Annotated in this window: 805 protein-coding genes, 10 tRNA genes, 3 rRNA genes, 1 other RNA gene, 14 pseudogenes and 1 riboswitch (2 of these 834 cut by a window edge); of the genes and pseudogenes, 440 read left to right on the forward strand and 393 right to left on the reverse strand. The window is 63.0% G+C overall.

What is annotated here, in order from left to right; genetic code table 11:
- A protein-coding gene (locus tag H0I86_RS00740) for a LapA family giant adhesin (RefSeq protein ID WP_180923501.1) crosses the window boundary here: on the reverse strand, positions 1-2589 show its start. 14250 nt of this gene lie to the left of the window's left edge; 2589 of the gene's 16839 nt are visible here — the first part of the coding sequence; it begins with the start codon at positions 2587-2589; its stop codon lies beyond the left edge, outside the window.
- Positions 2590-2946: 357 nt separating this feature from the next.
- Between H0I86_RS00740 and H0I86_RS00745 the strand changes: the two genes are divergently transcribed.
- From H0I86_RS00745 to H0I86_RS00795, 11 genes are all read left to right on the forward strand, one after another.
- Positions 2947-4296 (forward strand): TolC family outer membrane protein, encoded by a 1350-nt coding sequence (locus H0I86_RS00745; RefSeq protein ID WP_009046325.1) that lies wholly within the window; start codon positions 2947-2949, stop codon positions 4294-4296.
- A 38-nt stretch (positions 4297-4334) separates the two neighbouring features.
- On the forward strand, positions 4335-6491 hold the full coding sequence (locus tag H0I86_RS00750; protein WP_023969888.1) for a type I secretion system permease/ATPase: 2157 nt from the start codon (positions 4335-4337) through the stop codon (positions 6489-6491).
- Positions 6481-7848 carry an HlyD family type I secretion periplasmic adaptor subunit gene (locus H0I86_RS00755; protein ID WP_023969889.1) on the forward strand — a complete coding sequence of 456 codons (1368 nt, stop codon included), beginning with the start codon at positions 6481-6483 and terminating at the stop codon, positions 7846-7848. The genes H0I86_RS00750 and H0I86_RS00755 overlap by 11 nt, the downstream gene beginning before the upstream one ends.
- 249 nt (positions 7849-8097) lie before the next feature.
- The gene (locus H0I86_RS00760) at positions 8098-8988 is read left to right on the forward strand and encodes a TauD/TfdA dioxygenase family protein (protein ID WP_180923502.1); all 891 of its coding nucleotides are present in this window, start codon (positions 8098-8100) and stop codon (positions 8986-8988) included.
- 27 nt (positions 8989-9015) lie between these two features.
- Positions 9016-10053 carry an ABC transporter substrate-binding protein gene (locus tag H0I86_RS00765; protein ID WP_180923503.1) on the forward strand — a complete coding sequence of 346 codons (1038 nt, stop codon included), beginning with the start codon at positions 9016-9018 and terminating at the stop codon, positions 10051-10053.
- Positions 10054-10058: 5 nt separating this feature from the next.
- Positions 10059-10919 carry an ABC transporter ATP-binding protein gene (locus tag H0I86_RS00770; protein WP_180923504.1) on the forward strand — a complete coding sequence of 287 codons (861 nt, stop codon included), beginning with the start codon at positions 10059-10061 and terminating at the stop codon, positions 10917-10919.
- A gap of 20 nt (positions 10920-10939) precedes the next feature.
- Positions 10940-11806, forward strand: a complete 867-nt coding sequence (locus H0I86_RS00775) for an ABC transporter permease (protein ID WP_180923505.1) — start codon at positions 10940-10942, stop codon at positions 11804-11806.
- A gap of 229 nt (positions 11807-12035) precedes the next feature.
- Positions 12036-12953, forward strand: coding sequence for a LysR family transcriptional regulator (locus H0I86_RS00780; RefSeq protein ID WP_180923506.1), 918 nt, complete (start codon positions 12036-12038; stop codon positions 12951-12953).
- Between the two features lie 242 nt (positions 12954-13195).
- Complete coding sequence (locus H0I86_RS00785; protein ID WP_180923507.1) at positions 13196-14740, forward strand: MFS transporter; 1545 nt, start codon at positions 13196-13198, stop codon at positions 14738-14740.
- A 25-nt stretch (positions 14741-14765) separates the two neighbouring features.
- Positions 14766-15824, forward strand: coding sequence for an HlyD family secretion protein (locus H0I86_RS00790; RefSeq protein WP_180923508.1), 1059 nt, complete (start codon positions 14766-14768; stop codon positions 15822-15824).
- Positions 15821-17290: an efflux transporter outer membrane subunit gene (locus tag H0I86_RS00795; protein ID WP_180923509.1), complete on the forward strand. Its 1470-nt coding sequence runs from the start codon at positions 15821-15823 to the stop codon at positions 17288-17290. Before H0I86_RS00790 ends, H0I86_RS00795 begins: the two co-directional genes overlap by 4 nt.
- Here the strand turns inward: H0I86_RS00795 and H0I86_RS00800 are convergent.
- Together H0I86_RS00800 and H0I86_RS00805 are read right to left on the reverse strand one after the other, a co-directional pair.
- A complete protein-coding gene (locus H0I86_RS00800; protein WP_097306756.1) occupies positions 17253-17972 on the reverse strand; it encodes a DUF3142 domain-containing protein in 720 nt (239 codons plus the stop codon). The genes H0I86_RS00795 and H0I86_RS00800 overlap by 38 nt on opposite strands.
- 2 nt (positions 17973-17974) lie before the next feature.
- Positions 17975-20137, reverse strand: coding sequence for a PA5441 family protein (locus H0I86_RS00805; protein ID WP_180923510.1), 2163 nt, complete (start codon positions 20135-20137; stop codon positions 17975-17977).
- A 241-nt stretch (positions 20138-20378) separates the two neighbouring features.
- Between H0I86_RS00805 and H0I86_RS00810 the strand changes: the two genes are divergently transcribed.
- The 4 genes from H0I86_RS00810 to H0I86_RS00825 are packed head-to-tail and all read left to right on the forward strand — an operon-like array spanning position 20379 to position 25104.
- The gene (locus H0I86_RS00810; protein WP_180923511.1) at positions 20379-21161 is read left to right on the forward strand and encodes an efflux RND transporter periplasmic adaptor subunit; all 783 of its coding nucleotides are present in this window, start codon (positions 20379-20381) and stop codon (positions 21159-21161) included.
- The gene (locus tag H0I86_RS00815) at positions 21158-22477 is read left to right on the forward strand and encodes an efflux RND transporter periplasmic adaptor subunit (RefSeq protein WP_180923512.1); all 1320 of its coding nucleotides are present in this window, start codon (positions 21158-21160) and stop codon (positions 22475-22477) included. Before H0I86_RS00810 ends, H0I86_RS00815 begins: the two co-directional genes overlap by 4 nt.
- A complete protein-coding gene (locus tag H0I86_RS00820) occupies positions 22477-24573 on the forward strand; it encodes an efflux RND transporter periplasmic adaptor subunit (RefSeq protein WP_180923513.1) in 2097 nt (698 codons plus the stop codon). Before H0I86_RS00815 ends, H0I86_RS00820 begins: the two co-directional genes overlap by 1 nt.
- Before the next feature lie 27 nt (positions 24574-24600).
- Positions 24601-25104, forward strand: coding sequence for a GNAT family N-acetyltransferase (locus H0I86_RS00825; protein ID WP_180923514.1), 504 nt, complete (start codon positions 24601-24603; stop codon positions 25102-25104).
- A 60-nt stretch (positions 25105-25164) separates the two neighbouring features.
- Here the strand turns inward: H0I86_RS00825 and H0I86_RS00830 are convergent, their stop codons facing one another.
- Together H0I86_RS00830 and H0I86_RS00835 are read right to left on the reverse strand one after the other, a co-directional pair.
- Positions 25165-25476 (reverse strand): DUF6916 family protein, encoded by a 312-nt coding sequence (locus tag H0I86_RS00830; protein ID WP_025808557.1) that lies wholly within the window; start codon positions 25474-25476, stop codon positions 25165-25167.
- 53 nt (positions 25477-25529) lie between these two features.
- A complete protein-coding gene (locus tag H0I86_RS00835) occupies positions 25530-26117 on the reverse strand; it encodes a phage tail protein (protein ID WP_180923515.1) in 588 nt (195 codons plus the stop codon).
- Between the two features lie 222 nt (positions 26118-26339).
- Here H0I86_RS00835 and H0I86_RS00840 point away from each other — a divergent pair.
- The 7 genes and pseudogenes from H0I86_RS00840 to H0I86_RS00870 all read left to right on the forward strand — a co-directional run.
- A pseudogene (locus H0I86_RS00840) lies at positions 26340-27029 on the forward strand (glycosyltransferase family 39 protein); the annotation flags it as partial.
- A 265-nt stretch (positions 27030-27294) separates the two neighbouring features.
- Positions 27295-28140, forward strand: coding sequence for a sulfotransferase family protein (locus H0I86_RS00845; protein ID WP_180923516.1), 846 nt, complete (start codon positions 27295-27297; stop codon positions 28138-28140).
- Positions 28141-28192: 52 nt separating this feature from the next.
- A complete protein-coding gene (locus H0I86_RS00850) occupies positions 28193-34873 on the forward strand; it encodes an Ig-like domain-containing protein (RefSeq protein WP_180923517.1) in 6681 nt (2226 codons plus the stop codon).
- Between the two features lie 44 nt (positions 34874-34917).
- Positions 34918-36432 (forward strand): TolC family protein, encoded by a 1515-nt coding sequence (locus H0I86_RS00855; RefSeq protein WP_180923518.1) that lies wholly within the window; start codon positions 34918-34920, stop codon positions 36430-36432.
- Entirely contained in the window at positions 36416-37018 is a 603-nt protein-coding gene (cysC, locus tag H0I86_RS00860; RefSeq protein ID WP_023969909.1) for an adenylyl-sulfate kinase, read from the forward strand. Before H0I86_RS00855 ends, cysC (H0I86_RS00860) begins: the two co-directional genes overlap by 17 nt.
- Positions 37015-37806: an aspartyl/asparaginyl beta-hydroxylase domain-containing protein gene (locus H0I86_RS00865; RefSeq protein WP_180923519.1), complete on the forward strand. Its 792-nt coding sequence runs from the start codon at positions 37015-37017 to the stop codon at positions 37804-37806. The genes cysC (H0I86_RS00860) and H0I86_RS00865 overlap by 4 nt, the downstream gene beginning before the upstream one ends.
- A complete protein-coding gene (locus tag H0I86_RS00870; protein ID WP_180923520.1) occupies positions 37794-38789 on the forward strand; it encodes a sulfotransferase family protein in 996 nt (331 codons plus the stop codon). Before H0I86_RS00865 ends, H0I86_RS00870 begins: the two co-directional genes overlap by 13 nt.
- On the opposite strand, the gene H0I86_RS00875 is transcribed toward H0I86_RS00870, so the two are convergent.
- Both H0I86_RS00875 and H0I86_RS00880 read right to left on the reverse strand, forming a co-directional pair.
- Positions 38755-39513, reverse strand: coding sequence for a slipin family protein (locus tag H0I86_RS00875; protein ID WP_180923521.1), 759 nt, complete (start codon positions 39511-39513; stop codon positions 38755-38757). The two genes, H0I86_RS00870 and H0I86_RS00875, sit on opposite strands and share 35 nt — an antisense overlap.
- 1 nt (position 39514) lies before the next feature.
- The gene (locus H0I86_RS00880) at positions 39515-40900 is read right to left on the reverse strand and encodes an NfeD family protein (RefSeq protein WP_180923522.1); all 1386 of its coding nucleotides are present in this window, start codon (positions 40898-40900) and stop codon (positions 39515-39517) included.
- 223 nt (positions 40901-41123) lie between these two features.
- Between H0I86_RS00880 and H0I86_RS00885 the strand changes: the two genes are divergently transcribed.
- Both H0I86_RS00885 and H0I86_RS00890 read left to right on the forward strand, forming a co-directional pair.
- Positions 41124-41585: an aminoacyl-tRNA deacylase gene (locus tag H0I86_RS00885; RefSeq protein WP_180923523.1), complete on the forward strand. Its 462-nt coding sequence runs from the start codon at positions 41124-41126 to the stop codon at positions 41583-41585.
- A 130-nt stretch (positions 41586-41715) separates the two neighbouring features.
- Positions 41716-41961 (forward strand): DUF2789 domain-containing protein, encoded by a 246-nt coding sequence (locus H0I86_RS00890; protein ID WP_025808545.1) that lies wholly within the window; start codon positions 41716-41718, stop codon positions 41959-41961.
- Between the two features lie 4 nt (positions 41962-41965).
- On the opposite strand, the gene H0I86_RS00895 is transcribed toward H0I86_RS00890, so the two are convergent.
- On the reverse strand, positions 41966-42250 hold the full coding sequence (locus tag H0I86_RS00895; protein ID WP_180923524.1) for a type II toxin-antitoxin system RelE/ParE family toxin: 285 nt from the start codon (positions 42248-42250) through the stop codon (positions 41966-41968).
- Positions 42247-42525 (reverse strand): antitoxin of toxin-antitoxin stability system, encoded by a 279-nt coding sequence (locus H0I86_RS00900; RefSeq protein ID WP_180923525.1) that lies wholly within the window; start codon positions 42523-42525, stop codon positions 42247-42249. The genes H0I86_RS00895 and H0I86_RS00900 overlap by 4 nt, the downstream gene beginning before the upstream one ends.
- Before the next feature lie 191 nt (positions 42526-42716).
- Between H0I86_RS00900 and H0I86_RS00905 the strand changes: the two genes are divergently transcribed.
- The 16 genes from H0I86_RS00905 to H0I86_RS00980 all read left to right on the forward strand — a co-directional run bounded on the left by H0I86_RS00905 (position 42717) and on the right by H0I86_RS00980 (position 61202).
- Entirely contained in the window at positions 42717-43145 is a 429-nt protein-coding gene (locus H0I86_RS00905) for a MarR family winged helix-turn-helix transcriptional regulator (protein WP_180923526.1), read from the forward strand.
- The gene (locus H0I86_RS00910; RefSeq protein WP_180923527.1) at positions 43142-45226 is read left to right on the forward strand and encodes an FUSC family protein; all 2085 of its coding nucleotides are present in this window, start codon (positions 43142-43144) and stop codon (positions 45224-45226) included. Before H0I86_RS00905 ends, H0I86_RS00910 begins: the two co-directional genes overlap by 4 nt.
- Complete coding sequence (locus H0I86_RS00915) at positions 45223-45432, forward strand: DUF1656 domain-containing protein (RefSeq protein WP_007932080.1); 210 nt, start codon at positions 45223-45225, stop codon at positions 45430-45432. The genes H0I86_RS00910 and H0I86_RS00915 overlap by 4 nt, the downstream gene beginning before the upstream one ends.
- Positions 45429-46325 carry an efflux RND transporter periplasmic adaptor subunit gene (locus H0I86_RS00920; protein WP_180923528.1) on the forward strand — a complete coding sequence of 299 codons (897 nt, stop codon included), beginning with the start codon at positions 45429-45431 and terminating at the stop codon, positions 46323-46325. The genes H0I86_RS00915 and H0I86_RS00920 overlap by 4 nt, the downstream gene beginning before the upstream one ends.
- The gene (locus H0I86_RS00925) at positions 46322-47773 is read left to right on the forward strand and encodes an efflux transporter outer membrane subunit (RefSeq protein ID WP_180923529.1); all 1452 of its coding nucleotides are present in this window, start codon (positions 46322-46324) and stop codon (positions 47771-47773) included. The genes H0I86_RS00920 and H0I86_RS00925 overlap by 4 nt, the downstream gene beginning before the upstream one ends.
- 92 nt (positions 47774-47865) lie before the next feature.
- Positions 47866-48507 (forward strand): hypothetical protein, encoded by a 642-nt coding sequence (locus H0I86_RS00930; protein ID WP_016705008.1) that lies wholly within the window; start codon positions 47866-47868, stop codon positions 48505-48507.
- A gap of 306 nt (positions 48508-48813) precedes the next feature.
- Positions 48814-50322: a YdgA family protein gene (locus tag H0I86_RS00935; protein WP_180923530.1), complete on the forward strand. Its 1509-nt coding sequence runs from the start codon at positions 48814-48816 to the stop codon at positions 50320-50322.
- Positions 50323-50635: 313 nt separating this feature from the next.
- Positions 50636-53113 carry a poly-beta-1,6 N-acetyl-D-glucosamine export porin PgaA gene (pgaA, locus tag H0I86_RS00940; protein WP_180923531.1) on the forward strand — a complete coding sequence of 826 codons (2478 nt, stop codon included), beginning with the start codon at positions 50636-50638 and terminating at the stop codon, positions 53111-53113.
- A gap of 12 nt (positions 53114-53125) precedes the next feature.
- The gene (pgaB, locus tag H0I86_RS00945; protein ID WP_180923532.1) at positions 53126-55123 is read left to right on the forward strand and encodes a poly-beta-1,6-N-acetyl-D-glucosamine N-deacetylase PgaB; all 1998 of its coding nucleotides are present in this window, start codon (positions 53126-53128) and stop codon (positions 55121-55123) included.
- Positions 55124-55126: 3 nt separating this feature from the next.
- Positions 55127-56476, forward strand: a complete 1350-nt coding sequence (pgaC, locus tag H0I86_RS00950) for a poly-beta-1,6-N-acetyl-D-glucosamine synthase (RefSeq protein WP_180923533.1) — start codon at positions 55127-55129, stop codon at positions 56474-56476.
- The gene (gene pgaD, locus H0I86_RS00955) at positions 56476-56952 is read left to right on the forward strand and encodes a poly-beta-1,6-N-acetyl-D-glucosamine biosynthesis protein PgaD (RefSeq protein ID WP_180923534.1); all 477 of its coding nucleotides are present in this window, start codon (positions 56476-56478) and stop codon (positions 56950-56952) included. The genes pgaC and pgaD overlap by 1 nt, the downstream gene beginning before the upstream one ends.
- 231 nt (positions 56953-57183) lie before the next feature.
- The gene (locus H0I86_RS00960; protein WP_180923535.1) at positions 57184-57744 is read left to right on the forward strand and encodes a YbhB/YbcL family Raf kinase inhibitor-like protein; all 561 of its coding nucleotides are present in this window, start codon (positions 57184-57186) and stop codon (positions 57742-57744) included.
- 88 nt (positions 57745-57832) lie between these two features.
- A complete protein-coding gene (locus tag H0I86_RS00965; protein WP_180923536.1) occupies positions 57833-59584 on the forward strand; it encodes a vWA domain-containing protein in 1752 nt (583 codons plus the stop codon).
- Between the two features lie 37 nt (positions 59585-59621).
- The gene (locus H0I86_RS00970; protein WP_180925775.1) at positions 59622-60203 is read left to right on the forward strand and encodes an RNA polymerase sigma factor; all 582 of its coding nucleotides are present in this window, start codon (positions 59622-59624) and stop codon (positions 60201-60203) included.
- Complete coding sequence (locus tag H0I86_RS00975) at positions 60200-60928, forward strand: hypothetical protein (RefSeq protein ID WP_180923537.1); 729 nt, start codon at positions 60200-60202, stop codon at positions 60926-60928. Before H0I86_RS00970 ends, H0I86_RS00975 begins: the two co-directional genes overlap by 4 nt.
- 82 nt (positions 60929-61010) lie before the next feature.
- On the forward strand, positions 61011-61202 hold the full coding sequence (locus H0I86_RS00980) for a hypothetical protein (RefSeq protein ID WP_180923538.1): 192 nt from the start codon (positions 61011-61013) through the stop codon (positions 61200-61202).
- Between the two features lie 12 nt (positions 61203-61214).
- On the opposite strand, the gene H0I86_RS00985 is transcribed toward H0I86_RS00980, so the two are convergent.
- On the reverse strand, positions 61215-61766 hold the full coding sequence (locus H0I86_RS00985) for a hypothetical protein (protein WP_180923539.1): 552 nt from the start codon (positions 61764-61766) through the stop codon (positions 61215-61217).
- 864 nt (positions 61767-62630) lie between these two features.
- Here H0I86_RS00985 and H0I86_RS31975 point away from each other — a divergent pair.
- From H0I86_RS31975 to H0I86_RS31985, 3 genes are all read left to right on the forward strand, one after another.
- Positions 62631-62918, forward strand: a complete 288-nt coding sequence (locus tag H0I86_RS31975) for an ATP-binding protein (protein ID WP_258019382.1) — start codon at positions 62631-62633, stop codon at positions 62916-62918.
- Positions 62919-63033: 115 nt separating this feature from the next.
- Positions 63034-63345 carry a hypothetical protein gene (locus tag H0I86_RS31980; protein ID WP_258019383.1) on the forward strand — a complete coding sequence of 104 codons (312 nt, stop codon included), beginning with the start codon at positions 63034-63036 and terminating at the stop codon, positions 63343-63345.
- A complete protein-coding gene (locus H0I86_RS31985) occupies positions 63342-64058 on the forward strand; it encodes an ATP-binding protein (protein WP_258019384.1) in 717 nt (238 codons plus the stop codon). The genes H0I86_RS31980 and H0I86_RS31985 overlap by 4 nt, the downstream gene beginning before the upstream one ends.
- 65 nt (positions 64059-64123) lie before the next feature.
- Here the strand turns inward: H0I86_RS31985 and H0I86_RS00995 are convergent.
- Positions 64124-64200, reverse strand: a tRNA-Arg gene (locus H0I86_RS00995).
- A gap of 254 nt (positions 64201-64454) precedes the next feature.
- Here H0I86_RS00995 and H0I86_RS01000 point away from each other — a divergent pair.
- The 11 genes from H0I86_RS01000 to H0I86_RS01050 all read left to right on the forward strand — a co-directional run bounded on the left by H0I86_RS01000 (position 64455) and on the right by H0I86_RS01050 (position 73426).
- Positions 64455-65147: a Crp/Fnr family transcriptional regulator gene (locus tag H0I86_RS01000; protein ID WP_016705018.1), complete on the forward strand. Its 693-nt coding sequence runs from the start codon at positions 64455-64457 to the stop codon at positions 65145-65147.
- Positions 65148-65236: 89 nt separating this feature from the next.
- Positions 65237-65767 (forward strand): RNA polymerase sigma factor, encoded by a 531-nt coding sequence (locus tag H0I86_RS01005; protein WP_258019385.1) that lies wholly within the window; start codon positions 65237-65239, stop codon positions 65765-65767.
- 119 nt (positions 65768-65886) lie between these two features.
- The gene (locus tag H0I86_RS01010; protein ID WP_023969933.1) at positions 65887-66114 is read left to right on the forward strand and encodes a RebB family R body protein; all 228 of its coding nucleotides are present in this window, start codon (positions 65887-65889) and stop codon (positions 66112-66114) included.
- Positions 66115-66132: 18 nt separating this feature from the next.
- Complete coding sequence (locus H0I86_RS01015; protein ID WP_180923541.1) at positions 66133-66795, forward strand: hypothetical protein; 663 nt, start codon at positions 66133-66135, stop codon at positions 66793-66795.
- Between the two features lie 101 nt (positions 66796-66896).
- Positions 66897-67535: a C40 family peptidase gene (locus H0I86_RS01020; RefSeq protein ID WP_023969935.1), complete on the forward strand. Its 639-nt coding sequence runs from the start codon at positions 66897-66899 to the stop codon at positions 67533-67535.
- A 34-nt stretch (positions 67536-67569) separates the two neighbouring features.
- Positions 67570-68034, forward strand: coding sequence for a hypothetical protein (locus tag H0I86_RS01025; RefSeq protein ID WP_009046380.1), 465 nt, complete (start codon positions 67570-67572; stop codon positions 68032-68034).
- Between the two features lie 84 nt (positions 68035-68118).
- Positions 68119-68433 carry a RebB family R body protein gene (locus H0I86_RS01030; RefSeq protein ID WP_009046381.1) on the forward strand — a complete coding sequence of 105 codons (315 nt, stop codon included), beginning with the start codon at positions 68119-68121 and terminating at the stop codon, positions 68431-68433.
- A 50-nt stretch (positions 68434-68483) separates the two neighbouring features.
- Positions 68484-68795, forward strand: coding sequence for a RebB family R body protein (locus H0I86_RS01035; RefSeq protein ID WP_009046382.1), 312 nt, complete (start codon positions 68484-68486; stop codon positions 68793-68795).
- Between the two features lie 371 nt (positions 68796-69166).
- Positions 69167-70609, forward strand: a complete 1443-nt coding sequence (gene gabD / locus H0I86_RS01040) for an NADP-dependent succinate-semialdehyde dehydrogenase (RefSeq protein WP_007930336.1) — start codon at positions 69167-69169, stop codon at positions 70607-70609.
- A gap of 185 nt (positions 70610-70794) precedes the next feature.
- Positions 70795-72072, forward strand: a complete 1278-nt coding sequence (gabT, locus tag H0I86_RS01045; protein WP_009041624.1) for a 4-aminobutyrate--2-oxoglutarate transaminase — start codon at positions 70795-70797, stop codon at positions 72070-72072.
- Positions 72073-72211: 139 nt separating this feature from the next.
- The gene (locus H0I86_RS01050; RefSeq protein WP_180923542.1) at positions 72212-73426 is read left to right on the forward strand and encodes an HDOD domain-containing protein; all 1215 of its coding nucleotides are present in this window, start codon (positions 72212-72214) and stop codon (positions 73424-73426) included.
- A 200-nt stretch (positions 73427-73626) separates the two neighbouring features.
- On the opposite strand, the gene H0I86_RS01055 is transcribed toward H0I86_RS01050, so the two are convergent.
- Positions 73627-74619 carry a GGDEF domain-containing protein gene (locus H0I86_RS01055; protein WP_180923543.1) on the reverse strand — a complete coding sequence of 331 codons (993 nt, stop codon included), beginning with the start codon at positions 74617-74619 and terminating at the stop codon, positions 73627-73629.
- A gap of 248 nt (positions 74620-74867) precedes the next feature.
- Complete coding sequence (desA, locus tag H0I86_RS01060; RefSeq protein ID WP_180923544.1) at positions 74868-76052, reverse strand: delta-9 fatty acid desaturase DesA; 1185 nt, start codon at positions 76050-76052, stop codon at positions 74868-74870.
- A 145-nt stretch (positions 76053-76197) separates the two neighbouring features.
- Between desA and dibA the strand changes: the two genes are divergently transcribed.
- From dibA to H0I86_RS01090, 6 genes are all read left to right on the forward strand, one after another.
- Positions 76198-78117, forward strand: a complete 1920-nt coding sequence (dibA, locus tag H0I86_RS01065; protein ID WP_180923545.1) for a phosphodiesterase DibA — start codon at positions 76198-76200, stop codon at positions 78115-78117.
- A gap of 299 nt (positions 78118-78416) precedes the next feature.
- Positions 78417-78599 (forward strand): sulfur starvation response protein OscA, encoded by a 183-nt coding sequence (gene oscA / locus H0I86_RS01070; protein ID WP_009041629.1) that lies wholly within the window; start codon positions 78417-78419, stop codon positions 78597-78599.
- A gap of 154 nt (positions 78600-78753) precedes the next feature.
- Positions 78754-79764, forward strand: a complete 1011-nt coding sequence (locus tag H0I86_RS01075) for a sulfate ABC transporter substrate-binding protein (RefSeq protein WP_016705023.1) — start codon at positions 78754-78756, stop codon at positions 79762-79764.
- A gap of 105 nt (positions 79765-79869) precedes the next feature.
- Complete coding sequence (gene cysT / locus H0I86_RS01080; protein WP_180923546.1) at positions 79870-80688, forward strand: sulfate ABC transporter permease subunit CysT; 819 nt, start codon at positions 79870-79872, stop codon at positions 80686-80688.
- Positions 80689-80701: 13 nt separating this feature from the next.
- Positions 80702-81574 carry a sulfate ABC transporter permease subunit CysW gene (gene cysW, locus H0I86_RS01085; protein ID WP_180923547.1) on the forward strand — a complete coding sequence of 291 codons (873 nt, stop codon included), beginning with the start codon at positions 80702-80704 and terminating at the stop codon, positions 81572-81574.
- Positions 81575-81577: 3 nt separating this feature from the next.
- A complete protein-coding gene (locus H0I86_RS01090; protein WP_007921524.1) occupies positions 81578-82567 on the forward strand; it encodes a sulfate/molybdate ABC transporter ATP-binding protein in 990 nt (329 codons plus the stop codon).
- Between the two features lie 72 nt (positions 82568-82639).
- On the opposite strand, the gene H0I86_RS01095 is transcribed toward H0I86_RS01090, so the two are convergent.
- Complete coding sequence (locus H0I86_RS01095) at positions 82640-83164, reverse strand: Mpo1 family 2-hydroxy fatty acid dioxygenase (protein WP_180923548.1); 525 nt, start codon at positions 83162-83164, stop codon at positions 82640-82642.
- A gap of 102 nt (positions 83165-83266) precedes the next feature.
- Here H0I86_RS01095 and H0I86_RS01100 point away from each other — a divergent pair, with 102 nt between their 5' ends.
- Positions 83267-83953 (forward strand): Crp/Fnr family transcriptional regulator, encoded by a 687-nt coding sequence (locus tag H0I86_RS01100; protein WP_180923549.1) that lies wholly within the window; start codon positions 83267-83269, stop codon positions 83951-83953.
- Positions 83954-83990: 37 nt separating this feature from the next.
- Here H0I86_RS01100 and H0I86_RS01105 read toward each other — a convergent pair whose 3' ends face one another.
- Positions 83991-84995, reverse strand: a complete 1005-nt coding sequence (locus H0I86_RS01105) for an AraC family transcriptional regulator (protein WP_038583092.1) — start codon at positions 84993-84995, stop codon at positions 83991-83993.
- A gap of 100 nt (positions 84996-85095) precedes the next feature.
- Here H0I86_RS01105 and H0I86_RS01110 point away from each other — a divergent pair, with 100 nt between their 5' ends.
- The gene (locus tag H0I86_RS01110; RefSeq protein ID WP_180923550.1) at positions 85096-86169 is read left to right on the forward strand and encodes a fatty acid desaturase; all 1074 of its coding nucleotides are present in this window, start codon (positions 85096-85098) and stop codon (positions 86167-86169) included.
- 215 nt (positions 86170-86384) lie between these two features.
- Here the strand turns inward: H0I86_RS01110 and H0I86_RS01115 are convergent, their stop codons facing one another.
- From H0I86_RS01115 to H0I86_RS01125, 3 genes are read right to left on the reverse strand one after another with little or no spacing between them, the layout of a single operon-like run.
- A complete protein-coding gene (locus H0I86_RS01115) occupies positions 86385-87995 on the reverse strand; it encodes an arylsulfatase (protein WP_180923551.1) in 1611 nt (536 codons plus the stop codon).
- 14 nt (positions 87996-88009) lie between these two features.
- Positions 88010-88837, reverse strand: coding sequence for an ABC transporter ATP-binding protein (locus tag H0I86_RS01120; protein WP_180923552.1), 828 nt, complete (start codon positions 88835-88837; stop codon positions 88010-88012).
- Positions 88834-90429, reverse strand: a complete 1596-nt coding sequence (locus H0I86_RS01125) for an ABC transporter permease (RefSeq protein ID WP_180923553.1) — start codon at positions 90427-90429, stop codon at positions 88834-88836. The genes H0I86_RS01120 and H0I86_RS01125 overlap by 4 nt, the downstream gene beginning before the upstream one ends.
- 415 nt (positions 90430-90844) lie before the next feature.
- Here H0I86_RS01125 and H0I86_RS01130 point away from each other — a divergent pair, with 415 nt between their 5' ends.
- Positions 90845-91867, forward strand: coding sequence for an ABC transporter substrate-binding protein (locus tag H0I86_RS01130; protein ID WP_180923554.1), 1023 nt, complete (start codon positions 90845-90847; stop codon positions 91865-91867).
- 121 nt (positions 91868-91988) lie between these two features.
- On the opposite strand, the gene H0I86_RS01135 is transcribed toward H0I86_RS01130, so the two are convergent.
- Positions 91989-92909, reverse strand: a complete 921-nt coding sequence (locus H0I86_RS01135) for a LysR family transcriptional regulator (RefSeq protein ID WP_063427753.1) — start codon at positions 92907-92909, stop codon at positions 91989-91991.
- Between the two features lie 183 nt (positions 92910-93092).
- Here H0I86_RS01135 and H0I86_RS01140 point away from each other — a divergent pair, with 183 nt between their 5' ends.
- On the forward strand, positions 93093-93998 hold the full coding sequence (locus H0I86_RS01140) for a TauD/TfdA dioxygenase family protein (protein ID WP_028683879.1): 906 nt from the start codon (positions 93093-93095) through the stop codon (positions 93996-93998).
- Positions 93999-94087: 89 nt separating this feature from the next.
- On the opposite strand, the gene H0I86_RS01145 is transcribed toward H0I86_RS01140, so the two are convergent.
- Together H0I86_RS01145 and H0I86_RS01150 are read right to left on the reverse strand one after the other, a co-directional pair.
- The gene (locus H0I86_RS01145; RefSeq protein ID WP_180923555.1) at positions 94088-95704 is read right to left on the reverse strand and encodes an alkaline phosphatase family protein; all 1617 of its coding nucleotides are present in this window, start codon (positions 95702-95704) and stop codon (positions 94088-94090) included.
- 114 nt (positions 95705-95818) lie between these two features.
- Entirely contained in the window at positions 95819-96763 is a 945-nt protein-coding gene (locus H0I86_RS01150; protein WP_180923557.1) for a LysR family transcriptional regulator, read from the reverse strand.
- A gap of 156 nt (positions 96764-96919) precedes the next feature.
- On the opposite strand from H0I86_RS01150, the gene H0I86_RS01155 reads away from it, so the two are divergent.
- Positions 96920-99289, forward strand: a complete 2370-nt coding sequence (locus H0I86_RS01155; protein ID WP_180923559.1) for a TonB-dependent receptor — start codon at positions 96920-96922, stop codon at positions 99287-99289.
- A gap of 319 nt (positions 99290-99608) precedes the next feature.
- Here H0I86_RS01155 and H0I86_RS01160 read toward each other — a convergent pair whose 3' ends face one another.
- The 25 genes and pseudogenes from H0I86_RS01160 to H0I86_RS01280 all read right to left on the reverse strand — a co-directional run bounded on the left by H0I86_RS01160 (position 99609) and on the right by H0I86_RS01280 (position 128261).
- Positions 99609-99959 (reverse strand): hypothetical protein, encoded by a 351-nt coding sequence (locus H0I86_RS01160; RefSeq protein ID WP_180923561.1) that lies wholly within the window; start codon positions 99957-99959, stop codon positions 99609-99611.
- Positions 99940-104679 carry an RHS repeat-associated core domain-containing protein gene (locus H0I86_RS01165; protein WP_180923563.1) on the reverse strand — a complete coding sequence of 1580 codons (4740 nt, stop codon included), beginning with the start codon at positions 104677-104679 and terminating at the stop codon, positions 99940-99942. Before H0I86_RS01165 ends, H0I86_RS01160 begins: the two co-directional genes overlap by 20 nt.
- Before the next feature lie 741 nt (positions 104680-105420).
- Complete coding sequence (locus H0I86_RS01170; protein ID WP_110176248.1) at positions 105421-106089, reverse strand: YajG family lipoprotein; 669 nt, start codon at positions 106087-106089, stop codon at positions 105421-105423.
- Between the two features lie 251 nt (positions 106090-106340).
- The gene (locus tag H0I86_RS01175) at positions 106341-106766 is read right to left on the reverse strand and encodes a hypothetical protein (RefSeq protein ID WP_180923565.1); all 426 of its coding nucleotides are present in this window, start codon (positions 106764-106766) and stop codon (positions 106341-106343) included.
- Positions 106732-107400: a hypothetical protein gene (locus tag H0I86_RS01180; RefSeq protein WP_180923567.1), complete on the reverse strand. Its 669-nt coding sequence runs from the start codon at positions 107398-107400 to the stop codon at positions 106732-106734. The genes H0I86_RS01175 and H0I86_RS01180 overlap by 35 nt, the downstream gene beginning before the upstream one ends.
- A 35-nt stretch (positions 107401-107435) precedes the next feature.
- On the reverse strand, positions 107436-107861 hold the full coding sequence (locus tag H0I86_RS01185; RefSeq protein ID WP_081363011.1) for a hypothetical protein: 426 nt from the start codon (positions 107859-107861) through the stop codon (positions 107436-107438).
- Between the two features lie 164 nt (positions 107862-108025).
- Positions 108026-108247: a hypothetical protein gene (locus tag H0I86_RS01190; protein WP_028683873.1), complete on the reverse strand. Its 222-nt coding sequence runs from the start codon at positions 108245-108247 to the stop codon at positions 108026-108028.
- Between the two features lie 281 nt (positions 108248-108528).
- Positions 108529-108945, reverse strand: coding sequence for a hypothetical protein (locus H0I86_RS01195; RefSeq protein ID WP_124335917.1), 417 nt, complete (start codon positions 108943-108945; stop codon positions 108529-108531).
- Between the two features lie 405 nt (positions 108946-109350).
- Positions 109351-109740: a hypothetical protein gene (locus H0I86_RS01200; protein WP_180923568.1), complete on the reverse strand. Its 390-nt coding sequence runs from the start codon at positions 109738-109740 to the stop codon at positions 109351-109353.
- 240 nt (positions 109741-109980) lie between these two features.
- Positions 109981-110331, reverse strand: a complete 351-nt coding sequence (locus tag H0I86_RS01205; RefSeq protein ID WP_124335919.1) for a hypothetical protein — start codon at positions 110329-110331, stop codon at positions 109981-109983.
- Positions 110332-110628: 297 nt separating this feature from the next.
- Positions 110629-110973: a hypothetical protein gene (locus tag H0I86_RS01210; RefSeq protein WP_124335920.1), complete on the reverse strand. Its 345-nt coding sequence runs from the start codon at positions 110971-110973 to the stop codon at positions 110629-110631.
- 404 nt (positions 110974-111377) lie between these two features.
- Positions 111378-111704 carry a hypothetical protein gene (locus H0I86_RS01215; RefSeq protein WP_164485950.1) on the reverse strand — a complete coding sequence of 109 codons (327 nt, stop codon included), beginning with the start codon at positions 111702-111704 and terminating at the stop codon, positions 111378-111380.
- A gap of 101 nt (positions 111705-111805) precedes the next feature.
- A pseudogene (locus H0I86_RS32390) lies at positions 111806-111925 on the reverse strand (RHS repeat domain-containing protein); the annotation flags it as partial.
- Positions 111926-112006: 81 nt separating this feature from the next.
- The gene (locus tag H0I86_RS01225) at positions 112007-112282 is read right to left on the reverse strand and encodes a hypothetical protein (protein WP_124337525.1); all 276 of its coding nucleotides are present in this window, start codon (positions 112280-112282) and stop codon (positions 112007-112009) included.
- Positions 112283-113161: 879 nt separating this feature from the next.
- Positions 113162-113791, reverse strand: a complete 630-nt coding sequence (locus tag H0I86_RS01230) for a hypothetical protein (protein ID WP_124335923.1) — start codon at positions 113789-113791, stop codon at positions 113162-113164.
- A gap of 452 nt (positions 113792-114243) precedes the next feature.
- Positions 114244-116049 (reverse strand): annotated as a pseudogene (locus H0I86_RS01235) (RHS repeat-associated core domain-containing protein); the annotation flags it as partial.
- A gap of 64 nt (positions 116050-116113) precedes the next feature.
- Positions 116114-116389, reverse strand: a complete 276-nt coding sequence (locus H0I86_RS01240; RefSeq protein WP_159298904.1) for a hypothetical protein — start codon at positions 116387-116389, stop codon at positions 116114-116116.
- Positions 116390-116980: 591 nt separating this feature from the next.
- Positions 116981-117511 (reverse strand): CPCC family cysteine-rich protein, encoded by a 531-nt coding sequence (locus H0I86_RS01245; protein WP_180923570.1) that lies wholly within the window; start codon positions 117509-117511, stop codon positions 116981-116983.
- Position 117512: 1 nt separating this feature from the next.
- Positions 117513-122168, reverse strand: a complete 4656-nt coding sequence (locus H0I86_RS01250; protein ID WP_258019447.1) for an RHS repeat-associated core domain-containing protein — start codon at positions 122166-122168, stop codon at positions 117513-117515.
- A complete protein-coding gene (locus tag H0I86_RS01255) occupies positions 122168-122905 on the reverse strand; it encodes a DUF4123 domain-containing protein (RefSeq protein WP_180923571.1) in 738 nt (245 codons plus the stop codon). The genes H0I86_RS01250 and H0I86_RS01255 overlap by 1 nt, the downstream gene beginning before the upstream one ends.
- Positions 122895-124937, reverse strand: coding sequence for a type VI secretion system Vgr family protein (locus H0I86_RS01260; protein ID WP_180923573.1), 2043 nt, complete (start codon positions 124935-124937; stop codon positions 122895-122897). The genes H0I86_RS01255 and H0I86_RS01260 overlap by 11 nt, the downstream gene beginning before the upstream one ends.
- A 134-nt stretch (positions 124938-125071) precedes the next feature.
- On the reverse strand, positions 125072-125590 hold the full coding sequence (locus H0I86_RS01265) for an Hcp family type VI secretion system effector (RefSeq protein WP_007925756.1): 519 nt from the start codon (positions 125588-125590) through the stop codon (positions 125072-125074).
- A gap of 312 nt (positions 125591-125902) precedes the next feature.
- Positions 125903-127132 carry a CynX/NimT family MFS transporter gene (locus H0I86_RS01270; RefSeq protein WP_180923575.1) on the reverse strand — a complete coding sequence of 410 codons (1230 nt, stop codon included), beginning with the start codon at positions 127130-127132 and terminating at the stop codon, positions 125903-125905.
- Positions 127119-127580, reverse strand: coding sequence for a nucleoside deaminase (locus H0I86_RS01275; protein ID WP_124337528.1), 462 nt, complete (start codon positions 127578-127580; stop codon positions 127119-127121). Before H0I86_RS01275 ends, H0I86_RS01270 begins: the two co-directional genes overlap by 14 nt.
- A 21-nt stretch (positions 127581-127601) precedes the next feature.
- The gene (locus H0I86_RS01280) at positions 127602-128261 is read right to left on the reverse strand and encodes an ankyrin repeat domain-containing protein (protein ID WP_180923577.1); all 660 of its coding nucleotides are present in this window, start codon (positions 128259-128261) and stop codon (positions 127602-127604) included.
- A gap of 109 nt (positions 128262-128370) precedes the next feature.
- Between H0I86_RS01280 and H0I86_RS01285 the strand changes: the two genes are divergently transcribed.
- The 11 genes from H0I86_RS01285 to H0I86_RS01335 all read left to right on the forward strand — a co-directional run bounded on the left by H0I86_RS01285 (position 128371) and on the right by H0I86_RS01335 (position 138104).
- Entirely contained in the window at positions 128371-129228 is an 858-nt protein-coding gene (locus H0I86_RS01285; protein ID WP_180923579.1) for a LysR family transcriptional regulator, read from the forward strand.
- Between the two features lie 377 nt (positions 129229-129605).
- Positions 129606-130433, forward strand: coding sequence for an energy transducer TonB (locus tag H0I86_RS01290; RefSeq protein WP_180923581.1), 828 nt, complete (start codon positions 129606-129608; stop codon positions 130431-130433).
- A gap of 63 nt (positions 130434-130496) precedes the next feature.
- Positions 130497-131222 carry a MotA/TolQ/ExbB proton channel family protein gene (locus H0I86_RS01295; RefSeq protein ID WP_180923583.1) on the forward strand — a complete coding sequence of 242 codons (726 nt, stop codon included), beginning with the start codon at positions 130497-130499 and terminating at the stop codon, positions 131220-131222.
- Position 131223: 1 nt separating this feature from the next.
- Complete coding sequence (locus H0I86_RS01300; RefSeq protein ID WP_009041659.1) at positions 131224-131625, forward strand: ExbD/TolR family protein; 402 nt, start codon at positions 131224-131226, stop codon at positions 131623-131625.
- A gap of 370 nt (positions 131626-131995) precedes the next feature.
- Positions 131996-132577: an alpha/beta hydrolase gene (locus H0I86_RS01305; protein ID WP_085533335.1), complete on the forward strand. Its 582-nt coding sequence runs from the start codon at positions 131996-131998 to the stop codon at positions 132575-132577.
- Positions 132578-132633: 56 nt separating this feature from the next.
- The gene (locus H0I86_RS01310) at positions 132634-133566 is read left to right on the forward strand and encodes a sigma 54-interacting transcriptional regulator (protein ID WP_009046422.1); all 933 of its coding nucleotides are present in this window, start codon (positions 132634-132636) and stop codon (positions 133564-133566) included.
- A gap of 228 nt (positions 133567-133794) precedes the next feature.
- Entirely contained in the window at positions 133795-134577 is a 783-nt protein-coding gene (locus H0I86_RS01315; RefSeq protein ID WP_180923585.1) for a MetQ/NlpA family ABC transporter substrate-binding protein, read from the forward strand.
- A gap of 564 nt (positions 134578-135141) precedes the next feature.
- Positions 135142-135807 carry an amino acid ABC transporter permease gene (locus H0I86_RS01320; protein ID WP_009046424.1) on the forward strand — a complete coding sequence of 222 codons (666 nt, stop codon included), beginning with the start codon at positions 135142-135144 and terminating at the stop codon, positions 135805-135807.
- Positions 135788-136447, forward strand: a complete 660-nt coding sequence (locus H0I86_RS01325) for an amino acid ABC transporter permease (protein ID WP_180923587.1) — start codon at positions 135788-135790, stop codon at positions 136445-136447. Before H0I86_RS01320 ends, H0I86_RS01325 begins: the two co-directional genes overlap by 20 nt.
- Positions 136444-137226, forward strand: a complete 783-nt coding sequence (locus H0I86_RS01330; RefSeq protein ID WP_180923589.1) for an amino acid ABC transporter ATP-binding protein — start codon at positions 136444-136446, stop codon at positions 137224-137226. Before H0I86_RS01325 ends, H0I86_RS01330 begins: the two co-directional genes overlap by 4 nt.
- Positions 137223-138104 (forward strand): transporter substrate-binding domain-containing protein, encoded by an 882-nt coding sequence (locus H0I86_RS01335; RefSeq protein ID WP_180923591.1) that lies wholly within the window; start codon positions 137223-137225, stop codon positions 138102-138104. Before H0I86_RS01330 ends, H0I86_RS01335 begins: the two co-directional genes overlap by 4 nt.
- 146 nt (positions 138105-138250) lie before the next feature.
- On the opposite strand, the gene H0I86_RS01340 is transcribed toward H0I86_RS01335, so the two are convergent.
- A complete protein-coding gene (locus H0I86_RS01340) occupies positions 138251-139447 on the reverse strand; it encodes an AAA family ATPase (protein WP_180923593.1) in 1197 nt (398 codons plus the stop codon).
- A gap of 248 nt (positions 139448-139695) precedes the next feature.
- On the opposite strand from H0I86_RS01340, the gene H0I86_RS01345 reads away from it, so the two are divergent.
- The 3 genes from H0I86_RS01345 to H0I86_RS01355 are packed head-to-tail and all read left to right on the forward strand — an operon-like array spanning position 139696 to position 144919.
- Positions 139696-140790, forward strand: a complete 1095-nt coding sequence (locus H0I86_RS01345; protein ID WP_180923594.1) for an efflux RND transporter periplasmic adaptor subunit — start codon at positions 139696-139698, stop codon at positions 140788-140790.
- Entirely contained in the window at positions 140787-141857 is a 1071-nt protein-coding gene (locus H0I86_RS01350; RefSeq protein ID WP_180923596.1) for an efflux RND transporter periplasmic adaptor subunit, read from the forward strand. Before H0I86_RS01345 ends, H0I86_RS01350 begins: the two co-directional genes overlap by 4 nt.
- Positions 141854-144919, forward strand: a complete 3066-nt coding sequence (locus tag H0I86_RS01355) for an efflux RND transporter permease subunit (protein WP_180923598.1) — start codon at positions 141854-141856, stop codon at positions 144917-144919. The genes H0I86_RS01350 and H0I86_RS01355 overlap by 4 nt, the downstream gene beginning before the upstream one ends.
- A 138-nt stretch (positions 144920-145057) precedes the next feature.
- On the opposite strand, the gene H0I86_RS01360 is transcribed toward H0I86_RS01355, so the two are convergent.
- From H0I86_RS01360 to H0I86_RS01410, 11 genes are all read right to left on the reverse strand, one after another.
- Positions 145058-145684: a class I SAM-dependent methyltransferase gene (locus tag H0I86_RS01360; RefSeq protein ID WP_180923600.1), complete on the reverse strand. Its 627-nt coding sequence runs from the start codon at positions 145682-145684 to the stop codon at positions 145058-145060.
- A gap of 196 nt (positions 145685-145880) precedes the next feature.
- Complete coding sequence (locus H0I86_RS01365; RefSeq protein ID WP_180923602.1) at positions 145881-146525, reverse strand: methionine ABC transporter permease; 645 nt, start codon at positions 146523-146525, stop codon at positions 145881-145883.
- Positions 146515-147663: a methionine ABC transporter ATP-binding protein gene (locus tag H0I86_RS01370; protein WP_180923603.1), complete on the reverse strand. Its 1149-nt coding sequence runs from the start codon at positions 147661-147663 to the stop codon at positions 146515-146517. Before H0I86_RS01370 ends, H0I86_RS01365 begins: the two co-directional genes overlap by 11 nt.
- 1 nt (position 147664) lies before the next feature.
- The gene (locus tag H0I86_RS01375) at positions 147665-148474 is read right to left on the reverse strand and encodes a MetQ/NlpA family ABC transporter substrate-binding protein (protein ID WP_180923605.1); all 810 of its coding nucleotides are present in this window, start codon (positions 148472-148474) and stop codon (positions 147665-147667) included.
- 145 nt (positions 148475-148619) lie between these two features.
- The gene (locus H0I86_RS01380) at positions 148620-149975 is read right to left on the reverse strand and encodes an LLM class flavin-dependent oxidoreductase (RefSeq protein ID WP_124298254.1); all 1356 of its coding nucleotides are present in this window, start codon (positions 149973-149975) and stop codon (positions 148620-148622) included.
- Entirely contained in the window at positions 149975-151180 is a 1206-nt protein-coding gene (locus H0I86_RS01385) for an SfnB family sulfur acquisition oxidoreductase (RefSeq protein WP_180923607.1), read from the reverse strand. The genes H0I86_RS01380 and H0I86_RS01385 overlap by 1 nt, the downstream gene beginning before the upstream one ends.
- 24 nt (positions 151181-151204) lie before the next feature.
- Positions 151205-152446 carry an SfnB family sulfur acquisition oxidoreductase gene (locus H0I86_RS01390; RefSeq protein WP_180923609.1) on the reverse strand — a complete coding sequence of 414 codons (1242 nt, stop codon included), beginning with the start codon at positions 152444-152446 and terminating at the stop codon, positions 151205-151207.
- Positions 152447-152841: 395 nt separating this feature from the next.
- Entirely contained in the window at positions 152842-153603 is a 762-nt protein-coding gene (gene tcyN, locus H0I86_RS01395) for an L-cystine ABC transporter ATP-binding protein TcyN (RefSeq protein ID WP_180923611.1), read from the reverse strand.
- A gap of 4 nt (positions 153604-153607) precedes the next feature.
- A complete protein-coding gene (tcyL, locus tag H0I86_RS01400) occupies positions 153608-154273 on the reverse strand; it encodes a cystine ABC transporter permease (protein WP_085533779.1) in 666 nt (221 codons plus the stop codon).
- 50 nt (positions 154274-154323) lie between these two features.
- Positions 154324-155121: a cystine ABC transporter substrate-binding protein gene (tcyJ, locus tag H0I86_RS01405; protein WP_124318703.1), complete on the reverse strand. Its 798-nt coding sequence runs from the start codon at positions 155119-155121 to the stop codon at positions 154324-154326.
- A 335-nt stretch (positions 155122-155456) separates the two neighbouring features.
- Positions 155457-156452 carry a D-cysteine desulfhydrase gene (locus tag H0I86_RS01410; RefSeq protein ID WP_180923612.1) on the reverse strand — a complete coding sequence of 332 codons (996 nt, stop codon included), beginning with the start codon at positions 156450-156452 and terminating at the stop codon, positions 155457-155459.
- Positions 156453-156643: 191 nt separating this feature from the next.
- Here H0I86_RS01410 and epsC point away from each other — a divergent pair, with 191 nt between their 5' ends.
- Both epsC and betT read left to right on the forward strand, forming a co-directional pair.
- The gene (gene epsC / locus H0I86_RS01415) at positions 156644-157570 is read left to right on the forward strand and encodes a serine O-acetyltransferase EpsC (protein ID WP_009046442.1); all 927 of its coding nucleotides are present in this window, start codon (positions 156644-156646) and stop codon (positions 157568-157570) included.
- 405 nt (positions 157571-157975) lie between these two features.
- Entirely contained in the window at positions 157976-159940 is a 1965-nt protein-coding gene (gene betT / locus H0I86_RS01420; RefSeq protein WP_180925776.1) for a choline transporter BetT, read from the forward strand.
- A gap of 81 nt (positions 159941-160021) precedes the next feature.
- On the opposite strand, the gene H0I86_RS01425 is transcribed toward betT, so the two are convergent.
- From H0I86_RS01425 to H0I86_RS01435, 3 genes are read right to left on the reverse strand one after another with little or no spacing between them, the layout of a single operon-like run.
- Entirely contained in the window at positions 160022-160279 is a 258-nt protein-coding gene (locus H0I86_RS01425; RefSeq protein WP_180923614.1) for a hypothetical protein, read from the reverse strand.
- 52 nt (positions 160280-160331) lie between these two features.
- Positions 160332-160820, reverse strand: a complete 489-nt coding sequence (locus tag H0I86_RS01430; protein WP_180923616.1) for a DoxX family protein — start codon at positions 160818-160820, stop codon at positions 160332-160334.
- Between the two features lie 40 nt (positions 160821-160860).
- Positions 160861-161601, reverse strand: a complete 741-nt coding sequence (locus H0I86_RS01435; protein ID WP_180923618.1) for an SDR family oxidoreductase — start codon at positions 161599-161601, stop codon at positions 160861-160863.
- A 128-nt stretch (positions 161602-161729) separates the two neighbouring features.
- Here H0I86_RS01435 and H0I86_RS01440 point away from each other — a divergent pair, with 128 nt between their 5' ends.
- From H0I86_RS01440 to mgrA, 4 genes and pseudogenes are all read left to right on the forward strand, one after another.
- Positions 161730-162620, forward strand: a complete 891-nt coding sequence (locus H0I86_RS01440) for a LysR family transcriptional regulator (RefSeq protein WP_180923620.1) — start codon at positions 161730-161732, stop codon at positions 162618-162620.
- A 124-nt stretch (positions 162621-162744) separates the two neighbouring features.
- A pseudogene (locus tag H0I86_RS01445) lies at positions 162745-162922 on the forward strand (type II toxin-antitoxin system HicA family toxin).
- Positions 162923-162951: 29 nt separating this feature from the next.
- Positions 162952-163353 (forward strand): type II toxin-antitoxin system HicB family antitoxin, encoded by a 402-nt coding sequence (locus tag H0I86_RS01450; protein ID WP_180925777.1) that lies wholly within the window; start codon positions 162952-162954, stop codon positions 163351-163353.
- 586 nt (positions 163354-163939) lie between these two features.
- Entirely contained in the window at positions 163940-164977 is a 1038-nt protein-coding gene (gene mgrA, locus H0I86_RS01455) for an L-glyceraldehyde 3-phosphate reductase (RefSeq protein ID WP_180923622.1), read from the forward strand.
- 257 nt (positions 164978-165234) lie between these two features.
- On the opposite strand, the gene tauD is transcribed toward mgrA, so the two are convergent.
- From tauD to H0I86_RS01490, 7 genes are all read right to left on the reverse strand, one after another.
- Entirely contained in the window at positions 165235-166074 is an 840-nt protein-coding gene (gene tauD, locus H0I86_RS01460) for a taurine dioxygenase (protein ID WP_180923624.1), read from the reverse strand.
- 152 nt (positions 166075-166226) lie between these two features.
- On the reverse strand, positions 166227-167033 hold the full coding sequence (gene tauC / locus H0I86_RS01465) for a taurine ABC transporter permease TauC (RefSeq protein ID WP_180923626.1): 807 nt from the start codon (positions 167031-167033) through the stop codon (positions 166227-166229).
- Positions 167030-167824: a taurine ABC transporter ATP-binding subunit gene (gene tauB, locus H0I86_RS01470; RefSeq protein ID WP_101336506.1), complete on the reverse strand. Its 795-nt coding sequence runs from the start codon at positions 167822-167824 to the stop codon at positions 167030-167032. The genes tauC and tauB overlap by 4 nt, the downstream gene beginning before the upstream one ends.
- Positions 167825-167919: 95 nt before the next feature.
- Positions 167920-168897, reverse strand: coding sequence for a taurine ABC transporter substrate-binding protein (tauA, locus tag H0I86_RS01475; protein WP_180923628.1), 978 nt, complete (start codon positions 168895-168897; stop codon positions 167920-167922).
- A 220-nt stretch (positions 168898-169117) separates the two neighbouring features.
- A complete protein-coding gene (gshA, locus tag H0I86_RS01480; RefSeq protein ID WP_180923630.1) occupies positions 169118-170701 on the reverse strand; it encodes a glutamate--cysteine ligase in 1584 nt (527 codons plus the stop codon).
- A gap of 293 nt (positions 170702-170994) precedes the next feature.
- Positions 170995-171378, reverse strand: a complete 384-nt coding sequence (locus tag H0I86_RS01485; protein WP_009046459.1) for a PaaI family thioesterase — start codon at positions 171376-171378, stop codon at positions 170995-170997.
- A complete protein-coding gene (locus H0I86_RS01490; RefSeq protein ID WP_180923632.1) occupies positions 171378-173702 on the reverse strand; it encodes a Tex family protein in 2325 nt (774 codons plus the stop codon). The genes H0I86_RS01485 and H0I86_RS01490 overlap by 1 nt, the downstream gene beginning before the upstream one ends.
- A 361-nt stretch (positions 173703-174063) precedes the next feature.
- Here H0I86_RS01490 and ompR point away from each other — a divergent pair, with 361 nt between their 5' ends.
- Together ompR and H0I86_RS01500 are read left to right on the forward strand one after the other, a co-directional pair.
- A complete protein-coding gene (gene ompR, locus H0I86_RS01495) occupies positions 174064-174804 on the forward strand; it encodes an osmolarity response regulator transcription factor OmpR (protein WP_007925257.1) in 741 nt (246 codons plus the stop codon).
- 107 nt (positions 174805-174911) lie between these two features.
- Positions 174912-176225, forward strand: a complete 1314-nt coding sequence (locus tag H0I86_RS01500; protein WP_009041700.1) for an ATP-binding protein — start codon at positions 174912-174914, stop codon at positions 176223-176225.
- Positions 176226-176346: 121 nt separating this feature from the next.
- On the opposite strand, the gene rimK is transcribed toward H0I86_RS01500, so the two are convergent.
- Both rimK and rimB read right to left on the reverse strand, forming a co-directional pair.
- Positions 176347-177252, reverse strand: coding sequence for a 30S ribosomal protein S6--L-glutamate ligase (gene rimK / locus H0I86_RS01505; protein ID WP_007931744.1), 906 nt, complete (start codon positions 177250-177252; stop codon positions 176347-176349).
- Positions 177249-177731, reverse strand: coding sequence for a retropepsin-like aspartic endopeptidase RimB (gene rimB, locus H0I86_RS01510; protein ID WP_007931742.1), 483 nt, complete (start codon positions 177729-177731; stop codon positions 177249-177251). Before rimB ends, rimK begins: the two co-directional genes overlap by 4 nt.
- 219 nt (positions 177732-177950) lie before the next feature.
- Here rimB and H0I86_RS01515 point away from each other — a divergent pair, with 219 nt between their 5' ends.
- On the forward strand, positions 177951-178349 hold the full coding sequence (locus H0I86_RS01515; RefSeq protein ID WP_180923633.1) for an RNA-binding S4 domain-containing protein: 399 nt from the start codon (positions 177951-177953) through the stop codon (positions 178347-178349).
- Between the two features lie 116 nt (positions 178350-178465).
- On the opposite strand, the gene H0I86_RS01520 is transcribed toward H0I86_RS01515, so the two are convergent.
- On the reverse strand, positions 178466-179269 hold the full coding sequence (locus H0I86_RS01520; protein WP_180923635.1) for a phosphatase PAP2 family protein: 804 nt from the start codon (positions 179267-179269) through the stop codon (positions 178466-178468).
- A 101-nt stretch (positions 179270-179370) separates the two neighbouring features.
- Between H0I86_RS01520 and hslO the strand changes: the two genes are divergently transcribed.
- From hslO to H0I86_RS01570, 10 genes are all read left to right on the forward strand, one after another.
- Positions 179371-180273: an Hsp33 family molecular chaperone HslO gene (gene hslO / locus H0I86_RS01525; protein ID WP_180923637.1), complete on the forward strand. Its 903-nt coding sequence runs from the start codon at positions 179371-179373 to the stop codon at positions 180271-180273.
- A gap of 179 nt (positions 180274-180452) precedes the next feature.
- Positions 180453-181994 carry a phosphoenolpyruvate carboxykinase gene (locus tag H0I86_RS01530; protein ID WP_096372794.1) on the forward strand — a complete coding sequence of 514 codons (1542 nt, stop codon included), beginning with the start codon at positions 180453-180455 and terminating at the stop codon, positions 181992-181994.
- A 301-nt stretch (positions 181995-182295) separates the two neighbouring features.
- Positions 182296-183498: a colicin E3/pyocin S6 family cytotoxin gene (locus H0I86_RS01535; RefSeq protein WP_180923639.1), complete on the forward strand. Its 1203-nt coding sequence runs from the start codon at positions 182296-182298 to the stop codon at positions 183496-183498.
- On the forward strand, positions 183495-183725 hold the full coding sequence (locus tag H0I86_RS01540) for a DUF7683 domain-containing protein (protein ID WP_180923640.1): 231 nt from the start codon (positions 183495-183497) through the stop codon (positions 183723-183725). The genes H0I86_RS01535 and H0I86_RS01540 overlap by 4 nt, the downstream gene beginning before the upstream one ends.
- Before the next feature lie 144 nt (positions 183726-183869).
- The gene (locus H0I86_RS01545; protein ID WP_308416481.1) at positions 183870-184022 is read left to right on the forward strand and encodes a bacteriocin immunity protein; all 153 of its coding nucleotides are present in this window, start codon (positions 183870-183872) and stop codon (positions 184020-184022) included.
- Between the two features lie 164 nt (positions 184023-184186).
- On the forward strand, positions 184187-185362 hold the full coding sequence (locus H0I86_RS01550; protein ID WP_016702570.1) for a tetratricopeptide repeat protein: 1176 nt from the start codon (positions 184187-184189) through the stop codon (positions 185360-185362).
- Between the two features lie 69 nt (positions 185363-185431).
- Complete coding sequence (locus tag H0I86_RS01555) at positions 185432-186556, forward strand: polysaccharide deacetylase family protein (RefSeq protein WP_180923644.1); 1125 nt, start codon at positions 185432-185434, stop codon at positions 186554-186556.
- A 188-nt stretch (positions 186557-186744) separates the two neighbouring features.
- Positions 186745-188679: a RecQ family ATP-dependent DNA helicase gene (locus H0I86_RS01560; RefSeq protein ID WP_180923646.1), complete on the forward strand. Its 1935-nt coding sequence runs from the start codon at positions 186745-186747 to the stop codon at positions 188677-188679.
- Positions 188680-188791: 112 nt separating this feature from the next.
- Positions 188792-190024 (forward strand): 3-hydroxyacyl-CoA dehydrogenase, encoded by a 1233-nt coding sequence (locus tag H0I86_RS01565; protein WP_180923648.1) that lies wholly within the window; start codon positions 188792-188794, stop codon positions 190022-190024.
- A gap of 68 nt (positions 190025-190092) precedes the next feature.
- Positions 190093-190524 carry an acyl-CoA thioesterase gene (locus H0I86_RS01570; protein ID WP_180925778.1) on the forward strand — a complete coding sequence of 144 codons (432 nt, stop codon included), beginning with the start codon at positions 190093-190095 and terminating at the stop codon, positions 190522-190524.
- 125 nt (positions 190525-190649) lie between these two features.
- On the opposite strand, the gene H0I86_RS01575 is transcribed toward H0I86_RS01570, so the two are convergent.
- The 4 genes from H0I86_RS01575 to H0I86_RS01590 all read right to left on the reverse strand — a co-directional run bounded on the left by H0I86_RS01575 (position 190650) and on the right by H0I86_RS01590 (position 195645).
- A complete protein-coding gene (locus tag H0I86_RS01575; RefSeq protein WP_180923650.1) occupies positions 190650-191129 on the reverse strand; it encodes a glycine zipper domain-containing protein in 480 nt (159 codons plus the stop codon).
- A 349-nt stretch (positions 191130-191478) separates the two neighbouring features.
- Positions 191479-193827, reverse strand: coding sequence for an FdhF/YdeP family oxidoreductase (locus H0I86_RS01580; RefSeq protein ID WP_180923652.1), 2349 nt, complete (start codon positions 193825-193827; stop codon positions 191479-191481).
- Entirely contained in the window at positions 193824-194663 is an 840-nt protein-coding gene (gene fdhD / locus H0I86_RS01585; RefSeq protein WP_180923654.1) for a formate dehydrogenase accessory sulfurtransferase FdhD, read from the reverse strand. The genes H0I86_RS01580 and fdhD overlap by 4 nt, the downstream gene beginning before the upstream one ends.
- A 94-nt stretch (positions 194664-194757) precedes the next feature.
- Entirely contained in the window at positions 194758-195645 is an 888-nt protein-coding gene (locus H0I86_RS01590) for a LysR family transcriptional regulator (RefSeq protein WP_124349105.1), read from the reverse strand.
- Positions 195646-195783: 138 nt separating this feature from the next.
- Between H0I86_RS01590 and lysM the strand changes: the two genes are divergently transcribed.
- A complete protein-coding gene (lysM, locus tag H0I86_RS01595; RefSeq protein WP_009046477.1) occupies positions 195784-196224 on the forward strand; it encodes a peptidoglycan-binding protein LysM in 441 nt (146 codons plus the stop codon).
- Between the two features lie 119 nt (positions 196225-196343).
- Here the strand turns inward: lysM and yrfG are convergent, their stop codons facing one another.
- Positions 196344-197006, reverse strand: coding sequence for a GMP/IMP nucleotidase (gene yrfG / locus H0I86_RS01600; protein WP_180923656.1), 663 nt, complete (start codon positions 197004-197006; stop codon positions 196344-196346).
- Positions 197007-197095: 89 nt separating this feature from the next.
- Here yrfG and nudE point away from each other — a divergent pair, with 89 nt between their 5' ends.
- Both nudE and cysQ read left to right on the forward strand, forming a co-directional pair.
- Positions 197096-197662, forward strand: coding sequence for an ADP compounds hydrolase NudE (gene nudE / locus H0I86_RS01605; protein ID WP_007931715.1), 567 nt, complete (start codon positions 197096-197098; stop codon positions 197660-197662).
- An 11-nt stretch (positions 197663-197673) separates the two neighbouring features.
- The gene (cysQ, locus tag H0I86_RS01610) at positions 197674-198501 is read left to right on the forward strand and encodes a 3'(2'),5'-bisphosphate nucleotidase CysQ (RefSeq protein WP_180923657.1); all 828 of its coding nucleotides are present in this window, start codon (positions 197674-197676) and stop codon (positions 198499-198501) included.
- Positions 198502-198644: 143 nt separating this feature from the next.
- Here the strand turns inward: cysQ and H0I86_RS01615 are convergent, their stop codons facing one another.
- From H0I86_RS01615 to rfbB, 7 genes are read right to left on the reverse strand one after another with little or no spacing between them, the layout of a single operon-like run.
- A complete protein-coding gene (locus H0I86_RS01615) occupies positions 198645-199100 on the reverse strand; it encodes a YiiD C-terminal domain-containing protein (RefSeq protein ID WP_180923659.1) in 456 nt (151 codons plus the stop codon).
- Between the two features lie 51 nt (positions 199101-199151).
- Positions 199152-200552, reverse strand: coding sequence for a sigma-54-dependent transcriptional regulator (locus tag H0I86_RS01620; protein ID WP_180923661.1), 1401 nt, complete (start codon positions 200550-200552; stop codon positions 199152-199154).
- Entirely contained in the window at positions 200549-202357 is a 1809-nt protein-coding gene (locus tag H0I86_RS01625; RefSeq protein ID WP_180923663.1) for a sensor histidine kinase, read from the reverse strand. Before H0I86_RS01625 ends, H0I86_RS01620 begins: the two co-directional genes overlap by 4 nt.
- 36 nt (positions 202358-202393) lie before the next feature.
- Positions 202394-203275 carry a dTDP-4-dehydrorhamnose reductase gene (rfbD, locus tag H0I86_RS01630; RefSeq protein ID WP_180923665.1) on the reverse strand — a complete coding sequence of 294 codons (882 nt, stop codon included), beginning with the start codon at positions 203273-203275 and terminating at the stop codon, positions 202394-202396.
- Positions 203272-203817: a dTDP-4-dehydrorhamnose 3,5-epimerase gene (gene rfbC / locus H0I86_RS01635; RefSeq protein WP_023970037.1), complete on the reverse strand. Its 546-nt coding sequence runs from the start codon at positions 203815-203817 to the stop codon at positions 203272-203274. Before rfbC ends, rfbD begins: the two co-directional genes overlap by 4 nt.
- On the reverse strand, positions 203814-204689 hold the full coding sequence (gene rfbA, locus H0I86_RS01640) for a glucose-1-phosphate thymidylyltransferase RfbA (RefSeq protein WP_180923667.1): 876 nt from the start codon (positions 204687-204689) through the stop codon (positions 203814-203816). Before rfbA ends, rfbC begins: the two co-directional genes overlap by 4 nt.
- Complete coding sequence (rfbB, locus tag H0I86_RS01645; protein ID WP_180923668.1) at positions 204686-205768, reverse strand: dTDP-glucose 4,6-dehydratase; 1083 nt, start codon at positions 205766-205768, stop codon at positions 204686-204688. The genes rfbA and rfbB overlap by 4 nt, the downstream gene beginning before the upstream one ends.
- A 223-nt stretch (positions 205769-205991) precedes the next feature.
- Between rfbB and H0I86_RS01650 the strand changes: the two genes are divergently transcribed.
- The 4 genes from H0I86_RS01650 (at position 205992) to H0I86_RS01665 (ending at position 211628) form a co-directional block, all read left to right on the forward strand.
- Complete coding sequence (locus H0I86_RS01650; protein WP_180923670.1) at positions 205992-208904, forward strand: aminotransferase; 2913 nt, start codon at positions 205992-205994, stop codon at positions 208902-208904.
- A 287-nt stretch (positions 208905-209191) separates the two neighbouring features.
- Positions 209192-210070 carry an N-carbamoylputrescine amidase gene (gene aguB / locus H0I86_RS01655; RefSeq protein WP_180923672.1) on the forward strand — a complete coding sequence of 293 codons (879 nt, stop codon included), beginning with the start codon at positions 209192-209194 and terminating at the stop codon, positions 210068-210070.
- 4 nt (positions 210071-210074) lie between these two features.
- On the forward strand, positions 210075-211181 hold the full coding sequence (aguA, locus tag H0I86_RS01660) for an agmatine deiminase (protein ID WP_180923674.1): 1107 nt from the start codon (positions 210075-210077) through the stop codon (positions 211179-211181).
- Positions 211182-211427: 246 nt separating this feature from the next.
- Complete coding sequence (locus tag H0I86_RS01665; protein ID WP_180923676.1) at positions 211428-211628, forward strand: hypothetical protein; 201 nt, start codon at positions 211428-211430, stop codon at positions 211626-211628.
- Positions 211629-211779: 151 nt separating this feature from the next.
- Here the strand turns inward: H0I86_RS01665 and H0I86_RS01670 are convergent, their stop codons facing one another.
- On the reverse strand, positions 211780-213873 hold the full coding sequence (locus tag H0I86_RS01670; RefSeq protein WP_180923678.1) for a TonB-dependent receptor: 2094 nt from the start codon (positions 213871-213873) through the stop codon (positions 211780-211782).
- A 252-nt stretch (positions 213874-214125) separates the two neighbouring features.
- Here H0I86_RS01670 and H0I86_RS01675 point away from each other — a divergent pair, with 252 nt between their 5' ends.
- The 7 genes from H0I86_RS01675 to H0I86_RS01705 all read left to right on the forward strand — a co-directional run bounded on the left by H0I86_RS01675 (position 214126) and on the right by H0I86_RS01705 (position 219492).
- Positions 214126-214821, forward strand: a complete 696-nt coding sequence (locus tag H0I86_RS01675) for a DsbA family protein (protein WP_180923679.1) — start codon at positions 214126-214128, stop codon at positions 214819-214821.
- A gap of 27 nt (positions 214822-214848) precedes the next feature.
- The gene (locus tag H0I86_RS01680; protein WP_180923681.1) at positions 214849-215244 is read left to right on the forward strand and encodes a nuclear transport factor 2 family protein; all 396 of its coding nucleotides are present in this window, start codon (positions 214849-214851) and stop codon (positions 215242-215244) included.
- 236 nt (positions 215245-215480) lie between these two features.
- Complete coding sequence (locus tag H0I86_RS01685; protein ID WP_180923683.1) at positions 215481-216785, forward strand: OprD family porin; 1305 nt, start codon at positions 215481-215483, stop codon at positions 216783-216785.
- Between the two features lie 177 nt (positions 216786-216962).
- Positions 216963-217373, forward strand: coding sequence for an MbcA/ParS/Xre antitoxin family protein (locus H0I86_RS01690; protein ID WP_180923685.1), 411 nt, complete (start codon positions 216963-216965; stop codon positions 217371-217373).
- The gene (locus H0I86_RS01695; RefSeq protein WP_180923687.1) at positions 217373-218050 is read left to right on the forward strand and encodes an RES family NAD+ phosphorylase; all 678 of its coding nucleotides are present in this window, start codon (positions 217373-217375) and stop codon (positions 218048-218050) included. The genes H0I86_RS01690 and H0I86_RS01695 overlap by 1 nt, the downstream gene beginning before the upstream one ends.
- A 75-nt stretch (positions 218051-218125) precedes the next feature.
- A complete protein-coding gene (locus H0I86_RS01700; RefSeq protein WP_258019386.1) occupies positions 218126-218791 on the forward strand; it encodes a hypothetical protein in 666 nt (221 codons plus the stop codon).
- Between the two features lie 5 nt (positions 218792-218796).
- On the forward strand, positions 218797-219492 hold the full coding sequence (locus H0I86_RS01705; RefSeq protein ID WP_180923691.1) for a tetratricopeptide repeat protein: 696 nt from the start codon (positions 218797-218799) through the stop codon (positions 219490-219492).
- 75 nt (positions 219493-219567) lie between these two features.
- On the opposite strand, the gene H0I86_RS01710 is transcribed toward H0I86_RS01705, so the two are convergent.
- The gene (locus H0I86_RS01710) at positions 219568-219969 is read right to left on the reverse strand and encodes a c-type cytochrome (protein ID WP_180923693.1); all 402 of its coding nucleotides are present in this window, start codon (positions 219967-219969) and stop codon (positions 219568-219570) included.
- Between the two features lie 309 nt (positions 219970-220278).
- On the opposite strand from H0I86_RS01710, the gene H0I86_RS01715 reads away from it, so the two are divergent.
- From H0I86_RS01715 to H0I86_RS01735, 5 genes are read left to right on the forward strand one after another with little or no spacing between them, the layout of a single operon-like run.
- Positions 220279-221745, forward strand: coding sequence for a cytochrome c oxidase subunit II (locus H0I86_RS01715; RefSeq protein ID WP_180923695.1), 1467 nt, complete (start codon positions 220279-220281; stop codon positions 221743-221745).
- A 40-nt stretch (positions 221746-221785) separates the two neighbouring features.
- Entirely contained in the window at positions 221786-223561 is a 1776-nt protein-coding gene (gene ctaD / locus H0I86_RS01720) for a cytochrome c oxidase subunit I (RefSeq protein WP_180923697.1), read from the forward strand.
- Positions 223558-224250, forward strand: coding sequence for a cytochrome c oxidase subunit 3 (locus tag H0I86_RS01725; protein ID WP_180923699.1), 693 nt, complete (start codon positions 223558-223560; stop codon positions 224248-224250). The genes ctaD and H0I86_RS01725 overlap by 4 nt, the downstream gene beginning before the upstream one ends.
- Before the next feature lie 4 nt (positions 224251-224254).
- Positions 224255-224965, forward strand: a complete 711-nt coding sequence (locus H0I86_RS01730) for a heme-copper oxidase subunit III family protein (RefSeq protein WP_180923700.1) — start codon at positions 224255-224257, stop codon at positions 224963-224965.
- Positions 224966-224986: 21 nt separating this feature from the next.
- The gene (locus H0I86_RS01735) at positions 224987-225304 is read left to right on the forward strand and encodes a cytochrome C oxidase subunit IV family protein (RefSeq protein ID WP_180923701.1); all 318 of its coding nucleotides are present in this window, start codon (positions 224987-224989) and stop codon (positions 225302-225304) included.
- A 21-nt stretch (positions 225305-225325) separates the two neighbouring features.
- On the opposite strand, the gene H0I86_RS01740 is transcribed toward H0I86_RS01735, so the two are convergent.
- The 9 genes from H0I86_RS01740 to H0I86_RS01780 form a co-directional block, all read right to left on the reverse strand.
- The gene (locus tag H0I86_RS01740) at positions 225326-225880 is read right to left on the reverse strand and encodes a magnesium transporter (RefSeq protein ID WP_180923703.1); all 555 of its coding nucleotides are present in this window, start codon (positions 225878-225880) and stop codon (positions 225326-225328) included.
- Positions 225881-226247: 367 nt separating this feature from the next.
- The gene (gene wrbA / locus H0I86_RS01745; protein WP_038582938.1) at positions 226248-226847 is read right to left on the reverse strand and encodes an NAD(P)H:quinone oxidoreductase; all 600 of its coding nucleotides are present in this window, start codon (positions 226845-226847) and stop codon (positions 226248-226250) included.
- A gap of 471 nt (positions 226848-227318) precedes the next feature.
- A tRNA-Thr gene (locus H0I86_RS01750) sits at positions 227319-227394 on the reverse strand.
- Between the two features lie 79 nt (positions 227395-227473).
- Positions 227474-228295 (reverse strand): FkbM family methyltransferase, encoded by an 822-nt coding sequence (locus tag H0I86_RS01755; RefSeq protein WP_180923704.1) that lies wholly within the window; start codon positions 228293-228295, stop codon positions 227474-227476.
- 355 nt (positions 228296-228650) lie between these two features.
- The gene (locus tag H0I86_RS01760; RefSeq protein WP_180923706.1) at positions 228651-229862 is read right to left on the reverse strand and encodes a methyltransferase; all 1212 of its coding nucleotides are present in this window, start codon (positions 229860-229862) and stop codon (positions 228651-228653) included.
- Between the two features lie 124 nt (positions 229863-229986).
- Positions 229987-230676: an ABC transporter permease gene (locus H0I86_RS01765; RefSeq protein WP_007922607.1), complete on the reverse strand. Its 690-nt coding sequence runs from the start codon at positions 230674-230676 to the stop codon at positions 229987-229989.
- Positions 230673-231368: an ABC transporter permease gene (locus H0I86_RS01770; protein ID WP_180923708.1), complete on the reverse strand. Its 696-nt coding sequence runs from the start codon at positions 231366-231368 to the stop codon at positions 230673-230675. Before H0I86_RS01770 ends, H0I86_RS01765 begins: the two co-directional genes overlap by 4 nt.
- Before the next feature lie 78 nt (positions 231369-231446).
- Complete coding sequence (locus H0I86_RS01775) at positions 231447-232202, reverse strand: ABC transporter substrate-binding protein (RefSeq protein WP_009046513.1); 756 nt, start codon at positions 232200-232202, stop codon at positions 231447-231449.
- A 13-nt stretch (positions 232203-232215) separates the two neighbouring features.
- Entirely contained in the window at positions 232216-232989 is a 774-nt protein-coding gene (locus tag H0I86_RS01780; protein WP_009046514.1) for an ABC transporter ATP-binding protein, read from the reverse strand.
- A gap of 565 nt (positions 232990-233554) precedes the next feature.
- Here H0I86_RS01780 and gabP point away from each other — a divergent pair.
- Complete coding sequence (gene gabP / locus H0I86_RS01785) at positions 233555-234952, forward strand: GABA permease (protein WP_180923709.1); 1398 nt, start codon at positions 233555-233557, stop codon at positions 234950-234952.
- 224 nt (positions 234953-235176) lie between these two features.
- On the opposite strand, the gene H0I86_RS01790 is transcribed toward gabP, so the two are convergent.
- Positions 235177-235575 carry a hypothetical protein gene (locus H0I86_RS01790; RefSeq protein ID WP_124349135.1) on the reverse strand — a complete coding sequence of 133 codons (399 nt, stop codon included), beginning with the start codon at positions 235573-235575 and terminating at the stop codon, positions 235177-235179.
- A gap of 104 nt (positions 235576-235679) precedes the next feature.
- Positions 235680-236645 (reverse strand): alpha/beta hydrolase family protein, encoded by a 966-nt coding sequence (locus H0I86_RS01795; protein WP_180923711.1) that lies wholly within the window; start codon positions 236643-236645, stop codon positions 235680-235682.
- Positions 236646-236995: 350 nt separating this feature from the next.
- Here H0I86_RS01795 and H0I86_RS01800 point away from each other — a divergent pair, with 350 nt between their 5' ends.
- Complete coding sequence (locus H0I86_RS01800) at positions 236996-237454, forward strand: carboxypeptidase regulatory-like domain-containing protein (RefSeq protein ID WP_180923712.1); 459 nt, start codon at positions 236996-236998, stop codon at positions 237452-237454.
- A gap of 87 nt (positions 237455-237541) precedes the next feature.
- Here H0I86_RS01800 and H0I86_RS01805 read toward each other — a convergent pair.
- The 5 genes from H0I86_RS01805 to H0I86_RS01825 form a co-directional block, all read right to left on the reverse strand.
- Positions 237542-237617: transfer RNA gene (locus H0I86_RS01805), tRNA-Phe, on the reverse strand.
- A gap of 103 nt (positions 237618-237720) precedes the next feature.
- Positions 237721-237993: an oxidative damage protection protein gene (locus H0I86_RS01810; protein WP_007921798.1), complete on the reverse strand. Its 273-nt coding sequence runs from the start codon at positions 237991-237993 to the stop codon at positions 237721-237723.
- Positions 237990-239057 (reverse strand): A/G-specific adenine glycosylase, encoded by a 1068-nt coding sequence (mutY, locus tag H0I86_RS01815; protein WP_180923714.1) that lies wholly within the window; start codon positions 239055-239057, stop codon positions 237990-237992. The genes H0I86_RS01810 and mutY overlap by 4 nt, the downstream gene beginning before the upstream one ends.
- Positions 239054-241282: an AsmA family protein gene (locus tag H0I86_RS01820; RefSeq protein WP_180923716.1), complete on the reverse strand. Its 2229-nt coding sequence runs from the start codon at positions 241280-241282 to the stop codon at positions 239054-239056. Before H0I86_RS01820 ends, mutY begins: the two co-directional genes overlap by 4 nt.
- Positions 241283-241350: 68 nt before the next feature.
- The gene (locus tag H0I86_RS01825) at positions 241351-241761 is read right to left on the reverse strand and encodes an acetyl-CoA sensor PanZ family protein (RefSeq protein WP_180923717.1); all 411 of its coding nucleotides are present in this window, start codon (positions 241759-241761) and stop codon (positions 241351-241353) included.
- 401 nt (positions 241762-242162) lie between these two features.
- Here H0I86_RS01825 and H0I86_RS01830 point away from each other — a divergent pair, with 401 nt between their 5' ends.
- From H0I86_RS01830 to H0I86_RS01860, 7 genes are all read left to right on the forward strand, one after another.
- Positions 242163-243824: an OFA family MFS transporter gene (locus H0I86_RS01830; protein ID WP_180923719.1), complete on the forward strand. Its 1662-nt coding sequence runs from the start codon at positions 242163-242165 to the stop codon at positions 243822-243824.
- A 201-nt stretch (positions 243825-244025) separates the two neighbouring features.
- The gene (gene hisB, locus H0I86_RS01835; protein ID WP_007921806.1) at positions 244026-244619 is read left to right on the forward strand and encodes an imidazoleglycerol-phosphate dehydratase HisB; all 594 of its coding nucleotides are present in this window, start codon (positions 244026-244028) and stop codon (positions 244617-244619) included.
- The gene (gene hisH / locus H0I86_RS01840; RefSeq protein ID WP_009046523.1) at positions 244619-245257 is read left to right on the forward strand and encodes an imidazole glycerol phosphate synthase subunit HisH; all 639 of its coding nucleotides are present in this window, start codon (positions 244619-244621) and stop codon (positions 245255-245257) included. Before hisB ends, hisH begins: the two co-directional genes overlap by 1 nt.
- Positions 245258-245518 carry a DUF2164 domain-containing protein gene (locus H0I86_RS01845; RefSeq protein WP_180923720.1) on the forward strand — a complete coding sequence of 87 codons (261 nt, stop codon included), beginning with the start codon at positions 245258-245260 and terminating at the stop codon, positions 245516-245518.
- A gap of 43 nt (positions 245519-245561) precedes the next feature.
- Positions 245562-246299 carry a 1-(5-phosphoribosyl)-5-[(5-phosphoribosylamino)methylideneamino]imidazole-4-carboxamide isomerase gene (gene hisA / locus H0I86_RS01850; protein ID WP_180923722.1) on the forward strand — a complete coding sequence of 246 codons (738 nt, stop codon included), beginning with the start codon at positions 245562-245564 and terminating at the stop codon, positions 246297-246299.
- A gap of 9 nt (positions 246300-246308) precedes the next feature.
- Positions 246309-247079 (forward strand): imidazole glycerol phosphate synthase subunit HisF, encoded by a 771-nt coding sequence (hisF, locus tag H0I86_RS01855; protein ID WP_180923724.1) that lies wholly within the window; start codon positions 246309-246311, stop codon positions 247077-247079.
- 63 nt (positions 247080-247142) lie between these two features.
- Positions 247143-247898: a substrate-binding periplasmic protein gene (locus H0I86_RS01860; protein ID WP_180923725.1), complete on the forward strand. Its 756-nt coding sequence runs from the start codon at positions 247143-247145 to the stop codon at positions 247896-247898.
- A 136-nt stretch (positions 247899-248034) separates the two neighbouring features.
- Here the strand turns inward: H0I86_RS01860 and H0I86_RS01865 are convergent, their stop codons facing one another.
- From H0I86_RS01865 to gpmI, 4 genes are all read right to left on the reverse strand, one after another.
- Complete coding sequence (locus H0I86_RS01865) at positions 248035-248793, reverse strand: divergent polysaccharide deacetylase family protein (protein WP_180923726.1); 759 nt, start codon at positions 248791-248793, stop codon at positions 248035-248037.
- A gap of 164 nt (positions 248794-248957) precedes the next feature.
- Positions 248958-250268, reverse strand: a complete 1311-nt coding sequence (locus H0I86_RS01870; RefSeq protein ID WP_180923728.1) for a S41 family peptidase — start codon at positions 250266-250268, stop codon at positions 248958-248960.
- A 31-nt stretch (positions 250269-250299) separates the two neighbouring features.
- Positions 250300-251586, reverse strand: a complete 1287-nt coding sequence (locus tag H0I86_RS01875; protein WP_180923729.1) for a murein hydrolase activator EnvC family protein — start codon at positions 251584-251586, stop codon at positions 250300-250302.
- 136 nt (positions 251587-251722) lie between these two features.
- Positions 251723-253252, reverse strand: a complete 1530-nt coding sequence (gene gpmI / locus H0I86_RS01880; protein ID WP_096372832.1) for a 2,3-bisphosphoglycerate-independent phosphoglycerate mutase — start codon at positions 253250-253252, stop codon at positions 251723-251725.
- A gap of 151 nt (positions 253253-253403) precedes the next feature.
- On the opposite strand from gpmI, the gene H0I86_RS01885 reads away from it, so the two are divergent.
- The 3 genes from H0I86_RS01885 to secB are packed head-to-tail and all read left to right on the forward strand — an operon-like array spanning position 253404 to position 254612.
- Positions 253404-253817 (forward strand): rhodanese-like domain-containing protein, encoded by a 414-nt coding sequence (locus H0I86_RS01885; protein ID WP_009046532.1) that lies wholly within the window; start codon positions 253404-253406, stop codon positions 253815-253817.
- 1 nt (position 253818) lies between these two features.
- Positions 253819-254073, forward strand: a complete 255-nt coding sequence (gene grxC, locus H0I86_RS01890) for a glutaredoxin 3 (protein ID WP_007930824.1) — start codon at positions 253819-253821, stop codon at positions 254071-254073.
- A 56-nt stretch (positions 254074-254129) separates the two neighbouring features.
- A complete protein-coding gene (gene secB / locus H0I86_RS01895; RefSeq protein ID WP_009046533.1) occupies positions 254130-254612 on the forward strand; it encodes a protein-export chaperone SecB in 483 nt (160 codons plus the stop codon).
- Positions 254613-254745: 133 nt separating this feature from the next.
- Here the strand turns inward: secB and trmL are convergent, their stop codons facing one another.
- Positions 254746-255201, reverse strand: a complete 456-nt coding sequence (gene trmL / locus H0I86_RS01900) for a tRNA (uridine(34)/cytosine(34)/5-carboxymethylaminomethyluridine(34)-2'-O)-methyltransferase TrmL (protein WP_007930832.1) — start codon at positions 255199-255201, stop codon at positions 254746-254748.
- Here trmL and H0I86_RS01905 point away from each other — a divergent pair.
- The gene (locus tag H0I86_RS01905) at positions 255200-255640 is read left to right on the forward strand and encodes a hypothetical protein (RefSeq protein ID WP_180923731.1); all 441 of its coding nucleotides are present in this window, start codon (positions 255200-255202) and stop codon (positions 255638-255640) included. The genes trmL and H0I86_RS01905 overlap by 2 nt on opposite strands.
- A 425-nt stretch (positions 255641-256065) precedes the next feature.
- Here the strand turns inward: H0I86_RS01905 and H0I86_RS01910 are convergent, their stop codons facing one another.
- The 4 genes and pseudogenes from H0I86_RS01910 to H0I86_RS01925 all read right to left on the reverse strand — a co-directional run.
- Positions 256066-256245, reverse strand: coding sequence for a hypothetical protein (locus H0I86_RS01910; RefSeq protein WP_180923733.1), 180 nt, complete (start codon positions 256243-256245; stop codon positions 256066-256068).
- A 179-nt stretch (positions 256246-256424) separates the two neighbouring features.
- The gene (gene ntrC, locus H0I86_RS01915) at positions 256425-257861 is read right to left on the reverse strand and encodes a nitrogen regulation protein NR(I) (RefSeq protein ID WP_180923734.1); all 1437 of its coding nucleotides are present in this window, start codon (positions 257859-257861) and stop codon (positions 256425-256427) included.
- Complete coding sequence (gene glnL / locus H0I86_RS01920; protein ID WP_180923736.1) at positions 257858-258943, reverse strand: nitrogen regulation protein NR(II); 1086 nt, start codon at positions 258941-258943, stop codon at positions 257858-257860. The genes ntrC and glnL overlap by 4 nt, the downstream gene beginning before the upstream one ends.
- A 358-nt stretch (positions 258944-259301) precedes the next feature.
- A pseudogene (locus tag H0I86_RS01925) lies at positions 259302-259523 on the reverse strand (MFS transporter); the annotation flags it as partial.
- Positions 259524-259762: 239 nt separating this feature from the next.
- On the opposite strand from H0I86_RS01925, the gene H0I86_RS01930 reads away from it, so the two are divergent.
- Entirely contained in the window at positions 259763-260878 is a 1116-nt protein-coding gene (locus tag H0I86_RS01930; protein ID WP_180923738.1) for a bifunctional transcriptional activator/DNA repair enzyme AdaA, read from the forward strand.
- Here the strand turns inward: H0I86_RS01930 and H0I86_RS01935 are convergent.
- The 4 genes from H0I86_RS01935 to glnA form a co-directional block, all read right to left on the reverse strand.
- Positions 260850-261365, reverse strand: coding sequence for a DUF4124 domain-containing protein (locus tag H0I86_RS01935; RefSeq protein ID WP_180923740.1), 516 nt, complete (start codon positions 261363-261365; stop codon positions 260850-260852). The two genes, H0I86_RS01930 and H0I86_RS01935, sit on opposite strands and share 29 nt — an antisense overlap.
- A gap of 88 nt (positions 261366-261453) precedes the next feature.
- Complete coding sequence (locus H0I86_RS01940) at positions 261454-261996, reverse strand: chorismate mutase (RefSeq protein WP_180923742.1); 543 nt, start codon at positions 261994-261996, stop codon at positions 261454-261456.
- A gap of 86 nt (positions 261997-262082) precedes the next feature.
- Complete coding sequence (locus H0I86_RS01945) at positions 262083-264116, reverse strand: toxin-antitoxin system YwqK family antitoxin (RefSeq protein ID WP_180923744.1); 2034 nt, start codon at positions 264114-264116, stop codon at positions 262083-262085.
- Positions 264117-264277: 161 nt separating this feature from the next.
- Positions 264278-265684 (reverse strand): glutamate--ammonia ligase, encoded by a 1407-nt coding sequence (glnA, locus tag H0I86_RS01950; protein WP_007929953.1) that lies wholly within the window; start codon positions 265682-265684, stop codon positions 264278-264280.
- Between the two features lie 330 nt (positions 265685-266014).
- On the opposite strand from glnA, the gene thiI reads away from it, so the two are divergent.
- Both thiI and typA read left to right on the forward strand, forming a co-directional pair.
- Positions 266015-267469, forward strand: coding sequence for a tRNA uracil 4-sulfurtransferase ThiI (gene thiI, locus H0I86_RS01955; RefSeq protein ID WP_180923746.1), 1455 nt, complete (start codon positions 266015-266017; stop codon positions 267467-267469).
- Positions 267470-267608: 139 nt separating this feature from the next.
- Entirely contained in the window at positions 267609-269429 is a 1821-nt protein-coding gene (typA, locus tag H0I86_RS01960; protein ID WP_009046549.1) for a translational GTPase TypA, read from the forward strand.
- Between the two features lie 243 nt (positions 269430-269672).
- Here the strand turns inward: typA and H0I86_RS01965 are convergent, their stop codons facing one another.
- Complete coding sequence (locus tag H0I86_RS01965; protein ID WP_023970087.1) at positions 269673-270116, reverse strand: YkgJ family cysteine cluster protein; 444 nt, start codon at positions 270114-270116, stop codon at positions 269673-269675.
- A 264-nt stretch (positions 270117-270380) separates the two neighbouring features.
- On the opposite strand from H0I86_RS01965, the gene H0I86_RS01970 reads away from it, so the two are divergent.
- The 3 genes from H0I86_RS01970 to H0I86_RS01980 all read left to right on the forward strand — a co-directional run bounded on the left by H0I86_RS01970 (position 270381) and on the right by H0I86_RS01980 (position 274635).
- A complete protein-coding gene (locus H0I86_RS01970) occupies positions 270381-272831 on the forward strand; it encodes a glycogen/starch/alpha-glucan phosphorylase (RefSeq protein ID WP_180923748.1) in 2451 nt (816 codons plus the stop codon).
- Between the two features lie 187 nt (positions 272832-273018).
- Complete coding sequence (locus H0I86_RS01975) at positions 273019-274029, forward strand: class 1 fructose-bisphosphatase (protein WP_009046552.1); 1011 nt, start codon at positions 273019-273021, stop codon at positions 274027-274029.
- Between the two features lie 3 nt (positions 274030-274032).
- Positions 274033-274635 (forward strand): DUF924 family protein, encoded by a 603-nt coding sequence (locus H0I86_RS01980; protein WP_124314673.1) that lies wholly within the window; start codon positions 274033-274035, stop codon positions 274633-274635.
- 116 nt (positions 274636-274751) lie between these two features.
- On the opposite strand, the gene H0I86_RS01985 is transcribed toward H0I86_RS01980, so the two are convergent.
- The 4 genes and pseudogenes from H0I86_RS01985 to H0I86_RS32400 all read right to left on the reverse strand — a co-directional run.
- Positions 274752-275084: a type II toxin-antitoxin system RelE/ParE family toxin gene (locus tag H0I86_RS01985; RefSeq protein ID WP_180923750.1), complete on the reverse strand. Its 333-nt coding sequence runs from the start codon at positions 275082-275084 to the stop codon at positions 274752-274754.
- The gene (locus H0I86_RS01990; RefSeq protein ID WP_009046555.1) at positions 275081-275353 is read right to left on the reverse strand and encodes a type II toxin-antitoxin system Phd/YefM family antitoxin; all 273 of its coding nucleotides are present in this window, start codon (positions 275351-275353) and stop codon (positions 275081-275083) included. Before H0I86_RS01990 ends, H0I86_RS01985 begins: the two co-directional genes overlap by 4 nt.
- A gap of 90 nt (positions 275354-275443) precedes the next feature.
- Positions 275444-276208, reverse strand: coding sequence for a methyl-accepting chemotaxis protein (locus tag H0I86_RS32395; protein WP_373369414.1), 765 nt, complete (start codon positions 276206-276208; stop codon positions 275444-275446).
- 141 nt (positions 276209-276349) lie between these two features.
- Positions 276350-277336 (reverse strand): annotated as a pseudogene (locus H0I86_RS32400) (cache domain-containing protein); the annotation flags it as partial.
- Positions 277337-277618: 282 nt separating this feature from the next.
- Between H0I86_RS32400 and H0I86_RS02000 the strand changes: the two are divergent.
- Positions 277619-277873 (forward strand): lipoprotein, encoded by a 255-nt coding sequence (locus tag H0I86_RS02000; protein ID WP_045886280.1) that lies wholly within the window; start codon positions 277619-277621, stop codon positions 277871-277873.
- Between the two features lie 37 nt (positions 277874-277910).
- On the forward strand, positions 277911-278480 hold the full coding sequence (locus H0I86_RS02005) for a lipocalin family protein (RefSeq protein WP_180923754.1): 570 nt from the start codon (positions 277911-277913) through the stop codon (positions 278478-278480).
- A gap of 43 nt (positions 278481-278523) precedes the next feature.
- Here the strand turns inward: H0I86_RS02005 and H0I86_RS02010 are convergent, their stop codons facing one another.
- Positions 278524-279888 (reverse strand): formimidoylglutamate deiminase, encoded by a 1365-nt coding sequence (locus H0I86_RS02010; protein ID WP_180923755.1) that lies wholly within the window; start codon positions 279886-279888, stop codon positions 278524-278526.
- A gap of 188 nt (positions 279889-280076) precedes the next feature.
- Here H0I86_RS02010 and hutC point away from each other — a divergent pair, with 188 nt between their 5' ends.
- The 19 genes from hutC to H0I86_RS02105 all read left to right on the forward strand — a co-directional run bounded on the left by hutC (position 280077) and on the right by H0I86_RS02105 (position 303951).
- Complete coding sequence (hutC, locus tag H0I86_RS02015) at positions 280077-280745, forward strand: histidine utilization transcriptional repressor HutC (protein WP_258019448.1); 669 nt, start codon at positions 280077-280079, stop codon at positions 280743-280745.
- A gap of 9 nt (positions 280746-280754) precedes the next feature.
- Positions 280755-281327 (forward strand): HutD/Ves family protein, encoded by a 573-nt coding sequence (locus H0I86_RS02020; protein WP_180923759.1) that lies wholly within the window; start codon positions 280755-280757, stop codon positions 281325-281327.
- A gap of 482 nt (positions 281328-281809) precedes the next feature.
- Entirely contained in the window at positions 281810-283492 is a 1683-nt protein-coding gene (hutU, locus tag H0I86_RS02025) for a urocanate hydratase (protein ID WP_038582787.1), read from the forward strand.
- Between the two features lie 117 nt (positions 283493-283609).
- A complete protein-coding gene (locus tag H0I86_RS02030) occupies positions 283610-285073 on the forward strand; it encodes a purine-cytosine permease family protein (protein ID WP_180923761.1) in 1464 nt (487 codons plus the stop codon).
- A 74-nt stretch (positions 285074-285147) separates the two neighbouring features.
- Positions 285148-286116 (forward strand): ABC transporter substrate-binding protein, encoded by a 969-nt coding sequence (locus tag H0I86_RS02035; RefSeq protein ID WP_180923763.1) that lies wholly within the window; start codon positions 285148-285150, stop codon positions 286114-286116.
- 71 nt (positions 286117-286187) lie between these two features.
- A complete protein-coding gene (locus H0I86_RS02040) occupies positions 286188-287039 on the forward strand; it encodes an ABC transporter permease (protein ID WP_009046564.1) in 852 nt (283 codons plus the stop codon).
- Entirely contained in the window at positions 287036-287866 is an 831-nt protein-coding gene (locus H0I86_RS02045) for a quaternary amine ABC transporter ATP-binding protein (RefSeq protein WP_180923764.1), read from the forward strand. The genes H0I86_RS02040 and H0I86_RS02045 overlap by 4 nt, the downstream gene beginning before the upstream one ends.
- A gap of 99 nt (positions 287867-287965) precedes the next feature.
- Positions 287966-289489 carry a histidine ammonia-lyase gene (hutH, locus tag H0I86_RS02050; RefSeq protein ID WP_180923766.1) on the forward strand — a complete coding sequence of 508 codons (1524 nt, stop codon included), beginning with the start codon at positions 287966-287968 and terminating at the stop codon, positions 289487-289489.
- Positions 289490-289647: 158 nt separating this feature from the next.
- Positions 289648-291180, forward strand: a complete 1533-nt coding sequence (gene hutH, locus H0I86_RS02055) for a histidine ammonia-lyase (RefSeq protein WP_180923768.1) — start codon at positions 289648-289650, stop codon at positions 291178-291180.
- Positions 291181-291334: 154 nt separating this feature from the next.
- Positions 291335-292744 carry an L-histidine transporter HutT gene (gene hutT / locus H0I86_RS02060; RefSeq protein ID WP_180923770.1) on the forward strand — a complete coding sequence of 470 codons (1410 nt, stop codon included), beginning with the start codon at positions 291335-291337 and terminating at the stop codon, positions 292742-292744.
- Between the two features lie 16 nt (positions 292745-292760).
- Positions 292761-293966: an imidazolonepropionase gene (gene hutI / locus H0I86_RS02065; protein ID WP_180923772.1), complete on the forward strand. Its 1206-nt coding sequence runs from the start codon at positions 292761-292763 to the stop codon at positions 293964-293966.
- A gap of 10 nt (positions 293967-293976) precedes the next feature.
- Positions 293977-294780, forward strand: coding sequence for an N-formylglutamate deformylase (hutG, locus tag H0I86_RS02070; protein ID WP_180923774.1), 804 nt, complete (start codon positions 293977-293979; stop codon positions 294778-294780).
- Positions 294781-295041: 261 nt separating this feature from the next.
- Positions 295042-296013 carry a prolyl aminopeptidase gene (gene pip, locus H0I86_RS02075; protein WP_038582775.1) on the forward strand — a complete coding sequence of 324 codons (972 nt, stop codon included), beginning with the start codon at positions 295042-295044 and terminating at the stop codon, positions 296011-296013.
- On the forward strand, positions 296010-296447 hold the full coding sequence (dtd, locus tag H0I86_RS02080) for a D-aminoacyl-tRNA deacylase (protein WP_180923787.1): 438 nt from the start codon (positions 296010-296012) through the stop codon (positions 296445-296447). The genes pip and dtd overlap by 4 nt, the downstream gene beginning before the upstream one ends.
- A 277-nt stretch (positions 296448-296724) precedes the next feature.
- Positions 296725-298518, forward strand: a complete 1794-nt coding sequence (locus H0I86_RS02085; protein WP_135006193.1) for a glucan biosynthesis protein G — start codon at positions 296725-296727, stop codon at positions 298516-298518.
- On the forward strand, positions 298511-301081 hold the full coding sequence (gene mdoH, locus H0I86_RS02090) for a glucans biosynthesis glucosyltransferase MdoH (protein ID WP_180923789.1): 2571 nt from the start codon (positions 298511-298513) through the stop codon (positions 301079-301081). The genes H0I86_RS02085 and mdoH overlap by 8 nt, the downstream gene beginning before the upstream one ends.
- 233 nt (positions 301082-301314) lie before the next feature.
- Positions 301315-302112, forward strand: a complete 798-nt coding sequence (locus tag H0I86_RS02095) for a transporter substrate-binding domain-containing protein (protein WP_180923791.1) — start codon at positions 301315-301317, stop codon at positions 302110-302112.
- Between the two features lie 152 nt (positions 302113-302264).
- Positions 302265-303224, forward strand: a complete 960-nt coding sequence (locus H0I86_RS02100; RefSeq protein ID WP_373369415.1) for an amino acid ABC transporter permease — start codon at positions 302265-302267, stop codon at positions 303222-303224.
- Positions 303217-303951, forward strand: a complete 735-nt coding sequence (locus H0I86_RS02105) for an amino acid ABC transporter ATP-binding protein (RefSeq protein ID WP_085533503.1) — start codon at positions 303217-303219, stop codon at positions 303949-303951. Before H0I86_RS02100 ends, H0I86_RS02105 begins: the two co-directional genes overlap by 8 nt.
- A gap of 98 nt (positions 303952-304049) precedes the next feature.
- On the opposite strand, the gene H0I86_RS32405 is transcribed toward H0I86_RS02105, so the two are convergent.
- From H0I86_RS32405 to ubiE, 11 genes and pseudogenes are all read right to left on the reverse strand, one after another.
- A complete protein-coding gene (locus H0I86_RS32405; RefSeq protein WP_373369416.1) occupies positions 304050-304922 on the reverse strand; it encodes a methyl-accepting chemotaxis protein in 873 nt (290 codons plus the stop codon).
- 30 nt (positions 304923-304952) lie between these two features.
- Positions 304953-305966, reverse strand: a pseudogene (locus tag H0I86_RS32410) (methyl-accepting chemotaxis protein); the annotation flags it as partial.
- 91 nt (positions 305967-306057) lie between these two features.
- Complete coding sequence (locus H0I86_RS02115) at positions 306058-306765, reverse strand: 16S rRNA (uracil(1498)-N(3))-methyltransferase (RefSeq protein ID WP_135006196.1); 708 nt, start codon at positions 306763-306765, stop codon at positions 306058-306060.
- On the reverse strand, positions 306762-307556 hold the full coding sequence (gene tatC / locus H0I86_RS02120) for a twin-arginine translocase subunit TatC (RefSeq protein WP_053259344.1): 795 nt from the start codon (positions 307554-307556) through the stop codon (positions 306762-306764). The genes H0I86_RS02115 and tatC overlap by 4 nt, the downstream gene beginning before the upstream one ends.
- On the reverse strand, positions 307553-307993 hold the full coding sequence (tatB, locus tag H0I86_RS02125; RefSeq protein WP_135006197.1) for a Sec-independent protein translocase protein TatB: 441 nt from the start codon (positions 307991-307993) through the stop codon (positions 307553-307555). The genes tatC and tatB overlap by 4 nt, the downstream gene beginning before the upstream one ends.
- A gap of 10 nt (positions 307994-308003) precedes the next feature.
- Positions 308004-308282: a twin-arginine translocase TatA/TatE family subunit gene (locus H0I86_RS02130; RefSeq protein ID WP_135006198.1), complete on the reverse strand. Its 279-nt coding sequence runs from the start codon at positions 308280-308282 to the stop codon at positions 308004-308006.
- Positions 308283-308307: 25 nt separating this feature from the next.
- Positions 308308-308640 carry a phosphoribosyl-ATP diphosphatase gene (locus tag H0I86_RS02135; protein WP_007925883.1) on the reverse strand — a complete coding sequence of 111 codons (333 nt, stop codon included), beginning with the start codon at positions 308638-308640 and terminating at the stop codon, positions 308308-308310.
- 2 nt (positions 308641-308642) lie between these two features.
- The gene (hisI, locus tag H0I86_RS02140) at positions 308643-309035 is read right to left on the reverse strand and encodes a phosphoribosyl-AMP cyclohydrolase (RefSeq protein WP_007925882.1); all 393 of its coding nucleotides are present in this window, start codon (positions 309033-309035) and stop codon (positions 308643-308645) included.
- Between the two features lie 81 nt (positions 309036-309116).
- The gene (gene ubiB, locus H0I86_RS02145) at positions 309117-310721 is read right to left on the reverse strand and encodes a ubiquinone biosynthesis regulatory protein kinase UbiB (protein ID WP_135006199.1); all 1605 of its coding nucleotides are present in this window, start codon (positions 310719-310721) and stop codon (positions 309117-309119) included.
- Positions 310718-311341 (reverse strand): ubiquinone biosynthesis accessory factor UbiJ, encoded by a 624-nt coding sequence (locus H0I86_RS02150; RefSeq protein ID WP_180923795.1) that lies wholly within the window; start codon positions 311339-311341, stop codon positions 310718-310720. The genes ubiB and H0I86_RS02150 overlap by 4 nt, the downstream gene beginning before the upstream one ends.
- Complete coding sequence (gene ubiE, locus H0I86_RS02155; RefSeq protein ID WP_007925879.1) at positions 311341-312111, reverse strand: bifunctional demethylmenaquinone methyltransferase/2-methoxy-6-polyprenyl-1,4-benzoquinol methylase UbiE; 771 nt, start codon at positions 312109-312111, stop codon at positions 311341-311343. The genes H0I86_RS02150 and ubiE overlap by 1 nt, the downstream gene beginning before the upstream one ends.
- Positions 312112-312266: 155 nt before the next feature.
- Here ubiE and H0I86_RS02160 point away from each other — a divergent pair, with 155 nt between their 5' ends.
- From H0I86_RS02160 to H0I86_RS02170, 3 genes are all read left to right on the forward strand, one after another.
- Positions 312267-312542: a polyhydroxyalkanoic acid system family protein gene (locus tag H0I86_RS02160; RefSeq protein WP_007925878.1), complete on the forward strand. Its 276-nt coding sequence runs from the start codon at positions 312267-312269 to the stop codon at positions 312540-312542.
- Positions 312543-312751: 209 nt separating this feature from the next.
- Positions 312752-313174 carry a phasin family protein gene (locus tag H0I86_RS02165; protein ID WP_180923797.1) on the forward strand — a complete coding sequence of 141 codons (423 nt, stop codon included), beginning with the start codon at positions 312752-312754 and terminating at the stop codon, positions 313172-313174.
- A gap of 10 nt (positions 313175-313184) precedes the next feature.
- On the forward strand, positions 313185-313988 hold the full coding sequence (locus tag H0I86_RS02170) for a phasin family protein (protein WP_180923798.1): 804 nt from the start codon (positions 313185-313187) through the stop codon (positions 313986-313988).
- A 75-nt stretch (positions 313989-314063) separates the two neighbouring features.
- Here the strand turns inward: H0I86_RS02170 and H0I86_RS02175 are convergent, their stop codons facing one another.
- From H0I86_RS02175 to H0I86_RS02220, 10 genes are all read right to left on the reverse strand, one after another.
- Complete coding sequence (locus tag H0I86_RS02175) at positions 314064-314684, reverse strand: TetR/AcrR family transcriptional regulator (protein WP_180923800.1); 621 nt, start codon at positions 314682-314684, stop codon at positions 314064-314066.
- Positions 314685-314741: 57 nt separating this feature from the next.
- Positions 314742-316424 carry a class II poly(R)-hydroxyalkanoic acid synthase gene (phaC, locus tag H0I86_RS02180; protein ID WP_180923802.1) on the reverse strand — a complete coding sequence of 561 codons (1683 nt, stop codon included), beginning with the start codon at positions 316422-316424 and terminating at the stop codon, positions 314742-314744.
- 108 nt (positions 316425-316532) lie between these two features.
- Positions 316533-317390, reverse strand: a complete 858-nt coding sequence (gene phaZ, locus H0I86_RS02185; protein WP_180923804.1) for a poly(3-hydroxyalkanoate) depolymerase — start codon at positions 317388-317390, stop codon at positions 316533-316535.
- 96 nt (positions 317391-317486) lie between these two features.
- Positions 317487-319166 carry a class II poly(R)-hydroxyalkanoic acid synthase gene (phaC, locus tag H0I86_RS02190; RefSeq protein ID WP_180923806.1) on the reverse strand — a complete coding sequence of 560 codons (1680 nt, stop codon included), beginning with the start codon at positions 319164-319166 and terminating at the stop codon, positions 317487-317489.
- A 258-nt stretch (positions 319167-319424) separates the two neighbouring features.
- The gene (locus H0I86_RS02195; protein WP_180923808.1) at positions 319425-319805 is read right to left on the reverse strand and encodes a gamma-butyrobetaine hydroxylase family protein; all 381 of its coding nucleotides are present in this window, start codon (positions 319803-319805) and stop codon (positions 319425-319427) included.
- Between the two features lie 75 nt (positions 319806-319880).
- A complete protein-coding gene (hslU, locus tag H0I86_RS02200) occupies positions 319881-321221 on the reverse strand; it encodes an ATP-dependent protease ATPase subunit HslU (RefSeq protein ID WP_180923810.1) in 1341 nt (446 codons plus the stop codon).
- A 57-nt stretch (positions 321222-321278) separates the two neighbouring features.
- Complete coding sequence (gene hslV / locus H0I86_RS02205; RefSeq protein WP_003186641.1) at positions 321279-321809, reverse strand: ATP-dependent protease subunit HslV; 531 nt, start codon at positions 321807-321809, stop codon at positions 321279-321281.
- A 197-nt stretch (positions 321810-322006) separates the two neighbouring features.
- The gene (locus tag H0I86_RS02210) at positions 322007-322726 is read right to left on the reverse strand and encodes an SPOR domain-containing protein (protein ID WP_180923812.1); all 720 of its coding nucleotides are present in this window, start codon (positions 322724-322726) and stop codon (positions 322007-322009) included.
- A 1-nt stretch (position 322727) separates the two neighbouring features.
- The gene (gene argS / locus H0I86_RS02215; RefSeq protein WP_180923814.1) at positions 322728-324464 is read right to left on the reverse strand and encodes an arginine--tRNA ligase; all 1737 of its coding nucleotides are present in this window, start codon (positions 324462-324464) and stop codon (positions 322728-322730) included.
- A gap of 192 nt (positions 324465-324656) precedes the next feature.
- The gene (locus tag H0I86_RS02220) at positions 324657-326876 is read right to left on the reverse strand and encodes a primosomal protein N' (protein WP_151263464.1); all 2220 of its coding nucleotides are present in this window, start codon (positions 326874-326876) and stop codon (positions 324657-324659) included.
- A gap of 169 nt (positions 326877-327045) precedes the next feature.
- Here H0I86_RS02220 and rpmE point away from each other — a divergent pair, with 169 nt between their 5' ends.
- From rpmE to H0I86_RS02235, 3 genes are all read left to right on the forward strand, one after another.
- The gene (gene rpmE, locus H0I86_RS02225; protein WP_007925855.1) at positions 327046-327264 is read left to right on the forward strand and encodes a 50S ribosomal protein L31; all 219 of its coding nucleotides are present in this window, start codon (positions 327046-327048) and stop codon (positions 327262-327264) included.
- 41 nt (positions 327265-327305) lie between these two features.
- Positions 327306-328088 (forward strand): thermonuclease family protein, encoded by a 783-nt coding sequence (locus tag H0I86_RS02230; RefSeq protein WP_180923816.1) that lies wholly within the window; start codon positions 327306-327308, stop codon positions 328086-328088.
- 185 nt (positions 328089-328273) lie between these two features.
- Entirely contained in the window at positions 328274-329542 is a 1269-nt protein-coding gene (locus H0I86_RS02235; RefSeq protein WP_007925851.1) for a malic enzyme-like NAD(P)-binding protein, read from the forward strand.
- Between the two features lie 119 nt (positions 329543-329661).
- On the opposite strand, the gene H0I86_RS02240 is transcribed toward H0I86_RS02235, so the two are convergent.
- A complete protein-coding gene (locus tag H0I86_RS02240) occupies positions 329662-332097 on the reverse strand; it encodes a penicillin-binding protein 1A (protein ID WP_180925779.1) in 2436 nt (811 codons plus the stop codon).
- Between the two features lie 216 nt (positions 332098-332313).
- On the opposite strand from H0I86_RS02240, the gene H0I86_RS02245 reads away from it, so the two are divergent.
- The 12 genes from H0I86_RS02245 (at position 332314) to H0I86_RS02300 (ending at position 348566) form a co-directional block, all read left to right on the forward strand.
- The gene (locus H0I86_RS02245; protein ID WP_180923818.1) at positions 332314-333366 is read left to right on the forward strand and encodes a pilus assembly protein PilM; all 1053 of its coding nucleotides are present in this window, start codon (positions 332314-332316) and stop codon (positions 333364-333366) included.
- The gene (locus H0I86_RS02250) at positions 333366-333932 is read left to right on the forward strand and encodes a PilN domain-containing protein (RefSeq protein WP_180923820.1); all 567 of its coding nucleotides are present in this window, start codon (positions 333366-333368) and stop codon (positions 333930-333932) included. Before H0I86_RS02245 ends, H0I86_RS02250 begins: the two co-directional genes overlap by 1 nt.
- Complete coding sequence (locus H0I86_RS02255; protein ID WP_180923821.1) at positions 333929-334546, forward strand: type IV pilus inner membrane component PilO; 618 nt, start codon at positions 333929-333931, stop codon at positions 334544-334546. Before H0I86_RS02250 ends, H0I86_RS02255 begins: the two co-directional genes overlap by 4 nt.
- The gene (locus H0I86_RS02260; RefSeq protein WP_180923823.1) at positions 334543-335070 is read left to right on the forward strand and encodes a pilus assembly protein PilP; all 528 of its coding nucleotides are present in this window, start codon (positions 334543-334545) and stop codon (positions 335068-335070) included. Before H0I86_RS02255 ends, H0I86_RS02260 begins: the two co-directional genes overlap by 4 nt.
- Positions 335071-335083: 13 nt before the next feature.
- On the forward strand, positions 335084-337156 hold the full coding sequence (locus H0I86_RS02265) for a type IV pilus secretin PilQ (protein WP_180923825.1): 2073 nt from the start codon (positions 335084-335086) through the stop codon (positions 337154-337156).
- A gap of 4 nt (positions 337157-337160) precedes the next feature.
- The gene (gene aroK / locus H0I86_RS02270) at positions 337161-337679 is read left to right on the forward strand and encodes a shikimate kinase AroK (protein WP_180923827.1); all 519 of its coding nucleotides are present in this window, start codon (positions 337161-337163) and stop codon (positions 337677-337679) included.
- A 148-nt stretch (positions 337680-337827) separates the two neighbouring features.
- Positions 337828-338928, forward strand: a complete 1101-nt coding sequence (aroB, locus tag H0I86_RS02275; RefSeq protein WP_180923829.1) for a 3-dehydroquinate synthase — start codon at positions 337828-337830, stop codon at positions 338926-338928.
- Between the two features lie 10 nt (positions 338929-338938).
- Positions 338939-340528 (forward strand): SPOR domain-containing protein, encoded by a 1590-nt coding sequence (locus H0I86_RS02280; protein WP_180923831.1) that lies wholly within the window; start codon positions 338939-338941, stop codon positions 340526-340528.
- A 350-nt stretch (positions 340529-340878) separates the two neighbouring features.
- Positions 340879-345324 carry a glutamate synthase large subunit gene (gltB, locus tag H0I86_RS02285; protein ID WP_180923832.1) on the forward strand — a complete coding sequence of 1482 codons (4446 nt, stop codon included), beginning with the start codon at positions 340879-340881 and terminating at the stop codon, positions 345322-345324.
- Between the two features lie 33 nt (positions 345325-345357).
- Positions 345358-346776, forward strand: a complete 1419-nt coding sequence (locus H0I86_RS02290; protein WP_007925837.1) for a glutamate synthase small subunit GltD family protein — start codon at positions 345358-345360, stop codon at positions 346774-346776.
- A gap of 229 nt (positions 346777-347005) precedes the next feature.
- The gene (hemE, locus tag H0I86_RS02295; RefSeq protein ID WP_180923833.1) at positions 347006-348073 is read left to right on the forward strand and encodes a uroporphyrinogen decarboxylase; all 1068 of its coding nucleotides are present in this window, start codon (positions 347006-347008) and stop codon (positions 348071-348073) included.
- Between the two features lie 145 nt (positions 348074-348218).
- A complete protein-coding gene (locus H0I86_RS02300) occupies positions 348219-348566 on the forward strand; it encodes a YgiW/YdeI family stress tolerance OB fold protein (protein ID WP_009046606.1) in 348 nt (115 codons plus the stop codon).
- 92 nt (positions 348567-348658) lie between these two features.
- Here the strand turns inward: H0I86_RS02300 and H0I86_RS02305 are convergent, their stop codons facing one another.
- Positions 348659-349927 carry an MFS transporter gene (locus H0I86_RS02305; protein ID WP_180923834.1) on the reverse strand — a complete coding sequence of 423 codons (1269 nt, stop codon included), beginning with the start codon at positions 349925-349927 and terminating at the stop codon, positions 348659-348661.
- A gap of 120 nt (positions 349928-350047) precedes the next feature.
- Here H0I86_RS02305 and H0I86_RS02310 point away from each other — a divergent pair, with 120 nt between their 5' ends.
- Positions 350048-350941 carry a LysR family transcriptional regulator gene (locus H0I86_RS02310; protein ID WP_180923835.1) on the forward strand — a complete coding sequence of 298 codons (894 nt, stop codon included), beginning with the start codon at positions 350048-350050 and terminating at the stop codon, positions 350939-350941.
- Between the two features lie 60 nt (positions 350942-351001).
- On the opposite strand, the gene H0I86_RS02315 is transcribed toward H0I86_RS02310, so the two are convergent.
- The 22 genes from H0I86_RS02315 to H0I86_RS02420 all read right to left on the reverse strand — a co-directional run bounded on the left by H0I86_RS02315 (position 351002) and on the right by H0I86_RS02420 (position 370205).
- A complete protein-coding gene (locus H0I86_RS02315) occupies positions 351002-351448 on the reverse strand; it encodes an excinuclease (RefSeq protein WP_180923836.1) in 447 nt (148 codons plus the stop codon).
- A 40-nt stretch (positions 351449-351488) separates the two neighbouring features.
- Positions 351489-351935: a hypothetical protein gene (locus H0I86_RS02320; protein ID WP_009046610.1), complete on the reverse strand. Its 447-nt coding sequence runs from the start codon at positions 351933-351935 to the stop codon at positions 351489-351491.
- Positions 351936-351958: 23 nt separating this feature from the next.
- Positions 351959-353188, reverse strand: coding sequence for a beta-ketoacyl-ACP synthase (locus H0I86_RS02325; protein WP_016704452.1), 1230 nt, complete (start codon positions 353186-353188; stop codon positions 351959-351961).
- On the reverse strand, positions 353188-353916 hold the full coding sequence (fabG, locus tag H0I86_RS02330; protein ID WP_180923838.1) for a 3-oxoacyl-ACP reductase FabG: 729 nt from the start codon (positions 353914-353916) through the stop codon (positions 353188-353190). Before fabG ends, H0I86_RS02325 begins: the two co-directional genes overlap by 1 nt.
- Complete coding sequence (locus H0I86_RS02335) at positions 353913-354386, reverse strand: hotdog family protein (RefSeq protein WP_180923840.1); 474 nt, start codon at positions 354384-354386, stop codon at positions 353913-353915. The genes fabG and H0I86_RS02335 overlap by 4 nt, the downstream gene beginning before the upstream one ends.
- Entirely contained in the window at positions 354383-355579 is a 1197-nt protein-coding gene (locus H0I86_RS02340) for a beta-ketoacyl-[acyl-carrier-protein] synthase family protein (protein ID WP_180923842.1), read from the reverse strand. The genes H0I86_RS02335 and H0I86_RS02340 overlap by 4 nt, the downstream gene beginning before the upstream one ends.
- Positions 355576-356061 carry a DUF3261 domain-containing protein gene (locus H0I86_RS02345; RefSeq protein WP_180923843.1) on the reverse strand — a complete coding sequence of 162 codons (486 nt, stop codon included), beginning with the start codon at positions 356059-356061 and terminating at the stop codon, positions 355576-355578. Before H0I86_RS02345 ends, H0I86_RS02340 begins: the two co-directional genes overlap by 4 nt.
- On the reverse strand, positions 356058-356804 hold the full coding sequence (locus H0I86_RS02350) for a class I SAM-dependent methyltransferase (RefSeq protein WP_180923845.1): 747 nt from the start codon (positions 356802-356804) through the stop codon (positions 356058-356060). The genes H0I86_RS02345 and H0I86_RS02350 overlap by 4 nt, the downstream gene beginning before the upstream one ends.
- Positions 356801-358048 carry an NAD(P)/FAD-dependent oxidoreductase gene (locus tag H0I86_RS02355; protein ID WP_180923847.1) on the reverse strand — a complete coding sequence of 416 codons (1248 nt, stop codon included), beginning with the start codon at positions 358046-358048 and terminating at the stop codon, positions 356801-356803. Before H0I86_RS02355 ends, H0I86_RS02350 begins: the two co-directional genes overlap by 4 nt.
- Positions 358035-359210: a cation:proton antiporter gene (locus tag H0I86_RS02360; RefSeq protein WP_180923849.1), complete on the reverse strand. Its 1176-nt coding sequence runs from the start codon at positions 359208-359210 to the stop codon at positions 358035-358037. The genes H0I86_RS02355 and H0I86_RS02360 overlap by 14 nt, the downstream gene beginning before the upstream one ends.
- Entirely contained in the window at positions 359207-361540 is a 2334-nt protein-coding gene (locus tag H0I86_RS02365) for an MMPL family transporter (RefSeq protein ID WP_180923851.1), read from the reverse strand. Before H0I86_RS02365 ends, H0I86_RS02360 begins: the two co-directional genes overlap by 4 nt.
- Positions 361524-362231 carry an outer membrane lipoprotein carrier protein LolA gene (locus H0I86_RS02370; protein WP_258019389.1) on the reverse strand — a complete coding sequence of 236 codons (708 nt, stop codon included), beginning with the start codon at positions 362229-362231 and terminating at the stop codon, positions 361524-361526. The genes H0I86_RS02365 and H0I86_RS02370 overlap by 17 nt, the downstream gene beginning before the upstream one ends.
- The gene (locus tag H0I86_RS02375; protein WP_038582673.1) at positions 362228-362653 is read right to left on the reverse strand and encodes an acyl-CoA thioesterase; all 426 of its coding nucleotides are present in this window, start codon (positions 362651-362653) and stop codon (positions 362228-362230) included. Before H0I86_RS02375 ends, H0I86_RS02370 begins: the two co-directional genes overlap by 4 nt.
- Positions 362646-364190, reverse strand: a complete 1545-nt coding sequence (locus H0I86_RS02380; RefSeq protein WP_180923853.1) for an HAL/PAL/TAL family ammonia-lyase — start codon at positions 364188-364190, stop codon at positions 362646-362648. The genes H0I86_RS02375 and H0I86_RS02380 overlap by 8 nt, the downstream gene beginning before the upstream one ends.
- Positions 364171-365136, reverse strand: a complete 966-nt coding sequence (locus H0I86_RS02385) for a lysophospholipid acyltransferase family protein (RefSeq protein ID WP_038582669.1) — start codon at positions 365134-365136, stop codon at positions 364171-364173. The genes H0I86_RS02380 and H0I86_RS02385 overlap by 20 nt, the downstream gene beginning before the upstream one ends.
- Positions 365133-365867 (reverse strand): glycosyltransferase family 2 protein, encoded by a 735-nt coding sequence (locus H0I86_RS02390; RefSeq protein ID WP_180923854.1) that lies wholly within the window; start codon positions 365865-365867, stop codon positions 365133-365135. The genes H0I86_RS02385 and H0I86_RS02390 overlap by 4 nt, the downstream gene beginning before the upstream one ends.
- Positions 365868-365965: 98 nt before the next feature.
- Positions 365966-367645: an acyl-CoA synthetase family protein gene (locus H0I86_RS02395; protein WP_180923856.1), complete on the reverse strand. Its 1680-nt coding sequence runs from the start codon at positions 367643-367645 to the stop codon at positions 365966-365968.
- A complete protein-coding gene (locus tag H0I86_RS02400; protein WP_180923858.1) occupies positions 367642-368187 on the reverse strand; it encodes a COG4648 family protein in 546 nt (181 codons plus the stop codon). Before H0I86_RS02400 ends, H0I86_RS02395 begins: the two co-directional genes overlap by 4 nt.
- On the reverse strand, positions 368184-368438 hold the full coding sequence (locus H0I86_RS02405) for an acyl carrier protein (RefSeq protein ID WP_007926835.1): 255 nt from the start codon (positions 368436-368438) through the stop codon (positions 368184-368186). The genes H0I86_RS02400 and H0I86_RS02405 overlap by 4 nt, the downstream gene beginning before the upstream one ends.
- A gap of 9 nt (positions 368439-368447) precedes the next feature.
- On the reverse strand, positions 368448-368708 hold the full coding sequence (locus tag H0I86_RS02410; protein ID WP_007926834.1) for a phosphopantetheine-binding protein: 261 nt from the start codon (positions 368706-368708) through the stop codon (positions 368448-368450).
- Positions 368683-369498: a lysophospholipid acyltransferase family protein gene (locus H0I86_RS02415; protein WP_016704468.1), complete on the reverse strand. Its 816-nt coding sequence runs from the start codon at positions 369496-369498 to the stop codon at positions 368683-368685. Before H0I86_RS02415 ends, H0I86_RS02410 begins: the two co-directional genes overlap by 26 nt.
- Entirely contained in the window at positions 369474-370205 is a 732-nt protein-coding gene (locus H0I86_RS02420) for a beta-ketoacyl synthase chain length factor (RefSeq protein ID WP_180923860.1), read from the reverse strand. The genes H0I86_RS02415 and H0I86_RS02420 overlap by 25 nt, the downstream gene beginning before the upstream one ends.
- A gap of 288 nt (positions 370206-370493) precedes the next feature.
- Here H0I86_RS02420 and H0I86_RS02425 point away from each other — a divergent pair, with 288 nt between their 5' ends.
- Positions 370494-371654, forward strand: a complete 1161-nt coding sequence (locus H0I86_RS02425; RefSeq protein ID WP_180923861.1) for an IS30 family transposase — start codon at positions 370494-370496, stop codon at positions 371652-371654.
- Positions 371655-371769: 115 nt separating this feature from the next.
- Positions 371770-372540 (forward strand): ParA family protein, encoded by a 771-nt coding sequence (locus H0I86_RS02430; protein ID WP_007926828.1) that lies wholly within the window; start codon positions 371770-371772, stop codon positions 372538-372540.
- Positions 372541-372585: 45 nt separating this feature from the next.
- Here H0I86_RS02430 and trxC read toward each other — a convergent pair whose 3' ends face one another.
- A complete protein-coding gene (gene trxC, locus H0I86_RS02435) occupies positions 372586-373020 on the reverse strand; it encodes a thioredoxin TrxC (protein ID WP_180923864.1) in 435 nt (144 codons plus the stop codon).
- A gap of 225 nt (positions 373021-373245) precedes the next feature.
- On the opposite strand from trxC, the gene H0I86_RS02440 reads away from it, so the two are divergent.
- Together H0I86_RS02440 and H0I86_RS02445 are read left to right on the forward strand one after the other, a co-directional pair.
- Positions 373246-373542: a type II toxin-antitoxin system HigB family toxin gene (locus tag H0I86_RS02440; protein WP_023970158.1), complete on the forward strand. Its 297-nt coding sequence runs from the start codon at positions 373246-373248 to the stop codon at positions 373540-373542.
- Positions 373539-373940 carry a helix-turn-helix domain-containing protein gene (locus tag H0I86_RS02445; protein WP_023970159.1) on the forward strand — a complete coding sequence of 134 codons (402 nt, stop codon included), beginning with the start codon at positions 373539-373541 and terminating at the stop codon, positions 373938-373940. Before H0I86_RS02440 ends, H0I86_RS02445 begins: the two co-directional genes overlap by 4 nt.
- Positions 373941-373944: 4 nt before the next feature.
- Here H0I86_RS02445 and selO read toward each other — a convergent pair whose 3' ends face one another.
- The 5 genes and pseudogenes from selO to H0I86_RS32420 all read right to left on the reverse strand — a co-directional run.
- Positions 373945-375408, reverse strand: a complete 1464-nt coding sequence (selO, locus tag H0I86_RS02450) for a protein adenylyltransferase SelO (protein ID WP_180923865.1) — start codon at positions 375406-375408, stop codon at positions 373945-373947.
- 48 nt (positions 375409-375456) lie between these two features.
- Positions 375457-378807, reverse strand: a complete 3351-nt coding sequence (gene mscK / locus H0I86_RS02455) for a mechanosensitive channel MscK (RefSeq protein ID WP_180923867.1) — start codon at positions 378805-378807, stop codon at positions 375457-375459.
- 35 nt (positions 378808-378842) lie between these two features.
- Positions 378843-380585 (reverse strand): potassium/proton antiporter, encoded by a 1743-nt coding sequence (locus tag H0I86_RS02460; protein WP_007926822.1) that lies wholly within the window; start codon positions 380583-380585, stop codon positions 378843-378845.
- Positions 380586-380806: 221 nt separating this feature from the next.
- Positions 380807-381679 (reverse strand): methyl-accepting chemotaxis protein, encoded by an 873-nt coding sequence (locus H0I86_RS32415; RefSeq protein ID WP_373369417.1) that lies wholly within the window; start codon positions 381677-381679, stop codon positions 380807-380809.
- A gap of 30 nt (positions 381680-381709) precedes the next feature.
- A pseudogene (locus H0I86_RS32420) lies at positions 381710-382432 on the reverse strand (MCP four helix bundle domain-containing protein); the annotation flags it as partial.
- A 281-nt stretch (positions 382433-382713) separates the two neighbouring features.
- On the opposite strand from H0I86_RS32420, the gene H0I86_RS02470 reads away from it, so the two are divergent.
- Together H0I86_RS02470 and H0I86_RS02475 are read left to right on the forward strand one after the other, a co-directional pair.
- The gene (locus H0I86_RS02470; RefSeq protein ID WP_007926810.1) at positions 382714-382944 is read left to right on the forward strand and encodes a hypothetical protein; all 231 of its coding nucleotides are present in this window, start codon (positions 382714-382716) and stop codon (positions 382942-382944) included.
- Positions 382941-383243 (forward strand): cell division protein ZapA, encoded by a 303-nt coding sequence (locus H0I86_RS02475; protein WP_009041856.1) that lies wholly within the window; start codon positions 382941-382943, stop codon positions 383241-383243. The genes H0I86_RS02470 and H0I86_RS02475 overlap by 4 nt, the downstream gene beginning before the upstream one ends.
- 101 nt (positions 383244-383344) lie before the next feature.
- On the opposite strand, the gene H0I86_RS02480 is transcribed toward H0I86_RS02475, so the two are convergent.
- Together H0I86_RS02480 and putA are read right to left on the reverse strand one after the other, a co-directional pair.
- Positions 383345-385147 carry an acyl-CoA dehydrogenase gene (locus H0I86_RS02480; protein ID WP_180923871.1) on the reverse strand — a complete coding sequence of 601 codons (1803 nt, stop codon included), beginning with the start codon at positions 385145-385147 and terminating at the stop codon, positions 383345-383347.
- 305 nt (positions 385148-385452) lie between these two features.
- Positions 385453-389406 carry a trifunctional transcriptional regulator/proline dehydrogenase/L-glutamate gamma-semialdehyde dehydrogenase gene (gene putA, locus H0I86_RS02485; RefSeq protein ID WP_180923873.1) on the reverse strand — a complete coding sequence of 1318 codons (3954 nt, stop codon included), beginning with the start codon at positions 389404-389406 and terminating at the stop codon, positions 385453-385455.
- A gap of 461 nt (positions 389407-389867) precedes the next feature.
- Here putA and putP point away from each other — a divergent pair, with 461 nt between their 5' ends.
- Complete coding sequence (gene putP, locus H0I86_RS02490; protein ID WP_180923875.1) at positions 389868-391352, forward strand: sodium/proline symporter PutP; 1485 nt, start codon at positions 389868-389870, stop codon at positions 391350-391352.
- A gap of 161 nt (positions 391353-391513) precedes the next feature.
- Positions 391514-392350, forward strand: coding sequence for a 23S rRNA (adenine(2030)-N(6))-methyltransferase RlmJ (locus tag H0I86_RS02495; RefSeq protein ID WP_016704476.1), 837 nt, complete (start codon positions 391514-391516; stop codon positions 392348-392350).
- Between the two features lie 112 nt (positions 392351-392462).
- On the opposite strand, the gene msrA is transcribed toward H0I86_RS02495, so the two are convergent.
- The 4 genes from msrA to aceE all read right to left on the reverse strand — a co-directional run bounded on the left by msrA (position 392463) and on the right by aceE (position 400793).
- Positions 392463-393110, reverse strand: coding sequence for a peptide-methionine (S)-S-oxide reductase MsrA (gene msrA / locus H0I86_RS02500; RefSeq protein ID WP_180923877.1), 648 nt, complete (start codon positions 393108-393110; stop codon positions 392463-392465).
- Between the two features lie 73 nt (positions 393111-393183).
- Complete coding sequence (locus H0I86_RS02505; protein ID WP_180923879.1) at positions 393184-395877, reverse strand: sensor domain-containing phosphodiesterase; 2694 nt, start codon at positions 395875-395877, stop codon at positions 393184-393186.
- A gap of 309 nt (positions 395878-396186) precedes the next feature.
- On the reverse strand, positions 396187-398136 hold the full coding sequence (aceF, locus tag H0I86_RS02510) for a dihydrolipoyllysine-residue acetyltransferase (RefSeq protein ID WP_180923881.1): 1950 nt from the start codon (positions 398134-398136) through the stop codon (positions 396187-396189).
- Positions 398137-398147: 11 nt separating this feature from the next.
- Positions 398148-400793, reverse strand: coding sequence for a pyruvate dehydrogenase (acetyl-transferring), homodimeric type (gene aceE / locus H0I86_RS02515; RefSeq protein WP_180923883.1), 2646 nt, complete (start codon positions 400791-400793; stop codon positions 398148-398150).
- Between the two features lie 381 nt (positions 400794-401174).
- Between aceE and glnE the strand changes: the two genes are divergently transcribed.
- The 15 genes from glnE to H0I86_RS02590 all read left to right on the forward strand — a co-directional run bounded on the left by glnE (position 401175) and on the right by H0I86_RS02590 (position 419673).
- Entirely contained in the window at positions 401175-404114 is a 2940-nt protein-coding gene (glnE, locus tag H0I86_RS02520) for a bifunctional [glutamate--ammonia ligase]-adenylyl-L-tyrosine phosphorylase/[glutamate--ammonia-ligase] adenylyltransferase (protein WP_180923885.1), read from the forward strand.
- A 140-nt stretch (positions 404115-404254) separates the two neighbouring features.
- Positions 404255-405289 carry a lipopolysaccharide heptosyltransferase II gene (gene waaF / locus H0I86_RS02525; protein WP_180923887.1) on the forward strand — a complete coding sequence of 345 codons (1035 nt, stop codon included), beginning with the start codon at positions 404255-404257 and terminating at the stop codon, positions 405287-405289.
- On the forward strand, positions 405290-406351 hold the full coding sequence (gene waaC, locus H0I86_RS02530; protein ID WP_180923888.1) for a lipopolysaccharide heptosyltransferase I: 1062 nt from the start codon (positions 405290-405292) through the stop codon (positions 406349-406351).
- Positions 406351-407472 (forward strand): glycosyltransferase family 4 protein, encoded by a 1122-nt coding sequence (locus tag H0I86_RS02535; protein ID WP_180923890.1) that lies wholly within the window; start codon positions 406351-406353, stop codon positions 407470-407472. Before waaC ends, H0I86_RS02535 begins: the two co-directional genes overlap by 1 nt.
- Positions 407472-408278 (forward strand): lipopolysaccharide core heptose(I) kinase RfaP, encoded by an 807-nt coding sequence (gene rfaP / locus H0I86_RS02540; protein ID WP_009046648.1) that lies wholly within the window; start codon positions 407472-407474, stop codon positions 408276-408278. Before H0I86_RS02535 ends, rfaP begins: the two co-directional genes overlap by 1 nt.
- Entirely contained in the window at positions 408278-409012 is a 735-nt protein-coding gene (locus H0I86_RS02545; RefSeq protein WP_180923892.1) for a lipopolysaccharide kinase InaA family protein, read from the forward strand. Before rfaP ends, H0I86_RS02545 begins: the two co-directional genes overlap by 1 nt.
- Positions 409009-409761: a lipopolysaccharide kinase InaA family protein gene (locus tag H0I86_RS02550; RefSeq protein ID WP_180923894.1), complete on the forward strand. Its 753-nt coding sequence runs from the start codon at positions 409009-409011 to the stop codon at positions 409759-409761. The genes H0I86_RS02545 and H0I86_RS02550 overlap by 4 nt, the downstream gene beginning before the upstream one ends.
- Positions 409761-411215: a lipopolysaccharide kinase InaA family protein gene (locus H0I86_RS02555; protein ID WP_180923896.1), complete on the forward strand. Its 1455-nt coding sequence runs from the start codon at positions 409761-409763 to the stop codon at positions 411213-411215. Before H0I86_RS02550 ends, H0I86_RS02555 begins: the two co-directional genes overlap by 1 nt.
- A gap of 278 nt (positions 411216-411493) precedes the next feature.
- A complete protein-coding gene (locus H0I86_RS02560; RefSeq protein ID WP_124318874.1) occupies positions 411494-413251 on the forward strand; it encodes a carbamoyltransferase family protein in 1758 nt (585 codons plus the stop codon).
- Positions 413235-414365, forward strand: a complete 1131-nt coding sequence (locus tag H0I86_RS02565) for a glycosyltransferase (RefSeq protein ID WP_180923898.1) — start codon at positions 413235-413237, stop codon at positions 414363-414365. The genes H0I86_RS02560 and H0I86_RS02565 overlap by 17 nt, the downstream gene beginning before the upstream one ends.
- The gene (locus tag H0I86_RS02570) at positions 414365-415261 is read left to right on the forward strand and encodes an antimicrobial resistance protein Mig-14 (RefSeq protein ID WP_180923900.1); all 897 of its coding nucleotides are present in this window, start codon (positions 414365-414367) and stop codon (positions 415259-415261) included. The genes H0I86_RS02565 and H0I86_RS02570 overlap by 1 nt, the downstream gene beginning before the upstream one ends.
- Positions 415258-416664 carry a PIG-L deacetylase family protein gene (locus tag H0I86_RS02575; RefSeq protein WP_180923902.1) on the forward strand — a complete coding sequence of 469 codons (1407 nt, stop codon included), beginning with the start codon at positions 415258-415260 and terminating at the stop codon, positions 416662-416664. Before H0I86_RS02570 ends, H0I86_RS02575 begins: the two co-directional genes overlap by 4 nt.
- Positions 416665-416748: 84 nt before the next feature.
- On the forward strand, positions 416749-417705 hold the full coding sequence (locus H0I86_RS02580) for a glycosyltransferase family protein (protein ID WP_180923903.1): 957 nt from the start codon (positions 416749-416751) through the stop codon (positions 417703-417705).
- Between the two features lie 54 nt (positions 417706-417759).
- On the forward strand, positions 417760-418521 hold the full coding sequence (locus tag H0I86_RS02585; protein ID WP_180923904.1) for a glycosyltransferase family protein: 762 nt from the start codon (positions 417760-417762) through the stop codon (positions 418519-418521).
- Between the two features lie 48 nt (positions 418522-418569).
- Entirely contained in the window at positions 418570-419673 is a 1104-nt protein-coding gene (locus tag H0I86_RS02590; RefSeq protein WP_180923906.1) for a glycosyltransferase, read from the forward strand.
- On the opposite strand, the gene H0I86_RS02595 is transcribed toward H0I86_RS02590, so the two are convergent.
- Positions 419659-420264, reverse strand: a complete 606-nt coding sequence (locus tag H0I86_RS02595) for a BUD32 family EKC/KEOPS complex subunit (RefSeq protein WP_124337401.1) — start codon at positions 420262-420264, stop codon at positions 419659-419661. The two genes, H0I86_RS02590 and H0I86_RS02595, sit on opposite strands and share 15 nt — an antisense overlap.
- Before the next feature lie 108 nt (positions 420265-420372).
- On the opposite strand from H0I86_RS02595, the gene H0I86_RS02600 reads away from it, so the two are divergent.
- The 5 genes from H0I86_RS02600 (at position 420373) to hldE (ending at position 426392) form a co-directional block, all read left to right on the forward strand.
- Positions 420373-421545, forward strand: coding sequence for an O-antigen ligase family protein (locus H0I86_RS02600; protein WP_180923908.1), 1173 nt, complete (start codon positions 420373-420375; stop codon positions 421543-421545).
- A 15-nt stretch (positions 421546-421560) separates the two neighbouring features.
- On the forward strand, positions 421561-423369 hold the full coding sequence (msbA, locus tag H0I86_RS02605) for a lipid A export permease/ATP-binding protein MsbA (RefSeq protein ID WP_180923909.1): 1809 nt from the start codon (positions 421561-421563) through the stop codon (positions 423367-423369).
- 187 nt (positions 423370-423556) lie between these two features.
- Positions 423557-424261 carry a sulfotransferase family 2 domain-containing protein gene (locus tag H0I86_RS02610; RefSeq protein ID WP_180923911.1) on the forward strand — a complete coding sequence of 235 codons (705 nt, stop codon included), beginning with the start codon at positions 423557-423559 and terminating at the stop codon, positions 424259-424261.
- Positions 424254-424808, forward strand: a complete 555-nt coding sequence (gene cysC / locus H0I86_RS02615; RefSeq protein ID WP_180923912.1) for an adenylyl-sulfate kinase — start codon at positions 424254-424256, stop codon at positions 424806-424808. The genes H0I86_RS02610 and cysC (H0I86_RS02615) overlap by 8 nt, the downstream gene beginning before the upstream one ends.
- A gap of 159 nt (positions 424809-424967) precedes the next feature.
- Entirely contained in the window at positions 424968-426392 is a 1425-nt protein-coding gene (gene hldE, locus H0I86_RS02620; RefSeq protein ID WP_023970189.1) for a bifunctional D-glycero-beta-D-manno-heptose-7-phosphate kinase/D-glycero-beta-D-manno-heptose 1-phosphate adenylyltransferase HldE, read from the forward strand.
- A 54-nt stretch (positions 426393-426446) separates the two neighbouring features.
- Here the strand turns inward: hldE and H0I86_RS02625 are convergent, their stop codons facing one another.
- The 4 genes from H0I86_RS02625 to H0I86_RS02640 all read right to left on the reverse strand — a co-directional run bounded on the left by H0I86_RS02625 (position 426447) and on the right by H0I86_RS02640 (position 429947).
- Entirely contained in the window at positions 426447-427418 is a 972-nt protein-coding gene (locus tag H0I86_RS02625; protein ID WP_180923914.1) for a metal ABC transporter ATPase, read from the reverse strand.
- Between the two features lie 41 nt (positions 427419-427459).
- The gene (locus tag H0I86_RS02630) at positions 427460-428272 is read right to left on the reverse strand and encodes an aldo/keto reductase (RefSeq protein ID WP_028683746.1); all 813 of its coding nucleotides are present in this window, start codon (positions 428270-428272) and stop codon (positions 427460-427462) included.
- Positions 428269-429444 carry an NAD(P)/FAD-dependent oxidoreductase gene (locus H0I86_RS02635; protein ID WP_101281711.1) on the reverse strand — a complete coding sequence of 392 codons (1176 nt, stop codon included), beginning with the start codon at positions 429442-429444 and terminating at the stop codon, positions 428269-428271. Before H0I86_RS02635 ends, H0I86_RS02630 begins: the two co-directional genes overlap by 4 nt.
- Positions 429445-429614: 170 nt before the next feature.
- A complete protein-coding gene (locus H0I86_RS02640) occupies positions 429615-429947 on the reverse strand; it encodes a DMT family transporter (RefSeq protein ID WP_007921448.1) in 333 nt (110 codons plus the stop codon).
- A 109-nt stretch (positions 429948-430056) separates the two neighbouring features.
- Here H0I86_RS02640 and H0I86_RS02645 point away from each other — a divergent pair, with 109 nt between their 5' ends.
- Both H0I86_RS02645 and waaA read left to right on the forward strand, forming a co-directional pair.
- The gene (locus H0I86_RS02645; protein WP_162096366.1) at positions 430057-430941 is read left to right on the forward strand and encodes a LysR family transcriptional regulator; all 885 of its coding nucleotides are present in this window, start codon (positions 430057-430059) and stop codon (positions 430939-430941) included.
- Positions 430942-430964: 23 nt separating this feature from the next.
- Complete coding sequence (gene waaA, locus H0I86_RS02650) at positions 430965-432236, forward strand: lipid IV(A) 3-deoxy-D-manno-octulosonic acid transferase (protein WP_180923916.1); 1272 nt, start codon at positions 430965-430967, stop codon at positions 432234-432236.
- Positions 432237-432360: 124 nt separating this feature from the next.
- On the opposite strand, the gene H0I86_RS02655 is transcribed toward waaA, so the two are convergent.
- Positions 432361-433800: a TolC family outer membrane protein gene (locus H0I86_RS02655; protein WP_180923917.1), complete on the reverse strand. Its 1440-nt coding sequence runs from the start codon at positions 433798-433800 to the stop codon at positions 432361-432363.
- Positions 433801-433996: 196 nt separating this feature from the next.
- Positions 433997-434101, forward strand: a riboswitch (TPP riboswitch).
- 175 nt (positions 434102-434276) lie between these two features.
- Between H0I86_RS02655 and thiC the strand changes: the two genes are divergently transcribed.
- Both thiC and H0I86_RS02665 read left to right on the forward strand, forming a co-directional pair.
- Positions 434277-436166 (forward strand): phosphomethylpyrimidine synthase ThiC, encoded by a 1890-nt coding sequence (thiC, locus tag H0I86_RS02660; RefSeq protein WP_180923919.1) that lies wholly within the window; start codon positions 434277-434279, stop codon positions 436164-436166.
- A gap of 177 nt (positions 436167-436343) precedes the next feature.
- Positions 436344-437009: pseudogene (locus tag H0I86_RS02665) on the forward strand (cytosine permease); the annotation flags it as partial.
- Here the strand turns inward: H0I86_RS02665 and H0I86_RS02670 are convergent.
- The gene (locus H0I86_RS02670) at positions 436978-437724 is read right to left on the reverse strand and encodes an RsiV family protein (protein ID WP_180923921.1); all 747 of its coding nucleotides are present in this window, start codon (positions 437722-437724) and stop codon (positions 436978-436980) included. The pseudogene H0I86_RS02665 and the gene H0I86_RS02670 overlap by 32 nt on opposite strands.
- Before the next feature lie 224 nt (positions 437725-437948).
- Between H0I86_RS02670 and H0I86_RS02675 the strand changes: the two genes are divergently transcribed.
- The 9 genes from H0I86_RS02675 to H0I86_RS02715 all read left to right on the forward strand — a co-directional run bounded on the left by H0I86_RS02675 (position 437949) and on the right by H0I86_RS02715 (position 447262).
- A complete protein-coding gene (locus H0I86_RS02675) occupies positions 437949-438566 on the forward strand; it encodes an NUDIX domain-containing protein (RefSeq protein WP_009046673.1) in 618 nt (205 codons plus the stop codon).
- Positions 438557-439009 (forward strand): DUF1249 domain-containing protein, encoded by a 453-nt coding sequence (locus H0I86_RS02680; RefSeq protein ID WP_007921426.1) that lies wholly within the window; start codon positions 438557-438559, stop codon positions 439007-439009. Before H0I86_RS02675 ends, H0I86_RS02680 begins: the two co-directional genes overlap by 10 nt.
- A gap of 99 nt (positions 439010-439108) precedes the next feature.
- Entirely contained in the window at positions 439109-439924 is an 816-nt protein-coding gene (cpdA, locus tag H0I86_RS02685) for a 3',5'-cyclic-AMP phosphodiesterase (protein WP_180923923.1), read from the forward strand.
- 116 nt (positions 439925-440040) lie between these two features.
- On the forward strand, positions 440041-440649 hold the full coding sequence (locus H0I86_RS02690) for a YqiA/YcfP family alpha/beta fold hydrolase (protein WP_007921424.1): 609 nt from the start codon (positions 440041-440043) through the stop codon (positions 440647-440649).
- A gap of 42 nt (positions 440650-440691) precedes the next feature.
- Positions 440692-442599 (forward strand): DNA topoisomerase IV subunit B, encoded by a 1908-nt coding sequence (gene parE, locus H0I86_RS02695; protein WP_180923925.1) that lies wholly within the window; start codon positions 440692-440694, stop codon positions 442597-442599.
- The gene (locus tag H0I86_RS02700; RefSeq protein ID WP_180923927.1) at positions 442599-443582 is read left to right on the forward strand and encodes an esterase-like activity of phytase family protein; all 984 of its coding nucleotides are present in this window, start codon (positions 442599-442601) and stop codon (positions 443580-443582) included. Before parE ends, H0I86_RS02700 begins: the two co-directional genes overlap by 1 nt.
- The gene (locus H0I86_RS02705; protein ID WP_180923929.1) at positions 443579-444100 is read left to right on the forward strand and encodes a retropepsin-like aspartic protease family protein; all 522 of its coding nucleotides are present in this window, start codon (positions 443579-443581) and stop codon (positions 444098-444100) included. The genes H0I86_RS02700 and H0I86_RS02705 overlap by 4 nt, the downstream gene beginning before the upstream one ends.
- A 10-nt stretch (positions 444101-444110) precedes the next feature.
- Complete coding sequence (gene parC / locus H0I86_RS02710) at positions 444111-446369, forward strand: DNA topoisomerase IV subunit A (RefSeq protein WP_180923931.1); 2259 nt, start codon at positions 444111-444113, stop codon at positions 446367-446369.
- Positions 446370-446548: 179 nt separating this feature from the next.
- Positions 446549-447262, forward strand: a complete 714-nt coding sequence (locus H0I86_RS02715; RefSeq protein WP_007921414.1) for a PqiC family protein — start codon at positions 446549-446551, stop codon at positions 447260-447262.
- Positions 447263-447485: 223 nt separating this feature from the next.
- On the opposite strand, the gene H0I86_RS02720 is transcribed toward H0I86_RS02715, so the two are convergent.
- Positions 447486-449030, reverse strand: coding sequence for an AhpA/YtjB family protein (locus tag H0I86_RS02720; RefSeq protein WP_180923933.1), 1545 nt, complete (start codon positions 449028-449030; stop codon positions 447486-447488).
- Between the two features lie 134 nt (positions 449031-449164).
- On the opposite strand from H0I86_RS02720, the gene serB reads away from it, so the two are divergent.
- A complete protein-coding gene (gene serB / locus H0I86_RS02725; protein WP_180923935.1) occupies positions 449165-450379 on the forward strand; it encodes a phosphoserine phosphatase SerB in 1215 nt (404 codons plus the stop codon).
- Positions 450380-450451: 72 nt separating this feature from the next.
- On the opposite strand, the gene asd is transcribed toward serB, so the two are convergent.
- Genes asd through H0I86_RS02740 form a run of 3 tightly spaced genes read right to left on the reverse strand, consistent with a single transcriptional unit; the run spans position 450452 to position 453727 of the window.
- Entirely contained in the window at positions 450452-451312 is an 861-nt protein-coding gene (asd, locus tag H0I86_RS02730; RefSeq protein ID WP_180923937.1) for an archaetidylserine decarboxylase, read from the reverse strand.
- Between the two features lie 17 nt (positions 451313-451329).
- Positions 451330-452145, reverse strand: coding sequence for a thiosulfate sulfurtransferase (gene rhdA, locus H0I86_RS02735; protein ID WP_038582587.1), 816 nt, complete (start codon positions 452143-452145; stop codon positions 451330-451332).
- Positions 452146-452188: 43 nt separating this feature from the next.
- Complete coding sequence (locus H0I86_RS02740) at positions 452189-453727, reverse strand: HDOD domain-containing protein (RefSeq protein WP_180923938.1); 1539 nt, start codon at positions 453725-453727, stop codon at positions 452189-452191.
- A 166-nt stretch (positions 453728-453893) separates the two neighbouring features.
- Between H0I86_RS02740 and motA the strand changes: the two genes are divergently transcribed.
- Positions 453894-454745: a flagellar motor stator protein MotA gene (gene motA / locus H0I86_RS02745; protein WP_023970209.1), complete on the forward strand. Its 852-nt coding sequence runs from the start codon at positions 453894-453896 to the stop codon at positions 454743-454745.
- 3 nt (positions 454746-454748) lie between these two features.
- Positions 454749-455789: a flagellar motor protein MotB gene (motB, locus tag H0I86_RS02750; RefSeq protein WP_180923940.1), complete on the forward strand. Its 1041-nt coding sequence runs from the start codon at positions 454749-454751 to the stop codon at positions 455787-455789.
- An 84-nt stretch (positions 455790-455873) separates the two neighbouring features.
- On the opposite strand, the gene rsgA is transcribed toward motB, so the two are convergent.
- The gene (rsgA, locus tag H0I86_RS02755) at positions 455874-456905 is read right to left on the reverse strand and encodes a small ribosomal subunit biogenesis GTPase RsgA (protein WP_180923942.1); all 1032 of its coding nucleotides are present in this window, start codon (positions 456903-456905) and stop codon (positions 455874-455876) included.
- Positions 456906-457012: 107 nt separating this feature from the next.
- On the opposite strand from rsgA, the gene orn reads away from it, so the two are divergent.
- Both orn and H0I86_RS02765 read left to right on the forward strand, forming a co-directional pair.
- Entirely contained in the window at positions 457013-457555 is a 543-nt protein-coding gene (gene orn, locus H0I86_RS02760; RefSeq protein WP_007921399.1) for an oligoribonuclease, read from the forward strand.
- 171 nt (positions 457556-457726) lie between these two features.
- Complete coding sequence (locus H0I86_RS02765; RefSeq protein ID WP_180925781.1) at positions 457727-458341, forward strand: trimeric intracellular cation channel family protein; 615 nt, start codon at positions 457727-457729, stop codon at positions 458339-458341.
- Here H0I86_RS02765 and queG read toward each other — a convergent pair.
- Positions 458323-459402, reverse strand: a complete 1080-nt coding sequence (gene queG, locus H0I86_RS02770; protein ID WP_180923943.1) for a tRNA epoxyqueuosine(34) reductase QueG — start codon at positions 459400-459402, stop codon at positions 458323-458325. The genes H0I86_RS02765 and queG overlap by 19 nt on opposite strands.
- 63 nt (positions 459403-459465) lie before the next feature.
- On the opposite strand from queG, the gene H0I86_RS02775 reads away from it, so the two are divergent.
- From H0I86_RS02775 to H0I86_RS02830, 12 genes are all read left to right on the forward strand, one after another.
- Positions 459466-460326 (forward strand): NAD(P)H-hydrate dehydratase, encoded by an 861-nt coding sequence (locus H0I86_RS02775; RefSeq protein ID WP_180923945.1) that lies wholly within the window; start codon positions 459466-459468, stop codon positions 460324-460326.
- Positions 460314-460784, forward strand: a complete 471-nt coding sequence (gene tsaE, locus H0I86_RS02780; RefSeq protein WP_009041903.1) for a tRNA (adenosine(37)-N6)-threonylcarbamoyltransferase complex ATPase subunit type 1 TsaE — start codon at positions 460314-460316, stop codon at positions 460782-460784. Before H0I86_RS02775 ends, tsaE begins: the two co-directional genes overlap by 13 nt.
- 3 nt (positions 460785-460787) lie before the next feature.
- Entirely contained in the window at positions 460788-462215 is a 1428-nt protein-coding gene (locus tag H0I86_RS02785) for an N-acetylmuramoyl-L-alanine amidase (protein ID WP_196762704.1), read from the forward strand.
- On the forward strand, positions 462212-464122 hold the full coding sequence (mutL, locus tag H0I86_RS02790) for a DNA mismatch repair endonuclease MutL (protein WP_180923947.1): 1911 nt from the start codon (positions 462212-462214) through the stop codon (positions 464120-464122). The genes H0I86_RS02785 and mutL overlap by 4 nt, the downstream gene beginning before the upstream one ends.
- A complete protein-coding gene (gene miaA, locus H0I86_RS02795) occupies positions 464122-465093 on the forward strand; it encodes a tRNA (adenosine(37)-N6)-dimethylallyltransferase MiaA (RefSeq protein WP_180923949.1) in 972 nt (323 codons plus the stop codon). The genes mutL and miaA overlap by 1 nt, the downstream gene beginning before the upstream one ends.
- A 93-nt stretch (positions 465094-465186) precedes the next feature.
- A complete protein-coding gene (gene hfq, locus H0I86_RS02800; RefSeq protein WP_007921378.1) occupies positions 465187-465447 on the forward strand; it encodes an RNA chaperone Hfq in 261 nt (86 codons plus the stop codon).
- A 12-nt stretch (positions 465448-465459) separates the two neighbouring features.
- Positions 465460-466761, forward strand: a complete 1302-nt coding sequence (gene hflX, locus H0I86_RS02805; RefSeq protein WP_007921372.1) for a ribosome rescue GTPase HflX — start codon at positions 465460-465462, stop codon at positions 466759-466761.
- Positions 466762-466857: 96 nt separating this feature from the next.
- Positions 466858-468027 carry an FtsH protease activity modulator HflK gene (gene hflK / locus H0I86_RS02810; protein WP_180923951.1) on the forward strand — a complete coding sequence of 390 codons (1170 nt, stop codon included), beginning with the start codon at positions 466858-466860 and terminating at the stop codon, positions 468025-468027.
- Entirely contained in the window at positions 468027-468896 is an 870-nt protein-coding gene (gene hflC / locus H0I86_RS02815) for a protease modulator HflC (protein ID WP_009046691.1), read from the forward strand. Before hflK ends, hflC begins: the two co-directional genes overlap by 1 nt.
- A gap of 315 nt (positions 468897-469211) precedes the next feature.
- Positions 469212-470399 carry an ATP phosphoribosyltransferase regulatory subunit gene (locus tag H0I86_RS02820; protein ID WP_180923953.1) on the forward strand — a complete coding sequence of 396 codons (1188 nt, stop codon included), beginning with the start codon at positions 469212-469214 and terminating at the stop codon, positions 470397-470399.
- A 54-nt stretch (positions 470400-470453) separates the two neighbouring features.
- Complete coding sequence (locus tag H0I86_RS02825) at positions 470454-471746, forward strand: adenylosuccinate synthase (RefSeq protein WP_009041907.1); 1293 nt, start codon at positions 470454-470456, stop codon at positions 471744-471746.
- Between the two features lie 138 nt (positions 471747-471884).
- Complete coding sequence (locus H0I86_RS02830) at positions 471885-473819, forward strand: methyl-accepting chemotaxis protein (RefSeq protein WP_180923955.1); 1935 nt, start codon at positions 471885-471887, stop codon at positions 473817-473819.
- Positions 473820-473883: 64 nt separating this feature from the next.
- Here the strand turns inward: H0I86_RS02830 and H0I86_RS02835 are convergent, their stop codons facing one another.
- The 4 genes from H0I86_RS02835 to H0I86_RS02850 form a co-directional block, all read right to left on the reverse strand.
- The gene (locus tag H0I86_RS02835; RefSeq protein ID WP_180923956.1) at positions 473884-475449 is read right to left on the reverse strand and encodes an ABC transporter permease; all 1566 of its coding nucleotides are present in this window, start codon (positions 475447-475449) and stop codon (positions 473884-473886) included.
- Positions 475449-476474 carry an extracellular solute-binding protein gene (locus H0I86_RS02840; RefSeq protein ID WP_180923957.1) on the reverse strand — a complete coding sequence of 342 codons (1026 nt, stop codon included), beginning with the start codon at positions 476472-476474 and terminating at the stop codon, positions 475449-475451. The genes H0I86_RS02835 and H0I86_RS02840 overlap by 1 nt, the downstream gene beginning before the upstream one ends.
- A gap of 201 nt (positions 476475-476675) precedes the next feature.
- Positions 476676-476762, reverse strand: a tRNA-Leu gene (locus H0I86_RS02845).
- A gap of 170 nt (positions 476763-476932) precedes the next feature.
- Positions 476933-477019, reverse strand: a tRNA-Leu gene (locus tag H0I86_RS02850).
- A gap of 224 nt (positions 477020-477243) precedes the next feature.
- Between H0I86_RS02850 and rnr the strand changes: the two genes are divergently transcribed.
- The 13 genes from rnr to H0I86_RS02915 all read left to right on the forward strand — a co-directional run bounded on the left by rnr (position 477244) and on the right by H0I86_RS02915 (position 495103).
- Positions 477244-479850 carry a ribonuclease R gene (gene rnr, locus H0I86_RS02855; protein ID WP_180923958.1) on the forward strand — a complete coding sequence of 869 codons (2607 nt, stop codon included), beginning with the start codon at positions 477244-477246 and terminating at the stop codon, positions 479848-479850.
- A complete protein-coding gene (rlmB, locus tag H0I86_RS02860) occupies positions 479847-480614 on the forward strand; it encodes a 23S rRNA (guanosine(2251)-2'-O)-methyltransferase RlmB (protein ID WP_053259429.1) in 768 nt (255 codons plus the stop codon). The genes rnr and rlmB overlap by 4 nt, the downstream gene beginning before the upstream one ends.
- A gap of 281 nt (positions 480615-480895) precedes the next feature.
- Complete coding sequence (gene rpsF, locus H0I86_RS02865) at positions 480896-481321, forward strand: 30S ribosomal protein S6 (protein ID WP_007921481.1); 426 nt, start codon at positions 480896-480898, stop codon at positions 481319-481321.
- Between the two features lie 28 nt (positions 481322-481349).
- Positions 481350-481580 carry a 30S ribosomal protein S18 gene (gene rpsR, locus H0I86_RS02870; RefSeq protein WP_002551829.1) on the forward strand — a complete coding sequence of 77 codons (231 nt, stop codon included), beginning with the start codon at positions 481350-481352 and terminating at the stop codon, positions 481578-481580.
- Between the two features lie 36 nt (positions 481581-481616).
- Positions 481617-482516, forward strand: a complete 900-nt coding sequence (locus tag H0I86_RS02875) for a hypothetical protein (protein ID WP_180923959.1) — start codon at positions 481617-481619, stop codon at positions 482514-482516.
- Positions 482517-482537: 21 nt separating this feature from the next.
- On the forward strand, positions 482538-482984 hold the full coding sequence (gene rplI, locus H0I86_RS02880; protein WP_007921484.1) for a 50S ribosomal protein L9: 447 nt from the start codon (positions 482538-482540) through the stop codon (positions 482982-482984).
- Positions 482985-483117: 133 nt separating this feature from the next.
- Entirely contained in the window at positions 483118-484515 is a 1398-nt protein-coding gene (gene dnaB / locus H0I86_RS02885; RefSeq protein WP_023970228.1) for a replicative DNA helicase, read from the forward strand.
- Between the two features lie 193 nt (positions 484516-484708).
- Positions 484709-487009, forward strand: coding sequence for a YgiQ family radical SAM protein (locus tag H0I86_RS02890; RefSeq protein ID WP_180923960.1), 2301 nt, complete (start codon positions 484709-484711; stop codon positions 487007-487009).
- Between the two features lie 111 nt (positions 487010-487120).
- Positions 487121-487639 (forward strand): hypothetical protein, encoded by a 519-nt coding sequence (locus tag H0I86_RS02895; protein WP_180923961.1) that lies wholly within the window; start codon positions 487121-487123, stop codon positions 487637-487639.
- Positions 487640-487812: 173 nt separating this feature from the next.
- A complete protein-coding gene (locus H0I86_RS02900; RefSeq protein ID WP_180923962.1) occupies positions 487813-491088 on the forward strand; it encodes a transglutaminase family protein in 3276 nt (1091 codons plus the stop codon).
- Between the two features lie 87 nt (positions 491089-491175).
- Entirely contained in the window at positions 491176-493662 is a 2487-nt protein-coding gene (locus tag H0I86_RS02905) for a circularly permuted type 2 ATP-grasp protein (protein WP_180923963.1), read from the forward strand.
- Positions 493662-494567, forward strand: a complete 906-nt coding sequence (locus H0I86_RS02910) for a transglutaminase family protein (RefSeq protein WP_180923964.1) — start codon at positions 493662-493664, stop codon at positions 494565-494567. The genes H0I86_RS02905 and H0I86_RS02910 overlap by 1 nt, the downstream gene beginning before the upstream one ends.
- A 116-nt stretch (positions 494568-494683) precedes the next feature.
- The gene (locus tag H0I86_RS02915; protein WP_180923965.1) at positions 494684-495103 is read left to right on the forward strand and encodes an NUDIX hydrolase; all 420 of its coding nucleotides are present in this window, start codon (positions 494684-494686) and stop codon (positions 495101-495103) included.
- A 24-nt stretch (positions 495104-495127) separates the two neighbouring features.
- Here the strand turns inward: H0I86_RS02915 and H0I86_RS02920 are convergent, their stop codons facing one another.
- On the reverse strand, positions 495128-495313 hold the full coding sequence (locus H0I86_RS02920) for a hypothetical protein (protein WP_180923966.1): 186 nt from the start codon (positions 495311-495313) through the stop codon (positions 495128-495130).
- A gap of 68 nt (positions 495314-495381) precedes the next feature.
- Positions 495382-495969 carry a cytokinin riboside 5'-monophosphate phosphoribohydrolase gene (locus H0I86_RS02925; RefSeq protein WP_180923967.1) on the reverse strand — a complete coding sequence of 196 codons (588 nt, stop codon included), beginning with the start codon at positions 495967-495969 and terminating at the stop codon, positions 495382-495384.
- Positions 495970-496318: 349 nt separating this feature from the next.
- On the opposite strand from H0I86_RS02925, the gene azu reads away from it, so the two are divergent.
- On the forward strand, positions 496319-496765 hold the full coding sequence (gene azu, locus H0I86_RS02930) for an azurin (RefSeq protein WP_180923968.1): 447 nt from the start codon (positions 496319-496321) through the stop codon (positions 496763-496765).
- 189 nt (positions 496766-496954) lie between these two features.
- Here the strand turns inward: azu and nadE are convergent, their stop codons facing one another.
- The 3 genes from nadE to H0I86_RS02945 all read right to left on the reverse strand — a co-directional run bounded on the left by nadE (position 496955) and on the right by H0I86_RS02945 (position 500149).
- A complete protein-coding gene (gene nadE, locus H0I86_RS02935) occupies positions 496955-497782 on the reverse strand; it encodes an NAD(+) synthase (protein ID WP_180923969.1) in 828 nt (275 codons plus the stop codon).
- A gap of 3 nt (positions 497783-497785) precedes the next feature.
- A complete protein-coding gene (gene pncB, locus H0I86_RS02940; RefSeq protein ID WP_180923970.1) occupies positions 497786-499012 on the reverse strand; it encodes a nicotinate phosphoribosyltransferase in 1227 nt (408 codons plus the stop codon).
- Positions 499013-499243: 231 nt separating this feature from the next.
- Positions 499244-500149: a LysR family transcriptional regulator gene (locus H0I86_RS02945; protein WP_081362828.1), complete on the reverse strand. Its 906-nt coding sequence runs from the start codon at positions 500147-500149 to the stop codon at positions 499244-499246.
- 163 nt (positions 500150-500312) lie between these two features.
- Here H0I86_RS02945 and amaB point away from each other — a divergent pair, with 163 nt between their 5' ends.
- From amaB to H0I86_RS02990, 9 genes are all read left to right on the forward strand, one after another.
- Positions 500313-501803, forward strand: coding sequence for an L-piperidine-6-carboxylate dehydrogenase (gene amaB / locus H0I86_RS02950; RefSeq protein WP_180923971.1), 1491 nt, complete (start codon positions 500313-500315; stop codon positions 501801-501803).
- 54 nt (positions 501804-501857) lie between these two features.
- Positions 501858-503141, forward strand: a complete 1284-nt coding sequence (gene amaA, locus H0I86_RS02955) for an L-pipecolate oxidase (protein WP_180923972.1) — start codon at positions 501858-501860, stop codon at positions 503139-503141.
- Positions 503142-503503: 362 nt separating this feature from the next.
- On the forward strand, positions 503504-504640 hold the full coding sequence (locus H0I86_RS02960) for a branched-chain amino acid ABC transporter substrate-binding protein (RefSeq protein WP_180923973.1): 1137 nt from the start codon (positions 503504-503506) through the stop codon (positions 504638-504640).
- A gap of 179 nt (positions 504641-504819) precedes the next feature.
- Positions 504820-505734: an ABC transporter permease subunit gene (locus tag H0I86_RS02965; protein WP_180923974.1), complete on the forward strand. Its 915-nt coding sequence runs from the start codon at positions 504820-504822 to the stop codon at positions 505732-505734.
- A 2-nt stretch (positions 505735-505736) separates the two neighbouring features.
- Complete coding sequence (livM, locus tag H0I86_RS02970; RefSeq protein WP_180923975.1) at positions 505737-507032, forward strand: high-affinity branched-chain amino acid ABC transporter permease LivM; 1296 nt, start codon at positions 505737-505739, stop codon at positions 507030-507032.
- A complete protein-coding gene (locus H0I86_RS02975; RefSeq protein WP_023970244.1) occupies positions 507029-507904 on the forward strand; it encodes an ABC transporter ATP-binding protein in 876 nt (291 codons plus the stop codon). The genes livM and H0I86_RS02975 overlap by 4 nt, the downstream gene beginning before the upstream one ends.
- Positions 507901-508620 carry an ABC transporter ATP-binding protein gene (locus H0I86_RS02980; RefSeq protein WP_009046717.1) on the forward strand — a complete coding sequence of 240 codons (720 nt, stop codon included), beginning with the start codon at positions 507901-507903 and terminating at the stop codon, positions 508618-508620. The genes H0I86_RS02975 and H0I86_RS02980 overlap by 4 nt, the downstream gene beginning before the upstream one ends.
- Before the next feature lie 927 nt (positions 508621-509547).
- The gene (locus H0I86_RS02985) at positions 509548-510315 is read left to right on the forward strand and encodes an SDR family oxidoreductase (protein WP_180923976.1); all 768 of its coding nucleotides are present in this window, start codon (positions 509548-509550) and stop codon (positions 510313-510315) included.
- A gap of 246 nt (positions 510316-510561) precedes the next feature.
- A complete protein-coding gene (locus H0I86_RS02990; protein WP_180923977.1) occupies positions 510562-511467 on the forward strand; it encodes a cation diffusion facilitator family transporter in 906 nt (301 codons plus the stop codon).
- A gap of 100 nt (positions 511468-511567) precedes the next feature.
- Here H0I86_RS02990 and H0I86_RS02995 read toward each other — a convergent pair whose 3' ends face one another.
- From H0I86_RS02995 to H0I86_RS03025, 7 genes are all read right to left on the reverse strand, one after another.
- Complete coding sequence (locus H0I86_RS02995) at positions 511568-512701, reverse strand: AGE family epimerase/isomerase (protein ID WP_180923978.1); 1134 nt, start codon at positions 512699-512701, stop codon at positions 511568-511570.
- 175 nt (positions 512702-512876) lie between these two features.
- Entirely contained in the window at positions 512877-513449 is a 573-nt protein-coding gene (locus H0I86_RS03000; protein WP_180923979.1) for a HupE/UreJ family protein, read from the reverse strand.
- Positions 513450-513485: 36 nt separating this feature from the next.
- Complete coding sequence (ureG, locus tag H0I86_RS03005; RefSeq protein ID WP_180923980.1) at positions 513486-514100, reverse strand: urease accessory protein UreG; 615 nt, start codon at positions 514098-514100, stop codon at positions 513486-513488.
- Positions 514101-514153: 53 nt separating this feature from the next.
- Positions 514154-514828, reverse strand: a complete 675-nt coding sequence (locus H0I86_RS03010; protein WP_180923981.1) for an urease accessory protein UreF — start codon at positions 514826-514828, stop codon at positions 514154-514156.
- On the reverse strand, positions 514825-515325 hold the full coding sequence (ureE, locus tag H0I86_RS03015) for an urease accessory protein UreE (protein WP_063428046.1): 501 nt from the start codon (positions 515323-515325) through the stop codon (positions 514825-514827). Before ureE ends, H0I86_RS03010 begins: the two co-directional genes overlap by 4 nt.
- Positions 515326-515591: 266 nt before the next feature.
- Positions 515592-516224, reverse strand: a complete 633-nt coding sequence (locus tag H0I86_RS03020; RefSeq protein ID WP_180925782.1) for a TetR family transcriptional regulator — start codon at positions 516222-516224, stop codon at positions 515592-515594.
- Between the two features lie 237 nt (positions 516225-516461).
- A complete protein-coding gene (locus tag H0I86_RS03025; protein ID WP_180923982.1) occupies positions 516462-516758 on the reverse strand; it encodes a hypothetical protein in 297 nt (98 codons plus the stop codon).
- Positions 516759-517148: 390 nt separating this feature from the next.
- Here H0I86_RS03025 and H0I86_RS03030 point away from each other — a divergent pair, with 390 nt between their 5' ends.
- A complete protein-coding gene (locus H0I86_RS03030) occupies positions 517149-519224 on the forward strand; it encodes an AsmA family protein (RefSeq protein WP_180923983.1) in 2076 nt (691 codons plus the stop codon).
- A gap of 126 nt (positions 519225-519350) precedes the next feature.
- Here H0I86_RS03030 and H0I86_RS03035 read toward each other — a convergent pair whose 3' ends face one another.
- Positions 519351-520262 carry a LysR substrate-binding domain-containing protein gene (locus H0I86_RS03035; RefSeq protein WP_180923984.1) on the reverse strand — a complete coding sequence of 304 codons (912 nt, stop codon included), beginning with the start codon at positions 520260-520262 and terminating at the stop codon, positions 519351-519353.
- A gap of 143 nt (positions 520263-520405) precedes the next feature.
- Between H0I86_RS03035 and H0I86_RS03040 the strand changes: the two genes are divergently transcribed.
- The 3 genes from H0I86_RS03040 to H0I86_RS03050 all read left to right on the forward strand — a co-directional run bounded on the left by H0I86_RS03040 (position 520406) and on the right by H0I86_RS03050 (position 522387).
- Entirely contained in the window at positions 520406-521044 is a 639-nt protein-coding gene (locus tag H0I86_RS03040) for an FMN-dependent NADH-azoreductase (RefSeq protein WP_180923985.1), read from the forward strand.
- Positions 521045-521053: 9 nt separating this feature from the next.
- Positions 521054-521359: a DMT family transporter gene (locus H0I86_RS03045; RefSeq protein ID WP_180923986.1), complete on the forward strand. Its 306-nt coding sequence runs from the start codon at positions 521054-521056 to the stop codon at positions 521357-521359.
- A 137-nt stretch (positions 521360-521496) separates the two neighbouring features.
- Positions 521497-522387, forward strand: a complete 891-nt coding sequence (locus H0I86_RS03050) for an esterase/lipase family protein (protein ID WP_180923987.1) — start codon at positions 521497-521499, stop codon at positions 522385-522387.
- Positions 522388-522405: 18 nt separating this feature from the next.
- Here H0I86_RS03050 and H0I86_RS03055 read toward each other — a convergent pair whose 3' ends face one another.
- On the reverse strand, positions 522406-523293 hold the full coding sequence (locus H0I86_RS03055; RefSeq protein WP_180923988.1) for a DMT family transporter: 888 nt from the start codon (positions 523291-523293) through the stop codon (positions 522406-522408).
- 96 nt (positions 523294-523389) lie between these two features.
- Between H0I86_RS03055 and H0I86_RS03060 the strand changes: the two genes are divergently transcribed.
- From H0I86_RS03060 to H0I86_RS03070, 3 genes are all read left to right on the forward strand, one after another.
- Positions 523390-524178, forward strand: a complete 789-nt coding sequence (locus tag H0I86_RS03060; RefSeq protein WP_180923989.1) for an AraC family transcriptional regulator — start codon at positions 523390-523392, stop codon at positions 524176-524178.
- Between the two features lie 71 nt (positions 524179-524249).
- The gene (locus H0I86_RS03065) at positions 524250-524549 is read left to right on the forward strand and encodes a PsiF family protein (protein ID WP_009046733.1); all 300 of its coding nucleotides are present in this window, start codon (positions 524250-524252) and stop codon (positions 524547-524549) included.
- Positions 524550-524722: 173 nt separating this feature from the next.
- Entirely contained in the window at positions 524723-525733 is a 1011-nt protein-coding gene (locus tag H0I86_RS03070; RefSeq protein WP_009041944.1) for an AI-2E family transporter, read from the forward strand.
- Between the two features lie 54 nt (positions 525734-525787).
- On the opposite strand, the gene H0I86_RS03075 is transcribed toward H0I86_RS03070, so the two are convergent.
- Positions 525788-527053, reverse strand: coding sequence for an Hsp70 family protein (locus tag H0I86_RS03075; protein ID WP_180923990.1), 1266 nt, complete (start codon positions 527051-527053; stop codon positions 525788-525790).
- A 299-nt stretch (positions 527054-527352) separates the two neighbouring features.
- Here H0I86_RS03075 and H0I86_RS03080 point away from each other — a divergent pair, with 299 nt between their 5' ends.
- Both H0I86_RS03080 and H0I86_RS03085 read left to right on the forward strand, forming a co-directional pair.
- Positions 527353-528291 carry a DnaJ C-terminal domain-containing protein gene (locus tag H0I86_RS03080; protein WP_016704101.1) on the forward strand — a complete coding sequence of 313 codons (939 nt, stop codon included), beginning with the start codon at positions 527353-527355 and terminating at the stop codon, positions 528289-528291.
- Between the two features lie 41 nt (positions 528292-528332).
- On the forward strand, positions 528333-528635 hold the full coding sequence (locus H0I86_RS03085; protein WP_180923991.1) for a chaperone modulator CbpM: 303 nt from the start codon (positions 528333-528335) through the stop codon (positions 528633-528635).
- Between the two features lie 182 nt (positions 528636-528817).
- Here H0I86_RS03085 and H0I86_RS03090 read toward each other — a convergent pair whose 3' ends face one another.
- From H0I86_RS03090 to cbiE, 26 genes are all read right to left on the reverse strand, one after another.
- On the reverse strand, positions 528818-529960 hold the full coding sequence (locus H0I86_RS03090; protein WP_180923992.1) for a sensor histidine kinase: 1143 nt from the start codon (positions 529958-529960) through the stop codon (positions 528818-528820).
- Positions 529961-530098: 138 nt separating this feature from the next.
- Complete coding sequence (ureC, locus tag H0I86_RS03095; RefSeq protein ID WP_180923993.1) at positions 530099-531799, reverse strand: urease subunit alpha; 1701 nt, start codon at positions 531797-531799, stop codon at positions 530099-530101.
- 142 nt (positions 531800-531941) lie between these two features.
- Positions 531942-532250, reverse strand: coding sequence for an urease subunit beta (locus H0I86_RS03100; protein ID WP_180923994.1), 309 nt, complete (start codon positions 532248-532250; stop codon positions 531942-531944).
- The gene (locus H0I86_RS03105) at positions 532247-532780 is read right to left on the reverse strand and encodes a GNAT family N-acetyltransferase (protein WP_180923995.1); all 534 of its coding nucleotides are present in this window, start codon (positions 532778-532780) and stop codon (positions 532247-532249) included. The genes H0I86_RS03100 and H0I86_RS03105 overlap by 4 nt, the downstream gene beginning before the upstream one ends.
- 6 nt (positions 532781-532786) lie before the next feature.
- Entirely contained in the window at positions 532787-533320 is a 534-nt protein-coding gene (locus tag H0I86_RS03110; protein WP_009046742.1) for a GNAT family N-acetyltransferase, read from the reverse strand.
- 9 nt (positions 533321-533329) lie between these two features.
- A complete protein-coding gene (ureA, locus tag H0I86_RS03115) occupies positions 533330-533632 on the reverse strand; it encodes an urease subunit gamma (protein ID WP_180923996.1) in 303 nt (100 codons plus the stop codon).
- Positions 533633-533684: 52 nt separating this feature from the next.
- A complete protein-coding gene (locus H0I86_RS03120; RefSeq protein ID WP_180923997.1) occupies positions 533685-534524 on the reverse strand; it encodes an urease accessory protein UreD in 840 nt (279 codons plus the stop codon).
- Positions 534525-534554: 30 nt separating this feature from the next.
- Positions 534555-535253, reverse strand: a complete 699-nt coding sequence (urtE, locus tag H0I86_RS03125; RefSeq protein WP_180923998.1) for an urea ABC transporter ATP-binding subunit UrtE — start codon at positions 535251-535253, stop codon at positions 534555-534557.
- Between the two features lie 152 nt (positions 535254-535405).
- The gene (gene urtD, locus H0I86_RS03130; protein WP_180923999.1) at positions 535406-536266 is read right to left on the reverse strand and encodes an urea ABC transporter ATP-binding protein UrtD; all 861 of its coding nucleotides are present in this window, start codon (positions 536264-536266) and stop codon (positions 535406-535408) included.
- Positions 536263-537342, reverse strand: coding sequence for an urea ABC transporter permease subunit UrtC (gene urtC, locus H0I86_RS03135; RefSeq protein WP_180924000.1), 1080 nt, complete (start codon positions 537340-537342; stop codon positions 536263-536265). Before urtC ends, urtD begins: the two co-directional genes overlap by 4 nt.
- Positions 537342-538844, reverse strand: a complete 1503-nt coding sequence (gene urtB / locus H0I86_RS03140; RefSeq protein WP_180924001.1) for an urea ABC transporter permease subunit UrtB — start codon at positions 538842-538844, stop codon at positions 537342-537344. Before urtB ends, urtC begins: the two co-directional genes overlap by 1 nt.
- Before the next feature lie 109 nt (positions 538845-538953).
- Complete coding sequence (gene urtA, locus H0I86_RS03145; RefSeq protein WP_009046748.1) at positions 538954-540219, reverse strand: urea ABC transporter substrate-binding protein; 1266 nt, start codon at positions 540217-540219, stop codon at positions 538954-538956.
- Positions 540220-540621: 402 nt separating this feature from the next.
- On the reverse strand, positions 540622-541632 hold the full coding sequence (locus H0I86_RS03150; protein ID WP_180924002.1) for a FecCD family ABC transporter permease: 1011 nt from the start codon (positions 541630-541632) through the stop codon (positions 540622-540624).
- Complete coding sequence (locus H0I86_RS03155; RefSeq protein WP_180924003.1) at positions 541629-542600, reverse strand: ABC transporter substrate-binding protein; 972 nt, start codon at positions 542598-542600, stop codon at positions 541629-541631. Before H0I86_RS03155 ends, H0I86_RS03150 begins: the two co-directional genes overlap by 4 nt.
- Positions 542597-543385 (reverse strand): ABC transporter ATP-binding protein, encoded by a 789-nt coding sequence (locus H0I86_RS03160; RefSeq protein ID WP_180924004.1) that lies wholly within the window; start codon positions 543383-543385, stop codon positions 542597-542599. The genes H0I86_RS03155 and H0I86_RS03160 overlap by 4 nt, the downstream gene beginning before the upstream one ends.
- 144 nt (positions 543386-543529) lie before the next feature.
- The gene (locus tag H0I86_RS03165) at positions 543530-545656 is read right to left on the reverse strand and encodes a TonB-dependent receptor (protein WP_180925783.1); all 2127 of its coding nucleotides are present in this window, start codon (positions 545654-545656) and stop codon (positions 543530-543532) included.
- Positions 545657-545827: 171 nt separating this feature from the next.
- Positions 545828-547210 (reverse strand): PepSY-associated TM helix domain-containing protein, encoded by a 1383-nt coding sequence (locus tag H0I86_RS03170; protein ID WP_180924005.1) that lies wholly within the window; start codon positions 547208-547210, stop codon positions 545828-545830.
- Positions 547211-547347: 137 nt separating this feature from the next.
- Positions 547348-549483 carry a TonB-dependent copper receptor gene (locus H0I86_RS03175; protein ID WP_180924006.1) on the reverse strand — a complete coding sequence of 712 codons (2136 nt, stop codon included), beginning with the start codon at positions 549481-549483 and terminating at the stop codon, positions 547348-547350.
- 91 nt (positions 549484-549574) lie between these two features.
- Positions 549575-549928 (reverse strand): DUF2946 domain-containing protein, encoded by a 354-nt coding sequence (locus tag H0I86_RS03180; protein ID WP_050899131.1) that lies wholly within the window; start codon positions 549926-549928, stop codon positions 549575-549577.
- A 105-nt stretch (positions 549929-550033) separates the two neighbouring features.
- Positions 550034-550528: a copper chaperone PCu(A)C gene (locus tag H0I86_RS03185; protein ID WP_180924007.1), complete on the reverse strand. Its 495-nt coding sequence runs from the start codon at positions 550526-550528 to the stop codon at positions 550034-550036.
- Between the two features lie 48 nt (positions 550529-550576).
- A complete protein-coding gene (locus tag H0I86_RS03190) occupies positions 550577-550975 on the reverse strand; it encodes a DUF2946 domain-containing protein (RefSeq protein WP_180924008.1) in 399 nt (132 codons plus the stop codon).
- Positions 550976-551088: 113 nt separating this feature from the next.
- Positions 551089-551412 carry a helix-turn-helix domain-containing transcriptional regulator gene (locus H0I86_RS03195; RefSeq protein ID WP_009046758.1) on the reverse strand — a complete coding sequence of 108 codons (324 nt, stop codon included), beginning with the start codon at positions 551410-551412 and terminating at the stop codon, positions 551089-551091.
- Between the two features lie 5 nt (positions 551413-551417).
- The gene (locus H0I86_RS03200; RefSeq protein WP_180924009.1) at positions 551418-551753 is read right to left on the reverse strand and encodes a type II toxin-antitoxin system RelE/ParE family toxin; all 336 of its coding nucleotides are present in this window, start codon (positions 551751-551753) and stop codon (positions 551418-551420) included.
- Positions 551754-551960: 207 nt separating this feature from the next.
- The gene (locus H0I86_RS03205; RefSeq protein ID WP_180924010.1) at positions 551961-552674 is read right to left on the reverse strand and encodes a cobalt-precorrin-6A reductase; all 714 of its coding nucleotides are present in this window, start codon (positions 552672-552674) and stop codon (positions 551961-551963) included.
- Complete coding sequence (locus tag H0I86_RS03210; protein WP_180924011.1) at positions 552671-553768, reverse strand: cobalt-precorrin-5B (C(1))-methyltransferase; 1098 nt, start codon at positions 553766-553768, stop codon at positions 552671-552673. The genes H0I86_RS03205 and H0I86_RS03210 overlap by 4 nt, the downstream gene beginning before the upstream one ends.
- A 45-nt stretch (positions 553769-553813) precedes the next feature.
- A complete protein-coding gene (cbiE, locus tag H0I86_RS03215; protein ID WP_180924012.1) occupies positions 553814-555019 on the reverse strand; it encodes a precorrin-6y C5,15-methyltransferase (decarboxylating) subunit CbiE in 1206 nt (401 codons plus the stop codon).
- 138 nt (positions 555020-555157) lie between these two features.
- On the opposite strand from cbiE, the gene cobG reads away from it, so the two are divergent.
- From cobG to H0I86_RS03240, 5 genes are all read left to right on the forward strand, one after another.
- Positions 555158-556465, forward strand: coding sequence for a precorrin-3B synthase (cobG, locus tag H0I86_RS03220; RefSeq protein ID WP_308416462.1), 1308 nt, complete (start codon positions 555158-555160; stop codon positions 556463-556465).
- Positions 556458-557084, forward strand: a complete 627-nt coding sequence (locus H0I86_RS03225; RefSeq protein ID WP_016703767.1) for a precorrin-8X methylmutase — start codon at positions 556458-556460, stop codon at positions 557082-557084. Before cobG ends, H0I86_RS03225 begins: the two co-directional genes overlap by 8 nt.
- The gene (locus tag H0I86_RS03230; RefSeq protein WP_180925784.1) at positions 557084-557815 is read left to right on the forward strand and encodes a precorrin-2 C(20)-methyltransferase; all 732 of its coding nucleotides are present in this window, start codon (positions 557084-557086) and stop codon (positions 557813-557815) included. The genes H0I86_RS03225 and H0I86_RS03230 overlap by 1 nt, the downstream gene beginning before the upstream one ends.
- A complete protein-coding gene (cobJ, locus tag H0I86_RS03235) occupies positions 557815-559512 on the forward strand; it encodes a precorrin-3B C(17)-methyltransferase (RefSeq protein ID WP_180924014.1) in 1698 nt (565 codons plus the stop codon). Before H0I86_RS03230 ends, cobJ begins: the two co-directional genes overlap by 1 nt.
- Positions 559513-560272: 760 nt before the next feature.
- Positions 560273-560533, forward strand: a complete 261-nt coding sequence (locus H0I86_RS03240; protein ID WP_180924015.1) for a hypothetical protein — start codon at positions 560273-560275, stop codon at positions 560531-560533.
- A gap of 89 nt (positions 560534-560622) precedes the next feature.
- Here H0I86_RS03240 and tspR read toward each other — a convergent pair whose 3' ends face one another.
- The 14 genes from tspR to H0I86_RS03310 form a co-directional block, all read right to left on the reverse strand.
- On the reverse strand, positions 560623-561216 hold the full coding sequence (tspR, locus tag H0I86_RS03245) for a type III secretion system genes modulator TspR (RefSeq protein WP_053259481.1): 594 nt from the start codon (positions 561214-561216) through the stop codon (positions 560623-560625).
- 62 nt (positions 561217-561278) lie between these two features.
- Positions 561279-564062, reverse strand: coding sequence for a hybrid sensor histidine kinase/response regulator (locus H0I86_RS03250; protein WP_180924016.1), 2784 nt, complete (start codon positions 564060-564062; stop codon positions 561279-561281).
- A 99-nt stretch (positions 564063-564161) separates the two neighbouring features.
- Positions 564162-565457, reverse strand: coding sequence for a phosphoribosylamine--glycine ligase (gene purD / locus H0I86_RS03255; RefSeq protein ID WP_016703772.1), 1296 nt, complete (start codon positions 565455-565457; stop codon positions 564162-564164).
- Between the two features lie 178 nt (positions 565458-565635).
- Positions 565636-567243 (reverse strand): bifunctional phosphoribosylaminoimidazolecarboxamide formyltransferase/IMP cyclohydrolase, encoded by a 1608-nt coding sequence (gene purH, locus H0I86_RS03260; protein ID WP_180924017.1) that lies wholly within the window; start codon positions 567241-567243, stop codon positions 565636-565638.
- A gap of 81 nt (positions 567244-567324) precedes the next feature.
- Positions 567325-567645, reverse strand: a complete 321-nt coding sequence (fis, locus tag H0I86_RS03265) for a DNA-binding transcriptional regulator Fis (RefSeq protein WP_007921650.1) — start codon at positions 567643-567645, stop codon at positions 567325-567327.
- Positions 567642-568655: a tRNA dihydrouridine synthase DusB gene (gene dusB / locus H0I86_RS03270; RefSeq protein ID WP_180924018.1), complete on the reverse strand. Its 1014-nt coding sequence runs from the start codon at positions 568653-568655 to the stop codon at positions 567642-567644. Before dusB ends, fis begins: the two co-directional genes overlap by 4 nt.
- Before the next feature lie 196 nt (positions 568656-568851).
- On the reverse strand, positions 568852-570093 hold the full coding sequence (locus H0I86_RS03275; protein ID WP_180924019.1) for a DUF3426 domain-containing protein: 1242 nt from the start codon (positions 570091-570093) through the stop codon (positions 568852-568854).
- Positions 570094-570123: 30 nt separating this feature from the next.
- A complete protein-coding gene (gene prmA / locus H0I86_RS03280) occupies positions 570124-571002 on the reverse strand; it encodes a 50S ribosomal protein L11 methyltransferase (protein WP_180924020.1) in 879 nt (292 codons plus the stop codon).
- 193 nt (positions 571003-571195) lie between these two features.
- Positions 571196-572551, reverse strand: coding sequence for an acetyl-CoA carboxylase biotin carboxylase subunit (gene accC / locus H0I86_RS03285; RefSeq protein ID WP_007921646.1), 1356 nt, complete (start codon positions 572549-572551; stop codon positions 571196-571198).
- A 17-nt stretch (positions 572552-572568) separates the two neighbouring features.
- Positions 572569-573033 carry an acetyl-CoA carboxylase biotin carboxyl carrier protein gene (accB, locus tag H0I86_RS03290; protein WP_180924021.1) on the reverse strand — a complete coding sequence of 155 codons (465 nt, stop codon included), beginning with the start codon at positions 573031-573033 and terminating at the stop codon, positions 572569-572571.
- Positions 573034-573057: 24 nt separating this feature from the next.
- Positions 573058-573513, reverse strand: coding sequence for a type II 3-dehydroquinate dehydratase (gene aroQ / locus H0I86_RS03295; RefSeq protein WP_007921644.1), 456 nt, complete (start codon positions 573511-573513; stop codon positions 573058-573060).
- Between the two features lie 134 nt (positions 573514-573647).
- Complete coding sequence (locus H0I86_RS03300) at positions 573648-575438, reverse strand: protein-disulfide reductase DsbD (protein ID WP_180924022.1); 1791 nt, start codon at positions 575436-575438, stop codon at positions 573648-573650.
- Positions 575439-575627: 189 nt separating this feature from the next.
- On the reverse strand, positions 575628-576176 hold the full coding sequence (locus tag H0I86_RS32640; protein WP_404940395.1) for a methyl-accepting chemotaxis protein: 549 nt from the start codon (positions 576174-576176) through the stop codon (positions 575628-575630).
- Between the two features lie 1468 nt (positions 576177-577644).
- Entirely contained in the window at positions 577645-579309 is a 1665-nt protein-coding gene (locus tag H0I86_RS03310) for a response regulator (RefSeq protein ID WP_180924024.1), read from the reverse strand.
- Positions 579310-579602: 293 nt separating this feature from the next.
- Here H0I86_RS03310 and H0I86_RS03315 point away from each other — a divergent pair, with 293 nt between their 5' ends.
- The 4 genes from H0I86_RS03315 (at position 579603) to speA (ending at position 583919) form a co-directional block, all read left to right on the forward strand.
- Positions 579603-580670, forward strand: a complete 1068-nt coding sequence (locus tag H0I86_RS03315) for a DUF2333 family protein (RefSeq protein ID WP_180924025.1) — start codon at positions 579603-579605, stop codon at positions 580668-580670.
- A gap of 3 nt (positions 580671-580673) precedes the next feature.
- The gene (locus H0I86_RS03320; protein ID WP_180924026.1) at positions 580674-581210 is read left to right on the forward strand and encodes an NUDIX hydrolase; all 537 of its coding nucleotides are present in this window, start codon (positions 580674-580676) and stop codon (positions 581208-581210) included.
- Positions 581211-581411: 201 nt separating this feature from the next.
- Complete coding sequence (locus H0I86_RS03325; protein WP_007921638.1) at positions 581412-581783, forward strand: translation initiation factor Sui1; 372 nt, start codon at positions 581412-581414, stop codon at positions 581781-581783.
- Between the two features lie 222 nt (positions 581784-582005).
- Complete coding sequence (gene speA / locus H0I86_RS03330; RefSeq protein WP_023970303.1) at positions 582006-583919, forward strand: arginine decarboxylase; 1914 nt, start codon at positions 582006-582008, stop codon at positions 583917-583919.
- 61 nt (positions 583920-583980) lie between these two features.
- On the opposite strand, the gene H0I86_RS03335 is transcribed toward speA, so the two are convergent.
- Positions 583981-585327 carry an MATE family efflux transporter gene (locus H0I86_RS03335; RefSeq protein ID WP_180924027.1) on the reverse strand — a complete coding sequence of 449 codons (1347 nt, stop codon included), beginning with the start codon at positions 585325-585327 and terminating at the stop codon, positions 583981-583983.
- 172 nt (positions 585328-585499) lie between these two features.
- Here H0I86_RS03335 and H0I86_RS03340 point away from each other — a divergent pair, with 172 nt between their 5' ends.
- On the forward strand, positions 585500-590404 hold the full coding sequence (locus H0I86_RS03340) for an alpha-2-macroglobulin family protein (RefSeq protein WP_180924028.1): 4905 nt from the start codon (positions 585500-585502) through the stop codon (positions 590402-590404).
- Positions 590405-590468: 64 nt separating this feature from the next.
- Here H0I86_RS03340 and H0I86_RS03345 read toward each other — a convergent pair whose 3' ends face one another.
- Positions 590469-590762, reverse strand: a complete 294-nt coding sequence (locus tag H0I86_RS03345) for a hypothetical protein (RefSeq protein WP_007921634.1) — start codon at positions 590760-590762, stop codon at positions 590469-590471.
- 247 nt (positions 590763-591009) lie between these two features.
- Between H0I86_RS03345 and pbpC the strand changes: the two genes are divergently transcribed.
- The 6 genes from pbpC to H0I86_RS03375 all read left to right on the forward strand — a co-directional run bounded on the left by pbpC (position 591010) and on the right by H0I86_RS03375 (position 597825).
- Positions 591010-593292 (forward strand): peptidoglycan glycosyltransferase PbpC, encoded by a 2283-nt coding sequence (gene pbpC / locus H0I86_RS03350; RefSeq protein ID WP_373369418.1) that lies wholly within the window; start codon positions 591010-591012, stop codon positions 593290-593292.
- Positions 593293-593358: 66 nt separating this feature from the next.
- Positions 593359-593661 (forward strand): MazG-like family protein, encoded by a 303-nt coding sequence (locus H0I86_RS03355; protein WP_009041990.1) that lies wholly within the window; start codon positions 593359-593361, stop codon positions 593659-593661.
- A complete protein-coding gene (locus tag H0I86_RS03360) occupies positions 593661-594410 on the forward strand; it encodes a methyltransferase (protein WP_180924029.1) in 750 nt (249 codons plus the stop codon). The genes H0I86_RS03355 and H0I86_RS03360 overlap by 1 nt, the downstream gene beginning before the upstream one ends.
- A 12-nt stretch (positions 594411-594422) precedes the next feature.
- Positions 594423-595034 (forward strand): DUF4136 domain-containing protein, encoded by a 612-nt coding sequence (locus H0I86_RS03365; RefSeq protein ID WP_180924030.1) that lies wholly within the window; start codon positions 594423-594425, stop codon positions 595032-595034.
- 124 nt (positions 595035-595158) lie between these two features.
- Positions 595159-595716, forward strand: coding sequence for a DUF4136 domain-containing protein (locus H0I86_RS03370; RefSeq protein WP_180924031.1), 558 nt, complete (start codon positions 595159-595161; stop codon positions 595714-595716).
- 168 nt (positions 595717-595884) lie between these two features.
- Positions 595885-597825, forward strand: coding sequence for a TadG family pilus assembly protein (locus H0I86_RS03375; RefSeq protein WP_180924032.1), 1941 nt, complete (start codon positions 595885-595887; stop codon positions 597823-597825).
- Here H0I86_RS03375 and H0I86_RS03380 read toward each other — a convergent pair.
- Together H0I86_RS03380 and H0I86_RS03385 are read right to left on the reverse strand one after the other, a co-directional pair.
- On the reverse strand, positions 597810-600578 hold the full coding sequence (locus H0I86_RS03380; RefSeq protein ID WP_180924033.1) for a PAS domain-containing sensor histidine kinase: 2769 nt from the start codon (positions 600576-600578) through the stop codon (positions 597810-597812). The two genes, H0I86_RS03375 and H0I86_RS03380, sit on opposite strands and share 16 nt — an antisense overlap.
- Positions 600575-601021 (reverse strand): TadE/TadG family type IV pilus assembly protein, encoded by a 447-nt coding sequence (locus tag H0I86_RS03385; RefSeq protein ID WP_180924034.1) that lies wholly within the window; start codon positions 601019-601021, stop codon positions 600575-600577. The genes H0I86_RS03380 and H0I86_RS03385 overlap by 4 nt, the downstream gene beginning before the upstream one ends.
- Positions 601022-601096: 75 nt before the next feature.
- On the opposite strand from H0I86_RS03385, the gene H0I86_RS03390 reads away from it, so the two are divergent.
- On the forward strand, positions 601097-601567 hold the full coding sequence (locus H0I86_RS03390; protein WP_180924035.1) for a prepilin peptidase: 471 nt from the start codon (positions 601097-601099) through the stop codon (positions 601565-601567).
- Positions 601568-601691: 124 nt separating this feature from the next.
- Complete coding sequence (locus tag H0I86_RS03395; RefSeq protein WP_180924036.1) at positions 601692-602483, forward strand: response regulator transcription factor; 792 nt, start codon at positions 601692-601694, stop codon at positions 602481-602483.
- Positions 602484-602566: 83 nt separating this feature from the next.
- Here the strand turns inward: H0I86_RS03395 and H0I86_RS03400 are convergent, their stop codons facing one another.
- Genes H0I86_RS03400 through cpaB form a run of 6 tightly spaced genes read right to left on the reverse strand, consistent with a single transcriptional unit; the run spans position 602567 to position 607943 of the window.
- Entirely contained in the window at positions 602567-603454 is an 888-nt protein-coding gene (locus H0I86_RS03400; protein ID WP_180924037.1) for a type II secretion system F family protein, read from the reverse strand.
- Position 603455: 1 nt separating this feature from the next.
- Positions 603456-604340: a type II secretion system F family protein gene (locus tag H0I86_RS03405; protein ID WP_180924038.1), complete on the reverse strand. Its 885-nt coding sequence runs from the start codon at positions 604338-604340 to the stop codon at positions 603456-603458.
- 18 nt (positions 604341-604358) lie between these two features.
- Positions 604359-605633 (reverse strand): TadA family conjugal transfer-associated ATPase, encoded by a 1275-nt coding sequence (locus H0I86_RS03410; RefSeq protein ID WP_180924039.1) that lies wholly within the window; start codon positions 605631-605633, stop codon positions 604359-604361.
- A complete protein-coding gene (locus H0I86_RS03415) occupies positions 605630-606820 on the reverse strand; it encodes a CpaE/TadZ family protein (protein ID WP_180924040.1) in 1191 nt (396 codons plus the stop codon). The genes H0I86_RS03410 and H0I86_RS03415 overlap by 4 nt, the downstream gene beginning before the upstream one ends.
- On the reverse strand, positions 606817-606984 hold the full coding sequence (locus H0I86_RS03420) for a hypothetical protein (protein WP_258019390.1): 168 nt from the start codon (positions 606982-606984) through the stop codon (positions 606817-606819). The genes H0I86_RS03415 and H0I86_RS03420 overlap by 4 nt, the downstream gene beginning before the upstream one ends.
- A gap of 20 nt (positions 606985-607004) precedes the next feature.
- Complete coding sequence (gene cpaB, locus H0I86_RS03425; RefSeq protein WP_180924042.1) at positions 607005-607943, reverse strand: Flp pilus assembly protein CpaB; 939 nt, start codon at positions 607941-607943, stop codon at positions 607005-607007.
- A 323-nt stretch (positions 607944-608266) separates the two neighbouring features.
- Here cpaB and H0I86_RS03430 point away from each other — a divergent pair, with 323 nt between their 5' ends.
- The 3 genes from H0I86_RS03430 to H0I86_RS03440 all read left to right on the forward strand — a co-directional run bounded on the left by H0I86_RS03430 (position 608267) and on the right by H0I86_RS03440 (position 611528).
- A complete protein-coding gene (locus H0I86_RS03430) occupies positions 608267-608476 on the forward strand; it encodes a Flp family type IVb pilin (RefSeq protein ID WP_180924043.1) in 210 nt (69 codons plus the stop codon).
- A gap of 75 nt (positions 608477-608551) precedes the next feature.
- Positions 608552-608965 carry a response regulator gene (locus tag H0I86_RS03435; protein WP_180924044.1) on the forward strand — a complete coding sequence of 138 codons (414 nt, stop codon included), beginning with the start codon at positions 608552-608554 and terminating at the stop codon, positions 608963-608965.
- A 190-nt stretch (positions 608966-609155) separates the two neighbouring features.
- Complete coding sequence (locus H0I86_RS03440; RefSeq protein WP_180924045.1) at positions 609156-611528, forward strand: autotransporter family protein; 2373 nt, start codon at positions 609156-609158, stop codon at positions 611526-611528.
- A 63-nt stretch (positions 611529-611591) separates the two neighbouring features.
- Here H0I86_RS03440 and H0I86_RS03445 read toward each other — a convergent pair whose 3' ends face one another.
- Both H0I86_RS03445 and H0I86_RS03450 read right to left on the reverse strand, forming a co-directional pair.
- Positions 611592-613262 carry a ShlB/FhaC/HecB family hemolysin secretion/activation protein gene (locus H0I86_RS03445; protein WP_180924046.1) on the reverse strand — a complete coding sequence of 557 codons (1671 nt, stop codon included), beginning with the start codon at positions 613260-613262 and terminating at the stop codon, positions 611592-611594.
- A 198-nt stretch (positions 613263-613460) separates the two neighbouring features.
- On the reverse strand, positions 613461-615104 hold the full coding sequence (locus H0I86_RS03450) for a collagen-like triple helix repeat-containing protein (protein ID WP_180924047.1): 1644 nt from the start codon (positions 615102-615104) through the stop codon (positions 613461-613463).
- 373 nt (positions 615105-615477) lie between these two features.
- On the opposite strand from H0I86_RS03450, the gene H0I86_RS03455 reads away from it, so the two are divergent.
- Complete coding sequence (locus H0I86_RS03455) at positions 615478-615927, forward strand: DMT family transporter (RefSeq protein ID WP_180924048.1); 450 nt, start codon at positions 615478-615480, stop codon at positions 615925-615927.
- A 7-nt stretch (positions 615928-615934) separates the two neighbouring features.
- On the opposite strand, the gene H0I86_RS03460 is transcribed toward H0I86_RS03455, so the two are convergent.
- Both H0I86_RS03460 and H0I86_RS03465 read right to left on the reverse strand, forming a co-directional pair.
- On the reverse strand, positions 615935-616789 hold the full coding sequence (locus H0I86_RS03460) for a MaoC family dehydratase (RefSeq protein ID WP_180924049.1): 855 nt from the start codon (positions 616787-616789) through the stop codon (positions 615935-615937).
- Between the two features lie 2 nt (positions 616790-616791).
- Positions 616792-618144, reverse strand: a complete 1353-nt coding sequence (locus H0I86_RS03465) for a 3-oxoacyl-ACP reductase (protein WP_180924050.1) — start codon at positions 618142-618144, stop codon at positions 616792-616794.
- 266 nt (positions 618145-618410) lie between these two features.
- Between H0I86_RS03465 and H0I86_RS03470 the strand changes: the two genes are divergently transcribed.
- Both H0I86_RS03470 and H0I86_RS03475 read left to right on the forward strand, forming a co-directional pair.
- On the forward strand, positions 618411-619688 hold the full coding sequence (locus H0I86_RS03470; RefSeq protein WP_180924051.1) for an acetyl-CoA C-acetyltransferase: 1278 nt from the start codon (positions 618411-618413) through the stop codon (positions 619686-619688).
- 236 nt (positions 619689-619924) lie between these two features.
- The gene (locus H0I86_RS03475) at positions 619925-620821 is read left to right on the forward strand and encodes a PA4780 family RIO1-like protein kinase (RefSeq protein ID WP_180924052.1); all 897 of its coding nucleotides are present in this window, start codon (positions 619925-619927) and stop codon (positions 620819-620821) included.
- Between the two features lie 158 nt (positions 620822-620979).
- On the opposite strand, the gene cueR is transcribed toward H0I86_RS03475, so the two are convergent.
- The 3 genes from cueR to H0I86_RS03490 all read right to left on the reverse strand — a co-directional run bounded on the left by cueR (position 620980) and on the right by H0I86_RS03490 (position 624319).
- A complete protein-coding gene (cueR, locus tag H0I86_RS03480) occupies positions 620980-621381 on the reverse strand; it encodes a Cu(I)-responsive transcriptional regulator (protein ID WP_180924053.1) in 402 nt (133 codons plus the stop codon).
- Entirely contained in the window at positions 621378-623774 is a 2397-nt protein-coding gene (locus tag H0I86_RS03485) for a heavy metal translocating P-type ATPase (RefSeq protein ID WP_180924054.1), read from the reverse strand. The genes cueR and H0I86_RS03485 overlap by 4 nt, the downstream gene beginning before the upstream one ends.
- A 161-nt stretch (positions 623775-623935) precedes the next feature.
- Entirely contained in the window at positions 623936-624319 is a 384-nt protein-coding gene (locus H0I86_RS03490) for a hypothetical protein (RefSeq protein ID WP_025807926.1), read from the reverse strand.
- Positions 624320-624467: 148 nt separating this feature from the next.
- Here H0I86_RS03490 and H0I86_RS03495 point away from each other — a divergent pair, with 148 nt between their 5' ends.
- Positions 624468-624665, forward strand: coding sequence for a heavy-metal-associated domain-containing protein (locus H0I86_RS03495; RefSeq protein WP_007923288.1), 198 nt, complete (start codon positions 624468-624470; stop codon positions 624663-624665).
- Between the two features lie 107 nt (positions 624666-624772).
- Positions 624773-625969 carry a multidrug effflux MFS transporter gene (locus tag H0I86_RS03500; protein ID WP_180924055.1) on the forward strand — a complete coding sequence of 399 codons (1197 nt, stop codon included), beginning with the start codon at positions 624773-624775 and terminating at the stop codon, positions 625967-625969.
- Here the strand turns inward: H0I86_RS03500 and H0I86_RS03505 are convergent, their stop codons facing one another.
- From H0I86_RS03505 to H0I86_RS03515, 3 genes are all read right to left on the reverse strand, one after another.
- Positions 625970-626149 (reverse strand): hypothetical protein, encoded by a 180-nt coding sequence (locus H0I86_RS03505; RefSeq protein WP_124319002.1) that lies wholly within the window; start codon positions 626147-626149, stop codon positions 625970-625972.
- Between the two features lie 147 nt (positions 626150-626296).
- Entirely contained in the window at positions 626297-627310 is a 1014-nt protein-coding gene (locus H0I86_RS03510; RefSeq protein WP_180924056.1) for a zinc-binding alcohol dehydrogenase family protein, read from the reverse strand.
- A gap of 32 nt (positions 627311-627342) precedes the next feature.
- Entirely contained in the window at positions 627343-627636 is a 294-nt protein-coding gene (locus H0I86_RS03515) for a putative quinol monooxygenase (protein ID WP_180924057.1), read from the reverse strand.
- A gap of 131 nt (positions 627637-627767) precedes the next feature.
- On the opposite strand from H0I86_RS03515, the gene vimR reads away from it, so the two are divergent.
- Both vimR and H0I86_RS03525 read left to right on the forward strand, forming a co-directional pair.
- Positions 627768-628697: a transcription regulator VimR gene (gene vimR / locus H0I86_RS03520; protein ID WP_180924058.1), complete on the forward strand. Its 930-nt coding sequence runs from the start codon at positions 627768-627770 to the stop codon at positions 628695-628697.
- Between the two features lie 110 nt (positions 628698-628807).
- Entirely contained in the window at positions 628808-630184 is a 1377-nt protein-coding gene (locus H0I86_RS03525; protein WP_038630527.1) for an MFS transporter, read from the forward strand.
- A 144-nt stretch (positions 630185-630328) separates the two neighbouring features.
- Here H0I86_RS03525 and H0I86_RS03530 read toward each other — a convergent pair whose 3' ends face one another.
- The 3 genes from H0I86_RS03530 to H0I86_RS03540 all read right to left on the reverse strand — a co-directional run bounded on the left by H0I86_RS03530 (position 630329) and on the right by H0I86_RS03540 (position 633680).
- Positions 630329-631282: an adenosine deaminase gene (locus H0I86_RS03530; RefSeq protein ID WP_007923280.1), complete on the reverse strand. Its 954-nt coding sequence runs from the start codon at positions 631280-631282 to the stop codon at positions 630329-630331.
- A gap of 213 nt (positions 631283-631495) precedes the next feature.
- The gene (locus H0I86_RS03535) at positions 631496-632461 is read right to left on the reverse strand and encodes a 2-oxoglutarate and iron-dependent oxygenase domain-containing protein (protein WP_180924059.1); all 966 of its coding nucleotides are present in this window, start codon (positions 632459-632461) and stop codon (positions 631496-631498) included.
- A gap of 136 nt (positions 632462-632597) precedes the next feature.
- Positions 632598-633680, reverse strand: a complete 1083-nt coding sequence (locus tag H0I86_RS03540; RefSeq protein ID WP_124354564.1) for a BMP family ABC transporter substrate-binding protein — start codon at positions 633678-633680, stop codon at positions 632598-632600.
- Between the two features lie 326 nt (positions 633681-634006).
- On the opposite strand from H0I86_RS03540, the gene H0I86_RS03545 reads away from it, so the two are divergent.
- Positions 634007-635098, forward strand: coding sequence for a calcium:cation antiporter (locus tag H0I86_RS03545; protein ID WP_180924060.1), 1092 nt, complete (start codon positions 634007-634009; stop codon positions 635096-635098).
- Positions 635099-635165: 67 nt separating this feature from the next.
- Here H0I86_RS03545 and H0I86_RS03550 read toward each other — a convergent pair whose 3' ends face one another.
- The 3 genes and pseudogenes from H0I86_RS03550 to H0I86_RS31995 all read right to left on the reverse strand — a co-directional run.
- Positions 635166-636524, reverse strand: coding sequence for an 8-oxoguanine deaminase (locus tag H0I86_RS03550; RefSeq protein WP_180924061.1), 1359 nt, complete (start codon positions 636522-636524; stop codon positions 635166-635168).
- 285 nt (positions 636525-636809) lie between these two features.
- On the reverse strand, positions 636810-637493 hold the full coding sequence (locus H0I86_RS03555; RefSeq protein WP_009046821.1) for an SDR family oxidoreductase: 684 nt from the start codon (positions 637491-637493) through the stop codon (positions 636810-636812).
- A 25-nt stretch (positions 637494-637518) separates the two neighbouring features.
- Positions 637519-637593, reverse strand: a pseudogene (locus H0I86_RS31995) (MerR family transcriptional regulator); the annotation flags it as partial.
- Between the two features lie 121 nt (positions 637594-637714).
- Here H0I86_RS31995 and H0I86_RS03560 point away from each other — a divergent pair.
- Positions 637715-638140: a hypothetical protein gene (locus tag H0I86_RS03560; protein WP_180924062.1), complete on the forward strand. Its 426-nt coding sequence runs from the start codon at positions 637715-637717 to the stop codon at positions 638138-638140.
- 52 nt (positions 638141-638192) lie between these two features.
- Here the strand turns inward: H0I86_RS03560 and H0I86_RS03565 are convergent, their stop codons facing one another.
- From H0I86_RS03565 to H0I86_RS03595, 7 genes are all read right to left on the reverse strand, one after another.
- A complete protein-coding gene (locus H0I86_RS03565; protein WP_180924063.1) occupies positions 638193-639119 on the reverse strand; it encodes an ABC transporter permease in 927 nt (308 codons plus the stop codon).
- Positions 639119-640225 (reverse strand): ABC transporter permease, encoded by a 1107-nt coding sequence (locus H0I86_RS03570; RefSeq protein WP_180924064.1) that lies wholly within the window; start codon positions 640223-640225, stop codon positions 639119-639121. Before H0I86_RS03570 ends, H0I86_RS03565 begins: the two co-directional genes overlap by 1 nt.
- A 15-nt stretch (positions 640226-640240) precedes the next feature.
- Positions 640241-641806, reverse strand: a complete 1566-nt coding sequence (locus H0I86_RS03575) for an ABC transporter ATP-binding protein (protein ID WP_180924065.1) — start codon at positions 641804-641806, stop codon at positions 640241-640243.
- Between the two features lie 551 nt (positions 641807-642357).
- A complete protein-coding gene (locus tag H0I86_RS03580; RefSeq protein WP_124312746.1) occupies positions 642358-642939 on the reverse strand; it encodes an IMPACT family protein in 582 nt (193 codons plus the stop codon).
- A gap of 12 nt (positions 642940-642951) precedes the next feature.
- Positions 642952-643614 (reverse strand): TetR/AcrR family transcriptional regulator, encoded by a 663-nt coding sequence (locus tag H0I86_RS03585; RefSeq protein WP_096372998.1) that lies wholly within the window; start codon positions 643612-643614, stop codon positions 642952-642954.
- Between the two features lie 88 nt (positions 643615-643702).
- Complete coding sequence (locus H0I86_RS03590; RefSeq protein ID WP_180924066.1) at positions 643703-645097, reverse strand: uracil-xanthine permease family protein; 1395 nt, start codon at positions 645095-645097, stop codon at positions 643703-643705.
- A gap of 132 nt (positions 645098-645229) precedes the next feature.
- Positions 645230-646150, reverse strand: a complete 921-nt coding sequence (locus H0I86_RS03595) for a LysR family transcriptional regulator (RefSeq protein ID WP_009046837.1) — start codon at positions 646148-646150, stop codon at positions 645230-645232.
- A gap of 126 nt (positions 646151-646276) precedes the next feature.
- Here H0I86_RS03595 and aptA point away from each other — a divergent pair, with 126 nt between their 5' ends.
- Both aptA and H0I86_RS03605 read left to right on the forward strand, forming a co-directional pair.
- Positions 646277-647626: an omega-aminotransferase AptA gene (gene aptA, locus H0I86_RS03600; RefSeq protein ID WP_009046838.1), complete on the forward strand. Its 1350-nt coding sequence runs from the start codon at positions 646277-646279 to the stop codon at positions 647624-647626.
- Positions 647627-647702: 76 nt separating this feature from the next.
- Positions 647703-649196: a CoA-acylating methylmalonate-semialdehyde dehydrogenase gene (locus H0I86_RS03605; protein WP_007930704.1), complete on the forward strand. Its 1494-nt coding sequence runs from the start codon at positions 647703-647705 to the stop codon at positions 649194-649196.
- On the opposite strand, the gene H0I86_RS32000 is transcribed toward H0I86_RS03605, so the two are convergent.
- Complete coding sequence (locus H0I86_RS32000) at positions 649186-649689, reverse strand: hypothetical protein (RefSeq protein WP_258019391.1); 504 nt, start codon at positions 649687-649689, stop codon at positions 649186-649188. The genes H0I86_RS03605 and H0I86_RS32000 overlap by 11 nt on opposite strands.
- A 136-nt stretch (positions 649690-649825) precedes the next feature.
- Here H0I86_RS32000 and H0I86_RS03615 point away from each other — a divergent pair.
- The 8 genes from H0I86_RS03615 (at position 649826) to recD (ending at position 664368) form a co-directional block, all read left to right on the forward strand.
- Positions 649826-651362, forward strand: a 16S ribosomal RNA gene (locus tag H0I86_RS03615).
- 65 nt (positions 651363-651427) lie between these two features.
- Positions 651428-651504 (forward strand) — tRNA-Ile (locus H0I86_RS03620).
- A gap of 26 nt (positions 651505-651530) precedes the next feature.
- A tRNA-Ala gene (locus tag H0I86_RS03625) sits at positions 651531-651606 on the forward strand.
- A 240-nt stretch (positions 651607-651846) separates the two neighbouring features.
- Positions 651847-654738 (forward strand): 23S ribosomal RNA (locus tag H0I86_RS03630).
- Between the two features lie 137 nt (positions 654739-654875).
- A 5S ribosomal RNA gene (rrf, locus tag H0I86_RS03635) occupies positions 654876-654991 on the forward strand.
- The 16S, 23S and 5S rRNA genes sit together here with 2 tRNA genes alongside, the layout of an rRNA operon.
- Positions 654992-655154: 163 nt before the next feature.
- Positions 655155-658607 (forward strand): exodeoxyribonuclease V subunit gamma, encoded by a 3453-nt coding sequence (gene recC / locus H0I86_RS03640; RefSeq protein WP_180924067.1) that lies wholly within the window; start codon positions 655155-655157, stop codon positions 658605-658607.
- A complete protein-coding gene (gene recB, locus H0I86_RS03645; protein WP_180924068.1) occupies positions 658604-662296 on the forward strand; it encodes an exodeoxyribonuclease V subunit beta in 3693 nt (1230 codons plus the stop codon). The genes recC and recB overlap by 4 nt, the downstream gene beginning before the upstream one ends.
- Positions 662293-664368: an exodeoxyribonuclease V subunit alpha gene (gene recD, locus H0I86_RS03650; RefSeq protein WP_124354574.1), complete on the forward strand. Its 2076-nt coding sequence runs from the start codon at positions 662293-662295 to the stop codon at positions 664366-664368. The genes recB and recD overlap by 4 nt, the downstream gene beginning before the upstream one ends.
- A 29-nt stretch (positions 664369-664397) precedes the next feature.
- Here recD and H0I86_RS03655 read toward each other — a convergent pair whose 3' ends face one another.
- From H0I86_RS03655 to H0I86_RS03670, 4 genes are all read right to left on the reverse strand, one after another.
- Entirely contained in the window at positions 664398-665939 is a 1542-nt protein-coding gene (locus H0I86_RS03655) for an amino acid ABC transporter permease/ATP-binding protein (RefSeq protein WP_124354575.1), read from the reverse strand.
- 98 nt (positions 665940-666037) lie between these two features.
- On the reverse strand, positions 666038-666835 hold the full coding sequence (locus tag H0I86_RS03660; protein WP_124354576.1) for an ABC transporter substrate-binding protein: 798 nt from the start codon (positions 666833-666835) through the stop codon (positions 666038-666040).
- Positions 666836-666878: 43 nt separating this feature from the next.
- The gene (locus H0I86_RS03665; RefSeq protein WP_124354577.1) at positions 666879-667937 is read right to left on the reverse strand and encodes an isopenicillin N synthase family dioxygenase; all 1059 of its coding nucleotides are present in this window, start codon (positions 667935-667937) and stop codon (positions 666879-666881) included.
- A 12-nt stretch (positions 667938-667949) separates the two neighbouring features.
- Positions 667950-668801, reverse strand: coding sequence for a sugar phosphate isomerase/epimerase family protein (locus H0I86_RS03670; protein ID WP_180924069.1), 852 nt, complete (start codon positions 668799-668801; stop codon positions 667950-667952).
- Positions 668802-669124: 323 nt separating this feature from the next.
- Between H0I86_RS03670 and yfiR the strand changes: the two genes are divergently transcribed.
- From yfiR to yfiB, 3 genes are read left to right on the forward strand one after another with little or no spacing between them, the layout of a single operon-like run.
- The gene (gene yfiR / locus H0I86_RS03675; RefSeq protein WP_124354579.1) at positions 669125-669700 is read left to right on the forward strand and encodes a regulatory sequestration protein YfiR; all 576 of its coding nucleotides are present in this window, start codon (positions 669125-669127) and stop codon (positions 669698-669700) included.
- Positions 669697-670965, forward strand: coding sequence for a diguanylate cyclase DgcN/YfiN (gene dgcN, locus H0I86_RS03680; RefSeq protein WP_180924070.1), 1269 nt, complete (start codon positions 669697-669699; stop codon positions 670963-670965). Before yfiR ends, dgcN begins: the two co-directional genes overlap by 4 nt.
- A 4-nt stretch (positions 670966-670969) precedes the next feature.
- Positions 670970-671473, forward strand: a complete 504-nt coding sequence (gene yfiB, locus H0I86_RS03685) for an outer membrane lipoprotein YfiB (RefSeq protein ID WP_180924071.1) — start codon at positions 670970-670972, stop codon at positions 671471-671473.
- A 130-nt stretch (positions 671474-671603) separates the two neighbouring features.
- Here the strand turns inward: yfiB and H0I86_RS03690 are convergent, their stop codons facing one another.
- The 7 genes from H0I86_RS03690 to H0I86_RS03710 all read right to left on the reverse strand — a co-directional run bounded on the left by H0I86_RS03690 (position 671604) and on the right by H0I86_RS03710 (position 678153).
- Positions 671604-672029 carry a hypothetical protein gene (locus H0I86_RS03690; RefSeq protein WP_180925786.1) on the reverse strand — a complete coding sequence of 142 codons (426 nt, stop codon included), beginning with the start codon at positions 672027-672029 and terminating at the stop codon, positions 671604-671606.
- 222 nt (positions 672030-672251) lie between these two features.
- Positions 672252-673471 (reverse strand): IS3 family transposase gene (locus H0I86_RS03695; RefSeq protein WP_373369362.1). Its coding sequence is split into 2 segments (ribosomal slippage): positions 672252-673126 and positions 673126-673471, totalling 1221 coding nucleotides; the frame shifts between segments, so codons are not numbered across the junction.
- A 405-nt stretch (positions 673472-673876) separates the two neighbouring features.
- Positions 673877-675039 (reverse strand): IS3 family transposase gene (locus H0I86_RS03700; protein WP_180921255.1). Its coding sequence is split into 2 segments (ribosomal slippage): positions 673877-674784 and positions 674784-675039, totalling 1164 coding nucleotides; the frame shifts between segments, so codons are not numbered across the junction.
- A 51-nt stretch (positions 675040-675090) separates the two neighbouring features.
- Positions 675091-675222: a hypothetical protein gene (locus H0I86_RS32005; protein WP_258019392.1), complete on the reverse strand. Its 132-nt coding sequence runs from the start codon at positions 675220-675222 to the stop codon at positions 675091-675093.
- A gap of 59 nt (positions 675223-675281) precedes the next feature.
- Positions 675282-675755: a hypothetical protein gene (locus H0I86_RS32010; RefSeq protein WP_373369399.1), complete on the reverse strand. Its 474-nt coding sequence runs from the start codon at positions 675753-675755 to the stop codon at positions 675282-675284.
- Positions 675691-676842 (reverse strand): polymorphic toxin type 44 domain-containing protein, encoded by a 1152-nt coding sequence (locus tag H0I86_RS03705; protein ID WP_180924072.1) that lies wholly within the window; start codon positions 676840-676842, stop codon positions 675691-675693. Before H0I86_RS03705 ends, H0I86_RS32010 begins: the two co-directional genes overlap by 65 nt.
- 363 nt (positions 676843-677205) lie before the next feature.
- Entirely contained in the window at positions 677206-678153 is a 948-nt protein-coding gene (locus H0I86_RS03710) for a LysR family transcriptional regulator (RefSeq protein WP_180924073.1), read from the reverse strand.
- Between the two features lie 153 nt (positions 678154-678306).
- On the opposite strand from H0I86_RS03710, the gene H0I86_RS03715 reads away from it, so the two are divergent.
- The 4 genes from H0I86_RS03715 (at position 678307) to H0I86_RS03730 (ending at position 682147) form a co-directional block, all read left to right on the forward strand.
- Entirely contained in the window at positions 678307-679833 is a 1527-nt protein-coding gene (locus tag H0I86_RS03715) for a CoA-acylating methylmalonate-semialdehyde dehydrogenase (RefSeq protein ID WP_180924074.1), read from the forward strand.
- Between the two features lie 11 nt (positions 679834-679844).
- The gene (mmsB, locus tag H0I86_RS03720) at positions 679845-680732 is read left to right on the forward strand and encodes a 3-hydroxyisobutyrate dehydrogenase (RefSeq protein ID WP_180924075.1); all 888 of its coding nucleotides are present in this window, start codon (positions 679845-679847) and stop codon (positions 680730-680732) included.
- A gap of 247 nt (positions 680733-680979) precedes the next feature.
- The gene (locus H0I86_RS03725) at positions 680980-681378 is read left to right on the forward strand and encodes a hypothetical protein (protein ID WP_180924076.1); all 399 of its coding nucleotides are present in this window, start codon (positions 680980-680982) and stop codon (positions 681376-681378) included.
- A 70-nt stretch (positions 681379-681448) separates the two neighbouring features.
- Positions 681449-682147: a hypothetical protein gene (locus H0I86_RS03730; protein WP_180924077.1), complete on the forward strand. Its 699-nt coding sequence runs from the start codon at positions 681449-681451 to the stop codon at positions 682145-682147.
- 121 nt (positions 682148-682268) lie between these two features.
- Here the strand turns inward: H0I86_RS03730 and H0I86_RS03735 are convergent, their stop codons facing one another.
- Positions 682269-682619, reverse strand: a complete 351-nt coding sequence (locus H0I86_RS03735) for a cupin domain-containing protein (protein WP_007922165.1) — start codon at positions 682617-682619, stop codon at positions 682269-682271.
- Between the two features lie 266 nt (positions 682620-682885).
- On the opposite strand from H0I86_RS03735, the gene kynB reads away from it, so the two are divergent.
- Positions 682886-683527 carry an arylformamidase gene (gene kynB, locus H0I86_RS03740; RefSeq protein ID WP_180924078.1) on the forward strand — a complete coding sequence of 214 codons (642 nt, stop codon included), beginning with the start codon at positions 682886-682888 and terminating at the stop codon, positions 683525-683527.
- A 107-nt stretch (positions 683528-683634) separates the two neighbouring features.
- Positions 683635-684489: a tryptophan 2,3-dioxygenase gene (kynA, locus tag H0I86_RS03745; RefSeq protein ID WP_180924079.1), complete on the forward strand. Its 855-nt coding sequence runs from the start codon at positions 683635-683637 to the stop codon at positions 684487-684489.
- A 78-nt stretch (positions 684490-684567) separates the two neighbouring features.
- On the opposite strand, the gene H0I86_RS03750 is transcribed toward kynA, so the two are convergent.
- From H0I86_RS03750 to antA, 4 genes are all read right to left on the reverse strand, one after another.
- Positions 684568-685965, reverse strand: coding sequence for an amino acid permease (locus H0I86_RS03750; RefSeq protein ID WP_180924080.1), 1398 nt, complete (start codon positions 685963-685965; stop codon positions 684568-684570).
- A 73-nt stretch (positions 685966-686038) separates the two neighbouring features.
- On the reverse strand, positions 686039-687058 hold the full coding sequence (gene antC / locus H0I86_RS03755) for an anthranilate 1,2-dioxygenase electron transfer component AntC (protein WP_180924081.1): 1020 nt from the start codon (positions 687056-687058) through the stop codon (positions 686039-686041).
- 12 nt (positions 687059-687070) lie between these two features.
- Complete coding sequence (gene antB / locus H0I86_RS03760; RefSeq protein ID WP_180924082.1) at positions 687071-687562, reverse strand: anthranilate 1,2-dioxygenase small subunit; 492 nt, start codon at positions 687560-687562, stop codon at positions 687071-687073.
- 2 nt (positions 687563-687564) lie between these two features.
- Positions 687565-688950, reverse strand: coding sequence for an anthranilate 1,2-dioxygenase large subunit (antA, locus tag H0I86_RS03765; RefSeq protein WP_180924083.1), 1386 nt, complete (start codon positions 688948-688950; stop codon positions 687565-687567).
- Positions 688951-689466: 516 nt separating this feature from the next.
- Here antA and H0I86_RS03770 point away from each other — a divergent pair.
- Positions 689467-690480: an AraC family transcriptional regulator gene (locus tag H0I86_RS03770; protein ID WP_180924084.1), complete on the forward strand. Its 1014-nt coding sequence runs from the start codon at positions 689467-689469 to the stop codon at positions 690478-690480.
- Positions 690481-690506: 26 nt separating this feature from the next.
- Here H0I86_RS03770 and H0I86_RS03775 read toward each other — a convergent pair whose 3' ends face one another.
- Positions 690507-690980, reverse strand: coding sequence for an Lrp/AsnC family transcriptional regulator (locus H0I86_RS03775; RefSeq protein ID WP_180925787.1), 474 nt, complete (start codon positions 690978-690980; stop codon positions 690507-690509).
- A gap of 187 nt (positions 690981-691167) precedes the next feature.
- Here H0I86_RS03775 and kynU point away from each other — a divergent pair, with 187 nt between their 5' ends.
- Entirely contained in the window at positions 691168-692418 is a 1251-nt protein-coding gene (kynU, locus tag H0I86_RS03780; RefSeq protein WP_180924085.1) for a kynureninase, read from the forward strand.
- Between the two features lie 189 nt (positions 692419-692607).
- Positions 692608-694017, forward strand: a complete 1410-nt coding sequence (locus H0I86_RS03785; protein WP_180924086.1) for an amino acid permease — start codon at positions 692608-692610, stop codon at positions 694015-694017.
- Between the two features lie 93 nt (positions 694018-694110).
- Here the strand turns inward: H0I86_RS03785 and H0I86_RS03790 are convergent, their stop codons facing one another.
- Positions 694111-694995, reverse strand: a complete 885-nt coding sequence (locus tag H0I86_RS03790) for a LysR family transcriptional regulator (RefSeq protein WP_180924087.1) — start codon at positions 694993-694995, stop codon at positions 694111-694113.
- Between the two features lie 201 nt (positions 694996-695196).
- On the opposite strand from H0I86_RS03790, the gene H0I86_RS03795 reads away from it, so the two are divergent.
- The gene (locus H0I86_RS03795; RefSeq protein ID WP_180924088.1) at positions 695197-695961 is read left to right on the forward strand and encodes a sulfite exporter TauE/SafE family protein; all 765 of its coding nucleotides are present in this window, start codon (positions 695197-695199) and stop codon (positions 695959-695961) included.
- Here H0I86_RS03795 and H0I86_RS03800 read toward each other — a convergent pair.
- Positions 695951-696265, reverse strand: coding sequence for a putative quinol monooxygenase (locus tag H0I86_RS03800; protein ID WP_097305687.1), 315 nt, complete (start codon positions 696263-696265; stop codon positions 695951-695953). The two genes, H0I86_RS03795 and H0I86_RS03800, sit on opposite strands and share 11 nt — an antisense overlap.
- Positions 696266-696468: 203 nt before the next feature.
- Between H0I86_RS03800 and mdaB the strand changes: the two genes are divergently transcribed.
- From mdaB to H0I86_RS03840, 8 genes are all read left to right on the forward strand, one after another.
- Entirely contained in the window at positions 696469-697059 is a 591-nt protein-coding gene (gene mdaB / locus H0I86_RS03805) for an NADPH:quinone oxidoreductase MdaB (RefSeq protein ID WP_180924089.1), read from the forward strand.
- A gap of 173 nt (positions 697060-697232) precedes the next feature.
- The gene (locus tag H0I86_RS03810) at positions 697233-698144 is read left to right on the forward strand and encodes a LysR family transcriptional regulator (RefSeq protein WP_180924090.1); all 912 of its coding nucleotides are present in this window, start codon (positions 697233-697235) and stop codon (positions 698142-698144) included.
- A gap of 211 nt (positions 698145-698355) precedes the next feature.
- Positions 698356-699249, forward strand: a complete 894-nt coding sequence (locus tag H0I86_RS03815; RefSeq protein ID WP_180924091.1) for an NAD-dependent epimerase/dehydratase family protein — start codon at positions 698356-698358, stop codon at positions 699247-699249.
- Between the two features lie 305 nt (positions 699250-699554).
- Complete coding sequence (gene ggt, locus H0I86_RS03820; RefSeq protein ID WP_180924092.1) at positions 699555-701222, forward strand: gamma-glutamyltransferase; 1668 nt, start codon at positions 699555-699557, stop codon at positions 701220-701222.
- Positions 701223-701523: 301 nt separating this feature from the next.
- A complete protein-coding gene (locus H0I86_RS03825; RefSeq protein ID WP_180924093.1) occupies positions 701524-702873 on the forward strand; it encodes a GntT/GntP/DsdX family permease in 1350 nt (449 codons plus the stop codon).
- A gap of 15 nt (positions 702874-702888) precedes the next feature.
- A complete protein-coding gene (locus H0I86_RS03830) occupies positions 702889-703749 on the forward strand; it encodes a MurR/RpiR family transcriptional regulator (RefSeq protein ID WP_180924094.1) in 861 nt (286 codons plus the stop codon).
- A 1-nt stretch (position 703750) separates the two neighbouring features.
- Positions 703751-705211, forward strand: coding sequence for an N-acyl-D-amino-acid deacylase family protein (locus H0I86_RS03835; protein WP_180924095.1), 1461 nt, complete (start codon positions 703751-703753; stop codon positions 705209-705211).
- 131 nt (positions 705212-705342) lie between these two features.
- The gene (locus tag H0I86_RS03840; RefSeq protein ID WP_180924096.1) at positions 705343-705711 is read left to right on the forward strand and encodes a glyoxalase superfamily protein; all 369 of its coding nucleotides are present in this window, start codon (positions 705343-705345) and stop codon (positions 705709-705711) included.
- Positions 705712-705834: 123 nt separating this feature from the next.
- On the opposite strand, the gene gliR is transcribed toward H0I86_RS03840, so the two are convergent.
- Positions 705835-706863, reverse strand: a complete 1029-nt coding sequence (gene gliR / locus H0I86_RS03845) for an AraC family transcriptional regulator GliR (RefSeq protein ID WP_180924097.1) — start codon at positions 706861-706863, stop codon at positions 705835-705837.
- A gap of 259 nt (positions 706864-707122) precedes the next feature.
- Between gliR and H0I86_RS03850 the strand changes: the two genes are divergently transcribed.
- Together H0I86_RS03850 and H0I86_RS03855 are read left to right on the forward strand one after the other, a co-directional pair.
- Entirely contained in the window at positions 707123-707680 is a 558-nt protein-coding gene (locus H0I86_RS03850; protein ID WP_180924098.1) for a hypothetical protein, read from the forward strand.
- A gap of 923 nt (positions 707681-708603) precedes the next feature.
- Positions 708604-709008, forward strand: a complete 405-nt coding sequence (locus H0I86_RS03855; RefSeq protein ID WP_180924099.1) for a DUF3077 domain-containing protein — start codon at positions 708604-708606, stop codon at positions 709006-709008.
- A 67-nt stretch (positions 709009-709075) separates the two neighbouring features.
- On the opposite strand, the gene H0I86_RS32425 is transcribed toward H0I86_RS03855, so the two are convergent.
- Entirely contained in the window at positions 709076-709939 is an 864-nt protein-coding gene (locus H0I86_RS32425; RefSeq protein WP_373369419.1) for a methyl-accepting chemotaxis protein, read from the reverse strand.
- A 42-nt stretch (positions 709940-709981) separates the two neighbouring features.
- Positions 709982-710995 (reverse strand): annotated as a pseudogene (locus H0I86_RS32430) (methyl-accepting chemotaxis protein); the annotation flags it as partial.
- Positions 710996-711320: 325 nt separating this feature from the next.
- Here H0I86_RS32430 and pmrG point away from each other — a divergent pair.
- The 3 genes from pmrG (at position 711321) to H0I86_RS03875 (ending at position 713413) form a co-directional block, all read left to right on the forward strand.
- A complete protein-coding gene (pmrG, locus tag H0I86_RS03865) occupies positions 711321-712031 on the forward strand; it encodes a lipopolysaccharide core heptose(II)-phosphate phosphatase PmrG (RefSeq protein WP_373369400.1) in 711 nt (236 codons plus the stop codon).
- Positions 712032-712056: 25 nt separating this feature from the next.
- Positions 712057-712914: a phosphatase PAP2 family protein gene (locus H0I86_RS03870; RefSeq protein ID WP_180924102.1), complete on the forward strand. Its 858-nt coding sequence runs from the start codon at positions 712057-712059 to the stop codon at positions 712912-712914.
- Between the two features lie 163 nt (positions 712915-713077).
- Entirely contained in the window at positions 713078-713413 is a 336-nt protein-coding gene (locus H0I86_RS03875) for a hypothetical protein (protein ID WP_124349457.1), read from the forward strand.
- An 89-nt stretch (positions 713414-713502) separates the two neighbouring features.
- Here the strand turns inward: H0I86_RS03875 and H0I86_RS03880 are convergent, their stop codons facing one another.
- The 6 genes from H0I86_RS03880 to H0I86_RS03905 form a co-directional block, all read right to left on the reverse strand.
- Positions 713503-714957 carry an ArnT family glycosyltransferase gene (locus H0I86_RS03880; protein ID WP_180924103.1) on the reverse strand — a complete coding sequence of 485 codons (1455 nt, stop codon included), beginning with the start codon at positions 714955-714957 and terminating at the stop codon, positions 713503-713505.
- A gap of 240 nt (positions 714958-715197) precedes the next feature.
- Entirely contained in the window at positions 715198-715965 is a 768-nt protein-coding gene (locus tag H0I86_RS03885; protein ID WP_180924104.1) for an ABC transporter ATP-binding protein, read from the reverse strand.
- Between the two features lie 20 nt (positions 715966-715985).
- Entirely contained in the window at positions 715986-716699 is a 714-nt protein-coding gene (locus H0I86_RS03890; RefSeq protein ID WP_180924105.1) for an ABC transporter permease, read from the reverse strand.
- On the reverse strand, positions 716696-717385 hold the full coding sequence (locus H0I86_RS03895) for an ABC transporter permease (RefSeq protein WP_180924106.1): 690 nt from the start codon (positions 717383-717385) through the stop codon (positions 716696-716698). Before H0I86_RS03895 ends, H0I86_RS03890 begins: the two co-directional genes overlap by 4 nt.
- 94 nt (positions 717386-717479) lie before the next feature.
- Entirely contained in the window at positions 717480-718259 is a 780-nt protein-coding gene (locus H0I86_RS03900) for an ABC transporter substrate-binding protein (protein ID WP_373369420.1), read from the reverse strand.
- A gap of 70 nt (positions 718260-718329) precedes the next feature.
- A complete protein-coding gene (locus H0I86_RS03905) occupies positions 718330-719511 on the reverse strand; it encodes a M20 aminoacylase family protein (RefSeq protein WP_180924108.1) in 1182 nt (393 codons plus the stop codon).
- 154 nt (positions 719512-719665) lie between these two features.
- On the opposite strand from H0I86_RS03905, the gene H0I86_RS03910 reads away from it, so the two are divergent.
- Together H0I86_RS03910 and H0I86_RS03915 are read left to right on the forward strand one after the other, a co-directional pair.
- Positions 719666-720619 carry a LysR substrate-binding domain-containing protein gene (locus H0I86_RS03910; RefSeq protein WP_180924109.1) on the forward strand — a complete coding sequence of 318 codons (954 nt, stop codon included), beginning with the start codon at positions 719666-719668 and terminating at the stop codon, positions 720617-720619.
- Between the two features lie 124 nt (positions 720620-720743).
- A complete protein-coding gene (locus tag H0I86_RS03915) occupies positions 720744-721088 on the forward strand; it encodes a hypothetical protein (protein ID WP_180924110.1) in 345 nt (114 codons plus the stop codon).
- A 6-nt stretch (positions 721089-721094) separates the two neighbouring features.
- Here the strand turns inward: H0I86_RS03915 and H0I86_RS03920 are convergent, their stop codons facing one another.
- A complete protein-coding gene (locus H0I86_RS03920; RefSeq protein WP_180924111.1) occupies positions 721095-721649 on the reverse strand; it encodes a GNAT family N-acetyltransferase in 555 nt (184 codons plus the stop codon).
- Positions 721650-721974: 325 nt separating this feature from the next.
- On the opposite strand from H0I86_RS03920, the gene H0I86_RS03925 reads away from it, so the two are divergent.
- A complete protein-coding gene (locus H0I86_RS03925; protein ID WP_180925788.1) occupies positions 721975-722292 on the forward strand; it encodes a hypothetical protein in 318 nt (105 codons plus the stop codon).
- A gap of 81 nt (positions 722293-722373) precedes the next feature.
- Here the strand turns inward: H0I86_RS03925 and H0I86_RS03930 are convergent, their stop codons facing one another.
- Positions 722374-722979 (reverse strand): TetR/AcrR family transcriptional regulator, encoded by a 606-nt coding sequence (locus H0I86_RS03930; RefSeq protein ID WP_101336791.1) that lies wholly within the window; start codon positions 722977-722979, stop codon positions 722374-722376.
- A 130-nt stretch (positions 722980-723109) separates the two neighbouring features.
- Between H0I86_RS03930 and H0I86_RS03935 the strand changes: the two genes are divergently transcribed.
- From H0I86_RS03935 to H0I86_RS03945, 3 genes are all read left to right on the forward strand, one after another.
- Positions 723110-724186 (forward strand): sugar phosphate isomerase/epimerase family protein, encoded by a 1077-nt coding sequence (locus H0I86_RS03935; protein ID WP_180924112.1) that lies wholly within the window; start codon positions 723110-723112, stop codon positions 724184-724186.
- Positions 724187-724188: 2 nt separating this feature from the next.
- On the forward strand, positions 724189-725070 hold the full coding sequence (locus H0I86_RS03940; RefSeq protein WP_180924113.1) for an alpha/beta fold hydrolase: 882 nt from the start codon (positions 724189-724191) through the stop codon (positions 725068-725070).
- A 147-nt stretch (positions 725071-725217) separates the two neighbouring features.
- A complete protein-coding gene (locus H0I86_RS03945; RefSeq protein ID WP_180924114.1) occupies positions 725218-726855 on the forward strand; it encodes an ArnT family glycosyltransferase in 1638 nt (545 codons plus the stop codon).
- Between the two features lie 41 nt (positions 726856-726896).
- Here H0I86_RS03945 and H0I86_RS03950 read toward each other — a convergent pair whose 3' ends face one another.
- Positions 726897-727997, reverse strand: a complete 1101-nt coding sequence (locus H0I86_RS03950) for a polyamine ABC transporter substrate-binding protein (protein WP_180924115.1) — start codon at positions 727995-727997, stop codon at positions 726897-726899.
- A gap of 245 nt (positions 727998-728242) precedes the next feature.
- On the reverse strand, positions 728243-729148 hold the full coding sequence (locus H0I86_RS03955; protein WP_180924116.1) for a LysR family transcriptional regulator: 906 nt from the start codon (positions 729146-729148) through the stop codon (positions 728243-728245).
- Positions 729149-729257: 109 nt separating this feature from the next.
- Between H0I86_RS03955 and H0I86_RS03960 the strand changes: the two genes are divergently transcribed.
- Entirely contained in the window at positions 729258-730475 is a 1218-nt protein-coding gene (locus H0I86_RS03960) for an SGNH/GDSL hydrolase family protein (protein ID WP_180924117.1), read from the forward strand.
- Positions 730476-730554: 79 nt separating this feature from the next.
- Here H0I86_RS03960 and H0I86_RS03965 read toward each other — a convergent pair whose 3' ends face one another.
- On the reverse strand, positions 730555-730830 hold the full coding sequence (locus tag H0I86_RS03965) for a hypothetical protein (RefSeq protein WP_180924118.1): 276 nt from the start codon (positions 730828-730830) through the stop codon (positions 730555-730557).
- 14 nt (positions 730831-730844) lie between these two features.
- Entirely contained in the window at positions 730845-731219 is a 375-nt protein-coding gene (locus H0I86_RS03970; RefSeq protein WP_180924119.1) for a DUF6124 family protein, read from the reverse strand.
- A gap of 460 nt (positions 731220-731679) precedes the next feature.
- Here H0I86_RS03970 and H0I86_RS03975 point away from each other — a divergent pair, with 460 nt between their 5' ends.
- On the forward strand, positions 731680-731967 hold the full coding sequence (locus H0I86_RS03975; protein WP_180924120.1) for a hypothetical protein: 288 nt from the start codon (positions 731680-731682) through the stop codon (positions 731965-731967).
- Between the two features lie 147 nt (positions 731968-732114).
- Here H0I86_RS03975 and H0I86_RS03980 read toward each other — a convergent pair whose 3' ends face one another.
- The gene (locus H0I86_RS03980) at positions 732115-732291 is read right to left on the reverse strand and encodes a DUF3606 domain-containing protein (RefSeq protein WP_180924121.1); all 177 of its coding nucleotides are present in this window, start codon (positions 732289-732291) and stop codon (positions 732115-732117) included.
- Positions 732292-732626: 335 nt separating this feature from the next.
- Positions 732627-733271, reverse strand: coding sequence for an SEC-C metal-binding domain-containing protein (locus H0I86_RS03985; protein WP_180924122.1), 645 nt, complete (start codon positions 733269-733271; stop codon positions 732627-732629).
- 219 nt (positions 733272-733490) lie between these two features.
- Between H0I86_RS03985 and H0I86_RS03990 the strand changes: the two genes are divergently transcribed.
- Entirely contained in the window at positions 733491-734189 is a 699-nt protein-coding gene (locus H0I86_RS03990; protein ID WP_180924123.1) for a hypothetical protein, read from the forward strand.
- Positions 734190-734245: 56 nt separating this feature from the next.
- On the opposite strand, the pseudogene H0I86_RS32015 reads toward H0I86_RS03990, so the two are convergent.
- The 11 genes and pseudogenes from H0I86_RS32015 to H0I86_RS04035 all read right to left on the reverse strand — a co-directional run.
- Positions 734246-734434 (reverse strand): annotated as a pseudogene (locus H0I86_RS32015) (integrase arm-type DNA-binding domain-containing protein); the annotation flags it as partial.
- A 190-nt stretch (positions 734435-734624) separates the two neighbouring features.
- Positions 734625-735137, reverse strand: coding sequence for a hypothetical protein (locus tag H0I86_RS03995; RefSeq protein ID WP_124372935.1), 513 nt, complete (start codon positions 735135-735137; stop codon positions 734625-734627).
- Positions 735130-736197, reverse strand: coding sequence for a hypothetical protein (locus H0I86_RS04000; protein ID WP_180924124.1), 1068 nt, complete (start codon positions 736195-736197; stop codon positions 735130-735132). The genes H0I86_RS03995 and H0I86_RS04000 overlap by 8 nt, the downstream gene beginning before the upstream one ends.
- 33 nt (positions 736198-736230) lie before the next feature.
- Positions 736231-736488: pseudogene (locus H0I86_RS32020) on the reverse strand (hypothetical protein); the annotation flags it as partial.
- Between the two features lie 133 nt (positions 736489-736621).
- Positions 736622-737013: a transfer-messenger RNA gene (ssrA, locus tag H0I86_RS04005) on the reverse strand.
- A 79-nt stretch (positions 737014-737092) separates the two neighbouring features.
- Positions 737093-737380 (reverse strand): PA2433 domain-containing protein, encoded by a 288-nt coding sequence (locus tag H0I86_RS04010; RefSeq protein WP_180924125.1) that lies wholly within the window; start codon positions 737378-737380, stop codon positions 737093-737095.
- A 193-nt stretch (positions 737381-737573) separates the two neighbouring features.
- Positions 737574-740384 carry an FAD-binding and (Fe-S)-binding domain-containing protein gene (locus tag H0I86_RS04015; RefSeq protein ID WP_180924126.1) on the reverse strand — a complete coding sequence of 937 codons (2811 nt, stop codon included), beginning with the start codon at positions 740382-740384 and terminating at the stop codon, positions 737574-737576.
- Positions 740381-741052 (reverse strand): LutC/YkgG family protein, encoded by a 672-nt coding sequence (locus H0I86_RS04020; protein WP_180924127.1) that lies wholly within the window; start codon positions 741050-741052, stop codon positions 740381-740383. The genes H0I86_RS04015 and H0I86_RS04020 overlap by 4 nt, the downstream gene beginning before the upstream one ends.
- The gene (locus tag H0I86_RS04025) at positions 741049-742506 is read right to left on the reverse strand and encodes a LutB/LldF family L-lactate oxidation iron-sulfur protein (protein ID WP_180924128.1); all 1458 of its coding nucleotides are present in this window, start codon (positions 742504-742506) and stop codon (positions 741049-741051) included. The genes H0I86_RS04020 and H0I86_RS04025 overlap by 4 nt, the downstream gene beginning before the upstream one ends.
- Positions 742503-743327 carry a (Fe-S)-binding protein gene (locus H0I86_RS04030; RefSeq protein ID WP_096373049.1) on the reverse strand — a complete coding sequence of 275 codons (825 nt, stop codon included), beginning with the start codon at positions 743325-743327 and terminating at the stop codon, positions 742503-742505. The genes H0I86_RS04025 and H0I86_RS04030 overlap by 4 nt, the downstream gene beginning before the upstream one ends.
- Before the next feature lie 144 nt (positions 743328-743471).
- Complete coding sequence (locus H0I86_RS04035; RefSeq protein ID WP_180924129.1) at positions 743472-745157, reverse strand: lactate permease LctP family transporter; 1686 nt, start codon at positions 745155-745157, stop codon at positions 743472-743474.
- A gap of 261 nt (positions 745158-745418) precedes the next feature.
- Between H0I86_RS04035 and H0I86_RS04040 the strand changes: the two genes are divergently transcribed.
- Positions 745419-746186, forward strand: a complete 768-nt coding sequence (locus tag H0I86_RS04040; RefSeq protein WP_180924130.1) for an FCD domain-containing protein — start codon at positions 745419-745421, stop codon at positions 746184-746186.
- Positions 746187-746267: 81 nt separating this feature from the next.
- Here H0I86_RS04040 and smpB read toward each other — a convergent pair whose 3' ends face one another.
- The gene (gene smpB / locus H0I86_RS04045) at positions 746268-746750 is read right to left on the reverse strand and encodes an SsrA-binding protein SmpB (protein WP_180924131.1); all 483 of its coding nucleotides are present in this window, start codon (positions 746748-746750) and stop codon (positions 746268-746270) included.
- A gap of 117 nt (positions 746751-746867) precedes the next feature.
- On the opposite strand from smpB, the gene H0I86_RS04050 reads away from it, so the two are divergent.
- The 3 genes from H0I86_RS04050 to H0I86_RS04060 are packed head-to-tail and all read left to right on the forward strand — an operon-like array spanning position 746868 to position 749026.
- Positions 746868-748271: a sodium-dependent transporter gene (locus tag H0I86_RS04050; protein ID WP_180924132.1), complete on the forward strand. Its 1404-nt coding sequence runs from the start codon at positions 746868-746870 to the stop codon at positions 748269-748271.
- A 7-nt stretch (positions 748272-748278) separates the two neighbouring features.
- Positions 748279-748713, forward strand: coding sequence for a type II toxin-antitoxin system RatA family toxin (locus tag H0I86_RS04055; protein ID WP_009046921.1), 435 nt, complete (start codon positions 748279-748281; stop codon positions 748711-748713).
- Positions 748706-749026: an RnfH family protein gene (locus H0I86_RS04060; protein ID WP_180924133.1), complete on the forward strand. Its 321-nt coding sequence runs from the start codon at positions 748706-748708 to the stop codon at positions 749024-749026. Before H0I86_RS04055 ends, H0I86_RS04060 begins: the two co-directional genes overlap by 8 nt.
- 58 nt (positions 749027-749084) lie before the next feature.
- On the opposite strand, the gene bamE is transcribed toward H0I86_RS04060, so the two are convergent.
- Entirely contained in the window at positions 749085-749612 is a 528-nt protein-coding gene (gene bamE / locus H0I86_RS04065) for an outer membrane protein assembly factor BamE (RefSeq protein ID WP_096373052.1), read from the reverse strand.
- A gap of 98 nt (positions 749613-749710) precedes the next feature.
- Here bamE and fur point away from each other — a divergent pair, with 98 nt between their 5' ends.
- A complete protein-coding gene (gene fur, locus H0I86_RS04070) occupies positions 749711-750115 on the forward strand; it encodes a ferric iron uptake transcriptional regulator (RefSeq protein ID WP_007920840.1) in 405 nt (134 codons plus the stop codon).
- A gap of 90 nt (positions 750116-750205) precedes the next feature.
- Here fur and recN read toward each other — a convergent pair whose 3' ends face one another.
- Entirely contained in the window at positions 750206-751879 is a 1674-nt protein-coding gene (gene recN, locus H0I86_RS04075) for a DNA repair protein RecN (protein ID WP_180924134.1), read from the reverse strand.
- A gap of 252 nt (positions 751880-752131) precedes the next feature.
- On the opposite strand from recN, the gene grpE reads away from it, so the two are divergent.
- The 8 genes from grpE to H0I86_RS04115 all read left to right on the forward strand — a co-directional run bounded on the left by grpE (position 752132) and on the right by H0I86_RS04115 (position 762610).
- Positions 752132-752698, forward strand: a complete 567-nt coding sequence (grpE, locus tag H0I86_RS04080; protein ID WP_180924135.1) for a nucleotide exchange factor GrpE — start codon at positions 752132-752134, stop codon at positions 752696-752698.
- A 102-nt stretch (positions 752699-752800) separates the two neighbouring features.
- Positions 752801-754717 (forward strand): molecular chaperone DnaK, encoded by a 1917-nt coding sequence (gene dnaK / locus H0I86_RS04085; RefSeq protein WP_180924136.1) that lies wholly within the window; start codon positions 752801-752803, stop codon positions 754715-754717.
- Positions 754718-755041: 324 nt separating this feature from the next.
- Positions 755042-756166: a molecular chaperone DnaJ gene (gene dnaJ, locus H0I86_RS04090; protein WP_009042118.1), complete on the forward strand. Its 1125-nt coding sequence runs from the start codon at positions 755042-755044 to the stop codon at positions 756164-756166.
- A 10-nt stretch (positions 756167-756176) separates the two neighbouring features.
- Entirely contained in the window at positions 756177-756983 is an 807-nt protein-coding gene (gene dapB / locus H0I86_RS04095; RefSeq protein ID WP_180924137.1) for a 4-hydroxy-tetrahydrodipicolinate reductase, read from the forward strand.
- 258 nt (positions 756984-757241) lie between these two features.
- Positions 757242-758378, forward strand: a complete 1137-nt coding sequence (gene carA / locus H0I86_RS04100) for a glutamine-hydrolyzing carbamoyl-phosphate synthase small subunit (RefSeq protein ID WP_023969545.1) — start codon at positions 757242-757244, stop codon at positions 758376-758378.
- A gap of 104 nt (positions 758379-758482) precedes the next feature.
- Positions 758483-761704 carry a carbamoyl-phosphate synthase large subunit gene (carB, locus tag H0I86_RS04105; RefSeq protein ID WP_180924138.1) on the forward strand — a complete coding sequence of 1074 codons (3222 nt, stop codon included), beginning with the start codon at positions 758483-758485 and terminating at the stop codon, positions 761702-761704.
- Positions 761701-762177 (forward strand): transcription elongation factor GreA, encoded by a 477-nt coding sequence (gene greA / locus H0I86_RS04110; RefSeq protein WP_009042122.1) that lies wholly within the window; start codon positions 761701-761703, stop codon positions 762175-762177. The genes carB and greA overlap by 4 nt, the downstream gene beginning before the upstream one ends.
- A gap of 28 nt (positions 762178-762205) precedes the next feature.
- Entirely contained in the window at positions 762206-762610 is a 405-nt protein-coding gene (locus H0I86_RS04115; protein ID WP_180924139.1) for an MFS transporter, read from the forward strand.
- A gap of 12 nt (positions 762611-762622) precedes the next feature.
- Here H0I86_RS04115 and H0I86_RS04120 read toward each other — a convergent pair whose 3' ends face one another.
- Positions 762623-762931 carry a YhbY family RNA-binding protein gene (locus H0I86_RS04120; protein ID WP_007920867.1) on the reverse strand — a complete coding sequence of 103 codons (309 nt, stop codon included), beginning with the start codon at positions 762929-762931 and terminating at the stop codon, positions 762623-762625.
- A 106-nt stretch (positions 762932-763037) separates the two neighbouring features.
- Between H0I86_RS04120 and rlmE the strand changes: the two genes are divergently transcribed.
- The 16 genes from rlmE to H0I86_RS04200 all read left to right on the forward strand — a co-directional run bounded on the left by rlmE (position 763038) and on the right by H0I86_RS04200 (position 778545).
- Positions 763038-763667, forward strand: coding sequence for a 23S rRNA (uridine(2552)-2'-O)-methyltransferase RlmE (gene rlmE / locus H0I86_RS04125; protein ID WP_007920869.1), 630 nt, complete (start codon positions 763038-763040; stop codon positions 763665-763667).
- A 201-nt stretch (positions 763668-763868) separates the two neighbouring features.
- A complete protein-coding gene (gene ftsH, locus H0I86_RS04130; RefSeq protein WP_009046930.1) occupies positions 763869-765773 on the forward strand; it encodes an ATP-dependent zinc metalloprotease FtsH in 1905 nt (634 codons plus the stop codon).
- An 8-nt stretch (positions 765774-765781) separates the two neighbouring features.
- Positions 765782-766633 carry a dihydropteroate synthase gene (folP, locus tag H0I86_RS04135; protein WP_180924140.1) on the forward strand — a complete coding sequence of 284 codons (852 nt, stop codon included), beginning with the start codon at positions 765782-765784 and terminating at the stop codon, positions 766631-766633.
- A gap of 16 nt (positions 766634-766649) precedes the next feature.
- The gene (gene glmM / locus H0I86_RS04140) at positions 766650-767987 is read left to right on the forward strand and encodes a phosphoglucosamine mutase (protein ID WP_180924141.1); all 1338 of its coding nucleotides are present in this window, start codon (positions 766650-766652) and stop codon (positions 767985-767987) included.
- Between the two features lie 66 nt (positions 767988-768053).
- The gene (tpiA, locus tag H0I86_RS04145; protein ID WP_180924142.1) at positions 768054-768809 is read left to right on the forward strand and encodes a triose-phosphate isomerase; all 756 of its coding nucleotides are present in this window, start codon (positions 768054-768056) and stop codon (positions 768807-768809) included.
- A 4-nt stretch (positions 768810-768813) separates the two neighbouring features.
- A complete protein-coding gene (gene secG / locus H0I86_RS04150; RefSeq protein WP_180924143.1) occupies positions 768814-769197 on the forward strand; it encodes a preprotein translocase subunit SecG in 384 nt (127 codons plus the stop codon).
- Positions 769198-769226: 29 nt separating this feature from the next.
- Positions 769227-769312 (forward strand) — tRNA-Leu (locus H0I86_RS04155).
- Positions 769313-769408: 96 nt separating this feature from the next.
- A tRNA-Met gene (locus H0I86_RS04160) sits at positions 769409-769485 on the forward strand.
- A gap of 130 nt (positions 769486-769615) precedes the next feature.
- A complete protein-coding gene (gene rimP / locus H0I86_RS04165; RefSeq protein WP_007920877.1) occupies positions 769616-770074 on the forward strand; it encodes a ribosome maturation factor RimP in 459 nt (152 codons plus the stop codon).
- 47 nt (positions 770075-770121) lie between these two features.
- On the forward strand, positions 770122-771603 hold the full coding sequence (gene nusA / locus H0I86_RS04170) for a transcription termination factor NusA (RefSeq protein ID WP_009046934.1): 1482 nt from the start codon (positions 770122-770124) through the stop codon (positions 771601-771603).
- 26 nt (positions 771604-771629) lie between these two features.
- Positions 771630-774143, forward strand: coding sequence for a translation initiation factor IF-2 (infB, locus tag H0I86_RS04175; RefSeq protein ID WP_009046935.1), 2514 nt, complete (start codon positions 771630-771632; stop codon positions 774141-774143).
- A 159-nt stretch (positions 774144-774302) separates the two neighbouring features.
- Positions 774303-774698 (forward strand): 30S ribosome-binding factor RbfA, encoded by a 396-nt coding sequence (gene rbfA / locus H0I86_RS04180; RefSeq protein ID WP_007920881.1) that lies wholly within the window; start codon positions 774303-774305, stop codon positions 774696-774698.
- Positions 774699-774701: 3 nt separating this feature from the next.
- On the forward strand, positions 774702-775619 hold the full coding sequence (truB, locus tag H0I86_RS04185) for a tRNA pseudouridine(55) synthase TruB (RefSeq protein ID WP_180924144.1): 918 nt from the start codon (positions 774702-774704) through the stop codon (positions 775617-775619).
- Positions 775620-775760: 141 nt separating this feature from the next.
- On the forward strand, positions 775761-776030 hold the full coding sequence (gene rpsO / locus H0I86_RS04190) for a 30S ribosomal protein S15 (RefSeq protein ID WP_009042128.1): 270 nt from the start codon (positions 775761-775763) through the stop codon (positions 776028-776030).
- Between the two features lie 196 nt (positions 776031-776226).
- Positions 776227-778332: a polyribonucleotide nucleotidyltransferase gene (gene pnp / locus H0I86_RS04195; RefSeq protein ID WP_009042129.1), complete on the forward strand. Its 2106-nt coding sequence runs from the start codon at positions 776227-776229 to the stop codon at positions 778330-778332.
- Positions 778333-778469: 137 nt separating this feature from the next.
- Positions 778470-778545 (forward strand) — tRNA-Thr (locus H0I86_RS04200).
- A gap of 71 nt (positions 778546-778616) precedes the next feature.
- On the opposite strand, the gene H0I86_RS04205 is transcribed toward H0I86_RS04200, so the two are convergent.
- Positions 778617-779396 (reverse strand): hypothetical protein, encoded by a 780-nt coding sequence (locus H0I86_RS04205; RefSeq protein WP_180924145.1) that lies wholly within the window; start codon positions 779394-779396, stop codon positions 778617-778619.
- Between the two features lie 338 nt (positions 779397-779734).
- Here H0I86_RS04205 and H0I86_RS04210 point away from each other — a divergent pair, with 338 nt between their 5' ends.
- Positions 779735-780031 (forward strand): DUF6388 family protein, encoded by a 297-nt coding sequence (locus H0I86_RS04210; RefSeq protein ID WP_180924146.1) that lies wholly within the window; start codon positions 779735-779737, stop codon positions 780029-780031.
- A 58-nt stretch (positions 780032-780089) separates the two neighbouring features.
- Here the strand turns inward: H0I86_RS04210 and nadC are convergent, their stop codons facing one another.
- Positions 780090-780938, reverse strand: a complete 849-nt coding sequence (gene nadC / locus H0I86_RS04215) for a carboxylating nicotinate-nucleotide diphosphorylase (RefSeq protein ID WP_009046940.1) — start codon at positions 780936-780938, stop codon at positions 780090-780092.
- 342 nt (positions 780939-781280) lie between these two features.
- Between nadC and H0I86_RS04220 the strand changes: the two genes are divergently transcribed.
- The 4 genes from H0I86_RS04220 to H0I86_RS32435 all read left to right on the forward strand — a co-directional run bounded on the left by H0I86_RS04220 (position 781281) and on the right by H0I86_RS32435 (position 787177).
- Positions 781281-783485, forward strand: coding sequence for a DUF1631 domain-containing protein (locus H0I86_RS04220; protein ID WP_180924147.1), 2205 nt, complete (start codon positions 781281-781283; stop codon positions 783483-783485).
- Positions 783486-783547: 62 nt separating this feature from the next.
- A complete protein-coding gene (ampD, locus tag H0I86_RS04225) occupies positions 783548-784108 on the forward strand; it encodes a 1,6-anhydro-N-acetylmuramyl-L-alanine amidase AmpD (protein ID WP_180924148.1) in 561 nt (186 codons plus the stop codon).
- On the forward strand, positions 784105-784941 hold the full coding sequence (gene ampE / locus H0I86_RS04230) for a regulatory signaling modulator protein AmpE (RefSeq protein WP_180924149.1): 837 nt from the start codon (positions 784105-784107) through the stop codon (positions 784939-784941). The genes ampD and ampE overlap by 4 nt, the downstream gene beginning before the upstream one ends.
- 1531 nt (positions 784942-786472) lie before the next feature.
- Positions 786473-787177: a methyl-accepting chemotaxis protein gene (locus tag H0I86_RS32435; RefSeq protein ID WP_373369421.1), complete on the forward strand. Its 705-nt coding sequence runs from the start codon at positions 786473-786475 to the stop codon at positions 787175-787177.
- Position 787178: 1 nt separating this feature from the next.
- Here the strand turns inward: H0I86_RS32435 and H0I86_RS04240 are convergent, their stop codons facing one another.
- Together H0I86_RS04240 and cra are read right to left on the reverse strand one after the other, a co-directional pair.
- Positions 787179-787967, reverse strand: coding sequence for a TatD family hydrolase (locus H0I86_RS04240; RefSeq protein WP_180924151.1), 789 nt, complete (start codon positions 787965-787967; stop codon positions 787179-787181).
- 2 nt (positions 787968-787969) lie between these two features.
- Positions 787970-788965, reverse strand: a complete 996-nt coding sequence (cra, locus tag H0I86_RS04245) for a catabolite repressor/activator (RefSeq protein WP_180924152.1) — start codon at positions 788963-788965, stop codon at positions 787970-787972.
- Positions 788966-789262: 297 nt separating this feature from the next.
- Between cra and ptsP the strand changes: the two genes are divergently transcribed.
- From ptsP to H0I86_RS04280, 7 genes are all read left to right on the forward strand, one after another.
- Positions 789263-792124 (forward strand): phosphoenolpyruvate--protein phosphotransferase, encoded by a 2862-nt coding sequence (ptsP, locus tag H0I86_RS04250; protein WP_180924153.1) that lies wholly within the window; start codon positions 789263-789265, stop codon positions 792122-792124.
- Positions 792124-793065 carry a 1-phosphofructokinase gene (pfkB, locus tag H0I86_RS04255; protein ID WP_180924154.1) on the forward strand — a complete coding sequence of 314 codons (942 nt, stop codon included), beginning with the start codon at positions 792124-792126 and terminating at the stop codon, positions 793063-793065. Before ptsP ends, pfkB begins: the two co-directional genes overlap by 1 nt.
- Positions 793066-793076: 11 nt before the next feature.
- The gene (locus tag H0I86_RS04260) at positions 793077-794819 is read left to right on the forward strand and encodes a PTS fructose-like transporter subunit IIB (RefSeq protein ID WP_180924155.1); all 1743 of its coding nucleotides are present in this window, start codon (positions 793077-793079) and stop codon (positions 794817-794819) included.
- 1036 nt (positions 794820-795855) lie between these two features.
- Entirely contained in the window at positions 795856-796227 is a 372-nt protein-coding gene (locus H0I86_RS04265; RefSeq protein ID WP_180924156.1) for a DUF6124 family protein, read from the forward strand.
- A gap of 635 nt (positions 796228-796862) precedes the next feature.
- Positions 796863-798134 carry a PAAR domain-containing protein gene (locus H0I86_RS04270; protein ID WP_180924157.1) on the forward strand — a complete coding sequence of 424 codons (1272 nt, stop codon included), beginning with the start codon at positions 796863-796865 and terminating at the stop codon, positions 798132-798134.
- Entirely contained in the window at positions 798115-798693 is a 579-nt protein-coding gene (locus H0I86_RS04275) for a hypothetical protein (protein WP_180924158.1), read from the forward strand. Before H0I86_RS04270 ends, H0I86_RS04275 begins: the two co-directional genes overlap by 20 nt.
- A 315-nt stretch (positions 798694-799008) precedes the next feature.
- Complete coding sequence (locus H0I86_RS04280; RefSeq protein WP_180924159.1) at positions 799009-800550, forward strand: alkaline phosphatase D family protein; 1542 nt, start codon at positions 799009-799011, stop codon at positions 800548-800550.
- A 52-nt stretch (positions 800551-800602) separates the two neighbouring features.
- On the opposite strand, the gene H0I86_RS04285 is transcribed toward H0I86_RS04280, so the two are convergent.
- Both H0I86_RS04285 and H0I86_RS04290 read right to left on the reverse strand, forming a co-directional pair.
- Positions 800603-803131 carry a PepSY domain-containing protein gene (locus tag H0I86_RS04285; RefSeq protein WP_180924160.1) on the reverse strand — a complete coding sequence of 843 codons (2529 nt, stop codon included), beginning with the start codon at positions 803129-803131 and terminating at the stop codon, positions 800603-800605.
- Positions 803132-803380: 249 nt separating this feature from the next.
- The gene (locus H0I86_RS04290; protein WP_180924161.1) at positions 803381-805654 is read right to left on the reverse strand and encodes a TonB-dependent receptor; all 2274 of its coding nucleotides are present in this window, start codon (positions 805652-805654) and stop codon (positions 803381-803383) included.
- A gap of 205 nt (positions 805655-805859) precedes the next feature.
- Here H0I86_RS04290 and H0I86_RS04295 point away from each other — a divergent pair, with 205 nt between their 5' ends.
- Together H0I86_RS04295 and H0I86_RS04300 are read left to right on the forward strand one after the other, a co-directional pair.
- On the forward strand, positions 805860-806540 hold the full coding sequence (locus tag H0I86_RS04295; RefSeq protein ID WP_016701680.1) for a Fe2+-dependent dioxygenase: 681 nt from the start codon (positions 805860-805862) through the stop codon (positions 806538-806540).
- Between the two features lie 3 nt (positions 806541-806543).
- Positions 806544-807326, forward strand: coding sequence for a tetratricopeptide repeat protein (locus tag H0I86_RS04300; protein ID WP_180924162.1), 783 nt, complete (start codon positions 806544-806546; stop codon positions 807324-807326).
- 185 nt (positions 807327-807511) lie between these two features.
- Here the strand turns inward: H0I86_RS04300 and H0I86_RS04305 are convergent, their stop codons facing one another.
- The gene (locus H0I86_RS04305; protein WP_007923836.1) at positions 807512-808675 is read right to left on the reverse strand and encodes a type III PLP-dependent enzyme; all 1164 of its coding nucleotides are present in this window, start codon (positions 808673-808675) and stop codon (positions 807512-807514) included.
- A 351-nt stretch (positions 808676-809026) separates the two neighbouring features.
- Positions 809027-809999 (reverse strand): annotated as a pseudogene (locus tag H0I86_RS04310) (LysR substrate-binding domain-containing protein).
- Between the two features lie 134 nt (positions 810000-810133).
- Between H0I86_RS04310 and H0I86_RS04315 the strand changes: the two are divergent.
- Positions 810134-810817: a type 1 glutamine amidotransferase domain-containing protein gene (locus tag H0I86_RS04315; protein ID WP_180924163.1), complete on the forward strand. Its 684-nt coding sequence runs from the start codon at positions 810134-810136 to the stop codon at positions 810815-810817.
- Here the strand turns inward: H0I86_RS04315 and H0I86_RS04320 are convergent, their stop codons facing one another.
- From H0I86_RS04320 to H0I86_RS04340, 5 genes are all read right to left on the reverse strand, one after another.
- Positions 810818-811678 carry a zinc-binding dehydrogenase gene (locus H0I86_RS04320; RefSeq protein WP_258019394.1) on the reverse strand — a complete coding sequence of 287 codons (861 nt, stop codon included), beginning with the start codon at positions 811676-811678 and terminating at the stop codon, positions 810818-810820. It abuts the gene before it with no gap.
- A 200-nt stretch (positions 811679-811878) separates the two neighbouring features.
- A complete protein-coding gene (locus H0I86_RS04325; protein ID WP_180924164.1) occupies positions 811879-813036 on the reverse strand; it encodes an osmoprotectant ABC transporter ATP-binding protein OsmV in 1158 nt (385 codons plus the stop codon).
- Positions 813037-813258: 222 nt separating this feature from the next.
- On the reverse strand, positions 813259-813951 hold the full coding sequence (locus H0I86_RS04330; protein ID WP_180924165.1) for an ABC transporter permease: 693 nt from the start codon (positions 813949-813951) through the stop codon (positions 813259-813261).
- A gap of 14 nt (positions 813952-813965) precedes the next feature.
- Positions 813966-814859, reverse strand: a complete 894-nt coding sequence (locus H0I86_RS04335; protein ID WP_180924166.1) for a glycine betaine ABC transporter substrate-binding protein — start codon at positions 814857-814859, stop codon at positions 813966-813968.
- Positions 814860-814879: 20 nt separating this feature from the next.
- Complete coding sequence (locus H0I86_RS04340) at positions 814880-815596, reverse strand: ABC transporter permease (RefSeq protein WP_028681655.1); 717 nt, start codon at positions 815594-815596, stop codon at positions 814880-814882.
- Positions 815597-816094: 498 nt separating this feature from the next.
- Between H0I86_RS04340 and H0I86_RS04345 the strand changes: the two genes are divergently transcribed.
- Entirely contained in the window at positions 816095-817678 is a 1584-nt protein-coding gene (locus H0I86_RS04345) for a peptide chain release factor 3 (protein WP_180924167.1), read from the forward strand.
- 389 nt (positions 817679-818067) lie between these two features.
- The gene (locus tag H0I86_RS04350; protein ID WP_016701688.1) at positions 818068-818328 is read left to right on the forward strand and encodes a hypothetical protein; all 261 of its coding nucleotides are present in this window, start codon (positions 818068-818070) and stop codon (positions 818326-818328) included.
- A 120-nt stretch (positions 818329-818448) separates the two neighbouring features.
- On the opposite strand, the gene H0I86_RS04355 is transcribed toward H0I86_RS04350, so the two are convergent.
- The 11 genes from H0I86_RS04355 to H0I86_RS04405 form a co-directional block, all read right to left on the reverse strand.
- Complete coding sequence (locus tag H0I86_RS04355; RefSeq protein WP_016701689.1) at positions 818449-819420, reverse strand: peptide ABC transporter ATP-binding protein; 972 nt, start codon at positions 819418-819420, stop codon at positions 818449-818451.
- Positions 819420-820388 carry an ABC transporter ATP-binding protein gene (locus H0I86_RS04360; RefSeq protein WP_180924168.1) on the reverse strand — a complete coding sequence of 323 codons (969 nt, stop codon included), beginning with the start codon at positions 820386-820388 and terminating at the stop codon, positions 819420-819422. Before H0I86_RS04360 ends, H0I86_RS04355 begins: the two co-directional genes overlap by 1 nt.
- A 10-nt stretch (positions 820389-820398) precedes the next feature.
- On the reverse strand, positions 820399-821325 hold the full coding sequence (locus tag H0I86_RS04365) for an ABC transporter permease subunit (protein WP_007927027.1): 927 nt from the start codon (positions 821323-821325) through the stop codon (positions 820399-820401).
- Positions 821326-821336: 11 nt separating this feature from the next.
- Positions 821337-822347, reverse strand: a complete 1011-nt coding sequence (locus H0I86_RS04370; protein ID WP_096373073.1) for an ABC transporter permease subunit — start codon at positions 822345-822347, stop codon at positions 821337-821339.
- A 73-nt stretch (positions 822348-822420) separates the two neighbouring features.
- Complete coding sequence (locus H0I86_RS04375) at positions 822421-824016, reverse strand: ABC transporter substrate-binding protein (RefSeq protein WP_180924169.1); 1596 nt, start codon at positions 824014-824016, stop codon at positions 822421-822423.
- Positions 824017-824098: 82 nt separating this feature from the next.
- Entirely contained in the window at positions 824099-825520 is a 1422-nt protein-coding gene (locus tag H0I86_RS04380) for an OprD family porin (RefSeq protein ID WP_180924170.1), read from the reverse strand.
- Positions 825521-825692: 172 nt separating this feature from the next.
- On the reverse strand, positions 825693-827294 hold the full coding sequence (locus H0I86_RS04385) for an ABC transporter substrate-binding protein (protein WP_180924171.1): 1602 nt from the start codon (positions 827292-827294) through the stop codon (positions 825693-825695).
- A 306-nt stretch (positions 827295-827600) separates the two neighbouring features.
- Positions 827601-829226, reverse strand: a complete 1626-nt coding sequence (locus tag H0I86_RS04390) for an ABC transporter substrate-binding protein (protein WP_009046971.1) — start codon at positions 829224-829226, stop codon at positions 827601-827603.
- Positions 829227-829339: 113 nt separating this feature from the next.
- Positions 829340-829777, reverse strand: a complete 438-nt coding sequence (locus H0I86_RS04395; RefSeq protein WP_180924172.1) for a hypothetical protein — start codon at positions 829775-829777, stop codon at positions 829340-829342.
- A 261-nt stretch (positions 829778-830038) separates the two neighbouring features.
- The gene (locus tag H0I86_RS04400) at positions 830039-830602 is read right to left on the reverse strand and encodes a cupin domain-containing protein (RefSeq protein WP_180924173.1); all 564 of its coding nucleotides are present in this window, start codon (positions 830600-830602) and stop codon (positions 830039-830041) included.
- 221 nt (positions 830603-830823) lie between these two features.
- Positions 830824-831540: an SIMPL domain-containing protein gene (locus H0I86_RS04405; RefSeq protein ID WP_023969588.1), complete on the reverse strand. Its 717-nt coding sequence runs from the start codon at positions 831538-831540 to the stop codon at positions 830824-830826.
- A 265-nt stretch (positions 831541-831805) separates the two neighbouring features.
- Between H0I86_RS04405 and H0I86_RS04410 the strand changes: the two genes are divergently transcribed.
- The 4 genes from H0I86_RS04410 (at position 831806) to H0I86_RS04425 (ending at position 836263) form a co-directional block, all read left to right on the forward strand.
- Entirely contained in the window at positions 831806-833068 is a 1263-nt protein-coding gene (locus tag H0I86_RS04410; RefSeq protein ID WP_180924174.1) for an ATP-binding protein, read from the forward strand.
- The gene (locus H0I86_RS04415; RefSeq protein WP_009046975.1) at positions 833061-833621 is read left to right on the forward strand and encodes a response regulator transcription factor; all 561 of its coding nucleotides are present in this window, start codon (positions 833061-833063) and stop codon (positions 833619-833621) included. The genes H0I86_RS04410 and H0I86_RS04415 overlap by 8 nt, the downstream gene beginning before the upstream one ends.
- A gap of 97 nt (positions 833622-833718) precedes the next feature.
- Entirely contained in the window at positions 833719-835446 is a 1728-nt protein-coding gene (locus H0I86_RS04420; RefSeq protein WP_180924175.1) for an ABC transporter ATP-binding protein/permease, read from the forward strand.
- A gap of 67 nt (positions 835447-835513) precedes the next feature.
- Entirely contained in the window at positions 835514-836263 is a 750-nt protein-coding gene (locus H0I86_RS04425; RefSeq protein ID WP_180924176.1) for a FadR/GntR family transcriptional regulator, read from the forward strand.
- 218 nt (positions 836264-836481) lie between these two features.
- Here H0I86_RS04425 and H0I86_RS04430 read toward each other — a convergent pair whose 3' ends face one another.
- Entirely contained in the window at positions 836482-836673 is a 192-nt protein-coding gene (locus tag H0I86_RS04430; RefSeq protein WP_009046977.1) for a hypothetical protein, read from the reverse strand.
- A 13-nt stretch (positions 836674-836686) separates the two neighbouring features.
- Positions 836687-838324, reverse strand: a complete 1638-nt coding sequence (locus H0I86_RS04435; protein ID WP_180924177.1) for a phospholipase — start codon at positions 838322-838324, stop codon at positions 836687-836689.
- Between the two features lie 235 nt (positions 838325-838559).
- Here H0I86_RS04435 and kdgD point away from each other — a divergent pair, with 235 nt between their 5' ends.
- The 5 genes from kdgD (at position 838560) to H0I86_RS04460 (ending at position 845168) form a co-directional block, all read left to right on the forward strand.
- Positions 838560-839471 carry a 5-dehydro-4-deoxyglucarate dehydratase gene (gene kdgD, locus H0I86_RS04440; RefSeq protein WP_180924178.1) on the forward strand — a complete coding sequence of 304 codons (912 nt, stop codon included), beginning with the start codon at positions 838560-838562 and terminating at the stop codon, positions 839469-839471.
- A 67-nt stretch (positions 839472-839538) separates the two neighbouring features.
- Positions 839539-840984 carry an aldehyde dehydrogenase family protein gene (locus tag H0I86_RS04445; RefSeq protein ID WP_180924179.1) on the forward strand — a complete coding sequence of 482 codons (1446 nt, stop codon included), beginning with the start codon at positions 839539-839541 and terminating at the stop codon, positions 840982-840984.
- A gap of 98 nt (positions 840985-841082) precedes the next feature.
- Positions 841083-842447: an MFS transporter gene (locus tag H0I86_RS04450; RefSeq protein WP_009046981.1), complete on the forward strand. Its 1365-nt coding sequence runs from the start codon at positions 841083-841085 to the stop codon at positions 842445-842447.
- A gap of 12 nt (positions 842448-842459) precedes the next feature.
- Positions 842460-844013 carry a galactarate dehydratase gene (gene garD / locus H0I86_RS04455; RefSeq protein WP_180924180.1) on the forward strand — a complete coding sequence of 518 codons (1554 nt, stop codon included), beginning with the start codon at positions 842460-842462 and terminating at the stop codon, positions 844011-844013.
- A 213-nt stretch (positions 844014-844226) separates the two neighbouring features.
- Entirely contained in the window at positions 844227-845168 is a 942-nt protein-coding gene (locus tag H0I86_RS04460) for an AEC family transporter (protein ID WP_180924181.1), read from the forward strand.
- A gap of 99 nt (positions 845169-845267) precedes the next feature.
- Here the strand turns inward: H0I86_RS04460 and H0I86_RS04465 are convergent, their stop codons facing one another.
- The 6 genes from H0I86_RS04465 to gatC all read right to left on the reverse strand — a co-directional run bounded on the left by H0I86_RS04465 (position 845268) and on the right by gatC (position 850476).
- The gene (locus H0I86_RS04465) at positions 845268-845648 is read right to left on the reverse strand and encodes a carboxymuconolactone decarboxylase family protein (RefSeq protein WP_180924182.1); all 381 of its coding nucleotides are present in this window, start codon (positions 845646-845648) and stop codon (positions 845268-845270) included.
- Positions 845645-846700, reverse strand: a complete 1056-nt coding sequence (locus tag H0I86_RS04470) for a calcium/sodium antiporter (protein ID WP_180924183.1) — start codon at positions 846698-846700, stop codon at positions 845645-845647. The genes H0I86_RS04465 and H0I86_RS04470 overlap by 4 nt, the downstream gene beginning before the upstream one ends.
- Before the next feature lie 59 nt (positions 846701-846759).
- Positions 846760-847131 carry a septal ring lytic transglycosylase RlpA family protein gene (locus H0I86_RS04475; protein ID WP_009046986.1) on the reverse strand — a complete coding sequence of 124 codons (372 nt, stop codon included), beginning with the start codon at positions 847129-847131 and terminating at the stop codon, positions 846760-846762.
- Positions 847132-847264: 133 nt separating this feature from the next.
- Positions 847265-848710 carry an Asp-tRNA(Asn)/Glu-tRNA(Gln) amidotransferase subunit GatB gene (gatB, locus tag H0I86_RS04480; protein ID WP_180924184.1) on the reverse strand — a complete coding sequence of 482 codons (1446 nt, stop codon included), beginning with the start codon at positions 848708-848710 and terminating at the stop codon, positions 847265-847267.
- 10 nt (positions 848711-848720) lie between these two features.
- Positions 848721-850172 (reverse strand): Asp-tRNA(Asn)/Glu-tRNA(Gln) amidotransferase subunit GatA, encoded by a 1452-nt coding sequence (gene gatA, locus H0I86_RS04485; RefSeq protein ID WP_180924185.1) that lies wholly within the window; start codon positions 850170-850172, stop codon positions 848721-848723.
- A 16-nt stretch (positions 850173-850188) separates the two neighbouring features.
- A complete protein-coding gene (gene gatC / locus H0I86_RS04490; RefSeq protein WP_009042181.1) occupies positions 850189-850476 on the reverse strand; it encodes an Asp-tRNA(Asn)/Glu-tRNA(Gln) amidotransferase subunit GatC in 288 nt (95 codons plus the stop codon).
- Positions 850477-850686: 210 nt separating this feature from the next.
- On the opposite strand from gatC, the gene mreB reads away from it, so the two are divergent.
- The 8 genes from mreB to tldD all read left to right on the forward strand — a co-directional run bounded on the left by mreB (position 850687) and on the right by tldD (position 861857).
- Positions 850687-851724: a rod shape-determining protein MreB gene (gene mreB, locus H0I86_RS04495; protein ID WP_002555108.1), complete on the forward strand. Its 1038-nt coding sequence runs from the start codon at positions 850687-850689 to the stop codon at positions 851722-851724.
- A gap of 177 nt (positions 851725-851901) precedes the next feature.
- Positions 851902-852975 carry a rod shape-determining protein MreC gene (mreC, locus tag H0I86_RS04500; protein WP_373369401.1) on the forward strand — a complete coding sequence of 358 codons (1074 nt, stop codon included), beginning with the start codon at positions 851902-851904 and terminating at the stop codon, positions 852973-852975.
- On the forward strand, positions 852975-853451 hold the full coding sequence (gene mreD / locus H0I86_RS04505; protein ID WP_180924186.1) for a rod shape-determining protein MreD: 477 nt from the start codon (positions 852975-852977) through the stop codon (positions 853449-853451). Before mreC ends, mreD begins: the two co-directional genes overlap by 1 nt.
- A gap of 43 nt (positions 853452-853494) precedes the next feature.
- Positions 853495-854094 carry a Maf family protein gene (locus tag H0I86_RS04510; RefSeq protein WP_180924187.1) on the forward strand — a complete coding sequence of 200 codons (600 nt, stop codon included), beginning with the start codon at positions 853495-853497 and terminating at the stop codon, positions 854092-854094.
- A gap of 58 nt (positions 854095-854152) precedes the next feature.
- Positions 854153-855610: a ribonuclease G gene (gene rng / locus H0I86_RS04515; RefSeq protein WP_007929907.1), complete on the forward strand. Its 1458-nt coding sequence runs from the start codon at positions 854153-854155 to the stop codon at positions 855608-855610.
- Between the two features lie 75 nt (positions 855611-855685).
- A complete protein-coding gene (locus H0I86_RS04520) occupies positions 855686-859489 on the forward strand; it encodes a YhdP family protein (RefSeq protein WP_180924188.1) in 3804 nt (1267 codons plus the stop codon).
- 58 nt (positions 859490-859547) lie between these two features.
- Positions 859548-860387 carry a carbon-nitrogen hydrolase family protein gene (locus tag H0I86_RS04525; protein ID WP_180924189.1) on the forward strand — a complete coding sequence of 280 codons (840 nt, stop codon included), beginning with the start codon at positions 859548-859550 and terminating at the stop codon, positions 860385-860387.
- Positions 860388-860414: 27 nt separating this feature from the next.
- The gene (tldD, locus tag H0I86_RS04530; protein WP_007929903.1) at positions 860415-861857 is read left to right on the forward strand and encodes a metalloprotease TldD; all 1443 of its coding nucleotides are present in this window, start codon (positions 860415-860417) and stop codon (positions 861855-861857) included.
- Between the two features lie 48 nt (positions 861858-861905).
- Here tldD and yjgA read toward each other — a convergent pair whose 3' ends face one another.
- Positions 861906-862427, reverse strand: a complete 522-nt coding sequence (yjgA, locus tag H0I86_RS04535) for a ribosome biogenesis factor YjgA (RefSeq protein WP_007929901.1) — start codon at positions 862425-862427, stop codon at positions 861906-861908.
- A gap of 108 nt (positions 862428-862535) precedes the next feature.
- On the opposite strand from yjgA, the gene pmbA reads away from it, so the two are divergent.
- The 6 genes from pmbA to H0I86_RS04565 all read left to right on the forward strand — a co-directional run bounded on the left by pmbA (position 862536) and on the right by H0I86_RS04565 (position 867838).
- The gene (gene pmbA, locus H0I86_RS04540; RefSeq protein WP_180924190.1) at positions 862536-863882 is read left to right on the forward strand and encodes a metalloprotease PmbA; all 1347 of its coding nucleotides are present in this window, start codon (positions 862536-862538) and stop codon (positions 863880-863882) included.
- A 175-nt stretch (positions 863883-864057) separates the two neighbouring features.
- Entirely contained in the window at positions 864058-864453 is a 396-nt protein-coding gene (locus H0I86_RS04545) for a hypothetical protein (protein ID WP_007929895.1), read from the forward strand.
- Positions 864446-865822, forward strand: coding sequence for a class II fumarate hydratase (locus H0I86_RS04550; RefSeq protein ID WP_180924191.1), 1377 nt, complete (start codon positions 864446-864448; stop codon positions 865820-865822). The genes H0I86_RS04545 and H0I86_RS04550 overlap by 8 nt, the downstream gene beginning before the upstream one ends.
- A gap of 27 nt (positions 865823-865849) precedes the next feature.
- Positions 865850-866299, forward strand: a complete 450-nt coding sequence (locus H0I86_RS04555) for a DUF2753 family protein (RefSeq protein ID WP_180924192.1) — start codon at positions 865850-865852, stop codon at positions 866297-866299.
- Position 866300: 1 nt separating this feature from the next.
- Entirely contained in the window at positions 866301-866912 is a 612-nt protein-coding gene (locus H0I86_RS04560; protein WP_180924193.1) for a superoxide dismutase, read from the forward strand.
- A gap of 32 nt (positions 866913-866944) precedes the next feature.
- The gene (locus tag H0I86_RS04565) at positions 866945-867838 is read left to right on the forward strand and encodes a ZIP family metal transporter (protein ID WP_180924194.1); all 894 of its coding nucleotides are present in this window, start codon (positions 866945-866947) and stop codon (positions 867836-867838) included.
- Positions 867839-867868: 30 nt separating this feature from the next.
- On the opposite strand, the gene H0I86_RS04570 is transcribed toward H0I86_RS04565, so the two are convergent.
- The 10 genes from H0I86_RS04570 to H0I86_RS04615 all read right to left on the reverse strand — a co-directional run bounded on the left by H0I86_RS04570 (position 867869) and on the right by H0I86_RS04615 (position 874892).
- Positions 867869-868141 (reverse strand): HPr family phosphocarrier protein, encoded by a 273-nt coding sequence (locus tag H0I86_RS04570; protein WP_180924195.1) that lies wholly within the window; start codon positions 868139-868141, stop codon positions 867869-867871.
- A gap of 16 nt (positions 868142-868157) precedes the next feature.
- On the reverse strand, positions 868158-869015 hold the full coding sequence (gene rapZ / locus H0I86_RS04575; RefSeq protein WP_180924196.1) for an RNase adapter RapZ: 858 nt from the start codon (positions 869013-869015) through the stop codon (positions 868158-868160).
- Positions 869016-869017: 2 nt separating this feature from the next.
- The gene (gene ptsN, locus H0I86_RS04580) at positions 869018-869482 is read right to left on the reverse strand and encodes a PTS IIA-like nitrogen regulatory protein PtsN (RefSeq protein ID WP_007929873.1); all 465 of its coding nucleotides are present in this window, start codon (positions 869480-869482) and stop codon (positions 869018-869020) included.
- Positions 869483-869494: 12 nt separating this feature from the next.
- Positions 869495-869800 carry a ribosome hibernation-promoting factor, HPF/YfiA family gene (gene hpf, locus H0I86_RS04585; RefSeq protein ID WP_007929872.1) on the reverse strand — a complete coding sequence of 102 codons (306 nt, stop codon included), beginning with the start codon at positions 869798-869800 and terminating at the stop codon, positions 869495-869497.
- 79 nt (positions 869801-869879) lie between these two features.
- Positions 869880-871373 carry an RNA polymerase factor sigma-54 gene (locus H0I86_RS04590; RefSeq protein WP_009047001.1) on the reverse strand — a complete coding sequence of 498 codons (1494 nt, stop codon included), beginning with the start codon at positions 871371-871373 and terminating at the stop codon, positions 869880-869882.
- Positions 871374-871555: 182 nt separating this feature from the next.
- A complete protein-coding gene (lptB, locus tag H0I86_RS04595; protein WP_009047002.1) occupies positions 871556-872281 on the reverse strand; it encodes an LPS export ABC transporter ATP-binding protein in 726 nt (241 codons plus the stop codon).
- Positions 872281-872826: a lipopolysaccharide transport periplasmic protein LptA gene (gene lptA, locus H0I86_RS04600; RefSeq protein ID WP_007929869.1), complete on the reverse strand. Its 546-nt coding sequence runs from the start codon at positions 872824-872826 to the stop codon at positions 872281-872283. Before lptA ends, lptB begins: the two co-directional genes overlap by 1 nt.
- The gene (lptC, locus tag H0I86_RS04605; protein ID WP_097135947.1) at positions 872813-873385 is read right to left on the reverse strand and encodes an LPS export ABC transporter periplasmic protein LptC; all 573 of its coding nucleotides are present in this window, start codon (positions 873383-873385) and stop codon (positions 872813-872815) included. The genes lptA and lptC overlap by 14 nt, the downstream gene beginning before the upstream one ends.
- An 8-nt stretch (positions 873386-873393) precedes the next feature.
- On the reverse strand, positions 873394-873918 hold the full coding sequence (locus tag H0I86_RS04610; protein ID WP_007929867.1) for a KdsC family phosphatase: 525 nt from the start codon (positions 873916-873918) through the stop codon (positions 873394-873396).
- Entirely contained in the window at positions 873918-874892 is a 975-nt protein-coding gene (locus H0I86_RS04615) for a KpsF/GutQ family sugar-phosphate isomerase (RefSeq protein WP_180924197.1), read from the reverse strand. Before H0I86_RS04615 ends, H0I86_RS04610 begins: the two co-directional genes overlap by 1 nt.
- A gap of 275 nt (positions 874893-875167) precedes the next feature.
- Here H0I86_RS04615 and H0I86_RS04620 point away from each other — a divergent pair, with 275 nt between their 5' ends.
- The 10 genes from H0I86_RS04620 (at position 875168) to hisC (ending at position 883132) form a co-directional block, all read left to right on the forward strand.
- On the forward strand, positions 875168-875977 hold the full coding sequence (locus H0I86_RS04620) for an ATP-binding cassette domain-containing protein (protein WP_009042197.1): 810 nt from the start codon (positions 875168-875170) through the stop codon (positions 875975-875977).
- Entirely contained in the window at positions 875977-876774 is a 798-nt protein-coding gene (gene mlaE / locus H0I86_RS04625; protein WP_009047005.1) for a lipid asymmetry maintenance ABC transporter permease subunit MlaE, read from the forward strand. Before H0I86_RS04620 ends, mlaE begins: the two co-directional genes overlap by 1 nt.
- The gene (mlaD, locus tag H0I86_RS04630; RefSeq protein ID WP_007929863.1) at positions 876774-877241 is read left to right on the forward strand and encodes an outer membrane lipid asymmetry maintenance protein MlaD; all 468 of its coding nucleotides are present in this window, start codon (positions 876774-876776) and stop codon (positions 877239-877241) included. The genes mlaE and mlaD overlap by 1 nt, the downstream gene beginning before the upstream one ends.
- Before the next feature lie 10 nt (positions 877242-877251).
- Complete coding sequence (locus H0I86_RS04635; protein WP_180924198.1) at positions 877252-877905, forward strand: MlaC/ttg2D family ABC transporter substrate-binding protein; 654 nt, start codon at positions 877252-877254, stop codon at positions 877903-877905.
- Complete coding sequence (locus H0I86_RS04640; protein ID WP_009047007.1) at positions 877902-878207, forward strand: STAS domain-containing protein; 306 nt, start codon at positions 877902-877904, stop codon at positions 878205-878207. Before H0I86_RS04635 ends, H0I86_RS04640 begins: the two co-directional genes overlap by 4 nt.
- 115 nt (positions 878208-878322) lie before the next feature.
- Entirely contained in the window at positions 878323-878574 is a 252-nt protein-coding gene (locus H0I86_RS04645; protein WP_007929860.1) for a BolA family protein, read from the forward strand.
- 22 nt (positions 878575-878596) lie between these two features.
- Positions 878597-879862, forward strand: a complete 1266-nt coding sequence (gene murA, locus H0I86_RS04650; RefSeq protein ID WP_007929859.1) for a UDP-N-acetylglucosamine 1-carboxyvinyltransferase — start codon at positions 878597-878599, stop codon at positions 879860-879862.
- A gap of 127 nt (positions 879863-879989) precedes the next feature.
- Entirely contained in the window at positions 879990-880625 is a 636-nt protein-coding gene (hisG, locus tag H0I86_RS04655) for an ATP phosphoribosyltransferase (protein ID WP_007929858.1), read from the forward strand.
- A gap of 123 nt (positions 880626-880748) precedes the next feature.
- Positions 880749-882077 (forward strand): histidinol dehydrogenase, encoded by a 1329-nt coding sequence (gene hisD, locus H0I86_RS04660; RefSeq protein ID WP_180924199.1) that lies wholly within the window; start codon positions 880749-880751, stop codon positions 882075-882077.
- Positions 882078-882079: 2 nt separating this feature from the next.
- A complete protein-coding gene (hisC, locus tag H0I86_RS04665; RefSeq protein WP_180924200.1) occupies positions 882080-883132 on the forward strand; it encodes a histidinol-phosphate transaminase in 1053 nt (350 codons plus the stop codon).
- A 52-nt stretch (positions 883133-883184) separates the two neighbouring features.
- Here hisC and algW read toward each other — a convergent pair whose 3' ends face one another.
- On the reverse strand, positions 883185-884339 hold the full coding sequence (gene algW / locus H0I86_RS04670; RefSeq protein ID WP_025806436.1) for a Do family serine endopeptidase AlgW: 1155 nt from the start codon (positions 884337-884339) through the stop codon (positions 883185-883187).
- 102 nt (positions 884340-884441) lie between these two features.
- Here algW and H0I86_RS04675 point away from each other — a divergent pair, with 102 nt between their 5' ends.
- The 3 genes from H0I86_RS04675 (at position 884442) to cysN (ending at position 888289) form a co-directional block, all read left to right on the forward strand.
- Positions 884442-885200, forward strand: coding sequence for a Nif3-like dinuclear metal center hexameric protein (locus tag H0I86_RS04675; protein ID WP_180924201.1), 759 nt, complete (start codon positions 884442-884444; stop codon positions 885198-885200).
- Between the two features lie 260 nt (positions 885201-885460).
- Positions 885461-886378 carry a sulfate adenylyltransferase subunit CysD gene (cysD, locus tag H0I86_RS04680; protein ID WP_007929849.1) on the forward strand — a complete coding sequence of 306 codons (918 nt, stop codon included), beginning with the start codon at positions 885461-885463 and terminating at the stop codon, positions 886376-886378.
- A 12-nt stretch (positions 886379-886390) separates the two neighbouring features.
- A complete protein-coding gene (gene cysN, locus H0I86_RS04685; protein ID WP_180924202.1) occupies positions 886391-888289 on the forward strand; it encodes a sulfate adenylyltransferase subunit CysN in 1899 nt (632 codons plus the stop codon).
- A 153-nt stretch (positions 888290-888442) separates the two neighbouring features.
- On the opposite strand, the gene yihG is transcribed toward cysN, so the two are convergent.
- The 3 genes from yihG to H0I86_RS04700 all read right to left on the reverse strand — a co-directional run bounded on the left by yihG (position 888443) and on the right by H0I86_RS04700 (position 891849).
- Positions 888443-889348, reverse strand: coding sequence for a 1-acylglycerol-3-phosphate O-acyltransferase, YihG family (gene yihG, locus H0I86_RS04690; RefSeq protein WP_180924203.1), 906 nt, complete (start codon positions 889346-889348; stop codon positions 888443-888445).
- A complete protein-coding gene (pta, locus tag H0I86_RS04695) occupies positions 889349-891448 on the reverse strand; it encodes a phosphate acetyltransferase (protein WP_038582055.1) in 2100 nt (699 codons plus the stop codon). It abuts the gene before it with no gap.
- Between the two features lie 62 nt (positions 891449-891510).
- Positions 891511-891849 carry a DUF3565 domain-containing protein gene (locus H0I86_RS04700; RefSeq protein ID WP_180924204.1) on the reverse strand — a complete coding sequence of 113 codons (339 nt, stop codon included), beginning with the start codon at positions 891847-891849 and terminating at the stop codon, positions 891511-891513.
- Between H0I86_RS04700 and H0I86_RS04705 the strand changes: the two genes are divergently transcribed.
- From H0I86_RS04705 to H0I86_RS04715, 3 genes are all read left to right on the forward strand, one after another.
- Complete coding sequence (locus H0I86_RS04705) at positions 891818-892303, forward strand: FKBP-type peptidyl-prolyl cis-trans isomerase (protein ID WP_007929845.1); 486 nt, start codon at positions 891818-891820, stop codon at positions 892301-892303. The two genes, H0I86_RS04700 and H0I86_RS04705, sit on opposite strands and share 32 nt — an antisense overlap.
- 135 nt (positions 892304-892438) lie before the next feature.
- Positions 892439-892921, forward strand: a complete 483-nt coding sequence (locus H0I86_RS04710) for a glutathione peroxidase (protein WP_180924205.1) — start codon at positions 892439-892441, stop codon at positions 892919-892921.
- Positions 892922-893128: 207 nt separating this feature from the next.
- Positions 893129-894232: an NADH:flavin oxidoreductase gene (locus tag H0I86_RS04715; RefSeq protein ID WP_180924206.1), complete on the forward strand. Its 1104-nt coding sequence runs from the start codon at positions 893129-893131 to the stop codon at positions 894230-894232.
- 107 nt (positions 894233-894339) lie between these two features.
- On the opposite strand, the gene H0I86_RS04720 is transcribed toward H0I86_RS04715, so the two are convergent.
- Positions 894340-895539 (reverse strand): glycosyltransferase family 4 protein, encoded by a 1200-nt coding sequence (locus tag H0I86_RS04720; protein ID WP_180924207.1) that lies wholly within the window; start codon positions 895537-895539, stop codon positions 894340-894342.
- Positions 895540-895579: 40 nt separating this feature from the next.
- Entirely contained in the window at positions 895580-896335 is a 756-nt protein-coding gene (gene cysZ, locus H0I86_RS04725) for a sulfate transporter CysZ (RefSeq protein WP_009042209.1), read from the reverse strand.
- Between the two features lie 312 nt (positions 896336-896647).
- On the opposite strand from cysZ, the gene trxB reads away from it, so the two are divergent.
- Positions 896648-897610 (forward strand): thioredoxin-disulfide reductase, encoded by a 963-nt coding sequence (gene trxB / locus H0I86_RS04730; RefSeq protein WP_180924208.1) that lies wholly within the window; start codon positions 896648-896650, stop codon positions 897608-897610.
- A gap of 161 nt (positions 897611-897771) precedes the next feature.
- On the opposite strand, the gene H0I86_RS04735 is transcribed toward trxB, so the two are convergent.
- The 6 genes from H0I86_RS04735 to H0I86_RS04760 all read right to left on the reverse strand — a co-directional run bounded on the left by H0I86_RS04735 (position 897772) and on the right by H0I86_RS04760 (position 900838).
- Positions 897772-898110 carry a HopJ type III effector protein gene (locus H0I86_RS04735; RefSeq protein WP_180924209.1) on the reverse strand — a complete coding sequence of 113 codons (339 nt, stop codon included), beginning with the start codon at positions 898108-898110 and terminating at the stop codon, positions 897772-897774.
- Entirely contained in the window at positions 898103-898399 is a 297-nt protein-coding gene (locus tag H0I86_RS04740) for a DUF1244 domain-containing protein (protein WP_180924210.1), read from the reverse strand. The genes H0I86_RS04735 and H0I86_RS04740 overlap by 8 nt, the downstream gene beginning before the upstream one ends.
- A 37-nt stretch (positions 898400-898436) precedes the next feature.
- The gene (gene folX, locus H0I86_RS04745) at positions 898437-898808 is read right to left on the reverse strand and encodes a dihydroneopterin triphosphate 2'-epimerase (RefSeq protein ID WP_007929829.1); all 372 of its coding nucleotides are present in this window, start codon (positions 898806-898808) and stop codon (positions 898437-898439) included.
- Between the two features lie 2 nt (positions 898809-898810).
- The gene (folE, locus tag H0I86_RS04750; RefSeq protein WP_023969626.1) at positions 898811-899371 is read right to left on the reverse strand and encodes a GTP cyclohydrolase I FolE; all 561 of its coding nucleotides are present in this window, start codon (positions 899369-899371) and stop codon (positions 898811-898813) included.
- 21 nt (positions 899372-899392) lie between these two features.
- Positions 899393-900103, reverse strand: coding sequence for a dihydromonapterin reductase (gene folM, locus H0I86_RS04755; RefSeq protein WP_180924211.1), 711 nt, complete (start codon positions 900101-900103; stop codon positions 899393-899395).
- Positions 900104-900265: 162 nt separating this feature from the next.
- On the reverse strand, positions 900266-900838 hold the full coding sequence (locus H0I86_RS04760; protein WP_180924212.1) for an antibiotic biosynthesis monooxygenase: 573 nt from the start codon (positions 900836-900838) through the stop codon (positions 900266-900268).
- 213 nt (positions 900839-901051) lie between these two features.
- On the opposite strand from H0I86_RS04760, the gene H0I86_RS04765 reads away from it, so the two are divergent.
- On the forward strand, positions 901052-902011 hold the full coding sequence (locus H0I86_RS04765; protein ID WP_180924213.1) for a MerR family transcriptional regulator: 960 nt from the start codon (positions 901052-901054) through the stop codon (positions 902009-902011).
- Positions 902012-902041: 30 nt separating this feature from the next.
- On the opposite strand, the gene H0I86_RS04770 is transcribed toward H0I86_RS04765, so the two are convergent.
- Together H0I86_RS04770 and H0I86_RS04775 are read right to left on the reverse strand one after the other, a co-directional pair.
- The gene (locus tag H0I86_RS04770) at positions 902042-902647 is read right to left on the reverse strand and encodes a hypothetical protein (RefSeq protein ID WP_180924214.1); all 606 of its coding nucleotides are present in this window, start codon (positions 902645-902647) and stop codon (positions 902042-902044) included.
- Positions 902648-902702: 55 nt separating this feature from the next.
- Positions 902703-903176 (reverse strand): PAS domain-containing protein, encoded by a 474-nt coding sequence (locus H0I86_RS04775; RefSeq protein ID WP_180924215.1) that lies wholly within the window; start codon positions 903174-903176, stop codon positions 902703-902705.
- Positions 903177-903331: 155 nt separating this feature from the next.
- Between H0I86_RS04775 and H0I86_RS04780 the strand changes: the two genes are divergently transcribed.
- Positions 903332-903787, forward strand: a complete 456-nt coding sequence (locus H0I86_RS04780; RefSeq protein WP_016701722.1) for a flavodoxin — start codon at positions 903332-903334, stop codon at positions 903785-903787.
- Here H0I86_RS04780 and H0I86_RS04785 read toward each other — a convergent pair.
- Complete coding sequence (locus H0I86_RS04785; protein ID WP_053277493.1) at positions 903768-904664, reverse strand: LysR family transcriptional regulator; 897 nt, start codon at positions 904662-904664, stop codon at positions 903768-903770. The genes H0I86_RS04780 and H0I86_RS04785 overlap by 20 nt on opposite strands.
- 111 nt (positions 904665-904775) lie before the next feature.
- On the opposite strand from H0I86_RS04785, the gene H0I86_RS04790 reads away from it, so the two are divergent.
- The 8 genes from H0I86_RS04790 (at position 904776) to H0I86_RS04825 (ending at position 915317) form a co-directional block, all read left to right on the forward strand.
- Positions 904776-905162, forward strand: a complete 387-nt coding sequence (locus tag H0I86_RS04790; protein ID WP_016701724.1) for a CidA/LrgA family protein — start codon at positions 904776-904778, stop codon at positions 905160-905162.
- Entirely contained in the window at positions 905152-905838 is a 687-nt protein-coding gene (locus tag H0I86_RS04795; protein ID WP_038582041.1) for an LrgB family protein, read from the forward strand. The genes H0I86_RS04790 and H0I86_RS04795 overlap by 11 nt, the downstream gene beginning before the upstream one ends.
- A 156-nt stretch (positions 905839-905994) precedes the next feature.
- Positions 905995-906777: a class II aldolase/adducin family protein gene (locus tag H0I86_RS04800; RefSeq protein WP_180924216.1), complete on the forward strand. Its 783-nt coding sequence runs from the start codon at positions 905995-905997 to the stop codon at positions 906775-906777.
- Entirely contained in the window at positions 906777-907679 is a 903-nt protein-coding gene (locus tag H0I86_RS04805; RefSeq protein ID WP_180924217.1) for an alpha/beta fold hydrolase, read from the forward strand. The genes H0I86_RS04800 and H0I86_RS04805 overlap by 1 nt, the downstream gene beginning before the upstream one ends.
- A gap of 214 nt (positions 907680-907893) precedes the next feature.
- The gene (locus tag H0I86_RS04810) at positions 907894-908805 is read left to right on the forward strand and encodes an SDR family oxidoreductase (RefSeq protein ID WP_009047034.1); all 912 of its coding nucleotides are present in this window, start codon (positions 907894-907896) and stop codon (positions 908803-908805) included.
- A gap of 634 nt (positions 908806-909439) precedes the next feature.
- Entirely contained in the window at positions 909440-911233 is a 1794-nt protein-coding gene (locus H0I86_RS04815; protein ID WP_180924218.1) for a DUF1302 domain-containing protein, read from the forward strand.
- Positions 911234-911256: 23 nt separating this feature from the next.
- A complete protein-coding gene (locus tag H0I86_RS04820) occupies positions 911257-912624 on the forward strand; it encodes a DUF1329 domain-containing protein (RefSeq protein ID WP_180924219.1) in 1368 nt (455 codons plus the stop codon).
- Positions 912625-912773: 149 nt separating this feature from the next.
- Positions 912774-915317, forward strand: coding sequence for a LuxR C-terminal-related transcriptional regulator (locus H0I86_RS04825; protein ID WP_180924220.1), 2544 nt, complete (start codon positions 912774-912776; stop codon positions 915315-915317).
- 31 nt (positions 915318-915348) lie between these two features.
- On the opposite strand, the gene H0I86_RS04830 is transcribed toward H0I86_RS04825, so the two are convergent.
- Positions 915349-916140, reverse strand: coding sequence for an IclR family transcriptional regulator (locus tag H0I86_RS04830; RefSeq protein WP_180924221.1), 792 nt, complete (start codon positions 916138-916140; stop codon positions 915349-915351).
- 166 nt (positions 916141-916306) lie between these two features.
- Here H0I86_RS04830 and hmgA point away from each other — a divergent pair, with 166 nt between their 5' ends.
- The 3 genes in view from hmgA to maiA are tightly spaced (at most 15 nt apart) and all read left to right on the forward strand, a layout consistent with a single transcriptional unit that may run on beyond the window.
- Entirely contained in the window at positions 916307-917611 is a 1305-nt protein-coding gene (gene hmgA, locus H0I86_RS04835) for a homogentisate 1,2-dioxygenase (protein WP_180924222.1), read from the forward strand.
- A 3-nt stretch (positions 917612-917614) separates the two neighbouring features.
- Positions 917615-918919 carry a fumarylacetoacetase gene (fahA, locus tag H0I86_RS04840; RefSeq protein WP_180924223.1) on the forward strand — a complete coding sequence of 435 codons (1305 nt, stop codon included), beginning with the start codon at positions 917615-917617 and terminating at the stop codon, positions 918917-918919.
- Between the two features lie 15 nt (positions 918920-918934).
- Positions 918935-919243, forward strand: the 5' end (the start) of a protein-coding gene (gene maiA / locus H0I86_RS04845) for a maleylacetoacetate isomerase (protein WP_180924224.1). The gene runs 330 nt beyond the window's last position; the window shows 309 of its 639 coding nt (coding positions 1-309); its start codon is at positions 918935-918937; its stop codon lies off the right edge, out of view.

Consider the following 919243-nt stretch of genomic DNA (forward strand, 5'->3'; position numbering starts at 1 on the left):
GCCGTCGACGTCCAGCTTCTCGTAGTTGCCACCAGTCGCACCGGTGATGGTCGCGCTCAGTGAGCTGCCGCCCGCGAGGGCATCGTTAGGTGCCGTGATATTGACGGTGCCGGAGGACTCGCCGACCGGAATAGTGATGGTCTGGCCATTCGACAGAGTGACAATGACAGGCGAGCCGGTCACTGGAGCGGTCACCGACGCGGTGTACACCACGGTGCCGCCTTCAGCCACGGACGGAGTCGCGGTCAGCGAAACAGTCGACGTATCGATGGTGTCGGTGATGTCTGTCACCGCCGGCGTGGTGCTTGGCACCAGGTTTTCGAAGTTGCCGCCAGTGGCGTCCTGGATGGTCGCCTCGACCTTGCCGGCGTCCTTGTAGACGTCGTCGGCAGGCGCGGCAACGCTTACCGAGCCGGTGGTCGCGCCGGCGGCGATGGTGATCACCGCGCCGTTGCTCAGGGTCACGGTGACCGGCGTGCCGGCCGGGTTGGTCAGGGTGGCGGTGTAGACGATCGAGCCGCCTTCGGCGACCGAGCCGCTGGCCGACAGGCTCAGGCCGGTGTCGTCCACGGAGTCGGTGATGACGGTCTGCGCCGGCGTGGTGTCGGGCGTCAGTTGTTCGAAGTTGCCGCCGCTGGCGCCGGTAATGCTGGTGCTGACCGTGCTGCCGTTGTTGTAGACGTCATTGGCCGGGGTATCGACCACCACGGTGCCGACGGTTTTGCCGGCCTCGATAACAATGGTCGAGCCGTTGGACAGGGTCACGGTAACCGGGGTCTGCGCCGGGTTGGTCAGGGTGGCGGTGTAGGTGATCTGGCCGCCTTCCACAACGCTGCCGGTGGCGGTCAGGCTCAGGCCGGTGTTGTCCACCGAATCGGTCACGGTGGTTTGTGCCGGCGTGGTGCTCGGTACCAGGTTCTCGAAGTTGCCGCCGGTGGCCCCGGTAATGCTGGTGCTGACGGTGCTGCCGTTGTTGTAGACGTCATTGGCCGGGGTATCGACCACCACGGTGCCGGTGGTCTTGCCGGCGTCGATGGTGATGGTCGAACCGTTGGACAGGGTCACGGTGACTGGCGTCTGCGCCGGGTTGGTCAGGGTCGCGGTGTAGGTGATCTGGCCACCTTCCACGACTGTACCGGTAGCCGACAGGGTCAGGCCGGTGGCGTCCGGCGAGTCGGTGATGGTGGTCACCGCTGGCGTGGTGCTTGGCACCAGGTTCTCGAAGTTGCCGCCGGTGGTACCGGTAATGCTGGTGCTGACCGTGCTGCCGTTGTTGTAGACATCGTTCGGCGGGGTGTCGACCACCACGGTGCCGACGGTCTGGCCGGCGTCGATGGTGATGGTCGAGCCATTGGACAGGGTCACGGTGACCGGGGTCTGGGCCGGGTTGGTCAGGGTCGCGGTGTAGGTGATCTGGCCACCTTCGACGACGGTGCCGTTGGCGGTCAGGGTCAGGCCGGTGGGGTCCGGCGAGTCGGTGATGGTGGTCACCGCCGGCGTCGGGTTCGGAACCAGGTTCTCGAAGTTGCCGCCGCTGGCGCCGGTAATGCTGGTGCTGACGGTGCTGCCGTTGTTGTAGACATCGTTCGGCGGGGTGTCGACCACCACGGTGCCGACGGTCTGGCCGGCATCGATGGTGATGGTCGAGCCATTGGACAGGGTCACGGTGACCGGGGTCTGGGCCGGGTTGGTCAGGGTCGCGGTATAGGTGATCTGGCCACCCTCGGTCACGCTGGAGCCCGCGGTCAGGGTCACGGTGGTGGTGTCCACGGTGTCCGTGACCTGGGTGACGGCTGGCGTCGGGTCGACGGTCACGACCAGGCCACCGCCGCCGGTGGTGCCGGTGACGCCCACGCTGATCTGTTTCGGGTCGTTGTAGACGGTGTCGTTCGGTGCCAGCGGAACGTTGACGGTGCCGGTCAGTTGCCCGGCCGGAATCACGATCACCGAGCCGTTGGACAAGGTGATGGTCAGGCCGGTCAACGGTGCCTGGGTCAGCGTGGCGGTGTACACCAGCACGCCGCCGGCCTCGGTAATGGAGGGGGTTGCGCTCAGGGTCAGGGTCGAGTCGCGCATGATCTCGGTGGTGCTGTTGTCATTGGTGGTCAGCGCACCGGTGGTGTCTTGTGCTGCGGTGCCCGCCGCACCGGGGCCCGCGGTCGGGAAGCCGATGGTCGGGGCGACCCGGCCCGCCGTGGCGTCGAGCATCACGAAGCTATGGCCGCCGCCAGCAGCGCCGCCAGTACCCGCGGCGGTCGGGCCGGCCGCGGTGGCTTCCAGTTCGGTGGTCGGGTCCGCGCCGGCGACGATTGCCTGCTGCAGCTCAGCGACTGACGGCGCAGCCTGCTCGGCGGCCTCGGCCAGGTCGGTGCTGGAGTCCGGAGCGCTGCCGCTCCATTGCGTCTCACGACCCAGGTCCAGGGTCCGGCCATCGGCCAGCTCCAGGCTGACGGCGCCCGCCAGGCCGGTATCGACCTGGTCGCCTACATACAGGCGATCACCCTCAACGAGTACGCGGCGAACCCCTTCAGGGGATACGACGAAAACTTGGCCAACAATGCTTTTGACGGTAGCAACAACACTGCTCATTGAGGATTCTCCGGGGGGTACCGTTCAGTAGACTTCCATGTTCCTGACGGGCATACGCCGACGCAGTCTGGACGTTCTTCAGAGTGTAGAAACACGTGATTTTGACGCGAATGCTTGTCAATAAATTGGCTATATTTTTTTGCTATTAACCATATGCCAAACTATTGACCTTCTGAGTGTCATCCTAAACAATCGTCAAGGTAATGTCACATTGATATTCATGCGGCGACCTGTCTAAAAGTGTGTGACCCAGTTCATGGTTTGAACTTTCCGATATACGGTCATTCCGGTTGCCATCATCCGATGCAGCACCTCGTTTTGCTGTGATTTGGGACAAGAAGTCCTGGGAACCCCTCTATGCGTCCGCAGTTGTTCAAAGCCTTACCCTTCTTACTCGCCGCCAGTTTTGTCCAAGCACAAACCTTGCCTGAAGCCATGCAGAAAGCACTGGATGTCCATCCGGAAATCCAGGCCGCGGTGAACAGCCGCCTGGCAGCCGATTACCAGCTCAAAGCGGCCAAGGGCGGCTATTTGCCGCGGGTCGATTTGCTGGGCGGTTATGGTCGTGAAGGCACCGACAGCCCGACCACCCGTGCAGGATCGAGCAATCACTGGGAGACGCTGAACCGCAGCGAGTCAAGTTTACGTCTCCAACAAATGGTTTTTGACGGTTTTGCCACCTCCAGTGAGGTCGGCCGTCAACAAGCCACCGTCAATTCCCGGGCGTATTCGTTGCTGGGCACTTCCGAGCGCACCGCGCTGACCGTGGCCCAGGTGTACCTGGATGTGCTGACCCGTCGCGAGTTCGTGCGCCTGGCCGAAGACAACATGCGCAATCACGAGCGCATCTACGATCAGATCCAGCTGCGCACCCAGCGTGGCGTCGGCAGCCGCGCCGACCTCGACCAGGCGGAAGCGCGCATGGCCCAGGCGCGCAACAACCTGATCACCGAACAGACCAACCTGGCCGATGCCCAGACCAACTACCTCAGCGCCGTCGGCCAGATGCCGGACCAGCTGGAGCGCCCGGTCGGCTTCATGGCCCTGCTGCCGGCCACCCTCGACGAAGCCCGGCACCAGATGCTGGAAAACAGCCCGATCCTGCGTTCGGCCGAATCCGACATCGTCGCTGCCGAGAAGCAGTACGAAGCCGCCAAGTCGACCTTCTACCCGCGCTTCGATGCCGAGCTTGGGCGTACCGCCGACAACAACCTGGACGGCATCGACGGCCACAACAACGAATGGCAGGCCATGCTGCGCATGCGCTTCAACCTGTTCGCCGGCGGCAGCAACAAGGCCGACCTGGAATCCAAGGCCTATCAGTCCAACCAGGCGCTGGATATTCGTAACAACGCCCTGCGAGTTCTGAATGAGGAGCTAGGCTTGGCGTGGAACGCCTTGAACAACGCCAATGCGCAAGTGCCGATCGCCCAGCAATATGTCGATCGCAGCGCCAGCGTGCGTGAGGCGTATCAGAAGCAATTCAGTCTGGGCGAGCGCACTTTGCTCGACTTGCTCGATAGCGAGAATGAACTGTTCACCGCCTCGCGTCGGTTGGCGGAAATCAAGAACATTCAGTTATTTACTCAATATCGAATCAAGGCGACCATGGGCGAATTGCTCAAGAGCCAGGGAGTGGTCGCACCCATGGCTTCCGTCGTGCAGAACGATGTGAAGCCCAAGGTCCAACTGCCTGGGATGAATTGAGTAAATTTCATCCAATAGACAGTTAAAGAGTGCCGAGCGTGGAATCAGAAGTCAGTCGAGTGCAACTTAGCCATGATCCACGCGGCATGCATGACGACCCGCTGCTGGATGCCCTGCTAACCCTGTGCTCCCTGCACCAGAAGCCGGCCAGCGCGGCGATGTTGACCACTGGCCTGCCGTTGCCGTCCCAGCGCCTGAGCGCCGAGCTGCTGCCGCGCGCCGCCGCTCGCGCCGGCCTGCAGGGGCGCTTGCTGCGGCGCAAGCTGGAGCAGATTCCTGCCATCGCCATGCCAGCCATGCTCTTGCTCAAGGACGGCCGCAGCGCCGTCCTGCTCGGCTGGCTGGGCGAAGACAAGGCCCGCCTGCTGCTCAGTGAGAGCGACGGCGGCGAGGTCAGCGTCAGTCGCCAGATGCTGGCCGACGATTACAGCGGGCAAGTGTTCTTCGCCCAGCCGCAACACAAATTCGATGTGAACCATGGCTCGCTGATTCCCCGCGCCCGCTCCTGGTTCCGCGACACCTTGAAGCGTTCGCGCTGGCTGTACGCCGACGCCATCGCCGCCAGTCTGCTGATCAACGTCATCGCCATGGCCGCGCCGCTGTTCGTGATGAACGTCTACGACCGCGTGGTCCCGAACCAGGCCGCCGCCACCCTGTGGGTGCTGGCCATCGGCATCACCGGCGCCTACCTGTTCGACCTGATCCTCAAGAGCCTGCGCAGCCTGTGCCTGGACCTGGCCGGCAAGAAGACCGACCTGATCATCTCGGCCACGCTGTTCGAGCGCATCGTCGGCATGGCCATGAAGTACCGGCCGGCGCGGGTCGGCAGCTTTGCCCAGAACATCCACGAGTTCCAGAGCCTGCGCGACTTCCTCGCCTCGCTGACCCTCACCAGCCTGATCGACCTGCCGTTCACCCTGCTGATCTTCCTGGTGATCGCCATCCTCGGCGGGCACCTGGTGTGGATTCCGGTGCTGGCCTTCCCGATCGCCCTGGGTATTGGCTATGCCCTGCAGAAACCGCTGATCGCCACCATGGAAAAAACCATGGCCCTGGGCGCCGAGCGCCAGTCGAGCCTGATCGAGACCCTGGCCGGGCTGGATGCGGTGAAGGTCAACAATGCCGAAAGCGAACGCCAGTACCAGTGGGAGCAGACCATCGGCACCCTGGGTCGCCTCGAGTTGCGGGTGAAGATGCTCTCCAGCCTGGCGATGAACATCACCCTGCTGATCCAGCAGTTGGCCGGGGTGATCATGATCGTCTTCGGCGTGTACCAGATCATCGACGGCAACCTCAGCATGGGCGGGCTGATCGCCTGCTACATGCTCAGCGGCCGCGCCCTCAGCCCGCTGGCCTCGTTGTCCGGCCTGCTGACCCGCTACCAGCAGGCGCGGGTGACCATGACCTCGGTCGACCAGATGATGGAACTGCCCCAGGAGCGCAACTTCGACGAGCGTCCCCTGAGCCGCAACGTGCTGCAGGGCGCCATCGAATGCCGGCAGCTGAATTTCACCTACCCGGGGCAGCAGAACCCGGCGCTGAAGAACATCAACCTGGTGATCAAGCCGGGCGAGAAGATCGGCATCATCGGCCGTAGCGGCTCGGGCAAGAGCTCCCTGGCCAAGCTGCTGGTGGGCCTGTATGCCCCGGACTCCGGCGCCTTGCTGGTGGACGGCGTGGACATCCGGCAGATCGACGTCAGCGAGTTGCGCCACAACATCGGTTATGTGGCCCAGGACATCCAGCTGCTGGCCGGCACTCTGCGCGACAACCTGACCTCCGGCGCCCGTTATGTCGAAGACGAACTGGTGCTGCAAGCAGCCGAACTGGCCGGCGTTCATGAGTTCGCCCGGCTGCACCCGCAGGGCTATGAACTGCAGGTCGGCGAGCGCGGACAGAACCTCTCCGGCGGCCAGCGGCAGAACGTCGCCCTGGCCCGGGCCCTGCTGCTCAACCCACCCATCCTGCTGCTCGACGAACCGACCAGCGCCATGGACAACACCGGTGAAGAACGCTTGAAACAACGCCTGCAAGCTGTGGTGGAAGCCAAGACCGTGGTGCTGGTCACCCACCGTGCCTCGCTGCTGTCGCTGGTGGATCGCCTGTTGGTGATCGACCGCGGGCAGATCCTCGCCGATGGACCGAAAGCGGTCGTGATGGAAGCGTTGAAGAAGGGGCAGATCAGTGTTGCTTAAGTCGGGTTTGAAGGACTCCATCCTGCGTTACTTCAAGGGCACCGAGTCGCTGCACGACCAACCGCTGCCCGAGGTCAACAAGGCGCTGATCGAGGATGCGCCGCGGGTTATCCGCCTGACCATCTGGGGCATCATCGGTTTCTTCCTGTTCCTGCTGCTGTGGGCCAACTTCGCGGTGATCGACGAAGTGACCAAGGGCGAGGGCAAGGCGATCCCGTCGTCCAAGGTGCAGAAAATCCAGAACCTGGAAGGCGGTATCGTCTCCGAACTGTTCGTCAAGGAAGGGCAGATAGTCGAGGCCGGCGCGCCGCTGATCCGCCTGGACGACACGCGCTTCAAGTCCAACGTCGGCGAGACCGAGGCCGACCGGCTGTCGATGCTGTTGCGGGTCGAGCGCCTGAGCGCGGAGATCGACAACCGCGAACTGAATTTCCCGGCCGATGCCCTGGAGGCCGCGCCCGGCCAGGCCGCCAGTGAGAAGTCCCTGTATGAAAGCCGTCGCCAGCAGCTGCACGACGAAGTCGGCGGCCTGCAGGAACAGCTGATCCAGAAGCAGCAGGAGCTGCGCGAGTTCACCTCCAAGCAGGCGCAGTACCGCCAGCAACTGGGCCTGCAACGCCAGGAAATCGCCATGTCCGAGCCGCTGGTGGCCCAGGGTGCGGTGTCTCCGGTGGAAGTGCTGCGGCTCAAGCGCGCCGAAGTCGAGACCCGCGGGCAACTGGACGCCACCACCCTGGCGATTCCCCGTGCCGAATCGGCGATCAAGGAAGTCCAGCGCAAGATCGACGAAACCCGCGGCAAATTCCGCAGCGAAGCCCTGACCCAGCTCAACGAGGCACGCACCGAACTGAACAAGGCCAGCGCCACCGGCAAGGCCCTGGAAGACCGGGTCAGCCGGACCCTGGTCACCTCGCCGGTGCGCGGTATCGTCAAGCAGCTGATGGTCAACACCATCGGCGGGGTGATCCAGCCGGGCAGCGACATGGTGGAAATCGTGCCGCTGGACGACACCCTGCTGGTGGAGGCGAAGATCCGCCCGCAAGACATCGCCTTCCTGCACCCGGGGCAGGAAGCCGTGGTCAAGTTCACCGCCTATGACTACACCATCTACGGCGGCCTGAAGGCCAAGCTGGAACAGATCGGCGCCGACACCATCACCGACGAAGACAAGAAGACCACCTACTACGTGATCAAGCTGCGCACCGACCGCAGCCACCTGGGCACCGATGAGAAGCCGTTGCTGATCATCCCCGGCATGGTCGCCTCGGTGGACATCATCACCGGCAAGAAAAGCGTGCTCAGCTACCTGCTCAAGCCGATCATCCGCGCCCGCGCCGAGGCGCTGCACGAGCGTTGAGTTCTTTGTAGCCGCAGCCTGGCGGCAGCGGCTGCAAAGGCGATCGCGCCGGGCATTCGGGCCCTTGGCTTAATCGCCATATCGTTATTCATTAACGGTATTTAAAATTAAGTTCTTATATCTATAAAGTCGACTCCCTGCGTACCTGCCGACCAATCGGCGCGCCGCACGAAATGAACCCACACGGGACCTCCGTGAGTTTCTGATCGACGCGCGCGCCACCGGGCGTGCTCTGCGTGGGAGTGATTTATGTCCGTACTGTCCCCAAGTGCCGCGCCCATCGCCGCACAAGCTTTTGATATCCGCCCGTTCAGCGGCGCCGTCGGTGCCGAGATCGTCGGCCTGGACCTGGCCCGGCCGGTCAACGACCAGGATTTCGCCCGTATTCACCGCGCGCACCTGGATCATCACGTCGTGGTATTTCGCGACCAGCGCATCACCCCCGAACAACAGATCGCCTTCAGCCGCCGGTTCGGTGTGCTGCAGATCCACGTGCTCAAGCAGTTCCTGCTGGCCGGGCACCCGGAAATCCTCATCGTTTCCAACATCATCGAGAACGGCCAGTCCATCGGCCTGGGGGACGCCGGCAAGTTCTGGCATTCCGACCTCTCCTACAAGGAACTGCCGAGCCTGGGCTCGATGCTGCATGCCCAGGAGCTGCCGTCCGAGGGCGGCGACACGCTGTTCGCCGACATGCACAAAGCCTGGGACAGCCTGCCTGCAGCGTTGCGCAAGGCGGTCGAAGGCCGCTCTGCCGCGCACTCCTACACCGCGCGCTACAGCGAGACCAAGTTCGAGGGCAACTGGCGCCCGACCCTGACCCCGGAGCAACTGGCCCAGGTCCAGGAAGTGGTACACCCGGTCGTTCGTATTCACCCGGAAAACGGTCGCAAGGCGCTGTTCGTCAGCGAAGGCTTCACCACCCGCATCGTCGGCCTGCCGGAAGACGAGAGCCGCCAGCTGCTGGCCGAGTTGTACGCCCACAGCGTGCTGCCGGAAAACATCTATCGCCACCAATGGCAGCCCCATGACCTGGTGTTCTGGGACAACCGCTCGCTGATCCACCTGGCCGCCGGCTGCCCCAGCCACCTGCGCCGCAAGCTGTACCGCACCACCATCCAGGGCGACGCCCCTTACTGATCGGCCACCCACGGCAGGAGAAACACCATGTCCCAACCTACTCAACGCCTCCCGCGCCTGGGCAAACTGGCGGCCGCCATCGGCCTGGGCTTCAGCCTGCTGGCCGCTGGCCTGGTCGCGCCGACGGCGGCCCATGCCGAAGGCGAGATCCGCATCGCCGAACAGTTCGGCATCGTCTATCTGCTGCTCAACGTGGTGCGCGACCAGAACCTGATCGAGAAGCACGGCAAGGAAGAAGGCATCGACATCAAGGTCGACTGGACCCAGCTATCCGGCGGCGCGGCGGTCAACGACGCCTTGCTCTCCGGCTCCATCGACATCGCCGGGGCCGGCGTCGGCCCGCTGCTGACCATCTGGGACCGCACCCATGGCAAGCAGAACGTCAAGGCGGTGGCGTCGCTGGGCAACTTCCCTTACTACCTGGTGAGCAACAATCCCAAGGTCAAGACCATCGCCGACTTCACCGAGAAGGACCGCATCGCGGTGCCGGCGGTGGGGGTTTCCGTGCAGTCGCGCTTCCTGCAGTACGCGGCGGCCAAGCAGTGGGGCGACAAGGAATTCAATCGCCTGGACAAGTACACCATCGCCGTTCCGCACCCGGACGCCACGGCGGCGCTGATCGCCGGCGGCACCGAACTGACCGGGCATTTCTCCAACCCGCCGTTCCAGGACCAGGCGCTGGCCAACCCGAATGTGCACGTGGTGCTCAACACCTACGACCTGCTGGGCCCGAACTCGCCGACCGTGCTGTTCGCCACCGAGAAATTCCGTACCGAGAACCCGAAAACCTACAAGGCCTTCGTCGAGGCGCTGGCCGAGGCCGCCGACTTCGCCCAGAAGGACAAGGGCGCGGCGGCGGATACCTACATCCGCGTGACCAAGGCCAAGATCGACCGCGAGGCCTTGCTGAAGATCATCGACAACCCGCAGTTCGAGTTCACCGTCACCCCGAAAAATACCTACCCGCTGGCCGAGTTCCTCTACCGCGTGGGCGCGATCAAGAACAAGCCGCAATCGTGGAAGGACTACTTCTTCCAGGACACCACCGCGCTGCAAGGGAGCTGATCGCCATGAACGCCCCCTTGCCAGGCCACACGGCCAGCAACCCGACCGCGGTGGCGCAGGCGCTGCTGGCGGTCGACCAAGTCAGCCTGGAATACCGCACCCCGCAGCGCGTGGTGCGGGCCACCCACCAGGTCAGTTTCGCAATCGATCCCGCCGACCGCTTCGTCCTGCTCGGGCCCTCGGGCTGCGGCAAGTCGACCCTGCTCAAGGCGGTCGCCGGCTTCATCCAGCCCTGCGAGGGCGAGATTCGCCTGCAAGGGCAATGGGTCAGCCAGCCGGGGCCGGACCGGATCGTGGTGTTCCAGGAGTTCGACCAGCTGCCGCCGTGGAAAACCGTCAAGCAGAACGTGATGTTCCCGCTGCTGGCGTCGAACACCCTCAACCGCCGCGAGGCCGAGGAGCGCGCGCTGCACTATCTGGACAAGGTCGGCCTGGCGGCGTTCGCCGACGCCTACCCGCACACCCTGTCCGGCGGCATGAAGGCCCGGGTGGCCATCGCACGGGCCCTGGCGATGCAGCCGAAAATCCTGCTGATGGACGAACCCTTCGCCGCCCTCGACGCCCTGACCCGGCGCAAGATGCAGGAGGAGTTGCTGCTGCTCTGGGAAGAGGTGCGCTTCACCCTGCTGTTCGTCACCCACTCCATCGAGGAAGCGCTGGTGGTGGGCAACCGCATCCTGCTGCTGTCGCCCCATCCGGGGCGGGTGCGGGCGGAAATCCACAGCCATCAGTACGACCTGCAAAGCCTCGGCGGTGTGGCGTTCCAGCAGACGGCGCGGCGCATCCACCGGCTGCTGTTCGACGAAGGGCAGTCGCCGGAAACCGAGCGCGAGCTGGATTTCACCGATATCCGTATCGCTTATTGAGCCTTTAAGAGGAACGCCCGATGAGCCATTCATCACCTGTTCGCCAGGAATACGAAGTTGCCCTCGAACCCTTGCTGGCGGTGCCGCTGGAGCGTGAATTGCCGCTGGGCCAGCGCCTGTGGCAGCAAGGCTGGCTGCGCAAGAGCCTGATCCTGATCGTGCTGGCGCTGCTCTGGGAGGCCGTCGCCCGCTACCAGAACAACGACCTGCTGCTGCCGAGTTTTTTGCAGACCGCCAGCGCGCTGTACGACGGCCTGCTCAGCGGCGAGCTGCTGGGCAAGGTCGGCATTTCCCTGATCGTGCTGCTCAAGGGTTACCTGATCGGCATCGGCCTGGCCTTTGCCCTGACCACCCTGGCGGTGTCGACCCAGCTGGGCCGCGACCTGCTGAGCACCCTGACCTCGATGTTCAACCCGTTGCCGGCCATCGCCCTGCTGCCGCTGGCCCTGCTGTGGTTCGGCCTGGGGGAGAACAGCCTGATCTTCGTGCTGGTGCATTCGGTGCTCTGGGCCCTGGCCCTGAACACCTACGCCGGGTTTCTCGGGGTTTCCGAAACCCTGCGCATGGCCGGGCGCAACTACGGGCTCAAGGGCATGCGCTTCGTGCTGTTCATCCTGATCCCGGCGGCGCTGCCGTCGATCCTCGCCGGCCTGAAAATCGGCTGGGCCTTCGCCTGGCGCACCCTGATCGCCGCCGAACTGGTGTTCGGCGCCACCAGTGGCAAGGGCGGCCTGGGCTGGTACATCTTCCAGAACCGCAACGAGCTATACACCGACAAGGTGTTCGCTGGCCTGGCGGTGGTGATCCTGATCGGCCTGCTGGTGGAAAACCTGGTGTTCGACACCCTGGAGCGGGTCACCGTGAAACGCTGGGGCATGCAACGCTGAGCCTGTAGCGCCCGTAGCCGCTGCCGAGCTTGCGAGGCTGCGATCGACGGCGCAGCCGGCGCAAAACCTGACAGCACATTTTGTCTGGTACACCGCGTGCGCAGGTCTGGCGAGGACTTCGCCCTCGATTGCAGCCTGCGGCAGCGGCTACAGAGAGTGGTGTCCCTGACTGAAATGACCCTGCTAGCATTGCGCCTGACTCATTCCCGATCAGCCACGAGTGCTCAGCATGCAACTCCCGGACATGAACCTTCTGGTCGCCCTCGACTCCCTGCTCGACGAGGGCAGCGTGGTGGGCGCGGCGCGGCGCATGAACCTCAGCCCGGCGGCCATGAGCCGGACCCTCACGCGCATCCGCGAGTCGCTGGGCGACCCGATCCTGGTGCGCGCCGGCCGTGGCCTGGTGCCCACGCCCAAGGCCCTGGAGCTGCGCGGCCAGGTACGCGATCTGGTGGAGCAGGCGGCGCTGGTGTTCCGTTCCGGCGACCAGGTCGACCTCAGCACCCTGCGCCGCCGCTTCAATGTGCGCGCCAACGACTTCTTCGTCGGCGTCTATGGCGGCCGGCTGATCGATACCCTGGAGCGCCAGGCGCCCCATTGCGAACTGCGTTTCGTTCCCGAAGGCGATGGCGACGACGAGGCCCTGCGCGAAGGGCGGATCGACCTGCGCATCAGCAACACCCGGCCGCTGACCCCGGAAGTGAAGGTGCAAAACCTGTTCTCCACCACCTTCGTCGGCCTGGTGCGCGAGCATCATCCGTTGCTCGACGAGGAGATCACCGCCGAGCGTTTTGCCGCCTTTCCGCACATCAGCATGTCCCGGCGCGGCATCGCCCGTGGGCCGATCGATGCGGCCCTCGGCGACCTGGGGCTGGAGCGCCGGGTGCCGCTGATCGCGCCGAGCTTCCATGCCGCGATGTTCATGCTGCCGGATTCGGACCTGATCCTGCCGGTGCCCAAGGAAACCCTGCTCAGCGTGTCGCGCCTGGGCCTGCACCTGCGTTCCTTCGCCTTGCCGATTCCGCTGCCGACCCTGGTGCTGACCCAGGCCTGGCACCCGCGCTACGACAAGGACCCGGCGCACAAATGGTTCCGCGAGACCCTGCGCGCCTCCTGCAACGAAACCTGGCACGCCGCCCAGCCCTGACGTCATCTTCTTCTGTAGGAGCGAGCGGGCGGCGATTCGACTTGCCCGCGATTGGCCTGTTGGATCACGCCGTCTGGTTTTGCGACGGCTGCGCCGCCGATCGCAGCCTCGCGGGCTCGGCAGCGGCTACCCGTCATCCAATCGTTGCGTATGGCGCACTTATAAGCTGTCGATAAGTCAGTTTTCGTCAGCTGTCGGGCTTTTTAAACTGCTTCGGTATTTCCATCGGAGTCGTTACCTTCATGAGTTCCCTCGCCGTGGCTGTGCCGGCACCCGTTGAAGTGGCCAGCAAACCGGCAGCTGTCAGCCCCGCGGTCTTCGGCCCGCGAATCATCATTGGCCTGCTCGGCGTATTGCTGGCGGTGCTGGTGTCGGGCCTCAACGAGATGGTGACCAAGATCGCCCTGGCCGATATCCGTGGCGCCCTGGCCATCGGCTACGACGAAGGCACCTGGCTGGTGGCCAGCTACACCGCCACCTCGGTGGCGGCCATGGCCTTCGCCCCCTGGTGCTCGGTGACCTTCTCGCTGCGCCGTTTCACCCTCTGCGCCATCGCCCTGTTCACCGTGCTGGGCGTGCTCTGTCCGTTCGCCCCGAACTACCACAGCCTGTTGCTGCTGCGCACCGTGCAGGGCCTGGCCGGCGGCGCGCTGCCGCCGATGCTGATGACCGTGGCCCTGCGGTTCCTGCCGGCCAACGTCAAGCTCTACGGCCTGGCCGGCTATGCCCTGACCGCCACCTTCGGCCCGAGCCTGGGCACGCCGCTGGCCGCCCTGTGGACCGAATACGTCGGCTGGCAGTGGGCGTTCTGGCAGGTGGTGGCGCCGTGTTTGCTGGCGATGCTCGCGGTGGCCTACGGCTTGCCCCAGGACCCGCTGCGCCTGGAGCGCTTCAAGGCGTTCAACTGGCGCGGCCTGCTGCTGGGGTTTCCGGCGATCTGCATGCTGGTGATCGGCATTCTGCAGGGCAATCGCCTGGACTGGTTCGGCTCGCCGTTGATCTGCCTGCTGCTGGGCGGCGGCGCGTTGTTGCTGGTGCTGTTTCTGATCAACGAATGGTCGCAGCCGATCCCGTTCTTCAAGTTGCAGATGCTCGGCATCCGCAACCTGTCGTTCGCCCTGCTGACCCTGGCCGGGGTACTGGTGGTGCTGACCGCGGTGATCATCATTCCGTCCAGCTTCCTGGCCCAGGTCCAGGACTATCGGCCGTTACAGACCGCCCCGGTGATGCTGGTGATGGCCCTGCCGCAACTGATCGCGCTGCCGCTGGTGGCGGCCCTGTGCAACCTGCGCTGGGTCGATTGCCGCTGGGTGCTGGGCATCGGCCTGACGATGCTGGTGCTGTCGTGCCTGGGCGGCACGCAACTGACCTCGGCGTGGATCCGCGACGATTTCTACGTGCTGCAACTGCTGCAGATCTTCGGCCAGCCGATGGCGGTGCTGCCGCTGCTGATGCTCTCCACCGGCAGTATCCAGCCGATCGAGGGGCCGTTCGCTTCCGCCTGGTTCAACACCGTGAAGGGCCTGGCGGCGGTGATCTCCACCGGCGTGCTGGATGCCCTGACCACCCACCGCCTGCACTTTCACTCGACCATGCTGGTGGACAGCCTTGGCAACTCGCCGCTGAGCGCCATCGACGCTAGCAACCTCGCCCAGCGCCTGCATCGTCAGGCCGTGGTGCTGACCTCCGCCGACCTCTACTACGTCATGGCTGGCGTGGCGGTGGCCATGATCCTGCTGATTTTCTGGCTACCGACGCGGATCTATCCGCCACGCGCGCCGACTTGAACGTTCACTGAGACAGAAGGTTTTTATGACGATCCACATCAAACACAAAATCGCCGTCAGCGTGGCGGCGGTCGCGGTCCTTGGCGTGCTAGTGTATCTGCTCACCGGCAAGGCCACCGAGCAGACCACCAACGATGCCTTCGTGAGCGCCGACTACACCCTGGTGGCCCCGCGCGTGGCGGGTTTCATCAAGGAAGTGCTGGTGGAAGACAACCAGCGGGTCAAGGCCGGCCAGTTGCTGGCGCTGATCGACGATCGCGACCTGCGCGCCGCGGCCCAGGCGGCGGACGCCGAAACCCTGGTGGCCAAGGCGCAGCTGCAGAACGCCCGCGCCACCCTCGACCGGCAAAGCTCGGTGATCGCCCAGGCCCAGGCCTCGGTGGTGGCCGCGCGGGCGGAAATGGCCTTCGCCGAACATGAACTGAACCGCTACAACCACCTGGCCGGAGTCGGCGCCGGCACGGTGCAGAATGCCCAGCAGGCCAGGACCCGCATCGACCAGGCCCGCGCGCGGCTGGCCACGGCCACCGCGGCGCTGGCGGCGGAACGCAAGCAGGTGGAGATCCTCACCGCCCAGCGCGATGCCGCCGAGGGCGGGCTGAAGCGCGCCCAGGCGGCCCTGGAAATGGCCAGTTACGAGCTGTCCTACACGCGCATTGTCGCGCCGGTGGACGGCATGGTCGGCGAGCGCGCGGTGCGGGTCGGCGCCTATGTCACGCCGGGCAGCAAGATCCTCGCCGTGGTGCCGCTGGAGCAGGCCTATGTGGTGGCCAACTTCCAGGAAACCCAGCTGGCCCGCATGCGCCCCGGGCAGCCGGTCGCGGTGCGGGTCGACAGCCTGGACGGCGAAATCCTGCGCGGCCGGGTCGAGAGCCTGGCGCCAGCCACCGGGGTGACCTTCGCCGCGGTCAAGCCGGACAACGCCACCGGCAACTTCACCAAGGTGGTACAGCGCATTCCGGTGAAGATCCTGCTGGAGCCCGGCCAACCCATGGCCGAGCGCCTGCGGGTCGGGATGTCGGTGGAAGCGAGCGTCGATACCCTGGGCAAGGCCAGCTCCGTGCGTGAGGTGGCGAAGCGATGAGTCGTCTGCTCCAGCCGGTGTTCGCCCTGAGCCTGTTGTCCCTGGCCGCCTGCACTGTCGGCCCGGATTTCCAGCGCCCCGAAGGGCCGCGGGTCGAGGCCTGGGCCAGCCCGCAAAAGGCCGCGCCGAGCCAGGTGGTGACCAGCCCCCTGGACGAGCGCTGGTGGGATGTCTTCAACGATCCGCAGCTGTCGGCCCTGAGCCGGCGCGTGCTGACCGACAACCTCGATCTGCAACTGGCCACCAGCCGCCTGCAACAGAGCCGCGCGGCGCGCAAGGTGATCACCGCCGAGCGTTATCCGACCAGCAGCGCCAGCGGCGGCTATGCGCGCAAACGCAACAGCGGCGAAGGCCTGAACGACCCGTCGGGTCACGAAGGCAAGTCCGCCTTCAGCCTGTGGGACGCCGGCTTCTCGGCTTCCTGGGAGCTGGACTTCTGGGGCCGCGTGCGACGCGAAACCGAGGCCGCCGACGCGACCCTGGAAGTCGCGGAAAACGATCGGCGCGGGGTGCTGCTGTCGGTGCTGGCCGAGACCGCCCAGGACTATATCCAGCTGCGCGGCGTGCAGAGCACCCGCGCGGTGACCGAGCAAAACCTCGACGTCGCCCGCCACAGCCTCAAGCTCTCGCAGCTGCGCCTGGCCGACGGCGTGGCCACCGACCTGGACGTGGCCGAAGCCGCCGCGCAGGTGGCGACCATCGAGTCGCAACTGCCGGCCTTGCAGCAGCGCCAGGCGCAACTGATCAATGCCCTGAGCCTGCTGATGGGCGAGCCGCCCCAGGCCCTGCACGCCGAACTGGCAGCGGATGCGCCGGTGCCGCAAACCCCGACCCAGGTCGCCATCGGCCTGCCGTCGCAACTGGCCGAACGCCGCCCGGACATCCGCCAGGCCGAAGCCCGCCTGCATGCCGCCACCGCCAGCATCGGCGTGGCCAAGGGCGACTTTTATCCGCGCATCACCCTGTCGGGCAACTTCGGCTCCCAGGCCATGCAACTGTCGGACTTCGGCTCCTGGGGCTCGCGCCAGTTCGGTATCGGCCCGCAGTTCAGCCTGCCGCTGTTCGACGGTGGCCGCCTGCGCGGCATGCTGCACCTGCGCGAAGCCCAGCAGCAGGAAGCGGCCGTCGCCTACCAGCAGACCGTGCTGCGCGCCTGGCATGAAATCGACGACCAGCTGACCCGCTACAACAGCAGCCAACTGCGCCGCGACAGCCTCGCCGAAGCGGTACGGCAGAACCAGATCGCCCTGCGCACCGCGCAACAGCAATACGTCGAAGGCGTGGTGGACTTCGTCAACGTCCTCACCGTCCAGGGCGCCCTGCTCGCCACCCAGGAACAACTGGTGGAAAGCTCGACCGGCGTTTCCCTGGCCATGGTCGGCCTGTACAAGGCGCTGGGCGGTGGCTGGGAGTCGGTGTATCCGTTGGCTAGCGCGGATTCTGCAAAAACACCACATACCCCCTGAACCACGGGCTGTCTTTCAGGTAGTCCGGTTCCTGCCATTCGCCGCCCTGGATCAGGCCCACCTTGAATGGCAGGCCCATGCGGTCGAGGCGGGGCAGGTAGGCGGCGTAGTTGGGAATGCTGTGGCGGCCCTGGTAGGTCTGTACCACCACTTCGTCGACGACGCCCTTGAGGCCGGCGATGGCTTCGGGGTTGGCGTTGCTGCTCCAGTCCATCAGGCCGGTGATGCTCAGGCGGTACTGCGCGGGCAGGCGCTGGCGCAGGTCGCGCAGGAAACTGGTGTATTCGTCGAGGTAGCGGGTGCGGGCGTCGAAATCGATCTGGATGCCGACCACCGGGTTGCCGGCCTGCTGCCAGCGTTGCACCTGGCCCAGCAGTTGGCTGTAGACCGGCTCCGGCCAGTGCAGGGTGTGGGCGCGGTAGACCACCCAGACCTCGCCCTGGCGCAGGCGCGGAATGGCCATGCCCTGGGCGATGAAGTGCACGTTGCCACTCGGGTCGCGACGCGAGCGGCTGATCTGCCCTTGCAGGATGTACAGGGTCTTGGCCTGGTTCAGCACCGGTTGCGGGGCGACGCCGCTCCACAGCCAGAAGGCCTGGTGGTCGCGGGCGTCGACCGCCGCCTGGGCACTGCCGGTCAGCAACAGCCAGGCCGGCAGCAGGCATTTCCAGAAACCGCTCATGCTTACCAGTAGTACTGCAGCGACTTGCCCCACTGGGTGTCGGCGAAGGTGCCTTTGAGCTGGCGGAACCAGGCCTTGCGCACCGCCGGTTCGACTTCCTTGCCACCACAACGGTTATTGCCCGACGGCGCATAGCAATTGATCGCGCGGTACAGGGCGTAGGCGCGGTCGTCGCGTGGTGCCTTGGTGTTGGCGATCACCTGCTTGTAGCCCTCGAGGCGGGAGAACAGTTCACCCTTGAAGGCCGTTGGCGTGCCGCCCAGGGACGGGCTGTCGGGCTGGCGATCCAGGGGCATGCCGTCCAGGCCGTTGCGCAGGATGAACTCACCGAAACAGTTCAGGCCTTGCGGGTTTTTCCCATCCTTCTCCAGGGTCGCCGCGGTTTGCGCGATGCTTGGGCAGGCGTAGCCGGACTCGGCCGCATCACCGCTCCACTGGAACAGGGTGAGCGACGGGCCATCGCTGTAGACGGCACCCAGGCTGTAGCCGAGTTTTTCCTCGGATACGCTAGCGGGAAGCTGCTTGAGGTCGCTGGCGAAGGCCGCGTACTGGCTGCGCATCAGGTCCTTGTAGAGCAGCACGAATTGCGCGGTATTGCGCTCGACCGGGTCGGCGGCCTGGCCGATCTGCTGGCGTAGCAGATCGGCGCCAGCCACATGACGCAGCAGGATAAAGCGCACCTGCGGACTTTTGATCGGCGAGTCGGCGGCGAACACCTTGGCCAGTTGCTGGTTGCGTTCGTAGTTCATCGCCAGGGCCAGCTCCAGCTGTTCCCGTTGCAGCGGTTGCTTGGCCAGGGGCAGCAGTTGCAGCCACAGGGCCTGGGCGCCAGCCCTGTCGTTCTTCGTTTCCAGGGCCAGGCCGCGCAGGGTCTGCTGGCTGAAGGCGAGGTAGTCGAGGTTGGCGGGCAGCTCGCCGGGCAGCAGTTTCAGCGCGGCGTCCGGGTTGTTATCCACATACAGGGCGAAGGCCGCCAGCAGGTAGTCGTGCAGCGCCGGTTGCGCGGCGAATGCCGCTTTCTGTTGCTGCAAGGCCTCGCGGGTCAGTCGAGGCTCGGGTTGCTCGCGCATCCACATCAGGTCGTTGACCGCCAGCAGCAGGGGCGTGCTGATCGGGTTGTGGTTGACCATCAGCAGCTTGGTGTCGACTTCTTCCACCAGATCGTTCAGCGACAGGTTGCGCTGCTCGTCGTTGGCCTGGGTCATCTGCCAGGCGTAGTCGGCGGCCAGTTTGTCCGGATTGCCGTCCAGCCAGTGCACCCGGCGCAGCAGGCCCTTGGCCGAAGCGGCGTAGGCACCCTGTGGATAAGTTTGCAGGTAGGCGTCGAAGCCGGTTTCGGCCTGTTGCAGCAGCGACTTATCCACATGCTCGAGCTCGGGCATGCCGTATTCGTCGAAGGCGTTCTGCTGCGCATTGTTGAGGGTGCTGCGGGCGTTCATGTACAGCGCGGTTTCTTTCAGCCAGGCATTCGGGCTGTCCTTGAGGCTGGCGAACGCTGCGTCGGCCTCGCTGAAGCGCCCGCTGTAGAAGTCGCCGGCGGCTTGTAGATAAGTGGCGAAGTCCTTGCCCTGCGGGGTCTGTAGATTGGTTGGCAACAGGCTGGCCAGTTGTGGACTTTCCCAGCTGCAGGCGGCGAGCAGCTTGACCCGGCTTTGCGCCAGCGCCTGGCGTTCGCTGCCCGGCAGGTCGGCGGCGATCAGCTGGTCGATGAAGGCCTGGGCGCTGGCGTCCGAGTTGCTGCGGCAACGGCTACCTTCGCCAGACAGAAACGCATCGCCGGCCGCTTGTGGGGTTTCGCGCACCACCTGCAAGGCTTCCAGGCGGCCGTTGAGGTCAGTGTCGTCCGTGGTAACTATGGGTTCGGAGCTGGACGGGGGGGACAGGTGCCACACGGGAAACGGCACCGCTCCATACCCTTCGGCCAGGTCGTCGGCGTCCAGCGCTTTCGGCGCCAGGGGCAAGGCGCCGCTGTCGGCCAGCAACAGGCGCAGGTTCACCCGGCTGTCGTTGCCCGGGTTGAGAAACGGCAGGCTGCTGCAGCCTTCGAGGTTTTTTTTGAGCAGGGTCCAGCGCGGGTAACAGGAATCGTCGGAGCTGGCCTGGGCCTGATTGCAGAGGAGGGCGCCGAGCGCCAGTGTCAAAGACGACAAAAGACCGATACGCATGAATTGTCCTTAATCCGAAACTATGGGAGCCGAAGGTCCAAGTGTGGCGCAAATCATACAGAAGGCATTCGCGGGCATCTAAAATACCCACACGACCCGATACACGCCGCGCCGGACAAGGCATCTATGCTGTCAGGCGGGTGCTCGATGCCGTTGTCGGGATTGATAAAGATAGTGGCCATTTGCTTGACGCTTGCGCTTGCTGTCTTAGACTCCGCCCATCCGTCAGGGAGTTACGGTTATGCGGCGATTTCAAGGATTGGGATTGGGATTGACCTGCCTGGTGTGCGTGGCCCAGGCGCAGACGCCTGCACCAGACGATCCCCTGCTCAATGACACTGCTGCCGGCGCCGCCGTGGCGAGCGGCAGCGAAGCGCGAGGCGTGCTGCGGGCCAAGGATCAGGCGGTATTGGCCGGCGAACTGTCCGGGCGCATCGTCGAGTTGCCCTACAGCGAAGGCGAGTCCTTCAAGAAAGGCGACGTGCTGGCCCGCTTCGATTGCTCGGCCTACCAGGCCCAGCTCAATGCCGCTCAGGCCGCCAGCCGCGGCGCCAACGAAGAGCTGGCGCACAACCGCCAATTGGCTTCGCTCAACTCGGTCGGCCGCTTCGAAGTGGCGCGAGCCGCGGCCAAGGTCTCCGAGACCCAGGCGCAATCCCAGGTCTATCAGGTGCAGGTCAAGCGTTGCAGCGTGGTCGCACCGTTCGACGGGCAGGTGGTGGAGCGCAAGGTGAAACGCTACGAAAGCGTGACGGCCGGCTCGCCCTTGCTGGAAATCGTCGACAACCGCTCCCTGGAAATCCACCTGCTGGTGCCGTCGAGCTGGATGGGCAAGCTCAAGGCCGGGCAGACCTTCAGCTTCGTCCCCGATGAAACCGGCAAGCCGCTGGCCGCCACGGTCAAGCGCCTCGGCGCGCGGATCGACGAGGGCAGCCAGACGCTGCTGCTGGTGGCGGCCGTGCCCAACGCCGAGGGCCTGCTGGCGGGCATGAGTGGCACGGCGCGGTTCGCGGAGCTCAAATGAACGCACCGGTAGCGGGCGCCGCCGAACAGGTCTTCGCCCGGTTCCTCGACCTGGAGCGCCAGACCCGCGCCGCGCGCACCGTCGAGCAACTGGCCTACAGCCTGGTCAACGACGGCCAGGCGCTGTTCGGCTTTCGCCACGCGGCGCTGGTGATCGCCGGCAAGGTCCGCGCGGTGACCGGCGTCAGCGCGCTCGACCCGAATGCGCCCTTCGTGGCTTTCGTCGAACAGGCGGTGGCCCAGCTGTTCAAGCTCGAACTCGTGCAACAGGCGCGGGTGGTCGCGGCCGAGCAACTGAGCGCCCCGGTGCGGGCCGACTGGCAGAGTCTGTCGGCGGCCCAGGTGTTCTGGTTGCCGCTGATCGATCGCCAGGGCGCGGTCTTTGGTGGCCTGTGGCTGGCCCGCGACACGCCGTGGAACCCTTCCGAACAGGTGCTGCTGGCGCAACTGGGCGACACCTACAGCCACGCCTGGCTGGCATTGCAACCGCGCAAGCCGTGGCGCCTGCGCTGGAATCGAAAGCGCCGCCTGGCGCTGCTGGCGGTGGTGTTGCTGGGGCTGCTGATTCCGGTGCGGCAATCAGTGCTGGCGCCGGCCGAAGTGGTGCCGTTGGGCGGGCGCGTGGTGGCGGCGCCGCTGGACGGGGTGATCGCCGAGTTCCTGGTCAAGCCCAACCAGACGGTGAAAGCCGGCGACCTGCTGCTGCGTTTCGAAAACACCACCCTCAACGCCCAGGCCGACGTCGCCGCCCGCGCCTTGGGCGTGGCCGAGGCGGAATTGAAGACCAACTCCCAGCGGGCCTTTGCCGATGCCGAATCCAGCTCGAAGATCGACCTGCTGGCGGCCCGGGTCGAACAGAAACGCGCCGAACGCGATTACGCCCGCGAGTTGCTCAAGCGCAGCGAAGTACGGGCCGAACGTGACGGTATCGCGGTGTTCGCCGATGCCGAGCGCTGGACCGGCAAACCGGTACAGACCGGCGAGCGGCTGATGGAAATCGCCGACCCGAGCCAGGCCGAGTTGCGCATCGAACTGGCCGTGGGCGATGCCATTGCCCTGGAGCCCGGCGCGCAGGTGGCGCTGTTTCTCGACAGCGACCCGTTGCAGCGCCATCTGGCCAGCCTCGAACGGGCGGCCTACGAAGCGCAGCCGACGCCGGGCGGACAGCTGGCCTACCGCCTCGATGCGCGTTTTCGCGACGCGCCACCGCGGATCGGTCTGCGCGGCACGGCCAAGCTCTTCGGTGAGCGCGCGCCGCTGGCGCTGTACCTGCTGCGCCGGCCCCTGGCCGGTCTGCGGCAGAGCGTGGGGTTGTAATGAACCTGCCGGGCCTGCGTGCGGACTTGCAGCTGTCGGCAGCGGCGCCGGCGCTGGATGGTTCGCCGCGCTGGACCCTGGCCGATCCGGTGCGCGGCCGTTATTTCAAGCTCGGAGCGGCGGCGATGCGCTTGCTCAGGCACTGGTCCCTGGGGGACGCCGGGCAGGTGCTGCACGCCGCCAACCGCGAACCGGGGCTGCCTCTGGGCGGCGCGGAGCTGGAAGAATTGCTGGGCTTTTTGCGCAGTCATGACCTGATCACCGCCCTCGATCCGCAACAGCGCGCCAGCTATGACCTCAAGGCCGCCGCGCAGCACCAGAGCCTCTGGCAGGTGCTGCTGCACCAATACCTGTTCTTTCGTATCCCGCTGTGGCGCCCGGACGCCTTTCTCAATCGCGCCTGGCCGTGGCTGGCGCGATTCGGGTCGGGGCTGCTGCGTTACGGCTTGCCCCTGACCCTGGGGCTGGGCGTGTTCCTGGTATCGCGGGACTGGCAGCGCTTCCTGGCGACCTTCCCCCACCTGTTCAGCCTCGGCGGCGCCCTGGCGTTTGGCGTGGCGCTGTTCTTCGCCAAGCTGTGCCATGAGTTCGGCCACGCCTTCATGGCCAAGCGTGCCGGCTGCCGGGTACAGAGCATGGGGGTGGCGTTCATGGTGCTGCTGCCGATGTTCTACACCGACGTCAGCGATGCCTGGCGAGTCAACGATCGTCGCGCGCGCTTGCTGATCGGCGCCGGTGGCGTACTGGCCGAGCTGCTGCTGGCCAGCATCGCCCTGCTGGCCTGGTCGCTGCTGCCGGACGGCCCGGCGCGCACCGCGGCTTTCATGCTCGCCAGCGCGACCTGGATCACCACCCTGGTGATCAACCTGAACCCTTTCATGCGCTTCGATGGCTACTTTCTGCTCAGCGACTTCTGGGAGGTGGACAATCTCCAGGGGCGGGCCTTCGCCCTCTGTCGCTGGCGCCTGCGCGAGGCCTTGTTCGGCTACCGGCAGCCCGCGCCGGAACCCTGGTCGCCGGCCATGCAGCGGCGTCTGCTGTGGTGGGGTTATGGCTCGTGGCTGTGGCGCGCGGTGCTGTTTTTCGGGATTGCGCTGGCGGTGTACCACCTGTTTTTCAAGCTGCTGGGCATCTTCCTGATGCTGGTGGAACTGGTGTGGTTCATCTTCTTGCCCATCGTGCGCGAATGGCGCGAATGGTGGACGCGCCGCGAGCAGGCCGATGCGCCGCGGGTGTTGCTCAGCAGCCTGGGGCTGGTGGCGGCGCTGTTGCTGGTGGCGGTGCCCTGGCGCAGTTCGGTGGAGGTGCCGGCGATGCTTGAGGCCGGGCGTGCCAGCGCCTTGCATGCGCCGGTGGCGGCGCGGGTCCGGCAGGTCAATGTCAGCGACGGTCAGGCGGTGAGCAAGGGCCAGGTACTGGTGGAACTCGAGTCCCCGGACCTGGCGTCGCGCCAAGCCATCGCGCGCCGGGAAATCGAGATCCAGCAACTGCAGATGCGCCGCCGCGCCGGGCGCAGCGAGACCGCGGCCGACGCCGGGATTGTCGAGCAGCAGCTGGCCGAGGCGGTGGCCGAGTACCGCGGCCTGTCGGCGCAACGCGAGCGTTTGCTGCTGCGGGCGCCTGAGGCTGGCCAGTTGCGTGACCTGCTGCCGCAACTGCAGGTGGGCCGCTGGGTATCGTCCAAGGATCCGCTGGCCCGGGTGGTCGAGCCGGGGGCGCGCTTGCGCGGTTTTCTGGCCGAGGCCGAACTATGGCGAGTCGCGCCGGGCGCCACGGGGCGCTTTATCGCCGACGACCCGATGCATCCGGCGCTCGAGGTGCAACTGACCGAAGTCGACACCAACGGCGTGGCTTATATCGACCAGGAGGCGCTGACTTCCGATCACCATGGGCCGATTGCCGTGCGCCGCGATGAAAACCGCCGCGCCGAACCGGTCCAGGCGCAGTACGGCGCGCGGCTCAAGGTGCTCGACACCAGCGTCACCCCGAGCCAGCCGCTGCGCGGCGTGGTGGTGTTGCAGGGGCGTGGCGAGTCGCTGCTGGGCACGGCCTGGCGGCGTCTGGCGGCGCTCGGCGTGAGGGAAAGCGGGTTCTGAGACAAGGAATGTTCAGGGAGAGCGCATATGTTGCATAAGGATTCAGCCATGTCCGATGGCCTGGTGGTACGTCCGTCGCGGCCCACCGACGGACCGTTCCTGCAAAGCCTTTACCGTTCGGCGCGCAGCGATCTGCAATGGATCGACGGCGAACAGGAGCAGATCGAGCAGGTGATCGCCCAGCAGTTCCAGGTCCAGGAGCAGGGCGCGGGGGAGAATTTCCCCGGCGCCATGCAGTACGTGATCGAAAAACTCGGCAGCGCCATCGGTGCCTTGACCACCGATTTCGGCCCCAATGAAATCCGCGTGCTGTACCTGGCGTTCATTCCCGCTGCCCGCGGTCGCGGCTATGGGCGCACCGTGCTGCGGGGTGTGCAGAAGGCCGCCGAGCAGGTGCGTTGCCCGGTGGCCACGGTGGTCTGGGCCAGCAACCCCCATGCGCGCCGGCATTACCTGGCGCTGGGGTTTCAGGTCGAGGAAGCCAACCCGGCGGCCGAGCGGCTGGTGTGGTATCCCGGTCCGCGCGGCTGAGCGGCGCAACCCGGCGGATTCGAGCCAGTGCCTGGGGCGATGCCGCCAGGCACGCCCGGTTCAGTTGAAGGCGATATAGAAATAACCCAGCGTCGGGTCGCGGCCCAGGGCCGGCACCCGCGACACGAACATGTCTTGCAGATGGCCGACGCCGGGCAGCTCCAGGTCGCACAGGCCGTCGACGAACTCTGTCGGCTCCAGGCTGTTGAGTTCGACGCAGAAGGGCATGCGCGCGCTGTTCGGCATGCGGGCCTGGGGGGTGTCCTTGATGGACTCTATATGGACCGGCAAGACGCTGCCGTCCGGTAGCAACAGGTTGCAGGTTTGCCCCAGCAGAGGCTGGAAATGCTCACTTTGCAGCAGATGCAGCATGGCGCCACTCCTGGCCGGAAAAAGGGCCGGGGGGACGTCCCCCGGCGCGAACTTCAATTGCGCGATGGGAACAGGCCGTTCAGGGCCACGCTGAAGTTGATCACCAGGAACGGGTTCATCACCGGCAGCGGCAGCCCGTTGCCGGCGGGCGAGATGGTGCCGGTGATCGTGGTACTGACCCCCTGGAGCGGCACGGGCGTGGTGCCTTGCTTGTCGGAGTAGATGGTGGCGGTGCCCGGCCCGCCGCCGGAGGTGCCGATGAACGAGTTGGTGGCCGTCGGGGTACTGGCCGGGTTGCTGGCGGGGTTGGCCAGCTGCAGCGTGGTGGCGGCGCTCAGGCTGGCGAGGGTATGGGTGTGGGCAGGCAGGTTGTTGAGGGTGGGGGTGACGTTTTCGGTGCCGGAAACCTCGCCGATTACCCGGGGCGTCAGGCCCAGCCCGTTGCCCTGGCCGATGGGCAGGCGCCCTTGCAGGTTCGGCAGCTGGAAGTTGGTGGTGCCGTTGCCGCCGTAGTAGGTGCCCAGCAGCGAAAACAGCGCCTGGTACTGCGAGATCCCTAGGGTCTGGCCGTAACACGAGGCCCAGCCGTTGGGAGGGAAGTTAAAGGAAAAAGCTTGAATGGTGCCCATGAACACTTCCATAGTTTTTTATCCTTCAGGTTAATCAGTGAAACTCCCTGAGCCGATCCCTGGTGTCTGGCCTGACAGCTTGACCGATACGGTCAGAACGCCAAGCGGGCTCATTGACCGCAGTGGTTAGCGTAGACGCTGTTCCGCCAGTCGCCCGAGGTGATGGGGTGCCTTATGTCTGGCCGGATAAACAGCGATGCTGTGCTGGCAAAACGCGGGTGCAGGGGACGATTCATGGCGTTTCGCAGAGAGCCGCAATGGCTGGATACGGCCGAGCCGGGCATCACCCATCGGCTGACGAGCGACGCCCAGCGCCTGATCGCGCTGCTGCGGGCGTACTGGCTGCTGCCGATCCTGCTGCTGGCGGTGGCCACCCGTTTCTATGACCTGACCGCCGCGCCATCTGGGGCGATGAAGCCTCCAGCCTGCTGCCCACCGCCATGCGCTACAGCCAGGAAGTGCGCATGTATGCGTTGTTGGGAGTGTGGCTGCTCGGCCACCCTGGCCCTGGTGTACTGGGTCAGGCAGCCTCGGCGTCGGCGCTACCTGGTGTATTACACGCTACTGATGAGCGCGGCGTTCTACACCCACTATTTCACCGCGCTCTGCGTGCTTGCCCATTGGTTGTACCTGTTGCTGCTGCGCCTGCAAGCAACGCTCCAGAGCCGGGCGATCAACCGGTCGGGCTGGTGGCTGGCCAATGCTGCCATCGTCATGTTGTTCGCCCCCTGGCTGCCGGGACTGGTGGACCTGCTGCAACACATCGACCAGCTGAAAGCCAGCGGCGACGTGGGCTGGGAGCCGTCGGTGGACCTTTCCTCGCTGCCCTCGATGGTCTGGCAACTGCTGATCCAGGGCGATGGCGAAACCCGTTCTCCGCTGCTGTTCGCGAGCCTGCCGCTGCTGGTGCTGGGCGTCGGCGGAAATGCTGGGTAGCCAGCCAGGGAAACCTGCGGGATAGACGTCTTGGGCGATTTTTGCGCAAAAAAACGGCCTGTGAACCGGCCGGTGACGAAAGGCAGGATTCAGGGCGGTCAGGGGCTTAATCGATTCATGTTCAGTCCCAGAGCGGCTGCTGTTTTTTTGAGCACACATTTTTTGTGGTTTTGCTCCGAATTGATATCAAAACACCACTAGTTGGTTTTCTGAGCTTGCACTACGCTTTGCCACAAATGGACTTATAGCTAGGGTGAAGGGATTGCCGCAGTTCCACTTTATCTCCGGTTTACCGCGCTCAGGGTCGACCCTGCTGTCCGCCATTCTGTTGCAGAACCCGCGCTTTCACGCCGGCATGACCAGCCCGGTGGGCGCGCTGTTCAGCGGCATCCTCGAACAATGCAGCGCCGGCAGCGAATTCGGCGCGGTCATCGATATCGACATGCGCCGCCGCTTGCTGCGCGGGCTGTTCGACTCCTACTACGCCGACAAGGCCGACAAACCGGTCATCTTCGACACCAACCGCCAGTGGTGCGCGCGCCTGCCGGCCTTGAAGGACCTGTTCCCCAAGGCCAGGACCATTGCCTGCGTGCGCAATGTCGCCTGGGTCATGGACAGCCTGGAACGGCTGTACCGGGCCAACCCCTTCGAAAACACCAAGCTGTTCGGCGATGCGGTCGAGCGCAATTCGGTCTACAGCCGCTGTGAAACCCTGGCCCAGCACAACCGCCTGGTGGGTTACGCCTGGACGGCCTTGAAAGAGGCCTATTACGGCGAAAACGCCGATTCGATGCTGATCGTCGACTACGACCTGCTGAGCCAGGCTCCGGAGCGGGTGATGCGGCTGATCTACGACTTTATCGGCGAACCCTGGTTCGAACACGATTTCGACAGCCTGGCCTACGACGCGCCCGAGTTCGACCAGGCGCTGGGGGTCGCGGGCCTGCACAAGGTCAAGGCGCGGGTGGCGCTGCAGTCGCGGCGCACCATCCTGCCGCCGGACCTGTTCGAGAAGTATGCGGAGTTGTCCTTCTGGAAAGACGGGGCATCCAGCGCCGCCAATGTCATTCGCATGAAATCCGACGCCGCGGTCCGTTGATCGCGGTCTTTCAATTCGCACCTTTCAGCACGTTCGAGTCCGGGTGAGCATCATGTGGTGGAGCAAAGGCAAGTCGCGGGTCAATCAGCGGGCCACCGGACGGGCGAATGCCCTGGCCTCACCGATGATCATGCCCCTGGAGCCGCGCATGCTGTTCGACGGCGCGGTGGCGGCGACGGTGGCCGAGGCCGTCCAGCCGGACAGCCCCACCACCACGGACGTGGCCAAGACGCCGACCGCCGCCGATCAGCCGAGCGTCAGCAAGGACACCCACGGCCAGGCCGATGCAGCGCCTGCCGCGGCCCCGACCGCGGTGCCGGGGCTGACGGTGGTGTTCGTCGATTCGCGGGTCAAGGACGCCGACAGCCTGCTCCAGGGCCTGGCGCCCGGCACCCGGGTGGTGCAACTGGGGGCGAACCAGGATGGCCTGCAGCAGATCGCCGATTACCTGGACCAGCATCAGGGTGTCAGTTCGGTGCAGATCATCGCCCATGGCAACGCCGGGGACCTGTGGCTGGGCAACAGCTACCTCTCGGCTGACAACGTCCAGGCGCGCAGCTCGGTACTGGCGGACATCGGCCAGGACATGAACGCCGGCGGCGATATCCTGATCTACGGCTGCTACACCGCCGAGGGCGAACGCGGCCTGAGTTTCGTCGACTCGCTGGCACAGCTCACCGGTCGCGACGTGGCCGCCTCCAGCGACCGCACCGGCGTGGGTGGCGACTGGGAACTGGAGATCGCCACCGGCAACATCGAAAGCGCCAACGTGCTGTCCACCCAGGCCATGCAGGATTATCAGTGGGGGCTGGCGACCTGGACCGCCACCAACAACGCCGACACCGGCGTGGGTTCGTTACGGGCGGCGCTGGCGTCGGCGCAGAACGGCGACATCGTCACCTTCAGCAGCGGCATGACGGTGCAGCTGACCTCCGAGCTGCTGGTCAACAAGAACGTGACTATCGACGGCGACCTGAACAACGACGGCGCGGCGGACGTGATCCTCGACGGCCAGTACCGCACCCGGGTCATCGAAGTGAGCGCGGGCAGTACCGTGACCCTCGACGGCCTGGTGATCACCCGGGGCCTGGTTTCCGGTAACGGCGGCAATGGCGGGTACGGCGCGACCGGCGCCATGGCCGGGGGGATTTTCAACGCCGGCAATCTCACCCTCAACAACGTCACCGTGACCTCCAACGCGGCTTCGGGCGGCGGTGGCGGCGGCGGTGTCACCAGCGCGTTCTACGGCGGTGGCGGTGGCGGCGGCGGCGGGCTGGGTGGCCAGGGTGGCGGCCACGGCGGCTCCGCCGGCCCCGGCACCGGCACGCTCGGCGGCCAGGCTGGCGGTGGTGGCGTGGGCGGTTATGGCGGTGGCTACGACGCCACCCATATGGGCGGTCGCGGCGGTACCAGCACCGGCGGCGCGGGCGGTCTGGGCGTCTCCTACTACAGCAACGGCGGCAACGGCGCCACGGCCACCAACGGCACGATTTCCATCGGCGGCGGTGGCGGCGGCGCGGGTTGGGACAAGGTCGGCGGCGCGGGCGGCAATGCCGCCGGCGGTATCTACAACGCCTCCAGCGGCACCATCACGGTGATCGGCACCTCGACCATCAGCAACAACATCGGCGCGGGCGGCGGTGGTGGCGGCGGTGGCGGCCAAGGCAGCAACGCCAGCAACGGCGGGATTGGCGGCCGGGGTGTCGGCGCGGTCTGGAACAAGGGCACCTTCCTGATCACCGCGGCCAACTTCGCCGCCCTGAGCGGCAACGCGGCGGCCAGTGGCGCCGGTGGCGTAGCGCTGGGCGGTGGCAGCACCGGTACTTCGCCGACTTCGGTGGCGACCATCTACAACGACGGCGGCACCCTCAACACCGCCTATGCCCCACCGCCCACCGCGACCATAGTGGTGGCCGATACCACGTTGAGCATCGGCGAGACTTCGCTGGTGACCATCACTTTCTCGGAGGCGGTGACCGGTTTCACCAACGCCGACCTGACCATCGCCAACGGCACCTTGACCGCGGTCAGCAGCAGCGACGGCGGCATCACCTGGACCGCCACCTTCACCCCGACGTCGAGCATCACCGATACCAGCAACGTGATCACCCTGGATAACACCGGGGTGATCAATGGCCTTGGCACCGCCGGGGTCGGCACCACCACCTCCAACAACTACGTGGTCGATACCGTACGGCCGACCGCGACCATCGTGGTCGCGGACAACGCCTTGCGAGTCGGTGAAACCTCGCTGGTGACCATCACCTTCAGCGAAGCGGTCAGCGGCTTCACCAACGCCGACCTGACCATCGCCAACGGTACCTTGACCGCGGTGAGCAGCAGCGACGGCGGCATCACCTGGACCGGCACCTTCACCCCGAGCGCCAGCATCAGCGATACGACCAACCTGATCACCCTGGACAACACCGGCATCGCCGACCAGGCCGGCAACGCTGGCAGCGGCACCACCGATTCCAACAATTACGCCATCGACACCGTCCGCCCGACCGCGACCATAGTGGTCGCCGACAGCGCCCTTACGGCGGGCGAGACATCCCTGGTGACCATCACCTTCAGTGAGGCCGTCAGCGGCTTCACCAACGCCGACCTGACCATCGCCAACGGCACCTTGACTACGGTCAGCAGCAGCGACGGTGGCATCACCTGGACCGCCACCTTCACCCCGACCGTCGGCATCGCCGATGCCAGCAACCTGATCACCCTGAACAACACCGGGGTCACCGATGTGGCCGGCAACACCGGCAGCGGTACCACCAACTCCAACAACTACGCCATCGATACCGTCCTGCCGACCGCGACCATAGTGGTCGCGGACAACGCCTTGAGGATCGGTGAAACCTCACTGGTGACCATCACCTTCAGCGAGGCGGTGAGTGGTTTCGACAACAGTGACCTGACGGTGGCCAACGGTACCTTGAGCGCGGTGAGCAGCAGCGATGGCGGTATTACCTGGATCGCCACCTTCACCCCGACCTCGAGCATCACCGATACCACTAACGTCATTACCTTGAACAACAGCGGCGTGACCAACGCTTCCGGCAACGCCGGCAGCGGCACCACCGACTCCAACAACTACGCGATCGATACCGTACGGCCGACCGCGACCATCGTGGTCGCGGACAACGCCTTGCGAGTCGGTGAAACTTCGCTGGTGACCATCACCTTCAGCGAAGCGGTCAGCGGTTTCACCAACGCCGACCTGACCGTCGCCAACGGCACCCTGACCGCGGTGAGCAGCAGCGACGGTGGCGTCACCTGGACCGCGACCTTCACTCCGAGCGCCAGCATCAGCGACAGCAGCAACCTGATCACCCTGAATAACACCGGCATCGCCGACCAGGCCGGCAACGCCGGCAGCGGCACCACCGATTCCAACAATTACGCGATCGATACGGTGCGGCCGATCGCGACTATCGTGGTCGCCGACAGTGCTCTCAGCGCCGGTGAAACCTCGTTGGTGACCATTACCTTCAGCGAGGCGGTCAGCGGCTTCACCAACGCCGACCTGACCATCGCCAACGGCACGCTGACCGCAGTGAGCAGCAGCGACGGCGGCATCACCTGGACCGCCACCTTCACTCCGACCGTCGGTATCGCCGATGCCAGCAACCTGATCACCCTGAACAACACCGGGATCAGCGACCTGGCCGGCAACACCGGCAGCGGCACCACCAACTCCAACAACTACAGCATCGAAACCGTGGTGCCGACCGCGACCATAGTGGTCGCCGACAACGCCTTGAAGGTCGGTGAAACCTCACTGGTGACCATCACCTTCAGCGAAGCGGTCAGCGGTTTCAGCAATGCCGACCTGACCGTGGCCAACGGCACGTTGAGCGCGGTCAGCAGCAGCGACGGCGGCATCACCTGGACCGCCACCTTCACCCCGACGTCGAGCATCACTGACACCAGCAACGTCATCACCCTGGATAACAGCGGGGTGACCAACGCCTCGGGCAATGCCGGCAGCGGCACCACCGATTCCAACAACTACGCCATCGATACTATTCGTCCGAGCGCGACTATTGTGGTCGCCGACAGCGCCCTGGGCGTGGGCCAGACCAGTACCGTGACCATCACCTTCAGCGAGGCGGTGACCGGTTTCACCCTGGCCGACCTGACCGTGGCCAACGGTGTGCTGAGCGGCTTGAGCACCAGCGACAACATCACCTACACGGCGACCTTTACTCCGGCCGCCGGCATCACCGACAACAGCAACCTGATCACCCTGGACAACACCGGGATGACGGATGGGGCGGGCAATACCGGCAGCGGCACCACCGACTCCAACAACTACGCCATCGACAGCCAACGTCCGACTGCCACCATCGTCCTCTCCGACTCGACCCTCAAGGCCGGCGAAACCTCGGTGGTGACCATCACCTTCAGTGAAGCAGTGACCGGTTTCGACAACAGCGACCTGACGGTGGCCAACGGTACCCTGAGCGCGGTGAGCAGCAGCAATGGCGGCATCACCTGGACCGCCACCTTCACCCCGACAGCCGGCATCACCGACCTGAGCAACCTCATCACCCTGAACAACACCGGCACCACCGACGTGGCCGGCAACAGCGGTACCGGGACCACCAACTCAGCCAACTACAGCATCGAAACCGTGGTGCCGACCGCCACCATCGTGATCGCCGACACGGCCTTGAAGGCCGGCGAAACCTCGCTGGTGACCATTACCTTCAGCGAGGCGGTCAGTGGTTTCGACAACAGCGACCTGAGCATCGCCAACGGCACCTTGAGTGCGGTCAGCAGCAGCGACGGCGGTGTCACCTGGATCGCCACTTTCACCCCGACAGTCGGTATCACCGATACCAGCAACGTCATCACCCTGAACAACAGCGGCGTGATCAATGTCTCGGGGAATACGGGCAGCGGCACCACCGACTCGAACAACTACGTCATCGACACGGCTCGCCCAACCGCGACCATAGTGGTAGCCAACCCGATCCTGCCGATCGGCGAAACCAGCCTGGTGACCATCACCTTCAGCGAGGCGGTCAGCGGTTTCGACAACAGCGACCTGACGGTGAGCAACGGCACCCTGAGCGCGGTCAGCAGCAGCGACGGCGGCATCACCTGGACCGCGACCTTCACCCCGAACGTCAACGTCAGCGACGCCACCAACCTGATCACCCTCAACAACAGCGGGGTCAGTGACGCGGCGGGCAACGCCGGCAGCGGCAGCACCGACTCGAACAACTTCATCATCGACACCGGGCGGCCGACCGCCACCATCGTGCTGGCCGACACTGCCCTGAAGGCGGGCGAAACCACCACTGTGACCATCACCTTCAGCGAAGCGATCAGCGGCTTCACCAACTCGGACCTGACGGTGGCCAACGGTACCCTGGGGGCGCTGAGCAGCAGCGATGGCGGGGTTACCTGGACCGCCACCTTTACCCCGGCCATCAACATCAGCGACAGCAGCAATCAGATCACCCTGAACAACGCCGGAGTGATAGACGCCGTCGGCAACACCGGCAGCGGCACCACCGACTCGGCCAACTACGTCATCGATACCCTGCGCCCCACCGCTACCGTGGTGGTCGCCAACCCGATGCTGGCCGTGGGCGACACGTCCCTGGTGACCATCACCTTCAGCAAGGCGGTCAGCGGTTTCGACAACAGCGACCTGACGGTGGCCACCGGCACGCTCAGCGCGCTGAGCAGCAGCGATGGCGGCATTACCTGGACCGCGACCTTCACGCCGAACACCGACGTCAGCGATACGACCAACCTGATCACGCTCAATGGCAGTGGCGTGACGGACGCCTCGGGCAATACCGGGCTGGGCAGCACGGATTCGAACAATTACCTGATCGACACCCAGCGGCCGACGGCGACCATCGTGGTCGCCAACGGCAGCCTCGGCGTGGGCCAGACCAGCAGCGTGACCATCACCTTCAGCGAAGCGGTGAGCGGTTTCACCAACTCGGACCTGACGGTGGCCAACGGCACCTTGAGTGCCCTGAGCAGCAGCGACGGCGGCCGGACCTGGACCGCGACCCTGACGCCAACCGCCAACATCAGCGATACCAGCAACCTGATCACCCTGAACAACAGCGGGGTGAGCGACGCATTCGGCAATACCGGCACTGGCAGCACCGACTCCAACAACTACGCGATCAACACCGTGCCGGCGGCCAACCCAGCCACGGAGCTGCCGGTGGGCGATCCGGAATTCCGCTCGAGCGACCCGGTGGTTCCGCCGCTGCCGCCTTATGTGCCGCTGCAGCCCACCATCACCACGTCACCAGTTGGCGACCTGGGCTCGCCATTGGCCTTCGCGCCGCTGTTCGAGCAGCGGGTGCTCGGCGATGGCATCCGGCCGTTGGGGGATATTTTTGTCAATAACGGCGCCCTGGCGCCGAGCTTCATTGCCCAGGTATTCGGCAGCAGCGATGCCGGTGGCGACGGTAATGGCCATGGGTTCCTCGGCTTCGGTGGCGGCGATGGCGGGGTGTTCAGCCAAAGCACGCTGTCGGTGCTGTTCGGCCAGGACTCCACTGAGGACGGCGGTTCGCTGAAGCCCTTCGGCGACAAGTCCAGGGCCGGCGATCTTTCCCAGGGTGGGCGCGGGGTGTTCGGGGCACCGTCGCTGACCCAGCAACTGCAAGTGATGCAAGACACGGAGCAACGGCCGATCCGCGATTTGGCCAAGGCGTTCGAACAGGCCGGCATCAGCGCAATGCAGGCCTGAAAATAATACATAAATACGATGCGGCACCCAGGGGCGAGACGAGGATGAATAAAAGTCAGAAGTTGTTTGGGGTCAGCTTGTTGGCGCTGATGGTCAGCGGTTGTGCCGTCAGCAGTAAACCGATTGAACGCAGTGTCAGCGAGCAGCGCGCCAGGAGCGACCTGCAGAGCATGTACAAGGACCAGGAACCGCTGAGCGGCCCGCTGACCCTGCACCAGGCCATGGCCCGGGCAGTGAAATACAACCTCGAAGGCCGGTTGAAAATCATGGAAGAGGCCCTGGCCAAGCGCCAACTGGACCTCGCCAGTTTCGACATGCTGCCGCGCATGGCCCTCTCCGCCGGCTACGTGGGGCGCAACAACGTCAGCGCCTCCAGCAGCCAGAGTGTGGAGACCGGTACCCAGTCCCTGGAACCATCGACCTCCCAGGACCGGGACCGCAGAGTGGCCGACCTGACCATGGTCTGGAACGTCCTGGACTTCGGCGTCAGCTACATCAACGCCAAGCAGCAGGGCGACCAGCGGCTGATCGTCCAGGAACGCCGGCGCAAGGTGATCAACACCATCGTCCAGGACGTGCGCTCGGCCTATTGGCGGGCGGTGGCGGCCGAACGCCTGCTCAAGCAGATCGACAGCCTCGCGGGCCGGGTCGAGCAGGCCCGCAGCAACAGCCAGAGCATGAGCCAGCAACGCATCGGCGACCCGGTGCAGGCCCTGGCTTACCAGCGCTCGCTGATCGAGGCCACGCGCCAGCTGGAGGAGCAGCGCCGGGCGTTGTCCCTGGCCAAGACCGAGCTGGCGACCCTGATCAACCTGCCCATGGGCACTAACCTGACCCTGGCGACCACCGACGATTACCCGGTGCCGGAACTCAAGGTCGATATGTCCCGCCTCGAACACGAGGCCCTGACCAGTCGCCCGGAACTGCGCGAGCAGGATTACCAGAGCCGCATCAGCGCTGCGGAAACCCGCAAGGCCATGCTGCGCCTGCTGCCGGGCCTGGAGTTCTCCGCTGGCGGGCACTACGACAGCAACTCGTTCCTGGTCAACGACAAGTGGGCCGACTACGGGGTGAAGGTCACCTGGAACCTGTTCAATGTGCTCTCCGCGCCGGCGGCCATCGACACCGCCAAGGCCGGTGAAGACGTCGCCGCGGCGCGCCGGCAGGCCATGTCGATTGCCGTATTGGCCCAGGTCTATGTGGCCAACGCCAACTACCGCGACGCGCTGCGCCAGTTCAAGACCAGCCAGGAACTGGCGGACATCGACGGGCAGATCGTCGGCCAGCTGCGCAACCGCTACCAGGCCAACGGCATCGGCGAGCTGGACCTGATCCAGGGCGAGCTGAACACCTTGCAGGCGGACCTGCGGCGCGACCTGGCCTATGCCGACCTGCGCAACGCCTACGGGCAGATCTTCGCCAGTGCCGGGCTCGACCCGCTGCCCAACGAGGTGCAATCGACCCAGGTGCAGTCCATCGCCTCGGCGCTGGCCAGCCGCGAGGCCGACTGGGCGGCGGGCAACATCAGCACGCCGGTGGCCCATGCCCAAAGACAATAACCTGCAGGCGCCCCAGGCCAGCGTCAGCCGAGCCCAGCGCGAGGCGCGCAACGGTCATCGTGGGGTGGCGATCCTGCTGACCGGCCTGCCGGCGGCGGGCAAGTCGACCCTGGCCCAGGCGCTGCAGGCCGGGCTGTTCCAGCACGGCCGGCAGAGCCTGGTGCTGGACGGCGATGCCTTGCGCGGCGGCCTGAACCGCGACCTGGGGTTCGCCGAGGCCGACCGCCGGGAAAACATCCGCCGCGCCAGCGAGCTGGCGGCCTTGCTGGTGGACAACGGGCAGATCGTGATCCTGGCGATGATCGCCCCGCTGATCGAGCAGCGCGAACTGTTCGCCCGGCGCCTGGGCGAGGACTACCTGGAAGTCTGGTGCAGCGCTTCGCTGGCGGTCTGTGAACAGCGCGACCCCAAGGGCCACTACGCCCGCGCCCGCAGCGGCGAGTTGCCGGGGTTCACCGGTATCTCGGCGCCCTACGAGCCGCCACGGGCCGCGCTGGAACTGGACACCGGCACCCAGTCGATCGAAGACTGCCAGCGGCAATTGCTCGGCTGGCTGGTCGAGCGCAAGGTGCTGCCTGCCTCATGAGCCGTCCGGCGTTCGCCCGGCTGCCGGTCAGCGTGGATCTGCCGCAGCTGTTGCGCGCCCTGGCGCGAATCGACGCGAGCGCCTGGCAGGGCCACTTCAACGGCGGCTACTACGAGGGCGACTGGAGCGGCGTGGCCTTGATCTCGGCGGTTGACGCGCCCTCCGAGCTGGCGCCGGGCAAGGGCCAACCGGTGCCGCGCGAACCCTGGCGCCAGGACCCGGACTGGCAACAGGCATTGCGCCACCTGCCCTTGCGGATCGTCTCGGCGCGCCTGCTGCGGCTGGGTCCGGGGGCGCGGATCCATGAGCACCGCGACTACGACCTGGGCGGCCCGGACGCCGACCTGCGCCTGCATATCCCCTTGCTCAGTCCGCCGCGGGTGGACTTCCTGCTCGACGGGCAGCGCATGCCGATGCTGGCGGGGGAGTGCTGGTTTCTCGACCTGTCGCGCCCGCACCGTGTGGACAATCACGACAGCGAGCAACGCATTCACCTGGTGATCGATTGTCGCCCCGATTCCTGGCTGGAGCAGATGATTGCCGAGGGTGTGCCGACTACGCCGACGCCTGGCCTGGGCCGCGCCGCCGTGGACTTCGCGCGGTTTTGTCGGTTGCTCGAAGAGGACCCCGCGCTGTGCCAGGTCTTGCAGACGCTGACCGACAGCGAAGCCTTTATCGAGCGCGCCCTGGTCCTGGCGGCGGAGCGCGGCCTGGCGTTCACCCGCGAAGACCTGCGTTCGGCCATGCGCCAGGGGCGGCGTCTGTGGAATGAACAATGGACGGCCTGAACCTGCACGGCTGGTTGCCGATCCGCCTCTGGCAGCCGCGTGACGAGTGGCGCGTCGACTGGTGCTGGTTCGGCGACAGGCCGCTGTCGCAGCCGTTTTTCCGCGAAGCGGTCGAAGAGGCCCTGCGCCTGCCGTTCAATCAGGCGTTCCGGCGCCAGACGTCGTTGTCTGCCCTGACTGAATGGCGCCAACGTAGCCCGGGCCTGGTTCCCAGTGCCTTTATCTTCCACGCCTCGCGCTGCGGTTCGACCCTGGTCAGCCAGATGCTGGCCTGCCTGGACGAGCATATCGTGGTGTCCGAACCGCCGCCGTTGGATGCCTTGCTACGCAGTTCGCTGGCGCCACAGGAGCGGGCTGCCGCGCTTGTGGGCTTGTTGTCGGCCTATGGGCAGGCGCGCCGCGGCACTGAGCAGCGGCTGGTGATCAAGCTCGATGCCTGGAACATCGGCGAACTGCCGCTGCTGCGCCAGTGCTTTGCCGATACGCCGTGGCTGTTCCTGTATCGCGACCCGCTGGAAATCGCCGTGTCGCATCTGCGCCGCGCCGGCATGCACATGACGCCGGGCCTGATCGGGCCTAGCGCTTTGGACGACGGTGAACCTTTCCAGGACCGGGAAAGCTGGATCGCCCGGCGTCTGGGGCGCTTGTTGCAGCTGGGGCTGGAGCACTGCCGCGAACACCATGGCCTGGTGCTGAACTACAGCGAGCTGCCCGCCGCCATGGACAGCCATCTGGGCGATTTTTTCGGCCTGAGCGCCGAGCAACGCCGGGCGGCATTCGCCTGTGTCGGCCAGCATGCCAAGCAGCCGGCCCAGGTCTTTGTCGATGACCGCCAGGGCAAGCGGCAACAGGCTTCAGCGCGATTGCGGGAGCAGCTGGAGCAATGGGCGCAGGCGCCTTACGCGGCGCTGGAGCAGTGGCGCAGCTGCGCGGTTCCGCAACCCCGGTTCAGTTTTTCGGCGACAACTCCGCCATGCCCTTGAGGAGCTCGATGGGCAGCGGGAAAACGATGGTCGAGCTTTTGTCGCCGGCAATCGCGCCCAGGGTCTGCATGTAGCGCAGTTGCATGGCGCCGGGCTGGCGGCCGAGCATTTCGGCGGCCTGCATGAGCTTTTCCGAGGCCTGCAATTCGCCTTCGGCGTGGATCACCTTGGCCCGACGTTCCCGCTCGGCTTCGGCCTGTTTGGCGATGGCGCGGATCATCGATTCGTTGAGGTCGACATGCTTGATCTCGACGTTCGCCACCTTGATGCCCCAGGCGTCGGTCTGGGCGTCGAGCACCTGCTGGATATCGGCGTTCAGGCGTTCGCGCTCGGCCAGCAGTTCGTCCAGCTCATGCTTGCCCAGCACCGCGCGCAGGGTGGTCTGGGCCAGTTGGCTGGTGGCCATGAGGAAATCCTCGACCTGGATGATCGCCTTCTGCGCGTCCAGCACGCGGAAGTACAGCACGGCGTTGACCTTGACCGAGACGTTGTCGCGGGTGATCACATCCTGGGTCGGCACGTCGAGCACCACGGTGCGCAAATCGACGCGGACCATCTGTTGGACGACCGGGATCAGCAGGACCAGCCCCGGTCCCTTGACTCGCCAGAAGCGCCCAAGCTGGAACACCACCCCGCGTTCGTATTCGCGCAGGATGCGAAACGCTGAGACCGCCAGCGCCAACAGCAGCGCCAGCAGCGCGCCAAAACCCAATTCCAGACCCATTTCATCCTCCTCGCGGCGCGGCCTCGGCCGTCGTCACTTCCAGAAGCAGCCCCTTGCGCGCCACCACCCGGACCCATTGCCCGGTTTGCAGCGGCGTTGCGCTCAGGACCTGCCAGTGTTCGCCCTGCAACAGCACCCAGCCGTTGTAAGGGTTGCCCGCCTGCACCGCGGTGATCGCCGTTATGCTGCCCACCAGCCCCGCGTCGCCAGCCACCTGTTGGCGCTGTCGCGCGCGCACCGCCATGCTCGCCAGTGTCGCCAGGAGCAGCGCACTGATCACCGCCAGGCTGACGATGAGCGGCAGGGGAATGCCATAGCCCGGGACATCGGTGTCCATCAGGATCACCGCGCCGACCACAAAGGAGACGATGCCGCCAAAGCCGATGACGCCGAAGGTCGGTAGAAAGGCTTCGGCGACCATGAAGGCGATGCCCAGCAGGATCAGGGCCACGCCGGCGTAGTTCACCGGCAGCAGCTGCAAGGCATACAGGCCGAGCAGCAGGCAGATGCCGCCGAGCACGCCGGGCACCGCGGTGCCCGGGTTGACGAACTCGAAGAACAGCCCGTAGATGCCGATCATCATCAGGATCAGCGCCACGCTGGGGTGGGTGATGACCGACAGCAGCCGCGTGCGCCAGTCCGGGTCGTGATGGATCACCGTCGCGCCCAGGGTATGCAGCTGCACCGCCTGGCCGGCGGCGATGAGGAACTTGCCGTCGAGTTGCCTGAGCAGGCCGTTCAGGTCATCGGCGACATAGTCGACCACCTTCAGCTTCAAAGCTTCCTGGGCCGGCAGGCTGACGGCCTCGCGCACAGCCTGTTCCGCCCACTCGACGTTGCGTCCGCGCAATTGCGCCAGGCCACGGATATAGGCCGCGGCGTCGTTGATCTGCTTCTGGCTGAGGGTGTCGGGTTCCGGTTCCGGGTTTTTGTCCGAGCGCGGCGCGGCGGGCGGGTTGGCGCCCGGTTCGGGCTGCCCCGGCATGCCGACCCGCACCGGGGTGGCGGCCCCGAGGTTGGTGCCCGGGGCCATGGCGGCGATATGGCTGGCATACAGGATGTAGGTGCCGGCGCTGGCGGCGCGGGCGCCACTGGGGGCGACGTAGCTGGCCACCGGCACCGGGCTGGCGAGGATCGCCTTGATGATCGAGCGCATCGAGGTATCGAGGCCGCCCGGGGTGTCGATACCCAGCACCACCAGTTGGGCGTGTTCGTCGGCGGCCTTGTCCAGGCCGCGCACTACGTAGTCGGCGCTGGCGGGGCTGATCACATCGCTGACCGTGAGCACCACCACCGGCTTCACGGCCTGGGCGTGCCCGGTCGGCAGGCCGATCAGCACAGCCAGCAGCAGCCCTTTCAATGTTGCCCGCCACCCACGCCCGTTCATCCGACCCTCCTGGAGAGTCATGTGTCTCGGTTGCCAGCCGTTCGCTGGCTTTGTCCTTGAGTCTAGTAGAGCGTGGGATTGAGCGAATTTTGAGCAGCCTCTTGCTCGCGTGCCGTTCGGAAGTTCGTCAGTAGGCGAGGGCGGCGCGGCCTAGACTTTGTGAAGGGAATGACAGTCGTTAACCCATCGTCCTGCAAAGCCGTTCAGGACACCGAGGTGCATCATGCGTATGGCAAAAACCGTGCAATGCAGCCTGGAACAGGCGCATTGCGATTTTGACGTGGTGGCTCATCCACATTCTTCGAGCAGCCTGGAGACCGCCCGGGTCGCGGGAGTTCCCGCCGAACGCGTGGCCAAGTCGGTGATCCTCGACGACAGTCACGGCCACTACCTGATGGCCGTGCTGCCGGCCAGCCGCCACCTGGATCTGAGCAAGGTGCGCGGCAGCAACGAATGGCAGATCACCCGGGAAAGCACCCTGGCGCATCTGTTCAACGATTGCGAACGCGGCGCGGTACCGGCCCTGGGCGAATCCTATGGGCTGGACGTGGTGATCGATCCGCTGCTGACCCGGCAGAAAGACATCTACCTGGAAGCCGGCAACCACAACAACCTGGTGCATCTGAGCATGGACGAGTACCTGAAAATGGTGCCTCATGCCGAGGTGTGCGAGGTCAGCTACTAGCGCCGTCGGTGCCAGTAGCAATCCTTTGCTGGTTGACTCGCTCCTGCAGGCTGTTTCTGCAGGAGCGCGGCTGCACGCGATCGACCGCGCGGCAGTCGTCCGACATTCCCAACCCATTCAGGAGCCCCCCATGGAATCCCCATCCCACAGCCTGCCCGCCCTGTTCAAACAACTCGGCCTGTCCGACGACCCTGTGGACATCGATCGTTTCATCGCCACCCATTCGCCGCTCAAGCCGGAACTGCACCTGGCGGATGCCTTCTTCTGGACCCCCAGCCAGGCGGACTTCCTGCGCAACGAGATCCTCGACGACGCCGACTGGGCGGAAGTGGTGGATCAGCTGGATGTGTTGTTGAGGAAGGGGCGGGGTGTTTGAGGCATCAGGCTTCGGTTGGAGGCCACTGGCGCGAGGTATGCACCAGCGCCAGGATCCACACCGCATCCTGATGGAGTTGGTAGACCAGGCGGTAGCTTTGATGAGGGATCAGTTCGCGGGTGCCGGCGATCAATCCGGCGCGTCCGGCTTGAGGATGTTGCACCAGCTGCGTAGCCGATTGGCTGAAGCGTATGTCCATGTCCAGCGCCGCCTGCGGATTCAGGGCATGCAGGTAATCCCATATGTCTGCACGATCCTGTGCGGCTTGCGGCGTCCAGATCACCTTCATTGCCGGGGCGTTACCTGTGCCCTGCGGGCCGCGAAGGTGGCTTCCAGGTCATCGTTGGCGATGCCTTTTCCAGCGGTCATGGATGCGCGTGCGGTGTCGACCTTCCGTTGCAGAAAGGCCTCGTACTCCCGGGCTTCCCGTTGTTCCTGCACGAATTGACGCATCATTTCCCGGACGATCTGCGATGCGGGGCGGTGGCTGGCCTCGGCCTCGGCCATAAACTGATCGCGCAAGTCGGCTTCGAGTTTCATCGTGAAAACAGCGTGTTTGGGCATGGGACAGTTCCTGTGAAACGTATATACCAAGTATATACATCTTCAGTATCTGAGCCGGCCCCGGTTTCCCGATGACGACGATCGGTCGGTTAATTGTTTCAAAACTTGACTGAAACCCCATGCACCATTGATAGTTAGCAAACTAACAGTGTGCGAACTTTCCTTTGCCCGACTCTCTCGAATCACTCCAGATGAATATCAGCAGTGGCATGGTGGTCGCCGCCCGGCATTGGCGGCGGATCTGCCAGAGCACGCTGGTCAACTATGGAATCTCCGAAGCCTGTGCCGTGCCCCTGCTGATGATCGGGCGCCTGGGCGAGGGCGTGCGCCAGGTGACGGTGGCGCAGGCATCGGGGATGGAAAGCCCGTCCCTGGTGCGTTTGCTGGACCAGCTGTGCAGCGCCGGTTACGCCTGCCGTACCGAGGATCCCCACGATCGCCGGGCCAAGTGCCTGAGCCTGACCGATACCGGCCGCGAGCTGGTGCAGTCGGTGGAAGCTGAATTGGTGCGCCTGCGCCGCGAGGTGCTGGAAGGCATCACACCGGCGGACCTTGAGGCCGCGTTGCGGGTGATCCGCGCCTTCGAGTCGGCTGTCCAGACGCCGGCGGTGCCTTCTTGAGCGGATTCTTCACCGGCGTCCCCCCAGCACGCGACTGGTTCTACGGCGTGCGCACCTTTGCCGCGTCGATGATCGCGCTGTACATCGCCATGCTCATGCAGATGCCGCGTCCGTACTGGGCGATGGCCACGGTGTACATCGTCTCCAGCCCGTTCGTCGGGCCCACCAGTTCCAAGGCGCTGTACCGCGCCATCGGCACCTTGCTCGGCGCCTCGGCGGCGGTGCTGTTCGTGCCGATGTTCGTGCAGAGCCCCTATCTGCTGGTGGTGATCATCGCCCTGTGGACCGGAATCCTGCTGTTCCTTTCCCTGCACCTGCGTACCGCCAACAGCTATGCGCTGATGCTGGCCGGCTACAGCCTGCCGCTGATCGCCCTGCCGGTGGTGGATAATCCGCTGGGGGTGTGGGACGTGGCGGAAGCCCGCACCGAGGAGATCTTCCTCGGCATCGTCTGCGCGGCCATGGTCGGCAGCATGTTCTGGCCACGGCGGCTGGCGCCGGTGTTCGTCAATTCGGCGGGCAAATGGTTCGCCGACGCATCCACCTACAGTCAGTGCTTTCTCACTCGCGATGTGCAGCCAGAAGAAGTCAGCGCCTTGCGCGCGTCCATGGTCGCCACCTTCAACAGCCTGGAGCTGATGATCGGCCAGTTGCCCCACGAAGGCGCGCGCCCGCAGACCGTGCGCAATACCAAGGAACTGCGCGGGCGCATGATCCACCTGCTGCCCGTGGTCGACGCCCTGGACGACGCCCTGTACGCCCTGGAGCGGCGCACCCCGGAACTGGTGGAGCAGTTCGCGCCGCTGCTGGCCCAGGCCGGGCAATGGCTGGAAATCACCGCCCAGGGCGCGTCGGTCGAGCGCTGGCAGGCCCTGCGCAGTCAGCTCGAAGCGCTGCAACCCGATGCCGAAGCCCTCGACGACCGGCGCCAGTTGCTGTTTTCCAACGCCCTGTACCGCCTCGGCGAGTGGATTGACTTGTGGCAGGACTGCCGCAGCCTGCAACACGCCATCCAGTGCGAAAGCCAGGACATCTGGCGCGCGGTCTATCGCCACTGGCGCCTGGGCCGCCTGACACCGTTCCTCGACCGCGGGCTGATGTTGTATTCGGTGGCTTCCACGGTCCTGGCGATCATCGTCGCCTCGGTGCTGTGGATCCTCTTGGGCTGGACCGACGGCGGCAGCGCGGTGATCCTCGCGGCGGTGGCCTGCAGTTTCTTCGCCTCGATGGACGACCCGGCGCCGCAGATCTACCGGTTCTTCTTCTGGACCGCGATGTCGGTGCTGTTCGCCAGCCTCTACCTGTTCCTGATCCTGCCCAACCTGCACGATTTCCCGATGCTGGTGCTGGCCTTTGCCGTGCCCTTCATCTGCGTCGGTACCCTGACGGTGCAGCCGCGCTTTTACCTGGGCATGCTGCTGACCATCGTCAACACCTCGTCCTTCATCAGCATCCAGGGCGCCTACGACGCCGACTTCATGAGCTTCGCCAACTCCAACCTGGCCGGACCCATGGGCTTGCTGTTCGCCTTTGTCTGGACCCTGGTCGCGCGGCCGTTCGGCTCGGAACTGGCGGCCAAGCGCCTGACCCGTTTCAGCTGGCAGGACATCGTCGGCATGACCGAACCCGCCAACCTGGCCGAACACCGCCAGCTGGGCGTGCAGATGCTCGACCGCCTGATGCAGCACCTGCCGCGGCTGGCCATGACCGGCCAGGACACCGGCGCCGCCCTGCGCGAAGTGCGCGTCGGCCTGAACCTGCTGGACCTGCTGGCCTACGCCCCGCGGGCCCAGGGCAACGCGCAGGCGCTGTTGCGCCAGGTGGTGGCCGAGGTCGGCGCCTACTTCAAGGCCTGCCTCAAGGCCGGCGAACGCCTGCCGGCGCCGAGCGGCCTGCTGATGACCCTGGACCGCGCCCGCCGCACCCTGGATGCCAGGAGCCAGGACGACCGCGAAACCCGTTTGCACCTGCTGCACGCCCTCAGCGGCCTGCGCCTGGCCCTGCTGCCCGGCGTGGAGTTCGTCGGCGGTGGCGAGCTTGAAGAACCGCTGCCCCATGGCATCGATGGAGCGCCCTTATGATCGGTGACCTGGATATCAGCGGGGTGTTCCTGCCCACGCTGCTGGTGCTGATGGGCCTTACCTATGGCTTGTACCTGGTGGTCCACGGGTTGCTGACGCGCCTGCATTTCTATCGCCTGGTCTGGCACCGGGCTTTGTTCAACGTTGGTCTGTACGCTTTGCTGCTCGGCGCCGTGGACTCACTCAGTCGATACCTGATGACATGAAAAAACCTTTATTGACCATCGGCCGTGTGGTCCTGACCTTGCTGGTGGTGGGCTTCGCGGTCGTGGTGGTCTGGCGCATGGTGATGTACTACATGTTCGCGCCCTGGACCCGGGACGGGCATATCCGTGCCGACATCGTGCAGATCGCCCCGGACGTCTCCGGGCTGATCCAGCAGGTGCAGGTGCGGGACAACCAGCTGGTCAAGCGCGGCCAGGTGCTGTTCAGCATCGACCAGGACCGTTTCAGCCTGGCCCTGCGCCAGGCCAAGGCGTCCCTGGCCGACCGCCAGGAAACCCTGGCCCAGGTCCAGCGCGAGGCCAGGCGCAACCTTGGCCTGGGCAACCTGGTGCCCCGCGAGCAGCTGGAAGAAAGCCAGTCCCGGGTGGCCCGTGCCCAGTCGGCCCTGGCCGAAGCCCAGGTGGCGGTGGACAGCGCTCAGTTGAATCTCGACCGTTCGGTGATCCGCAGCCCGGTGGATGGCTACGTCAACGACCGCGCGCCGCGCGCCCAGGAATTCGTCACCGCCGGTCGCCCGGTATTGTCGGTGGTGGACAGCAACTCCTTTCACATCGACGGTTATTTCGAAGAAACCAAGCTCGACGGCATTCACATCGGCCAGAGCGTCGATATCCGGGTGATCGGCGATCGCGCGCGGCTGCGCGGGCATGTCGAAAGCATCGTCGCCGGCATCGAGGACCGCGACCGCAGCAGCGGTTCCAACCTGCTGCCCAACGTCAACCCGGCCTTCAGTTGGGTGCGCCTGGCCCAGCGGATTCCGGTGCGCATTGCCTTTGACGAGGTGCCGGAAGACTTCCGCATGATCGCCGGGCGCACCGCCACCGTGTCGATCATCGACGATCAGGCGCCAATCCGGTCGGAGCCGGCGCAATGAACAGCGCCCTGCGTTTGGCCACCGTCGGGCTCGGCTATTTGCTGCTGTCGGCCTGCCAGATGGTCGGCCCGGACTACCGGCTGCCGGACGACGCGGCGCTGCATCGCAGCGATTTGCAGGGCGACCTGGCCGGTTCGGGCGAAAGCGTGGTCTCGGCGCCGGTCCCGGCGGACTGGTGGCGCTTGTACCAGGACCCGCGCCTGGACCAGCTGGTGCAGCAGGCCATGGCCTCCAACACCGACCTGCGGGTCGCGGCGGCCAACCTGGCGCGGGCCCGCGCCCAGGTCGACGAGGCCCAGGCGGCCGGCGGCTGGAGTGGCGGGGTCAAGGCCGGGGTCGAGCGCCTGCAGGAGTCCGGCGAAGCCTTCCTGCTGCCGGAGAAAGTGCCGGTGGCCAACGTCGGCAACCTGTCCGTCAGCACCTCTTATCAGTTCGACCTGTTCGGCACCCTGCAGCGCGGCATCGAGGCGGCCCAGGCCAACGCCGACGCGACCCAGGCGGCGGCCGATACCGCGCGCATCACCCTGGTGGCGGATGTGGTACGGGCCTACACGCAGGTCTGTGCGGCCAACGAAGAGCGCGAGATCGCCGAGCATTCCCTGGACCTGCAAGCCCAGAGCACAGAACTCACCCAGCGCCTGCGCGACGCCGGGCGCGGCGACGAAACCCAGGTCACCCGCTCCCAGACCCAGTTCAAGTCCCTGCGCGCCGAACTGCCGCGCTACGAGGCGGCGCGCCAGTCGGCGCTGTTCCGCCTGTCGATGCTGCTGGCCAAACCGGTGGAACAACTGCCCGCTGGCACCGGCAGTTGCGCCGAGTTGCCGCACATTGCGCAATTGTTGCCGGTGGGTGACGGCGCGGCGCTGCTCAAGCGCCGCCCGGATGTCCGCCAGGCCGAGCGCCGGCTGGCCGCTGCCACCGCGGAAATCGGCGTGGCCACCGGCGCCCTGTACCCGGACATCAGCATCGGCGCGACCGTTGGTACCGTGGGCATCGTCGATAACCTCGGCAAACCCTCCAGCAACCGCTGGGGCTTCGGCCCGCTGATCAGCTGGACGGTCCCGGCCAACGGCGCCCGCGAACGCATTCATCAGGCCGAAGCCGCCAGCCAGGGCGCCCTGGCGCATTTCGACGGGGTGGTGCTCAACGCCATCCGCGAAACCCAGACCGGCCTGGCCCAATACAGCGCCCAGCTGCAACGCCGTGACGCCCTGGCCGATGCCGAGCAGTCGGCGCGGCAGGCCGCCGACCAGACCCACCGCTTCTTCCAGGCCGGCCGCGAGTCGTTCCTCGCCGACCTGCAGGCGACCCGCACCTATACCGACGTACGGGCCCAGCTGGCGGCGGCCAACACCCAGGTGGCGATGAGCCAGATCGACCTGTTCCTGGCCCTGGGCGGTGGCTGGGAAAGCGGACGAACGCAAGCCTCGAACCCCGGCAAACCCTGAGGCCGTTGCTATGCTTTGATCAGTTGGGTGAGCACCTTGCGTCCAGTGCTCGGCCAGCGGTCAGGCACGTGATGGTCATGGGGATTCCAATAATGAAAAACCCTTATGCTCTCGGCTTCTGGTGCGCCATCGTTGCACTGGTGCTGCTTTCTGCGACTTATTTCTACGGCGTCATGCTGGCGCACCAGATCGACAAGGCAATGATCTTTCTCGACAGCGCCAGCGCGCTGATTGCGGTGAGCGCCATCGTCTTCGTTGCCTGGACGTCGTTCCAGACCCAGAAAATCAAGAAAAAACAGCTGGAACAGGGCAAGACCCTGGTGGCGATCTGGGACACCAAAGTCGCCCTGCGCCGCGTTGAAACCGTGTTCGACCGTTACTTCTGGGGCAGTTACTGGCAGCCGGGGCGGACCTTTCAGGAAGTCATGGGCGAGTTGACCGGCACCCCCCTGGAAAAAAGCCTCGAAGCCCTGAAAAAACAGTGCGTACTACTGGATAAACAGGCCGCCGACGGTCGCCACTGGCTGAACAATGCCCGCGAGCTGTCCGATGTCGCCGCCGCCATGGCCCGCGAACGTTATCAACTGGACTTCTGCGACCCGCGTTCGGAAACACCGGGTGGCGCGGTGATCAACCGCGATTTCGAAGTGCTGGTCTACACTTGGACCGCCCGCCTGAAAAGCTTCGATCATCAGCTCGACGCACTGGAAGTCGAATACTCCGAACATGCCTAGCGGCCGAAGGGAGGCACGCAAACCCTGTAGCCGCTGCCGAGCGTGCGAGGCTGCGACCGGTTGCAAAGCAGCCGCAAAACCTGAATCCGCTATCCACCTGGAAAAATGCGTCGTCTGGCCTACGACGGCTGCGCCAGCGGCTACAGGAACCGTCCCGTACATTCACTACTTTTCACATGGAAAGGTTGGGCCGCCTGGCCCGGCCGGTGCTAATCTTCGGCAGTTTTACGCACAGTCGAGCCACAACCCGTACCGGGTTCAGGGAAGACGACCACACATTCAACAACGGATCGATCGGGTCAAATAATGAATAAATCAGCAGGCGTACTGTTAGGAATCGTCGTCGCAGTGGGGGCTATCAGCGCCGGCGGCGCCTGGTATACCGGGACCAAGCTGGAAGGGGTGCTGCAAACCTCTATCGCTGATGCCAACAAGGAACTCCAGGCAGCCATGGTCGGTTCCAACGGTACCGCCAGCCTGGAGCTGGTATCGCTGGAGCGCAATCTGTTCAGCAGCACCGCGCGCTACCGCCTCAAGGGCCAGGGCGAGATGTTCGGCGACAGCGCCGAGGGCGTCGAACTGCTGTTCGTCGACCGCATCGAACACGGCCCGCTGCCGTTCTCGCGCCTGATGACCCTGAAATGGCTGCCGGTCATGGCCACCAGTCACTACGAGCTGGAAAAGAACGCCCTGACCGAAAAATGGTTCGCCGCCACCAAGGATGTTTCCCCGCTCAAGGGCGTGGTCAACCTGGGTTACGACCGTTCCGCCACCGGCAACCTGGAGTTGCTGCCGCTGGACACGGCCCTGGACGACAAGTCGACCCTCAAGTTCTCCGGGCTGAAGCTGGACCTCTCGACCAGCGCCGAAGCGCAGAAGGTCAAGGCCGAAGGCTACATGGACAGCCTCAAGCTCAACAGCGTCGCCGAAGACCAGACCCCGGTGCAGGTCGAGCTCAACGGCCTGACCCTGGCCAGCAACCTGACCAAGAGCAACTATGGCTTCTACGTCGGCGACAACACCCTGGAGCTGACCAGCACCAAGGCCACGTTCGGCGAGAAACAGTCGGTGCTCAGCTTCAAGAATTCGCAAATCAAGAGCGCCACCGACGAGACCGGCGCCCACCTGGCCGGCCGCGCCGACTACAAGATCGGCGAAGTCGCCCTCAACGGCAAAGCCGTCGGTTCGGCGCAAATGACCTGGAGCATGAAGAACCTCGACATCGCCTCCGGCATGTCGCTGATGCAGGTCTACCAGAACAAGCTGCAACCCTACGAAGACGCCGTCGCCGCGGCCGAAGCCGCCGGTGAGCCAGCGCCCGAGCTGAACCTGAGCGAGGCCGAGCAGGCCCAGGTCAAGGCCGACCTGGACAAGCTGCTGGCTGCCCAGCCGCACATCGCCCTGGAAAACCTCTCGTTCAAGACCACCAACGGCGAAAGCCGCCTGAGCCTGGTGGTGGACCTGAACAAGCCGCAATCCATGGAACTGCCACCGGCCGAACTGAGCAAGCAACTGCTCACCCAGCTGAACCTGAACCTGCTGCTGTCCAAGCCGATGATCGCCGACGTGGCGGCGTTGCAGGCGCAACTGGACGGTGTGACCGACGCCAAGGCGATCGCCGACCAGGGCAGCATGGCCGCCGACATGGTCAGCGGCATGGCGCTGGGCACCCAGCTGGCCAAGCTGGAAGGCAACGACATCGTCTCCAAGGTGCGCTACGCCAACAACGAAGTGGACTTCAACGGCCAGAAAATGACGCCTGAGCAGTTCGTCGGTTTTGTCATGAGCAAACTGGGACCAGTCACCATCCAGTAAACCTCGAAAACCCCTTCGCGGGGTTTTCAGCCAGAAACGCCCGGCCTCCGTAGTACGGATCCGCCGGGCGTTTTTTTGCCTGCATCCGACTGGAGAACCCCCGCCCAGAGCCTCCTTGAATAGGGCTACAGGCCACGTCATTCGTGGGTTCGGGCAGAAACGAATCTGAAGAAATATTGCATTTGCGCATCTGCATCAGCCTTGCATGGAAGACTCCGCCCCAATCTGGCCGAGTCATCTGATTCGGCTTCCTGGCACGTATCAGGCGGGGGGACACAAGACCCCGGCCAGCCATGTAAGGACGCTGAAGAAAATGCCGCCCATTGTTCACCCCGTTCGCCTTTATGGTTTGCGACCGCTGCTGCGCCTGGCGTTATGCAGCCAATTGCTGTGGCCGACCCTGGCCCTCGCCGACCCGGCGTACGACCGCCTGATTCTCGACGCCCGCGCCGGCAGCTATGCGCCAGCCCTGAGCCATTTGCGCCAGGTGCCGGCCGACCGCCTGAACACCGGGCTGGTCAGCGACCACCTGCAGATCGCCAGCTGGGCCGGCCTCGACGCCGAGGTGGTGAATGTCTATGAAACCCAGGCCCGTGGCCGGGTGCTGCCGATCCAGGCGCTGACCGCCACCGCCCGTGCCTACCGCAATCTGCAGCGCTGGGACTCGGCGATCCAGGTCTACCGCCTGGCCCTCGAACGCGACCCGCGCAATCCCGACCTGCAACTGGGTCTGGCCCTGACCCAGGCCGACGCCGGCAAGCCCGAGGAAGCCGTGCGCCGCGCCCGCGAGTTGGTGGCGGCCAAGCCTGACGATGCCACCCGCCGCCTGGCCCTGGGCTACGCCCTGACCCGCGCCGGTTCGACGTATGACGCGCTGTTCGAGTTCGACCAGGCGTTCATCCGCGCCGGCAACCGGCCGGAAGTCGCCCGCGAATACGTGTTCGCCCTGCAACGGGCACGCCTGCCGGAGCCGGCCTTGCGCCTGGCCCGCCAGCGCCCGGGGCTGATCGATCCGGTGATTGAGCGTCGCCTGCAAGGCGACCTGGCCGCCGAGCGCGTGCGCCTGGCCGAGCTGGCCACCCGCAGCGAGAAGGAGCGGTATGTCATCGCCGACCGTGCCCTGGCCGATTACGACCAACTGCTCGCCACCTGGACCCCGGACCCGGCGGCCAAGGACGACGTGACCCGCTGGCGCATCGACCGCATGGGCGCGCTCAAGGCCCGGGCGCGCACCGCCCAGGTGATCGACCAATACCACGAGCTGACCGCCGAAGACGTGGCTATCCCCACCTACGCCCTGCGCTGGGTGGCGGCCTCCTACCTGGACCAGCGCCAGCCGGAGATCGCCAGCGACCTCTATCGCCAGGTGCTGGCGGCGCCGGATGCCGATGTCGGCGACCGCGTCGAAGACAGCACCGCGCTGTATTACGCCTTGCTGGAAAACGACCGCCCACAGGAGGCGCAACAGGTCGCCGACGACCTGGCCAGGAACCAGAAACCGCGGGTCGAGCTCAAGGGCCTGCCGGTGGGCAACCCCAACGATGAATGGATGGACGCCCAGCAACTCGCCGCCCAGTCCGGTACCTACAGCGCCGACCTGCCGGGCAGCGAGCAGCGCCTGGCCAGCCTGGTGGACCAGGCGCCGGGCAATATCGGCTTGCGCGTGGCCCAGGCCAACCTGTACCTGGCCCGGGACTGGCCGCGTCGCGCCGAGGGCCTGCTCAAGGAAACCGAGAGCATGGCGCCGCGCGATGTCGGCCTCGAGGTCGCCCAGGGTCACACCGCCCAGGACCTGCAGGAATGGCGTCAGCTCGATGCCCTGACCGACGATGTGGTGCAGCGTTATCCCGACAACCGTCAGGTGCAGCGCCTGGCCCGCCAGCGCCAAGTGCACGACATGGCCGAGCTGCGGGTCGAGACCTATGGCGGCAAGAGCTACGGCGGCGGCAACAACGGCGCCGGCGCGGTTTCCGGCAGCAAGGATTTCGGCATCGAGACGGTGCTCTACAGCCCGCCGATCGATGAAGACTGGCGGCTGTTCGGCGGCCTCGGCTATGCCACCGGCGACTTCCAGGAAGGCACCGGGCATCACCGCTGGCAGCGTATCGGCGTGGAACGCCGGACCCGCGACATGACCCTGGAAGCGGAAGTCTCCAACCATTCCTACGGCTTCGACGACAAGCAGGGCGCGCGGCTGTCCCTGGCCCGCGACATCGATGATCACTGGCAGTACGGCGCCAGCCTGGAATACCTCTCGGCCAATACCCCGCTACGGGCGCTCAACAGCAACATCTACGCCAATGGCGGCAGCGCGTTCCTGCGCTGGCGGGCCAACGAGAGCCGTGAATGGCGGCTGGCCCTGAGCCCCTCGCACTTCAGCGACGGCAACAACCGTTTCGAAGCCCTGCTCACCGGTCGCGAGGGCATCTATGCCACGCCGCATGTGCAGGTCGACCTGGGGCTGGAAGTCGGCGCCAGCCGCAACACCAAGGAAGACACGCCCTACTTCAACCCCAAGTCGGACTTCACGGTGCTGCCGACGGTGAACGTCAACCACGTGCTCTATCACCGCTACGAAACCTCCTGGAGCCAGCAGTTCCAGGCGGGCGCCGGTACCTACAGCCAGCGCGATTACTCCACCGGGGCGATCGGCCTGCTCAGCTATGGCCAGCGCGTGACCTGGAACGACGTGTTCGAAGCCGGGGCCGCCCTGAGCGTGCTCAACCGGCCTTACGACGGCGACCGGGAAACCGACCTGCGCCTGCTCCTCGACCTTACCTATCGCTTCTAGAAGAGTCCGAAGATGCCTCCGATGACCCGTTGCATCCTCCTGCTGGGAGCCCTGATTCTCAGCGCCTGCGCCCAGCCCGCCGCGGATTTCCTGCCGCCGGCGCAACGCCCCGTGCCCGCCAGCGAAACCCCGTGGCCGAAAAACCACGTGCTGGGCATTGCCTACCACGACGTCGAAGACCGCGACCCCGACCAGGCGGTGGTGGCCGTGCGCACCGAACGCTTGATCGAACAGCTGGCCTGGCTGCGCGAGAACGGCTACCAGCCGGTCACCGTGGACCAGATCATGGCGGCGCGCAAAGGCGGCCCCGAGCTGCCGGCCAAGGCCGTGCTGCTGAGCTTCGACGACGGTTATGCGAGCTTCTACACCCGCGTGCTGCCGGTGCTGCGCAGCTACAACTGGCATGCCCTGCTGGCGCCGGTGGGGGCGTGGGTCGATACCCCGCTGAACCAGCCGGTGGATTTTGCCGGCACCCCGCGCAAGCGCTCGGACTTCCTGACCTGGCAGCAGGTCCGCGAGATCTCCCGTTCCGGCCTGGTGGAAATCGCCGCCCACACCGATGCCAACCACAAAGGTGTGCTGGCCAACCCCCAGGGCAACCTGCAACCGGCCGCCGCCACCCGGCGCTATGACGCCAGCAGCGGGCGCTATGAAAGCGAGGCCGAGTTCGAGGCGCGTCTGCGCAGCGACGTGGCGGCGATCTCGAAAAAAATCCGCGCCGCCACCGGCTACAGCCCGCGCGTCTGGGTCTGGCCATACGGCGCCGCCGACGGCACGGCGCTGCGGGTGGTGGGCGAGCAGGGCTACGACATGGCCCTGACCCTCGACGACGGCCTCGATACCCTCGACAACCTGATGAGCAGCCCGCGGTTCCTGGTGTCCTCGGACCCGGATGGCATCCATTTCTCCAACAGCATCGTCGGCGTCGAAGCCAGCAACCCGATGCGCGTGGCCCATGTCGACCTGGACAACGTCTACGACCCGGACCCGCAGCAGCAGGAAATCAACCTCGGCAAGCTGGTCCAGCGCATGGCCGACCTGGGCGTGAATACCGTGTTCCTGCAAGCCTTCGCCGACCCCAAGGGCGATGGCCTGGTGCACTCGCTGTACTTCGCCAACCGTCACCTGCCGGTGCGCGCCGACATCTTCGACCGGGTCGCCTGGCAACTGCGCACCCGGGCCAACGTCAAGGTGTTCGCCTGGATGCCGGTGCTGAGTTTCGCCCTCGACCCGAGCCTGCCGCGCGTGACCCGCTGGGACCCGGAAACCGGCCAGGTCGCGGTCGACCCCGACCAGTACCGGCGCCTGTCGCCGTTCGACCCGAAGGTGCGGCGCATCATCGGTGAGATCTACCAAGACGTGGCGCGCCTGACCTCGGTGGACGGCATCCTCTACCATGACGACGCGGTGCTCTCCGACTTCGAAGACGCCAGCCCCGAAGCGCTGCGCACCTACGCCGCCAATGGCTTGCCCGGCTCGATCGCCGCCTTGCGCGCCGATCCGGCGACCCTGCAGCGCTGGACCCGCTTCAAGAGCCGCTACCTGATCGACTTCACCCATGAGCTGACCGCCAAGGTCAAGGCGATCCGCGGGCCGCAGGTGCTGACCGCGCGCAACCTGTTCGCCGAGCCGATGCTCAACCCGCAGAGCGAAGCCTGGTTCGCCCAGAACCTCGACGACTTCCTCGCCCACTACGACTGGACCGCGCCGATGGCCATGCCGTTGATGGAGGGCCAGCAGCGCAAGGCTTCCGGCGCCTGGCTGGAGCAACTGGTGGCCACGGTCAAGGCACGCCCCGGCGCGCTCAACCGTACCGTCTTCGAACTGCAGGCCCGGGACTGGGCGCAAAAACCGGCGAGCGATATCGACGCCGCGCAGATGGCCGACTGGATGGGCCGACTCAAGCGCCAGGGCGCGACCAGTTTCGGCTACTACCCGGATAACTTTCTCGAGAACTCGCCGGACCTGAAGACCATCCGTCCTGCGCTCTCCACCAAGTGGAATCCTTAAATCATGTTGGATCGACTGTTAGCCCTGCTCGTTCTGGCGATTGTCCTCGGTGTGCCGCTGGGCCTGATCTTCCTGGTGACCGGCCAGTTCCTGATGGACTTCGTGTTCTTCTACCCGCTGTTCATGTCCGGCCTGTGGATCGCCGGCGGCCTGTACTTCTGGCTGCACTGGGAACGCCACTGGCCCTGGAAGGACGACACCTTGCCGCCGGCGCTGGCGGGCGAGCCGCTGATCAGCATCCTGATCCCTTGCTACAACGAGGGCGACAACGCGGCGGACACCATCCACGCGGCGTTGGCCCAGCACTACCCGAACATCGAAGTCATCGCGATCAACGACGGCTCCAAGGACAACACCGCGCAAGTGCTGGATGCCCTGGCGCTGGAGGATCCACGGCTGCGGGTGGTGCACCTGGCCCAAAACCAGGGCAAGGCCGTGGCCCTGCGCATGGGCGCCGTGGCGGCGCGCAGCGAATACCTGGTGTGTATCGACGGCGACGCGCTGCTGGCGCCGAACACCGCGGCCTACCTGGTGGCGCCGCTGCTGGAGAATGCGCGCCTGGGCGCGGTGACCGGCAACCCGCGGATCCGCACCCGCTCGACCCTGGTGGGCCGGGTCCAAGTGGGCGAGTTCTCCTCGATCATCGGCCTGATCAAGCGCACCCAGCGGGTGTTCGGGCGGATCTTCACGGTCTCCGGGGTGATTGTCGCCTTCCGCCGTTCGGCCCTGCACCGGGTCGGCTACTGGAGCCCGGACATGATCACCGAAGACATCGACATCAGCTGGAAGCTGCAGCTCGATCACTGGAGCATCTTCTACGAGCCACGGGCGCTGTGCTGGATCCTCATGCCGGAAACCCTGCACGGCTTGTGGAAGCAGCGCCTGCGCTGGGCCCAGGGCGGCGCCGAGGTGCTGTTCAAGAACATCCGCGGGATCTGGCAATGGCGCCACCGCTACCTCTGGCCGCTGTTGTTCGAGTACTGCCTGTCCACCGGCTGGGCCTTCACCTTCCTGCTGTCGGTGATCTTCTGGGGCGTCGGCAAGTTCATCGTCATGCCCGAAGCCATCGCCGTCGACCGCCTGATGCCGCCGGCCTTCACCGGGCTGGTGCTGGCGATGGTCTGCCTGCTGCAGTTCGCGGTCAGCATCCTGATCGACCGCCGGTATGAAAAGGGCTTGGGCAAGACCATGTTCTGGGTGGTCTGGTACCCCCTGGTGTTCTGGTTCGTCAGCCTGCTCACCACGCTTGTCAGTTTCCCCAAGGTGCTGTTCAGCCAACACCAGAAGCGTGCGCGCTGGATCAGCCCCGACCGTGGCATCAAGCCCATAGATGATGAAGAGGAGGCTCGCTGATGAAGATCATCAGAACCCGTCAACGCCCATTGCTGGTGCTCGTCGATGCGGCGTTCACCGTGCTGGCCTGGATCGGCCTGGTGTACCTGCTGGCGCGCGGCCTGTGGCCGCTGATCGACACCCACGACGGCCCGCGTATCGAAATCGGCGTGCTCGAGGCGCTGGGCACCTTGCAGATCTACCTGTGGGTGGCCCTGCTCAATGCCGCCGTGCTGATCCTCTGGGCGCGTTACCAGCAGCGCAAGAGCAAAAGTTTTTCCCGGCGCCGCCTGCCGTCGCCGGCGGTGGACGACCGGCGCCTGAGCGAAAGCTTCAAGCTCAGCGCCGCCAACTTTGCGCGCATGCGCCAGCCCGGGACCATGACGGTGCACAACGACGAGGAGGGCGGCATCAGCCTTGTCACCACCGGCTTCATGCGCCTCAACGCCGAACGTGCGCCGCATGCGCCGGTGCTGGCGGATGCCATGGAGCGCTGATTCAGCCGCTGATTGAAGGTGGCAGGTCAGGGCGGCCGGGTAAAAATCCCGGTTGCCGTCGAAAAAAGCCCCGGAGTTGAAAAAATCCGGGGTTTTTTCGTTTACAAGCGGCTGCGGCTCAAGCTCAATCAGCGGCAATATCGCTCAAGCGCAACGCTTCGCCGCGCAGCTATAGTCTCCAGGCTCCTGTTTCCAGGCTCCGATGAACCCATTCGCAGAAGGTGCTCGCGTATGTCCCGTTTTGCTTCTTTCAATACCTGGCTGGCCGCCAGCGCCGTCCTGCTGTGCCTGCAATTGCCGGCCCAGGCCCAGGAGCGTTTCACCCTGAACGTGCCCGGTGTCTCGGACAACCGCCTCTTCACCCCGGCCAGCGCCAGCGATGCCAAGGGCTGCGGCGGGCATAACCTGTCGCCGGCCCTGGCCTGGACCGCCGGCCCCGAAGGCACCCGCAGCTACGCCATCGTGATGCACGACCCGGACGGCGCCAAAGGCCAGGGTATCGACCACTGGGTGCATTACGGGATCAAGGCCACGACCCGGCAGATCGCCACGGGCGCGGGGGCCAAGGGCACCCTGGAAGGGCTGGGCGGCACCAACAGCAAGGGCACCACCACCTACGTCGGCCCGTGCCCGCCGGTGGGCGACAGCGCGCACCACTACATCATCCAGATCTACGCCCTGGAGCTGGCGCCCGATGCCTTGCCGGCCGGCCTGACCCGCGCCCAGCTGCTGGAGAAGATCAACGGCCACGTGCTGCGTAACAGCAGCGTGGTGCGGCGCTATCTGCGCTAAGAAAAAAATTTTCCGGGGCTTAACCCGAATCGCCCAGGGGCTTCGTCTGAAGGGGGGAATGGATCAATTTCTCCCGAGGTCAGCTCCCATGTTCCTTCCTCCGTACTACCTTCGCCCCGCCGTTCACGGGTGCGCCGCCGGGTTGCTGTTGGCCATGGCCGGTTGCGGCCCGTCCGCGCCGGATACCCGGGGCGGCGCCTTGCCCGTCGAGGAAACGGTCGCACCCCAGGCTACCGTGCCCTCGCCGAGCGAGGCCCAGCGCGCCGATGTGATCCTGGCCGGATCCAACCACGCCAAGGCGCTCGCCCCGACGCCCATGCACACCTCGATGATGACGCGCGAATCGCTGCCCGGCGGCTACCGCGCCGAGCCGCGGGAGCAGTACCGGAACCTGCCGGACAACCCGATCCAGAGCGTGGCGCAGGCCCCGGTCTCGACCTTCAGCGTCGACGTCGATACCGGCGCCTACGCCAACGTCCGGCGCCTGCTCAACCAGGGCAGCCTGCCGCCGCAAGGCGCGGTGCGCCTGGAGGAACTGGTCAATTACTTCCCCTACGATTACGCCCTGCCCGGCGATGGCTCGCCGTTTGGCGTGACCACCGAGATCGCGCCGTCGCCCTGGAACCCCCACACCCGCCTGCTGCGCATCGGTATCAAGGCTTCGGATCGCGCCGTTGCCGAGCTGGCGCCGGCCAACCTGGTGTTCCTGGTGGACGTATCCGGCTCCATGGATCGCCGCGAAGGCCTGCCGCTGGTGCAAAGCACCCTCAAGCTGCTGGTCGACCAGTTGCGCGAGCAGGACCGGGTGTCGCTGGTGGTGTATGCCGGCGAATCGCGGGTGGTGCTGGAGCCCACTTCCGGGCGCGACAAGGCGAAGATCCGCAACGCCATCGAGCAACTGACGGCGGGCGGTTCCACCGCCGGCGCCTCGGGCATCCAGCTGGCGTACCAGATGGCCCGCCAGGGCTTCATCAAGAACGGCATCAACCGCATCCTGCTGGCCACCGACGGTGACTTCAACGTCGGCATCAGCGACTTCGACCGCCTCAAGCAGATGGCCGTCGAGCAGCGTAAAAGCGGAGTGTCGCTGACCACCCTCGGTTTTGGCGTGGACAACTACAACGAGCACCTGATGGAGCAACTGGCCGACGCCGGCGATGGCAACTACGCCTACATCGACAATCTGCGCGAGGCGCGCAAGGTCCTGGTGGACCAGCTCGGCTCGACCCTGGCGGTGGTGGCCAAGGACGTGAAGTTGCAGGTGGAATTCAACCCGGCCCAGGTCAGTGAATATCGCCTGCTGGGCTACGAGAACCGCGCGCTGAAACGCGAGGACTTCAACAACGACAAGGTCGATGCCGGCGAAATCGGGGCCGGGCATACGGTCACCGCGCTGTATGAAATCGTGCCCAAGGGCGAGCGGGGCTGGCTGGAGCCGCTGCGTTATGGCCAGGCCCAGGCGTCGTCGGAATCGAACAGCAAGGGCGACGAGCTGGCCATGCTGCGGGTGCGCTACCAGGCACCGCAGGGCGGCGGCAGCCGGCTGATCGAGCGGCCGATCCTGGCTTCGCAGCAGCACGGCAAACTCGCCCAGGCCAGCGATGATCTAAGATTTGCCGCAGCCGTGGCGGCGTTCGCCCAGCAGCTCAAGGACGGTCGCTACACCGGCGACTTCGGCCTCAAGGACACTGTGGCCCTGGCCCGCGGCGCCAAGGGCGAAGACCGTTTCGGCCTGCGCGGCGAGTTCGTGCAACTGGTGGAACTGGCGCAGAGCCTGCAGACTGCCGCTCCGGCGGATCAACCGGGACGCTCCGCGCAGGCCCTGAGCCGCCGTGAGTAACGTCATGACTCACCACCAGAAGGAGTTCGGCACGACCATGCCTGCGGTGAACCGGTCAGGACCCGCCAGCAGCGACGAAACGCTGCTGGCGCGTTATCGCGCGGGTGACAGTGCGGCCTTCGAGGTCCTCTACCAGCGCCATCGCCAGGGGCTGTACCGGTTTCTGCTGAGCCTGTGCGACAAGGCCGAGCTGGCCGACGAGGTCTACCAGGACACCTGGCTCAGCCTGATCCGCACCACCAGCGCGCCACAGGGCCGGGCCAGTTTTCGCACCTGGCTGTACCAGATCGCCCGCAATCGCCTGATCGACCACTGGCGCAAGCACGGCCTGCGCAACCCGCTGCACGATAGCTACGACGAGCAGTTGCATGAGCTGGCCGATGACGCCAGCGGCCCGGAACAGCACCTGAGCCTGAGCCGTGAACGGCAACGCATCGACGCCGCTTTGCAGGACCTGCCCGCCGACCAGCGCGAAGTGTTCCTGCTGCGCGCCCACGGCGAACTGGAATTGCCACAGATCGCCAGTCTTACCGATACGCCGCTGGAAACGGTGAAAAGCCGTTTCCGTTATGCGCTGAAAAAACTGCGTCGGCTCCTGGCCGAGGAGGTACTGACATGACTGACGCCCGACAGCTTCCGCCCACTGAAGAAGAGCGCATGCTCGAGCATATTCGCCAGCACAGCCACGGCGAACCGCCGGCCAGCCTGGACGCCCTGATCATGGCCACGGCCCGTCGCGAAGCCCCGACCCCCAAGCCTTCCCTGTGGCAACGCTGGTTCGATCTGTGCCGCCAGCCGCGCTGGCAAGTAGCGTTCGCCGGCCTGTTCGGCGTGACCCTGTTGCTGGGCGTGTTGCAGCGCACTCCAGAGCCTGCGCCCCGCCAGGTGCTTGCCCCGGCGCCCATGGCCAAGGCCGCGGCCCCCCAACTGGCGCGCCGCCAGGCCGAATCCACTGCGGCCGACGCCGCCCCCGCAGAATCGGCCCGTGCCGAATCAAGCGTGGAAGCATCGGATCGTTTCGAACTGGCCACCACGCCACATGCCAGCGGCGCCTTGTCGGCGCCCGCTCCCGCCGCCCCCGTGGCGGGCCTGCCGCTGACCCGGGACACCGAAGCCTTCGCCGCCAAACCTTATGAGTCCCTGGGGCACCTGGCGTCGTTTCCGGGCAAGGAGCAGGGCGAGCGCGAGGCGCCGGAGTCGATTCTCGACGACGCCCTGCGCGAGGTGTTGCGGCTGCGCCAGACCGGCCAGGACAAGGTCGCCGACCAGTACATCAGCGCCCTGAAACAGCGCTTCCCCCATGAGGACATCGACGCCCGGCTGCGGGCTTTGCAGCAACCCTGAGGGTAAAACGCGCGCAAGTAATGGCCTGGCACCCGGAAAACGCGCACTATCGAGCCAGTTTCCTGAAAGTGAGAGGCTGGCCATGGCGCCACGCATCGACCGTATCGCTGCACTGCTGAATTGCCCGACCAAGGGCGCGGATATCCGCCAGGCCATCAAGGAGAGTCGCAAGGACTTTCTGCTCGAGGCCGACGAAGAAGATGAAGACCCGCAGCAGGCCCAGCCTGTCGCGGATCAGGATGAGTCGACGCAGAAGCGGCAGACGCCAGACTGAAACCCGGCGCGTTTACTTGCGGGCGGGCGCGCGTTTCACGTTCTGGCCCTTGGCCTCGATGGCCAGGGCGATCGCCTTGTAGCAGTCGTAGAACAGCTCCTGGTTCTTGAACATGTTCTCCACCAGTTCCATCTTGCCGTCGCTGTGCTGGACGCGGATGAAACGCTGGTTGAAGACTTCCACCAGCTCGACGTCCGAGATATTGATCAGGCGAATCTCGCGGATCTTCGAACTGAAGTTGCTGACCGGGGCCACCAGCTTCTTATCCGTCAGCACCACATAACGATTGCCGGCACCGCGCAGGAAGATCAGCGCACCCGCGACGGCGACTGTCATGGCCAGGCCCAGGACGCCGATCAGTTGCATGACCAGATGACCATTGAGCCCCAGGGCCTCTATCAGCCGGATCACGCTGTTGTTCTCGCTGGGTGTGCCGAACACCGCGAACAGCGAAAGCCCACCGAAGACCAGGCCCGCCAGGGTCATTTTCTTGTAGTTGGGCCCGTAGTAATAACGCGCCTGGTGCGATGGCGCGGTATTAGCGGAAAGGTTCGAGATATTCATCGTGTGGGATCTTCCATGAGTCTGGCCGAGAAAAGGCGGGTATCCGCTCGGTAATGGGCAGCGCGCAGGCATCATCGCAAAAAAGATCGGAGACACCTAAAGGGTTTTCGGGGAGAAAAGGCTTCAGCAAGAAGCGAAATGCCTCACAACGAATGCAGCCAATCCGCTTTGCTCTTCCCAAACCTCAATCCCTATAGTTCCCCTTGTTGCTGAAAAATCAGCGACCGGATTTGGCGATCCGTTTAAAGTTAGGCGCAGTCGTGTCATCGACTCCTTGCGCGTGCATTTCTGTACGGGTGATGGCAATCAATGGCGGCTGTGCGCGGGAGACCTTTGGGTCTGCCGGGTTTACTAACTTACCGGTTCGCCAACCTGCGTACAGCTGCCACCCTCTCGTTTGGCGACGAGATCGGCAGTCTTCTTAATCAAGTTAGGGATGGCATGTCATGTCGAAGTACATACCGCTGCAAACCAATTTTCCTGATTGCCCTGTTCTGCTAATCGATAGCGATGAGCCGGTGCGCATGTGTTGGATTGTGCTCATCAGAGGATCAAGGCGGGGACAGATCTTTTGGAAAGCCTCACCTCAGTGACGATCAAGGGCATTGAGGATGGTGATCTTTACCGATTGACCAACGCGGCTTATTTGCTGCTCAGGGAAGGAGTGGATCTATTGGAGGTGGCACGGCGAGGTATTGATTGAACCTCGGGCCACAATACTCCTTCGTTTTTTAGCCATAGAAACGCGGATTGCATCGTCGGCCCTGCTCCATTGGTTAAGTGTACTTAGCTATAGCGTCGTGGCCGGCAAGATAAAAGTGTCGGGCGTGGTGAACCCGAGGCGTAGAACAGGGAGGAGACGTGATGGGTATGCAGCAGCAACTACAGCGCTTGCTCGCCAGTGCGGGCGAGAGCGAAGTAGTGGAGTTCAAGGAGGCCAAAAACGGCTATGACTTTGGCAGGCTCGGTAAATATTTCTCTGCCTTGAGTAACGAAGCGAACCTCAAAGGCCTGCTCAGCGCCTGGCTGGTATTTGGTGTGAAGGATAATCACCAAGTGGTGGGCACCAAGTTCCGCGAGGCATTCAAGGACCTGCAGGCATTGAAGAAAGAAGTAGCCGACAAGACTGCACACCCTGCCGAGTTGGAGTGACGAGACCTTTCTCAATAAGGCCAAGCTGATCATCCAGGGGAAGATCACCCGCACCGCTATCCTGTTGCTGGGTAAGTCGGAAGCAGCGCACTGGCTCAACCCTGCCTCTCCTACCTTGAGTTGGATTCTCAAGGATCGTGATGGCCTGGAGCGCGACTACCAGCACTTCTCCTGCCCGCTGCTGGTCAGCGCGGATGCGCTCTACCGCAAGATCCGCAATCTGAAATACCGCTATATGGCCGAAGGCTCGCTGTTCCCCGAGGAGGTCGACCAGTACGACCCCTTTATCATCCGCGAGGCTCTGAACAATGCTATTGCCCATCAGGACTACGAACTGGGCGGCAAGGTCTTGGTAGTGGAGTTCGAGGATGGGCGGCTGTGTTTCAGTAATCCCGGTATCTTATCCCCGGTTCAGTGGAGCAGGTGATTCAGGCCGACGCACCGGAAAGCCGCTACCGTAACCGCTTTCTCAGCGATGCCATGGTCAACCTGAACATGATCGACACCATTGGCAGTGGCATTCGCAAGATGTTCCTGATCCAGAAGAGCCGCTTCTTCCCCCTACCCGAGTACCAACTGGAGCAGAACCGCGTGCAGGTGACCATCACCGGGCGCGTGCTGGACATCAGCTATGCACGCAAATTGGCTGAACTGCCCAGCCTGGTGCTGGACGACATCATCCTGCTGGACCGGGTGCAGAAGCAAAAGCCGCTGACCGATGTGCAGATTCAACACCTCAAGGCTCAGGGGCTGATCGAGGGACGCAAACCCAATTTCCATATCTCCGCTCAAGTGGCACGGCACAGTGATGACAAGGCGCAGTACATTCTGAATCGGGGCTTCGATGATGATCACTACAAGCTGCTGATCCGCCAGCTAATCGAGAAATTTGACTCGGCCAGGCGCGCCGATATCGACAAACTGCTGCTAGACAAACTGCCCAAGGTTCTAGACCGTCAGCAGAAGGCCAACAAGATCAAGAACCTATTGCAGGCCCTTAAAAATCAAGGTGTTATCGAGGTTAAAGGCAAACTTTGGAAAATGTCTAAAGGCTGGTTTTTAGACATTTCTAGACATTCGCATCCCATGTCAGGCTTGCTTGGCGACGACGTGGTAGGTACACGCTCACTGATTCTTTGAGCCACTCAAATGCCAGAAACGAAAAAGCCCCAGGCCATGCGACCTGGGGCTTTTGCGTTTCTGGCTGGCGCACTCGGCGGGATTCGAACCCACGACCCCTGCCTTCGGAGGGCAGTACTCTATCCAGCTGAGCTACGAGTGCAGTGCGGGCGACATCATACCCATGTCGGCCTGGGGCGTCCATGCGGTTTTTTCTCGCGTGATGATTGGTCGTCGCCTCGTTGTTTATCTTGTCCTTCGCGATACCCGAAAGCCCCTTCGCCCTATTCACAAGTCCTCCCGTCGGACGTCCCTTTGTTTGCTTTGCTCTATGGCTTCAAGCGTTCTAACCGCTGCGTGCTGGCGCAGCGATTTCCTACCAGTCAAGGCGAACGCATGCATTCAAAAGGCGCGGTAATGCTCGATTTTTCGTTGCGTCAGACTCTGCTGGCACGCTCCGATCTGTTCAGGGGGATGCCGGACACATTGATCCATTATGTGGCCACCCATTCCGTGGAGCGCTCGTTGAGTGACCGGGAGGTGCTCTATCTCAAGAGCGAGGCGCTGGATTTCATTGCGCTGGTCGCCGAAGGGCAGGTGTATTCGGTGATTCATGGCCCGGACGGGCGCGAGCAGATTGTCGGCAGCGCCGGCGTCGGCCAGGTGGTGGGCGAGTCCGCGCTGATCGAGGGCCACGCCCGGGAAACTTCGGCCTTCGCCTGTGGCCCGACCCGGGTGCTGCTGTTGGGGCGGCGGCATTTCAGGGTGCTGTATGACGAGCCGCTGTTCTGGCAGCGGGTCTTGATGCTGCTGATGACGCGCCTGATGAAGGTCCTGGAGTTGCTCGAACTGGTTTGCCTGCACCGCCTGGAGTCGCGGTTGGCGCGGTTCCTGCTGGCCAGTATCGATGACTTCGAGCTAGCCCCGCTGACCTGTGCAGCGGTGCCGCGCAACCAGGGCATCCTGGCCGCGATGCTCAACACCAGCCGGCCCAAGCTGAATGTCCAGTTGCAGCTGTGGCGGCGTTCGGGGGTGATCAGTTGCCAGAGCGGCCGGCTGGTGATCAACGATGTCGAGCATCTGCGGCGTAAGGCTTGCTCGCTGAATTAATTGTCCAACTGTTCCCCAGGTAACAGCGAACGCCTGTTGCGCGATCAGAGACTGTCGGCTCATCAAGGAATGCACAGGGAGTGCTGGCGATGGGATCTTTTCGTGAAGTGGCGGCGGTCGATCGGTTGTTCGAGGCAAGCTGGCGAGCGGTATACCCCGAGTTGATGCGCCGGGCCAATCGGCGAGCCAGGGGCAACCTGACATTGGCCCAGGAATGGCTGTCCAACACGGCCGTGAAAGCCCTGCTGTTCTTCAGGCGTTCCCCGGAACGCATCCGAGAGCCGCAGGGTTTTCTGTTTCTGGTGCTGGACCACGTCTTCCTCGACAGCCTGCGGCGCAGCAAGCGCGAAGGGCAGGTGTTCGATCATTCGGTCGACCTTGAGCACGATCACCAGGCCCTGCTCGCCGCGCCTTGCCTGTCGGTGCTCGAGTATGTCGAGCAGTTCGAGCGACTGACGCAACTGGGCAGTCGCGTGGCGCAGTTGCCATTGCTCCAGCGGCGGTTGTTTGAAATGCGTTTTGTCGAGGAACTGCCGTACCCGCAGATCGCCGCCGAGTTGGGCATCGCCCAGCCCCTGGCGCGCAAGCGCGTGCAGTTGCTGCGCGAGGCGCTGCGCTGAAAGCACCTTTGCATTCACAGCCGCGGATGTCAGGCGTTCTTGTTTCATGAGCACCTGAAACCGTCGACGAGTTCACCGCCAGCGCGCCTGCGCTGGCGTCTTCCATCAAGGAGAGATGTATGCCAGAGGTCAACAGCCAGATTACTGACGCTGTAACGCAAACCAACGTCAAGGTGGTGGCCGAGGCGCCGGCCCAGGCCATTGCCTCGCTGTACCAGGTGGCCAGCCATTCGGCGGGGCTGTCCCTGCAGAACGCGGTCAACAGCCAGCAGGCGTTGAATCAGATCTCCAACGCGGTGATCTCCAAGGCTGTGTCGCTGATCATGCAGATCGGCGAGAAGGCCTGACGCCTGGGGAGATACCTCATGTTCTGGTTCAAGAAAAAACCTGCTGCCACCGCCGAGCCGGAGACTGACGCCACGCCGGCGACCGACCCCGAGGCAGCCGATTCCAAGCCGACCAATCCCGAAGCCGCTGGCCCCCAGGTTGCCGATCCCGCCGCAGCGGGCGCCGCCCCGCCGCCCAGCGCTCCCGCCAAGCCGCCGCGCACGGTGATGGACCGCATGAACGAGCACCTGCTGGCCCAGGTCGCGGCGCCGCCGACCGGCAGCACCGATGCGCTGAACAGCCAGATCGTCGAGGCGGTGGAGTTCACCAACGCGCAGACCTTCAGCTATGCCCCGGCGCAGATCGCCATCGCCCCGGACATGATGATCAGCCAGGCCGCCGGCCTGGTCGCGCAATCGGCGGCGGGCTATTTCGACGGGGTCAGCAAGCTGGCGCTGGCGGCCCAGGCGGTATTGCTCGAGCAGATGACGAAAAACATCGTCGAGAACCATCCCGAAAAAGCCGCCGAGGACGCCTTGGGTGCCCTGGCCACCGACCTGCTGGTGGGGGCGGCGGCGGCTGTCGCCGCGGCGGCTGGCGCCCTGGAGGCGACAGCGGCGGGCATCGCCATCGACAAGATCGACGAGAGCATCGCCAAGTACAGCAACACCCTGGCCAACCGCGGCGCGCCGCCGTCCTGATTCACGCCGTCCCGGCGTCATGAGCACCCAGTCCCGGAGCCCCTCCGGGACTGTGCAGCAGCACGTTCAACAAGCACTTTTCTTCAATGAGGAGCGACATCATGCAGCCTGGAGATATTGTTTTTTCAGTAGCCCAAGTGGACGACAAGCTGTCCACCAGCATTCCCCGCGCGTTCATTCGCGCGGGGCAGTGGATCAAGGCCAAGATGTTCGGTGACGGTTCGCCGAATGTGCCCGTGGTGCACGCGGCCATCGCGATCAGCGATACCTGTGTGATCGAAAGCGTCGGCAGTGGCATCCAGATGACCGATCTGTCGAGCGAGGCGGTCAAGCGCTCGGCGATGGTCTATTCCTGCGCTGACGACGATCTTGCCCGGGCCGCCGTGGTGGCCGCCGAGCAATTCAACGGCGACGTCGGCAGTACCCAGATCAGTGGTCGCTACAGCGTATGGAACGCGGCGTTGTCGGTGTTCAAGCGCACCCCGTTCACCCCCGAGCTACAGGCGCGGATCAACGAGTCGGTGGCGATCGGTAACGTCTCGTTCTGTTCGCAATTTGTCGCCAACAGCTACGAGGTCGGCAACCTCTACAACAACGCCAACCTGCTGCCACCGCCGCCCGCGGTCTTCGATACCCGGCCTACCGCCATGACCCCCTGGGACCTGGCCTCGTCCTGCGACAGCGACGGCAAGTTCTACTTCGCCGGTTTCTGGCAGGACGGCATCGAGGTGCGGCTTTAGCGGCGCGGCCCCGTGCCTGAAGGAGGACGTCCAGATGCCCCAGGAAAACCAGGACTCGCTAGCGGGTCTCTACCAATTGGCCGATGCGCTCAACCTGAGCCTGTCGGCGGGTGAAAAGCAGATTCTCGAAGCCTGGATGCGCAGTCAGCCGCAGACGGGTGTCATCGACCAGGTGCTCACCCAGACCCAGCACCTGATCGACAACGAGAAACAGCGCACCAGCGAGTTGATGGCGCAGGCCAAGGCCAGCGAAGGCGCACTGCAGCAGAGCGCCCAGCAGCGCGAAGCGGTGATTCGCCAGTGGCTGGCGGCCAAGCAACAGGCGGCTGCCGCCGAGGCGGGCGCCAAGCCCGCGCAGGCGCTGACACCCGAGCAGACCGAGCTGATCCAGCAGGCTGTCAATGCGGCCGTCCAGGCGCGGATGCAGGGGCTGGTCGAGCAGGTCGAGGCGGTGATTTCCCGTCTCGGCCAGCCAGCCGGCGCCCCGGCGGAGCATTGAGCGTTTGCGTATTCACAGCCTGTGTTTTGCCACGTTCATTGATTAACACGGAACCCGCCGTGTACTAACAAAGGAAGTTGAACCATGCCATTAGTCAACGAGCAAATTACCGACGCGGTCACCCAGACCAACGTCAAAGTGGTGGCTGAAGCGCCAGCGATGGCCATGAGCACCATCTACCAGTCCATGGCCCAGGCCACGGCGATCCTGTTCCAGAACTCCGTTTCTGCGCAGCAGCAGCAAAACACCCTGGCCCAGGCGGCCACCAACCAGGGCGTGATGCAGATCTACAGCGTCGATACCACCGCCGGCGCGGCGGCGACCGAAAAAGTCGCTCAGGGCGGCGTGGCCGATAACCTGACCAGCCTGCTGACGATCCTCAAGTCGTTCAACCCTTGATCGGGCGAACGCTAACGGAAGTTGTTCTTTCTCAATAAGGAGTTTCATCTATGAGTACAGTCAGTCCGCAAATCACCGATGCCGTCACCCAGACCAACGTCAAGGTCGTGGCCGAAGCGCCGGCCATGTCGATGGGCACCATCTACCAGTCAATGGGGCAATCCGTAGCGATCCTGTTCCAGAACTCGGTCTCGGCCCAGCAGCAGCAAAACACCCTGGCCCAGGCGGCCACCAACCAGGGCGTGATGCAGATCTACAGTGTCGACACCACCGCCGGCGCCTCGGCCACCGAGAAAGTGGCCCAGGGCGGTGTAGGCGACAACCTCACCAGCCTGCTGACAGTGCTCAAGTCGTTCACTTAAGACCTGGCCCTGAGAAAACCCCGCAGCCTTCCGGCTGCGGGGTTTTTTGCGTTTGTACGCGCGCGGTGAGCGCCAGGCCCGGAGCCCCGGCGTTCATCCGCCGGGGCGGTGTCGTTGATCCGAAAGGTTCTGCCAAAGCGGCGTTTTCGTTCTTTTTTTCGAACAGCCTATTGCCCTGTCCCCCGGTTGACCCTAGGATTCGTTTGAGATTTCAAACGCTCTTGTCTGAGAGCCGATCCGCCCGTCTATTCTGATAGGCGCTATTTCTGTGCTTGAGCCCGGTAACAGTTTTTCCTGACGGCAGCCTGTCAAGGCGCCTTTCAACAATCACAATTCGCTCCGCCCCGCGCGGTGCTGTTAAGGAAACCGACATGCAGCTTAAAGACGCCCAGTTGTTCCGCCAGCAAGCCTTCATCGATGGGGCTTGGGTCGACGCGGATAACGGCCAGACCATCAAAGTGAACAACCCGGCCACGGGCGAAATCCTCGGCACCGTGCCGAAGATGGGCGCGGCCGAAACCCGCCGTGCCATCGAAGCCGCCGACAAGGCCCTGCCGGCCTGGCGCGCGCTGACCGCCAAGGAGCGGGCGACCAAGCTGCGTCGCTGGTATGAGCTGCTGATCGAAAACCAGGACGACCTCGGTCGCCTGATGACCCTGGAGCAGGGCAAGCCACTGGCCGAAGCCAAGGGCGAAATCGCCTACGCCGCCTCCTTCATCGAATGGTTCGCCGAAGAAGCCAAGCGCATCTACGGCGATGTGATTCCCGGCCACCAGCCGGACAAGCGCCTGATCGTGATCAAGCAGCCGATCGGTGTGACCGCGGCCATCACCCCGTGGAACTTCCCGGCGGCGATGATCACCCGTAAAGCCGGCCCGGCCCTGGCCGCAGGCTGCACCATGGTGATCAAGCCGGCTTCGCAGACCCCGTTCTCCGCCCTGGCCCTGGTCGAGCTGGCGCATCGTGCCGGCATCCCGAAAGGCGTGCTGAGCGTGGTCACCGGCAGCGCCGGCGACATCGGCGGCGAGCTGACCAGCAACCCGATCGTGCGCAAGCTGTCCTTCACCGGCTCGACCGAAATCGGTCGCCAGCTGATGGCCGAATGCGCCAAGGACATCAAGAAAGTCTCCCTGGAACTGGGTGGCAACGCGCCATTTATCGTGTTCGACGACGCGGACCTGGATAAGGCCGTCGAAGGCGCGATCATCTCCAAGTACCGCAACAACGGCCAGACCTGCGTCTGCGCCAACCGCCTGTACATCCAGGATTCGGTCTACGACGCCTTCGCCGAGAAGCTCAAGGCCGCGGTGGCCAAGCTGAAGATCGGCAACGGCCTGGAAGACGGCACCACCACCGGTCCTTTGATCGACGAAAAAGCCGTGGCCAAGGTCCAGGAACATATCGCCGACGCCCTGGGCAAAGGCGCGACCCTGCTGGCCGGCGGCAAGCCGATGGAAGGCAACTTCTTCGAGCCGACCATCCTGGTCAACGTGTCGAAAGACGCGGCCGTGGCCAAGGAAGAAACCTTCGGCCCGCTGGCGCCGCTGTTCCGTTTCAAGGACGAAGCCGAAGTGATCGCCATGTCCAACGATACCGAGTTCGGCCTGGCCTCGTACTTCTACGCTCGCGACCTGGGCCGTGTGTTCCGTGTGGCCGAAGCCCTGGAATACGGCATGGTCGGCGTCAACACCGGGTTGATCTCCAACGAAGTCGCGCCGTTCGGCGGCATCAAGGCTTCGGGCCTGGGCCGTGAAGGATCCAAGTACGGCATCGAGGATTACCTGGAAATCAAATACCTCTGCCTGGGCATCTGATACCCGCGCCAAGGCATGGTTTTAAACGCCAGGGGCACGAGAGCGCTGTCCCCTGGCGTGCTGCAAACGCTATTTGAGTAGTGCCGGGATAGCCGGGGCAGTCGATCATCGCATGCTGCCGCGGTTGCCTCCCCGCCACGTCATCCTTGAACCACGCCGACCGATGAGCGGCGAATGAGGACACTATGAGCAAGACCAACGCATCCCTGATGAAACGCCGTGAAGCCGCCGTACCGCGCGGTGTCGGCCAGATTCACCCGATCTTCGCCGATTCCGCGAAGAACGCCACGGTAACCGACGTTGAAGGTCGCGAGTTCATCGACTTCGCCGGCGGTATCGCCGTGCTCAACACCGGCCACCTGCACCCGAAAGTCGTCGCCGCGGTGACCGAGCAGCTGAACAAGCTGACCCACACCTGCTTCCAGGTCCTGGCCTACGAGCCTTACGTGGAACTGTGCGAAAAAGTGAACGCCAAGGTGCCTGGCGATTTCGCCAAGAAAACCCTGCTGGTGACCACCGGTTCCGAAGCCGTGGAAAACTCCGTGAAGATCGCCCGTGCCGCCACTGGCCGCGCCGGCGTGATCGCCTTCACCGGCGCCTACCACGGCCGCACCATGATGACCCTGGGCCTGACCGGCAAGGTCGTGCCTTACTCGGCCGGCATGGGCCTGATGCCAGGCGGCATCTTCCGCGCGCTGTACCCGAACGAGCTGCACGGTGTGAGCATCGACGATTCGATCGCCAGCATCGAGCGCATTTTCAAGAACGATGCCGAGCCACGTGACATCGCCGCGATCATCATCGAGCCGGTGCAGGGCGAAGGCGGTTTCTACGTCGCGCCTAAAGAGTTCATGAAGCGTCTGCGTGCCCTGTGCGACCAGCACGGCATCCTGCTGATCGCCGACGAAGTGCAGACCGGCGCAGGCCGTACCGGCACCTTCTTCGCCATGGAGCAGATGGGCGTCGCCGCCGACCTGACCACCTTCGCCAAGTCCATCGCTGGCGGCTTCCCGCTGGCCGGTGTCTGCGGCAAGGCCGAATACATGGACGCCATCGCGCCAGGCGGCCTGGGCGGCACCTACGCCGGTAGCCCGATCGCCTGCGCCGCGGCCCTGGCCGTGATGGAAGTGTTCGAGGAAGAGCACCTGCTGGACCGTTGCAAGGCGGTCGGCGAGCGTCTGGTGACCGGCCTCAAGGCCATCCAGGCCAAGTACCCGGTGATCGGCGATGTGCGTGCCCTGGGCGCGATGATCGCGGTCGAGCTGTTCGAGAACGGCGACAGCCACAAGCCGAACGCCGCCGCCGTGGCACAGGTAGTCGCCAAGGCGCGCGACAAGGGCCTGATCCTGCTGTCCTGCGGCACCTACGGCAACGTGTTGCGCGTGCTGGTTCCGCTGACCTCGCCGGACGAGCAGCTGGACAAGGGCCTGGCGATCATCGAAGAGTGCTTCTCCGAACTCTGATCCCGCTTGTGACCCGATCGACAAAAAGACCCGCTTCGGCGGGTTTTTTTGTGCCGATCGAGGCTGCGCGGTGCATTTGCGTTGTATGGAAGCCCTGGCATTGACTAAGGTGCAAGGGATTGCCCAGGGAGCGTGCTGCATGACTGCTGTGGATTTACCCGCTGTACCGCGAGTGTTGATTGCCGAGGCGGACCCTTGGTCTCGCGATTTGCTCAAGCAAGTGTTGTTGAGTGTACGTTGCGACGCGCGGCTGGATGTGTGCGCCGACGGTCAGGAAGCCCTGCAACTGCTGGCCGAAAACCCCTATGACCTGGTGATCGCCGACTGGGAGTTGCCCGGCGTCGACGGCCTTGGCCTGCTGCGCAGCGTGCGCCAGCGCAAGCGCAACCCGGTGCTGCCTTTTATCCTCATGAGCACCCGCAACGACAGTGCCAGCGTGCGCGAAGCCCTGCCGCTGGCGCCGACGGCCTACCTGACCAGGCCGCTGAACATGGAAGGCCTGACCCAGCGCCTGCAGGACCTGCTGCTGGACGCTGGCCAGGAAGTCTCGTGCGAGGTTCCGACCCTGGCGCCGGGCATGACCCTGTGGACCTTTCTCGAGCGCCGTCGCGAGCTGGCCGACGGCGCGCCGTTGCTCGCCGATGTGCAGCTGGCGGTGAAGCGCAGCCTCAACCCCAACGGTCTCGACCTCAAGCTGTTGGAGGAAGAGGTGCGTACCGACCCGCAGATCACCGCGGTGCTGATCGCCGCGGCCAACAGCGCCGCCCAGCACCATGGCAGCGCCGTGCAGACCCTGGCCCAGGCCCTGCACCGGCTGGGTACCGGGCAGAGCATGAACCTGATTCTCGACCTGGCGCTCAAGCGTAGCGCGCGCCTGAGCGACCCGGCCCTGGGCGATTACGCCGAGCGTTACTGGGAGCTGTCGCTGCACACCGCGGAATACGGCCGGACCCTGGCCCGCTTGCTGGACCTGGACCAGGAGCGCTGCTATTGCGCCGGCATGCTGCATCGCCTGGGTGACCTGGCGCTGCTGCGTTGCCTGCAAGAGTGGAAACAGGCCGGTGGCGCGCTGGACGACATGGAAGAGATCGGCGATGCCCTGGAACAGTTCGGTGCGGCCTACGGTTCGGCCCTGCGCACCCGCTGGCGCCTGCCGCTGGAGCTGCGCGAGTTGATTGCCTCGGCCTACCAGCTCGGTGGCGGGGTTTATTCCCGCGAGGCGCTGGTGATGAACCTCTCCGCCCAGCTCGCGCGCCTGCGGCCATCCGAGGGCCTCGAAGAGCTGGCCAACAGCAAGACCGCGCGCCTGCTCAAGATCGGCCTGCCGGAGCTGACCCTCCTGCGCAAAAGCTGATACCTCGGCCGGCGGCTGGCGCAGCACATCGGTAGCCGCTGCCGAGCCCCGCGAGGCTGCGATCGGCTGCGAAGCAGCCGTAAAACCCGGCAACTTGTTCTTCCTGACAAAACGCGTGCTCAGGTTTTGCGAGGACTTCGTCGGAATGCCGCCCACCTCGATCGCAGCCTCGCCAGCTCGGCAGCGGCTACAGAGGCCTTCTACCCCGAAACGATCCGGTTCTTGCCCTGGCGCTTGGCCTCGTACATCGCCGCGTCGGCGCGGGCGAAGAGGCTGTCGAGTTTTTCGTCGTCGGTGGTGAGGCTGGTCAGGCCCTGGCTGACGGTGATGCTGAACTGCTCCTCGCCATGGTTGAAGGTCAGGCGCTGGATTTCCCGTTGCAGGCGTTCGGCAACCTGGCGTGCCATGTCCGGGGCGCAGCCGGGGAAGAGGGCGGCGAACTCCTCGCCGCCGATACGCCCGAACAGGTCGCCACGGCGCAGGGTGGCGCGGCCGGTTTCGGCGATGCGTTGCAGGACGTTGTCGCCCTCGGGGTGGCCGTAGGTGTCGTTGACCACCTTGAAGTCATCGATATCCAGCAACAGGAAGGCCAGCGGCGTGCCTTGCTGGCGCGCCTGCTCGAATTCGCGGTTGGCGCACTCGAAGAAGTGCCGGCGGTTGCTGCTCTGGGTCAGCACGTCGGTGGTGGCCAGGCGTTGCAGCTCGGTTTCCAGGTGCTTTTTCTCGGTGATGTCCTCGGCGAGGCCGACGATGATCACCCGGTCCCCGGGGGCGGCATTGCGATTGATGAAGCACTTGTCGCTGAGCCAGCGGACCTGGCCCTGGGCGTCGATGATGCGGTATTCGCGGTCTTCCACCGCGCCTTTTTCCAGTACCTGGGCCAGGGTCCGCTCGGCGTATTCGAGGTCGTCGGGGTAGACGCTGTCGCGCCATTCGTTGGCGTCGGCCAGCAGCAGGCCGGCGGAGCGGCCGAAGATACGCTCATATGCCGGGCTGACATACAGCACCTGGCGGGCTTCCCAGTCGAAGGCCCAGAGCACGGCATTGACGCTGACCAGCAACGAGCTGAACAACTGTTCGCGTTCCGTCAGCCGGGCGACCTCGCCCTGGGCGTGCATCAGTGCCATCAGGGTTTGCGCGGCCTCGGGCCATTGGGGAAAAGCGGATGGGAGTTGTGGGTTCTTGTTGACCATCGGCACCGATCTCAAAGCGCATGCCGCTCGGGAAACGAAGCGGCCACAGAAAGCCCGCCTGGATGGCGAAGTGTTGCTTGAGATAGGGGATTGGCGACGAAGTTCCCGGTTTCCGTGGTCTGGGAGCCGGCAGCCGCTGGGCGGTCACGGTGCCGCGGATGACGGGCTGGAACTCATGGGGCCGCGAGGGTAGCGAAGCCCACCGGCCACGGCAGCAGAGCTTACCGTGGCAGGTGAACGGGCCAGCGTCAGGTGGTGGCGGGGCGTAGCGAGTAGGTTTTCAGCTGGCTGGCGAAGTCGCGCAGCGATTGGATCCCGCTGGCTTCGGCTTCGTGGACCCAGTCCTTGATCGCCGCCAGCATGTCGTGGCCGTTGGAACTGGTCTTGGCCCAGATCTGTTGCAGCGCCAGGCGTTTTTCGTAGATCACTTTCAGGGCCTGGCTGTGTTCCAGCATGTTCTGGATGCGCGCATGGTGACGCTCTTCCAGCAGGCTGGTCTCCCGCGACAGCAGGCGCTTGGCGCGGTGGAACTGATGGCGCACCGAGTGATCGACCTTGTCCAGCTCCTGCTTGACCAGCGGCGCGATCACCAGCTTGCGGTACTGCGCCATGATCTGGAAACGGTTGTTGAGGATCGCCATCGCCGTGTCCATGTCCAGGTGGCCCTTGCCTTCGACCCGGTGGGCGATCGGCGCGACCCGCTGCACCTTGGCCAGGCGCAGGTAGCTGAACACCTTGATCCAGGCCCAGCCCAGGTCGAACTCCCACTTCTTCACCGACAGCTTGGCCGAGTTGGGGTAGGTGTGATGGTTGTTGTGCAGCTCTTCGCCGCCGACCAGGATGCCCCAGGGCACCAGGTTGGTGGCCGCGTCGCGGCATTCGAAGTTGCGATAGCCGACCGCGTGGCCCAGGCCGTTGATCACCCCGGCGGCCCAGAACGGGATCCACATCATCTGGATTGCCCAGATGGTGATGCCGATGGTGCCGAACAGCAGCAGGTCGATCACCGCCATCAGCGCCACGCCGCCCAGCTTGTAGCGCGAGTAGAGGTTGCGCTCGATCCAGTCGTCCGGGCAGTTCTTGCCGTAGATACGCAGGGTTTCCGGGTTTTTCGCCTCTTCGCGGTACAGCTCGGCGCCTTTGCGCAGCACCGTGGACAGGCCCTTGATCACCGGGCTGTGGGGGTCGTCCGCGGTTTCGCATTTGGCGTGGTGCTTGCGGTGGATGGCGGTCCACTCGCGGGTGTTCTGCGCCGTGGTCAGCCACAGCCAGAAGCGGAAGAAATGTTTCAGGCCTGCGTTGAGCTCCAGGGAACGGTGGGCTGAATAGCGATGCAGGTAAACCGTGACCGCAACGATGGTCACGTGAGTCATTAACAGGGTGACTGCCACCAGTTGCCAGGCCGACAAGCCAAGAAAACCTTCGTACCACATAGGCTGTAGGGCCCTCGATAAAGAAAAAACAGCAGTCGCATTATCACCAAGCCTACAGAGAAAACCAGTCGCCCTTTCAGATAAGAGTGGCGAGATGTTTCTTCCTCTATAATCCCTAGCTTTCCGTAAGGACATTGACGACCTTATGTCGGTTTCTTCTCGCGACGCTTTGCGTGCAGCCCTGCTCTACCTCTTGCTATCTGTGTTGTGGTTGCAGTTCAGTGGTCATTTATTGAGCAGTTTCTTCGATGAGTCGAACGATCTGGCGCGCTGGCAACTGATCAACGGGTATCTCTGGGCCCTGGTCAGCGCGGTCCTGATTTTCATCGCGCGGGGCCGTCTGTTGCGTTTGCTGGGCGCCGACTCCTGGCTGCATCACCAGCGCGAGGACCGCGAGCGTCTGCGCCAGGCGGCCGCGGTGTTCGATTGCACCCGCGAAGGGGTGCTGGTCAGCGACCGCCGGGGCCAGATCGTCCATGTGAACCGCGCGTTCATCGAGATCACCGGCTATCAGCGCGACGAGGTGCTGGGCCGCCAGCCGAGCATGTTCAAGTCCGGGCACCACACGGCGGATTTCTACCAGGCCATGTTCGATTCGCTGAACGCCACGGGCGAGTGGAGCGGCGAGATCTGGAACCGGCGCAAATGCGGCGAGATCTACCCGCAGTGGCAGACCATCCGCGCCATCCGCGATGACGACGGCCAGCTCAGCCATTATGTCGCGGTGTTCTCCGACATCAGCGCGATCAAGGATTCCGAGCACGAACTGGCCCACCTGGCGCACCACGACCCGCTGACCGACCTGCCCAATCGCCTGCTGTTCACCGACCGCGCCGAGCAGGCCCTGGCGTCGGCGCAGATCCACAAGCGCGGCTGCGCGCTGCTGATGGTCGACCTGGATCACTTCAAGATGATCAACGACAGCCTCGGGCACAATGTCGGCGACCGCCTGCTCAAAGCCGTGGCCCAGCGCCTGCAGGGCATGTTCGGCCCGGGCATCACCCTGGCGCGGCTGGGCGGCGACGAGTTCGCGGTGCTGGTCGAGAGCTGCGCGCAGCCGGGGCAGGCCGCGGTGCTGGCGCAGCGCATCATCGACGGGGTGAAGCAGCCTTTCCTGATGGACGAGAATCAGCTGTTCATCAATACCAGCATCGGCATCAGCCTGTTTCCCAGCGATGCCCTGAGCGCCGAGCAACTGTTGCGCAATGCCGACACGGCCCTGTTCAAGGCCAAGAGCGCCGGGCGCGACAGTTACGCGCTGTACACCGAGGAACTGACGGCCCACGCCCAGCAACGGGTGGAGATTGCCTTCGAATTGCGCCGCGCCCTGGAGCAGCAGGAGCTGCGGGTGTTCTACCAGCCGGTACACGACCTCGCCAGCAGCCGTCTGGTCGGGGTCGAGGCGCTGGTGCGCTGGGAGCATCCGCAGCGTGGCCTGGTGCCGCCTGGCGAGTTCATTCCGATTGCCGAGCGCACCGGGCTGATCGCCGAGATCGATGCCTGGGTCATGCAGCAGGCCTGTCGGCAGATGTGCCAATGGCAGGCGGCCGGCATGGCGTTGTCCTTCGTCGCGGTGAACGTCTCCAGCCGGCTGTTCGCCCGCCGTGAGCTGTACCAGCAAGTGGCCCAGGTGCTGCACGATACCGGCCTCGACCCGGCCTACCTGGAGCTGGAAGTCACCGAAAGCGCGGTGATGGAAGACCCGGAAGTCGCCCTGGAGCAGATGCATCGCCTGCGCGAACTGGGGCTGCGCCTGGCCATCGACGACTTCGGCACCGGTTATTCCTCGCTGCTGCGGCTCAAGCGCCTGCCGGTGCAGAAGCTGAAGATCGACCAGGGTTTTGTCGCCGGCCTGCCGTGGGACGAAGACGATGCGGCGATCTCCCGGGTGATCATCGCCCTGGCCCAGAGCATGGGCATGCAGGTGCACGCCGAAGGCATCGAGCAGGCGGAACAGGCGCGCTTCCTGCTCGACCAGGGTTGCGACCTGGGCCAGGGCTACTGGTTTGGCCGCCCGGTACCGGCGGCGCAACTGGAATGGGGCCGGGTGCTGCAGATCCACTGATTGCCGGACTTGCATCGATTCCACCCTGTAGCCGCTGCCGCAGGCTGCGATCGGCCGGGACGGCCGTGACGCTTGTGAGGACGTAGGAGGACCTGCGGTCCTATCGCAGCCTGCGGCAGCGGCTACAAGGTTTTCTGCCGTCTGAAGAGACGCAACCTCGTGTCAATTCAAATAATTTCTTTTGGTTATATAAAAATTCTTAAATAGTATTTTTAAGAATATCTGCGCCTATCTACTATTGCCCTCACGCCGTAAGCAGTGCCGCCACTGCCAGGCACATCTCATTCAGGAGCAACACCATGAGCGCATCTCTTCGTAGCGTTGACGGCCAGGACGAACAAACCATCTTGCGCGAGATTCAAAGCGCGTTGCGCGACCTGCGTTTCGGCGCGGTGGAAATCACCGTGCACAACGCCCAGGTCGTGCAGATCGAACGCAAGGAAAAATTCCGCCTGCAAAACCCTGGCAACAAACCAAGCTGAATTCCGCACTACCTCTCGCCGCGAGAGGCCCGACTGGACCACCGGAGGGCGTCATCCATGACCCCCAACCTCAACCCCAGCGTTCGCCCACGAATGCGGGCCTGATTCGCCATAAGAAAAATGCCAGCACATTAAAAAATTCGGGAGCTCCATCATGTCGTCGATTCGCCGTTATGCCCTGGCCGCCCTCGCCAGCGCCGTTTTTGCCGGTTCCGCCGTTGCCAAGGATTACGAGTTGCTCAACGTGTCGTACGACCCGACTCGCGAGCTGTACCAGGACTACAACACCGAATTCACAAGCTTTTGGAAAAAGGAACACCCGGGCGACAACGTCAAGATCCAGCAATCCCACGGTGGCTCGGGCAAGCAGGGCCGCGCGGTGATCGACGGCCTGCGCGCCGACGTGGTGACCCTGGCGCTGGCTGGCGACATCGATGAAATCGCCAAGCTCGGCAAGAGCCTGCCGGCCGACTGGCAAAAACGCCTGCCGGATGCGAGCACGCCCTACACCTCGACCATCGTGTTCCTGGTGCGCAAGGGCAATCCCAAGGGCATCAAGGACTGGGGCGACCTGATCAAGAAAGACGTGTCGGTAATCACGCCGAACCCGAAAACCTCCGGCGGCGCCCGCTGGAACTTCCTCGCCGCCTGGGCCTATGGCCTGAAAGCCGGCGGCAGCGAAGCCAAGGCCCAGGAATACGTGAAGGAGCTGTTCAAGCATGTACCGGTGCTGGATACCGGCGCCCGCGGCTCGACCATCACTTTCGTCAACAACGGTCAGGGCGACGTGTTGCTGGCCTGGGAAAACGAAGCCTTCCTGGCGCTGAAGGAAGACGGCGGCGCCGACAAGTTCGACATCGTGGTGCCTTCGCTGTCGATCCTCGCCGAGCCGCCAGTGGCGGTGGTGGACAAGAACGCCGAGAAAAAGGGCAACACCGAGATCGCCGAGGCCTACCTCAAGCACCTGTACAGTCCGGCCGGCCAGGAAATCGCGGCGAAGAACTTCTATCGTCCGCGGGACAAGGATGTGGCGGCCAAATACGCTCAGCAGTTCCCGAAACTGGACCTGGTGACCATCGACAAGGACTTCGGCGGCTGGAAAACTGCCCAACCGAAATTCTTCAATGATGGCGGGGTGTTCGACCAGATCTACCAGGCGCAGTAATCTTCAGTGGCGAGCCCCGGCAGCAAGACATCCGGGGCTCGTCGAACCGCCAGAGCAATAGGCCCGGATTCGTTTCCGGGCTTTGCGTGTCAACCAAGGACTTTTATGTCGCGTCGTATCTCCCCCGTCATACCCGGCTTCGGGCTGACGCTGGGCTACACCTTGGTGTACCTCAGCCTGATTGTGCTCATACCCCTGGCGGCGATGTTCGTGCATGCCGCCCAACTCACCTGGGATCAGTTCTGGGCCATTGTCTCGGCACCGCGGGTGCTCGCCGCGCTCAAGCTGAGCTTCGGCACCGCGCTGTACGCGGCGATCATCAATGGCGTGATCGGCACGCTGCTGGCCTGGGTGCTGGTGCGCTACAGCTTTCCCGGACGCAAGATCATCGATGCGATGATCGACCTGCCGTTCGCCCTGCCCACCGCCGTGGCCGGTATCGCGCTGACCGCGCTGTACGCGCCGACCGGCCTGGTCGGCCAGTTCGCCACCGACCTGGGGTTCAAGATCGCCTACACCCCACTGGGCATCACCCTGGCGCTGACTTTCGTCACCCTGCCGTTCGTGGTGCGCACCGTACAGCCGGTGCTGGCCGACATTCCCCGTGAGGTCGAAGAAGCCGCCGCCTGCCTTGGCGCCAAGCCCTGGCAGGTGTTTCGCCACATCCTGGTACCGGCGCTGCTGCCGGCCTGGCTGACTGGTTTCGCCCTGGCCTTTGCCCGGGGTGTCGGCGAGTACGGTTCGGTGATCTTCATCGCCGGCAACATGCCGATGAAAACCGAAATCCTGCCGCTGCTGATCATGGTCAAGCTCGACCAGTACGATTACACCGGCGCGACCTCCATCGGCGTGTTGATGCTGATGGTTTCCTTTGTCCTGTTGCTGCTGATCAACCTGCTGCAACGGCGCATCGAACGACCTTAAGGAGGCGCGAACCATGTCCCAATCGTCCATTTCCGCAGCCTCTTCGGCCAGCGCCGGCCGTCGTGGCAGCGCCGCCTCGCGGCGCATCCTGATCGGCCTCGGCTGGCTGATCTTCGCCCTGTTCCTGCTGCTGCCGCTGTTCATCGTGGTGTCCCAGGGGCTCAAGCTCGGGCTCGGCGCATTCTTCGCCGCGATCTTCGAGCCGGACGCGCTGTCGGCCCTGAAGCTGACGGTGATCGCCGTGCTGATCTCGGTGCCGCTGAACCTGGTGTTCGGCGTCAGCGCCGCCTGGTGCGTGAGCAAATACAACTTCCGCGGCAAGAGCATCCTGGTGACTCTGATCGACCTTCCGTTCTCGGTGTCGCCGGTGATCGCCGGCCTGGTCTACGTGCTGATGTTCGGCGCCCAGGGCCTGTTCGGGCCTTGGCTGCAGGATCACGATATCCAGATCGTGTTCGCCCTGCCGGGCATCGTCCTGGCGACCATCTTCGTCACCGTTCCCTTCGTCGCCCGGGAGCTGATCCCGCTGATGCAGGAGCAGGGCACCCAGGAAGAGGAAGCCGCGCGGCTGCTGGGGGCCAACGGCTGGCAGATGTTCTGGCATGTGACCGTGCCGAACATCAAGTGGGGCCTGATCTACGGCGTGGTGCTCTGCACCGCGCGGGCCATGGGGGAATTCGGCGCGGTGTCGGTGGTTTCCGGGCACATTCGCGGGGTAACCAACACCCTGCCGCTGCACGTCGAGATCCTCTACAACGAATACAACCACGTCGCCGCGTTCGCCGTCGCGAGCCTGTTGCTGATCCTGGCGCTCTTCATCCTGCTGCTCAAGCAGTGGAGCGAAAACCGAATCAACCGCCTGCGCGCCAGCGCCGCGGAGGAATGAATCATGTCGATCGAAGTCCGTAACGTCAGCAAGAACTTCAATGCCTTCAAGGCCCTGAACAGCATCAACCTGGATATCCAGAGCGGCGAGCTGGTGGCGCTGCTGGGCCCGTCCGGCTGCGGCAAGACCACCCTGCTGCGGATCATCGCCGGCCTGGAAACCCCGGACGCCGGCAGTATCGTGTTCCACGGCGAGGACGTCTCCGGCCACGACGTGCGCGATCGCAACGTCGGTTTCGTGTTCCAGCACTACGCGCTGTTCCGCCACATGAGCGTGTTCGACAATGTCGCCTTCGGCCTGCGCATGAAGCCGAAAAACCAGCGCCCGAGCGAAAGCAAGATCGCCGAGAAGGTCCATGAGCTGTTGAACATGGTGCAGCTGGACTGGCTCGCCGACCGTTACCCGGAGCAACTGTCCGGTGGCCAGCGCCAGCGGATCGCCCTGGCCCGCGCCCTGGCGGTGGAGCCCAAGGTGCTGCTGCTGGACGAACCCTTCGGCGCCCTGGACGCCAAGGTGCGCAAGGAGCTGCGGCGCTGGCTGGCGCGGCTGCACGAAGACATCAACCTGACCTCGGTATTCGTTACCCACGACCAGGAGGAAGCCATGGAAGTGGCGGACCGTATCGTGGTGATGAACAAGGGCGTGATCGAGCAGATCGGTTCGCCGGGCGAGGTGTACGAGAACCCGGCCAGCGACTTCGTCTACCACTTCCTCGGCGACTCCAACCGCCTGCACCTGGGCGAGGACCACCATGTGCTGTTCCGTCCGCACGAAGTGTCGCTGTCGCGCTCCGAACTGGCCGACCACCACGCCGCCGAAGTGCGTGATATCCGTCCGCTGGGCGCCACCACCCGAGTGACCTTGAAGGTCGAAGGGCAGAGCGAACTGATCGAGGCCGAAGTGGTGAAAGACCATGACAGCCTGGTCGGGCTGGCCAAGGGCGAGACGCTGTTCTTCAAGCCCAAGGTCTGGCAGAAAGTCGCCAATATCTAAAAGGCAAAAGCATCGCGGGCAAGCCTCGCTCCTACAGAAAAAACAGGAGCGAGGCTTGCCCGCGATTGCGATCTACACCGCCGAGCGTTTCGGATTGACCCGCACCCCTCCCGCTCGCGCCTCGATCTCATGCTTGAGCGCCTGGCGCAGCCCCAGCAGAAACGCCAGCTCCGCCACCACGAACAACGGTCCGACGATCAGCCCCGAGACGTCATCGACAAAGGCCGGCTTGCGCCCTTCGTAGTAATGGCCGACGAACTGGATCACCCAGCCGATCACGAACATGCCCACGCCGCTGGCCAGCCAGACCAGGGTGCTTTGCTGCGCCAGTGCATGGCCGGCCCACACCGACAGCCCCATCAGCAGCGTCATCAGCAGGCCCAGGCGCAGTTCCAGGCGCAGGTAGAACCCGCATGACGCCAGCGCCAGCAACAGCGCCGGCGACAGCCACAGCCCGGCGACCGGCCAGGCGGGGCGCGACAGCAGGACCGCGACGGCCAGCACAATCAGCGGAATGCCGATAAAGTGGCTGGCGATGTTGCGCGGATCACGGTGGTAGGCGGCGTATTGACTGAGATGGTCGACGAGGCTTTTCATTGTTGTTCCTCCTGTAGGGTGATCGAATCATGCCCTGCGCCGGTTGCCGGCTCTGTCGGCCAGGCGACAATCGGCTCGCTGCCCGTGTGGATAACGCTATCGATGAAGATGCAGGTCTGGCGTGAGCGCCTGATGAGCGGCCAGTGGTTCAGCCGCTTGCCCGTTCAGTTACAGAATAGTCTGCTGGCCAATGCCCGTTTGCGCTCGCTGGCGCCGGGCCAGCGCCTGTTCCAGCGCGGCGATCCGCCCTGCGGGCTGTACGCGGTGCTGGAAGGCACGGTGCGCGTCGGCGCGGTCAGCGAGCAAGGCAAGGAGGCGCTGCTGAGTCTGGTGGAGGCGCCGCACTGGTTCGGCGAGATCAGCCTGTTCGACGGCCAGCCGCGCACCCATGACGCCTATGCCGTGGGCCCGTGCAGCCTGCTCAATGTGCCCCAGGCGGCGCTGCTCGAACTGTTGGACGAGCACCCGCAATACTGGCGGCAGCTGGCGCTGTTGATGAGCCACAAGCTGCGCCTGACCTTTATCAACCTCGAACAGCTGAGCCTGATGCCGGCCCCGGCGCGGGTGGCCAACCGCTTGTTGATGATCGCCCGCGGCTACGGCGAGACCGACACCCCGCGCCGGGTCCTGCACCTGCCCCAGGAGCAGTTGGCGCTGTTGCTGTCGCTGTCGCGCCAGACCACCAACCAGATCCTCAAGGATTTGCAGGGGCAGGGCATTCTCAAGCTCGGTTACGGCGAGATCGAGATCCTCGACGAGGACCGGTTGCGGCTGTTGGCTGGCGTTTGACTATCAGATCGCTATCGCGAGCACCGCCAGTCTCCAGCTAACGCAACCCATCGCGAAACTGCCCCGGGGTCATCCCGGTCCAGCGCTTGAACGCGCGGCTGAAGCTGCTGGCGTCGGCGAACCCCAGCAGGTAACTGATCTCGCTCAAGGAGCACTGCGGGTCGCGCAGGTGCAGCAGGGCGAGGTTCTCCCGGCATTCGTTGAGCAGGGTGTCGAAGCGGCAACCCTCGTCCGCCAGGTGCCGTTGCAGGCTGCGCAGGCTCAGGTGCAGGGCCTGGGCGACCCGTTCGGCCGAGGGTTCGCCTTCCGGCAGCTGGGACTCGATGACCCCGCGCACCTTGCGCTCCCAGGTCAAGGGTTGCAGTTGCATCAGGGTGCGCTTGAGCACCGCCTCGTTGTGTTCGGCCAGTTCCGGGTTGGCGTCGTCCAGGTGGCTGTCGAAGTCGTGCAGCCCGAACTCCAGGCGATCCTCGTCGGCGCCGAAAAACACCGGCGCGCGAAACACCGTGTGCCATTGCTTGGGGTCCGCCGGTTCGGGGCGCCGCAGGTACACCGCCAGCGGCGCGTAGTCGCGGCCCAGGCGGTTGCGGCAGGTGCGTACGTAGATCGCGACAAAGGCGTCGATGGCCTCGAACGCCGGTTCCGGGTTGCCCTCGGGGACCTTCAGGCGAAAGCGATAACGGTCCTCGGTGCGGGTCAGCTCCAGCTCCAGGGCATCGCTGACCACCTGGTGATAGCGCACGATGCGCTCGAACACTTCCCGCAGGCTGCCGCTGGCCACCAGCGCATAACCCAGGGCATGGAAGGTGGTCGGGCTGACGAAGCGCGAGACCCGCAGGCCGATGGCCGGGTCGCCGCTGGCCTGCACCGCCAGCTGCCACAGGCGGGTGGTGCCCGACAGCGGGTAGCGCGCGTTGGGGTCGTCCATCAGTTGCGGGTCGAGGCCGGCCTGGTGGCACAGGGCGGTGCTGTCGAGGCCCAGGGCATCGAGCTGCTTGCGCAGGGCGCGGGTCCAGCTGGCGAGGGAAGTGGGTTCGGTCATGGCGGTTGGCGCGTCCGGTCAACAGGTTGGCGTCCGCGGCTAGCGCCCGGCGCGCGGGCGCAGGGCAGGATGCGAACATCAATAACCAGAGGATGGAAGCATGCACGGTACTTCTGCAAGTCCCGACCGGCTGAATGCTCAGCAACGATCGGCGCATATTCGTGAGGTGGTGCTGGCCAGGGGCGTCGAGTTGCGCGAGCGCTACCCGCTGCTCAAGCATCAGGACGCGTTGGGCGCGGGCATCCTGGCCTTGGCCCTGGCCGGGATGATCGGCACGGCGGCGCTCTACATCGGCGGGTACATGGCCTGGTGGGCCTGCCTGCTGCTCAACGCATTTTTCGCCTCCTTGACCCACGAGCTGGAACACGACCTGATCCACAGCATGTATTTCCGCAAGCAGCGCGTCCCCCACAACCTGATGCTGGCGCTGGTCTGGCTGGCGCGGCCGAGCACCATCAATCCCTGGATCCGCCGCCATTTGCACCTCAATCACCACAAGGTGTCCGGCACCGAGGCCGACATGGAGGAGCGTGCCATCACCAACGGCGAGCCCTGGGGTTTCGCCCGCCTGCTGATGGTTGGCGACAATGTCATGTCGTCGTTGATCCGCACCCTGCGCGCCAGAACCTGGGCGCACAAGCTCAACATCCTCAAGCGCACCCTGAAGGTGTACGCACCGCTGGCATTGCTGCATTGGGGGGCCTGGTATGTGTTTCTCGGCTTCCACGCCGCCAATGGCGTCGCCGCGCTGCTGGGTTCGCCCATCGATTGGTCGGCCGACACCCTGGCGGTGATGCAGGTGATCGATATCGCCGTGGTGGTGATCATCGGCCCCAATGTGCTGCGCACCTTCTGCCTGCATTTCGTCAGCTCGAACATGCACTACTACGGCGACATCGAAGCGGGCAACGTGATCCAGCAGACCCAGGTGCTCAACCCCTGGTGGCTGTGGCCGTTGCAGGCGTTCTGCTTCAACTTCGGCAGCACCCACGGCATCCACCATTTCGTGGTCAAGGAACCCTTCTATATCCGCCAACTGACCGCGCCGGTGGCGCACAAGGTGATGGCCGAGATGGGCGTGCGCTTCAACGATTTCGGCACCTTCGGCCGGGCCAACCGCTTTACCCGCAAGGAGCAGGCGGCGGCGCAGGTGGTGCGGGGCGTCAGGGCGTGATGGATCGCGTTTGAGGGCCAATCGCGGGCAAGCCTCTGCTTCTGTAGGAGCGAGGCTTGCCCGCGATCACGATTACCCGGACGCCGCAATCCCCGGCGCCTCGCACAACCCTGTAGCCGCTGCCGCAGGCTGCGATAGGTCCGCAGGACCTCTGGCGATTTCAAGATCGCCACGGCCGTCCCGGCCGATCGCAGCCTTCGGCAGCGGCTACAGCCTCAATCCGGCTGGAACGGCGAGGCGCTGAGGATCACTCCGGTTTCGTCCACGTATTGCTGCCAATGGCCGATCAGCGCCTCGAGCTTGTCCGGTTCGCTCTGCGCCAGGTCGTGGATTTCCCCCGGGTCCTGGCTCAGGTCGTACAGCTGCCAGGCCGCCGGGCCCACGGGGCCGGGGATGTACACCGCTTTCCACTGGCCCTGGCGAATCGCCCGGCGGCCGAACAGTTCCCAGCCGGTGACCGTGTGTTCGTCATGCACCTGCGCGGTCTCGCCGGACAGGAAGCCCAGCCACGACTTGCCCCGCAACGGCGCCACTTCCTTGCCGCGCCAGCGCTTGCCCGGATGCCGCACCCCCGCCAGGTCGAGAATGGTCGGGGTGATGTCCATCACCGTGCCGAAGCCATGGCTGATCCGGCCCTTGAGCGACAGCTGCGGGTAATGCACCAGCGCCGGCACGCGGATCCCGCCTTCGGTGGTGAAGGCCTTGAACAGGCGCGACGGCGCGGTGGCGGTTTGCGCCCAGGCCGGGCCGTACCAGACGTAGGAGTTGGCGCGGCCGATGTTGTCCAGGCTGTTGTCGTAGTGCTGGTTGAGGTAGGTCAAAAGCTGCGGGCCGAACTTGGGGAAGGCTTCCAGCAGCGCGCCTTCGGCACCGTTGTCGGACATGAACAGGATAAAGGTGTTGTCCAGCTGGCCCTGCTTGCGCAGGTAGTCCACTACCCGGCCGATGTTCCAGTCCATGCGCTCGACCATCGCCGCGTAGACCTCCATGGCCCGCGCGGAAACCCGGTGCTGCTGCTCGCTCAAGGCCGCCCATTCGGCGCTCAGGCCCAGCAGCGGGTGCGGTTCCACATCGGCCTCGATCAGCCCCAGTTGCTTGAGCTTTTCCAGGCGCTCCAGGCGCAGCACTTCGGGGCCGGCGTCGTAGCGGCCACGGTATTTGGCGATTACTTCCTCGGGGGCCTGCAGCGGCCAGTGCGGCGCGGAGAACGGCAGGTAGGCGAAGAACGGACGGGTCTGGTCGCGCTCCTTGAGGTACTGCAGCAGCTTGTCGCCGAAGGCGTCGGAGGAATAGAAGTCCTTGGGCAACTCGTCGATGAAACGGTCGTCCTCGATGTACAGCGCCGGGGTGGATTTGAGCAGGCCCGGGGTATTTTCGTCGTAGGTCGGCTCGAAACCGTAGTGGTTGGCGGCGCCGGGCAGCAGCGAGAACGAGCGCTCGAAACCGCGGGCATGGGGCGCCAGCTCGGCGGTCAGGCCCAGGTGCCATTTGCCACTCATCAGGGTCTGGTAGCCGGCGTCGCGCAGCAGCTCGGGCAGGGCCACCACGCGGTCGTTGAGGTGACCCTCGTAGCCCGGCTTGCCGATCAGTTCCGGGGTCAGGGCTTCGGCCATGGTGCCGATGCCGGCGATATGGTGGTCGGTGCCGGTGAGCAGCATGGAGCGGGTCGGCGAGCAGGTCGGCGCGGTGTGGAAATCGGTCAGGCGCAGGCCGTTGAAAGCCAGGGCATCGAGGTTCGGCGTGGCGATTTCACCGCCGAACGCACCGAGATCGGAAAAGCCCAGGTCGTCAGCCAGGATCACCAGGAAGTTGGGACGTTGCGGCATCTATTCACTCCTTATCAGCAAGCAATAAAGGCCAGTGGCAGGTCACGGATCTGGGCGGGCAAAGGCACCTGGTAGTGATCGTCGCTGGTCAGTTCGTGGAGCAGTTCTTCGCGCAGCTGGTGGAAGTCGAAACTGCTGCGCTGGCGTGGATGGGGAAGGGCGATGTCCACCACCCGCTTGATCCGGCCGGGGCGCGGCTCCATCACCACCACGCGGTCGGCGAGGAAGATCGCTTCCTCGACGTCATGGGTGACCAGCACCGTGGTGATCCTGGCCCGCTCGCGGATCGCCAGCAGCTCATCCTGCATCTGCTGGCGGGTCAGCGCGTCGAGAGCGCCGAAGGGTTCGTCCAGCAGCAGGATGCGCGGGCTGGCCACCAGGCCGCGGGCGATGGCCACCCGTTGCGCCATGCCGCCGGAGAGCTGGTGCGGGTAGGCGCGGGTGAAATCGGTGAGGCCCACCAGTTCGATGAAGTCGGCGATGCGGGTTTGCCGTTCGCTGGCGCCCAGGGCTTCGTTGACCAGGCCCAGGCCGATGTTTTCCTCGACCGTCAGCCAGGGGAACAGGCGGTGCTCCTGGAACACGATGCCGCGTTCGCCGCCGATGCCGCTGACGGCCTTGCCGTCGACGCGGATCTCGCCGCGAAACTGCGTGTCCAGGCCGATCAGCAGGCGCAGCAGGGTGGATTTGCCGCAGCCGCTGGAGCCGACGATGGCGACGAATTCGCCCTCGGCGATCTCCAGGTTGAATTCGCGGATCGCTTCCAGTTCGCCGCCGGCGACCTCGAAGGTCTTGCCCACCTGGTTGAAGCTGACGATGGGGGAAGGTACGAGTGCGTTCATGCGTGTCTCCAGCGTGTGGCGCGGGTTTCGAGCTGTTGGCCAATGAGGTTGAGCAGGGCGCCGGTGAGGCCCACCAGGAGCATGCCGGCCAGGATCAGGTCCATGCGCAGCAGCTGCTGGGCGCCGATCATCTGGCTGGCGATGCCGCCGTTGGACGGCATGAAATATTCCGCGCCGATGGTCCCCAGCCAGGCGTAGATCAGGCTCAGGCGCAGCCCGGCGAAGATCCCCGGCGCGGCGCCCGGTAGCACCAGGCGGCGCAGGCGTTGCCAGAGGTTCAGGCGCAGCACTTGCGCCGCCTCGGTCAGTTGCGGCGACAGGTGGGCGACGCTGCGCTGGGTGGCGATAAACAGCGGGAAGAACGCGGCCAGCGCGACAAATACCCATTTCGCCAGCTCGCCGAGGCCGAACCAGGCGGTGAGCAGCGGCACCCAGGCGAAAATGGCGATCTGCCGCAGCGCCGCCAGGGTAGGGCCCAGAATCCGTTCGCTCAGGTGCGACAGGCCCAGCAGCAGGCCCAGGGCAAACCCCAGGCCGCCGCCCAGCAGCAGGCCGCCGAGGGTGCGCCGCAGGCTCAGGCCCAGGCCGCCGGACAGGCTGCCGTCGAGCAGGCCGTTCCAGGTGGTTTGCAGCACCGCCAGCGGGCTCACCAGAATGTTGGCGTCGACCCATTCCAGCTGGTTCGCCACTTGCCACAGCGCGAGCAGGAACAGCGGTAGCAGCCAGGGTTGCAGGCGTTGCCAGCCCTGGTAGCGCGGGCCGCGGCGGATCTGCGCGATGGCCGGGTGCGGCCAGTGCACCAGGGCCTTGTCCAGCAGGCCGATGCCGCGGTCCATGGCCACGCCAATCACCCCGATCACCACGATGCAGACGAAGACGATATCCAGCATGAACAGCTGGCGCGCCCAGACCATCAGGTAGCCGATGCCTTCGCTGGAAGCCAGCAGCTCCACCGCCAGCAGAGAGGTCCAGCCGGCGGCCAGGGCCAGGCGCACGCCGGCCATGAAGGCGGGCAGGGCGGCGGGCAGCACCAGCCGGCGGATCAACAGGAGCGGCGGCAGGCGCAGCACGGCGGCGGCTTCGCGCAGCTTGGGCTGGGCGTCGCGTACGCCGACCAGGGTATGCAGGGTCACGGGCACCACGATGGCCTTGACCAGGACCACCAGCTTGAGCAGTTCGCCGATGCCGAAAAACACCATGAACAGCGGGATCCAGGCCAGGGTCGGGACCTGCGCCAGGGCAGCGAAGGTCGGGAACACCAGGCGTTCCAGGCGCCGGCTGGAACCCAGTGCCGCGCCCAGCAGGGCGCCGGCGCCGATGCCCGCCAGCAGGCCCCAGGCCAGCCGTTGCAGGCTGATCGCCAGATGGCTCCACAGCTCGCCGCCGGCCAGCTCGAGCGCGCTGCTCCAGACCAGTTTTGGCGCCGGCAGGATCTGCTCGCTCATCCAGGCATTGCGGCTGGCCAGCCACCACAGGGCGAACAGGCTCAGGGGCAGCAACCAGGGCAACAGCCGCCGGTGGATACGCGGCCAGGACAGCGGCTTATCGGCGGGCGCGGCCAACGGCAAGCTGAGAAGGGAAACACGGGCCATGGACGATCTCCGTTGTCGGGTGGTTGTGCTGCATCTTTTTTGCTTCTGCTTCTTTCTTCTGTAGGAGCAGGGGGGACGCCTAGTTCTTGCCCGCGATGGCGTCCTCGAGACCACAACTGGCCTGCGGCCTATCGCGGGCAAGCCTCGCTCCTACAGAGTCGTATTTTGGTTATATAAAAAGTTATATCGATGCTATTGGGAGATAAGAGAGGCCATTTAAGGCCTCCAGGCACGCTGCATCCAATGCATTTGGAGAATATTTTCGATGCTGTCCATGCATGCGCCGCGCAGAGCCGCGTCCTGGCTGGTTTATTCGAACGAGTTATTAAAATGTGAACTTATAGTATTTAAAGCTTGGACCGCCTTGGGCCTACCTTCTGCTCCTCAATGCCCGTCGCAACCAGGAGCCACACCTATGAACCTTCCCTTCAAACGCGTCCTCAGTCTGTTCGCCGCGCCGGCCCTGGCGGGGCTTCTGGGATGCCTGCCGCTGCTGGCCCAGGCCGATGAGCTCAAGCAAATCCGCATCGCCGTGCCGGACCTCAGCGCCGGTACCCAGCACAGCGGTGGCGGGGTGACGGACGTGCTGCGTCAGCAGCAGATCTTCGAAAAGGCCTTCGCCGACCAGGGCATCAGCATCCAGTGGAACTACTTCAAGGGGGCCGGCCCGGTGATCAACGAGGCCTTCGCCAACGGTCAGGTGGACCTGGCCTACCTGGGGGACCTGGCGGCGATCATCGGCAAGTCCAACGGCCTGGATACTCGCCTGCTCAGCGCCACGGCCCGAGGGGTCAAGCAGTACCTGGGAGTGGTGCCGGGATCGGGGATCAAGACCTTGCAGGACCTCAAGGGCAAGCGGGTCGCGGTGTTCCGCGGCACGGCCACGCAGCTGTCGCTGGATGCCGCGCTGGCCAGCCAGGGGCTGAGCGAGAAGGACCTGAAGATCATCAACCTGGATTTCAACGCGGCGGTCGCGGCGCTGGCGGCGAAGCAGATCGATGCTACCTGGGGCGGTTCCAACTTGAATGCCTTGCAGGCCAAGGGCCTGGCCGAGGTGCCGCTGAACACCAAGGACCTGGGCGGCGCGGGTAGCGTGCAGGCGGTGCTGGTGGGCAGCGGCGCGTTCGTCGATGCCCATCCCGAGGTGGTGGAGAAGCTGCTCAAGGCCCAGCAGCAGGCGGTGCAGTGGCTGACCCAGGACAGCAACAAGGACGCCTATATCGAGCTGGTGTCGGGGCTGGCCAGCTACCCGCCGGCGGTGCTGCAGCAGGACTTCAAGGATCAGCGCTTCAGCGAAATCTTCCCCTCGACCCTGGACCCGGTGTTTCTCGGCAAACTGCAGGACGCGGTGGACCTGGCCGCGCAGCAGCGGCTGATCCGCAAGCCGTTCAAGGTCAGCGAATGGGTGGCGCCGCAGTTGGCGGCGGCGGGGCTTTAAGCCCGGGGTGCAGCTGAGATCGTCATCGCGGGCAAGCCTCGCTCCTACAGAAGCTCACGGTCTTCTTCTGTAGGAGCGAGGCTTGCCCGCGATGAGGCCCTTGAATCCAGCGCTGCGCTCGCTAGGACGCAATACTGACCTGCTGCCGATCCACCGCCACCAGCACTTCGATCATCTTGCGGGCCGCCGGCGACAGGCGGAATCCCGTGCGGCTGACGATGCCGCAGCGGGCGTTCATGCTCTCGATGTTCTGCGGCAGGTTGCGCCAGTGCAGCAGCGCCAGGGAACCCTGTTCGATGTCCTCGACGAAGGCCTCTTCGGTGCCCACGCCAATCGCGTCGGACTGGCGCACGATCTTCACCAGCGCCGGGAAGTGCTCGGTCTGGATGGTCGGGGAAAAGTCGATGCGCCCGCTGAGATTGGCCAGCAGTTTGCGGATCCCCGGGGGGATCAGGGTGGTGGCCAGCGGGTAGTCGAACATGTCATTGGTCGACAGGCTTTCCTTGGCCAGCAGCGGGTGCCCCGGGCGGCAGAAAAACACCCCGCGCTTGGGCGTCAGGGGCTGGGTCTGGAAGTTCGGGTCGGCCTCGAAATGGCGGATGTCGGCGATAAAGAATTCGATCTCTTCGCGGCTCAGGCTGCGGCTGAGTTTTTCCCAGTTATCCACCTCCAGGCAGATGCGCACCTTGGGGTGGATGCCGGTGAATTGCGCCACCGCGTCGGGTACCAGTTTCACCGCCGGCGCCGGGCCGCAACCGAAGCGCAGTTCGCCGGCGTCGAGCTTGGTCATCTGCGTCACTTCGCTGCTCAGCAAGGCCGCGCCCTGCACCAGGCTCAGGGCGTGCTGCAACACCACCTGGCCTTCCGGCGTGGGGCGCAAATCCTTGTTGCCACGGTCCACCAGCACGCAGCCGAACTCCTGCTCCAGGCCCTGGATACTGCGGCTGAAGGCCGGCTGGGTGATGCCCATGGCGTCGGCCGCGCGGACAAAACTGCGGTGTTCGTTGAGGGCGATGAAGTAACGCAACTGGCGAAGATCCATATGCTTTCCCGGCATCCGAAAAATAGCCCGAAGGCATTTGCGACGAGTGAGGAATGAGGTTTTAAATGCAAGCTCTTATTCCGTCAACGAAGCATGTGAATATCTATTAGATCTAAAGTGAATATAGATAGAGCGTTGTTTCGCTGCCGCTCAACCGTAAGCAGTCAGACGAGGGTCGACCCGATGAGCAATGCCGCACTAGCCGTTAAACCCGCTGTTCATGCGCTTGAGATCCACCCGGTGGCCGGCCGTATCGGCGCCGAGATCCGTGGCGTGCAACTCTCCGGCGAGCTGGACGCCGCCACGGTCGAGGCCATCCAGCAGGCGCTGGTGGACTACAAGGTGATCTTCTTCCGTGGCCAGACCCACCTCGACGACCAGAGCCAGGAAGCCTTCTCCCACCTGCTCGGCGAGCCGGTGGCGCACCCCACCGTGCCGGTGCGCGACGGCACCCGTTACCTGCTCGAACTGGACGGCGCCGAGGGCCAGCGCGCCAACTCCTGGCACACCGACGTGACCTTCGTCGATGCCTACCCGAAGGCCTCGATCCTGCGCTCGGTGGTGGCCCCGGCCTCCGGGGGCGATACGGTCTGGGCCAACACCGCCACCGCCTACAACGAACTGCCGGCGGAGCTGCGCGAGCTGGCGGACAAGCTCTGGGCGGTGCACAGCAACGAATACGATTACGCCGGGGCCAAGCCGGACGTGTCGGCGGAGAAGCTGGAGCGCTATCGCAAGGTGTTCACCTCCACCGTCTACGAGACCGAACACCCGCTGGTGCGCGTGCACCCGGTGAGCGGCGAGAAGAGCCTGGTGCTCGGGCATTTCGTCAAACGCATCAAGGGTTATAGCCAGGCCGATTCGGCGCACCTGTTCAACCTGCTGCAAAGCCATGTCACCCGCCTGGAAAACACCGTGCGCTGGCGCTGGACCGCCGGTGACGTGGCGATCTGGGACAACCGTTCGACCCAGCATTACGCGGTCGACGACTACGGCACCCAGGACCGCGTGGTACGCCGTGTGACCCTCAAGGGCGACGTGCCGGTGGGTGTGCACGGGCAGCGTAGCCAGACCATCAAGGGGCTGTGACGGAGGTCGTCGCGGCTACAGGGTGTGTGGTGGGTTTGAAATTTTTCGCGGGCAAGTCGGATCGCGATGAGGCCCTTGAAGCCAGCGCCTCACCACACCCCGATCTGCACCACCTTTTCCGCCTCCGGCTCGCCATACCGAAACCGCTGTCCACGCAGGTCGATCTCTTCGTGGCTGATGGTGGTCCGCCGTTTCAGCCCGCGCAGCCAGTCGAACAGATAGCCCAGATGCTCCTCACGCACCGCCGCATAGGCCGGGTCGGCGCCGAGGTCGTGCAGTTCCTGGGGATCCTTGTGCAGGTCGAACAGCTGTGGGCGGAAGCCGTCGTAGGCCAGGTATTTCCAGCGCTCGCTGCGCACCATGGTCATGCGGCAGCGGTCGATGGGCTGGGCCAGGCGCTCGCGGGCCGGGGCCTGGAACGCATAGTCGTATTCGCTGATGGCGTAGCGGCGCCAGTCGCCCGCCGTGCCGTGCAGCAGCGGGATCAGCGAGCGGCCTTCCAGCCGGTGTTCGGCGCCGGGCAACCCCAGGGCGTCGAGGAAGGTCGGCAGGGCGTCGATGGTTTCCACCAGGCGTTCGTCCAGCGTGCCGCGGCTGATATCCGCCGTCGCCCGTGGGTCACGCACGATCAACGGCACGCCCACTGCCGGTTCCAATAAAAACTCCTTTTCCCCCAGCCAGTGATCGCCGAGAAAATCGCCGTGGTCGCTGGTGAACACGATCAGGGTGTCGTCCCAGCGCCCGCTGCTTTGCAGGAAATCGAACAGGCGCCCGAGCTGATCGTCCACCTGCTTGATCAGGCCCATGTAGGTCGGCACCACGTTCAGGCGCACCTCGTCGCGGGAGAAACTCTGGCTCTCCTGGTGCTGGCGAAAGGCGGCGTACACCGGGTGGTCGCTGGTCTCGTCGGCGGCGGCGCGCACCGGGGCGATAACCTGCTCGGCGCTGTACAGCGCATGGTAGGGCGCCGGCGCGATGTAGGGCCAGTGCGGCTTGATATAGGACAGGTGCAGGCACCAGGGCTGCTCGCCCTGCTCTTGGATGAAGTCGAGGGCGCGGTCGGTGGTGTAGACGGTCTCCGAATGCTGTTCGGGGACGCGGGCCGGCAGGTGGGCGTTGCGCATTTTCCAGCCGCTGAGGATTTCACCCTGTTCACCTTCGGCGGCGTTGGCCCAGTCATGCCAGGGGTTGCGCCCTTCGTAGCCCTGTTCGCGCAGGTAATGGGTGTAGGGCGCCGACTCGCGTTTATCGTCGAACAGCGGGCTGTCGGGGAAGATCCCGTCGTGGCGCAGGTAGGGTTCGAAACCGACCTCGTTGAGGGCTTCGGCCTGCCGGCTCTCGGGGTCGATCGCCAGGCGCTGCAGGGCATCGAGGTTGGGCGTGGCGTGGGTCTTGCCCACCAGTGCGGTGCGGATGCCGTGGGGGCTCAGGTAGTCGCCGATGGTCAGCTCTTCCAGGGGCAGCGGTACGGCGTTCCACGCCACCTGGTGGCTGCTGACATAACGCCCGGTATAGGCCGACATCCGCGACGGCCCGCAGATGGTGCCCTGGGTGTAGGCGCGGCTGAAGCGCACGCCGGCGGCGGCCAGGCGGTCGATATTCGGCGTGTGCAGATGGGGATGGCCGTAGCACGACAGGTAATCGCGACGCAGCTGGTCGCACATGATGTACAGCACGTTGCGCACGGGTTGGACGGGGTTGGACATGGGCTTCACCGATCGAAAGACAGGTGAGGGTTTTCGCTGTCGCGGGGCGTTACGACAAGCGCATTTGGCGCATGGTTTTCATGCACGACCTGCATGGGCTACAGGTGCGGTGTTTCAGACTGCGAAGTTTTCCAGCGAACACACATCCTCATCCAGCGCGTCGGTGCGCTTGATCTCCTCGATCATCGCCTCGGCCAGCGGTGACAGCCGGTAGCCGGCGCGGTTGACGATGCCGTAGCGGGTGTACAGCTCCTCCAGGTCATCGGCCAGGCCTTCGATCTTCAGGCACACCAGCTCGCCCCGGGCGTTGTGCAGCGCATCGCTGTAGGCGCCGATGATGCCGATCGCATCCGAGCGCATCACCACGCCGAGCAGGCTGTAGCTGTTCTCGCATTCCACATTCGGGACGAAATCCGGCCGGCCGCTGAGATCGACCACCACCTTGCGCAGGTTCGGTGGGCGGATGGTCGCGGCCAGCGGGTAACTCATCAGCTCGGCGGCGGTGACGCTTTCCTGCTCGGCCAGCGGATGCCCGGCGCGGCAGCAGAAATGCCATTTGCGCGGGCGCAGGCGCTGGGTCAGGTAATCCGGGTTGGCTTCGAACTGCCGGGTGTCGGCGACGAAGAATTCGAACTCTTCGCTGAGCAGGCGATTGCCCAGGGTTTGCCAGTCATCCACCTGGAATTGCACCCGGGCCTTGGGGTAACGCCCGATAAAACTGCCGATGGCCCGCGGGATCAAGCCCGCCGCCGGCGCCGGTCCGCAACCGAAGCGCAGCTCGCCGGCCTCCAGGCCGTTGAACTGGCTGATCTCGTTGGCCAGTTGCTGCGCGCCGCTGACCAGCCGCCGCGCATGTTCGAGCAGCACCAATCCCTGTTTGGTCGGTGCCAGGTCCTTGCGCCCGCGATCGACCAGCTGGCAGCCGACGCTGTGCTCCAGGGCCTGGATGCTGCGGCTGAAGGCCGATTGCGACAGGTTCACCGCCAAGGCGGCCGCGACAAAGCTGCGCTGTTCGGCGAGGGCGATGAAGTGACGGAGCTGGCGCAGATCGATATGCATTTTTCACATTGAAAATATCGGGGAAATGCATTGGCTATGCATTAGGTCGACTCTTTATAAAGGCAATCTATTATTCCGTAAATCTTATTAAAAACATAAATAAATAACTTAAAAGAATATACGGGTCAGTCTGTTTTTTTTGCCCAGGAGCCGCCCATGAGCCCGTTGAACCTTGTCTCCCCCACTTCGCCCCGACGGCTCAAGCGCCTGCCGCTGGCCCTGCTGCTGGCCGGTAGCGCCGGCTGGTCCCACGGCTATGCCGCCGACGCCGAAACGCCCGCCGAGGCCCCGGCCAAGGCCAATGCCGCCCGGCCCGCCGCCAGCGGCCAGCTGGAAACCGTGACCGTGACCGCGCGGCGTCGCGAGGAGAGCGCCCAGGACGTACCGACGCCGATGAGCGTGATCGGTGGCCAGGCCCTGGAGAGCCAGCGGGTCTATCGCATCCAGGATCTGCAGCAGCTGGTGCCGAGCGTCAACGTCGCCTACATGCACGCGCGCCAGTCCAGCGTGTCGATCCGCGGCCTGGGCAACAACCCGGCCAGCGATGGCCTGGAAGGCAGCGTCGGGCTGTACATCGACAACGTCTACCTGGGACGGCCGGGCATGGCGGTGTTCGACCTGATGGACATCGAGCAGCTGGAAGTGCTGCGCGGTCCCCAGGGCACGCTGTTCGGCAAGAACACCACCGCCGGGGTGATCAACATCAGCACCCGCGCACCGAGCTTCACCCCCGAGCGGAGCATCGAGACCTCGGTGGGCGAGGACGGCTACTTCCAGACCAAGGGCACTATTTCCGGGCCGCTGAACGACGAGCTGGCCGGGCGTTTTTCGGCCTATCGCACCCGCAGCGACGGCGATATCAAGAACGAACACGACGGCCATGACCTCAACGGCGGCTCGCGCCAGGGCTTCCGTGGCCAGTTGCTGTTCAAGCCCAACGAGAACTTCAACCTGCGCTGGATCGGCGACTACAACGAAGAGGATTCCAGCGCCGGCACCCGGGTGCTGTACAGCACCGGGCCGACCATCAATGGCGTCAACCAGTATCAGTCGCGGGCCACCGCGGCCGGCGCCACCCTGGTCGACGGCACACACCGCAAGGTCAACCTGGACAACGACCAGCATGTCACGGTGTTCCAGGGCGGCACCTCGCTGGAGGCCAACTGGACCCTGCCCAGCGACTTCACCCTGACCTCGGTCAGCTCCTACCGCTGGTGGGATTTCACCCCGCGCAACGACGACGGCCTCAATGTGCCGGCCAGCTACAACGCCGGGGTTTCGGTGGAGGATAAGCAGTGGTCCCAGGAGTTCCGCCTGGCGTCACCGACCGGCGGTTTCTTCGATTACGTGCTCGGCGCCTACTACTTCGGCTCCGACCTCGATAACAGATCCTTCGCCTATTACGGACCCAAGGCGGACATCTGGAACGGCACGCCCACCGGCGCCCTGAACAACGTCACCAGCATCGGCAACGGGCATATCCGCACCGACAGCTTTGCGCTGTTCGCCCAGGGCACCTGGCACCTCACCGAGCGCCTGGATTTCACCGCCGGCCTGCGCGGTACCTATGAAGAGAAAAGCGCCTGGGTGACCCGTAACGCGCCAGTGGGTGGCGCCGCAGTGACCGGTGCCGCGGCCACCGCGCGGCGCGGGCGGGCCGGGGCCTACGACTCCGGCGACCTCAACCAGTACAGCACCAGCCCCTCGGGCCTGCTCAACCTCAGCTACCGCTTCACCGATGATTTGCTGGGCTACGCCACCCTGTCCCACGGCGAGAAGTCCGGCGGGGTCAACCTCGCGGTCGGCTCGGCGCCCACTGCTGGCGCCGACTCGCTGCTGATCGGCACCGAGCGCGCCAACAACGCCGAGCTGGGCTTCAAGAGCACCCTGTGGGACAAGCGCCTGCAACTCAACGCCAACCTGTTCTGGACCCAGGTCAACGGCTACCAGACCAACGCCTACGACGCCAACAACCGTGTGCAATACCTGACCAACGCCGGCTCGGTGCGCTCACGGGGCGTGGAAATCGAAAGCACGCTGGTCCCCATCCGTGGCCTGACCCTCAACCTCAACGGCTCCTACAACGACGTGCGTTACCTGTCCTACAAGGACGCGCCATGCCCGCCCGAAGTCAGCCTGCGCCCGGGCGCCCCGGCCTCCTGCGACCTCAGCGGGCACCAGGTGGTCGGCGCCTCGAAATGGATCGGCAACGCCAACGGCGAATACAAATGGAACCTGGACAACGGCCTCGAACCCTACGTCACCGGCAGCTACGCCTTCCGCTCCAAAGCCGTCGGCACCGTCGAGGATTCCGACTACGGCCAGATCCCCAGCTACGCGGTGGTCAACCTCTCCACCGGCCTGCGTGGCAACTACGAGCAGGGACAGTGGGACGTGTCGCTGTGGCTGAAAAACGCCTTCGACAAGACCTACTACACCACGCTGTGGTCGGGCGGGAATGGCGGCTATGAAGGTCTGCTCGGCACGCCACGGACCCTTGGCGTGACCGGCCGCTACGACTTCTAACCGGATAACCCGTGCTTCTGCAGGAGCGAGGCTTGCCCGCGATGCAGGCGCCGCGGTGTGCCAGGGCTGACGCTATCGCGAGCCATCGAGCGTCTACCGGCCGCTCCTACAAGAAGTCGGTTCATTTGCTTTCAAGCAGGGTGACTCTGTAATCGCGCTGTACTCAGTCGTGGAAGTTCGGGGGCGGCGGCCCCTGTTCCACCAGCAAGGTTCCACTGTGCCGTTCTGGCAATCCTCGTTTTGAGAGAATGTCTGCAGTAGAAACAACATCTGTTTTTGTTGTGTGGGTGTTGTCACTGACGGGTGACTGAGTGTTTGGTTAACTAAGCTTCCAGCATTGAATATTCGCTTTTTTCATCAGTTGGCTGATTAACTGCTCTGATATATCAATTTCTGGATGATCTGAGTCATCGTCTACAGGGGTGACAAGTAAGTTGAACTCATCAGAGGGGGCGTCGCGTAGATCATCCTCAGGGAGTGGAGTTCCTAACAGTGCATATTTAAGATTTGGTGTACTGGCTAGAAAAGCGGGGAACTCCTCATACATGCCTTCTTTGTCTTTCTCAAAGGTGACGCCGAGAATATCACCGATGACAGTGGCCGTATTTTCCAGTGAACCGACTGGGGTTAAACCAATATCTGCAAACTCTCTATAGACTACGGTTTTCATGCTGTTTTCCTTGCTTAATAAAAAATAATTGAAAGTCGCCTTTTTCCTGGAGTCTTTCAATTTCCTTGTGAGTGAATATACGGAAGGTAAAACGTTCATCTCTAAGTCCAGAGAACTCTAAACGCTGTCTTAGGGCTTTATCAATTTCTTTTTGGATTTCTGAAACTTTGACAATACGATTGCCACTTCTAAATGGGTGCCGTTTAGCAAAGTTTGCAGCAAGCTCGTCACTCACTATGAAGGCATCAACATCAAAGTCTGATGGGTTAAATGGGGCATTAAATTTATGTGGCCCCTTTCTTCCTCGAGCCAAACTACCACGGAACCCAACTAATGAGTATCCATCAAGCTGGTTTATTGCTTTTATATGAGGTTGAACAACGTCCGCTAAAGCCTCAATTATTTCCGCACGTTTGCCGTTCAGCGTGGAAGATAGGGGGATGACTTTACCTACGAGGCCCGGGAGGACTTTTTTGGTTGTGAACCCTGTTAAACTCATCAACCCCAATGGATCCACCCATCCCGTAGGGCTAGGTACGTATTGATAGCTATTAAGCCCCCCCGCCAGCTTGATCGGATCCGGTGTTAAAAAGCGGCCGATACCCGGGTTGTAGTAACGATGCCGGTTGTAGTGCAGCCCGGTTTCCGCATCGAAGTACTGCCCCTGGAACCGTAACGGATTGTCGATTTCCTCAATGTCCAGCACAGCCAGGTTGCCATAGGCCCGATACCTGGCCGACCACATGATTTCCCCGCTGTAGTCCGTCAGTTCCTGTGGCGTGCCGAGGTGGTCGAGTTGGTAGTAAAAGGGTTCGGCCTTGAGTGGGCCTTCGCCGTCGAGCATGGCCAACGGGCGGAAGGTGTCAGGTTCATAGAGGTAGCTGCGGTAGCGATTTTCGGCGCTTTCGGCGATCAGCCGTTCGCCTTGCCACAAGAATTCAGTGGTGCGGCCGTCGACCGTTTTGGCGATGCGCCGGCCAAAGGCATCGTACTGGTAGGTCGCGGTACTGCCCCCGGGGAGGCTGACACCGATCAGCCGATGCTGGCAGTCGTAGCGGTATTCGGTGATCAGTTTCTGTCCGGTGCCGCGCCGTTCGCGGCTGAGGTTGCCAAAGGCGTCATAGTCGAAGTGCCTATCGCCCTGCATCAGCAGGCGGTTGCCTTTGATATTGGCTTGATCGGTGACGGGGTGATCGCCGCCGCCCAGTAGGTTGCCGGCGGGATCGTGGGCGAAGCTTTCCGGGGTGTTGCCGCGTACGTGAATCAGACGGTCGAGCGGGTCGTACTGGTAACGGTGCTTGCCTTTGCGGCTGTCATCGATGCCTGCGAGGTTGCCGTTGGCGTCGTAGGAATAGCGGCGTTTCAACAAGTTTTGGTTTTGCTGGCTGACGTTATGGGCCAGCAGGCGCCCCTGGTCGTCGTACTGGTAGTGGCTGAGCAGCAGCCCTTGCTGGCGTTGCTGTTCAAGGCCGGCGCTGTACTGGTGACGGGTCAGGCGTGAGCCGTTGAGGTCGATGCCGCTCAGTTGGCCCCCAGGTTGGTAGTGGTAGTCGAGCCGGCTGCCGTCCGGCAGGCGGTAGCGGCTGAGCTGGCCCAGCGTGTCGTACTGGTAGCGCAGGGTGCCCCAGCCCTGGTGTTCGGCGATCAGCCGGTCCTGCAGGTCGTATTCGTAGGCCAGCGGCCAGTGACCGTCGTCGACCCCGACCAGGCGGCCCAGGGTGTCATAGCTGTAGTGAACCTTTTCGCCGTCGGCCAGGGTTTTCACCAGCAGCCGGCCGGCGGCGTCGCGTTGGTACTCGGTGACCAGCTCGCTGCCGTCGTCGCCGAATTCGGTTTTCTTCAGCAGGTTGCCGTTGAGGTCATAGGCATAGGCGGTACGGCGCCCGTCGAAGCTGGTTTCCTGCTGGAGCAGGCCGTTGGGGTAGTAGTCCAGGCGATACTGCTCGCCGCGTTCATTTTCGATTTCGGTCAGCCACAGGCGAGCGCTGTCGTATCGATAATTGCGCTGGCTGCCATCGGCGTTGATGCGTCGACTGACCAGGTGCAGCCCGTCGGCGTATTCGTAGTGGGTGATGCGCCCCAGCTCATCGCGCTCGCCGGTGACTTTGCCGTAGGCGTTGTAGCTGAAGGCGCGGGTGGCGCCGCCGGGCAGTGTGATCAGGCTGAGGCGGTTGGCGGCGTCCCATTGGTACTGGGTGATGGCGCCGCGTTCATCCTGGCGGGTGATCTGCCGGCCGAGGGCATCGTAGCGGTATTTACGCTGGCCACCGTCAGGCAACTGTTCTTCCAGCAGTTGGCCAAGATTGTTCCAGCCCAGCCGGTGTTGGCTCTCGTCGGGATAACGGATCTCCAGCAGGCGGCCCTGGCGATCGTAGCTGTAGCGGGTGGTGTGGCCGTCAGGGTCGGTCTGGCGGGTGATATCGCCTTGAGCGTTGTACTCATACGCCCAGCTTGCCTGGCCACAATGTATCTCGCTGACCAGCCCGTTTTCGTACTCGTAGGTGATGGGCTCGTCTTCAGGAGCAATCACCGCGATCTGCTGGCCGGCCTCGTCGTAGTGGTATTCGGTGATGGCGCCCAGCGGGTCCTGTTCGGCAATCAACCGGCCCTTGTCGTCATAGGCCTTGAGGTGCTCGGCGCCGGTGGGGTCGACTTTGCGAATCAGCCGGGCCTGACCGTCATGGGTGTAGGTCTCTTCGCTCCCATCGGCATAGACGACCGTGACGCCGCCCTGGTCATCCCAGACGTAACGCTGGCTTACCTGGGCGAAGCTGGCCCAGTGTCGAACGCAGCGGGAGTGCTTGCCCTGGCGTTCCCATTCCCAATAGAAACTCGCCCCGCCCGCCAGTTGCCGCTCGAGAATGACGTGCTGCTCGTTATAGAGGTAATGCTCGGCTTCGCCTGCCGCGTTCCTGGCCTCCACCAAGCGATGTTGCGCATCGTAGCGGTAGCTGACCAGGGTCTTGAGCGTGCTCCAGCTGTCTTCCAGGGTGTCCGCGGGGAGGAACTGTTGGTAGTCGACGGCGACGATATGGGTGCGGTCATAACGCAGTAGCAGGGCGCGGCCGGCGCCATTGTCGAGGCGTTTGATGCGGCCCTGGATATCACGGGTGATATGCAGGCGGTTGTCATAGGCATCGCTGATGGCGACCAGCGTCGCACCCTGACTGTTGTAGCGAAAGTGAAAGAGCTGCACTGTCTCGCCGGCCTGGCTCAGGATCAGCTCGGCGGGGTCGTCGCCGCGAAAGATCGCCGCCCGTGACAGCGTATTGGTAATGGCCGGGCATTGCTTGTCGGGTAGGGGAAAGGTAGTCGAGCGGTTTTCGTGGTCGGTCCAGACGACGCTGTCACCGTGGATTTCCAACCGTTGGGCGAGGGCGTGGCTCCAGCCATGGCCCAGGCCGCAGTCGATTTCGGCGGCACTGGTGCGATACAGGCGGGTCCACTTGAAGGGCAGCAAGCCATCCAGTTCGCCGTCGGTCAGCGTCAGCAGTTCTTCGCCGGTCACCATGGACACCGGGCAACCGTTGGTGCAGGTATTACTGGCGGCGTCGTTGATTTGCTGATCGGGTGTGGTGGCCGGGCTGGAAGCGTCGGGCAGCACTGACGGGCTGTTTAGTCGACTGTTGCGCTTGCCATCGAAGTAGAGTTTTACCAGGCCGTTCTTGGCCAGCGTCGTTACACCGCGTGCGGCTACGGTCGTGTATTGCGCCAGCTGCTCGATATAGGAATCGGTGGTTGCACAAACGGCGGCAAGAAAGTCATTCACCGCATTGAAGTCGCCTCTGGCGTTCAGTCGGCGGTTCAGGTAGCTATCCCCGAGCCCGCTGGACGCAATGTTCAGCACGACGGCCAGCACCATGTCGATCAAGGCCGAGATGATGTTGGAAGAGATCGTGAGGGCCGTCGTATGGGTGTACTGGGTGGGTGGCAGTGCGCTAAGCCAGATCGAGGCGCTGCGTACCAGCAGGAACAGGGCGGCTTCATCGCTGGCCAGTAGCATCGCCCGCTTCATGGCGTCGGGCCTGGTTTCTGCCAGCTTCGTCAGTGATTGCGCCTCATCTTCCAGCCGTATGGAATGCCCTTTGGGATCTTTCAGGATGTTGAGGATCCACCTGATTCGGCGCCAGACGCCGTTGATGGTTTCCCTGTCCCCGGCAAAGATTCCCATTTGTGCTGGGTGCAGCCATGTATAGACCGACTGTTTTGGCCACTGCGGTTTGAAGCCGGCCCACTCTTCACGTAGCCAGCTTTCCAGTGCGTTGCCAAGCTTGTCATAGACCTTAAACAGGGCATCGACGTCTGCCGGCGTCACGTCGTTGTGCACGCGTATCTTGTAGTACTCGCCGGGTGTTCCCTGGAAACGTCCCTTGCCCTCTTCATCAAGCGTCAGCGTGGCCTGTGTAACTCCCAAGAGAGAAACCACCTCGACCTGGATGCCTCCAAGAGGAATGTCATAGGTCGATTTCAGTTTGCTCTCGATCAGCAGAGGTTCCTCGAGTGGGCATCGAGCAATGTAAAGGAGCGGACTTTCAAAGTCTGTTAGGCGGCTGCCGCTGTATCCGATCACGGCCTCCATGGCCAGCAGGGAAGGCCTGCTCCTTTTGAAGAGAAGGTCTTGCGAGGCTTGGGCATACCAGTCTCTGAGCTGCTCGTGATAACGCGTCAGGCTGTTCTTGAACGTATCCAGTTGCTGTTCGATTACGGCAATGCGATCCATCACGTTGCTCCAGAGTCAGGGGGTCAGGCGGCATCTCATGCGGCACACCCGCAGGGCTTTCGATGGCGCTCCAGGGCGCGCCTGGCGAGGCGTCTGCCGCGCTCGCGGTCAAGCGGGGAATCGGCAGAAGGCACAGCGCCCTGGGGCGACAGACACTGAAGGGAGGCCTTTGCAGGCGGGGTGACAAGCCAGGTTGACGACCTGCGACCGCTGCTGTGAGCCGGCGGGTGCAGGGGCAACGGGTGCCTTTGCCGGGCGTGAGGGTTCGCCAGAGGGTCTGTAAGCCAGGCAACGCAAGCCCGGCGGGATGCCTTGAACATTCCTTGTCCCTCGCGCAATGCCACGCAAACTCCTACACCGTAATGCATTAACCGCGTGTGGCGATCGGTGGTATCGCCTTGACTCGAGATCGCAGCCTGATCAAGACCGGTCAGCGCCAGGGACCTGCAGGAGTCGGGTGGCGGCGCACCCTGGGGATTGGCCATTTCCCGGCGGCACAAATGCCCGGTACCGAACATCGCGATGGTCTGGCGAAAGAGAGTGTAGTCGTGTTTTTACGCGCTAGTGGCAGAGCGGCATCAGGACTGGATCAGAGGTGATCCAGGCCCCTGCCGGCCGCCTGGGTCTGCAGCAGCCAGGCCATCAAATGGGGGCACAGGTCGAGCCGCGCAGCCGTCCCGTTTGCGCCTGGCCTGACGCAGTGCGGTCAACCGAGCGTCGACCGGCCGCTCCTACAGACGGTTACTTGCAGCTGTAACCATCCGGCATGGTCACCGTGTAATTGCGCTGTACACGGTCGCGGAAATCCAGGTTCTGCAAACCCTGTTCAACGACAAAGGCTTCGACCTTGGCGTCCTGGCAATCGTCGTTCTGCGACGACACCCGCAGCAGATAGACCGCCCGTTTGCTGGCCTCGTCCCTGGCCGTCACGGTAAAGGTGGTCAGCCTGGCGTAGCCGGTCCGCTCCGAAGTGCCCACCGGGCCATAACTGGTGTTGGGCGTACTGGTGCAGACCAGCTTGTCCTTTTTCTTGCCATCCTTGCACACCGTGGAAGTGCTGGTCGGGACCTGCCCATACTCAGTGGCGGTATAGCGATAAGTCACCCGCTTGCTCTCGATATCCAGCGTCACCGTCATCTTGATCGGCGCATGTTTCTTCGGCAGCGTCGCCTCGGTGAACACCTCCCGGAACCCTTGGTCCTTCATGGCATTGACCATGTCGCGCAGGTAATACCGGGCATTCAGCGAACTCTCATCATTCCCCGTCGTAACCGTCACCAACACCGGCGCCTGCCGATCAAATGGATAGTCCGGATCCGGCGTGCCATTGAGCGCCACGTCGAGCTTGGTGGCGCAGCCAGTCAGCAGAATGGAAAGCAGGAACAGCGGGTAAAGCATGTATCGAGTCATGGGATCTTCGTTGTGCAGCGGTGGATGGGATAGGGATTAGACGGATGACAGCGGGAATAAACAAATGCGGGGCGGGGAGAGCAGTAGGTTCGACAGTTTTTTCGTAGTGAAAGACGGCTTGGCTTGTGAGCGGAATTCCCGTCGAGCATGGGCAGCGGGTGAAGCATGAGCAGTGTGCAGAGGCAGCTAGGTAGTGTTCCCGTCAGTCTCAGCATCCCTGTCATCGCCGCGAGTTTGATGTTGGCTACTGATTAATCTTCCGTTGAAAATTTTGCTTTCAGTATTTCGCATTTTAGCAAAATGCTTTCACGGTCTGACATGGCGTTATTGTCGCACCAGTTGCTGATGGCGGAGACTCCGTCAGAAAATGAAAGCACTACATGCTCGCCCATGAACTCGAATGCTATTCCTTCTTTCAGGTATTCGGGGATGTTTTCAAGGTCTTCATCAGTGCTGATAAAGACTCCAGACATTTCTATACCGAAACCTTCTGAGGCTATGAGCTTGTCCAAGGCTATCGGTAGAAAGCTTGAATTGTTCAGGGAGGAAGAGTCTTTAAGGTCGAGCAAGCAGTTGTGGATAATACTTTTTTGTTTGAGTGTCAGTGAGTTCATTGGTCTGTATGACTGGTTGAGTTTTATATCAGTCGCATTGAGTGATGATGTAGACGCGATCATCAACATCTTCTGTTCTACTTGCAAAGAAATAAATTTCGTTCTGGTTGAATAACGTATAGTTTCTTTTTGTTCGAGACTTGCTTTTGCCAAAAATATCCATTTCTTGTTGTGCAGGGGCGGTATCAATAATCGGAAATGATTGCTCTCCATGTACTTGCAATAAAAAGTCCAAGGCCATTCCCTTGTACTGGGCTGGTGTCTCATCACCCATGAGCCACTTGGGCTTATCACCAGCCCAACCGAACACATCACTGCCGTTGCTGTGGCTAAACGCTAAAGGAGTCATTGCGATCCGTGTCGGGTAGTCACTCGCATAGGTCTTTTCTTCATTCCTGAAAAGAAGGGCTGCAAAGTATTTTTGGTAGTCCCTTAAGAAGCTGTCAGGAATTGTTGCCCCGAATAGTGGGGTCTTGAGCATTTCAGGAATCGTATGGTCTTCGTTGAAGTCGTCAGTCGCGGCAAAAATGCTTAGTGTGTGGCCATGTAGTGAGTGAGCCTCTGGAAATTGCAGAGTGAAGTAAAAGCTCATCAAGCTGCCGTTTGGGCTCTTGGGGATGCTCACTCCGTGGGGAAGGGCTGGTTTTCCTCCGATGTATGAAGCGGATTCGGTTTCGGTAACTTTGTTTAGGTACATGGTTTTTAGTTAAGGTTTGTCTTTGGAAGTGGGTGTTATTGATTTTTAACTGTGTTGATGCTCTTTTTGTATGATTGAGATAAGTGCACGCAGTCGTGGTCGTCTACGTATATTAGGAAATTAAGTGTTGCATCGGTTATCCAAAAAGGGAAGCCGGTGGTCTCGGAAAATAGAGTTTTTAAGTCCTTTGAAGTCTTCAGTTCCCATGCATGAGTTTGGTTGTCACGAACTATTAGTACTGGGCTCTCTAAGTATTGCAGTTGGTCAACTTTTCTCCAGAAGTCAGGGTCGTGCTCTTTTTGAGGGTTTATCATGTTTGCCGGATCAAGCTCTTTTGCTTGAATGAAAAAGGTTGTTTTTATGTCTGAGATTAGTTTTGTTAAGTTTTCTGAGGATAATTTCTCATAGGCGATTTCTTGTTCTTTGAGTACTGCATCGATTTCATTGGCTAAGTAGTTCATTGGGAAACTCCAATTCTTGCACGTGAGATAGGCTTGGAACATCGGTTCTGTTGAATTCTTCGTCCAACCCTTTATGCATCTGTTGATAGGAGGTCCCCGGAGCATTCCGGGGAGGCTGGCACCAAATAGACTAGCGCGGCGTTAGGCATTAGCGTGGAGGCTACTTATCCATACATATATAAAAGCTCATCGATCAGTTCCAGTTCTTGTTGCGTGAACTGCACGTTATTGAACCGTCGAATGTCTTCCAACACTCCTCTGATGGGTACTTGCCGCGACGGATCCTCAACGATTTCGATCAGACGTTCATAATCGGGGTCTCTTCCCTTGAGGTATTTTTCGCTCAGTTCTTTGAGAGATAAGCGGGCCTGTTGGTCGGTAAGCACTTTTATTTCTCCGGTAAAATAGTGACTTCACCCACTTTAATGACAGTGGGGTTACCCGGTTTCGGGATGAGTTGTTGCGAGCCACCCGTTCCGTATTTTGGCAGAAGTCGATGCGTTCTGTAGGAAAGAAAAATCGCGGCGTTTTATCTGGTATACGCTTGATCTTGATTTTGGATAAAAGGGTTTGAAAATGAAAAGTTTAAGAAACGCTTCATATGATGTAATCGGTGGTGGAAGTCCTCAGTATTATAAATATTGAGGTTTGCTTCACTCTGAGCATTTTACCAGGTCGATGGGTCTTCAAGAGCTGCTCTGGCTACATCTTCTTTCCACTTTTCGCTTGCGAGTCTAAAGATTTCCTCAAAAAAAACTCTTGGACTTCTCATTTCGTCCCATCCTGATGGAAGTGACGAATACTCCTCAGGATCATCTTCAAGTAGCTTTTTAAAGTCAAAGCTCTTATCAAGTAACGCATTTTCCAAAGTTTTCAAAAGAACAAATTTATGTCTGTATGAAATTTTTTCGTATCTGTTAAGGCAATATTTTTCTATCAGCTCGATACGATCTTTTGGATTTTCCGGATCGTAAGCTTCGAGTTCAACTCCTAGGGTTTCCTCTCTGTCATAAATATCAAACCCACCTAAAAAGTATGCTGGTGTTGGCAGGCAAGGAGTACCTGAATCTTTATCTAATAACATCAGAGCCTCATCTTAGTTGGAAATGCTGTAAAGGGGCGGCCTGCTGAGTCAAGTTTTACTTCGGCCCTATTCATGTTGTCATTATAGAGTAGGTTAGCTTTGTCCTTCTTGTTTGGTGTATAGCCTCTACCCGCAACAGGCATCTTCACTCGAACAGTCGTTACCTGAAGAGTGGCTCGATTCATAGTGAAGCTCCTTGATCATATTCGGTCTGTCAAAACCGGTCACTGATTTTGCAGCGACTGTAAAAACTTAGCCATGTGAAAGAAGCTATACAAGTTGGCAGAAGTCGATACGTTCTGTAGGAAAATTCTCTAGGAAGTTTAGGGGGAATAATTTTTCTGAATTTGTTTTTCGAATTTTGTTAGGGGCAGTTTTAAACTTGTGTTTCTGTATTTTTTTATTTTAACGATGCAACGATGCCATCCAAGACTTGAAGAAAACCAACTGTATATCGGGATCGTTTGTGAGATCCTTATCTTCATAGTCAAAAATATTTACAAAGTCTGCTCCAAGAGCTTGCTTTCCTAGCTGTAGTTCATAGGCCATTAGCCCTGATGACATTTGCGAGGATGCTCTGGAAGGATAAACGTTCTTTTTGGCTCCTTTACAAAAGAAAGTTGTTCTTGGGAAATTCTGTCTTAGCTTAATAAAGCAAGAGAATAGGTTGTCTCCGTAGAATACGTGTTCTGAGTTTTCTAAATTTATTCGTATGGATGGGTTTTCCATGTCGTATGTGATGCCTACTGAGTGCAATGATCCGTTTTCTTCTAAAATAATTTTTCTATAGTCCACGTATTGTCACCTTATCGTCTTGGGGGTGGAGTGAACTACATGGCTTCTGTTGCGAAACCTTGCTGAGTATCATCAGTTTGTACTCTAAAAGGGTTCCCACCCGCCGGGAGTGTTAGATGTGTACTAATGGTTTTTAAACCCTGCTCCGTCAGCTCGATTGGGTCCAGGGATAATAATTTTCGGTATTGTAGGTCAATACTTGTGATCATTTAACTGGTGTTCAGATGGCTATTTGTAGGTTTAATTAAGTCTCCAGCATTGTACGACAGCACTTTTCATCAGTTGACTGATTAATTTTTCTGATATGTCAATTTCTGGAAGGTCTGAGCTGTCGCCTATAGAGCTAACTAGTAGATTGAACTCGTTAGATGGTTCTTCGCGCAAATCATCTTCGGGGAGTGGAGTCCCTAGAAGTGCATATTTAAGGGTTGGCGTGCTTGCTAGAAAGGCAGGATATTCGTCATACGTGCCTTCATAATCTTCTTTGAAGGTAATGCCAAGAATATCTCCGAGAACAGTGGCCGTATTTTCCAATGAACCGATTGGGGTTAAGCCGATATCTGCGAACGCTCTATAGGCTTCGGTGCTCATGCTACTTTCCTGGTTTAATAAAAAATTGAGAGTCGGCTTTCGCTTGGAGCTTTTCAATTTCCTTCTGCGTAAATATACGGAAGGTAAATCGCTCATTTCTAGATCCGGAGAACTCTGGACGCTGTCTCAACTCGTTTTCAATTTGCTTTTGGGCTTTTGACTTCACTAATACGAGAGCCACTCCTAAAATGCGCCAAAGATAAAAACACCCTGCCTACTAGTGGCGGAAATATTGCATGCAGGACAGGCCTAAGTTTATAGGATTCCGAATTGCGAGAGATTTTTAATGCTATTAGTTCATGTCTTTAACATGTAGCTCTCGATCTTGGTTATTAGCTCCGCTTTATTTTTTGTTCTGAATTCACCTATATAATTTTCAGATTTTTTTATAGGCTTTCCATGGTTGTCATATTTTATGGTGAGAAAGTCAACTACGAACTCTCCGGATGGGTCTCCTTCTGGTTCAAGTCTTGCATCGAAACAATGACCTGTACTTCTTCGTGCGCCGCCAATTAGTACTGAACTACTGTACCAGTCAGATGTGTTCTCTGTTAACTCGACTTCGAAAAGGTTATTTATAGTTATTGTCCATCCGCTTGGTACTCGAATGGCTTGAAGGTTGTATTCTAGTTTTTCTCTCATCTTACCGTTCCCATATGTTTTTGCACTTGTTCTGGAGGCTCAGGGAAACTATGGATTACTGGTCTTCCTGTTTTTAGTTCAGTGGGTAATCACATCCCCAAGGAGGAGTAAATAGCTCAGGGGTAAAATGGTCTTCTTGAATAAAATGGTTGATCTCACCTTCAGATTCTAGTGTTTTTAGCTTTGTTATGAGCACGTCGGAGCTGTCACTGCTGTCTTGTGTTTCGAGTGCTTTTTTCGGAATGGTGAACTTCTATAGCGACATAGTTTGAGCTTTTAGAGTCTTCTATGAATTTGTAAAAACGTCGGCCTAGACGTCGGTTTTCAAAGCTGAGTCCTTATTGTGACGTGAACAGTATCAAGGGCGTTGAATTGGGAGAGCATGGTCGTAGATAATTAACTTTTCATGAATTTTGGTTATGCTTTTTTGCTTCATAATCTTTAGCGACTATTATTAATGCCGGGTTTGAACTCCATGCTGAAATAAAACTGTAACTTTTTGTGGTGCCATCAATGTCTTCAATATTGATGTTTTCAAGGAGTATTTTTTCACTTTCTATTATTTCTGATATTTCCTCTCCTTCAGCCCCTATACTTTGGAATGCTATCAGGTTTTCAAATATGATAGTCCAGCTTTGCTCTTTCCAGTCAGTAAAGTTAACTACTAGTACCCTTGGAGTGCTTGTTATTTTTTGGATGGTTCCATCTGCTGCAGAAAAAGAGTTCATCATCTATGTTCCTGGGTGTTTTTCTCCCGGTATGAAACCTGTTCCATGTCCGGGTTGATAGTTATCTGGCTTCGCCTTTGAGATCTGTCCCTGTCTTTTGGCCTGCCCCCGGTCAGCCTGACGCCGATCAGCCGATGCTGGCAGTCGTACTGGTATTCAGTGACCAGCTTTTGCCCGGCGCCGCGGCGTTCGCGGCTGAGGTTGCCGAAGGCGTCGTAGCGGTATTGCATTGGTTGCCGTTGAAAGATCAGCGCAGTTCGTCACGCTGCGCTGATAGGACATTGCTGATTTTTTAAAGAGCGGATTTAAGCGTTCAGAACCTGATCCTGCAATTTACGGCCGATGACATCCATCAGGTCGCATCTGTCGCGGAGTGGGATGACGATCACTCGCGACAAGTCTTGTAGCAGTAACTGATCGCTGTTGATGTTTTCAGCTAGAGAAATCGTTTCAAGTAGCTGGGTTACGCATCGGATGCGGTATGCGGCGGTGTCATGCAGCACATCGATGGGGGCCTGTGTGTCGATCAGCAGCGAAGGAAAGTTGTTGTCGATTCCTGTGATGGGCATGTAGCGAGACATAGATGATCTTCCTGGGTCAGTTTCAGAAACTGCCTGCATCACTTCCACATGAGGGGTGGTAGTTGTACACGGGTGTGGAAGACCGAGGATCCAGGAACCCGGCGCACCCGAAAGTGCCCCGCGTACAACCGCCATAATTAACAGCATATAAAAAGCATGCTTAATGGAGGTTCTTTTACTTGGATCTCAAAGGGCTTCCACACCCTTGTCGCTGATTTTGTAGCGACTTGAAGATCCTATATATTGAACCAAGCTCCTACAAGCTAGAAAAGTCGATTTATTTTGTAGGAAAAATCAATCTTAAACGGTGGTGCTATTACAGTTAAGGGGGTTATGGTACTACTCATAAAGCCCTTTAGATGAGTCAAAGGTGTTAATCATTTCTTCTTCTGATATTGAACGCTCACTAAGGTTGTCAGGGTCTAGATTCCCCCAGTCTTGGTCGTCGTCAATTTAAATAAAGAGAAGTGGGCTTTTTTACTATTAAAAAACTAACGATGTCGCGAATGTCCTTTTCTCGCTCTACATGATCGTTTCCATATAAATCACATGTATAGAAAAAACCTTTCTCTCCCATGCTTAGTTTTTTTGAGAGCCCATCAATGACATTTTAAATCGTTGATGTAAAAAGTTGGCTATCTCAAGATCGCTAGTAGGGATTGCAGAGGCAATGCTTATTTTTGACATGTTCAAAAGTCCTAGGAAATGACAGCAGCTTTGGTCGTGGTGCCTTTGGCCAAAACTTCTGGCTTATTTCCATCTGCCCCTAAACATTCCAACTCAATGGACTCAGTCACCCCGTAGAGTTTGTACTGGTAGTTGTAAAAATTTGGTTTCTAAGTAGTAGCAAGCCAAGCACAGGATGAATTGTTTTATGGATTATGATTCGAAGTAAATGTTGTAACCTTTGTCTGAGTCAGATTTGGTATGGTTTTTTATCACCTCTATATCAAAAAGTGTTGCGGGTGTTGATGAGGTTTTGTTTTTCATTTCTTGATTGGCTTTCTCTATTTCTTGGGTAAGATTTGTGTAGGAGTCTATAAGTACTGCGTCGTTGGTGGAGTACGTTAATTTTATCTTCTTGGAGGTTATAAGGCATAGTTTTATGCTGATGTTTGGATTGAATAAAAGCCTTCCTCCTAGATCATATATTTTGTCGTTGTTTTGAAGTTTTCTTCCCCAGCTATTTTGCGTTGTATGTTTGCTATCTCCGGTTTGTATTGAGATTTCCGACTCCAGTCTGTCTAGCTCTTCAAATTCAATAAGAGCGCTTTTCACCAGAATGAAGCCGTCATTTATAATGCGTTCAGGGATTGCTGAAGAAACTTGATTTGTTAATTGCTCTATTATTGGGTCGTCAATTGTGTTGAGAATGAAGTTTATTATTTTTATTTTTGGCGTCTCGTAGAATTTTTCAGTTAATGCCACATCTAGATAGCTTATAAGCCCTCCAGCATTATCATAGTCTATAGCGCCAAATGCTTCCTCTATGTTAAGTGTTATTTTCATTGTTAATCTGCTCTCTTAATGACAAATTGATCAAGCTGCCTGGATTGAATGTCTCGCCCGTCAACAGTCTTAAATCCTTGCGTTGATATTTTCTCATGGGAAACAATTTTCAATCCAAGTGATTCAATTCTCTTGATCGCCTTTTTTAAATAACCATTTGCGTTGGCGCTGCCTGTTAAAGTTATTTGGCCATCTTGCGATAGGACTCTCAATATCTCCGAATTCAATGGGTCGTAGCCATAGGGATTATCAATATTGATCCGGCTTTGGGATCCGCTTTTGATTCCCGACAAATTGGTTGCATCGCCAGCATGTACACCAGGGACCTTCGGATCAATGTCAAGGTTATAGTAACCTTCTAAAGGATTTGTTCCTGCTCCAATATTTAACGAGCCATTTGCATCTGCTGGCTTATCTAAAAAACCTCCTGCTCCGCCAGCCTTCTTCCCGTCTGATCCTGGACACTCCCCAGTCAACCCCAACGGATCCACCCATCCCGTTGGGTTATTTACGTACTGGTAATTATTCAACCCCCCCGCCAGCTTGATCGGGTCCGGGGTCAAGAACCGTCCAGAGCTCGGATTGTAGTAGCGATGACGGTTGTAGTGCAGCCCGGTTTCCGTATCGAAATACTGACCTTGGAAGCGCAGCGGGTTATCGATTTCTGAAACGTCCAGCGCCGCCAGATTGCCATACGCCCGATACTTCGCCGACCACATGATCTCGCCACTGTAGGCGGTCAGTTCCTGCGGTGTCCCAAGGTGATCGAGCTGGTAGTAGAAGGGCGTGGCCTGGGCCGGGCCTTCGCCATCGAGCATGGCCAGCGGCCGGAAGGTGCCCGGTTCGTAGATGTAGCTGCGGTAGCGATTTTCAGCGCTTTCAGCGATCAGTTGTTCGCCTTGCCACAGGAACTCGGTAGTGCGGCCATCGACGGTTTTGGCGATGCGTCGGCCAAAGGCATCGTACTTGTAGGTCGCGGTACTGCCACCCGGTAGGCTGACGCCTATCAGGCGGTGTTGGCAGTCGTACTGGTATTCGGTGACCAGCTTCTGGCCCGCGCCGCGGCGTTCGCGGCTGAGGTTGCCGAAGGCGTCGTAGTCGTAATGACGGTCGCCTTGCATCAGCAGGCGGTTGCCTTTGACGTTGGCCAGGTTGGCTGCTGGCTGGTCGCCCTGGCCGAGCAGGTTACCGGCCGGGTCGTGGGCGAAGCTCTCTGGTGTCGCACCGCGCACGTTGATCAGGCGATCCAGCGGGTCGTAGTGATAACGCAGGTTGCCCTTGCGGCTGTCGTCGATGCCAGCGAGGTTGCCGTTGGCGTCGTAGGCATAGGCGCGGCGGTAGAGGTTGCGGTGCTGGCCGTGCTGTTGCTGGCTGACGCTGTGGGCCTGCAGCCGGCCTTGCTCGTCGTACTGATACTGGCTGAGCAGCAGGCCCTGCTGGCGCTGCTGTTCGCGGCCGGCGTTGAACTGATGGCTGGTCAGGCGCGAGCCGTTGAGGTCGATGCTGCTCAGTTGCCCGCCCGGTGCATGGCGGTAGTCGAGCTTGCTGCCATCGGGCAGACGGCAATGGCTGAGTTGGCCGAGCTTGTCGTACTCATAACGCAGGGTGCCCCAGCCCTGGTGCTCGGTGATCAGGCGGTCTTGCAGGTCGTATTCGTAGGCCAGCGGCCAGTGGCCGTCGTCGACGTTGACCAGGCGGCCGAGGGCGTCGTAGCTGTAGTGAATCTCTTCGCCATCGGCCAGGGTTTTTACCAACAGCCGGCCAGCAGCATCGCGCTGGTACTCGGTGACCAATTCGCTGCCGTCGTCGCCGAATTCGGTTTTCTTCAGCAGGTTGCCGTTGAGGTCGTAGGCATAGGCGGTGCTGCGTCCGTCGAAGCCGGTTTCCTGCTGGATCAGGCCGTTGGGGTAGTAATCCAGGTGGTACTGCTCGCCACGCTCGTTTTCGATATCGGTGAGCAGCAGGCGCGCGTTGTCGTAGCGATAACGCAGCTGGCTACCGTCCGGGTTGATGCGGCGGCTGACCAGGTGCAGGTTGTCGGCGTATTCGTAGCGGGTGATACGGCCCAGCTCGTCGCGTTCGGCAGTGACTTTGCCGTAGGCGTTGTAGCTGAAGGCGCGGGTGGCACCGCCGGGCAAGGTGATCTGCGCCAGGCGGTTAGCGGCGTCCCACTGGTAGTGGGTGATGGCGCCGCTTTCGTCCTGGCGGGTGATTTGCCGGCCCAGGGCGTCGTAGCGGTATTTGCGTTGGTCATCGTCGGAAGATCAGCGCAGGTCGTCACGCTGCGCTGATAAGGCATTGCTGATTTTTTAAAGAACGGGGTTAAGCGTTCAGAGCTTGATCCTGCAATCTGCGGCCGATGACATCCATCAGGTCACAGCCGTCGCGGAGTGGGATGACGATCACTCGCGACAAATCTTGTAGCAGTAGCGGGTCGCTGTTGAAGTTTTCGGTTAGAGAAATTGTTTCAAGTAGTTGGGTGACGCATCGAATACGGTATGCGGCGGTGTCATGCAGCACATCCATAGGTGCCTGAGTATCAATCAGTAGCGAGGGAAAATTATTGTCGATGCCGGTGATGGGCATGTATCGATTCATGGTGAAGCTCCTTGATCAAATGGAGCTGCCACTACTCGCTGTCAAACAAGTAGGGTGGCAGCTGTACGCGGGTTGACAGACCGAGGATCAAGGAGCCCGGCGCACGCAAAGGTGCCCCACGCACAGCCGCCATATAAAGGAACGGCAGGCACAAAAAAATGCCAGCTGTTCACATAGCGGCATTTGCATGCCTCGATCATATTCGATCTGTCAAAACCGGTCACTGATTTTGCAGTGACGGTAAAAATCTTAGCTATGTGAAAGGAACTGTACAAGTTGGCGGGAGCTGGTATTAGATGTAGGAAGAGTCTTTGAGAAATGTAGGGGGGATTCTAGTGTGTTGCAGCGTAAGAGTTATTCGCGAAATGCTTTAGATGAGTTAAGGATTCGTTTGTTATCCGCTGAGCCTTATAAGGCGCGGACGCCCTCAGTAGTGGTCTTCACCAATTGCAAAAAAGAAGCGGGGATGTAATTTAGAGAGGGTGGTTGTAAGCATGCGAGAGTTTAGCAGGCAGCTTTTGTGTGTTTGGTATGTCGTTACAAGGGCTAGCCTATGACCGCCCCTGTAGCAGTAGATATCCAAAGCTTTTGCTAAGCCATGACCCATTTGTTCAACGGTAACTTATCCATCTGTACCCTAAACTTTTCTTGGCCCTCTCGGAGGGTCATATGATTAGGACCGCTATAGGTTTCTTGTCCTACTGTGCCATCATCTTCCCAGTTACATAATCCGCAGATATCATAGTTTGCTCTTGATGAGAGAGTTCGATAGCCACAGCAAGGACAAGCTTCCAGTGTTTCAATGTCTCCATGTACTTCATACTCCCCTAGTCCAATTTTTGACATGAGCTCTGATAAGTATGTATTTGTTACGCCTTTGTATTCTGAAGATAGAGCAATCATGATCAGCTCGTTGTAAATTTGATTCTGAGTATCACTCGGAGGATCATCGTTTAACGATACTAGATTTTGCATTTCTTTCGACAGTAGAGAGAATTCAAAGTCGCTCTCATCTATTCCCCACCAATTAAGTATGTATGATTCGCGCGCATCATTATCGAGAGAGCTTAAGATTTTCTTGCATATTTTATATATGGCATCAGTTCTTGGAAGAGCACTCATCTTAAAGTCCTTTAGCTAAATCAATGGCCGATTGGAATGCGTCTGCACTTCTTCCATCATCTCTATAGAATGTTCTGATTTCTCGAAGCTTTAGATGCCCAACAAATATTCTGCCTGTTGCTGGATCATGTTTAATGATGAAGTTTCCAACCTGTGCTTCGTTAAAATTCCCAGATTCCTTGGCAAAAGCTTTTGCCTGATTCAGATATTCTGCTTGGCTTATATTGCCGAATTCTTTTTGATCCAACACATGTTTTTGGTAGTGAGTTTGGAGTTTCCCAGATGAAAACCCTTTCCACTTAACTGATGCTGCCGTAGGAGGAGGGAGTTCTCCATGATCTGCTTTCGCTTTGCTCTGCGAACTTTGTCCCCCATTGGTAGGGTTACCCCCACCTGCTCCCGGGCATTCCTGCAAACCGAGCGGGTCCACCCACCCTGTTGGGTTGTTTACATATAAGTAGTTATTCAACCCCCCCGCCAGCTTGATCGGGTCCGGTGTCAAGAACCGTCCAGAGTTCGGATTGTAGTAGCGATGACGGTTGTAGTGCAGCCCGGTTTCGGCATCGAAGTACTGACCCTGGAAACGCAGTGGGTTGTCGATTTCGGAAACGTCCAGCGCCGCCAGGTTGCCATACGCGCGGTACTTGGCCGACCACATGATCTCGCCGCTGTAAGCGGTCAACTCTTGTGGTGTGCCGAGGTGGTCGAGTTGGTAGTAGAACGGTGTGGCCTGGGCCGGGCCCTCGCCGTCGAGCACGGCCAGGGGACGGAAGGTGCCAGGTTCGTAGAGGTAAGTGCGGTAGCGATTTTCAGCGCTTTCAGCGATCAGTTGTTCGCCTTGCCACAGGAACTCGGTAGTACGGCCATCGACGGTCTTGGCGATGCGCCGGCCGAAGGCGTCGTACTTGTAGGTCGCGGTACTGCCACCCGGTAGGCTCACGCCAATCAGGCGGTGCTGGCAGTCGTACTGGTATTCGGTGACCAGCTTCTGGCCCGCGCCGCGGCGTTCGCGGCTGAGGTTGCCGAAGGCGTCGTAGTCGTAATGACGGTCGCCTTGCATCAGCAGGCGGTTGCCTTTGACGTTGGCCAGGTTGGCTGCTGGCTGGTCGCCCTGGCCGAGCAGGTTACCGGCCGGGTCGTGGGCGAAGCTTTCCGGCGTGGCGCCCCGCACGTTGATCAGGCGATCCAGCGGGTCGTAGTGATAACGCAGGTTGCCCTTGCGGCTGTCGTCGATGCCAGCGAGATTGCCGTTGGCGTCGTAGGCATAGGCGCGGCGGTAGAGGTTGCGGTGCTGGCCGTGCTGTTGCTGGCTCACGCTGTGGGCCTGCAGCCGGCCTTGCTCGTCGTACTGATACTGGCTGAGCAGCAGGCCCTGCTGGCGCTGCTGTTCGCGGCCGGCGTTGAACTGATGGCTGGTCAGGCGCGAGCCGTTGAGGTCGATGCTGCTCAGTTGCCCGCCCGGTGCATGGCGGTAGTCGAGCTTGCTGCCATCGGGCAGACGGCAATGGCTGAGTTGGCCGAGCTTGTCGTACTCATAACGCAGGGTGCCCCAGCCCTGGTGCTCGGTGATCAGGCGGTCTTGCAGGTCGTATTCGTAGGCCAGCGGCCAGTGGCCGTCGTCGACGTTGACCAGGCGGCCGAGGGCGTCATAGCTGTAGTGAATCTCTTCGCCATCGGCCAGGGTTTTTACCAGCAGGCGGCCAGCGGCATCGCGCTGGTACTCGGTGACCAATTCGCTGCCGTCGTCGCCGAATTCGGTTTTCTTCAGCAGGTTGCCGTTGAGGTCGTAGGCATAGGCGGTGCTGCGTCCGTCGAAGCCGGTTTCCTGCTGGATCAGGCCGTTGGGGTAGTAATCCAGGTGGTACTGCTCGCCACGCTCGTTTTCGATATCGGTGAGCAGCAGGCGCGCGTTGTCGTAGCGATAACGCAGCTGGCTACCGTCCGGGTTGATGCGGCGGCTGACCAGGTGCAGGTTGTCGGCGTATTCGTAGCGGGTGATACGGCCCAGCTCGTCGCGTTCGGCAGTGACTTTGCCGTAGGCGTTGTAGCTGAAGGCGCGGGTCGCACCGCCGGGCAGGGTGATCTGAGCCAGGCGGTTGGCGGCGTCCCACTGATACTGGGTGATGGCGCCGCTTTCGTCCTGGCGGGTGATTTGCCGGCCCAGGGCGTCGTAGCGGTATTTGCGCTGGCCGCCGTCAGGCAGGCGTTCTTCTAGCAGCTGGCCGAGGCCGTTCCAACCCAGTTGATGGCGGCTGCCGTCGGGGTGGGTGATTTCCAGCAGGCGACCCTGGCGGTCGTAGCGGTAGTGGGTTTCGTTGCCGTGAGGGTCGGTTTGGCGGGTAATGTCGCCCTGGTCGTTGCGCTGGTATTTCCAGGAGGCCTTGCCCCGGTGAACGTCGCTGACGAAGCCGCGAAAATACTCATAGGACGTGGGTTCGTCTTCGGGCGGAATCACCGCGGCCAGCGATCCGGCTTCGTTGTAGTGGTACTCGGTGACTGCGCCGAGCGGGTCTTTCTCCGCGATCAGACGGCCTTTTTCGTCGTAGGCTTTTTGTGTCTCGGCACCATCAGGATCGGTCTGGCTGATCAGTCGCGCATTTTCGTCATGCACATAGAGTTCTTCACTGCCATCGGCGTTGATGACTGTGACTTTGCCGGCGTCATCCCACACATAACGCGCATCCATCTGCGAGAAATTCGCCCAGTGATGGATGCAGCGGGACGATTTACCCCTGTTCTCCCACTCCCAGAAAAAGCTCGCGCCGCCGGCCAGCTGGCGCTCCATGATCACGTGCTGTTCGTTGTAGCGATAGCGCTCGCTTTCGCCTGCGGCATTGGTGGCGCTGGTGAGCTGGCCTTGCCGGTTGTACTGGTAGGTCACCAGGGTCTTTACGGTGACCCACGGCTCTTGACGCTCACCGCGCTCGTCGTATTCGGCGCGACGTTGCTGATAGTCCACGGCGACGATCAGGCTGTCTTCATAGCGCAGGAACAAGGAGCGCCCGGCGCCGTTGTCGATGCGTTGGACGCGGTCGACCAGGTCGTAGCTGATATGCAGCTGGTTGTCGTAGGCATCGCTGATGGTGGTCAAGCGGCCGCCGCGGAAGTGGAAGAAACGCGTCTGTGCGCCGGCCTGGGTCAGGATCAGCTCACCCGGCGCATCGCCCAGATAGATGGCGGCCTTGGCCAGGCTGTTGGTAATGGCCGGACGTTGCTCGGTCGGCATCGGGAAGCGGGTCTGGCGGTTTTCACTGTCGGTCCACAGCACCCCTTCATCGTCCAATTGCAAACGATGGGACAGTGCATGGCTCCAGCCATACCCCAGGCGACTGTCGATCTCCACTGCGCTGGTGCGGTACAGGCGTGTCCATTCAAAGGGCAGCAGGCCATCGAGTTGGCCATCGGTCAGGGTCAGCAGTTCTTCACCCGTCACCATAGAGACGGGGCAGTTATTGGTGCAGGTTTCAGCCGCACTGTTGGCGCTTTTATTGTCGGGGGTTCTGGACTGATGCGAGGCATCGTCGGCATGCCCGGAGTGCCCGACCGTGCTGTTCTTCCTGCCATCAAAACGCAGCTGCGCCACGCCTTTTTCCACCCGCGAGGCCACGCCGCGAGCGGCTACGGCGACGTATTTGCCCACATAGCCCATAAAGCTCTTGATGATGTTGAACACGGCCTTCACGAAGCCGGTGACCGCCTTGACGATGATCTGGCCGTATTTGGCCAGGCGCGCGGCAAGATAAAACAGCCCTGCGCCCTCGGCGGCCACGGTCAAGACGATCGCGATGACGATGTCGATCAGGATGCCGACAACGGCTGCCGAGGTCATTTTCGCCGCTTGGCCCGCGGCCTGGGTGGGCGGTAATCCCGCTACCCAAATGGATGCGCAGCGCACCATCAGAAAAAGGGCTGCCTCGTCGCTGGCGAGCAGCATGGCCTTTTTCATGACGTCTGGCGCTTCCTTGGCCAGTTTGATCAGCTCTTCGGCACCGGCTCCCAGGTCCGCTGCGAACTTCTTGGGGTTTTGCAAGATATCCAGCGCTTTGGTGATGCCGTCCCAGACGCCTTTGATGGCTTCCCAGCCGCCTTCCAGAATGCCACTGCCAATCGCCATGGCATGGGCCGCAGCGCTCTGATTCGACCATTGGGGCTTGAAGCCCGCCCATTCCTTGCGCAGGAAGCCTTCAAGGTTGGCGCTCAGGCCGTCGTAGGACTTGAACAGGGCATCGATTTGATCTTTGGTTACCTGGTCATGCACATGGATTTTGTAGAGCTTGCCCTCTTTTCCCTTAAAGCTGCCTTTACCTTGTTCATTCAGGGTTATCGTGGATTTGGCACCGTCCTCGACCGCAATGAAATCGACCTTGATACCGCCGATGGGAATGTCATACACCGACTCGAATTTGCTCTCGATCAGCAGCGGGCCACCAGCCGGGCAACGGGCGACGAATGAGAAATCATCGTCGTTTATGCTGACCGCTTTGCTGGAGTTGCCCGCCTTGATAATCCGCTCCATGCCCAGCAAGGAGGGCATATCAGCGGCTCTGCTAGCCACATCGAGGGGGGCCAGGTACCACTCTCCGATCTGCTTGCGATACAGCGTCAGGCTGTCCTTGAACGAGTTCAGTTGTTTTTCGATATCGGCAACACGACCCATCATCCTTGCTCCAGAGTCAGGTGGTTAAGCAGTGCTTCATTAAGGGCTTTCGGGGCATCCGGTCGGCGCACGAAGTGCGCGACCTTGTGGCGCAGCACGGCCTCCGGGAAAGCGTCGTACAGGTCTGGGCGTTCCTCGCTCAGCCATTGCATCAGGTTGTCGATCAGGGTGGTCGGGTCTTTCTTGACCAACTGATCGAGCAAGGGTTGCGGCACTTCCCACCACGGCCATTGCTTGACCTTCGGCACCGGGCGTATGCCGGTTTCCAGGGTTTGGCCATTGATCCAGTAACGATTGAAGACCGGCAGTACCTCACCGGCAGCGGCACCAAGGCCTTCCAAAATCGGATAAATATGCCGCCCATCCCAAAACCGGAAAAACACCTCGGCGCCATCCGGCATCTTCACCTGGGTCAGGCTGCGCAGGTGTTCGAATACCACCGTCGGTTCGCAGTTGGAGACGGCGAGCCAGCCCCAGTCGTCGGCGTCGGTGGTGGCGATCCAGTCGAGGAAGGGGGAGGTCGGTTTGAGTTCGGCGAGGTAGGGCATGACCGGCTGCCAGTCGGCGTAGGGCGTGCCGCTCCAGAGGGCGGTCAGGCCGCTGGCGCCCTGGGTCTGGTAGAAGTCCTTGAGCGGGTTGGCGTCGCTGGCGTTGCTGATGACCAGGTACAGGCGTTCGTCGGCTTGCAGTGGCTGGCGGGCGAGCCAGGCCTGGGGTGTCAGGCGATCAGATGGCACAGGCACCGTCCTTGCACTTTTCGCACTCTTCGCAGAAAGGCGCGTTGCGTTTGAGGGTGTTGATTTGCGCCGGGGTCAGCAGGGCGCCGGCCTTGTCGGCGTCGGCCTGCTTCAGCACGCCGGGCATCAGTGGCGCGGCGCCGGAGCCGCTGCCCGGGCCGCCACCGGAGTTGACCTTGACCTGCGGGCCGCTGATGGTCACGCCGCCGGCGTCGAGCTTGATAAAGCTGCCGCCGCCCTTGAGGGTCAGCTCGCTACCGGCTTCCATCACCACCTTCACCCCGGCATTGAGGTGGATCTCCTGGCCGGCCTCGATGAACTGCCCGGTGCCGATCTTGATGTGCTGGTTGGCCCCGACGGTGAGGTGGTCGCTGGCGCGGGCTTCGACCTTGCGGTCGGCGTGCACGGTGTGGTGTTCCTCGGCCTTGAACTCGCTGTAGCTGTTGGCCTCGACCGTGTCGTGGCGTTCGTTGCCGACGCGGATCTTCTGGTCGTGTTCGACGTTCTCGTCCCAGTCGCGCTGGGCGTGCAGGAAGATCTGTTCCTGGCCCTTCTTGTCCTCGATGCGCAGCTCGTTGTAGCCGCCGCCACCCGGGGAACTGAGGGTCTTGAAGGTGCTGCGGGTCTTGTTCGCCGGCAACTCGTAGGGGACGACGTTTTCCTTGTGGTACAGGCAGCCGCTGATCAGCGGCTGGTCGGGGTCGCCCTCGAGGAAGGTCACCAGCACTTCCATGCCGATCCGCGGGATGGCGATGCCACCGTACTGGGCGCCGGCCCAGGCCGAGGACACGCGCAGCCAGCAACTGGTCTTGTCGTCCGACTGGCCTTCGCGGTCCCAGTGGAACTGCACCTTGACCCGGCCGTACTGGTCGCAGTGGATTTCTTCGCCCTTGGGCCCGGTGACCACCGCGCTCTGGCTGCCAAGGATGCGCGGTTTCGGGTGCAGCAGCGGCGGCCGGTTGGGCACGTCCCAGGGCGTGGCCTGGAAGCGGTTGCGGTAGCCCTGGTGGAAGTCGTCCTTCAAGGCTGTGGTGTCGCTGGTCACCGACTCTTCCAGCACCTGCGGCTGCTTGCCTTCGTGGACGATCTCGGTGAGCAGCCAGAGGTCGTTCCATTGCGCTTTCGGGTGCTCGCTCAGGGCCAGGAAATGCCCGCTGACCAGCAGTGGCTGGTCGCTTTTGCCCTCGGCCAGCCGGTAGTCGCTGCGGTGGCGTTCCAGGGCGCGCTTGGCCAGGTGCTTGCCGCGTTCGCGGTCGACGAAACGGCCGGGGTAATCGTAATCCTCGAGGTCCGGCTTGAACTCGCTCTTGGCGTCGCTCTCCAGGGTCAGGCGCGGTTTCTCGAAGTCGTAGTCGCGGCGCGTGGTGCGGCTGGTGCGGGCTTCCAGGCGCAGGTCGAAGCGCTTGATCACCGGGTCGTTGGCGACCATGCCGGAGTCTTGCTGATAGGCCACTGGCGCCAGTTTCGGGAACACCGTCTGGTCATCGCCGAAGACGATCTTGTGGCTGTCGGCGCTGTGCTGGAAGTGGTAGTGGATACCTTCTTCCTCGCACAGGCGCTGGATGAAATGCAGGTCCGATTCGTCGTACTGCACGCAGTAGTTGCGCTCGGGATAGATCGAACCCAGCTGGAACTGGTAGGCATTGCTTTGGATGCCATGTTCTTCGAGGACCTGGCCGATGATTTTCGGCACCGTGAGGTTCTGGAAGATGCGTTGGTTGATGCGGTGCGCGAGGTAGGCCAGGTGCGGGCGCACGGTCACCGAGTAGCGGGTCAGGCGCTTGCCGGAATCGCCCTGGGCGACGCGGTAGATCTGCCCATGGATGCCGGTGCCATTCTGCGCCAACTGCAGGAAGGCCGGTTTGTGCAGCAGGCTTTCCAGGTCCAGGGTGGCCTGGGCGCTGACCAGCTCGACCTCGAAGGCAAAGGGCTGGCTGATGGCTTCCCGTCCGGTGAAGGACAGGACCTGGAGGTCGTTCGAAAGCCCCTCGATGGTCAGGCTGAAGTGAGTCTGATTGGCCGGCGCGAACATCCCTTGTTCCTCGTGCAGTACTGCCGCGTGGGTCGAGCCCGGGGCCGGGCGCCGACGAACGCAAGAAATCCCTTATGGCGTAAACAACATCGACCAGCAGAGCTGGCCGATGTTGGTGTAACGGTCGGCCGGACTTAGCCCGCGACCGGGGAACGCCAGTCGTCGGAACCGGAAGTCCCGGAGACTTCGTGGGTCCAGGTGATTTTGCGGTAGGTGAAGTGCACGTCTTCCAGGTGGGTGAAGTGCGAGTTCGATGGGTCCTGGCAGTTGTGCATGTAGTCTTTGATGTCGACGATGATCGCGTCTTCCAGGGTGGTGGTGTAGTAGTGCTCCTGGGTGCCGGCAGCGGAGGTGCGGTACCACTGGATTTCGATCTTGGTCAGACGCTCACCGGAAGTCAGGGCAGCCAGCAGCAGTGGCGAAGCCTTGTCGAATACCTTGGTGATGACCACTGGTTTGTGAACGCGCTGGCCGGTTGGCTGGCCGGACTGCGGGTCACGCGGGATGATCACTTCGTGCTGGAAGCCCTGAACCATGACCTGGTCTTCGTGGCCTTCCTGGTAGGTGTTGCCAACGGAGTCAGCGGTGAAGGCACCGGCGGTGATCAGGCCTTGTTTGGTGCCGGTGATGGACATATACGCTGGTGTAGCCATGGATGCTCTCCTTGCTAAAAAATAAAGGTGCCCGGTGGGACGAATCGCCCGGTTGGGTGCCGAGGTAGATATCAAGGAGCGTGCCAGGAGCGGGAAGCACCTTATGGATCAAGGGCTTCAGGTGATTTTGGAGATCGGTGAAAGTATTTCCCGGGCGAAAGCCGCTGAAAGTGCGCAACTTCTTGCGCAGTGCTGTGCAAGAAGTTGCGCACTCGGCTATGAGCTATGTTCTATCAGGCTTTTGAGTATCTACTCACAGAGTTATCCACAGCCAGGTGCGCAAGAAGTTGCGCATGATGGCCATGGGCCTTGTCAGGTGGAGGTCGAGGTGCTTCCCGTGGGTATCGGTTGCGGCGCCACGTTTGTCGACTGCGACTCGCGGTAGCTGGAGGGGCTGAATACCCGGGTCAGCACCAGCATGCCCAGCACGGTCAGGATCAGTACCCACCAGGCGCTGATGAAGCTGCCGGTGAGTTCCCGCAGCCAGCCGGTCAGCCACGGCGACACAGCGTTGATCAGGAACCCCACCCCTTGCACGAAGGCCGCCAGTTGCCCGGCTTCCCGGGGATCGCGACGGTGGTCGAGGGTGAGGATCAGGCTCAGGGCGAAGCAGGCGCCGAGGCCGAAGCCGATCAACGCCACCCACAGCTGCGGGGCCTGCAGCGGCCACAACACCAGGCCGCCGAAACCCAGGGCCTGGGCGCTCAGGCTGATGGCGAGCAGTGGCCGGCGGTCGCTCTGGCGCTGCGCCAGGGCGGGCATCAACAGCGCGGCGATGACCTGGAAGATGGTCATGAACGCCAGCAGCGAGCCGCTCTGGGTCGCGCTCCAGCCCAACTGCAGGTAATAGGCCGGCAGCCAGGCGACCATGCTCATGTAGCCGCAGTTGATCAGGCCGAAATACAGCGCCAGCAACCAGGCCCGACGGTTGCGCCACAGGTTGATGGAGGGCGCGTTGAGGCGCTGCCCCGGCCCGGCGAAAGGCAGCAGCCACCACAACAGCAGGGCCGCCAGCGCCGGTAGCAACCACACGCCCAGCCCGGCCTGCCAATGGGCGAAGTGCGTGGCGACATGCGGGCTGAGCAGCGCCGCGAGGCCGCCACCGCCCATCAGCGAAGCCGAATAAATGCCCATGGCCAAGGCCACCCGCTGCTGGAACTGGCGCTTGATCAGCGCCGGCACCAGCGCCTGGATCAAGGCCACGCCGGCACCGCCGAGCAGGGCGGTGGCGAGCAGCGCGCCGGCCTGGTCGCAGAGCAAGCGCGCCAGGCAGGCGCAGAGGATCATCAACAGGCCGAGGGCGACGCCGCGCCGTTCTCCTAGGCGAGCTTCCAGGCGCACCCCGAGCAACGCCACCAGGCCCATGCAGACCACCGGCAGGCTGGTGAGCCAGGCACTGCTCTGGAAGCTCATGCCGGTGGCGCCACGAATCTCCATCAGCAGCGGGCTGATGGAGCTGATGATCGGTCGCAGGTTGAGCCCCAGGGCGATCAGCAGGGCCCAGCCGCCGAGGCGACGCAGGCGCGACTCAGCGAGCGGCATGGCGGGCCTGCCAGTCGCGGTAGATCGCGTTCATCGCCGCTTGTGGCAGGTGCTGCACCGGCAAGCGCTGGTCCGCCAGGGGCTGGGCCAGTTGTTCATAGATCGCCGCCGTGGACAGGCCGAAGGGCGCGGCGCTGGCGTTGTCCGCGGCGAACACCGCGCGCGCCACACCGCACAGGTACATGGCGCTCAAACACATGGGGCAGGGCTGGCCGCTGGCATAGATCACGCAGCCGTCCAGGCGCGGGCCGAGCCGCTGGCTGGCGACCCGGATGGCCAACAGTTCGGCGTGGGCGGTGGGGTCCTGGCTCAGGTGGATCTGGTTGACCGTCTCGGCCAGCACCTGGCCGTCGCGCACCAGCACCGCGCCAAACGGCCGGCCGCCGGCCGCGACGTTTTGCCGGGCCAGTTCGACGGCGCGTTGCAGGTAATCCTGGTCGTCTTTCATGGAGGCTCCTTGTGGCACAAGTCAGGACGCGCCAGCGTCCCGCAGCAGTTTGGCGATGGCGGTCTGGCCGCGTTTTTCCGCCTGTTGCAGAGGGCTCAGGCCAGCGTTGTCCGGCAGGTTCAGGTCGGCGCCGGCGGCGATCAGCTGGGCGACAATCTGTTGGTGTGCCAGGCCGCCATCGGCCAGCACTATGGCTTCCATCAGGCAGGTCCAGCCCAGGCGATTGACGTGGTCGAGGTCGACGCCGGCCTCGATCAGCAGGCGCACGGTGTCGACATGCCCACGCTCGCAGGCCGGGATCAGCGCGGTGCCGCCGTAGCGGTTGGTGCTTTTCAGGTCGGCGCCGTGGGCCAGGGTCAGTTGCAGGATCGCATTGTGTCCGCTGGCGCCGGCCAGCAGGTAAGGGCTGTCGTGGATCAGGTTCTTCTGGTTGACGTCGGCGCCGGCCTCGATCAGCGCCCGAGCGATCTCGACCTGGTTGGCGGCGGTGGCCAGCAGCAACGGGCTGCTGCCATCCAGGCCGCGCACATTGACGTCCGCGCCTTGCCGGAGCAGCGCCTGGACCTTGGGCAACTGCCCGTCGCGGACCGCTTCGAGCAGCTGGTTATCCTTTGCCATCACCACCCCCACCACGAACAGACAGAGCGCCAGGACAGCGTATTTGCAAGACAGGTAACGCATGGCATCAGGCTCCCTGTGCAGTCAATGAACGCCGAGTATGGTCAGGCCCTGATGTATTCTGAAATTAAATATAACCATGCCAATCAGTGGCATTCAGAATGGTGCTGCCATGTTCGATCCTGTGCTGCTGCGCAGCTTTGTCGCTGTCGTTGACTGCGCCAACTTCACCCGCGCCGCCGAGCGCCTGCACCTCACCCAGTCCACCGTCAGCCAGCAGGTGCGGCGGCTGGAGGAGAGCCTGGACTGCCAGTTGCTCGATCGCGACCAGCGTCGGGTGGTGGCCACCGCCGAGGGCGAGCGTCTGCTGGGCTATGCGCGGCGCATCCTGGCCCTCAACGAAGAGGCCAGCGATGTCTTGCTGCACCAGCAGAGCGAAGGTGTGCTGCGCCTCGGGGTGCCGGAAGACTTCGCCGCCGAGCGGTTGATGCCGTTGTTGTCGCGCTTCGGCCAGGACCATCCCGGCGTGCGCCTGGAGGTCACCAGCGGGCTGGGCCCGGAATTGACCCGGTTCTATCGACGCGGCGAATTCGACCTGTTGCTGGTCAAGCAGATGGGCGCCAGCGACGACTGCCTGGCGTCCTGGCCGGAACCCCTGTGCTGGGTCGACAGCCGCGCCACCCCAGCCTTTGGCCGCGATCCATTGCCGCTGGTGGCCTTCCCGGTGGGTGGGCTGTATCGCCATGAAATGCTCCACCATCTCGAAGTCGGTGGCTGGCGCTGGCGCATCGGTTACTCCAGCGCCAGCCTGGCCAGCGTTTGCTCGGCGGTGGCCGCAGGCTTGGGCATCAGCCTGCTGCCGGTGCGGGTGGTGACCGCCGGGCACCGCGTGCTCGATGGCGCAAGCGGCTTGCCGGACATCCAGGGCGTGCGCCTGGCGCTGTACGGCCGCAGCGGCTTGAGCCGCGCTGGCAAGGCCCTGGAGAACCAGTTGCTGGCGCTGTGCGAGAGCCAGGCACTGAAGGTCTGAACAACCCTGTCCAGGGTTCGCTTGAGCAGGCGCGCGTTACCGGGGGCGCCTGATCCCGTGATCGACGTTCGGTCGGTCCCTTTTATTTCGCCACTGCTGTCGCTTCACCCCGCTTTTGCCGTGGCGATGCAATGCCCTTGGCGAATATTTTCAATGCTCGCAAAGCATGGCTTTTTGACTCCTTCCCTGCAGCCCTTGATCCGCGCGGCCTGGCGCGAAATGGCGACTTTAAATATGCAATTTTGATCTATCCATAACTTTAAAGATTACTTTCGGAGATAAGTGTCTGGCGCCAATCATTCAGCCCTCGACGCTGCTCCGGGGGAGTTCGCAGGTGCGGGTCGGGTTATTCGCAAAAGACTGTAGGGAGTTAATCAATGGGCAATGTCCAGATCGCCGCCAGTGCACATGAGGTGCTGTGGCGCCAGGCGCCGAGCGGCGATTTGGTCGACCTCGGCCGGCCGCATCGCTTGCCGTTGGGCCAGTTGCGTCTGCAGAAGGCACCCAAGGCCGGGCTGCGGCGGCGCGAGGCGATTGCGCTCGGGGTGATTGCCCTGCTGTTGCACGGTGCGGTGATCTACTGGATCAGCCAGAAGCCGACCCCGGTATTGCCGATCGTGCCGCCGGAAATTCCACCGATGACCATCGAGTTTTCCCGGCCGGCGCCGCCGGTGGTCGAACCGACGCCACCGCAACCGGTACAGCCGGTGGTGGAGCCACCGCCGCCGGTGGAGGACGAACTGGCGGTCAAGCCGCCACCGCCCAAGCCGATTTCCAAACCCAAACTGCAGACCAAGCCGAAACCGCTCCCCAAGCCTGAGCCCAAGCCGGCGCCGAAACCGGTCCAGCAACAACCCGTGCCGCCACAACCGGCCGCGCCTGTCGCCGCTCCGGCACCGCCCGCGCCACCGGCCCCGGCGCCCGTGACCCCGGCTTCGGCGAATGCCGCGTACCTGAAGAACCCGGCGCCGGAATATCCGTCGCTGGCCCAGCGTCGCGGTTGGGAAGGCACGGTATTGCTGCGGGTGCATGTACTGGCCAGCGGCAAGCCCGGCGAGATCCAGATTCAGAAAAGCAGCGGTCGCCAGCAACTCGACGACGCGGCGTTATCGGCAGTCAAGCGCTGGAGCTTCGTGCCGGCCAAGCAGGGTGATGTCGCCCAGGACGGCTGGGTCAGCGTGCCCATCGATTTCAAGATTCATTGAGCCTGCGCCAGGCGCTATCGCGAGCACGCTCGCTCTTACAAGGGTTATACCGAGGGACACATCATGAGTTTATTGGCATCTCCACTCGAATCCATCGAAAGCGCGGTGATCTGGCTGCTGGTGGTGTTTTCCGTGGCCACCTGGGGCCTGGCCCTGCTCAAGGGCGCGCAGTTCGCCCGCCTCAAGGCCCAGGATCGCAAGTTCCACAAACAGTTCTGGGCCGCCTCCAGCCTCGACTCGGCGGCCGAGCTCAGCGAAACCCGGCCCGGTGCCGCCGCTCGCGTGGCCCAGGCCGGTTATGCGGCGATCCAGGTCGGCGACACCGCGCACGCGGCGGACCTGAGCCAGGCCATCAATCATCAGGATCGCCTGGAGCGCGCCCTGCGCCAGCAGATCGTCCGTGAGCGGCGTTCGCTGGAAACCGGCCTGGCGGTGGTCGCCAGTATCGGCAGCACCTCGCCCTTCATCGGCCTGTTCGGCACCGTGTGGGGGATCATGGAAGCCCTGAAAGGCATCAGCGCGGCGGGCTCGGCGAGCCTGGAAACCGTGGCCGGGCCGATCGGCGCGGCACTGGTCGCCACCGGCGTGGGGATCGCCGTCGCGGTACCGGCGGTGCTGGTTTACAACTACTTCCTGCGGCGCCTGAAGCTGACCGCCGCTGACCTGGATGACTTCGCCCATGACTTCTACAGCCTGGCGCAGAAGAGTTCGTTCCGCGTGCTGATCCACCCGACCGCGCACAAGGCCGCGGCCCAGGGCAGCGCACAGAAAGTGAAGGAGGCGTCCTGACATGGCCTTCTCGACCCAGGACAGTGATGAGGTGCTGAGCGAGATCAACGTCACGCCGCTGGTGGACGTGATGCTGGTACTGCTGGTGGTGTTCATCGTCACCGCGCCGCTGCTGACCAACGCGATCCCTATCAACCTGCCCAAGACCGAGGCCGTGGCCCCGGTGGAGCAGAAGGACCCGCTGGTGGTGAGCATCGACGGCGCCGGCAAACTCTTTATCAATAAGGATGAGATCCAGCCGGACCTTTTGGAAACCAATCTTCAGGCGGCCAAGGCCAAGGACCCGGAAGTGCGCGTGCAGTTGCAGGCGGACGACGGCGTCAACTACGGCGAAGTGGCCCGTGCCATGGCCTCCATCGAGCGTGCCGGTATCACCAAGCTGTCGGTGATCACCGCGCGCTGACCCAGTGTTGTAAGCCACGACTTTTCAGGCCGTCTCCTTGGCAGGGTGCGGCCTTTTTTTTGCCTGCGATCTGGCCTGGCGAGGTTGCCTGGACGGGCCCCATCGCGCGCAAACTGCGCTCCTATCGATTCGACCACCGCATCCCCCCGCTTCTGTAGGAGCGAGCGGGCGGCGATCCGACTTGCCCGCGAAGTTAGACGCCGCGGTCTGTCTGACGCGACCCCAACACGAGCCCACGACGTTCGTACAGGTTCAGTACAGGCGACGTTTTATATTCTTTATAGGTCTTAATAAATATCTTCTTATTCCTTAACGAATATAACTCTCGTCCCTATACTCGATCGGGAACAGACACGCAGGAGAGCTCCCCATGCGCAACGAATCAATTCGCTACCTGATTGTGCCGGGCTGGCAAGGATCGCCAGAAGATCATTGGCAAAGCCACTGGCAGAACAGCCTGCCGAACAGTGCGCGGGTGGAGCAGGCCGACTGGCTGACGCCCCGGCGCGAAGACTGGGTCGCGGCGCTGGCCGAGGCGATTGCCGCCGACAGCACGCCGGTGATCCTGATTGCCCACAGCCTGGGCTGCATCACCGTCGCGCACTGGGCCGCCCATGCGCCGGTCAGTGCCTTGCGCCAGGTGCGCGGTGCGTTGCTGGTGGCGCCGGCGGATGTCGAGCGTCCGGCCTGCGCGCCGGCGCTGCGCAATTTCGCGCCGATCCCCAGCGACCTGTTGCCGTTCCCGAGCCAGATTGTCAGCTCCGACAACGACAGCGCCATCAGCGCGCCGCGTGCCTTGGAACTGGCCCGCAACTGGGGCGCCGAGGCGGGGATCCTGTCCGGTGCCGGGCATATCAACGTCAAGTCCGGACACCAGCGCTGGGAGCAGGGTTTTGCGTATCTCTACCGCCTGCAAAACCGCATGGAACAGCATTCCCTGCGCCGCGCCTGATTTTTTCTTTTTGTTAAACGCCCCCGCCTGCCAGCGGATTTGGGCGGGAGTCTGCCATGAGTCTGCATGAGTCTTTCGGTCAGCCGCTGCTGACCTTTCCCGATGCTGAAAAAAGCCCGTTGAGCATCCGCGCCAAGGCGCTGGTGTTCGTCGATCCTCGTTCGCGGCAGTTGCGCCAGGAGCTGGAACAGCTGGCGCCGCGGGCGATCTCGGTGTTGATCCGCGGTGAAACCGGCAGCGGCAAGGAGCTGCTGGCCCGGCATATCCACCGTGCCAGCGACCGCAGCGGCCTGTTCGTCTCGGTCAACTGCGGGGCCATCAGCCCGACCTACGCCGACGCCGAACTGTTCGGTTATGCCGGAGGCGCCTTCAGCGGTTCGGCCAGCAGCCGCGCCGGCTGGTTCGGCTCGGCCAACGGCGGCACCCTGTACCTGGACGAGATCGGCGACTTGCCGTTGCCGATCCAGATCAAGCTGCTCTCGGCCCTGGAGAATCATGAGGTGACCCGGGTCGGCGCCCATCAGCCGAGCCCGGTGGATGTGCGCCTGGTGGCGGCCACCAGCATCGACCTGGCCCAGGCGGTGGCGGCGGGCAAGTTCCATGAGCGGCTGTATCACTACCTGGGCGAGGGCCACCTGGAGCTGCCGGCGCTGCGCGAGCGGGTCGGCGACATCCTGTCGTTGGCCGAGTATTTCCTCGGCATCTACAGCCAGCGCCTCGACCTGCCGGTACCGCTGATCAGCGAAGCCGCCCAGCAGGTGCTGGAGCAGCACAGCTGGCCGGGCAACACCCGCGAGCTGGAGAACGTCATTCACTTTGCCCTGCTGGTCAGCAGTGGCGAGGAGATCCTGCCGGAGCACCTGAACCTGCCGCCGCAGCTGTCGCGGCTGGAGCGGGTGGACCAGCAACTGAAGGGCCTGATCGCAGACGGTTCCGCCGCCGAGTTGCAGGCGCTGAAACACCTGCTCAAGCAACACGGCGTGATCTGAAGCCCCTCCATTCCTGATCCGTGCAGCGGCTACAGGGGCTTGTAGAGTGCCCCGGACGCGGGCTAGAGCGGTCCGTTCCTGTATGAACAAAATGGAATATCAACGTGAATAAAAGATATTGTTAAGGCATAAAAAATCCCGGTATTGTCCGCTCCACGCCAGAGATAGCACTTCGCTGGCACCTACATTACAAAAGCCGTCGTCACTGACGACTCATAAGGACACTGCATGAAAAAGGTTCTGTTGTTCACCGCACTGGCGGCTGCCCTGACTGCCGGTCTGGCCCAGGCTGGCGAGAAACTGGTGGTGGCGGCCACGCCGGTGCCGCACGCCGAGATCCTCGAGCTGATCAAGCCGACCCTGGCCAAGGAAGGCGTGGACCTGGAAATCAAAGTCTTCACCGATTACGTGCAGCCCAACGTGCAGGTCGATCAGAAGCGTCTGGACGCCAACTACTTCCAGACCCTGCCGTACCTGAAGAGCTTCAACGAAGGCAAAGGCACCAACCTGGTGACCGTGATCGGCGTGCACGTCGAACCTTTCGGCGGCTACTCGAAGAAAGTCAAAACCCTGGCCGAGCTGAAAGACGGCGCGACCATCGCCATTCCGAACGAAGGCAGCAACAGCGGCCGCGCCCTGATCCTGCTGCAGAAGGCCGGCCTGATCGAACTCAAGGACCCGAAAAACGCCCTGGCGACCCCGAAAGACATCGCCAGGAACCCGCACAACTTCAAGTTCAAGGAGCTGGAATCGGCCCTGCTGCCGCGCGTGCTGGACCAGGTCGACCTGGACATGATCAACACCAACTACGCCCTGGAAGCCGGCCTGAACCCGGCCAAGGATGCGCTGGTGATCGAGGGTGCCGATTCGCCGTACGTGAACTTCCTGGTGTCCCGCCCGGACAACAAGGACAGCGCCGCCATCCAGAAACTGGCTAAGGCCCTGACCAGCCCACAAGTGAAAGAATTCATCGCGAAGAAATATAGCGGCGCGGTATTGCCGGCCTTCTGATGGACTACGCTTAAGTCGTACAAACCCCTTCAAGGTTTAAGCGCCGATGGCTTCTACAGCGTCGGCGTTTTTTATTGCCCGCGTTACGCCCCCGCAAGAACGGCTTCCCCTTGCTTCTGTAGGAGCGAAGCTTGCTCGCGATCCAGGCGCTGCGGTGTATCAGTAAGGACGCAATCGCGGGCAATCAACGATGAAGGGATTCTGCTCAGGAAGGCTTCATGGCCCGGCACAGTGCCTTCAGCCATTTGACGATGTCCTGCGGATCGAGGGGTTGCGGGGTATCGAGGTCGGTCATTGTTCTTATCGTCCTTGTACGTTTCTGGCCCGTTGAAGTCGGGTGCCGTTCCTTGGGATCAGAAAGATCCCTTACGGCGTCGGAAAAGTAGCCGGCTCAGGCCCGTATGGCAAACCCCGCAGGTTAGTTTTTTGGGTGATATCAATATGCTTTAACGGTATTTAAATTATTGTTTTTATAGCTTTAAAGTCGACGCCTGCCGGGTGGTTCACCCACCGCCCAATGGACTGCACCACCGCCGCTGTACCCCAGTGGCGTCCAGGATTGCCATGACCCTCGACTACGCCTTTATCCTCAGTACGTTGCCGGCCTTCCTCAAGGCCGTGGGCGTGACCTTGCAGGTCGGCCTGATCGCCATCGCCACCTCCCTGCTGGTGGCCCTGATCAACGCTACGATCCTGGTGTTCCGCACCCCCTACCTGCAGCGCCTGATCGGGCTGTACGTGGAGCTGGCGCGCAACACTCCGCTGCTGATCCAGCTGTTCTTCGTCTACTTCGCCCTGCCGGCGCTGGGATTGAAGATTTCCGGGTTCGCCGCGGCGATCATCACCATGACCTTTCTCGGCGGCGCCTACCTCACCGAGGTGCTGCGCGCCGGCGTCGAAGCGGTGCCGACGGCCCAGCTGGAGTCGGGCCGCTCCATCGGCCTGTCGCACTGGCAGCTGCTGCGCCATGTGATCCTGCCGCAAGCCGGGATCCTCAGCCTGCCGTCGCTGTTCGCCAATTTCATCTTCCTGCTCAAGGAGACCACCGTGGTCTCGGCGGTGGCGGTGCCGGAGATTCTCTACACCACCAAGAGCTACATCGCCCTCTACTACAAGACCTACGAAATGCTCGCCGTGCTCACGCTGATCTGCGTGTTGCTGTTCTTGCCGCTATCGCTGTTGCTCAGCCGTCTGGAAAGGAGGTTGCAGCATGGCCAGTTCGGGTCTTGAACTGCTCTGGGTGTCCTTGCCGCAACTGGGCAAGGGCGCCGCGCAGACCTTGTCGATTTCCCTGCTGAGCATCGCCTTCAGCACCGTCGGCGGCGTGCTCTACGGCGTGCTGCGGACCCTCGACCACAAATGGTTGAACGCCGTGCTGCGCATCTACCTGGAGCTGTTCCGGGCGATCCCGGTGCTGGTCTGGCTGTACCTGCTGTTCTTCGGTTTCCCGATCTTCTTCGGCATCAGCATTCCCAGCTTCACCTGCGCGGTGCTGGTGCTGTCGCTGTGGGGCGCCAGCGAAGTCGGCGAGGTGGTGCGCGGCGCCCTGCATTCGCTGCCCCGTGGCCAGCGCGAGGCAGGGCTGTCGATCGGCCTGTCCGACCCGCAGCTGTACGGCTACGTGCTGCTACCCCAGGCGCTGAAGCGCATGACGCCGCCGACCATCAACGTCTACACGCGGATCATCAAGACCAGCTCGCTGGCGGTGCTGATCGGCGTGGTGGACGTGATCAAGGTCGGCCAGCAGATCATCGAGCGCACCTACGAGTCGGTGCTGATCTACGGCGCCCTGTTCCTGTTTTTCTTCTTTATCTGCTACCCGCTGTCGGCCGCCTCGCGCGTGCTGGAGCGGCGCTGGACGCAAGCATGAGCGCACTGATCGAGTTCCAGGGTTTCAACAAGTTTTTCGGCGAGCAGCAGGTGCTCAAGGACATCGACCTCAAGGTCGCCCAGGGCGAGGTGGTGGTGATTCTCGGCCCCAGCGGCTGCGGCAAGTCCACCTTGCTGCGCTGCCTCAACGGCCTGGAAAAGGCCCACGGCGGCCACCTGAGATTCGCCGGCCGCGAGCTGCTGGACAAGGCCACCGACTGGCGCCAGGTGCGCCAGGACATCGGCATGGTGTTCCAGAGTTACCACCTGTTCCCGCACATGAGCGTGCTCGACAACCTCCTGCTCGGCCCGCTCAGGGTACAGAAACGCGACCGTCGCGAAGCCCGCGCCCAGGCCGAGGCGCTGCTGGAACGGGTGGGCCTTCTGGACAAGCGCGATGCCTTCCCGCGCCAGCTCTCCGGCGGCCAGCAGCAACGTATCGCCATCGTCCGTTCGTTGTGCATGAACCCGCAGGTGATGCTGTTCGACGAGGTCACCGCGGCGCTGGACCCGGAGATGGTCAAGGAAGTGCTGCAAGTGATCCAGGGCCTGGCCCGGGACGGCATGACCCTGCTGATCGTCACCCACGAAATGGCCTTCGCCCGCGCGGTGGCCGACCGCATCGTGTTCATGGATGCCGGGCGCATCCTCGAACAGCACCCTCCCGAGACCTTCTTTACGAACCCGCGGACCGCACGAGCGCAGCAGTTCCTGGAGAAATTCTCCTTCGTTGAAGCATTGCCAAAAAAAGCACCTACAAAGGAACTGGAGCTCTTATGAAAACTGCCAAGTCTTCGCTACTGATACTCCCGCTGTTCGGCCTTGCCTTGCTGGCCGGCTGCGATAAAACCACCGAGGCGCCCAAGCCCGCGGCCAGCGCCAGCGCTGCCCCGGCGGCCGGTTACCTGGACAAGATCAAGGCCCGCGACAAGCTGATCGTCGGCGTATTCACCGACAAGCCGCCGTTCGGTTTCGTCGACGAGACCGACCGTTACGTGGGCTTCGATACCGATATCGGGCGGCAATTCGCCAAGGACCTGCTGGGCGACGAGAACAAGGTGGAATTCGTCGCGGTGGAGCCGGCCAGCCGCATTCCGTTCCTGCAGAGCGACAAGGTCGACCTGATCCTGGCCAACATGACCGTCACCCCGGAGCGCAAGGAAGCGGTGGAGTTCACCAACCCCAACCTCAAGGTCGCGGTGCAGGCCCTGGTGCCTAACGGCAGCGAAGTGAAGAACCTGGATGACCTGGCGAGTCGCACCACCATCGTCACCACCGGCACCACCGCCGATATCTGGCTGACCAAGAACCACCCGGACTGGAAACTGCTGAAGTTCGAGAAGAACTCCGAGTCCCTGCAAGCCCTGGCCAACGGCCGCGGCGATGCCTATGCCCAGGACAACCTGATCCTGTTCAGTTGGTCCAAGCAAAACCCGGGCTACCGCGTACTGCCGCAGACCCTGGGGGAACAGGCGCCGATCGCGCCGGCGGTGAAGAAGGGCAATATCGAACTGCGTGACTGGGTCAACGCCGAACTGGCCAAGCTGGGCGAGGACAAGTACCTGCTCAAGCTCTACGACCAGTACGTGCGCAAGGAACTGAGCGACGACACCAAGCCGGAAAGCGTGATTGTCGAAGGCGGCAAGTGGCAGGGGTGACAGTCTGCGCCTGAGCCCCTGTAGCCGTTGCCGCAGGCTGCGATCGACCCGGGCCGCGTTCGGAGAACGGTCGTGGCGATCCTACTGACGCAGGAGGGCCTGCGGCCCTATCGCAGCCTTCGGCAGCGGCTACAGGTCCTTTGCGCTCAATCCGGCCAATACCACGCCGGCTCGTCGAGCATGCCCTGGCCGACGATTTCGGTCTGGCCGAAATGCTTCTCCAGCACGATGGCGTTGCATTGCGGGTCCTGCTGCAACGCCGCGATCAGCCGGCTGGCATGGGACACTACCCACACCTGGCACTGCCGCGAAGCCCGGATGATCAGGCGCGCCAAGGCCGGCAGCAGGTCCGGGTGCAGGCTGGTTTCCGGTTCGTTGAGCACCATCAGCGTCGGTGGCCGTGGCGTCAGCAGGGCGGCGACCAGCAGCAGGTAACGCAGGGTGCCGTCCGACAGCTCCGCCGCCGACAGCGGCCGCAGCAAACCGTCCTGATGGAACTGCACGCCGAACAGCCCGCCCGGCACCGCATCGATCTCCAGCCGCGACCCGGGAAAGGCGTCGCTGATGGTCTCGCGCAGCGCCTGCTGATCGCCCACTTCGATGATGGTCTGCAACGCCGCCGCCAGGTCGCGGCCGTCGTGGTGCAGCACCGGCGTGCGGGTGCCCAGCTGCGGCCGGCGCGCGGGGGCCTGGCTGTCGGTGCGCAAGTGATCGTAGAAACGCCAGCCACGAATCTGCTCGCGCAAATGCAGGACTTCGGGCGACGAACGCAGGTTGCCGACCTGGTCGAACAGGCTGTCGCCGCTGGAGGTGTGCTGCGCCAGCACTTCCCACTGCCGCCCCTGGCGGGCCCGCACCATGGGGCCTTGGCGATCCACCAACACGCTGGCCGGGCGATACATCGGCCCGCTCCAGATGCTCTCGCGCTTGATCCGCGGGTCGAGGGTGAAGCGCGACGGAATTGGCACGCTATGCCCGGGCAGCATGAAATGGCCGCTGGAGTCCGGCAGCCCCAGTCCGATCGAATAACCGAAGTCCTCGCCGGTAAAGCCCAGCTGCAAGCGCTTGACGGTTTTCCGGGGGCCGCCCTGGATCGCCACTTCGCCACGGCTCATGCGCCGGCTGATCTGTTCCGGCCCGGCCCAGAAGGTCGATTCCAGGCCGCCTTCGCTGGCCAGCGCGTTGACCACCCCGCCCTGGGCGGTTTCCGCCAGCAGGCGCAGGGCCTTGTACAGGTTGGACTTGCCGCTGCCGTTGGGACCGGTGATCAGGTTCAGCCGCTCCAGCGGAATCACCAGTTTGTTGATCGAACGGTAATTGGCCACTGCCAGGGTCTTGAGCATCCCGGGACTCCTTGTGCATGAAGGCGCAGTGTGCCTGATTTCTCCGGGTTCGGGCTTTATCGAAAACCACCGGACGCCGGCCGTTTGGCTCATTTGGACTCGCGCCAAATCCCTCGCAACCCGTGGTTTTATCCTGATTTTCCGGGGCGTGCGCATTTATCCTGGTCCCTGTGTGCAGCGGTTGAACCCTGTTCTAAGCTCACAGTCGTATCGTCACCTGTACGATTGCATCGCGCGAAGGAGCCTGCATGGCTGGTCTCGAATCGAAGTGGATAGTGGGTTTGACGCTGGCGGCACTACTGAGCGGTTGTGGTGCGGAGAAACCGACCGAAAAAGAGCGGCCGCGGGTGCGCGTGCAGCACGTGCAGCCTCGCGATTTCGCCGCGCAAGTGACCCTCACCGGCGATGTGCAGGCGCGGGTGCAGACCGAGTTGTCGTTCCGCGTCGGCGGCAAGATCATCCAGCGCCTGGTGGATGTCGGCGACCGGGTCACGGCCAGGCAGGTACTGGCCCGGCTCGATCCGAAAGACCTGCAGACCAATGTCGATTCCGCCGCCGCCTCGGTGTTCGCCGAGCAGGCGCGGGTCAAGCAGACCAGCGCGGCCTTCGTCCGCCAGCAGAAACTCCTGCCCAAGGGCTACACCAGCCAGAGCGAATACGATGCCGCCCAGGCGGCGCTGCGCAGTAGCCAGAGCGCCTTGAGCGCGGCCCAGGCGCAGTTGGCCAACGCCCGCGAGCAACTGAGCTACACCGCGCTGATCGCCGACGCGCCAGGGGTGATCACCGCGCGCCAGGCCGAGGTCGGCCAGGTGGTGCAGGCCACGGTGCCGATTTACAGCCTGGCCCGCGACGGCGAGCGTGACGCCGTGTTCAACGTCTACGAGTCGCTGCTGGTGGCCCCGCCGAAGGAAGGCGCGATCACCGTCAGCCTGCTGGACAACCCGAACATCAAGACCACCGGCAAGGTGCGTGAAGTCACCCCGGTGGTGTCGGCGCAGAGCGGCACGGTGCAGGTCAAGGTGGCCCTCGACGGCCTGCCGGCGGGCATGGACCTGGGCTCGGTGGTCAGCGCCAGCGTCCACGCGGCCGGCCAGGCCAGTGTCGAGCTGCCCTGGGCGGCGCTGACCAAGAACCTCAACGAACCGGCCGTGTGGCTGGTGGGCGAGGACGGCAAGACCAGCCTGCACAGCGTCACGGTGGGGCGCTACCAGACCGGCAAGGTGATCATCAGCGACGGCCTCAAGGGCGGCGAAAAAGTGGTGATCGCCGGCGGCCAGTTGCTGCACCCGGGAATGCTCGTCGAGATCGTTCCCGAGACCGGCGCCCAAGGAGCCCAGCCATGAAGCGCCTGTCCCTGCTGTTGTGCGCCGGCCTGACGCTGGGCGCCTGTTCCAAGGAAGAACCGGCGCCCGAGCCGGTGCGCCCGGTGCTGTCGTTCGAGGTGCGCGCCGAGTCCGAGGAAAGCCTCGGGCGGTTCGCCGGCAGCATCCAGGCCCGCTATGAAACCAACCTCGGTTTCCGGGTGCCGGGGCGCATCGCCAATCGCAATGTCGACGTCGGTGCCGAGGTGGGCAAGGGCGCCTTGCTCGCCACCCTCGACCCCACCGATCAGCAGAACCAGTTGCGTTCCGCCCAGGGCGACCTGGCCCGGGTCGAGGCGCAATGGATCAATGCCCAGGCCAACGCCCGGCGCCAGCAGCAGCTGTTCGACCGCGGCGTCGGCGCCCAGGCGCAACTGGACATCGCCCAGACCGACCTGAAGACCACCCGCGCCTCCCTGGAGCAGGCCAGGGCCGCGGTCCGCCAGGCCCGTGATCAGCTCGCCTACAGCGAGCTGCGCACCGATCACGGCGGCGTGGTCACCGCCTGGAGCGCCGAGGCCGGCCAGGTGGTCAGCGCCGGCCAGCAGGTGGTGACCCTGGCCCGTCCGGACATCAAGGAAGCGGTGATCGACCTGCCGGCATCCCTGGTGGACCAGTTGCCGGCCGACGTGGTGTTCAAGGTCGCCTCGCAGCTGGACCCGAGCATCAACACCACCGCCATCGTGCGTGAAATCGAACCCCAGGCGCAGAGCGCCACCCGCACCCGGCGCTCGCGCCTGACCCTGACCGAAACCCCCGAAGCCTTCCGCCTCGGCACGGCCATCAGCGTGACCCTCAGCTCCGCCATCGTCCCGCGCACCGAGGTGCCGCTGTCGGCCCTGCAGGAGGTGGACGGCCAGACCCGGGTCTGGATCGTCGACCCGCAGGCACGGACCGTGGCGCCGCGGGAGGTCACGGTGCTCAGTCGCGACCATGATTCGGCGTTGATCGGCAGCGGGATCAAGATCGGCGAGCGGGTGGTGAGCGCCGGCGTGAACAGCCTCAAACCGGGGCAGAAAGTCAAAATCGACGAGGACAGCCCACGATGACGCCGGCCACAAAAGGAAGCTTCAATTTATCCGAGTGGGCCATCAAGCATCAGTCGTTCGTCTGGTACCTGATGTTCGTCGCCCTGCTGATGGGCGTGTTCTCCTACATGAACCTGGGGCGCGAGGAAGACCCGTCCTTCACCATCAAGACCATGGTCATCCAGACCCGCTGGCCGGGCGCGACCCAGGAGGAAACCCTCAAGCAGGTCACCGACCGCATCGAGAAAAAACTCGAAGAGCTGGACTCCCTCGACTACGTGAAAAGCTACACCCGCCCCGGCGAGTCGACGGTGTTCGTCTACCTGCGCGACACCACCAGCGGCAAGGACATTCCCGAGATCTGGTATCAGGTGCGCAAGAAGATCAACGACATTCGCGGCGACTTCCCCCAGGGCCTGCAAGGGCCGGGATTCAACGACGAGTTCGGTGACGTGTTCGGCTCGGTCTACGCCTTTACCGCCGACGGCCTGAGCATGCGCCAGTTGCGCGATTACGTGGAGCAGGTGCGCGCCGAGGTCCGCGAGGTGCCGAACCTGGGCAAGGTGGAAATGGTCGGCGAGCAGGACGAAGTCATCTACCTGAACTTCTCCACGCGCAAGCTGGCGGCGCTGGGCATCGACCAGCGCCAGGTCCTGCAGAGCCTGCAAGCGCAGAATGCGGTGACCCCGGCCGGGGTCATCGAAGCCGGGCCGGAGCGGATTTCCGTGCGCACCTCGGGGCAGTTCGCCTCGGAGAAAGACCTGGCCACGGTCAACCTGCGCCTCAACGAACGCTTCTATCGCCTGGCGGATATCGCCGAGATCAGCCGCGGCTACGTCGACCCTTCGACGCCGCAGTTTCGCTACAACGGCCAGCCGGCCATCGGCCTGGCGATCGCCATGAAGAAGGGCGGCAACATCCAGGACTTCGGCAAGGCCCTGCACGCCAAGATGGACCAGCTCACCGCCGAGCTGCCGGTGGGCGTAGGCGTACACACGGTGTCGGACCAGGCCGAGGTGGTGGAAAAAGCCGTCGGCGGCTTTACCAGCGCGCTGTTCGAGGCGGTGGTGATCGTGCTGGTGGTGAGTTTCGTCAGCCTGGGCATGCGCGCCGGGCTGGTGGTGGCGTGCTCGATTCCGCTGGTGCTGGCGATGGTCTTCGTCTTCATGGAATACAGCGGCATCACCATGCAGCGGATTTCCCTCGGTGCATTGATCATCGCCCTGGGGCTGTTGGTGGACGACGCGATGATCACCGTGGAGATGATGGTCACGCGCCTGGAGATGGGCGAGACCAAGGAGCAGGCGGCGACCTTCGCCTACACCTCCACGGCCTTCCCGATGCTCACCGGGACCCTGGTGACGGTCGCCGGCTTCGTGCCCATCGGCCTCAACGCCAGCTCCGCCGGCGAGTACACCTTCACCCTGTTCGCGGTGATCGCCGTGGCCATGCTGGTGTCGTGGATAGTCGCCGTGCTGTTCGCCCCGGTGATCGGCGTGCATATCCTCAGCACCAATGTGAAGCCCCATTCCGAGGAGCCGGGCCGCATCGGCCGCGCCTTCAACGGTGGCCTGCTGTGGGCCATGCGCAACCGCTGGTGGGCCATCGGCATCACCGTCCTGGTGTTCGTGCTGTCGGTGGTCGGCATGCGCTTCGTGCAGAACCAGTTCTTCCCGTCCTCGGACCGGCCGGAGATTCTCGTCGACCTCAACCTGCCGCAGAACGCCTCGATCGCCGAGACCCGCATGGCGGTGGATCGCCTGGAGGCGACCCTCAAGGACGATCCGGACATCGTGCGCTGGAGCACCTATATCGGCGAAGGCGCGATTCGTTTCTACCTGCCGCTGGACCAGCAACTGCAGAACCCCTACTACGCGCAGCTGGTGATCGTCAGCAAGGGCCTGGAGTCGCGCACGGCGTTGACCGAGCGTCTGAAAAAACGCCTGCGCGACGACTTCGTCGGCATCGGCAGCTACGTCCAGGCCCTGGAAATGGGCCCGCCGGTGGGGCGGCCGATCCAGTACCGGGTCAGCGGCAAGGACATCGACCAGGTGCGCAAGCACGCCATCGAGCTGGCCACCGAACTGGACAAGAACTCGCACATCGGCGAGACCATCTACGACTGGAACGAGCCGGGCAAAGTCCTGCGCATCGACATCGCTCAGGACAAGGCCCGCCAGCTGGGGTTGTCTTCGGAGGACGTGGCGCAGTTGATGAACAGCATCGTCAGCGGCTCCACCGTGACCCAGGTGCATGACGACATCTACCTGATCAACGTGGTCGGCCGGGCCGACGACAGCGAGCGCGGTTCCCCGGAAACCCTGCAGAACCTGCAGATCGTCAACCCCAACGGCACCTCGATTCCGCTGCTGGCCTTCGCCACGGTGCGCTACGAACTGGAGCAGCCGCTGGTCTGGCGGCGCGACCGCAAACCGACCATCACCATCAAGGCCTCGGTGCGTGACGAAATCCAGCCGACCGACCTGGTCAGGCTGCTCAAGCCGGATATCGACAAGTTCGCCGCCAGCCTGCCGGTCGGTTATTCGGTGGCTACCGGCGGTACGGTGGAGGAGAGCGGCAAGGCCCAGGGGCCGATCGCCAAGGTGGTGCCGTTGATGCTGTTCCTCATGGCGACCTTCCTGATGATCCAGCTGCACAGCGTGCAGAAGCTGTTCCTGGTGGCCAGCGTCGCGCCCCTGGGGCTGATCGGCGTGGTCCTGGCGCTGGTGCCGACGGGCACGCCCATGGGCTTTGTGGCGATCCTCGGGATTCTCGCGCTGATCGGCATCATCATCCGCAACTCGGTGATCCTGGTGACCCAGATCGACGAATTCGAGCGAGCCGGTCATTCATCCTGGGATGCGGTGGTGCAAGCCACCGAGCACCGTCGCCGGCCGATCCTGCTAACCGCTGCGGCGGCCAGCCTGGGCATGATCCCCATCGCCCGGGAAGTGTTCTGGGGGCCGATGGCCTACGCCATGATCGGCGGCATCATCGTCGCCACCCTGCTGACGCTGCTGTTCCTGCCGGCGCTGTATGTGGCCTGGTACAAGATCAAGGAGCCGAAGAAAGAGGCGGCCTGAGACAGATATCCGTCTGACAGAACGCCGTTGCCGGGCAAGCCTCGCTCCTACAGATGTATACATAGTCTTCTGTAGGAGCAGGGGGGACGCCTAGTTCTTGCCCGCGATCCAGGCGCTACGGTCTATCTGGCAAACCGCTCAAACCTTGCGCCACACACTCGCCAGCCACGGCTGCTGTTCCCGCGGCAAACCGGCGGGTCGGTAGTAATGCTCCAGCTCGACAAACCCCGCCGCCGTCAGTAAGCGCTGCCACGCCGCCAGGTCGTGGTAGGCGCCATAACGCGCGCCGTTCCAGCCTTCGCGGTTGTCGCCGCGCGGGTTGGAGCTGAACAGCACGCCGCGGGGTTTCAGCGTGGCATGCAGCTGGCGCAGCACCCGTGGCAGCTCCTGCGAGGGGATATGGAACAGCACGGCATTGGCGAAGATGCCGTCGAAGCGTTCGGCGGGCAGGTCGAGCTTGAGGAAGTCCTGCTGCCAGACCTCGCAACCGCTGTCGTCGCGGGCCATCTGGGCAAAACGCTCGGAGCCGTCGAGGCCGATGGCGACATGACCGAGGCGGGTGAAGGTCCGCAGGTCGCGCCCGGGGCCGCAGCCGAAGTCCAGCAGGGTGAAGGGCGCCGTGCCCTGGATATGCCGCAACAGTGCGTCGATGTTCTGGCTGACATCGTGGTCGCGGGTGCCTTCGCGGAAATCTTCGGCCACCTGGTTGTAGTGACCCAGGGTGGTGGAGGTGATCTGGTCGAGGTCGGTGGGGGCGAGTTTCATGGCGGGCTACGCAGAGAAAGGGGGGAATGGTCCGAATATACCCCATGTCTGGCGCACTGGTTCCCTGTAGCCGCTGCCGAAGGCTGCGATCGGCTGCGAAGCGGCCGTGCTCTTGAGAGCGCCGAAGGCCCTTCGGGCCTTATCGCAGCCTGCGGCAGCGGCTACAGGTTATTCGTCACAACGAAGGTGGCGTTTCTCAACGTTTGTTGAGCACCCGCGCCAGGCGGTCGCCGCCGAGCTGGATCGCCGCGACGAGGATCACCAGCAGCACGATCACCGTGAGCATGATCTGGCTGTCGAAACGCTGGTAACCGTAGCGATAGGCGATGTCCCCCAGGCCGCCGGCGCCGATGGCCCCGGCCATGGCCGAGGAGTTGATCATGGTCACCAGGGTGATGGTGAAGCCGCCGACGATGCCCGGCAGCGCCTCCGGCAACAGCACATGCCGGACGATGTGCCAGCGCCGGCAGCCCATGGCCTGGGCGGCTTCGATCAGGCCGTGGTCGACTTCGCGCAGGCTGACCTCGGCGATCCGCGCGAAGAACGGCGTGGCGGCGATGGTCAGTGGCACCACCGCTGCCCAGACACCGTAGGTGGTGCCGACGATCAGCCGGGTGAAGGGGATCAGCGCCACCATCAGGATCAGGAACGGGATCGAGCGGAACAGGTTGACGAAGGCCCCCAGCACGCTGTTCAGCCTGGGCGCTTCGTAGATCCCGCCCTTGCCGCTGGTGACCAGGATCACCGCCAGCGGAATGCCCGCGAGCAAGGCGATCAGCGACGACACGCCGACCATCAGGAAGGTATCGATAACGCCCTGGAGCAAGCGATCAAACCACATAACCCAGCACCTCTACCTGTTGTGTCCATTGCTTGTGCAAAAAGTGCTGCGCGCGCAGGCGTTGTTCCTCGGCGTCCAGGGACGAGCCGCTGACCGCCAGCAGCAGTTGCCCCAGGGCATGCCCCTGGATCCGTTCCACGCCGCCGTGCAGCAGCCGTACGCGTCCGCCCAGGGTGCTGAACAGCGCGGCCAGGTCCGGCTCGTCGCTGGTCCTGCCGGTGAACTGCACGCGCAATACCACCGCCGCGTCCGAAGACGTCGGCTGGGCTTGCAGGCGGTTTTGCAGCTCCTCCGGCAAGCCGTGCTGCAAGGGCGCCAGCAGGGTCTTGCTGACCTCGTGCTGCGGGTTGCCGAACACTTCCCAGACCGGCCCCTGCTCGACGATATGCCCGTGCTCGAGCACCACCACCCGATCGCAGATATCGCGGATCACCGCCATCTCGTGGGTGATCAGGATGATGGTCAGGCCCAGGCGCTGGTTGATCTGTTTGAGCAGGCCGAGGATCGACTGGGTGGTTTCCGGGTCCAGCGCCGAGGTGGCCTCGTCGCACAGCAGGATCGCCGGGTCGTGGACCAGAGCCCGGGCGATGCCCACCCGCTGTTTCTGCCCGCCCGAGAGTTGCGCCGGGTAGGCTTTGTGCTTGTCCTTCAGACCCACCAGTTCCAGCAGTTCGCGCACCTTGCGCTCGCGCTGTTCCTTGGGCACGCCGGCCACCTTCAGCGGCAGCTCGACGTTCTGCCACACGGTCTTGGCCGACATCAGGTTGAAGTGCTGGAAGATCATGCCGATGCGCCGGCGCAGCTCCACCAGGCGATCTTCGTCGAAGTCGCCGATGTCCACCTGATCGATCAGCACCCGGCCGCCCGACGGCTGTTCCAGGCGGTTGATGGTGCGGATCAGCGACGACTTGCCGGCGCCGCTGCGGCCGATGATGCCGAACACTTCGCCGCGCTGGATCGCCAGGTCGATACCGTGCAGGGCCTGCACCGGGCCTTGCTGGCCCTGGTAGGTCTTGGTCAGGCCGATGAAGCGCACATGGGCCCGGTTCAGCTCCGGGTGCAGTTCGGCCTGCTGTGCGTTTTGCGGCTGTTCGGGCGGCTGCGTGGCCGTCTTGTGCGGGAGATAGGCGACGCTCATCTCAACCTTCCCAGCCGGCTTGGTAGAGCTTGCCGTGGGCTTTATCCAGGGCGGCGCGCACAACCGGCGAATGCTGGTAGATGTCGACGAACTTGATCAGCCGCGGGTCGGTCTTGCTCTTGGGCTGGATCACGAACTGGATCACATATTCCTTGTGGTCGAGGCCGTCGAACAGCAGCGCCGAACCGGCATCGAAGGTCTTGGCCAGGCGGATATAGGCCGGGTAGCCCTGCACCAGGTCGGCGTCGTCATAGGCGCGTACCAGTTGCACGGCCTCGACCTGGAGGATCTTCAGTTTCTTCGGGTTGGCGACTATGTCGTCCTCGGTGGCCTTGTAGCCGACGCCCGGCTTGAGGCTGATCAGGCCGGCCTTGGCCAGCAGTTGCAAGCCGCGACCGCTGTTGATCGGGTCGTTGGCGATGGCCACCGTGGCGCCTTCGGGCAGCTCGTCGAAGCTTTTGTATTTCTTCGAGTACAGGCCGACGTTGTTGATGACCCCCGGGGCGAACGGCACCAGGTCGAAACCGGCGGCGGCCTTGGCGTTTTCCAGGAACGGGATGTGCTGGAAGTAGTTCACGTCGATATCGCCGGCGGCCAGGCTGACGTTCGGCGCGATCCAGTCGCTGAACTCCACCAGTTCGACTTTCAGGCCCTGTTTGCCGGCCTCTTCGACGGCGGCCTCCAGGGGAATGGCGAAGGCGGCGGTGGTGCCGACTTTCAGCGGCGCGTCGGCGGCGAATACCGCGCTGCCGAACAGTCCGAGGGCGAGGGCCAGTGCTTTGACTGGGTGGCTGAGGCGTTTGCTTTTCATGGTCTTGGTTCCAGTCAGTGCGTTAGATATTCAGGTGACCTGTAGCCGCTGTCGCAGGCTGCGATAAGGCCCGAAGGGCCTTCCAACGATCTCAAGAGCACGTCCTCTTCGAGGCCGATCGCAGCCTGCGGCAGCGGCTACAGGGTTAGTGGCGATAGGTGGATCCGCTGTGTTGCTCCGGCAATTGCGCCTCGCGCTGGAACAGCTTTTCGCGCAGGGTGCCGTTGTCGTAGGCGGTCTTGTACGAGCCGCGGCGTTGCAGCTCGGGGATCACCAGGTCGATGAAGTCGACATAACTTTCCGGGGTGACGATGCGGGTCAGGTTGAAGCCGTCGAGGCCGGTTTCGGCGATCCAGGATTCGAGGTCGTCGGCCACCTGTTGCGGCGAGCCGACCACGGTGATGTAGCGCCCGCCGAGGGCGTGCTGGTCGAGCAGCTTGCGCCGGGTCCAGTCGTTGTTCTGCAGGTTCCGGGTGGCCGACTGGATGGCGTTGCTCTTCACGTACTGGATCGGTTCGTCGATCTCGTACTGGGAAAAGTCGATGGCGGTGGACGCCGAGAAATGCGCCACCCCGGCTTCGGCGCTGGCATGGCTGCGGTACTCCGCGTGCTTCTTCCACGCCAGTTCCTCGGTCTCGGCGACTATCACGTTGAGCCCCATGAACACCTTGATGTCCTCGGGATTGCGCCCGGCAGCCACGGCGCTGGCGCGGACCTTGTCCACCTGGGCCTTGGTCGAGGGCTTGTTCTGCCCGCTGATGAACACGCACTCGGCGTGGCGCCCGGCGAACAGCAGGCCGCGATCCGAACTGCCGGCCTGGAACAGCACCGGCGTGCGCTGTGGCGACGGCTCGCACAGGTGATAGCCCTCGACCTGATAGAACTCGCCCTTGTGCTCGACCTTGTGCACTTTCTCCGGCCGGGCATAGATCCGCTGTTCGCGGTCGTTGATCACCGCGTCGTTTTCCCAACTGCCTTCCCAGAGCTTGTAGAGCACTTGCAGGTATTCGTCGGCCTGGTCGTAGCGCCGGTCATGCTCGGCCTGTTCGCTCAGGCCCATGGCCTTGGCGGCGCTGTCGAGGTAGCCGGTGACGATGTTCCAGCCGACCCGGCCACGGCTCAGGTGGTCCAGCGTGGACATGCGCCGGGCGAACAGATACGGCGGCTCGTAGGTGAGGTTGGCGGTGAGGCCGAAACCGAGGTTGCGGGTCACCGCGGCCATGGCCGAAACCAGCAGCAGCGGGTCGTTGACCGGCAGCTGGATCGACTCCTTGAGCGTCACGTCCACCGAGTTCTGGTAGACGTCGTAGACCCCGACGATGTCGGCGATGAACAACCCGTCGAACAGTCCACGCTCCAGCAGCTGCGCCAGTTCGGTCCAGTATTCGAGGGTCTTGTACTGGGTCGAGGTGTCCCGTGGATGGGTCCACAGGCCATGGTTGATATGCCCGATGCAGTTCATGTTGAAGGCATTGAGCAGGATCTTTTTCTTCGCGCCCATCAGATGGTCCCCCGCAGTGGCGGGTTCGTCTGGTTGAGGTAGTAGTTGCCCACCGCGTGGTACTTCCAGCGCACCGGGTCGTGCAGGGTATGCACCCGGGCGTTGCGCCAGTGACGGTCCAGGCCATGTTCGGCCAGGGTCGCCTGGCTGCCGGCCAGTTCGAACAGGGTGCTGCCGGCGGCCAGGGAGATTTCGGTGCTGATGGCGCGGGCCTCGGCGACCGCGATGGAGGCGGCGGCCACGGTCTCGGCGTTGGGCTCGGCCTGGGCCGCGTCGAGGAACTCCCCGGAGCGCTCCAGCAGCGCCTCGGTGGCGTGCAGGCGAATGCTCAAGTGGCCGAAGCTCTTGAGGGTCAGCGGGTCTTCGGTGGCCTTGTCGTTGCCGGAATCGATCCACGGCCGGGTCTTGGTGCGCACGAAATGCAGGGCGTCTTCATAAGCGGCGCGGGCGATACCGGTGTCGATGGCGGCATGGAGAATCTGCGCCAGCGGGCCGACGGTGGTCGGGCGTTCAAAGGCGCTCTGAAAGGGAATCACGTCCTCGGCGGCGACGAACACCTCCTCGAACACCACCGAGCCGCTGCCGGTGGTGCGCTGGCCGAAGCCGCTCCAGTCGTCGATCACGTTCAGGCCCTGGCTGTCCGCCGGGACGAAGGCCAGTTGCTGCACGCCGTGTTCATCCACCACCGAAGTGGGGATGCGCTGGGCGTAGATGGCGCCGGTGGCGTAGAACTTGCGACCGTTGATGCGATAGCCGTCGCGTCCTGGCTGCACGTCACGGGTCAGGCGGGTGGTGCGGTCGTGGGCGGTCCTGGTGCCCAGCTCGGCCAGGGCATTGCCGAAGCGCTGGCCGGCCAGGACCTCGGCGTACAGGCGTTTTTTCTGTGCCTCGCTGCCGTTCACCCGCAGCACTTCGAGGGCGTAGAAATGGTTCTGCGGGATCTGCCCCAGGGAGCCGTCGGCCTGGGCGATCAGGGCGATGACCTTGGCCAGGGTGACGTTGGATACGCCGGCGCCGCCGTATTCCCTGGGCACGCTGATGCCCCACAGGCCGGAGCGAGAAAAGGCTTCGAGTTCGGGGTGGGGCAGGCGGCGTTCGCGGTCGCGCAGGGCGCTGTCGCGCTTGAAATCTTCGGCCAGGCCGCTGGCGACGATCAGGGCTTGCTCATCGCTGGTTATGACCGCGACGTGTTGAGAAAGAGTCATGTACTTCTCCAGAGATCTGGTCGCTTAAATCCAGGAATGGCGAGCCGGCAGGGTGCCGTTCAGGTGGTAGGTGCCGACGGCGTGGTATTTCCAGCGCACCGGATCGTGCAGGGTGTGGACCCGGGCATTGCGCCAGTGCCGGTCGAGGTTGAATTCGGCGAGGGTGGCGCGGCTGCCGGCCAGCTCGAAGAGCTTTTCGCTGGCCAGCAGGGAGATCTCGGTGGTCAGCACCTTGGCTTCGGCCACGGCGATCGAGGCGCGAGCGGCGGACTCGGCGCTGATCGGCGCGGCATTGACCTGGTCCAGCACCTGGCCGGCCTTGCGCAGCAGGGCTTCGGCGGCGTGCAGTTCGATTTTCAGCTTGCCGATGTCGGCGATCACATACAGGTCGTCGCTGGCCCGTTCGACGTTGGCGTCGACCCACGGCCGCGAGCGTTCCCGCACGAAGCCGATGGCGTCGTCGATGGCCGCGCGGGCGATGCCGGCGTCGATGGCTGCCTGGATCAGTTGCGACACGGCGCCCTGGATATTCGGCGATTCGTTGATTCGCCAGTTGTCCACCACCAGGTCGGCATCGACCCGCACGTTGTTGAGCAAAATGGTGCCGCTGGCGGTGGTGCGCTGGCCGAAGCCCGACCAGTCGTCGACGATGCGCAGCCCCGGCGTGCCGCGCCGGACGAAGGCCAACACCTGCTTGCCGTCGTCGTTCAGCGCCTTGACCGCCACCCAGTGCGCGAACAGGGCGCCGGTGGAATAGAACTTCTGGCCATTGAGCCGGTAACCGTCGCCGTCGGCGGTGATCCGCGCCTTGAGTTCCAGGGTGTTTTTGGTCCCGCGCTCCGGGCCGGCGTTACCGATGCGCCAGCCTTCCAGCACGCTCTGGAACAGCTGCTTTTTCTGCCGTTCGGTGGCGCTGCCGAGGATCAGGTTGAGAATGCCGAACTGGTTCTGCGGGATCTGTCCCAGGGCCGGGTCGGCCGCGGAAATGATCGCGAAGACTTCCGCCAGGGTGACGAAGGAAACCTGCGGGCCGCCGTATTCACGGGGGATGGCAATACTGCCCAGGCCACTGCGGGTAAAGTGTTCGATTTCCGCCCATGGCAGCTTGCGCTGCTGGTCGCGTCGGGCTGCCTGCTGGCGGGCGACGGTGGCCAGTTCATGGGCGGCTTGAAGGGCTTCTGCGTCGTTCAGCAGAACCCGTGCGGGCAACAACAGGGGGGCGACATCCAGATCGCTCTGGACATTTGCATCGGCCAGATTGGACATCAGTGCCACTCCTTGGCTGCACGCAATGCCCTGGCGATTTGCACTGGGGTGATTGTGTTCCGGACCATACCTACCTCACATCTTTGGAAGTGCCGCGCGGTGGCGGCGAAATCGGGTTCAAGAATGTCCGGTGGTCCGGTGCATATACCCTATGAGCGTATAAAAATTAAATAAACTAACTTTTAGGAATATGTATAGAAGGGGTTTACGTATACGGCAGGTAGGAAAGTGCGAAGGGTAATGGGAGATAGATCTGAGGCCTGTAGCCGCTGGTGCAGCCTGCGCGCGGCGGCGTAGCCGTCGTAAAACCGGGGCATGGGATTTGTCGGGCGGAACGCGGTGATGGGGTTGCGTCTGCCGCCCAGCCCTTGGCGGGCTCGGCAGCGAGGCACAGGTCAGGCCTGGGGGTGGCTCGAGGTGAGGAACTTGCTGAGGAATTGCCGGGTGCGTTCTTCCTTGGGGTTGGCGAACAGCGCCTTGGCCTCGCCCTGTTCGACGATCACACCCTTATCGAAGAAGATCACCCGGTTGGCCACGTCGCGGGCGAAACCCATTTCGTGGGTGACGATGACCATGGTGCGCTTCTCCTCGGCCAGGCCGCGGATGGTCGCCAGCACTTCGCCCACCAGCTCCGGGTCGAGGGCCGAGGTCGGTTCGTCGAACAGGATCACCTCCGGCTCCATCGCCAGCGCCCGGGCAATCGCCACGCGCTGTTGCTGGCCGCCGGAGAGGCGCCGAGGGTAGGCGTCTTCCTTGCCCGCCAGGCCGACCTTGGCCAGCAGCCCGCGACCCAGGGCCACGGCTTGCTCGCGGGGCGTCTTCTTCACCACCAGCGGCCCTTCGATGACGTTTTCCAGCGCGGTGCGATGGGGGAACAGGTTGAAGCTCTGGAACACGAAACCCACCTGCTGGCGCAGTTGCCGCACCAGGCCCTGCTGCTGGGTCAGCGGCCGGCTGCCATCGATCTCGATGTTGCCGACCTTGATCCGGCCGCTGGTAGGTTCTTCGAGAAAATTCAGACAGCGCAAAAAGGTGGTCTTGCCCGAGCCGCTGGGGCCGATGATGGCGACCACTTCGCCTTCCGCCACTGTCAGGTCGATGCCATTGAGGACGGTCTGACCCTTGAACTGCTTCGTCAGTTTTTCAACCACAATCATGGGTTCAGGACTCCTGGTCGTGCCGATTGACCCGCTCTTCCAGTCGGTTCTGCAAGTGCGCCAGCACGCTGGCCAGAACCCAGTAGATCAGCGCGGCGGCAAGATACATGGTGAAGACTTCGAAGGTCCGGGCGGTGATCAGCTGCGCCTGGCGGAACAGTTCCGGGACCTGGATGGTGGCGGCCAGGGCGGTGTCCTTGACCAGCGAGATAAAGCTGTTGCCCAGGGGCGGCAGGGCCGTGCGCATGGCTTGCGGCAGGATCGCCCGGCGCAGAGTCTGGGCCCGGGTCATGCCGATGCTGGCCGCCGCTTCCCACTGCCCGCGCTCGATGGAGCCGATGGCCGCGCGCAGGATCTCGCAGGCATAGGCCGCCATGTTCAACGAGAAGCCGATCAGCGCCGCCGGCAGCGGGTCAAGCTCGATACCCAGCTGCGGCAGGCCGTAATAGATCACGAACAGTTGCACCAGCAACGGCGTGCCGCGAAAGAACGACACATAGACGCGGGCGATCCAGCTCAGCAGCTTGAAGCGCGACAGGCGCATCAGCGCCAGGGCGAACCCCAGCGCCAATCCGAAGAACATACCGCCGAGGCTGAGGATGATCGTGAAATACGCGCCCTTGAGCAGGAAGGGCGCGGAGTTCAGCAACAGCTGGGTGGTTTCGGCGATTTGCTGGCTCAACTGCGGGAAATACAGTTCGAACTGAAAACCTGCTTCCATTATTGAGTGACGTCAGCGTTGAAGTATTTTTCCGAGAGCTTCTTCAGCGTGCCGTCGGCGCGCAGTTCCTCGATGGCCTTGTTCACCGCGGCCAGCAGCTCGGGTTCGCCTTTGCGCAGGGCCACGCCGGCTTCCTGGCGGGAGAAGGGTTCTCCGGAAACGGCCAGGGTGTCGTTGGTTTTCTTGATCAGCTCGAAGGCGGCCAGGCGGTCCACCAGGATCGCGTCGATACGGCCTACGCGCAGGTCCTGGTACTTGGTCGGATCATCGTCGTAGGTCTTGATGATGGCTTTGGGCACGTTGTCCTTGAGCCATTGTTCGTAGTTGGTGCCCAGGCCGACACCGACCTTGTGCCCGGCCAGGTCGGCGGCGGTCTTGAACTTGCCTTCGTTCTTCTTCTGGGTCAGGGCCTGGATGCCGGAAACGGTGTAGGGGGTGGAGAAGTCGTATTTCTTCTTGCGCTCATCCGAGATGGTCACCTGGTTGATCACCGCGTCCAGGCGCTTGGACTCCAGGGCGGCGAGGATGCCGTCCCATTTGGTCGGCTGCAGCTTGACCTTCACGCCCAGCTTCTGCGCCAGGGCTTCGGAGAACTCCACTTCGAAGCCGGCCAGCTTGCCGCTTTCGTCGACGTAGCTGAACGGTGGATAAGTGCCTTCCAGGCCGACGTTGATGGTGCCGGCGTCCTTGATCTTTTGCAGTTGCTCACCGGCAACCGCCTGCCCCAGCAACCCGGCACCCAGTGCCAGACCCAGCGAGCCAACGAGGATATTTCGACGTAGTGCGGAAAAAATCATGACAAGCCCCTGTGTTTTCTTATGAAGATGCGGTTGGGAAATGCAGGTCAATCGGTGAGCGGGAACGAGCGCCTTATCCTGCACTAAATGCAGCGTATGCGTCTCGCGGCAAATTCGCCTGCGGCGCGACTATAAGTGGCTGCTTATAGATGTAAAAATAATATAAATTCACATTGTTATTCTTTTTATAAATATAAAGATTCTCAATCTTTGTAGCCGCTACCGCAGGCTGCGATCGACCCCGAAGGGGGCGCAGGATCTTGATATCGCAGAAGGTCCTGTGACCAGCGTGGCCCGGACCATCGCAGCCTGCGGCAGCGGCTACAGGTCAGTGTTCAGGCAAACGATCCGGCATAAGCGAACAGCGCCGGCGCGCCGCCGGTATGCAGGAAGATGATCGGGCCGTCGTCGAAGCGCTGGCGACCGATGCCGTCGAGCAGGCCGGCCATGGCCTTGCCGGTGTAGACCGGGTCCAGCAGCAGGCCTTCCTGGCTCGCCAGCAGCTTCACCGCGGCCAGGGTGCCGGCGTTCGGTTCGCCATAACGCGGGGCGAAATATTCGTCCCACAACTCCACCTTGAAGCTGTCCGGCAGCGCCACCCCGAGCAAATCGGCGGTGCGTTCGGCCAGGCCCTGGACCTTCGGCCGCTGCGCTTCGTCGGTGCGCGACACGGTGACGCCGATCACCGGCAGTTGCGGCAACACTTCGCTCAAGGCCAGGGCCAGGCCGCTTTGGGTACCGGCGCTGCCCGAGGCCAGGACCACGGCGGCGAAGTCGAGCCCGGTGTTGTGGATCTGCTCCGCCAGCTCCAGGCCGGCGCGCACGTAACCCAGCGCGCCGAGGGCGTTGGAGCCGCCAATCGGCACCAGGTACGGCTGCTTGCCGCTGCTGCGCAGGCGTTCGGCCAGGGCCTGCAACTGCTCGTCGGCGTTGTCCAGGTTGTCCACCAGTTCGACCTTGGCGTCGAACAGGTCGAGCAGCAGGCGGTTGCCGTTGCCCAGGTAATTGCCGTCGTCGGTGCCGATGGGGTTTTCCAGCAGGGCGACGCAACCCAGGCCGAGCTTGGCGGCCAGGGCCGCGGTCTGGCGCACGTGGTTGGACTGGATGGCGCCCGCGGTGATCAGGGTGTCCGCGCCCTGGGCCAGCGCATCGGCGGCCAGGTATTCGAGTTTGCGCAGCTTGTTGCCGCCCATGGCCAGCGGCGTGGTGTCGTCGCGCTTGACGTAGATATCGCGGCCCAGCCAGGTGGACAGGCGTTCGAGTTTTTCCAGGGCGGTGGCGCCGCCCAGCAGGTCGAGACGGTTAAAACGGTCGAGCTGTCGTTTGATCATGAGGCCGCACGGGTTGTCAGAGGTGTCAGGGACTATAGGCAGCGATATTTGCCGGGGCAACCGTCAATCGCTTATGCCAAAAGGTGCTTAGGCCAGCACAATTAGTTCTTAATTTGGCCTGGGGCGCATACCGTAAAGTGGCGTCGTTTACGCGGCCAGACAGTCCGGCCGCCTGAGTGAGGAGTCCTATCGTGAGCGAGCGTTCCAGCCATTGGCAATTGCAGACCATCGTCGGTCAACTGCGTGATGCCCGCGACCAGTGGCGTACCCGCAACGGGCGGGTCAGCGGTGAGCAGGGCGGTCGGGAACTGCCGTCGCGCGCGGCCATGGCCGAGATTCTCGAAGCACTGTGCGGCGCCCTGTTCCCGATGCGCCTGGGCCCGGTGGACCTGCGCGAGGAAAGCGAGGATTTCTACGTCGGCCATACCCTGGACGCGGCCCTCAATTCGTTGCTCGCCCAGGCTCGCCTGGAGCTGCGTTACGCCGCGCGCCAGAGCGGCGAGTCGGACGACGACGTCAACGCCAGGGCCATCCGTATCATCCAGGACTTCGCCCTGGCCCTGCCGGGCCTGCGGGTGCTGCTCGATACCGATGTGCTGGCCGCCTATCACGGCGACCCGGCGGCGCGCAGCGTCGATGAAGTGCTGCTGTGCTACCCCGGCATCCTGGCGGTGATCCACCATCGCCTGGCCCACCATCTGTATCGCGCCGGCCTGCCGCTGCTGGCGCGGATCAGCGCGGAAATCGCCCACTCGGCCACCGGCATCGACATTCACCCGGGTGCGCAGATCGGCCGCAGTTTCTTCATCGACCACGGCACCGGTGTGGTGATCGGCGAAACCGCGATTATCGGCGAGCGCGTGCGCATCTACCAGGCCGTGACCCTGGGCGCCAAGCGCTTCCCGGCGGACGAGGACGGCCAGTTGCAGAAGGGCCATCCGCGCCACCCGATAGTCGAAGACGACGTGGTGATCTACGCCGGCGCGACCATCCTCGGGCGCATCACCATCGGCAAGGGCTCGACCATCGGCGGCAACGTCTGGCTGACCCGCAGCGTGCCGGCCGGATGCAACCTGACCCAGGCCAACCTGCAGCATGACGATGGGTCGCAGAAGTAAGAGTCTGCTGCACCTGTTCGTTTTTTCGCGGGCAATCCTCGCTCCTACAGAAGACCTCGTGCTTCTGTAGGAGCGGCCGGTCGACGCTCGATTGCCCGCGAAGCTTTTCAGCGGCTCACATACCTGATGGCCATTCGCTTATTTAGTGCTGAACGATTCCCTCCGCGACACATCAGACCTTTCTTAAAACCTGCGAAATCAGGCGACCGCCGAGCCCGGCGATTAGTCCTTGCGCACCTATCCGTGTTTAACTTGAACGCTTGTTCAAGTTAAACCGGCAGCTCGCTGCCCGCTCACAACAGGAGGCTTACCTTTGCTGAGTCCGATCTTTTCAGCCACGTTTTACCCCCTCGAGGTGCACGTTTCATGAGTGCATCGTCCATTCCCGCCAGCGGCCTGATCCGCATGAATCCGCCGGTGTTCTACTTCGCCGCGAGCTTTATCCTGGCCTTCGGCCTGGTGGTCATTGCCCTGCCGGAACAAGCCGGCGCCTGGTTGCTGGCCGCGCAAAACTGGGCGGCCAATACGGTCGGCTGGTACTACATGCTGGCCATGACCCTGTACCTGATCTTCGTGGTGGTCACCGCCTTGTCCGGCTACGGCAAGATCAAGCTCGGTGCCGACCACGACGAACCCGAATTCAGTTACCTGTCCTGGGCCGGCATGCTGTTCGCCGCGGGGATCAGCATCACGCTGTTTTTCTTCTGCGTCTCGGAACCTTTGACCCATATGCTGCAACCGCCCCAGGGAGAGGCCGGGACCGCGGACGCGGCGCGCCAGGCGATGCAGATTCTCTTCCTGCACTGGGGCCTGCACGGCTGGGGCGTGTTCGCCTTCGTCGGCATGGCCCTGGCGTATTTCGCCTACCGGCATAACCTGCCGCTGGCCCTGCGTTCGGCGCTGTACCCGCTGATCGGCAAGCGCATCAACGGCCCCATCGGCTACGCGGTGGATGGCTTCGGCATCATCGCCACGGTGTTCGGCCTCGGCGCCGACATGGGCTTTGGCGTGCTGCACCTCAACTCCGGCCTGGACTACCTGTTCGGCATCGCCCACACCCAGTGGGTCCAGGTGGGCCTGATCACTTTGATGATGGGCGCGGCGATCATTGTCGCGGTGTCCGGTGTCGACAAGGGCGTGCGGGTGATGTCCGACATCAACATGCTGCTGGCCTGCGCGCTGCTGCTGTTCGTGTTGTTCGCCGGCCCCACCCAGCACCTGCTCAACACCCTGATCCAGAACCTCGGCGATTACCTCGGCGCCTTGCCGATGAAGAGTTTCGACCTCTACGCCTATGACGAGCCGAGCGACTGGCTGGGCGGCTGGACGGTCTTCTACTGGGCCTGGTGGATCGCATGGTCGCCGTTCGTGGGCCTGTTCATCGCGCGGATTTCCCGTGGCCGGACCATCCGCGAATTCGTGTTCGGCGTACTGCTGATTCCCCTGGGCTTCACCCTGGCCTGGATGTCGATCTTCGGTAACAGTGCCATCGACCAGGTGCTCAACCACGGCATGAGCGCGCTGGGCATGTCGGCCATCGAGAACCCCTCGATGACTCTCTACCTGCTGCTGGAAACCTACCCCTGGAGCAAGACCGTCATCGCCGTGACGGTGTTCATCAGCTTCGTGTTCTTCGTCACTTCGGCCGACTCCGGCACCGTGGTGCTCTCGACCCTGTCGGCCAAGGGCGGCAATGCCGACGAAGACGGGCCGAAATGGCTGCGGGTGTTCTGGGGCGCGATGACCGCGCTGGTCACCAGCGCGCTGCTGTTCGCCGGCAGCATCGACTCGCTGAAGTCGGCGGTGGTGCTGACCTCGCTGCCGTTCTCGATGATCCTGCTGCTGATGATGTGGGGGCTGCATAAGGCCTTCTACCTCGAATCGCAGAAGCAGATCGCCCAGTTACATTCGCTGGCACCGGTGTCGTCGACCTCGCGTCGCGGCAAGGGCGGCTGGCGCCAGCGCCTGAGCCAGGCGGTGCATTTCCCATCACGCGACGAGGTGTATCGCTTCCTCGACCAGACGGTGCGCCCGGCCATTGAAGAAGTGACCGCGGTGTTCGTCGAGAAAGGCCTGAACGTGATCACCCAGCCGGACCCGGCCAACGACAACGTCAGCCTGGAAATCGGCCATGGCGACCAGCATCCGTTTGTCTATCAGGTACAGATGCGCGGCTACTTCACGCCGTCCTTCGCCCGTGGCGGCATGGGGCCCAAGGAGATGCGCAACCGGCGTTACTACCGGGCCGAGGTGCACCTGGCCGAGGGTAGCCAGGACTACGACCTGATGGGCTACAGCAAGGAGCAGATCATCAACGACATCCTCGACCAGTACGAACGGCATATGCAGTTCCTGCACCTGGTGCGTTGATCGGGGGAAGACCGCAAAGCGCTATCGCGGGCAAGCCTCGCTCTTGAAGGGAATCGGGAGCGAGGCTTGCCCGCTGTCATTTCAGCCCTGGCTCAGCACCGTGAACAACACCAGCGCCGCCACCGGCACGCCGAATACCACACTGCCGACCGCCAGCTCCGTGCTCAGGGACTGGCCGGCATGGACCATCCCCACTGCGCCGTTGATCAACGTCAGCGCCAGCCACAGCACGACAAAACTGTAGGCCAGGGTCTGGCGGCCGAGGCCGATCTTTTCGCCGATGAACAGCATCAGCGCCAGGAGGACCAGGCCGAAGGAGGTGATGATCGCGGTGTGCATGATGAAGTCCTCGCGGGCGGGATTCGGGGTTGGCCTAAAGGGCGATGGCGATTCAAAGCTCCCGACCTAGAGTGTGGTCCAGGGAGTGGCGTCCTGCTCCGCGAAACAGGATGTAGAACGACAAAAACGCCAGCAGCACCGGGTACTCCATGCCCCGGTCGATCCATGGCCAGGTGGGGCCTAGCAGGCCGGCGATGGTCAGCATCTGCACGCCCATCATGGCAGCGAGCAGGCGTGTCCCCAGGCCGAGGGCCAGGAGCAACCCACCGACGCTTTCCAGGAGCGCCACGAACAGCGCGATCAACGTCGGCGCCGGCAAATGCAGGACGTTCTGGATCAGGTTGATCGAGGCCGCCATCGGGTCGGCCATCGAGCCGTGGGCCTGGCCCAGCAATTTCGGCAGGCCGTGGGTGATCATGATCACGCCATAACAGGCCCGCAGCAGCGCATAGGCCAGGGGCTCGCCAATGCGGTACAGCGGGGCGAGGGCCGGGATCAGCGGGGTATTGCATGGGACGGGCGAGTCGGTGGTCGGGCGCATGGGGGGGGCTCCGCGGATAGGCCATTGGAAATCAGGCGGCTCAGGCGAGGCCGCCGTTGGCGCGCAGGATCTGCCCGTTGACCCAGGCGGCTGCCGGGCCGATCAGGAAGGCGATGACGTTGGCGATGTCTTCCGGCTGGCCGAGGCGCTCCAGGGGCGGCATCTTGGCGAAGTTCTGGATCTGTTCTTCGTTCTTGCCGTGCAGGAACAGTTCGGTGGCCACCGGGCCGGGGGCGACAGCGTTGACGGTGATGTTGCGACCGCGCAGTTCCTTGGCGAACACCTGGGTCAGGGACTCCACCGCCGCCTTGCTGGCGATGTACACCGCGTAACCCGGCAGGTTGAGGCCGACGGTGCTGCTGGAGAAGTTGACGATGCGCCCGCCGGCGTTCAGGCGGCTGGCGGCCTCGCGCAGGGTATTGAAGGTGCCGCGGGTATTGATGGCGAAGGTCTGCTCGAACAGCTCGTCGCTGTGCTGCGCCAGCGGCAGGACCTTGAGGATGCCGGCGTTGTTGATCAGCACGTCGACCTTGCCCAGTTGGGTTTCGGTCTCGTCGAACAAGCGGCGCACGTCATCGGCATTGGCCACGTCGGCCTTGACCGCTATGGCCCGGTGGCCGGCCTGGCGCAGTTCCACCACCAGGGCCGAGGCTTCGGTGGCGCTGCTGGCGTAGTTGATGGCGACGGCAAAACCTTCGCTGGCCAGTTGTCTGGCGATAACCGCGCCGATGCCGCGGGAGGCGCCGGTCACGATGGCAACTTTCGAAGTCTGGGTAGTCATGGCGAATTTCCTTCTGGGAACGGTTGGGTGTGAAAGCAGGTTCACATGGTTGTCCAGAGTGATAAATGCGCCAGAGTTGGCTTGACTGTTCAATAATCGCCAACAATCAACCGCCCTGGGAGCCAGTCGTGGATCAAGTCAAAGCGATGAAAGTGTTCGTGCGGATCTACGAGCGCAGCAGCTTCACCCTGGCCGCCGACGACCTGAACCTGCCGCGCGCGACCCTGACCCATACTCTCAACCAGTTCGAAGCCTGGCTCGGTACCCGCCTGCTGGAGCGCAGCACCCGCCGTGTGCGCCCGACCCTCGACGGCGAGGCCTATTACCTGCGCTGCGTACAGTTGCTGGCGGAGTTGGAGGAGGCCGAACTGGCGTTTCGCACGGTGGCGCCGAAAGGGCGCTTGCGGGTCGACCTGCATGGCACCCTGGCCAAGTACTTCGTGATTCCGGCCTTGCCCGAATTCATGGCGCGCTATCCGGAGATCGAGCTGTCCATCAGCGAGGCCGATCGTTTTGTCGACCTGATCGCCGAAGGCGTGGACTGCGTGCTGCGCGCCGGCACCCTGGGCGACTCGTCGCTGATCGGCCGGCGCGTGGCCAGCCTGCAGCAGATCACCTGTGCCAGCCCGGCGTACCTGCGCAAATACGGCGAGCCGAAGAGCCTCGACGAGCTGTCGTGGCACCGTGCGGTGAACTACGTCTCGCGGACCACGGCCAAGCTGTTCCCCTTCGAGTTCATGGTCGATGGCGAACTGCGGGAAGTCGCCATCGAGGGCGCGCTGTCGGTGTTCGGCGCCGAGATCTACGCCGCCTCGGCCGTGGCCGGGCTGGGCATCATCCAGTGCCCGCGCTACCGCATGGCGCAGCAGATTTCCCAGGGGCTGGTGCAGGCAATCCTCACCGATACGCCGCCACCGCCCATGCCGGTCTCCGTGCTGTACCCGCACAACCGCCAGATGTCGCCACGGGTGCGGGTGTTCGTCGACTGGCTGGCGGAGGTTTTCGCCAGGGCGGTCTGAGCATTGCCAGGGCGATGCCGGTCATCGCTGCTTTCTGTATTGATTGTCTTGATGTGTATAGTGTGTATTGTTCGCCTTTGGCTGTGTACGGTGGCTTTTCGGGACGTATCGAAAGGACACGGCAATGCGCAGTCGGGAACTGATCGGGATGATCGAGGAGGACGGGTGGTATCTGATCGCGGTCAAAGGCAGTCATCACCAAGCATCTGCACAAGCCGGGGCGGACCACTATCCCTCACCCGGATGCGGATCTGCCCAGGGGCACGATCCACAGCATCTTGAAACAGGCGGGCCTGAAATGAGGCCGGCCTTGAACGAAGAGGTCAACGAGATGAAATTCCCGGTCGTGCTGCACAAGGATGCCGACTCCGGATATGGAGTGATCGTCCCCGATGTGCCGGGCTGTTTTTCCGCCGGTCATACCGCCGCGCAAGCCTTCGAGAATGTGAAAGAGGCCCTGTCGCTGCATTACGAAGGCCTGGTCGCCGATGGTGAGCCGCTGCCCCTGGTGCATGAGGTCGACGTGCATATCGACAATCCCGATTACGCCGGTGGCGTGTGGGGGGTGATCGAGTTCGACATCACGCCTTACTTCGGCAAGGCGGTGCGTTTCAATGCGACGTTGCCGGAGCAACTGTTGGAGCGCATCGACCAGACGGTGAAGCGCGACCAGCGCTACCGTTCGCGCTCGGGTTTTCTCGCGGCAGCGGCATTGCGCGAACTCTCCGCCTAGGCATTGCCCGTCCCCATGGTTCTCATGGGGGCATGCCTGGCATCTGCCCCTCGGCAATTTTCTTGTACCGCCCAGGCTTGGGAACCTTCGGTTCGGCCCGGCAGGGCAGTGTTTTACCGTCTATAAACAACTGATGCAGCGCCTTGTTCGATGCCGTATTCCTGGTTTTTCAGGCAGCGCCGGCAGCGACAGGGCCCTGTGTTTCCAGGGTTTTCCCCCGTATTCCCACCTTCAGCCAGCGTTGCCATTAGCCGGGAATTTGTTTCGATTGAGACTGCCTCTGAGCGACGATTTCGTACTGTGCTACGTGGTACGTAATAAAGAATTCTCATCGTCATGTTTTCCCTTCGGTTTTTTCTGGTCATTCCACTTCGGCAGCGGGCTCTCCACTGCCGTGTCCGGGTGTCCGTCAGCAGGCACCGGATCGTTTCAGTCATTCACCTATCTGAAGTGGCCGCGATCTCGCCTGGGCGTATGCTGGGCGCCTTTCAGGCGTTCCGCTGATTCAGATATTGCGAGGGCGCTTGCCCTGCACCAATGTGCATGTGCTTAAACCTGGGTGTTCAGGATCAATAGAGAGGATTCGATGACTTACCTTGCTGCCGAAAACCGCTACGACTCCATTCCCTACCGCCGCGTCGGACGCAGCGGCCTGGTGCTGCCGGCGCTGTCCCTGGGCCTGTGGCACAACTTCGGCGACAGCACGCCGATCGATACCCAGCGTTCGTTGTTGCGCACCGCCTTTGACCTGGGCATCAACCACTTCGATCTGGCCAACAACTACGGCCCGCCTTATGGCAGCGCCGAGATCAACTTCGGCCGCCTGCTACGGGAAGACTTCAAGCCGTATCGCGACGAGTTGATCATCTCCAGCAAGGCTGGCTGGGACATGTGGCCCGGTCCCTATGGCCAGGGCGGCGGCTCGCGCAAGTACGTGCTGGCCAGCCTCGACCAGAGCCTGCAGCGCCTGGGCCTCGACTATGTGGATATCTTCTATTCCCACCGCTTCGACCCGGACACCCCGCTGGAAGAAACCGCCAGCGCCCTGGCCACCGCGGTGCAGCAGGGCAAGGCGCTGTACATCGGCATCTCGTCCTATTCGGGGGTGAAAACCCGCGAGATCGCGGCCTTGCTCAAGGAGTGGAAAGTGCCGCTGCTGATCCACCAGCCAGCCTATAACCTGCTCAACCGCTGGGTGGAAAAAGACCTGTTGGACACTACCGACGAACTCGGCGCCGGGGTGATCGCCTTCACGCCATTGGCCCAGGGCCTGCTGACCGACAAGTACCTCAATGGCATTCCAGAAGACGCGCGAGTCAATCGCCCGGGCGGTGGTTCGCTGCAAGCCGCGCACCTGTCCGAAGCCAACCTCGCCCATGTGCGCGCCCTCAACGAAATCGCCAAGCGTCGCGGCCAGAGCCTGGCGCAACTGGCCCTGGCCTGGACCTTGCGCGACCCCCGGGTGACCTCGGCCCTGATCGGCGCCAGCCGTCCGGAGCAGATCGTCGAGAACGTCGGCGCATTGCAGGGCCTGAGTTTCAGCGCGGAAGAACTGGCGGAGATCGATCGTTTCGCCCGGGAAGGCGGGATCAATCTGTGGGAGAAACCTTCAACCGCCGAATAAACCTGTTGTCATGCTGTAAGGCTGCCGCGGCTTCTGTAGGAACCAGGCTTGCCGGCGATCGAGGCGGTGTGTTGTGTCAGGCATACCGCTATCGCGAGCAAGCATCGCTCCTACAGGTAACTTGCCTCGATCTGGGGGAGGGCGGAATAAGGCTGGTCATGAGAGGCACCTCTCGACTCGCAAAAAAACGAGACGCTATCATCGGCGGCCCTGATCTGGGCCACCCTTGGTTTTATTCAGATTTCTCCCAAGCAGACTCAACGAAAAAACGGCACATCCCCGAGAATCGTCGCGCGGTGCATCACGCGGCGTTGCGGGCGGTAGTCGTCGACGGCGTAGTGCTGAGTCACGCGGTTGTCCCAGAAGGCCACGTCGTGGGTCTGCCAGCGCCAGCGGATGGTGAATTCCGGGCGGGTGGCGTGGGCGAACAGCAGTTTCAGGATGACCTCGCTTTCGCTGTCCGACAGCTCATTGATCCTGGTCGTGAAGCCTTCGTTGACGAACAGCGACATGCGCCCGCTGACCGGGTGGGTGCGGATCACCGGGTGCGACAGCGGCGGGTTTTTCCGCTTGGCTTCTTCCCAGCGTGCCAGGTCCTCCGGGGTATTGCCGAAGCGCTCCAGGGGGAATGACTTGATGAACTCGTGAGTCGCGGTCAGGCCCTGCAGCAGCTTCTTCAGCGGCTCCGAGAGCGCCTCATAGGCCGCGATGCCGCTGGCCCACAGGGTGTCGCCACCGTATGCCGGTAGCAGCTTGGCACTGAGCACGGCACCCAGGGCCGGGGTCGGCAGGAAGGTCACGTCGGTGTGCCAGATAGCGTTGTCGCGCACGTCGGTTTCCGCGGTGTCGAGGATCAGCACTTCCGGCTGTTCCGGCACGTTGGGGTAGATCGGATGGATATGCAGGTCGCCAAAGTTCGCCGCGAAGCGCGCCTGCTGCTGCGGGTCGATCGGCTGGTCGCGGAAGAACAGCACCTGATGCAGCAGCAGCGCCTGCTCGATGGCATCGCGCTGTTCGCTGGCCAATGGCTGGCTGATGTCGACGCCACTGATCTGGGCGCCCAGGGCGGAGCTTAAAGGGGTGATGGTCAGGCTCATGTCGTTCTCGAATTCGGGTGTAGCCGCTGCCGAGCGGAGCGAAGTTGCGATCGCCTGCGAAGCAGGCGTGGGCTTGCGAGCGCTTTGCGCTCGATCGCAGCCTCGCCAAGGCTCGGCAGCGGCTACAGGGCTACAGGGCTACAGGATTGACCTTAATGGGCCTGGCCATGCCAGGGCACCAGCTTGCGCTGCAGGGCGCGCAGGCCCATTTCCATGGCGAAGGCGATCAGGGCGATGACCAGGATCCCCAGCACTACCACATCGGTGACCAGGAACTGCGCGGCGGACTGCACCATGAACCCCAGGCCGCTGGTGGCGGCGATCAGTTCGGCGGCGACCAGGGTCGACCAGCCCACCCCGAGACCGATGCGCACGCCGGTGAGGATGTCCGGCAGGGCGCTGGGCAGGATCACATGGCGAATCAGCTGGGCCCGGGTCGGGTCCACGGTGCGCACGCCGGTGGCGGTGGCGATGGCGATCGGGGCGAAGATCGCCAGGTAGATCAGCAGCACCTTGGACAGCTCGCCGATGCCGCACCAGATGACGATCAGCGGCAGGTAGGCCAGGGGTGGAATTGGCCGGTAGAACTCGATCAGCGGGTCCAGCACGCCACGGGCGATACGGTTGTGGCCGATGGCGATGCCCACCGGGATCGCAGTCAGTACGGCAAAGCCCAGGGCCAGGCCGATGCGTCCGAGACTCGCGCCCAGGTGCTGCCACAGGGTGGAGTCCATGTAGCCGCTGGTCACCAGCAGCCAGCCCTTTTGCAGCACGGCGGAAGGTGGCGGCAGGAACAGCGGCTCGATCAGGCCGCTGGCCGTCACCGCCCACCACAGGGCGAGCAGCACCACCAGGGTCAGCACGCTGATCCAGCGAGTGCTCAGGCTGCGGCGCAGGGGCGCGGCGGTGTGCGGGGTAGTGGCTTTGGTCGTGGTGGCCGGGAGGTCGTAGCTGTTCATGCGCGCTCCTGCCGCAAGACGGCACTGCGTTGGGAGAACACCCGGGCCAGCACGTGTTCGCGGGTTTCGATAAAACGTGGGTCAGACTTGATGGCCCGGGCCGATTCGCCGGCCGCATAACGCCGGCCGAAATCCAGGCTCAAGCGCTCGACGATTTGCCCCGGGTTGGGTGCCAGTAGGATCAGGTCGGTGGCGAGGAACACCGCTTCCTCGATGTCGTGGGTAATCAGGAACACCGGCTTGGCGGTGCGTTGCCAGACTTGCAGCAACAGCTCCTGCATCTGCTCGCGGGTGAAGGCATCGAGGGCGCCGAAGGGTTCGTCCATCAGCAGCACCCGCGGGTCGGCGGCCAGGGCACGAGCCAGGCCCACGCGCTGGCGTTGCCCGCCGGAGAGCTGCCAGATGCGCCGCTTGTCGAAGCCGGCCAGGTCCACCAGCGCGAGCATTTCCCGGGCGCGGGCTTCGCGCGGGTCGCGGGCGATGCCGGCCAGTTCGAGGCCGAAGCCGACGTTGGCCAGTACGTCCTGCCAGGGCAGCAGGGCATCGTCCTGGAACACCACGCCGCGTTCGGCGCTCGGGCCGGCGACCGGCACGCCATCCAGGGTGATGCGCCCGGCGCTGGGTTCGACGAAACCGGCAATCAGGTTCAACAGCGAAGTCTTGCCACTGCCGGAAGGGCCGAGGGCGACCAGCAGTTGCTGGGGCCCGAGTGTCAGGGAAATGTCCGCCAGCACCGGTTCGGCGGCGCCGGGGTACTGTGCGCTGATGCGCTCCAGTTGTAGCAAAGCCATGACGGCGCGCTCCTTGTTCAAATGCAGCCTTTGTCGAGGTGAGACTCTGTACGAGAAGCGCCGGGCCTGGGCCCGGCGACCTCTGCGGCGAACCTTCAGTTAGTGATGTACTTGGCGCTGACGTACGGCGCGTAGTCCGGCAGAACTGCCTCGACCTTGCCCTGCTCCTTGAGGAACACCGCGGTGTCGGTGATGGCCTTGGTGGTCGGCGCGCCAAGACTGATGACCTGGTCGGCCGCCAGTGGGTAGACGTTGCCCTGCAACAGCAGCGGAATGTCGCTGGCCTTGGCGCCGGAGAGTTTCACCAGCTTGTCGACGTTGCTCTGCTCGGCCAGCCAGGCTTTTGGGTCCTTGCGGTAATCGGCGTAGGCGTCGAGGGTCACCTTGGCGAAGGCGGTGACGATTTGCGGATGCTTCTCGGCGAAGTCCTTGCGCACGATCCAGGCATCGAAGGTCGGCGCGCCGAACTGGGCCAGTTCGCCGGAGGTGATCAGCACCTTGCCGTTTTCCTTGGCCACGCCCAGCGCCGGGTCCCAGACGTAGGTGGCGTCGATGTCGCCGCGTTTCCAGGCGGCGATGATCGCCGGTGGCGCCAGGTTGAGAATCTGTACTTTGGCCGGGTCGATGTTCCAGTGCTTGAGCGCGGCCAAGAGGCTGTAGTGGCCGGTGGAAACGAAGGGTACGGCGACTTTCTTGCCGACCAGATCCTGGGGCGTCTTGATCCCGGATCCGTCGCGGGCCACCAGGGCCTCGGCGGCGCCGATCTGGGTGGCGATAAGGAAGGTTTCCACCGGCACCTTGCGGGTGATCGCGGCAGTCAGCGGGCTGGAGCCGAGGTAGCCGATCTGCACATCGCCTGAAGCGATGGCGGCGATGATGTCGGCGCCGTTGTCGAACTTGCGCCAGTCGATCTTGGCCTGGGTGACCTTTTCGTAGGTGCCGTCGGCCTGGGCGACTTTCGCCGGATCGACAGTGGTCTGGTAGGCGACAGTGACGTCGGCTGCCTGGGCGAAGAAGCTCGCGGTGGCCAGGGATGCGGCCGCCAGGAGGCGGAGGGGAAGGTGCAGTTTCATCATGAAGCTCCTCAACAGGCGGCCAAGTGGACGTGGGAGGAGACTAAATGATCTAAGAATCTAAAAATAAATAACTTTTTAGAATTAGCTTAAAAGAGGAATCTTCTAAAGAAAGCACTTTGGGGAGGAGGGTGCGATGCGCTCCAGCACAACAAGCCTCGCTCCTACGCATCAATCTTCTGTAGGAGCGAGGCTTGCCCGCGATAAGCGCCGCAGGCGCTTAGTTGCTGATCGCCAGGATACTTGCCTGATACGAGCCGACAAAGACGTCGAAATTGCCGACTTCGTTCTGTTCCAGCTCGGCCTGTTGTTGCAGGGAGCTGCGCGCCGCTTCTTCGAAACGCGCCTGGTCTTCCCTGCTCAGGGACTCGCTGCGGAAGAACTCGGCGTGGGCCAGGCTCTGGCGCAGGGAGAACTGGCTGAAGCTTTCCTTGTGCTCCTGCATGGCGGCCAGGACCTGGGCCGAAGGCGTCAGGGACGAATCCTTGACCTTGGCCAGCTGGGCGTCCAGCGCCTTGCTGTGGGCGTCGCTGCCGTGGCTGCGGTCGAGCAGGGCGGCCAGCGGCGCGATCTTTTCCAGCAGTTCGCCGGCCCATTCCTTGAGGTCCACCAGCTGTCCCTGGCGCAGCAGGTGCAGGCCCGGGCGACGACCTTCCTTGACCACCTTGAGGAAGTTCGAGGTGGCGTTGCCGCACTCGTTGTTCTCCAGCAGCGGGCTTTCGTTGAGCGCGCAATACAGCAGGAAGGCGTCGAGGAAACGGGCTTCCTGCACGTCGATGCCCATCGGCAGGAACGGGTTGATGTCCAGGCAACGGACTTCGACGTACTGGATGCCGCGAGCCATCAGCGCCTGGATCGGCCGCTCGCCGGTGTAGGTCACGCGTTTCGGGCGGATGTTGGAGTAGTACTCGTTTTCGATCTGCAGGATGTTGGTGTTGAGCTGGACCCATTCACCATCCTGGTGGGTGCCGATCTCCACATAAGGCGCGTACGGCGTGGCGACGGCCTTGCGCAGGCTGTCGGTGTAGCTGTTCAGGTCGTTGTAGCAAGGGGTCAGGCCGGCCTGGGCGTTGCTCTGGTAGCCCAGGTCGCTCATGCGCAGGCTGGTGGCGTACGGCAGGTACAGGGTCTCGGCATCCAGCTGTTCCAGCTGGTGCGCGCGCCCGCGCAAGAAGCCCGCGTCCAGCGCCGGCGAGGCGCCGAACAGGTACATCAGCAGCCAGCTGTAGCGGCGGAAGTTGCGGATCAGCGCGATGTACGCCGACGACTGATAGTCGCGGTCGCTGCCGACAAAGCCTTCGGCCTGCTTGAGCAGCGGCCAGAGCTGCTCCGGCAGGGAGAAGTTATAGTGGATCCCGGCGATGCACTGCATGGTCTTGCCGTAACGCAGGGCCAGGCCCTTGCGGTACACATACTTGAGCTGGCCGATGTTGGAGGTGCCGTAATAGGCGATCGGGATGTCTTCCTCGGCCGGCAACGGGCACGGCATCGATGGACTCCACAGGTACTCGTTGCCGAGCTTGCTGTAGGCGAAACGGTGAATCTTGTCGAGGCTGGCCAGGGTGTCCGCCGGATCGGACAGGGCTGGGGTGATGAACTCCAGCAGTGACTCGGAATAGTCGGTGGTGATCTGTTCGTTGGTCAGCGCGGAACCCAGTTCTTCCGGGTGCGGGGTCTGGGCCAGGCGCGCTTCGCCGGTCACGCGCAGGCATTCGCGCTCGATACCGTGCAGGCACTGCTCGAGCAGGGAGAGGTTAGCGCGCTCGCCGAGCAGAGCCAGGCGGCGGTTGAGAAGTTCGCTCAAGTTGGATTCCTTCACGCGTCAGTCGCCCCAATATGGGGGTGGGCAGGACGGTCTACAAGGGTGAAGTTGAAACTGGCGTTTTCGCCTGGTCGTTGAGCCGGCATGGCCCGATTTTGCAAGCACCACACTTCATCCCTGAATCTGGCTTTAGCGCAGGCAGAAAACTCCGACGCCGCTTTCGCAGCGCCGAAATTAACTCAAATCGATGACGGGGAGCTAGGTCTGTCGATGTTCGAAGGCGGGCCGCGTCGCTAGCGGACGAATTGGCGTCGCGGCTGTCGCCAAACGGTCCCTTAGAGGACCGCGAAGGTGCCTTGTGCCTTGGCGACCAGTTTGTCGCCTTGCATCACATCGGCCTCGACCACCAGGGTGCGCCGGCCCGGGTGGAGCACCCGGGCGTGGCAGATCACGTCGCCCTCGGCGACGGCGCGGATGTAGTTGATCTTGCACTCGATGGTCGCGCTCTGCTGGTCGAAGCCGTGAGAACTGGAACAGGCCAGCCCCATGGCAATGTCGACCAGGCTGAAGATCGCCCCGCCGTGCAGCTTCTGGCCACGATTGCGCAGCTGCGGCGTCAGCGTCAGGGCGACGTCGGCTTCACCGACCTCCAGACGCTGCAGACGGCAGCCGAGCAGTTGGCTGAACGCGCTTTCGGTCAAGCCGGCCGGGATCTCCATCAGCGTTTCTTCAACTGCTTGGCGTTGGCGAACAGCGAGGCCATGGCGTTGTTGGTCGGAGCCGCGGCCACGCTTTCCTTGCGCGGGGCGCTGTTGCCCGACGCGCGTGGCGCCGAGCCTGGACGCGAACCACGAGCGCCGTCGATCTTCTCGCCCGGGGTGTCGCTCATGCGCATCGACAGGCCGACGCGTTTGCGCGGAATGTCGACTTCCATGACCTTGACCTTGACCACGTCGCCGGCCTTCACCGCTTCGCGCGGGTCCTTGATGAACTTCTCCGACAGCGCCGAGATGTGCACCAGGCCGTCCTGGTGCACGCCGATGTCGACGAAGGCACCGAAGTTGGTGACGTTGGTCACCACGCCTTCGAGGATCATCCCCAGTTGCAGGTCCTTGAGGTCTTCGACGCCTTCCTGGAACTCGGCGGTCTTGAACTCGGGGCGCGGGTCGCGGCCGGGCTTGTCCAGTTCCTGGAGGATGTCGGTGACGGTCGGCAGGCCGAAGGTCTCGTCGGTGAACTTCTTCGGATCCAGGCGCTTGAGGAAGCCGCTGTCGCCGATCAGAGAACGGATGTCGCGGTCGGTCTCGGCGGCGATGCGCTGCACCAGCGGGTAGGCTTCCGGGTGCACCGCGGACGCGTCCAGCGGGTTGTCGCCGTTCATCACACGCAGGAAGCCGGCGGCCTGTTCGAAGGTCTTTTCACCCAGGCGGGCGACCTTTTTCAGCGCGGCGCGGGTCTTGAACGCACCGTTTTCATCGCGGTGGCTGACGATGTTCTGCGCCAGGGTGGTGTTGAGGCCGGAGATCCGCGCCAGCAGGGCCACCGAGGCGGTGTTGACGTCCACGCCGACGGCGTTCACGCAGTCCTCGACCACCGCATCCAGGCCACGGGCCAGTTTCAGCTGCGACACGTCGTGCTGGTACTGGCCGACGCCGATGGATTTCGGATCGATCTTCACCAGCTCGGCCAGCGGGTCCTGCAGGCGGCGGGCGATGGACACCGCGCCACGGATCGACACGTCGAGGTCGGGGAATTCCTTGGCTGCCAGTTCCGACGCCGAGTACACCGAAGCGCCGGCCTCGGAGACCATGACCTTGGTCATGCGCATGGCCGGGTATTTCTTGATCAGCTCGGCGGCCAGCTTGTCGGTTTCACGGCTGGCGGTGCCGTTGCCGATGGCGATCAGGTCCACCGAGTGCTTGGCGCACAGCGCGGCCAGCACGGCGATGGTCTGGTCCCACTTATTGTGCGGCACGTGCGGGTAAACGGTGGCGTGGTCCAGCAGCTTGCCGGTGGCATCCACCACCGCGACCTTGCAACCGGTGCGCAGGCCCGGGTCGAGGCCCAGGGTCGCGCGCGGGCCGGCCGGAGCGGCCAGCAGCAGGTCGTGCAGGTTGTGGGCGAAGACGTTGATCGCCTCGGTTTCCGCGTTGTCGCGCAGCTCACCCAGCAGGTCGGTTTCCAGGTGGGTGTAGAGCTTGACCTTCCAGGTCCAGCGCACCACTTCGCCGAGCCATTTGTCCGCCGGGCGGTTCTGGTTCTGGATGCCGACGTGCTGGCCGATCATGCCTTCGCACGGGTGCATGGTGCCCGGCAGTTCGTCGCCGATTTTCAGCGCGGAGCTGAGGATGCCTTCGTTGCGACCACGGAAAATTGCCAGGGCGCGGTGCGACGGCATGCTCTTCAGTGGTTCGTCGTGTTCGAAGTAATCGCGGAACTTGGCGCCTTCCTCTTCCTTGCCGGCGATCACGCGGGCACTGAGGGTGGCTTCCTGCTTGAGGAAGTTGCGCAGCTTGTCCAGCAGGCTGGCGTCTTCGGCGAAGCGCTCCATGAGGATGTACTTGGCGCCTTCGAGGGCGGCCTTCACATCGGCCACGCCTTTTTCCGCGTCGACGAAGCGCGCGGCTTCGCTTTCCGGGGTCAGGTTCGGGTCGTTGAACAGGCCGTCCGCCAGCTCGCCGAGGCCGGCTTCCAGGGCGATCTGGCCTTTGGTGCGGCGCTTTTGCTTGTACGGCAGGTAGAGGTCTTCGAGGCGGGTCTTGGTGTCGGCGAGCTTGATGTCGCGGGCCAATTCCGGGGTCAGCTTGCCTTGCTCCTCGATGCTGGCGAGGATGCTGATGCGCCGTTCATCGAGTTCTCGCAGGTAGCGCAGGCGCTCTTCCAGATGACGCAGCTGGGTGTCATCGAGGCTGCCGGTCACTTCCTTACGGTAGCGGGCGATGAAGGGCACGGTGGAGCCTTCATCCAATAGAGCGACGGCCGCTTCGACCTGTTGTGGGCGTACACCGAGTTCCTCGGCAATGCGGCTGTTGATGCTGTCCATAAAACCACCTGACAAATTGTGAAAGCAGGCTCGCCGGCACGGAAAATTGGGCTCGGCGAGTCTGGTTGAGCGGCCTGGCGTGCGCCGCTGCCTGGATCAAAAGGCTGCCTGTTGACCCGTGGAATCGAACAATTACTGCCTGGCCGGGAAAAATAAAAAGTGGCCGCGGGCGATAACGATCAGACGTTGCCTGACACAAAAGGCGGCGCATTATAACCAGCGTTCCAGTCTTCGGGGGTATCGGCCCGGTGGCGGCCGACGGCGGGTTTTCTGGCGGTCGAGGAAAAATCTGCTAACAATGCACACGGTGCGTATAACGGCAGCTACGCCATAATGCGCACCGAGATAAAAGGAGCATCTGATGAGCAGCACTGCACAAACTGCCGAAGGCGAAAAAATTCTTATCGTTGACGACGACCCGGGGCTGAGCAGCCTGCTGGAGCGCTTCTTCGTCAGCAAGGGCTACCGTGCCCGCGCGGTTCCCAACACCGAGCAGATGGACCGTCTGCTGGGGCGCGAAGTCTTCAACCTGGTCGTCCTCGACCTGATGCTGCCTGGCGAAGACGGCCTGACCGCGTGCCGCCGCCTGCGCAGTGCGAACAACCAGATTCCGATCATCATGCTCACCGCCAAGGGCGACGAGCTGAGCCGCATCAAGGGCCTGGAACTGGGCGCCGACGATTACCTGGCCAAGCCGTTCAACCCCGACGAACTGATGGCGCGGGTCAAGGCCGTGTTGCGTCGCCAGTCGGCTCCGGTGCCGGGCGCGCCGGGCAGCGAAGACGAGAACGTTACCTTCGGCGACTACGAGCTGTCCCTGGCCACCCGCGAACTCAAGCGCGGCGCCGAAGTGCACATGCTCACCACCGGTGAGTTCGCGGTGCTCAAGGCCCTGGTGATGAACGCTCGCCAGCCGCTGACCCGCGACAAGCTGATGAACCTGGCCCGTGGCCGCGAGTGGGATGCCCTGGAGCGTTCCATCGACGTGCAGATCTCCCGCCTGCGCCGGATGATCGAGCCCGATCCGTCCAAGCCGCGTTATATCCAGACGGTCTGGGGCGTGGGTTATGTGTTCGTGCCGGATGGCACCACTACCAAGTGACCGATGATTTGTAGGAGCGAGCGCCCGGGCCGGCAAACGACCCGGGCGCTCGCATTCCGCAACTCTGCGAGCGCGACTCGCTCCTGCAAAGCGTGTAATGGCTGTTTATGAAAACCCCGCTGTGGTTCCCGCAAAGCTTCTTCTCCCGCACCCTCTGGCTGGTGCTGATCGTGGTGCTGTTCTCCAAGGCGCTGACCCTGGTTTATCTGCTGATGAACGAGGACGTGCTGGTGGACCGCCAGTACAGCCACGGCGTGGCCCTGACCCTGCGCGCCTATTGGGCTGCCGACGAATCCAATCGCGACCAGATCGCCGAGGCCGCCGGGCTAATCAAGGTGGTCGGCAGCGGTGTGCCGGCGGGCGAGCAGCATTGGCCCTACAGCGAGATCTACCAGCGGCAGATGCAGGCCGAGCTGGGCGCCGATACTGAAGTACGCCTGCGCATGCACGCCCCGCCGGCGCTCTGGGTGCGTGCGCCGAGCCTGGGCGATGGTTGGCTGAAAGTGCCGCTGTATCCGCACCCGTTGCGGGGGCAGAAGATCTGGAGCGTGCTCGGTTGGTTCCTGGCGATCGGCCTGTTGTCCACGGCTTCGGCGTGGATCTTCGTCAGCCAGCTCAACCAGCCACTCAAGCGCCTGGTCTATGCCGCCCGGCAACTGGGCCAGGGGCGCAGCGTGCGGCTGCCGATCAGCGATACGCCGAGCGAGATGACCGAGGTGTACCGCGCCTTCAACCAGATGGCCGAGGATGTGGAGCAGGCCGGGCGCGAACGCGAGCTGATGCTGGCGGGGGTGTCCCACGACTTGCGCACGCCGTTGACCCGTCTGCGCCTGTCGCTGGAGTTGATGGGCAGCCACAACGACCTGACCGACGACATGGTCCGCGACATCGAAGACATGGACGCGATTCTCGACCAGTTCCTGGCCTTTATCCGCGACGGCCGCGACGAGTCGGTGGAGGAGGTCGATCTCAGCGACCTGGTGCGCGAAGTGGCGGCGCCCTACAACCAGAACGACGAAAAGGTGCGCCTGCGCCTGGAGCCGATCCCGCCGTTCCCGTTGCGCCGGGTATCGATGAAACGCCTGCTTAACAACCTGATCGGCAACGCGCTGAACCATGCGGGGACGGAAGTCGAAGTGGCGGCCTATGTGTCGGGCGACACCAGCGCGCCTTATGTGGTGCTGAGTGTGATGGACCGTGGCGCGGGCATCGACCCGTCGGAGCTGGAGGCGATCTTCAACCCCTTCACCCGCGGCGACCGTGCCCGGGGCGGCAAGGGCACCGGCCTGGGCCTGGCCATCGTCAAGCGGATCGCCTCGATGCACGGTGGCAACGTCGAATTGCGCAACCGCGCCGACGGCGGCCTGGAAGCTCGGGTGCGGTTACCGTTGGGGTTGTTGTTGCCGAGGGATGCGGTCTGATCTGTAGCCGCTGCCGAAGGCTGCGATAAGGCCGGGCCACGCTGGCCGAAGGGCCTTCGTTCGATTTGCGAGTGCTGCGTCTGCTACGCAGCCGATCGCAGCCTGCGGCAGCGGCTACGGCTCAGCCTTTTCCCTTGGTCCGGGTCATGTTCGGGCCACCGTTTTTCTCGATGTGCTCGATGATGATCCCCGCCACGTTCTTGCCGGTGGTGGTCTCGATGCCTTCCAGGCCCGGCGAGGAATTCACTTCCATCACCAGCGGCCCGTGGTTCGAGCGCAGGATGTCCACACCCGCCACGCTCAGGCCCATGACCTTGGCCGCGCGCAGGGCGGTCATGCGTTCTTCCGGGGTGATCTTGATCAGGCTGGCGCTGCCGCCACGGTGCAGGTTGGAGCGGAACTCGCCGGGCTTGGCCTGGCGTTTCATCGCGGCAATCACCTTGTCGCCGACCACGAAGCAGCGGATGTCGGCGCCGCCGGCTTCCTTGATGTACTCCTGGACCATGATGTTCTGCTTCAGGCCCATGAAGGCCTCGATCACCGACTCGGCCGCCGTGGCGGTTTCGCACAGCACCACGCCTATGCCCTGGGTGCCTTCCAGCACCTTGATCACCAGGGGCGCGCCGTTGACCATCTCGATCAGGTCGGGAATGTCGTCCGGCGAGTGGGCGAAGCCGGTCACCGGCAGGCCGATGCCGCGTCGGGACAGCAGTTGCAACGAGCGCAGCTTGTCCCGCGAGCGGGCGATGGCCACCGACTCGTTGAGCGGGAACACACCCATCATTTCAAACTGGCGCAGCACCGCGCAGCCGTAGAAGGTCACCGAGGCGCCGATCCGTGGGATCACCGCATCGAAACCTTCCAGCGGCTTGCCACGGTAGTGGATCTGCGGCTTGTGGCTGGCAATGTTCATGTAGGCGCGCAGGGTGTCGACCACCACCATTTCATGGCCACGCTCGGTGCCGGCTTCGACCAGGCGACGAGTGGAATACAGACGCGGGTTACGCGACAGCACAGCGATCTTCATGCAACACCTGTGGCAGAGGTAGTGGACACCGGGAACACCGGTTTGTCTTGAACGTATTTGATCCCTGGATTGACCACCAACTGGCCATCGATCAGGGCTTTGGAACCGAGCAGCAGGCGATAGCGCATGGCCTTGCGGCAGGCGAGGGTGAACTCCACCCGCCAGACCCGATCACCGAGCGCCAGGGTGGTGCTGATCACGTAGCGCACCTGCGCCTGGCCGTTGGAACTCTTGATGGTTTTCATCGCCACCAGCGGCGCTTCGCAACGCCGGTGACGCAACTGCACCACGCTGCCCAGGTGTGCGTTGAAGCGCACCCACTGCTCACCGTCGCGCTCGAACGGCTCGATCTCGGTGGCATGCAGGCTGGAGGTGCTGGCGCCGGTATCGATCTTGGCGCGCAGGCCGGCGACTCCCAAATCCGGAAGCGCCACCCACTCGCGCAGACCCACGACGGTCAAATGGTCAAATGTCTTCAAATGTGCTCAACCGCTGAGGAACCCGCTCGTACCGTCAAGCGGCCGAATTCGCGGTATTCACGCAGAATAATGGGTAAAAGGCGACAGATATCTAGGCCCGGATCCACAGCTCCCGGACGGGCTGCTGCAGAGCCTCGCATTCTAAACCGAGCCATCGCAATTCATGGCACGAGAGAAACGGTAGTACAGTTCGAAAATATTTCAGAATGAGGAAATGCCATGGCACAAAAAGCCGAAGACGACGACAAGGTCCGTCTGGATAAATGGCTGTGGGCGGCGCGCTTCTACAAGACTCGCGCCCTGGCCAAGGCCGCCATCGAAAGCGGCAAGGTGCATCACCGTGGCGAGCGCTGCAAACCGGGCAAGGAGCCGAGGATCGGCGACGAGTATGAGATACGCACCGGTTTCGACGAGCGCACCGTGGTGGTCCAGGCCCTGTCGATCGTGCGCCGTGGGGCGCCGCAAGCGCAGGCTCTCTATATGGAAACCGAAGCCAGCATCGCCAAACGGGAAAACGCCGCGGCCCTGCGCAAGGCCGGCGCCCTGGGTGTGAGCACCGACGGCAAGCCGACCAAGAAACAGCGGCGCGACCTGTTCAAGTTCCACAGCCACGAATAAGCCTCTGTAGGAGCGAGGCTCGCCCGCGATCAGCTGCGAAGCAGCGGTTGCAGCCCTCTCACTATTCCCTGGAGGGCGCATCTTCTGCTTTCAATCACCGGCAAGCCGGCGCCTACTCAGGCCGTAGCCTGCACCACGCTCAGGCGCGACAGCAACGGCAGCTTGCCCAGCAGGTTGAACAGCGGATTGGTCATCCACAGCAGGAAGTTCGAAGCCTTGGCCGCATACGGGGTGTAGTAGCCCCAGCCGAGCGCCCAGACCGCCAGCAGCACGCCGCCGATATAGTCGTCCTGGCCCCAGTGCGCGCCGGCCACCAGGCGCGGCATCATGAACAGCAGGGTCAGGCCCCAGATCACCAGGAACTGGCCGACGCCGCGGCTGAACACGCTCATGAACAGCGCCCAGATCAGCAACACCGAGGCGTGGTCACCGGGGAAGCTCTGGCTGGAACGGTCCTTGAGCTCCCAGGTTTTTTCCCAGTGCGGGAAGTAGTCGCTCATGTGCACGGCATCCTGGAGCATCATCGACGGGCTGTCGTGCTGCCAGCCCATGGCGTCGGCGAGCCTGGAGAACAACAGGCGGATAATCAGCATCAAGACCAGGATCGACAGGAAGCCGAAAAACGCCCGGCGCACGTCCACGGCCTTGAACACCCAGTCACCGCGGATCAAAAGGGTCAGCAGGATCAGCCCGACTATTGCGTCGAAAGGCCTGAGGCTGGCCACGGCCCAGATATGCAGCCAGGTGGAGTTGCTCGCAAGGGGAGCATTCAGCAGGCGGAACAGCCATTCGTCGAACATTACACAAAGCATGTGCCCGCTTGGCCATAACCAGAAACCCAGCAGTGCCAGAGGAAGCAAATTGCACAACGCCAGCTTGCCGAGGTTCCACCTTGCTTGGAACAAACCCGGATTGTTCATAAAATGCCTCCAATGGCAGAAAATCGCGCACCGTAACAGTGCAAAAAACGCAATTTTCATGTCTTGTAACCATTTTGTCATCACTTCAGATACCCAGACCTATGACTCATTTGCCGGATACCGACTTCACCCAACGCTTCATCTTCGATGACAGCGACGCCCGCGGCGAGCTGGTGGCGTTGGAGCGCAGCTATGCCGAAGTCCTCGCCAAACACGCTTACCCGGAGCCAGTCGCGCAACTGCTCGGCGAGCTGATGGCGGCGGCCGCGCTGCTGGTCGGCACGCTGAAGTTCGATGGCTTGCTGATCCTCCAGGCCCGTTCCGAAGGCCCGGTGCCGTTGCTGATGATCGAATGCTCCAGCGAGCGCGAGATCCGTGGTCTGGCCCGCTATGACGCGCAACAGATCGCCCCGGATGCGACCCTGGCCGACCTGATGCCCAATGGCATGTTGGCCCTGACCGTCGACCCGACCCACGGCCAGCGTTACCAGGGCATCGTCGACCTGGATGGCGCCACCCTGTCGGAATGCTTCACCAACTATTTCGTCATGTCCCAGCAGGTCGGCACCCGTTTCTGGCTGCACGCCGACGGTCGTCGCGCCCGTGGCCTGCTGCTGCAGCAACTGCCGGCCGACCGCCTCAAGGATGAAGAAGAACGCGCCGCCAGCTGGCAGCACATCACCGCGCTGGGCAGCACCCTGACCGCCGACGAACTGCTGAGCCTGGACAACGAAACCGTGCTCCATCGCCTCTACCATGAAGAAGCCGTGCGCCTGTTCGATGTGCAGCCGCTGCGCTTCCGTTGCAGCTGCTCGCGGGAACGCTCGGGCAATGCGCTGGTCAGTCTGGGCCTGGAAGATGCGCAGAAGCTGGTGGTCGAACACGGCGGCAGCATCGAGATCGATTGCCAGTTCTGCAACGAGCGCTACCTGTTCGATGCGGCCGATATCAGCCAATTGTTCGCCGGAGCGGGTGTCGAGTCGCCGTCAGATACTCGTCACTAAAACGGTTCAGCGCAGGTAAATTACCTGGCAAGCGCCGGATTAACGCCGTTCTGACGGGAGGGCCCTACTCTTTTTGGGCTTTTCTGGCATAATCCGGCGCACTTTTTTCGCGGTAGTAGTGCACGACTTTCTACTACAAAACGTTTGGAGCACTCGGCCACTGGCCGACGGGGAACCTCATGACGCAAGCCAATAACGCCGTGTACACCGATCTGAGTGTTGATGATCTGGTCAAAGAAGCCCTGAACCGCGGTGAAGGCGAGCTTGCCGATACCGGCGCGCTGGTTGTTCGCACCGGTCACCGTACCGGCCGTTCGCCAGTCGATCGTTTCATCGTTGAAGAGCCGAGCACCCAGGACGCTATCGCCTGGGGTCCGATCAACCGCAAGTTCCCGGCCGACAAGTTCGATGCCCTGTGGGCTCGCGTCGAGGCATTCAACAACGCGCAAGAGCATTTTGTGTCCCATGTGCATGTAGGTGCTTCCGACGAGCACTACCTGGCCGTGAAGATGACCACCCAGACTGCCTGGCAGAACCTGTTCGGTCGTTGCCTGTTCATCAACCCGGCCCAGTACAACCCGGCTGGCCGTGATGAGTGGCAGGTGCTCAACGTTGCCAACTTCGAATGCGTTCCAGAGCGTGATGGCACCAACTCCGACGGTTGCGTGATCCTCAACTTCGCTCAGAAGAAAGTGCTGATCGCTGGCATGCGCTACGCCGGTGAAATGAAAAAAGCCATGTTCTCGGTGCAGAACTTCCTGCTGCCGGCCGCCGACGTGCTGCCGATGCACTGCGCCGCCAACATCGGCGAAGAAGGCGATGTGACCCTGTTCTTCGGCTTGTCCGGCACTGGCAAGACCACCCTGTCCGCCGATGAAAGCCGTTACCTGATCGGTGACGACGAGCACGGCTGGGGCGAGGGCGTGGTGTTCAACATCGAAGGCGGTTGCTATGCCAAGTGCATCGACCTGTCCGAGAAGAACGAGCCGGTCATCTGGAAAGCCATCAAGCACGGCGCAGTGCTGGAAAACGTTGTGCTGGACGACGCCAAGAAGGCTGACTACGCCGATGGCAGCCTGACCCAGAACAGCCGCGCCGCCTACCCGCTGGAGCACGTCGAGAAGCGTTCCGCGAAAAACCTCGGTGGCGAGCCGAACGCCGTGATCTTCCTGACCTGCGACCTGACCGGCGTACTGCCGCCAGTGTCGATCCTCAGCGAAGAACAAGCCGCCTACCACTTCCTGTCCGGTTACACCGCTCTGGTGGGCTCGACCGAAATGGGCTCGGGCGCTGGCATCAAGTCGACCTTCTCCACCTGCTTCGGCGCACCGTTCTTCCCGCGTCCGGCCGGCGTTTACGCAGAGCTGCTGATCAAGCGCATCCGCGGCTTCGGCTCCAAGGTCTACCTGGTCAACACCGGTTGGACCGGTGGTGGCTACGGCGTCGGCAAGCGCTTCAACATCCCGACCACCCGTGGAGTGATCGCGGCCATCCAGAGCGGCGCTCTGGTCGGTGCCGAGACCGAGCACCTGGACACCATCAACCTGGACGTGCCACTGGCCGTTCCAGGCGTCGAAACCGGCCTGCTCAACCCACGCAACACCTGGGCTGACAAAGCCGCCTACGACGAAGCCGCCAAGGCCCTGGCTGGCCTGTTCATCGAGAACTTCAAGAAATTCGACGTGAGCGACGCCATCAAGGCTGCTGGTCCGAAGCTGTAAGCATCGGGTAAGTGGTTCAAGAAGCCGCCCTTCGGGGCGGCTTTTTTGTGGGCGTCATTCAGTCCCGTTCAAACTCCAGGCGGCTTGTTCGAGCGGCTCAATAAGCCTGATTCGACGCGACGTGTAAGGTAAATCCTGGTGTCCTGTGCAGGCAGTTCAGGGCCAATCGCCTGGCCTGAGCGAAAAAGAAAAGTCGCTCGACCAACTCGGATTTGCCTGACAGCCAAGGTCCCCTCGCACTGGTTAACGTGAGTTCCCCCGGTTGAAGACCGGGGTTTCCCAGGCGACCGAGCAAAGGACTATGGCCCGCAACAAGGATGTGCCCCAGGTATGGCAGCGCTACGACGCTGACGGCGGTGGTTATCGTCGCCTGCGCGATATGACTGCGAGCGAATTGGCTGAGCGTGATGAGGCGCAGCAGGGTTACGAGCAGATGCTCGCTCGCCAGCAGGCCTATGAAGAGCAGCTGGCGACTACACGGGTGGAATCGCAACCAACGCCCGTCGGTTGCGTGTTCACCAAGTCTTGCAAGCTGCCGAACGCAATCATCGACTACGTCACCCCGACAGGCTTCATACCCACTGATTCGGTGGCGAATTACGGCGCGTTGACGCTGCTGGGCGGTCGTGAGGTCGAGGCGGGTGGGGGCGTGGCCCTCAAGCGCATCAGCGGCGCGCTGCCGGCCAATCTCGGTACCTTGACCCTGGGTGGTGTCTCCGCGGCGGCTGGTACCACCGGTAGTGGCCTGGGGCTGATCTCCTCGGGCGTGGCGGCCGGTGCGTTGCTGGGGCTGGTGGCCTTGCTCGCTCCATCGAGCCTGGGTGATGGCGCGCTGTACAGCGAAGAGCAGCTACGCAATCTCAAGCAAGCTCGCACCCGGCTACGCCTGCGAGTTGAGCCGCAGGCCGATGGCAGCCTCAAGGGCTACGGCTTCAACACCCAGGGGCGCCGCGAGTGGGAAATGATTCCGGTGGCTCAGTTCGAGGCCCGTGGCGAGCAGCAAGTGGCCGACCTGGGCGATGGCATCACCCTCACCTGGACCCCGGCGGTGGACCCTTCGAGCACCATAGGGATACCACCGCTGGAAGCGGCTCCACAGACTCCACCGATCTGGATTTTCCCGCCGACTGAGGCGGCGGAGCGGATCATCGTGAGTCCGATTTATCCGCCGGAGTATCGGGATTTTATTCTGGTGTTTCCGCCGGGGTCTGGAGTTCAGCCGCTGTACATTGTGCTGAGCACACCGGTGTCAGGGCATGTTCTTGCACCGAGCGCCTTGCCTGGCTTTCCTGATGCGATTAGGGCAAAGCGGAAAACCTCTGTCCAAGGAGGTGGTGGGCGACGTAAACGATGGAAAACTGCAAAAGGACTAATTTTAGAATGGGACTCTCAACATGGCGCAGTTGAAATGTATGACAAACGCGGCCGCCATCTTGGCGAGTTTGATCCGCTTACTGGTGTACAAACTAAAGCAGCTGACAGAACAAGGAGCATAGAGCCATGAAGTTTCTCGTTGAGGCTTTTGACAAAGAAACCGAGCTGTTGGTTTTTGACGTAGAGCTGCCGGCCGATTGTGACGAGCGTGTGAAAGAGATCATGGGCTGGACAGTGGACCCTCAAGGTTGGGAAGGCTATGACCTGACTGCAGTGCAGTTGACTGAGTTTGAAAAGATCACTGAGAGGAAATTTGATCTCTCTGCATATGATTTCCAACTGACGGCTAATGGCTGAGTACTTTCGGGTTTTGTGCGGCTCAGTCTCGTTTGCAGGAACGATAAAAAATATGAAAAGTTATTTTTTCTGATTACACGGAGCATGAGTTCATAGACTTGCTCGACCGCATCATTGGAGATGAAGACACTGAAAAAGAAGTGGATGCGCCATTTCCAAAAGGTAAGCGAATACCCAGCAGGCTCCGATCTGATTTTTTACCCAGAGAATGGTGCCGATGACTCGTCCGAAGGCATCACACGGCTAGTGAAGGAGTGGCGGGCGGCTAATGGTTTGCCCGGTTTCAAATCTGTGTGAAAGGATTTGCCATCCCCCGCTCCCCGGCAAGTTTCAGGATTCCCGTAGACACCAGCATTTCCCGATGGATTAACAAGCAAACCCCAAAAAAACTGTGTATGGTGCGCGCCAAATCTGCCGGGTACCCTTGGGTGCCGACTTCATACACTTAAAGGGAATTAGGTATGCGCTTGTTTCGCGTGACTTCGATTTTTTCGTTGTGGGCATTGGCGTTTTCGGTGACGGCGCAGCAACTGCCGGTCGAGGTGCTGAGTGCGGTGGTCAAGGACCAGAAGATCGCCGACGCCGAAGTGCTGGTGCAGCGCAATGGCGCGCAGAGCGTGGTCGGTCGTACCAATGCTCAAGGCCAGGTGACCCTGACCACCGACTTCGCCGATGACCCCAGCAACCTGCTGATCATCAAGAAACCCGGCTATTCCAACCTGGTGGTCAAGTGCCCGTGCAGCGGCATGACCTACGCCATCAGCCCGGTGATGCAGAACCTCGACGGTCTGCGCGTGGTGCTGACCTGGGGCGCGACCCCAAGCGATCTCGATTCGCACATGATTTTCCCGGGCAACAACATCTACTTCCGCAACCAGCAAGGCGATGACGCCCACCTGGACGTCGACGATATCGACGGCTACGGCCCGGAAACCATCACCCTGGAAAAGAAACACTACGGCGAAAGCTATGTGTACGCGGTGCATGACTACAGCAACCAGACCCGCCCGGAGTCCCGTCAGCTTGCCGCCAGCCAGGCCAAGGTGTTCGTATACATGGGCCAGTCGCTGGTGCGCACCTACTACGTGCCGCAGGACCGCAGCGGTAACCTGTGGACCGTGTTCCGCATGACCGGCAATGGCGACTTCCAGGACATCAACACCCTCAGCGGCGTGACCGTCGATGCGCAGGATGTGTTGAACGAAGTGTCGCCGTTGCTCGATGACAAAGTGGAAGTTGCCGCCGTTGCCGTCAGCAGCAGCGCACAAGCCGATGCGAAAACCCTGAACCGCAAGGGCGAAGAGGCTTACCACGCCGGTAACCTGCAGCAAGCCATCGACTTCTATCGTCAGGCCATCGAGCTGAACAACGGCTACGGTCAGGCCTACAGCAACCTCGGCCTGGCCTATCAGAAAGCCGGCAATACCGCCGAATCGATCTGGGCCAACCGCAAGGCCATCGCTCTGGCCAGCGGCAGCTCGGCGGCCACCGTGCGCGCCAGTTCCTACTACAACATCGCGCGTATCTACGAAGCGGCCGGCCAATTCGCCGATGCCCTGCGTCACTATCAGTTGGCCAAGCAGCAGAAGGCCAACCCGGTGTACGACAAAGCCATCGAGCGTGTGCAAAACCGCTGATTCACGGGTATTGATCTGACCCCCATAACGCGCCGTCCCACGGCGCGTTATGCATTCATGGAGGTTGTTATGCGGGTTCTGGTTGTTGCGTTGATGTTGTCCCTGTGGACGGCCGTTACCCAGGCTGCCGGCCCGATGGTGTTCGCCACCATCGACCGTGGCACCTGGCCGGGTTCCTTGACCACGCAAGCGGGCTTCGATACCGCCTCGCGCGCGGAAATCCTGATGTTCGGCAAGGCCCTGCTGGCCAGCGAGGCGCTGGACGATGTCAGCCTCAAGCAGCACCTGGGCGTCAAAGCGCTGGACCATCATTCGGTGGAGCAAGTGCGCGAGCGTTTCTGGATACGCCTGCTCAGCAGTTACCACAGCGCCAGCCAGGACTGTGAAGGCGCCGCCTTCTGCCCGCTGGTGCGTAACCTGGATGACTTGCGGCAGCTGGCCCAGGGCTTCACCGGAACGGTCAGCCCGGCCTATGACGCGTGGGCCCAGGCGAGCCGACAGTTTCATGAGCAGTACCTGAATGAACAGCTGCGCCTGGCGGCCTTGTTCCCGAAGATCAGCAGTGAGATCGAACGTTTCGACAGCGCCGAGCTGATGGGCGACGAGCTGGCGGATCGGCAGTTTCTGCTGACCTTCGACGACGGCCCGACGGCCGCGGGCGGTCACACCGATACGTTGGCCAACGTGCTGCGGGCCAACGACCTGCATGGCCTGTTCTTCGTGCTGGGCGAGCCGTTCCAGGCGCGTCTGCGCAAGTCGTCGCCGGCGCAAATGCGCGAGTTGTACAGCGGCCAGTGTGTTGCCCTGCATGGCTGGGAACATAAGTCTCATAGCGCCTGGGGCGAATGGCAGCAGTCCATCACCCGTTCCGCGACCCTGGTGCGCGGCACGTTGCCAGATGATTACCAGCCGCTGTTCCGTCCGCCTTATGGCCAGCGTTCGAGTGACAGTGCGGCGTTCTTCAAGGCACAGGGCATCAAGGTGATGCTTTGGGGCATCGACTCCCAGGACTGGAGCAAGAGCCTCAGCGCCAGCGCGGCGAGCCAACGGGTGCAGACCCTGATGTTGCTGTGGCGCCGGGGGATCATTTTGTTCCACGACATTCACAACAAGGCGCCTGCCGCAGTGCCGACGCTGATCGCCGCCAACAAGAGCAATGGCGTGAAGTGGGTGGATTGCCGCGCGACGCGGTAAGAACACGACTTTTATCGCGAGCCATCGGCTGCTTGGTGGTTCGCGATACACCCTGAAAAACTCTGCATAACCCCAGCCGGACAGCATTCTCCGCCTCCCTGTATCATCCCGTATCCTTTCTTCCCCGACCTTTTCCCGACCCTGTGCCAGTCTGCAAGGCACGTCAGCGGTCAAAGGAGTGACAGCTTATGCACGACACCCTCGAACAGGTCTTCGGTTATCCACAGTTTCGTCCCGGCCAGGAGGCGGCGATCAGCGCGGTACTGGCCGGGCGCTCGGCGGCGGCGATCTTTCCCACGGGTTCCGGCAAGTCCCTGTGCTACCAGCTGCCGGCCTTGCTGCTGCCGCACCTGACCCTGGTGGTCTCGCCGTTGCTGGCGCTGATGCAGGACCAACTGGCGTTCCTCCAGCACCACGGCATCGCCGCGGCGAGCATCGATTCGGCGCAGAGCCGCGACGACGCCAACGAGGTCATGGCGCGGGCGCGCTCCGGTGAGCTGAAGATCCTGATGATCTCGGTGGAGCGCCTGAAGAACGAGCGCTTTCGCAACTTCCTGCAGCAGGTACGGATTTCCCTGCTGGTGGTGGACGAGGCGCACTGCATTTCCGAATGGGGCCATAACTTTCGCCCCGACTATCTCAAGCTGCCGGACTACCAGCGCCAGTTCAACATTCCCCAGGCGCTGCTGCTGACCGCTACCGCCACGCCCAAGGTGATCGCCGACATGCAGGCGAAATTCGCCATTGCCGGGCAGGACGTGGTGACCACCGGTTTCTACCGGCCCAACCTCAACCTGCTGGTGGAACCGGTGCAGGGCCAGGACAAGCGCCGGCGCCTGGTGCAGTGGCTGAGCGAGCGTCCCGGGCAGCCGAGCATCGTCTATGTCACCTTGCAGAAAACCGCCGAGCACATTGCCGAGCATCTGAGTCGCAACGGCATCCAGGCCCAGGCCTATCACGCCGGCCTGCCCCATGAGCAGCGCGAGGCCATCCAGCGCCAGTTCATGGCTGGCCAGTCCAATTGCATCGTCGCCACCATCGCTTTCGGCATGGGCATCGACAAGAGCGACATCCGCAATGTGGTGCATTTCGACCTGCCCAAATCCATCGAAAACTACAGCCAGGAAATCGGCCGCGCGGGGCGTGATGGCCAACCTTCGGACTGCCTGGTGCTGGCCAATCGCGACAGCCTCAACGTGCTGGAAAACTTCGTCTACGGCGATACGCCTGAGCTGGAAGGTATTCGCTGTGTACTGGACGAGTTGCAGGGCGCGGCGCCCGACGGGCAATGGGAGTTCCTGCTGGGGCCGCTGGCGGACCAGAGCAACATTCGTCAGCTGCCGCTCAAGACCTTGCTGGTGCAGCTGGAGCTGCGTGGGCTGATCGCGCCGCGTTACGCCTACTTCGCCGAATACCGCTTCAAGTTCCTCGAGGAGCCGCAGGTGCTGCTGGCGCGTTTCGAGGGGGAACGCCGGGAGTTCGTGGCGGCGATCATCGAGACCTCCAGCCGTGCCCGGACCTGGGCCACGGTGAATTTCGACGCGCTGTATCAGCAGCATCAGGCCGAGCGTAACCGGGTGGTGAAGGCCCTGGACTACTTCCAGGAAAAGGGCTGGGTCGAGCTGGAAAGCAAGCAGATGACCGAGGTCTACAACCTGCTGGAGACGGGCTTCGATGCCGCGACCCTGAGCCAGCAATTGCATGCCTATTTCAAGCAGCACGAAAGCAGCGAGATCGCGCGGATCCACGCGATGCTCGCGCTGTTCGCCACCGAGCAGTGCTTGGGGTATCGCCTGGCGCAGTATTTCGGCGATGACCAGGCACCGCAGCGGTGCGGGCATTGCTCAGTGTGCCACGGTCAGGTGGCCCGCCTGCCGGAGCCGCCAGCCTTGCCCGCGCTTGTGGATAAAAACTTCGAAGCGCTGTGCGGTGAATTTATCCACAGGCACCAACAGCACAGCGGCACGGTTCCAGGGGCGGAACGGTTGACGCGTTTCCTGTGCGGGATCAGCGTACCGCTGTTCACCAAGCTCAAGGCGCGGTCGATCCAGGGGTTTGCGGTGCTCGAGGACTACCCCTACGCCGAAGTGCGCGATTGGGCCGAACACCACTTCCAGGATTGATGACTGCCCGATCCATCCGCTGAATGCCGCTCATCACACGAATAAATTTCAAAAATACCCTGGGCCTGATTATGGTGGTTTGCGTTTTCGAGCCACCAACAAGAGAGCCACTATGAGCCAGATCGACATTCAGCGCGCCGCAGTGATCGGTGCCGGGACCATGGGCCGTGGGATTGTGATGTGCCTGGCCAATGCCGGGGTCGCGGTGCAGTGGGTGGATAACAATCCGCAGATGCTCGAACAGGCGCTGACAGCGGTGGCCAAGACTTATGCACACAACGTACGTCAGGGCCGGATCGATCAGGCAGAGGCCGATGCGCGCCTGGCCCGGGTAAGCGCGGCGGTGGATTATCCGGCGATCCGCGATGTGGATCTGGTGATCGAGGCGGTCTACGAAAACCTCGAGCTGAAGCAGAACATCTTCCGTGAAATCGACGGCCTGCTCCAGCCGCGAGCGATCCTCGCCAGCAATACCTCGGCGCTGGATATCGATGCCATCGCCGCAGTCACCCGGCGGCCACGACAGGTGCTGGGCCTGCACTTCTTCAGCCCGGCCCACATCATGAAACTGCTGGAAATCGTGCGGGGCGCCGCGACTGCGCCGCAGGTGCTCGAGGCCGCGCTGACGCTGGGCGAGCGCATGGGCAAGGTCAGTGTGGTGTCCGGCAACTGCCCCGGATTCATCGGCAACCGCATGTTGCGCACCTATGTGCTGGAGGCGCGCAAGATGCTGCTGGAAGGCGCTTTCCCTTATCAGGTGGATGCCGCATTGCAGGGCTTTGGCTTTGCCATGGGCCCGTTCCGCATGTATGACGTGGTTGGCATCGACCTGGAGTGGCGCGCCCGGCAACTGGCCGGCAAGGGCCAGGAGGCGCACGAAGTGCAGGTGGATAATCGGCTGTGCGAGGCGGGCCGGTTCGGCCAGAAGAGTGGCAACGGCTATTACCACTACGAGCCTGGCAGTCGCCAGGCCGAACACGATGTGCAGGTCGATGCGCTGGTTCAGGAGGTCAGCGAAGGCCTGGGCTACCGTCGTCGCGACATCGGTCCCGAGGAAATCCTCGAACGCTGTCTGCTGGCGCTGGTCAACGAAGGCGCGAAGATCCTTGAGGAAGGCATCGCCGGCTCGGCGCACGATATCGACCTGGTGTACCTCAACGGTTATGGCTTCCCGGCGGACAAGGGGGGACCGATGAGCTGGGCGGATCGGCAGGGGCTGGTGTCCATTCAGCAAGGGTTGCTGCGACTGCAAGCAGAAATGGGCGCGCACTGGAAGCCGGCGCGGTTGATTGACGAGCTGGCGCGGGCTGGTAAAGGGTTTGCCGATCACCGGGCCATCGGTTGAAATAGTCGATCGCCTGACCGACCACAGCAGGGTCGCCTTCCAGACACCTCGCCTCCGAGAACCAGCCAATAACCGACCGCATGCCGCAACGCACCGACTACCGCCACTTCCAGCCCATCATCACGCGCTGGCACGACAACGATGTGTACGGTCATGTGAATAACGTCACCTACTACAGCTTCTTCGACACGGCAGTGAACACCTACCTGATCGAAGAGGGTGGCCTGGATATCCATGACGGTGAGGTGGTGGGCTTCGTGGTGAGTTCGGCCTGCGATTACTTTGCCTCGATCGCTTTTCCCGAGCGCATCGAGATCGGCCTGCGCGTCGGCAAACTGGGCAACAGTTCGGTGCAGTACGAGCTGGCGGTGTTCAAGGCGGGAGAAACCGATGCCTGCGCGGCGGGGCGCTTCGTGCATGTGTTCGTCGATCGGGCATCGAATCAGCCGGTGGGGATTCCCGCCGGGCTGCGTGCAGCGCTGGAATGCTTGCTGATGTAAGGCACAAAAAAACCGCAGCCTTCGAGCGGCTCCTTGGGGTTCATCCCGGGGGTGATGACCCTGTCTGGCAGGAGCTGCCGTCAGGCTGCGGTCTTTGTGTCAGCGGGCTGCGACCGTTTCAGGTCTTAGTCGCGCCAGTGACGTTTGTGCTTGCGATGCCCGTAGGCATGGCCACGACCTGGGTGGCCGTCGCGGTAGTAGCGACGGTCGTCGTCATAGTCGCGGTAGCGGCGATCGTCACGATCGCTGGAGTTGCCCATGTGGTTACCCAGCGCGCCGCCGACGCCACCGCCTGCTGCTGCGCCGATCAGGCTGCCAGTGGTGCCCCCCACGCTGCGACCGACCACGTTACCGCCGGCTGCGCCCAGCGCACCACCGATAGCGGCTTCGCCACGGCTGCGTCTGTCGGCACCCACGGCACTGCCGCCCGCGCCGCCCAGGGCCGCACCGATGGTCGAACCGGTGCTACCACCAATCGACTGACCGACGACCGAGCCTAGAACCCCGCCCAATGCGCCGCCCACGCCTGCTTCTGTGGTGCCGCCGGCAGAGGCGATGCCACTGACCAGGCCAAGGGACAACAAGAGAATCGAGGAGAACTTCATAGAGGAGCCTCAAAGGGATGACGGCGCGATCCTGAGGCTGTGTTGAGGCGCTTACAATCGAAATCCGACGAATAGCACGAGTTGTACACAATCTCGTAACTTATTGTTTTTAGTAGGGAACTTATCCAATTTTTGCGAGTCTGTAGCTACTTGGAAAAGGCCGCTTCTGGATGGAAGCGGCCTTTTTTGTGCCTGCGATTTGGTTGGCGCTGGAACATCTCGCGGAGCGTAGCCGCTGCCGCAGGCTGCGATAAGGCGCGTAGCGCCTTCCAGCGCTCTCAAGAGCAACGCCTCCTGTGGAGACGATCGCAGCCTGCGGCAGAGGCTATAGGGTCAGCGATTTAGTCGATCAGGCCGACCGGGCCATGATCAAGCCGCTGTCGCTGGCCGCTTCCAGGCGGATCGCGACGAACTTCGAGGTCGGGGTGTAACTGCCATCCCCGATGCTTTCCAGCGGCACCAGTGGGTTCACTTCTGGGTAATAGGCCGCGGCCTGCCCCGCCGGAATATCGAAGGCCAGCAGGGTGAAGCCCTTGACCCGACGTTCGCGGCCGTCATCCCACAACGAAACGATGTCGGCTTTCTGTCCCGGTTTGAAGCCCAGGCGGATGATGTCGGCTTCGTTGACGAACAGCACGTCGCGCTGGCCCTTCACGCCACGATAGCGGTCGTCCAGGCCGTAGATGGTGGTGTTGTACTGATCGTGGGAACGCATCGACTGCATGATCAGGTCCGGCAACTGCCCGGTGGCGCGGGTGCGCTCATGCACCAGATCCTTGGGCAGCAGGTTCGGGCGGAAATTGGCGCGGCCTGACGGAGTGTTCCAGCGCCGCGCGCCGGCCGAGTTGCCGAGGTAGAAGCCGCCAGGGTTTTTCACCCGTTCGTTGAAGTCCTTGAAGCCGGGAATGGTGTCGGCGATCAGGTCGCGGATGCGGCTGTAATCGGCCACCAGCCAGTTCCAGTCCATCGGGTGGCTGCCCAGGGTAGCGGCGGCGATGCCGGCGAGGATCGACGGCTCCGAACGCATCTGCGGCGACAGCGGCTGCAACTGGCCGTTGGAGGCGTGGACCATGCTGAAGGAGTCTTCCACGGTTACCGCTTGCGCGCCTTCGCTCTGCAGGTCGATGTCAGTGCGGCCCAGGCACGGCAGGATCAGTGCTTCCTTGCCGTGGGCCAGGTGGCTGCGGTTGAGCTTGGTGCTGATCTGCACGGTCAGGTCGCAGTTGCGCAGGGCCTGGAAAGTCCGCGGGCTGTCCGGGGTGGCCTGGGCGAAGTTGCCGCCCAGGCCGATGAAGACTTTCGAACGGCCTTCGAGCATGGCGTGGATCGCCTCGACTACGTTATGGCCGTTCTTGCGCGGCACCTTGAACTGGAAACGTCGCTCCAGGGCGTCGAGGAAGGCCACCGGCGGCTGTTCGTTGATGCCCATGGTGCGGTCGCCCTGCACGTTGCTGTGGCCGCGCACCGGGCACAGGCCGGCGCCCGGACGGCCGATATTGCCGCGCAGCAGCATCAGGTTGGCGATTTCCTGGATGGTCGGCACCGAATGGCGATGCTGGGTGATGCCCATGGCCCAGCACATGATCACGTTCTTGCCCTTGGCGTACATGCGCGCCGCGCGCTCGATCTCCACCAGGGTCAGGCCGGACTGCTCGACGATGTCGTCCCATGGGGTGTCGTCGATGACGCTCAGGTAATCCAGCACGGCGGCGGTGTGTTCGTTGAGGAAGTCGTGATCGAACACCGCCGGCGCGCCAGTCTTCTGGGCGTCGCGTTCCCATTGCAGGAGGAACTTGGCCATGCCGCGCACCACCGCCATGTCGCCGCCCAGGGCCGGGCGGAAATAAGCGGTATTGGTCGGTTTGTTGCCGTTGGTGAGCATTTCGATCGGGTGCTGCGGATGCTGGAAGCGCTCCAGGCCGCGCTCTTTCAGCGGGTTGATGCAGACCACCTGGGCCCCGCGTTTCACCGCTTCGCGCAGCGGCTCGAGCATCCGCGGGTGGTTGGTGCCGGGGTTCTGGCCCCAGACGAAAATCGCATCGGCATGCTCGAAGTCGTCGAAGGTCACGGTGCCTTTGCCGACGCCGACGCTTTGCGCCAGGGCCACGCCGCTGGCTTCGTGGCACATGTTCGAGCAGTCGGGGAAATTGTTGGTGCCGTAGGCGCGCACGAACAGCTGGTACAGGTATGCCGCTTCGTTGCTGGCGCGGCCCGAGGTGTAGAACTCGGCCATGTCCGGGCTGGGCAGTGCTCGCAGGTGCTTGCCGATCAGGGCGAAAGCCGCTTCCCAACTGATGGGCTTATAGCGGTCGGTCTCGGCGTCGTAGCTCAGGGGCTCGGTCAGGCGGCCCTGGTATTCGAGCCAGTAGTCGCTCTGCTCCAGCAGCGAGCTGACGCTGTGCTTGGCGAAGAACTTGCCATCCACGCGGCGTTTGGTGGCTTCCCAGTTCACCGCCTTGGCGCCGTTCTCGCAGAACTTGACCATGCCGCTTTCCGGCGAATCGCCCCAGGCACAGCCCGGGCAGTCGAAGCCGCCGTTCTGGTTGGTCTTGAGCATCATGCGGAGGTTTTTCAGGGCGTTGTCACTCGTCAGCCAGGCCTGGGCGACGCTGATGAGCGCGCCCCAGCCGCCGGCCGGGCCCTTGTAGGGCTTGTAGCGCGGGGTAGGTGTCTGGTCGGCTTGATGATGAGTGGTCACGCTTGTTTCTCCATCGCAGGGCTGTAGACCCGTGGCGCACTTTTTTGCGGCAGGTGAATGAGGTTGAGGTTGTGCCGGCGTGCCCATTGCAGGGCCAGGCCGGTGGGCGCCGACAGGCTGACCAGGGTCTGGATGCCGGCACGCAGGACTTTCTGGATCAGTTCCAGGCTGCAACGGCTGGTGACGATGACCACGCCGCCGGCAGTAGGTATGTTCTGGCGGATCAACGCACCGATCAGCTTGTCCAGGGCGTTGTGCCGGCCGATATCTTCACGGCCCAGCAGCAACTCGCCCTGGGCGTTCATGAACACCGCCGCATGCACCGCGCCGGAGTGCTGGCCCAGGGGCTGGAAGGCGCTGATGCGCTGGCGCAGGCCATCGAGCCATTGGGCCGGCGGCAACGGCGCGCCGGGCAGCACCTTGAGGTCCGGCAGGGCCTGCTCCACGGCTTCCACGCCGCACAGGCCGCAACCGCTGGTACCGGCCAGTTGCCGGCGTTGCTGCTTGAGGTTCCAGAAGGCACGGCTGGAGATCTGTACCTGGGCGTACTGGGCCGAACCGCTGCCGCTCAGTTGCAGGTCGTAGATGTCCGACGCGTCGCCGATGATGCCGCTGCCGAGGCTGAAGCCGACGATGAAGTCTTCCAGGTCGCTGGGGGTGACCAGCATCACGGCCTGGCTGATGCCGTTATAGGCGATCGCCAGCGCGACTTCCTCGGCGAGCGCGGTACTGGCCGATTCCGTGTGGTCGAGGTTGCTGTAGCGGTAGTTCTGACTGGCGGCGGGCGCGGGCGTTTTCGCAGTGGGCGTCGCGCAAGCCGGGCGCTGGGGTTTCATGGGGCATCACCGGCGGAATATCCAGCCCTAAGACTAAGCGCGTCAAAGTGTCGCGTCTAATTGCTAGTACTGATGTGCCGATAGATGCCGTCGATCAAGACTCGCTCGGTGATTTCTGCTGCAGGGCGAAGCACGCCTCGGCCAGGGCCGAGCGCGGTGCGCTGCGGCGCATGATCAGGCCCAGGTGCGCCAGGGTGTTGGCGTCTTCTATGGGCTGCAGGCGCAGGTGTTCGGTGAGGGCTTCCAGGCCGCCGTCCAGCGGCATGATCGCGCAGCACAGGCCGCCATGTACGGCTTGCAACAGTTGATGCACGGCATCGGTCTGCAGCAGCGGTTGTGGGGTGAGGCCGCGACTGTGGAAGTTATGGTCGATGGACTGGCGAAAATGCATGCCGCTGGTCAGCATACCCAGCGGCAGTTCGATCACGGCCTCCCAGCTCAGGGGCTGCTCGCCGAAGCTGAAGAAGCGTTGGTCGTAGAGCAGGCCCATCCGGGTTTCGCCGAGGGCCAGGGATTCGAAGCGTTCGCTGTCCAGGCGCTCCAGATAGGAAACGCCGATATCCAGGCGATTGCTCGCCAGCTGTTCGAGGATCTGCTCGGAACTCAGGGCCGACAACTCGAAGCGCACATTCGGGTGCGCCTGGTGCAGGCGCTGCATCAACGGCAGCGGGTCGAAGCTCGACAGCGGTACCACCCCCAGGCGCAGGGTACCGACCAGATTGCCGCGACAGGCGGCTGCCTCGGCCTGTAGCCCGTCGTAGGCGGCCAGCACGCTGCGGGCCCAGGCCAGCACCCGTTCCCCGGGGGCGGTGAACCCTTCGAAACGCTGGCCGCGGTTGACCAGCGGCAGCTCGAGTTCTTCCTCGAGGTTGCGCAAGCGCATGGACAGGGTTGGCTGGGTGATGTGGCAGCGCGCAGCGGCCTGGCCGAAGTGACGGGTTTCGTCGAGAGCGATGAGGAATTTCAGCTGTTTGATGTCCATCTTCGCTTCCTGGGCGCGGGGGGAGGCGATTCTAGCGCGCTTGCCGTGCATAGAGTCATTGGTCGATTTTGAACCTCGTCTCTGAAGGCTGGTCTAGTCTTTCGCGTCTGGACCTATTAAACCCAAGGAGTGTGCACCATGAGTATTTTTAGCTTTGTGAAAGAAGCGGGCGAAAAGCTTATTGATTTGTTGACGCCGGGTAACGCCAATGCGAGCGAACAGTTGAAGGAGCACATCGCCAAGGTCGGCCTGGGTAACCCCAACGTCCAGGCTACCGTGGAAGGCGACAAGGTCATCGTGACCGGAGAAGTGGCCAGTCAGGAAGAGAAGGAAAAGATTCTGCTGGCAGTGGGCAATATCGAAGGTGTCGGCAGCGTGGACGACCAGATCACCGTCACCGGTCCTGTGGCTGCCGCCGCGCGTTTCGTCACCGTGAAGAAAGGCGACACCCTCAGCGCCATTTCCAAGGCCGTGTACGGCGACGCCAACAAGTACAACAAGATCTTCGAGGCCAACAAGCCGCTGCTGTCGCACCCGGATAAGATCTATCCGGGCCAGGTACTGCGCATTCCTGAGTAATGCTCGGTCTGTAGCCGCTGCCGAAGGCTGCGATAAGGTCCGAAGGACCTTCAGCGATCAACATCGTTGCGACCGTTTCACGGTCGATCGCAGCCTGCGGCAGCGGCTACAGGATTGCTCTACAGTCCCTCGATCAATTCTCGATAATCCCCCAGCGCGGCAAACTCCGCGGTGTCTTTCGGCCCCTTGCGGCTATCCGGTTCACTCACCGCCAACAAATGGGCCACGCCGAAATTCCGCGCGCTGCGCAGGATTGGCAGGGTGTCGTCGATAAACAGGCTGCGTGCCGGATCGAAGTCGATATCTGCTTGCAGCGCATCCCAGAACTGCGGGTTCTCCTTGGCGAAGCCGTAATCGTGGGAACTGATCAAACGTTCGAAGTAGGGTGCCAGCTCGACTTTTTCCAACTTCAATGACAACGAGTCGCGGTGCGCATTGGTGATCAGCACCACGCGTTTGCCGGCCTGCTTGATCGCCGCGAGAAAGATGTCGGCGTCCGGGCGCAGGGCGATCAGGTGGGCGGTCTCCAGCTTCAGTTCGCGCACCGGCAACTTCAGCTCGGCGCTCCAGAAGTCCAGGCAATACCACTGCAATTGTCCGGCGTTACGTTCGAACAGCGGCTGCAGTTCCATTTCCGCCATGGCGCGGCTGACGCCATGCAGCTCGGCATAGCGCTGGGGCAGGTGCTCCATCCAGAAGTGGTTGTCGTAGTGCAGGTCCAGCAAGGTCCCGTCCATATCCAGCAGAACGGTATCGATGTCGCGCCAGGGCAGTAAGGGCATGGAAAACGTCTCGAACGGGAGAAAGATATCCGACACAAACAATCGGGAAAGCCGCGTTATAGTAGCGCGTTCACGCCAAGGAGCCTTTTATGCGCCAGAAACCCACCGTACTCGCTCGCGAGATCGTCGCCACCAGCCGTCTGTTTTGCGTCGAAGCGGTGCAACTGCGCTTTTCCAACGGTGTGGAGCGCACCTACGAGCGCCTGGTGGGCAAGGGCGCGGGCTACGGCGCAGTGATGATCGTGGCGATGCTCGATGCCGATCACGCGGTGCTGGTCGAGGAATATTGCGGCGGCACCGACGCCTACGAGCTGTCGCTGCCCAAGGGCCTGATCGAGCCCGGCGAGGATGTGCTGGCGGCGGCCGAGCGTGAGCTCAAGGAGGAGGCCGGTTTTGGCGCGCGGCAGCTGGAACACCTGACCGAGTTGTCGTTGTCCCCCGGTTACATGAGCCAGAAGATCCAGGTGGTGCTGGCCACCGACCTCTACGAAGAACGGCTGGAGGGCGACGAGCCCGAGCCGATGCGCGTGGACAAGATCAACCTGCGCGAGCTGTCGAGCCTGGCGCAGAACCCACAATTTACCGAAGGTCGCGCCCTGGCCGCGTTGTACCTGGCCCGCGACCTGCTGACCCAGCGCGGTGCCTTTCAAGCATGAGCGAACAATCGATGAATTTTCCCCACCCGTTGCTGGCGCCGGTGATCGATCTGGCCTTGAAGGCCGGCGAGGCGATCCTGCCGTTCTGGCGCGCCAACGTCTCCGTCACCAGCAAGGCCGACGAGTCGCCGGTGACCGCGGCCGACCTGGCGGCCCACCACCTGATCGTGCAGGGCCTGACCGCGCTGGACCCGAGCATCCCGGTGCTCTCCGAAGAAGACGCCGACATCCCTCGGGACGTGCGTGCCGGCTGGCAGCGCTGGTGGCTGGTGGACCCGCTGGACGGTACCAAGGAATTCATCTCCGGCAGCGAAGAGTTCACCGTCAATATCGCCCTGATCGAACAGGGGCGGGTGGTGTTTGGCGTGGTGTCGATGCCGACCAGCGGTCGCTGCTATTTCGGCGGCGCCGGCCTTGGGGCATGGCGCGCGGACAAGGGCGAGGCGCCGGTGGCGATCCACGTGCGTGACAGCCTGACGGCGGGTGAAGCCTTCACCGTGGTCGCCAGCCGTCGGCATACCAGCCCCGAGCAGGAACGTCTGTTGGCCGGGCTGAGCGCGACCCTGGGCGAGTTGCAGCTGGCGAACATCGGCAGCTCGTTGAAGTTCTGCCTGCTGGCCGAAGGCGCGGCGGATTGTTATCCGCGTCTGGCACCGACCTCGCAGTGGGACACCGCGGCGGCCCAAGGCGTGCTGGAGGGTGCTGGAGGCGAGGTGCTGGATCTGAGTGGCGCGCCGTTCTGCTACCCGGCGCGGGAGTCGCTGCTCAACGGCTTCTTCCTGGCGCTGCCGGCCAAGGCCGCATGGCGTGGGCGCTTGCTGGAACTGGCGCGGGGCTGATTCTGTAGCCGCTGGCGCAACCAGTGATCGGGCTGGGCGGTACTGCGCCGAAGCGGCCCTGGATCGACTTCCGTCTGACAGACCGCGTTAGCGGTTTACGACTGCTGCGCAGCCGATCGCAGGCTGCGCCCGCGGCTACAGGGTTACCGATGCAACACGTATTGCCCGGTAAAGCGCACCGCATCTTCATCGCTGCCGGCATTCACCACCCGGGTGTGCAGGATCAGCCGCGCGCGGCCGTAGCGCTCATACATGCTGATAAACCGGTGCCAGACCTCTTCGCTCGGCGCGGCGCAGATGGCCGTGGCGTCGCTGGTCACCGGCAGTGGGTAGTTGATCTGCCCTTCCTGAATCACGATGTGCCCGTCGTCGATCCCCGCTTCTTTCAACCGCAGGTGCAGCCAGCCCCAGCCGGCCAGCACCGCGCCGCAATACAGGCTGCCGCCGAACATGGTGCTCTTGTGGTTGACGTTGGCTTCCAGCGGCAGTTGCAGGCGCAGCTCATGTGCGTGCCAGTCGAGCACTTTCAGGCCCATGTCCCGCGTCAGGGGAATGTCGTGATGGAGGATGGATTCCAGGTGACGACTGTCGCGGTTCATGCAAGGCCTCGATGGTGAAAATGGTGCTTTAACAAGGTTAGTCGGCATCGTTCAATCGATGTCGTCGCTACCAGAACTGGCGCTGCTGTCGCCGAAGCTCAGGCCGTGTTTGCGCAGTTTGTCATGCAGGGTCTTGCGTGGAATACCCAAGGCTTCGGCAAGGCTGCGCAGCGAGTTGTGGGAGCGGGCCAGCTCGGCGGCGATCAGGCTCTTTTCGAAGTTTTCCACCTGTTCGCTCAGGCCACCCTCGACCCGCGTCGGCGCCGGTTGCGGGGTGCCATCCGGCGCGCTGTTGTCCAGGGCCAGCTCCAGGCCGAGGGCGAAGCGTTCGGCGGCGTTCTGCAGTTCGCGCACATTGCCCGGCCAGTTGTGGCGCAGCAGCAGGGCGCGTTGCCCCGGTTGCAGTTCGTGGGGCGGCAGGCCGTGGCGGGCGCTGGCCTCGTCAGCGAAATGCTGGAACAGAAGCAAGGCGTCTTCGCCGCGCTCGCGCAACGGTGGAATGCGCAGCGGCGCGACATTCAGGCGGTAGTAGAGGTCGGCGCGGAAGCGTCCCTGGTCGGCCGCCTGGCGCAGGTCTTCCTTGGTCGCGGCGATGATGCGGATGTCCAGCGGGATCAGTTGATTGCCGCCCAGGCGCTCCACCACCCGCTCCTGCAGCATGCGCAGCAGCTTGACCTGTACATCCAGGCTCATGCTTTCGATTTCATCGAGGAACAGCGTGCCGCCGTTGGCGAATTCGAACTTGCCGATGCGGCGTTTCTGCGCGCCGGTAAAGGCCCCCGGCTCGTGGCCGAACAGTTCGCTTTCGACCACCGATTCGGCCAGGGCGCCGGCGTTGATCGCCACGAACGGACCGTTGCGCCGACTCGACAGGTCGTGCAGCGCTCGCGCCACCACTTCCTTGCCGGCGCCGGTCTCGCCGAGGATCAGCACGTCGGCCTTGGTCGCCGCCAGGGCGCCGATCTGCTCGCGCAGACGCCGCATCGGCGCGGACAGCCCGACCAGCCGCGCGCTGAGCTCCTGGCGGTCGCTCAGGGCCAGGCGCAGGCTGCGGTTGTCCAGGACCAGGCGGCGCAGCGCCAGGGCCCGGCGCACGCTGTCGAGCAGGGCATCGCTGGCGAAGGGTTTCTCCAGGAAGTCATAAGCCCCGGCGCGCATCGCCTGCACCGCCAGCGGCACATCGCCGTGGCCGGTGATCAACAGCACTGGCAGCTCAGGGTCCTGGCCGTGCAGCTCGCTGAGCAGCTCGAGGCCGTCCATGCCGGGCATGCGGATGTCGCTGACCACTACGCCCGGCCAGTCGCGCTCCAGGCGCGTGGCCAGGCCCTGGGCTTCACCCAGCGGCAGGATCTTCAGCCCGGCCAGGTCCAGGGTCTGGCTCAGGGCCTGGCGCAGGTGCGGATCGTCGTCGATCAGCACTACCTGCACGTCGCTGGTGATCGGTGTACTCATACGCTGCGGTCCTCGGACGGTTGCAGGCTCACTCCCGGCGCGCCGGCGCGCAGCCTCAGGGTAATCAGGGCGCCGCCTTCGCGGTGGTTGGAGAACGACAGTTCACCGCCAAAGGCGCGCATCAGGGTGTCGCAGATCGCCAGGCCCAGGCCAAGGCCCTGGGTGCGGGTCTTGGTGGTGTAGAAAGGCTCGCCGGCGCGGCCCAGGGCCTCCATGCAGAAGCCCGGGCCGTTGTCGCGAATGTACAGATTGACGCCCGTGGCGGTGGATTCGGCACTCAGCCAGAGTTTGCGCGGCGGGCCTTTTTCGGTCAGCGCATCCAGGGCGTTGGCCAGCAGGTTGCCGAGCACCTGGCGCAACCGCGTCTCCCCGGCCTCGACCCACAGGGTGGCCGCCGGCAGGTCGCGGATCAGCTCCACTTCCATCGCCCGTCGGCGCTTGGCCAGCAGCGCCAGGGCATCGTCCAGCGCCGGTTGCAGGGCAACGCTTTCCGGCGCGTGGCGGTCGCGGCGGGCAAAGGCGCGCAGGTGGGCGATGATCGAGGCCATGCGCCCGGTCAATTCGCTGATCAGCTTGAGGTTGCCGCGGGCGTCCTCGGTGCGCTGATGGTCCAGCAGCACCTCGGCGTTTTCCGCGTAGCTGCGGATCGCCGCCAGTGGCTGGTTGAGTTCATGGCTGATGCTCGCCGACATGGTGCCCAGGGCCGAGAGCTTGCCGGCCTGCACCAGGTCGTCCTGGGCGCGCACCAGTTCCTGCTGGGCGTGCTCGCGCTCCAGCACTTCCTGCCTGAGGCGACGGTTGAGGCCTTCCAGGTCGCTGGTACGTTCGGCCACGCGCATTTCCAGCTCGCGCCGGGCCTTGGCTTCGAAGGCGATGCGCTCCAGGTAGTGGCGACGGCGCTGCATCATCAGCCCGAGCAACAGCATCAGCACCAGCAGCGTGGCGCCGCCCACCGCCACCACCGTGCGCACCGGGCGGTCGATCAGGGTGCGCGGGGCCAGGATGCTCACGCTCCAGCCGGTTTCGTCGATCTGTCGGGTCTGGGTCAGCCAGGCGCTGGAGTCGAGGTTCAACGGCCGTGGATCGCGGGTCGGGTAGGGCTGGATGGCGACTATGGCCTTGCTTTCTTCTTCGCTCAGCGGACGGGTCGAGCGGAAGCGCCATTCTGCCCGCGAGGTGAGAATCACCACGCCATTGTGGTCGGTGACCACCAGTTGCTCAGGGGTCTTGCCCCAGAGGCTTTCGGTGTGGTCCAGGTCGACCTTGACCACCAGCACGCCGATGATTTTCTCGCCGTTGCGCACGGCGGCGGCGAAGAAATAACCACGCTTGGCCGAGGTGGTGCCCAGGCCGAAGAAGCGCCCCAGGCGCCCGGCCATGGCCTCGCTGAAATACGGGCGGAAGGAGAAGTTACGGCCGACAAAACTGTCGTGTTTGTCCCAGTTGGACGCCGCCAGGGTATTGCCGGAGGTGTCCATCAGGTACATCACTTCGGCCCCGGTCTGGGCGCTGATGTTTTTCAGCAGGCGGTTGGCGTTGCCCTGGGTCACGCCGTCGTCCGGCGCACCGAGAACTGCACGCAATGCCGGCAGCTCGCCGAGAATCTGCGGCAGCACTTCATAGCGGTGCAGGGTGCCCAGCAGGTTGGCGACGTAGAGGTCGAGGGTCTGGCGGTTCTGGCCCGCCAGTTCGCTGCGGTAATAACGCTCGGCCAGGTGCTCCAGCGGCCACAGCAGCGGCGCCAGGCACAGGGCCAGCAAAGCCAGGCTACGCCAGCGGGGGCGTCGGGGGAGAGGTGGGGTCATGAGAGCCGTGCGCCTGTGAGTACAAGCGCATTATGCCTAGCCCTGCCCGGCAAGACACTCGTGCAATGCGCTGCGCCACTCAGGCTGGACCACGCTCCACTCTCGCGCCAGGCGGCTGCAGTCGAGGCGGGAGTTCAGGGGGCGCGGTGCGGGTGTCGGATAGGCGCTGGAGGGGATTGCCTCCAGGGTCGCGCAGGCCTTGCCCCGGGCCAACAGGTGTTCGCCGATGGCCGTGGCGAAGCCGAACCAGGAGGTCTCGCCACCAGCGGTCAGGTGGTAGGTCCCCCATTCTCCTGGCTTGCCCGCCTGCCAGCGCTCGATCAGCGCGGCGGTGCTGGCGGCGATGGTGCTGGCCCAGGTCGGCGCGCCGATCTGGTCGGCCACCACGCGTAAGTGCGGTTTTTCCTGCAACAGGCGTTGCATGGTCAGCAGGAAGTTCTTGCCGGTGTTCGAATACACCCAGCTGGTGCGCAGGATCAGGTGTTCGCCACCGACTGCGCTGATGGCCCGTTCGCCGGCCAGTTTGCTCTGGCCGTAGACGCTCAGTGGGTTGGGTTCATCGTCTTCGGTGTAGGGGGCCTGCTTGCTGCCGTCGAAGACATAATCGGTGGAGTAGTGAATCAGCGGGATCCCCAGTTCCCGTGCCTCCTCAGCAAACACCCCGGGGGCGCTGGCATTGATCGCAAAGGCCAGCTCCGGCTCGCTCTGGGCCTGATCGACGGCGGTGTGGGCGGCCGCGTTGATGATCAGTTGCGGGCGCAGGCTGCGTACCTGTTGGCGAATGGCGTCCGGGTTTGTCAGGTCGAGCAGGCCGCGCCCGGGCACGATCAATTCGTGCTGGTTTCCCAGGCGCTGTTGCAGGGCCTGGGAGACCTGGCCGTGCTGGCCGCTGATCAGGATCTTCAACCGGCTGCTCATGGGAACAGCTCGGCTTCGCTGAGCAACTTGCCAGCCTGATCCTTGGCCGAGAGCTGCGCCGGGCCCGTGAGTTGCCAGTCGATGGCCAGGGTCGGATCGTCCCAGCGAATGCAGCGTTCGGACGCCGGGGTGTAGTAGTCGGTGGTCTTGTAGAGGAACTCGGCGTACTCGCTCAGCACCACGAAACCGTGGGCGAAGCCTTCCGGTACCCACAGCTGGCGGTGATTGTCCGCGGACAGCCGCACCCCGACCCATTTGCCGAAGTGTGGCGAGCTGCGGCGGATGTCCACTGTCACGTCGAGCACTTCGCCGGCGACGACCCGCACCAGTTTTCCCTGGGTGTTTTCGATCTGGTAGTGCAGGCCGCGCAGCACGCCCTTTTGCGAGCGCGAATGGTTGTCCTGGACGAACTGGGTGCGCACGCCGGTCGCGGCTTCGAACGCCTTGGCATTGAAGCTCTCGTAGAAAAAACCGCGCTCGTCGCCAAAGACCTTGGGCTCGATGATCAGCACGCCGGGCAGTTCGGTGGCCAGGACCTTCATTGGGCTTCTCCCGCCAGGCTGTAGAGGTATTGCCCGTAACCGGTCTTGCCGAAGTACTTGGCGTGCTCGAGCAAGTGCTCGCGGTCGATCCAGCCCTGGTTGTAGGCGATTTCCTCGAGGCAGGCGACTTTCAGGCCCTGGCGGTGCTCGATGGTCTGCACATACTGCGAGGCTTCCAGCAGGCTGTCGTGGGTTCCGGTGTCGAGCCAGGCGAAACCACGGCCGAAACGTTCGACACTGAGGTCGCCGCGTTGCAGGTAGGCATTGTTGACGTCGGTGATTTCCAGCTCGCCGCGTGCCGAAGGCTTGACCGCCTTGGCGATGCTGACCACCGAGTTGTCGTAGAAATACAGCCCGGTCACGGCATAGCTGGACTTGGGATGCAGGGGTTTTTCTTCGATCGACAGGGCATTGCCCTGTTCGTCGAAATCGATCACGCCAAAGCGCTGGGGGTCCTTGACCCAGTAGCCGAAGACCGTCGCTCCGGAGGGTTTCGACGCGGCGTTCTGCAGCTTCTCGGTGAAGTGCTGGCCGTGGAAGATGTTGTCGCCGAGGATCAGGCACACCGGGTCGTCGCCAATGAATTCCTCGCCGATCAGGAACGCCTGCGCCAGGCCGTCCGGCGACGGTTGTTCGGCGTAGCTGAAACGCACCCCGAACTGGCTGCCGTCACCCAGCAGGTTGCGGTACTGCGGCAGGTCCTGGGGCGTGGAAATCAGCAGGATGTCCTTGATGCCGGCCAGCATCAGCACCGAGATCGGGTAATAGATCATCGGTTTGTCGTAGACCGGCAGCAGTTGCTTGGATACACCCAGGGTGATCGGGTGCAGGCGGGTGCCCGAGCCACCCGCCAGAACGATACCTTTCATCATGCGATCAGATCCTTGAAGTCAGTGAAGCCCAGCCGTTGCCCTTGATAGCTGCCGTCCTGCACGTGCTGGCACCATTCCTGGTTGTCCAGGTACCACTGCACGGTCTTGCGCAGGCCGCTGGCGAAGGTTTCTTGTGGTACCCAGCCCAGTTCGCGCTCGATCTTGCCGGCGTCGATGGCGTAGCGCAGGTCATGGCCGGGGCGGTCCTGGACGAAGGTGATCAGGTCGGCGTAGTGCTGCACGCCTTCGGGCTTGCGTGGCGCCAGTTCTTCCAGCAGTTGGCAGATGCCGCGCACCACGTCGATGTTTGTCTGTTCGTTGTGGCCGCCGATGTTGTAGGTCTCGCCGACCACGCCTTCGGTCACTACCTTGAGCAGGGCGCGGGCGTGGTCTTCGACGAACAGCCAGTCACGCACTTGCAGGCCGTTGCCATACACCGGCAGTGGCTTCCCGGCCAGGGCGTTGAGGATCACCAGCGGGATGAGCTTTTCCGGGAAGTGGAACGGCCCGTAGTTGTTCGAGCAGTTGGTGACCAGTACCGGCAGGCCGTAGGTGCGCTGCCAGGCGCGGACCAGGTGGTCGGACGCGGCCTTGCTGGCGGAGTAGGGAGAGCTGGGGGCGTAGGGCGTGGTTTCGGTGAACAGGTCGTCGACGCCGTGCAGGTCGCCGTACACCTCGTCGGTGGAAATATGGTGGAAGCGGAAGGCGCTTTTCTCCGCTGCCGGCAGGGTCTGCCAATAGGCGCGCGTGGCTTCCAGCAGGCTGTAGGTGCCGACGATGTTGGTCTGGATGAAGTCCGAAGGACCGTCGATGGAACGATCGACATGGGACTCGGCGGCCAGGTGCATGATCGCCTGGGGCTGGAAGCGCTCGAGCAGGGCGCTGACGGTGGCCTGGTCGACGATGTCGGCCTGGACGAACTCGTAGCGGGTGTCGCTGGCGATACTCGACAGCGACTCCAGGTTGCCGGCGTAGGTCAGCTTGTCGAGGTTGAGCACTTCGTGTTCGGTATTGCGGATCAGGTGGCGAACCAGCGCCGATCCAATAAAACCGGCACCGCCGGTAACGAGAATGCGCATATGGGTAGGCCTTCTTCCCTAAGACGTGGAGTCGCAAATGGAGCATAGCTTGTCGGCAGCCAGCGGCCGCTGCAAGGGCCGCCGACGTCTGGCCCGGGTATTGGCATCCTGTTTAGCTTCCCGGCGGCGGTGCAGCCCTTGTCGACTGCCCGGGCCTGGGGGTTGCGTAACGCCCGGCGCAGTGGCGATATACGCATCTGACAATAATTCCAGGGGTCGTTCCATGTTGCTCGCCACGTTGATTCACCGCGCCAGCCTGCCCGGTCCGCAGGTCACCCCACAGCAGGCGCTGGACCTGCTCGAAGTGCACTACGGCCTTGGCGGCACGCTGCAATCGTTGGGCAGCCAGCAGGATCTCAACTACCGGCTCGACAGCCCCCAGGGGCGGTTTGTCCTGAAGATCTGCCGTGGCGACTATGCGGCCCTGGAACTACAAGCCCAGCACGCGGCGCTCAAGCATCTTGGCAACCACCCCGAACTGCACGTACCCCGGGTGATCCTGGCGAAGAACGGCGCCGACCTGCTGTCGCTGGACGTCGATGGCCAGGCGCTGCATGTGCGGCTGCTCGACTACATCGAAGGCCAGCCGCTGACCCACCTCAAGCACCTGGGCCCCGAGCTGGCAGCCGGCTTTGGCCGGCTGTGCGGGCAGATGGACCTGGCCCTGGCGGACTTCCAGCACCCAGGACTTACGCGCACCCTGCAATGGGACGCGCGTCACGCCCATAGCCTGATCCATCACCTGTTGCCGGTGATCGCCGACGAGCAGCAGCGCAGCCTGATCGCCGAAGTGGCCGAGCAGGCAGAGCGCCGTGTGCAGCGTCTGGCCGAGCAGTTGCCGGTGCAGGCGATCCACCTGGACATCACCGACGACAATGTGGTCTGGCAGCGTGACGCCCAGCGCCACTGGCAGGTGCAGGGGGTGATCGATTTCGGCGACCTGATCCGCACCTGGCGCATCACCGACCTGTCGGTGACCTGCGCGGCGTTGCTGCACCATGCCGAGGGCGATCCGTTCTGCATCCTGCCGGCGGTCCGCGCCTATCACGCGGTCAATCCGTTGCAACAGGTCGAGTTGCTGGCGCTATGGCCGCTGATCGTGGCCCGCGCCGCGGTGCTGGTGCTCAGTGGCGAACAGCAGGTAAGCATCGACCCGAACAATCAGTACAGCCGCGACAACCTGAACCACGAGTGGGAAATCTTCCGCGTCGCCACTTCGGTGCCGTTCGAATTGATGGAAGCGGCGATCCTCGGGGCGGTCGGTCAGGCGCTGCCGGCCATCGCCGGCGAAGGTTTCGCCCCCTTGTTGCCGGGCCTGGTGGGGCGCGAGTTCGCCCTGATCGACCTGGGCGTGCTCAGCCCGCACTTCGAGGCCGGCAACTGGGAGCAGCCGGAGATCGATACCCAGCTGTTGCAGCAGGCCGCCGCGGCCCATGGACTGGCGGCCAGTCGCTACGGGCAGTACCGCCTGTCCCGGACCTGTCCGGACAGTGCCGTCGAGCCGGACACCTTCCCCTTGCATGTGCAGTTGCAGGTGCCGTCGGGCACGGCGGTCGAAGCGCCTTTTGCCGGGGTGCTGCACCGCGCCGCCGACGGTGCGTTGCGCCTCGACGGCCCGCAATTGAGTGTGCGGCTATGGGGCGTCACGCCCTCGGTGCATGCCGGCGCGGCGCTGGTCAAAGGCCAGGTGCTGGGGACGGTGGACGGCGGGCTCAAGGTCCAGCTGTGCCGTGGCGTTCAGCTTGATCCGCCGCTGTTCTGTACCCCATCGCGAGCCGCGGCATGGCAGGCGCTGTGCCCGTCGCCGGCGGCGCTGCTGGGCCTGGCCTGCGATGCCGAGCCGGAGCTCGATCCGCAAGCCTTGCTGGCGCGACGCGATGCCAGTTTCGCCCGCTCGCAGAAGCACTATTACGTCGACCCGCCACGTATCGAGCGCGGCTGGCGCAACCATCTGATCGACATGCAGGGCCGTTCCTACCTGGACATGCTCAACAACGTCGCGGTGCTCGGCCACGGACATCCACGGATGGCCGCCGAGGCCGCGCGCCAATGGTCGCTGCTCAACACCAACTCGCGCTTCCACTACGCAGCGATTGCCGAGTTCTCCGAACGTCTGCTGGCGCTGGCGCCGGACTCCATGGACCGGGTGTTCCTGGTCAACAGCGGCAGCGAGGCCAACGACCTGGCGATCCGCCTGGCCTGGGCCTATAGCGGTGGGCGCGACATGCTCAGCGTGCTGGAGGCCTACCACGGCTGGACGGTGGGCGCGGACGCGGTGTCCACCTCGATCGCCGACAACCCCCAGGCCCTGAGCAGCCGCCCGGACTGGGTGCATCCGGTGACCGCGCCCAATACCTATCGCGGCGAGTTCCGCGGCCAGAACAGCACCCCGGATTACGTGCGCAGCGTCGAACACAACCTGGCCAAGCTGGCGGAGCAGAAGCGCCAGCTGGCCGGTTTCATCTGCGAGCCGGTGTATGGCAACGCCGGCGGCATCGCTTTGCCGCCGGGTTACCTGAAGCAGGTCTACGCCCTGGTCCGCGCCCAGGGCGGGGTGTGCATCGCCGACGAGGTGCAGGTCGGCTACGGGCGCATGGGCAAGTTCTTCTGGGGCTTCGAAGAGCAGGGCGTGGTGCCGGACATCATCACCATGGCCAAAGGCATGGGCAACGGCCAGCCGCTGGGGGCGGTGATCACCCGCCGGGAGATCGCCGAAGCGCTGGAGGCCGAAGGTTATTTCTTCTCCTCGGCCGGCGGCAGCCCGGTGAGTTGCCGGATCGGCATGGCGGTGCTGGACGTGATGCAGGAAGAAAAACTCTGGGAAAACGCCCAGGTGGTCGGCGGCCACTTCAAGCAGCGCCTCGAAGCCCTGATCGACCGTTATCCGCTGGTGGGCGCAGTGCATGGCTCAGGGTTCTACCTGGGGCTGGAGCTGATCCGCAATCGCCAGACCCTGGAGCCGGCCACGGAGGAGACCGCCCTGCTGTGCGATCGCCTGCGCGAACTGGGGATCTTCATGCAGCCCACCGGCGACTACCTGAACATCCTCAAGATCAAGCCGCCGATGGTCACCACGCGCCAGAGCGTCGACTTCTTTGTCGACATGTTGGCGAAGGTGCTGGACGAGGGGCTCTGAAGTCACGAGCTACAAGACCGATGCTTCTGTAGGAGCGGGGGGACGCCCAGTCATTGCCCGCGATAGCGCCCTGTACAGATACCCTAAAAACCTCGATAAATACCGATAACAATCGGTATTTATCGTCATATCTTTTCATGGATTATATTTATACACTTCTAAAGTCGATTTTTATCGGATATAAAGTCATCCCTGTCGGGACCCGGCCAAGCCGGGTCCGGCCTTGCCCTTTTCTGTCATCGGCCGATGCCACCATCGGTCCTTTGCTGCTGCCCAGGAGATGATTCATGAGCCGTATCGTTACCGTCGCCGCAACCCAGATGGCCTGTTCCTGGGACCTCGAAGCCAATATCGAGACCGCGGAAAAACTGGTCCGCGAGGCCGCCGCCAAAGGCGCGCAGATCATCCTGATCCAGGAACTGTTCGAGACCCCGTACTTCTGCCAGAAGCCGAACCCGGACTACCTGCAGCTGGCCACCCCGGTGGAAGGCAACGCGGCCATCGCCCACTTCCAGAAGGTCGCCCGGGAGCTGCAGGTGGTGCTGCCGATCAGCTTCTTCGAGCTGGCCGGGCGTGCGCGTTTCAACAGCATCGCGATCATCGACGCCGACGGCAGCAACCTCGGGATTTATCGTAAAAGCCACATTCCGGATGGCCCTGGCTATCACGAAAAGTACTACTTCAATCCGGGCGACACCGGCTTCAAGGTGTGGAACACCCGTTACGCGAAAATCGGCGTGGGCATCTGCTGGGACCAGTGGTTCCCCGAGTGCGCCCGCAGCATGGCCCTGCAAGGCGCGGAGCTCCTGTTCTACCCGACCGCCATCGGCAGCGAGCCCCACGACAAGAGCATCTTGTCCCGCGACCACTGGCAGCGCGTGCAACAAGGCCACGCCGGCGCCAACCTGATGCCGCTGATCGCCAGCAACCGCATCGGCAACGAGGAGCAGGACGGCTACGACATCACCTTCTACGGTTCGTCGTTCATCGCCAACCCGTTCGGCGAGAAGGTTGAAGAACTGAACGAGACTGAAGAAGGTATTCTTGTCCACAGTTTCGACCTCGACGAGCTGGAACACATTCGCAGCGCCTGGGGTTCGTTCCGCGACCGTCGGCCGAACCTGTACAGCGCGATCAAAACCCTCGACGGTTCCCTGGAGTCCTGAACCCATGACCACTTTGCACAGCACCCCTCGCGCCGACGGCTTCTACATGCCAGCCGAGTGGGCGACGCAGACCCAGACCTGGATGATCTGGCCCGAGCGCCCGGACAACTGGCGCCTGGGCGGCAAGCCGGCGCAAGCCGCGCACGTAGCGGTGGCCAAGGCTATCGCCCGCTTCGAACCGGTGACCGTGGCTGTCTCCGCGGGCCAATATGAAAATGCCCGGGCACGCCTGGACGTGCCGAATATCCGCCTGGTGGAGATGTCCAGCGACGACGCCTGGGTCCGGGATACCGGCCCGACCTTCGTCATCAACGACAAGGGCGAAGTCCGTGGCGTGAACTGGGACTTCAACGCCTGGGGCGGTTTCGACGGCGGCCTGTATTCGCCGTGGAACCGTGACTCGCAGGTGGGCGGCAAGATCCTCGAGATCGAGCGCAGCCCGCGTTACCGCACCGAGGGCTTCGTGCTCGAAGGCGGCTCGATTCACGTCGACGGCGAAGGCACGGTGATCACCACCGAAGAGTGCCTGCTCAACCGCAATCGCAACCCGCACCTGAACCGTGCCGAGATCGAAGCGGTGCTCAGCGCCCACCTGGCGGTGGATAAGGTCATCTGGCTGCCGGACGGCCTGTACAACGACGAAACCGACGGCCATGTGGATAACTTCTGCTGCTACGTGCGCCCGGGCGAAGTGCTGCTGGCCTGGACCGACGACCCGCAGGACCCGAACTACCCGCGCTGCCAGGCGGCGCTGAAAGTGCTGCAAGACAGCACCGATGCCAAGGGGCGCCCGTTCACGGTGCACAAGATGCCGATTCCTGGGCCGCTGTACGCGACCGAAGAAGAGTGCGCGGGCGTCGACCCGGTGGATGGCACCCAGGAACGTAATCCGTCGGTGCGCCTGGCCGGTTCCTATGTGAACTTCCTGATCGTCAACGGTGGCATCATCGCCCCGAGTTTCGACGACCCCCTGGATGCCCAGGCCAAGGAAATCCTGCAGAACCTGTTCCCGCAACACGAGGTGGTGATGGTGCCGGGTCGCGAGTTGTTACTGGGGGGCGGAAATATCCATTGCCTTACCCAACAGCAACCGGCGCCGCACAAGGTTTGAGTGTTGTTGTAACAGCCTGTGACGCCTGATTGACGGGCTGCTACATGGATCCAATCCGGCGTCGCCCGGCAAGCCCGCAGCCCTTATGGACTGCGGGTTTTTTTGTATCCGAAAGCCCGCAGTCGCGAGACCTTGGCATAGCTCTTGTATCTCTCGCGAGGTCACTCTGAGGCTGGTGGAACTGCGATGTTCTGTCATAAACCTTGGATAAGTTAGCCGCTCACAAACCGGGAGAGAGCGCTGGAGATGAATAGGGTCAGCGAGCGGACTTCACATCCCTTGGCAATGAATAGCGAATCGCTTCAGGTTCTGGCGCAATGGTTGAAAGCCAATGGAACGCGACAGGTCCGGGAAACCGACCCACGCCGGATGATCCTCGATCGTTACCCTGCTGGTTTGTTCAGCGAGGCGGAACTCGAAGCGTTGTGGGATGTGTTGGAAGGATAAGCAAACAACGGATTGGTAAAAGCGCTGCCCGGATGGCAGCGCTTTTTTTTTGCGCGAATGTAGCCGCTGCCGCAGGCTGCGATCGGCCGCACAGCGGACGCCAGGCCGCCGCCGCGCTCAGGCGATGGCTGGCCGCATCCCTGACTGCTTTTCAGAAGCTGTAGGTACCGGTCACCACCAGGCTGCGCGGATCGCCGAATTGGATCTGCCCGGCGCTGGTGGCCGAGGAGTAGTAAGTGCGGTCGCTGATGTTGTTCAGCGCGGCCCGCAGGTCCCAGTCCTTCTGCCGGAAGCCGGCCAGGGCGTCCCAGCGGCCGTAGCCCGGAAGCATCACGGTATTGGCATTGTCGGCATAACGATCACCCACCAGGGTCAGGCCAGTCTCGGCGTACCAGCCCATTTCCGGTTTCCAGGTCACGAACAGGCTGCCATTGCGCTTGGCCACGTTGTTCACCCGGTTACCTTCGTCACCGTTATTGCTCTTGACCACAGTCGCGTCCTGCAGGCCGATGCCACCGCGTATCGACCAGTTGCCGACGATCTTGCCGGCCGCGCTCAGTTCCACGCCGCGTGAGCGCTGCAGGCCGGTCAGCAGGATCACGTTCGGATCTTCCACGCTGCGGCTGCGGCGGTTGTAGAGCTCCAGCTCATAGACCGCCAGGGTGGTGCTGAAGCGGTCGTCGAGCCAGTCGCTCTTGACCCCGATTTCCTTCTGCCGGGTACGTTCGGGGCTCAGGTCGTTGGTGTTGCCGTTGGCGTTCGGGGTGATGCCGATCAGGCCACCGCCGACGGGGGAGAAGCTCTTGCTCCAGGAGGCGTAGAAGGAATGGTTCTCCAACGGGGTCCAGACCACGCCCAGGCGCGGGCTGGTGCTGTGGCTGTCGCGGTCGTCCTTGCGATCGAGAAGCTTGTTGTGGGTCTCGACGTTGAAATTGTCGTAGCGCAGGCCGGCGAGCACTTGCCACTGATCGTTCAGGCGCAGTTGGTCCTGGACATAGACGGCGCGGCTTTCCACCTCGCTGTGGTTGTAGCTGGACGCCACCATTTTTCCGGTGTGGCGCAGGTTTTTATCCGGGTTGAACGGGTCCAGGGACGGCACGGCCTGGCCACCGGCGCTGACCGCCGCTGCGGTGTAGAGCTTCGGATCGCGTCGCTGGCTGCCCAGATCGACACCCGTCAGCAGCCGGTGCTCGAGGCCGAAGGTATCGAAGGTGCCTTCGACTTCGAGGTTGTTGTAAATGTTGCGGGTGTTCAGGTCCTGCTGCCAGTGCTGGCGGTTCACCCGCTTGGTGCGGCTGTCGTAGCCGGTCTGGTAGGTGTTGTCGAAATCGCTGTTGAGCTTGAACAGGCTCAGGGTATGGCGCAGTTGCCAGTTGTCGTTCAGCTCGTAGCTGAGCTTGGAGCGCAGGGACTGGGACTTGTCGTCGATGTAGTCGCGCTTGTCGCCGTAAGTGGTGTCGCGACTCACGTCCGCCGGGCGCCCGTCGATCCCCGGGATGCCGCGGTCCGGCGTGCGGTTGTAGCGGCTGTATTCGTACTGCACCAGCCAGTTCAGGTCCGGCGTCAGCTGCCAGCTCATGGACGGCGCGAACAGCTGGCGACTGCCACTGACGCCGTCGCGGAAGCTGTTGTTGTCCTGGTTGCCCATGTTCAGGCGCAGGCTGATGTTGTCGCTGGGGTCGGCGCTGAGGTCGGCATACAGGCTGCGCAGGTCTTCGCTGCCGCCTTTGACTTCGACGCTGGAATGGCGGCCGAACTGCGGCAGCTTGCTCACCCGGTTGACGATCCCACCCTGGCTGCCACGGCCGTAGAGCACCGCCGCCGGGCCCTTGAGCACCTCGATGCGCTCGATGTTGTGCAGGTCGCGTACGTACTGGCTGTCGTCACGGACGCCGTCGAGGTAGAAGTCGTTGCTGGCGTCGAAGCCGCGAATGCGCAGGCTGTCGAAGCGGGTGTCGGCGCCGCTGCTGACGTTGGGAATGCCGCTCAGGGCCGTGCCCAGATCGTTGATGCCGTAGTCCAGCAGGTTGCTGGTCTTCACCGCGTCGATGGCTTGCGGCACATAGCGCACCGGCGTGGCGGTGCGGGTCGCGGTGCTGACTTCCTTGACCCGTGGATCATCGGCATCGACTTCTGCGCTGATGGCGGTGGCCGGCAGGGTGGTCGGGGCGGCGCAGGTGAAACCGGCCGTCAGCGAGGCGCAAAAGCCAAGGGTGAGGGGAGTCAGGCGGAAGGGGGCAGGCATGGAAAAACGCATCCAGAAGGGTGAAGGAAACAGTGGTCGCGAATGGTAATGCTTGCTATTTACTTTTGTTAATTATTCTTGGAAAGTTCCCCGGGCGGATTGTTTCAATTTGTGTCTTGATTGAGAAGTGGATACACGGCCGATTCGACCGATTCCCGAAACAGACTAAAAGCCATTCCAGCGTTTTTCGCCGCGGGCCACGGGCATAGTCTGCCGCCATCGAATTTATCGGCCTTTGTCCCGGAGCCTTGCATGTCGGCAGCGACCCTTCATTACATCTACGATCCCTTGTGCGGCTGGTGCTACGGCGCCAAGCCGCTGGTGCAGGCGGCCCAGGCGGTGCTGCCGGTGGTGGCCCATGGCGGCGGCATGATGACCGGGCGCAACTGCCAGCCGGTTTCGCCGCAACTGCGCGACTACGTCATGCCCCATGACCGGCGCATTGCCGAATACACCGGGCAGCCGTTCGGCGAGGCTTACTTCGAAGGGTTGCTGCGCGATCATTCGGCGGTCTTCGATTCGGCCCCGCCGATCGCCGCGGTACTGGCGGCGCAGGCGCTCGCCGGGCGTGGCCTGGAATTGCTCGGGCGCTTGCAGACGGCGCATTACGTCGAAGGGCGACGCATCGCCGATGTCGACGTACTGCTGGAGCTCGCCGAAGACCTGGGCTTTGAACGCGACGAGTTCGAAGAAGCCTTCGAGTACGCCGCGGCGAACAGCCTGAACGAGCACATCAAGGCCAGCCGCGCCTTGCTGGCCCGGGTCGGTGGCCAGGGTTTTCCGACCCTGGTGCTGGAACAGGACGGTCAGTTCAGGCTGATCGATATCAGCCCCTGGCTGGGCAAGCCGCAGGCATTCGCCGATTGGCTGAACGAGGCCTTCGGTACGCCCGAGGTCGAGCTTTCACCCAGCCTTCAGGCCTGTGGCCTGGACGGTTGCGCCCTTTGAACCACCCACTTATTGGCGGAGTCACCCATGGATAACCTGGCACTGATCAAAAGCACCTACGAAGGCGCCAACTCCCAGGAGAACGCGAAAAACACCGCCGCCGCCCTGGCCGCCAATGCGCGCTGGACCGAGGCGGCAGGTTTTCCCTACGCCGGCACCTACGTCGGTTTCGATGCCGTGGTGGAGAATGTCTTCAAGCGCCTGGCCACCGAATGGGAGGGGTTTGCCTTCACCGTCGAGAACTATGTGGCCCAGGGCGACAAGGTGTTCGCCTACGGCAACTACAGCGGCGTCTATAAAGCCACGGGCAAACCGCTGAATGCCCGGGTGGCCCATTTGTGGACGCTCAAGGATGGCAAGGTCACGCACTTCGAACAGTTCGTCGACAGCCATACTGTGCAACTGGCCATCAAGGATCGGTGAGTTCTTAGACGATTTTTGCCTATTTTCAGACGATTCTTGAAATTGACACACTGTTCGGGGCGCGGCTAGGATTCGCGCCAACGCCTGTGGCCAACGGCCATAACATTCAAATAATAAAAGGCCCGCCGCGATTCTTCGTGGGCGGGTCTTTTTGTTCTGGCCTGAAAAAAGAGCGCTTAAGCGCCGTTTCCAAGGAGCACCACAGTGCGTCATCAACCCGTAATAAGGAAAATAAAATGTTGAACAAGCGGATCGGTCTGATCGCACTGGGGATTCTGAGCGCTACTCAAGCCATGGCTAACGACCAGGCTGAGTCCAAGGGTTTTGTCGAAGATAGCAGCCTGAAAATCCTGCTGCGCAACGCCTACATCAATCGCGACAAGAAAAACGGTAACGATGACCAGCGCGAGTGGGGTCAAGCGGCCATCGGTACCTTCTCGTCGGGCTTCACCCAAGGCACCGTGGGCGTGGGTGTCGACGCCTTCGGCCTGTACGGCCTGCGCCTGGATAAAGGCAGCCACAGCGGCGGCCAGGGCATTGACTTCTTCAAGCCAAGCGAAGGCGGCAACAAGAGCCCGGCAGGCGACCTGGCCAAGGCCGGCGCCGCGGTTAAGTTCCGCCTGTCCAACACTGTCTTGACCTACGGTGACCAGATGCCGGCCCTGCCGGTGCTGAGCTACGACAATGGTCGTCTGCTGCCGGAAAGCTACACCGGTACCCTGATCACCTCTAAAGAGATCAAGGGCCTGGAGTTGAACGCCGGTCGTTTCACCGCCGAATCGCGTAAAAGCGCCGAAGGCCGTGACAGCGGTGGCCTGAAGTCGATCAACGTATTGGGCGGCAGCTACCAGTTCACCGAACAGTTCAAGGGCTCGCTGTACGCTTCCGACGTCGAAGACGTGCTGAAGAAGCAGTACGTGAACCTGAACTACGTATTCCCGCTGGCCACCGACCAGTCCCTGACCCTGGACTTCAACGGCTACCGCACCAAGCTGGACAAGTCCTATGCAGAAGACGTCAATGCGGGCGGCCAGGACAACAAGATCTGGAGCCTGGCAGCCACTTACGCCACCGGCCCGCACTCGTTCACCCTGGCGCACCAGCGCAGCACCGGCGACAGCAACCTGGGCTACGCCTACGGCGGCTACCAGCGTGGTCAGAATCGCGTGGGCGACGGTGGCAACACCATCTACCTGGCGAACTCCTACTGGTCTGACTTCAACGCCGAAGACGAACGCAGCTGGCAGCTGGGCTACGGCCTGGACTTCGGCGCCTTCGGCGTACCGGGCCTGACTTACAACCTGGCCTATGTACGTGGTGACAACATCACCTCCACCAACAGCGATGGCCAGACCACCACTGGCGGCACCGAGCGTGAAATCTTCAACCAGTTCAAGTACGTGGTCCAGAGCGGCCCGGCCAAGGACCTGAGCATCAAGGTTCGTAGCTCGATCCTGCGCGTATCGCAGAAATCCGCCGGCTACAACGACAGCGGTAACGAACTGCGTGTGTTCGTCGACTACCCGATCAACGTGTTCTGATAAGCGTCTGATCGCGGCCTGATGCCAGGCCGGCAAACGGAAAAGCCCCGACTGGTTCGGGGCTTTTTTGTGGGTGGGGATAAGTTTCCGGGTATTCGTATCAGAATAAAAACTACCTATTCATTCGTATCCGTACTAGGCTCAAGGTATCACTCACTGACCCACGGAGGCCCGCTCATGACCGCCCCGTCCGCCGTTCAAGCCGCCCCCCATGACCTGGATACCCCGGAAGCCAGCCGGGTGGCGCTGAAGTTCTTCTTCAACCTCATGCAGCAATGGGGCTGCAGCGCCGAGCAACAGCGCACGCTGCTGGGCAAGGTCGGCAACACCACGCTCTACAAGTACAAACAGCTGCCGGCCAATGTACGCCTGCCCCACGATACCCTGGAGCGCATCTCCTACCTGATGGGTATCCACAAGGCGCTGAGCATCATCTTCAGCAACAGTCGCGAGCGCGCTTACCAATGGGTCAGCAGCCCGAACACGGCCGCGCCGTTCAACGGCCGGACCGCCCTCGACTACATGCTCGCCGGCCGTGTGGTGGACATCGCCGACGTGCGCCGCTACCTCGACGGCGTGCGCGGCTGATGGCGGCGCCACTGGCTTCGCCGGCATGGCCGCGCGCCTACCGGATCGTCAACAGCTGCTTTCCGCCCATCAGCCTGTTCGAGGACGTGCTCGACCCCGAGGACCTGCAAACCGCCTACGCCCTGGAAGCGCTGACCAACGACCGGCTGCGCGAACAGGCCGGCGAGCTGTCCCGGGTGCTGCCCGAAGACCGCATTGCCGGCCCGGGCTCGACGCCGGTCATGGCGGCCTTCACCCATATCGGCAAGGCCAGCCGCTTCACCGATGGCAGCTACGGCGTCTACTACGCCGCCAGCAGCCAGGCCGCGGCCATCGCCGAAACCTGCTACCACCAGGAACGGTTCCTCGCCGCCACCAACGAGCCGGATCTGGAACTGACCATGCGCACCTACGTCAACCAGGTGCTCAAGCCCCTGCACGACATCCGCGCCGACCATCCACAGCTGCACGACCCCGATCCCGCCCGCTATGGCGCTGCCCAGGTCTTCGCCCGCGAGCTGCGCGACACCCGGTCCTGGGGCCTGCTGTACAACAGCGTGCGCCTCGAAGGACACGAATGCATCGCCGCCTTCCGCCCGCCGGCGGTGTCGATCCCCAAGCAGGGCAAGCATCTGCGTTATGTGTGGAATGCCAGCAGCCAGAGGATTTCGTTTGTGTTCGAGGTGAGTGCGGTGTGAGGTTGGCAGGGTGATGGCTCATAGCCATCAATCTTGCTACAGTCTGCTCCCCCAATTCCGTCACGGATGATCTCGATGTTCCGTTCCTTGCTATCCGGACTTTGCCTGCTGGCTTTCACCAGCGTTGCCCATGGCAAAGACGCCGCGACTCCCGAGCAGTTGCTGGCTGAGTTCTCGCGCTGCGATGCGCAGTTTTTCGAAACCCTGAACAATTCCCGCTTACCTGCTGGCACCTTGAGCCTGGCCAGGTCCGGCTCGGTCATGGCGCCCAAGGTAATGAACCCGCTGCAGGAAGGCGGGCGCTATCAAGCCTTCGACCAGCCGTTGGTGGTCAACGGCGTGCGCCTGGTGGGTTACTACAACGAAGCGCAGTCGCTGAACAAGCTCGGCAGCTTTCTGTTCTGGGGCTTTGTCGCCGAAGGGGAGGTCAAGGATGTCGCCGCGAGCCTGAGACCGCTGGTGGCGAACAATGCGCGCCTGGTGCCTCAGCGCACGGCATTCAGCCGAGTGGAGATTCGCCGGGTCGGCGATCCGATCCAGCAATGGCGTACCGAGGGCCTGAGCGGCCCGGGTGTGGCCACGCCTTTCGGTTTCGTCGAGCGGATATTCACGGTCGATAAAGGTGTCGCAGAGGCCCCGATAGCCGGGCGCACTACTATCTTCTGCTCGCTCCAGGGCACCGTCACCGCGCCCTTGCTGCAGGTGTACCGCCCAGACCTCAACGCCCATCTGCTGGACTGAACAACATGCCTTCACTGTATTTTCGTGGCTTGATCCTGCTGACCTGTTCGCTGGCCGTTATTGGCTGCGCCAGCCTGCAAACGCCAGAACAAGCCAACTTCGCCCATTGCCGTGCCGTGGGTCAGGCCTCCAAGGCCGAAAACTATGAGCTGGTGCTGCAACAGGCCAACCTGTGCCTGGAAAAAAACCAGCTGTCGGGCAAGATGCAGAGCATGGTGTATTGGCTCAAGTCCGATGCCTATGCCAGCCTCAAGCGCTACCCGGAAGCCATCGCCGCCAAGGAAAAGTCCATCGAAGTGAGCCCGACGCTTGAACCGCGCGCGGTCCTCGATCTGAGCCTGCTCTATCGCCAGGCAGGTAACCCGCAGAAAGCCCTGCAACTGGTGCAATCCAACATGGATGCGGGCCTGGGCGAAGCGGGCAAGGGCGCAGGTTTCAACATGCCGACCTACTATCACCTGGGCCTCTCGCTCAACGATCTGGGGCAATACCGCGAAGCCGCCGAAGCTTTCAGCGCCGGCCTGCAAAAACAGCCGGACTTCGCCTGGGCCTACTACCATCGTGGCGAAGCCTACGAGCACCTGGGCCTGGCCGACGATGCCCACAGCGACTTCACCCAGTTTGCCAAGCGGGTGGACCAGAAGTACGTAGAAGCCGAGCAGAAAACCAAGCTGGCCGAGTACAAGATTGCCCTGCCCTGAGCGGCTGCTCGAAGGAAGAAACACCCATTAAAAAGGCCCGCAGCGATGCGGGCCTTTTGTTTGCGGGCAAAGGCGTCAATTCTGGGTTTCTACCGCCTGAAAGCTCTGCAGATAAGCCAGCAGATTGTCGATCTTCTCCTGATCGCTCAGCCCCCAGAAAATCATCCGCGTGCCGGGCACCACGGCCTTTGGGTCTTCCAGGTAGGCCACCAGTTTGTCGCGGGTCCAGACGATGCCGGAGGACTTCATCGCGTCGGAGTAGTGATAGTCCGCCACGCCCCCCGCCGTGCGCCCGAAAATGCCATTGAGCTGTGGCCCGAAAGAGCTGCGCACCGAAGGGCCGATATTGTGGCAGCCGCCGCAAATGCGCTTGAACAGCTTGCCGCCGGCCTCGGCATCGCCCGCTGCTTCTGCCTGGGCGTGGAGCGACAGCAGGCTGAGCATCAGGGCCAAGGTCAGGGCGATAGTGTTTTTCATGTTCGGCTCCGGATCGGGTGTGGCTTGTGGCAAAAAGCGGGGGGCTATTTGAGCATGCTTGGCGGGTGTTGGGGATGGCCATCAGGGGAAAGGAACGGGATGAGGCCATAACCCCCAGGCCTTGTGTCGTGCCGGGACCCGGCGGCGCAGGTCTGACGGGGCGCACTATACTTTTCAGAAGATTTGCCCCGGGGATAGAGGCAATGTTCCAGCAGGCTTGGGAGGAGGGTTAGGCATCGGTGTGGCGCTGCGGTTGGGCGACGTTGCGTTTGCACGGCCACAGAACAACCGGCACAGGATGACCAGAAAATGGCGATAGCAATCATCTTGGTTCTAGTCGTTGTCGCTTCAGTGCTGTTTCACCTGCTTGCTCCCTGGCAAATGACGCCGGCTGCCTCCAACTGGGGGTCGATAGACACCACGCTGCTGATCACCCTGGTCATCACCGGCATCTTTTTCATCGCCATCACGGTATTCATGGCCATTGCCGTGATTCGGTTCCGTCATCGGGAAGGTGTCCGGGCGCACTACCAGCCGGAAAGCAAGAAGCTGGAAGGGTGGCTGGTCATCCTCACCTCGCTGGGCATCATCGGCATGCTGGCGCCTGGCCTTGTGGTCTACAACGATTTCGTCCAGGTGCCGCAAGAGGCTACCCAGCTCGAAGTGATTGCCCAGCAGTGGCAGTGGGCCTTTCGCTTTCCCGGACAGGACGGAAAACTCGGCAAGGCGGATGTCAAATGGATCGATCCCGGCAATCCCTTCGGTCTTGATCGCAACGACCCTGCGGGGCAGGACGATGTACTGATCATGAACAATGAAGTGCGCCTGCCCATCGATCGGCCGGTCAAGGTCCTGCTGCGTGCGAAGGATGTACTGCACAATTTCTATATTCCGCAGATGCGCGCAAAGATGGATATGGTGCCGGGCATGGTGTCCCACTTCTGGTTCACCCCGACCAGGCTCGGCAAGTTTGAAGTGCTGTGCGCGGAATACTGTGGCCTGGGTCACTACAATATGCGCGGCCATCTGGTCGTCGAGGAGCAGGGCGCTTTCGACCAATGGTTCGCCAGCCAGCCGACCTTTGCCCAGACGCTGACGAACGTCGCCACGCCGAGCCGGGACAGCCTGCTGGAAAAAGGCCGCCAGCTGGTGGAAAGCCATGGCTGCCTCGCCTGCCATAGCCAGGACGGCAGCACCAGCCTGGGCCCGGGCTGGAAGGACCTGTACGGCCGCTCGGAACAGCTGGCCGATGGCACCCGCGTCCAGGTCGACGAGGCCTACCTCAAGGAGTCGATTCTCGAGCCGCAGGCCAGGCTGGTCCAAGGCTATCCGCCGGTCATGGTGGCCTATACTTTCACCCAGGATGACCTGGCCGCGGTGGTGGCCTTCATCAAGTCGCTGAGCGCTGTGGGGCAGAACGAGCAAGGTCCCGCAGACGCACATGACGAGCTGGCGGCGCAGGGACAGCGGCTGGCCGAATCGCTGGGTTGCCTGGCCTGCCACAGTGTCGATGGCAGCCAGGGTATCGGCCCGAGCTGGCAGGGTTTGTACGGCAAGACGGAAACCCTGGCCGATGGTTCTCAGATCAAGGTCGATGAGGGCTACCTGAAGGACTCCGTGCGCCAACCTGGCGCCGCGATCGTCAAGGGTTATGCCGCAGTGATGCCGACCCTTACCCCCAATGACAAGGAACTGGACGCTCTGATCGCCTTCATCAAGTCGAAAGCTGCTGTCGACGCGGATGCCGGCAAGGTGGAATCGGGCAAGTCGCCGTAAATAGCCGGAAATGCTCCGAAACTTAGCGGAGGATGACCTGATGGCTTATGTCGAGCATGCAGAAACAGACGTCCTGCACGAACCGAAGAGCTTCTTCACGCGCTATATCTGGAGCCAGGACCACAAGGTCATCGCCATCCAGTATTCCCTGACGGCGATATCCGTGGGGCTCGTCGCCCTGGTGCTGTCCGGCCTGATGCGCATGCAGATCGGCTTTCCCGGCAGCCTTGAGTTCATGGATGCCAGCACCTATTACCAGGCGATGACCATGCACGGCATGATCATGGTCATCTACCTGCTGACGGCGCTGTTCCTGGGCGGCTTCGGCAACTATCTGATTCCGCTGATGGTTGGCGCCCGGGACATGGTCTTCCCCTACGTCAACATGCTGAGCTTCTGGTTCTACCTGCTCTCGGTCCTGGTGCTGCTTTCCAGCTTCTTCGTCCCGGGCGGGCCCACCGGGGCGGGCTGGACACTCTATCCGCCGCAATCGATTACCCAGGGTACCCCGGGTACCGAATGGGGCATCGTGTTGATGCTGGTGTCGCTGGCGATCTTCATCGTCGCCGCCACCATGGGCGGGCTGAACTACGTGACCACGGTGCTGCAGGCCCGCACTCGCGGCATGACGCTGTTTCGCATGCCGCTGTCCGTCTGGGGCATCTTCATGGCCTCGATCCTGGCCCTGCTGGCCTTTCCAGCCTTGTTCGTCAGCGCCGTGATGATGCTGTTCGACAAGCTGCTGGGCACGAGCTTTTTCATGCCTGCAGTGATCTCGATGGGGCAGCAGCTCGCGCATCAGGGCGGTAGCCCGATACTGTTCCAGCATCTGTTCTGGTTCTTTGGCCATCCGGAGGTCTACATCGTCGCCCTCCCGGCGTTCGGCCTGGTCTCCGACCTGATCAGCACCCATGCGCGCAAGAACATCTTCGGTTACCGCATGATGGTGTGGGCCATCATCGCCATCGGCGTGTTGAGCTTCGTGGTCTGGGCGCACCACATGTACGTCAGTGGGATGAACCCGTACTTCGGCTTCTTTTTCGCCGCCACCACCTTGATCATCGCCGTGCCGACCGCGCTGAAAGTCTACAACTGGGTGCTGACCCTGTGGCATGGCGACATCCACCTGACGGTACCGATGCTGTTCGCCCTGGCCTTTATCGTCACCTTCCTGGTCGGCGGTCTCACCGGCTTGTTTCTCGGCAACGTGATTGTGGATATCCCGCTGTCGGACACCTACTTCGTGGTGGCCCACTTCCATATGGTGATGGGGGTGGCGCCGATCCTGGTGATATTTGGCGCCATCTACCATTGGTTTCCGAAGATCACCGGGCGCCTGATGAACGACACCCTGGGCAAGCTGCATTTCTGGATAACCTTCCTGGGGACCTACTGCATCTACTTCCCCATGCACTACCTGGGTCTGTTGGGCATGCCTCGGCGCTATTACGCCTGGCAGAACTACGACTTCATCCCGCAATCGGCGCAGCAACTGAATGCGTTCATCACCGTTGTCGCGCTGACGGTCGGGGTATTCCAGCTGCTGTTCCTCTTCAACCTGGTCTGGAGCGCCTTCAAAGGCAAGCCGGCAGGCCCGAATCCATGGAGGGCGGCCAGCCTGGAATGGCAGACGCCGGACACCCCGCCCGTCCATGGCAACTGGGGGTCGGAGCTGCCGGTGGTGCACCGTTGGGCCTATGACTACAGCGTGCCCGGGATAGAGCAGGACTTCGTGCCACAGACGGTCTCTGCCCAGGAGCTGGAGCAGATGAGGCAGCGCTGTGCGGAAGCCAGGATCGCAGGCGAAAGACCATGAACGGGCCGCTATTGAAAAACACCGAAAGCGCCGGCGCCGGAGGCCGTTGGAGCCAGCCCCCCGGCAGCTCTCGGGCACCGGAAGGCTTCGATAGGGCGAAAGCCGCAAAAGTGGGCCTGCGCGTGTTCCTGGTGGCGGTGACCTCGCTGTTCCTGCTGTTCCTGCTGGCCTTTATCGCGCGTTCGCAAATGGTGGACTGGCAGCCTCTGACCGACCCCCTGGCGCCGCTGGCCAGTGCCCGGCAACTCTGGTTGAACACGACCCTGCTGGTGCTGGGCAGTATCAGCCTGCAGTGGGCACGGATGGCCGCCCGGCGGGGCGCGTTGAACGGGGCCACCCTCGGCTTCATCCTGGGCGGCGTCTTTGCGATCGCCTTTCTCGGGGGACAACTCTGGGTCTGGAAGCAGTTCGTCGACTGGGGTTATTTCGTCTTCGCTAATCCGGCCAACAGCTTTTTCTATCTGCTGACCGGTGTGCACGGGCTGCACCTGCTGGGGGGGCTGGTGGCTTGGGGCAGGGTCGGCGCCCGGTTCCTGCGACGGGTTGCGCTGTCGCAACTGGCGTCCAGCGTGGAGCTCTGCGCCATCTATTGGCACTACCTGCTGGGGCTCTGGATCGTCCTCTTCTTCCTGCTGACCAGCACGCCGGAAACCTATCAAGCCATCGCCGCATTCTGCGGCCTGAGGTGAAGCCATGGCATTGCCCTCAGCAACCCCTCCGGAAGAGCCCGTCCAGACCCCACCCGATACGCTGGTAGCGGGGTGGAAGGGCATCGCCACCGACTGGGCCTCGGATCAGGATGTGTTCAAGCGGGTGTCCTGGGGCAAGGCGATGATGTGGATCTTCCTGCTCAGCGACACCTTCATCTTCACCTGTTTCCTGACCGGCTACATGTCGGTGCGCATCAGTGCCACCGTCCCCTGGCCGAACCCCAGCGAAGTGTTCGCCTTGACCATTGGTGGCGTTGAGGTCCCGTTGATCCTGATCGCCATCATGACCTTCGTGCTGATCAGCAGCAGCGGCACCATGGCCATGGCCGTGAACTTCGCCTATCGCCGTGTGCGCGGTAAATGCGCGGCCCTGATGCTGGCTACCGCGGCCTTCGGGGCGACCTTTGTCAGCATGCAGGCGTTCGAGTGGAGCAAGCTCATTGCCGAAGGCGTGCGCCCATGGTCGAACCCTATGGGTGCCGCGCAATTCGGTGCCAGCTTTTTCATGATTACCGGTTTCCACGGGCTGCATGTATCGATCGGCGTCATTTACCTGTGCATCGTCGCCTTCAAGGTATTGCGCGGTGACTACGAGCGCTCCGGCAACTATCAGATCGTCGAGATAGCCGGGCTGTACTGGCACTTCGTGGACCTGGTGTGGGTATTTATCTTCGCTTTCTTCTACTTATGGTGAACTCGCAGAGGAGTACCGGCGATGGCACATGCACAAGGTCAACAGCATCCACTGAGCTTGTACCTGAAGATATGGGGGCTGTTGTTCGTACTCAGTGCCCTGTCCTATCTGGTCGACTACTTTCACTTCCAGGGCTACTTCAGGTGGTCGCTGATCCTGGTCCTCATGTTGCTGAAGGCGGGTCTGATCATTTCTATCTTCATGCACATGGCGTGGGAGCGCCTGGCGATGGTCTACGCCATACTCGTCCCACCCTTGTGCCTGCTGGTGCTGGTTAGCCTGATGGCAGCCGAGGCGGACTACGTGTTTTCCACCCGGGGGATTTTCCTCGGGCAATGACCGGCTTCCGCCTCCGGCGTTCTATATCGTTCGCTTGAACTGATGCCATTTCTGCAGCCAGGCCACTATCCAGTGAGGGGCTGCTGCGCCGGTTCCGGCGACCTGTAGCTGTGGGTGATGGCTGATGACCCGATCCAGGACGGGTTCCTGAGCGGGTTCCACATCCACGAAGAAGATGTGCTCGCCGTCCTTTATCGTCTTTTTCAAATTGCTGAAATGGGCATTGGGCACCTGGATACCGAAGAAGCCGCCTTCCCAGATACAGAAGCCCAGGATCACGATCGCCAGGAAGATGAACGGTACCCAGCCTGCCGCGGACTCGGTCCAACCTGCCAGATAGGCACCGAGCAGTACCAATGCCGCGAGCGGGATGCCAATGACCGCGCCAATCTCGCCGGAGTGAACGACATCCTGCTTCATGAGTGAATTCACATCATGCAGGTGATGCTGTTCGACATCCGCATCCCGGTCGCTGAGCACATGAATCTGCTCGGTACTGATACCGCTGGCTTCCAGTTCGCTTTCAACGGTTTCCAGCTCGTCGAGATTATCGCTGATGTAAAAGTGTCGGTTCATGAGTCACCTCCTACTTCATCGTCGCAGAGGCCCCCATTTTTTCTGCAGTCGTTATCTGAAATTCCAGACCGTTTTCCTGTCGCTCTGGATAACACCGCACGCTTGTTGCTAGCTGAAAAAGTATAGCACCCCCCTCCGCAACGCCTTGCCGGCCGGGGCTTTTGGCACATAGGGCAATCCGAGGGGGGGAGCCCTTCTGTGGGTATTAGCAGTCGGTGCCCGCTGTCTCGGGAGGCAGGGACATTAGCCCAGAAACAACAAAGCCCCCGCATCGTTGCGAGGGCCTTGTTTTGTAGGGCGTCGCACCGGGAGTCGAATCCAGACACTGCTTATGCAGTGTCTGCCTCAGCGCTCACCTGGCGATTTGTTACTTGCTCAGTTTGACCGCCAGCTGTGCCACGTATTGGCCCTGGTGACGAGCGATGTCCAATTCACGAGCATCAGGCTGGCGAGAGCCGTCACCACCGGCAATGGTGGATGCGCCATAAGGCGTGCCACCGCCGACACTGGAAGTATCGAACAAGGCTGGCGAGCTATAACCGATGGGCACGATGATCATGCCGTGGTGAGCCAGGGTGGTCCACGTGGAGGTAATGGTCATCTCCTGGCCACCACCGGTACCTGTCGAGGTGAATACACTGGCGAGCTTGCCAACCAGCCCGCCCTTGGCCCACAGCCCGCCGGTCTGGTCGAGGAAGTTGCGCATCTGGCCCGACATGTTGCCGAAGCGGGTCGGAGTACCAAGGATGATTGCGTCGTAGTCGCCCAGCTCGCCTGGTGTGGCAACCGGAGCGCTCTGATCCACTTTCCCATGGGCAGCCTTGAAGGCTTCCGGGTCCATGGTCTCTGGTACACGTTTGAGAGTGACCTCGACCCCGGGAACGCTCCGGGCACCTTCCGACACGCTCTGGGCCATTGTTTCGATATGACCGTACATCGAATGATAAAGAACCAATACCTTAGCCATGCGTACTTCCTCTTGAGGTGTGTTTTGAGCTGACTGACTGCCTGTTAAATAGGCGATCAGATTAGTTATCCATCCCACCGTTTCACCCTGCATCTGCGTGAGTCGTGGCGCATGATCGATCTAATTGGCTTCTGTGAATATGAGAAAATATCGAACGGGATGTTCGAAAAAGTTGATCTTGTAAAACAACGATGACTGATGGGGGCGACTGTTCTTTTAGGCGCAGGCCATGGATGTTTTTACTTTCTGCGGCAGGAATACGTTTTTAATTGGTTGAAAAATATAAGGAATATATGTGGATTAAATAATTGATAGCACCCTTGATGGGGGGCTAGAGCGGCATAGTGCTGAAGGGGATTTGAAAACGAGGAGGGATGTCGGGCAAGGCTCTTGGCGTGTCAGTTCCGGATTTTTAGCAACCCCGGAAACGACAAAGGCCAACCCGAAGGTTGGCCTTTGACTTACTGCATATGGTGCCGGCACCAGGAGTCGAACCCGGGACCTACTGATTACAAGTCAGTTGCTCTACCAACTGAGCTATACCGGCGTGTCAGGGCGACGATTATAGCGATTGGCAAGGTTCTGTAAACCCCTGAAATCTGACTATTTTTGCTTTGTGCCGGGCTCTAGCCGCGCGCCAGCACTTTCTTGAGTTTTTCGATGGCGCGCCATGAGCGGCTGTTGCGCAGGGTGTGGAGTTCGGCTTCGGCGCGGTCGGCGCGTTGGCGTTCGGCGATCAGGGCCTGTTCTAGGTCGGTGTCGGGAGCAACGAAGCTGTGGCCGGGGCGGAACTGGAATTCGTCGAGGTTGCACGGTGGGATGTCGAAGGCGCCCTTGAGGTTCAGGTGTTCTTCGGCCAGGTAGAAGGTGTTGATGCCGTCGAACACCACCGGGTGGTAGCCGGCGCCGGTAACCAGGGTTTCCCAGGTCTGGTCGCGGTTCCACGGGGTTTCGATCAGCAGGATCCACGGTCGCCAGCGGCTGAAGTCCATGCTGCGCAGCACGGTTTCTTCGTGGCCTTCGACGTCGATCTTGAGAAAGTGGATGGGGCCGTCGACATGAGCCTCGCAGATATCGCTCAGGGTGCGCGAGCTGACGATCTGGGTCTGCACCGGCATGCCGGCGTCCTTGTGCTGCTGGGCGATGGCGGGGTCGAGGGTGGACAGGCCGGTGTCGGCGATGCCGTAGAAGGTCAGGGCCTCGGCGTTGTCGCCGGCCGCGCATTGCAGGTTGGTGTCCCTGGGGCGCTCCTGGCACAGGGCGTGGTAATAGCTCGGCACCGGTTCGACGTTGATCCCGCTCCAGCCGCGATCGTAGAAGGCGCGGGTCACGGAGTCGGCGGTGGGGTGGTTGGCGCCGACGTCAATGTAGAAGCCGTTTTCGACATGTTTGAATACGCGCCACAGGCGGATGTCTTCGAAATTCTGTGCATAAGAAATGAACGTCACTGTCTTTTCCCGTCAGTCACAAAGGTTCTGGCTCGGACGCGCCCGCGAGCGCCTGCGTCTGTATAACAAGCGCCGCCAACCGGCGCAATTTGCCGCCCGCCAGGTGCCGGTTTTAGGCGTTTATGTCCTTTGATGTTTAGCGCTTATGCACAATCGCGGGCTGTTGCCCGGCGCTTACGGCCAATTTTGTGGATCCGTTCTCAATTCGTCGCAACTGGCTGTTTTTTCGTTGATTTATTTTTATGAACAAAAAATGACCAGCTGTGAATTAGTGCTGTAGCAGGCACTTTCAGCGGCTTTGTCAGGAATTCATCAACAGAGTTATCCACAGGTTGGATAGGATGATGGATCCAACTTATCCACGTTCCGCCAGCAGCATCAGGTTGCGTGGGGTGAGCGGTGCCGGGCAGAACAGGCCCAGTTGCACGCGATAACCCTGTTCCTGCAAAAACAGTGCGCGATCGAGCACCAGCCACAGCTCCAAGGGGCGGCGGAACAGGCCGCGCAGCAGCTCCAGGTTGCGCACCTGGGCCAGGCGCTGCCAGCCGGCGGCTTCCAGCGCCGGCCAGTCCCGCGAGCCGACTGTGGATAAGTGCTTGAGGGCTGCCAGGTCGCGGCAGTAGTCGGCAAAGGGTTTGTCCAGCCAGCTGGCGGGCAGCGACGGGGTGGGCAGATACTCATCGACCCCGCGCAGCCGGCGTTGCAGCAGGTCGAAGGCCAGGCGCCGGGCCATGGAGCTGTCGCGCTGGCGGCGCACCCGGGCGCCGGCGGTGACGGTCTCGCTCAGGGGCAGGCCCAGGTCGTCGAGGGACAGTTGCAGCGCCGAGCCCTTGGCCGGGCCGGAAAGCGGCTGGTACTCGGCGTGGCTGATGCGGTTGTAGCAGCAGGGCGCGATGGCCAGTTGGCGACAGCCGCGCTCGCTGGCCAGCTGCATCAGGCGCACATGCAGGTCGCCACAGGCATGCAGGGCCACCGGGGTGTGTTCGGTGCTCAGGCGGCCAGCGGCGTCGGCGGCGAGCACGTCCTGCTGCAGGTGGCTGACCGCCAGCCGATGGTGTTCGCTCAGTTGCCGGCCGCTGGCGACCAGGGCCGGATCGTACTCCAGGCAGGTCAGCTGTTGCCCGGGTTGCAGCAGGCGGCGGCCGAGGTGGCCCTTGCCCGAACACCAATCCAGCCAGTGGCCGGGGGCCTGGGTGAATTCCAGGCAGGCGGCGAAGGCTTCGATCTGTTGCCATTTACGCCCGGGCACATCGACATTGAGGCGTTGGCGGGCGGCAGGCACTTCGTGCGTCGGCAGCTCGGCCACGGCGCCCAGCGCGGCGGCGGTCCGTGCCAGATCGGGGAAGGGCGCGGGGGCATCGAGCAGCTCGGGGTGGTTATGGCTGGCTTCGGCGTCGTCCAGGCTGCGCTGGCGCAGCCATTGGGCGAGTTCGCGGTGCTGGGTTTCCCAGGGCAACTGCAACTCGGTGAAGGGGCGCGGACGCCAGAGCTGCTGATGGTCGAACAGGAAGCGGTCCAGGGCCTGGAAGCGGGTGAGGAGTTCGGGGCCTTGGAGGATGGAGGGCATGGTGGGTGGCTCAGGGGTGGTCCGTGGGAGCGAGGTTTACCCGCGATGAACGATAGCTCGGTGGATCAGATGATCCGCGGCGTTCTTATCGCGGGCAAGACGCGCTCCTACAGAAGCAGTGCGTTCAGCGGCCTTGGCACTGCTCGACGCGCAGCCAGCGTTCCAGCAGCTTGAAGCCTTGCACCAGCACGTAGGACATCAGCAGATAGAACACCCCGGCGGCGAAGAAGATCTCCACCGGCAGGTAGGTGCGGGCGATGATGGTGCGGGCCATGCCGGTCAGTTCCAGCAGGGTCACGGTGCTGGCCAGGGCGCTGGCCTTGAGCATCAGGATCACTTCGTTGCTGTAGGCCGGCAGGCCGATGCGCGCGGCCCGGGGCAGGATGATGTAGAACAGCGCCTTGGGCTTGGACATGCCCAGCGCCCGAGCCGCTTCGATCTCGCCCGGCGGGATGGCCTGGATCGCCCCGCGCAGGATCTCGGCGATATAGGCCGCGGTATGCAGGGTCATGGTGGCGGTGGCGCACCAGAACGGATCGCGCAAGTATGGCCACATCGCGCTGTTACGCACCGCGTCGAACTGCGCCAGGCCGTAGTAGACCAGGAACAATTGCACCAGCAGTGGCGTGCCGCGGAAGAAGAAAATGTAGGCATAGGGCAGGGCGCGCACATACCACAGGCGCGACGAGCGGGCGATGCCCAGCGGAATGGCCAGCAGCAGGCCGGCGATGACCGCGATGGCCACCAGTTCCAGGGTCAGCGTGGCGCCCTGGGCCAGCTTGGGCAGCCACTTGATGATCACTTCCCAGTTCATGAAGCGCTCCTCGCGAAGCCGCGAGCGGCGCGTTTTTCCAGGAAGTGCATGCCGGTCATGGCCAGCACGGTCAGGCCCAGGTACATGAAGGCCGCCACCATATAGAAGGTGAAGGGTTGCTTGGACACGGTCACGGCGATCTGCGAGTGGCGCATGATTTCTTCCAGGCCGATCACCGACACCAGCGCGGTGTCCTTCATCAGGATCATGAACAGGTTGCCCAGGCCCGGCAGGGCGATACGCCACATCTGCGGCATGATCAGCTTGGTGAAGATCCGCCATTTCGACAGGCCCAGGGCCACGCCGGCCTCACGATGGCCCTTGGGGATGGCGAGGATCGCGCCACGGAACACTTCGGTGGCGTAGGCGCCGAAGCACAGGCCGAGGGCGATGACCCCGGCGGCAAAGGCGTTGAGCTCCAGCTCCGAGTTGCCGAAGAACTCACCCAGGGCGCGCATCAGGTTGACGGTGCCGAAGTAGATCAGCAGCACCCAGAGCAGCTCGGGAACGCCGCGCACCAGGGTCGAATAGGTGCCGCCAAGCCATTGCAGTGGCTTGTACGGGGAAGTCTTGGCCAAGGCACCGAGCAGGCCGAGCACCAGCCCCAGGCACAGCGCCGAAAGAGCCAGCTTGACGGTCATCAGCGCGCCAGCGGCGAGCGCCGGGCCGAATCCGTAGAGATCGATATTCATGGATGGTTATTCAAGTCGCGGCAGGCTTTGCTAAGGACCGGCGCTCTCGGGGGAGGGCGCCGGGCAGGCCAGTCAGTATCAGTAGATGCTGAACGGGAAGTACTTGTCGTTGATCTTCTTGTAGGTGCCGTCAGCCACGATTTCTTTCAGCGCGGCGTTGAGCTTCTCGCGGATCGGATCGTTCTTGCGCACGGCGATGCCGATCTTGTCGCTTTCTTCAACCGGGTCGCCCTTGAACTCGTAAGGCTTGCCCGCTTCGCTTTTCAGCCACTCGTAGTTGACGTACTTGTCGGCCAGGATCGCGTCCAGGCGGCCCGAAGTCAGGTCGAGGAAGGCGTTTTCCTGAGTGTCGTAGAGCTTGATGGTGATGTCGTCGCCCAGGTTGTCTTCCAGCCAGGTGCCGGCCAGGGTGGCACGCTGCGCACCGATGATCTTGCCCTTGAGGGAAGCCTTGTCGGTCTTGAAGTCGGCCTTGTCCTTGGGGGCGATGAACTGCAGCTTGTTGGAGTAGTACGGGTCGGTGAAGTCCACCGCCTGCTTGCGCTCGTCGGTGATCGACATCGAGGAGATCAGGAAGTCGAACTTCTTGGCGTTCAGGGCCGGGATGATGCCGTCCCAGTCGGAGGTGACCACTTCGCACTCGACTTTCATCTTGGCGCACAGGGCGTCGCCGATGTCTTTGTCGAAGCCGACGACCTGGCCGCTGGCATCCTTGTTGTTGAACGGCGGGTAGGCCGCTTCGATGCCCATCTTCAGTTTGTCGGCGGCCATCGCATTGGCCGAGAACACCAGAGTGGCGGCAGCGGCCAGGAGGAATTTCTTATAGCTCTGCATGCGTGTTGCTCCGTTAGCGGTTGCTGGACATGAATTGTTTGCAGCGCGCCGAAAGCGGGTTCTCGAACACCTGCTGTGGCGATCCTTGCTCTTCCACCAGGCCCTGGTGCAGGAACACCACTTCACTGGAAACCTGACGGGCAAAGCTCATTTCGTGGGTGACCAGCAGCATGGTCCGGCCTTCTTCGGCCAGGGCGCGGATCACGTTGAGCACTTCCTGGACCATTTCCGGGTCCAGTGCCGAGGTCGGCTCGTCGAACAGGATGACTTTGGGTTGCATCGCCAGGGTGCGGGCGATGGCGGCGCGTTGCTGCTGGCCGCCGGAGAGCTGGGCCGGGTAAGCATGGCGCTTGTCAGCGATACCGACCTTGGCCAGTAGCGCCTCGGCCACTTCGATGGCTTCGGCCTTGCTCTGGCCGAGCACCCGGCGCGGGGCTTCGATGATGTTGTCGAGCACACTCATGTGCGGCCAGAGGTTGAAGTTCTGGAACACGAAGCCGATTTCGCTGCGCAGGCGGTTGATCTGCTTGCCGTCGGCGGCGACCAGTTCGCCGTTCTTGGCGGCCTTGAGCTTGAGTTCTTCGCCGGCCACCAGGATCTGGCCCTGGTGCGGGTTTTCCAGGAGGTTGATGCAACGCAGGAAGGTGGACTTGCCGGAACCGGAGGAACCTAGGATCGAGATCACATCGCCGTCGCGTGCGGTCAGCGAGACACCCTTGAGTACCTCCAGCGAGCCGTACCGTTTGTGCAAGTTGCGGATTTCAAGCGCGGGCGTGGCCTCAGCCATGTGCGGTCCTCATGAGTTCATTGCGCTCCTGCTGGTAGCGGCTTTCCTGGCGAGGCGCCAACCTAGCATAGCGTTCGAATGACAGCCAACAGCGCTTCAGGGTGTAAGCAGACGGCGTGTGACAGGTTGTCGCATCGGCACAGCAGACTGTCGCCCCATCAACAACCGAACGCCCGTTTGAACCCTGTTCCCAGCGGGTGTCGCGTAAAAAAAGGCGCGATGGTGCCAGCTTTGGCCGGGTGTTGGAAGGGTAAAACGGCCAAAGGTTGCGTATCCGCCCTCTATTTGTGCGTCGCACACTTTTTGTGTGTGTTTCTGGTGCGTTGGTTCGTTCTGCGGATGGGTGGTGCGGTAACGTTCTGGCGCAAGGCCATTAATCTCAAGGACTTGCGATCATCCATCGGTCGCCTTCGCAGGCCGCGCCGACCGGGAACCTGTAACATTTTGGCGCAAATCTTGCGTAAGAAATAAAAAACGCCCTGTTGGATTCTTTTTACGACTGCCTGTGTGAAAGGAAAAGCCAGGCCGGGCGGACGCTTTCGCTTCTTTGCAAAAGGTAGTTTCAATGAGCAGTACGCAGACCTCCAATGACCTCGAACAGGGGCTCAAACCGCGGCATGTCACCATGCTGTCGATCGCCGGGGTAATTGGCGCCGGGCTGTTCGTCGGTTCCGGCCACGCCATCGCCGAAGCCGGCCCTGCCGTGCTGCTGGCCTATGCGGCCGCGGGCACCCTGGTGGTGCTGGTGATGCGCATGCTGGCCGAAATGGCCGTCGCCTCGCCGGACACGGGTTCCTTCTCGACTTATGCCGACCGCGCCATCGGCCACTGGGCCGGCTTCACCATCGGCTGGCTGTACTGGTGGTTCTGGGTGCTGGTGATTCCGCTGGAGGCCAACGCCGCCGCGACCATCCTGCATGCCTGGTTCCCTGACATCGCGATCTGGGCGTTCACCCTGGTGATCACCTTGCTGCTGACCGCGACCAACCTGTTCAGCGTGAAGAACTACGGTGAGTTCGAGTTCTGGTTCGCCCTGATCAAGGTCGTGGCGATCATCGGCTTCGTGGTGTTCGGCCTGTTGGCGATCTTCGGCCTGCTGCCGACCAGCAATGTCAGCGGCGTGTCGCACCTGTTCGATACCCAGGGCTTTTTGCCCAACGGCATGGGCGCGGTACTCGCCGCCATGCTGACCACCATGTTCTCGTTCATGGGCACCGAGATCGTCACCATCGCCGCCGCCGAGTCGAAGAATCCGGGCCAGCAGATCAGCAAGGCCACCAACTCGGTGATCTGGCGGATCGGCCTGTTCTATCTGGTGTCGATCTTTATCGTCGTGTCGCTGGTGCCGTGGAATGACCCGAGCCTGGCCCAGGTCGGTTCCTACCAGACCGTGCTCGACCGCATGGGCATCCCCAACGCCAAGCTGATCGTCGATCTGGTGGTGCTGGTGGCGGTGACCAGTTGCCTGAATTCGGCGCTCTACACTGCCTCGCGCATGTTGTTCTCCCTGGGCAAGCGTGGCGACGCCCCGGCCGCGGCCAAGCGCACCAACAGCAGCGGCACGCCTTACTGGGCGGTGATCCTGTCCACCGCAGCTGCCTTCCTCGCGGTGTTCGCCAACTACGTGGCGCCAGCCGCGGTGTTCGAGTTCCTGCTGGCCAGTTCCGGCGCCATCGCCTTGCTGGTGTACCTGGTGATCGCGGTATCGCAACTGCGCATGCGCCAGAAGCGCACTGCCGCTGGCGAGAAGATCGCCTTCCGCATGTGGCTGTTCCCGGGCCTGACTTACGCGGTGATCGTGTTCATCGTCGGGGTGCTGACCATCATGCTGTTCCAGGAAGGGCACCGCATGGAGATCATCGCCACCGGCCTGCTGAGCATCATCGTGATCGCGGCGGGCCTGCTGGTGGCCCGTCGGCGCAAGCTGGAGAAGCAGGCGGCCGGAGTGTTGAGCCGCGCCTGAGTCTTTCCCGGTAAGCAAAAAGGCCGCTGTCAGCGATGACAGCGGCCTTTTTTGTGGTCTGTACCGACGCTTTCGCGGGCAAGCCTCGCTCCTACGGATCACCTTCATCTGTGGGAGCGAGGCTTGCTCGCGATCATGATCGAATATTCAACACAGCAGTGAGGGCCGTGCAGGGACGCGTTGTAGTCGCTGGCTGCGCCAGCGGCTACAGATCGTGTTGAGCCTTATTTCTGCATCAGTGCTTGCGAGGCGGCCAGGTAAGCGGCCTGGAATTCCGGGCTTTCGATCCAGGCCAGGGCGCCGGCCTCGTCGGTCTCGGTGGACCACTGGCGGTACTCGATCAGAGCGGCAAGGATGAAGTCCATGGCGCCTTCCTCGCCTTCCTGCTCGTAGACGATCTCCAGCAGCGGGTCTTCCAGGAACGCCGCGCACATCGCCTGCTGGCTGGTCTTCTCGGCGTCGATCATCTTCTTGAACAGTTCGGTCAGGTCCACCGATTCGAAGTCGATGCGGTCGTCGTTCGGGTCCAGCTCCACCGGGGCGGCGTTGCGCTGGGTGCGGTTCTGCTTGGCCTTGGTTTTCGCCCGCTGGGCTCTTTTGTGTTGCTTGTTCGCAGATGCCATGGGCGTCGTACCTTTTGCGCAAATAGGAGGGCCGGGCATCGATACCGCGTCCGGCCTGGCTTTGAGGCGGCAGAGGATGCCAGTAAATGCGCCGCCTGGCACGCTCAACGGCTACCGCTGATCAGGCGTCCCGGCGCATCCGTGGGCAACGCCGCGTGTTGCAGCCAGGCCAGGGCGATCGGCCACAGGCGGTCCTGGTAATGGCTGCGGAAAAACGCGAAGTGCCCGACTTCCTGCTCGCCGACATCTTCGGGTTCGATGCGCCAATGGCTGCGCTGGCTGGCCGTGAAGTAGTCCAGCAGGCGCTCGATGTCCGGCACGGTACCGTAAGGGTCGTCGCTGATGCTGATGGCCAGCAGCTGCGCCTTGACCCGGGCGAAGGGCAGCGCCGGGTCCCGGCGCGCCAGATCGCGCCCGCTGGGCCGTCGTTGATAGTGCGCGGTGGGCGTGGCCCAGTCGCGCACCACGCCGGCGGGAGTGTCCTCCAGCCAGCCCAGGCGCTTGCCGGGGAAGTAGCCGTAAATCGCCGTCAGCAGCGGCATCACGACATGCCATTTGCCCAGCATGCGCCAGCGGCTCTCTGGAGCGTAATCGCGCCAGTAGGCGAACTGCGCGCCTACGGTCACCACGCGGCGGATCAGTTGCCCGGACGCCCCCAGCCCCGCTGCGCAACCGCCGAAGCTGTGCCCGACCACATCGATGGGCTGGCCGGGGAATTCCCGTTGCGCGCGTTGCAGCATGGCTTCGAAGTCCAGGCTGCCCCAGTCCGACCAGGACGCCTTCAACTTGCGCATCGAGGCCGGCCGCGACTCGCCGATGCCGCGATAATCGTAGGTGATGACATCGAAGCCATGGCTGAACAGGTAATCGGCGAACCGCGAGTAGTGCCGGCAGCGCACGGAGGTGGCGGCATTGATGATCACCACCGGGCGCGCGGGAGCCGGTTCGGCACGGCGCCAGGTGAAGCCGCCCAGCACGAAGCCGTCGGCGGCGGGCTCGCGGAAGGCCGTGCCGGGGCTGCTGGCCGTGCTGGCCGGGTGCAGGGGCGAAGGCGGGGATTGCACGGTCATCGGCGCTATTCCTTTGCGGGCGAAAAGGCGTGTCGGCTCTTTTTGGGTGCAAGCATTAATAACCGCCTTGTCCGCGCCGTGGCAACCGTCGGGATAGGCGCCGCGGCTAGGTACTTTTGGTTAAAAGCATCACACCGAATCGATCTAAACGGCCCGGAATCGGGGCGTACACTGACTATCAAGGCCCGCGGGCAAACCGCCCGACGGGCTTTTCATTCGAGCATCGCTTGCTGAAACGTGGCTGAGCCATTCGAGAGGAAAGGGGAGACCCGGACGCTGCCGCGCTGGGGGCTGGACTCTTGGCGGCGGCATCCCATTCAGTGGTTCGAGACGAACCGGGAGTGCTCATCATGAAATCCTTTTTTTCGTGTGTCGTAACAGGCGTTCTCGCGGCATTCCTGTCGCTCGCGCCGTTCAGTGTGCAGTCCGCCACCCCCAGTAACGAACCCATCGACCCGGCGGGCGTGCAACTGGAGCCTCAACAGCAGAACGGCATTGCCTATCTGTCCGGCGGTATCGGCCTGGACGAGTCGCGGGCGATCCAGCAGGCCAAGGGTTACAACCTGCACATGACTTTTTCCACCGGTCCGGAAAACAAATACGTGCCGGATGTCGACCTGGTGATCCAGAACCTGCAAGGGCAATCGGTCCTGAGCCTCGATCAGGTAGGGCCGATCGTCTATGTGCAGTTGCCGGCCGGCAAATATCAGGTCGCCGCCACCCGCAACGGCCACACCCAGCGCAGTACCGTGGATATGAAAGTGGCGGGTATTCGTGACCTCAACCTGCACTGGAATGACGGTTATTGAGTGAAGGCTGCGATGCTGAAACAGGCACGTTAAATCGCAGGCAATAAAAAACCCCTGAATCTTGCGATTCAGGGGTTTCGGTATTAGTGGTGCCCAGAGACGGAATCGAACCGCCGACACGGGGATTTTCAATCCCCTGCTCTACCGACTGAGCTATCTGGGCAACGGGGCGCATTAAACGGGTTTTTCGGGGGGGCGTCAAGCAAGTTTTGAAAAAAAGTTTAATTATTACCGCCGCTTACGTTCCCACCCCGATTTGCGGGCAATTACTCGGACGGCGGCACGTAGCCGTCGGCCTTGGCGTATTCCTCGCCGGAGAAGAACTTGTCCATCTCGCCCTGCAGGTATTTGCGGTCTTCGGCGTTCATCATGTTCAGGCGTTTTTCGTTGATCAGCAGGGTCTGGTGTTTCTGCCAGTCGGCCCAGGCCTTGGCGGACACATGCTCGAAAATTTCCTGGCCCTTGGCGCCCGGATACGGAGGACGCTCCAGGCCCGGCAATTGTTCTTTGTACTTGCGGCACATTACGGTGCGGGTCATTGCAACTCTCCTGCGTTCAATACGTCGGCCGCGCGTTTGAGCAGTTTTTTCACCGGGGCGGCAAGGCCCAGGCGCGGCGGGGTGGCGAGGTTATACCAGAGCCAGTCGGCCTCGGCCACGTGATGGGCGGATGCCTGGACCTGCACCAGCCAGGGCTCGATGGCCAGTTGGAAGTGACTGAAGGTGTGCACCAGCCCGGGCATTTCCTGTTGCTTGCCCAGCTCCAGCGAGTGCTGCGAAGCCAGGTGTTCCAGGTCGTCGAGGTCGTCCAGCTCCGGCAGGCTCCATAAACCGCCCCACAGGCCGCTTGAAGGCCGGCGATACAGCAAAATGGCGCCTTCGTGGTTGGCCAGCATCGGCATCAGCGTGCGCTTCTGCGGGACGGCCTTGCGTGGCTTGGGGATCGGGTAGCGGGTTTCCAGGCCCAGCATGTGCGCTTCGCAGCCTCTTTCCAGGGGGCACAGCAGGCAGCTGGGCTTGCTCCGGGTACAGAGGGTGGCGCCCAGGTCCATCATCGCCTGGGTGTAATTGTTCACCCGGGTCTGCGGGGTGAAGCGCTCGGCCGCGGCCCACAGCTGCTTGGCCACCTTGGGTTCGCCCGGATAGCCTTCCTGCGCGGTAAAGCGCGCCAGCACCCGCTTGACGTTGCCGTCGAGGATCGGCGCGCGCAGGCCCATGCTGATGCTGGCAATGGCGCCAGCGGTGGACAGGCCGATGCCCGGCAGCTCGGTGAGTTTCTCCACATCACGGGGAAACTCGCCGCCGTACTCGGCGACCACGATCTTCGCGGTCTTTTGCAGGTTGCGCGCGCGGGTGTAGTAGCCCAGGCCGGTCCACAGGTGCAGCACTTCGTCTTCCGGCGCGGCGGCCAGGGCCTGGACCGTCGGCAGCGAGGCCATGAACCGGTCGAAGTAGTTGAGCACGGTGCTGACCTGGGTCTGCTGCAACATGATTTCCGAGACCCATACGCGGTACGGATTGATCTCCTGCTGCCAGGGCAGGTCATGGCGGCCATGGCGGTCGTACCAGTCCAGTACCGCCGGTGCGAACTGCTCGGCCCTCATCGTTTGAACAGCCCTTTGAGTGCGTTTTTCAGTTCCGGGCTGACCTTGTCGCCCAGCTTCTCATCAAGTTTTTCGCTGAGGCGATCGCCGGCCAGCTTGGCCGCGACCTGGCCCAGGCCGTCGCGGTCCAGGCGGCAAGCCTTGGCGCCCAGTTCCAGCGGGCCGCGGCAGCGCAGCGGCAATTCGATGCCGACAAAACGTTCGCCGACCTGGCAGGCCGGGTCCGGCATGTCGCTCTTGTCGCCTTCGACGATGATGCCGACGCGATAATCCATGCCCAGTACGCGCAGGTCGATGTCGCCATTGCCTTTGACGCTCATGCCCGGGATGCGCACCTTCAGGTCCGGGTTGCTGGCCACGCCGTTACGCAGGGTCAGGTTGCCCTTGAGTTCCTGGAAGGGGGTGTCCTTGCCCCGTGGCTCGCTGCTCAGGGCCTTGCGGTTCAGCGTGGCGATGCCCTGGCACACTTGCTGTTCGAGGTTGGCATTGAGCAGCACGCCGTTGTTGACGACGAAGCTGGCATTGCCGTTGAGGCTGTCGACCAGCGCCTTCTGGCTGTTGCCGCTGCTGGTCAGGTTGCTGTCGAGGGTCACCAGGCCCTTGACCGGCGGGTTCTGCCCCTGGCTTTCCAGGATGCGTTCCACCGGTACCCGGTTGATCCTGGTCTGCAGGCTCAACTGCGGCGTTGGCTGGCGTACGTCGAGGTTGCCGTTGGCTTCGAAGCTGCCGTTGTACAGCTCGCCGCGCAGGCCTTCGAGTTTCAGCAGGCCGCCCTGTCCATTGGCCTTGAGCGTGGCGTTCTGGATCGGCAGCTTGTCCAGGGTCAGCTGGCCGAAGCTCAGGTCGGCGTCCACATCCAGCTTGCTCAGGCGCTCCACCGGCAGCAGGCGCTCGGTGCTCCAGGCGCCCTTGGTCGGCGCGTCCGGCAGCGGCGAGTTGCCGGCTCCGGCGACGGCGCTGGCTTCGCTGCTCTGCACTTCGGCCTTGCGCGCCACCGCGGCACTGTTGGCTTCGGCGGACTTGGGCGGCAGGTAGCGGTCGACGTTGAAGGTGTCGGCCTTGAGCTGGGCGCGCAGCGATTGCTTGGCCAGGTCTTCGACCGCCAGGCGGCCGCTGAAGCTGCTGTCGTCGAGTTTCAGGTTGATGTTTTCAAAGGCGATGCTGTTCGGCGTGGCGGACAGGCGGCTGACCAGTTCGACCTTGCTCAGGCTGCCTTCGGCCATGGCCGGCAGGGTCTGGCCGATGCTGTCGACGAACTTGGCCAGGTCGAACTGGGCGATGGAGAGGCCGCCGTTGAGCTGCGGTGTCTTGTCCAGGTCGTGGACCTTGAGCTCGCCGATGGCGCGCAGCTGGTTGAGCGAGAGCTTCAGGCTGTTCCATTCGGCGACGTTGGCGGCCTGGTCCAGCAGCAGCTGGCCCTGGGCGGCGAAGGTCAGGGTCTTGCCTTGCAGCGGGTCGCCGGCGGCTTCGCCGGACAGCTTCATGTCTTCGAACTGGTAGCGCTTGAGCGCGCGGTCGAAGCGCAGCTCGCCCTTCAACTCGGTGCGTACGCGCACGGCCGGCTGGGTGCTGGCGAGGAAGGCGGTGAGCTTGACCGGGGTGTTGGTCGCTTCGTGGATCGGGCCGGTGCTCAGCTGGATGCTTTCGGCGGTGAACTGCTTGCCGCTCTGTTCGTCGTTGTATTCCACCCGGGCGTTGTTCACGGTCAGGCTGTCGATATCCAGGCGGATCGGCTGCGCCGGTTTTTCCGTGCTGGCCGGGGTCGCGGTGGTGGTTTCGCCGGTGCTGGTGGCCGGGGTTGCGGCCTGCTTGTCGGCGGGGGCGACCTTGCCGATGTCTTCCCAGTTGCCGTGCCCGTCCTTGTCGCGGGTCAGGCGCAGGTTGAGGCCTTCGACACGCACATCGCTCATCTGTACTTCGCGGCGCAGCAGCGGCAGCACGCGGACCGACAGGCCGAGCATTTGCAGGTCGGCGAACGGCTGGGTCGGGTTGGCCAGGGTGGCGACGCCGGCCTCATGCAGTTCGAGGCCGAGCCAGGGGAACAGGCTCCAGCCGATATCGCCATTGAGCGTCAGCTCGATGTGGGCCTTGTCGCGGGCTATCTGGCGAATTTCTTCTTTGTAGTCGTTGGGATCAAACAGGTGAGTCAGGGCGAAGCCGAGAGCCACGATGATCAGCAACAGCCCGAGAAGTACCAGACCCAGGATTTTGCCGAACGCTTTCATGGGCGAGTCCTTGTAGTGTCGAATTCGAATTTAGCCAGGGAGTATAACGCCCCGGGCCTGGCCACTGGTCACTGATCGCTTTGGAGCACATCCAGCGGTATCTGCAGCTTGGCCGCCAGCGCCTGGGCTTCGAGGTGCCCGGCGGGTGCCAGCAGGTGCAAGGTGGCGTCATGCCGGGCGGCCATTTTCTGTGCTTCGCTCACCAGTCGCTCGGCCACGCCGCGACGCCGGGTGATCTTGCGCACGCACAGCTGGGACAGGTGCCATACGCCTTGGTGTCGTTGCAGGCGGGCGGCGCCCAGCAGGCGGTCGTTGAAGCGTCCGGCGATCAGGCTGCCGTCGCCCAGGGCGGTCTCGATCAGCTCCTGGTCATCGCGCTGCGGCGCGAACAGCCAGGGCGGGGCATCGCGGTAGATCTTCTGCAGGTCCTGCTGATCCTGATAGCTGGCTTCTTTCAGCGACTCGACAACGATGGGCATGGGGAATCCTGTGCAGAGCGAAGGAACGGTTGGCCATTATCGACAGCAGCGCACGGGCTGGCGAGGGGCAGGCATCGTCGGCGGGGTCGCGCAGGCTTCTGTAGGAGCGAGGCTTGCCCGCGAAGCGTTCTGCCTGACACGCCGCATAATGCCCATCGCCGGCAAGCCTGGCTCCTACAAAAACGTTATTGCCGTCTTGCGGAGCAGATGAGGCGGAAAAGATGATGGCAGTTTGCTTTTTCTGTCACGAGCAAATGGTAATCTCTCGCAGTTCATCTGCCCTTCTGCGACCAAAAGTCGCACTCTATGGAGCTTCACTCGATAAAACGGCCACGTCTGCGTGCAAAGGTCGTGGGTGGAGAGTGGCCGGCGAATAATTCCAATAATTGGGGGAAACACTCATGAGCACTAGCACCGAGGCGGGCGTCATTTCCGCCCAGCCGGCGTTCTTGTCCAAAGAACGCATCATCGCCAAGCCCGGTTTCAACCGTTGGCTGGTTCCACCGGCCGCTCTGGCCATCCACCTGTGCATCGGCATGGCCTACGGCTTCTCGGTGTTCTGGTTGCCGCTGTCCAAGGCCCTGGGCATTACCGCTCCGGTGGCCTGTGCCCCGGACATGAGCTTTATCGCTCAGGTCTTTTCGTCCCAGTGTGACTGGCCGATCTCGATGCTCGGCTGGATCTACACCCTGTTCTTCATCTTCCTCGGCTGCTCCGCGGCGGTCTGGGGCGGCTGGCTGGAACACGCCGGCCCGCGCAAGGCCGGTGTGGTGTCGGCGCTGTGCTGGTGCGGCGGCCTGCTGATTTCGGCGTTGGGTATCTATACCCACCAGATCTGGCTGATGTGGCTCGGCTCCGGCGTGATCGGCGGTATCGGCCTGGGCCTGGGCTATATCTCGCCGGTGTCGACCCTGATCAAGTGGTTCCCGGACAAGCGCGGCATGGCCACCGGCATGGCGATCATGGGCTTCGGCGGTGGCGCGATGGTCGGTGCGCCGCTGGCGGCGGCACTGATGAGCCACTTCGCTTCGCCAACCGGCGTCGGCGTCTGGCAGAGCTTCCTGGTGATGGCGGCGATCTACTTCGTGTTCATGATCGGTGGCGCGCTGTCGTACCGCGTGCCGCCGACCGGCTGGAAGCCCGAGGGCTGGACCCCGCCGGCGAAAAAAGCCGCGAACGCAATGATCACCCACCGTCACGTACACGTGAACGTGGCCTGGAAAACCCCGCAGTTCCGCCTGGTATGGCTGGTGCTGTGCCTGAACGTTTCCGCCGGTATCGGCATCCTCGGCATGGCTTCGCCGCTGTTGCAGGAAGTCTTCGCCGGCAAACTGCTGGGCAACGAACTGGCCTTCGGTCAGCTGGATGTCTCTCAGCTGGCGTCGATCGCGGCGATCGCCGCCGGCTTCACCGGCCTGCTGAGCCTGTTCAATATCGGTGGTCGTTTCTTCTGGGCATCGTTTTCCGACTACCTGGGACGCAAGAACACCTACTTCGTGTTCTTCGCCCTGGGCTTTGCCCTGTACGCACTGATCCCGAACCTCGGGCACCTGGGCAACGTCGCGCTGTTCGTGGCGGCGTTCTGCATCATCCTGTCGATGTACGGCGGCGGTTTCGCCACGGTTCCGGCCTACCTGGCGGACTTGTTCGGCACCCAGATGGTGGGCGCGATCCACGGTCGCTTGCTGACCGCCTGGGCGGCGGCGGGCGTGCTCGGTCCGGTACTGGTGAACTACCTGCGTGAGTATCAGTTGAGCATCGGCGTCGAGCGCGCCGCGGCCTACGACATCACCCTGTACATCCTCGCCGGCCTGCTGGTGCTGGGTTTCCTGTGCAACCTGCTGGTGCGTCCGGTGGCCGACAAGTACTTCATGACCGACGCCGAACTGGCCGCCGAACAGGCGCTGGGCCACGACAAGGGCGCGGACAGCAGCACCGTGCTGGAGTGGAAAGCCTCGTCCGGCAGCGTGCCGCTGGCGGTCGCCGCCTGGCTGGTGGTGGGCATTCCGCTGGCGTGGGGCGTGTGGGTCACCCTGCAGAAGACCGCGGTGTTGTTCCACTAAGGCTTCGCTGGCAAGCCAGCTCCTACAGGCCCGTGTAGGAGCCGGCTTGCCGGCGAAGGGCGTACGACAGTTGTCATGACAGGTACAACCCCGGCTTTATTGGGTTGCGCCCGTCAGGATCTTGTCCTGCGTGTTCCTGTTTAGCCGCCGTCCGGCCTATAATGATCGCCTTTTTCGCCCAATGATTTTGCGGAGCTGGTGATGGCCGAACGTAAGGCGTCCGTCGAGCGCGACACTCTGGAAACCCAGATCAAAGCCTCGATCAACCTGGATGGCACCGGAAAGGCCCGATTCGATATCGGGGTTCCCTTCCTTGAGCACATGCTGGACCAGATCGCCCGTCACGGGCTGATCGACCTGGATATCGAAAGCAAAGGCGACTTGCATATCGACGACCACCACACCGTGGAAGACGTCGGTATCACCCTGGGTCAGGCCTTCACCAAAGCCATCGGCGACAAGAAGGGCATCCGTCGCTACGGCCACGCCTACGTGCCGCTCGATGAAGCGCTGTCGCGCGTGGTGATCGACTTCTCCGGCCGCCCCGGCCTGCAGATGCATGTGCCTTACACCCGCGCCACCGTGGGCGGCTTCGATGTCGACCTGTTCCAGGAATTCTTCCAGGGCTTCGTCAACCACGCCAACGTCACCTTGCACATCGACAACCTGCGCGGGCACAACACCCACCACCAGATCGAAACCGTGTTCAAGGCTTTCGGCCGCGCGCTGCGCATGGCCGTGGAGCTGGATGACCGCATGGCCGGGCAGATGCCTTCGACCAAGGGCGTGCTGTAATGCAGACGGTCGCGGTTATCGATTACGGCATGGGCAACCTGCACTCGGTGGCCAAGGCCCTCGAGCACGTCGGCGCCGGCAAGGTGCTGATCACCAGCGATGCCAATGTGATTCGCGAAGCCGACCGGGTGGTATTCCCCGGCGTCGGCGCGATTCGCGACTGCATGGCGGAGATCCGTCGCCTGGGCTTCGATGCGCTGGTGCGTGAAGTCAGCCAGGACCGCCCGTTCCTCGGCATCTGCGTGGGCATGCAAGCCTTGCTCGACCACAGCGAAGAGAACGACGGCGTCGACTGCATCGGCCTGTTCCCCGGCCAGGTGAAGTTCTTCGGCAAGGACCTGCATGAAGACGGCGAACACCTGAAAGTCCCGCACATGGGCTGGAACGAGGTGAAACAGGCGGTGAGCCACCCGCTGTGGCACAACATCCCGGACCTGGCGCGCTTCTACTTCGTGCACAGCTACTACATCGCCGCCGGTAACGCGCGGCAGGTGGTCGGTAGCGGTCACTACGGCGTCGATTTCGCCGCGGCGCTGGCCGAAGGTTCGCGTTTCGCCGTGCAGTTCCACCCGGAGAAAAGCCATACCCATGGCCTGCAATTGCTGCAGAACTTCGCGGCATGGGACGGTCGCTGGTAAATGGCGGTCAAGAAGACCAAGGCGCCGATCCTGACCCTCACCCCCGAGCAGGAGGGTGAGGCCAATCACAAGATCCAGCGCTTCATGGAAGATCGTTTCGAACTCGACCTGGGCTCGTTCGAGGCGGCCGAGATTCTTGAACTGTTTACCCGCGAAATTGCTCCGCACTATTACAACAGGGCGATTTTCGATGTGCAGGCCCAGCTCAAAGAGCGGTTCGAAAGCATCGAAAGCGACCTGTGGGCGCTCGAGAAAAACTGATTTCCGAGTGAAGCTGAACAATCGAATTTGAAGGTTTTGCCAGATGCTGATTATCCCCGCTATCGATCTCAAGGACGGTGCCTGTGTACGTCTGCGCCAGGGCCGCATGGAAGATTCCACGGTGTTCTCCGATGACCCGGTGAGCATGGCTGCCAAGTGGGTGGAGGGCGGCTGCCGCCGTCTGCATCTGGTCGACCTGAACGGCGCCTTCGAAGGCCAGCCGGTCAACGGCGAAGTGGTCACCGCCATCGCCAAGCGCTACCCGAACCTGCCGATCCAGATCGGTGGCGGCATCCGCTCGCTGGAAACCATCGAACACTACGTCAAGGCTGGCGTGAGCTACGTGATCATCGGCACCAAGGCGGTGAAAGAGCCGGAGTTCGTCGCCGAAGCCTGCCGCGCCTTCCCGGGCAAGGTGATCGTCGGCCTTGACGCCAAGGACGGCTTCGTCGCTACCGACGGCTGGGCCGAGGTCAGCAGTGTGCAGGTCATCGACCTGGCCAAGCGTTTCGAAGCCGACGGCGTGTCCGCCATCGTTTATACCGACATCGCCAAAGACGGCATGATGCAGGGCTGCAACGTACCCTTCACCGCTGCCCTGGCCGCCGCCACCAAGATCCCGGTGATCGCTTCCGGCGGTATCCACAACCTGGGCGACATCAAGGCCCTGCTGGATGCCAAGGCTCCGGGGATCATCGGCGCTATCACCGGCCGGGCGATCTACGAAGGCACCCTCGACGTCGCCGAGGCGCAAGCCTTCTGCAACTCGTACCAAGGCTGAGGACTCACCATGGCGCTGGCTAAACGCATCATCCCTTGCCTGGACGTGGACAACGGCCGGGTGGTCAAGGGCGTCAAGTTCGAGAACATCCGTGACGCCGGCGACCCGGTGGAAATCGCCCGTCGCTACGACGAGCAGGGCGCGGACGAGATTACCTTTCTCGACATCACCGCCAGCGTCGATGGTCGCGACACCACGCTGCATACCGTCGAGCGCATGGCCAGCCAGGTGTTCATCCCGCTGACCGTGGGCGGTGGCGTGCGCACCGTGCAGGACATCCGCAACCTGCTCAACGCTGGTGCGGACAAGGTTTCGATCAACACCGCGGCAGTGTTCAACCCCGAGTTCGTCGGTGAAGCGGCGCAGCATTTCGGCTCGCAGTGCATCGTCGTCGCCATCGATGCGAAGAAGGTTTCCGGGTCGGGCGAAACCCCGCGCTGGGAGATCTTCACCCACGGCGGGCGCAAGCCTACCGGGCTGGACGCGGTGGAGTGGGCGAAGAAGATGGAAGGCTTGGGTGCCGGCGAGATCCTGCTGACCAGCATGGATCAGGACGGCATGAAGAACGGCTTCGACCTGGGTGTGACCCGTGCCATCAGCGATGCCCTGGGCATTCCGGTGATCGCCTCGGGCGGTGTCGGCAACCTGCAGCACCTGGCCGACGGCATCCTCGAAGGCCACGCCAGCGCGGTGCTGGCGGCGAGCATCTTCCACTTCGGCGAGTACACCGTGCCCGAGGCCAAGGCCTACATGGCGCACCGCGGCATCGTCGTACGGTAGCCACTGGACAGCATGGCGGGCTCGCGGCACTCTTGAGCACGCCATGGATTCCGGTAGCCCGTCATGTTCAAACATCTTCTTCTTGTCCTTGCCAGTGCTTCGGTTCTCTTCACCACAAACGCTCGTGCAGCGCAAACACCGGACACCTCCCTGGTGCTGCTGACGGAAAACTTCCCCCCCTACAACATGGCCAGGAACGGCAAGAACTTCGCCCAGGGCGAAAATATCAACGGCATCGCCGTGGATATCGTCCGCGAAATGTTCAAGCGCGCCGGGATCAACTACAGCCTGACCCTGCGCTTTCCCTGGGAGCGCATCTACAATCTCGCCCTGGAGCAGCCGGGGTATGGCGTGTTTGTCATGGCGCGGCTGCCGGACCGGGAACAGCTGTTCAAGTGGGTCGGTCCCATCGGCCCGGACGACTGGATCATGCTGGCCCGGGACGATAGCAAGATCGCCCTGCAATCCCTGGAACAGGCGCGCAAATACCGGATCGGCGCCTACAAGGGCGACGCCATCGCCGAGACCCTGGCCAAGCAAGGGCTCAAGCCGCAGGTAGTGCTGAAGGACCAGGACAACGCCAGGAAGCTGGTGGGCGGCCAGATCGACCTATGGGCCACCGGCGACCCCGCCGGGCGTTATCTGGCCAGGCAGGAAGGCGTGACCGGGCTCAAGACCGTGCTGCGCTTCCACAGCACCCAGCTGTACCTGGCGCTGAACAAAGAAGTACCGGACGAGACCGTCGCCCGGCTGCAGGCCGCGCTGGACCAACTGCGCGAGGAAGGCGTGGTGGAAGAGATCATGGGGCGCTACCTCTGACCACCTCCTGTAGCCGCTGCCACGGGCTGCAATCGACGGCGAAGCCGTCGCAGAGATGTCTCGCGTGACCTAAGAGCATGCGGCCACTACGTGACCGATCGCAGCCTGCGGCAGCGGCTACAGGGGCGGCGAGGCCTCAGCGGTAAACCCCATCCTTGCCATGCCCGGACATAGCCCTGTTGCTGCGCACGCTGATCATCGACTCGATATCGATCCAGTCGATGCCCTGGGCCTTGAGCCTGGGCAGTTCGCGTTCGAGCACGGCCAGGGTCTGCGGGTAGGGATGGCCGATCATCACCGCCGAACCCTGCTTGCGCGCCAGGTTGATCGCGGTCTGCAGCTGATGGCTGATGGCCTCTTCGCTGCGTTCGTCGTCGAGGAACACATCGCGGGACACGCTGGCCAGGCCGATCTTCTGCGCCTCGGCGGCAGCCACGGTCTTGGCGCTGGTACGGCTGTCGACAAAGAACTTGTGGCGGCGCTGCAACTGGGCCATCAGCCAGGCCATGGCCTGGGGCCGGGAGGTCATGCGGCTGCCCATGTGGTTGTTGATGCCGCTGGTGTAGGGCACGGCCTTGAAGGCGGCATTGAGGCGTCTTTCCAGCTCTTCGATGGGCAGCTCGGGGTGCCAGGCAAAGGGGCCGGTGGCCGGGTCCATGGGCATGTGCAGGATGACGATCTTGCCGGCGCGATGGGCTTCGCGGGCGAACTCGGTGGCGTGGGGCGTGTCCGGCATGATTGCCGTGGTCACCGGGCCGGGCAGGGCGAGTACGCGACGGTCGCGGGGCAGGTTCTGCCCGAGGTCGTCGATGATCAGGCTCAGGTAGGCCTTGCGCGCAGCGGGCTCGGCGGCCTGGGTCGAGGTGAAGGCAAGGAGGCACAGAAGCCCGATCATGAGCCTCCACGACAACCGTGGGTGGGGTTGGCGTTGGTGGGTCATGGGGATTTGAAGCATTAGGGTTCGGGTAAAGCCTTGGCGGGGTGTGGCGGTCGTCACGCCATCGCGAGCAAGCTTCGCTCCTGCAGAAGAGGCGGCGGGCTTGCTCGCGATGGGTTCCATCACTTGCTGCGGGTGATGCTCAGGCCCTTGAGCAGGCTGAGGGCCTGGGCCAGCTGGTAGTCGTCGTCCTGCGGCATCGGCTTGGGCTTGCTGCCGGAAGCGGTCGGCTTGTCGGCGCCGCCATTGCCATTGCCCAGGTGACCTTGCAGGTCGGCTTCCTTGAAGTACTCGTTATCCTGCGCTTCGCTGGTGATCTTGGCGCGGCGCACCTCGATGTCCGGCACGATGCCCTGGGCCTGGATCGAGCGGCCGTTCGGGGTGAAGTACAGCGCGGTGGTGATCTTCAGCGCGCGGTCGTTGTTCAGCGGCAGCACGGTTTGCACCGAGCCCTTGCCGAAGCTGGTGGTGCCCATCAGCACCGCGCGTTTCTGGTCCTGCAGGGCGCCGGCGACGATCTCCGAAGCCGAGGCGCTGCCACCGTTGATCAGCACCACCATCGGTACCGCTTCGCTCTCGTCCTTGCCAGTGGCGGAGAAGCGCAGCTCGGAGTTGGCGATGCGGCCCTTGGTGTAGACGATCAGGCCCTTGGTGATGAAGTGGTCGACCACTTCCACCGCCGATTGCAGCACGCCGCCCGGGTTGTTGCGCAGGTCGAGGATGATGCCGTTGAGCTTCTTGCCGTTGTCCTTGCGCAGCTTGGCCAGGGCCTTGGAGACTTCCTCGCCGGTCTTGACCTGGAACTGGGTGATGCGGATATAGCCGTAGCCCGACTCCAGCAGCTGGCTCTTCACGCTCTTCACTTGGATGGTGGCGCGGGCCAGGGTCACGTCGAACGGCGCGCCGCCGTCGCGGACCAGGGTCAGGGTGATCTTCTGGCCGATCTTGCCGCGCATCTTGTCCACGGCTTCGGTCATGCTCTGGCCGCGGGTCGGCTGGCCGTTGATCTTGACGATCAGGTCGCCGGCCTGGATGCCGGCCTTGGACGCCGGGGTGTCGTCGATTGGCGACACCACCTTGATGATGCCGTCCTCGGCGCCGACTTCGATGCCCAGGCCGCCGAACTCGCCACTGGTGCTTTCCTGCAGCTCGGCGAAGTCTTCAGGGCCCAGGTAGGCCGAATGCGGGTCGAGGTTGCTGAGCATGCCCTTGATGGCGTTTTCCAGCAGGGTCTTGTCGTCGACGGGTTCGACATAGGCGGCCTTGATCCGGTCCATGACCTCGGCGAAGGTGCGCAGCTCTTCGAGCGGCAATGGCGCCTTGGTGGTCGTGGCGGCTGTCGATTGAGCGGTTTCGGCGGCAAACGCCAGGGGCGCACCGATCACCAGAGCGATCGTCAGGGCCAGCGAGGTGAGGCGGGACAAATGCAGCATGTCGAACGAACTCCTGAATGAGGTGGCGCGCTTATCCTTGCGCGCGGCACCATTGTGCCGGGTCGCTTGGGCGACCCTGCTGGCGAATAGCGAAGTACAGTGCAGGCGCGCCCTGGCCGCCACTGCTACCCACAGTGGAGATGGACTCGCCGGCCTTGACGACATCGCCCGCTTCTTTAAGCAGCGTCTGGTTGTGTCCGTAGAGGCTCAAGTAGCCGTTGCCATGGTCGAGGATCACCAGCAGGCCGGCGCCGCGCAACCAGTCGGCGAACACCACGCGGCCGCCGTGGACGGCATGCACCTGGCTGCCGGCCGAGGCGCTGATCATCACCCCGTCCCACTTGGTCCGGGCATCGTCGCCGCGGCTTTCGCCGAAGCGCGCCAGCAGTCGACCATCAACCGGCCATGGAAGTTTTCCCCGGGATGAAGCAAAAGGGCCTCTATAGGAGGCGCCTGCGCTGGAAACCAAGGGGCCGGGCGCCGCTCGGGGTGGCTTGCGCGGGCTGTCGTCGGCATCGGCCTGGGCCTCACGCAAACGCTTTTTTTCGGCTTCCTGCTGGGCGATCAGCGCTTTCTGTCGCGCTTGCTCTGCCTCGCGGGCCTGGCGGGCCAGGGTTTCCTCGATGGTTTTCAGCACCTTGCCCAGATCGGCCTGGTCCTGTTCGCGGGCCTTGAGCTTGTCGCCACGGGTCTTCACGTCGTCATTGAGCTTGGCCAGGGCCACCTGGCGCTCCTTGCGGACCTTGTCGAGCTCTTCACGCTGGGTGTCGAGGCTGCTTTTCTGCACCAGCAGCTGGGCTTGCTGCAGGGAGATTTCCTTTTCGACATTGGCCAGCTGGCGCAGGGTCTCGTTGAAATTCTTCAGCTGCTCCAGGCGGGCCTGGCTCAGGTAGTCGTAATAGGTCAGGGTGCGGGCGAATTTTTCCGGGTTTTGCTGGTTGAGCAGCAGCTTGAGGTACTCCTGACGGCCGTTCTGGTAGGCCGCGCGGGCCTGGATGGCGATCAGTCGTTGCTGTTCAATGCGCGCGCTCTGGAGTTTTTTTTTCTCCTCATCGAGACGCTGCAGCTCGGATTCGCTTTTCTTCAGCTCTTTCTGCAGGGCATCGACCTGCTTTTCCAGCTTGCCCATCTCGGTTTCGGTGCCGCGCAGGTCTTTCTGCACGCCGGACTTTTCTTCCTGCAGCTTGCCCAGCAGCTTTTTCAGCTCGGCAATGTCCTGACGCGTGGCGTCCAACTGCTGTTGGGTTTGCGCGCGCTCGTCGGCGAAGGCCGGTTGGAGCAGGCAGATCAGAGCTAGGGTAATCAGGGCGCGAAGCATAGAGGCGGGCGACACCAGGGAAAGGGACGGCCTAGTATGCCCGCCCCTCGCTGCAAAAAAAACGCCTCAAAGCCAACTGCTTTGAGGCGTTCGTCATAAAAAGCCGTTTCCGGCCCATTATTCGGACTTTTTGATATCAGACCAGTATCGAAGTGCCAGTCATTTCCGCAGGCTGCGGCAGGCCCAGCAACTTGAGCATGGTCGGCGCTACGTCAGCCAGGACTCCGCCTTCGCGGACTTTCAGGTTGCGCTTGCCAACATAGATGAACGGTACCGGCTCGCTGGTGTGGGCGGTGTGGGCCTGGCCGGTGGCGGCGTCGGACATCTGCTCGACGTTGCCGTGGTCGGCAGTGATCAGGGCTTCGCCGCCGACCTTTTCCAGGGCGTCGACGATCCGGCCGACGCACAGGTCCAGGCATTCAACGGCCTTGACCGCTGCGTCGAACACGCCGCTGTGGCCGACCATGTCGCCGTTGGCGTAGTTGACCACGATCACGTCGTAGCGCTGGTTTTCGATGGCGTCGACGATCCGGTCGGTGACTTCCGGCGCGCTCATTTCCGGCTGCAGGTCGTAGGTGGCGACTTTCGGCGACGGGATCAGGATGCGTTCTTCGCCCGGAAACGGCTCTTCGCGGCCGCCGGAGAAGAAAAAGGTCACGTGGGCATATTTCTCGGTTTCGGCGATGCGCAGCTGGGTCTTGCCGTTTTTCGCCAGGTAATCGCCCAGCACGTTTTCCAGGCTGCCCGGGGCAAAGGCCGAAGGGGCCGGAATGCTTGCCGCGTATTGGGTCAGCATGACGAAACCGGCCAGTTTCGGCTGGCGGGCGCGGGCGAATTCCTTGAAATCGTCTTCGACGAACACCCGGCTCAGCTCGCGGGCGCGGTCGGCGCGGAAGTTCATGAATACCACGGCGTCGCCGTCTTCGACTTTCACCGGCTCGCCGAGGGTGGTGGCCTTGACGAATTCGTCGCTCTCGCCACGCTCGTAGGCGGCCTGCAGGCCTTCCTGGGCGGTGGCGGCGTTGAATTCGCCTTTGCCGTCGACGATCAGGTTGTAGGCCTGGGCCACGCGGTCCCAGCGGTTGTCGCGGTCCATGGCGAAGTAACGGCCGATCAGGCTGGCGATACGGCCCTTGCCCAGGGTCTTGAAGGTTTCATCCAGCAGTTCGATCGACGAGGTGGCGCTTTTCGGCGGGGTATCGCGGCCATCGAGGAAGGCGTGCAGGTAGATCTTCTCGGCGCCACGCTTGAAGGCCAGTTCGGCCATCGCCACCAGATGGTCCTGGTGGCTGTGCACGCCACCATCGGACAGCAGGCCGAGGATGTGCACGGCCTTGTCGGCGGCCACGGCTTTATCCACGGCGGCGCAGATAGTCGGGTTTTCGAAGAACTCGCCATCGCGGATGGCTTTGGTGACACGGGTGAAATCCTGGTACACCACGCGGCCGGCGCCGAGGTTCATGTGGCCGACTTCGGAGTTGCCCATCTGGCCGTCCGGCAGGCCGACATCCATGCCCGAACCCGAGATCAGGCCGTTCGGCACGCTGGCGCACAGGCGGTCGAGGACCGGCTTCTTGGCTGCATAGATAGCGTTGGATTCGTGGCTCTCGCTGTGACCGAAGCCATCCAGAATCATCAGGACCAAAGGTTTAGGCGTGGTAGTCATAGATTCCACTCGTGGCTGGATTGGGAGAATGTTGGAAAAAGGGAGTGGCAGTTTAAAGCCAAGTTCCATCGGCGTCACCGCCGGGCGGGGTTTGGCCGACCCGGAGGGCTGTGTATACTGGCCGACATTTTAACGCCCTGGAACCTCCTTGATGGTTGCTCACCTGATTCAATTCGCCACTGAACACTACTTGCTCGTCGGCGCCTTCGTCATCTTGCTGGCTCTGTTGATCGCTCACGAGTTGAGCCGCGGTGGCCGCAGCCTCAGCACCCGTGAACTGACCGCGCTGGTCAACAGCGAGCAGGGCGTGGTGATCGATATCCGTCCGTCCAAGGACTTCGCCGCGGGCCATATCGTCGGCGCGTTGAACATCCCTCAAGACAAACTGGCCGCCCGCGTGGGCGAGCTGGAAAAGCACAAGGCCAAGACCATCATTCTGGTCGACGCCCTGGGTCAGCACGCCGGCACCCACGCTCGCGAGCTGATGAAGTCCGGCTTCACCGCCGCCAAGCTGTCCGGCGGCGTTGGCAGCTGGAAAGCCGACAACCTGCCGCTGGTGAAGTGATATGGCTGCCGTCGTCGTCTATTCCAGCGATTACTGCCCCTACTGCTCGCGGGCCAAGTACCTGCTCGAGAACAAAGGCGTAGCCTTCGAAGAGATCAAGGTCGACGGCAAGCCGCAGGTTCGCGCCGAAATGGCCCAGAAGGCCGGGCGCACGTCCGTGCCGCAGATCTGGATCGGCAGCACCCATGTGGGCGGTTGTGACGATTTGTTCGCCCTGGAGCGCGCCGGCAAGCTCGACGCGCTGCTCGCGGCCTGACTGACCACCCAAGATCAGCAAACCCTACATGACCCCGAGATCAAGAAGGATCTGAGATGACTGACCAACAGAACACCGCTGCGACCGAAGACGAATCTGCACCGCAATTCTCGCTGCAGCGTATCTATGTGCGTGACCTGTCTTTCGAAGCTCCGAAAAGCCCGGCGATCTTCCGCCAGCAGTGGGAGCCGAGCGTCGGCCTGGACCTGAACACCCGCCAGAAGGCGCTGGAAGAAGGTTTCCACGAAGTCGTGCTGACCCTGTCGGTCACCGTGAAGAACGGTGAAGAAGTCGCGTTCATCGCCGAAGTGCAACAGGCCGGTATCTTCCTGATCAAGAACCTGGACGACGCTTCGATGAGCCACACCCTGGGCGCGTTCTGCCCGAACATCCTGTTCCCGTACGCTCGCGAAGCGCTGGACAGCCTGGTGACCCGCGGTTCGTTCCCGGCCCTGATGCTGGCTCCGGTGAACTTCGATGCGCTGTACGCGCAAGAGCTGCAACGCCTGCAGGCAGCCGGTGAAGGCACTGTTCAGTAAGCTGCTGGGTTCATGAAAAAAGCGCCGTTTCAGGCGCTTTTTTCATGTTCGGGCCCAAGGTTTAGAAACTGATGTCGATACCGGCGCTGAACCTGTAGCCGCTGCCGCAGGGATTGGCACGGAGGTGGGTGGCTTATTTGAACCCCAGCTGGCGCCAGGCTTCGTAGACGGCGACCGCCACGGTGTTGGACAGGTTCAGGCTGCGGCAGCCTTCGCGCATGGGTAGGCGCAGGCGTTGTTCGGCGGGCAAGGCGTCCAGCACTTCGGCGGGCAGGCCGCGGCTTTCCGGGCCGAACAGGAAGGCATCGCCCTCGGCGAAGCTGGCGTCGTGGAACGGCCGCGAGCCCTTGGTGGTGAAGGCGAACAGGCGCGGATGGCCTAGGCTTTCAAGACAGCTGGCGAGGTCGGCATGGCGCTGCAGGGTGGCATATTCGTGGTAGTCGAGTCCGGCCCGGCGCAGGCGCTTGTCGTCCATTTCGAAACCCAGTGGCTCGATCAAATGCAGGTGGCAGCCGCTATTGGCGCACAGCCTGATTACGTTGCCGGTATTCGGCGGAATTTCTGGTTGAAAAAGGATGACGTGAAACATGCACGGCTCCGAAGAAAAAGACAGGCCGCATTCTACGCCTGAAGCGGACGTCAGGCCGAAGCTAATGCTGCGGGTGTTCGGCTCGCTGGCAATCTTTGGCGTGATGGTGGGGCTGATGATCGGTCGCCTGACGACCCCGGACCCCACCGAGCTGCAGGAAGTGCAGGTCCAGCCCAATGCCCTGGTGGTGTGGTTCAACAACGAGCCCAAGGTTCATGGCGAGCACATCGACGGGGCCGTGGCGCTGTTGTTCGAGGCCGAGGGGCGGGCGCAGAAGGGCCAGTTGAAGATCAACGACAAGGATGCCAACTGGCGGGTGCGGGCGGCTGAGGAAGGGTTGCTGCTGAACGTGGTCGCCGCGCGGGCGCTGCGCGGCGAGTGGTCGGGCAGCGAGGTCGACGGGCGCTGGCGCCTGGAGCTCCAGCTGCGCGAGGAATAAAAGAGGGGATTCCCGGCCTGCCTGTACCAAGGTCCCCAAAAGCGTGAGGGCGGGGCGCTGATCGCGCCGGGCCCGGTGTAAAGAGGGGAAGCCCCGGCCTGCCTGTACCAAGGTTCCCAAAAGCGTGAGGGCCGCGCTGATTGCGCTGGGCCCGGTGTAAAGAGGGAATCCCCGGCCTGCCTGTACCAAGGTTCCCGAAACGGGTGGGCTCGTCGCTGTGAGCGTGATGAGCCCGGGTGTTAAAGAGGGAATCCCTGGCCTGCCTGTACCAGGGTTCCCCAAACCGGCTGGAACCCGTCGCTGCGAGCGGTATGGGTTCCGGGTGTAAAGAAGGGGAGTCTCGGCCTGCCTGTACCAAGGTCCCCAAAACGGGTGAGTGACTGCACTCGTGATCTTGTCTTTGCAGGGGGCGTGCCAATTCTGGCTTAAACGGTTAAGCAATTTTTCAGGAACAGCTGAAAGCCCCGGTTTTCGGGGCTTTCATCGTTTTTTGGATTTGTTCTGGCGAGAAATATCCAGGCCAAGCGCGATGAAATTCCTTGCCCGGCCACGCATTCCGGCAGTGCAGGCTCACCATTGCGGTGCACAAAAAACATCGCGGGCAAGCCCCGCTCCCACGACCGCATCTGTAGGAGCGAGGCTTGCCCGCGATTGGATCTGTCATTCGGCACAGCATGAATGTCTTGCGCCGTAGCCGCTGCCGAAGGCTGCGATCGCGACCCAAGGGCGCGCAGGATCAAGATCGCTGAAGGTCTTCGGCAGCGGCTACAGGGGATTACGCGGCTCAGCCCTCGTCGCTGTCGTCGTCATCCCCGCCGTCGACCTTCATTCCCAACTCCTTGATCTTGCGCGTCAGGGTGTTGCGGCCCCAGCCCAGCAGCACGGCGGCGTCGCGGCGGCGGCCGGCGGTGTGCTTGAGGGCGGTCTCGATCATGATCCGCTCGAAGCTCGGCACCGCGCTGTCCAGCAGGCTCGACTGCCCGCGTGCCAGGGCCTGGTCGGCCCACTGGCGCAGGGCCTGTTCCCAGTTGGTCACCGGCGCCGAATCCTGCGGCAGGCTCAGCAGTTCCGGCGGCAGGTCGCTGATATGCACCTCGCGACCCGAAGCCATCACGGTGATCCAGCGGCAGGTGTTCTCCAGCTGGCGCACGTTGCCGGGCCACGGCAGGTTCTTCAGGTATTCCTCGGTCTCGCTTTTCAGCAGCTTGGGCTCGACGGCCAGCTCCTGGGCGGCGCGGCTGAGGAAGTGCTTGGCCAGGGTCGGGATGTCTTCGCGACGGTCCGACAGGCGCGGGATATGGATGCGGATCACGTTCAGGCGGTGGAACAGGTCCTCGCGGAACTTGCCGGCGTGCACCAGGGTTTCCAGGTTCTGGTGGGTCGCGGCGATGATGCGCACGTCGACCTTGACCGGCGTATGCCCGCCGACCCGGTAGAACTCGCCGTCGGCCAGCACCCGCAGCAGGCGGGTCTGGGTGTCGGCCGGCATGTCGCCGATCTCGTCGAGGAACAGGGTGCCGCCATCGGCCTGCTCGAAGCGCCCGCGCCGCAGGTTGGCGGCGCCGGTGAAGGCGCCTTTTTCATGTCCGAACAGCTCGGACTCCATCAGGTCCTTGGGGATCGCCGCCATGTTCAGGGGGATGAACGGCGAAGCCGCCCGCGGGCTGTGACGGTGCAGGGCATGGGCCACTAGCTCTTTACCGGTACCGGACTCGCCGTTGATCAGCACAGTGATGTTGGAGTGGCTGAGGCGACCGATGGCGCGGAACACCTCCTGCATTGCCGGCGCTTCGCCGATGATTTCCGGAGTACGGGCCAGCGCGGGGATCACTTCCAGGCCTTGCTGCTCCTGGGCGTGCTGGTTGGCGCGCTTGACCAGGGACACCGCTTCGTCGACATCGAACGGCTTGGGCAGGTACTCGAAGGCGCCGCCCTGATAGGAAGCGACAGCGCTGTCCAGGTCGGAGTGCGCGGTCATGATGATCACCGGCAGGCGCGGGTGCTGCTCGCGGATCCGCGCCAGCAGGTCCAGGCCACTGGCGCCGGGCATGCGGATGTCGGAGATGATCACATCCGGTTGCTGGCGGGCCAGGCGGCTCATCACACCATCGGCGCTATCGAAGCTCTGGGTGGTCATGCCTTCCTGTTGCAAGGCTTTCTCCAGAACCCAACGGATAGAACGGTCGTCATCGACGATCCACACGGTTTCACTACGGCTCATGTCGATGGGGCTCCTTGTTCCAGTGGCAGAAAGATCGAGAACGTGGTGTGGCCGGGATGGCTGTCACACTCGATCAGGCCCTGGTGCTGGCTGATGATGTTCTGGGTAATGGCCAGGCCCAACCCGGTACCGTCCGGACGGCCGCTGACCATGGGGAAGAAGATGGTTTCCTGAAGTTCCGCGGGAATCCCCGGGCCGTTGTCGATGATCTCGATCTTGGTCACCAGGCGGTGGCGCACGTGGCCGATGGTGAACTGGCGCATGGTGCGGGTACGCAGGCAGATACGGCCCAGGCGCAGCTCGTTCTGGCTGCTGATGGCCTGCATCGCGTTGCGCACGATGTTGAGCACCGCCTGGATCATCTGTTCGCGGTCGATCCATACATCGGGAATGCTCGGGTCGTAGTCGCGCACCAGGGTGATGCAGCCCTGGCTTTCGGCTTCCACCAGGCTGCTCACGCGCTCCAGCACTTCGTGCACGTTGCACATGGCCAGCGACGGCAGCTTGTTGGAGCCGAGCATGCGGTCCACCAGGTTACGCAGGCGGTCGGCCTCTTCGATGATGACGTTGGTGTAGTCCTTGAGGTTCTCGTCCGGCAGTTCGCGAGCCAGCAACTGGGCGGCGCCGCGAATCCCGCCGAGGGGGTTCTTGATCTCGTGGGCCAGGCCGCGCACCAGCATCTTGCTGGTTTCCTGCTTGGACAGCTGGGCCTCTTCCTTGGTGATCCGCAGCAAGCGGTCGCGGGGATGGACTTCGAGCAACAGCAAGGTGTCGCCATTGCTCAGGATCGGCGTCACGGCGTAGTCGACGGTCAGGGTCTGGCCGGTCAGCGCGGTGAGCATGGCTTCGCGCTTGGTGAACGGGTGCGCCTGTTGCACCGCCTGGCGCAGGGAGCTCAGGGCTTCGGCCGATTCGGTGAACAGTTCGCTGATGAATTGCCCATGGCTGCGCTGGCCGCTGATGGCCAGCAACATCTCCGCCGCCGGGTTCATGTACTCAAGGCGCAGGTCGGCGTTGAGCAGGATGGTCGCGGTGGTCAGGTTGTCGAGTAGCAAGCGGTGCAGTTGATCGCTGATGGTCATGGGTAAATGTTGACCTCTTTTGAAACAAGGCAATCCCGGGCCGGCCCAGGATTGCGCGCGCGAATAAGGCGCTGGTATCGAGAAAATGCAAAAACCAAACCAAGGCTCCGAAAAGAAGCGCTCGAGCCCTGAAACAGACGTTTAAAGTTCTCTTTCGCAGCGTTTTGCCGGCTGCGCTGGGTACTTTCGAACCAAAATGGGCCGCATATAGGTCGGGGTGCAGTTTGATGCACCAATATAGTGCGATTTATCCGAGGCTGCGCTAAAGAATGGCCAGATGCACGCCGGGCCGAAAATTTTCGGCGCACGCAAAAGGGCCCGCTTGCTGCGGGCCTGGAAGAATGCGGCGGATGGCGTCTCAGTGGGCGGGTTGGGCGTCCTTGTCGATACTCGGTGGCAGCGTCGCGGGATCCTCGATCGGCGGCGTGGCACGGGGTTCCCGGGCCAGTTCGTCGGCGTCCGCCTGTTCGGCGGTGGACAGGTCGGCGGCGTTGTGGTCGATGCGCTTGAGCAGCAGAAGCATGCATACCAGGGATACCAGGGCATAGCAGGCAGAGGCGATGGCCACGCCGACAATGCTTAACGATGGCGCGGCAGTGCTGCTGCTCGGCAGCTGCGAGATCGGCCCTGTGCGTGGGCGTTGGCCAGGGCGTGGCCATGGTGATCGAGCACGCCTGAGGCGGATCTACCGCTCGGCGTTGTTTCACGCCGGGCGCAAGGCGGGGGCACCGTTGGCGTATCAACGCCTGATTTGCGGCGGCATCCGTTGCGGCGCTGCTCTACAGTGCACAGACATTTCCTCTGGTGCTGGAGACGGCCATGGACAACGCCCCCTTGCTGTTCCAACTGCCCGACGACGACACCCTGTACCATGCCTTGCTCGAACGCGACCCGGCCTATGACGGGTTCGCCTTCGTCGGGGTCAAGAGCACGGGCGTGTTCTGTCGGCTGACCTGCGCGGCGCGCAAGCCCAAGCGCGAAAACACGGTGTTCTTCAGTTCGATCAAGGCCTGTGTCGAGGCGGGTTTTCGCGCCTGCCTGCGCTGCCGTCCGCTGGAGCAGACAGGTGCCCAGGAGCCGCTGGTCAAACAACTGCTGGCCTTGCTGGAACACAATGTCGACAAGCGCTGGTATGAAGGCGACCTGATCGAACTCGGCTTCGACCCTTCCACGGTGCGCCGGGCCTTCAAGCGTCACTTTGGCGTGACCTTCCTGGAAATGGCCCGGCTGCGGCGGATCGGCGAGGGCATGCAGCAACTGGCGGGCGGCGCCAGCGTGATCGATGCGCAGATCAGCGCCAGTTTCGATTCCGACAGCGGCTTTCGCAGTGCCTTCACCCGGCTGCTCGGCCAGCCACCGTCGAACCTGCGCGGCTGTGAACTGCTCAAGGCCGACTGGCTGCAAACCCCGATCGGCGTGATGCTGGCGGTGGCCGATGCGCAGGCCCTGCATCTGCTGGAGTTCTTCGACCGCCCGGCATTGGCCACTGAGCTGAAGCGTCTGCAAGAGAGCACCGGCTCGACCATCGGTTTCGGACGTTTTGCCCCCATCGACCAGATCGAGAGCGAATTGCGGCGATTTTTCGCCGGGGAGTCGGCAAGCTTTGCCACGCCGCTGGCGCTGAATGCTTCGGCCTTTACCCGCACGGTGTGGCAGGCCCTCAGGGCTATACCGCCAGGCACGACTCGCAGTTACGCCGAGGTGGCGACCAGCATAGGTTCGGCCTCCGCCGTGCGGGCCGTGGCCCGGGCCAATGGCGCCAACCAGATCGCCATCGTGATTGCCTGTCACCGGGTGATAGGTTCCGACGGCTCGCTCACCGGTTATGGCGGCGGCCTCTGGCGCAAACGTTGGTTGCTCGAACATGAGCGGCGCCTGTATTCGCAGATTCAGGCGCGACAAGCTCTCAGGGCCGATGAACCCGTTGCAGGGTGAAGGTCAATGGCGAGCTTTGCTGGATCACCCGCTCGCCATCGAGCACCTGCACCGCCAGGCGGTGCTCGCCGCGGTCGATGTTCACCAGTTGCAAGCTCGGCAGGTTGCCGGGCTGGCCGTACGGCTGGTCGTCCAACAGCAGGCGCAGGCGATGCTCGTTGAGCAGGGGCGGTTGCAGGCGCACCTCGACCTTGAAGGTGCCGTTATTGGCGCGCACCACACCACCATCCGGCACGCCACTCAGCTCCAGGGTGGTGTAGGCCGGTGCGCGGGTGGGTGGCGTCTGCGTTGGTTCGACGCCGGGCGGTGTGAGCGGCCTGGGCGCCTCGATGCGGTTCAGCGGCGCCAGCTCGACGGCCTGGCCGGGCACGCCGGCCGGCGGCTGGTCGCTGTAGGCGGTGTTGCCGTGGGCATCGGTGTAGCGGTAGATCTGCGCGGCGGCCGGCAGGGCGGCCAGCAACAGCAGGTAGAGGCAGTGCACACGCATGGCGGCTTTCCTGGGCGCTGGGGGCGGCGGCTTCAAGGATGGAAGTGCCTCCAGCATAGAGCCGCGGAGCGGGCCCGGGTTCGCCCCTTCAACCTTTGAACACACAAAGCTCGGCGGTGGCGCGGATCAGCGCCAGTTGGCGCAGTGGTGCCCGATCACCTTCGTGGGTGGCCTGGGCCAGCCATTGTGGGCACTGCGGGTCATTGCGGTGGGGGCTGAAATCCGCCAGTTGCTGCAGCAGGCGTTTTTGTAACCGATCAAGTTGCGGGCGGATCTGCCCCACCAAATCCGGGCGCGGGGCGTCCGGTGCCTGGCCTTGCAAGGTCCACTCGGACAGGTGGGCGTACTGCAGCAGCTTGTTGGCCTCGATCTGCGCGGCAAAGAACTGTTCCACCGCCGCGCCGTCGAGTTTGTAGGCCGGCGCCTGGGCCACCGCGCCGGCAATCACCTCACGCTCGCGCGGGCGGTCTTCCACCGGTTTGTGGCTGTCCCATTTGCTCAGGGCCACCTGGTCGGCGATGGCCAGGCGTTCTTCGATGCTGGCCAACAGAGGGCTGAGGGTGGCAGGGGCGGCGCAGGCATTGCCGGCCAGCAACAGGGTCAACAGGGCAAGGCAGAATCGCGAAGTCATGGGCGGTCTCGGCTTCTTGGGGACAAGTCGGCGGCCATGATGCACGCAAAACCGCAGTGCCTGGCAAGCGCCGGGCACAAGATGGGTCATTGGCCGGCCGCGGCAGTCGCGGGCGCCCCGCAATTGGTCGGGCTGGAAGAGAGTCGCTTGCCGCTTTCGTCATAGACGATCCGGCAGGCGCTCAAACCGTTGTCGATCAGCTCGCGGCTCTTGATCGCGCCGTTGCGGTGATAGCACAGCTGTTCGCCGGTCAGTTGGCCGTCGGACTCATGACTTTTCACCTGTTGCTGATTGATGGTCATCCAGGTGAAACCCACCGAGTTTTTCTGGCACTCGATCTGCCCATTGTCGTAGTAGGTGCGCTGAGTGATCTGGTCATTGTCGCCGATGATCTTCTCGCGGATCTTTTGGCCTGTTTCATAGTTGTACTCGATGGAGCCTTGGGGGCTGCCAAAGAGAAAGTCCGTTTCCCAGGACAGCTTTCCGTGGGTGAACCGCCGTTGTTTTCCACAGCGTTCGACGGTTGAGCCGAGCTTGTCGAAGCGGCACCAGTTGGCTTCCTCATAAAGCACTCCATCCTGATCGTACTGTTTCATCAGGCCGACAAAGTGCCCTCCCTCGAAGCGTCCGACCGTGGCCGGCGTACCGTCGCGCAGGAAGGTCAGGTGAGGGCCTTCGTACCGATCGTTGTGCCAGGAAATATCGCTGATCAGCTTGCCGTCTTCGCTGTAACCCAGTGAGCGGCCTTCCCGTTTGCCATTCTCATATTGCTGCGAGTACTGCAGGTTGCCGCTGGGGCTATAGCCTTCGCGGGTACCGGACAGCACATCTGCCTTGTAATGCTCGATCAGGACCAGCACGCCGTTGGCGTCGGTTTCGCGCAACTCGCCGTCTTTTTTATCGGCGACGAAGTTCACGCTCTGGTTATGGCTCTTGTCTGTCTTGAGTATCCACGGGCCGCTTTTCAGGCCGTTCTCGAAGCTGCCGCGACCTGCTTGGGTCACCCATGGTCCTTCGCGTTTGTTGTTGCGGTAGCTGCCGCTCTCCGTGGAGCCGTCCACCTTCTCTTCGCTCGGGCCGTTGAGCACGCTGTGGACATAGGTCTGGAAGCCAGTGACAGCGGGCTCGCCTCCTTCGTCGTAGGACAGCACCCAGCGTCCCTCACGCAGATCGTCCCGATACTCGCCGGTAGCGGTTTGCCAGCCGTAGGACTCAGTCCACTGGCCTTGGCGTTTGCCATCGACAAAACGGCCGTGGGTCCAGCCTTCGTCTGGGTTGGAAAAACTCCATTCGCCGGTGCGTTGGCCGTGGGCATAGGCACCCTGGGCGATGACGGCACCGCCGAAACAGGAGTACTCCACGTAGGCCCCGTCCTCGCTGCCAGTGAAGCGCTGCGGCTCGGTCTCCCAGGCGATGCGGCTGGCCCGGTAGTTGTACAGCAGGGGCTCGCCCTCCAGCGCAGGTGCTTCGCCGCGCCAGTAGGTGGCGGTGAGAAAGCGTCCGTTCTTTTCGGTGAAGGTCTTTTTGTAGCGGTACTGGTCGGCTCCGGGCGGATTGGCGGTGATGGGCTGCCCGTTAGCGTCGAAATAACCCACCAGGGTGCCGGCCGAATGGTCGATCTGGTCGAATTCGTCGATACCCGAGTCTTCGTAGAAGTAGCTGTAGTTCAGCGGTGTCAGCTGGCGCAGGGCCTGTTTCACCGTCGAGGCATCGAGTTTTTTCCGGTCTTTGGCGATGCGTTCCAGGGCGGGCTGTAGCTTGTCCAGGCGCCGGTAGAGGCGGTCGTTTTCGTCATAACGGTAGGCATGCACGCGATACTGGCCGCTCTGCTTGAACAGCACCAGGCGGGTCAGGGACTCATCATCCAGGGCGATGTTGAACACCGACTCGATGGTTGCATCGCCGAAGTCGTCCAGCAGCTGCGGCTGGCCCTCGTCCGGGTCGACCGAGTAATAACCTTTGACGCTGCCGGCCTGCTTGATAAAGGCCAGGGTCGCCTGGCTTTCCGCCAGGCCGGTGATCAGCGGGTGGGCCAGGGATTTGTCGGCATAGAAAGGAGCGGCCTGGGTGCTGCCGAACGCCAGGCAGGCGATCAGGCCGAGAGAACGAGTCCACTGCATACGAATCCCTTCGTCGAGGCGCCGGACAGAGGGCGCGAGAGGCGCGGATTATCCATGGATGAATAGCCCGGGGGAATGCTCCGGGGCGATGGGCGGGCAATAAAAAAGGCCTCCCGAGGGAGGCCTTTTCTTGTCACGCCGCGTGGGGCGGCGCTACCGGATCAGCAGCTGTAGTACAGCTCGTATTCCAGTGGGTGTACGAAGGTACGAACCTTGATTTCTTCTTCGCTTTTCAGGGCGATGTAAGCGTCGATGAAGTCGTCGCTGAAAACGCCGCCTTTGGTCAGGAACGCACGACCTTTGTCCAGCTCTTCCAGGGCTTCTTTCAGGCTGCCGCAAACTTGTGGGATCTCTTTCGCCTCTTCAGGCGGCAGGTCGTACAGGTTTTTGTCAGCCGCGTCGCCAGGGTGGATCTTGTTCTGGATACCGTCCAGGCCAGCCATCAGCAGGGCAGCGAAGGCCAGGTATGGGTTGGCAGCCGGATCCGGGAAGCGTGCTTCGATACGGCGGGCTTTAGGGCTCGACACGTAAGGGATACGGATCGAAGCGGAACGGTTGCGAGCCGAGTAGGCCAGCATCACTGGAGCTTCGAAGCCTGGTACCAGACGCTTGTAGGAGTTGGTCGAAGGGTTGGTGAAACCGTTCAGGGCCTTACCGTGCTTGATGATGCCGCCGATGAAGTACAGGGCGGTGTCGGACAGGCCGGCATAACCTTCGCCAGCGAAGGTGTTCTTGCCATCCTTGGAGATGGACATGTGCACGTGCATACCCGAGCCGTTGTCGCCGTACAGAGGCTTGGGCATGAAGGTAGCGGTGCGGCCGTAGGCATCGGCCACGTTGTGTACGCAGTACTTCAGGGTCTGAACTTCGTCGCCCTTGTTGACCAGGGTGTTGAACTTCACGCCGATTTCGTTCTGGCCGGCAGTCGCCACTTCGTGGTGGTGAACTTCGATGACCAGGCCCATTTCTTCCATGGCATTACACATGGAGGTACGGATCTCGTGGTCGTGGTCGAACGGAGGAACCGGGAAGTAGCCGCCTTTGACGCCTGGACGGTGGCCTTTGTTGCCGCCTTCCACGTCCTGGTCGGACATCCACGAGCCTTGCTCGGAGAAGATCTTGAACATGGAGCCGGAGATGTCGGACTTGAACTTCACTTCGTCGAAGATGAAGAACTCAGGCTCTGGGCCTACGAATACGGTGTCGCCGATACCGGTGGACTTCAGGTACTCCTCGGCACGCTTGGCGATGGCGCGTGGGTCGCGATCGTAGCCCTGCATGGTCGAAGGTTCGATGATGTCGCAGACCAGGATCAGGGTCGGCTCTTCGGTGAACGGGTCCAGGACGGCGGTTTCGTCAACCGGCATCAGGATCATGTCGGAGGCTTCGATGCCTTTCCAGCCAGCGATGGAGGAACCGTCGAACATTTTGCCGATTTCGAAGAAATCGTCATCCAGCGCATCACGGGCCGGCATGGTCACGTGGTGCTGAGTGCCTTTGGTGTCAGTGAAGCGCAGATCAATCCATTTGACGTCATGATCTTTGATGAGTTGAACCGACTTCGACATAGTGTCCTCCGGGTGGCTTCGGGCGAGTGTTGGTGTGCCCTTAGAATGTGGGTGATGCCGGCGCAGATACTCTGCCATGGCAACCTGCCTCACAAGGGAGCAAATTGCATGCCAGTGCCCTGAGTTGGGTTTTATGCCCCAAACTCACGCATTCCGGGCGCTATTGGGGCCAGATTGGCAAACTGACGCACCGCAATGTTGCGTTTTTATCCGGCGACGACCCGTTTTAGTGCACGAAAAACCGGGTGCACATTAATTGGTTAAACCTTGAGCAATTTCCGCTATAATCCGCGCCCCCCTTTTTCGGCTGGCCCAGCGCGCGCTGTTTTCATGAAACTAATCGTTAAAGTTTTCCCGGAAATCACCATCAAGAGCCGCCCGGTACGGACGCGTTTCATCCGTCAGTTGGCCAAGAACATCCGTGCCGTGCTCCGCGATCTGGACCCGGCCGTGGTGGTCAATGGTGTGTGGGACAACCTCGAGCTGGAAACCGCCGTCAGCGAGCCGAAAGCCTTGAAGGAGATGACCGAGCGCCTGAGCTGCATGCCGGGCATCGCGCATTTCCTGCAGGTCGATGAATACCCGCTGGGCGACTTCGACGACATAGTCGCCAAGTGCAAGCAGCACTTTGGCGAGGCCCTGGCGGGGAAAGTTTTCGCCGTGCGCTGCAAGCGCGCCGGCAAGCACCCATTCAGCTCCATGGACGTGGAAAAATACGTCGGCAGCCAACTGCGTCGGCAGTGCGGTGCCGCCGGAATTTCCCTGAAAGAGCCGGAAATCGAAGTGCGGATGGAAATTCGCGACCAACGGTTGTTCGTGATCCACAGCCAGCACAACAGCATCGGCGGTTATCCGCTGGGCGCCCTGGAACAGACCCTGGTTTTGATGTCCGGCGGTTTCGATTCCACCGTGGCGGCCTACCAGATCATGCGTCGCGGCCTGATGAGCCACTTCTGCTTCTTCAACCTGGGCGGGCGTGCCCACGAATTGGGCGTGATGGAAGTCGCGCACTATATCTGGAAGAAGTACGGCAGCTCCCAGCGCGTGCTGTTCGTCAGCGTGCCGTTCGAGGAAGTGCTCGGCGAAATCCTCGGCAAAGTCGACAACAGTCATATGGGCGTCATTTTGAAGCGTATGATGTTGCGTGCCGCGTCGAGTATCGCCGACCGCCTGCACATCGATGCGCTGGTCACCGGCGAGGCGATTTCCCAGGTGTCGAGCCAGACCCTGCCGAACCTCTCCGTCATCGACTGCGTGACCGACAAGCTGGTGCTGCGCCCGCTGATCGCCAGCCACAAGCAGGACATCATCGACCTGGCCAACGAAATCGGCACCGCCGACTTCGCCAAGCACATGCCGGAGTACTGCGGGGTCATCTCGGTGAACCCCAAGACCCACGCCAAGCGCCATCGCGTGGAGCATGAAGAGAAAGAATTCGACATGGCGGTGCTCGAGCGTGCGATCGAGCGGGCCAAGCTGGTGCCGATCGATCGGGTGATCGACGAACTGGGCCAGGATTTGCAGATCGAAGAAGTCAGCGAGGCGCTGGCCGGTCAGATCGTGATCGACATCCGTCATCCGGATGCTCAGGAAGACGACCCGCTTACGCTTTCTGGCATCGAGATAAAAGCGCTGCCGTTCTATGCATTGAATGCACGCTTCAAGGAACTGGACCCTACTCGCCAGTACCTGCTGTATTGCGACAAAGGCGTCATGAGTCGCCTGCATGCTCACCATCTGCTCAGTGAGGGACATGCCAATGTGCGCGTTTATAGACCGAGCTAAGTGCCCGGGGCTGTTTGCCTGTGGCTTGCGTCACCGGCCCCCCGACGCCACCGTCAAGCTGTAACGGCCTTGCCGGACTCTATTGTTAATCGCTGCCAGCAGTTGTCAGCACACCGAATCCTCTGATCGAGATACACAAGTGATCGAAAATCTACGCAACATCGCCATCATTGCTCACGTTGACCACGGTAAAACCACCCTGGTAGACAAACTCCTGCGTCAATCCGGCACCCTGGAGCGCAACGAGCTCAACGACGAGCGCGTGATGGACTCCAACGACCAGGAAAAAGAGCGCGGTATTACCATCCTGGCCAAAAACACCGCCATCAACTGGAACGGCTACCACATCAACATCGTGGACACCCCGGGCCACGCCGACTTCGGTGGCGAAGTCGAGCGCGTAATGTCGATGGTCGACTCCGTTCTGCTGCTGGTCGACGCCCAAGACGGCCCTATGCCGCAAACCCGTTTCGTGACCAAGAAGGCTTTCGAAGCCGGCCTGCGTCCGATCGTGGTGATCAACAAGGTCGACCGTCCAGGCGCGCGTCCTGACTGGGTTCTGGACCAGATCTTCGACCTGTTCGACAACCTGGGTGCCACCGAAGAACAGCTGGACTTCAAAGTCGTCTACGCCTCGGCCCTGAACGGCATTGCCGGTCTGGACCACACCGACATGGCCGAAGACATGACCCCGCTGTACCAGTCGATCGTCGACAACGTTCCGGCTCCGGCCGTTGACCGTGACGGTCCGTTCCAGATGCAGATCTCCGCTCTGGACTACAACAGCTTCCTGGGTGTGATCGGCGTTGGCCGTATCGCTCGCGGTCGCGTCAAGCCGAACACTCCGGTCGTCGCTATCGACACCGAAGGCAAGAAGCGCAACGGCCGTATCCTGAAGCTGATGGGTCACCACGGCCTGCACCGTGTGGACGTTGAAGAAGCCGCTGCCGGCGACATCGTCTGCATCAGCGGTTTCGACGAGCTGTTCATCTCCGACACCCTGTGCGATCCGACCGCGGTCGAAGCGATGAAGCCGCTGACCGTCGACGAGCCGACCGTTTCCATGACCTTCCAGGTCAACGACTCGCCATTCTGCGGTAAAGAAGGCAAGTTCGTGACAAGCCGTAACATCAAGGAACGTCTGGACAAAGAGCTGCTGTACAACGTTGCACTGCGCGTTGAAGAAGGCGACTCGGCCGACAAGTTCAAGGTTTCCGGTCGTGGTGAGCTGCACCTGTCGGTACTGATCGAAACCATGCGTCGCGAAGGTTTCGAAATGGGCGTGGGCCGTCCTGAAGTGATCATCCGTGAAGTCGACGGCGTGAAGCAGGAACCGTTCGAAAACGTCACCATCGACATCCCTGAAGAATCCCAGGGCAAGGTCATGGAAGAAATGGGCCTGCGTAAGGGCGACCTGAGCAACATGGTTCCGGATGGCAAGGGCCGTGTACGCCTGGAATACAACATTCCAGCCCGTGGTCTGATCGGTTTCCGTAACCAGTTCCTGACCCTGACCAACGGTGCAGGCATCCTGACCTCGATCTTCGATCGCTACGCTCCGATGAAGTCCGGCCACATGTCCGGTCGTCAGAACGGCGTACTGGTTTCGGTCGAGACCGGCAAGGCGCTGACCTACTCCCTGGAAACCCTGCAGGCGCGCGGCAAGCTGTTCGTCGAGCACGGCCAGGAAATCTACAACGGTCAGATCGTTGGTCTGAACAGCCGTGACAACGACCTGGGTGTGAACCCAACCAAAGGCAAGAAGCTCGACAACATGCGTGCTTCGGGCAAGGACGAAACCATCGCCCTGGTTCCGCCGGTTCGTTTCACCCTGGAACAGGCTCTGGAATTCATCCAGGACGACGAGCTGTGTGAAGTGACTCCTAAGTCCATCCGTCTTCGCAAGAAGATCCTGGACGAAGGCGAGCGTACCCGCGCTGCCAAGAAAGCCAAGAACTGATCCTTTAGTTCAGGCTGAATAAAAACGCCCCCGGTCGAAAGGCCGGGGGCGTTTTTTTTTTGATCTGCGAAAAAGCTCGGATCCTGTAGCCGCTGCCGAGCCTGCGAGGCTGCGATCGACCGCGTAGCGGTCGTAAAACGGTAGATCTGAAATCCTGCGGTGGCCCGTATTGCGGCTGCTTTGCAGCCGATCGCAGCCTCGCTGGGGCTCGGCAGCGGCTATGGGGGGGCTACAGGTCGGGGCTCAGAAGCGTTCCAGGGTCCGGCTGCTGGTGTTGGTCGGGCGCTCGACCGGCTTGGGCTTGTACGCGCAATAGCCCGGGCGCGGGCCGATCTTCGGGTGGTTGCGGCAGGTGTCCGGGCGCTTGTCATAAATGGTGCACAGGCGGCTCTTACGATCCAGATACAGGCAGTCGTTGTTACTCATGCGCTGTAGGGTGAAGATCTCGGACTTCTGGTTGTAGCGCTCGACGATGCCTTCCTTCTGCAGGCGCTTGGCAATGTTCTTCGCCGGCTCGCCGCGCTCGAATTCGTCGACGATGCCGATGCGGATCAGATCCTTTATCTTGACCTCCACCGGCAGGGTGCAGCAGCTGGACATGCAGGAGCCGCACATGGGCGCGGAATACTTGGCCCAGGTATCGAGTCGGTCGATTTCCGCGGCGGCGATCAGGTTGGACTTCATCAGGCTTGTTTCCAGCGTGTGTATCAGGGCGCGCGATCATACCGGTACTGGTGGATTTCTGAACAACCGTTTAACGGAATTTACGCCTGCCCACGGGGATTGCAGGGTCGGCACGGCATCTGCATCATTTTTACCCGCTGCCGCGGGAGACGCCGCTTCTGTTCGGGCAATTGCAAGACGCACCGAACCAGAGCCTTTGGCTCCTGTCAGACCGACTAGGCTCAGACAACTCCATGCTCACTGTCTATCTCGCTCGAGGTCGTATTCATGACTCAGGAACTGCAAGTTCGTGACGCTGAGGTGGCCGCTTTTCGCGATGCCGTCCTGACCAAACTCACCTACGCGGTGGGCAAAGACCCGGACCACGCTTTCGACCATGACTGGTTCGAAGCCATCGCCCTGGCGGCGCGCGATCACATGGTCGAGCACTGGATGGACCACACGCGGCAGATCTACCGCAAAGGCCAGAAACGCGTTTATTACCTTTCCCTGGAATTCCTCATCGGCCGCCTGCTCTACGACAGCCTGAGCAACCTCGGGCTGCTGGACGTGGCGCGCGATGCGCTGAGCGACCTTGGGGTCGATATGGAACGCATCCGCCTGCTGGAACCGGATGCGGCGCTGGGCAATGGCGGTCTCGGCCGCCTGGCGGCGTGCTTCATGGAAAGCATGTCGACCCTGGGCATCGCCGGCCACGGCTACGGCATCCGTTATGAACACGGCTTGTTCCGCCAGGCCATAGTCGATGGCTGGCAGCAGGAGCAGACCGAGCACTGGCTGGACTTCGGCAACCCCTGGGAGTTCGAGCGCCCGGAAGTGATCTATTCGATCGGCTTCGGTGGCAGCGTCGAGACCGTCACCGACGAGGCTGGTCATACGCGGCAAGTCTGGTGGCCTGCGGAAACCGTGCGCGCGGTGGCTTACGATACGCCGGTAGTCGGCTGGCGTGGCGCCAGCGTCAACACCCTGCGCCTGTGGCGGGCGCGAGCCATGGAAGACCTGCACCTGGAACGCTTCAATGCCGGCGACCACCTCGGCGCGGTGGCCGAGGTGGCCCGCGCCGAGAGTATCTCGCGGGTGCTCTACCCGGCGGACAGCACCGAAGCCGGCCAGGAGCTGCGCCTGCGCCAGGAGTACTTCTTCGTTTCCGCGTCCTTGCAGGACTTGCTGCGCCGGCACAAGAACATGCACGACTCGGTGCTCAGCCTCGGCGAGCATGCGGCGATCCAGCTCAACGACACCCACCCGTCGATCGCCGTGGCCGAACTGATGCGCCAGCTGGTGGACCTGCACGGCATCGCCTGGGAAGCGGCCTGGCAGATCACCGTCGAGACCCTGGCCTACACTAACCACACGCTGCTGCCCGAGGCCCTGGAAACCTGGCCGGTGGGCCTGATGGAACGCATGCTGCCGCGGCACATGCAGATCATTTACCTGATCAACGCCCAGCACATCGATTCGCTGCGGGCCAAGGGCATTCACGACTTCGACGTGCTGCGTGCGGTGTCGCTGATCGAAGAGGACAACGGGCGTCGCGTGCGCATGGGCAACCTGGCGTTTCTCGGTTCCCACAGCGTCAACGGCGTGTCCGGCCTGCACACCCAGCTGATGCGCAGCACGGTGTTCTCCGAGTTGCACAAGCTGTATCCGGAGCGGATCAACAACAAGACCAACGGCATCACCTTCCGCCGCTGGCTGTACCAGGCCAACCCCAAGCTGACGGCGATGCTGGTCGAGGCCGTCGGCCCTGAGGTGCTGGACAACCCCGAGGAGCTGTTGCTCAAGCTCGAACCCTTCGCCGAGAAGTCGGCCTTTCGCAAGCAGTTCGCCGAGCAGCGCCTGCACAGCAAGCGCGCGCTGGCGGCGATCATCCATGAGCGCCTGGGCATCGCGGTCAATCCGGCGGCGCTGTTCGACGTGCAGGTCAAACGGATCCATGAGTACAAGCGCCAGTTGCTCAACCTGATGCACACGGTGGCGCTGTACCAGGCCATCCGCGCCGAGCCGGAAATCGACTGGGTGCCGCGGGTGAAGATCTTCGCCGGCAAGGCCGCGGCCAGTTATCACCAGGCCAAGCTGATCATCAAGCTGAGCAACGACATCGCCCGCACCGTGAACAACGATCCGACTGTGCGTGGCCTGCTCAAGGTGGTGTTCCTGCCCAACTACAACGTCAGCCTGGCCGAAAGCATCATCCCGGCGGCCGACCTGTCGGAGCAGATTTCCACTGCCGGCTTCGAGGCCTCGGGCACCAGCAACATGAAATTCGGCCTCAACGGCGCCCTGACCATCGGCACCCTGGACGGCGCCAACGTCGAGATGTGCGAGCGGGTCGGCGCCGAGCACATGTTCATCTTCGGCCTCAGCGCCCAGCAGGTGGAGGCGCGCAAACGCAACGGCGAGTTCAGCGCGGTGCCGGACATCGCCGCCTCCCATCGTCTCAACGATGTGCTGCAGGCGATTCGTGGCGGAGTGTTCTCGCCGGACGATCCGGCCCGCTATACCGGCCTTATCGATTCGCTGGTCGACTATGACCGCTTCCACGTGTGCGCCGATTTCGATTCCTACTGGAATGCCCAGCTGCATGTCGAGGAGCGCTGGCGCGACAGCAATCATTGGTGGCATTCGGCGGTGCTCAACTGCGCGCGCATGGGCTGGTTCTCTTCGGACCGGACCATTCGCGAGTACGCCACGGAGATCTGGAAGGCTCTGGAATAGGCTGTTCATCGGCCCCGTAGTGTCGCAAGGGCGCAGCCTGCGCCAGCGGCTACGGGGCGGATTTCGGGCTACGCTCGACCCCATGCATGAACTCTCTGTGGCGGATCTCGTCTCATAGGAGGAAATGCACCCCGACTCGCGTTAAACTGCGCGGGTTTTTTAGCCCCCCATTCCTCCGGAGCCTTCCATGTCCCGCGTTACCCTGAGTCGCTATTTGATTGAGCAGACCCGCAGCAACAACACTCCTGCCGATCTGCGCTTCCTGATCGAAGTGGTGGCGCGTGCCTGCAAGGAGATCAGCCACGCCGTGTCCAAAGGCGCCCTCGGCGGGGTCCTGGGCAGCATGGGCACTGAAAACGTCCAAGGCGAAGTGCAGAAGAAGCTCGACGTGCTCTCCAACGAGATCCTGCTCGAAGCCAACGAATGGGGCGGCCACCTGGCCGGCATGGCGTCCGAGGAAATGGACAACGCCTACCAGATCCCGGGCAAATACCCGAAAGGCGCCTACCTGCTGGTGTTCGACCCACTGGACGGTTCGTCCAACATCGACATCAACGCGCCGGTCGGCACCATCTTCTCCGTGCTGCGTTGCCCGAACGAGCACCTGAGCCAGAACGAAGCCCTGAACGAAAAGGCCTTCCTGCAACCAGGCACCCAGCAGGTAGCCGCCGGCTATGCCATCTACGGCCCGCAGACCATGCTGGTGCTGACCCTGGGCGATGGCGTCAAGGGCTTTACCCTGGACCGTGAAATGGGCAGCTTCGTGCTGACCCACGAAGACCTGACCATTCCTGAGAGCACCCAGGAATTCGCCATCAACATGTCCAACCAGCGTCACTGGGAAGCGCCGGTCGCGCGCTACGTGAGCGAGCTGATGGCCGGCGAGGAGGGTCCGCTGAAGAAGAACTTCAACATGCGCTGGGTCGCCGCGATGGTCGCCGACGTGCACCGCATCCTGACCCGTGGTGGCGTGTTCATGTACCCACGCGACAGCCGCGAGCCATCGAAGCCGGGCAAACTGCGCCTGATGTACGAAGCCAACCCGATGTCGTTCCTGGTTGAACAGGCGGGCGGCGCAGCCACCGATGGCCACCAGCGCATTCTCGACATCCAGCCTGAAGGCCTGCACCAGCGCGTAGCGGTGTTCCTCGGCTCGAAGGAAGAAGTCGCCCGCGTCACCGCCTACCACAAGGAATAAATCATGGCCGCGCCCTGGCAGCCCCTGCTCGACTGGTGGTTCGGCTCTGCCGAGAAACCTGCGGACATCGTCGCTGAAAAGGGCAAGCTGTGGTTTGGCAAGCGCGACAGCCAGGACCTCGAGGCGCGCGAGCGTTTCGGGGATCTGGTGGAGCAGGCCTTGGCCGACGGATTGACCGAGTGGGCGCAACGCCCGCAAGGCTGGCTGGCCCTGGTGCTGCTGCTCGACCAGCTACCGCGCATGCTGTATCGCGAAACCCCCAAGAGCTTTGCCGGCGACCTGCGTGCCCAGGCGCTGGTGGCCCAGGGCATCGCCGCGGATTTCGACCGGCAACTGCCCGCGACGCAGCGCAGCTTCATCTACCTGGTGTTCGAGCATTGCGAGAACCTGGCGGTGCAGAACGAAGCAATCTCCCGGTTCGCCGCGTTGCACGACGAACAGCCGCCGGAAGATCGACCGGTGTTCGCCGACCAGCTGGACTACGCCGAACGGCATCGGAAAATCATCGCCCGCTTCGGGCGCTTCCCTCATCGCAACCGGATTCTCGGGCGTGAATCGACGCCGGAGGAACTGGCATTCCTGCGCGAACCGGGTTCCAGCTTCTAAATCTGCTGAGCGGTATCAAAAGCTATCGCGGGCAAGCCTTGCTCCTACGGACGCATGCGCGCATCTATAGGAGCGGCCGGTCGACGCTCGATTGCCAGCGATAGGGCCTCAAAACCTTAACGCCTGGCTCGCAGCAACCGCTTCATCAGCAAGCTTTGCAGGTCCCGGCGGGTGTCGGCGATGACATGGATGTAGACGGTGGCGTCCCGTACTTCATAGATGATTCGATTCATTCCCGAGAGTACCTGCCGGTAGTGGCCGATATGCAGTTGTTCGAGTTCTTCGGGAATCACCCCGGCATAGGGCAGGGTGGCCAGTTGGCGAATGGCCTGTTTCAGGCTGCTGTAGCTGCTTTGCCAGGTCGGGGTGGAGAACCGCTGGGTGAGGTAGGTGCGCAACTCGATGAGGTCGGTTTCCGCCGAATGCAGAAGCACCACCTTGAACGTCACGGCTGATCGGCCTGGTCCAGGTCGGCGAACACGTCCTCCGCATCGCGGAATTGGCCTTCATCGATCTCGCGATTGCCGAGGGCGAGGATCTTCAGCAGCGCCATGGTTTCTTCCTGTTGCTCGAAGCTTTTCACATCCATGACCACCAGTTTTGCCTCGCCATTCTGGGTAATGACCATGGGCTCACGGCTTTCGGTGATGGTCTTGACGATCTCGGCGGTGTGGCTTTTCAGGTAGCTGATCGGTTTGATCTGAGAGGAAAGCTTCATGGGAGCATCTCGTCTGGGGAAGCAGGACTGAGTTTAGTCTTTATTCAGTCCTGTGTGCGTCGTCCCAGACGAGTTGAGTGTTGCCGATCGTTAAATCCGGAAGCTGCCCACCAGATGCGTCAACCGCGCCGCTTGCTGCTCCAGGTCGGCGCAGGCGCGCAGGGTCGATTGCAGGTTTTCCACGCCTTCCTGGTTCAGGGTGTTGATCTCGGTGATGTCGACGTTGATCGACTCGACCACGGCGGTCTGTTCCTCGGTGGCGGTGGCCACGGACTGGTTCATGCCGTCGATCTCGCCGATGCGCTGGGTCACGCTGCCCAGGCGCTGACCGGCCTGGTTGGCGATGCCGACGCTGCTTGCGCTCTCGCGCTGGCTTTCGGTCATGGTGTTCACCGCCTGGCGGGCGCCGACCTGCAGTTCCTCGATCATCTTCTGCACTTGCTGCGCCGAGTCCTGGGTGCGGTGGGCGAGGTTGCGCACCTCGTCGGCGACCACCGCGAAACCGCGCCCGGCCTCACCCGCCCGCGCCGCTTCGATGGCGGCGTTGAGGGCCAGCAGGTTGGTCTGCTGGGAGATGCTGGTGATGACTTCGAGGATCTGCCCGATGTTCACCGTGTTGCTGTTCAGCGTCTCGATGTTGCCGCAGGAGTCGCTGATCTTCGCCGACAGCTGCTGCATGGCGGCGATGGTCTGGTCCACCACGGCCTGGCCTTCGCTGGCCAGGTTGCGCGCATCGCTGGAGTGTTGCGACGCCAGGGCGGCGTTCTGGGCGATTTCCTGGGCGGCGGCGCCGAGCTGGTTGATGGCCGCGGCGACGCTGCTGGTGCGCGAGGCCTGCTGGTCGGAGTTGAGCATCGACGAGTTCGAGGCGCTGACCACCCGCAGGGCGACCTCGTTGACCTGGCCGGTGGCCGAGGCGACTTCGCGGATCGAGCCGTGAACCCGTTCGACGAAGCGGTTGAACGACGCGCCCAGGGTGCCGAACTCGTCGTGGCCATGGATGGTCAGGCGCTTGGTCAGGTCGCCTTCGCCCTCGGCGATGTCGTGCATGGCGCGGCCCATCAGGTGCAGCGGCTGCATCAGCACGCGGATCAACATGCCCAGCAGGCTGATGATGATCACCACGGCAATGAGCATGGCGATGATGGCCGAGGTGCGGAATTCGCTGAGCATCGAGAACGCGGTGTCCTTGTCCAGCACCAGCGCCACGTACCAATCCGCCGCTGGCACGCCGTTGACCCGGGTGAAGGAGATGAACTGAGTCTTGCCGTCCAGCTCGACTTCCTTCAGGCCCAGGCTGACCTGAGGGGCACCATTGGGGTAGGCGTCGCTGAGGTTCTTGAGCACCAGCTTGCTGTCCGGGTGGATCAGGATCTTGCCGCCGGCGCTGACGATGAACGCCTGGCCATGACCGCCGAAGTTCAGCGAGTTGATGATGGCGCTGACGTTGGACAGGTCGATGTCCGCCCCGGCGACGCCGATGAAGCTGCCCTGGTGCTGGACCGGGGTGGCGATGGTGATCACCAGCTTGCCGGAAGAGGCGGCGATGTAGGGTTCGGTGACGATGGTCTGCTGGGCCGCGCTGGCCGCCTTGTACCAGCCGCGGGTGCGTGGGTCGTAGTCAGGCGCGCGGTTGCCCGCCGGGACCGAGAACATCGCGCCGTCCTGGCCGCCGAAGTAGCTGAGCTGGAAGTTGCTGGCGTAGGCGGGGAGGCCGACGCTGCGTTTCAGGTCGTCGGCGCCGCTGCCGTCCACGGCGATCTGCTGGGCCAGGGTGTGCAGCAACTGGATGCGGCTTTCCAGCCAGGTCTGGATGTTGCTGCTGGTCAGGCTGCCGAGTTCCTGCATGGAGGATTCGTTGCTGCTGCGCAGGGCCTCGCGCTGTCGATAGTCGTTGAACAGGATAAAACAGGCGAACGCAACGGCGACCACAAGAGCGGCGGCAAGCAGGATCTTATGGCTGAATTTCATGTTTCTGGTCATTAAGTGAACTACCGCGAGAGGGTGGTCAGCGAGGGGGCGTCAATTTGCCATAACGGCGGCTTTTGCGCTGCTTTTATGTCGACTGGCCATCAGTAAAGATGAGGGGCGTCGAAGCCTGTCCGACGAAATGTCTTGGGCCGTCGCAAAGTGGTTGATTCGGGAGGAATGCTGGGCGCTGCGTCACAATAAATAGCCGTCTGGCTGGGGAACCAGATGGGGCTTTTCTCTTCTAAGCTTCTGGTTGGCAGCATGCCATCCCCCCGTCCGCCCAGGAGTTTCACCATGTCCCTGCGTTCTCTCGCTCTGTTGTCGTTCTGCGTGCTGTTGGCTGCATGCGGCAAGGTCAATCAGGAAAACTATTCCAAGCTGTCGGCCGGCATGCCCAAGGCCGAAGTTGAAAAACTGCTGGGCAAACCGACCGACTGTTCCGGCGCGCTGGGCATGTCCAGCTGCACCTGGGGCGACAAGAACAGCTTTATCAGCGTGCAGTATGCCGGTGACAAAGTGCTGATGTTTTCCGGGCAAGGCCTGAAGTAAAAAAGAACCGGGGCCGCGTGCCCACGGGAGAAAAATAATGATGCGTTTGCTAGTCACTCTTCTGGCCGGTCTGTTGTTGGCCGGCTGCGCCACTTCCCGGGACGATTCGCTGGCGCCCAAGACCGCTAATCACGTCGATCTCAAGCGTTACCAAGGGACCTGGTACGAGTTGGCGCGTTTGCCGATGTATTTCCAGCGCCATTGCGCGCAATCCGAAGCCCGCTACACCCTGCTGCCCGAAGGCAATATGGCGGTACTCAACCGCTGCCTGACCGCCGACTGGCAGTGGGAAGAGGTGCGGGGCACGGCAACGCCGCAGGCGCCGGATAAAACCGACAAGCTGTGGGTCGAGTTCGATACCTGGTTTTCCCGCTTGATACCGGGCCTGGCCAAGGGCGACTACTGGGTACTGTACGTGAGCGACGACTACAAGACCGCCATTGTCGGTAACCCGGATCGTCGATACCTGTGGCTGTTATCGCGCCGGCCGAATGTCAGCGAGGCGGTTCGCGAGGACCTGCTGAGCCGGGCGCGTCAGCAAGGCTATGACACCACCCGCCTGATCTGGCGCGTGTCGGACTCGGCGATGGCCAAGACCTCGAAGTGAATCCATGCGGGAGCCAGCAAGCCGGCTCCCGCGGTGACGGGCTTCAGCCGAGCAGGTCGCGCAGCACCCGGGCAAAGGCCCGACTGCTTTCTTCCTCGCCTGCGTGACGTCCGTCGCGCACCACCCACTGACCGTTGACCAGCACGTCGCGTACCTGACGATCACCGCCGGCGAACAGCCAGCGGTTGAGAATGCTGTCGCCCTCGGCGGTGGCCAGGTAAGGATCGTTGCCGTCGAGCACCAGCCAGTCGGCGCGCTTGCCTACTTCCAGAGCACCGATCGGCTGCCCCAGGGCCTGGGCGCCGCCGTCCAGCGCGGCGTCGTACAAGGTCCGGCCAACCATCGGCTGGTCGGTGCGATACAGGCGGTTGCGGCGTTGATCGCGCAGACGCTGGCCATATTCCGCCCAGCGCAATTCCTCCACCACGCTCAGCGATACATGGCTGTCGGAACCGATGCCCATGCGCCCGCCCTGGGCGAGGAAATCCACCGCCGGGAAAATCCCGTCGCCGAGGTTGGCCTCGGTGGTCAGGCACAGGCCGGCAATCGCCCGGCTTTGCGCCATGAGGCTGACTTCGTCGGCATTGGCGTGGGTGGCGTGGACCAGGCACCAGCGCTGATCGACCTCGGAGTTTTCATACAGCCATTGCAGTGGCCGGCGTCCGCTCCAGGTCAGGCAGTCGTCGACTTCCTTCTGTTGCTCGGCGATGTGGATATGCACCGGGCACTGCTTGTCGCTGGCGGCCAGCACCTCGCTGATCTGCTGTGGGGTAACCGCGCGCAACGAGTGGAAACACAACCCCAACTGCTGGGCCGGTTGCCGGGCCAGCAGCGGTTGCAGGCGACTTTGCAGCTTGAGGTAGTTTTCCGTGCTGTTGATGAAGCGGCGCTGGCCTTCATTGGGTGCCTGGCCGCCGAAACCGGAGTGGCTGTACAGCACCGGCAGCAGGGTCAGGCCGATGCCGGCGGCGCTGGCGGCCTGGCTGATACGCAGCGACAGCTCGGCCGGGTCGGCGTAGGGCTGGCCGCTGGTGTCGTGATGCACGTAGTGGAATTCGGCGACCGAGGTGTAACCGGCCTTGAGCATTTCGATGTACAGCTGACGGGCGATGATGCCCAGCTGGTCCGGGCTGATCTTGCCCACCAGGCGATACATCAGGTCGCGCCAGGTCCAGAAGCTGTCATTGGGGTTGCCGGCCACTTCCGCCAGCCCGGCCATCGCCCGCTGGAAAGCGTGGGAGTGCAGGTTGGGCATGCCCGGCAGCAGCGGGCCCTGTAGCCGTTCGGCGCCTTCTGCGCGGGCATCGGCCTGGATGTGGGTCAACAGGCCGTCGGCGCTGACCTCGAGACGTACGTTGTTGGCCCATCCGTTAGGCAGCAGTGCGCGTTCGGCAAAGAAGGCGGACATGGTTCAAGCACCCCGTCGTGTGTTATTTGTATATACATATACAGACGTTTGCCTGCTCGGTAAACTCCGGCAAGCTAGTCACTTTATTCGACAAACAAGGATTTCCCGTGCCGACTCCGCCCGCCAACTCCCCGCTGGCCGCCCATCTGGGCGATAGTCCGGCGCCCCTGTACGCCCGCGTCAAGCAGATGATCACTCAGCAGATCGAGAGTGGAAACTGGCCGCCGCACTACCGTGTACCCTCGGAAAGCGAGCTGGTCAGCCAGCTGGGTTTCAGCCGCATGACCATCAACCGCGCGCTGCGCGAGATGACCGCCGAAGGCATGCTGGTGCGCATGCAGGGCGTGGGGACTTTCGTCGCCGAACCCAAGAGCCAGTCGGCCTTGTTCGAGGTGCACAACATCGCCGACGAGATCGCCTCGCGCGGCCATCGCCACACCTGCAAAGTCATCACCCTGGGTGAGGAGGCGGCCGGTTCCGAGCGCGCCGTGGCCCTGGAAATGCGCGAAGGGCAGAAGGTCTTCCACTCGCTGATCGTGCATTTCGAGAACGATATCCCGGTGCAGATCGAGGACCGCTTCGTCAACGCGCTGGTGGCGCCGGACTACCTCAAGCAGGACTTCACCCTGCAGACCCCATACGCTTACCTGAACCAGGTCGCGCCGCTGACCGAGGGCGAGCACGTGGTCGAGGCGATTCTGGCCGAGCCGGAAGAATGCAAGTTGCTGCAGATCGAGCGCGGCGAGCCGTGCCTGCTGATTCGCCGCCGGACCTGGTCCGGCCGCCAGCCGGTGACCGCCGCGCGCCTGATCCACCCGGGTTCTCGTCACAGCCTGGAAGGGCGGTTTCATAAGTAAGGGGCATCAATGACTCAGTTGAACGTTTTGCGCGCGGCCAACTACCCGCGCATGCCGTGGAAAAACGGCGGCGGCAGCACCGAAGAGATCACCCGGGACGCCGGCGTCGGCCTGGAAGGTTTTGGCTGGCGGCTGTCGATCGCCGATATCGGCGAGTCCGGCGGCTTTTCCAGCTTCGCCGGCTACCAGCGCATCATTACCGTGCTGCAAGGCGCGGGCATGACCCTGACGGTGGACGGCCAGGACAGTCGTGCGCTGTTGCCGCTGGACCCCTTTGCCTTCAGTGGTGCCAGCCAGGTCGCCTGCACCCTGATCGACGGGCCGATTCGCGACTTCAACCTGATCTACGCGCCGGATCGCTACAGCGCTCGCTTGCAATGGCTGCAGGGTGGTCAGCGCTTCTTTACCCAGGCCAGTACGGTGCTGGTATTCAGCGTGGCCGACCAAATGCGCGCCGACCTGGGTGGCGGTGTCGCCGCCTTGCTGGAGCGCCATGACTGCCTGCAACTGCTCGATAACCCCGGCCTGCGGGAAGTCAGCATCAGCGGCGCTTGCTGCGTGATCGAACTGACGGCCATCTGACCTGTAGCCGCTGCCGCAGGCTGCGATAAGACGCGAAGAGCTTTTCGCGGCCTGCAAGAGCGCGTCTCCTTCGGAGCCGATCGCGGCCTTCGGCAGCGGCTACAAATCTCTCTGTTTCTCTCCCTCCCTGATGTTGTTTCCCTCGCGCACCAATTTGTTACCGAACGCCCCAGCGTGGCGCAAAGCTCAGCCGAAGTAACAGCTCTCACATCTCTCCCCACATTCCCCGCGAAAAAATAATCGACGCTGAAACCCTTGATCCAGGGGCTTCTCCAGCATTTCCAGAGATTTTCTTGAAGGTGCATTCAACGAGTTGGCCGCTCGATTGCATATGCTTGTATGTACAAGTAAAGACGTATGCGTATGAGTCGCTGAAGACTCTTCGCAGCGTCCCCTGATTCGCTTGCTGCGCAGCGCCCTGTGCGCAGGCACGCTCGCCCACTGCCTGGGTTGGTTTGGATTGATCGCTGAGGAGTTTTTTCGTGACTGAGAATAAACCTACGAAATACCGGAACGTCGAAATTCGCGCTGCCCGCGGCAACAAGCTGACCGCCAAGAGCTGGTTGACAGAAGCGCCGCTGCGCATGCTGATGAACAACCTCGATCCGGAAGTCGCCGAGAACCCGAAAGAACTGGTGGTCTACGGTGGCATCGGCCGCGCCGCGCGCAACTGGGAGTGCTACGACAAGATCGTCGAGAGCCTGACCAACCTGAATGACGACGAGACCCTGCTGGTGCAATCCGGCAAGCCGGTCGGCGTATTCAAGACCCACAGCAACGCACCGCGCGTGCTGATCGCCAACTCCAACCTGGTACCGCACTGGGCCACCTGGGAACACTTCAACGAACTGGATGCCAAGGGCCTGGCCATGTATGGCCAGATGACCGCCGGCAGCTGGATCTATATCGGCAGCCAGGGCATCGTCCAGGGCACCTACGAAACCTTCGTCGAAGCCGGTCGCCAGCACTACAACGATGACCTCAAGGGCCGCTGGGTCCTGACCGCCGGCCTCGGCGGCATGGGTGGCGCCCAGCCTCTGGCCGCGACCCTGGCCGGCGCCTGCTCGCTGAACATCGAATGCCAGCAGAGCAGCATCGATTTCCGCCTCAAGACCCGTTATGTCGACGAGCAGGCCAAAGACCTCGACGACGCCCTGGCGCGTATCGCCAAGTACACCGCCGAAGGCAAGGCGATCTCCATCGCCCTGTGCGGCAACGCGGCTGAAATCCTTCCGGAGATGGTCCGTCGCGGCGTGCGTCCGGACATGGTCACCGACCAGACCAGCGCCCACGACCCGCTCAACGGCTACCTGCCGGCCGGCTGGACCTGGGAGCAGTACCGCGAGCGCGCCAAGACCGAGCCGGCGGCGGTGGTCAAGGCGGCCAAGCAATCGATGGCTGTGCACGTCAAGGCCATGCTCGACTTCCAGAAACAGGGCATCCCGACCTTCGACTACGGCAACAACATCCGTCAGATGGCCCAGGAAGAAGGCGTCGAGAATGCCTTCGACTTCCCAGGCTTCGTACCGGCCTATATCCGTCCGCTGTTCTGCCGCGGCATTGGTCCGTTCCGCTGGGCCGCGCTGTCGGGCGATCCGCAGGACATCTACAAGACCGACGCCAAGGTCAAGGAACTGATCCCGGACGACGCTCACCTGCACAACTGGCTGGACATGGCGCGCGAGCGCATCAGCTTCCAGGGCCTGCCGGCGCGTATCTGCTGGGTTGGCCTGGGCCTGCGCGCCAAGCTCGGCCTGGCGTTCAACGAAATGGTACGCAGCGGCGAGCTGTCGGCGCCGATCGTCATCGGTCGCGACCACCTGGACTCCGGCTCGGTATCCAGCCCGAACCGCGAAACCGAATCGATGCAGGACGGTTCCGACGCCGTGTCCGACTGGCCGCTGCTCAACGCCCTGCTGAACACCGCCAGCGGCGCGACCTGGGTTTCCCTGCACCACGGCGGCGGCGTTGGCATGGGCTTCTCCCAGCACTCGGGGATGGTGATCGTCTGCGACGGTACCGACGAGGCGGCCGAGCGTATCGCCCGTGTGCTGCATAACGACCCGGGTACCGGTGTCATGCGTCACGCCGATGCCGGTTACCAGATCGCCATCGACTGCGCCAAGGAACAGGGCCTGAACCTGCCGATGATCACTGGCAAGTAAGCTCCCGGCGGATTGCCGCCAGGATCAGGGAAGAAGCCGTCGCACGCTGTAGTGCGGCGGCTCGGTCCATGTAGCAGAGCTTTGACATGACAAGAATCTCCCGGGAGAACAATAACGATGTCCACGGCCAGCGATAGCTCCAAACCCCTGATCGAACGGCGCTCGATCAACTACATCCCCGAGGTCGAACGCCACGGCAAGCTCTACAGCCAGTTCACCCTGTGGTTGGGGGCTAACCTGCAGATCACCGCCATCGTCACTGGCGCTCTGGCGGTGGTGCTGGGCGGCGATGTGTTCTGGTCGCTGATCGGCCTGCTCATCGGTCAACTGCTGGGCGGCGGCGTGATGGCGTTGCACGCGGCGCAGGGGCCCAAGCTCGGCCTGCCGCAGATGATCTCCAGCCGGGTACAGTTCGGCGTCTACGGCGCGGCCATCCCGATCGTCCTGGTCTGCCTGATGTACCTGGGCTTCACGGCTACCGGCACCGTGCTTTCCGGCCAGGCGCTGGGCCAGCTGTTCGGCGTCAGCGACAGCGTCGGGATCCTGATCTTCGCCAGCGTCATCGTGCTGGTCACGGTGCTCGGCTACCGGGTGATCCATTTCATCGGTCGCGCCGCCAGCGTCATTGGCGTGATCGCCTTCGTTTACCTGTTCAGTCGCCTGATGAGTCAGACCGACGTTGGCGCGCTCCTGGAAATCCGCCACTTCAGCTGGAGCAGCTTCCTGCTCGCGGTGTCGCTCGCTGCGTCCTGGCAGATCGCCTTCGGCCCCTATGTGGCGGACTATTCGCGCTACCTGCCGAGCAAGACCTCCTCGGTGAAAACCTTCCTCGCCGCTGGCGCAGGTTCGGTGATCGGCGCGCAGGTGGCGATGATCCTCGGCGTGTTCGCCGCGGCCATGGCCGACGGGCAGTTCGCCGGTCACGAAGTGGCCTACATCGTCGGCCTGGGCGGCAGCGGTGCCACCGCCGCGCTGCTGTACTTCAGCATCGCCTTCGGCAAGGTCACCATCTCGACGCTGAACTCCTACGGCAGCTTCATGTGCATCGCCACCATCATCAGTGGCTTCCGTGGCCACCTGGAAGTGACGCGCCTGCAACGCCTGGCGTTCGTGCTGGTCATCGTCGGTACCGCGACCCTGATCGCGTTGCTCGGCCAACACTCGTTCCTCGGTGCGTTCAAGTCTTTCATCCTCTTCCTGCTGGCCTTCTTCACCCCGTGGAGCGCGGTCAACCTGGTGGACTACTACTGCATCACCCGCGAGCACTATGACGTGCCGGCGCTGGCCGATCCGAACGGTCGCTATGGCCGCTGGAACATCCTCGGGATCAGCGTCTACGTGATCGGTGTGCTGGTACAGCTGCCGTTTATCGCCACCAAGTTCTACACCGGCCCGCTGGTGGAGGCTCTGGGGGGGGTGGATATCTCCTGGATCGTCGGCCTGGTGGTTCCCGCGGCGCTGTATTACGTCTGCGCGAAGAAATGGCATGGCGCTGTACCCGATCGCCTGATCCTGCCGGTAGAGCAGGACTCGATCACAGAACAAAAGCTGAGTGGGGCAGGCCGCGCTACTGCGGTCTAGACCTGATTGGACGTGGACGGGCTGGATGCCTTTTGACTGCCGTAATCCATTTCAATGATTGGGAGCGTCACACAATGAAAATGAATAAGACCCTGCTGACCACTTTGCTTTCCATGGGCCTGCTGGCCAGTGCCGGCGCTACCCAGGCGGCCGGCTGGTGCGAGTCCGGCAAACCGGTGAAATTCGCCGGCCTGAACTGGGAAAGCGGCATGTTGCTGACCGACGTGCTGCAAGTGGTCCTGGAAAAAGGCTACGGCTGCAAGACCGACAGCCTGCCAGGCAACTCCATCACCATGGAGAACGCCCTGAGCAGCAATGACATCCAGGTTTTCGCCGAGGAGTGGGTCGGCCGCAGCGAGGTCTGGAACAAGGCCGAGAAGGCCGGCAAGGTGGTCGGCGTCGGCGCCCCGGTCGTGGGCGCCATCGAAGGCTGGTACGTGCCGCGCTACGTGATCGAAGGCGATGCCAAGCGCAAGCTGGAAGCCAAGGCCCCGGACCTGAAGAACATCGCCGACCTGGCCAAGTATTCCGCCGTGTTCAAGGACCCGGAAGAGCCGAGCAAGGGTCGTTTCTACAACTGCCCGGCCGGCTGGACCTGCGAGCTGGACAACAGCGAGATGCTGAAAAGCTACGGCCTGGAAAGCAGCTACACCAACTTCCGCCCAGGCACCGGCCCGGCGCTGGATGCCGCAGTGCTGTCGAGCTACAAGCGTGGCGAACCGATCCTGTTCTACTACTGGTCGCCAACCCCGCTGATGGGCCAGGTCGACCTGGTGAAGCTGGAAGAGAAGCCGGGCGTGGACAAGAGCGTGACCATCAAGGTCGGCCTGTCCAAGACCTTCCACGAGGAAGCGCCTGAGCTGGTGGCCGTGCTGGAAAAGGTCAACCTGCCGATCGACCTGCTGAACCAGAACCTGGGCCGCATGGCGAAGGAACGTATCGAATCGCCGAAACTGGCGAAAATCTTTCTCAAGGAACATCCTGAAGTCTGGCACGCATGGGTGAGCGACGACGCAGCCAAGAAAATCGACGCGGCCTTGTAGGTAGAGCCTTTCCGGCTGCCTGAACGGTAGCCGGGAGCCTTGCCGCAACCCACTTGATCGAGAATCTCTCTATGTTTCCTGAAAGCTTCACGTTTTCCATCGCCGACTGGGTCAACGGTTGGGTCGATTCGCTGGTAACCAACTACGGCGATGTGTTCCGCCACATCTCCGACACCCTGCTGTGGGCCATCGTCAACCTCGAAGGCCTGCTGCGCCTGGCGCCCTGGTGGCTGATGCTGGCGATCGTCGGCGGCATCGCCTGGCATTCGACCCGCAAGCTGGTGACCACCGCGGTGATCGTCGGCCTGCTGTTCCTGGTGGGCGCGGTCGGCCTGTGGGACAAGCTGATGCAGACCCTGGCCCTGATGCTGGTGGCGACCTTCATTTCGGTGCTGATCGGCATTCCCCTGGGCATTCTCTCGGCGCGCAGCAATCGCCTGCGTTCGGTGCTGATGCCGCTCTTGGACATAATGCAGACCATGCCGAGCTTCGTGTACCTGATCCCGGTGCTGATGCTGTTCGGCCTGGGCAAGGTGCCGGCGATCTTCGCCACCGTGATCTATGCCGCGCCGCCGTTGATCCGCCTGACCGACCTGGGCATCCGCCAGGTCGACGGCGAGGTCATGGAAGCGATCAACGCCTTCGGTGCCAACCGCTGGCAGCAACTGTTCGGCGTGCAACTGCCGCTGGCCCTGCCGAGCATCATGGCCGGGATCAACCAGACCACCATGATGGCCCTGTCGATGGTGGTAATCGCCTCGATGATCGGTGCCCGTGGCCTGGGCGAAGACGTGCTGGTGGGGATCCAGACCCTCAACGTCGGCCGTGGCCTGGAAGCCGGACTGGCGATCGTGATTCTGGCCGTGGTCATCGACCGTATTACCCAAGCCTATGGTCGTCCACGCCATGAGGTGAGCAAATGAACAACGCAACCGTGAGCAAGATCGAAGTCAAGAATGTCTTCAAGATTTTCGGCAACCGTTCGGCCGACGCGCTGAACATGATTCGCCAGAACAAGACCAAAGACCAGGTGCTGGCCGAGACCGGCTGCGTGGTCGGGGTCAACGACCTGTCGCTGAGCATCGGCACCGGCGAGATCTTCGTGATCATGGGCCTGTCCGGTTCCGGCAAGTCGACCCTGGTGCGCCACTTCAACCGCCTGATCGACCCGACCAGCGGCGCGATCCTGGTGGACGGCGTGGACATCCTGCAATACGACATGGATGCCCTGCGCGAATTTCGCCGGCACAAGATCAGCATGGTGTTCCAGAGCTTCGGCCTGCTGCCGCACAAGACCGTGCAGGAAAACGTCGCCTACGGTCTCAAGGTGCGTGGCGAGAGCAAGGAAGTCTGCGCCGAGCGCGCGCTGCACTGGATCAATACCGTGGGCCTCAAGGGCTACGAGGCCAAGTACCCGCACCAGTTGTCCGGCGGCATGCGCCAGCGCGTCGGCCTGGCCCGCGCCCTGGCGGCGGACACCGACATCATCCTGATGGACGAGGCCTTCAGTGCTCTCGACCCGCTGATCCGCGCCGAGATGCAGGACCAGTTGCTGGAGCTGCAAAAGACCCTGCACAAGACCATCGTCTTCATTACCCACGACCTCGACGAGGCCGTGCGCATCGGCAACCGCATCGCGATCCTCAAGGATGGCCGGCTGATCCAGGTCGGCACGCCGAAAGAGATCCTGCATTCGCCGGCGGACGAGTATGTCGACCGTTTCGTGCAGCGGCGCGCGGCGGTGGTTTAAAGGCTTGCGGCGGGTCTCTTCCTCCGTAGGAGCGAGGCTTGCCCGCGAAGGCGGCGGTAAAGCTGCATCAATGTTCAGGTGGTACCCGTGAGGTCGAAGATGTCGCAGGCTGAAAAAATCGTTATCGCCGACGCCCGGTTGCGTTGGCAGGATGTGGTCGCCGTAGCCCGGCATGGCGCGCAGCTCGAGCTGTCGGCCCAGGCCTGGGCGCGCATCGAGAATGCCCAGGCCATCGTCCAGCGCATCGTCGCCAGCGGCGAACGCGCCTATGGCATCAATACCGGCCTGGGCGCGCTGTGCAACGTTTCGCTGCAGGACGAACAGCTCAGCCAGCTGTCGCGCAACACCTTGCTCAGCCATGCCTGTGGCGTGGGTGCGCCGCTGGCCGACGAGCAGACCCGGGCGATCATCTGCGCTGCCATCGTCAACTACAGCCACGGCAAGTCCGGCCTGCATCGCCGGGTGGTCGAGGCGCTGCTGGCCCTGCTCAATCGCGGTATCACCCCGCAGGTGCCGTCCCAGGGTTCGGTGGGTTATTTGACCCACATGGCCCATATCAGCATCGCCTTGCTCGGTGTCGGCCAGGTCAGCTATCGCGGGCAGGTCGTATCGGCCGAGCAGGCGCTGGCGGCGGAAGGCCTGCAGCCGGTGCAACTGGGGGCCAAGGACGGTCTGTGCCTGGTCAACGGTACGCCGTGCATGACCGGCCTGAGCTGCCTGGCCCTGGCCGATGCCACGCGCCTGCTGCAATGGGCCGACGTGATCGGCGCCATGAGCTTCGAGGCGCAGCGCGGGCAGATCGCTGCGTTCGATGCCGAGATCATCGCGCTCAAGCCGCACCCGGGCATGCAGCAGGTCGGCATCAACCTGCGCGCCTTGCTCGACGGCAGCGAAGTGATTGCCGCCAGCAAAGGCATCCGCACCCAGGATGCCCTGAGTATCCGCTCCATCCCGCAGGTTCACGGCGCCGCCCGCGATCAGTTGGCGCACGCGACGCAACAGGTCGAAACCGAACTCAACTCCGTCACCGATAACCCGATGGTGCTGGGCACTCCGGACAACTACCGGGTGATGTCCCAGGCCAACCCCCACGGCCAGTCGGTGGCGTTGGCGGCGGACCTGCTGGCGATCGCCATGGCCGAGATCGGCTCGATCGCCGAGCGGCGCCTGGATCGCTTGATCAACCCCCATGTCAGCGGTTTGCCGGCGTTCCTGGTGAGCAACCCCGGGGTCAACTCCGGAATGATGATCGTCCAGTACGTCGCTGCCTCGCTGTGCGCGGAGAACCGCCAGCTGGCGCAACCGGCGGTGCTGGACAACTACGTCACCTCCGGCCTGCAGGAAGACCACCTGAGCCTGGGCACCAATGCCGCGCTGAAGCTTTCCCGCGTGCTGGAAAACTGCACCCAGATCCTCGCCATCGAATACCTGCTGGCGGCCCAGGCCTTCGAGTTTCTCAAGGAACAGCGTTTCGGTGCCGGCACCGATGCGGCCTGGAAGCTGCTGCGCCAGCGGGTTGCGGCCTATGACCAGGACCGCTGGCTGGCCCCGGACATCGCCAGCACGGCGGCGCTGCTCAAGGCTCCAGCCTTGCTGCAGGAGGTTTTACCGGGCGTGTGCTGAGCGACGCCCTGCAAGAACAGGATTTTCCACGACAACGGTTTCCACGAAAAACCAGCGTGCCAAGGCGCCACTCGCTCACCAAAGGCGGGCTGCGACGGACAACGGAAGCTTCCGGAGCGACTGGTAGTTAATAACAAACTCTCAAAAGGAGCATAAATGTGACTGCGCTAAATCTGATTCCCGGCCAACTGACCCTGGCCCAGCTGCGTGCCGTCTACCAACAGCCGGTAACCCTCAGCCTCGATGACAGTGCATCGAAGCAGATCGACGCCAGCGTCGCCTGCGTCGAGCAGATCCTCGCCGAGAACCGCACCGCCTACGGCATCAACACCGGTTTCGGCCTGCTGGCCTCGACCCGTATCGCCAGCGCAGACCTGGAAAACCTCCAGCGCTCCCTGGTGCTGTCCCATGCCGCCGGTGTCGGCGAGCCGATCAGCGACGCCTTGGTGCGCCTGATCATGGTGCTCAAGGTCAACAGCCTGAGCCGTGGTTTTTCCGGTATCCGCCGCCAGGTGATCGACGCGCTGATCGCCCTGGTCAACGCCGAGGTCTATCCGCATATCCCGCTCAAGGGCTCGGTGGGCGCTTCCGGCGACCTCGCGCCGCTGGCGCACATGTCCCTGGTGCTGCTGGGTGAAGGCAAGGCCCGTTACAAAGGCCAATGGCTGAACGCCACCGAAGCCCTGAGCGTGGCCGGCCTCAAGCCGCTGACCCTGGCGGCCAAGGAAGGCCTGGCGCTGCTCAACGGCACCCAGGTGTCCACCGCTTTTGCCCTGCGCGGCCTGTTCGAAGGCGAAGACCTGTTCGCCGGCGCCCTGGCCTGTGGCGGCCTGACCGTCGAGGCAGTGCTGGGCTCGCGTTCGCCGTTCGATGCGCGGATTCATGCCGCCCGTGGCCAGAAAGGCCAGATCGATGCCGCCGCGGCTTACCGCGACCTGCTGGGCGACAGCAGCGAAGTCTCCAAGTCGCACCAGAACTGCGACAAGGTGCAGGACCCGTACTCCCTGCGCTGCCAGCCACAGGTCATGGGCGCCTGCCTGACCCAGTTCCGCCAGGCCGCCGAGGTGCTGGTGATCGAAGCCAACGCCGTGTCGGATAACCCGCTGGTGTTCGCCGCCGAGGGCGACGTGATCTCCGGTGGCAACTTCCACGCCGAGCCGGTGGCCATGGCCGCCGACAACATGGCCCTGGCCATCGCCGAAATCGGTTCCCTGAGCGAACGCCGCATCTCGCTGATGATGGACAAGCATATGTCCCAACTGCCGCCGTTCCTGGTGGCCAATGGCGGGGTCAACTCCGGCTTCATGATCGCCCAGGTGACCGCCGCGGCCCTGGCCAGCGAAAACAAGGCGCTGTCCCATCCGCACTCGGTGGACAGCCTGCCGACTTCCGCCAACCAGGAAGACCATGTTTCCATGGCGCCCGCCGCTGGCAAGCGCCTGTGGGAAATGGCCGAAAACACCCGTGGCATCCTCGCCGTGGAATGGCTGGCGGCCTGCCAGGGCCTGGACCTGCGTGACGGCCTGAAGACCTCGACCAAGCTGGAAAAGGCCCGCGCTACCCTGCGTAGCAAAGTGCCGTTCTACGAGAAGGACCGCTTCTTCGCCCCGGACATCAACGCCGCGAGCGAACTGCTGGCGTCCCGTTGCCTGAATGAGCTGCTGCCGGCCAAGTTGCTGCCGAGCCTGTAACGACCATGCCTGTAGCCGCTGACGAGGCACGAGGCTGCGATGGGCTGCGCAGCAGCCCCGAGGGTGGTCCTGCGGACCGCTTCGCAGCCTCGTACCTCGGCAGCGGCTACAGGTGGTTCCGGTTTTCTCCGATAAAAATAATTAGGAACGAGAAATGCAACAGCAAGCTCAAGGATTGAAACGCGGGCTGTCCGCCCGACATATTCGCTTCATGGCGCTGGGGTCGGCGATCGGCACCGGGCTGTTCTATGGTTCTGCCTCGGCCATCCAGATGGCCGGTCCCGCGGTCCTCCTGGCCTACCTGATCGGTGGCGCCGCGGTGTTCATGGTGATGCGCGCACTGGGCGAGATGGCCGTGCACAACCCGGTGTCCGGCTCGTTCGGCCACTACGCCAGCAATTACCTGGGGCCATTGCCGGGTTTTATCCTCGGCTGGACCTATGCCTTTGAAATGATCATCGTCTGCCTGGCCGACGTCACGGCCTTCGGCATTTACATGGGCTTCTGGTTTCCGGACGTGGCGCGCTGGGTCTGGGTGCTCGGCATCGTGTTCCTGATCGGCGGCCTCAACCTGTGCAACGTCAAGGTCTTCGGCGAGATGGAGTTCTGGCTGTCGCTGCTGAAAGTCGGCGCGATTGTCGCGATGATCCTCGCCGGCTTCGGCATCATGCTGTTCGGCATCGGTTCGGCCAGCAGCGAGCAGGCCACCGGGGTGGCCAACCTCTGGGCCCATGGCGGTTTCATGCCCAACGGCATCGGCGGCCTGATCGCCTCGTTCGCGGTGGTGATGTTCGCCTTTGGCGGCATCGAGATCATCGGTATCACCGCCGGTGAAGCCAAGGACCCGCAGCGGGTCATCCCCAAGGCGATCAACGCGGTGCCGATGCGCATCCTGCTGTTCTATGTGCTGACCCTGTTCGTGCTGATGGCCATCTATCCATGGCCGCAGATCGGCAGCCAGGGCAGCCCGTTCGTGCAGATCTTCGACAACCTGGGCATCGGCTCGGCGGCGACCATCCTCAATATCGTGGTGATCTCGGCGGCGGTATCGGCGATCAACAGCGACATCTTCGGCGCCGGGCGCATGATGTACGGCCTGGCCCAGCAAGGGCAGGCGCCCAAGGGCTTTGCCCAGCTGTCGAAACACGGCGTGCCGTGGATGACTGTGGTGGTCATGGGTGCCGCGCTGCTGGGCGGTGTGCTGCTGAACTACCTGATTCCGGAAAACGTGTTCTTGCTGATTGCCTCGATCGCCACCTTCGCCACGGTCTGGGTCTGGCTGATGATCCTGGTCACCCAGGTGGCCATGCGTCGTTCGATGAGCGCCGAGCAGGTCGCCCAACTGAAATTCCCGGTGCCGTTCTGGCCCTGGGCGCCGGCAGCCGCCATCGTGTTCATGCTGTTCGTCTTCGGCGTGCTGGGTTACTTCCCGCAAACCCAGGCCGCGCTGGCGGTGGGCGCGGTGTGGATCGTGCTGCTGGTGATCGCTTATCTGTTGTGGGTCAAGCCGGCCGCCGGTCAGGCGGTCCAGGTACACCGCGACCCTTCTTTGTCCCATCGATAACTAACGGAGGCCTCGGATGAAAACTCTCTGGCAACACTGCCACGTCGCAAGCATGGCGCAAGGCGCTTACTCGATCATCGAGGATGCCGCCATCGTGACGTCAGGAGCGCTCATAGAGTGGATCGGCCCGCGCGACCAGGTTCCGGCCGGCGACTATGCCGAGCGGCATGACCTGGCGGGGGCCTGGGTCACCCCGGGCCTGATCGACTGCCACACCCACACGGTGTTCGGCGGCAACCGCAGCGGCGAATTCGAGCAACGCCTGCAAGGGGTGAGCTACGCCGAAATCGCCGCCGCCGGTGGTGGTATCGCCAGCACCGTGCGGGCCACCCGCGCGGCGAGCGAGGACGAACTGTTCGACAGCGCCCGCAAGCGCTTGAAAAGCCTGCTGCGCGACGGCGTGACCAGCGTCGAGATCAAGTCCGGCTACGGCCTGGACCTGGCCAGCGAACGCAAGATCCTGCGGGTGATCCGGCGCCTGGGCGCCGAGCTGCCGGTCAGCGTGCGCAGCACCTGCCTGGCGGCCCACGCCTTGCCGCCGGAATACGCCGAGCGTGCGGACGACTACATCGAGCACATCTGCAGCGAGATGCTCCCGGCCTTGGCCGCCGAGGGTCTGGTGGACGCGGTGGATGCGTTCTGTGAATACCTGGCGTTCTCGCCGGAGCAGGTGGAGCGGGTGTTCGTTGCCGCGCAGAAGCTCGGCCTGCCGGTGAAGCTGCACGCCGAGCAGCTGTCGTCGCTGCATGGTTCCAGCCTGGCGGCGCGTTATCACGCGCTGTCGGCCGACCACCTGGAGTTCATGACCGAGGAGGACGCCATCGCCATGGCCAAGGCCGGCACCGCCGCCGTGCTGTTGCCGGGCGCCTTCTATTTCCTGCGCGAAACCCAACTGCCGCCGATGGACGCGCTGCGCAAGCACGGGGTGAAGATCGCCGTGGCCAGTGACCTCAATCCCGGCACCTCGCCGGCGCTGTCCCTGCGCCTGATGCTGAACATGGCCTGCACCTGTTTGCGCATGACCCCGGAAGAGGCCCTGGCCGGCGTGACCCTGTACGCGGCCACCGCGCTGGGCATGGAACAGACCCACGGTTCGCTGGAGGCCGGCAAGGTGGCGGACTTCGTCGCCTGGCAGATCGATCGTCCCGCCGACCTGGCCTACTGGCTGGGCGGCGACCTGGAAAAACGCGTCGTGCGCCACGGCGTTGAAGTGGATTTATAGGAGAAGGGTTGTGGATAAGGTTCTGAACTTCAAACAAGGCCGGGTACCGCTGCTGATCAGCATGCCCCACGCCGGCCTGCGCCTGACGCCAGCGGTCGAGGCCGGGCTGATCCCCGAGGCGCAAAGCCTGCCGGATACCGACTGGCACATCCCGCGGCTCTACGCGTTCGCCGAGGAGCTGGGCGCCAGCACCCTGGCGGCCGAGTATTCGCGTTTCGTCATCGACCTCAATCGCCCGTCCGACGACAAGCCTTTATATGCCGGCGCCACCACCGGGTTGTACCCGGCCACGCTGTTCGATGGCGTGCCGTTGTTCCGTGAGGGGCTGGAGCCGTCGAAGCAGGAGCGGGCCACTTACCTGGAGAAGGTCTGGACGCCTTATCACAGCACCCTGCAGCAGGAGCTGGCGCGGCTGAAGGCCGAGTTCGGGTATGCCTTGCTGTTCGATGCGCACTCGATCCGCTCGCTGATCCCGCATCTGTTCGAAGGCAAGCTGCCGGACTTCAACCTCGGCACCTTCAACGGCGCCAGTTGCGATGCCGAACTGGCCAGCCAGCTGGAAGCGATCTGCGCCCGTCACGCCGACTACAGCCATGTGCTCAACGGCCGTTTCAAGGGCGGCCATATCACGCGGCACTACGGCAACCCGGCGGAGAACATCCACGCCGTGCAACTGGAGCTGGCGCAGAGCACCTACATGGAAGAGTTCGAGCCGTTCCGCTACCGCGACGATCTGGCGGCGCCGACCCAGGTGGTGCTCAAGCAGCTGCTGCAAGGGCTGCTGGCCTGGGGGCAGAAGCGCTACGGGTGCTGAAGCCGACAGGAAAGCCTGTAGCCGCTGCCGCAGGCTGCGATCGCTCCCGAAGGGAGTGCAAGGTCTAAAGGACGTCGAAGGCCTTCGGCCTTATCGCAGCCTGCGGCAGCGGCTACAGGGGCGTTAACAACAGCGCAAAACGCGCAAACAACCCTAATGTCTCCAAGGACATGCTCATTCGGTAATTCGGGTTTATGATGCCGGACGGCAGAATAATTGAAGTCCCCCCAGGGATGACCTCGACCCCTTACGGAGCGCGCAATGCAGACTTTGTACCCGCAGATCAAACCCTATGCCCGGCACGATCTGGCTGTCGACGAACCCCATGTCCTGTATGTCGATGAAAGCGGTTCCCCGGAAGGCTTGCCGGTGGTGTTCATCCACGGTGGCCCGGGAGCCGGGTGCGATGCCCAGAGTCGCCGTTACTTCGACCCGAACCTGTACCGCATCATCACCTTCGACCAGCGCGGTTGCGGGCGCTCCACCCCGCACGCCAGCCTGGAAAACAACACCACCTGGGACCTGGTCGCCGACCTCGAGCGGATCCGCTTGCACCTGGGCATCGAGAAATGGGTGGTGTTCGGCGGCTCCTGGGGTTCGACCCTGGCCCTGGCCTATGCGCAAACCCATCCTGAGCGTGTCCATGGCCTGATTCTGCGGGGGATCTTTCTGTGCCGCCCGCAGGAAATCAAATGGTTCTACCAGGAAGGCGCCAGCCGTCTGTTCCCCGACTACTGGCAGGACTACGTGGCGCCTATCCCGCTGGACGAGCGCGACGACCTGCTCAGCGCCTTCCACAAGCGTCTCGTCGGCAACGACCAGATCGCCCAGATGCATGCGGCCAAGGCCTGGTCGATCTGGGAAGGGCGCACCGCGACCCTGCGGCCGAACCCGCTGGTGGTCGATCGTTTCTCCGAGCCGCAGCGCGCGCTGTCGATCGCCCGGATCGAATGCCACTACTTCACCAACCATGCGTTCCTCGAGCCGAACCAGCTGATTCGCGACATGGGCAAGATTGCCCACCTGCCGGGCGTGATCGTGCACGGTCGCTACGACGTGATCTGCCCGCTGGACAATGCCTGGGAACTGCACCAGGCCTGGCCGAACAGCGAATTGCAGGTGATCCGCGATGCCGGTCACGCAGCGTCCGAACCGGGCATCACCGATGCCCTGGTGCGCGCCGCTAATCAGATGGCCCGGCGCCTGCTCGACCTGCCGCCCGAAGAAGCATGAAGGGGCTGTTGCAGCGCGTGCGCGGCGCGCGGGTCGAAGTGGCGGGGGAAATCGTCGGTGCGGTGGATCAGGGCTTGCTGGTGCTGGTAGCGGTGGAGCCCGAGGACACCCGGGCCAGTGCCGACAAACTGCTGCACAAGTTGCTTAACTATCGGGTATTCAGCGATGCCGAGGGCAAGATGAACCTGTCCCTGGCCGATGTGGACGGCGGTTTGCTGCTGGTCTCGCAGTTCACCCTGGCCGCGGACACCAAGAACGGCCTGCGCCCGAGCTTTTCCACGGCGGCGCCGCCGCTCCTCGGCGAAGAACTTTTTGACTATCTGCTATGCAAGGCGCAACAGTTGCATGGCAAAGTAGCATCAGGGCGCTTCGGGGCGGATATGCAGGTCCATCTGGTCAATGATGGCCCGGTAACCTTCCTGTTACAGACCTGAAAGTGCTTGAAACATCTTTTTCGGCCGGAAGCGGCCGAAAATAGGCGTTTTTCGCGATAAATACTTGGTCGCCCCTGATGCGTTGTAACGCGGGCTACTAGATAATCGCGCGCTACGGGGATCAGCGTTCGTTGGTCCGTTTTTGACTTAGGTAGAGACTTGTTCGGGACCGTTTGGGGAATCATTTAGCCCCATCGGAGTCGGAACAATGCTCGCCAACCTGGCATATAGATAGCTGGCCGTTGGTTTTTTGATCTGTTTTCGGCGAGGGTTGCTCGTGATTGTTAGTCCCTGTAATGCACCAAAATTGTCTGCCAAACGGTTACGAAACGCACTGGTGACGGGCTCTGCACTGCTCTGCCTGCTTAGCGCCGGCCAACTCTGGGCATTCAATCTGGATGATGTATCGGCCAAGGCTAAGGATCTGGCCGGGCAGAAGTACGAGGCTCCGCGCAGTAACCTGCCGAACGAATTTCGTGAGATGAAGTTCGCGGACTATCAGAAAATCCGCTTCCTGCCCGAAAAGGCCGAGTGGGCCAAGCAGAAAACCCCATTCAAGCTGTCCTTCTATCACCAGGGCATGCACTTCGATACGCCGGTGAAAATCAACGAAATCACGGCGAACACCGTCGAAGAGATCAAATACGACTCGACTCGCTTCGATTTCGGCGACCTCAAGTTCGATCCCAAGGCCACCGAACAGCTCGGTTATGCGGGCTTCCGTGTCCTGTACCCGATCAACAAGGCGGACAAGCAGGACGAAATCATGACCATGCTCGGCGCGAGCTACTTCCGCGTCATCGGCAAGGGCCACGTCTATGGTCTGTCGGCCCGTGGCCTGGCCATCGACACCGCGCTGCCGTCCGGCGAGGAATTCCCGCGCTTTACCGAATTCTGGATCCAGCAACCCAAGCCGACCGACAAGCACCTGGTGATCTTCGCCCTGCTGGACTCGCCGCGTGCCACCGGCGCCTATCGCCTGACCCTGCGTCCGGGCAGCGACACCATCGTCGACGTCAAGGCCCGGATGTTCCTGCGTGACAAGGTCGGCAAGCTGGGCATCGCCCCGCTGACCAGCATGTTCCTGTTCGGCGCCAACCAGCCGTCGAAAGTCCTCAACTACCGCCGCGAGCTGCACGACTCCAGCGGCCTGTCGATCCACGCCGGCAACGGCGAGTGGATCTGGCGTCCGCTGAACAACCCGAAACACCTGGCCGTGAGCAATTTCTCGGTGGAGAACCCGCGTGGTTTCGGCCTGCTGCAGCGTGGCCGCGATTTCAGCCACTACGAAGACCTCGACGACCGCTACGACAAGCGCCCAAGCGCCTGGATCGAGCCGAAGGGCGACTGGGGCAAAGGCACCGTCGACCTGGTAGAGATCCCGACCGCGGACGAAACCAACGACAACATCGTGGCGTTCTGGAGCCCGGAAAAGCAGCCTGAGCCAGGCCAGGCGTTCGATTTCGCCTATCGCCTGCACTGGACCATGGACGAGGCTTCCCTGCATTCGCCGGACAGCGCCTGGGTCGAGCAGACCCTGCGTTCCACCGGTGACGTCAAGCAGTCCAACCTGATCCGCCAGCCGGACGGCAGCGTGGCCTACCTGGTGGACTTCGAAGGTCCATCCCTGGCGGCATTGCCGGAAGACACCGAGGTGCGCAGCCAGGTCAGCGTCGGCGACAACGCCGAGCTGGTGGAAAACAGCGTGCGCTACAACCCTGAAACCAAGGGCTGGCGCCTGACCCTGCGGATGAAGATCAAGGACCCGAGCAAATCCACCGAGATGCGCGCGGCCCTGGTCAAGAACGCCACCCCTGTCGAGCCGGCCAAGTCCGTGTCGCCAGCCTCCAGCGCCTCCATCGCCAAGGCCGACAAAGTCGCCGCCAAGCAGCAGGAGAAGAAAGAGGCGGATGCCAAGCAAGCCGAAGCCAAGCCGGCCAAGGACGCCAAGAACCACAAAGACGCCAAGCAGCCTGCTGCTGCCGAGGCGGCCCCAGCCACACCGGAATCTGTCCCGACCGAACAAGTCCTGACCGAGACCTGGAGCTACCAGTTGCCTGCCGATGAGTAACCCTCAAGTACAGCCGGAGACTCTTGCCGAGTATCTGGCGCACCTGCCAATGACCGATGAGCAGCGCGCGGAACTCGCGGGCTGCAAGTCCTTCAGTGAACTGCACGAACGCCTGTCGTCGTCGACGTTCGACGCGCCTGCCGATGCCGCCCAGGCCTCGGTGGGCCGCCGGCTGACCCTGAGTTCCGCCGAGGAACTGATCGATGCCGAGATGCTGGCGCTCGACGCCAGCGGTCGCGTGTGCCTCAAGGCCACGCCGCCGATCCGTCGGACCAAGGTGGTTCCCGAGCCCTGGCGCACCAATATCCTGGTGCGTGGCTGGCGGCGCCTGACCGGGCGCACCAACCCGCCGGCACCGAAGAAGGATGAGCGGGAGCTCCCGGCGGCGCGCTGGCGCACCGTGGGCTCGATCCGCCGTTACATCCTGCTGGTGCTGATGCTCGGTCAGACCATAGTGGCCGGCTGGTATATGAAAGGCATCATGCCGTACCAGGGCTGGTCGTTCGTCGACCTGGAGGAAGTCATGCATCAGCCATTGATGCAGACCGCCACCCAGGTACTGCCGTACGCCCTGCAGACCAGCATCCTGATCATGTTCGGCATCCTGTTCTGCTGGGTCTCGGCCGGTTTCTGGACCGCGCTGATGGGCTTCCTCGAGCTGCTCACCGGGCATGACAAATACCGCATTTCCGGCAAAAGCGCCGGCAACGAGCCGATTCCGCAAGACGCACGCACCGCACTGGTGATGCCGATCTGCAACGAAGACGTGCCGCGGGTATTCGCCGGCCTGCGGGCGACTTTCGAGTCGGTCGCGGCTACTGGTGATCTGGACCGTTTCGACTTCTTCGTGCTCAGCGACAGTAACGACACCGATATCTGCGTGGCCGAGCAGCAGGCCTGGCTGGACGTCTGCCGCGAAACCAAGGGTTTCGGCAAGATCTTCTATCGCCGTCGCCGCCGTCGGGTGAAGCGCAAGAGCGGTAACCTCGACGATTTCTGCCGTCGTTGGGGCAGCGACTACAAGTACATGGTGGTGCTCGATGCCGACAGCGTGATGAGCGGCGAATGCCTGACCAGCCTGGTGCGCCTGATGGAAGCCACGCCGGACGCGGGCATTATCCAGACCGCGCCGAAAGCCTCGGGCATGGACACCCTGTATGCGCGCATGCAGCAATTCGCTACCCGCGTCTACGGCCCGCTGTTCACCGCCGGCCTGCACTTCTGGCAACTGGGCGAATCCCACTACTGGGGCCACAACGCGATCATCCGCATGAAGCCGTTCATCGAGCACTGCGCTCTGGCGCCATTGCCCGGTAAAGGCGCCTTCGCCGGTGCGATCCTGTCCCACGACTTCGTCGAAGCAGCGCTGATGCGTCGCGCCGGCTGGGGTGTGTGGATTGCCTACGACCTGCCCGGCAGCTACGAAGAACTGCCGCCGAACCTGCTGGACGAGCTCAAGCGCGACCGGCGCTGGTGCCACGGCAACCTGATGAACTTCCGCCTGTTCCTGGTCAAGGGCATGCACCCGGTGCACCGCGCGGTGTTCCTCACCGGGGTGATGTCCTACCTGTCGGCGCCTTTGTGGTTCTTCTTCCTGGTGCTGTCGACGGCCCTGCTGGCGGTCAACACCCTGATGGAGCCGCAGTACTTCCTGGAGCCACGCCAGCTGTATCCGCTGTGGCCGCAATGGCACCCGGACAAGGCGATCGCGCTGTTCTCGACCACTATCGTGCTGCTGTTCCTGCCGAAGTTGTTGAGCATCATCCTGATCTGGGCCAAGGGCGCGAAAGAGTTCGGCGGCAAGTTCAAGGTGACCCTGTCGATGCTGCTGGAGATGCTGTTCTCCATGCTGCTGGCGCCGGTACGGATGATCTTCCACACCCGTTTCGTACTGGCCGCGTTCCTTGGCTGGGCCGCGACCTGGAACTCGCCACAACGTGACGACGACTCCACCCCGTGGAGCGAAGCGGTGCGCCGCCATGGTCCGCAGACCCTGCTGGGCTTCTGCTGGGCGCTGCTGGTGATCTGGCTGAACCCGAGCTTCCTCTGGTGGCTGGTGCCGATCGTCGGCTCGCTGATGCTGTCGATCCCGGTGTCGGTGATTTCCAGCCGCGTCGGCCTGGGCCTGAAGTCCCGTGACGAAAGCCTGTTCCTGATCCCCGAGGAATACGCGCCGCCCCAGGAACTGCTGTCCACCGACCAGTACACCCATGAAAACCGTTGGCATGCGCTGAACGACGGTTTCATCCGGGCGGTGGTCGATCCGCAGCAGAACGCCCTGGCCTGTGCCCTGGCGACGTCGCGGCACGGCCTGGCCGAGCCGATCGAGTGGCTGCGTATCGAACGTGTCCGCCATGCCCTGAAAGTGGGGCCGGCGGCGCTGAACAACGGCGAGCGCCTGGCGCTGCTGAGCGATCCGGTGGCCCTGGCCCGGCTGCACGAGCAGGTCTGGAGCGAAGGCCATGCCGACTGGCTGAGCGCCTGGCGGCAATCGGTGGATGAAGACCCTCATGCACCGCTGTTGCCGTTGCGACCGCAAACGGTAATCGCCCAACCGGCCTGATGACAGCGCCCTTGAGAGCACTCTCAAGGGCGTTGTTGTTTGTGGCACCTGCTTTTGTCGTCCCCTCTGTAACAACAAATCCTGGTCAAGCCCTTGTGCAAACGGACGGGTGAGTTAGCATCGCACCCCGAATTGCTGCGAGCGGGCATTCCTGGTGCCCGTATCCGTCGGTTTTCCAGGGAAAACCTGTCGCGGGTTCGCCTCACAATAAAATGGGTTCAGGGGACTTGAAGATGAAGAAGTATCTCTCGATGCTGCTGCTCGGCGTCACGGCAATGGTGGCGGTCAATGCAGCCCAGGCTGGCGCCATCGATGATGCGGTCAAGCGCGGCACGCTGAAAGTCGGCATGGACCCGACCTACATGCCGTTCGAGATGACCAACAAGCGTGGCGAGATCATCGGTTTCGAGGTCGATATCCTCAAGGCCATGACCAAGGCCATGGGCGTCAAGCTGGAGCTGGTTTCCACCGGCTACGACGGCATCATCCCGGCCCTGCTGACCGACAAGTTCGACATGATCGGCAGCGGCATGACCCTGACCCAGGAACGCAACCTGCGCCTGAATTTCAGCGAACCCTTCATCGTGGTCGGCCAGACCCTGCTGATCCGCAAGGAGCTGGACGGCACCATCAAGTCCTATAAAGACCTGAACACCGCCGACTACCGCATCACCTCCAAGCTGGGCACCACTGGCGAAATGGTCGCCAAGAAGCTGATTGCCAAGGCCAAGTACCACGGCTACGACAACGAGCAGGAAGCCGTGCTCGACGTGGTCAACGGCAAGGCCGACGCCTTCATCTACGACGCCCCGTACAACGTGGTGGCGCTGAGCAAGGTCGGTAACGGCAAGCTTACGTTCCTCGACAAGCCGTTCACCTACGAGCCTCTGGCGTTCGGCCTGAAGAAGGGTGACTACGACAGCCTCAACTTCATCAACAACTTCCTGCACCAGATCCACGAAGACGGCACCTACGATCGTATCCATGACAAGTGGTTCAAGAGCACCGAGTGGCTCAAGGACATGGAATAACACTCGGCCAGACAGACCGAACCGCCCCATTCGCGGGCAAGCCTCGCTCCTGCAGATTCACGCAATCCCTGTAGGAGCGAGCCGGCTCGCGATGGCGTCCTGATCGGCAACACCGAGCCTCCCCGCTGCAAACGGCTGGAACCTGCAAAGTGATCAAACATAAAAAAGCCCAATGGCCTTGGCACGTACTGACCGTGCTGGTGCTGATCGGCCTGGCCGGCGCGCTGTACTACGCCACCTCGCTGATGTCCTACGAATGGCGCTGGAACCGCGTACCGCAGTACTTCGCCTACCAGGCCGAGGAATCGCAGCGGGCGGCGGACATCTCCACTGTCAGCGAGCTGGTGCGCAAGGGCGGCAAGGCCGAGGTCACGCTGCGCAACGACGCGGGCGACGAGCAACGGCTGACGGTCGACGAGAACAGCCTGCAAGTCGCCCGCGGCGACGATGTGGCCGAAGGCGATGTGATCGGGGTGACTCGTCACTGGGCGGCCGGGCCGCTGCTGTTGGGGCTGTGGACCACCTTGTGGCTGTCGGTGGTGTCCGGGGTGCTGGGTCTGTTCATCGGCCTGGCGACCGGGCTTTGCCGGCTGTCGAACAACCCGACCCTGCGGGACCTGTCGACCCTCTACGTCGAACTGGTGCGCGGCACGCCGCTGCTGGTGCAGATCTTCATTTTCTATTTCTTCATCGGCACGGTGCTGAACCTGTCCCGCGAGTTCGCCGGGATCGCCGCGCTGTCGCTGTTCACCGGTGCCTATGTGGCGGAAATCGTCCGCGCCGGCGTGCAGTCGATCGCCCGTGGCCAGAATGAGGCGGCCCGCTCCCTGGGCCTGAACGCCAGCCAGTCGATGCGCCATGTGGTACTGCCGCAGGCCTTCAAACGTGTGCTGCCGCCGCTGGCCGGGCAGTTCATCAGCCTGGTGAAAGACACCTCGCTGGTGTCGGTGATCGCCATCACCGAGCTGCTCAAGAGCGGGCGTGAAGTCATCACCACCTCGTTTTCGCCGTTCGAGATCCTGTTCTGCGTGGCGGCCCTGTACCTGTTGATCAACCTGCCGCTGTCGAAGATGGCCAGCCGGCTTGAGCGGAGGCTCGCGCAAAGTGATTGAAGTCCGCGATCTGGTAAAAGTCTTCGACACCCGGGGCCAGGTGGTCCGCGCGGTGGATAACGTCACCACCCGCGTGGCCAAGGGCGAAGTGCTGGTGGTGATCGGCCCGTCCGGCTCCGGCAAGTCGACCTTCCTGCGTTGTCTCAACGGCCTGGAGCAGTTCGATTCCGGCTCGGTAAGCATCGATGGCCTGCAACTGGCCGATCCGAAGACCGATGTGAATGCCTATCGCCGCGAAGTCGGCATGGTGTTCCAGCACTTCAACCTGTTCCCGCACATGACCGTGCTGGAAAACCTCTGCCTGGCGCAGAAGGTGGTGCGCAAGCGCGGCAAGCAGGAACGCGAGGCCAAGGCCCTGGCGTTGCTGGAGAAGGTCGGTATCGCGCAGAAGGCCAATGAGTTCCCGTCGCGGCTCTCCGGCGGCCAGCAGCAGCGCGTGGCCATCGCCCGGGCGCTGGCCATGGAACCCAAGGTCATGCTGTTCGACGAGCCGACTTCGGCGCTGGATCCGGAAATGGTCGGCGAAGTGCTGGACGTGATGAAGACCCTGGCCCTGGAAGGCATGACCATGGTCTGCGTGACCCACGAAATGGGCTTTGCCCGGGAAGTGGCGGATCGGGTGCTGTTCTTCGATCACGGCAAGCTGCTGGAAGACGCCTCGCCAGCGGCGTTCTTCGATGCACCCCAAGACCCGCGGGCCCAGGCGTTTCTGCGTCAGGTCCTGTAGCCCATCCCGATCTTCTGCCGAACATCTGACGGCCTGGAGATCGCTGCGACCGTACCGGTCGTTCGCAGCCTTCGGTAGCGGCTACAGGGCGGGGTGGCTCAGACCCGGAAGCGCCCGACCAGGGTCTGCAGATGGGTCCCCAGGCGCGCCAGCTCGACGCTGGAGGCCGCTGTCTCCTCACTGGCTGCCGAGGTCTGCTCGGACACGTCGCGCACGTTCAGCACGCTTCTGTTGATTTCCTCGGCCACCGCGCTCTGCTGTTCGGCCGCGGCGGCGATCTGCTGGTTCATCGCCTGGATCGCCGAGACGGTGCGGGTGATGTTTTCCAGCGAGCCACCGGCCCGTCGGGTCAGCTCGACGCTGCTGTCGGTCAGGTCGCGGCTGTTGTCCATGATGTTGGCCACTTCCTGGGTGCCGTTCTGCAGGCCGACAATCAGCTCCTCGATCTCTTCGGTGGACTTCTGGGTGCGCTGCGCCAGGCTGCGCACCTCGTCGGCCACCACGGCGAAACCACGACCGGCCTCGCCCGCGCGGGCGGCTTCGATGGCGGCGTTGAGGGCCAGCAGGTTGGTCTGCTGGGCGACCGACTTGATCACGTCGAGCACGCTGCCGATCTTGTCGCTTTCCTGCTTCAGGTGGCCCATGGCGGCGGTGGAGTTGCCGACCTCGGCGGCCAGGCGTTCGATCTGCGCGATCGCCTCGCCGACCACCTTGTCGCCTTCGCGGGCCTGCTGATCGGCGGCGACCGCCGCTTCCGAGGCTTCTTCGGCGTTGCGCGCGACTTCCTGGACCGTGGCGGCCATTTCATTCATGGCGGTGGCGACCTGGTCGGTCTCGACTTTCTGGCTGTTGACCCCGGCGCTGGTCTGCTCGGTCACCGCCGACAACTGCTCGGCGGCGCTGGCAATCTGGGTGACGCCATCGCTGATGCCGCCGATCAGCTCGCGCAGGCTCTGGGTCATGCGTTGCATGGCCCGTTGCAGCTGGCCGAGCTCGTCGCGACGCTCGACCTGCAGGTTCTCGCTGAGATCGCCCGAGGCGACACGCTCGACCACCTTGAGGGTCTGGCGCAGCGGGATGACGATCTGCCGGGTGATGCTCCAGGCGGCAACCAGGCCGAACAGCAGGGCCAGGGCGGTGACAATGGCCAGGGTGCTTCTGGCCCGGGCAGCGTCGCTGTCGCGTTTGTGGGTTTGCGCGGTGGTCAACTGCTTGCTGACTTCCATCAGGCGGTCGCCCTGGGCCGCCATGCGTTTGAGGGCGGCGGCGCTGGCCACCTGGGAGTCGCGGAAATCGCTGACCGCGGAGCGGTAGCCCTTGAGGGCGTCGGTGGCCTGCTGCAGGTTGGCCAGGTGCTGTTCCGGCAGCTTGGCCGGCAGGCTGGCGAGGTTGTTCAGGGCGTTGTCGATGGCGTCCAGCGCCGGCTGTTCGGCCTCGGCCTTGCCGCTGTAGGTGTAGCCGCGGACCTGGAAGCGCGCCTGCTGGATCAGTTTGCTCAGGTCGATGACGCTATTGAACTGCGCCACGCTGTCGCCCTGCAGCATGGATTTCTCCACTTCGGCCACCCGGGCCACGGCGTTATCGGCGGTGGCGCCCAGTTTGGCGCGGGCGGCTTCGCGGCTGGCGGTGGCGCGGGTCATGTCGGCGAAGGCCAGCTTGTACTCGCTGACGGCGGCGATCTGCTGGTCGATCATGGCGATGCTTTCAGGCATTTCCAGCATCTTGCGTGCGCGTTGCAAGCCTTCGTCGAGTTTGTTCAGCAGCTCGCTGACGGCCCCCGGCCCCTGCTCGCCACGGCGCATTTCATAGTCCAGGCGCGCGATGCGCAGGTCCTTGGTCAGCTCGTTGAGGCTGGAGATATAGCCCAGCTTGTCGCCGCGCTCGATCACATTGCCCAGGCCCAGCCAGCCGGTCGCGGTGATCAGCAGGGTCAGTAGCAGCACCAGACCGAAGCCAACGCCGAGTTTGAGGTTGACGCTTACATTTCCCAGACTCTGGGCTAACCAACGGTACATGCCGCGAACTCCCTTGGGCTATTAATAGGTTTTGTAGAGAACCTATCGGCTGCGTCAGATAAATCTGAAGCGCAGGAGCGAGTGGGGTTAGTTAGAAGAGGCGGGCGAGAAGGGCGGTAACGGCGGTTTCGACCCGCAGGATGCGCTCGCCGAGCTGCACCGGGCGCAGGCCGGACTTGCCCAGCAGGTCTATTTCGTAGGGGATCCAGCCGCCTTCCGGGCCGATGGCCAGGGTCACCGGTTCATCCAGGCCGCGAGGGCAGGCCGGGTACTGGCCGGGATGGCCGACCAGCCCGAGGGTACCTTCGACCAGCGTCGGCAGGCGGTCTTCGACGAAGGGTTTGAAGCGCTTTTCGATGACCACTTCCGGTAGCACGCTGTCGCGGGCCTGTTCCAGGCCGAGGATCAGTTGCTCGCGAATCGCCTCGGGTTCGAGGAAAGGCGTTTGCCAGAAGCTTTTCTCGACCCGGTAGCTGTTCACCAGCACCAGCCGGGGCACGCCCATGGCGGCGACGGTTTGCAGCACCCGACGGAGCATTTTCGGGCGCGGCAGGGCCAGCACCAGGGTCAGGGGCAGCTTGGCTGGCGGTGGCTGGTCGAGGCTGACTTGCAGCTCGGCCTCCCCGGGCTCCAGGCGCAGCAGCTCGGCCGAGCCCATCAGGCCGCCGATACGGCCGACCCGCAGGCTGTCGCCCACCGCGGCCCGATGGACTTCCTGCATGTGGGTCAGGCGGCGATCGCGCAGGATCACCCGGTCGGCCGCGATGAAGTCGGCCTCCTCGAGCAGCAGCAGGTTCACGCTTGGGTCGCTGGCGGCTGGTCGTTGTGGTCTTCAGCCGGCTGGTCGTCCGGATGATCGCCGCGCTTGCTGATCAGGCTGCCGAACAGGATGCCGATCTCGAACAGCAGCCACATCGGTACCGCCAGCAAGGTCTGGGAGAAGATGTCCGGCGGGGTCAGGATCATGCCGACCACGAAGCAGCCGATGATCACGTACGGGCGGATCTTCTTCAGGTAGGCGACGTTGACCACGCCGATCCACACCAGCAGCACCACCGCCACCGGGATCTCGAACGCCACGCCGAAGGCGAAGAACAGGGTCATGACGAAGTCGAGGTAGCTGGTGATGTCGGTCATCATTTCCACGCCGGCCGGGGTGGCTGCGGCGAAGAACTTGAAGATCAGCGGGAACACCAGGAAGTAGGCGAAGGCCATGCCGATGTAGAACAGCAGGATGCTGGAGACCAGCAGCGGTACGGCGATGCGCTTTTCATGCTTGTACAGGCCGGGGGCGATGAAACCCCAGATCTGGTGCAGGATCACCGGGATCGCCAGGAACAGCGAGACCATCATCGTCAGCTTGAGCGGGGTCAGGAACGGCGACGCCACGTCGGTGGCGATCATCGTTGCGCCCGCCGGCAGGTACTGGCGCAGCGGCGTGGAGACGATGGTGTAGATCTGCTGGGTGAAGGCGAACAGCCCGCCGAAGATCAGGAAGATCGCCGCCACGCAGCGCAGCAACCGGGTGCGCAACTCGGTGAGGTGCGACACCAGAGGCATATGTTGGTCGTTTTCCGGAATATCGCTCATGGGGCTCGCGGCGGCAAAGTAGGGTCGTGGGGGGCTGGCGTGACAGGCGTTGTCACGGGCGCAGCCGGTTCGGCCGGTGCAGTTGCGGCAGTAGGGCTCGCTGTGGTCGCGCTGGCTGGCGCTTCAGGTGCCGCGGCGGGCGCATGAGTGCTCTGTTCGGCCACGGGCTCGACCGGTGTCGGCTGTTGCTGGATCGGATTGAGGATTTTCCGCGCTTCCTGTTCCAGCGACAGAATGTGTTCGTTGTGCAGTTGCCGACGAATTTCATCGGCACCGATCTCCCGTTCAACTTCCTGCTTGATCGCATTGAAGCTGCGCTTCAGGCGGCCGACCCACAGGCCTGCCGTGCGCGCAGCGCCCGGCAGACGCTCGGGGCCGAGCACCAGCAGGGCCACCAGGCCGACGAGCAGCAGTTCAGAGAAGCTGATACCAAACATTAGTCAGTGCTCACGAGTCTTTGCGGGTCGGCTCTTCGACTTTTTGCGCCTGCACGTCGATGGTGTGCGGCTGGTTCAGCGGAGCGCTTTGCGGCTGGACCGGCGGAGCAGGCTGGGCGGTCGGTGGCACGTCAGGCTCGGCGTTTTTTTCGTCGTCGTTCATGGCCTTGCGAAAGCCCTTGATCGATTCGCCGACGTCGGTGCCGAGGTTTTTCAGTTTCTTGGTGCCGAACACCAGCACCACGACAATCAGGATGACGATCCAGTGTTTCCAGTCAAAAATGCCCATGCTGCGTTTCCTCTCTAAATAATGTTCAGGCGGACGGACGCGAGGCTTTCTCGGCGTGTCCGGACAAACCGAAGCGCCGGTCCAGTTCATCGAGAACGGCCTGCGGATGCTGCCCCAGCTGGGCGAGCATGACCATGGTGTGAAACCACAGGTCGGCGGTTTCGTAGATCACATCGCTGCAGTCACCGCTGTGGGCGGCGTCCTTGGCGGCGATGATGGTTTCCACCGATTCCTCGCCGACTTTTTCCAGAATCTTGTTCAGGCCCTTGTGGTACAGGCTGGCGACATAGGAAGTGTCGGCGGCGGCGCCTTTGCGCTCTTCCAGCACCTGGGCCAGACGGGTCAGGGTATCGCTCATGTTCAGTGTCCTGCTTGATAGATCGCGTGCGGGTCTTTGAGTACCGGATCGACCGTTTTCCAGTCGCCGTTTTCATAAACGCGGTAGAAGCAGCTCTGGCGGCCTGTGTGGCAGGCGATGTCGCCGATCTGTTCGACCATCAGGATGATGACGTCGGCATCGCAGTCCAGGCGCATTTCATGAAGCTTTTGCACATGCCCGGACTCTTCTCCCTTGCGCCATAGCTTGCCACGCGAACGTGACCAGTAGATGGCACGGTTTTCGGCAGCGGTCAGGCTCAGCGCCTCGCGGTTCATCCAGGCCATCATCAGCACGCGCCCGGTCTTGTGATCCTGGGCGATGGCCGGCACCAGGCCGTCAGCGTCCCATTTGATCTCGTCCAGCCAATCTTTCATCTTCGACTCCGACAACAGGGCTCGACGCGCTCGTCGAGCCTCGGCGATGAGAAACAGTGTGCCAGCCGCTAGCCCGGCTGGCTATCGGCGCACGACCAGATACAAGCCCACGGCCATCATGATGCCGGCCGGCCAGTGACCCAGTTCGTTCAGCGGTCCGCCGGCCGCGAGGATCGCGCCACCACCCAGGTGCGCCGCGCCGAGAAGGCGCAGGAACCAGTCGTCCTTGCGCCGTTTCCAGGGCGGCGAAGGATCCTGGGCATGGGGCTGGGACATGCGTTCGAGCAGGTCGCGGGTCATGTTGGCCAGGTGCGGCAGTTGCTCGACCTGGCTGTGCAGGTTGCCCAGCAAGGCTTTCGGGCTGACGCGCTCGCGCATCCAGCGTTCGAGGAACGGCTGGGCGGTGTTCCACAGGTCCAGCTCCGGGTACAGCTGGCGGCCCAGGCCTTCGATGTTCAGCAGGGTCTTTTGCAGCAGCACCAGTTGCGGCTGCACTTCCATGTTGAAGCGGCGAGCGGTCTGGAACAGGCGCATCAGCACCTGGCCGAAGGAAATATCTTTTAACGGTTTTTCGAAGATCGGCTCGCACACGGTACGGATTGCCGCTTCGAATTCGTTGAGTTTGGTCTCTGCCGGCACCCAGCCCGAATCGATGTGCAGTTGCGCCACGCGCCGGTAGTCGCGTTTGAAGAACGCGAACAGGTTGCGGGCCAGGTAGTCCTGGTCTTCCGGGGTCAGGCTGCCGACGATGCCGCAGTCGATGGCGATGTACTGCGGGCTCCACGGCTGCACGGTGCTGACGAAGATATTGCCCGGATGCATGTCGGCGTGGAAGAAACTGTCGCGGAACACCTGGGTGAAAAAGATCTCCACGCCGCGCTCGGCGAGCATTTTCATGTCGGTGCGCTGGTCGGCGAGGGTGGCCAGGTCGGTCACCTGGATCCCGTAGATGCGTTCCATGACCAGCACTTTCGGCCGGCACCAGTCCCAGTAGACCTGCGGCACGTAGAGCAGCGGCGAGCCTTCGAAGTTGCGCTTGAGCTGGCTGGCGTTGGCCGCTTCGCGCAACAGGTCGAGTTCGTCGTAGATGGTCTTTTCATAATCGCTGACCACATCCACCGGGTGCAGCAGGCGGGCGTCGGCCGAAACCTTTTCGGCGGCGCGGGCGAGGATGAACAGCCAGGCCAGATCCTGGGCGATGACCGGCTTGAGGCCCGGGCGGATGACCTTGACCACCACTTCTTCGCCGCTCTTGAGCTGGGCGGCGTGGACTTGCGCCACCGAAGCGGAGGCCAGTGGCTCGATATCGAAGCGGCTGAATACATCGCTGATCTTCTTGCCCAGCTGCTCCTCGATCAGCGCCACCGACTTCTTCGAGTCGAAGGGCGGCACGCGGTCCTGCAGCAGCATCAGCTCGTCGGCGATGTCTTCAGGCAGCAGGTCGCGACGGGTCGAGAGAATCTGGCCGAACTTGATGAAGATCGGCCCCAGGTCCTGCAAGGCCAGGCGCAGGCGCGCACCGCGGCTCAGTTCCAGCTGCTTGCGCGGGAACCAGCGCCAGGGCAAGGCGTAGCGCAGCGCCAGGAGGAGCCAGGGCAGGGGCAGGGCGAACAGCAGGTCATCGAGGCGGTAGCGGATCACGACGCGCTGGATGCGCAACAAACGGCGGACGGCAAGCAGCTTCATGCGTTATCGCTTGGGTCAAGGGATCGGGAAAGGCGCTCGAAGCGCGCCTCGAGGCGTTCCAGGTCGAGCTTGACCCGGTCCAGTTCGCTGAAACGGGCTTCGGCTTCGTGCTGGCCCACCAGGGTGCGTGATTCTTCGGCCAGGTATTCGGCGAGGTTCTGGTTCAGGCTGGCGAAACCCTGGCGATACCAGCGCGTGCGGCTGCGTAAATGGCCGCTGAGCAGCTGGGTGGCTACCGGACCGAGCCAGCGCGAGAGTTCGTACTCCCAGTCCAGCTCCAGGTCCTGGAGGATGGCCGCCAGTTCCAGTAGCACGCCGCTGTCGCCTTCCAGCTCGACCTCGGGGCTGTGCAGCACCGAAGTCTTGTCCTGGCTCAGGGCCAGGCGCACCAGGCTCGAGGCCGGCGTCCGCAGGGTGCAGTCGGCGTCGGCCGCCCAATGCGCGGCGAGGGTCAGGCCCTCGTCGCCGGGAATGACGAACAGCTGCACGCTCGGGCTGCGGCAATCGACGGCGATGACCTTGCCGTTCAAATGCTGCAAGCGTGGCAAAGCCGTGCTGTCGAGACGCAGTACACGGTTGAGGCTGTGCTCGACGCTGGCAAGCAGGCCGCTGAACAACATCAGGGTTTGATACCGCGGTGCAGGGCGACGATGCCCGCGGTCATGTTGTGGTAGGTCACGCGATCGAAACCGGCCTCGACCATCATTGACTTCAGGGTTTCCTGGTTCGGGTGCATGCGGATCGATTCGGCCAGGTAGCGATAGCTTTCCGAGTCATTGGTGATCAGCTTGCCGGCCAGCGGCATGAAGGCGAACGAGTAGGCGTCGTAGACCTTGGACATCAGCGCGTTGGTCGGCTTGGAGAACTCCAGCACCAGCAGGCGGCCACCGGGCTTGAGCACCCGCAGCATCGAGCGCAGGGCGTCTTCCTTGTGGGTCACGTTACGCAGGCCGAAGGCGATGGTCACGACGTCGAAATGGTTGTCCGGGAACGGTAGCTTTTCCGCGTCGGCCTGAACGAACTCGATGTTGCCGGCCACGCCCTTGTCGAGCAGGCGGTCGCGACCGACCTTGAGCATGGAGGCGTTGATGTCCGCCAGCACCACCTGGCCGGTAGGGCCCACCAGATGGGAGAACTTGCGGGTCAGGTCGCCGGTGCCGCCGGCGATGTCCAGCACTCGATTGCCCGGGCGAACGCCGGACAATTCGATCGTGAAGCGTTTCCACAGGCGATGCATGCCACCGGACAGTACGTCGTTCATCAGGTCGTACTTGGCGGCCACCGAGTGGAACACTTCAGCGACTTTTTCCGCCTTCTGGCTTTCCGGAACGTTTTTGAAGCCGAAGTGAGTGGTGGGTTCGGCATCGCTGCCTTTGCGCTGATCAGTCATATCGCTGTCACCAAAAGAGAATGCGGGACATTCTAATCCCGGTGGCGGTCTTTGTCTTGGCAAGGCTGAATGTAAGATAGTGAAGCGCCGGGGCGTTTTGACGCAGCGCAGCTCAAGACGCTCAAGGCAAGTCCCGATAAAACAGGAGTCATTCAATGGCCCGTATAAGTGTTGAGCGTGCCCACGGCCTGGGTAAGGAAGCAGCCCGCGAAAAGGCTGACCAGTTGGCGCAGAAACTGGCCGATCAGTATGGCCTTGAGCCGCAGTGGTCGGGCGATACCCTGAACCTCAAGCGTTCGGGGGTCAAAGGTGCGGTGCAGGTGGGAGACGATTCGATCAGGGTCGATGTCGAGCTGGGCCTGTTGATGTCCGCCATGAGCGGCATGATCAAGTCGGAAATCGAAAAGGCGCTGGATAAAGCCCTGGTCTGAGCCACTTTCGTAGAAGTCGGCTTGCCGGTGATCTCGGGTGTTGTCATGACGCCTGGAAAAACATCGCTGGCGAGCCGGTTATCTCCAATAACCCCTCCACCTTTTTATGACATTGGTTAGGGTGCCGATTCTAATTTTTCTCACTACTTTGTGCCTGAGCCCACTTTCCTGCGGGCAGTTCCTCAAACCTTCTGCGCGTGAGGTGCACCATGGCCAAAGCAATTCTGAAGAAAAAAGTTGATGTCGCATCAACCACTCTGAGCGAAGTCAAATCCTATGCCCGCAAGATCTGGCTGGCAGGCCTGGGTGCCTACACCAAGGTCGGTCAGGAAGGCAGCGAGTACTTTCAAGAGCTCGTTAAAGCCGGTCAAGCTGTTGAAAAAAAAGGCAAAAAAGTTGTGACTGAACAACTTGAGGCCGCCAACAGTCAGATTGATAGCGTGAAGGGGGATGTCACCAGTCTCAGGGGCAAAGTCGAAGTGCAGCTGGATAAAGTCGAGAGGGCTTTTGACACGCGCGTCGCAAGTGCCTTGAATCGCATTGGCATTCCGTCTAAACATGACGTTGAGACACTCTCTGCTAAGCTCGATGAGCTGACGGCATTGCTCGAACGTGTCGCGCGTAAACATTAAGGAGAACGGGATGGCTGGTAAAAAGAATACTGAAAAAGAAGGCAGCTCGTGGATCGGGAAGGTCGAAGACTACTCCCGTAAAATCTGGCTTGCTGGTTTAGGCGTGTACTCGAAAATCGACACTGACGGCAGCAAGCTTTTCGAGTCGCTGGTCAAGGATGGCGAGAAAGCCGAGAAGCTCACCAAAAGCGCTGTCGGCAAGAAAGTCGATGCCGCCAAGGACTCCGCGAGCTCGGCAAAATCGCGCATCAGTGGCGTCAAGGACCGCGCGCTGGGCAAGTGGGACGAGCTGGAAGGTGCATTCGACAAGCGCTTGAACAGTGCCATTTCGCGTCTGGGCGTGCCCAGCCGCAATGAAGTCAAGGCGCTGCACAGCAAGGTCGACACCCTGACCAAACAGATCGAGAAACTCACAGGCGCCAAGGTGGCTCCGATCGCGGCCAAGACTGCAGCGGTCAAACCTTTGGCTAAAGCCGCGGCCAAACCGGCAGCCAAAGCTCCGGCGAAGGCAGCAGCCAAGCCTGCCGCGAAACCGGCAGCCAAAACTGCGGCGGCCAAGCCGGCTGCAAAACCTGCCGCCAAGCCAGTAGCGGCCAAACCTGCCGCCAAACCAGCGGCCAAGCCCGCTGCGAAACCGGCGGCGAAAAAACCGGCAGTGAAGAAACCGGCAGCACCCAAGGCCGCTGCACCGAAGCCCGCGGTTGCCGCCAAGCCGGCAGCACCGGTCAGCCCTGCGAACTCCGCAGTGGTGCCAAGCCCTGCCGTCACCCCGACTGTCGCGCCAGCACCTGCGACGCCAACCAGTCAGTCCTGAGTCTTTCGGGACATACAAAAACGCCCGGCCTGCAAAGGTCGGGCGTTTTTGTTTGTGGGATTCTTGCTGCGCCGATCAATCGTGTTCGTCGAGGTAACGCAGGGCCATTTGTTCGGTGGCCAGTTTCGCCGGTGGCAGCAGGTGCGGCGCCACCAGCATCATGATCTGGTAGACCACCACCCTTACCTCACCCTCGCGATCGAGGATGCGCTGATAGTCCAGCGAGAACAGCAGGGTCATGGTGATCTGTTCCACCAGTTGCCCCAGCGCCTGGGTATCGCTGACCAGTTGTCCCGAAGCCTTGAGCCTGGCCAGTAGCGAGGCCAGGGTGCGCTTCAGGGCGTTGAGCAGGTTGCGAATCCCCTTGGCCAGCTTCGGCAGGCGTCCGGCCAGGTTGGACAGGTCCTGGAACAGGAAGCGGTAGTGCGCCAGGCGTTCGACGATCAGGTGCAGGAACAGCCAGTAGTCTTCGGGCGCCAGGTGCACATCGGCGGGCGGATCGAGCAGGGGCGTCAGCTCATTCTGAAAACGCTCGAACAGCCCGAGGACCAGCGGCTCCTTGCCGTGAAAGTGGTAGTAGAGGTTGCCGGGGCTGATCCCCATTTCGTTGGCAACTTCCATGGTCGAGACATTGGGTTCGCCCTTGTGGTTGAACAGCAGCAGGGCACATTCGAGTATCCGGTCGCGGGTTTTCATCCAGTCTTCTTGGTTGTTCAGTCAGGCCGCGACCCTCGGGCCGCGGCGCGGGGAAATTCAGCGGACGCGCACGTAGGTGCCAGGCGCCGCCTCCATCGGTGGGTAATTCTGGTTACCCAGGGTCATCAGGGTTTCGCGCTGGGCGCCGGAACGCTGCTGGATCCATTCCAGCCATTGTGTCCACCAGCTGCCGTCGACGTGCTTGGCGTCGTAGTACCAGGCCCGCGGGTCGCTGCTGAGCTTGCCGTTTTCGACGTAGTTGGCCTTGGGATTGTTCGGCGGGTTGAGGATGCTCTGCACGTGCCCGCTGTTGGACAGCACAAAGCGCTTTTCGCCGCCCAGCAGCAGGGTTGAGCGATACACCGCATCCCAGGGGGTGATGTGGTCGTTGATTCCGGCAACGCTGAAACTGTCGACCGTGACTTTTTGCAGGTCGATTGGTGTGCCGCAGACTTCCAGGCCACCGGGATGACTCATCGGGTTGTGCTTGAAGAAATCCAGCAGATCGCCATGAAAGGCAGCCGGCAGCCGAGTGTTGTCGTTGTTCCAGTAGAGGATGTCGAACGCCGGCGGCTCCTTGCCCAGCAGGTAGTTGTTGACCCAGTAATTCCAGATCAGGTCGTTGGGCCGCATCCAGGCGAACACCTTGGCCATGTCGCGACCTTCGAGCACGCCGCGTTGATAGGAGCGGCGCTTGGCTGCCTCCAGGGTCTGCTCGTCGGCGAACAGGGCCGCGGGACTGTCCATCTGGCTGTCCAGCAGGCTGACCAGGTAGGTGGAGCTGGAGACCCGGCGCAGTTGTCGCTTGGCTTGCAGGTGGCCTTGCAAGGCGGCAATGGTCAGGCCGCCGGCACAGGCCCCCATCAGGTTCACGTCTCGACTGCCGGTGATCGCCCGGCAGACATTCATGGCTTCCTCCACGGCCTCGACATAGCTCGACAGGCCCCATTCGCGATGCCGGACATCGGGATTGCGCCAGCTGATGATGAAGGTCTGCAGGCCGTTTTTCAGGGCGAACTGCACGAAGCTGTTGGCGGGACTGAGGTCGAAGATATAGAACTTGTTGATCTGTGGCGGCACAATCAGCAGGGGCCGGGCGTACTGTTTTTCGCTCATCGGCTTGTACTGGATCAGTTCCAGCAGCTCGTTGCGAAACACCACCGAACCGGGGGTGGTGGCCAGGTTCTTGCCGACTTCGAAGGCCTGTTTGGTGACCTGGCTGGGCAGGCCATTGTTATGCAGCAGGTCGTCGACCAGATGACCGATGCCGCGGATCACGCTGTTGCCACCGGAGTTGAAGATCTCCTTGATCGCCAGCGGATTGAGCAGGGTGTTGGACGGTGCCACGGCATCGTTGAGCAGGTTGAAGGCAAAGTGCGCGCGGGCCCGGTCGTCCGCGCTCATGCTGCTGTCGTCGATCCAGCTTTTGATCTGTTTCTGCCAGCTGAGATAGGCCTGCAGGCCGCGTCGGTAAAACGGGTTCAGGCTCCAGGTCGGATCGGAGAACCGGCTGTCCTGGGGGTTGGGTTTGTGCAGCGTTTCCCCCAGCAGGACACGGCCCAATTGGCCACCCAGCGCCAAGGCGTGGCGGGCGCTGTGCGCTGGGTGGCGCAGGCCGTAGGTGGCCACGCTGCGCAGGGTCGACAGCAAGTCACGGCCACGCAGGCCGGTGATGGCACTCTGGGCTGTGATGTAGGTGGCGGGCGTGGGCAACGAGCCCGCCGTTGGTTTGTCTCGCATGCTTCAACACTCCTTCGTCAAGCCATCAACAAGCACACCAAGACAAACACCATAGTCGGTCCTGAACCATCCTGCGCGCGCGACGATCCTGTCGGCAGACGCTTTTTGCTACGTACCGCTGAACGGTGTCGGATGCGGGTGCATCACTGCCCGCTGCCGTTCCTCCTCGAGGAATTTCATGATGATCGGCGCGACGGCTTCGGCCCGGGTAATCAGGAACAGATGCCCGTCGTCGATGATGTGCAGCTGGGCGTTGGGAATTCGCCACGCCAACATGCGCATGTTGATCAGCGGGATCAGCGGGTCGTCGTCGCCGGCCAGTATCAGGGTCGGCTGGTGGATCTTGTGCAGCCAGTGGATGCTGGTCCAGCCGAGGCCGGCGAACAATTGCCAGTAGTAGCCCAGCTTGCCCGCCGAGCGGACCTTGCTGGCATGCTCGGCGGCGAGGTTGGGGTCGCGGCGGAACGAGCCGCCGTAGATCAGGGGGGCGATGCGCATCACATGGGAGGGTTGGATGTAGCGCCGCGGGCTGGCCATCATCCACAGCACATTGGGTTTGCCTGGCACCATGAAGGCGCCAGCGGCGGTAGCGGCCAGCACCAGTTTCTTGCAGCGTTCGGGGTAGTCGTAGGCGAACTGCTGGGCTAGCGCCCCGCCCCAGGACACACCCACCACATTGACCTGCCCATAGTCGAGGTAATCGAGCATTCGTGCAGTCAACTTGGCCAGGCTGGGAAAACGGTAGGGTAGGCTCGGCGTCGAGGAGCCACCAACGCCCGGTACGTCGAAGGCGATGACTTCCAGGTCCGGGTCCAGAGCCTGGACGAATGGAAACACCAGCTCCAGGTTGGCGCCGATACCATTGAAGATCAGCAAGGGTGTCAAGTGAGGCTTGCCTGAGCGTACCGCGGTGCGGATGGTCTGGCCATCCAGGTCGACGGTGCGAAAGATGAACGGTTGAGGCATGCCTTGGCCCTGTTGGTGGAATCGTTGCCTGCAGGATCGAGTCGCTTGCGCAGCAGCATCAGCGCAAGCGGCTCGATCCTGCAGGCTTGCTATCGGTTAACGTTCATGGACATAAGTACCCGGCGCCGCCTCGGCCGCTGGATACGCCTTGTTGCCGAGAATGCTCGGCGTCTTTTTCAGTTTGCCCGAGCGCTCCGCCTGCCAGGCCTGCCAGTGCAGCCACCAGGAGTCAGTGTGCTTGGTCGAGTTTTCCTGCCAGTCGTCGGCGCTGGGCGGCATCTCTTCGCTGGTCATGTAGCGCGACTTGGGGTTGCCTGGCGGGTTGAGGATACTCTGGATATGCCCGCTGCTGGAAAGGACGAATTCGACCTTGCCGCCGAACAGTTGGGCCGACTTGTAGCAGGACTTCCACGGGGTGATGTGGTCGTTGGTGCCGGCCAGGGAGAAGATGTCGGCGGTGACCTGTTTCAGGTCGATCGGCGTACCGCACACTTCCAGTGCGTTGGGGCGGATCAGTGGATTGTTTTTGAACATTTCGATCAGGTCGCCGTGGAAGGCCGCGGGCAACCGGGTGGTGTCGTTGTTCCAGAACAGGATATCGAACACCGGTGGCTCGTTGCCCAGCAGGTAGTTGTTCACCCAGTAGTTCCAGATCAGGTCGTTGGGCCGCATCCAGGCGAAGACCTTGGCCATGTCGCGGCCTTCCAGCACGCCAGCCTGATAAGAGTGACGCTTGGCGGCTTCCAGGGTCTGCTCGTCGACGAACAGCGCCACCTGTGTATCGAGGGTGGTATCGAGCACGCTGACCAGCAGGGTCAAGGCATTGACCTTCTTCTCGCCCAGGGCCGCGTAGTGCCCCAGCAGCGCGGTGCAGGTGATGCCGCCGGAGCAGGCACCGAGCATGTTCACATCCTTGCTGCCGGTGATGGCGGTGACCACGTCGACCGCTTCTTTCAGCGCTTCGATGTAGGTCGACAGGCCCCACTCGCGCTGCGCCTTGGTCGGGTTGCGCCAACTGACGATAAAGGTCTGCAAGCCGTTGCGCAGACAGAAGCGCGCCAGGCTCTTGTCCGGGCTGAGATCGAAGACATAGAACTTGTTGATCTGTGGCGGGACCACCAGCAGCGGGCGCTCGTGCACCTGCTCGGTCACCGGGCGGTACTGGATCAGCTCCAGCACGTCGTTGCGAAACACCACCGCGCCTTCACTGGTGCCCAGGTTCTTGCCGATCTCGAAGGCGTCCATGTTGACCTGGCTCGGCATGCCGCCGTTGTGCACCAGGTCCTTGGCCAGATGGGAGAGGCCATCGAGCAGGCTTTTGCCGCCGGTCTCGAAGAAGCGTTTGACCGCCGCGGGGTTGGCGGCGGTGTTGGTCGGCGCCATGGCTTCGGTCATCAGGTTGATGACGAAGTGGCCGCGACTGATGTCCTGTTCGGAGAGGTTGCTGTGGCCGATCCAGTCGTGAAGCTCCTTGCGCCACGCCAGGTAGGTTTGCAGATAACGCTTGTACAGCGGGTTCTGGCTCCAGGCCGGATCGTTGAAGCGACGGTCATCGCTCTCCGGTTGCAGCGTCGATTTGCCGAACATCACGTTCTTCAGTTCGACGCCGAAATGGGCCACATGTTTGGCGCTGTGCAGCGGTTGTTTGATGGCCTGGGTCAGCACCATTCGAGCAGAGGTAAGCAGATCTTTCCGACGTAAACCGATGACAGGATTCAGGCCCAGAGTGTTTTCCGAGGCTTGGCGTTTCAGGTCATCGTTATTCTTGTTACTCATCTACGACGCTCCATTGTCCTGAGACGAGTACCGGACCTGCTGTGTAGTCACACAGCAAAGATGCCAGGTACTACTGCTCGGGTGACCGTTGATTCTGCATTACTACTTTTTTGTTCAGAGAACACTGCAGGGAACTTGCCAGCTCCATTGGTTACCCGAGTTTAATTTTTTTCGCAAGCAGGCCAATCGTTGGCCATGCAGCCCAGCATTCAAACAGATGAATCTAGAAAATGCCCTCTAAAGCGTCAGAGGTCTGATCTAGAGCATCAGCTTGACGATGGACTCATTCGGGTCGCGGGACTTTCCGGCGGCTTGAAGTTCGGCAAGATAATCCTTCCACAGATCGTCCTGGCGCACCGCCAACTGGTACAGGTAGTCCCAGGTGAACAGGCCGCTGTCATGCCCGTCGTCGAAGGTCAATTTCAGTGCGTACTGGCCCGCCGGTTCGACCTTGGTCAGGCCGACGTCGATCTTGCCAAATTGCAGGATGGGTTTGCCGTGGCCCTGGACCTCGGCGGAGGGGGAGTGCACCCGCAGGAATTCGGCGGGCAGGTGATAGACCTCGTCTGGCGCATAGGTCAGCGTCAGGGTCCTCGAGGCTTTGTGCAGGTTGATGGCGGTGGGAAGTCGAGTGGTCATGGGGCAGCCTGCGGTCCGTCTGTACAAGGAATCCCCGCGGCGGCGAGCTTGCTCGCTACTGCGGGGACGTGCTCGTTACAGGATATAACGGGACAGGTCTTCGTTCTGCGCCAATTCGCCCAGGTGGTTGTTGACGTAGGCGGCGTCGATGCGGATCGGCTCTTCGTTATGGGCGCTGGCCAGGTCGCCGGCGCTGAACGACACCTCTTCGAGCAAGCGCTCGAGCAGGGTGTGCAGGCGACGGGCGCCGATGTTCTCGGTCTTCTCGTTGACCTGCCAGGCGATCTCCGCCAGGCGCTTGATACCGTCCGCCTGGAACTCGATGACCAGGCCTTCGGTTTTCAGCAGCTCGCGGTATTGCTCGGTCAGGGAGGCGTGAGGCTCGCTGAGAATGCGCTCGAAGTCTTCCGGCGACAGCGCCTTGAGCTCGACGCGGATCGGCAGGCGGCCTTGCAGCTCGGGCACCAGGTCGCTCGGCTTGCTCAGGTGGAACGCGCCGGAAGCGATGAACAGGATGTGGTCGGTCTTGACCATGCCCAGCTTGGTGTTGACGGTGCAGCCTTCGATCAGCGGCAGCAGGTCGCGCTGCACGCCTTCGCGAGAGACGTCGACGCCGCCGGAGTTGCCACGCTTGGCAACCTTGTCGATTTCGTCGATGAACACGATGCCGTGCTGTTCGACCGCTTCCAGGGCCTTGGCCTTGAGTTCTTCATCGTTGACCAGGCGGCTGGCTTCTTCGTCGCGGATCAGCTTGAGCGCGTCCTTGACCTTGAGCTTGCGGTTCTTGCGCTGGCCCTTGCCCATGTTGGCGAAGAGACTCTGCAACTGGTTGGTCATCTCTTCCATGCCCGGTGGCGCTGAAATGTCGACGCCGCTGACTTCAGCCACTTCGATCTCGATTTCCTTGTCGTCCAGCTGGCCTTCGCGCAGGCGCTTGCGGAACAGCTGGCGGGTGTTGGAGTCCTGGGCCGGGGCGGCGTCCTCGTTGCTGAAACCCATGCGCGCCGGTGGCAGCAGGGCATCGAGGATGCGTTCTTCGGCAGCGTCTTCGGCGCGATGGCGCACACGGGTCATTTCCTGTTCGCGGAACAGTTTGATCGCGGCATCGGCCAGGTCGCGGATGATGGACTCAACATCGCGGCCGACATAACCGACTTCGGTGAACTTGGTCGCTTCAACCTTGATGAACGGAGCGTTGGCCAGCTTGGCCAGGCGCCGGGCGATCTCGGTCTTGCCGACGCCGGTCGGGCCGATCATCAGGATGTTCTTCGGGGTCACTTCGACACGCAGCTCTTCAGGCAGCTGCATGCGGCGCCAGCGGTTACGCAGCGCGATGGCGACGGCGCGCTTGGCATCGTCCTGGCCGATGATATGGCGGTTGAGTTCGTGGACGATTTCGCGGGGAGTCATGGGCATAGTAATTGGCGGTCCTCAAGCAAGAATGAATGCCGTGGCGCGATGGCCGAAACAGGCTTATTCCGCGAGATCCTGCTCCTCAATGGTCTGGGTGTGGTTGGTGAAAACGCAGATGTCGCCGGCGATGCCCAAGGCGGTTTCGACGATTTCGCGGGCCGACAGGTCGGTTTTCTTCAGCAGGGCGCTGGCCGCGGCCTGGGCATAGGCGCCGCCGGAGCCCATGGCGATCAGGCCGTCTTCCGGCTCGACCACGTCACCGTTGCCGGTGATGATCAAGGAAGCGTCCTTGTTGGCGACCGCGAGCATGGCTTCGAGGCGGCTGAGGGAGCGGTCGGTGCGCCATTCCTTGGCCAGTTCGACGGCGGCGCGCACCAGGTGCCCCTGATGTTTCTCAAGCTGGCCTTCGAAACGTTCGAACAGGGTGAAGGCGTCAGCCGTGGCCCCGGCAAAGCCGGCGATAACCTGGCCGTGATACAGGCGACGAACCTTTTTCGCGTTGCCTTTCATCACGGTGTTGCCGAGGGAAACCTGGCCGTCGCCGCCCATGACGACTTTGCCGTGGCGGCGGACTGAAACGATGGTGGTCAAGGGGAGAGTCTCCACGCTGCGGGGCGAAAATGCCCTGATGGAGACTCATATGGGGGTGGCGTGGGGTTTTTCAACTGCGGCGGGGGTTGTGGGACGAGCGGTATTTCCTGGCGGGAGAGCGGGCGCCAGGGAGGACGCCTCGCGGGCAAGCCTCGCTCCTGCAGGGTGCGGAACGGGCTTGCTCGCGATCGGCCGTCTTAGCGGCTCTGGCGCTGTTGTAACAGCAGGTTGCTGAAGCCGGCGCCGGCCAGTTGCTTCTGCGCGGTGGTCAGCTGTTCGCGGTTGCTGAACGGGCCCACCAGTACGCGGTACCAAGTCTCGTCCTTGACGGTGCCGGACTCGACGGACACCGATTGCCCCAAGAGGATGATCTGTGCGCGGACCTTGTCGGCATCGGTCTGCTTGCGGAACGAACCGGCCTGCAGGAAGAACTTGGTCACCGGTGCGGCCTTCGCCACCTGCGCCACGGGTGGGGCAGGTGGCGGGGTGATGCCGGCCAGGGCGGCCTGGGCGCGCGCGGTGTCGATCTTCGCCGCTTCCGCCGGGGTTACCGGGGTGGTCGGAACCACTGGCGCGGTCTGCGGCGTCGGCAGGGTTTTTTCCGGCACCGCTTCCGGCGGCACTATCACCTCCGATTCCGGCAGCAGGGTATAGAAGTCGTACTTCGGCTTCACCGGTTGCTGCGGGCTCGGCGGGGTCTTGTTGGCCTCGGCGATCTTGGTGGTTTTCTGTTGTTCCAGCCGCTCGCGCTTGACGCTGTCCCCGCCCTTGCCTGGCTCCAGCTTCATCAGGAACACGATGAAGGCGCCCACGGCCAGGCCGATGGCCATCCACAACCAACCCGGGATCGGTTGCTTTGCAGGAGCTTGGTAACGGCTGGCGCCACGCTTGGGTGCAGGTTTTTTCTTGGCAGCCAACTTACATTTGCTCCAGAACTTTCAGGCCCAGCAACTCCAGGCCTTGCTTGAGGGTACGACGGGTCAGCTCGGTGAGGCGCAAGCGGCTCTGCATCTGCGTCGGCGATTCGGCACTGAGGATCGGGCAGTTCTCGTAGAAACTGGAGAACAGCCCGGCCACGTCGTACAGGTAGGTGCACAGGATGTGCGGCGTACCCTTGTCGGCCACGTTGTTCAGTATTTCGCCGAACTGCGCCAGCTTGGCCGCCAGCTCCAGTTCCTGGGCGGCTTCCAGGTTGATCTGGCCCTGTACTTCGCTGAAGTCCTTGCCCAGCTTGCGGAACACACCGGCGGCGCGGGTGTAGGCGTACAGCAGGTAAGGCGCGGTGTTGCCTTCGAAGTTCAGCATCAGGTCGAAGTTGAAGCTGTAGTCGCTGGTGCGGTGCTTGGACAGGTCGGCATATTTCACCGAGTCGATGCCTACCACCTTGGCGATATTGCGCAGATCGGCTTCGGCCAGCTCCGGGTTCTTTTCCTTGACCAGGCTGTAGGCGCGCTCTTCGGCTTCGGTCAGCAGGTCGATCAGCTTCACGGTGCCGCCGTCGCGGGTCTTGAATGGACGGCCGTCGGCGCCGTTCATGGTGCCGAAGCCCATGTGCTCCATTTCCATCGGGTGGGTCACGAAGCCGGCCTTGCGGGCCACCGCGAACACTTGCTGGAAGTGCAGGGCCTGACGCTGGTCGACGAAGTACAGCGCACGGTCGGCCTTGAGCTTGCCGCTGCGGTAGCGCACGGCCGCCAGGTCGGTGGTGGCGTACAGGTAGCCGCCGTCGGCCTTGACGATGATCACCGGCAGCGGCTCGCCTTCGGCGTTCTTGAACTCGTCGAGGAACACGCACTGGGCGCCGTTGCTCTCGACCAGCATGCCCTTGGCCTTGAGATCGTTGACCACGTTGATCAGGTCGTCGTTGTAGGCGCTTTCGCCCATCACGTCGGCCATCGTCAGCTTGACGTTCAGCAGTTCGTAGATCTTCTGGCAGTGGGACAGGGAGATGTCCTTGAACTTGGTCCACAGCTCCAGGCAGTCCGCATCACCGGCCTGCAGCTTGACCACCAGGCCGCGGGCACGGTCGGCGAACTCTTCGGATTCGTCGAAGCGCTGCTTGGCGGCACGGTAGAAGTTCTCCAGGTCCGACAGCTCGTCGCGGGTGTACGGGTTTTCCTGCAGGTAGGCCATCAGCATGCCGAACTGGGTGCCCCAGTCGCCCACGTGGTTCTGGCGAATCACGGTATCGCCGAGGAACTCCAGGACCCGCGCCACGCCGTCGCCAATGATGGTCGAGCGCAGGTGGCCGACGTGCATCTCCTTGGCCAGGTTCGGGGCCGACAGGTCGACCACCGTGCGCTGCAACGCGCCGGCCTTGCGCACGCCGAGGTGGGCATCGGCCAGGGCGGCGTCCAGGCGGGTGGCCAGGGCCTGGGTGTTCTGGAAGAAGTTGATGAAGCCGGGGCCGGCGATCTCGGCCTTGCTGACCTGCTCGTCGGCGGGCAGGGCGGCGATGATCTTTTCCGCCAGGTCGCGTGGTTTCATGCCGGCCGGCTTGGCCAGCATCATGGCGATGTTGCTGGCGAAGTCGCCGTGGGTCTTGTCGCGGGAGTTTTCTACCTGGATCGCCGGCGTCAGGCCTTCTGGCAACACACCTTCGGTGACGAGTTGGGTGATGGCTTGCTGGATGAGCTGGCGAATGGTGTCTTTCATGGTCTTCTCTTTCAACCGCTGGCGCGGCGGCGCTTCGATGCGCAGGTGGAAAAACTGGGCATTATCCGTTGCGAAGACGGGCTTGCCAACTATAGCGGGCCGCTTGTGGATATGCGGTGGCTATTCGGGCCATCTCGCGGGCAAGCCTCGCTCCTGCAGAGACTCTGCTTGCCTGAGATGGCGGTTTTTCTATCAATACAGGTCCACAGGGTCAACATCCAGCGACCAGCGTACCTGGCGCCCGCTGGGCATCTGCTCCAGGACCAGCAGCCAGTGGCTCAGCAGCTTGTGCAGCGGCGCCCGGGCATTGGCCTGCAACAGCAGTTGCGCGCGATAACGCCCGGCGCGGCGTTCCATGGGCGCCGGAACCGGCCCCAGCAACTCGATACCGCCGAGGTTCATCTGGGCCAGCAAACGCTCGGCTTCGCTGCAGGCTTCGTCGAGGAACCCTTCGGCTTGCCCCGGCTTGTGCGCCTCGGCGCGCAGTAGGGCCAGATGGGCGAACGGTGGCAGGCCGGCGGCGCGGCGTTCGCTCAAGGCCTGTTCGGCAAAGGCGAAGTAACCCTGTTCGGTCAGTTGCACCAGCAGCGGGTGGTCGGCCAGGTGGGTCTGGATGATCACCTTGCCCGGCTCCTCGGCCCGTCCGGCCCGGCCAGCCACCTGGACGATCAACTGCGCCATGCGTTCGCTGGCGCGGAAGTCGCCGGAGAACAGGCCGCCGTCGGCATCGAGGATCGAGACCAGGGTCACCCGTGGGAAGTGGTGCCCCTTGGCGAGCATCTGGGTGCCCACGAGGATGCAGGGCTGGCCCTTCTGGATAGTGGCGAACAACTGGTTCATCGCGTCCTTGCGCGAGGTGCTGTCGCGGTCGACTCGCAGTACCGGGTAGTCCGGGAACAGGATCGCCAGCCGCTCCTCGGCGCGCTCGGTGCCGGCGCCGACCGGGCGCAGGTCGACCTTGCCGCATTTCGGGCAATGCCGCGGTACGCGCTCGGAGTGGCCGCAGTGGTGGCAGCGCAGCTCGCCGTAGCGCTGGTGCACGGTCATCCGCGCGTCGCAGCGTTCGCACTCGGACATCCAGCCGCAGTCATGGCACAGCAGGGTCGGCGCGAAGCCGCGGCGATTGAGGAACACCAGCACCTGCTGGCCTGCCGCCAGGGTCTGGCCGATGGCTTGTTGCATGGGGCCGGAAATGCCACTGTCCAGCGGCCGGCTCTTCACGTCCAGGCGCAGGAAGCGTGGCTGTTTGGCGCCGCCAGCCCGCTCGTTCAGGCGCAACAGGCCATAGCGACCGGTGTAGGCGTTGTGCAGGCTTTCCATCGATGGGGTGGCGGAGCCCAGCACGATAGGGATGTTTTCCTGGCGGGCACGGACCAGGGCCAGGTCGCGGGCGTGGTAGCGCAGGCCTTCCTGCTGTTTATAGGAGCCGTCGTGTTCTTCATCGATGATGATCAGCCCGGGGTTTTTCATCGGCGTGAACAGCGCCGAGCGGGTGCCGATAATAATGTCGGCCTCGCCGTCGCGGGCCGCCAGCCAGGCATCCAGGCGCTCGCGGTCGTTGACCGCCGAGTGCAGCAGGGCGATGCGCGCGTTGAAGCGTTGCTCGAAGCGCGCCAGGGTCTGCGGCCCGAGGTTGATCTCCGGGATCAGCACCAGCGCCTGCTTGCCGGCTTCCAGGGTTTCGCGGATCAGTTGCAGATAAACTTCGGTCTTGCCGCTGCCGGTGACCCCGGCCAGCAGGAAGGCGTGATAGCTGTCGAAACCGGAGCGGATAGCCTCATAGGCGGCGCGCTGTTCGCTGTTGAGCGGCAGTTCCGGCTGGGCCAGCCAATGTTCGTGGCGTTCGCCCGGGGCATGCCGACGGACTTCCACCTGCACCAGGTCCTTGGCCAGCAGCAGATCCAGGCTGTCCTTGCTCAGCATCAGTTTGCTCAGCAATTGGTGGGCGACGCCATGAGGATGCTGGGCCAGGGTCGCCAGGGCTTCGCGCTGGCGCGGGGCGCGGGCGATGCGTGGGTCGTCGAGGCTGGCGCCGGGGCTGACCGACCAGAAGCGTTCCTGCCGGGCCTCGGCCGGCTCGCCCTGGCGCAGCAGGACCGGCAGCGCCCAGCTCAGGGTGTCGCCGAGGCTGTGCTGGTAATACTGCGCGGTCCACAGGCACAGCTTGAACAGCGCGGGCGGCAGCGGTGGGGTGGCGTCCAGCAGGGCCAGTGCCGGTTTGAGTTTCTCGGCGGGGACTTCGCTGCTGTCCGTGACCTCGACCAGGATGCCGATCATTTCCCGGCGACCGAATGGCACTCGCAGGCGCATGCCCGGATGCAACTGGGTACGCAGTACACCGGCAGGGGCCCGGTAATCGAACAGGCGGCGCAGAGGCGAAGGCAGGGCGAGGCGCAAAATGGCGTCGGGCACGCGGGGAAATCTCATTGAGCGGGCGGTGAAGAAGGCCCGGAGCCTAGCAGACGGTCGGTGCAAGGGACAGCTTGCGTGATCGCAAAGGTCTGGTAGAATCCGCGGCCTAATTACGTGCGGTATTCAACAATAGTGTTGGGTGGCGGCACGCTAGCCTGAGGAAGACACCATGAAAGCCGATATCCATCCAGAATACCCAGCAGTTGCCGTAACCTGCAGCTGCGGCAACAAGTTCGAAACTCGTTCGACCTTCGCTAAGCCGCTGGCGATCGACGTTTGCAACGAATGCCACCCGTTCTACACCGGTAAGCAGAAGACTCTGGATACCGGCGGCCGCGTTCAGAAGTTCGCCGACCGTTTCGGCGCTTTCGGCGCGAAAAAGGCCTAAGGCTGATCGGTCTGGAAAGCTGTTTCAGCTTCTCCTCGCTGATGAAAAAGGCGTCCCTTGCGGGCGCCTTTTTTATGTCCGCGATTTGGCTCTCCAGCGCCCAGGCGTTCTGCCCGGCGCCGGTTGGGCTGGCCTCCGTGCAGGTCCAGCGGGTGGTCGATGGCGACACCTTGCGCCTCACCGATGGTCGCAGCGTGCGCATGATCGGCCTCAATGCGCCGGAACTGGGCAAGAAAGGCCGCACCGACGAGCCCTTTGCGGTTGCCGCCCGCCAGCGCCTGCAGGCGCTGGTGAAAGCCAGCAACGGCCGGGTCGGCCTGCTTCCCGGTCGGGAAAGCAAGGATCACTATGGGCGAACCCTGGCCCATGTCTATGGTGCCGATGGCGCCAACCTTGAGGCGCAATTGCTTGCCGAAGGCCTGGGATACCAGGTGGCGGTAGCGCCGAACGTCGATTTGTTCAGTTGCCAGCAGGCCGCCGAGCGTAGTGCTCGCCAGGCCCGGCTGGGGCTGTGGCGGCAATCGTCTGTACTGAAAGCGGATCAGATAAAGGCCTCCGGTTTTGCGCTGCTCAGTGGCCGGGTGAGCAAGGTGCAGCGCAATCGGGGCGGCGTCTGGATCGAATTGCAGGATTCGGTTGTATTGCGCATTGCACCCAATCTGCTTGGTCAATTCGATGTCGCGCAGTTGGATCGCCTGCCGGGGCAGCGAATCGAGGCGCGCGGCTGGGTGCTCGACCGTTCGCGCAAGGGTGGCTTGAAATCGGGTCAGGCGCGCTGGATGTTGCCGCTGACCCATCCCGGAATGTTCCAGCTGGTTCAATAAATAAAAAAATTGTAGACATTTTTTATTTATATTGTGAACAGTCTATCCCTTGTGTTCCGTGGCTCTTGGCCCAAAGTCGTAGCCTGCGGGCCTTGACAGGGGTGACTGACCAGTCTTGTAGGGACTTTGCGACACGCGTATCCTCGGCGGTCCGTCTGTCCAACAGTAAAAAGCGGAATGCCCACATGTCTGATCTGAAAACTGCCGCTCTCGAATATCACGCCAATCCCCGTCCAGGGAAACTGAGTGTCGAGCTCACCAAGGCCACCGCTACCGCCCGCGACCTGTCGCTGGCCTACAGCCCCGGCGTAGCCGAACCAGTACGCGAAATCGCCCGCGACCCTGAACTGGCCTACAAATACACCGGCAAGGGCAACCTGGTTGCAGTCATTTCCGATGGCACCGCGATTCTCGGCCTGGGTAACCTCGGCCCACTGGCTTCCAAGCCGGTGATGGAAGGCAAGGGCGTGTTGTTCAAGCGCTTCGCCGGTATCGACGTCTTCGACATCGAAGTCGACTCCGAAAGTCCGCAAGCCTTCATCGACACCGTCAAGCGCATCTCCATCACCTTCGGTGGCATCAACCTGGAAGACATCAAGGCGCCAGAGTGCTTCGAGATCGAGCGCGCCCTGATCGAGCAGTGCGACATTCCGGTATTCCACGATGACCAGCACGGCACCGCTATCGTGACCGCGGCCGGTATGATCAACGCCCTGGAAATCGCTGGCAAAACCCTGTCGGACGCGAAGATCGTCTGCCTGGGCGCCGGTGCCGCCGCCATCTCCTGCATGAAGCTGCTGGTGAGCATGGGGGCCCAGATCGAAAACATCTTCATGGTCGACCGTACCGGCGTGATCCACTCCGAGCGCGACGACCTGAACCAGTACAAGGCGGTCTTCGCCCACACGACCGACAAGCGCACCCTGGCTGACGCCCTGAAAGGTGCCGACGTGTTCGTTGGCCTGTCCGGCCCGAACCTGCTGAGCGCCGAAGGCCTGAGCTCCATGGCTGCCAACCCGATCGTGTTCGCCTGCTCGAACCCTGATCCGGAAATCGCTCCGGAGCTGGCGCACGCCACCCGCAGCGACGTGATCATGGCCACCGGCCGTTCGGACTACCCGAACCAGGTCAACAACGTGCTGGGCTTCCCGTTCATCTTCCGTGGTGCCCTGGACGTTCGCGCCAAGCGCATCAACGAAGAAATGAAAGTGGCCGCGGCCAACGCCCTGCGCGAACTGGCCAAGCTGCCGGTGCCTCAGGAAGTGTGCGACGCCTACGGCGGTATCAAGCTGGAATTCGGTCGTGAGTACATCATTCCGAAGCCAATGGATGCCCGCCTGATCACCGTGATCTCCGACGCCGTGGCCAAGGCCGCGATCGAGACCGGCGTGGCGACCCTGCCATATCCGAAGAACTACCCGCTGAAAAGCGTGGACGACGTGTTCAACGGTTAATAGCAGCCCATAAAAAACCCGGCCTTCGAGCCGGGTTTTTTTATGGGGAAGTTCCAAGCCTCAAGCTGCAAGAGGGGCAGTATCGCTCCCCCTTGAAGCTCGCAGCTTGCAGTTGCTCTTTAGAACAGGTCGATCGGCGCCGACTCGTCCGCCGGCAGCGGGCTGCCAGGGGCATAGCCATTGCCCAGTTCGTTGACCGAAGGCGGTGTGTCTTCGCTCTTGAACAGTTCGAAGTAGGCGTTCGGCGTGCCCGGTGTCGCGGCGCGGCCGCTGACCGGATCCACCCGCAGGCTGAGAATGCCTTCCGGCTCGGGCTGGGTATGGGCCGGCTTGTCCTTGAGGGCGGCGCCCATGTAGTTCATCCAGATCGGCAGGGCCACGGTGCCGCCATACTCGCGGCGGCCCAGGCTTTCCGGCTGGTCGAAACCGGTCCAGACCGTGGTCACGTAGTCGGCGTTGTAGCCGGAGAACCAGGCGTCCTTGGATTCGTTGGTGGTCCCGGTCTTGCCGGCCAGGTCGGTGCGGCCCAAGGCCAGGGCGCGTCGCCCGGTACCGAGTTTGATCACGTCTTCCAGCATGCTGTTGAGGATGTAGGTGGTACGCCCGTCAATGATGCGTTCGGCCACCGCCGGCGCCTGTACAGGGGCCTGGCTCGGGGTTTCGCCAGGAACGTTGTTCACCGTGAAGCTCTGTTCTGTCGGTGCCGCGATCCCGCTGCTGGCCGTGTTGTCAGTCGGTACGCTCGGCGGGTTGGCGGTGAACAGGGTTTCGCCGTTGCGGCTTTCGATCTTGTCGATGATGTACGGCGTGACCTTGTAGCCGCCGTTGGCGAACACGCTCCAGCCGGTGGCGATCTCCATCGGGGTCAGGGTTGCGGTGCCCAGGGCCAGCGACAGGTTGCGCGGCAAGTCCTGTTTGTTGAAGCCGAACTTGCTGATGTAGTCGATGGTGCGGTCCACGCCCAGGCTTTGCAGGAGACGGATCGAAACCAGGTTGCGCGACTTGTACAGCGCCTCGCGCATGCGGATCGGGCCGAGGAAGGTGTTGGTGTCGTTTTTCGGGCGCCAGACCTTGTCCAGGTACTCGTCGACGAACACGATCGGCGCATCGTTCACCAGGCTGGCGGCGGTGTAGCCATTGTCCAGCGCGGCGCTATAGACGAACGGCTTGAAGCTGGAGCCGGGTTGGCGCTTGGCCTGCAGCGCCCGGTTGTAGTTGCTCTGCTCGAAGGCGAAACCGCCCACCAGCGAGCGAATGGCGCCGTTTTGCGGGTCGAGGGACACCAGTGCGCCCTGAACGACCGGGATCTGGCGGAACTTGAGCGAGTTGTCCGCCTGGCGCTGCACGCGAATCAGGTCGCCGACCTGGGCGACATCGCTCGGCTGCTTGGGCGCTGGGCCCATGCTGTTGGTGTTCAGGAACGGGCGCGCCCATTTCATGCTGTCCCAGCCCACGTGCTCTTCGCCGGTGCGGGTCAGTACCTGCAGGCCGTTCTTGTCGACTTGGGTGACGATCGCCGGCTCCAGGCCGCTGATGCTGCGTTGCTTGGTCAGTTCCTGGGCCCAGGCGGCGTGGGTCTTGCCGGGCAGGCGCGATTCGGGGCCGCGATAGCCATGGCGCTGGTCGTAGGTGATCAGGCCTTCATGGACGGCGGTGTTGGCCAGTTCCTGCAGGTCGCTCGGTACCGTGGTGGTGACGCGGAAACCTTCGGTGTAGGCGTCGCTGCCATAACGGCCGACCATCTCGGCGCGGGCCATTTCGGCGACGTAAGGCGCGTTCACTTCCGGCGTCGGTACGTGGTAGCTGGCGTTCAGCGGCTCGGCCACGGCGGCCTGGTAATCGGCCTCGCTGATCTTGCCGAGCTTGTACATGCGCCCCAGGATCCAGTCGCGGCGCTCCTTGCTGCGCGCCGGGTTGGCCAGAGGGTTGAAGCGCGACGGTGCCTTGGGCAGGCCAGCGATCATGGCCATCTGCGCCAGGCTGACATCGCGAATCGACTTGCCGTAATACACCTGCGCCGCGGCTTCGATGCCGTAGGCGCGGTTACCCAGGTAGATCTTGTTGACGTACAGCTCGAGGATCTCGTCCTTGGTCAGTTGGCGCTCGATTTGCAGGGCCAGGAGGATCTCGGTGGTCTTGCGCGAGAAGCTGCGTTCGCTGCTCAGGAAGAAGTTCTTCGCCACCTGCATGGTGATGGTGCTGCCGCCGGACTGGATGTGCCCGCTCTTGACCAGTTGGGTCGCGGCACGCATCAGGCTGCTGGGATCGACGCCGTAGTGGTTGGCGAAATTATCGTCTTCAGCACTTAGTAACGCATTAATGAAGTTGGGGGGAATGTCGGCGAAACGGATCGGAGTGCGGCGCATTTCGCCGAATTCTGCGATCAACTTGCCGTCGCTGCTGTACACCCGCAGGGGAATCTGCAACTGGATACTTCTGAGCGCCTCTACCGACGGTAACCCAGGACTAAGATAGAGAAACGCGCCGGAGAGAGCGAGGAGCAGCCCGCAGAACACAGCGACGATGGACCACCCGAAAAACTTCAGCAGACGAATCAAGGCTTTTGGATTTCCAGAGAAAGGAATGAATTAGGCGTCAGGTATTCACAGTCAGGAATCGGCTCACGCAGCAGATAAATCGCGGAAAAATCGCTGGGCATTATAAGCATTTTTCCATAGAGGGCGTCATTTGCCCGTCTGTCAAGACGGGGTGATTGAACGCAATGGACATTCCAGAGTCCGTAAGTCACGGATAGTCATAGGGAATTGGTAGTGCTAGGACTCTTCAGTAAAAAGGCGAGTTCCCTTCTGGGGATCGATATCAGCTCCACCTCGGTCAAGCTTCTTGAGTTGAGCCGTGTCGACGGCCGTTTTCGGGTCGAGGCCTATGGGGTGGAACCGTTGCCGGCCAACGCCGTGGTCGAAAAAAACATCGTCGAGCCCGAAGGGGTGGGGCATGCCTTGTCTCGCCTGTTGGCCAGGGCCCGGCCGGGAGCGAAGCACGCGGCGCTGGCGATGGCCGGCTCGGCGGTGATCAGCAAGGTCATCGAGATGGAGGCCGGGCTTTGCGATGACGATCGGGAGAGCCAGCTCAAGGTCGACGCCGACCAGTACATCCCCTATCCGCTGGATGAGGCCGCCATCGATTTCGACGTCCTCGGCTATTCGGCGCGCAATCCCGAACGCGTCGATGTGCTGTTGGCGGCCTGCCGCAAGGAACACATCGAAGTTCGCGAGGCAGCGCTGGAGCTCGCCGGGCTGACGGCGCGGGTGGTGGACCTGGAGGTCTGCGCGCTGGAGCGCTCGTTCGCCCTGGCGGCCGGGGCGTCGGTTGCCCGGACTGTGGCGCTGGTCGATATCGGAGCCACCCTGACCACCCTGAGTGTTGTGCATGAAGGGCAGATCATCTATTCCCGCGAGCAGTTGTTTGGTGGGCACCAACTGACCGAGCACATCCAGCGTCGTTACGGGCTGTCGAAAGAAGAGGCCGGCCTGGCGAAAAAGCAGGGCGGCCTGCCGGACGATTACGCCAGTGAGGTGCTGCAACCCTTTCAGGAGGCGGTGGTGCAACAGGTTTCGCGTTCGCTGCAGTTTTTCCAGGCCTCCGGCCCGCAGCGCCAGGTCGACTCCATCCTGTTGGCGGGCGGCAGCGCCTCGGTTCCGGGGCTTGCGCCGTTGATCGAGCAGCGCCTGGGCTTGCCTGTGCTGATCGCCAACCCCTTCGCTGGCATGAGTATCGGCGGCAAGGTCGACGCCGCGGCCCTGGCCAGCGAGGCTCCATCCTTGATGATCGCCTGTGGGCTGGCTTTGCGGAGTTTCGACTGATGGCGCGGATCAATCTTCTTCCCTGGCGCGAGGCGCGGCGTGAACAGCGGCGTCGCCGCTTTCTCCTGGCCCTGGCAGCGGCTGCGGCGGTGGCCCTGGGTGCGCTGTTCGCGGGCGACAGGATCATCGACCGGGCGATCGACAGGCAGCTGGCGCGCAACAATCACGTAGGCGCTCAAATCACCTTGCTCGATCAGCGGATCGCCAAGATCGGCGAGCTGAAGCTGCATCGCGAGCAACTGGTGGAGCGGATGAAGATCATCCAGGACCTGCAAGGCAATCGCTCCACCAGCGCACGGGTGTTCGACCAGTTGGCCCGCACCCTGCCGGACGGGGTGTATTTCACCGATGTCAGGATGAGCGGGCAGACTCTTTCCATCACCGGGGCGGCCGAATCGAACCATCGTGTTTCGGACCTGATGCGCAACCTGGACGCCTCCGACTGGTTCGACGCGCCAAGCCTGACGCAGGTCAAGGCCGCCGGGGCGGACAACGCCGACCAGGTCAATGTGTTTCAGCTGACCGTCCATCAGACCCGGCCCGCCATGGGCGAGGGCGGGCAATGAGCCTGTCCGGCGGGTGGGCACAGATGCGCCGGATCGATCTCGGCGAGCTGGACATGAGCAACATGGGGGCCTGGCCCGCGCTGGTCAAAGGCGTGGTCGCGGCGCTGATCATGCTGCTGATGCTGGCCCTTGGCTACAACCTGTACCTCAAGGACCTGTTGCTGCAACTCGACCAGCGCCGGGCGGACGAGGCTGTGCTGAAACAGCAGTTCGCCAGCAAGGCGCGCCTGGTGGCCAACCTGGGGCCTTACACCGAACAGATGAAGGCCATGGAAACCGCCTTTGACCTCATGCTGCGCCAGCTTCCCAGCGATACTGAAGTGCCGGGACTGCTGGAAGACATCAGTCGCACCGGGCTTGGCAGCGGGCTGGAGTTCGAAGAGATCAAGCTGTTGCCTGAGGTGGTCCAGCCGTTCTACGTCGAATTGCCGATCCAGATCACGGTCATCGGTGGGTACCACGAACTGGCAACTTTCGTCAGCGGCGTGGCCAGCTTGCCGCGAATCGTCACCCTGCATGATTTCGAGATCAAACCGGTCACGCCGGAGGTCGGTTCCAAGCTGCGCATGAACATTCTGGCCAGGACTTACCGCTACAAGGTGCCCCGTCCATGAAGCGCATTCACGGCTTGTTGCCCGTGCTGGCATTTGTCGGGCTGGCCGGTTGTGGCAGCGATGACGACTTCAGTGATCTGGATACCTACATGAACGAGATGCGCTTACGGCCGCCCGGTGAGATTGAACCAATGCCGGCATTCGGGTCTTACCCAACGTTCACCTACAACGCTGCGCCCTTGCGCAGCCCGTTTCAGCCTGCGGTCAGGGTGGACCTGGCGGGACGCCGGGCAGGCTCGCCCGCGGTCAAGCCGGATCCGAACCGCGGCAAGCAGTATCTCGAGGGCTTCAGCATCGAGCAGTTCGAGATGGTGGGCACCCTTTCCAATGCCTCTGGCTTCTTTGCGCTGTTGCGCGGTGCCGGTGGTGTGCATCGGCTGAAGGTCGGCGACTACCTGGGGCGTAACGATGGGCGGATTGTCGCGATCAGCGATTCACAGGTCGACGTGGTCGAGATCGTTCCCGATGGAGCGGGAGCGTGGCTGGAGCGACCACGGACCATTCCATTAAAAGAACACTCATAGTGGAACTCGCATCATGAACAGGATCTTTTCAGCCTTCGGTATTGCGCTATGGATGGCGCTGCTTTCACCGATGGCCATGGCGGCCAGCCTCAAGGCCCTGGATGTCGCGGCACTGCCGGGGGATCGCCTGGAGTTGAAACTCACCTTCGACGGGCCGGTGCCCGAGCCGCGGGGTTACACCACCGACCAGCCGGCGCGGATCGCCCTCGATCTGCCGGGTGTCGTCAGTCGGCTGGAGAACAAGAGCCGGGATCTGGGCAATGGTAATGCGCGCAGCGTGACGGTGGTCGAATCAGGGCAGCGTACCCGAGTGGTGGTCAACCTGGTCGCGCTGGCGCCCTACAGCACCCGAATCGCCGGCAATCAGCTGTTTGTGGTGATCGGCCAGGGGGCGACGGCGGCGCAGAGTGCGCCGGGGCAGCCGGCTGTCGCGTCCGGGCGGACCAAGGCCGCGGCTTCGGCGGGGCGGTCGATTCGCAGCGTGGATTTCCAGCGCGGCGAGCAGGGTGAGGGCAATGTACTGATCGACCTCTCCGACTCGGGAATGAGCCCGGATATCCAGGAGCGCGACGGCAAGCTCGTCCTTACCTTCGCCAAGGCCCGCCTGCCAGAGCCCCTGCGGGTCAGGCTGGACGTCAAGGACTTCGCCACCCCCGTGCAATTCGTCAGCGCCCGGGCGGAGTCCGGCAAGGCCATCGTCACCATCGAGCCCGGCGGTACCTTCGATTACTCGACCTACCAGACGGACAACAAGCTCACGGTAAGCGTCAGGCCAATGACTTCGGGCGATCTGCAGAAACGCAACACCGAGCGCCCGGCCTATAACGGCGAAAAGCTCTCGCTGAACTTCCAGGACATCGAGGTCCGCTCGGTGCTGCAACTGATCGCCGACTTCACCAACCTCAACCTGGTGGCCAGCGATACGGTGCAGGGTGGCATTACCTTGCGCCTGCAGAATGTGCCGTGGGACCAGGCCCTTGATCTGGTGCTCAAGACCAAGGGGCTGGACAAGCGCAAGGTAGGCAATGTGTTGCTGGTGGCGCCGGCCGATGAAATCGCGGCCCGCGAACGCCAGGAGCTGGAGTCGCAGAAGCAGATCGCCGACCTCGAGCCGCTGCGGCGCGAACTGCTGCAGGTCAACTACGCCAAGGCCGCGGAAATCGCCAAGTTGTTCCAGTCGGTCACCCGCGCCGAGGACAAGTCCGACGAGCGTGGGTCGATCACTGTCGATGAGCGGACCAACAACATCATTGCCTACCAGACCCGGGAGCGCCTGGATGAGCTGCGGCGGATTGTCAGCCAGCTGGATATCCCGGTGCGCCAGGTGATGATCGAGGCGCGGATCGTCGAGGCCAACGTTGACTACGACAAAAGCCTGGGCGTGCGCTGGGGCGGTTCGATCCAGAACCAGGGCAACTGGAATGCCTCGGGGGTCAGCAACGGCACCAACGGCTCTTCCACCATTGGTACGCCGGGTAGCACCAGCAGCAATTCACCGTTCGTCGACCTGGGCACCACCGCCAATACCTCCGGCCTGGGTATCGCCTTCATCACCGACAACGTGTTGCTGGACCTTGAGCTGACAGCCATGGAAAAGACTGGTAACGGGGAAATCGTCTCCCAGCCCAAGGTCGTCACGTCCGACAAGGAGACGGCGAAGATCCTCAAGGGCACGGAAATCCCCTATCAGGAAGCCGCCTCCAGCGGGGCGACCTCGGTGTCGTTCAAGGAGGCGTCGCTGTCCCTGGAGGTGACGCCGCAGATTACCCCGGATAACCGCATCATCATGGAGGTCAAGGTCACCAAGGACGAGCCGGACTACCTGAACAAGGTCCAGGACGTGCCGCCGATCAAGAAGAATGAGGTCAACGCCAAGGTCCTGATCAACGACGGAGAAACCATCGTTATCGGTGGGGTTTTCTCCAATACGCAAAGCAAGGTTGTAGATAAAGTGCCATTTCTCGGCGATGTGCCGTATCTTGGCCGCCTTTTCAGGCGTGACGTGGTGTCGGAGAAAAAATCCGAGCTGCTGGTATTTCTCACTCCGCGTATCATGAACAACCAGGCGATTGCTGTGAGTCGTTGATTCTGTGCGAAATTTGATTCTTGTTGGGCCAATGGGGGCTGGCAAAAGCACCATTGGTCGCTTGCTGGCCAAAGAGCTGCGCCTGCCATTCAAAGATTCCGATAAGGAAATTGAGTTGCGCACGGGCGCCAATATCCCGTGGATCTTCGATAAAGAAGGTGAGCCGGGCTTTCGTGATCGGGAACAGGCCATGATCGCCGAGCTGTGCTCCGCCGATGGCGTGGTCCTGGCGACCGGCGGCGGCGCGGTGATGCGCGAAGCCAACCGCCTGGCGCTGCATGCGGGGGGGCGTGTGGTCTATCTGCATACCTCGGTCGAGCAGCAGGTCGGTCGTACCGCCCGTGATCGCAATCGACCGCTGCTGCGCACGGCCGATCCGGCGAAGACCCTGCGGGACCTGTTGGCGATTCGCGATCCGCTTTATCGGGAAATCGCCGACCTGGTGGTTGAAACCGATGAACGGCCGCCGCGCATGGTGGTGCTGGACATACTGGACCGCCTGCAGCAACTGCCTCCCCGTTAATGCGTAGCGTGAAATGCGCTATCCTCGGCGCTTTGCCGTGATCGCTTGCGGTTGTGGCGCATGGCTATTGCGCGGCGTCAGAAAACCAGGCGATGCCCGTCGTTAATGTAAGGCAGGACGCCAGCTTCCATCTTCACTGTGGGGACACATGCAGACACTTAAGGTCGATCTAGGCGAGCGCAGCTACCCGATTCATATTGGCGAAGGTTTGTTGGACCGGCCCGAGTTGCTGGCTCCGCACATCGCCGGGCGGCAAGTGGCGATCGTTTCCAATGAAACCGTAGCGCCGCTGTACCTTGAGCGTCTGAAACGCAGCCTTGCGCAGTTCTCGGTGATCTCGGTGGTTCTGCCCGACGGCGAAGCATTCAAGAATTGGGAAACCCTGCAGCTTATTTTCGATGGCCTGCTGACCGCACGGCACGACCGCCGCACCACGATCATCGCCCTCGGCGGCGGGGTGATCGGCGACATGGCCGGCTTTGCCGCTGCCTGCTACCAGCGCGGCGTCGATTTCATCCAGATTCCTACCACCTTGCTGTCCCAGGTCGATTCGTCGGTGGGCGGCAAGACCGGTATCAACCATCCTCTGGGCAAAAACATGGTCGGCGCCTTCTATCAGCCGAACGTGGTGCTGATCGATACCGCCTCGCTCAATACCCTGCCGGCTCGCGAGCTGTCGGCCGGCCTGGCGGAAGTCATCAAGTACGGCCTGATCTGCGACGAGCCCTTCCTGACCTGGCTCGAAGACAACGTCGACCGCTTGCGAGCCCTGGACCAGCAGGCGCTGACCTATGCCATCGAACGCTCCTGCGCGGCCAAGGCGGCCGTGGTCGGTGCCGACGAGCGTGAATCCGGCGTGCGCGCCACGCTGAACCTGGGGCATACCTTCGGCCACGCCATCGAAACCCACATGGGCTATGGTGTCTGGCTGCATGGTGAAGCGGTGGCTGCTGGCACCGTAATGGCGCTGGAGATGTCCGCACGCCTCGGCTGGATCAGCGCCGAGGAGCGTAACCGCGGTATTCGCCTGTTCCAGCGCGCAGGCTTGCCGGTTATTCCGCCCGGGGAAATGACCGAAGCGGATTTTCTCGAGCACATGGCAATTGACAAGAAAGTGATCGATGGTCGTTTGCGTCTGGTGCTGTTGCGCCGCATGGGCGAAGCCGTAGTGACCGACGATTATCCGAAAGAGGTTTTACAGGCCACGCTGGGAGCGGATTACCGCGCCCTGGCTCAGCTTAAAGGTTAATAAGATCCCCATGACTAGTTTGCATGCCGACGAGGCTTTCCTCGGCCACTATCAGTTGAGCCATGACCCTTTCGCTCCACGGGTGCCTGGCTTCAAGTTTTTCCCCGCCCAGCGCAAGCCGGTGCTGGGGCAGCTGCACCACCTGGCGCGCTACAGCCAACTGCTGCTGGTGGTGACCGGCCCGCAGGGCAGCGGCAAGACGCTGCTGCGTCAGGCGCTGGTCGCCAGCACCAACAAGCAATCGGTACAGAGCGTGGTGGTTTCCGCCCGTGGTGCCGGCGACGCGGCAGGCGTGCTGCGCCAGGTGGCCCAGGCGCTGAACGTCGAGCAGGCCGAGATCGGCCCGATCCTGGCGCAAGTGGTGCAGCTGGCGCTGACCGGCCAGGAAGTCTATCTGCTGGTGGATGATGCCGAGCAGCTCGACGAGTCGGCGCTCGAAGCGCTGCTGGCGCTCGCCGCCGGTGCACCGGAAGGTCGTCCGCATGTGTTCCTGTTCGGCGAGTCGTCGCTGATTGCCGGCCTGGAGTTGCTGAGCGCGGAAGAAGAGCGCTTCCATGTCATCGAACTGCAGCCCTACACCGAAGAAGAAACCCGTGAATACCTGGCGCAGCGACTCGAAGGCGCAGGGCGCGGTATCGAACTTTTCTCCGCGGATCAGATCAGTGATATTCACGAAGGCTCCGATGGCTGGCCTGGCAACATCAACCAGGTCGCGCGGGATGCAATGATCGAAGCCATGATTGCCAGCCGCTCAGCGGTCAAGCGTCCAAGTATGGGGTTCAATATGCCGAAGAAACACGTATTGGCGATATCCGCAGTCGTAGTGGTGGCCGTTGCCGCTGCCTGGCTGATGCCGGGTCGCAGCAAGGCACCAAGCACTGCTGGTGCGCCAGCCAACGAACAGGCGCAGCTGCCGCTGGGCCAGACGCCGCAACCGAACAGCAATGGCAGCCCGGCTGTCGAGTTCAATGGCTCTTCCCAGCCCATGCCGCTGCCATTGGTCGGCCAGTCGCAACCGGTGATGCGCGGTCCTCTGGCCGAAGCCGCAGGCGGGATCACCGAGGGTGACGATGGTGTGCCGGTGGAAGGCTCCAGCGCCACGCCGCCGACCGTGACCACCATTGCACCGCCAGCCGGCGTGCCGGCCGGTCCGGCGCCGACGCCTGAAGTTCGTCCGACCCCGGCGCCGACCCAGGTCGCTGCAGCCAAGCCGGCTCCGGTGGTCAAGCCTGCTCCTGTTCCGGTCAGCAAACCGGCCGCACCGGCCGCCAAGCCAGCGGAGAAGCCTGTCACCGTGGCCAAGGCCGCCACCGGCGGTAGCTGGTACGCCGGGCAGGCGCCAGGCAACTATGTCGTGCAGATCCTGGGCACCAGTTCCGAAGCCACCGCGCAGAACTTCGTCAAGGAACAGGGCGCCCAGTACCGTTATTTCAAGAAAGTCCTCAACGGCAAACCGCTGTATGTGATCACTTACGGCAGCTTCAGCAGCCGTGATGCAGCCGTTACCGCTATCAAGGCCTTGCCAGCGAAGGTTCAGGCTGGTAAACCTTGGCCTCGCACTGTCGCCAGCGTCCAACAGGAACTGGCAGCAACTCGCTGAAGATTCGGCGGCCTTACCCAGGCCGCCTCTCCCAGCACCTCAAAAAAATCCGCATGCGCATGCTGCCTTCAAGGCCGCGTGCCTTGTGGTGTCTGCGTCACAGTAGCTTTTGAGTCGTCGCGGTCCGAACTAAAAAAGTTTTGACTAGCACAGCATATCGCTTTAAACCTTTCATAAATGCGACATAGATTTGCGACATTTCGTCGCCAAATTTGTGAGCGTCTGTGTCGGTGTGTACAATGACCTCCCTTTTGCCCCCGCAAAGCCGGCGTACGTTCGGCGTGGATGGTAACTGGTTGAATTGAAAAGAAATTTGTCTCGATAAGAGACAGCCTGGTGAGAAAGTGTCTATGAAAGCAGGTCTGTACCAACCAGATGAATTCAAGGATAACTGCGGTTTCGGCCTGATAGCCCATATGCAGGGCGAACCCAGTCATACCCTTTTGCAAACGGCCATCGAGGCCCTGACCTGCATGACCCACCGCGGTGGGATCAACGCGGACGGCAAGACCGGCGACGGTTGCGGTCTGCTGATTCAGAAGCCTGACGCGTTCCTGCGAGCCATTGCCCAGGAAACCTTCAGTGTCGAATTACCCAAGCAATATGCCGTGGGCATGGTCTTCTTCAACCAGGATCCGGCCAAGGCCGAAGCCGCTCGCGAGAACATGAACCGCGAGATCCTGGCCGAAGGCCTGCAACTGATCGGCTGGCGCAAAGTGCCGATCGATACCAGCGTTCTCGGCCGCCTGGCCCTGGAGCGCCTGCCGCAGATCGAACAGGTCTACATCGGCGGTGAAGGCCTGAGCGACCAGGACATGGCGGTCAAGCTGTTCAGCGCCCGTCGTCGTTCGTCGGTGGCCAACGCCGCCGACACCGACCACTACATCTGCAGCTTTTCCCATAAGACCATCATCTATAAAGGCCTGATGATGCCGGCCGACCTGGCCGCCTTCTATCCAGACCTGGGTGACCCGCGCCTGCAAACCGCGATCTGCGTGTTCCACCAGCGCTTCTCCACCAACACCCTGCCGAAATGGCCGCTGGCGCAGCCGTTCCGCTTCCTGGCCCACAACGGCGAGATCAACACCATCACCGGCAACCGCAACTGGGCCCAGGCCCGGCGCACCAAGTTCACCAACGACCTGATGGATCTGGAAGAACTCGGCCCGCTGGTCAATCGCGTGGGTTCCGACTCCTCGAGCATGGACAACATGCTGGAGCTGATGGTCACCGGTGGCATTGACCTGTTCCGTGGCGTGCGGATGATCATTCCGCCTGCGTGGCAGAACGTCGAGACCATGGACGCCGACCTGCGCGCGTTCTACGAATACAACTCCATGCACATGGAACCGTGGGACGGCCCCGCGGGCGTGGTCATGACCGACGGCCGCTACGCCGTCTGCCTGCTCGACCGTAACGGCCTGCGCCCGGCGCGCTGGGTCACCACCAAGAACGGTTTCATCACCCTGGCTTCGGAAATCGGCGTCTGGAACTACCAGCCCGAAGACGTGATCGCCAAGGGCCGGGTCGGCCCGGGCCAGATCTTCGCCGTGGACACCGAGACCGGGCAGATCCTCGACACCGACGCCATCGACAACCGCCTGAAGTCTCGTCATCCGTACAAGCAATGGCTGCGCAAGAATGCCCTGCGCATCCAGGCGACCATGGAAGACAACGACCACGGTTCGGCGTTCTACGACGTCGACCAGCTCAAGCAGTACATGAAGATGTACCAGGTCACCTTCGAGGAGCGTGATCAGGTACTGCGTCCTCTGGGCGAGCAGGGCTACGAGGCGGTCGGCTCGATGGGCGACGACACGCCGATGGCCGTGCTGTCCCAGCGTGTGCGCACGCCGTACGACTACTTCCGCCAGCAGTTCGCCCAGGTCACCAACCCGCCGATCGACCCGCTGCGCGAAGCCATCGTCATGTCGCTGGAGATCTGCCTCGGTGCCGAGCGCAACATCTTCCAGGAATCGCCCGAGCACGCTTCCCGCGTCATCCTCAGCTCGCCGGTGATCTCGCCCGCCAAGTGGCGCTCGCTGATGAACCTCGACCGTCCGGGCTTCGAGCGTCAGGTCATCGACCTGAACTACGAGGAAAGCCTCGGCCTGGAAGCAGCGATCCGCAACGTGGCCGACCAGGCCGAAGAAGCCGTGCGCGCCGGTCGCACCCAGATCGTGCTCAGCGACCGCCATATCGCTCCGGGCAAGCTGCCGATCCACGCTTCCCTGGCCACCGGCGCGGTGCACCACCGCCTGACCGAGAAGGGCCTGCGCTGCGACTCCAACATCCTGGTGGAAACCGCCACCGCGCGCGATCCGCATCACTTCGCGGTGCTGATCGGTTTCGGTGCCTCGGCGGTCTATCCGTTCCTGGCCTATGAAGTGCTGGGTGACCTGATCCGTACCGGTGAAGTGCTGGGCGACCTCTACGAGGTGTTCAAGAACTACCGCAAGGGCATCACCAAGGGCCTGCTGAAGATCCTGTCGAAGATGGGGATCTCGACCATCGCGTCCTACCGCGGTGCGCAGCTGTTCGAGGCCATCGGCCTGTCCGAGGAAGTCTGCGAGCTGAGCTTCCGTGGCGTGCCGAGCCGCATCAAGGGCGCGCGTTTCGTCGACATCGAAGCCGAACAGAAAGCCCTGGCAGCCGAAGCCTGGAGCCCGCGCAAGCCGATCCAGCAAGGCGGCCTGCTGAAGTTCGTCCACGGTGGCGAATACCACGCCTACAACCCGGACGTGGTCAACACCTTGCAAGCCGCCGTGCAGCAGGGCGACTACGCCAAGTTCAAGGAATACACCGCGCTGGTGGATAACCGCCCGGTGTCGATGATCCGCGACCTGTTCAAGGTGAAGACCCTGGACACGCCGATGGACATCAGCGAAGTCGAGCCGCTGGAATCGATCCTCAAGCGTTTCGACTCCGCCGGTATTTCCCTGGGCGCGCTGTCGCCGGAAGCCCACGAAGCCCTGGCCGAAGCCATGAACCGCCTGGGCGCGCGTTCCAACTCCGGCGAAGGCGGCGAAGACCCGGCGCGCTACGGCACCATCAAGAGCTCGAAGATCAAGCAGGTGGCCACCGGCCGTTTCGGCGTGACCCCGGAATACCTGGTCAACGCCGAAGTGCTGCAGATCAAGGTGGCCCAGGGCGCGAAGCCCGGTGAAGGCGGCCAGCTGCCTGGCGGCAAGGTCAACGGCCTGATCGCCAAGCTGCGTTACGCGGTGCCGGGCGTGACCCTGATTTCGCCACCGCCGCACCACGACATTTACTCCATCGAAGACTTGTCGCAGCTGATCTTCGACCTGAAACAGGTCAATCCGCAGGCGCTGGTCTCGGTGAAACTGGTGGCGGAGGCCGGCGTCGGCACCATCGCCGCTGGCGTGGCCAAGGCCTATGCCGACCTGATCACCATCTCCGGCTACGACGGTGGCACCGGCGCCTCGCCGCTGACTTCGATCAAGTACGCCGGTGCGCCGTGGGAACTGGGCCTGGCGGAAACCCACCAGACCCTGCGCGGCAACGACCTGCGCGGCAAGGTCCGGGTGCAGACCGACGGCGGCCTGAAAACCGGCCTCGACGTGATCAAGGCGGCGATCCTCGGCGCCGAAAGCTTCGGCTTCGGCACCGCGCCGATGATCGCCCTGGGTTGCAAATACCTGCGTATCTGCCACCTGAACAACTGCGCCACTGGCGTCGCGACTCAGAATGAGAAGCTGCGCAAGGATCACTACATCGGTACCGTCGAGATGGTGGTGAACTTTTTCACCTACGTCGCCGAGGAAACCCGTGAGTGGCTGGCCAAGCTGGGCGTGCGCTCGCTGGAAGAGCTGATCGGCCGCACCGATCTCTTGGAAATCCTCGAAGGCCAGACCGCCAAGCAGCACCACCTGGACCTGACCCCGCTGCTGGGCAGCGACCATATCCCGGTGGACAAGCCGCAGTTCTGCCAGGTCGATCGCAACCCGCCGTTCGACCAGGGCCTGCTGGCCGAGAAAATGGTCGCCATGGCCAAGCCTGCGATCAACGACCTCAGCGGTGCCGAGTTCGCGCTCGACATCTGCAACTGCGACCGTTCCATCGGTGCGCGGATCTCCGGCGAAATCGCCAAGGTCCACGGCAACCAGGGCATGGCCAAGGCGCCGATCACCTTCCGCTTCAAGGGCACTGCCGGTCAGAGCTTCGGCGTGTGGAACGCCGGCGGCCTGAACCTCTACCTCGAAGGCGACGCCAACGACTACGTGGGCAAGGGCATGACCGGCGGCAAGCTGGTGATCGTTCCGCCGAAAGGCAGCGCCTACAAGACTCAGGACAGCGCGATTATCGGCAACACCTGCCTGTACGGCGCCACCGGCGGCAAGCTGTTCGCCGCCGGCACCGCGGGCGAGCGTTTCGCCGTGCGCAACTCCGGTGCCCACACCGTGGTGGAAGGCACTGGCGATCACTGCTGCGAATACATGACCGGTGGTTTCGTCTGCGTGCTGGGCAAGACCGGTTACAACTTCGGCTCAGGCATGACCGGCGGTTTCGCCTACGTGCTCGACCAGGACAACACCTTCGTTGACCGGGTCAACCACGAGCTGGTGGAAATCCAGCGGATCAGCGGCGAAGCGATGGAAGCCTACCGCAGCCACCTGCAGCGCGTGCTGGACGAATACGTCGAGGAAACCGGTAGCGAGTGGGGCCGTAACCTGGCCGAGAACCTCGATGACTACCTGCGTCGTTTCTGGTTGGTCAAGCCGAAGGCTGCCAGCTTGAAATCGTTGCTTTCCAGCACCCGTGCCAACCCGCAGTGATATGCGCCTGAAGAGTTTGATGAGGTTTTAACTATGGCTGAACGTCTGAATAATGACTTCCAGTTCATCGAGGTCGGGCGCAAGGATCCGAAGAAGAAACTGTTGCGTCAACGCAAGAAAGAGTTCGTGGAAATCTACGAACCCTTCAAACCCCAGCAATCGGCCGACCAGGCCCACCGCTGCCTGGGTTGCGGTAACCCGTACTGCGAATGGAAGTGCCCGGTGCACAACTTCATTCCCAACTGGCTCAAGCTGGTGGCCGAGGGCAACATCCTCGCCGCCGCCGAGCTGTCGCACCAGACCAACACCCTGCCGGAAGTCTGCGGCCGGGTATGCCCGCAGGACCGCCTGTGCGAGGGTGCCTGCACCCTCAACGACGGCTTCGGCGCGGTGACCATCGGTTCGGTGGAGAAGTACATCACCGACACCGCCTTCGCCATGGGCTGGCGTCCGGACATGTCCAAGGTCAAGCCGACCGGCAAGCGTGTCGCGGTGATCGGCGCGGGCCCGGCGGGCCTGGGCTGTGCCGACGTACTGGTACGTGGTGGCGTGACCCCGGTGGTGTTCGACAAGAACCCGGAAATCGGCGGCCTGCTGACCTTCGGCATCCCCGAGTTCAAGCTGGAAAAGACCGTGCTGAGCAATCGTCGCGAAGTCTTCAGCGGCATGGGCATCGAGTTCCGCCTCAACACCGAGGTGGGCAAGGACGTGACCATGGAGCAACTGCTCGAAGAATACGATGCGGTGTTCATGGGCATGGGCACCTACACCTACATGAAGGGCGGCTTTGCCGGTGAGGACCTGCCGGGCGTGCACGACGCACTGGACTTCCTGATCGCCAACGTCAACCGCAACCTGGGCTTTGAAAAGTCGCCGGAAGATTTCGTCGACATGAAGGGCAAGAAGGTCGTGGTCCTCGGTGGTGGCGACACGGCGATGGACTGCAACCGCACGTCGATCCGCCAGGGCGCCAAGGCAGTGACCTGTGCCTATCGTCGTGACGAAGCGAACATGCCGGGCTCGCGCAAAGAGGTGAAGAACGCCAAGGAAGAAGGCGTGAAGTTCCTCTACAACCGCCAGCCGATCGCCATCGTCGGCGAAGACAAGGTCGAAGGCGTGAAGGTGGTCGAGACCCGTCTCGGCGAGCCGGACGCCCGTGGCCGCCGCAGCCCCGAGCCGATCCCGGGTTCCGAAGAGGTCATCCCGGCCGACGCCGTGGTCATCGCTTTCGGTTTCCGCCCGAGCCCGGCGCCGTGGTTCGAGCAGTTCAGCATCCAGACCGACAGCCAGGGCCGCGTCGTGGCGCCGGAGCAAGGCCAGTACAAGCACCAGACCAGCAACCCGAAGATCTTCGCCGGTGGCGACATGGTGCGCGGTTCCGACCTGGTGGTGACGGCGATCTTCGAAGGCCGTAACGCCGCCGAAGGCATCCTCGACTACCTGGGCGTTTAAGCTGCTGCGCTCGGCTATGCTGCGTTGAAAACAGACTCGGAATGCTCATTGACAGCTGTCAACTCCGCTTCCTCGTCTGTTTTCGCCTTGCCTAGCCTTCGCTCGCGACGCTTAAAGGACTGTTTATAGTCCGCGACAAATTGACCCGATAGATAAAAGGCACGGCTCTCGCCGTGCCTTTTGCGTCGCGCTCTGAGAAAATGCCCGCACTTTTTTTCCGGATGCCGACATGACTGCCCTGAAGAACGACCGTTTCCTTCGTGCCCTGCTCAAGCAACCCGTAGACGTCACCCCGGTGTGGATGATGCGTCAGGCTGGGCGCTACCTGCCTGAATACCGCGCCAGCCGTGCCAACGCCGGTGACTTCATGAGCCTGTGCATGAACCCGGAGTTCGCCTGCGAAGTCACGCTGCAACCGCTGGACCGTTATCCACAGCTGGATGCGGCCATCCTCTTCTCCGACATCCTGACCATCCCCGACGCCATGGGCCAGGGCCTGTACTTCGAAACCGGCGAAGGCCCGCGTTTCAAGAAGGTCGTCAGCACCCTGGCCGACATCGAGGCCCTGCCGATCCCGGATCCGCACAAGGACCTGGGCTACGTGATGGACGCGGTCAGCACCATTCGCCGCGAACTCAACGGCCGCGTGCCGCTGATCGGCTTCTCCGGCAGCCCCTGGACCCTGGCCACCTACATGGTCGAGGGCGGCTCGTCGAAGGACTTCCGCAAGACCAAGGCGATGCTCTACGACAACCCGCAAGCCATGCACCTGCTGCTGGACAAGCTGGCGCAGTCGGTCACCAGCTACCTCAACGGCCAGATCAAGGCCGGCGCGCAAGCGGTGCAGATCTTCGACACCTGGGGCGGCAACCTGTCGGCGGCGGCCTACCAGGAGTTTTCCCTGGCCTACATGCGCAAGATCGTCAGCGGCCTGATCCGCGAGCACGAAGGGCGCAAGGTGCCGGTGATCCTGTTCACCAAGAACGGCGGCCTGTGGCTGGAAAGCATTGCCGACGCCGGTGCCGACGCCCTGGGCCTGGACTGGACCTGCGACCTCGGCGAAGCGCGCCGGCGGGTCGGCAGCAAGGTCGCCCTGCAAGGCAACATGGACCCGACCGTGCTCTACGCCAAGCCGGAAGCGATCCGTGCCGAAGTCGGGCGCATCCTCGCCAGCTACGGCAAGGGCAGCGGCCATGTGTTCAACCTCGGCCACGGCATCACCCCGGAAGTCGACCCGGAACACGCCGGCGCCTTCCTGCGCGCGGTACACGAACTGTCGGCGCAGTATCACCAGTGATCGCGACCCGCTAATCAGGCCCGGCATTCGCCGGGCTTTTTTTGGGGCTCTTCACGCAATCCCGGGAAACGGCCTGGCGGATTAAGTTTCAATTCAGCCTGGCTGGTTAATCTGGCGCTATCGAAACCCACATTGGATCACTGCCATGAAAACCCGTTACCTCGTTCTGTTGCTCGCTCCGCTGTTCAGCACCGCCGCCCTGGCTGTCGGCTACACCGGTCCAGGCGCCCAGGCCGTCACCACTGTCGCGGCGGCCAATGACGCCTCGGACGATACGCCGGTGGTGTTGCAGGGCCATGTGGTCAAGAAGCTGAACAACGACGACAAGTACGAATTCAAGGATGCCAGCGGCACCATCACCGTCGAGATCGACGACGAAGACCTGCCGCCAGTGGCGTTCAACGAAAAGACCCAGGTCAGGCTGACCGGTGAGGTCGAGAAGGGGCTGATGAAGCGCGAGATCGACGTCGACCTGGTGGAAATCGTCAAGTAAGCCGATCGACAGCCTCGGCTATCGCCCATGCCGGCGACCGGACCCCGCACATGGATCGCGGGGGGCTGGTCGCCGGCATGTTCGTTTAGCGACTACTGAGTGGCCAGCGGCGGCAGCTTGGCCAGCTTCAGCGCTATCAGCAACGCCACCACCAGCAGGGCGCTGATGAACAGGCCGATGCCGTTCCACCCGGCCATGTGCCAGAACACCCCGCCCGCCGTCCCGGCGATGCTCGACCCGGCGTAATAGCTGAACAGGTACAGCGATGAAGCCTGGCCCTTGGCCTTGAGGGCGCGCCGGCCGATCCAGCTGCTGGCGACCGAATGGGCGCCGAAGAAGCCGAACGTGAAGATCAGCATGCCGATGATCACCACCGGCAACGGGCTGAGCATGGTCAGGGCGAGGCCGGCGAGCATCAGCGAAATGGTGGCCCAGAGCATTTTGCGTCGCCCCAGGCGGTCGGCCAGGGCGCCGATTTTCGCCGAGCTGTAGATCCCCGACAGGTACACCACCGACAGCAGGCCGACGAAGGCCTGATCCATGTGATACGGCTCGGCCAGCAGGCGATAGCCGATGTAGTTGAACAGTGTGACGAACGCGCCCATCAGCACGAAGGCTTCGAGGAACAACAGCGGCAGGCCGGCATCGCGAAAATGCATGGTGAAGCCGTCCAGCAGGCTGCGCGGGTGCAGTGAGCGGGCGCGGAAATTGCGCGATTCGGGGAGGATTTTCCAGAACACCGCCGCCGCGATCAGCGCCAGGCCACCGATCACCAGCATCGCCGTGTGCCAGCTGACGAAGTCGATCAGCACCCCGGTGATCAGGCGGCCGCTCATGCCGCCAATGGCGTTGCCACCGATGTACAGGCCCATGGCCAGGCCGATGTGCTGCGGGTGGATCTCCTCGCTCAGGTAGGTCATCGCCACCGCCGCCAGGCCGCTCAGGGACAGCCCCACCAGCGCGCGCATCAGCAGCACGCCGTGCCAGCTCGGCATCATGGCGCTGGCAATGGTGCACAGCGCGGCGGCGAACAAGGCGGCCACCATCACCGGCTTGCGGCCGATGCGGTCGGAAATCGGCCCGGTGACCAGCAGACCGATGGCCAGCAGGCCGGTGGCGACCGAGAGGATCAGGCTGCTCTGCGCCGCGTTGATGGAAAATTCCCGGGACAGCAGTGGCATCATCGGTTGCACGCAGTAGAGCAGGGCGAAGGTGGCGAAACCGCCGGAGAACAGCGCCAGCACCGTGCGCATGAACATCGGCGTGCCTTTTTCGATGTAGGCCTCGTTCAGTTGCGCGACGACCCCATCGAGGGCGGTGGGAGGGAGTTCGTGGGCGAGTGGAGCGACAGCGGTTTTCACGGGGGACCTCGGGGGAGCGCGGCCGGACAGGCAATGGAAAAAAGCATATAGCTGGCTAATGTTTCTTTCCAATATATTGTTCGACATGATTGATATGTTTTTCGACCTAATGAGGCGATCATGGAATTGCGTCACCTGCGTTACTTCATCGCGGTGGCCGAAGAGCTGCATTTCGGCCGCGCCGCCCAGGTCCTGGGCATCTCCCAGCCGCCTTTGAGCCAGCAGATCCAGGTGCTGGAGCAGGAGGTGGGTGCGCGGCTGTTCGAGCGCACCAATCGTCGGGTCGAACTCAGCGAGGCCGGCAGGCTGTTCCTCGATGAAGCACGACAGGTGCTGGCTCAGGTCGACAAGGCGGCGGATGTGGCCCGGCGGGCGCAACGGGGAGAGCTGGGGGAGCTGAAAATCGGTTTCACCTCGTCGGCACCCTTCAACTCGAGTATTCCCCAGGCGATCTTCGCCTTTCGCCAGCGCTTTCCTAACGTGCACCTGAAACTGCGGGAGATGAGCAGCACCCAGGTGGCCGAGGCGCTGCTGGACGAGTCGATCCAGGTCGGCATCATGCGGCCGTTGCCGCTGCCGGACTCCCTGAGCGTGGTGGAGTTGCTGCGCGAACCGCTGGTGGCGGTGCTCGGCTCCAAGCATCCGCTGGTGGCCGGCAGCGAAGCCGGGCTGGCACTGTCGGCCCTGGCCCACGAACCTTTCGTGTTCTTCCCGCGCAGCTACGGCAGCGGCCTGTACGCGCAGTTGCTGACCCTGGCCCGCGATGTCGGCTTCACCCCGCACTTCGCCCAGGAAGCGGGCGAGGCCATGACCATCATCGGCCTGGTGGCGGCGGGGCTGGGTGTCTCGGTGTTGCCGGCGTCCTACCAGCGCATGCGTATCGACGGCGTGGTCTATCGACCGCTGCTCGACCCCGAGGCAGTTTCGGCGGTGTGGCTGGCGCAGCGCACCGACCAGCGCTCGCCAATGGCCAAGGCCTTTGTCGAGCTGCTGACCCGCAAGGCTGAGTTGTGAGTGAAAGGGCGCCGAAAGGCGCTCTTTGTCGTTTCCGGGGGATGGAAACCTGTTGGTACCTTACTGCACCTTCGCCAGATCGCCGCGCAGCGCGACGCCTGCCATCAGGGCGCCCGCGTGGCATTCGTAGGTTTTCGCGTCCTTGCGCTCGTTGCTCTTGTAGAAGCTGGCGATGTCGGTCACGGCATTGGCGCCGACTTTCTTGGCCGCCTGGTGCAGGGTGATCAGCGCCGATTGCAGGACCCATTCGCAGGCCACTTCGTCGCTTTTGTTGAAGGCGTTGGTCTTCTTGTTGGTGACCGCGCCCGCGCTGATCACCGTGACCTTGCCGGCGGGCTTGTTGCCGGCCAGGTAGAACTTCACGCTGCCGTCGATCTTGCCGGTGCTGATGGCTTCGGCGACCACCTTGTCGAACGGCAGGTACAGCGCGGTATCACGGGCCTGGCTGACGCCGGGCAGGGTGCAGAACAGCAGGGTGGCGGCAGCGGCCAGGGTCTTCAATTGCATGGTGGTCTCCTTGACGTAGAAAGCGGGTGGCAGCTGGCGCTCAATTAGGCGCGGCAATCGCCTGGGCCGAGCTGGACAGCTGTTGCGCGGTCCGTTCGTTCTGGTTGTCCTTCAGCTCGCGCAGGATGCCCTTGTCCAGCAGGCGCACCCAGCGGATGTAGTTCTTGTGGATCTTGCCGTCCGCGTAGCCCATGCCGCGGCTGTCGCGGTAGAGGATCTTGTAGTGGGTCGGCGCGTACTGGATGTCGATTTCCACGTGGTATTGCTCGCGCACGGTGATCTCGGCCTGGATCAGCTCCGGGCTGATGCGTTGCACGGTCCACTTGCGGGCGACCAGGTTTTTCAGGATCGCCTGTTTCATTTCCTCATGGTCGGCCTTGAGGGTGGCGGGCAGGACCCGGTCAGGGGTGTACATGCGCTTGCTGGTGCACGAGACACAGGTCAGCAGGGCCAGCACGATCAGGCATGCGCGAAGCAGGGAGGGCATTCCATTTTCTCCAGGGGGTAACGTCATTGAGGCCAGCGGCGGAAGATCAGCGAAGTGTTGACGCCGCCAAAGGCAAAGTTGTTGTTCATCACGTATTCGCAGCTCATCTGCCGGAATTCGCCGCGCAGGTAATCCAGTTCGCCGCAGCGCGGGTCCACCGTATCGAGGTTGAGGGTGTGCACGTAGAGGTCGCGGTTGAGCATCTCGATGCTGAACCAGGACTCCAGCGCGCCACAGGCCCCCAGGGTGTGGCCGAGGAAACTCTTCTGCGAACTGATGGGCATCCGGCTGCCGAACAGGCTGCTGGTGGCCAGTGTTTCGGCAATGTCGCCCTGTTCTGTAGCGGTGCCGTGGCCATTGACGTAACCGATGGCCGAAGGCTCGAGGCCGGCGTCTTCCAGGGCCAGCTCCATGGCCCGGCGCATGGTGGCCTGCTCCGGACGGGTGGTGTGCTGGCCGTCGGCGTTGCTGCCGAAACCGACGATCTCGGCATGGATATGCGCGCCACGGGCCAGGGCGTGTTCCAGCTCTTCGAGCACCAGCATGCCGCCGCCCTCGCCGATCACCAGGCCGTCGCGGTCGCTGTCGTAGGGCCGCGGGCTGGTGTGCGGGGCATCGTTTTTCAGGCTGGTGGCGTAGAGCGCGTCGAACACCATGGCTTCGGTCGGGCACAGCTCTTCGGCGCCGCCGGCGAGCATCAGCGGCAGGCGGCCGAACTTGATCGCCTCGTAGGCGTAGCCGATGCCCTGGCTGCCGCTGGTGCAGGCGCTGGACGTCGGGATCAGCCGCCCGGTGAGGCCGAAGAAGATGCTGATATTGGCTGCGGTGGTGTGCGGCATCATGCGCACGTAGGAGTTGGCGTTGAGGCCTTCGGCGACCGAGTTCAGCAGCATGTTGCCGAACGCCTTGATCTCGTCGGTGCTGCCGGTGGACGAGCCGCAGGCCACGCCCATGCGCCCGTCCTTGATCGACTCGTCACCCAGAAGGCCGGCATCGGCCAGGGCCTGCTCGGCAGCCCCCACCGCGAGCCGCGACACCCGGCCCATGCTGCGCAGCTGCTTGCGGGTCCAGTGGTCCGGTACCTTGAAGTCGTCCACGGGGCCGGCCAGGCGGGTATTGAGTTCGCTGAAGCGATCCCATTCGTCCATCCGGCGAATGCCGCTGCGGTTAGCGCCGAAATTGGCGGCGATGGTGTCCCAGTCGCTGCCCAGCGAAGTGATGCCGGCCATGCCGGTGACGACCACACGTTTCATCAGACCAGGCCTCCGTTGACCGCCAGCACCTGGCGGGTGATGTAGGCGGCCTCGGCGGACATCAGGAAGTTCACCGCGCCGGCGACTTCCTCCGGGGTGCCCATGCGCTGGGCCGGGATCATCTTCAGCAGCTCGTCCACCGGCACGTTCTCGTCGAGCATGGCGGTGTCGATCAGGCCTGGCGCCACGCAGTTGACGGTGATCTTGCGTTTGCCCAACTCGATGGCCAGGGCCTTGGCGGCGCCGATCAGGCCGGCCTTGGACGCGCTGTAGTTGACCTGGCCACGGTTGCCGACCTGCCCGGACACCGAGGCGATGCAGACGATACGCCCGGCGGCACGGCGCCGGATCATCGGCATCATCACCGGGTGCAGGACGTTGTAGAAACCGTCGAGGTTGGTGCGCAGCACGGTGTCCCAGTCGTCTTCGCTCAGGGCCGGGAAGGCGCCGTCGCGGGTCAGGCCGGCGTTGAGCACCACGCCGTAGTAGGCGCCGTGGGCCTCCACGTCGGCTTCGAGAACGGCCTTGCAGCTGGCGCGGTCGGTCACATCGAATTGCAGGATGCGTGCCTGGCGCCCCAGGGCCTCGATTTCGGCCTGCACGGCTTCGGCTTCGCTGCGACCGCTGCGGCAATGCAGGATCAGGTCATAGCCGCCCTGGGCCAGGCGCAGGGCAATGGCGCGGCCGATACCACGGCTGGAGCCGGTAACCAGTATGGATTCAGTCATGGCTGGACTCCTGTTGATAAAATGGGGGATTCGTTCAGGTAGCTGTCCGCCTGGGGCGGACAGAACACGTTGAGGCGGGCGACGGCCTGAATGCCGGGGGCACTCAGGTGGCATTCGAATACGCCCATGCCGTTGTCGTCTTGCAGGGAGCGCAAGGCGTGAATCTGCAGTTCGCTGCCGGCCGGGAAGTGTTCCACATTGCATTCGAACTTGCGGGTGCCGAGCAGGAACCCCAGCTCGACGGCCTGGCCTTTCTGGCGCGCATGGCAACCGGCGTAGGCGGCGATGCTCTGGGCCATTATTTCGATGCCGACCCAGGCCGGCAGGCTACCGTCGGCACGGTTGAACAGGCCACCGGGACGGACGGTGAGGCGGGTGTGGATCTGCTCTTCATCGAACGCCAGGACCTGATCGATCAGGATCATGTCGCCCGCGTGGGGCAGCAGTTCGGCGAGCGGCCAGTCAATCATGGGGCGTCTCCGATAATCAGGCTGACGTTGTTGCCGCCGAAGGCAAAGGAGTTGCTCATCAGGCAGCGCGGAGCGGTCTGCTCCAGACGTGTGGTGGCGGTGACCCAGTGCAGCGGTGGCAGTTGCGGGTCGGCCTGGGCGTCCCAGACATGGGGCGGCAGGGCGTGCGCGCTGTTCGCGGCGGACAGGCTCAGCCAGCAGAACGCCGCTTCCAGGGCACCGGCGGCGCCCAGGGTATGGCCGCTCATGGGCTTGGTCGACGAGCAGGGCACGCCGGCCGGGAACAACTGGTCGACCGCCAGGCTTTCCATGGCGTCGTTGTGCTGGGTGGCCGTGCCGTGCAGGTTCAGGTAGCCGATCTGTCCGGCTTGCAGGCCGGCGTTGTGCAAGGCCTTCTGCATGGCTTGCAGGGCGCCGCGCCCGCTGGGTTCGGGCGCGGAAATATGGTGCGCGTCGGAGCTGGCGCCGGCGCCGAGCAAGGCGATCGGTTGCGCTCCGAGGGTTTCCTTGCTCATCAGGAACAGCACGGCGGCTTCGCCGATATTGATGCCATCGCGGTTGACCGAGAACGGATTGCAGCGCTGGTCGGACACCGCTTCCAGGGCCGAGAAACCGTTGAGGGTCAGCTTGCACAGGCTGTCGACGCCGCCGCACAGCACCGCGTCGCACAGGCCCAGGTCGAGCAGGCGGCGGGCGCTCATCAGCGCGCGGGCGCTGGAGGTACAGGCGGTGGAAATCACGTAGGCCGGGCCGCTGAGGTCGAGCCAGTCGGCGAGAAAATTCGCCGACGCGCCGAGTTCCTGCTGCCGGTAGTCGTAGTCGACCGGGAAGTGCCGGTCGCGCAGGTAGTGGGCGATGCCGCGGCTGGCTTCGTCGATGCCCGAGGTGCTGGTGCCGAGGACGATGCCGATGCGGTTGTGGCCGTAGCGGGCGATGGCCTGGTCGATGTCGCCACGGATCTGCAGGGCGGCCTCCAGCAGCAGCTGGTTGTTGCGGCTGCTCTGCTGCCCCAGCTCAGGCGGAATGCTCGCCAGCGGCCCCTGGACGGCGGCCACCGGCACGCTGCGCTCCGGCACCCAGCCGGCTTCGGCGCGCATGCCGGAGCAGTCGCCGGCAAACAGGCTGCGGGCCACTTGCTGCTTGTCGCGCCCAAGGGCACAGATCACCCCGAGGGCATTCAGGTAGGCCGTCATGAGGCGTTCTCGGCGGTCAGCGGGCTGATGTGGTAGTACAAGCCCTGGGGCAGCTCCAGGCGGAAATCCAGGGCCTGGCGATAACGGACCTGCCAGTGCGGGGCGAGGTCACGCTGCGCGCCGTGCTGCCGGGCGGCTGGATAATTATCTCGCAGTTCGCCCGCGGGCGTCAGGGCGAACAGCAGGGCGGCGAACAGTTCGCGGGCCTCCGGGTTCGGCGGCAGCAGGCCATCGGCCTGCCAGCGACCGTCGATCAGTTGCTGGCGCGCCAGGGGAATGCCCAGCGGGTCGAGCAGCGACCAGCGGATGCCCGGCCCTTCGGCCTGGATCACCAGCAGCCAGTCCTGGCGCTGCCCGGCCTGTTGCCGCTCGACGTGCAGTTGCAGCGGCAGGGCCAGGCTCGGGGTTTTCTCGGGCAGCGGCGGCAGGCTGGCGCAGGCGCTCAGCAACAGCAGGCAGCCGACGAGCAGGGCACGGATCATCCGGCGGCACCTTCGTGCAAGGGTTTGCGGGCGACCACATTGACCAGGGTTTCTTCCCGTTGGCCAAAGGGTTTCGGGCGGCGCAGGCCGAAGCGTTCGAGCAGCCCGAAGTCCTTGGCACGGCTCCACCACAGATAGGGATAAGACACATTGCGCGGGGTAAATTCAAAACCCTGTCGTCGGATCATTTCCAGATACTGCGCCGCGCTTTTCTGTACATGCATCGGGTGGCGGAACAGCCAGCGGATCACCCAGGTGTCGATGTAGGCCTCGGTGGATTCGGCGAACAGCAGGTAACCGCCCGGCTTGAGCACGCGATAGAACTCGGCCAGGGCTTTTTCCTGTTCCACCAGGTGGTGAAAGGTTTGATGGCAGAACAGCAGGTCGACGCTGGCATCGGCCACGTCCAGGGTCGCGCAGTCGCTGCCGATCAGCTCGACCTGCAGGCCCTGGCGCGCCGCCTCTTCGCTGCTGAGCCTGAGGCTGTGCGGGTCGGCGTCCAGGCCGATCAGGCGCCGCGGGGCGAACACCTGGCGCAGGTACTGGAACGACTTGCCCTGGCCGCAGCCGGCATCCAGCAGCACCGGGTTGGCCGGTGGCTCGTCGTCGAACAGGCGGCGCAGGTCGTTGATCGCCACCCGCAGCACATGGTGCTGCCAGGTATGGCTGCGCAGGAACCAGAAGCCGAAGCGGGTTTCCTCGACGTAGCTGGCGCTCAGGTACTGTGGCTGGGCGTCGTTCATGGAGCCTCCATGGCGCAGATTTCCGAGAGCATGCGCAGCCGGCGCTTGGGTTCGCTGACGAACGGGTTGCGTTCGTCCCAGGCATAGCCGGCGAGGATCGAACTGATCATCCGGCGAATCTCCGGCGAGCTGCCCGGGTGGTAGATCACGTCCTGGAAGGTGCCGGCGTACCAGCCTTCGACGTAGCAACGGAAGGTGTCGACACCGCGCTTGAGGGGGATGGCGAACTCTGTTTCCCAATCGACGCTCTCGCCCTGCAACTGCCGATGCAGCACGGCGGCGGCCATGCTCGCCGAACGCATGGCGATGGTCACGCCGGAGGAGAACACCGGGTCGAGGAACTCCGCGGCGTTGCCCAGCAGCGCGAAGCCCGGGCCGTGCAGGGTCTTGACGTTGGCCGAGTAGCCGCCGATGGTCCGCGCCGGGATGTCCCAGACGGCGTTGTGCAGGACCTTGGCCAGGCTCGGGGTTTGCTCGATGAAACCGCGCAGGCACTGGTCCAGGTCGTTGTCGCGGCCATCGAAGTGCTCCTTGGCCGCCACCACGCCGATCGAGCAGCGGCCGTTGCTGAACGGGATGGTCCAGAACCACACATCGCGTTTGCTGGGGTGAGTGGTGATGAGGATCTTTTCCCGCTCGAAAGCCGGGCTGTCGATGTGGTCTTCGATATGGGTGAACACCGCCTGGCGGACCGGGAAGTTCGAGGGCGCTTCCAGGTCCAGCAGGCGTGGCAGCACGCGGCCGTAGCCACTGGCGTCGAGCACGAAACCGGCCTCCACGCGGTACTCGCTGCCATCTTCGCGCAGCACCTGCAGCTGCGGCCTGGCCAGGCTGAAGTCGGCGCTGACGATGGCCTCGCCATAACGCACTTCAACGCCTTGCAGGGCGGCCTGATCGGCCAGCAGCTTGTCGAAGTCGGCGCGTTGCACCTGAAAGGTGGTGGGCTTGCCCTCGCTGAAGGTGTCGCCGAAATCGAAGGCGCTGTAACGCTCGCCCCAGGCGAACGCGGCGCCGTTCTTCAGCTGGAAGCCCGCTGCGTTGACCGCCTCGAGCATGCCGGCCTCCTCGACGAAGTCCAGGCAGTGGGACAGCAGGCTTTCACCGATCGAAAACCGAGGGAAATGCTGGCGCTCGACGATCAGCACGTCGTGGCCTTTGCCCTTGAGCAGCGCGGCGGCGATGGCGCCCGATGGGCCAGCGCCGATCACCACAATCTGGCGGCGTTCCATTTCAACTGTTGGCACTGGGGCTCCTTGCCGGTTCGGCGATGTTCGGGGTCGAAGGGACCAAAGGTGTTCGGTGCAGCCCGGCCAGGGCCGGCATCAGGGTGGCGATCAGGCCCATGAGCATCAGCGCGAAATACAGCGCCGGACTGATCAACTGTTGCTGCAGCAGCAGGTTGAGAAAAACGATCTCGCTCAGCCCGCGAATGTTCAGCAGCACGCTTTCCCGCCAGCGGCTGGCGCCCTTGAAGGAGGCGCCGGCCCAGCCCAGGCCGAGCCAGTTGCCGAGCAGCTTGCTGGCAATCGGCAACAGCAGCAACGCCCCCAGCTGTACCCAGCCGAGGCTGTCCATGGCGCTGTGCACGTTGATCTGCACGATGCCGAACGTGAGGATCAGCGGGATGGCGATAAAGGTCTGCAAACGGCTCATCCAGGCTGCCTTTAACGGCAGCACCAGCGGCACCTTGAGAGCGGCCATGCACAGCAGGTAGCCGATGCCGAAAATCAGCGCGTTGAGCTTGTAGTGTTCGGCCACCACCAGCAGGCCGAAGAAGCCCAGGCTGTGCAGCAGCGGCTGGCGCAGGCCGAGGCCGCGCAGGAGCAGCGGCAGGCAGGCGCCAGCCAGCGGCAGCAGCAGGCTGCTCAGGTGCAGGCTGCCTTGGGCGACGCCGAACAGGGTCCAGCAGCCGAGGTCGATGAGGATCGCGGTCTGTACCAGGCGCCGGGTGGCCAGCGGCGGGTAGTCGATGTGCCGCAGGTACAGGTACAACACCGGAATCGCGGTAATGGCGAACAGCAGGCCGACCGCCAGGGAACTCAGCCAGGGTTGCGCCGGCAACAGCCAGACCGCCGTCGCCAGGCCGCAGGCGAAGGGAATGGCGAAGCTCGGCAGGGCGATCTTCAGGCTCTGGCGATCCAGGCGCAGGTCGATCACGTCTCTGAGGATATGCCCCAGCAGCAGAGCGAAACTCAAGCCGTACAGGTTCTTCAGCCAGGCCGGCGAGACCAGTTGGGCGCCACTCAGTTGCCAGTGCGGTTCGATCCAGAACAGCATCAGCAGCGGCAGGCCGAAGGTCGCCAGCAGCAACTGGCTGACGATCGGGATCAGGCCGAAACGGCTGCCGATGCGGGTGGCGAGCGCGAACAGCAGCAGCGCCATGAGCCAGAACAGGGCAGTCATCACAGGGCAGGCTCCGTAGCGGGCTGGCGCTGACGACCGGCCCAGGGCGCCAGGATAAAGCTGAAGGCCAGGCCCAGGCTCACCGACAGGCCGAAGTTGCTGACCGCCGGGGTGCTGGAAATCGCCAGCAGGCCGAACGACAGCCAGGTGGTCAGCGCTGCAAGCAAGGTGCCGAGCAGGCTCACGGCGGCCCCGCCGACCTGTTCACGCATGAGGATGGCGTAGTCGACGCTGATGGCGGTCACCAGCAACAGGCCGAACAGACTGAACAGGGTCAGCGGTTGCCCCAGCCAGCCCAGGCTGGCGAGGCTGCACAGGGCCGCCAGCAGCGGCAGGGCGACGAGGCGCAGGGCGCCGCCGAGGCCGAACGGCAGGATCAGCAGCAAGACGATCAGCACGCAGGAGGCGAGCTTGAGCTCGGCGGCGCTGACCTGGGTGGCGGCGAACACTTGGTTCAGCTCGCCCAGGCGATCCACCAGTTGCACCCCGGGCAGATCCTGCGCCTGGATCCGCAGCAGCTGTGGGTTGTTCAGCCCCTGCAGGCTGACCATGGCCGCCACACCGTTATCGGTGGGGCCCAGCCACAAGGTGCGGTAGGGCTCGGCCAGCGGGCCTTGCAGGGCGCTGTCGATGTCTTCGTCGGGCAGTGCCCGCAATTGCGCGAGTTCCGCGTTCAGGGCCGCCACCGGGACCCCGAGATCCAGCAGCGGCTGCCAGTACCGCGGCAGCTCGTCCAGGGCCTGGCGCAGGCGCTGTTGTTCGCTGGGCAGGCTCACCAGCTGGTTGAGCGACAGGTAGCCCTGGAGTTTTTCCAGGTTGACCAGTTGTTCCAGGCGCTCGCTCAGGGTGCCGAGGCGTTCGAGCAGCTGTTGCTGATCGGCGCCGCGCACCAGGAAAAACTGGCTGGTGGGCCGGTAGCCGGTAATCCGCGCGATGGCCTGGGCTTCGTTGAGCAGTTGTGGCGGCGCGCCGATCCACTGGCGGATATCGTTTTTGCTGTCGAGCTGCCACAGGCCACCGGCGCAGAAGGTGATCACCAGCGCCAGCAGCCAGGGACTGGACACGCGCTTGAGCAGCTGCGTGCGCAGGTTCAGCAGCCATTCGGCCACGCGCAGCGGCCATTGCGCCGGTTGCAGCTCGACGCCGCGCAGCAGCGCCGGCAACAGGCACACCGCGCTCAGGTAGGCACCCAGCAGCCCGGCGGCGGAAAACACAGCGATCTGGGTCAGGGCCGGGAACGGTGTCCAGGCCAATGCCAGATAGCCGATGCAACTGGTGGCCAGGCTCAGGCTCAGCCCCGGCAGGGTCAGGCGCAGGGCCGGCCAGCTGTGCCAGGGGCGCAGGCTCCAGCTCTTGGACAGGTAGTGCAGGGGGTAGTCGACGGCGACGCCGATCAGGCTCGAACCCAGCACCAGGGTCATCACGTGCATGTGGCCGAAGAAGGCCACGCAGGTCACCGCGCCGAACAGCATGCCCACCAGCACCGGCACGAACGCCAGCAACACCCGCCAGCGACGGAAGGCCAGCAACAGCAGCAGGAGGATGCCGACGGTGGCGCCGCCGCCGACCCAGGTGATCTCGCGGGAGGCTTGCTGCTGGCCGTTGGCGGCGTAGAGCAGGCCACTGGCGGCCAGCAGCTGGACGTCGGCCTGGGCGGCCTGTTCGCGGCTGTGCTGGAGCAAGGCCGCCACCTGCAGCGGCAGTTGCATGTCGAAGGCGTTGCCGGTGGTGCGTGCTCGCAGCAGCACCCAGCTCTTGCCGTCGGCATCGGCGATCAGGGTGCCGCTGCCGATGTCCAGTTGCACCGCGCCACGTTGCGGCTGGCTGTTCTGGATGCGTCCGGTCAGGCCCAGCCAGTCGTCCTGGCTCGGGACCAGGCTGAAACCGCTGAAGGGGTCGAACAGCGCCTGTACGCGCTGCTGGATAAAGGCCTCGGGGTGCTCGATCAGTTGCTGGCGATCGGCAGCAGCAAGCATCGCCAGGCGCCCTTGCAGCAATTGCGTGCGCAGCGCCGGCAGGTCGGCCTGCAGGTTCCACTGGACCTTCTCGAACAGCCCGCTGGCCTGCCATTGCTCACCCAGGCGCCGGGCCATGGCGATGGCCTGCTGGCGCTCGGCGTGACCCACCAGCACCAGCATTTCGCGGTTCAGCGGTTCCTGCATGCGCTGTTCGGCCTTGAGCTCCAGGGCATCGGGGTCGGTGCCCGGCACCAGCTCCATGAGGTTGGCCGACAGTGGCGCACCATGGCGCCACTGCCAGCCGGCCAGGGCCAGCACGGCCACCAGCAGGAGCAGGAACAGGCGCGGCCACCAGCGTTCACTCGGCAAAGTCATGTTGCTCCGCGTCGCTCAAGGGCTGGTTGCTGATGCTGTCGTGCATCTTCAGAACAGTGCTGTCGCCCTGGGTTTCCAGCAACTCGATGCGCTGCACCAGTTCGCCACCGTCGATGTTGATCTGGTTGAACACCTGCTTGAGCAGCAGCGAACGTGGGGTCAGGGTCAGTTTCCAGGCCTTGGCGTCGCCGGCCAGGGCCAGCTCGAAGTCTCGTTGCAGGCCACTGCTGTCGCCTTGCAGCACGGCGAGGAACAGGCGGTTCTGTTCGGCCCCGGCGCTCTTGTTCGGCAGCATTTGCCAGCCGCTGCCATCCCGGCGGGCGATGCCTTTGCCGGTGATGCGGTAGTCCTGTTGCAGCGGTGTTTTCAGCAGCCACAGCAGGCCATGGTTCTTCGCCAGGACGAAGCTGCCCTTGCTGGTCAGCGGCTGGGGCAGGGCGCGCAGGTGTTTCTCCTGGACGAAGCTGCCGTGGATCACCTCGGGTCTGGCCAACTGGTCGCTGAGCTGTTGCAGGTCGAAGGCATTGGCCAGCGAGCTGAAGCCGAGCGCCAACAGCAGGCCCAACAGCCTGTAGCCGCGGCCGCCGGGCTGCGATCGAGCGCGTAGCGGGCGTGGCGTTTCGCTGCTCGGGGTTTGCAGGTGCTGCCCACCTGGTCGCAGTCTGCGCCAGCGGCTACCAAGGGCTCTCATGGCAGCATCCTTTCCACGGCATCGGTGAACACCTTGGGCGAGGCCAGCTGCATTTCGCGGCTGGCGATCTCCACCGCCACCTGCACCGAGCTGGCGCGGGTCAGGCGTTCGCCGGTTTCCAGGTCGCTGATCAGGTAATTGATCTTCAGGCGGTTTTCCCACTCCACCAGGCTGGCGCGGACATTGAGCTTCTGCCCGAATACCGCGCCGCGCACATAGCGCAGTTGCAGGTCGATCACCGGCCAGGCGTAGCCGGATTCGAGCATCTGGTTGTAGTTGTGGCCGAGCTTGTCGAGCAGGGCGCAGCGGGCCACTTCCAGGTACTTCACGTAATGCCCGTGCCAGACCACGTGCATGGTGTCGACGTCGAAAAACGGCACCTGGATCTCGGTGTCCGCGTGCAGCACGCCCCGACTACGCATGCAGCCTCCAGTGTTGCTCGGCAATGCGTTGCAGGCACAGGCGCAGCTCGCCTTCCAGGGCGCGGTCCTCGATCACCGGCGGGAAGTCCTTGGCCAGCTCTTGGTGCATGGCGGCCAGGGCCGGCGGCAATGGCCGTGCCGCCTCGGCCTGGCCGCGCAGCCAGACGCCCTGGTTGGCGGCCAGCAGGGTAGCGGCGGCGACCTGTTCGGTCAGCTCCAGCACGCGGATCGCATCGCGGGCGGCGATGGTGCCCATGCTCACCTTGTCCTGGTTATGGCATTCGGTGGAGCGCGAGAACACGCTGGCCGGCATGGTGTTTTTCAGCGCTTCGGCGGTCCAGGCGCTGGTGCCGATCTGCACCGCCTTGAAACCGTGGTTGATCATGGCACGGTCCGCCGGGGCGCCGGACAGGTTGCTCGGCAGGCCGTGGTTGTAGCGCTCATCCACCAGCAGTGCGAGCTGGCGGTCCAAGAGGTCGGCGACGTTGGCCACCAGGTTCTTCAGGCTGTCCATGGCGAAGGCAATGTGCCCGCCGTAGAAGTGCCCGCCGTGCAGCACGCGCTCGGCCTCGGCATCGATGATCGGGTTGTCGTTGGCGCTGTTCAGCTCGGTTTCGATAAAACCGCGCAGCCAGCCCAGGCTATCGGCCAGCACGCCCAGCACATGGGGCGCGCATCGCAGCGAGTAGCGGTCCTGCAGGCGGTGCAACGGTGCGGTCGGCGCGTCGATGGCCAGGTCCTGGCGCAGCCAGGCGGCGACCTGTATCTGCCCCGGGTGCGGCTTGGCGGCGAACAGGCGCTCGTCGAAGTGTTCCGGGTTGCCCTGCAAGGCGACCACGTTCAGCGCGGTGATGCGCGTGGCCAGTTGCAGCAGGTAGTCGGCTCGGGCGAAGGCCAGGCAGGCCAGGCCGGTCATCACCGCGGTGCCGTTCATCAGTGCCAGGGCTTCTTTTGGGCGTAGTACCAGCGGCTCCCAGCCCAGCTCGCGGTGTACCTCGGCCGAGGTCCGGCGCTCGCCGCGGAACATCACCTCACGCTCGCCGGACAGGGTCGCGGCCACGTAGGACAGCGGCGTCAGGTCGCCGCTGGCGCCCACCGAACCCTCTTCGGGGATCAGCGGCAGGATGTCGTGTTCGAGGAACGCCTGCAGGCGCTCCAGCAGTTCCACGCGCACCCCGGACACGCCGTGGCACAGCGACTGCAAGCGCGCCGCCAGCACCGCGCGGGTGGCTTGTGCATCCAGCAGCTTGCCCAGACCGCAACCGTGGAAGGTGTACAGATGACGGGGCAGCGCCTCGACGTGTTGCAGCGGCACCGCGACCACGCAGGAGTCGCCGTAGCCGGTGGTCACGCCGTAGATCACGCCTTCCTTGTCCAGCAGCGAATCGAGGAATTGCGCGCCCTTGGCGATGCGCTGGCGGAATGCGCTGTCGCCTTGCAGTCGGGGCGGCGCCTGACGGTTGGCCAGGGCCAGCACGTCTTCGATGCGCAAAGGGAGTTCGCCGAAGGTTACCGGCTCAAGCGGATGCGTCGTCATCGGTCTTCCAGAAAGGGTAAAAGTTGAACCATTGTTGGGGCGCTTCGAGGCAGTACTGGCCCAGGCGCTCGGCGTAGCGGGCAGTCCACTGGGCGATGACCTGTTCGCGGTCGCTGCGCTTCCATGCCACGGCCTCGGTGAAGGGCTCGAGGAACACTCGATAGCGACCATTGTTTTTCAGGCACAGCAGCAGGTTGACCGGGCATTTCAGCAGGCCCGCCAGCAGCCACGGCCCCTGGGGAAAGGGCGCCGGATGGCCGAGGAAATCCACCCGAACGTTACGCCCGCCATGCAGCGGTACACGGTCGCCGGCAATCGCCAGCCACTCGCCGCGATCCAGGCGCTGGCTCAGTTGCAGCATGACCGCCGGGTCCAGCTCGCTGACCTGGATCAGCCGCAGGTTGGTGGCCCCGGCCTCGCCCAGCAGGCGATTGAAACGTTCGGCGTGCTTGGTGTGCACCAGCACGTTCATGGTGACCTTCTCGCCCAGCTCGGCCAGGGCGCGGCAGACTTCGAGGTTGCCCAGGTGCGCGCCCACCAGCATCTGTCCGCGGGTGCCACGCAACTGGTCGCGCAGCCGGGCCGGGTCGACGATCTCGATCTGTTCCAGGCGCAGCTTGCCGTTCCACACGTCGAGCTTGTCCAGCAGGGAGTCGGCGAACGCCATGAACTGGCCAAAGACCCGCCAGTGGCTGGGACGCAGCTCGGCCTTGCCGCTCCAATCGGCCAGGCGCTGCTGGTACAACCAGGCGCTGCGGCGGGCACCGCGGCCGAACAGGAAAAAGTAGAAAACGATGATGTACAGCACCGGGCTCAACACCCGGCGCCCGAGCACACGCACGCCCAAGGCGGTGAGCTTCATCAGCCAGAAACTGCCGCGCTCCTTGTGCTCGGCCCAATGTTGCTTGTCCGGCTGTTTGTCCTGTTTGTCTGGTAGCGCCGTCATGCTTGCCACCGTCGCCAGAGGATCAGCGGCGCACGCAGCAACATGCCGAAGAACAGCCGGGCGTGCATGCTGGAGATCAGCAGGTTGTCGTGGAACAGGCGAAAGTGCGACAGGCCATCCACCGGGTAACGGACCTGGGTCGGCAACCAGCGCATCGGCTGGTTGCGCCAGGACAGGCGCACCAGAATATCGGTGTCGAAATCCATGCGCTGGCCGATCTTCACCGAGTCGACCAGCGCCAGGACTGGCGGCAGGGGGTAGACCCGGAAGCCGCACATGGAGTCGGGGATCTGCAACGACAGGGTATTGATCCAGACCCAGACGTGGGTCAGGTAGCGCGCGTAAAAACGGCCCTTGGGCACGCTGGCGTCGTACTGTGGATAACCGCAGACCAGCGCTTCGGGGTGGGTGCGGGAGGTGGCGATAAAGTTATCCACATCGCGCAGGTCATGCTGACCGTCGGCGTCCACTTGCAGGGCGTGGCTGAAGCCCAGGCGCGAGGCTTCGCGCAGCCCGGCCATGACCGCGCCGCCCTTGCCCTGGTTGACCGCGAGCTTGACCAGGAACACCTGTTCGCGCTCGGCCAGCTGTTCCAGCACGGCGGCGCAGGCCGGGTTGCTGGCGTCGTCCACCAGCACACAAGGCAGGCCGCTGGCGAGCAGGGCGTCGACCACTGCCGGCACGGCGGCTTCGTGGTTGTAGACCGGGATCACGGCGCAAGGGTTATGCATGGGGGTTGCCTCCCAGGCGTCCGCCGCGCGGCCGATCGCAGCCTTCGTCAGCGGCTGCAAAAAGCCGCTGGGGGCTGCGCTCGCCTGGGGTCAATAACTTACCCACAGGCGTTCTCCAGCAGGATGCGGCCGCTGGAGCAGGCGGCGGTGTCATTGCGATAGGCAAAGTAGAGTTTGCCGCGCTCATGATCGAAGCGCAGGTGCAATTGCACCTGGTCTCCGGGGCGCACCAGTTGCTGGAACTTCAGCACTTCCATGCCGGCAAAGCGGCCCGGCAGACCGAGGAACTGCTGGCCCAGGGCCAATGCCCAGTCCACCTGGACCACGCCCGGCAGCACCGGGGTCTGGGGGAAGTGGCCGCTGAAGTAGGCCAGGTCCGGCGGGATCGCCAGTTGCAGGCTCCATTCGCCGTCGGCCTCGAGCTGTTCCAGCACTTCCGGCGCTCGTGGACGCGGGGCCAGCAGCAGGGCTTCGACATCGGCCTGGGGCAGCTTGCCCTGGCTGTTCAGGGGCAACTGGCGCAGCAGGCGCCAGCGGCGTGGTAGCGCCAGGGCCTCGCAATACTGGCTCAGGTGCTGACGCAGGGCTTGCGTGAGGGCCCGACGACCCTGATTGCGCAAGGCGTGCAGGCCTTGTTCGCTGAGGACCAGCAGCGCGCCGAGGGAGGCGCGGTTTTCCCGGACCACCCCAAGGCGCGCTTCGGCGACCCAGGCATGCCCGATGAGGGCCTGTTCCAGCATCGGCAGGGAAATGCGTTTTTCTTCCAATTTGACGATCCGGTCCAGGCGCCCGAGCAGCTCGAAGCGCCCATCGGCGGCGATGCGCGCGGCATCGGCGGTGTGTTCGACATGCCCGGCCGGCAGGTAGGGCGAGGCGATCAGCAGGGCGCCGTCGCTGTCCTGGCTCAGCTCGACGCAGGCGAAGGCTTGCCACAGGTTGTCGCCCTGGCGCCAGGCAATGCCGCCGGTTTCCGAGCTGCCGAGGATCTCCGTCGGCCATTGTCGCAGGCGCTGGTGCAGGCCTTGCGCGGCGTCGGCGGGCAACGCGCCGCCGGAGGAAAATACCCGGCGCACCGGGCTCAGGGCCGGCCAGTCGAGGTTGTCGCCCATGCGCTTGAGCAGCGCCGGGCTGGCGACCCAGGCAAAGGCCGGGTGTTCGCGGCTGGCGCGCTGCAGGTCTTCCGGGAACGGCAGCTGCCGGCGGACGAAGGTGCGCCCGGCGCAGAGTGGCCAGAGCACACGGAACAGCAGGCCGTAGATATGCTGGGTGGCGACGCTGCCGATGATGCAGGCCTGGCCCAATCCCTCGCCCCACAGTTGCTCCAGGGCCTCGACTTCGTTGGCCAGCTGGCGCAGGGATTTGTCGATGCGCTTGGGGTCGCCGCTGGAGCCGGAGGTGCACAGGCTCAGGCGGCAGGTGTCGAGGTCGAGTTCGGCGGCGGGCAATGGCGGCTGGTCGAAGTCGGCCAAGTGGGCATCGCCGGGCTGGTCGGTCAGCCACAGATCGACCTGGGTCGACCAGCGTTGCCGGGTCTGCGGTTGCAGGTCGGCGGGCAACAGTACGCTGACCCCGGCACGCCAGGCGCCGAGCAGGGCGATGGCCAGCTCGGCGGCATCTTCCAGGTGCAGGGCCAGGCGCTGTACGCCCCTGGCCTGCAAGCCCGCGGCCAGGCTCAGGGCCTGGTGCCGCAGCTTGCTGTGATCGAGTGCCGGTTCGAGCGTGACGGCCCGTTCCGGCAGCGACTTGAGCAGCAGGTGCTCAAGTTTTATCCAATTCATGCGCGGCCTCGTACGCGTTGTCGTAACAGCCATTCAATGGCAAACAGCAAACCCATCAACCCGTAGGCGATCAGGCCGTTGTACAACGTCCACCAGCTCAGCGGCGCCCACAGGGTCAGGGCGGCGGCGAGCAATCCGTTACAGAGGAAAAATACACTCCAGGCGACAGTCACCTGGCGGGTATAGCGAATCGCCTTTTCCGGCAGTTCCGGCTCGCCGAGGCGGGCCAGGCGTTCGGCCACCGGCGGGCCGAATTTCAGGCTCAGGCCGAACAGCGTGAGCATGAAGCCGCTGACCAGCACCGGGTACCAGCGCAATAACGATGGGCTGTCGAACAGCGCCAGCAACAGGCAGAAGACCAGGGCCGCACCCGCCATCGACAGGCTGCCGGGACGCCGTTCGCCGGTCAGGGCCCGGGCCAGCCACAGGCTGCCGAGCAACAGGCCGAACTGCCATGGCGCGAAATGCTCCATGCCGAAATACACCGCAAAGGGATACAACAGGCCCGCCAGCAGCAGGCCAAGGCCGATCAGCCGGCTCATGCGGCCGGCTGGACCAGACGGTATACCGCCTCGACCACGTCATTGACGGTACGCACCGACTTGAATTCCTCGGCGGCGATTTTCTTGCCGGTCTTGCGCTTGATGTGATCGATCAGGTCGACGGCATCGATGCTGTCGATTTCCAGGTCTTGATACAGGTTGGATTCCAGGCTTACGCGTTCCGGTTCCAGTTCGAAGAGTTCCACCAGGGCATCACGCAAGGTGTTGAAGATGTCGTCACGAGTTTGCATGGTCCGGTCTCAAGCTGCCTGCTTTGCAGTGACGAACGCCGCAAGGCTCGCCACGTTGGTGAAGTGGTTGCGGGTGTCCTTGGCGTCGGCGTCGATCTTGATGCCGTAGCGTTTCTGGATCGCCAGGCCCAGCTCCAGGGCGTCGACCGAGTCCAGGCCCAGGCCTTCACCGAAGAGCGTCTGCTCGTTGCCGATGTCTTGCACGCTGATGTCTTCGAGGCCCAGGGCATCGATGATCAGCATTTTAATTTCCTGGTGCAGATCGCTCATCTTCGGCGAGCTCCTTAATGAAGTAGTGATGCAAGTAATCGTTGAGCTTGCGCGAGGCCTGCGGTGCGGGGCCTTGGGCGGCAAAGGCATACGGGTCTATATCGGCTCCGACGCGAAAACTGAAGTGCACGCGGCGCATCGGGATGCGATACCAGGGTTCGGCCTTGGTCAGGGTGGTCGGGCTGACCTTGATGACCACCGGGGTGATGATTCTCGCACCCCGCAAGGCGATTGCCGCGCCCCCCCGATGAAAGGCCGGCGCCTGGCCTGGCGGGGTGCGGGTGCCCTCGGGGAAGATCACCAGGGTCTGGCCATTGCGCAGGGCTTCGCCGGCGGCGTCGAGCATGTCCATGCTGCCGTCGTTGCTGATGTATTCGGCTTCGCGTATCGGGCCGCGGGTAAAGGGGTTCTGCCACAGGCTCTGCTTGACCACGCAGTTGGCGTTGCGCACCAGGCCGATGAGGAACACCACGTCGATCAGCGACGGGTGGTTGGCAATGATCATTTGTCCGGGGCGGCCGAGCTTTTCCGCGCCTTCGACGTCATAGGTCAGCACGCCGCTGCGGGCCATGAAGCGGATGAACAGCCAGAACAGCCGGCCAATGGTGCGACGCGCGCGCTGGCGATGCGCTTCGGCGTCGCCGGGCAGGCAGGCGAGCAGCGGGAAAATCACCAGGCGCAGGCACAGGCCACCGAGGCCGAACAAGGCAAAGCTCGCCGCGGTGGCGACCAGGCGCCAGTAGTAGGCGTCGCGGGGTTTTGTGTTTACAGGTTGCGTTGCCAGTTCCATACACGGTTCTTCCAAGCATGTTGGCAGGAGGTCTGCTCGCCGAGCAGGGTACGCAAGAGATTCAGGGCATGGGGCCACTCGGCGCGTGGCGCTTCCTCGGTGGCGGTCCCGAGCGTCAGTTGCCACTGCTTGCCGGGGGTCAGCAACAGGCCCACCGCATAGGGGAACGGCACGTCGTCGATCCAGGTGGCATAGGCGGCGGGCGGCTGCTCTTCGGTGACCACCAGCAGCACTGCCTGAGCGCCTTCCTCAAGCAGCGCCGCGGCCTCTAGCATGCCGTGTTCGAGGCCGTCGCCAGCGGCGGCGAGGGCGGTCATTTCACTGGTTTCACCACGCATGATCGACCACAGGCCGATCACCGCGTTGTGCACCGAGAGGCTGAACTGGGTCGGGGACAACGGCTGGTCGGCCGCCAGGTCGCTGAGGATGTCGAAGGTCCGCGGCGTTTCGCCATGCCGGGAAATAAAGACCAACGGTAGTTGTTCCAGGCCTTCGGCCAGCGGCCAGCCCACGCTGAAGGCCATGCGCGCCAGACGGCTGAGACGCCGGCGTTGCATGGCCGGTAGAAACGATACGTCGGGGGCGGCATCGCTGCTCTCGAGCACGACCGGTTGTCGGCGCCAGGCCTGCCAATCGTCCACGCTTTCGAGCCCAGGGGCCCACGCGCGCCATTGAGCGATGTTGAAGTTGATCACTTGAAAATTCATCCCGCCCCTGCGGGCTTACTTGACGTGGTCAGGCGTTTCGATCGAAGACTCACCTGGCACGGAGCTACAGCCGAGTGGCGCGCATTATCCCGGTGTGACTGGCAGGTAGCAAACATTGGTTATGTTTCACTCAGTGGAAATGACCCATTCGACAGGAAAAAAGTGTCATTTGGCCATTATTGAGTGGCGCCGGGCGGGGAGGCGCAGACTTTCAGAAAGTCTAGGCTGTGGATTCAACCGGTCGACGCAACACAACTAAATTCTGTGTGAGCAGAAGGAGTGTTGCAGATGAAGCAGAGACCTCGGATCTATTACACCGAAAGCCAGAAAAAACTGATGTGGGATCACTGGCGGAAAGGCGACTCTCTCCAGCAGATCGCCCAACTATTTGATCGAAACCACTCATCGATACAGCGCATCTTGGCGGAGACCGGGGGGATCAGACCCGCTGTACGGCGCAGGTCCAGATTGGCGCTGACGTTGGCTGAACGCGAAGAGATTTCGCGTTCAGTAGTGGCAGGTAACTCGATCCGTTCCATAGCAACGCAGCTAGGGCGAGCAGCCTCGACCATCAGCCGTGAGATCAGACGCAACGGTGGCCAAGGATGCTACCGGGCAAATCAGGCTGATCAGGCGGCTTGGGATCGGGCACATCGACCCAAGGTCTGCAAGCTTGTTGAGAACCGAGCGGTGGCGCAAATTGTTGCAGACAAGCTTCAATTGCAGTGGTCACCGGAACAAATTGCCGGCTGGCTGAAGCGCACCTACCCGGACGATACGAGCTATCAGGTGTCACACGAGACGATCTATCGCACCCTCTTCATACAGGCTCGCGGGGCTCTGAAGAAGGAGTTGCTTGAGCATTTACGGCGAACACGAGCCATGCGTCGCTCGCGCCATCACACGCAGAAGAAAGAAAATCACGGTCGAATCACAGACGCGGTATCGATCCGCGAACGCCCGGCCACGGCTGAGGATCGGGCGGTGCCAGGTCACTGGGAGGGTGACCTGCTGTGCGGTAGCAGGAACAGCCAAATTGCCACTCTTGTGGAGCGTCATACCCGTTACGTAATGCTGGTGAAGTTGGCCGGTAAGGACACCGAGACGGTCATCAGCGCCCTGATCGAAAACGCCCGCGAACTCCCCGAGGAACTCTACCAATCGCTGACGTGGGATCGCGGCAAAGAGATGGCGGACCATAAACGTTTTACGGTGGCTACCGACATCAAAGTCTACTTCTGCGACCCTCATCGTCCCTGGCAACGGGGATCAAATGAGAACACCAACGGGTTGTTAAGACAGTACTTCCCGAAAGGGACCGACCTTGCGGAGCACTCGCAAGCCACGCTCAATGAAGTAGCAAGGCAGCTGAACAGCCGTCCTCGGAAAACCCTAAACTACGAAACGCCCGCTGAACGATTTAGCCAATCTGTTGCATCGACCGGTTGAATCCACAGCCGATTCCGGTCATTGGAACTGACTTGGCGGTCTGCCGTCAGCGAGGTAGCGAAGCAGCGCTGCTCGCTACTACACTCGGTGATCTTTGATGCAGGGAGGTTCTGACATGCGGCGCGTGGTGTTCAATCAGAAAGGGGGAGTTGGTAAGTCGAGCATTGCCTGCAATCTGGCGGCTGTGAGCGCCAGCGAAGGGTATCGCACGCTGCTGGTGGACCTGGATGCCCAGGCCAACTCCACTCAATACCTCACCGGCCTGACCGGCGACGACATCCCCATGGGGATCGCCGACTTCTTCAAGCAGACCCTGTCTTCCGGACCGTTCTCGAAGAAGAACCAGGTCGACATCTACGAAACGCCGTTCGACAACCTGCACGTGGTAACGGCCACCGCCGAGCTGGCGGATCTGCAGCCCAAGCTTGAGGCGAAGCACAAGATCAACAAGCTGCGCAAACTGCTGGACGAATTGGCCGAGGACTACGACCGGATCTACCTCGACACCCCGCCGGCCCTGAATTTCTACGCGGTTTCGGCGCTGATTGCCGCCGATCGGGTGCTGATTCCCTTTGACTGCGACAGCTTTTCCCGTCAGGCGCTGTACGGCCTGCTGGCTGAAATCGAAGAGCTCAAGGACGACCACAACGAGGACTTGCAGGTCGAAGGCATCGTGGTCAACCAGTTCCAGGCCCGCGCCAGCCTGCCCCAGCAGATGCTCGATGAACTGATCGCCGAAGGCCTGCCGGTCTTGCCGGTGTACCTGGCCAGTTCGGTGCGCATGCGTGAATCCCACCAGGCCAGCCTGCCACTGATCCACCTCGACCCTCGGCACAAGCTGACCCAGCAATTCGTCGACCTGCACAACCTGCTGGAAAGCGCCTGACCCTCTTCTGTAGGAGCGAGGCTCAAGGCGATTTCGAAATAGCGGTCAGATGCCCTGGCTGCGCAACCAGCTCATCAGTTGCGGTAACGGGAAGGCGCCACTCTGGCGTGCCACTTCCCGTCCGTTCTTGAACAGAATCAGGCTCGGAATCGAGCGGATTCCCAACTGCGCCGACAGTTGCTGGTTGGCCTCGCTGTCGAGCTTGGCCAGCCGGCACTTGCCCGCCAATTGCGCCGCCGCCTGCTTGAATACCGGCGCGAAGGATTTACACGGCCCGCACCAATCTGCCCAGACATCCACCAGCAACGGCAGGTCACCCTTGATCTGGCTGGCATAGTCGCCTTGTTTCAGTTCGAAAGGCTGGTTCAGCAACACCTGGCCTTTGCAGCGCCCGCATTTGGGCTGGTCGCCCAGGCGCTCGGCGGGGATGCGGTTCAACCCATTGCAATGGGGGCAGGGGATCAGCAGTGGATCGGACATGAGAGGGCTCCGGGATAAGTGGGCGATGGTCTCGATCTGGAGTCTGCAGGGCGATTTATCAAGCTGTTGCATGCGCTCATACATCTTTGCGCGGCAACTGTCTGCCCGGTTCTAGGCTGGAGAGAGGCAATGCTCCGTGCCATTGGTCCGAGAGCATATATAGCAACTTGCGATAAGTTGTCTCACCCCCTAGGCTGCTATAGCAGTATGCGATAAGGACTTTGCATGCGCGTAATCACGGCTAAACGAATTTGGGATGCCAAGGAAAAATGGCCGCACTCGGCCAAGGCGCTGGATGATTGGTATCGCGCACTTAAGCGCAATCGGCTTGCGGATTTTGCCGCGATGAAGGCGATGTTTCCGGCGGTGGACAAGGTCGGACCACTGCATGTGTTCGATATCGGTGGCAACAAGATACGGCTGATTGCATTGGTCCGTTACACGACGCAAAAGCTCTATATCCGCCATGTGTTGGACCACCGTGAATATGACCGGGGCAAGTGGAAGGAGGATCGAGGATGAGTGCGCTGATCGAACAAGTGGCCGAACACTGGCAGTTCGTTGCGCCGTTGCTGCGCAAGCCGAAAACCGAGGCTGATTACGACAGGCTGGTTCAGGCCCTTGACGAGTTGCTGGACCTGACAGGGGAAGATGAGGCCCATCCTCTCAACAGCCTGGTGGACATCATTGGGGACTGGATCGAGGCCTATGACCTTGAGCATCGCCCGATGCCTGTCGCCAGCGGAGTAGATGTGTTGCGCTACATGATGCGCGAACACGGTCTGACCCAGAGCGACCTGCCCGGCGTTGGCGCGCAGTCGGTAGTCTCGGAGATCCTGAGCGGCAAGCGTCAGCTCAACCTGCGGCAGATCCGCTGGCTGGCCGCACGTTTCAAGGTTTCGATGGAAACCTTTATCTGACCCCTCAGGACGAGCAACTGATTTCCAGGTGCTTGCCCCATTCGGGCGGTCGTTCGGCGTAGCTGTCCATGCCGGCCTGTTGTTCGAACGGCTTGCTCAGCACCGCGTGCAGGCGGCGCACCTCGGAGTAATCCCCTTGCTCGGCGGCATCGATGGCCTTCTGTGCCAGGTAATTGCGCAGGATGTACAGCGGGTTGACCGCGTGCATGCGCGCGCGGCGCAGGTCCTGGCCCTGGACCGGATCGCGGGCGACCCGGGCCTTGTACAGATCGGCCCAGGCATCGAAGCCCTGGCGGTCGACGAAGTCGTCGCGCAGCCGGGCCACGGCCAGTTCAGCTGATTCATCCCCCAGGCGGCGGAAAAACAGGCTGTAGTCCACGCCGCTGCCCTGCATCAGTTGCAGCAGGCGCTCCACCAGCTTCTGATCCTCGTTTTCGGCGCTGGTCAGGCCGAGGCGGCGGCGCATCAGGTCCAGGTAATGGGCCTGGAACAGCGGCAGGAACAGGCCGAGGGTTTCCCGCAGGGCCTCGACACTGATGAACGGCGTCAGCGCCTGGGCCAGGGCGCTGAGGTTCCACTGGCCGATCGGCACCTGGTTGCTGAACGAGTAGCGCCCCTGGTCGTCGGAATGGTTGCAGATGAAATGCGCATCGAAGTCGTCGAGGAAGGCGAACGGCCCGAAGTCGAAGGTCACGCCGAGGATCGACATGTTGTCGGTGTTCATCACCCCGTGGCAGAAACCGTAGGCCTGCCACTTGGCGATCAGTTCGGCATTGCGCTCGACCACCTCGCGGAACATCGCCAGGTAGGGTTCCGGTTGCTCCAGGCACTCGGGGAAGTGCATCGCCAGCACGTGCTCGGCCAGCTGTTTCTGCTGCTCGGGGCGTTTTGTGTAATAGAAGTATTCGAAGTGGCCGAAGCGGACATGGCTGGGCGACATGCGCAGCAACATTGCTGCGCGTTCCTGCTTCTCGCGCCAGACCGGGGTGTCGGAGCCGATCACGCACAGCGCCCGGGTGGTCGGAATGCCCAGGGCGTGCAGCGCCTCGGAAGCGAGGAACTCACGGATCGACGAACGCAGTACGGCGCGACCATCGCCCATGCGCGAGTAGGGGGTCTGGCCGGCGCCCTTGAGGTGCAGGTCCCAGTGCTCGCCGGCGGCGTTGTACACCTCGCCCAGCAGCAAGCCGCGACCATCGCCCAGCTGGGGGTTGTAGGAGCCGAACTGATGCCCGGAATAGACCATCGCCCGAGGCTCGGCTTCAGCCCACAGCTTGTGCCCGCCGAACAGCTCGGCGAACACCGGGCTTTCGGCGGCCTCGGGGTCCAGGTCCAGCAGCGCCATGGCCGCCGGGCTGGCCACCACCAGGCGTGGGCGGTCGATCGGCTCGGGCAGTACATGGGTTGAGAACGCGTCGCCCAGGCGGGCGAAGCGATTGTCGAAGCTCAGTTCGTCGAGGGCTTTCAACGGCCATCTCCAGCAGAATGTCCGAGCATTCTGCTAGGGATAGCGCCCTTAGTCGAGCCTGCTGGAGGGCGGTTCCTGCAGCGGTTTGCCGTCGGGCAGCGGGACTATGGTCTTGGTCTCCGGCTCGATGGGCACCATCTTGTATTCCTGGCCATGCAGGTTCTTCAGGTAGACCTCCATCTGGCGGAACGAGATGTTGATGTGCTGCTTCTTGAACTCGCGGTTGATGAAGCGGTTGACCTCGTCGAGCACCGGGTTGCGGTCCCCCAACTCGCGCACGTGCATGCGCAGTTCGTGGTCCAGGGTGCTTTCGCCGAAGTTGAGGAAGTACACATGGGGCTCGGGTTCTTTCAGTACCCGCGGGTTATCGCGGGCCGCCTTGAGTAGCAGCTCCTTGACCAGGTCCAGGTCCGAGCCGTAGTCGACGCCGAGCTTGAGGGTCACCCGGGTGACGGTGTCGGTCAGCGACCAGTTGATCAGTTGCCCGGTGATGAAGGTCTGGTTCGGGACGATGATGTCCTTGCGATCGAAGTCGGTGATGGTGGTGGCGCGGATGCGGATCTTGCTCACTGTGCCCGACAGGTTGCCGATGGTGATGGTGTCGCCGATGCGCACCGGCCGCTCGAACAGGATGATGATGCCGGAGATGAAGTTGGCGAAGATCGCCTGCATGCCGAAACCCAGGCCCACCGACAGCGCAGCCACCAGCCATTGCAACTTGTCCCAGCTGACGCCGAGGGTCGACAGGGTCGAGACGAAGCCGACGCCGGCAATCACATAGGACAGCAGCGTGGTGGTCGCGTAGGCGCTGCCCTGGGCCAGGTTCAGCCTGGACAGTACCAGCACTTCCAGCAGCCCCGGCAGGTTGCGCGCCAGGGCGAAGGTGATGCCGACGATGATCAGCGCGCCGAGCATGTCGCCGATGCTGATGGGCACCATGCTCATGTTGGCGCCTGTACCGCTGGTGTATTCGTAGAGGGTGATGTTGTCCAGGTAGGAGAACACGCTGATCAGGTCCGACCAGACCCAGTACAGCCCGGCCATGAAACCACCGAGCAGGGCCAGGCGGATCAGGCGCAGGGACTGTTCGTTGACCTTCTCGATGTCCAGGGTCGGCTCTTCGACCACCGCTTCGCCGTCGCCGGCTTCCTTGGCGGCCTGGCGTTTGGCCAGGGCCCGCTGGTAGGCCAGGCGACGGGCGGCGACGCCCAGCCCGCGGACGAAAGTGGCTTCGATCACCAGCCAGAACATCAGCAGGTACAGGGTATTGATCAGGCGGTCGCTGAGCTTCAGCGCGGTGTAGTAGTAGCCGAAGCACACGGCGATGAACAAGGCGATCGGCAGCGCGGTGAACAGCACTGCCACCGCCTTGCGGAACAGCGAGGCGTTCTGGTGCGTCGGGCTGCTCAGCAACAGGCGGCTGAGCAGCCAGGCCATCAGGGCGTAGCAGGTCAGGACCACGGCGATGCCGAGCACGTCATCGGCCAGCGCCGCCGGTTGATGTTCGGCCACGGCGACCACCGCCACCAGGGCCATGACCACCAGCCCGAGGCGACGGATCCAGCCCTGGAGGAACTCGACCTGGGGCTTCTCCCAGCGGAAGTGCAGTTCCGCCACGCCGCCAGGGGCGAGGATCCGGTAGGCGGTATAGAACACCAGCCAGGCCTGGGCCATCTGCAGCAGCGCCGCGCCGAGGTTGGCGTTCTGCCCGCGGGCGTCGATCTGCAAGGCCAGGCCGCACAGCGCGAGCCCAAGGGCGACCGGCATCGCCAGCAGGATGTTGACCAGGATTGCCTGCGGCGTGTGCCATTGGCTGTCGCGCTTGAAGTGACCGATGTCCTTGTGAACCTTGTTCAGGCGCAGGTACAGGTTCTTGCGCCGCCACAGCAGGGCCGCGATCAGCAACAGCAATGGCAGGAACAGCAGCGGCCGTTGCGCCAGGCCGTCGGCCAGCTCGCTCAGGCTGGACGACCAGGGCAGGGTGGTGACCTGTTTTGTCAGGCGCAGCGGTATGGTCTGCAGCCATTCGCTGTCCAGCGGCTTATTGCTGGGAATCCAGAACATCTGTTCGTCGAGGGTCGCGCGCAGGCTTTGCGAGGTACTCAGCAGTTGCTTCTGATTGAGCTGCAGGGTGATGGATTCGTTGAGCAGCGCGCTCAGCTCGCGGCTCAGGCGTTCCAGCAGGTCGGCGCGGGTGATGGCCAGGTCCAGCAGGGTTTTGCGCAGCTGCGGGGTGACCTGCTCGGACGGCTGGGTAGCCAGCAGGTTGTCGACGTAACTGCTGGGGCTGCTGATCAGCTCGCGTTGCTGGTTGACCTCGAACTGATACAGGCGGATGTCGGCGATCTGGTCGGCCAGGTCGCGGTCGAGCCGCAAGTGCGGCAGCGCCTGCTTCTGTTTATAGAGGATCTTCGACAGCAGCAGGCTGCCCTTGAGCACGCTGATCTGCTCGTCCAGCGCGGCATCGCTCTGGGTCACACTGTCGAGTTGCTGCTTGGTCTGCAGGTTCTGCTGGGTCAGCTCGTTGAGGCGGTCGGTGCTTTTGAGCAGGTAGTCGGAGAGCTTCAGGTTGGCCGCGCTTTCGGTGGCCAGGAGGCTGCTGCTGCCGGCCTTTTGCGCTTCGATCGATTGCTGGGTGACGGTTTCCTGGGACTGGGCCAGGCGCTTCTGGTTGATCAGGGTCTGCAGGTCCTGGATTTCCTGCTCCAGGCGGGCGGTCTTTTCCATCAGCAGGTCGTGCTGGCTGTTGCCCAGGTCCTGCAGCTGGCTGTTGCCGGCCAGTTCCTGGCGGCGCAGCGGGATCAGCGCGTTGATCGCCGCCAGTTCGGCATTGAGCTGATTGCGCTGGTCGGCGTTGATCGGCTTGCCGGCGTCCTTGCCGTTCTTGAGGATCGTATTGATCTGCTGGGTGCGGGTCTGGCTGCTACTGATCTCGGCCTGGGCGCGCTCGGGGCGGGTCTGCGCGGTAATGGCCAGGCTGTTGGCCTCGGCCAGGGCCTTCTGCATGTCACCCTGCTGGGTGGTGCGCTCGGTCAGCAGCTGTTCGAGCTGCGACACCGGCAGGTTGGCGTAACGCTGGGCCACCGGCACCACCTTGGTGGCCTTCAGGCGGGTCAGCTCGCGCTGGTTCTCGCTGGTCTGGCGCGGGGCGTTGCTCAGCTGCTGCTTGAGATCGTTCAGGCGCTGCTCGTAATCCTGCTTGTTCGACAGCTGGGTCAGCGTCTGTTGCAGCACCGCTTGCAGGGCCTTTTGATCGGCCTCCGGCAATTTGCGCTCGGCGATTTTATCCAGGCTCTGCTGGACGGACTCGGCACTGGGCGGCTCGGCCGCTTGCAGTGGGCCGACAGAAAGGCTCAGGCCCAGCAGGGCAATGGCGAAAAGGGTACGCAGGATTGGCATAAAGACCGGTCAAGCTGGATGAGAAGTTAGGCAGTTTAGAGGAAGAGTCCGGGGCCCGGGCGACTTCCTTCGGGGAATCTGACGCCCACTTTGCTGATCTTGTTCCCCTCCATCACGGCAACCGTCCAGATGGTGTTGTTCCATTCCACCTGGTCGCCGACCACCGGGGCGCCCCCCACTTTCTGGGTGATGAAGCGGCTCAGTGGCATGTCCGGATCGAGCCCTTCGAGTTTCAGCCCGTACAGCGCCGAAACCGCGCCCAGCTGGGCGTCGCCTTCGAGAACGAAGTCGCCGAAGAAGCGCAGATCGAGGCCTCGTTGCGGGGCCTGGCTGAAGAGTTTTCCGAGGGCTGGCAGGTTGTGTTCATGGCCGATGACACAGAGCAAATCATCGGCTTCCAGCACCGTACTACCCGACGGATGGAGCAGTTGCTGGTGGCGAAACAGGGCGGCGATACGGGTGCCTTCGGGCATTTTCAGTTCGCGCAACGCTGCGCCGATGCACCATTTTTCCGCGCCAAGGCGGTAGACGAACAGCTCCCATTCGCTGGTGACATGCACTTCCAGGGCGGCGCGGGAGATCGGCGCCGGTTCCGGTGGCACCGTGACTTTCAGCAGCTTGGCGACCCACGGCAGGCTGGTGCCCTGCACCAGCAGGGACACCAGCACGATAAAGAAGGCCAGGTTGAAGTACAGCTGGGCCTCGGGCAGCCCGGCCATCAGCGGGAACACCGCGAGAATGATCGGTACCGCGCCGCGCAGGCCAACCCAGGAAATAAAGGCTTTCTCACGGCCGTGGAAGGCCTTGAATGGCAACAGGCCAACCATCACCGACAGCGGGCGGGCGAACAGGATCATCCACAGCGCCAGGCCCAGCGCCGGCAGGGCGATGGGCAGCAGGTCGTGGGGCGTGACCAGCAGGCCGAGCACCAGGAACATGCCGATCTGCGACAGCCAGGCCATGCCGTCGAGCATATGCAGGATGCCATGGCGGCTGCGCACCGGGCGGTTGCCGATCACCAGGCCGCACAGGTACACCGCGAGGAAGCCGCTGCCGTGCAGGGCGTTGGTCAGGGCGAAGACCACCAGGCCGCCGGCGATCACCAGGATCGGGTACAGGCCGGTGGCCAGGTTGATGCGGTTCACCAGTTGCAGCATCAGCCAGCCGCCGCTCAGGCCGATCAGGCCGCCGATGCCGAACTCGCGCAGCAGGTGCCCCAGCAGGCTCCAGTGCAGGCCGGTCTGGCCGCTGGCGAGCATGTCGATCAGGGTGACGGTGAGGAACACCGCCATCGGGTCGTTACTGCCCGACTCGATCTCCAGGCTGGCGGTGACCCGCTCGTTCAGGCCCTTGCCGCCCAGCAGCGAGAACACCGCCGCGGCGTCGGTGGAGCCGACGATGGCGCCGATCAGCAGGCCCTGGATCAGGTTCAGGTCGAACAGCCAGGCGGCCGCCATGCCGGTCAGGCCGGTGGTGATCATCACGCCGACGGTGGCCAGCGACAACGCGGGCCACAAGGCCACGCGGAAGCTCGAGACCCGGGTGCGCAGGCCGCCGTCGAGGAGAATCACCGCGAGTGCGAGATTGCCCACCAGGTAGGCGGTCGGGTAGTTGTTGAAAATGATGCCGCCGCCGTCGACGCCAGCGGCCATGCCCACGGCCAGGATGATCACCAGGATCGGGATACCGAGGCGGGACGAAAGGGAACTCACCAGAATGCTCGCACCTACCAGCAACGCGCCGATCAAGAACAGGCTGTTGATGGTCGTCGCATTCAAAGGCAGTACTCCAGAAGCAGAAAGGCGGGCACAAACTGACCATGCAGTCTGCGTGCCAGCGATTCTAACCTGTTGAAATACGATGCTGTCAAAAAGCTTTTGCGCCTGTTTGCAGGCGGCAAAAAATCGTCGCCTGGCGCCGGTCACCGACGGACTTCATGCCAATCCGTAGTGGCTGGCGCAGGTGGCGATCGCGGCTGTTGGCGACTGGGTGTGGGGCCCTACAAAGTGAACCGCGCCACCATGCTGTTCAGGTCCACGGCCAGGCGTGACAGCTCGTGGCTGGCCTCGCTGGTCTGGTTGGCGCCGGTGGCCGATTGCACCGACAGGTCGCGGATGTTCACCAGGTTGCGGTCCACTTCGCGGGCCACCAGGGCCTGCTCCTCGGCGGCGCTGGCGATGACCAGGTTGCGCTCGTTGATCTCGTTGACCGCGGTGTTGATGGTGTCCAGGGCACCGCCGGCGCCACGGGCGATGCTCAGGGTCGAGTCGGCGCGCTCGGTGCTGGTGCGCATCGACTCGACGGCGTGCTCGGTGCCGCTCTGGATGCTGCCGATCATGCGCTCGATTTCACTGGTCGACTGCTGGGTGCGGTGGGCCAGGGCGCGCACTTCATCGGCGACCACGGCGAAGCCGCGTCCGGCATCGCCAGCCCGGGCGGCTTCTATCGCGGCGTTCAAGGCCAGCAGGTTGGTCTGGTCGGCCAGGCCGCGGATCACGTCCAGCACCTTGCCGATATCGCGCGACTCCTCGGCCAGTTCGCTGATCCTGTTGGCCGAGCTCTGAACTTCGCTGCTCATGAGCTCTATGGCGCTGACGGTTTCGCGCACCAGGTTGCGGCCTTCGCTGGCCGACTGGGTGGCGTCGTTCGAAGCCTCGGCGGTGCTCACGGCGTTGCGTGCGACTTCTTCGACGGCGCAGGTCATCTCGTTCACGGCGGTGGCCGCCTGTTCGATTTCGTTGTTCTGCTGGGTCAGGCCGCGGGCGCTTTCGTCGGTGACGCTGTTCAGCTCTTCGGCGGCCGAGGCCAGCTGGCCGGCGGATCCGGAAATATGCAGCAGGGTCTGGCGCAGTTTTTCCTGCATGGTCGCCATGGCCTGCAACAGGCGCCCGGGTTCGTCGCGGCCGTTGACCTGGATGCTCTGGGTGAGGTCGCCTTCGGCGATGTGTTCCGCGGCATGCAAGGCGTTGGCGATGGGCTGGGCAATGCTGCGGGTCAGCAACCAGGCAAACACCACGGTCAGGGTGGTGGACAGGACCAGCAGGGCCACCACCAGGTTGAATGCCGAGGCGTATTCCTCGGCGGCCTGCTCGTTGGCGGCCTTGGAGCGCTGGCTGTTGATCTGTACCAGCAGGTTCAGGACCTTGTTGATCTGCTGCGAGTTCTTCATCAGTTCGTTGTTCAGCATCTCTTGCAGTTCGCCCAGCTGGTTGTTGCGCGACAGCTCTTTGATGCGTTCTTCGAGCTTGCGGTATTCGGCCAGCAGCTTGAGGTAGTGGTCGTAGGCTTCGCTCTCTTCCGGGCTGCTGACCAGCTTTTCATAGGTGGTGCGGATTTTTTCGATCTGCTGGTTGCCCAGTTCGAGCGACTCGCGGGTCTTGGCCTGCACCTCGGGACCGCGGTTGATCAGCAGACGATAGGACAGCACCTGCAGCCGCAGCATCTGCTGGGTGAACTCGTCGATGCTCTGGATGCTGGGCATGTTGTCGGTGGAGATGGTGACGGTCGCTGCGCGAATCTTGCTCATCTGGTTCAGGGCGAAAATGCCCAGGAACAGCATCAGGCAGCCGATGAATGCAAAGCCGAGAAATGCCCTCGGTGCGATGTTCATGTTGCGAAGAGACATGGGGATCTACCTCAAGAGTGCGCAATCCATGCCGCGGTGGTTGATAGGGCTCCCCAGACCTATCGCGCGGAAAAATGGATTCTTGAAGCTGGAGCGAGAGTTTCAGAAAGATCTGATGGGCGACGAAGTGTCAGGAACCAGATGGGTGAATGACAGTCTTTAACGTTCGCAGGCAAGGTCACCCGCCAGGCAGGTCAAGGCGTTGCGCCGGGATAACCCTGGCATCCAGGGTGACTTTTCTTTATCGTACGCGCCCTTTGAAAAATGCTCGGAAAATCAAAATGTTGGAAGCATCCCTAAGCCAATTGGAACAGCTTGTCAGTGACCTGGTGCAACAGAACCAGGAGCTGTCGGGCACGAACGAAACCCTCAAGGCAGAACTGGCCCAGGCCAAGGATGAGAACGAAAGCCTGCAACTGAGCCTGATGGAACAGGAAGAGAAGCAAGGCGCCACCGCGGCCCGTATCCAGGCCCTGGTCGAACGCGTCAGCGCCGGTCCTGTCAGCGCATGAGGCAGGGTGCCGACGGGGTAAAAGTCGTCTCGATTCTCGGCGAGGACTACTCGATCAAGGCGCCGGCCGGGGAAGAGCAGACCCTGCTGGATGCCGCGTTGATGTTGAAGGCCACCCTGGCCGAGACCAAGAAAAAATACCCGACGCTGATCGGTGACCGCTTGCTGGTGCTGGCGGCGATGAACCTGTGTTCCCAGCAGTTGGAAATGCAAAAGCGCCATCAGCAGGAACTTGACCGTTACCAAGAGCAAGTCAGCGCCACGGTCGAAGTGATCTCCAAGACCATCAGCCAGAACTGATGGGTTTACCCGCAACCTGCAACGCCGTTGCGGGGGTGTCGGACTGATTGTTTTCGCGAGCAGCCGAGCGGCGCTCGATTGCTCGCGATGCTTTTAGCGCTTCAGAACCACTCGTCCTGCATGCCCAGGCAGGTATCGTCCCGCGCTTCCAGCAAGGCCAGTTCGTGATGACAGGCCGGCACTTCCCAGGTCAGGAAGTAGCGCGCCGCCTGCAGCTTGCCCTTGTAGAACCCCACATCCGCCGCGTTGCCCTTGGCCAGGCCTTCCTGCGCGCGAATTGCCTGCTCCAGCCAGCGCCAACCAATCACCGCATGACCGAAGGCTTTCAGGTACAGCGCCGAGTTGGCCAGGCTGCTGTTGACCTTGCCCTGGGCCAGGTCGGTGAGCAGGCCGATGGTCACGGCCTGCAGGCGCGCCACCAGTTTTTCCAGCGGCTGGCGCAGCACTGTCAGGGCCTCGTGGGCCTGGGCTCGCTCGCTGGTGTCGGCGATCAGGCGGATCAGTTGCTTGAGGCCCGCGCCGCCGTTCTGCGCCAGCTTGCGCCCCAGGAGGTCCAGGGACTGGATGCCGTGGGTGCCTTCATGGATCGGGTTCAGGCGGTTGTCGCGGTAGTACTGTTCCACCGGATATTCACGGGTGTAGCCGTGGCCACCGAGGATCTGGATCGCCAGTTCGTTGGCTTTCAGGCAGAACTCCGAGGGCCAGGATTTGACGATGGGCGTCAGCAGGTCCAGCAGTTCGTGGGCCTGCTTGCGCTGGTCTTCATCGGGCAGGGTGGTGGTGTCGTCGAACAGCCGCGCAGCGTACAGACCGAGGTCGAAAGCGCCTTCGACATAGGCCTTCTGGGTCAGCAGCATGCGCTTGACGTCGGCGTGCTGGACGATCGACACCGGCGCGGTGTTCGGGTCCTTGCTGTCCGGCAGGCGACCTTGCGGGCGTTCGCGGGCATATTCCAGAGAGTACAGGTAGCCGGCGTAGCCAAGCATCACCGCGCCCATGCCGACGCCGATCCGCGCCTCGTTCATCATCTGGAACATGTAGCTCAGGCCGTGGTGCGGCCTGCCCACCAGATAGCCCACACACTCTCCGTTATCGCCGAAGTTCAGCGCCGTGGAGGTGGTGCCGCGCCAGCCCATCTTGTGGAACAGCCCGGCCAGCAGCACGTCGTTGCGCGGGCCCAGGCTGCCGTCGTCGTTGACCAGGAACTTGGGCACGATGAACAGCGAAATGCCTTTCACTCCGGCCGGCGCGTCCGGCAGCTTGGCCAGCACCATATGCACGATGTTCTCCGACAGCGGGTGATCGCCGCCGGAGATGAAGATCTTGTTGCCCTTGAGCCGGTAGGTGCCGTCCGCCGCCGGTTCGGCGCGGGTGCGGATGTCCGACAGCGACGAGCCGGCGTGGGGTTCGGTCAGGGCCATGGTGCCGAAGAAGCGCCCGTCGATCATCGGTTGCAGGAAGCGCCGTTTCTGCTCGTCGGTGCCGAAGCTTTCGATCAGGTTGGCCGCGCCCATGGTCAGGAAGGGGTAGGAAGTGGAGGCCGCGTTGGCCGCCTGGAAGTGGGCGAAGCAGGCCTGGGACAACAGCGTCGGCAACTGCATGCCGCCGGCCTCGAAGCTGCGCGCGGCGTTGAGGAAGCCGGCTTCGAGAAAGGCATCGACCGCGGGTTTCACTTCCGGAATCAGGATCGCCTTGCCGTCTTCGTAACGCGGCTCGTTTTCATCGCCCTTGCGGTTGTGCGGGGCGAAGAACTTCTCGGCGATGCTGCGCGCGGTGCCAAGGGCGGCGTCGAAGGTTTCCCGGTTGTGCTCGGCGAACCGTTCGCGCTGGGTCAGGCCCTCGGCATCGAGGACTTCATACAGCTCGAAAGCCAGATTGCGGGAACTGAGCAGCGTCTCGGACATGGCGGCCTACCTGTGATTGGATTCAGCCGAGTCTAGGCAGGTGAATAAACGCTGAATAGCAAGATTGATTGCGGTGATGGAGGGGCCAAACGAGGGGGCAGGGTGTGTCAGTTGTCCGTGAGGGCGATAGAGACTCTGTAGCCGCTGCCGCAGCCTGCGATAAGGTCCGCAAGACCTTCAAATGCCATCAAAAACACGTCCTCTTCGAGGCCGATCGCAGCCTGCGGCAGCGGCTACGGGGAGCGTTGAGACAAAAAAAAGGGCGCCGGTCAGGGCGCCCTTTTTCATGCAGCTGACTGACGGCTTCAGCCGATGGTCATCAGGCTGGCGTTGCCGCCGGCCGCCGCGGTGTTGACGCTCAAGGCGCGCTCGATCACCAGGCGTTCCAGGGCAATCGCGGTTTCGCCTTGCGACAGGCCATGAACCCCGACGATGGCGCCGGCACGCTTGGCCACTTGCTGGCAGACCGCGCGCAACTGGTCGGAGTGGCCGTGATGCAGGACCGCATCGAACACCACTTCGTCCTTGGTCCAGTCGGCCACGCGCTGGATGCGCGCTTGCACTTCCTTCGGCAGGCGGGCGTAGAGCGCCTTGCCCGGCTCGCCTTCCGGCCAGACCGCCGAACCGCCTACGGCCAGGACGGCAGCCAGTTGGCTCAGCAAGTCGCCTTCGACTTCCGCCAGGCACAGCACGTGTTCACGCGGCAGGATCGCATAGCTATTGCGTTCGCCGGTCGGGCCGGCCAGGACGCGGGTGACACCGCTCTGCGATTGCGCCGCGAACTGCACGCACAGGGCGCTGAGCTCGGCCAGCTTGTTGCTGGCAGCCCAGGCTTGCAGGGCGCTCAGCGGCTTGCTCATGGCATCGCGCAGGCGCACGTCCGGGGCGTTCAGGGCGTCGCCACGGGCGAACGACTGCTCGATGGCGTCGGTCGGACGGGTCGACAGCAGGCGGTACAGGTACAGCGGGCCACCGGCTTTCGGACCGGTGCCCGACAGGCCTTCGCCGCCGAATGGCTGCACGCCGACCACGGCACCGACGATGTTGCGGTTGACGTAGATGTTACCGGCGTTGACGTTGTCGATCACCTTGGCGATGGTCTCGTCGATGCGGGTGTGCACGCCCAGGGTCAGGCCATAGCCGGAGGCGTTGATCTGCGCGATCAGCTGGTCGATGTCCTTGCGCTTGTAGCGCACCACGTGCAGCACCGGACCGAAGATCTCCCGTTGCAGCTCGTCGAAGCTTTCCAGCTCGATCAAAGTCGGCATCACGAAGGTGCCGCGCTTGATTTCTTCGCCATCGGCGATCGCCACCTGATACACGCTGCGGCCTTTGTCGCGCATGGCCTGGATGTGTTTCTCGATGCCGGCCTTGGCTTCGGCGTCGATCACCGGGCCGATGTCCACGGACAGGCGCTCGGGGTTGCCCAGGCGACTTTCTGCCATGGCGCCCTTGAGCATTTCGATCACGCGGTCGGCGGAGTCTTCCTGCAGGCACAGTACGCGCAGGGCCGAGCAACGCTGGCCGGCGCTGTCGAAGGCCGAGGAGACGACGTCGATCACCACTTGTTCGGTCAGGGCCGAGGAGTCGACGATCATCGCGTTCTGGCCACCGGTTTCGGCGATCAGCGGGATTGGCCGGCCCTGGGCATCCAGGCGGCCGGCGACATTGCGTTGCAGCAGGCGCGCGACTTCGGTGGAACCGGTGAACATCACGCCTTTGACCCGATCGTCGCCCACCAGGCGGGCACCGACGGTTTCGCCGCGGCCCGGCAGCAGTTGCAGCACACCTTCCGGAATGCCGGCTTCGAGCATCAGGCGCACGGCCTGCGCGGCGACTAGAGGTGTCTGTTCGGCTGGCTTGGCCAGGACCGGGTTGCCGGCGGCGAGGGCGGCGGCGACCTGGCCGCTGAAGATCGCCAGCGGGAAGTTCCACGGGCTGATGCAGACCACCGGACCCAGCGGGCGGTGCGCGTCGTTGCTGAAGTCGTTGCGTGCCTGCACCGCGTAGTAGCGCAGGAAGTCCACGGCTTCGCGCACTTCGGCGATGGCGTTGGCAAAGGTCTTGCCGGCTTCGCGGGCCAGCAGGCCCATCAGCGGCTGGATCTCGCCTTCCATCAGGTCGGCGGCGCGTTCGAGGATCGCCGCGCGCTCGGCCGGCGGCGTGGCCTGCCAGATTGGCGCGGCGTTCAGCGCGCACTGGATGGCGTTGTCGACGTCTTCGACCGTGGCTTCCTGGACATGGCCGACCACGTCGCGGTGATCGGACGGGTTCAAGACCTGCGCCGGGGGTTCGCTGCTGGAGGCGCAACCGAGCATCGGCGCGGCTTTCCAGTTGTTGTGGGCGGTGGCCAGCAGGGCACAGGACAACGACGCCAGGCGGTGTTCGTTGGCCATGTCGATGCCGGCGGAGTTGGCGCGCTCGCTGCCGTACAGGTCACGCGGCAATGGAATGCGTGGATGCGGCAGGCCGAAGCCGCCTTCCAGGGTCGCCATCTGCTCGATCTGGCTGACCGGGTCGGCCACCAGTTCCTGGATGGAGATGGATTGGTCGGCGATGCGGTTGACGAACGAGGTGTTGGCGCCGTTTTCCAGCAGGCGGCGCACCAGGTAGGCCAGCAGGGTTTCGTGGGTACCGACCGGTGCGTACACGCGGCACGGACGGTTCAGCTTGCCATCGGCGACCTTGCCTACCACCTGTTCGTACAGCGGTTCGCCCATGCCGTGCAGGCACTGGAACTCGTACTGGCCCGGGTAATAGTTCTGACCGGCAATGTGGTAGATGGCCGACAGCGTGTGGGCGTTGTGGGTGGCGAACTGCGGGTAGATGACTTCCGGTACCGACAGCAGCTTGCGGGCGCAGGCAATATAGGAAACGTCGGTGTACACCTTGCGGGTGTAGACCGGATAGCCTTCCAGGCCTTCGACTTGGGCGCGCTTGATCTCGCTGTCCCAGTAGGCGCCTTTCACCAGGCGGATCATCAGGCGGTGACGGCTGCGGCGCGCCAGGTCGATCACGTAGTCGATCACGTACGGGCAGCGCTTCTGGTAGGCCTGGATCACGAAGCCGATACCGTTCCAGCCGGTCAGCTGTGGCTCGAAGCACAGGCGCTCGAGCAGATCCAGCGACAGCTCCAGGCGGTCGGCCTCTTCGGCGTCGATGTTCAGGCCGATGTCGTATTGCTTGGCCAGCAGGGTCAGCGACAGCAGGCGCGGGTACAGCTCGTCCATCACACGCTCGTACTGGGCGCGGCTGTAGCGCGGGTGCAGGGCCGAGAGCTTGATCGAGATGCCCGGGCCTTCATAGATGCCGCGACCGTGGGAAGCCTTGCCGATCGAGTGGATGGCCTGCTCGTAGGACGCCAGGTATTTCTGCGCGTCGTGCTCGGTCAGTGCCGCTTCGCCGAGCATGTCGTAGGAATAACGGAAGCCCTTGGCTTCGAACTTGCTGGCGTTGGCCAGGGCTTCGGCGATGGTTTCGCCGGTGACGAACTGCTCGCCCATCAGGCGCATGGCCATGTCGACGCCCTTGCGGATCATCGGCTCGCCGCTCTTGCCGATGATGCGGCTCAGGGACGAGGTCAGGCCGGCTTCGTTATGGGTGGCGACCAGTTTGCCGGTCAGCAGCAGGCCCCAGGTGGCGGCGTTGACGAACAGCGACGGGCTGTTGCCCAGGTGCGGCTGCCAGTTGCCGGTGCTGATCTTGTCGCGGATCAGCGCGTCACGGGTGCCTTTGTCCGGGATGCGCAGCAGGGCTTCGGCCAGGCACATCAGGGCCACGCCTTCCTGGGACGACAGGGAGAACTCTTGCAGCAGGCCCTGGACGATGCCGGCACGGCCGCCGGCGCTCTTCTGGTTGCGCAGTTTCTCGGCGATGGTCGCGGCCAGCTTGTTGGTGGCTTCGGCCATGGTGGCCGGCAGGCGCGCCTGCTCCAGCAGCATCGGTACCACTTCCGGTTCCGGGCGGCGGTAGGCGGCGGTGATCGAGGCGCGCAGCACCGATTGCGGCAAGATGCTTTCGGCGAATTCGAGGAAGCACTGGTGGGCGTGATCGGTCTGCACTTCGCCCGCGTCATCGCCGTCGGTGCGGGTCGAACCGCTCAGCTCGGTCAGGGTTGCACCACCCTCGAGTTTTTCCAGGTAATTGAAAATTGCCTGCTTGATCAGCCAGTGCGGCGTGCGATCTATCGAGGTCGCGGCGGCCTTCAGGCGTTCGCGGGTCGGGTCGTCGAGTTTGACCCCAAGGGTGGTGGTAGCCATATTTTTATCCTCATGTTTACCACGGTTGCGTGGCATCAGCTGGCGGCAAGATTAGCCGCGCGCCGAAAGAGGTGCAACCGGGTGCAACCTGTTTTTTATCGGAATGATCGGCAGCTCATCAGGAATTGATTTCCGGTTCCGGGGCGGCGCTTCTGCTTGGTGCTTTTAATTCTTTCGCGCCGCGTTTTTGCTCCAAAAAGGAGCAAAAACGCGGCGTTCGCCGGAAAAATCACTTGGGTGCAACTTATTCTCGCGAAACAGGTTGCACCTTCTTTGAGTTGTTGAATAGCATTCGCGCCCAAGGTGCAACCGGACCTCGCGGCCGGTTCATCGGCTGATGGCTTTCCTGGGGAAACATCAGTCATAAATGCGCGGAGTACCCAGCCGTCTCTCCAACGTAATCGTTTGAGGGCGGTGGTGCTGACCGCCGCTACATAAAAACAAAGCCAGGGCGTAACTCAATGAGTGCAAGCAATCCAACCTTGATCACGTTCGTGATCTACATCGCAGCTATGGTGCTGATCGGCTTCATGGCCTATCGCTCTACCAACAACCTTTCTGACTACATCCTCGGTGGCCGCAGCCTGGGTAGCGTGGTGACCGCGCTGTCCGCCGGCGCTTCCGACATGAGCGGCTGGTTGTTGATGGGCCTGCCGGGCGCCATCTATATGTCTGGCCTGTCCGAGAGCTGGATCGCCATCGGCCTGATCGTCGGTGCCTACCTGAACTGGCTGTTCGTCGCCGGTCGTCTGCGAGTACAAACCGAACACAACGGCGATGCATTGACGCTGCCGGACTACTTCTCCAGCCGCTTCGAGGACAAGAGCGGGCTGCTGCGGATCATCTCCGCGATCGTGATCCTGGTGTTCTTCACCATTTACTGCGCTTCCGGCATCGTCGCCGGTGCCCGTCTGTTCGAAAGCACCTTCGGCATGCCCTACGAGACCGCGCTGTGGGCCGGTGCCGCGGCGACCATCGCCTACACCTTCGTCGGTGGTTTCCTGGCAGTGAGCTGGACCGACACCGTACAAGCCACCCTGATGATCTTCGCCCTGCTGCTGACGCCGATCATCGTGCTGCTGGCCACTGGTGGCGTCGATACCACCTTCCTGGCGATCGAAGCTCAGGATCCAAGCAACTTCGACATGCTGAAAAACACCACCTTCATCGGGATCATCTCGCTGATGGGCTGGGGCCTGGGCTACTTCGGCCAGCCGCACATCCTGGCGCGCTTCATGGCCGCGGACTCGGTCAAGTCGATCGCCAACGCCCGCCGCATCTCCATGACCTGGATGATCCTGTGCCTGGGCGGCACCGTGGCCGTGGGCTTCTTCGGTATCGCCTACTTCTCGGCGCACCCGGAAGTGGCTGGTCCCGTGACCGAGAACCACGAGCGGGTGTTCATCGAACTGGCCAAGATCCTCTTCAATCCATGGATCGCCGGTGTGCTGCTGTCGGCCATCCTGGCGGCGGTGATGAGTACCCTGAGCTGCCAGCTGCTGGTGTGCTCCAGCGCCCTGACCGAAGACTTCTACAAAGCCTTCCTGCGTAAACATGCTTCCCAGCTGGAGCTGGTGTGGGTCGGTCGTGCCATGGTGCTGCTGGTTGCCCTGGTTGCCATCGCCATGGCCGCCAACCCGGAAAACCGCGTACTGGGCCTGGTCAGCTACGCCTGGGCCGGTTTCGGCGCGGCCTTCGGTCCTGTGGTGCTGATCTCGGTACTGTGGAAAGGCATGACCCGCGACGGCGCGCTGGCCGGCATCATCGTCGGCGCCGTGACCGTGATCCTGTGGAAGCACTTCAACCTGCTGGGCCTGTACGAAATCATCCCGGGCTTCATCTTCGCCAGCCTGGCCATCCTGCTGGTGAGCAAGATGAGCGCGCCGAGCGACGGCATGGTCCAGCGTTTCGAGGCTGCCGAGAAAGACTACAAGCTCAACCACTGATCGGGAGCCGCTGAGGCGGCGCCCTTGCAGTGACTCGAAAAGCCCGCATTCCCTGGGATGCGGGCTTTTTCATGCGTGCGTTTTGCGCCAGGGAGCTTCCCGACACGACCTGACGCCGGCCGTGGCACAGGGTAAACTTCGCCCCCTGCGCAGGAGCAACCATGAACTATCGTCACGCCTTCCACGCCGGCAATCACGCCGACGTCTTCAAACACCTGACCCTGACCCGCCTCATCGCCCTGATGTCGCGCAAGGAGCAGCCGTTCGCCTACCTCGACAGCCATGCCGGCATCGGCCTGTACGACCTCCAGGGCGATCAGGCCAACCGCACCGGCGAGTACCTGGAAGGCATCGCGCGCCTGTGGGGCGAGCAGGACCTGCCAGCGCTGACCGCCGACTACATGGCGGTGCTGCACAAGATGAATCCCGATGGCGAGCTGCGTTATTACCCGGGTTCGCCCGAGCTGGCGCGGCGCCTGACCCGCCCCCAGGACCGCGTGTTGCTCAACGAGAAGCACCCGGAAGACGGGCTGCTGCTCAAGGAAAACATGAAGGGCGATCGCCGGGTGGCGGTGCACCTGGGCGAGGGCTGGCATGTGGCGCGGGCATTGTTGCCGGTGGCCGAGAAGCGCGCGGTGATGCTGATCGACCCGCCGTTCGAGCAGCTCGACGAGATGCAGCGTTGCGCCGCGTCGCTGAAAGAAGCCATCGGCCGGATGCGCCAGACCGTGGCGGCCATCTGGTACCCGGTCAAGGATCAGCGGGCGCTACGCCGCTTCTACCAGGACCTGGCCGGTACCGGCGCGCCGAAGCTTTTGCGTGTGGAGTTGCTGGTGCACCCGCTGGATACCCCCAACAGCCTGAACGGCTCGGGCCTGGCGATTGCCAACCCGCCGTGGGGGCTGGAAGAGGAGTTGCGCGAGCTGCTGCCGTGGCTGGCGCAGAAACTGGGCCAGACCCAGGGCGGCTGGCAGATGGATTGGCTGATCGCCGAATAATGTGAGGTCGTAGCCGCTGCCGAGGCACGAGGCTGCGATGGACAGCGAAGCGGCCCCTGAGGGCGCTCCTGTGGACCGCATCGCAGCCTCGTGCCTCGTCAGCGGCTACAGGTCAGATCGGGCAGGTCACGCCTGTGCCGCCGATCCCGCAGTAGCCTTCCGGATTCTTCGCCAGGTACTGCTGGTGGTAGGCCTCGGCGTAGTAGAAGGTCGGGGCTTCTTCGATTTCCGTGGTGATGGCGCCCAGCCCGGCCTTGGTCAGCTCGGCCTGGAACACTTTTTTGCTGGCCTTGGCCTGTTCCAGCTGGGTCGGGTTGGTGGCATAGATCACCGAGCGGTACTGGGTGCCGATGTCGTTGCCCTGGCGCATGCCCTGGGTCGGGTTGTGCAGTTCCCAGAACATTGCCAGCAGTTCCTGGTAGCTGACTTTCTCTGGCTCGTAGACCACCAGCACCACTTCGCTGTGGCCGGTCAGGCCCGAGCAGACTTCTTCGTAGGTCGGGTTCGGGGTAAAGCCGCCGGCGTAGCCCACCGACGTGCTGAACACGCCTTCGCGCTGCCAGAACTTGCGTTCCGCACCCCAGAAGCAGCCCAGGCCGAAGATGGCGAATTCCACGTTGCCCGGGAATGGGCCCAGCAGCGGGTTGCCGTTGACGAAGTGTTCGGCTGGCACGGTCATCGGGGTTTCGCGGCCAGGCAGAGCTTGTTCTTTGGTAGGTAGCACGTTTTTGTTCACCAGAATTTCCGAGCGCAGAACCATGATCAGTCCTCTCAGTCAGGGTGGGATTGAGTAATTAGCCAGACTTGCAGTTTGCCCGAGTGTTACGACGCTGTCAGGCGATTGGGCCGCGCGGATAACGTTTGAGCTTGTCGATCAGCTCCGAGCCGGGGATCGGCCGGTCGAACAGGTAGCCCTGGCCGACATCGCAGCGGTGGCGACGCAGGAAGGACAGCTGCTCCGCGGTTTCGATGCCCTCGGCCACCACCTGGATTTTCAGGTTGTGGGCCATGGCGATCACCGCCGAAGTGATTTCCATATCGTCCTGGTTGGCGGGGATTTCATGGATGAAGCTGCGATCGATCTTGATGATGTCGATCGGGAATTTTTTCAAGTAGCTCAGCGACGAATAGCCGGTGCCGAAATCGTCCATGGCCAGGGTCAGGCCGAGCTTTTTCAGCTGGTCGAGTTGCTGGTGGGTGTCTTCGGTGGCCTCCAGCAGCAGGCCCTCCGTCAGTTCAAGCTCCAGCAGCGAGGCGGGCAGCTGTTCTTCCTTGAGGATGCTGGCGATGGAAGCCACCAGGTCCGGGTCGGAAAACTGCTTGGGCGACAGGTTGATCGCCACCTGCAGATTGCCCAGGCCGGCGGCGGTGAGCTGTTTGCTCATGCGACAGGCCTGGCGCGCGATCCATTTGCCGATCGGGATGATCAGGCCGGTCTCTTCGGCGACGCTGATGAACTGGTCCGGGCGGATCATGCCCTTTTCCGGATGGTTCCAGCGCAGCAGCGCTTCCAGGCCCAGCAGGCGTCCGCTGCGCAGGCACAGCTTGGGCTGGTAGAACACGTCCAGCTCGTTCTGGGTCAGGGCGCGGCGCAGGTTGTTTTCCACGAACAGCTTGTAGCTGGCTTCGGCGTTCAGCGCCTCGGTAAACACCTGCACCTGATGCTTGCCGTTGGCCTTGGCCTTGTGCAGCGCCAGGCCGGCGTTGCGCATCAGGGTCTGCGGGTCGCGGCCGTGCAGCGGTGCGCAGGCCAGGCCCACGGAGCCGGTGACGCTGATGAGTTGGTTGTCGACGAACATCGGCTTGTCGAGGGTCATCAGCAGCTGGCTGGCGATCTGTTGGCCGGCTTCCGGGTCGGTGTCGTCCAGCAGTACGGCGAACTCGTTACTGGCGAAGCGCGCCAGGCTACCGCTGGGGCTCAGGCTGTTGCGCAGGCGCCGGGCCAGGCTGATCAGCAGTTTGTCGCCGGTCTGGTGGCCGAGGCTGTCATTGATCCGCTTGAAGTTATCGATGTCCACCAGCAGCAGGCTGATGGGGCTGTCGCTGTCGCGGGCGAAGCGTTCGTCGAGGTTGCGGATGAAGGCCGGGCGGTTGCCCAGGTTGGTCAGGTTGTCGGTGTAGGCCAGGCGTTCGATGCGTTGCTGGGCGAGCTTGGTCTGAGTGATGTCTTCGTAGATGCCGATGTAGTGGGTCAGTTCGCGGTTGTCGCCATAGACCTTGGAGATCGACAGCTGGCCCCAGTACGGCTCCAGGTTCTTGCGCCGGCTCTTGAATTCGCCCTGCCAACTGTTGCTCTTGGCCAGGCTGGAGGGCGCGTCGAACAGCAGTTCGCTGAGGTTCTCCAGCGCTGGCAGTTCCGCCAGTCGATGGCCGTGGACTTCCTCGGTGCTGTACTGGGTGATCGCGGTGAAGCTCGGGTTGACGTACTCCACCACGCCGTCGCAGTTGACCAGCAGAAAGGCATTGGCGCTTTGCTCGACCGCACGCTGGAACAGGTGCAGGGCGCTGGTGGCGGTGCGGCGGTTATGGTTGTTGATGACCTGGGCGAACTGGTCGGCCAGCTCGCCGGCAAAGGCGATTTCATCGGACTGCCAGGCGCGGGTGTTGCCCACTTGTTCCAGGCACAGCACGCCGACCACCTGGCCGTCGATGCGGATGCTGGCGTCGAGCATGGCGTTGATATTGCGCGGGCGCAGGCTTTCGGCCATTTCCCGGGTGCGCGGATCGCGCATGGCATTGTGCGCATCGATAGCCCGGCTGGTGTGCAGGGCTTCGAGGTAGTCGGGGAAATCGCTGGCGTCGATCGCCTCCGGCAGGATGTATTCCTGCAGGTCGCGGTGATAGGCGCAGATCGGCACCAGCAACTGGCCTTCCAGGTTCCAGATGCTGGCATAGTCGATTTCGTAGATGTCGCAGGCACTGCGGGTAATCAGCTCGGCGGCTTCCAGCAGGGGGTTGTTGGTGCTGTAGCGCTGGCGGGCCAGGAGCAGGATCAGGTCTTGCTGGGCGCGCACCCGTTCGAGGTGCTGGAGTTGTTCCAGCTGGGCACGCTGGTTGAGTTCCAGGGCGATTTGCAGGCGGCTGTTCTGGGTTTCCAGGTCGGGCGCGGAGAGCGGCTGGTCGTTGTCGAACAGGCCGTCGACCACCAGGAAATAACCACGCAGAAGGTGTCGATTGTGCTGTTTGTAGGCTTCGCCGAGTTCCAGCAGGCTCAGTGAGCCCTTGGCGGTGTGCAGGGTGTAGCGAATCAGGTAATGCGGGCTGTGGGTCAGTTGCTGCTGGATCGCGTCGTGCAACTGATAGCGGGCTTCCGGTTCCATCAGGCTGGCATAGGGCGAGCCGACCAGGGCACAGAGCTCGACAGCGGGCAGGCCGAATTGGCGTTCACAGTTCGGGTCGAGAAACAGCAGGGCCCAGCTCGCTTCATTCAGCCGTTCGAAACGCAGCATGCCGAGCCGCGAGGGCACGGGCAACTGCGTCACTACCTCGGCCACCATACGGCTGGCGGCATCGGGTTGGCTTTTCATGGGGAAACTCGCTTGGTAAATGCTGATCGCGCCGGGCTCACGCCCTCTTTACTGTTGCCTGCGGCAAGGTTGCATCATGCGGCACTGACTGACAAGTGAGATGAAGGCTAAGTGCTATAAGAATCTATCGGCAGAGCGGAAGATTTCTGAAAGCTAATATTTTCTGGTGTTTTACCGGGCTTTGGCCGCTGGTTGCAGCGATTTTTCGGCAAAAAAAGCCCCGCCAAATCGGCGGGGTTGAGGTACGAGCGTGGCGCTCGAAAAGGGTGCGACGGCCGGCTTCCCCATGACAGGGAAGCCGGCCGGGTCTTACAGCAGGATGGTGCGGATATCCGCCAGCAGATCGCTCAGACGCTTGGTGAAGCGTGCGGCAGCGGCGCCATTGATCACACGGTGATCGTAGGACAGCGACAGCGGCAGCATCAGCTTCGGCTGGAAGGCTTTGCCGTCCCAGACGGGCTGGATGGTTGCCTTGGAAACGCCGAGGATCGCCACTTCCGGTGCGTTGACGATCGGCGTGAAGCCGGTGCCGCCAATGTGACCGAGGCTGGAGATGGTGAAGCAGGCGCCCTGCATGTCGTCCGCCGAGAGCTTCTTGGTCCGGGCTTTCTCAGCCAGGGAAGCAGCTTCGGCAGCCAGTTGCAGCAGGCTCTTCTGGTCGACGTTCTTGATTACCGGTACCAGCAGGCCATCCGGGGTGTCGACCGCGAAGCCGATGTTCACGTACTTCTTGCGGATGATCGCTTTGCCGCTAGGCGCCAGCGAGCTGTTGAAGTCCGGCAGTTCCTTGAGCAGGTGTGCGCAGGATTTCAGCAGCAGCGGCAGGATGGTCAGCTTGACGCCGGCCTTCTCTGCAACGGCTTTCTGAGCGATCCGGAAGGCTTCCAGCTCGGTGATGTCGGCCGAGTCGAACTGGGTGACGTGAGGCACGTTCAGCCAGCTGCGATGCAGGTTCGATGCGCCAGCCTGCATCAGGCGGGTCATCGGCACTTCTTCGATCTCGCCGAAGCGGCTGAAGTCCACCACCGGAATCGGCGGGATGCCCGCGCCACCGGTTGCGCCGGCAGCTGCCGGAGCTTCCTTGGCCTTCTGCATCATGGCCTTGACGTAAACCTGCACATCTTCCTTCAGGATGCGACCGTGCGGGCCGCTCGGGCTCACCGCGCTCAGCTCGACGCCGAACTCGCGCGCCAGCTGGCGCACGGCAGGGCCGGCATGAACTTTCGCGCCCGGTTGGGCCGGGGCGGCAGCTGGCGCTGCAGCAGGTGCCGCTGCTGCAGCCGCAGGGGCGGCTTCAGGTTTGGCGGCAGCCGGGGCTGCGGCAGGCGCAGGGGCGGCCGCTGGGGCAGCGCCCTTGACCTTCAGCTTGAGGATCAGGTCGCCGGTGCCGACTTCGTCGTCCAGCTTGATCGCAACGCTTTCCACGATGCCGGCGGCTGGCGATGGGATTTCCATGCTGGCCTTGTCGGACTCGAGGGTGATCAGCGACTGGTCGGCTTCAACGCTGTCGCCAGCCTTGACCAGGACTTCGATGATCTTGGCCTTGCCGGCCGAGCCGATGTCCGGAACGTGGATGTCCTGGACGCTGTCGGCCACCGGTGCGGCAGGTGCGGCAGCAGCCTGTGCCGGAGCAGCAGCGGCCGGAGCGGCGGCCTGGGCAGGCGCAGCGGCGGCAGGGGCAGCGCCCGTCACTTTCAGGGCCAGGATCAGGTCGCCGGTGCCGACTTCATCGTTGAGCTTGACGCTGATGCTCTCGACCACGCCCGCGGCTGGCGATGGGATTTCCATGCTGGCCTTGTCGGATTCGAGGGTGATCAGCGACTGGTCGGCCTCGACGGTGTCGCCGACCTTGACCTGGATCTCGATGATCTGGGCCTTGCCCGACGAACCGATATCCGGTACGTGGACCTGCTGGGTCGAAGCGGCGGCAGGTGCAGCGGCAGGTGCGGCAGGAGCCGGCGCTGCAGCTGGTTTTTCCTCGGCCTTGGCAGCCGGAGCGGCGGCCGCTGGCGCCGCGGCAGCGGCACCCTCGACTTCCAGTTCCAGCAGCTCGTCGCCTTCTTTCAGGCGATCGCCCAGCTTCACTTTCAGGCTCTTGATGACGCCGGCTTTGGGCGCCGGAACTTCCATGCTCGCCTTGTCCGATTCCAGCGTCAGGATGCTCTGGTCGGCTTCGATACGGTCGCCGACCTTCACAAACAGTTCGATTACTTCACCTTCACCGCTGCCGATGTCAGGTACGCGAATGAGTTCGCTCACAAAAAATCTCCTCAGCAGTCCAGTGGGTTGCGTTTTTCCGGGTTGATGCCGAACTTGGTGATGGCCTCGGCCACGACCTTAGGTTCGATGTCACCACGGTCAGCCAAGGCTTCCAGGGCTGCCAACACCACGAAATGACGGTCGACTTCGAAGAAGTGACGCAGCTTCTTGCGGCTGTCACTGCGTCCGAAACCGTCGGTGCCCAGGACTTTGAATTCCTTGGACGGGACCCACTGACGAATCTGTTCGGCGAACAGCTTCATGTAGTCGGTAGAGGCGATGACCGGACCTTTACGGCCGCTCAGGCACTCTTCGACATAGCTCAGCTCAGGCTTCTGGCCCGGGTGCAGACGGTTGCTGCGCTCGACTGCCAGGCCGTCGCGACGCAGTTCGTTGAAGCTGGTAACGCTCCATACGTCCGCGCCCACGTTGAATTCTTCGCGCAGGATCTTCGCCGCTTCACGGACTTCGCGCAGGATGGTGCCGGAGCCCATCAGCTGTACGTGGTGCGCCGCTTCGCGGGTGTCTTCCTCGAGCAGGTACATGCCCTTGATGATGCCTTCCTCGACACCGGCCGGCATGGCTGGCTGCTGGTAGGACTCGTTCATCACGGTGATGTAGTAGAAGACGTCCTGCTGCTCTTCGGTCATCTGGCGCATGCCTTCACGGATGATCACCGCGAGTTCATAGCCATAGGTCGGGTCGAAGGTACGGCAGTTCGGGATGGTGCCCGCCAGCATGTGGCTGTGACCGTCTTCGTGCTGCAGGCCTTCACCGTTGAGGGTGGTACGGCCGGCGGTACCGCCGATCAGGAAGCCGCGGGTACGGCTGTCGCCAGCGGCCCAGGCCAGGTCGCCGATACGCTGGAAGCCGAACATCGAATAGAAGATGTAGAACGGCAGCATCGGCTGGTTGTGGCTGGAGTACGAGGTACCGGCAGCGATGAAGGAACTCATGGCGCCCGCTTCGTTGATGCCTTCCTCGAGGATCTGGCCCTTCTTGTCTTCGCGGTAGAACATCACCTGGTCTTTATCGACGGGCTCGTAGAGCTGGCCGACGGACGAGTAGATGCCCAACTGACGGAACATGCCTTCCATACCGAAGGTACGGGCTTCGTCCGGGATGATCGGGACGATGCGCTGGCCGATTTCCTTGTCCTTGACCAGTTGCGCGAGGATCCGCACGAAGGCCATGGTGGTGGAGATTTCGCGGTCGCCCGAACCGTCGAGGATAGCCTTGAGGGTTTCCAATGGCGGGGTCGGAATGTTGAAGCTCTTGGCGCGACGCTGTGGCACGAAACCACCCAGTGCGGCACGACGCTCGCTCAGGTAGCGGGCTTCGGCACTGCCTTCTTCCGGTCGGAAGAACGGCAGGTTTTCGATTTCTTCGTCCTTGACCGGAATGTCGAAGCGGTCGCGGAACAACTTCAGGCTGTCGACATCGACTTTCTTGGTGTTGTGCGCGGTGTTCTTCGCTTCGCCGGCGCCGGTGCCATAACCCTTGATGGTCTTGGCCAGGATGACGGTCGGTTGATCTTTGTGGTTGACCGCTTCGTGGTAGGCCGCATAGACCTTGTACGGGTCGTGGCCGCCACGGTTGAGTTTCCAGATTTCGTCGTCGGACAGGTCTTCGACCATCGCCTTGAGTTCAGGCGTGTTGAAGAAGTGCTCACGTACGAAGGCGCCGTCTTTGGCCTTGTAGTTCTGGTACTCGCCGTCGATGACTTCGTCCATGCGGCGTTGCAGGATACCGTGGGTGTCCTTGGCCAGCAGCGGGTCCCAGAAACGGCCCCAGATGACCTTGTTCACATTCCACTGGGCGCCACGGAACACGCCTTCGAGTTCTTGGATGATCTTGCCGTTGCCGCGAACCGGGCCGTCGAGGCGCTGCAGGTTGCAGTTGATGACGAAGATCAGGTTGTCCAGCTTCTCGCGGCCGGCCAGGGAGATCGCGCCCAGGGATTCCGGCTCGTCGCACTCGCCGTCGCCCATGAAGCACCAGACTTTCTGCTTGCCTGGCTGGATGAAGCCGCGGGCTTCCAGGTACTTCATGAAGCGCGCCTGGTAGATCGCCTGGATCGGACCCAGACCCATGGATACGGTCGGGAACTGCCAGAAGTCAGGCATCAGCCATGGGTGCGGGTAGGAGGACAGGCCGTTGCCGTCCACTTCCTGGCGGAAGTTGTTCATCTGGTCTTCGCTGATGCGGCCTTCCATGAAAGCGCGAGCGTAGACGCCAGGGGAGGCGTGGCCCTGGAAGTAGATCAGGTCGCCGCCATGTTCTTCGGTTGGCGCCTGGAAGAAGTAGTTGAAGCCGATGTCATACAGAGTCGCACTGGAGGCGAAGCTGGAGATGTGACCGCCCAGGTCAGAATCTTTCAGGTTCGTACGCATGACCATGGCCAACGCGTTCCAACGTACCAGCGAGCGAATGCGGCGTTCCATGAACAGGTCGCCAGGCATGCGTGCTTCGTGGGTGACGGGAATCGTGTTGCGGTACGGCGTGGTGATGGCGTAGGGCAGTTGCGAGCCGCTGCGGGTCGCGAGTTCGCCCATACGGGTCATCAGGTAGTGAGCACGGTCTTCGCCTTCTTTGTCGAGAACCGATTCCAGGGCGTCCAGCCATTCCTGGGTTTCGACGGGATCGAGGTCTTGCATGGCTTGCTCCAGGGCGGAAAGGCTTCCAGAATCGGTTGCCTGAGTTTGCGACTGGCCTTGTGGGCAGACGATAAAATTCTTGGATTGCCGGAGGTTGATACGGCGGCGTGTAGTTTTACTACAAATCGTCGGCCATTTCAGCCTTTCGAATGTATAGACGAGTAGTAAAACTACAGAAGATTGGCTTGTGGCCTCCTGCTGCGTTGTGAGAATAATCGTTACTGTGGGTCGATTTCCAACACCAATGGGTAAGAGTTTGATGCTGGCTGCCAAAATAATAAAAATTTCAGCTATTTCTAACTTTTGTTCGACAGTCCTTCAAGGGCCGCGCCCGCAGAATTTGCCCCGACCGCCCCTTTCTACGCCGATCAAGGATAGCCCATGAGCCTGCCCGCGCTTGCCGAACTCCCAGCGATTCTCCTGCCTTTTGTCAGCCGTGCGGAGCAGTCGTTCCGTAGCGCCGTGGCGACCCTGGACGACGATCATGGGCTCGCCGCCTGGACCCCCGAACGCTGGGCCGAGTTCGCCCGGGTGAGCGCCGCCAGCGACTTCTTCATTGAACAGAGCCTTCGTGACCCTTTGATGTTGCTGGAGCTGGTGCGTGGCGGCGAACTCGACCGCGGTTTCGGCCCGGGCGAGCTGTGCGCGCAGATCGCCGTGGCGGTGCAGCAGGCCACCAGCGAAGACGAACTGGGGCGGGTACTGCGGCGTCAGCGCAATCGTCATCAGGTGCGGATCATCTGGCGCGACCTGACGCGCCAGGCGGACCTGGTGCAGACCTGCCGCGACCTGTCGGACATGGCCGACGCCTGCATCGACCAGGCCTATCAATGGTTGTACCTGCGCCACTGCGAGCAGTTCGGTGTTCCCACCGGCCGACGCAGCGGCGAGCCGCAGCAGATGGTCATCCTTGGCATGGGCAAGCTGGGCGCCGTCGAGCTGAACCTGTCGTCCGACATCGACCTGATCTTCGCCTACCCCGAAGGCGGGGAAACCGTGGGCGTGAAGCGCGCGCTGGATAACCAGGAATTTTTCATCCGCCTGGGGCAGCGCCTGATCAAGGCGCTGGACCCGATGACCGTCGACGGCTTCGTGTTCCGCGTCGATATGCGCCTGCGACCCTACGGTTCGGCGGGCGCCTTGGTGCTGAGCTTCAATGCGCTGGAGCAGTACTACCAGGATCAGGGTCGCGACTGGGAACGCTACGCGATGATCAAGGCGCGGGTGGTGGCGGGCGACCAGGTCGCCGGCGCGCAGTTGCTCGACTTGCTGCGGCCTTTTGTCTACCGGCGTTACCTGGATTTCTCGGCGATCGAAGCGCTGCGCACCATGAAGCAGTTGATCCAGCAGGAAGTGCGGCGCAAGGGCATGGCCGACAATATCAAGCTGGGCTCCGGCGGGATCCGCGAAGTCGAGTTCATCGCCCAGGCTTTCCAGCTGATTCACGGCGGGCGCGACCTGAGCCTGCAGCAGCGTCCTCTATTAAAGGTGCTGACCACTCTGGAGGGGCAGGGTTACCTGCCGCCCGCGGTGATCGCCGAACTGCGTGAAGGTTACGAATTCCTGCGTTACACCGAACACGCGATCCAGGCGATCGCTGACTGGCAGACGCAGATGCTGCCGGACAATCCACGGGACCAGGCGCGCATTGCCTACATGCTGGGTTTTGCCGACTGGGCGGCGTTCCATGAGCGCCTGATGTATTGGCGCGGTCGGGTGGAGTGGCATTTCCGCCAGGTGATCGCCGACCCGGATGAGGACGAAGGCAACGAGTGCGAAGTGGTGGTCGGTGGCGAATGGCTGCCGCTGTGGGAAGAAGCCCAGGACGAAGAAGCCGCCTGCCGGCAGCTGCAGGAAGGCGGTTTCAATGACGCACCCAAGGCGCTCAGGGCGCTGGCCGGCCTGCGTGGCAGCCCGCAATTGCGAGCCATGCAGCGTTTGGGGCGCGAGCGTCTCGATGCTTTTATTCCGCGCCTTTTGGCCCAGGCGGTGGAGCACGCCGATCCGGACCTGGTGCTGGAGCGCGTGTTGCCGCTGGTCGAGGCGGTGGCGCGGCGTTCCGCTTACCTGGTGCTACTTACCGAGAATCCCGGGGCCTTGCGTCGCCTGCTGACCCTGTGTGCCGCCAGCCCGTGGATCGCCGAGCAGATCACCCGCTTCCCGCTGCTGCTCGACGAGCTGCTCAACGAAGGCCGGCTGTTCAAGCCGCCATTGGCGCCGGAGCTGGCCGCCGAGTTGCGCGAGCGTCTGACACGTATCCCCGAGGACGATCTGGAACAGCAGATGGAGGCGCTGCGTCACTTCAAGCTGGCCCATCGCCTGCGGGTTGCGGCTTCGGAAATCGCCGGCAGCCTGCCCTTGATGAAAGTCAGCGATTACCTGACCTGGCTGGCCGAGGCGATCCTCGAGCAGGTGCTGGCCCTGGCCTGGCGCCAGACCGTGGCCAAATACGGCGCTCCGCAGCGCGCCGATGGCACCTTGTGCGATCCCGGCTTCATTATTGTCGGTTATGGGAAAGTCGGTGGCCTGGAACTCGGGCATGGTTCCGACCTGGACCTGGTGTTTATCCATGACGGCGATCCGCAGGCGGAAACCGATGGCCCGAAACCGATCGACGGCGCGCAGTTCTTCACCCGCCTGGGCCAGCGGATCATTCACCTGCTGACCACCCAGACCAACTCTGGCCAGCTGTACGAAGTGGACATGCGCCTGCGGCCGTCCGGGGCGTCGGGCTTGCTGGTGAGTTCGCTGGGGGCCTTCGCCCGTTATCAGGAGAACGAAGCCTGGACCTGGGAGCATCAGGCACTGGTGCGCGCCCGGGTGCTGGTGGGGAGCCAGGATGTCGGCCAGGCCTTCGAGAAAGTGCGGGCGGCGGTGCTGGGGCGTGCCCGTGACTTGCCCAAGTTGCAGCAGGAGGTCAGCGAGATGCGGGCCAAGATGCGCGACAATCTGGGGACCAAGGCGACGGCCGCCGGAACCGCGGCAAATGCCTTCGAGGCCGCGGCGCCGTTCGACCTCAAGCAGGACGCCGGAGGTATCGTCGACATCGAATTTATGGTGCAATACGCGGCCCTGGCGTGGTCGCAAGAGCACCCGTCATTGCTGCGTTACACCGACAATATCCGCATTCTGGAAGGTCTGGAGGAAGTCGGGCTGATGCCCGCGACCGATGCCAGTCTACTGCGCGAGGTCTACAAGGCCTACCGTTCCGCGGCTCACCGCCAGGCCTTGCAGAACGAGGCCGGGGTCATCGCCGGCGACCAGTTCGCCAGCGAGCGACGGGAGGTATTGCGGATTTGGCGCGAGCTGGGGCTAAGCTAGGCAGCGTGCGCTGCGTTGCCACAAATGTATCCGGCGAGCCATGTTGCGGCTCGTCCACAATGAGCTGGCGGTGAATGCCGCAGGGCTGGATTCTCGAGGCGGGGAGGCGTAAGCCTCCCCGGTTCGTTTTTGGAAACCACATGAATATTCTGATCGTTGGGCCCAGTTGGGTCGGTGACATGGTGATGGCGCAGACACTCTTCCAGTGTCTGAAGCAGCGCCATCCTCAGTGCGAGATCGACGTGCTGGCCCCCGAGTGGAGCCGGCCGATCCTGGAGCGCATGCCGCAAGTGCGGCGGGCCTTGAGCTTCCCGCTCGGCCACGGCGTGCTGGAACTGGCGACCCGCCGGCGCATCGGCAAATCCCTGGCCGGCCAGTACGACCAGGCCATCCTGCTGCCCAACTCGCTGAAGTCGGCGCTGGTGCCGTTCTTTGCCGGCATCGCGCAACGTACCGGCTGGCGCGGCGAGTTCCGCTACGGCCTGCTCAACGACGTGCGCACGCTGGACAAAGAACGTTATCCGCTGATGATCGAGCGCTTCATGGCGCTGGCTTACGAGCCGGGCACCGAGCTGCCCAAGCCGTATCCACGTCCCGACCTGCAGATCGACCCGGCCAGCCGCGAAGCGGCGCTGGCCAAGTTCGGCCTGACCCTGGACCGACCGGTGCTGGCGCTGTGTCCGGGAGCCGAGTTTGGCGAGGCCAAGCGCTGGCCGTCCGAGCATTACGCCAAGGTCGCCGAGCTGAAGATCCGCGAGGGTTGGCAGGTCTGGCTGTTCGGTTCGAAGAACGATCACGTGGTCGGCGAAGACATTCGCGCCCGGCTGATTCCGGGACTGCGCGAAGAGTCGGTCAACCTCTGCGGCGGTACCTCCCTGGCCGAGGCCATCGACTTGCTGTCCTGCGCCGATTCCGTGGTGTCCAACGACTCCGGGCTGATGCACGTGGCGGCGGCGCTGAATCGCCCGCTGGTGGCGGTGTATGGCTCGACGTCGCCGGGTTTCACCCCGCCGCTGGCCGACCAGGTCGAAGTCGTGCGCCTGGGCATCGAGTGCAGCCCGTGCTTCGATCGCACCTGCCGCTTTGGCCATTACAACTGCCTGCGCCAGCTGCTGCCAGACTCGGTGGACCAGGCCTTGCAGCGGTTGCAGGGCACCGCAGTCGAGGTTCGGTAAGTGCGGGTACTGTTGATCAAGACTTCCTCCCTGGGTGACGTGATCCATGCGCTGCCGGCGCTGACCGATGCGGCGCGGGCGATTCCCGGGATCAAGTTCGACTGGGTGGTGGAAGAGGGTTTCGCGGAAATCCCGACCTGGCACCCGGCTGTGGATAAAGTGATCCCGGTGGCGATTCGCCGCTGGCGCAAGAATATCTGGCAAACCATCAAGAGTGGCGAGTGGCGGCGCTTCAAGCAGAACGTGCGTGCGACTAAATACGACTTGGTGATCGACGCCCAGGGCTTGCTGAAAAGTGCCTGGCTGACGCGCTACGTCAAGGCGCCGGTGGCCGGCCTGGACAAGCAATCGGCCCGCGAGCCCCTGGCGGCGCGTTTCTACTCGCGGCGCCTGGCCGTCGCCCGCGGCCAGCATGCTGTGGAACGTGTGCGCCAGCTGTTCGCCGTGGCCCTGGGTTATGACTTGCCCCAAGGGTTGGGCGATTACGGCCTGAATGTCGAGAAGCTGGTGGAACTGCCGCGGCCCAAGCCGTTCGTGGTGTTCCTGCACGGCACCACCTGGGACACCAAGCACTGGCCGGAAGCCTACTGGCGCGAGCTGGCCGAACGCATGGGCCAGTTGGGCGTCGAGGTCAAGCTGCCGTGGGGTAACCTGGTGGAGAAGGCCCGGGCCGAGCGTATTGCCAAGGGTTTGAGCAACGCCACGGTGCTGCCGAAGCTGAACCTGGCGGGCGTCGCCAAGGTGCTGGCGCAAGCCCAGGCCTGTGTCGCGGTGGATACCGGGCTTGGCCATCTCGCCGCGGCGCTGGATGTGCCGACCATTTCCCTGTTCGGCCCGACCAACCCGGGCCTGACCGGCGCCTATGGCAAGGCACAGATCCATATGGCCAGCGACTTCCCTTGCGCGCCGTGCCTGCAGAAAAAATGCACCTATCAACCGACGGCTGAAGATCAGCGGCGGTTCGACCTGAAACGCGAGTGGCCGCTGTGCTTCACGCGTCTGAATCCTGAGCGTGTCGCCAGCCGGCTGAGCAGGTTGTTACTGGCTGAGGAGCTGCGCTGATGCAATTGGCTTTTGTCCTTTATAAATACTTCCCGTTCGGCGGCCTGCAACGGGACTTCATGCGCATCGCCCTGGAGTGCCAGAAGCGCGGGCACCAGATCCGCGTTTATACGCTGATCTGGGAAGGCGATGTACCGCCGGGTTTCGAAGTGCTGGTCGCGCCGGTCAAGGCGTTTTTCAACCATCGCCGTAACGAGAAACTCAGCGCCTGGATGGAGGCCGACCTGGCCAAGCGTCCGGTGGACCGCCTGATCGGTTTCAACAAGATGCCCGGGCTGGACGTGTATTACGCCGCCGATGGCTGCTTCGAAGACAAGGCGCAGAACCTGCGCCATTCGCTGTACCGCCGTTGGGGCCGCTACCGGCACTTCGCCGAATACGAGCGGGCGGTGTTCGCCCGGGACGCGAAGACCGAAGTGCTGATGATTTCCGAGGTCCAGCAGCCGCTGTTCATCAAGCATTACGATACCCCGGTGGAGCGTTTCCACCTGCTGCCGCCAGGCATCGCCCAGGACCGTCGCGCGCCGCCCAACGCGGCCGAGATCCGCGCCGAATTCCGTCGCGAGTTCGCCCTGAAAGACGATGACTTGCTGCTGGTGCAGATCGGCTCCGGGTTCAAGACCAAGGGCGTGGATCGCAGCCTCAAGGCCGTGGCCGCCTTGCCGCCGGAGCTGAAGAAACGTACCCGGCTATTTGTAATTGGCCAGGACGACCCCAAAGTATTCCAATTGCAGAGCGCCGCATTGGGCCTGGGCGAGCATGTGCAGTTCCTCAAGGGGCGCAGTGATATCCCGCGTTTCCTGTTGGGCGCCGACCTGTTGATCCACCCGGCCTACAACGAAAACACCGGCACCGTGCTGCTGGAGGCGCTGGTGGCTGGTCTGCCGGTGCTGGTCAGCGCGGTCTGCGGTTATGCCCATTACATCGCCGAGGCCGACAGCGGCCTGGTGCTGGACGAGCCATTGGAGCAGGGACAGCTCAATCAATACCTGAACACCATGTTGACCGACGACGCTGCACGCGCGACCTGGAGCCGTAACGGCCTGGCGTTCGCCGAGACGGCCGACCTCTATAGCATGCCGCAGCACGCTGCGGATGTGATTCTGGCGGAGCAACACTGATGAAGTTGATTCTTGCCGAACCGTTCAAGACCCTTTGGGCCGGACGCGATGCGTTCGCCGAAGTCGAGCGTCTGGACGGCCAGGTCTACCGTGAACTGGAAGCCCGCCGTACCTTGCGTACCGAGGTGGCCGGCGAAGGGTTCTTCGTAAAGATTCACCGCGGTATCGGTTGGGGCGAGATCTTCAAGAACCTGCTCACTGCCAAGCTGCCGGTGCTCGGCGCGGGCCAGGAATGGCAGGCCATCCAGCGCCTGCAGGAAGCCGGTGTGCCGACCATGACCGCCGTGGCCTATGGCGAGCGCGGCAGCAACCCGGCCAACCAGCATTCGTTCATCGTGACCGAGGAGCTGGCGCCGACCATCAGCCTCGAAGACTTCAGCATCGACTGGGTCAAGCAGCCGCCGCAGCCCAGGCTCAAGCGCGCGCTGATCGCCGAAGTGGCGCGCATGACCGGCATGATGCACCGCGCCGGGGTCAACCATCGCGATTGCTACATCTGCCACTTCCTGCTGCACACCGACAAGCCGGTGACGCCCGATGATTTCAAGCTCTCGGTGATCGACCTGCACCGCGCCCAGACCCGTCCGGCAATCACCCGGCGCTGGCGCGACAAGGACCTGGCAGCGCTGTATTTCTCGGCCCTGGATATCGGCCTGACCCGGCGCGACAAGCTGCGCTTCCTCAAGGGTTATTTCCAGCAACCGCTGCGGCAGATCCTGAGCGACGAGGCGGCGCTGCTGACCTGGCTGGAGGGCAAGGCCAACAAGCTGTACGCACGCAAGCAGCGATACGGAGATGCGCTCTGATGGCGGGTTGGAACCTTGAACCTGGGTATCGGGAGCTGGCGCAGGACTTCGGCAGCCTGGATGCGGTATTTGCCCTCATGGGCGAACACCTGACCCGCGACCCGCTGTCGGAGGTCATCCGTGTCGAGCGCAACGGCATCAACTATTACGTCAAGCGCTACACCGGCGCCGGCAAGAACCTGCGGCGTTATCTGGGCAAGCCGCGGGTCAAGTCCGAGTGGCAGAACCTCAAGCGTTTCGCCAAGTGGGGCATTCCCACGGCGGAGGTGGTGGCCTGGGGCCTGGAACGTCGCGGCCTGGCCTACGACCGGGGGGCGATGATCACCCGCGAGCTGCCGCGCACCCAAGACCTGTCGGTCCTGGCCGAGCGCAACGACCCGCTGCTGGCCGATCGGGCCTGGGTGGACCAGGTCAGCCAGCAACTGGCGCGCTACACGCGGATCATGCATGAGCACCGCTTTACCCATAACGACTTGAAGTGGCGCAACCTGCTGATCGACGACGATGCGCGGCTGTACCTGATCGATTGCCCCAATGGTGATTTCTGGCGCGGTTTCTGGCTCAAGTACCGGATCACCAAGGACCTGGCGTGCCTGGACAAGGTGGCCAAGTATCATTTGTCCGCGACCCAGCGCCTGCGCTTCTATTTGCAGTACCGCCAGCGCACCCGGCTGAATGCCGCGGACAAGTGCCGCATCCGGCATGTGCTGAGATTTTTCGAGGGACGCGAATGACCGATTTCCTGGCGGCTCAGGACCGTGCGTTGCTGGAGCGCCACGGCCTCGACAGCTTCGACGCGTTGTGGGCCAAGCAGCTTGAGGCAGTGGACGAGCCCAACACCGATGGTGGGGGCTGGAGCAGCGTGTATCGCCTCGACCTGGAAGGCCACGGCTACTACCTCAAGCGCCAGAGCAACTACCTGACGCGGACCCTGCACCGGCCGTTCGGCGAGCCGAGCTTCGCCCGCGAATTTCGCAATATCAGCCGCTACCAGCAGTTGGGCATTCCGGCTTTGCAGGCGGCCTTCTTTGGCGAGCGCAAGGTGGCTGGCGAAACCCGGGCGATCCTGCTGACCCGGGCGCTGGATGGCTGGAACGACCTGGACTCGCTGCTGCAACAGTGGGCACAGCTCAGCCCGGACCAGCACGCGGCGATCCTGCGTGCCTGCGGCCTGCTGGCGCGCCAGCTGCACGCGGTGCGCCAGGTGCACGGCTGTTTTTATCCCAAGCATATTTTTCTGCGGGCCACCGGCGACGGTTACCAGGCACAATTGATCGACCTGGAAAAGACCCGTCCGCTGTTGTTCGGCCAGCGGGATCGGGTCAAGGACCTGGAGCCGCTGTTGCGTCGCGCTCCAGCCTGGGGTGAGGGTGATGCGCGCGCCTTGCTCGCGACCTATCTGGATCAGCCGCAGGACAGCTCGCTGGTCGATGCCTGGCTGAACCGCCTGAGTGCACGCCGCAGCCACAAGGAGACTCGCTGATGCGCCTGTCCGAACTCAAGCAGGCCGGCCGTGCGCCAAGCCTGCCGTTGAGCCTGGAGCTGGCCGATGCTGCCGGGCCGGCGACGTTGCAGTTGCTCAGCCTGCTGCGGGTGCTGCCAGGGCAGCGTTATGTCGGCGCCGGTGTCTGGCGCGGGCGTTCGGTGCTGGCCAAGTTGCTGGTGGGCGCCAAGGCGGCGCGGCATTTCCAGCGCGAGCTGCAGGGTGTGCGCCTGCTTGAAGAGCAGGGCATGACCACGCCGCTGTTGCTGGCCGACGGCCTGAAGGAAGGCGAGGGCGGCTGGCTGCTGTTCGAATTTCTGGAAGGTTCCGAGAGCCTGGGCGATGCCTGGAAGCAGGTGGAAGCGTTGCCGGCGCTGGCCGATGAGCAGCAGGCGGTACTCGCCGAAGCCCTGGCCGCCATCGCCGAATTGCACGGCAAGGGCCTGTGGCAGGAAGACCTGCATCTGGACAACCTGCTGCGTCATCAGGGCAAGTTGTACCTGATCGACGGTGCCGGGATCTGCGTGGAACAGGCGGGCAAACCGCTGTCCCGGCAGAAGGTCCTGGAAAACCTCGGGGTGTTTTTCGCCCAGTTGCCCAAGAGCCTGGAGCCCTTCACCGAAGAGCTGCTGGTGCATTACCTGCTGAACAATGCCGAGCATGCCTTGCCGCTGGAAGCCTTGCAGAAGCAAGTGGACAAGGTGCGCAGCTGGCGCTTGAAGGATTTTCTCAACAAGGTCGGTCGCGAGTGCACCCTGTTCAGCGTGCTGCGCGGTCCCTTCGCCTTGCGGGCGATTCGGCGCGAGGAAGAAGCGGCGATGCTGCCAGTGCTGGAACAGGCCGACGCGCTGCTGGACCGGGGGCATCTGTACAAGACCGGTGGCGCCGCCAGCGTCGGCCGGGTCGAAGTGGCGGGCCGCACCCTGGTGGTCAAGCGTTACAACATCAAGGGTTTTGCCCATTGGCTCAAGCGCTTCTGGCGCCCCAGTCGGGCCTGGCATTCGTGGCAGGAAGGCAATCGCCTGGCATTCCTCGGCATTGCCACGCCAAAGCCGCTGGCGTTGCTGGAGAAGCGTTTCTTCTGGCTGCGCAGCCGGGCCTACCTGGTGACTGAGTACCTGGCCGGGCCGGACATCATCGAGCGCTTTGCGCCCTATATCGACAGCGGCGCAGCTCCAGAGGCTGAGTTGCAGGCGCTGGACCGGCTGTTTGCCGAGTTGATCCGCGAACGCATCAGCCATGGTGACTTCAAGGGGCACAACCTGTTCTGGCAAGAGGATCGCTGGGCGCTGATCGACCTGGACTCCATGTGCCAGCACCACAGCCTCGGCAGCTTCGCCCCGGCCTACGCCCGCGACCGGGCGCGCTTCATGCGTAACTGGCCGCAGAGCAGCGCGCTGTATCAGGTCATCGACCAGCGCCTGCCTAAAACCGCCGGATCGTCCCTAGGCTAAGGCCTGTAGCCGCTGCCGCAGGCTGCGATCAAGCGCGAAGCGGTCGCGCTCTTGAGATCGCAGAAAGTCTCTTCGAGCCTTATCGCAGCCTGCGGCAGCGGCTACAGATCCCTCGCAAGCCATATTTGGCGCCAGCGCCCGGCGCTGAAACGTCAGGGATCATCCCGCGGCAGGTTTACGCTATAATCCCGCCCTTTAGCTGTTTCTCGCCCCTGGCGGGGAGCACATTAATTCCAGGCGCACGTCGCCTGCATGCAGACTTAAGAGGCTAGACCCCTGTGGCATTGACGATTCTTGGCCTGTCCGGCGCCCTTAGCCATGATCCTTCCGCAGCGCTGTACATCGACGGCAAGCTGGTGGCGGCTGCCGAAGAAGAGCGCTTCGTACGCGATAAACATGCAAAGAACCGCATGCCCTACGAATCGGCGAAGTTCTGTCTGGAACAGGCCGGTATCAAGCCTTCCGACGTTGACGTGGTGGCGATTCCATTCGCACCGATCAGCCTGTTCGGCAAGGCCCGCTGGCACTACGCCAAGCGTTACTGGTACGCCCCGGACCGCGCCCTTGACGCGATCCTGATGGGCAACCGTCGCTACAAGCGCTATCGCAACAAGATCGTCTGGTGCCTCGAGCAACTGGGCTTCGATCCGAAGAAGATCAAGATCGAGCCGGTCGAGCACCATCTGGCCCACGCTTCCAGCGCCTACCACTGCTCCGGCTTCAAGGAGAAAACCGCGATCCTCGGGATCGACGGCAAGGGCGAGTACGCCACCACCTTCTTCGGCTACGGCGAAAACGGCAAGATCCACAAGATCAAGGAGTTCTACGATCCGGACTCCCTGGGCGGCCTGTATGGCGCGATCACCGAGTTCCTCGGCTTCGAGATGCTCGACGGCGAGTTCAAGGTCATGGGCATGGCGCCGTACGGCGATGCCAGCAAGTACGACTTCTCCCGCCTGGCCAGCTTTGAAAACGGCGAACTGGTGATCAACACCGATTACGCCAACGTCATCGGCCTGCGCCGTTATAAAGAGAAGGGCAAGGGTTTCTACTTCTCGCCGAAGCTGATCGAGTGGCTGGGTCCGAAGCGCGAAGGCGATATCGCCGACGAGCCGTACATCCACTACGCGGCCAGCATGCAGGCGCTGTTCGAGAAGCTGGCGCTGCAGATGATCGACCACTACCTGGGCGACATCCTCAAGGAAACCGGCAAGCTGGCCTTCGCCGGCGGCTGTGCGCTGAACGTCAAGCTGAACCAGAAGATCATCGCCCGTCCGGAAGTCAAAGAGCTGTTCGTGCAACCGGCGTCCGGCGATGCCGGTACCGCAGTCGGTGCCGCGGCCTATGTTTCCCACGCGCGCGGCGTGCCGGTGGAGAAGATGGAACACGTCTACCTCGGCCCGTCCTACAGCAACGAAGACGTGATCGCTGCCTGCGCCCGTCACCCGAACAAGCCGGCCTGGCGCCAGATCGACAACACCCCCGAGCGTATCGCCAGGATCATGGTCGACGGCAACCCGGTGGCCTGGTTCCAGGGCCGCATGGAGTTCGGTCCGCGTGCCCTGGGCGGTCGTTCGATCATCGGTTGCCCGAGCGCTACCGGCGTGGCCGACCGTATCAACGAGCAGATCAAGTTCCGCGAGCGCTGGAGGCCTTTCTGCCCGTCGATGCTCGACACCGTCGGTCCGCAGATGATCAAGGTCGATCACCCGGCGCCGTTCATGACCTTCACCTTCGAAGTGGCGGAAGAGTGGAAGACCCGTGTGCCGGAAGTGGTCCACGAAGACGGCACTTCCCGGGCCCAGGTGCTCAAGCGCGAATACAACCCGCGCTACTACGACATGATGAAGGCCCTGGAAGTCCTGACCGGCAACGGCGTGTCGCTGAACACCTCGCTCAACCGCCGTGGCGAGCCGATGATCTGCTCGCCGACCGACGCCCTGAACATGTTCTTCGGCTCCGATCTGCAGTACCTGATCATGGAAGACATCCTGGTAGTCAAAGACGGCGTGGACCCTTATGACACGCTCGGCTGAGCGCCACGTCCTGCAGTTCTGCCACGGCTATGACGGGCCGTTCCTGGACTGTGCCCGGCAATACGCCAGCCTGTTCGCGGGCAGCGGTTATCGCGTGACCACGGTGTTCCTCACCGGGGTCGCCGATGCCGAGGTGGCCGATGGCTGCGCCAGCGACGAAGTGCTGTTCATGGAATACAGCTCCAAGGCCATTCGTGGCCTGAAGCTGGGGGCGATACGCGACCTGCGCAAGATCGCCGCGTCGCGCAACTTCAGCTTCTGCATCGCCCACCGTTTCAAGCCGATCTACATCGCATTGCTGGGCACCGCGTTGCCGGTGATCGGCGTGCATCATGCGTTTGGCGACTATCAGCGCGGCAGTCGCCGGCTGTTCGCCAATCTGTTCCGCAAGCGTTTGAGCCTGCTCGGCGTCTCCGATGCGGTGCGCGACGACATGCGCGGCTGCCTGCCGCAGTGGCCGGCGGCGCGGATCCAGACGCTGTACAACCGGATCGACGTCGAAGCCTTGCAGGCGACCCAGTTGCCCAAGGCCGAAGCGCGCCGGGAACTGGGGCTGTCGTCTTCCGCCTGGATCGTCGGCAATGTCGGGCGCCTGCACCCGGACAAGGATCAGGCCACCCTGCTGCGCGGGTTCGCCGCGGCATTGCCGGGGCTGCCTCGGGAAAGCCAGCTGGCGATTCTCGGCAGCGGGCGCCTGGAGCAGAACCTCAAGGACCTTTCCCGCGAGCTGGGCATCGCCGACCGCGTGCTGTTCCTCGGCCAGGTCACAGAAGCCCGGCGTTTCTTCCGCGCTTTCGATGCCTTCGCCCTGAGCTCCGACCACGAGCCCTTCGGCATGGTGTTGCTGGAGGCCATGGCCGCCGGCGTGCCTCTGCTGGCGACGGCCTGTGGCGGGGCCAAGGAAGTGGTCGAAGGCGTCGGCATCCTGTTCCCGCTGGGCGATGCCGAACATATGGCCCAGGGCTTGCAGCACCTGGCCGGAATGGATGAGAACCAGCGCTTGCTGTGCGCCGAGCTGATGTTCGAGCGCCTGCGCGAGCGATTCTCCGACCGTGCTGTTCGCGACGCCTTCTGGCGTCTGCCGCAAGTTACCGATCTGACCGCGAGGGCCTGATGCTCAATCGATTCCAAGGCTGGCGCGAGCGTGGCTGGTCGGTCGTCGACGCCTCGACTTATGCCGCCGCCTGGCAGCGTTTTGGCGGCAGCGTCGCCACCCATCCTTTGGTGGTGGCGCGCCTGGCGAACCTGGCAGGCATCCCGGTCCGCTACCTGGCCTGGGAACAGGCCGGCGAACTGCGGGCGGCGATCCCGACCTGGGGGCGCGACCTGGCGCTGTCCAAGGACGTGCTCAAGCGCAGTGGCAAGAAAGGCCTGTTCGACCTGGGCAACGCCGAGCTGATCCTGCCGGCCGCGCCTGACGCCCAGGCCCCGCTGCGCCATCGCGGCCGTTACCTGTCGGCCTTGAACCAGGGCCGCTTCAGCACCCTCAAGCTCCAGGCCGAACAACTGGCCATGGCCCGCACCCCTGAAGAGCTGTCGAAGAAGTTTCGCTACAACCAGCGCCGCGAGCTGCGCCTGCTGGAAGAGGCAGGCGGCGTGGTACGCCCGGTCAGCGAGTTTTCCAGCCAGGAGCTGGCGACCATCTACTGCGATCTGTTCCAGCGGCGCTGGGGTTTCCCGGCCACCGGTGCCGAGCGCATGGCCGAAGTCATCGAGTTGCTGCGCGAGCTGCTGATCGGCTCGGTGATTTTCCTCAACGATGCGCCGATCGCCATTCAATTGGTGTACCGGGTCGAAGCGCCGGAGTGGATCAGCGTCGAATACATCAACGGTGGCGTCGATCCTGAAACCCGCGAGTTCAGCCCTGGCAGCGTGTTGAGTTTCCTCAATACGCAAAGTGCCTGGGAACAGGCGCGGGCCATCGACAAGCCGCTGCGTTTCTCCTTCGGTCGCGCCGATCGCGAGTACAAGGATCGCTGGTGCAACCCCGTTCCGGTGTTCACGGTATGAATCAGCCACCGAGTCGCAAGCAACAGTTGCTCAAACGCCATCGGCGGCAGAAGCGCCTCGCTCTGCTGATTGGCCTGCTGGTGCTGATGGCCGTCGGTGTGCTGGTGGCCTGGTGGCTGCCGCTGCTGCTTGCGGTGCTGGCCTGGGTGGCCCATGAAGCCTGGTTCGCCGACCACCTGTTTTATTCGCCCCGGGACGATTATCAGTACAGCTTCCCGTTCGGCACCGAGCAGCCCAAGGTCCACCTGGACAAGGAGCGCCTGGTGCTGGACCAGGCGATCGACTTGGCGGGGGATGAAACCCTGATCCTTGCGGTAAAGGTCAGCAGCACCTGGCTGGGGCGCTTTTTCGATCCTTGCGTCTCCCTGGCGGGGCAGGATTGGCAGACGTTCGAGCGCGGCGTGAACGGCTTGCGTTATCTCAACCTCAGCGGGCTGGCACGACCTCTGGCCAGCGGCGAGTTGCAACTGCGTGGGCGTTTCTGCCGGGTGCACGGCGAGCCGCTGTTGTCGGTGTTCCGCGAGCCGGACTATCGCCACCAGCGGGTGATGGTCATCGCCCCCCACGCCGACGATGCCGAACTGGCCGCCTTCGGTCTGTACAGCCAGGCCGACGAAAGCTGGATCGTCACGCTGACCGCTGGCGAGATCGAGGCCGAGCATTACCAGCGGATGGGCATGAACGCTGCCGATGCGGCGCGGATCAAGGGCCGGCTGCGGGCCTGGGACAGCATCGCGGTGCCGCGTTGGGCCGGGGTTGCCGAGGCGCGCTGTGTGCAGCTGGGGTATTTCTGCCTGCAACTGCCGGCCATGCAGGCGGCGCCGAATCGGCCTGTGGTGTCCCGCGAGGCCGAGCTGTCGGATATCCGCCTGTTCCGCCAGTTCAATCCGTTCCCGCTGCCGGCGGATGCCGATGGCGCGCCGACCTGGAACAATCTCTTGGCCGACCTGCGGGCGCTGTTGCTCAAGGCGCGCCCCGAGGTGATTGTGCTGCCGCATCCGACACTCGACCCGCATCCGGACCACATCTGCGCCCAGCAGGCGGTATTGGAAGCGTTGCAGGGGCTGGAGTGGCAGCCGACCACCTTGCTCGGTTATGCCAACCACCTGCATGACAACGATCGCTGGCCGATGGGCGATTCGGGGGCGGGCATTGCGCTGCCGCCAGTGTTCGACCCGGCCCAGGAGCTCAGGCCCTGCTGCTTGCTGCTGTCGGTTGAACAGCAGCGCGACAAGGCGATGGCCCTGGGCATGATGCATGACCTACAGCCACGGGCGCCGTTCAAGCGCCGCCTGCGCCGGGTTCTGCAGCGTGGGTTGGCGCGCCGCGCCGCTTCGCCTTATGGCGAGAACGAGTTTTTTCGCAAGGCGGTACGCCGGCATGAGCTGTTCTGGCGTTTGTAAATTGATATTGCATGACACCCTTTTGCCTGTCGGCCAGGGTAGTTTCGCTCTTTTGTCCGGTTGCTCACGGCTGCAAGGAAGATGATGAAGGTTCTATTTCTGGTGCAGAAAGAACAGCGGGCCATTCTGGACCGCCTGTACGAAGGCGTTGCCGCTCATTGCGAATGCGACCTGCGGTGGTTGAGCAGCGACGAGCAGCGCAACCTGCGTGGCTATTTTCGCCGTGAGGTGGATGTATCGCGCTACGACCGCATCGTGTTCTTCCTGCGTTTCAAGCAGGAAATCCGCCAGGCGAGGTTCATCCGCAGCATTCCCAACCTGGTGATCCTCGAGCACGACGCCTACCAGAACTACATCCCTTGCAAGTACACCGGCAAGTTCAGTGCGCACTACCGCCGCCTGCCGTGGGCACGGGTGATCAGCTCGGGGTTCATGGTCAGCGAGCGCTTGCGCCAGGAAGGTTTCGACGCGGTATTCGTGCCCAAGGGCTACGACCAGAGCCTGCTGCAGGATCAGGGCCGCGAGCGGGACATCGAACTGGCATTCGTCGGCAGCACCAACAGCGTGGCCTACAGCGGACGCAAGGCGCTGCTCGACGAACTCGGCCAGGTCGAGCCCCTGGTGGTGACGCGGACCAAGTCGGGCGAAGAGTATTGCGACACCCTCAACCGTATCCGCTTTTTCGTCAGTGCCGACGTCGGCATGGGCGAATACATGATCAAGAATTTCGAGGCCATGGCCTGTGGCTGTGTGTTGCTGGCATTCGACCAGGGTGAGGCGGAAAACCGTGCGCTGGGCTTGCAGGACCTGCACAACGTGGTCTTTTATCAGAACATCCCGCAATTGCAGGAAAAACTCGCCATGTTGCGCGCCGATCCGGCCCTGGCGCAGAGCATCGCGCGAAACGGCCGCGATCTGGCGGTCTCTCAGTTCAGCTTCGCCCGTATCGGGCAGCGTATTGTCGAGGAACTTCAGCCCGCATTGCGGCCTCGTGCACCCTTGAGCCTTATCGAGCGCGTACGCTCGAAGCTGGGTGTTTGACAGCGATCACTGAGCCCTTAATAGTGATCGCACTTTGTCGTAGGTGAGAATCAAGTGCAGTTTAGTCAAGAGAGTGACATCACGCTGGTGGTCACCAGTTGCGGTCGTCTGGACCTGCTCAAGCTCACGCTGGAGAGTTTCGATCGCTTCAACAGCGCGCCGATCCGCGAAGTCTTCATCACCGAAGATGCTGGCGACGAGCGGGTGCGCACGGCTGTGCCCGCCCATTGGAAAGATCACTGTACCTTCTTCGTCAACCGGCCGAAGCTTGGGCAATTGGCGTCGATCGACCTGGCCTACGAGCAGGTCAAGACCCCCTATATCTTCCATTGCGAAGACGATTGGGAGTTCTATCGCCCGGGCTTTGTCGAGGATTCGAAAGCGATTCTCGAGCAGCGCCCGGACATCCTGCAGGTCTGGTTGCGCAGTTATGCCCATGACCTGCGAGTCCATAGTCCCTACATCCATTTGGGTGCCCGCGAGTTGATCGGCGGCGTGCCCTGTTATCCGCTGATCTCCGACAAACCCGAGTGGCAGAGCTTTTCCCTGAACCCGGGCCTGCGCCGGATGGCGGAGTATCGACTGTGTGCGCCTTTCGCCGGGCACGGAGGCGAGAAAGCGCTGTCCAAGCGCTATGCTGAGCTGAACCTGACGGCTGTCAGCCTGGAAGGCGACGCGATGCTGCATACAGGCTTCGGTCTGCATGTGGAGACTGCCGCCGAGCGGCAGCGGAAGGCTCGGCGCAGTCGTCGCGAGCAAATCAAGCTTGTTTTAGTCCTGTTGGCTGGAGTCGGTATTGGCTGGTTTATCCATTAGTTCTACCGGTTTCACTTTCCCGAACACCGCGAAAGGGCTATGTGCCCAATGAGCATTCTCAACATCATGTGGGCAGGCGGCAGTGCATTTGCCTCCGTTCACAAGGTTCACCAGCAGATCCTCTCTCAGACCGAGCCAGGCTCTGTGGTCAAGACTTGGCTGCTGCAAGGTTCGTCCACCGGATGCGTTGCCGAAGTGGGGGAATGCCGGGAGTGGAACCTGTCGTCGGCGCGCCTGAAGGGCAAGCATTTCTGGCGCTTGCTCAAACCCTGGCTGCGGGCTCGCTTTCGCAAGGCGTTGCGGGAAAGCGATGCCCAGGTGTTGTTGCTCGATGGCCTGGGGGTGGCGCGTACCTTGTTGCCGGTCCTCAAGTCATTGCCGCACATGCGTGCGGTGGTGGTGATCCACGGCTCCACGCGCTTGCACCGCAAGGATCAGCAGCTGTTCCGGCAGTTCCCCGCCTCGCAGCTGACTCTCGCGGCCGTTTCGCAGACCCTGGCGTCATCCCTCGAATACGATTTGCAGATGCCGGTGACGGCTTTGCGCAGCGCGTTCGACCCGCAGGAGTTCAATGCAAGGCTGCTGCCGCGTGCCGAGGCCCGGGCCACCCTCGGCCTGCCCGTGGACGATGTTCCGGTATTCGGCGCGGTCGGCCGTCTGGTGGACGATAAAGGGTTTGCTTGCCTGCTGGAGGCCTTCGCCAAGGCCCTGGCGAGCCGGCCGGAGATGCGTCTGGTGATTATCGGCGAGGGCTCGAACCGCACAGCGCTCGAGGCCCGCATCAATCAGCTGGGCCTGCAGGACAGGGTTTCGCTGCCTGGGCATTTGAAGCATGCGGCGGTGCTTTACAAGGCATTCGACTGGGTGGCCATCCCGTCGCTGGACGAGGGCCTGGGGCTGATCCTGCAGGAAGCCGTGATGTCTGGTGTACCGGTGCTGACCAGCGATTTGCCAGTGTTCCGTGAGCAGTTGGCTGACACCGGGCGTTATGCGCCGGTGAATGATATCGACGCCTGGCAAGAGGCCATTCTTCAGGCCCTCGGCCTGCCCGCCCAGAGCATCGCGGCGGATCAGTATGCGGCGCTGGCCCCCGACCTGGCCTGGCAGCGCTTCAGCCAGGCTGCTACCTCCCTGCTGTCATGCCGAAAGTAGCGCCTGTTCCAGCGCTTGTATCGGAAAGCTCCCGTTCAGCTTCTCCCGGGCAATATAACGGGCGAAGTGTTGCAGGTTGCGTTTGACCAGATGGCGCGGTAATGGCCCGCGGAAAAAACGCATGTCGGCCACATCGATCAGGCCGAAGCGGTTATCCGGGGTGATGACGATGTTGCCCAGGTGCAGCGAGCGAAAGTAGATCCCCGAGTTGTGCAGGCTGCGAATCAGCTCGACCAGGGCCGGCAAGGTCTGTTGCCAGTCGAAGCCTTCCTTGCTGGCGACCTGGCGCAGGGTTTCGCCTGGCAGCGGTCGGTAGAGCACCGCGGTCATGCCGGGTTGTTCCAGGCGGTAGAAGTCCAGAACCTGCAGCGTGGGAACGCCGAGTTGTTCCAGGCGCGCGGCGTTGTCGATGAAGCGCTTCGAATAAGGCCGAAACAGGGCGGATGAAAAAAGACGCTTGCGCCGGAACAGTTTCAGAATATTCCCATCCTGCAACAGGTAGACTTTCGGGCCGTAACTGTCGGCCTCCAGAATTCTGGCGCCTTCAATCATCTGATTCAAAGTGGCTTGGGGAAGCCGGGAGCATTGCATCGTAGGAAGCCTTGTCGAAGTGGCGGGCACAGTGGCGGGCAATGATGCCGAAAAGTTGTTGTTTTAACCATGCCGGGTTGGCTGGGTGACCCATTTAGGAGTGAGTAGATGCAGGCCACACGCTGGGCGCAAGTATGGATGACCATCGGGTTGCTATGGTTTTTGCTGGCCATCGCACTGGCGCCCACCAACAAGCTCTACCAACAGGGGCTGGTGGCCTTTTTGTGGTTGCCGGCGATGATTCTGGCCTGGCCCGCGCGCCAACGCCTGGTCGAATGGTGGTATGCCCAGCGCTGGCTTGGCCTGACGTTGCTGGGGTTGGCGATATGGGGGCTGGTCAGCCTGCTATGGACGCAGGCGGCGGACCCGTCGCGTGAGGCCAAGCGCTTGCTGTACATCGTAGTGTTCCTGTTGTTCTTCCCGGTTTTCGCCAATGCCCGGACTGAGCGGGTGATCCGCGTCATGCAGTGGGGCGGACTGGGGCTGGCGGTGACGGCGCTGATGGCCATCATCCAGTTCTACTGGATCAACGGAAATGTCTGGTGGGCGCGCCTTGTGGGGTTGGGGGAGTTGGCTCATCCGATCCTGGGTGGTTATGTCATCGGCCTGGCCGCTATCTGGCTGCTGCACTGGGTGCCGCGTACTCGCGCCCTTCAAGCGGTGTGGCTGGTGGCGTTGGCGCTGCTCGGTGGATTTGTCGTGCTCTGCCAGAGCCGCGGTGCTGCCCTGGCCCTGTTCCTGACCGTGCTGGCGATGCCGATCTGGTGCCGTGACCGACTCAGCCGAATATTCGCGGCGGCGGCATTGTTGCTGGCAATGTCGGCATTCTGGTTTCTCGAACCTTTGGTCCTGGCGCGTGGTGTTTCCTTTCGCCCGCAGATCCTGATGGCCAGCCTGCAGATGATCGCCGAGCATCCATGGACAGGCCTCGGCCTGGGTTCAGGCTATAGCGTGCATGCCGAAGGGCAGGCTTTCGATCATGCCCATAACCTGTTCAGCCACATTGCCATCGAACTGGGGATTCCTGGGCTCTTGCTCTGGGTCGTGGCCTGGTTTGCAGCGCTGCGCGAAGCCTGGCGCGCCCGTGAAACGCTCTATGGCCGGGGCGTCATCGGGATCTGGCTGTTCTCCTTCCTGGCCATGCAGTTCGATGCCGCGAGCCTGACCGGAACCCCTCGCGCCGAATGGTTCATCAGTTGGCTGCCGATCGGTCTGGCTACTGTTTTGGTCTGGGCGCGGGGCAGTCACACAGGCTGTGATAAAATCCCGCGTTCCTCCTAAACAGTGAGTTCGACGATGAGTGACGCACCGCGTAAAGCGGAACAGGACTCCAGCCTGAAAATCTATTTTCGGCTGTTGGGGTATGTAAAACCCTACATTGGCATTTTCCTGCTGAGTATCGTGGGCTTCGTGATATTTGCCTCCACCCAGCCGATGCTGGCGGGCATTCTCAAATATTTCGTCGACGGCTTGAGCAATCCCGAAGCGGTGCTCTTCCCCAACGTTCCCTATCTGCGCGACTTGCAGCTATTGATGGCGGTGCCGCTGCTGATCATCCTGATCGCGGCGTGGCAGGGGCTTGGCTCCTTCCTCGGCAACTACTACCTGGCGAAGGTTTCCCTGGGGTTGGTGCATGACCTGCGGGTCGAGCTGTTCAACAAACTGCTGGTCCTGCCGAACCGCTATTTCGATACCCACAACTCCGGGCATCTGATTTCCCGCATCACCTTCAACGTCACCATGGTCACCGGTGCCGCCACCGACGCCATCAAGGTGGTGATTCGCGAAGGCCTGACGGTGGTGTTCCTGTTCGTCTACCTGTTGTGGATGAACTGGAAGCTGACCCTGGTGATGCTGGCGATCTTGCCGTTGATTGCGGTCATGGTTGGCAGCACCAGCAAGAAATTCCGCAAGCAGAGCAAGAAGATCCAGGTGGCGATGGGCGATGTGACCCACGTGGCCTCCGAGACCATTCAAGGCTATCGCGTGGTTCGCAGCTTCGGTGGCGAAAGCTACGAGCAGCAGCGTTTCGTCGACGCCAGCCAGAGCAACACCGACAAGCAGCTGCGCATGACCAAGACCGGTGCGGTCTACACGCCGATGCTGCAGTTGGTGATCTACTCCGCCATGGCGGTGCTGATGTTCCTGGTGCTGTTCCTGCGTGGCGATGCCACCGCGGGCGACCTGGTGGCCTACATCACCGCGGCGGGCCTGCTGCCCAAGCCGATTCGCCAACTCTCGGAAGTCAGTTCGACCATCCAGAAAGGCGTGGCGGGTGCGGAAAGCATCTTCGAACAACTGGACGTCGAGCCTGAAGTCGATCGGGGCCAGGTCGAGCGTGAGCGCATCGAGGGTCGCCTGGACGTGCGCAACCTGAGCTTCACCTATCCGGGCACCGATCGTGAAGTGCTGAAGGACATCAGTTTCTCCGCGGCTCCCGGGCAGATGATCGCGCTGGTCGGCCGCTCCGGCAGCGGCAAGTCGACCCTGGCCAGCCTGATTCCGCGCTTCTATCACCACGAAACGGGGCAGATTCTCCTCGATGACGTGGAGATCGAGGATTACCGCCTGCGCAACCTGCGTCGGCATGTGGCCCAGGTGACCCAGCATGTGACCCTGTTCAACGACAGCGTGGCCGCCAACATTGCTTATGGCGACCTGGCCGGGGCGCCGCGGGAAGAGATTGAGAAGGCGGCGGCGGATGCCTATGCCATGGACTTCATTTCGCAGCTGCCCGAAGGCCTGGACACCCAGGTCGGCGAGAACGGCGTGCTGCTCTCCGGTGGCCAGCGCCAGCGTCTGGCGATTGCCCGGGCCCTGTTGAAGAATGCGCCGTTGCTGATTCTCGACGAAGCCACCTCGGCCCTGGATACCGAGTCCGAGCGGCATATCCAGGCGGCCCTGGACAAGGTGATGAAGGGGCGCACCACCCTGGTGATCGCACACCGCCTGTCGACCATCGAGAAGGCCGACCTGATTCTGGTCATGGACCAGGGGCGGATCGTCGAGCGCGGCACCCATGTCGATCTGCTGGCGCAAAACGGCTACTACTCGCGCCTGCATGCCATGGGCCTGGACGAGCCCGCGTCCGAAGGCATTGCCTGAGCCAACGCCAGGGTGGGCACTGCCCATCCTGGAACGACCCCGGCGCGCAATGCGCCGGCCGGTCTTTGTATCCCGCCCCTTACAGTCTTGACCGAGCCTAAATAATTCCGCGTCTCGTGCTTGTTATGGTTCCAGCCTCAATCGTCGACTGAATCGAGGGGGCCAACCCCGTCGCGCGGGTACTGGAATGCTGCAACGTTATCTGTGGAAGTTATTGCCCAAGTCGCAACGGGCGTTCTTGCTTGGGCGCCTGTCTGTGGTGGACCGGCAGGTGGTGAACAAGGCCATGTCCGCCAACGTCCGTTTTCCAGAGCCGTTCCGTCAGCACGGTTGTGTGTTCATCCATGTGCCCAAGTGCGCGGGGAGCAGCCTGTGTTCGGCATTGTTCGACGGCTGGACGCCAGGCCATCTGCCCCTGTACTGGTACGAGCAACAGTTTCCCCAGCAGTTCGCCAGCAGCTTCAAGTTCGCCGTGGTCCGCGATCCCCTGGAGCGGGCCTATTCGGCCTATGCCTTCCTGCGCGGCAACGAACTCAGTCGTCGCGACCAGGCCGCCCAGCGGCTGGTCAGCCACTATCGCGATTTCGACGATTTTGTCGGCCGCTGGCTGCACCCGGAAAATGTCCACAAACAGCTGCATTTCGCTCCGCAGACCGACTTCCTGGTGGATTCCATGGGGCGCCTGGACATGGACTTCATCGGTTATCAGGAGCACCTGCAGCGCGACTATCAGTTGCTCAGCGAGCACCTGGGGGTTAGCAAATCCCTGCCGCACCTCAATGAATCGCGGCAACGGCACGAAGCGCCTGCCCGGGACTTTTGCTCGGTGCGCACCCGGCGGCTGGTGCGTCGGGCGTACCAGCGCGACTACGAGATGCTCGGTTATGAATGAATCCCTGCCGGCGCATTGCCCGCGACCGGATATTCGCCCCAGCAGCCTGTCCCTGACCGCGGTCGAGCGGGCGGCGCTCAAGCAGCAGCGTCCGTGTTGTCTCTGGCTGGCCGGTTTGTCCGGCGCCGGCAAATCGACCCTGGCCAACCTGCTGGAACTGCGCCTGAACGGGCAGGGCCTGCATACCTTTGTCCTCGACGGCGACAACGTGCGCGGTGGCCTGTGTCGTGACCTGGGCATGGGCGCCGAGGCGCGCAAGGAAAACATCCGGCGCCTGGCCGAGGTGGCGAGGTTGATGGTGGAGGCGGGGTTGATCGTGATCGTCTCGGCGATTTCACCGTTTCGCGCGGAGCGCGCCGCTGCCCGGGCCTTGTTTGCAACGGGAGAATTCCTCGAGGTGTACGTGAGTACATCGTTCGCTGCCTGTGCCCGGCGCGACCCCAAAGGCCTGTATCAGGCGGCAAGCGAGGGGCGTATCCGGGACTTCACCGGGCTCGACAGCCCCTACGAAGCGCCGCTTTATCCCGACTGCGAGATCGATACCTAAACGGTCGGTCTGGCCTGCGCGACAGACCGGCTCATGGCGCTTCTGCTCAATAAATGAACAGTTTGGGGCGATCGCGAATACTCGTGCAGCGGTAGAACTAGGCAGCGTTCACCCTGTGTTAATATCGCGCCCCTGTTCATTTTGTATGTGGGTTGCTCCATGAAGTTGTCCATGCCGCGATTCGATCAAGCCCCTGTCTTGGTGGTCGGCGATGTCATGCTCGACCGTTACTGGCATGGTGGTACCTCACGGATTTCCCCTGAGGCGCCGGTACCGGTGGTCAAGGTCGAGCAAATCGAGGACCGCCCGGGCGGTGCCGCGAACGTTGCCTTGAACATTGCCGCGCTCGGTGCACCGGCCTCGCTGGTCGGCGTCACCGGCGACGACGAGGCTGCCGACAGCCTCTCCAACAGTCTTGAAGGGGCGGGCGTCCGCGCCTTGTTCCAACGCATTGCCCACCAGCCGACCATCGTCAAGCTGCGGGTCATGAGTCGGCACCAGCAACTGCTGCGTATCGATTTCGAAGAACCCTTCGCCACCGACGCCCTGGCGTTGGGCGCTGAAGTCGACCGGTTGCTGGACGGCATCAAGGTGCTGGTGTTGTCCGACTATGGCAAGGGTGCCCTGAAGAACCATCAGGCGCTGATCCAGGCCGCGCGTGCCCGTGGCATCCCGGTGCTGGCGGACCCGAAAGGCAAGGACTTTTCGATTTATCGCGGCGCCAGCCTGATCACCCCGAACCTCAGCGAGTTCGAAACCATAGTCGGCGGCTGCGTCGACGAGCACGACCTGGTCAGCAAAGGCGCGAAGCTGATGCACGACCTGGAGCTGGGCGCCTTGCTGGTGACCCGTGGCGAACACGGCATGACCCTGTTGCGCCCCGATCACCCGGCGCTGCATTTGCCGGCCCGCGCTCGTGAAGTGTTCGACGTCACCGGTGCCGGCGATACCGTGATCTCCACCCTGGCGGCGGCGATCGCGGCCGGTGAAGAGCTGCCACACGCGGTGGCCCTGGCCAACCTGGCTGCCGGTATCGTGGTCGGCAAGCTGGGTACCGCGGCCATCAGCGCACCGGAACTGCGTCGCGCGATCCAGCGTGAAGAAGGTTCCGAGCGTGGTGTGCTGAGCCTCGACCAGCTGCTGCTGGCGATCGACGATGCGCGTGCGCATAAAGAGAAGATCGTCTTCACCAACGGCTGCTTCGACATCCTCCACGCCGGCCATGTGACCTACCTCGAGCAGGCGCGGGCCCAAGGCGATCGCCTGATCGTGGCGATCAACGACGATGCCTCGGTCAGCCGCCTGAAAGGCCCTGGCCGTCCGATCAACAGCGTCGACCGGCGCATGGCGGTACTGGCCGGCCTGGGCGCGGTGGATTGGGTCATCAGCTTTCCCGAGGGCACGCCGGAAAACCTGCTGGCCCAGGTCAAGCCGGACGTGCTGGTCAAAGGCGGGGATTACTCGGTCGACCAGGTGGTCGGTGCCGATATCGTCAAGGCTTATGGCGGCACAGTGAAGGTGCTGGGGCTGGTGGAGAACAGTTCCACCACGGCCATAGTCGAGAAGATCCGCAAGACCGAATAAGGCTTGATACCAACCCGCCGACTCCTGCGAAAGTTGGAGTCGGCGGATTGGCAATCAACGTTGCCGGCTGGTCTTGGCCGGGACGATCTTGCGCAATATCTGCCGCGCCTTGCCGGTAAAGCGCTGGAGCTTGGAATCCTTCTCCGGCGCGCTCAATCCCTGCTGCTTCAGCCAGTCCTTCCAGCGAATCCGCTCGTCACGCACCAGCCAGCCCTGCTGCTGGGCAAAACTTTCGGCCAGGTACAGGCCGCGGGTACTCGCCGGGTACAACTGATCCTTCTTCAACGTATAGAGCTCGGCGCACGGCTGCCCGTCCTTGAGCGGCATCAGGTACAGGTCCGGGCGCTTGCGATCCAGGCGTGCCACCAGTTGCTCGCCTTCCAGGCGTTCGTCGACATGGAACAGGCTCAGGGACTTGGCTTCTTTCGGCACGTCCAGGCGCAGGTCATAAATCAGCTGCAGCGACGCGGTGGGCAGGTGCACATAAGCTCGCGGCCGTTCCAGCAGATGCAGATTGGCGCAGCGCACCGGGCGTGCCGCGCCCGACAGCGGCGTCAGGCGAAAGGGCAGGGCTTCGCGATAATGCAGGGCCGCCGAGTAGGGCGCCGGCAGCCAGGTGTCGTTGAAGCGCCCGCCGAGCCAGCCTTCCGGGGTTTCCAGCAGGCATTCCTCGGCGATTTCCTGGATGGCGGTATGCAGCGGCAGGTTCAGTTCATGGGCCGGGACGTAGCCGGAAATCAGCTTGAGCACTACATCGCCGCGGTCCTGCCGGCGCTGGCGGACCAGCACCCAATAGTCGCGGTTCTGCCAATGCAGGGTCAGGCGTACCGAGACGCCGAGGTTGGCCAGTTCCAGGGCGAAGCGTTCGGCGTCGGCCACCGTGACCGGGCGCCGCCGCTGCAGGGTCTGCGCAAAGTTCAGCGGCATGCCGACGCTCTGGTAGCTGAGGCCTTCGGGCGTCGCTTCGACGAACAGCGGCAGGGTCTTGAAGTTGCTGGGGTTTTTTCTTATGAGCGTACGCGGCATGTCGGCTCCTTCTTGCGTCGGGGTCGGCCGCGTGGGCGGCATCAGTTTTTGCGCAACACCTGCGCGACAGTGGCGACATTATGGGCCAGGTGCAGCGGATTGATGGTCCCGACAATAGCACTGGCGACGCCCGGTTGATCGAACAGCAGTTCGAAGCTGGCGCGAACCGGGTCGACGCCCGGGCTCAGGCACACATGGCCACTGGCCAGGGCCTTTTTCACCAGAATGCCCTTGCCGTGGGCTGCGGCGTAATCGATGACGGCTCTCTCGTTCTGTTCGTTCAGATTGTAGGTGACCATGGCGCAGTCGCCCTGCTCCAGGGCCTTGAGACCCCCTTCGACGGTTTTCCCGGAGAAGCCGAAGCCACGGATCTTGCCTTCCTGCTTGAGCTCGGCCAGCGTCTGGTACACCTCGCACTGCTCGAGGATGTGCAGATCATTGCCGTCGGAATGCACCAGCACCAGGTCGATGAAGTCGGTTTCCAGGCGCTGCAGGCTGCGCTCCACCGACAGGCGGGTATGCGCGGCGCTGAAGTCGTGGCGCGACAGGCCGTTTTCGAACTCTTCGCCGACCTTGCTGACAATCACCCAGTCCTGGCGTTGCCCGCGCAGCAGCGGTCCCAGGCGCTCCTCGCTGCGACCATAGGCCGGCGCGGTGTCGATCAGGTTGATGCCCAGGTCGCGGGTCAGCTTGAGCAGCATGCGGGCTTCGGTGTCATCCGGAATCTGGAAGCCGCTGGGGTATTTCACCCCTTGGTCGCGCCCGAGTTTCACGGTGCCCAGGCCCAGCGGGGACACCAGTAGCCCGGTGCTGCCGAAGGGGCGATGCAGGTCGTGCAGGGTCGCTTGGCTCATGGCAGCAGTTGCTCCCAGGCCGGTTGAGCGATGGCGGGCTTCGGCAGCTCCGGCAACGGGGTTGCGGGGCCTGGCTTGATGCCGTCGCGTTCGAGGGCGGCGAATACCCGGTCGGCGAAGTCCGGGGCCAGGGCCAGCTTGGTCGGCCAGCCGACCAGCAGGCGGTCCTGCTCGGCGAGGAAGGCGTTGTCCGGGCGGGTCAGGCCCGATTGTGCGGGTTCGGCCCGATCCACCCGCAGGGTGGCCCATTGCGCCTGGCTGAGGTCGACCCATGGCAACAGGTTGCCGAGTTCTTTCTGGGCGGCGGCAATCTGCGCCGCGGGCTCGCGTGCCACGCCTTCGGCTTCGGCGATATCGCCGCCCAGGTACCAGACCCATTGGCCGTCGGCCGCCGGGTGGGTGGTCACGGTGATGCGCGGTTTCGGCCCGCCGCCCAGGCAGTGGGCGTACAGCGGTTTCAGGCTCGGGCCCTTGACGATCACCATGTGCAGCGGCCGGCGTTGCATGGCCGGCTGGCTCAGGCCGAGGCTGCTCAGCAGCTCGGCATTGCCGGCGCCGGCGCTGAGCACGATGCGTTGCGCGCGGATTTCCCGGTCATCGACCCGCAGGCCCAGCAATTGCCCGTTTTCCAGCACGGGCTCGATCTTCTGCCCGGCCAGCAGGCTATCGCCGCCCAGTTCGGCCAGGCGCCCGATCAGGCTCGGCACGTCCACCACCAGCTCGGCCAGGCGATACACCTTGCCCTTGAAGCGACGGTCCTGCAGGGCTGGCGGCAACTGGTCGCCCTTGACCTGATCGACGCGGCCGCGCACGGCCTTGCTGGCGAAAAAGCTGGTGAGGTTGCCGGCCAGGGTGCCGGGGGACCACAGATAATGGGCCTCGGACAGCAGGCGCACGCCGGACAGGTCCAGCTCGCCGTTGCCGGCCAGGGCCTCGCGCCAACGGCGCGGCATGTCGGCGATGGCTTCCGAGGCGCCGGTCAGGGCGCCGTGCAGCGCATATTTGGCGCCGCCGTGAATGATTCCCTGAGACTTGACGCTTTGTCCGCCGCCGAGGCTGGCGCTCTCCACCAGCACAGTGGAAAAGCCCTGGCGACGCAGGCGGGCGTTCAGCCAGAGGCCGGCGACTCCGGCGCCGACAATCAGCACGTCGGTGGAAATAACGGATGGCATGCAGCGACCTCAGTGTTCAAGACTAGGGGCGCAGTATACAGGCTCGAGCCGCGCAGGCTTGTCGCCGATCAAGGCTTGCTGCTGCCGCAGACTGTGAGCCCTGCAAAAAGGCCACTGCGTTTCGGTTGAAGCGCAGTGGCCTTTTTTACATCGTGGCGGTCGGTCTGGGGTCAGTGCCCGGCGGTCTTCGAAAACAGCTGGATCACCACCACGCCCAGGACGATCAGGGCCATGCCGAGCATCGCCGGGATATCCAGTTTCTGCCCGTAGAGAAACAGCGCAGCCACGCTGACCATGACAATGCCCATGCCGGCCCAGACCGCGTAAGCCACGCCCACCGGCACGGTGCGCACCACCAGGGTCAGCATCCAGAAGGCCACGCCGTAACCGACGATGATCAGCAGCAGCGGCAGGGGAGTGCTCAGGCCTTTGACCGCTTTCATCGAAACAGTGGCGATCACTTCGGCGCAGATGGCGATGGCCAGGTAGGTGTAAGCGTTCATGGGAGAGTCCTCGTGTTTGGGCTTGCTTGATGAGGTCGGCATTCTAGAGATTGCACAGATGGGGTAAAGTCATTACCTATCTGTTTTGAAGATGGGTTGCCTCATGAATGTGCAGTGGAATCTGGAGCAGATGCGGCTGTTCGTCAGCGTCGCCGAGCAGCGTTCGTTTTCCGCAGTGGCTCGTGACCAGCACAAGGCACAATCGGCGGTCAGTAGCGCGATTGCGCTGCTCGAGGCCGATCTCGGCGTGCTCTTGTTCGAGCGCAGCAGCGGTCGCCAGCCCAAGCTCACCGAGGCCGGTCGTGCCTTGCTCGCGGAGGCGCGGGAAGTGCTGCGCCAGTGCGAGCGCTTGAATGGGCGGGCGCTGGCGTTGATGCGGGGGGAGGAGGCGCGCTTGCGGCTGGCCCTGGACGAGGCGATGCCTTTCCAGCCGGTGCTCGATAGCCTTGAGGCGTTGTCCGAGCGCTTCCCCAGTCTTGAGGTCCAGCTGGCCAGCAGCGCCCAGGGTGATGTGGCGCGCAAGCTGCTGGAGCGTCGGGCCGACCTCGGTTTGCTGTTCCACCATGAACAGATGTCCGAGGCCCTTGAGCGACGGGCCCTGGGCAGCGTCGAGATGGTCACGGTGTGCGCGGTCGGGCATCCCCTGGCCGGCGAGAAACAGGTGGATCGTCAGCAACTGGGGCGTCATCGGCAGTTGCTGATTTCCCCGCAGTTGAGCACTTACCCCAGTGGCGAGCAGCTCAGCCCGCAAGTCTGGCGCGCCGACAGCTTCTACGCGATGGCCGAACTGCTGATGCGCGGCCTGGGCTGGGCCTGGCTACCACGGCATGTGGTGCAGTACCCGGCCTACCAGAACCAGATGGTCGAGTTGGCCAGCGAGTGGACCCCGCCGGCGCTGGTGGTGGAACTGGTCTGGCGCCGCGATGAACCCCTGGGGCCGGCTGCGCATTGGCTGGCGGAGCGTTTTGCCGTGCACTTGCGGGCGATTGGTTGAAAAAGCCGATAAACTCCGCCGCCATGAATAGAACTCTCTACACCGCGCTGTTTTACCTGGGGCTGCCATTGGTGGCGATTCGTCTGTGGCTGCGGGCGCGCAAGGCGCCGGCCTATGCCCGGCGGGTCGGCGAACGTTTTTCCTGGGGGCTGCCGGCGATGCAGCCGGGCGGGATCTGGGTGCACGCGGTGTCGGTGGGCGAAAGCATTGCCGCCGCGCCGATGATCCGTGCCCTGCTGGCGCGTTATCCACAGCTGCCGATCACGGTCACCTGCATGACCCCAACGGGTTCGGAGCGCATCCAGGCGCTGTTCGCCAACGAGCCGCGCATCCAGCACTGCTACCTGCCCTACGACCTGCCTTGCGCCGCCGCGCGTTTCCTCGATCGGGTCCGGCCGAAGCTGGCGGTGATCATGGAAACCGAGTTGTGGCCCAATCACATTCACCAGTGCGCCAAGCGCGGCATTCCCGTGGCGCTGGCCAATGGGCGGTTGTCGGAACGCTCGGCCCGAGGTTATGGCCGGTTCAACAAACTGACCGCGCCGATGCTCGCGCAAATGAGCCTGTTCGCGGTGCAGACCGAAGCCGAGGCCGAGCGTTTTCGCCAGCTGGGTGCGCGGCCGGAAACGGTCGAGGTGACGGGCTCGATCAAGTTCGACCTGAGCATCGACCCGCAACTGCTGGAGCGCGCCAGCGAGCTGCGCCAACAATGGCAAGCCGGCGAACGCCCGGTGTGGATCGCCGCCAGTACCCATGAAGGCGAAGACACCGTGGTGCTGGATGCCCATCGCCAACTGCTGGCCAGCCACCCGGATGCCTTGCTGATCCTGGTGCCGCGTCATCCGGAGCGGTTCAACCCGGTGTTCGAGCTGTGCCGGCAGCAGGGCTTCGCGACCATTCGCCGCTCCAGCGCCGAGCCGGTCAGCGCCAGCACCTCGGTGCTGCTGGGCGACACCATGGGTGAGCTGCTGTTTCTCTATGCCCTGGCGGACAGTGCCTTTGTTGGCGGCAGCCTGGTGCCCAATGGCGGCCACAACCTGCTGGAGCCGGCGGCCCTGGCCAAGCCGGTGCTGAGCGGGCCGCACCTGTTCAACTTCCTGGAGATCGCGACGCTGTTGCGCCAGGCGGGCGCTCTGCAGGAAGTGGACGATGCCCATGGCCTGGCGGTGGCGGTGCAGCGCCTGTTCGAGTTGCCCCGGGATGCGCAGAAGATGGCCGATGCCGGACTGCGGGTGATGCGCAGCAATCAGGGCGCCCTGCAGCGCCTGCTCGACGGGTTGGATCGCTTGCTGTAGCCGCTACCGCGGGCTGCAATCGACCGGAACGGTCGTAAAAAAGGCCACCGCCATTCAATTGAATCGCGGTGGCCTTTTTGCATGTCCTGCGGCCACGATCGCAGCCTGCGGCAGCGGCTACAAATTACTGGGTCGGCCGGGCCTTGAGCTGTTCCGCCGCGGCCTTGGCCAGGTCCGGCGGCAGGAAGTCGCGGTCCGGGTTGTAGTCGGCTTTCAGGTAGCGCGACAGGTCCTGCAAGTCGCCCGGGTTGAGGGTGCCGGCGGCCTGCTTGAGGCGCAGGTTGTCGAGGATGTAGTCGTAACGGCTGTTGTTGTAGTTGCGCACCGAGGTATACAGCTGGCGCTGGGCATCGAGCACGTCGACGATATTGCGCGTACCGACCTGATAACCGATTTCCGTGGCTTCCACCGCGCTCTGGTTGGAGATGATCGACTGGCGCCGTGCCTGGACCTGTTCGACATCGGTGTTCACCGCGCGGTGCAGGTTGCGGGTGTTTTCCACCACCTGGCGGCGCAGGGCTTCACGTTGCTGCTCGCTCTGGCTCAGGCGCGAGTAGGACTCGCGGACCTGGGAGCTGGTCAGGCCTCCGCTGAAGATCGGAATGTTCAGTTGCAGGCCGACGGTGCGTTGTTCCACGTCGCTGCCATAACGCTGGCCCAGCGGGTTGGGGTTGCTGAAACCGAGGGCGTCGTTGTCGCCTTTCTTGTATTGCGCTACCGCGTCTAGGGTCGGGGCATGGCCGGCCTTGCGCTGCTTGAGGGTTTCCTCGGCGGCGCTGACCGCGTAGTTGCTGGCCAGCAGGTTGAGGTTCTGCTTGGCCGCGGTATCGACCCAGGCCTTGGCGTCATTCGGGGTCGGCGCCAGCACCGGCAGGCTGTGGACGATGCCCTGGATCGAGTTGTACTGACGGTTGGTCAGGGTGATCAGGGCTTCGAACGCGTCATCCACCTGGCGCTGGGCGAGGATCCGGTTGGCCCGCGCGGTGTCGTAGCTGGCCTGGGATTGCAGGACGTCGGTCTTGTCCGACAGGCCGACGTCGAAGCGCTCGTTGGACTGGTCGAGCTGGCGCTTGAAGGCGGCTTCCTCGGCCTTGGTCGAGGCCAGGTTGTCCTGGGCGCGCAGCACCGAGAAGTAGCTCTCGGCGCTTTGCAGGATCAGGTTCTGTTCGGTGGCCGAGAGCTCCAGCGCGGCTTGCTCGTTGACGTCCTTGGCCGCTTGCAACTGGAACCAGCGGTCGGCGCGGAAAATCGGCTGGGCCAGGGTCGCCTGATACACGGTGCCGCTGCGGGTGGCGGTCATCGACGGTTCGTCGAACTTGGTCCGGGTGTTGTTCAGGTCGGCACCGGCCGAGAGGTTGGGCAGCAAACCGGCGCGAGCTTGTGGCACCACTTCCTTGCGTGCGTCGTAATCGGCGCGGGCGGCGGCGAGGTCGGCGTTGTTGTCCACCGCCTCCTGGTAGACGCTGACCAGGTCGGTTTTAGTGGTCAAGGGCGCTTCTGCTGCCCAGGCCATTCCATTGGACGCACAAGACACGGCGATGGCCAGTGAGAGTTTGCGCAGCATTCGGCGATCCCTAGAGTTGATATTACGAGTATAATTCTGGCGCCAAGGCTAAGTCCCGGCCTGTGCAGCGTCAAGGTTCGACGCAACCCAGCGAGTGTAGATGCGCCTGCGAAGGGCAACAATCCTGCATTTACGCCATTCATCACGCTGTTTGCCGTGGGGTTGGCGTTCTGTGCCGGCTTTGTCTAGACTGGCCGAGTTCTTGTCGGGGTGCCTTGCTATGAGGCTGAGATCGGATAATCCGGATCCCGTTGAACCTGATCAGGTTAGCGCCTGCGTAGGGAACAAGATTTCTCGTCACCCGGCGAGTCCTCTTGTGCTTCGTCCGGGATGTTGTTCGACAATCGAACGCCCCTCGAGCACCAAGCACTGCACCAGCTGGTTTTCGCCCCTGGCTCCAGCTATGGCTGCGTCCGTTCGTTACAGGTTCGCTCCGACAAAAATCCACTGCCTGGATGCTGTCTGGAGAGCCCGTGATGACTACAAAATTAAAAAACGCTACGCACCTGAGCGAATCGGCCAAGGTCGATGAGCAGTCGGTTCAGCCCTTTACCCGCTCGCAAAAAATCTATGTCCAGGGTTCGCGCCCGGACATCCGTGTGCCGATGCGTGACATCAGCCTCGACGTGACCCCCACCGACTTCGGCGGCGAGATCAACGCGCCGGTCACCGTCTATGACACCTCCGGCCCGTACACCGACCCCAACGTGGTGATCGACGTGCGCAAAGGCCTGGGCGATGTACGCTCGGCCTGGATCGACGACCGCGGCGACACCGAGCGCCTGCCCGGCCTGAGCTCCAACTTCGGCCAGCAGCGCCTCGCCGATCCCGAGCTGACCAAGCTGCGTTTCGCCCATGTCAACAACCCGCGCCGGGCCAAGGCCGGGGCCAACGTCAGCCAGATGCACTATGCGCGCAAGGGCATCATCACCGCCGAGATGGAATACGTCGCCATCCGCGAAAACATGAAGCTGCAAGAGGCCCGCGCCGCGGGTCTGCTCGATCAGCAGCACGCCGGCCACAGCTTCGGCGCCAGCATCCCGAAGGAAATCACCCCCGAGTTCGTCCGTGAGGAAATCGCCCGCGGTCGCGCGATCATTCCGGCTAACATCAACCACGTCGAACTGGAACCGATGATCATCGGCCGCAACTTCCTGGTGAAGATCAACGGCAACATCGGCAACAGCGCCCTGGGTTCGTCCATCGAAGAAGAAGTGGCGAAGCTGACCTGGGGCATCCGCTGGGGGTCAGACACGGTCATGGACCTGTCCACCGGCAAGCACATCCATGAAACCCGCGAGTGGATCATCCGCAACTCGCCGGTGCCGATCGGTACCGTGCCGATCTACCAGGCGCTGGAGAAGGTCAACGGCGTGGCCGAAGACCTGACCTGGGAGCTGTTCCGCGACACCCTGATCGAGCAGGCGGAACAGGGCGTCGACTACTTCACCATCCACGCCGGTGTGCTGCTGCGTTATGTGCCGCTGACCGCCAAGCGTGTGACCGGCATCGTCTCCCGCGGCGGTTCGATCATGGCCAAGTGGTGCCTGGCGCACCACAAGGAAAACTTCCTCTACACCCATTTCGACGAAATCTGCGAAATCATGAAGGCCTACGACGTCAGCTTCTCGCTGGGCGACGGCCTGCGTCCGGGCTCGATCGCCGACGCCAATGACGAAGCGCAGTTCGGCGAACTGGAGACCCTCGGCGAGCTGACCAAGATCGCCTGGAAGCATGACGTGCAGTGCATGATCGAAGGCCCGGGCCACGTGCCGATGCAACTGATCAAAGAGAACATGGACAAGCAGCTGGAATGCTGCGACGAGGCGCCGTTCTACACCCTCGGCCCGCTGACCACCGACATCGCGCCGGGCTACGACCACATCACCTCCGGTATCGGTGCGGCGATGATCGGCTGGTTTGGCTGCGCCATGCTCTGCTACGTGACGCCGAAGGAGCACCTGGGCCTGCCGAACAAGGATGACGTGAAGACCGGGATCATCACCTACAAGATCGCCGCGCATGCTGCGGATCTCGCAAAAGGTCACCCGGGCGCACAGATCCGTGACAACGCACTGTCCAAGGCGCGCTTCGAGTTCCGCTGGGAAGACCAGTTCAACCTCGGCCTCGACCCGGACACCGCACGCGCCTACCACGACGAAACCCTGCCCAAGGACTCGGCCAAGGTCGCGCACTTCTGCTCCATGTGCGGGCCGAAGTTCTGCTCGATGAAGATCACCCAGGAGGTTCGCGAGTACGCGGCCAACCAGCGCATCGAGGCGGTGGACGTGGAAGTTGCCAAGGGCCTGGCGGAGCAGGCCGAGCGCTTCAAGCAGGAAGGCAGCCAGTTGTACAAGAAGGTTTAAGCGACAAGTTGCAAGCTTCAAGCTGTAAGTTAAAGGCATAGCGGTCCTGCTTTTTCTTGCAGCTTGAGGCTTGCAGCTAGCGCTCCTTTCTCTCCCCCGAGATAACCGTCTTGAACACTTACTCACCAGACACTGCGGTGCCCGCCGACAGACGTGTATTCGGCGCGCGCGATCTGTATCGCGATCGCCATGCCGTTGTCATGGCTGCCGCTGATCGCTGACTACTCGAGGTTCGGCAAGCGTGCGCGCAATGTGTTTGGCGGTACGGCGCTGGGGTTCTTTATCGGCAACCTGTGGCTGATGAGCCTGGGCGTGGCCTACACCCTGGCCTTTGCGCCGAGGGTGAAGCCAATGCTCTGTTGCTGGCGCTGGCCGGCGCGGGCCTGGGGATTCCGCTGTTGCTGATCCTGCTGGACGTGTCGGAAAACGCCTTTGCCGATATCCATTCGGCCGCAGTTTCCAGCGGCATTCTGCTGCGCCTGAAGGTCGAGCGCCTGGCCCTGGCCATTGGCGTGCTCTGCACCCTGATCGCCTGCCTGGCGCCGTTGGCCCAGTATCAGAACTTCCTGCTGCTGATCGGCTCGGTGTTCGCACCGCTGTTCGGCGTGGTGCTGGTGGATCACTTCATCCTGCGCAAGCGCAGTGCCCAGGTGTCGTCGGTAGGTTTGCGCTGGCCGGCGTTGCTGGCCTGGCTGGGTGGGGTTGGCACCTACCACCTGCTGGCCAACCTCTATCCGGTATCCGGACGTTGGCGCAACCCTGCCGTCACTGGTGCTGGCAGGGCTGCTGCAAGGGCTGCTGGGGCGGGCCTTCAGCTACGGCCAGGAAACAGCTCGGGCTTGAGAATGCCGTTGAGGCGGTTGTAAGGGATCTTCAGTTCGATGTGGCCCAGCGCGTAAGGCGCGATCACCGACACGTTGTACTTGAGGATCACGCCGCCGTAGGTCAGCGCCACGTTCGGGGTTTTCTGGAACGGCCAGCTCTTGATGAACTCCGGCTCCTGGTCCAGCTTGGTGCTGATCAGCCAGCTGTTGTGGGCCACCTGGGCGGCCTTCCAGAACGCGGCTTCCTGGCCCGGGCGCAGCATGTCGGGCAGGGTCAGTTCCTTGTGCAGCTCGCGCGAGTAGTTGATGAAACCACGACCGGGCGTGCCGTGGGCGCCGCCGGTGTCCAGGTAGCTGGCCAGTTCGATGATCACCAGGCCGTCATGCTGTTCGCGTACCTTGGCTTGCAGGTACATGCTGTTGCGGCTGTCGGCCTCGCGCAGGAACTTCTCCCGATAGGCGCTCAGTGTCGCTGGCACGGCCTGGTCCGCAGTGGTGCGGGTCATCTGCAGCAGGCGCTTTTCAATCAGCGCATCCAGTTGCGGCTCGTCGGCGAAGTGCACGGTGTCGATGTTCACCAGCGGGCAATCCTGATTGCTGCAGCCGGGCTTGATCTGTTCCGACTTGTCGCTGGTGCTTTGCAGGGGCTTTTGATAGCTGGGTTGGAACAGGCTTTGGCAGGCGCCCAGGGTCAGGGCCAGGCAAGCCACGGAGGCGATTTTAAGAAGCGACATGTGCGTCCTTGATAAACCAGAGGTAGGCAAAAGTTACCGGCTTCGACTGCCTGCGGGGCAATCAGTTCGCCACTAAGCTCAATAGAGGCAATTAGATTAGGTTTGCCCCCTTGCCGTCTATCCCGCTGATGGCAAAGGGGCTGCATCATCGGTCACCGGCGCGTTAGGATGGCGCGATGTCGAGGGGGGAGCCTCGGATCTGGCCGCAGGAAACGAGGATTGCTATGACGGACTTTGCCAACACCACGCCGACCACTGTCGATATCGTTCGGCGCGAGAAATGCTTCCAGGGTTTTTATCAGCTCGACCGTGTGCACCTGCGCCACGAGCTGTTTGCCGGTGGCATGGGGCGCGAGATCAGTCGTGAAATCTTTGTGCGTCATGATGCTGTCTGCGTGCTGCCGTACGATCCGCAACGCGATGAAGTGGTCTTGGTCGAGCAATTTCGCGTCGGCGCCATGGGGAAAACCGCGACCCCCTGGTTGATCGAACTGGTCGCCGGTCTGATCGACAAGGACGAGCAGCCGGAAGAAGTTGCTCACCGCGAAGCGCAGGAGGAAGCTGGACTGACATTCTCCGCGCTGTGGCCGATGACCCAGTATTTCCCGTCGCCGGGGGGCAGTACCGAGTTCGTGCACCTGTACCTGGGGCGTTGCGACAGCAGCGGTGCCGGTGGCCTGCATGGGCTGGTGGAAGAGGCAGAGGATATTCGCGTGTCGGTCTGGGCTTTTGAAGACGCACTGCAGGCGGTAAGGGATGGGCGGATTTCCAACGCGGCGAGCATTATTGCCTTGCAATGGCTGGCTTTGAACCGCGTTGAAGTGAGGGGGTTATGGTCGTAAACAAAGTGCGCGATCGCTACCGGGTCGATCTCGTGGGGCTGCAAGCGTCCTGCGAGGCCAACTATGCCCGACTGATGCGCCTGTTGCCCGACATGCGCAACCAGCCGGTGGCGCGGCGGATCGCGGTGACCCAGGGCGACCAGATGCTCGGCGTGTTGGCGCTGGAGGTGCTGCTGGCCTGTCCTTACACCACCACCCTGCAGGTGCGCCAGGAACACAGCCTGCCCTGGCTGCCGGTGCCGCAGCTGGAAGTTCAGGTCTACCACGACGCGCGCATGGCCGAAGTCATCAGTGCCGAGCACGCCCGGCGCTTTCGTGGCATCTATCCGTATCCGAATGCCTTCATGCACCAGCCGGACGAGAAGGCCCAGCTCAATGTGTTTCTCGGCGAATGGCTGAGCCACTGCCTGGCTTGCGGTCATGAGTTCGAGGCCGTGCGGTAGATGTGAACTGCGTCCGGTTCGCCGGTTTCCTCTTTTGAATTTCCCCCAGCATAATTGCCTCCATTCCTCACTTCCCGTGACACGCCCTGGGAGGCCGCCTTGCCGAGCGTATCCACTCTGACCACCGACGATCCCGTGTTGCTGGTGCAGTTGTCCGACAGCCATCTGTTCGCCGAAGCGGACGGCACGCTGCTGGGCATGAATACCCGCGACAGCCTGCAGCGGGTGATCGACTTGGTGCTGGAGCAGCAACCGCGGATCGACCTGATGCTGGCCACGGGCGATCTGTCCCAGGACGGTACGCTGGAGTCCTATCAGCTATTTCGTGACATGACCCGACGGATTCCGGCGCCGGCGCGCTGGATACCCGGCAACCACGACGAGCCGCAACTCATGGCGCAGGCGGCGACCGAGAGTTCGTTGCTGGCGCCGGTGGTGGACATCGGCAACTGGCGGATCATCCTGCTCGACTCGGCCGTACCGGGTTCGGTACCGGGTTACCTGCAGGACGAGCAGCTGCAGTTGCTCGCCAGCGCCCTGAGCGAAGCCCCCGAGCGTCATCACCTGGTGTGCCTGCACCATCATCCGGTCTCCATCGGTTGTGCCTGGATGGAGCCCATCGGGCTGCGCAATCCGCACGCGCTGTTCGCCGTGCTGGAGCGCTTTCAGCAGGCGCGCGCGGTGCTCTGGGGCCATGTGCATCAGGAAATCGACCGTCAGCAGGGGGCTTTGCGACTGCTGGCATCGCCCTCGACCTGCATTCAGTTCGAGCCGGGCAGCGAGGATTTCAAGGTCGGTGAGACCGCGCCGGGTTATCGCTGGCTGCGCCTGCTGCCCGATGGGCGCCTGGAAACCGGTGTCGAGCGGGTCACCGGCTTCGATTTCCAGGTCGATTACGGCAGCGACGGCTACTGATTCCGCCCCGGAACCGCAGTCTGCGGCGGCAGGCCAAAGGGATACACCTGAACACAAGTCAAGCGGCGATACACCCTGTAAACTGCGCCTTTTTGCACGATGCAAAGGGAGTACGCATGTCCGGTTCGATCCTGTATATCCACGGCTTCAACAGCGCACCGGCGTCGAAGAAAGCCAGCCAGCTGATCGCTGTGATGGAGGCGATCGGCCGCGGTGAACAGCTGCGCGTGCCGGCGTTGCATCATCATCCGCGCGAGGCCATTGGCCAGTTGGAGCAGGCGATTGCCGAACTCGGACGGCCGCTGCTGGTCGGCAGCTCTCTCGGCGGCTACTATGCGACTCACCTTGCCGAGCGCCACGGCCTGAAAGCCCTGCTGATCAACCCCGCGGTCAGTCCGCACCGGATGTTCGACGGCTTTCTGGGCACGCAGACCAACCTTTATACCGGGGAAACCTGGGAACTGACCCACGACCACGTGACGGCCCTGGCCGAACTGGAAGTGCCGGCGCCCCAGGACCCGCAGCGGTTCCAGGTCTGGCTGCAGACAGGTGACGAGACGCTGGACTATCGCAGCGCCCAGCTGTATTACCGAGCCTGTGCCTTGCGCATCCAGGCCGGCGGCGACCATAGTTTCCAGGGTTTTGCCGGACAATTGCCGGCGTTGTTGAATTTTGCCGGCATCGGTCCGGATCAGTACCAGGCGATCGATTTCACCTCGCTGTGAAACCTCGCTTCTATTTCATTGAACGACTAACGACGAGACCCCATGGCCACTCCCAGCGCTAGCTCTTATAACGCAGACGCCATCGAAGTCCTCTCGGGCCTCGACCCGGTGCGCAAACGCCCGGGCATGTACACCGATACCACCCGGCCTAACCACCTCGCCCAGGAAGTCATCGACAACAGTGTCGACGAAGCCCTGGCGGGGCACGCGAAGTCGATCCAGGTCATCCTGCATGCCGACCATTCCCTGGAAGTGTCCGATGACGGCCGCGGCATGCCGGTGGACATTCACCCGGAAGAGGGTGTGTCCGGCGTCGAGCTGATCCTCACCAAGCTCCATGCGGGCGGCAAGTTTTCCAACAAGAACTACCAGTTCTCCGGCGGTCTGCACGGGGTGGGTATTTCCGTGGTCAACGCCCTGTCGACCCAGGTGCGGGTGCGGGTCAAGCGTGACGGCAGCGAATACCAGATGACCTTCGCCGATGGTTTCAAGGCCACCGAGCTGGAAGTGGTCGGCAGCGTCGGCAAACGCAATACCGGGACCAGCGTGTACTTCGCCCCGGATCCGAAATACTTCGATTCGCCAAAATTCTCCGTCAGCCGCCTCAAGCATGTGCTCAAGGCCAAGGCCGTGTTGTGCCCGGGGCTGCTGGTCAGCTTCGAAGACAAAGGCACCGGCGAGAAGGTCGAGTGGCATTATGAAGACGGCCTGCGCTCCTACCTGGTGGACGCGGTCAGCGAATTCGAACGCCTGCCGACCGAACCTTTCTGCGGCAGCCTGGCGGGTAACAAGGAAGCGGTGGACTGGGCCCTGCTGTGGCTGCCGGAAGGCGGCGACAGCGTGCAGGAAAGCTACGTCAACCTGATCCCGACCGCCCAGGGCGGTACCCACGTCAACGGTTTGCGCCAGGGCCTGCTGGACGCCATGCGCGAGTTCTGCGAATTCCGCAACCTGCTGCCGCGCGGCCTGAAGCTGGCGCCGGAAGACGTCTGGGAACGCATCGCCTTCGTTTTGTCGATGAAGATGCAGGACGCACAGTTCTCCGGCCAGACCAAGGAGCGCCTGTCATCCCGCGAGGCGGCGGCCTTCGTTTCGGGCGTGGTCAAGGACGCGTTCAGCCTGTGGCTCAACGCCAACCCTGAGCTGGGCATGCAACTGGCGGAGCTGGCCATCAGCAACGCCGGCCGTCGCCTCAAGGCCAGCAAGAAGGTCGAGCGCAAGCGCATCACCCAGGGCCCGGCGCTGCCAGGCAAGCTGGCGGACTGCGCCGGCCAGGACCCGATGCGTTCCGAGCTGTTCCTGGTGGAGGGTGACTCCGCCGGTGGTTCGGCCAAGCAGGCGCGGGACAAGGAATTCCAGGCGATCCTGCCGCTGCGCGGCAAGATCCTCAACACCTGGGAAGTCGATGGCAGCGAAGTCCTGGCCAGCCAGGAAGTGCACAACATCGCTGTGGCCATCGGGGTCGACCCGGGCGCCGAGGACATGAGCCAGCTGCGCTACGGCAAGATCTGCATCCTCGCCGACGCCGACTCCGACGGCTTGCACATCGCGACGCTGCTCTGCGCGCTATTCGTCCAGCACTTCCGCCCGCTGGTGGATGCCGGCCACGTCTACGTGGCGATGCCGCCGCTGTACCGCATCGACCTGGGCAAGGAAATCTACTACGCCCTCGACGAGGCCGAGCGCGATGGCATCCTCGATCGCCTGGTGGCCGAGAAGAAGCGTGGCAAGCCGCAAGTCACCCGATTCAAGGGCCTGGGTGAAATGAACCCGCCGCAACTGCGCGAAACCACCATGGACCCGAACACCCGGCGCCTGGTGCAGTTGACCCTCGGTGAGGATTTCGCCGCGACCTCGGAAATGATGGACATGCTGCTGGCGAAGAAACGCGCCGGCGATCGCAAGAGCTGGCTGGAGTCCAAGGGTAACCTGGCCGAGGTTCTGGCCTGATGCGCAGAGGCTTTGCCCTGGCGTTACTGCTATTGGCAACCTCGGCGATGGCCGACCCTTTGCCCGAGTTGAGGCTGCTGGCCGAGCATCCGGTGGACGGCATGCGTGGCGGCAACCTGTCGGGGCTGGCGTTGTGCGGCAAGGAACTGTGGACGGTCTCCGACCGTGACGATGACCAGATCTATCGGCTCGATACCAGCGACCGCGTCTGGCAGGCCGAGACCGTGCGCATCGACGTACCGCCGGTGCCGGACAGCGGTTTGCCCTGGGGCTTGAACTCACGCACCTGGGTCGCTTCGTTCGTGCGCGGCGGCGACCTGGATTTCGAGGGCATCACCTGCGACAGCGCCGGCAACAAGTATGTGGTCAGCGAATCCCACGCGGCGGTGCTGCAACTGGCGCCGACGGGTTCGGCCGCCTGGTTGAAGATTTCGCCGATCATGGTACGCGAGGCGCGGGCCAGCGGTATGTTGCTGCACTTCAATGCCTTGTTCGAAGGCCTGGCGGTCAACCCGGCCGGCGACCGGATCTGGCTGGCCGCCGAGCGCGAGCGCCGCGGGCTGCTGTTGATCAAGCGCCAGCAGAGTGTCTGGGACTGCGATGGCGGCTGTGTGCTGCTCAGCGAGGCCGGGCTGGAAATGCAGCCACCGCAGATGCCCAAGGCCAAGGCGGGGTCCCGGGACTTCGCCGACCTGTCACTGTTCGAGGGCAAGTTGTTCACCCTCGAGCGCAATGCGTTTCAGGTCTGTCGTCGTGATGCGTCGACGGCCAAGGTCGAGCGTTGCTGGTCGTTTGCCGCCGAGGCGTTGCAGGAACACCGGCGTTATCCACAGGACTATGGCCTGACCGAGGCGCTGGTGGTGGATGCCGATGGCGCCTGGATCGGTGTGGATAACAACACCGGTGCCCGTGCCGACGGTGAAAAACGCCCGATCATCTGGCGTTTCGCCGCGCCCGAGGGCGGTTGGAGTGCCAAGCCGTGAGCCCGCAGCCACCGGGCAAACGTGCCGGACGCGTGCTGCTGATGCTGGCCTGGGGCGCCGGGCTGTTCCTGGCGACACGGTTTTTCGGCGAGTGGGAACAGCGTCAGGAGAACCCCAATGCTGTCGTCACTTCGCAACAACATGAGGGTTACATCGAAGTGAAACTGGTCGGCAACGGCCAGGGGCATTTCGTCGCCAGCGGCCAGATCAACGGCCAGCCGGTGAATTTCATGCTCGATACCGGAGCGACCGATGTGTCGATCCCGTCCGGGCTGGCCGAGCGTCTTGGCTTGGAGAAGGGCGCACCGGTGACCCTGAGTACCGCCAATGGTCGTAGCGAAGGTTATCGAACCCGCCTCGACCGCCTGCAGCTGGGCGATATCGTCCTGCGGGATGTCCGTGCGCTGGTCGCGCCGGGCCTGGGCGGCGATCAGGTGTTGCTGGGCATGAGTGCTTTGAAAAAACTTGAATTTACCCAGCGCGGCGGCACCTTGCTGCTGCGCCAGACAACGAACTGATGAGGCCCGCATGAGCGACTCCCTGGATCTCAGCCTGGATGGCGTAGAACGCCGATCGCTGGCTGACTTCACCGAAAATGCCTACCTCAACTACTCCATGTACGTGATCATGGACCGTGCTTTGCCGCATATCGGCGACGGCCTGAAACCGGTACAGCGGCGTATCGTCTACGCCATGAGTGAGCTGGGGCTGGATGCCGATTCCAAGCACAAGAAGTCCGCCCGTACGGTCGGTGACGTGCTGGGTAAGTTCCACCCCCACGGCGACTCGGCCTGCTACGAAGCCATGGTGCTGATGGCGCAGCCTTTCAGCTACCGCTACACGCTGGTGGACGGCCAGGGTAACTGGGGGGCGCCGGACGATCCCAAGTCCTTCGCCGCCATGCGTTACACCGAGGCACGCCTGTCGCGGTACTCCGAAGTCCTGCTCAGCGAGCTGGGCCAAGGTACTGCGGACTGGGGGCCGAACTTCGACGGTACCCTGCAGGAACCCCTGGTATTGCCGGCACGTTTGCCGAATATCTTGCTCAATGGCACCACCGGTATCGCCGTGGGCATGGCCACTGACGTGCCGCCGCACAACCTGCGCGAAGTCGCCACGGCCTGCGTGCGCCTGCTGGACGAGCCCAAGGCCACGGTCGAACAGCTCTGCGAGCACATTCAGGGCCCGGACTACCCGACCGAAGCGGAAATCATCACGCCGCGCGCGGACCTGCTGAAAATCTACGAAACCGGTCGCGGTTCGGTGCGCATGCGTGCCGTCTATCGCATCGAGGATGGCGACATCATCGTCACAGCGCTGCCGCACCAGGTGTCTGGCGCCAAGGTGCTGGAACAGATCGCCGCACAGATGCAGGCCAAGAAGCTGCCGATGGTAGCCGACCTGCGTGATGAGTCGGACCACGAGCACCCGTGCCGGATCGTGATCATTCCGCGCTCCAACCGGGTCGATCCCGACGAACTGATGCAGCACCTGTTTGCGACCACCGAGCTGGAATCCAGCTACCGGGTCAACGTCAACATCATCGGCCTGGACGGCAAGCCGCAGCTGAAGAACCTGCGCGCCCTGCTGGTGGAATGGCTGGAGTTCCGCGTACTGACGGTGCGCCGCCGCCTGCAGTTCCGCCTGGACAAGGTCGAGCGCCGCCTGCACCTGTTGGACGGCTTGCTGATCGCCTACCTCAACCTGGATGAAGTGATCCACATCATTCGTACCGAGGATCAGCCGCGGGCCAAGCTGATCGAGCGTTTCGCCCTGAGCGAAGTGCAGGCCGACTACATCCTCGATACCCGCCTGCGTCAGTTGGCGCGTCTGGAAGAGATGAAGCTGCGCGCCGAGCAGGACGAACTGCTCAAGGAGCAGGCCAAGCTGCAAGCCCTGCTCAACAGCGAGGCCAAGCTGAAGAAGCTGGTGCGCACCGAATTGCTGCAGGACGCTGAAACCTACGGTGACGACCGTCGTTCGCCGATCGTTGAGCGCGCCGAGGCCAAGGCTTTGTCGGAAAACGAGCTGATGCCGACCGAGCCGGTCACCATCGTTCTGTCGGAAAAAGGTTGGGTACGCTGCGCCAAAGGGCATGATATCGACGCCACGGGCCTGTCCTACAAGGCCGGTGACGGCTTCAAGACCTCGGCCATCGGGCGTTCCAACCAGTTTGCGGTGTTTATCGACTCCTCCGGGCGCAGTTATTCGGTGGCGGCGCATACGCTGCCATCGGCCCGTGGCCAGGGCGAGCCGCTGACCGGACGCCTGACGCCGCCGCCTGGCGCCAGTTTCGAATGCGTGCTGCTGCCGGACGATGAGGCGCTGTACGTGATTGCGTCCGACGCGGGTTACGGCTTCGTGGTCAAGGGCGAGGATCTGCAAGCCAAGAACAAGGCCGGCAAGGCGCTGTTGAGCCTGCCGAACAACGCCAAGGTGCTGTTGCCTCGGCCGGTGAGCGATCGGGAACAGAACTGGCTGGCTTCGGTGACCACCGAAGGGCGTTTGCTGGTGTTCAAGATCAGCGACTTGCCGCAGTTGGGCAAAGGCAAGGGCAACAAGATCATCGGGATTCCGGGTGAGCGAGTGGCCAGCCGCGAGGAGTACGTGACCGATATCGCGGTGCTGCCGGAAGGCGCGACACTGGTGCTGCAGGCCGGAAAACGTACCCTGTCGCTCAAGGCCGATGACCTCGAGCATTACAAGGGCGAACGCGGTCGCCGGGGTAACAAACTGCCACGAGGCTTCCAGCGAGTGGATGCGTTGTTGGTAGAAACGCTCAATTGATGCGGCTTAGAGCGTCCGATCTGCGATTTAACCGGTAGAACGGCGCTACAACACTGGAGTCATGGCGCATATTCACGGATGATATGCGCTTTCAAGCGCCGGCGTGGCTGAGCGTTATTCAGGGTTATTTTGAGTATTTACACTGTGGCTAGCCTTGTGGCCGCCACCTGGATGGGATGATGACTGCTCTGCGCCTTCCTCTTGTTTTCTTGCTCGCTGGCGTTCTTGGCCTGGCGGGTTGCAGCGTACACCAGCCGGTGTCGCTGTATCAGCTGGACAGCGGAAGTCCAGCTCAGCCGGCACAAAGTGCTGGCATGGCTGTATTGCTGGGGCCGGTACTGGTTGCCGACTACCTGCAACGTGAAACCTTGCTGCAACGCCAGAACGACGGCAGCCTGCAGGCTTCGACCGACGGTCGCTGGGCCGGCAGCCTGTCTTCCGATATCGATCAGTTGCTGTTGCGTCAGGTCGCCGGCCAGCTGGACAGCCAGCGGGTTGTGCTGGCGCCGGCAAGCACCGGCTTCACCCCGGATGTGCAGGTGCTGCTGTCGATCACTCGCCTGGATTCGGGCGCGTCGCAACCGGCGGTTCTCGATGCGCAATGGCGCCTGATCGATCGCCGTGGGCAGGTGCGCGACAACCGTATCGTTCATCTGCAGGAGCAGCATGCCGGTACCACCGCGTCCCAGGTCCAGGCCCAGGGTGTGTTGCTGCAACGCCTGGCCGAGCAGCTGTCGGGTGCCCTCAAGCCGCTGGCCAACCAGCCGACGGTAGCCGAGGTACCGCGCAAGGCGGCGCCTGCGCCGGCGGCAAAACCGGCCGAGCAGGAGAAGCAGCCGAAGATTCCGATGGCTACGCCAATCCGCACGGATATGGAAGTGTTCCGCTTCTGAGTGTTGCGCTTCCAGGACAAAGCCCGCTGATCAGCGGGCTTTGTCGTTTCTGGAGAGTTGTTCGGTAGCTCGGGCGCTCTGCGGTGTTCTGCAGATTGCTATAGCGGGCAAGCCTCGCCCCTACAGAAGCAGGTAGGTGCGAGGCTTGCCCGCGATGGCGTCATCCCGATCAACGCCCAACAAAAAGCCCGCATCGCTGCGGGCTTTTTGTTGGGCGGCTGGCTTACAGCTTGGCCCGGCTCTCGTGCATCCGCGCCAGTTGCCGCTCCAGCATCGATGGGTAGGGCTCCATCAGGCGCTCGACGCAGCAGGCGCCTTCCGGGCTGGCGATCGGGCGAATGCGCGCACGCTGACGAATCAGCGCGTCATCGTTGATCTTGCGCTCGACCAGCAGCAGGTTGCGGCTGTGCTGGGACAGCGCCAGGGCATCCTGGGCGGTCTCGGTCAGCAGCAGGTCGATCTGGCTCAGGCCGAACAGCCCGTCGCCCAGGGTCAGGCCCAGTTGCAGCTGCAGGGTGATGCCGCTGTCGGCCACTTCGATCTGCAGGGCGTGGCCCAGGGCGCGCAGCAATTCGCCGCAGCAGATGGCGTTGGTCAGGTAGTCGTCGCCGCTGTCTTCGCTGTGGAACAGCATCAGTGTGCTGCCGTCGTTCAGGGTGTGCAGTTCGCTCTGGTACAGCGAGGCGGCCTGGTCGAGGCAATCGCGATAACGTTCCAGCAGTTCCGTCAGGCGGGCGCGGGGCAGGCGGCGCAGTTGCTCCTGGGCGCCCAGTTGCACGGCCAGTACCGCGCTGTGCTGTGGTTGTGCCGGTACGACGGGTTTCACGATCGGCTTGGCAGCGGTCGCAGTGGACGAACTGTCGCGAAGATCGGCGAACGGGTCTTCATCGTCGGCCAGATCCTCTTCGGCGTTGACCACGTGCCGTGGTGCGGGCTTCAGGCCGGCCACCGGAGCGCTTTCGTCGAAGCTCGGGTCACGCAGGTTGCGCACCTCGAAGGTCGGTTCCGCGTCTTCGCTGTCGTCGTAGTCGGTATCGTCGATCTCGGCTTCCGGTTCGGGCTCCGGCTCGATCTTCTCCGGCGCGAAGCTAGCGTGCAGCTGGCGCGCCAGGTCGCCGATCTCGTCCTGGCGCTGGGTGGCCGGGGTGTGCGCGTCGATATCCCGCAGCCAGACCCGCAGTTGCATCAGCGGCGTGGAGATGTGCCGCCCCAGGCGCAGGCTCAAGGCCAGGGCCAAGGCCAGCAGGATGGCGCTGAGAATGCCCATGCTCTGCAGGCTGATGGTCATCGGCTGCTGGAATTGTTCCATGTCCAGGCTGATGCGCAGGTTGCCCGCGGTCACATCCTGGAAGGTGATCTTGGTCTGGTAGACGCCTTCGGTTTCACCCAGCAGGCTGCTTTTCGGGCGCTGACCGGCTTCGGCGAGGATGCGGTTGTCCACGCTGTAGATCGCCGCATGGGCCACCAGCGGGTTCTTGGTCAGATTGTTCAGCAGCACGTTGAGGCTGAGGATGTCGTTGGACACCAACAGCTCGGTGGCCGAGGTCGCGGTCTGGGTGGTCAGGCTCTGACCCAGCGCATCGGCTTGTTCGTGCATGGCCTGCTTGAACTGCAGCCCCATCACGCAGGCATAGATCACCAGAGCCAGGGCGACCAGGATCACGTTATGGCTGGCAATGCGCAATGCAATCGGTACACGGCGATGACGCAGTGCACGGAAGATCAGCAGGAAGAAGTTATCGGTTTTAACTGGCGTGGGCCGGTTCACTGAGCTCGGCTCTTTTGTCCGTGAAGTTGAGGCGCAGTATAGCGACAGGCCCTAGACCGGCAAAGCGCTGGCTGTGCCCGATGGTCACTGAAAGTGGGTAGAATGCGGTTTTTTTCCACCTGCGGGGGTGCGCCTTGCGCGAAATCGTCCTGATAAACATCACCGGTGAAGACCGTCCGGGTCTCACTGCAGCCATTACCGGCGTTCTGGCCCAGGGTGGTGTGAACATTCTCGACATCGGTCAGGCGGTGATCCACGACACTCTGTCGTTCGGCATCCTGGTTGAGATTCCGGACAACGAGCAGAGCTCGTCGGTGCTCAAGGACATTCTGTTCACCGCCTATGAGCTGGACCAGCAGGTCCGTTTCACGCCGGTTTCCGAAGAGGATTACCAGCAGTGGGTCGGTGGCCAGGGCAAGAAGCGCCATATCGTTACCTTGCTGACACGCAAGGTCACCGCCGAGCAGTTGCAGCGCGTCAGTTCGATCACCGCCAAGTACGGCTTGAATATCGACCATATCGATCGCCTCTCCGGGCGCATGCCGCTGGACACCCCGGCCGACAAGGGCAAGGGTTGCATCGAGTTCTCCGTGCGTGGCGAAGCGGCCGATCCGCAGGCATTGCGCGCCGAGTTCCTGAGTGTTGCGCAGGAGTTGAATGTCGATATCGCCTTCCAGGAGGATTCGCTGTTCCGTCGTAACCGCCGCCTGGCGGTGTTCGACATGGACTCGACGCTGATCGAGGCGGAAGTCATCGACGAGCTGGCCAAGGCGGCCGGCGTGGGTGACCGCGTGGCGGAAATCACCGAGCGGGCCATGGCTGGCGAGCTGGATTTCCAGGCCAGCTTCAAGGAGCGCCTGGCCTTGCTCCAGGGCCTGGACATCAAGGTGCTGGACTCCATCGGCGCATCGCTGCGCCTGACCGAAGGTGCCGAGACCCTGTTCGCCGAACTCAAGCGCCTGGGCTACAAGACTGCGATCCTCTCGGGTGGCTTCACCTACTTCGCCAAGCAATTGCAGGCCAAGCTGGGGATCGACTACGTATTCGCCAACGAGCTGGAAGTGGTCGACGGCAAGGTGACTGGTGTCGCGGTCGAGCCGATTGTCGACGCCCAGCGCAAGGCGGATCTGCTGCGCGAGCTGGCCGCCAAGGAAGGTTTGCGCCTGGAGCAGACCATCGCGGTCGGCGACGGCGCCAACGATCTGCCGATGCTGGCGATTGCTGGCCTGGGCGTGGCTTTCCGCGCCAAGCCGCTGGTCAAGCAGTCGGCCAAGCAGGCGATTTCCACCCTGGGCCTGGATGGTGTGCTTTATCTGCTGGGTTTCCGCGATCGCGACGGCCAGCTCTGAGCCGAATCCAAGGCAAAAAAAAACGCCGCGATCTGCGGCGTTTTTTTATGTCAGGCTTTTTATGCCCAAAGCTCAGGCCTTGGCCAGGCCGATGCCCTGGCCCATCTGCACCGGCGAGCCGGCCGCCAGTTCTTCGGCCCACTGCACTTGCTCCGGCCCGAACAGCACGATCGCGGTGGAGCCCAGCTTGAAGCGGCCCAATTCGGCGCCTTTTTCCAGGTGGATCGGTGCGCGGGCGGCTTCGTCGTAGCGCACGGTCTTCAGTTCGCGCTTCGGCGGAGTCACCAGGCCGGCCCAGACAGTTTCGATCGAGGCCACGATCATCGCGCCCACCAGTACCACGGCCATCGGGCCGCGTTCGGTATCGAAAATGCACACCACGCGCTCGTTGCGGGCAAACAGCTCCGGCACGTTTTCCGCGGTGGTCTGGTTGACCGAGAAGATCCGCCCCGGTACGTAGACCATTTCTCGCAGGGTGCCGGCCAGTGGCATGTGCACGCGGTGGTAGTCCTTCGGCGACAGGTAGATGGTGGCGAAGTCGCCGCCCATGAACGGAGCCGCCAGGGCCGAATCACCACCCAGCAGTTCCAGCACGCTGAAGCTGTGGCCCTTGGCCTGGAATACCCGACCGTGTTCGATCGGGCCGAGCTGGCTGACCGCGCCGTCGGCCGGGCTGAGGATCGCGCCCGGAGTCTGGTCCAGCGGGCGGGCGCCGTCTTTCAGAGCGCGGGTGAAGAAGGCGTTGAAGTGCTCGTAGGCGGTCAGGTCTTCCACCAGTGCTTGCGACATGTCCACCTGATAACGCTTGGCGAACCAGGCGGTGAAGGCATTCTTGAACCAGCGCACGCGGCACTCGGCAATGCAGCCGGCCAGGCGCGACAGCAGGTGGTGAGGCAGCAGGTACTGGCTGAGGATAAACAAACGCTTTTTCATTAACTGTCCTTAAAACCTTAAATCTCTACGGGCGTGTCAGGGTGGTTGCCCCACTCGCCCCAGGAACCGGCATAGCCTTTGACTCGCGGATAACCGAGCGCCTTGGCCACCAGATAGGTGAAGCCAGAGCGATGGTGAGTCTGGCAGTGGGTAATCACTTCTTTGTCTTTGCTGATGCCGAGCTGTTCGAGGATCTGCGGCATGTCGCTGCGGATCCGCAGGTTGCGCGCCTGGTCCATGCCCGCCGTCCACTCGAAGTTGATCGCGCCGGGAATGTGTCCACCCTTGGCGGCGAGGACTTTCTCCCCCGAGTACTCCAGCGGGCCGCGAGCATCCCAGATCGCCAGGTCGGCCGCGCCAAGCCGGCTTTGCAGGTATTCACGGGTGGCGGTCGGTTCGTCGTGCAAGGTCAGGGCGACAGGGCCGCCGACGGCCGCCGGGACTTCGCTCGAGACCGGCAGGCCGTCCGCCAGCCAGGCCAGTAGCCCGCCATCCAGGTAGTGGTAGCGGGAGTGGCCGATGACATCCAGCAACCAGATGAACCGCCCGGCCCAGCCGCCGCCTTCGTCGTCGTAGACCACATAGACCGCATCCGGGTTATGCCCCAGTTCGCCGAACAGGGCTTCCAGGGCCGCCTGTGGTGGCATCAGCCCGGGCGCCGGTGCCTGACCGAGCTGGGTGCGTTTAGGGTCGACGAAACGCGCGCCGGGGATATGGCCCGCGGCATAGCGGGCGGCGCTGGTCAGGTCCACCAGGATCAGTTCGCGGGCATCCAGGCGAGGGAGCAGGTCGCTCGGCTCGATCACCAGCGGCAAGCCAGAGAAGTCAGGCATGTGAGGTCTCCAGGGCACAAAGGGGAGGATTGTAGCGCAAGCGTCAGCGGCTGCGGTTGGTAAAGCTGTGCAGGGCCTTTTCGATGCACTGGGCGGTCTTGCCGAACGCTTGTACGGAGATTTCCGAGAAGGGCTGGCCGCCCTGGTCGGCGACGATCAGCATGATCACCCGGCCATTGCTGGGCACCGAGCGCATCAGCAGGTGCTCGCCACGAAACAGCGTGCGCAGGCTGGTGGGCAGGCGGGCGGAGAACCGGGCGTTGTTGGTCGGCGTCAGGCGCACTTGCGCCGGGGCGTCCAGCAGCCGTTGCAATACGCTGCTTTGACTGATCGTTAGCATCAGGCTCGAGGCTTGCGCAGGCAGCCCGGCGATCTGATGCACTCGCAACTGGGTCCGCGTGCGGTCGACCATCAGCAGCATCACCCGGCGCATGCCGCACGCCACCAGGGCATCGCGGGCAAAGGTGGTCAGGTGCATGGCATTGCTGAAACGGCTGGGTTCCACCAGCAACTCGCTGCACTGCTTGCGCCATTTGGCCAGGTCTTCGGCGGTTGGTGCGGGCACTGGAAACTCGCCGCGATGCATGCGCCGGGCCTCCCAGGGCCAGAGCAGCGCCTCGGCCGGGTGCCACAGGTCGGGCATGCGGTGATGCCGGGCACTCTGCACGGCTTGCTGGTGCAGCTGTTGTTGCAGCTCGTCCATCGACATCTGCAGGTACAGGCTGGTCAGGTATTGCCAGCGCATGCAGTGCGGGCCGGTCCAGGACTCTTGCGCCGAGAGGGCCAGGGCGTTGGCCAGCAACACACTGTTGGCCGGCTGGTTCAGCCAGCGTTGCAGGGTCGGGTCGGCATCCAGGCATTGTTGCTGGTGCAGCGGGTGGGCGTTATCCCGGGCGATATGCAGGGCCTTGACCAACTGGTCCTGCTCGTCGATCAGCAGGCGGTAGCCTTGCTGTACCCAGATCGGCAAGTGCCAGATCTCCACCAGGGCCTGGCCCAGCTGAAGCAGGCCGACACCGAACAGTTGCTGCTCGACCTCCTGGGCCGGCTCGGCCTTGTGGACGACCCGCAACTCCCACTCTTCGAGCAGTTTTGGATAGGTCAGCGCCAAGGGCCACAGCGGCGAGAGAAACAACAGGCTGCCCCAGTGAATGTCCTGCCAGAGCCTGGCCAGGCGCCCGGCAAAAAAGCCGTTGGCCTGTTGGGTCGCGTGCTGGCTGATCAGTTGCAACTGGCGCAGCCCGACCGGGATCTCCTGCTCGGGCTGGGCGGGCAGGCGGGCGAGCAATTCTTCGGTACGCGCGAGGCCCAGGCGGTTGAGGGCGACTTCGAGGTTCTCGGCCGGCTCGCCCATGCTGCCGTGGGTGTGGCGATTGGCTTCGCGAATCACGCTCAAGGCCAGCGCGGGGCTGTCCTGCATCAGGTCGGCAATGTCGCGCAACGAGCTGCGATTGTCCCTGATGGCTTTGCAGACCCGGTCGTGGCTGGCTTGCGGCACCGGCAAGCGGACCGCGTCAAGCAGCTTTATCCAGGATTCGAGGGAGTGGGGGGCGGTAGTTGGGACTGTCGTTTCATTAGACATGGCTGGGCGCAATCATCGTCTGCTGTAAACACGCCCAGAGCGGGCCAAACTGGCTTTTCGCCTTAACGGCCTATAGTCTGGCGCAGTTTTGCCGATAAGTAGAAGAAGAGTTTTAAGAACTTCCGAATATGACCTTGAACCCGACTCAGTAAGTACCTTCCTACCTATGGCTAAAATTATCGGCATCATCGTCGTGTTCGCGAGCGTGCTCGGCGGATACGTGCTTTCTCACGGCAAGATTGCCGCCCTGATCCAGCCTTTCGAGGTCATGATTATCGGCGGCGCTGCGCTGGGGGCGTTCCTGCAGGCAAACCCCGGCTACATGACCATGCACGTGCTCAAGAAGTCCTTGGGGATGTTCGGCTCGCGCTTTTCCCAGACCTTCTACCTGGAAGTGCTGGGGCTGATCTACGAGATCCTCAACAAGAGCCGCCGTGAAGGCATGATGGCGATCGAGGGCGATATCGAAGACGCCGCCGCCAGCCCGATTTTCGCCAAGTACCCGTCCGTGCTCAAAGATGAACGCATGACGGCGTTCATCTGTGACTACCTGCGCATCATGTCCTCCGGCAACATGGCTCCTCACGAGCTGGAAGGCTTGTTCGACATGGAGCTGTTCAGCCTCAAGGAAGACCTCGAGCATCCGTCCCATGCGGTCAACGGCATCGCCGACGGCATGCCGGGTTTCGGTATCGTCGCGGCGGTACTGGGTATCGTAGTGACCATGGCGTCCCTGGGCGATGGCGACCAGAAGTCCATCGGCCTGCACGTAGGTGCGGCGCTGGTCGGTACCTTCTTCGGTATTCTCGCGGCCTACGGTTTCTTCGGCCCGCTGGCCCATTCCCTGGCGCACGACGCCAAGGAAGAGCTGAACGTCTACGAAGCCATCAAGGCTTCCCTGGTGGCCTCGGCTTCCGGCATGCCGCCATCGCTGGCCGTGGAGTTCGGGCGCAAGGTCCTGTACCCGGCGCACCGTCCGAGCTTCGCCGAGCTGGAACAAGCAGTTCGCGGTCGCTAAGCCATGGAAAACAATCAGCCGATTATCATCAAGCGCGTCAAGCGCTTTGCCGGCGGGCATCACGGCGGGGCCTGGAAGATTGCCTTCGCCGACTTCGCCACGGCGATGATGGCGTTCTTCCTGGTGCTGTGGCTGTTGTCCACCGCCACCCCGGAACAGAAGATCGCCATCGCCGGTTACTTCAAGGACCCGATCGGCTTCTCGGAAAGCGGCACGCCCTACATCATCGACCTGGGCGGTTCTCCCGAGCTGGCGCCGGACAACACGCTCAACCCCGAGATCAAGTCGCAGCCGCAGCCGGACAAGGTCACGGTCGATACCGATCAGGTCGAGAGCATGGCCGAGCAGGTTGAGAGGGAGCGTCTGGAGCTGTTGCTGCAGGAGTTGCAGAACAAGGTCGAAGAAAACCCGCAATTGCAGAAGTTCAAGGACCAGATCCTGTTCGAGATCACTCCGGACGGCCTGCGTATCCAGATCATCGATTCGGAAAACCGGCCGATGTTCGACTCCGGCAGTGCGCGCCTGAAGCCGTACTTCGAGGACATCCTGCTGGCCATGGCCGACACCATCAAGGCGGTGCCGAACAAGATCAGCATCAGTGGTCACACCGATGCCAAGCCTTACGCGGGCACCGGCGATTTCGGCAACTGGGAGCTTTCGGCCAACCGTGCCAATGCCGCGCGTCGGGCGCTGGTGGCAGGCAGCTACCCGGACGGTCAGGTGGCTCGCGTGGTGGGTTATGCCTCGTCGTCGCTGTTCGATCGCAAGGACCCGTTCAACCCGATCAACCGGCGTATCGACATCGTGGTGCTGACCAAGAAGGCCCAGCGCGCGATCGAAGGTGAAGTCGCTCCCGAGGCTCCGGCACCGACCCAGGGCCAGGGCGCCCCGGGCGAAGTGCCGGTCGACCCGAACGCCTTGCCGCCGGAGCAGGAGCCTTTGCCGGCCCATGAGTTGCGCGAGCGACTGAATATCTTCGATGATGCGGCGCCGAAGACCGAAGGCGCGGTGGCACCTGCAGCCACACCTCCAGCTGCGCGGTGATCGGTAAAAGCAGGCTCTGTTAAAGAGTGCTCATAAAAAAGGCCGCGATCATCGCGGCTTTTTTTGTTTCTGCGTGGCTACTTATTAATAGCTGCTGTCCGGCAGGCTGGCGATGATCGAGCGATAGCTGTTCATCCGTTGCTGCTGGATCCGCCCGTCTTCCAGGGCCTTGAGCAGGGCGCAGCCCGGTTCGCGGTCATGTTTGCAGTCACGGAAACGGCAGGTGCCCAGCAGGTCGTTGAACTCGATGAAACCCGCTTCGACATCGGCGCGGCTGACGTGACCCAGGCCGAATTCGCGAATCCCCGGCGAGTCGATCAGTTCACCGCCGCCCGGGAAGTGGAACAGGCGCGCGGTGGTGGTGGTGTGGGTGCCTTGGCCGGACAGCTCCGACAAAGGCCCGACACGGGTTTCGACGTCCGGCAGCAGGCTGTTCACCAGCGACGACTTGCCCACGCCAGACTGGCCGACAAACACGCTGATCCGTCCATCCAACTGCGTCTGCAACTGTTCCATGCCATTGCCGTGGTGGGCCGAGACTTCCAGCACCGGATAGCCCAGTTGCCGATAGACCGCCAGCAGGGTATTCAGGGCAGGGGCGTTCTGCTCGTCGATCAGGTCGAACTTGTTGAGCAGCAGCAGCGGGCGGATGCCGGCATGTTCGGCCGCGACCAGATAACGGTCGATCAGGTTGGCATGGGGCTCGGGCAGCGGGGCGAAGACGATCACGATCATGTCGACGTTGGCGGCGACCGGCTTGAGTTGGCCGCGGCTGTCCGGGCGACAGAGTTCGGTATGGCGCGGCAGTTGCGCGACGATCACCCCGATGCCCTGGTTGCCCGGGCGCCAGACCACCTGATCGCCGGTCACCAGCGCCGGCAGGTTGGCGCGCAAGTGGCAGCGGAACACCTGGCCGGCCAGTTCGCCCTCGCGTGCCTCGACCTCGACCTGCACGCCGAAGTGGGCGATCACCAGGCCGGTCTGTTCGGGACCGAGATCGCCGCCTTCCAGGGCTTCCACGGCAGAGGATTCACGTTTGGCGGCGCGGGCGGCGCGTTCGCCTTGAATCTTTTCGATGCGCCAGTTTTGGCGACGATTGAGCTGGCGTTTGGCCATTGGTGTTCCGTGTCGAGAATGCGGCGGTTAGGTAAAACGGTCGCGAGTTTAGCACGCCAGCAGGTCCCTCTAGGCTAAACTGCGCAACTACGCCGAGGAGCCCCCACATGCAAAACCCGCAGAATCTGATCTGGATCGACCTGGAAATGACCGGTCTGAACCCTGATACCGACGTCATCATCGAGATGGCGACCATCGTCACCGATAGCAATCTCAATACCTTGGCTGAAGGTCCGGTCATCGCCATCCACCAGAGCGATGAAATTCTCGCCGGCATGGATGAGTGGAACACTCGCCAGCACGGTGGCTCGGGGCTGACCCAGCGCGTGCGTGAAAGCCGCATCAGCATGGCTGAAGCGGAAGCGCAGACCATCGCCTTCCTGGAGCAGTGGGTGCCCAAGGGCAAGTCGCCGATCTGCGGCAACAGCATCTGCCAGGACCGGCGTTTCCTGTATCGCCATATGAAGGCGCTGGAAAGCTACTTCCATTACCGCAACCTTGACGTTTCCACCCTCAAGGAACTGGCGGCCCGCTGGGCACCGGATGTGCGCGACAGCTTCAAGAAAGGCAGCACCCACCTGGCGCTGGACGACATCCGCGAGTCGATCGCCGAGCTGCAGCATTACCGCAAGCACTTCATCAAGCTCTGATGGTCCGGTGGCGTCTGTTCTGACGTCATCGCGGGCAAGCCTCGCTTCTACAGGTTCGCGCAAGGCCTGCCCGCGATAGATCGCGCCGGGGTCCCCAGCAATTCCAGTCAGCGCCCCCTTTTGGTGCCAGCAGCAACTGAGTAGACTGCGCGCCTTCCTGTAAGGACCGCCATCATGCTGCTGATGCTTTACCTGATTGCCATTACCGCCGAAGCCATGACTGGCGCCTTGTCCGCCGGTCGTCGTGGCATGGACTGGTTCGGGGTGGTGTTGATCGCCTGCGTCACGGCCCTGGGCGGCGGTTCGGTGCGTGATGTGCTGCTGGGGCATTACCCGCTGACCTGGGTCAAGCATCCGGAATACCTGGTGCTGACCTCGGTCGCGGCCCTGGTGACCATCTTTATCGCGCCCTTGATGCGCCACCTGCGTTCGCTGTTTCTGGTGCTCGACGCCGTGGGGCTGGTGGCGTTCACCCTGATCGGTTGCATGACCGCCCTGGAAATGGGCCATGGCATGGTGGTGGCATCGGTCAGCGGGGTGATTACCGGGGTGTTCGGCGGCATCCTGCGGGACATCTTCTGCAACGATATTCCGCTGATCTTCCGTCGCGAGCTGTATGCCAGCGTCTCGTTCGCTGCGGCCTGGTGCTACATGCTCTGCATCCATCTGCAATTGCCCGGCGAGCAGTCGATCCTCATCACCCTGTTCGGCGGTTTCCTACTGCGCTTGCTGGCGATCCGTTTTCGCTGGGAAATGCCCAAGTTCGTCTACAACGACGAGCAGTGACGGCTGGCGTGCTGTTTCAGCGCCCATTCCACGTGTTCGCGTACCAGCTCTGACGGGTAATCCCGCCGAGCCTTCAGGGCTTCCAGCACCGGAATGCTCGACGGCGCGTTACCCAGCCCCACCGCCAGGTTGCGCAGCCAGCGCTCATAGCCGGCGCGGCGCAGCGGCGAGCCTTCGGTGCTGCTGAGAAACTTGTCCTCGTCCCACATGAACAACTCGGCCAGCTCGGCATTGTCGAGGTTGTGCCGTGGCTTGAAGTCGTCTTCGCCGGAAGGGCGGGCGAAGCGGTTCCACGGACAGACGATCTGGCAGTCGTCGCAGCCGAACACCCGATTGCCGATCAGTGGGCGCAGGTCTTCGGGAATGGCGTTTTTCAGTTCGATGGTCAGGTACGAAATGCAGCGCCGGGCGTCCAGTACATAAGGGCCGACGAAGGCCTTGGTCGGGCAGATGTCCAGGCACGCCGTGCAGCGGCCGCAGTGTTCGGTGGCGTGGGGCTCGTCCACCGGCAATGGCAGGTCGACGAACAGTTCGCTGAGGAAGAAATAGCTGCCAGCCTTGCGGTTGAGTACCAGGGTGTTCTTGCCGATCCAGCCGAGCCCGGCCTGTTCGGCGATGGCTTTTTCCAGCACCGGGGCGCTGTCGACGAAGGCGCGATAGCCGAACGGGCCGATTTCCTTCTGGATGCGCTCGGCCAGTTGCTGCACGCGCTTGCGGATCAGCTTGTGATAGTCGCGGCCCAGGGCGTAGCGCGAGACGTAGGCTTTTTCCGGTTGGGCCAGGCGCTGCGCCATCTGGGTGTCTCCGGGCAGGTAATCCATGCGCAGGGACACCACGCGCAGGGTGCCGGGCACCAGTTCGTCCGGGTGGGAGCGTTTGCTGCCGTGGGCGCCCATGTAGTCCATTTCGCCGTGGTAGCCCGCTTCGAGCCAGCGCTGCAGGTGCTGCTCATGCTCGGCCAGGTCCAGGCCGCTGATGCCAACTTGCTGAAAGCCCAGCTCGCGGCCCCAATCCTTGATCGATTGGGCGAGGGCGGGCAGATCGGTGGTAATGGCAGGCATGAGGCGAGAGAAACCGGGGCTGAGGTGCGTATAATTCTGCCAGACATCGGAGCCCGAAGACGCATGCCGCAGACAAAACACCCTTTACCCGACATTCAGTTGCTGACGCCTGGCACATTGCCGCGGCTGGCTGCCCGTGCGCCAAGCGCCCATAAAGGTCAGTTCGGGCACCTGTTGCTGATCGGCGGCGATCGCGGTTTTGGCGGCGCGGCGCTGCTCTGCGCCGAGAGCGCCTTGCGCAGCGGTGCCGGGATGGTTTCGCTGGCGACTCGTAGCGAACATGTGCCAGCTGCTCTGGCCCGGATTCCGGAGGTCATGACCCTGGGCGCGGATTCGGCCAACCAGTTGATGGGCTTGCTGGAGCAGGCCTCGATCATCGTGGCCGGCCCTGGGCTGGGGCAGGCGGCCTGGGGGCGCAGCCTTTTATCTGCCGCCGCCAATGCGCCGCGGCCCCAGGTCTGGGATGCCGATGCGCTCAATCTGTTGGCCAAGGGCGGTTTGGCCCTGCCGCCGGGTAGCGTGATCACCCCGCATCCGGGGGAAGCCGCGCGGCTGTTGGGGATCTCCACCGCGCAGGTGCAGGCGGATCGCCCGGCTGCCGCTCGGGCGCTGAGCAAAAAATATACAGCTGTGACCATCCTGAAGGGCGCCGGAAGCCTGGTTGCCAGCCCTGATGGCCGCTTGGCCCGCTGCGACCGCGGGCATCCAGCCATGGCCACGGCGGGACTGGGGGATGTGTTGGCCGGTCTGGTCGGGGCGCTGCTGGCCCAGGGGATGTCGGCGTTCGATAGCGCTTGCCTGGCGGTCTGGCTGCATGCCGTCGCGGGCGAGCATCAAGGTAAATTGGGCCGGGGGCTGGCGGCCAGCGATCTGATCCCGGTCATTCGTCAGTTGCTGGAGGAGCAATCACCGTGTCTGAAATAACCCTGTATCTGGCAGACGAAGACGCCATGATCGCCTTTGGCGCGCGCCTGGCGCAGGTCACTCAAGGGGTGGGTGTGATCTTTCTGGAAGGCGATCTGGGGGCGGGGAAAACCACACTGTCCCGGGGCCTCATCCGTGGCCTGGGACATGCCGGCGCGGTGAAAAGTCCGACCTTTACCCTGGTCGAGCCCTACGAGATCGGCGATGTGCGGGCCTTCCACTTCGATCTTTATCGCCTGGTCGATCCTGAGGAGCTGGAGTTTCTCGGCATCCGCGATTACCTGGAGGGTGATGCACTGTGTCTGATCGAGTGGCCCCAGCGTGGTGCGGGCTTTTTGCCAAAGCCGGACCTGACCATTACCATTAGCCCGCATAACAGCGGGCGTTCCCTGCATTTGTTGTCGCAAGGCTCGCGTGGCGAGGCCTGGTGTGCCGCTTTGGCGTTGGAATTCAAATAATTGATGGGGTTAGGTATGCGCATTCGCGCGTTGGTTGCTGTCGTAGGACTGTTGCTTACGGCATTGGCCGTCGACGCTCTGGCCGCTACACAGGTCCGCAGCGTTCGCCTGTGGCGGGCACCGGATAACACTCGACTGGTATTTGACTTGTCCGGTCCGGTCCAGCACAGCGTCTTCACCCTGACGGCCCCTGATCGTCTGGTGATCGATATCAACGGTGCGACCCTCGGCGGGCCGTTGAATGTCTCCACGGCGAATACGCCGATTACCGCCATGCGTTCGGCCCAGCGCACTCCCACCGACCTGCGGGTGGTCGTCGACCTGAAAAAGGCCGTCACCCCCAAGAGTTTTACCCTGACGCCCAATGCCCAATACGGCAATCGCCTGGTGGTCGACCTGTTCGATAACCCGGCGGACGCCGCGCCGACGCCGCCACCGGCACCGAATGTCGCGACCGTGCCGGCAGTCCCGGTAACGCCGACCAAGCCTGAGATCAAGCTGCCGCCGGCCCCGGCCGGCAAACGCGATATCGTCGTGGTCATCGATGCCGGTCACGGTGGCGAGGACCCGGGTGCCTCCGGCTCTCGCGGCCAGCACGAAAAAGACGTGGTACTGGCCATCGCCCGCGAGCTGCAGCGCCAGATCAATGGCCTCAAGGGCTTCCGCGCCGAGCTGACCCGTACCGGCGACTACTTCATTCCGTTGCGCGGTCGTACCGAGATCGCCCGCAAGAAAGGCGCCGACCTGTTTGTCTCGATCCACGCCGACGCGGCACCGTCCCGCGCGGCCTTCGGGGCTTCGGTGTTCGCGCTCTCCGACCGCGGCGCCACGTCCGAGACGGCCCGTTGGCTGGCGGACAGCGAAAACCGTTCCGACCTGATCGGCGGGGCCGGCAACGTCAGCCTCGATGACAAGGACCGGATGCTCGCCGGCGTATTGCTGGATCTGTCCATGACGGCCTCGCTGACTTCCAGTCTGAACGTCGGCCAGAAAGTGCTCAGCAACATCGGCCGGGTCACCCCGCTGCACAAACAGCGCGTCGAGCAGGCCGGGTTCATGGTGCTCAAGTCTCCGGACATTCCGTCGATCCTGGTGGAAACCGGCTTTATCTCCAATGCCAACGAAGCCTCCAAGCTGGCCACCGTCAGCCACCAGCAGGCACTGGCGCGTTCCATCAGCAGCGGCGTGCGGCAGTTCTTCCAGCAGAACCCGCCGCCGGGCACCTACATCGCCTGGCTGCGTGATTCCGGGAAGATCGCCCAGGGGCCGCGCGACCATCGCGTGAGCCCGGGCGAAACCCTGGCGATGATCGCCGTGCGTTATCAGGTTTCCGCCGCCACCCTGCGCAGCGCCAACAACCTGAGCAGCGATGAGCTGAAAATCGGTCAGACCCTGACCATCCCGGGTACAGAACTGGCGGCCAAGGAATGAATGACGCAGTCATCAGCAGCGCCCGCATCGAGCTGCTCAGCCCACGGCTGGCGAACCAGATTGCCGCCGGTGAGGTGGTCGAGCGTCCGGCATCGGTGATCAAGGAGTTGCTGGAGAACAGCCTGGACTCCGGCGCCAAGCGCATCGATGTGGACGTCGAGCAGGCGGGCGTCAAACTGCTGCGGGTGCGCGACGACGGTAGCGGCATCTCCGCGGACGATCTGCCGCTGGCCCTGGCGCGCCACGCCACCAGCAAGATTCGCAACCTCGAGGATCTGGAACAGGTCATGAGCCTGGGCTTTCGGGGTGAGGCGCTGGCCTCCATCAGCTCGGTCGCCCGCTTGACCCTGACTTCCCGCACCCGCGAGGCCGATCAGGCCTGGCAGGTGGAAACCGAAGGCCGCGACATGGCGCCACGCGTGCAGCCGGCGGCGCACCCGGTCGGTACCTCGGTGGAGGTCCGCGACCTGTTCTTCAACACCCCGGCCCGGCGCAAGTTTCTCAAGGCCGAGAAAACCGAATTCGATCACCTGCAGGAAGTGATCAAGCGCCTGGCGCTGGCGCGTTTCGATGTCGCGTTTCACCTGCGCCACAACGGTAAAAGCGTCCTCAGCCTGCATGAAGCCAGCGATGATGTGGCGCGTGCGCGGCGGGTGGCGGCGGTGTGCGGTTCGGGCTTTCTCGAGCAGGCGCTGCCGATCGAGGTCGAGCGTAATGGCCTGCATCTGTGGGGCTGGGTAGGCTTGCCGACTTTTTCCCGCAGCCAGGCGGACCTGCAGTATTTCTACGTCAACGGCCGCGCGGTGCGCGACAAGCTGGTGGCTCACGCGGTGCGCCAGGCTTACCGCGACGTGCTGTTCAACGGTCGGCATCCGACCTTTGTGCTGTTCTTCGAAGTCGACCCCGCGGTGGTCGACGTCAACGTGCACCCGACCAAACACGAAGTGCGCTTCCGTGACGGGCGCATGGTTCACGACTTCCTGTATGGCACCTTGCACCGCGCCCTGGGCGATGTCCGGCCGGAAGACCATCTGGCGGCGCCTGCAGCGGTTGCCGGCATCGTGCGGCCGAGCGGGATCGAGGCCGGCGAGTTCGGCCCCCAGGGCGAAATGCGCCTGGCGGCGAGCATGACGCTGGAGCAGCCGCAGGCCCAACCGGCCTTCAATCCGCCGGGGACGGGTTCGGGGGCGGGTTATCAGTACCAGTACACGCCGCGTCCGCAGCCAGTGTTGCCAGCGGCCGAGGCGCAGAGCGCCTATCGTGAATTCTTCGCGCCCTTGCCTGAGTCCGGGGCAGCGACCTTGCCGGACGCTCAGGGCGATATCCCGCCGCTGGGCTATGCGCTGGCGCAGCTCAAGGGCATCTATATCCTCGCGGAAAACGCCCAGGGCCTGGTGCTGGTGGACATGCACGCGGCCCACGAGCGGATCATGTACGAGCGCCTGAAGGTGGCGATGGCCAGCGAAGGCCTGAGTGGCCAACCGCTGCTGGTGCCGGAGTCGATTGCAGTCAGCCAGCGCGAAGCCGACTGCGCCGAGGAGCACGTCAGCTGGTTCCAGCGCCTGGGGTTCGAGTTGCAGCGCCTGGGCCCTGAGTCGCTGGCGATCCGGCAGATTCCGGCCCTGCTCAAGCAGGCGGAGGCCAACCGACTGGTGCATGATGTCCTGGCCGACCTGATGGAGTACGGCACCAGCGACCGTATCCAGGCGCATCTCAACGAGTTGCTGGGCACCATGGCCTGCCACGGGGCGATCCGGGCCAATCGACGCCTGGCCCTGCCGGAAATGAACGGCTTGTTGCGCGACATGGAGAACACCGAGCGCAGCGGTCAATGCAACCATGGCCGACCGACCTGGACCCAGTTGGGCCTGGACGATCTGGACAAACTCTTCTTGCGCGGTCGTTGATGAGCCAGCTTCCTCCAGCGATCTTCCTGATGGGCCCGACTGCCGCTGGCAAGACCGACCTGGCCATCGAACTCACCAAGGTTCTGCCTTGCGAGCTGATCAGTGTCGATTCGGCACTGGTCTACCGCGGCATGGACATAGGCACAGCCAAGCCGTCCAAGGAAATCCTGGCCGAGTTTCCGCACCGCCTGATCGATATCCTCGACCCGGCCGAGAGCTATTCGGCAGCGGATTTCCGTACCGATGCGCTGGCGGCCATGGCCGATATCACCGCGCGCGGCAAGATTCCACTGCTGGTGGGCGGCACGATGCTCTATTACAAGGCTTTGCTCGAAGGCCTGGCGGACATGCCGCCGGCCGACCCGCAGGTCCGCGCCGAGCTTGAAGAAGAGGCCGCACGCCTTGGCTGGCAGGCCCTGCACGACCAACTGGCGGCCATCGACCCCGAGTCGGCGGCGCGGATTCACCCTAATGATCCCCAGCGCCTGACCCGGGCGCTGGAAGTCTATCGGGTCAGCGGCCTGAGCATGACCGCCCACAGGCTGCGACAATCTGCGCAAAGTACTGAAGCAGCCGCTTCGGGACGGGGACAATTGCCCTATACTGTCGCGAACTTGGCCATTGCCCCGGCAAACCGTCAGGTACTGCATGAGCGCATTGCACAAAGATTCACAATTATGTTGGAACAGGGATTCGTCGACGAGGTCGTAGCTCTGCGTTCTAGAAGTGACCTGCATGCAGGGTTGCCGTCTATACGTGCTGTAGGCTACCGACAGGTCTGGGATCATCTGGATGGCAAGCTGTCATTCGCCGAGATGCAGGAGCGCGGCATCATTGCCACGCGCCAATTGGCGAAGCGCCAGTTCACCTGGTTGCGCAGCTGGGCTGATTTACACTGGCTGGACAGCCTTGATTGCGACAATCTGCCACGCGCCTTGAAATACCTGGGAACGGTCTCCATATTGAGCTGAGTCCTTGCAATTGCCGTCTATCCTTGGGGGTGGGGCGGTTTTAGCCATCTGTTTTCTGATTTCTTATTATTGATCCTTAAAGGAGTGCGGCACATGTCAAAAGGGCATTCGCTACAAGACCCTTACTTGAATACTTTACGTAAAGAGAAAGTTGGGGTTTCCATCTATCTGGTCAACGGGATCAAGCTGCAAGGTACGATCGAGTCTTTCGACCAGTTCGTTATCCTGCTGAAGAACACCGTCAGCCAAATGGTTTACAAGCACGCTATCTCGACAGTGGTACCGGTTCGTCCAATTCGCCTGCCTAGCGCATCCGAATCCGAACAGGGTGACGCTGAGCCAGGTAACGCCTGATAGGAGTCTCCTTTGTTCTTTGAGCGCCACGGTGGTGGTGAGCGTGCAATTCTCGTTCACTTGGATGGTCAGGACCCTGAGGCGCGCGAAGATCCGCAGGAGTTTCAGGAGTTGGCAATATCGGCCGGCGCCGAGACCGTCGCGTTTGTTAACGTGCCGCGTCATCGGCCAACCGCCAAGTACCTGGTTGGCAGCGGCAAGGTCGAAGAATTACGCGACCTGGTCAAAGCCGAACAGGTCGATCTGGTGATTTTCAATCACATCCTCACACCCAGTCAGGAACGTAACCTCGAACGTGCTTTCGAGTGTCGCGTGATTGACCGCACGGGTCTGATTCTCGATATTTTCGCCCAGCGCGCCCGCACTCACGAAGGCAAGCTCCAGGTAGAACTGGCCCAGCTTGAGTATATGAGTACGCGTCTGGTTCGTGGCTGGACTCACCTTGAGCGGCAGAAAGGCGGTATCGGCCTGCGTGGCCCGGGTGAAACCCAGCTCGAGACCGACCGGCGTCTTCTGCGGGTTCGCCTGCGGCAGATCAAGGCCCGGCTGGAGAAGGTCCGCAGTCAGCGCGAGCAGGCCCGTCGTGGGCGCAAGCGTGCCGATATTCCTTCGGTATCGTTGGTGGGCTACACCAACGCCGGCAAATCCACCTTGTTCAACTCCGTGACCGAGTCCGATGTATTCGCGGCCAACCAACTGTTCGCCACCCTCGATCCGACCTTGCGCCGGCTCGAGCTGGACGATCTTGGTCCGGTCGTCTTGGCCGACACCGTGGGGTTCATTCGTCATCTGCCGCACAAACTGGTCGAGGCGTTTCGGGCTACGCTCGAAGAGTCGAGCAACTCCGACCTGCTGTTGCATGTGATCGATGCCCATGAGCCCGAGCGCATGGCCCAGATCGAACAGGTCATGGTGGTGCTCGGCGAGATTGGGGCCCAGGACTTGCCGATACTGGAGGTCTATAACAAACTCGATTTGCTCGAGGGGGTAGATCCGCAGATCCAGCGCGATGCCGATGGCAAGCCGCAGCGGGTCTGGCTGTCGGCCCGTGAGGGGCAAGGGCTGGACCTGCTCAAACAGGCCATTGCCGAGCTGCTCGGCGAGGATTTGTTCGTAGGCACCTTGCGCTTGCCGCAGCGTTTTGCTCGACTGCGAGCGCAGTTCTTCGAGTTGGGCGCAGTGCAGAAAGAAGATCACGACGAGGAAGGTGTCAGCCTGCTGGCTGTCCGCTTGCCGCGAGTCGAGCTGAATCGACTGGTAAGCCGCGAAGGCATGCAACCGCTGGAGTTCATCGAGCAACACACTTTGCAATAAAAGCCTGAGAAAGCGGTTGTGCCGCTGTAGCAGGCATTCTGTAGCATTGGTCGGCGCGCCGTGGGTGCGTCTTTGCTTTATCAGATGGAGAGCGCTATGGCTTGGAATGAGCCGGGTGGCAACTCGAATAATCAGGATCCTTGGGGTGGTAAGCGCCGCAACAATGGCGACCGCAAGGGGCCACCGGATCTCGACGAGGCCTTCCGCAAGCTGCAGGAAAGCCTGAATGGGTTGTTCGGTGGTGGTAAGAAACGTGGTGACGATGGTGGCAGTTCCGGTAAGGGCGGCGGTCTCGGCCTGCTCGGTATCGGTCTGGTCGTGCTGGCGGCTGTGTGGCTGTATAGCGCGGTGTATGTCGTGGACGAGCAGGAGCAGGCCGTGGTGCTGCGCTTCGGCAAGTACTACGAGACCGTCGGCCCGGGCCTGAACATCTACTTCCCGCCGATCGATCGCAAGTACATGGAAAACGTCACGCGCGAGCGTGCCTATACCAAGCAGGGTCAAATGCTGACTGAAGACGAAAACATCGTCGAAGTGCCGCTGACCGTGCAGTACAAGATCAGCAACCTGCAGGACTTCGTGCTGAACGTCGATCAGCCGGAAATCAGCCTGCAGCACGCCACCGACAGTGCCCTGCGCCACGTAGTGGGTTCCACCGCGATGGACCAGGTGCTGACCGAAGGCCGTGAATTGATGGCCAGCGAGATCAAGGAGCGTCTGCAACGTTTCCTCGACACCTATCGCACCGGTATCACCGTTACCCAGGTGAACGTACAGAGCGCAGCGGCACCGCGTGAAGTGCAGGAAGCCTTCGATGACGTGATCCGCGCTCGTGAAGACGAGCAGCGTTCGCGCAACCAGGCTGAAACCTATGCCAACGGTGTCGTGCCGGAAGCCCGTGGTCAGGCCCAGCGCATCATCGAGGATGCCAATGGTTATCGCGATGAAGTGGTTTCCCGCGCCAAGGGTGAGGCCGATCGCTTCACCAAGCTGGTGGCCGAGTACCGCAAGGCGCCTGAAGTCACCCGTCAGCGCCTGTACCTGGATACCATGCAGGAAGTCTTCAGCAATACCAGCAAGGTTCTCGTGACCGGCAACAAGAACGGCCAGAGCAATCTGCTGTACCTGCCGCTGGATAAAATGGTCGAGAGTGGCCGCAGCACCAGTGCTCCGGTGACTGGCGCAGCAGCCAGCAGCAACGAAGCGAATGCGCGTGCGGCAGCTGATCTGCAGCAACAGCAAGCGCGTACCAGGGAGAGTCGCTGATGAGCAATAAATCGCTGATCGCCCTTATCGTCGGCGTCGTCGTGGCGATCGCTGCCTGGAACTGCTTCTACATCGTCGCTCAGACCGAGCGCGCGGTGTTGCTGCAGTTCGGTCGTGTGGTCCAGGCTGACGTTCAGCCGGGCCTGCATGTGAAAGTGCCCTATGTGAACCAGGTGCGTAAGTTCGACGCTCGCCTGATGACCCTGGATGCACCGACCCAGCGTTTCCTGACGCTGGAAAAGAAAGCCGTGATGGTCGATGCCTATGCCAAATGGCGCGTGAAGGATGCGGAGCGTTTCTACACCGCGACTTCCGGCCTCAAGCAGATCGCCGACGAGCGTCTTTCCCGTCGTCTGGAGTCGGGCCTGCGTGACCAGTTCGGTAAGCGCACCCTGCACGAAGTGGTGTCCGGTGAGCGTGATGCGCTGATGGCGGATATCACGGCTTCGCTCAACAAGATGGCCGAGAAAGAGCTGGGCATCGAAGTGGTCGATGTCCGGGTCAAGACCATCGACTTGCCGAAGGAGGTGAACCGCAGCGTCTTCGAGCGCATGAGCACCGAGCGTGAGCGTGAAGCTCGTGAACACCGCGCCAAGGGTAACGAGCTGGCGGAAGGTATTCGTGCCGACGCCGATCGTCAGCGCCGCGTACTGCTGGCCGAGGCCTATCGTGAGTCGGAAGAGATTCGCGGTGACGGCGATGCCAAGGCCGCAGCCATTTACTCCAAGGCCTACGGTCAGGACCAGGAGTTCTACGGTTTCTACCGTAGCCTGCGTGCCTATCGCGAAAGCTTCGCGAACAAATCCGACGTCATGGTCCTGGATCCAAGCAGCGACTTTTTCCGTTATCTGGAAAAGGCCAAGCCTTGATGCGACGTTGACCTGAATCGCCCCGCCCGGCGGCTAAAGTGTCTGGCGGGGTGATCCTTTGGGAAAACGAGTGTATGATGCGGCAGCCGGGAAATTCCCGGCTTTTTTGCGTCTGCACGTTTGATTGTGGTTGTTGGTGCAAGACGGCGAGTTGAACGACTCGACAGCTTTTTTCGAGGAAAGTGAGTGGCGAAGCCGGTTTCAGGCTTTTCGCCCCGTCGCCCATGCGCGTGGTTTGCGCATGAGCCGATCATTTTCTGCTTCACTCAAGGCCCGCCCATAGGCTGGCCGCCTGGATCACAGGGGAATGGCGTAATGGCAACGGTAGACCGCTGGCTGCTGCCAGATGGCATCGAAGAAGTACTGCCACCTGAGGCGGCGCGCATTGAAGTTGCGCGTCGTCAGGTGTTGGATCTGTTCCAGAGTTGGGGTTACGAGTTCGTCGTGACCCCTCATATCGAGTATCTGGAATCCTTGCTGACCGGCGCGGGCCAGGACCTCGACCTGCGTACCTTCAAGGTCATCGACCCGCAATCGGGTCGGCAGATGGGTTTCCGCGCCGACATTACGCCGCAGGTGGCCCGTATCGATGCGCATACCCTGCGTCGCGAAGGCCCGAGCCGCCTGTGCTATGCCGGTAGCGTGCTGCATGCGCAGCCGCGTGCCTTGTCGTCCTCGCGCAGCCCGATTCAATTGGGCGCCGAGTTGTATGGCGATGCGAGCCCGAGCAGCGATGTTGAAGTCATCAGCCTGATGCTGGCGATGCTGCAGCTGGCCGATGTGCCGGATGTGCACATGGACCTGGGGCATGTCGGTATCTACCGTGGCCTGGCCCGCGCGGCCGGCCTCTCCGGCGAAGTGGAACAGCAACTGTTCGATGCCCTGCAACGCAAGGCCATCGACGAGGTCATTACCTTGACCGAAGGCCTGCCGGCCGATCTGTCCGGCATGCTGCGGGCGCTGGTCGACCTGTGCGGCGGCCGTGAAGTGCTGTCTGCGGCCCGCGAGCGTCTGGCCAATGCACCGGCGCCAGTGCTGGCGGCGCTGGACGACCTGCTGGCGATTGCCGAGCGTCTTTCCGTGCGTTTCCCTGAATTGCCGCTGTACTTCGATCTGGGCGAACTGCGTGGCTACCACTACCACACCGGTGTGGTGTTCGCGGTGTTCGTGCCGGGCGTTGGCCAGTCCATTGCCCAGGGCGGTCGTTACGACGACATCGGCGCCGACTTCGGTCGCGCCCGTCCGGCAACCGGTTTCTCTACCGATTTGAAAACCCTGGTGACCCTGGGGCGTGCTGAGATCGAGCTACCGTCTGGCGGTATCTGGATGCCGGACAGTACGGATGCAGCCCTCTGGCAGCAGGTTTGCCAGTTGCGCAGTGAGGGTCAGCGCGTGGTTCAGGCCTTGCCTGGACAACCATTGGCCGCCGCCCGTGAAGCGGACTGCGACCGGCAATTGATTCAGCAGAACGGGCTTTGGCAAGTATTGCCGCTGGCTTCTTGAGTTTTCCCGCCGGCCGTTGCCGGCACCAAGTTTGCGCGAATGAGGACAAGTGTTATGGGTAAGAATGTCGTAGTCCTGGGCACCCAGTGGGGTGATGAGGGCAAAGGCAAGATCGTTGATCTGCTGACCGAACATGCTGCCGCCGTAGTGCGCTACCAAGGTGGCCACAACGCTGGCCACACCCTGGTGATCGATGGCGAAAAAACCGTCTTGCACCTGATCCCTTCGGGCGTGCTGCGCGAAGGCGTTCAGTGCCTGATCGGCAACGGCGTGGTGGTTGCACCGGACGCCTTGCTGCGTGAGATCGTCAAGCTGGAAGAAAAAGGCGTACCGGTGCGCGAGCGCCTGCGTATCAGCCCATCCTGCCCGCTGATCCTGTCCTACCACGTAGCGCTGGACCAGGCGCGTGAAAAAGCCCGCGGCGAGCAGAAGATCGGTACCACCGGTCGCGGCATCGGCCCGGCTTACGAAGACAAGGTCGCTCGTCGCGGCCTGCGTATCGGCGACCTGTTCCACCGCGAGCGTTTCGCCGCGAAGCTGGGCGAGTTGCTGGACTACCACAACTTCGTACTGGTCAATTACTACAAAGAGCCGGCCATCGACTTCCAGAAGACGCTCGACGAGTGCATGGAATACGCCGAACTGCTCAAGCCGATGATGCTGGACGTGACCGCCGAGCTGCACCAGCTGCGTCGCGCGGGCAAGGACATCATGTTCGAAGGCGCCCAGGGCTCGCTGCTGGACATCGACCACGGCACTTATCCGTACGTCACCAGCTCCAACACCACCGCTGGCGGTATCGCCACCGGTTCGGGCGTTGGTCCGATGTACCTGGACTACATTCTCGGTATCACCAAGGCTTACACCACTCGCGTAGGTTCGGGTCCGTTCCCGACCGAACTGTTCGACGACGTCGGCGCTTTCCTGGCCAAGCGTGGCCATGAGTTCGGTGCAACCACCGGCCGTGCCCGCCGTTGCGGCTGGTTCGACGCCGTCATCCTGCGTCGCGCCATCGACGTCAACAGCATCTCGGGCCTGTGCCTGACCAAGCTGGACGTGCTGGACGGCCTGGAAACCATCAACATCTGCGTGGGCTACAAGAACCAGGACGGTGCAGTCATCGACGCACCAACCGACGCCGACAGCTACATCGGCCTGGAGCCGGTGTACGAGCAGATGCCAGGCTGGAGCGAGTCGACCCTGGGTGCCAAGACCCTGGAAGAGCTGCCGGCCGCTGCCCGTGCCTACATCAAGCGTATCGAAGAGCTGGTCGGCGCGCCGATCGACATTATTTCGACAGGCCCGGACCGCAACGAGACCATCGTTCTGCGTCACCCGTTTGCTTGATAAGTCGTTGATGTAAAAAACAAAGGCCCCTCTTCAGGGGCCTTTGTCGTTTCTGCCTGTCACACGGCACGACCCTTGCTGTGATTTCCCCTTCCAGAGTGCCATCAGTTTGATGGCGTTGAAGTAGAGGGATTTCCTGTGTCGGCCGTTCTCTCACTGTTACAAAGCCGTTTGTTGCGGCCTGTGTTCGTTACTCTTGGTATCGCCCTTTTGGTGCAGGTGCTGGTTGCCGTTGCCCTGACCCGGAGCACGGTGACGGCGCTGGAGGCCGACCTGGCCGCGCGTCTGGGCGTCGATAGCCAGAAGCTCTCCGGCGAGCTGGAGCAGGCGGCTCGCGAAGTCACCTTGAGCCTGGAAAGCCTTTCCAGCAGTACCCGACAGCGCTTGACCGCCGGGCTGTCCTCGCGTCTGGAGGAAGAGCAGGCGCAATTGCGGGCGACGCTGGAGAAGGATCTCAAGGATTCGGCCAACGATATGGCCCAGTTGCTCGCTTCGGTGGCGCCGCGCGCCATGTGGGACAGCGACGTCCCAACCCTCTCCGAGTTCGCCCGGCGCGCCCAGCGCAATCCCAACGTGCTGTTCGTGGTATACGACGACGCCAATGGCGAGCACCTGACCCGTTACCTGAACCGGGAAAACCCGATCAACAAGGCGCTGCTGGAAAAGGGCAAGGGCGATCGCGCCCTGGATAAGGTGCTGGACGCGGCCAAGAACGATCCATCGGTCTATTACCTGGAGGCTTCCATCAGCCCTAACGGCGTGGAAATCGGCAAGGTGCTGATGGGGGTTTCCACGGCGTCGGTCGAGGCGGACGTAGCGGCGTTGGACAAGCGCTTCGCAGCCTTGATCGCCAGCAGCGATCGGTTGGTGGGCGATAGCCTCAAGGGCGCTTCGGCGGACAGTTCGGCGGCCATGCGCGCGCGCCTGCAGTCGGCGCAAACCACCGCTTCGGACATGCAGGCCAACACCGCCGGTACTGTGCAGGATGCGGCGGCCACTCTGCGCTGGCGCATTGGCGTGGGCCTGGCGCTGGTCGGCTGCGGGGTCCTGCTGTTGCTGGCGGTGGTGCTGGGGCGTCGGGTGGTCAGCAAGCTGCATCTGCTGATCGCCGCGCTGAATGATCTGGCGGCCGGTGAGGGCGATCTGACCAAACGGGTCCAGCTCAAGAGCAATGACGAGATCGGCGACATGGCGTCGGCGGTCAACCGCTTTGTCGACAAGTTGCAGCCGATCGTGCGCGAGGCGGGCGATGTGGCGCAGCGCACTGGCGTCGAAATCGGTGCAATGAGCCTGCGTAATGCCGGGGCCGACGCTGCGGCTGAGGCCCAGCGCGACGAGGTGGCGGAGAGCTTGCGGGCGCTGTCGCAGATGGCTGATGAAGCCCAGGCGGAAAGCCAGGCGATGCAGGCGGCCTTGCAGCAGGTGGTGGAGATCCGCCAGGCGACCGACGAAAACACCCGGACCTCGGCCCGGGTGGGCAGCCTGATCGAGGCGCTGGCGGGGCAGGTCGACACGGGCGCCAAGGTCATCGAGCGCCTGGCGCAGCAGAGCGAACAGATCGAGGTGGTGTTGACGGTGATTCACGGCATCGCCGAGCAGACCAACCTGCTGGCCTTGAATGCGGCCATCGAGGCGGCACGGGCCGGGGAAACCGGGCGCGGCTTTGCGGTGGTGGCCGACGAGGTCAGGGCGCTGGCGAGCAAGACGCAAAGCTCTACCGGGGATATCCAGGCGCATATCGGTGCTCTGCAGCAGGGCGCGCGCGAAGCGGTGGCGGCGATCGGCCAGGCCGGAAGGCAGGCCAGCGAAGGTCTGCTGGTGCTGCGCGACAGTGCGCGGTTGCAACAGTCGGTGCAATCGTCGGTGGAACAGGTGCACGCGGCGATTGGCCTGGCGACCCAGGCGGCGGCCCATCAGGCTCAGGGGGCGCAAGCGGTGCGCGGTCGGGTCGAAACCATCCATGCCCAGGCCGAGCGTGCGGCTCAGGCGGTGGTGGAAACCACGGCCAGCGGCAAGGTGCTGGATGGCCTGGCGGCACAATTGAAGGCCAGCCTGGGGCAGTTCCGGGCTTGAGTTTCCATAAGGCTTGAGTATTTTAGGGGGGGGCTCCTACAGAAGACTTTCTGTAGGAGCGGGCTCAGCGGCTCAGATACATCCTCGTCGTCAGCAGATAGACCGGTAAGCCCGACACCAGAATCAACAGCGCCGCATAAGGCGCTGCGGCTGCAAACTCCACATTCGCCGTGTGCGCCCAGACTTCCGTTGCCAGCGTATTCAGCCCGGTCGGGCTGAGCAGCAGGGTGGCCGTCAGCTCCTTCATGGCATCCAGGAATACCAGGGCGAAGGCGGCTCCCAGCGCGGGGGAAATGATCGGCAGGGTCACGCGGCAGAATGCCGTGAATGAGGAGGCGCCGAGAGTGCGGGCTGCTTCCTCGAGTTGCGGCGCCGCCTTGTTCAGGGCGGTGCGGATCGGCGCCTGCGCCAGGGGCAGGAACAGCAGGGCGTAGGCGATCAGCAGCAGGGCCGAGGTCTGATACAGCGCCGGCACGTAGTGCAGGGCAAAAAACACCAGTGTCAGGGCGATCACCAGGCCTGGCAGGGCGTGCAGCAGGTAAGGCAGGCGTTCGGCCCAGAGGGCCAGGCGACCCTTGTGGCGCACCACCAACAGCCCGACCGGTAGCGCCAGCGCCAGGCACAGTGCCGCGCCACCCAGTGACAGCGCCAGGGAGGAGAGCAAGGCTTCGCCGATGGCGGCTACCGGGAACGCAGCCGATGAGCCGACGGCCAGCCAGTACGCCAGCATGCCCAGCGGAATGCCGCTGCCGATCAGGCTCAGCAGCGCGCAGTACAGTTGCCCGCCAATCGCCCACTTGCCCAGGCGTACCTGCTCGGCATGTCGCGCCGCGCCCTGGCCGGTCCGTACATGACGACCTTTGCCACGAATCCGCAACTCCAGCCACAGCAGGGCCAGGCACAGCGCCAGCAACACGGCGGAAAGCATCGCCGCGTTGGCGTTGCTGAACTCCAGCTCGAACTGCTGATAGATCGCGGTAGTGAAGGTTTGCAGGCCGATGATCGACAGTGCGCCGAACTCCACCAGCATGTGCAGGGCGATCAGCAGCGAGCCGGACAGCAGCGACGGCCAGAGCAGGGGCAGGGTGATCCGGAAGAACACGCCCCAGCGATGCTGTCCGAGGGTGCGGGCCGACTCCTCCAGGGAGGGGTCGAGATTGCGCAGGGTAGCCGCGACAGGCAGGAATACTAGCGGGTACTTGGACAGGCTCATGACCAGGATCGCCCCGCCCAGGCCTTCGAAGCTGGCGCTGAGGGAGACCCAGGTGAAGCTGCTGACGAAGGCTGGTACGGCAAAGGGCAGGCACAGGACTACGCCCCAGAGGCGCCGCCCCGGCAAGTCGCTGCGTTCCAGCAGCCAGGCCAGCGACAGGCCGACGATGGCGCAGGTGACGGTCACACCTATGAGCAGCAGCAAAGTATTGCGCAGCAGGCCGAATACATAGGGGCGCCACAACAGATGCAGGGCTTCGGCCCAGCCGGCCTGCCAGGCCTTGAGCCCGACATAGAGCAATGGCAGCAGGCTGAGTCCGACCAGCAGCAGGACCGGCAGCAGCAGCCAGATCGATGGTCCCTTGCGCCTCGGTATGTAGGTTGTGCGCGAGGCGGGGGCGGGCAGCGATGCGCTCATCAGTTCAGGCCGACTTCGCGTTCCAGTTCCAGGGCTTCTTCGGCGTTGCCAAGGTCGGCCGGGGTGACTTTCGGCGCTTGCAGCTCACTGAACGGCTTGAGGCCGCGATCCGATTCCAGGCCTTTGCGCAGCGGGTATTCGGCGGTGGTCTGGGTGATCACGCGCTGGCCTTCTTCGCTGGCCATATAGGCGAGGAATTGCTGGGCTTCCTTGGGGTGTTTGCTGGACTTGAGTACCGCGGCGCTGGATACGGTGATCAGCCCGCCGGCATCGCCGCCGGTGAAATAGTGCAGCTTCGAGTCCAGCTGGCCTTTTTCGCGTTGCAGGGCGAACCAGTAATAGTTGTTCACCAGCACGGTGGCGACTTCGCTGTTTTCCACGGCCTTCAAGGCCACCATGTTATTGCTGTAGGTCTTGCCGAAGGCGCGCAGGCCGGTCAGCCATTCCTCGGCGGCGTCCATTCCGTGCAGCTTGATGATTGCCACGGCCTGTTCCTGGAATGCGCCGCTGGTAGGAACGAAACCTACCTTGCCTTGCCATTGTGGCTGGGAGAACTCCATCACCGATGCCGGCAGGTCCTTTTCGTCGATCAGCTTCGGGTTGAACGCCACCACGCGGACGCGGGCGGTGATGCCGATCCAGGTGCCGTTGCCGGCGACGTAATCCTTGGGCAGGACTTCAAGGGTCGCGGCATCGGTCTTGGCCAGCAGGCCCTGCTCGCCGAGTTTGTTCAGGGGCGGTGATTCTTCGGTGTAGATCACGTCGGCGGGAGAGCGTTCGCCTTCTTCCGCGATCTGGCTGGCAAGCTGGTTGCTGCTGCCTTTGCGCACATTGACGTGAATGCCGGTCTTGGCCTCGAAAGCCTTGGCGATGGCGTCGCCGACTTCCTTGTGTTGGCCGTTGTAGAGGGTCAGGGAAACCGGGTCGGCTGCTTGAGTGAGTGGAGATGCCAGGGTCAGGCCCAGCAAAGTGATGGTCAAGCCACGCAGAAGGGATGTTGGAAGGAAGGTGTTTTTAAACATCATTCGCAGGGTTCCTCGCTGTGGCGCCGCAAAAACTTGTAACAATCATAAACGATATTGTTTCTCATGTGCGGCTTGATGGGCTGGATAGTCCGAAGGAGAGGGCGCTTTGGTGGGGGAAATAATTGTTGTGGGCCAGAAACGCAAAAACCCGCTTTCGCGGGTTTTTGTGAGACTTCACAGCTATGCTGTGAAACTTGAATATGGTGCCCAGAAGAAGACTCGAACTTCCACGGCCTTGCGGCCACCAGCACCTGAAGCTGGCGTGTCTACCAATTTCACCATCTGGGCAGTATCAGCAGCGTTGCCGCTGTTGATGGGGCGAACTATACGGAGCGCCTTTGAATCTGTAAAGCCCTGTTTTGACTTAGATTCAATAAATCAAACACTTAGAATGCAAAAACCCGCTTTCGCGGGTTTTTGGAGGAGTCTGAAGATTCAAATGATCTGCAGCTCTGAATTGGTGCCCAGAAGAAGACTCGAACTTCCACGGCCTTGCGGCCACCAGCACCTGAAGCTGGCGTGTCTACCAATTTCACCATCTGGGCAGTATCGACAACGTCTCCGTCGTCGATGGCGCGCACTATACGGACCACCTTTTGAGCTGTAAACCCCTGATCTTGAAAATATTGAAAAAAATTCGTCGACGGCTTTTACAGGATGGTTCTGAAGCCTCTGAAGGACTTTTCGGAGCCTGTCTTAGCCTGAAATTTCCCGTTTCAATACGCGTATGCCAAACTAACCCGCATATAGACAAGGTGAAATTTATCTAATGGCCGATTGGCAGTCCCTCGATCCCGAGGCCGCTCGTGAAGCGGAAAAATATGAAAACCCTATCCCTAGCCGCGAATTGATCCTTCAGCACCTTGCTGATCGGGGTTCGCCTGCTAATCGCGAACAGTTGGTCGAAGAGTTTGGTCTGACCACAGAAGACCAGATCGAAGCCTTGCGTCGCCGCCTGCGCGCCATGGAGCGCGATGCTCAACTGATCTACACCCGTCGCGGCACTTATGCGCCGGTGGATAAGCTCGACCTGATCCTCGGCCGCATCAGCGGTCACCGTGACGGCTTCGGCTTCCTGGTCCCCGATGACGGCAGCGACGACCTGTTCATGAGCCCGGCGCAGATGCGCCTGGTGTTCGATGGCGACCGTGCGCTGGCCCGGGTTTCCGGCCTGGATCGCCGTGGTCGCCGTGAAGGCATGATCGTCGAAGTGGTGTCCCGTGCTCACGAGAGCATCGTCGGCCGTTACTTCGAAGAAGGCGGCATTGGTTTTGTGGTGGCGGACAACCCGAAGATCCAGCAGGAAGTGCTGGTGACCCCGGGCCGCAATGCCGGCGCCAAGATCGGCCAGTTCGTCGAGGTGAAGATCACTCACTGGCCGACTCCGCGCTTCCAGCCGCAAGGCGACGTGGTCGAGGTCGTGGGCAACTACATGGCCCCGGGCATGGAAATCGATGTTGCCTTGCGCACCTACGATATTCCTCACGTCTGGCCTGAGGCAGTGCTGAAGGAAGCCGGCAAGCTCAAGCCGGAAGTCGAAGAGAGGGACAAAGAGAAGCGCATCGACCTGCGCGATCTGCCGTTCGTCACCATCGACGGCGAAGATGCTCGCGACTTCGACGATGCGGTCTATTGCGAAGTCAAGCCTGGCAAGCTGCGCCTGTTCGGCGGTGGCTGGAAGCTGTACGTGGCGATTGCCGACGTTTCCAGCTACGTGAAGATCGGGTCGGCGCTGGATGCCGAGGCTCAGGTGCGCGGCAACTCGGTGTACTTCCCCGAGCGCGTGGTGCCGATGCTGCCGGAGCAGCTGTCCAACGGCCTGTGCTCGCTGAACCCGAAAGTCGATCGTCTGGCCATGGTGTGCGAGATGACCATCTCCAAGTCCGGCGAGATGACCGACTACCAGTTCTACGAAGCGGTGATCCACTCCAAGGCGCGCCTGACCTACAACAAGGTCAGCACTATCCTCGAGCAGCCGAAAACCAGCGAGGCCAAGCAACTGCGCGGCGAATACGCCGATGTCGTGCCGCACCTCAAGCAGCTTTATGCGCTGTACAAGGTGCTGCTCGGTGCCCGTCATGCCCGTGGCGCCATCGATTTCGAGACTCAGGAAACCCGGATTATCTTCGGTTCCGAGCGCAAGATCGCCGAAATTCGCCCAACTACCCGTAACGATGCGCACAAGCTGATCGAGGAATGCATGCTGGCGGCCAACGTGGCCACCGCCGAATTCCTCAAGAAGCACGAAATTCCTGCGCTCTATCGCGTCCACGACGGCCCGCCGCCAGAGCGCCTGGAAAAACTGCGTGCCTTCCTCGGCGAACTCGGCCTGTCCCTGCATAAAGGCAAGGACGGCCCGACGCCGAAGGACTACCAGGCATTGCTGGAAAGCATCAAGGATCGTCCGGACTTCCACCTGATCCAGACCGTGATGCTGCGTTCGTTGAGCCAGGCGGTGTACAGCGCTGACAATCAAGGCCACTTCGGCCTGAACTACGAAGCCTATACCCACTTCACCTCGCCGATTCGCCGTTACCCGGACCTGCTGACGCACCGGGCGATTCGCAGTGTCATCCACTCCAAGCAGAACACCCCTCACGTACGTCGTGCCGGTGCGATGACCATTCCGAAGGCGCGCATCTATCCGTACGACGAGGCGGTTCTCGAGCAGCTTGGCGAGCAGTGCTCGATGAGCGAGCGGCGTGCCGACGAAGCGACCCGCGACGTGGTGAACTGGCTCAAGTGCGAGTACATGAAAGACCGCGTGGGTGAGTCGTTCCCGGGTGTGATCACCGCGGTGACCGGTTTTGGTCTGTTCGTCGAGCTGACCGATATCTATGTCGAAGGTCTGGTGCATGTCACGGCGCTGCCGGGCGATTACTACCACTTCGATCCTGTGCATCACCGCCTGGCGGGCGAGCGCACCGGTCGCAGCTTCCGCCTGGGTGACAGCGTGGAAGTGCGGGTCATGCGCGTCGATCTGGACGAGCGCAAGATCGACTTCGAGATGGCGGAAAAAACCATCAGCGCGCCGATCGGTCGCAAGAAGCGCGGCGCCGTCGATGTGCCTCCGGCCAAGACTGCTGCCGAGCCAGCTCCAGCCAAGGCCGGGCGTCGTGGTCCGGCCAAGGAGAAGCCAATCGAGGCCTATCGCTCCAGCGATGCCGCGGCGAAAAACGCCGAAGTACGCAAGAGCCGGGAAATGAAGCAGGCGTTGCTGGCCGAAGCCAAAAGCGGTGGTAAAGCGGCGTCTGGGGGAAAGTCCGGAAAGCCTGCGTCCAGCAAGCCGAGCAAACATCGTAAAGGTCCGCCGAAAGCGGGCGCAGGTCCTGCGGCGAAAAGCGGCGGAGCACGTAAACCCAAGGCCAAGTCATGAGTCAGTTGGAAAAGATCTACGGCGTGCATGCTGTGGAAGCATTGCTGCGGCACCACCCCAAGCGCGTCAAGCAGATCTGGCTGGCCGAAGGCCGCAGCGATCCGCGCGTGCAGGTGCTGGTGGACCTGGCCGGGCAGAATCGCGTGGCGGTCGGCCAGGCCGAGCGTCGTGAAATGGATGCCTGGGTCGAGGGCGTTCACCAAGGCGTCGTGGCTGAAGTGAGCCCAAGCCAGGTCTGGGGCGAGGCGATGCTCGATGAGTTGCTCGACCGTACCGAGGGCGCGCCGCTGCTGCTCGTGCTGGACGGCGTGACCGACCCGCATAACCTCGGCGCCTGCCTGCGTACCGCCGATGCGGCTGGTGCGCTGGCGGTGCTGGTGCCGAAAGACAAATCGGCGACCCTGACCCCGACCGTGCGTAAAGTGGCGTGCGGCGCCGCGGAAGTGATTCCGCTGGTGGCCGTGACCAACCTCGCGCGCACCCTGGAAAAGCTCCAACAGCGCGGCCTGTGGGTTGTCGGCACCGCTGGCGAAGCCGAACAGGAGCTGTATGACCAGGACCTGACCGGGCCGACCATCCTGATCATGGGCGCCGAAGGCAAGGGTATGCGTCGCCTCACCCGTGAGCATTGCGACTTCCTGGTGCGCCTGCCGATGGCCGGTAGTGTCAGCAGTCTCAATGTCTCGGTGGCTACCGGCGTATGCCTGTTCGAAGCCACGCGCCAGCGTGCGGCCAAGGCCAAGAGCGCAGCCAGGAAGGCCTGAGTTTCTTCCCTCCTATGCAGGTGCGAGCTTGCTCGCGATAGCGGCCCGGCTGAGGTGCTGCAATCGTGAGCAGGCCCCTCCGGCAGGTTTGGCGTGCCCTGGCGCCCAATTGTTCAAATAATCACCAATTGTCTTGCGCCGCTGTGGCCCCTTCTCTACAATTGCGCCCCTTGCCGTTGCGGCAGGCGCATATGTGCCTATCTCTGGCAAGACACACAAGTGTCATTCACTCCTTGTCTGACCGCTTTTGAGCGGCAGGCTACAACCCGTAAGGAGCATTCATGCGTCATTACGAAATCATCTTTCTGGTCCACCCTGACCAGAGCGAGCAAGTCGGCGGCATGGTTGAGCGTTACACCAAGCTGATCGAAGAAGACGGCGGCAAAATCCACCGTCTGGAAGACTGGGGCCGTCGTCAACTGGCCTACGCAATCAACAATGTTCACAAGGCTCACTACGTGATGCTGAACGTTGAGTGCACCGGTAAAGCCCTGGCTGAGCTGGAAGACAACTTCCGTTACAACGATGCTGTGATCCGTAACCTGGTCATCCGTCGCGAAGAAGCCATCACTGGCCAATCCGAGATGCTCAAGGCTGAAGAGAACCGCAGTGAGCGCCGTGAGCGTCGCGACCGTCCTGAGCATTCTGACAGCGCCGATGGCGATGACAGCGATAACAGCGACGCCAGCGATAACGCTGACGAGTAATCCACGGACCTTTTGAGGAGCCAATTACATGGCACGTTTCTTCCGTCGTCGTAAATTCTGCCGCTTCACCGCTGAAGACGTGAAAGAGATCGATTACAAAGATCTCAACACCCTGAAAGCCTACGTATCCGAGACCGGCAAAATCGTTCCAAGCCGTATCACCGGTACCAAAGCTCGTTATCAGCGTCAGCTGGCCACCGCTATCAAGCGCGCCCGCTTCCTGGCCCTGCTGGCCTACACCGACAGCCACGGCCGCTGAGACCGGGCAGTCGACAAGTAGTAAGGGATTGAATGCATGCGCGCCTTAGCTGAGTTCATCATGCGCGGCCGTGTGCAGGCCACTCTGGTAGTGGCCGGATGTGCGGCATTGCCGTTGTTGTATTGGTTGGGTGCTGCTGCGGGAAGCCTGGTGCTCCTGCGGCGCGGTTTGAGCGACGCCCTTGGTGTCCTCGCCCTGGGATTGCTGCCGGCATTGTTCTGGTGGCTGTATTCCGGTGATCCACGCGCACTCATGGTGCTGCTTGGGTCTTCGGGCCTTGCGTTGGTTTTGCGCGCAAGCGAATCCTGGAACCGTGTGCTGCTGGTCAGCATAGCGCTGGGCCTGGTGTTTGCTGGAGTGCTGGGTGTGGCTTACCGCCCCCAGATCGAGATGCTCTCGCAGGAGTTGGTAAAAATCCTGCCGTTGGCCCTCGGTGATCTCTACCAGCAGTTGTCGGTTGAAGAGCGGGCTCGTCTTGCCTCACTGATTGCACCGGTCCTGACCGGCCTGATAGCGGCTTTGTTGCAGGTCGTCAGTGTGCTTAGCCTGATTGTCGGGCGCTACTGGCAGGCGTTGTTGTACAACCCGGGTGGTTTTGGGCGCGAGTTTCGCGCGATCAAGCTCCCGCTGGGACTGGCGATGTTGCTGCTGGCCTGCATGCTGCTGGGACCGAATCTAGGTCCACAGATGGCGATGTTGACGCCGTTGTGCAGCGTACCGCTGGTATTCGCCGGGCTGGCCCTGATTCACGGGCTGGTGGCGCAAGGGCGACTGGCCAGGTTCTGGCTGGTGGGGTTGTACGTAACGCTGTTGCTGTTTATGCAGCTGATCTATCCGTTGCTCGTGGTGTTGGCCATAGTCGACAGCCTGATTGATTTTCGCGGTCGTTCGGCGCCGAAAGACGCTGATAACGGCTCTGCGAACGGTGAAGGTTAAAAGTTAAGAGGTTATTACCAAATGGAACTGATCCTGCTGGAAAAAATCGCCAACCTGGGCAACCTGGGCGATAAGGTAAACGTTAAGGCTGGTTACGGCCGTAACTACCTGCTGCCTTTCGGCAAAGCCACCGCTGCTACCGCTGCCAACCTGGCTGCGTTCGAAGCGCGTCGTGCCGAGCTGGAAAAACTGGCTGCAGAGAAAAAGGCTTCTGCCGAAACTCGCGCTGCCCAACTGGCTGAGCTGGAAGTGACTATCACTGCCACCGCTGGTGACGAAGGCAAGCTGTTCGGTTCGATCGGCACCCACGACATCGCTGATGCACTGACCGCCTCCGGCGTTGAAGTGGCAAAAAGCGAAGTTCGTCTGCCGAACGGCACCATCCGCAACGTAGGTGAATTCGACGTAGCCGTGCACCTGCACGCCGAAGTTGAAGCCACCGTACGCGTTGTCGTGGTAGCAGCTTAAGCAGTACTTGTCGGCTGGCACCCTCGGGAGCTAGCCGGTAACATCGGGCACGATCCTGTTTACAGGTCGTGCCCTTTGTCTTTCTGTACCCTCAGTTTTTCAACCCCTGCTTTTCCTAAAAAACCAAGTGGCCATGAACGATATCTCCGCTCCCGAGCAATACGATCTGCAAACCGCTGCCCTGAAGGTGCCGCCACATTCCATCGAGGCCGAACAGGCTGTGCTCGGTGGTCTGATGCTGGACAACAACGCCTGGGAGCGGGTGCTCGATCAAGTCTCCGACGGCGACTTCTATCGACATGACCACCGGTTGATCTTCCGTGCGATCGCCAAACTGGCCGATCAGAACATGCCGATCGACGTCGTGACCCTGTCCGAGCAACTGGACAAGGAAGGCCAGACGTCCCAGGTCGGTGGCCTGGGTTACCTGGGCGAACTGGCGAAGAACACGCCGTCGGTGGCCAACATCAAGGCCTATGCGCAGATCGTTCGCCAGCGCGCCACCCTGCGCCAACTGATCGGCATCAGCACCGAGATCGCCGACAGCGCCTTCAACCCCGAAGGCCGCACCGCCGAAGAGATCCTCGACGAAGCCGAACGGCAAATCTTCCAGATCGCCGAGGCGCGTCCGAAGACCGGCGGCCCGGTGGGCGTCAACGAGTTGCTGACCAAGGCCATCGATCGTATCGACACCCTGTTCAACACCGACAACTCCATCACCGGCCTGTCCACCGGCTACACCGACCTCGACGAGAAGACCAGCGGCCTGCAGCCAGCCGACCTGATCATCGTCGCCGGCCGTCCATCCATGGGTAAGACCACCTTTGCCATGAACCTGGTGGAAAACGCCGTGCTGCGCAGCGACAAGGCGGTGCTGGTGTACTCCCTCGAGATGCCAGGCGAATCGCTGATCATGCGTATGCTGTCGTCCCTCGGCCGTATCGACCAGACCAAGGTGCGTTCCGGCCAGCTGGAAGACGACGACTGGCCGCGCCTGACCTCGGCGGTCAACCTGCTCAACGACCGCAAGCTGTTCATCGACGACACCGCCGGTATCAGCCCCTCGGAAATGCGTGCGCGGACCCGCCGCCTGGTGCGTGAGCACGGCGACATCGCCCTGATCATGATCGACTACCTGCAGCTGATGCAGATCCCGGGTTCCAGCGGTGACAACCGGACCAACGAGATTTCCGAGATCTCCCGTTCCCTCAAGGCCCTGGCCAAGGAATTCAACTGCCCGGTGGTGGCCCTGTCCCAGCTCAACCGCTCCCTCGAGCAGCGCCCGAACAAGCGCCCGGTGAACTCCGACTTGCGGGAATCCGGAGCGATCGAGCAGGACGCCGACGTCATCATGTTCGTGTACCGGGACGAGGTGTATCACCCCGAGACCGAGCACAAGGGCATTGCCGAGATCATTATCGGCAAGCAGCGGAACGGCCCGATCGGCTTTATCCGCCTGGCGTTCATCGGCAAGTACACCCGCTTCGAGAACCTCGCGCCGGGCAGCTACAACTTCGACGACGACGAGTAAGGCCCGACCTCCCGATCGCAGGCAAGCCTCCAAGGTCATCGTGTTCCTGTGGAGCGAGGCTTGCCCGCGATAAGCGCCTCACCGATTTCCGACCATGGCCGTCGGAATTGGTCATTTTTTGTGCTATATTCCGCGCCCGCGAATTTCTCTGTAAATAAACGCACCCTTATCTACACCTATACCGGTCATCGACATGCAAGCAGCCAAGCCGTTATTTGACTATCCCAAGTACTGGGCCGAATGTTTCGGACCGGCGCCGTTCCTGCCGATGAGCAGGGCGGAGATGGATCAGCTCGGCTGGGATTCCTGCGACATCATTATCGTCACCGGTGATGCCTACGTCGATCACCCGTCGTTCGGCATGGCGATCATCGGCCGGCTGCTGGAGTCCCAGGGCTTCCGCGTCGGGATCATTGCCCAGCCGAACTGGCAGTCCAAAGACGACTTCATGAAGCTCGGCGAGCCGAACCTGTTCTTCGGCGTCGCGGCCGGCAACATGGACTCGATGATCAACCGCTACACCGCGGACAAGAAAATCCGTTCCGACGACGCCTACACCCCCGGCGGCCTGGCGGGCAAGCGTCCGGACCGCGCCAGCCTGGTCTACAGCCAGCGCTGCAAGGAAGCCTACAAGCACGTGCCGATCGTCCTGGGCGGCATCGAAGCCTCCCTGCGCCGCATCGCCCACTACGACTACTGGCAGGACCGGGTGCGCAACTCGATCCTGATCGACGCCTGCGCCGACATCCTGCTCTACGGCAACGCCGAGCGGGCGATTGTCGAAGTCGCCCAGCGCCTGTCCTACGGACACAAGATCGAAGACATCACCGACGTGCGCGGCACCGCGTTCATTCGCCGTGACACGCCGCAGGGCTGGTACGAAGTGGACTCCACGCGTATCGACCGTCCGGGCAAGATCGACAAGATCATCAACCCCTACGTCAACACCCAGGACACCGCCGCCTGCGCCATCGAGCAAGAAAAGGGGCCGGTGGAAGATCCCCAGGAAGCCAAGGTCGTGCAGATCCTGGCCAGCCCGAAGATGACCCGGGACAAGACCGTGATCCGCCTGCCGTCGATGGAAAAGGTGCGTAACGACCCGGTGCTCTACGCCCACGCCAACCGCGTGCTGCACCTGGAAACCAACCCGGGCAACGCCCGTGCGTTGGTGCAGAAGCATGGCGAGATCGATGTCTGGTTCAACCCGCCACCCATCCCGATGACCACCGAAGAGATGGACTACGTGTTCGGCATGCCGTATCAGCGCATCCCGCACCCGGCGTACGGCAAGGAGAAAATCCCGGCCTACGAGATGATCCGTTTCTCGGTGAACATCATGCGGGGCTGCTTTGGCGGCTGCACCTTCTGCTCGATCACCGAGCACGAAGGGCGGATCATCCAGAACCGTTCCGAAGAGTCGATCATTCGCGAGATCGAAGAGATTCGCGACAAGGTTCCAGGTTTTACCGGCGTCATTTCCGACCTCGGCGGCCCGACCGCGAACATGTACCGCATCGCCTGCAAGAGCCCGGAAATCGAATCCGCGTGCCGCAAGCCGTCCTGCGTGTTCCCTGGCATCTGCCCGAACCTGAACACCGATCACTCGTCGCTGATCCAGCTGTATCGCAGCGCCCGCGCCCTACCGGGGGTGAAGAAGATCCTGATCGCTTCCGGCCTGCGCTACGACCTCGCGGTCGAGTCGCCGGAGTACGTCAAGGAACTGGTGACCCACCACGTCGGTGGCTACCTGAAGATCGCCCCGGAACACACCGAGGAAGGTCCGCTCAACCAGATGATGAAACCGGGCATCGGCACCTACGACCGGTTCAAGCGGATGTTCGAGAAGTACTCCAAGGAAGCGGGCAAGGAGCAGTACCTGATTCCTTACTTCATCGCCGCGCACCCGGGCACCACCGACGAAGACATGATGAACCTGGCCCTGTGGCTCAAGGGCAACGGTTTCCGCGCCGACCAGGTGCAGGCGTTCTACCCGTCGCCGATGGCCACCGCCACCGCCATGTACCACTCGGGCAAGAACCCGCTGCGCAAGGTCACCTACAAGAGTGACGGGGTGACCATCGTCAAGAGCGAGGAGCAGCGGCGCCTGCACAAGGCGTTCCTGCGTTACCACGACCCGAAAGGCTGGCCGATGCTGCGTGAAGCACTGACCCGCATGGGCCGCGCCGACCTGATCGGGCCGGGCAAGCACCAGCTGATTCCGTTGCACCAGCCGGCTACCGACAGCTACCAGAGCGCCCGTCGCAAGAACTCGACGCCGGCTGGCAGCCACAAAGTGGCCAAGGAAACCACCCGGATCCTCACCCAGCACACCGGCCTGCCGCCGCGCGGCAGCGACGGCGGCAACCCGTGGGACAAGCGCGAACAGGCCAAGGCCGCCGCGATGGCCCGCAACAAGCAGGCCGCCAAGGAGCGCACGGATGCGGCCAAGGGCAAAGGCAAGAAGCCGGCCCGCAAACCGGTCGTGCCCCGCTAAGGCAGCTGCTGTACAGACACAACGCCAACCCCAGGGTTGGCGTTGTGCATTTCGCCGTTCGGGTTTGTTAAGGTGCGCCCCAGTATTGGCATCGACTCAAGGAAGAGCAGCGTGTTACGTCGCAGGAAAACCCCGCAACAACAGCAGATCGAAGACAAGCTGCTGCGTCTCAAGACCGCCGAATGGCTCGCCTGGCAGCCCTATGTGCGGCGCTTTGGGGCGATTCATATCGCGGTGATGATGACGACGATCTTCAGCGTCTCGCTGACCGCCGCGCAGGTGCCCCATCTGTATTTTCCCCGGGACTTCCAGGTCGCCAACTACGCCGCGATGGCCATGCTGGGCGTTGGCCTGCTGATGAGCCTGTGTTTCCTGCTGGTGATCCGTGGCTACCCGCGTGGCGCCTGGGCCTTGTTCGGCGCATTGGTGTTCTGCCTGGCGTGTGCGCTGCTTGTCCTGCTGGATTCCCGCCAGCGCTTCTTTCCGGCCTTTGTCCTGTGCATCCCCCTGACCGGCCTGTACCTGATGAGCACCCGGCGCTACCAGCGCGGGCTCAAGGTGCTGCAAGTGGCGGCGCGCAAACGCCGGCGTTTGCAGCAACTGGAAGCCGGCCTGAAGCGGGTGCGCTGACCGCCGGTTACATCCTGTCGCCACATTTATGTGCAACCCTGCGCACGCCAAAGCACGCGCCGCTCGCTTTTGGTGCTGTACTGCCTACAGCAGTTGGGGAAAGCGCCGGGACGGGTGCCCTGGCATAAGTCTTGCGCGCTCTCGTGTACGTCCAGGTCCGCAGGAGGCACGCCGTGTCGATCCATGTCGCATTGCACCATGTCACGCATTACCGCTACGACCGCGCGGTCGAACTCGGCCCACAGATCGTTCGCCTGCGTCCGGCGGCCCATAGCCGTACGCGGATTCTCTCCTATGCGCTGAAGGTCCAGCCCGAGCAGCACTTCATCAACTGGCAGCAGGACCCCCAGGGTAATTACCTGGCGCGCCTGGTCTTCCCGGAAAAGGCCGACGAACTGCGCATCGAAGTCGATCTGCTGGCGGAGATGGCGGTGTTCAATCCGTTCGATTTCTTCCTCGAGCCCTACGCGGAGAAAATCCCCTTCGCCTATGCCGCCGACGAGCAACGCGAGCTGGCGCCTTACCTGGAAACCCTGCCGTTGACGCCAAAGTTCAAGGCTTACCTCGAGGGCATCGACCGCACGCCGATGCCGGCGGTGGATTTCCTGGTGGGCCTGAACCAGCGCCTGAGCGAAGATATCGGCTACCTGATCCGCATGGAACCGGGCGTGCAGACGCCCGAGCAGACCCTGGACAAGGCTTCCGGCTCCTGCCGCGACTCCGCCTGGCTGCTGGTGCAACTGCTGCGCAACCTGGGGCTGGCCGCGCGTTTTGTTTCCGGCTACCTGATCCAGTTGACCGCCGACGTCAAATCCCTCGACGGCCCGTCCGGCACCGAGGTGGATTTCACCGACTTGCATGCCTGGTGCGAGGTGTACCTGCCCGGCGCCGGCTGGATCGGCCTGGACGCCACCTCCGGGCTGTTTGCCGGGGAAGGGCATATCCCATTGGCCTGCAGCCCCGATCCGTCCTCGGCGGCGCCGATCAGCGGCCTGGTGGAGCCTTGCGAATGCGAGTTCAGCCACGAGATGTCGGTGGAGCGGGTCTGGGAAGCGCCGCGGGTCACCAAGCCCTACACCGAGGAGCAATGGCTGGCGATCCAGGCCCTGGGGCGGCAGATCGATGCCGACCTGCTGGAGGGCGACGTGCGCCTGACCATGGGCGGCGAACCGACCTTCGTCTCGATCGACGACCCGGATGGCGCCGAATGGAACACCGCGGCCCTCGGGCCGAACAAGCGCCGGCTGTCCGCCGAGCTGTTCCAGCGCATGCGCAACCACTACGCGCCCAAGGGACTGGTGCATTTCGGCCAGGGCAAGTGGTACCCGGGCGAGCAATTGCCGCGCTGGTCGCTGAACTGTTACTGGCGCCGCGATGGCATGCCGATCTGGCACAACGCCGCGCTGATTGCCGACGAGCACGAAGACTACGGCGCCGACAGCGAGCTGGCCGGGCGTTTCCTGGCCAGCGTCGCCGAACGCCTGAAGCTGCCGCCGCGCTTCGTGTTCCCGGCCTATGAAGACAATTTCTATTACCTGTGGCGCGAGGGCACCTTGCCGCAGAACGTGACTGCCGAGGATTCACGGCTGGCGGACGAACTGGAGCGCGCGCGCCTGCGCAAGGTGTTCAGCCAGGGCCTGGACAAGGTCATCGGCCAGGTCCTGCCGCTGGCCCGCACTGCCAGGGGCGACCAGTGGCAGAGCGGCCGCTGGTACCTGCGTGACACTCATTGCCGGCTGGTACCGGGGGACTCGCCCCTGGGTTATCGCCTGCCGCTGGCGTCCCAGCCCTGGGTGACGGCGGCGGAATATCCCTATGTGCACCCCACCGACCCGAACCAGGACCTGCCCGAGCTGCCGGACAGCGCGCAATTACGTGAACATGGTGCAGCGGCCGAGGCCGATGAACGGGTGCCGCAGATCGACCAGTCCGCCGACTGGCTGACCCGCACCGCGTTGTGCGCCGAGGCGCGGGGCGGGCGGTTGTACCTGTTCATGCCGCCCCTGGAACGCCTGGAGGATTACCTGGAGTTGGTCAGCGCCATCGAGGCCACCGCCGAAGAGCTGCATTGCCCGGTGCTGCTGGAGGGCTACGAGCCACCGAGCGATCCGCGCCTGAGCAACTTCCGCGTCACCCCCGATCCGGGGGTGATCGAGGTCAACGTGCAGCCGTCCGCCAGTTGGGACGAGCTGGTGGAGCGCACCGAATTCCTCTACGAAGAAGCCCGGCAGACCCGCCTGACCACCGAGAAATTCATGATCGACGGGCGCCACACCGGCACCGGCGGCGGCAACCACTTCGTGCTGGGCGGCGCGACGCCGGCGGATTCGCCATTTTTGCGCCGGCCGGACCTGTTGCGCAGCCTGATCAGCTACTGGCACAACCATCCGTCGTTGTCCTATCTGTTCTCCGGGCTGTTCATCGGCCCGACTTCCCAGGCGCCGCGGGTCGACGAGGCGCGCAACGATGCCTTGTACGAGCTGGAAATCGCCTTTGCGCAGATGCCCGAACCGGGCGAGGAGTGCCCGCCGTGGCTGGTCGACCGGCTGCTGCGCAACCTGCTGATCGACGTCACCGGCAACACCCACCGCGCCGAGTTCTGCATCGACAAGCTGTACTCGCCGGACGGCGCCACCGGGCGCCTGGGCCTGCTGGAGCTGCGCGCCTTTGAAATGCCACCCCATGCGCGCATGAGCCTGGCCCAGCAACTGTTGCTGCGGGCCTTGGTCGCACGCTTCTGGCGCGAGCCCTATGCGCCGGCCAAGCTGGCGCGCTGGGGCACCGAGCTGCACGACCGTTTCCTGTTGCCGCACTTTATCGAGCAGGACTTCGCCGACGTCATAGTCGAGCTCAACGCCGCCGGTTATCCGCTGCGCGCCGAGTGGTTCGCCGCGCACCTGGAGTTCCGTTTCCCCAAGGTCGGCGATTACGCGGTCGGCGGTGTCGAGCTGGAGCTGCGCCAGGCCCTGGAGCCTTGGCATGTGCTGGGGGAGGAGGGCTCCGCGGGCGGCACGGTACGTTATGTCGACTCGTCGCTGGAGCGCCTGCAGGTCAAGCTCACCGGGTTGGCGCCGCAGCGCTACCTGTTGACCTGCAACGGCGTCGCGGTGCCGCTGCAGCCCACCGGGCGGGTCGGGGAGTTTGTCGCTGGGGTGCGCTATCGGGCCTGGCAGCCGTTCAACTGCCTGCAACCGACCATCCCGGTGCATGCGCCCCTGGTGTTCGACCTGCTCGACACCTGGATGCAGCGTTCCCTGGGCGGTTGCCAGTACCACGTGGCCCACCCGGGCGGGCGCAACTACGACAGCCTGCCGGTGAATGCCAACGAGGCCGAAAGCCGGCGCATGGCGCGCTTCTTCCGCCTGGGGCACAGCCCTGGCACCTTGTCGGTGCCGAGCCTGACGATCAACGACGAGTTGCCGATGACACTCGATTTGCGACGTTTCTAAAGCAGACGCGACGCCCGGATGTTTCACATATCCGGGCGTCATGTGTCTGCGTTAATCTGGCTTACCTTGCCGTCTGCCGAGCTCTCCATGCCTGACCTGCTTGACCACTACCCGCTGACGACGGGTACCTACCACGAACTGCTCGACGCCAGCGGCGCGGTGCGCCCGCACTGGCGCCGCCTGTATGACCAGTTGCAGCGCAGCACGCCGGCGCAGTTGATGCAGCGCCAGGCCCTGCTGACCCGGCAGATCCAGGAAAACGGCGTCACCTACAACGTCTATGCCGACCCCAAGGGCGCCGACCGGCCGTGGGAGCTGGACCTGTTGCCCCATGTGATCGCCGCCGATGAGTGGCAACAGCTGTCCGCCGGGATCGCGCAACGGGCGCGTTTGCTCAATGCGGTACTGGCCGACCTGTACGGTCCCCAGCGGCTGATCTGCGAAGGCCTGCTGCCGGCCGAACTGGTGTTCGGCCATAACAACTTTCTCTGGCCGTGCCAGGGCATCCAGCCACCGGACGGCGCCTTCCTGCACCTGTACGCGGTCGACCTGGCGCGCACCCCGGACGGGCGCTGGTGGGTCACCGCCGACCGTACCCAGGCGCCCTCCGGTGCCGGCTACGCCCTGGAAAACCGGATGATCGTGTCCCGGGCCTTTCCGGACCTGTACCGCGATCTGCAGGTGCAGCACCTGGCCGGCTTCTTCCGCACCCTGCAGGAAACCCTGGCACGCCAGGCGCCCCGGGACGACGAAGCGCCACTGATCGTGCTGCTGACCCCGGGACGTTTCAACGAAAGCTATTTCGAGCACCTGTACCTGGCGCGCCAGCTCGGTTATCCGCTGGTGGAGGGCGGCGACCTGACGGTGCGCGACGCCACGGTCTACCTCAAGACCCTGAGCGGCCTGCGGCGGGTGCACGCGATCATGCGCCGGCTCGACGACGACTTCTGCGACCCGCTGGAACTGCGCACCGACTCGGCCCTTGGCGTGCCGGGGCTGCTGGAGGCGGTGCGGCGGGGCCGGGTGCTGGTGGCCAATGCCCTGGGCAGCGGCGTGCTGGAGTCGCCAGGCCTACTGGGTTTCCTGCCGAAGATCAGCGAGTACCTGTTTGGCGAAGAACTGATTCTGCCGTCCGTCGCCACCTGGTGGTGCGGCGAGGCCCCGGTACTGGCCCAGGCCCTGGAGAAACTTCCGGAGCTGCTGATCAAGCCGGCATTCCCGTCCCAGAGTTTTGCCCCGTTGTTCGGCCGCGACCTCTGCGAGAAAGAGCGCCAGGCCCTGGCCGAGCGCATGCGGGCGCGGCCTTATGCCTACGTCGCCCAGGAACTGGCGCAGCTGTCCCAGGCGCCGGTCTGGCAGGCCGAGGACGGCCAGTTGCAACCGCGGGCCATCGGCATGCGGGTGTATGCCGTGGCCAGCCGCGATGGTTACCGGGTGCTGCCGGGCGGCTTGACCCGGGTGGCCGCCGAGGCCGATGCCGAAGTGGTATCGATGCAGCGCGGCGGCGCCAGCAAGGACACCTGGGTGCTGGGCGAGCGTGCGCCCAGCGGCGAACAGTGGAAGGGCCAGCGGACCATCGGCGTGCATGAGTTGGTGCGGCGCGATCCGTACCTGCCGTCGCGGGTGGTGGAAAACCTGTTCTGGTTCGGCCGTTACTGCGAGCGTTGCGATGGCAGCGCGCGGCTGTTGCGGATCATGCTGGCGCGTTATGTCGACGGCGATGACCCGCGGGCCTTGCAGGCGGCGGTCGACCTGGGCGAAAGCCTGATGTTGCTGCCGGACGAGGGTGAACTGCCCGAGCGCCTGTTGGCGGCCCTGCAGGGCGACGACTGGGCCTTCAGCCTGCGCTCCAACCTGCAGCGCCTGCAGTGGGCGGCGTCCCAGGTGCGCGGCAAGCTCTCGCGGGAAAACTGGCAGGCGCTGGTGGAGTTGCAGCGCGAAGCCCTGGCGCTGGAAGCCCGCGAGCCGGACTTCGGCGAGTTGCTGGACTTCCTCAACCGCCTGGTGATGTCCCTGGCGGCGCTGTCGGGCTTCGCCCTGGACGACATGACCCGCGACGAAGGCTGGCGTTTTTTGATGATCGGCCGGCGTATCGAGCGCCTGCAGTTCCTCAGCAGCAGCCTGGCGGCCTTCCTGCGCAGCGCCACCGCGTTCGACCAGGCCGGGCTGGAGTGGCTGCTGGAACTGGGCAACAGCAGCATCACCTACCGTTCCCGCTACCTGGCGGTGGCGCAGTTGATCCCGGTGCTCGACCTGTTGCTGCTCGATGAACAGAACCCCCACGCGGTGCTGTTCCAGCTGAAGCTGGTGACCCGGACCCTCAATCGCTTGAACGACGAGTTCGGCGTGCCGCGCGAGGCCGGCTTGCCCAAGCTGGTGGGGCGCCTGTCGCGCTTCGACCTGGGCTGCCTGGAAAACCCGCTGTTCGGCGAAGCCAGCGTGCGCGCGGCGCTCGAAGGCCTGGCCGACCTGTTGCAGGAAATCGCCGATGCCAGCGGGCAGGTCTCCGACCGCCTGGCGCTGCGGCATTTCGCCCATGTCGACGATGTCAGCCAACAAACGGTGTCCGTCTGATGAGCGCTCATTACCAGATCTTCCACGATACCCATTACCACTACGACAGCCCGGTTTCCCTGGCCCAGCAGCTGGCGCACCTGTGGCCGCGGGCCTGCGCCTGGCAGCATTGCAGCCAGCAGGAACTGCTGATCAGCCCCGACCCCACCACCCGCCGCGACGAGCTGGATGTGTTCGGCAACCCGCTGACCCGACTGGCGTTCGAGCGCCCCCATGACGAGTTGCTGGTCAATGCGCAGCTGACGGTGGAGGTGCTGGCCCGGCCTGCTCTGGATTTCACCCGGTCATTGCCCTGGGACGCCACCCGCAGTGCGCTGACCTACAGCAGCCGGCCGTTGTCCGCGGCCTTGATGGAGGCGTGTCGTTACCGCTTCGAGTCGCCCTATGTGCACTTGAAGAAAAGCTTCGTCGATTTTTCCGAAAGCTGTTTCCCCGCCGGGCGTCCGTTGTTGCTGGGGGTACAGGCGTTGATGGAGAAGATCTTCAGCGAGTTCACCTTCGATGCCGAAGCCACCCAGGTGGCGACGCCGCTGGTGGAGGTGCTGGAGCGGCGGCGCGGGGTCTGCCAGGACTTCGCCCACCTGATGCTGGTGTGTTTGCGTTCCCGTGGCCTGGCGGCGCGTTATGTCAGCGGCTACCTGCTGACCCAGCCGCCACCGGGGCAGCCACGCTTGATCGGCGCGGACGCTTCCCATGCCTGGGTTTCGGTGTTCTGCCCGGTGCTTGGCTGGGTGGATTTCGACCCGACCAACAACGTGCAGCCGGCGCTCGAGCACATCACCCTGGCCTGGGGCCGGGACTTTTCCGACGTCTCGCCGTTGCGCGGGGTGATTCTCGGCGGCGGCAGCCACGACCCGGAAGTGCGGGTGACGGTGATGCCGCTGAATGAACGCATCTCTCTGTAGCGGCTGCCGCAGGCTGCGCTCGGGCGCGTAGCGGCTGTGCTTTTGTGGCCACAGGAAGGTTCTTCGAACCTTATCGCAGCCTGCGGCAGCGGCTACAGGTTTTACAGGAGTCGCTTATGTTCCCGGTATCGATCAAGGGTGTGCTGCAATCCCCCGAAGGATTGGTGGTGCTGATGCTCAACGAGCGTGACGAGTGGGAGCTGCCCGGCGGGCGGATCGAGCTGGGGGAGACGGCGCCGCAATGCCTGGCGCGGGAGATCGAGGAAGAGCTGGATGTGCGGGTGGCGGTGGCGGAGCCGCTGGATTCGTACCTGTTCGAGGTCATCCCCGGCAAGCATGTCTTTATCTCGACCTATCGCTGCCGGCTCCTGGGCGGTTTTGTGCCGACCCTCAGCCACGAGCACAAGGAAATCGGCCTGTTCGCAGCGGACCAGCTACCGGTCAACCTGCCACAGGGTTATCGCGATTCGATTGTCAAAGCGTTGGGTATCCGAGGGTCGGTAATGGATAGCCGACCCCAGATCCCGAGGGCCTGACAGGAGTATCAGGCCTGGCGGGTCTCAGGCCTTGGGGGCCTGATCGTCTACTGCATTGGCGTCGTCGGCGGCCACTTCGTCTTCTGTATCCGGGCTCGGTGCGCCGGCTTCTTCAGCGGCAGCTTTCTTGCGTTGCAGCTTTTCCTCTTTCTTCTGCTCCTTTGCCAGGTCTCGCTGACGTTTGGCGAAGGAGTAATTGGGTTTAGCCATGGGCGATCCTCTGGGGTCGAAGGTGAGGTTGAGCGGCGCGTATTCTGCCTTGTATCGGGGGCCGGCGGTTAATCGGGTTTCTGCTCGGCCCATTTTGGGGCGACCGTGGGTTGCCAGGCCTCCAGCGCATCCAGCAGTGTGCGCGGCGAATCGCTCACTTGCAGCATGTCACGGTGTGGGGCGCGAACGAAGCCTTCGCCGACGATGTGATCGAGAAAACCAGTGAGTTTCTCGTAGAAGCCATTCACCTCCAGCAACCCCAGGGGCTTGGCGTGATAGCCCAATTGGCCCCAGGTCCAGACCTCGAACAATTCTTCCAGAGTGCCCAGGCCACCCGGCAGCGCGATAAAGGCATCGCTCAGCTCGGCCATGCGTGCCTTGCGGGCGTGCATGCCGTCGACCACCTCCAGGCGCGTCAGGCCCGGATGGCCGATTTCCTTGTCCTTGAGGCTCTGGGGAATGATGCCGATGACTTCGCCACCGGCCGCCAGGGCCGCGTCGGCGACTATGCCCATCAGGCCGACGGCGCCACCGCCATAGACCAGGGTCAGCTTGCGTTCGGCCAGCTGGCGCCCGAGGGCTTCGGCGGCCTCGCGGTAGACCGGGTCGGTGCCGGTGCTGGCACCGCAGAACACACATACAGACGCTAAAGACATGCCTTACTCCATGGTCGATGAGGGCCACAGAGTAATGGCTGGCCGGCCGCGCTCCAAGGGTCAATCCCCGCGGCGGGGGCTTTCACAGGTGCCGCTGGCGCCACAGGCGTAGGCGGCGAGCAGGCTGCGGAACAGGCTGTTGAGATGCATGGCGGACACTCCGATAGTGATGTGCGCCGAGCATAGGTCCGCGGCCGTTGGCTGGCTGTTTGATTCTCTCGATCAGGCCGATAGCGCAAAGTTGTATACAATTTGTTGATGTAAATCATAGGAACTTGTGAAAAATTCAGGCAGTCTTCACCTTCATGGATTCAGATGGATTTTGTTAACCCTGCCTTGGAGATTCACCATGTTTGCCAAACTCGTTGCGGTATCCCTGTTGACACTGGCCAGCAGCCAGCTGATGGCCGCCGAATGCAAGGTCGATGTCGATTCCACCGACCAGATGTCCTTCAACACGAAGGAAATCACCATCGACAAGAGCTGCAAGACCTTCACCGTGAACCTGACCCACTCCGGCAGCCTGCCGAAGAACGTCATGGGCCATAACTGGGTGCTGAGCAAAAGCGCGGACATGGCCGGCATCGCGACCGACGGCATGGCTGCCGGCATTGATAAGGACTACCTGAAACCAGACGACAGCCGCGTCATCGCCCACACCAAGATCATCGGCGCCGGCGAAAAAGACTCGGTGACCTTCGACGTGTCGAAGCTGACCGCGGGCGAAAGCTACGAGTTCTTCTGCTCGTTCCCGGGCCACAACTCGATGATGAAAGGCGCCTTGGTGCTGAAATGATCGGTTGATTCCGAGTGAAAAAAAGCGCCCTTCGGGGCGTTTTTTTGTGGGCGGGCGGTTGCGGGCAAGCCTCGTTTCCTCAAGCTTGTGTAGGAGCGAAGCTTGCTTGCGATAGCGCCAGCCCGGCCAACACACAACAAAAAGCCCGCCGAGATTTCCCGCGGCGGGCTTTTGCATCACCTCATGAACTCAAGGCGCGAACGGCATCACGCGTTTGTGATGGGTCTTGTTGTAGGTGTTGCAGATGATCTTGAACGCCTCCTCGCGCACCGGCTGGCCGTGGAGGAAGGCATCGATCTCGGCGTAGGTCACGCCGTGGGACGCCTCGTCCGGTTTGCCGGGAGACAGGTCTTCGAGGTCGGCGGTAGGGATCTTCTCCACCAGCGGCTCCGGCGCGCCGAAATGCCGGGCGATGGCGCGCACCTGGTTCTTCACCAGCCCGCTCAGCGGGGCCAGGTCGCAGGCGCCGTCACCGAACTTGGTGAAGAAACCCATCACCGCTTCGGCGGCGTGGTCGGTGCCGATCACCAGGCCGTGGGCGGCGCCGGCGATGGTGTACTGCGCGACCATGCGCATGCGTGCCTTGGTATTGCCGAGCACGAAGTCCCGGGTTACCGCCTGATGACCTTCGAAGGCCGCCACTTCATTGGCCAGGGACTTGACCGCCGGCCCGATGTTCACGGTGTGGCGCTCGTCGGGTTCGATGAAGTCCACCGAGGCCTGGGCATCGTGTTCGTCGAACTGCACGTCGTACGGCAGGCGCACGGCGATGAACCGATAACCCTGGTCGCCACTGCTGGCGCGCAGTTCGCGTATGGCCCGCTGGGCCAGCAGGCCCGCGGTCAGGGAGTCGACGCCACCGCTGATGCCCAGTACCAGGGTCTTGAGCCCGGAATTGAGCAGGCATTGCTGGATGAACGCGACCCGCCGGGCGACTTCTGCCTCGAGATCGGCCTGGTCCTTGAAAGGGGGTTGGACCTTGAGCTGTTCAGCAATCTCACGCTGTACGGCTTGCATGATTCACTCCTTGCTTGATGTGCCAGAAAGGGCGGCAGGTACTTGGAAAACGTGGCGCAGATAAGCGACGAAATTGGGATCCTTGCAATGGGTCTTGCCCGCTTCGTCGGAGATCTTGGCGACGGGCTGGCCATTGCAGGCGGCCATTTTAAGCACGATGCTCATCGGCTCGACACCGGGAATATCGCACGTCAGGTTGGTGCCGATACCGAAGCTGACATTGATCCGACCACGCAGCGCGCGAAAAATCTCCAGGGACTTGGGCAGCGTCAGACTGTCGGAGAACACCAGGGTCTTGCTCATTGGCTCGATGCCCAGTTTCAGGTAATGGGCGATGGCTTTTTCCGCCCAGACGATCGGATCGCCCGAGTCGTGGCGCAAACCGTCGAACAGCTTGGCGAAGTACAGATCGAAATCGTTGAGGAAGGCGTCGGTGGTGATGCAGTCGGTCAGGGCGATCCCCAGCAGGCCGCGGTACTCGCGGACCCAGCAGTCGAGGGCGGCGATCTGGCTGTCGATCAGCCGTGGCCCCAGTTGCTGGTGGGCCATGATCCACTCATGAGCCATGGTGCCCAGGGGTTTCATGTCCAGCTCGCGGGACAGGTGCACGTTGCTGGTGCCGACGAAACGCCCGGGGAAGTCGTGCTTGAGCACGTTCACCACTTCTTCCTGGACCCGGTACGAGAAGCGCCGGCGGGTGCCGAAGTCGGCCACCTGCAGGTGCGACAATTCATCGGTGCTGGCGTTGGCGCTCAGCCAGTCGAACTTGCGATACAGCTGTTCGCGGGCCTGTTCCAGGACGACTTCGCGGTAGCGATAGCGGTTACGCACCTCGCTGACGATCGCCAGCATCGGCACTTCGAACAGGATCACGTGCAGCCAGGGCCCGCGCAGGCGGATGAACAGCTCGCCGTTCTCGATACCGGTATGCACATAACGCAGGTTGAAGCGGAACAGCCCGAGAAAGCGCAGGAAGTCCGGTTTCAGGAAGCTGATGCGCTCCAGAAAGCTCAACTGGTCGGCGCTCAGGCTCAGATCGGCCAGGCGCTCGAACTGGTAGCGGATCTCCGCCAGGTAGGGGCGCAGGTCCTCGCTGTTGCGGCAGCGGAATTCCCATTCGACTTCCACATTGGGGTAGTTGTGCAGCACCGCCTGCATCATGGTCAGTTTGTAGAAGTCGGTGTCGAGCAGGTTCTGCACGATGCGATCGGCAAACACACTCTCGCTCATAACGGGAATCTCCATGCTGGCCGCGATGAAGGGCGCGGCTTTCCAGCTTGTTCAATGAAGGCAGTAGTGGCGCATATCCGCCGTGGGTTTTGCCAGCGTTTTTTGCGTGGGGACGGATGTCGAGGCTGAGGGACTCATCGCGGGCAAGCCTCGCTCCTGCAGGTACGGCGTTGCTGGGTAGGAGCGAGGCTTGCCGGCGATAGCGCCCGTGCGGCCTGCACCCATTCCGGATCAGGTCGGCGTCGGGCTGTCGATCTGCTCCAGCATCCAGCGTACGAACTCCCGCACCTTGGGCACTTCGGCCGCATGTTCAGGGTAGGCCAGGTAGTAGGCATCGTGGCTGGGCATCGCGTAGTCCCAGGCCAGCACCAGCTTGCCCTCGGCCAGCTCTTCCTCCACCAGGAACCGCGGCAGCAGGGCCACGCCGCAGCCGACCTGAGCGGCCCGGATGCACATGTAGAAGGTTTCGAAGCGTGGGCCATGATAGCTGTGCTCGGTGTGGTAACCCTGGCTGTCGAACCAGTCGTGCCAGGCCTGCGGCCGCGAGGCCAGTTGCAGCAGCACCAGTTCGGCCAGTTGCGTCGGGTCGGTGAACGGCTTGTCCGGCAGGCTGCCGGGGGCGCAGACCGCCACCAGTTCTTCGCCGAACAGCTTCAGGCACTCGGTGCCGGGGCGCGAGCCCTGGCCGAAATAGAACGCCATGTCGCTGCGGCCCTGCAGCAGGTCGTCGGCTTCCTGTTCGTTGCACAGGTCCAGATGGATCTGCGGGTGGCGCAGGCGCCAGCCCTTGAGGCGCGGCACCAGCCAGCGCGCGCCGAAGGTCGATGGGGTGGACACCCGCAGGACTTCGGTTTCGCCGCCGTAGGAGCGCAGGTAATGGGTCGACATCTCGATCTGCGAGAGGATCTTGCGCACCTCCACCAGGTACAGGTCGCCGGCCGGGGTCAGTTGCAGGCGCCGGCGTACCCGGCGAAACAGCAGGTGCTGCAGGAGTTCTTCCAGCTGGGCGACCTGCTTGCTGACCGCGCTCTGGGTCAGGTTCAGCTCCTCGGCGGCGCGGGTGAAGCTCAGGTGCCGGGTGACGGCCTCGAAACACTGCAGGGCGGTGATCGAGGGCAGGTAACGTTTGTTCAGCATCGAGGGTTCCTTGTTCTTGTCTCGGCTGCGCAGCATGAATAAACGGAATGATATCTCGCCTAATCGTCGTTTGTTGGCAAGTCTCGGGCCGGCTACAACTACAGATCTGAATAGCCGTGTCAGCGGCTACGATTTTTTGCTTTCCATCTGTAAGGAGTGACCCATGGTTGCCGCATTGCTTGATCGTCTTGGTGTGAACCCGGCCCTGTATCAATCGGGCAAGCAGCCCGTGCATTCGCCGATCGACGGCAGCCGCATCGCCTCCGTGAACTGGCAGGGCGCGGCCGAGGTGGAGCAGCAGGTCAGTCGCGCGGAGCATGCATTCGAGCTGTGGCGCAAGGTGCCGGCGCCGCGTCGCGGCGAGCTGGTGCGCCAGTTCGGCGAAGTGCTGCGCGAATACAAGGCCGACCTCGGCGAGCTGGTGTCCTGGGAAGCCGGCAAGATCACCCAGGAAGGCCTGGGCGAAGTGCAGGAAATGATCGACATCTGCGACTTCGCGGTCGGCCTGTCGCGCCAGCTGTACGGCCTGACCATCGCCTCCGAGCGTCCCGGCCACCACATGCGCGAAACCTGGCACCCGCTGGGCATCGTCGGAGTGATCAGCGCGTTCAACTTCCCGGTCGCGGTCTGGGCCTGGAACACCACCCTGGCGCTGGTCTGCGGCAACCCGGTGATCTGGAAACCTTCGGAAAAGACCCCATTGACCGCCCTGGCCTGCCAGGCGCTGTTCGAGCGCGTGCTGAAGAACTTCAGCGATGCCCCCGAATACCTGAGCCAGGTGATCATCGGTGGGCGCGACGCCGGCGAAGCGCTGGTGGACGACCCGCGCGTGGCCCTGATCAGTGCCACCGGCAGCACCCGCATGGGCCGCGAAGTGGCGCCGAAAGTCGCCGCGCGTTTCGCCCGCAGCATCCTCGAGCTGGGCGGCAACAACGCGATGATCCTGGGGCCGAGCGCCGACCTGGACATGGCGGTGCGTGCCATCCTGTTCAGCGCCGTCGGTACCGCCGGCCAGCGCTGCACGACGTTGCGCCGGCTGATTGCCCATGAATCGGTGAAGGACGAAATCGTTACCCGCCTCAAGGCCGCCTATTCCAAGGTGCGCATCGGCCATCCGCTGCAAGGCAACCTGATCGGCCCGCTGATCGACAAGCACAGCTTCGACAACATGCAGGATGCGCTGGAGCAGGCCCTGAGCGAGGGCGGCCGGGTGTTTGGCGGCAAGCGCCAGCTGGAAGACCAGTTCCCCAACGCTTATTACGTCTCGCCCGCGATCGTCGAGATGCCGGAGCAGAGCGACGTGGTGTGCAGCGAAACCTTCGCGCCGATTCTCTACGTGGTGGGCTACAGCGATTTCGCCGAAGCGCTGCGCCTGAACAACGCCGTGCCACAAGGCCTGTCGTCCTGCATTTTCACCACCGATGTGCGTGAGGCCGAGCAGTTCATGTCGGCGGTGGGCAGCGACTGCGGCATCGCCAACGTCAACATCGGCCCCAGCGGCGCGGAAATCGGCGGCGCGTTCGGTGGCGAGAAAGAAACCGGCGGCGGCCGCGAGTCCGGTTCCGATGCCTGGCGTGCCTATATGCGTCGGCAGACCAACACCGTGAACTACTCGCTGGAGTTGCCATTGGCGCAGGGTATTACCTTCGATTGATCGAGCCCGCGATGCTGTGTTTTTGTTTGTTGGGTTTCACTGTGGAGCTTGGCAATGCCGTTACGCGAAGAATGCCTGTGGGAAAAACTGACGCCGCAAAGGCCCGACAATACCCCGCTCAAGGGCGAGGTCACGGTGGATGTCTGTGTGATCGGCGCGGGCTTTACCGGCCTGTCGGCCGCCGTGCACCTGTTGGAGCAGGGCAAGAGGGTCTGTGTACTGGAAGCCCATCGCGCCGGTCACGGTGGTTCGGGGCGCAACGTCGGGTTGGTGAACGCCGGGATGTGGATCCCGCCGGATGAGATCGAAGCCGGTTTCGGCGAGGCGGTCGGCAGCCAGCTCAACCGCATGCTGGGGGCAGCGCCGGCCCTGGTGTTCAGCCTGATCGACAAATACCGCATCGATTGCCAGCTGCGCCGCGAAGGCACCTTGCACATGGCGCACAACGCCCGGGGCGAGGCCGACCTGCGCAGCCGGGAAGCCCAGTGGAAGCGCCGGGGCGCGCCGGTCGAGCTGTTGACCGGGGCAGCCTGTGAAACCGCCACCGGCACCCGGAAGATCGCCGCCGCCTTGCTCGATCGCCGGGCCGGTACGGTCAACCCGATGGCCTATGTCAGTGGCCTGGCCAAGGCCACGGTCGATCTGGGTGGCCAGCTGTTCGACCATTCGCCGGTGACCCGTCTCGAACGCCAGGGCCAGCGCTGGTCGGTGCAGACCGCGCAAGGCTCGGTGCTGGCCGAGCAGGTGGTGATTGCCTCCAACGCCTACACCGAAGGCGACTGGACCGAGTTGCGGCGCAATTTCTTCCCCGGTTACTACTACCAGGTCGCCTCCAGGCCGCTGACCGAGGAAGCCGCGCAGCGGATCCTGCCGGGTGGCCAGGGCTCCTGGGACACCCGTCAGGTGCTCAGCAGTATTCGCCGGGACGCCGACGGTCGCCTGTTGCTGGGCAGCCTGGGCAATGGCAACCAGAAGCCGGCCTGGTTCCTCAAGGCCTGGGCCGACCGGGTGCAGCAGCATTATTTCCCCTATCTGAAAACGGTGGAATGGGAGTGCACCTGGACCGGCTGCATCGCCTTTACCCCCGATCACCTGATGCGCCTGTTCGAGCCGGCGCCCGGTCTGGTGGCCGTCACCGGCTACAACGGCCGGGGCGTGACCACGGGCACCGTGGTCGGCAAGGCGTTCGCCGATTACCTGTGTAACGGAAATCCTCAGGCCTTGCCGATTCCCTTCGCCCCCATGCAGCCCCTGGCTGGCGTGGGCTTGCGCAGTTGCCTGTACGAGGCCGGGTTCTCGCTGTATCACGCGGGCCAGTGCCTGCGCATCGTTATCTGACAGAGGAAATATGTTGCACGGTGCGGCGCTTTTCGGCGCAGCGACTAGCCTGTAGTGGTGCGGGGCGTAGCAGTCTCGCACCAGTAGTGTGCAGTTCGGTTACGCAGGCTGTTACAGGCTGGTTGCACGTTGATTTGCGCCGCGGTTGCAATGATGGCGCAGGCGGGTTGCGCCTGATGTTTTGTAGGGTTTTACCTTCCGCGGTTTAGACGGTTGCACGCCCAATAAAAAAGGGCTCGAAACAGTCGAAATAACAATAAAAGAGCGACTTTTTTCAGAATAAAAAACCAATGGCACGGCCCTTGCTCTGAGCATTCGGTGAAGTCGCAGTGCCAACTAAAAAAACCTTGGAGCACCACCTCATGTCCCAGACGTTTTACAAGAAAGGCTTTCTGGCCCTCGCAGTGGCAGCTGCGTTGGGCGTTTCTGCGTTTGCTCAGGCCGACCTCAAGATCGGCGTAGCGGGTCCCATGACAGGCGCCAACGCGGCATTTGGCGAGCAGTACATGAAGGGTGCACAGGCAGCGGCTGACGAAATCAACGCCAAGGGCGGCGTCAACGGCGAGAAGATCGTCCTGGTCAAGGGCGACGACGCCTGCGAACCGAAACAGGCTGTGGCCGTAGCCAACCGCCTGGTCGACCAGGACAAGGTGATCGGCGTGGTCGGGCACTTCTGCTCCTCCAACACCATCCCCGCTTCCGAGGTGTACGACGAAGCTGGCGTGATCGCCATCACCCCGGGCTCCACCAACCCGCAGGTCACCGAACGTGGCCTCTCCGCCATGTTCCGCATGTGCGGGCGTGATGACCAGCAAGGCATCGTCGCCGGCGACTACATCGTCGACGTGCTCAAGGGCAAGAAAGTCGTGGTGCTGCACGACAAGGACACCTATGGCCAGGGCCTGGCGGACGCCACCAAGGCACAGCTGAGCAAGCGCGGCGTGACGCCGGTGCTGTACGAAGGCCTGACCCGTGGCGAGAAAGACTTCAGCGCCGTGGTCACCAAAATCCGCGCCGCCGGTGCCGATGTCGTCTACTTCGGCGGCCTGCACCCGGAAGCCGGCCCGCTGGTCCGCCAGATGCGCGAGCAGGGCCTGAAAGACGTCAAGTTCATGTCCGACGACGGTATCGTCACCGACGAACTGGTGACCACCGCTGGCGGCCCGCAGTACGTCGACGGTGTGTACATGACCTTCGGCGCCGACCCACGCCTGCTGCCGGACAGCAAGACCGTGGTCGACGCTTTCCGCAAGGCCGGCACCGAGCCTGAAGGCTACACCCTGTATGCCTACGCGTCGGTCCAGGCCCTGGCTGCCGGCTTCAACGGTGCCAAATCCAACAAGGGCGAAGACGCCGCCAAGTGGCTCAAGGCCAACCCGGTGAAAACCGTGATGGGCGAGAAGACCTGGGACGCCAAGGGCGACCTGAAAGTCTCCGACTACGTGGTTTACCAGTGGGACAAGGACGGCAAATACCACCAGCTGGAAAAACAGAAGTGACATGAGCGTCTGGGCAGGCCGGCCCATCCTCCAGGGGAGGGCGCAGGCCTGCCGCATGCGTGTCCGTGCAGTACCTGTCTTTTCTCGTAGAGCTGCACAACTGTCGTGTTGCGCGGGTGGTTGAACCCCAGGCCGTCGTATCCGCTGTGTGCAGTCTCTCAAATGCGTGAGATTGCGTTATGGATGGTATTTTCCTGCAGCAACTGATCAATGGACTGACCCTCGGGTCTGTCTATGGTCTGATCGCCATCGGCTACACAATGGTCTATGGCATCATTGGCATGATCAACTTCGCCCACGGCGAGGTTTACATGATTTCCGCTTACCTCGCGGCAATCAGTCTGGCTCTGCTGGCCTACTTCGGCATCGAATCCTTCCCGCTGCTCATTCTCGGTACCCTGGTCTTCACTGTCGTCGTGACGGGGATCTACGGCTGGGTCATCGAGCGCGTCGCCTATAAACCCCTGCGCAACTCCACCCGCCTGGCGCCGCTGATCAGCGCCATCGGGATCTCGCTGATCCTGCAGAACTACGCGCAGATCAGCCAGGGCGCCAAGCAACAAGGTGTACCGACGCTGCTGGCCGGCGCCTGGAAGGTCGATATCGGCACCGGTTTCGTCCAGCTCACCTACACCAAGATCTTCATCTTGGTGGCGGCATTCGCCGGCATGGCGTTGCTCACCTACATCATCAAGTACACCAAGCTCGGCCGCATGTGCCGCGCCACCCAGCAAGACCGCAAGATGGCCTCGATCCTCGGGATCAACACCGATCGGGTGATTTCCTACGTGTTCATCATCGGCGCCGCCATGGCTGCGCTGGCGGGCGTACTGATCACCATGAACTACGGCACGTTCGACTTCTATGCCGGCTTCGTCATCGGCATCAAGGCGTTCACCGCGGCGGTCCTCGGCGGCATCGGTTCGCTGCCGGGCGCGATGCTCGGCGGGATCATCCTCGGGATCTCCGAGTCGCTGTTCTCCGGTCTGGTCAACTCCGACTACAAAGACGTGTTCAGTTTCTCGCTGCTGGTGCTGATTCTGATCTTCCGTCCCCAAGGCCTGCTGGGTCGCCCACTCGTGGCGAAGGTGTAAGTATGTCTGCTGCCAATAAACCGATTGATATCAAAAAGAGCGTCATCGACGCCGTGCTGGCCGGGCTGATCTCGCTGATCGTGTTCGGTCCTATCGTGGGTGTGGTACTCGAGGGCTACAGCTTCAACCTGCAACCGGCCCGCGTTGGCTGGCTGGTGGCGATCGTGATGATCGGCCGCTTTGTCTTGAGCCTGTTCCTGCAGACGCCCAAGGGCCTGAAGATCCTCCAGGGCTTCGAAAGCAGCGGCTCCGGTGTGCATGTTCGGGCGCCGGACTACAAGTCGCGGCTGCGCTGGATCATCCCGGCGCTGATTGTGATCGCCATCGTCTTCCCGTTCTTCGCCAACAAGTACCTGCTGACCGTGGTCATCCTCGGCCTGATCTACGTGCTGCTCGGCCTGGGACTGAACATCGTGGTCGGCCTGGCCGGGCTGCTCGACCTGGGGTATGTGGCGTTCTACGCCATCGGTGCCTACGGCCTGGCCCTGGGTTACCAGTACCTGGGCCTGGGCTTCTGGACCGTGCTGCCCCTGGCGGCCCTCGCCGCGGCGCTGGCGGGGTGCATACTCGGCTTCCCGGTGTTGCGCATGCACGGTGACTACCTGGCCATCGTGACCCTGGGCTTCGGCGAGATCATCCGCCTGATCCTCAACAACTGGCTGTCCTTCACCGGCGGTCCGAACGGCATGCCGGTGCCGTCGCCGACCATCTTCGGCCTGGAGTTCGGGCGGCGAGCGAAGGATGGCGGGGTGCCGTTCCATGAGTTCTTCGGCCTGGAATACAACCCCAACCTGAAGTTCCTGTTCATCTACATCGTGCTGTTCATCGTGGTGCTGCTGGTGCTCTACATCAAGCATCGGCTGACCCGTATGCCGGTCGGCCGGGCCTGGGAAGCCCTGCGCGAAGACGAGATCGCCTGCCGCGCCATGGGCCTGAACCACGTGCTGGTGAAACTCTCGGCCTTCACCATCGGCGCTTCCACCGCCGGCCTGGCCGGGGTGTTCTTCGCCAGCTACCAGGGCTTCGTGAACCCCTCGTCCTTCACCTTCTTCGAGTCGGCGCTGATCCTGGCCATCGTGGTCCTGGGCGGCATGGGTTCGACCGTCGGCGTGGTGATCGCGGCGTTCGTGCTGACCGTGGCGCCGGAGTTGCTGCGCAGCTTCTCCGAATACCGGGTGCTGCTGTTCGGCATCCTCATGGTGTTGATGATGATCTGGCGACCCCGGGGCCTGATTCGTATCAGCCGCACCGGCGTGACCCCACGCAAGGGTGCCCTGACCGAGAGGAGCGCATCATGAGCGATGAAGTGATCCTGAAGGTCGAGAACCTGATGATGCACTTCGGTGGCATCAAGGCCCTGAGCGACGTCAGCCTGGAGGTCAAGCGCAACTCCATCTTCGCCCTGATCGGTCCCAACGGCGCCGGCAAGACCACGGTGTTCAACTGCCTGACCGGTTTCTACAAGGCCACCGGCGGGCATATCGCCCTCAATACCCGGGGCACGCCGACCAACGTCATCAAGCTGCTGGGCGAGCCGTTCCGGGTGACCGACTTCGTGTCGCCCAAGCGCTTTGCCAGCCGGCTGTTCTACAAGATGTTCGGCGGTACCCACCTGGTGAACCGTGCGGGCCTGGCGCGGACCTTCCAGAACATTCGCCTGTTCAGGGAAATGTCGGTGCTGGAGAACCTGCTGGTGGCCCAGCACATGTGGGTCAACCGCAACCTGCTGTCCGGCATCCTCAACACCAAGGGTTACCAGAAGGCCGAAAGCGACGCGCTGGACCACGCCTTCTACTGGCTGGAAGTGGTGGACCTGGTGGACTGCGCCAACCGCCTGGCCGGCGAGTTGTCCTACGGCCAGCAACGCCGCCTGGAAATCGCCCGCGCCATGTGCACCCGGCCGCAGATCATCTGCCTCGACGAACCGGCCGCCGGCCTCAACCCCCAGGAGACCGAAGCGCTCAGCGCGATGATCCGGCTGCTGCGCGACGAGCACGACCTGACCGTGGTGCTGATTGAACATGACATGGGCATGGTGATGAGTATTTCCGACCATATCGTGGTGCTCGACCACGGCAACGTGATCGCCGAGGGCGGGCCCGAAGCGATCCGCAACGACCCGAAAGTGATTGCCGCCTACCTGGGTGCGGACGAAGAGGAGCTGGTATGACGACTGCACCTATCCTCGAACTCAAGGACCTGGACGTGTACTACGGGCCGATCCAGGCCCTGAAGAAAGTCTCGCTGCACATCAACGAAGGTGAAACCGTGAGCCTGATCGGCTCCAACGGTGCCGGCAAGTCCACGCTGCTGATGTCGATTTTCGGCCAGCCGCGGGCCGAGTCCGGGCAGATCATCTATCGCGGTGTGGACATCACCCACAAGTCCTCGCACTACATCGCCTCCAATGGCATCGCCCAGTCGCCGGAAGGGCGCCGGGTGTTTCCGGACATGACGGTGGAAGAGAACCTGCTGATGGGCACCATCCCCATCGGCGACAAGTACGCCACCGAAGACATGCAGCGCATGTTCGAACTGTTCCCGCGGCTCAAGGAACGTCGGACCCAGCGGGCCATGACCATGTCCGGCGGCGAGCAGCAGATGCTCGCCATCGCTCGCGCGCTGATGAGCCGACCCAAGCTGCTGTTGCTGGACGAACCGAGCCTGGGGCTGGCGCCGATCGTGGTGAAGCAGATCTTCGCCACCCTGCGCGAGCTGGCCTCCACCGGCATGACCATCTTCCTGGTCGAGCAGAACGCCAACCACGCGCTGAAGCTGTCGGACCGGGCCTATGTGATGGTCAACGGCGAGATCCGCCTGAGCGGCACCGGCAAGGAACTGCTGGTCAACGAGGAGGTGCGTAACGCGTATCTGGGCGGTCACTGAGCCTGAGTACTGTGGATAAAGATATGCCCCGCCGGTTCGCGCCGCCGGGGCATTTTTTATCCACATCCTGTCCTGTAGAAGCGGTCGGTCGACGCTCGATTGCCCGCGATGAACGATAACGCGGTGTACCGAACTCACGCGGTGAGCTGATCGTGGGCTAGCCTCGCTCCTACAGAAGCCGGCGGAGGCGGATGACCTTGTCCACAGCCGAAACCGAAAATTGTGGAAAACATTCTGCGCAAGCTGGTAAAGCGCGGCATAAAGACGCTGCAAATAGTTGTTTTGCCACGGTTTTGACTTGTCCCCGTTTGCTGTGGAACTGGCTGTGGGTAACGTGGGAGTAGCTGGCTGGACGCCTTGAGTGGCCTGGCCGGCAGGCGGATGGTTGTTTTTTGATCAGGTGTTTTTACCGGACCTTGAGCAGCCGTTGTCAACCTTTTTATTGTCGCAGGCAAAGGGCGAAAACACCCTGGATAAGCCTGTGGATAAGTCTGTGACTAAACTCTGGAAAGACTCACCCAGGCAGCGTCGTTACTGGCTTGAAGCCATCCCTCGCCTGACCGCCCGGTCGCCTTCGTCGGCCGGGGCTGCATGGACGCCATGCCCGGGTCAAGCAAAAAACTTTCTAAAACCGCCTGCAGCCCCTGTGGATAGCGGCTTGCAGACTTTTGCACTTGCCCCCAAAGACTGTGGAGCGTCCTGTGGATAAGGTGCGTGCATATGGCTGCGAGCCACGACCTGCGTGGCTTGGCGTAGATTGGTTGTTTTTTGTACAGTCAGTGGGCGATGACAGAAATTTTCCAGTAAGCGAAGGTCGTTCACTCTACCCATGAGCAACACTCGGTTGCCGCTGCGATTCAGGCCGGGCATGCTGCGAAACGATTTTTTCATTTCCACGGCGGTTCGACGCCCAGCAAGGAGAACACCATGACTTCCACCCTGTTTATTACCGGCGCGACCTCCGGTTTTGGCGAAGCCTGTGCCCGTCGTTTTGCCGAGGCCGGCTGGTCGCTGGTGCTGACCGGGCGCCGCGAAGAGCGTCTCAACGCCCTGTGCGCCGAGCTGTCGAAGCAGACCGAAGTGCACGGCCTGGTGCTGGATGTGCGGGACCGCAAGGCCATGGAAGAAGCGATCACCAACCTGCCGCCGTCCTTCGCCAAGCTGCGCGGGCTGATCAACAACGCCGGCCTGGCCCTGGGGGTCGACCCGGCGCCCAAGTGCGACCTGGACGACTGGGACACCATGGTCGACACCAACATCAAGGGCCTGATGTACAGCACCCGCCTGCTGCTGCCACGGCTGATCGCCCATGGCCGCGGCGCCGGCATCGTCAACCTCGGCTCCATCGCCGGTAACTACCCGTATCCGGGCAGCCACGTGTATGGCGCGAGCAAGGCGTTCGTCAAACAGTTCTCCCTGAACCTGCGTTGTGACCTGCAAGGCACCGGTGTGCGGGTGACCAACATCGAGCCGGGCCTGTGCGAAAGCGAGTTCTCGCTGGTGCGCTTCAAAGGCGACCAGGAGCGTTACAACGCCACCTACGCCGGTGCCGAGCCGATCCAGCCGCAGGACATCGCCGACACCATCTTCTGGGTGCTCAACACGCCGGCCCACGTCAATATCAACAGCCTGGAGCTGATGCCGGTGAGCCAGACCTGGGCCGGTTTCGCCATCGAGCGCAACGCCAAGGGCTGAATGCTCTGCCTGTAGCCGCTGCCGAAGGCTGCGATAAGGTCCGCAGGACCTTCAGCGATCTTCAGTCCTGCGACCGGTTCCCGGTCGATCGCAGCCTGTGGCAGCGGCAACACACCTCGCCTGCCGATGCGTTTGGCAACACAACCGTTCAGGCCCGAATCAGCCCGCACAAGGTAGACTCCCGCTCCGCAACCCACCGTGGCCTTGTATCAAGGCCGCGAATTCAAAGGTTCTCGAGGAGGAAATGTGAGTAACCGAGGTGAGCAGGTACTGCTCAAACAATCGACCATCCTGATGTTTGCCGTGGCGATCGCCGCTATCGTCACGGGTTTTTTTTCCGGTTCCCAATCGATTCTGTTCGATGGTTTTTTTTCGCTGATCGCTACCGTCATCAAGGTCCTGATGCTGATCACCGCCAAGCTGATCGCCAAGGAAAGTAACCAGCGCTTTCAGTTCGGCTTCTGGCACCTGGAACCGATGGTGCTGCTGATCGAAGGCAGCTTTTTGTTGCTGATTGCGATCTACGCCTTTCTCAGCGGTATGTTCGGCATCATCAACGGTGGTCGCGAGATCGAACTGGGCCTGGTGATCCCTTTTGCGATGGTGCTTAGCGTCGTCTGTTTCGCCTATTTCTTCTACGTCCGTTATCGCAATCGCACGTTGAAATCCTCGTTGATCCAGTTCGACAACGTCAGTTGGCTGGTGGACGCGATGCTCTCGGTCGGCTTGCTGGTGAGCTTTCTCATCGCGTTGCTGCTCAAGACCCAGGGTTATGGCCAGTGGGCCGCTTACGTCGACCCGTCAATCCTGATTCTGCTGGCCCTGAGCATGCTCGCGCCGGCCTTCAATATTCTCAAGCCAGCGTTACGCGATGTACTGGGAATTGTCCCGGACCAACTGGATGACAAGGTTCGCCACGTGATGGACAAGGCGAAAGTCGAGCACGGCTTTGCCGACTACGTCTCGTATGTGCAGAAGCACGGACGGGCGCGGTTTATCGAGATTCATATCGTGCTGCCGGCGGACTATCCGTTGCAGGGAGTGGCGACGCTGGACAAGCTGCGCGAGGAGATATCCACACAGCTCGGCAAGGCGGATGCGGCGCGCTGGCTGACCATCAGCTTCACCGGCGATCGCAAGTGGATTGCCTGAGGCCTTCCTGAGCCCAGGCGCGCAATCGCGGGCAAGCTTCGCTCCTACAGAGGCCTGCTCGTTTTTCTGTAGCAGCGAAGCTCGCGATAGCGCTTGAAGGTCAGCCGAAGTATTCGGCCAGACCGAGATAACAGGTCGCCAGGTGATAAGGCGTGGTCGACGGCATGTCCCGGCGGCTGAGTACGCCATGGGCATCCAGGCATTCGTTCCAGCCCTTGGCATGCAGGAAGTGTTTTTGCAGTGCCAGCAATTGGTGCTGCAGGCGTTCGGCGCTGCCCTGGCGCAAGGTCAGGGCGCGAAGGTATTCGGCCTGGGCCCAGATGCGCTGGGTCGGGTCGAGCACATCGCCCTCGACACTCAGCATCCCGCTCACCGCACCGTTGTGGTTATCCACACCGACCTGCTCGGCATAGGCAAAGGCCCGTTCCAGCGAGGCGTGCAGCGGGCAGCCACGCAGCAGGGCCGAGGACTGCAACAGGAAGAACCATTCGAACTGATGCCCCGGCTCGAACCAGTTATCCACAGCCCCCAGCGGTTTCTCCATCATCAGCCCATGCTGTGGCTCGATGAAGCGCTGCTGCATACCCTCGCACAGGGCCAGCAATGCGCCTTGCACGGCGGCGTCGCCACGCACGGCCAGGGTGGCGAGGAAGGCTTCGGCCAGGTGCATCAGCGGGTTCTGCAAGGGACCGGAGGCCAGGGACGACCAGTCCTCGGCGAGGACTGCCTCGTACAGGCCGGCGCCGCTGGCAAAACGCTCGGCCACCACTTTCAGCGCGGCATTGAGCACCGACTCCACCAGCGGCTCGCGAACCTTGGCCCAGTAATGGGCACAGGCAAAGATGATGAAGGCGTGGGTGTAGAGGTCCTTGCGCCTGTCCAGCGGCGTGCCCTGGGCATCGATGCTGTAGAACCAGCCACCGTGCTCGGCGTCGTGGAAGTGCCGTTGCAGGGAACGGAACAGCGCTGCGGCGCGCGCTTCGGCAAGTGGCGTACGGCCATCGCCGATCAGGCTGGAAAACAGGTACAGCTGCCGGGCGCAGGCCATGGCCCGATAACGTTGCGGCGGCAGTGGGGCATGCCCGGCGTCCAGCGCCTCGAAGGGCAGCGCCAGCTCCGGATTCCAGCCCGGCCCCTGCCAGAGCGGCACGATCACGGTGTGGAAATGCTGCTGCATGGCCGTAAACAGGGCGGTCGATTCAGACGGGGAAGTGGGGCTGGAAACATCGGGCATTGGCTGGCGTCGTCACGGCAGGGTGGAATGCGCGACATGGTAGCAGAGAAGGCCCCGGGGATCGTGGTGTGCGGGGTAGGAGCGAAGCTTGCTCGCGCTCCGGGCGACGCGGTATGTCGCCAAGAACGCATCGCGGGCAATCGAGCGTCGACCGGCCGCTCCTACAGAGGCAATTTCAGCCGGCCAGCAGCCACACGCCGGTGGCGGCGGATGCCGCACCCGCCAGGCGTACCAGCGGCGCAGCGGCCTGTGGCAGGACCCGTACCACGGCGTAACCGGCCGCATGCAGTGCCGCGGTGGCGGCGACGAAGCCCGCGGCATAGCTCCAGGGGCTGGACATGTCTGGCAGTTCCAGGCCGTGGGCCACGCCGTGGAACAGGGCGAACAGCGCGGTGGCGGCCACCGCCAGGCTCAGCGGCGGGCGCACCGCCAAAGCCACGGCCAGGCCGAGGGCCAGGACCGACGCGGCGATCCCGCTTTCCAGGGCCGGCAGGTTCAGCCCTTTAAAACCCAGCGCGCCGCCGATCAGCATGGTGCCGACGAAGGTGCAGGGCAGTGCCCAGCGCGCTGCGCCTTGCTGCTGCGCGGCCCACAGGCCGACCGCAACCATCGCCAGCAGGTGGTCGAGGCCGCCGATCGGGTGGCTGATGCCGGCCATCAGGCCGTTATCGCCGTGGCCCGGATGAGCGAAGGCCAGGGCGGGAGTCAGCAGCAGGGCGAGGGTGCCGAGAATACGTTTGAGGGTCATGGACAGGCTTCCTTGTTGAGCTTTTGAAAATAACGATCAGGCCGCGGCCAGCAGACCCTGGCGTTCGATAAAGGCGATGATTTCCTCCAGGCCCTGGCCGGTCTTCTGATTGCTGAAGACGAACGGCTTGTCGCCGCGCATGCGCTTGGTATCGCCGTCCATCATCTCCAGCGAAGCGCCGACCAGGGGCGCCAGGTCGATCTTGTTGATCACCAGCAGGTCTGACTTGCAGATGCCCGGGCCGCCCTTGCGCGGCAGCTTGTCGCCCGCCGACACGTCGATCACGTAGATGGTCAGGTCGGACAGCTCGGGGCTGAAGGTCGCCGACAGGTTGTCGCCGCCGGACTCCACCAGAATCAGGTCGAGGCCGGGAAAACGCCGGTTCAACTGGTCCACCGCTTCGAGGTTGATCGAAGCGTCTTCGCGAATCGCCGTGTGCGGGCAGCCGCCGGTTTCCACGCCGATGATGCGCTCGGGCGCCAGGGCCTCGTTGCGCACCAGGAAGTCGGCGTCTTCGCGGGTGTAGATATCGTTGGTCACCACCGCCAGGTTGTAGCGTTCGCGCAGGGCCAGGCACAGGGCCAGGGTCAGGGCGGTCTTGCCGGAGCCCACCGGGCCGCCGATGCCGACACGCAGAGGTTGTGCGTTCATGTGACTCTCCAAAGTAAAAGACACCTAAGTAGAAGGCGCCGAAGTAAAAGGACCTATGAACGGAACAGGCGGCTGTACTGGCGCTCATGGGCCATGCACGCCAGGGACAGGCCGAAGGTGGCGCTGCCGTAATGTTCGGGGTCGAGGTTCGAGGCATTGCGTTGGGCCTGTTGCAACAGCGGCAACAGTTCGCTGGTCAGGCGCTGGGCGGCCTGCTGGCCCAGGGGCAGGGTTTTCATCAGCACCGCCAGCTGGTTTTCCAGCCAGCTCCACAGCCAGGCGGCCAGGGCGTCCTGCGGGCTGATCCGCCAGGCCCGCGCGGCCAGGGCCCAGCCCAGGGCCAGGTGCGGCTCGGCGATCTGCTCGAGAAAGGCGCGGGCCGGCGCATCCAGCTCCGGTAGGCCGTTCAGCAACTGTTGCAGGGAATAGCCCATTTGCCGGCTTTCCTGGTGCAGCTCGCGGGTTTCGCGGCTGGCGCGATGTTCCTGGCACAATTGCAACAGTTGCGCCCAGTCCTCGTCCGCGGTCGCCTGACAATGGGCCAGCAACAGCGGCGCTTCGAAGCGCGCCAGGTTGAGCAGCAACTGGTCGCCGATCCAGCGCCGGGCGCTGTGCGGGTCGTTGACCGTGGCCTGTTCCACGGCCATTTCCAGGCCCTGGGAGTAGCTGTAGCCGCCAATCGGCAGCTGCGGACTGGCCAGGCGCAGCAGGGCCCAGGCGGGATTCATGGGCGGACGCCGAATTGGTGCAGCCGCGGCGCGTAGTTGAAGTCCTCGTCGCCGTGGCGGGAATGATGGTGGCCGCCGCCGTAGGCGCCGTGTTCCGGTTGAAATGGCGCCTCGATGGTTTCGGTGCTGGCGCCGAGCTGTTCGAGCATGGCCTTGAGCACATAGTCGTCCAGCAGGCGCAGCCAGCCATCGCCGACTTGCAGGGCTACGTGGCGGTTGCCCAGGTGATAGGCGGCGCGGGTCAGTTCGAAGGCATTGCGGCAGGTGACATGCAGCAGGGTTTCCGGACGCGCGCAGACCCGCACGATCCGGCCATCCTCGGCCTGCAGGCATTCGCCGTCGTGCAGCGGCGGCTGGCCACGCTCCAGAAACAGCCCGACGTCTTCGCCGTCGGCACTAAAACAGCGCAAGCGGCTTTTGCTGCGGGCTTCGAAGGTCAGGTGCAACTCGGCGGACCAGTCGGGTTGCGGCGCGATTCTGCGATGAATCACCAGCATTAGAAGGCTTCCAGCTATGAGCGATGCAGGGTGTAGAGCAAGTGCCTTGCCAATCGCCCGGTCTGATCGGAAACAGGTGGGAGGCGCCTGAAAATGGGGCAGGTTTCTGTTTTATTTTGTTACAAACTCAAGGGTCGAGCTGATTTATAGCACTGACTTGGTGCGTTGTGCTGTTTTTTGATGCGCGACAGAGCGCCGCTCTGGCGCAAGCCATAGCGGCAGATGAGACGATGGAGGAGGTGGTGCGATTCAGCGAAGCGGCAGGCCTATTCGGTGCTGCCCAGCCCTTGCCAATGCTTGAGGCCGATAAAGATGAAACGCAGCTGCTGGGTGATCTTCGCCTGGGGCGTGAGGTGCTCGGGCAGGGCTTCGGCGGGCGGGTCGATGATGTCCGGCAAGGTGGCGAACACACTTTTGACGATCAGGTCGGCCATCACCGTCAGGTCGGCGATGTTCAGGTGTTTCAGCTTGGGCATCAGGGTCAGGTCGGCCGCCAGGTCGGCGCTGATGTTTTCCCGCAGGCTGGCGATCGCCTGGCGCACCGGCAGCGAACCGCCGTACTGCTCGCGGGCGAGAAACAGGAACTGCGAGCGGTTGGCCGCCACCACGTCGAGGAAGATCCGTACCGAGGCATCGATGATGCCGCCCATGACAAATTCGTTATGGCGCACCAGGCGGATGGTTTCACGGAAGGTCTGGCCGACTTCGCTGACCAGTTCCAGGCCGAGCTGGTCCATATCGGCGAAATGCCGGTAGAAACCGGTCGGCACAATGCCGGCGGTTTTCGCCACTTCGCGCAGGCTCAGGCTGCCGAATCCGCGGCCGCATTCCATCAGGTGGCGGGCAGCGTCCATCAGAGCGTTGCGAGTCTGTTGTTTCTGTTCGGCGCGGGGCAGCATCGGCTGGCTGGTTTTCTGATCAAGAGAGCGGCGCACTCTAGCAAATCAACTTTGCCGGCGTCGAACCCGGTGGGGGCGGTGGGCTGAAGGCGAGGTTTGGATCGGAGCGGTGCGCGCAGAAAAAACGGCGCGGCTCAGGAAAAAACAAAGCCCGATCCAGGGACCGGGCTTTTCTGTAGAGGCATCATAGGCTTGACTCACAGCTGGGTTGCGTTAGGCCAAACGGTCGTTGCCGTCTTAAACCAGACCTTTCTCTTCCAGGCGATCACGGCCGCCTTCAGCTACAGCTTGGCCCAGGGGTGTGCGATCGAAGCCGTCTTCAGCCAGGGTCTGGCCTTGTGGGGTGCGGTCGCTACCGTCGGAAGCCAGGGTCTGGCCTTGTGGGGTGCGGTCGCTGCCATCGGAAGCCAGGGTCTGGGTGAATACCGAGGTGCTCGCTTTGACTTGTGGGGTAGCCTGTTCAGCGGCTGGCAGGGCGAAAGCGTTGGCTGCCAGAATCGAGAGGGTCAGGCTAAGCAGTAATTGGCGTTTCATGATGGGTTGCTCCTTGGGAGGGCGATAAAGTGGGTACGGAGCCAATGTTACGCGCGCTAAATCGATATAAAAGTTCATAAAGACAATGGTAATAATCAACAGAATTGATTGTTCTGTCCGAGGGCTCTAGATCGGGCGTTTCCGAAGAAGGGTTTTGCACCGGGGTGGGTATTTTCGACCCATCTGCGCCTCGCAAAAGTGCGGCGGCGGTAACGCCAACCTGGCGCTTCGGTCAAAAAAGTCCGTGCTTTTGTGTCTGATTCGCGGCTTTTGGGTTAAACCTGCGGGCCGTTTGTCAGTCGTAGTTTTCATGACCGGTGGATTTCAACCCCGGCAGTTCACAGGGGCGTCGTTATCCCGGCGCCCGCCAGTAGTCAGGAGCCCTGTGCAATGACGCGCACTCGTAAAATTCTCGCCTGGACAGTCGGTAGCCTTTTCCTGCTGCTGGCCGTGCTGGTACTGATCATCGCGTTCTTCGATTGGAACCGGATCAAGCCGCCACTCAATGCCAAAGTCTCCGAAGAACTGCATCGCCCCTTCGCCATCAACGGCAACCTGGCGGTGATCTGGCAGCGCGAGCTCGACGAAGGCGGCTGGCGGGCCTGGGTGCCGTGGCCGCACGTGGTGGCCGAAGACCTGACCCTGGGCAACCCCGAGTGGTCCAAGGCGCCGCAGATGGTCAGCCTCAAGCGCGTCGAATTGCGTATTTCACCCCTGGCATTGCTGGCGCAGCGCGTGCGCATTCCGCGTATCGACCTCACCGAGCCGAATGCCGCCCTCGAGCGCCTGGCCGACGGCCGCGCCAACTGGACTTTCCAGTTCGACCCGAAAGACCCGAACGCCGAACCCTCCAACTGGGTGGTGGACATCGGCGCCATCGGCTTCGACAAAGGGCATGTCATCCTCAATGACCAAAGCCTGAAAACCCGCCTCGACCTGTTGATCGACCCGCTGGGCAAGCCGATTCCGTTCAGCGACATCGTCGGCGACAAGGCGGCGAAGAAAGCCGAGGAGAAGGGTGCAGCTCCCCAGTCCTACGCCTTTGCCTTCAAGGCCAAGGGGCAATATCACGGCCAGGCCCTGGCCGGCTCCGGCAAGATCGGCGGCCTGCTGGCGCTGCAGGACGCGAGCAAGCCGTTCCCGCTGCAGGTGCAGGCAACGATCGGCGATACCCGCGTCGAACTGGCCGGCACCCTGACCGATCCGCTCAACCTCGGCGCGCTGGATCTGCGCATGAAGCTCGCCGGCACCAGCCTGAGCAACCTGTACCCGCTGACCGGCGTGACCCTGCCGGACTCGCCGGCCTATGCCACCGATGGCCACCTGAGCGCGCAGTTACGCGAAGCGGCCGGGGCGAAGTTCCAGTACCAAGACTTCAACGGCAAGATCGGCGACAGCGACATTCACGGCAACCTGACCTACGTCGCCAGCCAGCCGCGGCCCAAGCTGACCGGCACGCTGGTGTCCAATAAGTTGCTGTTCAGCGACCTGGCGCCGCTGATCGGTGCCGACTCCAACGCCGAGCAGAAGGCCCGTGGCGGCGACAGCAAGCAGCCGGCGGACAAGGTGCTGCCGGTGGAAGAGTTCCGCACCGAGCGCTGGCGCGACATGGACGCCGATGTCGAATTCACCGGCAAGCGCATCGTCCAAAGCGCCGATTTGCCCTTCACCGACCTGTACACCCACCTGGTGCTCGACGACGGCCACTTGAGCCTGGAGCCCCTGCGTTTCGGCGTGGCCGGCGGCAAGCTGGATGCGCAGATTCGCCTCAACGGCCAGGCTACGCCGCTGGAAGGCCGGGCCAAATTGACGGCGCGCAACTTCAAGCTCAAGCAGCTGTTCCCGACCTTCGAGTTGATGAAAACCAGTTTCGGCGAACTCAACGGCGATGCCGATCTCGCCGGGCGCGGCAACTCGGTGGCGGCCCTGCTCGGCAGCGCCAACGGCGATCTGAAGATGTTGATCAACGACGGTGCCATCAGCCGCAGCCTGATGGAAATCGCCGGGCTCAACGTCGGCAACTATGTGATCGGCAAGATGTTTGGCGACAAGGAAGTGAAGATCAATTGCGCCGCCGCCGACTTCGGTATCAAGACCGGCCTGGCCACCACTCGCCTGTTCGTGTTCGATACCGAGAACGCGATCGTCTACATCGACGGCACCGCGAACATGGCCAGCGAGCAGCTGGACCTGACCATCACTCCGGAATCCAAGGGCCTGCGCCTGTTCTCCCTGCGCTCGCCGCTCTATGTGCGAGGCAAGTTCATCAAGCCGGAGGCCGGGGTCGAGGCGGTGCCGCTGATGTTGCGCGGCGCCGGCATGGTGGCGCTGGGGGTGGTCGCCGGGCCGGCGGCCGGGTTGCTGGCGCTGGTGGCGCCGAGCGGCGGCGAGCCGAACCAGTGCGCGCCGCTGCTCGAGCAGATGCGTTCGGGCAAGGCGCCGGTGGCGGTCAAGCCGACACGCTAAGGCTCGCTTTTCTGTAGGAGCAGCCGGTCGACGCTCGATTGCTCGCGATGAACGATAACGCGGTACTACAGATATTCCGCGGTGCCTGGATCGCGGGCAAGCCTCGCTCCTGCCTGCCAAGGGCAATCAGCCGGCGGCGAGCATCGGATGCCCGGCCGCCTGGGCCTCTTCGCGCAGCCACTGGAAAAACGCCCGTACCGGCGGATGCCGTTCACGCCCAGGCACGCACAAGGCGCTGTAGCCTGCGCCGTCGACATAGATCTGCGGGCGATACGGCACCAGCAAGCCGCTGGCCACGCTCTCCGACACCAGGATATTGCTGGCCAGCACCAGGCCCTGGCCGGCAATGGCCGCCTGCAGGGCGTAGTGTTCCTCGTCGTATTCGCGAAACACCGGGCGATCCTGCATCCAGCTTTCCTGCGCCTTGTCGCACCAGGCCTCCCAGCCATGGGCATAGAGCTTGGAGTTGTGCCAGCGCACGCTGATCAGTGTCGGCGTTTGCTCGCGGGCCTGGACCACCTGCTCCGGCGAGCCGTAGACCGCGAAGCACTCGTCGAACAGGCACAACCCATAGAGACTGGGGTAGTCGTCCAGGCTGTAGCGGATCACCAGGTCGACGCTCGCGTCCTGCTGCAGGTCGATGACCTCGCAGTTGGTGTCCAGGCGCAGGTTGATGTTCGGGTGCCGGGCATAAAAACGGCCCAGGCGCGGCACCAGCCACAACGCAGCGAAGGCCGGCGTGGTGGAGATCATCAGGTTCGCGCCGCTGCGTTGCGGACGCAGGCTGTCGACGCTCTGCGCCACTTCCAGCAAGGCGCCGTGCAGGCTGTGGAACAGGCGCTCGCCGCATTCGGTCAGGCGCACCTGGCGTGGCAGGCGCTGGAACAGCGGCACGCCCAGCCAGCTTTCCAGGGAGCGGATCTGGTGGGAAATCGCCGTGGGCGTGACCGACAGTTCCTCGGCGGCGGCCTTGAAACTCAGGAGTCGGGACGCCGATTCGAAGGCGCGCAAAGCGGTCAGCGGCAGGTTGGCAAACATAAAGGGTCACCTTATGGATGAGATGGATTCATCCTGATCAACTATTGCTCATTTGTTCCGGGGAGTCGGCATCAATAGCTTTACTCCTCGCCCAGGAAGGCTTTTTACGGTCTTCCAGAATGATCCAGGATGAGGAATGACAGATGAGCAGAATTCTAGCAGTACATGGCAGCCCCCGTGGCGAACGCTCCCATTCGCGGCGGCTGACGGAACGCTTTCTCCAGGCCTGGCTCGAGGCCCATCCCCAGGGCCAACTGACCCGTCGGGAAGTCGGCCGCGCTTCGCTGCCCCATGTCAGCGAGGCCTTCGTCGCCGCGGCGTTTTATCCCGAGCCGCAGGCGCGGCCCTTGTCGATGCAGGCTGACCTGGCCCTGAGCGACGAGCTGGTGACGGAGTTGCTGGAGCATGAGCTGCTGGTGATCTCGGCGCCGATGTACAACTTCAGCGTGCCCAGCGGCCTCAAGGCCTGGGTCGACCAGATCGTGCGCCTGGGCCTGACCTTCAATACCGTCCAGGACAATGGCATCGCCCAGTACGAGCCGCTGGTGCGGGGTAAGAAAGCGCTGATCGTCACCAGCCGCGGCGGCTTCGGCTTCGGCCCGGGTAGCGAGCTGGAAGCCATGAACCACGCCGATCCGTGGTTGCGCACCGCGCTGGGCTTTATCGGGATCGAGGACGTCACGGTGGTCGCGGCCGAAGGCGAGGAGTCGGCCGAGCGCACGTTCCAGGTGTCCTGCGCCGAAGCCGAGCAACGCCTGCTGGCGCTGGCGCGGACCTTCTGAGGAGGCGACATGGCCTGGCTGTTCTTGCTGATCGCCGCCGCCTTCGAAGTCACCTTCGCCATGGGTATGAAGTACGCCGAGGGCTTCACCCGGCTCTGGCCGTCGCTGCTGACGGTGGCCGCCGCGCTGGGCGGCATCTACTTCCTGACCCTGGCGATGCGTGAACTGCCGGTGAGCATCGCCTACCCGATCTGGACCGCCATCGGCTCCCTGGGCACGGTGTTCCTCGGTTTTGCCTTGCTGGGGGAGAGCCTGACGCTGGTCAAGCTGCTGTCGGTGGGGCTGATCGTGGCCGGGGTGGTGGGGCTGAAGTAGAAGGGGGATGGATCCCGGGGAATGTCATACAGTGGTCGTGAAGCTGTCATCTTGGCTGTCGATGCTCTTGGCTGCTGTCTGCATCCAGCCTCGGGCGCCGCGGTCCCTGATACAAGTCCGATCACAAGGATGTTCCCATGTCCCAAGAGCTTGCCACGCGCTACCCGCTGGTCCTGGTCCCCGGCATGCTGGGGTTTATCCGGCTGGTGCTGTACTCCTACTGGTTCGGCATCGAGTCGGCGTTGCGTCGCGGCGGGGCCACGGTGATTGCGGTGCAGGTTTCGCCGCTGCATAGCACCGAGGTGCGCGGCGAGCAGTTGCTGGAGCGGATCGAGGAGATCCGCCGCGAAACCGGCGCCGACAAGGTCAACCTGATCGGCCACAGCCAGGGGGCGCTCACCGCCCGCTATGCCGCGGCCAAGCGACCGGATTGGGTGGCCTCGGTGACCTCGGTGGCCGGGCCCAATCATGGCTCGGAGCTGGCCGACTACATCGAGCGCCACCATTCCATCGACACCCTGCGCGGGCGGGTGCTGAGTTTTATCCTGCGGGTGATTGCCGTGTTGATGTGCTGGCTGGACACCGGCTATCGCGGGCCGAAGCTGCCGGCGGATATCCACGCCTCGCACCGCTCGCTGACCAGCGAGGGCGTGGCGCTGTTCAACCGCCAGTATCCCCAGGGGCTGCCGGAAACCTGGGGCGGGCAGGGGCCGGAAGAGGTCAACGGGGTGCGCTACTACTCCTGGTCCGGCACCTTGCAGCCGGGCAAGACCAATCGTGGGCGCAACCTGTTCGACGGCACCAATCGCAGTTGCCGGCTGTTCGCCAGGACCTTCGTCCGCGAAGCCGGGCAGTGCGATGGCATGGTCGGCCGCTACAGCTCGCACCTGGGCACGGTGATTGGCGACGATTACCCCCTGGACCACTTCGATATCGTCAACCAGTCGCTGGGGCTGGTGGGCCGGGGCGCCGAGCCGATCCGGCTGTTCGTCGAGCATGCGCAGCGGTTGAAGGCGGCGGGGGTGTGAGGCTTGCGATAGCGCCGCTCAGGCAACGCTGACCTTGCGCCCCAGCACCGTGGTCCAGCGTTCCGACAGGATCACCCCGCCCAGGGTCAGCACTCCGCCCACCAGGTGATACAGCGCCAGCTGTTCATGCAGCACCACGGCGGCAATCAGCGCGGTAATCAGCGGCAGCAGGTTGAAGAACAGCGTGGTGCGGCTCGGCCCCAGGCGTACCACCGCCTGCATCCAGGCCAGCGGCGCGAGCATCGAGGCCAGCAGGCAGGCGTAGAGCACCAGGGGAATGTTGTGCAGGGTCAGGCCGGTTTTCGGCGAGGCCAAAAACAGCGGAAACAGCACCACCACGGCCACCAGCACCTGCAGGTACAGCAGTACCAGCGGCGGCAGGCGCAACTGCCATTTTTTCAGCAGGGTGCTGTAGATCGCGTAGGCCAGGGTGGCGATCAGCATCATCGCGTCGCCCAGGTTCACGCCGTGTTCCAGCAGCACGTCGAGGCTGCCGGACGACACCACCACCAGCACCCCGGCAAACGACAGCACCGCACCGACCAGGGCGCCGGCCGTCAGGCGCTGGCCGAGGCTGGCGATCGCCATGGCCAGCGACATCAGCGGCATCAGCGAAAGAATGATGCCCATGTTGGTGGCCGAGGTCAGTGTCGCGGCGAAGTAGGCGAGGCTCTGGTACACCGCCATGCCCAGCACGCCGAGGATGAAGATCTTGCCCAGGTTCGGGCGAATCACCGCCCAATGGGCGACCACCGCCTTGAGCATGAACGGCGTGAACAGCAGGCCGGCCAGCAGCCAGCGATAGAAACCGATCTCCGCGGGGAAGATCGCCCCGACCGCCAGCTTGTTGATGACGGTATTGCCGGCCCAGATAAAGACGGCCAGTAACGGATAGGCGTATTGCATGAGGAAAACCAGAACGTTGATGAAGGGTGATTATCCATCTGTCTGGATCCAAGCCTATACTTCGATCCAGACAATCCGCCCTTGAATCCGGACAGCATGAGCAAAAAACACATCGACCTGCTGCCTTTCAGCGGTCTGCCGGCCCCGGTGTACTTCCGCTACGCCGATTTCGACGCCCACAGCCATGCGCTGGAACATCGCCACCCCTGGGGCTGCCTGGAGTATTCGGCCCACGGCGTGATGCACATGGAGATCGCCGGCCAGCGCTTCATGTCGCCGCCGCAGTACGCCATCTGGATTCCGCCAGGCACCGAGCACAGCTTCTACAGCCCACAGCCGATCGTGTACCGCGCCGTGTACCTGGCCCCGGAGCTGTGCCGGGTGCTGCCGCAGCAGGCCTGCACCCTGGCCATCAGCGACATTCTCAAGGCGATCCTCAAGGACTTCGCCGCGCGCGACGTACAGATCCCCGAGCAGGAAGCGGACAGCCGCCTGGCCCAGGTAATGCTCGATCAGTTGCAGCAGGCGCCGGTGCATGACGGTTACCTGCCTTATGCCAGTAGCCCGGCCTTGCTCGGTGTGCTGGAGGCATTGCAGGCCGCCCCGGGGGATAACCGCGCGCTGGCCGATTGGGCGCGGCAGATCCATGTCAGCGAACGCACCCTGGCCCGGCAATTCGTGCGCGAACTGGGCATGAGTTTTGGCGAGTGGCGCCAGCGCCTGCGCTTCCTGGCGTCCATCGAGGCGCTGGACAGTGCGTGCAGTGTCCAGGAGGTGGCGTTCGACATGGGCTACAGCACCGCCTCGGCGTTTATCGCGATGTTCCAGCGCCAGGCTGGCTGCACGCCCGAGCAGTACCGGCGCACCAGCCTACAGAACAGGTGAACCTGTAACAGGGTTTGTCTACACTGCGCTGGAGGCCGCGCCCGTCGGTGCGGTAACAAGGAGAAAACTCCATGAAGATGCTGCGTATCCCTTTGTTGATGGTTGGTCTGTTGCTCTGTTCCCAAGGATTTGCCGCCACCGCCCAGCAGAACAAGATGACCACTTGCAACGCCGATGCCACCGCAAAAGCCCTCAAGGGCGATGAACGCAAAGCCTTTATGAGCACCTGCCTGAAAGCCACCCCGGCTGCCGCGGCAACCCCATCCACCCCGCAGGAACGGATGAAGACCTGCAACGCCGACGCCACCGCCAAAGCCCTCAAGGGCGATGAGCGCAAGACCTTCATGAGCACCTGCCTGAAGAAGCAATAACTTTCTCCCACTCTGGCGCGAGCTTGTTCACGATCCGGTCGCGGCGGTTTGCCTGACACACCCTGTATCGTTGATCGCCAGCAAACCCGCGCCTGTCGGCCCCGGCGCCTCTCGCATCGTCAGTGCAACGCTGGCAGACTGCCAATCCTTTCACGCTGTTTGTTTGAGGCTGTATGCCAACGTTTTCTCAGCGTCATCTGTTGTTGTTCAGTTGGGTGATCATCTTCGGCGGCCTGTTGCTGGTAATACCATTGCGGCTGTTACCGAGCCTGCTGGCGGGCCTGCTGGTGTTCGAACTGGTCAACATGCTCACCCCGCAACTGCAACGGCTGATCGAAGGTCGGCGGGCGCGCTGGTTGGCGGTGGCCCTGCTCGGCACCCTGGTGGTCAGCGTGCTGACGCTGCTGTTCGCCGGCGCTATCAGCTTCCTGCTGCACGAAGCGGAGAACCCGGGGGCTTCCCTGGACAAATTCATGACGGTGGTGGACAAGGCGCGCGGCCAGCTGCCGCCGTTCCTCGACTCCTATCTGCCGGCCAGCGCGGCGGAGTTCCAGGTGGCCATCGGCGCCTGGGCCAGCAAGCACTTGAGCGAGCTGCAACTGGTGGGCAAGGACGCGGCGCACATGTTCGTGACCTTGCTGATCGGCATGGTGCTGGGGGCGATCATCGCCTTGCAGCGCGTGCCTGACCTGACCAAACGCAAGCCGCTGGCGGCCGCGCTGTTCGACCGTCTGCACCTGCTGGTCCAGGCCTTTCGCAACATCGTGTTCGCGCAGATCAAGATTTCCCTGCTCAACACCTTCTTCACCGGGATCTTCCTCGCGCTGATCCTGCCGATGTTCGGCGTCAAACTGCCGCTGACCAAGACGCTGATCGTGCTGACCTTCCTGCTGGGGCTGTTGCCGGTGATCGGCAACCTGATCTCCAACACCCTGATCACCATCGTCGGCATGTCGCTGTCGATCTGGGTGGCCGCGGCGGCGCTGGGCTACCTGATTTTTATCCACAAGCTGGAATACTTCCTCAACGCGCGGATCGTCGGCGGGCAGATCAGTGCCAAGTCCTGGGAGCTGCTGTTGGCGATGCTGGTGTTCGAGGCGGCGTTCGGCTTGCCGGGGGTAGTGGCCGGGCCGATCTATTACGCCTACTTGAAGAGCGAATTGAAGCAGGCGGGGTTGGTTTGAGCTGACGCTATCCCTGTAGCCGCAGCCTGCGGCAGCGGCTACAGGGGAGGGCGTTTAGCCGTAGCGTTTCTTCGCTTCGATGGCCAGGCCGCTGCCGATGCTGCCGAAGATGTTGCCTTCGACGTGGCGTGCGTTGGGCAGCATGTCCGCGACGCTCTGGCGCAGGGCCGGGATGCCGCTGGAGCCGCCGGTGAAGAACACCGTATCGACCTGGCCGACACCGACATTGGCATCGCCCAGCAGCTGCGTGACGCTGCCGCGGATGCGTTCCAGAAGGCTGTCGATGGACGACTCGAACAGCGCCCGGTTCAGGTCCACGCTCAGGCCGGCCTCGATGCGGTCCAGAGGCACCACGCGGTTATCGGCGTGGGTCAGCTGGATCTTGGTCTCTTCCACTTCCATGGCCAGCCAGTGTCCGGCACGCTGCTCGATCAGCTTGAACAGGCGGTCGATGCCGCCGGTGTCTTCGATGTCGTAGCGCATGCTGCCCAGGGCCAGTTGGGACTTCTGCGAATACACCGAGTTGATGGTGTGCCAGGTCGCCAGGTTCATGTGGGTGCTGGTGGGCATGTAGGCGCCGCTCTTCATCCGGCTGCCGTAGCCGAACAGCGGCATCAGGCCGGCCAGTGAAAGCTGCTTGTCGAAATCGGTCCCGCCGATGTGCACGCCGCCGGTGGCGAGGATGTCCTCGTGGCGGTTGTCCAGGCCACGGCGCTCGGGCGACAGGCGCACCAGGGAGAAGTCGGAAGTACCACCGCCGATGTCGACGATCAGCACCAGCTCTTCGCGTTCGATGGTCGACTCGTAGTCGAAGGCCGCGGCAATCGGCTCGTACTGGAAGGAGACTTCCTTGAAGCCCAGCTTGCGCGCCACTTCCACCAGGGTGTCCTGGGCCTCCTGGTCGGCGGCGGCGTCGTCATCGACGAAAAACACCGGGCGGCCCAGCACCACTTCCTCGAACTCCCGGCCGGCGGCGGCTTCGGCGCGGCTCTTGAGCTGGCCGATGAACAGGCCCAGCAGGTCCTTGAACGGCATCGCCGTGCCCAGCACGCTGGTGTCGTGCTTGATCAGCTTGGAGCCCAGCAGGCTCTTCAGCGAGCGCATCAGCCGACCTTCGTAGCCTTCCAGGTACTCGTGCAGCGCCAGGCGGCCATACACCGGACGGCGTTCTTCGATGTTGAAGAAGACCACCGACGGCAGGGTGATCTTGTCGTCTTCCAGTGCAATCAGCGTTTCCATGCCGGGGCGCAGCCAGCCGACCGTGGAGTTGGACGTGCCGAAGTCGATACCGCAGGCACGGGCCGCAGATGCGTTTTTCATGTCTTTCGAGTTCCGGTTGGAAAAAACGGCCGCGCAGTGTATGCCAGTCGTTCGCAGAATCGAAGGCCGACTATCCGCTAAATCGAAACCCGCAAGCCTTGAAAGACTATTCTTCACCCCAAACTTGCAGGCATGGGCCGGGCAGCCATCGGGCGGTCGCAAGAACCGCCGCCAACTGCCGATAAACTTCTGCTGCGCCGCGTGAGTCACAGTATTGAGATCGATCAGCCTTGACGCTGTTCAAGAGTGCATGCTGTACGTCCCGCCGCGCCACATTGATAACGGATGGTGATCCTTAGATGGACTTCAAAGACTATTACAAGATTCTCGGGGTGGAGCCGACGGCGGACGACAAGGCGATCAAGGCCGCCTATCGCAAGCTGGCGCGCAAATACCACCCCGATGTCAGCAAGGAAAAAGACGCCGAAGCCAAGTTCAAGGATGCGTCGGAAGCCTATGAAGCGCTGAAAAGCGCGGACAAGCGGGCCGAATACGACGATCTGCGGCGTTATGGCCAGCACGGCCAGCCGTTCCAGGGCCCACCGGGCTGGAAAGGCCGCGCGGATGCGGGCGGCTTCGGTGATGGCGGGGATTTTTCGGACTTCTTCAGTTCGATCTTTGGCAACCGCGGGCCGGGTTTCGGCGGTGGACAATCGCGTAGCGCCGGGCGCAGGGGGCAAGACGTGGAAATGGAATTACCGATCTTCCTGGAAGAAACCCTGTCGGCCGAGTCGAAGAAAGTCAGCTTCAAGGTGCCGCAGTACAACGCCGCCGGCCAGCACGTCAGCAACACCAGCAAGAGCCTGAACGTGAAGATCCCGGCCGGTGTCGCCGACGGCGAGCGTATCCGCCTCAAGGGCCAGGGCGCGCCGGGTGTCGGCGGCGGGGCCAATGGCGACCTGTACCTGACCATTCGTTTCGCGCCCCATCCGAAGTTCGATATCGAGGGCGAGAATCTGATCATCACCTTGCCGCTGGCCCCCTGGGAGCTGGCGCTGGGGACCGAGGTCGCGGTGCCGACCCTGACCGGCAAGATCAACCTCAAGGTTCCGGCCGGCAGCCAGAACGGCCAGCGCATGCGCGCCAAGGGCCATGGCCTGCTGAACAAGGCCGGGCATCGCGGTTATCTGTTCGTGCAGCTCAAGGCAGTGATGCCCAAGGCTTCCGGCGACGACGTCAAGGCGTTGTGGCAGGAGCTGGCGAAGAAGGCCGCCTTCAACCCGCGGGAGCATTTCTGATCTGCAACCCATTCTGATCTGGAACATAGGAGTCGCTGGCCATGAGCACCCTGATCGTTCAGCTGGATATGGAAGAGTTCTGCGAGGTGGCCGATCTGCCGGCCGCCTATGTGATTGAAATCGTCGAGCACGGGATCCTCGATCCCCATGGCTCGGCGCCCCGCGACTGGCGTTTCACCGACTATGAACTGGCGGTCGCCAAGCGCGCCGCCAAGTTGCGGCGCGATCTGGAGCTGGAGTGGGAAGGCGTCGCCCTGGCGCTGGAACTGCTCGACGAAGTCCGCGAGTTGCGCACGGAAAACCAGATGCTCAAGCAGCGCCTGGGGCGCCTGCTCAGCGACTGACGAGTGTCTGTAGCCGCTGCGGAGCTCGCGAGCCTGCGTTCGAGGATGCAGTCCTCGCAAAACCTGCATAAGCGGTTTGCCTGAAGAAAAGCAGTGCCCGGTTTACGACCGCTTCGCGATCGAGCGCAGCCTCGCAGGCTTGGCAGCGGCTACAGGGGCTTCTGGATCAGCGATTTTCGTGCCTACAACGATTCGTTGTGGGACACCCGCGGCAGGGTCACGGTGAAGGTGGTGCCATCGGTCTCGTTGGAGCTGACGTCGATGCTGCCCTGGTGGGCGGTGACCACTTCCTTGACGATGAACAGGCCCAGGCCGAGGCTGGTGGAAGGACTGCCGAGTGCTTCGTTGGCGTTACGCACCAGAGGATCGAAGAGGGTGCTCAGTGCGTCCTTGGGAATCGGCGGGCCGTAGTTGTGGATGGTCAGCAGCACCTGCTCGGCGCCGCCAGTGAAGGTGACGGTCACGGTGCGGTTGCCGTTGCCGTGCTGCAGGGCATTGCCGATCAGGTTCTGCAGCATCTGTTCGATACGCCCGCGATCCCAGATGCCATGGCTGTCGCCATGGAAGTTCAGCGCTGGCGTGCAGTCCGGCTGGCCGGCGCAGGCTTCGTCCATGGCTGCCTTGATGGCACTGGCCATGTCCATGGGCGCGGGCTCGATGGGCAGGCTGCTGCCCAGGCGGCTGCGGACGAACTCCAGCAGATCGCCGACCATCGCCGCCATGTGCCTGGTGCCACTCTTGATCCGTGACACATAGGCCAGCGCATCGGCATCCAGCGCGACTTTGCGCGCCAGCATCTCGGTGGACATGCTCACCGCCTGCAAGGGCGCGCGCAGGTCGTGGCCGAGAATCGCCAGGAAGATATCCCGCGAGCGGTTGACCTGTTCGGCATAGGCCGTGGTGGATTCGGCCAACGCCTCGTCGATGGCTTCGTTGAAACGGATCATGTCCTGGAAATAGGCCAGTTGCGGCGACTCCAGACTGGCGACCCAGAGGCGAATCACGCAGGCGCGCAGGTGGCGGAATTCCGAGGTCATCTGCACCAGGTCGAAGCCCACGTTGTGCCGCAACTCGCCATGGCTGGCGGCGGCCTCGTCGAGGCTTGGGGTCTTTTCCGGGCCTTCGCCCCTGGCCTTGGCCGCCTGTTCGCTGGCAGTCTGGGCGGTGCGCATGTCGCGAGCGGCGGCCAGCAGGATGGACTTGGCATGGTCGCGCAATTGCAGGCGGGTCAGGGAGTCGGTTTCGGGGGCGATGGATCGGGCGAATTGCTCCCACTCATCAACGATTCGATCAACGTGTTGCACGATGAAGTCGGGTAGACGCATGGCCGGGAACCTTGTCAGGCAGCAAGAGTGAGGACGGCGTGTCGAATTCTAGCCGCGATTGAGCCGTTCAACACGGCAAGACGTCCGGCTTTGCTGACCGTTGGGCGGCCCGCATGGGCGCCCGTTGGATCCAGGTTTCTAGAACAGAAAGTAGCGCTGGGCCATCGGCAACACGTCCGCCGGCTCGCACCATAGCAGCACGCCGTCGGCCTTGACCTGATAGGTCTGCGGGTCGACCTCGATATCCGGCAGGTAGTCGTTGTGGATCAGGTCGGTCTTTTGCACGTCGCGGCAGCCCTTGACCACCGCGATGTGCTTTTTCAGCCCCAGTTGCTGCGGTACCCCGGCCTCCAGCGCAGCCTGGCTGATAAAGGTCAGGCTGGTGGCGTGCCGGCTGCCGCCGTAACTGGCGAACATCGGCCGGTAATGCACCGGCTGCGGGGTCGGGATCGAGGCGTTGGCGTCGCCCATCAGGCTGGCGGCGATGGCCCCGCCCTTGAGGATCAGCGTCGGCTTGACCCCGAAGAACGCCGGGCGCCAGAGCACCAGGTCGGCCCATTTGCCGATTTCGATGGAGCCCACTTCGTGACTGATGCCGTGGGTGATCGCCGGGTTGATGGTGTATTTGGCGATGTAGCGCTTGACCCGGAAGTTGCTGTTGCCGGCACCGTCGCCCGGCAGCGGGCCGCGCTGGCGGTGCATCTTGTCGGCGGTCTGCCAGGTGCGGGTGATGACCTCGCCGACCCGGCCCATGGCCTGACTGTCGGAGCTGATCATCGAGAAGGCGCCCAGGTCGTGGAGGATGTCTTCGGCGGCGATGGTTTCGCGGCGGATGCGGCTTTCGGCGAAGGCCACGTCCTCGGCGATGCTCGGGTCGAGGTGGTGGCAGACCATCAACATGTCCAGATGCTCGTCGATGGTGTTGCGGGTGAACGGCCGGGTCGGGTTGGTCGAACTCGGCAGCACGTTGGGGAAACCACAGGCCTTGATGATGTCCGGTGCGTGGCCGCCGCCGGCGCCTTCGGTGTGATAGGTGTGGATGGTGCGGCCCTTTAACGCGCCGAGGGTGGTTTCGACGAAGCCCGACTCGTTGAGGGTGTCGGTATGGATCGCCACCTGCACGTCGTACTGGTCGGCGACGCTCAGGCAGTTGTCGATGCTGGCCGGGGTGGTGCCCCAGTCTTCGTGGAGCTTGAGGCCGATGGCCCCGGCCTTGACCTGTTCGATCAAGGGCTCCGGCAGGCTGGCGTTGCCCTTGCCGGTGAAGCCGATGTTCATCGGGAACGAGTCCGCCGCCTGGAGCATGCGCGCCATGTGCCAGGGCCCCGAGGTGCAGGTGGTGGCGTTGGTGCCGGTGGCCGGCCCGGTGCCGCCGCCGATCATGGTGGTGACGCCGCTCATCAGCGCCTCTTCGATCTGCTGCGGGCAGATGAAGTGGATATGGGTGTCGATGCCGCCGGCGGTGAGGATCATGCCCTCGCCAGCGATCACTTCGGTGCTGGCGCCGACGGCGATGGTCACGTCGGGCTGGATATCCGGGTTGCCGGCCTTGCCGATGGCGGCGATGCGCCCGTCCTTGAGGCCGACGTCGGCCTTGACGATGCCCCAGTGATCGATGATCAGTGCGTTGGTGATCAGGGTGTCGACCACTTCGGCCGCCAGCAACTGGCCCTGGCCCATGCCGTCGCGGATCACCTTGCCACCGCCGAACTTCACTTCTTCGCCGTAGGTGGTGAAGTCCTTCTCGACTTCGATCCACAGCTCGGTATCGGCCAGGCGCACCTTGTCACCGACGGTGGGGCCGAACATGTCGGCGTAGGCTAGGCGGGAAATCTTCATTGCACCTTCCTAAGAATTGAGTCGGGCACCTGTAGTCGCTGCCGAAGGCTGCGCTAAGGGCCGAAGGACCTTCGTTCGCTTTGAAATGCAGGGGCCGCTTCGCAGCCATCGCAGCCTGCGGCAGCGGCTACAGGGATTGCATTCAGTCCAGGTCGCCCATGATCCGCCCGGCAAAACCGAACACCCGGCGATGCCCGGCCAGGTCCACCAGTTCCACCTCGCGGGTCTGCCCCGGCTCGAAGCGCACGGCGGTGCCGGCCGGGATGTTCAGGCGCATGCCTCGGCTGGCGGCGCGGTCGAAGGTCAGGGCGTCGTTGGTTTCGAAAAAGTGATAGTGCGAGCCCACCTGGATCGGCCGGTCGCCGCTGTTGGCGACGCTCAGGCTGAGGGTGCGGCGGCCGGCGTTGATTTCGATGTCGCCGGGCTGGATCTGGTATTGGCCTGGAATCATATGGGTTGCCCCAGAGTCTTGAAGTAAATGGCGGTCGGGCTGTAGGTGCCGTCCGGGCTTTGGCAGTAGTTCGGCAGTTCGCCGACACGGGTGTAGCCGAGGGCGCTGTAGAAGGCTTCGGCGTCCGAGCCGGCCTGGGTGTCCAGGTACAGCAGGCCACGCTTGTGCTGGCGCGCCGCGAGCTCCACGGCGTGCATCAACTGCTGGCCCAGGCCACGGCGGCGGGCGTCGTGGCGCACCTGGAGCTTCTGCACTTCGGCGCGATTGAGACCGTTGGGCTTCTGGCACAGCGCCAGTTGCACGCTGGCCAGGACCCGCTCGTCCTGCACCACCACCCACAGCAACAGGCTGCCGTCGGCCACGCTGGCCTGGATACTATTGACGTAGGCGCGGGCCTGTTCCTCGTCGAGGTCGGCCATGAAACCCACCGAGGCGCCGTGGCCCACGGCGTCGAACAACAGATCAATCAACCCCTGGCGATAGTGGGCAAAGCTCTCCGCATGGACTCGACGCAGTTGGGCGGCGTTCATCGGGTATCACTCCTTGTGGATAGTGGGCGGCAGCGCCCCCGGATCGAGGGTCAGCTGCATGAACGTCAGGTCCAGCCAGCGCCCGAACTTGGTGCCCACTTGCGGCATCTGTCCGGTGGTGACGAAGCCCAGGCGTTCGTGCAGGCGGATCGAGGCGGCGTTGCCGCTTTCGATGGCCGCGACCATCACGTGCTTGTCGCAGGTCCTGGCGCGTTCGATCAGCGCTTGCATCAGGCGCGGGCCGAGGCCGTTGCCGCGCTGGTCGTTGCGCACATAGACCGAGTGCTCGACGGTATGGCGGAAACCGTCGAAGGGCCGCCAGTCGCCGAACGAGGCATAACCGAGCACGCTGTCGTCGGCGTCGACCGCCACCAGGACCGGATAACCCTGGGCCTGGCGGGCACTGAACCAGGCCTGGCGATTGCCCAGGTCCACGGCCTGCTCGTTCCAGATTGCCGTGGTGTTGAGCACGGCGTCGTTATAAATGTCGCGGATCGCCGGCAGGTCGGCATGCACGGCATCGCGGATGGAATACGTCATGGCGCAGCCTCAGGCGATCGGTTGATGGACGGTGACCAGCTTGGTGCCGTCGGGGAAGGTCGCTTCCACCTGGATTTCCGGAATCATCTCCGGGATGCCTTCCAGCACTTGTTCGCGGGTCAGCAGGGTGGTGCCGTAGTGCATCAGTTCGGCCACGGTCTGGCCGTCGCGGGCGCCTTCGAGCAGCGCCGCGGAAATGTAGGCCATGGCTTCCGGGTAATTGAGCTTCACACCCCGGGCCAGGCGCCGTTCGGCCACCAGGCCGGCCGTGAAGATCAGCAGTTTGTCTTTTTCGCGTGGGGTCAGGTCCATCGTTGGAAATCCGTTGTCGAGCAGTTGAAAAGATAAGCCGGTGACCGGGTGTTCATGTGCTCCAGATCCTCGGCGGCAGCGCCTCGCGGCCCAGCAGGGCGGGGCGCAACAGGCGCCACAGGTCGATCAGCCAGGCACGGGCCAGCAGCGCTTCGCTGGCCAGGCAGCGGGCCACCAGCAGGCCGGGCAGTTGCGTCAGGTCGCCGCGCACGGCATGAGGCAGTGCGCGGCAGCGTTCCAGCAACGGGCTGTCGATCTCCCCGGTGACCAGCAAGGTGGCGAAGACCGGCTGGCCGTCCAGGCCGATCGGTGAGTCGAGCAAACCGTCGCCGCCGACAATGCGCTGGCGTTCGTGCCAGAGCAACTGGCCATCGCGGCGGATGTCCAGGTGCGACTGGAAATGCCCGAGGTCGAAACGTTCGTCGCTGGCAGGGCGACCGAGGGCCACCAGGTCCCAGTAGAACAGCCGGGCGTCGCCTTGCAGTTCGATGCGGGTGCTCAGCTCGGCCTGGGCGGCGCTGAACACGATGGTTTCCTGGGGCAGCCATTCCAGGGTGGCACCGGCGGCGACGCTCAAGTCCAGGGTCTGATAGGCCGGCCCGGTGGCGCGATACCACTTGGCGGCGCCGGGGCTGGTCAGTTGCGCCCAGGCATCGCGCTCGACGCTGGCGCGGATCTGCAGGCGGTCGCCGCCGGCAATCCCGCCGGGCGGATGCACGATGATGTGCTGGCAGACTTCGGGGCCTTCGGCGTACAGGTGCTTCTGCACCCGCAGCGGGCCCTTGTGCCGGCGCTGCACCGGGCGCGTGCTGTCGCCAAAGCGGGCGTAGCCGAGTTCCAGCTCGGCATGCCAGCTGGGGGTGAACAGGGCGGTCTGGGCAGGCAGATTCATGATTCGTGCTTAATGTCGGGACGTTACAGGTTAGATCGTAACCAGTCCGCGTACACCCTCGGCTTCCATATTTTCACCGCGGCCCTGCTGGACGATTTCGCCCCGGGACATCACCAGGTACTGATCGGCCAGTTCGGCGGCGAAGTCGTAGAACTGTTCCACCAGCAGGATCGCCATGTCGCCGCGTGCCGCGAGTTTCTTGATCACCGCGCCGATCTCCTTGATCACCGACGGCTGGATGCCCTCGGTGGGCTCGTCGAGGATCAACAGCCGTGGCCGGCTGGCCAGGGCGCGGCCGATGGCCAGCTGCTGTTGCTGGCCGCCGGACAGGTCGCCGCCGCGCCGCTGTTTCATTTGCAGCAGCACCGGGAACAGCTCGTAGATAAAGGCCGGCACTTCCCTGGCCTCCTTCGCGCCAAAACGAGAAAGCCCCATCAACAGGTTTTCTTCCACGGTCAGGCGGCCGAAGATCTCCCGGCCCTGGGGCACGTAGGCGATGCCGGCGTGCACCCGCTGATGGGGCTTGTAGGCGGTGATGGCCTGGCCTTCCCAGTTCACCGCGCCTTCCTTGGCCGGCAGCAGGCCCATCAGGCATTTGAGCAGGGTGGTCTTGCCCACCCCGTTGCGCCCGAGCAGGCAGGTGACTTCGCCGACTTTCGCCTCGAAGCTCAGGCCTCGCAGGATGTGGCTACCGCCGTAGTACTGGTGCAGCTTGTCGACTTGCAGCATTTCCGGTTCCTTCTGGCTTGCGCCGATCGCTGTAGCCGCTGCCGAAGGCTGCGATCGGCCTCGAAGAGGATGTGCTCTTGGGGGCCTCAAGGTCCTGCGGACCTTATCGCAGCCTGCGGCAGCGGCTACAGGATCATGTGGCGTTCGTGGGATCAGCGGCCGAGATAGACCTCGATCACCCGTTCGTTTTCCTGCACCTGTTCCAGCGACCCTTCGGCCAGCACGCTGCCCTGGTGCAGCACGGTGACGTGGTCGGCGATCGAGCCGACGAAGCCCATGTCGTGCTCCACCACCATCAGCGAATGCTTGACCGCCAGGCGCTTGAACAGCTCGGCGGTGAACTCGGTCTCGGCGTCGGTCATGCCCGCCACCGGCTCGTCGAGCAGCAGCAGTTGCGGGTCCTGCATCAGCAGCATGCCGATTTCCAGGAACTGCTTCTGGCCGTGGGACAGCAGGCCGGCCTGGCGCTCCACCGAGGCCGTCAGGCGAATGGTTTCCAGCACTTCGTCGATGCGGTCTTTCTGCTCGCCGGAGAGTTTCGCCCGCAGGCTGGCCCAGACCGACTTGTCGGTCTTCTGCGCCAGCTCCAGGTTTTCGAACACGCTCAGGGCTTCGAACACCGTGGGTTTCTGGAACTTGCGGCCGATGCCGGCCTGGGCGATCTGCACCTCGCTCATCTGCGTCAGGTCCAGGGTTTCGCCGAACCAGGCCTTGCCGTGGGTGGGCCGGGTCTTGCCGGTGATCACGTCCATCAGAGTGGTCTTGCCCGCGCCATTGGGGCCGATGATGCAGCGCAGCTCGCCGACGCCGATGTACAGGTTGAGGTCGTTGAGCGCCTTGAAACCGTCGAAGCTGACGCTGATGTCTTCCAGGGTCAGGATGGTGCCGTGGCGGGTGTTCAGGCCCTTGCCGGCGGCCTGGCCGAGGCCGATGGCGTCGCGGCTGGCGCCGGCATCTTTGTTGGGCTCCAGAATGGGTTCGAGCATGAAGTCGGCCGTCGGTGTGATTCTCATGATTCGCCCCTTTTCTTCAGCAAGCCGATCACGCCCTTGGGCAGGTACAGGGTCACGACGATAAACAGCGCGCCGAGGAAGAACAGCCAGTACTCCGGGAAGGCCACGGTGAACCAGCTCTTCATGCCGTTGACCACGCCGGCGCCGAGCAGTGGGCCGATCAGTGTGCCGCGACCGCCCAGGGCGACCCACACGGCGGCCTCGATGGAGTTGGTCGGCGACATTTCGCTGGGGTTGATGATGCCCACCTGCGGCACGTACAAGGCGCCAGCCAGGCCGCAGAGCACCGCGCTCAACACCCAGACGAACAACTTGAAGCCGCGTGGGTCGTAGCCGCAGAACATCAGGCGGCTCTCGGCATCGCGCAGCGCGGTCAGCACCCGGCCGAACTTGCTCCGGGCCAGGCGCCAGCCGATATACAGGCTGGCCACCAGCAACAGCACGGTGGCCAGGAACAGCACCGCGCGGGTCCCAGGCTCGGTGATGCCGAAGCCGAGGATGGTGCGGAAGTTGGTGAAGCCGTTGTTGCCGCCAAAGCCGGTCTCGTTGCGAAAGAACAGGAGCATGCCGGCGAAGGTCAGGGCCTGGGTCATGATCGAGAAATACACGCCCTTGATCCGCGAGCGGAAGGCGAAGAAGCCGAACACCAGCGCCAGCAAGCCCGGCGCCAGTACCACCAGGCACAGGGCCCAGAGGAAGCTGCTGGTGCCGCTCCAGTACCAGGGCAACTCGGTCCACGAAAGGAAGGTCATGAATGCCGGCAGGCTGTCCCCCGCGGCCTGTCGCATCAGGTACATGCCCATGGCGTAGCCGCCGAGGGCGAAGAACAGGCCATGGCCCAGGGACAGCAGCCCGGCATACCCCCAGACCAGGTCCAGGGCCAGGGCGACTATGGCGTAGCAGAGGATCTTGCCCACCAGGGTCAGGGTGTAGGCCGAAACGTGCAGCGGGTTGTCCGGCGCCAGCAGCGAGAGCAGCGGCAGGGCCAGCAGCACCACCAGGATCAGCGCGCCGACGGCGACGGAAACCTTGGGCCCGGCCTTTTGCGTAGCGGTTACTAGTAGAGGCTGGTTCATCAGTCGATTACCCGTCCCTTGAGTGCGAAGAGGCCTTGCGGACGTTTCTGGATAAACAGAATGATCAGCGCGAGGATCAGGATCTTGCCGAGCACGGCGCCGATCTGCGGTTCGAGAATCTTGTTGGCTATCCCCAGGCCGAACGCGGCGAACACGCTACCGGCCAGTTGGCCGACGCCGCCGAGCACCACCACCAGGAACGAGTCGATGATGTAGCTCTGGCCCAGGTCCGGGCCGACGTTGCCGATCTGGCTCAGGGCCACGCCACCGAGGCCGGCGATGCCGGAGCCGAGGCCGAAGGCGAGCATGTCGACTCGTCCTGTCGGCACGCCGCAGCAGGCGGCCATGTTGCGGTTCTGGGTGACCGCGCGCACGTTCAGGCCCAGGCGGGTCTTGTTCAGCAGCAGCCAAGTGAGGACGACGACAAACAGCGCGAAGGCGATGATCACGATGCGGTTGTAGGGCAGCACCAGGTTGGGCAGCACCTGGATCCCGCCGGACAGCCAGGCCGGGTTCGACACCTCGACGTTCTGCGCGCCGAACACCAGGCGCACCAGCTGGATCAGCATCAGGCTGATGCCCCAGGTGGCGAGCAGGGTTTCCAGCGGCCGGCCGTAGAGATGACGGATCACCATGCGTTCCAGGGCCATGCCGATGCCGGCGGTGACGAAGAACGCCACCGGCAGGGCGATCAGCGGGTAGAACTCGATGGCCTGCGGGGCGTAGCGCTGGAACAGCAACTGCACCATGTAGGTGGAGTAGGCGCCGAGCATCAGCATCTCGCCGTGGGCCATGTTGATCACCCCGAGCAGGCCGAAGGTGATCGCCAGGCCCAGGGCAGCCAGCAGCAGGATCGAACCCAGGGACATGCCGCTGAAGGCCTGGCCGAGCACTTCGCCCACCAGCAGCTTGCGCTTGACCTGGGCCAGGCTGGTTTCGGCGGCGGTGCGCACGCCGATATCGGCTTCCACCCCGGGTTCGAGCAGGCCTTCGAGGCGGGTGCGGGCCAGCGGGTCGCCGGTTTCACCCAGCAGGCGTACCGCGGCCAGGCGCACGGCCGGGTCGCTGTCCACCAGTTGCAGGTTGGCCAGGGCCAGGCTCAGGGCGTCATGCACAGCCTGGTCCTGTTCGGCGGCCAGGCTGGCATCGAGGAATTTCAACTGCGCCGGCTTGGCGCTTTTCTGCAACTGCTGCGCGGCGGCCAGACGGATGTTGGCATCGCTGGCGAGCAATTGGTGGCTGGCCATGGCGGTGTCGATCAGGCCGCGCAGGCGATTGTTCAGGCGCAAGGTCTTGGCTTGCCCATCGACGGTCAGCTGGCCTTGCTGCAAGGCGCCGAGCAGTTCGAGGCGCGCCGGGTCGGGCTGCGCGGCCCAGCTTTCCAGGAGCCTGGCCTGCTGCGTGGCGTTGGCCGCGACGAAGTCTTCGGCGTCGCCGGCCCTGGCGGCCAATGGCAGCAATAGCAGGCAGGCGAGGATAAAACGGTAGAGGGCAGTGGGCATATCAATGGCCTTGCGCGGGGCGTGGGTCTGGAGCCGCTGCCGCAGCCTGCGGCAGCGGCTACAGAGGTTGTGCCGGACGCGGGAGCGGCGGCCGGCATCCATCCGTTGCTTAGTTGCTCTTCACCGCGTAATCCGGCTTCTTGTCGTTGCCCGGGATGAACGGGCTCCACGGCTGGGCGCGGATCGGGCCTTCGGTCTGCCAGACCACGTTGAACTGACCGTCGGGCTGGATCTCGCCGATCATCACCGGCTTGTGCAGGTGGTGGTTGGTCTTGTCCATGGTCAGGGTGTAGCCCGACGGCGCGGCGAAGGTCTGGCCGGCCAGGGCTTCGCGGACCTTGTCGACGTCGGTGGACTTGGCTTTCTCCACCGCCTGGGCCCACATGTGGATGCCGACGTAGGTGGCTTCCATCGGGTCGTTGGTCACGGCTTTATCCGCGCCCGGCAGCTTCTTGGCCTTGGCGTAGGCTTTCCAGTCGGCGACGAACTTCTGGTTCACCGGGTTCTCCACGGACTCGAAGTAGTTCCAGGCCGCGAGGTTGCCCACCAGCGGCTTGGTGTCGATGCCGCGCAGTTCTTCCTCGCCCACGGAGAAGGCCACCACCGGTACGTCGGTGGCTTTCAGGCCCTGGTTGGCCAGCTCCTTGTAGAACGGCACGTTGGAGTCGCCGTTGACGGTGGAGATGACCGCGGTCTTGCCGCCGGCGGAGAACTTCTTGATGTTGGCGACAATGGTCTGGTAGTCGCTGTGGCCGAACGGCGTGTAGACCTCTTCGATGTCCTTGTCGGCCACGCCTTTGGAATGCAGGAACGAGCGCAGGATCTTGTTGGTGGTGCGCGGGTAGACATAGTCGGTACCGAGCAGGAAGAAGCGCTTGGCGCTGCCGCCGTCTTCGCTCATCAGGTATTCCACCGCCGGGATCGCCTGCTGGTTAGGCGCCGCGCCGGTGTAGAACACGTTCGGCGACATCTCTTCGCCCTCGTATTGCACCGGGTAGAACAGCAGGCCGTTGAGTTCTTCGAACACCGGCAGCACCGATTTGCGCGACACCGAGGTCCAGCAGCCGAACACCACGGCGACCTTGTCCTGGGTCAGCAGCTGCCGGCCTTTCTCGGCGAACAGCGGCCAGTTCGACGCCGGGTCGACCACCACCGCCTCGAGCTTTTTACCGTTGACGCCGCCCTTGGCGTTGATCTCGTCAATGGTCATCAGCGCCATGTCCTTGAGCGAGGTTTCGGAGATCGCCATGGTCCCCGACAGCGAATGCAGGATGCCGACCTTGATGGTCTCGGCGGCCTGGACGGTCCAGGTCATGCCCATCGCGGCAATGCTTGCCGTGAGTGTGAAAGCCTTGATCAAGCTGCGACGCTTCATTGTGCGATCTCCATGAACTTGTGAGTTTTCTTGGTTGGCAGATGCGGACTACTGAAGGGCTGTTTTGCAAGGGGTGTGCCTAGTCGGCACAGGGCATGAAAACGTCGCTTTTACGGAGCAGGGGAGAGGGCTGGCGCACCAATGCGGGGCCATCAGGCGTCTTTGGTGCGGGCGAATGCGCTTCGTTGGTGCTGGTGGCGACCGCCCTTGTAGCCACTGCCGCAGGCTGCGATCGCGACCGAAGGGGCGCGCAAGGCTTCAAGATCGCCGAAGGCCTTATCGCAGCCTGCGGCAGCGGCTACAGGGCGTTGTCCGCGAAACCGTGTATGTTGTTCTTCTGTAGGAGCGAGCGGGCGGCGATCCGACTTGCCCGCGATGGCGGCGCATCAGGCACACCGCTTTTCAACGGCGGCGCATCAGGCCGATGAAAAACAACCCGCCAATGGCCGCCGTGGCCACGCCTATGGGCAGGTCCTCGGGGGCGATCAGGGTGCGGGCGGCGACATCGACCCAGACCAGGAACACGCTGCCCAGCAGCACGCACACCGGCAACAGCCGACGATGCTCGGCACCGACCAGACGCCGGGCGATATGCGGCACCATCAGCCCGACGAAGCCGATGGAACCGCTGATGGACACCAGCATCCCGGTCATCAGCGAAGCGATCAGGAACACCCGCAGCCGCACATTGCGGGCATTCAAACCGAGGGTCACGGCGGTCTGCTCGCCGGCCATCAGCGCGTTCAACGGCCGCGCCATGCCCAGCAGCAGGCCCAGCCCGAGCAGTACGCTGGCCGCCGGCACCGCGAGCAGTTCCCAGCGCGCCAGGCCCAGCCCGCCGAGCATCCAGAACATCACCGCCGAGCTGGCGCGGTGGTCGCCCATGAACAGCAGCAGGTTGGCCACCGCCATCATCACGAAGGACACCGCCACCCCGCACAACAGCAGGCGGTCGCTGTCGAGCCGGCCATGGCGCGCGGCGATGCCGAGCACCAGCAGCATGCTCGCCAGGGCACCGATAAAGGCGGCGATGGGCAGGGTCAGCAGGCCGACGATTTCACCCACATGCAGCACCACGATCACTGCGCCCAGGGTGGCGCCAGAAGTCACGCCGAGCAGGTGCGGATCGGCCAGCGGATTGCGCGTCACCGCTTGCAGCACCGCACCGATCAACGCCAGCCCGGCGCCGACCAGGGCGCCGAGCAGCATGCGCGGCACGCGGATCAGCCAGACGATATGTTCCTGCCCGGCGCTCCAGTCCACCTCGCCCAGGCCGAGGGTCTTGTGCAGCAGGATGCGCCAGACCACGTCCACCGGCACCCGCGCCGAGCCGAAGCCCAGGGACAGTACGCAGGACGCCAGCAGCAAGGCGCCGAGGGCAGTCAGCAGCAAGGCATAACGACGATCGATCATGCGCCGTGGAAACCCTTGGCCAGGGTTTGCACCGCTTCGACGTTATCGATGCCCGGCGTGGCTTGCACGTAGGGGATCACGATAAAGCGCTGGTTGCGGATCGCGTCCACCGATTGCAGCGCCTTGTTGTCCAGCAGGAACTGCTGCTTCTGTTCGGCGCTGATTTCGCTGTAGTCGACGATCACGATCACCTGCGGATTGCGCTCGACCACGGTTTCCCAGTTGACCCGGGTCCAGCTGGCCTCCACGTCGTCGAGGATGTTGCGTCCGCCGGCGGCGTCGATCAGCGCTTGCGGCATGCCCAGGCGGCCGGAGGTCATGGCGCGGTCTTCGCCGCTGTCGTAGAGGAACACCCGCGGTTTCTCCGTGGGCAGGTCCTGCCGGATCGCGGCGACCTGTTGCTGCATATCGGCGATCAACTGGTTGGCGCGGTCCTGCACATCGAAGATCCGCCCCAGGTTGCGCAGGTCGTTGTAGGTGTCGTCGAGGCTGGCCGGCGGGCGCTTCATCACGAAGGCGCAGGACTCGGTCAGTTCCAGCACATTGATGCCCAGCGGCGTCAGGGTCTGCGGGGTCAGGTCGCCGCCGACACGCATGCCGTAGTCCCAGCCGGCGAAGAAGAAATCGACATTGGCGTCGAGCAGGGTTTCCACCGACGGGTACTTGGCCGCCAGCTCCGGCAGGCCGTCGAGGATGGTCCGCATCTCGGGCGTCACCGCCTTCCAGCCGCTGATGCCGCTGTAGCCGACCATGCGCGACTTGAGGCCGAGGGCGAGCATCATCTGGGTCATGTTGATGTCGTGGCTCAGGGCATGTTTCGGCGCCTCCTTGAAGGTCACCTCGCGGTTGCAACTGTGAATGGTCAGCGGGTAACGAGTGGCTTCGGCGCAGGCCTGGCCGGCGAGCAGCGACAGGGCCAGGCCAAGGCTGGAGCGAAACAGGCGGTTGAGTGAGACGCGCGGGGTCATGGTTGGGTTATCCAGGTGATTCGTGGGTAGCCGGACAGCGGGTGTCGGTCGACCAGGGCCTGGACGCCGAATACCTGCTGCAGCAGGTCGCGGGTCAGCACTTCGGCCGGTGTGCCGCTGGCGACGATGCGCCCGTGATCGATCACATACAGGCGGTCGCAGAAGGCGGCGGCCAGGTTCAGGTCATGGATGCTGGCGAGGGTGCCGATGCCCAGGCGCTTGACCCGTTGCAGCAGCTCCAGTTGATAGCGCGGATCGAGGTGGTTGGTCGGCTCGTCGAGGATCAGCAGTTGCGGTTGCTGGGCCAGGGCGCGGGCCAGGATGACGCGCTGCTTTTCCCCGCCGGACAAGGTAGCGAAGGCATGCGCCTCGAAACCCAGCAGGCCCACCGACTCCAGCGCCTGGCGGGCGATGATGCGGTCTTCGGCGCTGTCGCCGTCGAACAGACCCTTGTGCGGCGTGCGTCCCATGGCGACCACCTCTTCGACGGTCAGGCCGAAGGCCTCGGGAAACTCCTGCAATACCACGGCGATGCGTTGGGCGCACCAGCGCGGCGTCTGCCTCCAGACGTTGTAGTGATCGAGCCGGACTTCGCCCTGGTCCGGCCGGCTGAAGCGATAGCTGCAACGCAACAGGCTGGTCTTGCCGCTGCCGTTGGGACCGATCAGCCCGACGAACTCCCCCGGCGCCACGCGCAGGCTGGCCTCACGCAGCTGGAACTGGTGATGACAGTGGCCCTGGCCCAGGGGCGTCCAGGCCAGGTTGGTGAGGTTCAGCGAGGTCATGCGGTGTCCGTGTGATTCCCTGTAGCCGCTGCCGAAGGCTGTGAAAAGGTCCGCAGGACCTTCCGAGGACTTCAAGAGCGCGTCCGCTACGTCGGAATGCCGCCCAGGCCGATCGCAGCCTTCGGCAGCGGCTACAGGTATTGGTTAAAAGGCGTAATCGGTGGTCACGAAAAACGACCGCGGTTCGCCGAGGATCCATTGCTGGCCCTCATTGTATTGGCTTTGCGCGTACTGCCGGTCGAACAGATTGTTCAGCTGCAAACCGAAGGTGGTGTTGCGCAGGGCTTTCCACGACAGCACCGCATCGACCACGGTGTAGCTGGGCAGCTCGTTGCGGTTGGCCAGGTCGGCGTAACGGGCATCGACATAACGCACCCCGGCGCCGGCCCGCAGGTTATCGGTCACCGCCTTGTTCAGCCACAGGTTGGCGGTGCGCCGTGGCACGTCCACCGGGCGATTGCCACTGCGCGAGACGAACCGGTTGCCGACCTGCTCTTCGAAGTCGTCGTACTGGGCCTTGACGATGGCGGCGTTGGCCTGCAGTTGCCAGGCGTGCGGCAGTTGCAGGTCGAGGCTGGCTTCCAGGCCACGGGACGACTGCTGGCCGACCTGTTGCTTGAGCGTCGGGTTGCCCGGGTCGTCGGTCAGCAGCTTCTTCTTGACGATGTGATAGGCCGCCAGGGTCCATTCGCCGCGCTGGTCCCAGAACATCTGCTTGAGGCCGATCTCGCTCTGCCGGGCGCGGGCCAGGTCGTATTGCTGCTGGCTCGGGCTTAGGGAAATCAGGCCGCCGACGCCGTCGGTGCTGGTGGCGTACTGGCCGTAGAACGAAGTGTCCGGCGTCAGCGCGAACACCAGCCCGGCCTTCCAGTTGTTGCCGGTCAGGGTCTTGTCGCTCTGGCTGCCGTCCACCAGGTTGTCGCGATCCACCTGCACGTAGTCGCGGCGCACGCCGGTCACCAGCGACCAGCGCTCGCTCAGCTGGGTACGGTTTTCGGCGAAGGCCGACATCTGCTTGGTGGTGCTCTGGAACTGCGGACGATAGGCCGAGGTGCTGTCGAAACGGCCCTTGTCCGGGTGTTGCAGATCCAGCGGTTGGCCATCCGGCAGCGCATCGTTGAACGGCGAGTTGCTGTTGAGCTGGAAGCGGATGCGGTTGTAATCGACCCCGGCCAGGGTCTGGCTGTCGAGGCCGAACAGGCTGTGCTTGAAGGTGAAGGTCTGGCGATCGCCGACCTGTTCCTGCTGGTGCTTGATGGCGAAGTTACCGCTGCGCAGAAGCTGCTGGCCGGCGGTGTCCCAGTTATAGTTTTCGGCGTTCTGCCAGCGGCGTTGGGCCTTGAGGTAATACAGCTCGTTGCTGGCGCTGAGGCTGTCGGAGAGCTGCCACTCGCTGGTCAGGCGCGTCCACTGATCGTTGTAGTGCTGCTTGTCGTTGCCGATGTTGTAGTTCTTGTCCCGCAGGCCCTCATGGAAGCGGCCATTGACCAGCGGGGTGCCGAAGTAATTCATCGGCTGCTGGTCGCCGTAGTCGTGGGCGAGGGTGAAGGCCAGGTCGTCCGTGGCCTGCCAGCGCAGCGCCGCGCTGATAAAGTCGCTGGCGCTGTCGCCGTGATCGATCCAGCCGTTGCTGCGCAGGCGGTTGAGGTTCAGGCGATAGCTCAGGGTGTCGCTCAGCGAACCGCCGCTGTCGAGGGCCTGCTGCTGGCTGTCGTAGGAACCGTAGCCGAGGCGCAGGTGGTTTTCGATCTCGCCGGCGAAGGGTTTCTTCGGGATCACGTTGACCACCGCGCCGGTGGCGCCTTCGCCATACAGCACCGAGGCCGGGCCGCGCAGCACATCCACCCGTTCCACCGACCAGGTGTCCACCGGGAAGGTCACGGTGCCCATGCCGCTGTACAGGCGATTGCCGTCATACAACTGCATCACTGAACCCTGGCCGGTAAAGCCACGTGCCGACAACGAAGTGCCGCCGTCGCCCGGGGTGCCAGTGCGGCTGATCCCGGTGCCGCGCGACACCGCGTCCTGCACGTTGCGGTCGCCACGCTGGCGAATGCGCTCGCCACTCAGGCTCTCGGTGCTGGCCGGGGTTTCCAGGGCGCTCAGGCCCAGGCGCGAGCCGGCGGTGGTCGGGGTTTGCAGGCTGATGTCCTGGGCGTCGATGGCGGGCGCGCTGATGGTGCCGGTGGGTAGCGTCAGCGGCGCTTCGTCGGCCTGGGCAGAGTGATTCAGGGCCAGCAGGCAGAGGCTGGACGCAAGGTACTTATTTATTGAGGGGCAGTTCATTGGGGCGGTTGAATCGCTTCTTCGAAAGGAATACCCGCAGCCTTGGCGCTGCGGGTAGGGATCTTACATGAAAGTGTTATAAGGTAACATTATGCGTGTCGGAAATTGAAGCGACAGCAGTCTACAGATCCCTCTAAACCGCGCATCTCGCCTGATTCATGATGAAGATGAGGCCGATTCAGTCGAGCGGTTCCAGCGCGACAGCAGCAAGCGATCCAGCAGCCACACGGCCACCAGCGAGGCGCCGACCAGGGGAAAGGCCACGGCCAGCGCCAGCATGATCGCCATCGCGGTTTTCCATTTCGGCAGGTCGTGGCGCAGCGGCGGTACGCCAAGGCGTCCCTGGGGACGGCGCTTCCACCAGATCACCAGGCCACTGACGGCGCTCAGCAAAATCATCAGGCAGATCAGCAGCACCAGGATCTGGTTGAACGGGCCGAACATCTTGCCTTCGTGCAGCATCACCCCGACTTCGGTGGCGCGGGCCACATTGCTGTACTGCTGCCAGCGCACATCGGCCAGGACCTTGCCGGTGTACTGGTCGACATGCAGGGTGGCGTCGTTGCGCGGGTCGTCGGCGAACACGGCAATGGTGAACACGCCGCTGGCGGTGGTCGGCAAGGTGATGCTGTAACCGGCTTCGACCTGGCGCTGGGTGGCGATGTCCTGCACCTGCTGCAGGCTGATCACGGGCGCCGCCGGGCCTTCGTGCGCGGCGCCGTGGGCCATGTGTTCGGCGTGGTCGCCGGACATCGGCATCGGCGTGTTCTCCATGGCCCAGGGCACGGTCTGGCGGCTGGCGGTGTTGAGTTCGCCGGCCTGCTGGTCGGACTTGGGTACGTCATTCCACATCGCCGCCGGAAAGCGGTTCCACAGCTCGGCGTATTGCTTGCCCCAGAAGCCGGTCCAGGTCATGCCGCTGAGCAGCATCAGCAGCAGGAACGCCGCGCCCCAGAAGCCGACCACGGCATGCAGGTCGCGCCACAGCACGCGGCCGCGGCTACCCAGGCGCGGCCACAACACCCCGGCCGACGACTTGCCGCGCGGCCACCACAGGTACAGCCCGGACGCCACCAGGACGATGCCCCAGCCCGCCGCCAGCTCCACCAGGCGGTCGCCGAGGGTGCCAATCATCAGTTCGCCATGAGTGGCCCGGGCGATGGCTTGCAGATTGTTCTTGGCGTCCTGCTCGCCAAGGATATTGCCGTGGCAAGGGTCGACGAACACATTGAGCTCGCCGCCCTCCTTCTGCACCACGAACTGCGCGCTGCGCCCGGCTTCGAGCGGCGGCAGGTACTGCTTGACGTGGCCCTGGGGATACGCGGCCTGGACCCGCTGGAGCTGCGCGTCGGCGCTGAGAATGTGGTGTCCCGCCGGCACCTGCAGCAGGTGGCTATACATCAGTTGGTCGAGCTGGGGTTTGAACAGGTAGATGATCCCGGTCAGGGACAGCATCACCATGAAAGGGGCTACGAACAGCCCGGCGTAGAAATGCCAGCGCCAGGCCAGGTTGTAGAACGACACTTTGGGTTGGCTCATCAGGGAATGCTCCGCATGGGCAATTGTCTCTGGAGCCGCTGCCGATAGGTTGCGATCGGCCCCAACGGCCGCAGCGTACTCAATATCGCTGAAGGCCTTATCGTAGCCTTCGGTAGCGGCTCCATTTCTTGTTGTGTTTAGAAGCTCAGGTCCACCTTGGTCCAGAGCGTGCGCCCTGGTTCGTTGATGGCTTGCGGGTCATTGGCCGGGTAGCCGAACCCGGCGTTGCCGGCCAGGTTCAGGTGCTCGGCGTAAGCCTTGCCGAACAGGTTGTCGACGCCGGTGCTGACCTTCAGGTTCTTGTTGATCCGATAGGCGCCGTTGAGCGAGAACACGCCGAAGCCGCCGCTCTTGCCGAAGTCCTTGCCGACCACGTTGCCCTTGTTTTCGTCGATGCGGTTCTGCGCCGCCACCACCCGCCACAGGGCGCCGGCACTCCAGTTGTCCTCGCTGTAGGTCAGGCCGAAGCGCGCGTCCAGCGGCGGCATCTGCGGCAGTGGCGTACCGTCGCTGCTGTTCTTGCCCCAGGCATAGGCCAGGGTGGCGTCGGCCTTCCAGTTGTCGTTCAGCTTGTAGGCCGCGCCGAGTTCGCCGCCCATGATGCGCGCGTCGATGTTCTCGGCTTGCGAGGTCATGCCCATCATCCCCGGGCGGTAGTTGAACAGGATGTAGTCGCGTACCTGGCCGATGTAGCCCGAGGCCCAGGCTTCCAGAACGGCGGTCTTGTATTGCAGGCCGAAGTCGAGCTGGGTGGTCTTTTCCGGCTTGATCGAGTCGAAGGCGTTGAGGGATCCGGCCGGGCCCATCTTCGGCGAGAACAGCTCCCAGTAGTCCGGGAAGCGTTGCGCGTGGCCGAGGCCGACATAGACCGTGGTCGGGCTGTCGGCCAGGTCATGCTCGTAGCGGATGAAACCGCTGGGCAGGGTGTCGGCGCGGGTATCGCCGGCGGTCGGGTTGGGCCGGCTCATCATTGCGGAGCCGATGCGCTGGCGGTAATCCTTGGCCGAGGCGCGGTCCACCCGGGCGCCGCCGATCAGCCGGTCGCGGTCGGCGGCGTACCAGGTCAGCTCGCCGAACGCGCCGTAGTTGTGGAAGTCGGCGTCCTTGGTGCGCGGCTGGTCCTTGTAGGTGTCGATGCCCATGGCGCTGCGCTGGCGGTGTTCGTTGGTCTGCGCATCGATACCACCGATCAACTGCACATCGGCCCAGCGCCAGGTGGCCTTGATCCGCGCGCCGAGGGTGCGACGGTCGACGTTGCTGGCCATGGGTCCGGCCATCATCCCGGTACCGGACGGCGTGCGCAGGGTGTAGTTGTCCATCACATGGTCGGCGTAGTTGTAGTAGACCTGCGCCTCGACCTTATCCAGCACCTCGCCGATGTTGGAGCGCTCGAAACGCAGCCCCAGGCTTTCGCGCTTGAACTGCGAGCCATCCATGCCACGCCCGGCGTAACGCGCTTCGCCGTCGCCCTTGCCGGCGGTGAGTTCCAGCAGGGTGTCGGCGTCCGGGGTCCAGCCGACGGCGACGTCACCGTTCCACTTCTCGTAGCGCGACGGCACGGTGTCGTTGTTGCCGTCCTTGTAGTCGTCGGAATGGGCCTGGTTGCCGATCACCCGCACGTAGCCCAGCGGTCCGCCGGCGGCGGCATCCACCACCTTGTCGAAGCGGCCGTTGGAGCCGGCCAGGACGCTGGCGTTGACCCGGGTGCCCAGCTCGCCGAAATTTTCCGGCTCGCGGTCGAAGAGGATGGTCCCGGCCGAAGCGCCCGGGCCCCAGAGCACGGTTTGCGGGCCCTTGATCACCGTCAGCTTGTCGTAGGTTTCCGGCGAGATGTAGGAGGTCGGTGCGTCCATGCGGCCGGGGCAGGCGCCGAGCATCATGCTGCCGTTGGTGAGGATGTTCAGGCGCGAGCCGAACATGCCGCGCAGCACCGGGTCACCGTTGGTGCCGCCATTGCGCACCAGGGCGAAGCCGGGGATGGTCTTGAGGTAGTCGCCGCCATCGCTGGCCGGGACCGGTTGGCGCGGATCCTTGGGGTTGGTGACCACGGTCAGCGGCGAGCTGGGGGCGATGGCGGTGATCACCGTCGGGCTCAATTCTTCGCCGTGCTGGCTGTGATCGACCGGTTGTTCGGCCGCCAGGGCCAGCGGCGTGAGCAGGGCGCCGCACAGTACGGCGATGGCATGGCTGAAACGTACGCGAGGTTCGTTCAGGGCAACGGTAGCGGGGGCCTGGGCAGAGCACAGGCGAGTGTCAGCAGAAAACCTGGACATAAAGGTTCCATCAATCATTTCGTAAACAACACGGCCAGCAGCCTGCGGCTGTCTTTTCTACAGTCGGCCGGGTGAAGTGCGGTTGAGGGGTTTACGCAATGACTGGCGGGGCGCGGGTCCGGGCGCCGGGGAACACCGTCTGCCGGGCATGGCCCAGGCGCGGCGAAGGGGTGAGGAAGTGGCTGGACGGCGAACTGTCGAGCGCCGTGAACGACAGGCTGCCAGGCAGTGCCGGGCAGTTGAACAGCAGGCTGCAATAACCGCACTTTTCCCAGAGCGCATGGTGTTCGCCCTGGGCCTTGCCGTGCTCTGCGCCGTGCGGGGTTTCACCGTGGCAGCCGGGCTCGCCCATGTTCATGTCCGTCGACATGGACAGGTTCATCGGCATGGCCTGATCCATCGGCATCGACTGGGAAATCAGCGGGCCGATAAAGATCATCAGCATGGCGAACAGGCTGATCCAGCTGCCGCGCCGTACTTTCAGGGGCGTGCGCACGGATCGCCGGGTGCCAGGCGAGCGCGGGGAGTTCACGGTAATGACGGCCGGCGCTTATTGGGCGTGCATGTGTTCCTGGGGGCCCGCGGGCGCCTGCTTCTGCACCGCCACCTCGACCGTGACGTCGCCGGACTTCTCGAAGTGCAGGGTCAGCGGGAAGCGCTTGCCGTCGCCGAGCTGGCTGCGGTCTTTGAGTTCCAGCAGCATCACGTGATAGGCCATGGGCGCGAAGGTGACGGTATCGCCCGGGGCAATCGCCACGTTGGGCACCTGCTGCATCTTCATCAGGTCGCCCTGCTGCACATGCTCATGCAGCTCGGCCTTGCCCGCGATCGGCGAGTCGACGCCGAGCAGGCGGTCGGCATTCTTGCCGGTGTTGTGAATGACGAAATAGGCCGCCACCGTCGGTGCATTGGGCGGCAGCTCCTGCGACCAGGGGTGGGCGATCTGCAACTCGCCAGCCTTGTATTCATGGGCGGCGGCAAAACCAGCAGGCAACAGCAGGGCGGCCAGCAGCAGGGCTTGCTTGACCAGGGTGGATTTCAACATGGCAGTTCTCCAGAACGATTCGACACGCAGATCAATTGCGAGGTGGAGTCAGACCAGAGGTGAGGCGCGGGGATTGAGGCTTGGCCATTGTTGGCGCGGCGTGGGCATGATCAGCGCGGGTGGGGCGACGCTGCGGTTGGACTCGAAACGGGCGAAATACAACTGCGGCGCATGGCCTGGCAGGGCAACCAGGGGCGCCGAGCCGGAACAGCACCAGCAGTGCTGCATCGTGGAATGATCGTCGTTCTGCGGGGCTTGCTGCTCCAGCTTGCCCAAGGAGATCGCCACCAGCTTGGTGCCGCTGGAGGAACAGAAACTGCCCCACAACAGTTGCTCGGCGGGCGCTCGATCGGTCTGCTGCATGGCTCCCGAAAGCGGCATGGCAAGCATGTTGAACAGCACTGCGAAGCAGGCGATCCAGGCAAATGCGAGCCGTTGTCGGGACATGGTGACGATCCGTCAGGTTGAGCGAACAGGGAGGTATTTAGCCTGATCGCTGTGGATAAGTAAAAAGGCGCCGTGCGGTGTGGTGTCGCAGCGCCACCTGGACTTGCCGTTCCTCAGTGAGCCGGTACCGCGCGGACCTCGATGGCAACGCCGAGCTTGGCGCGGATGGCGGCAAAGATCGCGGCCAGGTTGTCCATGCTCGGGTTGCCGCTGGCGGACAGCATGCGATGCAGGCTCTTGCTCGGCTTGGCGGTCTCCCGGGCCAGCGCTTCGAAGCCGACGGTGGCGTTGATCAGATCGCGCAGAATGATCCGCGACATCTCCGGTTCGCCATTGAGAAACAGCGTAGCCGCCTCGTCCAGCAGCGCCTGGGAAAACGCCGGGTCGCGCTCGGCGCGTTCGGCAATGCTGTGCTTGAAGCTTCGAGTCAGTGCCATGGGTGTCACCTCGTTTTCAGTTCGGCCTTCTTGCGGTGATGGAATTCGGCGATCAGTTTTTTCGCCTGCCTGATGTCTGCCTGCTGGGTGGACTTGTCGCCACCGCCAAACAGGATCACCAAGTACCGGCCTTCCTGGATCAGGTAGATCCTGTAGCCCGGGCCCCAGTCGATGCGGTATTCGCCAAGCCCGTCGAACCACTTGATGTTGGACGTGTTGCCCATTTCCAGGCGTAGCAGCGCGGTGGAAACCTTGACGGCTGCCTGGGTATCCAGCGTTTCGAACCTGCGACCGAAGGGGCTGCGCTGGTTCTCTTGCTGGTATTCCTCGACTGTGATCATCTCCGACCTTAAAGGTAACAAATAAGTTACTATGTGGATAGGCCTTTGATCGTGACGCAAAGCCTGTTCGTGGCCAACGGCGCAAGTGTTTCTGCGATCTTCAATCCGCGAAGGTCCCGTGGCGCGGTGGCCAGGGCTGCGTCTTGCCGTTCGGCGGGGAGACTTGGTAACTCGATGTATTGGCCGCGCTTTTGCGCGACCAGGAGGTCAGCGCAGGGCCTGGAGCAACTCGCCCAGGTCATGGAATTCCCGATCGACCGCTGGCAACGGCGGCCGCTGCAGGATCAGCACCGGCACCCCACGCTCGCGCGCCACTTCCAGCTTGGGTTCGGTGGCGCTGCTGCCGCTGTTCTTGCTGATCAGCACGTCGATGCGGCAGCGTTCGAACAGTTCGCGTTCGCTGTCGATCAGGAAGGGGCCGCGTGCGCCTATCACTTCGCAGCGGTCATTGCCGGGGTACGGGTCGAGGGCGCGCAGGGTCCAGAACTGCCCGGCGGGGATCTCATGCAGGTGCTGCAAGGGCTCGCGGCCCAGGGTGAACAGCGGGCGCTTGAAGGGTTTGAGTGCGTGGACCAGCTCGGCCCAGTCGCGGACTTCGCGCCAATCGTCACCGGCCTGTGCTTGCCAGGCCGGTCGGCGCAGGGCCCAGCAGGGGATGCCACACAGTTGCGCGGCCGTGGCGGCGTTCTGGCTGATCTGTGCGGCATAGGGGTGAGTGGCGTCCAGCAGCAGCTCGATGCCTTGCTCGCGGATGAACCGGGCCAGGCCCTCGGCGCCGCCGTATCCGCCGACCCGCACCTGGCAGTTCAGGTCAGCGGGCACGCGCCCTATACCCGCCAGGCTATAGATGTGCTCCGGCCCCAGAGTGCGGGCGATGGCCAGGGCCTCGGTCACGCCGCCCAGCAGCAGTATGGGTTTCATCGAAAAGCTCCGGCATGGCCGACGATGCCGCCCTGGCGGTCGATGGCGAAGACTTCGACCTGGACCTGCGGCGGCACCACGCTGCGCGCAAAGTCCAGGGCGTGCTGGCACACCGCGTCGCCCAGGGCGATGCCGGCGGCGCTGGCCATGGCCAGGGCCTGCTGGCTGGTGTTGGCGCCACGGATGGCGTCTTGCAGCGCCTGGTCGGCGCCGACCGCCGCGGCCCATTCGGCCAGTTGCGGCAGGTCGATGCTGGAATGGCGGCTGTGCAGGTCCATGTGCCCGGCCGCGAGCTTGCTGATCTTGCCGAAACCGCCGCACAGGCTGAGCTTGTCCACCGGCACTTTGCGCAGGTGCTTGAGCACGGCGCCGACAAAGTCGCCCATCTCGATCAGGGCGATTTCCGGCAGGTCGTAGACGCGGCGCATGGTGTCTTCGCTGGCGTTGCCGGTACAGGCGGCGATGTGCAGGTAGCCGTTGGTCTTGGCGACGTCGATGCCCTGGTGGATCGAGGCGATATAGGCCGCGCAGGAAAACGGCCGCACGATGCCGCTGGTGCCGAGGATCGACAGGCCGCCGAGAATGCCCAGGCGCGGGTTCATGGTTTTCAGTGCCAGGGCTTCGCCGTCCTCGACGTTGACCGTGACCTCGAAGCCGCCCTGGTAGCCGAGTTCCCGGGCCAGCGTCGTCAGGTGCTCGCTGATCATCCGGCGCGGCACCGGATTGATCGCCGGCTCGCCGACACCCAGCACCAGGCCGGGGCGGGTCACGGTGCCTACGCCTTGCCCGGCGATGAAACGAATGCCGCTGTCCGGGCTCAGGCATACCTGGGAATAGAGCAGGGCGCCGTGGGTCACGTCGGGGTCGTCGCCGGCATCCTTGATGGTGCCGGCTTCGGCACCGTTGTCGGTAAGGCGGCAGAATTCCAGGCGCATCTGTACCTGCTTGCCCTTGGGCAGGACGATCTGCACGGCGTCGCTGCTGGTGCCTTCGAGCAACAGGCGCGCCGCCGCCAGGCTGGTGGCGGTGGCGCAGCTGCCGGTGGTCAGGCCGCTGCGCAGCGGGGCGGGTTGTTCCGCCGTTTCTTCACGCATGCTGCGCGGCCTTGTACAGGCGCATGTTCGCTCTTGCAGGGGTGTTCATAGCGGTTTGACGAGGTCGAGCAAGGTAATGGGCAGCGCCTGGCGCCAGGTGTCGAAGTCCCCCAGCGGCAGGGCCTGGGCGACATGGAGGCGGGTCAGCTCGCCGCCATGCCGTTCGCGCCAGGCCATCAGGGTCGTTTCGCTTTGCAGGGTCACGGCGTTGGCCACCAGCCGGCCACCGGGCTTGAGCCGGGCCCAGCAGGTGTCGAGCACGCCGGGGCGGGTCACGCCGCCGCCTATGAAGATCGCGTCCGGGGCTTCCAGGCCATCCAGCGCTTGCGGCGCGCTGCCGCGAATCAGCTGCAGGCCGGGCACGCCGAGGGCGTCGCGATTATGTTCGATCAGTTGCTGGCGGCCTGGGTCGGCTTCGATGGCCAGGGCCCGGCAACTGGGGTGCGCGCGCATCCATTCGATGCCGATCGAGCCGCTGCCGGCGCCAACATCCCACAGCAGTTCGCCCGGGACAGGTGCCAGGCGGGCCAGGGTAATGGCGCGGACATCGCGCTTGGTCAGCTGGCCGTCGTGCTGGAAGGTCGAGTCCGGCAAGCCGGCCAGGCGCGACAGCCGCGGCGTATCGGGTTCGGCCAGGCATTCGATGGCCACCAGATTGAGATCGGCGATGGCCGGGTCGCTCCAGTCGTTGGCGGTGCCGTCGGTCCGTCGCTCGGCCTCGCCGCCCAGATGCTCGAGCACGCTGATACGGCTCGGGCCGAAGCCGCGTTCGCGCAACAGCGCGGCGATGGCCGAGGGGCTGAGGCCGTCATTGCTCAGGACCAGCAGGCGCACTCCGCTGAACAACTGGGCGCTGAGGGCTGCCACGGGGCGGGCGACCACCGAGAGCGTCACCACCTCTTGCAGCGGCCAGCCCAGGCGCGCGGCCGCCAGTGAATAAGAGGAAGGCGCGGGCAGTACGTGCATTTCCTCCTGGGCCACCTGGCGCGCCAGGCTGGCGCCGACGCCGAACAGCATAGGGTCGCCGCTGGCCAGCACGCACACCGGCTCGCCGCGCTTGGCCAGCACCGGTTCCAGGGAGAAGGGGCTCGGCCACAGCTGCCGTTCGCCACGGATGCACACTGGCAACAGGTCCAGTTGCCGCTGGCCGCCGACGATCCGCGAAGCGCCCATCAGGGCGCGCCGGGCGTTCTTGCCCAGGCCCTTGAAGCCGTCTTCACCGATTCCCACTACTGTCAGCCAGGGCGACATCGCTATTCCTCGAGGGTAAAACCTGTTCTTCCGACAGGCAGGCTTTTCATGCCTTCGGACAAAGCAGGCATAATACCGCGCCTTCGCCCGCGAAGCGCCTTTCCCACACAGCTGGTCACCCCCTTGAACGAACGTCCGATGTCCACCGCCTTACGCCCCTCGGCCTGTCCGGGGTTGCTGCGTATCGTGCCGGCGCTGGATGGCGGTATCTGCCGGATCAAGCTGGCCGGCGGCGCGATCAGCGCCGCCCAGGCCCGCGCGGTGGCCGATGCGGCCGAGCGTTATGCCGGCGGGGTGATCGAGGCGACCAACCGCGCCAACCTGCAGATCCGCGGGATTGGCGCCGAGCATCAGGCGCTGATCGCCGATCTGCTGGCTGCCGGCCTGGGGCCGACCACCGCGGCCGGCGATGATGTGCGCAACCTGATGCTCAGCCCCACGGCCGGAGTTGACCGGACGCTGATCGTCGATACCCGGCCTCTGGCCGCGCAGATTCTCGCCACCTTGCAGAGCCATCCGCGTTTTCATGAGTTGTCGCCCAAGTTTGCCGTGCAGCTCGACGGTGGAGAAGCCCTGGCCATGCTGGAGCATCCCCATGACCTGTGGCTCTCGGCGTTCGAGGGCGCGGGCGAGCCCTGGCTGGCCTTCGGCCTGGCCGGTTGCCCCGGGGACCGGCCCCTGGCCAGCGTGGCGCTGGAGGATGGGCTTGCCCTGGTGGTGGCGATGCTGGAGCTGTTCCTCGACCTGGCCCGCCCCGAACAGACCCGCATGCGCCAGCTGTTGGCGGAACACTCGGCGGCTGAACTGCTGGTGCAGGTATCCGCGCGCTTGCCGGGGCCGGTGATCCGGGTAGGCGATTGGCAGCGCGTGACCCCATCCGAGCCGCTGCATATCGGTACTTATCCACAGCGGCAACCGGGCCGGGTCTATGTTGGTGCAGTCACGCCCCTGGGGCGGCTGGACCCGCCGATGCTGCGCGGCGCGGTGCAGCTGGCCGAGCAATGGGGCGACGGCAGCCTGAGGTTCACCCCCTGGCAGAGCCTGTTGCTGCCGAACCTGCGGGCCGAGGACGCCGCTGAAGTTACGCGCCGCCTGCAACGGCTGGGTTTTCTCTGCTCGCCAGAGCAGACCCTGGCCCATCTGATTGCCTGTGCCGGTTCCAGCGGCTGCGGCAAGGCCCTGGCCGATACCAAGGGCGACGCGGTGAAGCTGGCCGCCTTGCTCCAGCGCCACGGCCTGGACGTACACCTGTCCGGCTGCTCGCGTTCCTGCGCCGCCGCCCATGTGGCGCGGGCCACCTTGCTGGCCGTCGCCCCCGGTCGTTACGACCTCTATTTTCGCGATGCAGCGCAGCCGGGTTTCGGCACGCTGCACGCCCGCAACCTTTCCCTTGAAGCGGCCGGCGCATTGCTCGATGCCCGCCCACGGAGCACCCTTGATGATTGATTACATCCGCGACGGTCAGGAGATCTATCGCAACTCCTTCGCGATCATTCGCGAGGAGGCCAGGCTCGATCGCATCCCCGCGGACCTGGAAAAACTCGCGGTGCGGGTGATCCATGCCTGCGGCATGGTCGATGCCATCGACGGCCTGCAATTCTCCGAAGGCGCGGGCCAGGCCGGGCGTGCCGCCCTGGCCGCCGGTGCGCCGATCCTTTGCGATGCGCGCATGGTGGCCGAAGGCATCACCCGCGCCCGTCTGCCTGCGAACAATCAGGTGATCTGTACCCTGCGCGACGAGCGCGTGCCGGAGCTGGCCCGCGAACTGGGCAACACCCGCTCGGCGGTGGCCCTGGAACTGTGGCGGCCGTACCTGGAAGGTAGCGTGGTGGTGATCGGCAACGCCCCGACCGCGCTGTTCTACCTGCTGGAAATGCTCGACGCCGGCGCGCCGAAACCGGCGCTGATCCTCGGCTTCCCGGTAGGCTTCGTCGGCGCGGCCGAGTCCAAGGCGATGCTCGCCGCCGACAGCCGCGGCGTGCCTTTTGTGATCATGCAAGGTCGCCTGGGCGGCAGCGCCATGGCCGCCGCCGCCGTCAATGCCCTGGCCACGGAGATCGAATGATGCAGCAACCTGGACGTTTGATCGGCCTGGGCGTCGGCCCCGGTGATCCGGAACTGATTACGGTCAAGGCCCTGCGCCTGCTGCGCGAGTCGCCGGTGGTGGCGTACTTCGTCGCCAAGGGTAAAAAGGGCAATGCCTTCGGCATCATCGAAGCGCATTTGCAGGACGCGCAGACCCTGTTGCCGCTGGTCTACCCGGTGACCACCGAAGTGCTGCCGGCGCCGCTGTCCTACGAGCAAGTGATCAGCGACTTCTACGACAGCGCCGCCGAAGACTTGGCCAGGCAGCTGGACGCCGGCCGCGACGTGGCGGTTATCTGCGAAGGTGACCCGTTCTTCTATGGCTCCTACATGTACCTGCACGACCGCCTGGCCGAGCGTTATAAGGCCGAAGTGGTGCCGGGCGTGTGCTCGATGCTCGGTGGCGCCTCGGTGCTGGGCGCGCCGCTGGTGTATCGCAACCAGAGCCTGTCGGTGCTGTCCGGCGTACTGCCTCATGACGAACTCAAGCGCCGCCTGGCCGATGCCGACGCGGCGGTGGTGATGAAGCTGGGGCGCAACTTCCCCAAGGTGCGCCAGGTGCTCGAGGAGCTGGGCCTGGCCGAGCGCGCGCTGTACGTCGAACGGGCGACCATGGCCAACCAGAAGATTGTGCCGCTGGATGAAGTGCAGCCGATGTCTTCGCCGTATTTCTCGCTGATCATCGTGCCCGGTGAAAGGTGGCAAGGTTGATGGCCTGTTCCGCGCCGGCCATCGTCATCCTTGGCCAAGGCAGCCTGGCGACTGCGCGCAAACTTCAGCAGCTGTACCCGGACGCGCTGATCCACGGCCTGGCCGAACGGGTCGAAGGCGCCGACCGCCCGTACCAGGAGTTCGGCGCGACCCTGCGCCAGTTGTACCAGCAGGACACGCCAATCATAGCCCTGTGCGCCGCGGGCATCGTCATCCGGACCCTGGCGCCGCTGCTGCTGGAGAAGGGCGCGGAGCCGCCGGTGCTGGCCGTGGCCGAAGACGGCAGCGCAGTGGTGCCGTTGCTCGGTGGCCTGGGCGGGGTGAACGTCATGGCCCGGGAAATCGCCGCCGGCCTGGGCGTGGCGGCGGCCATTACCACCAGCGGCGAGTTGCGCTTCGGTACCTGCCTGCTCAACCCGCCCAGCGGCTATGCCCTGGGCGATCTGGAGCTGGGTAAGCGTTTCGTCTCCGACCTGCTGGGTGGGGAAAGCGTGCGCATCGAAGGCGCCGCGCCCTGGCTGGCCGAGGCCCGCTTGCCGCAAGACCAGCAGGCCCGGCTGACCATCCGCGTCGGCTCGGCCGAGCGCGAGCCGGCCGCCAACGAGCTGCTGATCTATCCGCGCAGTGTGCTGATCGCCTGCAACGGCAAGATCGCGGGCGCCGCAGCGCTGCGGGAGGCCTTGCACCAGAAGAAGATCGCCGCGCAATCCGTCGCCTGCCTGCTGGCCGCCGACTGCGACATGGCCAGCCCGGCCCTGCGCGAGGCCGCCGCCGACCTGGGTGTGCCCCTGCGTTTCGCCCCGGCGGCCAGCAGCGTCGCCGAGCTGGCGCAACAGGCCGTGCCGCAACTGCTGCCGCCGCTGAGCGTGGGTGAAGACATCGCCATTGCCGTGGCCAGCCAGCCGCTGGACCCGCAGCAGATCGGCCGCCCTCGTGGCCGCCTGGCGGTGATTGGCCTGGGTCCTGGCGCCGCCGAACTGATGGTACCGGCGGTGAAAGCCGAACTGGCGCGGGCCAACGATATCCTCGGCTACGAAACTTATGTGCGCATGGCCGGCCCGTTCCGTGCCGACCAGGTCATGCACTGCACCGACAACCGTGAAGAAATGCAGCGTGCCCGCCACGCCTTCGAACTTGCCGCCCAAGGCCGTTCGGTGGTGGTGGTGTCTTCCGGCGACCCGGGTGTCTTCGCCATGGCCGCGGCGGTGCTGGAAGCGCTGCACGAATCCGGCGAGCCGGGCTGGCATCAGGTCGAGCTGGAAATCCTTCCCGGGGTTTCCGCTTCCCTGGCCACCGCCGCACAGGCCGGCGCGCCGCTGGGCCACGACTTCTGTGTGCTGTCGCTGTCGGACAACCTCAAGCCCTGGGCGATCATCGAGAAGCGCCTGGACCTGGCGTCCCAGGCCGACCTGGCCCTGGCATTCTACAACCCGATCTCGCGCTCGCGCCCTTGGCAGCTGGGGCGCGCGCTGGAGATCGTGCGCCAGCACCGCACCGCGGATACGCCTGTAGTGCTGGGGCGGGATATCGGCCGTCCGGGGCAGACCTTGCGGGTCACCACCCTTGGCGACCTGACTCCGGAGCAGGTGGATATGCGCACCATGGTGTTGGTGGGTTCTTCCACTACCTGCGTATTCCCCAAGGCTGGAGGTGGGGAGTGGGTGTATACGCCGAGGTGGTACGGCGAGCAGCCATAGGCCTGCCTTTGTGGCCGGGGCGCGCGTTTTGCAGGCTTCTGTAGGAGCGAAGCTTGCTCGCGATGGCGGTGGTGGCTGCGCTGGTGATGCTGGACGGTGTACATATCCGTTTCTGCGGTAACGGCCACTTAGGGTTCCGCCCTTACGGCGGGTCACTTTTACCAAGCGCCGTAAAAGTAACCAAAAGGGCTTGCCCCTGCGTACGGCCTTCGCTGCGCTCAGGTTCCCTCGCTCCGGTGTCCATCAGGGGGCATCGACTCCGGTCGGCTTCGCTTCGACCTCCATACGATGTCCTCGACTGCGTCGAGGGGCGCCGCGCGCCTGTCCCCTGATGAACACCTCCGCTCGGCCTCCCGATGGGGCGGGTGGATCAAAAGCCAAAGCCCGGCGCGACCTACCGGTCGGCGGCTACAGGCGTGGAGTGTCAGGGAGGCAAGTCTGGTTCTGCGGAAGGTAATGGCAACACTTTGACGGTTGCCGCTGATTTTTTGCGAAGCCATAGTTGCCCGGCCGCCGACGCATCGGCGGTCGATCTTAGCCGGTCGAAATGTGGGGCTATGAACGCTTAAGCGCCATCCATTACCATGCTGGCGCTTTTTGCTGCGCGGCATCCTTTATGGTGGCTGTGCGCGGGACACCTTCGGGTGTGCCGGGGAATGTTCATAGCTCCATCTCCGGTCGGCTAACCCTCGCACAGCTGCCTCCCATTTGTTTAGCCGCAAAGAGTGGCAGCTCTTTATGTAACTAAGGAGCTATGACCATGACGGACTTCATCCCCCTACAAAGCAATCTCACCCCCACCCCGGTGTTCCACCTCAACCGCAACGCGCCTGCAGCCGATCTGCATGGCGGCGCGGTACAGCGCATCAAGGCCTCGCGCGATCTGATGCATAGCCTCAACTGCCTGAGCCTCAAAGGCGTGAGCGAGCGCGACCTGAGCCACTTCGTCAACGCCGCCCACCTGTTGCTGCAAGACGGCTGCGACGCCCTGGATGCCTCGCAGTGGCGTCTGGACGCTTAAAAATCCCTACCCCAGAAACAGCACAGGCTCACTGTCCCCAGTGAGCCCGCTCGTTCTTGCCGCTTAAAGCTTGCCGCTTGCAGCTGCCCCTAACCCAGGTAGCCCTTGACCCCGGTAAAGATGATCTGCGCCGCCAGGGCGCAGACGAACAGGCCCATCAGCCGGCTGACGATCTGCAAGCCTTGCTCGCCCAGGATCCGCTCGATGCGGTTGGACAGGTAGAGCACCACGCCGACCGTGAAGCTGGCCAGGGCGATGCTGAGGATCGCGGTGAGTTTGTCGTCCCAGTGCGGCTGGCCGACGCCCATCACCAGCAGGGCGCCGATGGTGCCGGGGCCGACGGTCAGGGGGATGGTCAGCGGCACTATGGTCACATCCTGCTGCACGTTGTCGGTCTGGATCGCCGACTTGCCCTGGGCCATGCCCAGCGCCGAGATGAATAGCACGCTGCCCGCGCCGATGCGGAAGGCATCCACGGTGATGCCGAACACATTGAAGATCACCCGTCCGAACAGGTACAGCAGCACGCTGGAGGCCAGGGTCGCCAGGGCGACGTTCCACGCCAGGCGCCGACGCTCCTTGCTGGAGTAGCCGCGAGTCAGGCTGATGAAGCAGGACAGGACGAAGAAGGGGCTGTAGAGCACCAGCATCTTCAGGTACACGCTGAACAGCACATGGAGCATGGCGCAAACTCACAGCGAGGGAGGGCGAGCGGAGTTTAACAGGCGTTTGCCGTGCTGTCGGCTCAGGACGGTTGCGCCGTGGTGCGGTTCTGCAGGTCGCGCTGCGCCACCCAGTGCTCGATCAGTTCGCGCAGTTGCGACAGCTCCACCGGCTTGGCCATGTGCCCGTCCATGCCGGCCTGCCGCGCGCGTTCCTTGTGCTCGGTGAGGATGTGCGCGGTCAGCGCCACCACCGGCGTGCGCACCCGCTGGTTGCCGACTTCCCAGGCCCGCAGCTGCTGGGTGGCGGAGAAGCCGTCGAGGATCGGCATTTCGCAGTCCATCAGCACCAGGTCGTAGCGCTGGGCCTTCATCGCTTGCAGGGCTTCTTCGCCGTTGCTCGCGGTATCGGGCTGCAGGTTGAGCTTGCCGAGCATGCCGCGAATCACCTTGGTGGAAATACTGTTGTCCTCGGCCACCAGGATGCGGAAGTCGCTCGGTACCTTGACCGGCACCGGAACCCCGCTCAGCGCATGTGGCTGATGCGGCACGAACTGACCCTTGTTGCGCTGGGTCAGCTCGTCGGCCAGGGTGGTCTTGAGGGTATAGCCGGCCACCGGCTTGGCGAGGATGCGCTTGACCCCGGCGTTACGCGCGATGACCTTGCTCGGCGCGTTGCTGATGCCGGTGAGCATGATCAGCAGGATGTCGTGGTTCAGGCTCGGGTCTTCCTTGATCTTGGCCGCCAGTTGCATGCCGGTCATGCCGGGCATGTTCTGGTCGAGCAGCACCACGTCGAAGTAGTCGCGCAGGTGCGCCTTGGTGCGCAGCAGGGCCAGGGCTTCCTTGCCCGAAGGCACGGCGCTGACGTTAAGGCCCCAGGCGCTGCATTGCTGCACCAGGACCTTGCGGCAGGTGTCGTTGTCGTCCACCACCAGCACCCGCGCCCCTTGCAGCGGGCCATCCAGGTCGGAGGTCGGATGCTCCAGGCGCTCAGGGTCCAGCGGCAGGGTCAGCCACAGGGTGCTGCCCTGGTTGGCGCTGGTCTTGATCCCGAACTCGCCGTGCATCAGCAGGATCAGCTGGCGAGCGATGACCAGGCCGAGATTGCCGCCCAGGCGGGTGCTGGCGAGGAAGTTCTTGCTGTGCAGTTCCGAGTGCAGCAGGGCATCGCGCTCTTCGGCTTCCATCGGCTGGCCGCTGTCCTGCACGGCGATGCGCAGGCGCGGTTTGCTGGTGCGCTCGTCCAGCGCGACCATCACCAGGACCTCGCCTTCGTCGGTCTTCTTCAGGGCGTTTTCCAGCAGGCTGAGCATGGCCTGGCGCAAGCGGGTCGGGTCACCGCTGATCACGCGCGGCACCTGCGGCTGGATGAAACTGATCAGCTCGACGTTCTGTTGCTCGGCCTTGGCGCGGAAAATACTCAGGCAGTCTTCGATCAGTGCATTGAGGTCGAATTGCACATCGTCCAGCTCGATCTGCCCGGACTCGAGCTTGGAGATGTCGAGGATCTCGTTGATCAGGGTCAGCAGCTCGTTGCCGGCGCTGTGGATGGTCTGCACGTAGTCGCGTTGCTTGACCGACAGCGGCGTGCCCAGCAGCAGTTCGGTCATGCCCAGCACGCCGTTCATCGGTGTGCGGATCTCGTGGCTGATCTTCGCCAGGAACTCGGCCTTGGCATTGACCTCGGCGTTGCTGGCGGCGAGGTCGCGGCTGACGCTGAACTCATTCTCGGTGATGCTGCGCTGGCGCTCGCCCAGGGCGATGCTCATCGCCCACCCGCTCAGGCACATGGTCACCAGCAGGGTGACGATCAGCCCCTGGGGCGCGACCATGGTCAGCCCCAGCAGCGCCGGCAGCACGATCAGCGCGCCGATGTTGAAGATGCCCATGCCGACCACGAAGTAGCGCGCCGGGCGGTAGCCTTTGTGCCAGTGATAACCGGCGATGAACAGCATGCTCAGGCCGACCAGAGCCACCAGGCCGTAGGTGATGAGATTCAGCGGAAGCGAATCGACGAACAGCAGCAACAGGCTGCACAGGCCAACCATCAGGATGTCGACCAGCAGCAGCTTGTTCAGCGGATGCGGGCCCAGCGGGGCGAAAAAGCGATAGACGAACATCAGCCCGCAAGGGGTGGTCAGCAACAGCGCCAGGTAGGCGCCAGGGGTCTGTATCGCATGCCAGTCCGGCAGCCAGGGGCCGAACAGGTTGAGCATCAGCGCCAGGCTGAGCATCACCAATGCTTCGCAGGACGCCAGCCACAGGCTGCTGCGCGAACGGGTGTAGGCGTAGCGCACCAGGTTGTGCAGCATCAGCATGCCCATGCAACCAAACAGCAGGCCATAGAGCACGCTCTGGCCCTGATTGGCCGCGGTCATGACCGCCGGTTGCAGGGTGATGTAAGGGCGCAACTGATGGTCGGAGACCAGGCGCAGATAGACATCGAGGGTCTTCTGGTTCTGCGGCAGCGGCAGCATGAAGTCGCTGCTGGGCAACGGCCGTTCGGCCTGGGGTTGCTGGGTGCCGGAGGTCAGTTGTTCGATCAGGTTGTCGCCGTCCAGCACATACATGTCCAGGCGCGACAGGTCGGGCGCGAAGATCCGCAGCAGTTGTTCGTGCTTGCCCGGTTGCAGTTTGAAACGCAGCCATAACGCGCCTCCGGGTTCGGCGGCGGTGATGCGTTCCAGTTCGATCGGGCTGAATTGATTGGTGTAGCGCGGGGAGCGGATGTCGCTCAGTTGCAGGTCGGCCTGTTCATCGAGCAAAACGGCCCAGTTACTGCCTTGTGCGGCCTGGGCCGGGATCAAGCAGAGCAGGGTCAGCAGAGTGACGGTGAAACCTATGGCAGTCCTGAGCCAGCGCACGGCGAAATCCCTTCGTAGGTTGATGCCAGATTGTAACTATGCGCGGCGCTGGAGCCGTCCGGCAAGGGCCTGGGGCGCCTGCCGGACGGGAAGACAGGATTACTCCTGATTTTCGCCACGCTCGCGGGCAATGGCCCGGTAACCGATATCTTTGCGGTAGAAGCAGCCTTGCCAATCGATCTTAGCTGCCAGTTGGTAAGCCTGCTGCTGCGCGGCACTTACGCTGTCGCCCAGGGCGGTGGCGCAGAGCACGCGGCCGCCGGAGGTTACCACTTGACCGTCCTTGAGTGCGGTACCGGCGTGGAAGACTTTGCCTTCCAGTTTGGCGGCCGCGTCCAGGCCTTCGATCACCGCGCCCTTGGCGTAGTCACCAGGATAGCCGCCGGCGGCCAGGACGATGCCCAGGCTCGGACGTGGATCCCATTGCGCTTCGACCTTGTCCAGCGCCTGGGCCAGGGCGGCCTCGACCAGCAGCACCAGGCTCGACTGCAGGCGCAGCATCACCGGTTGGGTTTCCGGGTCGCCGAAGCGGCAGTTGAACTCGATGACCTTCGGGTTGCCGGCCTTGTCGATCATCAGACCGGCGTACAGGAAGCCGGTGTAGACATTGCCTTCGTCGGCCATGCCGCGCACGGTCGGCCAGATCACCTGGTCCATCACGCGCTGGTGCACGTCGGCGGTGACCACCGGGGCAGGGGAGTAGGCACCCATGCCGCCAGTGTTCGGACCGCTGTCGCCGTCGCCGACGCGTTTGTGGTCCTGGCTGGTGGCCATGGGCAGGACGTTCTTGCCGTCGACCATGACGATGAAGCTGGCTTCCTCGCCGTCGAGGAACTCTTCGATCACCACACGCGAACCGGCGTCGCCGAAGGCATTGCCGGCCAGCATGTCGCGCACGGCGTCTTCGGCCTCGGCCAGGGTCATGGCGACGATCACGCCTTTACCGGCGGCCAGGCCGTCGGCCTTGATCACGATCGGCGCGCCTTTTTCCCGCAGATAAGCCAGGGCCGGCTCGATCTCGGTGAAGTTCTGGTAGTCGGCGGTCGGGATCTTGTGGCGAGCCAGGAAGTCCTTGGTGAAGGCTTTCGAACCTTCCAGCTGGGCCGCGCCAGCGGTCGGACCGAAGCAGTCCAGGCCGCGGGAGCGGAACAGGTCGACCACACCGGCGACCAGCGGGACTTCCGGACCGACGATGGTCAGGGAAACGTTCTTCTCGGCGAAGTCGGCCAGTTGCTCGAGGGCCAATACGTCGATGGCCACGTTCTCGCACTTGGCTTCGATGGCGGTGCCGGCGTTGCCCGGGGCAACGAAGACTTTCTCGACCCGTGGGTCTTGAGCGACTTTCCAGGCCAGGGCGTGTTCACGACCGCCGCTACCAATGATCAGTACATTCATTTCAAAAACCTCGGATGACGCTAATTCGGGGAAGCGCGCAAGCCTGACCTTGTAGCCGCTGCCACCAGGCTGCGATCAACCGCGAAGCGGTTGCAGGATTTCAGATCGCTGAAGACCCTTCGGGTCTTATCGCAGCCTTCGGCAGCGGCTACAGGGGAGGGTGGCGCCCCAGTAATACTTAGTGGCGGAAGTGGCGCATTCCAGTAAAGACCATCGCGATTCCAGCCTCGTCGGCGGCGGCGATCACTTCGTTGTCGCGCATCGAGCCGCCTGGCTGGATCACCGCGGTGATGCCAACCTTGGCTGCGTTGTCGATACCGTCGCGGAACGGGAAGAACGCATCGGACGCCATGACCGCGCCCTGCACTTGCAGGCCGGCGTGTTCAGCCTTGATGGCGGCGATACGGGCGGAGTTCACGCGGCTCATCTGGCCGGCGCCGACGCCGATGGTCTGACGGTTCTTGGCGTAGACGATGGCGTTGGATTTGACGAACTTGGCCACTTTCCAGGCGAAGATCAGGTCGTGGACTTCCTGTTCGGTCGGGGCGCGCTTGGTCACCACTTTCAGGTCGTCGGCGCCGATCATGCCGATGTCGCGGCTCTGTACCAGCAGGCCACCGTTGACGCGCTTGTAGTCCCAGGCCGGAACACGGTCCGCCGACCATTGGCCGCAGGCCAGCAGGCGCACGTTGGCCTTGGCGGCAACGATGGCGCGGGCTTCCTCGCTGACTGAAGGGGCGATGATCACTTCGACGAACTGACGCTCGACGATGGCCTTGGCGGTCTCGGCGTCCAGTTCGCGGTTGAAGGCGATGATGCCGCCGAAGGCCGACTCGGTGTCGGTGGCGTAGGCCAGTTCGTAGGCCTGGCGGATACCGCCTTCAGCGTCCGGGCTTACGGCCACGCCGCACGGGTTGGCGTGCTTGACGATGACGCAGGCCGGCTTGACGAAGCTCTTCACGCATTCCAGCGCTGCGTCGGTGTCGGCCACGTTGTTATACGACAGTTCCTTGCCTTGCAGCTGGGTGGCGGTGGCGATGCCGACTTCGGCGGGTTTGGCTTCCACGTAGAACGCCGCGCTCTGGTGCGGGTTCTCGCCGTAGCGCATTTCCTGGGCCTTGATGAACTGGCTGTTGAAGGTGCGCGGGAATTCGCTGCGGCCTTCGGTGGTCAGGGTTTCGGCCGCCTGGTTCACGGTGCCCATGTAGTTGGCGATCATGCCGTCATAGGCCGCGGTGTGTTCGAAGGCCTTGAGCATCAGGTCGAAACGCTGGGCGTAGGTCAGGCCGCCGGCCTTCAGGCTTTCCAGCACCTGGCCGTAGTCGCTGGCGTTGACCACGATGGCCACGTCTTTGTGGTTCTTGGCCGCCGAGCGGACCATGGTCGGGCCGCCGATATCGATGTTCTCGATGGCGGTCGGCAGGTCGCAGCCCGGCTTGGAGATGGTGGCTTCGAACGGGTAGAGGTTGACCGCTACCAGGTCGATCGGCTTGATGCCGTGCTCGTTCATGATGGCGTCGTCGATACCGCGACGGCCGAGGATACCGCCGTGGATTTTCGGGTGCAGGGTCTTCACCCGGCCGTCCATCATTTCCGCGAAACCGGTGTAATCCGCGACTTCTACTGCGGCCACGCCGTTGTCCTGCAGCAGTTTGAAGGTCCCGCCGGTGGAGAGGATCTCCACGCCCAGGGCTTCCAGCTCCTTGGCGAATTCGAGGATCCCGGTCTTGTCGGAAACACTGATCAAGGCGCGGCGGATCGGCAGGCGGGTAGTCTGGTCGGTCATCTCAATTTCCATCAAAAGCAAAGGAGTCAGCAAAAAAGGCGACCGGTTTTATGCGGGCGCCTTTCTGGTTTGATTGAATGCTTACAGCAAATCGTACTGCTTGAGTTTCTTGCGCAGGGTGCCGCGGTTCAGACCGAGCAGCTCGCTGGCCTTGGTCTGGTTGCCCTTGACGTAGTTCATCACGCTTTCGAGCAACGGAGCCTCGACTTCGGAGAGCACCAGGTTGTACACGTCCGTGACGGCCGCGCCCTCAAGGTGGGCGAAATAATTGTGCAGCGCCTTCTCGACACTCCCGCGAAGGGTCTGGCCTTCTTCGCTCGGTGTATTGAGGTGCTGTTTCAAATTCACGTTGTCGCTCACGGGTGCTGTTCCACTCACTAAAGTCTCGGTCATCATCGTCATGCGGCCACCCCCTCTCCGTCCCCTGTCACCAGGCTCTTGTAACGCTCGGCAAAGAACTCACGAACGTTGGCGCACTGTGCTTCCGTATCTTCCAAACGATTGAAGTGGGCGCGAAACTCCCTGGCGCCCGGCAGGGTTGCGAGATACCAGCCCACATGCTTGCGAGCAATGCGTACGCCCATGACATCGCCATAGAAGGCATGCAGCGCGGCCAGATGCTCAAGCAGAATACGTTCCACCTCGAACAGCTCAGGTGCCGGCAGGGGTTGACCGGTACGCAGAAAATGTTCGATCTCACGAAAAATCCATGGCCGCCCCTGAGCGGCCCGGCCGATCAACAGCCCGTCGGCACCGGTAGCGTCGAGGACGTAGCGGGCCTTCTCGGGCGAGTCGATATCGCCGTTGGCGAAGACCGGGATCGACACCGCCTGCTTGATCGCCGCGATGGTGTCGTACTCGGCTTCACCGGTGTACAGGTCGGCCCGGGTCCGGCCATGGACCGCCAATGCCGTGATACCTGCCTGTTCGGCGATCTTCGCCACCGTCAGGCCGTTCTTGTTCGCCCGGTCCCAGCCGGTACGGATCTTCAGGGTGACCGGCACATCGACAGCGGCCACCACGGCCTGCAGGATCTCGTTCACCAGATCTTCATCTTTCAGTAACGCGGAGCCGGCGGCCTTGTTGCAGACCTTCTTCGCCGGGCAACCCATGTTGATATCAATAATCTGTGCGCCCAACTCGACGTTGGCGCGGGCGGCATCCGCCAGCATCTGTGCATCGCCACCGGCGATCTGTACCGAGCGCGGCTCGGGATCACCCTCGTGGATCATGCGCAGACGCGATTTGCGACTGTTCCACAAGCTCATGTCGCTGGTGACCATTTCCGAGACTACAAGGCCTGCACCCAACCGCTTGCAAAGCTGACGAAAGGGCTGGTCGGTGACTCCCGCCATGGGGGCGAGAATCAAGCCGTTGTGCAATGTATATGGGCCGATGCGTACCGCCGACATAGGACTTCCCTGTTGTGGGGCCGGATCATGAGAGTTCGAAAAAGGGTTGGCATGATACCCGCTCTCGATGACCGGATAAAGGCTGAATTGGATAAAATCTGAACAGTTATTCTGTTATCGCCAACGGTTTGGTCCGCTGGGCAGCAGTCAGAAAACCGTCGTCAATCCAGCGCGGCCTTTGCTCGGATGGCAGGTCTTACTCGGGCGAGTGAAAGCTTAGGCTGTAGTTGACGGCCTTGGGGCCCGGATCGAGGATGTCCAGCGCGATATGGATCGGCGTCTGCGGCGGCATCTCCGACACGCCTTCGAGTTCGCCCTTGACGTATTCGCCGGGCTTGAAGCGACGACTGGCGATCAGGTGGCCGTTGAGGTCGGCGAAACGCAGCTCCAGCAGCGGGAAGGGTTGGGAGAACGGCGCGCGATTGTAGATGATCGCATCCACTACCAGCGCGCCGCTGAAGTCCGGGTGGCTGCGCACCACCAGGTTGCTGCTTTTGATGCGGCCGATATCGACCTTCGAGGGCACGGTGCAACCCAGTTCCGGGCACAGTTGCTGGAACCAGGGGCGGTACTGGTCCTGGCGCGCCAGTTCGTCGAAGTGATAGGCAATGTACTGGCCCGCCAGGCCGGCGGCGGCCAGCAGGATCAACAGGCTCCAGAGCAGGCGGCGACCCCAGGGCGAACGGCGCTTTTGCCAGTCCAGCTGGATCGGGTCGTCTTCCAGGTCCAGTAGCATGGCGTCCGGTGCCTCGGGCTCGGCGCGGCCACGCTTGTTGCGTCGTGGCGCCGGGCTGGCTGGCGGCTCGATCTCATCGGGCTCGTCGGCCTTGAGGGAGCTGTGCGCTGGCATGGGCTCCAGGTCGTCGTCCGGGAGCAGGGAGGGCGCCTTGGGTTCGTCTTCCAGATCGTCCAGGTTGAAGGACAGCGACGGTTCGGTACGCCCGGACCGGCCGGCGTCGACGGCTGGCGGCTCGGTTTTTTGGTCGAGATCGTCGCTGCTGCCGGGTGGCTGGCTGAACAGGCTGTCGGGCCAGTGTTCCTCTTCGGCATCCGGCTGGTCGCGGCGGGCGCTGAGGGTGTCCTCCCTGGAAGCGCGCTCCTGGCCGAAGGCCTTGGTCGGCTGGATTTCCCGCTGTTCGAGCTTGGCCAGCTCCTCGTCCAGGTCGAGGCTGTCCAGGTCGAGTTCGGTGGCGCTCCACTGCTTCTGGCTGATGGCGCGCGGTGGCGGCGGGGTCAGCGGTTCGGCAGGGATGGCCGGTGTGGAAGGTGCAGCGACAGCGTCCTTGCCAGCGCGTTGCTCAAGCAACTGCCGTGCGGCGTTGAACACCTGCAGGCACGAGCCGCAGCGCACCACGCCCCGGGCCACGCTCAACTGAGCGTGGCTGACGCGGAAGCTGGTCTGGCAATGCGGGCACTGGGTGACGAAACTGTCGGTCATGCGGCGATCCGGTTCATGCAGGCGGCCATTCTAGCGCCGACGGCCGGTGATGCGTACCCAGCCATCGAGGTTGGCGATTGGATCCAGGTCGAAGTCCTGGGCGTAGGCGGCCGCGACTTCTTCACCCTGTTCGGCGAGGATGCCCGACAGCGCCAGGCGTCCGCCGCTCTTGACCAGGCGGGACAATTGCGGCGCCAGGGAAACCAGCGGGCCGGCGAGGATATTGGCGACCAGCACGTCCGCCTGGACCTGCGGCAGGTCTTCCGGCAGATAGAGCGGGAACAGCTCTTCGGCGATGTTGTTGCGCCCGGCGTTGTCGCGGGAGGCTTCCAGGGCCTGCACGTCGATGTCGGTGCCCACCGCCTGCTTGGCGCCCAGCAGCAGGGCGGCGATCGCCAGGATCCCCGAGCCGCAACCGAAGTCCAGCACGTTGCAGCCTTTCAGGTCCTGGCCGTCGAGCCATTCCAGGCACAGCGCGGTGGTCGGGTGCGTGCCGGTGCCGAAGGCTAGGCCCGGATCGAGCAGCAGGTTGACTGCGTTCGGCTCGGGAGCGGCGTGCCAGCTCGGGACGATCCACAGACGCTGGCCGAAACGCATCGGCTGGAAGTTGTCCATCCAGCTGCGTTCCCAGTCCTGGTCCTCGATCACTTCGCTGTGATGTTCGGGCAGCGGGCTGCCGGTCAGCAGCTCAAGGTGGGCCAGCACGCTGGCGGCCTCGGTGCCGCCTTCGAACAGGGCCAGCAGGTGAGTGTGATTCCACAGCGGGGTGGTGTTGAGTTCCGGCTCGAAGATCGGCTGATCCTCGGCGTCCATGAAGGTCACCGAAACGGCGCCGACTTCGAGAAAAGCGTCTTCGTAGGTTTCGGCTTGTTCTGGGCTGATGGCGAGACGGACTTGCAGCCAAGGCATGGCGGGCACCTTTGAAATATGTAATGTGCAGCCTAGCGGGCTGCGAGAAGCGCGCAAGTTTACGCGAGCGAGGCGCAGAAGACGACACGCCAGGCGCCATTTCCACGCGCCGATATCGCCCCTGCAAAGTCAGGAAACCGCAGAAACGACAAGGCCGCTCGAAAGCGGCCTTGTCGGTCTGGTGCGGTGTCGATCAGTGTTGACCGGCCAGCTTGTGCTCCAGGTAGTGAATGTTCACACCACCTTTGCAGAAGCCTTCGTCACGGGTCAGGTCGCGGTGCAGCGGGATGTTGGTCTTGATCCCGTCGACCACGATTTCGTCCAGCGCATTGCGCATGCGCGCCATGGCCTCTTCACGGGTTGCCCCGTAAGTGATCAGCTTGCCGATCAACGAATCGTAGTTCGGTGGAACCGCGTAACCGCTGTACAGGTGCGAGTCGACGCGTACGCCATTGCCGCCCGGAGCATGGAAATGCTTGACCGTGCCTGGGCTTGGCATGAAGGTTTTCGGGTCTTCGGCGTTGATCCGGCATTCCAGGGCGTGGCCACGAATGACTACGTCCTTCTGGGAGATCGACAGCTTGTTGCCAGCGGCGATGCTCAGCATCTCCTTGACGATGTCGACGCCAGTGACCATTTCCGATACCGGGTGCTCTACCTGCACACGAGTGTTCATCTCGATGAAGTAGAAACGACCGTTCTCGTACAGGAACTCGAAGGTACCGGCACCGCGGTAGCCGATGTCGATGCACGCCTTGACGCAGCGCGCGAAGACTTCCTGGCGAGCGGTTTCGTCGATGCCCGGGGCCGGCGCTTCTTCAAGCACCTTCTGGTGACGACGCTGCAGGGAGCAGTCGCGGTCGCCCAGGTGGATCGCGTTGCCCTGGCCGTCGGACAGCACCTGGACTTCCACGTGGCGTGGGTTGGTCAGGAACTTCTCCAGGTAGACCATCGGGTTGCCGAACGCCGCGCCCGCTTCGGAGCGGGTCAGCTTGGCCGAGGAGATCAGGTCTTCTTCTTTATGTACCACGCGCATGCCGCGACCACCGCCGCCGCCAGCGGCCTTGATGATCACCGGGTAGCCGACTTCACGGCCGATGCGCAACGCGGTTTCTTCGTCTTCCGGCAGCGGGCCGTCGGAACCGGGAACGGTCGGTACGCCGGCAGCGATCATCGCGTGCTTGGCCGACACCTTGTCGCCCATCAGGCGAATGGTCTCGGCTTTCGGGCCGATGAAGGCGAAGCCGGAGTTCTCGACCTGCTCGGCGAAGTCGGCGTTTTCCGCGAGGAAGCCGTAGCCTGGGTGAATGGCGGTGGCGCCAGTCACTTCGGCGGCCGCGATGATCGCCGGAATGTGCAGGTAAGAGTGCGCGGCGGAGGCCGGGCCGATGCAGACGGATTCGTCTGCCAGACCCAGGTGCATCAGTTCCTTGTCGGCCTTGGAGTAAACGGCGACGGTCTTGATACCCATCTCTTTGCAGGCACGCAGGATCCGCAGGGCGATTTCACCGCGGTTGGCGATCAGAACTTTTTCCAACTTCGCAGACATCGTTGGCTCTCCGCGGTTCAAACGATGGTGAACAGCGGTTGGTCGTACTCAACCGGCTGGCCGTCTTCGACGAGGATGGATTCGATCACACCGCTGGTTTCAGCTTCGATGTGGTTCATCATCTTCATGGCTTCGACGATGCACAGGGTGTCGCCTTTCTTCACGCTCTGGCCGACTTCAACGAAGGCTGGCGAGGTTGGCGAGGATTTGCGGTAGAAGGTGCCGACCATCGGCGAACGGGCAACGGCGCCGTTCAGCGCTGGGGCAGCTGGAGCTGCTGGTGCGACAGCGGCGGCGGCCGGAGCGGCAGCGGCAGGTGCGGCGGCTGGAGCAGCCATTGGTGCCGGTGCGTAGTACTGCTGGGCTGGAGTCTTGCTGTGGCGGCTGATGCGTACGGACTCTTCGCCTTCCTTGATCTCCAGCTCGTCGATGCCGGACTCTTCCAGCAGTTCGATCAGTTTCTTAACTTTACGGATATCCATGAATCATCAACTCCCAAGGGTCGGTCAGGGGCGTTTAGCTTGTTGTTCAAGCTGCTCTAGTGCGGCCTCCAGGGCCAGTCGGTAACCGCTGGCGCCAAGGCCGCAGATCACTCCCACCGCAACGTCGGAGAAGTAGGAGTGATGGCGGAAAGGTTCGCGTTTGTGCACGTTAGACAAATGCACTTCGATGAATGGGATGCTCACCGCCAGCAGCGCGTCACGTAATGCGACACTTGTATGCGTAAAAGCTGCTGGATTGATCAGAATGAAGTCCACGCCTTCATCGCGGGCAGCGTGGATACGGTCGATCAATTCATACTCGGCGTTGCTTTGCAGGTAGAGCAAATGGTGGCCGGCCTCGCGAGCCCGGCGTTCCAGGTCCTGGTTGATCTCAGCCAGGGTGACTGCACCGTAGACCCCCGGTTCACGGGTGCCGAGCAGGTTCAGGTTGGGTCCGTGAAGCACCAGTAGGGTCGCCATCTGCCGTTCCTTGTTTTATCTGTGGGCCATTATTCAGAACCCGGCGACTATGCCGCAAAGCCTTTGTGACTGTCCAGTTCTCTGCAATAGGCAGCACGATGACCGATATTTACGCGAAATATGTGACCAACTGACTAAATCCGGTCATTCGCTGCGGCAATGCGTTCGGCGAAGTCCGCGGCGCTGATTTCGCCGACTACGCGCACATCGGCACGTTCGACGCCATCTTTGCCGAAGAACATCAGCGCCGGCGGGCCGAACAGTTGGTAGCGATCCAGCAGGGCGCGCTGTTCGCGGTTGCTGGCGGTGATATCGAAGCGGACCAGGCGATAGCCCTGCAGGCGTTCGACGACCTGGCGGTCGCTGAGCACCTCGCGTTCGATGACTTTGCAACTGATGCACCAGTCGGCGTACCAGTCGAGGAGCAGTGGGACACCCGCGTTTCGGGCATCGGCCAGGGCCTGGTCCAGCTCGCCGGGAGTGGTGACGGTCTGCCACTGGCCGGCGCTGGTTTTCTCAGGGCTGTTGCTGGTGGTCGCGACCGGTGCACGGGCGAGCGGGCTGAACGGATCGGTCTGGCCGCTGAAGGCGCCGTACCAGCAGGCCAGGGCATACACCAGCAGGAACAGCCCGCACAGCTGCGCCAGGCGCGCGCGGGGCGCCTTGTAGACAAATTCCAAGGCACCGAGAAACAGGCCGACGCCGGCCGCCAGAGCACCAATCAGCAACAGGCTGACCTGGCCCGGCAAGACCCGGCTCAGCAGGCCGATCGCCAGGCCGAGCAGCAGCACGCCAATGGCGTTTTTCACGTAGACCAGCCATGGCCCGCTTTTCGGCAGCCAGGCTGCGCCACCGGTGGCTACCAGCAACAGCGGCGCGCCCATGCCCAGGCCCAGGGCGAACAGTTTCAGGGCGCCGCCCAGGGCGTCGCCGCTGGCGCTGATATACAGCAGGGCGCCTGCCAGCGGCGCCGAAACGCAGGGCGATACCAGCAGGCTGGACACGACCCCGAGAACCGCCGCGCCCCATAGCGAGCCACCTTCGGTGCGCCCGGCAATGCGTTCCAGGCGCTGGCTGACAAAACGCGGCAGCTTGAGTTCGAAGACATCGAACATCGCCAGAGCGAACACGACGAAGAACAGTGCAAAGGGCACCAGCACCCAGGCCGATTGCAGGCGCGCCTGCAAATTGAGCTGGGCGCCGAACAGCCCCATCAAGGCGCCGAGCAGGGCGAAACAGGCGGCCATTGGCAACACATAGGCCAGCGACAGATTGAAACCGCGCCAACCGCCGACCTGCCCCTTGAGGACCACGCCGGACAGGATCGGCAGCATCGGCAGGACGCAGGGAGTAAAGGTCAGGCCGATGCCGGCAAGAAAGAACAGCGCCAGTTCGCGCCAGCTCCAGCCGGTTTTCCCATGGTCGGTAGCGGGGCTTCCGGCACTTGAGGCACCGGCAGAAGCAGCGCCGTCGATCTGCAAGCGCTCGGTTTCCGGTGGATAACACAAGCCCTTGTCGGCACAGCCCTGGTAGGTCACGGCCAGGGTGAAGGCCCGTTGATCTGCGCCGGTGCGCGGCAGTTCGATATCGACAATGCCGTGGTAGACCTCGACGTCGCCGAAAAACTCGTCATGTTTCTGTTCGCCCTTGGGCAACTGGGCGGCACCCAGCGTGATGTCGGCGGGCTCGGCGCGGAACTGGAAACGGTGGCGATAGAGGTAATAACCCTCGGTGGCGACGAAACGCAGCTTGATCGATTGCGGCGTGCTTTGTAGCAGGCTCAGCTGGAACGCTTCGCGCACCGGCAGGAAGTCGGCGCTGTTGTTGATCGAACCCAGGGTCGAACTGGGGCGGCTGTCCAGAAGCCCGGCGGCGGTCGCCGGCAGGGCAAGCACGAACAGCATCAGGCAAAGCAGGCGACGCATGGCAATCTCGCGAATCGAAGGTGTGCGCATGATAGCGGAGAGCGGCGGAGTATGCGCATGCGCCCTGTAGCCGCTGCCGCAGGCTGCGATCGACTTGGGCGGCACTCCGATGAAGCGGACACAGGATCTTGCGATTGCTGAAGGCCTTCGGCTTTATCGCAGCCTGCGGCAGCGGCTACAACGGCACCGTTACACGCGGAACGCCTGCACCGCCGTGTGCAGCTGGCCGCCCAGGGCCAGCAGGTTTTCGCCTTGTTCGCGGCCCTCGCCGATGCGTTGCAGGTTATCCCCACCCAATTGATGGATGCGCTCGCTGTGGTCGCGGATTTCGCTGACGGCGCCGCTTTGCTGGGCCGTGACATCGGCGATGCGGATGGCGGTGTCGGAGATGGTCTGGATCGCCCCGACGATTTCATCCAGCGCACCGTCGGCGGCCTGGGCCTGGCTGGCGGTGGCTTCGGCATGTTCGACCTGGGCGCGCATGCCTTCCACCGATTGCCGGGCGGCGGCCTGCAGGCCGGCGATCAGGGTCTGGATCTCGGCGGTGGCGCCGGCGGTGCGCTGGGCCAGGGAGCGCACTTCTTCGGCGACCACGGCAAAACCGCGGCCCATTTCCCCGGCCCGCGCGGCTTCGATGGCGGCGTTCAGGGCCAGCAGGTTGGTCTGGTCGGCAATGGAACGGATTACCGTGAGTACGCCGCCGATGGTCGCCGACTCCTCGGCCAGCTGTTCGATCATCTGCGCGTTGCCCTGCACCTCGCCGACCAGGGCATGCAGCCCGGTCAGGCTCAGGCCGATCACTTTCTGCCCCTGTTCCACCGCCAGTCCGGCGCTGCGGCTGGCATCGGCGGCCTGGCTGGCATCGCCAGCGACTTGCTGGATGGTCGCTTCCAGCTCGCCCAGGGCGTCGCGGATCTGCGCGGTATCGCCGGCCTGGCGCTCGGCGCCGCCGTGCAGGCCACTGCTCAGTTCCGCCAGGGCGCGGCTGCTACCGGCAACCTGTTCGGCGTTCTGCCGGATGGTGCCCACCAGGTCCACCAGGTAGGCGCGCAGACGGTTCAGGGATTCTTCGATGTCGTGCAGTTCGCGGTTGGTCCGGCCCAGCTGGATGTCGCGGCTGAAGTCGCCTTCGGCCCAGGTCGACAGCGCCGGCGCCAGATTGGTCAGGACCCGCGCCAATCGGCGCTGCAAGGTATCGATAAGCAGGGCGATCAGCAGGATCAGGCCGATCATCAAACCCTGCATCAGCCGTACTTCGCTCTGGATCTGCCCATGCTGGGCGCGCACGACCGGCTCCAGCTCGGCGATGGCCTGCTGCACGGCGGTGATTTTCAGGTGGGTGGCGGCGCTGAGGTCGGCGCGTTTCTGGATCTGTTCGCGGGTGCGGTTCAGCTCGGCGGGGTAGCGGCCGAGCAGACTGTTGAGTTCGCGCTTGAGGCCGATGCCGGCGTCTTCGGCGGCGGCCTTCTCGGTGTTCTCCAGGCCCATCATGGCGGCGAAGTCATCGGTGTTCGACTCGTTGCTGGCCGCGACACCCAGCAAGGGCAGGGCTTCCAGCTGCTCGGCCTGGACGCGCATGTTGCTCACTTCGCGCTCGACGTCGGCAGCCAGTTCACTGCGGCCGCTGCTCACCAGTTTTTCCCGGGCCAGGGACAGCTTGCCCAGGTGCTGGGAGGCGCTCAACAGCAGCGGCAGGTAGGTCGCGGCGCTCGGATTGCTGGCCGCTCCGGTGGCGTACTGGCTCAGTTGTTCGAGGCTGGCCCCCAGCTCGCGCTCGGCCTGCAGTAGCAGCGCTTGCGGATCGCCGGCCAGTTTGCCGGCAGCCAGCAGGTCGGTCTTGCTGAACTCGGCCAGGCCCGACAGGCTCGGGCGCAGGCTTTGCGCCAGCTCCGCGGGCAGTTCGTCTAGTTGCGCCTGCAGGGTTTCGATGGCCTGGCTGGCGCTGCTCAGGCGCAGGGCGTCGCCGTTGGCCAGGTAGTCCTCGATATTGTGCGCCGCCTGGTTCTGGAACTGCTGGGACAACCCCAGGTAGCGCTCCATCAATAGATAGGGGCGCTCGAGGGCGCGCTGCGACCACCAGAGCGTGGCGCCCAGGGCCAGGCAAACGGCAACTAATAGCAGGGTATTGAGATTGGTCAGCAGCTTCAGGCGCATCGCGTTCTACCAACGACTTGAATGGTAAGCGCCTGAATTTATTGCGTTTGTATTACAGGGTTATGACCGAATCGGTGGATTCCGGTGAAAAAGTGGCGCTTTGATGGCGTGCCGCCTGGACGCGATTGCGGCCACTGTCCTTGGCGCGATAGAGCGCTTCGTCGGCCTGGCTGGCCATCGTCAGGCTGTCGGAGTCTTCCCGCAGTTCAACCACCCCGGCGCTGAAGGTGCACCACAGGTCCTGCGGCTGGGCCGGGTAGTGGATCTCGGCAAAGCGCTGGCGGATTTCATCCAGCACCTTGCAGGCCGCTTCCAGGTCGGTGTCGGGCATGACGATGGCGAACTCTTCGCCACCGTAGCGGCCGATGAAGTCGGTCTTGCGCAGGCGTTGCTTGAGAAACAGCGCCAGGCTCTTGATCACCCGGTCGCCCATGGGGTGGCCGTGGCTGTCGTTGACCCGCTTGAAGTGGTCGATGTCGAGCATGGCGAAGCTCAGCGGTTTGTTCTCGCGGCGCGCGCGGAAGCTGCAGTCTTCCAGCAGTTGCAGGATATGGGTGTGGTTGTACAGCCCGGTGAGGCTGTCGCGCACCATGCGTGCCTTGAGGTTGCGCGCGCGGGCGGCGCGGTTGCGCACGGTGGTGATCAGGTGGCGCGGCTTGATCGGCTTGGTCAGGAAGTCGTCGCCGCCTTCGCTCATGGCGTCCAGCTGCTTGTCCAGGTCGTCTTCGGCCGACAGGTAGATGATCGGCACGCTGACATAACGATCGTTATGGCGGATCACCTTGGCCAGCTCGGTGCCGGTACAGGCCGGCATGTACATGTCGAGAATGATCAGGTCCGGCTGGAAATCGGCCAGTTCGGCCATCGCCTGGATCGGCTCGATCAGGGTCCGGGTGATTATCCCCGCGCTGTTGAGCAGGCGTTCGGTGTGCAGGGCCTGGGCGCGCGAGTCGTCGATGATCAGCACTTTATAAGGTTCGTACTGGGCGACGCAGGTGAGGATCTCGATCTTCTCCAGCAGGCTCGAGGCTTCCAGCGTACCGGTGAGAAACTCCTGGCCGCCGGCACGCACGGCGGCCAGGCGGGTCGGGGTATCGGTTTCGTGGAGGCTGAAGAACAACAGGGGCAGCTTCTGCTCCAGGCCTTCCTGGGCTTCGGCGGCCAGTTGCAGACCCATGCCGTTGCCGCAGAAGTCGACGTCGATGACAATCGCTGCGGGCAGGCGCTCGACCATCGAGGAGCGAAACGCGGCGATGCTGTCCAGGGATTGGGCGCTGAGGCCGAAGAATTCCAGCTGCTTGGCCAGGCGCTCGCCGCGATCGTGGTCTTGCAACATCACGTAGATCGGCTTGCGCAGGGGCGGCAGGAAGGTCTGTTCCAGCTGGTCGCCATGGCGCAGGCCGGTGCGCGACAGGCGTTGCATCAGGCGGTTGAGGTCGGTGATCAGGCCGCTGCTCAGGCGCCCGCGGTTGGCGTCCACCGCTTCCAGCGAGTCGCTGATGCTGCGCGCCAGTTGGGTATGTTCGGGTTGTTCGAAGCGCTCGGCGAAGCGCAGCAGGCGCAGGTTGGCCTCGCTGAGTTCGGACATGTCGGCGGTCGACCATTCGCTGCGCTGCAGGCGCTGCCATATCTCGAGGATCTGACGAGCCTGGTGAATTACCCGCTGGGCAAAGTGGTGCTTGAGGCGCTCACGGCTGGGGTCTTCTGGCTCGGTCATATCCTGACTACTAGTTAGGGTGCATGCTGAGATCGACTGGTGGCTCTATGCTAGCACCTCTTATGGATTGTACGAGTGTCGTACGTCAACAATCTGCAAAGCGACCTTATTCAGTTCCCGACCGACTGGTCGCATAGGTTCTGAACTGTGCTTCATTTATAGTGGCTGCTCGATGTACACCCGGCATGTGGCGCCTTGTGCGGTGGATGATTTTTTAATCCGCTCGGTTCGAGGCACGATGGAGCAGGGTTGTGGTCGAACCGATGAACCCAAGTGATTGAAAGGATATAGCCATGCTGGACTGGAAGAACCGCGCGGGCAGCGCGCCGGATCGTGCTGCCGAACCCAAGTCGGCGACACGCAGCTACTTTGGTGGCCTGCTGTTCAGCCGCGCCCTGGGCACCCTGGTGGGCTTGTACCTGCTGGTGGCCGGTGCCCTGGGCTGGTACTGGAGCCAGGAACCGTCGCTGTTCCCGGTCCAGCAAAGCGCGCAGGTTGCCGCCGAGAAGGAAGGCAAGCAGATGGTCGTGGGCTACACCACGGTGGAAACCCTCAAGACCGTGGCTGGCACCCTGCTGACCAAGCCGGGTGGCTATATCTCCAACGACCGTTTCCCGCCGGGCCTGTGGATGGACAACATGCCGAGCTGGGAATACGGCGTGCTGGTGCAGGTCCGCGACCTTACCCGCGCCTTGCGCAAGGACTTCGCCCGTTCCCAGTCGCAGTCCGCCGAGGACGCCGACCTGGCCAAGGCCGAGCCGCGTTTCAACTTCGACAACAAGAGCTGGGTGCTGCCGTCCAGCGAGTCCGAGTACCAGGAAGGCATCAACTCCCTGAGCCGCTACCAGGCCCGCCTGTCCGACCCGGAGCAGAAGAGCGCGCTGTTCTATGCCCGTGCCGACAACCTGAACAACTGGCTGGGTGACGTCGGGACCCGCCTGGGTTCGCTGTCCCAGCGCCTGTCGGCCAGCGTTGGCCGGGTCAAGCTCAACACCGCGTTGAAAACCGAAGTCCCGGCGCCGGGCCAGTCGCCGCAGGTCGACGAAGAGGTGGTGGAAACCCCTTGGATGCAGATCGACAACGTGTTCTACGAGGCTCGCGGCCAGGCCTGGGCCCTGTCGCACCTGCTGCGCGCCATCGAGGTCGACTTCGCCGATGTGCTGGCCAAGAAGAACGCCACCGTCAGCGTGCGCCAGATCATCCGCGAACTGGAAGCGTCCCAGGAGCCGATCTGGAGCCCGATGATTCTCAACGGCAGCGGCTTTGGCGTGCTGGCCAACCACTCGCTGGTCATGGCCAACTATATTTCCCGGGCCAACGCGGCGGTCATCGACTTGCGTCAATTGCTCAACCAGGGTTGATTCATGGTGGTTACCTCCAATGAAGCCGCGCATCGCGCGGCCTCCGATGCCGAACAAGTCGCCTGGGTCGATGGCGAAGACCAGTTGCTGGGCGCGCTGGCCCGCTCGGAGTTGCGCGAGCGCGGCCTGATCGGGCGCGGCACCTATATCCTGCTGTTCAATTCCGGCGGTGAGCTGTGCGTGCATCGGCGCACCCTGAGCAAGGCCCTCTACCCCGGTTACTGGGACGTGGCCGCGGGCGGCATGGTCCTGGCCACCGAGAGCTACGCCGAATCGGCGGCCCGTGAGCTGGAGGAGGAATTGGGGGTGGGCGGGGTGGAATTGACCGCCCATGACCACTTCTTTTTCGAAGACACCGGCAATCGCCTCTGGTGTTCGGCCTTTTCGGCGGTCTGGGATGGGCCTTTGCGCCTGCAGCCGGAAGAGGTGCTGGAAGCGCACTTCATTTCGATCGACGAAGTGATGCGGGAAATCGCCGAAAAGCCCTATTGCCCGGACTCCCTGGCGGCCTTGCAGCGCTATCTGGCGCGGCGTCGTTAAAGTTGTATAAATTGGCGCGCTTAGGCTCTTAGCAAGTCGGCTTTTTGCCGTTACACTGCGCGACCTTTTTCAAGCTGAGCCGACGCTGCCTTTATAAGCACGGTCGGTCCAGTAGCGCTGCCCCTGCCTGAGTGGGGCTTCGCGGTCGATGGCACAGGCCATGTGCTTCGACCAGTCTTTGTCCTCCCAAGAGGATTGCCGGTGGCCAAAAAAGCCGCATCCTTCGCCGCCCTAGGTGGCCTGGTATTTTCCACCGACGCAGGTCGACATTGCCCGGACTGTAGCCAGCCGGTGGCAGCCTGCATCTGCAAACAAACCGTTATCCCTGCCGGCGACGGCATCGCTCGCGTGCGCCGCGAAAGCAAGGGCCGCGGCGGCAAGACGGTGACCACCATCACCGGCGTGCCGTTGGCCGAGGACGCGCTCAAGGAGCTGGCGACCACGTTGAAGAAACGTTGTGGCACAGGTGGCGCGTTGAAAGACGGTGTCATCGAGATCCAGGGCGATCATGTCGAGCTACTCTTGGCAGAGCTGATCAAGCACGGTTTCAAGGCGAAGAAGTCCGGCGGCTAGCAGCCTCTGTGAAAACCACCCCCGACTTGATGCAGCCCTGATCGATTCAGGCTTGCCGTCGTCTTCATGGTTTTCACAGAGCCTGTTCATGACCGGTTTCTAAACTCAGCGCTGTAACCGAGGTCTACGTCCTCGTTGCAGGCTAATCGTCATTTTCATTCTTTAGACTGCGCCAGCCCCGGACCGGGGTGGCGCTCTATGACTTCTTTATAGGGGACTTCGATGTCCGTACGACGCACACGCAAAGACGATGGCAGCCAATGGACAGTTGCGGACAGCCGCAGTGTTTATGGGATTCGCCATTGGGGGGCCGGGTATTTCGCGATCAATGACGCCGGTCGCGTCGAAGTTCGTCCGAACGGACCGAACAGTTCGCCTATCGACCTGTTCGAACAAGTCGAGGAGCTGCGCAAGAGCGGCTTGTCCCTGCCGCTGTTGGTGCGCTTCCCGGATATCCTGCAGGACCGCGTGCGCCAGCTGACCGGTGCCTTCGACGCCAACATCGAGCGCCTGGAATACCAGAGCAAGTACACCGCGCTGTACCCGATCAAGGTCAACCAGCAGGAAGCGGTGATCGAGAACATCATCGCCACCCAGAACGTCTCCATCGGCCTGGAAGCCGGCTCCAAGCCCGAGCTGCTGGCGGTGCTGGCGCTGGCGCCGAAAGGCGGCACCATCGTCTGCAACGGTTACAAGGACCGTGAGTTCATCCGCCTGGCGCTGATGGGCCAGAAGCTGGGCCACAACGTGTTCATCGTGATCGAGAAGGAGTCCGAAGTCGCCCTGGTGATCGAAGAGGCTGCCTCGCTCAAGGTCAAGCCGCAGGTCGGCCTGCGCGTGCGCCTGTCGTCCCTGGCATCGAGCAAGTGGGCCGACACCGGCGGCGAGAAATCCAAGTTCGGCCTGTCGGCGGCGCAGCTGCTGTCGGTGGTCGAGCGTTTCCGCAGCGCCGGCCTGGACCAGGGCATCCGCCTGCTGCACTTCCACATGGGCTCGCAGATCGCCAACCTGGCGGACTACCAACACGGCTTCAAGGAAGCCATCCGTTACTACGGCGAGTTGCGCAACCTCGGCCTGCCGGTGGATCACATCGACGTCGGCGGCGGCCTGGGCGTGGACTACGACGGTACCCACTCGCGCAACGCCAGTTCGATCAACTACGACATGGACGACTACGCCGGTGTCGTGGTCGGCATGCTCAAGGAATTCTGCGACGCGCAGAGCCTGCCGCATCCGCACATCTTCTCCGAAAGCGGCCGCTCGCTGACCGCGCACCACGCCATGCTGGTGGTGCAGGTGACCGACGTCGAGAAACACAACGACGACGTGCCGCTGATCGAGAACAAGGAAAGCCTGCCGGAAACCGTGCAATGGCTGGTGGACCTGCTGGGCCCGACCGATATCGAGATGGTCACCGAAACCTACTGGCGCGCCACCCACTACATGAGCGACGTGGCCGCCCAGTACGCCGACGGCAAGCTGACCCTGGCCGAGAAAGCCCTGGCCGAGCAGTGCTACTTCGCCGTGTGCCGACGCCTGCACAACTCGCTGAAGGCGCGCCAGCGCTCGCACCGCCAGGTGCTGGACGAACTCAACGACAAGCTGGCCGACAAGTACATCTGCAACTTCTCGGTGTTCCAGAGCCTGCCGGACACCTGGGCCATCGACCAGGTCCTGCCGATCATCCCGCTGCATCGCCTGGACGAAGAGCCGCTGCGCCGCGCCGTGCTGCAGGACCTGACCTGCGACTCCGACGGCAAGATCAACCAGTACGTCGACGAGCAGAGCATCGAGACCAGCCTGCCGGTGCATGGCCTGAAAGAGGGTGAAGACTATCTGCTGGGCGTGTTCCTGGTGGGTGCCTACCAGGAGATCCTCGGCGACATGCACAACCTGTTCGGCGATACCGACTCGGTGAACATCTACCAGAACCCGAACGGCACCGTGTACCACGCCGGCATCGAGACCCACGACACCATCGAAGACATGCTGCGTTACGTGCACCTGTCGCCGGAAGAGCTGATGACGCACTACCGCGACAAGGTGGCCAGCGCGAAGATCAGCGCCAGCGAGCGTACCCAGTTCCTCGATGCCCTGCGTCTGGGCCTGACCCGCTCGTCGTACCTGTCTTCCTGATAGGTAGACCGTTCGAAAAAAACCACCGCTTGCGGTGGTTTTTTTATGTTCGCCAGAAGGCTCAGCGGGCCGGAGCGAACCAGCCGTCGTGTTGGCGTAGCCCCAGGGCGAAGGCCAGCAGGGTCAGGCTGCGCACCAGCATGAACAACAGGAAGGTCAGCCACAGCCCGTGGTTGCCCAGGCCCTGCAAGGCCCAGGCGCAGGGCAGGGTGATGAGCACGCTGAGCAGCATGCCGTTGCGCATTTCTCGGGCGCGGGTGGCGCCGATGAACAGACCGTCCAGCAGGTAGCTCCAGACCGCGATCAGCGGCAGGGCGGCGAGGTAAGGCAGGTAGATGAAGGCGGTCTGGCGCACTTCGGCGATGTCGGTCTGCATCTCGATGAACAGGTGCCCGGCGCACAGGAACAGCACGGCAAAACCGAGGCTGGCCAGCAGCGACCAGCCGCCAGCCACCACCAGCGAGCGGCGCAGGGCCAGGCGATCGCGGGCGCCGATGGCGTGGCCGCACAGGGCTTCCACCGCATGGGCCAGGCCGTCCAGGGCATGGGCGGTCAGCAGCAGGCCGTTGAGCAACAGGGCGTTGGCGGCCACGGTCGCGTCCCCCAGGCGAGCGCCTTGCACAGTGATCAGGAAAAACACCGATTGCAGGGCCAGGCTGCGAATGAAGATGTCACGGTTGACCGCCAGCAGCGGTCGCCAGCTGGCCCAGCGCTGCAGCGCCACCCAGGCAATCCGCCCCGGATAGGCGCGCAGGGCCGGGCGGGTCATGGCCAGGCCGATCAGCGCGCCGGTCCATTCGGCGATCACCGAGGCCCTGGCCGAGCCGGCCACGCCCCAGTCCAGGCCCAGCACGAACCACAGGTTGAGGGCGATGTTGATCAGGTTGGTGCTCAACAGGATCGCCAGCGGCGCCCGGGCGTTCTGGGTACCGAGGAACCAGCCGACCAGGGCCATGCTGGCCAATGCCGCCGGCAGCCCGAGCAAGCGGGTATGGAAGAAGGTCCGGGTCATCTCGTCCAGCTCGGCCGAAGGCTGCATCAACTGCAAGGCCGCGCCGCTCAGCGGCACGCCTATGGCGCCCAGCAGCAAAGCCAGCCCCATGGCCAGCAGCAGGCCCTGCACCAGGATCTGCCGCAGCGCCGCACCATCGGCGCGCCCGGCGGCCTGGGCGGCAAAGCCGGTGGCGCCCATGCGCAGAAAGCCCATGGCCCAGGCCAGAAAGGTATAGAGGCTGGCGCCGACCGCCACCGCGCCGAGCTGGTGGGCGTGGGGCAAATGGCCGATGACGGTGCTGTCGACCAGCGCCACCAGCGGCACGGAAATATTGGAGAGAATCATCGGCGCGGCCAGCGCCCACACCCGACCATGGGTCGGACGGTGGCGCCAGGCAGAAATCAGGCTGGACATGCAGGCTCCTTGAGAGCCGGCATTGTAGCTGCTTGCCCGCCCGGCCATGCCACCCCCTACAAGAGGCTGCGGATGATGGGCCCTCTGTCGATCAATGTGCGCTGCGCCACAGCCAGCCGGACTGCGGTGAGATATAGTTCAACCCTTCGATACTCCTGCCTATGAGTGCCCCATGCTTAACAAAGGATTGTTCCTGGCCTGTGCGCTGGCCTTGCTGAGCGCTTGCGATTCCTCGACCTCCGACAAGGCGGCGACCGCCCCGGCTCCGGCAGCGGCGGTGCCCGCGGCCAAGGCCCGGCCCGTGCAGGATGTCGCTGTCCTCAAGCAACGCTATGCCGGTCGCGAGTTGAGCGTGGTGGACGTGTCCGAGGTGCAACTCGACGGGGCCAGCACCCTGTCGGTGAGTTTCTCGGTGCCCCTGGACCCGCAGCAGAAGTTCGCCGACAAGCTGCATCTGGTGGACAGCAAGAGCGGCAAGGTCGACGGCGCCTGGGAGCTGTCGGACAACTTCATGGAACTGCGCCTGCGCCACCTGGAGCCACAGCGCAAACTGGTGCTGACCGTCGACGCCGGGCTGCGCGGGGTGAATGACGCGACCCTGGCCGCCGAATACGTCAGCCGCCTGGAAACCCGCGACCTGCAAGCCACGGTCGGTTTCGCCAGCCGCGGCACCCTGTTGCCGACCCGCCTCGCCGAAGGCCTGCCGGTGATCGCGCTGAACGTCGACAAGGTCGATGTCGAGTTTTTCCGCATCAAGCCCGAATCGCTGCCGGTGTTCCTCGCCCAGTGGGGGCGCAATAACAGCCTGCACAGTTACGAGTCCCGCGAACTGCTGCCGATGGCCGACCTGGTGTATGGCGGCCGCTTCGACCTCAACCCGGCACGCAACACCCGGGAAACCCTGCTGCTGCCGATCGCCGGGCTCAAGCCGCTGCAACAGCCGGGCGTGTACCTGGCGGTGATGCGCGCCTCGGGCACCTACAACTATTCGCAACCGGCCACCCTGTTCACCCTCAGCGACATCGGCCTATCGGTACACCGTTACCAGAATCGCCTGGATGTCTTCACCCAGGCCCTGGAAGGCGGCAAGGCGCTGGACGGCGTCAGCCTGGAACTGCTGGACGGCGAAGGCCGCGTGCTTGGCCAGGGCAAGACCGAGAAGGGCGGCCATGCCGAATTGCCGCTGCCGAAGAAAGCCGAAGTGCTGCTGGCCCACCAGGGCGAGCAGACCAGCCTGCTGCGCTTGAACGGCGCCGCCCTGGACCTGGCCGAATTCAATATCGGCGGCCCCCAGCCTCATCCGTTGCAGTTCTTCGTGTTCGGCCCCCGCGACCTGTATCGCCCCGGCGAAACCGTGCTGCTCAACGCGCTGCTGCGGGACAAGGATGGCAATGCGGTCAAGCCGCAGCCGGTGAGCGTCGAAGTGCGCCGGCCGGATGAGCAGGTCAGCCGCAAGTTCGTCTGGGAGGCCGATGCCTCGGGGCTCTATCAGTACCAGCTGCAACTGGCCGGCGAAGCGCCGACCGGGCGCTGGCAGCTGGTGTTCGACCTCGGCGACGGCAAGCCGCAGTTGTATGAGTTCCTCGTGGAAGACTTCCTGCCCGAGCGCCTGGCGCTGGAACTCAAGGGCAGCGACACACCGCTCAAACCGGACGAGACCGTCGAGATCAGCGTCAACGGTCGTTACCTGTATGGCGCCCCGGCCGCCGGCAATCGCCTGAGCGGCCAGCTCTACGTGCGGCCGCTGCGCGAGGCGGTCAAGGCCTTGCCGGGCTACCAGTTCGGCTCGGTCACCGAAGAAGAGCTGAGCCAGGACCTGGAGATAGAGGAGTCGACGCTGGATGAAAACGGCGAAGAAGTGATCGCCATGGAAAGCAAGTGGGCCGAGGCCCGTTCGCCGCTGCAACTGATCGTCCAGGGCAGCCTGCAGGAATCGGGCGGGCGCCCGATCACCCGGCGGGTGGTGCTGCCGGTATGGCCGGCGGACAGGTTGCCGGGGCTGCGCGCGCTGTTCGACGGCGCGGAAACCGACGGCGATGGCCCAGCCGAGTTCGAACTGCTGGTGGCCAACAACGAAGGCCAGAAGCTGGCCGCGGACAACCTCAAGGTGCGCCTGGTGCGCGAGCGCCGCGACTACTACTGGAACTACTCGGAAAACGACGGCTGGAGTTATCACTTCAACGAGAAATTCCTCACCCAGGACGAACAGACCCTGAACATCAAGGCCGGCGATACCGCGAAGGTCAGCTTCCCGGTGGAGTGGGGGCCTTATCGCGTCGAGGTCGAGGACCCGCAGACCGGGCTGGTCAGCAGCCTGCGTTTCTGGGCCGGCTACCGCTCCCAGGACAACGCCGAAGGCGGCGCGGTGCGCCCCGACCAGGTCAAGCTGGCGCTGGACAAGCCGCTGTATGGCGACGGCGACACCGCCAATGTCACGGTGACCCCGCCGGCTGCCGGCAAGGGTTACCTGCTGGTGGAGTCCAGTGACGGCCCGCTGTGGTGGCAGGAAATCGACGTGCCGGCCGAGGGCAAGAGTTATGCGATCAAGCTCGATCCGAAATGGGCACGCCACGACCTGTACGTCAGCGCGCTGGTCATCCGCCCCGGCGAGCGCAAGGCCAACATCACCCCCAAGCGCGCGGTAGGCGTATTGCACCTGCCGCTGGATCGCACCCAGCGCAAGCTCGGCCTGACCCTGACTGCGCCGGAGAAAATGCGCCCCAAGCAGCCACTCAAGGTGAAGATCCAGGCGAAGAACGCCGATGGCAGCGTGCCGAAAGAGGCCCATGTGCTGCTGGCGGCGGTGGACGTGGGCATCCTCAACATCACCGAATACCCGACCCCGGACCCGTACTCCAGCCTGTTCGGGCGCAAGGCCTATGGCGCCGACCAGCTGGATATCTACGGCCAGTTGATCGAAGCCGGCCAGGGCCGCCTGGCCAGCCTGGCCTTCGGTGGTGACGCGGCGCTGGCCAAGGGCGGCAAGCGTCCGGACACCAGCGTCACCATAGTCGCCCTGCAAAGCGCGCCGGTGACCCTCAACGAACAGGGCGAAGGCGAAATCAGTGTCGACATCCCCGACTTCAACGGTGAAGTGCGCCTGATGGCCCAGGCCTGGACCGACGAGCGCTACGGCATGGCCGAAGGCAAGACGGTGATCGCCGCGCCGCTGATCGCCGAACTGTCGGCGCCGCGTTTCCTCGCCGGCGGCGACCAGACCACCCTGGCGCTGGATCTGTCCAACCTCTCGGGCAAAGCGCAGAAGCTCGATGTGCAACTGAGCGCCGAAGGCCAGCTGGCGCTGATCAACGAGACCCATCGGAGCGTGCAACTGACCCAGGGCCAGCGCACTACGCTGCGTATCCCGGTGCGGGCGCTGGGCGGCTTCGGCCAGGGCAAGGTCAAGGTGCTGGTCAATGGCCTGGATCTTCCCGGCGAGAGCCTGCCGCCGTTCAGCCGCGAATGGACCCTGGGCGTGCGACCGGCCTATCCGGCGTTGCTCAGGCATTACCGCGCGGTGCTCAAGGATCAGCCGTGGAGCCTGCCGGAAGGCGAGCTGGCGGCGTTCGAACCGGCCGGGCGCGAAGCGCTGCTGAGCCTGTCGAGCCGGCCGCCGCTGAACCTCGGCGAGCAGATCCGCGCACTCAAGGCCTACCCCTACGGTTGCCTGGAGCAGACTACCAGCGGCCTGTATCCGGCGTTGTACGCCGATGCCGTCAGCCTGAAACGCCTGGGCCTGGAAGGCGAGCCGGATGCCGAGCGCAAGCGCAAGATCGAGCTGGGCATCGAACGCCTGCTGGGCATGCAGCGCTACAACGGCAGCTTCGGCCTGTGGGGCGCGGACGGCGAAGAGGAATACTGGCTGACCGCCTACGTCACCGACTTCCTGCTGCGGGCCCGCGACCAGGGCTTCGCGGTACCGGCCGAGGCGCTGAAGAAGGCCAACGAACGCCTGCTGCGTTACCTGCAGGAGCGCAACCTGATCGAGGTCAACTACAGCGAAAACGCCGAGCACACGCGCTTTGCCGTGCAGGCCTACGCCGGGCTGGTATTGGCGCGCAGTCAACAGGCGCCGCTGGGCGCGCTGCGCAGCCTGTTCGAGCGGCGTACCGATGCGCGCTCCGGCCTGCCGCTGGTGCAACTGGCCATCGCCCTGCAGAAAATGGGCGACCAGCCACGGGCCGAGCAGGCCTTGACCGCCGGCCTCGCGGCCTCGCGCAACAGCAAGGACTGGCTGGCCGACTACGGCAGCCCGCTACGGGATCAGGCGCTGATCCTGGCGCTGCTGGAAGAGAACGACCTGGCCAAGGGCAAGCGCGAGGAACGGCTGTTCGAGCTGTCCGACCAACTGGCCGCCAGCCCGTACCTGTCGACCCAGGAGCGTAACTCGCTGTTCCTCGCCGGTCGTGGCCTGCTGGGCAAGCCGGAAGCCAACTGGACCGCGCAACTGAGCAGTGGCGGCGAAAGCCGTGAGCTGAACAACGGCCAGCCGGGCCTGAAACTGCAAGACGCGTTGCTGGCGTCGCCGTTGTCGGTGCGCAATCAGGGCAGCGAACCGGTGTACCAGCAACTGACTATTTCCGGTTATCCACAGCATGCGCCGCTGGCCGGTGGCGAGAACCTGAGCATTCGTCGCGAATACCTGGGGATGAACGGCCAGCCGCTGGACCTGCGGGCCCTGGGCAGCGGTGACCTGGTGCTGGTGCACCTGGCGGTCAGCGCCAAGCAGCGGGTGCCGGATGCGCTGGTGGTGGACCTGCTGCCGGCCGGCCTGGAGCTGGAAAACCAGAACCTGGCGCAGAGTGCCGCCAGCCTGGAAAACGCCAGCAGTCAGGTCAAGGAATGGCGTGAGTCGATGCAGAACGCCAGCCTCAAGCACCAGGAGTTCCGCGATGACCGCTACGTGGCGGCGCTGAACCTGGACGGCTACGACAGCGTCACGCACCTGCTGTACCTGGCACGCGCGGTCACGCCCGGCACCTATCGCGTGCCACCGCCGCAAGTGGAGTCGATGTATCGGCCGAACTGGCAGGCCGTGGGTGAAACCCTGCCGGAGATGGTGATCAAGGGGCGTTGAGAAAGGGATTGCGGCAAGCTCGCCCCGCCAGGAGCGAGCTTGCCGGCGATCAACTGTCGGGCGGTCAGTGCACCACCCAGCTCAGCAGCCACAACCCCAGCAGCAACCAGATGATGCCCATGACGATCGAGGCGCGCATGAAGGCGCGGACCGCCGAGTACAGCAGCATCAGCCCGACGATCAGGGTAATGATGCTGATGATCGAAGTGTCCATGCCCAGCGCCCGCGACAAGCCGTCGATAAAGTTGCCGCCGGCGTTCGTCAGGGCGTTGAACAGACCGCTGAGGCCATCGACGATAAACCGTATGACCGAGCCCAGCGCCTGGCCGAGCCATTCAAAAAAGCTTTCTACCTGCATGCGTGCATCCTGATGAAAAAGTTGGCGTGCTTGCCAGACCTGAGCCTTTGGCCATCAATCGCGCTGGCGAGTTCCGTTCCAAGCATAGAGGTTCGCGGGTTTGATTTTTCGATTAGTTGTATCGCGCCTGCGCAGTTTCGGGGGGCGAATATCCGGCCAGGCAAAGGCGCCCGGCTTGCCATCGGCGCAAGCGGGCGGTCGCCGTGGCTGGTGCATCCTGCGGAGGGTGCTGGGTGGCCTGTTGCTGATGTGGGCCGGGCTCTGGCTGGCCGACCGCAACTGGCCGCTGCCGCTGCCCAAGGATGACCTGGCGCGGGTGGTGCTGGCCGAGGATGGCACGCCACTGTGGCGCTTCGCCGATGCCAATGGCGTCTGGCGTTATCCGGTGCGCACCGACGAAGTCTCGCCCTATTACCTGGACGCGCTGCTGACCTACGAAGACCGCTGGTTCTACAGCCATCCCGGGGTCAACCCGATGGCGCTGGCGCGTGCTGCCTGGCAGAACCTCACGGGCGGGCGGGTGTTGTCCGGCGGCAGCACCCTGTCGATGCAGGTGGCGCGCCTGCTCGATCCGCACTCGCGGACCTGGCACGGAAAGCTGCGCCAGCTGTGGCGCACCGCGCAGCTGGAATGGCACCTGAGCAAGCAGCAGATCCTCACGCTCTACCTCAACCGCGCGCCGTTCGGCGGCACCCTGCAGGGGGTGGCCGCGGCCAGCTGGGCTTACCTGGGCAAGTCGCCGCAACACCTGACCCACGCCGAAGCCGCGCTGCTGGCGGTGCTGCCCCAGGCGCCGAGCCGGCTGCGCCCGGACCGGCATGCCGCGCGGGCACAGGCGGCCCGGGACAAGGTGTTGCAGCGCCTGGCGCAGTTCCAGGTCTGGCCGCAGTCGGCGGTGGACGAAGCCTTGCAGGAACCCCTGTTGCTGGCGCCGCGACTGGAGCCGAGCCTGGCGCCCTTGCTCGCGCGCCGGCTGAACCGTCCGGACAGCCCGCCGCTGATCCGCACCACCCTGGACGCCAACCTGCAACGCCGCCTGGAAGACCTGCTGCTGGGCTGGCGCGCGCGTCTGCCGGAGCACACCTCGGCGGCAATCCTGGTGGTCGAGGCGCAGAGCATGGCCGTGCGCGCCTACCTGGGTTCGGTGGATATCAACGACGCGCGGCGCTTCGGCCATGTGGACATGATCAGCGCCATGCGCTCGCCGGGTTCGACCCTCAAGCCCTTCCTTTATGGCATGGCGCTGGATGCCGGGTTGATCCATTCCGAATCGCTGCTGCAAGACGTGCCCCGGCGTTATGGCGACTACCGGCCGGGCAACTTTTCCATGGGCTTCAGCGGCGCGGTGTCGGCCAGCACCGCCCTGGCCACCTCGCTGAACCTGCCGGCGGTGCAACTGCTGGAAGCCTACGGACCGAAACGGTTTGCCGCCGAAATGCGCATCGGCGGCATGCCCCTGACTCTGCCGGCGCTGGCGGAACCGAACCTGGCGCTGATTCTCGGCGGCGCCGGCAGCCGCCTGGAGGACCTGGTCAGCGGCTACAGTGCCTTCGCCCGTGGCGGCAAGAGCGCCAGCCTCCGACTGCAACCGGACGATGTGTTGCGCGAGCGGCCCTTGCTGTCCCCCGGTTCGGCGTGGATCGTGCGGCGCATTCTCAGCGGCCAGGCGCGTCCGGATCGCGATCCGCGGGCCGAGCTGGTGCAGCGCCCGGTGCTGGCCTGGAAGACCGGCACCAGCTACGGCTTTCGCGATGCCTGGGCGATCGGTGTCGGGCCGCGTTACCTGATCGGCATCTGGATTGGCCGCCCGGACGGCACCCCGGTACCGGGCCAGTTCGGCCTGGCTTCGGCTGCGCCGTTGATGCTGCAAGTGCACGATGTGCTGATCAACCGCGACAGCCAGCGCGGCATCAGCGCGCCGGTACAGCCGGTGCCGATGAATGTCGGAGTGGCGGCGATCTGCTGGCCGCTGGGCCAGCCCATGAGCCGCAGCGATCCGAACTGCCGCCGCCAGCGTTTCGCCTGGACCCTGGACGGCACCACGCCGCCGACCTTGCAGGCGGCGGATCAACCCTTGGGCGTCGGCCTGCTGGAGAAAGTCTGGGTCAATGCCAAGGGCCTGCGGGTCGACGCCAAGTGCCCAGGGGCGCAGGCGCGGGATATCGCGCTGTGGCCGGCGCCGCTGGAGCCTTGGTTGCCGCGCATCGAACGGCGTGAAGCGCGCCTGCCGGCCAACGACCCGGATTGCCCGGGGCCGGCCCTGGCGGCAGCCGCGCCCTTGTCCATCGTCGGCGTGCGCGAGGGCGATCGGCTGCGCCGTCCGGCGGCCAGCCAGGAACTGCTGCGGCTCAAGCTGTCGGCCCTGGGTGGCAGCGGCCGGCGCTGGTGGTTCGTCAACGGCGAGCCGCTGGGCGAGAGTGCCAACCAGGACAGCATCAACGCCAGCTTCGAACGGTTGGGGCCTTATCAACTGAGCGTGCTGGACGAAGGCGGACAGACGGCGCGGGTCGAGTTCAGCGTTATCGATTGAGAGGGGCGGGCGGGCCTTGCCTTCACTCGCCATCCCCCCGAAGCTATACGCCTTCAGGAGACCCCGATGAACCTAGACGAACTGACCCAACGCCTGCACGCCATTCGCGACCGCAATGACTGGCGGCAATTTCACAGCCCGAAGAACCTTGCCATGGCCGCCAGCGTGGAGATGGCCGAGCTGGTGGAAATCTTCCAGTGGCTGAGCGAAGACCAGTCGCGGCAGCTGCCGGCCGACAAGCTGGCCCACGCCGGCCAGGAAGTCGGTGACATCGTGCTGTACCTGTTGCTGCTGTGCAGCGAACTGGGCCTGGACCTGGAGCAGGTGGTGCGCAGCAAGCTGGCCGACAGCGAACGGCGGTTCAGCTGATGAGCGACCGTCATTTCGACCAGCTGGCGACCCGTTTCGCGGAAAAAATCTACGGCGGCGCCAAGGGCGCGATCCGCCTGGCGGTGCTCCAGGCCGACCTGGCCGAAGCCTTGCCGGACCGGCCGCTGCGAGTGCTGGATATCGGCGCCGGGCTGGGGCACATGTCGTTGTGGCTGGCCCAGCGGGGCCACCAGGTGACCCTGGCCGAGCCGGCCGAACCGATGCTCGAAGGCGCCCGCCAGCGCTTCGCCGAGGCCGGCCAGCAGGCGACCTTTATCCAGGCGCCCTGGCAGGACCTGCTGGGCCAGCTCACCGAACCCTATGACCTGGTGCTGTGCCACGCGGTGCTGGAATGGCTGGCTGAACCCCACGCGATCCTGCCGGTGCTGCATCAACTGATCACTCAGGACGGCTGGCTGTCGCTGGCGTTCTACAACCGCGATGCGCTGATCTATCGCAACCTGCTCAAGGGCCACTTTCGCAAGATGCGCAAGAACGACATGGCCGGCGAGAAGCAGAGCCTGACCCCGCAACAGCCCCTCGATCCACGGGAGCTGGTGGCGCAACTCGACGGCTTGTGGCGGGTCGAAACCCAGAGCGGGGTACGGGTTTTCCATGACTACATGCCAGTGGAATTCCAGGCCCGCGCCGAGTTGCTGGATCTGTTGGAAATGGAATTGGCCTATCGTCGTCACCCAAGCTTTGCCGGGCTTGGGCGTTACCTGCACTGGATTTGCCGTCCGGTCTGAACGGAGCCTGAAATGAAACGCCACGCTGGTTTGCTTGTGCTTTCCCTGGGGCTGGCGGCCTGCCAGAGCCCCAACCCCTATGTCGCCAGTTCCAATCCGTTGCCACCGGCGCCCCCGCAGGCGGCCGGGACCTTCGACCGCAGCGCCTATCCGGCGCCCCAGCGCGACTATGGCCGCTATCGCAGCTGGGCCTGGCTCAACGGGCGCCTGCCCAATGGCTCGGCCTGGGCCGATTCGGCGCAGGTTGCCGAGGCGGTCAGCAACGCCCTCGACCAGCGCGGCCTGCGCCCGCGGCACGACAACCGCCCGGCGGACCTGTGGGTCAGCGCCGACCTGCACTTGGAAAAGCGCCTGCGCCAGGTGCAGGACGACTACGGCTACGGTTACGGAGGTTATGGCTACAACCGCTACGGCCCCGGCTACGGCATGTACAACACGGTGCCGGTGGTGCGTACCTACGAGGTGGAAGTCGTGGTCGTGCGGGTCAACCTGTTCGACGGCGGCAGCGGCCAGCCGGTGTGGAGCGCCAGCGCGGAAACCTCGAGCCAGGGCAGCCTGAGCGAGCGCGCCGATGCGTTGCGCGAGGCTGTGGAAAAGGCCATGGCGGCGTATCCTCCTAGTTAGGCTCCGTACGAGGCTGCACGCTGGGCTGGGTTGAAAACAGGCTTGCCCTGACCTTCGCTCACCGACTTTCGTACAGACCCTGGCGACATCCCTTCAGGTGCATTTGCTCTTCTGGAGACACATCATGTTCCGCCCTCTTGCTTTACTGGCCCTGGCCGCGCTGCTCAGCGCCTGCGCCGCCAACCAGGTCAATCATGACTTCGACGCCAGTCGCGACTTCGCTGCCTATCGCAGCTGGAGCTTCAAGGAACCCGCCCTGCAATACCGCCCCGACGATCCGCGGATCAAGAGCGACCTGACCGAACAGCGCATCCGCCAGGCGGTCAGCGATCAACTGGACCAGCGCGGCCTGCGTCCGGCCGCGGCAGGCAAAAAGGCTGATCTCAACGTCCAGACTTACCTGATCGTCGAGAACCGCCAGCAGCAGGTCACCACCAATTACGGCGGTGGCTGGGGTGGCCCGTGGAACGGCTACTGGGGCGCACCGATGTACAACGAAACCCGCAACATCACCTACAAGGTCGCCACCATCCAGATCGACCTGCTCGATGGCAAGGACGGCAAGCTGGTGTGGCGCGGCAGCGACGAGCAGATACTCAGCAGCACGCCCAAACCCGCCGATCGCAGCACGGCGATCAGGGAGACCGTCGGCCGGATCCTGGCGAACTATCCGCCCAGGTAAGTCGCTGCATTCCACCACGGGGCGAGGGCGGCACGGCCCCTCGCCGCGACACGGCCCGCTTCCCCAACACAACGCTGGCAGGTCGCCAGCGTTGTATTGCAGCCTTGACTACACTCCTTTCACCCAGCGGAGGTTGCGCCCGGCGGTGCGCCGGCAAAGGAGTGCTCCATGTTTCCCCGCACACAGTTTTCCGGACCGGCTCGGCAGCGTGGCGCTATTGGTCTGATAGGGGCGCTGGCCTTGGGCACGGCGGTATTGTGCACGCTGGTGGTGGTCGACAGCGGGCGCCTGTACCTGGATCAGCGCGAGTTGCAACGGGTGGCCGATAACGCTGCGCTGGAGGCAGTGGCGCGGGGCGGCAATTGCCTGGCGGGGAGCAGCGCGGATAGGTATGCGAAAGAAAGCGCGGCGCGCAACGGCTTTGCGGTGGGAGACGGCAGACCGCTGACCGCCACCTGCGGCTCGCTGCAGACCGGTGCCGACAACCTGCGCACCTTCAGCCCCAATGCCAGCCAGGCCAGCGCCATCCGGGTGGTGGTCAGTGAAGCGGTGCCCACCAGCATCGCCCTCGGCATAACCAATCTGTTTTCCGACAATCCCGTCAGCGCCACGACTTCATTGAGTGCCACGGCGGTGGCGGCTCAGCCCAAGCCGCCGCTGGCGCAATTGACGATTCGCAGCACATTGGTCGATCTCAATCTGTTGAACGGGGCCCTCGGTGGCCTGGCGGGTAGCGCGATCAATGTCAGCCTGCTCGGTTGGCAAGGCCTGGTCGATACCGACATCAGCCTGCTGAGTTACCTGAATCAGCTGGCCATCGACCTGAATGTGAGCGCCGGAAATTACAGTGAACTGCTCGACGTCGATACCGACATTACCCAACTGCTCCAGACCGCCATCAGCGTGGCCCAGAGAAATGGCGCCACCCTCGAGGTGCTGACAGCCCTGGGCAGCATCAAGGCCGCTGCGATCAATACGGTCCCGGTGAAACTGGGTGACCTGTTGAAGTTGCAGACCGGCACCGCGGACGCCGGGCTGGATGCCAACGTTCAGTTGCTGAGTCTGGTCGAGGCCTTCCTGCAACTGGCCAGCAGCCAGAGCGCCGCGGCCGTCGAGCTGCCGGTGGATGTATTGGGGCTGGCGGGCGTCACCACCCGGGTCAAGATCGTCTCACCTCCCGAGTTCGCCATCGGCAACCCGGAACTGGCCGCCGCCGACCCGCTGGGGCCCAATCGCATTTATGTGCGTACTGCCCAGGTGCGTGCGTTGCTGAGCGTGGATCTCTCGCTGATAAACACCGTGTTGCAGGCGGTGAATGCCTTGCTGTCGCCGGTGGTGGTCACGCTCAATACGGTGCTTAGCCTCAATCTCAGTTGTGTGTCCGGTGGCCCCTGCGTAAAGACCGACCTGCTGATCCTGCCGGACGGCGCGAACCTGGATATCAGCCTTGAGGTGGCGGCCGGCGACAGCCATGTCACTGGCTATACCTGCGTCAGCGACAGCGACAACAGCCTTTCCGTCGACACCACTACCTCCGCGGTCAAGCTCAAGGTCGGGCGGGTGGACGCGAGCAACTGGGCGTCTTCGACCGCTCAGGTCAGCGTGAGCCCGTTGCCGCTGGTGGATATCGGCGCGAGGACCTGCCAGGGGCTGTCTGGTCCTTGTGGGGCACGTACCCCGTTTGCCGGCGGCGGCAGCGAGTTGATGATCGACGTGCCGGGTGCTGACACGTGGATCGCCGGCACCCACGAGCCGAATTTCACCTTCGTCAATCCACCGAAAATGAAGCAGGAGCTGGCGGACGACGATTGGCACAGCGTGACGGCGGCCAATGTGGTCAGCAGCCTGCGTGCGTCGCTGACCGGCATCTCGCTGATTCAGCATCCTCCCACCATCGGCAACCTGCTTGGCGTAGTGCTCAATACCTTGCTGTCGGCGTTGAACGGCGTGGTCGGCCTGCTGGCCACGGCTATCGGCGCCTTGCTCGGTCCGTTGCTGGACCCGCTGCTGAACAATGTCCTGGCGGTATTGGGCATCGATCTGGGTAAGGTGGAGGTGGGCGCCAACCTCAGTTGCGGACAGACCGGCCGGGCTTACCTGGTGATCTGATCGCGCTGTACCAGCGGCAGTTCGATGCAGAAACAAGCGCCTTCGCCGGTGTTGCTGACGCTCAGGCGCCCGCTCATGTTCTCGACTATGCCGTAGCTCACCGAGAGCCCGAGCCCGGTGCCCACGCCGACCGGCTTGGTGGTAAAGAAGGGCTCGAAGATGCGCCCCAGCAGGCGCGGGTCTATGCCGCCGGCATTGTCTTCGACCAGCAGCCGCACCCGCTGCGCGTCATGCTCGGCGCGTATCGCGATCCACGGTCGCAAGTCCGGATCCTGCTCGCGCCGGCCGAGCAGCGCGTCCCGGGCATTGACCAGCAGGTTGATCAAGACTTGCTCAAGCTGATCGACATGGCCGCGGACCTGCACCTTGAAGTCGATTGGCGCGATACGCAATTCAACGCCCTTGCCGCGCATGCCATCGGCCAGCAGCGACAGGCAGCCTTCCATCGCCTGGGCCGGGTCGAAAGGTTGTTGCTCGATCTCCGAGCTGCGGCCAAACACCCGCATATGGTCCACCACCCGGCCGGCCCGCTGGACCTGGGCATCGATGCGCTTGAGCTTGTCCTGCAGGTAGTCGAGCTGCACGTCGCCGCTGTTCAGGCGCTTGAGCACGTTGACGATGGCCATGCGCATGACATTCAGCGGCTGGTTGATTTCATGGGCCAGCCCGGTGGCCATTTCGCCCAGGGTGGCCATCTTCGCGCTTTGCATCAGTTGCAGCTGGGAGCGGCGGACTTCGGTGTTGTCGCGGCCGACGGCCTGGATCTCCCGCAGGCGCCCTTGCGCGTCGAATACCCCGCGGTCGGACCAGACCCACCAGGCATGTTCGCGCCCCGGCAGTTGCAGGTTGATTTCCGCGGTGCTGACCGGAAGTTCCGGGGTCAGCTGGCGGATGCGTTGCACGAAGGCGGCGTGTTGTTCGGCGGACAGCCAGTCACCCAGGTTGGCCCCGGCCAGTTGTTCGGGCGGGCATTCCAGGTAGGTCGCCAGGGGCCGGTTGCCGAAGGTCAGGGTCAGGTCGGGCAGGTAGCGGCAGATCATCGCCGGGGAGTCTTCCACCAGGATCCGGTAGCGCTCCTCGCTGAGTCGTATCTGCTCGGCGGCCAGGGTGGCGTCGGTGACGTCCAGCCACAGGCCGACGGCCTCGACCGGCATGCCCAGGTCGTCGCGCAGCAGCCTGGCCTCGTCGAGCACCCAGTGGTATTCGCCACGGCTGTCGAGCAGGCGGTAGCGGCTGCGCACCGCGCCTTCGCGCAGCAGTTGCCGGTTGCGTTCGAAGTAGCGGTCGCGGTCGTCGGCATGCACCCGTTCCGCCAGGGCGCCATCGTTACAGTCGTTCAGGCTCCAGCCGAGCAACGGCTGCAGGCTGTCGCTGAAAAACGTTGGTTGCAGTGCGCCCTCGACATAGCGCTGGACATAGATCACCGCCGGCGAATGGGCGATCAGGTTGTCCAGCCGGGCGTGGGCCGCGGCGGCCTGTTGTTCCTGGTTCTTGATGTCGCTGATGTCCAGCATGAAGCCGACAAAACGCTGGTTCTGGCCAATGCCCAGGGCCTGCCCCTGCAGGCGGTACCAGATGGCCGGCAGCTGCGGATCGGCCCGCTGCAAGCGTACGCAGAGCAGCAGGGGTTTGCCCTGTCGCAACTCCTGCAGGCGGCTGCTCAGCTCCTGGCGATCGGCGGGGTGAATCAGCGCCAGCCAGGCCGGCAGCGACAAGCGCCGGGTCTGGGGTTCCAGCAACAGGTTGAGGGCCAGCTGCGGCGCCAGCTGGATCTCGTTGTTTTGCGGGAACAGCTCCCACCAACCGGTGCCGAGCAAACCTTGCAGGGCTTCCAGGCGCTCCAGCTGGTGATGGTGCTGTTGTTCGCGCAAGCGCCCGAGCAGGGGCCCGGCCAGTGCGGCGCTCAATTGCAGCCAATCCCGCTCGCTCAACTGCGGTGCCAGCTGGCGCATCGGGTAGAAACCGCAGAGCAGCCAGGCCGCGACGCCGTGATCGTCGCGAAAGGGCACGACAAAGCCCTCGCTGTTGCCGAACGCACGTTGCAGGCGCGGATGGTCGCCGAGGCCTTGGGTGAAGGTCAGCGACTGCGGGGCATTGCCGTTCAGGCTGTCCAGCCCGGTGCCCAGGACCTGGCCCTTGTGCCACAGCTGCGGTGCATCGGGGGCCTGATACAGGCCATGGATGTACCAGCCCTGTTCCTGGTCGTCGAGCAGCGCCAGGGCGAGGCAGGGGATATGCCAGTGCTGGGCCAGGGCATGGAGTTGCTCATGCAGCACCTCGGGCAGGCGGAAGAGGCTGCACAGGCGCAGTTGCTCGCTGATCTGCGCCGCGAACTGCTGGCAGTCCTGGCGTTGCTGCGCCTGCTGGCGCTCCAGCAGCAGGTCGCCGATATCCAGCAGGTGCAGGAGCCAGCCTTGGGTGGACGGTTGCACCCAGCCGCGCAGGTGCAGGGTTTGCCCGCCAGCACCCTGGAAGTCCAGGTCGAGCACATGCCCCTGCCAGTCGCCAGGGCTGCCTTCGACGCTCAGCGCGCTATGCGCCAGCAGGTAGTCCAGCAGCGGCGCCGGTCCCTCGGCGGACGGTGGCTGGGCCAGGGCGTGACGCAGCGGGCCGGTCATTTGCAGCACCTGGGCGTTGTGGTCCAGATGCACCAGCAGGCCGACCCCGGGCGTGGCCAGGGGTGGTGCGGGAGGAAGCGCCTGGGGCGTGGTGCGGCCGAGAAAACGCCCGAGGAGTTTTTCGCCCGAGCTCAAAATTGCAGACTCGACTGAGCGCTGAGGTTCGCGGGCAGGGCGGGCACGCTGCCCATGCCCGGCAGCACCAGGAAGGGGATGACCTGCCTGAGCTTGTCGGTGGAGTAGTGGACACGCACCGTGAGCAGGCCGCCCACGTAAGTCACGCTGGCATCGCTGGCGCTGTTGGCGTCGAAGTCGAAGGCCTGCGGAATCCAGGTCAGTTGCTCGCGCAAGGTGTCCTTCGCGCGTGCTATCAGGGCGGCGTCATAACCGGGCGTGGCGGGGTCCAGGGCGACGCTGCGCCGCACCGCTTCGGCAGTCGCCTTATTGAAGGACTGCACCATCAACAGCGGCACGCTGTAGCTGACCAGGCCATAAAACACGGCGAAAAAAATGATGAAGACCATGGCGAACTCGATGGCCACGGCACCTTTTTGTTTTCCAGGCAGGTTCACTTTCACGGCGGCGTCTACCCTGACTGCTAGTGGGTCATGTCAGCATAGGATCATTCAGCCAGAAGGGATGTTTTTTAACCGATGCAACATTGGATTCTATTGGCTTGGCTGGGGCTGTGTGCGGTGCAGGATGTCCGCCAGCGTCATCTCGCAAACGGCTTGACCCTGGGTGTCGCGCTGCTGGCGCTGGGTTACTTGCTATGGGCCGGCAACACCTGGCTGGGAGCCGACGCGGTGGAAGGGGGCAGGGCGCTGTTGCTGGCGTTGCTGCTGACCGTGCCGGGCTATGTGCTGGGCCGGATGGGCGGCGGTGACGTGAAACTCCTGGCGGCCCTGGGGCTGGCGTCCGACCCCTTGCACCTGCTGGGTACCTTCATCGGTGCCGCGTTGGCCAGCGGCCTGTGGTGGCTGCTTGCGCCCAGGCTGTTGCCCGCTCTCGACCAGCCGCTGGCAAGGCCCTTGCGCCACCTCGATCCGCGGCAGGGGCAAAAGTACGCCTTTGCCCCTTTTGTCCTTGTCGGCATGGCCCTGACCCTGCTGTGGATCCGCTAGTCGTCGTGCCATCTATCTCTATGTACATAGTCGGAAAGTAGTCTACGTTTATCCTGTACCTGCCCGAAGTGGACGCGGCAGGGCAGGAGCATTCGTCTTGGGCTTGCCAGGCATGGAGTTGCGCGTGAACAAGCTTGTATCCCGCATCAAAGTACTCGTGGTCGACGACCAGTCGCTGATAGTCGAAGAGCTTTGCGAGTTTCTTGAAGGCAGCGGTTATCGTTGCGTCCCTTGTGAGTCCAGCCGTCAGGCGATCCAGCAGTTCAATGAAGATGCCGAAATCGGCCTGGTACTGTGCGACCTGCGCATGCCCGATCTCGATGGCATCCAGTTGGTGCAGGAACTGCAGCGCATCGCCGGCAAGCATCGGGTCTTCGAAGCCATCATGCTCACCGGCCAGGCCGACAAGCAGGATGTGATCAAGGCCTTGCGCGCCGGCATCGCCGACTACTACCAGAAACCGATCGACCTCGATGAACTGCTGGTCGGCCTGCAACGCCAGGAAGCGACCTTGCAGGAGCGGCAGAAAAACCTGCAGCTGGGGCATCTGAACCAGAAGCTGCAATTCCTTTCCGAATCCATCGACGACCTTTACCAGGATCTGGACAAAGTGCGTCGCGCGCCACTCGCACCACCGACGACGCAGGCGTCGGACAAGGGCGGCGGCGAGGGGGAGCAGAGCGAAATCCCGGCGATCTTCAGCCAGCTGTCGCCCCGGCAACTGGATGTGGCTCGCCTGGTGGGCAAGGGGCAGACCAACTACCAGATCGCCTGTGAACTGGGGATCACGGAAAACACCGTGAAGCTCTATGTGTCCCAGGTGCTGCGCCTGACCCATATGCACAATCGCACCCAATTGGCGTTGGCGCTGGCACCCAGCAACTCGGGGTTGCGCCAGCGCGTGACCGCGCACTGATCCCTCTCGACACGCAGCAAATCCCGGTAGCCCCGAGGGTTTGCTGCGTCCTGCAGGCCAGCTTTTACGCTGCTTCCTTCTACCTATTGGGCGAAAGCCCGGGCAATGGCGCTGACGCCAGGTCCGGCCAGGACGATCAGTAACGCCGGGAAGAGAAACAGCATCATCACTACGGACATTTTCGCGGACATCTTCGAGATGTATTCCTGCAGGCGCGTCAGGCGCCGGTCATCGAGCAGCAGCTTGAGCGACTGCAACGACTTCATCGCCCCACCGCCCTGGTGGATCAGTTGCTGAAGGATCACGCAGGTGTCGGTGAACTCATCGACGGCCAGCAGCCGTGCGGACTTGTTCAGTTCTTCCCCCAGTTCCAGGCCGGAATCCACCCGGGCCAGCACCAGGTGCAACTCCTGGGTCAGGGCCGGCAGCAGCTTCTGCGCGTCCTTGCTCAACACCCGCAGGGCCTGTTCCACCGCCATGCCCGATTCGAACAGGATGCGCACCAGGGGAATGAAGGTGGAGATATCGACCGCCAGTTGTTTCTGCCGCCTGCTGGCGGCCATGGCCAATAGACGCTTGGGCAACAGGTAGCCGATGCTCAGGGCGAACACCGGGGCGACCCAGTGGTTTTTCGCCGCCGGGAAAAACACCCCCTGGATCACCAGGGTCAGGCCCAGGGCGAGAATCGGTACGCCGATCTGGCAGGCGGCGAACAGCGAGCGTTGCCGCGCGCTGCGCCAGCCCAGGCGGTTGAGCAGCAACTGGGTTTCGTTGTCGAGCCTGACCGCGTGCTGACCGATCTTGCTGTCGCCCAGCACGTGCAGCCAGTTGCCGAGTGGGTTGTCGCGCGCCAGGTGCCCCTGCAGGCGTTCGGTCACCTGACGAGTCCGCCGACGCTGTTCCAGCAAGCTGCTCAGCATCAGTAGCATGGCGGCGAGAAACAACAGCGCACTGATCAGCAAGGCCGTCATGTCAAACACTCCGCAGCATGCGCCAGAGCAGGGCGCAACCGACGACCTGCAACCCGAAGGCGGCCAGCAGCATCATCTGGCCTGAACTCTGGTTCCACATACTCATCAAGTAGGTCGGGTTGGCTATCAGGAAATAGCCGGCCAGTGACACCGGCAGGGCCGCGAGGACCATCGCCGTGACACGGGTTTCGCCGGTCATGGCGCGCAGCTGCCGGGCGGCCTGGTCGCGCTCGCGGATCAGCTTGATCAGGTTTTCCAGCAGCTCGCTGGCATTGCCGCCATAGCGGTGGTTGACCTTGAGCCCGAGGGCGAGCAGGCGCAGTTCATCGCGCTCGTACAATTCGGCGAAGTCGGCCACCGCATCCGGCAGGTTGACCCCCAGCAGCACGTTGCGCTGGACCCGGCCCATGGCGTGCTTCAACGGATTGTCGGCAGCTTCGATGCCGCCCAGCACCGCGTCGGCCAGGGTGCGTCCCGACTTGAGGCTGCGCACGGCATGGTCGAGCAATGGCGGTAGCTGTTCGATCATGCGCTTGAGGCGCCGCCGGTACAGCCAGCTGATGTACAGGCGCAGCAGCAGGGGCGGCGCGACGAGCAGGGCGAGCAGCCCCGGCCATTTGCCCAGCCCATACCCGAGCATGCAGCCCGCGGCCCAGACCACCAGCCATAGCCCCAGGCGCTCGGTGGGACGACCGAGGCCGGCGCGCAGAAAGGCCCTTTCGAGCCGGCTCCAGGAGGTCTTTTCCATGTTCAGTTGTGGTTGCCCCTGGGCCAGGCGGTCGAGCACCCGGGCGGTGCGGGCCTGGCGCAGGCCGTTGTAGAACATCCAGCCCGACAGCCCCAGCAGGGTCAGGCACAGGAGGGCAAGCAGCACGGGACCTGGCATGCGGTGGCGCTCCCTGGTTCAGTTGACGGGCAGGTCTGCGTCGCGTCGCAGCTTGTCGCCAGCGGGGTTGGCCGCTTCGCGCAGAAAGCCGAAACCGCTACGTCGGTTCAGACGGAACAGGGTGTTGGTGACGTAGACGTTCTCGCGCACGCCGACCACTTCCACCACCTCGCTGACGCAGCGCCGGCCATCGGGCAGGCGCGTCAGTTGAATCACCACGTCCAGGGCCGCGCAGATCATCTGTCGCAGGGTGCGTTCGGCCACCTGGCGCCCGGTCAGACCCACCAGGGTTTCCAGGCGCAGCAGGGCATCCTGGGCATTGTTGGCGTGCACGGTGCTCATGGAACCGTCGTGGCCGGTGTTCATCGCCGTCAGCACATCGAGCACTTCGACGCCACGGATCTCGCCGAGGATGATCCGGTCCGGGCGCATGCGCAGGGCGTTGCGGATCAGGTCGCTGGCCTTGACCTCGCCATGCCCTTCGGCGTTCGGCGGACGGGTTTCCAGGCGCACCACATGGGGATGGCCCAGTTGCAGTTCGGCCACGTCCTCGATGGTCACCAGGCGTTCGTGAGGGTTGATCAACTGGCTGAGGATATTCAGAAGGGTGGTCTTGCCGGTGCCGGTGCCGCCGCTGATCAGGATGTTGCAACGCTTGCCCACGGCCTCCTGGACGAATTCGAAGATGGCCTGGTCGATAGTCTGCATGGCCATCAGGTCGCTGCTCTTGAGCATGTCCTTGCGGAATTTGCGGATCGACAGGCAAGGGCCGTCGAGGGCGATCGGCGGGATGATGGCGTTGACCCGGCTGCCGTCGGGCAGCCGGGCATCGACCATGGGCGAGGACTCGTCGAGGCGCCTGCCCAGGGGCGCGAGGATGCGTTGCATGACCCGCTCCACATGGTGCGCGTCGATGAAGCGCAGATCGCTCTGGTACAGCACGCCATCGCGCTCGACGAACACCCGGTGCGGGCCGTTGACCAGGATCTCGGTTACCGCCGGATCGCGCAGTAAGACTTCCAGCGGGCCGAAACCGGTGAGTTCGTCCACCAGCTCTTCGGCCAGGCGCTCCATTTCATAGCGGGAAATCGCCAGGTGCAGGCGGGAGATGTACTCGGCCACCTTGTCGGTAATGAAGCGCGCCAGTGCCTGGCGCGAACCTTCCAGCAGGTTTTTCCCCGACTCCTCGATGGCGTCGATGACGTAGCGATGCAGCACCAGCTTCAGGCCCTCGTGATCGGTGTTGCCGATGGGGCTGTGGGATTGGGCGCCAAAAAGTTTTTCTCTGCTCATCTACTTCCCCTGAGGCGCTCGAACCAGCCGGGTTTTGCCGTGGGCAGCCCTTGGGAGCGCCTGGCCAGGTGCTCGCCGAGGGTCTTCAGGGCTTGGGTCAGGCCTTCGCGGGGGGCCAGTTCGAACAGCGTGACGCCCTGGTTTTTCGCGTTGAGACGCACCTCGGGGCTATAGGCCAGGACCGCGTTCACTTCCAGGGCAAAACTCTTGCCCAGGGTTTCCGCATCCGGCGCGACCCCGCGCAGGTAGCGGTCGACCAATAGGCGGGCGTGTTCCAGCTTCATGCCTTTTTCGCGCCAGAGGTTGAGCACCGCGAGGTTGCGGCGGCAGTCGAGCACGCTCTGGTCGGTGTACCAGAGCAGCTTGTCGCAATGGCCGACGAAGGTGCGCAGGGCTTCGCTGTCCGGTTGTCCGGTGAGGTTCACCATGATGTGCTGGAAGTGCTGGCGCAGGGCGCTGAGCAGCATGTACAACTCGGCGGCGCTGGTGCTCTCCAGCGGCTCGTCATGGCTGGCGTAGGCCAGGATCCGCAGCCCGGCTTCGGTGCTGGTGAAGGCACTGTCGATCAGGGTTGCATCCAGGCGCCGCAGATGGCGCAAGGCATCGCCGAAGTGGAACGAACTTTCCAGCCCCAGCAGCGCCAGGCTGTCGCCGCGTGGCAGGCCGAGGTCGAGCAACAGGGTCTGCTGGCCGCTCTTTTGCACTACCAGCGCCAGATGGCTGGCGAGCAGGGCGCCATCGGCATCGCTCTGGGTGCCGTAGAGCACGGTCAGGCCGCCAAGCTGGGTGCTTGGCGTGACCTGGGGCAGGCGTTTGCTCAGGCGCCGTACCAGGCCGGCCACCTCGCTGGAGCGCGAGCCGTAGGCCACGAAGTCGCGGGCTCCGGCGCGCATGGCATTGAGTACCAGTTGGTTGTCCATGCCGTCGCCCAGGGCGACGATGGCCAGCATCGGCTTGGCCTCCAGTGCGCCCTCGATCAGCGCCGCCTGGCTGACCACATGTTCGCGATCGAGGCCGACGAAGACCAGGCTGGCGCATGTCACATCCACCAGCGCCAGCAACTCGTCGAGGCTGCCGCTGCCCGCGCTGACCACCTGCCCGAGTGGCGCCAGGGCGCCTTGCAACCATTCCAGGTCGGTGCCGTTGCGGGTGATCGCGAGGAAGGTCTGGCTCAGGTTCTGACTCATTGCGATAGCCCACTGCATTTATTGAAGTTGCGGTTTTCCAGGGAGTACGGGCAGTACCGGTCCGGGTCGTGGTTGCGCAGCGGTACGTCGCCCTCGACAGGCACACCGCTCGACATCAGGGCCCGGATCAGGCCTTTGCACAGGGGCTGGGAATCATTGGACATGAAGAAGTGTCCTTGCATGATCAGGGTGTTTGTTGGCTCGCTTCGATGCCGCGTATGACTTCTATCTGGGCGCGACGCGCTGCGGCGTCGAAGGTTCTGGCGGTGGAGGGAGGGCGTGTGGACAGGGCTAGCTGGTTGAACTGGACCAGGGACCTGTCGACGTTTTGCAGATGCTTCGACGCGCTTTTTTCGCCCGCCCAGTAATGCGCCAGGCGTTTCTCGTCGGCGCTGCGTACCGCCAGGCGCAGCACGCCGGCTTGGGCCGCAAGCATCAAGCGGCTCAGCAAAGGTTCCGGGACGGCCAGCAACACGCTGCGCGCGTTCAGGCGACGCTGATCCTGCTTGAGTTTTTCCTCGGCACTGGCGGGCGGCGAGCCCGGCTTGCCATCGTTGGTCAAGCCCAGTTGCTCGCCGATGCCAAGTACCCGCAGGGCCGGTACCACGACCTGGGCCGAGGGCAGCAGATTGTTGCTGTCCTGGCGCAGGAACAGCAGCACATCGACGTAGTCGCCAGGGCTCAGTTGCCCGCTGGCGCCGATGACTTCGTCTACCGCGACCGCCAGGGCGCGCTCATCGGGACGGATCATACGGGCCACGCTGCCACCGGCTTCGAAGCTTTCCTCGCTCAGCCAGGTCCCCGCCGACAGCGCCCGCCATGGGGTGCGTCCGATGACCTGGTCGAGACTTTTGAGGCTGCCGGCGGGGGCGGTGCGCAGCCGCTCCAGCGTGACATCGCCGGCCTTGATGGGAACGAACGGAGGGATGTCGCGGACCAGCACCGCGACGGGCTGGCGGGTCGCATCTTCGGCGGAAGCCGTGACGGTTTGCACGGTGGTGGGGGAAGGCTGCGCCACAGGTTCCGCTGCGGGCCGACGACTCAATGCCACACCCCAGTAACCGGCAATGAGGGCCCCCACCAGAAACACCCCAGCCAACCCCATAGTGATACGACTGTTCATGACGGCTCTCCCTTTCCCGCTGCATTACCGACTCGCAGATTCCAACGAGCCAATTTCGCAATCAGGCAGCTATGAACATGCAACTATTTCGCTATTTGAAGGTAGAACAGCTGCAACAAAACGCCATTACTGTTGAGAAAATAACTTGGCTCATCCGCGCCCTGTCCGATGCCGCGTTTTTTTTGACGCCAAGGGAGCGAACTAATACTTAATGATTAATCAGTTCTTACAGTTGTTGGCTGGAAGTTTGTTGACAATGCTGTGGTGGCACAGGGGAATCATGTTGCAACGCTGCAACACTCGGTGCATTGAGGAGAAACCAGATGTTGTTCATTCTCGTCACCCAATGGATCGCCCTTCAAACCTCCCGGCTCTTGCGTTTGCTCAAGAACAACGAGGGGGCGTCAGGGATCGAATACGCACTTATCGCCGGCATGGTGGCCGTGGCCATCGCGACATTCGTGCCGACTATCTCTACTGCTATCACAGGCACCTTCAATACATTGCTCACTGCGTTGGGTGGTGGTGAATGATGTTCAGCTGTTACGACGTTTTAGAATGTCGATGCCCTCGGGCAATGAGTACGCAGTCACTTTCAGGTATTGCCCATGAGCTCCTCTTCTTCACCACGCCAGCAGCTTCTTCTCGTGGACGATGAAGAGGACGCGCTGCTCGAGCTGGCCGAGTTGCTGGAAGGTGAAGGCTTTTGCTGCTTCACTGCGACCTCGGTCAAGCTCGCCCTGGCCCATCTCACTCAACACCCCGATATCGCGCTGGTCATCACCGACCTGCGCATGCCGGAGGAGAGTGGCCTGTCGCTGATCCGGCGACTGCGCGATCACACATCCCGCCAACACCTGCCGGTGATCGTCACCTCGGGCCATGCCGACATGGATGACGTCAGCGACCTGCTGCGCCTTCAAGTGCTGGACCTGTTCCGCAAACCCATCTACCACGTGCGCCTGCTGGAAACCCTGAACACCCTGTTCCCGCAGCCGCGCATCCACTTGGTCAATCCCTGAACCTTCGCACTCTTCCCGAGGCCCGGTGTTGTCGCCGTCGGTTTGACTTTTTGATGGTGTCACAATGATGGCTCCTGTACATTTGCCGCCGCTTGTCCGGGCGTTTGCCGACAAGCCGGTAGGGATGCCTGAAAGACACCGGCGCGCCTGCTGAAACCTGTCGTCCGTGTTTCTGGAAGGGATATCCCCATTGAATACTTCATTGCTGCGCCGCTCGCTGCTGGCGCTGTCTGTGGCCGCCGTCGCGGCCCATGCTTCATCGTCGATGGCGGCGGACCTGAACTACGACCTCGGTGGCGGTGCGTTGAACAGCACGCTGCAGACCTTCGGCAATGTGCTGTTGAGCGGGACCTCGCAAAACAGCGGCGCCGATTTCAGGGGGCTGACGGTCCAGGGCAGCTTTATCAATGACGGGGCGGTCAACTTCAGCAGCGGCTCGACCCAGGCCGGGTTGTTCTTCTCTTCCCAGGCGTCGACCGCTTCGACCTTTACCGGCGATTTCATCAACCGCGGTTCGGTGCGGATCGATGGCCTGGATGCGTCCGCCTTGCCGAGCGGCATCCTGCATTCCGGCAGCCGCATCGGTGGCAACCTGATCAACGAAGGCGATATTTCCGTGACGGCCACGGGAGCCGTGGGCCTGGATCTCTATCAGTCGAATATCACTGGCCAGGTGCTCAACAAGGGGACGATTGCGGTCAGGGGGGATGACGCCCATGGTCTGCTGGTACTTTCCAGGCTGTCCAATATCGACAACAGTGGGACGATCAGCGCCCGTGGGCAGAACGCCAAGGGCATCGAAATTGAAAACGCTGTCTTCTCTGGATTTGCCCGCAGCCATATCAACAACAGTGGCACGATTTCGGCTGATAGCATTGGCATCCATATAATCAGCCTGGCCAATAACCCGTCTTCTTTTTCCATCATCCAGACCGCTGGCCTTATTGAGGGCGGTACCGCAGCGATTCAGGACGATCACCAGCGTACTTTTTTCTACTGGGAAGGGGGGCAGGTCAAAGGCGATCTGCTCGGTCTTTCCGCTGTGCTGGCCAGTGGTGAGGTGAGCTTCGATGGCTCGACCATTCGTGCCGGCTATGTGGACATCGCTGACGCTCGCCTGACCCTGTTACGTCCGCATACCACCCTCGATGGTGGGCTCGACCTGGACTCTTCGACCGCCATCCTGCGCTTGCTGCTGGACAACGATACCCACCCGACGACGCCGATCCTCAAGGTCACGGGCGCGACCTATTTCAGCGAAGGCAGCCGTATCGAGCTGGCGGCGCGCTCCAGCGATTTCCGCACCGGTGCCGATGGCACGCGCTACACCCTGATCAACACCGGCAGCTGGGAAGAGCCGCAGAACGCCAATGTGGTGTCGTCGTCCGCGTTGCTGGAAGTCAAAAGCTTCGGCATCGAAGGCAATGACTTGAAGGCGCTGGTCACCACCAAGAACGCGGCGGTGGTCGAGGAGAACATCATCCAGGCGGACGGTTCGCAAAACGCCGCGAACGCCATCAAGCCGTTGTCGAACAGCCTCATGTCACGGCTCGCTGAAAACGATCCGGTGTTCCGCGCCTTTGCCAGCGCCTCGTCGGACGCCGAGCTGGCCAGGCTCTCCGAGACCCTGGGCCCGGATGTCAGTCGTGGGGTGATTCATGCCGCCACCAGCGGCCAGAGCCTGGTCAACAACGTGATCACCAACCGCTCCAGCAGCGCTCGCAATGGCCTGTCTTCGGGTGACGTGCTGGCCGAGAAGGGCGTGTGGCTCCAGGCGTTGTCCAGTGATGCCGACCAGGACAGCCGCAAGGGCGTCGAGGGCTATGACGCCAACAGCCACGGGATCGCCGTGGGTGCCGATGGCCAGCTCAACGCCGACACCACACTGGGCCTGGCCTACAGCTACCTGGACAGCGACGTGAAATCCTCCAGCGGCAACAAGACCGATGTCACCGGCCATGCGCTGACTCTGTATGGCGACTGGAGCCACGACAACTTCTTTGTCGACGCTTCGTTGATGTACGGCTGGAACGACAACGAGTCCAAGCGCTACGTCGCCGGCACCCGCGCCAAGGGCGACTACGACAGTGAAATCTTCGGCGTCAATGTCCTGGCTGGCTACAGCCTGCGTCTTGACCGGCACCTGCTGCTCGAACCGCAGATCGGTGCCCGTTACGCCAACGTGATGATCGATTCGTACCGGGAAAAAGGCAGCTCGGCGGCCTTGAATGTCGCCAGCCAGCGTTATGAAGTGGGCGAGATGGGCATCGGCGCGCGCCTGGCCGCCGCGTTCGATCTGGGTCGCGGCAGCCTGGAGCCGGAAGCCAGGATCATGGCCTGGCACGACTTCATCGCTGACAAGGCCAACACCACCTCGACCTTTGTCCTGGGGGGCACGCCATTCACCACCAGCGGCGCATCGCCGATACGCGACAGCTACGAAACGAGCCTGGGCGCGACCTATCGCGTCGGTGCCTGGAGCCTGGGCGGTTCGTACAACTACCTGGCCAAGACCGACTTCTCTGCCGACACTTTCACCGCCAAGGTGCGCTACGACTTCTGATGCTCGCCTGGACAAGACGACCCGCCTTCGAGCGGGTCGTGTCCGTTTGGCTTGAGGGGCTTTTTACAGCTGGTAGCTGAAACTCAGGGTGTAGCGCGGGCGCCGGTTGTGGGTGTCCAGCGCTTCATCGGACATCGGCTTGGCCGCTTCGAGGGAGATGTTGTAGTACTTGGCGTCGCCAAAGCGCAGGCCGACGGCGGCCGATGACAGGCTGTTGCCCTTGACCGGCAGTTCGTTGAACCAGGTGCGCGAGCGATCCAGCACCACGTACGGCTGGAGGATTCGCAACCAGCGGTCTTCGCGATTGAAGCTGTAGTTCACTTCGTAAGCCGCGCCCCAGCCCTTGTCGCCCGACGCCTGGTCGTCGGGGTAACCGCGGCCGAAGTTCTGGCCGCCGAACACCGCGCGTTCGCTGTCGGGCAGGTTGTCGCGGCTCCAGTACAGGGCCGCCGACAGCACCCCTTGCCAGTTGTCGAAGAACTTGTCGCTCTGCACGCCGGACAGGCGCACGCGGAAGAAGTCCAGGTCATACAGGTCGTCGTTGGTCTTCGCACCCAGGGCGTCCAGCCCCTGGTACACCCCGGCACTGAGAATCCGCAGTTGGCGTGCGTTGGCCTTGCGCCAGTCGCCCTCGAAGGCCAGGGCGCGAATGTCGGTTTTCAGTTCGACGCTCTGCGGATAACCCACCACTTGATAGCGGGTCTTGTCGTTGACCGCATACAGGCGCGAACCCAGGATCAGCAGCTCGTTGGGCGACGCGATGACCGGGTGGCTCAAGCCTATGGAGTAGCGATCGTTCTCTCGGTGGGGCTTGAGCTCGAGGCCGTTGTCGAGCTGCACATTGGTCCCCGGGTCGGCGCGGTAGCGCGTGCCGTACAGGCTCAGCTGGGTGCCTTCGTCATTGAGAAACTGGTTGTAGTCCAGGCGGTAGTAGTGCTCGTGATCGTCCCCCGGCGGGAACAGGCCGCTGAGGGTTACCTGCTCGCCCATGGAGGTCTGCGAGTTACTGCTGACCGCCAACAGGGCTTGCAGGCCATTGCGGTTGTCGTCGGTGGTGCTGAGGCTGCTGGTGAAGGGTTTGCGGCTGGCCTGGGCAATCAGGTAGGCCGCGCCGTCGGTGGTGCCCGGTGGCGGCACCTGGGCTTGCAGGGTGACCCCGGGAATGCGGCTCATCAGGGTGGTGTAGTGCTCGAAGGTCTTGCGGGTCAGTGGCCGTTCGGCCTTGAGTTTTGCCACCAGTTTGTCGAGGTAGGCCGAGACCGGGCCGATATCGCCCTGCAGCTGATAGTCCTTGATGTAGCCCTCCACCAGGACCACGCGCACGGTGCCCTGGTCGAAGCTCTGTTGTGGCAGGAACGCGTAGGACAACAGGTAGCCGTCCTGCTGGTAGCGGCGGGTGATTTCCCGGGTGGCTTCGATCAGTTGCGCCAGGGTGCTTTCATGGCCGATCAGCGGCTTGTAGATCTCCGCCAACTCGTTCAGCGGATAGAGGGTGCCGCCTTCGATCTGCACGGTGCTGACGTTGACCGTGGTGCCCATCATCAGCGGTTGGGCCTGGGTTTGCGTGGGTGGCGCCAGCTTGGGCGCCGGGGTCGTGGGGCGATAGGCGTCGGCCGGCAGGTTGGGCACCGGCAGGTTGCGGATGGTTTCGTTGCTATTGAGAAAGCTGGGAAGGTTTTCGGCGTGGACGTATGAGCAAAGGGAGACTAACAGCAAGGGAGCCAAAGCGCGCATAGGACACTCCATGGTCAAGTCGCAGCAACGCGAGAGGTACTTCAGTCGGCGGCGCTTGTCAGGGTCTTGGCCTTGATCAAGTACTGCAACCGTCATGCTCCAGACAAGAAAAAGACGAGAGACTCAATCGAATCCCTCGTCTCCAACCAAGCGTAGGCGCTGTAGGTAGGGCCGTCGAATCGGCCAGGTGCAAAACGCTTATCGGGTGCCGCCCAGGGTTCCGGTCAAGCCACCGAGCACACCGCCCAGCACGCCGGTGGTGCCCGTGGTCCCGCTGCCGCTGGTGGTGCCGCCGTTGACCAGGGTCCCGACCGTGGCGACGGTAGCGCCCACGGTGTTGACGGTCTGGCCGACAGTGCTCACCACAGGGTTGGGGGCGCTGGCCGTGATGCTGGTGCCTACCGTGCTGACGGCGCCGCCTACCTGGGTGAGCAGACCGGCCACGGGAGTGCCCACTCCGGTTGTGGCGCCTACTTGTTGGGTCAGGCTGGTGACGGTAGTGGTGACCGGGTTCAACGCTGCGCCGACCGTGGCGCCGACACCGGCCAGTGGCGCAGTGGCGCCGACATTGGCGACACCGGTGCCACCCAGGGCTCCGCCCACCGAGGCCACTACGTTGCCGACCGAGGCACCGCTTACACCCGCGGCACTGACCAGGGTGTTGGTGTTGCCCGCATTCAAGCCGTTACCCAGGTTGACCACCGCACCGCCGACTGTTTCCAGCAGGCCAGCGCCGCCGATGCCGCCACCTGTGCCCGAGCCGCTGGTGGTAGCCAGGCCACCGGCCGTGGTGGCGGTGGTACCGATGTTGTTCAGGGCGCCACCGAGGGTATTGGTCAGCGGGTTGCCGCCGCCGGTGGTGGTGATTTTGTTACCCAGGCTGTCGACCACGCTGCCGACCCGGCTGACCAGCCCGTCGACCGGGGTACCCAGGCCGGTCGTGCTGCCGACCTTGCCGGTCAGGCCTTCTGCCAGGGTGACGACCGGTACCAGCAGGTTGTTGCCCACCTTGTCTGTCACTGTCCCCAGGGGGCCGCTACTGGTCACGGTGGTGAGGGTGTCGCCGAGCATGCTGACCTTGCTGCCGACGCCGTCGAGTACCGGCGCCACCCGGGTGACCACGCCGCCCACCAGGGGAATACTGCTGGTGCTGGTGGCCAGTTTGCCGCTGATGTCCGAGACGCCATCGCCGACGTCCGACACCACGTTGCCGACTATGGCCGTGGTCTTGCTCAAGGCCTGTGGATCGCTGCCCAGTTGGCCTAGGCCATTGGTCAGGCCATCGCCTACGGTGTCGACCACATTGCCGGAGGTGTTCACCGCGCTTTGCAGGACCCCGCCGACTACTGGAAGTGGAGCCAGCGCATTGCTGAGGGTGCTGACACCGTCGCCGACGCCGCTGATGGTGGTGCCGAGGTCGGACACCAGGGTCGAGGTGACCAACGGGGTGGTGGTGGGTGTCGTCGGGTCGGTCGGGTTCGTTGGGTTGGTCGGATCGGTGCCGCCACCTCCACCGGTTCCGTCACCCGTGCCTCCGGTGCCTCCGGTGCCGCCAGTGCCACCTGTCCCTGCGGTACCGCCGCCGGTCCCACCTGTACCATCAGTGCCGCCGTCGATTCCGCCGGTCCCGCCTGTGCCTGCGGTGCCGCCACCGGTTCCGCCTGCGCCACCCGAACCATCGCCTGCGCCGCCGGAACCACTGTCGGTACCTGCCGCGCTGTCAGGCGAGGAGCTGCCGGAGCTGCTCTTGTGGCCGCCACCGCCGCTGCTGCAGCCGGTCAGGCCGAGGGCCAGGATCAGGGCCAGTGCTGTGCTTGTTTTCAACCAGACTTGAGTTTTCATGAGTGAGATTCCTTGCACCTGTTACAACGTTTTGTCGTTTTCGATAACTCCCCAGTTCTGTTGCCGGAGATGTTTTCGTCCGTTGTCGCTATAAAAGGTCCAAGGGCTTTTTTTCACCATTCTCAACTTGGTATTAACAACTTATATATCGGCTGTTTTTGCTCCTGCGGAGGGACTAATACCAAAGGTATGGTGGACGCATCTATTTTTAATAAGGTGTTATTAATCAGTATCTTGTATTTTTGGTTTTCGAAGTTTCAGGGCACTTAAACGAAAGTTATATATATACAATTAATTGTCTGGCGGCCCCGTCACGGATTTGGCGTCAACTTGCCTTATAATCCGCAGCCTGGATGTTGTTTGGAGAAACTTTATGCCTGCCCCTGTCTGGTGGCTGCTGTGCCTGCCGGTGGTTGCCGGTGCTTTCCTACCCCTGCAAGCGGGAATCAACGGCCAATTGGCCAAGCAGGTTTCCAGCGTGCTGGCGGCGGCGCTGATCTCGTTTTTTGTTGGTACCGTGGCCTTGCTGGTCCTGGCCATGGCCCAGCGCGAAGTACCCGGCCTGAGTGCCTTGAAAAGCCTGACCTGGTGGCACTGGTGCGGCGGTCTGCTGGGGGCGTTTTTCATTGTCACCGCGGCCTTCGCCGGCCCGCGGATCGGCGCCCTGCTGTTCATGGCCCTGGTGCTGGCCGGGCAGTTGGGCATGGCCCTGGCGCTGGACCATTTCGGCTGGGCGGGTTTTCGCGAGGCGCCCATCAGCCTAGGCAAGATTGCCGGGCTGGTGCTGATCCTGGCGGGGGTGTTCCTGATTCGTCGCGGTTGAGGCGGGCTCAGCCCAACGGTTGCCAATGCCCGCTCATATGCTCCAGGTCGCCCGCGCCGGTCAGGCGCAGGTCACCGCTCGACCCTGCGGCGCTCGCCAGCAGGCACACCTCGCTGGGCAGGCGCACCGGCTTTCGGAAGTCCACGGCGATCTCGATATTGGCCGCCGGCAAATGCTCGCTCAACGCCGCCAGAGTCCGCGCCTTGTTCCACAGGCCGTGGGCGATGGCCTGGGGGAAGCCGAACATTCGGGCGCTCACCGCGCTCAGGTGAATCGGGTTGTAGTCGCCGGACACCCGGGCGTAACGCCGGCCGATATCGGCGGGGGCTTGCCAGCGCGTCAGCTCGCTGAGGCTGGTCTCGCTCGGCGGCTCTTCGGCCGGGGCTTCACCCGGCAGTTGCACACCCCGGCAGAGCATCCGGCTTTGCGCTTCCCACAGGGGCCCGAGAGCGTCGTCGACGCTGGTCAACAGATCGAAAACCGCGCCTTTGGCATGGGGCTGCAAGTTGTCCACACGCACGCTGATGCTCAAGTTGCCGACCCCACCCATGGGCCGCAGCACGCGAATGCGGTTGGCCAGGTGGATCAACCCCAGCAGCGGAAAGGGAAAGTCCTTGGCGGTCAGTAATTGCATCTGCAGGGCGAACGCCAGCACATGGGGATAGGTCGGCGGCAGCAGGCCGTTCTCGGTAAAACCGCAGACCTGGCGATAGGCCGCAAGCTTCGCCGGCTGCACGCTCACCGGGTGGCGCAGGCCATATTCAGGCAGCTCGGTGCCGGTGATTCTGCGGCGGGTCGCGGCCTTCCAGTACAGCTCGGGCAGGTTCGGCGGGGTATCCAGCTCATGCCATTGCAGGCTCATGTTCACGCTCCCAATACGCTTTGCCCACAGACGCGCAGCGCTTGCCCGGTGACCGCGCCGGTGCCCGGCTGGCCGAGCCAGGCCACGGCTTCGGCGACGTCCTGCGGCAGGCCGCCTTGCCCCAGCGAACTCATGCGCCGCCCGGCTTCGCGCAGGGCGAACGGAATGTGCGCGGTCATCTGGGTCTCGATAAAACCCGGGGCCACGGCGTTGATGCTGATGCCGCGCTCCTGCAACAGCGGAGCCCAGGCCTGGGCCAGGCCGATCAGCCCGGCCTTGCTCGCCGCATAGTTGGTCTGCCCGCGATTGCCGGCGATGCCGCTGATGGACGCCAGCAGGATCACCCGGCCGTTGTCGCGCAGGGTGCCGCTGTCCAGCAGTGCCTGGGTCAGCACCTGCGGGGCGTTGAGGTTGACCGCCAGCACCGCGTCCCAGAACTCCGGGGTCATGTTGGCCAGGGTCTTGTCGCGGGTGATGCCAGCGTTATGCACCAGGATATCGATGCCGTCCGGCAACTGTTCCATCAGCCGGGTCGCGGCGTCTTCGGCGCAGATATCCAGGGTGATCGCGTGGCCGCCCAGGCGCGCGGCCAGGGCTTCGAGGTCGGTCTTGGCGGCGGGCACGTCCAGCAGCACCACCTGGGCGCCATCCCGGGCCAGGGTCTCGGCGATCGCCGCGCCAATGCCGCGCGCCGCGCCGGTGACCAGGGCCCGCGCGCCGGCCAGGGGCCGGGTCCAGTCCTGGACCTGGGTGGCGCAGGGGGTCAGGCGGATCGCCTGGCCGGAGATGTAAGCGCTTTTCGGCGAGAGAAAGAACCGCAGCGCGCCTTCCAGCTGGCTTTCGGCACCCTCACCGACGTACAGCAATTGCAGGGTGGCGCCGCCGCGCAGCTCCTTGGCCAGCGAACGGCTGAAGCCCTCCACGGCGCGCTGGGCGCTGGCGGCGAACGGATCTCCGAGGGTTTCCGGGGCGCGGCCGAGAATCACCAGGTGCGCGCTGGGCTCGAGGTTCTTCATCAGCGGCTGGAAAAATTCGCGCAATTGCTTGAGCTGGTCGGTCTGCAGGATATCGCTGGCGTCGAACACCACGGCCTTGAGCCTGGGACCGTGGCCGGGAATCCAGGCCGTGGCGAGGGTCGGATCGGTGCCGTAGCTGTAGATGCTCTCGGTCAGCCGCGGGGCAATGGCGCCGACCTGCTGGGTCAGCTGGCCGCCGCCGATCAGCAGCGCACCCTCGACCGGGCGCATGCGGCCGGCCTGCCAGCGCTCCAGGCGCACCGGCGACGGCAGGCCAAGGGCCCCGACCAGGCGGTGGCCGATGGACGAGTTGGCGAAGTCGATGTAACGATCTGACATGTAACACTCTCCGGTCAGGCTGTCTGAAAACTACTGCGGGCTTCGCGCGCAATCCTGCGTTAAAAACAGGCTCGGAATGCTCATTTAGGTGTCTAAACTCCGCTTTCTCGCCTGTTTTTGCCTTGTCTTGCCTTCGCTCGCTACGTTTTCAAGCAGCCTGATTGCTGGGGTTCAAAGTGTGGACCACGAGGGGCCTTAGGTCGTTCGATCCATGAGATACAACCTACGCTTGTCGGTTGTGCCACTCACAGAATAGGGAGCTTTCCATGACTCAGCTGCGTCGTGTTGCGATTATCGGCGGCAACCGCATCCCCTTTGCCCGTTCCAACGGGCCTTACGCCACTGCGAGCAACCAGGCCATGCTGACCGCGGCCCTGGAAGGCCTGATCGAACGCTACAACCTGCACGGCCTGCGCCTGGGCGAGGTGGCCGCCGGCGCGGTGCTCAAGCACTCCCGGGATTTCAACCTGACCCGCGAATGCGTGCTCGGCTCGCGGCTGTCGCCGACCACCCCCGCCTACGATATCCAGCAAGCCTGCGGCACCGGCCTGGAAGCGGCGTTGCTGGTGGCCAACAAGATTGCCCTGGGGCAGATCGACTGCGGCATCGCCGGCGGCGTCGATACCACCTCGGACGCGCCGATCGGGGTCAACGAAGGGCTGCGCAAGATCCTGCTGCAGGCCAATCGCGGCAAGACCCTGGGCGACAAACTCAAGACCTTCCTGCAACTGCGCCCCCGGCACCTTAAGCCGGAGCTGCCGCGCAACGGCGAGCCGCGTACCGGCTTGTCCATGGGCCAGCACTGCGAGCTGATGGCGCAAACCTGGAACATTCCCCGCGACGAGCAGGATCAACTGGCGCTGGAGAGCCATCGGAAAATGGCCACCGCCTATACCGAGGGCTGGCACGACGATCTGATGACCCCCTTCCTCGGCTTGACCCGCGACAACAATCTGCGTCCGGACCTGACCCTGGAAAAACTGGCGTCGCTGAAGCCGGTGTTCGAGCGCGGCGACAAAGCCACCCTGACCGCGGGCAACTCCACGCCGTTGACCGATGGCGCGTCCCTGGTGCTGCTGGGCAGTGAGGAATGGGCGAAGGAACGTGGCTTGCCGATCCTGGCTTATCTGCGCGACGGCGAAGCGGCGGCGGTGGATTTCGTCCACGGCGCGGAAGGGCTGCTGATGGCTCCGGTCTATGCGGTGCCGCGCTTGCTGGCGCGCAACGGCCTGACGCTGCAGGACTTCGATTACTACGAAATCCATGAGGCCTTCGCCGCGCAGGTGCTGTGCACGCTCAAGGCCTGGGAGGATGGGGACTACTGCAAGACCCGCCTGGGGCTGGACGCGCCCTTGGGCTCCATCGACCGCAGCCGGCTGAATGTCAAAGGCAGTTCGCTGGCCGCCGGGCATCCGTTCGCCGCCACCGGCGGGCGTATTGTCGCCAACCTGGCGAAATTGCTGGAGGTGGCGGGGAAGGGACGTGGCCTGATTTCGATCTGCGCCGCCGGTGGCCAGGGCGTGACAGCGATTGTCGAGCGCTGAGGGCCAAGGTTGGACAGCCCTTGTTCGAGATCGAGCGTGAAGCACTCGCGACGAGCAGAGGGCGAGCACTGGGCTATGATCCTGATCGGTCGAGGGTGTCGACATGACGGGTTGACCTGGCACATTGAGTGCATCGGCACTGTCGTAGGTCGGTAACCTCTCCCCGTGGTGCGAGGATTGCCGTATAACGAGTGACATTCGCGTGTTTGGTAATAAAGGACCCCTGATAAAAGCTGATGAAGACTCCAAAACGCATTGAACCCCTGATCGAGGACGGTCTGGTCGACGAGGTGCTGCGCCCACTCATGAGTGGTAAAGAAGCAGCTGTTTATGTGGTGCGCTGCGGCAACGAATTACGTTGCGCCAAGGTTTACAAGGAGGCGAACAAACGAAGTTTTCGTCAGGCGGCCGAGTATCAGGAAGGCCGCAAGGTGCGCAACAGCCGTCAGGCTCGCGCGATGGCCAAGGGGTCCAAGTTCGGGCGCAAGGAGGCCGAGGATGCCTGGCAGAACGCCGAAGTGGCGGCGCTGTTCCGCCTGGCCAATGCCGGCGTGCGGGTGCCCAAGCCGTTCGACTTCCTCGAAGGCGTGCTGCTGATGGAGTTGGTGGCGGATGAGTACGGCGATGCTGCGCCGCGCCTGAATGATGTGGTGTTGGAGCCGGATCAGGCCCGCGAATATCACGCTTTCCTGATTTCCCAGATCGTGCTGATGCTGTGTACCGGCCTGGTGCACGGTGACCTGTCCGAGTTCAACGTGCTGCTGACCCCCGAGGGTCCGGTGATCATCGACCTGCCCCAGGCGGTGGATGCGGCGGGCAACAACCATGCTTTCAGCATGTTGGAGCGGGATGTCGGCAACATGGCGTCCTACTTCGGGCGGTTTGCCCCGGAGCTCAAGCGCACCCGTTACGCCAAGGAGATGTGGGCGCTGTACGAAGCCGGCACCCTGCACCCGGCCAGCGTGTTGACCGGCGAGTTCGACGATCCGGAAGAACTGGCGGATGTCGGCGGCGTGCTGCGGGAAATCGAGGCGGCGCGCCTGGACGAGGAGCGGCGCCAGGCCATGCGCATGGTCGACGACGCGCCACCGACCAAGTCCGAGGAACCACCGCCTCCGCCCTGGATGCAATGATTCACGGGCACAAAAAATCCGGCCGAGGCCGGATTTTTTTGTGCCCGTGAATCACGTAGCCGCTGCCGCAGGCTGCGATCGACTGCGAAGCAGAGCGCTGCTCTTGAAGCCGCCAGAAGGGCCTTTGGCCCTTATCGCAGCCTGCGGCAGCGGCTACATCACGCGCAGCACCCGCCCGAAGCCAGGTCCTTGAGAATCGGACAATCCGGGCGATGGTCGCCATGGCAGTGCCGCACCAGGTCCTGCAGGGTGTCGCGCAGCCCGGCCAGCTCGGCGATTTTCCGGTTGAGCTCGTCGATGTGCTGGCGGGCCAGGGCTTTGACATCGGCGCTGGCGCGCTGGCGGTCCTGCCACAGGGTCAGCAGCTTGCCCACTTCCTCCAGGGAAAACCCCAGGTCCCGCGAGCGCTTGATAAAGGCCAGGTTGTGCAGGTCGTCGTCACCGTACAGGCGGTAGCCGCTGTCGCTGCGATGGGCCGGCCTGAGCAGGCCGATGGACTCGTAGTAGCGGATCATCTTGGCGCTCAGGCCGCTCTTGCGGGCTGCTTGGCCGATGTTCATCGGGCGTCCTCCAGGTCTTTGGGTTGCCAGGTTTTCAACAGTAGCGCATTGCTCACCACGCTGACGCTGGACAGCGCCATGGCCGCCCCGGCCAGCACCGGGTTGAGCAGGCCGAACGCTGCCAGCGGAATGCCGATCAGGTTGTAGACGAAGGCCCAGAACAGGTTCTGGCGGATCTTCGCGTAGGTCTTGCGGCTGATCTCCAGGGCCGCCGGCACCAGGCGCGGGTCGCCACGCATCAGGGTGATCCCTGCCGCGTGCATCGCCACATCGGTACCGCCGCCCATGGCGATGCCGATGTCGGCGGCGGCCAGGGCCGGAGCGTCGTTGATACCGTCGCCGACCATCGCCACCACGCCAGTCTTTTTCAGTTCGGCGACCGTGGCGGCCTTGTCGGCCGGCAGCACTTCGGCATGCACGTTGGTAATGCCCAGGGCCTCGGCGACTACCTTGGCGCTGCCGCGATTGTCGCCGGTCAGCAGGTGGCTGCCGATATGGCGTGCGCCCAGTTGTCGTACCGCTTGCAGGGCGCCGGGCTTGAGGGTGTCGCCGAAGGCGAACAGGCCCAGTACATGGGGTTGCGGCTGCTGTTCGATCAGCCAGGACAGGGTGCGGCCTTCGCTTTCCCAGGCCTGGGCCGAGGCTGCCAGGTCGCCGGCCTGCAGGCCGCTTTCTTCCAGCAGGCGCCGATTGCCCAGGGCCAGCTGACGGCCGTCCAGGGTGCCGGCGATGCCGCGGCCGGTCAGGGACTGGCTGGCGCTGACGTCGGCCACCGCCAGCTGGCGCTCGGCGCACAGGTCGAGAACGGCCTTGGCCAGCGGATGCTCGCTGCCGCGTTGCAGGGCGCCGGCCAGTTGCAGCAGGCGGTCTTCGTCGCCATCGACCGCATCCAGGTGAGCGATGCGTGGCGTGCCGGAAGTCAGGGTACCCGTCTTGTCGAAGACCACGGTGCTGACTTCATGGGCACGCTCCAGGGCTTCGGCGTCCTTGATCAGGATCCCGTGGCGGGCGGCGACGCCGGTACCGGCCATGATCGCGGTCGGCGTGGCCAGCCCCAGCGCGCAGGGACAGGCAATGACCAGCACCGCGACCGCATTGATCAGCGCGGTTTCCAGCGGCGCGCCATACAGCCACCAGCCGATCAGCGTCGCCAGGGCCAGCACCAGTACCGCCGGCACGAACACCTGGCTGACCCTGTCCACCAGCTTCTGGATCGGTGCCTTGCCGGCCTGGGCGTCTTCCACCAGGCGGATGATGCGCGCCAGCACGGTTTCCGCGCCGAGGGCCAGGGTCCGCACCAGCAGCCGGCCTTCGCCGTTGATGGCGCCGCCGGTGACCGGGTCGCCGGGCTGTTTCGGTACTGGCAGGCTTTCGCCGCTGATCAGGGCTTCGTCGGCATGGCTCTGGCCTTCGACCACTTCGCCGTCCACCGGGAAGCGCTCGCCAGGCTTGACCAGCACCAGGTCGTTCAGGCGCAGGGCGCTGATCGCCACGTCCCGCTCACGGCCATCGACGACCAGGATCGCCCGCTCCGGGCGCAAGGCTTCGAGGGCGCGGATGGCGCTGGCGGTCTGGCGCTTGGCGCGGCTTTCCAGGTACTTGCCCAGCAGCACCAGGGCGATCACCACGGCCGAGGCCTCGAAGTACAGGTGCGGCATGCTGCCGGCGGGGGTGATGGCCCACTGGTACAGGCTCAAGCCGTAACCGGCGCTGGTGCCCAGGGCCACCAGCAGGTCCATGTTGCCGGCACCGGCGCGCACGGCTTTCCAGGCGGCGACATAAAAACGCGCACCGAAGATGAATTGCACCGGCGTGGCCAGGACGAACTGCGCCCAGGCCGGCAGCATCCAGTGCAGGCCAAAGGGTTGTACCACCATGGGCAGCACCAGCGGCAGGGCCAGCAGGATCGCCAGCACCAGGGACCAGCGTTCGCGCTGCAGGCGTTGCTGCTGATCGTCGCGTTCGGGGCGTTCGGCCTGCCACAGGGTGGCGGAGTAGCCGGCCTTGTCGACGGCGGCGATCAGGCTGGCGCTATCGACCTGGCCCAGCAGATCGACGTGCGCGCGTTCGTTGGCCAGGTTGACGCTGACCCGGGTGACCCCGGCCACCTTGCTCAGCGCGCGTTCCACACGGCCGACGCAGGGGGCGCAGGTCATGCCGCCGATATTCAGTTCCAGGCTGTGGGCCGGCACGCTGTAGCCGGCATCCTGCACCGCGGCCATCAGCGCCGGCAGGCTGTCGCTGGGCGCCTGGACGCGGGCCTGTTCGGTGGCGAGGTTGACGCTCACGGCCACGGCGCCGGCGACCTTGCTCAAGGCACGCTCCACGCGCCCAGCGCAGCTGGCGCAGGTCATGCCGGCAATCGGCAGGTCAAAAGTGGTTGATTCGGACATCACTGACACTCCCTGTAAACGGTGGTCTACAGGATCAACCTTGCCATGCTGGCAAGGTCAAGCGCCATGGTGCGGGGTGCTTCAATCTGTCTCGGGGTACGCCAGGATCGTCGCCCGTGCCGGTTCCGGGAGGGACAGGGCGCAGGCGACGACCCGGGGCCTCAGTATCCCAGGCCGGTGCGCTGGAGGTGCAGGCCCGACGGGCTCATGGCGATGCGGAACTTCAGCACGTCGCCGGCCTTCAGGCTGATGTCCTGGGAGCCTGGCGCGAGCATGCCCGGGTTGCAGCCCGGCATCTGCCCCGGCAGCAGTTTCAGGCGCAGCGAGACTTTGCCCGGCGGCAAGTTGAAGGATGTGGCTTGTTCCTGGAACAGCCGACCCGCCAACTGGTCCTGGATGTACAGGCCGATTTCGCAGGACGTGGCGACTTCCAGCCGTTCCCGGGAAATGATCAGGACGCCGTAGTCCTCGCCGGCGGCATTGACCGAAGGGGTGGCCGCGATCAGGCCGAGGAGGCTGAACAGGCTGATAACCGACCAGCGCATGGCTGAATCTCCTAGTGTCGTGTCGTTGAGGGGTGAAGCTTGGCCGAGCGCGTCGCCGATTGCCAGCCCGGCAGATGCATCCGGAACTTGACCTTGCCATGATGGCAAGGTCGAGACTGGCGACAACCCTCACTACAGGAGAAGCGTCATGCAAGTGTTCAATGTCGAAGGTATGTCCTGCGGTCACTGCGTCCGGGCCATCACTCAGGCGGTGCAGAGCAAGGACCCGGCGGCCAGCGTCAAGGTCGATCTCGGGGCCAGGGAAGTGGGTGTGGAAAGCCGCTTGTCCGCCGACGAGGTGATCAGCCTGATCAGCGAAGAAGGGTATGCGGTCAAGCTGGCCTGAGCGGATTTAATCGGTCTTTTTAATAGTTAGCGACCTATCGGAATGTTCAAGGCCTCCAAGCGCGGATAGACTGTCGAGCTGCCGACCGACCCGCACCTGGATGCCTGATGAACCTTCGCACAATCCTGATTCTCGGCGCCCTGAGCGCCTTCGGTCCTCTGGCCATCGACTTCTATCTGCCGGCGTTCCCGGCGATGGCGCTGGCCTTTGGCACCGATGAAAAACACGTTCAGCTGACCTTGGCGGCCTACTTTCTCGGCCTGTCCATCGGCCAGCTGGCCTACGGCCCCGTGGCCGACCGCTTTGGCCGGCGCATCCCGTTGCTGGCCGGGGTGGGGCTGTTCACCCTGGCGTCCCTGGCCTGTGCCTACGCACCGAACCTGGAATGGCTGATCGGTGCGCGCTTCGTCCAGGCACTGGGCGGTTGCGCGGGCATGGTGATTTCCCGGGCGGTGGTCAGCGACAAGTGCGACGCGGTGGGTTCGGCCAAGGTGTTTTCCCAACTGATGCTGGTCATGGGTTTGGCGCCGATCCTGGCGCCGATGCTCGGCGGCCTGCTGGTGAATCTCTACGGCTGGCAGTCGATCTTCATCATGCTGACCCTGTTCAGCGCCCTGGCCGGTCTGGCGGTGGCGCTGGGCTTGCCGGAAAGCCTGCCGGCCCATGTGCCGCGCCAACCCTTGTCCGGCGCCTTGCGCCAGTACGGTCGGTTGCTGGCTGACCGGGTGTTTCTCGGCCATGCCCTGACCGGGGGCATCGCCATCGCCGGGATGTTTGCCTACATCGCCGGTTCGCCTTTCGTCTTCATCAAGCTCTACGGCGTGCCGGCCGAGCACTTCGGCTGGTTCTTCGGGATCAACGCCGGCGGCTTCATCCTGGTGGCGCAGATCAATGCACGGTTGCTGGCCAAGCACGGCCCGGCGTTCCTGCTGGCGCGCACGGTGTGGATCTACCTGGTGGGTGGCCTGGCGCTGCTCGCCGTCAGTTCGCTGCATCCGGCACAACTCTGGCCGCTGCTGGTGCCGCTGTTCATTTGCATCGCCAGCCTGGGTTGCATCCTTCCCAATGCCTCGGCCTGCGCCATGAACGGTCAGGGTGTACGGGCCGGCAGTGCCTCGGCGATGCTCGGCTGCCTGCAGTTCAGCGTGGCGGCCGGCGCCGCGGCGCTGGTGGGTGTGCTGCACGACGGCAGCGCCGTGCCGATGGCGACGGTCATCAGCCTGTGTGGGATTCTGGTGGTGACGCTGGCGATGGTCACCCGGAAATTGCAGAACGCCAGGGCGCTGCAAGCCGCCCAGCTGTAATCAGCCGGCGGCGCGCTGTTGGCTTTCGGGGAATTGATGGGGAGCGTGCAGACGCGTTTCCAGCGTATTGGCGAAGGCTCGGGCTTCGGCCTCGCTGCGGAAGGTCACCGCATGTTGGTCGAGTTGAACCTGCCATTGGGAGCCTTTGGATTTTGCCAATTCTTTTATCAGGATCTTCATTGCTGACCTCCTCGGGTAAAAGATTTGCACTGCAAGGGCCCCCAGTGTAGACCCGAATACGGTCACAAGTATGACAAGGATCAACTCTCGGACTGACGGCATCCTGCCCCTTTCCGGAGCCGGCAGGACTGCCGTCCGCTCCCTGCCTCAGAACCCTTCCAGCACGATCTTGCCCTTGGCCTTGCCGCTTTCCAGCAAGGCGTGAGCGCGCCGCAGGTTGGCCGCGTTGATCGTGCCGAAGTGCTCGCCGAGGGTGGTCTTCAGGGTGCCGGCGTCGATCAGCTCGGCGACGCGATTGAGCAGCTTGTGCTGCTCCTGCATGTCCGCGGTCTCGAACAGCGAACGGGTGTACATGAACTCCCAGTGCAGCGACAGGCTCTTGCGCTTGAGCTTGGTCACGTCGAGGGTTTTCGGATCGTCGATCAGCGCCAGCCGGCCCTGGGGCGCGAGCGCCTCGACCAACTCGTCCAGGTGCGCATCGGTCTGGGTCAGGCTGGCGACATGGGTGACGCTGGCCTGGCCGGCTTTCTTCAGCTCCTGGCTCAGCGGCTGGCTGTGGTCGATCACCAGGTCGGCGCCCAGCTCGCGTACCCAACCCTGGGTTTCTGCGCGTGAGGCGGTGCCTATGACCTTGAGGCCGGTGAGCTGGCTGGCCAGTTGGGTGAGGATCGAACCCACGCCGCCGGCCGCGCCGACGATCAACAGGCTCTGCTGCCGATCGGCCTGGCCTTCGGCGATCTGCAGGCGCTCGAACAGCAGTTCCCAGGCGGTGATCGCGGTCAGCGGCAGGGCGGCGGCTTCGGCGAAACCCAGGCTCTTGGGCATATGGCCGACGATGCGCTCGTCCACTACGTGCAGTTCGCTGTTGCCGCCGGCGCGGGCGATCGAGCTGGCGTAGAACACCTTGTCGCCGGCCTTGAACAGGCTGACGTCGCTGCCCACCGCCTTGACCACCCCGGCCACGTCCCAGCCCAGCACCTTGGCGGCGCCGCCTTCAGGCTGGACGTTCTGGCGAACCTTGGTGTCCACCGGGTTGACCGAGATGGCTTTGACTTCCACCAGCAGGTCGCGTGGGCCGGCGACCGGTTCCGGCAGTTCGATGTCTTGCAGGGACAAAGGATCGTCGATTGGCAGGGAGGCGTAGTAGGCGATGGCTTTCATGGTGAGTTTTCCTGATGAAGATGAAGGTTGGGTCAGAGGATCAGCAGCAGGCGCTTGAGCTCGAAGTGCTCGATCGCCTCGCGGGTCTGGTTGAGAAAGTGCTGGAAGTGCGCCGTGGCGTTGTGAAACTCCAGGGCCGCTTCGTCGTCCCAGCGCTCCAGTACATAAAAGGTGCCTGGGTCTTCGGCGTCCTGGTGCAGGTTGTAGTACTGGCAGCCGGCTTCTTCACGGCTCGGTTGCACCAGGGCGGTGAGTTCGCGTTGGAGCAGGGCTTGCTGGCCGCTCTTCGCGACAAGGGTGGCGATGGCGGTAAAGGCTTGCGACATGGCGGTGTCCTTCAGCGGGTATGACAGGCTGGTGTGAGAGTGCGCAGATCATTGGCCATTTCCCGCGAAGATAAAACCGGCTAAAACAGCAGTCTCTTTCAATATTTTTTTGATAATGCCCGGTGAGCCAGATGCTGCGATTCGATGACCTGCAATTGTTCGTGCGCGCCGCCGACCTCGGCAGCCTGTCCGCCGCGGCGCGGGTCATGGACCTGTCGGCGGCGGTGGCCAGCGCCGCCCTCAAGCGCATCGAGCAGCAGCTCGGCGCCCGGCTGCTGGCGCGTTCGACCCGTAGCCTGCGCCTGACCGCCGAGGGTGAAGGGTTTCTCGAATACGCCCGCGCGGCCCTGAGCAACCTGGAGGAAGGGCGGCGCCTGCTGGCCAGCGGGCAGGATCAGGTCAGCGGCGTTCTCCAGCTGTCCGCGCCCTCGGACTTCGGCCGCAACCTGTTGTTGCCCTGGCTCGACCAGTTCCAGCAGGAGCACCCCAAACTCACGGTGCGCCTGCTGCTGGGCGACCGTATCGCCGACCTGTTTCGCCAGCCGGTGGACATCGCCCTGCGTTATGGCGAACCGGAAGACTCCAGCCTGGTGGCCCTGCCGGTCGCACCGCAGAACCGCCGGGTGCTGGTGGCCGCCCCCGAGTACCTGGCCCGCCACGGCGAACCGCGCCAACTGGGGCAACTGGCCCAGCACAATTGCCTGCTTTACATGCTCGGCAGCCGGGTGCACGACCACTGGAGTTTCCATGACGGCAAGCGCGAGGTCGGCCTGACGGTCAGCGGCGATCGTTTCAGCGACGATGCCGATGTGGTGCGCCTGTGGGCGGTGGCGGGGCGGGGCATCGCCTACAAGTCCTGGCTCGACGTGGCGGCCGATGTGCTGGCCGGGCGGCTCAAGGTGCTGATGCCGGAGCTGCGCTGCGAACGGGCACCGCTGAACCTGTTGTGCGCCCATCGGGCGCAGTTGAGCAAACCGGTGAAGCTGCTGCGGGACATGTTGCAGGCGCGCTGCGCTGAAATCTCCGTGCATTACCCCAGGCCAACCCCCACCGATCATTGACCCTGGCCGGCGGCGTCGTTGCGGGGTGCGGGCAGGTCGCATCCAGCACTGAGCGGCGGCGTCGATCTTGCACACTCAACTGCAGACCATTCAATCGGGGGGGACGGGGCATGGCAAGTCAGGGATACAGTGCGGCGGAGCGTCTGGAACGCTTGCCCATCAGCGGTTATCACCGAGTCATTTTCATCATTATCGCCCTGGCGTTTTTCTTCGACTCCATGGACCTGGCGATGATGACCTTCCTGCTCGGCTCGATCAAAGCCGAGTTCGGCCTGAGCACAGCCCAGGCCGGCCTGCTGGCCAGTGCGAGTTTCTTCGGCATGGTGGTCGGCGCATCGCTGTCGGGCATGCTCGCCGATCGCTTCGGACGCAAGCCGGTGTTCCAGTGGAGCATCGTGCTCTGGGGCATCGCCAGTTACCTGTGCTCCACGGCGCAGACGGTGGACAGCCTGACCCTGTTCCGGGTGCTGCTGGGGATCGGCATGGGCATGGAGTTTCCCATCGCCCAGTCGATGCTGTCGGAGATGATCCCGGCCAAGCGGCGCGGGCGCTATATCGCCTTGATGGACGGCTTCTGGCCGCTGGGTTTCGTCGCGGCGGGCGTGCTCTCGTACTTCCTGCTACCGCTGATTGGCTGGCGCGACATCTTCCTGGTCCTGGCGATCCCGGCGGTGTTCGTGCTGGCGATCCGTTTCTTCATTCCCGAGTCGCCGCGCTGGCTGGAGCAGGCCGGGCGGCACGCCGATGCCGACCAGGTGCTGCGGCGGATCGAGGATAAGGTCCGCGCCTCGTTGCAGCGCGCGGACCTGCCCGAGCCGGTGCGCCTGCCGCGGGTGGAAAGCGTGCCGGGGCATTTCTTCTCGGCCTTGCGCGAGATCTGGTCGCCGCTCTATCGCCAGCGCACGATGATGATCTGGAGTGTGTGGTTCTTTGCCCTGCTGGGTTTTTACGGCCTGACCTCGTGGCTCAGCGCCTTGTTGCAGCAGTCGGGTTTCGCCGTGACTCAGTCGGTGTATTACACGGTGCTGATTTCCCTCGGCGGGATTCCCGGCTTCCTCATGGCCGCCTGGCTGGTGGAGCGCTGGGGGCGCAAGCCGGTGTGCGTGATCACCCTGCTGGGCGGTGGGGTCATGGCGTTTTTCTACGGGCAGAGCGCGGTGTTCGGCGGCAACGTGGCGCTGTTGATCAGCTCCGGCCTGTTGATGCAGTTCTTCCTGTTCGGCATGTGGGCGGTGCTCTACACCTATACGCCTGAGTTGTATCCCACCTCGGCGCGGGCTACCGGTTCCGGCTTCGCCTCGGCGGTGGGGCGTATCGGTTCGCTGCTCGGGCCTTTGGTGACCGGCGTGGTGTTCCCGATGACCGGGCAGGGTGGGGTGTTCGCCCTAGGCGCGCTGTGTTTCGCGGTCGCCGCGGCGGTGGTCTGGCTGTTCGGGATGGAGACCCGGGGCAAGACGCTGGAGGAGTTGAGCGAAGTCGGCGCCTGAGCTTCTGATGTATAGCCGCTGCCGCAGGCTGCGTCAGGTCCGCAGGACCTCCGGCATCATTGAGATCGCTGCGACCGTTCCGGTCTATCGCAGCCTGCGGCAGCGGCTACAGGGTTATCGCGGGCAGGTTGCCCGCGATGGGGTTTACGGCTTGACCAGCCGTGCATCCAGGCTGTTCTGCGCCAGGCGCTTGGCCTGATCCTGGGTCATGCCCAGGTGGGTGTACAGGGCGTGGAAGTTCTCGGTGACGTAGCCGCCGAAGTAGGCCGGGTCATCGGAGTTCACAGTGACCTTCACCCCACGCTCGAGCATCTCGAGGATGTTGTGCTGCGACATGTGATCGAACACGCAGAGCTTGGTGTTCGACAGCGGGCAGACGGTCAGCGGGATCTGCTCGTCGATGATGCGCTGCATCAGTCGCTCGTCCTCGAAGGCGCGCACGCCGTGGTCGATGCGCTGGATCTTCAGCAGGTCGAGGGCTTCCCAGATGTACTCGGGCGGGCCTTCTTCACCGGCGTGGGCGACGGTGAGGAAACCTTCGCTGCGGGCACGATCGAACACGCGCTGGAACTTGCTCGGCGGGTGACCCATTTCCGAACTGTCCAGGCCGACCGCGACAAAGGCTTCGCGGAACGGCAGCGCCTGGTCGAGGGTTTTCTGCGCTTCGTCTTCGCTCAGATGACGCAGGAAGCTCAGGATCAGGCCGCTGGTGATACCCAGTTGCTGCTCGCCATCCTTGAGCGCGCTGGCGATGCCGTTGAGCACCACTTCGAAGGGGATGCCGCGATCGGTGTGGGTCTGCGGATCGAAGAAGGGTTCGGTGTGGATGACGTTCTGCTCTTTGCAGCGCAGCAGGTAGGCCCAGGTCAGGTCGTAGAAATCCTGGGAGGTGCGCAGTACGTCCGCGCCCTGATAGTACAGGTCGAGGAACTCTTGCAGGTTGTTGAAGGCATAAGCCTTGCGCAGGGTTTCCACATCGCTCCAGGGCAGGGCGATCTTGTTGCGTTCGGCCAGGGCGAACAGCAGCTCGGGTTCCAGGGAACCTTCGAGGTGCAGGTGCAGTTCGGCCTTGGGCAAGGCGTTCAGCCAGTCGTACATGGGTGTGATCTCATCAGGTGCAGTCGAGCGCTGCGTGAACGTGTTGCGCTCCATCATCCTGCGGCGAAAAGCCGACCGCAAGGTGCGATGACAGGCGCCGGCCCCGGATTTCCCCAGGGCTGCGCGGGCGCGTCAGGTTCCAGTCGCGTCCATAAGGGCAGGCATTCTACAGGCGCACGCGGACGATTCGGCAAAACCTGACCAACCGGCCGATCAGGACGCTTGCAGTTCCCGGCGATAGGCATAGGTATCGGCGAACCGCGACAAGAGGAACTCGGCGCAGGTGGTGACCGGGTACTTCGGCGGATGCCCGGCATCCTGGCAGCCGGGCAGGCATTCGATGCGCGTATCCGGATGGGGCTCGGCGAAGAACGGCATCGAGTAGCGGTCCACCCCCAGCGGGCTGATCACCCGGTGCGGCGTCGACAGGTAACGGTCGTTGCTCCAGCGCGCCATCATGTCGCCGAGGTTGACCACGAAGGTGCCCGCGATGGGCGGGGCGTCGATCCACTGGCCCTGGACGTTGCGCACCTGCAGGCCGCCGGCGCTGTCCTGGTAGAGCAGGGTGATGCAGCCGTAGTCGGTGTGGGCGCCGGCGCCTTGCTGCTCGTCGCTGCTGGCGGTGTGCCGCGGCGGGTAATGGATCAGGCGCAGGACGCTGACCGGCTCCTTGAAGCGGCGGTCGAAAAAGTCGCGCTCGATGCCCAGGGCCAGGGTCATGGCCCGCAGCAGGGTCTGGGCCAGGGCCTGCATGTCCAGGTAGTGCTGCTCCATCAGGGTTTCCCAGCCGGCGATATCCGGGTGCCGGTTGCTGCCGCGCAGCGGTTTTTCCGCGAGTACCTCGGGATGCTCGGCCGGCAGGTGCAGGCCCATGTCGAAGGTCTCCTTGAGGTCGCTGGGTTTGTCCGGGTCCAGCTGCTCGGTGGCGATCGCACCGTAGCCGCGATGGTGGCGGGTCTGGGTGATATCGATCTTGAGTTTCTCGGCGGCCGGCAGGGCGAAGAACTGCCGGGCGGCGTCGAGCAACTGGCCGATGCGCGCGGAGCTGATCGGGTGGCCCTTGATATAGAAGAAGCCCCACTCGCGGCAGGCGCGGTCGATCTGCTGGGCGACCCTGTTCCAGCCGTGGGCGTCGTCGCCGTAGAGCGGGCTGATGTCGATGATTGGAAGCTGGTTCATATAAATGCTCTCAAGTTACTCACGGCCCTGTAGCCGCTGCCGCAGGCTGCGATCGACCCCGGAGGGGGCGTGCTCTGGAGATCGAGCAATGGTCCTTCGGACCTTGGCGCAACCTGCGGCAGCGGCTACCGACGAGTCATTTCGGAATGTCGGCCTTCATGCCTTCCACGTAATAGTTCATCGACGCGAGCTCTGCATTGCTGGCGCTGACCCCGGTGGCAAGTTTTTCCACACCGGCCTGATCCTTGATCGGCCCGGTGAACGGGTGGAAGGCGCCGCTCTTGATGTCGGCGATGATCTGCTCGGCCTCACGCTTGACATCGGCCGGCACCAGGTCGCTGATCGGCAGTTCGACCGTGCCTTCCTTCAGGCCGCCCCAGTAGTCCTGGGATTTCCAGCTGTGGTCGAGCACGCCCTGGGTGGCCTGGATGTAATGCGGGCCCCAGTTGTTGACGATGGAGGTCAGCACTGCTTTGGGCCCGAAGTGGGCCATGTCCGAGGCGTAGCCCACGGCATACACGCCACGGCGTTCGGCGGCCTGGATCGGCGCCGGGCTGTCGGTGTGCTGGAAGATCACGTCGGCGCCCTGGTCGATCAGGGCGTTGGCGGCGTCGGCTTCCTTGCCCGGGTCGAACCAGGAGTTGACCCACACCACCTTGATCTCGGTGCCCGGGTTGTACTTGTTCAGGGCCAGCTGGATGGCATTGATGTCGCGGATCACTTCCGGGATCGGGAAGGAGGCGATGTAGCCGACTTTCTTGCTCTTGGTCATCTTCGCCGCGAGGAAGCCGCCGACGTAGCGACCTTCATAGGTGCGGGCCAGGTAGGTGCCGAGGTTCTTGTCCTGCTTGTAGCCGGTGGCGTGTTCGAAGGTGGTCTTGGGGAATTGCCTGGCGACTTTCAGGGTCGGGTTCATGTAGCCGAAGGAGGTGGTGAAGATCAGGTCGTACTGGTCCTTGGCCATGTTGCGGATTACCCGCTCGGCGTCGGCGCCTTCGGCGACGTTCTCCACGTAGTTGGTCTTGATCCGGTCGCCGAACTTTTCCACCAGCGCCTTGCGTCCCTGTTCATGCTGATAGGTCCAGCCGTGGTCGCCGATCGGGCCGATATAGACGAAGCCGACCTTCAGCGGCTCGGCGGCGCTGGCACCCAGCGAGACGCTCAGGCCGATGGCCGCGGTGAGGGCGCACAGCAGTTTTTGCAACGGACGTTTATGCATGAATCCGGACTCCATTTTGTTGTGGGGCGAGGCTGGGCTCTAAGGCTTGAATGGCTCAATGCAAATAGCTGACCAACAGGACAACAAAATCTTCGAGGCCAGGATGAAGCCTTCGCGGGCAAGCCTCGCTCCTACGCAAGCCGCATGCTCCTGCAGGCGCGAGGCTTGCCGCGAAGACGCCCGACGGATCAGTGCAGACTCATACCGGTGCACCCACGCCCATCAACGCCATTGACTGGTGCACTAAGGTGTAACGAAACGTTAGTGACTCCATGCAGTCTTTAGCTCATCTCTTTCTGCTCGATTCATCCGGTCAAAGGACTGCAATGCTCACTTCACTCAAGCAAGAAGGTTTTCTGTTGCTGGCGCTGCTCGCGGCGCTGGTTGCCTATCCGTTGGAGCATGCGCTGCTCAACGGCGGCCAGGGCGTGGCGCTGGTCTCCGGGCTGGTGCTGATCGGTTTCATCGTCGCCGCGTCGATGCGCGTCGCCCATCACGCCGAGCTGCTGGCGGAGAAGGTTGGCGACCCCTACGGCACCATGATCCTGACCCTCGCCGCGGTCCTGGTGGAGGTGGTGATCCTGGCGATCATGATGAGCAACGAGGCCTCGCCGACCCTGGTGCGCGACACCATCTATTCGGCGGTGATGCTCGACATCAACGGCATCCTCGGCCTGGCCGCGCTGATGGGCGGGATCAAGCATGGCGAGCAGGCCTACAACGACGACTCGGCGCGCTCCTACAGCGTGATGATCCTCACCGCCATGGGCGTGTCGATGGTGGTGCCGGAGTTCATCCCCGAAGCGAAATGGAAGCTCTACTCGGCCTTCACCATTGGCGCGATGGTGCTGTTGTACACCCTGTTCCTGCGCATGCAGGTCGGCGCCCACAGCTACTTCTTCAGCTACAGCTACCCGGAAAAACGCCGCAAGAAAGAACCGACGGAAGATCAGCCAGCGCCTGTCAGCCTGGCGTTTTCCATCGCCACCCTGGTGTTCGGCGTGGTGCTGATCGGCGCGTTGGCGGAGGTGATGTCCAAGACCCTCGACCTGGGGCTGGAAGGCACGGGCGCGCCGCCGGTGATCACGGCGATCCTGGTGGCGGCGATTTCCGCGGCGCCGGAGATTCTCACGGCCCTGCGCGCGGCGTTAGCCAATCGCATGCAATCGGTGGTCAACATTGCGTTGGGCGCGTCGTTGTCGACGGTGATCCTGACGGTGCCGGTGATGGAGGCCATGGCGCTCTATACCGGCCAGCCGTTCCAGATGGCGATGACCCCGGTGCAGACGGTGATGATCTTCATCACCCTGATCGTCAGTGCGATCAACCTCAATGACGGTGAGACCAATGCCATCGAAGGCATGACCCACTTTGTGCTGTTCGCGACCTTTATCATGTTGTCGTTGCTGGGGCTGTAAAAGCTTCGCGGGCAAGCCTCGTATCCTACCGATGCGTGGAGCGCGGCTTGCCCGCGAATGCGTCCGGTCAGGTGCCGCTAATCAACTGCCGGGCCGCCTGGCGGTGATCGGCAATCAACCCCTTCAGGTCCAACCCTTCGACCTGCCCATCGATCACCCGCCACTGCCCGCCGATCATCACCCGGTCCGCCCGATCCGCGCCACACAACAGCAATGCCGACAACGGATCATGGCTGCCGGAGAAGCGCAGCTCATCGAGCTTGAACAGCGCCAGGTCGGCCTGCTTGCCCACGGCCAGCTCGCCGATATCGCTGCGCCCCAGCAACTGTGCCGAACCCTGGGTGGCCCAGCCCAGCACCAATTCCGGGGTGATTTTCTCGGCGCCATAACGCAGGCGCTGCAGGTACAGGGTCTGGCGGGTTTCGAGAATCATGTTGGAGGCGTCGTTCGAGGCCGAGCCATCCACGCCCAGGCCGACGGGCACGCCGGCGTCGGTCAGCTCCAGGGTCGGGCAGATGCCCGAGGCCAGGCGCATGTTGGAGCTCGGGCAGTGGCAGATGCCGGTCCCGGCGGCGCCGAGGCGGGCGATTTCATCCGGGTTGAAATGGATGCCGTGGGCCAGCCAGGTTCGTGGGCCGAGCCAGCCGACGCTGTCCAGGTAATCCACGGTGCGCAGGCCGAAACGTTGCAGGCAGAAGTCTTCCTCGTCGAGGGTTTCCGCCAGGTGGGTGTGCAGGCGCACGTCGAGTTTCTCCGCCAGCTCGGCGCTGGCCGCCATGATCTCTGGGGTTACCGAGAACGGCGAGCAGGGCGCCAGGGCGATCTGGATCTGCGCGCCGGCGCCGCGTTGGTGGTACTCGGCGATCAGCCGCTGACTGTCGGCGAGAATCACCTCGCCCTGCTGCACGGTCTGTTGCGGTGGCAGGCCGCCATCCGCTTCGCCGAGGCTCATGGAACCGCGGGTCAGCATGGCGCGCATGCCCAGTTCGCGCACGCAGGCCACCTGCACGTCGATGGCGTTTTCCAGGCCCTCGGGGAACAGGTAGTGGTGGTCGGCGGCGGTGGTGCAGCCGGACAGCAGCAGTTCGGCCAGCGCCACTTTACTGGCCAGGGCGAGTTTCTCCGGGGTCAGCCGGGCCCAGACCGGGTACAGGGTTTTCAGCCAGGGAAACAGCGGCTGGTTGACCACCGGCGCCCAGGCGCGGGTCAGGGTCTGATAGAAGTGATGATGGGTGTTGATCAGCCCTGGCAGCAGCACGTGCTCGCGGGCATCGAAGATCTGTCCACAGGGCTGGGCGGGTTGCTGGCCGGCGCCGAGCACTTCGACGATCAGGCCGTCTTGCAGCACCAGGCCGCCACGGGCGTCGAGGGCATTGCCAGTGAAAATGGCGAGGGGATTTTTTAACCAGGTACGGGTCGCAGGCATGGTGGCCGGCTCCTCTGAAAGTGGGTTCAGGTTAGCCAGCTCAGTGTTGCCCTGTCTGCTGATCCAGGGGCGTCAGGATCGACGCGGGGTGCAGTTTACGGCGAGCGCGCGTTGCGGTCTATCGCCGGCAAGCTGGTCTTCCGTAGGCGCGAGGCTTGCCCGCGATGACGTCCTGTAGCCGCTGCCGAAGGCTGCGCTCGACCCCGAAGTGGACGCTGCGATGTCGGTCGCTGGAAGGCTCTTCGCGCCTTGTCGCAGCCTCCGGCAGCGGCTACAGGTGCAGGCTTACCAGGGAATGGTTTCGCCCTTGTAGTTGACGAAATGGTGCCCGCCCTTGCCGGTATAGGCATTGATCTGCTCGATCAGGCCGCGGGTGCTGGTCTCGACGTCGATGTCCGCGCCTTCGCCGCCCATGTCGGTCTTCACCCAGCCCGGGTGCAGCGACAGCACGGTGAGCTTCTGCTCGAGCTGGGTCACGAAGCTGTTGGTCATGGAATTCAGCGCTGCCTTGCTGGCCTTGTACAGCGCCAGCTCCGGCGCGTCGGGCATGGTCACGCTGCCCAACACCGAACTCATGAACGCCAGCACGCCGCTGTCCGGGCGGATCTGCGGGGCGAAACGCTGGGCCAGGTTGATCGGCGCCACGGCGTTGGTGAAGAACAGTTGGCCGACTTCCGCCAGGGTCGCCTTGCCCGGCGTCTGGTCGTCCGGCCCCTTGACCCCGGCGTTGACGAACAGCAGGTCGAACACTTCGCCTTTGAGCTTCTGGTTCAGGGCGATCACCGCTTGCTGGTCGTCCATGTCCAACTGCTCGATGCGGACCGGCCCCAGGGCCTTGAGCGCCTCGGCTTTCTGCGGATTGCGCACGGTGGCGGTGACCTGCCAGCCAGCGTCCAGCAGGCGTTGCACCAGGCCCAGGCCCAAGCCTCTGGAGGCGCCGATGATCAGTGCGGTTTTTGGCGTAGACATGCGTGGATTCCTTGATGAGTGAAGATCATGGATTTAATGGACAACGCTGGCCGAGCCGTTGTTGCAGCTCCTGGCGCAGCTCGCCCAGTTCGCTGATGCGTTGACGGCGCAGGCCTGGGCAAGTTCACCGATGCGCATGCTGGAGTCTCGGAAAGGCTTGACCCTGGAGCATACTCCAGGCTTTAGCCTGTGTGCTCCTTGAATATCCGGAGCGATCCTTTATGTGGAGCACAGCGCAATACCGTCAATTGGTGCGGGCCAGCGGTTGGTACGACCTGATCGTCACCGCCGCCTTTGTCACCCCCTGGAGCTTTCTCGCCCTGCACGGTCTGATGCAGCAGTGGAGCCAGGCCTTCGGCCTGCCCGGCGAACTGCCGCCGTTCGCGCCCATGCATATGCTGATGGTCAACCTGATGGGCTCGATTGTCTGCGTGTGGTCGGTGCTGCGCATCCGCGATCCGCAGCTGGCCTTCGGACGCTACGACGCCGTCGGCCGGCTGCTGTTCTCCACCTGGCAGATCTACGCCCTGGCCCACGGCGGCACGGCCTTGATCGGCGTGATCCTGTTTTTCGAGCTGGCCTGGGCGGTGGCGCAGTTATGGCCGGTGGGTGAGCGGGAGCCCATCGCAAGCCATCAGTCTCTGTAGGCGCGGCCGGTCGACGCTCGATTGCCCGCGACAGCGTCCGTATGGACGCTGCCTAACGCCCCGCCTGCCACGGCTGTCCCAGCGACACCGGCGCATACAGGCGGGTGCGCAGCGCATCCCGGGACAGCAGCACCAGCACCAGGATGGTCGCGGCATACGGCAGCATCGCCAGCAGGTTCGAGGGAATCGCCAAGCCCAGGCCCTGCGCCACCAGATGCAGGATGCTGGCGAGGCCGAACAGGTAGGCGCCGAGCAGCAGGCGCCACACTCGCCAGCTGGCGAACACCACCAGCGCCAGGGCGATCCAGCCGCGACCGGCGCTCATGTTTTCCGCCCACATCGGTGTGTAGGCCAGGGACAGGTAAGCCCCGGCCAGGCCGGCCATGGCGCCGCCGAACAGCACCGCCAGGGTGCGTACCCGCAGCACCGGCAGGCCCATGGCGCTGGCCGCGTCGGGGTTTTCGCCGACCGCCTGGATGATCAGGCCGACCCGGCTTTTCAGGATCACCCAGGCCACCAGGGCGAACAGGACAAAGGACAGGTAGACCAGCAGGTCCTGGGCAAACAGCATGCGTCCGATCAGCGGGATTTCGCTCAGCAGCGGAATCGCCATGGGCTCGAATCCGGCCAGGGGTTTACCGACCCAGCTGGCGCCGACGAAACTCGACAGCCCGACACCAAAGATGGTCAGGGCCAGGCCGGTGGCCACCTGATTGGCGTTGAACACCAGCGCCACCAGGGCGAACAGCGATGACAGCAGCATGCCGGCGAGCATCGCCAGCAGTACGCCGAGCCACAGGTTGCCGCTGTTCAGGGCGACGATAAAGCCGATCACCGCGCCAAACAGCATCATGCCTTCCTGGCCGAGGTTGAGGACGCCGCTCTTTTCGCAGATCAGTTCGCCCAGGGCCACCAGCAGCAGCGGCGTACCGCAGCGGATCATGGCGTAGAAAATATTGCTCAACAGATCGATATCCATCACAGCGCTCCTGCCTGTACGGAAGGATTGGCGGCGCGACGTGCCCAACGCAGGTTCAGGCGCGGCCGATAGAGAATCAGCACGTCACTGGCCAGCAGGAAGAACAGCATCATGCCCTGGAACAACTGGGTGATGGCTTGCGGCAGGTTGAGGCTCATCTGCGCGTTCTCGCCACCGATGTACAGCAGCGCCATCAGCAGGCTGGAAAACAGAATGCCGATGGGGTGCAGGCGGCCGAGAAAGGCCACGGTGATCGCCGCATAGCCATAGCCGGGCGACACCTGGGGCACCAGTTGGCCGATGGGACCGGTGACTTCGCACACCCCGGCCAGGCCGGCCAGCCCACCGCTGATCATCAGCGCCAGCCAGATCAGGCGTTTCTCGCGAAAACCGACGAAGCCGGCGGCGCGCTTGTCCAGGCCCAGCACCTTGATCTGGAAACCGACGAAGCTCTTTTGCAGCAGCACCCACACCGCCACCAGGGCCAGCAGGGCGAAATACACCCCGGCATGCACCCGGCCATCTTCCAGGAGCAGGGGCAGGCGGCTGGCATCACCGAACATCGCCGACTCGGGGAAGTTGAACCCGGCCGGGTCTTTCAGCGGCCCGTGCACGCAGTACAGCAGCAGGTTCAGGGCGATGTAGTTGAGCATGATGCTGGTGAGGATTTCATTGGCATTGAAGTGTGTGCGCAACCAGGCGGTGAGGCCGGCCCAGGCGGCGCCGGCCAGGGTGCCGGTGAGCAGGATCAGCACCAGCGCCCAGCGGCTTTGCAGGTCGATGATGTTCACCGCCAGCGCGCTGCCGGCCAGGGCGCCGAGCAGCAATTGGCCTTCGGCGCCGATGTTCCAGATCCGCGCCTGATACGCCACGGCCAGGCCGAGGGCACAGAGCAGGATCGGCAGTGCCTTGACCAGCAGTTCGGAGACGCCATACAGGTCGCTGATCGGGGCGATCAGCAAGGTGTGCAAGGTTTCCAGCGGGTCGTGGCCCAGGGCGATGAACAGCAGCGAGCCACAGCCCAGGGTCAGGACCGCGGCCAGCAGCGGCGAGCACCAGAGCATCAGGCGCGATTGCTGGCCGCGGGGTTCGAGAGAAAGCAGCATAAATAAAGAGCTCCGTTACGCGGGCTGAGCAGATAAATGGACGGGGGTATCGAACTGGCCGGCCATCCAGCCGCCGACCTCGATCAGGCTGGTGTCCGCGGTGGCCTTGAGCGCCGACAGGCGACCGCCGCACAGGGCCGCCAGGCGATCGCTGATCTGGAACAGTTCATCGAGGTCTTCGGAGATCACCAGGATCGCCGCGCCCGCATCGCGCAGGGCCACCAGGGCCCGGTGGATAGTCGCGGCGGCGCCGACGTCGACGCCCCAGGTCGGGTGCGCGGCGATCAGCAGCCTGGGGCGCTGGAGGATTTCCCGGCCGAGGATGAATTTCTGCAGGTTGCCGCCGGACAGGCTGCGGGCGGCGGTCTGGCTGTCCGGAGTTTTCACCGCAAAGCGGCGGATGATGTCTTCGGCCAGGGCCAGCACCTTGCCGCGCTGGATCAGGCCTTTGCTCACCAGCCCTTGCTGGAAGGCGGTCAGCAGGGCGTTGTCGGCCAGGCTCAGTTCCGGCACGGCGCCGTGGCCCAGGCGCTCGGCCGGGACGAACGCCAGGCCCAGCCCGCGACGGGCGTCGGGGCGCAGGTGGGCGACGGCTTGCCCGGCGAAGCGCAGGGTGGCGCCTTGGGCGCGGCCAAGGCGCTGTTCGCCGCTGAGCAGGGCCAGCAGTTCGTCCTGGCCGTTGCCGGCGACCCCGGCGATGCCGACGATTTCCCCGCTGCGCACGTCCAGGTCGATGTCCTTGAGCGAGCAGCCGAACGGGTCCGGGTTGGGCCATGACAGCTTCTGGACTTGCAGGAAGGCGTCGCCGCCCTTGGCTTTCGGATAATCGGTGATCAGGCCCGCGGCTTCGCCGACCATCAGCCGCGCCAGTTCCTGGTCCGAGCATTGCGCGGGTATGCAGTGCCCGGCAACCCGGCCGCCGCGCAGCACCGTGGCGCTGTGGCACAGGGCGCGGACTTCGCCGAGCTTGTGGCTGATGAACAGAATGCTGCAACCCTCGCTGGCCAGGCGGCGCAGGGTGACGAACAGTTCGTCGGCCTCCTGGGGCGTCAGCACCGAGGTCGGTTCGTCGAGGATCAGCAGGCGGATGTCCTGCATCAGGCAGCGAATGATCTCCACCCGCTGGCGCTCGCCGATGGACAGGCTGTGCACCAGGCGTTCCGGCTCCAGGGCCATGCCGTAGCGCTGCGAAACCTGGCGGATCTTCGGCTCCAGCTGCTTCGGCGTGCCGGCTGCGGCGCCCATGGCCAGGGCGATGTTCTGCGCCACGGTCAGGGTCTCGAACAGCGAGAAATGCTGGAACACCATGCCGATCCCCAGGCTGCGCGCCTGGGCCGGATTGCGCATGAGCTGATGCTGCCCCTGCCAGATCAGCTCGCCCGAGTCGGCCTGGGTCACCCCGTAGATGATCTTCATCAGGGTGCTTTTGCCGGCGCCGTTTTCACCGAGCAGGGCATGGATCTCCCCGGGCTGGATACTCAGGTCGATCCCGTCGTTGGCCAGGCAACCGGGATAACGCTTGGTGATCCTGCACAGTTGCAGGCGGGGTGTTGTATCGGGGATGGGTACAGGGTTTGGCATGACGGACTCGGGTTGCTGAACGTTATGCCGGTGGACAAAGCAATTTCCTGGCCAGGGAGTCAGGAAATTTCCGGGGCCCCGATGAACTGCGGTCTCGTGCACCCTTTGCTCGTTCCCTGCGCCTGCACTTGGCACCAGTTCAGGGCAAGGTGGTTGAAAAGGCTGCGGTTTGCCCGAACGAGGCTGGTCGAAAAATGATCAGGTTCCTGCAAGCCTTGCCGTATCGGCGGCTGGCGCAGCCTTGCACGGGTTATCCACAGCTTGCTCCACAGTATTTGTGTGCAAGCCCAAAGGTTGGGCATAAGCACTGTGTGGCTTTCTTCTAAAAGCGATAAACCGAGCTAACTTTCTGTTTTAACTTGAAAAATTTATTTTTGGCGAGCAATTGGACGAAAAGTGAGCAACCGCCGCAAAGCCACGTTGCAAAAGGGTTACAGGCGAGTGTGCTCAGGTTATCCACAGTCGGGTGCACAGCAGGTGTGGGCAAGTCGGCTATCCACCGGGCCGTTGTGCACAGGATGATTTCCAGGCGTGGGTGCGTATTGGTGCACTCAACGCTGCAAGAGGATGCGCCCGCGGCTCAGGTCGGCCAGCTGGCTTTGCAGGGTGGCGATCTGGCTTTCGCCCAGGGCCAGTTGCAGTTCTACGCCGTTGGCCGTGAACTGCTCCTCGACCAGCAGCCCGCCGAGTTCGGCGAGCCGCAGCTTGACCAGTGCCAGTTCACTGAAACTGCAGGCGCAACGCAGGGCTACGCGGCTGATCAGTTCGATGCATTCGGCGCCTTGCAGGCACTTGTTGGCGCTGCCGCCATAGGCGCGGGCCAGGCCGCCGGTGCCCAGTTGAATGCCGCCGTACCAGCGAATCACCAGCACCGCGACCTGATCGCAATCCTGGGCCTCGATGGCCGCGAGGATCGGCCGGCCGGCGGTGCCGCCAGGCTCGCCGTCGTCACTGCTGCGGTATTGGTCGGCGAGCTTCCAGGCCCAGCAGTTGTGGGAGGCGTTGAGATCGCTGTGCTGTTCGATAAAGGCCTGGGCCTCGGCCGCGCTGTTGATCGGTGCGGCGAGGGCGATAAAGCGGCTTTTGCGAATTTCTTCGCGGTATTCGCAAAGGCCGGCGAGGGTAAAGGGCATGCGCTGTGTTCTTTATAAGGCAGGCTTGAGGCCGCAACCCTTGAGGATGATGCGGATCAGGTTGTTGCCGGCGTCTTCCATGTCCTGCTTGGTCAGCTTGCTGCGACCGGTGACGCGGCAGATCTGGGTGGCGAAGTCAGCGTAATGCTGGGTGCTGCCCCACAGCAGGAAGATCAGGTGCACCGGGTCCACCGGGTCCATCTTGCCGGCATCGATCCAGGCCTGGAACACCGCGGCGCGCCCCTGGAACCAGGCGCGGTAGTCCTGGCTGAAGTATTCGCTGAGGCATTCGCCGCCGCTGATGATCTCCATGGCGAAGATCCGTGAGGCCTGCGGCTGGCGCCGGGAGAACTCCATCTTCGCGCGGATGTAGCGGCTCAGCGCTTCAGCCGGATCGTCGTCGGCGGTCAGGGTGTTGAAGGTGCTGTCCCACAGCTCGAGGATGTTGCTCAGCACCGCGACATACAGCCCAAGCTTGTTGGTGAAGTAGTAGTGCAGGTTGGCCTTGGGCAGGCCGGCATTCTGCGCGATGGTGTTCATGCTGGTGCCTTTGAAACCGTGACGGGCGAACTCGTCTTCGGCGGCCTTGATGATCGCTTCTTCGTTTTTCTGGCGAATACGGCTGGCGGGCTTGGCGGTTTGAGGGCCGGCGTGGGCTGGGACTTCAAGGGTCATAGGCGTTTCCGAGCTGTTCTGTGGGTGCAACCAGTGCGTTGATAGCGCACCCACAGGCCTCAGACAAGTCTTAATGGGCAGAAAACCCTCAAAGCGGTTCCAGGGTGTCGCTTTCGCGAGCCGGATTTGCGCTACGCAGCGCGGCCCGGTCTTCCGGCAGCAACAGGCACATGAGGATCGTGGTCAGGCCGCCGCTGGTGATCGCCGAGTCGAACAGGTTCTGCACCACCTTGGGCAACAGATGCAGCAGGTTCGGTTGCGCCGCGATCCCCAGGCCGACGCCGAAGGAGGTGGCGATGATCAGCATACTGCGTCGGTCCAGCGGCGCCTGGGCGAGGATGCGCACGCCGGCCGCGGCGACGCTGCCGAACATCACCAGCGTCGCGCCGCCCAGCACTGGCTTGGGGATTTGTTGCAGCACCGCGCCGATCAGTGGAAACAGGCCCAGGCAGAACAGCAGCAGGCCGATATACAGCCCGACATGGCGGCTGGCCACGCCGGTCAGCTGAATCACCCCGTTGTTCTGGGCGAAGGTGGTGTTGGGGAAGGCGCTGAAGGTCGCGGCGATCATGCAACTGACGCCGTCGCCGAGGATGCCGCCCTTGAGCCGGCTTATATAAGAAGGGCCGCTGATGGGCTGGCGGGCGAGCATGCAGTTGGCGGTCAGGTCGCCGACGGTTTCGATGGTGCTGATCAGGTAGATCAGCGCCACGGGCAGGAACGCCGTCCAGTCGAAGCTGAAGCCGAAGCGGAAGGGCGTCGGTAGGCTGACCAGCGGCAGGTCGGGTAATGCCTGGGGCACCAGCTTGCCGCTGAACCAGGCGGCGAGGCTGCCCAGGGCCAGGCCGATGATGATCGCCGACAGCCGTACCCAGGGCGTGTTCGAGCGGTTCAGCAGGATGATCGTCAACAGCACGAACAGCCCCAGCGCCAGATTGCCCGGCGCGCCGAAATCCGCGGCATTGAAGCCGCCACCCAGGTCGGTGATGCCGACCTTGATCAAGCTGACGCCGATCAGGGTGATCACGATGCCGGTGACCAGCGGCGTGATGACCCGGCGCAATTGGCCGATGAAGCGACTCAGGACGATCTGCACCGCCGCGCCGAAAAAACATACGCCGAAAATCATCGCCAGGATGTCTTCCGGGCTACCGCCCCGTTGCTTGACCAGAAAACCCGCGGACAGCACTGCGCCGAGGAAGGCGAAGCTGGTGCCTTGCAGGCAGATCATCCCCGCGCCGATCCCGAATGGCCGGCGTGCCTGGATGAAGGTGCCGACGCCGGAAACCATCAGCGCCATGCTGATCAGGTAGGGGAGGTAGGTGCCCAGGCCCAGGGCTGAGCCGATCACCAGCGGCGGGGTGATGATGCCGACGAAACTCGCCAGCACATGCTGCAGGGCGGCGAGTATCGCGGCGAGCGGTTTCGGGCGATCGTCGAGGCCGTAGATCAGATCGCTTTGGCGGGAGGTGTCTGGTTGCATGGACTGGGAACTCAGGGCTGACGGTTCAAGGTCGTCGTGTCCTGCAAAAAGCTGTCCAGGTGCTCAGGTTATTATGGGTGATTACCGTTATGGGCCAATGGAAGCTGAGCTTTTATGGCTCCGTCGGTTTTTTCAGCGGGTGGCCGCCAGGCTGTCCAGGAAGCTTTCCAGCACCAAATGGGGGCGACGGCCCTTGCGTGTGACCGAGGCCAGGCTCAGGTCATAAAAACGTGAGGCGGGTTTGAGCGCGCGCAGTCGCCCTTGCTGGACCCAGAGGCTGGCGTAGTGGTCCGGCAGGTAACCGATGTAGCGTCCGGTGAGGATCAGGAACGCCATGCCTTCGCGGTCCGAAGCGCTGGCGGTGCAATTGAGCGCCTGGTAATGGGCCTGGATCTCGGCGGGCAGGCGAAAGGTCGGGGCGATGGCGTCCTGCTCGTTGAGGCGCCGATCGTCCAGTTGCTTGTCGTCGACATAAAACAGCGGGTGGCCGACGGCGCAGTAAAGCAGCGAGCGCTCGCTGTACAGCGGCTGGTATTCCAGCCCGGACAAGGCGCTGGCCTGGGGCACCACGCCGACATGCAGGCGACCGTCGAGCACCCCTTGTTCGACTTCGTTGGGGGCGATCATGCGGATCTGGATCTGCACGTCCGGGCCGCGTTCCTTCAGTTGGGCCAGGGCATGGGTGATGCGCATGTGGGGCAGGGTGACCAGGTTGTCGGTCAGGCCGATGATCAGCTCGCCCCGCAGGTGACGGTGCAGGCCGTTGACCTCGGTGCGAAAACTTTCCAGGGCGCTCAACAATTGCAGGGCCGATTGATACACCTCGCGACCCTCTTCGGTCAGCGAGAAGCCAGCGCGGCCGCGTTGGCACAGGCGCAGGCCGAGGCGTTGCTCGAGGTCGCTCATCTGCTGGCTGATGGCCGAGCGGCCAATGCCGAGCACGGTTTCCGCGGCGGAAAAGCCACCGCACTCGACCACGCTGCGAAAGATCCGCAGCAGGCGGATATCAAAGTCGCTGACTTGCGCCAGCGGGTCGGCGCGACGGCTGCTCATAGTTTAGTGAACCACTGCCTGAAGGTTATAAAAGTTGGATTTCACCGACTTTATAGCCGTGGCAACTTAGCTGCAACAACGCTTTCCGATCCCTGCGCCGCTTATTGCCCTGCGAGGTTTTGCCCCATGAACATGCATGAAAACGCTCCAGCTTCCCTGGCCAGCCAGCTCAAGCTCGATGCTCACTGGATGCCCTACACCGCCAACCGCAACTTCCAGCGCGATCCACGTCTGATCGTCGCCGCCGAAGGCAGCTGGCTGGTCGACGACAAGGGCCGCAAGGTTTATGACTCGCTGTCCGGCCTGTGGACCTGTGGTGCCGGCCACACCCGCAAGGAAATCCAGGAAGCGGTGGCCAAGCAACTGGGCACTCTCGATTACTCGCCGGGCTTCCAGTACGGCCACCCGCTGTCGTTCCAGCTGGCCGAGAAAATCACCGCGCTGACCCCGGGCAACCTGAACCATGTGTTCTTCACCGACTCCGGTTCCGAATGCGCCGATACCGCGGTGAAAATGGTGCGCGCCTACTGGCGCCTGAAAGGCCAGTCGACCAAGACCAAGATGATCGGCCGTGCCCGTGGCTATCACGGCGTGAACATTGCCGGCACCAGCCTCGGCGGGGTCAACGGCAACCGTAAACTGTTCGGCCAGGCGATGATGGATGTCGACCACCTGCCGCACACCCTGCTGGCAAGCAACGCGTTCTCCCGCGGTATTCCGGAGCAGGGCGGTATCGCCCTGGCCGACGAGCTGCTCAAGCTGATCGAATTGCATGACGCCTCCAACATCGCCGCGGTGTTCGTCGAGCCGCTGGCCGGTTCCGCTGGCGTGCTGGTGCCGCCACAGGGTTACCTCAAGCGCCTGCGGGAAATCTGCGACCAGCACAACATCCTGCTGGTGTTCGACGAAGTAATCACCGGTTTCGGCCGTACCGGCAAGATGTTCGGTGCCGACAGCTTTGGCGTGACCCCGGACCTGATGTGCATCGCCAAGCAAGTTACCAACGGTGCGATTCCGATGGGCGCGGTGATTGCCAGCTCCGAGATCTACCAGACCTTCATGAACCAGCCGACCCCTGAGTACGCGGTGGAGTTCCCCCACGGCTACACCTACTCGGCGCACCCGGTGGCCTGCGCGGCCGGCCTGGCGGCACTGGATCTGCTGCAGAAGGAAAACCTGGTGCAGAGCGTCGCTGAGGTGGCGCCGCATTTCGAGAAGGCGCTGCACGGCATCAAGGGTGCGAAGAATGTCATCGACATCCGTAACTTCGGCCTGGCCGGTGCCATCCAGATTGCTCCGCGGGATGGCGATGCCATCGTGCGTCCGTTCGAAGCGGGCATGGCGCTGTGGAAAGCCGGTTTCTATGTACGCTTCGGCGGCGACACCCTGCAGTTCGGCCCGACCTTCAACAGCAAGCCGCAGGATCTGGACCGTCTGTTCGATGCCGTCGGCGAAGTGCTGAACAAGCTCGACTGATTCCTCCCTCTATATATAAGTACAAACAGCAGGCGCCCCTTGGCGGGCGCCTGTGGACAACTTCAGGAGTTCCCCGATGAGCGTTATCCCGCATTTGATCAATGGTGAACTGGTGACCGAGAGCGGTCGCGCGGTCGATGTGTTCAACCCGTCCACCGGTCAGGCGATCCACAAGCTACCGCTGGCCAGCCGCGAAACCATCCAGAGCGCCATCGATGCCGCCAAGGCTGCTTTCCCGGCCTGGCGCAATACGCCACCGGCCAAGCGTGCCCAGGTGATGTTCCGCTTCAAGCAACTGCTGGAGCAGAACGAGTCGCGCATCGCCCAGCTGATCAGCGAAGAACATGGCAAGACCCTGGAAGACGCCGCCGGTGAGCTCAAGCGTGGTATCGAAAACGTCGAGTTCGCCTGTGCCGCTCCGGAAATCCTCAAGGGTGAGTACAGCCGCAACGTCGGCCCGAACATCGATGCCTGGTCCGACTTCCAGCCGCTGGGCGTGGTTGCCGGCATCACCCCGTTCAACTTCCCGGCGATGGTGCCGCTGTGGATGTATCCGCTGGCGATCGTCTGCGGCAACTGCTTCATCCTCAAGCCATCCGAGCGTGACCCGAGCTCGACCCTGCTGATCGCCCAGTTGCTGCTGGAAGCCGGCCTGCCGAAAGGCGTGCTGAGCGTGGTGCACGGCGACAAGGCCGCGGTGGATGCGCTGATCGAAGCACCGGAAGTCAAGGCACTGAGCTTCGTCGGTTCGACGCCGATTGCCGAATACATCTACGCCGAAGGCACCAAGCGCGGTAAGCGCGTACAGGCGCTGGGCGGGGCGAAGAACCACGCCGTGCTGATGCCGGATGCTGACCTGGACAACGCGGTCAGTGCTTTGATGGGCGCGGCCTATGGTTCCTGCGGCGAGCGCTGCATGGCGATCTCGGTTGCCGTGTGTGTCGGCGACCAGGTGGCCGATGCATTGGTGGCCAAGCTGGTACCGCAGATCAAGGCGCTGAAAATCGGTGCCGGCACTTCCTGTGGCCTGGACATGGGACCGCTGGTTACAGGTCAGGCGCGGGACAAGGTCAGCGGTTATGTCGAGGATGGCGTGAAGGCGGGCGCGAAGCTGGTGGTCGACGGTCGTGGCCTGAGTGTGCCGGGGCATGAAGAAGGCTTCTTCCTTGGTGGCTGCCTGTTCGATAACGTCACCCCGGAAATGCGCATCTATAAGGAAGAAATCTTCGGGCCGGTGTTGTGCGTCGTGCGGGTGAACAGCCTGGAAGAGGCCATGCAGCTGATCAACGATCACGAGTACGGCAATGGCACCTGCATCTTTACCCGTGACGGTGAAGCGGCGCGCCTGTTCTGTGACGAGATCGAAGTCGGGATGGTGGGCGTCAACGTACCGCTGCCAGTTCCGGTGGCTTACCACAGCTTCGGCGGCTGGAAGCGTTCGCTGTTTGGCGACCTGCATGCCTACGGTCCGGACGGCGTGCGTTTCTATACCCGTCGCAAGGCGATCACTCAGCGTTGGCCACAGCGTGCCAGCCATGAAGCATCGCAGTTCGCCTTCCCTAGCTTGTAATAAGTAGAAGGGTATTAAAGGCCGCCCCTTGGGGGGCGGCTTTTGCTTTTAAGGGCGGTTTTGATCGATATGACATATTTGTGAAAATAAGTGTTGACGGCAGATTCTGGAAGTCTATAATTCGCCCCAATTCCGGCGCAGTCGAAACGGAAAACTCCTTGAGATTCAACGAGTTACGCAGTTTTCGACAGCGGTTGCGCTTCAGTTCATCGAAGCCCGAAGGAGTTGGTAAGGTGTCTTGTTTTCGCCTTGTTGACGGTTCGATCTTCTCGGTCGAAAGCGGAGAAAAAGAGGTGTTGACAGCAGCGTGTAACGCTGTAGAATTCGCCTCCCGCTGACGAGAGATCGGAAGCGCAAGTGGTTGAAGTTGCAAAGGAAACTTTGAAAACTTCTTAAAATAACCGCTTGACAGATACAGGGGCTGCTGTAGAATGCGCGCCTCGGTTGAGACGAAAGACTTGACCAACCGCTCTTTAACAACTGAATCAAGCAATTCGTGTGGGTGCTTGTGGAGTCAGACTGATAGTCAAAAAGATTATCAGCATCACAAGTTGCTCCGCGAGAAATCAAAGATGTAACCAACGATTGCTGAGCCAAGTTTAGGGTTTTCTCAAAACCCAAAGATGTTTGAACTGAAGAGTTTGATCATGGCTCAGATTGAACGCTGGCGGCAGGCCTAACACATGCAAGTCGAGCGGTAGAGAGAGGCTTGCTTCTCTTGAGAGCGGCGGACGGGTGAGTAATGCCTAGGAATCTGCCTGGTAGTGGGGGATAACGTCCGGAAACGGACGCTAATACCGCATACGTCCTACGGGAGAAAGCAGGGGACCTTCGGGCCTTGCGCTATCAGATGAGCCTAGGTCGGATTAGCTAGTTGGTGAGGTAATGGCTCACCAAGGCGACGATCCGTAACTGGTCTGAGAGGATGATCAGTCACACTGGAACTGAGACACGGTCCAGACTCCTACGGGAGGCAGCAGTGGGGAATATTGGACAATGGGCGAAAGCCTGATCCAGCCATGCCGCGTGTGTGAAGAAGGTCTTCGGATTGTAAAGCACTTTAAGTTGGGAGGAAGGGTACTTACCTAATACGTGAGTATTTTGACGTTACCGACAGAATAAGCACCGGCTAACTCTGTGCCAGCAGCCGCGGTAATACAGAGGGTGCAAGCGTTAATCGGAATTACTGGGCGTAAAGCGCGCGTAGGTGGTTCGTTAAGTTGGATGTGAAATCCCCGGGCTCAACCTGGGAACTGCATCCAAAACTGGCGAGCTAGAGTATGGTAGAGGGTGGTGGAATTTCCTGTGTAGCGGTGAAATGCGTAGATATAGGAAGGAACACCAGTGGCGAAGGCGACCACCTGGACTGATACTGACACTGAGGTGCGAAAGCGTGGGGAGCAAACAGGATTAGATACCCTGGTAGTCCACGCCGTAAACGATGTCAACTAGCCGTTGGGAGCCTTGAGCTCTTAGTGGCGCAGCTAACGCATTAAGTTGACCGCCTGGGGAGTACGGCCGCAAGGTTAAAACTCAAATGAATTGACGGGGGCCCGCACAAGCGGTGGAGCATGTGGTTTAATTCGAAGCAACGCGAAGAACCTTACCAGGCCTTGACATCCAATGAACTTTCCAGAGATGGATTGGTGCCTTCGGGAACATTGAGACAGGTGCTGCATGGCTGTCGTCAGCTCGTGTCGTGAGATGTTGGGTTAAGTCCCGTAACGAGCGCAACCCTTGTCCTTAGTTACCAGCACGTTATGGTGGGCACTCTAAGGAGACTGCCGGTGACAAACCGGAGGAAGGTGGGGATGACGTCAAGTCATCATGGCCCTTACGGCCTGGGCTACACACGTGCTACAATGGTCGGTACAGAGGGTTGCCAAGCCGCGAGGTGGAGCTAATCCCATAAAACCGATCGTAGTCCGGATCGCAGTCTGCAACTCGACTGCGTGAAGTCGGAATCGCTAGTAATCGCGAATCAGAATGTCGCGGTGAATACGTTCCCGGGCCTTGTACACACCGCCCGTCACACCATGGGAGTGGGTTGCACCAGAAGTAGCTAGTCTAACCTTCGGGAGGACGGTTACCACGGTGTGATTCATGACTGGGGTGAAGTCGTAACAAGGTAGCCGTAGGGGAACCTGCGGCTGGATCACCTCCTTAATCGACGACATCAGCTGCTTCATAAGCTCCCACACGAATTGCTTGATTCATTGAAGAAGACGATTGGGTCTGTAGCTCAGTTGGTTAGAGCGCACCCCTGATAAGGGTGAGGTCGGCAGTTCGAATCTGCCCAGACCCACCAATTACTGGTGCACCCTGTAGCGATACGGGGCCATAGCTCAGCTGGGAGAGCGCCTGCCTTGCACGCAGGAGGTCAGCGGTTCGATCCCGCTTGGCTCCACCATTACAGATTGGTGTCCATCGTTTAAAGCTTAGAAATGAGCATTCCGCTAAAGTGGCGATGAATGTTGATTTCTGATCTTTATCAGAATCGTTCTTTAAAAATTTGGGTATGTGATAGAAAGATAGACTGGATAGCACTTTCACTGGTGTTTATTCAGGCTAAGGTAAAATTTGTGAGTTTAATCGCGAATTTTCGGCGAATGTCGTCTTCACAGTATAACCAGATTGCTTGGGGTTATATGGTCAAGTGAAGAAGCGCATACGGTGGATGCCTTGGCAGTCAGAGGCGATGAAAGACGTGGTAGCCTGCGAAAAGCTTCGGGGAGTCGGCAAACAGACTTTGATCCGGAGATGTCTGAATGGGGGAACCCAGCCATCATAAGATGGTTATCTTGTACTGAATACATAGGTGCAAGAGGCGAACCAGGGGAACTGAAACATCTAAGTACCCTGAGGAAAAGAAATCAACCGAGATTCCCTTAGTAGTGGCGAGCGAACGGGGACTAGCCCTTAAGTGGCTTTGAGATTAGCGGAACGCTCTGGAAAGTGCGGCCATAGTGGGTGATAGCCCTGTACGCGAAAGTCTCTTAGTCATGAAATCGAGTAGGACGGAGCACGAGAAACTTTGTCTGAATATGGGGGGACCATCCTCCAAGGCTAAATACTACTGACTGACCGATAGTGAACTAGTACCGTGAGGGAAAGGCGAAAAGAACCCCGGAGAGGGGAGTGAAATAGATCCTGAAACCGTATGCGTACAAGCAGTGGGAGCAGACTTTGTTCTGTGACTGCGTACCTTTTGTATAATGGGTCAGCGACTTATATTCAGTGGCGAGCTTAACCGAATAGGGGAGGCGTAGCGAAAGCGAGTCTTAATAGGGCGTTTAGTCGCTGGGTATAGACCCGAAACCGGGCGATCTATCCATGGGCAGGTTGAAGGTTAGGTAACACTGACTGGAGGACCGAACCGACTACCGTTGAAAAGTTAGCGGATGACCTGTGGATCGGAGTGAAAGGCTAATCAAGCTCGGAGATAGCTGGTTCTCCTCGAAAGCTATTTAGGTAGCGCCTCATGTATCACTGTAGGGGGTAGAGCACTGTTTCGGCTAGGGGGTCATCCCGACTTACCAAACCGATGCAAACTCCGAATACCTACAAGTGCCGAGCATGGGAGACACACGGCGGGTGCTAACGTCCGTCGTGAAAAGGGAAACAACCCAGACCGTCAGCTAAGGTCCCAAAGTTATGGTTAAGTGGGAAACGATGTGGGAAGGCTTAGACAGCTAGGAGGTTGGCTTAGAAGCAGCCACCCTTTAAAGAAAGCGTAATAGCTCACTAGTCGAGTCGGCCTGCGCGGAAGATGTAACGGGGCTCAAACCATACACCGAAGCTACGGGTATCACGTAAGTGATGCGGTAGAGGAGCGTTCTGTAAGCCTGTGAAGGTGAGTTGAGAAGCTTGCTGGAGGTATCAGAAGTGCGAATGCTGACATGAGTAACGACAATGGGTGTGAAAAACACCCACGCCGAAAGACCAAGGTTTCCTGCGCAACGTTAATCGACGCAGGGTTAGTCGGTCCCTAAGGCGAGGCTGAAAAGCGTAGTCGATGGAAAACAGGTTAATATTCCTGTACTTCTAGTTATTGCGATGGAGGGACGGAGAAGGCTAGGCCAGCTTGGCGTTGGTTGTCCAAGTTTAAGGTGGTAGGCTGGAATCTTAGGTAAATCCGGGGTTCTAAGGCCGAGAGCTGATGACGAGTTACCTTTCAGGTGACGAAGTGGTTGATGCCATGCTTCCAAGAAAAGCTTCTAAGCTTCAGATAACTAGGAACCGTACCCCAAACCGACACAGGTGGTTGGGTAGAGAATACCAAGGCGCTTGAGAGAACTCGGGTGAAGGAACTAGGCAAAATGGCACCGTAACTTCGGGAGAAGGTGCGCCGGTGAGGGTGAAGGACTTGCTCCGTAAGCCCATGCCGGTCGAAGATACCAGGCCGCTGCGACTGTTTATTAAAAACACAGCACTCTGCAAACACGAAAGTGGACGTATAGGGTGTGACGCCTGCCCGGTGCCGGAAGGTTAATTGATGGGGTTAGCTAACGCGAAGCTCTTGATCGAAGCCCCGGTAAACGGCGGCCGTAACTATAACGGTCCTAAGGTAGCGAAATTCCTTGTCGGGTAAGTTCCGACCTGCACGAATGGCGTAACGATGGCGGCGCTGTCTCCACCCGAGACTCAGTGAAATTGAAATCGCTGTGAAGATGCAGTGTATCCGCGGCTAGACGGAAAGACCCCGTGAACCTTTACTATAGCTTTGCACTGGACTTTGAATTTGCTTGTGTAGGATAGGTGGGAGGCTTTGAAGCGTGGACGCCAGTTCGCGTGGAGCCATCCTTGAAATACCACCCTGGCAACTTTGAGGTTCTAACTCAGGTCCGTCATCCGGATCGAGGACAGTGTATGGTGGGTAGTTTGACTGGGGCGGTCTCCTCCTAAAGAGTAACGGAGGAGTACGAAGGTGCGCTCAGACCGGTCGGAAATCGGTCGTAGAGTATAAAGGCAAAAGCGCGCTTGACTGCGAGACAGACACGTCGAGCAGGTACGAAAGTAGGTCTTAGTGATCCGGTGGTTCTGTATGGAAGGGCCATCGCTCAACGGATAAAAGGTACTCCGGGGATAACAGGCTGATACCGCCCAAGAGTTCATATCGACGGCGGTGTTTGGCACCTCGATGTCGGCTCATCACATCCTGGGGCTGAAGCCGGTCCCAAGGGTATGGCTGTTCGCCATTTAAAGTGGTACGCGAGCTGGGTTTAGAACGTCGTGAGACAGTTCGGTCCCTATCTGCCGTGGACGTTTGAGATTTGAGAGGGGCTGCTCCTAGTACGAGAGGACCGGAGTGGACGAACCTCTGGTGTTCCGGTTGTCACGCCAGTGGCATTGCCGGGTAGCTATGTTCGGAAAAGATAACCGCTGAAAGCATCTAAGCGGGAAACTTGCCTCAAGATGAGATCTCACTGGAACCTTGAGTTCCCTAAAGGGCCGTCGAAGACTACGACGTTGATAGGTTGGGTGTGTAAGCGCTGTGAGGCGTTGAGCTAACCAATACTAATTGCCCGTGAGGCTTGACCATATAACACCCAAGCAATTTGCTTAAGAGCGAATTGCGGTGTGTGAAGACGAAACGAACCGAAAGTTCGAGAAAACACACAAAGCTATTACATACCCAATTTGCTGAAACGTCGAAAGACGAGTCGGCACACCGAATTTCTTGACGACCATAGAGCATTGGAACCACCTGATCCCATCCCGAACTCAGAAGTGAAACGATGCATCGCCGATGGTAGTGTGGGGTTTCCCCATGTGAGAGTAGGTCATCGTCAAGATTAAATTCCGAAACCCCAATTGCGAAAGCAGTTGGGGTTTTGTTTTTGTGCGACAAAAAATGCCTCATCCTCCGCAACACTCATGTTGGTCCTCTCAGCTGTCACCTCTGCGTGACAGTGCTAAGGTTCGGCCCTAGCTTTTGCATTTTCCAAGGAAGCCCTTATGCCGGACGCCACGTCCCTCAGCGCTGGTTTTATGGTGGTTCACGGTAACCGCCTGGACGAGTTGCGCAGCCTGGTGGTCAGCTGGATGCGGCGTTATCCCTTGGCGCCGCTGGAGAATGAGATCGCCCTGGTCCAGAGCAACGGCATTGCCCAATGGCTGAAACTGGCACTGGCTGAGGATCCCGAGGAAGACGACATGGGCGGCTGCGGCATCGCCGCCGCCATCGACGTGCAACTTCCCGGCAGTTTCATGTGGCAGCTCTATCGCATGGTGCTGGGACGCGATGAAATCCCGCCCAAGTCCCTGCTGGATAAAGCGCCGCTGACCTGGCGTCTGATGCGGCTCTTGCCCGAGCTGATCGATCAGCCGCACTTCGAACCGCTACGACGTTTCCTCACTCACGACACGGATCTGCGCAAGCGCTATCAATTGGCCGAGCGCCTGGCTGACCTGTTCGACCAATATCAGGTCTATCGCGCCGACTGGCTGGAAGACTGGGCCGCAGGACGTCACCAACTGCGCAGTGCTCGAGGCGAGCCCAAGGCCCTGACCCCCGCCAACTGCTGGCAGGCCGAACTGTGGCGTGCGTTGTTGCTGGATGTGGGGGAAGAGGGCATGGCGCAGAGTCGCGCCGGCGTTCACCAACGTTTTATTGAACGTATTCTCAACCTGGAAACGGCGCCACAAGAGTTGCCCTCGCGAGTGATCGTTTTCGGGATTTCCTCCCTGCCGGCACAAGCCCTTGAAGCCCTGGCCGGATTGGCCCGCTTCAGCCAGGTCCTGTTGTGTGTACACAACCCGTGTCGTCACCATTGGGCGGATATCGTCGCCGACAAGGACCTGTTGCGCCATCAATACAAACGTCAGGCGCGCAAGGCGGGAATGCCAACGGTGCTCGACCCGCAGACCCTGCATCAGTATGCCCACCCGCTGCTCGCCGCCTGGGGTAAACAGGGCCGCGACTACATCAACCTGCTCGACAGCTACGACGATCCCAACAGCTATCGCTCAGCCTTTCGCGACGGCCGTATCGACCTGTTCAGCGAGAGTCAGCCGCAGACCCTGCTGAACCAACTGCAGGACGATATTCTCGAATTGCGCCCGCTGGAGGAGACCTGCCAGTTATGGCCGGCGGTCGATCTGCAGCAGGACAAGTCGATCCGTTTTCACATTGCCCACAGTGCCCAGCGCGAAGTGGAAATTCTCCACGACCAACTGCTCGCGCGCTTCAGTGAGGACCCGGAATTACGTCCGCGGGATGTGATCGTGATGGTCCCGGACATCGACAGCTACGCGCCGCATATTCGCGCGGTCTTCGGTCAGCTGGAGCGTGACGATCGGCGTTTCATTCCGTTCACCCTGACGGACCAGGGCCAACGTGGCCGCGATCCATTGTTGATTGCCGTGGAGCATTTGCTCAAGCTGCCGGACAGCCGTTTCCCCGTCAGCGAAATCCTCGACCTGCTGGATGTCCCGGCATTACGCGCGCGCTTTGGTGTAGACGAAGCCGATCTGCCGACCTTGCATCGCTGGATCGAAGGCGCCGGCATCCGCTGGGGCATGAACGCGGATCAACGAGCCGACCTGGGACTGCCGGAAGAGCTGGAGCAGAACAGCTGGCGTTTCGGTCTGCGCCGCATGTTGCTGGGTTACGCCGTGGGACGCTCCGATGCCTGCGAGGGAATCGAGCCTTACGATGAGATTGGTGGCCTGGATGCGGCATTGATCGGGCCGTTGGTGGCTTTGCTCGATGCGCTGGAGACGGCGTATCAGAACCTTACCTTACCGGCTTCGCCGCCGCAGTGGGGCGAGCGCCTGCAAGCACTCACACAGCAGTTCTTCCTGGCCAGTACCGAGCATGACGACTACCTGCTGAGCCAACTCGAAGACTTGCGCGAAACCTGGCTGGAAACCTGCGAGTCGGTCGGCCTGCACGATGAGCTGCCGCTGACGGTGGTCCGCGAGGCCTGGCTGGCGGGCCTGGACCAGGGGCGCTTGTCTCAGCGCTTCCTGGCGGGTGCGGTGAACTTTTGCACGCTGATGCCGATGCGCGCGATTCCATTCAAGCTGGTATGCCTGCTGGGGATGAACGACGGCGACTACCCGCGGGCACAACCGCCGCTGGACTTCGACTTGATGGGCAGCGACTACCGCCCCGGTGACCGCTCGCGGCGTGAAGACGACCGTTACCTGCTGCTGGAGGCGTTGCTTTCGGCGCGGGATCAACTGTATGTCAGTTGGGTCGGTCGCAGCATTCGCGACAACAGTGAACGTCCGGCCTCGGTACTGATTGGCCAGTTGCGCGATCACCTGGCCAGTGGCTGGAAGCTAGCGAATGACCAGGACGACCTGCTCCGCGCCATGACCCAGGAACATCCATTGCAGCCTTTCAGTGCCCGCTATTTCCATGAGGGCGATGGACTGTTCAGTTATGCCCGGGAGTGGCAGCTGTTGCACCAGCCCCAAGCGGCTCCTCAAGCGCTCGAGCCTCTGGCGCCCTATGTCCAGGAGGAGCCTTTAAGCCTGGGGCAGTTGCAGGACTTCCTGCGCAACCCGGTGCGGCATTTCTTCAGCCAGCGCCTCAAGGTGTTCTTCGAGGCGGCCGACGCGCCCTTGGCCGACGAAGAGCCTTTTGTGCTCGACGCGTTGCAACGCTACAGCCTGAGCGACAGTCTGCTGGAGGCGGCGTTGAACAGTGCCGATGATCCGGACCAGGCCTTGCAGGCCCAGGCGCAGCGGCTACAGGCCAGCGGCTTGCTGCCCATGGCCGGTTTTGGCGAGAGCCTGCAAAGAGAACTGATCGAGCCCTTGCCGGATCTGCTGATGCGCTATCGGCAATTGCTGGAGTTATGGCCAACCCCCGTCACCAGCGCTCTGCCGATTAGCCTTGAACTCAATGAGGTGAAACTCGAAGGTTGGTTGAGTGGCCTGCACCAACGCAGCGATGGTGGGTTGCTGTCGGTCACCACTATCCCCAACAGCATTGGCTCGCCCAAGACCCGCAAATGGCATCGCCTGACCCGGCCCTGGGTCAATCACCTGGTGGCCTGTGCCAGTGGCTATACCTTGACCACCGCGCTGGTGGCCAGCGACGACACCTTATTGTTGTCACCTCTGGACCGCGAGTCGGCACTGCAAAGCCTGGGCGATCTGTTGCTGGCCTGGCAGGCGGGCATGCGCCAGCCGCTGCCGGTAGCCGTGAAAACCGCTTTTGCCTGGCTGGGCCAGAGCGACCCGGGCAAGGCCGAAGCCGTGGCGCGCAAAGCTTATGAAGGCGACGGCCAGACCAGCGATGGCGAGTGTCGGGAAAGCCCGGCCCTGGCGCGCCAGTACCCGGACTACAACGCGTTGATCGCCGATGAAACCTTCAGCGGCTGGGTTGAGGCGCTGTACCGCCCACTGTTGCAGGCGCCCTGGCGCTCCGCGGCCAATGGGGAGGCTGACGCATGACCCGGCAAGCACCTTTGGCCCTGGCGTTCCCGCTACGGGGCAGCCAACTGATCGAAGCCAGCGCCGGTACTGGCAAGACCTTTACCATCTCGGCACTCTACCTGCGCCTGGTGCTGGGACACGGCGGCGAGCTGGCCGGGTTCGGTCGCGAGTTGCTACCACCGCAGATTCTGGTGGTGACCTTCACCGATGCGGCGACCAAGGAACTGCGCGAACGGATCCGCACCCGCCTGGCTGAAGCCGCGCGCTTCTTCCGCGAGGAAACCACCGCGCCCGACGCCTTGATTGCCGAGTTGCGCGATCAGTTCGCCGCCGAGCAATGGCCGGGTTGCGCCAGCCGCCTGGATATCGCCGCGCAATGGATGGACGAGGCCGCAGTCTCGACCATCCACAGTTGGTGCCAGCGCATGTTGCGCGAGCACGCGTTCGACAGCGGCAGCCTGTTTACCCAGACCCTGGAAACCGACCACAGCGATCTGCTGGGTGAAGTGCTGCGCGATTACTGGCGCCTGTTTTGCTACCCGATGCAGGGCGACGCACTGAACTGGGTACGGGCCAACTGGGGCGGACCCGCGGCCTTGCTGCCGAGGGTGCGTGCGCTGTTTGGCAGCGAGCGTGAAGTGGATCAGGAGCAAACTCCGGCGCAACTGATCGAAGCTTGTCTTTTGGAACGACGCGCCGCCCTGGTGCAGCTCAAGGCACCCTGGCAGCAATGGGCTGCAGAGCTGCGGGAGATCTGCTTGCAGGGTGTCGCCAGCAAGGCGGTCGATGGCCGCAAGATGCAGGCGCGTTACTTCGAGCCCTGGTTCGAAAAGATCACCGCCTGGGCCGAAGACGAGGCCATAGAGCAACTGGATATCGGCACCGGCTTCAGCCGCCTGACCCCCGAAGGCATGGCTGAGGCCTGGAAGGGCGATGCCCCGGATCATCCTGCGTTGGAGGCCATGGCCGGGCTCAAGGCCGCGCTCGATGCCCTGCCGAGCCCCGATGCTGCGGTGTTGCAACACGCCGCGCGTTGGGTCGGCGCGCGTTTCGAAGAGGAAAAGCGCCGGCGGGCCGAGATGGGCTTCGACGACATGCTGCTGCGCCTTGACGCCGCGTTGCAGGCCGAGGGTGGCGAGCGGCTGGCGACGCTGATTCGCGAGCAGTTCCCGGTAGCCCTGATCGACGAATTCCAGGACACCGACCCGGTGCAGTACCGGATCTTCGAAAGCATCTACCGCATCGAGGACAACAATCCCGAGACCGGCCTGTTCCTGATCGGCGACCCCAAGCAGGCGATCTACGCCTTCCGCGGGGCGGACATTTACACCTACCTGCGCGCTCGCCAGGCCACCAGCGGCCGCTTGCATACCCTGGGCACCAACTTTCGTTCCGGCCACGCCATGGTCAAGGCGGTGAACCACGTATTCGAGCGTGCCGAATCCCGTGAGCAAGGGCGCGGCGCGTTCCTGTTCCGGGAGAAAAACGGAGAGAACCCGGTACCGTTCCTGGCGGTGGCATCCCAAGGGCGCAAAGAGCAGTTACAGAGAGAGGGGCAGGTGGTGCCGGCGCTGAATATCTGGCACCTGCCCACGGAGCAAGCCATTTCCGGTGCGTTGTACCGGCAGCAACTGGCGGCGGCCTGCGCCAGCGAAATCGTCGCCTTGCTCAACGGCGGGCAGCAGGCCAGCGCCGGCTTCGCCCGCGACGGCCAGCCCTTCAAGGGGCTGCTGCCGGCGGACATCGCCATTCTGGTGCGCGATGGCAAGGAGGCTCAGGCCGTGCGTGGCGAGCTGGCCGCGCGCGGAGTGCGCAGCGTGTACCTGTCGGACAAGGACTCGGTGTTCGCCGCCCAGGAAGCCCACGACCTGCTGGCCTGGCTCAAGGCCTGTGCCGAGCCGGATATCGAGCGCCCGCTGCGCGCCGCGCTGGCCTCCATCACCCTGAACCTGCCGCTGGTGGAGCTGGAGCGCCTGAACCAGGACGAATTGGCCTGGGAAAGCCGGGTCATGCAGTTCCGCGGTTATCGCCTGATCTGGCGCACCCAGGGTGTGCTGCCGATGCTGCGGCGCCTGCTGCATGACTTCCAGTTGCCCCAGGCCTTGATCGCCCGCAGCGATGGCGAACGGGTGCTGACCAATCTGCTGCACTTGTCCGAACTGTTGCAGCAGGCGGCTGCCGAGCTGGACGGCGAACAAGCGCTGATTCGCCATCTGGCCGAGCACCTGGCCTTGTCCGGACAGGTTGGCGAAGAACAGATCCTGCGTCTGGAAAGCGACGAACAGCTGGTCAAGGTGGTGACCATCCACAAGTCCAAGGGTTTGGAGTACCCGCTGGTGTTCCTGCCGTTCATCTGTTCGGCCAAGCCGGTGGATGGCAGTCGCCTGCCGCTGCACTACCACGACGAATCGGGCAAGGCCCGGGTGACGCTGCGGCCGACCCCGGAGCTGATCGCCCAGGCCGACGACGAGCGTCTGGCCGAGGACCTGCGCCTGCTCTATGTGGCCCTGACCCGTGCCCAGCATGCCTGCTGGCTGGGTGTCGCCGACCTCAAGCGCGGCAACCACAACAGCTCGGTGTTGCACCTTTCTGCCTTGGGGTATCTGTTGGGCGGCGGTGCGCTGTTGAACGAGTCCAGTGGCCTGGCGCGCTGGCTGCAGGACCTGCAGCAAGGCTGCGAGGCCATGAGCGTCAGGGAAATGCCCAGCGCCACCGACAGCCGTTTCCATCCGCCACGCAACGACGCCACCCTGTTGGCGCCCCTGGTTCCCAAGCGGCGCGCCGCGGAAAACTGGTGGATCGCCTCCTATAGCGCCCTGCGTATCAGCGACAGCCTGGGTGCCGGTAGTACCGAGGCGCCGGAAAGCCCGCAGGCGCAGAAACTCTTTGACGACGAACGCCTTGACCCCGATGCCCCGCGTGAGGTCGTGGCCAGCGGCGCGGATATCCATCGTTTCCCCCGTGGGCCTAACCCGGGGACCTTCCTCCATGGCCTGCTGGAATGGGCCGGTGACGAGGGGTTTGCCGCCGACCCAGTTGCCATCGAGGACGCTATCGGCCGGCGCTGTAATCGCCGCGGTTGGGAAGGCTGGATTCGCACATTGAGCGACTGGTTGCGGCACCTGTTGCAACTGCCTTTGCCAGCCGGGGCGGGGCGGCCACCAGTGGTGCTCGCGCAGTTGAGCCAATACCGGGTCGAGATGGAATTCTGGTTCGCCAGCCACAAGGTCGACGTGCTCAAGCTCGACGAACTGGTGCGCCAGTACACCCATCAAGGCGTGCCGCGGGTGACCGCCGAACCGGTCCTGCTCAACGGCATGTTCAAGGGCTTTATCGACCTGACCTTCGAGCATGAAGGGCGCTATTACGTGGCCGACTACAAATCCAACTGGCTGGGCGTGGATGACGCCGCCTATACCGAGCAGGCCATGGAACAATCGATTCTCGACAACCGTTACGACCTGCAATACGTGCTGTACCTGCTGGCCCTGCATCGCCAGTTGCGTGCGCGCCTGGCGGACTACGATTACGACCGGCACATGGGCGGCGCCCTGTATCTGTTCTTGCGCGGCACGGGCTCGGCCAGCCGCGGCGTGTTTTTCACCCGGCCGCCCCGAGAGCTGATCGAGCGCCTGGACCGCCTGTTCCAGGGCAAGCCTGAGCAGCCCAGAGCCGAGCCGGCGTGGGAACAGGGAGTATTGCTGTGATCGATGATCTGCTGACGCCACTGGAACCCCAGCCCCAGTCCGACCTGGCGCCCCTGGTACGGGCCGCCGATCTACTGCTGTTGCTCGACCGTTGGGTCGAGCGCGGCTGGCTGCGTGCCCTGGACAAGGCTTTCGTAGGCTTGCTGCATGAGCTGGAGCCGCAAGGCGATCCGCTGGTACTGATGGCCGCGGCGTTGACCAGCCATCAACTGGGCCATGGTCATGTCTGCCTGGACCTGTTCGAAACCCTCAAGGAGCCGGATTTCGCCCTGTCCCTGCCGCCGGAAGGCGATCTGCAAAGCACCGCGGCGGTACTGCCGTCGCAGGTGCTGGCGACGCTGGACGGGGCGCACTGGTGCAAAGCCCTGGCGGCCAGTCGCCTGGTAGCGCTGGCGGCGGACCAGAGCGAGCAGGCCCGGCAGCGGCCTTTGGTGTTGTCGGGCAAGCGCCTGTATCTGCGCCGCTACTGGGCCTATGAGCGGCGCATCGACAATGCCTTGCGCCAGCGCCTGGCGGTGCAGGAGGAAACCCCCGCGGACCTGGCCGAGCGCCTCGGCGGCCTGTTCGGGGCGGCCAAGGCGACGGGGCCGGTCGACTGGCAGAAACTCGCCTGTGCGCTGGCCACCCGCGGCGCCTTCAGCATCATTACCGGCGGGCCGGGAACCGGTAAAACCACGACCGTGGTGCGCCTGCTGGCCTTGCTTCAGGCGCCGGCTGTCGAAGCCGGCAAGCCTTTGCGTATCCGCCTCGCGGCACCTACCGGCAAGGCGGCGGCGCGCCTGACCGAATCCATCAGCCTGCAAGTGCGCTCCCTGTCGGTCGACGACAGCGTGCGCGAGAAGATCCCCAGCGACGTGACCACGGTGCACCGGCTGCTGGGCAATCGTCCGGGCACCCGGCACTTCCGCCATCACGCGGGCAACCGCTTGCCGCTGGATGTGCTGGTGGTCGACGAAGCCTCGATGATCGACCTGGAGATGATGGCCAACCTGCTCGATGCGCTGCCCGTGCACGCGCGCCTGGTGTTGCTCGGCGACAAGGATCAACTGGCCTCAGTGGAAGCCGGTGCGGTGCTTGGCGATCTGTGCCGCGATGCCGAGGCCGGCTGGTACAGCCCGCAGACCCGCCGCTGGCTCGAGGCCGTCAGCGGCGAACAATTGGCGGACAGCGGTCTGCAGGAAGACAACGCCGGTACTCACCCGCTGGCCCAACAGGTGGTGATGCTGCGCCACTCCCGGCGTTTCGGCGAAGGCAGCGGTATCGGCCAGTTGGCACGCTGGGTCAACCAGCAGCAGGCCGAGGAAGCGCGCCGCCTGCTGGCCGCCCGCAGCCACGCCGACCTGTATGGCTTGAGCCTCAAGGGCGAGCAGGATCGCGCCCTGGAGCGCTTGCTGCTGGAGGGCCACGGTGACGGGCCGCAGGGTTACCGGCATTACCTGAGCCTGTTGCGTGGCCAGCGCCCACCCGCCGATACCGCGCTGGAAGATCCGCGCTGGACCGCCTGGGCCCGCGATGTGCTGCAGGCCTTCGACCAGTTCCAGTTGCTCTGCGCGGTGCGCAAGGGGCCTTGGGGTGTCGAGGGCTTGAACCAGCGGATCACCGCCTCCCTGTTCAAGGCGCGGCTGATCGAAAGCGATCAGCAGTGGTACGAAGGTCGTCCGGTGCTGATGACGCGCAACGATTACGGCCTGGGCCTGATGAATGGCGATATCGGCATTGCCTTGAAGCTGCCCGAGCACGAAGGCGGGCAGGACGGGCGGCGGGTACTGCGGGTGGCTTTCCCGCGCAACGACGGCCAGGGTGGCGTGCGTTTCGTGCTACCGAGCCGGCTCAATGATGTGGAAACCGTGTACGCCATGACCGTGCACAAATCCCAGGGCTCGGAATTCGCCCACACCGCGCTGATCCTGCCCGAGGCGCTGAACCCGGTGCTGACCAAGGAGCTGATCTACACCGGCATCACCCGGGCCAAGGACTGGTTCAGCCTGATCGAGCCGCGGGCCGGGGTATTCGAAGAGGCGGTGCGGCGCAAGGTCAAGCGGCTGAGCGGGTTGATGCTCGACCTGGGGTGAGCGCCGGGCCACTGGTGCTCTGCACTCGATCAGAGCGCCGCGGCCAGCGCCATTGCGCTGGGCTGCTCGAGCCCCATGAAGCGCCTGACCCGTTCTCCGGCTTCTTCTTCGCGGATCGCCCGCGGGCTGGCGTCCAGCTGGATATTGCCGCCCTCCATGAAGATCACTCGATCGGAAATCGACAGGGCGAAGTCCATCTCGTGGGTGACGATCAACATGGTCATGCCTTCTCTGGCCAGGTCGCGAATCACATTCAATACATCGCCCACCAGCTCCGGGTCGAGGGCCGAGGTCGGCTCGTCGAAGAGCATGATCTGCGGCTCCATCGCCAGGGCCCGGGCAATCGCCACGCGCTGCTGCTGGCCGCCGGACAGCTGGTGCGGGTACTTGTGGGCGTGGGCCAGCAGGCCGACCTTGTCCAGCAAGGCGTAGGCCTGCTGTTCGCTCAAAGCCTTGCTGCTGCCGTGGTAACGCGGCGCCAGGCAGATGTTGTCGAGGATGCAGCGATGGGGAAACAGGTTGAAGTTCTGGAAGACCATGCCGATATGCCGCACGCCGTCGCGCACCTGCGGGCTGTTGAGGTTGTCGCCGGCGCTGATGAAGCTGTTGCCGAACAGCACGATCTCGCCCTGATCGATGCGCTCCAGGCCGTTGATGGTACGGATCAGCGAGGTCTTGCCCGAGCCGGACGGACCGATGATGGAGATCACCTGGCCGCTGGCGACGTTCAGGTCGACGCCCTTGAGCACCTGATGATCGCCGTAGCGCTTGTGGATGTTTTGCAGTTGCAGGGCCGGGGCGCTGCCGGCCAGCGCTGTTGGGCGCGGGCGGGTGTGCAGCGGTTGCGCCTGCTGCCGGAGCCGCTCGGTGCCGGTGTCGTCCAGGGTTTGTGGCGTGCGCAGGTTCAGGTCCAGGTGGCGTTCCAGGCGCTGCAGCAGCCAGGCGAACAGGGTGACGATCAGCACGTAGTACACCGCCACCGCGGCCAGGGTCTCCATCACCAGGAAGTTCTGCGCATACAGGCGCTGGCCGACGGTGAGCAGTTCGGTCAGGGAGATCACCGAGATCAGCGAGGTCAGCTTGACCACGGTGATGTACTCGTTGATCAGGGTCGGCAGGGAAATGCGGAAGGCCTGGGGGATGACGATCAGCCGTTGCAGGCCGACCAGGCCGATCCCCAGCGCACGACCGGCCTCTTTCTGCCCCTTGGCCACCGAGATCAACCCGCCGCGATGGATTTCCGCCATGTACGCCGCTTCGGTCACCACCAGGGCGAACAGCCCCGAGTAGAAGGGATTGGACAGCACCGAACCGGAGGCCGGAAACAGCTGGGGCAGGTTGTAGACGAAGACCACCAGCACCAGCAGCGGGATGCTGCGAAAGAACCAGATGTACAGCGCCGCCGGGGTTCTGAGCCAGGCGGCGCTGGAGAGTTTGGCCGACGCCAGGAGAAAGCCCAGCAGCATGCCGATGAACCAGGCCAGGGCGCTGAGCTGGACCACGGTGACGCAGGCGTGCCAGAAGCTGGGCAGGGAAAACAGGGAGAAGAAGTAGGACCAGTCGAATTGCATAAACACCTCAGGCGGCTTCGGATCGCAGGCATCAGGACGAGCGCTGTGCGCTCGATCAGGGGCCGGTCACGGGCGCATCCGTGCGCCGCAGTGGCTTGTCAGTCAGTCACGGGCTCGAGGTTGTATTTGCCGAGGATCGCGGCGTACTCGCCGTTCCTGCGGCTCTCGGCGAAGGCTGCCTGCAGCGCCTTATAGGTGGCGTCGTTGCCTTTCTTGACGAAGATGCCGAGGGTCTGCTGATAGATCAGGTGCTGGCTGGTGACCACCACCCGGCCCTTGGTGCGTTCGGCGATCATCTTCGCCGCGCCGGCGATTTCCACCTGGGCCTGGATGTTCTTCGACAGCAGGGCCTGGGTCACTTCAGGTGCCGAGGGGTATTCGCTGACGCTGATCGCGCCCTTGTTGTTCGGCACGCAGTAGTCGCTGGAGAGCTTCTGCAACTGGCCGACCCAGGTGGTGCCCTGTTCCAGGCCGACTTTCAGGCCGCACAGGTCTTCAGGGATTTGCGGATTCAGGCCGCTGTCCTTGGACGCCATGATCGCCGCGCCGGTTTTCGCATAGGCGATGGTCATGGCCTGGGTCTGCCGCTCCGGGGTGATGTACATGCCGGAAATGATCGCGTCGTAGCGACCGGCGTTGAGGCCGAGGATCAGGCTGGGGAACTTGGTGTCGACGAACTCGGCCTTGGCGTTCAGGTGCCTGGCCAGGGCGTGGGCCAGTTCCGGGTCGGAGCCGACCACGTTCTTCTCGCTGTCATAGGATTCGAACGGCGGGTAGGTGATTTCCATGCCGATCTTCAGCTGGCCGGGTGTCGCGGTCGAGGCCAGGCCGGCGGTGGCGCACAACAGGCCGGCGGTGAGCAGGGTCAGGCGAGCAACGTTGTTTTTGTTAAGCATCGTGGGTCTCTCCAGGGGATGGAAGCAAAGGGCAAAAGGGGTGTCAGGACGCTTGCGACTGATGTTTCAGGTGGCCGAAGCTCGAAGGCTTGCGGGCTTTTTCCGGCAAGCGGATCTCACCGTTCTCCACGCGTTTGCGCAGGTACTGATAGGTCTGCAGGGCCTGGCCATACATGTGTTCGCCGATGGCGATCTGCTCGTAGTCGTCCGAGGCCTTGGCGAACTGCGGCAGTGGCTTGATCTGGGTGTGGAAGTCGCAGGCGTAGAACAGCGGGAACGAGTAGCGCTCCTCGCTGACCGTGCGCACCCGGTGGGCGGTGGCGACAAAGGCGCCGGCGGTCATCACTTCCAGCATGTCGCCGATGTTCACCACGAAGGCGTCGGCAATGGGCGGGGCGTCGATCCACTGGCCCAGGTTGTTCATCACCTCCAGACCCGGCTTGTCGGCCAGCAGGATGGTGAAGCATTCATAGTCGGTGTGGGCACCGATGCCGGGGGCATCCTGGGCCGCGTCGTCGAAGGGGTAGTGGATCAGACGCAGTTTGGAAGGCGGGCGGGTGACCAGGGTGTCGAAATAGTTTTCCACCAGGCCCAGGGCCAGGGCAAACCCGCCGAACAGGCGCCTGCCGAGGGCGAAGACAGCCGCGTAATAGGCTTGCACCGCCTCCTTGAAACCGGGCAGTTCTGGCCATTCGTTCGGCCCCAGCAGCGGGGTATTGGCCAGGACCAGGGGATCGTCGGCCGGTACTTCGAAGCCGATGTCGAAGGCTTCCTTGTGATCCGGCTTGCCCTTGGAATACACCTCCTCGCCTTCGGGGACGAAACCCTTGTGGCTTTTCGAGGTGCCGATGTAGTGCTGCATCTTGGTGTCCAGGGGCTGGGCGAAATAGTCCCTGGCGGCCTGACGCAGGCCGGCGATCAACTGCGGGTCGATGCCATGGCTGGTGATATAGAGAAAGCCCACTTCGCTGGCGGCTGCTCCCAGCTGCTCGGCGACGGCCAGCCGGTGTTCCAGCTCGATGCTGAACAGGCCGGCGATGTCCACCACCGGGATGTGCTTGAAGTTGGCCTTGGCCGGGGTGTTATCGATCTTCTCGGGCATGACGCAAGAACCTCACGGACGGGTTGAGTGGGTGAAGCGGTCGAAATGTTCGCGCTCGGTCCTGGCCATCCACCGGTTCAGCGACCAGAGGTCGGCCACCGGCACGTTGGTGAAGGGCAGGTGATGCAGGTAGCCGTCGGCGCCGAACTCCGGGGTCAGGGTGCTGACCTGGTAGCCACGGGCCTTTTGCGAATGCCAGACGGCCTCCCAGTGTTGCTGGTGGAACGCCAGTTCACGGGCATATTCCGGGGCGGCGGGGTGCGGGACTTGCGGCCCCTGGTCATAGCCGACCCGGGCCTGGATGTGGTGAACGCGCTCGACGAAGGGGCCCAGGTCATCGAAAGGATCGTCCAGCAGGCGTTCGCAGGTGACGACCCAGTGGCTGATATCGCTGGTGAAGCGCAGGTCAGGCAATTGCCGGATCAGCTCCAGGGTGACCCAGGGGTTGAACAGCGAGCGGGCACGGTGAGTCTCGAAGCTGCAGAACTGGCCATGCTTGCGTGCCAGCTTCATGGCCTGGCCGAAGAACTCGACTTGTTGCGCCAGGGGCCAGCGGTCGTTGCCGGCCAGGACATTGACGAAGCGCGGTGCCAGCTCGGCGGCCCAGGCGAGTTTGCGGTCCAGGTCCAGCAGGTGTTCCTGGAACGCGGCCGACTGTTTGGGCAGGACGTCGTAGGCGGTGAAAACGGTGCAGATATAGCCGAGGCGATTGTCCCGCAGGAAAGTGCCGAATTCGCCGCGTTCGCGAGCTTGCAAAGGCAGGCGGGCTTCCATACCGTCGAAGCCGGCGGCCAGCAGCTCGTCGAGTGCCTGGGCCTTGCTGGCGGTATAGCCCCAGAGTGTGCGGAATATTTCCAGTTGCATCGGCTAACCTCAAAGATGTCTTGGGCTACTCATGGCACCGCAGCGGCATGTGGCCGAGGCGGCGATACTGGGCAGTAGCAAAAGACATTCCTTGAGCCGGATCTCTGCGGATCCGGTCTCACCGAAGGGGGGGCTGGACGGCTCACTCTCTGGCGCCGATCTTAAGCAGGCGATGCAGGCATGAAGAATAGGAAGGCTCAAATCGTTACTTCATTTTTTTCTAAACCAATAGCCTGCTACCCATGCCTGGGAGCCTCGCGGCGGTTTCACCGGCTGTGCTATCGTTGCGGCATCATTGTATGAAGATCAAAGAGAATCCCTGCATGAACGTGGCTGTCTCGGCGACAGAGCGCTTTTTGGGCTGGAGGCAGGTACTGCTGTCCACCCTGGTCTGTCTGTTGAGCACTTTTGCCGTCGCGCAACCCGAGCCTGCCACCAGCCTGGCAGACCAGCGCGCCAAGGCAGTAACTCAGGTGGTGCTGGGCATTCTCAGCTATGCGCGCTGGCCGGTGGAGCCGGCACAGCTGCGCCTGTGCGTGGTGGGGCCGACCGAATACACCGACGACCTGGTCAAGGGCACGACCCAGGCCACCGGCCGCCCGGTCCTGGTGCGGCGCTTGCTGGCCGACAACCCAGCCATCGTCAGCGAGTGCGACTCGGTGTACATCGGCAAGCTGACCGATGACCAGCGCGCTCGCCTGTTCACTTCCCTGGCCGGTCATCCGGTGCTGAGCATCAGCGAGGGCGGCGACCAGTGCACGGTGGGCAGCCTGTTCTGCCTGCGTGTCAGAGACAACCAGGTGTCATTCGAGGTCAACCTGGATTCAGTGGCCCGCAGTGGTGTTCGGATCCATCCGAGCGTGTTGCAACTCTCCCGTCGTCGACCGGCGGCGCCATGAGTCTCTTCAAATCGCCTGCTCGCCCTACTTTGCATTCGGTCATTGGCCGCGGGCATCTGATCGTCGCCCTGCTGGCCATTTCCATGGCCAGCCTGTCCCTGACCCTGCTCGGGGTGCTGGCGTTGCGGGTGTATGCCGATCACAACCTGCACCTGATCGCGCGTTCGATCAACTACACGGTCGAAGCGGCGGTGGTGTTCAACGACAGCGCCGCGGCGACCGAAGCCCTGGCCCTGATTGCCTCCACCGAGGAGGTGGCCGAGGCCCAGGTACTCGACGCCCGGGGCCGCGTGCTGGCCCACTGGGAGCGGCCGGAAACCGGTTTGCTGAGCGATCTGCAAATGCAGATCGCCCGCGCCTTTCTCGAGAAGCCCATCACGGTGCCGATCATGTATCAAGGCCAGGAGATCGGCAGTGTTGCCTTGACCGGGCACGGCGGCAGCCTGTTGCGCTTCCTGCTCAGTGGGCTGGTGGGAATTGTCCTGTGTATCGCGGTGAGCGCCTGGGTGGCGCTGTACCTGGCGCGCCGTCAGTTGCGCGGCATTACCGGGCCGCTGCGCAGCCTGGCCGATGTGGCCCATGCCGCGCGCCGCGAGCGGGCATTCGACGTGCGGGTACCGCCGGCTAAGATTGCCGAGCTGGACAACCTGGGCAACGACTTCAATGCCTTGCTCGATGAACTGGAAGCCTGGCAAACCCATTTGCAGAGCGAAAACGAAACCCTGGCCCACCAGGCCAGCCACGACAGCCTGACCGGGTTGCCGAACCGGGCGTTTTTCGAGGGCCGGCTGATCCGTGCGCTGCGCAGCGCCAGCAAGCTCAACGAACGGGTGGCGGTGCTGTTTCTTGACAGCGATCGCTTCAAGGGCATCAACGACAACTTCGGTCACGCCGCCGGCGATGCGGTGCTGATGGCAGTGGCGTCGCGGGTGCGGGCGCAGTTGCGCGAGGAAGACCTGGTGGCGCGCCTGGGGGGCGACGAGTTCGCCATTCTGCTGACCCCGCTGCACCGCATCGAGGACGCCGAGCGTATCGCCGAAAAAATCATCGTCAGCATGGAGATGCCGATTGCCTTGCCAGGCAGTACTTCGGTGCTGACGTCGCTCAGTATCGGGATTGCCGTCTACCCTGATCATGGCACCACCCCGGGTGCTCTGCTCAACGCCGCCGATGCGGCGATGTATCAGGCCAAGCGTGTCTCTCGAGGTGGGCAACACACTGCGGGGTCGGAGCCCCCCGTCGTTCACGTTCAATCCAGGAGCTAATTCTTTGTTTTCACAGACTCGATCTTTCTCGCGACTTTTCACCGCCGGCCTGTTGCTGGCGTTGCTTTCATTGACCGGCTGCCAGAGCGTGCCGCCCAAGGGGCTGACCCCGCAACAAGTGGCGGTGCTCAAGCAGGAGGGCTTTGAGCTGACGGATGAAGGTTGGGCCTTTGGCCTGTCCGGCAAGGTGCTGTTCGGCAGCGATATCGAGACACTGAATGCCGCCAGCACCGAGATCGTCGAGCGCATCGGCAAGGCGCTGGTCAGCGTGCACATCGACAAGGTCCGGGTCGATGGCCACACCGATGCCTCCGGCAGGGAAACCTATAACCAGCAACTGTCCCTGCGTCGGGCGAAAAGCGTGAGCAAGGTGCTGGTGGCCACGGGCATGCGCGAAGAAAACATCCAGCTGCGCGGCCTCGGCAGCAGCGAGCCGGTAGCCTCCAACAGCACGGTGGCCGGACGTACCGAAAACCGTCGCGTTTCGATCGTGGTCATCGCCGACTAATCGGCGAACACCATTGCTTGGGTCTGCCCCATCAGCAGGTCCTGATCCTGTTTGGTCACGTTGTTGATGTAGTCCCATAGCAGGGACGCTTGAGTTTGAGCAGCTCTTCGCAGCGCTGTTGGCAGGAAGTTCAGGTCCGGAAAGGGTCAGGCTCGCCCGGGCATTGTTTCAAGCGGGAAATGACGTCAGGGGCGGTTTTGGTGGTGTCGATTCTGCCTGTTGCATCAAGGTGGATTTCTATCGTTGCCCAGTGCTTAGGTGTGATGTCGATGCATTGTTGAAAACCTTTGTCCGTCCACCAAAAGAACATCATAAAGAAGTCGTCGTCAGGAAAAATGTAGCCGGACTCAATGGCAGAACCCCCATGTTTAATGTCGCCTCTGTGGATTCTGTCCTGAGTGTTCCAGACATATCGGAACTCTTCCTTGCTATTCGGGGAGAAGTTGACCGCTACGACGGGCGAGGCGAAATGCCAAAACGCAATAGAGGAGACCAGCAGCAGGAGAAATACCCAGCGGCCGTATCTGATTTTAGGTTTACTTACATTTGTGGACACGGACGCTTTTCCCCAATCAGTTATAGCCAATCCGGCCAGCCAAGAGAAGGAAAGTAACCAGACGTAGCAGCCGTAGGTATACCCAGTAATGGTGAACCTTCCATCTTCGTCGTACCAAGTAACGAGTTGTAATTGCACCGACAGTCCCATCAGCAATGCAAGTAGGGCATAGATGAAGCTGCGCCTGGACTTGCCCCTACAAAACCGGACACCAACTCCCCGTTAAATTGATGCTGGCGCCAAGCGCCTGAACTCCCTCGGTGAACGGTAATTCAAGGCGCTGTGCGGATGCTGCTCGTTGTAATGCTCGAAGGCAATTGCCAAGTTACGCAACGCCGTTTCTCGATCCGGCTTGGGCATGTGCGCCACGTAGTCACGCTTGATCGTCTTCACGAAGCTCTCGGCCATGCCGTTGCTCTGCGGGCTGCGCACCGGGGTGGTCACCGGCTGCAAGCCGATCTGTCGAGCAAACAGGCGTGTCTGTTCGGCGGTGTACGCCGAGCCGTTGTCGCTTAGCCATTGCACCGGCGTGACGGGCAGTTGATCACCAAAGCGCTTCTCCACGCTTTCCAGCATCAAGTCGCGGATATCATCGCCGCTGTACCCGGTCGGGCTCGCGACCCAGCCGATGGCCTCGCGATCACAGCAGTCCAGGGCGAAGGTCACGCTCAGTTTGGCCCCGTCCTCGCAGCGGAACTCAAAGCCGTCCGAGCACCAACGCGTATCGCTGGTTTTCACCGCAATACGGCCTTCGTGCCGACGCGGCACGCCGGGCTGTTTGAGTCGACGTTCCAACAGCAAGTTGTGATCACGCATGACCCGGTAAACTCGTTTCACGTTGATCGCCGGCAGCGACTGGGTTTCACGGGCGCGACGCAGCAATCCCCAGACACGACGGTAGCCATAGCTGGGAAGCTCGCTGACCTGTTGCTGGATTTCGACCACCAGCGCAGCATCGTCCACAGGCCTACTTCGCCGTACTTTGGGCGATACCGATTGCTTGATTCGAACCGTTAATTGCGAGCGCGCCACACCGAGACATTCGCTGACCAGCTTCACTGGTCGTCCCCCGGCAACAAGGGTGAGTGCGCAATCCATTTTCGCGACCGGGCGATCTCCACGGCCTCTTTGAGGATTTCGGCTTCCATCGTTTTCTTGCCCAGCATCCGTTGCAGTTCACGGATCTGCTTGAGCGCATCGCTCAGCTCGGAGGCAGGCACCACGGCTTCGCCAGCACTGACCGCCGACAGGCTGCCGTCCTGATACAGCTTGCGCCACAAGAACAGCTGATTGGCATTGATGCCGTTGCGCCGAGCGACGACCGACACACTTTGTCCTGGCTCAAGGCTCTCGCGAACCATGGCCAGCTTTTGCTCTGGGCTCCAGCGGCGCCGCCGCTCCTGGCCCAAAAGCTCCCCACTCTTATCGTTGCTGTTAGTCATAAACATAACCGTTTGCCTATCCCTTATCGTAAGGGGGAAACAGTGTCCTGTCTTTCATGGGGCTCGTTCAGCGCCTGACAATCCGAGTCCGATAGGCAGCAATAAACAAGGGGTTTGCTAACCAAGCAACGTACCCGTAGAGGACTGGCGGTAGCCCCAGAATGAAGGCGCCTCCTCCTGATATGGTGGCTTGGCTGAGGGTCCCATGGAGCCTGTCATCCCCTTCTTGACACACTGCTGGCAGTACCAGACTTAATAGGTACAGGGCCATACCGAAGTCACGCAGTTCGAGACGCCTCTTGTATGTAGCAATGAAGTACAGCCAAGCGGCAGGGATGCCTAAGGACCAGCGTGAGAAGTTCCTTAAAGGTGCCCTTGATCCGAAGATGCTGGCATATGTAGTGGTCAACTAATCCCGGACACGACGTTAAGTTTTTTCTCGGCCTGAGCCGGGGCCAGCCCATCGTTGAACTGGTGCGGTCGAGTCCAGTTGTACCGATGCATCAGGTAATGACTGATGTCTCGGTGCGCCTCTTGAGCCGTCATGTAGCCCACGGTCGGTATCCATTCAGTTTTCAAACTGCGAAACACACGCTCCATCGGCGCATTATCCCAACAGTTTCCACGACGGCTCATGCTTTGGCGCATGCGGTAACGCCAGAGCCGTTGGCGAAACTGGCGACTGCCGTATTGCGAGCCCTGATCCGAGTGAAACAGCAGTCCTTGAGGCCGGCCACGCTGCTCGTAAGCCATATCCAGAGCCTTGATCACTAAGTCCGCGTCCGGTTTGCTCGACAGCGCCCAGCCCACAACTCGGCGCGCATAGAGATCCAGCACGACAGCCAGATAATGCCATTTCCCTTGGGCCCAGATGTAGGTGATATCGCCACACCAGACTTGGTTGGGTGCCGGCACTTCAAACTCTCGATTCAAGATGTTCGGAATATCCGGCCGCTCAACCGTCGCTTGTTTGTAAGCATGTGATCCAGGTTGTTTGCTGACTAACGCCAGCTCCCGCATCAGACCACGCACCTTGAACCGTCCGATTTGCTCGCCATCTTCCTGCATCATCGACACAATGCTGCGGCTGCCGGCGGCGCTCCGACTTTGCGTGAACAACTCATTGACTCGACTGCGTAACCGAAGTCGTTCAACGTCCGGAGTTCGACATCTGAGGCGGTGGGCGTAGTAGCACGAACGAGTGATATCAAAGACGACACAAAGCCAATCAACCGGCTCTTGGGTGCTCAGTTGATCAATCAGCGCGTGCGTTCGTGCTCTTCCGACATCAAGAGCGCGGTAGCCTTTTTTAAAATGGATTTCTCCCGCTCAAGACGAGCGATCCGGGCTTCCAACTCCTGGATCTTCTGCTGCTCGGGCGTCAGCGCTTTTGTCTGCGGAGTAACACCACTGCGCTCCTGCTGGAGTTGGTTAACCCAGCGACGCAACGCGGACTCGACCACCCCGAGCGAGCGGCAGGCCTCGATATGGCTATAGCCTTGATCGAGCACGAGAGCTGCAGCCTCGCGTTTGAATTCAGCGGAAAAGGAACGACGTTGCTTGGTCATCAGACACCTCTATCTGGCGAGCATTCTCGCCTAAATGGGTGTCCGGTTTCATTAGACCACTACACAATCATCATCCGCTGCCCAACCCATAATGGGCTTAAGGTCCGCTACAGAAACCGGAAGAACCTTTGAAAAGGTTGCGAATTCCTCGCCTTCAGGAACTCCCATAATCGTGTGCTTCATGGTTCTACCTTCCTTCTTGGGTCTGCTGGGTGACCTCATAGCGGCACTGGTAGAGAACTTTAGGACCGGAAAGGGTCAGACTCGCCAGCGCATTGTTTCAAGCGAGAAATGACGTCAGGGGCGGTTTTGGCGGTGTCGATCCCACCAGTCGCATCAAGATAGATGTCTATCGTTCTTCCCCATTTGGGTGTGACATTAACGCACCTCTGAGTCCCCGTGTCGGTCCACCAATCGAATCTCATGAAGAAACCCGCATCGGGGAAGATATGACCAAACTTAACCGATGCTCCACCCCCCACAGGCATGTCGCCTTTATAGATTTGGTGCTGAACGTTCCAGATATACCGAAACTCTTCCTTTCCATCATGCGAGAAATGGACCGATACGACAGGAGAAGCGAAATACCAAAACGCAATAGGGGAGACAAGCAGCAGGAGAAATGCCCAGCGGCCGTATCTGATTTTAGGTTTACTTGCATTTGTGGACACGGACACCTTTCCCCCATGCTTCCGGTGGTACTGCAAGAACTTCATCCATGATCATCTTTGCCGTGATACCGCCATTAGGGTGCTGGCTGAAGAGTTTGATGCCAATACTGATGGATATTCGGTCCGGGGCGTCGTCCCATGCACGGAGTCCGTCAATATCGGCTGAACGATGAGGTCCGAGGAGTTTTCTATCCTCTTTTGGGGTCTTTACCGCCTCTTCCAGCTTACTTTTTGTGTCTGAGATGATTTGCTCGGCGCCTGCACCATCCAAGAGGGCGCTTTCGGAAAGTCTGCCCGCCATTCCCACATAACCGTAGTGAATGTTCGACCAGATATCATAGTAGTAATCGTAGTTGCCCTGTTTATGGTAAACGACACCGTTATACTTCTTTGAGAGTATCGGCTTGTGGTCCCAAGGTCGATATTGACCCACTCGTTCTGTCCAGATGGCTAAGGCTTTAGCTCTCTTCCCCAGCGCTAAGCTGTAGAAGTCAGGGTTTTGACCAAGGCGAAGATAGAAAGGAAGCTCCTTGTACTTCTTTGCCTCAGCCGTTGGGCTAAAGCTGTTGAGGTCCTTCATTTGTCGCACGGACGGACTATTGATGTTGGTATTTATCTCGCCAGCAATGTAGCTCGCCAGCTCTTCCATCATGTCGGGGTCATTACAGACCCTCTCCTCTGGCTTCTCTTCGGGCGCCTTAGAGGCCCCGTTAGGATCGACCAAAGCATTTGCATCCTTAGCCTTCTCGCTCAGCTTCGGGTCAGCCAGCAAGGTTGCCATCTTTTCATCGTCTACCGAGCCGTCTGGGCGAAACACGCCGAGGGCTGCGAAGTTGATGATTGCCGCGCCAGGAGCGGGTCCCATGACAAAGCCACCGAAGACATCGCCTGACCCGGTGATGATCGTCCCGCCGTGACTGGTAGGGCTACCTAAGTGGGCCATAGGGCGGCCATTCAGGATGATCGAGGGAAACCCCGTGGTGATGACCGCGCCACAACCGCAAGTGTCACCGACTCGGGCTGCTCCCATGAAGTTGATGCCTATGTCACCAGAAGCGGAAGCGATAGGGGTCGTACCGTGACCGGGAAGAGGGCAGGCGTGTTTGTCCCCCAGGCGAGCAGAAGAGAGCATTCATCATCCTTGTGCGTTAATTGATCCATGGCCCGTTGTAGAGCCTCGCGAGCCTACCAAGGATCATCCGGAATGGCTGTAGGACGATTCTGAACTTTAATGAAGCCCCTTCGAGAATCTGGCAGAAAAATCTGAATGACCACCTCAATCCACGTATGCGCCCAGGTTCCCCCCGTGGGCCCTCGCGCCTGAGCCTTATCGCGTGTCCGCATGGGGTCCTTATCTGCGCCCGCGCAGGCCTCTGGATGAGGGTCTTTGAGACGCTCTCAGGTGTTACAAGTCGTGTATCAAGCACTGACACAAACCGTTGGCAATGGCCTGCTGACCTCGTTACGATGAGGCCTCCTGATTCCTTGCAGACACTCAGTCGGCAAACACCATCGCCCGGCTCTGCCCCATCAGCAGGTCCTGATTCTGTTCGGTCACGTTGCGTATGTAATCCCACAGCAGGGTGATCCGCTTGAGCTTGCGCAGGTCTTCGCGGCAGTACATCCAGAACTGCCGGGTGACGTCTATTTCCTCCGGCAGCACTGGCAGCAGGCGTGGGTCCTGGGCGGCCAGGAAGCATGGCAGGATCGCCAGCGAGCGTCCTTGCTGCGCCGCCACGTACTGGGCGATCACGCTGGTGCTGCGCAGATTGGCGCTGGCGCCGGGCAGTACATTGGCCAGGTACAAAAGCTCCGAGCTGAACGCCAGGTCGTCCACGTAGCTGATGAATTGATGCTCGCTCAAGTCCGCCGGGCGGCGGATCGGTGGGTGCTGGTCGAGGTATTCCTGGGTCGCATAGAGCTGCAGGCGGTAGTCGCAGAGCTTGCAGCAGACATAGGGGCCATGCTCCGGGCGTTCCAGGGCGATGACGATATCGGCTTCGCGCTTGGACAGGCTGATGAAGTGCGGTAGCGGCAGGATGTCCACCGAGATCGCCGGGTAGGCGTCGACGAAATGGCTCAGCTGCGGGGTGATGAAAAAGCTGCCGAAACCCTCGGTGCAGCCCATGCGCACATGGCCGGACAGGGCCACGCCCGAGCCCGAGACCTGTTCGCAGGCCATGTGCAGGGTGCTTTCGATCGACTCGGCATAACCCAGCAGGCGCTGGCCCTCGGCGGTCAGGACAAAGCCGTTGGTCCGGGACTTTTCGAACAGCAGGGTGCCCAGCGCGACTTCCAGCGAGCCGATGCGCCGCGACACCGTGGTGTAGTCCACCGCCAGGCGCTTGGCCGCGCTGCTGGCCTTGCGGGTGCGGGCCACTTCGAGGAAAAACTTCAGGTCGTCCCAGTTCAGCGAGCCGAGGGAGGTGATGTTTTTTTGCATGATGGACCGGCTTTTATGTGCGTTCTTATTAGAAGTTTGCACATCTATACTCCAAAAACAGTCCGACAACCAACTCGCGACGCACGCCTCATTTCAAGGCGGTCCCACGCCTTGGCTCCCTGCATAAGAACCTCAAGAAGTCAGGAGACCCGTATGAACGCATCCCTCAAGTCCGACGGCACCACCTTGCAGCAGGTCAAGCTGCTGATCGACGGCCAGTGGGTCGAATCCCAGACCAGCGAATGGCACGACATCACCAACCCGGCCACCCAGCAGGTACTGGCCAAGGTGCCTTTCGCCACGGCGGATGAAGTCGACGCCGCCATCGAAGCCGCGCAGCGCGCCTTCCAGACCTGGAAGCTGACCCCGATCGGCGCGCGGATGCGCATCATGCTCAAGCTGCAGGCGCTGATCCGCGAGCACTCCAAGCGCATTGCCCAGGTGCTCAGCGCCGAACAGGGCAAGACCATCGCCGATGCCGAAGGCGACATCTTCCGCGGCCTGGAAGTGGTCGAGCATGCCTGCTCGATCGGCAGCCTGCAGATGGGCGAGTTCGCCGAGAACGTCGCCGGCGGCGTCGATACCTACACCCTGCGCCAGCCGATCGGCGTCTGCGCCGGGATCACCCCATTCAACTTCCCGGCGATGATTCCGTTGTGGATGTTCCCGATGGCCATCGCCTGCGGCAACACCTTCGTGCTCAAACCTTCGGAACAGGACCCGCTGTCGACCATGCTGTTGGTGGAGCTGGCGCTGGAAGCCGGGATTCCGCCGGGCGTGCTCAACGTGGTGCATGGCGGCAAGGACGTGGTGGACAAGCTGTGCACCCACCCGCACATCAAGGCGGTGTCGTTCGTCGGCTCCACTGCGGTGGGCACCCATGTCTACGACCTGGCGGGCAAACACGGCAAGCGCGTGCAGTCGATGATGGGCGCGAAGAACCACGCCGTGGTGCTGCCCGACGCCAACCGCGAACAGGCGTTCAATGCCCTGGTTGGTGCCGGTTTTGGCGCGGCCGGCCAGCGTTGCATGGCCACCTCGGTGGTGGTCCTGGTGGGCGCGGCGAAACAATGGCTGCCGGACCTCAAGGCGCTGGCGCAGAAACTCAAGGTGAATGCCGGCAGCGAGCCGGGCACCGATGTCGGGCCGCTGATTTCCAAGCGGGCCAAGGAGCGTGTGCTGAGCCTGATCGAAAGCGGCATCAAGGAAGGCGCCAAGCTGGAGCTGGACGGTCGCGACGTCAAGGTGCCGGGTTTCGAGCAGGGCAACTTCGTCGGCCCGACCCTGTTCTCCGGGGTGACCACCGACATGCAGATCTACACCCAGGAAATCTTCGGCCCGGTGCTGGTGGTGCTGGAAGTGGACACCCTCGACCAGGCCATCGCCCTGGTCAACAGCAACCCCTTCGGCAACGGCACCGGCCTGTTCACCCAGAGCGGCGCGGCCGCCCGCAAGTTCCAGAGCGAAATCGATATCGGCCAGGTCGGGATCAACATCCCGATTCCGGTGCCGGTACCGTTTTTCAGCTTCACCGGTTCCCGTGGTTCCAAACTGGGCGATCTGGGGCCCTATGGCAAACAAGTGGTGCAGTTCTATACCCAGACCAAGACCGTCACCAGTCGCTGGTTCGACGATGACAGCGTCAACGATGGCGTGAACACCACCATCCATTTGCGTTGAGGAGTCCGCTCATGAAAATCGCATTCATCGGTCTGGGCAACATGGGTGCACCCATGGCGCGCAACCTGCTCAAGGCCGGGCATCAGTTGAATCTGTTCGACCTGAACCAGGCCGCGCTCAACGAACTGGCCGAACTGGGTGGCAGTATCAGTACCTCGCCGCGCGCTGCCGCCGAAGACAGCGAGCTGGTGATCACCATGCTGCCGGCCGCGGCCCATGTGCGCAGCGTCTGGCTGGGCGACGACGGGGTGCTGGCGGGTATCGCCCATGGCACACCGGCGGTGGATTGCAGCACCATCGACCCGCAGACCGCCCGCGACGTGGCTGCGGCGGCCGCCAAGCAAGGCGTGGCCATGGCCGACGCGCCAGTGTCCGGTGGCACCGGTGGCGCGGCGGCGGGCACCCTGACCTTCATGGTCGGCGCCAGTGCCGAACTGTTCGCCACCCTGCAGCCGGTGCTGGCGCAGATGGGCCGCAATATCGTGCATTGCGGTGACGTGGGGACCGGGCAGATCGCCAAGATCTGCAACAACCTGCTGCTGGGCATTTCGATGATCGGCGTCAGCGAAGCCATGGCCCTGGGCGATGCCCTGGGCATCGACACCAAGGTGCTGGCGGGCATCATCAACAGCTCCACCGGGCGCTGCTGGAGTTCCGACACCTACAACCCCTGGCCCGGGGTGATCGAAACCGCACCGGCCGCTCGCGGCTACACCGGCGGCTTCGGCGCCGAACTGATGCTCAAGGACCTGGGCCTGGCCACCGAGGCCGCCCGCCAGGCACATCAGCCGGTAGTGCTGGGCGCCGTGGCGCAGCAGCTGTACCAGGCCATGAGCCAGCGCGGGGAAGGGGGCATGGACTTCTCGGCTATCGTCAACAGCTATCGCAAGCCGACCTAGAAACAGCGAAACCTGCGTTCTTCAAAGAGCGCAGGTTTCGCCAACCTCTGTGAACGCTGCAAACTTTCCGGGACTCACGTCGGGTGGGCTCCCGGTTTTTTGCATATGCAGCCGGAGGCCAGGCGGATTTGGCGCGTTCACGGTAGCGCCGCGAAATCACTGGTTATTCTCGTTATTCTGATCGGTTACAAGTCAGTTGTTGATTGGGATCTACAGTCAATCTGAAGGCCACAGGGAGGGCTCAAAGATGATTGACGAACTGACACATGCAAAGGAAATTCTGCTCGCACAAGAGCAGAAGTACCGCAGGTCAGCCTTCAAGTGGAAGCTTGGCTACAGGGCACTCTTGATCAGCTCGGCAATTCTGGCTTCCGCTGCTGCAATCGTCTCGAAGCTATCCCTTATCGAAAATCAGGAAACCGCCGAGGACCTGTCATCGATCTTGGCAGGCGCCGCAGCTGTGGCTATGACCATCATTGCTTCGCTGGATTTCGAGTCAAACTTCCGCATAAATCGACGTTCTCGTCATCAGGTCCAGCTCCTTCTGCTCGATGCACATAAGTCCGGGGTTAAAGCGGATACCTTGCTGGATGGGCTGAAGGAAGTGGTCAACCGTCGCACTCTTGAACTGGATAAACCTGATTGATATTCGCTGTAGAGGACGGCAGAGGTGCAAAGCTGATGCATGAGAGCTGAGCTTCGACAGGAGAGCCAATATGACAACGGAAGAGCAGATCGCAAGGATGGAGTCAGAGGTAGCGAAGCTCAAGGATCGCGGAAAAGACGGTTGGGACAAGTTTGGTGTCGCCTGCTCGGCGCTGATACCGATCACCATTGCAGGAGTGGGTGGGTTTTACTCCTACTACTCTCAGAGTACTGCTACGGCAGTGGCGGACATTCGAGCAGTGGCCGAATCAAAGATCAAGCAGGCCGAGCTGGTCTCTAAGTTCTTCGAGCCCTTGATGGGGAGTGATCAAAGGCGCAGTGAGTTTGCAGTACGGGCGCTGCTGGTTGCAGCTCCGGACTATGGCCCGACCCTAGTTCGAGTGGTTGCCGAGAATACCAAGGCGCCCGTCGAGGCAGCCTATGCTACTGACGCACTGGGCGAGCGATGGGATGCACTGATCAGGCAGATGTTTAGCGACGACGCTCGTCAGCGAGTGGATGGCTACCAGCAGTTGCTGGCGTCATGGGGAAGCGACGAGCTCTTGATCCCAGCAGTCATCGCCTATGGCAGTGGCAATACGTCCAATGGCAATGGTATTTACAACTCATTGGTGCTGTTGAGTCATATGCAGCGCGACACTATTCAAAAGCGTAAGGCAGACATCATCGCCTTCACTAAATTGGTGGAAGGAAAGGGCGATAAAATTCGTGAGCGTGCGGATGTCCTGCGTTCACGTCTCGGAGCCTGAGGCTTGGTTTTGGAGGCTTTCAGGGGGCGGTCTGGCTGGTGAAAGGAAGAGAAGCAGTTCCTCGATAGGGATTGCAGCAACCTGTATCGAAGCATTTGTTTCTCTCCTTTCCGGAGATTCGTCAGGCGAAAACGAAATACTTGCGTACGGTCTCGACCACTTCCCAGGTGCCTTTCATCCCCGGCTCGACCACGAAGATATCGCCGGCGCGCAGGTGGATCGGGTCCATGCCGTCCGGGGTGATCACGCAGTAGCCTTCCTGGAAATGGCAGTACTCCCACTTCACGTAGTCCACGCGCCATTTGCCGGGCGTGCAGATCCAGGTGCCCATGATCTTGCTGCCGTCTTCGCTGGTGTAGGCGTTGAGGTTGACGGTGTGCGGGTCGCCTTCGAGTTTTTCCCATTTGCAGGCATCGAGCACCGGCAGCGGGTGAGTGTCGCGCAGAACGGTGATAGGGGCAGTCGCGGTCATGAGGGCTCCGGGGGCTTGGCTGAGAACTGAAGTCGCACCCTATAGCGCCCGGCGCCCGGCCAGTTGTCTGTACTCGACATCGGGGTGCCCAGAAACGCAGTACTCGCCCGCGAAGTGTTGCCGCGGTTTGCCTTGAAATTTCCGAGCGTGAATCAGTGAATTCATGGCAGTTCATGCGAAAGATTCCGCGGTCGCCGGAGCATTTCGCAAGAATCTTCACAGGCATCGCTCGTATGATTCAGGTCGAAGTGACCGAGAGCAGCGCTATGAACACAACCCCAAGCTGGTGGGACATCAGCCCGCCCCTGAGTACCGCGACCCCGACCTGGCCCGGCGACACGCCGTTCCAGGAAGAGCGGGTCTGGCAGTACGGACCCGAGTGCCCGGTGAATGTCGGGCGCATCACCCTGTCGCCGCACACCGGGGCCCATGTCGATGCGCCGCTGCATTACAGCGCCGATGGCGCGCCGATCGGCGAAGTGCCGCTGGATGTCTACCTCGGCCCGTGCCGGATCGTGCATTGCCTGGACTGTGGGCCGCTGGTGCTGCCCCGGCACCTGGAAGGTCACCTGGAGAACCTGCCCGAGCGGGTGCTGCTGCGCACCTATCGCCAGGCGCCGTTGAGCACCTGGGACCCGGATTTCAGCGCCGTGGCCAAGGAAACCGTCGAGCTGCTGGCCAGCCACGGCGTGCGCCTGATCGGCATCGACACCCCGTCCCTCGACCCGCAGCAATCGAAAACCATGGACGCCCATAACACCGTGGCTCGCCATGGCCTGGCGATTCTCGAGGGCATCGTGCTCGACGAGGTGGCCGAAGGCGACTACGAACTGATCGCGCTGCCCCTGCGTTTCGCTCATCTGGATGCGAGCCCGGTGCGCGCCATCCTGCGGCCTTTGTCGCGATAATTCCTACAATAGTATTTACAACAACAAAGCTTCGACCCCGCACGCCCTCGATCAGGGCCGGCGCCGGGTGATCGACCAGCCGCGACCTGACATGAGGAGCCCACGCGATGAGTCAATGTCCGTATTCGAACAACCCACCGCCCGACAACTGGCATAACGCCGAGCTGAATTTTTCCGACTCCATGAGCTACGGCGACTACCTGGACCTGGGGCGCATCCTCAATGCCCAGCACCCCTTGTCGCCGGACCACAACGAAATGCTCTTCATCATCCAGCACCAGACCTCGGAGCTGTGGATGAAACTGATGCTGCACGAGCTCAAGGCGGCTCGCGAGCACGTGCATCAGGGGCAGTTGCCGCCGGCGTTCAAGATGCTCGCGCGGGTGTCGCGGATTTTCGACCAGCTGGTGCACGCCTGGGCGGTGCTGGCGACCATGACCCCGTCCGAGTACAAGTCGATCCGCCCATACCTGGGGCACTCGTCGGGCTTCCAGTCGTTCCAGTACCGCGAGATCGAGTTCATCCTCGGCAACAAGAGCGCGACCTTGCTGCGTCCCCATGCCCATCGTCCGGAACTGCTCGAGGAGCTGGAGCTGGCGATCGCCACGCCGTCGCTGTACGACGAAGCCATCGGCCTGATGGCCAAGGCCGGGCTGGCCGTCGACCCCGAGCGCCTGGCGCTGAACAGCCAGGCGCCGACCCAGCATGATGCGTCGGTGGAGGCGGCCTGGCGCGAGGTCTACACCGACCCGTCGCGCTACTGGGATCTGTACCAGTTGGCGGAGAAATTCATCGACCTGGAGGATTCCTTCCGCCAGTGGCGCTTCCGCCATGTGACCACGGTGGAGCGCATCATCGGCTTCCAGCCCGGCACCGGCGGCACCGAAGGCGTCGGCTACCTGCGCAAGATGCTCGACACCGTATTGTTCCCCGAGCTGTGGCGCGTGCGCTCGACGTTGTAAGCGGCAGGCAAGGAAAGGCCCGGCATTCGATGAATGCCGGGCCTTTTCGTTTATGCCAATCCCTGTAGCCGCCGACGATCAGGCCACCGCCCGAGTACCAGCCCTGGCCACCCGCAGGCGGTAGAACACCCAGATCAGCGCAACCCACACCGGGATCGCGTAGACCGAAACCCGGATCCCGGGAATCATCAGCATCACGCTGACGATCATCAGCATGAAGGCCAGGCACAGGTAGTTGCTGAACGGGAACCAGAAGGTCTTGAACGACGGCACTATGCCTTGCTGGCCCATGGACTTGCGGAACTTCAGGTGGGTCAGGCTGATCAGCGCCCAGTTGATCATCAGGGACGCGACGACCAGGGCCATCAGCAACTCCAGCGCTTCCTGCGGCGCCAGGTAGTTGACCACCACGCAGAGCAGGGTGATCAGCGCCGAGACGCCCAGGGCCAGCAATGGCACCCCTTGTCTGTTCAGCTTCATCATCGCCCTGGGCGCGTCGCCCTGTTCGGCCAGGCCGTAGAGCATGCGGCTGTTGCAGTACACGCCGCTGTTGTAGACCGACAGCGCCGCGGTCAGGACCACGAAGTTGAGGATGTGCGCCGCGGTGTCGCTGCCGATCAGGGCAAAGATCTGCACGAACGGGCTGCCGCTGTAGGAGTCGCCGGAAGCGTTGAGGGTCTGCAGCAGCTGGTCCCAGGGGTACAGCGACAGCAGCACGGTGAGGGCGCCGACGTAGAAGATCAGCACCCGGTACACCACCTGGTTGATTGCCTTGGGGATTACCTTGCGCGGTTCGCTGGCCTCGGCGGCGGTGATGCCCACCAGTTCCAGGCCACCGAAGGAGAACATGATGAAGGCCATGGCCATCAGCAGGCCGGTGCAGCCATTGGGGAAGAACCCGCCGTGGCTCCACAGGTTGCTCACCGCGGCCTGCGGGCCGCCGCTGCCGCTGGCCAGCATGTAGCAGCCCAGGGCGATCATGCCGATGATGGCCACCACCTTGATGATGGCGAACCAGAACTCGGCTTCCCCGAAGAACTTCACGTTCATCATGTTGATCAGGTTGACCAGCCCGAAGAACACCGCCGCGCTGACCCAGGACGGGATTTCCGGCCACCAGAACTGCACGTACTTGCCCACGGCCGTGAGTTCGGCCATGCCCACCAGTACGTACAACACCCAGTAGTTCCAGCCGGCGAGAAAGCCGAAGTAACCGCCCCAGTACTTGTGCGCGAAGTGGCTGAAGGACCCGGCCACCGGTTCCTCGACAATCATCTCGCCGAGCTGGCGCATGATCAGGAAGGCGATGAACCCGGCAATCGCATAACCGAGGATCATCGAAGGGCCGGCGGACTTGAGTACGCCGGCGGAGCCAAGGAACAGTCCGGTGCCGATCGCCCCGCCCAGGGCAATCAGCTGGATATGGCGGTTCTTCAAGCCACGCTTGAGTTCGCCGGGTTTCAGGATTTCATCCACTAATCACGCTCTCTTCTCATTGTTATCGGATCTGTCCGTATTCGCGGCCAGATCGCGGCTGACGGCGGACGGATCAGATATTACTCTCGGTGAACTTCTCGTAATACAGCTGAACGCTCTCAAGCTGCTGATCTTGCAACCAGTTCCTGATCGACTCGACCATCGGTGGCGGTCCGCAGACGTACATGTCCACCGGGCTATCGCGCAGTTCGCTGCAGTTGAAATGCTCGGCGATGTAACCGCGCTTGCCCGGCCAGTCCGCCGTCGGCTCGCTGATCACCGGAGTGTAGCGAAAGCCCTGCAGTTGGCTGGCATAAGCCTCGATACGCGCGGTTTCGCACAGGTCGGCGACGTTGCGCACCCCGTAGTACAGGTGCACCGGCTGGGTGCAACCGTCGGCGACCAGTTGTTCGAGCATCGCCAGCAGCGCCGACAACCCGGTGCCGCCGGCCACCAGCACCAGCGGCCGGACGATATGGCGCAGGTAGAAGGCCCCCAGTGGCGCCTCCAGTTCGATGCGGTCGCCGACCTGGCAACGTTCGCGGATGTAGTTGCTCATGGCGCCGTCGGGCAGCAGGCGCACGAGGAATTGCAGCTGCTGGCTGCCCGAGCGGTTGGCGAACGAGTAGGAGCGTTTGCTCGACGTGCCGGGGATCGACAGCCGGGCGTATTGCCCCGGCAGGAAGTCCAGCGCCGCCTGATCCTGGTCGAGTTGCAGTTGCAGGATCGCCGTGCTGTCGGAGACCTGGCGCACCTCGCTGACCGTGCCGCCCAGCTGTGCGGGCCCTGCGGCGCTGCACAGGCTGGAATCGAAGTCGAAGTAGAAGGTGGCATCGGACTGCACCCGGGTCTGGCAACTGAGCATCTTGCGTTGCTCCAGGTCCGCGCTGGAGAGGGCTTCCTCGTCCACGTAGTCCTGGCTGTAGTTGCCCGATTCGCAGCGGCCCTGGCAGGTGCCGCAGACGCCTTCGCGGCAGTCGAGGGGGATCTTGATACCGTTGCGCAGGGCGGCGTCGAGCAGTATTTCGTTGGCGTTTACAGGGAAGAACAGCGTCTTGCCATCGGCAAAGCTGAACGCGACCTTGTGATTCATGCCCGGTCTCCGTCAGAGGTGGTAGAAATCGAGCACCGAGTTGATGGTGTCGTTGAGCAGCAGCACATGCTTGCGGGTGATCAGCCAGCTGTCGCCGTGGGCCTTGAGGTTGTAGGTGGCATGGCCGAAGAACTGCTCGGCGGTGGTCAGGCGATAGAACAGGGTGTGCCAGTTCAGCCGCACTTGCAGGCCGCCATCGGCCTGCTCGGCGATTCGCACATTGCTGATGTTGTGCAGGGTGCGTGGCATCGGAATGGTCGAGGCGGCCTTGCCGGTGCGGATACGGAACACCCGGTCTTCCAGGCCCGAGCGGCTGGCGTAGTAGATCAGCGACATGCCGCGTTTCGGGTCGGTGGTGTAGACATGCTCGGAATCCCACTGCGGCAGGTGGAACTCGCTCTGCGGGTCGAAGAGCTCGAGGTAGGCGTCCCAGTCCTGGGCGTCGCACAGCTCCGACTTGCGGTAGAAAAACTGTTCGATACGGTATTGCAGTTGCGCACTCATGTTCACACCTCACGCAGTTTCAGGGATTGTCTGGCCAGCCCGTCGAGGAGGAATTTCTGCCAGTTGCGGTGCTGGTTGACGTACAGCCCTTCGTGGGTGAATTCGGTACCGGTCATGGCCGGCTGGATGCCGATGGCCTCGCTGTTGCGGGTCGGTCCGGTTTCCCAGCGGTGGCTGCCGCGGGAAATGTCGCTCCAGCGTTCCAGGCGGCCCTGGAAGCCGCGCTGGGCTTCGCGGAATTCCACCAGGTCGTCGGGGGTGCCCATGCCCGAGACGTTGAAGAAGTCCTCGAACTGGCGGATGCGGTTTTCCCGGTCGGCGTCGGACTCGCCCTTGACCCCGATGCACTGGCTGATGATCTCGGTCTTGTTCCAGGCCAGCGGGCGGATGATCCGCAGCTGCGAGCTGATCTGGTCGAGGAAGAACAGGCTGGGGTAGATGTTGAGGTTGCGCAGGCGGTGCATCATCCATTCGGCCTTTTCCTGGCCGTATTCCTCCACCAGCCGCGGCATGATGGTGGCGTAGCCGGAGCGCACCGAAGGGTTGGGCATGTCGCTGAACAGCACGCTGTGGCCGTTGTTGAAGGCGAACCAGCCGTCGTCGGTGTTGGCGTCGCCGGCGCCGAGCTTGCTGTAGTCGAGGGTGGCGCTGGCGCCGCCGTTTTCGCTGTTGACCTGCTGGCGGTGCTGCACCGTGGCCACGTAGTTGTAGTGCACGGTGCTCACGTGATAACCGTCGAGGCCGTTCTCGTTCTGCAGTTTCCAGTTGCCGTCGTAGGTGTAGGCGGACTTGCCGGGCAGGACTTCCAGTTCACCGGTGGGCGACTGGGCGACCATCATGTCGAAGAACACCTTGGCGTCGCCGAGGAAGTCCTCCAGGGAGTTGTCGGCGTGGACGTCGAGGCTGATGAAGACAAAGCCCTTGTAGCTGTCGATGCGGGCTTTCTTCAGGCCGCGGGTGGCCTTGTCGAAATCCTCGGGGTATTCGCCCGGCGCCTTGACCTTCACCAGGCGCCCGTCGCTCTTGTAACACCAGGCGTGGAACGGGCAGGTGAAGGTGGACTGGTTGCCCTTGCCGACCCGGGTCAGGGTAGTGCCGCGGTGCTGGCAGGCGTTGATCAGCGCGTTGAGCCGGCCTTCGCCGTCGCGGGTGATGATCATCGGCTGGCGCCCGGCGCGCATGGTCACGAAGTCGTGGTTGTTGGCCAGCTCGCTTTCGTGGCAGGCGTAGATCCAGTTCTTCTCGAAGATCAGTTCCATCTCCAGGTCGAACAGCTCGGGCTCGGTGAACATGTCCCGGGCGATGCGGAATACGCCGTCGTCCGGACGAAAGTCCAGGCAGCCGTCGATGAAGTTTTTCCATTGTTCTGTGTTTCTTGCACCACTCATGAGTGAGTACCTTTCTTGTTCAGGCCAATCGGTGCATGCATTAGAGAGAGTGCGGGGCTGGGGTGGCTATCCGCTTAGTTGGCCAAGGCCATCCATAAAATTGCCCGGCCACCTGTAGCCGCTGCCGCAGGCTGCGATCGCCTGCGTAGCAGGCACAAACCGGGTATCGCGGTGTTTCAGGCGGATCGCGGGCTCAGGTCTTGCGACGACTGCGTCGCCGATCGCAGCCTGCGGCAGCGGCTACGGGGGCGGCGTTCGGGTGTGGTGGAAATACCCACGGCCGGCGCCCCAGGCGATCAACGGCTGCACCGCGATGTCGCGATGAGCTACTGTTTGGCGCAGTCTTGCGTGGGTTTTACGCACCGGGTGGACGGGTTCTATCCACTTAGTTGGCGATTGCTATCCAGTCGGTTGGCAGTGCCGGGCGGTGGCGCAAAACTTGCTCCTGCAAGCCAGTCGTTCAAGCCAGACGCGCCGTCAGAGCGCGCAAAAAAATATTGCCGTGGGTGCGCCGTGATGAATAGCAAGGCTGATTCGCAGTTTCGTGATATTCGTATCGATCGCTACGACCTCGAGGGGGCGAGAAGCTGGATGTCTGGCATTTGCGGGCCGCACCGGCTCGAAACCAGCACCCCCGAGCGCATCCGCTTTCACCACAGCGCCAATGTGTTCAAGTCGCGGGCCACCACCCTGGGCACCATCGAATACGGCACCGACGTCACCATCGATATCGAAGACGCCGAGCGCTTCAGCAGCTACAGCCTGAGCCTGCCACTGAGCGGCGATCAGGAACTGAGCAAGGATGGCCGGCTGCTGCGTTCCAACCGTGACCAGGGGGTGATCATCGCCCCCAACGAAAGCCAGATGCTGGCGATCTCCGGCGACTGCCGCAAAGTCCAGGTGGTGATTACCCGGGCGGCCATGAGCGAAGCGCTGGAGGCCTTGCTGCAACGGCCGCCGGATGCGCCGCTGCGCTTCGAGGCGGTGATGGATGCGGTGGAGGGGGCTTCGGCGTCCTGGTGGCGCATGGCGCGCTATTTCATCGCCGAACTGGAGCGCAGCAGCGAGCTGTACGAACAACTGGCCTTCACCCGCGACCTGGAAAGCTCCTTGATCAAGGGCCTGATCCTCGCCCAGCCGAACAACTATTCGGCGGAGCTGCGCCAGGTGCTGGAGGTCAAGTTGCCCCACTACCTGGTCCGCGCCCGCCAGTACATTCACGCCAACGCCCGCGAGCCGCTGTGCCTGGAGGACCTGGAAGCCGCCGCCGGAGTCTCGCGCTTCAAGCTGTTCGAGGCCTTCAAGAAGTATTTCGCCCTGTCGCCGATGGTCTACCTGAAGAAGTACCGGCTCAACGCGGTGCGCCAGGAGATCCTCGAACACGGCTCGGCGCGGACCATTTCCGAAATCGCCCTGGGCTGGGGTTTCAGCCATCTGGGGCGGTTCTCCGCCGAATACCGCAAGCTGTTCGGCGAGTCGCCCAGCGTCACCCTGCAGCGCCACGATGCGCGGCGCCTGGGCGGTTTGTAGGGCCTGTACCCCACAGGCCAGCCGTTTTACTTGCGCAGCACCAGGTCCAGCAGACCGTCCTGTTCCTTGATTTTCTGCAGGACGATTTCCGAGCGGATGTCGGTGACCCCGGACGTGCGGTTCAGGTGATTGACGATGAAATCCGAGAAGTGCTTGAGGTTGCGCGCCTGGACCCGCAGCACATAGTTGCTGGCGCCGGTGATCACATAGGCGGTCACCACTTCCGGCCACAGCTGGACCTTCTTGATAAAGGTCTCGTGCCAGTCCGCCACGTCCTGGCGCAGCGACACATGGACGATGGCTTCCAGCTCGATCCCCAGGCGCTCGGCGTTGAGCACCGCGCGATAGCCGCTGATGATGCCTTCGCCCTCCAGCAGGCGCAGGCGACGCAGGCAGGCCGAGGGCGAGAGGGCGACTTTCTCCGCCAGCTCCTGGTTGCTGATACGGCCGTCCTGTTGCAGGAAGTGCAGGATTCGCAGGTCTGTCGAGTCGAGAATCATGGTTGGCATTTATCCGCGTTTTTTTAAGTTGTAGTCGAACAATCTTCGAGGCTGTGCCGCTCTCATAGCGCATTTTGCACGAAAATTCTCCAGGGCTTCGTTCATTATTTCTTCACCGCGCAGCCGCCGATGCCGCCTCCGGCATTTGCGTGCGCTGCCGCACGCCATAGTGAAAACAGGACCTCCCATGACAACAAGAAACCACTGCCTGGCCCTCGACGCACAGGACCCGCTGGCACCGCTGCGCAATCAGTTCGCGCTGCCCGACGGGGTGATCTATCTCGACGGCAACTCCCTCGGCGCCCGCCCGGTGGCGGCCCTGCAACGGGCGCAACAGGTGATTGCCGAGGAATGGGGCAATGGCCTGATCCGCAGCTGGAACACCGCCGGCTGGCGCGACCTGTCCCAGCGCCTCGGTGACCGCCTGGCCAAACTGATCGGCGCCGATGCCAACGAAGTGGTGATCACCGATACCACCTCGATCAACCTGTTCAAGGTGCTCAGCGCCGCCTTGCGGGTGCAGGCGCTCAAGGCGCCGCAGCGGCGGGTGATCGTCAGCGAGAGCAGCAACTTTCCCACCGACCTGTACATCGCCGAAGGCCTGACCGAGATGCTGCAACAGGGTTATTCCCTACGCCTGGTGGACAGCCCCGAGGAGCTGCCCCGGGCCATTGGCGAAGACACCGCGGTGGTCATGCTCACCCACGTCAACTACAAGACCGGCTACATGCACGACATGCAGGCGGTGACCGCGCTGACCCACGAATGCGGCGCGCTGAGCCTGTGGGACCTGGCCCACTCCGCCGGCGCGGTGCCGGTGGACCTGAAGCAGGCCGGCGCCGACTACGCCATCGGCTGCACCTACAAATACCTCAACGGCGGCCCGGGCTCCCAGGCCTTCGCGTGGGTTTCGCCGGCGCTCTGCGACCTGGTCAAGCAGCCGCTGTCCGGCTGGTTCGGCCATGCGCGGCAGTTCGACATGGAGGCGCAATACCGGCCGAGCAGCGGCATCGCCCGCTACCTGTGCGGCACCCAGCCGATCACCTCGCTGGCCATGGTCGAGTGCGGCCTGGAGATCTTCGAGCAGACCGACATGGCCAGCCTGCGCCGCAAGTCTTTGGCCCTGACCGACCTGTTCATCGAATTGGTGGAACAGCGCTGCGCGGCCCATGGCCTGAAGCTGGTGACCCCGCGCGAACACGACAAGCGCGGCAGCCATGTCAGCTTCGAGCACCCCGAAGGTTATGCGGTGATCCAGGCCCTGATCGCCCGGGGCGTGATCGGCGACTACCGCGAACCGCGGATCATGCGTTTCGGCTTCACGCCGCTGTACACCCGCTTCAGCGAAGTCTGGGACGCGGTGCAGATCCTCGGTGAAATCCTCGACGAAAAGACCTGGGCCGAGCCGCAGTTCCAGATCCGCCACAGCGTGACCTGAACCCGATACCTGTAGCCGCTGCCGCAGGCTGCGATCGACTGCGCAGCAGGCGCAAGACCGGTGCACGCGGTGTAACTGAAACACCGCGTTGCCCGGTTTCACGACGACTTCGTCGCCGATCGCAGGCTGCGCCAGCGGCTACAAGACAAAGCCATCAAGCGTGCCAATAACAATAAGAGGCTCACAAACGTGACCACGACCAACAAGGGTTTTGCAGCGATTTCCAACCGTGAACAGGGCTTGCGCCGCCAGCTCACGGCCGGGCAGATGAGCATGATCGCCATCGGTGGGGCGATCGGCACCGGGCTGTTCATGGGCAGTGCCTACGCCATCGGTTACGCCGGCCCCAGCGTGCTGCTCAGTTACGCCATCGGCGCGCTGATCACCCTGCTGCTGATGGGCTGCCTGGCGGAAATGACCGTGGCCCATTCCACCTCCGGCTCCTTCGGCGCCTACGCCGAGTTCTACATCAGCCCGCTGGCCGGGTTCCTGGTGCGCTACGCCTACTGGGCGGCCATCGTCCTGGCGGTCGGCGCCGAGGTCACGGCCATCGCCATGTACATGAAGTACTGGTTCGCCCACGTGCCGGAGTGGGTGTGGATCGTCTCGTTCTCCAGCGTGCTGATCCTGCTCAATGCCATCAGCGTGAAAACCTTCGGCAATTTCGAGTACTGGTTCTCCACCATCAAGATCGCCGCCATCGTCGGCTTCATCATCCTCGCGGTGTACGTGGTGTTCGGCTCCGGCAACGCCGACTACGGCCTGCACAACTACAGCGCCCACGGCGGCTTTTTCCCCAACGGCGTGCAGGGCATGTGGATCGCGGTGATCGTCTCGATCTTCAGCTACCTGAGCGTGGAGATGATCGCGGTGGCCGCCGGCGAGGCCGAGGACCCGCAGCGCGCGGTGAAAAAGGCCTTTCGCGCGACCATGGTGCGGCTGGTGGTGTTCTACCTGCTGACCCTGGCGCTGATGCTGGCCATCGTGCCCTGGGTCCAGGCCGGCAAGGCGCAGAGCCCGTTCGTCACGGTGATGCAGACCATCGGCATCCCCGGCGCCACCGGGGTGATGAACTTCGTGATCCTGATCGCCGCGCTGTCGGCGATGAACAGCCAGCTGTACATCACCACGCGCATGATGTTCAGCCTGTCCCGCGGCGGTTATGCACCCAAGTCCATGGGCGCCCTGAGCAAGAGCGGCATCCCGCTAAATGCCTTGCTGCTGTCCAGTTCCGGGATCGGCCTGGCGACCCTGATCAACGTGCTGTACCCGGAAAGCTCGTTCACCCTGATGATGGCGATCTCGATGTTCGGCGCGATCTTCACCTGGTTCATGATCTTTCTCACCCACTACTGCTTCCGTCGTTACCACCAGCGCCACGGCGAGCAGCCGCTGTCGTTCCGCATGCGCCTGTTCCCCTGGAGCACGTTGCTGGGCCTGGTGCTGATGGGCGCGGTGATGATCACCACCTACTTCACCGAGGCCTTCAAGATGACCCTGGTGTTCGGAGTGCCGTTCCTGTTGATCCTGACGGCGGTGTATTTCGCCTGCTTCAGGAAACCCCGCGCCGCTACCGAGCTGAACCCGTCCAAGGTCTGACCATGCTCGGGTGAAACACGGCTTGGCAGCCTCTACAGCTTGCCGAGCCTAAGCGTTTCTTGAGCGACCAGCCCTGAAATTTGCCGCCATGGCTCAAGCGCCGCGCAGGGCCTCGAACAGAGCCTTGGCGTAGGGCGGCAGGGCGTTGAAGTCGCGGGCGCAGAGCAGCAATTTGCGTTGCGCCCAGGCCTCCATCAGCGGCAGCACTTTGAGCGATGCATCCGGCCCCCGGCGTTCGACGGCGGCCCTGGGCACCACCGCCAGCCCGGCGCCCCGGGCGACCATGCGTATCACCCCGTCGAAGCCGTCGGCGCGGATGCGGATCGGCATCCGCAGCCCCAGGTGCAGGGCCTGTTCTTCCAGGTACACGGCCAGGGCGCTGTGGGCGGCAAGGCCGACATAGTCGTGGTGCAGGCTGTCGCTGAAACTCACCGCCCGACCGTCCGCCAGCGGGTGGTCGGCGGGCAGGACCAGCACCAGCGGGTCGTCGCGAAAGGCCAGGGTCTGCAGGTCCTGGGTATCCACCGCGTCGGACGCTATCCCCAGGTCCGCCGCGCCCTGGCGCAGGGCGTGAGTGATGCGCAGGCTGGGCAGTTCCTGCAGGTCGATATCGAGGTTGGGGTGGGCGCAGAGAAAGTCCGCCAGCGGCTCCGGCAGGTATTCGGTGATCGCCGTGGTGTTGCACAACAGGCGCACCTGGCCTTTGACGCCCCGGGCGTATTCGGCCAGGTCCTGGCGCAGGTGTTCGGCCTGTTGCAGCAGGCCGCGCGCGTGCTGGGCCAGGGCCTTGCCGGCGGGCGTCGGGCTGACGCCGCGGCGGCCGCGCTGGAGGAACTCGGTGCCCAGGGAAGCTTCCATGGCGCGGATCCGCGCACTGGCGGCGGCCAGGGACAAATGGCTGCGGCTGGCGCCGGCGGTGATATTGCCGGCCTCGAGGATGTTCAGGTACAGGCGCAGGTCGGTCAGGTCGAAGTGCATGGGGCGGGTCCCTTGAAAGCGCCGCTGCGCGGCTATCGCGGGCAAGCCTCGCTCCTACAGAAGACGGTCATCGGTAGGAGCGAGGCTTGCCCGTGATAAGGCCATCACAGCCACTGAAAATCTCCAGCCTCTCGCCAATCAAGAGGCTGCCTCAGTATATGGCAGATTTTCAGCCCACCACCGCCGGCGCAGGATAGCGCCATGAACACCTCCCTCGCGTTTTACCAGAACCTCGGTTTGCTCCTGTCCCTGCTGGTGATTGGTACCTTTGTCCTGGCTGGCATGATCAAGGGCGTGATCGGCCTTGGCCTGCCGACCATCGCCATGGGCCTGCTCGGCCTGGCTATGGCACCGACGCAGGCTGCGGCCTTGCTGATCATTCCGGCGACCCTGACCAATGTCTGGCAACTGGCGTTTGGCGGGCATTTGCGAGGCTTGCTCAAGCGCTTGTGGCCGATGCTGCTGGCGATCTTTATCGGCACCGGCCTGGGCAGCCTGTGGCTGGGGATCGACGGCGGGCGTTGGGTGGTGCGGGCGTTGGGGGCGGCGTTATTGCTCTATGCCCTGAGCGGATTGCTGCTGCCAACCCTGCGGCTGCGGCCGCGAATGGAAGCCTGGCTGGGTCCGGCCTGTGGACTGGTGACGGGCGTCATCACCTCGGCTACCGGAGTGTTCGTGATTCCGGCGGTGCCTTATCTGCAGGCCTTGGGGTTGCACAAGGACGAACTGGTGCAGGCCCTGGGGTTGTCGTTCACCGTTTCGACCCTGGCCCTGGCGGCCGGCCTGTACTGGCGCGGCGCCCTGGGTGGCGGCGAACTCAGCGCCTCGTTGCTGGCGCTGATCCCGGCGCTGCTCGGCATGTGGCTGGGCCAGGCGCTGCGCCAGCGTATCAGCGCCGTGCTGTTCAAGCGGGTGTTCTTTGGTGGCCTTGGGTTGCTCGGCGGCCACTTGCTGATCAGCGGCTAGCGGACGACGGGCTGAGCATGTCGATACGGCGGATATCGAAGTCGCGTTCCAGGTAATCCATGCGCTTGTCGAAGAACGCCTTCATGTGCGGCAGGTTGGAGTGCACGTCCAGGTGCGCCTGGGATGCCCAGATCTCATAGAAAATGAACAGGCTCGGGTCCTGCTGGTCGCGCAGCATGTGGTACTCGATACAGCCGGGTTCGGCGCGGCTTGGCTCGACATAGGCGCGAAACAGCGCTTCGAAGGCCTCGGACATTTCCGGGCGGGTCTTGGCGTGGAGGATAAAACCGTGCTGTTCGGACATGGGGCGGTTCCTGGGTAAGGGAGTTTTAAAAAATTCTACGACACGAATCCGCCGTCTATTCGTGCGTATTGGTCAAATGTTTTTTGCCTGGATCGCGCTTATTCATATCGTCTTTCAACGATATTCTCCGCCCATCGTTTTTAATCTTCTCGACCCGGCCCTGCAGCGCAGCGCCAAAGGGTTGTTCCTGATGAGGCTGGATCATGAAAAAAGTACTGTTGCTCAACGGTGGCAAGAAGTTCGCCCACTCCGACGGCCGCTACAACGCGACCCTGCATGAAGCCGCGGTGGCGGTGCTGGACCGTGGCGGCGTGGACGTCAAAGTCACCCACATCGACGAGGGCTACGACATCAAGGAAGAAGTGGCCAAGTTCCTCTGGGCCGACGTGATCGTCTACCAGATGCCGGGCTGGTGGATGGGCGCGCCCTGGATCGTGAAAAAGTACATCGACGAAGTCTTCACCGAGGGCCACGGCAGCCTCTACGCCAGCGACGGCCGCACCCGCTCCGACGCCTCGCAGAAATACGGCAGCGGCGGCCTGATCCACGACAAGCAGTACATGCTGTCGCTGACCTGGAACGCTCCGCAGCAAGCCTTCGACGACCCGACCGACTTCTTCGAAGCCAAGGGCGTGGACGCGGTGTACTTCCCGTTCCACAAGGCCAACCAGTTCCTCGGCATGCGCGGCCTGCCGACCTTCCTCTGTGTCGACGTGATGAAGCGGCCGAACATCGAGGTCGATGTGCAGCGTTATGAAGAACACCTCAAGGCGGTGTTCAACCTCCCCGCGTAAATCCGGCTACTATCGGTGGCGTGCCGCGAACCCGATGCGGGACCTGTAGCCGCTGCCGCAGGCTGCGATCGCCACCGAAGGGGGCGCAAGGTCGTGAGATCGCTGAAGGCCTTCGGCCTTATCGCAGCCTGCGACAGCGGCTACAGGGCGCCCAACCGAGATAGAGGACTTACGTGAAAGCCAGATCCGACGAACTCCAGACCTTCGTCTGCGTCATCGAGTGCGGTTCGATTTCCGCGGCGGCCGAGCAGGTCGGGCAGACGCCGTCGGCGGTCAGCCGCACCCTGTCGCGCCTGGAGGCCAAGCTCGATACCACGCTGATCAACCGCACCACGCGGCGCATGGACTTGACCGAAGAGGGCAAGTACTTCTTCGAGCAGGCCAAGCTGATCCTCGACCAGATGGACGAGCTCGAAGAACGCCTGTCGTCTCGCCAGCAGACGCCGTCCGGGCGCCTGCGGATCAACGCCGCTTCGCCGTTCATGCTGCACGCCATCGTGCCCTACATCGCCGAGTTCCGTAGCCTGTACCCGGACATCCAGCTGGAGCTCAACAGCAACGACCTGATCATCGACCTGCTGGAACAGAGCACCGATATCGCGATCCGCATCGGCACCCTGGCGGACTCGACCCTGCATGCGCGCTCGCTCGGTTGCAGCCCGCTGCATATCCTCGCCAGCCCCGCATACCTGAAGCAGCACGGCACACCCGGCACCGTGGCCGAGCTGAGCGAACATACCCTGCTGGGCTTCACCCAGACCGAAAGCCTCAACCACTGGCCGTTGCGCCATGTGCACGGCGACCGTTGGCCGATCCAGCCGGGCATCAGCGCCTCCAGCGGCGAGACGGTGCGCCACCTGGCGCTGGAAGGGCAGGGCATTGCCTGCCTGTCGCACTTCATGACCATCGACGACATCCGCGCCGGACGCCTCACGCCGATCCTCGCCCAGTTCAACAGCGGCTATCGCCAGCCGATCAACGCCGTGTACTACCGCAACTCGCAACTAGCCCTGCGCATCCAGTGCTTCCTCGACTTTATCCAGGGCAAGCTGGCCGATTACGCCAATCCGCTGTTCGAAGGCTGAGGCCTTTCTGCCGTAGGAGCCGGCTCGCCTTATACCGCCCGGGCAGGCGCCATCGCTGGCAAGCCGGCTCCTGCAGCGGTCAATTCCCGTGGGAAGGCTGATCCCTGATTCGTGATCCCTGCGCAAGAGTGATTTGGGCCAGCCTGCCTGTTTCGGTAGGAGTCGCCCGCCGATACTGGCGCCATCACTTACCCACCCAGGGAGTTTCTCCATGAATGTATTCGTTACCGGCGCCGCGGGTTTCATCGGCGGCTCCATCGCCACCGGCCTGGTCCAGGCCGGCCATCAAGTCACCGGCCTGGTGCGCAGCGCCGAACAGGCCGCCGAACTCAGCGCCCTGGGCATCAAGCCGGTGCTCGGCAGCCTGGACGACAGCGTCGTGCTGACCGAGCAGGCGCGTGCCGCCGACGCGGTGATCAACGCCGCCAGCAGCGACCATCGTGGCGCGGTGGAAGTCCTGCTCGCGGCCCTCAAGGGTTCGAACAAGGTCTTCCTGCACACCAGCGGTTCGAGCATCGTCGGCGATGCCTCGGGCGGCAAGGTCAGCGACGTCGTCTATCAGGAAAACAACCTGCCAGAGCCCACCGTCGACAAGGCCGCGCGCGTGGCCATCGACAACCTGGTGCTGGCCGCGGCCAAGGACGGGGTGAACTCGGCGGTGCTCTGCAACACGCTGATCTACGGCCACAGCCTCGGCGTGAAACGCGACAGCGTGCAGCTGCCGCGACTGCTCAAGCAGGCGCGCAACAGTGGCGTGGTGCGGCATGTCGGGCCGGGGCAGAACATCTGGTCCAACGTGCATATCGAAGACGTGGTGGCGCTGTACCTGCTGGCGCTGACCCGCAACATCCCGGGCACCTTCTATTTCGTCGAAAGCGCTGAAGCCTCCTTCATCGACATGACCACCGCCATGGCCCAGGCCCTGCACCTCGGCGCGCCGCAGGACTGGCCGCTGGCCCAGGCCGAAGCCGAATGGGGCTATGAAATGGCCAACTACGGCCTGGGCTCCAACAGCCGCGTGCGGGGCAAGAACGCCCGCGAACTGCTGGGCTGGGTGCCGCGGCGCACCTCGGTGCTGGAGTGGATTCGCCACGAGATGCTCTGACCCGCTATCCCTGTAGCCGCTGTCGAGCGCCAGCGAGGCCGCGCTCGGCGGCGTAGCCGTCGTAAACCGGCTGGCGCGTTTTTCCAGGCAGTTCGCGGATTCAGGTTTTGCGGCAACTGCGTTGCCGATCGCAGCCTCGCCGGCTCGGCAGCAGCTACACAAACACGAGGGCGGCACGACAGCCATCCGGTTCGTCCTCTCGCCAGACGGCCGCTTCAAGCGGCCGTTTTTATTTGCCGATTGCTCCGCCCCCGATCTTGCCCCTATCGTTCGACCTGCCAAAAAACAATAAAAGGACGGACCTTATGCGCATTGTTCTGTTTAAGACCCTGGCTCTGACAGCGGCCATCGCCGCCAGCTCGCCGACCTACGCCGCGTTGCTGGAAGGTGGCGCGGTCGCCGCGCCGAACCAGTATGGCGCCGACGTCGCGGCACAGGTTCTCAAGAAGGGCGGCAACGCGGTGGACGCCGCGGTCGCCACCGCCTTCACCCTGGCGGTGACCTACCCCGAGGCCGGCAACATTGGCGGCGGCGGTTTCATGACCCTGTTCATCGACGGCAAACCCTACTTCCTCGACTACCGCGAAACCGCGCCCAAGGCCGCGACCCGCGATATGTACCTGAACGAAAAAGGCGAGGTCATCGAAAACCTCAGCCTGGTCGGCGCGCGCGCCGCGGGGGTGCCGGGCACGGTGATGGGCCTGTGGGAGGCGCACAAGAAGTTCGGCAAGCTGCCCTGGAGCGAGCTGATCACCCCGGCGGTGGGCTATGCGAAAAACGGCTTCAAGGTCGCCGACAAGCAGTACCAGTACCGCGAGGACGCGCTGAAGCTATTCAAGGACAGCACCAACTTCGGCGACTATTTCGGCAGCATGAAAGCCGGCGAAACCTTCCGCCAGCCAGAGCTGGCCGCGACCCTGGAGCGCATCGCCGACCAGGGCGTCAAGGAATTCTACGAAGGCAAGACCGCCGACCTGCTGGTGGCGCAGATGCAGGCCGACAAAGGCCTGATCACCAAGCAGGACCTGCAGGACTACAAGGTTGCCTGGCGTGAGCCGCTGCAAGTCAACTGGCGCGGCAACACCCTGTACACCGCGCCGCCGCCCAGCTCCGGCGGTGTGGCCCTGGCACAGCTGATGACCATCAAGGAAGAGCGCACGGCGGACTTCAAGGGCGTCGAGCTGAACTCGGCCAAGTACATCCACCTGCTGGCGGAAATCGAAAAGCGCGTGTTCGCCGACCGCGCCGATTACCTCGGCGACCCGGCGTTCTCCGATGTGCCGGTCAAGCAACTGACCGATCCGGCCTACCTGAAAAAACGCGCCGCCGAGATCAACCCGACGGCCATCTCGCCCACCGAAAAAGTCCGTCCGGGCCTGGAGCGGCACCAGACCACCCACTTCTCCATCGTCGATGCCGACGGCAATGCGGTGAGCAATACCTACACCCTCAACTGGGACTACGGCAGCGGCGTGGTGGTCAAGGGCGCGGGGTTCCTGCTCAACGACGAAATGGACGACTTCAGCGCCAAGCCCGGGGTGGCCAACGCCTTTGGCGTGGTCGGCGGCGACGCCAACGCCATCGCGCCGGGCAAGCGCATGCTGTCGTCCATGAGCCCGAGCCTGGTGACCCGCGACGGCAAGGTCACCCTGGTGCTGGGCACGCCGGGCGGGTCGCGGATCTTCACCTCGATCTTCCAGGTGCTGAACAACCTCTACGACTTCAACCTGCCGCTGGAAAAAGCCGTGGCCGCGCAGCGCGTGCATCACCAGTTGCTGCCCAAGGACACCCTTTACTACGACGCCTACGCGCCGCTCAGCGGCAAGGTCGCCGACGAGCTGAAAGCCATGGGCTACACCCTGGAAGACCAGGGCTGGGAGATGGGCGATATCCAGGCGATCCGGGTCACCGGCAGCCAGTTGGAAACGGCTTCCGACCCACGCGGACGTGGCGTGGGCAAAGTCGTCAAATAACCCGTCGATCACGAGCAAGCTTCTGTAGGAGCGAAGCTTGCTCGCGATTATCGGGCCCCCGCGGTGGGTCAGAAACGACGTCATCGCGGGCAAGCCTCGCTCCTACAGAAAGAAGCAGGCTTCCGCTACAGCGGATGAAAATACCCCTCGCCGATTTTCATTATTCGCGACACGGCATATCCGTCCGCGACAAAGCTTGTCTCTGTGCGAAAGTTACTTTCATGTGGTTTGAAAATCAGGTCACGAAATGATTTATGAATTTCATAAGCATTCGACGTGACCCTTTTTCGAGGAGTACCGCATGACACCTGCATCGGGCTACTGGCTGCTGGGCTATGCCGCCATCGCCATCATCGCGCTGATCGTCCTGATCGCGCGTTACCGGATCAACCCGTTCATTGTCATCACCCTGGTCTCGGTGGGCCTGGCGCTGATGGCCGGGATGCCGCCGTCCGGCGTGATCGGGGCCTATGAGGCGGGGGTCGGCAAGACCCTTGGGCACATCGCCCTGGTGGTGGCCCTGGGCACCATGCTCGGCAAGATGATGGCCGAGTCCGGCGGCGCGGAGCAGGTGGCGCGGACCCTGATCGACCGTTTCGGCGAGCGCAATGCGCACTGGGCGATGGTCTGCATTGCCTTCCTGGTGGGCCTGCCGCTGTTCTTCGAGGTCGGCTTCGTGTTGCTGGTGCCGATCGCCTTCACCGTGGCGAAGCGTGTCGGTGTGTCGATCCTGATGGTCGGCCTGCCGATGGTCGCCGGCCTGTCGGTGGTGCATGCCCTGGTGCCGCCGCACCCGGCGGCGATGCTGGCGGTGCAGGCCTATCAGGCGTCGGTGGGGCAGACCCTGCTGTACGCGATCCTGATCGGCATTCCCACGGCGATCATCGCCGGCCCCGTGTACGCCAAATTCATCGTGCCGCGCATCCAGCTGCCGGCGGAAAACCCGCTGGCGCGCCAGTTCATCGACCGTGAGCCACGCGCCCGCCTGCCCAGTTTCTCGATCACCATGGCCACCATCCTGTTGCCGGTGGTGCTGATGCTGATCGGCGGCTGGGCCAACCTGATTTCCACCCCGGGCAGCGGCCTCAACCAGTTCCTGCTGCTTATCGGCAACTCGGTGATCGCGCTGTTGCTGGCGACCCTGCTGAGCTTCTGGACCCTCGGCCTGGCCCAGGGCTTCAACCGCGAGTCGATCCTCAGGTTCACCAACGAATGCCTGGCGCCGACCGCCAGCATCACCCTGCTGGTGGGCGCCGGTGGCGGCCTCAACCGGATCCTGGTGGACGCCGGGGTCACCGACCAGATCGTCGGCCTGGCCCATGAATTCCAGCTGTCGCCGCTGCTGATGGGCTGGCTGTTCGCCGCGCTGATGCGCATCGCCACCGGCTCGGCCACCGTGGCCATGACCACCGCCTCGGGCGTGGTGGCGCCGGTGGCCATCGGCCTGGGGTATCCCCACCCGGAACTGCTGGTGCTGGCCACCGGCGCCGGCTCGGTGATCTTCTCCCACGTCAACGACGGCGGCTTTTGGCTGATCAAGGAATACTTCAATATGACCGTGTCCCAGACCTTCAAGACCTGGACGGTGCTGGAGACCCTGATCTCGGTGGTCGCCTTCGCCCTGACCGCCGGTCTTGCCCAACTGCTTTGAGCCCAGGTGCCGTCCATGGACATCCTCTACCAGATCCGTTCCCGCCAGGATTCCTTCAGCGCCGGCGAAGGCCGCATCGCCCGCTTGATGCTGGATGACGTCGGCTTCGCTGCCTCGGCCAGCCTCGAAGAGCTGGCGCAGCAGGCGCAAGTCAGCGCTGCCACCCTGTCGCGTTTTGCCCGCAGCGTGGGCTGTCGCGACCTGCGCGACCTGCGCCTGCAACTGGCCCAGGCCAGCGGCGTCGGCAGCCGTTTTCTCGACCCGGCGGATGCGCCGGAGCAGTCGGGCTTCTACCGGCAGATCGTCGGCGATATCGAGTCGACCCTGCACCAGCACCTGGCGGGGTTCGACGAGTCGCGTTTTCGCGACGCGGTGCGCCTGCTGGGCAAGGCGCAGATGATTCACACCTTCGGCATGGGCGGCTGTTCCACCTTGTGCAGCGACGAATTGCAGGTGCGCCTGGTGCGCCTCGGCTACCCCATCGCCGCCTGCCACGACCCGGTGATGATGCGGGTGACCGCCGCGGCTTTGGGCCCGCAACACGCGCTGATCGCCTGCTCCCTGACCGGCATCACCCCCGAATTGCTGGAGACTGTCGAACTGGCCCGCAGCTACGGCGCCAGCGTGCTTGCCATCACCCTGGCCGACTCGCCGCTGGCGCAACTGGCGGACGTGCTGCTGCCGCTGCAAAGCGCCGAGACCTCCTTTATCTACAAACCCACGGCCGCGCGCTACGGCATGCTGCTGGCCATCGACGTGCTGGCCACCGAGCTGGCGCTGGCTCTGCCCGAAGACAACCAGGAACGCCTGCGCCGGATCAAACTGGCCCTGGACGATTACCGCGGCGGCGACGATTGCCTGCCGCTGGGAGACTGACATGCTTTACGACACCCTGATCCGCAACGCCCTGGTGATCGACGGCAGCGACCGTCCGGGTTACCCCGCGGATGTCGCCCTGCTCGATGGCCGCATCGCCCGCATCGGCGATCTGCAAGGCGCCCGCGCCGCCGAAGAAGTCGACGCCAACGGGCAGGTGCTGGCGCCCGGTTTTATCGACGTGCACACCCACGACGACACCGTGGTGATCCGCCAGCCGCAGATGCTGCCCAAGCTCAGCCAGGGCGTGACCACGGTGATCGTCGGCAACTGCGGCATCAGCGCCTCGCCGGTGAGTTTGCGCGCCGATCCACCGGACCCGATGAACCTGCTGGGCAGCCAGGCGGCCTTCGTCTACCCGCGTTTTCGCGACTACCGCGACGCGGTGGACGCCGCGCAACCGGCGGTCAACGTGGCGGCGCTGATCGGCCACACGGCGCTGCGCAGCAACCACCTGGACGACCTGTATCGCACCGCCACGGCCGAGGAAATCGCCGCCATGCGCGAGCAACTGCGCGCCAGCCTGGAAGATGGCGCCCTCGGCTTATCCACTGGCCTGGCCTACGCCAGCGCCTTCTCGGCGGAGACCGACGAGGTGCTGCAACTGGCCGAGGAACTGAGCGCCTTCGGCGCGGTGTACACCACCCACCTGCGCAGCGAATTCGAGCCGGTGCTGGAGGCCATGGACGAAGCCTTCCTGATCGGTCGCCACGCCAAGGCCCCGGTAATCATTTCCCACCTCAAATGCGCAGGGGCGGGTAACTGGGGGCGCAGCCCGCAGTTGCTGGCGTCCCTGGAACAGGCGGCGAAGGACCATCCGGTGGGCTGCGACTGCTACCCCTACGCGGCCAGTTCCTCGACCCTCGACCTCAAGCAGGTCACCGACGCCTTTCGCATCACCATCACCTGGTCCACCCCGCACCCGGAACTCGGGGGCCGCGACCTGATGGACATTGCCGCCGAGTGGGGCACGACCCTGCTGGACGCCGCGCGGCGCCTGCAACCGGCTGGCGCGGTGTACTACGGCATGGACGAGGCCGATGTGCGGCGCATCCTTTCCCATCCGCTGTCGATGATCGGTTCCGACGGCCTGCCGGAAGACCCGTTCCCCCATCCACGGCTGTGGGGCGCCTTCCCGCGGGTGCTCGGGCACTTCAGCCGCGACCTCGGCCTGTTCCCGCTGCACACCGCGGTGCACAAGATGACCGGCCTGTCGGCGGTGCGCTTCGGCCTCAAGCAGCGCGGCGAAATCCGCGAAGGGCACTGGGCCGACCTGGTGCTGTTCGACCCGGCGCGGGTCCGCGACGTCGCCGACTTCAAAAGCCCGCAACAGGCGGCCGAAGGGATCGAGGGCGTGTGGGTCAACGGCGTGCGCAGCTATGCCGAAGGCCAGGCCAACGGCCGCAGGCAAGGGCGCTTCCTGGCGCGGGAAGGGGATTTGCGCGAAGGGTTCAACGGCTGAAGGCGCGCGGCGCCGAATAGGTGAACGCCGTCACAGTGATGGCCTGATGATATTAAAGAAAGCCTTGGTCGAGCCGAAGTGCTGACATCCACCTGCTATACCGTGGACATCTTTCATCAGGGAGTCGCGCAATGAGCTTTGGCAAAACCACCCCCATCCTGCGGATCTTCGACGAGGCCAAGGCACGGGAGTTTTATATCGACTTCCTGGGCTTCACGCTCGACTGGCAGCACCGCTTCGAAGACAACTTCCCGTTGTATATGCAGGTGTCGCGCGGGGAGTGTGTGCTGCACCTGTCGGAGCACCATGGCGACAGCACGCCGGGCTCGGCGTTGCGCATCGAGACCGACGAGCTGGAGGTCTTCCAGCAGCAGTTGCTGGCCAAGGATTACCGCTTCGCCCACCCGCAGATCCAGGCCATGCCCTGGGGCAGCCAGGACATGACGGTGCTCGATCCGTTCGGTAACCGGTTGGTGTTCACCAACGCCATTTGCGTCTGAACCTGCACCCTGTAGCCGCTGCCGAGCGCAGCGAGGCTGCGATCGACCGCGTAGCGGGCGCAGGGATCCTGGAATCGCTGGAGGACCTTCGGTCCTGTCGCAGCCTCGCAGGCTCGGCAGCGGCTACAGGGATGGGCGTGTTCGTTGGTGCTGCCGAAACTCCCCCGGTGTCATCCCCGTCCGCCCCTTGAACGTACGGTGAAACGACCGCGGTTCGGTAAAACCCAGGTAATAGGAGATGTCCTGGATCGGCAGGTCGCTGTGCAGCAGGTAATGCTCGGCCAGCTCCTGGCGCAGGTCGTCGAGGATCTGCTGGTAGGAGGTGCCGGCCTGCTGCAACTGGCGCTGCATGGTGCGCGGCGACATCGCCAGCAGATCGGCCACCTGTTCCTTGCGCGGCAAACCTTCCTTGAGCAACTGGCGCAGGGCGTTCTTCACCTGCAACGCCAGCGGAGCTTCCTCCAGCGACGCCATCAGGCTCATGGCGTGTTCTTCCAGGGTTCGCAGCAGCTGGGCGTCGGCCTGGCGCAACGGCAGTTGCAGGTAGCTCAGCGGTGCCAGCAAGGCCGAGCAGCTCTGTTCGAACAGCACCGGGCAAGCAAAAAATGCTTCGTATTGTTCCAGCGTGGTGCCGGCCGGCAGCGGGTGTTCGAACCACACGGCGCTCGGTGAGAGCTGGGTGTCGGCGATCCAGCGGGCGTAGAGCAGCCAGGAGGCGAGCACGTTTTCCACCAGCTGGCGGCGGGTGTCGGAGGTCGGCAGGCGGCAGTTCCAGATCAGGCGGACCTGCTCATCGGCCATCTCGATGCGGCTCACCCCCATGTCGCCCACCAGTTTCTCGAACGGCATGATCCGGCTCATGGCTTCGCCCAGGGTCGCGCAGTTCATGGTGATGTAGCCGAGCACGCTCCAGGAGTTGGGCAGCACGTAGCGGGCGGCGTTGAGGCCGAACAGCGGGTCGCCGGAGTGTTGGCAGAAATACCCCAGCAGGCGTTCGTGGACTTCGACGGGCAGGCGCAGGCTGTTGTCGTTCAGTTGTTCGGCGGCGAGCCCGGCGGCTTGCAGCGCGGGGGCGGTGGGCAGGCCGAGGTGTTCGGCGTGGCGCAGGTATTTGAGCAGCGGTGGGACCGAGGTGTAACCAAGGGGCTGCATGGTGGGGTTCCTGGCGGTGGGCGCACTTTTTGAGGGTAAAGGTAATGGGCCGGGAGCGTGGGTGCAACGCTGGTCGTGCAGGCGCGGCCGGTCGCTGCTCGATTGTTCGCGATGGCGGTCGTTTCTGCGGTCACAGGCGGCGATGGGTTCAAGACTGTCGGCCGATGGCCGATCTGTGAAGGGTGGGCATGCAGCAGGGATTGACCCACTTATGGGCGCGCGATGGCTCCCTTCACCCTTCAAGGAACGGAATTCAACGATGAATGCACCCATTGTGTGGCCGGAGGTTTTTCTCGGGGCTTTTGATGCGATCAACGAGCGCATGGCGCAGGTGCTGGAACTGAGCGATTGCCGGGAGCACTGGATTCAGGCGGAGCTCAGCCTGTATGCCTGGCAGCACGGTTATCCGGATATCTGGACCAGCGGCAAGGTCGGAGGACGTACGAAAGTCGACCTGTACACGGAAGATCTCGACATGGCGGCCGAGGTGAAATGCCTGGGGGATGTGTCTTTTCCCAAGTGCCTGATGGGCAAGGGGATGGGCGAGACCCGATCCGTTCTTCGAGAGGATGGCGATGGGCGGCTCTGGTTTCCGCAGGTCGAACCGGGTGAGTCTGTGGTCTGGTCGGTGCTTGCGGATCTGCATCGGTTGCAACGGATGGAGGGGGTTCGGAACAAGTTTCTCATTTTGGTGATTGCCAAGGGCTATGTGGCTGAGACGGAGATGGGGGGGACGCTGCGGCGGCTTCGTTTGTCGGAAGAGGAGTGGTCCTTGGAGTTGCAGAACGCCACGGTGCGGATCTGGCGTATCGAGTGATTCGGGTGGCCGGGCTTCTGTAGGAGCGAGGCTTGCCCGCGATGGCTTCCGTGCTGGCGCTGCATTTTTTGGACGGGGTACATATCCATTGCTGCGGTAACGGCCACTTATGGTTCCGCCCTTACGGCGGGTCACTTTTTTTCAAACGCCGGAATGCCGGCCCAGCAAAAAGTAACCAAAAAACGCTTGCCCCTGCGTACGGCCTTCGCTGCGCTCAGGTTCCCTCGCTCCGGTGTCCATCAGGGGGCATCGACTCCGGTCGGCTTCGCTTCGACCTCCATACGATGTCCTCGACTGCGTCGAGGGGCGCTGCGCGCCATCCCCCTGATGAACACCTCCGCTCGGCCTCCCGATGGGGCGGGTGGATCAAGATCAAAAGCCGGGCGCGACCTGCCGGTCGGCGTGAAACCCTGTAGCCGCTGCCGAGCCTGCGAGGCTGCGATCGACTGCGCAGCAGGCGCAGGATTTTGAGACCGCAGGAGGACCTTCGGTCCTATCGCAGCCTCGGCAGCGGCTACAGGGATTGCGGCCATATCGGCGCTTTTTGTAGGAGCGAGCTTGCTCGCGATCAGGTCCTGTGGATGACAGTTTTGTCGTGTAGGACGCTGTCTGAAAGTGAGGCTCTTCGCTTTATTTTGTAAGGCTTTTCCGAGAAACTCCGGGGCGCTTGCGTCTGGGAAGGGCGCTGTCTAGCCTCGGGTTCGCCACCGGTTTTTCGGTGATCGGGTTTAGCAGCTCGCTTCCAAGTCACGCAGGTATCGCTGTCAGCTCAACCAGCTTTTTTCGGTTGTAGTTATGGCGGCTGTGCGTGGGGCGCCTTCGGGTGCGCCGGATTCTTGGACCGGTCTGCTAACCCGCGTACAGCTGCCACCCTCATTCGTTTAGCAGCGGTAGGTGGTGGCTCCATTCCAAGAGGATCCGCCATGAAAAAGCTCGTCCCCGATCCGCCCATGCTTTCACCCAGTCGCGAACGGATCGTTCAGTTGGAAGTCCCCAATCAAACCCTTCGTCAGGCGCTGGAAAGTCGCGTCGAGGGGGAGCCTTTGCATTGTGCTTTGCAGGAAACCGGCAGTGCTTCTTTCGGTTGTCGCGACGGCAACGGTCGGCCGTTGTTTGCGGTGCGTGCCGGGGTCTGTGCCGAGGAGGCGTTGTTGCCTGTGTCGTTGTTGCTCAAGTGTGCCGAGGAGACGGCGGATGAGATCGCCAGTGCCAGCGGTATCGAACGTGGCTTGATCTGGTCGATGATCCATTCGGTGGAGATGGCGCGGGCGGTGGTGGATGCGTTGCTGGATGGGGCGGGCCGGCCGGGTGTGTTGCCGGAGGGGTGATTGCGCGGTGGCGATGGGGGCCCACTTCCTTGTGGGCGCCTCGTTGTTCCCGGGGCGAAGGCGAGGGTCAGACGCGGAAGTGGCTGACCATCATTTGCAGCTGGTTGCCCAGGCGGGCCAGTTCGACGCTGGAGGCGGCGGTTTCATCGCTGGCGGCGGCGGTCTGTTCCGAGACGTCGCGCACGTTGATGATGCTGCGGCTGATCTCTTCGGCCACGGCGCTCTGCTGTTCGGCGGCAGCGGCGATCTGCTGGTTCATCGACTGGATGTTCGACACCGTGCGGGTGATGTTTTCCAGGGAGGCACCGGCCTTGCGGGTCAGGTCGACGCTGCTGTCGGTCAGGCTGCGGCTGTTGTTCATCACGTTGGCCACTTGCTGGGTGCCGTTCTGCAGGCCGGCCACCAGGCCTTCGATTTCCTCGGTGGATTTCTGCGTGCGTTGCGCCAGGGCGCGGACTTCGTCGGCGACCACGGCGAAACCACGACCGGCTTCACCGGCGCGGGCGGCTTCGATGGCGGCGTTCAGGGCCAGCAGGTTGGTCTGTTCGGCCACGGCCTTGATCACGTCCATGACGCTGCCGATCTTCTGGCTTTCCTGTTGCAGCACGCTCATGGCGTCGGTGGAGCGAACCACTTCGCTGGCCAGGCGTTCGATCTGGGCGATGGCTTCGGCCACCACCTTGTCGCCTTCGCGGGCTTCGCCGTCGGCGGCGGCGGCGGCTTGCGAGGCTTTTTCGGCGTTGCGCGCGACTTCCTGCACGGTGGCGGTCATCTCGTGCATGGCGGTGGCCACCTGGTCGGTCTCGACCTTCTGGCTGTTGACCCCGGCGCTGGTTTCTTCGGTGACGGCCGACAGCTCTTCGGCGGCGCTGGCGATCTGGGTCACGCCGTCGCGGATGCCGCCGATCAGTTCGCGCAGGGTCACGCCCATGCGGCCGATGCCTTGTTGCAGCACGCCGAGTTCGTCGCGGCGGGTAACGCGCACGTCCTGGGTCAGGTCGCCGGACGCGATGCGCTCGACCACGGTCATGGTTTCACGCAGCGGACGGGTGATCTGGCGGGTGATGATCACCGCGGCCAGGATGCCCACCAGCAGCGCCAGCAGGGTGCTGATCATTTGCAGGCTGCGGGCCTGGACGCTTTCTTCGTCGCGGCGGTCGAGCTGGAACTGGTACAGCTCTTCGCTCTGGCTGACGATCAGCGCGCCCTGTTCGGTCATTTCCTTGCGCGCCTGGCCGGCTTCGCTGACGGCGGCCTTGAAGGTCAACAGAGAGTTGCGGTAGTCGCCCAGGGCGGCGTTGAGCTGGCGCAGGGCGTCGGCCTGGGTGCTGTTGAAATGGCTGTCCAGCCCGCTCAGCGCGGCAATGGCCGCGTTCATCTGGGCCACAGCGTTGCGCTCGGCGTCCGGGGTGCTGTTGTAGATGTATTCACGGGCTTCGAAGCGCGCGAGCTGGAATTCGTCATTGGCCTTGGTGATGGCCTGGAACTGTTCGAAGCGCTGGTCGCTCAGGGGCATTTGCTGAACGCGCGCGGTGATGGCCGCGATCAGGTTGCGCGCCGTTTCCGAATTGCCATTCATCACCACGCGGGCGGCATTGGCATTGCGGTAGGCGTTGCGCATCTTGTTCAGGGACGCCTGGTAGGCGCTGATGGTGGCGCCCTGTTCCTTGAGCAGCTTGACGTTGGCCGGGTTCTTGAAGCTGTTCTGCAGCTTCTGCTGCTGGGCCGAGAAGGCGTCCAGGGTGGCCTGCACATTCTGCGCGGCGGTTTCGTCGCCGTTGGTCAGCATGTATTGCAGGCGGGTCACGCGCAGCTTGGTCAGCCCGGCGTTCAATTGGGTGATGTCGCTCATCCAGTTGCTGCGGTCGATCAGACCGCCCAGGCTGGTCCAGCCCGTGATGGCGAGGATGGTAGTCAGGGCCAGGACCAGGCCGAAGCCCAGGCCTAACTTGAGATTGACGCTGATGTTGCCGAACCAGCTATTCATGCAATTCCTCCAGGAACGTTGTGCTTCTTGATCGTGTATCGCTGGAAGATTGTTGTTATTGGTGGCCAGCAAGGATTTGTTCGCAGGTGTGTATCGGCGGCAAGGGCAATAGCTGAAACGATTTCGTCGGATTAGTTTTCTGCACCATTGCGGGGCTCTCCAAGGGCCTGGTTTCGCTGCGCAAACCGCTTGGCCGATTGAGCTTTTTTTCACATCCGTTTCACCCCTGGCCCACGCCAGGCTCCCTAGAGTCCGCCCATCGATCGGGTGCCTCGCGCTCGATTGTCATGGGCAGCGATTAGCGTGGGCGGCGCTGCTCGATTTTATGTCTGGTGGTCATAGGGGCGGCTCGAACGTGACGTCAGGACTCAGTCTTCCGGTGGCAAAACCCGCGCTTGTCGCGAGCCGTTTTGCCCGTTATCGCAATGCCCTGGTGATAGGCCTGGTGGCCTTGCTGGTGCTGCCGCTGGTGTTCTTTCTGCTCAAGCCCGCGGCGGTGCCGGACCTGGCCCACGGCAACCTGGCCGGAGCCAAGGCGCTGAGCGCCGGCTGGGCCAAGGGCCAGATGATTGTGCTGATTCGTCATGTGGAGCGTTGCGACCATTCCAGGGCCGCCTGCCTGAACGTGCCCGACGGCATCACCGACCGGGCCCGCGAGGTGGCGGTGGGCGTCGGCGCGCAGTTCGAGCACCTGGGGCTGGACAAGGCCGACATCTACCACAGCCCGCTGACCCGCGCGGTACAGACCTCGGGCTACATGTTCAACCAGGCCGGCAGCGGCGAAGGCTGGCTGATCGACTGCAAGCACAGCCTGTTGCGCGATGCCCTGGCGCACAAGGTGGCCGGGCGCAACCTGGTGCTGGTGACCCACAGCGAATGCATGGCCGCGCTGGAGAAGCAGTTGAAGCTGCCGTCTTCGACCCTGGGCTACGGCGCGTCGTTGTTCGTCTCCACCGATACCCCAGGCGGGCGTCCGCAGATGCTCGGCTTCATCGAAGCCAGCGACTGGCGCTCCGTTGCCCTCAATCGTCCCTGACCGTCCCTTGCCCGAGACCCTGACTATGCAGGCGCTTTCCCGTTCCCGCGCTGATGCGTGGCGTTTTTATGGATGGAACCTTGGCCTCCCGCTGCTGTGCGCGGCGCTGGTGTTCCTGATGTTCGACATGACCCGGATCGACATCGCCTTCAGCGACCTGTTCTTTGATCCGGTGAGCCAGACCTTCCCGCTGGATCACTCCCACCTTTTCGAGAAGATCACCCACAAGTGGGCGCGGATAATCCCCAACTGGACCGCTGAACTGGCGCTCATTGGGCTGCTGCTGTCATTCGTCCGGCCGCTGTTCAAGGGCGCACGGTTCGGCCGGGGCAAGGCTTTGCTGGAGAGGATCCGCGTGGCGCCGCTGCTGCGTTTTACCGCGCGCCATCGCCGGGACTTTTTGTTCGTGGTGGTGGCCTTCGCCCTGTGCACCGGGGCGATTCACTATCTCAAGGGCCACACCAGCGTGTACTGCCCGGTGGAAACCACCCAGTACGCCGGCAAGATCGAGCACAAGGAATGGTATGAGAACTTCGAGCTGTTGAAGACCGCCGGTGACGGCCGCTGCTGGCCGGGCGGCCATGCCTCGGGCGGTTTCACCATGCTGGCGCTGTACTTCGTGGCCCGGCGTTATCGCTGGCGCCACTCCAGGGCGCTGCTGTACGGCTCGCTGCTGCTGGGCTTCGTCTATGGCACCACCCGGGTGCTGCAGGGCTGGCACTACATGTCCCACACCTTCTGGGCGGGGATCGTGGTGTGGCTGACCTGCCTGCTGGTGGCGCTGCTGTTTTATGGCCGGGAGCGCCTGGAACAGCCGGTGCTGGCGCACACCGAATCGAGGCCCGACCCGTCCGCGGCGCTGACCGCAGCGGCGGACCGATAAGGGTGCGTCAGTAACTGACCCAATCGTCGTTGCCAGGCACCTGGCGGGAGAAGGCCAAGGGGCAGTTTTTGGTGCTTGCCGGTGTTTTTTCGGTGACCAGAACTGTTAGGGTGCGCGCCCCCGGAGAAAAGAGTTCCCGGGTCCCTGGTTTATGGAGTCATGCATGAAACACTTGAGCAAAATCGCCGCCTCTGCGCTGGTTGTCCTGGCCCTGGCCGGCTGCACCGGCACCGCGATGAAAACTCAGCAACTTGATAGTAGCCAGTACACCGTGGTCGGTCACAGCGAAGCAACGGCTACCGGCATCATGCTGTTCGGGGTCATTCCAATCCGGCAGAACAACCGCTTCGTCCGCGCCCAGACCGCGGCCATCCAGGCCAAGGGCGGTGACGCGATGATCAACACCCAGATCCAGGAAAACTGGTTCTGGGCCTGGGTACTGAGCGGTTACACCACCAAGGTCTCCGGCGATGTGGTCAAGCTGAAAAACGTTCAGTGAGCCATGCCGGCGCCGGCGCGAAAGCCTGGCGACGAGATTGAAAAAGGCACCCATGAGGGTGCCTTTTTTATGGGCGCTCACTGTGCCGGTCAGCGGCTGACAAAGTAGTAGGCCTGGCGACTGACCGTGACCTTCTTCAGTACCTTGAGCGGTGGCTTGGGGGCTTCCTGCAGGGCCATGACCGCCACGTTGTTCGGCGAGGTGCCGAGAAACTCATTCAGCTGGGCCTCGGTCTGCACATCCTTGAGCAGGCTCTGGGTGTAGAACACGCTGGCGCCGGCCGCGCGTTCGTTGGCCTGATACAGCGCCACCTGTTGCCCGGCAGCCTGCAGCGTCTGGATCTGGCTGATCAGCGGCACGAAGGACAGCTGGCGATCGGCCCGTGGCGCGGCCCACTGCGCGGCCACCAGGTAACTGCACACCACCAGCGTCATCACGCCAATGGCCAGGCCCCGGCGCTGGCGCCCCACGGCGCTCCAGAACCCCTCACTGGCGGCGCGCAGGCGCAGGCGTTCGTACAGCACTGCCGCGTACTCGGCGGCCAGCACCGCCGCGGCCGGGGTCAGCGACATCAGGTACACGGTGCGCTTGCTCGACGCCAGGCACAGCAGGGTGAACTGGGCCACCAGCCACAGGCTGAAAAACAGCAGGTAGCGGTTTTTCACCAGGCTTTTGCGAAAGTGCCACAGCCCCAGATAGACCAGGATGTTCCACGGCAGGAAGGCTTGCGGCAGCTTGGCCAGGTAGTAATAGAACGGCTCGTAGTGCCCGGCCTCGACAAAGGAGCCATCGAAGCGTCCGACGCTGTTGGTCCATAACACTTCGCCCAGGGCCTGCAGGCCACCGCGCTGGTACAGCAGGTAGAGCCAGATCAGCAGCGGCACCAGGCCGAGGACGGTGAGCAGGGCGGGCTTGAGCCAGTGGCCGAGGGCGAAGCGCTTTTCGATCAGGCTGTCGGCCAGCAGGTAGGCGAAGATCACCACGCCCGGCATCGCCAGGCCCAGCACGCCCTTGCTCAGGGTGGCGATGGCGATGCCGAGGGCAAACAGCAGCCAGCTCAGGGGGGCCGGCTGGCGTTCGGCCTGGCGCCGTTGCGTCTGGAAAAACGCCAGCAGCGCCAGGGTCACGCCGAGGCTGAGCAGGGCGTCTTCACCGACCCCGCGCACATTGCCCCAGTAGCTGGCCATGGTCGCCAGCATGGCGCCGGCCACCCAGGCCACCGCTGTCGGGCGGCCGAAGCGGCGCAGCATGGCGTACAGCAGCATGACGCTGAACAGCCCGGCGAAGGCCGAGGCCAGGCGCACCGCCCACGGCGTGCCACCGAATGCGCGGATGGCGCTGGCGTCGAGCCACAGGCTCAGCGGCGGTTTTTCCAGGAAGGGCTGGCCGAACAGGCGGGGTGTCACCCAGTCATTGTCCAGGTGCATCTGCATGGCGATCCCGGCCACCCGGGCTTCGGTGGAGCCTTGCAACTGGTGGTTGCCCAGGGCGAAGAAGAACAGCAGGGCGGCAAGCAGAAGCAACAGCGGTGCGGGTCGCGACATGGGGGGACTGCCGAAGAGGTTGCGCCGGGGAGGATCAGGCGCTCCGAGTATACGGAGGCGATTCTTAACAAATCGTGAACGAGCGATGGATCGGGTGATGGCGCTGGCGGCTGTCGGTTTATCCGGGGCGATGGCGAAGTACCGCGCTCCCGGGCGCCAGGCCAATCTCTGGTTCTGGCGCCCGAGCGCGGCCCTGCCGCCGGGCGTGAGGGGCCACACCCGACGACCTTGCTCAGGACCCTATTTGAGACTGCCGCAGAGGAACTGCTTCAAGCGCTCGCTGCTGGGGGCTTCCAGTACCCGAGCGGGCGGGCCTTCCTCTTCCACCCGGCCCTGATGCAGGAACATGACGTGGTTGGAGACTTCGCGGGCGAAAGCCATTTCGTGGGTGACCACCACCATGGTCCGGCCTTCCTCGGCCAGTTGCTGCATGACCCGCAGCACCTCCGATACCAGCTCCGGGTCGAGGGCCGAGGTCGGCTCGTCGAACAGCATCACCTGCGGCTCCATGGCCAGCGCCCGGGCGATGGCCACGCGCTGTTGCTGGCCGCCGGACAGGTAGGACGGGTACTGGGCCTCGACCTTGGCCGGCAGGCCGACTTTGTCCAGGTACTTGCGGGCCCGTTCGATGGCCTCGTCCCGGGCGACGCCCAGCACATTGATCGGGCATTCGATGATGTTTTCCAGCACCGTCATGTGGCTCCACAGGTTGAAGTGCTGGAACACCATCGCCAGTTTGCTGCGCATTGCCTGTAGCTGTTTCGGGTCGGCCGCGCACAGCTCGCCCAAGCGGTTCCTGCGGGTGCGCAGCTCCTGGGCATTGACCACGATGCGTCCGCCGGACGGTTGTTCGAGGTAGTTGATGCAGCGCAGAAAGGTGCTCTTGCCGGAGCCGGAGGAGCCGATGATGCTGATCACATCGCCGGCCCTGGCCTTGAGCGATACGCCCTTGAGCACCTCGTGGCTCCCGTAGTTCTTGTGCAGGTTTTCGACGATCAATGGGTACATGCGAGCCTCTCCGTTGGAGATCAATGTATCTGTGGCTTGAGGTAGGCCAGCCAGCGCAGTTCGGCGCGACGGAACAGCCAGATCAGGACAAAAGCGCTGCTGGCGTAGAGCACGCCGGCAATGCCGAAGGCGCTGAAGGAGGCGTAGGTGGCCGAGTTGACGTCACGGGCGACCTTCAGCAGGTCCGGCACCGTGGCGGTAAAGGCCACCGAAGTGGAGTGCAGCATCAGGATCACTTCATTGCTGAAGGACGGCAGCGCCCGGCGCAGCGCCGACGGCAGGAGGATGCGCCGGTAGAAGGTGAATCGGCTCATGCCATAGGCCTTGGCCGCTTCCACCTCGCCATGGGCGATGGAGCGGATGGAGCCGGCGAAGATCTCCGTCATGTAGGCGCAGGTGTTGAGCCCGAACGCCAGCACCGTGCAGTTGAAGCCGTCGCGAAAGAACGCGTCGAGAAAGTCCTGGGCGCGTACCACGCTCAGGCTGTAGACCCCGGCGTAGAAGAACAGCAGCTGGATATACAACGGCGTGCCACGAAACACGTAGGTGTAGAGCCACACCGGAGTGCGCAGCAACGGGTTGCGGCTGACCCGCGCCAGGGACAAGGGCACAGCCAGGGTGAAGCCGATCAGCACCGACAGCACCAGCAGCCACAGGGTCATGGCCAGCCCGGACAGCTGCGCGGCATCGCTCCACAGGTAGGCCTGCCAGTATTCTTCGAGAATGCCGGTCATAGCGAAGCCCTCTTCACGCCCACCGAGTAACGCTGGCTCAGCCAGATCAGCACTAGGTTGGAAAGGCTGGTGATGGCCAGGTAGATCAGGCCGCCGACCAGGGTGAAATAAAAGAACTTCATCGAACCCTTGCCGGCGTCCTGGGTGGCCTTGACCACATCGCTCAGGCCGATGATCGACACCAGCGCCGTGGACTTGATCAGCACCAGCCAGTTGTTGCCGATGCCCGGCAGGGCATGGCGCAACATCTGTGGAAACAGCACTTTGCGAAAGCTCTGGGCGCGGCTCATGCCGTAGGCCCTGGCCGCTTCCTGCTGACCCCGGGGCACCGCCTGGAACGCGCCGCGAAAGGTCTCGGTGAAGTAGGCACCGTAGATGAAGGCCAGGGTCAGCACCCCGGCCAGGAACGGGTCGATGTCGATCTGCGTCATCTCCAGCCAGTCGGTGAACTGGTTGAGCAGCATCTGCAGGCTGAAGAACAACAGCAGCATGATCACCAGGTCGGGCATGCTGCGGATCAGCGTGGTGTAGCCGCCGGCAACCGCCTGCAGGGCACGGTTGCCGGAGGCCTTGGCGCTGGCGCCGAGCAGCCCCAGCAGCACCGCAAGCAGCAGTGACGACAGGGCCAGTTTGAGGGTGGTCAGGGTGCCCTGCAGAATCTGCGGGCCAAAACCTTCCAGAAGCATTTCACGCCCCTTGTTGTTATTAGAGTGAGCTGAAAAAAGTGGCGACGCGGCCGTGGTCGCGGTGGGCGTCGCGCCTGGGGTTGCGGAGTCGGGGTCAGGGCCCGCCGTAGATATCGAAGTCGAAGTATTTGCGGTTGATCCTGGCGTAGGTGCCGTTGGCCAGGATGGTCGCCAGCGCCTTGTTCAGGTCTTCGCGCAGTTCCACATCGTCCTTGCGCAGGCCGATGCCGTCGCCGACGCCAAAAAAGCCCGGGTCGCTGAGGGTGTCGCCGGCGAACTCGAAGTCCTTGCCGATGGGTTTGGACAGGAAGCCATAGCTGGCCTGGATCGACGACTGCAAGGAGGCGTCGAGACGGCCGACGAGCAGGTCGGCATACACCTGGTCCTGGCTCTGATAGGACAGGATCTGCACCCCTTGGGCACCCCACTTGGCCTTGGCGTAGGCCTCCTGGGCCGAGCCCTGTTCGACGCCGACCCGCTTGCCCTTGAGCGAGTCGAGGGTCGGCACCAGGCCCGAGCCACGCTTGGCGATCAGCCGCGCGGGGGCGTTGGAGATCTTGTCGGTGAAGGCGATGCGGGTCATGCGCTTGGGGGTGACGGTCATCGACGAGGCGATGGCGTCGAACTTGCGCGCCAGCAGGGCGGGAATCATCCCGTCCCAGCTGCTTTCGACCCACACGCAGCGGGCCTTCAGTTCGGCGCACAGGGCTTCGGCGATGTCGATGCCAAACCCGCTCAGCTTGCCGTCGGGGTCTTTGTATTCCAGGGGCGGGTAGGTCGGGTCCACGCCCAGCTTCAGCACCTTGCCCGACCAGTCGGCCGCGCCGGCGCTGGCCGACACCGACAACAGCATCCATGAAACCGCAGCGATCATTTTTTTCATTGTTTTTTCCTCGGTTAATCGCCGGCTACGTCAGTGATGACACTGCTACAGCCTTTTGTCGCTACCTGCCCTCTGGGCCGAGAAAACGCTCGGCCAGCTTGACCCAGTAGGTCGCGCCGATGGGCAGGCAGTGGTCGTTGAAGTCGTAACCCGGGTTGTGCAGCAGACAGCTGCCTTCGCCCTGGCCATTGCCGATCACCAGGTAGCTGCCGGGGCAGCGTTCGAGCATGAAGGCGAAATCCTCGCTGGCGGTGAACGGCTTGAGGTCGTGGATCAATTGCTGTTCGCCCAGCCACTCGCGGGCCACCTCCCGGGCCAGGGCGGTTTCCTCGGCATGGTTGATCAGCACCGGATGGCAGTGCTGATAGTCGATCTGCGCCTGGGCGCCAAAACTCGCGGCCTGGCCATGCACCAGCTCGGTGATGCGCCGTTCGAGCAACTGGCGGACCTCGGGCGTCAGGGCGCGCACGCTGATGCTCATGTCGGCCGAGGCCGGGATCACGTTGGAGACGGTGCCGGAATGGATCGCGCCGACGCTGACGATAGCCGTGTCCTGGGGGTTGATATTGCGCGCGACGATGCTTTGCAGGGCGACCACGATCGAGGCGCACACCAGCACCGGATCGACCGCCTTGTGCGGCACCGCGCCGTGCCCGCCGTGGCCGATGATCTTGACGGTCACGGTGTCGGCCGAGGCCATGAACGGGCCGCTGTAGAAGCCCAGGTGCCCGGTCGGATGGCCCGGCACGTTGTGCATCGCGAACACCGCGTCGCAGGGAAAACGCTCGAACAGGCCGTCATCGAGCATCGCCCGGGCGCCGCCCAGGCCCTCTTCGGCGGGCTGGAAAATCAGTTGCAGGGTGCCCTTGAAGTTGCGCGAGCGCGCCAGGTAGTGCGCCGCCGCCAGCAGGGTGGCGGTATGCCCGTCGTGACCGCAGGCATGCATCACCCCGTCAATCCGGCTGGCGTGGGGCACGCCGCTGGTTTCCTGGATCGGCAGGGCGTCCATGTCGGCGCGCAGGCCGAGCGCGCGGCCTTCGCCGTTTTTCAGGGTGGCCACCACGCCGGTGCGGCCGACGCCAGTACTGACCTCATAACCCCATTCGCGCAGTTGCCCGGCCACCAGTGCGCTGGTGACGAACTCCTCGAACCCCAGTTCGGGGTGGGCGTGGATCTTGCGGCGCAGGGCGATCATTGCGTTCTGCTGTTCGGCTATCTCGGGTAGCACGTAACGGGCATTCATGGTGGGGGTTCCTCGGCTAAGGTCGCTCGCCAGCTCGGACCCGTCGGGCGAATCGTCGAGGCGCTGTCGGGGCTGATCTTAGGCATCGGACGGCCTGTCGGGGAGGCTCAGTTTGGTTATGATGACAACCCGAAGTTGTCACCTGGGCACGCCGATGAAATTGCATCAACTCCAAGCTTTGATCGCCAGTGCCGAGACCGGCAGCATTCGTGGCGCCGCGCGTTCGCTGAACCTGTCCCAGGCGGCCGTGACCAAGGCGTTGCGCGAGCTGGAAACCGCTCAGCAGTTGCCGCTGTTCGTCCGCACGCCCAGCGGCCTGAACTTCACCGAGTACGGCAAGGTGCTGCTGACCCACGCCCGGCTGGTGCTCAAGCAACTGGAGCATGCCCAGGCCGAGCTGGACCAGTTGCGCGGGAAAAACAGCGGCCGGCTGTGTGTCGGGGTCACGCCGTGGATCGCCCTGACCCTGCTGCCGGAAGTGGTGCTGGAGTTTCGCCAGCGCATGCCAGAGGTGCGCCTGGAGCTGTTCGAAAGCCTGATGGCGGTGGCCCAGCCGCTGCTGCGGGACGGCAGAATGGACTTCGCCATCGGCCAGTTGCACCCGTCCCAGGCGCCCCAGGATTTTTCCTGCGAGACCCTGCTGGACTATCAGACCTCGGTGCTGGTGCGCCAGGGCCATGCCCGGCAGGATGCCCGCTCGATCCACGAGCTGCTCGATCAGCAATGGACCCTGAACTACGCCCCGGATGGCCACGACGCGCTGATGCAGGACCTGTTCTGGCGCCACGGCGCGCAGATCGACGAGCGCCGTATCGTCCGCGCCCATTCCCTGGCGATCCTGCAAATGCTGGTCGAGCACGCCGACATGTGTACCTGGGGCCCGACCATCATGAGCACCGCGCCGCCGTTCCTCGGGCGGCTGGTGTCGTTGCAGCTGGAGGAACAGTTCGAACCCCGGCACCTGAGCATCGTCACCCGCTGCAACGTCGCCCTCAGCAACCCGGCACTGTGTTTCACCGATTGTCTGTTGCAGGTGATCCGACGGCACGCGCGCTCGGCGCGCAAAGAGGACCGGGCGCTGTTCGAGACCGTGCGCCTACGGGTCTGAGGCGAGCCGCGGATCGCAAGCAGGTTGCGGCAATCGTCACTACGCTGGAAGGTGCGCCCGGCGGGCCTTCTGACTCTTGGCAACGCTCCGGGCTTTTTTCCTGCGGCTGAACAGGTGCCTGAACATGCGCAAACTGTGGCGAAAGTATCTGGATCTGCTGGACGGCGACCTGAATACGCGCGTCTTCGACAACTTCAAGAACCTGCTGGTCTGCGCCCTGCTGTTCGCCGCCGGGACCAATGCGCTGCACAGCGATCACCACCTGTTCATGGGCCTGTTCGGCTCCAGCCTGACCGGCTGGGGGCTGATCGGGGTGTCGGCACTGCTGATGCTGCTCAATGTCAGCGACGGCCTGCGCCGGCTGGCCAAATTGCCTTATCACCGGGTGCTGCAGGTCGTGCTGTTTTTGCTGTACCTGGTCCTGGCCGTGCGGGTGGTGGAGATCGTCTGGAACTTCCGGGCCGAGTAGCGCCAGTCAATCCAGGGCGTCGTTGACCCGGGCGGTGAGCACATGATCCTGCCAGCGCCCGGCAATCTGCAGGTAGGCCCTGGCATAACCTTCACGTTCGAACCCCAGGCGCTCCAGCAGCGCGGCACTGCGCTGGTTGTCGGGGATGTAGTTGGCCATGATCCGGTGCAGCTTCAACTCGTCGAACATGTGGCCGATGGCGGTCTGTAGCGCCTCGTGCATCAACCCCCGACCCTGATGGGCCGCGGCAAGGGAATAACCCAGGTAACAGGCCTGGAACGCCCCGCGCATGATCCCGGTGAAATTGCATGTGCCGACCATTTGGCCGCTGGCCTTTTCCAGCAGGGCCAAATGCACGGCATTGCCGAAACCATAGGCGACCGCCTGCTGTTCCAGGCGCAGGCGCACCTGTTCCGGGCTGTAGTAGTCGGCGGGACGCAACGGCGACCAGGGCGCCAGGTGCTGTTGGTTATCCAGGTGGTAGGCGCTTTCGAGTTCGGCCTGGGCCGGGGCCAGCACCACCAGGTCGAGGCGGACGCTGTGGAGTTCAAGGAGGGCCATGGATGCATCTCGAAATAAGGAGGACAAAGGCTTGCCGGGGTGTCATCGCGACAACACACAAATGCACTACAAAAAAACGCGTGTCGACCACCCCGGAAATACCCTATACAGAGTGCGGCTCGCAACCGCCCGTACCACCCACCACGCAGGAGATGGACATGTTCAGGTTCCTTACGGTCACTGAATTAGAGCAAACCCCTCGGCATCGTCATGGCGGCTCCGTCAGCGGAGCCATTGCTGCCTGGGAGCTGAAAAATCTGGCTCTCAATACCAAGGGGTTTGTCATATGTCCAAAGAATTACTCGGAGTTTCTGCTGTAGGGCTGATGGTGCTGGGCGAGTTTTGCGCGATCTACAGCGAAGTGGTCGCCGCCCGCCTGGCGCATACGGGCAACACCACCTGGCCGGACTTGGCGTTAACCGTACTGATCATGTGTTTCGCCGGTATCTGCCTGATTGGCGCCTATTGGCTGGGGTACCTGGCGGTCGGCGATATCTGGATGATCACAGTGGTGTCGGTGACCGCGCTGTTGCTGCTCGAACCGCTGGTGATTTGGTCGGTGTTCCGTGAGTGGCCGGGACGCGGCACCCTGATCGGCTGTTGCCTGGGCGCGCTGGGCATGCTCTCGGCGGTCTTTCTGTAACTCGCGCAATGACTCGAATACGGCCTGGCGGCGATCCCGCCGGGCCGTTGTTTTATCCGCGGTTGGCGGGTTCGGTGAGGGTTAGGTGGCCGCTTCGGTTTGCGCATCGAAGGCCGCCATGGCCATGGGAATCATCGCCAGCAGGCGCGACCTGCCGATTCCGTCCCGGGCCTGCACCGACAGCCCATGCAGCACCGTGGCATAGCAGTCCCCGAGGGACATCACGTCGGTGCGCTTGGGCAGCTCGCCAGCGCGCACGGCCTGTTCCAGGCGCTCGATGATGGAACGGGTCCTGTCGCGGCGGTGCTCGGCCAGCCATTCCCTGATGCCGTCGTTGTCCGCCGAGCAATTGGTGGCGGAGGACACCACCATGCAGCCCAGGGGCCGGTCGGGCTGGGTATAGAGCTCGACGGCTTCCCTGAGCATGCGCTCGATGGCATCGCGGGCACTGATGTCGTCGCCCAGGGCGGCATCGGCAAAGGCGCCGTCGCCTGATTCGTAGAGTTCGATGGCTTCGCGGAACAGCGCTTCCTTGGAACCAAAGGCCGCATAGATGCGCGCCGAGGCAATGCCCAGCGCGTCCACCAGGTCGGACATGGACGTGGCCTCGAAGCCGCGCTGCCAGAACACATCACGCGCCTTGTACAGGGCCTGCTTTCGGTCGAATTCGCGGGGTCTGCCAGCCATGTCCAGTTCTCGATGCAAAGGGAGTGGTGCCAATTATTGGTCGATCGACAAAAAAAACAAGCCGTCGTATTGACGGCGCGTTAAGGGGCGCCCTATTGTTTGTCGACCGACAAATAATAAGGCGTGAACGATGAAAACCCTCAAGGGACCGAGCCTGCACCTGGCTCAATTCAGTGATGCGGCAGCGCCATTCAACACCCTGCCCGCCATGGCCGCCTGGGCGGCGGGGCTGGGGTTCAAGGCGCTGCAAGTACCGGCCTGGGATGAGCGTCTGTTCGATGTTCGCCTGGCGGCCAGCAGCCAGGATTATTGCGATGAGGTCAGCGGCATCCTGGCCGAACATGGCCTGGTGATCAGCGAACTGACCACCCACCTGTTCGGCCAGTTGGTGGCCGTGCATCCCGCCTACGACGCCCTGTGCGACGGCTTCGCCCCGGCGGCCCTGCGGGGCGACAGTGGCGCCAAGACCCAGTGGGCCCTCGAACAGCTGAAACTGTCGGCCAAAGCGTCGCGCCGGCTGGGCCTGCGCGACATGGGGACCTTTTCCGGCTCGTTCGCCTGGCCCTATTTCTTTCCCTTTCCACAGCGCCCGGAAGGCCTGGTCGACTCGGCGTTCAATGAGCTGGCCAAGCGCTGGCTGCCGATTCTCGACGCCTGCGACGAGCAGGGGGTGAACCTGTGCTACGAGATCCACCCGGGCGAGGACCTGCATGACGGTGTGACCTTCGAGATGTTCCTGCAGCGGGTCGGCAACCATCCGCGCTGCAAGATGCTCTTCGACCCCAGCCATTTTGTCCTGCAGCAACTCAATTACCTGGATTACCTGGATATCTACCACGAGTTCATTCGCATGTTTCATGTGAAGGACGCCGAGTTCAATCCCACCGGCCGCCAGGGCATCTACGGCGGTTATCAGCCCTGGGCCGACCGGGCCGGGCGGTTCCGTTCGCTGGGCGACGGGCAGGTGGATTTCAAGGGGATCTTTTCCAAGCTGGCGCTGTATGACTATGCCGGCTGGGCAACCCTGGAATGGGAGTGCTGCCTGAAGGACCAGGAGCAGGGCGCGCGCGAAGGCGTGGCCTTTATCAACCAGCACATCATCCAGGTGACGGACAAAGTCTTCGACGACTTCGCCGGAGCGCCGGTGGACCAGGCGCAGATCAACCGACTGCTGGGCATTACCCAGCCCTCTCATCAAGGACGCTGAGCATGGATCTTCTCGAACAGCAGGCTTTTGCCGGGCGTGACTACCGCCACGGCTACGTACAGGTGGACGGCGGGCGCATTCACTATGTCAGCGAGGGCCAGGGCCGGCCTGTGCTGTTGATCCCCGGGTGGCCGCAGACCTGGTTCACCTGGCGCCATGTCATGCAGGCGCTGGCCGGGCAGGGTTACCGGGCGATCGCGGTCGACCTGCCCGGCATGGGCTTGTCCGATCGCCCCGAGCAAGGCTACGACACCGGCACCACGGCGTCTCGCCTGCATACCCTGATGCTGGCGCTGGGTTACAGCCAGTACTCGGTGGTGGGGCATGACGTCGGCATGTGGGTAGCCTATGCCCTGGCCAGCGACTATCCGCAGGCGGTGGAGAAACTGGCCCTGACGGAGGCGGTGATTCCCGGCCTGGCCGAAGCGCCGGCGATCTTTGCGCCGCCAGGGCAGAACATCTTTCTCTGGCACTTCATGTTCAACCAGTTGCAGGACCTGCCGGAGATGCTGATCGCCGGACGCGAGGCGCAGTACCTGGCTTACATGTTCGAAAAGTGGTCGGTGCACCAGGAGCGGGTCGCGGTCGAGACCTATGTCAAAGCCTATTCGGTACCCGGCGGGCTGCGGGGTGGGTTCGCCTATTACCGGGCCATCCCCGAGAGCATCCGGCAGAACCGCGAGCGTGCCAGCCGTGCCTTGGAAATGCCGGTCCTGGCGATTGGCGCCGAACATGCCACTCACGATGCGCCGCTGCTGACGATGCAGGGCAATGCGCTGAATCTTCAGGGGGCGATAGTGCCGGGGTGTGGTCACTTCATCACCGAGGAGGCGCCCGAGGCCTTTATTGCTCATCTGCTGCCGTTTCTTCGGCAGGAGGGCTGAGCGCGCCAGTCTGTCTTTTTGGGTGGCTGCTGATGGTGGGGCCGGGATTTTTTTGCGGCCTGTTCAGGGATGGTTCAGGGCTTGGCGCTGCAACATGGCAGCCGGCATGCCCAAGCCTTCGGGCGCGCACCCTCTGACGGATCATCCATGGACCACCACCGCATTCGCATCGAGATGTTGGGCGTCTTTCTGCTGGCCCTGCTGCTGTTCACGTTCGGCATCTGGGACCAGCCAGCGCAAGGTTTCGATGGGCGCTGGTGGTTGTTCCTGCAGGAGATGTTCCGCCACGGCGCCAGCCTGTTTCCCACCACCTACGGCGAGCCTTACCCGGACTATCCGGGCACCGCCACCTGGTTCAGCTATGGCTTTGCCCAGCTGTTCGGTGCGCCTAACCAATTAGCCAATATCCTGCCCACGGCGCTGGCCTCGGCCGGGGTGCTGGCGCTGCTGTACCGCCTGCTGGCGCCGTTCGATCGCACCTGGGCATTGCTGGCGGTGCTGCTGACGGCGCTGACCACCCAGCTGCTGGAAAAGTCGCGCTCGGTGTGCCTGGACCAGATGGTCTCGCTGCTCTGCCTGGGCTGTTTTTACCTGCTGCACAGCGGCGAGCAGCTGGGCTCGCGCCTGCGCCAATACGCGATTTTTCCGTTGTTCGTCATCGCCTTCGCCATCCGCGGCCCCCTGGGGCTGATCGAGGTCTGCGGTGTGGCCTGCACCTATTGGGCGTTGGGGCGTTACCGTTCCCGGGACGACACCTGGCGGCTGGCGAGAAAGGTGATGGTCCATGGGGTGATCGGCCTGATCCTGCTGGCGGCCTGCTGGTGGTCGCTGATGCAACTGGCGCACTTCAGCGGCGGCGAAACCTTCGCCCGGCAGGTCTACCAGATGCAGGTGGGCGGGCGCCTCGATGAAAGCGGCGAGCCGCTGTATTTCTACTTTCAGCTCAGCCTGTACCGTTACTTCCCGGTGGTGCCGCTGGCGCTGGCGACCCTGTTCGTCCTGCGCCGGCAATGGTCCGCGCGGCACACGGACGATCAGGTGCGGCTGCTGGTGCGCCTGGGTGCCTGCGGGCTGATGATCCTGCTGGGCTTGTCGGTGCCGCACTTCAAGCGCGCCTATTACATCCTGCCCATGGTGCCGATGTTCGCGGCGGTTGCGGCTTACGGCCTGCTCAAGCCGCAGCGCTGGCTGGTCGGGGTGCGGCGGTTTTATCTCGGCCTGGTGGCGCTGTTGCCGGGGCTGTGTGTCGTGGTGCTGTTGGTCTGCCGGCACAGCTGGCAGAAGCACGGTTACTGGCCGGCGCTGTCATTGCCGCTGATGATCGCGGTCTTTATCGGTTTGCAGATGTGGGCGCTGTACTGCTGGCGAACCACTCGCGACTCGCCGGGGCGGCGCCTGGTGCTGCTCAGCCTGTTGGCCCTGGCGGCGCAGTGGTGGCTGCTGGTGAAGGTGATCGAGCCGGCCAAGGACCTGCAATTCGATACCCGGGGTTTTGTCGGGCAGGTCGAGCAACTGCGTGGGGAGGACCGCGGCACCCTGGTGTTTCTCAACCTGGGCAAGGACACCTGGGCGGTGCGCTACATGATGAACCTGGACCACGACGAGCAGCCGCGGTTTATCGGTAAGGACGATCTGGCGCCGCTGGCCTCGTTGCCGCGTCCGGCCTGGGTGATCCTGGCGCGCAAGGATCGGGCGTTATTGGCGGGGACTGCGCTGGAGCAGGCGACCCCGGTGTTCGAAGGGCGCTTGAACGGCAATCCCTGCCTGGTGTTCGAGCTGAAGTGAAGACCAGGCAGCCCCAGGGCGGGGCTGCCTGAGGCGGCGGATCATTTGTCCGACTTGATGCTGGTCCAGACCCGGGTGCGCACGCGCTCCAGCTTTTGCGGCAGCGGCTGCACCACATAGAGCTTCTTCAGGGCTTCGGGGGTTGGTGTCAGGTCGGTATTGCCGGTGATCTCCTTGTTGATCAGCGCAATCGAATCCTTGTTGGCGTTGGGATAACCGAGAAAATCACTGATGGGCGCGATGACTTTCGGGTCCAGCAGGGTGTTGAGGAACTCATGGGCCTCGGCGACATTCTTTGCGCTCTTGGGAATGGCGAAGGTGTCGAACCAGATCGGCGCGCCTTCCTTGGGCAGGCGCCAGTCCACCACCACGCCGTTGCCGGCCTCTTTGGCGCGATTGCCGAACTGGTAGAAGCTGCCGGAGTAACCGATGGCCACGCAGATGTCGCCGTTGGCGATATCGGTCATGTATTTGGCCGAGTTGAAGTAGGTGACGTAGGGGCGGATTTTCAGCATCAGTTCCTTGGCTTTTTCATAGTCCTGCGGGTTCTGGCTGTTGGGGTCCAGCCCCAGGTAATGCAGGGCCAGCGGCAGGATTTCCGACGGCGAGTCGAGCATGGCCACGCCGCAGGACTTGAGCTTCTCCATGTTCTCTGGCTTGAACACCAGGTCCCAGCTGTCCACCGGCGCGTTGTCGCCCAGCGCCGCCTTGACCTTGGCTGGGTTGAAGCCGATCAGCACCGTGCCGTACATGTAGGGCACGCCGTACTGGTTGCCCGGGTCGTTGCTGTCGAGCAGCTTGAGCAACTCGGGGTCCTGGTGTTTCCAGTTGGGCAGCTTGGACTTGTCGAGCTTCTGGAACACCCCGGCCTTGATCTGGGTGTCGAGGAACTGGTTCGACGGCACCACCAGGTCGTAGCCCGAGTTACCGGTGAGCAGCTTGGCTTCGAGGGATTCGTTGGTATCGAAGGTGTCCCAGGTGACCTTGATGCCGCTGTTCTTGGCGAAGTCCTTGGGCACCGACGGCAGGATGTAGTCGGCCCAGTTGTACACCCGCAGCTCGCGCTGCTCGGCCTGCGCCGCGACGGCCAGCAGCGACAGCCCACAAACGGTGGCACTCAGTATGGTTTTCATAGTGGCCATGAATTTTTTCCCCAGCGTGGCGATGGTTTTTATGTTCTGTACGCGGCAGGCGGTCCTTTAAAAGGGCAAAGGACAAAGAGGGTCAAGGTTCACAAGGGCGGTTCTGGTGACAGCCTGGGTCACTGAGTCAGCGGTCCGGGTTCGATTCTTGCCGACGGCCCCTGGGATTCACAGCACGGGGTTGGCCAAAAGGGGATCGTAATGGCCATTGATCATGTCCGGGGCGGGTATCGATGTTTATCGGGTCAGGCAATGAAGCCGGGTAGCTGCGGTATCCGTTCGGCCAGGTACTCCATGAGCAAGCGCACGCGCAGGGGCCGGTAGCGGCGCTCGGGGTAGATCAGGAACGCCTCGTTCGGTGGCCCGCTCCAGTCGGGCAGGACCCGCACCAATTGCCCGCTTTCCAGCAGGTCGCTGACCAGCCAGGCCGGGGTGATGCACAGCCCCGCGCCTTGCAGCACGCCGTTGCGGATGGCCAATGAGCTGTTGGTCCGGTAGCGCCCTTGCGTGGTGACGCTGACCTTCTCGCCGCTCGGGCTGCTCAGCTCCAGGCGGTCGCCCGAACTCAACCAGGCGAAGCGCAGGAAGTTGTGTTCGCTCAGGTCGGCCGGACTGTTCAAGGGCGCATGCTGGCGCAGGTACTCCGGCGCGGCCACCAGGTAGCGCGGCGATGTGGCGATGCGTCGGGCGATGGCGTTTGGCGGCAGGTCACCGCCCAGGCGCAGGGCCAGGTCGACGTTCTCCTCGGTGAGGTCGACGAAGCGGTCGTTGAGGATCAGTTCCACCTCGATGTCCGGGTATTGCGCCATGAACGCCAGCAGCAGCGCATTCAGGTGCAACACCCCCAGGCTCACCGGCACGTTGACCCGCAGCACGCCCTCGGGGCGCTCGGTCAGGCCGCGTACCTCGGCCACCGCCTCGCTGTATTCCTCCAGCACGGCTTTGGCCCGTTCATAGAAGCGCTTGCCCTGTTCGGTGGGCGTCAGCCCGCTGGTGCCGCGGGTGAGCAGGCGGGTGCCCAACTGCTTTTCCAGGGCGGCCACCAGCTTGCTGACGGTGGGTTGCGTGCTGCCCAGCTCGCGGGCGGCCGATGACAGGCTGCCCAGCTCGACGGCGCGGACGAAGCAGTGCATCGCTTTGAGGCTGTCCATGGGTATTCGATATCGGAATGGGTTGTATGAAGTTATGCCTTCTATCACGGTTTTTTCGAATGGAGCAATCTGGCTCGCCTCAGCCTTACTGCCTCAAGGAGCTACCCGGATGAAAGCCCTGCCCGCGCGATTTTCCCTGCCGTTGATCGTCACCGCCCTGCTTGCCGCAGGTCCTGCCCTGGCCCAGGACAACTGGCTCGCCACCTGGATGGCCAGCCCGCAACCGACCTGGGGCAACGAGTTGCCGCTGCCTACGCGGATTCCCGAAGCCCTGGCCGACAGCACTATTCATCAGAAGCTGCGTGTCAGTGTTGGTGGTAGCCAGGTACGGGTGGTGGTGTCCAACGAATACGGCAAGCAGCCGCTGCTGATTGGCGCGGCGCGGGTCGCTGCCTCGGAGGGCGCCAGGCAGGTCCTGAAGTTCGGCGGCGAAGAACAGGTCAGCATCGCGCCGGGTGAAACCCGGACCAGTGACCCGGCAGCACTGGTGGTGCCGGCCCTTGGCGATCTAGTGGTCTCGCTGTATCTGCCGCAGCGCACGCCCTTGGCGACCTTCCATTGGGACGGCAAGCAAACCGCGTTTATCAGCCCGGGCAACCAGGTCAACGCGCAGCGGCTGGAAGGCAAGGAACAGGTGGAGGCGCGGCTGTTCCTTAGCGACATCCTGGTGGACGCCCCGCTCGACAGTCGTGCCCTGGTGGTACTCGGCGACTCCATCACCGACGGCAACGGCTCGACCCTGGACAGCAACCGACGCTGGCCCGACTTCCTCGCCCAGCGCCTGGCCGCCAAGAACGTCGCCGTGCTCAACGGCGGCATATCCGGCGCGCGCCTGCTCGAAGATGGCATGGGCGTCAGTGCGCTGGCACGTTTCGAGCGCGACGTGCTGGGCAAACCCGGAGTGAAAAGCGTGGTGCTGATGCTGGGGATCAACGACATCAGCTGGCCCGGCACCGCCTTCGCGCCGAACGCACCCTTGCCATCGCTGGACAAGCTGATCGCCGGCTATCGACAACTGATCGACCAGGCCCATCGCCACAACCTCCGCATCATCGGCACCACCCTGCTGCCCTTCGAAGGCGCCCTGGAAGGCAGCATCATCGAGCACTACCACAGCGCCCCGAAGGAACAACTGCGCCAGGCGCTCAACCAGTGGATACGTAGCAGCCAGGCATTCGATGCGGTGATCGACTTCGACCAGATGACCCGCGATCCGCGGTATCCAACTCGGTTGTTGCAGCAGATCGATTCAGGAGATCACCTGCATCCGGGGGATGCGGGGAATAAGGCGATGGCGGAGGGGGTGGAGTTGAAGGTGCTTTTTTGAGGGCGATAGGTATTTGGGCTGGGGAGACACTGGGTGCTGTCTTGATGAAATAGGGCGGCTCGGAAGCCGCCCTAATTGCTTACGTCGAGAGAGCCTCGGCTTGTAAACGTCGCCCGATGATATCCAGCAGGTCACAACCATCGCGCAGGGGGATCACTAACAACTGCGCCAGTTCGCTCACGGTGACGGCATTGCTTTGCAGAGTGTTGTCTGTCGCCAGTTGCTCCAGCAGTTGGGTGGCGCAACGGATGCGATAGGCCGCGTTTTCATGCAACACGTCCAGAGGCGCTTCCGTGTCGATAAGCAAGGCTGGGATCGTACAGTCCAGGCCGGTGATGGGTAGGTAGCGAGCCATGGCGTCTTCTCCATTCAGGCTGCATGAGCAGGTGTTGAATGAGACGGGGCAACCTGTTCGAGAGCCCTGTTTACCAACAACTCGCTCAGCATGACGACCTGCTGAATTGCCAGAGCCTTGCTGCGCTGCTGGCCTACCAGTTCGGCGATCAGGTCGTCGGTCATCGCATTGAGTGAGGCAAGGTTCTCGCGGGTATGCACCAGCAGCGTTTCAGTATCGATGTTGGGTGTCAGGACAAAGAGTGAATGCGAGTCTCCGTCCTGCGCTGCTGACTCAACATCGAGTATTGGCTGGCTGATGGCGTCCAGTTTTGACGGTTCTGAAAACACGAGGCTCGCGAAAAAATCGGAGGCGCTGGGGCTGGGTGGATTGGGCGTGATCTTCTTCATGGTCAAGCTCCTACACTGTCGATAGAAGCGGCCACTCCCTGCTGTCAAACAGGATTGGGTGGCAGCTGTACGCGGGTTGACAGACCGGAAGTGTAGGAACCCGGCGCATCCGAGGATGCCCCACGCACAGCCGCCATAGAGAACTGCGCGTGCGAAAGCATGCCGTCTTTTGGGGCGGTGCGGAAGGTTACACTTTTTTGGCCTGTCAAAGCCGATCGCTGGTATTCGCGACTATTGAAGGTTATCTCAGCATTTTTAATTGCGTCAGTTCATTAAGGGCTTAAAGGCGGTAAGGAATGTCTGCTTTGTGTGTACGAAAAATTCTGGACAATTGTTCTTTTCAAAGTCGCAAAGAACCCCAGGCTTCGAAAGGAAAAATCTGTCCCGGGAATATCGGGATGGAATTGGTCAGAAGTATCAGAGCCAAAACTAAACTGCCACCTCCACTGACGCCGAAAGAATGAAAAAACTATTGATCGCAGGAGCACTGGTGTTATTGGCCGTGCTCTATATCGGCTACTACGAAGCTCTGGAAGAGGGTGACATCGAGACGATTCTGTTCATCAAGAAGCATCCGAACTTTCAGGTGAGGTTTTACAACATCCACGCCAATGATGGAGAGATCAGACAAGTCGAACGCCTTACGGAGGAGGAACGGAAGTGGATCATCGACTACTGCAGATACAGGCTCGGTATTGAAACTGATTTGAAAGCCCAGGATGACGTTGAGATGTGCAGAAAGAAATAACAGTCTGCTGGATCAGTAAAAGGTGCAGGTCTTGGATAGATGGCTGGTAGAGCGCAGGTTTGGATCGGCTGTGAGCGCGAGTTGTTTTCCACTACGACTGTTTGTCGATGAAAAAGCGGAAGGCCTGTCGACCCTCCGCTCGGGTAATCATTTACCTAAATGCGCTTTTACTTTGTCAGCCATGACACCAACTGCCCTGACTGCATCCTTGATTTTCTCTTTTGATACACCGAAGTGATTGGACCAGTAATTCAACTCATAGGGTTCATTTACATTGATTTTTGATGAGTCCTGGGGCCGACGTTTGGTGAGATCATCTGGCATTTTTGTTCCTCCTTGTGTGGGGTGGTGCTGAACAAGGAGGCTAGCAGTGCGGTTCATTGCTGCGAGGTAGAACTGAACAAAACCGATGATCGGCGTCGTAGACGCCGGCGACCAAGAAGTAATCGCGTTGGTGGCGTGTCAGGCGTATGTCAGGGGAGTGACGCAGTTGGGCTGGCATGACGAGCCAGAGCTGTTCATTCAGGCACAAGAAAGGCGCTTGCGAGAATCGCCAAGTGCCTTTCTTGTCTAGCTTGTTTGATGGAGGCGGGGGGATTTGAGTCCGCGGCTAATCAAGTAGTTACTCGGCTTTCTGCAAGAAGGCTGGCATAAAACTGTCATTTGCCAGCGATAGCTTTGTGCGCCATCTCGATGGTTTTTTTAATTTCCATACGATGACAGTCCTGGTATTTCAGGCCTGAGCTGCAGGGGCAAGGTTGATTATTCTTCGCCCCCTTCTTGAACAAGTTTGGTAGCAACGCTGTGGCCTGATCAAGGCGCTCTCCGATTACTACCTTCCAAGTTTCTAGTCGTGTACCGTTTGGGATGTGACCAAAGATTGCATGCTTGGCATTTCCCAATGCTATGAAATCATGAACCACTTCAGCATCGATCAAGGCTGAGCGAATGTTGTTTATCCTTTCGCCTGTGAAATTGATTTTAGAGTCTGCAATGAACAATATTTGTTTTTCGGTTTTTGGTGTTACGTCGATTAGTCCATTGGTCGGAGACTCCCACACCGCATGATATTCAGCCTCCGCAAAGTATCCAGGCCATTCCCAAACCTGCCAGCCCATGATCTTGCGGCCGCCTTCTTCTTTTACCAAACGCTCCACATTTGAATAGCATTCATTGGGTGCACTGTCAGAGGTGGGCTCTACCGGGACGTAAATTAGTTCGGCTTCTGGGTTAAGCGAGCGAACAAAATCAAGCGATGGGCTGTCAGGTTTTTTGGGTGTAGTTAGTCTGCCATTATTTCTCATTGATCAGCATCTCTTTTGATGAGAGTGAGATGCTATCCCCCGTCGATATACCCCGCAAGCTCTCACCTTTGTGCCTGCCGCATCATCTGCTGATTGAACGAGTCCCTTGAAATTGAAATGATATTGTCGATAAAAAGGCCATCGTTACCGCATTGGTAGCGCTGGCCTAAGATCACTCATTTTGTGTAAGGGTCTCAACCGAAGAGACAGGGAGGGCGGATGTATCCTGACGATTTCAATTTTTCTGGCTATCTCAAGTTCAGAGTCCATACGGGGGATATCGATTTCTCCGCCCTGGTGGGGGCGCTAAGCGAGAAAGGCTACATTACCGAAGTCGATTTTCCCGAGGGCGCTGGGCTGTGTTCCAGTCATATGGAAGTACTCAGCCAGGAAGAGTTCGACGCACTCTTCGACTTCTTCTATCCCGGACGGCTGAACACCATCAGTCTGCACTGCATCGCCACCAATGAGGGTGGAACATACCCTACGGGGGCTTATTCCTACGCGCTGATCAACCTAGATGTGCTCTCGGAACGGGAAGGGCTGGATATCTTGGAGCGCGAGAACTATATGAGCGAGTTCTCCGAGTTCGACCTGGGATGGGCCAGAGAAGAGCTTCTCGAATACCTCAAGGTTTCCATGGGGCGGTTGTCCGAGAAAAGCATTCAGGACGAATTGAAAAGACGCCAAGATAGAGTGCTTCTAATCGAGGGGAGATTGAAAGCGCTTGGAGTGCTGCCACTGACGGAAGAAGAAAAAGCCTGGCAGGCGCTGGACGAGAAGTTCCCCTTCGCCGGCAGTCGGGATGAGGTCGAACTGGATGGGGTGCGTTATATCAGGATTTTCCGCCCCGCCGAAAAAGATCATGAGGGTAAAGTGCTCCAGTGGGCCAGGAGCTGGCGAAGGCTGGGTGAGTAAAACAGGGCTTGAAGCGACCGTCACCCCTTTGCCTCCTGACACTGAAGCCAGGCCTAGGCCGTCGCCACGTTCTGGAAGATGTGCTCGGTCGCCGCTTTCTTGGTTCGCTCCACGGCGTCCTGTTTCTCTTTGGGATCAATGCCGTGGGTGAGGAGTCCCACGCGCCTCAACGGTTCTCTTGCGTGCTTGCTGCAATGAAACCTTGGGGGGAAGGTCCCGAGGCCCATATTGACCCTGTTCTTCGAGTCTCATGGATTGTGCTGGACGCTATCGGATCGTGATGACGCTGAAAGTCCTATATTTGCTAGGTTTCAGGCACAAAAAAGACGTCCGAAGACGTCTTTTTGTTTGTTTGGTGGGCCGGGGGGATTTGAACCCCCGTCTAGCTCCTGTATTTCCAGGCCTCTGGTCAAAAGCTTGGTATAAAGCTGTCATTCAGAAATCGTTGTGACGCTCCTGCGTCTCTCTCCTTGAGTGCAAGTCCGCGATGAATAGGTAGTTTGACCAGATCACGCCAAAAATAGCCGAGCTTTGAACCAATGTAAGAAAAACAATAAATGCTATTCCTGATGATTCAAAAATTAAATGGCTGCCTTTGTAAAAGGCTGTGCCGCTGATCATGAGTTTTGCGAAAAAAACTAATGTTATACCTGTCGCTACAGTGGCTGATTCTAAAACGCTACCAACAATGCTTTCCAGTCTGCGAGTGTCTTCTAAGGTTTTAGTAAAGTCCGCTATCTTTATTTTATCTGGGTCTTGAAGTCTCTTTATTGCATTTGGGTATACAAATGCAATCCAGATTCCCATAATTGTAAATACCATTCCAGATACTGCAAGCAAGATTGTGCAGTAATCCTTATAGTCGGTATAGGATATATCTAGCTTGAAGCTATAGCTTAGTATGCCGATGGCTAAGGAGAACGCAGCCATGACAAATATTTTAAGCATTCGCTGCCTCCTGTTGCTGCCTTTCATCCTTGCGGATTGGTTCCAGATAAACATCTCGATTTGCTAGGATGTAATTATACAGCTCTTGAGCCCCAAAAATATCGCTGCCGCCATCGTCAAGTGACATATTTTGAGTGAGTCTATATTTACTAGCCCAGACGATGCTATTGGTACCTTCTACCGCGAACCCGGTCCTTTCCCACGATCCAGGCTCATGATCCTCTGCATAGGCTTCAATAATACTTTTGATTTCAGCTGGAGTCGGTTTGGATTCGATTCGTAATTCTACCTGCCTACTAGAATTATTCTCCGCGGAAGTGTAAGGGACTTCAAAACGCTGGAAAAATTTTGCGAACCCGCGCCGTTTATCGACGGCCTTAATTGAGACGGTTTCCCTCTTTATTATGTGGGTAACCTTCTTGGCCAATTCTTTCATTTCGACGGATGAAGTCGCCAGCGACTTCATCGATAGGTCGAACTGGAAGGAATAACGATAGTTGTCATCCTTGTCCGCCGGGAATTCTATTTTGACAAATTCTTTCTCTGTCGTGATTTTTTTGGCTTCAGGTAGGTCAACGCGGAGATTAATACAGCCCGTAACCCACTCTTGGAACATTTTAGAGTCAGTTCTAGAGTTGTCGAATTTAATTGAGGCGATCATGTTTAACTCTGGAATCACCCAGTAGTAGCAAGGGCGGCCCCATACCATAGGTTTGTTGCTATTGCTTTCAGTTTGTTTGATCGCTTTTTCGGTTGTTCCATCTGGGTTGATCGTGATTCCATAGAGAGGTCCGTGACGGTCACTATCGCCTTTCCATAATACCAGTAAGTAATCACCATTTACTTTGTTGAAATGCACTTCATGCCAATAGCATGGCGTTTTGTTACGATATTTTCTCGCATCCCACGGATTGGTCGCTTCAAAGTTTCTTTCTTGCTTCCAGGCAGAAAGTTTGGAAAAGGTTTCAGCAAGGCGAAGATATTTTGGCTCATCGCTAAACATTCGATAGAGACCGCATTTATCTACGTTGAAAAAATTAATGTAACCACTTTTCAGCATCGTCTTGTCCTTCGCGATTATTTTTGACTCCTGTCACGGCCTTTTAGTTTTGCTTCGTGAGGAGAGCGCCAAATTATCACTAATTGGTGGCTTTATGCTATTACTTGGCAGGCATAGCGCCACCACCTGCTGGCACAAAACAATAGCTTCAGCCTTAGCTCCTGAGTCGGTTTCCGCGTGAGGCATCCATCTGCTATAGACTCGAGCAATCATAGTCCAATCGGTATGGCCCATCTGCTTTGCAACCCTCATAGGGTGCTCGCCAGCGGATAGCATGATCGACGCATATGACGACGGTAGCCTCAGATGAGGCGTGGGCTGGAGAGGCTGTCATAAAGCTGGCATTGCCCAGCCAAATCAACCCTAACAGGCACAAAAAAGGCACTTGCGATAATCGCTAAGTGCCTGATCTGTCTAGCTTATTTGGTGGAGCCGGGGGGATTTGAACCCCCGTCCGCCAGTACTCCGCTGTCGGTACTACATGCGTAGCCGTGTCTATTGAGTTAACCCTCAGCGACCCGACGGGCAGGGTGCTTTGGGCGAGTTGTGTAAGTTTTAGCCGCTTCGTCCACAACGTACTGCACGGCGATTCTGTTCTGTATGACAATCATTTCGGGTTTACAGACATCCCCTGATGATTGCTGGACCCGAAGGTACCAGAAGGAAGGCTAGCGCCGCTTACGCAGCGAGAGCGTATTCCCCGTAGGTTTCGTCATTGGCAACTATAGGAAGTTGCAACAGTGGATTTACGAGTTCTGTTACCAACTCGGCATGCACCTAAAGTTTCGCAACCGGCGTCGAATCCTAAACGGCCCCGAACCTGCTGTGCATTACCAGCAGGTTTGTACAGTCTACGCCAAAATGGCCCGCAAGGCCATCCCGAAGGCGGGGCCGGTTAGCCGCCGCCTTCACCCTTGGTGCTGTTCTGGATGGTCTGGATCGCGCGGGTGGTCAGGGCGATGCATTCCTTGGTGCCTTCCTCGGTGTTTTTCGCCTGGGCTGCCTGGGCTTGTTGCACGGTGGCGTCGATGTTGGCTTGCAGGTCCGCGGCCTGGATGCTGGTCCGTGCATCGCGGATGGTTTGCAGGTTCATCTGGCACAGGTCTTCCTGGTTCCCGGCGAAGCTGGGGGAAGCCAGGATCGAAGCGGTGACGAACAGGCCTGACAGTACAGAGCGTTTCATATGCGTCTCCTTGAACCGAAGGGCCAGGCGCTGCTGGCCATCAGCCCGAACTGCCGAGATTTCAGGAAGCTCCCGTTTTCGGGAGCTTGATCTGTGGACTGCGGTGGTGGGGCAGGGTTCTATTTTTCTGACCGGCGTCACTGCACATCCAGGTACAAAAAAGGGGCGAAACGCCCCTTTTTTGCCGTGCAGCTCAGCCTTGCCGGGCCCGGGTCACCCGGTCCACCAGGTACACCAGCCCGTGGTAGTCGATCCCGCCATGCTGGCTCAGGCCGATTTCACAGGTGCGGCTGGTGGAGATGCCTTCGCTGCAGTACTGCACCGCATCCTTGAGGCTGCGCAGGGCGTGGGCGTTGAGCTGCGGGGTGGTGAAGCCCTTGTCGCCGGCGAAGCCGCAGCAATGGATGCCTTCCGGGATCACCACGTTATTGCTGCAACGCCGTGCCAGATCGATCAGCGCCTGGCTTTCGCCCAGGTGCTGGGTGCTGCAGGTGACGTGCACGGCGACCGGCGCTTCCTGAGGGGTGAACTCGAGCTTGTCCATCAGGTGGGTGCGGATGAAGCGCACCGGGTCGTACAGGTCCAGGCGCACGTCGCCCAGGTCCTGCACCAGGCGCAGGGTGCAGGGGCTGGTGTCGCAGTAGATCGGGTCGAGGCCACCGCGGCTGGCGTGGAGCAGGGCGCCGATCAGCTCCTGGCGCTTGTGCTCGGCCTGTTCCGCGTAGCCCTTGGAGGCGAACGGCTGGCCGCAGCACAGGCTGTCGACATTGTCCGGGATCACCACCTGGTAACCGGCTTTTTCCAGCAAGCCGCGGGTCTTGTCGTAGAGCGAGCTTTGCTCGTTGTCCCCGGCCGCCGGGCCCATGACCCGCGACACACAGGCCGCCAGATAGACCACCCGTGGCCGCTGGTCGCTGACCGCCGGGCTGAACCGAATGGCGCGTTCCGGCTGTGGCATGGCGCTGGTCCATTGCGGCACCTGGCCCTTGGACAGTTTGCTCAGCGCCGCCGAAACCCTGGCCAGGCGTGGCGCCCCCAGCAGCATCCGCGCACCGTTGGCCACATGCAGGGTGAACCGCGCGCCCTGCAAGGTGGCAGCGAAATGCGAGCCAAGCCAATCGGCCGCCTTGGTGTGGCTGGCGTGCTGGCTGCGCAGTTTCTTCACCAATTCGCCGGTGTTGATGCCCACCGGGCAGCGCTGGGCGCACAGGCCGGTGGCGGCGCAGGTGTCGAGGCCCTGGTATTGATAGGCCGCTTCCAGTTCCCTGGTATCGACGCCGGCGCGTTTGCGGGCCTGGATATCGCGCCAGATCACAATGCGCTGGCGCGGGCTCAGGGTCAGCCCTTTGGACGGGCATACCGGTTCGCAGAAACCGCACTCGATGCACTTATCCACAATCTCGTCGGCCGCCGGCAGCGGCTTGAGGTGCTTGAGGTGGATCTGCGGGTCTTCGCTGAGCACCACGTCCGGGTTGAGGATGCCGTTGGGGTCGAGCAGGCGCTTGAGTTGCCACATCAGCTGGTAGGCATCGCTGCCCCATTCCAGCTCGACGAAGGGCGCCATATTGCGCCCGGTGCCGTGCTCGGCCTTGAGCGAGCCGCCGAACTCCACCGCCACCAACTGCGCCACGTCATCCATGAAGGCCTGGTAGCGCGCCACTTCCTCGGCGCTGTTGAAGCCCTGGGTGAAGACGAAATGCAGGTTACCCTCCAGCGCATGGCCGAACAGGATCGCCTCGTCGTAGCTGTGTTTGTCGAACAGCGCGATCAGGCGATTGACGCCGATGGCCAGCTGTTCCACCGGGAAGGTCACGTCTTCGATGATCACCGTGGTGCCGGTCTTGCGCACCGCGCCGACGGCGGGGAAGGTGTCCTTGCGGATCGCCCAGAGCTTGGCGTTTTCCTTCGGGTCTTCGGTGAAGTCGACCTGCTTCTCCACCGGGAAAGAAGCCAAGGACGCCATGATCTGCGCCAGTTGTTCCTGCAGCAGCGTGGAAGACGCGGCGCGGGATTCGATCAACAGCGCGCAGGCATTGGCGGACAGCTGTTGGACGAAGGTCGGCATTCCAGGTTTGTCCTGCACCGAGCGCAGGCTGCGGCGGTCCAGCAGTTCCACGGCGGACACCGGCTGGCTTTTCAGCACGGTCACCGCGTTGCAGCAGGTTTCCACATCCGGGAAAACGATCAGCGCCGAGGCCTTGTTTGGGTGGTCGACCACCGTGTCGTAGGTCACCGCGCTGATAAACCCTAGGGTGCCCTCGGAGCCCACCAGCAGGTGGCTGAGGATATCCAGCGGCTCATCGAAATCCACCAGGGCGTTGAGGGACAGGCCGGTGGTGTTTTTCAGGCGGTACTTGTGGCGGATCTTCGCGGCCAGTTCGCTGTTGGCGCGGGTCTCGCGGCCCAGGCTGGCCAGGCGTTCCAGCAGCTCGCCGTGGCTGCTGCGAAAGGCCGCGACGCTGGCGGCGTCTTCGGTGTCCAGGCGGGTGCCGTCGGCCAGTACCAGGCGCAGGCCGGCCAGGGTGTGGTAGGTGTTTTGTGCGGTGCCGCAGCACATGCCGCTGGCATTGTTAGCGACTATGCCGCCGATCTTGCAGGCGTTGATCGAGGCCGGGTCGGGGCCGATCTTGCGCCCGAACGGCGCGAGCCAGGCGTTGGCCTGGGCGCCGATCACCCCCGGCTGCAGGCGGATCTGCTGGCCCTGGTCGCGGATCTCGCGGCCATTCCAGTTATCGCCGAGCACCAGCAACACCGAATCGCTGATGGCCTGTCCCGACAGGCTGGTGCCAGCGGCACGGAAAGTCACCGGCACCCGGTCGCGCTGGGCCAGCTTGAGCAGGGCCACCACTTCGTCTTCGGACTCGACGCGGATCACCAGTTGCGGAATCAGCCGATAAAAACTCGCGTCGGTGCCGAAGGCCAGGGTGGAGAGCGGATCGTCGAAACGCCGCTCCTGGGGAATCAGTCGTTGTGCATCACGTAGAAAAGCCGCCGGTAGACTCATTGGTCCTCCAGGATCAGCACCACCAGGTCTTTCGGGCCGTGGGCGCCGTACGCCAGGACCTGCTCGATATCGGCGGTCTTCGACGGGCCGGACACCAGCAGGGCGTTGGTCGGCATACCCTGGGCCCAGGCGTATTCCTGCTGGACCTGATAGAAGTTGTTGCGGATTTCGCTGGCCTTGAGCAGGGCGAAATGCACCGGCGGCACCAGGCTCATCAGCCGCGGCTCTTCGCGGGTCGGCCAGAGGATCAGGCTGCCGGTGGCGGCGATGGCGCCGAGGGTGGTGGTGAGGCTGGCCGGGGTGTCGTTGAACAGCTCGGCTTTCCACTCCTCGACCGGCCGATCGTAGGCCTTTAACGTCGGCAGCCCGGGATGCTCGGCCCAGTATTGGCTGACGTGCTGGCCGTGGGGCGTGGTCGGGGCGATCAGCAGGCTCGGCAACTGGCGCTCGCCCAGCAGGCGGGCGAGCAGCGCTGGCCAATCCTGGCCGGTGGTCTGGTGGATTTCGGTGTGCACCGCTTCCATCTGCTTACGCAACTGCGGGATGCGCTGTTCCGGGCTGTAGGTATAAGGCTCGGTGACCAGCGCCTCATCGAAGTTATCCACAATCGGCGTGGTACCGGTCAGGCTGTTGCGCAGCTTGCCGAGGATGTTCTGTTTGGCGCTCATCGACGTTCTCCCTGTTTGGCCAGATGCTCGCGGGCCAGGTCGTGCAAGGACCGGGCGGCGGGTTTCGGTGCGCTGTGGTTTTGCGTCCAGGGGCCGACGTTGCTCGGGGTCAGCGCGCGCAGGCGGGTGGCCGCCAGGCTGAACAGGCGATACAGGTTCGGCGAGCTGTTGAGCCTGGCCCAGGCGTTCCAGATGAAACGCTCCTTGCGCGAGTATTTGCTGCCTTGGCCGCGCATCACCTGGTGGGGGCTGTCCGGGGCCTTGACGTTCTCTTCGCGCAGGCGGCGCAGCAGGCTCGGGATCGGGATCTTCACCGGACACACTTCGCCGCAGGCGCCACACAGCGAAGACGCGCTCGGATGGTCCGGCACCTTGGCCAGGCCGACCATGTGCGGGGTGATGATCTTGCCGATGGGGCCGGGGTAGACCTCGCCGTAGGCGTGACCGCCGATGCGGGTGTAGACCGGGCAATGGTTCATGCAGGCGCCGCAGCGGATGCAGTTCAGGGTCTGGCGCAACTCGCTGTCGGCGAAGGCCTGGCTGCGGCCGTTGTCGAGCAGCACCAGGTGCACTTGCTGCGGGCCGTCGAGCTCATGCTCCTTGCGCGGGCCGGAGATCATGTTGACGTAGGTGGTGATCGGCTGGCCCAGCGCCGAGCGGGTCAGCAGCGACAGCAGCGGCACCACGTCGCGCAGGTTCTCGACGACTTTCTCGATGCCAGTGACGGCGATATGCACGGGCGGCACGGTGGTGGACATGCGGCCGTTGCCTTCGTTTTCCACCAGCAGCAGGGTGCCGGTTTCGGCCACGGCGAAGTTGACACCGGAGACGCCGATGTCCGCTTCGAAGAATTTCTGCCGCAGGACCCTGCGACCGATCTGAATGAGTTGGTCAACGTCCTTGGTGTACTCCACGCCAAGTTTGTCGTGGAACAAGGACGCGACCTGACCGGCGTTCTTGTGGATCGCCGGCATGATTATGTGTGAAGGCTTCTCAAAGTCGAGCTGGACGATGAACTCGCCCATGTCCGACTCAAGGCATTCAATGCCTTGTTCAGCGAGGACATGGTTCATCTCCATCTCTTCGCTGACCATCGATTTGCCCTTGATCACTTGCCGCGCCTCGTGAGCCCGGATGATCGAGAGGACGATGCCATTGGCCTCGTCCACCGTTTCCGCCCAGTGCACTGTCACACCGTTGCGGGTCAGGTTCTGTTCAAGCTGCTCGAGCAGGTCGGGCAGCTTGGATAACGCACGGGCCTTGATCGCATTGCCCAGGGCCCGCAGGTGTTCGCGCTCAAAGGCATCGCTGAACGAGGCCGCACGTTTGGCCATGAGGGAATCCATGGCACTGCGAAAATTGTTTCGCAGTTGTCGGTCACCCAGGGCCTGGTGGGCCCGGGTGCGAAAATCGTCCGACACAGTCAGGGTCGGAATCAGCTCCGGGGCGCTCATGCGGCACCTCCGGTACGCTGCCAGAGGAAGCTGGCCAGGTGTTGGCCGCGCAGCGCTTCCCGTTGTTTCTCCAGCGAGCCGTTGATGTTCATCAAGCAGCCGCAGTCGGCGCTCAGCACCTGGTGGGCGCCGGATTCCTTCAGCGCACGGGTCTTGTCCGCGACCATCGCGCCGGAGATGTCCGGCATTCGGACGCTGAAAGTCCCGCCAAAGCCACAGCATTCGCTTTCGTGGTCGTGTTCTACCCGCTCCACGTTGCCCAGTTGTGCCAGCAGCTCACGACCGTGCAGGTGGGTGTTCATCTCGCGCCGTGCCGAGCAGGAGGTGTGCAGCGCCACCTTGATCGGCTCGCCACTGTCCTTGAGCCGCACCTTGCACACGTGCAACAGGAACTCCGCCAGCTCGTAGGTGCGCTCGGCCAGGGCCTGCACTTGCTTCAAGGTCTGCGGCTCATCCTTGAACAAGTCCGCGTAGTGCTCGCGAATCATCCCCGCGCAGGAACCCGAAGGCACCACCACCGGATAGTCGCCGGCGAACAGCGCCAGTTGCGAGCGGGCCACGGTGCGCGCCTGTTCGGTGTAACCCGAGGTGTAGGCCGGTTGTCCGCAGCAGCTTTGCCCTTGCGGGTACTCCACGCGAATGCCTTCGCGCTCGAGCAGGTGAATCGCATCCATCCCCGCTTCGGGATAGAACAGGTCGACCACACAGGTGCCGAACAGGTAGACCCGCGACGGTTTCTCGCTGGGGTACTGGCGCGGTTCGGCCAAGGGCGGTGCGACACGGGTCGCGTTAGGCACGGCGTTGTAAAAAAGCTCGCTCATCAGGCGTGTCTCCGGGTGGTCCCGGTTATCCGTCTGCGGCGGCTGCTGAATATAGAGAGCCAAGCTTTCAGCAGCCTTGCAGACCGGGTTGTGAGTTGCAGACGCCGCACGTGTGGGCCGGCGTCGGTTCTTTCGGTGTCGCGATCAATGCACCAGCATGCCGGTGAACCAGTAGGCCTGGGCCAGGGTGATCAGGCCGACGATGGTGGCAAAGAATAGGCTGTGCTTGAGGGTAAAGCGGAACAGGTCCGATTCCTTGCCCACCAGGCCGGTGGCGGCGCAGGCCACGGCGATCGATTGTGGCGAGATCATCTTGCCGGTCACGCCGCCACTGGTGTTGGCCGCCACCAGCAGGGTGTCGTTGACACCGATCTGGTGCGCGGTGGTGGCTTGCAGCGAACTGAACAGGGCGTTGGACGACGTATCCGAACCGGTCAGGAACACCCCCAGCCAGCCGAGGAACGGCGAGAAGAACGGGAACGCCGCGCCGGTACCGGCCAGCACCAGCGCCATGGTCGAGGACATGCCGGAGTAGTTGGTGACAAAGGCGAAGGCCAGCACCATGCCGATGGACAGGATCGGCCAGCGCAGTTCGTAGAAGGTCTCTTTAAAAGTGGTCAGACCAGTTTTGAAATTGATCTTCAGCACCAGCATCGAGATCAGCGCGGAGAAGAAAATCGCCGTGCCGGTCGCGGAAATCGGGTCGAGCTTGAACACCGCCGGAATCGCAGTCGGGGTGGCGACGATCGGCGCGCTCTTGATCACCAGTTGATCCAGGTGCGGAATCGCGAAGTTGAATACCCAGCCGTACATCGAGCCGCCGGCGGCGAACATCGCCTTGAACGGCTTGAGGGTCCAGATGGTGACCAGCACGGTGAGGATCAGGAACGGCGACCAGGCCTTGAAGATTTCAGCGAAGCTGTACGGCGACGGCTGGGTGGTGCGCGGCTGGCCGAAACCGCCGTTGCGCACGGCCGCGGCGCCGACGCTGGCGGTGGCCGCGGCGAACGAACGCTTGGGTTGCCAGACCTTGAGGAACAGGGTCAGGGCAATCAGGCTGGCCAGGGCCGAGGTGATGTCCGGCAGCTCCGGGCCGATGAAGTTCGAGGTGAAGTACTGGGTCACGGCAAAGCTCAGGCCAGCCACCAGCGCCGCGGGCCAGGTCTCTTTGACACCGCGCAGGCCGTCCATCATGAACACCAGCCAGAACGGCACGAACAGCGACAGCAGCGGCAGCTGGCGGCCGGTCATGGCGCCGATCTTGAACGCGTCGATGCCGGTCACCTGGCCCGCCACGATGATCGGAATACCCAGGGCGCCAAAGGCCACCGGGGCGGTGTTGGCGATCAGGCACAGGCCGGCGGCGTACAGTGGATTGAACCCCAGGCCGACCAACAGCGCGGCGGTAATGGCCACCGGCGCGCCGAAACCGGCGGCGCCTTCGAGGAAAGCCCCGAAGCAGAAACCGATCAGCAGCACCTGCAGGCGCTGGTCGTCGGTGATCGACAGAACCGAGCTGCGGATGACCTCGAACTGGCCGCTCTTGACCGTCAGTTTGTAGAGGAAGACGGCGGCGACGATGATCCAGGCGATGGGCCACAGACCGTAGGCAAAGCCATAGCCAGCGGCGGCGAGGGCCATATCGGCAGGCATCTGGAAGGCGAAGATCGCCACCAGGATCGACAACGCCAGGGTAATGCTGCCGGCGACGTGTCCTTTGAGGCGGAACACGGCCAGAGCCAGGAAGAAGAAGACGATCGGGATGACGGCGGCGAGGGCGGACAGGCCGAGGCTGCCGAGCGGGCTGTAGAGCTGTTGCCAGGTTTGCATATGGGGTGGCCCCTAATTGTTGTTGGTCAGGCACTGGTCAGCGTATTTGGTTAATTGGTAAGACCAATTTACAATCGCTGTTGGCTAGGGTAAAAGCCTTGTGAGCGGTGTGTCAATTTGCCGCCCTAAAACTTTTGTCGAAGGTGCGGTGCAGATGACTTCTGATCCGCTTGCCGATGTGCGTTCTGATAGGTGCTGGCGCAGCCCCGATAGGCCAGAATAGAGAGCCCGGCGCGCGGTCGGGATCGTGGAGAGTGAGTTATGGGGTTTGATCAGATTCGTCAGCGCCGTTTGTCTGACGACATTGTCGAGCGGCTCGAGGGGATGATTCTCGAGGGCACGCTGAAGTCCGGTGAGCGCCTGCCGGCAGAGCGTGCGCTGGCGGAGCAGTTCGGTGTCTCGCGGCCTTCGTTGCGTGAGGCGATCCAGAAACTGACGGCCAAGGGCTTGTTGGTCAGTCGCCAGGGTGGCGGCAATTATGTGGTGGAGTCGCTGGGCTCGACCTTCAGCGATCCGCTATTGCAGTTGCTGGAAAGTAACCCTGAAGCCCAGCGTGACTTGCTGGAGTTTCGCCACACCCTGGAAGCTTCATGCGCCTATTACGCCGCGTTGCGTGCCACCGATGTGGACCGTGAACGGCTCACGGCCGCCTTCGAGGAATTGCAGGATTGCTATTCGCGGGCGGGCGATGCGAGCCGGGCAGAGGAGGGCGCGGCGGACGCGCAATTTCACCTGGCAATTGCCGAGGCCAGCCACAACGCCGTATTGCTGCACACCATTCGGGGGCTGTTCGACCTGCTCAAGCGCAACGTGGTGACCAACATTGGTGGCATGTACAAGCAGCGCAGCGAAACCCGCGACATGCTGATCAGCCAGCATCGCGATCTGTACCAGGCGATTATCGAAGGGCGTGCCGAGCAGGCGCGCGAAGTCTCCAGCCGGCACATTCTGTATGTGCAGGAAGTGTTGGAGGAGGTGCGTCAGGAAGTGCGGCGCGTGGCCCGGGCGGAGCGGCGCAAGGGGATTTAGTCTGGGTGGGTTCATCGCCGGCCAGCCCGCTCCTGGTAGGAACGAGCCGGCTCGCGATCATGGCATCAAGGCAGAAGGGCGTTACTCTTCCTTGCCCTTGTTGCGCACCGCGCGATGCAACTCACGATCGGAGTCACGTTCGCGTTCGGTGTGACGCTTGTCGTATTCCTTCTTGCCCTTGCCGAGTGCGATCTCGCACTTGACCATGTGCTTGCTCCAGTAGAGCGACAGGCACACGCAGGCATAACCCTTCTGCTGCACGGATGCGAACAGCTTCTCCAGCTCGCGCTTGTTGAGCAGCAGTTTGCGCGAGCGCACGGGGTCGGCGATCACATGGGTGCTGGCGGTGGTCAGCGGCGTGAAGTGGCTGCCCAGCAGCCAGGCCTCGCCGTCCTTGAGCAGCACGTAACTGTCGACCAGTTGTGCCTTGCCTGCACGCAGACTCTTTACTTCCCAGCCGGCCAGGACCATGCCAGCCTCGAACCGTTGTTCGATGAAGTAATCGTGACGCGCCTTTTTATTTTGCGCGATGGTCCCTGTTGGGTGTTTCTTCTGTTTAGCCATAGGGGCGGCATTATAGGCAGTTGCACGCGTGTCGGCTACGGTGAAGCAGCGTGCTTGAGCAGGTTGAGTGAATCCCGGACAATGCGCGCTCTTTTTTCTCGGTTGGGCGCGTTTTTGATGTCGACGGACAAGGTTTCTGTCCACGGCGGCTGGGCCAGTCGCTGGGTTTTCATACTCGCTGCGACTGGTTCTGCCGTGGGCCTGGGCAGTATCTGGAAATTCCCCTATATGGTCGGCGTCTACGGTGGTGGCGCCTTTGTCCTGGTATTCCTGGCCTGCATCGCGCTGATCGGCGTGCCGGTGATGCTGGCGGAAACCCTGATCGGCCGTCGCGCCCGGCAAAGCCCGGCCAATGCCTTGAAGGCGCTGGCCCTGGAAGCCGGACATTCGGCCAAGTGGTCCTGGGGCGCGTTCGCCGGAATGATCACCGCCTTGTTGATTCTTTCTTTTTACAGCGTGGTCGGTGGTTGGTCGCTGGACTACATCATCGATATGGGGCGTGGTGATTTCCAGGGCGTGACGGCGGATCAGGTCGGCGCCTATTTCGGCAAGGTGATTGCCGACCCCTGGCGGCTGACGCTGTGGCACACGCTGTTCATGCTGTTGTCGGCGGCCGTTATCGCCAAGGGTGTGGTGGCCGGGCTTGAGCGCAGCCTGCGGATCATGATGCCGCTGCTGTTCGTGATGCTGGTGATTCTGCTGGGCTACAGCATGACCACCGGGCATTTCATGGAAGGCGTGCATTTCATGTTCGACTTCAGCACCGACAAACTGCTCGACGGCCTGTTGCCGGCCATGGGGCATGCGTTCTTTTCCCTGAGCGTCGGTGTCGGTTCCATCATGATCTACGGCGCTTATATGCCGAAGCATTCGTCCATTGCCGGCACTATTGTCGGCGTGGCGCTGCTGGATACCTTCGTTTCGCTGCTGGCGGGGCTGGCGCTGTTCCCGATTGTGTTTGCCGCCGGGCTGAACCCGAGTGAAGGTCCGGGGCTGATGTTTGTCAGTTTGCCTTTTGCCTTTGGTAATGTGGCGTTCGGCCAGTTGATGGGCGTGGTGTTTTTTGTCCTGGTGGCCATTGCCGCCTGGAGCTCAGCGATTTCGCTGTTGGAGCCGATGGTGGCTTACCTGGTGGAGCGGACCCGAATCCGCCGCGGCTGGGTGACATTCTGGCTGGCGTTTATCTGCTGGTTCGTCGGATTGGGAACGGTGTTTTCCTTCAATATCTGGCAGCAGGCCAAGTTTTTCGTGAACGAAGGCGGGGCTTTCCACCTCTACCAATGGGGGGCGGCAGGTGGTCTGGATTTCTTCGGGGTGATCGATTTCTTCACTTCGCGGATCATGTTGCCCTTGGGTGGCCTCTGCTTTGTGGTGTTTGCGGGTTGGGTGATGGGGCGCGAGGCGGTTCGTGATGAGCTGTCGATTCGCAGCCCGCTGCTTTTTGCCCTGACCCTGTTTTTGATGCGCTATGTGGCGCCCATCGGCATTCTTATAGTGTTTGCCGCCCAGTTGTGGAAATGACGCTGACATGACGACACATATTCAACGCTCGGCCCTGTTGCCTTATCCGGCGCAGTTTTTGTACGACCTGGTCAATGACGTGGCGCGCTACCCGGAGTTTCTACCCTGGTGCTCGTCGGCCGAGGTGCTGGAGAGCAGCGAGGTGCAGATGCGCGCCAGCCTGGCGGTTGCCAAGGGTGGGCTCAGCCAGCATTTCGTGACACGCAATACGCTGGTGCCGGGCCAGTCGATCGAGATGAACCTGGAAGAAGGGCCGTTCAACCAGTTGCACGGCGTGTGGGTTTTCAAGCCGTTGGGCGACAAGGCCTGCAAGATCAGCCTGGATTTGTCGTTCGACTACGCCGGTCCACTGGTTCGCGCAACCTTGGGGCCGCTGTTCAACCAGGCGGCCAATACCCTGGTCGATGCGTTTTGCCAGCGGGCCAAGCAGTTGCATGCTTGAGCCAATGATCGAAGTCGAGGTGGTGTATGCCGCGGTCGACCGGCAGGTATTGCTCAGTGTTAGGGTGCCGACGGGGACTACTGTCCGTGCGGCAGTGAAAAGCTCCGGGATAGGTGCGCAATTTCCAGAGCTGGACCTGGACAGTTGCCCGCTGGGGATCTTTGGCAAAGCGGTTGCGGACCCTGGGACTCAGGTGGTTCGGGCGGACGATCGCATCGAGATCTACCGCCCATTGCTGGCCGATCCTAAAGAGGTTCGACGCCTGCGCGCAGCAAAGGCAGCACAGGCCCGGGCTCGTACTTCAGAGTCCTGAGTAAATTGACAGGCAACAAAAAGCCCGGACTCGCCGGGCTTTTTTATTCCGCCACAAATTATTGCGGCGAGGTGTCCAGAGGCTCTGGTGTTGGCACCGGAACGGTCTCGACGTTGTCGACGTCCTTCTGGATCTGATCGAGCAGAGAGCCAGGCTTGGCCGGTTTTTCCGGTTTTGGCTGCTCGGTGTTTTCGCTCGGAGCGGTCACGGTGGTGCCGCTGTCCTTGCCCAGGATGGCTTCGTCACGGCTTACACCAGGCATGAAGTCACCGGAAAGGCTGACCAGTTGGTCGTTACCGTTGAAGATAACGCTGACGCGCTCCTGCTGGCGTTCACCGCCACCTGGTTGCAGGCTGTACAGATAATCCCAGCGATCGGCGTGGAACGTGTCGGTCAACAGAGGGTTGCCCATGATAAACCGTACTTGCCGGCGGGTCATTCCCGGGCGTAACTGGTCTATCATGTCCTGCGTGACGACATTGCCCTGCTGGATGTCGATTTTGTAAACCCCGGGGAATGAACAACCGGCGAGTGCGAGCAGTCCCACGAAGGTGAAACTGGTTAGCAAGAGCTTGGTGTTTTGCATCGGTGGGCGACTTCCACTATCTTGGCTGGGACAACGTAAACCCCGATCATACCCGCATTAAGAGGAGCTGCGAAGCAGCATCCGCGAGAAAGCTGACCATGGTTGAAAATAGCGAACTACGTAAAGCCGGCCTTAAAGTGACTCTGCCACGGGTCAAAATTCTACAGATGCTCGATTCCGCCGAGCAGCGACACATGAGTGCCGAGGATGTTTACAAGGCGCTGATGGAAGCTGGCGAGGATGTCGGTCTGGCCACGGTTTACCGTGTTCTGACCCAGTTTGAAGCAGCAGGCCTTGTGGTACGCCACAATTTTGATGGTGGTCATGCTGTATTCGAACTGGCTGACGGCGGTCACCACGACCACATGGTCAACGTGGATTCCGGTGAAGTGATCGAATTCTTCGACGAAGAAATCGAGAAGCTTCAGAAGGCGATTGTCGAGAAGCATGGCTTCGAGTTGGTGGATCACAACTTGGTGCTGTACGTACGCACGAAGAAATAAGCATGTCGCGCGGATGCTGTCCGCGAAACGATCGAAGGCGACCCAAGGGTCGCCTTCGTGCTTTCTGCTCTTTATTAAAGTGGCCGTTATTCAAGCCTTGGCGGTCACCACCATCTTTTTCGCGTGGGCCAGCGACTCCTTGGTCAGGTCGATGCCGCCCAGCATGCGTGCCACCTCTTCGATCCGCTCGGTCTTGCCCAGTTTGGAAACCGCGGTGTGAGTCGCATCGCTGCCGCGCACCTTGTGCACAAAAAGATGCTGATGGCCCTGAGCTGCCACCTGCGGCAAGTGGGTAACCGTCAAGACCTGGCCGCGCTCGCCGAGGCGACGTAGCAGCTGGCCGACGATTTCCGCGGTCGGGCCGCCGATGCCGACGTCCACTTCGTCGAATACCAGGGTCGGGACGCGAGAGGTCTGTGCGGTAATCACCTGGATCGCCAGGCTGATCCGCGACAGTTCGCCCCCGGATGCCACTTTGGCCAGGGCCTTGAGCGGCTGGCCGGGGTTGGCGCTGACCAGCAGCTCGACCTGCTCGAGGCCATTGGGCTGCAATTCGTCGCCGCTGTTGGCGTGCAGTTCGATGGTGAATCGGCCCCCGGGCATGCCCAGGCGCTGGATTTCCTGTTCGACAGCACTGGCCAGGCTGGTTGCGGCCTGCTGGCGCAGCTCGCTCAGCTCCCTGGCCTTTTCGTGATAGTGCCGGGCAAAGGATTTCAGCTCGTCGCCCAGGCGCTCGATGGACTCGTCGTTGGCGTCCAGGGTCTCGATTTCCTCCAGCAGTGTCTGCTGCATGGCCGCCACTTCGGTGGGCTGGATGCGGTGTTTGCGAGCCAGGGTATAGATGGCGTCCAGCCGCTCCTCCAGTTGTTGCAGGCGCGCCGGGTCCGCATCGAAATGGTCGACGAAGCGATTGAGTTCGCCGACGGCCTCTTCGACCTGGATTTGCGCGCTGGCCAGCAGGTTGGTGGCTTCCGCCAGGGCGCCGGAGGTATTGCCGATGCTCGACAGGCGGTTGAGGCTCGCTGTCAGGGCGCTTAGGACGTTACCCGAATCGCTTTCGCTGCAATGTTCGACGACCTGCCGGCAGATGCCCAGCAGGCTTTCGGCGTTGGTCAGGTTCTTGTGTTCGAGTTCCAGCTGCTCGAGTTCGTTTTCGCCCAGGGCAAGGTTTTCCAGTTCCTCCAGCTGATAGCTGAGGAGCTGGTGGCGAGCCCGCTGCTCGTCCCCGGAATTGGACAGGCGCTCCAGTTCCTGGCGGGTCTGGCGCCAGCGCTGGGCCGCCAGCGATACCTGGCGGGCCAGGTCGGTGGCGCCGGCGTACTCGTCGAGCAGGCGGCGGTGGGTGTCGGTTTTCAGCAGCGACTGGTGTTCATGCTGGCTGTGGATATCGATCAGCAGCTCGCCGAGGGCCTTGAGGTCGCCTAGCGGGCAGGGGGAACCATTGATGTAGCCGCGGGAACGGCCTTCGGCGGTGATGACCCGGCGCAGGATGCACGGGCTGTCGTTGTCCAGGTCGCGTTCGGCGAGCCAGGTGCGGGCCTCGGGGATGTCTTCCAGGTCGAAGGTGGCGAGAATGTCGGCCTTGTCGGCGCCCGGGCGCACCACGCCGCTGTCGGCGCGATCACCCAGGGTCAGTCCCAGGGCGTCGAGCATGATCGACTTGCCGGCGCCGGTTTCACCCGTGATGACGCTCATCCCGCGATCCAGTTCCAGATCGAGATGTTCAACGATGGCGTAGTTGTGTACGGACAGGTGCACCAGCATAAAGGCCGCTCCCAAGCTTTAGGTCTGGTTATTTATACAGTGTTTTGTTTTCGGCTGACAATGCCCGGCCTTAGCTCGATTCGCTTGCTTGGCTGATTTTTTTATCGCGTGTGGGAATGGTTGGTGAGAGGCGTTTTGCTTCGCGCAATGATTTTTGCCGAGGGCGCGGCCCTTGAACCTGAAAAATGCGACCCCATATACCGGGGCAGAAGCGTGAGTTGAGCTCACGGACGATATTGAAAGGAGAATTGTATGGCTGACGAACAGACGCTGGATACGCAAAATCTCGACGCCAATCAGGCCCCTGAGGCTTCGGGCGAAGATCTGGCGGCTCGTGTGCAAGTGCTCGAAGAGCAGTTGGCTGGCGCTCAGGATCAGGCATTGCGTGTTGCGGCCGATCTGCAGAACGTCCGCCGCCGTGCCGAGCAGGATGTAGAAAAAGCTCATAAATTCGCTCTCGAGCGTTTTGCTGGCGACCTGCTGCCGGTGATCGACAGTCTTGAGCGCGGTCTTGAGTTGTCCAGCCCGGACGACGAAAGCATTCGTCCGATGCGTGAAGGTATCGAGCTGACCCTGAAGATGTTCCAGGACATCCTGAAGCGTTATCAGTTGGAGGCGATCGATCCGCACGGCGAACCGTTCAACGCTGAACAGCACCAGGCGATGGCCATGCAGGAAAGTGCCGACGTCGAGCCGAACAGCGTTCTCAAGGTGTTCCAGAAGGGCTATCAGCTCAACGGTCGCCTGCTGCGCCCGGCCATGGTCGTGGTCAGCAAGGCGCCTGCACCGGTTTCGCCTTCGATTGACGAGAAGGCTTGAAATCGCGCGCAGGGCCCCCATTTATAGGCCAAGCGTTTAAGTGCTACCGCAGTCGGCCACCACTGCTGCGGCAACAAAATCTAAAGTTTCGGGAGAGTTAACATGGGCAAAATTATCGGTATCGACCTGGGGACTACCAACTCCTGCGTCTCCATTCTTGAAAACGGCAACGTCAAAGTTATCGAAAACGCTGAAGGCGCGCGTACCACGCCGTCCATCATCGCTTACGCCAACGATGGCGAAATCCTGGTTGGCCAGTCGGCCAAGCGTCAGGCAGTGACCAACCCGCACAATACTCTGTACGCGGTGAAGCGTCTGATCGGTCGTCGTTTCGACGAAGAAGTCGTACAGAAAGACATCCAGATGGTCCCTTACAAGATCGTCAAGGCTGACAACAACGACGCCTGGGTTGAAGTGAACGGCCAGAAAATGGCTCCGCCACAGATCTCGGCTGAAATCCTCAAGAAAATGAAGAAGACCGCCGAAGACTACCTCGGCGAAGCTGTGACCGAAGCGGTGATCACTGTTCCGGCCTACTTCAACGACAGCCAGCGTCAGGCGACCAAAGACGCCGGCCGCATCGCGGGCCTGGACGTAAAACGCATCATCAACGAACCAACCGCGGCCGCTCTGGCTTACGGCATGGACAAGGCCAAGGGCGATCACACCGTGATCGTTTATGACCTGGGCGGCGGTACTTTCGACGTTTCCGTGATAGAAATCGCTGAAGTCGATGGCGAGCACCAGTTCGAAGTACTGGCGACCAACGGTGACACCTTCCTCGGTGGTGAAGACTTCGACATCCGTCTGATCGACTACCTCGTGGACGAGTTCAAGAAAGAAAGCGGCATGAACCTCAAGGGTGACCCGCTGGCCATGCAGCGCCTGAAAGAAGCCGCTGAAAAAGCCAAGATCGAGCTGTCCTCGAGCCAGCAGACCGACGTCAACCTGCCGTACATCACTGCAGATGCCACCGGTCCTAAGCACCTGAACGTGAAGATCTCCCGCGCCAAGCTGGAATCGCTGGTCGAAGACCTGGTTCAGCGCACCATCGAGCCTTGCCGCATCGCCATGAAAGACGCTGGTATCGACGTCAGCAAGATCAATGACGTGATCCTGGTCGGCGGCCAGACCCGTATGCCACTGGTTCAGAAGACCGTTACCGATTTCTTCGGTAAGGAAGCACGCAAGGACGTGAACCCGGACGAAGCTGTTGCCATGGGTGCTGCCATCCAGGGCGCGGTACTGGCCGGTGACGTGAAAGACGTACTGCTGCTGGACGTCAGCCCGCTGACCCTGGGTATCGAAACCATGGGTGGCGTGATGACCGCGCTGATCGAGAAAAACACCACGATTCCTACCAAGAAATCGCAAGTGTTCTCGACTGCCGACGACAATCAGGGCGCAGTGACCATTCACGTGCTGCAGGGCGAGCGTAAGCAAGCCGCGCAGAACAAGTCCCTGGGCAAGTTCGACCTGGCCGAGATCCCGCCAGCTCCACGTGGCGTGCCGCAAATCGAAGTGACCTTCGACATCGACGCCAACGGCATCCTGCACGTAGGTGCGAAAGACAAGGCGACCGGCAAGACCCAGTCGATCGTGATCAAGGCCAACTCCGGTCTGTCCGAGGAAGAAATTCAGCAGATGGTTCGTGATGCTGAAGTCAACGCCGAAGAAGACCGCAAGTTCGAAGAGCTGGCCAGCGCGCGTAACCAAGGCGATGCCCTGGTTCACTCGACTCGCAAGATGATCGCTGATGCGGGCGACAAAGTGACCGCTGAAGAGAAGACTGCAATCGAAGCTGCCGTGGTTGCCCTTGAAGCCGCTATCAAAGGCGACGACAAGGCTGCCATCGACGCCAAGGTCGAAGAGCTGTCGAAAGTGTCGGCTCCGGTCGCTCAGAAGATGTACGCCGAGCAGGCTCAGCCGGCAGAAGGTGCAGCTTCGCAGGGCGAATCGGCCGAGAAAGCCGATGACGTCGTCGACGCCGAGTTCGAAGAAGTAAAAGACCACAAGTAAGACTGCTTGTCGGTCGGCCGGTTGACTGCCTTTGTGCGGTGGCTGGTAGGATGTCGCCGCGCGGGAGCTTGCTCCCGCGTTGGCGTGTCTGGAGCAAGCGAATTTTTTACGGCGTGCGGCTCTTTTCGCGCGCTGGCGGTACGGTCGGAAATGCTCCTGCTTTCCGTTCGGGATTACCGCAATTGTCGGCCAGTCTGTTGGTCGTCTATCCAAGACCAGGATCGTTGAATTGACGTGAGTTGGGTCCGGGCCTGTATTGGGGCTCAACGAGTTTGACGAGGCTCAGGAGAGCGTTGTCGAACGTCCTTAAGAGTGCGAAGACTTATGGCAAAGCGTGACTATTACGAAGTATTGGGTGTGGAGCGAGGCTCGAGCGAAGCCGACCTGAAAAAGGCTTACCGCCGCCTGGCGATGAAGCACCACCCTGACCGTAATCCCGGCGACAAGGCGTCGGAAGATATGTTCAAGGAGGCCAACGAGGCCTACGAAGTGTTGTCTGACTCGAGCAAGCGCGCGGCTTATGACCAGTACGGTCATGCCGGTGTCGATCCGAGCATGGGGGGCGGTGGCGCCGGTTTCGGTGGCCAGAACTTCTCCGACATCTTTGGCGATGTCTTCAGTGATTTCTTTGGTGGCGGTCGCGGCGGCTCCCGTGGCGGCGCTCAGCGTGGCAGCGACTTGCGCTACACCCTGGAGCTGAACCTGGAAGAGGCGGTACGCGGCACCACCGTTAATATCCGCGTTCCGACGCTGGTCAACTGCAAGCCTTGCGACGGCTCGGGCGCCAAGAAGGGCTCTTCGCCGGTGACCTGCCCGACCTGTGGCGGTATCGGCCAAGTGCGCATGCAGCAGGGCTTCTTCTCGGTGCAGCAGACCTGCCCGCGGTGCCATGGCCAGGGCAAGATCATTTCCGACCCGTGCGATTCCTGCCACGGCGAAGGCCGCGTCGAAGAGTACAAGACGCTGTCGGTTAAGGTGCCGGCGGGTGTCGATACCGGCGACCGCATTCGTCTGTCCGGCGAAGGGGAGGCGGGTACCCAGGGCGGCCCTACGGGCGACCTGTATGTGGTGATCAATGTGCGTGAGCACGCGATCTTCCAGCGCGACGGCAAGCACCTGTTCTGTGAAGTGCCTATCAGCTTCGTTGACGCGGCGCTGGGCGGCGAGCTGGAAATCCCGACGCTGGATGGCCGGGTCAAGCTGAAGATTCCTGAGGGTACCCAGACCGGCAAGCAGTTCCGCGTGCGTGGCAAGGGTGTGGCTCCGGTTCGTGGCGGCGGCGCTGGCGACTTGATGTGCCGTGTCGCGGTGGAGACTCCGGTAAACCTGAGTCGCCGTCAGCGTGAACTGCTCGAAGAGCTGCGTGGTTCCCTGGCGGACGATAATACCCACTCGCCAAAAACCACTGGCTGGTTCGAAGGCGTGAAGCGCTTCTTCGGCGACCTGTAAGGAGCGCGGCATGCGACGTATAGCTGTAATGGGTGCTGCAGGGCGCATGGGCAAGAACCTGGTGGAGGCTGTGCAGCAACGCTCGCCGCTCTCCGGGCTTACCGCTGCCATCATACGGCCTGGCAGTTCCTTGGTCGGTGCCGATGCTGGTGAACTGGCATCGCTGGGGCGTATCGGTGTGCCGATGTCCGACAGCCTGGAAAAGGTCGCCGATGAATTCGATGTGTTGATCGATTTCACGCTTCCGGAAGTGATGCTGAAAAACCTGGCATTCTGCCGCAAGGCAGGCAAGGCCATGGTGATCGGTACCACGGGGCTGGGCGCCAAGGAAAAGCAGATGCTGGCCGAGGCGGGCAAGGATATTCCGATCGTGTTCGCCGCCAACTTCAGTGTTGGCGTCAATCTGTCGCTGAAGTTGCTCGACATGGCGGCCCGTGTGCTGGGCGATGATGCGGACATCGAAATCATCGAGGCGCATCACCGGCACAAGATCGATGCGCCTTCGGGTACGGCCTTGCGCATGGGTGAGGTGATTGCCGATGCGCTGGGGCGAGACCTGCAGAAGGTCGCGGTGTACGGCCGTGAAGGCCATACCGGTGCGCGTGAGCGTGAAACCATTGGTTTCGCCACGGTTCGTGGTGGTGATGTGGTTGGTGATCACACCGTGTTGTTCGCCGCCGAGGGCGAGCGCCTGGAGATCACCCACAAGGCCTCCAGCCGCATGACTTTCGCCAAGGGTGCGGTACGTGCTGCATTGTGGCTGGACGGTCGTCCGGCGGGCCTTTATGACATGCAGGATGTGCTGGATCTGCGTTGAGATGCATCCAAAACAGGGCTCTGCCTCGCGCTGGAGCCCTGTTTTTACCCGCTAAGCGATGTTCTGTCGCATTCCTCTGCCTTTAAGGCTCTTTAGCGGTGGACCAAAAAAGCCTTTTTCTGTAAGCTACAGCTTTAGTGTGTCCACTAAAAGCGCGCAGAATAATTCGGTGAAGAAGCGGGGTGACGTGTCCATACGTCACTCCGCTTTTTTACAACCTGCGATCGCCCTTTCAGGCTTTATTTACGGGAGGTCTTCTTGACTAAGCCAGCCATACTCGCCCTTGCTGATGGCAGCATTTTTCGCGGCGAAGCCATTGGAGCCGACGGTCAAACCGTTGGTGAGGTGGTGTTTAACACCGCAATGACCGGCTATCAGGAAATCCTTACCGATCCTTCCTACGCCCAACAGATCGTTACCCTGACTTACCCGCATATCGGCAATACCGGCACCACGCCGGAAGACGCCGAGTCCGATCGTGTCTGGTCGGCCGGTCTGGTGATTCGCGACCTGCCACTGGTTGCGAGCAACTGGCGTAACACCTTGTCCCTGTCCGACTACCTGAAAGCCAACAATGTTGTGGCGATCGCCGGTATCGACACCCGTCGCCTGACGCGCATCCTGCGCGAGAAAGGCGCGCAGAACGGCTGCATCATGGCCGGCGACAACATCTCCGACGAAGCGGCGATTGCCGCTGCGCGCGGCTTCCCGGGCCTGAAAGGCATGGATCTGGCGAAGGTCGTCAGCACCAAGGAAAGCTACGAGTGGCGCTCCAGTGTCTGGAGCCTGAAGACCGACAGTCACCCGACTATCGAGGCTTCCGAGTTGCCTTACCACGTGGTCGCCTACGACTACGGCGTCAAGCTGAACATCCTGCGCATGTTGGTCGAGCGCGGTTGCCGCGTGACTGTAGTGCCTGCGCAAACCCCGGCCAGCGACGTCCTGGCGCTCAAGCCTGACGGTGTGTTCCTGTCCAACGGCCCTGGCGACCCCGAGCCTTGCGATTACGCCATCCAGGCGATCAAGGACGTGCTGGAGACCGAGATTCCGGTCTTCGGTATCTGTCTGGGCCACCAATTGCTGGCACTGGCCGCCGGCGCCAAGACGGTGAAGATGGGCCACGGCCACCACGGTGCCAACCACCCGGTTCAGGACCTGGACAGCGGTGTAGTGATGATCACCAGCCAGAACCACGGTTTTGCGGTGGACGAAACCACCCTGCCGGGCAACGTGCGGGCGATCCACAAGTCGCTGTTCGACGGCACTCTGCAAGGCATCGAGCTTACCGACAAGAGCGCATTCAGCTTCCAGGGCCACCCTGAAGCGAGCCCGGGCCCGAACGATGTGGCGCCGCTGTTCGATCGTTTCATCAACGAGATGGCCAAGCGACGCTGAGTACTCGCCCCTGAAGGTGGCCCCGGCCTCGGCGGCCCCTTCAGCGCTTCAGAGATTTGATCAAGACGGCTTGCCGACTGACCTGCGGATTTGAGTGACAACCCATGCCAAAACGTACAGACATTAAAAGCATCCTGATTCTCGGCGCTGGCCCGATCGTGATCGGCCAGGCCTGCGAATTCGACTACTCCGGCGCCCAGGCCTGCAAGGCACTGCGCGAAGAGGGTTACCGGGTCATCCTGGTGAACTCCAACCCGGCCACCATCATGACCGACCCGGCCATGGCCGACGCCACCTACATCGAGCCGATCAAGTGGCAGACCGTTGCCAAGATCATCGAGAAAGAGCGTCCGGACGCTCTGCTGCCGACCATGGGTGGCCAGACCGCGCTGAACTGCGCCCTGGACCTGGAACGCGAAGGCGTTCTGGAGAAGTTCGGCGTGGAAATGATCGGCGCCAACGCCGACACCATCGACAAGGCCGAAGACCGCTCGCGCTTCGACACCGCGATGAAGGCGATCGGCCTGGAGTGCCCGCGCTCCGGTATCGCCCACAGCATGGACGAGGCCAATGCAGTCCTCGAGAAGCTGGGCTTCCCGTGCATCATCCGTCCGTCCTTCACCATGGGCGGCACCGGTGGCGGTATCGCCTACAACCGTGAAGAGTTCGAAGAGATCTGTGCCCGCGGCCTGGACCTGTCGCCGACCAAGGAACTGCTGATCGACGAATCGCTGATCGGCTGGAAAGAGTACGAGATGGAGGTGGTCCGCGATAAGAAGGACAACTGCATCATCGTCTGCTCGATCGAAAACTTCGACCCGATGGGCGTGCACACTGGTGACTCGATCACCGTGGCTCCGGCACAGACCCTGACCGACAAGGAATACCAGATCCTGCGTAACGCCTCCCTGGCGGTACTGCGCGAGATCGGCGTGGAAACCGGTGGCTCCAACGTCCAGTTCGGCATCTGCCCGAACACTGGCCGCATGGTGGTGATCGAGATGAACCCGCGGGTATCCCGTTCTTCGGCCCTGGCTTCGAAAGCCACCGGCTTCCCGATCGCCAAGGTCGCCGCCAAGCTGGCCGTGGGTTACACCCTGGACGAGCTGTCGAACGACATCACCGGCGGCAAGACCCCGGCCTCCTTCGAGCCGTCCATCGACTACGTCGTGACCAAGCTGCCACGCTTCGCCTTCGAAAAGTTCGCCAAGGCTGACGCTCGCCTGACCACTCAGATGAAGTCGGTGGGTGAAGTGATGGCCATCGGCCGGACCTTCCAGGAGTCCCTGCAGAAAGCGCTGCGCGGCCTGGAAGTGGGTGTCTGCGGCCTGGATCCGAAGCTCGACCTGAGCAACCCGGAAAGCATGAACGTGCTCAAGCGCGAACTGACCGTGCCGGGCGCCGAGCGCATCTGGTACGTGGCTGACGCCTTCCGTGCCGGCATGACCGTCGAGCAGATCTTCGACATGAACATGATCGACCCTTGGTTCCTGGTGCAGATCGAAGATCTGATCAAGGAAGAGGAGAAGGTCAAGACTCTGGGCCTGTCGGCCATCGACCGCGACTTGATGTTCCGCCTCAAGCGCAAAGGCTTCTCCGACCAGCGTCTGGCCAAGCTGCTGGGCGTGACCGAGAAGAACCTGCGTACCCACCGTCACAAGCTGGAAGTGTTCCCGGTCTACAAGCGCGTCGACACCTGCGCGGCCGAGTTCGCCACTGATACCGCCTACCTGTACTCGACCTACGAGGAAGAGTGCGAGGCAGCGCCTTCGGGCCGCGACAAGATCATGATCCTGGGTGGCGGTCCGAACCGCATCGGCCAGGGCATCGAGTTCGACTACTGCTGCGTGCACGCGGCACTGGCGCTGCGTGACGATGGTTATGAAACCATCATGGTCAACTGCAACCCGGAAACCGTTTCCACCGACTACGACACCTCCGATCGTTTGTACTTCGAGCCAGTGACCCTGGAAGACGTGCTGGAAATCGTCCGCGTCGAGAAGCCAAAAGGCGTGATCGTCCAGTACGGTGGCCAGACTCCGTTGAAGCTGGCGCGTGCCCTGGAAGCGGCCGGCGTGCCGATCATCGGGACCAGCCCTGACGCCATCGACCGTGCAGAAGACCGTGAGCGCTTCCAGCAGATGGTCGAGCGCCTGAACCTGCGTCAGCCACCAAACGCCACTGTGCGCAGCGAAGACGAAGCGATTCGTGCCGCGGCCAAGATCGGCTACCCGCTGGTGGTGCGTCCGTCCTATGTACTGGGCGGCCGGGCGATGGAAATCGTTTACGAAGAAGAAGAGCTCAAGCGCTACCTGCGTGAAGCGGTGCAGGTGTCCAACGACAGCCCGGTGCTGCTGGATCACTTCCTCAACTGCGCCATCGAGATGGACGTGGACGCGGTCTGCGATGGCAAGGATGTGGTGATCGGCGCGATCATGCAGCACATCGAACAGGCTGGCGTGCACTCCGGTGACTCCGCTTGCTCGCTGCCACCGTACTCGCTGCCCGCGCACATCCAGGACGAGATGCGCGAACAGGTCAAGAAGATGGCGCTGGAGTTGGGCGTGGTCGGCCTGATGAACGTACAGCTGGCCCTGCAGGGTGAACAGATCTACGTCATCGAAGTGAACCCGCGTGCTTCCCGTACCGTGCCATTCGTTTCCAAGTGCATCGGTGTCTCCCTGGCGATGATCGCCGCGCGGGTCATGGCGGGTAAGACCTTGAAAGAGCTGGGCTTCACCAAGGAAATCATTCCTAACTTCTACAGCGTCAAGGAAGCGGTATTCCCGTTCGCCAAGTTCCCGGGTGTCGACCCGATCCTCGGCCCAGAGATGAAGTCGACCGGTGAAGTGATGGGCGTCGGTGACACCTTCGGCGAAGCCTTTGCCAAGGCCCAGATGGGCGCCAGCGAAGTGCTGCCGACCGGTGGTACCGCGTTCATCAGCGTGCGCGACGATGACAAGCCACTGGTTGCAGGCGTGGCTCGCGATCTGATCAACTTGGGCTTTGAAGTGGTCGCCACTGCCGGTACTGCCAAGCTGATCGAGGCGGCAGGCCTGAAAGTGCGTCGCGTGAACAAGGTGACTGAAGGTCGTCCGCACGTGGTTGACATGATCAAGAATGACGAAGTCACGCTGATCATCAACACCACCGAAGGTCGTCAGTCGATCGCCGACTCTTATTCCATTCGTCGTAATGCCTTGCAGCACAAGATTTACTGCACCACTACCATTGCTGCGGGCGAGGCCATCTGTGAAGCGCTCAAGTTCGGTCCGGAAAAGACCGTGCGCCGCTTGCAGGATCTACATGCAGGATTGAAGGCATGAATAAATACCCAATGACCGTCCAGGGCTCCAAGGCCCTGGAAGAAGAGTTGACGTTCCTCAGCAAGGTCGAGCGGCCACGCTTGAGCCAGGCCATCGGTGAGGCTCGTGAGCTCGGTGACCTCAAGGAAAACGCTGAATACCATGCTGCCCGCGAGGAGCAGGGAATGGTTGAGGCGCGGATCCGTGACATTGAAGGCCGCCTGCAAAACTCGGTTGTCATCGATGTGACGAGCATTCCTCATACAGGCAAGGTGATCTTCGGCACTACCGTCGAAATCGCCAACGTCGAAACCGATGAAAGCGTCACTTACCAGATCGTTGGTGAGGATGAGGCTGACATCAAGCTCGGAAAGATCTCTGTAGGTTCGCCCATTGCCCGTGCCTTGATCGCCAAGGAAGAGGGTGATGTGGTTGCCGTTAAAACGCCTAGCGGCGTGATCGAGTACGAGATTGTCGAAGTCCGCCACATCTGAACCAGGGCGCCTGCTGAATGCAGGCGCCATGCTTTGGCAACTGACCCAGATGTTGTGGGTTGGTGGTGTGTGGTTATTGCATGTCGGCTTATTGCCGGTGCTGGGCCAGATTGGTCTGGCGCCGCTGCTGATCGAAGAGATCGGCAATGTGCTGAGTGCGCTGTTGGTTGTTTTTTCAGCGGTATGCATCGTTCTTCAGATGCTGGTACTGGTACGTGCTGAAGGGCTGGCGAGCCTGTTGCGGGATATGCGAGGGCAGTTGCTGTTGATGGCGTTATGTGCGTGCGCGATGTATTTCGTGGTGCGTTTAGGGCTATCGGATGTCGAGCGCTGGCAGCTGTTCAGCTATCTTGTCTTGGGTTTTTCTGGCCTGGTGCTGGTACTGCAGCCGGTGCCTGGATGGAGTGGCAGGGCGCGCGAAGCACGCCCTTGACCCCTGTCGACGTCAGTGGAAGCGATGGACGTTGGACAGTTGCTTGTTTACCTTGGCGTTCTTGCGATAAATCAACGCCATTTTGCCGATGACCTGCACCAGATCCGCTTTGCCGGCCTTGCACAGTTCTGCAATGGCTTCCAGGCGGGACTCGCGTTCGAGGATGTTGAGCTTGATTTTGATCAGCTCATGATCGCTCAAGGCGCGTTCAAGTTCGGCCAACACACCTTCGGTCAAACCGTTGTCAGCCACAGTCAATACTGGTTTCAGATGGTGGCCAATGGATTTGTACTGTTTCTTCTGCTCTTGAGTGAGCGGCATAATCTGACCCCTGCGTCTGATCTTGTAAAAAGCGGCGGCCAGTTTACCCGAGCGCGTCCGGGACCGCCCAGTTAATCACGACCCGTTTTATTTTTTGAGGTGGCCCGTGGCCCGTTCCAAGACAAGCCATAACTGGCTGAAAGAGCACTTCAACGACCCATTCGTCAAAATGGCGCAAAAAGATGGGTACCGTTCGCGCGCCAGCTACAAACTGCTGGAAATCCAGGAAAAGGATCGTTTGATCCGGCCGGGAATGAGCGTAATCGACCTGGGCGCGGCGCCAGGAGGCTGGTCGCAGGTGACCAGTCGTCTGATTGGTGGGCAGGGGCGGCTGATCGCTTCCGACATCCTGGAAATGGACAGCATCCCTGATGTCACCTTTATTCAGGGCGACTTCACCGAAGACGCTGTGTTGGCTCAAATCCTCGAGGCGGTCGGAAATTCCCAGGTTGACCTTGTGATTTCCGATATGGCCCCCAATATGAGTGGTACGCCTGCCGTAGATATGCCGCGGGCGATGTTTCTGTGCGAGTTGGCACTTGATCTGGCGGGACGGGTTCTTCGTCCCGGTGGCGACTTCCTGATAAAGATTTTCCAGGGAGAGGGTTTCGACGAATACCACAAGAACGTTCGCAAGATGTTCGACAAGGTAGTGATGCGCAAGCCGAGTTCTTCCCGTGATCGTTCTCGCGAGCAGTATCTGCTGGGACGTGGCTTTCGTGGGCGTATCGAGTAAAGGTTGTTTTTGACCGGGTTGATAGTTTTTTCGTATTTCGCCCCTGGGGTTTAAGCGAATATTGTGTAATCTGGGTTTCACAAAGGGTTACAGACAGCGCCTGCCAGAGCTGTAGGTAATGTAGTAAGTTAGGTCGGTGAATATCATGCGAAGCGCGCGCCAGCAGCGGAGCTTGCTTCAGAGGGTAGTTAATTGAACGATATGGCAAAGAATCTGATCCTGTGGTTGATCATCGCGGCTGTCCTGGTGACGGTGATGAACAACTTCTCCAGCCCTAACGAGCCGCAGACCCTCAACTATTCCGACTTTATCCAGCAAGTTAAGGATGGCAAGGTCGAGCGCGTAGCCGTTGATGGTTATGTGATTACCGGCAAGCGCAACGATGGCGATAGCTTCAAGACCATTCGTCCTGCGATTCAGGATAATGGCCTGATCGGTGACCTGGTGGATAACCATGTGGTCGTCGAAGGCAAGCAGCCTGAACAGCAAAGCATCTGGACCCAACTGCTGGTCGCCAGCTTCCCGATCCTTGTGATCATCGCTGTCTTCATGTTCTTCATGCGGCAGATGCAGGGTGGTGCCGGTGGCAAAGGCGGGCCGATGAGCTTTGGCAAGAGCAAGGCGCGCCTGTTGTCCGAAGACCAGGTGAAAACCACCCTGGCGGATGTCGCGGGTTGCGACGAGGCCAAGGAAGAAGTGGGCGAGCTGGTTGAATTCCTCCGCGATCCAGGCAAGTTCCAGCGTCTGGGTGGCCGTATTCCTCGTGGCGTGCTGATGGTTGGCCCGCCTGGTACCGGTAAGACCTTGCTGGCCAAGGCCATTGCTGGTGAAGCCAAGGTTCCGTTCTTCACCATTTCCGGTTCCGACTTCGTCGAAATGTTCGTTGGTGTAGGTGCCAGCCGCGTTCGCGATATGTTCGAGCAGGCCAAGAAACATGCTCCGTGCATTATTTTCATCGACGAAATCGATGCTGTCGGTCGCCATCGTGGTGCTGGCATGGGTGGTGGTCATGATGAGCGTGAACAGACTCTCAACCAGTTGCTGGTCGAGATGGATGGCTTTGAAATGAATGACGGCATCATTGTCATTGCCGCCACCAACCGTCCTGACGTGCTGGACCCGGCGCTGCTGCGTCCTGGTCGCTTCGACCGTCAGGTCGTGGTCGGTCTGCCGGATATTCGTGGTCGTGAGCAGATCCTGAAAGTCCATATGCGTAAAGTGCCAATGGGTGAGGATGTTGCACCGGCAGTGATCGCTCGTGGTACGCCCGGCTTCTCTGGTGCCGATCTGGCCAACCTGGTGAACGAGGCGTCGCTCTTCGCTGCCCGTAGTGGCAAGCGCATCGTCGAGATGAAAGAGTTCGAACTGGCAAAAGACAAGATCATGATGGGCGCAGAGCGCAAATCTATGGTCATGTCCGAGAAGGAAAAGCAGAACACTGCTTATCACGAAGCGGGCCACGCCATTGTTGGTCGCGTGGTGCCTGAGCACGATCCGGTCTACAAGGTTTCGATCATCCCGCGCGGTCGGGCTCTGGGTGTGACCATGTTCCTGCCGGAAGAGGATCGATACAGCCTGTCCAAGCGTGCGCTGATCAGTCAGATATGCTCGCTGTACGGCGGTCGTATCGCTGAAGAAATGACATTGGGCTTTGACGGTGTAACTACCGGTGCTTCCAACGACATCATGCGCGCCAGTCAGATTGCGCGGAACATGGTGACCAAGTGGGGGTTGTCCGAAAAGCTGGGCCCGTTGATGTACGCCGAAGAAGAGGGCGAGGTTTTTCTGGGGCGCAGTGCTGGCAGCCAGCATGCCAGCCTGTCTGCGGAAACTGCCAAGCTGATCGATTCCGAAGTTCGTAGCATCATCGACCAATGCTATGGCACCGCCAAGCAGATCCTCACGGATAACCGCGACAAGCTGGATGCAATGGCTGACGCCTTGATGAAGTATGAAACCATCGATGCCGAGCAGATCGACGACATCATGGCAGGTCGTACCCCTCGCGAGCCTCGCGATTGGGAGGGCGGTTCGGGTACCACACCTCCGGTGGTGCAGAATGAACGCCCAGAGACACCGATCGGCGGCCCGGCTGCTGACCACTAAGGCTTGAAATGACTTCTTCGTCGTCCTCGACCCGGTTGTCTTGCGGCAAGCGGGTTCTTGATTTGGCCCATGCGCATGTCATGGGCATTCTGAATGTAACTCCTGATTCCTTTTCCGATGGTGGCCGTTTCAGTCAACTGGATGCTGCCTTGCGCCATGCCGAGGGCATGGTGCAGGCGGGCGCGACGCTCATCGATGTGGGGGGCGAGTCCACTCGTCCTGGTGCGCGGGCGGTATCGCCGCTTGAAGAGCTTGAGCGGGTAGCGCCTATCGTCGAGCGTATCCATCGTGAACTGGATGTCATTATCTCGGTCGATACATCCACGCCTGCGGTCATGCGCGAAACTGCGCGCTTGGGTGCGGGGTTGATCAATGATGTCCGTTCGTTGCGACGGGATGGAGCGCTGGATGCGGCAGCGGCCACAGGCTTACCGGTTTGCCTCATGCATATGCTCGGTGAGCCTGGCGATATGCAGGACAATCCGCAGTATCTGGATGTAACCAAGGAAGTGGGTGAGTTCCTGGCTGAGCGTATGGCTCAGTGCGCTGCAGTGGGTATTGGGCCGGAACGGATCATTCTGGATCCAGGTTTTGGCTTTGCGAAGACCCTGCAGCACAACCTGAGCCTGTTCAAGCATATGGACGCCCTGCAAGCCCTTGGTCGACCTCTGCTGGTCGGAGTTTCACGAAAGAGCATGATAGGTCAGGCATTGAGCCGTCCTGTCGGAGAGCGCCTGTATGGCGGGTTGGCTCTTGCTGCTCTGGCAATGTCCAAAGGCGCAAAGATTCTGCGGGTCCATGATGTGGCCGAGACGGTGGATGTCATGCGGATGATTACAGCTGTGGAATCAGCCGAATAAGAATGATGGAGCGCTTATGAGCAAGAAATACTTTGGCACCGACGGCATTCGCGGTCGTGTGGGTGTGTACCCTATTACCCCTGAGTTCATGCTCAAGCTGGGCTGGGCCGCGGGTATGGCCTTTCGCAGCATGGGGGCCTGCCGCGTGTTGGTGGGCAAAGACACGCGTATTTCCGGTTACATGTTCGAGTCCGCGCTTGAAGCGGGCCTCTCTGCCGCCGGTGCAGATGTGATGCTGCTGGGTCCTATGCCTACTCCTGCGATCGCCTACCTGACCCGCACTTTCCATGCTGAGGCGGGGATCGTGATCAGCGCGTCGCATAATCCTCACGATGATAACGGCATCAAGTTCTTCTCGGGCGAAGGTACCAAGCTCCCGGATGAAGTCGAGTTGATGATCGAGGAGCTGCTTGATGCGCCGATGGCCGTGGTGGAGTCGAGCAAGCTGGGCAAGGTGTCGCGTATCAATGATGCTTCGGGCCGTTACATTGAATTCTGTAAGAGCAGTGTTCCTTCCAGTACCAGCTTTGCCGGTCTGAAGATTGTTGTCGATTGTGCCCATGGGGCGACCTACAAGGTGGCGCCAAGCGTTTTCCGTGAATTGGGCGCCGAGGTGGTGGTGCTCTCTGCGCAGCCTAACGGCCTGAACATCAACGACAATTGCGGCTCCACTCATATGGGGCAATTGCAGGCTGCGGTACTGGCCGAGCATGCCGATCTGGGTATCGCCTTTGACGGCGATGGCGACCGGGTGTTGATGGTTGACCATACAGGCGCTGTCGTTGACGGCGACGAATTGCTGTTCATCATTGCCCGAGACCTGCATGCGCGTAACAAGCTGCAGGGCGGCGTGGTCGGGACCTTGATGAGCAATCTGGGGCTCGAGTTGGCTTTGGCTGACCTGGGTATTCCATTTGTACGCGCCAACGTTGGCGACCGTTATGTCATCGCTGAGCTGCTTGAGCGCCAATGGCTGGTAGGCGGTGAAAGCTCCGGCCATATCGTGTGCTTCCAGCACACCACCACGGGCGATGCGATCATTGCCGCTCTGCAGGTGTTGATGGCGCTGAAACGGCGTGATGAAGGGTTGGCACAGTCGCGTCAGGCGTTGCGCAAGTGCCCACAGATCCTGGTCAATGTCCGCTTTGGTGGCGGAACCAATCCCGTCGAGCATCCGGCTGTGAAAGAGGCCTGCGCGCGCGTCACTACCGCGATGGCTGGGCGTGGCCGGGTGTTGCTGCGCAAATCGGGCACCGAGCCTTTGGTTCGCGTCATGGTTGAAGGCGACGATGAAGCCCAGGTCCGTGGCTATGTTGACGAACTGGCAAAACTGGTTGCCGAAGTTTCTGCCTGATTTCGGCTTGCCAGTGTTGATGCGGTTGGGTAACATCTGCGCCCACTTTGACCGACGAGGTACAGCATGCGTCGCCCTATGGTAGCTGGTAACTGGAAAATGCACGGTACCCGCGCCAGCGTCGCTGAGCTGATCAATGGCCTGCGTCATCTGGCCTTGCCAAGCGGTGTTGATGTCGCGGTATTCCCGCCTTGCTTGTATATCAATCAAGTGATTGATGGCTTGAAGGGCAAGTCGATTTCGGTCGGCGCGCAGAATTCTGCGGTGGAGCCCATGCAAGGTGCGCTGACAGGAGAAATTGCTCCGAGTCAGCTGGCGGATGCAGGTTGTTCCCTGGTGCTGGTTGGGCACTCCGAGCGTCGCCTGATGATGGGGGAGCGTGACGGTGCGCTGAATCGCAAATTTGCAGCAGCACAGGCTTGTGGTTTGATGCCGGTCTTGTGTGTGGGGGAAACCCTCGAGCAGCGCGAGGCCGGAAAGACTCTAGAAATTGTCGGGCGTCAGCTGGGCAGCATTATCGAAGAGTTGGGTGTTGGCGCGTTTGCCAATGCCGTTATCGCTTACGAGCCGGTCTGGGCCATTGGTACCGGGCTGACTGCTTCGCCGCAACAGGCTCAGGATGTGCATGCAGCCATCCGGGCGCAGTTGGCGGCAGAGAATTCTGAAGTGGCACGAGGTGTGCGGCTTCTATACGGCGGCAGCGTGAAGGCGGCCAATGCGGTCGAACTGTTCGGCATGCCGGATATCGATGGGGGGCTCATTGGTGGAGCTTCCCTGAATGCAGATGAGTTCGGTGCGATCTGTCGCGCCGCGGGAAACTGAAAAAATGCTGGAAACAGTCGTAGTCGTTTTTCATCTGCTGGGTGCGCTGGGCGTAGTAGCTCTGGTATTGCTGCAGCAGGGTAAAGGTGCGGACGCTGGCGCGTCTTTCGGAGCAGGTGCTTCAAATACTGTGTTCGGAAGCCAAGGTTCCTCTACCTTTCTTAGTAAGTTTACTGCTATACTTGCCGCAGGTTTTTTCATAACCAGCTTAGGGTTAGGTTACTTTGCTAAAGAGAAAGCTCATGAGCTGACTCAAGTAGGTTTGCCAGATCCAGCGGTGCTTGAAGTGCAAAAGCAAAAACCGGCTTCTGATGATGTCCCGGTGCTCCAAGAGCAAAAGTCGGCAACCAATGCGACTGACGTACCTCCAGCTCAAGAGCAGAAGTAAGAAGAGTTTCACGCAGTAACGTAGTCTATGCCGAGGTGGTGGAATTGGTAGACACGCAACCTTGAGGTGGTTGTGCCCATAGGGTGTAGGGGTTCGAGTCCCCTTCTCGGTACCAATTATCAGGAGAGCCCGCTGTTGCGGGCTTTCTTGTAGGTGGAAGGTTACATTGACCCAAAAAGGGATCGGTCGTATACTTCCGCCCCAGCTTTGTCGCGGGGTGGAGCAGTCTGGTAGCTCGTCGGGCTCATAACCCGAAGGTCGTCGGTTCAAATCCGGCCCCCGCAACCAGTTTTAGCGGAGCCCCTTTTCAGGGGCTTTTTGTTAGCTGGACACTTTATAACGCCGCTATTCAACGGCGTTTCCGGGATGGGCGCTTCGCCCATTTTTTATTTGCACAAGCATGCACGAGGGGGTTCAGGTGTCGAGCAAGCTAGAACAGTTGCAGGCCTTGTTGGCCCCGGTGGTCGTGGCCCTTGGCTATGAATGCTGGGGTATCGAGTTTTCGGCTCAAGGTCGCCACTCACTGTTGCGCGTTTATATCGATAAAGAAGGCGGTGTGCTGGTGGACGACTGTGCCATCGTCAGCCGTCAGATCAGCGGCGTTCTGGATGTCGAAGATCCGATCTCCGTTGAATACACCCTTGAAGTTTCCTCTCCTGGCATGGAACGCCCGCTGTTCACACTTGAACAGTTTGCCAAGTATGTCGGTGAACAAGTGAAGATCAAGCTGCGCTCGCCTTTTGAAGGCCGGCGTAATTTTCAGGGCCTTCTCCGCGGGGTGGAGGAGCAGGACGTCGTGGTGCAGGTGGAAGACCATGAGTTTCTGTTGCCGATCGACATGATCGACAAGGCCCACATAATTCCCAGTTTTGACTGAGACGCGGATCCCGCGGATCCAATGGCTTGCGAAAGGCGAGGCGTACGATGAGCAAAGAAGTACTGCTGGTTGTTGAGTCGGTATCCAATGAAAAGGGTGTACCGGCAAGCGTAATTTTTGAAGCGCTGGAGCTGGCTTTGGCCACTGCTACCAAAAAGCGTTTCGAGGACGAAGTCGATCTGCGTGTGGAAATCAATCGCCACACCGGTGCCTACGAGACTTTTCGTCGCTGGACGGTAGTCGAGGAAGCCGATCTGGACGATCCGGCCGTGGAAACCTGGCCGAGCAAGGTCCAGGAAACCCATCCGGGCGCCAAAGTCGGTGATGTCGTCGAAGAAAAGATCGAGTCGATCGAGTTCGGCCGCATTGCTGCGCAGACCGCCAAACAGGTCATCGTGCAGAAAGTCCGCGAAGCCGAGCGTGCTCAAGTCGTTGACGCTTACCGCGAGCGCCTGGGTGAGATCATCTCCGGCACCGTGAAAAAAGTGACCCGCGACAACGTGATCGTCGACCTGGGTAACAACGCCGAAGCGCTGTTGGCCCGTGAAGACATCATTTCCCGCGAGACTTTCCGGGTTGGCGTGCGCCTTCGTGCGCTGCTCAAGGAAATCCGCACCGAGAACCGCGGCCCGCAGCTGATCCTGTCGCGTACCGCGCCGGAGATGCTGATCGAGCTGTTCCGTATCGAAGTGCCGGAAATCGCCGAAGGCCTGATCGAAGTCATGGCCGCATCCCGTGATCCGGGGTCGCGCGCCAAGATCGCGGTCCGTTCCAAAGACAAGCGCATTGACCCTCAGGGTGCGTGCATTGGTATGCGCGGTTCGCGCGTCCAGGCCGTTTCCGGCGAGTTGGGCGGTGAGCGTGTGGACATCGTCCTGTGGGACGACAACCCGGCTCAGTTCGTGATCAATGCCATGTCGCCGGCTGAAGTCGCGGCAATTATCGTCGACGAAGATGCCCATGCCATGGACATCGCCGTTGGCGCAGACAATCTGGCTCAGGCCATCGGTCGCGGTGGTCAGAACGTGCGTCTGGCTAGCCAGTTGACTGGCTGGACCCTGAACGTGATGACCGAATCGGACATCCAGGCTAAGCAGCAAGCTGAAACCGGCGACATCCTGCGCAACTTCATCGAAGAGCTGGAAGTCGATGAAGAGCTGGCACAGGTGCTGGTTGATGAAGGCTTCACCAGCCTGGAAGAGATTGCCTACGTACCGTTGGAAGAAATGCTCAACATCGACGGCTTTGACGAAGACATCGTCAACGAGCTTCGCGCTCGTGCCAAGGATCGCTTGTTGACTAAAGCCATCGCTACTGAGGAAAAGCTGGCAGACGCCCATCCGGCCGAAGACCTGCTCTCGCTTGAGGGTATGGACAAGGATTTGGCGATGGAACTGGCGGTGCGCGGCGTAATTACCCGCGAAGACCTGGCCGAGCAGTCTATTGACGACCTGCTCGACATCGACGGCATTGACGATGATCGTGCCGGCAAGTTGATCATGGCCGCCCGAGCCCATTGGTTCGAGTAATAGGCGCGGCCTGAGGAGAGAAGTGCATGACGCAAGTCACGGTGAAACAACTGGCCGATGAGGTCAAAACACCGGTAGAGCGCCTGTTGCAGCAGATGCGTGAGGCAGGTCTGCCGCACACCGCCGCCGAGGAACATGTGACCGACAGTGAGAAGCAATCGTTGCTGACTCACTTGAAGAGCAGTCACAAGGCGAAAGTGGAAGAACCGCGCAAGATCACGTTGCAGCGTAAAACCACCAGCACCCTGCGTGTTGCCGGCAGCAAAAGCATCAGCGTTGAAGTACGCAAGAAGAAAGTCTTCGTACAACGCAGCCCGGAAGAAATCGAAGCCGAGCGCCAACGTGAGCTGGAAGAACGTCGCGCAGTAGAAAATGCTGCACGTCAGAAGGCTGAAGAAGAAGCCAAGCGTCGCGCCGAAGAAGAAGCGCGTCGCCAGCCTGCTGCTGCGCAACCTGCTGCCGTTGAAGCGGTCGCCGCACCTGCGGTGGTTGCCGAGCCGATTGTTGAAGACGTACCTGTTGTGGCTCCAGCGCCGGTCGCTGAAGTACGCAAGAAGGACGAGCAGCGTCGCCCGGACAAGAGCCGTAACGACGACAACCGTCGTGGTGGCGATGGCGAGCGTAAAAACGCTCCGCATCGTGCTTCCGTCAAGGAAAAGGCTCCAGCTCCACGCGTAGCCCCACGTACCACCGACGAAGAAAGCGATGGCTTCCGTCGTGGTGGCCGTGGCAAGGCCAAGCTGAAGAAGCGTAACGCTCACGGCTTCCAGAGCCCGACCGGTCCTGTTATTCGTGAAGTGAAGATCGGCGAAACCATCACTGTTGGCGATCTCGCCCAGCAGATGTCGGTCAAGGCTGCCGAAATCATCAAGTTCATGTTCAAGCTGGGCACCCCGGCCACCATCAACCAGGTACTGGACCAGGAAACTGCCCAGCTGGTTGCTGAAGAGCTGGGCCACAAAGTGACCCTGATCAGCGACACCGCCCTGGAAGATTCCCTGGCCGAGTCCCTGAAGTTCGAAGGTGAAGCGGTTCCTCGTGCGCCGGTAGTGACTGTAATGGGTCACGTTGACCACGGTAAGACCTCGCTGCTCGACTACATCCGTCGTGCCAAGGTAGCGGCTGGCGAAGCCGGCGGCATCACCCAGCACATCGGTGCGTACCACGTTGAAACCGAACGCGGCATGGTCACCTTCCTCGATACCCCGGGTCACGCCGCGTTTACCGCCATGCGTGCTCGTGGTGCCAAGGCGACCGATATCGTGATCCTGGTGGTTGCAGCGGACGACGGCGTGATGCCGCAGACCGTTGAAGCCGTTCAGCACGCCCAGGCGGCTGGCGTACCTCTGGTGGTCGCGGTGAACAAGATCGACAAGCCGGGTGCCGACCTCGATCGCATCCGTAGCGAACTGTCGGTTCACGGCGTGACTTCCGAAGACTGGGGTGGCGACACTCCATTCGTTCCGGTTTCCGCGAAGATGGGGACCGGTGTCGACGAATTGCTCGAAGCCGTACTGCTGCAGGCCGAAGTACTCGAACTGACCGCCACTCCTTCGGCTCCTGGCCGTGGTGTCGTGGTTGAATCGCGTCTCGACAAGGGCCGTGGCCCGGTGGCGACCGTACTGGTTCAGGACGGTACCCTGCGTCAAGGCGACATGGTGCTGGTCGGCTCGAACTATGGCCGCGTGCGCGCCATGCTCGACGAGAACGGCAAGCCGATCAAGGAAGCCGGTCCGGCCATTCCGGTCGAGATCCTCGGCCTGGACGGTACCCCGGACGCTGGTGACGAGATGAGCGTGGTTGCCGACGAGAAGAAAGCCCGTGAAGTGGCTCTGTTCCGTCAAGGCAAGTTCCGCGAAGTCAAACTGGCTCGCGCTCACGCCGGCAAGCTGGAAAACATCTTCGAAAGCATGGGCCAGGAAGAGAAGAAGACGCTCAACATCGTCCTCAAATCCGACGTCCGTGGTTCGTTGGAAGCTCTGCAAGGCGCTCTGAACGGCCTGGGCAACGACGAAGTGCAAGTGCGCGTAGTCGGTGGCGGCGTCGGTGGTATCACCGAAAGTGATGCCAACCTGGCCCTGGCTTCCAACGCTGTACTGTTCGGCTTCAACGTGCGTGCCGATGCCGGTGCTCGCAAGATCGTCGAGCAGGAAGGTCTGGATATGCGTTACTACAACGTGATCTACGACATCATCGAAGACGTCAAGAAAGCCCTGACCGGTATGTTGGGCAGCGACGTTCGGGAGAACATCCTGGGTGTTGCCGAGGTTCGTGACGTGTTCCGTTCGCCGAAGTTTGGCGCGATCGCCGGTTGCATGGTGATCGAGGGTGTCGTTCACCGTAACCGTCCAATCCGTGTACTGCGTGAAGACATCGTTATCTTCGAAGGCGAGCTGGAATCCCTGCGCCGCTTCAAGGATGACGCTTCCGAAGTGCGTGCTGGCATGGAGTGCGGTATCGGCGTGAAGAGCTACAACGACGTCAAAGTCGGTGACAAGATCGAAGTCTTCGAGAAGGTTCAGGTTGCTCGCAGCCTCTAACTCGCGCACTTCAAGAGCCATGATGGCCAGCCGCATGCGAATGCACGGCGCATCGTCCGGACTCTAAACGCAACGCCCGGTCTGGCTTCTGTCAGGCCGGGCGTTTGCCGCTTTCAGACCTTGCGGGTTTCACCGCCAGGCAGCAACAGGTAACAAGACATGGCAAAAGAATACAGCCGTACCCAACGTATCGGCGACCAGATGCAGCGTGAGCTCGCTCAGCTGATCCGTCGTGAAGTCAAAGATCCGCGTGTCGGTCTGGTCACCATCACCGCCGTTGAAGTCAGCCGTGACGTCGGTCACGCCAAGATCTTCATCACTGTGATGGGCCAGGATAACGCTGACGATATCGCCCAGAGCATCAAGGTGCTCAATTCGGCCGCCGGCTTCCTGCGCATGCAGCTGGCTCGCGAGATGAAGTTGCGCAGCGTTCCACAGCTGCACTTCCACTACGACGAAAGCGTCGTGCGGGGCGCGCATCTGTCGGCCCTGATCGAGCGCGCCGTGGCCGAAGACAGCCAGCACGCCGCTACACCCGAAGACGCCAAGGAGTAAGCGGTGGCTCAGGTCAAGCGTATCCGTCGTAACGTCAGCGGTATCATCCTGCTCGACAAGCCGCTGGGGTTCACTTCCAACGCGGCGTTGCAGAAAGTCCGCTGGTTGCTCAATGCCGAAAAGGCCGGGCACACCGGCAGCCTCGATCCCCTGGCCACCGGCGTATTGCCGTTGTGCTTTGGCGAGGCGACCAAGTTCTCGCAATACCTGCTCGATTCCGACAAGGGTTACGAAACCCTGATGCAGTTGGGCAAGACCACCACCACGGCCGATGCCGAGGGTGAAGTCCTGCAGACTCGCGAAGTGACCGTTGGTCGCGCCGATATTGAAGCGGTGCTGCCGGAATTTCGCGGGCAAATCAGCCAGATACCACCGATGTACTCGGCCCTCAAGCGTGATGGCCAGCCACTTTACAAGTTGGCCCGTGCAGGCGAAGTGGTGGAGCGCGAAGCGCGTTCTGTTACTATTGAGCGCTTGGAATTACTGGCCTTTGAAGGCGATACTGCGCGGCTAGCGGTGGACTGCAGCAAAGGCACCTATATCCGGACCCTGGTGGAGGATATCGGTGAGAGGCTGGGGTGTGGTGCTTACGTCGCGGAACTGCGTCGCACCCAGGCCGGTCCTTTCAGTCTGGCCCAGACCGTCACGCTGGAAGAGCTTGAAGCGGTACATGCCGAAGGCGGCAACGAAGCGGTGGATCGCTTCCTGATGCCATCGGACAGCGGCCTGCTGGATTGGCCGCTGCTGCAGTTCTCCGAGCACAGCGCGTTCTACTGGCTCAACGGCCAGCCGGTACGGGCTCCCGATGCACCGAAGTTCGGCATGGTGCGGGTACAGGATCACAACGGTCGCTTTATCGGTATCGGTGAAGTGAGCGAAGACGGGCGCATCGCGCCGCGTCGACTGATTCGGTCGGAATGACCGGAAACCAGCCTGTGTAACAGCAGGCTGGAGAGGGTGGCTGTTAACAGGCACGGTCACAGCTCATTTATAGATACAGGGATTTGTCCCTGGCCTGTTGGTGGCGTTTCTCGAAACGTTGCCTTTTGAGAGGAAAGCCAAATGGCACTCAGCGTTGAAGAAAAAGCTCAAATCGTAACCGACTACCAGCAAGCTGTTGGTGACACTGGTTCGCCAGAAGTGCAAGTTGCACTGCTGACCGCCAACATCAACAAACTGCAAGGTCACTTCAAGGCCAACGGTAAAGACCACCACTCCCGTCGTGGTCTGATCCGCATGGTTAACCAGCGTCGTAAGCTGCTGGACTACCTGAAAGGCAAAGACCTGAGCCGCTACAGCGCTCTGATCGGTCGCCTGGGTCTGCGTCGCTAATCAGCGATTGCGCTAGAGGTTGGTTGTTTGCCGTGCGTCAGTGGGTTTCCCGCAGGCGCATGGCAGGCTCCCAGCCTCAAGTTTTATCTGGACAGTAGTTTTACCTGGACAATAAAAGCCGGGCCGATTCCCGGAATTGCCCAAGAATTTCGCAAGAAACCAGTTCCCCCAAGAGCCACAAAGAAGGTAGGACACCGTGAACCCGGTAATCAAAAAATTCCAGTTCGGTCAGTCGACCGTTACCCTCGAGACTGGCCGTATCGCCCGTCAGGCCTCCGGCGCAGTATTGGTCACCGTTGACGACGACGTCAGCGTATTGGTGACCGTGGTTGGCGCCAAGCAAGCCGATCCAGGCAAGGGTTTCTTCCCTCTGTCTGTTCACTACCAGGAAAAGACTTACGCTGCCGGTAAGATCCCTGGCGGTTTCTTCAAGCGTGAAGGCCGTCCTTCCGAGAAAGAAACCCTGACCTCGCGTCTGATCGACCGTCCGATCCGCCCTCTGTTCCCAGAAGGCTTCATGAACGAAGTGCAGGTTGTCTGCACCGTGGTTTCCACCAGCAAGAAGACCGATCCGGACATCGCTGCGATGATCGGTACCTCGGCTGCCCTGGCGATCTCCGGCATTCCTTTCGACGGTCCGATCGGCGCTGCCCGCGTTGCGTTCCACGAAAGCACCGGCTACCTGTTGAACCCGACTTACGAGCAACTGGCTGCTTCGAGCCTGGACATGGTCGTAGCCGGTACCGAAGAAGCGGTACTGATGGTTGAATCGGAAGCCAAAGAGCTGACCGAAGACCAGATGCTGGGCGCCGTACTGTTCGCCCACGACGAATTCCAGGCCGTGATCCAGGCCGTCAAAGAGCTGGCTGCCGAAGCCGCCAAGCCAACCTGGGACTGGGCTCCGGCTCCAGAAGCCACTGACCTGCTGGGCGCTATCCGCTCCGAGTTCGGCGAAGCGATCTCCCAGGCCTACACCATTACCGTCAAGGCCGACCGTTATGCTCGCCTGGGCGAGCTGAAAGACCAGGTCGTCGCCAAGCTGTCCGGCGAAGAAGGCCAGCCTTCCGCTGCCGACGTCAAAGCCGCTTTCGGTGAGATCGAATACCGCACCGTTCGCGAAAACATCGTCAACGGCAAGCCACGTATCGACGGTCGCGACACCCGCACCGTACGTCCGCTGAACATCGAAGTCGGCGTTCTGCCGAAGACCCACGGTTCGGCTCTGTTCACCCGTGGCGAGACTCAAGCCCTGGTAGTCGCGACCCTGGGTACCGCCCGTGACGCACAGCTGCTGGACACCCTGGAAGGCGAGAAAAAAGACCCCTTCATGCTGCACTACAACTTCCCTCCGTTCTCGGTGGGCGAGTGTGGTCGCATGGGCGGCGCTGGTCGTCGTGAAATCGGTCACGGCCGTCTGGCCCGTCGTTCGGTTCAGGCCATGCTGCCAGCCGCCGACGTGTTCCCTTACACCATCCGCGTAGTGTCGGAAATCACCGAGTCCAACGGTTCCAGCTCCATGGCTTCCGTTTGCGGTGCTTCCCTGGCGCTGATGGACGCTGGCGTGCCGATGAAGGCACCGGTTGCCGGTATCGCCATGGGCCTGGTCAAGGAAGGCGAGAAATTCGCCGTTCTGACCGACATCCTGGGTGACGAAGACCACCTGGGCGACATGGACTTCAAGGTAGCCGGTACCGCCAAAGGCGTTACCGCGCTGCAGATGGACATCAAGATCAAAGGCATCACCGAAGAAATCATGGAGATCGCCCTGGGCCAGGCCCTGGAAGCTCGCCTGAACATCCTCGGCCAGATGAACCAGATCATTGGCCAGTCGCGTACCGAACTGTCGGCCAACGCTCCAACCATGATCGCGATGAAGATCGACACCGACAAAATCCGTGATGTCATCGGTAAAGGCGGTGCGACCATCCGTGCGATCTGCGAAGAAACCAAGGCTTCGATCGACATCGAAGACGACGGCTCGATCAAGATCTTCGGCGAAACCAAGGAAGCCGCAGAAGCCGCGCGTCAGCGCGTTCTGGGCATTACCGCGGAAGCCGAGATCGGCAAGATCTACGTCGGCAAGGTTGAGCGCATCGTCGACTTCGGCGCATTCGTCAATATCCTGCCTGGCAAGGACGGTCTGGTTCACATCTCCATGCTGAGCGATGCTCGCGTCGAGAAAGTGACCGACATCCTGAAAGAAGGTCAGGAAGTGGAAGTGTTGGTACTGGACGTGGACAACCGCGGCCGTATCAAACTGTCCATCAAAGACGTGGCAGCAGCCAAGGCTTCGGGCGTTTAAGACTCCCGACGTACCAAGCTGAACAAGCAAACGCCCCGACTGGTTCGGGGCGTTTTGCTATCTGTCGTTTGTACCTCGTTTCCCGCAGGGCAGGCGATATGGCAAAACCCCGGTCCCGGTGCTAGGTTTAGCCCAGCGCCCGTGTAGCTCAGCCGGTAGAGCAGCGCACTCGTAACGCGAAGGTCGCAGGTTCGATTCCTGTCTCGGGCACCAATTGGCCGTTCAAGACGTACAAACAACAAAGCCCGCATCGAGCGGGTTTTGTCGTTTGTACTGGCCTTGAATCACTTCACCTTGCTTCTCAGGTCCTCGAGGCTACGTTTGAGCTGGTCCAGATTCTGGCCCTGATTGCTGACCTCGCTCTTGAGGCTGGACAGCTCGCTGGCGCTCGAACTGGAACTTGAGCTGCTGCCACGCTTGAGTTCCTCGATCTGCCTTTCCAGCTTATCCAGGGTGCTGGCCTGGCTGCTGACCGTGCTCTTGAGGCTGGACAGCTCGCTGGAGTTCGAGCTGGAGCTTGAACTGCTGCCGCGCTTGAGCTCCTCGATCTGTTTGCCGAGCTTGTCCAGTTCGCTGGCCTGGTCGCTGGTAACGCGCTTGAGGTTGTTCACTTCACTGGCGCTCGAACTGGAGCTGGAGCCGCTGTTACGCTTGAACTCTTCAAGCTGGGTTTCCAGTTTTTTCAACTGGCTGGCATGTTCGCCGGTGGTCTTCTTGAGGTTGCTCATCTCACTGGCATTGGAGTTGGAACTGCTGCCGGTGTTGCGTTTGAGTTCTTCGATCAGGCGCGCCTGGCTGTTGACGAGGTTCTTGAGCTTTTCCAGCTCGGCGGTGCTGCTCTTGAGGCCGTTCTGCAGTTTTTGCAGGTCGTCCACGGTGAAGCCGCTGGGGCGGACGGTGAACTTGAGGTCCACTTCCTGGTGCAGGGCCGAGATTCTGTCCGAGTACGAGGCGCTGCTGGAGTTGAATTCGACGGCCTGGGCGGGGAGTGACAGGCTGCTGAGGATCAGGGTAGAGAGACTGGTGGCGAGGAAGGCGGACGAGCGCTGAGTGCGGCTGAACATCACTGGGTTTCCTTGTGAAGTGCCGATATGGCACATCGCTACGACTGCGTTCCTGCCTTCTTGTTCCGAGAGTGAGAAGACGGGGCGAGGAGAGGAATGTAACAACGTATTTTTCATGAAGGTGCCTTGAGCGAACGGACAGGTTTTTTGTCGATGCGCTGTAAGGATTCGTATGCATCCGCAGACAAAGGTCCTATATTCGCAGGCTGTCTGAATGGTTTTCAGATGATCCCGAATGGTTCACGGCCAGATAAATCGGCTTTCACAGCGCTTTTTTGCGGCAAAGAGATCCCAACGATCCAGATCCATCTTCCATTCCCATGATCAGAGAGAACGAGATGATTCCTAAAGAAGCCAGAATTGACGTAGCCCTTGAAAAGTACCTGGCTGCCACGCCTTCCTTGCAGGAAGAAATCAGCGGCCTGAGCCCGCAAGAGCAGAAGCAGCAGGCCCAGTGGGCGTTCGAGGACGAAGCGGAGTCGCGCGGCATCGAGCCGTGGGAGCTTGTGCTGGAGTTGGTGGCCGAGTCGCCCGAGGAACTCAAGGCCATGCGCCTGGAGGTTCATCAGGAAGTGGCCGAGGCCCTGGGCATGGACCTTCAGGACTACCTGGAACTCAACGAAATCAACGACTGATGCAAAAACGCCAGCCTTTCAGGGGCTGGCGTTTTTCTTCGGGGTATCGCGCAAAGAGTCAGAGGCTCAAGCGCATCGACAAATCGACCGCCTTCACATCCTTGGTCATCGCCCCGATCGAAATGTAATCGACGCCGGTCTCGGCGATCGGACGCAAGGTGCTTTCATTGATCCCGCCGCTGGCTTCCAGCTTGGCCTTGCCGGCATTCAGGCGAACCGCCTCGCGCATGTCATCCAGGCTCAACTCGTCGAGCATGATGATGTCCGCGCCCGCCGCCAGCGCTTCCTTGAGTTCTTCCAGGCTTTCCACTTCGACTTCCACCGGCTTGCCCGGGGCGATCTTGTGGGCGGCGCTGATCGCCTGGGCGATGCCGCCGCACGCGGCAATATGGTTTTCCTTGATCAGGAAGGCGTCGTACAGGCCGATGCGGTGGTTGTGGCAGCCACCGCAGGTCACCGCGTACTTCTGCGCCAGGCGCAGGCCCGGCAGGGTCTTGCGGGTATCCAGCAACTTGACCTGGGTATCGGCGACGAAGTCGGCGTAATACTGCGCGCGGGTGGCCACGCCGGACAGCAACTGCAGGAAGTTCAGGGCGCAGCGTTCGCCGCTGAGCAGCGAACGGGCCGGGCCTTCGAGGTGGAACAGGGCCTGGTTGGGGCTGACGCGCTCGCCGTCACGCACCTGCCAATGCACGGCGACCCGCGGGTCGAGCTGGCGGAACACCGCGTCGACCCAGGCCGTGCCACTGATGATCGCCGCTTCGCGGGTGATGATGGTGGCTTTGGCCAGGCGTTCGGCCGGGATCAGTTGCGCGGTGATATCGCCGCTGCCGATGTCTTCCAGCAACGCACGGCGCACGTTGGCTTCGATTTCGGCGGTCAGGTCGGCGAGGCGTAGATTCGGCATAACGGGCTCCACAAACAAAGTGGCCCGATTATAGGGCCATGGCGCAAGCGAACCCAAGGCGAGCGCCTTCCCGTGGCTGCATTTGGTCGCCTGGCATGAGCCGTTTGCCGGAAAGGGCGGTCGCTATATGAACGCTATTTCAAAGCCCGCGCAGAGTCTGCTGGCACAAGAAGGGGCTTTTGCCAGATAATCCGACTTCTAATTGACGCCATAGCTTTGACGTCTGTTTGGCTCCCCACTATTTGAAATGCGGCGGCGCGTATCGATGCCCGCTGGGACTCGGCTGTGAGCGTCGATCGACCTTTCATTGCGCGGCAGAGAAACACCTTTCAGGAGGCTTGGATGCACAACGACGGGAATGTAGTGCCTTTGCACAAGGCCGCTACGGATCAGGCGAACGCTTCGCCGCTCGCCCGCCTGCCTGTGATTCTGCTTCAGGTCCGTGACAAGGCCGCCCAGCAACTGCGCCATGGCTTGCAGGAACTGTTCGATAACGCCGACGACACCTTGTTCGAGATGGCCGACCGGGCCCAGAACAATGTCGATCAGAACACCTTTTTCGAAGCCATGCGCGACCTGCGCCTGAAACGCAAAAGCATTGAGCGCGGCTTCCTGGAAAAACTCTTCGAGGCTTTTGTCGGCCTGGTCCAGTACGACCCCGCGCCAGCGATCGCCCAGGCCGTCGCCTACGTCCCACCTGCTAATACCTGCCGTGACGACCTGGAGCGCACCGTGGCCCTCGAGGCGATGGTCGCCAAGGTGGGCAACCGTGACGGTTTTGCCCTTGGCCAGCTCACCGCGCGCCTGAACGTGCTGCTGGGCAAGCACCTGGACGACCGCAGCAATCCCTTGGGCCCGGCCATGCTTTGCGAGTACTTCTTCGAGTCTGGGCGCAGCCTGGGGGTGGAGATCAAGGTCAAGCTGATCATTCTCAAGCTGTTCGAGCGTTACGTGCTCAGCGAGGCCGACCAGTTGTACGCTGAAGCCAATCAGCTACTGGCCGCCACGGGCGTGCTGCCGGAGCTCAAGCCGGCGCCGGCGCGCCGAGCCATCGACCAGGCGGCCGCGAGTATCCAGGCCACGCCCGAGCCTGGCGTGGCGCAGATGGACGAAAGCGTTCAGGAAGTGTTCGCTGCCTTGCAGGAACTGCTGTTGCATGTCCGCGGCAGCGTGGTGCCGACCCTGGAGGCGAGCGCCGAAACCCAGCCCATTTCCACCCGTGACCTGCTGCGCCTGTTGTCTCATCTGCAGCACTACGTGCCAGCCAGCGCCCAGGGCGATTTCGACCTGCGCAATCAGCTGGAACAGCTGCTGACCCGGGTCAGCGTGAAAAGCGGCAAGTCGCGGGTGGTCGGGGTGGCCGACGAGGATGTGATCAACCTGGTGGCCATGCTCTTCGAGTTCATCCTGGCCGATCGCAACCTGCCGGAATCCTTGAAGACCCTGATCGGCCGTTTGCAGATCCCCATGCTCAAGGTCGCGGTGCTGGACAAGAGTTTCTTCAGTCGCAGCAGCCATCCGGCCCGCCGCCTGCTTAATGAAATCGCCGCGGCGGCCATGGGCTGGGGCAGCTGCGACGATTATCAGCGCGACAGCCTGTACCTGCGCATTGAACAGGTGGTGCAGCGGTTGTTGAGCGATTTTGTCGACGACCCGGCGATCTTTTCCGAGCTGCTCGCCGAGTTTCTCGCCTTCACCAGCGACGAGCGGCGCCGCAGCGAGCTGCTGGAGCAGCGCACCCGTGACGCCGAAGAGGGGCGGGCCAAGGCCGAGCTGGCGCGGCGTCGCGTCGAGCAGGCGTTGAACGAGGGGCTACTGGGCAAGGTCCTGCCCCTGACGGTCGTCGAGTTCGTGCAACAGGCTTGGAGCAAGGTCCTGCTGCTGACCTGTCTCAAGCATGGCGAGCACTCCAGCGAATGGCGCGAGGGTCTGCAGACCATGGAACAACTGATCTGGAGCGTGCAGCGCCACACCGACCCGGATGCCGCCATGCAGCTGCTGGCGCTGGTGCCCGACCTGCTCAAGGCGCTGCGCGACGGCCTGAACGGCGCGGCGTTCGATCCGTTCGCCACCAGCGAGTTCTTCAGCCAGCTGGAAGCCTTGCACCTGCAGGTATTCGAGCGCTTCGGCGAGAACGCCGGGCAGCATCGGCCGGGCGTGGCGGACAAGCAGCCGGCGATGGTCGCGGTCGAGCAGCAAATCATCCTGCCCTGTGCCGAAGAGGGCCCACTGGAGGCCGCGCCCCTGGCGCTGGCGCCCAATGATCCCGGCTTGCTGCGGGTCGAACAACTGCGGCTGGGGGCCTGGGTCGAATTCCTCGAGGACGAGGACAACAGCGTGCGCTGCAAGCTGGCGGCCATCGTGCAACCCGGCGACAAGTACATCTTCGTCAACCGCACCGGCATGAAGGTGCTGGAACGCACCCGGGTCGGCCTGGCCCTGGAGTTTCAGCGCGGGGCCGTGTGTCAGTTGGACGACACCTTGCTGTTCGACCGGGCGCTGGAGTCGGTGATCGGCAGTTTGCAGCGACTCAATCGCGGCAAGTGATCGCAACCTGGGCGTGGAACGCGGCATACTGAGCCGTCACAGGCTTCGTTGAAGGAATCGGTATGCAGTTGGACCCCGCAAGCGGCTGGTGTCACGGCGTTCGCCATTGCCCGTCACCCAATTTCAACGCACGCCCCGCGGATGAAATCTCCCTGCTGGTGATCCACAACATCAGCCTGCCGCCGGCCCAGTTCGCGACGGGCAAGGTGCAGGCATTCTTCCAGAACCGTCTTGATGTCACAGAGCATCCTTATTTTGCCGGGATCGCCGACCTGCGCGTGTCCGCGCATTTCCTGATCGAACGTGACGGAACCGTCACTCAGTTTGTCTCCTGTCTGGACCGTGCCTGGCACGCCGGCGTGTCGTGGTTCGACGGGCGCGAAAGCTGCAATGATTTCTCCCTGGGGATCGAACTGGAAGGTACCGACGAGTTGCCGTTCACCGATGCCCAGTACGACGCGCTGATTGCCTTGACCCGGCAGTTGCAGCAGGCCTTCAAGGCCATCACCCCACAGCGGATTTGTGGGCACAGCGATATCGCTCCGGGGCGCAAGACCGATCCGGGGCCCGGATTCGACTGGGTACGCTATCGTGCGGCCCTGAACGAAGGGGAAGGACAATGAGTTTTCTGGTGTTGTTGCTGGCGGTCTGGATCGAGAAATTCTCGGCCTTGCGCCAGCGCGTTCAGCATGACGAGCCGTGGTTGCGCCAACTGTTCCGGCAGGAATCCAGCCCGCGTCTGGCCAAGCGTCCCTGGTGGGTGCTGGCCTTGCTGGTGCTGCTGCCGGCAGTGGTGCTGGGGTTGCTGTTGCTGGTCCTGGAGCCGCTGGCCTACGGCCTGCTGGCGTTGCCGGTGCATCTGTTGGTGGTGATCTACAGCCTGGGGCGGGGCGACCTGCTGGGCGAACTCGGGCCGTTTCGCGATGCCTGGCGCCGCGAGGACCTGCAAGCCGCGGCGCATGTCGCCAAGCGCGACCTGGATATCTGCGCCGACAGTGGCGAGCAGTTGCTCGATCGGGTTCAGGGGCATCTGCTGTGGCAGGCCTACCAGAGCTTTTTCGCGGTGATCTTCTGGTACTTCCTGCTGGGCCCGGTGGCCGCATTGAGTTATCGCCTGCTGGCGCTGGCCGCCGAGCACAGCAAGAACCCGGCGGTCGCCGAGCGCGCCGGGCAGCTGCGGCATGCCTTCGACTGGTTGCCGGTACGCCTGCTGGCGGCCAGCTTCGCCCTGGTGGGCAACTTCGTCGCGGTCAGCCGCGTGATGCTCCACGAACTGCTGAACTGGAACATCAGCGCCGCGCAGCTGGTGGAAAAGGTCGGCCTGGTCGCCGCGGAAATCCCCGCACCGATCACCGGGCCGGACGGCATTGTCAGCCTGGACCGGATATGGGAGCTGTTGCTGCGGGCCGCGGTGCTCTGGTATGCCGCTTTCGCCCTGTGGACCGTGTTGCCCTGACGGCGAGCCGCGAGTGAGCGCTGGCGAGCCTCCCCGGTCTTGCCAGCGCAGATAAAGCCTTCCTTCTGTCCGCCGTCCCCGCGGTTAACCTTAAGTTACAAACCCTTTTGCCGATTTGAGCTATACAGAAGCAGCGCCAAATAGTGGCTATCTGCCGTCTTCGCGTACCTGCCAATAAAAATAAAAGCAAAAAGGGAGACTTCTTGTGAAGAGCTTGCTCTATCCCGCCATTGCCCTGATGAACCGCCTGAGCTTCGGCATGAAGTTCAGCCTGATCAGCGTGCTGTTTTTTCTGCCGATGCTGGTCACCAACTTCTATCTGGTGCGCGATTCCTACCGTGAATTCCAGGGCACCCAGGTCGAGCTGCAAAGCCTGGACCTGCTGGGCAGCAGCCTGACCCTGCGCCGCGACCTGGAAACCCTGAACAACATGGTGCAGATCAACGCGACCCTGGGGCAGTCCGGCAAGGCCGGGGATATCGAGAGCAAGATCGTTGCCTTGGAAAAGTCTGTGCTCGAACGCTTGCAGGGCCTGGCCGCCGTCACCGTGGACCCCGAGCAGGTTGGGGTTTTCGATGGCAAGCGCGATGAAATGATCGCCGCCTTCAAGGCGCAGCAGGCGGAAAGCTCGCTGCAAAGCAAAAGCGCGCTGATCGGCAAGCTCTTGGGCAGCGCACAGATTTTCAGCCAGATCATCGCCAGCCAGTCCGGCCTGAGCCGCGATACCCAGAGCGATGTGCGGCAATTGAGTGAACTGGTGACCAGCGTCACGCCGCAGGTCACGCAGACTCTCGGCGAAGGCCGGGCGATGGGCGCCTATTCCCTGGGCCAGGGTTTTCTCAACTCGTCCGCCAGCACCCGCTTTGACGAATTGCTGGTGCAGATCGAGAAACTCCAGGCCGAATACGGCCTGAAACTGCAGGATGCGCTGGGCTCGAGCAAGGCCGCCCAGGGCGCGCTGGATAGCCTGGCCAGCGCCAGCAAAGGCAGCCTCAAGCAAGCCAGCGAGCTGTTCGAAGAGCAGGTGGTGATGGCCGATACCCTGGACGCGCCCTGGCAGGGCTTTTATGACCAGGTCAGCGGGCTGATGGCGCAGACCTACCAGCTCAACGAGGCGACCCTGAAGTTTCTCGGCGAGGAGCTGCAACAGCGGCTGGGGCAGAACCGTACGCAGATGATGCTGCTGGTGGTGGCGCTGGCGGCGGTGTTCCTGCTGATCTTCTATCTCTACGGTGCGTTCTACGTCTCGACCCGCACCACCCTCAAGCGCCTGGGCGCGATGATGGACAAGGTGGCGGCCGGTGACATGACTGTCACCTTCAACGCCCAGAGCCGCGACGAACTGGGAGAGTTGGGCATTGTATTCAACGGCACCGTGGCGAAGATCCACGACCTGATTGAGCTGGTGGGCAAGACCGTCGGCGAGGTCGAGCGCCAGGCCGGGCAGGTGGAAGCTGTGTCGGCCCAGAGCAACCAGGCGGTGGCCGGGCAGCGCAGCCAGATCGAGCAGGTGGCGACGGCGATGAACCAGATGTCCGCCACGTCCCAGGAAGTCGCGCGTAGCGCGGCGGCCGCGGTCAGCAGTGCCCACAGCGTCAACGACGAGACCATCAGCGGGCGCGGGCTGGTGGAATCCCAGCAAGGCAGCATTGCCCAGCTGGCCAACGAGATCGACCAGTCGGTGCTGGTGATCAATCAGCTGGCCAGCGACAGCCAGGCCATCAGCCGGGTGCTGGAGGTGATCAAGAGCATCGCCGAACAGACCAACCTGCTGGCCCTCAACGCCGCCATCGAAGCGGCCCGCGCTGGCGAGCAGGGGCGGGGTTTCGCGGTGGTGGCCGACGAAGTGCGGACTCTGGCCAAGCGCACCCAGCAATCGACCGAGGAAATCGAGCAGATGATCGTCAAGCTCCACGGCGGCGTGGGGGCGGCGGTCAAGGCCATGGGCATCAGCCATGAGATGGCCAATGGCACGGTCGGGCAGTCGGAAAAGGTCCAGCAGGCGCTGGAGAATATCCTCGGCGCGGTGGGCATGATCGTCGACCAGAACCAGCAGATCGCCGCGGCGGTGGAGCAGCAGACCGCGGTGGCCCACGACATCGATCAGAACATCGTCGAGATCAACCGCGCTGGCGAGCGCACCGCCGAAGGCGCCTACCAGACCGAAAACGCCAGCCGCCAGCTGTCCGCGCAGGTGGTGCAGTTGAAGCAACTGATCAGCGCGTTCCGGGTCTGATTCAGGCGCTGTGGGGCCAGCCGAACAGCGCGCAGGCGTTGGCGGTACTGGCCGCCGCCAGCTGTTCGGGGCTGATGGCCATGATCTCGGCCAGGGCTGTGCAGATCTCCGGCAGGTGTTGCGGGCTGTTGCGCTGGCCCGGGTACATGGCGGGCGCCATGTCCGGCGAATCGGTTTCCAGCACCACCGCGTCCAGTGGCAAGTCGGCGATGACCTTGCGCAGGCGCAGCGCCTGCGGCCAGGTCGCGGCGCCACCCAAGCCCAGTTTGAACCCCAGCTTGATGTATTCGCGGGCTTCTTCGCGGCTGCCGGCGAAGGCGTGGATGATACCGGCGCGCTTGAGCTTGAAGCGCTTGAGGGTGGCAATTACCGCGGCATGGCTGCGCCGTACGTGGAGCAGGGCCGGCAGTTGGAAGTCCGCGGCCAGTTGCAGTTGCGCTTCGAACAGTTGCTGCTGGCGCTGGCGATCCAGCTGTTCGAGAAAATAATCCAGGCCGATCTCACCCACCGCGCACAACTGCGGATGGCCCGCCAGGCGGGTCAGCCAGTCGCCCAGCTCAATCAGGTCGGCCGGGCTGTGCTCGTCGAGATAGACCGGGTGCAGGCCGAAGGCGGCATGCAGGTCGGCATCGCTCTGCACCAGCTCCCAGAGTCGCTGCCAATTGCGCTGATAAACCCCCAGCACCACCATCCGCCGCACGCCGAGGGCGCGGCTGGCAGCCAGCAGCGCCTGACGATCCGCGTCGAAATCCGGAAAATCCAGATGGGTGTGGCTGTCGATCAGCTCCACGGTCAAGCCTCGTGAATGCGCTGCTTGAAGGTTCGGGCGATGGCGTTCACGCCGGGTTGGTAATGGGCTTCTTCGATGGCGGCCAGGGCCAGTTGCAGGGCCTTGTCGGCAATCAGCTGGTGCTGCTGGGCCATGGCATTCACCGGCAGCGGCAGGAAGTCCAGCAACTGGGTATCACCGAAGGTGCCCAGGCGCAGCGGCCGCGACTTGAGCGGGAAGTCGTGCAGCGCGTCGAACACCCCTTGCAGCAACACATAGGAGGTGGTTACCAGGGCATCCGGCAGGTGGCCCAGACGCTCCAGCAACGCTTCCATCAGTTGGCGACCGCAGTCGCGGCTGAAGGCTTCGCCCTGTTCGATCAGCACCTGGCCGTCGAAACCTTCCAGCGCCTGCTTGAAGCCGGCGGCGCGTTCGCGGCTGATGCCCAGCTCCGGACGGGCGCCGATCAGAGCGATCTGCCGCGGCTGGGGCTGCAACAGGCTGCGGGTCAGGTGCAGGCTGGCTTGTTGATCGTCGCTGATCACCGAGCAGAAAAACTCCGGCTCCATCACCCGGTCGATGGCGATGATCGGCAGGCCCTGGGCCTGCAACAGGCGATAGGTGTCATCCTCGGGCGGCAGGCAGCTGGCGACGAACAGCGCGTCGCAGCGGCGCGCGCGGAACAGTTGCAGCAGCTGCCGCTCGCTGTCCGGGGCATCGTCGGAGCTGGCGATCAGCAGTTGGTAACCACGGGCGCGGGCGCCTTGCTCGAGCAGCTTGGCGATGCGCGCGTAACTGGGGTTTTCCAGGTCCGGCAGGATGAAGCCCAGGGTCCGGGTCCGCCGGCTGCGCAGCCCGGCGGCCTGAGGGTTGGGCGTGAAGCCATGTTCCTCGACCACCGCCCGGACCCGTTCGACGGTCGCGTTGCTGATACGTTGCTGTTCGGCCTTGCCGTTGATGACGTAGCTGGCGGTGGTGACGGACACACCGGCCAGTCTGGCGATATCACTGAGTTTCAACCCGGGTTTTCCTTGTTTTCTGGAGCTTGCCCCGACATTTTCACCAATCCTAACCGATATAGGCAGGCGACCAATGTCGGAACGTGCAGCCGACAGGTAGGGCTTCAAGGATGGAAGATTATCGAGTAACGTGCCCAATATTCTAGATTAAACGTTTCAGCACGCGTATTTTCTAGGGGATATGGGCAGACGGGAACAGGGCCTTGCCAAGCCGGCGGTCCCGTTTGTGGCATTAAAGCCGCCTGACTGATTCACTCAAAACAATACCTAGCGCCCCGGCGCTAAATAGGAGAAAGCATGCTCGAGCTCACTATTGAGCAGATATCCATGGGCCAGTCGGCTGTGGATAAGTCCGCTGCGTTGCACCTGCTCGCCGACAAACTGGTGGCCGACGGCCTGGTCGCCGAAGGTTACCTGGCTGGCCTGCAGGCCCGCGAAGCCCAGGGCTCGACCTTTCTCGGTCAAGGTATTGCCATCCCCCACGGCACTCCGGAAACCCGCGACCAGGTATTCGCCACTGGCGTGCGCCTGCTGCAATTTCCCGAGGGCGTGGACTGGGGCGATGGCCAGATCGTCTACCTGGCGATCGGCATCGCCGCCAAATCCGACGAACACCTGCGCCTGCTGCAACTCTTGACCCGCGCCCTCGGCGAGACCGACCTGGGCCAGGCCCTGCGCCGTGCCAGCTCGCCGGAAGCCCTGCTGAAACTGCTGCAAGGCGCGCCGCAGGAACTGGCGCTGGATGCGCAGATGATCGGCCTGGGCGTGGCCGCCGAAGACTTCGAAGAGCTGGTGTGGCGCGGCGCCCGCCTGCTGCGCCAGGCCGACTGCGTCAGCAACGGTTTTGCCGCCGTGTTGCAACAAGTCGAAGCGCTGCCCCTGGGCGATGGCCTGTGGTGGCTGCACAGCGAGCAGACCGTCAAGCGCCCGGGCCTGGCCTTCGTCACCCCGGACAAACCGATTCGCTACTTGGGCCAGCCATTGGCCGGGCTGTTCTGCCTGGCCAGCCTGGGCGAGGCCCATCAGGCCCTGCTCGAGCGCCTGTGTGCGTTGCTGATCGAAGGCCGCGGCCATGAGCTGGGCCGGGCCACCAGCAGCCGCGCGGTGCTGGAAGTGCTGGGCGGCGAACTGCCGGCCGACTGGCCGAGCGCGCGCATCGTCCTGGCCAACGCCCACGGTTTGCATGCGCGCCCGGCGAAGATCCTCGCGCAGCTGGCGAAAAGCTTCGAGGGCGAGGTTCGCATACGCATCGTCGATACACCGGGCTCCGCCGTCTCGGTGAAGAGCCTGAGCAAGCTGCTGAGCCTCGGCGCCCGCCGTGGCCAGACCCTGGAGCTGATCGCCGAACCGAATATCGCCGCCGACGCCCTGCCAGCCTTGCTGGCGGCCATCGCCGAAGGGCTGGGGGAAGAAGTCGAGCCGGTTCCGGAGGCCAGCGCGCCCCAGGAAGTGCCGGAAGAAGTTGAGGTGCCCATCAGCGCGCCGGCTTCCGGCAGCCTGGTCCAGGCCATCCCGGCGGCCCCCGGCATCGCCATAGGCCCGGCGCATATCCAGGTGATCCAGCCGTTCGACTACCCGCTGCGCGGCGAATCCACCGCCATCGAGCGTGAGCGCCTGCAAGGAGCCCTGGCCGAGGTCCGGCATGACATCGACGGCCTGATCCAGCGCAGCAAGGCCAAGGCCATTCGCGAGATCTTCGTGACCCACCAGGAAATGCTCGACGACCCGGAACTGACCGACGAAGTCGACACCCGCCTCAAGCAGGGCGAAAGCGCCGAGGCGGCCTGGATGACCGTGATCGAAGCCGCCGCCCGGCAACAGGAAGCCCTGCACGACGCGCTGCTGGCCGAACGCGCCGCCGACCTGCGGGACATCGGCCGGCGGGTGCTGGCCCAGCTGTGCGGGGTGCAGACCCCGGTGGAACCGGATGAAGCCTACATCCTGGTGATGGATGAAGTCGGCCCGTCGGACGTGGCGCGCCTCGATCCGGCGCGGGTCGCCGGTATTCTCACCGCCCGTGGCGGCGCCACCGCCCACAGCGCGATCGTCGCCCGCGCCCTGGGGATTCCGGCGCTGGTCGGTGCCGGTGCCGGCGTGTTGCTGCTCAAGCCGGGCACGCCGCTGCTGCTCGATGGCCAGCGCGGTCGCCTGCATGTGGATGCCGATGCCAGCACCCTGCAACGGGCCACCGAAGAGCGCGACACCCGCGAACAACGGCTCAAGGCCGCCGCCGAGCAACGTCATCAACTGGCGCATACCACTGATGGCCATCACGTCGAAGTCTTCGCCAATATCGGTGAAAGCGCCGGAGTGGCCAGTGCCGTGGAAAACGGCGCCGAAGGCATCGGCCTGCTGCGCACCGAACTGATTTTCATGGCCCATCCGCAAGCGCCGGACGAAGCCACCCAGGAAGCCGAATACCGCCGCGTGCTCGATGGCCTGGCCGGGCGGCCGCTGGTGGTGCGCACCCTGGATGTCGGCGGCGACAAACCGCTGCCGTACTGGCCGATCGCCAAGGAAGAAAACCCCTTCCTCGGCGTGCGCGGCATCCGCCTGACCCTGCAACGCCCGCAGATCATGGAAGCCCAGCTGCGCGCCTTGCTGCGCTCGGCGGACAACCGCCCGCTGCGGATCATGTTCCCCATGGTCGGCAGCGTCGATGAATGGCGCGCCGCCCGCGAGATGACCGAGCGCCTGCGCCAGGAAATCCCGGTAGCCGACCTGCAACTGGGGATCATGATCGAAGTGCCGTCCGCCGCCTTGCTGGCGCCGGTGCTGGCCAAGGAAGTGGACTTCTTCAGCGTCGGCACCAACGACCTGACCCAATACACCCTGGCCATCGACCGTGGTCACCCGACCCTGTCGGCCCAGGCCGATGGCCTGCACCCGGCGGTGCTGCAACTGATCGATATCACCGTGCGCGCGGCCCATGCCCACGGCAAGTGGGTCGGCGTGTGCGGCGAGCTGGCGGCCGATCCGCTGGCGGTGCCAGTGCTGGTCGGCCTGGGTGTGGACGAACTGAGCGTCTCCGGACGCAGCATCGCCGAGGTCAAGGCACGCATTCGCGAGCTCAGCCTGACCCAGGCACAAACCCTTGCGGAGCAGGCCCTGGCCGTCGGCAGCGCGAACGATGTGCGCGCCCTTGTGGAGGCCATGTAATGGCAAAGATTCTTACCCTGACCCTGAACCCGGCGCTGGACCTCACCGTCCAGTTGGCGCGCCTGGAACCGGGGCAGGTCAACCGCAGCGAAGCCATGCACACCCACGCCGCCGGTAAGGGCGTGAACGTGGCCCAGGTGCTGGCCGACCTTGGCCATCAGCTGACCGTCAGCGGCTTCCTCGGTGAAGACAATCCCCAGGCGTTCGAGACGTTGTTCGCCCGCCGTGGTTTTGTCGACGCTTTTGTCCGTGTGCCGGGGGAAACCCGCAGCAACATCAAGCTGGCCGAGCAGGACGGGCGCATCACCGATCTCAACGGCCCCGGCCCGGAGGTCGACGAAGCGGCACAACAGGCTTTGTTCGCACGCCTGGAACAGATCGCCCCGGGGCATGATGCGGTGGTGGTGGCCGGCAGCCTGCCACGCGGCGTCAGCCCGCAATGGCTGCACGCCTTGCTGGCCCGCCTCAAGGCACTGGGGCTGAAAGTGGCGCTGGACACCAGCGGCGAAGCCCTGCGCGCCGGCCTGGCCGCCGGGCCCTGGCTGGTCAAGCCCAATACCGAGGAACTGGCCGAGGCCCTGGGCAGCCCGGTGCTGTCGCTGGCGACCCAGGCCGAAGCCGCCAGGCGCCTGCACGCCCAGGGCGTCGAGCATGTGGTGATTTCCCATGGCGCCGAAGGCGTGAACTGGTTCAGTGCTGCGCCGGCCCTGCAGGCGCTGCCGCCCAAGGTCAGCGTGGCCAGCACCGTCGGTGCCGGCGACTCGTTGCTGGCCGGCATGCTCCACGGTCTGCTCAGCGCCCACGCGTTCGAACAGACCCTGCGCACCGCCACGGCCATCGCCGCCATGGCCGTGACCCAGATCGGTTTCGGCATCACCGATGCCGCGCAGTTGGCACAGCTTGAACAGGGGGTGCGCGTTCATCCCCTCATAGAACAATAAGAGGGTTGGTCATGAAGTTAGCCATTGTTACTGCCTGCCCGAACGGCATGGTCACCAGTGTGCTGTGCGCCCGGTTGCTGGACGCCGCGGCCCAGCGCCAAGGCTGGAGCACCAGCGTCGAAGTGCATGACGAGGAGCACCCGGAGCGGCAGTTGTCGGCCGCCACCCTCGAAGCGGCCGAATGGGTGCTGGTGGTCAGCACCGGGCCCTTGGACATGTCGCGGTTTGTCGGCAAACGGGTGTTCCAGAGCTCGCCCTCAGTGGCCTTGCAGGACGTCGATGGCGTGCTACGGCGTGGTGCCGAGGAGGCCCAGGTGTATGTCGCGGCCGAAGCCGTGGCCGAGCCGGCGCCGGCCAGTAAAAGCGCGCCACGGCTGGTAGCGGTCACCGCTTGCCCGACCGGCGTGGCCCACACCTTCATGGCGGCCGAGGCCTTGCAGCAGACCGCCAAGCGCCTGGGTTATGAGCTGCAAGTGGAAACCCAGGGCTCGGTCGGCGCGCGCAACCCCTTGAGCGCCGAGGCCATCGCTGCGGCGGACGTGGTGCTGCTGGCCGCGGATATCGAAGTGCCCACCGAGCGCTTCGCCGGCAAGAAGATCTACCGCTGCGGCACCGGTATCGCCCTCAAGCAGTCCGAGGCGACCCTGAACAAGGCCCTGGCCGAAGGGCAGGTGGAGTCGGCAGCGGCGGGCGCCGCCGCGGCACCGGCCAAGCAGGAGAAAACCGGGGTCTACAAGCATCTGCTGACCGGTGTGTCGTTCATGCTGCCGATGGTGGTGGCGGGCGGTTTGATGATCGCCCTGTCCTTCGTCTTCGGCATCACCGCGTTCAAGGAGGAGGGCACCCTGGCCGCCGCCCTGATGCAGATCGGCGGCGACACTGCGTTCAAGCTGATGGTGCCGCTGCTGGCCGGTTACATCGCCTACTCCATCGCCGACCGGCCGGGCCTGGCGCCGGGGATGATCGGCGGCATGCTCGCCAGTACCCTGGGGGCGGGGTTTATCGGCGGGATCATTGCCGGTTTCATCGCCGGTTATGCGGCCAAAGCCATCAGCAAATACGCGCGCTTGCCGCAGAGCCTGGAGGCCTTGAAGCCGATCCTGATCATCCCGTTGCTGGCCAGCCTGTTCACCGGCCTGGTGATGATCTATGTGGTGGGCAAGCCGGTGGCGGGGATGCTCGCCGGCCTGACCCATTTCCTCGACAGCATGGGCACCACCAACGCCATCCTGCTGGGTGTGTTGCTCGGCGGCATGATGTGCGTCGACCTCGGCGGGCCGATCAACAAGGCGGCCTATGCCTTCTCCGTGGGGCTGCTGGCGTCGCAGAGTTATGCACCGATGGCGGCGACCATGGCCGCCGGCATGGTGCCGCCGATTGGCCTGGGCATCGCCACCTTTATCGCCCGGCGCAAGTTTGCCCAGAGCGAGCGCGAAGCGGGCAAGGCGGCGCTGGTGCTGGGGCTGTGCTTTATCTCCGAAGGGGCGATTCCATTCGCCGCCAAGGACCCGTTGCGGGTGATCCCGGCGAGCATCGCCGGCGGCGCGCTGACCGGGGCGCTGTCGATGTATTTCGGCTGCAAGCTGATGGCGCCCCATGGTGGGTTGTTCGTGATGTTGATTCCGAATGCGATCAACCATGCGTTGTTGTATTTGCTGGCGATTGTGGCGGGGAGTCTGTTGACGGCGGTGGTGTATGCGCTGGTGAAGCGGCCGGAGGCGGCCGAGCTGGCGTTGGAGCCGGTCAAGGCCTGACGGCTGTTCTGTGTTGACTTCGATGGCGCCCGGGTGGCGCCATCGTTGTTTCTGGTGGTCGCTGACTCTGTAGGAGCGAGGCTTGCCCGCGATGGCGTCCGTACGGGTGCTGCATTTTTTTGGACGGGGTACATATCCGTTTCTGCGGTCATAGCGGGCACGTTTTCAGGCTTCTGTAGGAGCGAAGCTTGCTCGCGATGGCGGCGGTGGTTTCGCTGCTTGTTTTGGACGGGGTACATATCCATTCCTGCGGTCACGCCTGCTGGCGGTTCCGCCCTTACGGCGGGTCACTTTTTTTCAAACGCCAAAAAAAGTAACCAAAAAACGCTTGCCCCTGCGTCCGGCCTTCGCTGCGCTCAGGTTCCCTCGCTCCGGCGTCCATCAGGGGGCATCGACTCCGGTCGGCTTCGCTTCGACCTCCATACGATGTCCTCGACTGCGTCGAGGGGCGCTGCGCGCCATCCCCCTGATGAACACCTCCACTCGGCCTCCCGATGGGGCGGGTGGATCAAGATCAAAAGCCGGGCGCGACCTGCCGGTCGGCGCTAACCCTGTAGCCGCTGCCGAGCTTGCGAGGCTGCGATCGATCTGGGCGGCATTCCTACGAAGCGAGCGCAGGGTTTTGAGATCGCTGAAGACCTTCGGCAGCGGCTACAGGGATCGTGCGCATCAGCTCGTTTGGATGACGTGGTTTTGTCGTGTAAGACGCTGTCTGAAAGTGAGGCTCTTCGCTTTATTTTGTAAGGTTTTTCCGAGAAACTCCGGGGCGCTTGCGTCTGGGAAGGGCGCTGTCTAGCCTCGGGTTTGTCATTGGTTTTTCAGTGATCGGGTTTAGCAGCTCGGTAAATCTCAGGCGTACAAAGTGCCATGTCTTCCCGGTCGGATTGTGTTCTGGCCGGCCTGTTATGGCGGCTGTACGTGGGGCGCCTTCGGGTGCGCCGGGTTCCTGAGCCCTGGTCTGCTAACCCGCGTCCAGCTGCCACCCTCCATCGTTTAGCAGCGACGGGTGAAAGCTCCATTGCTCGGGAGTTGCACCATGAAAAAACTCGTCCCCGATCCACCCGTTTCCCTGTCGTTCTCGCGCCGCAACCCAGACCACGACCAGGCCAATGAGCAGGTCCGCCAGGCGCTGGCCAATCATTCGGTGGAAGGCTCGTTGCTCGCTGCCTTGAAACCCACCGCCGCGGCTCCTGCGGGTAACGATTCGCTCTTTACCGTCCGCCCCGGCATCAGCGCCGAAGAAGCGTTGCTTCACGTTTCCATGCTGCTCAAATCCGCCGAGGAGGTCTCCGATGAAATCACCGAACACGCCAGCGGTATCGAGCGTGGCCCGATCTGGTCGCTGGTGCATTCCATGGAGATGGCGCGCGGAGTGGTGGACGCCTTGCTCGACGGTAATCGCCTCTGATCGACAACTGGCCGCTGGCCGCGACCCTTCTTGAAATTCGCGGCTGGTGGGGCCAGACAAAACAGGTCCATGGCGCTAGTCTGAGAGCCGGTGTTCTGTTCCTGACACTGACCCTTTTTTCCGCGCGGGTTTCGGCCCTATGTAAATCAAGCACTTACAAAGGTCGCCGGAAAGAGGGGTCAATACGGTGTTCAGCATGATTTCTCTTTGAAATCATGGTGCTATGGGGATGTTTGTCTAGTTCACTGCCGGATAGGCAGCTTAGAAAACCACCCCTAACTCACGATTGCTTTCTTACTCGTTCACCGCCGAATAGATAGCTTAGAAATGGCTCGATGCGCAGCACGAAAGTCCGGCCAGGTTCACTGCCGAATAGGCAACTGCGATAAACGCATTGAAGGTATGGCCCAACTCGCTTTAACGACTGGCGTTAATGGTCGGTAGAGTGGGAACTCGCCTCGATCCCGGTCGGGGCGTTTTTTTGTCTGTAGACCCGTAAGAGGCGAGCTACCAAAACAGCCACGTCATCAAAGTTCAGAATCGTCTTACAGCCTTGCCTTTCGCCACTTGCTAGGTTCGGGGAGTTGCAAAGAATCAGAGCCTCCCTCACGGATCAGTTACCGCAAGGATGATAAATGCTCCCCTCTGCTCGCCAGGGCGACAAACACGTCTGCCCACTTCCAGGTCATGGCACCACCTCGATTACCTCCGCTTCCGGTGACATAAACATCAACTTCATGGGTGCCGCCCGAGTCGGTGACATCTGCGGTTGTGGTGCGGTTATTACCACGGGGTTTCCCTCAATCATCTTGAACGGGCGCCCAATGGCTCACCTGGGCAGCCCTACCAGTCACGGCGGAACGATCATCTCGGGCAGCCCCGATACCTTCGGCGGCTTCCAGTTCGGTGGTGCAGCAATCCAGGCTATCGTTGACTTCGCCAAGCTCGGTGCCGTGCGCCCGGACGGCTCAGTGAATGATCAACTGATGTCTGAGCTGTTGGCCGACCCACAACTGGAGCAGCGCGCCTTGCTCTCGGGCGCTCTGGTGCAACCTGGCAATTCGTCTTCAACAGCCCCCAGAGAGCCGTTGACTCCCGAGCTAATCGCAGTCGCCGGCAGCCAGCACGACACAGGCTCGGGCAACCAAATGATGTTCATCGGCCAAGCCGTGCGCGAGCTGGCCGAATTCAAACGCAGCAAGCCTGCCTTGGCGCGGACGCTGGTAGTGTTCACCCCGTCCTACAGCGAAGCAATGCTCAGTGCGGCACGCGGATCCGCTGATGCCTATGGTGCTGGTGTTGTCACCGTAACGAACGTCCAAGAGCTGATCGACTACCTGAACCAAGGCAAGGACCGCAAGCAATCACCCATCGAACACCTATCACTGTTCAGCCACGGCGTGCCGCATCGGATCGCCTTCGGCTATCAGCTCGCCGGGGACTTCCAAATGTCCCTGGGCGTACTGAGCTACGACAAGATTTCACCTACGGCGTTTTCCAGTTCGGCACAGATCGACAGCTACGCCTGTAGGACCGGTATGGGCAATCGGTCGGACTTCCCTGTCGAAGATGGCATCCAGTTCTTCCCGCAGACCAACGAGAGCCTGGCGCAGTTGCTGGCCAACCACCTACGGATCAAGGTGCATGCCTTTGTTAGGCGCTCGGACTACAAGAACACCTGGGGGGCGTTCGAGGAGCGCCAGCTGGGCAAACTGTGCGATGTCAGTGATAACGCGGCACCCGGGAAGGAGTGGTGCGAGAAATGGAATAAGCTGAAAGACGAGCGTCAGGATAATTTTGAAGAATTGAACTTCACATACCAGACCATGGGAGCTATCAACCCTGTGATTTCAGGCGACACGCCCATTGGAGTGCCAGGAGGCCATTTTGAGTTTCTACCGAAGTAAGCCCTTCTGGATCGCAATAGCCATTTTCTCACCGCTACTACTGGTCGCGAGTTACTACGGGTTCAAGTTGATGACGAGCAAATTCAAGACGGATTTTGGCAACGGCGTGGTGATCTATGCCGACGATTATGTAAAGACCGGTCGCTGGGTGTTTGACTGTGAATATTCGCGCTTGATCAGTCGTGAACCACTAACAGCACCAATAGCAGAGCTTGAAGGAACCGGGAAGCTAACAATCAGTGACATGTACTCCCTGAAAGAGACTGACAGGGAGCGGGCAAAGGTGGCAATTAGAGCGATAACTGGAATTGACGGCTGGTACAAAAAACTACGCTATCTCTACTCCGGCCTGGATGAAAACAGCGATCTCAATTCGCACGTTTTTGATCTGCTAGCCAGGCATGATGGTAGGCAGTGGGCATTGAAAGTTAGGCAGAGAATTAACTACCAGGGCAAGTCGAGTTTCAGGATTACTGCAGAGCCATACGATCCAGAAACTTACATGGATTACGGCAGGGCACTCCAGGCCGCAGCCAAGAGCTGTCTTGCTCCACAGTAAATGGCGAGTCTGATCCTTTCCGTCCTTGAATCACCCTGAATGAGCACACGCTGACAGCTGCGGCGGGCAGGTAGCATTCGATTACGAGCAGCTCGCCACAGATGATCGAGCCTGAACGAATGTCTGCACTCGCGGAACAGGCGTTCACTGCCGTACAGGCAGCCCCAACGCTTATCCCCCCAGCATCCGTCAGTGCCGGGAATAACACCGCGTCCCGTTTTTGCAGCCATGACATTTGCCAGCCCCGTCCCTTGTCACATCCCCTTCATCGCCATTAACTAAGGTTTGCTTTTGACATTGGGTCAGGGAGCAACCATGAGCGATTTCAACCTCGGTCGGCGGCGGGTGATTCAGGTGGCGGGGGCGGGGCTGTTGCTGCCGGGGTTGGCGCCGGCGGTGATTGCCTCGGGCAAGGACCGGCCGAAGATGGTCGATGGCGTGCAGTCCGGGGATCTGCTCGGCGATCGGGCGATGGTCTGGAGCCGTACCGACCGGCCGGCGCGGATGGTGGTGGAGTGGGATACCCGCAGCCTGTTCAGCAACCCGCGCAAGTTTGTCTCACCCCTGGTCGATGCCCGCACCGACTTTACCGCGCGGGTCGAACTGGGCGGGCTGCCCACCGACCAGGCGATTTTTTATCGGGTGTATTTCGAGGACGCCCAGACCGGCGTGCGCAGCAAACCCTGGTTCGGCCATTTGCGCAGCGTGCCGCAGACCCGCCGCGATATCCGTTTTGTGTGGAGCGGCGACACCGTCGGCCAGGGCTTCGGCATCAACCCGGACATCGGCGGCATGCGCATCTACGAGGCCATGCGCCGGCGCCTGCCGGACTTTTTTATCCACAGCGGCGACACCATTTACGCCGACGGCCCGGTGCCGGCGCAGCTGACCACCGAGAACGGCCGGGTGTGGCGCAATATCACCACCGAGGCCAAGAGCAAGGTCGCCGAGACCCTCGACGAATACCGCGGCAACTACCGCTACAACCTTCTGGATGAGAACGTGCGGCGCTTCAACGCCGAGGTGCCGCAGATCTGGCAGTGGGACGACCATGAGGTGGTCAACAACTGGTCACCGAGCAAGGTGCTGGATGAGCGTTACACCACCAAAGATATCCACACCCTGGTGGGCCGTGCGCGGCAAGCCTGGCTGGAATACGCGCCGATGCGCTTGCAGAGCGCCGACCAGGGCGGGCGCATCTATCGCAAGCTGAGCTATGGGCCGCTGCTGGATGTGTTCGTGCTGGACATGCGCAGCTATCGCGGCGGCAACGACGACAACCTTGGCGCGGCCAAGCCGTTCCTCGGCCGCGAGCAGCTGGACTGGCTCAAGCAGGGGCTCAAGCACTCCAAGGCGCAGTGGAAGGTGGTGGCGGCCGACATGCCCATCGGCCTCGGTGTGCCGGACGGTGAGGCCAGCCCCGGCGTGCCGCGCTGGGAGGCGATCGCCAATGGCGACCCGGGCCCGGCCCAGGGCCGTGAGCTGGAGATCGCCGAGCTGCTGGCGTTCCTGCGCAAGCACAAGGTGCGCAACCATGTGTGGCTGACGGCGGACGTGCATTACTGCGCGGCGCACCACTATCACCCGGACCGCGCGGCGTTCCAGGACTTCGAGCCGTTCTGGGAATTCGTCGCCGGGCCTTTGAATGCCGGCAGTTTCGGGCCCAATGCACTGGACAAGACCTTCGGCCCGGAGGTGGTGTTCCAGAAGGCGCCGCCGGCGCAGAACACCTCGCCGTTCGCTGGGTTCCAGTTCTTCGGCGAAGTGCAGATCGAAGGGCAGAGCGGGGAGTTGAAGGTGATCCTGCGTGACCTGGACGGGGTGGCGGTGTTCGAGCGCAAGTTGCAGCCGGTGTAGGAGCGAGGCCGCCCGCGATGGGCACAACGCGGGCAAGCCTCGCTCCTACAGATCAATAGACGTCGCGGCGATAGCGGCCTTGCTCGATCAGGCGTTCGACGACCTCGGCGCCCAGTATTTCATTGAGCACCTGATCCACCCCCGACGCCATGCCTTGCAGGCTGCCGCAGATGTAGATCGAGGCGCCGTCGGCCAGCCATTGCTTGAGGCGTTCGGCCTGTTGGCGCAGGCGATCCTGGACGTAGATCTTCTCGGCCTGATCGCGGGAGAAGGCCAGGTCCAGGCGGCGCAGGTCGCCGGCGGTCAGCCATTCCTGCAGCTCGTCCTTGCAGTAGAAGTCATGCTCGGCGTTGCGTTCGCCGAAGATCAGCCAGTTGTCTTGCTGGCCCTCGGCGATGCGCGCCTTGAGCAGGCTGCGCAAGCCGGCCAGGCCCGTGCCGTTGCCCAGCAGGATCAGCGGGCAAGGCTCGGCCGGCAGATGGAAGCCGCTGTTGCGCCGCACCCGCAGGCTGATGCTGGAGCCGACCGGCGCATGCTCGGTGAGCCAGCCGGAACCGATGCCCAGGCTGCCGTCGGGGTGGCGTTCCTGGCGCACCAGCAGTTCCAGCTGGCCGTCGCTGGCCAGCGAGGCGATGGAGTATTCGCGCATCGCCAGCGGCACCAGGGCATCCACCAGCGCCTGGGCGTGCAGACCTACCAGATGGGCACGGTTTTCCGGGAGCTGGCGGCTGGCCAGGGCCTGGGTCAGGGTTTCCGTCAGGCCGTCGAGCTGCACCGTGGCGCTGCCGTCCAGGCCCAGGCCGTCGAGGAAGAACTCGATGGCCCACGCGCAGTTGCGCGGTAGCACTTGCACCAGGTCGCCGGCCAGCCAACTGCTCGGTTGCGGTGGGGTCAAGCCCAGCAGGTAGACGCCGGAACCGCTGCTGTCGGGGTTGAGCAGCAGGCGTTGGTTCAGGATCCAGTTGTCGTAGGCGGGCGCCTGCCACAGGTCCACCGGCGCCTGGCCGATCAACTGGCCCAGTTGCTGCTGCCAGTGGCGCAGGGCGTAGCTGTCGCCGCTGTCGACTTCCACCGGAGCGAACAGGGTGTTGCCGCCATGCTCGGCCAGCCAGCCGTGCAGGCGCTTGGCAAAGCCGCAGAAGTGCGGGTATTGCCGGTCGCCCAGGCCCAGTACGGCGTACTTGAGGTTGTCCAGGGACAAGGCGCGGCTCAGCACCTTGCGCTCGAAGCCCCGGGCGCTGTCCGGTGCTTCGCCGTCGCCGAAGGTGCTGACCACGAACAATGCGTTCTGGGTATTCAGCAGGTCTTGCTCGCTGACGCTGGCCAGCGGCTGGACCCTGGCCGGCACGCCCGCGGCCTGCAATTGCCCGGCGGCCTGCCAGGCGAGTTGTTCGGCGAAACCGCTTTGGCTGGCGAAGCCGATCAACCAGGCCGAGGCGTCGCCGGTGTCGGCGCTCAGGCCCTGGCGCGCGTCCTTGATCTGGCGCTTTTTGCGCCGGCGATCCAGGTACAGCAGCCAGCCGGTGATAAAGAACAGCGGCATGGTCAGCGAAGCGATAGTCACCAGGATGCGCCCGACAATGCCGAAGTAGCTGCCCACGTGCAGGGCATAGATGCTGGTCAGCAACTGCGCCTTGAGGCTCTTGTCGCTGTAGCGGTCGTGGCGGCTGACCACGCCGCTGTTCGGGTCGATAGTGATCTGGTTCAGCGCCCGGTCGTGGGGCGAGTGCTTGAGCAGATAGAACACGGTCGCCGGCTTGCCGGCCACCGCGGGCATGCGGATGTTGTAGGAGCTCAGGTCCTTGCCGGCGGTGCTGTAGATGCCCAGCCACATGGCGTTGTAGTCGGCGGTCGGCGCCGGGCCCTGGGGCGGCGCGCCACGGCCGCCTTTCATGCGCTGGCCCTGTGGCGAGTCGGCCAGCAGTTTGTTCAGGCCCTTGTTGTACCACTCGTAGGACCAGGACAAGCCAGTCAGCGCCGCCAGTAGATAGAACAGCAGGCACCAGGTCCCGGCCACGGCGTGCAGGTCCCAGTTGAAGCCACGGCCTTTTTTCGCCCAATCCAGGGTCAGCCAGGCACGCCAGCTCGCCACCTGGCGCGGCCAGCGCAGGTAGAGGCCGGACAGGCAGAAGAAGATCAGGATCAGGGTGCAGGCGCCGGTGATCTGCCGGCCGCTGTCGCCCATGGCCAGGAAACGGTGCAGTTGCAGCATCAGGCCGAAGAAGTCCTGGCCCAGGGCGGCGCCCATGAAGTCGCCGGTGTAGGGGTCGAAATAGCGCATCTCGCCGCGGCGCTGGCCCGGTGGCGGGGTGAACCAGACGCGGGCGGCGTTGCCGCTGTCGGCTTCCACGGTGAGCATCGACACGGTCTTGCCCGAGGCGGCCTGGATCTTTTCCACCAGCTCGGCGGGTGGCAGGACGCCGGCCGGCTGCTTTTCCACCTGCAGTGTGGAGGGGTTGAGGGCACGCAGGATTTCATCCTGGAACGACACGGTCGCTCCGGTAATGCCCATCAAGGCCAGGACCAGGCCGGCGCTGATGCCGAAAAACCAGTGCAACTGGAACAGGGTTTTCTTCAACACATCGACCGCCTCGTTGGTTCTTAAGTCTGTGCCACGGCGCGCATTATGCCGTGAGTTGTCGAGAAACATTCTTTCTTACGCACAAAAGCCCCATTCACCGAAGTGGATGGGGCTTGCGTGGGCTGTAGCCGCTGCCGAAGGCTGCGATCGATCTGGGCGGCATTCCGACAACGCGGGCGCGGGATCTTGAGATCGCTGAAGGCCTGCTGCCTTATCGCAGCCTGCGGCAGCGGCTACAGGTGAAGCCCGTCAGAAGTGGAAGTTGGTGGTGAACAAGGCGGTACGGCCGGCTGCCTGGTTGGCGAAGTGCGCCGAGTAGGCTTTGTCGTAGTAGGTCTTGTCGGTCAGGTTCTGCACGTTCAGCTGCAAGTCGACGTTCTTGCTCAGCTTGTAGCTGGCCATGGCGTCGTAGCGGGTGTAGGACGGCACATACACGGTATTGCCGGCATCGCCATACACCTCGTCGACATAGAACGCACCGCCGCCCACGGTCAGCTTCGGCAGCACTTCATAGGTGGTCCACAGGCTGAAGCTGTTTTTCGGCGTGTTCGGCATTTCATTGCCTTTGTTCGAACCGGCGCTGACGACCCCATTACGACCGTTGAGGCCGGCGTCCACCAGCTCGCTTTTCAGGTAGCTGTAGCCGGCGAAGACTTGCCACTTGTCGGTGATCTTGCCGCTGGCCGACAGCTCCAGGCCGTCGACGCGGGATTCACCGGTGTTCTGGTAGGTCAGGGCGTCCACCAGGATGCGGGTGTTTTTCTTCTCGGTACGGAACACCGCGGCGGTCAGGGACAGGCGGTCGTTGAACACATCCCACTTGGTGCCCAGCTCGTAGTTGACGGTTTCTTCCGGTTGCAGGTCGCTGACGCTGGCGCCGGCGGACAGCGGATTGCCGTCCGCACCCTCGCCGACCAGGCCGCCCGGTGGTGTGGCCGATGTGGCGTAGGAGGCGTAGACGCTGCCGTTGTCCTTCGGTTTCCACACCAGGCCGGCCTGCCAGTTCCAGAACTGGCTGTCGTCCTTGATCTTGGTGCGCCCGGTGGCGGCGTTGGTATTGGCCTCGGTGTCGAAGGTGTCGTAGCGCAGGCCGACGTTCAGCAACCATTGCGGATCGAGCTCGATGGTGTCGAACACATAGGCCGCGCGGCTGGTGGCTTTGGTGTTGGTGCCGTTGTAGTTGCGGCTGATGGCGCCGGTCCAGGCATCGTCCGGGTTCGGGTTGCTCAGCGAGGTGCAGCTCGGGATGCTGCCCGGGTTACAGACCTTGGCGGTGTTGCCGGCGATGTTGTAGCTGCTGACGCGAGTCTCTTCGCCAGTGAACTCAAGGCCGGTGGAGTAGTTGTGCTTGAAGCCCAGGGCCTGGAACTCGCCGAACAGATCGGTCTGGTTGGTGGTGGTTTCGGTGGTGGACACCCGCGAGTTGGCGCGACGCCACACGGTGCCGTACTTGTTGACGTTGAACTTGCTGTCGTCCGGCTGGGTGAGGATGTAGTCCTGGCCGGTGTTGCCATGACGCAGGGTGTTTTTCAGCGTCATGTTGTCGTTCAGGTCGTGCTCGATGGAGATGGTGCTGATGTCCGCGCGGGTCTTGCGGAAGTCACGGTCCTTCAAGCCATAGAAGTTGTCGCTGTCGCCGCCGTCGGTCGGTTTGTCGTGCTTGTGGGCGGTGGCGCTGGCCGAGCTGTAGCCATAGGGAATGCCCGAATCCGGCAGATCGTCGCTTTCCATGTGGTAGTAGCTGAAGTTGACGCGGGTCGGGGTGCCCAGGCCGAAGGTCAGGGACGGTGCCACGCCCCAGCGGTCGTAGTTGACGGCGTCGCGACCGGCCACGTTCTGCTCGTGGCTCATCAGGTTCAGGCGGAAGGCGGCGCTGTCGAGGAACTGGCGGTTCACGTCCAGCACATAACGGCGGGTCTGGTCGGAGCCATAGGTGAAGCCACCGTTGAGGAAGTCTTGCTGCTTGGGCGTCTTGCTCACCAGATTGAGGCTGCCGCCGGCCGAGCCGCGACCGCCGAAGGAGGAGTTGGGGCCCTTGCTGACTTCGATCGATTCGATGTCGAAGATCTCGCGGCTCTGGCCGCCGGTGTCGCGCACGCCATCGAGGTAAGTGTCGCCCTGGGCGTCGAAGCCGCGGATGAACGGACGGTCGCCTTGCGGGTTGCCGCCTTCGCCGGCGCCGAAGGTAATGCCCGGCACGGTGCGCAGCGCATCTTGCAGCGAGGTGGCGGCGGTGTCCTTGAGAACTTGTTGAGGCACCACGGTGACCGAGCGCGGGGTGTTGACCAGCGGCGCGGTGTACTTCTGCGACGAGGCCTTTTCGACCTGGTAGGACGTCTGGTCCTGGGCTTCGCCGGTGATGCTGGTGGCATCCAGGGAAATGGCATTGCCGGCGGCTTTCTTCTCGGTGTTTTCCGCGGCAAAAGCCATATGGGCTGCGGAGCCGGCGGTGATCGCCACGCCAATTGCAGACGCCAGCAGGCGTGGTGAACCGAGCGGTGATGGTGGTTGTTGGCGCGACATGGTGATTCCCCTCCCCAAGGATTTGAGGCGGCGGAATATAAGGCGAACAAGTATTCGTATCAATTGCGAAATATTGCTATTCGCACGGAATTTACATTCTTTACAATTTCGCTTTACGGTTTTTACGTTTTCATTCGTCTGCGAATTTTACATTTGCAATAAGAATCAATATCATTTGTGTCCCTTTGCTTTCAGGTATTGCCTCATGCTCCTGCATATTCCCGGCCTGTTCTCCCGTGAAGAAGTGCTGCGTATCCGTGAGGCCCTGGAGCAGGCGGACTGGGCCGACGGCAAGATCACCGCGGGTTATCAGTCGGCCAAGGCCAAGCACAACCTGCAACTGCCCGAAGGCCACCCGCTGGCCCAGGAGATCGGCGCGGCGATGCTCGAGCGCCTGTGGCAGCACCCGCGCTTCATGTCGGCAGCGCTGCCGCACAAGGTCTTCCCGCCGCTGCTCAACTGCTACACCGCCGGTGGCAGTTTCGACTTCCATATCGACAACGCCGTGCGTCAGCCCAAGGGCAGCGTCGAGCGGGTTCGTACCGACCTGTCGTCGACCCTGTTTTTCAGCGATCCGGAGGACTACGACGGCGGCGAGCTGGAAATCCAGGACACCTTCGGCACCCAGCGGGTGAAGCTGCCGGCCGGCGACATGGTGCTGTACCCGGGCACCAGCCTGCACAAGGTCAATGCGGTCACCCGCGGCACCCGCTATGCGTCGTTCTTCTGGACCCAGAGCCTGGTGCGCGAAGACAGCCAGCGCGCCCTGCTGTTCGAGATGGACGAGGCGATCCAGCAACTGACCCGCGACATGCCGGATCATCCGTCGCTGATCCGCCTGACCGGCACCTACCACAACCTGTTGCGCCGCTGGGTCGAGGTGTAAACCGTGAGTTTCCAGTTACGCCGCGAGGAAGTCCTCGACGGCGAGCAGCTGCGCGCCATGCTCCAACAGAGCCCGGCCCGGGCCGCCCAGGCGATCCTGCTGGCGGCCGGGGAGGGCATGCTGGATGCCCAGGCACTGCTCGGGCAGATCCTGCTCGACGGCCTGGGCATCGAGCGCGACCAGGCGCTGGCGCTGCGCTGGTTCACGATCGCCGCCAAGGGCGGGCACCTGATGGCGCGCAACATGCTGGGGCGCTGCTGCGAGCACGGCTGGGGCTGCGAGGCCGATGTCAGGGCGGCTGCCGGGCATTATCGCCAGGCGGCCGAAGCCGGGCTGGACTGGGCGCTGTACAACTACGCCAACCTGCTGGCCACCGGTCGCGGCGTTGCTGAAAACCATGCCCTGGCCTTGAACTGCTACCAGCGCGCGGCCGCCATGGGCCACGCCAAATCCATGAACCTGCTGGGTCGTTATCTGGAGGAGGGGCGTCACTGCCCCAGGGATGTCGCGGCGGCCTGCGACTGGTATCGCCGTTCCGCCGAAGGCGGGGATTTCCGTGGGCAGTTCAGCCACGCCGCAGTGCTGGCCGATGCCGGGCGTATCGACGAAGCGCTGGTCTGGCTGGGCAAGGCCCTGGAAGGCGGCAACCTGAACTTCCTGCGGGTCGCCCGCGGCGCCTTGTTGCAGGCGGCCCATCCGCAGATCCGCGGCCTGGCCCTGGCGTATCACCAGCGTGCGGCAGAGCTGGGTGACGAAACCGACCGCGAGGCGTTAGCCCAGCTGTAGTTTCTGTAGGAGCGAGGCTTGCCCGCGATGACGGTATCAAGGCCGCCACCGGCCTTCGGCCTATCGCGAGCAAGCTTCGCTCCTACAGAGGCAACGCGTCCGCTACATAGGCGCAAGCCACCGCCATTTCGCAGGCATAAAAAAGCCCATGACTGGTCATGGGCTTTTTCGTTGCGGCGTGGCGCTTACACGTAGAAGGATTTCAGTGGCGGGAAGCCGTTGAATTCCACAGCGCTGTAGCTGGTGGTGTAGGCACCGGTGGACAGCCAGTACAGGCGGTCGCCGATGGCCAGGTTCAGCGGCAGGCCGTACTTGTAGTTCTCGTACATGATGTCGGCGCTGTCGCAGGTCGGACCGGCGATCACCACTTCTTCCGTCTCGCCTTTCTTCTCGGTCCAGATCGGGAACTTGATGGCTTCGTCCATGGTTTCGATCAGGCCGGAGAACTTGCCCACGTCGGTATAGATCCAGCGCTCCACCGCGGTACGGGACTTACGCGCCACCAGCACCACTTCGCTGACCAGGATGCCGGCGTTGGCGATCAGCGAACGGCCTGGCTCGAGGATGATTTCCGGCAGCTCGTCGCCGAAGTCTTCCTTGAGGAAGCGGATGATTTCCTCGGCGTAGGTTTCCAGGCTGTTGGTGCGGGTGATGTAGTTGGCCGGGAAGCCGCCACCCATGTTGATCAGCTTGAGGTGGATGCCGTCTTCTTCCTTCAGGCGTTCGAAGATCACCTTGACCTTGGCGATCGCTGCGTCCCAGACGCTGATGTCGCGCTGTTGCGAACCCACGTGGAACGACACGCCGTAAGGCACCAGGCCCAGGTCGCGGGCGAGGATCAGCAGGTCCATGGCCATGTCGGTCTGGCAGCCGAACTTGCGCGACAGTGGCCAGTCCGCGGTGGTCGAGCCTTCGGTGAGAATCCGCACATAGACTTTCGAGCCCGGCGCGGCCTTGGCGATGTTGCGCAGGTCGGCTTCGGAGTCGGTGGCATACAGACGCACGCCCTTCTCGTAGAAGTAGCGGATGTCCTTGGATTTCTTGATGGTGTTGCCGTAGCTGATCTGGTCCGGGCTGACGCCGCGGCCCAGCACCTTGTCCAGCTCGTAGATCGAGGCGATGTCGAAGTTCGAACCTTTTTCCCGCAGCAGGTCGATGATTTCGACGGCCGGGTTGGCTTTTACCGCGTAGTAGACCTTGGCGAACTCGAAACCGGCGCGCAGGTCATCGTAGGCCTGGGCGATCATCTGGGTGTCGATGACCACGAACGGGGTTTCTTGCTTGTCGGCGAACGCCTTCATTTTCTGAAAGGTTTCGCGCGCGAAATAGTCTTCGACCTGAATCGACATACCTGGGAGCTCCTACTGGCAAACGTTAGTAATCAATGGGTGCAAATGAACGTCCTCCGTATCCCCACTTTGGTTCGCCTACTTCCCAAGGCATGTCGCCGAAAGCAAAAAGGCCACGGGCGTATTTGCCCTTGGCCTTGCTGTCTCGTCGTCAGTACTTGAGCCGGATGGATCGTTTCCAGCATGGACGTTCGGCGCGAACTTTAGGGCGTGAGGGGCCTGAGATCAACAAAAAATGTCGCGTTTTTGCACGCGTTCGTCGCGTGGTCCGAGTCAGTCATTTATGTAACCGACCCAGATGACAGGCTGATGTTCCTCGCCATTGTCCGCTGACCTTGCCGATCCGCCGGTTCAGAGCCTGGAGTCGGTCAGGAAACAGGCATCCTCGTCGCCGCGCAAAGCATAGCCGTCGTAGAGATTTTCAAAGTCCAGGGCGCGAAAGTTCTCGGCGAGAAAATCCAGCAGCGCGCGGACCGAGGGCATGACGCCGCGACGGCTGGCGAACAGCGCATAGACCTGGGCGCTCCTGGGTTTCCAGCCGGCGAGGACCGGACGCAAGGTGCCGTTGCGCATGTCCTTGAACACCACCAGCTTGGGCAGTTGCACGATACCGCCGCCCTCGAGGGCGACGCGGCGCAAGGTGATCATGTCGTCGGTGATCAGCCGCGGGCTGTGCGCCACCGAGGCCTGTATCCCCTGGTCATCTTCCAGGTGCCAGCAATAGCTGTGGTTGGCCGGCCCCTGGTCCAGGCTGGGAAATCCCGTGAGGTCGCTCAGCGCCCGCACCGGCCCCAGGCGTTCCAGCAGCGCCGGGCTGGCCACCAGTTCCTGGGGGCTGCGGGACAGCGGCTTGAGGGTCAGGCTGCTGTCTTCCAGCGGTGGAACGTCGACCCGCAGGGCAATGTCGAACCCTTCACGCAGCAGGTCGACACTGCGGTTGGTGCTTTCCAGCTGCACCTTGATCTCGGGGTAGCGCTCCATGAAGCGCGAGATCATGCCGGCCACCAGGAAGTTCAGCAGCGCGGTGGGGCAGGCGATGCGCACCGTGCCCTTGGGGGGAGGCCTGGCTGTGTTCGATCAGCGACTGCGCGGCCTCGGCCCCTTCGAGCATGGCCAGGCAATGCTGGTAGTACTCCAGCCCCAGCTCCGAAACGCTGAACTGACGCGTGGAACGGTTGATCAGGCGCACCCCGAGGCGCTCCTCGAGGGCGCTCAGGTGACGGCTGAGCCGGGACTTGGGAATCCCCAGGTTACGGCTGGCAGCGCCTATTCCCTGGTGTTCGACGATGCAGGTAAAGAAGTACAGCTCGTTCAGGTCGTACATCGTGGAGCTGTTCCAAGAATGAAATAGTCAGTTGCGGCCCGTCGGCTATGTGCGCGGGGTGGAGCTGGCTAAGGTGGCTTTCCCTTGGCTGCGCGGCCGGTCCGCGCAGCCATTCATGTCCAGTGAGGTGAAGCATGAGCAAGAAAATGCTAGTGGTCCTGACCAGTTTTCCCAAGTACCCGACGCTGAACCGGGCCACCGGCCTGTGGCTGGGCGAAGCCGTGCATTTCGTCAAGGCGGTCGAGGCGGCCGGTTACGCGGTCGATTATGTGAGCCCCAAGGGCGGTTATACACCGATCGATCCCCACAGCCTGGCCATGGCCGACGAAACCGACTGGGCCTGGTACCAGGACGCCGCGTTCATGGCCCGGCTTGGTTCGGTGCTGAAACCGGAGCAGGTCAACCCGGCGGATTACTCGGTGATCTACTACGCCGGTGGCCATGGCGTGGTCTGGGACTTCCCGGACAACAAGGCGCTGCAGACGATCGCCAGCTGCATCTATGAAGCGGGCGGCATCGTTTCGTCGGTGTGCCACGGTGCCGTGGGCCTGCTGAACATCCAGCTGTCTGACGGCAGCCTGCTGCTCAAGGGCAAGGAAGCCACCGGCTTCTCCAACGCCGAGGAGAAACTGGCCGAACTCGATCAGTACGTGCCGTACCTGACCGAGGACGAAATGCTCAAGCGTGGCGCGATCTACAAGAAGGCCGCCGAGCCCTGGGCATCCTTCGCGGTGGCCGATCAACGCCTGATCACCGGGCAGAACCCGGCGTCGGGCGGGGCGGTCGCGGCGCTGGTGCTCAAGGCGCTGGCGGGCTGATCAGCCGCGGGTAAAGAGCTGGAGGATGATCTTGCCGATATGCCGGCCGCTGTCGATCAGTCGGTGGGCCTGCTGCACATCCTCCAGCGCGAACCGCTCGAATATATAGGGTTTGACCCGGTCGGCGCTGATCAGCGGCCAGACCTGCCGTTCCAGCTCGGCGACGATTTCGGCTTTCTCGTCGTGGCTGCGCGAGCGCAGGGTCGAGCCCACCAGCGTCAGGCGTTTGCTCAGCAAGGGGAACCGGCTCAGTTCCCGGGCCGCGCCCTTGTGCACGCCGATCTGCACGATCCCGCCGTACGTCGCCGCGGCGGCGAAATTGCGTGCCACATAGTCCCCGGCAATGATATCGACGATCACGTCCACGCCCTTGTCGTCGGTGGCCTGCATCATCACCTCGGCGAAATCTTCCTGCCGGAAGCGCCACCGTGGATCAGTACGCTTTCGCCGGCCTTGAAGCTGCCGCGCTGGAACAGGTTGGACCAGACCGTCATGAAGGCCTCGGGCAGACCGGCCGCCTCGCTCGGGGTCAGGCCCTGGGGAATGTGCATGAGTGGTGCGTTCGTCCGCCACCGTGTATTCGGCGTAACCGCCACCGGGGATAAGGGCACAGACCGAGTCGCCGACGGCGTAGCAGGTCACGGCGCTGCCCCCGGCCACGATCTGGCCGGCAATCTCCAGGCCGGGAACATTCGAAGCCCCGGGAGGTGGGGCGTACACGCCTTTGCCGTTGACCCCGGCGGCCCGCAGGCGGACCAGGACTTCCCGCGGACCGGGCTCGGGAATGGGGCGACGGACCATCTGGAGCACTTCCGGACCGCCGGAGCGCTGGATTTCGATGGCGAGCATGGAGGGGGACATGAGGGCTTCCTCGAATGATTGGGATGCCGTTCAAGGTAGGGGCGGGAGTTGATGCAGTCGCGCAGCGATTTCTCGCTGCTGCGATGCATAAATGCAGCGAATAAAAAACTCGGGCGTGGTGGTTTTTCCGGTCATGGCACAAACGAGCCAGACCTCGGTCTGGCTCGTTTGCGTGATGTCACGGGGTTGATGGACAGGCCTCAGGCCAGCGCCGTCTCGGCTGGCGAGACGATATTGGTCTTCATCCCCCGCGAGCGCCCGGAGCTGAGGTAGGCGGCAATCGATTCCTGGGTCACCTCGCCGAGGAACACCCGCTCGGCGTCCAGCACCGGCAACCACGAACGGTTGAACTCGTACATCCGAGACAACAGGATCCGCAGGTGTTCATCGTAGGCCGCGGTGGCGTTGAACTCGCGCAGGTACTGGGCGCAGGTACCGGTCTGGCGGTGCAGGTCGCGGCGGCGCACGTAACCCAGGGCCTTGTTCTCGGCGCAGGTCACCACCAGGTAGCGGCGGTCGTGTTCGTCCATCAGTTCCAGGGCGTCGGCCACCGGGGTTTCCGGGCTGACCGACGGTGCGTTATCGGCGGCGTCCTCGGCCTTCACCAGCAGCAGGCGCTTGAGGGTGCTGTCCTGGCCGACGAAGTTGCTGACGAAGTCGTCCGCCGGATGGGCCAGCAGGGTGTCCGGGTGGTCGATCTGCAACAGCTTGCCGGCGCGGAAGATGGCGATCTTGTCGCCGAGCTTGATGGCTTCGTCGATGTCGTGGCTGACCATGATCACGGTCTTGTTCAGCGCCCGCTGCATCTCGAAGAATTCGTTCTGGATCATCTCGCGGTTGATCGGGTCGACCGCGCCGAAAGGTTCGTCCATCAGCAGCAGCGGCGCATCGGCCGCCAGCGCGCGGATCACCCCGATCCGCTGTTGCTGGCCGCCGGACAGCTCACGCGGATAACGATGCAGGTACTGCTTGGGTTCGAGCTTGATCATGCTCATCAGCTCGCGGGCGCGCTCGTGGCATTTGTGCTTGTCCCAGCCCAGCAAGCGCGGCACCACCACGATGTTTTCCTCGATGGTCATGTTGGGGAACAGGCCGATCTGCTGGATCACGTAGCCGATGTTGCGGCGCAGGGTCACTTCGTCCAGGCCGGTGGTGTCTTCGCCGTTGATCAGCACCTTGCCCGAGGTCGGCATGATCAGGCGGTTGATCATTTTCAGGGTGGTGCTTTTGCCGCAGCCCGATGGCCCGAGGAACACACAGATTTCACCTTCGTTGACGGTCAGGCTTACGGAGTCAACGGCGGTGATGGTCTTGCCGTTGCTTTGGAAGGTCTTGGTCAGGTTTTGAAGTTCGATCATTTGAGCAGTCCTGGTAGGGGGTGTTCGGTGCAAATGACGGAGCGCGTTGGAGTTGTGATCGCTCCGGGCAAGGCGTGGGACGCAGGGAATGGTGTTCCCTTCTCAAGTCCCGCAACGCAGGCCGGAGCGATCACAGCTCCAACCCGAAGGGCCGTGCCCCACAAAGCGCAATCCGTCGTTATTCGTCGTTCATTTGGAAAAACCAAACTTCTCTCCTCATGCCTAGTCTTGCGCTTTGTGGGGCGACGGCGCGCCCGTCATTTGCACCGAACACCCCCTACTCGTCAGCGAGCGTTGCAGCCATTGCAGAAGCAGGTCGGCGAAGATGGCCAGGAGACTGACCAGCACCGCGCCGACAATCAGCATCGACATGTCGCTACGGCTGACGGAAGCAAGAATGAGCACACCCAGGCCGCCGGCGCCGATGGTGGCGGCGATGGTCATGACGCCGATGTTCATCACCACGGCGGTGCGCGCGCCGGCGAGGATCACCGGCACGGCGATCGGCAACTCGACCATGCGCAGGCGCTGGCCGAAGGTCATGCCGATGCCGCGGGCGGCTTCGCGAATCCCCGGCTCGACGCCGGTCAGCGCCAGGTAGGTGTTGCGCATGATCGGCAGCAGGGAGTAGAGGAACACCGCGGTGATCGCCGGCAGCGGCCCCAGGCCCTGGCCGAATCTGGAGTAGAACGGCAGCAGCAGGCCGAACAGGGCGATCGACGGGATGGTCAGCAGCACGGTGGCGCTGGCTTGCAGCGGGCCGGCCAGGGTCGGGAAGCGGGTCATCAGGATGCCCAGGGGCACGCCGAAGAGGATCGCCAGGGTCACGGCGATGCCCACCAGGGTGATGTGCTGCCAGGTCAGCTGGATGACTTGCTGCCAGTCGAGATGGGAAAAGGCGTTGAGCAATTCCATGGCTTTCTCCTCTCTCAGTTCAGTGGATGCTGGCGCAGGAAATCTGCGGCAACGGCGGATGGGCTTTCATGGTCGACGTCGACCCGGGCATTGAGCTGGCGCATGGTTTCGTCGTCGAACAGTTCGGCCAGCGGCTTGAGGTCGGTGGCCAGTTGCGGGTGGGCGTCGAGGTAGGCCTGGCGCACCACGGGGGCCGCGGTGTAGTCGGGGAAGTAATGCAGGTCGTCGTCCAACAGCTTCAGGTTGAAGGCATTGAGTCGGCCGTCGGTGGTGTAGACCAGGCCGGCGAACACCTGGCCGTTACGCAGGGCGGTGTAGACCAGCCCCGCGTCCATCTGCCGGATGTTCCTGCGGGTCAGGTCCATGCCGTACAGCTTGACCATGCCTTGCAGGCCGTCGGAGCGGTTGGCGAACTCGGTGTCCAGGGCGATCAGGTGGTGGTCCTGGCGCTCGGCGTCGAGGACGTGTTTCAGATCGCTGACGCTGTTGATCTGCGGGTATGCGTCCGCAACGTTTTTCGGCAGGGCCAGGGCGTAGGTATTGCTGAATTTCGACGGGGTCAGCCAGACCAGGCCTTTTTTTCCGTCCAGTTCCTTGACCCGCTCATAGGACTGTTGGCTGTCGAGTTTTTCCGTCACGTGGTTGTAGGCCACCAGGGACACCCCGGTGTATTCCCAGAGCATGTCCAGCTGCCCGCTTTCGTGGGCGCTACGCGCCAGGTTGCTGCCCAGGCCACCGGTGACCCGGGTGTCGTAACCCTTGCTGCGCAGGTACTGCGAGGTGATTTCCGCCAGCAGCGTCTGCTCGGTGAAGACCCGGGCGCCGATGCGGATCACCGGCTTTTGCGCGGCTTGGGCAATTCCCGCGCACAGCAGGACGCAGCCTATGATCAAAGCTATTTTTTTCATGTGAATTCCTTCGCGCAGGCTTAAGACGGGCGCAGGCCGCGTTCCAGCCAGAGGCGGCTGGCCAGTGTCACCAGGCCGTCGAGCAGCAGGGCCAGCAAGGCGGTGCAGGCCGCGCCGAGCAGCAGTTGCGGCTGATTGTTCAGGGCGATGCCGGGGAAGATCAGGCTGCCGAGGCTGTTGGCGCCGATCAGGAAGGCCAGCGGCGCGGTGCCGACGTTGATCGCCAGGGCCACGCGCACGCCACCGATGATGATCGGCACGGCGTTGGGCAGCTCGACTTTCCACAGCACCTGGCGCGGCGTCATGCCGATGCCGACGGCGGCTTCCTTGAGGGAACCCTGGACGTTTTTCAGGCCTTCGTAGGTGTTGCGCACGATGGGCAGCAAAGAGGCGAGGAACAGAGCGAAGATGGCCGGCCCGCTGCCGATGCCGAGGATCCCCAGGGCGATGGCCAGGACGGCCAGGGGAGGGACGGTGTTACCGATGTTGAACAGCTGCATGAAGCGCTCGGCACGCCCGACCATCTGCGGTCGGCTGAGGAAGATGCCGGCGGGTATCCCCACCACGAGGGCGGCGAACATTGAAGCGAGTACCAGGTACAGATGGGCTTGCAGGTAAAACAACAGATCGTCGCGGTAGTGTTCGATCGTACTGATGCCGATCCAGTGGACCAGCAGGGCCAGGAGAGCGATAACCGCCGCGCCTCCTATCAGCCCTTTGCCATAGCGAATAGCCACAGGCGGACTCCTTTTTTATGTCGGCGAGCATTCTCTCGTGTGACAAGGCCATGCCTGGCTGCCAAAAGAATGGTCGCGAGAAGCAGCTCGCCGATGCGCTGGAAACAGCGCCGGATCGAGCCATACGCATAGCCTCGTCAGGCTAACTTGCTGATTTTTCTACCCCTGACAAAAGCTCGTAACAGGGGAGTGGACGCCTCCACCTTTTAAAAGGTTCCATATTTGGCAACGTTTGGCCACCCTCAATCCCATTACTCCGATATCTCTGATGCCTGGCCGCCTGTAGCCGTTGCCGAGCGCAGCCCTCGCAAACACGGAGCACGGGAGTCGACTGAAACAACGCGTTGCCTGGCTTTGCGACTGCTGCGCAGTCGATCGCAGCCTCGCAGCGGCGACAGGCTGTAATTCCAGCAGCCCCGGGCCGAACGGTGGTCCGTGGAGCTTGCTTTGCGCTATACTCGCCGCCCTTTTTTTGAATCACCTGCCAGGCGATTTCCCATGACCAAACAGGCCGCCGAAGTCGCGAAACGCCGCACTTTCGCCATTATTTCCCACCCGGATGCGGGTAAAACCACCATCACCGAGAAGCTCTTGCTGATGGGCAAGGCGATTGCCGTTGCCGGTACGGTGAAATCCCGCAAGTCCGACCGCCACGCCACCTCCGACTGGATGGAGATGGAGAAGCAGCGGGGTATTTCCATTACCACGTCGGTCATGCAGTTCCCTTATCGCGAACACATGATCAACCTGCTCGACACCCCGGGCCACGAAGACTTCTCGGAAGACACCTATCGCACCCTGACCGCGGTGGACTCGGCGCTGATGGTGCTCGACGGCGGTAAGGGCGTAGAGCCACGGACCATCGCCCTGATGGACGTCTGCCGTCTGCGCGACACGCCGATCGTCAGCTTCATCAACAAACTCGACCGTGACATCCGCGACCCGATCGAGCTGCTCGACGAAATCGAAGCGGTCCTGAAGATCAAGGCGGCGCCCATCACCTGGCCGATCGGTTGCTACCGCGACTTCAAGGGTGTGTATCACCTGGCGGGCGACTACATCATTGTCTACACCGCCGGCCACGGCCACGAGCGCACCGAAACCAAGATCATCGAGAAGCTCGATTCCGATGAAGCCCGCGCCCACCTGGGCGACGAGTACGAGCGTTTCATCGAGCAGCTGGAACTGGTGCAGGGCGCCTGCCACGAGTTCGACCAGCAGGAATTCATGGACGGCCAGCTGACCCCGGTGTTCTTCGGTACTGCCCTGGGCAACTTCGGGGTCGACCACGTGCTCGACGCCGTCGTCGACTGGGCGCCGCTGCCGCTGCCGCGGGTGGCCAACGAGCGCACCGTCGAGCCGCAGGAAGAGAAGTTCACAGGCTTCGTGTTCAAGATCCAGGCGAACATGGACCCCAAACACCGCGACCGTATCGCCTTCATGCGTATCTGCTCGGGCAAGTACGAGAAAGGCATGAAGATGCGCCACGTGCGCACCGGCAAGGACGTGCGCATCGGCGATGCGCTGACCTTCTTCTCCTCCGAGCGTGAGCAGCTCGAAGAAGCCTATGCCGGCGACATCATCGGCCTGCACAACCACGGCACCATCCAGATCGGCGACACCTTCACCGAAAGCGAGGCCCTGGGCTTCACCGGTATCCCGCACTTCGCCCCGGAGCTGTTCCGCCGCGTGCGCCTGAAGGACCCGCTGAAATCCAAGCAACTGCGCCAGGGCCTGCAACAGCTGGCCGAAGAAGGCGCGACCCAGGTGTTCTTCCCCGAGCGCAGCAACGACATCATCCTCGGCGCCGTCGGTGTGCTGCAGTTCGATGTGGTCGCCAGCCGCCTGAAAGAGGAATACAAGGTCGAGTGCTCCTATGAGCCGATCACCGTGTGGTCCGCGCGCTGGATCGATTGCAGCGACAAGAAGAAGCTCGAGGAGTTCTCCAACAAGGCCGTGGAAAACCTCGCGCTGGACGGCGGCGGTCACCTGACCTACCTGGCCCCGACCCGGGTCAACCTGGCGCTGATGGAAGAGCGCTGGCCGGACGTGAAATTCCGCGCGACCCGCGAGCATCATTAAGGTCTGAGCGACGCCTCACAAAAAAGCCCCGCGGCCCAAACCGCGGGGCTTTTTTATGCCTGGCATTATTCCGCCTCCGTAGGAGCGAGGCTTGCCCGCGATGGCGTTCGTTTGGGCAATGATTGTCTCCCGGCGAGCGGCGGTGTCAGGTTTGGGGCTGCTGCGTAGCCCATCGCGAGCAATCGAGCGTCGACCGGCGGCTCCTACGGAAGCAGGGCATAACCGGAGGTTTTAAGGCCTAGTCGAAAGCCGTCTATCCAGCGGGCGGATAGCTAGCTTGCTATCTGGCAAAGCGCCGGCTTCGGGGCTAGGTTTCATACGAAGCCTCGCCTTGCAGGTCAGGGCCTGTGGCCATTATTGATTCACCTACGCACAGGGACGGAATCAGCATGAATGTTTTCCAACGGGTTGTGCTGTTGCTCAAGGTGCTGGTGCTGTTGTCGCTTGGCCTGTCCGCGGCCTGGGCCAGTGACCAGGCCGCGCGAGTGCCGGGTTTCTGGGGGCCTGGGCATCTGCAGAACGGGGTGCAGATGATCGCCAAGTCGGAGTCCGAGCCGGGCGATCAGGGGCAGGGTGGCAGCGCGGACGATGACGATGCGACTACCGACGAGCCGGATACCGACAGCGAAGACGAGGCTAGCCAGGGCTGAGCTTGCGTCTGCGGAAAAAAGAAAACCCCCTCTGCCGGACTGATGCGCAATCCGACAGAAGGGGCTTGGTCAACACTGATGAGGCGCCGCGGGCAACCGCGGCGCCTTTTTCTTGCCGGGTCAGCCGAGGAACTGCTCGGCGTAGTGGCAGGCTACCTGACGAGTGTCGAGCAGGCGCAGGGCCGGCTCTTCGGTGCTGCAACGCTCGGTGGCGTACGGGCAGCGCTTGTGGAAAGCGCAGCCGGATGGCGGATTCAGCGGGTTGGGCAGCTCACCGACGATCTTGATCTTCGGCTTGTCCGGGTCCGGGTGAATGGTCGGCGTGGCCGACAGCAGCGCCTGGGTGTAGGGGTGCAGGGGACGGGTGTAGATATCCTCTTTCGGGCCCATTTCCACCGGACGGCCGAGGTACATCACCATCACGTGGTCGGCAACGTGACGCACCACCGCCAGGTTGTGGGAGATGAACACGTAGGCGGTGTTGAACTCCTGCTGCAGGTCCATGAACAGGTTCAGCACCTGGGCCTGGATCGACACGTCGAGGGCCGAGGTCGGTTCGTCCGCCACCAGCACTTTCGGTTGCAGCATCATCGCCCGCGCCAGGGCGATACGCTGGCGCTGGCCGCCGGAGAACATGTGCGGGTAGCGCTGATAATGCTCGGGGCGCAGACCCACCTGCTTCATCATTGCCTGGACCTTGTCCCGCCGCTCGCTGGCCGACAGCTTGGTGTTGATCAGCAGCGGTTCGGCCAACTGATCGCCGATCTTCTGCCGTGGGTTGAGCGAGGCGTAAGGGCTCTGGAACACCATCTGCACGTCTTTGCGCAGTTGCTTGCGCTGGGCCTTGTCGGCGCCGGCGACTTCCTGGCCGGCGATTTTCAAGGATCCGGAGGACGGCTCTTCGATCAGGGTCAGGGCGCGGGCCAGGGTGGATTTGCCGCAGCCGGACTCGCCGACCACCGCGAGGGTCTTGCCGGCTTCCAGCTCGAACGACACGCCGTTGAGGGCGCGCACGGTCGCATGGCCCTTGAACAGGCCGCGGGACACTTCGTAATGGCGGGTCAGGTTGCGGGCGGTAAGAACGACGGCCATTACGCCACCTCCTGATTCAGCGGGTAGAAGCAGCGCGCGAGGCTGGCGGCTTTCGGATCGAGGCTTGGACGCTTCTGACGGCAGTTTTCCTGCACGTACGGGCAGCGTGGCGAGAGCAGGCAGCCTTGCGGACGGTCGTAGCGACCGGGAACGATGCCCGGCAACGTCGACAGGCGCGCGGCGCCCATGCTGTGCTCGGGAATCGCCGCCAGCAGCGCTTCGGTGTAGGGATGGGCGGGGATGTCGAACAACTCCGGCACCTTGCCCACTTCCACCGCTTGCCCGGCATACATCACGCACACGCGCTGGGCGGTTTCGGCGACCACGGCCAGGTCGTGGGTGATCAGCACCAGGCCCATGTTCTGCTCGCGTTGCAGGTTGAGCAGCAGGTCCATGATCTGCGCCTGGATGGTCACGTCCAGGGCGGTGGTCGGTTCGTCGGCGATCAGCAGTTTCGGCTCGCCGGCAATCGCCATGGCAATCGCCACGCGCTGGCTCATGCCGCCGGACAGTTGGTGCGGGTAGGCGTCCATGCGGCTGGCGGCGCCCGGGATCTCGACTTTTTCCAGCAGTTCGATGGCGCGCTTGCGGGCCGCCTTGCCGGACATCTTCAGGTGCAGGCGCAGCACTTCCTCGATCTGGAAGCCCACGGTGTAGCTCGGGTTCAGCGCGGTCATCGGGTCCTGGAAGACCATGGCCAGGTCCTTGCCGACGATCTGTCGGCGTTGCCGGGCGCTGAGCTTGAGCATGTCCTTGCCGTCGAAGCTGAGGGCATCGGCGGTGACGATGCCGGGATGCTCGATCAGCCCCATCAGCGCCATCATGGTCACGGACTTGCCGGAGCCGGATTCGCCCACGATGGCCAGGACTTCGCCCTTGTCGACTTTCAGGTCCAGGCCATCCACCACGGGAACGGCCTGGGCGTCGCCGAAGCGCACGTTGAGATTCTTGATTTCTAGCAGTGACATGGGAATCTCCTCAGGCGGCGTTCTTGAGTTTCGGGTCCAGCGCATCGCGCAGGCCGTCGCCCATCAGGTTGATTGCCAGCACGCTGAGCAAAATGGTCAGACCGGGCAGGCTCACCACCCACCAGGCGCGTTCGATGTAGTCGCGGGCCGAGGCCAGCATGGTGCCCCACTCAGGGGTGGGCGGCTGGACGCCAAGGCCGAGGAAGCCCAGGGCCGCGGCGTCGAGGATCGCCGAGGAGAAGCTCAGGGTCGCCTGGACGATCAGCGGCGCCATGCAGTTGGGCAGCACGGTGATGAACATCAGGCGCGGCAGGCCGGCACCGGCCAGGCGCGCGGCGGTCACGTAGTCGCGGTTGAGCTCGCCCATCACCGCGGCGCGGGTCAGGCGCACGTAGGACGGCAGCGATACCACGGCGATGGCGATCACGGTGTTGATCAGGCCCGGGCCGAGGATGGCGACGATCGCCACGGCCAGCAGCAGGGACGGCAGGGCCAGCATGATGTCCATCAGGCGCATGATGGTCGGCCCGAGCAAGCGCGGGAAGAACCCGGCGAACAGGCCCAGGAGGATGCCCGGGATCAGCGACATGACCACCGACGACAGGCCGATCAGCAGCGACAGGCGCGAACCGGTGATCAGGCGCGACAGCAGGTCGCGGCCCAGTTCGTCGGTGCCGAGGATGAATTGCCATTGGCCGCCTTCGAGCCAGACCGGCGGAGTCAGCAGGAAGTCGCGGTATTGCTCGCTCGGGTTATGCGGGGCGACCCAGGGCGCGAAGATCGCGCAGAAGATCACCAGCAGCATGAACAGCAGGCCGGCCACCGCGCCCTTGTTGCGCGAGAACGCCTGCCAGAATTCCTTGTACGGCGAGGGGTACAGCAGGCTTTGATCCACGGCCACGGCGGATACGGCTACTGAGGAGGTTGGAGTGCTCATGAGTATTGTCCTCAGCGCTGGTGGCGAATGCGTGGGTTGGCAAAGCCGTAGAGGATGTCCACCACGAAGTTGACCAGGATCACCAGGCAGGCGATCAACAGGATGCCGTTCTGCACCACGGGGTAGTCCCGGGCGCCGATGGCTTCGATCAGCCATTTGCCGATGCCGGGCCAGGAGAAGATGGTTTCGGTCAGGACCGCGCCGGCCAGCAGGGTGCCGACTTGCAGGCCGACCACGGTCAGCACCGGGATCAGCGCGTTGCGCAGGCCGTGCACGAACACCACGCGGGCGGGCGACAGGCCCTTGGCCTTGGCGGTGCGGATGTAGTCTTCGCGCAGCACTTCGAGCATCGAGGAGCGGGTCATCCGGGCGATCACCGCCAGCGGAATGGTGCCGAGCACGATGGCCGGCAGGATCAGGTGGTGCAGGGCGTCGAAGAAGGCGCTGGTGTCATCGGCCAGCAGGGTGTCGATGAGCATGAAGCCGGTTTTCGGCTCGATGTCGTAGAGCAGGTCGAGCCGTCCGGAAACCGGGGTCCAGCCCAGGCTCACGGAGAAGAACATGATCAGGATCAGGCCCCACCAGAAGATCGGCATCGAATAGCCAGCGAGGGAAACGCCCATCACCCCATGGTCGAACAGCGATCCGCGTTTCAGCGCGGCGATCACCCCGGCCAGCAGGCCGATCACGGCGGCGAACAGCATCGCGGCCGAGGCCAGTTCCAGGGTCGCCGGGAACAGGGAAGTGAATTCGGTCCACACACTCTCGCGAGTCCGCAGGGACTCACCCAGATCGCCCTGGGCGAGTTTGCCGATGTAGTCCAGGTACTGGGCGTACAGCGGTTTGTTCAGACCAAGGCGTTCCATTGCCTGGGCATGCATCTCAGGGTCTACCCGGCGCTCGCCCATCATGACTTCCACGGGATCGCCGGGAATCATGCGAATCAATGCGAACGTCAGCAAGGTGATGCCGAAGAATGTGGGAATCAACAACCCCACACGGCGGGCAATAAAACTAAACATCTTCTGGTGTACCTCATCAGCCGGTTAGGCGTGTCCGGCATCCCTGGGGTCAGGGATGCCGGGCGTTTCTTATCTACTTCACCTGGGTAGTAGCGAAGTTGTTGGTGGTCAGGGGGCTCTGGTGGTAGCCCTCGACGTTCTTGCGCATTGCCGTGAACATTTTCGGATAGGCCATGGGGATCCAGGGCTGTTCCTTGTCGAAAATGTCCTGGGCCTGTTCATAGAGTGCGGTCCGTTTGGCCGGCTCGGATTCGGCGCGGGCCTGATCGATCAGGCTCTGGAACGCTTTATTGCACCAGCGAGCGTAGTTTTCGCCGTTTTTGGCGGCCTCGCAACTGAGGTTGGGGGTCAGGAAGTTGTCCGGGTCCCCGTTATCCCCCGCCCAGCCGGCGGAAACCATGTCGTGCTCGCCGTTCTTGGCGCGCTTGAGCATCTCGCCCCATTCCATGACGCGGATATCGATCTTGAGGCCGATCTTCGCCAGGTCGGACTGCATCATCTGCGCGCCGAGCAGCGGGTTGGGGTTGGTCGGGCCGCCGCCGTTGCGGGTGAACAAGGTGAAGACCGTGCCTTCCGGCACGCCGGCTTCCTTGATCAGGGCGCGGGCCTTGTCCAGGTCGCGGGCCGGATTGCCCAGGCTGGCGTTGAAGCCCAGCAGGGTCGGCGGGTAGGGACCGGTGCCGACCACCGCGTTGCCTTTACCGTACAGGCTGTCGACGTAGGCTTCCTTGTCGAAGGCGATGTTGATGGCCTGACGGACACGCGGGTCGCTCATGTATTTCTTGGTGGTGTTCAGGGCCACGTAGCCCACGGTCATGGCGGCCAGGTCGTCGACCTTCAGGTTGGCGTCGGCCTTGATGCTCGGGATGTCGTCGGGTTTCGGATACAGGGCGACCTGGCACTCGTTGGCCTTGAGCTTCTGCAGGCGCACGTTGTTATCGGTGGTGATCGCCAGGATCAGCGCGTCGGCTGGCGGCTTGCCACGGAAGTAGTCCGGGTTGGCCTTGAACCGCACCTGGGCGTCCTTGGCGTAGCGCTGGAAGATGAACGGGCCGGTACCGATCGGCTTGCTGTTCAGCTCGCCGGGCTTGCCGGCCTTGAGCAACTGGTCGGCGTATTCGGCCGGGAAGATCGAGGCGAAGGCCATGGCCACGTCGGCCAGGAACGGTGCTTCGCGACGGGTCAGGGTGAAGACCACGGTGTGGTCGTCGGTCTTCTCGACGCTTTTGAGCAGCTCCTTGAAGCCCATGCTCTCGAAATAGGGGAAGCCCACGCTGGACTTGTCATGCCACGGGTGTTTCGGGTCCAGCTGGCGCTGGAAGCTCCAGAGCACGTCGTCGGCGTTCATCTCGCGGGTCGGCGTGAAGTAATCGGTGCTGTGGAACTTGACGCCTTTGCGCAGGTGGAAGGTGTAGGTCAGGCCGTCCGGGCTGATCTCCCAGGACTCGGCCAGGGCCGGCTCGATGTCCGTGGTGCCGGGCTTGAAGTCCACCAGGCGGTTGAAGATGGTTTCCGCCACCGCGTCGGCAGTGACTGCAGTCGTGTACTGGACCATATCGAAGCCTTCCGGGCTGGCTTCGGTACAGACCACCAAGGGCTTGGCCGAGACGCCTGCGGCGGCGCTCAGCAGTGCGGCAGCGATGGCCGCTCTCAGGGAAAGCATTTTCATCTAGAACCCTCTGCAATCGGTTGAACCAGAGTAGCTGGAATGGCGAATTCATCATGAGTTCGCCATTCCAGCCGGTGTGTTTTTAGAGAATGTTGAACGGGATGGTGGTGACCAGGCGGAACTCGTTGATGTTGCCGTCGGCCTGGTGTTCGCTGGCCCGGTGCGTAGTGTAGGTCGCACGAATGGCGGTGGCCTTGAGCGGGCCGCTCTGGACTGCGTACGACGCGCCAATGCCGTATTCGTAGTGGGTTTCGCCATCCATCAGGCTCAGGTCGCCGCGCTTGGCGCCTGGGTCGGTGTAGGCGGTGCCACGGTAGTGGGTACCGTCGATGCCCCAGCCACGCGCCTGGTAGATGTTGAACTTCAGGCCCGGTACGCCGTATTCGGCCATGTTGAGACCGTAGGCGATCTGGAAGGATTTCTCGTTCGGGCCGTTGAAGTCCGAGAGCAGGGAGTTGGCCAGGTAGATGCCGTTGGTTTCGTGCAGGTAGTCGAAGTACTCGTTACCGTTCACTTGCTGGTAGGAGAAGGTCAGGCTGTGCGCCTGGTGAGCCAGGCCGAGCGACAGCGAGTAGGTGTCGTTGTCGATCTCGCCCATCAACTTTTTGCCTTCGTCGACGGTCTTGTAGTAGTTCAGGCCGGTGGTCAGGCTCAGCACCTGGCTGTCACCCAGTTCGTGGGTGGCGCCGAAGTAGTACTGGTTCCAGAAGTCTTCGACCTTGGCGCCATACAGGCTGGTCTTCAGGCTCTTGAACGGCTGGTAGTTCACACCTGCGGTGTAGACCTTGTCGGTTTCCACGCCGGTGGCGGAGTACTCGGTACGGAATTTCGACAGGCTCTGTTCGCTGCGTGGCGAAACGCGGTCGAAGCCGGCCAGGTCGAACGACAGGTTGTTCAGCTCTTCGCTGTGCAGGCTGATGCCTTCAAAGCTGGAAGGCAGCGCACGGTTGCCGATGACGTCGATGATCGGGGTGCTGAAGTTCTGACGACCGGCGGTCAGCGTGGTATTCGATACCCGGAACTTGACGTTGGCCAGGCCCAGTTTGCTCCACTGATCTACAGCGTCGCCGTTGGAGTCCGCCAGGGTACGGTTGGAGCCACCGGCAATGTCCTTGCGATCACGATCCAGGGCGATGGCGTTGTAGGCCGCCACTTCAGTGCTGACGCCAACGGTGCCCTGGGTGAAGCCCGAGGTGTAGTTGAGGATGGTGCCCTGGACCCAGTTGATACGCCGGGAGGTCGGGGTCTTGGGTGCGGTGGGATCGTTTTTGACGCTGTTTTTCTTGTAGCTGAAGGTGTCGTCACGACGCTTCAGTTCATTGGCGTACCAGTTGCGGGTAGTGCCCCCAAGGCTCTGTCCGTCAATGAAACCCTTGGCTTCGCTTTGGGCGTTGGTACCGGCCAGGGTCGTCGGAACGAATTCCTGGCTCACGCTTTCCGCATGGGCCATGGCCGTGATGCTGCTGATGGCCAGGGCCAGTAACGCGGTGTTGCTCGGTTTCATGGGTGAAGCTCCTTTGCTTTCTTTATTTTTATGCCGGTCTTTTTGGGTTGACCGGCTTTTGCTTTACAACTCATTCAAGGCATCGCAAACGTTTGCATGAGGCGTGATCGCCGAATCCAGGCAACAGATTTGCGTGGGGACGAATATCGCCCCCAGCGGCCTGGCTAATCATTTATTGGTCGATGCTGACACCCGAGAACACGTTGCGACCGAAGGGGCTGACCTTGAATCCTTCGACTTTGGCGCTCAACGGCTGGTTGACCGTCGAGTGGGCGACAGGGGTGATCGGTACCTGCTGCTTGAGCAACTGCTGGGCCTGTTGGTAGAGCACCGTGCGCTGTTCGCGATCGGTGACGATCTTGGCCTGCTTGATCAGCTTGTCGTACTGCGGGTCGCACCACATGGAGTAGTTGTTGCCGCCAATGGCGTCGCAGCTGTACAGGGTGCCGAGCCAGTTGTCCGGGTCACCGTTGTCGCCGGTCCAGCCGATCAGGCTGATGTCGTGCTCGCCATTCTTGGTGCGCTTGATGTACTCGCCCCATTCGTAGCTGACGATCTTCACTTTCAGGCCGATCTTGCCCCAGTCGGACTGGAGCATTTCGGCCATCAGCTTGGCGTTGGGGTTGTAGGGACGTTGTACGGGCATGGCCCAGAGGGTGATTTCCGTGCCTTCCTTGACCCCGGCGGCCTTGAGCAGCTCACGGGCCTTTTCCGGGTTGTAGGCGGCGTCCTTGATGCTGGTGTCGTAGGACCACTGGGTCGGTGGCATGGCGTTGACCGCCAGCTGGCCGGCGCCCTGGTACACGGCGTTGAGGATGCCCTGTTTGTTCACCGCCATGTCCAGCGCCTGGCGCACTTCGAGCTGGTCGAAGGGTTTGTGGCGAACGTTGTAGGCGATATAGCCGAGGTTGAAGCCAGGCTTTTCGATCAGTTGCAGCTTCGGGTCTTTTTTCAGCGCTTCGACATCGGCTGGCCGCGGGTGCAGGGTGATCTGGCATTCGCCGGCCTTGAGCTTCTGCACACGCACCGAGGCATCGGTGTTGATGGCGAAAATCAGTTGGTCGAGCTTGACCCGGCTCGGGTCCCAGTACTGCTTGTTGGCGGTGTAGCGGATGTTCGAGTCTTTCTGGTAGCTCTTGAACACGAACGGCCCGGTGCCGACCGGCTTCTGGTTGATCTCGCTGGGCTTGCCGGCCTTGAGCAACTGGTCGGCGTATTCGGCCGAGAGAATCGCGGCGAAGCTCATGGCGATGTTCTGGATGAACGCGGCGTCCACCGAGTTCAGGGTCATCACTACGGTCAGCGGCCCGGTCTTCTCGACCTTGGCGATGTTCTTGTTCAGGCTCATCCCGTTGAAGTAGGGAAACTCGGTCGGGTAGGCCTTACGGAAAGGATGCTCGGCATCGAGCATGCGGGTGAAGGTGAAGACCACGTCGTCGGCGTTGAAATCACGCGTCGGCTTGAAGTACGGCGTGGTGTGGAACTTCACCCCTTCGCGCAGGTGGAAGGTGTACTGCAGGCCGTCCGCGGAAATATCCCAGCGGGTGGCCAGGCCCGGCACTACATTGGTCGCGCCTTTTTCGAACTCCGCCAGGCGGTTGTACAGCGGCTCCGCCGCGTCGTTGTCGGTGGCGGTGGTGTATTGCGCGGTGTCGAAACCGGCCGGGCTGCCTTCGGAGCAGAACACCAGGCTGTTGCTGGCCGCCAGGCTGGCGGAGGTTGCGGTCAACAGACCGGTGCCCAACAGGGCGGATAAAACCAGAGAATGACGCATGATGCTCCCTCTCCCTTTTATTGTTTTGATCGATGAGCAGTCGCCTCATACGGAGGCGGTCATGTCATCGATCCCAAGTCCTCGCTTGCAGCAAATGCCGGGCAATGGATGCACCACTCCATGCTTTGACGGTAGGGGTCGCCGCATGGGTAGTAAATGCCAAAGAGCCTGAAAGACATGTAGGGAACTTCCGAAATGCCCGTACTCACCACGATGGGGTGCAGCAAGAGGAAGAGCGTTCGAAGTTCCGGCAGTCCTGGCAGGTAAGGCAGCGGCGACGTCAAATGACATCGCCGTTGCAGACCCTTATTTGCTGATGCTGACGCCGTAGAACGAGTTCAGGCCAAAGGGGCTGATCTTGAAGTCCTGCACGTTGGCGCGCATGGGTTGGAACACCGTCGAGTGTGCGATAGGTGTCATCGGGACTTGGTCTTTGAGGAGGTGTTGCGCCTGCTTGTACAGCTCGGTGCGTTTGGCCACGTCCGGGGTGGCCTTGGCTTGCTTGATCAGTGCGTCGTACGGCTTGTCGCACCATTTGGAGAAGTTGTTGCCATTCATGGCGTCGCAGCCGAACAGGGTGCCGAGCCAGTTGTCCGGGTCACCATTGTCGCCGCTCCAGCCGATGATCATCGCCTGGTTCTCGCCGCCCTTGGAGCGCTTGATGTACTCGCCCCATTCGTAGCTGACGATGTTGACCTTCAGGCCGATCTTCGCCCAGTCGGACTGCAGCATTTCAGCCATCAGCTTGGCGTTCGGGTTGTACGGACGCTGCACGGGCATGGCCCACAGGGTGATCTGGGTGCCTTCCTTGATGCCGGCTTCCTTGAGCAGCGCCTTGGCTTTCTCAGGGTCGTACTTGGCATCCTTGATGGTGTCGTCATAGGACCACTGGGTCGGTGGCATGGCGTTGACCGCCAGCTGGCCCGCGCCCTGGTAGACCGAGTCGATGATCTGCTGCTTGTTCACCGCCATGTCCAGCGCCTGACGGACCTTGAGGTCGGCCAGCGGGTTGGCGTCGGTGCGGCCCTTGAGCACAGGCATCACGTTGTAGGCGATGTAGCCGAGGTTGAAGCCGGCCTGCTGCGGCAGCTTGAGGGTCTTGTCCTCGCCCAGGGCCTTGAGGTCGGCCGGACGCGGGAACAGGGTGACCTGGCATTCGTTCTTTTTCAGTTTCTGGATGCGTACCGACGGGTCGGTGGTGATGGCGAAGATTAGGTTGTCGATCTTCACGTCCTCAGGCTTCCAGTACTCCTTGTTGCCGGTGTAACGGATGTTGGAGTCTTTCTGGTAGCTCTTGAACACGAACGGGCCAGTGCCGATCGGCTTCTGGTTGATGTCGCCCGGCTTGCCTTCCTTGAGCAGCTGGTCGGCGTACTCGGCGGACTGGATGGAGGCGAAGCTCATCGCCAGGTTCTGGATGAACGCGGCGTCTACGGTTTTCAGGGTGAACTTGACGGTCTTGTCGTCGACTTTCTCGACCTTGGTGATGTTGGTGTCCATCCCCATGTCGGTGAAGTAAGGGAATTCGGTCGGGTACGCCTTGCGGAACGGCATGTCCTTGTCGAGCATGCGGTTGAACGTGAAGAGCACGTCGTCGGCGTTGAAATCACGAGTCGGCTTGAAGTACGGCGTGGTGTGGAATTTCACGCCATCACGCAGATGGAAGGTGTAGGTCAGGCCATCGTCGGAAATGTCCCAACTGGTCGCCAGGCCAGGAACGACGGCGGTGCCGCCACGCTCGAACTGGCTGAGACGGTTGAAGATGGTTTCTGCTGAGGCGTCGAAGTCGGTTCCGGTGGTGTACTGGCCTGGATCGAAACCGGCCGGGCTCCCTTCGGAGCAGAACACCAGGTTAGTCGCTGCTTGGGCGAAGGGTGCGCTGGCGAGCAAGCCGGCGCTGACTAAAAGCGGAATGACTGCTTGTTTGAACATGGTGGCCTCATGATTTGTTGTCATTTTTGGTGTAGAGGGCGACCTTATGAGTCGACCCGCCGATACTTATGCAGGCCCCATACCCAATGCAAGATGCGGGGCTGTCACAAGTATCAAGGAGTGGAACGAACGTACAGGAATGACGCATTTGTATAAATATTGACGAATTTGACCGTATGCGCTGGTTTTTTCTGGTGCATGGATTGCCTTCTTACGGGGCGGCCAGGGCGAATCGTGCCTCCGGTTGGTGCGTCGCTGGAGCGGGTGTCGACCGGCTTCTGGTTGAGCCACCTGGCCTTGCCTGCCTGGCGCAAATGTTTGGTGCATTGGGTTGACCGACTGAAGTAGGGCGGCTTGACGGGGGAGGCCGTGGAGAACGGATGCCTGGGATCTTGCAGGCGATGGCGGGTGAACAGCGCATCGTCGGCGGTGTTGACGTTGGGGCTCGCAGTGAAGTTGTCACTGTGGAGGTTGCGGGTGGCGTGTGACGGTGGGATGCCGAGGATCAGCCCCGCTGTCTGCCAAACCTGGAGCGGAAAGGTCTTACGCATGCAAACCTCATTTTTTCTTTTTCTAGGGTGCATCTGAGGATTGGCCTTGTGGGCCGGGACAACTCGCCTTCTATGGGGAGTGGATGCAACCCCATGGACCCTGTGTGGCGACGGCGATCGCTTGTTGTGTGGTTGATTGACGATTCGCCGATGCCGAAATTAAGTCATGCTGAAATCGTGGTCAACGAAAATTAAGCGTGACTAACATTTCTCTTGCGCACGAGATGTCTGTGAGGTTGCGCAGGCGGCCACGGGGCGGGTTCAGGCCGCTGAATGGTCGTCGAACAGGCCCATGGTCGTGACGGTCAATACTTCCGCCGGGCCGTTGCCGGCGTTGGCAAGGTAGTGCGGTTTGGTCGAGTCGAAGTGCACCGAGTCGCCGGCGCCGAGGGGATACTGCTGCCCCTCGATGGTGTAGACAATCTGCCCCGAAAGAACGTAGGAGAACTCGGAGCCATCATGGGAAATCAGTTCCGACTGGTAGCCCACCGGTATGTTCATCTTCACCGCGTTGATCAGGTTGCCGGGAAAGGAACTGGACAGCCGCTCGTAGGACAGGGGCTGGCCTTCGATGGTGTAGCGCACCCGCTTGCCGTCGTGGGAGTCGGGCTGTGCCTGGGTCGGCTGGTCGAAGAGGGCATTCAGCGGAACGTTCAGGGACTTGGCAATGTTGACCAGGGAGGAGATCGAGACTCCGGTGAGATTGCGTTCCGCCTGGGAGAGAAAACTGGCGGTCAAACCGGATTCGCTGGCAATCTGGCGCAGGGTTTTCTTGGCGGCGCGGCGATAGCGACGCAGGCGTTCGCCGATGCGATCTGCGGTCATTTGGAGAGACTCTTATAGGAAAGGCGCAGTATACCCGGTGGACGTCAATGACGCCTGGTGGGCGCAATACCGAGGTCGGTAACTTTAGCATCACCGACGTGGTCGAGTTCAGCCCCTCCCCAAGGCGAGTCCCTCGGGCTCGGGTTGAAATAGTGGGTAGAAAAAAGGCGGTAACCTGATTTTGCTGGAGGTTACCGCCGTTTCGGAAGGCAGGGAAAACGTTACGGCATCAGGACTTCGATCGAGCCATCGGCGGTCATGCTGACCTGGCTGGTGCCGGCTTCGACTTCCGGAGTGACCGGCGCCGCATCCATGCCCGCGGCTTTCATCATCATCTGGCCCCGCAGGTACGGCTGTGGATAACCGTTGCTGTTGAGGTTCAGGTTGACGATCTTGTAGCCCTTGCCGCCCAGCGCTTCGGTGGTCAGTTGCGCGCGTGCCTTGAAGGCGTCGACCGCCTCCTTGAGCAGCTTGTCTTCGCTGGCCTTGCGGGTCGGGTCGGCGATGGCGAAGTCCATGCCGCCCATCTTCAGGTCGGTCAGCAGTTCGCCGGTGAGCTTGGACAGTGCGGCAAAGTCCGAGCTTTCCAGGCGCAGCTCGGCGCGTTCACGCCAGCCGGTGATCTTCTGGCCCTTGGTGTCGTAGATCGGGTAGCTGTTGCGGCTGCCCTGGCGCAAGGTGATGTCCTTGACCTGGCGTGCCTGGCCCAGGGCCTTGTTCATGGTGGTGGTGATTTCCGCGGCGAGCTTGGCCGGGTCGGCATTCTGCGATTCGCTGTAGAGGGTGACGATCATCAGGTCGCGGGCCACTTCCTGACTGACTTCGGCGCGCAGGGAGATCTGGTTGTAATGAAGCTCATCGGCGGCCAGGGCCGGCAGGCTGGCGAGGGTGCCGGCGCTGAGGGCGAGAAGGGCGGCGCTGCGACTGAATGTATGCATGAAAACTCCTTGAGTGCGGTCCGCAGGTATTGGGTCCCAGCCTGCGTGAAACCATCAGACTCTAGCTTTTATTGTCTGGTTCGGCCCGTTAACAACTTCTATACATCTATTACCCAACGCCAACTGCGGTGCTTTTGTAGGGGCAAGGCTTGCCTGCGATTGGCCGTTGCACAAGACTGTGGCGGTTTGCCGCAGTTTTGCCTGTCTGGGCCGCTGCTTGGTTATACTCGTCGCGATCCGCCTGGAGCGCTCATCAGGAGAGCTCATGCTCGCCCCCGTACAACTGCTTTCCGCCACTCGCCAGAACCTCTGGCGTCTGACTTTCATCCGCATCCTGGTTCTGGCCGCTCAGGCCGGTTCGGTGGGGCTCGCCTACTGGTTCGACCTGCTGCCGCTGCCCTGGCTGCAACTGGCCGTCACCCTGGGCCTGTCGCTGATTCTCTGTGCCTTCACCGCCATTCGCCTGCGCACCTCGTGGCCGGTCACCGAGCTGGAATACGCCGTGCAACTGGCCTGTGACCTGTTTATCCACAGTGCCCTGCTGTATTTCTCCGGCGGCTCGACCAACCCCTTCGTCTCCTATTACCTGGTGCCGCTGACTATCGCCGCCGTGACCTTGCCATGGCGCTACTCGGTGGTCCTTTCCGGCATCGCGCTGACCATGTACACCTTGCTGCTGGCGCAGTTCTACCCGCTGCAGACTTTCCCCATCGCCCGGGAAAACCTGCAGATCTACGGGATGTGGCTGAGCTTCGCCCTGGCCGCGGCGGTGATCACCTTCTTCGCCGCGAGGATGGCCGAGGAGCTGCGACGCCAGGAAGAGCTGCGGGCGATCCGCCGCGAAGAGGGCCTGCGCGACCAGCAGTTGCTGGCTGTCGCGACCCAGGCCGCCGGTGCCGCCCACGAACTGGGAACGCCTCTGGCGACCATGAGTGTGCTGCTCAAGGAAATGCGCCAGGACAACCTCGACCCGCTGCTGCAGGATGACCTGGGCGTACTCCAGGATCAGGTCAAACTGTGCAAGGAAACCTTGCAGCAACTGGTGCGCGCCGCCGAGGCCAACCGCCGGATGGCCGTGGAAATGCAGGATGTCAGCGTCTGGCTCGATGAAGCGCTGAACCGCTGGCACCTGATGCGCCCCGAAGCCACTTATCGTTTCCAGTTGCTGGGCCAGGGGCCGATGCCGCGGGTAGCGCCGCCGCCGGACCTGACCCAGGCGTTGCTCAACCTGCTGAACAATGCCGCCGACGCCTGTCCGGAAGGGCTGGAAGTGCAGTTGGATTGGGACGCCGAGAACCTGACCATCAGCATTCGCGACCACGGCGCCGGTGTGCCGCTGGCCATCGCCGAGCAGATCGGCAAACCGTTTTTTACCACCAAGGGCAAAGGTTTCGGCCTGGGCCTGTTTTTGAGCAAAGCCAGCGTGACACGCGCCGGCGGCTCAGTGAAACTCTACAGTCATGAGGAAGGCGGCACGCTCACCGAGCTGCGTCTGCCCCACGGCGCCCGAGGAGACCAACATGAGTGACGAAATCCAAGTCGAAGGCGAAGAACTGCCGCATCTGTTGCTGGTGGATGACGACGCCACCTTCACCCGGGTGATGGCGCGGGCCATGAGCCGTCGCGGCTTTCGCGTCAGCACCGCGGGTTCCGCCGAGGAAGGCCTGGCCCTCGCCCAGCAGGACCTGCCGGACTTCGCCGCGCTGGACCTGAAGATGGACGGCGATTCCGGCCTGGTGCTGCTGCCCAAGCTGCTCGAGCTCGACCCGGAAATGCGCGTGGTGATCCTCACCGGTTATTCGAGCATCGCCACCGCGGTCGAAGCGATCAAGCGCGGCGCCTGCAACTACCTGTGCAAACCGGCCGACGCCGATGACGTGCTGGCCGCGCTGCTCTCCGAGCACGCCGACCTCGACACCCTGGTGCCGGAAAACCCGATGTCGGTGGACCGCCTGCAATGGGAGCACATCCAGCGGGTGCTGACCGAACACGAAGGCAACATCTCCGCCACTGCCCGCGCCCTGGGCATGCACCGCCGAACGCTGCAGCGCAAGTTGCAGAAGCGCCCGGTTCGTCGCTGAACCGCGACTGAACGAATGTCCTCGGGACGAGTGAAAAAGCGAGCCGATCCTCTATGATCGGCTCGATGCTTGTCCTTATCACAATCGAGCCTTGATGATGAATCAGAACGCTGAGTATTCCGCGGTCAACGATACTGTGCGCGGGCAGTTTTTCCGTCGTGTCTGGGAAATGACTACGCCTTACTGGCGCAGCGAGGAGAAGGGCAAGGCCTGGCTGCTGCTGTTCGCGGTGGTCGCCCTGACCCTGTTCAGCGTGGCGATCTCGGTGTGGATCAACAGCTGGTACAAGGACTTCTACAACGCCCTGCAAAGGAAGGATGAAGCAGCCTTCTGGCAACTGATCCTGTATTTCTGCGGGATTGCCACGGTGGCCATCCTGGCCGCGGTCTACCGGCTCTACCTGACCCAGATGCTGACCATCCGCTGGCGCGCCTGGCTCACGGAAAAACACTTCGCCCGCTGGCTGGGCCACAAGAACTATTACCAGCTGGAGCAGGGCGGCTACACCGATAACCCGGACCAGCGGATTTCCGAAGACCTCAACAGCTTCACCAGCAATACCCTGGGGCTCGCCCTGGGCCTGCTGCGTACCGTGGTCAGCCTGGTGTCGTTCTCGATCATCCTGTGGGGCGTGTCGGGCAGTATCGAAGTCTTCGGCTACACCATTCCCGGCTACATGTTCTGGTGCGCTCTGGTGTACGCCGCCGTCGGCAGCTGGCTGACCCACCTGATCGGTCGACGCCTGATCGGCTTGAACAACAACCAGCAACGTTTCGAGGCGGACCTGCGTTTCTCCATGGTGCGGGTACGCGAGAACGCCGAGAGCATCGCCCTGTACGACGGCGAGCCGAACGAGAACAAACGCTTGAGCGCTCGCTTCGGCATGGTCTGGCACAACTTCTGGGACATCATGAAAGTGTCCAAGCGCCTGACCTTCTTCACCTCGGGCTATGGTCAGATCGCGATCATTTTCCCCTTCATCGTCGCGGCCCCTCGTTACCTGACAGGCAAGATCGAGCTGGGCGAGCTGATGCAGATCAACTCGGCATTCGGCAACGTCCAGGAGAACTTCAGCTGGTTCATCACCGCTTATTCTGATCTCGCGGCCTGGCGCGCCACCTGTGACCGTCTGCTGAGCTTTCGCCAGGCCATGAGCGAAAACGAAGAGTGCGCGCCGGCCATCGACGTGCAGAACCAGGGCGAAACCCTGCAAGTGCATAACCTCGGCCTGGATCTGGCGGATGGCCGGCACCTGCTGGCCGGTGCCGAGATGACCGTGAGCCCCGGCGAGCGCCTGATGCTCAGCGGCCGCTCCGGCAGCGGCAAGAGTACCCTGCTGCGGGCGATGGGGCGGCTCTGGCCGGCTGGTCACGGCAGCATCCGCATGCCCGCCGAGCGTTATCTGTTCCTGCCGCAGAAGCCTTACCTGCCGATCGGTAGCCTGCGCGAAGCCTTGAGTTATCCACAGTCGGGCGACACTTACCCGCAGGAGCGTTATGCACAGGTGCTGGAAACCTGCCGCCTGCCGCACCTGGTGTCCCGCCTGGACGAGAGCAATCACTGGCAGCGCATGTTGTCTCCGGGCGAGCAGCAGCGCCTGGCTTTTGCCCGTGCGTTGCTCTATGCGCCGCAATGGCTGTACATGGATGAGGCCACCTCGGCCATGGACGAAGAAGACGAAGCGACCCTGTACCAGGCGCTGATCGACCAGCTTCCGGGGCTGAGCATTGTCAGCGTCGGGCATCGCAGCAGCCTCAAGCGTTTCCACCCGCGGCACATCCGCATCGAGCGCGGGCATCTGGTCGACCAGGCGGTGACGGTGTAGTCAACAGTGATCGTACAACTCGGCTGAGCTATGATGCGTCATCAGTTTTCGGAGAAAGATCTTCACCATGGACAACCAGAACATGGCGCCCCGCCTTCCACGCAAGCGCCGTAGCCTCGCCCAGGAACTGGTGACCGTGCTGTCGGAGCAGATTCGCGACGGTCAGCTCAAGCGCGGTGACAAGTTGCCCACCGAGTCGGCGATCATGGAGGCCCATGGCGTCAGCCGGACCGTGGTGCGCGAAGCCATTTCCCGGTTGCAGGCCGCTGGCCAGGTGGAAACCCGCCACGGCATCGGCACCTTTGTGCTCGACACACCGAGCCCGAGCGGCTTCAGGATCGATCCGGCGACCGTGGTGACCTTGCGCGATGTGCTGGCGATCCTGGAACTGCGCATCAGCCTGGAAGTGGAGTCGGCCGGGCTGGCCGCGCAGCGGCGCAGCACCGAGCAACTGGCGGCGATGCGGGCGGCGCTGGATGCCCTCAATGAAAGCGTGGCCCACGACAGCGATGCGGTGGCCTCGGATTTCCAGTTCCACCTGCAGATTGCCCTGGCCACGGGCAACCGCTATTTCACCGACATCATGACCCACCTGGGGACCAGCATCATTCCGCGCACCCGCCTGAATTCGGCGCGCCTGGCTCACGACGATCAGCAGCACTACATGAGCCGCCTGAGCCGTGAGCATGAAGAAATCTATGAAGCCATTGCCCGCCAGGATTCGGACGCGGCCCGGGCGGCCATGCGCCTGCACCTGACCAACAGCCGCGAACGGCTGCGCCATGCCCATGAAGAAGCAGAGGCGCAGCGCGGGTAAACGCAACAGGCGCCAGACCGGGGAGGTTTGGCGCCTGTTGTCGGTTGTCGCGAGCAGGCTTTCCATCGAATGCGTAGCAGCGTCCTAAATGGCGAGCGCTGTTCTGCCGGAAGAAAATCATCGCCTGGACAGTCGTTATCGCGGGCAAGTCGGATCGCCGCCTGCTACTACAGAAACGCTGCTTGTCCTCGGTAGGGCGAAGCGTGCTCGCGCTGCTTTTAGCGGCCTTTGAGAATCGAGCGATCCACCCTCACGGCCAGTTGCCCGGCAGCGGGCTTGGCATCGAAGGCCACGCGCCCTTGCTGGTCGACGGTTGCCCGCGCGACGGGAGCACCGTTGACCAGCAGTTCCAGGGGCGCGCCCTGCAGGGATTGGCCCGAGGCCAGTTCTAGAGTCAGATTGATAGCCATGTCGATGTCCTTATCAGGCATTGCGGTCGATGTAGGTGGTGGCGGTCTTGTCGATCGAGGCGATCAGCTCCGGCGAACCGCCGCGGAACTGGCGGAAGAGGTTGCGCCCGCTGGAACCGCCGTCGGTATCCACCGGCACATTCAGGGTTGGCTGGAAGCGGTCGCCCAGCTCGGCGTAGGCGGACCAGGGGCCGATGTACGACTCGTTCAAACCGTTGGTGTAGCTGAAGGCATAACGCACGGCATTACCGGGCAACCAGTTGAGTTCGCTGGGTGTCTGGCTCTGCCAGCCATTGGCCTGGATGCTCGGGGCAAGCGTCGGTGCTTCCAGGTAGCCCGCCGGCTTGTTGGGCTTGTAGTTCTTGAGCAGCAGGTAAGTGCTCCAGCCCCACCAGTTGTCGATGGTCTTGGTATCGTTCAGGTTGTTCACGTCGCTGCGTCGCAGCACCTTGTCGCCCTGCATCACGAACAGCGGTGAAAAGTTGCCGCTCTTGGCTGCGTTCAGGTCCGGCAGCAGCTTCAGCGCCGTGAAGTTGCCGGGCGTCGGGGCCGTTCCGCTGAGGTAGCTTTCGAAGATCTCGTCCGCCGAGCGCTGCACCGCCAGCTTGACCTGCTTGCGGTTGTTGCTGTCGATGGTGTCGAAATAACGCTTGTCGCCATAGGCATGCCAGCGGTCGCCCTGGGCATTGCTGACGTTGAGGCCGAACTTGCTGTCTTCGTCGTGCATGAAGCGGGTGATCAGCGAACCCAGGTCGCTCGGCGTCACCACCGCCGCCAGCTGCTTGCGCGGTACCCGCACATGGCCGGCGGAGAACAGGTCGGTGAGGAAGTGATCGGCGAAGGCGTTCATAGCATAGGCCAGTTCCAGTTGCTTCTCGTCGGCGTTCTTGTGCGCCAGCACCGCCTGCTGCAGGGCCGCGGTGTGCCCGGCGATATAGGCCAGCAGCGCCCATTCGCCGAAATGGTCGGCATTGTTGGCCGCCAGCTTCAGGTAGCGACCGAGGGGGAACAGCGCCGAGGCAAAACTGCCGCCGCCGGTGATCTTGCTCCACTCTTCGGACAACGTATCTCCCAGGGCGTCATACGCCTCGTGGGGTTGTCGGCCGTCCTTGAGCGCCTGGTTGGCGGCGGCGATTTCCTTCTGCATCACCGCGAGAATCTGTTTCGCCTCGTCCTTGGCTGCCGGCAACACGGCAAGCGAGTTGAACGCGGCGGTAAAGCGCTGCAAACGATCCGCCGGCGTCGCGCCTTCGCAGATCGGCTGGTCGGGGATGCCGTAAAAATCGCCACCCAGCGCCACCACTTGGCCGTAGGTCAGGGCCAGGCCGTTGGGCAGGTGCAATTCGACCTGCCAGGCCGGAACGCCGGGGGCGTCCTTGACGAAACGCAACAGGGTGGCGTCGCCGATGGCGGTGTGCTCGCCACCTTCGAAACGCAGCTGGGGCAGGGCCTTGAGGTTTTTGCCCGGTGCCGCTGGGAGGATCCCGGGCTTGTGGTACTTGATGGTGTGATGACCGTCGGCGATCAGCACCAGGTGGTCGCTGTCACCGGAAATGGCAATGCCGCGTTCGCTGAAAAGGCTGTCCAGATCGGCAACGATCTGGCTTTTGTGCTGCAGCTGTTCCCGCTGCTGAGTGTGTAGACCTGACATTTCTGGCTCCTTGATATGTCGTAGGTATTTCAAAAAATAACTGTATGCATGTACAGTTAAATTGCAAGCATAAAGCAAAAGCCTGACTCGTCAAGCAGGTATTTTTTGCCGCACATTTTGGCGATGGTTGACGAATTGCTGTTGACGATTGTTTTTTAAGTTGTACGATGACTTACAACTTCGGCCAAGGCTGATGTGTTTCTCATCACAATGTGCGTCCCAGGGTGTTCGAATAATGAATCCACAAGAACTGAAGTCCATCCTCTCCTCCGGCCTGCTGTCTTTCCCGGTGACCGATTTCAATGCCCAGGGCGATTTCCATCGCGCGGGCTACATCAAGCGCCTGGAATGGCTGGCCCCTTACGGCGCCTCGGCGCTGTTCGCCGCAGGTGGTACCGGTGAGTTTTTCTCCCTGGCGGCCAGCGAATATTCGGAAATCATCAAGACCGCGGTCGACACCTGCGCCACCAGCGTGCCGATCCTGGCCGGGGTCGGCGGTTCGACCCGCCAGGCCATCGAATACGCCCAGGAGGCCGAGCGCCTGGGGGCCAAGGGGCTGTTGCTGTTGCCGCACTATCTGACCGAAGCCAGCCAGGATGGGGTCGCCGCTCATGTGGAGGCGGTGTGCAAATCGGTGAAGATCGGCGTGGTGGTCTACAACCGCAACGTCTGCCGCCTGACCGCGCCGCTGCTAGAGCGCCTGGCCGATCGCTGCCCGAACCTGATCGGCTACAAGGACGGCCTGGGCGATATCGAGCTGATGGTGTCGATCCGCCGCCGTCTCGGTGATCGCTTCAGCTACCTGGGCGGCCTGCCGACTGCCGAAGTCTACGCCGCGGCCTACAAGGCCCTGGGCGTGCCGGTGTACTCCTCGGCGGTGTTCAACTTCATCCCGAAAACCGCGATGGATTTCTACCACGCCATTGCCCGGGAAGATCACGCCACGGTCGGCAAGATCATCGATGACTTCTTCCTGCCTTACCTGGATATCCGCAACCGCAAGGCCGGTTATGCCGTGAGCATCGTCAAGGCCGGAGCCCGCATCGTCGGCCATGACGCAGGCCCGGTGCGGGCGCCGCTGACCGACCTGTTGCCGGAAGAATATGAAGCGCTGGCGGCGTTGATCGACGCCCAGGGCGCGCAGTAACCCATCCCCGGGGCCGCTGAGCGATCAGCGGCCTTTTGCGTAAGGCTTTTGTGTAAGGAGAGCGCGCGTGGCAGAGGTAAAACGCTTCGATAACTACATCGGTGGCCAGTGGCTTGCCGGTGCCGACTACTCGACCAATATCAACCCGTCCGAGTTGTCCGACGTCATTGGCGAATACGCCAAGGCCGACCTGGCTCAGGTGCATGCCGCGATCGATGCGGCGCGCGATGCATTCCCGGCCTGGTCGACCTCCGGTATCCAGGCGCGCAGCGATGCCCTGGACGAGGTCGGCAGCGAGATCCTCGCCCGCCGCGAAGAGCTCGGCACCCTGCTGGCCCGGGAGGAGGGCAAGACCCTGCCCGAAGCCATCGGCGAGGTGACTCGCGCCGGCAACATCTTCAAGTTCTTTGCCGGCGAATGCCTGCGCCTGTCGGGGGATTACCTGCCGTCGATGCGTCCGGGCGTCAACGTCGAAGTGACCCGCGAAGCCCTGGGCGTGGTCGGCCTGATCACCCCGTGGAACTTCCCGATCGCCATCCCGGCGTGGAAGATCGCCCCGGCCCTGGCCTACGGTAACTGCGTGGTGCTCAAGCCCGCCGAGCTGGTGCCGGGCTGTGCCTGGGCCCTGGCGGAAATCATTTCCCGCGCCGGCTTCCCGGCCGGGGTGTTCAACCTGGTGATGGGCAGCGGCCGGCTGGTCGGCGATGCCCTGGTCAACAGCCCGAAAGTCGACGGCATCAGCTTCACCGGTTCCGTGGGCGTGGGCCGGCAGATCGCCGTCAACTGCGTCTCGCGCCAGGCCAAGGTGCAGTTGGAAATGGGCGGCAAGAACCCGCAGATCATTCTCGACGATGCCGACCTCAAGCAGGCGGTGGAGCTGGCGGTACAGAGTGCCTTCTATTCCACCGGGCAGCGTTGCACCGCTTCCAGCCGCCTGATCGTCACCGCGGGCATCCATGACCGGTTCGTCGAGGCGATGGCCGAGCGCATGCGCTCGATCAAGGTCGGCCATGCGCTGAAGGCCGGTACCGATATCGGCCCGGTGGTGTCCCGGGCGCAGCTCGAACAGGACCTGAAGTACATCGATATCGGCCAGTCCGAAGGGGCGCGGCTGGTCAGCGGTGGCGGCCTGGTGATCTGCGATACGGAGGGGTATTTCCTCGCGCCGACCCTGTTCGCCGACAGCCAGGCCTCGATGCGCATCAGCCGCGAGGAGATCTTCGGCCCGGTGGCCAACGTGGTGCGCGTTGCCGACTACGAGGCGGCGCTGGCCATGGCCAACGACACCGAATTCGGCCTGTCGGCGGGCATCGCCACCACGTCGCTGAAATACGCCAACCACTTCAAGCGCCACTCCCAGGCCGGGATGGTCATGGTCAACCTGCCGACGGCCGGCGTCGATTACCACGTACCTTTTGGTGGACGCAAAGGTTCATCCTATGGTTCCCGCGAGCAAGGTCGCTACGCGCAGGAGTTCTACACCGTGGTGAAGACTTCCTACATCGGATCGTAAGCCCCGCTGTACCCCCGCCAGCCTTTGCCTGAGGCCCGGCGGGGTCGATGAAACGAATGTTATACCCGCATAAAAATAACTAGTGGGAGTACATCCATATGCAAGCGACCAAGCCGACTCGCGTCCGCTACCTGATCCTGTTTATGCTGTTCCTGGTGACCACGATCAACTATGCCGACCGCGCCACCATCGCCATCGCGGGCTCCAGCCTGCAAAAAGACCTCGGCATCGACGCCGTCACCCTCGGTTATATCTTCTCCGCCTTCGGCTGGGCCTATGTGGCGGGGCAGATCCCCGGCGGCTGGCTGCTCGACCGCTTCGGCTCGAAAAAAATCTATGCCCTGAGCATCTTCACCTGGTCGCTGTTCACCGTGCTGCAGGGTTATGTCGGTGAGTTCGGCGTCTCTACCGCGGTGGTGGCGCTGTTCATGCTGCGGTTCCTGGTCGGGCTGGCCGAAGCGCCATCCTTCCCAGGCAACGCGCGGATTGTCGCGGCCTGGTTCCCCACTGCCGAGCGCGGTACGGCTTCGGCGATCTTCAACTCGGCGCAGTACTTCGCCACGGTGCTGTTCGCGCCGCTGATGGGCTGGATCGTCTATCACTTCGGCTGGCAGCACGTGTTCATCGTGATGGGCGCGATCGGCATCGTCTTCTCGCTGGTCTGGCTCAAGGTGATCTACAGCCCGCGCCAGCACCCGCTGATCAACGAGGCCGAGTTCAAGCACATCGCCGACAACGGCGGCATGGTCGACATGGACCAGGACAAGGTCCAGGGCAAACGCAGCGACGGCCCGAAATGGGACTACCTGCGCCAGTTGCTGACCAACCGCATGATGCTCGGCGTGTACCTGGGCCAGTACTGCATCAACGGCATCACTTACTTCTTCCTGACCTGGTTCCCGGTGTACCTGGTGCAGGAGCGTGGCATGACCATTCTCAAGGCCGGTTTCATCGCCTCCTTGCCGGCCATCTGCGGCTTTATCGGTGGGGTGCTCGGCGGGGTGATTTCCGACTACCTGCTGCGCAAGGGGCATTCCCTGACCTTCGCCCGCAAGGCGCCGATCATCGCCGGCCTGCTGGTCTCCAGCAGCATCGTGGCCTGCAACTATGTGGACATCGAATGGATGGTGGTGGGTTTCATGGCCCTGGCGTTCTTCGGCAAAGGCGTGGGCGCGCTCGGCTGGGCGGTGGTATCCGATACCTCGCCCAAGCAGATCGCCGGCTTGAGCGGCGGCCTGTTCAACACATTTGGCAACCTGGCGTCGATCACCACGCCGATCGTCATCGGCTACATCATCAGTTCCACCGGCTCATTCAAATGGGCGCTGGTGTTCGTCGGCTGCAACGCGCTGCTGGCGGTGTTCAGCTACCTGGTGATCGTCGGTCCGATCAAGCGCGTGGTGCTCAAGGAGCCACCGAGCAACGGCCCCGAGCTGACCCAGCTTTCCCAAGCGCATTCCTGAAGGGGCGGCGTCATGCAGTTGATTGAACATTCCGATTCGCCGCGCTACATCCGTCTGCACGAGCGGGATAACGTGGTGGTTGTGGTCAATGACCAGGGCGTACCGGCGGGCACTGCGTTCGCCGACGGCCTGGTGACCCTGGACGTCATCCCCCAGAGCCACAAGGTGGCGCTGGAGGACATCGCCGAAGGCGGCCCGGTGATTCGCTACGGCCAGATCATCGGCTATGCCTTGCAGCCGATCGCTCGCGGCAGATGGGTCAGGGAAGAACAGTTGCGCATGCCCAGCGCGCCGCCGCTGGACAGCCTGCCGCTGTCCACCGAAGTGCCGGCGGCCCAGGCGCCCCTGGAAGGTTTCACCTTCGAGGGCTATCGCAATGCCGACGGCACGGTCGGCACGCGCAACATTCTGGGGATCACCACCACCGTGCAATGCGTGACCGGGGTGCTCGATCATGCGGTCAAGCGCATCAAGGACGAACTGCTGCCCAGGTATCCCCACGTCGACGATGTGGTGGCGCTGACCCACAGCTATGGCTGCGGCGTGGCGATCACCGCCACCGATGCCTATATCCCGATCCGCACCGTGCGCAACCTGGCGCGCAACCCGAACCTGGGGGGCGAAGCCCTGGTGATCAGCCTGGGGTGCGAGAAGTTGCAGGCCGGGCAGGTGATGCACGAAGGCGACAGTTCGGTGGACCTCAGCGAGCCTTGGTTGTACCGCCTGCAGGACTCCAGCCACGGTTTTACCGAGATGATCGAGCAGATCATGGAGTTGGCCGAGGTGCGTTTGCGCAAGCTCGATCAGCGGCGCCGGGAAACCGTGCCGGCCTCGGAGCTGGTCCTCGGCATGCAGTGCGGCGGTAGCGATGCCTTCTCCGGGATCACCGCCAACCCCGCCCTGGGCTATGCCTCGGACCTGCTGTTGCGGGCTGGCGCGACGGTGATGTTTTCCGAAGTCACCGAGGTGCGCGATGCCATCTATCTGCTGACTTCCCGCGCCGAGTCCGAAGAGGTGGCCCGGGAGCTGGTACGCGAGATGGACTGGTACGACCGTTACCTGGCCAAGGGCGAGGCTGATCGCAGCGCCAATACCACCCCAGGCAACAAGAAGGGCGGGTTGTCGAACATCGTCGAGAAGTCCCTGGGCTCCATCGTCAAGTCCGGCAGCAGCGCGATCAATGGCGTGCTGGGGCCGGGCGAGCGTTTTACCCGCAAGGGCCTGATCTTCTGTGCGACGCCGGCCAGCGACTTTGTCTGCGGGACCTTGCAACTGGCGGCGGGGATGAACCTGCATGTGTTCACCACCGGGCGTGGTACGCCTTACGGGCTGGCGATGGCGCCGGTGGTCAAGGTCTCGACCCGTTCCGAACTGGCCCAGCGCTGGCCGGACCTGATCGACATCGACGCCGGGCGCATCGCCACCGGGCGGGCGAGTATCGAAGAGCTGGGCTGGGAGCTGTTCCACTTCTACCTGGACGTGGCCAGTGGCAAGCAGCAGACCTGGGCCGAGCGGCACAAGCTGCACAACGACATCACCTTGTTCAATCCGGCGCCGATCACCTGATCCGTCATGGCTGCCGCAGGTCTGCGGGATCTTCTGCGTGGGTGGATGCGCCAGCGCCCCTTCGGGTCGATCGCAGCACGGGCGTGGCGTTTGATAGTCGCGAACGCCTGCGGTCCGATGGATCTGCTTGCGGTTAGGGCAAATCCATCGGGCTTAAGGGCGCGGGCTGGCTTATCATTAGCTGCCTAACGACAGGTTCAAGGTTGACCCGGCATGCTGGCCATTTTTCTCGAAACGCTGAATATCACCGCGCCGGTATTCGCCATGTTGTTTCTCGGTGTGTTGCTCAAGCGCATCGGCTGGATCAACGACGGTTTTATCCACACGGCATCGGCCCTGGTGTTCAACGTCACCATGCCGGCGCTGCTGTTTCTCGGCATTCTGCATGCCGACCTGCATTCGGCGCTCCAGCCCGGGCTGCTGGTCTATTTCGCCGTGGCCACCCTGGCCAGCTTTGCCTTCGCCTGGGGCTGGGCGATCTGGCGCTGCCCGCGGGAAGACCGGGGCATCTACACCCAGGGCGCGTTCCGCGGCAACAACGGGGTCATCGGCCTGGCGCTTGCGGCCAGCATGTATGGCGACTACGGGATTTCCCTCGGGGCGATTCTCGCGGCGTTGGTGATCCTGTTCTACAACACCCTGTCGACCATCGTCCTGGCGGTGTACAGCCCGGTGATCAAGTCCGATCCGTGGAGCATCTGCAAAAGCGTGGTCAGCAACCCGTTGATCATCAGCGTCCTGGCGGCAACGCCTTTCGCGGTTTTCCAGATCGGCTTGCCGACCTGGCTGGAGACGTCCGGCCAGTACCTGGCGCAGATGACCCTGCCGCTGGCATTGATCTGCATTGGCGGCACCCTGTCTCTGGCGGCGCTGCGCGAGAGCGGCGACCTGGCCCTGAGTTCGAGCCTGGTGAAAATGGTCGGCTTGCCGGTCCTCGCCACCCTGGGGGCCTGGCTTTGCGGATTCCGCGGGGCGGAGCTGGGGATCCTGTTCCTGTATTTCGGCAGCCCGACCGCGGCGGCGAGCTTTGTCATGGCCCGGGCGGCCAATGGCAATCATGAACTGGCGGCAGCGATCATCGTCATCACCACGCTGATGGCGGCGGTGACCACCAATATCGGGATCTTCCTGCTGCAGTGGGGCGGGTGGATCTGACCGGGGCTCTGTAGGAGCGAGCGGGCGGCGATCCGACGTGCCCGCGATAGCGGTATGTCTGACACGCCGCTACCGCGGGCACGTCTCGTTCACAATGGATCATTCCGGCTTCTGGTAAGCGTCGATCACTTCCTGGGCGGCGCGGAACGCGTCGATCGCCGCCGGTACGCCGGCATACACCGCGCAATGCAGCAGCGCCTCGCGAATCTCTTCCACCGTGCAGCCGTTATTCAGGGCGCCGCGGACATGACCCTTGAGTTCCTGCGGGCACTTGAGCGCGGTCAGGGCGGCGAGGGTGATCAGGCTGCGGGTTTTCAGCGGCAGGCCTTCGCGGTTCCAGACACTGCCCCAGGCATGCTCGTTGACGAAGTCCTGCAGCGGCTGGCTGAACTCGGTGGCGTTGCCCAGGGCGCGATCGACGAAGGCATCGCCCATCACCTGGCGGCGCATTTCCACGCCCTGCTTTTTATTCTCGGTCATTGCGCTTCCCCTTTTTTATGTTGGCGGCGCCAGGCACGCAGCGAACTGAACAGCAGGAACGCCACCAGCACTGGCAGGACAAAAAACAGCATCAAGTCTTCCAGCTTGCCGGCCAGCGGCATGCCGGTGGTGAAGGACACCACGTGCAGCCCATAGGCCAGGTACAGCCCGAGAAACAGCAGGCCTTCGGCGCGGGTGACCCGATAACCCGAATAGAACACCGGCAGGCACAGCACGGCGACGCCGAGCATCACCGGCAAGTCGAAGTCCACGGCGTTGGGCGATACCGACAGGGGCGTCGGTGCCACCAGGGCGGTGAAGCCCAGGACCCCCAGCAGGTTGAACAGGTTGCTGCCGATGACGTTGCCCACGGCAATGTCGCGCTGGCCACGCAGTGCGGCAATCAGCGAGGTGGCCAGGGCCGGCAGGGACGTGCCGACGGCGACTATGGTCAGGCCGATGATGCGCTCGGACAGCCCCAGGTCGGTGGCGACTTCCACCGCCGCTTCGACCAGCAGATGGCCGGCGAACACCAGCAGGAGCAGGCCGCCGATCATCCACAGCAGGCTGCTCAGCCAGTGCGCGCGGGGCACGTCGGAGCCTTGCTGGGAAGGCGGGCGCGCCGAATGCCGCGACTGGCGCAGCAGCAACCCCAGGTAGAGGATCAGGGTGCCCAGCAGGATCAGGCCGTCGAGGGGGGTCAGTTCTTCGTTGTAGGCCAGGGTGAACACCAGCAGGCTGGCGAGGATCATCAACGGGATATCCAGCCGCACCAGCTGGCGCGATACCCGCAGCGGAATGATCAGGGCGGACAGGCCGAGGGTCACCAGGATGTTGAAGATGCCGCTGCCGATCACGCTGCCGACGGCGATGTCGGTATTTTCGGCCAGGGTGGCTTGCAGGCTGACGGCCATCTGCGGCGCGCTGCTGCCGAAGGCGACAATGCTCAGGCCGATGATCAGCGCTCGTACACGCAGGCGGGCGGCGAGGCGGACCGCGCCGCGTACCAGCAATTCGGCGCCGGCGACCAGCAGGACCAGGCCGCTGAACAATTGAAGGACGCTGAGCAGCGGTAAATCGGTTAATCCGAAAATGATCAGGGCTCCGTGGGTCAGTCGCTGATGGCTTGCACGCGCACCTTGGCGGTGCCGCTTCTGATCATACCCAACTGTTGCGCGGCGGCACGCGACAAATCGATCAGGCGGCCACGGGTATGCGGGCCACGGTCGTTGATCCGGACCACGACGCTCTTGTCGTTATTGAGGTTGGTGACTTTGACGCGGGTGCCGAATGGCAGCTCGCGGTGCGCGGCGGTCATGCCGTGCTGGTTGAAGGGTTCGCCGCTGGCGGTGCGTTTGCCGTGATGCTTGGCTCCGTAATAGGAGGCGACGCCGGTCTTGTCGTAACCCCGCGGGTCGATGACATGGCTGGCGCAGCCGGCCAGGAGAAAGAGCAGGGAACAGGCAGCCAGTAGCGACTTCATAAAAGGGAGCCCTAAATACCAATACAGGAGCGGACTTGCTCGCGATAGCGTTGTGTCTGAGACAACGTATCGCCAGCAAGTTCGCTCCTGCACAGGGCGGCGCACTATCGAATGCCCGCCATCCACGCCGCTATCAGCCTTCGAGCTTGCTTTTCAGCAGTTCGTTGACCTGTTGCGGGTTGGCCTTGCCTTTGGAGGCCTTCATCGCCTGGCCGACGAAGAAGCCGAACATCTTGCCGCGCTTGGCTTCATCGGCGGCGCGATACTGCTCGACCTGCTCGGCGTTGGCCGCCAGCATTTCGTCCAATACGGCGGAGATGGCGCCGGTGTCGGTGACCTGCTTGAGGCCGCGCTTGTCGATGATCTCGTCGGCCTGACCTTCGCCATTGGCCATGGCTTCGAACACGGTCTTGGCGATCTTGCCGGAGATGGTGTTATCCTTGATGCGCAGCAGCATGCCGCCCAACTGTTCGGCCGAGACTGGCGCCTCGTCGATTTCCAGGCCCTGCTTGTTCAACAGGCTGCCCAGCTCGACCATGACCCAGTTGGCCGCCAGCTTGGCGTCACCGGCGATCTTCACTACTTTCTCGAAGTAGTCCGCTTGCTCGCGGCTCGAGGCCAGTACGCTGGCGTCGTAGACCGACAGGCCGAACTGCTCCTGGAAACGCTCGCGTTTCTGCGGTGGCAGTTCCGGCAGGGTGGCGCGTACCTGGTCGAGGAACGAGTCCTCGATGACCACCGGCAGCAGGTCCGGGTCGGGGAAGTAACGGTAGTCGTTGGCTTCTTCCTTGCTGCGCATCGGACGGGTTTCGTCCTTGTTCGGGTCGTACAGGCGGGTCTGCTGGATGACCTTGCCGCCGTCCTCGATCAGCTCGATCTGGCGCTGGACTTCCGAGTTGATGGCTTTCTCGATGAAGCGGAACGAGTTGACGTTCTTGATCTCGCAACGAGTGCCGAACTCGGCCTGGCCTTTCGGGCGTACCGACACGTTGCAGTCGCAACGCAGGGAGCCTTCGGCCATGTTGCCGTCGCAGATCCCCAGGTAACGCACCAGGGCGTGGATCGACTTGACGTAGGCCACGGCTTCCTTGGCGCTGCGCATGTCCGGCTCGGAAACGATTTCCAGCAGCGGGGTGCCGGCGCGGTTCAGGTCGATGCCGCTGGCGCCGTTGAACTCTTCGTGCAGGCTCTTGCCGGCGTCTTCTTCCAGGTGCGCGCGGGTGATGCCGACGCGTTTGACCGTGCCGTCTTCCAGCGGGATGTCCAGGTGGCCCTTGCCGACGATCGGCAGTTCCATCTGGCTGATCTGGTAGCCCTTGGGCAGGTCCGGGTAGAAGTAGTTCTTGCGGGCGAACACGTTGTGCTGGCCGATCTCGGCGTCGATGGCCAGGCCGAACATGACCGCCATGCGCACCGCTTCCTGGTTCAGCACCGGCAGTACGCCGGGCATGCCCAGGTCCACCAGGCTGGCCTGGGTATTGGGCTCGGCGCCGAAGGCGGTGGAGCTACCGGAGAAAATCTTCGATTTGGTGGTGAGCTGGGTGTGAATCTCCAGCCCGATCACGACTTCCCATTGCATGTGTTTCTCCTCAGAAGCCGGTTGGTGTGCGGGTGTGCCAGTCAGTGTTCAACTGATACTGGTGGGCAACGTTCAACAGACGGCCTTCCTGGAAATACGGGGCGAGCAACTGCACGCCGACCGGCAAGCCGTCGACGAAGCCGGCGGGCATGGACAAGCCCGGCAGGCCCGCGAGGTTGGCGGTGATGGTGTAAACGTCTTCCAGATACGCAGCGACCGGGTCGCTGCTCTTGTCGCCGATTTTCCAGGCCAGGTTCGGCGTGGTCGGGCCAAGGATGATGTCGACTTCATTAAAGGCAGCCATGAAGTCGTTCTTGATCAGGCGACGGATCTTCTGTGCCTTCAGGTAGTAGGCGTCGTAGTAGCCGGCCGACAGGGCGTAGGCACCGACCATGATCCGGCGTTGCACTTCGCGGCCGAAACCTTCGCCACGGGAACGCTTGTACAGGTCGGTGAGGTTCTTCGGATCTTCGCAGCGATAGCCGAACCGCACGCCGTCGAAGCGCGACAGGTTGGAGGAGGCCTCCGCCGGAGCGATCACGTAGTACGCCGGGATCGCGTGCTGCATGTTCGGCAGGCTGATTTCCTTGATCACGGCGCCGAGCTTTTCCAGCTCCTTGACGCTGTTGTGGATCAGCTCGGCGATGCGCGGGTCGAGACCGGCGCTGAAGTATTCCTTGGGTACGCCGATGCGCAGGCCCTGCAGCGAGTCGTTGAGGCTGGCGCTGTAGTCCGGTACCGGTTCGTCGATGCTGGTGGAGTCCTGCGGGTCGAAGCCGGCCATGCCTTGCAGCAGGATCGCGCAGTCCTCGGCGGTGCGCGTCAGCGGGCCGCCCTGGTCGAGGCTGGAGGCGTAGGCGATCATGCCCCAGCGCGAAACGCGACCGTAGGTCGGCTTCAGGCCGGTGAGGTTGGTCAGCGCCGCCGGCTGGCGGATCGAGCCGCCGGTGTCGGTGCCGGTGGCGGCAGGCAGCAGGCGCGCGGCCACTGCGGCGGCCGAACCGCCGGACGAGCCGCCTGGAACGCGTTCCAGGTTCCATGGGTTTTTCGCCGCGCCGTAATAGCTGGTCTCGTTGCCCGAGCCCATGGCGAATTCGTCCATGTTGGTCTTGCCCAGAGTCACGGTCCCGGCGGCGGCCAGCTTGGCGACCACGGTGGCGTCGTAGGGCGCCTTGAAGTTGTCGAGCATCTTCGAGCCGCAGCTGGTGCGGATGCCCTGGGTGCAGAACAGGTCCTTGTGGGCGATCGGCGCGCCGAGCAGGGCGCCGCTCTCACCGTTCGCGCGACGGGCGTCAGCGGCCTTGGCCTGCTGCAGCGCGAGATCTTCGGTGAGGCTGATGAAGCTGTTGAGCTGCGGGTCGAGCTGGGTGATACGCGCCAGCAGGGTCTTGGTCAGCTCTTCGGAGGAAAACTTCTTGTCGGCGAGTCCGCGGGCGATCTCGGCCAGGGTCATGTGATGCATTGCAGGCTCTTTCCCTTTAGTCGATGACTTTCGGAACCAGGTACAGGCCGTTTTCGACCGCTGGTGCGATGGACTGATAGGCCTCGCGATGATTGGACTCGGTCACAACGTCTGCGCGCAGGCGCTGGCTGGCTTCCAGCGGGTGGGCCAGGGGCTCGATACCGTCGGTATCGACTGCCTGCATTGCATCCACCAGCCCGAGAATGCTGTTCAGGTCGGAGGTGATGTGTGGAAGATCGGCTTCATTGAGGCCAAGGCTGGCCAGATGAGCGATTTTTTCCACGTCGGAGCGTTCAAGCGCCATGGGATTCTCCAGTGGAAAACAGAACGGATCTCGTCCGTGTGTTAGATTGTCGGAACACTACCGCATTTCTACGGTCATAAGGCCGCGATTGTGGGGGTTGGTGCACAGAAAAGCGGTCAATTTAACATATTGGCGCCTTGCCCAAAATCCCTGTCGTTGTTAGAGTTTGCCGCACTTTTTTACCCACGCGTTGCCTAGGGTCCCTTTCCCATGTTCAAGAAACTGCGTGGCATGTTTTCCAGCGATCTTTCCATTGACCTGGGCACTGCCAACACCCTTATTTACGTGCGCGAGCGCGGTATTGTCCTGAATGAACCATCGGTTGTGGCCATTCGGACCCACGGTAATCAGAAAAGTGTCGTGGCTGTCGGTACCGAAGCCAAACGCATGCTCGGTCGTACTCCGGGCAACATTGCTGCCATTCGTCCGATGAAGGATGGCGTGATCGCCGACTTCAGTGTCTGCGAAAAGATGCTGCAATACTTTATCAACAAGGTTCACGAAAACAGTTTCCTGCAGCCCAGCCCTCGTGTGCTGATCTGCGTTCCATGCAAGTCCACCCAGGTTGAACGTCGTGCCATCCGTGAATCGGCCCTCGGTGCCGGTGCCCGTGAAGTGTTCCTGATCGAAGAGCCGATGGCGGCCGCGATCGGTGCCGGCCTGCCGGTCGAAGAAGCCCGCGGTTCGATGGTCGTGGATATCGGTGGTGGTACCACCGAGATCGCCCTGATCTCCCTGAACGGTGTGGTGTACGCCGAATCCGTACGTGTCGGCGGCGACCGTTTCGACGAAGCGATCATCACCTACGTGCGTCGCAACTACGGCAGCCTGATCGGCGAATCCACCGCCGAGCGCATCAAGCAGGAAATCGGTACTGCCTACCCGGGCGGCGAAGTCCGTGAGGTCGACGTTCGTGGCCGTAACCTGGCCGAAGGCGTGCCACGTGCATTCACCCTGAACTCCAATGAAGTGCTGGAGGCTCTGCAAGAGTCCCTGGCAACCATCGTTCAGGCTGTGAAAAGCGCGCTGGAGCAATCGCCTCCGGAACTGGCTTCGGACATCGCCGAGCGTGGCCTGGTGCTGACCGGTGGTGGCGCCCTGCTGCGTGACCTGGACAAGTTGCTGGCCCAGGAAACCGGTCTGCCGGTGATCGTCGCCGAAGACCCGCTGACCTGCGTAGCCCGCGGCGGTGGCCGTGCATTGGAAATGATGGACAAACACACCATGGACCTGCTCTCCAGCGAATAATCGCGCCGGGTGCATCCATGTGTTCCGCTCGCAGGCAGCACTTTGCAGTGCTGCCTGTTGGCGTTTATCTTCTGTCATTCTGCTCCAGGCCGGTTTGAAGCCGTATGAATAAAGAGAACATTTGCCTGGGAGGAGCGGCTTATTAAACCGCTTTTCGCCAAAGGCCCCTCACTGGGCGTGCGCCTGTTGGTGCTGGTCGTGCTATCGGTCGCGCTGATGGTGGTCGATGCCCGCTTCACACTGCTCAAGCCAGTGCGTAGCCAAATGTCGCTGGTGCTGATGCAGTCCTACTGGATCACCGACCTGCCGCAACGGCTATGGCAGGGTGTGGCCAGTCAGTTTGGCAGCCGCACCGAACTGGTCGCCGAAAACGAAAAACTCAAGACCGAAAACCTGTTGCTCCAGGGGCGCATGCAAAAGCTCGCGGCCCTGACCGAGCAGAACGTTCGCCTGCGCGAGTTGCTCAACTCTTCCGCGCTGGTCAACGAGAAGGTCGAAGTGGCCGAGCTGATCGGCATGGACCCCAACCCCTTCACCCATCGCATCATCATCAACAAGGGTGAGCGCGACGGCGTGGTGCTCGGGCAACCGGTGCTCGATGCCCGTGGCCTGATGGGGCAGGTGGTCGAGCTGATGCCTTACACCTCCCGCGTGCTGCTGCTCACCGACACCACCCACAGCATTCCTGTCCAGGTGAACCGCAACGGTCTGCGGGCGATTGCCAGCGGTACCGGCAACCCGGAGCGTCTGGAACTGCGTCACGTGGCCGACACCGCGGACATCAAGGAAGGCGACCTGCTGGTCAGCTCCGGCCTGGGTCAGCGTTTCCCGGCGGGTTACCCGGTGGCGACGGTCAAGGAAGTGATCCATGACTCCGGCCAGCCATTTGCCATAGTGCGCGCCGTGCCGACGGCCGCCTTGAACCGCAGCCGTTACCTGCTGCTGGTGTTCAGCGATAACCGCACCGCCGAGGAGCGTGCCAACGACGCCGCCCAGGCTCAGGAAGCGCAGGATCAGCAAGGTGGCGCCGTCGCTCCGGTGGTTCCGGCGACCGTGCCCAAGCCTGTCGTGCCCGCGACGCCTGCGACCGCGACTGCTCCAGCTGCTCCGGCCGCAGCCCCCGCGACACCATCTGCCACGACCCCGGTCAAGCCCGTGGCCCATCCGGCTCCAGTCAAGCCAGCCGTCACCAGGCCCGCCGCGCCCAAGCCGCCTGCAGCGGCCCCGGCCTCCACGGGAGGAAGAGAATAATGTCCCGAAACGGCTGGATGGTCTGGCTGACCTTCGCCATCGGCATGCTGCTCAGCGTGTCCCCCTTGCCGCAATTCATGGAAATCCTGCGCCCGCTCTGGCTGGCCTTGCTGCTGGCGTTCTGGGCCCTGGCCCTGCCGCATAAGGTCGGTATGGTCACGGCCTGGTGCCTGGGGCTGGCCGAGGATGTGCTGTACGGCACATTGCTGGGGCAGAACGCGCTGATCCTGACCCTGATCACCTTCCTGGTGCTGTCATTGCAACAACGCTTGCGCATGTTCCCGATGTGGCAGCAAAGCCTGGTGATCCTGGTGATCTTCGGCCTGGCACAACTGGTCCAGCTGTGGCTCAGCACCTTGACCGGCAACCGTCAACCGACCCTCGCGCTGGTTCTGCCGGCATTGGTCAGTGCCTTGCTCTGGCCTTGGGTCAGCTTCGGTTTGCGCGGGTTGCGCCGACGTTTCAAAATCAATTGATTCGGTCAGGCATTTGCCCGTACCTCGACAGGGAGATGTCTTGATGAAATCGCTTTACCTCGCCTCAGGCTCGCCGCGTCGACGCGAACTGCTCACGCAGATCGGCGTGCCTTTTACCGCCATCAGCGCGGATATCGACGAAACCCCTCTCCCCGATGAAAGCCCTGTGGCCTATGTCGAGCGCCTGGCGCGCGACAAGGCGGCGGCCGGGTATGCACTGCTCGCCAATGGCCAGGTTGCGGCCTGTGTCCTGGGCGCCGACACCGCGGTGGTCCTGGATGGACGGATCCTGGGCAAGCCGATGGACCAGGCCGATGCGCAGTCGATGCTCATGGCGCTGTCGGATCGCGAACATGAAGTGCTGACCGCCATTGCCGTGCTTGATGGCCAGCGCTGCGAGTCGCGGGTGGTGCGCAGCCTGGTGCGCTTCCGGGCGATCGGCGATGACGAGGCCGCCCGCTACTGGGCCAGCGGCGAGCCCCGCGACAAGGCTGGCGGTTATGGCATCCAGGGGCTTGCGGCGGTATTCGTGGCAGGGCTCAATGGCAGTTATTCCGCTGTCGTCGGCTTGCCGGTATGCGAAACCGCAGAACTACTGGGCCATTTCGGCATACCCTGTTGGCAAAACCTTGCAGTGCGCTAAGCGCCGTACCTGACCGATGCGGCCATCCATAGTGAATATGCCTGAACGAGACCCTGCCATGAGCGAAGAGATTCTGATCAACATCACGCCGATGGAGTCGCGCGTGGCGGTGGTCGAAAACGGTGTGCTGCAAGAAGTCCATGTCGAGCGTACCCAGCGTCGCGGAATTGTCGGCAATATCTATAAAGGCAAGGTGGTTCGGGTTCTGCCCGGCATGCAGGCGGCGTTCGTCGATATCGGCCTGGATCGCGCGGCGTTCATTCATGCATCGGAAATCTCCCTGCGCGAAGGGCCGGCGGTGGAAAGCATCGGCGCCCTGGTCCATGAAGGGCAGAGCCTGGTGGTGCAGGTAACCAAGGATCCGATCGGCTCCAAGGGCGCGCGCCTGACTACCCAGCTGTCGATCCCTTCGCGTTACCTGGTGTACATGCCGCGCACCGCCCATGTCGGCATCTCGCTGAAGATCGAGGATGAAGCCGAACGCGAGCGCCTGAAACAGGTGGTCAGCGATTGCGTGGCCCAGGAAGGCATCAAGGAAGCCGGTGGTTTTATCCTGCGTACCGCCGCCGAGGGCGCGGGCGCCGACGAAATCATGATGGACATCCGTTACCTGCGCCGCCTGTGGGACCAGATCGGCGCGCAGATCAAGACCATCGGCGCGCCCAGCGTCATTTACGAAGACCTGGGCCTGGCCCTGCGTACGCTGCGCGACCTGGTCAGCCCGAAGATCGAGAAGATCCGCATCGACTCCCGGGAAACCTTCCAGAAAACCACACAGTTCGTCGCCGAACTGATGCCGGAGATCGCCGATCGCCTGGAACACTATCCGGGCGAGCGGCCGATCTTCGACCTGTATGGCGTCGAAGACGAAATCCAGAAAGCCCTGGAGCGCAAGGTGCCGCTCAAGTCCGGCGGTTACCTGGTGGTCGACCCGGCGGAAGCCATGAGCACCATCGACGTCAACACCGGGGCTTTCGTCGGTCACCGCAACCTCGAAGAAACCATCTTCAAGACCAATCTCGAAGCGGCGACTGCCATTGCCCGCCAGCTGCGCCTGCGCAACCTGGGCGGGATCATCATCATCGACTTCATCGACATGGAAGATGAGGAACACCAGCGCCAGGTGCTGCGCACCCTGGAAAAACAGCTGGAGCGCGATCATGCCAAGACCAACATCATCGGCATCACCGAGCTGGGCCTGGTGCAGATGACCCGCAAGCGTACCCGCGAGAGCCTGGAGCAGGTGCTGTGCGAACCCTGCAGCAGCTGCCAGGGCCGCGGCAAGCTGAAAACCCCGGAAACCATCTGCTACGAAATCTTCCGGGAAATCCTGCGGGAGGCGCGGGCCTATCAGGCCGAAGGTTATCGGGTCCTGGCGAACCAGAAAGTGGTCGACCGGCTGCTCGACGAAGAGTCGGGCAACGTCGCGGAACTGGAGGCCTTTATCGGCCGGACCATCCGTTTTCAGGTCGAAACCATGTATTCCCAGGAACAATACGACGTGGTGCTGCTCTGAGTCCGCGTACCTTACATTTACCGGATACAGCTGGCCTTGGTTCGGGCATCACTCTTGCCACGGGGGCCAACTGACATGGAGCGTCTGATGCGCTTTCTCGCTGCTCTGACCCGCTGGGGGCTGGGGCTTTGTGCGTTACTGCTGGTGCTGACGGCCTTGTACGTCAGCCTGGGTCGGGAACTGACCCCGCTGGTGGCTGAATATCGGGCCGAGGTCCAGGCCAAGGCTCAGGAAACCTTGGGCATGCCGGTGCAGATCGGCCGGCTGGAGGGCAGCTGGAGCGGGTTCTCGCCGATCCTGTTGGCCCGCGACGTGATAGTCGGCGAGGGTGCCAACGCCTTGCGCCTGGATCAGGTGCGGGTGGCGCCCGATCTGCCCGGCAGCGCCCTGGCGCGCCAGCTGCGGATCAAGCATCTTGAGTTCAGTGGCCTCAACCTGAGCCTGAAGGAAGGTCCGGATGGGCGCTGGGCGCTCGAAGGCCTGCCGGTGCAGGATAACCAGCCAATCGATCCCGAGCAGTTGCTCAACCGCATGCAGATGGTCAGTGAACTGTCGGTGCTCGACAGCCAGGTGACCCTGCAACCGCTCGACCATCCTGCGATCGCCTTGACCTATGTAGGCCTCAATCTGCGTGCCGGCCCCAGCCGTCAACGCCTGGATGCGCGCCTGACCCTGCCGGACGGCCAGCCTCTGGCGGTCAGCTTGCGCACGCGAATCCGCGCCAGTGCCTGGCGCGAAGGGCAGGCCGACGCTTATCTGAGCCTGCCACAAAGCGACTGGGCGAAATGGCTGCCGCCGCGCGTGACCCAGCAGTGGAAGTTCTCCGAGCTCAAGGCCGGTGGCGAGTTCTGGTTCAGCTGGGGCGATGGTTCACTGCAGAGCCTGGTCGCGCACCTGAATGCGCCGCAGGTCAGCGGGGCCTATGACGAGCGCAAACCGATCACCGTGAAGAACCTGGCGCTCAATGCCTATTTCCAGCGTAACGACCAAGGGATCAGCGTCGCCTTCGACTCGCTGGCCATGAACATCGGCGAGACGCGCTGGGAGTCCCGCCTGCAGCTGCAACAGACCGGTACCGTCAACAGTGCCGAAGAGCTCTGGCACTTGCAGGCCGACCGCCTCGACCTGACGCCGCTCACGCCGGTCCTGGATGCCTGGGCGCCGTTGCCGGAAAAAGTCGCGACCATCATCGACAACCTCAAGGTCACGGGCGCGCTGCGCAACATCCTGTTCGATTTCCGCCCGCAGGTCAGCGGCGATCAGCGCCTGAGTTTTGCCGCCAATCTGGAACAGGTGGGGTTCAACGCCTATCACGGCGCGCCGGCGGCCCGTAACGTCAGCGGCAGCATCAGCGGCGACCTGGGGCAGGGCGAGTTGCGCATGGACAGCAAGGACTTTGTCTTGCACCTGGACCCGATCTTCGCCAAGCCCTGGCAGTACCTCCAGGCCAACGCCCGGCTGGCCTGGAAGCTCGACCAGCAGGGCTTCACCCTGATCGCGCCGTACCTCAAGGTCCTGGGCGAGGAGGGCAAGATCGCCGGCGACTTCCTGATCCGCCTGCATTTCGACCACACCCAGGAAGACTATATGGACCTGCGGGTCGGCCTGGTCGATGGCGACGGTCGTTATACCGCCAAGTATCTGCCCGAAGTGCTCAGCCCGGCCCTGGACGAATGGCTGCGCACGGCGATCCTCAAGGGTGCGGTGGATGAAGGTTTCTTCCAGTATCAGGGGTCGCTGAACCATGGCGCGGCCGACACCGCGCGCAGCATCAGCCTGTTCTTCAAGGTGCACGATGCCGAGCTGGCCTTCCAGCCGGGCTGGCCGCATATCGGCAAGGTCAGCGGCGATGTGTTCATCGAGGACAGCGGTGTGCGCATCCTGGCCAGCAAGGGCCAACTGCTCGACACCCAGGTGAGCGACGTCTACGTCAATATTCCCCATGCGCCCGCGGGGCAAAGCCCCCATATGTTTATCGACGGCGAGTTCGCCGGCGGCCTGGGCGATGGCTTGAAGATTCTTCAGGAAGCGCCGATCGGCACGGGCCCGACCTTTGCCGGCTGGCAGGGCGAGGGCGACCTGCAGGGCAAGCTGAAACTGGATATCCCGCTGGTCAAGGGCGAAGAGCCGAAGGTGTTGGTGGACTTCAAGACCAACAAGGCACGGCTCAAGTTGAGCGAGCCGGAGCTGGAGTTGAGCCAGCTCAAGGGCGATTTCCGCTTCGACAGCAGCAAGGGCTTGAGCGGCCAGGGCATCAGCGCCCAGGCCTTCGAGCGCCCGGTGACCGCGCAGATCTTTGCCGACGGCCGTCCCGGCAAGCTCGATACCCGGGTCGTCGCCAAGGGCCAGGTGTCGGTCAATAAACTCACGCAATGGCTGAAATACAACCAGCCGCTGCCGGTTTCCGGTGACATCCCCTACCAGTTGCAGCTCGACCTCGATGGCGCGGACAGCCAACTGATAGTCAGCTCCAGCCTCAAGGGGGTTGCCGTTGACTTGCCCGCGCCTTTCGGCATGGCGGCCAGCCAGGGGCGCAACAGCGTTTTCCGCATGACCTTGCAGGGCGCCGAGCGGCGTTACTGGTTCGATTACGGCGATCTGGCCAACTTTACCTTCGCCGCGCCGAGCGGCAATTTTGCCGATGGCCGTGGCGAGTTGTTCCTCGGCGAAGGCGATGCCGTATTGCCGGGGGGCAAGGGCCTGCGGGTGCGCGGTGTGCTGTCGGAACTGGATGTGGAGCCGTGGAAGGCGCTGCTCGATCGGTATGCCGGGCAGGACGCGGGCGGTGGCGCCAAGCAGCTGCTCAGTGGCGCCGACTTCAGGGTCGGCAAGCTCAGCGGTTTTGGCACGACCCTGGATCAGGCTCGTGTGCAGTTGACGCGCAAGCCGTCCTCCTGGGCCCTGCAGCTCGACAGCCAGCAGGCCAAGGGCAACGTGGCGATTCCCGATGCCAAGGCCGCACCGATGGCGGTCAATCTGCGGTACGTGCGCCTGCCGGCCGCCGATCCGACGGTGCAGGCCGACGAGAACGCACCGGACCCGCTGGCCTCGGTCGACCCGAAGAAAGTCCCGGCGCTGGATCTCTCGATCAATCAGCTGTACCAGGGCAACGACCTGATCGGCGCCTGGTCGCTGAAAGTGCGTCCGACCGCCAAGGGCATGGCCTTCAACAGCCTCGACCTGGGCCTCAAGGGCATGGTCCTGCAGGGCTCCGGTGGCTGGGAAGGCGAACCCGGCGCGGCCACCAGCTGGTACAAGGGCCGCCTGGGCGGCAAGAACCTGGCGGACGTGCTCAAGGGCTGGGGCTTTGCGCCGACCGTGACCAGCGAAGAGTTCCATATGGATGTGGACGGGCGCTGGCCCGGGTCGCCGGCCTGGGTCGGGCTCAAGCGCTTCTCGGGCAGCCTGGATGCGACCCTGCGCAAAGGTCAGTTCGTGGAAGTCGAAGGCGGGGCGCAGGCCCTGCGGGTCTTCGGCCTGCTGAACTTCAACTCCATCGGCCGGCGCCTGCGCCTGGACTTCTCCGACCTGTTCGGCAAGGGCCTGAGCTACGACCGGGTCAAGGGTTTGCTGGTGGCCAGCAATGGCGTCTATGTGACCCGCGAGCCCATCACCCTGACCGGGCCGTCGAGCAACCTGGAACTCAATGGCACCCTGGACCTGGTGGCCGACCAGGTGGATTCGAAGCTGCTGGTGACGCTGCCGGTGACCAATAACCTGCCGATCGCCGCGCTGATTGTCGGTGCGCCGGCGGTCGGCGGGGCGCTGTTCCTGATCGACAAGCTGATCGGTGACCGGGTGTCGCGCTTCGCCAGCGTCCAGTACAGCGTCAAGGGGCCCTGGAAGGACCCGAAAATCACCTTTGACAAGCCTTTTTGAAAAACCGCGGCCCGGGCCTATGGAGTAGCATGGCCACATATCCAACCTGGAGTACGCCATGTCTCTTGCGGTGATTCAAATGGTCAGCCAGAGCGACGTGCTGGCCAATTTGCAGCAGGCGCGCAGCCTGCTGGAACAGGCTGCTGCCGGCGGTGCGCGGCTGGCCGTGCTGCCGGAGAACTTCGCCGCCATGGGGCGCCGCGACGCGGCGGCCATCGGTCGTGCCGAGGCCCGGGGCGACGGTCCGATCCTGCCCTGGTTGAAACAGACCGCCCGAGACCTCAAGTTATGGATAGTGGCCGGCACCTTGCCGCTGCCTCCGGTGGACCAGCCGGAGGCCAAGGCCCGTGCCTGCTCGCTGCTGATCGACGAATATGGCGAGCAAGTGGCGCGTTACGACAAGCTGCATCTGTTCGACGTGGACGTGGCCGACAATCGCGGCCGTTACCGGGAGTCGGATGACTATGCTCATGGAGAGCAGGTGGTGGTGGCGGATACGCCGGTGGGCCGGATTGGCCTGACCGTGTGCTACGACCTGCGTTTCCCTGAGTTGTACAGCGAATTGCGAACTGCCGGGGCGGAACTGATCAGTGCTCCTTCGGCGTTCACTGCCGTGACCGGCGCGGCACATTGGGATGTATTGGTCCGTGCCCGGGCCATTGAAACCCAGTGTTACCTGCTGGCGGCGGCGCAGGGCGGCATTCATCCGGGACCCCGGGAGACCTTTGGCCATGCGGCCATCGTCGACCCCTGGGGCCGGGTGCTGGCGCAACAGGATCAAGGCGAGGCCGTACTGCTGGCCGAGCGCGACAGCAGCGAACAGGCGTCCATCCGGGCGCGCATGCCGGTGGCCAGTCACCGGCGCTTTTTCTCGCAAGGCGCGCAGCGACTTGCTTAAGAACGACGAATTTAAGGCGTAAAGCATATGAGCGGGTTGTTATCTTCAGTCAGTGAACACCTTCTGGCGCCCGGCGGCGTGACCCTGGAAAGCCTGCAGGGCGTGCTCGGCGATCTGGCCGGCCCGGGCATCGATGCCGCCGACCTGTATTTCCAGGGGCAGATTTCCGAGTCCTGGTCGCTGGAAGACGGCATCGTCAAGGAAGGCAGCTTCAATCTGGACCAGGGCGTTGGCGTGAGGGCGCAGTCGGGTGAGAAAACCGGTTTTGCCTACAGCAATGCCATCACCCTCGAAGCGCTTGGCCTGGCTGCCCGGGCCGCGCGCTCGATTTCCCGTGCCGGGCAGAACGGCACCGTGCAGGCCTTTACCACCCAGGACGTGGCCCAGCTGTATGCGCCGGACAACCCCCTGGAAGTCATCAGCCGTGCGGAAAAGGTCGAGCTGCTCAAGCGTGTCGACGCCGCGACCCGTGCTCTGGACCCACGCATCCAGCAGGTCAGCGTCAGCATGGCCGGGGTCTGGGAACGCATTCTCGTGGCCTCCACCGATGGTGGCCTGGCGGCGGATGTGCGGCCTTTGGTGCGCTTCAACGTCAGCGTGATCGTCGAGCAGAACGGCCGCCGCGAGCGTGGCGGTCATGGCGGTGGCGGGCGTACCGATTACCGTTATTTCCTCAGTGAGGACCGCGCCATGGGTTACGCCCGTGAGGCGTTGCGTCAGGCCCTGGTCAACCTGGAAGCGATTCCCGCGCCTGCCGGCACCCTACCGGTGGTACTGGGTTCCGGCTGGTCCGGCGTGCTGTTGCACGAAGCGGTGGGTCACGGCCTGGAAGGCGATTTCAACCGCAAGGGCAGCTCGGCCTACAGCGGCCGCATGGGCGAGATGGTGGCCTCGAAACTCTGCACCATCGTCGACGATGGCACCCTGGCCGGGCGGCGTGGTTCGTTGAGCATCGACGACGAAGGCACCCCGACCGAATGCACCACCCTGATCGAGAACGGCGTGCTCAAGGGCTACATGCAGGACAAGCTCAACGCCCGCCTGATGGGCGTGGCCCGCACCGGCAACGGCCGTCGCGAATCCTATGCACACCTGCCGATGCCGCGCATGACCAACACCTACATGCTGGGCGGCGAAAGCGATCCGGCGGAAATCATCGCCTCGGTGAAAAAAGGCATCTATTGCGCCAACCTGGGCGGCGGTCAGGTGGACATCACCAGTGGCAAGTTCGTGTTCTCCACCAGTGAGGCGTATCTGATCGAAGACGGCAAGATCACTGCCCCGGTCAAGGGCGCGACCCTGATCGGCAACGGGCCGGAGGCCATGAGCCGGGTGTCGATGGTCGGTAACGACCTGGCGCTGGACAGTGGCGTGGGGACGTGTGGCAAGGATGGGCAGTCGGTGCCGGTGGGTGTCGGCCAGCCAACCTTGAAGATCGATGCGATCACCGTGGGTGGCACGGGCGCTTGAGGCGTGAGGCGGCGGGTGAGTTGCAGGGCAACCCACCCGGATCGAGGCTCAGCGCAGGCCGCGTTGAGTCTCGTCCAGCTCGCGGATGTATTTGAAGATTTTACGGCTGGAGGCAGGCGGCTTGTTATGGGCCACCTCGTGCTGGGCCTGACGGATCAGGGAGCGCAGTTGCTGACGATCCGCTTGCGGATAGTCGGTGACGAACTTCTCCAGGACCGCGTCATCGCCGGCGATCAAGCGATCGCGCCAGCGCTCCAGGCCATGGAAACGTTCGTTGTACTGGCGAGTCGAGGCGTCGAGCTGGTCCAGCAGCACCAGGATCGCGCTGGTGTCCTGATCGCGCATCAGCTTGCCGATGAATTGCAGGTGGCGTTTACGCGCGATATGGGCGACATGCTTGGGCGCATCCGCCAGGGCCCGGCGCAGGGCGTCGGTCAACGGCAGTTTGTTCAGCAAGTCGGGCTTGAGTGTTGTAAGGCGCTCGCCGAGGTCAACCAGAGCATGCAGCTCGCGTTTGACCTGGGATTTGCTTTTCTCCCCATCGAGGGAGTCGTCGTAAGAATCAACCATGGTGGCAGTCCGCAAAGAAACGCCGCCATGATAACCAGTCGGGGGCCGCTTGTCCGGCCCGGTCGCTCGAAGGCCTTAACCGAAAGCAGAATTTGAGTGGAGAAAACCATGAGTGCAGCACAAAGCGTCGGCCCGCAGGCTTTGCCGGCACTGCAGGAACAAGTCGAGCAGATCATCGCCGAGGCCAAGCGCCAGGGCGCCAGTGCCTGCGAAGTGGCGGTTTCTCTGGAGCAGGGCCTGTCGACTTCGGTTCGCCAGCGGGAAGTGGAAACCGTCGAATTCAATCGCGACCAGGGTTTTGGCATCACGCTCTACGTCGGTCAGCGCAAGGGCTCGGCCAGCACTTCGGCCAGTGGTCCCGAGGCGATTCGCGAGACCGTTGCCGCGGCCCTGGCCATCGCCAAGCACACCTCGGAAGACGAAAGCTCGGGGCTGGCCGATGCCGCCCTGATGGCCCGGGATGTGCCGGACTTCGACCTGTTCCATGCCTGGGACATTACCCCGGAACAAGCCATCGAACGGGCGCTGACTTGTGAGGCCGCGGCCTTTGCCGCCGACAGCCGGATCAAGAACGCCGACGGCACCACCCTGAGCACCCACCAGGGCTGCCGTGTGTACGGCAACAGCCACGGTTTTATCGGCGGTTATGCTTCGACTCGGCACAGCTTGAGCTGCGTGATGATCGCCGAGGCCGACGGCCAGATGCAGCGTGACTACTGGTACGACGTCAATCGCCAGGGCCATCTGCTGACGGACCCGGTGACCATCGGCCAGCGCGCCGCGCAACGGGCCGCGAGCCGCCTGGGCGCGCGTCCGGTACCGACCTGCGAAGTGCCGGTGCTGTTTTCCGCGGAGCTGGCCGGTGGGCTGTTCGGCAGCTTCCTCGGGGCGATTTCCGGCGGCAACCTGTACCGCAAGTCGTCCTTCCTCGAAGGCGCCTTGGGGCAGCGGCTGTTCCCCGAGTGGCTGACCATCGATGAGCGTCCGCACTTGATGCGCGCCCTGGGCAGTTCGGCCTTCGATGGCGATGGCCTGGCCACCTACGCCAAGCCTTTCGTCGAGAACGGCGAGCTGGTGTCCTATGTGCTGGGGACTTATTCCGGACGCAAGCTCGGCCTGCCCAGCACCGCCAACGCCGGTGGCGTGCACAACCTGTTCGTGACCCATGGCGAGGAAGACCAGGCGGCCTTGCTGCGCCGCATGGGCCGGGGCCTGCTGGTCACCGAACTGATGGGCCACGGACTGAACATGGTCACCGGCGATTACTCCCGGGGCGCGGCCGGTTTCTGGGTCGAAAATGGCGAAATCCAGTTCGCTGTCCAGGAGGTGACCATTGCCGGCAACATGCGTGACATGTTCAAGCAGATCATTGCTGTTGGTAACGATCTGGAGCTACGCAGCAACATCCGCACCGGTTCGGTATTGATCGAACGCATGACGGTCGCCGGCAGCTAAGTCGTAGCAGCGTCAACGAAAGCGCGTGTCCCGTCTGGGGCGCGCGCTTTTTTATTGCCTGGTTTTCGGCCACTGACAAACCGTAGCGACCTGGGCGGTGCAGTTTGGTCTTGAGCTTGTTTTGATTCTCAATATCATATAATAATAAATCTCATTATCGAATGAGCCTCAGGTCATGAGTTCTGCCTTGCACGAGCAGCCTTACCTCGAAAGCTGGCGCTGGATGAGCCGCCAGATCCGTTGTGCCCTCGATCCGGACGAGCCGCGCCTGATCGAGCATTACCTGGCCGAAGGGCGCTACCTGGCGTGTTGCACCGCCACCTCGCCCTGGCTGATCGCCGAAACCTCATTCCGCCTGTTGCTCGATACCGCTACCGATACCGCGCTGCCCTGGCATTGGCGCAGCCAGTGCCTGGACCAGGCCTGGCGCCCGTTGCGTGACTTGGAGCGCCTGTCTTTCTGCAAATGCCGGCTCAAGCGCTGGCAAAGCCATGCCTGGCAGCTGGCGACCTGCTCGTTGCTGCCATCCATTCCCCTTATCGAACTGGTGCAAGGATTTCCCGATGAGTAATACCCGTATCGAACGCGACAGCATGGGCGAACTGCATGTTCCGGAGCAGGCGCTGTATGGCGCGCAGACCCAGCGTGCGGTGGATAACTTTCCCATCAGCCACCAGCGCATGCCGGCGCAGTTCATCCGCGCGCTGATCCTGGCCAAGGCGGCCGCGGCCAAGGCCAACGTCGAGCTCAAGCAACTGAGCGAATCCCAGGGCAAGGCCATAGTCGATGCCGCCCAGGGGCTGCTGGAAGGCGACTTCATGCAGCACTTCCCGGTGGATATCTTCCAGACCGGGTCCGGCACCAGTTCCAACATGAACGCCAACGAAGTCATCGCCACCCTGGCCAGCCGCTTGCTCGGCGAGCCGGTCAACCCTAACGACCATGTGAACTGCGGGCAGAGCAGCAACGACATCATCCCGACCACCATCCACGTCAGCGCCGCGCTGGGTTTACATGAACAACTACTGCCGGCGCTGGTGCATCTGGTTCAGATCATCGAGCGTAAGGCGGTCGAGGTCCATCCGTTCATCAAGACCGGTCGCACTCACCTGATGGACGCGATGCCAGTGCGCATGAGCCAGGTGCTGGAGGGTTGGGCGCAGCAGCTCAAGGCCAATATCGGTCATCTGCAGGATCTGCTGCCGAGCCTGCAATCCCTGGCGCAGGGCGGTACCGCGGTGGGCACCGGGATCAACGCTCACCCACAGTTCGCCACGGGCTTCAGCCGGCAACTGAGCAGCCTGACCCAGGTGCAGTTCACGCCGGGCAGGAACCTGTTTGCCCTGATTGGTTCCCAGGACACCGCGGTGGCGGTTTCCGGCCAGCTCAAGGCCATCGCGGTCACCTTGATGAAGATCGCCAACGACCTGCGCTGGATGAACTCCGGGCCGTTGGCCGGCCTCGGTGAGATTGAGCTGGAAGGGTTGCAACCGGGCTCTTCGATCATGCCGGGCAAGGTCAACCCGGTGATTCCGGAGGCCACGGCGATGGTGGCGGCCCAGGTGATTGGCAACGACACCACGATCACGGTGGCGGGACAGTCGGGCAACTTCGAGCTGAACGTCATGCTACCGATCATCGCCCAGAACCTGTTGAGCAGCATCGAGCTGTTGGCCAACTCCAGCCGCCTGCTGGCGGACAAGGCGATTGCCAGCTTCAAGGTCAACGAACCCAAACTCAAGGAGGCGCTGTCGCGCAACCCGATCCTGGTCACGGCGCTCAACCCGATCATCGGTTACCAGAAGGCTGCTGAAATCGCCAAGACCGCCTACAAGCAGGGACGCCCGGTAATCGACGTCGCCCTTGAACACACTGATCTGTCACGCAGCCAGTTGGAGATCCTGCTCGATCCGGAAAAACTCACCGCGGGCGGCGTGTAAATCCCGACATTGCTTTGGAGGTTCACCATGGAGCACTGGAAACGCACGATCGAAAGGGCAAACCGTTTCTTCATGCAGGGCGACCTGGTGGATGCCCGTGAGTATTACTTGCAGGCCCTGGCCCTGGCGCAGGTGCTGTTCGAGCGCTGGAGCGATGCCGATGAAGCAGTCGCGGCCTGTGTCATCTCCCATCACAACCTGGCGGACCTGCACCTGCGCCTGAACCAACCGGAGGAGAGCGCGGAATACCTCTGCGCCATCCATCAGCGGCTGTTGCAGACCATGCAGGACAACCGCCTGGCGCCAGCGCTGCGGGAAGCCGCGTTGCGCCAGAGCAGCAAGACCTACGTCGAGTTGCTCAGCTTCATCAGTGAGCACGGTGAATACCCCCGTACGCATCGCCTGCTGGAAAGCAATGTCGCGCAATCGACTTCCGGCGGTGCGACCCCGAATGCCCCTTATTACGGAGCACATTGATATGTCCTTTACCTTGCCTGCATTGCCCTACGCCTACGACGCCCTGGAACCGCACATCGATGCGCAGACCATGGAGATTCACTACACCAAGCATCACCAGACCTATATCAACAATCTCAACGCGGCCGTGGAAGGTACCGAATGGGCCGACTGGTCGGTGGAAAAACTGGTGGCCGGGGTCCAGCAGCTGCCGGAGAAACTGCGGGCAGCGGTCATCAACCAGGGCGGTGGCCATGCCAACCATTCGTTGTTCTGGGCGGTGATGGCGCCAACCGGCGGAGGCAAGCCGGACGGTGCGCTGGCCAAGGCAATCGACGAGCAGTTGGGTGGTTTCGAGCGTTTCAAGGAAGCCTTCACCAAGGCCGCGCTCACTCGTTTCGGCAGCGGTTGGGCCTGGCTCAGCATGACCCCGCAAAAGACATTGGTCGTCGAGAGCAGCGGTAACCAGGACAGCCCATTGATGAACGGCAATACCCCAATTCTCGGTCTGGACGTGTGGGAGCACGCCTATTACCTGCGTTACCAGAATCGGCGGCCGGAATACATCAATGCGTTCTACAACGTGATCAATTGGCCTGAAGTAGCCCAGCGCTATCAGGCCACACTGGTTTGAGCCCCTACCTATAAAAAGACCTAAGGCTGACTATGGGCACTGAAACACTGACGATCAGCAGCGGGCGGATGTTTCGTTACGCGTTCGGTTCGCTGTTGCTGTTGGCGGGTACTGCATTGCTGGTTGCCCAGGGCTTGTCCTGGCTGGACCTGGAGCCGCGCTTGTCGCGTGCGTTGCAGGGCGGGGCGGTCTGTGCCCTGGGAACCGCGCTGGGGGCCGTGCCGGTGCTGGTCATTCGCAAGATGCCGCTGGCACTGAGTGACACCCTGTTGGGATTCGGCGCCGGGGTGATGCTGGCGGCCACGGCCTTTTCGCTGATCGTGCCCGGGATCGCCGCGGCGGAAAAACTCGGGTTGTCGCCTTGGGCTTCGAGCGGCCTGATCTGCTTCGGCATCATGCTCGGTGCCTTGGGGCTGTTTCTGGTGGATCGCAGGATGTCGGGAGGCAGCCCGGAGAAACTGGTGGGCACCCTTGAGCATCCGGTCATTCCGCCGCGAATCTGGCTGTTTGTGTTGGCCATCATCGCCCACAACATTCCTGAAGGCATGGCCGTAGGCGTTTCCGCGGGCGGCGGCATGCCGGAGGCGGATAGCCTGGCCATGGGCATCGCCTTGCAGGATGTGCCGGAAGGCCTGGTGATTGCTCTGGTGCTGGCTGGCGCCGGCATGTCCAGGGTCAAGGCGTTCCTGATCGGTGCCGCTTCGGGCCTGGTGGAGCCGGTGTTCGCGTTGCTTTGTGCGTGGCTGGTGAGCCTGGCCGAGATGCTGTTGCCGCTCGGGCTGGCGTTGGCGGCGGGGGCCATGCTGCTGGTGGTGACCCACGAAGTGATCCCCGAATCACGACGCAACGGTCATGAAAAGCTGGCGAGCCTGGGCTTGTGTGTCGGCTTTTGCCTGATGATGGTCATGGATACGGCGCTCGCCTGAGTGCCTTTCGGCGGGTTTGCCTCGCCGACCTTACTCGCCTTCGTCGAAGAAGTTATTGATCAGTGCTACCAACGCTTCCAGCGCCTCCTGCTCCTGTTCGCCTTCGGTCTTCAGATGAATCTTGGTGCCCTTGCCGGCGGCCAGCATCATCATCGCCATGATGCTCTTGCCGTCGACCATCGACTCCAGCGTTCTTCCGGCGCGGATCTGGCAAGGAAACTGACCGGCCACGCCGACGAACTTTGCCGAGGCACGGGCATGCAGACCCAGTTTGTTGATGATTTCGATTTCCAGAGCAGGCATCGCGGGGTAGATCCTTTCAGCTAAGGTCGCGGTGGCGAACCTGGACGTTCTTCAGGGACTTTTGCAGGACTTGGCCCAAGCGCTCGGTCAGGTAGACCGAGCGATGGTGGCCGCCCGTACAGCCAATGGCAATAGTGACGTAGGCGCGGTTGCTGGCGGCGAAACGTGGCAACCATTTCAGCAGGTAGCTGCAGATGTCCTGGAACATTTCCTCGACGTCCGGCTGGGCGGCGAGGTATTCGGCAACCGGCTGGTCGAGCCCGGACTGGGCGCGCAACTCGGGCTTCCAGTACGGGTTGGGCAGGCAGCGCACATCGAACATCAGGTCGGCGTCGACCGGCATGCCGCGCTTGAATCCGAAAGACTCCACCAGGAAGGCGGTGCCGGGTTCCGGCTGGTTCAACAGGCGCAACTTGATGGTATCGCGCAGTTGGTACAGGTTCAGGTTGGTGGTGTTGATCTTGAGGTCGGCGAGGTCGGCAATCGGACCCAGCAGATGGCTTTCGTCTTGAATCGCCTCGGCCAGCGAGCGATTGTTGCTGCTCAGGGGGTGGCGGCGGCGGGTTTCGGAAAAGCGCTTGAGCAGGGTTTCTTCGTCAGCGTCCAGGTACAGCACATCGCACTGGATATGCCGGCTGCGCACTTCCTCGAGCAGTTCGGGGAAGCGCGACAGATGGCTTGGCAGGTTGCGGGCGTCGATCGACACGGCGACCAGTGGCTGCGTCAGCTCGGTGTGGATCAGCGCTCGCTCGGCCAGTTCGGGCAACAGCCCGGCCGGCAGGTTATCGATGCAGTAATAGCCATTGTCCTCGAGTACATCGAGGGCGGTGCTTTTACCCGAGCCGGACCGGCCGCTGACGATGATCAAACGCATGATTACTGACCGTTCTGTTCGTCCAGGACAACCTTGTACAAGGCTTCATTGCTGGTGGCGCTGCGCAGCTTGTCGCGCACCTCTTTGCGGTCCAGCATGCTGGCAATCTGCCGAAGCAGTTCCAGGTGCGCATCGGTGGCGGCTTCCGGGACCAGCAGTACGAACAGTAGGTCGACCGGTGCGCCGTCGATGGCGTCGAAATCGATGGGAGCGTCCAAGTGCATCAGGGCACTGATGGGCGACTCACAGCCTTTGAGGCGGCAGTGTGGAATGGCGATGCCGTTGCCAAAACCGGTAGACCCCAGTTTTTCACGGGCAATCAGGCTTTCGAAGACATCTTGCATCTCCAGATCAGGCACTTCGCGGCTGATCAGGTTGGCAATTTGTTCGAGGGCGCGTTTTTTACTGCCGCCCGGCACGTTCACCAGGGAACGGCCGGGGGTCAGGATGCTTTCAAGTCGGATCATGGGAGGGGAGTGTTAGCGACCCGTGCCTTGGAGAAGGTGGAGTTGCTTTTCCTTATGCTTTTTCAGTTGGCGGTCAAGCTTGTCCGTGAGCAAGTCGATTGCGGCATACATGTCGTCATGTTCTGCATTGGCAACGACTTCCCCACCATGGATGTGCAGCGTGGCCTCGATTTTCTGCTTCAGTTTCTCGACGGCCAGCGTTACCTGCACATTGGTAATCTTGTCAAAGTGCCGCTCCAGTCGGTCGAGTTTTTCGCCGATGTAAGCGCGCAGAGGTTCGGTCACTTCCAGTTGGTGTCCACTGATGTTGACTTGCATACAGCTTCTCCTTCGTTGCCAGTGCATAAAGCGGCAGGTCGATTGACCTGCCACTGGAACGCTGTGGCGAGCCCGGCGGCTACATCAACCGCTTCCGTTCGCTGGAAGGCGCGATCCCCAGGGATTCGCGGTACTTGGCGACGGTACGACGGGCTACCTGAATGCCTTGTGCCTCCAGTAAACCAGCGATCTTGCTGTCACTCAACGGCTTTTTCTGATTTTCCGCGGCGACCAGTTTTTTGATGATCGCGCGGATCGCCGTGGACGAGCATTCGCCGCCTTCGGAGGTACTTACGTGGCTGGAGAAAAAGTATTTCAGTTCATAAATGCCCCGTGGGGTATGCATGAATTTTTGCGTGGTCACCCGTGAAATCGTCGACTCGTGCATGCCCACCGCTTCGGCGATGTCATGCAGGACCAGCGGTTTCATCGCCTCGTCGCCGTACTCGAGGAAGCCGCGCTGATGCTCGACGATCTGGGTGGCGACTTTCATCAGGGTTTCGTTACGGCTCTGCAGGCTCTTGATGAACCAGCGGGCCTCCTGCAGTTGGTTGCGCATGAAGGTGTTGTCGGCGCTGGTATCGGCGCGCCGCACGAAGCCGGCGTACTGCGGGTTGACGCGCAGGCGCGGCACGGACTCCTGGTTCAGCTCCACCAGCCAGCGTTCGTTGTCCTTGCGCACGATGACGTCGGGAACCACGTATTCGGCTTCGGTGGACTCGATTTGCGAGCCCGGTCGTGGGTTGAGGCTCTGCACCAGTTCGATGACCTGGCGCAGTTCGTCTTCCTTGAGCTTCATGCGCCGCATCAGCTGGCTGTAGTCGCGGCTGCCGAGCAGGTCGATGAAGTCGGTGACCAGGCGCTTGGCTTCAGTCAGCCAAGGGGTCTTGGCAGGTAGCTGGCGCAGTTGCAGCAGCAGGCACTCACCCAGGTTGCGGGCGCCGATGCCGGCGGGTTCGAATTGCTGGATGCGGTGCAGGACGGCCTCGATTTCGTCGAGTTCGATGTCCAGCTCCGGATCGAAGGCTTCGAGGATTTCCTCGAGGGTTTCGTCCAGATAGCCCTGATTGTTGATGCAGTCGATCAGGGTCACCGCGATCAGGCGATCGGTGTCGGACATGGGCGCCAGGTTCAACTGCCAGAGCAGATGGCTCTGCAGGCTTTCGCCGGCCGAAGTGCGGGTGGTGAAGTCCCACTCGTCGTCATCGTTGCTGGGCAGGCTGCTGGCGCTGGTCTGGTAGACGTCTTCCCAGGCGGTGTCGACCGGCAGGTCGTTGGGAATGCGCTCGTTCCATTCACCGTCCTCGAGGTTGTCCACCGTCGGAGCGGTTTCCTGGTAGGAGGGTTCCTGGATATCGGTATTGGGTTTCTGCTCGGCGTTGTCGGCCAGCGGATCGGTGTTATCGAAGTCGTCGCCTTCTTCCTGGCGCTCGAGCATCGGGTTGGACTCCAGGGCCTCCTGGATTTCCTGTTGCAGGTCCAGGGTCGACAATTGGAGCAGGCGGATGGCCTGTTGCAGCTGCGGTGTCATCGTCAGCTGCTGGCCCATTCTGAGGACTAGCGATGGTTTCATGGCAGGGGCTTAACACCTTATTCGCCGGCGCACATGCGCCATCCACTACAGGGCGCGTGAGCGCCAAACATAAGCAAATTATATGCCTGAAACTGAAGTGTTTGCCTAGAGCGCTGTAACAATAAAAACAGCAGGGTTTTATTGGGGCGGGCGCTCTGGCGACCAGCCAAACACCTCAGGGCTTACAGGCGGAACTCATGGCCCAGGTAAACTTCCTTGACCAGCTCGTTGGCGAGGATGGTTTCGGCGTCGCCTTCGGCGATCAGTTGACCGTCGTTGACGATGTAGGCGGTTTCGCAGATATCCAGGGTTTCACGGACGTTGTGGTCGGTGATGAGCACGCCGATGCCCTTGGCCTTCAGGTGATGAATGATCTGCTTGATGTCGCCTACCGAGATCGGGTCCACGCCGGCGAAGGGTTCGTCGAGCAGGATGAACTTGGGTGCGGTGGCCAGTGCGCGAGCGATTTCCACGCGGCGACGTTCACCGCCGGAAAGGCTCATGCCCAGGTTGTCGCGAATATGGCTGATGTGGAATTCCTGCAGCAGGCTTTCCAGTTCCTGGCGACGGCCGGCCTTGTCGAGTTCCTTGCGGGTCTCGAGGATGGCCATGATGTTGTCGGCCACCGAGAGTTTGCGGAAGATCGAGGCTTCCTGCGGCAGGTAGCCGATCCCGGCGCGGGCGCGGCCATGCATCGGCTGGTGGCTGACATCCAAGTCGTCGATCAGGATGCGTCCCTGATCGGCCTGGACCAGGCCGACGATCATGTAGAAGCAGGTGGTCTTGCCGGCGCCGTTGGGGCCGAGCAGGCCGACGATCTGGCCGCTGTCGATGGACAGGCTGACGTCACGCACGACCTGGCGGCTCTTGTAGCTCTTGGCCAGGTGCTGAGCTTTCAGAGTTGCCATTACTGGGCCTTTTCGTCAGTTTTCTTTTTCGGCTGGATGACCATGTCGATCCGTGGGCGCGACTCGGTGACCTTGCTGCCGGTAGCGCGACCGGCGCTGGCCAGCTTCTTGTTGGTGTCGTAGACGATTTTCTCGCCCTGGGTGATGTTGCCGTCCTTGTCGACGACCTTGGCGCGGTCGATCAGCACGACGCGGTTTTGCGCGGCGTGGTACTGGATGGTCACGCCGTAGCCCTGGACCGGCTTGGTATCGCCCTGGGTTTGGATCTGCTCGAAGTAGGCCAGGTTGCCCACCGAAGTCACCACGTCGATGTCACCGGTCTGGGTGCGTGTGATGGTCACGGTATTGCCGGTGACCTTCATCGAGCCCTGGGTGATGATCACGTCGCCTCTGTAGGTGGCTACGCCATTCTTGTCGTCCAGTTGAGCGTCGTCGGCCTGGATGCGGATCGGTTGCTGGCTATCGTTCGGCAGAGCCCAGGCGCTCACGCTTCCCAGTGCTGCGCCCAGACCGAGCAAAATAGGGAGGGTTTTAACGAGCCTCATACTGTCCTCTTACGTTCGATAGCAGGTTCATCCTGCCGTCTTTCAAATACGCTTTCATTCCCTTGCCAGTCGTCACGCCGCCGGCGCCGTCGATTCTAACGTCTTGATCGGTCTGCGCATATTGCTTCTGCGGGAATACTGTCATGCGGGTCGTGGTGATCAGCAGGTTGCGATTTTTCTCGTCGGTGCGGGAAACCCGTACCGAATCGATCAGCTCGACCTGGGTGCCATCCGGGTTGACTTCGCCGCGCTCGCTCTGGACGTGCCAGGGGAAGGCGGTGCCGCGATACATCTGCAGGTCCGGCTTGGTCAACAGTGTCACCTCGGTGGCCTTGAGGTGTTCGACCTTGTCGGACGTCATTTCGTACTGCAGCTTGCCGTCGGGCAGGTACTGCACGCTACGGGCGTTGATGGCGTAGTAGTCGATGGCGCTTTCGTCGACCTGCGCGACCGGCTTGTCGAGGAAGCGTTCCGGGCTGATGTTCCAGTACCCCACCGCCAGGAACAGCACGGTGATGATGCCGAAGATCAGGATGTTGCGAATCTTTTTGCTCAGCATGGGAGGCTCTATAAGTAGGCGGCGTGGGCCGCTTCAAGGCTGCCTTGGGCGCGCAGGATCAACTCGCAGAACTCGCGGGCGGCACCTTCGCCGCCACGGGCCTGGGTGACGCCGTGGGCGTGTTCACGGACAAAACTGGCGGCATTGGCGACGGCCATGCCCAGGCCGACCCGGCGGATCACTGGCAGGTCCGGCAGGTCGTCGCCCAGGTAGGCGACCTGCTCATAGCTTAGGCCCAGTTGGGCAAGAAGCCCGTCCAGCACCACCAGTTTGTCTTCGCGACCTTGAAACAGATGGGGAATCCCCAGGTTTTTCGCCCGGCGCTCGACCACCGGTGTCTTGCGACCGCTGATGATTGCCGTCTGTACGCCCGTGGCCATCAGCATCTTGATGCCCTGGCCATCGAGGGTGTTGAAGGTCTTGAACTCGCTGCCGTCTTCGAGGAAGTACAGGCGGCCGTCGGTCAGTACGCCATCCACGTCGAATACCGCCAGCTTGATGTTCTTGCCGCGTTGCAGCAGATCCGTGCTCATTACATGACTCCCGCGCGCAGCAGGTCGGACAGGTTGAAGGCGCCGATCGGGCGATCCTCCTTGTCCACCACGACCAGTGCGTTGATTCGATTGTCCTCCATGATTTTCAGGGCTTCGGCCGCGAGCATTTCGGCGCGGGCGGTCTTGCCGTGAACGGTCATGACTTCATCGATGGTGGTGTGGTGAATGTCGATGGTGCGGTCCAGGGTGCGGCGCAGGTCGCCGTCGGTGAAGACCCCCGCCAGGCGACCGTCGGCCTCGACAATGACGGTCATGCCCAGGCCCTTGCGGGTCATTTCCATCAAGGCATCCTTGAGCAGCGTGCCACGCTGGACCTGCGGCAGCTGCTCGTCGGCATGCATGACGTTCTCGACCTTCAGCAGCAGGCGGCGGCCCAGCGCGCCGCCCGGATGAGAGAAGGCGAAGTCTTCGGCGGTGAAGCCGCGGGCTTCCAGCAGCGCCACGGCCAGGGCGTCGCCCATGACCAGGGCGGCGGTGGTCGAGGAGGTCGGGGCCAGGTTCAGCGGGCAGGCCTCTTGCTTGACCTGGACGTTGAGGTTGACCTCGGCGGCCTTGGCCAGCGCCGAATCAGGGTTGCCAGTGATGCTGATCAGCTGGATGCCCAGGCGCTTGATCAGCGGCAACAGGGTCACGATTTCATTGGTCGAGCCGGAGTTGGACAGGGCCAGGATCACGTCGTCCCGGGTAATCATGCCCATGTCGCCATGGCTGGCTTCGGCCGGATGGACAAAAAACGCGGTGGTGCCGGTGCTGGCCAGAGTGGCGGCGATCTTGTTGCCGATGTGCCCGGACTTGCCCATGCCGACCACTACTACGCGGCCTTTGCTGGCCAGAATCATCTCGCAAGCGCGTACGAAATCTGCGTCGATATGTGGCAGCAAGCCTTGTACGGCTTCTATCTCGAGGCGGATGGTGCGTTGTGCCGATTGAATCAGGTCGCTGGATTGGCTCATGTCAGAAATCGTATAGCCTGATGAAAAGGCGGCGATTATAGCGGTAATGATCGATTCCCTCACGCAAGTTCGTCAGCCTTTGTCCTTCTATAGGCTGGAATTGTCCTATAAAGCCCGTTTTAGCCTGTCGTGATCCTGAACACGGATGGCTTCGGCCTTGGGGGCTCCGTATCAGCAGTGATATAGTTCGCCGCCAGTTCGGCCTGCCCTGGGCGCATGTACTCCCGGCAGGGAGCCAAGCATCCGAGTGAGAGGCTGCATCGCAAGGAGTTTAGATGAGTGCCGATAACGCCTACGCGGTCGAGCTGAAGGGACTGTCCTTCAAGCGCGGTGCGCGCAGCATCTTCAATAATGTCGATATCCGTATTCCGCGGGGCAAGGTCACCGGCATCATGGGGCCTTCCGGTTGCGGCAAGACCACGCTCCTGCGGTTGATGGGCGCGCAATTGCGTCCCAGCAGCGGTGAAGTCTGGGTCAACGGCCAGAACCTGCCCAAATTGTCGCGCGGCGATCTGTTCGACGCCCGCAAGCAGATGGGCGTGCTGTTCCAGAGCGGCGCGCTGTTCACCGATCTCGATGTGTTCGAGAACGTCGCCTTTCCGCTGCGCGTTCATACCCAGCTGCCGGATGAAATGATCCGCGATATCGTCCTGCTCAAATTACAGGCGGTCGGGTTGCGCGGTGCCATCGACCTGATGCCCGACGAGCTGTCCGGCGGCATGAAGCGTCGTGTGGCCCTGGCCCGGGCCATCGCCCTGGACCCGCAGATCCTCATGTACGACGAGCCGTTCGTAGGCCAGGACCCCATCGCCATGGGCGTGCTGGTGCGCCTGATCCGTCTGCTCAACGACGCGCTGGGTATCACCAGCATCGTGGTTTCCCACGATCTGGCGGAAACCGCGAGCATCGCCGACTACATCTATGTGGTGGGCGATGGCCAGGTGCTGGGGCAGGGCACACCCGACGAGTTGATGGATTCCGATAACCCGCGGATCCGCCAGTTCATGAAAGGCGACCCCGACGGTCCGGTACCCTTTCACTTTCCAGCGCCGGATTACCGCGCAGATCTTCTGGGGAAGCGCTGATGCGCAAAGTATCTTTATTGGAGCGAATTCGTCTGTTCGGTCACTCGGGCATCGACGTTCTCGCGGTGCTCGGGCGTTCGAGCCTGATGCTGTTTCATGTGTTGTTCGGTCGCGGCAGTATCGGCGGCAGCTTCGGCCTGTTGGTCAAGCAACTGCATTCGGTGGGCGTGATGTCGCTGGTGATCATCGTGGTCTCCGGGATATTCATCGGCATGGTACTGGCGCTGCAGGGCTTCAATATCCTGTCCAGCTATGGTTCGGAGCAGGCGGTGGGACAGATGGTCGCCCTGACCCTGCTGCGTGAACTGGGGCCGGTGGTCACGGCATTGCTCTTCGCGGGCCGGGCGGGCTCGGCGCTGACCGCGGAAATCGGCAACATGAAAGCCACCGAACAGCTCTCCAGCCTGGAGATGATCGGTGTCGACCCGCTCAAATACATTGTCGCGCCACGTCTGTGGGCCGGTTTCATTTCCCTGCCGTTGCTGGCGATTATCTTCAGCGTGGTGGGCATCTGGGGCGGTTCGTGGGTGGCCGTCGACTGGCTGGGGGTCTATGAAGGTTCCTACTGGTCGAACATGCAAAACAGCGTGACGTTCAATGAGGACGTGCTCAATGGCATCATCAAGAGCATCGTTTTCGCCTTTGTCGTGACCTGGATCGCCGTATTCCAAGGCTATGACTGCGAGCCCACTTCAGAGGGGATCAGTCGTGCCACTACCAAGACCGTTGTGTACGCCTCGTTGGCTGTACTCGGCCTGGACTTTATTCTGACCGCCTTGATGTTTGGAGATTTCTGATGCAAAACCGCACCCTGGAAATCGGTGTCGGCCTTTTCCTGCTGGCCGGCATCCTGGCTTTGCTGTTGCTTGCCTTGCGGGTCAGTGGCTTGTCCCCGACCTCGAGCACCGATACTTATAAACTTTACGCATATTTCGACAATATCGCCGGTTTGACGGTCAGAGCTAAGGTGACCATGGCCGGTGTGACCATCGGCAAGGTCACGGCTATCGATCTGGACCGCGACAGTTTCACTGGTCGGGTCACGCTGCAGTTGGAAAAGCGCGTAGATAACCTGCCGACCGACTCGACTGCATCTATCCTGACCGCTGGGCTGCTCGGCGAGAAATACATTGGTATCAGCGTCGGCGGCGAAGACACGTTGCTCAAGGATGGCGGGACCATCCACGACACCCAGTCTTCACTGGTGCTTGAGGACCTGATCGGTAAATTCCTGCTCAATACCGTTAGCAAAGACGCCAAATGAGGATTTTTTCATGATCTCTACCTTGCGACGTAGCCTGTTGGTATTACTGGCGGCATTGCCGTTGATGGCTCACGCCGTGGCGGCGCCTTCCGCGCATGATCTGGTACAGGACACCACCAACCGTCTGCTGGCCGACCTGGCTGCCAACAAGGAAAAGTACAAGCAGGACCCGCAAGACTTTTATGCGGCGCTGAACAGTATCGTGGGCCCGGTCGTGGATGCCGAAGGTATTTCCAAGAGCATCATGACGGTCAAGTACTCGCGCAAAGCCACGCCGGAACAGATGCGCACCTTTGAGGAAAACTTCAAGAAGGGCCTGTTCCAGTTCTATGGCAACGCCTTGCTGGAGTACAACAACCAGGGCATCGTCGTTGATCCTGCCAGGGACGAGTCGGGCGACCGTACCAGCGTCGGCATGACGGTCAAGGGCAGCAATGGCGCGATCTATCCTGTGTCGTACACGCTGGAGAAGATCAACGGCGAGTGGAAGCTGCGCAACGTGATCATCAACGGCATCAATATCGGCAAGCTGTTCCGCGATCAGTTCGCCGATGCCATGCAGCGCAACGGCAACGACCTGGACAAGACCATCAACAACTGGGCCGGCGAAGTAGCCAAGGCCAAGGAAGCGACCGAAAACTCGCCTGAGAAGGTCGCACAATGAGTGAGTCGGCCGTCCGTCTGGGTGAGGCCGGTGAACTGCTGATCAGCGGTGTGCTGGACTATCGCTCCGGCCCGGGCCTGCGCAAGCAGGGGCAGGCCCTGATCGCCTCGAGCACCGCAGCGGCGCTGGTGCTCGACTGTTCGGCGGTAGAGAAGTCCAGCAGCGTCGGCTTGTCGTTGCTGCTGGCTTTCATGCGCGATGCCGCGGCAGCCGGCAAGGCCGTCAGCATTCGTGCGTTGCCTGACGACATGCGCGAGATCGCCGAGGTTTCCGGTTTGACCGAGCTGCTGGCGCAGCCTTAGTAACCCATCGACAAGCAAGCCCCCCGTCAGAGTCCTGCTATGCGGGGTTCGCAGGCGCGGGGCTTTTTTGTATGATGTCCGACCCGCGCGCACAGGGCGCCGATTGAGGTTGAGCATGCAGGCCAACGAAGTGAAGAGCTTCCTTGAAGGAAAGCTGTCCGAGACTCTTTCATCCGTTCAGGTAGAAGTTGAGGGCGAAGGCTGCAACTTTCAGCTGAACGTGATCAGTGACGAACTGGTGGCCTTGAGTCCGGTCAAGCGTCAGCAGAGCATCTATGCCCATTTGAACCCGTGGATCGCCGATGGCAGCATCCATGCGGTCACTATGAAATTTTTCAGCAGCGCGGCCTGGGCCGAGCGCACCTGAGCCCAAGGGCGTCGAGATTCTTATGGATAAATTGATTATTACCGGCGGCGTTCGTCTTGATGGCGAGATCCGCATTTCCGGGGCAAAGAACTCTGCCCTGCCGATTCTGGCTGCAACCCTGCTGTGCGATGGCCCGGTCACGGTTGCCAACCTGCCGCACCTGCACGACATCACCACCATGATCGAGCTGTTCGGTCGCATGGGCATCGAGCCTGTGATCGACGAGAAGCTCAGCGTCGAAATCGACCCGCGCACCATCAAGACCCTGGTCGCACCGTACGAGCTGGTCAAGACCATGCGTGCCTCGATCCTGGTGCTGGGCCCGATGGTTGCTCGTTTCGGCGAAGCCGAAGTCGCGCTGCCTGGCGGTTGCGCCATCGGTTCGCGTCCGGTCGACCTGCACATCCGCGGCCTGGAGGCCATGGGGGCGGTGATCGACGTCGAAGGCGGCTACATCAAGGCCAAGGCGCCTGAAGGTGGCCTGCGCGGTGCGCACTTCTTCTTCGATACCGTGAGTGTGACCGGTACCGAGAACATCATGATGGCCGCCGCCCTGGCCAAAGGCCGCAGCGTGCTGCAGAACGCCGCCCGCGAACCTGAAGTGGTCGACCTGGCGAACTTCCTCAACGCCATGGGCGCCAAGGTTTCCGGCGCCGGTACCGACACCATCACCATCGACGGTGTCGAGCGCCTGCACTCGGCAACCTACAAGGTCATGCCTGACCGTATCGAAACCGGCACCTACCTGGTCGCCGCCGCCGTGACCGGTGGTCGCGTGAAGGTCAAGGACACCGATCCGACCATCCTTGAAGCCGTCCTGGAGAAACTCAAGGAATCCGGCGCCGAAGTCACCACCGGCGAGGACTGGATCGAGCTGAACATGCACGGCAAGCGTCCGAAGGCGGTCAACGTGCGTACCGCGCCGTACCCGGCGTTCCCAACCGACATGCAGGCCCAGTTCATCTCCCTCAACGCCATTGCCGAAGGCACGGGCGCAGTGATCGAGACCATCTTCGAAAACCGCTTCATGCACGTCTACGAACTGCACCGCATGGGCGCGAAGATCCAGGTCGAAGGCAACACCGCCATCGTCACCGGCACCGAAATCCTCAAGGGTGCCCCTGTCATGGCCACCGACCTGCGGGCTTCGGCCAGCCTGGTGATCTCGGCCCTGATGGCCGAAGGCGACACCCTGATCGATCGCATCTACCACATCGACCGTGGTTACGAGTGCATCGAAGAGAAGCTGCAGATGCTCGGCGCCAAGATCCGCCGCGTACCGGGCTAGTTTGCGTGATGGGCACAGGGACGTGCCCCAAGGTTTCGTTCCAAGTCGAGCCTGTGTTCAGGCTCGATGCGTGTCTGGCGCCGTTTGCGACCGGGCATGAGTATCCTGATAAGGACTTACGTTTCCCATGTTGACCATCGCACTGTCCAAGGGCCGCATCCTTGATGACACCTTGCCGCTTCTGGCTGAAGCCGGCATCGTGCCCACCGAGAATCCGGACAAGAGCCGCAAGCTGATCATCCCCACGACCCAGGCCGACGTGCGCTTGCTGATCGTGCGCGCCACCGACGTGCCGACCTATGTCGAACATGGTGCCGCCGACCTCGGTGTCGCCGGTAAAGATGTGTTGATGGAATACGGCGGCCAGGGCCTGTACGAGCCGCTGGACCTGCAGATCGCCCAGTGCAAGCTGATGACCGCCGGCGCCATCGGCGCGGTCGAGCCCAAGGGCCGTCTGCGCGTCGCCACCAAGTTCGTCAACGTTGCCAAGCGTTACTACGCTGAGCAGGGCCGTCAGGTCGACATCATCAAGCTGTACGGCTCGATGGAGTTGGCGCCGCTGATCGGCCTGGCGGACAAGATCATCGACGTGGTCGACACCGGCAATACTCTGCGGGCCAACGGCCTGGAGCCCCAGGAGCTGATTTCCATGATCAGTTCCCGTCTGGTGGTCAACAAGGCCTCCATGAAAATGCAGCACGCCCGCATCCAGGCACTGATCGACACCCTGCGCAAAGCAGTGGAGTCGCGACACCGCGGTTGATTCACTCGCGCGGCGCCAGCCGCGCCCGTCTATCCGTGTCATAGCCAATTTTCTCAGGTGCCCGCGCGAATGGACTGGTAGCTTAGGGTGCCTGAGCATTAGCCATTCAATGAGGCCCTCGCTATGACCGCTCCCACTGCAATTCGCCGACTCAACGCTGCTGACCCGGATTTCGCGCATCATCTGGATCATCTGCTGAGCTGGGAAAGTGTGTCTGACGACTCGGTCAATCAGCGGGTGCTGGACATCATCAAGGCGGTGCGCGAGCGCGGCGACGCGGCGCTGGTGGAGTTCACCCAGCGTTTCGACGGCCTGCAAGTGGCCACCATGGCCGACCTGATCCTGCCGCGCGAGCGCCTGGAGCTGGCCCTGACCCGGATCACCGTGGCCCAGCGCGAAGCCCTGGAAAAAGCCGCGGCGCGGGTGCGCAGCTACCACGAAAAACAGAAACAGGACTCCTGGAGCTACACCGAGGCCGACGGCACGGTGCTGGGCCAGAAGGTCACGCCGCTGGACCGCGCCGGCCTGTATGTGCCGGGAGGCAAGGCGTCTTATCCATCCTCGGTGTTGATGAATGCCATCCCGGCCAAAGTCGCCGGGGTCACCGAAGTGGTGATGGTGGTGCCGACCCCGCGTGGCGAGGTCAATGAGCTGGTGCTGGCCGCGGCCTGCATCGCCGGCGTCGACCGGGTGTTCACCATCGGGGGCGCCCAGGCCGTTGCCGCCCTGGCCTACGGTACCGAGAGCGTGCCGCAGGTGGACAAGGTGGTCGGCCCGGGCAACATCTATGTGGCCACCGCCAAGCGTCACGTATTCGGCCAGGTCGGCATCGACATGATCGCCGGTCCTTCGGAGATCCTGGTGGTGTGCGACGGCCTGACCGATCCGGACTGGATCGCCATGGACCTGTTCTCCCAGGCCGAGCACGACGAAGACGCCCAGGCGATCCTGGTCAGCCCGGACGCCGCGTTCCTCGATCAGGTCGCCGCCAGCATCGCCAAGCTGCTGCCGACCATGGAGCGCGCGGAAATCATCAATACCTCGATCAACGGCCGTGGCGCCCTGATCCAGGTGCGCGACATGCAACAGGCCATCGAAGTGGCCAACCGCATCGCTCCGGAGCACCTCGAACTGTCCGTCGCCGATCCGCAGGCCTGGTTGCCGCAGATCCGTCACGCCGGTGCGATCTTCATGGGCCGTCACACCTCCGAGGCCTTGGGCGACTACTGCGCGGGCCCGAACCACGTGTTGCCGACTTCCGGCACGGCGCGGTTCTCCTCGCCGCTGGGGGTGTATGACTTCCAGAAACGTTCGTCGATCATTTTCTGCTCGGAGCAGGGTGCTTCCGAACTGGGCAAGACCGCCTCGGTGCTGGCTCGTGGCGAGTCGCTGAGCGCCCACGCCCGCAGTGCGGAATACCGGATCATCGCTGACCAGGAACAGGGACAATAATCATGAGTAAATTCTGGAGTCCATTCGTCAAGGACCTGGTGCCCTATGTGCCGGGCGAACAGCCGAAGCTGACCAAGCTGGTCAAGCTCAACACCAACGAAAACCCTTACGGCCCGTCACCCAAGGCGCTGGCCGCGATGCAGGGCGAACTGAACGACAACCTGCGCCTGTACCCCGACCCCAACGGCGACCTGCTCAAGCAGGCGGTGGCCCGGTACTACGGGGTACAGAGCAACCAGGTGTTCCTCGGCAACGGTTCCGACGAAGTGCTGGCGCACATCTTCCACGGCTTGCTGCAGCACGACCAGCCGCTGCTGTTCCCGGACATCAGCTACAGCTTCTATCCGGTGTATTGCGGCCTGTATGGCATCGACTTCGAGGCGGTGCCGCTGGACGAGCAATTCCAGATTCGCGTAGCCGATTACGCCAGGCCGAACGGCGGGATCATCTTCCCCAACCCGAACGCGCCGACCGGCTGCCTGCTGGCCCTGGAGGCCGTCGAGCAGATCCTCAAGGCCAGCCCGGATTCGGTCGTGGTGGTGGACGAGGCGTACATCGACTTCGGCGGTGAAACCGCGATCAGCCTGGTGGACCGTTACCCGAACCTGCTGGTGACCCAGACCCTGTCCAAGTCCCGTTCGCTGGCGGGCCTGCGGGTCGGCCTGGCGGTTGGGCACCCGGACCTGATCGAGGCGCTGGAGCGGATCAAGAACAGCTTCAACTCCTACCCGCTGGATCGCCTGGCGATAGTCGGGGCCGCGGCGGCATTCGAGGATCGCGAGTACTTCGCCAAGACCTGCCAGCTGGTGATCGACAGCCGCGAGCAGGTGGTGGCGCAGTTGCGTGCCAAGGGCTTTGAAGTGCTGCCGTCGGCCGCCAACTTCATCTTCGCCCGTCATCCGCGACACGATGCGGCGGGCCTGGCGGCCAAGCTGCGGGAGCAGGGGGTGATTGTCCGGCACTTCAAGCAGGGGCGGATTGCCCAGTTCCTGCGGATCAGTATCGGTACGCCGGAGCAGAACCAGGCCCTGATCGACGGCCTGGGCGAGCTGTAAGCCCTATCACGAGCCAGCTCCTCCTGTTGGAGCGAGCTGGCTCACGATGCTTTTACTCTTTTTCCTTGACCGGCGCCGGTGGCGGGCGCAGGCCGATTTCGGCGGTGAGCTTGAGCTCCTTGCCGTTGCGCATCACCTGGATGCTGACCTTGTCACTGGGTTTGATCCGCGCCACCTGGTTCATCGAGCGACGGCCATCGCCGGCCGGTTCGCCATCGATGCTGAGAATCACGTCACCCAACTGCATACCGGCCTTTTGCGCCGGACCGTCGCGGAAAATCCCCGCCACCACGATGCCCGGACGCCCGGACAAGCCGAACGATTCGGCCAGTTCCTGGGTCAGCGGCTGCACCTCGATGCCCAGCCAGCCACGAATCACCTGGCCGTGCTCGATGATCGACTTCATCACCTCCATGGCCAGCTTGATCGGGATGGCGAAGCCAATGCCCTGGGAGCCGCCGGACTTGGAAAAGATCGCCGTGTTGATCCCGGTCAGGTTGCCGTTGGCATCCACCAGCGCGCCGCCGGAGTTGCCCGGGTTGATCGCCGCGTCGGTCTGGATGAAGTCTTCGTAGTTGTTCAGGCCCAGCTGATTGCGCCCGGTGGCGCTGATGATGCCCATGGTCACGGTCTGGCCGACGCCGAACGGGTTGCCGATGGCCAGGGTCACGTCACCGATGCGGATGCTGTCGGAGCGTCCGACGGTGATCGAAGGCAGGTTCTTCAGGTCGATCTTGAGGACCGCCAGGTCGGTTTCCGGGTCGCTGCCGATTACGTGGGCCAGGGTTTCACGACCGTCCTTGAGCGCCACCACAATCTGCTCGGCGCCGGAGGTCACGTGGTTGTTGGTCAGCAGATAACCTTCGGGGCTCATGATCACCCCGGAACCCAGGCTCGACTCCATGCGCTGCTGCTTGGGCAGGTTGTCGCCGAAGAAGCGGCGGAACTGCGGGTCCTCGAACAACGGGTGCGCCGGTTTGTTGATGACCTTGGTGGTGTACAGGTTGACCACCGCCGGCGCGGCGATCGCCACGGCATCGGCATAGGACACCGGGCCTTGTCGAAGCGCCTTGGTTTGCGGGGCTTGCTGCAGGTTGACGTCCAGGCTGGGCAGGCCGACCCATTGCGGGTAACGCTGAATTATCAGCAACGCGATAAGCACGCCGGCCAACAGCGGCCAGCCAAAAAAACGCAGAGCCTTGAGCATTGAGCAAGTCCTGAGAGGTTGCAGGCCGCCCGGGACGGCCCATAATGTCGCGCATTATACGAGGCCGCGCGCGCCTCTGAACGGGATATTTAGGAGTCTTTTATGGCCGTTGCCCTGAGCACTCTGGTAGAGGAGGCTGACCGCTACCTGGGCAGTTCGCGAATCGCTGATTACTGCCCCAATGGCCTGCAGGTCGAAGGCCGGCCACAGGTGCTGCGCATCGTCAGCGGCGTCACGGCCAGCCAGGCATTGCTCGATGCCGCGGTGGAGGCCAATGCCGATCTGGTGCTGGTGCATCACGGCTATTTCTGGAAAGGCGAGAATCCCTGTATCACGGGCATGAAGCAGCGTCGGCTAAAAACCCTGCTCAAGCACGATATCAGCCTGCTGGCCTATCACCTGCCGCTGGACCTGCATCCGGACGTCGGCAACAACGTGCAACTGGCGCGGCAACTGGATATTACTGTGGAAGGCCCGCTGGACCCGGACAACCTGAAGATCGTCGGGCTGGTCGGTTCCCTCGCCGAGCCCATGACCGCGCGGGACTTCGCGCGCAAGGTCCAGGAGGTAATAGGGCGCGAGCCGCTGGTGGTCGAAGGCAGCAAGATGATCCGGCGTGTCGGCTGGTGCACCGGCGGCGGCCAGGGCTACATCGACCAGGCGGTGCTAGCCGGCGTCGATCTGTACCTGAGCGGCGAGGCCTCGGAGCAGACCTTCCACAGCGCCCGGGAAAACGACATCAGTTTTATCGCCGCCGGTCATCACGCCACCGAGCGTTACGGCGTGCAGGCGCTGGGGGATTACCTGGCCCGCCGCTTCGCCCTCGAGCACTTGTTCATCGACTGCCCGAACCCTATATAAAGCCTTGCCCTGTAGCCGCTGCCGCAGGCGACGACAAGGCCCGAAGGGGCTTCCCATGACCTTCGAGAGCACGCTTGCCGCGCAGTCGATCGCAGCCTGCGGCAGCGGCTACAGAGAGGCGTAAACACAGCAAACAGGCGGGTATATTAATATACCGTTTCGATCTAGCTGGCGTCCTGATTAGAAGAGGTCGCTGTGCTAGCATGCCCCGCTCGAACACGGCCCGCAGGCCGTCCATAAGAAAGCTTTCGTGAGTAGCCATGGTCGACAAACTGACGCATCTGAAACAGCTGGAGGCGGAAAGCATCCACATCATCCGCGAGGTGGCCGCCGAGTTCGACAACCCGGTGATGCTGTACTCCATCGGTAAAGACTCCGCCGTGATGCTGCACCTGGCGCGCAAGGCGTTCTTCCCGGGCAAGCTGCCGTTTCCGGTGATGCACGTCGACACCCAGTGGAAATTCCAGGAGATGTACAAGTTCCGCGATCGCATGGTCGAGGAGCTGGGCCTGGAGCTGATCACCCACGTCAACCCGGAAGGCGTTGCGCAGGGCATCAACCCCTTCACCCACGGCAGTGCCAAGCACACCGACATCATGAAAACCGAGGGCCTCAAGCAGGCGCTGGACAAGTACGGTTTCGATGCGGCGTTCGGCGGTGCCCGGCGTGACGAAGAGAAATCCCGCGCCAAGGAGCGCGTGTACTCGTTCCGCGACAGCAAGCATCGCTGGGACCCGAAGAACCAGCGCCCCGAGCTGTGGAACGTCTACAACGGCAAGGTCAACAAGGGCGAGTCGATCCGCGTCTTCCCGCTGTCGAACTGGACCGAGCTGGACATCTGGCAATACATCTACCTCGAGGGCATCCCGATCGTGCCGCTGTACTTCGCTGCCGAGCGCGAAGTGATCGAGAAGAACGGCACCCTGATCATGATCGACGACGAGCGCATCCTCGAGCACCTCTCCGACGAGGAGAAGGCCCGCATCGTCAAGAAGAAGGTGCGTTTCCGTACCCTTGGCTGCTACCCGTTGACGGGCGCGGTGGAGTCCGAGGCCGAAAGCCTGACGGACATCATTCAGGAAATGCTCCTGACGCGGACTTCCGAGCGCCAGGGCCGGGTCATCGATCACGACGGCGCCGGTTCCATGGAAGACAAGAAACGTCAGGGCTATTTCTAAGTAGGGTCTAACATGTCGCATCAATCCGAATTGATCAGCGAGGACATCCTCGCCTACCTGGCCCAGCACGAACGCAAAGAACTGCTGCGCTTCCTGACCTGCGGTAACGTCGACGACGGCAAGAGCACCCTGATCGGGCGCCTGCTGCACGACTCGAAGATGATCTACGAAGACCATCTGGAAGCCATTACCCGCGACTCGAAAAAAGTCGGCACCACCGGTGACGACATCGACCTGGCGCTGCTGGTCGACGGCCTGCAGGCCGAGCGTGAGCAGGGCATCACCATCGATGTCGCCTACCGCTATTTCTCCACCGCCAAGCGCAAATTCATCATTGCCGACACCCCCGGCCATGAGCAGTACACCCGCAACATGGCCACCGGTGCTTCCACCTGTGACCTGGCGATCATCCTGGTGGACGCCCGCTATGGCGTGCAGACCCAGACCCGTCGCCACAGCTTCATCGCCTCCCTGCTGGGCATCAAGCACATAGTCGTGGCCATCAACAAGATGGACCTCAAGGACTTCGACCAGGGCGTGTTCGAGTCGATCAAGGCAGACTACCTGAAGTTCGCCGAAGGTCTGAAGATGAAGCCCGCCAGCCTGCACTTCGTGCCGATGTCGGCCCTCAAGGGCGACAACGTGGTGAACAAGTCCGAGCGCTCGCCGTGGTACACCGGCCAGTCGCTGATGGAAATCCTCGAGACCGTGGAAGTGGCGGGCGATCGCAACTTCACCGACCTGCGCTTCCCGGTGCAGTACGTCAACCGTCCGAACCTGAACTTCCGTGGTTTCGCCGGGACCCTGGCCAGCGGCATCGTGCACAAGGGTGACGAAGTCGTGGTGCTGCCGTCGGGCAAGAGCAGCCGGGTGAAGTCCATCGTCACCTTCGAAGGCGAGCTGGAGCATGCCGGCCCGGGCCAGGCCGTGACCCTGACCATGGAAGACGAGATCGATATCTCCCGTGGCGACCTGCTGGTGCATGCCGACAACGTACCGCCGGTGACCGACAGCTTCGAAGCCATGCTGGTATGGATGGCCGAAGAGCCGATGCTGCCGGGCAAGAAGTACGACATCAAGCGCGCCACCAGTTACGTGCCGGGTTCCATCGCCAGCATCGTCAACAGGGTCGACGTGAACACCCTTGAAGAAGGTCCGGCCAGCGCTCTGCAGCTGAACGAGATCGGCAAGGTCAAGATCGCCCTCGACGCACCGATCGCCCTCGACGGTTACGACAGCAACCGCACCACCGGTGCCTTCATCGTCATCGACCGCTTGACCAACGGCACCGTCGGCGCCGGCATGATCGTCGCTCAGACTGTGGTGCATGGCAGCGTCACGCACCATGGCAAGCTGGCCCATGTCGCCACCGAGGAGCGCGCCCAGCGCTTCGGCCAGCAACCGGCCACCGTGCTGTTCAGCGGCCTGTCCGGCGCCGGCAAGAGCACCCTGGCCTACGCGGTCGAGCGCAAGCTGTTCGACATGGGCCGTGCGGTGTTCGTCCTCGACGGCCAGAACCTGCGTCACGACCTGAATAAAGGTCTGCCTCAGGATCGCGCCGGGCGCACCGAGAACTGGCGGCGGGCCGCACACGTGGCGCGTCAGTTCAACGAAGCCGGCCTGCTGACCCTGGCGGCGTTCGTCGCGCCGAGTGCGGAAGGTCGTGAACAGGCCAGGGACCTGATCGGCAAGGAGCGTCTGCTGACGGTCTACGTCCAGGCCTCCCCGGCGGCCTGCGCCGAGCGTGACCCGCAGGGCCTGTACGCCGCGGGTGGGGATAATATCCCGGGCGAGTCCTTCCCGTACGACGTGCCGCTGGATGCCGATCTGGTGATCGACACCCAGTCCGTGTCGCTGGAAGAGGGTGTCAAGCAAGTGCTGGAACTGCTGCGCAAGCGCGGCGCGATCTAAGCCTTAGCGGCCGATAAAAAAGCCCGCCGTCGAGTGATCGACGGCGGGCTTTTTTGTGGCCTTGAGAAGGCTAGCGCGGGCAAGCCTCGCTCCTACAGAAGCAAGGAGTGTGGCTCCTGTGTTGCCCGCGATAAGGCGCCTTGCAGGCGCCCGCTATTTGCCCGGATACTCCCGATGCATCTGCTCCAGCAGCGCGTCCTTGTCGTGCCACAGCTGGTTGATCCAGCCCTGGAACTCCAGGCGATACACGCCATCCTGGTCGTAGTTCTTGCCGATGAACTGCGGTGGAATCGGTAGCTCTTCGAAATGCACCACCACCTCATTGACCTTGCCGCACAACAGGTCCCAGTAACCCGGCTGCCCCGCCGGGTAGTGGATGGTCACGTTGACGATGGATTCCAGTTGCTCGCCCATGGCGTCCAGCACGAAGGCGATGCCGCCGGCCTTGGGCTTGAGCAGGTAGCGGAACGGCGAGGCCTGTTGCGCATGCTTGGCCTTGGTGAAGCGTGTGCCTTCGACGAAGTTGAAGATGCCCACCGGGTTGTCGCGGAATTTCGCGCAGGTCTTGCGGGTGGTCTCCAGGTCCTTGCCCTTTTTCTCCGGGTATTTTTCCAGGTAGGCCTTGGAGTAGCGCTTCATGAACGGGAAACCCAGGGCCCACCAGGCGAGGCCAATCACCGGGACCCAGATCAGCTCCTGCTTGAGGAAGAACTTCAGCGGGCGGATGCGCCGGTTGAGCACGTATTGCAGGACCATGATGTCGACCCAGCTCTGGTGGTTGCTGGTGATCAGGTACGAGTGCCGGTAGTCCAGGCCGTCGAGCCCGCTGAGGTGCCAGCGGGTGTGCCCGAGCAGGCTCATCCAGGCCTTGTTGTTGCTGATCCAGGCTTCATGGATGTGGCTCATCAGCCAGTCGGTGAAGCGCTGGGCCGCCGGGAAGGGCAGCAGCAACTTGAAGATCGCCACCACGAACAGCGGCGTGCAGCAGACGATGGTGTTGAGCGCCAACAACAGCGAGGCGATCACGCCTCGCAGCGGTGCAGGTAGAAAATCCAGCATTTACACATCCAGAGGTCGGTTGGCGGCTTGAATCGCGGTCAGGGCGATGGTGTAGACGATGTCGTCGACTTGGGCGCCACGGGGCAGGTCGTTCACCGGCTTGCGCAGGCCTTGCAGCATCGGCCCGAGGCTGACGCAGTCGGCGCTGCGCTGCACGGCCTTGTGGGTGGTGTTACCGGTGTTCAGGTCGGGGAACACGAACACCGTGGCCTTGCCGGCGACCTGGCTGTTGGGCGCCAGTTGCTGGGCCACGGCTTCGTTGGCCGCGGCGTCGTATTGCAAGGGGCCATCGATCAGCAGCGAGTTCTGGGCTTCATGGGCCAGCAGGGTGGCTTCGCGGACTTTCTCCACTTCTTCGCCACTGGCCGACTCGCCGCTGGAATAGCTGATCATCGCCACCCGCGGGGTGATGCCGAACGCCGCTGCCGAGTCGGCGCTTTGCAGGGCGATCTCGGCCAGCTCGCTGGCGCTCGGGTGCGGGTTCATCACGCAGTCGCCGTAGACCAGCACCTGCTCGGGGAACAGCATGAAGAACACCGACGACACCAGGGTGCAGCCCGGTGCGGTTTTGATCAACTGCAAGGCCGGGCGGATGGTATTGGCAGTGGAGTGGATCAGGCCGGAGACCAGGCCATCGACTTCGTCCAGGGCCAGCATCATGGTGCCGATCACTACCGGGTCTTCCAGTTGCTGTTCGGCCATCGGCGCGTTGAGACTCTTGCTCTTGCGCAGCGCCACCATCGGCTCGACGTAGCGTTCGCGGATCTGGTCCGGGTCGATGACTTCCAGGCCTGGCGGCAACTCGATGCCCTGGGCCCGGGCGACCGCCTCGACATCCGCCGGCTTGGCCAGCAGCACGCAACGGGCGATGCCGCGCGCCTGGCAGATCGCCGCGGCCTGCACGGTCAGCGGCTCGCTGCCTTCGGGCAGGACGATGCGCTTGTTGGCTTCCTGGGCGCGCTGGATCAACTGGTAGCGGAACACCGCCGGCGACAGGCGCATTTCCCGCGGCGTGCCGCAACGCTGGTGCAGCCACTTGGCGTCCAGGTGGCTGGCGACGAAGTCGGTGATGATCTCTGCGCGCTCGCGATCATCGATGGGGATTTCCTTGTTCAGACTGTTCAGCTGGTTGGCGGTATCGTAGGAGCCGGTGCTCACCGACAGCACCGGCAGGCCGGCATTCAAGGCGCCGCGGCACAGGTCCATGATCCGAGGGTCGGGCAGGGTGTCGCTGGTCAGCAGCAACCCGGCCAGGGGCACGCCGTTGATCGCCGCCAGGCTCACGGCGAGGATGATGTCATCGCGGTCGCCGGGCGTCACCACCAGCACGCCGGGCTTGAGCAGCTCCACGGTGTTACGCATGGTGCGCGCGCAGATGATGATCTTGGTCATGCGCCGGCTTTCGTAGTCGCCGGCGTTGAGCACCTGGGCGCCCATCAGGTCGGCGACGTCGCGGGTGCGCGGCGCGTTCAGTTCCGGCTGGAAAGGGATACAGCCGAGCAGGCGGAAGTCGCCGCTGCGCAGCAGGGGCGAGTGCTCTTTCAGACGGGCAGAAAAGGCCTCCATGCTTTCGTCGGTACGCACCTTGTTGAGGATCACCCCCAGCACTTTCGGGTCGCGCGGGCCGCCGAACAACTGCGCCTGCAACTCCACGCGACCGGACAGTTCGGTGAGCACTTCGTTTTCCGGGGCGGACACCAGGATCACCTCGGCATCCAGGCTTTTCGCCAGGTGCAGGTTGACCCGCGCGGCATAGCTGGCGCTACGGGTCGGCACCATGCCTTCGACCACCAGCACGTCCTTGCCGACGGCCGCCTGCTGGTAGAGGGTGATGATCTCTTCCAGCAACTCGTCCAACTGGCCGTCGCCGAGCATCCGTTCGACATGGGCCAGGCCCAGCGGCTGCGGCGGTTTAAGGCCATGGGTGCGGGCTACCAGTTCGGTCGAGCGCTCAGGACCGGTATCGCCTGGGTGAGGCTGGGCAATGGGTTTGAAGAAGCCGACCTTGAGGCCGGCCCGTTCCAGGGTACGCACCAGCCCGAGGCTGATGGAGGTCAGACCCACGCCAAAATCGGTGGGTGCGATAAAAAAAGTTTGCATGCGGATTCTCGAAGGGTGCATGGCAACGGTGAGTCGCTTATGTGTACTGCTCTACCGGAAATTCAGGCGCCAAGGTTAGCGCTAACCGAGCCTTGTGCGCACCAACCGCAGGCAAAGGGCTGGCCTATTTTTTCCATGCGTTTGTGCGGATCCAGGATCCAGGCCCGCGATTGCCAGGGCGGCTGGTGGCGCAGGTGCTGGGTATGGCCACAGGACAGCTCGACGACCCAGTGGCCGTCTTCATCCTGATGAAAGCCGACGATCGTCGAGCCTGGCGCCGCGTTCCGTTTGTCCGGGTTCCGTTCGCTTTCGGGCGATTGCTTCGCTAAACTTGGACGTTCTTCATTCTTATGCAAAAGGTCTCGCCCCATGCTGATCGCCGCCAATAAGGCTGTCTCCATCGACTATACCCTCACCAATGACGCTGGTGAGGTCATCGACAGCTCTGCCGGCGGCGCCCCGCTGGTCTACCTGCATGGCGCAGGGAACATCATTCCAGGCCTGGAAAAGGCCCTGGAAGGCAAGAACGTCGGCGACGAGCTGAGCGTTGCCGTTGAGCCGGAAGATGCCTACGGCGAATACGCCGCCGAACTGGTCAGCACCCTGAGCCGCAGCATGTTCGAAGGCGTCGACGAACTGGAAGTGGGCATGCAGTTCCACGCTTCCGCTCCGGACGGCCAGATGCAGATCGTCACCATCCGCGACCTGGACGGCGACGACGTGACCGTCGACGGCAACCACCCGCTGGCCGGCCAGCGCCTGAACTTCAAGGTCAAGGTTGTCGACATCCGCGACGCCAGCCAGGAAGAAATCGCCCATGGTCACGTCCATGGCGAAGGTGGCCATCACCACTGATTTCTGCGCTAAGCTCAAATCTGACTGGAGAGGCGCCCGAGGGCGCCTTTTTAGTCCGCGGCTTTTATCGCCGGGCAACAGGCGGTACTGTCGAGTGGCTGTTTTCTGCAAGAACACGGGAATCTGGAGTTCGTCATGAGTGCTTTTCACGACCTTAAATTGAAAGCCCTGGATGGTCAGGAGCTACCGCTCGCGCCTTTCAAGGGGCACGTCGTGCTGGTGGTCAACGTCGCCTCCAAGTGTGGTCTCACACCACAATACGCGGCGCTGGAGAACCTCTACCAGCAATACAAAGGCCAGGGGTTCAGCGTGCTGGGCCTGCCGTGCAATCAGTTCGCCGGGCAGGAGCCGGGCTCCGAACAGGAGATCCAGGAATTCTGCAGCCTCAACTACGGGGTGACCTTTCCGTTGAGCAGCAAGCTGGACGTCAACGGTCCGGAGCGCCATCAGTTGTACCGTCTGCTGGCGGGCGAAGGGGCGGAATTCCCGGGCGATATCACCTGGAACTTCGAGAAGTTCCTGCTGGGCAAGGACGGCCGCGTCCTGGCGCGTTTCTCCCCGCGCACCGCACCGGATGATCCGGCCGTGGTCCAGGCCATCGAAAAAGCCTTGAGCTGAATCTGCACGCCGGGCCCCGCTGCCCGGCCGGTTTTACCGCGCGTTCGCGCACCCTCCGCTTCTCTGCGCTTTGGCACCTTAATCACCCCGGTCAATAGTGCTGGGCGTTGTCTGGGGCACGGAATATTATCGCCATCATAAGGCCGTCGGCGCACTCGCCCGACCTGCCGCTTCCCGCGATTCAGACCTTCAGCACTGGAGTACAGCATGCCCGTTCAAGCCTTGTTCAAACCCTTTCAGCTGGGTGCCCTGGAGCTGTCGAGCCGTGTGGTGATGGCGCCGATGACCCGGTCGTTTTCCCCCGGTGGCGTGCCGAACTCGAAAGTCATCGAGTATTACCGTCGTCGCGCCGCGGCCGGGGTCGGCCTGATCATCACCGAAGGCACCACGGTCGGGCACAAGGCTTCCAACGGTTATCCGAACGTGCCGCGCTTCTATGGCGAAGCGGCCCTGGCCGGCTGGAAGAAGGTGGTGGACGCGGTGCACGCCGAAGGCGGCAAGATCGTTCCGCAGCTGTGGCATGTGGGCAACGTGCGCCGCCTGGGTACCGAGCCGGATGCCAGCGTGCCGGGTTACGGCCCGTCGGAAAAACTCAAGGACGGCCAGGTGGTGGTCCACGGCATGACCCAGGACGATATCCGCGAAGTGATCGCCGCCTTCGCCCAGGCCGCCAAGGATGCCCAGAGCATCGGCATGGACGGCGTGGAGATCCATGGTGCCCACGGCTACCTGGTCGACCAGTTCTTCTGGGACGGCAGCAACCAGCGTACCGACGAGTACGGTGGCGACCTGGCCCAGCGCTCGCGTTTTGCCGTCGAGCTGATCCAGGCCGTGCGCGCCGCGGTGGGCCCCGACTTCCCGATCATCTTCCGCTTCTCGCAGTGGAAGCAGCAGGACTACAGCGCCCGCCTGGTACAAACCCCCGAGGCCTTGGGTGAGTTCCTCAAGCCGCTGGCGGAGGCCGGTGTGGATATCTTCCACTGCTCCACCCGGCGTTTCTGGGAGCCGGAGTTCGAGGGTTCCAAACTGAACCTGGCCGGCTGGACCCGCCAGCTCACCGGCAAGCCGACCATCACCGTGGGCAGCGTCGGCCTCGATGGCGAGTTCCTGCAGTTCATGGTCAACACCGACAAGGTGGCGCAACCGGCGAGCCTGGAAAAACTCCTCGAGCGCCTGAACAACGATGAGTTCGATCTGGTGGCGGTAGGACGCGCATTGCTGGTGGACCCGGACTGGGCGCAGAAGGTGCGTGACGGTCGCGAGCAGGACATCCTGCCATTCAGCCGTGAGGCGTTGATGACGCTGGTCTGAGCGCAGCGCCTGGAAATACGATCGCGGGCAGGCCTCGCTCCTACAGGATCAACGCTGTGTAGGAGCGAGGCTTGCCCGAGATGCTTTTGCAGCGGATGTTTTCAGCGCTAGGGCAACAACCGCCCCTCGGGCACCACCACTTCTTCCATGCAGGCGCCCCGCAGCTGGGTTTCAAACTGCTCGATGATCGCCGCCCAGCCCTGGCGGCTGGCGTGCTGGCGGGCATTGAGGCGTACCCGGCGCAAAGTCTCGCGCTCCTCCAGCAGCCAACTGGCCGCATCGCAGAACGCACATTCGTCCCCGGGCATCGCCAGCACACCGTTGTAGCCATGGCGAATATGCTGGGCCGCCGCGGCCTGGTCATAAGCCACCACGGCCAGCCCCGAGGCCAGAGCCTCGAGCACCACGTTGCCGAAGGTTTCGGTCAGGCTCGGGAACAGAAACAGATCCCCCGAGGCATAGTGACTGGCCAGCGCCTCGCCGCGTTGCGAGCCACAGAACACGGCGTCCGGCAGTTCCTTCTGCAGGATCGCGCGTTGCGGGCCATCGCCCACCACGATCAATTTCATGGACTGCTGTGGATAAGTGCTCTGCAGCTGAGTGAAGCAGCGTTTGAGCAGGCCCAGGTTCTTCTCCGGCGCCAGGCGGCCGACATGAATCACCGCGATATCGTCGCTGCCCAGGCCCCAGCTTTCGCGCAACTCGTTGAGCCGCTTGGCCGGGTGGAACAGCTGGCTGTCGACCCCGCGCGACAGCAGCGCCAGGCGTTCGAAGTTGCGTCGCTCCAGTTCCAGGCGCTGGCTGGCGCTGGGCACCAGGGTCAGCTTGGAGCGGTTGTGGAACCAGCGCAGATAGTGGGTCAGCAGGCGCGTCAGCAAACCCAGGCCGTACTGGCTGGAGTACTGCTGGAAGTTGGTGTGGAAACCGCTGACCACGGAAATCCCCAGGCGTCGCGCCGCCCGTAGCGCGGACAGGCCCAGCGGGCCCTCGGTGGCGATGTACAGCACATCCGGGCGATGGCGTTTCCAGCGCCGCAGCAGCTTGTGCATCGACGACTGGCCCCATTGCAGCCCCGGATAACCCGGTAACGGCCAGCCGCGACACAGCAGCAGACCGTCGTCGCTGACCCGGCTCTGATCGCTGCCCTGGCGTGGGCGGATCAGTTCCACCTGGTGGCCGCGGGCGCGCAATCCATCGCACAGGCGGCCAAGGGTATTGGCCACGCCATTGATTTCCGGTGGGAAGGTTTCGGTGATCAGAGTGATATGCAGAGCTGTCGTCATGACCTCAGTGTCAGCCGAGGCCATGTCGTCATTGTGACGTTACGATGATGGATTTGTGACCCGCTCAGCGTTGCTGGGCCACCAGGTTTTCCGCGCCGCGCTCACGCACCCAGAACAGCGTCGCACCGGCCACCGCCGCCGGCATCATCAGGATGTTGACCACCGGGATCAGCAGCACCAGGTAGACGATCCCGCCAAAGCTCATGCTCTGCCAGCGCTTTTCCCGCAGCCAGGCGAGCATCTCGTTCCAGCCCAGCTTGTGGTTGTCCGCCGGGTAGTCGATGTACTGGATCGCCATCATCCACACGCCGAACAGCAGCCACAGCGGCGCGGCCACCAGGTTCACCACCGGAATGAAGGACAGGATGAACAGGCCGATGGCCCGTGGCAGGAAGTAACCCAGCTTGCGCATTTCCCGGGCCAGGGTGCGCGGGATCATGGCCAGCAGTTCGGCCCAGCTGAAGGGCGGGAAGTCGTCGGTGCCGCGGACCACCACTTCGACTTTCTCCGCGAGGAAACCGTTGAAGGGCGCGGCGATCACGTTGGCCAGCATGGTGAAGGTGAAAAACACCATCAGCAGCACCAGCACCACGAACAGCGGCCAGAGGATGTAGCTGAGAAAGCTCAGCCAGTCCGGCAAAGAAGGCATCAGGGTGTCGACCCACAGGCTGAACTGGTGGCCGGCGAAATAGATCAATCCGACGAACAGCACCAGGTTGATGGCCAGGGGCAAAAGGACGAACAGACGCAGGCCGGGGCTGAGCACCAGCTTGAGGCCTTCGCGCAGGTATTGCGGGCCGGACAGAACGGGGGCGGGCATAGGGAGCTCCGTGCAAGGGGGAAAACGCGCCGACCTTACCGGCTTTGCCCCACCGGCGAAAGCGCGGTCGCAAGGTCGACATCAACTGTAACAAAGGCGCCGGTAAATACACCGATACCGGATAGAGACCTCCTATGAGCTGGATTGTTAAACCGTATTTCCTTAATCTTCGCCCCCTCTATACGCTGCACCCATTATTTTCGGACGGGCGAACCTGAAGCCTTCCCCAAGTGCTTTCGCCGTCCTTTTTTATTCCAGCCGGCAATCCGGCGTTCCGCGCCAGAGATCCGGGCCGGTCGATAGGAGTGAGTCATGTCTGATGTACGTCATTCGCGTGTGATTATTCTCGGTTCCGGCCCTGCCGGTTACAGCGCCGCGGTCTATGCCGCCCGCGCCAACCTGAAGCCGCTGCTGATTACCGGCATGCAGGCCGGCGGTCAGCTGACCACCACCACCGAAGTCGACAACTGGCCGGGCGACGTCCACGGCCTGACCGGCCCGGCGCTGATGGAGCGCATGCGTGAACACGCCGAGCGTTTCGAAACCGAAATCGTCTTCGATCACATCAATGCCGTGGATTTCGCCGCCAAGCCTTACACCCTGACCGGCGACAGCGCGACCTACACCTGCGACGCCCTGATCATCGCCACCGGCGCCAGCGCCCGTTACCTGGGCCTGCCTTCGGAAGAAGCCTTCATGGGCAAAGGCGTGTCGGCCTGCGCGACCTGCGACGGTTTCTTCTATCGCAACAAGCCAGTGGCCGTGGTCGGTGGCGGCAACACCGCTGTCGAAGAAGCCCTGTACCTGGCCAACATCGCCAGCAAGGTCACCCTGATCCACCGTCGCGATACCTTCCGCGCCGAGAAGATCCTGATCGACAAGCTCAATGCCCGGGTTGCCGAAGGCAAGATCGAGCTCAAGCTGAACGCGAACCTGGACGAAGTGCTGGGCGACAACATGGGTGTCACCGGCGCGCGCCTGAAGAGCAACGACGGCAGCTTCGACGAGATCAAGGTCGACGGTGTGTTCATCGCCATCGGCCACACCCCGAACACTTCGCTGTTCGAAGGCCAGCTGGAACTCAAGGATGGCTACCTGGTGGTGCAGGGCGGCCGTGAAGGCAATGCCACCGCGACCAGCATCGAAGGCATCTTCGCCGCCGGTGACGTGGCCGACCATGTGTACCGCCAGGCCATCACCTCGGCCGGCGCCGGCTGCATGGCCGCGCTGGACACCGAGCGCTACCTGGACGGCCTGCAGAACGCTTCGTTCTGAGACCGTTGAAATGAAAAAACCGGCCCAGGCCGGTTTTTTTGTATCTGTTGCTTCTGTAGGAGCGAGCGGGCGGCGATCCGACTTGCCCGCGATCCAGACAACGCGGTGCTTCAGATAGACCGCATGGTGCCCATCGCGGGCAAGCCTCGCTCCTACAGAGATCAGCGGCGCTTGAGTGGCTGCTGAGCGAACTTCACACCCGCCAGGCCATGGGCGATCAACGCGCGGATATTGCCGTGGTCGCTGCCTTCAGGGGTGGCCAGCACCGAGCGGTAATGCTCGCCGAACGCCAACAGCGCTTCTTCGTCGCTCAAGCCTTCCAGCAGGGCCAGGCCCAGGGTCTTGCACGAACCTTCGTTCTGCCCGGCGGCGTTCTCCACACCGCCGTTGTCGAAGGCCTGTGGCTGGTAGTCGTAGCCGGCGGTGATAAAGGCCAGGGTGTCGGCGAAGACGTGTTCGCCGCTCTTGAGGCTGGCGCGCAGGGTGTTCAGGTCAGTCATGGGGTTTTCCTTTGGCGAACGCCGCTTGCTGCTCGGCGTTGGCTTCTTTCTGGTAGAGAGTCTTCCACTCGGCGTAGGGCATGCCATACACCACTTCACGGGCGTCATCGAGGCTGACCTCGATCTGGCGCTCGTCGGCCTCGGCCTTGTACCACTTGGACAGGCAGTTGCGGCAGAAGCCGGCGAGGTTCATCAGGTCGATGTTCTGCACGTCCTTGCGGCTGTCCAGGTGCGCGACCAGGCGGCGGAAGGCGGCGGCTTCGAGTTCCAGGCGTTGTTGCTCGGTCATGTTCGGCTCTGTGCAATCAAATGTGGCGCGGATGATATCAGCGGCTGGCCGCGAGGGTGATCGACACCGACTCGGCGAAACGCAGGGCGTGGGGTTTGTCGACCTCGACCTCGGCGTACAGCACCGATTCGTTGGCCATGATCAGATCGAGGATTTCCTGGGTCAGGCGCTCGAGCAGGGCAAAGCGGTTGCCCTCCACATGGGCGATGATCGCCTTGGTGATGGTGCGGTAGTTCAGCGCATGGTCGATGTCGTTGTCGCGCACGGCTTCCTGCGCGGCATACAGGATGGTCAGGTTGATCAGCACATCCTGCTTGTTGAGGATCTCGTCCTCGTTGATTCCGATGAAGGTCCGCAGGCACAGGTCCTTGACCCGGATGCGAGCCATTCCTGGCTGAAGTTGTGGCATTGCTACTTGCTCCGTCCGATCAATTGCAGGAATTCCTGGCGCGTGGTGCTCGACTCGCGAAAGGCGCCGAGCATCACCGAGGTGTGCATGGTCGAGTTCTGCTTCTCGACGCCGCGCATCATCATGCACATGTGCTGGGCTTCGATGACCACCGCGACGCCGGCGGCCTGGGTCACCCGCTGCACTGCGTCGGCGATTTCCCGCGTGAGGTTTTCCTGGATCTGCAGGCGGCGGGCGAACATGTCGACGATCCGGGCGATCTTCGACAGGCCCAGCACCTTGCCGGTGGGAATATAAGCCACATGGGCCTTGCCGATGAAGGGCAGCAGGTGATGTTCGCACAGGGAATAGAGTTCGATGTCGGCGACTATGACCATTTCATCGTTATCGGAGGCGAACAGCGCGCCATTGACCACCTCGTCCACCGACTGGCTGTAGCCATGACACAGGTACTGCATGGCCTTGGCCGCGCGTTGTGGGGTGTCGAGCAGGCCTTCGCGCTCGGGGTCTTCGCCGAGACCCTTGAGGATCTCGCGGTAATGCTGGGGCAGGGAAAGCGTCATGCAACGTCCTCGCGGGAAGCCTTACTTGAGGTGCCGCCCGCCGTTGACGGTCAGGGTAGTGCCGGTGACATAAGGGTTGTCGAGCAGATAACGCAGGCTCTGGTAGATCACTTCGCAACCGGGCTCGATGCCCAGGGCGGACTTGGCCAGGGCCTTGGCGCGGTAGGCCGCGTCGTCGTCGGGATTGAACATTAACAGAGCCGGGGCGATGCCGTTGACCTTGATCGTCGGGGCATATTTCGCCGCGAAGGACAGGGTCAGGCTGTCGAGGCCGGCCTTGGTGGCGCAATAGGCGATGTGCTTGCTGCTGCCGCGGCGGGTGACGTCGTCGCCGATGTGCACGATGTCGGCGGGGCTTGAGCATCTCAGCAGGTCGGCGCAATGCAGGTTGATCAGGTAGGGCGCGAGCATGTGCACGCTGAACATGTCGACGAAGGCCGCGCTTTCCTGGCCGGGTGTTTCTTCCAGCCATTGCGAGGCGTTGTGCACGATCGCCCGCAGGCTGTCGGTGTGCTCGTGCAATTGGCTGATGAAGGCCTGGATCCCGGCCTCGCTGGAGAAGTCGGCGAACAGGGCAATCGCGCCACGCTCACGCAAGGCCTGCACGCCCGGGCGTTCGGTGCGGTAGCTGATGATCACCCGATGACCGTCTTCCAGCAGGCGCAACGCGCAATGCAGGCCGACACGCTGGCCGGCGCCGGTGATCAGGATCGGGGCAGGGGAAGTAGTCATGAACGGCTCGCGTCGCAGGTAGAGCAGAACTATACCAGCGCCGGGCGGGGTTCGCCCAAACCGCTGCCGAAGCGAGCGGGCGGCGATCCGAGTTGCCCGCGATGATGGCGCCGCGGTCTGTCTGGCAGACCGCATTATCGCTCATCGCCGGCGAGCCGGTTGCTACACGTGGCTCTGTGGGGAAGGGGTTGTTGGCAGCGGACGGGCCGGCGTGCTGTGCAGCCACCCGGACAACAGGCGGGTGGACAGCGGAATGAACCAGTAGACCATCAGCGGCGTCAGGGCCAGGGTGCTGACGAGCACCCGCGGTACCAGGCCGAGTTCGCCCAGCAGCGGGCCGAGGATGAAGTTGAAGATCAGCGACACCGGGAAGAAGGCCAGCCAGATGGCCACCGCCTGCTTCCAGCGGGGTGGACGCTGGCCGGTCGCGCCGAACCAGCCGTCTATGCCGCTGACCCGGTGTTCATGGGGATGGGCGAACAGGTCGCTGCCGCGGGCCAGCCAGGCCGTGCGCGAGGCGGAGTGCTCCCAGACGTGCAGGGTCTGCTCGTCGGCGAAGCGGAAGATGATCTGGAATTCGTCATCGTCGGGCGGCGGGGCGAGCACGCCGGAGCCGAGATAGCCGGGGAAGTCGGTGGCCAATTGTTCGCCTTCGCGCAGCCAGGCGATCAGGTCCTGGTAACGGCCATCGGCGACACGCCGGGCGACCATCAGGGTAACGGGTGAGGTAGACATTATGTATCTCCGTAAAACCAATGCGTTGCCTGGGTAAGGCAGTACGCCGGACGCAGCTCCGGGGTGTTGGGCTGCGTCTTGGAAGCAAGCAAGGATTATTCCTGATTGTGACAAATACACCAGAGGCAGCGGTCGCTTTGCCCTGTGTTGAAGAACTGTCACCGATGGGGAGTAGAATGGCCGTCACTTTATCCATCGGTGTTTTCTACCCAGATGCCCGTCATTACTGAACTTGCCCACCCGACACAGCCCCTCGACCAGCCCTCGCAGGACGATCTGTTTCCGATCCGGGAAGTTTCACGGCTCACGGGGATCAACCCGGTGACCCTGCGGGCCTGGGAGCGTCGTTATGGACTGATCCAGCCGACACGCACCGAAAGTGGGCATCGTCTGTATTCGATGCACGATGTCGAGACAGTCCGCGAGATCCTCGGCTGGATCGATCGTGGTGTCGCGGTCAGTAAGGTTGGCAAGATCCTCGCCAAGACCCGGGCCGCCCGCGAGGCGCCACGGGCCATGCCGGGCGACAGCGAATCGGGCGATTACCTGCAGTGGCAGGGGCAACTCAAGCGGGCGGTTGGCGAATTCGACGAGCCGTACCTGGAGCGATTGTACGGCCAGATCTTCTCCAGCTATTCGCTGTCGGTGGTGTTCCAGGACATCCTCATGCCGTTCTGGCGGCAGCTGGCGCAGCACCAGGAACCTTACGGCCACACCAGCGAATGGCTGTTCTTCGATCAATTCCTGCGTTCGCGGATCTCCCAGCGCCTGCTGTTGCAGCGCGGCAGCCAGCCGCGCCCGGTGCTGCTGGCGGCGCTTGCCGGGCAATGCCGGGAGCTGGAGTTGCTGGTGGCGGCGCTGATGCTGGGCAGTGCTGAAGTGGAAGTGCGGGTGCTGGCGCTGGGGCAGCCGTTCGACGAGTTGACCCTGGTCTGCGAGAAGATCAAACCCCAGGCGCTGGTGCTGTTTTCCAATCACGCCCCGGTACCGGAACTGCCTCGGCGCTTGAACCGCCTGGCGCTGACCCTGGAGTGTCCGCTGATGCTGGCGGGGGATGTCGCCGAGCTGGCCCAGGACAGCCTGAGCGCTTCGCCGGTGGGCTGTCTGGGGAGTGACGGACGTTTGATGATGCAGCGCTTGCGGCAGTTTCTCAGCGGTACGCTCGATACCTGAGCTCATGCCCAGGCCACAAAAAACGCGGCTTCAGACGTGCAGGTTGGGGTGTGCCAGGCGGTGCTGCTGCAGGATGAACTGGCGCAGGCGCTCGGTTTCATCCTTGTCGCTCTGGTTCAACCGATAGGCATAGAAGCCGGCGTCGGTCTGGCGTTCGAGGCGGCCACGCAGGGCGATGCGCTCGTAGCCCGACGGGCTGAACCACTGGGCGAACTGCTTTTGCGCTTTGGCCCGGTTGCGGATCTCCAGCAACACACTGTTGAACGACACCTCATGCACCCACAGCGCAGTGGGCTGCCCCTTGGCGTTTTCCAAGGCCACCGGCTCGTCCAGCGTCAGGCGCCATGGGCGGACCCTCGGCCCGTCCTCGAAGATGCTCGGCACGCCCAGGCGCAGATGCAGCGCATGGAATTCGTCTTCCACTAGGTGCAGGGGAAAGGTCATCTGCTGGTTTTCAAAGTGCGCCTGGATGGTCACTTGCTCGTTGGCCGCCAGGCGGGTGAGCAGGTCGCGGATCTGTGAGCCCCCGTTGACCAGCAGGCTCGAGTTCGCATCCCGCACGTTGAGTTGCGGGTTGTGCTGCATGGTCTGAATGAAGTCCAGTTCATCCTGGGTGAGGAGAGCGTCACGGCGCATGATGTTGCTCGAAGGAGAAAGTGACAGAGTCAATGGTGATTAAGCGTACTGACAACTAATTCGATATCTTGTTAGAGCCGCTCGTCGCCTGGAAAACGGCGAGTTTCGCGCGGGTTTCGGCCAGCTCCTTTTCCACCTGCGCCAGCCGTTGCTGGGCCTTGACCTGGACCGTTACATCTTTCTGCACACCGACATAATAGGTTAGCTGATCGCTTTCGTTGAACACCGGGGTGATCGACAGTTCGTTCCAGAAGTGACTGCCGTCCTTGCGGTAGTTGCGCAGCACCTGGCGGCAGGGCTGGCCGCTTTCCAAGGCCTGGCGAATCAGTGGGATTCCCGGCTGGTTGCGGTCGCCCGACTGGAGAAAACGGCAGTCCTGATACAGCACCTCGTCGGCGCTGTAGCCGGTGAGGCGTTCAAACGCCGGGTTCACGTAGATGATGATGTTGTCTTCGCCTTCCTGTTCGGCAACGACAATCCCGTCGTTGGAGGCGTTGATCACCAGTTGCAGCAGGTGGGCGTTGATCATCGGGAGCTTCCGCAAGCGATCGGCAAGTGGCGGCAATTCTAAGACATGGCGCGAAGCTGTCCACTGGCCATTATGGGTAAATCGCGCTACAAGGCTGGATTTTATCGCGCAGCTGCTAATATCCCAGCCTTTTACTCAGCTTCAGGATCAGATTGATGAAAGTCGCCATCCTTTCCGGCTCGGTGTACGGCACGGCTGAAGAAGTCGCCCGGCACGCCGCCAAACTCCTCAATGCCGCAGGTTTCGAGGCCTGGCACAACCCGCGCGCGACCCTGGCGGACGTCCAGGCGTTCGGCCCCGAGGCTTTCCTGGCCGTGACCTCGACCACCGGCATGGGTGAGCTGCCGGACAACCTGTTGCCGCTGTATTCAGCCATTCGCGATCAACTGCCGGCGGCCTGGCGCGGTTTGCCCGGCGCGGTGATCGGCCTGGGCGATTCGAGCTATGGCGACACCTTCTGTGGCGGTGGCGAGCAGATGCGCGAGCTGTTCGCCGAGTTGGGCGTGCGGGAAGTGCTGGAAATGCTGCGCCTGGACGCCAGCGAAAGCGTGACCCCGGAAACCGACGCCGAGCCTTGGCTGGCCGAGCTGATCAGCGCTCTGCGCGGCTGACCGGACGCTCGCGCAGCAGCGCCAGCCAGGCTTGCGCGGCCTTGGACAGATAGGCGCCCTGACGCCAGATGAAGGCGATGTCCCAGCGCAGGTAGTCGGGCGCTTTCAGCGTCAGGCGCACTACGCCGGGCCGGACCAGGCCACGCGCCACCACGCTGGGCAACAGCACCACGCCTTGCCCGGCGGCCACCAGGGCGGCAAGAAAGTCCGCCTGGCCGCTGCGCCCACCCTCCTTCGGGGTGAACCCCACCTGCTGACAGGCCTGCAGCAGCCGGTCGTTGAGCACGAAACTGCGCTGATAAAGCAGGAACGGCGTGTCCGCCAGTTCCTCCAGGCGCACCTGGGCCTTGATCGCCAACGGGTGATCGGCCGGTAGCAAGGCATCCAGCGGTTCGTCGCAGAAAGGCTGGTAGGCGAAGGTCGGATCCTTGGGCGTCAGGCTGCCGCCGATCTCCAGTTCCCCGTTGAGCACCGCCTGCTCGATATTCAGGCTGCCGCCTTCAAGCAGCTGCACGCTGATGTTCGGGTAGCGTCGGCGGTACTCGGCGAACAGGCTGGCGAACAGTGCGTCGCTGCCCAGCAGGGGCAGGCCCAGGCGCAATTCCCCTCGGGCCAACAGGCTCAGGTCGTCAAGCTCGCTGAGCAGCTCATTGCGTAGGCGCAGCATGCCTTCGGCGCGTTGCAGCACCACGCTGCCGGCGGCAGTGAGGTGAATGTGCGAGCCCTGGCGATCCAGCAATGGCGTGCCCAGGCTCTGTTCCAGCTGGGCGATCTGCTTGCTCACCGCTGACTGGCTGATGTGCAGGGTCTTGGCGGCCTGGGTGAAGCCGCCCTGGTGAATCACTTCGACAAAGCTGCGCAGCTGTTTGAAGTCCATGGGTTTGAGTCCGTGTTCTGAATTCCATTCTGGAATGGCTTCCAGTCTAACAATTCGCTTCGGTGATGGCAGGCGCTTGCCTAAAATGCAGGCTTGCGAGGACCGAATTCCATGAACGCTTCCACCTTGAAACACCTGGGTCGCCTGTTATCCGAACTGGCGGTGTTGCTGGCTATTTATCTGTTCGGCTGCCAGCTGGCTGGGTGGCTGGCGTGGCCGATTCCTGGCGGGGTGGTCGGGCTGGCCCTGCTGTTGCTGGCGTTCGCCCTGGGCTGGATCAAGCCGGCGGCATTGCAGATGGGCGCAGGCCTGCTGATGGCCGAGATGCTGTTGTTCTTCATTCCGGCGCTGATGAGCCTGCTGGACTATGGCGGCCTGCTGCGCCAGGACGGCTGGCGGATCCTGCTGGTAATCGGCGTCAGTACGCTGATGGTGATGCTGGTCACCGCGTTCACGGTGGAATGGGTGTGCCGCTGGAGAATGCGCCATGACGCTTGAGCCCATGCCAATGTTCTGGCTGCTGCTGACACTCGCGGCCTACCTGTTCAGTCGCTGGATCTACCGACGCACCGGGCGCTACCTGCTGTCGCCGCTGATCCTGGTGCCGGCCCTGTTGCTGGCGATCGCTGTACCGCTGCACACCGCCTATGCCGAATACTCCGCCAACACCCACTGGCTGATGCTGGTGCTGGGACCGGTCACCGTGGCCTTCGCGGTGCCGATCTGGCAGCAGCGGCAGCTGTTGATGCGCCATTGGCCGGCATTGCTCCTGGGCATGCTGGCGGGCAGCGCGGCGTCCATCGCCAGCTCCTTCGGACTGGCGCGGGTGCTGGCCCTGGACAGCTCGGTGACGATGTCCCTGGTGCCGCGTTCGATCACCACCCCCTTCGCCATGCCGCTGGCCCATGACCTGGGCGGCGTACCCGAATTGACGGCGGTGTTCGTGATGTTCACCGGGGTGTTCGGCGCCATGCTCGGCGGTGTCCTGCTCAAGTGGCTGCCGCTGCGCAGCGCCCTGGCTCGCGGTGCGTTGTTCGGGGTCGGCGCCCACGGCGCCGGGGTCAGCCGCGCCCATGAAGTGGGCGGTGAAGAGGGCTCGGTGGCGGGGCTGGTGATGGTTCTCACCGGCCTGCTGAACCTGTTCGCCGCCCCTTTATTGGCGTCGTTGCTTTGACGTTTGACCTGTGCCGACTGGAACTAAAATGGCCACTGACTCGCTCGGTCAGTAAGCTGGCTGCCAAGGCAACTACCCGAACCCGGGTGGCTGACTAGACTGACTCCACGTCTGAAAAAACATAATAAAAAAACTGCCGTCACTGAGGTCCTTGCCGTGAGCTTATCCTCCGTTCCGTCGACATCGAGTGTGAAAGACCAGGTCAGCGCCGCCGAATGGCAGACCCGCGTCGATCTGGCCGCCTGCTATCGCCTGGTGGCGATGCATGGCTGGGACGATCTGATCTTCACCCATATCTCCGCCAAGGTCCCAGGCACCGAAGATTTCCTGATCAACCCGTTCGGCCTGATGTTCCATGAAATCACCGCTTCCAGTCTGGTGAAGGTCGACCAGGCCGGCAACAAGCTGATGGACAGCCCCTACGAGATCAACCCCGCCGGCTACACCATCCACAGCGCCGTGCACGAAGTGCGGCACGATGTGGCCTGCGTGCTGCACACCCACACCGCGGCCGGGGTCGCGGTGTCCGCGCAGCAGCAGGGGGTGTTGCCCATCAGCCAGCAGTCGCTGTTCGTGCTGTCGAGCCTGGCCTGTCACGCCTATGAGGGCGTGGCCCTGAACCACGAGGAAAAGGCTCGGCTGCAGGCCGACCTCGGCGACAGCAATTTCCTGATGCTGCACAACCACGGTCTGCTGACCTGTGGCGGCACCATCGCCGACACCTTCCTGATGATGTTCACCTTCCAGCGCGCCTGCGAGATCCAGGTGCTGGCGCAGAACGGTGCGGCGCAACTGATCGCCATCGAGCCGCAGATTCTGGCCGGGGCCAAGGCGATGATCGCCGGGGTCACCAAAAGCGCTCAAGGCATGGGCGGCGCTCTGGCATGGCCGGCATTGCTGCGCAAACTCGATAAACAAGACGCGGGTTATAAACTCTGATGCCTATGGCCGAGATTCCTCTGTGTGTGTGGCGCAAGCGCGGACATAGTTTCGTGTTTCGCGGCCATGCCATTCGCTACTGGACCGCGGGGCAGGGCGAGCCACTGCTGCTGATCCATGGTTTCCCCACCGCCGCCTGGGACTGGCACTACCTGTGGCAACCCCTGGCCCAGCGCTATCGAGTGATCGCCTGCGACATGCTGGGGTTTGGCGATTCGGCCAAGCCGCGGGACCACGAGTACAGCCTGCTGGAGCAGGCGGACCTGCAACAGGCCTTGCTCGAGCACCTGGGTGTCGATACCCCCGTGCACCTGCTGGCCCACGATTATGGCGACAGCGTGGCCCAGGAAATGCTTGCCCGGCACTACGAAGAGCGCTGCGACATTGCCAGCTGTGTGTTCCTCAATGGCGGCCTGTTCCCGGAAACCCATCGTCCGGTGCTGACGCAGAAGCTGCTGCTCAGCCCGCTGGGCTGGATGCTCGGCCGCGCCTTCAGCCGTGAGGGCCTGGCCAGGAGCTTCACCCAGATCTTCGGCCCACAGACCCGGCCCAGCGAAAGTGTGCTGGATGACTTCTGGAGCCTGGTGGATGCCAATAAAGGTCCGCGGATCCTGCACAAGCTGATCGGCTACATTCCCGAGCGCCGGGTGCAGCGCGACCGCTGGGTGAGTGCGATGCAGCGCGGTGACGTGCCGCTGCGGGTGATCGACGGCGCGGTGGATCCGATTTCCGGGGCGCACATGGTCGAGCGCTACTGCGAACTGATTCCCACCCCGGATACCGTGCTGCTGGCCGGTATCGGTCACTACCCGCAGACCGAAGCCCCGGTCCAGGTGCTCAAGCACTATCTGGCCTTTCGCGACAGCCTGGAGTTTCCACCGCGCAAACTGGCCTGCTCCTGAGACACCCGAGCTGTCCATAGCGACCGCCGTTCTGCGACCTTGGCCTGTGCGCGCCAGGCGCTGGTGCATCCCTCCACATCGTTACCCCTCGATCATCCCCCTGCCTTATTGCGCACCATTCAGCTCCAGCCCTGTTTATTGTGACCGCCAGCCGCGTGCCTGAGACTCGAAGTCGTTGTCCGTCTGTTGTCCATCTGGCCTGTGGGAGTTCGGTATGAGTGAGTCTGTACGCTTCGAGAATAAAGTCGTGATCGTCACCGGTGCCGGCGGCGGTCTGGGGCAGGCTCATGCATTGCTGTTCGCCAGACACGGGGCGAAGGTCCTGGTCAACGACCTGGGCGGCTCGACCCAGGGCGAGGGCGCCAATGCCTCGGCGGCGGACCGGGTGGTGGCGCAGATCCGCGAAGCCGGCGGCATCGCCGAGGCCAACCATGACTCGGTGACCGACGGCGACAAGATCGTACAGAACGCCCTGGATGCCTTCGGCCGGGTGGATGTGGTGGTGAACAACGCCGGCATCCTGCGCGACAAGACCTTCCACAAGATGGAAGACGCCGATTGGGACCTGGTGTACCGCGTCCACGTCGAAGGCGCCTACAAGGTGACTCGCGCCGCCTGGCCGCACATGCGCGAGCAGGGTTATGGCCGGGTGATCTTCACCGCGTCCACCTCCGGCATCTACGGCAACTTCGGCCAGTCCAACTACGGCATGGCCAAGCTCGGCCTCTACGGCCTGACCCGCACCCTGGCCATCGAAGGCCGCAAGAACAACATCCTGGTCAACGCCATCGCCCCGACCGGCGGCACGCGGATGACCGAAGGACTGATCCCGCCGCAGGTGTTCGAGCAACTCAAGCCGGAGCTGGTCAGCCCGCTGGTGGTGTACCTGGGTAGCGAGAACTGCCAGGAGACCTCCGGCCTGTTCGAGGTCGGCGGCGGCTGGATGGGCAAGGTGCGCTGGGAGCGCAGCCTGGGCCTGGGCTTCGATCCGCGCGAAGGCTTCTCCCCGGAAGATGTCGCCGCACACTGGCAGCAGATCTGCGACTTCGAAGGCGCGGCGCACCCCAAGGACAATATCGAAGCCTTGAGAGAGATGATGCAGAACCTGCAGAAATACACGATCTGAAGCAGCCCCCGCCAACCCGAACAGCCGCGGCCTGCGCGGCTGTTCGCCTTATGCCTTCATCACTGCCTTCGGCCTGATCCTGGCGCCGTCAGTCCATCGCCTGTTGCAGCGTTTCCATTGCCACGGCGAGCAGGCATCTTGAGCATCGACCTGACTTTCTACCGGGCATAAAAAAGGCCGCTGCAAGGCAGCGGCCGAAGGAAGACGTTAGATCAAGGAGCAACAAATCAACGTCAGTGAACACCCGGTGAAGATCTGAATATCGTTGCTTCAAACCTTCTGAATCCTCTTGCCCCAAGGTGGCGTGATCACACCTCTGGGCGACTCTGCGTGGCTGTTTGCCGTGAGAGCGAGGCCAGGATAAGGGCTGGCTGCTCAATGAAAAATAGCGATTGTGGACAAGGACTGTTACAGCCTGGGCAATAGTAGTGCGCGCGGCGCGGACATGCCCTGCAAGTGCGCAATCCATCCACCTGATACCCGCCCATCCAGCCCGTCGATACACCGCGCAAAGGCCCGGCTGGAGGGGACATTCATCCTTTCGAGCGACAGCGCGAATACCTCCTTGGTGCGCTTATCGCTCCTGTGCGCCGGCAGTAGGGTGAGGCCTTCTGTCACTCACCGGGGAAGACGCATGACAAAAACAACAATGCGCGCCATCTTCATACCGCGGGCGCTGGCCGTCGCGGTGGCCTTGGGGGGCTGCGCCCAGGCGCAGGCCGTTTCATTCAACATCGGGGAGATCGAGGGGCAGTTCGATTCTTCGCTGTCCATCGGCGCCAGCTGGGGCATGCGCGATGCCGACAAGGACCTGGTGGGTGTCTCCAACGGCGGTCGCGGACAGTCCTCCACCGGCGACGACGGGCGCCTGAACTTCAAGAAGGGCGAGACCTTCTCGAAGATCTTCAAGGGCATCCACGACCTGGAACTGAAGTACGGCGACACCGGCGTCTTCGTCCGGGGCAAATACTGGTACGACTTCGAGCTCAAGGACGAAGACCGCGAGTTCAAGCCCATCAGCGACCACAACCGCAAGGAGGGCGCCAAGTCGTCCGGCGGGCAGATCCTCGACGCCTTCATCTATCACAACTATTCCATCGCCGACCTGCCGGGCACCGTGCGCGCCGGCAAGCAGGTGGTCAGCTGGGGCGAGAGCACCTTCATCGGCAACTCGATCAACAGCATCAACCCGATCGACGTGTCCGCTTTCCGTCGTCCTGGCGCGGAGATCAAGGAAGGCCTGATCCCGGTGAACATGCTGTTCGCTTCCCAGGGCCTGACCGACCAGCTGACCGTGGAAGGTTTCTATCAGCTGGAGTGGGACCAGACCGTGGTCGACAACTGCGGCACCTTCTTCGGCAACGACGTGGTGGCGGACGGCTGCACCACTGGCTACACCGTCGGCAGCCCGGCGATCCGGCCGCTGCAACCGATTGCCGCGGCGTTCGGCCAGGGCTTTACCGTGGCCCCCGAAGGCGTGGTGATCGGCCGTGCCGGCGACCGCGATGCCCGCGACTCCGGGCAGTGGGGCACCGCCCTGCGCTGGCTGGGCGACGACACCGAGTACGGCCTGTACTTCATGAACTACCACGCGCGCACCCCGACGGTCGGCACCATCACCGCCGGGAGCAGCACCCTGGCGAGCATCCCGGGGATCGTCAGCACCGCCAACAGGATCGCTCCGGGCACCGGTTCGGCTCTGGCCCAGAGCGTGATGCTCGGTCGCGGCCAGTACTACCTCGAATACCCGGAAGATATCCGCCTGTACGGCGCCAGCTTCTCCACCACGCTGCCCACCGGCACCGCCTGGACCGGCGAGATCAGCTACCGGCCCAACGCCCCGGTGCAGGTCAACACCAACGACCTGACCCTGGCCCTGGTCAACCCGATCGCCGGTGGCCTGGCGTCGCCGGTGCGGACTTCGGCGGGGGCCGACAATACCGGTTACCGGCGCAAGGAAATCACCCAGGTGCAGAGCACCCTGACCCAGTTCTTCGATCAGGTGCTGGGCGCCGACCGCCTGACCCTGGTGGGCGAGGCGGCGATCGTGCATGTCGGTGGCCTGGAGTCGAAAAGCCAGCTGCGCTACGGCCGCGACTCGGTCTACGGCCAGTACGGTTTCGGCGGCGATACCGACGGTTTCGTCACGGCCACCTCCTGGGGTTATCGCGCCCGGGCGATCCTCGATTACAACAACCTGATCGCCGGGATCAACCTCAAGCCCAACCTGTCCTGGTCCCACGACGTCAACGGCTACGGGCCCAACGGCCTGTTCAACGAAGGCGCCAAGGCGGTGAGCCTCGGGGTCGATGCCGACTACCGCAACACCTACACCGCCAGCCTCAGCTACACCGACTTTTTCGGCGGCGACTACAACACCCTCAAAGACCGCGACTTCCTCGCGTTGAGCTTTGGCGTGAACTTCTGACCCGACCCAGGAAGGACAACTTTATGCGCAAGACGATTTTGCAATGCGGTGCCCTGGCCTTGACCCTGCTGGCGGCCAACGTGATGGCGGCGGTCACCCCGCAGGAAGCGGACAAGCTCGGCACCAGCCTGACCCCGCTCGGTGCCCAGAAGGCCGGCAATGCCGACGGCTCGATCCCGGCCTGGACCGGCGGCATCGGCAAGAACGCCGGGGCGGTGGACGCCAAGGGCTTCCTCGCCGACCCGTTCGCCAGCGAGAAACCGCTGTTCACCATCACCGCGGCCACTGTCGACAAGTACAAGGACAAGCTGTCCGATGGCCAGGTGGCGATGTTCAAGCGCTACCCGCAAACCTACAAGATCCCGGTCTACCCGACCCATCGCACTGTCGGTCTGCCGGCGGACATCTACGAGTCGGCCAAGCGCAGCGCGCTGAATGTTACCTCGATCAACGAAGGCAACGGCCTGGCCAACTTCACCGGCAACCGCTACTACGCCTTCCCTATTCCGAAGAACGGCGTGGAAGTGCTGTGGAACCACACCACCCGTTATCGCGGCGGCAACCTGCGCCGGATCATCACCCAGGCCACGCCGCAGACCAACGGCAGCTACACGCCGATCCGCTTCGAGGAGGAGGTGGCGGTGCCGCAGCAGATCCCGGACCTGGACCCGGAAAAAGGCGCCAACGTGCTGACCTTCTTCAAGCAGGCGGTGACCGCTCCGGCGCGCCTGGCCGGCAACGTGCTGCTGGTGCACGAAACCCTCGACCAGGTGAAGGAGCCGCGCCTGGCGTGGATCTACAACGCCGGCCAGCGCCGGGTGCGCCGTGCCCCGCAAGTGGCCTACGACGGGCCGGGCACTGCCGCCGACGGCCTGCGCACTTCGGACAACTTCGACATGTTCTCCGGCGCGCCGGACCGCTACGACTGGAAGCTGGTGGGCAAGAAGGAGATGTACATCCCCTACAACAGCTACAAGCTGGATTCGCCGAGCCTCAAGTACGACGACATCATCAAGGCCGGGCATATCAACCAGGACCTGACCCGCTACGAGCTGCACCGGGTCTGGGAGGTGATCGGCACGGTCAAGCCGAGCGAGCGGCATATCTACGCCAAGCGCCACATGTACATAGACGAAGACAGCTGGCAGGTGGCGCTGGTGGATCACTACGACGGTCGCGGCCAGCTGTGGCGGGTGGCCGAAGGGCATGCGCAGTTCTATTACAACGCCCAGGTGCCGGCCTACACCCTCGAAGCGTTGTACGACATCATCGCCGGGCGCTACATCGCCCTGGGGATGAAGAACGAAGAGAAGCACAGCTTCGAGTTCGGCTTCGCCGCCAAGGCCGCCGACTACACGCCGGCCGCCCTGCGCGCAACCGGCGTGCGGTAAGGCCCGGGATACAAACGATGGCAAAAGGCGACCGATCGGTCGCCTTTTTTATGGGCGCGGATCAGCGCGCTGAATACTTCTCAACAAGCACTGGCGACAAGGCTAGGGTGAGGGCACGCAGGCTAAAACTATAAAAAAGGCACGCCGCAATGACCGCCATGACCCCCTGTCCTGGATTCCTGCCCCGTTTGTCCTCCCACCACCTGTCCCGCAGCCGTCTGAGTGCCCCGCTCCTGGCATCGCCGGCGCGGGTGAAGCTGCTCTGTGCGCCGGCCGGCAGCGGCAAGACGGCCCTGCTCGCCGAGTGCCTGTTGCAGGCGCCGGCCGCATGCCGGGTGTGCTGGTTGCCCCAGGCCGGGGCGGCGCAGACACCGGCGCAACTGTGCGGCGAGCTGGCGCGGGCGCTGGGCCTGGCCGCGGCGGACGAGGCTGCGGTGCTGGAGCATCTGGCGCATGTGCAGAGCCCGACCTGGCTGTTCCTCGACGACTACTGCCGGGTCGCCGCGCCGCAGTTGGACCTGCTGCTCGACCGCCTGCTGGCGATCGGCAACCCGGCGCTGACCTGGTGGCTGGGTGGACGCCGCCGGCCGCAATGCAACTGGCCGCGGCTGCTGCTCGACGACCAGCTCTACGAATACACGGGCCCCGAGCTGGCGTTCACCCAGGAGGACATCGAGCGACTGCTGCAACAATTGCCGCAACCCTTGTCGATCCACACCGCCAGCCGGATTTTCCAGCGCAGTGCCGGCTGGTGCGCCGGCGTGCGCATCGCCCTGCTCGAAGGCAGCGACCTGGCGGCCGCGCCGTGCCGGCAGGGGCGGCCCAATACCCTGCTGGAGTATCTGGAGCACGAGCTGTTCAGCGTGTTGCCGGCGGAACTGTCCGAGGTCTGGCATGTGCTGGCGCACCTGCCGCGCTTCAATGCCGCGTTGTGCGAGCACCTGTTCGGCGCCGGGGAGGGCGCCCAGTACCTGCGGGCGTTGCAGGAGCTGGGCTGTTTCATCGAACCCTGGGACCCTGCGCCGGAGTGGCTGCAAGTGTTCGCCCCCCTGGCCCGGCTGATGCGCGACGAGCCCTGGCCGGCGGGACGTTCCTGGCATCGCCGCGCCTGCCAGTGGTTCGCCGCGCAGGAGGACTGGCAGGCGGCGTTCGAGCAGGCGTTGCTGGCGCAGGAATACGAAGTGGCGGTCAGCCTGTTGCAGCACTTCAGTTTCGAGCAATTGTTCGAGCAGCAGAACGTGGTGTTGCTGTTGCGTCTGCATGAACAGCAGGGTGACGAACTGCTACTCGGCAGCCCGCAGTTGGTGGGGCTGTTGACGGCAGCCTTGCTGTTCGCCGGGCGTTTCGACCAGGCGCAACACTGCGTGGCGCAGATGGCGCGTTTCGCGCCGCAGCCGACGGCCTCCGGGCAGCGGCAACTGGTGGCGCGCTGGCAGGCGCAGCAAGGGTGGCTGTTGCATCTGCAAGGGTTGATGGAACCGGCGCAGATGCATTTTCTCGAGGCGCTGACCGAACTGCCGGCCCATGCCTGGCCGACCCGCCTGCTGTGCCTTTCGGGCCTGACCCAGCAGGCCTTGCTCAGGGGCGAACTGGAGGTGGCGCAGATGCTCAACCGCGAGGCGCTGTGCCTGGCCCGGGCCCAGCATTCACTGGTGTTCGAAGCGCTGCTGGAGCTGGACCATGCGCAGTTGCTGGAGCAGCGTGGAGCGCCCCACAGGGCGCAGAGCCTGCTAGACGAGGTGCAGCAATTGTTGAGTCGCCAGGCTTATCGGCTCGGCCCGCTGCTGGGGCGGATCGCCTTGCGCCGTGGGCGCCTGGCCTTGCGTCAGGGCCAGGCGGAACAGGCCGCCGGGCATTTCCAGGACGGGCTTGAGCTCTGTCTGCTCAGCCATGACAAACGCGCCTTGTACGGATTTCTCGGCCAGGCATTTCTGGCCGCCAACCAGGGCGATTACGCCCATGCCTTTGTGCGCCTGCGCGATGCCGAGCGGCTGATGCAGCAACGGCAGATTCCCGACACCGTGTACCGCGCCGTGCTGCTGCAGGTCAGCAGCGTGTTCTGGTTGCAGCAGGGCCGGCCGGAACTGGCCCAGGAGGCCTTGAGCCGGGTGCTGCGTCACTACCGCGGGCCGCAGGCGCGCCAGGCGCCACCGGCCACTCTCGAACTGATTCCGCGTATCGAATACCTGCTGGTGCTGGCCGAGGTGTACCTGCAGCGCGCCGAGACCCCCGTGGCAAGTTTGCAGCGCCTGCTTGAACAGGCCCGGCAACGGGGCATGTTGTGCCTGCAGACCGAGTTGCAGCTGGCCCTGGCCGAGGTGGCTTTTTTGCTGGGGGATCGGGCGTTGTCCACCCGTGCCTTGCAGGAGGGGCTGGAGCTCGGTGCGCGCTGCAACCTGCACCAGGCACTGCATGAATTGCGTCTGCGTCAGCCGCGGATGTTTGAAGTCCAGCAAGTGGCTGAGCCCGAAGAAGTGCCGCTGCCGACGGCAGGGGAGAGCCCGCTGAGCCAGCGGGAACTGGAGGTGCTGCAATTGATTGCCCTGGGCAGTTCCAACCAGCAGATCGCCGAGCAGCTGTTCATTTCCCTGCACACAGTGAAAACCCACGCGCGGCGCATTCACAGCAAGCTCGGGGTGGAGCGCCGCACTCAGGCAGTGGCCAAGGCCAAGACGTTGGGGTTGATGCTGTAGCCGCTGGCGTAGGCAGCGGCTACAGGGGGCTTTAGGGCTGGTAACCCATGCGCCAGCTCACCGCCTGGGATGCTGCCAGCAGGCACTGCGCCGCCGGGCCGTTTTCGTCGGCGTGGAACAGCGAGGTCGGGCCGACTACCGTCAGCACGGCGGCGACCTTACCGGTGGCGTCGAACACCGGCGCCGACAAGGCATCCACACCGGGCATCAGCAGGCCGTGCACATGGTGCAGGCCGCGCTGGCGAATCTGTTCGCACAGGGCGGCATAGACCTGCTCGTCCGCCAGCGCGTGAGGTGCGTGGGCCTTGAGTTCCTGCTCGCGCAAATCGACGGTTTCGCGATTCGGCAGATAGGCACCGAATACCAGCCCGGTGGACGAGCTGAGCAGCGGCAGCACCGAACCCAGTTGCGTCACCACCGTCACCGCGCGCACGGCCGGTTCGATATGCACCACGGTCGCGCCCTGGTTGCCCCATACCGCGAGAAAGCAGGTCTCGTTCAACTCATCCCGCAGCTCGGCCAGGGGCAGGGCGGCGACCTTCAACACGTCCATGCTGCCCAGTGCCGCCATGCCGACCCGCAAGGCCTCGCGACCCAGGCCATAGTGGTTGGTGGCGGTGTTCTGCTCGGCGAAACCGCTGGCGATCAGCGCTTGCAGATAACGGTGGACCTTGCTCGCCGGCATCTGCACGTGTTCGGCCAGGCGCGACAGCGAGGTGGCGGGCGACAGCTCGGCCAGCGCCTTGAGGATGTCGGTGCCGACCTCGGCCGAGCGGACTTTCTGTTTACCGTTGCTGTCGCTGGTACTGCGCGGCTTTTCCATGGAGGCGGTGTGATCCCGGGACGAATGGGCGTCTTTATAGCTTGACGGTCAATACCAATCAAATTACGTTATCCGTAATTGGATTACGATAAAAATAACGCAGGCGTGCCGAGAGCTCTTCCCATGGAGTCGCTGGCCGCTGCCAACTCCATTTCCAGGAGGCTCCATGAACCTCGATTCCACGGCGTCCGGGCTTGCGTACCAGTCGGGCTTCGGCAACCAGTTTTCCAGCGAGGCCCTGCCAGGCGCCTTGCCCGTCGGCCAGAACTCCCCGCAAAAAGCCCCCTACGGCCTCTACACCGAACTCTTCTCCGGCACGGCCTTCACCATGGCCCGCAGCGAAGCGCGGCGCACCTGGATGTATCGCATCCAGCCGTCTGCCAACCACCCGGCCTTCGTCAAGCTGGACCGCCAGCTGGCGGGCGGGCCGCTGGGCGAGATCACGCCCAACCGGCTGCGCTGGAACCCGCTGGATATCCCCAGCGAGCCCACCGATTTCATCGACGGCCTGGTGAACATGGTCGCCAACTCGGTTGCGCAGAAACCGGCCGGGATCAGCATCTACACCTACCGCGCCAACCGCTCCATGGAACGGGTGTTCTTCAACGCCGACGGCGAGTTGCTGCTGGTGCCCGAACAGGGCCGCCTGCGTATCGCCTCCGAGCTTGGGGTACTGGAGGTCGAGCCGCTGGAGATCGCGGTACTGCCCCGCGGTCTGAAATTCCGCGTCGAACTGCTCGACCCACAGGCGCGCGGCTATATGGCCGAAAACCACGGCGCGCCCCTGCGCCTGCCCGACCTGGGGCCGATCGGCAGCAACGGCCTGGCCAACCCGCGGGACTTCCTGACCCCGGTCGCCCACTACGAAGACCTCAAGCAGCCGACCACCCTGGTGCAGAAGTTCCTCGGCGAGCTGTGGGGCTGCGAGCTGGATCATTCGCCGCTGAACGTGGTGGCCTGGCACGGCAACAATGTGCCGTACAAATATGACCTGCGCCGTTTCAACACCATCGGCACCGTCAGCTTCGACCACCCGGACCCGTCGATTTTCACCGTGCTGACCTCGCCTACCAGCGTGCACGGCCTGGCCAACCTCGACTTCGTGATCTTCCCGCCGCGCTGGATGGTGGCCGAGAACACCTTCCGTCCGCCGTGGTTCCACCGCAACCTGATGAACGAATACATGGGCCTGATCCAGGGTGCCTACGATGCCAAGGCCGAAGGTTTCGTGCCCGGCGGCGCTTCGCTGCACAGCTGCATGAGCGCCCACGGCCCGGATGGCGAAAGCTGCACCAAGGCCATCAACGCCGAGCTGCAACCGGCGAAGATCGACAACACCATGGCCTTCATGTTCGAGACCAGCCAGGTGCTGCGTCCGAGCCAGTTCGCCCTGGAGTGCCCGCAATTGCAGAATGACTACGATGCTTGTTGGGCCTCGCTGCCCGCCACCTTCAACCCGAATCGGAAATAACCCATGAATCAGCCAACCATCACCCGCAGCTGGGTTGCCTCCGCCAACGACCATGCCGACTTCCCGTTGCAGAACCTGCCGCTGGGGGTGTTCAGCCACAAGGGGTCGGCGCCACGCAGCGGCGTAGCCATCGGCGAGCACATCTTCGACCTGGAAGCGGCACTCGACGCCGGGCTGTTCGAGGGCCCGGCCAAGGCCGCGGTGGAAGCCACCCGTGGCGGCCAGTTGAATGCCTTTTTCGAACTGGGCCGCCCGGCCCGCGTCGCCCTGCGCGAACGCCTGCTGGAATTGCTCGGTGAAGGCAGCAGCCTGCGCGGCAAGGTCGAGGCCCTGGGGGCGAAACTACTGCCCCTGGCCGCCGATTGCCAGATGCACCTGCCGGCGAAGATCACCGACTACACCGACTTCTACGTCGGCATCGAGCATGCGCAGAACGTCGGCAAGCTGTTCCGCCCGGACAACCCGCTGCTGCCGAACTACAAGTACGTGCCGATCGGTTACCACGGTCGCGCGTCCACCATCCGTCCCTCCGGTGCCGACGTACGCCGGCCGAAAGGCCAGACCCTGCCCGCCGGCCAGAGCGAGCCGACTTTCGGCCCATGCGCGCGACTGGACTACGAGCTGGAACTGGGCATCTGGATCGGCCAGGGCAATGAAATAGGCGAGCCGATCGCCATTGGCGACGCCGCCGAGCACATTGCCGGCTTCTGCCTGCTCAACGACTGGTCGGCGCGGGATATCCAGGCCTGGGAATACCAGCCGCTGGGCCCGTTCCTGTCGAAAAGCTTCATCACCAGCATCTCGCCGTGGGTGGTGACGGCCGAAGCGCTGGAGCCGTTCCGCCGCGCCCAGACGTCACGTCCCGAAGGCGACCCACAGCCACTGCCGTACCTGCTGGACAAGCGCGACCAGGCCGCCGGTGGTTTCGACATCGAGCTGGAAGTGCTGCTGCTCACCGAAGCGATGCGCGAGCAAGGCCTGCCGGCCCACCGCCTGACCCTGAGCAACACCCAGTACATGTACTGGACCGTGGCGCAGATGGTCGCCCACCACAGCGTCAACGGCTGCCAGCTGCAGGCCGGCGACCTGTTCGGTTCGGGTACTCTCTCGGGCCCGGAAAGCAGCCAGTTCGGCAGCCTGCTGGAGATCACCGAAGGCGGCAAGAAGCCGATCGAGCTGGCCTCCGGCGAAGTGCGCAAGTTCCTCGAGGACGGCGACGAAATCATCCTGCGCGGCCGCTGCCGCCGAGAGGGTTTCGCCTCCATCGGTTTCGGCGAATGCCGCGGCAAAATCCTGCCTGCCCGTTAAGAAGAGGTGCGCGTCATGGAGCTCTATACCTACTACCGCTCGACCGCTTCCTACCGGGTGCGCATCGCACTGGCGCTCAAGGGCCTGGATTACCAGGCGCTGCCGGTCAACCTGCTGGTCCCCGCCGGCGGTGCGAATCGCCAGCCGGAATACCTGCGGATCAACCCCCAAGGCCGTGTGCCGGCCTTGCGCACCGATGACGGCGAGTTGCTGATCCAGTCGCTGGCCATCATCGAGTACCTGGAGGAACGTTATCCACAAGTGCCGCTGCTCTCCCAGGAGCTGGCGGCCCGCGCCCACGAACGGGCGGTGGCGTTGCTGATC

The organism is Pseudomonas chlororaphis subsp. aurantiaca (assembly GCF_013466605.1).
GTDB lineage: Bacteria > Pseudomonadota > Gammaproteobacteria > Pseudomonadales > Pseudomonadaceae > Aquipseudomonas > Aquipseudomonas chlororaphis_I.

Coding starts and splice junctions, on each gene's coding strand:
- H0I86_RS00745 (WP_009046325.1), top strand. CDS start 2,947: ATGCGTCCGCAGTTGTTCAAAGCCTTACCCTTCTTACTCGCCGCCAGT.
- H0I86_RS00760 (WP_180923502.1), top strand. CDS start 8,098: ATGTCCGTACTGTCCCCAAGTGCCGCGCCCATCGCCGCACAAGCTTTT.
- H0I86_RS00765 (WP_180923503.1), top strand. CDS start 9,016: ATGTCCCAACCTACTCAACGCCTCCCGCGCCTGGGCAAACTGGCGGCC.
- H0I86_RS00770 (WP_180923504.1), top strand. CDS start 10,059: ATGAACGCCCCCTTGCCAGGCCACACGGCCAGCAACCCGACCGCGGTG.
- H0I86_RS00775 (WP_180923505.1), top strand. CDS start 10,940: ATGAGCCATTCATCACCTGTTCGCCAGGAATACGAAGTTGCCCTCGAA.
- H0I86_RS00780 (WP_180923506.1), top strand. CDS start 12,036: ATGCAACTCCCGGACATGAACCTTCTGGTCGCCCTCGACTCCCTGCTC.
- H0I86_RS00785 (WP_180923507.1), top strand. CDS start 13,196: ATGAGTTCCCTCGCCGTGGCTGTGCCGGCACCCGTTGAAGTGGCCAGC.
- H0I86_RS00790 (WP_180923508.1), top strand. CDS start 14,766: ATGACGATCCACATCAAACACAAAATCGCCGTCAGCGTGGCGGCGGTC.
- H0I86_RS00795 (WP_180923509.1), top strand. CDS start 15,821: ATGAGTCGTCTGCTCCAGCCGGTGTTCGCCCTGAGCCTGTTGTCCCTG.
- H0I86_RS00800 (WP_097306756.1), bottom strand. CDS start 17,972: ATGAGCGGTTTCTGGAAATGCCTGCTGCCGGCCTGGCTGTTGCTGACC.
- H0I86_RS00805 (WP_180923510.1), bottom strand. CDS start 20,137: ATGCGTATCGGTCTTTTGTCGTCTTTGACACTGGCGCTCGGCGCCCTC.
- H0I86_RS00810 (WP_180923511.1), top strand. CDS start 20,379: ATGCGGCGATTTCAAGGATTGGGATTGGGATTGACCTGCCTGGTGTGC.
- H0I86_RS00815 (WP_180923512.1), top strand. CDS start 21,158: ATGAACGCACCGGTAGCGGGCGCCGCCGAACAGGTCTTCGCCCGGTTC.
- H0I86_RS00820 (WP_180923513.1), top strand. CDS start 22,477: ATGAACCTGCCGGGCCTGCGTGCGGACTTGCAGCTGTCGGCAGCGGCG.
- H0I86_RS00825 (WP_180923514.1), top strand. CDS start 24,601: ATGTTGCATAAGGATTCAGCCATGTCCGATGGCCTGGTGGTACGTCCG.
- H0I86_RS00830 (WP_025808557.1), bottom strand. CDS start 25,476: ATGCTGCATCTGCTGCAAAGTGAGCATTTCCAGCCTCTGCTGGGGCAA.
- H0I86_RS00835 (WP_180923515.1), bottom strand. CDS start 26,117: ATGGAAGTGTTCATGGGCACCATTCAAGCTTTTTCCTTTAACTTCCCT.
- H0I86_RS00850 (WP_180923517.1), top strand. CDS start 28,193: ATGTGGTGGAGCAAAGGCAAGTCGCGGGTCAATCAGCGGGCCACCGGA.
- H0I86_RS00855 (WP_180923518.1), top strand. CDS start 34,918: ATGAATAAAAGTCAGAAGTTGTTTGGGGTCAGCTTGTTGGCGCTGATG.
- cysC (WP_023969909.1), top strand. CDS start 36,416: ATGCCCAAAGACAATAACCTGCAGGCGCCCCAGGCCAGCGTCAGCCGA.
- H0I86_RS00865 (WP_180923519.1), top strand. CDS start 37,015: ATGAGCCGTCCGGCGTTCGCCCGGCTGCCGGTCAGCGTGGATCTGCCG.
- H0I86_RS00870 (WP_180923520.1), top strand. CDS start 37,794: ATGGACGGCCTGAACCTGCACGGCTGGTTGCCGATCCGCCTCTGGCAG.
- H0I86_RS00875 (WP_180923521.1), bottom strand. CDS start 39,513: ATGGGTCTGGAATTGGGTTTTGGCGCGCTGCTGGCGCTGCTGTTGGCG.
- H0I86_RS00880 (WP_180923522.1), bottom strand. CDS start 40,900: ATGAACGGGCGTGGGTGGCGGGCAACATTGAAAGGGCTGCTGCTGGCT.
- H0I86_RS00885 (WP_180923523.1), top strand. CDS start 41,124: ATGCGTATGGCAAAAACCGTGCAATGCAGCCTGGAACAGGCGCATTGC.
- H0I86_RS00890 (WP_025808545.1), top strand. CDS start 41,716: ATGGAATCCCCATCCCACAGCCTGCCCGCCCTGTTCAAACAACTCGGC.
- H0I86_RS00895 (WP_180923524.1), bottom strand. CDS start 42,250: ATGAAGGTGATCTGGACGCCGCAAGCCGCACAGGATCGTGCAGACATA.
- H0I86_RS00900 (WP_180923525.1), bottom strand. CDS start 42,525: ATGCCCAAACACGCTGTTTTCACGATGAAACTCGAAGCCGACTTGCGC.
- H0I86_RS00905 (WP_180923526.1), top strand. CDS start 42,717: ATGAATATCAGCAGTGGCATGGTGGTCGCCGCCCGGCATTGGCGGCGG.
- H0I86_RS00915 (WP_007932080.1), top strand. CDS start 45,223: ATGATCGGTGACCTGGATATCAGCGGGGTGTTCCTGCCCACGCTGCTG.
- H0I86_RS00920 (WP_180923528.1), top strand. CDS start 45,429: ATGAAAAAACCTTTATTGACCATCGGCCGTGTGGTCCTGACCTTGCTG.
- H0I86_RS00925 (WP_180923529.1), top strand. CDS start 46,322: ATGAACAGCGCCCTGCGTTTGGCCACCGTCGGGCTCGGCTATTTGCTG.
- H0I86_RS00930 (WP_016705008.1), top strand. CDS start 47,866: ATGAAAAACCCTTATGCTCTCGGCTTCTGGTGCGCCATCGTTGCACTG.
- H0I86_RS00935 (WP_180923530.1), top strand. CDS start 48,814: ATGAATAAATCAGCAGGCGTACTGTTAGGAATCGTCGTCGCAGTGGGG.
- pgaA (WP_180923531.1), top strand. CDS start 50,636: ATGCCGCCCATTGTTCACCCCGTTCGCCTTTATGGTTTGCGACCGCTG.
- pgaB (WP_180923532.1), top strand. CDS start 53,126: ATGCCTCCGATGACCCGTTGCATCCTCCTGCTGGGAGCCCTGATTCTC.
- pgaC (WP_180923533.1), top strand. CDS start 55,127: ATGTTGGATCGACTGTTAGCCCTGCTCGTTCTGGCGATTGTCCTCGGT.
- pgaD (WP_180923534.1), top strand. CDS start 56,476: ATGAAGATCATCAGAACCCGTCAACGCCCATTGCTGGTGCTCGTCGAT.
- H0I86_RS00960 (WP_180923535.1), top strand. CDS start 57,184: ATGTCCCGTTTTGCTTCTTTCAATACCTGGCTGGCCGCCAGCGCCGTC.
- H0I86_RS00965 (WP_180923536.1), top strand. CDS start 57,833: ATGTTCCTTCCTCCGTACTACCTTCGCCCCGCCGTTCACGGGTGCGCC.
- H0I86_RS00970 (WP_180925775.1), top strand. CDS start 59,622: ATGCCTGCGGTGAACCGGTCAGGACCCGCCAGCAGCGACGAAACGCTG.
- H0I86_RS00975 (WP_180923537.1), top strand. CDS start 60,200: ATGACTGACGCCCGACAGCTTCCGCCCACTGAAGAAGAGCGCATGCTC.
- H0I86_RS00980 (WP_180923538.1), top strand. CDS start 61,011: ATGGCGCCACGCATCGACCGTATCGCTGCACTGCTGAATTGCCCGACC.
- H0I86_RS00985 (WP_180923539.1), bottom strand. CDS start 61,766: ATGAATATCTCGAACCTTTCCGCTAATACCGCGCCATCGCACCAGGCG.
- H0I86_RS31975 (WP_258019382.1), top strand. CDS start 62,631: ATGGGTATGCAGCAGCAACTACAGCGCTTGCTCGCCAGTGCGGGCGAG.
- H0I86_RS01000 (WP_016705018.1), top strand. CDS start 64,455: ATGCTCGATTTTTCGTTGCGTCAGACTCTGCTGGCACGCTCCGATCTG.
- H0I86_RS01005 (WP_258019385.1), top strand. CDS start 65,237: ATGGGATCTTTTCGTGAAGTGGCGGCGGTCGATCGGTTGTTCGAGGCA.
- H0I86_RS01010 (WP_023969933.1), top strand. CDS start 65,887: ATGCCAGAGGTCAACAGCCAGATTACTGACGCTGTAACGCAAACCAAC.
- H0I86_RS01015 (WP_180923541.1), top strand. CDS start 66,133: ATGTTCTGGTTCAAGAAAAAACCTGCTGCCACCGCCGAGCCGGAGACT.
- H0I86_RS01020 (WP_023969935.1), top strand. CDS start 66,897: ATGCAGCCTGGAGATATTGTTTTTTCAGTAGCCCAAGTGGACGACAAG.
- H0I86_RS01025 (WP_009046380.1), top strand. CDS start 67,570: ATGCCCCAGGAAAACCAGGACTCGCTAGCGGGTCTCTACCAATTGGCC.
- H0I86_RS01030 (WP_009046381.1), top strand. CDS start 68,119: ATGCCATTAGTCAACGAGCAAATTACCGACGCGGTCACCCAGACCAAC.
- H0I86_RS01035 (WP_009046382.1), top strand. CDS start 68,484: ATGAGTACAGTCAGTCCGCAAATCACCGATGCCGTCACCCAGACCAAC.
- gabD (WP_007930336.1), top strand. CDS start 69,167: ATGCAGCTTAAAGACGCCCAGTTGTTCCGCCAGCAAGCCTTCATCGAT.
- gabT (WP_009041624.1), top strand. CDS start 70,795: ATGAGCAAGACCAACGCATCCCTGATGAAACGCCGTGAAGCCGCCGTA.
- H0I86_RS01050 (WP_180923542.1), top strand. CDS start 72,212: ATGACTGCTGTGGATTTACCCGCTGTACCGCGAGTGTTGATTGCCGAG.
- H0I86_RS01055 (WP_180923543.1), bottom strand. CDS start 74,619: ATGGTCAACAAGAACCCACAACTCCCATCCGCTTTTCCCCAATGGCCC.
- desA (WP_180923544.1), bottom strand. CDS start 76,052: ATGTGGTACGAAGGTTTTCTTGGCTTGTCGGCCTGGCAACTGGTGGCA.
- dibA (WP_180923545.1), top strand. CDS start 76,198: ATGTCGGTTTCTTCTCGCGACGCTTTGCGTGCAGCCCTGCTCTACCTC.
- oscA (WP_009041629.1), top strand. CDS start 78,417: ATGAGCGCATCTCTTCGTAGCGTTGACGGCCAGGACGAACAAACCATC.
- H0I86_RS01075 (WP_016705023.1), top strand. CDS start 78,754: ATGTCGTCGATTCGCCGTTATGCCCTGGCCGCCCTCGCCAGCGCCGTT.
- cysT (WP_180923546.1), top strand. CDS start 79,870: ATGTCGCGTCGTATCTCCCCCGTCATACCCGGCTTCGGGCTGACGCTG.
- cysW (WP_180923547.1), top strand. CDS start 80,702: ATGTCCCAATCGTCCATTTCCGCAGCCTCTTCGGCCAGCGCCGGCCGT.
- H0I86_RS01090 (WP_007921524.1), top strand. CDS start 81,578: ATGTCGATCGAAGTCCGTAACGTCAGCAAGAACTTCAATGCCTTCAAG.
- H0I86_RS01095 (WP_180923548.1), bottom strand. CDS start 83,164: ATGAAAAGCCTCGTCGACCATCTCAGTCAATACGCCGCCTACCACCGT.
- H0I86_RS01100 (WP_180923549.1), top strand. CDS start 83,267: ATGAAGATGCAGGTCTGGCGTGAGCGCCTGATGAGCGGCCAGTGGTTC.
- H0I86_RS01105 (WP_038583092.1), bottom strand. CDS start 84,995: ATGACCGAACCCACTTCCCTCGCCAGCTGGACCCGCGCCCTGCGCAAG.
- H0I86_RS01110 (WP_180923550.1), top strand. CDS start 85,096: ATGCACGGTACTTCTGCAAGTCCCGACCGGCTGAATGCTCAGCAACGA.
- H0I86_RS01115 (WP_180923551.1), bottom strand. CDS start 87,995: ATGCCGCAACGTCCCAACTTCCTGGTGATCCTGGCTGACGACCTGGGC.
- H0I86_RS01120 (WP_180923552.1), bottom strand. CDS start 88,837: ATGAACGCACTCGTACCTTCCCCCATCGTCAGCTTCAACCAGGTGGGC.
- H0I86_RS01125 (WP_180923553.1), bottom strand. CDS start 90,429: ATGGCCCGTGTTTCCCTTCTCAGCTTGCCGTTGGCCGCGCCCGCCGAT.
- H0I86_RS01130 (WP_180923554.1), top strand. CDS start 90,845: ATGAACCTTCCCTTCAAACGCGTCCTCAGTCTGTTCGCCGCGCCGGCC.
- H0I86_RS01135 (WP_063427753.1), bottom strand. CDS start 92,909: ATGGATCTTCGCCAGTTGCGTTACTTCATCGCCCTCAACGAACACCGC.
- H0I86_RS01140 (WP_028683879.1), top strand. CDS start 93,093: ATGAGCAATGCCGCACTAGCCGTTAAACCCGCTGTTCATGCGCTTGAG.
- H0I86_RS01145 (WP_180923555.1), bottom strand. CDS start 95,704: ATGTCCAACCCCGTCCAACCCGTGCGCAACGTGCTGTACATCATGTGC.
- H0I86_RS01150 (WP_180923557.1), bottom strand. CDS start 96,763: ATGCATATCGATCTGCGCCAGCTCCGTCACTTCATCGCCCTCGCCGAA.
- H0I86_RS01155 (WP_180923559.1), top strand. CDS start 96,920: ATGAGCCCGTTGAACCTTGTCTCCCCCACTTCGCCCCGACGGCTCAAG.
- H0I86_RS01160 (WP_180923561.1), bottom strand. CDS start 99,959: ATGAAAACCGTAGTCTATAGAGAGTTTGCAGATATTGGTTTAACCCCA.
- H0I86_RS01165 (WP_180923563.1), bottom strand. CDS start 104,679: ATGGATCGCATTGCCGTAATCGAACAGCAACTGGATACGTTCAAGAAC.
- H0I86_RS01170 (WP_110176248.1), bottom strand. CDS start 106,089: ATGACTCGATACATGCTTTACCCGCTGTTCCTGCTTTCCATTCTGCTG.
- H0I86_RS01175 (WP_180923565.1), bottom strand. CDS start 106,766: ATGATCGCGTCTACATCATCACTCAATGCGACTGATATAAAACTCAAC.
- H0I86_RS01180 (WP_180923567.1), bottom strand. CDS start 107,400: ATGTACCTAAACAAAGTTACCGAAACCGAATCCGCTTCATACATCGGA.
- H0I86_RS01185 (WP_081363011.1), bottom strand. CDS start 107,861: ATGAACTACTTAGCCAATGAAATCGATGCAGTACTCAAAGAACAAGAA.
- H0I86_RS01195 (WP_124335917.1), bottom strand. CDS start 108,945: ATGTTATTAGATAAAGATTCAGGTACTCCTTGCCTGCCAACACCAGCA.
- H0I86_RS01205 (WP_124335919.1), bottom strand. CDS start 110,331: ATGAGCACCGAAGCCTATAGAGCGTTCGCAGATATCGGCTTAACCCCA.
- H0I86_RS01210 (WP_124335920.1), bottom strand. CDS start 110,973: ATGAGAGAAAAACTAGAATACAACCTTCAAGCCATTCGAGTACCAAGC.
- H0I86_RS01215 (WP_164485950.1), bottom strand. CDS start 111,704: ATGATGAACTCTTTTTCTGCAGCAGATGGAACCATCCAAAAAATAACA.
- H0I86_RS01225 (WP_124337525.1), bottom strand. CDS start 112,282: ATGTCTCGCTACATGCCCATCACAGGAATCGACAACAACTTTCCTTCG.
- H0I86_RS01230 (WP_124335923.1), bottom strand. CDS start 113,791: ATGAAAATAACACTTAACATAGAGGAAGCATTTGGCGCTATAGACTAT.
- H0I86_RS01240 (WP_159298904.1), bottom strand. CDS start 116,389: ATGAATCGATACATGCCCATCACCGGCATCGACAATAATTTTCCCTCG.
- H0I86_RS01245 (WP_180923570.1), bottom strand. CDS start 117,511: ATGAGTGCTCTTCCAAGAACTGATGCCATATATAAAATATGCAAGAAA.
- H0I86_RS01250 (WP_258019447.1), bottom strand. CDS start 122,168: ATGGGTCGTGTTGCCGATATCGAAAAACAACTGAACTCGTTCAAGGAC.
- H0I86_RS01260 (WP_180923573.1), bottom strand. CDS start 124,937: ATGTTCGCGCCGGCCAATCAGACTCACTTCAGCCTGACCATCGAGGGG.
- H0I86_RS01265 (WP_007925756.1), bottom strand. CDS start 125,590: ATGGCTACACCAGCGTATATGTCCATCACCGGCACCAAACAAGGCCTG.
- H0I86_RS01270 (WP_180923575.1), bottom strand. CDS start 127,132: ATGCCGCTCGCTGAGTCGCGCCTGCGTCGCCTCGGCGGCTGGGCCCTG.
- H0I86_RS01275 (WP_124337528.1), bottom strand. CDS start 127,580: ATGAAAGACGACCAGGATTACCTGCAACGCGCCGTCGAACTGGCCCGG.
- H0I86_RS01280 (WP_180923577.1), bottom strand. CDS start 128,261: ATGCGTTACCTGTCTTGCAAATACGCTGTCCTGGCGCTCTGTCTGTTC.
- H0I86_RS01285 (WP_180923579.1), top strand. CDS start 128,371: ATGTTCGATCCTGTGCTGCTGCGCAGCTTTGTCGCTGTCGTTGACTGC.
- H0I86_RS01290 (WP_180923581.1), top strand. CDS start 129,606: ATGGGCAATGTCCAGATCGCCGCCAGTGCACATGAGGTGCTGTGGCGC.
- H0I86_RS01295 (WP_180923583.1), top strand. CDS start 130,497: ATGAGTTTATTGGCATCTCCACTCGAATCCATCGAAAGCGCGGTGATC.
- H0I86_RS01300 (WP_009041659.1), top strand. CDS start 131,224: ATGGCCTTCTCGACCCAGGACAGTGATGAGGTGCTGAGCGAGATCAAC.
- H0I86_RS01305 (WP_085533335.1), top strand. CDS start 131,996: ATGCGCAACGAATCAATTCGCTACCTGATTGTGCCGGGCTGGCAAGGA.
- H0I86_RS01310 (WP_009046422.1), top strand. CDS start 132,634: ATGAGTCTGCATGAGTCTTTCGGTCAGCCGCTGCTGACCTTTCCCGAT.
- H0I86_RS01315 (WP_180923585.1), top strand. CDS start 133,795: ATGAAAAAGGTTCTGTTGTTCACCGCACTGGCGGCTGCCCTGACTGCC.
- H0I86_RS01320 (WP_009046424.1), top strand. CDS start 135,142: ATGACCCTCGACTACGCCTTTATCCTCAGTACGTTGCCGGCCTTCCTC.
- H0I86_RS01325 (WP_180923587.1), top strand. CDS start 135,788: ATGGCCAGTTCGGGTCTTGAACTGCTCTGGGTGTCCTTGCCGCAACTG.
- H0I86_RS01330 (WP_180923589.1), top strand. CDS start 136,444: ATGAGCGCACTGATCGAGTTCCAGGGTTTCAACAAGTTTTTCGGCGAG.
- H0I86_RS01335 (WP_180923591.1), top strand. CDS start 137,223: ATGAAAACTGCCAAGTCTTCGCTACTGATACTCCCGCTGTTCGGCCTT.
- H0I86_RS01340 (WP_180923593.1), bottom strand. CDS start 139,447: ATGCTCAAGACCCTGGCAGTGGCCAATTACCGTTCGATCAACAAACTG.
- H0I86_RS01345 (WP_180923594.1), top strand. CDS start 139,696: ATGGCTGGTCTCGAATCGAAGTGGATAGTGGGTTTGACGCTGGCGGCA.
- H0I86_RS01350 (WP_180923596.1), top strand. CDS start 140,787: ATGAAGCGCCTGTCCCTGCTGTTGTGCGCCGGCCTGACGCTGGGCGCC.
- H0I86_RS01355 (WP_180923598.1), top strand. CDS start 141,854: ATGACGCCGGCCACAAAAGGAAGCTTCAATTTATCCGAGTGGGCCATC.
- H0I86_RS01360 (WP_180923600.1), bottom strand. CDS start 145,684: ATGAAACTCGCCCCCACCGACCTCGACCAGATCACCTCCACCACCCTG.
- H0I86_RS01365 (WP_180923602.1), bottom strand. CDS start 146,525: ATGTGGTTTGATCGCTTGCTCCAGGGCGTTATCGATACCTTCCTGATG.
- H0I86_RS01370 (WP_180923603.1), bottom strand. CDS start 147,663: ATGAGCGTCGCCTATCTCCCGCACAAGACGGCCACGCAGCCGCCCGAA.
- H0I86_RS01375 (WP_180923605.1), bottom strand. CDS start 148,474: ATGAAAAGCAAACGCCTCAGCCACCCAGTCAAAGCACTGGCCCTCGCC.
- H0I86_RS01380 (WP_124298254.1), bottom strand. CDS start 149,975: ATGGGCGCGAAGAAAAAGATCCTGCTCAATGCCTTCAACATGAACTGC.
- H0I86_RS01385 (WP_180923607.1), bottom strand. CDS start 151,180: ATGACTCTTTCTCAACACGTCGCGGTCATAACCAGCGATGAGCAAGCC.
- H0I86_RS01390 (WP_180923609.1), bottom strand. CDS start 152,446: ATGTCCAATCTGGCCGATGCAAATGTCCAGAGCGATCTGGATGTCGCC.
- tcyN (WP_180923611.1), bottom strand. CDS start 153,603: ATGATTGTGGTTGAAAAACTGACGAAGCAGTTCAAGGGTCAGACCGTC.
- tcyJ (WP_124318703.1), bottom strand. CDS start 155,121: ATGATTTTTTCCGCACTACGTCGAAATATCCTCGTTGGCTCGCTGGGT.
- H0I86_RS01410 (WP_180923612.1), bottom strand. CDS start 156,452: ATGATCAAACGACAGCTCGACCGTTTTAACCGTCTCGACCTGCTGGGC.
- betT (WP_180925776.1), top strand. CDS start 157,976: ATGAATCCGCCGGTGTTCTACTTCGCCGCGAGCTTTATCCTGGCCTTC.
- H0I86_RS01425 (WP_180923614.1), bottom strand. CDS start 160,279: ATGCACACCGCGATCATCACCTCCTTCGGCCTGGTCCTCCTGGCGCTG.
- H0I86_RS01430 (WP_180923616.1), bottom strand. CDS start 160,820: ATGCGCCCGACCACCGACTCGCCCGTCCCATGCAATACCCCGCTGATC.
- H0I86_RS01435 (WP_180923618.1), bottom strand. CDS start 161,601: ATGACTACCCAGACTTCGAAAGTTGCCATCGTGACCGGCGCCTCCCGC.
- H0I86_RS01450 (WP_180925777.1), top strand. CDS start 162,952: ATGAAATTCCCGGTCGTGCTGCACAAGGATGCCGACTCCGGATATGGA.
- mgrA (WP_180923622.1), top strand. CDS start 163,940: ATGACTTACCTTGCTGCCGAAAACCGCTACGACTCCATTCCCTACCGC.
- tauD (WP_180923624.1), bottom strand. CDS start 166,074: ATGAGCCTGACCATCACCCCTTTAAGCTCCGCCCTGGGCGCCCAGATC.
- tauC (WP_180923626.1), bottom strand. CDS start 167,033: ATGAACAGCTACGACCTCCCGGCCACCACGACCAAAGCCACTACCCCG.
- tauB (WP_101336506.1), bottom strand. CDS start 167,824: ATGGCTTTGCTACAACTGGAGCGCATCAGCGCACAGTACCCCGGCGCC.
- tauA (WP_180923628.1), bottom strand. CDS start 168,897: ATGAAACTGCACCTTCCCCTCCGCCTCCTGGCGGCCGCATCCCTGGCC.
- H0I86_RS01485 (WP_009046459.1), bottom strand. CDS start 171,378: ATGGAGATCCCGGCCGGCTTGACCGAAAGCGCGTTCAGCCAACTGCTC.
- H0I86_RS01490 (WP_180923632.1), bottom strand. CDS start 173,702: ATGGACAGCATCAACAGCCGCATTGCCGAGGAACTCGGTGTACGCCCA.
- ompR (WP_007925257.1), top strand. CDS start 174,064: ATGAGCAGCACTGCACAAACTGCCGAAGGCGAAAAAATTCTTATCGTT.
- H0I86_RS01500 (WP_009041700.1), top strand. CDS start 174,912: ATGAAAACCCCGCTGTGGTTCCCGCAAAGCTTCTTCTCCCGCACCCTC.
- rimK (WP_007931744.1), bottom strand. CDS start 177,252: ATGAAGATCGCTGTGCTGTCGCGTAACCCGCGTCTGTATTCCACTCGT.
- H0I86_RS01515 (WP_180923633.1), top strand. CDS start 177,951: ATGGCACAAAAAGCCGAAGACGACGACAAGGTCCGTCTGGATAAATGG.
- H0I86_RS01520 (WP_180923635.1), bottom strand. CDS start 179,269: ATGAACAATCCGGGTTTGTTCCAAGCAAGGTGGAACCTCGGCAAGCTG.
- hslO (WP_180923637.1), top strand. CDS start 179,371: ATGACTCATTTGCCGGATACCGACTTCACCCAACGCTTCATCTTCGAT.
- H0I86_RS01530 (WP_096372794.1), top strand. CDS start 180,453: ATGACGCAAGCCAATAACGCCGTGTACACCGATCTGAGTGTTGATGAT.
- H0I86_RS01535 (WP_180923639.1), top strand. CDS start 182,296: ATGGCCCGCAACAAGGATGTGCCCCAGGTATGGCAGCGCTACGACGCT.
- H0I86_RS01540 (WP_180923640.1), top strand. CDS start 183,495: ATGAAGTTTCTCGTTGAGGCTTTTGACAAAGAAACCGAGCTGTTGGTT.
- H0I86_RS01545 (WP_308416481.1), top strand. CDS start 183,870: ATGCGCCATTTCCAAAAGGTAAGCGAATACCCAGCAGGCTCCGATCTG.
- H0I86_RS01550 (WP_016702570.1), top strand. CDS start 184,187: ATGCGCTTGTTTCGCGTGACTTCGATTTTTTCGTTGTGGGCATTGGCG.
- H0I86_RS01555 (WP_180923644.1), top strand. CDS start 185,432: ATGCGGGTTCTGGTTGTTGCGTTGATGTTGTCCCTGTGGACGGCCGTT.
- H0I86_RS01560 (WP_180923646.1), top strand. CDS start 186,745: ATGCACGACACCCTCGAACAGGTCTTCGGTTATCCACAGTTTCGTCCC.
- H0I86_RS01565 (WP_180923648.1), top strand. CDS start 188,792: ATGAGCCAGATCGACATTCAGCGCGCCGCAGTGATCGGTGCCGGGACC.
- H0I86_RS01575 (WP_180923650.1), bottom strand. CDS start 191,129: ATGAAGTTCTCCTCGATTCTCTTGTTGTCCCTTGGCCTGGTCAGTGGC.
- fdhD (WP_180923654.1), bottom strand. CDS start 194,663: ATGAAACCCCAGCGCCCGGCTTGCGCGACGCCCACTGCGAAAACGCCC.
- H0I86_RS01590 (WP_124349105.1), bottom strand. CDS start 195,645: ATGGACATCAAACAGCTGAAATTCCTCATCGCTCTCGACGAAACCCGT.
- lysM (WP_009046477.1), top strand. CDS start 195,784: ATGAGTATTTTTAGCTTTGTGAAAGAAGCGGGCGAAAAGCTTATTGAT.
- yrfG (WP_180923656.1), bottom strand. CDS start 197,006: ATGCCCTTACTGCCCTGGCGCGACATCGATACCGTTCTGCTGGATATG.
- nudE (WP_007931715.1), top strand. CDS start 197,096: ATGCGCCAGAAACCCACCGTACTCGCTCGCGAGATCGTCGCCACCAGC.
- cysQ (WP_180923657.1), top strand. CDS start 197,674: ATGAATTTTCCCCACCCGTTGCTGGCGCCGGTGATCGATCTGGCCTTG.
- H0I86_RS01615 (WP_180923659.1), bottom strand. CDS start 199,100: ATGAACCGCGACAGTCGTCACCTGGAATCCATCCTCCATCACGACATT.
- H0I86_RS01620 (WP_180923661.1), bottom strand. CDS start 200,552: ATGAGTACACCGATCACCAGCGACGTGCAGGTAGTGCTGATCGACGAC.
- H0I86_RS01625 (WP_180923663.1), bottom strand. CDS start 202,357: ATGACCCCACCTCTCCCCCGACGCCCCCGCTGGCGTAGCCTGGCTTTG.
- rfbD (WP_180923665.1), bottom strand. CDS start 203,275: ATGAGCAGCCGGTTGAAGATCCTGATCAGCGGCCAGCACGGCCAGGTC.
- rfbC (WP_023970037.1), bottom strand. CDS start 203,817: ATGAAGGTCCTGGCCACCGAACTGCCCGGCGTGCTGATCATCGAGCCC.
- rfbA (WP_180923667.1), bottom strand. CDS start 204,689: ATGATGAAAGGTATCGTTCTGGCGGGTGGCTCGGGCACCCGCCTGCAC.
- rfbB (WP_180923668.1), bottom strand. CDS start 205,768: ATGCGCATTCTCGTTACCGGCGGTGCCGGTTTTATTGGATCGGCGCTG.
- H0I86_RS01650 (WP_180923670.1), top strand. CDS start 205,992: ATGTTGCTCGCCACGTTGATTCACCGCGCCAGCCTGCCCGGTCCGCAG.
- aguB (WP_180923672.1), top strand. CDS start 209,192: ATGAGCCGTATCGTTACCGTCGCCGCAACCCAGATGGCCTGTTCCTGG.
- aguA (WP_180923674.1), top strand. CDS start 210,075: ATGACCACTTTGCACAGCACCCCTCGCGCCGACGGCTTCTACATGCCA.
- H0I86_RS01665 (WP_180923676.1), top strand. CDS start 211,428: ATGAATAGGGTCAGCGAGCGGACTTCACATCCCTTGGCAATGAATAGC.
- H0I86_RS01670 (WP_180923678.1), bottom strand. CDS start 213,873: ATGCCTGCCCCCTTCCGCCTGACTCCCCTCACCCTTGGCTTTTGCGCC.
- H0I86_RS01675 (WP_180923679.1), top strand. CDS start 214,126: ATGTCGGCAGCGACCCTTCATTACATCTACGATCCCTTGTGCGGCTGG.
- H0I86_RS01680 (WP_180923681.1), top strand. CDS start 214,849: ATGGATAACCTGGCACTGATCAAAAGCACCTACGAAGGCGCCAACTCC.
- H0I86_RS01685 (WP_180923683.1), top strand. CDS start 215,481: ATGTTGAACAAGCGGATCGGTCTGATCGCACTGGGGATTCTGAGCGCT.
- H0I86_RS01690 (WP_180923685.1), top strand. CDS start 216,963: ATGACCGCCCCGTCCGCCGTTCAAGCCGCCCCCCATGACCTGGATACC.
- H0I86_RS01695 (WP_180923687.1), top strand. CDS start 217,373: ATGGCGGCGCCACTGGCTTCGCCGGCATGGCCGCGCGCCTACCGGATC.
- H0I86_RS01700 (WP_258019386.1), top strand. CDS start 218,126: ATGTTCCGTTCCTTGCTATCCGGACTTTGCCTGCTGGCTTTCACCAGC.
- H0I86_RS01705 (WP_180923691.1), top strand. CDS start 218,797: ATGCCTTCACTGTATTTTCGTGGCTTGATCCTGCTGACCTGTTCGCTG.
- H0I86_RS01710 (WP_180923693.1), bottom strand. CDS start 219,969: ATGAAAAACACTATCGCCCTGACCTTGGCCCTGATGCTCAGCCTGCTG.
- H0I86_RS01715 (WP_180923695.1), top strand. CDS start 220,279: ATGGCGATAGCAATCATCTTGGTTCTAGTCGTTGTCGCTTCAGTGCTG.
- ctaD (WP_180923697.1), top strand. CDS start 221,786: ATGGCTTATGTCGAGCATGCAGAAACAGACGTCCTGCACGAACCGAAG.
- H0I86_RS01725 (WP_180923699.1), top strand. CDS start 223,558: ATGAACGGGCCGCTATTGAAAAACACCGAAAGCGCCGGCGCCGGAGGC.
- H0I86_RS01730 (WP_180923700.1), top strand. CDS start 224,255: ATGGCATTGCCCTCAGCAACCCCTCCGGAAGAGCCCGTCCAGACCCCA.
- H0I86_RS01735 (WP_180923701.1), top strand. CDS start 224,987: ATGGCACATGCACAAGGTCAACAGCATCCACTGAGCTTGTACCTGAAG.
- H0I86_RS01740 (WP_180923703.1), bottom strand. CDS start 225,880: ATGAACCGACACTTTTACATCAGCGATAATCTCGACGAGCTGGAAACC.
- wrbA (WP_038582938.1), bottom strand. CDS start 226,847: ATGGCTAAGGTATTGGTTCTTTATCATTCGATGTACGGTCATATCGAA.
- H0I86_RS01760 (WP_180923706.1), bottom strand. CDS start 229,862: ATGCCCTCCATCCTCCAAGGCCCCGAACTCCTCACCCGCTTCCAGGCC.
- H0I86_RS01765 (WP_007922607.1), bottom strand. CDS start 230,676: ATGAACTGGGAAGTGATCATCAAGTGGCTGCCCAAGCTGGCCCAGGGC.
- H0I86_RS01770 (WP_180923708.1), bottom strand. CDS start 231,368: ATGAATATCGATCTCTACGGATTCGGCCCGGCGCTCGCCGCTGGCGCG.
- H0I86_RS01775 (WP_009046513.1), bottom strand. CDS start 232,202: ATGCAGAGCTATAAGAAATTCCTCCTGGCCGCTGCCGCCACTCTGGTG.
- H0I86_RS01780 (WP_009046514.1), bottom strand. CDS start 232,989: ATGGCTGAGGCCACGCCCGCGCTTGAAATCCGCAACTTGCACAAACGG.
- gabP (WP_180923709.1), top strand. CDS start 233,555: ATGAGCAGTACGCAGACCTCCAATGACCTCGAACAGGGGCTCAAACCG.
- H0I86_RS01790 (WP_124349135.1), bottom strand. CDS start 235,575: ATGGCATCTGCGAACAAGCAACACAAAAGAGCCCAGCGGGCGAAAACC.
- H0I86_RS01795 (WP_180923711.1), bottom strand. CDS start 236,645: ATGACCGTGCAATCCCCGCCTTCGCCCCTGCACCCGGCCAGCACGGCC.
- H0I86_RS01800 (WP_180923712.1), top strand. CDS start 236,996: ATGAAATCCTTTTTTTCGTGTGTCGTAACAGGCGTTCTCGCGGCATTC.
- H0I86_RS01810 (WP_007921798.1), bottom strand. CDS start 237,993: ATGACCCGCACCGTAATGTGCCGCAAGTACAAAGAACAATTGCCGGGC.
- mutY (WP_180923714.1), bottom strand. CDS start 239,057: ATGAGGGCCGAGCAGTTCGCACCGGCGGTACTGGACTGGTACGACCGC.
- H0I86_RS01820 (WP_180923716.1), bottom strand. CDS start 241,282: ATGAAAGCGTTCGGCAAAATCCTGGGTCTGGTACTTCTCGGGCTGTTG.
- H0I86_RS01825 (WP_180923717.1), bottom strand. CDS start 241,761: ATGCCCATCGTTGTCGAGTCGCTGAAAGAAGCCAGCTATCAGGATCAG.
- H0I86_RS01830 (WP_180923719.1), top strand. CDS start 242,163: ATGAGCACTAGCACCGAGGCGGGCGTCATTTCCGCCCAGCCGGCGTTC.
- hisB (WP_007921806.1), top strand. CDS start 244,026: ATGGCCGAACGTAAGGCGTCCGTCGAGCGCGACACTCTGGAAACCCAG.
- hisH (WP_009046523.1), top strand. CDS start 244,619: ATGCAGACGGTCGCGGTTATCGATTACGGCATGGGCAACCTGCACTCG.
- H0I86_RS01845 (WP_180923720.1), top strand. CDS start 245,258: ATGGCGGTCAAGAAGACCAAGGCGCCGATCCTGACCCTCACCCCCGAG.
- hisA (WP_180923722.1), top strand. CDS start 245,562: ATGCTGATTATCCCCGCTATCGATCTCAAGGACGGTGCCTGTGTACGT.
- hisF (WP_180923724.1), top strand. CDS start 246,309: ATGGCGCTGGCTAAACGCATCATCCCTTGCCTGGACGTGGACAACGGC.
- H0I86_RS01860 (WP_180923725.1), top strand. CDS start 247,143: ATGTTCAAACATCTTCTTCTTGTCCTTGCCAGTGCTTCGGTTCTCTTC.
- H0I86_RS01865 (WP_180923726.1), bottom strand. CDS start 248,793: ATGATCGGGCTTCTGTGCCTCCTTGCCTTCACCTCGACCCAGGCCGCC.
- H0I86_RS01870 (WP_180923728.1), bottom strand. CDS start 250,268: ATGCTGCATTTGTCCCGCCTCACCTCGCTGGCCCTGACGATCGCTCTG.
- H0I86_RS01875 (WP_180923729.1), bottom strand. CDS start 251,586: ATGCTTCGCGCCCTGATTACCCTAGCTCTGATCTGCCTGCTCCAACCG.
- gpmI (WP_096372832.1), bottom strand. CDS start 253,252: ATGACTACCACGCCTAAACCTTTGGTCCTGATGATTCTGGATGGCTTC.
- H0I86_RS01885 (WP_009046532.1), top strand. CDS start 253,404: ATGGTTGCTCACCTGATTCAATTCGCCACTGAACACTACTTGCTCGTC.
- grxC (WP_007930824.1), top strand. CDS start 253,819: ATGGCTGCCGTCGTCGTCTATTCCAGCGATTACTGCCCCTACTGCTCG.
- secB (WP_009046533.1), top strand. CDS start 254,130: ATGACTGACCAACAGAACACCGCTGCGACCGAAGACGAATCTGCACCG.
- H0I86_RS01905 (WP_180923731.1), top strand. CDS start 255,200: ATGCACGGCTCCGAAGAAAAAGACAGGCCGCATTCTACGCCTGAAGCG.
- trmL (WP_007930832.1), bottom strand. CDS start 255,201: ATGTTTCACGTCATCCTTTTTCAACCAGAAATTCCGCCGAATACCGGC.
- ntrC (WP_180923734.1), bottom strand. CDS start 257,861: ATGAGCCGTAGTGAAACCGTGTGGATCGTCGATGACGACCGTTCTATC.
- glnL (WP_180923736.1), bottom strand. CDS start 258,943: ATGACCATCAGCGATCAACTGCACCGCTTGCTACTCGACAACCTGACC.
- H0I86_RS01930 (WP_180923738.1), top strand. CDS start 259,763: ATGGACAACGCCCCCTTGCTGTTCCAACTGCCCGACGACGACACCCTG.
- H0I86_RS01935 (WP_180923740.1), bottom strand. CDS start 261,365: ATGCGTGTGCACTGCCTCTACCTGCTGTTGCTGGCCGCCCTGCCGGCC.
- H0I86_RS01940 (WP_180923742.1), bottom strand. CDS start 261,996: ATGACTTCGCGATTCTGCCTTGCCCTGTTGACCCTGTTGCTGGCCGGC.
- H0I86_RS01945 (WP_180923744.1), bottom strand. CDS start 264,116: ATGCAGTGGACTCGTTCTCTCGGCCTGATCGCCTGCCTGGCGTTCGGC.
- glnA (WP_007929953.1), bottom strand. CDS start 265,684: ATGTCGAAGTCGGTTCAACTCATCAAAGATCATGACGTCAAATGGATT.
- thiI (WP_180923746.1), top strand. CDS start 266,015: ATGAAACTAATCGTTAAAGTTTTCCCGGAAATCACCATCAAGAGCCGC.
- H0I86_RS01970 (WP_180923748.1), top strand. CDS start 270,381: ATGACTCAGGAACTGCAAGTTCGTGACGCTGAGGTGGCCGCTTTTCGC.
- H0I86_RS01975 (WP_009046552.1), top strand. CDS start 273,019: ATGTCCCGCGTTACCCTGAGTCGCTATTTGATTGAGCAGACCCGCAGC.
- H0I86_RS01980 (WP_124314673.1), top strand. CDS start 274,033: ATGGCCGCGCCCTGGCAGCCCCTGCTCGACTGGTGGTTCGGCTCTGCC.
- H0I86_RS01990 (WP_009046555.1), bottom strand. CDS start 275,353: ATGAAGCTTTCCTCTCAGATCAAACCGATCAGCTACCTGAAAAGCCAC.
- H0I86_RS32395 (WP_373369414.1), bottom strand. CDS start 276,208: ATGCTCAACTCCGACCAGCAGGCCTCGCGCACCAGCAGCGTCGCCGCG.
- H0I86_RS02000 (WP_045886280.1), top strand. CDS start 277,619: ATGTCCCTGCGTTCTCTCGCTCTGTTGTCGTTCTGCGTGCTGTTGGCT.
- H0I86_RS02005 (WP_180923754.1), top strand. CDS start 277,911: ATGATGCGTTTGCTAGTCACTCTTCTGGCCGGTCTGTTGTTGGCCGGC.
- H0I86_RS02010 (WP_180923755.1), bottom strand. CDS start 279,888: ATGTCCGCCTTCTTTGCCGAACGCGCACTGCTGCCTAACGGATGGGCC.
- hutC (WP_258019448.1), top strand. CDS start 280,077: ATGATCACTCAGCAGATCGAGAGTGGAAACTGGCCGCCGCACTACCGT.
- H0I86_RS02020 (WP_180923759.1), top strand. CDS start 280,755: ATGACTCAGTTGAACGTTTTGCGCGCGGCCAACTACCCGCGCATGCCG.
- H0I86_RS02030 (WP_180923761.1), top strand. CDS start 283,610: ATGTCCACGGCCAGCGATAGCTCCAAACCCCTGATCGAACGGCGCTCG.
- H0I86_RS02035 (WP_180923763.1), top strand. CDS start 285,148: ATGAAAATGAATAAGACCCTGCTGACCACTTTGCTTTCCATGGGCCTG.
- H0I86_RS02040 (WP_009046564.1), top strand. CDS start 286,188: ATGTTTCCTGAAAGCTTCACGTTTTCCATCGCCGACTGGGTCAACGGT.
- H0I86_RS02045 (WP_180923764.1), top strand. CDS start 287,036: ATGAACAACGCAACCGTGAGCAAGATCGAAGTCAAGAATGTCTTCAAG.
- hutH (WP_180923766.1), top strand. CDS start 287,966: ATGTCGCAGGCTGAAAAAATCGTTATCGCCGACGCCCGGTTGCGTTGG.
- hutT (WP_180923770.1), top strand. CDS start 291,335: ATGCAACAGCAAGCTCAAGGATTGAAACGCGGGCTGTCCGCCCGACAT.
- hutI (WP_180923772.1), top strand. CDS start 292,761: ATGAAAACTCTCTGGCAACACTGCCACGTCGCAAGCATGGCGCAAGGC.
- pip (WP_038582775.1), top strand. CDS start 295,042: ATGCAGACTTTGTACCCGCAGATCAAACCCTATGCCCGGCACGATCTG.
- dtd (WP_180923787.1), top strand. CDS start 296,010: ATGAAGGGGCTGTTGCAGCGCGTGCGCGGCGCGCGGGTCGAAGTGGCG.
- mdoH (WP_180923789.1), top strand. CDS start 298,511: ATGAGTAACCCTCAAGTACAGCCGGAGACTCTTGCCGAGTATCTGGCG.
- H0I86_RS02095 (WP_180923791.1), top strand. CDS start 301,315: ATGAAGAAGTATCTCTCGATGCTGCTGCTCGGCGTCACGGCAATGGTG.
- H0I86_RS32405 (WP_373369416.1), bottom strand. CDS start 304,922: ATGCAACGCATGACCCAGAGCCTGCGCGAGCTGATCGGCGGCATCAGC.
- tatC (WP_053259344.1), bottom strand. CDS start 307,556: ATGAGCGATATTCCGGAAAACGACCAACATATGCCTCTGGTGTCGCAC.
- tatB (WP_135006197.1), bottom strand. CDS start 307,993: ATGTTTGGTATCAGCTTCTCTGAACTGCTGCTCGTCGGCCTGGTGGCC.
- H0I86_RS02130 (WP_135006198.1), bottom strand. CDS start 308,282: ATGGGCATTTTTGACTGGAAACACTGGATCGTCATCCTGATTGTCGTG.
- H0I86_RS02135 (WP_007925883.1), bottom strand. CDS start 308,640: ATGAGCGATACCCTGACCCGTCTGGCCCAGGTGCTGGAAGAGCGCAAA.
- hisI (WP_007925882.1), bottom strand. CDS start 309,035: ATGAAAGATTGGCTGGACGAGATCAAATGGGACGCTGACGGCCTGGTG.
- ubiB (WP_135006199.1), bottom strand. CDS start 310,721: ATGAAGCTGCTTGCCGTCCGCCGTTTGTTGCGCATCCAGCGCGTCGTG.
- H0I86_RS02150 (WP_180923795.1), bottom strand. CDS start 311,341: ATGTTGTTCAGCGGCCTGCTTGCCAGCGTCGAGCACAGCCTCAACCGT.
- ubiE (WP_007925879.1), bottom strand. CDS start 312,111: ATGACTGATCAGCGCAAAGGCAGCGATGCCGAACCCACCACTCACTTC.
- H0I86_RS02160 (WP_007925878.1), top strand. CDS start 312,267: ATGGCCCGTATAAGTGTTGAGCGTGCCCACGGCCTGGGTAAGGAAGCA.
- H0I86_RS02165 (WP_180923797.1), top strand. CDS start 312,752: ATGGCCAAAGCAATTCTGAAGAAAAAAGTTGATGTCGCATCAACCACT.
- H0I86_RS02170 (WP_180923798.1), top strand. CDS start 313,185: ATGGCTGGTAAAAAGAATACTGAAAAAGAAGGCAGCTCGTGGATCGGG.
- H0I86_RS02175 (WP_180923800.1), bottom strand. CDS start 314,684: ATGAAAACCCGCGACCGGATACTCGAATGTGCCCTGCTGCTGTTCAAC.
- phaC (WP_180923802.1), bottom strand. CDS start 316,424: ATGCGAGACAAACCAACGGCGGGCTCGTTGCCCACGCCCGCCACCTAC.
- phaZ (WP_180923804.1), bottom strand. CDS start 317,390: ATGCCTCAACCGTTCATCTTTCGCACCGTCGACCTGGATGGCCAGACC.
- phaC (WP_180923806.1), bottom strand. CDS start 319,166: ATGAGTAACAAGAATAACGATGACCTGAAACGCCAAGCCTCGGAAAAC.
- H0I86_RS02195 (WP_180923808.1), bottom strand. CDS start 319,805: ATGACCACTCGACTTCCCACCGCCATCAACCTGCACAAAGCCTCGAGG.
- hslU (WP_180923810.1), bottom strand. CDS start 321,221: ATGCCCATGACTCCCCGCGAAATCGTCCACGAACTCAACCGCCATATC.
- argS (WP_180923814.1), bottom strand. CDS start 324,464: ATGAAAGACACCATTCGCCAGCTCATCCAGCAAGCCATCACCCAACTC.
- rpmE (WP_007925855.1), top strand. CDS start 327,046: ATGAAAGCCGATATCCATCCAGAATACCCAGCAGTTGCCGTAACCTGC.
- H0I86_RS02230 (WP_180923816.1), top strand. CDS start 327,306: ATGAAAAAGGCGTCCCTTGCGGGCGCCTTTTTTATGTCCGCGATTTGG.
- H0I86_RS02235 (WP_007925851.1), top strand. CDS start 328,274: ATGTCTGATCTGAAAACTGCCGCTCTCGAATATCACGCCAATCCCCGT.
- H0I86_RS02250 (WP_180923820.1), top strand. CDS start 333,366: ATGGCGCGGATCAATCTTCTTCCCTGGCGCGAGGCGCGGCGTGAACAG.
- H0I86_RS02255 (WP_180923821.1), top strand. CDS start 333,929: ATGAGCCTGTCCGGCGGGTGGGCACAGATGCGCCGGATCGATCTCGGC.
- H0I86_RS02260 (WP_180923823.1), top strand. CDS start 334,543: ATGAAGCGCATTCACGGCTTGTTGCCCGTGCTGGCATTTGTCGGGCTG.
- H0I86_RS02265 (WP_180923825.1), top strand. CDS start 335,084: ATGAACAGGATCTTTTCAGCCTTCGGTATTGCGCTATGGATGGCGCTG.
- aroB (WP_180923829.1), top strand. CDS start 337,828: ATGCAGACACTTAAGGTCGATCTAGGCGAGCGCAGCTACCCGATTCAT.
- H0I86_RS02280 (WP_180923831.1), top strand. CDS start 338,939: ATGACTAGTTTGCATGCCGACGAGGCTTTCCTCGGCCACTATCAGTTG.
- gltB (WP_180923832.1), top strand. CDS start 340,879: ATGAAAGCAGGTCTGTACCAACCAGATGAATTCAAGGATAACTGCGGT.
- H0I86_RS02290 (WP_007925837.1), top strand. CDS start 345,358: ATGGCTGAACGTCTGAATAATGACTTCCAGTTCATCGAGGTCGGGCGC.
- hemE (WP_180923833.1), top strand. CDS start 347,006: ATGACTGCCCTGAAGAACGACCGTTTCCTTCGTGCCCTGCTCAAGCAA.
- H0I86_RS02300 (WP_009046606.1), top strand. CDS start 348,219: ATGAAAACCCGTTACCTCGTTCTGTTGCTCGCTCCGCTGTTCAGCACC.
- H0I86_RS02310 (WP_180923835.1), top strand. CDS start 350,048: ATGGAATTGCGTCACCTGCGTTACTTCATCGCGGTGGCCGAAGAGCTG.
- H0I86_RS02315 (WP_180923836.1), bottom strand. CDS start 351,448: ATGCAATTGAAGACCCTGGCCGCTGCCGCCACCCTGCTGTTCTGCACC.
- H0I86_RS02320 (WP_009046610.1), bottom strand. CDS start 351,935: ATGCCCTCCCTGCTTCGCGCATGCCTGATCGTGCTGGCCCTGCTGACC.
- H0I86_RS02325 (WP_016704452.1), bottom strand. CDS start 353,188: ATGAAACGTGTGGTCGTCACCGGCATGGCCGGCATCACTTCGCTGGGC.
- fabG (WP_180923838.1), bottom strand. CDS start 353,916: ATGACTGAATCCATACTGGTTACCGGCTCCAGCCGTGGTATCGGCCGC.
- H0I86_RS02335 (WP_180923840.1), bottom strand. CDS start 354,386: ATGATTGACTGGCCGCTCGCCGAACTGCTGCCCCACGCGGGCGACATG.
- H0I86_RS02340 (WP_180923842.1), bottom strand. CDS start 355,579: ATGACGGCCTACCTGAATGCCCTCGGGGTGATCTGTGCCCTTGGGCGC.
- H0I86_RS02345 (WP_180923843.1), bottom strand. CDS start 356,061: ATGATCCGTGCCCTGCTCGTCGGCTGCCTGCTGTTGCTGAGCGCCTGC.
- H0I86_RS02350 (WP_180923845.1), bottom strand. CDS start 356,804: ATGAACGACGCCCAGCCACAGTACCTGAGCGCCAGCTACGTCGAGGAA.
- H0I86_RS02365 (WP_180923851.1), bottom strand. CDS start 361,540: ATGACTTTGCCGAGTGAACGCTGGTGGCCGCGCCTGTTCCTGCTCCTG.
- H0I86_RS02370 (WP_258019389.1), bottom strand. CDS start 362,231: ATGAGAGCCCTTGGTAGCCGCTGGCGCAGACTGCGACCAGGTGGGCAG.
- H0I86_RS02375 (WP_038582673.1), bottom strand. CDS start 362,653: ATGCGTAGTCGGGGCGTGCTGCACGCGGACACCGAGATCCAGGTGCCG.
- H0I86_RS02380 (WP_180923853.1), bottom strand. CDS start 364,190: ATGACGACGCATCCGCTTGAGCCGGTAACCTTCGGCGAACTCCCTTTG.
- H0I86_RS02385 (WP_038582669.1), bottom strand. CDS start 365,136: ATGACGGCGCTACCAGACAAACAGGACAAACAGCCGGACAAGCAACAT.
- H0I86_RS02390 (WP_180923854.1), bottom strand. CDS start 365,867: ATGCATAACCCTTGCGCCGTGATCCCGGTCTACAACCACGAAGCCGCC.
- H0I86_RS02395 (WP_180923856.1), bottom strand. CDS start 367,645: ATGAATTGGATAAAACTTGAGCACCTGCTGCTCAAGTCGCTGCCGGAA.
- H0I86_RS02400 (WP_180923858.1), bottom strand. CDS start 368,187: ATGAGCCGGCTGATCGGCCTTGGCCTGCTGCTGGCGGGCCTGTTGTAT.
- H0I86_RS02405 (WP_007926835.1), bottom strand. CDS start 368,438: ATGCAAACTCGTGACGACATCTTCAACACCTTGCGTGATGCCCTGGTG.
- H0I86_RS02410 (WP_007926834.1), bottom strand. CDS start 368,708: ATGAGCGATCTGCACCAGGAAATTAAAATGCTGATCATCGATGCCCTG.
- H0I86_RS02415 (WP_016704468.1), bottom strand. CDS start 369,498: ATGGAACTGGCAACGCAACCTGTAAACACAAAACCCCGCGACGCCTAC.
- H0I86_RS02420 (WP_180923860.1), bottom strand. CDS start 370,205: ATGAATTTTCAAGTGATCAACTTCAACATCGCTCAATGGCGCGCGTGG.
- H0I86_RS02425 (WP_180923861.1), top strand. CDS start 370,494: ATGAAGCAGAGACCTCGGATCTATTACACCGAAAGCCAGAAAAAACTG.
- H0I86_RS02430 (WP_007926828.1), top strand. CDS start 371,770: ATGCGGCGCGTGGTGTTCAATCAGAAAGGGGGAGTTGGTAAGTCGAGC.
- trxC (WP_180923864.1), bottom strand. CDS start 373,020: ATGTCCGATCCACTGCTGATCCCCTGCCCCCATTGCAATGGGTTGAAC.
- H0I86_RS02440 (WP_023970158.1), top strand. CDS start 373,246: ATGCGCGTAATCACGGCTAAACGAATTTGGGATGCCAAGGAAAAATGG.
- H0I86_RS02445 (WP_023970159.1), top strand. CDS start 373,539: ATGAGTGCGCTGATCGAACAAGTGGCCGAACACTGGCAGTTCGTTGCG.
- mscK (WP_180923867.1), bottom strand. CDS start 378,807: ATGCCAATCCTGCGTACCCTTTTCGCCATTGCCCTGCTGGGCCTGAGC.
- H0I86_RS32415 (WP_373369417.1), bottom strand. CDS start 381,679: ATGGCGACCATGCAGGAAAAACTGCGCCAGACCCTGCTGCATATTTCC.
- H0I86_RS02470 (WP_007926810.1), top strand. CDS start 382,714: ATGTTGGAAGCATCCCTAAGCCAATTGGAACAGCTTGTCAGTGACCTG.
- H0I86_RS02475 (WP_009041856.1), top strand. CDS start 382,941: ATGAGGCAGGGTGCCGACGGGGTAAAAGTCGTCTCGATTCTCGGCGAG.
- H0I86_RS02480 (WP_180923871.1), bottom strand. CDS start 385,147: ATGTCCGAGACGCTGCTCAGTTCCCGCAATCTGGCTTTCGAGCTGTAT.
- putA (WP_180923873.1), bottom strand. CDS start 389,406: ATGGCTACCACCACCCTTGGGGTCAAACTCGACGACCCGACCCGCGAA.
- putP (WP_180923875.1), top strand. CDS start 389,868: ATGAGTGCAAGCAATCCAACCTTGATCACGTTCGTGATCTACATCGCA.
- H0I86_RS02495 (WP_016704476.1), top strand. CDS start 391,514: ATGAACTATCGTCACGCCTTCCACGCCGGCAATCACGCCGACGTCTTC.
- msrA (WP_180923877.1), bottom strand. CDS start 393,110: ATGGTTCTGCGCTCGGAAATTCTGGTGAACAAAAACGTGCTACCTACC.
- H0I86_RS02505 (WP_180923879.1), bottom strand. CDS start 395,877: ATGAAAAGCCAACCCGATGCCGCCAGCCGTATGGTGGCCGAGGTAGTG.
- aceE (WP_180923883.1), bottom strand. CDS start 400,793: ATGCAAGACCTCGATCCCGTCGAAACCCAGGAATGGCTGGACGCCCTG.
- glnE (WP_180923885.1), top strand. CDS start 401,175: ATGAGCCTGCCCGCGCTTGCCGAACTCCCAGCGATTCTCCTGCCTTTT.
- waaF (WP_180923887.1), top strand. CDS start 404,255: ATGAATATTCTGATCGTTGGGCCCAGTTGGGTCGGTGACATGGTGATG.
- H0I86_RS02535 (WP_180923890.1), top strand. CDS start 406,351: ATGCAATTGGCTTTTGTCCTTTATAAATACTTCCCGTTCGGCGGCCTG.
- rfaP (WP_009046648.1), top strand. CDS start 407,472: ATGAAGTTGATTCTTGCCGAACCGTTCAAGACCCTTTGGGCCGGACGC.
- H0I86_RS02545 (WP_180923892.1), top strand. CDS start 408,278: ATGGCGGGTTGGAACCTTGAACCTGGGTATCGGGAGCTGGCGCAGGAC.
- H0I86_RS02550 (WP_180923894.1), top strand. CDS start 409,009: ATGACCGATTTCCTGGCGGCTCAGGACCGTGCGTTGCTGGAGCGCCAC.
- H0I86_RS02555 (WP_180923896.1), top strand. CDS start 409,761: ATGCGCCTGTCCGAACTCAAGCAGGCCGGCCGTGCGCCAAGCCTGCCG.
- H0I86_RS02565 (WP_180923898.1), top strand. CDS start 413,235: ATGACACGCTCGGCTGAGCGCCACGTCCTGCAGTTCTGCCACGGCTAT.
- H0I86_RS02570 (WP_180923900.1), top strand. CDS start 414,365: ATGCTCAATCGATTCCAAGGCTGGCGCGAGCGTGGCTGGTCGGTCGTC.
- H0I86_RS02575 (WP_180923902.1), top strand. CDS start 415,258: ATGAATCAGCCACCGAGTCGCAAGCAACAGTTGCTCAAACGCCATCGG.
- H0I86_RS02580 (WP_180923903.1), top strand. CDS start 416,749: ATGAAGGTTCTATTTCTGGTGCAGAAAGAACAGCGGGCCATTCTGGAC.
- H0I86_RS02590 (WP_180923906.1), top strand. CDS start 418,570: ATGAGCATTCTCAACATCATGTGGGCAGGCGGCAGTGCATTTGCCTCC.
- H0I86_RS02595 (WP_124337401.1), bottom strand. CDS start 420,264: ATGCAATGCTCCCGGCTTCCCCAAGCCACTTTGAATCAGATGATTGAA.
- H0I86_RS02600 (WP_180923908.1), top strand. CDS start 420,373: ATGCAGGCCACACGCTGGGCGCAAGTATGGATGACCATCGGGTTGCTA.
- msbA (WP_180923909.1), top strand. CDS start 421,561: ATGAGTGACGCACCGCGTAAAGCGGAACAGGACTCCAGCCTGAAAATC.
- H0I86_RS02610 (WP_180923911.1), top strand. CDS start 423,557: ATGCTGCAACGTTATCTGTGGAAGTTATTGCCCAAGTCGCAACGGGCG.
- cysC (WP_180923912.1), top strand. CDS start 424,254: ATGAATGAATCCCTGCCGGCGCATTGCCCGCGACCGGATATTCGCCCC.
- hldE (WP_023970189.1), top strand. CDS start 424,968: ATGAAGTTGTCCATGCCGCGATTCGATCAAGCCCCTGTCTTGGTGGTC.
- H0I86_RS02625 (WP_180923914.1), bottom strand. CDS start 427,418: ATGCCGCGTACGCTCATAAGAAAAAACCCCAGCAACTTCAAGACCCTG.
- H0I86_RS02630 (WP_028683746.1), bottom strand. CDS start 428,272: ATGAGCCAAGCGACCCTGCACGACCTGCATCGCCCCTTCGGCAGCACC.
- H0I86_RS02635 (WP_101281711.1), bottom strand. CDS start 429,444: ATGCCATCCGTTATTTCCACCGACGTGCTGATTGTCGGCGCCGGAGTC.
- H0I86_RS02640 (WP_007921448.1), bottom strand. CDS start 429,947: ATGAACGCTTACACCTACCTGGCCATCGCCATCTGCGCCGAAGTGATC.
- waaA (WP_180923916.1), top strand. CDS start 430,965: ATGAATAGAACTCTCTACACCGCGCTGTTTTACCTGGGGCTGCCATTG.
- H0I86_RS02655 (WP_180923917.1), bottom strand. CDS start 433,800: ATGCTGCGCAAACTCTCACTGGCCATCGCCGTGTCTTGTGCGTCCAAT.
- thiC (WP_180923919.1), top strand. CDS start 434,277: ATGACTACAAAATTAAAAAACGCTACGCACCTGAGCGAATCGGCCAAG.
- H0I86_RS02670 (WP_180923921.1), bottom strand. CDS start 437,724: ATGTCGCTTCTTAAAATCGCCTCCGTGGCTTGCCTGGCCCTGACCCTG.
- H0I86_RS02675 (WP_009046673.1), top strand. CDS start 437,949: ATGACGGACTTTGCCAACACCACGCCGACCACTGTCGATATCGTTCGG.
- H0I86_RS02680 (WP_007921426.1), top strand. CDS start 438,557: ATGGTCGTAAACAAAGTGCGCGATCGCTACCGGGTCGATCTCGTGGGG.
- H0I86_RS02690 (WP_007921424.1), top strand. CDS start 440,041: ATGTCCGGTTCGATCCTGTATATCCACGGCTTCAACAGCGCACCGGCG.
- parE (WP_180923925.1), top strand. CDS start 440,692: ATGGCCACTCCCAGCGCTAGCTCTTATAACGCAGACGCCATCGAAGTC.
- H0I86_RS02700 (WP_180923927.1), top strand. CDS start 442,599: ATGCGCAGAGGCTTTGCCCTGGCGTTACTGCTATTGGCAACCTCGGCG.
- parC (WP_180923931.1), top strand. CDS start 444,111: ATGAGCGACTCCCTGGATCTCAGCCTGGATGGCGTAGAACGCCGATCG.
- H0I86_RS02715 (WP_007921414.1), top strand. CDS start 446,549: ATGACTGCTCTGCGCCTTCCTCTTGTTTTCTTGCTCGCTGGCGTTCTT.
- asd (WP_180923937.1), bottom strand. CDS start 451,312: ATGAAAAAGCGTTTGTTTATCCTCAGCCAGTACCTGCTGCCTCACCAC.
- rhdA (WP_038582587.1), bottom strand. CDS start 452,145: ATGCCTGACTTCTCTGGCTTGCCGCTGGTGATCGAGCCGAGCGACCTG.
- H0I86_RS02740 (WP_180923938.1), bottom strand. CDS start 453,727: ATGTCTAATGAAACGACAGTCCCAACTACCGCCCCCCACTCCCTCGAA.
- motA (WP_023970209.1), top strand. CDS start 453,894: ATGGCTAAAATTATCGGCATCATCGTCGTGTTCGCGAGCGTGCTCGGC.
- motB (WP_180923940.1), top strand. CDS start 454,749: ATGGAAAACAATCAGCCGATTATCATCAAGCGCGTCAAGCGCTTTGCC.
- rsgA (WP_180923942.1), bottom strand. CDS start 456,905: ATGGCCAAACGCCAGCTCAATCGTCGCCAAAACTGGCGCATCGAAAAG.
- orn (WP_007921399.1), top strand. CDS start 457,013: ATGCAAAACCCGCAGAATCTGATCTGGATCGACCTGGAAATGACCGGT.
- queG (WP_180923943.1), bottom strand. CDS start 459,402: ATGCCTGCCATTACCACCGATCTGCCCGCCCTCGCCCAATCGATCAAG.
- H0I86_RS02775 (WP_180923945.1), top strand. CDS start 459,466: ATGCCGCAGACAAAACACCCTTTACCCGACATTCAGTTGCTGACGCCT.
- H0I86_RS02785 (WP_196762704.1), top strand. CDS start 460,788: ATGGGGTTAGGTATGCGCATTCGCGCGTTGGTTGCTGTCGTAGGACTG.
- mutL (WP_180923947.1), top strand. CDS start 462,212: ATGAATGACGCAGTCATCAGCAGCGCCCGCATCGAGCTGCTCAGCCCA.
- miaA (WP_180923949.1), top strand. CDS start 464,122: ATGAGCCAGCTTCCTCCAGCGATCTTCCTGATGGGCCCGACTGCCGCT.
- hfq (WP_007921378.1), top strand. CDS start 465,187: ATGTCAAAAGGGCATTCGCTACAAGACCCTTACTTGAATACTTTACGT.
- hflK (WP_180923951.1), top strand. CDS start 466,858: ATGGCTTGGAATGAGCCGGGTGGCAACTCGAATAATCAGGATCCTTGG.
- hflC (WP_009046691.1), top strand. CDS start 468,027: ATGAGCAATAAATCGCTGATCGCCCTTATCGTCGGCGTCGTCGTGGCG.
- H0I86_RS02820 (WP_180923953.1), top strand. CDS start 469,212: ATGGCAACGGTAGACCGCTGGCTGCTGCCAGATGGCATCGAAGAAGTA.
- H0I86_RS02825 (WP_009041907.1), top strand. CDS start 470,454: ATGGGTAAGAATGTCGTAGTCCTGGGCACCCAGTGGGGTGATGAGGGC.
- H0I86_RS02835 (WP_180923956.1), bottom strand. CDS start 475,449: ATGAGCGCATCGCTGCCCGCCCCCGCCTCGCGCACAACCTACATACCG.
- H0I86_RS02840 (WP_180923957.1), bottom strand. CDS start 476,474: ATGATGTTTAAAAACACCTTCCTTCCAACATCCCTTCTGCGTGGCTTG.
- rnr (WP_180923958.1), top strand. CDS start 477,244: ATGGCCGATTGGCAGTCCCTCGATCCCGAGGCCGCTCGTGAAGCGGAA.
- rlmB (WP_053259429.1), top strand. CDS start 479,847: ATGAGTCAGTTGGAAAAGATCTACGGCGTGCATGCTGTGGAAGCATTG.
- rpsF (WP_007921481.1), top strand. CDS start 480,896: ATGCGTCATTACGAAATCATCTTTCTGGTCCACCCTGACCAGAGCGAG.
- rpsR (WP_002551829.1), top strand. CDS start 481,350: ATGGCACGTTTCTTCCGTCGTCGTAAATTCTGCCGCTTCACCGCTGAA.
- H0I86_RS02875 (WP_180923959.1), top strand. CDS start 481,617: ATGCGCGCCTTAGCTGAGTTCATCATGCGCGGCCGTGTGCAGGCCACT.
- rplI (WP_007921484.1), top strand. CDS start 482,538: ATGGAACTGATCCTGCTGGAAAAAATCGCCAACCTGGGCAACCTGGGC.
- dnaB (WP_023970228.1), top strand. CDS start 483,118: ATGAACGATATCTCCGCTCCCGAGCAATACGATCTGCAAACCGCTGCC.
- H0I86_RS02890 (WP_180923960.1), top strand. CDS start 484,709: ATGCAAGCAGCCAAGCCGTTATTTGACTATCCCAAGTACTGGGCCGAA.
- H0I86_RS02905 (WP_180923963.1), top strand. CDS start 491,176: ATGCCTGACCTGCTTGACCACTACCCGCTGACGACGGGTACCTACCAC.
- H0I86_RS02910 (WP_180923964.1), top strand. CDS start 493,662: ATGAGCGCTCATTACCAGATCTTCCACGATACCCATTACCACTACGAC.
- H0I86_RS02915 (WP_180923965.1), top strand. CDS start 494,684: ATGTTCCCGGTATCGATCAAGGGTGTGCTGCAATCCCCCGAAGGATTG.
- H0I86_RS02920 (WP_180923966.1), bottom strand. CDS start 495,313: ATGGCTAAACCCAATTACTCCTTCGCCAAACGTCAGCGAGACCTGGCA.
- H0I86_RS02925 (WP_180923967.1), bottom strand. CDS start 495,969: ATGTCTTTAGCGTCTGTATGTGTGTTCTGCGGTGCCAGCACCGGCACC.
- azu (WP_180923968.1), top strand. CDS start 496,319: ATGTTTGCCAAACTCGTTGCGGTATCCCTGTTGACACTGGCCAGCAGC.
- nadE (WP_180923969.1), bottom strand. CDS start 497,782: ATGCAAGCCGTACAGCGTGAGATTGCTGAACAGCTCAAGGTCCAACCC.
- pncB (WP_180923970.1), bottom strand. CDS start 499,012: ATGAGCGAGAGTGTGTTTGCCGATCGCATCGTGCAGAACCTGCTCGAC.
- H0I86_RS02945 (WP_081362828.1), bottom strand. CDS start 500,149: ATGCTGAACAAACGTTACCTGCCCTCGATCACCGCCCTGCAGTGTTTC.
- amaB (WP_180923971.1), top strand. CDS start 500,313: ATGGTTGCCGCATTGCTTGATCGTCTTGGTGTGAACCCGGCCCTGTAT.
- amaA (WP_180923972.1), top strand. CDS start 501,858: ATGCCGTTACGCGAAGAATGCCTGTGGGAAAAACTGACGCCGCAAAGG.
- H0I86_RS02960 (WP_180923973.1), top strand. CDS start 503,504: ATGTCCCAGACGTTTTACAAGAAAGGCTTTCTGGCCCTCGCAGTGGCA.
- H0I86_RS02965 (WP_180923974.1), top strand. CDS start 504,820: ATGGATGGTATTTTCCTGCAGCAACTGATCAATGGACTGACCCTCGGG.
- livM (WP_180923975.1), top strand. CDS start 505,737: ATGTCTGCTGCCAATAAACCGATTGATATCAAAAAGAGCGTCATCGAC.
- H0I86_RS02975 (WP_023970244.1), top strand. CDS start 507,029: ATGAGCGATGAAGTGATCCTGAAGGTCGAGAACCTGATGATGCACTTC.
- H0I86_RS02980 (WP_009046717.1), top strand. CDS start 507,901: ATGACGACTGCACCTATCCTCGAACTCAAGGACCTGGACGTGTACTAC.
- H0I86_RS02985 (WP_180923976.1), top strand. CDS start 509,548: ATGACTTCCACCCTGTTTATTACCGGCGCGACCTCCGGTTTTGGCGAA.
- H0I86_RS02995 (WP_180923978.1), bottom strand. CDS start 512,701: ATGCCCGATGTTTCCAGCCCCACTTCCCCGTCTGAATCGACCGCCCTG.
- H0I86_RS03000 (WP_180923979.1), bottom strand. CDS start 513,449: ATGACCCTCAAACGTATTCTCGGCACCCTCGCCCTGCTGCTGACTCCC.
- ureG (WP_180923980.1), bottom strand. CDS start 514,100: ATGAACGCACAACCTCTGCGTGTCGGCATCGGCGGCCCGGTGGGCTCC.
- H0I86_RS03010 (WP_180923981.1), bottom strand. CDS start 514,828: ATGAATCCCGCCTGGGCCCTGCTGCGCCTGGCCAGTCCGCAGCTGCCG.
- ureE (WP_063428046.1), bottom strand. CDS start 515,325: ATGCTGGTGATTCATCGCAGAATCGCGCCGCAACCCGACTGGTCCGCC.
- H0I86_RS03020 (WP_180925782.1), bottom strand. CDS start 516,224: ATGCTGCCCCGCGCCGAACAGAAACAACAGACTCGCAACGCTCTGATG.
- H0I86_RS03025 (WP_180923982.1), bottom strand. CDS start 516,758: ATGAAACGCCAATTACTGCTTAGCCTGACCCTCTCGATTCTGGCAGCC.
- H0I86_RS03030 (WP_180923983.1), top strand. CDS start 517,149: ATGACGCGCACTCGTAAAATTCTCGCCTGGACAGTCGGTAGCCTTTTC.
- H0I86_RS03035 (WP_180923984.1), bottom strand. CDS start 520,262: ATGTTTGCCAACCTGCCGCTGACCGCTTTGCGCGCCTTCGAATCGGCG.
- H0I86_RS03040 (WP_180923985.1), top strand. CDS start 520,406: ATGAGCAGAATTCTAGCAGTACATGGCAGCCCCCGTGGCGAACGCTCC.
- H0I86_RS03045 (WP_180923986.1), top strand. CDS start 521,054: ATGGCCTGGCTGTTCTTGCTGATCGCCGCCGCCTTCGAAGTCACCTTC.
- H0I86_RS03050 (WP_180923987.1), top strand. CDS start 521,497: ATGTCCCAAGAGCTTGCCACGCGCTACCCGCTGGTCCTGGTCCCCGGC.
- H0I86_RS03055 (WP_180923988.1), bottom strand. CDS start 523,293: ATGCAATACGCCTATCCGTTACTGGCCGTCTTTATCTGGGCCGGCAAT.
- H0I86_RS03060 (WP_180923989.1), top strand. CDS start 523,390: ATGAGCAAAAAACACATCGACCTGCTGCCTTTCAGCGGTCTGCCGGCC.
- H0I86_RS03065 (WP_009046733.1), top strand. CDS start 524,250: ATGAAGATGCTGCGTATCCCTTTGTTGATGGTTGGTCTGTTGCTCTGT.
- H0I86_RS03070 (WP_009041944.1), top strand. CDS start 524,723: ATGCCAACGTTTTCTCAGCGTCATCTGTTGTTGTTCAGTTGGGTGATC.
- H0I86_RS03075 (WP_180923990.1), bottom strand. CDS start 527,053: ATGAAAAACGCATCTGCGGCCCGTGCCTGCGGTATCGACTTCGGCACG.
- H0I86_RS03080 (WP_016704101.1), top strand. CDS start 527,353: ATGGACTTCAAAGACTATTACAAGATTCTCGGGGTGGAGCCGACGGCG.
- H0I86_RS03085 (WP_180923991.1), top strand. CDS start 528,333: ATGAGCACCCTGATCGTTCAGCTGGATATGGAAGAGTTCTGCGAGGTG.
- H0I86_RS03090 (WP_180923992.1), bottom strand. CDS start 529,960: ATGCGTCTACCCGACTTCATCGTGCAACACGTTGATCGAATCGTTGAT.
- ureC (WP_180923993.1), bottom strand. CDS start 531,799: ATGAAGATTTCCCGCCTAGCCTACGCCGACATGTTCGGCCCCACCGTC.
- H0I86_RS03100 (WP_180923994.1), bottom strand. CDS start 532,250: ATGATTCCAGGCCAATACCAGATCCAGCCCGGCGACATCGAAATCAAC.
- H0I86_RS03105 (WP_180923995.1), bottom strand. CDS start 532,780: ATGAACGCCGCCCAACTGCGTCGAGTCCATGCGGAGAGCTTTGCCCAC.
- H0I86_RS03110 (WP_009046742.1), bottom strand. CDS start 533,320: ATGACGTATTCCATCCGCGATGCCGTGCATGCCGACCTGCCGGCGATC.
- ureA (WP_180923996.1), bottom strand. CDS start 533,632: ATGGACCTGACCCCACGCGAAAAAGACAAACTGCTGATCTTCACGGCC.
- H0I86_RS03120 (WP_180923997.1), bottom strand. CDS start 534,524: ATGAATCTGCCTGCCCAGACCGCCCTGTTCACCCCCAGCTGGCATGCC.
- urtE (WP_180923998.1), bottom strand. CDS start 535,253: ATGCTGCAAGTCGACAAGCTGCACCAGTACTACGGCGGTAGCCACATC.
- urtD (WP_180923999.1), bottom strand. CDS start 536,266: ATGAGAATCACACCGACGGCCGACTTCATGCTCGAACCCATTCTGGAG.
- urtC (WP_180924000.1), bottom strand. CDS start 537,342: ATGAACCAGCCTCTACTAGTAACCGCTACGCAAAAGGCCGGGCCCAAG.
- urtB (WP_180924001.1), bottom strand. CDS start 538,844: ATGCCCACTGCCCTCTACCGTTTTATCCTCGCCTGCCTGCTATTGCTG.
- urtA (WP_009046748.1), bottom strand. CDS start 540,219: ATGAAGCGTCGCAGCTTGATCAAGGCTTTCACACTCACGGCAAGCATT.
- H0I86_RS03150 (WP_180924002.1), bottom strand. CDS start 541,632: ATGATCGATCGTCGTTATGCCTTGCTGCTGACTGCCCTCGGCGCCTTG.
- H0I86_RS03155 (WP_180924003.1), bottom strand. CDS start 542,600: ATGACCCCGCGCGTCTCACTCAACCGCCTGTTTCGCTCCAGCCTTGGC.
- H0I86_RS03160 (WP_180924004.1), bottom strand. CDS start 543,385: ATGACCTCGCTGAACCTCACCAACCTGGCCTGGACGCCCCTGGGCCAG.
- H0I86_RS03170 (WP_180924005.1), bottom strand. CDS start 547,210: ATGAGCCAACCCAAAGTGTCGTTCTACAACCTGGCCTGGCGCTGGCAT.
- H0I86_RS03175 (WP_180924006.1), bottom strand. CDS start 549,483: ATGTCCAGGTTTTCTGCTGACACTCGCCTGTGCTCTGCCCAGGCCCCC.
- H0I86_RS03180 (WP_050899131.1), bottom strand. CDS start 549,928: ATGCTGATGATCTTTATCGGCCCGCTGATTTCCCAGTCGATGCCGATG.
- H0I86_RS03185 (WP_180924007.1), bottom strand. CDS start 550,528: ATGTTGAAATCCACCCTGGTCAAGCAAGCCCTGCTGCTGGCCGCCCTG.
- H0I86_RS03190 (WP_180924008.1), bottom strand. CDS start 550,975: ATGTCCCGACAACGGCTCGCATTTGCCTGGATCGCCTGCTTCGCAGTG.
- H0I86_RS03195 (WP_009046758.1), bottom strand. CDS start 551,412: ATGGCACTGACTCGAAGCTTCAAGCACAGCATTGCCGAACGCGCCGAG.
- H0I86_RS03200 (WP_180924009.1), bottom strand. CDS start 551,753: ATGATCACAGTCGAGGAATACCAGCAAGAGAACCAGCGCAGCCCCTTC.
- H0I86_RS03205 (WP_180924010.1), bottom strand. CDS start 552,674: ATGAAACCCATACTGCTGCTGGGCGGCGTGACCGAGGCCCTGGCCATC.
- H0I86_RS03210 (WP_180924011.1), bottom strand. CDS start 553,768: ATGCGTGAAGAAACGGCGGAACAACCCGCCCCGCTGCGCAGCGGCCTG.
- cbiE (WP_180924012.1), bottom strand. CDS start 555,019: ATGTCGCCCTGGCTGACAGTAGTGGGAATCGGTGAAGACGGCTTCAAG.
- cobG (WP_308416462.1), top strand. CDS start 555,158: ATGTCCACCGCCTTACGCCCCTCGGCCTGTCCGGGGTTGCTGCGTATC.
- H0I86_RS03225 (WP_016703767.1), top strand. CDS start 556,458: ATGATTGATTACATCCGCGACGGTCAGGAGATCTATCGCAACTCCTTC.
- H0I86_RS03230 (WP_180925784.1), top strand. CDS start 557,084: ATGCAGCAACCTGGACGTTTGATCGGCCTGGGCGTCGGCCCCGGTGAT.
- cobJ (WP_180924014.1), top strand. CDS start 557,815: ATGGCCTGTTCCGCGCCGGCCATCGTCATCCTTGGCCAAGGCAGCCTG.
- H0I86_RS03240 (WP_180924015.1), top strand. CDS start 560,273: ATGACGGACTTCATCCCCCTACAAAGCAATCTCACCCCCACCCCGGTG.
- tspR (WP_053259481.1), bottom strand. CDS start 561,216: ATGCTCCATGTGCTGTTCAGCGTGTACCTGAAGATGCTGGTGCTCTAC.
- purD (WP_016703772.1), bottom strand. CDS start 565,457: ATGAATGTACTGATCATTGGTAGCGGCGGTCGTGAACACGCCCTGGCC.
- purH (WP_180924017.1), bottom strand. CDS start 567,243: ATGACCGACCAGACTACCCGCCTGCCGATCCGCCGCGCCTTGATCAGT.
- fis (WP_007921650.1), bottom strand. CDS start 567,645: ATGACGATGATGACCGAGACTTTAGTGAGTGGAACAGCACCCGTGAGC.
- dusB (WP_180924018.1), bottom strand. CDS start 568,655: ATGTCGGCGGTACGCATCGGCCCATATACATTGCACAACGGCTTGATT.
- H0I86_RS03275 (WP_180924019.1), bottom strand. CDS start 570,093: ATGACCGACAGTTTCGTCACCCAGTGCCCGCATTGCCAGACCAGCTTC.
- prmA (WP_180924020.1), bottom strand. CDS start 571,002: ATGCCTTGGCTGCAAGTCCGTCTCGCCATCAGCCCAGAACAAGCCGAA.
- accC (WP_007921646.1), bottom strand. CDS start 572,551: ATGTCTGCGAAGTTGGAAAAAGTTCTGATCGCCAACCGCGGTGAAATC.
- accB (WP_180924021.1), bottom strand. CDS start 573,033: ATGGATATCCGTAAAGTTAAGAAACTGATCGAACTGCTGGAAGAGTCC.
- aroQ (WP_007921644.1), bottom strand. CDS start 573,513: ATGGCGACCCTACTGGTGCTTCACGGACCCAACCTGAACCTGCTCGGC.
- H0I86_RS03300 (WP_180924022.1), bottom strand. CDS start 575,438: ATGCGTCGCCTGCTTTGCCTGATGCTGTTCGTGCTTGCCCTGCCGGCG.
- H0I86_RS32640 (WP_404940395.1), bottom strand. CDS start 576,176: ATGATCGAACAGCTGGCCGAGGAGTCGGCGACCATCGGCGGCGTACTC.
- H0I86_RS03310 (WP_180924024.1), bottom strand. CDS start 579,309: ATGACCGAGCCAGAAGACCCCAGCCGTGAGCGCCTCAAGCACCACTTT.
- H0I86_RS03315 (WP_180924025.1), top strand. CDS start 579,603: ATGCTGGACTGGAAGAACCGCGCGGGCAGCGCGCCGGATCGTGCTGCC.
- H0I86_RS03320 (WP_180924026.1), top strand. CDS start 580,674: ATGGTGGTTACCTCCAATGAAGCCGCGCATCGCGCGGCCTCCGATGCC.
- speA (WP_023970303.1), top strand. CDS start 582,006: ATGTCCGTACGACGCACACGCAAAGACGATGGCAGCCAATGGACAGTT.
- H0I86_RS03335 (WP_180924027.1), bottom strand. CDS start 585,327: ATGTCCAGCCTGATTTCTGCCTGGCGCCACCGTCCGACCCATGGTCGG.
- H0I86_RS03340 (WP_180924028.1), top strand. CDS start 585,500: ATGCTTAACAAAGGATTGTTCCTGGCCTGTGCGCTGGCCTTGCTGAGC.
- H0I86_RS03345 (WP_007921634.1), bottom strand. CDS start 590,762: ATGCAGGTAGAAAGCTTTTTTGAATGGCTCGGCCAGGCGCTGGGCTCG.
- pbpC (WP_373369418.1), top strand. CDS start 591,010: ATGTGGGCCGGGCTCTGGCTGGCCGACCGCAACTGGCCGCTGCCGCTG.
- H0I86_RS03355 (WP_009041990.1), top strand. CDS start 593,359: ATGAACCTAGACGAACTGACCCAACGCCTGCACGCCATTCGCGACCGC.
- H0I86_RS03360 (WP_180924029.1), top strand. CDS start 593,661: ATGAGCGACCGTCATTTCGACCAGCTGGCGACCCGTTTCGCGGAAAAA.
- H0I86_RS03365 (WP_180924030.1), top strand. CDS start 594,423: ATGAAACGCCACGCTGGTTTGCTTGTGCTTTCCCTGGGGCTGGCGGCC.
- H0I86_RS03370 (WP_180924031.1), top strand. CDS start 595,159: ATGTTCCGCCCTCTTGCTTTACTGGCCCTGGCCGCGCTGCTCAGCGCC.
- H0I86_RS03375 (WP_180924032.1), top strand. CDS start 595,885: ATGTTTCCCCGCACACAGTTTTCCGGACCGGCTCGGCAGCGTGGCGCT.
- H0I86_RS03390 (WP_180924035.1), top strand. CDS start 601,097: ATGCAACATTGGATTCTATTGGCTTGGCTGGGGCTGTGTGCGGTGCAG.
- H0I86_RS03400 (WP_180924037.1), bottom strand. CDS start 603,454: ATGACGGCCTTGCTGATCAGTGCGCTGTTGTTTCTCGCCGCCATGCTA.
- H0I86_RS03405 (WP_180924038.1), bottom strand. CDS start 604,340: ATGCCAGGTCCCGTGCTGCTTGCCCTCCTGTGCCTGACCCTGCTGGGG.
- H0I86_RS03410 (WP_180924039.1), bottom strand. CDS start 605,633: ATGAGCAGAGAAAAACTTTTTGGCGCCCAATCCCACAGCCCCATCGGC.
- H0I86_RS03415 (WP_180924040.1), bottom strand. CDS start 606,820: ATGAGTCAGAACCTGAGCCAGACCTTCCTCGCGATCACCCGCAACGGC.
- H0I86_RS03420 (WP_258019390.1), bottom strand. CDS start 606,984: ATGTCCAATGATTCCCAGCCCCTGTGCAAAGGCCTGATCCGGGCCCTG.
- cpaB (WP_180924042.1), bottom strand. CDS start 607,943: ATGAACAGTCGTATCACTATGGGGTTGGCTGGGGTGTTTCTGGTGGGG.
- H0I86_RS03430 (WP_180924043.1), top strand. CDS start 608,267: ATGTTGTTCATTCTCGTCACCCAATGGATCGCCCTTCAAACCTCCCGG.
- H0I86_RS03435 (WP_180924044.1), top strand. CDS start 608,552: ATGAGCTCCTCTTCTTCACCACGCCAGCAGCTTCTTCTCGTGGACGAT.
- H0I86_RS03445 (WP_180924046.1), bottom strand. CDS start 613,262: ATGCGCGCTTTGGCTCCCTTGCTGTTAGTCTCCCTTTGCTCATACGTC.
- H0I86_RS03450 (WP_180924047.1), bottom strand. CDS start 615,104: ATGAAAACTCAAGTCTGGTTGAAAACAAGCACAGCACTGGCCCTGATC.
- H0I86_RS03455 (WP_180924048.1), top strand. CDS start 615,478: ATGCCTGCCCCTGTCTGGTGGCTGCTGTGCCTGCCGGTGGTTGCCGGT.
- H0I86_RS03460 (WP_180924049.1), bottom strand. CDS start 616,789: ATGAGCCTGCAATGGCATGAGCTGGATACCCCGCCGAACCTGCCCGAG.
- H0I86_RS03465 (WP_180924050.1), bottom strand. CDS start 618,144: ATGTCAGATCGTTACATCGACTTCGCCAACTCGTCCATCGGCCACCGC.
- H0I86_RS03470 (WP_180924051.1), top strand. CDS start 618,411: ATGACTCAGCTGCGTCGTGTTGCGATTATCGGCGGCAACCGCATCCCC.
- H0I86_RS03475 (WP_180924052.1), top strand. CDS start 619,925: ATGAAGACTCCAAAACGCATTGAACCCCTGATCGAGGACGGTCTGGTC.
- cueR (WP_180924053.1), bottom strand. CDS start 621,381: ATGAACATCGGCCAAGCAGCCCGCAAGAGCGGCCTGAGCGCCAAGATG.
- H0I86_RS03485 (WP_180924054.1), bottom strand. CDS start 623,774: ATGTCCGAATCAACCACTTTTGACCTGCCGATTGCCGGCATGACCTGC.
- H0I86_RS03490 (WP_025807926.1), bottom strand. CDS start 624,319: ATGCGCTGGTCGGTTATCAGCCTGTTCAGCCTCCTCGGCCTGATCGCG.
- H0I86_RS03495 (WP_007923288.1), top strand. CDS start 624,468: ATGCAAGTGTTCAATGTCGAAGGTATGTCCTGCGGTCACTGCGTCCGG.
- H0I86_RS03500 (WP_180924055.1), top strand. CDS start 624,773: ATGAACCTTCGCACAATCCTGATTCTCGGCGCCCTGAGCGCCTTCGGT.
- H0I86_RS03505 (WP_124319002.1), bottom strand. CDS start 626,149: ATGAAGATCCTGATAAAAGAATTGGCAAAATCCAAAGGCTCCCAATGG.
- H0I86_RS03510 (WP_180924056.1), bottom strand. CDS start 627,310: ATGAAAGCCATCGCCTACTACGCCTCCCTGCCAATCGACGATCCTTTG.
- H0I86_RS03515 (WP_180924057.1), bottom strand. CDS start 627,636: ATGTCGCAAGCCTTTACCGCCATCGCCACCCTTGTCGCGAAGAGCGGC.
- vimR (WP_180924058.1), top strand. CDS start 627,768: ATGCTGCGATTCGATGACCTGCAATTGTTCGTGCGCGCCGCCGACCTC.
- H0I86_RS03525 (WP_038630527.1), top strand. CDS start 628,808: ATGGCAAGTCAGGGATACAGTGCGGCGGAGCGTCTGGAACGCTTGCCC.
- H0I86_RS03530 (WP_007923280.1), bottom strand. CDS start 631,282: ATGTACGACTGGCTGAACGCCTTGCCCAAGGCCGAACTGCACCTGCAC.
- H0I86_RS03535 (WP_180924059.1), bottom strand. CDS start 632,461: ATGAACCAGCTTCCAATCATCGACATCAGCCCGCTCTACGGCGACGAC.
- H0I86_RS03540 (WP_124354564.1), bottom strand. CDS start 633,680: ATGCATAAACGTCCGTTGCAAAAACTGCTGTGCGCCCTCACCGCGGCC.
- H0I86_RS03545 (WP_180924060.1), top strand. CDS start 634,007: ATGCTCACTTCACTCAAGCAAGAAGGTTTTCTGTTGCTGGCGCTGCTC.
- H0I86_RS03550 (WP_180924061.1), bottom strand. CDS start 636,524: ATGCCTGCGACCCGTACCTGGTTAAAAAATCCCCTCGCCATTTTCACT.
- H0I86_RS03555 (WP_009046821.1), bottom strand. CDS start 637,493: ATGTCTACGCCAAAAACCGCACTGATCATCGGCGCCTCCAGAGGCTTG.
- H0I86_RS03560 (WP_180924062.1), top strand. CDS start 637,715: ATGTGGAGCACAGCGCAATACCGTCAATTGGTGCGGGCCAGCGGTTGG.
- H0I86_RS03565 (WP_180924063.1), bottom strand. CDS start 639,119: ATGGATATCGATCTGTTGAGCAATATTTTCTACGCCATGATCCGCTGC.
- H0I86_RS03570 (WP_180924064.1), bottom strand. CDS start 640,225: ATGCTGCTTTCTCTCGAACCCCGCGGCCAGCAATCGCGCCTGATGCTC.
- H0I86_RS03575 (WP_180924065.1), bottom strand. CDS start 641,806: ATGCCAAACCCTGTACCCATCCCCGATACAACACCCCGCCTGCAACTG.
- H0I86_RS03580 (WP_124312746.1), bottom strand. CDS start 642,939: ATGCCCTTTACCCTCGCCGGCCTTTGCGAATACCGCGAAGAAATTCGC.
- H0I86_RS03585 (WP_096372998.1), bottom strand. CDS start 643,614: ATGACCCTTGAAGTCCCAGCCCACGCCGGCCCTCAAACCGCCAAGCCC.
- H0I86_RS03590 (WP_180924066.1), bottom strand. CDS start 645,097: ATGCAACCAGACACCTCCCGCCAAAGCGATCTGATCTACGGCCTCGAC.
- H0I86_RS03595 (WP_009046837.1), bottom strand. CDS start 646,150: ATGAGCAGCCGTCGCGCCGACCCGCTGGCGCAAGTCAGCGACTTTGAT.
- aptA (WP_009046838.1), top strand. CDS start 646,277: ATGAACATGCATGAAAACGCTCCAGCTTCCCTGGCCAGCCAGCTCAAG.
- H0I86_RS03605 (WP_007930704.1), top strand. CDS start 647,703: ATGAGCGTTATCCCGCATTTGATCAATGGTGAACTGGTGACCGAGAGC.
- recC (WP_180924067.1), top strand. CDS start 655,155: ATGCCGGACGCCACGTCCCTCAGCGCTGGTTTTATGGTGGTTCACGGT.
- recB (WP_180924068.1), top strand. CDS start 658,604: ATGACCCGGCAAGCACCTTTGGCCCTGGCGTTCCCGCTACGGGGCAGC.
- H0I86_RS03655 (WP_124354575.1), bottom strand. CDS start 665,939: ATGCAATTCGACTGGTCCTACTTCTTCTCCCTGTTTTCCCTGCCCAGC.
- H0I86_RS03660 (WP_124354576.1), bottom strand. CDS start 666,835: ATGCTTAACAAAAACAACGTTGCTCGCCTGACCCTGCTCACCGCCGGC.
- H0I86_RS03665 (WP_124354577.1), bottom strand. CDS start 667,937: ATGCCCGAGAAGATCGATAACACCCCGGCCAAGGCCAACTTCAAGCAC.
- H0I86_RS03670 (WP_180924069.1), bottom strand. CDS start 668,801: ATGCAACTGGAAATATTCCGCACACTCTGGGGCTATACCGCCAGCAAG.
- yfiR (WP_124354579.1), top strand. CDS start 669,125: ATGAACGTGGCTGTCTCGGCGACAGAGCGCTTTTTGGGCTGGAGGCAG.
- dgcN (WP_180924070.1), top strand. CDS start 669,697: ATGAGTCTCTTCAAATCGCCTGCTCGCCCTACTTTGCATTCGGTCATT.
- H0I86_RS32005 (WP_258019392.1), bottom strand. CDS start 675,222: ATGAAGCACACGATTATGGGAGTTCCTGAAGGCGAGGAATTCGCAACC.
- H0I86_RS32010 (WP_373369399.1), bottom strand. CDS start 675,755: ATGAAGTTCTTGCAGTACCACCGGAAGCATGGGGGAAAGGTGTCCGTG.
- H0I86_RS03705 (WP_180924072.1), bottom strand. CDS start 676,842: ATGCTCTCTTCTGCTCGCCTGGGGGACAAACACGCCTGCCCTCTTCCC.
- H0I86_RS03710 (WP_180924073.1), bottom strand. CDS start 678,153: ATGCAAAAAAACATCACCTCCCTCGGCTCGCTGAACTGGGACGACCTG.
- H0I86_RS03715 (WP_180924074.1), top strand. CDS start 678,307: ATGAACGCATCCCTCAAGTCCGACGGCACCACCTTGCAGCAGGTCAAG.
- mmsB (WP_180924075.1), top strand. CDS start 679,845: ATGAAAATCGCATTCATCGGTCTGGGCAACATGGGTGCACCCATGGCG.
- H0I86_RS03725 (WP_180924076.1), top strand. CDS start 680,980: ATGATTGACGAACTGACACATGCAAAGGAAATTCTGCTCGCACAAGAG.
- H0I86_RS03730 (WP_180924077.1), top strand. CDS start 681,449: ATGACAACGGAAGAGCAGATCGCAAGGATGGAGTCAGAGGTAGCGAAG.
- H0I86_RS03735 (WP_007922165.1), bottom strand. CDS start 682,619: ATGACCGCGACTGCCCCTATCACCGTTCTGCGCGACACTCACCCGCTG.
- kynB (WP_180924078.1), top strand. CDS start 682,886: ATGAACACAACCCCAAGCTGGTGGGACATCAGCCCGCCCCTGAGTACC.
- kynA (WP_180924079.1), top strand. CDS start 683,635: ATGAGTCAATGTCCGTATTCGAACAACCCACCGCCCGACAACTGGCAT.
- antC (WP_180924081.1), bottom strand. CDS start 687,058: ATGAATCACAAGGTCGCGTTCAGCTTTGCCGATGGCAAGACGCTGTTC.
- antB (WP_180924082.1), bottom strand. CDS start 687,562: ATGAGTGCGCAACTGCAATACCGTATCGAACAGTTTTTCTACCGCAAG.
- antA (WP_180924083.1), bottom strand. CDS start 688,950: ATGAGTGGTGCAAGAAACACAGAACAATGGAAAAACTTCATCGACGGC.
- H0I86_RS03770 (WP_180924084.1), top strand. CDS start 689,467: ATGAATAGCAAGGCTGATTCGCAGTTTCGTGATATTCGTATCGATCGC.
- H0I86_RS03775 (WP_180925787.1), bottom strand. CDS start 690,980: ATGATTCTCGACTCGACAGACCTGCGAATCCTGCACTTCCTGCAACAG.
- kynU (WP_180924085.1), top strand. CDS start 691,168: ATGACAACAAGAAACCACTGCCTGGCCCTCGACGCACAGGACCCGCTG.
- H0I86_RS03790 (WP_180924087.1), bottom strand. CDS start 694,995: ATGCACTTCGACCTGACCGACCTGCGCCTGTACCTGAACATCCTCGAG.
- H0I86_RS03795 (WP_180924088.1), top strand. CDS start 695,197: ATGAACACCTCCCTCGCGTTTTACCAGAACCTCGGTTTGCTCCTGTCC.
- H0I86_RS03800 (WP_097305687.1), bottom strand. CDS start 696,265: ATGTCCGAACAGCACGGTTTTATCCTCCACGCCAAGACCCGCCCGGAA.
- mdaB (WP_180924089.1), top strand. CDS start 696,469: ATGAAAAAAGTACTGTTGCTCAACGGTGGCAAGAAGTTCGCCCACTCC.
- H0I86_RS03815 (WP_180924091.1), top strand. CDS start 698,356: ATGAATGTATTCGTTACCGGCGCCGCGGGTTTCATCGGCGGCTCCATC.
- ggt (WP_180924092.1), top strand. CDS start 699,555: ATGCGCATTGTTCTGTTTAAGACCCTGGCTCTGACAGCGGCCATCGCC.
- H0I86_RS03825 (WP_180924093.1), top strand. CDS start 701,524: ATGACACCTGCATCGGGCTACTGGCTGCTGGGCTATGCCGCCATCGCC.
- H0I86_RS03830 (WP_180924094.1), top strand. CDS start 702,889: ATGGACATCCTCTACCAGATCCGTTCCCGCCAGGATTCCTTCAGCGCC.
- H0I86_RS03835 (WP_180924095.1), top strand. CDS start 703,751: ATGCTTTACGACACCCTGATCCGCAACGCCCTGGTGATCGACGGCAGC.
- H0I86_RS03840 (WP_180924096.1), top strand. CDS start 705,343: ATGAGCTTTGGCAAAACCACCCCCATCCTGCGGATCTTCGACGAGGCC.
- gliR (WP_180924097.1), bottom strand. CDS start 706,863: ATGCAGCCCCTTGGTTACACCTCGGTCCCACCGCTGCTCAAATACCTG.
- H0I86_RS03850 (WP_180924098.1), top strand. CDS start 707,123: ATGAATGCACCCATTGTGTGGCCGGAGGTTTTTCTCGGGGCTTTTGAT.
- H0I86_RS03855 (WP_180924099.1), top strand. CDS start 708,604: ATGAAAAAGCTCGTCCCCGATCCGCCCATGCTTTCACCCAGTCGCGAA.
- H0I86_RS32425 (WP_373369419.1), bottom strand. CDS start 709,939: ATGGGCGTGACCCTGCGCGAACTGATCGGCGGCATCCGCGACGGCGTG.
- pmrG (WP_373369400.1), top strand. CDS start 711,321: ATGTCTGGTGGTCATAGGGGCGGCTCGAACGTGACGTCAGGACTCAGT.
- H0I86_RS03870 (WP_180924102.1), top strand. CDS start 712,057: ATGCAGGCGCTTTCCCGTTCCCGCGCTGATGCGTGGCGTTTTTATGGA.
- H0I86_RS03875 (WP_124349457.1), top strand. CDS start 713,078: ATGAAACACTTGAGCAAAATCGCCGCCTCTGCGCTGGTTGTCCTGGCC.
- H0I86_RS03880 (WP_180924103.1), bottom strand. CDS start 714,957: ATGTCGCGACCCGCACCGCTGTTGCTTCTGCTTGCCGCCCTGCTGTTC.
- H0I86_RS03885 (WP_180924104.1), bottom strand. CDS start 715,965: ATGTACCCATTGATCGTCGAAAACCTGCACAAGAACTACGGGAGCCAC.
- H0I86_RS03890 (WP_180924105.1), bottom strand. CDS start 716,699: ATGACCGGCATTCTCGAAGAATACTGGCAGGCCTACCTGTGGAGCGAT.
- H0I86_RS03895 (WP_180924106.1), bottom strand. CDS start 717,385: ATGCTTCTGGAAGGTTTTGGCCCGCAGATTCTGCAGGGCACCCTGACC.
- H0I86_RS03900 (WP_373369420.1), bottom strand. CDS start 718,259: ATGATCGCTGCGGTTTCATGGATGCTGTTGTCGGTGTCGGCCAGCGCC.
- H0I86_RS03905 (WP_180924108.1), bottom strand. CDS start 719,511: ATGAATGCCCGTTACGTGCTACCCGAGATAGCCGAACAGCAGAACGCA.
- H0I86_RS03910 (WP_180924109.1), top strand. CDS start 719,666: ATGAAATTGCATCAACTCCAAGCTTTGATCGCCAGTGCCGAGACCGGC.
- H0I86_RS03915 (WP_180924110.1), top strand. CDS start 720,744: ATGCGCAAACTGTGGCGAAAGTATCTGGATCTGCTGGACGGCGACCTG.
- H0I86_RS03920 (WP_180924111.1), bottom strand. CDS start 721,649: ATGGCCCTCCTTGAACTCCACAGCGTCCGCCTCGACCTGGTGGTGCTG.
- H0I86_RS03925 (WP_180925788.1), top strand. CDS start 721,975: ATGGTGCTGGGCGAGTTTTGCGCGATCTACAGCGAAGTGGTCGCCGCC.
- H0I86_RS03930 (WP_101336791.1), bottom strand. CDS start 722,979: ATGGCTGGCAGACCCCGCGAATTCGACCGAAAGCAGGCCCTGTACAAG.
- H0I86_RS03935 (WP_180924112.1), top strand. CDS start 723,110: ATGAAAACCCTCAAGGGACCGAGCCTGCACCTGGCTCAATTCAGTGAT.
- H0I86_RS03940 (WP_180924113.1), top strand. CDS start 724,189: ATGGATCTTCTCGAACAGCAGGCTTTTGCCGGGCGTGACTACCGCCAC.
- H0I86_RS03945 (WP_180924114.1), top strand. CDS start 725,218: ATGGACCACCACCGCATTCGCATCGAGATGTTGGGCGTCTTTCTGCTG.
- H0I86_RS03950 (WP_180924115.1), bottom strand. CDS start 727,997: ATGGCCACTATGAAAACCATACTGAGTGCCACCGTTTGTGGGCTGTCG.
- H0I86_RS03955 (WP_180924116.1), bottom strand. CDS start 729,148: ATGGACAGCCTCAAAGCGATGCACTGCTTCGTCCGCGCCGTCGAGCTG.
- H0I86_RS03960 (WP_180924117.1), top strand. CDS start 729,258: ATGAAAGCCCTGCCCGCGCGATTTTCCCTGCCGTTGATCGTCACCGCC.
- H0I86_RS03965 (WP_180924118.1), bottom strand. CDS start 730,830: ATGGCTCGCTACCTACCCATCACCGGCCTGGACTGTACGATCCCAGCC.
- H0I86_RS03970 (WP_180924119.1), bottom strand. CDS start 731,219: ATGAAGAAGATCACGCCCAATCCACCCAGCCCCAGCGCCTCCGATTTT.
- H0I86_RS03975 (WP_180924120.1), top strand. CDS start 731,680: ATGAAAAAACTATTGATCGCAGGAGCACTGGTGTTATTGGCCGTGCTC.
- H0I86_RS03980 (WP_180924121.1), bottom strand. CDS start 732,291: ATGCCAGATGATCTCACCAAACGTCGGCCCCAGGACTCATCAAAAATC.
- H0I86_RS03985 (WP_180924122.1), bottom strand. CDS start 733,271: ATGAGAAATAATGGCAGACTAACTACACCCAAAAAACCTGACAGCCCA.
- H0I86_RS03990 (WP_180924123.1), top strand. CDS start 733,491: ATGTATCCTGACGATTTCAATTTTTCTGGCTATCTCAAGTTCAGAGTC.
- H0I86_RS03995 (WP_124372935.1), bottom strand. CDS start 735,137: ATGCTTAAAATATTTGTCATGGCTGCGTTCTCCTTAGCCATCGGCATA.
- H0I86_RS04000 (WP_180924124.1), bottom strand. CDS start 736,197: ATGCTGAAAAGTGGTTACATTAATTTTTTCAACGTAGATAAATGCGGT.
- H0I86_RS04010 (WP_180924125.1), bottom strand. CDS start 737,380: ATGAAACGCTCTGTACTGTCAGGCCTGTTCGTCACCGCTTCGATCCTG.
- H0I86_RS04015 (WP_180924126.1), bottom strand. CDS start 740,384: ATGAGTCTACCGGCGGCTTTTCTACGTGATGCACAACGACTGATTCCC.
- H0I86_RS04020 (WP_180924127.1), bottom strand. CDS start 741,052: ATGAGCGCCAAACAGAACATCCTCGGCAAGCTGCGCAACAGCCTGACC.
- H0I86_RS04025 (WP_180924128.1), bottom strand. CDS start 742,506: ATGAGCGCCCCGGAGCTGATTCCGACCCTGACTGTGTCGGACGATTTT.
- H0I86_RS04030 (WP_096373049.1), bottom strand. CDS start 743,327: ATGAGCGAGCTTTTTTACAACGCCGTGCCTAACGCGACCCGTGTCGCA.
- H0I86_RS04035 (WP_180924129.1), bottom strand. CDS start 745,157: ATGCAAACCTGGCAACAGCTCTACAGCCCGCTCGGCAGCCTCGGCCTG.
- H0I86_RS04040 (WP_180924130.1), top strand. CDS start 745,419: ATGGGGTTTGATCAGATTCGTCAGCGCCGTTTGTCTGACGACATTGTC.
- smpB (WP_180924131.1), bottom strand. CDS start 746,750: ATGGCTAAACAGAAGAAACACCCAACAGGGACCATCGCGCAAAATAAA.
- H0I86_RS04050 (WP_180924132.1), top strand. CDS start 746,868: ATGTCGACGGACAAGGTTTCTGTCCACGGCGGCTGGGCCAGTCGCTGG.
- H0I86_RS04055 (WP_009046921.1), top strand. CDS start 748,279: ATGACGACACATATTCAACGCTCGGCCCTGTTGCCTTATCCGGCGCAG.
- H0I86_RS04060 (WP_180924133.1), top strand. CDS start 748,706: ATGCTTGAGCCAATGATCGAAGTCGAGGTGGTGTATGCCGCGGTCGAC.
- bamE (WP_096373052.1), bottom strand. CDS start 749,612: ATGCAAAACACCAAGCTCTTGCTAACCAGTTTCACCTTCGTGGGACTG.
- fur (WP_007920840.1), top strand. CDS start 749,711: ATGGTTGAAAATAGCGAACTACGTAAAGCCGGCCTTAAAGTGACTCTG.
- recN (WP_180924134.1), bottom strand. CDS start 751,879: ATGCTGGTGCACCTGTCCGTACACAACTACGCCATCGTTGAACATCTC.
- grpE (WP_180924135.1), top strand. CDS start 752,132: ATGGCTGACGAACAGACGCTGGATACGCAAAATCTCGACGCCAATCAG.
- dnaK (WP_180924136.1), top strand. CDS start 752,801: ATGGGCAAAATTATCGGTATCGACCTGGGGACTACCAACTCCTGCGTC.
- dnaJ (WP_009042118.1), top strand. CDS start 755,042: ATGGCAAAGCGTGACTATTACGAAGTATTGGGTGTGGAGCGAGGCTCG.
- dapB (WP_180924137.1), top strand. CDS start 756,177: ATGCGACGTATAGCTGTAATGGGTGCTGCAGGGCGCATGGGCAAGAAC.
- carB (WP_180924138.1), top strand. CDS start 758,483: ATGCCAAAACGTACAGACATTAAAAGCATCCTGATTCTCGGCGCTGGC.
- greA (WP_009042122.1), top strand. CDS start 761,701: ATGAATAAATACCCAATGACCGTCCAGGGCTCCAAGGCCCTGGAAGAA.
- H0I86_RS04115 (WP_180924139.1), top strand. CDS start 762,206: ATGCTTTGGCAACTGACCCAGATGTTGTGGGTTGGTGGTGTGTGGTTA.
- H0I86_RS04120 (WP_007920867.1), bottom strand. CDS start 762,931: ATGCCGCTCACTCAAGAGCAGAAGAAACAGTACAAATCCATTGGCCAC.
- ftsH (WP_009046930.1), top strand. CDS start 763,869: ATGGCAAAGAATCTGATCCTGTGGTTGATCATCGCGGCTGTCCTGGTG.
- folP (WP_180924140.1), top strand. CDS start 765,782: ATGACTTCTTCGTCGTCCTCGACCCGGTTGTCTTGCGGCAAGCGGGTT.
- glmM (WP_180924141.1), top strand. CDS start 766,650: ATGAGCAAGAAATACTTTGGCACCGACGGCATTCGCGGTCGTGTGGGT.
- tpiA (WP_180924142.1), top strand. CDS start 768,054: ATGCGTCGCCCTATGGTAGCTGGTAACTGGAAAATGCACGGTACCCGC.
- secG (WP_180924143.1), top strand. CDS start 768,814: ATGCTGGAAACAGTCGTAGTCGTTTTTCATCTGCTGGGTGCGCTGGGC.
- nusA (WP_009046934.1), top strand. CDS start 770,122: ATGAGCAAAGAAGTACTGCTGGTTGTTGAGTCGGTATCCAATGAAAAG.
- infB (WP_009046935.1), top strand. CDS start 771,630: ATGACGCAAGTCACGGTGAAACAACTGGCCGATGAGGTCAAAACACCG.
- rbfA (WP_007920881.1), top strand. CDS start 774,303: ATGGCAAAAGAATACAGCCGTACCCAACGTATCGGCGACCAGATGCAG.
- rpsO (WP_009042128.1), top strand. CDS start 775,761: ATGGCACTCAGCGTTGAAGAAAAAGCTCAAATCGTAACCGACTACCAG.
- H0I86_RS04205 (WP_180924145.1), bottom strand. CDS start 779,396: ATGTTCAGCCGCACTCAGCGCTCGTCCGCCTTCCTCGCCACCAGTCTC.
- H0I86_RS04210 (WP_180924146.1), top strand. CDS start 779,735: ATGATTCCTAAAGAAGCCAGAATTGACGTAGCCCTTGAAAAGTACCTG.
- nadC (WP_009046940.1), bottom strand. CDS start 780,938: ATGCCGAATCTACGCCTCGCCGACCTGACCGCCGAAATCGAAGCCAAC.
- H0I86_RS04220 (WP_180924147.1), top strand. CDS start 781,281: ATGCACAACGACGGGAATGTAGTGCCTTTGCACAAGGCCGCTACGGAT.
- ampD (WP_180924148.1), top strand. CDS start 783,548: ATGCAGTTGGACCCCGCAAGCGGCTGGTGTCACGGCGTTCGCCATTGC.
- ampE (WP_180924149.1), top strand. CDS start 784,105: ATGAGTTTTCTGGTGTTGTTGCTGGCGGTCTGGATCGAGAAATTCTCG.
- H0I86_RS32435 (WP_373369421.1), top strand. CDS start 786,473: ATGTCCGCCACGTCCCAGGAAGTCGCGCGTAGCGCGGCGGCCGCGGTC.
- ptsP (WP_180924153.1), top strand. CDS start 789,263: ATGCTCGAGCTCACTATTGAGCAGATATCCATGGGCCAGTCGGCTGTG.
- pfkB (WP_180924154.1), top strand. CDS start 792,124: ATGGCAAAGATTCTTACCCTGACCCTGAACCCGGCGCTGGACCTCACC.
- H0I86_RS04260 (WP_180924155.1), top strand. CDS start 793,077: ATGAAGTTAGCCATTGTTACTGCCTGCCCGAACGGCATGGTCACCAGT.
- H0I86_RS04265 (WP_180924156.1), top strand. CDS start 795,856: ATGAAAAAACTCGTCCCCGATCCACCCGTTTCCCTGTCGTTCTCGCGC.
- H0I86_RS04270 (WP_180924157.1), top strand. CDS start 796,863: ATGCTCCCCTCTGCTCGCCAGGGCGACAAACACGTCTGCCCACTTCCA.
- H0I86_RS04280 (WP_180924159.1), top strand. CDS start 799,009: ATGAGCGATTTCAACCTCGGTCGGCGGCGGGTGATTCAGGTGGCGGGG.
- H0I86_RS04290 (WP_180924161.1), bottom strand. CDS start 805,654: ATGTCGCGCCAACAACCACCATCACCGCTCGGTTCACCACGCCTGCTG.
- H0I86_RS04295 (WP_016701680.1), top strand. CDS start 805,860: ATGCTCCTGCATATTCCCGGCCTGTTCTCCCGTGAAGAAGTGCTGCGT.
- H0I86_RS04305 (WP_007923836.1), bottom strand. CDS start 808,675: ATGTCGATTCAGGTCGAAGACTATTTCGCGCGCGAAACCTTTCAGAAA.
- H0I86_RS04315 (WP_180924163.1), top strand. CDS start 810,134: ATGAGCAAGAAAATGCTAGTGGTCCTGACCAGTTTTCCCAAGTACCCG.
- H0I86_RS04320 (WP_258019394.1), bottom strand. CDS start 811,678: ATGTCCCCCTCCATGCTCGCCATCGAAATCCAGCGCTCCGGCGGTCCG.
- H0I86_RS04325 (WP_180924164.1), bottom strand. CDS start 813,036: ATGATCGAACTTCAAAACCTGACCAAGACCTTCCAAAGCAACGGCAAG.
- H0I86_RS04330 (WP_180924165.1), bottom strand. CDS start 813,951: ATGGAATTGCTCAACGCCTTTTCCCATCTCGACTGGCAGCAAGTCATC.
- H0I86_RS04335 (WP_180924166.1), bottom strand. CDS start 814,859: ATGAAAAAAATAGCTTTGATCATAGGCTGCGTCCTGCTGTGCGCGGGA.
- H0I86_RS04345 (WP_180924167.1), top strand. CDS start 816,095: ATGACCAAACAGGCCGCCGAAGTCGCGAAACGCCGCACTTTCGCCATT.
- H0I86_RS04350 (WP_016701688.1), top strand. CDS start 818,068: ATGAATGTTTTCCAACGGGTTGTGCTGTTGCTCAAGGTGCTGGTGCTG.
- H0I86_RS04355 (WP_016701689.1), bottom strand. CDS start 819,420: ATGGCCGTCGTTCTTACCGCCCGCAACCTGACCCGCCATTACGAAGTG.
- H0I86_RS04360 (WP_180924168.1), bottom strand. CDS start 820,388: ATGTCACTGCTAGAAATCAAGAATCTCAACGTGCGCTTCGGCGACGCC.
- H0I86_RS04365 (WP_007927027.1), bottom strand. CDS start 821,325: ATGAGCACTCCAACCTCCTCAGTAGCCGTATCCGCCGTGGCCGTGGAT.
- H0I86_RS04370 (WP_096373073.1), bottom strand. CDS start 822,347: ATGTTTAGTTTTATTGCCCGCCGTGTGGGGTTGTTGATTCCCACATTC.
- H0I86_RS04375 (WP_180924169.1), bottom strand. CDS start 824,016: ATGAAAATGCTTTCCCTGAGAGCGGCCATCGCTGCCGCACTGCTGAGC.
- H0I86_RS04380 (WP_180924170.1), bottom strand. CDS start 825,520: ATGAAACCGAGCAACACCGCGTTACTGGCCCTGGCCATCAGCAGCATC.
- H0I86_RS04385 (WP_180924171.1), bottom strand. CDS start 827,294: ATGCGTCATTCTCTGGTTTTATCCGCCCTGTTGGGCACCGGTCTGTTG.
- H0I86_RS04390 (WP_009046971.1), bottom strand. CDS start 829,226: ATGTTCAAACAAGCAGTCATTCCGCTTTTAGTCAGCGCCGGCTTGCTC.
- H0I86_RS04395 (WP_180924172.1), bottom strand. CDS start 829,777: ATGCGTAAGACCTTTCCGCTCCAGGTTTGGCAGACAGCGGGGCTGATC.
- H0I86_RS04400 (WP_180924173.1), bottom strand. CDS start 830,602: ATGACCGCAGATCGCATCGGCGAACGCCTGCGTCGCTATCGCCGCGCC.
- H0I86_RS04405 (WP_023969588.1), bottom strand. CDS start 831,540: ATGCATACATTCAGTCGCAGCGCCGCCCTTCTCGCCCTCAGCGCCGGC.
- H0I86_RS04410 (WP_180924174.1), top strand. CDS start 831,806: ATGCTCGCCCCCGTACAACTGCTTTCCGCCACTCGCCAGAACCTCTGG.
- H0I86_RS04415 (WP_009046975.1), top strand. CDS start 833,061: ATGAGTGACGAAATCCAAGTCGAAGGCGAAGAACTGCCGCATCTGTTG.
- H0I86_RS04420 (WP_180924175.1), top strand. CDS start 833,719: ATGAATCAGAACGCTGAGTATTCCGCGGTCAACGATACTGTGCGCGGG.
- H0I86_RS04425 (WP_180924176.1), top strand. CDS start 835,514: ATGGACAACCAGAACATGGCGCCCCGCCTTCCACGCAAGCGCCGTAGC.
- H0I86_RS04430 (WP_009046977.1), bottom strand. CDS start 836,673: ATGGCTATCAATCTGACTCTAGAACTGGCCTCGGGCCAATCCCTGCAG.
- H0I86_RS04435 (WP_180924177.1), bottom strand. CDS start 838,324: ATGTCAGGTCTACACACTCAGCAGCGGGAACAGCTGCAGCACAAAAGC.
- kdgD (WP_180924178.1), top strand. CDS start 838,560: ATGAATCCACAAGAACTGAAGTCCATCCTCTCCTCCGGCCTGCTGTCT.
- H0I86_RS04450 (WP_009046981.1), top strand. CDS start 841,083: ATGCAAGCGACCAAGCCGACTCGCGTCCGCTACCTGATCCTGTTTATG.
- garD (WP_180924180.1), top strand. CDS start 842,460: ATGCAGTTGATTGAACATTCCGATTCGCCGCGCTACATCCGTCTGCAC.
- H0I86_RS04460 (WP_180924181.1), top strand. CDS start 844,227: ATGCTGGCCATTTTTCTCGAAACGCTGAATATCACCGCGCCGGTATTC.
- H0I86_RS04465 (WP_180924182.1), bottom strand. CDS start 845,648: ATGACCGAGAATAAAAAGCAGGGCGTGGAAATGCGCCGCCAGGTGATG.
- H0I86_RS04475 (WP_009046986.1), bottom strand. CDS start 847,131: ATGAAGTCGCTACTGGCTGCCTGTTCCCTGCTCTTTCTCCTGGCCGGC.
- gatB (WP_180924184.1), bottom strand. CDS start 848,710: ATGCAATGGGAAGTCGTGATCGGGCTGGAGATTCACACCCAGCTCACC.
- gatA (WP_180924185.1), bottom strand. CDS start 850,172: ATGCATCACATGACCCTGGCCGAGATCGCCCGCGGACTCGCCGACAAG.
- gatC (WP_009042181.1), bottom strand. CDS start 850,476: ATGGCGCTTGAACGCTCCGACGTGGAAAAAATCGCTCATCTGGCCAGC.
- mreB (WP_002555108.1), top strand. CDS start 850,687: ATGTTCAAGAAACTGCGTGGCATGTTTTCCAGCGATCTTTCCATTGAC.
- mreD (WP_180924186.1), top strand. CDS start 852,975: ATGTCCCGAAACGGCTGGATGGTCTGGCTGACCTTCGCCATCGGCATG.
- H0I86_RS04510 (WP_180924187.1), top strand. CDS start 853,495: ATGAAATCGCTTTACCTCGCCTCAGGCTCGCCGCGTCGACGCGAACTG.
- rng (WP_007929907.1), top strand. CDS start 854,153: ATGAGCGAAGAGATTCTGATCAACATCACGCCGATGGAGTCGCGCGTG.
- H0I86_RS04520 (WP_180924188.1), top strand. CDS start 855,686: ATGGAGCGTCTGATGCGCTTTCTCGCTGCTCTGACCCGCTGGGGGCTG.
- H0I86_RS04525 (WP_180924189.1), top strand. CDS start 859,548: ATGTCTCTTGCGGTGATTCAAATGGTCAGCCAGAGCGACGTGCTGGCC.
- tldD (WP_007929903.1), top strand. CDS start 860,415: ATGAGCGGGTTGTTATCTTCAGTCAGTGAACACCTTCTGGCGCCCGGC.
- yjgA (WP_007929901.1), bottom strand. CDS start 862,427: ATGGTTGATTCTTACGACGACTCCCTCGATGGGGAGAAAAGCAAATCC.
- pmbA (WP_180924190.1), top strand. CDS start 862,536: ATGAGTGCAGCACAAAGCGTCGGCCCGCAGGCTTTGCCGGCACTGCAG.
- H0I86_RS04545 (WP_007929895.1), top strand. CDS start 864,058: ATGAGTTCTGCCTTGCACGAGCAGCCTTACCTCGAAAGCTGGCGCTGG.
- H0I86_RS04550 (WP_180924191.1), top strand. CDS start 864,446: ATGAGTAATACCCGTATCGAACGCGACAGCATGGGCGAACTGCATGTT.
- H0I86_RS04555 (WP_180924192.1), top strand. CDS start 865,850: ATGGAGCACTGGAAACGCACGATCGAAAGGGCAAACCGTTTCTTCATG.
- H0I86_RS04560 (WP_180924193.1), top strand. CDS start 866,301: ATGTCCTTTACCTTGCCTGCATTGCCCTACGCCTACGACGCCCTGGAA.
- H0I86_RS04565 (WP_180924194.1), top strand. CDS start 866,945: ATGGGCACTGAAACACTGACGATCAGCAGCGGGCGGATGTTTCGTTAC.
- H0I86_RS04570 (WP_180924195.1), bottom strand. CDS start 868,141: ATGCCTGCTCTGGAAATCGAAATCATCAACAAACTGGGTCTGCATGCC.
- rapZ (WP_180924196.1), bottom strand. CDS start 869,015: ATGCGTTTGATCATCGTCAGCGGCCGGTCCGGCTCGGGTAAAAGCACC.
- ptsN (WP_007929873.1), bottom strand. CDS start 869,482: ATGATCCGACTTGAAAGCATCCTGACCCCCGGCCGTTCCCTGGTGAAC.
- hpf (WP_007929872.1), bottom strand. CDS start 869,800: ATGCAAGTCAACATCAGTGGACACCAACTGGAAGTGACCGAACCTCTG.
- H0I86_RS04590 (WP_009047001.1), bottom strand. CDS start 871,373: ATGAAACCATCGCTAGTCCTCAGAATGGGCCAGCAGCTGACGATGACA.
- lptB (WP_009047002.1), bottom strand. CDS start 872,281: ATGGCAACTCTGAAAGCTCAGCACCTGGCCAAGAGCTACAAGAGCCGC.
- lptA (WP_007929869.1), bottom strand. CDS start 872,826: ATGAGGCTCGTTAAAACCCTCCCTATTTTGCTCGGTCTGGGCGCAGCA.
- lptC (WP_097135947.1), bottom strand. CDS start 873,385: ATGCTGAGCAAAAAGATTCGCAACATCCTGATCTTCGGCATCATCACC.
- H0I86_RS04610 (WP_007929867.1), bottom strand. CDS start 873,918: ATGAGCACGGATCTGCTGCAACGCGGCAAGAACATCAAGCTGGCGGTA.
- H0I86_RS04615 (WP_180924197.1), bottom strand. CDS start 874,892: ATGAGCCAATCCAGCGACCTGATTCAATCGGCACAACGCACCATCCGC.
- H0I86_RS04620 (WP_009042197.1), top strand. CDS start 875,168: ATGAGTGCCGATAACGCCTACGCGGTCGAGCTGAAGGGACTGTCCTTC.
- mlaE (WP_009047005.1), top strand. CDS start 875,977: ATGCGCAAAGTATCTTTATTGGAGCGAATTCGTCTGTTCGGTCACTCG.
- mlaD (WP_007929863.1), top strand. CDS start 876,774: ATGCAAAACCGCACCCTGGAAATCGGTGTCGGCCTTTTCCTGCTGGCC.
- H0I86_RS04635 (WP_180924198.1), top strand. CDS start 877,252: ATGATCTCTACCTTGCGACGTAGCCTGTTGGTATTACTGGCGGCATTG.
- H0I86_RS04640 (WP_009047007.1), top strand. CDS start 877,902: ATGAGTGAGTCGGCCGTCCGTCTGGGTGAGGCCGGTGAACTGCTGATC.
- H0I86_RS04645 (WP_007929860.1), top strand. CDS start 878,323: ATGCAGGCCAACGAAGTGAAGAGCTTCCTTGAAGGAAAGCTGTCCGAG.
- murA (WP_007929859.1), top strand. CDS start 878,597: ATGGATAAATTGATTATTACCGGCGGCGTTCGTCTTGATGGCGAGATC.
- hisG (WP_007929858.1), top strand. CDS start 879,990: ATGTTGACCATCGCACTGTCCAAGGGCCGCATCCTTGATGACACCTTG.
- hisD (WP_180924199.1), top strand. CDS start 880,749: ATGACCGCTCCCACTGCAATTCGCCGACTCAACGCTGCTGACCCGGAT.
- hisC (WP_180924200.1), top strand. CDS start 882,080: ATGAGTAAATTCTGGAGTCCATTCGTCAAGGACCTGGTGCCCTATGTG.
- algW (WP_025806436.1), bottom strand. CDS start 884,339: ATGCTCAAGGCTCTGCGTTTTTTTGGCTGGCCGCTGTTGGCCGGCGTG.
- H0I86_RS04675 (WP_180924201.1), top strand. CDS start 884,442: ATGGCCGTTGCCCTGAGCACTCTGGTAGAGGAGGCTGACCGCTACCTG.
- cysD (WP_007929849.1), top strand. CDS start 885,461: ATGGTCGACAAACTGACGCATCTGAAACAGCTGGAGGCGGAAAGCATC.
- cysN (WP_180924202.1), top strand. CDS start 886,391: ATGTCGCATCAATCCGAATTGATCAGCGAGGACATCCTCGCCTACCTG.
- yihG (WP_180924203.1), bottom strand. CDS start 889,348: ATGCTGGATTTTCTACCTGCACCGCTGCGAGGCGTGATCGCCTCGCTG.
- pta (WP_038582055.1), bottom strand. CDS start 891,448: ATGCAAACTTTTTTTATCGCACCCACCGATTTTGGCGTGGGTCTGACC.
- H0I86_RS04705 (WP_007929845.1), top strand. CDS start 891,818: ATGCTGATCGCCGCCAATAAGGCTGTCTCCATCGACTATACCCTCACC.
- H0I86_RS04700 (WP_180924204.1), bottom strand. CDS start 891,849: ATGGAGACAGCCTTATTGGCGGCGATCAGCATGGGGCGAGACCTTTTG.
- H0I86_RS04710 (WP_180924205.1), top strand. CDS start 892,439: ATGAGTGCTTTTCACGACCTTAAATTGAAAGCCCTGGATGGTCAGGAG.
- H0I86_RS04715 (WP_180924206.1), top strand. CDS start 893,129: ATGCCCGTTCAAGCCTTGTTCAAACCCTTTCAGCTGGGTGCCCTGGAG.
- H0I86_RS04720 (WP_180924207.1), bottom strand. CDS start 895,539: ATGGCCTCGGCTGACACTGAGGTCATGACGACAGCTCTGCATATCACT.
- cysZ (WP_009042209.1), bottom strand. CDS start 896,335: ATGCCCGCCCCCGTTCTGTCCGGCCCGCAATACCTGCGCGAAGGCCTC.
- trxB (WP_180924208.1), top strand. CDS start 896,648: ATGTCTGATGTACGTCATTCGCGTGTGATTATTCTCGGTTCCGGCCCT.
- H0I86_RS04735 (WP_180924209.1), bottom strand. CDS start 898,110: ATGACTGACCTGAACACCCTGCGCGCCAGCCTCAAGAGCGGCGAACAC.
- H0I86_RS04740 (WP_180924210.1), bottom strand. CDS start 898,399: ATGACCGAGCAACAACGCCTGGAACTCGAAGCCGCCGCCTTCCGCCGC.
- folX (WP_007929829.1), bottom strand. CDS start 898,808: ATGCCACAACTTCAGCCAGGAATGGCTCGCATCCGGGTCAAGGACCTG.
- folE (WP_023969626.1), bottom strand. CDS start 899,371: ATGACGCTTTCCCTGCCCCAGCATTACCGCGAGATCCTCAAGGGTCTC.
- folM (WP_180924211.1), bottom strand. CDS start 900,103: ATGACTACTTCCCCTGCCCCGATCCTGATCACCGGCGCCGGCCAGCGT.
- H0I86_RS04760 (WP_180924212.1), bottom strand. CDS start 900,838: ATGTCTACCTCACCCGTTACCCTGATGGTCGCCCGGCGTGTCGCCGAT.
- H0I86_RS04765 (WP_180924213.1), top strand. CDS start 901,052: ATGCCCGTCATTACTGAACTTGCCCACCCGACACAGCCCCTCGACCAG.
- H0I86_RS04770 (WP_180924214.1), bottom strand. CDS start 902,647: ATGCGCCGTGACGCTCTCCTCACCCAGGATGAACTGGACTTCATTCAG.
- H0I86_RS04775 (WP_180924215.1), bottom strand. CDS start 903,176: ATGATCAACGCCCACCTGCTGCAACTGGTGATCAACGCCTCCAACGAC.
- H0I86_RS04780 (WP_016701722.1), top strand. CDS start 903,332: ATGAAAGTCGCCATCCTTTCCGGCTCGGTGTACGGCACGGCTGAAGAA.
- H0I86_RS04785 (WP_053277493.1), bottom strand. CDS start 904,664: ATGGACTTCAAACAGCTGCGCAGCTTTGTCGAAGTGATTCACCAGGGC.
- H0I86_RS04790 (WP_016701724.1), top strand. CDS start 904,776: ATGAACGCTTCCACCTTGAAACACCTGGGTCGCCTGTTATCCGAACTG.
- H0I86_RS04795 (WP_038582041.1), top strand. CDS start 905,152: ATGACGCTTGAGCCCATGCCAATGTTCTGGCTGCTGCTGACACTCGCG.
- H0I86_RS04805 (WP_180924217.1), top strand. CDS start 906,777: ATGCCTATGGCCGAGATTCCTCTGTGTGTGTGGCGCAAGCGCGGACAT.
- H0I86_RS04810 (WP_009047034.1), top strand. CDS start 907,894: ATGAGTGAGTCTGTACGCTTCGAGAATAAAGTCGTGATCGTCACCGGT.
- H0I86_RS04815 (WP_180924218.1), top strand. CDS start 909,440: ATGACAAAAACAACAATGCGCGCCATCTTCATACCGCGGGCGCTGGCC.
- H0I86_RS04820 (WP_180924219.1), top strand. CDS start 911,257: ATGCGCAAGACGATTTTGCAATGCGGTGCCCTGGCCTTGACCCTGCTG.
- H0I86_RS04825 (WP_180924220.1), top strand. CDS start 912,774: ATGACCGCCATGACCCCCTGTCCTGGATTCCTGCCCCGTTTGTCCTCC.
- H0I86_RS04830 (WP_180924221.1), bottom strand. CDS start 916,140: ATGGAAAAGCCGCGCAGTACCAGCGACAGCAACGGTAAACAGAAAGTC.
- hmgA (WP_180924222.1), top strand. CDS start 916,307: ATGAACCTCGATTCCACGGCGTCCGGGCTTGCGTACCAGTCGGGCTTC.
- fahA (WP_180924223.1), top strand. CDS start 917,615: ATGAATCAGCCAACCATCACCCGCAGCTGGGTTGCCTCCGCCAACGAC.